The sequence below is a fragment of the Nocardia brasiliensis ATCC 700358 genome, assembly GCF_000250675.2.
GTDB lineage: Bacteria > Actinomycetota > Actinomycetes > Mycobacteriales > Mycobacteriaceae > Nocardia > Nocardia brasiliensis_B.
This window is the reverse complement of record NC_018681.1, coordinates 7862803-8782026: the sequence shown is the minus strand read 5'-3', so window position 1 is coordinate 8782026 and position 919224 is coordinate 7862803. Positions and strand designations below refer to the sequence as shown.

The 919224-nt window shown below is 68.5% G+C and carries 873 protein-coding genes, 7 tRNA genes, 8 pseudogenes and 1 riboswitch (2 of these 889 cut by a window edge); of the genes and pseudogenes, 468 read left to right on the top strand and 420 right to left on the bottom strand.

Translation table 11 applies throughout. The annotated features are described in order from the left end of the window. The 4 genes from O3I_RS39320 to O3I_RS39305 form a co-directional block, all read left to right on the top strand. On the top strand, positions 1-512 hold the end of the coding sequence (locus O3I_RS39320; RefSeq protein WP_014988633.1) for a DUF6986 family protein. It extends 676 nt beyond the left edge of the window; only the last 512 of its 1188 coding nucleotides appear in the window; its start codon lies beyond the left edge, outside the window; the stop codon is at positions 510-512. Beyond that, positions 509-1474, top strand: coding sequence for an allantoicase (gene alc / locus O3I_RS39315; RefSeq protein ID WP_014988632.1), 966 nt, complete (start codon positions 509-511; stop codon positions 1472-1474). Before O3I_RS39320 ends, alc begins: the two co-directional genes overlap by 4 nt. After that, entirely contained in the window at positions 1471-2373 is a 903-nt protein-coding gene (gene puuE / locus O3I_RS39310) for an allantoinase PuuE (RefSeq protein WP_014988631.1), read from the top strand. Before alc ends, puuE begins: the two co-directional genes overlap by 4 nt. 96 nt (positions 2374-2469) lie before the next feature. Then, a complete protein-coding gene (locus O3I_RS39305; RefSeq protein WP_014988630.1) occupies positions 2470-2688 on the top strand; it encodes a hypothetical protein in 219 nt (72 codons plus the stop codon). Between the two features lie 40 nt (positions 2689-2728). On the opposite strand, the gene O3I_RS39300 is transcribed toward O3I_RS39305, so the two are convergent. After that, entirely contained in the window at positions 2729-3862 is a 1134-nt protein-coding gene (locus tag O3I_RS39300; RefSeq protein WP_014988629.1) for an alpha/beta hydrolase family protein, read from the bottom strand. Between the two features lie 478 nt (positions 3863-4340). Between O3I_RS39300 and aceA the strand changes: the two genes are divergently transcribed. From aceA to metE, 3 genes are all read left to right on the top strand, one after another. Then, positions 4341-5630 carry an isocitrate lyase gene (aceA, locus tag O3I_RS39295; protein WP_014988628.1) on the top strand — a complete coding sequence of 430 codons (1290 nt, stop codon included), beginning with the start codon at positions 4341-4343 and terminating at the stop codon, positions 5628-5630. Between the two features lie 366 nt (positions 5631-5996). Further along, positions 5997-6869: a 3-hydroxybutyryl-CoA dehydrogenase gene (locus O3I_RS39290; protein WP_014988627.1), complete on the top strand. Its 873-nt coding sequence runs from the start codon at positions 5997-5999 to the stop codon at positions 6867-6869. A 92-nt stretch (positions 6870-6961) separates the two neighbouring features. Beyond that, positions 6962-9265: a 5-methyltetrahydropteroyltriglutamate--homocysteine S-methyltransferase gene (gene metE / locus O3I_RS39285; RefSeq protein ID WP_014988626.1), complete on the top strand. Its 2304-nt coding sequence runs from the start codon at positions 6962-6964 to the stop codon at positions 9263-9265. Positions 9266-9343: 78 nt separating this feature from the next. Here the strand turns inward: metE and O3I_RS39280 are convergent, their stop codons facing one another. The 6 genes from O3I_RS39280 to O3I_RS39255 form a co-directional block, all read right to left on the bottom strand. Continuing rightward, complete coding sequence (locus O3I_RS39280; protein ID WP_014988625.1) at positions 9344-10393, bottom strand: serine hydrolase domain-containing protein; 1050 nt, start codon at positions 10391-10393, stop codon at positions 9344-9346. After that, on the bottom strand, positions 10393-10869 hold the full coding sequence (locus O3I_RS39275) for a Clp protease N-terminal domain-containing protein (protein ID WP_014988624.1): 477 nt from the start codon (positions 10867-10869) through the stop codon (positions 10393-10395). Before O3I_RS39275 ends, O3I_RS39280 begins: the two co-directional genes overlap by 1 nt. A 3-nt stretch (positions 10870-10872) precedes the next feature. After that, positions 10873-11103: a helix-turn-helix domain-containing protein gene (locus tag O3I_RS39270; protein WP_014988623.1), complete on the bottom strand. Its 231-nt coding sequence runs from the start codon at positions 11101-11103 to the stop codon at positions 10873-10875. A gap of 56 nt (positions 11104-11159) precedes the next feature. Then, positions 11160-11891 carry a ZIP family metal transporter gene (locus O3I_RS39265; RefSeq protein WP_041563162.1) on the bottom strand — a complete coding sequence of 244 codons (732 nt, stop codon included), beginning with the start codon at positions 11889-11891 and terminating at the stop codon, positions 11160-11162. Between the two features lie 125 nt (positions 11892-12016). Then, positions 12017-13246: an AI-2E family transporter gene (locus O3I_RS39260; protein WP_014988621.1), complete on the bottom strand. Its 1230-nt coding sequence runs from the start codon at positions 13244-13246 to the stop codon at positions 12017-12019. Between the two features lie 63 nt (positions 13247-13309). Beyond that, positions 13310-14362, bottom strand: a complete 1053-nt coding sequence (locus tag O3I_RS39255) for an NAD(P)-dependent alcohol dehydrogenase (protein ID WP_014988620.1) — start codon at positions 14360-14362, stop codon at positions 13310-13312. Between the two features lie 149 nt (positions 14363-14511). On the opposite strand from O3I_RS39255, the gene O3I_RS39250 reads away from it, so the two are divergent. After that, the gene (locus O3I_RS39250; protein ID WP_014988619.1) at positions 14512-15600 is read left to right on the top strand and encodes a S1C family serine protease; all 1089 of its coding nucleotides are present in this window, start codon (positions 14512-14514) and stop codon (positions 15598-15600) included. On the opposite strand, the gene O3I_RS39245 is transcribed toward O3I_RS39250, so the two are convergent. Both O3I_RS39245 and O3I_RS39240 read right to left on the bottom strand, forming a co-directional pair. Beyond that, positions 15597-16163 (bottom strand): vitamin K epoxide reductase family protein, encoded by a 567-nt coding sequence (locus tag O3I_RS39245; protein WP_014988618.1) that lies wholly within the window; start codon positions 16161-16163, stop codon positions 15597-15599. The two genes, O3I_RS39250 and O3I_RS39245, sit on opposite strands and share 4 nt — an antisense overlap. Beyond that, entirely contained in the window at positions 16160-16936 is a 777-nt protein-coding gene (locus tag O3I_RS39240) for a DsbA family protein (RefSeq protein ID WP_041564905.1), read from the bottom strand. Before O3I_RS39240 ends, O3I_RS39245 begins: the two co-directional genes overlap by 4 nt. 192 nt (positions 16937-17128) lie before the next feature. Between O3I_RS39240 and O3I_RS39235 the strand changes: the two genes are divergently transcribed. Beyond that, positions 17129-17989: an LLM class flavin-dependent oxidoreductase gene (locus O3I_RS39235; protein ID WP_014988616.1), complete on the top strand. Its 861-nt coding sequence runs from the start codon at positions 17129-17131 to the stop codon at positions 17987-17989. Between the two features lie 7 nt (positions 17990-17996). On the opposite strand, the gene O3I_RS39230 is transcribed toward O3I_RS39235, so the two are convergent. Genes O3I_RS39230 through O3I_RS39215 form a run of 4 tightly spaced genes read right to left on the bottom strand, consistent with a single transcriptional unit; the run spans position 17997 to position 20677 of the window. After that, complete coding sequence (locus O3I_RS39230; RefSeq protein WP_014988615.1) at positions 17997-18845, bottom strand: polyphosphate kinase 2 family protein; 849 nt, start codon at positions 18843-18845, stop codon at positions 17997-17999. Positions 18846-18899: 54 nt separating this feature from the next. Continuing rightward, positions 18900-19631, bottom strand: a complete 732-nt coding sequence (locus O3I_RS39225; protein WP_014988614.1) for an ESX secretion-associated protein EspG — start codon at positions 19629-19631, stop codon at positions 18900-18902. Beyond that, positions 19628-20266, bottom strand: a complete 639-nt coding sequence (locus tag O3I_RS39220) for a hypothetical protein (protein WP_014988613.1) — start codon at positions 20264-20266, stop codon at positions 19628-19630. The genes O3I_RS39225 and O3I_RS39220 overlap by 4 nt, the downstream gene beginning before the upstream one ends. A 21-nt stretch (positions 20267-20287) precedes the next feature. Further along, positions 20288-20677 carry a hypothetical protein gene (locus O3I_RS39215; protein WP_014988612.1) on the bottom strand — a complete coding sequence of 130 codons (390 nt, stop codon included), beginning with the start codon at positions 20675-20677 and terminating at the stop codon, positions 20288-20290. 175 nt (positions 20678-20852) lie between these two features. Here O3I_RS39215 and O3I_RS39210 point away from each other — a divergent pair, with 175 nt between their 5' ends. Together O3I_RS39210 and O3I_RS45995 are read left to right on the top strand one after the other, a co-directional pair. After that, positions 20853-22082 (top strand): serine hydrolase, encoded by a 1230-nt coding sequence (locus tag O3I_RS39210; RefSeq protein ID WP_014988611.1) that lies wholly within the window; start codon positions 20853-20855, stop codon positions 22080-22082. A 152-nt stretch (positions 22083-22234) separates the two neighbouring features. Further along, the gene (locus O3I_RS45995) at positions 22235-22849 is read left to right on the top strand and encodes a hypothetical protein (RefSeq protein ID WP_014988610.1); all 615 of its coding nucleotides are present in this window, start codon (positions 22235-22237) and stop codon (positions 22847-22849) included. Positions 22850-22906: 57 nt separating this feature from the next. Here O3I_RS45995 and O3I_RS39200 read toward each other — a convergent pair whose 3' ends face one another. The 4 genes from O3I_RS39200 to O3I_RS39185 all read right to left on the bottom strand — a co-directional run bounded on the left by O3I_RS39200 (position 22907) and on the right by O3I_RS39185 (position 27721). Beyond that, positions 22907-24001: a serine hydrolase domain-containing protein gene (locus O3I_RS39200; protein WP_167829203.1), complete on the bottom strand. Its 1095-nt coding sequence runs from the start codon at positions 23999-24001 to the stop codon at positions 22907-22909. Between the two features lie 132 nt (positions 24002-24133). Further along, positions 24134-25384 carry a saccharopine dehydrogenase family protein gene (locus tag O3I_RS39195; RefSeq protein WP_014988608.1) on the bottom strand — a complete coding sequence of 417 codons (1251 nt, stop codon included), beginning with the start codon at positions 25382-25384 and terminating at the stop codon, positions 24134-24136. Positions 25385-25403: 19 nt separating this feature from the next. Then, complete coding sequence (locus O3I_RS39190; RefSeq protein WP_014988607.1) at positions 25404-26843, bottom strand: ABC1 kinase family protein; 1440 nt, start codon at positions 26841-26843, stop codon at positions 25404-25406. Between the two features lie 197 nt (positions 26844-27040). Next, positions 27041-27721, bottom strand: coding sequence for a TetR/AcrR family transcriptional regulator (locus O3I_RS39185; RefSeq protein WP_014988606.1), 681 nt, complete (start codon positions 27719-27721; stop codon positions 27041-27043). Between the two features lie 203 nt (positions 27722-27924). Here O3I_RS39185 and O3I_RS39180 point away from each other — a divergent pair, with 203 nt between their 5' ends. From O3I_RS39180 to O3I_RS39160, 5 genes are all read left to right on the top strand, one after another. Continuing rightward, positions 27925-29262 carry a DUF445 domain-containing protein gene (locus O3I_RS39180; RefSeq protein ID WP_014988605.1) on the top strand — a complete coding sequence of 446 codons (1338 nt, stop codon included), beginning with the start codon at positions 27925-27927 and terminating at the stop codon, positions 29260-29262. A gap of 104 nt (positions 29263-29366) precedes the next feature. Continuing rightward, positions 29367-29870 carry a helix-turn-helix domain-containing protein gene (locus O3I_RS39175; protein WP_014988604.1) on the top strand — a complete coding sequence of 168 codons (504 nt, stop codon included), beginning with the start codon at positions 29367-29369 and terminating at the stop codon, positions 29868-29870. Next, positions 29867-30535 (top strand): heparin-binding hemagglutinin, encoded by a 669-nt coding sequence (locus O3I_RS39170; protein ID WP_014988603.1) that lies wholly within the window; start codon positions 29867-29869, stop codon positions 30533-30535. Before O3I_RS39175 ends, O3I_RS39170 begins: the two co-directional genes overlap by 4 nt. Positions 30536-30664: 129 nt before the next feature. Then, the gene (locus O3I_RS39165) at positions 30665-30955 is read left to right on the top strand and encodes a DUF2516 family protein (protein ID WP_029899737.1); all 291 of its coding nucleotides are present in this window, start codon (positions 30665-30667) and stop codon (positions 30953-30955) included. A gap of 137 nt (positions 30956-31092) precedes the next feature. After that, on the top strand, positions 31093-32130 hold the full coding sequence (locus O3I_RS39160; protein ID WP_041563159.1) for an alpha/beta fold hydrolase: 1038 nt from the start codon (positions 31093-31095) through the stop codon (positions 32128-32130). A 10-nt stretch (positions 32131-32140) separates the two neighbouring features. Here the strand turns inward: O3I_RS39160 and purU are convergent, their stop codons facing one another. Both purU and O3I_RS39150 read right to left on the bottom strand, forming a co-directional pair. Further along, positions 32141-33031, bottom strand: coding sequence for a formyltetrahydrofolate deformylase (gene purU, locus O3I_RS39155; RefSeq protein WP_014988600.1), 891 nt, complete (start codon positions 33029-33031; stop codon positions 32141-32143). Positions 33032-33114: 83 nt separating this feature from the next. After that, on the bottom strand, positions 33115-33648 hold the full coding sequence (locus O3I_RS39150) for a GNAT family N-acetyltransferase (RefSeq protein ID WP_014988599.1): 534 nt from the start codon (positions 33646-33648) through the stop codon (positions 33115-33117). Between the two features lie 157 nt (positions 33649-33805). Here O3I_RS39150 and deoC point away from each other — a divergent pair, with 157 nt between their 5' ends. Further along, positions 33806-34474: a deoxyribose-phosphate aldolase gene (deoC, locus tag O3I_RS39145; protein WP_041563158.1), complete on the top strand. Its 669-nt coding sequence runs from the start codon at positions 33806-33808 to the stop codon at positions 34472-34474. An 81-nt stretch (positions 34475-34555) separates the two neighbouring features. Here the strand turns inward: deoC and O3I_RS39140 are convergent, their stop codons facing one another. Beyond that, on the bottom strand, positions 34556-35287 hold the full coding sequence (locus O3I_RS39140) for a DUF2993 domain-containing protein (RefSeq protein ID WP_014988597.1): 732 nt from the start codon (positions 35285-35287) through the stop codon (positions 34556-34558). A 99-nt stretch (positions 35288-35386) separates the two neighbouring features. Here O3I_RS39140 and O3I_RS39135 point away from each other — a divergent pair, with 99 nt between their 5' ends. Continuing rightward, on the top strand, positions 35387-35995 hold the full coding sequence (locus tag O3I_RS39135; protein WP_041564902.1) for a hypothetical protein: 609 nt from the start codon (positions 35387-35389) through the stop codon (positions 35993-35995). Positions 35996-36019: 24 nt separating this feature from the next. On the opposite strand, the gene O3I_RS39130 is transcribed toward O3I_RS39135, so the two are convergent. The 3 genes from O3I_RS39130 to O3I_RS39120 all read right to left on the bottom strand — a co-directional run bounded on the left by O3I_RS39130 (position 36020) and on the right by O3I_RS39120 (position 38145). Then, positions 36020-36829, bottom strand: a complete 810-nt coding sequence (locus O3I_RS39130) for a hypothetical protein (RefSeq protein ID WP_014988595.1) — start codon at positions 36827-36829, stop codon at positions 36020-36022. Continuing rightward, positions 36799-37320: a DUF2505 domain-containing protein gene (locus O3I_RS39125; RefSeq protein ID WP_014988594.1), complete on the bottom strand. Its 522-nt coding sequence runs from the start codon at positions 37318-37320 to the stop codon at positions 36799-36801. Before O3I_RS39125 ends, O3I_RS39130 begins: the two co-directional genes overlap by 31 nt. A gap of 339 nt (positions 37321-37659) precedes the next feature. Then, a complete protein-coding gene (locus tag O3I_RS39120; protein ID WP_014988593.1) occupies positions 37660-38145 on the bottom strand; it encodes a DUF2505 domain-containing protein in 486 nt (161 codons plus the stop codon). A 39-nt stretch (positions 38146-38184) separates the two neighbouring features. Here O3I_RS39120 and O3I_RS39115 point away from each other — a divergent pair, with 39 nt between their 5' ends. After that, positions 38185-39264: a UDP-N-acetylmuramate dehydrogenase gene (locus tag O3I_RS39115; RefSeq protein ID WP_014988592.1), complete on the top strand. Its 1080-nt coding sequence runs from the start codon at positions 38185-38187 to the stop codon at positions 39262-39264. 83 nt (positions 39265-39347) lie between these two features. Next, positions 39348-40565, top strand: a complete 1218-nt coding sequence (locus tag O3I_RS39110) for a L,D-transpeptidase (protein WP_014988591.1) — start codon at positions 39348-39350, stop codon at positions 40563-40565. 10 nt (positions 40566-40575) lie between these two features. Here O3I_RS39110 and mscL (O3I_RS39105) read toward each other — a convergent pair whose 3' ends face one another. Continuing rightward, the gene (gene mscL, locus O3I_RS39105) at positions 40576-41031 is read right to left on the bottom strand and encodes a large conductance mechanosensitive channel protein MscL (protein ID WP_014988590.1); all 456 of its coding nucleotides are present in this window, start codon (positions 41029-41031) and stop codon (positions 40576-40578) included. 135 nt (positions 41032-41166) lie between these two features. Beyond that, entirely contained in the window at positions 41167-41901 is a 735-nt protein-coding gene (locus tag O3I_RS39100; protein ID WP_014988589.1) for an SDR family NAD(P)-dependent oxidoreductase, read from the bottom strand. A gap of 74 nt (positions 41902-41975) precedes the next feature. Between O3I_RS39100 and O3I_RS39095 the strand changes: the two genes are divergently transcribed. The 7 genes from O3I_RS39095 to O3I_RS39065 all read left to right on the top strand — a co-directional run bounded on the left by O3I_RS39095 (position 41976) and on the right by O3I_RS39065 (position 51472). Further along, positions 41976-42797 carry an alpha/beta fold hydrolase gene (locus O3I_RS39095; RefSeq protein ID WP_041563157.1) on the top strand — a complete coding sequence of 274 codons (822 nt, stop codon included), beginning with the start codon at positions 41976-41978 and terminating at the stop codon, positions 42795-42797. 159 nt (positions 42798-42956) lie between these two features. Then, positions 42957-44363: a D-inositol-3-phosphate glycosyltransferase gene (mshA, locus tag O3I_RS39090; protein WP_051066844.1), complete on the top strand. Its 1407-nt coding sequence runs from the start codon at positions 42957-42959 to the stop codon at positions 44361-44363. 23 nt (positions 44364-44386) lie between these two features. Further along, positions 44387-44881, top strand: a complete 495-nt coding sequence (locus O3I_RS39085) for a YbjN domain-containing protein (protein ID WP_041564897.1) — start codon at positions 44387-44389, stop codon at positions 44879-44881. Between the two features lie 193 nt (positions 44882-45074). Next, a complete protein-coding gene (locus O3I_RS39080) occupies positions 45075-45980 on the top strand; it encodes an ROK family protein (protein ID WP_014988585.1) in 906 nt (301 codons plus the stop codon). Between the two features lie 69 nt (positions 45981-46049). Continuing rightward, positions 46050-46787 (top strand): phosphoglyceromutase, encoded by a 738-nt coding sequence (locus O3I_RS39075; RefSeq protein WP_014988584.1) that lies wholly within the window; start codon positions 46050-46052, stop codon positions 46785-46787. Between the two features lie 387 nt (positions 46788-47174). Beyond that, positions 47175-49238 (top strand): CocE/NonD family hydrolase, encoded by a 2064-nt coding sequence (locus O3I_RS39070; protein ID WP_014988583.1) that lies wholly within the window; start codon positions 47175-47177, stop codon positions 49236-49238. 203 nt (positions 49239-49441) lie between these two features. Further along, entirely contained in the window at positions 49442-51472 is a 2031-nt protein-coding gene (locus O3I_RS39065; protein ID WP_014988582.1) for a CocE/NonD family hydrolase, read from the top strand. A 96-nt stretch (positions 51473-51568) separates the two neighbouring features. Here the strand turns inward: O3I_RS39065 and O3I_RS39060 are convergent, their stop codons facing one another. Continuing rightward, positions 51569-52228, bottom strand: a complete 660-nt coding sequence (locus O3I_RS39060) for an NADPH-dependent F420 reductase (protein WP_014988581.1) — start codon at positions 52226-52228, stop codon at positions 51569-51571. A 91-nt stretch (positions 52229-52319) separates the two neighbouring features. Between O3I_RS39060 and O3I_RS39055 the strand changes: the two genes are divergently transcribed. The 3 genes from O3I_RS39055 to O3I_RS39045 all read left to right on the top strand — a co-directional run bounded on the left by O3I_RS39055 (position 52320) and on the right by O3I_RS39045 (position 54773). After that, positions 52320-52721 carry a winged helix-turn-helix transcriptional regulator gene (locus tag O3I_RS39055; protein WP_014988580.1) on the top strand — a complete coding sequence of 134 codons (402 nt, stop codon included), beginning with the start codon at positions 52320-52322 and terminating at the stop codon, positions 52719-52721. Positions 52722-52851: 130 nt separating this feature from the next. After that, positions 52852-54087 carry a sensor histidine kinase gene (locus O3I_RS39050; RefSeq protein WP_041563156.1) on the top strand — a complete coding sequence of 412 codons (1236 nt, stop codon included), beginning with the start codon at positions 52852-52854 and terminating at the stop codon, positions 54085-54087. Further along, positions 54084-54773 (top strand): response regulator transcription factor, encoded by a 690-nt coding sequence (locus tag O3I_RS39045; RefSeq protein WP_014988578.1) that lies wholly within the window; start codon positions 54084-54086, stop codon positions 54771-54773. Before O3I_RS39050 ends, O3I_RS39045 begins: the two co-directional genes overlap by 4 nt. Before the next feature lie 63 nt (positions 54774-54836). On the opposite strand, the gene O3I_RS39040 is transcribed toward O3I_RS39045, so the two are convergent. Further along, positions 54837-55187 (bottom strand): hypothetical protein, encoded by a 351-nt coding sequence (locus O3I_RS39040; protein WP_041563155.1) that lies wholly within the window; start codon positions 55185-55187, stop codon positions 54837-54839. Between the two features lie 214 nt (positions 55188-55401). Beyond that, on the bottom strand, positions 55402-56268 hold the full coding sequence (locus tag O3I_RS39035) for a hypothetical protein (RefSeq protein ID WP_081594246.1): 867 nt from the start codon (positions 56266-56268) through the stop codon (positions 55402-55404). Positions 56269-56334: 66 nt separating this feature from the next. On the opposite strand from O3I_RS39035, the gene O3I_RS39030 reads away from it, so the two are divergent. The 9 genes from O3I_RS39030 (at position 56335) to O3I_RS38995 (ending at position 65265) form a co-directional block, all read left to right on the top strand. Further along, positions 56335-57369 carry a Ppx/GppA phosphatase family protein gene (locus O3I_RS39030; protein ID WP_041563154.1) on the top strand — a complete coding sequence of 345 codons (1035 nt, stop codon included), beginning with the start codon at positions 56335-56337 and terminating at the stop codon, positions 57367-57369. Continuing rightward, positions 57366-58904: a hypothetical protein gene (locus O3I_RS45990; protein WP_014988574.1), complete on the top strand. Its 1539-nt coding sequence runs from the start codon at positions 57366-57368 to the stop codon at positions 58902-58904. The genes O3I_RS39030 and O3I_RS45990 overlap by 4 nt, the downstream gene beginning before the upstream one ends. 114 nt (positions 58905-59018) lie before the next feature. Further along, on the top strand, positions 59019-59966 hold the full coding sequence (locus O3I_RS39020; RefSeq protein WP_141691727.1) for a sugar phosphate isomerase/epimerase family protein: 948 nt from the start codon (positions 59019-59021) through the stop codon (positions 59964-59966). 264 nt (positions 59967-60230) lie between these two features. After that, positions 60231-61115, top strand: coding sequence for a thioesterase family protein (locus O3I_RS39015; RefSeq protein ID WP_014988572.1), 885 nt, complete (start codon positions 60231-60233; stop codon positions 61113-61115). Positions 61116-61142: 27 nt separating this feature from the next. Further along, positions 61143-62018, top strand: coding sequence for a pyrroline-5-carboxylate reductase (proC, locus tag O3I_RS39010; RefSeq protein WP_014988571.1), 876 nt, complete (start codon positions 61143-61145; stop codon positions 62016-62018). 297 nt (positions 62019-62315) lie between these two features. Next, positions 62316-62600, top strand: a complete 285-nt coding sequence (locus tag O3I_RS39005) for a helix-turn-helix domain-containing protein (RefSeq protein ID WP_226887150.1) — start codon at positions 62316-62318, stop codon at positions 62598-62600. A gap of 255 nt (positions 62601-62855) precedes the next feature. Continuing rightward, positions 62856-62957, top strand: a complete 102-nt coding sequence (locus tag O3I_RS44360; protein ID WP_003402602.1) for a 30S ribosomal protein bS22 — start codon at positions 62856-62858, stop codon at positions 62955-62957. Positions 62958-63163: 206 nt separating this feature from the next. Continuing rightward, the gene (locus O3I_RS39000) at positions 63164-64243 is read left to right on the top strand and encodes an NAD-dependent epimerase/dehydratase family protein (RefSeq protein WP_051066843.1); all 1080 of its coding nucleotides are present in this window, start codon (positions 63164-63166) and stop codon (positions 64241-64243) included. Then, positions 64240-65265, top strand: a complete 1026-nt coding sequence (locus tag O3I_RS38995) for a lysophospholipid acyltransferase family protein (protein WP_014988568.1) — start codon at positions 64240-64242, stop codon at positions 65263-65265. Before O3I_RS39000 ends, O3I_RS38995 begins: the two co-directional genes overlap by 4 nt. A 123-nt stretch (positions 65266-65388) precedes the next feature. Here the strand turns inward: O3I_RS38995 and O3I_RS38990 are convergent, their stop codons facing one another. Beyond that, the gene (locus O3I_RS38990; protein WP_042265541.1) at positions 65389-66342 is read right to left on the bottom strand and encodes an HAD family hydrolase; all 954 of its coding nucleotides are present in this window, start codon (positions 66340-66342) and stop codon (positions 65389-65391) included. 186 nt (positions 66343-66528) lie between these two features. Here O3I_RS38990 and O3I_RS38985 point away from each other — a divergent pair, with 186 nt between their 5' ends. The 5 genes from O3I_RS38985 (at position 66529) to O3I_RS38965 (ending at position 72066) form a co-directional block, all read left to right on the top strand. Then, a complete protein-coding gene (locus tag O3I_RS38985; RefSeq protein ID WP_014988566.1) occupies positions 66529-66789 on the top strand; it encodes a glutaredoxin family protein in 261 nt (86 codons plus the stop codon). Between the two features lie 251 nt (positions 66790-67040). After that, positions 67041-67898 (top strand): redox-sensing transcriptional repressor Rex, encoded by an 858-nt coding sequence (locus tag O3I_RS38980; protein ID WP_014988565.1) that lies wholly within the window; start codon positions 67041-67043, stop codon positions 67896-67898. A gap of 73 nt (positions 67899-67971) precedes the next feature. Then, on the top strand, positions 67972-69411 hold the full coding sequence (locus O3I_RS38975) for a glutamyl-tRNA reductase (protein ID WP_014988564.1): 1440 nt from the start codon (positions 67972-67974) through the stop codon (positions 69409-69411). Positions 69412-69445: 34 nt separating this feature from the next. Continuing rightward, positions 69446-70504, top strand: coding sequence for a hydroxymethylbilane synthase (gene hemC / locus O3I_RS38970; protein ID WP_014988563.1), 1059 nt, complete (start codon positions 69446-69448; stop codon positions 70502-70504). Next, positions 70501-72066 carry a uroporphyrinogen-III synthase gene (locus O3I_RS38965; protein ID WP_014988562.1) on the top strand — a complete coding sequence of 522 codons (1566 nt, stop codon included), beginning with the start codon at positions 70501-70503 and terminating at the stop codon, positions 72064-72066. Before hemC ends, O3I_RS38965 begins: the two co-directional genes overlap by 4 nt. Before the next feature lie 308 nt (positions 72067-72374). Here the strand turns inward: O3I_RS38965 and O3I_RS38960 are convergent, their stop codons facing one another. The 3 genes from O3I_RS38960 to O3I_RS38950 all read right to left on the bottom strand — a co-directional run bounded on the left by O3I_RS38960 (position 72375) and on the right by O3I_RS38950 (position 74841). Beyond that, entirely contained in the window at positions 72375-72647 is a 273-nt protein-coding gene (locus O3I_RS38960) for a hypothetical protein (RefSeq protein ID WP_014988561.1), read from the bottom strand. 294 nt (positions 72648-72941) lie between these two features. Continuing rightward, positions 72942-74045, bottom strand: a complete 1104-nt coding sequence (locus O3I_RS43220) for a tetratricopeptide repeat protein (protein ID WP_014988560.1) — start codon at positions 74043-74045, stop codon at positions 72942-72944. A 10-nt stretch (positions 74046-74055) separates the two neighbouring features. Beyond that, on the bottom strand, positions 74056-74841 hold the full coding sequence (locus O3I_RS38950; protein WP_014988559.1) for a hypothetical protein: 786 nt from the start codon (positions 74839-74841) through the stop codon (positions 74056-74058). Between the two features lie 210 nt (positions 74842-75051). Here O3I_RS38950 and hemB point away from each other — a divergent pair, with 210 nt between their 5' ends. The 6 genes from hemB to O3I_RS38920 all read left to right on the top strand — a co-directional run bounded on the left by hemB (position 75052) and on the right by O3I_RS38920 (position 78351). After that, positions 75052-76029 (top strand): porphobilinogen synthase, encoded by a 978-nt coding sequence (gene hemB / locus O3I_RS38945; RefSeq protein WP_041563152.1) that lies wholly within the window; start codon positions 75052-75054, stop codon positions 76027-76029. Beyond that, positions 76026-76556 (top strand): hypothetical protein, encoded by a 531-nt coding sequence (locus O3I_RS38940; protein ID WP_014988557.1) that lies wholly within the window; start codon positions 76026-76028, stop codon positions 76554-76556. The genes hemB and O3I_RS38940 overlap by 4 nt, the downstream gene beginning before the upstream one ends. A gap of 318 nt (positions 76557-76874) precedes the next feature. Then, entirely contained in the window at positions 76875-77480 is a 606-nt protein-coding gene (locus O3I_RS38935; RefSeq protein WP_014988556.1) for a hypothetical protein, read from the top strand. Beyond that, positions 77477-77725, top strand: a complete 249-nt coding sequence (locus O3I_RS38930; protein ID WP_014988555.1) for a hypothetical protein — start codon at positions 77477-77479, stop codon at positions 77723-77725. Before O3I_RS38935 ends, O3I_RS38930 begins: the two co-directional genes overlap by 4 nt. A gap of 51 nt (positions 77726-77776) precedes the next feature. Then, positions 77777-78016, top strand: a complete 240-nt coding sequence (locus tag O3I_RS38925; RefSeq protein ID WP_014988554.1) for a hypothetical protein — start codon at positions 77777-77779, stop codon at positions 78014-78016. 101 nt (positions 78017-78117) lie between these two features. Continuing rightward, positions 78118-78351, top strand: a complete 234-nt coding sequence (locus O3I_RS38920; RefSeq protein ID WP_014988553.1) for a hypothetical protein — start codon at positions 78118-78120, stop codon at positions 78349-78351. A gap of 21 nt (positions 78352-78372) precedes the next feature. Here the strand turns inward: O3I_RS38920 and O3I_RS38915 are convergent, their stop codons facing one another. Further along, complete coding sequence (locus O3I_RS38915; protein ID WP_237748207.1) at positions 78373-78729, bottom strand: hypothetical protein; 357 nt, start codon at positions 78727-78729, stop codon at positions 78373-78375. A 190-nt stretch (positions 78730-78919) separates the two neighbouring features. Between O3I_RS38915 and hemL the strand changes: the two genes are divergently transcribed. The 9 genes from hemL to O3I_RS38870 all read left to right on the top strand — a co-directional run bounded on the left by hemL (position 78920) and on the right by O3I_RS38870 (position 87200). Continuing rightward, the gene (gene hemL, locus O3I_RS38910; protein ID WP_041564887.1) at positions 78920-80257 is read left to right on the top strand and encodes a glutamate-1-semialdehyde 2,1-aminomutase; all 1338 of its coding nucleotides are present in this window, start codon (positions 78920-78922) and stop codon (positions 80255-80257) included. 374 nt (positions 80258-80631) lie between these two features. After that, complete coding sequence (locus tag O3I_RS38905) at positions 80632-81291, top strand: histidine phosphatase family protein (RefSeq protein WP_051067090.1); 660 nt, start codon at positions 80632-80634, stop codon at positions 81289-81291. Continuing rightward, on the top strand, positions 81288-81929 hold the full coding sequence (locus O3I_RS38900) for a TlpA disulfide reductase family protein (RefSeq protein ID WP_014988549.1): 642 nt from the start codon (positions 81288-81290) through the stop codon (positions 81927-81929). The genes O3I_RS38905 and O3I_RS38900 overlap by 4 nt, the downstream gene beginning before the upstream one ends. Further along, entirely contained in the window at positions 81926-82177 is a 252-nt protein-coding gene (locus tag O3I_RS38895; protein WP_014988548.1) for a hypothetical protein, read from the top strand. Before O3I_RS38900 ends, O3I_RS38895 begins: the two co-directional genes overlap by 4 nt. A 28-nt stretch (positions 82178-82205) precedes the next feature. Further along, positions 82206-83039, top strand: a complete 834-nt coding sequence (locus O3I_RS38890) for a cytochrome c biogenesis CcdA family protein (RefSeq protein ID WP_014988547.1) — start codon at positions 82206-82208, stop codon at positions 83037-83039. Then, positions 83036-84718 (top strand): cytochrome c biogenesis protein ResB, encoded by a 1683-nt coding sequence (gene resB, locus O3I_RS38885; protein ID WP_081594245.1) that lies wholly within the window; start codon positions 83036-83038, stop codon positions 84716-84718. The genes O3I_RS38890 and resB overlap by 4 nt, the downstream gene beginning before the upstream one ends. A gap of 2 nt (positions 84719-84720) precedes the next feature. Further along, entirely contained in the window at positions 84721-85689 is a 969-nt protein-coding gene (gene ccsB, locus O3I_RS38880) for a c-type cytochrome biogenesis protein CcsB (RefSeq protein ID WP_014988545.1), read from the top strand. Between the two features lie 304 nt (positions 85690-85993). After that, positions 85994-86809, top strand: coding sequence for an LLM class flavin-dependent oxidoreductase (locus O3I_RS38875; protein ID WP_041563151.1), 816 nt, complete (start codon positions 85994-85996; stop codon positions 86807-86809). Between the two features lie 61 nt (positions 86810-86870). Continuing rightward, a complete protein-coding gene (locus O3I_RS38870; protein ID WP_014988543.1) occupies positions 86871-87200 on the top strand; it encodes a hypothetical protein in 330 nt (109 codons plus the stop codon). A gap of 5 nt (positions 87201-87205) precedes the next feature. Here O3I_RS38870 and O3I_RS45855 read toward each other — a convergent pair whose 3' ends face one another. Next, positions 87206-87382 carry a hypothetical protein gene (locus O3I_RS45855; protein ID WP_014988542.1) on the bottom strand — a complete coding sequence of 59 codons (177 nt, stop codon included), beginning with the start codon at positions 87380-87382 and terminating at the stop codon, positions 87206-87208. A 100-nt stretch (positions 87383-87482) separates the two neighbouring features. Between O3I_RS45855 and O3I_RS38865 the strand changes: the two genes are divergently transcribed. Then, positions 87483-87743: a hypothetical protein gene (locus O3I_RS38865; protein WP_148282718.1), complete on the top strand. Its 261-nt coding sequence runs from the start codon at positions 87483-87485 to the stop codon at positions 87741-87743. A 35-nt stretch (positions 87744-87778) separates the two neighbouring features. Here the strand turns inward: O3I_RS38865 and O3I_RS38860 are convergent, their stop codons facing one another. Together O3I_RS38860 and O3I_RS38855 are read right to left on the bottom strand one after the other, a co-directional pair. Further along, the gene (locus O3I_RS38860; protein ID WP_014988540.1) at positions 87779-87988 is read right to left on the bottom strand and encodes a hypothetical protein; all 210 of its coding nucleotides are present in this window, start codon (positions 87986-87988) and stop codon (positions 87779-87781) included. 118 nt (positions 87989-88106) lie between these two features. After that, positions 88107-88316 (bottom strand): BldC family transcriptional regulator, encoded by a 210-nt coding sequence (locus O3I_RS38855; RefSeq protein ID WP_014988539.1) that lies wholly within the window; start codon positions 88314-88316, stop codon positions 88107-88109. Between the two features lie 183 nt (positions 88317-88499). On the opposite strand from O3I_RS38855, the gene O3I_RS38850 reads away from it, so the two are divergent. The 5 genes from O3I_RS38850 to O3I_RS38830 all read left to right on the top strand — a co-directional run bounded on the left by O3I_RS38850 (position 88500) and on the right by O3I_RS38830 (position 91406). Beyond that, complete coding sequence (locus O3I_RS38850; RefSeq protein ID WP_014988538.1) at positions 88500-88847, top strand: DUF4229 domain-containing protein; 348 nt, start codon at positions 88500-88502, stop codon at positions 88845-88847. After that, positions 88844-89929 carry a PLP-dependent cysteine synthase family protein gene (locus O3I_RS38845; protein ID WP_041563150.1) on the top strand — a complete coding sequence of 362 codons (1086 nt, stop codon included), beginning with the start codon at positions 88844-88846 and terminating at the stop codon, positions 89927-89929. Before O3I_RS38850 ends, O3I_RS38845 begins: the two co-directional genes overlap by 4 nt. 154 nt (positions 89930-90083) lie before the next feature. After that, entirely contained in the window at positions 90084-90305 is a 222-nt protein-coding gene (locus O3I_RS38840) for a hypothetical protein (RefSeq protein WP_014988536.1), read from the top strand. After that, complete coding sequence (locus tag O3I_RS38835) at positions 90305-90880, top strand: Clp protease N-terminal domain-containing protein (RefSeq protein ID WP_014988535.1); 576 nt, start codon at positions 90305-90307, stop codon at positions 90878-90880. Before O3I_RS38840 ends, O3I_RS38835 begins: the two co-directional genes overlap by 1 nt. A 142-nt stretch (positions 90881-91022) precedes the next feature. After that, entirely contained in the window at positions 91023-91406 is a 384-nt protein-coding gene (locus tag O3I_RS38830; protein ID WP_014988534.1) for a phage holin family protein, read from the top strand. Between the two features lie 59 nt (positions 91407-91465). Here O3I_RS38830 and O3I_RS38825 read toward each other — a convergent pair whose 3' ends face one another. Beyond that, complete coding sequence (locus O3I_RS38825; RefSeq protein ID WP_014988533.1) at positions 91466-92335, bottom strand: 1,4-dihydroxy-2-naphthoate polyprenyltransferase; 870 nt, start codon at positions 92333-92335, stop codon at positions 91466-91468. A 58-nt stretch (positions 92336-92393) separates the two neighbouring features. Beyond that, positions 92394-92861, bottom strand: coding sequence for an SRPBCC family protein (locus O3I_RS38820; protein WP_014988532.1), 468 nt, complete (start codon positions 92859-92861; stop codon positions 92394-92396). An 86-nt stretch (positions 92862-92947) separates the two neighbouring features. On the opposite strand from O3I_RS38820, the gene O3I_RS38815 reads away from it, so the two are divergent. Beyond that, positions 92948-96289 carry an AfsR/SARP family transcriptional regulator gene (locus O3I_RS38815; RefSeq protein ID WP_014988531.1) on the top strand — a complete coding sequence of 1114 codons (3342 nt, stop codon included), beginning with the start codon at positions 92948-92950 and terminating at the stop codon, positions 96287-96289. A 68-nt stretch (positions 96290-96357) separates the two neighbouring features. On the opposite strand, the gene O3I_RS38810 is transcribed toward O3I_RS38815, so the two are convergent. The 5 genes from O3I_RS38810 to O3I_RS38790 all read right to left on the bottom strand — a co-directional run bounded on the left by O3I_RS38810 (position 96358) and on the right by O3I_RS38790 (position 101052). Beyond that, the gene (locus tag O3I_RS38810) at positions 96358-97194 is read right to left on the bottom strand and encodes an ABC transporter permease (RefSeq protein ID WP_014988530.1); all 837 of its coding nucleotides are present in this window, start codon (positions 97192-97194) and stop codon (positions 96358-96360) included. Further along, positions 97191-98174 carry a daunorubicin resistance protein DrrA family ABC transporter ATP-binding protein gene (locus O3I_RS38805; RefSeq protein WP_041563149.1) on the bottom strand — a complete coding sequence of 328 codons (984 nt, stop codon included), beginning with the start codon at positions 98172-98174 and terminating at the stop codon, positions 97191-97193. Before O3I_RS38805 ends, O3I_RS38810 begins: the two co-directional genes overlap by 4 nt. A 71-nt stretch (positions 98175-98245) precedes the next feature. Continuing rightward, positions 98246-99379, bottom strand: coding sequence for an o-succinylbenzoate--CoA ligase (menE, locus tag O3I_RS38800; RefSeq protein WP_014988528.1), 1134 nt, complete (start codon positions 99377-99379; stop codon positions 98246-98248). 385 nt (positions 99380-99764) lie between these two features. Beyond that, entirely contained in the window at positions 99765-100157 is a 393-nt protein-coding gene (locus O3I_RS38795; protein ID WP_014988527.1) for a VOC family protein, read from the bottom strand. Position 100158: 1 nt separating this feature from the next. Beyond that, positions 100159-101052: a 1,4-dihydroxy-2-naphthoyl-CoA synthase gene (locus tag O3I_RS38790; RefSeq protein WP_014988526.1), complete on the bottom strand. Its 894-nt coding sequence runs from the start codon at positions 101050-101052 to the stop codon at positions 100159-100161. 84 nt (positions 101053-101136) lie between these two features. On the opposite strand from O3I_RS38790, the gene O3I_RS38785 reads away from it, so the two are divergent. The 3 genes from O3I_RS38785 to menD all read left to right on the top strand — a co-directional run bounded on the left by O3I_RS38785 (position 101137) and on the right by menD (position 104347). Then, positions 101137-101793, top strand: a complete 657-nt coding sequence (locus tag O3I_RS38785) for a PaaI family thioesterase (protein WP_051066842.1) — start codon at positions 101137-101139, stop codon at positions 101791-101793. Positions 101794-101937: 144 nt separating this feature from the next. Beyond that, positions 101938-102384: a DUF6918 family protein gene (locus O3I_RS38780; protein WP_014988524.1), complete on the top strand. Its 447-nt coding sequence runs from the start codon at positions 101938-101940 to the stop codon at positions 102382-102384. Between the two features lie 319 nt (positions 102385-102703). Then, positions 102704-104347, top strand: a complete 1644-nt coding sequence (gene menD, locus O3I_RS38770) for a 2-succinyl-5-enolpyruvyl-6-hydroxy-3-cyclohexene-1-carboxylic-acid synthase (RefSeq protein WP_014988522.1) — start codon at positions 102704-102706, stop codon at positions 104345-104347. A 43-nt stretch (positions 104348-104390) separates the two neighbouring features. Here the strand turns inward: menD and O3I_RS38765 are convergent, their stop codons facing one another. Both O3I_RS38765 and O3I_RS38760 read right to left on the bottom strand, forming a co-directional pair. After that, a complete protein-coding gene (locus O3I_RS38765) occupies positions 104391-104630 on the bottom strand; it encodes a hypothetical protein (protein WP_014988521.1) in 240 nt (79 codons plus the stop codon). Positions 104631-104774: 144 nt separating this feature from the next. Beyond that, positions 104775-105011 carry a hypothetical protein gene (locus O3I_RS38760; RefSeq protein ID WP_014988520.1) on the bottom strand — a complete coding sequence of 79 codons (237 nt, stop codon included), beginning with the start codon at positions 105009-105011 and terminating at the stop codon, positions 104775-104777. Positions 105012-105298: 287 nt separating this feature from the next. On the opposite strand from O3I_RS38760, the gene O3I_RS38755 reads away from it, so the two are divergent. Then, the gene (locus O3I_RS38755) at positions 105299-105877 is read left to right on the top strand and encodes a TIGR03086 family metal-binding protein (RefSeq protein WP_014988519.1); all 579 of its coding nucleotides are present in this window, start codon (positions 105299-105301) and stop codon (positions 105875-105877) included. A 58-nt stretch (positions 105878-105935) separates the two neighbouring features. Here O3I_RS38755 and O3I_RS38750 read toward each other — a convergent pair whose 3' ends face one another. Further along, positions 105936-106556, bottom strand: coding sequence for a TetR/AcrR family transcriptional regulator (locus tag O3I_RS38750; RefSeq protein ID WP_041563148.1), 621 nt, complete (start codon positions 106554-106556; stop codon positions 105936-105938). 113 nt (positions 106557-106669) lie between these two features. Here O3I_RS38750 and O3I_RS38745 point away from each other — a divergent pair, with 113 nt between their 5' ends. Continuing rightward, the gene (locus tag O3I_RS38745; RefSeq protein ID WP_014988517.1) at positions 106670-107704 is read left to right on the top strand and encodes an aldo/keto reductase; all 1035 of its coding nucleotides are present in this window, start codon (positions 106670-106672) and stop codon (positions 107702-107704) included. A gap of 16 nt (positions 107705-107720) precedes the next feature. Here the strand turns inward: O3I_RS38745 and O3I_RS38740 are convergent, their stop codons facing one another. The 4 genes from O3I_RS38740 to O3I_RS38725 all read right to left on the bottom strand — a co-directional run bounded on the left by O3I_RS38740 (position 107721) and on the right by O3I_RS38725 (position 114554). Beyond that, positions 107721-111884 (bottom strand): bifunctional nitrate reductase/sulfite reductase flavoprotein subunit alpha, encoded by a 4164-nt coding sequence (locus O3I_RS38740; protein ID WP_041564882.1) that lies wholly within the window; start codon positions 111882-111884, stop codon positions 107721-107723. A 113-nt stretch (positions 111885-111997) separates the two neighbouring features. Beyond that, positions 111998-112708 (bottom strand): demethylmenaquinone methyltransferase, encoded by a 711-nt coding sequence (locus O3I_RS38735; protein ID WP_014988514.1) that lies wholly within the window; start codon positions 112706-112708, stop codon positions 111998-112000. Positions 112709-112875: 167 nt separating this feature from the next. Further along, complete coding sequence (locus O3I_RS38730) at positions 112876-114018, bottom strand: glycosyltransferase family 4 protein (RefSeq protein WP_014988513.1); 1143 nt, start codon at positions 114016-114018, stop codon at positions 112876-112878. Positions 114019-114092: 74 nt separating this feature from the next. Beyond that, entirely contained in the window at positions 114093-114554 is a 462-nt protein-coding gene (locus O3I_RS38725) for a DUF3592 domain-containing protein (RefSeq protein ID WP_014988512.1), read from the bottom strand. A gap of 39 nt (positions 114555-114593) precedes the next feature. Here O3I_RS38725 and O3I_RS38720 point away from each other — a divergent pair, with 39 nt between their 5' ends. Continuing rightward, positions 114594-115100, top strand: a complete 507-nt coding sequence (locus O3I_RS38720; RefSeq protein ID WP_014988511.1) for a DUF2505 domain-containing protein — start codon at positions 114594-114596, stop codon at positions 115098-115100. 51 nt (positions 115101-115151) lie between these two features. Here the strand turns inward: O3I_RS38720 and O3I_RS38715 are convergent, their stop codons facing one another. Then, a complete protein-coding gene (locus tag O3I_RS38715; protein ID WP_041563147.1) occupies positions 115152-115589 on the bottom strand; it encodes a VOC family protein in 438 nt (145 codons plus the stop codon). Between the two features lie 100 nt (positions 115590-115689). On the opposite strand from O3I_RS38715, the gene O3I_RS38710 reads away from it, so the two are divergent. Both O3I_RS38710 and O3I_RS38705 read left to right on the top strand, forming a co-directional pair. Continuing rightward, positions 115690-116262, top strand: coding sequence for a PadR family transcriptional regulator (locus tag O3I_RS38710; protein WP_014988509.1), 573 nt, complete (start codon positions 115690-115692; stop codon positions 116260-116262). Positions 116263-116273: 11 nt separating this feature from the next. Continuing rightward, a complete protein-coding gene (locus tag O3I_RS38705) occupies positions 116274-116723 on the top strand; it encodes a hypothetical protein (protein WP_014988508.1) in 450 nt (149 codons plus the stop codon). Here O3I_RS38705 and O3I_RS38700 read toward each other — a convergent pair. Together O3I_RS38700 and O3I_RS38695 are read right to left on the bottom strand one after the other, a co-directional pair. Further along, positions 116720-117145, bottom strand: a complete 426-nt coding sequence (locus O3I_RS38700; RefSeq protein ID WP_014988507.1) for a helix-turn-helix transcriptional regulator — start codon at positions 117143-117145, stop codon at positions 116720-116722. The genes O3I_RS38705 and O3I_RS38700 overlap by 4 nt on opposite strands. 25 nt (positions 117146-117170) lie before the next feature. Beyond that, entirely contained in the window at positions 117171-118436 is a 1266-nt protein-coding gene (locus tag O3I_RS38695) for a geranylgeranyl reductase family protein (protein ID WP_014988506.1), read from the bottom strand. A 166-nt stretch (positions 118437-118602) separates the two neighbouring features. Here O3I_RS38695 and O3I_RS38690 point away from each other — a divergent pair, with 166 nt between their 5' ends. Together O3I_RS38690 and htpX are read left to right on the top strand one after the other, a co-directional pair. Beyond that, positions 118603-119625, top strand: a complete 1023-nt coding sequence (locus tag O3I_RS38690) for a polyprenyl synthetase family protein (protein WP_029899394.1) — start codon at positions 118603-118605, stop codon at positions 119623-119625. A gap of 116 nt (positions 119626-119741) precedes the next feature. After that, a complete protein-coding gene (gene htpX / locus O3I_RS38685) occupies positions 119742-120623 on the top strand; it encodes a zinc metalloprotease HtpX (RefSeq protein WP_014988504.1) in 882 nt (293 codons plus the stop codon). Positions 120624-120637: 14 nt separating this feature from the next. On the opposite strand, the gene O3I_RS38680 is transcribed toward htpX, so the two are convergent. After that, positions 120638-121111 (bottom strand): MarR family winged helix-turn-helix transcriptional regulator, encoded by a 474-nt coding sequence (locus tag O3I_RS38680; RefSeq protein ID WP_202804907.1) that lies wholly within the window; start codon positions 121109-121111, stop codon positions 120638-120640. Positions 121112-121246: 135 nt separating this feature from the next. Here O3I_RS38680 and O3I_RS38675 point away from each other — a divergent pair, with 135 nt between their 5' ends. Beyond that, entirely contained in the window at positions 121247-121492 is a 246-nt protein-coding gene (locus tag O3I_RS38675; RefSeq protein ID WP_014988502.1) for a hypothetical protein, read from the top strand. 81 nt (positions 121493-121573) lie between these two features. On the opposite strand, the gene O3I_RS38670 is transcribed toward O3I_RS38675, so the two are convergent. After that, a tRNA-Tyr gene (locus tag O3I_RS38670) sits at positions 121574-121656 on the bottom strand. A 170-nt stretch (positions 121657-121826) separates the two neighbouring features. Between O3I_RS38670 and O3I_RS38665 the strand changes: the two genes are divergently transcribed. The 11 genes from O3I_RS38665 (at position 121827) to O3I_RS38615 (ending at position 127943) form a co-directional block, all read left to right on the top strand. After that, entirely contained in the window at positions 121827-122318 is a 492-nt protein-coding gene (locus tag O3I_RS38665; protein WP_014988501.1) for a YajQ family cyclic di-GMP-binding protein, read from the top strand. A 141-nt stretch (positions 122319-122459) separates the two neighbouring features. Beyond that, positions 122460-122532, top strand: a tRNA-Thr gene (locus tag O3I_RS38660). A 71-nt stretch (positions 122533-122603) separates the two neighbouring features. Continuing rightward, positions 122604-122679, top strand: a tRNA-Met gene (locus O3I_RS38655). Between the two features lie 43 nt (positions 122680-122722). Further along, positions 122723-122893, top strand: coding sequence for a 50S ribosomal protein L33 (gene rpmG, locus O3I_RS38650; protein WP_014988500.1), 171 nt, complete (start codon positions 122723-122725; stop codon positions 122891-122893). A gap of 262 nt (positions 122894-123155) precedes the next feature. Continuing rightward, complete coding sequence (locus O3I_RS38645) at positions 123156-124220, top strand: fused (3R)-hydroxyacyl-ACP dehydratase subunits HadA/HadB (protein ID WP_041564879.1); 1065 nt, start codon at positions 123156-123158, stop codon at positions 124218-124220. 271 nt (positions 124221-124491) lie between these two features. Next, positions 124492-124564: transfer RNA gene (locus O3I_RS38640), tRNA-Trp, on the top strand. Positions 124565-124585: 21 nt separating this feature from the next. Then, positions 124586-125020, top strand: coding sequence for a preprotein translocase subunit SecE (gene secE, locus O3I_RS38635; RefSeq protein WP_014988498.1), 435 nt, complete (start codon positions 124586-124588; stop codon positions 125018-125020). Between the two features lie 118 nt (positions 125021-125138). Further along, on the top strand, positions 125139-125918 hold the full coding sequence (gene nusG, locus O3I_RS38630; RefSeq protein WP_014988497.1) for a transcription termination/antitermination protein NusG: 780 nt from the start codon (positions 125139-125141) through the stop codon (positions 125916-125918). 97 nt (positions 125919-126015) lie between these two features. Beyond that, on the top strand, positions 126016-126450 hold the full coding sequence (gene rplK, locus O3I_RS38625; protein WP_014988496.1) for a 50S ribosomal protein L11: 435 nt from the start codon (positions 126016-126018) through the stop codon (positions 126448-126450). Between the two features lie 151 nt (positions 126451-126601). Continuing rightward, a complete protein-coding gene (rplA, locus tag O3I_RS38620) occupies positions 126602-127315 on the top strand; it encodes a 50S ribosomal protein L1 (protein WP_014988495.1) in 714 nt (237 codons plus the stop codon). Positions 127316-127415: 100 nt separating this feature from the next. Beyond that, a complete protein-coding gene (locus O3I_RS38615) occupies positions 127416-127943 on the top strand; it encodes an NADPH-dependent FMN reductase (protein WP_014988494.1) in 528 nt (175 codons plus the stop codon). Between the two features lie 51 nt (positions 127944-127994). On the opposite strand, the gene O3I_RS38610 is transcribed toward O3I_RS38615, so the two are convergent. Further along, positions 127995-129602, bottom strand: a complete 1608-nt coding sequence (locus tag O3I_RS38610) for an MFS transporter (RefSeq protein WP_014988493.1) — start codon at positions 129600-129602, stop codon at positions 127995-127997. Positions 129603-130069: 467 nt separating this feature from the next. Here O3I_RS38610 and rplJ point away from each other — a divergent pair, with 467 nt between their 5' ends. From rplJ to O3I_RS38520, 18 genes are all read left to right on the top strand, one after another. After that, positions 130070-130615 (top strand): 50S ribosomal protein L10, encoded by a 546-nt coding sequence (gene rplJ / locus O3I_RS38605; protein WP_014988492.1) that lies wholly within the window; start codon positions 130070-130072, stop codon positions 130613-130615. A 140-nt stretch (positions 130616-130755) separates the two neighbouring features. Then, positions 130756-131136, top strand: coding sequence for a 50S ribosomal protein L7/L12 (gene rplL, locus O3I_RS38600; protein ID WP_014988491.1), 381 nt, complete (start codon positions 130756-130758; stop codon positions 131134-131136). Between the two features lie 242 nt (positions 131137-131378). Beyond that, positions 131379-132455 carry an ABC transporter ATP-binding protein gene (locus O3I_RS38595; protein WP_014988490.1) on the top strand — a complete coding sequence of 359 codons (1077 nt, stop codon included), beginning with the start codon at positions 131379-131381 and terminating at the stop codon, positions 132453-132455. An 11-nt stretch (positions 132456-132466) separates the two neighbouring features. Beyond that, entirely contained in the window at positions 132467-133261 is a 795-nt protein-coding gene (locus tag O3I_RS38590; RefSeq protein WP_014988489.1) for an MlaE family ABC transporter permease, read from the top strand. 105 nt (positions 133262-133366) lie between these two features. Further along, positions 133367-134131: an ABC transporter permease gene (locus tag O3I_RS38585; RefSeq protein WP_226887528.1), complete on the top strand. Its 765-nt coding sequence runs from the start codon at positions 133367-133369 to the stop codon at positions 134129-134131. Beyond that, complete coding sequence (locus tag O3I_RS38580) at positions 134128-135480, top strand: MCE family protein (protein WP_014988487.1); 1353 nt, start codon at positions 134128-134130, stop codon at positions 135478-135480. The genes O3I_RS38585 and O3I_RS38580 overlap by 4 nt, the downstream gene beginning before the upstream one ends. Next, positions 135477-136562, top strand: a complete 1086-nt coding sequence (locus O3I_RS38575) for an MCE family protein (protein ID WP_014988486.1) — start codon at positions 135477-135479, stop codon at positions 136560-136562. The genes O3I_RS38580 and O3I_RS38575 overlap by 4 nt, the downstream gene beginning before the upstream one ends. Beyond that, positions 136562-137572, top strand: coding sequence for an MCE family protein (locus tag O3I_RS38570; protein ID WP_014988485.1), 1011 nt, complete (start codon positions 136562-136564; stop codon positions 137570-137572). Before O3I_RS38575 ends, O3I_RS38570 begins: the two co-directional genes overlap by 1 nt. Position 137573: 1 nt before the next feature. After that, positions 137574-138827, top strand: coding sequence for an MCE family protein (locus tag O3I_RS38565; protein WP_014988484.1), 1254 nt, complete (start codon positions 137574-137576; stop codon positions 138825-138827). Further along, positions 138824-140062 (top strand): MCE family protein, encoded by a 1239-nt coding sequence (locus O3I_RS38560; protein WP_014988483.1) that lies wholly within the window; start codon positions 138824-138826, stop codon positions 140060-140062. Before O3I_RS38565 ends, O3I_RS38560 begins: the two co-directional genes overlap by 4 nt. Next, positions 140059-141300: an MCE family protein gene (locus O3I_RS38555; RefSeq protein ID WP_014988482.1), complete on the top strand. Its 1242-nt coding sequence runs from the start codon at positions 140059-140061 to the stop codon at positions 141298-141300. Before O3I_RS38560 ends, O3I_RS38555 begins: the two co-directional genes overlap by 4 nt. A gap of 62 nt (positions 141301-141362) precedes the next feature. Next, positions 141363-142073: a hypothetical protein gene (locus O3I_RS38550; RefSeq protein WP_014988481.1), complete on the top strand. Its 711-nt coding sequence runs from the start codon at positions 141363-141365 to the stop codon at positions 142071-142073. A gap of 10 nt (positions 142074-142083) precedes the next feature. Continuing rightward, positions 142084-142809, top strand: a complete 726-nt coding sequence (locus O3I_RS38545; RefSeq protein ID WP_014988480.1) for a hypothetical protein — start codon at positions 142084-142086, stop codon at positions 142807-142809. 358 nt (positions 142810-143167) lie between these two features. After that, positions 143168-146674 carry a DNA-directed RNA polymerase subunit beta gene (locus O3I_RS38540; protein WP_014988479.1) on the top strand — a complete coding sequence of 1169 codons (3507 nt, stop codon included), beginning with the start codon at positions 143168-143170 and terminating at the stop codon, positions 146672-146674. Between the two features lie 107 nt (positions 146675-146781). Next, entirely contained in the window at positions 146782-150735 is a 3954-nt protein-coding gene (locus tag O3I_RS38535; protein ID WP_014988478.1) for a DNA-directed RNA polymerase subunit beta', read from the top strand. A 118-nt stretch (positions 150736-150853) separates the two neighbouring features. After that, positions 150854-151126 carry a hypothetical protein gene (locus O3I_RS38530; protein ID WP_041563145.1) on the top strand — a complete coding sequence of 91 codons (273 nt, stop codon included), beginning with the start codon at positions 150854-150856 and terminating at the stop codon, positions 151124-151126. Then, entirely contained in the window at positions 151113-151397 is a 285-nt protein-coding gene (locus tag O3I_RS38525) for a hypothetical protein (protein ID WP_014988476.1), read from the top strand. The genes O3I_RS38530 and O3I_RS38525 overlap by 14 nt, the downstream gene beginning before the upstream one ends. 102 nt (positions 151398-151499) lie before the next feature. Further along, positions 151500-152024 (top strand): hypothetical protein, encoded by a 525-nt coding sequence (locus O3I_RS38520; protein ID WP_014988475.1) that lies wholly within the window; start codon positions 151500-151502, stop codon positions 152022-152024. A gap of 1 nt (position 152025) precedes the next feature. Here the strand turns inward: O3I_RS38520 and O3I_RS38515 are convergent, their stop codons facing one another. The 3 genes from O3I_RS38515 to O3I_RS38505 form a co-directional block, all read right to left on the bottom strand. Then, a complete protein-coding gene (locus tag O3I_RS38515; RefSeq protein WP_141692077.1) occupies positions 152026-152445 on the bottom strand; it encodes a hypothetical protein in 420 nt (139 codons plus the stop codon). A gap of 183 nt (positions 152446-152628) precedes the next feature. Then, positions 152629-152958 (bottom strand): helix-turn-helix domain-containing protein, encoded by a 330-nt coding sequence (locus O3I_RS44355; RefSeq protein WP_041563143.1) that lies wholly within the window; start codon positions 152956-152958, stop codon positions 152629-152631. After that, positions 152955-153326, bottom strand: coding sequence for a type II toxin-antitoxin system RelE/ParE family toxin (locus O3I_RS38505; protein ID WP_014988472.1), 372 nt, complete (start codon positions 153324-153326; stop codon positions 152955-152957). Before O3I_RS38505 ends, O3I_RS44355 begins: the two co-directional genes overlap by 4 nt. 444 nt (positions 153327-153770) lie before the next feature. Here O3I_RS38505 and O3I_RS46905 point away from each other — a divergent pair, with 444 nt between their 5' ends. From O3I_RS46905 to O3I_RS38490, 4 genes are all read left to right on the top strand, one after another. Next, a complete protein-coding gene (locus O3I_RS46905; RefSeq protein ID WP_272944281.1) occupies positions 153771-153902 on the top strand; it encodes a hypothetical protein in 132 nt (43 codons plus the stop codon). Positions 153903-153977: 75 nt separating this feature from the next. After that, the gene (locus O3I_RS38500) at positions 153978-154940 is read left to right on the top strand and encodes a zinc-binding dehydrogenase (protein WP_041563142.1); all 963 of its coding nucleotides are present in this window, start codon (positions 153978-153980) and stop codon (positions 154938-154940) included. A gap of 59 nt (positions 154941-154999) precedes the next feature. Continuing rightward, positions 155000-156061, top strand: coding sequence for a glycerophosphodiester phosphodiesterase family protein (locus tag O3I_RS38495; RefSeq protein WP_041563141.1), 1062 nt, complete (start codon positions 155000-155002; stop codon positions 156059-156061). Between the two features lie 115 nt (positions 156062-156176). Further along, the gene (locus O3I_RS38490; protein ID WP_014988469.1) at positions 156177-156647 is read left to right on the top strand and encodes a PaaI family thioesterase; all 471 of its coding nucleotides are present in this window, start codon (positions 156177-156179) and stop codon (positions 156645-156647) included. Between the two features lie 17 nt (positions 156648-156664). On the opposite strand, the gene O3I_RS38485 is transcribed toward O3I_RS38490, so the two are convergent. Further along, the gene (locus O3I_RS38485; RefSeq protein ID WP_014988468.1) at positions 156665-157675 is read right to left on the bottom strand and encodes an aldo/keto reductase; all 1011 of its coding nucleotides are present in this window, start codon (positions 157673-157675) and stop codon (positions 156665-156667) included. Positions 157676-157775: 100 nt separating this feature from the next. On the opposite strand from O3I_RS38485, the gene O3I_RS38480 reads away from it, so the two are divergent. After that, positions 157776-158633, top strand: a complete 858-nt coding sequence (locus O3I_RS38480; RefSeq protein WP_014988467.1) for a helix-turn-helix transcriptional regulator — start codon at positions 157776-157778, stop codon at positions 158631-158633. Between the two features lie 16 nt (positions 158634-158649). On the opposite strand, the gene O3I_RS38475 is transcribed toward O3I_RS38480, so the two are convergent. Further along, on the bottom strand, positions 158650-159279 hold the full coding sequence (locus O3I_RS38475; RefSeq protein ID WP_014988466.1) for a hypothetical protein: 630 nt from the start codon (positions 159277-159279) through the stop codon (positions 158650-158652). 100 nt (positions 159280-159379) lie between these two features. Then, positions 159380-159850 carry a MarR family winged helix-turn-helix transcriptional regulator gene (locus O3I_RS38470; protein WP_014988465.1) on the bottom strand — a complete coding sequence of 157 codons (471 nt, stop codon included), beginning with the start codon at positions 159848-159850 and terminating at the stop codon, positions 159380-159382. Positions 159851-159934: 84 nt separating this feature from the next. Between O3I_RS38470 and O3I_RS38465 the strand changes: the two genes are divergently transcribed. After that, positions 159935-160306 (top strand): VOC family protein, encoded by a 372-nt coding sequence (locus tag O3I_RS38465; protein ID WP_041564873.1) that lies wholly within the window; start codon positions 159935-159937, stop codon positions 160304-160306. Between the two features lie 19 nt (positions 160307-160325). Here O3I_RS38465 and O3I_RS38460 read toward each other — a convergent pair whose 3' ends face one another. The 3 genes and pseudogenes from O3I_RS38460 to O3I_RS46975 all read right to left on the bottom strand — a co-directional run. Further along, the gene (locus O3I_RS38460) at positions 160326-161315 is read right to left on the bottom strand and encodes a pirin family protein (protein WP_041564872.1); all 990 of its coding nucleotides are present in this window, start codon (positions 161313-161315) and stop codon (positions 160326-160328) included. A 49-nt stretch (positions 161316-161364) separates the two neighbouring features. Then, positions 161365-161676 (bottom strand): GNAT family N-acetyltransferase, encoded by a 312-nt coding sequence (locus O3I_RS46980; RefSeq protein ID WP_337587895.1) that lies wholly within the window; start codon positions 161674-161676, stop codon positions 161365-161367. 21 nt (positions 161677-161697) lie between these two features. After that, positions 161698-162165: pseudogene (locus O3I_RS46975) on the bottom strand (carboxymuconolactone decarboxylase family protein); the annotation flags it as partial. Positions 162166-162332: 167 nt separating this feature from the next. Between O3I_RS46975 and O3I_RS45850 the strand changes: the two are divergent. After that, on the top strand, positions 162333-162503 hold the full coding sequence (locus O3I_RS45850; RefSeq protein WP_014988461.1) for a hypothetical protein: 171 nt from the start codon (positions 162333-162335) through the stop codon (positions 162501-162503). 67 nt (positions 162504-162570) lie between these two features. On the opposite strand, the gene O3I_RS45845 is transcribed toward O3I_RS45850, so the two are convergent. From O3I_RS45845 to O3I_RS38440, 3 genes are read right to left on the bottom strand one after another with little or no spacing between them, the layout of a single operon-like run. After that, positions 162571-162861 (bottom strand): putative quinol monooxygenase, encoded by a 291-nt coding sequence (locus O3I_RS45845; protein ID WP_014988460.1) that lies wholly within the window; start codon positions 162859-162861, stop codon positions 162571-162573. Between the two features lie 29 nt (positions 162862-162890). Beyond that, the gene (locus O3I_RS38445) at positions 162891-163907 is read right to left on the bottom strand and encodes an aldo/keto reductase (protein ID WP_014988459.1); all 1017 of its coding nucleotides are present in this window, start codon (positions 163905-163907) and stop codon (positions 162891-162893) included. After that, the gene (locus O3I_RS38440) at positions 163904-164359 is read right to left on the bottom strand and encodes a MerR family transcriptional regulator (protein ID WP_014988458.1); all 456 of its coding nucleotides are present in this window, start codon (positions 164357-164359) and stop codon (positions 163904-163906) included. The genes O3I_RS38445 and O3I_RS38440 overlap by 4 nt, the downstream gene beginning before the upstream one ends. 157 nt (positions 164360-164516) lie before the next feature. On the opposite strand from O3I_RS38440, the gene O3I_RS38435 reads away from it, so the two are divergent. Beyond that, a complete protein-coding gene (locus O3I_RS38435) occupies positions 164517-165092 on the top strand; it encodes a Uma2 family endonuclease (RefSeq protein WP_014988457.1) in 576 nt (191 codons plus the stop codon). A 16-nt stretch (positions 165093-165108) separates the two neighbouring features. Here O3I_RS38435 and O3I_RS38430 read toward each other — a convergent pair whose 3' ends face one another. Then, positions 165109-165477, bottom strand: a complete 369-nt coding sequence (locus O3I_RS38430; RefSeq protein ID WP_014988456.1) for a glyoxalase superfamily protein — start codon at positions 165475-165477, stop codon at positions 165109-165111. Between the two features lie 58 nt (positions 165478-165535). Between O3I_RS38430 and O3I_RS38425 the strand changes: the two genes are divergently transcribed. Beyond that, the gene (locus tag O3I_RS38425) at positions 165536-165739 is read left to right on the top strand and encodes a hypothetical protein (protein WP_014988455.1); all 204 of its coding nucleotides are present in this window, start codon (positions 165536-165538) and stop codon (positions 165737-165739) included. An 11-nt stretch (positions 165740-165750) separates the two neighbouring features. Here the strand turns inward: O3I_RS38425 and O3I_RS38420 are convergent, their stop codons facing one another. Next, entirely contained in the window at positions 165751-166242 is a 492-nt protein-coding gene (locus O3I_RS38420) for a SixA phosphatase family protein (protein WP_014988454.1), read from the bottom strand. A gap of 158 nt (positions 166243-166400) precedes the next feature. Between O3I_RS38420 and O3I_RS38415 the strand changes: the two genes are divergently transcribed. Further along, positions 166401-168071: an FAD-dependent oxidoreductase gene (locus O3I_RS38415; protein ID WP_014988453.1), complete on the top strand. Its 1671-nt coding sequence runs from the start codon at positions 166401-166403 to the stop codon at positions 168069-168071. Positions 168072-168128: 57 nt separating this feature from the next. On the opposite strand, the gene O3I_RS38410 is transcribed toward O3I_RS38415, so the two are convergent. Continuing rightward, positions 168129-168905, bottom strand: coding sequence for an acyl-[acyl-carrier-protein] thioesterase (locus tag O3I_RS38410; RefSeq protein ID WP_014988452.1), 777 nt, complete (start codon positions 168903-168905; stop codon positions 168129-168131). A 249-nt stretch (positions 168906-169154) separates the two neighbouring features. On the opposite strand from O3I_RS38410, the gene O3I_RS38405 reads away from it, so the two are divergent. From O3I_RS38405 to O3I_RS38395, 3 genes are read left to right on the top strand one after another with little or no spacing between them, the layout of a single operon-like run. Continuing rightward, on the top strand, positions 169155-171008 hold the full coding sequence (locus tag O3I_RS38405; protein ID WP_014988451.1) for a serine/threonine-protein kinase: 1854 nt from the start codon (positions 169155-169157) through the stop codon (positions 171006-171008). Beyond that, entirely contained in the window at positions 171008-172951 is a 1944-nt protein-coding gene (locus tag O3I_RS43210; RefSeq protein WP_014988450.1) for a serine/threonine-protein kinase, read from the top strand. Before O3I_RS38405 ends, O3I_RS43210 begins: the two co-directional genes overlap by 1 nt. After that, on the top strand, positions 172951-174156 hold the full coding sequence (locus O3I_RS38395; protein ID WP_014988449.1) for a DUF7373 family lipoprotein: 1206 nt from the start codon (positions 172951-172953) through the stop codon (positions 174154-174156). Before O3I_RS43210 ends, O3I_RS38395 begins: the two co-directional genes overlap by 1 nt. 9 nt (positions 174157-174165) lie before the next feature. Here O3I_RS38395 and O3I_RS38390 read toward each other — a convergent pair whose 3' ends face one another. Together O3I_RS38390 and O3I_RS38385 are read right to left on the bottom strand one after the other, a co-directional pair. Beyond that, entirely contained in the window at positions 174166-175296 is a 1131-nt protein-coding gene (locus O3I_RS38390) for a transglycosylase SLT domain-containing protein (RefSeq protein WP_014988448.1), read from the bottom strand. Next, on the bottom strand, positions 175293-175616 hold the full coding sequence (locus O3I_RS38385) for a type VII secretion target (RefSeq protein WP_014988447.1): 324 nt from the start codon (positions 175614-175616) through the stop codon (positions 175293-175295). Before O3I_RS38385 ends, O3I_RS38390 begins: the two co-directional genes overlap by 4 nt. A 201-nt stretch (positions 175617-175817) precedes the next feature. On the opposite strand from O3I_RS38385, the gene O3I_RS38380 reads away from it, so the two are divergent. Together O3I_RS38380 and O3I_RS38375 are read left to right on the top strand one after the other, a co-directional pair. Continuing rightward, the gene (locus O3I_RS38380; RefSeq protein WP_014988446.1) at positions 175818-176792 is read left to right on the top strand and encodes an NADPH:quinone oxidoreductase family protein; all 975 of its coding nucleotides are present in this window, start codon (positions 175818-175820) and stop codon (positions 176790-176792) included. Positions 176793-176845: 53 nt separating this feature from the next. Then, positions 176846-177955: a winged helix DNA-binding domain-containing protein gene (locus O3I_RS38375; protein ID WP_014988445.1), complete on the top strand. Its 1110-nt coding sequence runs from the start codon at positions 176846-176848 to the stop codon at positions 177953-177955. 10 nt (positions 177956-177965) lie between these two features. Here O3I_RS38375 and O3I_RS38370 read toward each other — a convergent pair whose 3' ends face one another. Beyond that, a complete protein-coding gene (locus O3I_RS38370; RefSeq protein WP_029901630.1) occupies positions 177966-178490 on the bottom strand; it encodes an Lrp/AsnC family transcriptional regulator in 525 nt (174 codons plus the stop codon). Positions 178491-178661: 171 nt separating this feature from the next. Between O3I_RS38370 and hppD the strand changes: the two genes are divergently transcribed. From hppD to O3I_RS38315, 11 genes are all read left to right on the top strand, one after another. Beyond that, positions 178662-179888: a 4-hydroxyphenylpyruvate dioxygenase gene (gene hppD, locus O3I_RS38365; protein ID WP_014988443.1), complete on the top strand. Its 1227-nt coding sequence runs from the start codon at positions 178662-178664 to the stop codon at positions 179886-179888. 67 nt (positions 179889-179955) lie between these two features. Further along, positions 179956-180165: a hypothetical protein gene (locus O3I_RS38360; RefSeq protein WP_014988442.1), complete on the top strand. Its 210-nt coding sequence runs from the start codon at positions 179956-179958 to the stop codon at positions 180163-180165. A gap of 50 nt (positions 180166-180215) precedes the next feature. Beyond that, a complete protein-coding gene (locus O3I_RS38355; RefSeq protein WP_041563139.1) occupies positions 180216-180743 on the top strand; it encodes a DUF3558 domain-containing protein in 528 nt (175 codons plus the stop codon). Between the two features lie 14 nt (positions 180744-180757). After that, the gene (locus O3I_RS38350) at positions 180758-181321 is read left to right on the top strand and encodes a DUF3558 domain-containing protein (RefSeq protein ID WP_014988440.1); all 564 of its coding nucleotides are present in this window, start codon (positions 180758-180760) and stop codon (positions 181319-181321) included. A 269-nt stretch (positions 181322-181590) separates the two neighbouring features. Further along, positions 181591-181965 carry a 30S ribosomal protein S12 gene (rpsL, locus tag O3I_RS38345; RefSeq protein WP_014353064.1) on the top strand — a complete coding sequence of 125 codons (375 nt, stop codon included), beginning with the start codon at positions 181591-181593 and terminating at the stop codon, positions 181963-181965. 1 nt (position 181966) lies between these two features. Next, positions 181967-182437: a 30S ribosomal protein S7 gene (rpsG, locus tag O3I_RS38340; RefSeq protein WP_014988439.1), complete on the top strand. Its 471-nt coding sequence runs from the start codon at positions 181967-181969 to the stop codon at positions 182435-182437. A 138-nt stretch (positions 182438-182575) separates the two neighbouring features. After that, entirely contained in the window at positions 182576-184678 is a 2103-nt protein-coding gene (fusA, locus tag O3I_RS38335) for an elongation factor G (protein ID WP_014988438.1), read from the top strand. Positions 184679-184793: 115 nt separating this feature from the next. Then, positions 184794-185984 (top strand): elongation factor Tu, encoded by a 1191-nt coding sequence (gene tuf / locus O3I_RS38330; RefSeq protein ID WP_014988437.1) that lies wholly within the window; start codon positions 184794-184796, stop codon positions 185982-185984. Between the two features lie 77 nt (positions 185985-186061). Then, positions 186062-186334, top strand: a complete 273-nt coding sequence (locus O3I_RS38325) for a DUF433 domain-containing protein (RefSeq protein ID WP_086006251.1) — start codon at positions 186062-186064, stop codon at positions 186332-186334. Positions 186335-186365: 31 nt separating this feature from the next. Continuing rightward, positions 186366-186665, top strand: a complete 300-nt coding sequence (locus O3I_RS38320) for a DUF5615 family PIN-like protein (protein WP_014988435.1) — start codon at positions 186366-186368, stop codon at positions 186663-186665. A gap of 92 nt (positions 186666-186757) precedes the next feature. Next, on the top strand, positions 186758-187204 hold the full coding sequence (locus O3I_RS38315; protein ID WP_014988434.1) for a hypothetical protein: 447 nt from the start codon (positions 186758-186760) through the stop codon (positions 187202-187204). Here the strand turns inward: O3I_RS38315 and O3I_RS44345 are convergent. The 5 genes from O3I_RS44345 to O3I_RS38300 form a co-directional block, all read right to left on the bottom strand. Further along, complete coding sequence (locus O3I_RS44345; RefSeq protein ID WP_014988433.1) at positions 187201-187635, bottom strand: type II toxin-antitoxin system VapC family toxin; 435 nt, start codon at positions 187633-187635, stop codon at positions 187201-187203. The genes O3I_RS38315 and O3I_RS44345 overlap by 4 nt on opposite strands. Next, the gene (locus tag O3I_RS47125; RefSeq protein ID WP_014988432.1) at positions 187632-187886 is read right to left on the bottom strand and encodes a type II toxin-antitoxin system Phd/YefM family antitoxin; all 255 of its coding nucleotides are present in this window, start codon (positions 187884-187886) and stop codon (positions 187632-187634) included. Before O3I_RS47125 ends, O3I_RS44345 begins: the two co-directional genes overlap by 4 nt. A gap of 78 nt (positions 187887-187964) precedes the next feature. Further along, positions 187965-188555, bottom strand: a complete 591-nt coding sequence (locus tag O3I_RS44335; RefSeq protein ID WP_014988431.1) for a DUF4232 domain-containing protein — start codon at positions 188553-188555, stop codon at positions 187965-187967. A 77-nt stretch (positions 188556-188632) separates the two neighbouring features. Further along, positions 188633-189301 (bottom strand): hypothetical protein, encoded by a 669-nt coding sequence (locus tag O3I_RS38305; RefSeq protein ID WP_063632294.1) that lies wholly within the window; start codon positions 189299-189301, stop codon positions 188633-188635. 456 nt (positions 189302-189757) lie between these two features. Beyond that, positions 189758-190528: an oxidoreductase gene (locus O3I_RS38300; protein WP_014988429.1), complete on the bottom strand. Its 771-nt coding sequence runs from the start codon at positions 190526-190528 to the stop codon at positions 189758-189760. Between the two features lie 383 nt (positions 190529-190911). Here O3I_RS38300 and O3I_RS38295 point away from each other — a divergent pair, with 383 nt between their 5' ends. After that, the gene (locus tag O3I_RS38295) at positions 190912-191727 is read left to right on the top strand and encodes an alpha/beta fold hydrolase (RefSeq protein WP_014988428.1); all 816 of its coding nucleotides are present in this window, start codon (positions 190912-190914) and stop codon (positions 191725-191727) included. 570 nt (positions 191728-192297) lie between these two features. Here O3I_RS38295 and O3I_RS38290 read toward each other — a convergent pair. The 3 genes from O3I_RS38290 to O3I_RS38280 form a co-directional block, all read right to left on the bottom strand. Then, the gene (locus tag O3I_RS38290; protein ID WP_014988427.1) at positions 192298-193245 is read right to left on the bottom strand and encodes a hypothetical protein; all 948 of its coding nucleotides are present in this window, start codon (positions 193243-193245) and stop codon (positions 192298-192300) included. Between the two features lie 101 nt (positions 193246-193346). Further along, the gene (locus O3I_RS38285) at positions 193347-194003 is read right to left on the bottom strand and encodes a TetR/AcrR family transcriptional regulator (RefSeq protein WP_086006317.1); all 657 of its coding nucleotides are present in this window, start codon (positions 194001-194003) and stop codon (positions 193347-193349) included. Between the two features lie 5 nt (positions 194004-194008). Then, positions 194009-194368, bottom strand: a complete 360-nt coding sequence (locus O3I_RS38280) for an SPW repeat domain-containing protein (protein WP_014988425.1) — start codon at positions 194366-194368, stop codon at positions 194009-194011. A gap of 154 nt (positions 194369-194522) precedes the next feature. On the opposite strand from O3I_RS38280, the gene O3I_RS38275 reads away from it, so the two are divergent. The 3 genes from O3I_RS38275 (at position 194523) to O3I_RS38265 (ending at position 197388) form a co-directional block, all read left to right on the top strand. Further along, complete coding sequence (locus O3I_RS38275) at positions 194523-195734, top strand: NAD(P)/FAD-dependent oxidoreductase (protein ID WP_141692078.1); 1212 nt, start codon at positions 194523-194525, stop codon at positions 195732-195734. A gap of 126 nt (positions 195735-195860) precedes the next feature. Beyond that, positions 195861-196622 (top strand): glutamate racemase, encoded by a 762-nt coding sequence (locus O3I_RS38270; protein ID WP_014988423.1) that lies wholly within the window; start codon positions 195861-195863, stop codon positions 196620-196622. A 25-nt stretch (positions 196623-196647) separates the two neighbouring features. After that, complete coding sequence (locus tag O3I_RS38265; RefSeq protein WP_014988422.1) at positions 196648-197388, top strand: DNA alkylation repair protein; 741 nt, start codon at positions 196648-196650, stop codon at positions 197386-197388. A gap of 4 nt (positions 197389-197392) precedes the next feature. Here O3I_RS38265 and O3I_RS38260 read toward each other — a convergent pair whose 3' ends face one another. Together O3I_RS38260 and mftR2 are read right to left on the bottom strand one after the other, a co-directional pair. Next, on the bottom strand, positions 197393-198502 hold the full coding sequence (locus O3I_RS38260) for a ferredoxin--NADP reductase (RefSeq protein ID WP_051066840.1): 1110 nt from the start codon (positions 198500-198502) through the stop codon (positions 197393-197395). Positions 198503-198564: 62 nt separating this feature from the next. Next, complete coding sequence (mftR2, locus tag O3I_RS38255) at positions 198565-199203, bottom strand: mycofactocin system transcriptional regulator MftR2 (protein WP_228833046.1); 639 nt, start codon at positions 199201-199203, stop codon at positions 198565-198567. A 351-nt stretch (positions 199204-199554) separates the two neighbouring features. Here mftR2 and mftA point away from each other — a divergent pair. The 6 genes and pseudogenes from mftA to O3I_RS45840 all read left to right on the top strand — a co-directional run. Further along, a pseudogene (gene mftA, locus O3I_RS46970) lies at positions 199555-199629 on the top strand (mycofactocin precursor MftA); the annotation flags it as partial. A gap of 14 nt (positions 199630-199643) precedes the next feature. Next, positions 199644-201200 (top strand): mycofactocin radical SAM maturase, encoded by a 1557-nt coding sequence (gene mftC, locus O3I_RS38250; protein ID WP_014988418.1) that lies wholly within the window; start codon positions 199644-199646, stop codon positions 201198-201200. A 230-nt stretch (positions 201201-201430) separates the two neighbouring features. Then, positions 201431-202831: a mycofactocin biosynthesis glycosyltransferase MftF gene (gene mftF / locus O3I_RS38245; protein WP_041563134.1), complete on the top strand. Its 1401-nt coding sequence runs from the start codon at positions 201431-201433 to the stop codon at positions 202829-202831. A 27-nt stretch (positions 202832-202858) separates the two neighbouring features. After that, the gene (gene mftG / locus O3I_RS38240; RefSeq protein ID WP_014988416.1) at positions 202859-204322 is read left to right on the top strand and encodes a mycofactocin dehydrogenase MftG; all 1464 of its coding nucleotides are present in this window, start codon (positions 202859-202861) and stop codon (positions 204320-204322) included. 669 nt (positions 204323-204991) lie between these two features. Beyond that, complete coding sequence (locus O3I_RS38235; protein ID WP_014988415.1) at positions 204992-205210, top strand: MbtH family protein; 219 nt, start codon at positions 204992-204994, stop codon at positions 205208-205210. Positions 205211-205332: 122 nt separating this feature from the next. Further along, on the top strand, positions 205333-205494 hold the full coding sequence (locus O3I_RS45840; RefSeq protein ID WP_167829202.1) for a hypothetical protein: 162 nt from the start codon (positions 205333-205335) through the stop codon (positions 205492-205494). 17 nt (positions 205495-205511) lie between these two features. Here the strand turns inward: O3I_RS45840 and O3I_RS38230 are convergent, their stop codons facing one another. From O3I_RS38230 to O3I_RS38215, 4 genes are all read right to left on the bottom strand, one after another. After that, positions 205512-206858 (bottom strand): helix-turn-helix domain-containing protein, encoded by a 1347-nt coding sequence (locus tag O3I_RS38230; protein ID WP_014988414.1) that lies wholly within the window; start codon positions 206856-206858, stop codon positions 205512-205514. A 394-nt stretch (positions 206859-207252) separates the two neighbouring features. Then, positions 207253-208125 (bottom strand): aldo/keto reductase, encoded by an 873-nt coding sequence (locus O3I_RS38225; protein ID WP_014988413.1) that lies wholly within the window; start codon positions 208123-208125, stop codon positions 207253-207255. 120 nt (positions 208126-208245) lie between these two features. Continuing rightward, positions 208246-208941 (bottom strand): type 1 glutamine amidotransferase domain-containing protein, encoded by a 696-nt coding sequence (locus tag O3I_RS38220; RefSeq protein ID WP_014988412.1) that lies wholly within the window; start codon positions 208939-208941, stop codon positions 208246-208248. A gap of 51 nt (positions 208942-208992) precedes the next feature. Further along, positions 208993-209814, bottom strand: a complete 822-nt coding sequence (locus tag O3I_RS38215) for a carboxymuconolactone decarboxylase family protein (RefSeq protein WP_014988411.1) — start codon at positions 209812-209814, stop codon at positions 208993-208995. A gap of 143 nt (positions 209815-209957) precedes the next feature. On the opposite strand from O3I_RS38215, the gene O3I_RS38210 reads away from it, so the two are divergent. After that, positions 209958-211088 (top strand): serine hydrolase domain-containing protein, encoded by a 1131-nt coding sequence (locus O3I_RS38210; RefSeq protein ID WP_014988410.1) that lies wholly within the window; start codon positions 209958-209960, stop codon positions 211086-211088. 64 nt (positions 211089-211152) lie between these two features. Here O3I_RS38210 and O3I_RS38205 read toward each other — a convergent pair whose 3' ends face one another. Continuing rightward, the gene (locus O3I_RS38205) at positions 211153-212061 is read right to left on the bottom strand and encodes an oxygenase MpaB family protein (RefSeq protein ID WP_014988409.1); all 909 of its coding nucleotides are present in this window, start codon (positions 212059-212061) and stop codon (positions 211153-211155) included. A 287-nt stretch (positions 212062-212348) separates the two neighbouring features. On the opposite strand from O3I_RS38205, the gene O3I_RS38200 reads away from it, so the two are divergent. The 11 genes from O3I_RS38200 to O3I_RS38150 are packed head-to-tail and all read left to right on the top strand — an operon-like array spanning position 212349 to position 221897. Continuing rightward, on the top strand, positions 212349-212573 hold the full coding sequence (locus tag O3I_RS38200; protein WP_014988408.1) for a hypothetical protein: 225 nt from the start codon (positions 212349-212351) through the stop codon (positions 212571-212573). Then, complete coding sequence (locus O3I_RS38195; protein ID WP_014988407.1) at positions 212573-212761, top strand: hypothetical protein; 189 nt, start codon at positions 212573-212575, stop codon at positions 212759-212761. The genes O3I_RS38200 and O3I_RS38195 overlap by 1 nt, the downstream gene beginning before the upstream one ends. Before the next feature lie 19 nt (positions 212762-212780). Further along, entirely contained in the window at positions 212781-213635 is an 855-nt protein-coding gene (locus O3I_RS38190; RefSeq protein ID WP_014988406.1) for an MlaE family ABC transporter permease, read from the top strand. Position 213636: 1 nt separating this feature from the next. Continuing rightward, on the top strand, positions 213637-214500 hold the full coding sequence (locus O3I_RS38185) for an ABC transporter permease (protein ID WP_014988405.1): 864 nt from the start codon (positions 213637-213639) through the stop codon (positions 214498-214500). Positions 214501-214508: 8 nt separating this feature from the next. Next, positions 214509-215879, top strand: a complete 1371-nt coding sequence (locus O3I_RS38180; protein ID WP_014988404.1) for an MlaD family protein — start codon at positions 214509-214511, stop codon at positions 215877-215879. Beyond that, entirely contained in the window at positions 215879-216904 is a 1026-nt protein-coding gene (locus O3I_RS38175; RefSeq protein WP_014988403.1) for an MlaD family protein, read from the top strand. The genes O3I_RS38180 and O3I_RS38175 overlap by 1 nt, the downstream gene beginning before the upstream one ends. After that, entirely contained in the window at positions 216901-217926 is a 1026-nt protein-coding gene (locus O3I_RS38170) for an MCE family protein (protein WP_014988402.1), read from the top strand. Before O3I_RS38175 ends, O3I_RS38170 begins: the two co-directional genes overlap by 4 nt. Then, positions 217926-219026: an MCE family protein gene (locus O3I_RS38165; protein WP_014988401.1), complete on the top strand. Its 1101-nt coding sequence runs from the start codon at positions 217926-217928 to the stop codon at positions 219024-219026. The genes O3I_RS38170 and O3I_RS38165 overlap by 1 nt, the downstream gene beginning before the upstream one ends. Next, complete coding sequence (locus O3I_RS38160; RefSeq protein ID WP_014988400.1) at positions 219023-220105, top strand: MCE family protein; 1083 nt, start codon at positions 219023-219025, stop codon at positions 220103-220105. The genes O3I_RS38165 and O3I_RS38160 overlap by 4 nt, the downstream gene beginning before the upstream one ends. After that, positions 220102-221280 carry an MCE family protein gene (locus O3I_RS38155; protein WP_014988399.1) on the top strand — a complete coding sequence of 393 codons (1179 nt, stop codon included), beginning with the start codon at positions 220102-220104 and terminating at the stop codon, positions 221278-221280. The genes O3I_RS38160 and O3I_RS38155 overlap by 4 nt, the downstream gene beginning before the upstream one ends. A gap of 11 nt (positions 221281-221291) precedes the next feature. Then, on the top strand, positions 221292-221897 hold the full coding sequence (locus O3I_RS38150) for a hypothetical protein (RefSeq protein WP_014988398.1): 606 nt from the start codon (positions 221292-221294) through the stop codon (positions 221895-221897). On the opposite strand, the gene O3I_RS38145 is transcribed toward O3I_RS38150, so the two are convergent. The 3 genes from O3I_RS38145 to O3I_RS38135 form a co-directional block, all read right to left on the bottom strand. Beyond that, the gene (locus tag O3I_RS38145) at positions 221898-223142 is read right to left on the bottom strand and encodes a TetR/AcrR family transcriptional regulator (RefSeq protein ID WP_014988397.1); all 1245 of its coding nucleotides are present in this window, start codon (positions 223140-223142) and stop codon (positions 221898-221900) included. A gap of 147 nt (positions 223143-223289) precedes the next feature. After that, the gene (locus O3I_RS38140) at positions 223290-224534 is read right to left on the bottom strand and encodes a TetR/AcrR family transcriptional regulator (protein ID WP_014988396.1); all 1245 of its coding nucleotides are present in this window, start codon (positions 224532-224534) and stop codon (positions 223290-223292) included. A gap of 50 nt (positions 224535-224584) precedes the next feature. Beyond that, positions 224585-225925: a cytochrome P450 gene (locus tag O3I_RS38135; protein ID WP_014988395.1), complete on the bottom strand. Its 1341-nt coding sequence runs from the start codon at positions 225923-225925 to the stop codon at positions 224585-224587. Positions 225926-226056: 131 nt separating this feature from the next. Beyond that, positions 226057-226226: riboswitch (M-box (ykoK) riboswitch) on the top strand. 230 nt (positions 226227-226456) lie between these two features. On the opposite strand from O3I_RS38135, the gene O3I_RS45835 reads away from it, so the two are divergent. Beyond that, positions 226457-226633, top strand: a complete 177-nt coding sequence (locus O3I_RS45835) for a hypothetical protein (protein WP_167829201.1) — start codon at positions 226457-226459, stop codon at positions 226631-226633. Between the two features lie 35 nt (positions 226634-226668). Here O3I_RS45835 and O3I_RS38130 read toward each other — a convergent pair whose 3' ends face one another. Genes O3I_RS38130 through O3I_RS38105 form a run of 6 tightly spaced genes read right to left on the bottom strand, consistent with a single transcriptional unit; the run spans position 226669 to position 234744 of the window. Then, the gene (locus O3I_RS38130) at positions 226669-228615 is read right to left on the bottom strand and encodes an acetoacetate--CoA ligase (protein WP_014988394.1); all 1947 of its coding nucleotides are present in this window, start codon (positions 228613-228615) and stop codon (positions 226669-226671) included. Between the two features lie 31 nt (positions 228616-228646). Then, positions 228647-229459, bottom strand: a complete 813-nt coding sequence (locus tag O3I_RS38125; protein WP_014988393.1) for an HpcH/HpaI aldolase/citrate lyase family protein — start codon at positions 229457-229459, stop codon at positions 228647-228649. Beyond that, entirely contained in the window at positions 229456-229956 is a 501-nt protein-coding gene (locus tag O3I_RS38120) for a MaoC family dehydratase (RefSeq protein WP_014988392.1), read from the bottom strand. The genes O3I_RS38125 and O3I_RS38120 overlap by 4 nt, the downstream gene beginning before the upstream one ends. Continuing rightward, positions 229953-231113, bottom strand: a complete 1161-nt coding sequence (locus tag O3I_RS38115; protein ID WP_014988391.1) for an acyl-CoA dehydrogenase family protein — start codon at positions 231111-231113, stop codon at positions 229953-229955. Before O3I_RS38115 ends, O3I_RS38120 begins: the two co-directional genes overlap by 4 nt. Beyond that, positions 231110-233140, bottom strand: coding sequence for an acetyl-CoA carboxylase biotin carboxylase subunit (locus O3I_RS38110; protein WP_014988390.1), 2031 nt, complete (start codon positions 233138-233140; stop codon positions 231110-231112). Before O3I_RS38110 ends, O3I_RS38115 begins: the two co-directional genes overlap by 4 nt. A gap of 5 nt (positions 233141-233145) precedes the next feature. Further along, positions 233146-234744 carry a carboxyl transferase domain-containing protein gene (locus O3I_RS38105; RefSeq protein WP_014988389.1) on the bottom strand — a complete coding sequence of 533 codons (1599 nt, stop codon included), beginning with the start codon at positions 234742-234744 and terminating at the stop codon, positions 233146-233148. Between the two features lie 180 nt (positions 234745-234924). Between O3I_RS38105 and O3I_RS38100 the strand changes: the two genes are divergently transcribed. Then, positions 234925-235533, top strand: a complete 609-nt coding sequence (locus tag O3I_RS38100) for a TetR/AcrR family transcriptional regulator (RefSeq protein WP_014988388.1) — start codon at positions 234925-234927, stop codon at positions 235531-235533. Between the two features lie 14 nt (positions 235534-235547). Here the strand turns inward: O3I_RS38100 and O3I_RS38095 are convergent, their stop codons facing one another. Both O3I_RS38095 and O3I_RS38090 read right to left on the bottom strand, forming a co-directional pair. Next, positions 235548-236294 (bottom strand): 3-hydroxybutyrate dehydrogenase, encoded by a 747-nt coding sequence (locus O3I_RS38095; protein ID WP_014988387.1) that lies wholly within the window; start codon positions 236292-236294, stop codon positions 235548-235550. Then, entirely contained in the window at positions 236291-237682 is a 1392-nt protein-coding gene (locus O3I_RS38090; RefSeq protein WP_014988386.1) for an MFS transporter, read from the bottom strand. Before O3I_RS38090 ends, O3I_RS38095 begins: the two co-directional genes overlap by 4 nt. Positions 237683-237896: 214 nt before the next feature. Between O3I_RS38090 and O3I_RS38085 the strand changes: the two genes are divergently transcribed. Continuing rightward, positions 237897-238811 (top strand): LysR family transcriptional regulator, encoded by a 915-nt coding sequence (locus O3I_RS38085; protein ID WP_081594241.1) that lies wholly within the window; start codon positions 237897-237899, stop codon positions 238809-238811. Positions 238812-238823: 12 nt separating this feature from the next. Here the strand turns inward: O3I_RS38085 and O3I_RS38080 are convergent, their stop codons facing one another. Further along, complete coding sequence (locus O3I_RS38080; RefSeq protein WP_014988384.1) at positions 238824-239585, bottom strand: ABC transporter ATP-binding protein; 762 nt, start codon at positions 239583-239585, stop codon at positions 238824-238826. 19 nt (positions 239586-239604) lie between these two features. Continuing rightward, positions 239605-240663 carry an ABC transporter permease gene (locus O3I_RS38075; RefSeq protein WP_014988383.1) on the bottom strand — a complete coding sequence of 353 codons (1059 nt, stop codon included), beginning with the start codon at positions 240661-240663 and terminating at the stop codon, positions 239605-239607. Between the two features lie 130 nt (positions 240664-240793). Between O3I_RS38075 and O3I_RS38070 the strand changes: the two genes are divergently transcribed. From O3I_RS38070 to O3I_RS38050, 5 genes are all read left to right on the top strand, one after another. Continuing rightward, positions 240794-241957 (top strand): sensor histidine kinase, encoded by a 1164-nt coding sequence (locus O3I_RS38070; protein WP_014988382.1) that lies wholly within the window; start codon positions 240794-240796, stop codon positions 241955-241957. Then, on the top strand, positions 241954-242571 hold the full coding sequence (locus O3I_RS38065; protein WP_014988381.1) for a response regulator transcription factor: 618 nt from the start codon (positions 241954-241956) through the stop codon (positions 242569-242571). Before O3I_RS38070 ends, O3I_RS38065 begins: the two co-directional genes overlap by 4 nt. 71 nt (positions 242572-242642) lie before the next feature. Further along, positions 242643-243068: a PPOX class F420-dependent oxidoreductase gene (locus tag O3I_RS38060; RefSeq protein ID WP_014988380.1), complete on the top strand. Its 426-nt coding sequence runs from the start codon at positions 242643-242645 to the stop codon at positions 243066-243068. 51 nt (positions 243069-243119) lie between these two features. Beyond that, complete coding sequence (cobM, locus tag O3I_RS38055) at positions 243120-243869, top strand: precorrin-4 C(11)-methyltransferase (protein ID WP_014988379.1); 750 nt, start codon at positions 243120-243122, stop codon at positions 243867-243869. Positions 243870-244245: 376 nt separating this feature from the next. Next, positions 244246-288099, top strand: a complete 43854-nt coding sequence (locus tag O3I_RS38050) for a non-ribosomal peptide synthase/polyketide synthase (RefSeq protein ID WP_014988378.1) — start codon at positions 244246-244248, stop codon at positions 288097-288099. Between the two features lie 57 nt (positions 288100-288156). On the opposite strand, the gene O3I_RS38045 is transcribed toward O3I_RS38050, so the two are convergent. After that, complete coding sequence (locus O3I_RS38045) at positions 288157-288717, bottom strand: peroxiredoxin-like family protein (RefSeq protein WP_014988377.1); 561 nt, start codon at positions 288715-288717, stop codon at positions 288157-288159. A 70-nt stretch (positions 288718-288787) separates the two neighbouring features. Between O3I_RS38045 and O3I_RS38040 the strand changes: the two genes are divergently transcribed. Continuing rightward, positions 288788-289402: a TetR/AcrR family transcriptional regulator C-terminal domain-containing protein gene (locus O3I_RS38040; protein ID WP_014988376.1), complete on the top strand. Its 615-nt coding sequence runs from the start codon at positions 288788-288790 to the stop codon at positions 289400-289402. Here O3I_RS38040 and asnB read toward each other — a convergent pair. Further along, positions 289399-291234 (bottom strand): asparagine synthase (glutamine-hydrolyzing), encoded by a 1836-nt coding sequence (gene asnB / locus O3I_RS38035; protein ID WP_014988375.1) that lies wholly within the window; start codon positions 291232-291234, stop codon positions 289399-289401. The two genes, O3I_RS38040 and asnB, sit on opposite strands and share 4 nt — an antisense overlap. Before the next feature lie 70 nt (positions 291235-291304). On the opposite strand from asnB, the gene O3I_RS38030 reads away from it, so the two are divergent. Next, the gene (locus tag O3I_RS38030; RefSeq protein ID WP_014988374.1) at positions 291305-291916 is read left to right on the top strand and encodes a TetR/AcrR family transcriptional regulator; all 612 of its coding nucleotides are present in this window, start codon (positions 291305-291307) and stop codon (positions 291914-291916) included. Between the two features lie 43 nt (positions 291917-291959). On the opposite strand, the gene O3I_RS38025 is transcribed toward O3I_RS38030, so the two are convergent. Then, positions 291960-293099, bottom strand: a complete 1140-nt coding sequence (locus tag O3I_RS38025; RefSeq protein ID WP_141692080.1) for a GDSL-type esterase/lipase family protein — start codon at positions 293097-293099, stop codon at positions 291960-291962. Between the two features lie 109 nt (positions 293100-293208). On the opposite strand from O3I_RS38025, the gene O3I_RS38020 reads away from it, so the two are divergent. Next, the gene (locus O3I_RS38020) at positions 293209-293673 is read left to right on the top strand and encodes a MarR family winged helix-turn-helix transcriptional regulator (protein ID WP_014988372.1); all 465 of its coding nucleotides are present in this window, start codon (positions 293209-293211) and stop codon (positions 293671-293673) included. On the opposite strand, the gene O3I_RS38015 is transcribed toward O3I_RS38020, so the two are convergent. After that, positions 293642-294346, bottom strand: a complete 705-nt coding sequence (locus tag O3I_RS38015) for a TetR/AcrR family transcriptional regulator C-terminal domain-containing protein (RefSeq protein WP_014988371.1) — start codon at positions 294344-294346, stop codon at positions 293642-293644. The genes O3I_RS38020 and O3I_RS38015 overlap by 32 nt on opposite strands. Before the next feature lie 90 nt (positions 294347-294436). Between O3I_RS38015 and O3I_RS38010 the strand changes: the two genes are divergently transcribed. Beyond that, complete coding sequence (locus O3I_RS38010) at positions 294437-295447, top strand: NAD(P)-dependent alcohol dehydrogenase (RefSeq protein WP_014988370.1); 1011 nt, start codon at positions 294437-294439, stop codon at positions 295445-295447. A gap of 65 nt (positions 295448-295512) precedes the next feature. On the opposite strand, the gene O3I_RS38005 is transcribed toward O3I_RS38010, so the two are convergent. Then, positions 295513-296463, bottom strand: a complete 951-nt coding sequence (locus tag O3I_RS38005; RefSeq protein WP_014988369.1) for a helix-turn-helix transcriptional regulator — start codon at positions 296461-296463, stop codon at positions 295513-295515. 63 nt (positions 296464-296526) lie between these two features. Between O3I_RS38005 and O3I_RS38000 the strand changes: the two genes are divergently transcribed. Continuing rightward, positions 296527-297681 (top strand): epoxide hydrolase family protein, encoded by a 1155-nt coding sequence (locus O3I_RS38000; RefSeq protein ID WP_014988368.1) that lies wholly within the window; start codon positions 296527-296529, stop codon positions 297679-297681. A gap of 84 nt (positions 297682-297765) precedes the next feature. Next, positions 297766-297918, top strand: coding sequence for a hypothetical protein (locus tag O3I_RS45830; protein ID WP_014988367.1), 153 nt, complete (start codon positions 297766-297768; stop codon positions 297916-297918). A 4-nt stretch (positions 297919-297922) separates the two neighbouring features. On the opposite strand, the gene O3I_RS37995 is transcribed toward O3I_RS45830, so the two are convergent. The 4 genes from O3I_RS37995 to O3I_RS37980 form a co-directional block, all read right to left on the bottom strand. Next, on the bottom strand, positions 297923-299998 hold the full coding sequence (locus O3I_RS37995) for a 5-oxoprolinase/urea amidolyase family protein (protein WP_014988366.1): 2076 nt from the start codon (positions 299996-299998) through the stop codon (positions 297923-297925). Next, entirely contained in the window at positions 299995-300615 is a 621-nt protein-coding gene (locus O3I_RS37990) for an urea amidolyase associated protein UAAP2 (protein ID WP_014988365.1), read from the bottom strand. The genes O3I_RS37995 and O3I_RS37990 overlap by 4 nt, the downstream gene beginning before the upstream one ends. Then, entirely contained in the window at positions 300612-301364 is a 753-nt protein-coding gene (locus O3I_RS37985; protein WP_041564862.1) for a DUF1989 domain-containing protein, read from the bottom strand. The genes O3I_RS37990 and O3I_RS37985 overlap by 4 nt, the downstream gene beginning before the upstream one ends. A gap of 78 nt (positions 301365-301442) precedes the next feature. Further along, positions 301443-302981: an amino acid permease gene (locus O3I_RS37980; RefSeq protein ID WP_014988363.1), complete on the bottom strand. Its 1539-nt coding sequence runs from the start codon at positions 302979-302981 to the stop codon at positions 301443-301445. A gap of 207 nt (positions 302982-303188) precedes the next feature. Between O3I_RS37980 and O3I_RS37975 the strand changes: the two genes are divergently transcribed. Next, positions 303189-303851 (top strand): TetR/AcrR family transcriptional regulator, encoded by a 663-nt coding sequence (locus tag O3I_RS37975; protein ID WP_014988362.1) that lies wholly within the window; start codon positions 303189-303191, stop codon positions 303849-303851. 30 nt (positions 303852-303881) lie between these two features. Here the strand turns inward: O3I_RS37975 and O3I_RS37970 are convergent, their stop codons facing one another. From O3I_RS37970 to O3I_RS37945, 6 genes are all read right to left on the bottom strand, one after another. After that, positions 303882-304412 carry a hypothetical protein gene (locus O3I_RS37970; protein ID WP_014988361.1) on the bottom strand — a complete coding sequence of 177 codons (531 nt, stop codon included), beginning with the start codon at positions 304410-304412 and terminating at the stop codon, positions 303882-303884. A 70-nt stretch (positions 304413-304482) separates the two neighbouring features. Beyond that, on the bottom strand, positions 304483-305283 hold the full coding sequence (locus O3I_RS37965; RefSeq protein ID WP_014988360.1) for a family 1 encapsulin nanocompartment shell protein: 801 nt from the start codon (positions 305281-305283) through the stop codon (positions 304483-304485). After that, entirely contained in the window at positions 305280-306299 is a 1020-nt protein-coding gene (locus tag O3I_RS37960) for a Dyp-type peroxidase (protein ID WP_014988359.1), read from the bottom strand. The genes O3I_RS37965 and O3I_RS37960 overlap by 4 nt, the downstream gene beginning before the upstream one ends. A gap of 60 nt (positions 306300-306359) precedes the next feature. Further along, positions 306360-306686, bottom strand: a complete 327-nt coding sequence (locus O3I_RS37955) for a cupin domain-containing protein (RefSeq protein WP_014988358.1) — start codon at positions 306684-306686, stop codon at positions 306360-306362. Positions 306687-306884: 198 nt separating this feature from the next. Further along, entirely contained in the window at positions 306885-307421 is a 537-nt protein-coding gene (locus tag O3I_RS37950; RefSeq protein ID WP_014988357.1) for a dihydrofolate reductase, read from the bottom strand. Beyond that, positions 307418-308266: a thymidylate synthase gene (locus O3I_RS37945; protein WP_051066838.1), complete on the bottom strand. Its 849-nt coding sequence runs from the start codon at positions 308264-308266 to the stop codon at positions 307418-307420. The genes O3I_RS37950 and O3I_RS37945 overlap by 4 nt, the downstream gene beginning before the upstream one ends. Here O3I_RS37945 and cobF point away from each other — a divergent pair. After that, positions 308265-309002 carry a precorrin-6A synthase (deacetylating) gene (gene cobF, locus O3I_RS37940; protein ID WP_014988355.1) on the top strand — a complete coding sequence of 246 codons (738 nt, stop codon included), beginning with the start codon at positions 308265-308267 and terminating at the stop codon, positions 309000-309002. The genes O3I_RS37945 and cobF overlap by 2 nt on opposite strands. A gap of 53 nt (positions 309003-309055) precedes the next feature. Beyond that, a complete protein-coding gene (locus O3I_RS37935; RefSeq protein ID WP_014988354.1) occupies positions 309056-309925 on the top strand; it encodes an Fpg/Nei family DNA glycosylase in 870 nt (289 codons plus the stop codon). Here O3I_RS37935 and O3I_RS37930 read toward each other — a convergent pair. Genes O3I_RS37930 through O3I_RS37915 form a run of 4 tightly spaced genes read right to left on the bottom strand, consistent with a single transcriptional unit; the run spans position 309918 to position 314514 of the window. Beyond that, positions 309918-311435: a carboxylesterase/lipase family protein gene (locus O3I_RS37930; protein ID WP_041563132.1), complete on the bottom strand. Its 1518-nt coding sequence runs from the start codon at positions 311433-311435 to the stop codon at positions 309918-309920. The genes O3I_RS37935 and O3I_RS37930 overlap by 8 nt on opposite strands. 13 nt (positions 311436-311448) lie before the next feature. Then, positions 311449-312882 (bottom strand): dihydrolipoyl dehydrogenase family protein, encoded by a 1434-nt coding sequence (locus O3I_RS37925; protein WP_014988352.1) that lies wholly within the window; start codon positions 312880-312882, stop codon positions 311449-311451. Between the two features lie 8 nt (positions 312883-312890). Then, the gene (locus O3I_RS37920) at positions 312891-313136 is read right to left on the bottom strand and encodes a DUF2630 family protein (protein WP_014988351.1); all 246 of its coding nucleotides are present in this window, start codon (positions 313134-313136) and stop codon (positions 312891-312893) included. A 10-nt stretch (positions 313137-313146) separates the two neighbouring features. Then, positions 313147-314514, bottom strand: a complete 1368-nt coding sequence (locus O3I_RS37915) for a PLP-dependent aminotransferase family protein (protein ID WP_014988350.1) — start codon at positions 314512-314514, stop codon at positions 313147-313149. 79 nt (positions 314515-314593) lie between these two features. Here O3I_RS37915 and O3I_RS37910 point away from each other — a divergent pair, with 79 nt between their 5' ends. The 3 genes from O3I_RS37910 (at position 314594) to O3I_RS37900 (ending at position 317613) form a co-directional block, all read left to right on the top strand. Then, positions 314594-315286: a pyridoxamine 5'-phosphate oxidase family protein gene (locus O3I_RS37910; RefSeq protein ID WP_014988349.1), complete on the top strand. Its 693-nt coding sequence runs from the start codon at positions 314594-314596 to the stop codon at positions 315284-315286. Between the two features lie 110 nt (positions 315287-315396). Further along, positions 315397-316275 carry a DUF4436 domain-containing protein gene (locus O3I_RS37905; RefSeq protein WP_014988348.1) on the top strand — a complete coding sequence of 293 codons (879 nt, stop codon included), beginning with the start codon at positions 315397-315399 and terminating at the stop codon, positions 316273-316275. 141 nt (positions 316276-316416) lie between these two features. Beyond that, a complete protein-coding gene (locus O3I_RS37900) occupies positions 316417-317613 on the top strand; it encodes a PucR family transcriptional regulator (protein ID WP_141692081.1) in 1197 nt (398 codons plus the stop codon). Positions 317614-317620: 7 nt separating this feature from the next. Here the strand turns inward: O3I_RS37900 and O3I_RS37895 are convergent, their stop codons facing one another. Further along, positions 317621-318868 carry a hypothetical protein gene (locus O3I_RS37895; protein ID WP_014988346.1) on the bottom strand — a complete coding sequence of 416 codons (1248 nt, stop codon included), beginning with the start codon at positions 318866-318868 and terminating at the stop codon, positions 317621-317623. Further along, complete coding sequence (locus tag O3I_RS37890; RefSeq protein WP_041563131.1) at positions 318865-319638, bottom strand: crotonase/enoyl-CoA hydratase family protein; 774 nt, start codon at positions 319636-319638, stop codon at positions 318865-318867. The genes O3I_RS37895 and O3I_RS37890 overlap by 4 nt, the downstream gene beginning before the upstream one ends. A 53-nt stretch (positions 319639-319691) precedes the next feature. Between O3I_RS37890 and O3I_RS37885 the strand changes: the two genes are divergently transcribed. The 4 genes from O3I_RS37885 (at position 319692) to O3I_RS37870 (ending at position 324646) form a co-directional block, all read left to right on the top strand. Continuing rightward, positions 319692-320342 carry a TetR/AcrR family transcriptional regulator gene (locus O3I_RS37885; RefSeq protein ID WP_041563130.1) on the top strand — a complete coding sequence of 217 codons (651 nt, stop codon included), beginning with the start codon at positions 319692-319694 and terminating at the stop codon, positions 320340-320342. Beyond that, a complete protein-coding gene (locus O3I_RS37880; protein ID WP_014988343.1) occupies positions 320329-321948 on the top strand; it encodes an acyl-CoA dehydrogenase family protein in 1620 nt (539 codons plus the stop codon). The genes O3I_RS37885 and O3I_RS37880 overlap by 14 nt, the downstream gene beginning before the upstream one ends. Before the next feature lie 263 nt (positions 321949-322211). Beyond that, positions 322212-323894: a M4 family metallopeptidase gene (locus O3I_RS37875; protein WP_141692082.1), complete on the top strand. Its 1683-nt coding sequence runs from the start codon at positions 322212-322214 to the stop codon at positions 323892-323894. Positions 323895-323977: 83 nt separating this feature from the next. Continuing rightward, positions 323978-324646 (top strand): nucleoside/nucleotide kinase family protein, encoded by a 669-nt coding sequence (locus O3I_RS37870; protein WP_014988341.1) that lies wholly within the window; start codon positions 323978-323980, stop codon positions 324644-324646. Positions 324647-324653: 7 nt separating this feature from the next. Here the strand turns inward: O3I_RS37870 and pgi are convergent, their stop codons facing one another. Beyond that, complete coding sequence (pgi, locus tag O3I_RS37865; protein ID WP_014988340.1) at positions 324654-326291, bottom strand: glucose-6-phosphate isomerase; 1638 nt, start codon at positions 326289-326291, stop codon at positions 324654-324656. A gap of 146 nt (positions 326292-326437) precedes the next feature. On the opposite strand from pgi, the gene O3I_RS37860 reads away from it, so the two are divergent. After that, complete coding sequence (locus tag O3I_RS37860) at positions 326438-327892, top strand: NAD-dependent succinate-semialdehyde dehydrogenase (protein ID WP_014988339.1); 1455 nt, start codon at positions 326438-326440, stop codon at positions 327890-327892. 138 nt (positions 327893-328030) lie between these two features. Here O3I_RS37860 and O3I_RS37855 read toward each other — a convergent pair whose 3' ends face one another. Continuing rightward, positions 328031-328324, bottom strand: coding sequence for a chorismate mutase (locus tag O3I_RS37855; protein ID WP_014988338.1), 294 nt, complete (start codon positions 328322-328324; stop codon positions 328031-328033). A 384-nt stretch (positions 328325-328708) separates the two neighbouring features. On the opposite strand from O3I_RS37855, the gene pcrA reads away from it, so the two are divergent. Beyond that, positions 328709-331315, top strand: a complete 2607-nt coding sequence (gene pcrA, locus O3I_RS37850; RefSeq protein ID WP_014988337.1) for a DNA helicase PcrA — start codon at positions 328709-328711, stop codon at positions 331313-331315. Between the two features lie 68 nt (positions 331316-331383). Continuing rightward, a complete protein-coding gene (locus tag O3I_RS37845; protein ID WP_014988336.1) occupies positions 331384-331809 on the top strand; it encodes a hypothetical protein in 426 nt (141 codons plus the stop codon). A 94-nt stretch (positions 331810-331903) separates the two neighbouring features. Here O3I_RS37845 and O3I_RS37840 read toward each other — a convergent pair whose 3' ends face one another. After that, positions 331904-333283, bottom strand: coding sequence for a DUF1731 domain-containing protein (locus O3I_RS37840; protein WP_081594238.1), 1380 nt, complete (start codon positions 333281-333283; stop codon positions 331904-331906). A 303-nt stretch (positions 333284-333586) separates the two neighbouring features. Here O3I_RS37840 and O3I_RS37835 point away from each other — a divergent pair, with 303 nt between their 5' ends. Both O3I_RS37835 and O3I_RS37830 read left to right on the top strand, forming a co-directional pair. Next, on the top strand, positions 333587-334051 hold the full coding sequence (locus O3I_RS37835; RefSeq protein WP_141692083.1) for a hypothetical protein: 465 nt from the start codon (positions 333587-333589) through the stop codon (positions 334049-334051). Positions 334052-334143: 92 nt separating this feature from the next. Next, entirely contained in the window at positions 334144-334521 is a 378-nt protein-coding gene (locus O3I_RS37830) for a hypothetical protein (RefSeq protein ID WP_014988333.1), read from the top strand. A 1320-nt stretch (positions 334522-335841) separates the two neighbouring features. Here O3I_RS37830 and O3I_RS43200 read toward each other — a convergent pair. Further along, positions 335842-337032 carry a M23 family metallopeptidase gene (locus O3I_RS43200; RefSeq protein ID WP_014988332.1) on the bottom strand — a complete coding sequence of 397 codons (1191 nt, stop codon included), beginning with the start codon at positions 337030-337032 and terminating at the stop codon, positions 335842-335844. Positions 337033-337578: 546 nt separating this feature from the next. Between O3I_RS43200 and sucC the strand changes: the two genes are divergently transcribed. The 10 genes from sucC (at position 337579) to O3I_RS37770 (ending at position 350427) form a co-directional block, all read left to right on the top strand. Beyond that, a complete protein-coding gene (sucC, locus tag O3I_RS37815) occupies positions 337579-338745 on the top strand; it encodes an ADP-forming succinate--CoA ligase subunit beta (protein WP_014988331.1) in 1167 nt (388 codons plus the stop codon). Between the two features lie 11 nt (positions 338746-338756). Beyond that, entirely contained in the window at positions 338757-339671 is a 915-nt protein-coding gene (gene sucD, locus O3I_RS37810; protein ID WP_014988330.1) for a succinate--CoA ligase subunit alpha, read from the top strand. Positions 339672-339914: 243 nt separating this feature from the next. Beyond that, complete coding sequence (locus O3I_RS37805) at positions 339915-342890, top strand: AfsR/SARP family transcriptional regulator (protein WP_041563128.1); 2976 nt, start codon at positions 339915-339917, stop codon at positions 342888-342890. A gap of 102 nt (positions 342891-342992) precedes the next feature. Then, a complete protein-coding gene (locus tag O3I_RS37800) occupies positions 342993-343253 on the top strand; it encodes a hypothetical protein (protein ID WP_014988328.1) in 261 nt (86 codons plus the stop codon). A 34-nt stretch (positions 343254-343287) separates the two neighbouring features. Beyond that, positions 343288-343518: a hypothetical protein gene (locus O3I_RS37795; RefSeq protein WP_014988327.1), complete on the top strand. Its 231-nt coding sequence runs from the start codon at positions 343288-343290 to the stop codon at positions 343516-343518. A 260-nt stretch (positions 343519-343778) separates the two neighbouring features. After that, entirely contained in the window at positions 343779-344867 is a 1089-nt protein-coding gene (locus O3I_RS37790) for a DUF5336 domain-containing protein (RefSeq protein WP_041563127.1), read from the top strand. A 72-nt stretch (positions 344868-344939) separates the two neighbouring features. Then, positions 344940-346448: a DUF6350 family protein gene (locus O3I_RS45825; protein WP_014988325.1), complete on the top strand. Its 1509-nt coding sequence runs from the start codon at positions 344940-344942 to the stop codon at positions 346446-346448. A 98-nt stretch (positions 346449-346546) separates the two neighbouring features. Beyond that, complete coding sequence (gene purN, locus O3I_RS37780) at positions 346547-347197, top strand: phosphoribosylglycinamide formyltransferase (RefSeq protein ID WP_051066837.1); 651 nt, start codon at positions 346547-346549, stop codon at positions 347195-347197. Continuing rightward, positions 347184-348767 (top strand): bifunctional phosphoribosylaminoimidazolecarboxamide formyltransferase/IMP cyclohydrolase, encoded by a 1584-nt coding sequence (purH, locus tag O3I_RS37775; RefSeq protein WP_014988323.1) that lies wholly within the window; start codon positions 347184-347186, stop codon positions 348765-348767. The genes purN and purH overlap by 14 nt, the downstream gene beginning before the upstream one ends. Before the next feature lie 94 nt (positions 348768-348861). After that, entirely contained in the window at positions 348862-350427 is a 1566-nt protein-coding gene (locus tag O3I_RS37770) for a beta-N-acetylhexosaminidase (RefSeq protein WP_014988322.1), read from the top strand. Between the two features lie 12 nt (positions 350428-350439). Here O3I_RS37770 and O3I_RS37765 read toward each other — a convergent pair whose 3' ends face one another. Next, positions 350440-350901, bottom strand: a complete 462-nt coding sequence (locus O3I_RS37765) for a hypothetical protein (protein ID WP_141691903.1) — start codon at positions 350899-350901, stop codon at positions 350440-350442. Between the two features lie 232 nt (positions 350902-351133). Here O3I_RS37765 and O3I_RS37760 point away from each other — a divergent pair, with 232 nt between their 5' ends. Further along, positions 351134-351703 (top strand): LysM peptidoglycan-binding domain-containing protein, encoded by a 570-nt coding sequence (locus O3I_RS37760; RefSeq protein WP_014988320.1) that lies wholly within the window; start codon positions 351134-351136, stop codon positions 351701-351703. Between the two features lie 75 nt (positions 351704-351778). On the opposite strand, the gene O3I_RS37755 is transcribed toward O3I_RS37760, so the two are convergent. The 9 genes from O3I_RS37755 to rpmB (O3I_RS37715) all read right to left on the bottom strand — a co-directional run bounded on the left by O3I_RS37755 (position 351779) and on the right by rpmB (O3I_RS37715) (position 358308). Beyond that, complete coding sequence (locus O3I_RS37755; RefSeq protein WP_014988319.1) at positions 351779-352567, bottom strand: AAA family ATPase; 789 nt, start codon at positions 352565-352567, stop codon at positions 351779-351781. Positions 352568-352578: 11 nt separating this feature from the next. Next, positions 352579-354204, bottom strand: a complete 1626-nt coding sequence (locus O3I_RS37750) for an MFS transporter (protein ID WP_014988318.1) — start codon at positions 354202-354204, stop codon at positions 352579-352581. Positions 354205-354222: 18 nt separating this feature from the next. Continuing rightward, positions 354223-354891, bottom strand: coding sequence for an AAA family ATPase (locus tag O3I_RS37745; protein ID WP_014988317.1), 669 nt, complete (start codon positions 354889-354891; stop codon positions 354223-354225). Next, positions 354888-355877, bottom strand: a complete 990-nt coding sequence (locus tag O3I_RS37740; RefSeq protein WP_014988316.1) for an AvrD family protein — start codon at positions 355875-355877, stop codon at positions 354888-354890. The genes O3I_RS37745 and O3I_RS37740 overlap by 4 nt, the downstream gene beginning before the upstream one ends. Positions 355878-355928: 51 nt before the next feature. Then, positions 355929-356918, bottom strand: coding sequence for a beta-ketoacyl-ACP synthase 3 (locus O3I_RS37735; protein WP_041563126.1), 990 nt, complete (start codon positions 356916-356918; stop codon positions 355929-355931). Positions 356919-357296: 378 nt separating this feature from the next. Next, positions 357297-357551, bottom strand: coding sequence for a 30S ribosomal protein S18 (gene rpsR / locus O3I_RS37730; RefSeq protein ID WP_014988314.1), 255 nt, complete (start codon positions 357549-357551; stop codon positions 357297-357299). 34 nt (positions 357552-357585) lie between these two features. Next, a complete protein-coding gene (gene rpsN / locus O3I_RS37725) occupies positions 357586-357891 on the bottom strand; it encodes a 30S ribosomal protein S14 (protein WP_014988313.1) in 306 nt (101 codons plus the stop codon). A gap of 1 nt (position 357892) precedes the next feature. Further along, positions 357893-358063 carry a 50S ribosomal protein L33 gene (gene rpmG, locus O3I_RS37720; protein WP_014988312.1) on the bottom strand — a complete coding sequence of 57 codons (171 nt, stop codon included), beginning with the start codon at positions 358061-358063 and terminating at the stop codon, positions 357893-357895. Between the two features lie 8 nt (positions 358064-358071). Further along, a complete protein-coding gene (gene rpmB, locus O3I_RS37715; RefSeq protein WP_014988311.1) occupies positions 358072-358308 on the bottom strand; it encodes a 50S ribosomal protein L28 in 237 nt (78 codons plus the stop codon). A 95-nt stretch (positions 358309-358403) separates the two neighbouring features. On the opposite strand from rpmB (O3I_RS37715), the gene mrf reads away from it, so the two are divergent. The 3 genes from mrf to rpmF are packed head-to-tail and all read left to right on the top strand — an operon-like array spanning position 358404 to position 360158. Then, entirely contained in the window at positions 358404-359723 is a 1320-nt protein-coding gene (gene mrf / locus O3I_RS37710; protein ID WP_014988310.1) for a ribosome hibernation factor-recruiting GTPase MRF, read from the top strand. Next, positions 359720-359983 (top strand): type B 50S ribosomal protein L31, encoded by a 264-nt coding sequence (locus tag O3I_RS37705; protein ID WP_014988309.1) that lies wholly within the window; start codon positions 359720-359722, stop codon positions 359981-359983. Before mrf ends, O3I_RS37705 begins: the two co-directional genes overlap by 4 nt. Position 359984: 1 nt before the next feature. Further along, on the top strand, positions 359985-360158 hold the full coding sequence (gene rpmF, locus O3I_RS37700) for a 50S ribosomal protein L32 (protein WP_014988308.1): 174 nt from the start codon (positions 359985-359987) through the stop codon (positions 360156-360158). Between the two features lie 55 nt (positions 360159-360213). Here rpmF and O3I_RS37695 read toward each other — a convergent pair whose 3' ends face one another. From O3I_RS37695 to O3I_RS37665, 7 genes are all read right to left on the bottom strand, one after another. After that, on the bottom strand, positions 360214-360438 hold the full coding sequence (locus O3I_RS37695) for a hypothetical protein (protein ID WP_014988307.1): 225 nt from the start codon (positions 360436-360438) through the stop codon (positions 360214-360216). 448 nt (positions 360439-360886) lie between these two features. Beyond that, on the bottom strand, positions 360887-361888 hold the full coding sequence (locus O3I_RS37690; protein WP_014988306.1) for a DUF1906 domain-containing protein: 1002 nt from the start codon (positions 361886-361888) through the stop codon (positions 360887-360889). Positions 361889-361967: 79 nt separating this feature from the next. After that, entirely contained in the window at positions 361968-362726 is a 759-nt protein-coding gene (locus O3I_RS37685) for an MHYT domain-containing protein (protein WP_014988305.1), read from the bottom strand. Then, complete coding sequence (locus O3I_RS37680; protein ID WP_029900001.1) at positions 362723-363289, bottom strand: GTP-binding protein; 567 nt, start codon at positions 363287-363289, stop codon at positions 362723-362725. The genes O3I_RS37685 and O3I_RS37680 overlap by 4 nt, the downstream gene beginning before the upstream one ends. Before the next feature lie 49 nt (positions 363290-363338). Continuing rightward, complete coding sequence (locus O3I_RS37675) at positions 363339-363710, bottom strand: DUF742 domain-containing protein (protein WP_029900002.1); 372 nt, start codon at positions 363708-363710, stop codon at positions 363339-363341. A 7-nt stretch (positions 363711-363717) separates the two neighbouring features. After that, positions 363718-364125 carry a roadblock/LC7 domain-containing protein gene (locus tag O3I_RS37670; RefSeq protein WP_014988302.1) on the bottom strand — a complete coding sequence of 136 codons (408 nt, stop codon included), beginning with the start codon at positions 364123-364125 and terminating at the stop codon, positions 363718-363720. After that, positions 364122-366899 (bottom strand): sensor histidine kinase, encoded by a 2778-nt coding sequence (locus O3I_RS37665; protein ID WP_014988301.1) that lies wholly within the window; start codon positions 366897-366899, stop codon positions 364122-364124. The genes O3I_RS37670 and O3I_RS37665 overlap by 4 nt, the downstream gene beginning before the upstream one ends. A 363-nt stretch (positions 366900-367262) precedes the next feature. Here O3I_RS37665 and O3I_RS37660 point away from each other — a divergent pair, with 363 nt between their 5' ends. Beyond that, positions 367263-367949: a response regulator transcription factor gene (locus O3I_RS37660; protein WP_014988300.1), complete on the top strand. Its 687-nt coding sequence runs from the start codon at positions 367263-367265 to the stop codon at positions 367947-367949. An 8-nt stretch (positions 367950-367957) separates the two neighbouring features. Further along, positions 367958-369430: a sensor histidine kinase gene (locus O3I_RS37655; protein ID WP_051066836.1), complete on the top strand. Its 1473-nt coding sequence runs from the start codon at positions 367958-367960 to the stop codon at positions 369428-369430. A 35-nt stretch (positions 369431-369465) separates the two neighbouring features. Here the strand turns inward: O3I_RS37655 and O3I_RS45245 are convergent, their stop codons facing one another. Beyond that, positions 369466-369729 carry a hypothetical protein gene (locus tag O3I_RS45245; RefSeq protein WP_014988298.1) on the bottom strand — a complete coding sequence of 88 codons (264 nt, stop codon included), beginning with the start codon at positions 369727-369729 and terminating at the stop codon, positions 369466-369468. Positions 369730-370547: 818 nt separating this feature from the next. Here O3I_RS45245 and O3I_RS37650 point away from each other — a divergent pair. The 5 genes from O3I_RS37650 to O3I_RS37630 all read left to right on the top strand — a co-directional run bounded on the left by O3I_RS37650 (position 370548) and on the right by O3I_RS37630 (position 375469). Next, positions 370548-371975, top strand: coding sequence for a S1C family serine protease (locus tag O3I_RS37650; RefSeq protein WP_014988297.1), 1428 nt, complete (start codon positions 370548-370550; stop codon positions 371973-371975). Between the two features lie 80 nt (positions 371976-372055). Then, a complete protein-coding gene (locus tag O3I_RS37645) occupies positions 372056-372550 on the top strand; it encodes a MogA/MoaB family molybdenum cofactor biosynthesis protein (protein WP_218471713.1) in 495 nt (164 codons plus the stop codon). A 700-nt stretch (positions 372551-373250) separates the two neighbouring features. Then, the gene (locus O3I_RS37640) at positions 373251-373925 is read left to right on the top strand and encodes an MspA family porin (protein WP_014988295.1); all 675 of its coding nucleotides are present in this window, start codon (positions 373251-373253) and stop codon (positions 373923-373925) included. A gap of 72 nt (positions 373926-373997) precedes the next feature. Then, positions 373998-374660 carry an MspA family porin gene (locus tag O3I_RS37635; protein WP_014988294.1) on the top strand — a complete coding sequence of 221 codons (663 nt, stop codon included), beginning with the start codon at positions 373998-374000 and terminating at the stop codon, positions 374658-374660. Between the two features lie 161 nt (positions 374661-374821). Next, positions 374822-375469 (top strand): MspA family porin, encoded by a 648-nt coding sequence (locus O3I_RS37630; RefSeq protein ID WP_014988293.1) that lies wholly within the window; start codon positions 374822-374824, stop codon positions 375467-375469. 79 nt (positions 375470-375548) lie between these two features. Here the strand turns inward: O3I_RS37630 and mscL (O3I_RS37625) are convergent, their stop codons facing one another. The 4 genes from mscL (O3I_RS37625) to O3I_RS37610 form a co-directional block, all read right to left on the bottom strand. Continuing rightward, the gene (gene mscL, locus O3I_RS37625) at positions 375549-375953 is read right to left on the bottom strand and encodes a large conductance mechanosensitive channel protein MscL (protein WP_014988292.1); all 405 of its coding nucleotides are present in this window, start codon (positions 375951-375953) and stop codon (positions 375549-375551) included. A gap of 154 nt (positions 375954-376107) precedes the next feature. Continuing rightward, the gene (locus tag O3I_RS37620) at positions 376108-376758 is read right to left on the bottom strand and encodes an SAF domain-containing protein (protein ID WP_014988291.1); all 651 of its coding nucleotides are present in this window, start codon (positions 376756-376758) and stop codon (positions 376108-376110) included. Between the two features lie 88 nt (positions 376759-376846). Then, positions 376847-377158 carry an FmdB family zinc ribbon protein gene (locus O3I_RS37615; protein WP_041564849.1) on the bottom strand — a complete coding sequence of 104 codons (312 nt, stop codon included), beginning with the start codon at positions 377156-377158 and terminating at the stop codon, positions 376847-376849. A gap of 68 nt (positions 377159-377226) precedes the next feature. After that, positions 377227-377823 (bottom strand): 5-formyltetrahydrofolate cyclo-ligase, encoded by a 597-nt coding sequence (locus O3I_RS37610; protein WP_041564848.1) that lies wholly within the window; start codon positions 377821-377823, stop codon positions 377227-377229. 80 nt (positions 377824-377903) lie between these two features. Between O3I_RS37610 and O3I_RS37605 the strand changes: the two genes are divergently transcribed. The 8 genes from O3I_RS37605 to O3I_RS37565 all read left to right on the top strand — a co-directional run bounded on the left by O3I_RS37605 (position 377904) and on the right by O3I_RS37565 (position 386115). Then, positions 377904-378860, top strand: coding sequence for a UTP--glucose-1-phosphate uridylyltransferase (locus O3I_RS37605; protein WP_014988288.1), 957 nt, complete (start codon positions 377904-377906; stop codon positions 378858-378860). 152 nt (positions 378861-379012) lie between these two features. After that, entirely contained in the window at positions 379013-380272 is a 1260-nt protein-coding gene (gene glp / locus O3I_RS37600; protein WP_014988287.1) for a gephyrin-like molybdotransferase Glp, read from the top strand. A gap of 12 nt (positions 380273-380284) precedes the next feature. Then, positions 380285-380935: a GNAT family N-acetyltransferase gene (locus O3I_RS37595; RefSeq protein ID WP_014988286.1), complete on the top strand. Its 651-nt coding sequence runs from the start codon at positions 380285-380287 to the stop codon at positions 380933-380935. Positions 380936-381212: 277 nt separating this feature from the next. Next, the gene (gene glpR / locus O3I_RS37590; RefSeq protein WP_041564847.1) at positions 381213-382325 is read left to right on the top strand and encodes a gephyrin-like molybdotransferase receptor GlpR; all 1113 of its coding nucleotides are present in this window, start codon (positions 381213-381215) and stop codon (positions 382323-382325) included. A gap of 131 nt (positions 382326-382456) precedes the next feature. Then, positions 382457-382529: transfer RNA gene (locus O3I_RS37585), tRNA-Ala, on the top strand. 1557 nt (positions 382530-384086) lie between these two features. Continuing rightward, positions 384087-384551, top strand: coding sequence for a cupin domain-containing protein (locus tag O3I_RS37575; protein WP_081594235.1), 465 nt, complete (start codon positions 384087-384089; stop codon positions 384549-384551). After that, complete coding sequence (locus O3I_RS37570; RefSeq protein WP_014988283.1) at positions 384548-385720, top strand: PLP-dependent aminotransferase family protein; 1173 nt, start codon at positions 384548-384550, stop codon at positions 385718-385720. Before O3I_RS37575 ends, O3I_RS37570 begins: the two co-directional genes overlap by 4 nt. Continuing rightward, positions 385705-386115: a hypothetical protein gene (locus O3I_RS37565; RefSeq protein WP_014988282.1), complete on the top strand. Its 411-nt coding sequence runs from the start codon at positions 385705-385707 to the stop codon at positions 386113-386115. Before O3I_RS37570 ends, O3I_RS37565 begins: the two co-directional genes overlap by 16 nt. Positions 386116-386201: 86 nt before the next feature. Here O3I_RS37565 and O3I_RS37560 read toward each other — a convergent pair whose 3' ends face one another. The 4 genes from O3I_RS37560 to O3I_RS37545 all read right to left on the bottom strand — a co-directional run bounded on the left by O3I_RS37560 (position 386202) and on the right by O3I_RS37545 (position 389702). After that, complete coding sequence (locus tag O3I_RS37560; protein ID WP_014988281.1) at positions 386202-386615, bottom strand: nuclear transport factor 2 family protein; 414 nt, start codon at positions 386613-386615, stop codon at positions 386202-386204. A gap of 228 nt (positions 386616-386843) precedes the next feature. After that, positions 386844-387554 (bottom strand): alpha/beta fold hydrolase, encoded by a 711-nt coding sequence (locus O3I_RS37555; RefSeq protein WP_014988280.1) that lies wholly within the window; start codon positions 387552-387554, stop codon positions 386844-386846. Between the two features lie 20 nt (positions 387555-387574). After that, on the bottom strand, positions 387575-388534 hold the full coding sequence (locus O3I_RS37550) for an alpha/beta hydrolase (RefSeq protein WP_041563124.1): 960 nt from the start codon (positions 388532-388534) through the stop codon (positions 387575-387577). A gap of 148 nt (positions 388535-388682) precedes the next feature. Next, complete coding sequence (locus O3I_RS37545) at positions 388683-389702, bottom strand: GlxA family transcriptional regulator (protein WP_051066834.1); 1020 nt, start codon at positions 389700-389702, stop codon at positions 388683-388685. Between the two features lie 78 nt (positions 389703-389780). Between O3I_RS37545 and O3I_RS37540 the strand changes: the two genes are divergently transcribed. Beyond that, positions 389781-390392 carry a TetR/AcrR family transcriptional regulator gene (locus O3I_RS37540; RefSeq protein WP_014988277.1) on the top strand — a complete coding sequence of 204 codons (612 nt, stop codon included), beginning with the start codon at positions 389781-389783 and terminating at the stop codon, positions 390390-390392. Between the two features lie 124 nt (positions 390393-390516). On the opposite strand, the gene O3I_RS37535 is transcribed toward O3I_RS37540, so the two are convergent. From O3I_RS37535 to O3I_RS37510, 6 genes are all read right to left on the bottom strand, one after another. Continuing rightward, on the bottom strand, positions 390517-393303 hold the full coding sequence (locus O3I_RS37535) for a DUF5682 family protein (RefSeq protein WP_014988276.1): 2787 nt from the start codon (positions 393301-393303) through the stop codon (positions 390517-390519). Beyond that, on the bottom strand, positions 393300-394418 hold the full coding sequence (locus O3I_RS37530) for an ATP-binding protein (protein WP_014988275.1): 1119 nt from the start codon (positions 394416-394418) through the stop codon (positions 393300-393302). The genes O3I_RS37535 and O3I_RS37530 overlap by 4 nt, the downstream gene beginning before the upstream one ends. A 14-nt stretch (positions 394419-394432) precedes the next feature. Beyond that, on the bottom strand, positions 394433-395758 hold the full coding sequence (locus tag O3I_RS37525) for a vWA domain-containing protein (protein WP_014988274.1): 1326 nt from the start codon (positions 395756-395758) through the stop codon (positions 394433-394435). Then, positions 395755-397131, bottom strand: coding sequence for a hypothetical protein (locus O3I_RS37520; RefSeq protein ID WP_014988273.1), 1377 nt, complete (start codon positions 397129-397131; stop codon positions 395755-395757). The genes O3I_RS37525 and O3I_RS37520 overlap by 4 nt, the downstream gene beginning before the upstream one ends. After that, the gene (locus O3I_RS37515; RefSeq protein ID WP_014988272.1) at positions 397131-397640 is read right to left on the bottom strand and encodes a hypothetical protein; all 510 of its coding nucleotides are present in this window, start codon (positions 397638-397640) and stop codon (positions 397131-397133) included. Before O3I_RS37515 ends, O3I_RS37520 begins: the two co-directional genes overlap by 1 nt. A gap of 92 nt (positions 397641-397732) precedes the next feature. Beyond that, entirely contained in the window at positions 397733-398062 is a 330-nt protein-coding gene (locus O3I_RS37510; RefSeq protein ID WP_014988271.1) for a MarR family winged helix-turn-helix transcriptional regulator, read from the bottom strand. A gap of 25 nt (positions 398063-398087) precedes the next feature. Here O3I_RS37510 and O3I_RS37505 point away from each other — a divergent pair, with 25 nt between their 5' ends. From O3I_RS37505 to O3I_RS37490, 4 genes are all read left to right on the top strand, one after another. After that, a complete protein-coding gene (locus tag O3I_RS37505) occupies positions 398088-398540 on the top strand; it encodes a hypothetical protein (RefSeq protein ID WP_014988270.1) in 453 nt (150 codons plus the stop codon). A gap of 70 nt (positions 398541-398610) precedes the next feature. After that, positions 398611-398991 carry a hypothetical protein gene (locus tag O3I_RS37500; RefSeq protein WP_014988269.1) on the top strand — a complete coding sequence of 127 codons (381 nt, stop codon included), beginning with the start codon at positions 398611-398613 and terminating at the stop codon, positions 398989-398991. 39 nt (positions 398992-399030) lie between these two features. Beyond that, positions 399031-400077, top strand: a complete 1047-nt coding sequence (locus O3I_RS37495) for an alpha/beta hydrolase (protein ID WP_014988268.1) — start codon at positions 399031-399033, stop codon at positions 400075-400077. A gap of 60 nt (positions 400078-400137) precedes the next feature. Then, complete coding sequence (locus O3I_RS37490) at positions 400138-401040, top strand: D-alanyl-D-alanine carboxypeptidase family protein (protein ID WP_041563123.1); 903 nt, start codon at positions 400138-400140, stop codon at positions 401038-401040. A 21-nt stretch (positions 401041-401061) separates the two neighbouring features. Here O3I_RS37490 and O3I_RS37485 read toward each other — a convergent pair whose 3' ends face one another. Further along, a complete protein-coding gene (locus tag O3I_RS37485; protein WP_014988266.1) occupies positions 401062-401793 on the bottom strand; it encodes a TVP38/TMEM64 family protein in 732 nt (243 codons plus the stop codon). A 197-nt stretch (positions 401794-401990) separates the two neighbouring features. Between O3I_RS37485 and O3I_RS37480 the strand changes: the two genes are divergently transcribed. The 11 genes from O3I_RS37480 to O3I_RS37430 all read left to right on the top strand — a co-directional run bounded on the left by O3I_RS37480 (position 401991) and on the right by O3I_RS37430 (position 414866). Further along, positions 401991-402194 carry a cold-shock protein gene (locus O3I_RS37480; RefSeq protein WP_014988265.1) on the top strand — a complete coding sequence of 68 codons (204 nt, stop codon included), beginning with the start codon at positions 401991-401993 and terminating at the stop codon, positions 402192-402194. A 120-nt stretch (positions 402195-402314) separates the two neighbouring features. After that, the gene (locus O3I_RS37475; protein ID WP_141691905.1) at positions 402315-403154 is read left to right on the top strand and encodes a DUF6585 family protein; all 840 of its coding nucleotides are present in this window, start codon (positions 402315-402317) and stop codon (positions 403152-403154) included. A gap of 115 nt (positions 403155-403269) precedes the next feature. Next, a complete protein-coding gene (locus tag O3I_RS37470) occupies positions 403270-403566 on the top strand; it encodes a WXG100 family type VII secretion target (protein ID WP_014988263.1) in 297 nt (98 codons plus the stop codon). A 23-nt stretch (positions 403567-403589) separates the two neighbouring features. After that, positions 403590-406478, top strand: coding sequence for a hypothetical protein (locus O3I_RS45985; protein WP_014988262.1), 2889 nt, complete (start codon positions 403590-403592; stop codon positions 406476-406478). 540 nt (positions 406479-407018) lie between these two features. Further along, entirely contained in the window at positions 407019-407624 is a 606-nt protein-coding gene (locus O3I_RS37460) for a dihydrofolate reductase family protein (RefSeq protein WP_014988261.1), read from the top strand. Positions 407625-407791: 167 nt separating this feature from the next. Continuing rightward, positions 407792-408982, top strand: coding sequence for an ROK family transcriptional regulator (locus tag O3I_RS37455; RefSeq protein ID WP_014988260.1), 1191 nt, complete (start codon positions 407792-407794; stop codon positions 408980-408982). Positions 408983-409009: 27 nt separating this feature from the next. Continuing rightward, positions 409010-410512, top strand: coding sequence for a sugar ABC transporter ATP-binding protein (locus O3I_RS37450; protein WP_014988259.1), 1503 nt, complete (start codon positions 409010-409012; stop codon positions 410510-410512). Positions 410513-410619: 107 nt separating this feature from the next. Beyond that, a complete protein-coding gene (locus tag O3I_RS37445; protein ID WP_216226520.1) occupies positions 410620-411564 on the top strand; it encodes an ABC transporter permease in 945 nt (314 codons plus the stop codon). A gap of 26 nt (positions 411565-411590) precedes the next feature. Further along, positions 411591-412637 carry a substrate-binding domain-containing protein gene (locus O3I_RS37440; RefSeq protein WP_014988257.1) on the top strand — a complete coding sequence of 349 codons (1047 nt, stop codon included), beginning with the start codon at positions 411591-411593 and terminating at the stop codon, positions 412635-412637. 22 nt (positions 412638-412659) lie between these two features. Beyond that, positions 412660-413859 carry a Gfo/Idh/MocA family protein gene (locus O3I_RS37435; protein ID WP_081594234.1) on the top strand — a complete coding sequence of 400 codons (1200 nt, stop codon included), beginning with the start codon at positions 412660-412662 and terminating at the stop codon, positions 413857-413859. Beyond that, a complete protein-coding gene (locus tag O3I_RS37430) occupies positions 413856-414866 on the top strand; it encodes a sugar phosphate isomerase/epimerase family protein (RefSeq protein ID WP_014988255.1) in 1011 nt (336 codons plus the stop codon). The genes O3I_RS37435 and O3I_RS37430 overlap by 4 nt, the downstream gene beginning before the upstream one ends. Here the strand turns inward: O3I_RS37430 and O3I_RS37425 are convergent. Next, complete coding sequence (locus O3I_RS37425; protein WP_014988254.1) at positions 414863-415234, bottom strand: MerR family transcriptional regulator; 372 nt, start codon at positions 415232-415234, stop codon at positions 414863-414865. The two genes, O3I_RS37430 and O3I_RS37425, sit on opposite strands and share 4 nt — an antisense overlap. Positions 415235-415341: 107 nt before the next feature. Between O3I_RS37425 and O3I_RS37420 the strand changes: the two genes are divergently transcribed. Further along, positions 415342-416409, top strand: a complete 1068-nt coding sequence (locus O3I_RS37420) for an alkene reductase (RefSeq protein ID WP_014988253.1) — start codon at positions 415342-415344, stop codon at positions 416407-416409. Positions 416410-416430: 21 nt separating this feature from the next. On the opposite strand, the gene O3I_RS37415 is transcribed toward O3I_RS37420, so the two are convergent. After that, positions 416431-417087 carry a maleylpyruvate isomerase N-terminal domain-containing protein gene (locus O3I_RS37415; RefSeq protein ID WP_014988252.1) on the bottom strand — a complete coding sequence of 219 codons (657 nt, stop codon included), beginning with the start codon at positions 417085-417087 and terminating at the stop codon, positions 416431-416433. Between the two features lie 304 nt (positions 417088-417391). On the opposite strand from O3I_RS37415, the gene O3I_RS37410 reads away from it, so the two are divergent. Continuing rightward, positions 417392-419329 carry a potassium transporter Kup gene (locus O3I_RS37410; protein WP_014988251.1) on the top strand — a complete coding sequence of 646 codons (1938 nt, stop codon included), beginning with the start codon at positions 417392-417394 and terminating at the stop codon, positions 419327-419329. On the opposite strand, the gene O3I_RS37405 is transcribed toward O3I_RS37410, so the two are convergent. Beyond that, positions 419248-419595 (bottom strand): TetR/AcrR family transcriptional regulator, encoded by a 348-nt coding sequence (locus tag O3I_RS37405; protein ID WP_041563121.1) that lies wholly within the window; start codon positions 419593-419595, stop codon positions 419248-419250. The two genes, O3I_RS37410 and O3I_RS37405, sit on opposite strands and share 82 nt — an antisense overlap. Before the next feature lie 125 nt (positions 419596-419720). Here O3I_RS37405 and O3I_RS37400 point away from each other — a divergent pair, with 125 nt between their 5' ends. After that, the gene (locus tag O3I_RS37400; RefSeq protein WP_226887161.1) at positions 419721-420311 is read left to right on the top strand and encodes a hypothetical protein; all 591 of its coding nucleotides are present in this window, start codon (positions 419721-419723) and stop codon (positions 420309-420311) included. Between the two features lie 54 nt (positions 420312-420365). Here O3I_RS37400 and O3I_RS37395 read toward each other — a convergent pair whose 3' ends face one another. Together O3I_RS37395 and O3I_RS37390 are read right to left on the bottom strand one after the other, a co-directional pair. Then, positions 420366-420905: a hypothetical protein gene (locus O3I_RS37395; protein ID WP_014988248.1), complete on the bottom strand. Its 540-nt coding sequence runs from the start codon at positions 420903-420905 to the stop codon at positions 420366-420368. Positions 420906-421073: 168 nt separating this feature from the next. Continuing rightward, complete coding sequence (locus tag O3I_RS37390; protein WP_063632293.1) at positions 421074-421994, bottom strand: esterase/lipase family protein; 921 nt, start codon at positions 421992-421994, stop codon at positions 421074-421076. A 311-nt stretch (positions 421995-422305) separates the two neighbouring features. Between O3I_RS37390 and O3I_RS37385 the strand changes: the two genes are divergently transcribed. After that, on the top strand, positions 422306-423562 hold the full coding sequence (locus O3I_RS37385) for a cytochrome P450 (RefSeq protein WP_014988246.1): 1257 nt from the start codon (positions 422306-422308) through the stop codon (positions 423560-423562). Between the two features lie 127 nt (positions 423563-423689). Here O3I_RS37385 and O3I_RS37380 read toward each other — a convergent pair whose 3' ends face one another. Beyond that, on the bottom strand, positions 423690-424094 hold the full coding sequence (locus O3I_RS37380; protein ID WP_014988245.1) for a nuclear transport factor 2 family protein: 405 nt from the start codon (positions 424092-424094) through the stop codon (positions 423690-423692). Positions 424095-424291: 197 nt separating this feature from the next. On the opposite strand from O3I_RS37380, the gene O3I_RS37375 reads away from it, so the two are divergent. The 4 genes from O3I_RS37375 to O3I_RS37360 all read left to right on the top strand — a co-directional run bounded on the left by O3I_RS37375 (position 424292) and on the right by O3I_RS37360 (position 429210). After that, entirely contained in the window at positions 424292-425134 is an 843-nt protein-coding gene (locus tag O3I_RS37375) for a GNAT family N-acetyltransferase (protein ID WP_041564838.1), read from the top strand. A gap of 213 nt (positions 425135-425347) precedes the next feature. Beyond that, positions 425348-425743 carry a hypothetical protein gene (locus O3I_RS37370; RefSeq protein ID WP_041564837.1) on the top strand — a complete coding sequence of 132 codons (396 nt, stop codon included), beginning with the start codon at positions 425348-425350 and terminating at the stop codon, positions 425741-425743. A gap of 72 nt (positions 425744-425815) precedes the next feature. Beyond that, positions 425816-426985, top strand: a complete 1170-nt coding sequence (locus O3I_RS37365) for an alpha/beta hydrolase (RefSeq protein WP_014988242.1) — start codon at positions 425816-425818, stop codon at positions 426983-426985. A gap of 206 nt (positions 426986-427191) precedes the next feature. Continuing rightward, a complete protein-coding gene (locus O3I_RS37360; protein WP_014988241.1) occupies positions 427192-429210 on the top strand; it encodes a CocE/NonD family hydrolase in 2019 nt (672 codons plus the stop codon). Between the two features lie 6 nt (positions 429211-429216). On the opposite strand, the gene O3I_RS37355 is transcribed toward O3I_RS37360, so the two are convergent. Both O3I_RS37355 and O3I_RS37350 read right to left on the bottom strand, forming a co-directional pair. Beyond that, a complete protein-coding gene (locus tag O3I_RS37355) occupies positions 429217-429867 on the bottom strand; it encodes a TetR/AcrR family transcriptional regulator (protein ID WP_014988240.1) in 651 nt (216 codons plus the stop codon). Between the two features lie 36 nt (positions 429868-429903). Then, entirely contained in the window at positions 429904-430959 is a 1056-nt protein-coding gene (locus O3I_RS37350; protein ID WP_041563120.1) for a membrane protein, read from the bottom strand. A gap of 111 nt (positions 430960-431070) precedes the next feature. Here O3I_RS37350 and O3I_RS37345 point away from each other — a divergent pair, with 111 nt between their 5' ends. After that, on the top strand, positions 431071-431505 hold the full coding sequence (locus O3I_RS37345; protein ID WP_014988238.1) for a MarR family winged helix-turn-helix transcriptional regulator: 435 nt from the start codon (positions 431071-431073) through the stop codon (positions 431503-431505). A gap of 31 nt (positions 431506-431536) precedes the next feature. Beyond that, complete coding sequence (locus O3I_RS37340) at positions 431537-432763, top strand: epoxide hydrolase family protein (protein WP_014988237.1); 1227 nt, start codon at positions 431537-431539, stop codon at positions 432761-432763. Positions 432764-432791: 28 nt separating this feature from the next. On the opposite strand, the gene O3I_RS37335 is transcribed toward O3I_RS37340, so the two are convergent. The 5 genes from O3I_RS37335 to O3I_RS37315 all read right to left on the bottom strand — a co-directional run bounded on the left by O3I_RS37335 (position 432792) and on the right by O3I_RS37315 (position 436377). Further along, positions 432792-433481: an HAD family hydrolase gene (locus tag O3I_RS37335; protein WP_081594232.1), complete on the bottom strand. Its 690-nt coding sequence runs from the start codon at positions 433479-433481 to the stop codon at positions 432792-432794. Then, positions 433478-434713, bottom strand: a complete 1236-nt coding sequence (locus O3I_RS37330) for a cation:proton antiporter (RefSeq protein WP_014988235.1) — start codon at positions 434711-434713, stop codon at positions 433478-433480. Before O3I_RS37330 ends, O3I_RS37335 begins: the two co-directional genes overlap by 4 nt. Positions 434714-434902: 189 nt before the next feature. Beyond that, positions 434903-435220: a helix-turn-helix domain-containing protein gene (locus O3I_RS37325; RefSeq protein WP_014988234.1), complete on the bottom strand. Its 318-nt coding sequence runs from the start codon at positions 435218-435220 to the stop codon at positions 434903-434905. Continuing rightward, entirely contained in the window at positions 435217-435582 is a 366-nt protein-coding gene (locus tag O3I_RS37320; protein WP_041563119.1) for a type II toxin-antitoxin system RelE/ParE family toxin, read from the bottom strand. The genes O3I_RS37325 and O3I_RS37320 overlap by 4 nt, the downstream gene beginning before the upstream one ends. A gap of 75 nt (positions 435583-435657) precedes the next feature. Further along, positions 435658-436377, bottom strand: a complete 720-nt coding sequence (locus O3I_RS37315; protein WP_014988232.1) for a uracil-DNA glycosylase — start codon at positions 436375-436377, stop codon at positions 435658-435660. A 370-nt stretch (positions 436378-436747) separates the two neighbouring features. On the opposite strand from O3I_RS37315, the gene O3I_RS37310 reads away from it, so the two are divergent. The 6 genes from O3I_RS37310 to O3I_RS37285 all read left to right on the top strand — a co-directional run bounded on the left by O3I_RS37310 (position 436748) and on the right by O3I_RS37285 (position 443412). After that, positions 436748-437191, top strand: a complete 444-nt coding sequence (locus tag O3I_RS37310) for a GyrI-like domain-containing protein (protein WP_014988231.1) — start codon at positions 436748-436750, stop codon at positions 437189-437191. A gap of 34 nt (positions 437192-437225) precedes the next feature. After that, positions 437226-437660, top strand: a complete 435-nt coding sequence (locus O3I_RS37305; protein WP_014988230.1) for an effector binding domain-containing protein — start codon at positions 437226-437228, stop codon at positions 437658-437660. 778 nt (positions 437661-438438) lie between these two features. Continuing rightward, positions 438439-440256 carry a putative bifunctional diguanylate cyclase/phosphodiesterase gene (locus O3I_RS37300; RefSeq protein ID WP_042258020.1) on the top strand — a complete coding sequence of 606 codons (1818 nt, stop codon included), beginning with the start codon at positions 438439-438441 and terminating at the stop codon, positions 440254-440256. After that, a complete protein-coding gene (locus tag O3I_RS37295) occupies positions 440253-441266 on the top strand; it encodes a GAF domain-containing protein (RefSeq protein ID WP_014988228.1) in 1014 nt (337 codons plus the stop codon). The genes O3I_RS37300 and O3I_RS37295 overlap by 4 nt, the downstream gene beginning before the upstream one ends. An 84-nt stretch (positions 441267-441350) precedes the next feature. Continuing rightward, positions 441351-442478: a glycosyltransferase gene (locus O3I_RS37290; protein WP_041563118.1), complete on the top strand. Its 1128-nt coding sequence runs from the start codon at positions 441351-441353 to the stop codon at positions 442476-442478. Between the two features lie 70 nt (positions 442479-442548). After that, entirely contained in the window at positions 442549-443412 is an 864-nt protein-coding gene (locus O3I_RS37285) for an SDR family oxidoreductase (protein WP_051066833.1), read from the top strand. On the opposite strand, the gene soxR is transcribed toward O3I_RS37285, so the two are convergent. Beyond that, the gene (soxR, locus tag O3I_RS37280; protein WP_029900455.1) at positions 443381-443866 is read right to left on the bottom strand and encodes a redox-sensitive transcriptional activator SoxR; all 486 of its coding nucleotides are present in this window, start codon (positions 443864-443866) and stop codon (positions 443381-443383) included. The two genes, O3I_RS37285 and soxR, sit on opposite strands and share 32 nt — an antisense overlap. Positions 443867-444106: 240 nt before the next feature. Between soxR and arcA the strand changes: the two genes are divergently transcribed. Beyond that, a complete protein-coding gene (arcA, locus tag O3I_RS37275) occupies positions 444107-445405 on the top strand; it encodes an arginine deiminase (RefSeq protein ID WP_237748203.1) in 1299 nt (432 codons plus the stop codon). A 7-nt stretch (positions 445406-445412) separates the two neighbouring features. Next, a complete protein-coding gene (locus tag O3I_RS37270; protein ID WP_014988223.1) occupies positions 445413-445772 on the top strand; it encodes a GntR family transcriptional regulator in 360 nt (119 codons plus the stop codon). A 13-nt stretch (positions 445773-445785) separates the two neighbouring features. On the opposite strand, the gene O3I_RS37265 is transcribed toward O3I_RS37270, so the two are convergent. Next, a complete protein-coding gene (locus O3I_RS37265) occupies positions 445786-447411 on the bottom strand; it encodes a dolichyl-phosphate-mannose--protein mannosyltransferase (RefSeq protein ID WP_014988222.1) in 1626 nt (541 codons plus the stop codon). A gap of 228 nt (positions 447412-447639) precedes the next feature. Between O3I_RS37265 and rsmI the strand changes: the two genes are divergently transcribed. The 3 genes from rsmI to O3I_RS37250 all read left to right on the top strand — a co-directional run bounded on the left by rsmI (position 447640) and on the right by O3I_RS37250 (position 450339). After that, positions 447640-448500, top strand: coding sequence for a 16S rRNA (cytidine(1402)-2'-O)-methyltransferase (rsmI, locus tag O3I_RS37260; protein WP_014988221.1), 861 nt, complete (start codon positions 447640-447642; stop codon positions 448498-448500). A gap of 139 nt (positions 448501-448639) precedes the next feature. Then, the gene (locus O3I_RS37255; protein WP_014988220.1) at positions 448640-449572 is read left to right on the top strand and encodes an SMP-30/gluconolactonase/LRE family protein; all 933 of its coding nucleotides are present in this window, start codon (positions 448640-448642) and stop codon (positions 449570-449572) included. A gap of 14 nt (positions 449573-449586) precedes the next feature. Then, positions 449587-450339, top strand: coding sequence for an isocitrate lyase/PEP mutase family protein (locus tag O3I_RS37250; protein ID WP_014988219.1), 753 nt, complete (start codon positions 449587-449589; stop codon positions 450337-450339). Between the two features lie 45 nt (positions 450340-450384). Here O3I_RS37250 and O3I_RS37245 read toward each other — a convergent pair whose 3' ends face one another. Both O3I_RS37245 and metG read right to left on the bottom strand, forming a co-directional pair. Beyond that, positions 450385-451068, bottom strand: a complete 684-nt coding sequence (locus O3I_RS37245; protein WP_014988218.1) for a TetR/AcrR family transcriptional regulator — start codon at positions 451066-451068, stop codon at positions 450385-450387. Positions 451069-451174: 106 nt separating this feature from the next. Continuing rightward, positions 451175-452785, bottom strand: a complete 1611-nt coding sequence (gene metG, locus O3I_RS37240) for a methionine--tRNA ligase (protein ID WP_272944280.1) — start codon at positions 452783-452785, stop codon at positions 451175-451177. Positions 452786-452817: 32 nt separating this feature from the next. On the opposite strand from metG, the gene O3I_RS37235 reads away from it, so the two are divergent. The 4 genes from O3I_RS37235 to rsmA all read left to right on the top strand — a co-directional run bounded on the left by O3I_RS37235 (position 452818) and on the right by rsmA (position 457240). Then, complete coding sequence (locus O3I_RS37235) at positions 452818-453645, top strand: TatD family hydrolase (RefSeq protein WP_014988216.1); 828 nt, start codon at positions 452818-452820, stop codon at positions 453643-453645. Between the two features lie 247 nt (positions 453646-453892). After that, positions 453893-455020 carry a resuscitation-promoting factor gene (locus O3I_RS37230; protein WP_041564834.1) on the top strand — a complete coding sequence of 376 codons (1128 nt, stop codon included), beginning with the start codon at positions 453893-453895 and terminating at the stop codon, positions 455018-455020. A gap of 154 nt (positions 455021-455174) precedes the next feature. Further along, complete coding sequence (locus O3I_RS37225; RefSeq protein WP_014988214.1) at positions 455175-456326, top strand: lipase family protein; 1152 nt, start codon at positions 455175-455177, stop codon at positions 456324-456326. Positions 456327-456358: 32 nt separating this feature from the next. Then, positions 456359-457240 carry a 16S rRNA (adenine(1518)-N(6)/adenine(1519)-N(6))-dimethyltransferase RsmA gene (gene rsmA, locus O3I_RS37220; protein WP_014988213.1) on the top strand — a complete coding sequence of 294 codons (882 nt, stop codon included), beginning with the start codon at positions 456359-456361 and terminating at the stop codon, positions 457238-457240. 390 nt (positions 457241-457630) lie between these two features. On the opposite strand, the gene O3I_RS37215 is transcribed toward rsmA, so the two are convergent. Further along, positions 457631-457837, bottom strand: coding sequence for a heavy-metal-associated domain-containing protein (locus tag O3I_RS37215; RefSeq protein WP_014988212.1), 207 nt, complete (start codon positions 457835-457837; stop codon positions 457631-457633). A gap of 239 nt (positions 457838-458076) precedes the next feature. Here O3I_RS37215 and O3I_RS37210 point away from each other — a divergent pair, with 239 nt between their 5' ends. Then, positions 458077-459012: a 4-(cytidine 5'-diphospho)-2-C-methyl-D-erythritol kinase gene (locus tag O3I_RS37210; protein ID WP_041563116.1), complete on the top strand. Its 936-nt coding sequence runs from the start codon at positions 458077-458079 to the stop codon at positions 459010-459012. Here the strand turns inward: O3I_RS37210 and O3I_RS37205 are convergent, their stop codons facing one another. Then, positions 459013-459861 carry an LLM class flavin-dependent oxidoreductase gene (locus O3I_RS37205; RefSeq protein ID WP_014988210.1) on the bottom strand — a complete coding sequence of 283 codons (849 nt, stop codon included), beginning with the start codon at positions 459859-459861 and terminating at the stop codon, positions 459013-459015. Between the two features lie 274 nt (positions 459862-460135). Between O3I_RS37205 and O3I_RS37200 the strand changes: the two genes are divergently transcribed. Continuing rightward, positions 460136-461935, top strand: coding sequence for an ABC-F family ATP-binding cassette domain-containing protein (locus O3I_RS37200; protein WP_014988209.1), 1800 nt, complete (start codon positions 460136-460138; stop codon positions 461933-461935). Between the two features lie 64 nt (positions 461936-461999). Here O3I_RS37200 and O3I_RS37195 read toward each other — a convergent pair whose 3' ends face one another. Together O3I_RS37195 and O3I_RS37190 are read right to left on the bottom strand one after the other, a co-directional pair. Beyond that, a complete protein-coding gene (locus O3I_RS37195; RefSeq protein ID WP_014988208.1) occupies positions 462000-462884 on the bottom strand; it encodes an Abi-alpha family protein in 885 nt (294 codons plus the stop codon). Continuing rightward, on the bottom strand, positions 462875-464197 hold the full coding sequence (locus O3I_RS37190) for a hypothetical protein (RefSeq protein ID WP_141691920.1): 1323 nt from the start codon (positions 464195-464197) through the stop codon (positions 462875-462877). The genes O3I_RS37195 and O3I_RS37190 overlap by 10 nt, the downstream gene beginning before the upstream one ends. Before the next feature lie 261 nt (positions 464198-464458). Here O3I_RS37190 and O3I_RS46720 point away from each other — a divergent pair, with 261 nt between their 5' ends. Together O3I_RS46720 and O3I_RS37180 are read left to right on the top strand one after the other, a co-directional pair. Next, positions 464459-465352, top strand: coding sequence for an Abi-alpha family protein (locus O3I_RS46720; RefSeq protein WP_081594231.1), 894 nt, complete (start codon positions 464459-464461; stop codon positions 465350-465352). A gap of 223 nt (positions 465353-465575) precedes the next feature. Beyond that, positions 465576-466097, top strand: a complete 522-nt coding sequence (locus O3I_RS37180) for a nuclear transport factor 2 family protein (RefSeq protein WP_041564832.1) — start codon at positions 465576-465578, stop codon at positions 466095-466097. Positions 466098-466107: 10 nt separating this feature from the next. Here O3I_RS37180 and O3I_RS37175 read toward each other — a convergent pair whose 3' ends face one another. Further along, on the bottom strand, positions 466108-467727 hold the full coding sequence (locus tag O3I_RS37175) for a peptide chain release factor 3 (protein WP_041563115.1): 1620 nt from the start codon (positions 467725-467727) through the stop codon (positions 466108-466110). 323 nt (positions 467728-468050) lie between these two features. Here O3I_RS37175 and O3I_RS37170 point away from each other — a divergent pair, with 323 nt between their 5' ends. Together O3I_RS37170 and pth are read left to right on the top strand one after the other, a co-directional pair. Then, a complete protein-coding gene (locus O3I_RS37170; RefSeq protein WP_014988203.1) occupies positions 468051-468650 on the top strand; it encodes a 50S ribosomal protein L25/general stress protein Ctc in 600 nt (199 codons plus the stop codon). A gap of 23 nt (positions 468651-468673) precedes the next feature. Beyond that, positions 468674-469255 (top strand): aminoacyl-tRNA hydrolase, encoded by a 582-nt coding sequence (gene pth, locus O3I_RS37165; protein ID WP_014988202.1) that lies wholly within the window; start codon positions 468674-468676, stop codon positions 469253-469255. 54 nt (positions 469256-469309) lie between these two features. Here the strand turns inward: pth and O3I_RS37160 are convergent, their stop codons facing one another. Together O3I_RS37160 and O3I_RS37155 are read right to left on the bottom strand one after the other, a co-directional pair. Next, a complete protein-coding gene (locus O3I_RS37160; RefSeq protein ID WP_041563114.1) occupies positions 469310-470956 on the bottom strand; it encodes a fatty acyl-AMP ligase in 1647 nt (548 codons plus the stop codon). Positions 470957-471085: 129 nt separating this feature from the next. Further along, the gene (locus tag O3I_RS37155) at positions 471086-471739 is read right to left on the bottom strand and encodes a lysophospholipid acyltransferase family protein (protein ID WP_014988200.1); all 654 of its coding nucleotides are present in this window, start codon (positions 471737-471739) and stop codon (positions 471086-471088) included. A gap of 105 nt (positions 471740-471844) precedes the next feature. Here O3I_RS37155 and O3I_RS37150 point away from each other — a divergent pair, with 105 nt between their 5' ends. Further along, positions 471845-472408 (top strand): TetR/AcrR family transcriptional regulator, encoded by a 564-nt coding sequence (locus O3I_RS37150; RefSeq protein ID WP_014988199.1) that lies wholly within the window; start codon positions 471845-471847, stop codon positions 472406-472408. Between the two features lie 34 nt (positions 472409-472442). On the opposite strand, the gene O3I_RS37145 is transcribed toward O3I_RS37150, so the two are convergent. Further along, positions 472443-473627 (bottom strand): aminotransferase class V-fold PLP-dependent enzyme, encoded by a 1185-nt coding sequence (locus O3I_RS37145; protein WP_014988198.1) that lies wholly within the window; start codon positions 473625-473627, stop codon positions 472443-472445. 190 nt (positions 473628-473817) lie between these two features. Here O3I_RS37145 and egtA point away from each other — a divergent pair, with 190 nt between their 5' ends. The 4 genes from egtA (at position 473818) to egtD (ending at position 478522) form a co-directional block, all read left to right on the top strand. Continuing rightward, positions 473818-475170 carry an ergothioneine biosynthesis glutamate--cysteine ligase EgtA gene (gene egtA / locus O3I_RS37140; RefSeq protein ID WP_014988197.1) on the top strand — a complete coding sequence of 451 codons (1353 nt, stop codon included), beginning with the start codon at positions 473818-473820 and terminating at the stop codon, positions 475168-475170. Between the two features lie 172 nt (positions 475171-475342). Continuing rightward, entirely contained in the window at positions 475343-476689 is a 1347-nt protein-coding gene (egtB, locus tag O3I_RS37135) for an ergothioneine biosynthesis protein EgtB (protein ID WP_014988196.1), read from the top strand. A gap of 31 nt (positions 476690-476720) precedes the next feature. Next, positions 476721-477554: an ergothioneine biosynthesis protein EgtC gene (egtC, locus tag O3I_RS37130; RefSeq protein ID WP_014988195.1), complete on the top strand. Its 834-nt coding sequence runs from the start codon at positions 476721-476723 to the stop codon at positions 477552-477554. After that, on the top strand, positions 477551-478522 hold the full coding sequence (gene egtD / locus O3I_RS37125; protein ID WP_014988194.1) for an L-histidine N(alpha)-methyltransferase: 972 nt from the start codon (positions 477551-477553) through the stop codon (positions 478520-478522). Before egtC ends, egtD begins: the two co-directional genes overlap by 4 nt. On the opposite strand, the gene O3I_RS37120 is transcribed toward egtD, so the two are convergent. The 6 genes from O3I_RS37120 to O3I_RS37095 form a co-directional block, all read right to left on the bottom strand. After that, on the bottom strand, positions 478523-479185 hold the full coding sequence (locus tag O3I_RS37120; RefSeq protein ID WP_014988193.1) for a DUF2461 domain-containing protein: 663 nt from the start codon (positions 479183-479185) through the stop codon (positions 478523-478525). A gap of 27 nt (positions 479186-479212) precedes the next feature. Next, positions 479213-480094, bottom strand: coding sequence for a DUF4190 domain-containing protein (locus tag O3I_RS45980; RefSeq protein ID WP_014988192.1), 882 nt, complete (start codon positions 480092-480094; stop codon positions 479213-479215). Between the two features lie 173 nt (positions 480095-480267). Then, positions 480268-480528 (bottom strand): hypothetical protein, encoded by a 261-nt coding sequence (locus tag O3I_RS37110; protein ID WP_014988191.1) that lies wholly within the window; start codon positions 480526-480528, stop codon positions 480268-480270. A 123-nt stretch (positions 480529-480651) separates the two neighbouring features. Continuing rightward, the gene (locus O3I_RS37105) at positions 480652-481632 is read right to left on the bottom strand and encodes a ribose-phosphate diphosphokinase (protein WP_014988190.1); all 981 of its coding nucleotides are present in this window, start codon (positions 481630-481632) and stop codon (positions 480652-480654) included. Further along, positions 481629-483119: a bifunctional UDP-N-acetylglucosamine diphosphorylase/glucosamine-1-phosphate N-acetyltransferase GlmU gene (glmU, locus tag O3I_RS37100; protein ID WP_014988189.1), complete on the bottom strand. Its 1491-nt coding sequence runs from the start codon at positions 483117-483119 to the stop codon at positions 481629-481631. The genes O3I_RS37105 and glmU overlap by 4 nt, the downstream gene beginning before the upstream one ends. A 125-nt stretch (positions 483120-483244) precedes the next feature. Next, positions 483245-483315: transfer RNA gene (locus O3I_RS37095), tRNA-Gln, on the bottom strand. Positions 483316-483645: 330 nt separating this feature from the next. Between O3I_RS37095 and O3I_RS37090 the strand changes: the two genes are divergently transcribed. From O3I_RS37090 to O3I_RS37065, 6 genes are all read left to right on the top strand, one after another. Next, complete coding sequence (locus O3I_RS37090; protein WP_036561438.1) at positions 483646-484260, top strand: TetR/AcrR family transcriptional regulator; 615 nt, start codon at positions 483646-483648, stop codon at positions 484258-484260. 233 nt (positions 484261-484493) lie between these two features. Continuing rightward, entirely contained in the window at positions 484494-485141 is a 648-nt protein-coding gene (locus O3I_RS37085) for a TetR/AcrR family transcriptional regulator (protein WP_014988187.1), read from the top strand. An 82-nt stretch (positions 485142-485223) separates the two neighbouring features. Continuing rightward, positions 485224-488838 carry a transcription-repair coupling factor gene (mfd, locus tag O3I_RS37080; RefSeq protein ID WP_014988186.1) on the top strand — a complete coding sequence of 1205 codons (3615 nt, stop codon included), beginning with the start codon at positions 485224-485226 and terminating at the stop codon, positions 488836-488838. Further along, positions 488835-489605, top strand: a complete 771-nt coding sequence (locus tag O3I_RS37075; protein ID WP_014988185.1) for a MazG family protein — start codon at positions 488835-488837, stop codon at positions 489603-489605. Before mfd ends, O3I_RS37075 begins: the two co-directional genes overlap by 4 nt. Positions 489606-489724: 119 nt before the next feature. Further along, positions 489725-490816: a glycerol dehydrogenase gene (locus tag O3I_RS37070; protein ID WP_014988184.1), complete on the top strand. Its 1092-nt coding sequence runs from the start codon at positions 489725-489727 to the stop codon at positions 490814-490816. 183 nt (positions 490817-490999) lie between these two features. Beyond that, positions 491000-491953 (top strand): phosphodiesterase, encoded by a 954-nt coding sequence (locus O3I_RS37065; protein ID WP_081594230.1) that lies wholly within the window; start codon positions 491000-491002, stop codon positions 491951-491953. Here the strand turns inward: O3I_RS37065 and O3I_RS37060 are convergent. Continuing rightward, a complete protein-coding gene (locus O3I_RS37060; protein WP_041564826.1) occupies positions 491901-493355 on the bottom strand; it encodes a stealth conserved region 3 domain-containing protein in 1455 nt (484 codons plus the stop codon). The two genes, O3I_RS37065 and O3I_RS37060, sit on opposite strands and share 53 nt — an antisense overlap. Positions 493356-494003: 648 nt before the next feature. Between O3I_RS37060 and O3I_RS37055 the strand changes: the two genes are divergently transcribed. Continuing rightward, on the top strand, positions 494004-494456 hold the full coding sequence (locus tag O3I_RS37055; RefSeq protein ID WP_014988181.1) for a flavodoxin domain-containing protein: 453 nt from the start codon (positions 494004-494006) through the stop codon (positions 494454-494456). A gap of 197 nt (positions 494457-494653) precedes the next feature. Here the strand turns inward: O3I_RS37055 and O3I_RS45815 are convergent, their stop codons facing one another. Further along, positions 494654-495016 carry a hypothetical protein gene (locus O3I_RS45815; protein ID WP_014988180.1) on the bottom strand — a complete coding sequence of 121 codons (363 nt, stop codon included), beginning with the start codon at positions 495014-495016 and terminating at the stop codon, positions 494654-494656. A 118-nt stretch (positions 495017-495134) separates the two neighbouring features. Between O3I_RS45815 and O3I_RS37045 the strand changes: the two genes are divergently transcribed. Continuing rightward, a complete protein-coding gene (locus O3I_RS37045; protein ID WP_014988179.1) occupies positions 495135-495710 on the top strand; it encodes a TerD family protein in 576 nt (191 codons plus the stop codon). 56 nt (positions 495711-495766) lie between these two features. Here the strand turns inward: O3I_RS37045 and O3I_RS37040 are convergent, their stop codons facing one another. From O3I_RS37040 to O3I_RS37020, 5 genes are read right to left on the bottom strand one after another with little or no spacing between them, the layout of a single operon-like run. Further along, positions 495767-497179, bottom strand: a complete 1413-nt coding sequence (locus tag O3I_RS37040; protein ID WP_014988178.1) for an MATE family efflux transporter — start codon at positions 497177-497179, stop codon at positions 495767-495769. After that, positions 497179-498213 (bottom strand): PLP-dependent cysteine synthase family protein, encoded by a 1035-nt coding sequence (locus tag O3I_RS37035; RefSeq protein WP_014988177.1) that lies wholly within the window; start codon positions 498211-498213, stop codon positions 497179-497181. The genes O3I_RS37040 and O3I_RS37035 overlap by 1 nt, the downstream gene beginning before the upstream one ends. Before the next feature lie 35 nt (positions 498214-498248). After that, complete coding sequence (locus O3I_RS37030) at positions 498249-499589, bottom strand: alanine racemase (protein ID WP_014988176.1); 1341 nt, start codon at positions 499587-499589, stop codon at positions 498249-498251. Further along, on the bottom strand, positions 499580-500590 hold the full coding sequence (locus tag O3I_RS37025; protein ID WP_014988175.1) for an ornithine cyclodeaminase: 1011 nt from the start codon (positions 500588-500590) through the stop codon (positions 499580-499582). Before O3I_RS37025 ends, O3I_RS37030 begins: the two co-directional genes overlap by 10 nt. Beyond that, entirely contained in the window at positions 500562-501764 is a 1203-nt protein-coding gene (locus O3I_RS37020; protein WP_014988174.1) for a TauD/TfdA family dioxygenase, read from the bottom strand. The genes O3I_RS37025 and O3I_RS37020 overlap by 29 nt, the downstream gene beginning before the upstream one ends. A 296-nt stretch (positions 501765-502060) precedes the next feature. Between O3I_RS37020 and O3I_RS37015 the strand changes: the two genes are divergently transcribed. From O3I_RS37015 to O3I_RS36975, 9 genes are all read left to right on the top strand, one after another. Further along, positions 502061-503578: an ABC transporter substrate-binding protein gene (locus O3I_RS37015; protein ID WP_014988173.1), complete on the top strand. Its 1518-nt coding sequence runs from the start codon at positions 502061-502063 to the stop codon at positions 503576-503578. Next, a complete protein-coding gene (locus tag O3I_RS46715; protein ID WP_014988172.1) occupies positions 503578-504669 on the top strand; it encodes an ABC transporter permease in 1092 nt (363 codons plus the stop codon). Before O3I_RS37015 ends, O3I_RS46715 begins: the two co-directional genes overlap by 1 nt. Beyond that, positions 504666-505505 (top strand): ABC transporter permease, encoded by an 840-nt coding sequence (locus O3I_RS37005; RefSeq protein ID WP_051066829.1) that lies wholly within the window; start codon positions 504666-504668, stop codon positions 505503-505505. The genes O3I_RS46715 and O3I_RS37005 overlap by 4 nt, the downstream gene beginning before the upstream one ends. 75 nt (positions 505506-505580) lie before the next feature. Then, positions 505581-507200, top strand: a complete 1620-nt coding sequence (locus tag O3I_RS37000) for an ABC transporter ATP-binding protein (RefSeq protein ID WP_014988170.1) — start codon at positions 505581-505583, stop codon at positions 507198-507200. A gap of 57 nt (positions 507201-507257) precedes the next feature. Continuing rightward, positions 507258-508034: a lytic transglycosylase domain-containing protein gene (locus O3I_RS36995; protein WP_014988169.1), complete on the top strand. Its 777-nt coding sequence runs from the start codon at positions 507258-507260 to the stop codon at positions 508032-508034. A gap of 112 nt (positions 508035-508146) precedes the next feature. After that, positions 508147-509433 carry a phosphopyruvate hydratase gene (gene eno, locus O3I_RS36990; RefSeq protein ID WP_014988168.1) on the top strand — a complete coding sequence of 429 codons (1287 nt, stop codon included), beginning with the start codon at positions 508147-508149 and terminating at the stop codon, positions 509431-509433. A gap of 17 nt (positions 509434-509450) precedes the next feature. Further along, a complete protein-coding gene (locus O3I_RS36985; RefSeq protein ID WP_041563112.1) occupies positions 509451-510119 on the top strand; it encodes an FtsB family cell division protein in 669 nt (222 codons plus the stop codon). Continuing rightward, on the top strand, positions 510116-510652 hold the full coding sequence (locus O3I_RS36980; RefSeq protein ID WP_014988166.1) for a DUF501 domain-containing protein: 537 nt from the start codon (positions 510116-510118) through the stop codon (positions 510650-510652). The genes O3I_RS36985 and O3I_RS36980 overlap by 4 nt, the downstream gene beginning before the upstream one ends. Continuing rightward, positions 510649-511596, top strand: a complete 948-nt coding sequence (locus O3I_RS36975; RefSeq protein ID WP_014988165.1) for a Ppx/GppA phosphatase family protein — start codon at positions 510649-510651, stop codon at positions 511594-511596. Before O3I_RS36980 ends, O3I_RS36975 begins: the two co-directional genes overlap by 4 nt. Here O3I_RS36975 and O3I_RS36970 read toward each other — a convergent pair. Continuing rightward, the gene (locus O3I_RS36970) at positions 511593-512051 is read right to left on the bottom strand and encodes an SRPBCC family protein (protein WP_014988164.1); all 459 of its coding nucleotides are present in this window, start codon (positions 512049-512051) and stop codon (positions 511593-511595) included. The two genes, O3I_RS36975 and O3I_RS36970, sit on opposite strands and share 4 nt — an antisense overlap. A gap of 276 nt (positions 512052-512327) precedes the next feature. On the opposite strand from O3I_RS36970, the gene O3I_RS36965 reads away from it, so the two are divergent. From O3I_RS36965 to O3I_RS36950, 4 genes are all read left to right on the top strand, one after another. Then, complete coding sequence (locus O3I_RS36965; RefSeq protein WP_014988163.1) at positions 512328-513794, top strand: peptide MFS transporter; 1467 nt, start codon at positions 512328-512330, stop codon at positions 513792-513794. 53 nt (positions 513795-513847) lie between these two features. Continuing rightward, a complete protein-coding gene (locus O3I_RS36960) occupies positions 513848-515344 on the top strand; it encodes an amino acid permease (protein WP_014988162.1) in 1497 nt (498 codons plus the stop codon). A gap of 66 nt (positions 515345-515410) precedes the next feature. Further along, a complete protein-coding gene (locus O3I_RS36955) occupies positions 515411-516328 on the top strand; it encodes a ribonuclease Z (protein ID WP_014988161.1) in 918 nt (305 codons plus the stop codon). Between the two features lie 214 nt (positions 516329-516542). After that, positions 516543-516616: transfer RNA gene (locus O3I_RS36950), tRNA-Leu, on the top strand. An 18-nt stretch (positions 516617-516634) separates the two neighbouring features. Here the strand turns inward: O3I_RS36950 and O3I_RS36945 are convergent. The 6 genes and pseudogenes from O3I_RS36945 to O3I_RS46705 form a co-directional block, all read right to left on the bottom strand. Beyond that, positions 516635-517060, bottom strand: a complete 426-nt coding sequence (locus O3I_RS36945) for a hypothetical protein (protein WP_141691909.1) — start codon at positions 517058-517060, stop codon at positions 516635-516637. A gap of 228 nt (positions 517061-517288) precedes the next feature. Then, complete coding sequence (locus O3I_RS36940) at positions 517289-517933, bottom strand: class I SAM-dependent methyltransferase (protein ID WP_014988159.1); 645 nt, start codon at positions 517931-517933, stop codon at positions 517289-517291. A 368-nt stretch (positions 517934-518301) separates the two neighbouring features. Next, complete coding sequence (locus tag O3I_RS36935) at positions 518302-518592, bottom strand: hypothetical protein (RefSeq protein WP_014988158.1); 291 nt, start codon at positions 518590-518592, stop codon at positions 518302-518304. A gap of 115 nt (positions 518593-518707) precedes the next feature. Then, positions 518708-518914: pseudogene (locus O3I_RS36930) on the bottom strand (ATP-binding protein); the annotation flags it as partial. Further along, complete coding sequence (locus tag O3I_RS46710) at positions 518907-519218, bottom strand: hypothetical protein (protein ID WP_237748199.1); 312 nt, start codon at positions 519216-519218, stop codon at positions 518907-518909. The pseudogene O3I_RS36930 and the gene O3I_RS46710, both read right to left, overlap by 8 nt. Positions 519219-519267: 49 nt before the next feature. Beyond that, positions 519268-519453, bottom strand: a pseudogene (locus O3I_RS46705) (Tn3 family transposase); the annotation flags it as partial. A 245-nt stretch (positions 519454-519698) separates the two neighbouring features. Here O3I_RS46705 and O3I_RS36925 point away from each other — a divergent pair. Beyond that, on the top strand, positions 519699-520667 hold the full coding sequence (locus tag O3I_RS36925; protein ID WP_014988154.1) for a LysR family transcriptional regulator: 969 nt from the start codon (positions 519699-519701) through the stop codon (positions 520665-520667). 43 nt (positions 520668-520710) lie between these two features. Here the strand turns inward: O3I_RS36925 and O3I_RS36920 are convergent, their stop codons facing one another. From O3I_RS36920 to O3I_RS36865, 13 genes are all read right to left on the bottom strand, one after another. Next, positions 520711-521586 (bottom strand): sugar phosphate isomerase/epimerase family protein, encoded by an 876-nt coding sequence (locus O3I_RS36920; RefSeq protein WP_063632390.1) that lies wholly within the window; start codon positions 521584-521586, stop codon positions 520711-520713. A 13-nt stretch (positions 521587-521599) separates the two neighbouring features. Continuing rightward, positions 521600-522346, bottom strand: coding sequence for a cyclase family protein (locus O3I_RS36915; RefSeq protein ID WP_014988152.1), 747 nt, complete (start codon positions 522344-522346; stop codon positions 521600-521602). A 28-nt stretch (positions 522347-522374) separates the two neighbouring features. Then, positions 522375-523700, bottom strand: a complete 1326-nt coding sequence (locus tag O3I_RS36910) for a chorismate-binding protein (RefSeq protein WP_141691910.1) — start codon at positions 523698-523700, stop codon at positions 522375-522377. A gap of 179 nt (positions 523701-523879) precedes the next feature. After that, on the bottom strand, positions 523880-524023 hold the full coding sequence (locus O3I_RS45805) for a hypothetical protein (RefSeq protein ID WP_167829200.1): 144 nt from the start codon (positions 524021-524023) through the stop codon (positions 523880-523882). 21 nt (positions 524024-524044) lie between these two features. Continuing rightward, complete coding sequence (locus tag O3I_RS36905; protein ID WP_014988150.1) at positions 524045-524539, bottom strand: tyrosine-type recombinase/integrase; 495 nt, start codon at positions 524537-524539, stop codon at positions 524045-524047. 579 nt (positions 524540-525118) lie between these two features. Next, a complete protein-coding gene (locus tag O3I_RS47120; RefSeq protein WP_202804904.1) occupies positions 525119-525514 on the bottom strand; it encodes an SSI family serine proteinase inhibitor in 396 nt (131 codons plus the stop codon). Between the two features lie 140 nt (positions 525515-525654). After that, positions 525655-526335 (bottom strand): chitinase, encoded by a 681-nt coding sequence (locus O3I_RS36895; protein ID WP_014988149.1) that lies wholly within the window; start codon positions 526333-526335, stop codon positions 525655-525657. A 111-nt stretch (positions 526336-526446) separates the two neighbouring features. Next, complete coding sequence (locus O3I_RS36890) at positions 526447-526641, bottom strand: hypothetical protein (protein WP_014988148.1); 195 nt, start codon at positions 526639-526641, stop codon at positions 526447-526449. 495 nt (positions 526642-527136) lie between these two features. Further along, a complete protein-coding gene (locus tag O3I_RS36885) occupies positions 527137-527943 on the bottom strand; it encodes an NAD(P)-binding protein (RefSeq protein ID WP_014988147.1) in 807 nt (268 codons plus the stop codon). 5 nt (positions 527944-527948) lie between these two features. Then, positions 527949-528842 (bottom strand): SDR family oxidoreductase, encoded by an 894-nt coding sequence (locus O3I_RS36880; protein WP_014988146.1) that lies wholly within the window; start codon positions 528840-528842, stop codon positions 527949-527951. After that, complete coding sequence (locus tag O3I_RS36875; RefSeq protein WP_014988145.1) at positions 528839-529315, bottom strand: hypothetical protein; 477 nt, start codon at positions 529313-529315, stop codon at positions 528839-528841. Before O3I_RS36875 ends, O3I_RS36880 begins: the two co-directional genes overlap by 4 nt. 714 nt (positions 529316-530029) lie before the next feature. Continuing rightward, on the bottom strand, positions 530030-530416 hold the full coding sequence (locus O3I_RS46700; RefSeq protein WP_041563108.1) for a DUF3710 domain-containing protein: 387 nt from the start codon (positions 530414-530416) through the stop codon (positions 530030-530032). A 28-nt stretch (positions 530417-530444) separates the two neighbouring features. Further along, complete coding sequence (locus tag O3I_RS36865) at positions 530445-531335, bottom strand: hypothetical protein (protein WP_237748198.1); 891 nt, start codon at positions 531333-531335, stop codon at positions 530445-530447. Positions 531336-531400: 65 nt separating this feature from the next. On the opposite strand from O3I_RS36865, the gene O3I_RS36860 reads away from it, so the two are divergent. Genes O3I_RS36860 through O3I_RS36850 form a run of 3 tightly spaced genes read left to right on the top strand, consistent with a single transcriptional unit; the run spans position 531401 to position 532698 of the window. After that, positions 531401-531787: a hypothetical protein gene (locus tag O3I_RS36860; protein ID WP_014988142.1), complete on the top strand. Its 387-nt coding sequence runs from the start codon at positions 531401-531403 to the stop codon at positions 531785-531787. Between the two features lie 9 nt (positions 531788-531796). Then, positions 531797-532273, top strand: coding sequence for a DUF7674 family protein (locus tag O3I_RS36855; protein WP_014988141.1), 477 nt, complete (start codon positions 531797-531799; stop codon positions 532271-532273). Further along, the gene (locus O3I_RS36850; RefSeq protein ID WP_014988140.1) at positions 532270-532698 is read left to right on the top strand and encodes a hypothetical protein; all 429 of its coding nucleotides are present in this window, start codon (positions 532270-532272) and stop codon (positions 532696-532698) included. Before O3I_RS36855 ends, O3I_RS36850 begins: the two co-directional genes overlap by 4 nt. Positions 532699-532737: 39 nt before the next feature. Here the strand turns inward: O3I_RS36850 and O3I_RS36845 are convergent, their stop codons facing one another. Beyond that, positions 532738-533322: a TetR/AcrR family transcriptional regulator gene (locus O3I_RS36845; RefSeq protein WP_081594228.1), complete on the bottom strand. Its 585-nt coding sequence runs from the start codon at positions 533320-533322 to the stop codon at positions 532738-532740. Positions 533323-533921: 599 nt separating this feature from the next. Between O3I_RS36845 and O3I_RS36840 the strand changes: the two genes are divergently transcribed. The 4 genes from O3I_RS36840 (at position 533922) to O3I_RS36820 (ending at position 537636) form a co-directional block, all read left to right on the top strand. Continuing rightward, the gene (locus O3I_RS36840) at positions 533922-534527 is read left to right on the top strand and encodes a response regulator transcription factor (RefSeq protein ID WP_014988138.1); all 606 of its coding nucleotides are present in this window, start codon (positions 533922-533924) and stop codon (positions 534525-534527) included. 208 nt (positions 534528-534735) lie between these two features. Then, positions 534736-534960, top strand: a complete 225-nt coding sequence (rpmB, locus tag O3I_RS36835) for a 50S ribosomal protein L28 (protein ID WP_014988137.1) — start codon at positions 534736-534738, stop codon at positions 534958-534960. A gap of 778 nt (positions 534961-535738) precedes the next feature. Continuing rightward, positions 535739-536428 (top strand): hypothetical protein, encoded by a 690-nt coding sequence (locus tag O3I_RS36825; protein WP_014988135.1) that lies wholly within the window; start codon positions 535739-535741, stop codon positions 536426-536428. A 272-nt stretch (positions 536429-536700) separates the two neighbouring features. After that, the gene (locus O3I_RS36820; protein WP_014988134.1) at positions 536701-537636 is read left to right on the top strand and encodes an esterase/lipase family protein; all 936 of its coding nucleotides are present in this window, start codon (positions 536701-536703) and stop codon (positions 537634-537636) included. Positions 537637-537703: 67 nt separating this feature from the next. Here the strand turns inward: O3I_RS36820 and O3I_RS36815 are convergent, their stop codons facing one another. Together O3I_RS36815 and O3I_RS36810 are read right to left on the bottom strand one after the other, a co-directional pair. Further along, positions 537704-538339, bottom strand: coding sequence for a TetR/AcrR family transcriptional regulator (locus O3I_RS36815; protein ID WP_014988133.1), 636 nt, complete (start codon positions 538337-538339; stop codon positions 537704-537706). Between the two features lie 45 nt (positions 538340-538384). Beyond that, entirely contained in the window at positions 538385-539830 is a 1446-nt protein-coding gene (locus O3I_RS36810) for a hypothetical protein (protein ID WP_202804903.1), read from the bottom strand. Positions 539831-540062: 232 nt separating this feature from the next. Between O3I_RS36810 and O3I_RS36805 the strand changes: the two genes are divergently transcribed. After that, entirely contained in the window at positions 540063-540956 is an 894-nt protein-coding gene (locus O3I_RS36805; protein ID WP_065652207.1) for an oxidoreductase, read from the top strand. A gap of 14 nt (positions 540957-540970) precedes the next feature. On the opposite strand, the gene O3I_RS36800 is transcribed toward O3I_RS36805, so the two are convergent. Further along, entirely contained in the window at positions 540971-541729 is a 759-nt protein-coding gene (locus O3I_RS36800) for a TetR/AcrR family transcriptional regulator (protein WP_014988130.1), read from the bottom strand. On the opposite strand from O3I_RS36800, the gene O3I_RS36795 reads away from it, so the two are divergent. Beyond that, positions 541722-543191 (top strand): xylulokinase, encoded by a 1470-nt coding sequence (locus O3I_RS36795; RefSeq protein ID WP_051066827.1) that lies wholly within the window; start codon positions 541722-541724, stop codon positions 543189-543191. The two genes, O3I_RS36800 and O3I_RS36795, sit on opposite strands and share 8 nt — an antisense overlap. On the opposite strand, the gene O3I_RS36790 is transcribed toward O3I_RS36795, so the two are convergent. Both O3I_RS36790 and O3I_RS36785 read right to left on the bottom strand, forming a co-directional pair. Further along, a complete protein-coding gene (locus O3I_RS36790) occupies positions 543184-543762 on the bottom strand; it encodes a TetR/AcrR family transcriptional regulator (RefSeq protein WP_014988128.1) in 579 nt (192 codons plus the stop codon). The two genes, O3I_RS36795 and O3I_RS36790, sit on opposite strands and share 8 nt — an antisense overlap. Positions 543763-543835: 73 nt before the next feature. Further along, on the bottom strand, positions 543836-544330 hold the full coding sequence (locus O3I_RS36785; protein WP_014988127.1) for a hypothetical protein: 495 nt from the start codon (positions 544328-544330) through the stop codon (positions 543836-543838). A 187-nt stretch (positions 544331-544517) separates the two neighbouring features. On the opposite strand from O3I_RS36785, the gene O3I_RS36780 reads away from it, so the two are divergent. Continuing rightward, positions 544518-544877, top strand: coding sequence for a YybH family protein (locus O3I_RS36780; protein ID WP_014988126.1), 360 nt, complete (start codon positions 544518-544520; stop codon positions 544875-544877). 246 nt (positions 544878-545123) lie between these two features. Next, a complete protein-coding gene (locus O3I_RS36775; protein ID WP_014988125.1) occupies positions 545124-545420 on the top strand; it encodes a hypothetical protein in 297 nt (98 codons plus the stop codon). 7 nt (positions 545421-545427) lie between these two features. On the opposite strand, the gene O3I_RS36770 is transcribed toward O3I_RS36775, so the two are convergent. After that, positions 545428-546492: a methyltransferase gene (locus tag O3I_RS36770; RefSeq protein ID WP_014988124.1), complete on the bottom strand. Its 1065-nt coding sequence runs from the start codon at positions 546490-546492 to the stop codon at positions 545428-545430. Positions 546493-546572: 80 nt separating this feature from the next. Then, positions 546573-547400, bottom strand: coding sequence for a helix-turn-helix domain-containing protein (locus tag O3I_RS36765; RefSeq protein ID WP_014988123.1), 828 nt, complete (start codon positions 547398-547400; stop codon positions 546573-546575). Between the two features lie 77 nt (positions 547401-547477). Between O3I_RS36765 and O3I_RS36760 the strand changes: the two are divergent. Then, positions 547478-548500, top strand: a pseudogene (locus O3I_RS36760) (glycosyltransferase 87 family protein); the annotation flags it as partial. A 224-nt stretch (positions 548501-548724) separates the two neighbouring features. On the opposite strand, the gene O3I_RS46695 reads toward O3I_RS36760, so the two are convergent. Beyond that, on the bottom strand, positions 548725-549927 hold the full coding sequence (locus O3I_RS46695) for an MFS transporter (protein ID WP_014988122.1): 1203 nt from the start codon (positions 549925-549927) through the stop codon (positions 548725-548727). Positions 549928-550010: 83 nt separating this feature from the next. Between O3I_RS46695 and O3I_RS36755 the strand changes: the two genes are divergently transcribed. The 3 genes from O3I_RS36755 to O3I_RS36750 all read left to right on the top strand — a co-directional run bounded on the left by O3I_RS36755 (position 550011) and on the right by O3I_RS36750 (position 552091). Then, positions 550011-550901, top strand: a complete 891-nt coding sequence (locus tag O3I_RS36755) for a LysR family transcriptional regulator (RefSeq protein ID WP_014988121.1) — start codon at positions 550011-550013, stop codon at positions 550899-550901. Positions 550902-550960: 59 nt separating this feature from the next. Next, positions 550961-551131, top strand: coding sequence for a hypothetical protein (locus O3I_RS45800; RefSeq protein WP_167829199.1), 171 nt, complete (start codon positions 550961-550963; stop codon positions 551129-551131). A gap of 93 nt (positions 551132-551224) precedes the next feature. Next, positions 551225-552091 carry an SDR family NAD(P)-dependent oxidoreductase gene (locus O3I_RS36750; RefSeq protein ID WP_014988119.1) on the top strand — a complete coding sequence of 289 codons (867 nt, stop codon included), beginning with the start codon at positions 551225-551227 and terminating at the stop codon, positions 552089-552091. A gap of 18 nt (positions 552092-552109) precedes the next feature. Here the strand turns inward: O3I_RS36750 and O3I_RS43460 are convergent, their stop codons facing one another. Next, positions 552110-552838: a C40 family peptidase gene (locus O3I_RS43460; protein ID WP_014988118.1), complete on the bottom strand. Its 729-nt coding sequence runs from the start codon at positions 552836-552838 to the stop codon at positions 552110-552112. Between the two features lie 250 nt (positions 552839-553088). Next, the gene (locus O3I_RS36740; RefSeq protein ID WP_014988117.1) at positions 553089-553997 is read right to left on the bottom strand and encodes a LysR family transcriptional regulator; all 909 of its coding nucleotides are present in this window, start codon (positions 553995-553997) and stop codon (positions 553089-553091) included. An 85-nt stretch (positions 553998-554082) separates the two neighbouring features. Between O3I_RS36740 and O3I_RS36735 the strand changes: the two are divergent. Then, positions 554083-554382 (top strand): annotated as a pseudogene (locus O3I_RS36735) (aminotransferase class III-fold pyridoxal phosphate-dependent enzyme); the annotation flags it as partial. On the opposite strand, the gene O3I_RS36730 reads toward O3I_RS36735, so the two are convergent. Next, positions 554339-555295, bottom strand: a complete 957-nt coding sequence (locus O3I_RS36730; RefSeq protein ID WP_014988115.1) for a YeiH family protein — start codon at positions 555293-555295, stop codon at positions 554339-554341. The pseudogene O3I_RS36735 and the gene O3I_RS36730 overlap by 44 nt on opposite strands. 145 nt (positions 555296-555440) lie before the next feature. On the opposite strand from O3I_RS36730, the gene O3I_RS36725 reads away from it, so the two are divergent. Continuing rightward, a complete protein-coding gene (locus O3I_RS36725; RefSeq protein WP_041563106.1) occupies positions 555441-556370 on the top strand; it encodes a LysR substrate-binding domain-containing protein in 930 nt (309 codons plus the stop codon). A 70-nt stretch (positions 556371-556440) separates the two neighbouring features. Further along, a complete protein-coding gene (locus O3I_RS36720; RefSeq protein ID WP_014988113.1) occupies positions 556441-556917 on the top strand; it encodes a Dps family protein in 477 nt (158 codons plus the stop codon). A 10-nt stretch (positions 556918-556927) separates the two neighbouring features. Here the strand turns inward: O3I_RS36720 and O3I_RS36715 are convergent, their stop codons facing one another. Next, positions 556928-557731 carry an SDR family oxidoreductase gene (locus O3I_RS36715; RefSeq protein WP_014988112.1) on the bottom strand — a complete coding sequence of 268 codons (804 nt, stop codon included), beginning with the start codon at positions 557729-557731 and terminating at the stop codon, positions 556928-556930. Positions 557732-557976: 245 nt separating this feature from the next. Here O3I_RS36715 and O3I_RS36710 point away from each other — a divergent pair, with 245 nt between their 5' ends. Further along, positions 557977-559404 carry a three-helix bundle dimerization domain-containing protein gene (locus O3I_RS36710; protein WP_237748196.1) on the top strand — a complete coding sequence of 476 codons (1428 nt, stop codon included), beginning with the start codon at positions 557977-557979 and terminating at the stop codon, positions 559402-559404. Here the strand turns inward: O3I_RS36710 and O3I_RS36705 are convergent. Continuing rightward, positions 559395-560111: a TetR/AcrR family transcriptional regulator C-terminal domain-containing protein gene (locus tag O3I_RS36705; RefSeq protein ID WP_014988110.1), complete on the bottom strand. Its 717-nt coding sequence runs from the start codon at positions 560109-560111 to the stop codon at positions 559395-559397. The two genes, O3I_RS36710 and O3I_RS36705, sit on opposite strands and share 10 nt — an antisense overlap. An 81-nt stretch (positions 560112-560192) precedes the next feature. On the opposite strand from O3I_RS36705, the gene O3I_RS36700 reads away from it, so the two are divergent. From O3I_RS36700 to O3I_RS36690, 3 genes are all read left to right on the top strand, one after another. After that, positions 560193-561782: an FAD-dependent monooxygenase gene (locus tag O3I_RS36700; RefSeq protein WP_041563105.1), complete on the top strand. Its 1590-nt coding sequence runs from the start codon at positions 560193-560195 to the stop codon at positions 561780-561782. A 103-nt stretch (positions 561783-561885) separates the two neighbouring features. Further along, positions 561886-562323, top strand: coding sequence for a hypothetical protein (locus O3I_RS36695; protein WP_014988108.1), 438 nt, complete (start codon positions 561886-561888; stop codon positions 562321-562323). A gap of 28 nt (positions 562324-562351) precedes the next feature. Then, a complete protein-coding gene (locus O3I_RS36690) occupies positions 562352-563113 on the top strand; it encodes an alpha/beta fold hydrolase (RefSeq protein ID WP_202804901.1) in 762 nt (253 codons plus the stop codon). A 2-nt stretch (positions 563114-563115) separates the two neighbouring features. Here O3I_RS36690 and O3I_RS36685 read toward each other — a convergent pair whose 3' ends face one another. From O3I_RS36685 to O3I_RS36670, 4 genes are all read right to left on the bottom strand, one after another. Further along, entirely contained in the window at positions 563116-563667 is a 552-nt protein-coding gene (locus O3I_RS36685; protein WP_014988106.1) for a hypothetical protein, read from the bottom strand. Between the two features lie 175 nt (positions 563668-563842). Then, positions 563843-564466 (bottom strand): DUF305 domain-containing protein, encoded by a 624-nt coding sequence (locus tag O3I_RS36680; protein ID WP_014988105.1) that lies wholly within the window; start codon positions 564464-564466, stop codon positions 563843-563845. A gap of 83 nt (positions 564467-564549) precedes the next feature. After that, positions 564550-565113, bottom strand: a complete 564-nt coding sequence (locus O3I_RS36675) for a DUF6153 family protein (protein WP_014988104.1) — start codon at positions 565111-565113, stop codon at positions 564550-564552. Positions 565114-565167: 54 nt separating this feature from the next. After that, positions 565168-565755 carry an AMIN-like domain-containing (lipo)protein gene (locus O3I_RS36670; RefSeq protein WP_041563104.1) on the bottom strand — a complete coding sequence of 196 codons (588 nt, stop codon included), beginning with the start codon at positions 565753-565755 and terminating at the stop codon, positions 565168-565170. A gap of 164 nt (positions 565756-565919) precedes the next feature. Between O3I_RS36670 and O3I_RS36665 the strand changes: the two genes are divergently transcribed. From O3I_RS36665 to O3I_RS36655, 3 genes are all read left to right on the top strand, one after another. Continuing rightward, entirely contained in the window at positions 565920-566525 is a 606-nt protein-coding gene (locus tag O3I_RS36665) for a hypothetical protein (RefSeq protein ID WP_014988102.1), read from the top strand. A gap of 119 nt (positions 566526-566644) precedes the next feature. Further along, on the top strand, positions 566645-567796 hold the full coding sequence (locus tag O3I_RS36660; protein WP_014988101.1) for a class I SAM-dependent methyltransferase: 1152 nt from the start codon (positions 566645-566647) through the stop codon (positions 567794-567796). A gap of 139 nt (positions 567797-567935) precedes the next feature. Beyond that, positions 567936-568799 (top strand): Bax inhibitor-1/YccA family protein, encoded by an 864-nt coding sequence (locus O3I_RS36655; RefSeq protein WP_014988100.1) that lies wholly within the window; start codon positions 567936-567938, stop codon positions 568797-568799. A 59-nt stretch (positions 568800-568858) separates the two neighbouring features. Here the strand turns inward: O3I_RS36655 and O3I_RS36650 are convergent, their stop codons facing one another. Genes O3I_RS36650 through O3I_RS36640 form a run of 3 tightly spaced genes read right to left on the bottom strand, consistent with a single transcriptional unit; the run spans position 568859 to position 571510 of the window. Continuing rightward, a complete protein-coding gene (locus tag O3I_RS36650) occupies positions 568859-570079 on the bottom strand; it encodes an acetyl-CoA C-acetyltransferase (RefSeq protein ID WP_014988099.1) in 1221 nt (406 codons plus the stop codon). Positions 570080-570119: 40 nt separating this feature from the next. Next, the gene (locus O3I_RS36645; RefSeq protein WP_014988098.1) at positions 570120-571010 is read right to left on the bottom strand and encodes an SGNH/GDSL hydrolase family protein; all 891 of its coding nucleotides are present in this window, start codon (positions 571008-571010) and stop codon (positions 570120-570122) included. 20 nt (positions 571011-571030) lie between these two features. Then, entirely contained in the window at positions 571031-571510 is a 480-nt protein-coding gene (locus O3I_RS36640; RefSeq protein ID WP_014988097.1) for a hypothetical protein, read from the bottom strand. Between the two features lie 108 nt (positions 571511-571618). Here O3I_RS36640 and O3I_RS36635 point away from each other — a divergent pair, with 108 nt between their 5' ends. Continuing rightward, positions 571619-572995, top strand: coding sequence for a cystathionine beta-synthase (locus O3I_RS36635; RefSeq protein ID WP_014988096.1), 1377 nt, complete (start codon positions 571619-571621; stop codon positions 572993-572995). A 32-nt stretch (positions 572996-573027) separates the two neighbouring features. On the opposite strand, the gene O3I_RS36630 is transcribed toward O3I_RS36635, so the two are convergent. Continuing rightward, complete coding sequence (locus O3I_RS36630) at positions 573028-573834, bottom strand: DUF72 domain-containing protein (RefSeq protein ID WP_014988095.1); 807 nt, start codon at positions 573832-573834, stop codon at positions 573028-573030. Positions 573835-573860: 26 nt separating this feature from the next. Next, positions 573861-575231: a purine-cytosine permease family protein gene (locus tag O3I_RS36625; RefSeq protein WP_014988094.1), complete on the bottom strand. Its 1371-nt coding sequence runs from the start codon at positions 575229-575231 to the stop codon at positions 573861-573863. 369 nt (positions 575232-575600) lie between these two features. Between O3I_RS36625 and O3I_RS36620 the strand changes: the two genes are divergently transcribed. Then, on the top strand, positions 575601-576731 hold the full coding sequence (locus O3I_RS36620) for an AbrB family transcriptional regulator (protein ID WP_014988093.1): 1131 nt from the start codon (positions 575601-575603) through the stop codon (positions 576729-576731). Here the strand turns inward: O3I_RS36620 and O3I_RS36615 are convergent. After that, positions 576728-577198, bottom strand: a complete 471-nt coding sequence (locus O3I_RS36615; RefSeq protein WP_014988092.1) for a DUF4254 domain-containing protein — start codon at positions 577196-577198, stop codon at positions 576728-576730. The two genes, O3I_RS36620 and O3I_RS36615, sit on opposite strands and share 4 nt — an antisense overlap. 436 nt (positions 577199-577634) lie before the next feature. On the opposite strand from O3I_RS36615, the gene O3I_RS36610 reads away from it, so the two are divergent. Next, positions 577635-578519 carry a mechanosensitive ion channel family protein gene (locus O3I_RS36610; RefSeq protein ID WP_081594361.1) on the top strand — a complete coding sequence of 295 codons (885 nt, stop codon included), beginning with the start codon at positions 577635-577637 and terminating at the stop codon, positions 578517-578519. A 60-nt stretch (positions 578520-578579) separates the two neighbouring features. Here the strand turns inward: O3I_RS36610 and O3I_RS36605 are convergent, their stop codons facing one another. Then, on the bottom strand, positions 578580-578957 hold the full coding sequence (locus O3I_RS36605; protein ID WP_014988090.1) for a DUF6401 family natural product biosynthesis protein: 378 nt from the start codon (positions 578955-578957) through the stop codon (positions 578580-578582). A 108-nt stretch (positions 578958-579065) separates the two neighbouring features. Next, positions 579066-580241, bottom strand: coding sequence for an acyl-CoA dehydrogenase family protein (locus tag O3I_RS36600; RefSeq protein WP_014988089.1), 1176 nt, complete (start codon positions 580239-580241; stop codon positions 579066-579068). Between the two features lie 250 nt (positions 580242-580491). Here O3I_RS36600 and O3I_RS36595 point away from each other — a divergent pair, with 250 nt between their 5' ends. Next, entirely contained in the window at positions 580492-581637 is a 1146-nt protein-coding gene (locus O3I_RS36595) for a cystathionine gamma-synthase (protein WP_014988088.1), read from the top strand. A gap of 106 nt (positions 581638-581743) precedes the next feature. Here O3I_RS36595 and greA read toward each other — a convergent pair whose 3' ends face one another. Together greA and O3I_RS36585 are read right to left on the bottom strand one after the other, a co-directional pair. Next, complete coding sequence (greA, locus tag O3I_RS36590; protein ID WP_014988087.1) at positions 581744-582238, bottom strand: transcription elongation factor GreA; 495 nt, start codon at positions 582236-582238, stop codon at positions 581744-581746. A gap of 333 nt (positions 582239-582571) precedes the next feature. Then, positions 582572-583021, bottom strand: coding sequence for a DUF4307 domain-containing protein (locus O3I_RS36585; protein WP_014988086.1), 450 nt, complete (start codon positions 583019-583021; stop codon positions 582572-582574). A 119-nt stretch (positions 583022-583140) separates the two neighbouring features. Here O3I_RS36585 and mca point away from each other — a divergent pair, with 119 nt between their 5' ends. Continuing rightward, the gene (gene mca / locus O3I_RS36580) at positions 583141-584007 is read left to right on the top strand and encodes a mycothiol conjugate amidase Mca (protein ID WP_041563103.1); all 867 of its coding nucleotides are present in this window, start codon (positions 583141-583143) and stop codon (positions 584005-584007) included. Further along, on the top strand, positions 584007-584276 hold the full coding sequence (locus tag O3I_RS36575) for a hypothetical protein (protein WP_014988084.1): 270 nt from the start codon (positions 584007-584009) through the stop codon (positions 584274-584276). The genes mca and O3I_RS36575 overlap by 1 nt, the downstream gene beginning before the upstream one ends. A gap of 7 nt (positions 584277-584283) precedes the next feature. On the opposite strand, the gene rnc is transcribed toward O3I_RS36575, so the two are convergent. Continuing rightward, entirely contained in the window at positions 584284-585018 is a 735-nt protein-coding gene (gene rnc, locus O3I_RS36570) for a ribonuclease III (RefSeq protein ID WP_014988083.1), read from the bottom strand. 389 nt (positions 585019-585407) lie between these two features. Here rnc and O3I_RS36565 point away from each other — a divergent pair, with 389 nt between their 5' ends. Together O3I_RS36565 and O3I_RS36560 are read left to right on the top strand one after the other, a co-directional pair. Continuing rightward, positions 585408-585671: a hypothetical protein gene (locus O3I_RS36565; protein WP_141691912.1), complete on the top strand. Its 264-nt coding sequence runs from the start codon at positions 585408-585410 to the stop codon at positions 585669-585671. Positions 585672-586140: 469 nt separating this feature from the next. After that, complete coding sequence (locus O3I_RS36560) at positions 586141-586719, top strand: TIGR03086 family metal-binding protein (RefSeq protein WP_014988081.1); 579 nt, start codon at positions 586141-586143, stop codon at positions 586717-586719. 12 nt (positions 586720-586731) lie between these two features. Here the strand turns inward: O3I_RS36560 and O3I_RS46900 are convergent, their stop codons facing one another. After that, positions 586732-586860, bottom strand: a complete 129-nt coding sequence (locus tag O3I_RS46900; RefSeq protein ID WP_267466991.1) for a hypothetical protein — start codon at positions 586858-586860, stop codon at positions 586732-586734. Between the two features lie 210 nt (positions 586861-587070). Beyond that, a complete protein-coding gene (locus O3I_RS36550) occupies positions 587071-587652 on the bottom strand; it encodes a GyrI-like domain-containing protein (RefSeq protein WP_014988079.1) in 582 nt (193 codons plus the stop codon). A 104-nt stretch (positions 587653-587756) separates the two neighbouring features. Here O3I_RS36550 and O3I_RS36545 point away from each other — a divergent pair, with 104 nt between their 5' ends. Continuing rightward, complete coding sequence (locus tag O3I_RS36545) at positions 587757-588659, top strand: serine hydrolase (RefSeq protein ID WP_014988078.1); 903 nt, start codon at positions 587757-587759, stop codon at positions 588657-588659. Here O3I_RS36545 and O3I_RS36540 read toward each other — a convergent pair. Further along, complete coding sequence (locus tag O3I_RS36540; protein ID WP_014988077.1) at positions 588611-589561, bottom strand: LysR substrate-binding domain-containing protein; 951 nt, start codon at positions 589559-589561, stop codon at positions 588611-588613. The two genes, O3I_RS36545 and O3I_RS36540, sit on opposite strands and share 49 nt — an antisense overlap. 83 nt (positions 589562-589644) lie before the next feature. On the opposite strand from O3I_RS36540, the gene O3I_RS36535 reads away from it, so the two are divergent. Continuing rightward, positions 589645-590625, top strand: a complete 981-nt coding sequence (locus O3I_RS36535; RefSeq protein WP_041563101.1) for an MBL fold metallo-hydrolase — start codon at positions 589645-589647, stop codon at positions 590623-590625. An 11-nt stretch (positions 590626-590636) separates the two neighbouring features. Here the strand turns inward: O3I_RS36535 and O3I_RS36530 are convergent, their stop codons facing one another. The 3 genes from O3I_RS36530 to O3I_RS36520 all read right to left on the bottom strand — a co-directional run bounded on the left by O3I_RS36530 (position 590637) and on the right by O3I_RS36520 (position 592431). After that, positions 590637-590891 (bottom strand): hypothetical protein, encoded by a 255-nt coding sequence (locus O3I_RS36530; RefSeq protein ID WP_014988075.1) that lies wholly within the window; start codon positions 590889-590891, stop codon positions 590637-590639. A 202-nt stretch (positions 590892-591093) separates the two neighbouring features. Beyond that, complete coding sequence (locus tag O3I_RS36525; protein ID WP_014988074.1) at positions 591094-591450, bottom strand: darcynin family protein; 357 nt, start codon at positions 591448-591450, stop codon at positions 591094-591096. A 138-nt stretch (positions 591451-591588) separates the two neighbouring features. After that, positions 591589-592431: an NAD(P)H-binding protein gene (locus O3I_RS36520; protein WP_014988073.1), complete on the bottom strand. Its 843-nt coding sequence runs from the start codon at positions 592429-592431 to the stop codon at positions 591589-591591. A 142-nt stretch (positions 592432-592573) separates the two neighbouring features. Between O3I_RS36520 and O3I_RS36515 the strand changes: the two genes are divergently transcribed. Further along, positions 592574-593014, top strand: a complete 441-nt coding sequence (locus O3I_RS36515) for a MarR family winged helix-turn-helix transcriptional regulator (protein WP_041563099.1) — start codon at positions 592574-592576, stop codon at positions 593012-593014. 167 nt (positions 593015-593181) lie between these two features. On the opposite strand, the gene O3I_RS36510 is transcribed toward O3I_RS36515, so the two are convergent. Next, on the bottom strand, positions 593182-594303 hold the full coding sequence (locus O3I_RS36510) for a Fic family protein (protein ID WP_141691913.1): 1122 nt from the start codon (positions 594301-594303) through the stop codon (positions 593182-593184). 230 nt (positions 594304-594533) lie between these two features. Between O3I_RS36510 and O3I_RS36505 the strand changes: the two genes are divergently transcribed. After that, a complete protein-coding gene (locus O3I_RS36505) occupies positions 594534-596573 on the top strand; it encodes a thioredoxin domain-containing protein (protein ID WP_041563098.1) in 2040 nt (679 codons plus the stop codon). A 284-nt stretch (positions 596574-596857) separates the two neighbouring features. Here the strand turns inward: O3I_RS36505 and O3I_RS36500 are convergent, their stop codons facing one another. Next, the gene (locus tag O3I_RS36500; RefSeq protein WP_014988069.1) at positions 596858-598504 is read right to left on the bottom strand and encodes an adenylate/guanylate cyclase domain-containing protein; all 1647 of its coding nucleotides are present in this window, start codon (positions 598502-598504) and stop codon (positions 596858-596860) included. Positions 598505-598602: 98 nt separating this feature from the next. Beyond that, positions 598603-599226, bottom strand: a complete 624-nt coding sequence (gene trhA / locus O3I_RS36495; RefSeq protein ID WP_051067078.1) for a PAQR family membrane homeostasis protein TrhA — start codon at positions 599224-599226, stop codon at positions 598603-598605. 200 nt (positions 599227-599426) lie between these two features. Here trhA and O3I_RS36490 point away from each other — a divergent pair, with 200 nt between their 5' ends. Together O3I_RS36490 and O3I_RS36485 are read left to right on the top strand one after the other, a co-directional pair. Continuing rightward, complete coding sequence (locus O3I_RS36490) at positions 599427-600215, top strand: isoprenyl transferase (protein WP_014988067.1); 789 nt, start codon at positions 599427-599429, stop codon at positions 600213-600215. Between the two features lie 40 nt (positions 600216-600255). After that, positions 600256-600852 (top strand): hypothetical protein, encoded by a 597-nt coding sequence (locus O3I_RS36485; protein ID WP_014988066.1) that lies wholly within the window; start codon positions 600256-600258, stop codon positions 600850-600852. A gap of 6 nt (positions 600853-600858) precedes the next feature. Here the strand turns inward: O3I_RS36485 and coaA are convergent, their stop codons facing one another. After that, positions 600859-601791: a type I pantothenate kinase gene (gene coaA, locus O3I_RS36480; protein ID WP_014988065.1), complete on the bottom strand. Its 933-nt coding sequence runs from the start codon at positions 601789-601791 to the stop codon at positions 600859-600861. A 193-nt stretch (positions 601792-601984) separates the two neighbouring features. Here coaA and O3I_RS36475 point away from each other — a divergent pair, with 193 nt between their 5' ends. Further along, positions 601985-603181, top strand: coding sequence for a hypothetical protein (locus O3I_RS36475; protein ID WP_014988064.1), 1197 nt, complete (start codon positions 601985-601987; stop codon positions 603179-603181). A 398-nt stretch (positions 603182-603579) separates the two neighbouring features. Here the strand turns inward: O3I_RS36475 and O3I_RS36470 are convergent, their stop codons facing one another. Continuing rightward, positions 603580-604029 (bottom strand): nitroreductase family deazaflavin-dependent oxidoreductase, encoded by a 450-nt coding sequence (locus tag O3I_RS36470; protein ID WP_014988063.1) that lies wholly within the window; start codon positions 604027-604029, stop codon positions 603580-603582. Between the two features lie 27 nt (positions 604030-604056). Continuing rightward, positions 604057-604515 carry a PaaI family thioesterase gene (locus tag O3I_RS36465; RefSeq protein ID WP_014988062.1) on the bottom strand — a complete coding sequence of 153 codons (459 nt, stop codon included), beginning with the start codon at positions 604513-604515 and terminating at the stop codon, positions 604057-604059. A gap of 96 nt (positions 604516-604611) precedes the next feature. On the opposite strand from O3I_RS36465, the gene O3I_RS36460 reads away from it, so the two are divergent. Together O3I_RS36460 and glyA are read left to right on the top strand one after the other, a co-directional pair. Next, the gene (locus O3I_RS36460) at positions 604612-605181 is read left to right on the top strand and encodes a TetR/AcrR family transcriptional regulator (RefSeq protein ID WP_014988061.1); all 570 of its coding nucleotides are present in this window, start codon (positions 604612-604614) and stop codon (positions 605179-605181) included. A 129-nt stretch (positions 605182-605310) separates the two neighbouring features. After that, positions 605311-606606, top strand: a complete 1296-nt coding sequence (gene glyA, locus O3I_RS36455) for a serine hydroxymethyltransferase (RefSeq protein WP_014988060.1) — start codon at positions 605311-605313, stop codon at positions 606604-606606. A gap of 79 nt (positions 606607-606685) precedes the next feature. Here glyA and O3I_RS36450 read toward each other — a convergent pair whose 3' ends face one another. The 6 genes from O3I_RS36450 to O3I_RS36425 form a co-directional block, all read right to left on the bottom strand. Next, positions 606686-607129: a hypothetical protein gene (locus O3I_RS36450; protein ID WP_014988059.1), complete on the bottom strand. Its 444-nt coding sequence runs from the start codon at positions 607127-607129 to the stop codon at positions 606686-606688. A gap of 38 nt (positions 607130-607167) precedes the next feature. After that, entirely contained in the window at positions 607168-607911 is a 744-nt protein-coding gene (locus tag O3I_RS36445; RefSeq protein WP_014988058.1) for an ESX secretion-associated protein EspG, read from the bottom strand. Further along, positions 607908-609110, bottom strand: a complete 1203-nt coding sequence (locus tag O3I_RS36440) for a hypothetical protein (protein WP_014988057.1) — start codon at positions 609108-609110, stop codon at positions 607908-607910. The genes O3I_RS36445 and O3I_RS36440 overlap by 4 nt, the downstream gene beginning before the upstream one ends. A 22-nt stretch (positions 609111-609132) precedes the next feature. Beyond that, the gene (locus O3I_RS36435) at positions 609133-609705 is read right to left on the bottom strand and encodes a DUF3558 domain-containing protein (protein ID WP_141691914.1); all 573 of its coding nucleotides are present in this window, start codon (positions 609703-609705) and stop codon (positions 609133-609135) included. Further along, complete coding sequence (locus tag O3I_RS36430; protein ID WP_014988055.1) at positions 609702-610088, bottom strand: hypothetical protein; 387 nt, start codon at positions 610086-610088, stop codon at positions 609702-609704. The genes O3I_RS36435 and O3I_RS36430 overlap by 4 nt, the downstream gene beginning before the upstream one ends. 169 nt (positions 610089-610257) lie before the next feature. After that, positions 610258-611454 (bottom strand): FAD-dependent monooxygenase, encoded by a 1197-nt coding sequence (locus O3I_RS36425; RefSeq protein ID WP_014988054.1) that lies wholly within the window; start codon positions 611452-611454, stop codon positions 610258-610260. Between the two features lie 114 nt (positions 611455-611568). On the opposite strand from O3I_RS36425, the gene O3I_RS36420 reads away from it, so the two are divergent. After that, the gene (locus tag O3I_RS36420; RefSeq protein WP_014988053.1) at positions 611569-612291 is read left to right on the top strand and encodes a TetR/AcrR family transcriptional regulator; all 723 of its coding nucleotides are present in this window, start codon (positions 611569-611571) and stop codon (positions 612289-612291) included. A gap of 52 nt (positions 612292-612343) precedes the next feature. Further along, the gene (locus tag O3I_RS36415; protein ID WP_014988052.1) at positions 612344-612760 is read left to right on the top strand and encodes a limonene-1,2-epoxide hydrolase family protein; all 417 of its coding nucleotides are present in this window, start codon (positions 612344-612346) and stop codon (positions 612758-612760) included. A gap of 1 nt (position 612761) precedes the next feature. On the opposite strand, the gene O3I_RS36410 is transcribed toward O3I_RS36415, so the two are convergent. Further along, on the bottom strand, positions 612762-613466 hold the full coding sequence (locus tag O3I_RS36410; RefSeq protein ID WP_014988051.1) for a GbsR/MarR family transcriptional regulator: 705 nt from the start codon (positions 613464-613466) through the stop codon (positions 612762-612764). Positions 613467-613689: 223 nt separating this feature from the next. On the opposite strand from O3I_RS36410, the gene O3I_RS36405 reads away from it, so the two are divergent. Continuing rightward, positions 613690-614871 carry a cytochrome P450 gene (locus O3I_RS36405; protein ID WP_014988050.1) on the top strand — a complete coding sequence of 394 codons (1182 nt, stop codon included), beginning with the start codon at positions 613690-613692 and terminating at the stop codon, positions 614869-614871. Between the two features lie 13 nt (positions 614872-614884). Next, a complete protein-coding gene (locus O3I_RS36400; RefSeq protein ID WP_014988049.1) occupies positions 614885-615091 on the top strand; it encodes a ferredoxin in 207 nt (68 codons plus the stop codon). A 12-nt stretch (positions 615092-615103) separates the two neighbouring features. Here the strand turns inward: O3I_RS36400 and O3I_RS36395 are convergent, their stop codons facing one another. Further along, a complete protein-coding gene (locus O3I_RS36395; protein WP_014988048.1) occupies positions 615104-615376 on the bottom strand; it encodes a hypothetical protein in 273 nt (90 codons plus the stop codon). Between the two features lie 359 nt (positions 615377-615735). Between O3I_RS36395 and O3I_RS36390 the strand changes: the two genes are divergently transcribed. From O3I_RS36390 to O3I_RS36380, 3 genes are all read left to right on the top strand, one after another. Then, positions 615736-617121 carry a PhoH family protein gene (locus O3I_RS36390; RefSeq protein ID WP_014988047.1) on the top strand — a complete coding sequence of 462 codons (1386 nt, stop codon included), beginning with the start codon at positions 615736-615738 and terminating at the stop codon, positions 617119-617121. Between the two features lie 175 nt (positions 617122-617296). Then, positions 617297-617833: an LGFP repeat-containing protein gene (locus tag O3I_RS36385; protein ID WP_014988046.1), complete on the top strand. Its 537-nt coding sequence runs from the start codon at positions 617297-617299 to the stop codon at positions 617831-617833. Between the two features lie 102 nt (positions 617834-617935). Then, positions 617936-618790, top strand: coding sequence for an acyl-ACP desaturase (locus O3I_RS36380; protein WP_041563097.1), 855 nt, complete (start codon positions 617936-617938; stop codon positions 618788-618790). Between the two features lie 339 nt (positions 618791-619129). Here O3I_RS36380 and O3I_RS36375 read toward each other — a convergent pair whose 3' ends face one another. Beyond that, positions 619130-620533, bottom strand: coding sequence for a class II fumarate hydratase (locus O3I_RS36375; protein WP_014988044.1), 1404 nt, complete (start codon positions 620531-620533; stop codon positions 619130-619132). 160 nt (positions 620534-620693) lie between these two features. Then, the gene (gene glpX, locus O3I_RS36370; protein ID WP_014988043.1) at positions 620694-621737 is read right to left on the bottom strand and encodes a class II fructose-bisphosphatase; all 1044 of its coding nucleotides are present in this window, start codon (positions 621735-621737) and stop codon (positions 620694-620696) included. 129 nt (positions 621738-621866) lie between these two features. On the opposite strand from glpX, the gene O3I_RS36365 reads away from it, so the two are divergent. Then, complete coding sequence (locus O3I_RS36365) at positions 621867-622439, top strand: DUF4245 domain-containing protein (protein ID WP_014988042.1); 573 nt, start codon at positions 621867-621869, stop codon at positions 622437-622439. 72 nt (positions 622440-622511) lie between these two features. Here O3I_RS36365 and O3I_RS36360 read toward each other — a convergent pair whose 3' ends face one another. From O3I_RS36360 to O3I_RS36345, 4 genes are read right to left on the bottom strand one after another with little or no spacing between them, the layout of a single operon-like run. Next, positions 622512-622856, bottom strand: coding sequence for a VOC family protein (locus tag O3I_RS36360; protein WP_014988041.1), 345 nt, complete (start codon positions 622854-622856; stop codon positions 622512-622514). Then, positions 622853-623101 carry an exodeoxyribonuclease VII small subunit gene (locus O3I_RS36355; protein ID WP_014988040.1) on the bottom strand — a complete coding sequence of 83 codons (249 nt, stop codon included), beginning with the start codon at positions 623099-623101 and terminating at the stop codon, positions 622853-622855. Before O3I_RS36355 ends, O3I_RS36360 begins: the two co-directional genes overlap by 4 nt. A 3-nt stretch (positions 623102-623104) precedes the next feature. Continuing rightward, complete coding sequence (gene xseA / locus O3I_RS36350) at positions 623105-624472, bottom strand: exodeoxyribonuclease VII large subunit (protein ID WP_014988039.1); 1368 nt, start codon at positions 624470-624472, stop codon at positions 623105-623107. Further along, positions 624469-625110 carry a lipid droplet-associated protein gene (locus O3I_RS36345; RefSeq protein WP_041563096.1) on the bottom strand — a complete coding sequence of 214 codons (642 nt, stop codon included), beginning with the start codon at positions 625108-625110 and terminating at the stop codon, positions 624469-624471. Before O3I_RS36345 ends, xseA begins: the two co-directional genes overlap by 4 nt. 280 nt (positions 625111-625390) lie before the next feature. On the opposite strand from O3I_RS36345, the gene O3I_RS36335 reads away from it, so the two are divergent. Beyond that, a complete protein-coding gene (locus O3I_RS36335) occupies positions 625391-626404 on the top strand; it encodes a 4-hydroxy-3-methylbut-2-enyl diphosphate reductase (RefSeq protein WP_014988036.1) in 1014 nt (337 codons plus the stop codon). A gap of 321 nt (positions 626405-626725) precedes the next feature. On the opposite strand, the gene O3I_RS36330 is transcribed toward O3I_RS36335, so the two are convergent. The 4 genes from O3I_RS36330 to O3I_RS36315 form a co-directional block, all read right to left on the bottom strand. Next, entirely contained in the window at positions 626726-626926 is a 201-nt protein-coding gene (locus O3I_RS36330) for a hypothetical protein (RefSeq protein ID WP_014988035.1), read from the bottom strand. Beyond that, the gene (locus O3I_RS36325; RefSeq protein ID WP_014988034.1) at positions 626923-627831 is read right to left on the bottom strand and encodes a helix-turn-helix domain-containing protein; all 909 of its coding nucleotides are present in this window, start codon (positions 627829-627831) and stop codon (positions 626923-626925) included. The genes O3I_RS36330 and O3I_RS36325 overlap by 4 nt, the downstream gene beginning before the upstream one ends. A 395-nt stretch (positions 627832-628226) precedes the next feature. Next, the gene (locus O3I_RS36320) at positions 628227-629111 is read right to left on the bottom strand and encodes a DUF6542 domain-containing protein (protein ID WP_193364888.1); all 885 of its coding nucleotides are present in this window, start codon (positions 629109-629111) and stop codon (positions 628227-628229) included. 58 nt (positions 629112-629169) lie between these two features. After that, positions 629170-630327, bottom strand: a complete 1158-nt coding sequence (locus O3I_RS36315) for a DNA recombination protein RmuC (protein ID WP_014988032.1) — start codon at positions 630325-630327, stop codon at positions 629170-629172. A 236-nt stretch (positions 630328-630563) separates the two neighbouring features. On the opposite strand from O3I_RS36315, the gene O3I_RS36310 reads away from it, so the two are divergent. Then, entirely contained in the window at positions 630564-631739 is a 1176-nt protein-coding gene (locus O3I_RS36310) for an exonuclease SbcCD subunit D (protein ID WP_014988031.1), read from the top strand. A 34-nt stretch (positions 631740-631773) separates the two neighbouring features. Further along, a complete protein-coding gene (locus tag O3I_RS36305; RefSeq protein WP_041563095.1) occupies positions 631774-635022 on the top strand; it encodes an AAA family ATPase in 3249 nt (1082 codons plus the stop codon). Between the two features lie 11 nt (positions 635023-635033). Here O3I_RS36305 and O3I_RS36300 read toward each other — a convergent pair whose 3' ends face one another. The 4 genes from O3I_RS36300 to O3I_RS36285 all read right to left on the bottom strand — a co-directional run bounded on the left by O3I_RS36300 (position 635034) and on the right by O3I_RS36285 (position 639833). Next, positions 635034-635570, bottom strand: a complete 537-nt coding sequence (locus O3I_RS36300; protein ID WP_014988029.1) for a methylated-DNA--[protein]-cysteine S-methyltransferase — start codon at positions 635568-635570, stop codon at positions 635034-635036. Next, positions 635567-637183, bottom strand: coding sequence for a DNA-3-methyladenine glycosylase 2 family protein (locus O3I_RS36295; protein ID WP_081594360.1), 1617 nt, complete (start codon positions 637181-637183; stop codon positions 635567-635569). Before O3I_RS36295 ends, O3I_RS36300 begins: the two co-directional genes overlap by 4 nt. Positions 637184-637284: 101 nt before the next feature. After that, on the bottom strand, positions 637285-637488 hold the full coding sequence (locus O3I_RS46690; protein WP_041564798.1) for a YbdD/YjiX family protein: 204 nt from the start codon (positions 637486-637488) through the stop codon (positions 637285-637287). A 56-nt stretch (positions 637489-637544) separates the two neighbouring features. After that, complete coding sequence (locus O3I_RS36285; protein WP_014988026.1) at positions 637545-639833, bottom strand: carbon starvation CstA family protein; 2289 nt, start codon at positions 639831-639833, stop codon at positions 637545-637547. Between the two features lie 500 nt (positions 639834-640333). On the opposite strand from O3I_RS36285, the pseudogene O3I_RS36280 reads away from it, so the two are divergent. Beyond that, positions 640334-640519 (top strand): annotated as a pseudogene (locus O3I_RS36280) (carbohydrate ABC transporter permease); the annotation flags it as partial. Between the two features lie 138 nt (positions 640520-640657). On the opposite strand, the gene O3I_RS36275 reads toward O3I_RS36280, so the two are convergent. Beyond that, positions 640658-641080, bottom strand: coding sequence for a VOC family protein (locus O3I_RS36275; RefSeq protein WP_014988024.1), 423 nt, complete (start codon positions 641078-641080; stop codon positions 640658-640660). Between the two features lie 10 nt (positions 641081-641090). After that, a complete protein-coding gene (locus tag O3I_RS36270) occupies positions 641091-641927 on the bottom strand; it encodes an AraC family transcriptional regulator (protein ID WP_014988023.1) in 837 nt (278 codons plus the stop codon). 153 nt (positions 641928-642080) lie between these two features. On the opposite strand from O3I_RS36270, the gene O3I_RS36265 reads away from it, so the two are divergent. Then, positions 642081-643004, top strand: coding sequence for a quinone oxidoreductase family protein (locus tag O3I_RS36265; RefSeq protein ID WP_014988022.1), 924 nt, complete (start codon positions 642081-642083; stop codon positions 643002-643004). Positions 643005-643183: 179 nt separating this feature from the next. Beyond that, positions 643184-644263: a redox-regulated ATPase YchF gene (gene ychF / locus O3I_RS36260; RefSeq protein WP_014988021.1), complete on the top strand. Its 1080-nt coding sequence runs from the start codon at positions 643184-643186 to the stop codon at positions 644261-644263. Between the two features lie 76 nt (positions 644264-644339). Here the strand turns inward: ychF and O3I_RS36255 are convergent, their stop codons facing one another. From O3I_RS36255 to O3I_RS36240, 4 genes are all read right to left on the bottom strand, one after another. After that, positions 644340-644924, bottom strand: coding sequence for a chorismate--pyruvate lyase family protein (locus tag O3I_RS36255; RefSeq protein ID WP_141691915.1), 585 nt, complete (start codon positions 644922-644924; stop codon positions 644340-644342). A 165-nt stretch (positions 644925-645089) separates the two neighbouring features. Continuing rightward, a complete protein-coding gene (locus O3I_RS36250; RefSeq protein WP_014988019.1) occupies positions 645090-646001 on the bottom strand; it encodes an LLM class flavin-dependent oxidoreductase in 912 nt (303 codons plus the stop codon). A gap of 269 nt (positions 646002-646270) precedes the next feature. After that, positions 646271-646588, bottom strand: a complete 318-nt coding sequence (locus O3I_RS36245) for a hypothetical protein (RefSeq protein WP_014988018.1) — start codon at positions 646586-646588, stop codon at positions 646271-646273. Between the two features lie 186 nt (positions 646589-646774). Then, positions 646775-647287 (bottom strand): DinB family protein, encoded by a 513-nt coding sequence (locus O3I_RS36240; RefSeq protein ID WP_014988017.1) that lies wholly within the window; start codon positions 647285-647287, stop codon positions 646775-646777. A gap of 313 nt (positions 647288-647600) precedes the next feature. Between O3I_RS36240 and O3I_RS36235 the strand changes: the two genes are divergently transcribed. The 4 genes from O3I_RS36235 to O3I_RS36225 all read left to right on the top strand — a co-directional run bounded on the left by O3I_RS36235 (position 647601) and on the right by O3I_RS36225 (position 650515). Beyond that, positions 647601-648638 carry a serine hydrolase domain-containing protein gene (locus O3I_RS36235; protein WP_237748195.1) on the top strand — a complete coding sequence of 346 codons (1038 nt, stop codon included), beginning with the start codon at positions 647601-647603 and terminating at the stop codon, positions 648636-648638. A 48-nt stretch (positions 648639-648686) separates the two neighbouring features. Next, on the top strand, positions 648687-649259 hold the full coding sequence (locus O3I_RS36230; protein ID WP_041564796.1) for a GNAT family N-acetyltransferase: 573 nt from the start codon (positions 648687-648689) through the stop codon (positions 649257-649259). A gap of 132 nt (positions 649260-649391) precedes the next feature. Next, positions 649392-649517 (top strand): hypothetical protein, encoded by a 126-nt coding sequence (locus tag O3I_RS46895; protein WP_272944279.1) that lies wholly within the window; start codon positions 649392-649394, stop codon positions 649515-649517. A 77-nt stretch (positions 649518-649594) separates the two neighbouring features. Then, positions 649595-650515, top strand: a complete 921-nt coding sequence (locus tag O3I_RS36225; protein ID WP_202804900.1) for an endonuclease/exonuclease/phosphatase family protein — start codon at positions 649595-649597, stop codon at positions 650513-650515. Positions 650516-650531: 16 nt separating this feature from the next. Here O3I_RS36225 and O3I_RS36220 read toward each other — a convergent pair whose 3' ends face one another. Continuing rightward, positions 650532-651908, bottom strand: a complete 1377-nt coding sequence (locus O3I_RS36220; protein WP_014988013.1) for an aldehyde dehydrogenase family protein — start codon at positions 651906-651908, stop codon at positions 650532-650534. Beyond that, complete coding sequence (locus O3I_RS36215; protein ID WP_014988012.1) at positions 651908-652999, bottom strand: AMP-binding protein; 1092 nt, start codon at positions 652997-652999, stop codon at positions 651908-651910. Before O3I_RS36215 ends, O3I_RS36220 begins: the two co-directional genes overlap by 1 nt. A gap of 265 nt (positions 653000-653264) precedes the next feature. On the opposite strand from O3I_RS36215, the gene O3I_RS36210 reads away from it, so the two are divergent. Beyond that, positions 653265-653849 (top strand): NADPH-dependent FMN reductase, encoded by a 585-nt coding sequence (locus tag O3I_RS36210; RefSeq protein ID WP_014988011.1) that lies wholly within the window; start codon positions 653265-653267, stop codon positions 653847-653849. Between the two features lie 25 nt (positions 653850-653874). Here the strand turns inward: O3I_RS36210 and O3I_RS36205 are convergent, their stop codons facing one another. The 3 genes from O3I_RS36205 to O3I_RS36195 all read right to left on the bottom strand — a co-directional run bounded on the left by O3I_RS36205 (position 653875) and on the right by O3I_RS36195 (position 657155). Next, complete coding sequence (locus O3I_RS36205) at positions 653875-655743, bottom strand: lipase (RefSeq protein WP_014988010.1); 1869 nt, start codon at positions 655741-655743, stop codon at positions 653875-653877. A gap of 106 nt (positions 655744-655849) precedes the next feature. Beyond that, positions 655850-656110 carry a hypothetical protein gene (locus tag O3I_RS36200; RefSeq protein ID WP_014988009.1) on the bottom strand — a complete coding sequence of 87 codons (261 nt, stop codon included), beginning with the start codon at positions 656108-656110 and terminating at the stop codon, positions 655850-655852. Positions 656111-656246: 136 nt separating this feature from the next. Further along, positions 656247-657155, bottom strand: a complete 909-nt coding sequence (locus O3I_RS36195; RefSeq protein WP_141691916.1) for a DMT family transporter — start codon at positions 657153-657155, stop codon at positions 656247-656249. A gap of 64 nt (positions 657156-657219) precedes the next feature. On the opposite strand from O3I_RS36195, the gene O3I_RS36190 reads away from it, so the two are divergent. Beyond that, on the top strand, positions 657220-658050 hold the full coding sequence (locus tag O3I_RS36190; protein ID WP_014988007.1) for an AraC family transcriptional regulator: 831 nt from the start codon (positions 657220-657222) through the stop codon (positions 658048-658050). 3 nt (positions 658051-658053) lie between these two features. Here O3I_RS36190 and O3I_RS36185 read toward each other — a convergent pair whose 3' ends face one another. From O3I_RS36185 to O3I_RS36175, 3 genes are all read right to left on the bottom strand, one after another. Then, positions 658054-658662 (bottom strand): hypothetical protein, encoded by a 609-nt coding sequence (locus O3I_RS36185; protein WP_202804898.1) that lies wholly within the window; start codon positions 658660-658662, stop codon positions 658054-658056. A 26-nt stretch (positions 658663-658688) separates the two neighbouring features. Then, positions 658689-659549 (bottom strand): NAD(P)H-binding protein, encoded by an 861-nt coding sequence (locus O3I_RS36180; protein ID WP_014988005.1) that lies wholly within the window; start codon positions 659547-659549, stop codon positions 658689-658691. 194 nt (positions 659550-659743) lie between these two features. After that, positions 659744-660226: a MarR family winged helix-turn-helix transcriptional regulator gene (locus O3I_RS36175; RefSeq protein WP_014988004.1), complete on the bottom strand. Its 483-nt coding sequence runs from the start codon at positions 660224-660226 to the stop codon at positions 659744-659746. A 74-nt stretch (positions 660227-660300) separates the two neighbouring features. Here O3I_RS36175 and O3I_RS36170 point away from each other — a divergent pair, with 74 nt between their 5' ends. Next, positions 660301-661758, top strand: coding sequence for an MFS transporter (locus tag O3I_RS36170; RefSeq protein ID WP_014988003.1), 1458 nt, complete (start codon positions 660301-660303; stop codon positions 661756-661758). 60 nt (positions 661759-661818) lie between these two features. Here O3I_RS36170 and O3I_RS36165 read toward each other — a convergent pair whose 3' ends face one another. After that, positions 661819-662781 carry a helix-turn-helix transcriptional regulator gene (locus tag O3I_RS36165; RefSeq protein ID WP_014988002.1) on the bottom strand — a complete coding sequence of 321 codons (963 nt, stop codon included), beginning with the start codon at positions 662779-662781 and terminating at the stop codon, positions 661819-661821. Between the two features lie 406 nt (positions 662782-663187). Here O3I_RS36165 and O3I_RS36160 point away from each other — a divergent pair, with 406 nt between their 5' ends. Further along, positions 663188-663835 (top strand): TIGR03086 family metal-binding protein, encoded by a 648-nt coding sequence (locus O3I_RS36160; protein WP_041563092.1) that lies wholly within the window; start codon positions 663188-663190, stop codon positions 663833-663835. Positions 663836-663922: 87 nt separating this feature from the next. On the opposite strand, the gene O3I_RS36155 is transcribed toward O3I_RS36160, so the two are convergent. From O3I_RS36155 to O3I_RS36130, 6 genes are all read right to left on the bottom strand, one after another. Continuing rightward, a complete protein-coding gene (locus O3I_RS36155) occupies positions 663923-664897 on the bottom strand; it encodes a glycine betaine ABC transporter substrate-binding protein (RefSeq protein ID WP_014988000.1) in 975 nt (324 codons plus the stop codon). After that, a complete protein-coding gene (locus O3I_RS36150) occupies positions 664894-665676 on the bottom strand; it encodes an ABC transporter permease (RefSeq protein ID WP_014987999.1) in 783 nt (260 codons plus the stop codon). The genes O3I_RS36155 and O3I_RS36150 overlap by 4 nt, the downstream gene beginning before the upstream one ends. Then, complete coding sequence (locus tag O3I_RS36145; RefSeq protein WP_014987998.1) at positions 665673-666908, bottom strand: ABC transporter ATP-binding protein; 1236 nt, start codon at positions 666906-666908, stop codon at positions 665673-665675. The genes O3I_RS36150 and O3I_RS36145 overlap by 4 nt, the downstream gene beginning before the upstream one ends. Next, the gene (locus O3I_RS36140; protein WP_041564792.1) at positions 666901-667557 is read right to left on the bottom strand and encodes an ABC transporter permease; all 657 of its coding nucleotides are present in this window, start codon (positions 667555-667557) and stop codon (positions 666901-666903) included. Before O3I_RS36140 ends, O3I_RS36145 begins: the two co-directional genes overlap by 8 nt. A gap of 127 nt (positions 667558-667684) precedes the next feature. Further along, positions 667685-668077: a type II toxin-antitoxin system VapC family toxin gene (locus O3I_RS36135; RefSeq protein WP_014987996.1), complete on the bottom strand. Its 393-nt coding sequence runs from the start codon at positions 668075-668077 to the stop codon at positions 667685-667687. Continuing rightward, positions 668074-668325 carry a type II toxin-antitoxin system VapB family antitoxin gene (locus O3I_RS36130; protein ID WP_014987995.1) on the bottom strand — a complete coding sequence of 84 codons (252 nt, stop codon included), beginning with the start codon at positions 668323-668325 and terminating at the stop codon, positions 668074-668076. The genes O3I_RS36135 and O3I_RS36130 overlap by 4 nt, the downstream gene beginning before the upstream one ends. 149 nt (positions 668326-668474) lie before the next feature. Here O3I_RS36130 and O3I_RS36125 point away from each other — a divergent pair, with 149 nt between their 5' ends. The 3 genes from O3I_RS36125 (at position 668475) to O3I_RS36115 (ending at position 671371) form a co-directional block, all read left to right on the top strand. Further along, positions 668475-669092, top strand: coding sequence for a CHAP domain-containing protein (locus O3I_RS36125; protein ID WP_014987994.1), 618 nt, complete (start codon positions 668475-668477; stop codon positions 669090-669092). 221 nt (positions 669093-669313) lie between these two features. Further along, entirely contained in the window at positions 669314-670441 is a 1128-nt protein-coding gene (locus O3I_RS36120) for a hypothetical protein (RefSeq protein ID WP_014987993.1), read from the top strand. A 216-nt stretch (positions 670442-670657) separates the two neighbouring features. After that, positions 670658-671371, top strand: a complete 714-nt coding sequence (locus O3I_RS36115) for a DUF1906 domain-containing protein (RefSeq protein ID WP_014987992.1) — start codon at positions 670658-670660, stop codon at positions 671369-671371. Between the two features lie 10 nt (positions 671372-671381). Here O3I_RS36115 and O3I_RS36110 read toward each other — a convergent pair whose 3' ends face one another. Both O3I_RS36110 and O3I_RS36105 read right to left on the bottom strand, forming a co-directional pair. Then, complete coding sequence (locus O3I_RS36110; RefSeq protein WP_014987991.1) at positions 671382-671741, bottom strand: hypothetical protein; 360 nt, start codon at positions 671739-671741, stop codon at positions 671382-671384. 121 nt (positions 671742-671862) lie between these two features. Continuing rightward, complete coding sequence (locus O3I_RS36105) at positions 671863-672648, bottom strand: hypothetical protein (protein ID WP_041563091.1); 786 nt, start codon at positions 672646-672648, stop codon at positions 671863-671865. A gap of 274 nt (positions 672649-672922) precedes the next feature. Between O3I_RS36105 and O3I_RS36100 the strand changes: the two genes are divergently transcribed. Further along, complete coding sequence (locus tag O3I_RS36100; protein ID WP_051067073.1) at positions 672923-674185, top strand: mannosyltransferase; 1263 nt, start codon at positions 672923-672925, stop codon at positions 674183-674185. Positions 674186-674207: 22 nt separating this feature from the next. Here O3I_RS36100 and O3I_RS36095 read toward each other — a convergent pair whose 3' ends face one another. Then, a complete protein-coding gene (locus tag O3I_RS36095) occupies positions 674208-674504 on the bottom strand; it encodes a 4a-hydroxytetrahydrobiopterin dehydratase (RefSeq protein WP_014987988.1) in 297 nt (98 codons plus the stop codon). Between the two features lie 96 nt (positions 674505-674600). Continuing rightward, a complete protein-coding gene (locus tag O3I_RS45795; protein WP_086006248.1) occupies positions 674601-674777 on the bottom strand; it encodes a hypothetical protein in 177 nt (58 codons plus the stop codon). Positions 674778-674930: 153 nt separating this feature from the next. Here O3I_RS45795 and typA point away from each other — a divergent pair, with 153 nt between their 5' ends. The 6 genes from typA to O3I_RS36070 all read left to right on the top strand — a co-directional run bounded on the left by typA (position 674931) and on the right by O3I_RS36070 (position 682453). After that, positions 674931-676829 carry a translational GTPase TypA gene (gene typA, locus O3I_RS36090; RefSeq protein ID WP_014987987.1) on the top strand — a complete coding sequence of 633 codons (1899 nt, stop codon included), beginning with the start codon at positions 674931-674933 and terminating at the stop codon, positions 676827-676829. A 734-nt stretch (positions 676830-677563) separates the two neighbouring features. Next, positions 677564-679294, top strand: a complete 1731-nt coding sequence (locus O3I_RS36085) for an ABC transporter family substrate-binding protein (protein ID WP_014987986.1) — start codon at positions 677564-677566, stop codon at positions 679292-679294. After that, positions 679294-680169 (top strand): N-acetyl-1-D-myo-inositol-2-amino-2-deoxy-alpha-D-glucopyranoside deacetylase, encoded by an 876-nt coding sequence (gene mshB / locus O3I_RS36080; RefSeq protein ID WP_014987985.1) that lies wholly within the window; start codon positions 679294-679296, stop codon positions 680167-680169. Before O3I_RS36085 ends, mshB begins: the two co-directional genes overlap by 1 nt. A gap of 185 nt (positions 680170-680354) precedes the next feature. Then, entirely contained in the window at positions 680355-681824 is a 1470-nt protein-coding gene (locus O3I_RS36075; protein ID WP_014987984.1) for an amino acid permease, read from the top strand. A gap of 45 nt (positions 681825-681869) precedes the next feature. Beyond that, on the top strand, positions 681870-682028 hold the full coding sequence (locus O3I_RS45790) for a hypothetical protein (RefSeq protein WP_014987983.1): 159 nt from the start codon (positions 681870-681872) through the stop codon (positions 682026-682028). Positions 682029-682054: 26 nt separating this feature from the next. Continuing rightward, on the top strand, positions 682055-682453 hold the full coding sequence (locus O3I_RS36070) for a hypothetical protein (protein WP_041564788.1): 399 nt from the start codon (positions 682055-682057) through the stop codon (positions 682451-682453). Between the two features lie 5 nt (positions 682454-682458). Here the strand turns inward: O3I_RS36070 and O3I_RS36065 are convergent, their stop codons facing one another. Beyond that, positions 682459-684030 carry a PH domain-containing protein gene (locus O3I_RS36065; RefSeq protein WP_014987981.1) on the bottom strand — a complete coding sequence of 524 codons (1572 nt, stop codon included), beginning with the start codon at positions 684028-684030 and terminating at the stop codon, positions 682459-682461. Next, positions 684027-684524 carry a PH domain-containing protein gene (locus O3I_RS36060; RefSeq protein WP_014987980.1) on the bottom strand — a complete coding sequence of 166 codons (498 nt, stop codon included), beginning with the start codon at positions 684522-684524 and terminating at the stop codon, positions 684027-684029. The genes O3I_RS36065 and O3I_RS36060 overlap by 4 nt, the downstream gene beginning before the upstream one ends. 288 nt (positions 684525-684812) lie before the next feature. Between O3I_RS36060 and O3I_RS36055 the strand changes: the two genes are divergently transcribed. From O3I_RS36055 to O3I_RS36035, 5 genes are all read left to right on the top strand, one after another. Continuing rightward, entirely contained in the window at positions 684813-687407 is a 2595-nt protein-coding gene (locus O3I_RS36055; protein ID WP_051066822.1) for a bifunctional FO biosynthesis protein CofGH, read from the top strand. Between the two features lie 294 nt (positions 687408-687701). Further along, on the top strand, positions 687702-688025 hold the full coding sequence (gene fdxA / locus O3I_RS36050) for a ferredoxin (protein WP_014987978.1): 324 nt from the start codon (positions 687702-687704) through the stop codon (positions 688023-688025). A 7-nt stretch (positions 688026-688032) separates the two neighbouring features. Further along, positions 688033-689136, top strand: a complete 1104-nt coding sequence (dapC, locus tag O3I_RS36045; RefSeq protein WP_014987977.1) for a succinyldiaminopimelate transaminase — start codon at positions 688033-688035, stop codon at positions 689134-689136. 69 nt (positions 689137-689205) lie between these two features. Next, complete coding sequence (pruA, locus tag O3I_RS36040; protein WP_014987976.1) at positions 689206-690849, top strand: L-glutamate gamma-semialdehyde dehydrogenase; 1644 nt, start codon at positions 689206-689208, stop codon at positions 690847-690849. Then, positions 690846-691802: a proline dehydrogenase family protein gene (locus O3I_RS36035; protein ID WP_014987975.1), complete on the top strand. Its 957-nt coding sequence runs from the start codon at positions 690846-690848 to the stop codon at positions 691800-691802. Before pruA ends, O3I_RS36035 begins: the two co-directional genes overlap by 4 nt. A 66-nt stretch (positions 691803-691868) precedes the next feature. Here the strand turns inward: O3I_RS36035 and O3I_RS36030 are convergent, their stop codons facing one another. Next, complete coding sequence (locus O3I_RS36030; protein ID WP_014987974.1) at positions 691869-692735, bottom strand: oxygenase MpaB family protein; 867 nt, start codon at positions 692733-692735, stop codon at positions 691869-691871. 170 nt (positions 692736-692905) lie between these two features. Here O3I_RS36030 and O3I_RS36025 point away from each other — a divergent pair, with 170 nt between their 5' ends. Then, a complete protein-coding gene (locus tag O3I_RS36025) occupies positions 692906-693538 on the top strand; it encodes a TetR/AcrR family transcriptional regulator (protein WP_014987973.1) in 633 nt (210 codons plus the stop codon). A 33-nt stretch (positions 693539-693571) separates the two neighbouring features. Here O3I_RS36025 and O3I_RS36020 read toward each other — a convergent pair whose 3' ends face one another. Together O3I_RS36020 and O3I_RS36015 are read right to left on the bottom strand one after the other, a co-directional pair. After that, positions 693572-694279: a hypothetical protein gene (locus tag O3I_RS36020; RefSeq protein ID WP_014987972.1), complete on the bottom strand. Its 708-nt coding sequence runs from the start codon at positions 694277-694279 to the stop codon at positions 693572-693574. Positions 694280-694400: 121 nt separating this feature from the next. Next, positions 694401-695255, bottom strand: coding sequence for an oxygenase MpaB family protein (locus O3I_RS36015; protein ID WP_014987971.1), 855 nt, complete (start codon positions 695253-695255; stop codon positions 694401-694403). 128 nt (positions 695256-695383) lie between these two features. On the opposite strand from O3I_RS36015, the gene O3I_RS36010 reads away from it, so the two are divergent. After that, complete coding sequence (locus O3I_RS36010) at positions 695384-696811, top strand: acyl-CoA synthetase (protein WP_014987970.1); 1428 nt, start codon at positions 695384-695386, stop codon at positions 696809-696811. Positions 696812-697101: 290 nt separating this feature from the next. On the opposite strand, the gene dapD is transcribed toward O3I_RS36010, so the two are convergent. Then, positions 697102-698049: a 2,3,4,5-tetrahydropyridine-2,6-dicarboxylate N-succinyltransferase gene (gene dapD, locus O3I_RS36005; RefSeq protein ID WP_041563089.1), complete on the bottom strand. Its 948-nt coding sequence runs from the start codon at positions 698047-698049 to the stop codon at positions 697102-697104. A 341-nt stretch (positions 698050-698390) separates the two neighbouring features. On the opposite strand from dapD, the gene dapE reads away from it, so the two are divergent. From dapE to O3I_RS35960, 9 genes are all read left to right on the top strand, one after another. Continuing rightward, on the top strand, positions 698391-699494 hold the full coding sequence (gene dapE / locus O3I_RS36000) for a succinyl-diaminopimelate desuccinylase (RefSeq protein ID WP_014987968.1): 1104 nt from the start codon (positions 698391-698393) through the stop codon (positions 699492-699494). A gap of 84 nt (positions 699495-699578) precedes the next feature. Continuing rightward, entirely contained in the window at positions 699579-700388 is an 810-nt protein-coding gene (locus O3I_RS35995; protein ID WP_014987967.1) for a TIGR00730 family Rossman fold protein, read from the top strand. Beyond that, positions 700382-700930, top strand: a complete 549-nt coding sequence (locus O3I_RS35990) for a TIGR00730 family Rossman fold protein (protein ID WP_014987966.1) — start codon at positions 700382-700384, stop codon at positions 700928-700930. The genes O3I_RS35995 and O3I_RS35990 overlap by 7 nt, the downstream gene beginning before the upstream one ends. Before the next feature lie 31 nt (positions 700931-700961). Then, positions 700962-702731, top strand: a complete 1770-nt coding sequence (locus tag O3I_RS35985) for a long-chain-acyl-CoA synthetase (RefSeq protein ID WP_014987965.1) — start codon at positions 700962-700964, stop codon at positions 702729-702731. Positions 702732-702769: 38 nt separating this feature from the next. After that, the gene (gene folP, locus O3I_RS35980; RefSeq protein WP_014987964.1) at positions 702770-703654 is read left to right on the top strand and encodes a dihydropteroate synthase; all 885 of its coding nucleotides are present in this window, start codon (positions 702770-702772) and stop codon (positions 703652-703654) included. After that, complete coding sequence (locus O3I_RS35975; protein WP_014987963.1) at positions 703651-704604, top strand: glucosyl-3-phosphoglycerate synthase; 954 nt, start codon at positions 703651-703653, stop codon at positions 704602-704604. Before folP ends, O3I_RS35975 begins: the two co-directional genes overlap by 4 nt. A 225-nt stretch (positions 704605-704829) precedes the next feature. Continuing rightward, a complete protein-coding gene (locus O3I_RS35970) occupies positions 704830-705363 on the top strand; it encodes a (2Fe-2S)-binding protein (protein WP_081594222.1) in 534 nt (177 codons plus the stop codon). Further along, positions 705360-706358 (top strand): FAD binding domain-containing protein, encoded by a 999-nt coding sequence (locus tag O3I_RS35965; protein ID WP_014987961.1) that lies wholly within the window; start codon positions 705360-705362, stop codon positions 706356-706358. The genes O3I_RS35970 and O3I_RS35965 overlap by 4 nt, the downstream gene beginning before the upstream one ends. Continuing rightward, positions 706355-708598: a xanthine dehydrogenase family protein molybdopterin-binding subunit gene (locus O3I_RS35960; RefSeq protein ID WP_014987960.1), complete on the top strand. Its 2244-nt coding sequence runs from the start codon at positions 706355-706357 to the stop codon at positions 708596-708598. The genes O3I_RS35965 and O3I_RS35960 overlap by 4 nt, the downstream gene beginning before the upstream one ends. A gap of 62 nt (positions 708599-708660) precedes the next feature. On the opposite strand, the gene O3I_RS35955 is transcribed toward O3I_RS35960, so the two are convergent. The 8 genes from O3I_RS35955 to sigE all read right to left on the bottom strand — a co-directional run bounded on the left by O3I_RS35955 (position 708661) and on the right by sigE (position 715257). Beyond that, positions 708661-709737, bottom strand: a complete 1077-nt coding sequence (locus O3I_RS35955; RefSeq protein ID WP_041563088.1) for an XdhC family protein — start codon at positions 709735-709737, stop codon at positions 708661-708663. A gap of 226 nt (positions 709738-709963) precedes the next feature. Continuing rightward, positions 709964-710179 carry a hypothetical protein gene (locus tag O3I_RS35950; protein WP_014987958.1) on the bottom strand — a complete coding sequence of 72 codons (216 nt, stop codon included), beginning with the start codon at positions 710177-710179 and terminating at the stop codon, positions 709964-709966. Between the two features lie 22 nt (positions 710180-710201). Then, positions 710202-710765, bottom strand: coding sequence for a hypothetical protein (locus tag O3I_RS35945; RefSeq protein ID WP_014987957.1), 564 nt, complete (start codon positions 710763-710765; stop codon positions 710202-710204). A 150-nt stretch (positions 710766-710915) separates the two neighbouring features. Beyond that, positions 710916-711773, bottom strand: coding sequence for a hypothetical protein (locus O3I_RS35940; RefSeq protein ID WP_014987956.1), 858 nt, complete (start codon positions 711771-711773; stop codon positions 710916-710918). A 100-nt stretch (positions 711774-711873) separates the two neighbouring features. Continuing rightward, on the bottom strand, positions 711874-712290 hold the full coding sequence (gene tatB / locus O3I_RS35935; protein WP_014987955.1) for a Sec-independent protein translocase protein TatB: 417 nt from the start codon (positions 712288-712290) through the stop codon (positions 711874-711876). A 294-nt stretch (positions 712291-712584) separates the two neighbouring features. Next, entirely contained in the window at positions 712585-714135 is a 1551-nt protein-coding gene (locus tag O3I_RS35925; protein WP_014987954.1) for a S1C family serine protease, read from the bottom strand. A 10-nt stretch (positions 714136-714145) separates the two neighbouring features. After that, positions 714146-714538: a zf-HC2 domain-containing protein gene (locus tag O3I_RS35920; RefSeq protein ID WP_014987953.1), complete on the bottom strand. Its 393-nt coding sequence runs from the start codon at positions 714536-714538 to the stop codon at positions 714146-714148. A gap of 62 nt (positions 714539-714600) precedes the next feature. Then, entirely contained in the window at positions 714601-715257 is a 657-nt protein-coding gene (sigE, locus tag O3I_RS35915) for an RNA polymerase sigma factor SigE (protein WP_014987952.1), read from the bottom strand. 297 nt (positions 715258-715554) lie between these two features. Between sigE and O3I_RS35910 the strand changes: the two genes are divergently transcribed. The 3 genes from O3I_RS35910 to O3I_RS35900 all read left to right on the top strand — a co-directional run bounded on the left by O3I_RS35910 (position 715555) and on the right by O3I_RS35900 (position 717132). Next, complete coding sequence (locus tag O3I_RS35910) at positions 715555-716187, top strand: O-methyltransferase (RefSeq protein ID WP_370466187.1); 633 nt, start codon at positions 715555-715557, stop codon at positions 716185-716187. A 130-nt stretch (positions 716188-716317) separates the two neighbouring features. Further along, entirely contained in the window at positions 716318-716551 is a 234-nt protein-coding gene (locus O3I_RS35905) for a hypothetical protein (protein ID WP_014987950.1), read from the top strand. A 362-nt stretch (positions 716552-716913) separates the two neighbouring features. Next, positions 716914-717132 (top strand): hypothetical protein, encoded by a 219-nt coding sequence (locus O3I_RS35900; RefSeq protein ID WP_014987949.1) that lies wholly within the window; start codon positions 716914-716916, stop codon positions 717130-717132. Positions 717133-717174: 42 nt separating this feature from the next. Here the strand turns inward: O3I_RS35900 and O3I_RS35895 are convergent, their stop codons facing one another. The 3 genes from O3I_RS35895 to glgC are packed head-to-tail and all read right to left on the bottom strand — an operon-like array spanning position 717175 to position 720124. Then, entirely contained in the window at positions 717175-718353 is a 1179-nt protein-coding gene (locus O3I_RS35895) for a DUF6545 domain-containing protein (RefSeq protein ID WP_041563084.1), read from the bottom strand. Between the two features lie 19 nt (positions 718354-718372). Then, a complete protein-coding gene (locus O3I_RS35890) occupies positions 718373-718873 on the bottom strand; it encodes a hypothetical protein (protein WP_014987947.1) in 501 nt (166 codons plus the stop codon). Positions 718874-718909: 36 nt separating this feature from the next. Continuing rightward, on the bottom strand, positions 718910-720124 hold the full coding sequence (glgC, locus tag O3I_RS35885; protein WP_014987946.1) for a glucose-1-phosphate adenylyltransferase: 1215 nt from the start codon (positions 720122-720124) through the stop codon (positions 718910-718912). Positions 720125-720262: 138 nt separating this feature from the next. On the opposite strand from glgC, the gene glgA reads away from it, so the two are divergent. Beyond that, entirely contained in the window at positions 720263-721420 is a 1158-nt protein-coding gene (gene glgA, locus O3I_RS35880) for a glycogen synthase (protein WP_041564781.1), read from the top strand. A gap of 251 nt (positions 721421-721671) precedes the next feature. Here the strand turns inward: glgA and O3I_RS35875 are convergent, their stop codons facing one another. The 9 genes from O3I_RS35875 to O3I_RS35840 all read right to left on the bottom strand — a co-directional run bounded on the left by O3I_RS35875 (position 721672) and on the right by O3I_RS35840 (position 729462). Next, positions 721672-722523 (bottom strand): putative RNA methyltransferase, encoded by an 852-nt coding sequence (locus tag O3I_RS35875; protein WP_051066821.1) that lies wholly within the window; start codon positions 722521-722523, stop codon positions 721672-721674. After that, positions 722510-722677, bottom strand: a complete 168-nt coding sequence (locus O3I_RS44290) for a DUF3117 domain-containing protein (protein WP_011211259.1) — start codon at positions 722675-722677, stop codon at positions 722510-722512. Before O3I_RS44290 ends, O3I_RS35875 begins: the two co-directional genes overlap by 14 nt. A 141-nt stretch (positions 722678-722818) precedes the next feature. Continuing rightward, entirely contained in the window at positions 722819-723430 is a 612-nt protein-coding gene (locus tag O3I_RS35870; RefSeq protein ID WP_014987943.1) for a DNA-3-methyladenine glycosylase I, read from the bottom strand. After that, the gene (locus O3I_RS35865; protein ID WP_014987942.1) at positions 723427-723753 is read right to left on the bottom strand and encodes a DivIVA domain-containing protein; all 327 of its coding nucleotides are present in this window, start codon (positions 723751-723753) and stop codon (positions 723427-723429) included. Before O3I_RS35865 ends, O3I_RS35870 begins: the two co-directional genes overlap by 4 nt. Before the next feature lie 87 nt (positions 723754-723840). Next, positions 723841-724977 carry an Mrp/NBP35 family ATP-binding protein gene (locus O3I_RS35860; RefSeq protein ID WP_014987941.1) on the bottom strand — a complete coding sequence of 379 codons (1137 nt, stop codon included), beginning with the start codon at positions 724975-724977 and terminating at the stop codon, positions 723841-723843. Positions 724978-724996: 19 nt separating this feature from the next. Beyond that, positions 724997-725848, bottom strand: coding sequence for a lytic transglycosylase domain-containing protein (locus O3I_RS35855; protein WP_041563083.1), 852 nt, complete (start codon positions 725846-725848; stop codon positions 724997-724999). 113 nt (positions 725849-725961) lie between these two features. Beyond that, positions 725962-727206, bottom strand: a complete 1245-nt coding sequence (locus O3I_RS35850) for a lytic transglycosylase domain-containing protein (protein WP_014987939.1) — start codon at positions 727204-727206, stop codon at positions 725962-725964. A gap of 413 nt (positions 727207-727619) precedes the next feature. Then, a complete protein-coding gene (locus O3I_RS35845; RefSeq protein WP_014987938.1) occupies positions 727620-728183 on the bottom strand; it encodes a DUF1003 domain-containing protein in 564 nt (187 codons plus the stop codon). After that, complete coding sequence (locus O3I_RS35840) at positions 728176-729462, bottom strand: magnesium transporter MgtE N-terminal domain-containing protein (RefSeq protein WP_041563081.1); 1287 nt, start codon at positions 729460-729462, stop codon at positions 728176-728178. Before O3I_RS35840 ends, O3I_RS35845 begins: the two co-directional genes overlap by 8 nt. Positions 729463-729525: 63 nt before the next feature. On the opposite strand from O3I_RS35840, the gene O3I_RS35835 reads away from it, so the two are divergent. The 3 genes from O3I_RS35835 to O3I_RS35825 are packed head-to-tail and all read left to right on the top strand — an operon-like array spanning position 729526 to position 731571. After that, on the top strand, positions 729526-730482 hold the full coding sequence (locus tag O3I_RS35835) for an HpcH/HpaI aldolase/citrate lyase family protein (protein WP_424769593.1): 957 nt from the start codon (positions 729526-729528) through the stop codon (positions 730480-730482). 12 nt (positions 730483-730494) lie between these two features. Continuing rightward, positions 730495-730986 (top strand): general stress protein, encoded by a 492-nt coding sequence (locus tag O3I_RS35830; RefSeq protein ID WP_014987935.1) that lies wholly within the window; start codon positions 730495-730497, stop codon positions 730984-730986. Positions 730987-730989: 3 nt separating this feature from the next. Then, positions 730990-731571, top strand: coding sequence for a suppressor of fused domain protein (locus tag O3I_RS35825; protein WP_014987934.1), 582 nt, complete (start codon positions 730990-730992; stop codon positions 731569-731571). A gap of 13 nt (positions 731572-731584) precedes the next feature. On the opposite strand, the gene O3I_RS35820 is transcribed toward O3I_RS35825, so the two are convergent. Next, positions 731585-732661, bottom strand: a complete 1077-nt coding sequence (locus O3I_RS35820) for a magnesium and cobalt transport protein CorA (RefSeq protein WP_014987933.1) — start codon at positions 732659-732661, stop codon at positions 731585-731587. A gap of 64 nt (positions 732662-732725) precedes the next feature. Between O3I_RS35820 and O3I_RS35815 the strand changes: the two genes are divergently transcribed. The 4 genes from O3I_RS35815 to O3I_RS35800 all read left to right on the top strand — a co-directional run bounded on the left by O3I_RS35815 (position 732726) and on the right by O3I_RS35800 (position 737651). Next, complete coding sequence (locus O3I_RS35815; protein WP_041564778.1) at positions 732726-733580, top strand: PHP domain-containing protein; 855 nt, start codon at positions 732726-732728, stop codon at positions 733578-733580. Then, the gene (locus O3I_RS35810) at positions 733577-733843 is read left to right on the top strand and encodes a hypothetical protein (RefSeq protein ID WP_014987931.1); all 267 of its coding nucleotides are present in this window, start codon (positions 733577-733579) and stop codon (positions 733841-733843) included. Before O3I_RS35815 ends, O3I_RS35810 begins: the two co-directional genes overlap by 4 nt. Positions 733844-733894: 51 nt before the next feature. Continuing rightward, entirely contained in the window at positions 733895-735637 is a 1743-nt protein-coding gene (locus O3I_RS35805) for an FAD-dependent oxidoreductase (protein WP_014987930.1), read from the top strand. 793 nt (positions 735638-736430) lie between these two features. After that, on the top strand, positions 736431-737651 hold the full coding sequence (locus O3I_RS35800) for an NAD(P)-dependent malic enzyme (protein ID WP_081594221.1): 1221 nt from the start codon (positions 736431-736433) through the stop codon (positions 737649-737651). 84 nt (positions 737652-737735) lie between these two features. Here O3I_RS35800 and O3I_RS35795 read toward each other — a convergent pair whose 3' ends face one another. After that, positions 737736-737945: a hypothetical protein gene (locus O3I_RS35795; protein WP_014987928.1), complete on the bottom strand. Its 210-nt coding sequence runs from the start codon at positions 737943-737945 to the stop codon at positions 737736-737738. 40 nt (positions 737946-737985) lie between these two features. Beyond that, positions 737986-738879 carry a glycine betaine ABC transporter substrate-binding protein gene (locus O3I_RS35790; protein WP_014987927.1) on the bottom strand — a complete coding sequence of 298 codons (894 nt, stop codon included), beginning with the start codon at positions 738877-738879 and terminating at the stop codon, positions 737986-737988. 244 nt (positions 738880-739123) lie between these two features. Here O3I_RS35790 and O3I_RS35785 point away from each other — a divergent pair, with 244 nt between their 5' ends. The 6 genes from O3I_RS35785 to O3I_RS35760 all read left to right on the top strand — a co-directional run bounded on the left by O3I_RS35785 (position 739124) and on the right by O3I_RS35760 (position 745038). Next, positions 739124-740008: an ABC transporter substrate-binding protein gene (locus O3I_RS35785; protein ID WP_086006314.1), complete on the top strand. Its 885-nt coding sequence runs from the start codon at positions 739124-739126 to the stop codon at positions 740006-740008. Positions 740009-740019: 11 nt separating this feature from the next. Then, positions 740020-741171, top strand: a complete 1152-nt coding sequence (locus O3I_RS35780; RefSeq protein WP_014987925.1) for an ABC transporter ATP-binding protein — start codon at positions 740020-740022, stop codon at positions 741169-741171. A gap of 16 nt (positions 741172-741187) precedes the next feature. Next, positions 741188-741856 carry an ABC transporter permease gene (locus O3I_RS35775; RefSeq protein WP_014987924.1) on the top strand — a complete coding sequence of 223 codons (669 nt, stop codon included), beginning with the start codon at positions 741188-741190 and terminating at the stop codon, positions 741854-741856. A gap of 19 nt (positions 741857-741875) precedes the next feature. Then, entirely contained in the window at positions 741876-742592 is a 717-nt protein-coding gene (locus O3I_RS35770; RefSeq protein WP_014987923.1) for an ABC transporter permease, read from the top strand. Between the two features lie 200 nt (positions 742593-742792). Further along, positions 742793-743485 carry a PadR family transcriptional regulator gene (locus tag O3I_RS35765; RefSeq protein WP_014987922.1) on the top strand — a complete coding sequence of 231 codons (693 nt, stop codon included), beginning with the start codon at positions 742793-742795 and terminating at the stop codon, positions 743483-743485. Between the two features lie 74 nt (positions 743486-743559). Continuing rightward, positions 743560-745038 (top strand): DHA2 family efflux MFS transporter permease subunit, encoded by a 1479-nt coding sequence (locus O3I_RS35760; protein ID WP_014987921.1) that lies wholly within the window; start codon positions 743560-743562, stop codon positions 745036-745038. A gap of 51 nt (positions 745039-745089) precedes the next feature. Here the strand turns inward: O3I_RS35760 and O3I_RS35755 are convergent, their stop codons facing one another. The 6 genes from O3I_RS35755 to O3I_RS35730 all read right to left on the bottom strand — a co-directional run bounded on the left by O3I_RS35755 (position 745090) and on the right by O3I_RS35730 (position 752934). Continuing rightward, positions 745090-746676 carry a molybdopterin-dependent oxidoreductase gene (locus O3I_RS35755; RefSeq protein ID WP_041564774.1) on the bottom strand — a complete coding sequence of 529 codons (1587 nt, stop codon included), beginning with the start codon at positions 746674-746676 and terminating at the stop codon, positions 745090-745092. A 76-nt stretch (positions 746677-746752) separates the two neighbouring features. Then, positions 746753-747565, bottom strand: coding sequence for a hypothetical protein (locus O3I_RS35750; protein ID WP_014987919.1), 813 nt, complete (start codon positions 747563-747565; stop codon positions 746753-746755). Positions 747566-747733: 168 nt separating this feature from the next. After that, complete coding sequence (locus O3I_RS35745) at positions 747734-749527, bottom strand: AMP-dependent synthetase/ligase (protein ID WP_014987918.1); 1794 nt, start codon at positions 749525-749527, stop codon at positions 747734-747736. Positions 749528-749645: 118 nt separating this feature from the next. Then, positions 749646-750560 carry an alpha/beta hydrolase gene (locus O3I_RS35740; protein ID WP_014987917.1) on the bottom strand — a complete coding sequence of 305 codons (915 nt, stop codon included), beginning with the start codon at positions 750558-750560 and terminating at the stop codon, positions 749646-749648. A 14-nt stretch (positions 750561-750574) separates the two neighbouring features. Continuing rightward, positions 750575-751405: an SDR family NAD(P)-dependent oxidoreductase gene (locus tag O3I_RS35735; protein WP_014987916.1), complete on the bottom strand. Its 831-nt coding sequence runs from the start codon at positions 751403-751405 to the stop codon at positions 750575-750577. Beyond that, positions 751402-752934: a flavin-containing monooxygenase gene (locus O3I_RS35730; protein WP_014987915.1), complete on the bottom strand. Its 1533-nt coding sequence runs from the start codon at positions 752932-752934 to the stop codon at positions 751402-751404. The genes O3I_RS35735 and O3I_RS35730 overlap by 4 nt, the downstream gene beginning before the upstream one ends. A gap of 68 nt (positions 752935-753002) precedes the next feature. Between O3I_RS35730 and O3I_RS35725 the strand changes: the two genes are divergently transcribed. Then, complete coding sequence (locus O3I_RS35725; protein WP_014987914.1) at positions 753003-753650, top strand: TetR/AcrR family transcriptional regulator; 648 nt, start codon at positions 753003-753005, stop codon at positions 753648-753650. 241 nt (positions 753651-753891) lie between these two features. On the opposite strand, the gene O3I_RS35720 is transcribed toward O3I_RS35725, so the two are convergent. Next, the gene (locus O3I_RS35720) at positions 753892-754269 is read right to left on the bottom strand and encodes a winged helix-turn-helix transcriptional regulator (RefSeq protein ID WP_014987913.1); all 378 of its coding nucleotides are present in this window, start codon (positions 754267-754269) and stop codon (positions 753892-753894) included. Between the two features lie 97 nt (positions 754270-754366). Between O3I_RS35720 and O3I_RS35715 the strand changes: the two genes are divergently transcribed. Both O3I_RS35715 and O3I_RS35710 read left to right on the top strand, forming a co-directional pair. After that, positions 754367-754774 (top strand): RidA family protein, encoded by a 408-nt coding sequence (locus O3I_RS35715; RefSeq protein ID WP_014987912.1) that lies wholly within the window; start codon positions 754367-754369, stop codon positions 754772-754774. 109 nt (positions 754775-754883) lie between these two features. Next, positions 754884-755513, top strand: a complete 630-nt coding sequence (locus tag O3I_RS35710) for a histidine phosphatase family protein (protein ID WP_014987911.1) — start codon at positions 754884-754886, stop codon at positions 755511-755513. Positions 755514-755516: 3 nt separating this feature from the next. Here O3I_RS35710 and O3I_RS35705 read toward each other — a convergent pair whose 3' ends face one another. The 11 genes from O3I_RS35705 to O3I_RS35660 all read right to left on the bottom strand — a co-directional run bounded on the left by O3I_RS35705 (position 755517) and on the right by O3I_RS35660 (position 770112). Beyond that, on the bottom strand, positions 755517-755927 hold the full coding sequence (locus O3I_RS35705) for a hypothetical protein (protein WP_141692189.1): 411 nt from the start codon (positions 755925-755927) through the stop codon (positions 755517-755519). A 309-nt stretch (positions 755928-756236) separates the two neighbouring features. Beyond that, complete coding sequence (locus tag O3I_RS44285; RefSeq protein WP_014987909.1) at positions 756237-756668, bottom strand: contact-dependent growth inhibition system immunity protein; 432 nt, start codon at positions 756666-756668, stop codon at positions 756237-756239. A 37-nt stretch (positions 756669-756705) separates the two neighbouring features. Continuing rightward, positions 756706-758046 carry a polymorphic toxin type 28 domain-containing protein gene (locus O3I_RS45975; protein ID WP_014987908.1) on the bottom strand — a complete coding sequence of 447 codons (1341 nt, stop codon included), beginning with the start codon at positions 758044-758046 and terminating at the stop codon, positions 756706-756708. A 3-nt stretch (positions 758047-758049) separates the two neighbouring features. Beyond that, positions 758050-758349 (bottom strand): WXG100 family type VII secretion target, encoded by a 300-nt coding sequence (locus O3I_RS35695; protein WP_014987907.1) that lies wholly within the window; start codon positions 758347-758349, stop codon positions 758050-758052. Beyond that, complete coding sequence (locus O3I_RS35690; protein ID WP_041563078.1) at positions 758346-758678, bottom strand: WXG100 family type VII secretion target; 333 nt, start codon at positions 758676-758678, stop codon at positions 758346-758348. Before O3I_RS35690 ends, O3I_RS35695 begins: the two co-directional genes overlap by 4 nt. 103 nt (positions 758679-758781) lie before the next feature. Then, complete coding sequence (locus O3I_RS35685; RefSeq protein ID WP_041563077.1) at positions 758782-762480, bottom strand: multifunctional oxoglutarate decarboxylase/oxoglutarate dehydrogenase thiamine pyrophosphate-binding subunit/dihydrolipoyllysine-residue succinyltransferase subunit; 3699 nt, start codon at positions 762478-762480, stop codon at positions 758782-758784. Positions 762481-762708: 228 nt separating this feature from the next. Next, a complete protein-coding gene (locus O3I_RS35680; protein ID WP_014987904.1) occupies positions 762709-766392 on the bottom strand; it encodes an ABC transporter ATP-binding protein in 3684 nt (1227 codons plus the stop codon). Between the two features lie 50 nt (positions 766393-766442). Then, positions 766443-767225 (bottom strand): ABC transporter permease, encoded by a 783-nt coding sequence (locus O3I_RS35675; RefSeq protein WP_014987903.1) that lies wholly within the window; start codon positions 767223-767225, stop codon positions 766443-766445. Next, on the bottom strand, positions 767222-768214 hold the full coding sequence (locus O3I_RS35670) for an ATP-binding cassette domain-containing protein (protein ID WP_014987902.1): 993 nt from the start codon (positions 768212-768214) through the stop codon (positions 767222-767224). Before O3I_RS35670 ends, O3I_RS35675 begins: the two co-directional genes overlap by 4 nt. Further along, positions 768211-768942, bottom strand: a complete 732-nt coding sequence (locus tag O3I_RS35665) for a hypothetical protein (RefSeq protein ID WP_014987901.1) — start codon at positions 768940-768942, stop codon at positions 768211-768213. Before O3I_RS35665 ends, O3I_RS35670 begins: the two co-directional genes overlap by 4 nt. A gap of 147 nt (positions 768943-769089) precedes the next feature. After that, positions 769090-770112, bottom strand: coding sequence for a glutathione S-transferase family protein (locus O3I_RS35660; protein WP_014987900.1), 1023 nt, complete (start codon positions 770110-770112; stop codon positions 769090-769092). 38 nt (positions 770113-770150) lie between these two features. Between O3I_RS35660 and O3I_RS35655 the strand changes: the two genes are divergently transcribed. Both O3I_RS35655 and O3I_RS35650 read left to right on the top strand, forming a co-directional pair. Next, positions 770151-770945 (top strand): enoyl-CoA hydratase/isomerase family protein, encoded by a 795-nt coding sequence (locus O3I_RS35655; protein WP_014987899.1) that lies wholly within the window; start codon positions 770151-770153, stop codon positions 770943-770945. 107 nt (positions 770946-771052) lie between these two features. Then, complete coding sequence (locus tag O3I_RS35650; protein ID WP_014987898.1) at positions 771053-772318, top strand: class I adenylate-forming enzyme family protein; 1266 nt, start codon at positions 771053-771055, stop codon at positions 772316-772318. Positions 772319-772325: 7 nt separating this feature from the next. Here the strand turns inward: O3I_RS35650 and O3I_RS35645 are convergent, their stop codons facing one another. Further along, entirely contained in the window at positions 772326-773072 is a 747-nt protein-coding gene (locus tag O3I_RS35645) for a tyrosine-protein phosphatase (protein WP_014987897.1), read from the bottom strand. Positions 773073-773488: 416 nt separating this feature from the next. On the opposite strand from O3I_RS35645, the gene O3I_RS35640 reads away from it, so the two are divergent. Continuing rightward, entirely contained in the window at positions 773489-773968 is a 480-nt protein-coding gene (locus tag O3I_RS35640) for a hypothetical protein (RefSeq protein ID WP_014987896.1), read from the top strand. 40 nt (positions 773969-774008) lie between these two features. Beyond that, on the top strand, positions 774009-775187 hold the full coding sequence (locus O3I_RS35635; RefSeq protein ID WP_014987895.1) for an amino acid deaminase/aldolase: 1179 nt from the start codon (positions 774009-774011) through the stop codon (positions 775185-775187). A 13-nt stretch (positions 775188-775200) separates the two neighbouring features. On the opposite strand, the gene O3I_RS35630 is transcribed toward O3I_RS35635, so the two are convergent. Together O3I_RS35630 and O3I_RS35625 are read right to left on the bottom strand one after the other, a co-directional pair. Continuing rightward, positions 775201-778572 carry an AAA domain-containing protein gene (locus tag O3I_RS35630; RefSeq protein ID WP_237748194.1) on the bottom strand — a complete coding sequence of 1124 codons (3372 nt, stop codon included), beginning with the start codon at positions 778570-778572 and terminating at the stop codon, positions 775201-775203. A gap of 188 nt (positions 778573-778760) precedes the next feature. Next, positions 778761-780542, bottom strand: coding sequence for a DEAD/DEAH box helicase (locus tag O3I_RS35625; protein ID WP_014987893.1), 1782 nt, complete (start codon positions 780540-780542; stop codon positions 778761-778763). Between the two features lie 62 nt (positions 780543-780604). On the opposite strand from O3I_RS35625, the gene O3I_RS35620 reads away from it, so the two are divergent. Continuing rightward, positions 780605-781453 carry a carbon-nitrogen hydrolase family protein gene (locus O3I_RS35620; RefSeq protein WP_014987892.1) on the top strand — a complete coding sequence of 283 codons (849 nt, stop codon included), beginning with the start codon at positions 780605-780607 and terminating at the stop codon, positions 781451-781453. Between the two features lie 444 nt (positions 781454-781897). Then, positions 781898-782533, top strand: coding sequence for a phosphoribosyltransferase (locus O3I_RS35615; protein WP_014987891.1), 636 nt, complete (start codon positions 781898-781900; stop codon positions 782531-782533). A gap of 191 nt (positions 782534-782724) precedes the next feature. Here the strand turns inward: O3I_RS35615 and O3I_RS35610 are convergent, their stop codons facing one another. From O3I_RS35610 to O3I_RS35595, 4 genes are read right to left on the bottom strand one after another with little or no spacing between them, the layout of a single operon-like run. Beyond that, the gene (locus tag O3I_RS35610) at positions 782725-783501 is read right to left on the bottom strand and encodes an ESX secretion-associated protein EspG (RefSeq protein WP_014987890.1); all 777 of its coding nucleotides are present in this window, start codon (positions 783499-783501) and stop codon (positions 782725-782727) included. Then, a complete protein-coding gene (locus tag O3I_RS35605; protein WP_014987889.1) occupies positions 783498-784820 on the bottom strand; it encodes a PPE domain-containing protein in 1323 nt (440 codons plus the stop codon). Before O3I_RS35605 ends, O3I_RS35610 begins: the two co-directional genes overlap by 4 nt. Further along, entirely contained in the window at positions 784813-785250 is a 438-nt protein-coding gene (locus O3I_RS35600; RefSeq protein ID WP_014987888.1) for a hypothetical protein, read from the bottom strand. Before O3I_RS35600 ends, O3I_RS35605 begins: the two co-directional genes overlap by 8 nt. Positions 785251-785289: 39 nt before the next feature. Then, complete coding sequence (locus O3I_RS35595) at positions 785290-786012, bottom strand: alpha/beta hydrolase (protein ID WP_041564771.1); 723 nt, start codon at positions 786010-786012, stop codon at positions 785290-785292. Between the two features lie 115 nt (positions 786013-786127). On the opposite strand from O3I_RS35595, the gene O3I_RS35590 reads away from it, so the two are divergent. After that, a complete protein-coding gene (locus O3I_RS35590) occupies positions 786128-787057 on the top strand; it encodes an SMP-30/gluconolactonase/LRE family protein (RefSeq protein ID WP_237748193.1) in 930 nt (309 codons plus the stop codon). 68 nt (positions 787058-787125) lie between these two features. On the opposite strand, the gene O3I_RS35585 is transcribed toward O3I_RS35590, so the two are convergent. Then, positions 787126-788094, bottom strand: coding sequence for a helix-turn-helix transcriptional regulator (locus O3I_RS35585; protein ID WP_014987885.1), 969 nt, complete (start codon positions 788092-788094; stop codon positions 787126-787128). Between the two features lie 92 nt (positions 788095-788186). On the opposite strand from O3I_RS35585, the gene O3I_RS35580 reads away from it, so the two are divergent. Further along, positions 788187-789329, top strand: coding sequence for an epoxide hydrolase family protein (locus O3I_RS35580; RefSeq protein ID WP_014987884.1), 1143 nt, complete (start codon positions 788187-788189; stop codon positions 789327-789329). Between the two features lie 7 nt (positions 789330-789336). Here O3I_RS35580 and O3I_RS45785 read toward each other — a convergent pair whose 3' ends face one another. After that, a complete protein-coding gene (locus O3I_RS45785; protein WP_014987883.1) occupies positions 789337-790227 on the bottom strand; it encodes a hypothetical protein in 891 nt (296 codons plus the stop codon). A gap of 241 nt (positions 790228-790468) precedes the next feature. Between O3I_RS45785 and O3I_RS35570 the strand changes: the two genes are divergently transcribed. Beyond that, a complete protein-coding gene (locus O3I_RS35570) occupies positions 790469-791641 on the top strand; it encodes an acyl-CoA dehydrogenase family protein (protein WP_014987882.1) in 1173 nt (390 codons plus the stop codon). A gap of 9 nt (positions 791642-791650) precedes the next feature. Next, positions 791651-792775: an acyl-CoA dehydrogenase family protein gene (locus tag O3I_RS35565; protein WP_014987881.1), complete on the top strand. Its 1125-nt coding sequence runs from the start codon at positions 791651-791653 to the stop codon at positions 792773-792775. Positions 792776-792820: 45 nt separating this feature from the next. Here the strand turns inward: O3I_RS35565 and O3I_RS45780 are convergent, their stop codons facing one another. Continuing rightward, entirely contained in the window at positions 792821-793345 is a 525-nt protein-coding gene (locus O3I_RS45780; protein WP_014987880.1) for a hypothetical protein, read from the bottom strand. 293 nt (positions 793346-793638) lie between these two features. Here O3I_RS45780 and O3I_RS46685 point away from each other — a divergent pair, with 293 nt between their 5' ends. Together O3I_RS46685 and O3I_RS43185 are read left to right on the top strand one after the other, a co-directional pair. Next, on the top strand, positions 793639-793956 hold the full coding sequence (locus O3I_RS46685; RefSeq protein ID WP_237748192.1) for a hypothetical protein: 318 nt from the start codon (positions 793639-793641) through the stop codon (positions 793954-793956). Positions 793957-794074: 118 nt separating this feature from the next. Next, positions 794075-794908, top strand: a complete 834-nt coding sequence (locus O3I_RS43185) for a GNAT family N-acetyltransferase (protein ID WP_014987878.1) — start codon at positions 794075-794077, stop codon at positions 794906-794908. A gap of 7 nt (positions 794909-794915) precedes the next feature. On the opposite strand, the gene O3I_RS35545 is transcribed toward O3I_RS43185, so the two are convergent. From O3I_RS35545 to O3I_RS35535, 3 genes are all read right to left on the bottom strand, one after another. Beyond that, the gene (locus O3I_RS35545; RefSeq protein WP_014987877.1) at positions 794916-796613 is read right to left on the bottom strand and encodes a serine/threonine-protein kinase; all 1698 of its coding nucleotides are present in this window, start codon (positions 796611-796613) and stop codon (positions 794916-794918) included. 62 nt (positions 796614-796675) lie between these two features. After that, positions 796676-798499, bottom strand: coding sequence for a serine/threonine-protein kinase (locus tag O3I_RS35540; protein ID WP_014987876.1), 1824 nt, complete (start codon positions 798497-798499; stop codon positions 796676-796678). 177 nt (positions 798500-798676) lie between these two features. Then, entirely contained in the window at positions 798677-800005 is a 1329-nt protein-coding gene (locus O3I_RS35535) for a serine/threonine-protein kinase (protein WP_014987875.1), read from the bottom strand. 129 nt (positions 800006-800134) lie between these two features. Here O3I_RS35535 and O3I_RS35530 point away from each other — a divergent pair, with 129 nt between their 5' ends. The 7 genes from O3I_RS35530 to tuf (O3I_RS35505) all read left to right on the top strand — a co-directional run bounded on the left by O3I_RS35530 (position 800135) and on the right by tuf (O3I_RS35505) (position 807556). Beyond that, on the top strand, positions 800135-800905 hold the full coding sequence (locus tag O3I_RS35530; RefSeq protein WP_014987874.1) for a deoxyribonuclease IV: 771 nt from the start codon (positions 800135-800137) through the stop codon (positions 800903-800905). A 769-nt stretch (positions 800906-801674) separates the two neighbouring features. Then, entirely contained in the window at positions 801675-802604 is a 930-nt protein-coding gene (locus O3I_RS35525; protein WP_014987873.1) for a TauD/TfdA dioxygenase family protein, read from the top strand. 455 nt (positions 802605-803059) lie between these two features. After that, a complete protein-coding gene (locus O3I_RS35520) occupies positions 803060-804280 on the top strand; it encodes a CaiB/BaiF CoA transferase family protein (RefSeq protein ID WP_041563075.1) in 1221 nt (406 codons plus the stop codon). Then, on the top strand, positions 804277-804435 hold the full coding sequence (locus O3I_RS45775) for a hypothetical protein (RefSeq protein ID WP_156161647.1): 159 nt from the start codon (positions 804277-804279) through the stop codon (positions 804433-804435). Before O3I_RS35520 ends, O3I_RS45775 begins: the two co-directional genes overlap by 4 nt. Continuing rightward, a complete protein-coding gene (locus tag O3I_RS35515) occupies positions 804432-805355 on the top strand; it encodes a hydroxymethylglutaryl-CoA lyase (protein ID WP_014987871.1) in 924 nt (307 codons plus the stop codon). Before O3I_RS45775 ends, O3I_RS35515 begins: the two co-directional genes overlap by 4 nt. Before the next feature lie 426 nt (positions 805356-805781). Then, the gene (locus O3I_RS35510) at positions 805782-806039 is read left to right on the top strand and encodes a hypothetical protein (RefSeq protein ID WP_014987870.1); all 258 of its coding nucleotides are present in this window, start codon (positions 805782-805784) and stop codon (positions 806037-806039) included. A gap of 338 nt (positions 806040-806377) precedes the next feature. Then, a complete protein-coding gene (tuf, locus tag O3I_RS35505; protein WP_014987869.1) occupies positions 806378-807556 on the top strand; it encodes an elongation factor Tu in 1179 nt (392 codons plus the stop codon). 19 nt (positions 807557-807575) lie between these two features. On the opposite strand, the gene cqsA is transcribed toward tuf (O3I_RS35505), so the two are convergent. The 4 genes from cqsA to O3I_RS35485 form a co-directional block, all read right to left on the bottom strand. Then, positions 807576-808799: an alpha-hydroxyketone-type quorum-sensing autoinducer synthase gene (gene cqsA, locus O3I_RS35500; RefSeq protein WP_014987868.1), complete on the bottom strand. Its 1224-nt coding sequence runs from the start codon at positions 808797-808799 to the stop codon at positions 807576-807578. A 222-nt stretch (positions 808800-809021) separates the two neighbouring features. Next, positions 809022-810275: a formamidase gene (fmdA, locus tag O3I_RS35495; protein WP_014987867.1), complete on the bottom strand. Its 1254-nt coding sequence runs from the start codon at positions 810273-810275 to the stop codon at positions 809022-809024. A gap of 17 nt (positions 810276-810292) precedes the next feature. Further along, positions 810293-810577, bottom strand: a complete 285-nt coding sequence (locus tag O3I_RS35490) for an FmdB family zinc ribbon protein (protein WP_014987866.1) — start codon at positions 810575-810577, stop codon at positions 810293-810295. A gap of 88 nt (positions 810578-810665) precedes the next feature. Continuing rightward, a complete protein-coding gene (locus O3I_RS35485) occupies positions 810666-811760 on the bottom strand; it encodes a substrate-binding domain-containing protein (RefSeq protein WP_014987865.1) in 1095 nt (364 codons plus the stop codon). A gap of 51 nt (positions 811761-811811) precedes the next feature. Between O3I_RS35485 and O3I_RS35480 the strand changes: the two genes are divergently transcribed. The 4 genes from O3I_RS35480 (at position 811812) to O3I_RS35465 (ending at position 816623) form a co-directional block, all read left to right on the top strand. Then, on the top strand, positions 811812-812249 hold the full coding sequence (locus O3I_RS35480) for a MarR family winged helix-turn-helix transcriptional regulator (protein WP_014987864.1): 438 nt from the start codon (positions 811812-811814) through the stop codon (positions 812247-812249). Between the two features lie 80 nt (positions 812250-812329). Further along, positions 812330-813106: an ABC transporter ATP-binding protein gene (locus O3I_RS35475; protein ID WP_014987863.1), complete on the top strand. Its 777-nt coding sequence runs from the start codon at positions 812330-812332 to the stop codon at positions 813104-813106. Next, positions 813106-815637 (top strand): ABC transporter permease, encoded by a 2532-nt coding sequence (locus O3I_RS35470; protein ID WP_014987862.1) that lies wholly within the window; start codon positions 813106-813108, stop codon positions 815635-815637. Before O3I_RS35475 ends, O3I_RS35470 begins: the two co-directional genes overlap by 1 nt. A gap of 215 nt (positions 815638-815852) precedes the next feature. Next, positions 815853-816623 carry a phosphatase PAP2 family protein gene (locus O3I_RS35465; protein WP_014987861.1) on the top strand — a complete coding sequence of 257 codons (771 nt, stop codon included), beginning with the start codon at positions 815853-815855 and terminating at the stop codon, positions 816621-816623. A gap of 255 nt (positions 816624-816878) precedes the next feature. Here O3I_RS35465 and O3I_RS35460 read toward each other — a convergent pair whose 3' ends face one another. From O3I_RS35460 to O3I_RS35445, 4 genes are read right to left on the bottom strand one after another with little or no spacing between them, the layout of a single operon-like run. Continuing rightward, positions 816879-818045 (bottom strand): VWA domain-containing protein, encoded by a 1167-nt coding sequence (locus O3I_RS35460; RefSeq protein ID WP_014987860.1) that lies wholly within the window; start codon positions 818043-818045, stop codon positions 816879-816881. Next, on the bottom strand, positions 818042-820402 hold the full coding sequence (locus O3I_RS35455; protein ID WP_051067070.1) for a DUF5682 family protein: 2361 nt from the start codon (positions 820400-820402) through the stop codon (positions 818042-818044). Before O3I_RS35455 ends, O3I_RS35460 begins: the two co-directional genes overlap by 4 nt. A gap of 38 nt (positions 820403-820440) precedes the next feature. Continuing rightward, positions 820441-821541 carry an ATP-binding protein gene (locus O3I_RS35450; RefSeq protein ID WP_014987858.1) on the bottom strand — a complete coding sequence of 367 codons (1101 nt, stop codon included), beginning with the start codon at positions 821539-821541 and terminating at the stop codon, positions 820441-820443. Beyond that, positions 821538-824411: an SWIM zinc finger family protein gene (locus O3I_RS35445; protein WP_014987857.1), complete on the bottom strand. Its 2874-nt coding sequence runs from the start codon at positions 824409-824411 to the stop codon at positions 821538-821540. Before O3I_RS35445 ends, O3I_RS35450 begins: the two co-directional genes overlap by 4 nt. 486 nt (positions 824412-824897) lie before the next feature. Between O3I_RS35445 and O3I_RS46680 the strand changes: the two genes are divergently transcribed. Genes O3I_RS46680 through O3I_RS35425 form a run of 4 tightly spaced genes read left to right on the top strand, consistent with a single transcriptional unit; the run spans position 824898 to position 828651 of the window. Continuing rightward, positions 824898-827462 (top strand): ATP-binding protein, encoded by a 2565-nt coding sequence (locus O3I_RS46680; protein WP_237748425.1) that lies wholly within the window; start codon positions 824898-824900, stop codon positions 827460-827462. A gap of 13 nt (positions 827463-827475) precedes the next feature. Continuing rightward, the gene (locus tag O3I_RS35435) at positions 827476-827943 is read left to right on the top strand and encodes a hypothetical protein (protein ID WP_014987855.1); all 468 of its coding nucleotides are present in this window, start codon (positions 827476-827478) and stop codon (positions 827941-827943) included. Between the two features lie 26 nt (positions 827944-827969). Beyond that, positions 827970-828359, top strand: coding sequence for a YchJ family protein (locus O3I_RS35430; RefSeq protein WP_029901494.1), 390 nt, complete (start codon positions 827970-827972; stop codon positions 828357-828359). A gap of 16 nt (positions 828360-828375) precedes the next feature. Then, positions 828376-828651, top strand: coding sequence for a SelT/SelW/SelH family protein (locus O3I_RS35425; protein WP_041564762.1), 276 nt, complete (start codon positions 828376-828378; stop codon positions 828649-828651). Positions 828652-828669: 18 nt separating this feature from the next. On the opposite strand, the gene O3I_RS44280 is transcribed toward O3I_RS35425, so the two are convergent. Further along, entirely contained in the window at positions 828670-828894 is a 225-nt protein-coding gene (locus tag O3I_RS44280) for an FmdB family zinc ribbon protein (protein WP_014987852.1), read from the bottom strand. Positions 828895-829044: 150 nt separating this feature from the next. Between O3I_RS44280 and O3I_RS35415 the strand changes: the two genes are divergently transcribed. Then, on the top strand, positions 829045-830643 hold the full coding sequence (locus tag O3I_RS35415; protein ID WP_014987851.1) for a carboxylesterase/lipase family protein: 1599 nt from the start codon (positions 829045-829047) through the stop codon (positions 830641-830643). A gap of 29 nt (positions 830644-830672) precedes the next feature. Here the strand turns inward: O3I_RS35415 and O3I_RS35410 are convergent, their stop codons facing one another. The 4 genes from O3I_RS35410 to rfbD all read right to left on the bottom strand — a co-directional run bounded on the left by O3I_RS35410 (position 830673) and on the right by rfbD (position 834233). Further along, positions 830673-831002: a hypothetical protein gene (locus O3I_RS35410; protein ID WP_014987850.1), complete on the bottom strand. Its 330-nt coding sequence runs from the start codon at positions 831000-831002 to the stop codon at positions 830673-830675. 158 nt (positions 831003-831160) lie between these two features. Then, positions 831161-832240: a sugar phosphate nucleotidyltransferase gene (locus tag O3I_RS35405; RefSeq protein WP_014987849.1), complete on the bottom strand. Its 1080-nt coding sequence runs from the start codon at positions 832238-832240 to the stop codon at positions 831161-831163. A 189-nt stretch (positions 832241-832429) separates the two neighbouring features. After that, positions 832430-833368, bottom strand: coding sequence for a glycosyltransferase family 2 protein (locus O3I_RS35400; protein WP_051066818.1), 939 nt, complete (start codon positions 833366-833368; stop codon positions 832430-832432). Next, the gene (rfbD, locus tag O3I_RS35395; RefSeq protein WP_014987847.1) at positions 833322-834233 is read right to left on the bottom strand and encodes a dTDP-4-dehydrorhamnose reductase; all 912 of its coding nucleotides are present in this window, start codon (positions 834231-834233) and stop codon (positions 833322-833324) included. Before rfbD ends, O3I_RS35400 begins: the two co-directional genes overlap by 47 nt. A 259-nt stretch (positions 834234-834492) precedes the next feature. Between rfbD and O3I_RS35390 the strand changes: the two genes are divergently transcribed. The 3 genes from O3I_RS35390 (at position 834493) to O3I_RS35380 (ending at position 838220) form a co-directional block, all read left to right on the top strand. Then, positions 834493-835968, top strand: coding sequence for an LCP family protein (locus O3I_RS35390; RefSeq protein ID WP_014987846.1), 1476 nt, complete (start codon positions 834493-834495; stop codon positions 835966-835968). A gap of 18 nt (positions 835969-835986) precedes the next feature. Further along, the gene (locus O3I_RS35385) at positions 835987-836709 is read left to right on the top strand and encodes a TIGR03089 family protein (RefSeq protein ID WP_041564759.1); all 723 of its coding nucleotides are present in this window, start codon (positions 835987-835989) and stop codon (positions 836707-836709) included. Positions 836710-836912: 203 nt separating this feature from the next. Further along, positions 836913-838220: a cytochrome P450 gene (locus O3I_RS35380; protein WP_014987844.1), complete on the top strand. Its 1308-nt coding sequence runs from the start codon at positions 836913-836915 to the stop codon at positions 838218-838220. A gap of 49 nt (positions 838221-838269) precedes the next feature. Here the strand turns inward: O3I_RS35380 and O3I_RS35375 are convergent, their stop codons facing one another. Next, the gene (locus O3I_RS35375; RefSeq protein WP_014987843.1) at positions 838270-838968 is read right to left on the bottom strand and encodes a response regulator; all 699 of its coding nucleotides are present in this window, start codon (positions 838966-838968) and stop codon (positions 838270-838272) included. After that, a complete protein-coding gene (locus O3I_RS35370; protein WP_051067068.1) occupies positions 838965-840452 on the bottom strand; it encodes a sensor histidine kinase in 1488 nt (495 codons plus the stop codon). The genes O3I_RS35375 and O3I_RS35370 overlap by 4 nt, the downstream gene beginning before the upstream one ends. 190 nt (positions 840453-840642) lie before the next feature. Here O3I_RS35370 and O3I_RS35365 point away from each other — a divergent pair, with 190 nt between their 5' ends. Next, on the top strand, positions 840643-842010 hold the full coding sequence (locus O3I_RS35365; RefSeq protein WP_041564758.1) for a cation:dicarboxylate symporter family transporter: 1368 nt from the start codon (positions 840643-840645) through the stop codon (positions 842008-842010). A 63-nt stretch (positions 842011-842073) separates the two neighbouring features. Here the strand turns inward: O3I_RS35365 and O3I_RS35360 are convergent, their stop codons facing one another. Both O3I_RS35360 and O3I_RS35355 read right to left on the bottom strand, forming a co-directional pair. Beyond that, complete coding sequence (locus tag O3I_RS35360; protein WP_014987840.1) at positions 842074-842289, bottom strand: DUF4287 domain-containing protein; 216 nt, start codon at positions 842287-842289, stop codon at positions 842074-842076. Between the two features lie 164 nt (positions 842290-842453). After that, the gene (locus O3I_RS35355; protein WP_014987839.1) at positions 842454-842879 is read right to left on the bottom strand and encodes a DUF4267 domain-containing protein; all 426 of its coding nucleotides are present in this window, start codon (positions 842877-842879) and stop codon (positions 842454-842456) included. 105 nt (positions 842880-842984) lie between these two features. Between O3I_RS35355 and O3I_RS35350 the strand changes: the two genes are divergently transcribed. Further along, the gene (locus O3I_RS35350; protein ID WP_014987838.1) at positions 842985-843575 is read left to right on the top strand and encodes a TetR/AcrR family transcriptional regulator; all 591 of its coding nucleotides are present in this window, start codon (positions 842985-842987) and stop codon (positions 843573-843575) included. Positions 843576-843645: 70 nt separating this feature from the next. Further along, complete coding sequence (locus tag O3I_RS35345; RefSeq protein WP_041563074.1) at positions 843646-845106, top strand: phytoene desaturase family protein; 1461 nt, start codon at positions 843646-843648, stop codon at positions 845104-845106. Positions 845107-845208: 102 nt separating this feature from the next. Here the strand turns inward: O3I_RS35345 and O3I_RS35340 are convergent, their stop codons facing one another. The 7 genes from O3I_RS35340 to O3I_RS35310 all read right to left on the bottom strand — a co-directional run bounded on the left by O3I_RS35340 (position 845209) and on the right by O3I_RS35310 (position 851870). Beyond that, positions 845209-846120 carry a cation diffusion facilitator family transporter gene (locus tag O3I_RS35340; RefSeq protein WP_014987836.1) on the bottom strand — a complete coding sequence of 304 codons (912 nt, stop codon included), beginning with the start codon at positions 846118-846120 and terminating at the stop codon, positions 845209-845211. 80 nt (positions 846121-846200) lie between these two features. Continuing rightward, positions 846201-847469 carry a mannose-6-phosphate isomerase, class I gene (gene manA, locus O3I_RS35335; protein ID WP_014987835.1) on the bottom strand — a complete coding sequence of 423 codons (1269 nt, stop codon included), beginning with the start codon at positions 847467-847469 and terminating at the stop codon, positions 846201-846203. Then, positions 847469-848671, bottom strand: coding sequence for a hypothetical protein (locus O3I_RS35330; protein ID WP_014987834.1), 1203 nt, complete (start codon positions 848669-848671; stop codon positions 847469-847471). Before O3I_RS35330 ends, manA begins: the two co-directional genes overlap by 1 nt. 334 nt (positions 848672-849005) lie before the next feature. After that, on the bottom strand, positions 849006-850382 hold the full coding sequence (locus tag O3I_RS35325; protein ID WP_014987833.1) for a phosphomannomutase/phosphoglucomutase: 1377 nt from the start codon (positions 850380-850382) through the stop codon (positions 849006-849008). Positions 850383-850434: 52 nt separating this feature from the next. Further along, the gene (locus O3I_RS35320; protein ID WP_041563073.1) at positions 850435-850815 is read right to left on the bottom strand and encodes a DUF3499 domain-containing protein; all 381 of its coding nucleotides are present in this window, start codon (positions 850813-850815) and stop codon (positions 850435-850437) included. A gap of 140 nt (positions 850816-850955) precedes the next feature. Beyond that, positions 850956-851435 carry a metallopeptidase family protein gene (locus O3I_RS35315; protein ID WP_162836687.1) on the bottom strand — a complete coding sequence of 160 codons (480 nt, stop codon included), beginning with the start codon at positions 851433-851435 and terminating at the stop codon, positions 850956-850958. A 201-nt stretch (positions 851436-851636) separates the two neighbouring features. Next, positions 851637-851870, bottom strand: a complete 234-nt coding sequence (locus O3I_RS35310; RefSeq protein ID WP_029901515.1) for a WhiB family transcriptional regulator — start codon at positions 851868-851870, stop codon at positions 851637-851639. A gap of 522 nt (positions 851871-852392) precedes the next feature. Here O3I_RS35310 and cofD point away from each other — a divergent pair. The 8 genes and pseudogenes from cofD to O3I_RS35270 form a co-directional block, all read left to right on the top strand. Continuing rightward, positions 852393-853391, top strand: coding sequence for a 2-phospho-L-lactate transferase (gene cofD / locus O3I_RS35305; RefSeq protein WP_014987829.1), 999 nt, complete (start codon positions 852393-852395; stop codon positions 853389-853391). Beyond that, on the top strand, positions 853388-854743 hold the full coding sequence (locus tag O3I_RS35300; RefSeq protein WP_014987828.1) for a coenzyme F420-0:L-glutamate ligase: 1356 nt from the start codon (positions 853388-853390) through the stop codon (positions 854741-854743). Before cofD ends, O3I_RS35300 begins: the two co-directional genes overlap by 4 nt. Positions 854744-854756: 13 nt before the next feature. Continuing rightward, complete coding sequence (locus O3I_RS35295; RefSeq protein WP_014987827.1) at positions 854757-855275, top strand: NUDIX hydrolase; 519 nt, start codon at positions 854757-854759, stop codon at positions 855273-855275. A 183-nt stretch (positions 855276-855458) separates the two neighbouring features. Continuing rightward, positions 855459-856706 (top strand): alkane 1-monooxygenase, encoded by a 1248-nt coding sequence (locus O3I_RS35290; protein ID WP_014987826.1) that lies wholly within the window; start codon positions 855459-855461, stop codon positions 856704-856706. Then, complete coding sequence (locus O3I_RS35285; RefSeq protein WP_014987825.1) at positions 856706-856879, top strand: rubredoxin; 174 nt, start codon at positions 856706-856708, stop codon at positions 856877-856879. Before O3I_RS35290 ends, O3I_RS35285 begins: the two co-directional genes overlap by 1 nt. Continuing rightward, entirely contained in the window at positions 856876-857058 is a 183-nt protein-coding gene (locus tag O3I_RS35280; protein ID WP_014987824.1) for a rubredoxin, read from the top strand. The genes O3I_RS35285 and O3I_RS35280 overlap by 4 nt, the downstream gene beginning before the upstream one ends. A 40-nt stretch (positions 857059-857098) precedes the next feature. Further along, positions 857099-857719: a TetR/AcrR family transcriptional regulator gene (locus O3I_RS35275; protein ID WP_014987823.1), complete on the top strand. Its 621-nt coding sequence runs from the start codon at positions 857099-857101 to the stop codon at positions 857717-857719. Positions 857720-857910: 191 nt separating this feature from the next. Beyond that, a pseudogene (locus tag O3I_RS35270) lies at positions 857911-859053 on the top strand (alkane 1-monooxygenase); the annotation flags it as partial. Positions 859054-859894: 841 nt separating this feature from the next. Here the strand turns inward: O3I_RS35270 and O3I_RS35265 are convergent. Then, a complete protein-coding gene (locus O3I_RS35265) occupies positions 859895-860941 on the bottom strand; it encodes a glycerophosphodiester phosphodiesterase (protein WP_014987821.1) in 1047 nt (348 codons plus the stop codon). Between the two features lie 100 nt (positions 860942-861041). Between O3I_RS35265 and ahcY the strand changes: the two genes are divergently transcribed. The 8 genes from ahcY to hpf all read left to right on the top strand — a co-directional run bounded on the left by ahcY (position 861042) and on the right by hpf (position 870578). Next, positions 861042-862526: an adenosylhomocysteinase gene (gene ahcY / locus O3I_RS35260; protein WP_014987820.1), complete on the top strand. Its 1485-nt coding sequence runs from the start codon at positions 861042-861044 to the stop codon at positions 862524-862526. Between the two features lie 209 nt (positions 862527-862735). Beyond that, on the top strand, positions 862736-863707 hold the full coding sequence (locus tag O3I_RS35255; protein ID WP_014987819.1) for a bacteriocin fulvocin C-related protein: 972 nt from the start codon (positions 862736-862738) through the stop codon (positions 863705-863707). 75 nt (positions 863708-863782) lie between these two features. Next, complete coding sequence (locus O3I_RS35250) at positions 863783-864430, top strand: dTMP kinase (protein ID WP_041563072.1); 648 nt, start codon at positions 863783-863785, stop codon at positions 864428-864430. Positions 864431-864508: 78 nt separating this feature from the next. Then, positions 864509-865186 (top strand): MtrAB system response regulator MtrA, encoded by a 678-nt coding sequence (gene mtrA / locus O3I_RS35245; RefSeq protein WP_014987817.1) that lies wholly within the window; start codon positions 864509-864511, stop codon positions 865184-865186. A gap of 73 nt (positions 865187-865259) precedes the next feature. Then, complete coding sequence (mtrB, locus tag O3I_RS35240) at positions 865260-867146, top strand: MtrAB system histidine kinase MtrB (protein WP_014987816.1); 1887 nt, start codon at positions 865260-865262, stop codon at positions 867144-867146. Continuing rightward, the gene (lpqB, locus tag O3I_RS35235; protein WP_014987815.1) at positions 867143-868957 is read left to right on the top strand and encodes an MtrAB system accessory lipoprotein LpqB; all 1815 of its coding nucleotides are present in this window, start codon (positions 867143-867145) and stop codon (positions 868955-868957) included. Before mtrB ends, lpqB begins: the two co-directional genes overlap by 4 nt. Positions 868958-868996: 39 nt before the next feature. Next, positions 868997-869638, top strand: a complete 642-nt coding sequence (locus O3I_RS35230) for a ComF family protein (protein WP_014987814.1) — start codon at positions 868997-868999, stop codon at positions 869636-869638. Between the two features lie 181 nt (positions 869639-869819). Then, positions 869820-870578 (top strand): ribosome hibernation-promoting factor, HPF/YfiA family, encoded by a 759-nt coding sequence (hpf, locus tag O3I_RS35225; RefSeq protein WP_063632292.1) that lies wholly within the window; start codon positions 869820-869822, stop codon positions 870576-870578. Between the two features lie 120 nt (positions 870579-870698). On the opposite strand, the gene O3I_RS35220 is transcribed toward hpf, so the two are convergent. The 3 genes from O3I_RS35220 to O3I_RS35210 form a co-directional block, all read right to left on the bottom strand. Further along, positions 870699-871214, bottom strand: coding sequence for a hypothetical protein (locus tag O3I_RS35220; protein WP_014987812.1), 516 nt, complete (start codon positions 871212-871214; stop codon positions 870699-870701). A 68-nt stretch (positions 871215-871282) separates the two neighbouring features. Beyond that, on the bottom strand, positions 871283-871714 hold the full coding sequence (locus tag O3I_RS35215; RefSeq protein ID WP_014987811.1) for a hypothetical protein: 432 nt from the start codon (positions 871712-871714) through the stop codon (positions 871283-871285). A gap of 1 nt (position 871715) precedes the next feature. Continuing rightward, on the bottom strand, positions 871716-872423 hold the full coding sequence (locus O3I_RS35210; RefSeq protein ID WP_014987810.1) for a helix-turn-helix domain-containing protein: 708 nt from the start codon (positions 872421-872423) through the stop codon (positions 871716-871718). 323 nt (positions 872424-872746) lie between these two features. Here O3I_RS35210 and O3I_RS35205 point away from each other — a divergent pair, with 323 nt between their 5' ends. After that, the gene (locus tag O3I_RS35205; protein ID WP_014987809.1) at positions 872747-874039 is read left to right on the top strand and encodes an acetyl-CoA C-acyltransferase; all 1293 of its coding nucleotides are present in this window, start codon (positions 872747-872749) and stop codon (positions 874037-874039) included. 46 nt (positions 874040-874085) lie between these two features. After that, on the top strand, positions 874086-874568 hold the full coding sequence (locus O3I_RS35200) for a GNAT family N-acetyltransferase (protein WP_014987808.1): 483 nt from the start codon (positions 874086-874088) through the stop codon (positions 874566-874568). A 473-nt stretch (positions 874569-875041) separates the two neighbouring features. Here O3I_RS35200 and O3I_RS35195 read toward each other — a convergent pair whose 3' ends face one another. The 3 genes from O3I_RS35195 to O3I_RS35185 form a co-directional block, all read right to left on the bottom strand. Further along, positions 875042-875284: a hypothetical protein gene (locus O3I_RS35195; protein ID WP_014987807.1), complete on the bottom strand. Its 243-nt coding sequence runs from the start codon at positions 875282-875284 to the stop codon at positions 875042-875044. Between the two features lie 198 nt (positions 875285-875482). Further along, positions 875483-876118, bottom strand: coding sequence for a 5,6-dimethylbenzimidazole synthase (gene bluB, locus O3I_RS35190; RefSeq protein ID WP_014987806.1), 636 nt, complete (start codon positions 876116-876118; stop codon positions 875483-875485). Positions 876119-876236: 118 nt separating this feature from the next. Further along, positions 876237-877493, bottom strand: coding sequence for a fatty acid desaturase family protein (locus tag O3I_RS35185; protein ID WP_014987805.1), 1257 nt, complete (start codon positions 877491-877493; stop codon positions 876237-876239). A gap of 386 nt (positions 877494-877879) precedes the next feature. Between O3I_RS35185 and O3I_RS35180 the strand changes: the two genes are divergently transcribed. Further along, positions 877880-878878 (top strand): endonuclease/exonuclease/phosphatase family protein, encoded by a 999-nt coding sequence (locus tag O3I_RS35180; protein ID WP_014987804.1) that lies wholly within the window; start codon positions 877880-877882, stop codon positions 878876-878878. A gap of 51 nt (positions 878879-878929) precedes the next feature. Here the strand turns inward: O3I_RS35180 and O3I_RS35175 are convergent, their stop codons facing one another. From O3I_RS35175 to O3I_RS35160, 4 genes are all read right to left on the bottom strand, one after another. Then, entirely contained in the window at positions 878930-880369 is a 1440-nt protein-coding gene (locus tag O3I_RS35175; RefSeq protein ID WP_014987803.1) for a fatty acid desaturase family protein, read from the bottom strand. A gap of 105 nt (positions 880370-880474) precedes the next feature. After that, the gene (locus O3I_RS35170; protein ID WP_014987802.1) at positions 880475-881632 is read right to left on the bottom strand and encodes a ferredoxin reductase; all 1158 of its coding nucleotides are present in this window, start codon (positions 881630-881632) and stop codon (positions 880475-880477) included. A gap of 113 nt (positions 881633-881745) precedes the next feature. Beyond that, positions 881746-882285: a DUF6912 family protein gene (locus O3I_RS35165; protein ID WP_014987801.1), complete on the bottom strand. Its 540-nt coding sequence runs from the start codon at positions 882283-882285 to the stop codon at positions 881746-881748. Positions 882286-882295: 10 nt separating this feature from the next. After that, positions 882296-883711 carry a WS/DGAT/MGAT family O-acyltransferase gene (locus O3I_RS35160; RefSeq protein WP_014987800.1) on the bottom strand — a complete coding sequence of 472 codons (1416 nt, stop codon included), beginning with the start codon at positions 883709-883711 and terminating at the stop codon, positions 882296-882298. A 22-nt stretch (positions 883712-883733) separates the two neighbouring features. On the opposite strand from O3I_RS35160, the gene O3I_RS46965 reads away from it, so the two are divergent. The 3 genes from O3I_RS46965 (at position 883734) to O3I_RS35145 (ending at position 888074) form a co-directional block, all read left to right on the top strand. Continuing rightward, entirely contained in the window at positions 883734-884432 is a 699-nt protein-coding gene (locus O3I_RS46965; protein WP_337587873.1) for an Rv3235 family protein, read from the top strand. Between the two features lie 235 nt (positions 884433-884667). Continuing rightward, the gene (secA, locus tag O3I_RS35150; protein WP_041563070.1) at positions 884668-887532 is read left to right on the top strand and encodes a preprotein translocase subunit SecA; all 2865 of its coding nucleotides are present in this window, start codon (positions 884668-884670) and stop codon (positions 887530-887532) included. Between the two features lie 140 nt (positions 887533-887672). Beyond that, entirely contained in the window at positions 887673-888074 is a 402-nt protein-coding gene (locus O3I_RS35145) for a nuclear transport factor 2 family protein (protein WP_051066817.1), read from the top strand. Between the two features lie 48 nt (positions 888075-888122). Here the strand turns inward: O3I_RS35145 and O3I_RS35140 are convergent, their stop codons facing one another. From O3I_RS35140 to O3I_RS35125, 4 genes are read right to left on the bottom strand one after another with little or no spacing between them, the layout of a single operon-like run. Further along, a complete protein-coding gene (locus tag O3I_RS35140; protein ID WP_014987796.1) occupies positions 888123-888599 on the bottom strand; it encodes a hypothetical protein in 477 nt (158 codons plus the stop codon). Positions 888600-888632: 33 nt separating this feature from the next. After that, entirely contained in the window at positions 888633-889619 is a 987-nt protein-coding gene (gene rsgA, locus O3I_RS46675; protein WP_041564753.1) for a ribosome small subunit-dependent GTPase A, read from the bottom strand. Continuing rightward, a complete protein-coding gene (aroA, locus tag O3I_RS46670; protein WP_041563069.1) occupies positions 889616-890917 on the bottom strand; it encodes a 3-phosphoshikimate 1-carboxyvinyltransferase in 1302 nt (433 codons plus the stop codon). Before aroA ends, rsgA begins: the two co-directional genes overlap by 4 nt. Before the next feature lie 39 nt (positions 890918-890956). Next, on the bottom strand, positions 890957-892465 hold the full coding sequence (locus O3I_RS35125) for an aldehyde dehydrogenase family protein (RefSeq protein WP_014987793.1): 1509 nt from the start codon (positions 892463-892465) through the stop codon (positions 890957-890959). Positions 892466-892670: 205 nt separating this feature from the next. Here O3I_RS35125 and O3I_RS35120 point away from each other — a divergent pair, with 205 nt between their 5' ends. Beyond that, entirely contained in the window at positions 892671-893453 is a 783-nt protein-coding gene (locus O3I_RS35120; RefSeq protein ID WP_014987792.1) for an SOS response-associated peptidase, read from the top strand. A 38-nt stretch (positions 893454-893491) separates the two neighbouring features. On the opposite strand, the gene O3I_RS35115 is transcribed toward O3I_RS35120, so the two are convergent. Together O3I_RS35115 and ybaK are read right to left on the bottom strand one after the other, a co-directional pair. Next, complete coding sequence (locus O3I_RS35115; RefSeq protein ID WP_014987791.1) at positions 893492-893767, bottom strand: hypothetical protein; 276 nt, start codon at positions 893765-893767, stop codon at positions 893492-893494. A 72-nt stretch (positions 893768-893839) separates the two neighbouring features. After that, positions 893840-894334, bottom strand: coding sequence for a Cys-tRNA(Pro) deacylase (ybaK, locus tag O3I_RS35110; RefSeq protein ID WP_041563068.1), 495 nt, complete (start codon positions 894332-894334; stop codon positions 893840-893842). 297 nt (positions 894335-894631) lie between these two features. Between ybaK and O3I_RS35105 the strand changes: the two genes are divergently transcribed. After that, positions 894632-895270: a sigma-70 family RNA polymerase sigma factor gene (locus O3I_RS35105; RefSeq protein WP_042258169.1), complete on the top strand. Its 639-nt coding sequence runs from the start codon at positions 894632-894634 to the stop codon at positions 895268-895270. Next, positions 895267-895563, top strand: coding sequence for a mycothiol system anti-sigma-R factor (rsrA, locus tag O3I_RS35100; RefSeq protein ID WP_014987788.1), 297 nt, complete (start codon positions 895267-895269; stop codon positions 895561-895563). The genes O3I_RS35105 and rsrA overlap by 4 nt, the downstream gene beginning before the upstream one ends. Before the next feature lie 87 nt (positions 895564-895650). Here the strand turns inward: rsrA and O3I_RS47115 are convergent, their stop codons facing one another. Next, a complete protein-coding gene (locus tag O3I_RS47115; protein ID WP_022597109.1) occupies positions 895651-895725 on the bottom strand; it encodes a 50S ribosomal protein bL37 in 75 nt (24 codons plus the stop codon). A 135-nt stretch (positions 895726-895860) separates the two neighbouring features. On the opposite strand from O3I_RS47115, the gene O3I_RS35095 reads away from it, so the two are divergent. Both O3I_RS35095 and O3I_RS35090 read left to right on the top strand, forming a co-directional pair. Further along, positions 895861-896076, top strand: a complete 216-nt coding sequence (locus O3I_RS35095) for a biotin/lipoyl-binding carrier protein (protein WP_014987787.1) — start codon at positions 895861-895863, stop codon at positions 896074-896076. Between the two features lie 23 nt (positions 896077-896099). Then, on the top strand, positions 896100-897614 hold the full coding sequence (locus O3I_RS35090; protein ID WP_014987786.1) for a sensor histidine kinase: 1515 nt from the start codon (positions 896100-896102) through the stop codon (positions 897612-897614). Positions 897615-897726: 112 nt separating this feature from the next. On the opposite strand, the gene O3I_RS35085 is transcribed toward O3I_RS35090, so the two are convergent. Both O3I_RS35085 and O3I_RS35080 read right to left on the bottom strand, forming a co-directional pair. Continuing rightward, positions 897727-897981 (bottom strand): WhiB family transcriptional regulator, encoded by a 255-nt coding sequence (locus O3I_RS35085; RefSeq protein ID WP_011211115.1) that lies wholly within the window; start codon positions 897979-897981, stop codon positions 897727-897729. A gap of 252 nt (positions 897982-898233) precedes the next feature. Beyond that, positions 898234-899178, bottom strand: coding sequence for a diacylglycerol/lipid kinase family protein (locus O3I_RS35080; protein WP_041563067.1), 945 nt, complete (start codon positions 899176-899178; stop codon positions 898234-898236). 106 nt (positions 899179-899284) lie between these two features. On the opposite strand from O3I_RS35080, the gene O3I_RS35075 reads away from it, so the two are divergent. After that, on the top strand, positions 899285-899701 hold the full coding sequence (locus O3I_RS35075) for a hypothetical protein (protein ID WP_041564752.1): 417 nt from the start codon (positions 899285-899287) through the stop codon (positions 899699-899701). Between the two features lie 19 nt (positions 899702-899720). Here the strand turns inward: O3I_RS35075 and O3I_RS35070 are convergent, their stop codons facing one another. From O3I_RS35070 to O3I_RS35045, 6 genes are all read right to left on the bottom strand, one after another. Beyond that, positions 899721-900413 (bottom strand): endonuclease V, encoded by a 693-nt coding sequence (locus O3I_RS35070; RefSeq protein WP_014987783.1) that lies wholly within the window; start codon positions 900411-900413, stop codon positions 899721-899723. 9 nt (positions 900414-900422) lie between these two features. After that, complete coding sequence (locus O3I_RS46665) at positions 900423-900908, bottom strand: GNAT family N-acetyltransferase (RefSeq protein ID WP_014987782.1); 486 nt, start codon at positions 900906-900908, stop codon at positions 900423-900425. Further along, complete coding sequence (locus O3I_RS46660) at positions 900905-901516, bottom strand: acid phosphatase (protein WP_014987781.1); 612 nt, start codon at positions 901514-901516, stop codon at positions 900905-900907. The genes O3I_RS46665 and O3I_RS46660 overlap by 4 nt, the downstream gene beginning before the upstream one ends. A gap of 67 nt (positions 901517-901583) precedes the next feature. Then, positions 901584-902090, bottom strand: a complete 507-nt coding sequence (locus tag O3I_RS35055; protein WP_014987780.1) for a nitroreductase/quinone reductase family protein — start codon at positions 902088-902090, stop codon at positions 901584-901586. 81 nt (positions 902091-902171) lie between these two features. Beyond that, positions 902172-903407: a PQQ-binding-like beta-propeller repeat protein gene (locus tag O3I_RS35050; RefSeq protein ID WP_014987779.1), complete on the bottom strand. Its 1236-nt coding sequence runs from the start codon at positions 903405-903407 to the stop codon at positions 902172-902174. Between the two features lie 27 nt (positions 903408-903434). Then, positions 903435-904982, bottom strand: coding sequence for a DEAD/DEAH box helicase (locus tag O3I_RS35045; RefSeq protein ID WP_014987778.1), 1548 nt, complete (start codon positions 904980-904982; stop codon positions 903435-903437). A 449-nt stretch (positions 904983-905431) separates the two neighbouring features. Here O3I_RS35045 and O3I_RS35040 point away from each other — a divergent pair, with 449 nt between their 5' ends. The 3 genes from O3I_RS35040 (at position 905432) to O3I_RS35030 (ending at position 908188) form a co-directional block, all read left to right on the top strand. Next, a complete protein-coding gene (locus O3I_RS35040; protein WP_041564751.1) occupies positions 905432-906289 on the top strand; it encodes an SCO6745 family protein in 858 nt (285 codons plus the stop codon). A 69-nt stretch (positions 906290-906358) separates the two neighbouring features. After that, positions 906359-907426 (top strand): alpha/beta fold hydrolase, encoded by a 1068-nt coding sequence (locus O3I_RS35035; RefSeq protein ID WP_014987776.1) that lies wholly within the window; start codon positions 906359-906361, stop codon positions 907424-907426. Positions 907427-907498: 72 nt separating this feature from the next. After that, complete coding sequence (locus O3I_RS35030; RefSeq protein WP_014987775.1) at positions 907499-908188, top strand: ferritin-like fold-containing protein; 690 nt, start codon at positions 907499-907501, stop codon at positions 908186-908188. 1 nt (position 908189) lies between these two features. Here the strand turns inward: O3I_RS35030 and O3I_RS35025 are convergent, their stop codons facing one another. Continuing rightward, on the bottom strand, positions 908190-909023 hold the full coding sequence (locus tag O3I_RS35025) for a helix-turn-helix transcriptional regulator (protein WP_014987774.1): 834 nt from the start codon (positions 909021-909023) through the stop codon (positions 908190-908192). A gap of 102 nt (positions 909024-909125) precedes the next feature. On the opposite strand from O3I_RS35025, the gene O3I_RS35020 reads away from it, so the two are divergent. Then, positions 909126-909671 carry a YceI family protein gene (locus tag O3I_RS35020; RefSeq protein ID WP_014987773.1) on the top strand — a complete coding sequence of 182 codons (546 nt, stop codon included), beginning with the start codon at positions 909126-909128 and terminating at the stop codon, positions 909669-909671. Between the two features lie 145 nt (positions 909672-909816). Beyond that, on the top strand, positions 909817-910044 hold the full coding sequence (locus tag O3I_RS35015; protein ID WP_014987772.1) for a DUF3107 domain-containing protein: 228 nt from the start codon (positions 909817-909819) through the stop codon (positions 910042-910044). A 118-nt stretch (positions 910045-910162) separates the two neighbouring features. On the opposite strand, the gene O3I_RS35010 is transcribed toward O3I_RS35015, so the two are convergent. Next, on the bottom strand, positions 910163-910819 hold the full coding sequence (locus tag O3I_RS35010) for a TetR/AcrR family transcriptional regulator (RefSeq protein WP_014987771.1): 657 nt from the start codon (positions 910817-910819) through the stop codon (positions 910163-910165). 510 nt (positions 910820-911329) lie between these two features. On the opposite strand from O3I_RS35010, the gene O3I_RS35005 reads away from it, so the two are divergent. The 3 genes from O3I_RS35005 (at position 911330) to O3I_RS34995 (ending at position 914548) form a co-directional block, all read left to right on the top strand. Further along, positions 911330-912316, top strand: a complete 987-nt coding sequence (locus tag O3I_RS35005; protein ID WP_237748420.1) for a DUF3152 domain-containing protein — start codon at positions 911330-911332, stop codon at positions 912314-912316. Between the two features lie 96 nt (positions 912317-912412). Then, on the top strand, positions 912413-913597 hold the full coding sequence (gene moeZ / locus O3I_RS35000; RefSeq protein ID WP_014987769.1) for an adenylyltransferase/sulfurtransferase MoeZ: 1185 nt from the start codon (positions 912413-912415) through the stop codon (positions 913595-913597). Positions 913598-913693: 96 nt separating this feature from the next. Continuing rightward, positions 913694-914548, top strand: a complete 855-nt coding sequence (locus O3I_RS34995; RefSeq protein WP_029897303.1) for a TIGR02569 family protein — start codon at positions 913694-913696, stop codon at positions 914546-914548. A 76-nt stretch (positions 914549-914624) separates the two neighbouring features. Here the strand turns inward: O3I_RS34995 and O3I_RS34990 are convergent, their stop codons facing one another. After that, complete coding sequence (locus O3I_RS34990; RefSeq protein WP_014987767.1) at positions 914625-916103, bottom strand: MFS transporter; 1479 nt, start codon at positions 916101-916103, stop codon at positions 914625-914627. A gap of 177 nt (positions 916104-916280) precedes the next feature. Next, entirely contained in the window at positions 916281-916988 is a 708-nt protein-coding gene (locus tag O3I_RS34985; RefSeq protein ID WP_014987766.1) for a FadR/GntR family transcriptional regulator, read from the bottom strand. Between the two features lie 65 nt (positions 916989-917053). Here O3I_RS34985 and O3I_RS34980 point away from each other — a divergent pair, with 65 nt between their 5' ends. Further along, on the top strand, positions 917054-918310 hold the full coding sequence (locus tag O3I_RS34980; RefSeq protein WP_014987765.1) for an MFS transporter: 1257 nt from the start codon (positions 917054-917056) through the stop codon (positions 918308-918310). Between the two features lie 304 nt (positions 918311-918614). Continuing rightward, positions 918615-919224: the start of a nitrite reductase large subunit NirB gene (nirB, locus tag O3I_RS34975; protein ID WP_014987764.1), read on the top strand. 1925 nt of this gene lie beyond the right edge of the window; 610 of the gene's 2535 nt are visible here — the first part of the coding sequence; its start codon is at positions 918615-918617; its stop codon lies beyond the right edge, outside the window.

The window sequence follows — 919224 nt, the reverse complement described above, 5'->3', positions numbered from 1 at the left end:
CCTACGACTACACCGCCGCGTGCGGCGTCGCAGCCCCGGATCAGGCGCTCGATCACCCCGCCGCCGACTACGCGAAGGCTGTCATGCAGGTGGCCGCCGCGCAGACCGGGGTCTGGGTGTGCGACGGCTCCACCCAGATCGTGCCCGATGCCGCGCCGGAAGCCGCGCTGCGCAACCATCACCGCCTGGTCGGCCGGGCGCTGCGGCGCGGCTACTACCAGGGCTGGGACATGCATCCGGGCCACCTGGTCACCCGCTGGCTGGCGACCTACGACTTCTTCCGGCAGGCGATCGAGGTGGCCGTGCCGCGCTTGCAGGCCTACCTCGACCGGCGCTCGGGCGGCGTCATGGACGAACCGGCCACCGCGGAAGCCTTGGCCGCCACCGTGTTACGCGGACTCGACTGCGGCGCACGCACCCCGGCGGAACTGACCGCCCACGCGCCCGAGCTGACCACGGCGGCGCTGCGTGCCCTGGTCACTCGCGCGCCGCTGCCGAAGGAGGCCCGATGACCGACGCGGACTTCACCCTGCTGCCCGACCTGGCGGTGCGCCCCCTGGGCGGCTCGGTGATCTGGGCGAACGACGAATTCTTCGCGGAGAAGGAGAATTTGATCAATCCGGGCCCGGCCGAATACCAGACCTCGACGTTCGGGCACAAGGGCCAGGTCTACGACGGCTGGGAAACCCGTAGGCACCGCGGCCGGCCCGGAGACGATTCGGCCATCGTGCGGCTCGGCGTGCCCGGTGTGATCCGCGGCATCGTGGTGGACACCGCCTGGTTCAAGGGCAACTACCCGCCGGCGGTGTCGGTGGCCGCGCTGGAGGTGCAGGACTATCCGACCGCGGAAAGCATTGCCGCCCGCGAAGATTGGGTGACTCTGGTCGATCGCGCACCGGTTTCCGGCGACAGTCGCAACCCGTTCGCCGTCGCGAACGAACGACGGTGGACGCACGTGAAGCTCACCATGCACCCCGACGGCGGGGTGGCCCGGCTCCGGGTGCACGGCGAAGGCAGTCCCGATCCCCGACTGCTCGGCCTCGGCCCGCTCGATCTGGCGGCACTGGAAAACGGTGCGCTGGTGCTGGATTGCTCCAACCGCTTCTACAGCTCGCCGAATCAGCTGCTGTATCCGGGTCTGGCCCGCCGGATGGGGGACGGCTGGGAGACCGCGCGGCGTCGCGACGACGGCAACGACTGGGTGCGGATCCGGCTGGCCGGTCCCGGGCTGATCCGGCTGGCCGAGATCGACACCTCGTATTTCCTCGGCAACAGTCCGGGCGCGGCCCGGCTCACCGGGCGCACCAACGACGGCACCGAGCTCGAATTGCTGCCGCGCACCGACCTTTTGCCCGACACCAGGCATCAGTTCGCGATCGCGCCGATGGCGGCGTCGGTAGAGGAGGTCCGCCTCGACATCTATCCCGACGGCGGCCTGGCCCGGCTCCGCCTCTACGGGGAGCTGGGCGGGTGAGCCGGGATTTCGTCGGTTACGGCCCGACACCGCCGGACCCGCAGTGGCCCGGCGGCGCGCGGCTGGCCGTCCAGTTCGTGCTGAACTACGAGGAGGGCGGGGAGAACAACGTCCTCGACGGCGACCCGCACTCGGAGACCTTTCTCTCGGAAATGACTCCGGCGCAGGCGTTTTCGAATCGGCACATGAGCATGGAGTCGCTCTACGAGTACGGGTCGCGGGCCGGGCTGTGGCGAGTGCTGCGCGCGTTCGAGCGGCGTGGTCTGCCGCTGACGATCTTCGCGGTCGCGCGGGCGATGCAGCGGAATCCGGAGGCGGTGGCGGCTTTTCGTGAACTCGGGCACGAGATCGCCGGGCACGGCCTGCGCTGGCAGTCCTACCAGCTGGTGGACCGGGATACGGAGCGGGCGCATCTGGCCGAGGCGGTGCGCATCCTCACCGAACTCACCGGGGCCGCCCCGCTCGGCTGGTACACCGGGCGTGATTCGCCGAACACCCGTGAGCTGGTGGTCGAGCACGGCGGTTTCGTCTACGACTCCGATTCCTACGCCGACGACCTGCCCTACTGGGTCACCGTGCAGGGAAAAGACCAGTTGGTGGTGCCGTACACGCTGGACACCAACGACATGCGGTTCGCCTCGCCCGCCGGTTTCCCCACCGGCGAGCAGTTCTTCGCGCACCTGCGCGACGCCTTCGACGTGCTGTATCGCGAAGGCGCGGAAGGTAACCCGAAGATGCTGTCGGTGGGCCTGCACTGCCGCATCGTCGGCCGTCCCGCGCGCATGGCCGCCCTGGAACGCTTCCTCGAGCACGTGCAGTCCCACGACAAGGTCTGGATCGCGCGCCGCATCGAGATCGCCGAGCACTGGCGCCGGGTGCACCCCGCGCAGGTGCACTGAGCGCCGACTCGACGCGAGGACGGCACAATTCGGGTCATGTGCGGTGTGGGCTCGCCGATTAATTTCGGTTGTCGACCAAACGCACAAGGAGCTCGAATGATCGCAGTACGTGGGTTCGCAGGCGCCGCGCTGATCGCCGCCGCCACCCTGGCCGGAATCGGTGCGGCCGGTGCGGCCCCCTTGCCGCTCGAACCGCATACGCCGGTGGCGACCGAGTCGGTCGCGGGCAGCTGCGGTGGCATCACCGAGCCGTTCGCGGCGCTGGTCTGCGCGCTCAGCAGCCTGTCCGGCAATCAGGGCCCCGGCTTTCCGTGATCGGGGTGCCGCGGCCGCTCGACGAGCGGCCGCGGCCGACTCAGCCGAACAGTCCGGCCACGAACGGCAGCGAATCCGGCAGTGAGGCGTTCACGGTGCCGCTGTGATCCTCGGGGTAGGTGTGCAGCTGGACCGGTTGCCCGTTCGCCTGCAGTACGGCGGCGAAGCGCAGCGTCTCCGGCGTGATCACATCGGTGTCGCGCAGGCCCTGGCCGAGGAAGATCGGCTTGTCGTAACCGGATTCGGGTAGGCCGAGGTAGCGGCTCAGCAGCCCGTGCAGGTCGGGGATCTGCGCGAGCGGCTTGCTGAACAGATCGCCCACGATCACGCGATTCGCGCCCAATTCGTCGCCGAGCGGCAGCAGGCACTCGGTCCGGGCCGTGGACAGCCACGCGCGGCCCGCGTCGGTCAGGTAGGAGTCGATGTCCAGCTCGGGGAACGTGGTGCGCAATCCGTTGAGGATGTAGAGCACGTACGCGGTGGTGTGCGGGCTGAGTTTCACCGGCGGCACGTGCGGGCCGAGCGGCAGCAGAATGTCTTCGATATAGGCGGGCGTGCCGGTGCCCACCGCGCCGCGATAATCCAGTTCCGGCCCGCCGAATTCGGTGGCATAGCGCGCGGTGAAGATCGCGGCGCCCGCGCCCTGTGATTGTCCGACCACCGCCCATTTCTTCGACAGCGACGAATAGTGTCCCGTCGCGGCTTTGACCGCGTCCACGACGTTGTGCGCCTCGACCACCCCGTTGAGATACGGGTGTTCGCCCGGCGTGCCGAGCCCGGCATAGTCGGCGGCAACTATCGCGTAACCCTGGCTCAGCCAGGTGCCCAGGTACGCCCAGTCGCGTTCGACCGCGCTCGGCCCCGCGACGCTGTACGCGCAGTCGTCGCCGATCCCGACGGTGCCGTGCGCCCAGGCGATGACCGGCCAGCCGCCCGCGGGGGGTGCGCCCGGCGGGAAGTAGACGGCCGCGCTCGCGGTGGTCGGCACGTCGTTCGCGGTGGTCGAGCTGTACAGGATGCGACTCGACCGGGCCGCGCCGGGCGGCGTCGCGGCCGGGGCGAGCGCGCCGGCCGATTCGACGGTGCCGACCGGCGTCGCCGCCGCGGTGGGCAGATTCAGCAGGCTGAAGGTGCAGGCGAGGGTGACCGCCGCGGCGATGACCGGTTTCCGCATGAGGGCTCCTGGGTCCGAGGTGCGGGCTGCCTTGCGCGGGCAGCCGGACGTACGTCCAGGCCGAGTCTGCCCGACCGCACGCGCGCGGCCCAGGCGCGGGTGGCGTGGGCCACACCGGCGGCACCCGCCCCGCCTTGTGAACGTCCTCACAAACCGGAATGCGCGCGGGGGTCGATGACCGTCGACCGGTCGAGCCCAAACAGTACGAGCGTTACGCTGAAACCGCACGTCAGGGCTACCGGCGGGTAGGTTCCACCTTTGCAATTCACAGGCAAATTTTGCAAAGTTAGCAAACCAGTGTGGAAACCTAGCTGAGATTCACATTAGCAACAGGTAGACGGCCATTTCGCATTGTGCAATCGTGTGGAAGTACACCCCATGGGCCTAGCAAGCCTGCAAATTGCCGCTCCAGCAGTTCGAGTCGTTTATCCGCTCGGCCGTGGGGCACATCGACCTAAACGAGGAAGTGGAGTCAGAGATGTCGAACGCCGGCACCCCGAAGACCGCTGCGGAAATCCAGCAGGATTGGGACACCAACCCGCGCTGGAAGGGCGTCACCCGTAACTACACCGCGGAGCAGGTGTCGAAGCTCCAGGGCACCGTCGTCGAAGAGGCCACTCTCGCCCGCCGCGGTTCGGAGATCCTCTGGGATCTGGTGAACAACGAGGACTACATCAACTCGCTGGGCGCCCTCACCGGCAACCAGGCGGTCCAGCAGGTCCGCGCCGGCCTGAAGGCCATCTACCTGTCCGGTTGGCAGGTCGCCGGTGACGCGAACCTGTCCGGCCACACCTACCCGGACCAGTCGCTGTACCCGGCCAACTCGGTGCCGTCGGTGGTGCGTCGCATCAACAACGCGCTGCTGCGCGCCGACGAGATCGCCAAGGTCGAGGGCGACGACTCGGTCAAGAACTGGCTGGCCCCGATCGTCGCCGACGCCGAAGCCGGCTTCGGTGGCGCGCTGAACGCCTACGAGCTGCAGAAGGCCATGATCGCCGCCGGTGCCGCCGGTGTGCACTGGGAAGACCAGCTGGCCTCGGAGAAGAAGTGCGGCCACCTCGGTGGCAAGGTGCTGATCCCCACCCAGCAGCACATCCGCACCCTGACCTCCGCGCGCCTGGCCGCCGACGTCGCCGACGTCCCCTCGGTCATCATCGCCCGCACCGACGCCGAGGCCGCCACCCTGATCACCTCGGACGTGGACGAGCGCGACCGTGAGTTCCTGGACGGCACCCGCACCGCCGAGGGCTTCTTCGGCGTGAAGAACGGCATCGAGCCCTGCATCGCGCGGGCCAAGGCCTACGCCCCGTACGCCGACCTCATCTGGATGGAGACCGGCGTGCCGGACCTCGAGGTCGCGCGCAAGTTCGCCGAGTCGGTCCGCAGCGAGTTCCCGGACCAGCTGCTGGCCTACAACTGCTCGCCGTCCTTCAACTGGAAGGCGCACCTGGACGACGCGACCATCGCGAAGTTCCAGCGTGAGCTCGGCGCGATGGGCTTCAAGTTCCAGTTCATCACCCTGGCCGGCTTCCACTCGCTCAACTACGGCATGTTCGACCTGGCCTACGGCTACGCCCGCGAGGGCATGACCGCCTTCGTCGACCTGCAGGAGCGCGAGTTCAAGGCCGCTTCCGAGCGTGGCTTCACCGCGATCAAGCACCAGCGTGAGGTCGGTGCCGGCTACTTCGACACCATCGCCACCACCGTCGACCCGAACACCAGCACCGCTGCGCTGAAGGGCTCGACCGAAGAGGGCCAGTTCCACTGAGTTGTCGGCGTCGCCTGCGGCGCCGCGTGTTCGCGGCCCCTTAGGTTCGCCGCCGAGCACTCGAGACTCGCGCCTGTGGCGCATGCGCTTCGAGCGCTCGGCAGCGAACCGGCCGCGAACGGGCTCGTCGGGCTCGCCCCGCACGGGGTTGCGTGAGCACCGACGTCACCCACCCAGGGTTTCGCCAAGGGAGGTTCCCGACGTGAATACCGCCAGACCTCTACTCCAGTAGGGGTGTACCGCCCTCCCTGCCGAACAGCCCCGGCAGGGAGGGCATCCCTATAACTTGGACGATCGAGGGGCCGCTCGCACCAGAGCAAACCCCCTCCAGCCACCGACTAGCCAGACCAACAGCAGGAGCGGGACGTGAGCAGCGAGAAGATTCAGCGCGTCGGCATCATCGGCGCCGGACAGATGGGTGCCGGAATCGCGGAGGTGTGCGCCCGGGCGCACGTCGACGTGCTCGTCTACGAGCAGACCCGGGAACTGGCCGCCGCCGGCCGCGCCCGCATTCTGCGCTCCCTCGACCGCGGCGTCAGCAGCGGCAAGATCACCGAGCGCGAGCGCGAACAGGCCGCCTGGCGTCTGCGGTTCACCTCCGACCTCAACGACTTCGCCGACCGCCAGCTGGTGGTCGAGGCGGTGCTCGAGGACGAGAAGGTGAAGACCGCCATCTTCGCCGAGCTCGACAAGGTCGTCACCGACCCGTCGGCCGTGCTGGCCTCCAACACCTCCTCCATCCCGATCATGAAGATCGCGGTCGCCACCACCCAGCCCGAGCGGGTCGTCGGCATGCACTTCTTCAACCCGGTCCCGGTGCTGCCGCTGGTCGAGCTGGTCACCACGCTGAAGACCAGCGAGGCCGTGTCCAAGCGGGCCGAGGCGTTCGCCGGTGAGGTGCTGGACAAGCAGGTCGTGCGCTCCGCCGACCGCTCCGGTTTCGTGGTGAACGCGCTGCTGGTGCCGTACCTGCTCTCGGCCATCCGGATGGTCGAGTCCGGTTTCGCCACCAAGGACGACGTGGACAAGGCCATGGTGCTCGGGTGTGCGCACCCCATGGGCCCGCTCGCGCTGACCGACCTGGTCGGCCTGGACACCGTGAAGTCGATCGCCGACTCGATGTACGAAGAATTCAAGGAGCCGCTGTACTCCGCTCCGCCGCTGCTCATGCGTATGGTCGAAGCTGGGTTGCTCGGCAAGAAGACCGGCGCGGGCTTCTACCAGTACAACCGAGCCTGAGCTCTTTCGATCCAACCCCCCAGGCGCATTAGCGTGCGGCGTCCATGCCAGGCAATGGGCGCCGCGCAGCCATCGAAGGGAGCAGCGCGCTCATGGTGAACGTGACCGACGGCTACGGGTCGAGCATCCTCGGCTATCCGCGGATCGGGCCGCATCGAGAACTCAAGCGGGCACTCGAGGCCTATTGGCGCGGTGCGCTCGACCGCGACGGACTGCTCGCGGTGGGCCGCGACATCCAGGAACGGCAGTTCAACGAGCTGGCCGCGACCGGACTGACCCAGGTGCCGGGCAATACTTTCTCCTTCTACGACCACGTGCTGGACAACGCCCTGTTGTTCGGCGCGGTGCCCGAACGGTTCGAATCGTTCCAGGACGAGATGGACCCGCTGGACTTCTATTTCCTGATGGCGCGCGGTCGTCCCGATCTGCCGCCGCTGGAACTGGTCCGGTTCTTCGGCACGAATTATCACTACCGGCAGCCGGAATTGGCGGCGGGGACCGAATTCTCGCTGCATCCCGAGGCGCTGCTCGACGAATTCGACCGGGCCAAGGCCCAGCACATCGAGCTGCGCCCGGTGGTGCTCGGCCCGCTGTCGCTGCTGCTGCTGTCCAAGGCGGGACAGACCCCGGGCCAGGACGAATTCGACACGGTCAGCCTGCTGGACAAGCTGCTGCCGGTGTACGAGCAGCTCTTCGAGATCCTCGCCAAGCGCGGCGCGACCTGCGTGCAACTGGACGAGCCCGCGTTCACCAGCGAGCGCACCCCCGCCGAGCTGGCCGCGTTCGAGCGGGCCTACCAACGGCTGTCGAAGGCGCCGCTGCGCCCGCGGATGCTGGTGACCGGGCAGTACGGCGATTTCGGTGACGCGCTGCGCATCCTGGCCGCCAGCAATGTGGAGGCGATCGGGCTCGACCTGGCCAGCTACCGCATCCGGCCCGACGATCTGGCGGCGATCCCGGGTATTCGCCGGAAGCGGTTGTACGCCGGGGTGATCAGCGGCCGCAACGTCTGGCGGGCCGACCGCTACGTGACGCTGGAATACCTGAACCAGCTCGCGCAGGTGTGCCCCGACCTGGTGGTCTCGACCGGCACGACGCTGCTGCACGTGCCCTACGACCTGCTCATCGAGTACGACATCCCGGGCAACGTGGCCGACCGGCTCGCCTTCGCGAAACAGAAGGTGGGCGAGGTGGTTTCGCTCGCCAAGGCGCTCACCGAGGGCCCGTCGGACAAGTGGCGCAAGCGGCCCACCGAGGTGCATTTCAAGCAGAAGCACGCAGTGCGGCAACGGGTTTACGCGGTGACGCCGGACATGCGTTCGCGCGAACCGTACGAGGTGCGCAAGGAGGCGCAGCAGGCCAGGCTGAACCTGCCGCCGGTGCCCGCGACGACGCTGGGTTCGTTCCCGCAGACCACCGCGGTCCGGCAGGCGCGTCACGAACTCGGTCAGGGGCGGCTGTCCTACGACGACTACCGCAAGCGGATCGAAGCCGAGATCGAGTCGACCATCCGGTTGCAGGAAGACATCGGGCTCGACGTGCTGGTGCACGGCGAGCACGAGCGCAACGACATGATCCAGTACTTCGCCGAACTGCTCGACGGCTTCGCGACCACCCACTACGGCTGGGTGCAGGTGTACGGATCCCGTTGTGTGCGACCGCCGATCATCTACGGTGACGTGTCGCGGCCCGCGCCGATGTCGGTGGAGTGGATCAGCTACGCGCAGTCGCTGACCGACAAGCCCGTCAAGGGCATGGTGACCGGGCCGGTCACCATGATCGCGCGCTCGTTCGTCCGCCAGGATCAGCCGCTGCACGAGACCGCGGACCAGGTGGCGCTCGCCATCCGGGACGAGCTCGCGGACCTGGAGAAAGCGGGCATCGCGATCATCCAGGTCGATGAGCCCGCGATCCGGGAGATGCTGCCGCTGCGTCCCGAGGGGCGCGCGGAGTACCTGCGCTGGGCGGTCGGCGCGTTCCGGCTGGCCACCTCCGGGGTCAAGCCGGACACCCAGATCCACACGCATATCGGCTATTCCGGCCGGGCCGAGGTGGTCGACGCGATCGAGGAGCTGGACGCGGACGTCACCGCGATCGTCGCGACCCGGTCGATCGAATGGGTGGTCACCGCACTCGAGGCGGACAGCGGCACCGACCACGGTCTGAGCCACGGTGTCGGTCCCGGTGTCTACGAGAGCCGTTCGGCCCGCATCCCGGACATCGACGAGCTCGACGAATTGCTCACCGCCGCAGCCAAAGCCATCACGCCCGAACGACTATGGGCGAATCCGGACGGTGGTTTGAAGACCCGGCACTACTGGCAATTGGAGCCGTCGCTGCGCAACCTGGTCGCGGCGGCCCGCCGAGTCCGCCGCCGCGCACTCGCAGCCGAATAACCGAAAACGTTGTGCCGCCCCCTGTTCCGACAGGGGGCGGCCTTCGTTCGCCGACCTCGGGGTCGAATCCTTTGCCGGTCAGGGCATCGGGGTCGGCGTGAACTGGGTTTGCAGAATGGTGGTGAAGAGGTCGAGGGGGTTGTTCCAGTCGCCGTTGGTCTGGACGACCACGACGCGCTCACCCGTACGGTCGCCCATGGCCCAGCTCCACGAGCCCATCGTTGCCCCGCCGATGCCGTGCACGATGGTGCCGCAGGAGAGTTGCTGGGTGAAGACGCCGAGCCCGTACGCGGTGTGCGGGACCCATTCGGCACCTGCGGTCGAGACGGTGGTCCACATCCGGGTGTGCTGCGCCGGCGGGAGCAACTCGCCGGTCAGCAACGCGCGGAGAAAGACTTGCAGGTCGCCGGTGGTGGACACCATGTCGCCCGCCGCGCCCGCCCACGTCTGATCCAGCTCCGTGAGGTCGTGCACCTCGGCATCGGGTGCGGGGTCGAACAGGGTGGAGTAATGCCGCGGATGCGGGCCGCGGATGCGCTGTTCGATACCCGCCGAGTAGGTGCCCGCCAATCCGAGCGGTCCGCTGATCCGGGCCGAGACCTCTTGCGCCACAGACAGTCCCGTCACCCGCTCGATGAGCATCCCGGCGAGAACGTAGTTGGTGTTCGAGTATCGGAAGCGCAGGCCGGGCGGGTGGTACGGCGGATGGTTCAGCGCCAGGCGCACCAGTTGTTCGGGTTTCCACCCCTCGCCGCCGCGCACCTCGTCGTCGTCGGTGTGATCGAACAGGCCGCTGGTGTGGTCGAGCAGCTGGCCGACGGTGATCCGGCGGCCGTCGTTGCCATTGCCCGCGACCAGTCCGGGCAGCCAGCGCTGCACGGTGTCGTCCAGGGTCAGCTTGCCTTCGCCGACCAGTTGCAGCAGCACGGTCGCGGTGAAAGACTTTGTGGCGCTTCCTATTCGGAACCGTTCCGCGGGATCGCGGTGGCGTCCGGTGGTGGTGTCGGACACACCCGCCGCGCCGAACCAGCGGCCACCGGGGTCGCGGATCTCGCAGACGATGCCGGGTAGTCCGCCGTCGCGCACCGCTTCGTCGAGCAAGGTCTGAACCTCGGGATGTCCGGCCATCACGCGTCCTCGAGCAGCTGCTCGACCTGGGTGCGCAAGGCGGCGCGATCGACACCGGCCAGGGCCAGTGCGCGTGGGACGATGCCGACCTCGGCGGCGAGGATGCCGAGCAGGACGTGCGCGGGCCGCAGATCGCGTTTGCGCGGAACGGAATTGAAGCCGCGCTCCAGCGCGAGTCTGGTCGACGCGCCGACCTTGGGCTGCTCGGTGCGATAGGAGCGCGGAGTCGGTGGCGCCGCGTTACCGGCGGGCACACCGACCGCGGCGAGACTGTGCTCGAACTCTTTTCGGAGCGCCTCGTGGATCGCCTGCTGGTCGAGTCCGGCCGCGGCGAGCGCGCGCTGCGGGGCGGTGCCGGTCAGTCCGGCGATCGCCAGCAGCAGGTGCTGTGCCTCGACGGTGACCGAGCCGTCGCGCTGAGCGGCGCCGGCGCCCTCGGTGAGCACGGCGTGCAGGTATTCGTCGAATGGGGTCATGGGTCAGCGTCTCCTCAGGCTGACGCCCGCGGCGATGAGCCGCTTGGCGTGCTTCTTGTGCACCGCTTGCCGGGTGATGCCGAGCGCCTCGGCGACCTGCGGCCAATTCCAACCCGACCGCATCGCGGCCTCGACGGCACTGTCTTCCAGTTGATCGGCCAAGCGCCGCAACGCGACAACCGCGGCGAGTTGCCCGGCGGGATCGCCGGCATCGGGGATTTCCGGGGCGGACATGCGAGCAACCTTAGTTGACTAAATCAAAATTAGTCAACAAAGGTTGCTAAACGCCGTCAGTGGTTCAGGGCGGCGACGACGAACATGAGGGCGGCGCCCAGGACGGTGCAGGCCAGAGTGAGGCGGGAGGGGTGGACGGCGTGGGCTTCGGGGAGGATGTCGGCGGTGGCGAGGTAGAGCAGGAAGCCGCCGAAATAGCCGAGATAGAGGCCGACCATGCCGTCGGGTACATGGATGAGCGTGCCGACCACGGCGCCGATCACCGGTGCGACGGCGTCCAGTCCGAGCAGGGTGAGGGCGCGTTTGCGGGCGTTGCCGTAGAGCGTCGAGATGGTGAAAGTGTTGAAACCGTCGGCGAAGTCGTGCGAGATGACGGCGATGGCCACCGCCGCACCGACGGTGGCGCCCGCCTGGAAGCCGAGCCCGATGCCGAGCCCGTCCAAGAAGCTGTGGAAGATCAGGCCGGCCGCGGCGAGCACGCCGACGGACTCGAAACCGTGTGTGTGCGTGCCGAATTCCTGTTCGTGGCCGGTATGGATGGCCACGGCGCGCTCGATCACGTGGATGGTGAGGAAGCCGCCGACGGCGGCGATCAGCACGGCGGGCACGCCGAGCACATCCTGCGCGGATTGTTCCAGGGCCTCGGGGATCAGGTCGAAGAACACCACGCCGAGCATCACGCCCGCGGCGAGCCCGAGCACCAGGTGCCTGCGGTCGCCGATGCGGACCGCGACGAATCCGCCGACCAGCGTGGAGCACATGGACACCAGCGCCAGCAGAATCGCCATCGCACCAGCATGGGCGATCGGTCGCGGCGCGCCCGGCATCTCCGATCGGCGAGTTCGTCACCCGGACCGACCAGCACGTTCGACCGCGGGGCACCGCCGACCTGCACGCGCGGCCCGGTGCGTGACTACGCGCCTTTCGAGCGTTCGGCCCCGGTGAAACGGATGGTCAGCTGCCGAGCCCACTTTCGGTGCGGCTTGGGCGGCGGCGGTGGCAGCGGCGCGTCCAGGTCGACGTCGGTCTGCACTTCGTAGCGCCGGATGTAGGCCCCCGCGAAGGCCTGAACCGTCGCGGTGACCGGAATGGCGAGCAGGGCACCGGTCGCGCCGAGCAGGGCGGCGCCCGCCAGCACCGCGCCGAACGCGACGGCCGGATGCATGTCCAGCGTGGTCGCGGTGATTCTCGGTTGCAGCACATAGTTTTCGAACTGCTGGTACAGGACGATGAAGCCGAGGATCCACAGCGCGTCCGACGGTCCGTGCACCAGCGCCACGATGACCGGTAGCGCGCCCGCGAGGTAGGTGCCGACGGTCGGGATGAACTGCGACACCACGCCCACCCACAGCGCGAGCGCGAACGCCGAGGGCACGTCGAGCACCCGCAACGCCACGTAATGCGCCAAAGTCGAAGCGAGCGCCAGCAATCCGCGCGAGTAGATGTAGCCGCCGGTCTTCTGCACGGCGATATCCCAGGCGCGCAGCACATGCAACTGCTTGCGCGGCGGCAGCAGCGAGCACACGGCATTGCGGAACCGCGGGCCGTCGGCGGCGAAGTAGTACGTGAACAGCAGCACCCCGAGCGACTGGAACACCACGCTGACCGCTTTCGTGCTGATGTCCCAGGCGTTTCCGGCCGCACCCTCGAGATACTTGCTCCAGTTGCTGGTGTACTTCTCGAGGTCGGTGCCGGATATGTGCGCGTTGAAGGTGCGGTTGACCCAGTCGATGCCTTGATCGGCGTACTCCGGCGCGTTGTTGACCAGCGTGGTGATCTGGTCGATCAGCAGCGAGCCGAGCGTCCAGAAGAACGCGACGACCACCGAGATCAGGACGAGGAAGACCACCGCCGTGGCGAGCCCGCGTTTCATGCCGCGGCGCGCGAGCCAGTTCACCGCGGGCTCGATGGCGAAGGCCAGGAACAGCGAGACCAGCACGATGGTGAGCAGGCCTTGCAGCCGGGTCAGCGCCCAGAACCCCGCGAAGAGTCCGGCCACCGTGGCCGCGGCGAGCAGGAACGCGCGCAGCAGCCACGGCGGCGGCGCGGAGGTCATCTCCGCGGTGACCACGGCCTCGCCGGGCGCTACCGGTACCGGCGCGTCCGTGGGCGCTGGCGCGTTGTCGTCTTCTTCCGAGGCCACATCGCAAACGTACCCATATCGGGCCGTCTCACCGTGTTATCGCGGGTGCGGATACGCCGCGGCTCACATGGTCGAGACGTCGATGACGAAGCGGTACCGGACATCGCTGGCCACCACCCGGTCGTAGGCCCCGTCGATCTCGTCGGCGGAGATCACCTCGATCTCCGCGCCGATGCCGTGGGAGGCGCAGAAGTCCAGCATCTCCTGGGTCTGCGCGATACCGCCGATCATCGAGCCGGCCAGCGAGCGGCGCAGCCCGGTGATGGTGAACGGTTTGATGCTCATCGGGTTTTCCGGCAGGCCGAGGATCACCAGCGTGCCGTCGAGCTTCAGCATCTTCAGGTAGGAGTCGATCGGCAGCTCCGCCGAGACGGTGTTGAGGATCAGGTCGAACTGGTTGCGCAGGTCGCGGAAGGTCTGCTTGTCGCTGGTGGCGTAGTAGTGGCTCGCGCCGAACAGCTTGCCGTCCTCCTGCTTGCTCAGCGAGTGGCTGAGCACGGTGACCTCGGCGCCCAGCGCCGCGGCGAGCTTCACCCCGACGTGACCGATCCCACCCATGCCGATGATGGCCACCTTCTTGCCCGGCCCGGCGTTCCAGTGCCGCAGCGGCGAGAACAGGGTGACGCCCGCGCAGAGCAGCGGGGCGGCCGCGTCGAGCCCGATGCCCTCGGGAATGCGGACGACGAAGTTCTCGGTCACCACGATCTGAGTGGAGTAGCCCCCGAGGGTGTAGCCGCCCGGCTGCACCGACTCCTCGACGGGCGTGTTGTAGGTCATGGTGGCGCCGCGGACGCAGTACTGCTCCTCGTCGGCCAGGCAGGGTCCGCAGACGCCGCACGAGTCGACCATGCAGCCGACCCCGACGCGGTCGCCCACCTGGTATTTGTGCACCGCGGAGCCGACCGCGGCGACCAGGCCGGCGATCTCGTGGCCGGGCACGCAGGGGTACTTCGCCCCGCCCCACTCGTCGCGTGCGGTGTGGATGTCGGAGTGGCAGATGCCCGCGTATTTGATGTCGATCAGCACATCGTGCGGGCCCAGCTCCCGGCGTTCGATGGTCTTCTTCTCGAACGAGCCATCGGGTGCGGATATCGCGTATGCGGCTGCTGTCGTCATGCATACATGCCTACCGTCGCATGCGCCCGGTTGCCAACCATGACAGGTAAACAGTTCTGTACGGCGGCGGCTCGCAGAGTCGTCGATAGCCCCCGGACATGATCATCGCCAGCCACAATGGAATGCGCAGGTGGACCGAGTGGAGAGCGATGAGCGAACAACGGTATGGGGGCCGCGCGCTGGTGACGATCGTCGCCGCGCTGCTCGCCGTGGCCGGATTCCTCGGCTATCGAGGCGAACTGCCCGGCTGGCCGCCGGGTAAGGCCGAGATCGCCGCGCCGGTCGAGCTACCGCCGCCCGCACCGCTCGATCCGGTCGCGGTCGCCGCCGCCGTCGACCCGGCGCTGGTCGACATCAGCGCGTCGATGCGGCCGTTCGGGCTCGGCGCGGCCGGGTCGGGCATCGTGCTCACCGCCGACGGCCAGGTGCTGACCAGTCATCACGTGGTCAAGGGCGCCGACACGGTGACGGCGACCGATGTCGGCAACGGCCGCACCTACGACGCGGTGGTGCTCGGTTACGACGCCGCCGCCGATATCGCGCTGCTCGCGCTGTCCGGCGCCGCAGACCTGGCGACGGCCCGCATCGGCAACTCGGCCGAATTGCGGGTGCGCGACGAGGTATTGGCGATCGGCAACGCCGGCGGCATCGGCGGCACGCCGACCGCGATCCACGGCACGCTCACCGATCTGGACAGCACCATCGTCGCGCTCAACTCCGCCGACCTGTCCCGCAAGCCGCTCACCGGCATGCTCGAGGTGGCCGCCGCGGTGAGTTCCGGGCAGTCCGGCGGCGCGCTGGCCGACCATCAGGGTGCGGTGGTCGGGGTGATCGCGGCCGCCTCGGGTGATCCGGCCCGGGCCGGGGGCAGGCCGCCGAACGGGTACGCGGTGCCGATCGACACCGCGATGCAGGTGGTGCGGCAGATTCGTTCCGGCGTGCCCACCGACACCGTGCACATCGGGCCGACCGCGACCCTCGGCGTGCTGACCTCCGACGCGAAACCCGTTGGGGCACGGATCGATCTGGCCATCTACGGGCTGCCCGCCTACACGGCCGGGTTGACCCACGGCGAGGTGATCACGTCGGTGGACGGTCGCGCGATCACCTCGGCCCGCGCCCTGCACTCGGCGATCAACGTGCGCAAGCCCGACGACGCGATCCAGCTCGACGTGACCGACACCGGCGGCAACCGCCGCACGGTGACCGTCGTGCTCGCGCGCGGCACGCCCAACTAGAACAGCGACAGCCAGTAGTCCTGGAAGCGCAGGAAGATCAGCAGCAGCACCACCGCGTAGAACAGCGCGACGAGGGTCCACCGCCACTCCGCGAGCACCCGCAGCGGACCGCGGGACCCGCCCCAGAGCTGATCGGTGACCACCGCGAGCAGCGGCGTGATGATGGCCCACACCACCATGCAGTACGGGCAGAGCGCGTTGATCCGGTACAGGCTCTGGAAGATCAGCCAGCAGACGAAGCCGACGCCGAGCAGCGTGCCCAGCCACAGCCCGCCCCAGATCCAGCGCGGCAACCCCACCCCGGCCACCGAGAGCACCCCGACGGTGACCACCACCGAGAAGGCCGCGATGCCGATGATCGGGTTGGGGAACCCGAACACCGCGGCCTGGTCGGTCACCATCACCGAGCCGCAGGACAGGATCGGGTTGATGCTGCACGACGGGGTGTAACCCGGTTCGGTGAACAGCTTGAACCGTTCGATGGTCAGCGCCATCGAGGCCAGCCAGCCGGCCAGCCCGCCGAGCAGCAGTACCCAGGCGGCCCGGGGCGGGGCGGTGATCACTGCGCCGCGGCGGCGGCGATCACAGGTCCGAGACCGCCGGGCCCGAAGATCTCCTGGCTCGACTCGACCTGCTTGCCGTTGACGAACACCGACGGCGTCGACTTGATGCCGCTCTTCAGCACGTCATCGGTGCGGGCCTGGATGTACTTGTCGTACTTCACATCGGTGATGCAGTTCGCCACCGCGTCGGGATAGCCCGCCTCCTTGGCGATCTGGACCAGCTTGTCGTTGGGCAGGCCCGCGCCGCCCTCCGGCGGCTGCTGGGCGAACATCGAGGACACCCACGCCTGGTACTTGGTCGGGTCCGCCTCGGCGACGCAGTACGAGGCGTTCGCCGCGCGGGTCGAGTACCGGGTGGTGGACGCCTTGTCCAGGAACGCGATCACGTCGTATTCGACGGCGGCCGTGCCGTTGTTCACCGCGTCGGCGAGCACCTGGGCGTTCGCGCCCTCGAAGCCCTTGCACGCGGGGCACTGCAGGTCGGCGACGACCCGCACGGTGACCTTCGCGTTCGGCTTGCCGATGCGCACCGCCCCGTTGTCGGTGATGGTGCCGGTGACCCCGTCCGGGGAGGTGTTGGCGGCCGCCGGAATCGAGGGGGTGGGGCCGGGATCGTCCTTGCGGGCCTTCTTCACCGCGACACCGATGCCGATCGCGGCGATCAGGCCGATCAGCACGGCGGCCACGGCCACCTGGATGAAGATCTTGCGGTTGCGGTCGGCGCGATTCGCCGCCAGCAACGGATTCTTCTTCCCACCCGGGTTCTTGCTCACCGTGCGTTCACCACGCCTTTCGCTCGACTGCCGGTACCTGCCGCCACGATGGTAGAGCGCGAACTCGTCCCCGTGTGGTCGGGCCACGGCCCACATCATCGTGAACGAACCTGAGAGATTCCGAAATATCGGGCACTGGCGACGCCAAAAAATCCGTGTGGGTATTCGGGAGTTCCGGTCAAGAATGGTGGGATGACTGCTCTCGGTGCTGTGTTTCGTCCGCAAAATCCGCCGGAACGGCTGCGCGCCGTCACCCGGGTCGCCGAGGAATCGGGGCTGGAACAGCTGTGGCTGTGGGAGGACTGTTTCTTCGAGAGCGGTATCGCCAGTGCGGCGGCCGCGCTCGCGTGGACCGAGCGGCTGCACATCGGCGTCGGGCTGCTGCCGGTGCCGCTGCGCAATGTGGCGTTGACCGCGATGGAAGCCGCGACGCTGTACCGGCTGTTCCCCGATCGGGTACTGCTCGGCGTCGGGCACGGCGTGCTGGACTGGATGGGGCAGGTGGGCGCGCGGGTCGAGTCGCCGGTGACGTTGCTGGCCGAGTATTTGGACACGCTGCGGGCCCTGCTCGCGGGCAAGCGAGTCACCACCTCGGGACGTTATGTGCAGCTCGACGACGTGGCCCTGGATTGGCCGCCACTGGAACCGCCGCGCATCTACGCGGGGGCCAGGGGCCCGCGCTCGATCCGGCTGTGCGGGTCGCATGCCGATGGGACGCTGCTGGATTCGATCGCGGGCCCGGAGAGCGTGCGGGACGCGCGGGCGTTGATCGACGAGGGCCGGGCCGCGGCGGGCCGCACCGACCGGCATGTGGTGGTGGCGAATCTGCTCGCGGTGACCGGCCCGGACGCGGCGGCCCGGCTCGCGCACGTGCAAGCCACCACGACACCGCCGCTGGCCGGTGTCGCCGGTGACGCGCAGGCGGTCGCGGACGCGGTCCGCGGGCTGGCCGAGGCGGGCGCCGACACCGTGGTGATCCAGCCGACCGGAGACGAGCCCGACCCCGAAGGCTTCGTTCGCTTTGTCGCCGAACAGGTTCGGCCGCTGATCTAGTTCGCGATCAGGCTTTGTCGAGTCGCCGCTTCTGCTCCTCGACGTCGAATTGTGCGGCGGGCCACTCGAGGTCGAGTCGCTCCAGGGCCTCGATGAGCAGTTCGGTGACGGCGAGGCGGGAGAACCATTTGCGATCGGCGGGCACCACGTGCCACGGCGCGTACTCGGTGGACGTGCGATCCAGCATGGCCTGGTACGCCTCCTGATAGGCGGGCCAGTAGCCGCGCTCATCGATATCGGAGGGATTGAACTTCCAGTACTTGTCCGGCCGGTCCAGCCGTTCGCGCAGCCGCTTCTTCTGCTCGTCCAGGGAAACGAACATCGCCACCTTGACCACGGTGGTGCCCTCGTCGACGAGTTCCCGCTCGAAGGCGTTGATCTCGTCGTAGCGCGGTTCCCATTCCTTTTTCGGCACCAGGTTGTGCACGCGGACCACCAGCACGTCCTCGTAGTGCGAGCGGTCGAACACCCCGAGCTGACCGCCGCGCGGCAGCGCGTTGCGGATCCGCCACAGGTAGTGGTGGCGCTTCTCCTCCTCGGTCGGCACGCCGAACGCGTGGTGGTCCACGCCCTGCGGATCGACCGAACCGATCACGTGCCGGACGATGCCGCCCTTACCCGCGGTGTCCATGCCCTGCAGCACCAGCAGCACACTGCGCAGGTCGCCGGATCGCCCGTTGGCGTAGAGCCGTTCCTGCAGCGCGGACAGCACCGTGGTGCGTTCGGCCAGCAGGTCCAGGCCCGCTGCCTTGTCGCCCGTGAAGCCCGGTGTCGCGGAGGTGTCCAGCTCGGTGATCTGCAAGCCGTCGGCCTTCAGCGCTTCGGTAGCCGGGACGGACCAGCCCTTCTTAGCCATGCGCTACAGCTAACCAGGTGCGTGCCGCGTGGGTCGGCGCGACGGCGCAGCGTGTCACACCCGGATATGGGCGAGCGCGACGAGTTGCGCGGCGAAATCCTCGTCCGAGACGGGGGTGAGGATGAGGTCCTGCGAGGTGGTCAGCAGGTAGCGGCCGTCGCCGGTGAAATCGAGCCAGGTGCGGTGGCGGGTGGGCGGCGACATCGGATTGTCGGGTTCGACGGTGACGGTCAGGAAGCCGCGCCCGTCGACGGGCTTGCGCAGCGTGTGCCGGAAGCGGGCGGCGCCGCGCTGTCCGTTGGTGCCGAACGGTTCGGTGCGCTCCGGGCCGAGCACCGCGTCCTGGGGTTCGCGCATGGTGCCGAGTTTCCCGGGGCGGGCCGGGCCGATGATCTGCACCAGGCGCTCGCCCACCGCACGGGCATGGCACATCAGCACGGTGACCTTCTCCGGGGTGGCGACCAGGATGCCCGCGTGATTGTGCACCACCGCGGCGTAGACCAGGATGCGTTCGGTGTCGGCGCCGGAACCGTTGCGCGGCGGGGTGTTCCGTTCCCCGGACAGGGTGATGGTGGTGGCGTCGGTGCGGCCGCACAGCATGAGCGCGGCGGCCAGGTCCGGGTCGGCCTGCCGGGCGAAGCGCTGCGGCAAACGCAGTGCGGCGTATTCGGATTCGGTGCGCACGGTGGCCGCAGGCACCATGTTGACCGGATACGGCCTGCGATCCAGACCCGTCTCGTTTTCCCAGACATGCGAGAACTCGTCCGGGGTCAGCACCCATTTCACCGCGCGCCGCCCCCGTCGCCGGCCGGTCGCGGTCCGTCGGGCGGGGCGAGGAAGCGAGGCACGCGGTCGCCGGAGGCGGGCATGGTCGGGGCGTAGACGTAGGTCATCGTGTCCCGGACGTCGGCCTCGACCTCGGCGGCGGCGCTGTCGTGCGCCATCCGCCGCTTGCCGCCGTAGACCGCCTCGGCGGCCGGATCGTCCAGCGGCCGGTACGGTTCGGGCGGCGGGATCGCGCTCCGAATGGTCTGCGCGGCATCACCGTTCAGTTCCATCAGCCGCGCCACCGCACGGCAGACCTCCTGCGCCTCGATCCCGGTGCGGACGAATTCCCGGGTGGCGCGCAGCGCGGCGTCGGCGGTGTGGCCCGACCAGCGGGCGAATTCGCGGTTGGCGGCATCGGAGAAGGCCTGGAACGCCTCGGCCAGCGCGCCCGCGTTCGCCAGCCAGGCCGCGGCGACCTGGCCGAGCGCGGCCGGGTTCAGCGGCTCGCGGACCAGCTCCCAGATCTCCTGGTGGGTATAGGAACCGAACAGCTCCCGATCCGCCGCGTACGCGGGATCGGTTGCGCCGGTGCGTAACCCGGCGAGCTCCTGACGGATGTGCGCGGCGGCGGCCCGGGCTGCGGAGTCTGCCATCGCCTCAGTTCCCTACTGCTCTCACCGCGACTCCAGATGCGCGGTGACCACCGCGAGCGCGGCCCGGTTCGCCGCCTCGGCGTCGGCGAAGCGTTTGCCCGCGGCCAGATACGCGGCCTTGAACAGCAGTGCCGTCTCCTGAAAGGCGGCGAGCGTGTCCAGGTACTGCCTGCCCTTGTCGCGGAAGCCGCGGGTGAGGCCGTGGCCGGTGGGCAGGTTCGGGAAGCCCGTCACTTCGGTCACCAGATGGCCGGTGGTCATGGCGCGGCGTAGGTCTTCGACGAGCTTGTCGCATGCGGCAGCGAGGTTTTCGGCGACCTCGGTGTCCAATTCGAAGGGCTTGCCCGTGCTGCCGGTGGCCGCCGCGTACAGCTGCCGTGCCGTCCCCTGCCCGGTATCCGGTACCGCCATGTGGGAACCCCCTCTGTTCGGTCCACTGCCTGACGCGGTATTGGATGGGCACTCTACCGGTCGGTAAGGCGCGGCGGGCGCGGCTTCGGCGGCTGTGACCAGGGGCACGATTGCCGGCCGGTGGCGGTGCGCGCAGCGGCGCGGCCGGCCCGCAACAGGTCCGTATGCTGACTGGATGGGCGCGCTGACGGGCACTTTGGTGACGGTCGCCGAGGATCTGGACTCGGTGACGACGGTGGGTCATGAGGACGACCCCGCCACGGCGGGCTCGACCCGCGCGGCCGTCGACGCGGTGTGGGAATCGGTCCGTGACTGGTATCGGATGGGCACCACCCCGGCCATCCAGCTCTGCCTGCGGCGCGACGGCAAGATCGTGCTGAACCGCGCCATCGGCCACGGCTGGGGGAACGCGCCCGGCGATGCGCCCGACGCGGCGCGGGTGCTCGTCACACCGGACAGCCCGTTCTGCGGGTTCTCGACCGCGAAGGGTGTCGCGGCGGCGGTGATGTGCATGCTGGCCGAACAGGGCGCCTTCGGCCTGGACGAGCCGGTGTGCGCCTACATTCCGGAGTTCGCGGCCCACGGCAAGAACCGGATCACCATCGCCGACGTGCTGTCGCATTCGGCGGGCGTGCCGTTCATCACCCCGCCCTATCAGGGTTTTCAGCTCATCGTCGACGAGGACCTGGCCGTGCGCGCCCTGGCAGATCTGGTGCCCAGCTGGCCGACCGGCCGCTTCCGGATCTATCACGCCATGACCGGCGGGCTCATCCAGCGGCTACTGGTGCAGCGGGCGACCGGCAAACGGATGCGCGAGCATCTGGCCGAGCAGGTGCTGGACCCGCTCGGGTTCCGGTGGACCAATTTCGGCGTCGACGCCGCCGAGGTCGACCAGGTCGTGCCGAGCGTGCAGACCGGCCCCGGGCCCTCGCGGGTGTCGAAGTTCCTGGCGCGCAAGGCTCTCGGCGGCGGCATGGGCAAGGCGGTCTCCGATGCGGGCACGCGGGCGTTGCTCACCGCGGAACTGCCCTCCGGCAATCTGGTCAGCACGGCGGCCGAGCTGTCCCGCTTCTACGAAATCCTCGCGCGCGGCGGCGAATTGGACGGAATCCGGATCATGCGCCCCGAGACCGTGCGCGCGGCCGTGCAACCGGCGAAATGGCTGCCCGGCCTCGCCGGGCGGGTGAGCCGGGCCGGATACGAACTCGGCGGCCGCCGATCGAAATTCGGCCGTGACACCCGCGCACACTTCGGCCGCAGCGGCCTCACCACCCAGTACGGCTGGGCCGACCCGGCGCGTGGGCTCGCCGGAGCCGTGCTCACCAGCGGTAAGGCGACCACCGACACCGATCGCCCGTGGCGGCTGGTCGCCCAGATCTCCGACACCTTCCCGCCGGTGCGCTGAGGCCGGCCCCGCAGCGCTCAGCGAATGAGAACGAAGGGGTATAGGGCGAGGCAACGGCGTGAAAGTAACTGGTGTGTATCTAATTTGGGCGTTCGGCCGATAGGGGAGCGGGGGTGCGGTATGCGCGCCTGTGCTCGAAATGGAGGTCGAACATGGTGAATCCGGGTAGAAGTAGCCGCAAGTTCCGGCGACTGGTCCTGCTGACAGCCGTCATCGGGGCCGCGGCACTCGCGCCGGTGGCGGCCTTCGCGACCCCGGACCCGACCGCGCCCACGGCGCCCACCACCGCCGCGCCGGTCACGCCGGCCCCGCCGGTGACACCGCCACCGACCAACCCGCCCGCGCCGACGACCCCGCCGGTGACCACCCCGCCGCCCACCACGGCGCCCAAGACGCCGGCCGATCCGTACGGCCCGGACGGCTACGACTCCTTCGGTTACGACCGGTTCGGTTATGACCGATTCGGTTATGACCGCGACGGATTCGACCGCTCCGGGCTGGACCGCTGGGGTAACGACCGGTCCGGCTACGGCCGCGACGGTTTCAACGACGAGGGCTTCGACCGCTCCGGCTTCGACCGTTCCGGTTATGACCGTTGGGGTTACGACCGGTCCGGCTACAACCACAACGGATTCGACCGGTGGGGTTATGACCGCTGGGGCTACACCGCGCAGGGCTGCGCCCGGTCCGGGGAAGACAAGCCGGACGCCGATCACGCCGCCTGCGAAGCGCGACGGCAGCGTCCGCCCACCGGCAGCGCTTCCTGAGTTCCGTTGATCTGGCTGCTCTTTCGCACCCGGCCCGGTGCGGGAGATCGGCCGGGTTCAGCGCGCGCACAAGGCCGCGTCGAGCACGCTGTTCATCGCCGCCTGATACATCACGGTGGTGAGCGGATCGGGCAGCAGGTTCATGCTCAGGGTGGCGGCGCGGGTCGGCGTGGCGGCATTGACGACCAGGAAGCCGTTCATCGCGCCGCCGTGGCTCCAGATCTCGATCCCGCAGGCGTTGATCCGGCGGAACAGTCCGAGGCCGAAATCGGCGTCGCGGAGCGGGTCGCCGGAGGGCACGGTGCGCTGCATCTCGCCCAGCTGCGCGGGCGGCAACAGTTCACCGGACAGCAGCGCCATGAAGAACCGGTCGAGGTCGGCACCGGTGGAGACCATCGCGCCGTCGGCCAGACCCCAGCCCGGATCGATATCGGTGATGTCCACCAGCACGCCGTCGAAGGCGTGGTATCCGCGCGGATGCGGCGCGCGAATCACGTGCTCCAGCGGGAACAGTGGCCAGTAGGTGTCGCGCAGGCCGAGCGGGATGATGATCCGCCGGGTGACCTCGACCCCGACCGGCACCCCCATGACGCGTTCGATCAACTCGCCCGCCAGCAGGAAATCCGTATTGGAATAGCCGGAACTGGTGCGCGGCGCGAAGACCGCGGGCTGATCGAGACCGAGCCGGATCAGCTCCGCGGCCGGTCGCGGACGCTGCAATCGGTCGACCGAGGCCAGATCCAGGTAGGCCAGGTAGTCGGGTATCCCGCTGGTGTGCTGCAACAGATCTCGCACGGTGATCTGGTGCCCGTCGCCCCCGGGACCGTGCACCACGCCCGGCAGGTACTGCTCGATCGGCGCGTCCAGCTCGACCCGGTGCTCGGCGGCGAGCTGCAACACCACGGTCGCCACGAAGGTCTTGGTATTGCTGGCGATCCGCACCTGCGCGTTGTCCGGGAACGGCGCGCCGGTGACCAGATCGCCTACGCCGCTGTCGATCTGCGTGTTCGAGCCGTCGCTGCGCAGCACCAGCTGGGCGCCGGGCGCACCGATGGACCGGATCAGCAGATCGAGGTCGGCCTGCAATCCCACCGGGGCCGGGCCGGGTGCCGCGACCGCGACCCCCGCCCCGGCGAATGCCGAAATCGTCACCGCCGCAACCACGGCGGCCGTCAACCAGGAATACCGCACCAGATCTCCACTTCGTCGCCCGTGATCCCTTACCGGTATCTCGGCCGACGGGGCAACCGTTTACGCCCCGGGAGATTTCGTGCGGCCCGCGGCTCAGGCGGTTTCGACCTCGATGGTCATGCCCGCGCCGCGCAGGCGCTCGGTGAGCGCGTCGCCCATGGCCGCGCCCGGGGTGAGGATGCCCGCGAGCTCCGGCTGGTTCGCGGTGTCGAAGGCCAGGCACAGCCCGCTCTCGCCGAGCAGCACCGCGGTCGCCTTGTAGCCGGGATCGCCCTGGCCGGCGAACGTCGCCACGTATTTTGCGCCGGAGGAGGTACGGGTGAACGTCTTCATGGTGAACCAGCCGCTGTCCCTGGCTTTTTCGCTGGGGCCGGTGCCGGGCTTGGGCAGCACCCGGTCGAGCAGTTTGCGGCCCACCGACACCCGGGACAGCACCGCGCCCGCGGCCATGCCCGCGACAATGCCGCCCGCCATACCGGCCGCGACCAGCGGCGCCGCGGGCGACTTGCCCGCGCTCATCACCTCGCGGTAGCGGAAGTTCTTGCCGTACGGCCAGCCGAGCAGGCCGTTGGTGCGCCGGACGATCTTGGTGTTGTGCGACGCCATGACGAAGGTGCTCACCCAGCCGTCCAGGCTCGGGTCGATGGCGCTCGCGCGGGACAGCGCCTGGTCGGTCTGGCGGCCGACATCGGGATCCATCGACTTGTCGGGGCTGAGCGAATACGGGTGGCTCAGCACGGCCCCCTTCTTCGGGTCGGCGGCGACCGCCTCCATCATCGCCCGGCCGGAATCGATGGTGCCGCCGCTGACCCCGCCCTTGAGCCAGGCGACCAGCGTCGTCTCTTCCAGCTCACCGGTGTTGTCCGCGACCGAGCGCCGGTACAGCTGGTAGACGCTCAGGTCCGATGGAATCGAGTCGTAGCCACAGGAATTCACGATCTTCGCGCCGGTCTGCGCGGCCTGCTCGTGGTACTGGTCGATCGCGTCCCGAATGAACAGCGGCTCGCCGGTGAGGTCGGCGTAGTGCGTGCCCGCCTTCGCGCAGGCGGCGACCAGCGGGAGGCCGTAGCGCAGGTACGGGCCGACCGTGGTGACGACGACCTTGGTCTGCGCGGCGAGTGCGTCGAGCGCGGCCTGATCGCCGGAATCGGCCACCACCAGACCCCAGCCCGCGGCGGTCGGGCCGAGTTCGTCGCGCACCTTGGTCAGCTTGTCCAGCGAGCGACCGGCGAGCGCGATCCGCGCGGATTCCGGTGCGGCGGTGAGCAGGTACTGCGCGGTGAGCTTGCCGACGAAGCCGGTCGCGCCGAACAGGACCAGGTCGAATTCTCGAGTGTCTGCCATTGTCTTCCGTTCTGCGGGTTCAGGCCTGGGGACGGGCGGCCTTGGTGGGCTTCTTGGCCTTGGTGCGCGGCTTCTTCGGCGCGACCGGCGGATGATCGGCCAGCCAGACATGGTGTGCCTGACCGAGTTCGGTGACGGGCGGCTCGTCGTAAAGCCATTCCCGGGAAATGCGATGCCAATTCGCGGTGCAGCCGAGCTGGCCGAGCATGCCGAAGGTGAGGAAATCGGCCCGGCGGGAGAACAGGTGCTCCGGCGGCAGGTTCTGCTGCTTCATCCCGGCGAACTCGCTGGCCCGCGGGTCGACCGCGAGCAGGAAAGCGCCGCTGGCCAATTCGGGGGTGATCGTCAGATCCTCGTCGATCAAACACCATTCGGACGCGGCCAGCACGTATTCCAGGCACTCCTCGGCGCCGATTTCGTCCGGCGAATCGATCACGCCGCGCTCGATCATCAACTGGCGCAGGTCTTCCGCGCGATCCTCGGCGGCCGCGCGCAGACAGGTCAGCTCGAACTGCACGTGGTCGGGGTCCATTCGGTTGAACAACCCGAAGTCGAGGAAGCCGACCCGGCCGTCCGCGGCGAGCAGCACATTGCCCGGGTGCGGGTCGCCGCAGAATTCGTTGAAGGTGAACAGCGAACCGACGTAGAAGCGGTAGATGATCTCGCCGATCCGATCGCGTTCGGCGTCGGGCAGCCGGCGGATCTCCTCGAAACCCTTGCCCGCCACGTATTCGCTGACGAGCACGCGGGTGGTGCTGAGCTCCGGCATCGAGCGGGGCACCACGATGAACGGATGCCCGGCGTAGAGCTCGGCGATCTGCAGTTGGGTGTTCGCCTCGGCCTGGTAGTCGAGCTCGCTCTCCATGTTGAGCCGCAGCTCGTCGAGCACGGCCGGCGTCACCCACGGCATCGCCGATTGCAGCACCCGGCGGAACATGGCCAGATTCTTCAGGTCCGCGCGCACCGCGGCGTCGATCCCGGGGTACTGCACCTTCACCGCGACCTGGCGGCCGTCGCGCAACCGGGCGCGATAGACCTGGCCGATCGAGGCGGCGGCGATCGGCTCGGCCTCGAACTCGGCGAAGATCGCGTCCAGCGGCTGACCGAAATCGTCCTCGATCACCTGGCGCATCGATTCGAAGGACACCGACGGCGCCGCGTTGCGCAGCACCGCCAGCCGCTTCTGGAAGCGTTCGCGATGGTCCTCCGGCACCAGATCGAGGTCGAGCACCGACATCATCTGCCCGAGCTTCATCGCGACGCCCTTCATGGTGCCGAGCACCATGACCACCTGCTCGGTGGTGCGAATCATCGACTCCTCGGCCATCTTCGCGCGCACGGCCTCGGATCTGCCGCGCATCGACAGCCGCGCGCGTTGCGTGCGGATCACCGAGCTGGCTGCGACGGCACCGAGTTTGGTGCCACGAGCAAGCCGCGAGGTCGGTACTTGCTTCGCCATCGAGGTACCTCCATTGGTGCCGGCGCGCGGGGCGGTGACGCAGCGCACTCGGCGCACCGCTCGGGTTCAGAGTAGCCAACCGCACGGCATTGTCGAGCCCTGTGTCACACTTTTGCTAGCACCTCAGCTAGCGCCGTGCCCAGGAACTTCCGCGCGCGTTCGGGCATGCCGCTAGCACCCGGAACTCGGACGTGCGATCAGTTTTCCGAGTCGGCGCCCGGCGTGGGCAGCACATGCGGCTGCGCGTTGAAGATCTCCCGCGAACCATTGGCGCGCGCCATCCCGTCGATCGCGCTCCAGGTCATCATGGTGAGGTAGTCGATCACTTCCTCGCGCGACATCGACTTGTTCGTGGTCCACCAGTGCGTGGCCAGCTGGATGCCGCCGACCAGCACGTACGACCAGAGCATCGCGCCGTCGGTCTGGATGCCCTTGGCCGACGCGCGGTCGAAGATGACCGCGGCGACCACCTCGGCGAACAGCTTCTCGAACTCGGCGAGCGAGGACGGATCCGAGCCGTTGCCCATGATGAAGCGGTAGACCTCGGGGTCCTCGTCGACCGTGCCGACGTACTCGGCCAGCGCCGAGCGCACCAGCTGGTACTCGTCCGCGTCGAGGCTGATCGCGCCGTACACGCGCGGCATCAGCGTGGTCTCGATGAACCGCTGCATGGTCGCGTGGACCAGGTCGTTCTTATCGGAGAAGTAGCGGTAGAGCACGGTTTTGGAGACGCCGATCTCGGCGGCGATCTCGTCCATTCCCGCATTGCTGCCACGGGCTCGCACAGCGGCCAGGGTGCCGTCGACGAGTTCCTCGCGGCGGTCGATCTTGTGCTGGCGCCATCGGCGTTTGCGGCCGTCCGTTCGGCCGGTGCGCACCGCCGCCGGTCGGTCGGCGATCTCGCCGACGTCGACAAGGTCATCGGTGGACAGCGTGGGCTCCCTTGTTAGTCGGATTCTCCGTGCGCCTCAAGCTTAGGTCCCGCCAGGCAGTGATATGCGCGTTTGGGTCCCAGTGCGACGGGTTGCACAACTTCGGTGCGTGCGGCGCTGTGCCGGGTATGCACAGCAGAATGGAGGACATGGAGAAAGCTCCCGGCAACATCGCGGTGGTGCAGACGGCCCCGGCGCCGCCCGCGGCCGCGCCGCTCGGCTTCGCCGCCGTCCTCGACGAGGCGGGGAAACGGCGGGATCTGTGGCGGATGAAAGCGCTCGCCACCGGACTGCTCGCCACGGCGACGGTGATCTATCTGTTCTGTCGCTGGCTCGAATCGCGGGGTTCGGGCGGGGACTGGGTCGGTTACGTGCGGGCCGCGTCGGAGGCGGGCATGGTCGGCGCGCTGGCCGACTGGTTCGCCGTCACCGCGCTGTTCCGGCATCCGCTCGGCCTGCCCATCCCGCACACCGCGATCATCCGGAAGAAGAAGGATCAGCTCGGCGAGAGCCTCGGCGCGTTCGTCGGCACCAACTTCCTCTCCCCGGAAGTGGTGTCGGCGAAGGTCAATTCGGCGCAGATCTCCTGGCGGGTCGGGCGCTGGATGGCTGATCCCGGGCACGCCGCCCGGGTCGCGCAGGAGAGTTCCACCCTGCTGCGCGCGGTGGTCGGTGTGCTGCGCGACGAGGACGTGGAACAGATCATCGACCAGACCATCGTGAAGCGGATCGCCGAACCGCTCTGGGGTCCGCCGATCGGCCGGGTGCTCGCCGAACTGCTGGCCGACAACCGGCAGCTCGCGCTGCTCGATCTGCTCGCCGAGCGCGCGCACCAGTGGGCGCTCGGCTCACAGGAGACGATCGATCGGATCGTGCTGCGCGACGCGCCGCAGTGGGCGCCGAAGTTCGTCAATATTTTGCTGTCCGAGCGGATCTATCGGGAACTGGTCGAGTTCACCTGGAAGGTGCGCTCCAATCCGGAGCACGAGGTGCGGCTGGCGGCGAATCGTTTTCTCGAGGAATTCGCCGACGATCTGCAGCACGACGACGCCATGATCAAAAAGGCGGAGCGGATCAAGGCGCAGATCATGGGTCGCGAGGAAATCACCGGAATGGCCGAGGCGACCTGGCGCGCGGCCAAACGGTTGATCTTGGAATCGGCCGACGATCCGAACAGCACACTGCGGCGCAAGGTCGGCGAGAATGTGCGGCAACTCGGCGAGCGGTTGCGCGACGACGCCGACATGCGTGCCAAAGTGGACGGGTGGATCGACCGCGGGGCAAGGTATCTCGTGGAGAACTACGCCGGGGAGATCTCGACGCTGGTCACCGATACGGTTGCCAGGTGGGATGCCGATGAGGCGAGTAAGAAGATCGAATTGCAGGTCGGGCGTGACCTGCAATTCATTCGGATCAACGGAACTGTCGTGGGTTCGCTTGCGGGCCTGGCGATCTACACGATCTCGCAGTTGATGTTCGGCGGCTGAGCGACAGCGCGCCGAATGTTTGCCGAGAGGGTGCTAGCAGACTGCTTGCAATAGTTAGCACCCTGCCCTAGAATTGAACTCGTACAACCGCCAGAAGGTGAGTGATGGCAGACCAGCCCGAGGTTTCCGCCGAGTACCCCGAAGGTGCGGCCGAGCAATCGGCCGGCGTCGGAGAAAAAGCGGCCCGCGTCGTGCACGCGGCGCACGACATCGGAGGCTTCATCAGGGCACAGCGAGAGGCCGCGCAAGTCTCGCTGCGCCAGCTCGCCACCCTTGCGGGAGTGAGCAATCCGTACCTCAGCCAGATCGAGCGCGGATTGCGCAATCCGTCCGCCGAGGTACTCGCGCAGATCGCCAAGGCCCTGCGGGTGTCTTCGGAGGTGTTGTACGTCCGGGCCGGCTATCTCGAACAACGGGCACACAGCCCGGTTCGCGATGCCCTGCTTGCCGATACGTCGATCAGCGAACGGCAGAAGCAGGTGCTGCTCGAGATCTATGAATCGTTTCGCCGGGAAAACGGAGGGAACGAGCCAGGGGGGGAAGGGGACAGCGCCGTTCCACGCACGAATACCGAAACTCCGCCACGCCAGGAGCACGAAACACCATGACAGACAAGACCAATCCCACCGTGACCAAGCCGCTGCTCGCCACCGTCGGTGCGGGCGACGCCCTCTACACCGCCGTCACCGATGTCGTCACCCAGGTGCGTGAGCGCGCCGCGGCCACCGACGTCTCCGCCCGGGTCGAGGAGGCGCGCGAGCGCTTCGCCAACGTGCCCGCCGACGTGCAGGCCCAGTTCGAGACCCTGCGCGAGCGCCTGGCCGGACTGCCCTCGGAGCTGCCGGAGGACCTCGCCGAACTGCGCGAGAAGTTCACCCCCGAGGAGCTGCGCGCGCTGGCCGACAAGTACTACCACCAGGTGCTCGACCTGTACGCCGATCTCGCCGTGCGCGGTGAGGAGACGGTCGAGCGGCTGCGCACGAACCACCTGGTCGAGGAGCAGATCGAGCGCGTCAAGCCGCTCTACACCGACGCCGTGACCCGCGCGGAAGACGTGCTGGGCCGGGTCAACGGCCTGCTCGGCCGTCCGGCCAAGGTCGAGGACGAGGTCGTCGCGCCGGTCGTCGACGCCGAGGTCGTCACGGTGACCACCGAGACCACCCCGGCCGCCGCCGAGGAGCCCGCCGCGCCGGTCGTCAAGGCGCCCGCAGCCAAGAAGGCTCCGGCCAAGAAGGTGGCGCCCGCCAAGAAGGCGGCGCCGAAGAAGGCGTGACAACGCCCCGTCGCCTGCCGCACCGAGGGTTGATTCCGTAGGGCCGCAAGGTGATCGAAGATCGATGAGGCAACGCCCCCGCACACCCTGAGGTGCGGGGGCGTTGCTCGTATGATGGGTGAGGTGAATATGGTGCACGGATTGACCGGGATGATCCTGCTCGTGCTGTGGCTTGCGGCGCTAGGCGCGACGATCTTTGCGCTGATTCATGCCGTGCGGCAGCGGCCCGACGCGTTCACCGCGGTAGACAAGCTGACCAAGCCGATCTGGCTGGCCATTCTCGGCGTCGCGGTACTGCTGCTGTTGCTCTCGCCCGCGGGTCTGGGCCTGCTCTCGTTCGCCGCGATCATCGCGACCGGCGTCTACCTGGCCGATGTGCGGCCGAAGGTGGACGAGATCCAGCGCGGTCCGCGCTGGTGAGCCTGCGCGGCAGCGCCGCGATTATCGCCGGTCGAGCAGTTCCGGCCGCGAATAATCGATAACTTTTTGCGTGCTTGCACTAGCAAGCGGCACGAATCGGAGTTACTGTATCGAGCAGTAACACAAAGGAGTGTCCGATGCGTGCAATGCTGCCGTCTGCGTTGGCGAACTTCCCGGGACAGATTCGGGGGGCGCTCGACGCACACCGTGCGAGCCTGCGTTCGCGTACCTACGCGACCGCGGCGTTCAACCCGCCGACCGTCCCGCACGAGGAGATCCCCGTCGTCACCCGCGACGGCGCCCGCCTGCGGGTGCTCGCCTACGGCGCCGCCGATCGCCCGGTCGTCGTGCTGGTGCACGGGTGGACCTGCAGCATCGAATACTGGAACGCCCAGATCAACGCTTTCGCCGGCGAGTACCGGGTGATCGCCTTCGACCTGCGCAGCCACGGCGAGAGCGAACCCGGCTCCAGCCCGCTGACCATGGACCTGCTCGCCGACGACCTGGCCGACGTGCTCGACGCGGCCCTGCGGCCCGGCCAGCGGGCCGTGCTGGTCGGCCACAGCCTCGGCGGCATGACCCTGCAAGCCTGGGCCGGGCGCTACCCCGAGCGCGTCGCCAAGCAGGCACTCGCGGTGCTGCTGAACAACAGCGCGCCCGACCGGCTGGTCCTCGAGACCACCGTGGTGCCGCTGCTGAACCGTCCCATGCGGCTGTTGCAATTGAAGGTGCCGCTGCCGTTCCTGCTCGGCAGCCTCGGCCTCGGCACGCCGATCGTCTTCCCGCCCGTCGCGCCGGTGCGCTGGCTGTTCGCGCGCCAGGTGATGAGCACCGCGGCCAAGGGCGACGTGCTCGACTACGGCATGAACATCGTGCGCGGCTGCCGCGCCTCGGTCCGGGCCGAGTTCGGCAAGCTGCTCGCGCACATGGACGTCGGGGAATCCGCGCGCAACCTGGTGGTGCCGACCACCGTGATCGCGGGCGAGTTCGACGACCTGACCCCGGTGGTGCATTCGGAGCGCATCGCCGAAATGGTCCGGGAGACCGGCACACTGGCGCGGTACGTGGTGCTGCCCACCGGCCATCTGGGCAACGTCGAGGCCTACGAGAAGTTCAACGACGAACTGCGCCACATCCTCGAATCCGCGCGCCAGCGCGTCGAACTCGCGGGCTGAGCGGTCTTCGTCAGCTGAAGACGACGGTGCGCTTGCCGTGCACCAGGACTCGTCCCTCCAGGTGCCAGCGCAGTCCGCGGGCCAGCACGACCCGTTCGATATCGCGACCCTGCCGGACCATGTCGCGCACGTCGTCGGCGTGATCGATGCGGCTGACGTCCTGCTCGATGATCGGGCCCGCGTCCAGTTCCGCCGTGACGTAGTGGCAGGTGGCGCCGATCAGCTTCACCCCGCGCGCGAAGGCCTGGTGATACGGGCGGGCGCCGACGAAGGACGGCAGGAAGCTGTGGTGGATATTGATCGCCTTGCCCGCCCAGTGCGCGCACAGCTCCGGCGGCAGCACCTGCATGAACCGGGCCAGCACCACCGCGTCCGGATCGTGCGCGTCGACCAGCGCGCGTACTTCCGCGAACGCCGGTCCGCGTTCGGCCGGGTCCTTCGGGAACGGCACGTGATGGAACTTCACGCCGTGCGCTTCGGTCAGCTCGGCCAGATCGGGATGATTGCCGATCACCGCCTCGATCGTCGCGGGTAGTTCGCCGCTCACCGCGCGCCCCAGCAGATCGTGCAGGCAGTGGCCGTCCTTGCTGACCAGCAGCACGGCCCGGCGGCGGGCACCCGAATCGAGCAATTGCCACTCGGTCTCGGTCCCGAGTTGCGCGGCCACTCCGGCGAACCGGTCCCGTAACTCCGCGAGCCCGAACGGCACCGTCGCGGCCTTGATCGCCTGCCGGGTGAAGAACCAGCCGGTGTCGGTATCCGAGTGGTACCCCGCCTCCACGATCGACCCGCCGAACCCGGCGATGAACGAGGTGATCCCGGCGATGATGCCCGGGCGGTCCGGGCAGCCGAGGGTCAGCACGAACCGGCGGTCATCGGAGGTGGCGAGGGTGGAACTCATCCCTTGATGCTATTGCCGCGTGGTCGCGGCACAGCGCGCCGGGGCGGCCGCACTGTGCGGTGACCTGGTCGGCACCGGGCGGGTCAGAGCTCGTAGAAGGGTTCCGGGTAGCGGAATTCGCCGGTGATCTGCGAGTCGTAGGCACTGAGCGGGCGGACCTGGAAGTGCGAGACCCAGGACGGGTCGTCGGGGGTGATGCCGAGCCGGGCGGCGGGCACGAAGCCGAAGCGCGGGTAGTAGTCCAGGTGGCCGAGCAGACAGACCAGTGGTTCGTCGAGCGCGTCGGCGGCGCCGAGGACGGCGTGCATCAGCGCCCCGCCCACGCCGCTGCCCTGATGCTCGGCGAGTACGCCGATCGGGCCCAGGGCCAGCGCCGGGAACGGGCCGACCGCGGCCCTGGTCAGGCAGACGTGCCCGACCACGGTGTCGTACTCCACCGCGACCATCGAGAGGGTGGGTATCCAGCCCGCATCGCTGCGCAGCCGGGCGACCAGGTCGACCTCGGGCGGTTCGGCGTCCGGCGGTGCAGCCGGGTCCGCGGCCTGCGGTCCGAACGCACTGCGATGGACGGCCGCAATCGCCGCGATGTCGTCGGCGCGTTCGCGACGGATCAGCACGGTGTTGTCTCCTCCCGAACCAAGTAGAGCCCCATCCGCACACGTTAACCAGTCGGCCGCCGCGTCACTACCGTCGATCCGGCACCAGTACGAGTGTGCGGGAAGTGTCGCCAGGCGCGCAACGGAATTCGCCACCGGTGTGCCAGACTCTCGGGCCATGGCTAGTTCCGCGTCACCGACCAGGGCCGAAGTGGCCGCCATGATCGATCACACGCTGCTGGCGCCGGGGGCGACCCCCGCCGACGTCACCGCGCTGATCGACGAAGCCCGCGCACTGGGGGTGCTGGCGATCTGCGTGTCACCCTCGATGCTGCCGGTACGGGCACCGGGGCTGGTGCTGGCCACCGTCGCGGGATTCCCTTCGGGCAAACACCATTCGCTGGTCAAGGGCGCGGAGGCGCGACTGGCCGTGGATCAGGGCGCAGCCGAGGTGGACATGGTGATCGACGTCGGCGCCGCGCTGGCGGGCGAATACAACGCGGTGCTCGCCGATATCGTCACGGTGCGCGAGGCGATCGGCGACCGGGCGGTGCTGAAGGTGATCATCGAGGCGGCCGTGCTGCCGGACGCCGCGATCGTCGAGGTGTGCCGCGCCGCCGAACGCGCCGGTGCGGATTTCGTGAAGACCTCCACCGGCTTTCATCCCGCGGGCGGCGCCAGTGTGCACGCCGTCGAACTGATGGCGGCGACCGTGGGCGGGCGGCTCGGCGTCAAGGCGAGCGGCGGTATCCGCACCGCCGAGGCCGCGGCGGCGCTGATCGCGGCGGGCGCGACGCGACTCGGATTGTCGAAATCGCGCGAAGTGCTGGAAGGCTTTTCGGCCTGAGCAGGCCGCGGGCGGCCGAGTGCCAGGCGATTTCAGCCCGCAGCGGGTAGGAGTCGTTGGCGCTCGGCCGCTTTCGTCCGGTTATGTGCAGGTGGCGTTGCTGTCACCGGTCGCGGCCGGCAGTTCGGCGCGGGTGCCGGTGAGCTTGACCGCGATGCCGTTGTCGGTGACCTTCACCTCGGTCGGCTGCATGTTGTACGGGTAGCTCTGCAGGCTCTGGGTGAACACCTCGACGATGCCCTGCACCAGGTCCGTCGGCAGGCCCATGCCGAGCAGCTGGGCCGACATCGTCTCCACCTCGATGACGCCGTTCTTGATCACCGGCTTCACCTGCAGCTGGGCCAGCCCGCCGAGCACGTCCAGCGACAGCATGTCCGAACTCGGCGTCGACCGGACGCCGCTGACCAGGTTGCCCAGCGTCTGCCGGATGCCGTCGTTGCTCCAGGTGACCTCGGCCGACGAACTGCCGATGGCGCCGCCGCCGCGCCCGTTGTCCACGACCTCGACATCGTGGAATTCGGCGTGCACCACCATGCCGACCGCGGGACCGAACTTGGTGTCGTCACTGTCCACTGTCACAGTGGGCACCTTGCCGTCGATCCAGGTGATCAGCATCGGTTTGATGCCGAAGCCGACATCGATCTTCGACCCCATCTCCTTCTCGAATTGTGTACTGATGCAGCGGGACACGGTGTGCCGGGCGTACGCTTCGCCGCCGACCAGCACCGTGGCCAGCAGGATCGCCACCACGGTCAGGGCGATCAGCAGGGTCCGCCGGTTGATCGTCGAGCTGGACGGAGACTTGGTATTCATGCGGCCGATTCTTCCGCACATTTCTGTGCCGTCTCTGAGGGGTCTTTGAGGGCTTCGATTGTGACATCTGACACAAGAATCGGGCGTAGCCTGATGCACATGGCTGGCGATGCGGTGGGCCGCGCTCTCGGATCCGCGGAACACGGCTGGCGTGTGCTGCGCAGATTGGCCGGCCGGCATGCCGGTTTCTTCACCACCAGGCAGGTGTTGCGCACCGGATGCGAGGCGCAGGTCCGCGCCGGTCTCGGGGCGGGCACCGTGACCAGGGCCGGGGTCGGCATGCTGCGGCTGGCCGAATGGCCGACCGGCCCGCTCGACGAATACGCCATGTGGGCGGCCTGGTTCGACGGGGCCGCCGCGGTCTCCCACCACAGCGCGGCCGACCTGCACGGCATCGGCCGGCTGCGGCCCCGGTTCCTGCATCTGTCGGTGGGGGCGGGCCGCCCGCCGGTGACGCCGCGGCTGGTGGTGCTGCGCCGCTCGCTGATCGGCGCGGAGATCGAGTCCGCGGGGCCCTTCCTGGTCACCACGCCGCTGCGCACGGTGCTCGACCTCGCCGAAAGCGATATCGGCCAGACCGCCCTGGACGAGGTGATCGGCGACGCCGTCGCCATCAGCCGCTGCACCGGTGACGAAATACGTTCGGCCAGTGCGCAGTTGACGCCCCGAGCGGTGGAAAGGGTACGCCGCGCGCTGTCCGGCGCGTAGCGGATCGCGGTGACCCGCTGTCGGTCAGGCGATTCCGGGGTTCGGTGTGACCGTTTCCCACGGGACGGAGAGTACGCAATCGCGCAGGCGGCGTCGATACACCCGCACCGGAAACCCTTCTCGGCGTAGCGATTCGGCGGCGGCGCGCCAGCGCACCCGCGGACCGTACGGTGCCAGGGGCGCGGCGTGCGCCCACGCGCGGTCGGCCGCGGTGAGCAGGGCGTGGATCGGCTCGCCCGGAATATTGCGGTGGATCAACGCTTTCGGCAGACGTTCGGCGATATCGGACGGCTGCTCGACGGTGAACGGATCCCACGCCAAGGTGAGCGAACGCGGCCCGGAGCGGTCCAGCAGCACCCAGGCGCACCGGCGGCCCAGCTCGTCACAGGTGCCGTCGACGAGCAGGCCGTCCGGCGCCAGACCGGACCGGATGGTCGCCCACGCCTCGGGCACCGCCGCCTCCGGGTACTGCCGCAGCACATTGAACGCCCGCACCAGAACCGGTCGCAGCCCGGCCAATTCGAACCCGCCGCGGGCGAAGGTGACGCCGTCCCGGCCGGGCACCACCCGCTCCGGATCGATCTCCAGCCCGACCACCCGGACATCGGGGCGCACCGTACGCAACCGTGTCGCCAGCTCCAGCGTGGTCCACGGGCTCGCCCCGTAGCCGAGATCGACCACCAGCGGATCGGGGGCGGCCAGCAGCCGGGCGGTGACCAGGTCGTCGTGCACCAGCCAGCGGTCGCTGCGGCGCAGCCGATTCACCCCGGTGGTGCCGCGGGTGATGGTGCCGAGCGGTTTGCTCAGCTGGTCGGGTGATTTTCGTCGAGCCACTGCACCGTGAATTCGGCCTCGGCGCGGAACAGGTCCACCAGGTTCACCAGCATCAACTGCTCCAGGCGCGGACCGACCATCGGAATGAACACCTTCGCCTCCGAGGAGAAGCGCATGGTGCAGCCGGTGTCGGTAGGGAACAACCGGATGGTGCCGCCCAGGCTGCCCGGCCCCGCCGGAATGCTGGCCGAGAACTTGCCGACGATCTCCTCGTCGCCGAACGGACCCCAGCTCTCCTTGCGGGTGATCACCATGTCCTTGCGCATCACGGCCTGCGCGATCTCCGGCAGCATCTCGCGCGGCAGAATGTGGTGCAGCACGATATCGATCCCGCTGTCACCGGCCTCGAGCGAGGCGACCTCGTTACCCGGCGAGTACTTCAGCATCTCCGCCATCCGCGCGTCCCAATAGTCGCGGTTCGACAGCGCCGCATACAGCTCTTTGGTCGTGTGCAGCGGGTAGCGAGCGGAGTAATCCAGTCGACGGGCCATGAGGCGACAGATTACTGTGTTGGATTTGCGGCGCCTGCGGCGCCGCGGCGTTCGCGGCCGCGAACGGTCGCTCGTAAGACTCGCTCCGTGGTGGTTCTGTCCGGCGGTGAGGGGGCGGTCGCTCGTAAGACTCGCTCCGTGGGGTGCTGTCTGGCGGTGAAGGGGCGGTCGCTCGTAGGACTCGCTTCGTGGAGTGCTGTTCGGCGGTGAGGGGCGGTCGCTCGTAAGACTCGCTCCGTGGTGGGAGCGTTGGGGAGTCGAGGTCGCGCCGTCGACTCCACGCTCTTGTTGGGCGCGGTCCAGCGCCAATGATCTTGCGGCCGTTGCGAACCGTGTCGATCAGTGCGAGGCGAGCCAGGTGTTGGTGAACTCTTCTTCGTTCTTCAGGACCTCGGTGAGGTGTTCGGCGATCGCGTTCTCGATCTTGCCGCCGAACAGCGGGATCTTGACCTCGATGGTGCCGTTGGCGGCGGCGGTGGAGCCCGCGCCGTCATCGACGAGGGTGATGGTGCCGCGCACCTCGGCGGGCGCGCCCTCGACGGTGGCCTGGAAGGTGGCGTTGTCGCCGGTCCAGGTCTCGACGCGGGGGATGATCAGGTCGCCGGGGCGCACCGCGGTGATCGCGGCGGGCAGCAGTTCGGCGGCGATGGCCTGCACCAGGTGGATGCGGATCTGGTCGCCGTCGACGGTCACCGAGTCGAGCCGGGCGTTCGGCCCGCCGACCTCGGCGACGCGGTCTTTCCAGTACTGGTCGTTCGCGAAGGCCGCGCGCACGGCGGCAGCGGGGTGCGAGTAGCGGGCCGTGTACGCCAGCGGTGTAGCCATGGTCGGACACGCTACCGTCTGCCTGTGCGAACTTCACGTGTGGTGCCGTCGGATGTGCTGGCTGCCACGGGCGCTCGGATCCGCGCCGCGGTGCCGTTGGCAGAGCTGACCACGCTCCGAGTGGGCGGGCCCGCCACGGTCGCCGAATGCCACAGCACCGACTCGCTGGTCGCGACGGTGCAAGCGCTCGACTCGGCGGGCGTTCCGGTGCTGCTGCTCGCGGGCGGCTCCAACCTGCTGATCAGCGACGCGGGCTTCGACGGCGTGGTGGTGCGGGTCGCCACCGACGGCGTCGAGCTGGGCGCGGACGGCGTGGTCGCCGAGGCGGGCGCGAACTGGGACGCGGTGGTGGCGGCGACGGTCGCGGCGGGCCTCGGCGGGCTCGAATGTCTGTCCGGCATCCCGGGTTCGGCGGGCGCGACCCCGGTGCAGAATGTCGGCGCCTACGGGGCCGAGGTGGCGCAGCTGCTGCGCCGGGTCCAGCTGCTGGATCGGGCGAGCGGCGCGATCCGCTGGGCCGAGCCCGGCGAACTCGGCTTCGGCTACCGCACCAGCGTGCTCAAGCACCGTGACGACGCCGTGGTGCTCGCGGTCGATTTCGCGCTCGACCCGAAGGGTATGAGCGCGCCGCTGCGTTTCGGCGAGCTGGCGACCCGGCTGGGCGCAGCCGACGGCGAGTCCCGCCCGGCGGCCGAGGTTCGCGACGCGGTGCTGGGCCTGCGGGCGGGCAAGGGCATGGTGCTCGATCCGGCGGATCACGACACCTGGAGTGCCGGTTCCTTCTTCACCAATCCGGTGGTCGCCGCCGACCGGGTGCCCGCGGTGCGCGCCGCGATCGCGGCGCATGTGGGTGAGGTCACGGTGCCGACTTATCCGGCGCCCGACGGCGTCAAGTTCTCCGCGGGCTGGCTCATCGAACGGGCCGGGTTCGCGAAGGGTTTCCCGGGCTCCGGCGCACCGGCCCGGCTGTCCACGAAACACACACTCGCGCTGACGAATCGGGGCGCGGCGACCGCTACGGATCTGGTGGCGCTGGCCCGGACCGTGCGCGACGGCGTGGCCGAACGGTTCGGCATCCGCCTGGAGCCGGAGCCGGTCACGGTAGGCGTCGCGCTGTGATGCGATGAAACGGACACCACACGCTTCGCTGGACAGTCGACCGAATCGGCCCGCGTAAATTCGAAGAAGTGAACAACCGTCCAGTGATCCGCAGACCGGTCGCCGCCGTGTCGGCCGTGCTGTTCGTCGTGGTCGCCCTGGTGGCCGGATGCACCGGCGACAACGGCGGCAGCAAGAACGCGGCGCGCGACCCCGGCCCGGTCGCCAAGGTCGCCCTGGCGCCGGAGAACGACGCCAAGAGCGTCAACCCGACCGCGCCGGTCTCGGTCACCATCACCGACGGGACGATCGATCAGGTCGCGCTCACGAATGCGAGCGGCAAACAGGTCGCGGGCGAATTCTCGCCGGACAAGCGCAGCTACAAGATCACCGAGGCGCTCGGCTACGACGCGACCTACACCTGGTCGGGCACCGCGATCGGCACCGACCGCAAGCCGATCCCGATCGACGGCAAGTTCAGCACGCTCGCGCCGAAGAACACCGTCCCGGCGACCATCAATATCGCCGACAACCAGGAGGTCGGCATCGCCGCGCCGATCATCCTGCAGTTCAAGGCGCCGGTGCAGAACAAGGCCGCGGTGGAGAAGGCGCTGAGCATCACCACCGATCCGCCCACCGAGGGCGCGTGGGCCTGGTTCCCCGACGACAACGGCTCGCGCGTGCACTGGCGGCCGAAGGACTACTGGACGCCGGGCACCACGGTGCAGGTTTCGGCGAAGCTGTACGGGCTCGACCTCGGCGGCGGCAATTACGGCTACACCGACCTGACCACGGATTTCCGGATCGGCCGCAGCCAGATCGTGAAGGCCAACGCGCCGAGCCACCGCATGCAGGTGGTCCGCGACGGCAAGACCGTGTTCGATTTCGCGGTCAGCTACGGCGAGGGCAACGAGCCGCGCAACGTGACCCGCTCGGGCCTGCACGTGGTCACCGAGAAGTACGAAGACTTCATGATGTCGAATCCGCCGTTCTACACCAACGTGCGCGAACGCTGGGCGGTGCGCATCTCCAACAACGGCGAATTCATCCACGCCAACCCGGAATCGCTGTCCGCGCAAGGGTCTTCGAACGTCACCAACGGCTGCATCAACCTCTCGCCCGCCGACGCGCAGGCCTACTTCCCGACGGCGCTCTACGGCGACCCGGTCGAGGTCACCGGCACCTCGATCCCGCTCTCCGCCGCCGACGGCGACCTCTACGACTGGACCATCGACTGGGCAACCTGGAAAACCATGTCCGCCCTGGACGGCTCGACCTCGGTCGTTTCGGCTACCCCGGTCGCGCCCGGCCCGCCGCGCTGACCGAACGCGGTCAGCGCCGCCCCGCGGTCTCGCCGTCGACCTCGGCTTCGACGGCGCGATCGGCCGCGCGCTGTTTGCGGACCTCGTCGTGGCGTTCGGCGAGCAGGTCGCGGATCTCGATGAGCAGCTCGGTCTCGGTGGGCTCGGCGGCTTTGCTGGTGCCGAACCGGTTCTTGATCGTCTTCATCGGCACCATCAGCACGAAGTAGAGCACCGCGGCGACGACGACGAAGTTGATGAAGGCCGTGATGATCGGGCCGATCTGAATGAACGTCGCAGGTTTGCTGGAGATCAACTGGACGCCTAGTCCCAGCTCATTCGTGCTGCCGAAAACGGCGAGCAGGGGGTTGATGACGCCCTTGGTCACCGAGGTGACCACCGTGGTGAACGCGGTGCCCATCACCACGGCGACGGCAAGGTCGATGACGTTCCCGCGCATCAGGAACTCTTTGAACCCCTTGAGCATGAGGCGAACAACTCCGATCTGAGTGAGCTGGCAGTCGAAGTCCCGATGCTAACGGCAGCGCCCGACCGGCGTCGGCCGGGCAATTCCCCAGCGAACGCCGAACGCGCCGTGAGTTATTCGAATCGGCTATCGCATTCAGTCGCGCCGGGCGAAGCGTCCGGCGTCGGCCTGATCACGCGGTTTGACGATGATCTGGTCGAGGTTCACATGCGACGGACGCGAGGCGACGAAGCCGACGATCTCGGCGATGTCCTGTGCGACCAGCGGGTCGATGCCCTGGTAGACCTTGGCCGCGCGGTCCGCGTCGCCGTCGAAGCGCACCAGGGAGAACTCGGTTTCCACTGCGCCGGGCGCGATTTCGGTGAGCCGCACCGGCTGGCCGAGCAGCTCGCCGCGCAGCGTGCGATGCAGTACCGCCTGTGCGTGCTTGGCCGAGGTGTAGCCCGAGCCGTTGTCGTAGGCGACGAACGCGGCGACCGAGGTGATGGTGACGATGAGACCGTCGCCCGAGGCGATCAGCTTGGGCAGCAGCGCCTTGGTCAGGCGCAGGGTGCCGAGCACGTTGGTCTCCCACATCCAGCGCCAGTCGTCGAGATCGGCGTCGGCGACCGTGGCCATGCCCTTGGCGCCGCCGGCGTTGTTGACCAGCACGTCGGCCCGCTCGATCGCGTCGGTGAAGGCCCGCACCGACTCGTCCGAGGTGACGTCGAGTTCCAGTGCGGTGCCGCCGATCTCGTCGGCGACGCGCTGCAGGCGGTCCAGCCTGCGGGCGCCGACCACCACGTGGTAGCCCTGTTTCGCCAGTTCCCGGGCGGTGGCCTCACCGATCCCCGAGCTGGCTCCGGTGACGACGGCGGTGCGGTTGCTCATGGGATCAGATCCTAGGGGCCGGGCCGAAGACCGGCGCTGGGGTAGTAGTGGGGATCACCGTTAGCCTGAGCCGCATGGCATTACGGGACGTGGTGAGCGCGGACGGCACGAACATCGTCTATCGGGTCAGCGGCCCGGCGGGCGCGCGGTCGTTGCTGCTCCTGCACGGCTGGTCGGCCAACCTGCTCTGCTGGGGCCGGGCCGCGGACGAACTCGCGACGCACTACCGGGTGATCGCCGTCGACCTGCGCGGGCACGGCTACTCCGACGCACCGGCGGCCGGCTATGACGATCCGAAGAACTGGGCCGCCGATATCGCGGCCGTGCTGGCGGCCGAGCGCATCGATACCGGCGCGGTCCTGCTCGGCTGGTCCTACGGCGGCATCGTGCTCAGCGACTACCTCACCGCGTACGGCACCGGCGCGCTCGCGGGCGTGATCTACACGGGTTCGACGGCCAATCTCGGTCGCGGCGTGCCGGGCGCCGCGGTCGGCACCGCGATGCAGGCCGCGATGCCCGGCGTCTTCGAGGAGAGCGCGGGGCGCGCGGTGAAGGCGTTCGGCGCGTTCGGCAATGCCAACACCGGCCCGGGCGCGGACAAGGGCGCCGATGCCCAGCGGTTGTTCGGCGCGAGCCTGGCCACCGTGCCCGCGGTGCGCAAAGCGCTGTTCTATCGCACCGTCGACAACACCGAAACCCTACGGGCACTTGATATTCCGGTGCTGGTCCTGCACGGCACCGCGGACCCGGTGGTGCCGATCGAGAACGGCCGCTACATCGCCGACACGGTGCCCGACGCGCGCACCTCGTACTGGGAGGGTGCCCAGCACGGCTTGTTCATCGAGGACCGGGCGCGCTTCGTGGCCGAGGTGAGTGCGTTTGCCGACGGGCTCTGAGTTCGGCGCTGTTTCCCCAGTGGGAATCCGGTTTGTCCGGACCGTCCGGAGTCGTCGCAGGTAGGCGCGGCGCGGCACTGTGAGCCGGTTCACCGGAAGCTTGTGATAGCTCTCACTTGGCGGGCTGAGGGCTCTGAGCGGGGGAATGCAACGTGCACTATGGGTAGTGTGAGCCAACGCCGCCTGGACCTACGGCCGAACCGTGTCGCCGTCTTGTCGGTGCATACCTCGCCGCTGGCGCAACCCGGTACCGGCGACGCGGGCGGCATGAACGTCTACGTACTGCAGACCGCGTTGCAGCTGGCCCGGCGCGGCACCGAGGTGGAGATCTTCACCCGGGCCACCAGCTCCAATCTCCCACCCGTGCAAGAGGCCGGCCCCGGTGTGCTGGTGCGCAACGTGGTGGCGGGCCCGTTCGAGGGCCTCGACAAACGCGATCTGCCCACCCAGCTGTGCCCGTTCACCGCGGAGGTGCTGCGGCAGGAGGCCAGGCACCAGCCCGGCTACTACGACCTCGTGCACTCGCACTACTGGCTGTCCGGCCAGGTCGGCTGGCTGGCCAGGGACCGCTGGCGGGTGCCGCTGGTGCACACCGCGCACACCCTCGCGGCGGTGAAGAACGCAGCTCTCGCGGAGGGTGACTGTCCGGAGCCGCTGACCCGGGAGATCGGCGAGAAGCAGGTGATCGCCGAGGCGGATCGGCTGGTCGCCAACACCGACGACGAGGCGCGTCAGCTGGTCGAGCTGTACAGCGCCGAACCCGAACGCATCGACGTCGTGCCGCCGGGCGCGGACCTGTCCCGCTATCGGCCCGGCGACAAGGCGGCCGCCCGGGCCGCGCTCGGCCTGGCCGCCGACGAGCAGATCGTCGCGTTCGTCGGGCGCATCCAACCGTTGAAGGCGCCCGACGTGCTGGTCCGCGCCGCCGCCGAGGTGTTGCGCGCCGGGCGCGCACGCAACCTGCGGGTGCTCATCGTCGGCGGGCCCTCGGGCAGCGGCCTGGAGCGACCCGACTCGCTGATCGAACTCGCCGCGGCCCTCGGCATCGCCGATCGCGTCACCTTCCTGCCGCCGCAGCCGCCGGACCGGCTGGTGCTGGTCTATCGGGCCGCGGATCTGGTCGCGGTGCCCAGCTACAACGAATCCTTCGGCCTGGTCGCGATCGAGGCGCAGGCCAGCGGTACGCCGGTGCTGGCCGCCGATGTCGGCGGGCTCGGCACCGCCGTCCGCCACGGCGAGTCCGGGCTGCTCGTGCCCGGCCACCGCACCCCGGACTGGGCGGGCGCGCTCGGCTACCTGCTCGACGATCCCGCGCGGCTGCGCCGGATGAGCGCTCACGCGGTCGAACACGCCGCCAACTTCTCCTGGGAGCACACCGCCGCGGGCCTGCTGACCAGCTACTCCGCCGCGCTGCACGATTTCCGCGCGGAACGGGCCGCGCTGGGCGCGGGACGTCTCGTGCGTGACGACACCCGGGAACGGGTATCCGGTGAACGCATTAGCCTCGACTCCGGTCAGGCCAGATCGCGGGCGCTGTGGCGGCGCCGGATGGGAGCACGTCAGTGAGTGCAGGTGAGCGAGCGACCGAGGTGCAGGCCACCGCGCAGGTGATCGAGGAGACCCTGCGCGATCGGGACATCGAATACAGCCGCTCCGGCGCGGAGACCTTCGTCGTGGTCCTGCCCGGCGAGCGCAAACTGAAGACCACGGTCATGCTCACCGTCGGCAAGCACGGCGTGCGCATCGAGTCGTTCGTCTGCCGCAAGCCGGACGAGAACTTCGAGGGCGTCTACAAGTTCCTGCTGCGGCGCAACCGCAGGCTCTACGGCGTGGCCTACACCCTGGACCGGGTCGGCGACATCTACCTGGTCGGCCGGATCGCCACGCACGCGGTCACCGCCGACGAACTGGACCGGATCTTCGGCCAGACCCTCGAGGCGGTCGACGCCGATTTCAACGTGCTGCTCGAACTCGGTTTCGCCGAATCCATCCGCAAGGAATGGAAGTGGCGCGTCTCGCGCGGGGAATCCCTGAAGAACCTGCGCGCTTTCGAGCATCTGGTGGACGCCGCCGACAAGCCCTGAGTGCCGTCGCTGCGCGATATCCGCAGCCGCACAATGCTTTTCCGGTGCGCGACGTGCCCGCAGAGCTGTTCGGGCCGAAGCCGGCACGATCGGCCGATTCCGGTCCACAGGCCGAATTGGCGCGGATGCGGTGCGACCGTGCCGAGCGCGGGTGACAATCGCTTGTGGTTCCGATCATGAAGGTGGCAGCCCGATGACAGTTCTCGCTCTCGATATCGGCGCGACGAAGTTCGCGGCGGGTATCGCGCAGGCCGACCGGACGGTGGGCGGGGTGCGGCAGGTCCAGGTGCCGGCCGAGGCGGTGTGGGAGGCGTGCCGCGCGCTGCTGCTCGAGGTGGCGGGGGAGACGACGATCACCGCCGTCGGGATCGGCTCGGCCGGGCCGGTGGACACGCGCACCGGCGTCACCAGCCCGCTGAACATCCCGGAATGGAAAGCGGGCTTCCCGATCGTCGCTTCGGTGCAGGAGGTGTTCCCCGGCGCCACGATCCACTTCGCCATCGACGGCGCCTGCCTCGCGCTGGCCGAGCATCACGTCGGCGCGCTGCGCGGGGTGCCGAACGGGTTGGCGCTCACCGTGTCCTCGGGGATCGGCGGCGGGATCATCGCGGACGGACGGGTACTGCTCGGCCGCACCGGCAACGCCGGTCACATCGGTCATATCGTGGTCCCCGGCTGGGACGTGCCCTGCCGGTGCGGCGGTATCGGCTGCGTGGAAGCGGTCGCCAGCGGAATGTCGTCGGTGCGCTGGGCGGTCGAACAGGGCTGGCCCGGTAGTACCGGCGTGCAACTGGCCGAGGACGCGCGCCGGGGCGAGCGGATCGCGCTCGCGGCGCTGCACCGCGCGGGCACCGCGCTCGGTCAGGCGATCGCCTCGGCGTGCGCGCTGCTCGACGTCGACCGGGTGGTGATCGGCGGCGGTTTCGCGCAATCCGGTGCGCCGCTGTGGGATCCGTTGCGCGCGGCGCTGCGCAAGCACGCGCGCCTCGATTTCACCCGGGAGATCAGTGTCGTGCTCTCCGAAGTGACCAACGGCGCCACGCTGGTCGGCGCGGGCGTGCTCGCGGCGGGCCACGCCACCGCCGACGCCGCGGGCTGACCCGGGCCGGGCTCGGACCAGCGGGGGAACGCTGCGACCGGCTCGCCGACCCATGGGAGGATGGGCCCCATGACGTACACCCTCGTGCTGCTGCGCCACGGCGAGAGCGAATGGAATGCCCTGAACCTGTTCACCGGCTGGGTGGACGTGCATCTGACGGACAAGGGCATCGCCGAGGGCAAACGCGCGGGAGAACTGCTCGCCGAGCACGGCATCCTGCCCGATATCGTCTACACCTCGCTGCTGCGCCGCGCGATCAACACCGCGAACATCGCGCTGGACGCCGCCGATCGGCACTGGATTCCGGTGGTGCGCGACTGGCGGCTCAACGAGCGCCACTACGGCGCGCTGCAGGGCAAGAACAAGGCGCAGGTCCGGGACAAGTACGGCGACGAGCAGTTCATGCTGTGGCGGCGCAGCTACGACACCCCGCCGCCGCCGATCGACGCGGACGACGAGTACAGCCAGGACGGCGACGCGCGCTACGCGGGTATCGAGGTGCCCAAGACCGAGTGCCTGCTCGACGTGGTGAAGCGGATGATCCCGTACTGGGAGTCGACCATTTCGCAGGATGTGCGCGCGGGCAAGACCGTCCTGGTCGCCGCGCACGGCAACTCGCTGCGCGCGCTGGTCAAGCACCTCGATCAGATCTCGGACGCGGATATCGCGGGTGTGAACATTCCCACCGGCATTCCGCTGCGCTATGAACTCGACGAGAGCCTGCGCCCCACCGGTCCCGGCGTCTACCTCGACCCCGAGGCGGCCGCCGCCGGTGCCGCCGCCGTCGCGAACCAGGGCGGGAAATAGCCGGCAGCTCTCGCACTTGCCACGCGCTGCGTCCGAATCGGGCGCAGCGCGTTGCTGTTTCACGGCGGTGACAGGTCGCTACGGGCTTGCCGGAATGCCGCGGGATGTGCGACAGTCCGTGTCGGCTGAAAGTGTCTTGCGACACATCTATCCGTTGGCTGCCAGTGGGGACTGGCGAGGTAAAACCACTGGGTGGTGAGTGACCGTTCTGGCTCGTGTGGTTCGTGCTAGGTGGCACTGAGCAGGGACTTGGGCGCGACTCGCGCCCACGGGTAGCTATATGTGAACCATAATTCGGAATTGGTTACCTGTTACCCCTTGTCATTACCGACAAGTAGGTATGTACACTTTGGGCGTTCGACCAGTCCGAGAGGTGGATCACGTCCGATGAAGCACGCGTTGCGGGTCACAGTCGCGGCAGTTGCCGCGGCGATGCTCGTCCCCTTCCTCAGCAGCGGCGCCGCCGCCGCGCCGACACCGACGGGTCCCGACGGCGGAGCCGCGGGCGCGGCCTGGGCCGCGGCCCAGGATGGTCCGCAGCAGTACCCGAACATCAACATCCAGTGGGATGTCCCCATCACGATGAGTGACGGAACGGTGTTGAAGGGCAACGTCTATCGCCCCGCCGACGCCGCGGGCCGGCCCATCGACACCCCGACGCCCACGGTCGTGAACCTCACGCCGTACACCAAGCTGGTGTCGAACCTGGCCGACCACGCACAGGCCATCCCCGGCCTGTCCGACGCGCTGTTCGGTCTGCTCCGCTCGATCGATCTCACCGGCACCCCGCTGTCCGGGATCACCGATCTGACAAAGGGTTTCGCCGGCGGCGAGCTGCGCAACTTCACCGTCGACCGGCAGCTGATCCGCAGCGGCTACTCGCAGGTGGTCGTCGACGTGCGCGGCACCGGCTTCTCGCAGGGCACCTGGGACATGCTCCGGCAGCGCGAACAGCAGGACACCGTCGAGGTGATCGACTGGGCCGCGCGCCAGCCCTGGTCCAACGGCCGCATCGGCATGAACGGCATCTCCTACTCCGGCATCAATCAGGTGCAGGCCGCCGAGAAGCATCCGGCGGCGCTGCAGGCGATCTTCCCGGTGGTGCCGGGCAGCGACCTGGTGAACGACGTGCTCGCGCCGGGCGGCGGCTTCGGCTTCAACTTCATCCCGCTGTGGCTCATCGCCATCAACGGGCTCAAGCTGGTGCCCGACCTGGCGTCGGTGCTCAACGGGCAGTTCGACACCCGGTGGCTGGCCGATCGGGTGCAAGATCCGTTGACGTTCATGGACGTGCTGCTCAACGTCTACACCACGGCGAAGATCGATGACCTCGATCCGCGCGCCAAGGAGCTGCTGACCTCCGGTTCCCGGCCGCGCGAGGGCTGGCTGGGCGATCCGAGCCGGGTCGACATCCCGACCTTCGTCACCGGTGGCTGGCACGACCTGTTCACCTATTCGGAATCGAAGATCTACAACGAGATTCCGCTGCCCGCGGGTCAGAAGCAGCTGCTGATGGGCAACACGTATCACGTCAATTCCGGCAACGAGTACGCCAAGCCGGGTCTGCCGCCGCGACTGGACGTGCTGCAGCGCGCGTGGTTCGACAAGTGGCTCAAGGACATCGACAACGGCATCGATCAGTACGGCCCGATCACGCTGCGCCAGCAGGGCGGCGGCTGGATCACCACCGACACCTTTGCCGCGCCGACCGAGGCGGCGAACCCGAGCGCGCAGGAGCCTGCGTATCGGCGGATGTACCTGTCCGCCAACCCCAGTGGCACCGCGAGCAGTGCCTACGACGGCTCACTGACGGCGGAGGCGAACGGTGACACCGCCCGGCTCACCGTCGGGCCGGGCCTGAGCACCCTGTGCTCGAACGACGCGGCGCAGGGTAGTGCGGGCATCCTGTCGATCATCGATGGCTGTGCGAAGGACTCGCGGGTCGCGGAGACGAACGGGCTCACCTTCACCAGTGCCCCGGTCGCCGAGCCGACTGCCATCTCCGGCCGGATCGCGGTGCGGCTCAACACCGTTCAGGACGCCGCCGACGGCTACTGGGTGACCACGATCAACGATGTCGCCCCGGACGGGCAGTCCACCGTGTTGTCCTCGGGTCAGCTCATGGCCTCGCTGCGCGAGGTCGACGAGGCCAACAGCAGCCGCTCCGCCAACGGCGACTACACCGATCCGCGGGCGTTCACCTCGCTGGACCGGCGGCAGCCGACGGTGCCCGGCGAGGCGACCACCCTGGATATCGCGTTGCCGGCCACCGAAGCGATTCTGCAACCCGGCCACCGGCTGCGGATCGACGTCTTCGCGGGCAACTTCCCGAAGGGTCTGCCGATCCTGCCGATGCTGCTCGACACCGGCTTCAAGCCGCAGCACGTGCAGCTCGATCCGAATCGGCCGAGCTTCGTGAACGTTCCGGTGCGCGGCAACCCGCGCTGGTAATCGCGACCGAAGATCCGAAAAGAGCGCCTTCGCTTCGAAAATTTCGAGCGGGGGCGCTCTTTCGTCGGTCGACAACGTGTCAGTCCGCCGGGCGCGCCTTTGTGACCATGCACGAAGTTTCGTGATTTCGCTCCGCAGACCGGTCGGTACCTGCTTCCCTCCCCTAGTTAGAGAGCATTCGTTCCCCTAAGAGAGTGGATTCAATGAGGTATGCGCTCCGAACCGCGGCGGTGACCGTCGCGGCGGTGGCCTTGGCCCCCTTCCTTTCGCCCTCGGCCACCGCGAGCCCGGCCGGCCCGGACGGTGGAGCGACCGGTGCGGCCTGGGCCGCGACCGAGGACGGCCCGCAGCAGTACCCGAATGTGTTCATCGAATGGGACGTCCCGATCACCATGAGCGACGGCACGGTGCTCAAGGGGAACGTCTACCACCCAGCCGACGCTGCCGGACAACCGATCTCGGCACCGACGCCGACCATCGTCAACCTGACGCCCTACACCAAGCTCGGCTCGATGATCGCCGACAGCATGATCTCGATCCCGTGGCTGTCGGACGCGGTGATGCAGGTGGCGCGCGACGTCGACCTCTCCGGCACACCGTTTTCCGGCGTCACCGACCTGACCAAGGCGCTCGGCGGCGGTCTGCTGCGCAACTTCTCGGTGGACCGGCAGCTGATCAAGAGCGGCTACACCCAGGTCGTGGTCGATGTCCGGGGAACCGGCTTCTCCCAGGGCATCTGGGATCTGCTGCGCGAACGCGAGCAGCAGGACAGCGTCGAGGTGATCGACTGGGCGTCGCGCCAGCCGTGGTCGACCGGTGACATCGGCATGAACGGCGTCTCCTACTCCGGACTCAACCAACTACAAGCGGGCGCCAAGAACCCGCCCGCGCTGAAGGCGCTCTTCCCGGTGGTGCCGAGCCGGAACCCGTTCCGCGACTTGGTCGCACCCGGCGGCGGTATCGGCATCACCTTCATGCCCGCCTGGCTGCTCGCGGTGAACGGCGGCAAGCTGGTGCCCGACCTGGCGGCGGCGCTGCGCGGACAGTTCGACAACAAGTGGTTGATGGACCGGCTCGCGGATCCGTTCACCTTCATCGATGCGCTGGTGAACATCTTGATCACGCCGGAGATCGACCAGCTCGATCCCAAGGTGCAGACCCTGCTGCACTCGGACAGCTCGTTCCGGCAGGCCTGGGAGAACGACCCGAGCCGAATCACCGTGCCCACCTTCGTGACCGGCGGCTGGCACGACGTGTTCGTCAACTCACAGGCCGACGTGTACCGGCGGCTCGAGCTGCCGCCGGGCCAGAAGCAACTGCTCGTCGGCGACGGCTACCACATCAGCAACGGCAACGAGTCCGGCAAACCCGGCCTGCCGCCGCGGATGGACGTGCTGCAGCGCGCGTGGTTCGACAAGTGGCTCAAGGGAATCGACAACGGGATCGACGAATTCGGCCCGGTGACACTGAAGCAGCAGGGTGGCGGGTGGATCACCGCGCCCGCCTTCCCGCAGCCCGGCGCCGAGCATCGGCGGATGTATCTTTCCGCCGCGGCGAGCGGGGCCGGTGCCGGCGTGCACGACGGTTCGCTCTACACCCAGCCGAGCCCGGGTGTCGATCGGCTCACCGTCGCACCGGGTTTGACCGGTCTGTGCTCGCGTGACATGGCGCAGGAGAGCGCGGGCGTCACCTCGATCATCGACGGCTGCAGCAAGGACGCGCGGATCCAGGAACTCAACGCGCTGACCTTCACCAGCGCCCCGGTCGCGGAGCCGACCAGCATCTCCGGCCCGATCGCGGTCCGGCTCAACACGGTGCACGACGCCACCGACGGCTACTGGAACGTCACGGTGAACGATGTGGGCCCCGACGGTTATTCGACGGTGCTGTCCTCGGGCCAGCTGGTGTCCTCGCTGCGCGCCATCGACGACGCGCGCAGCACCCGTTCGGCCAACGGCGATTACACCGACCCGGTGCCCGACCTGTCGCTGGACACCAGACAGCCGCTGGTGCCGGGCGAGCCGACGGCACTGGACATTTCGGTGCCCGGCATCGAGGCGGTGCTGCAACCGGGGCACCGGCTGCGCGTCGACGTCTACGCGGGCAACTTCCCGCGCGGTGTGGCGCCGATGCCGCTCGTCGTGGACAGCGAACTGCGGCCGCAGCACCTGTTGCTCGATCCGAATCAGCCGAGTTTCGTGAATATCCCGGTGCGCGGAAATCCGGGCTGGTAAACCGTAACCCGGTCTGAGCGTGCACCTATCGCGCATCGAAGCTCGAACTCGCGGGGTATGAGTGGATGGTGCATGCTCAGGCCAGGTTTTTCCCGGTCAGTCCACGACCGCGAACGCGGCTGTCAGCGGCGGGAAGGCCGCGCGCGCATCATGTCCCGCGAACCATAGGCCGACGGTGAAAACCGCGACGGCTTCCAGATAGCGCGCCCGGTGCAGGCCGCCCGCCGGAATCGGTTGCAGCGCCAAGTCTTCGGCCAGGCCGGCCACCTGTGCCAGCGCCCTGGGATCGTCGCCGCACAGCGGCACCGCCAGCCTGCGCTCGTCGAACACGCGGGCGTCGGCGGCCCAGACCTCGGCTGCGCACATGTTGAACGCCTTCACCACGTGCGCGTCCGGGGCGGTCGCCGCAATGCGCTCGGCGACAGCCGCTTCCGAGAGCACGAAGCCCGTCGCGCCGGCGGGCGCGGCGTTGTCCGGCGCGAAGGCGTTCGTGCAGTCGACGAGCGTGCGTCCGGCGAGCAGTCCGGCGAGCGGGCGTAGCACCTCGTCCAGCGCGTCCACCGGCAGCGCGAGCAGCACTACCTCGCCGAATTCGGCCGCGGCACGGACACTTCCGGCCCGCGCCCCGATCGCCGCCGCCGCTTCCTGCGCGGCCGCGGCCGAGCGCGCGCCGACCAGCACCTCGTGGCCCGCCCCGACCCAGCCGCCGCCGAGCGCGCGCGCCATGGCCCCGGCTCCGATGATTCCGATTCGCATCTCAACTCCTAGTCAGCGATGTCTTCGGCACCGACGGTAGGAACTCCGAAAGGCACCCGCGGGTGCGCAATGACGGTGGCAAGCTGAAGACATGACCGCCGTGCCCGCCGAGCCGATCACCGCCGACCGGGTGGAGTTCACGCCCTACGGCGATTTCGAGTCCGACTGCCCGGCCCGGATGGGTGTCGACGTCTTCGGTAACTCCTGGCTACCTGTGGTCGTCTACATGTTGCGTGACGGCCCGATGCGTCCCGGCGACCTGCGCGCCGCCATCGGCGGGATCAGCCAGAAGATGCTCACCCAGACCCTGCGCCGGATGGAACGGATGACCCTCGTCGCACGTCACCGCTACGCCGAAGCGCCGCCGCGGGTGGAATACGAGCTCACCGCGGCGGGCCGCGACCTCCTCACGCCGATCTACGCGCTCGGCGACTGGGTGGACAAACACGGCCGTGCGGTGAACGCGGCCATGGCAGGCGGGGACGTGGACTGACACACCGGGCGCGCGCCGGATGAGAACGGCGCGTAAACAGGGGGAGAACAGGGCCGGAAGGCGCTATGACCTGCGCGAAACATCGCGCACCCAGCGATAGTTGAACCTTCCGCGACCGTACGATTCAAAGGTGAGTGTTCCGCAGGCGGTGCTATTGGCAGTCCTGGCGGCTGTCGTAGGGCTGGCAGTCGGCGGGCTACTGATTCCCTATATGAACGCCCGGCAGGCCGCCCGCAGGCAGGCCGACTCGGGGTTGACCATGTCGCAGGTGCTCGACCTGATCGTGCTCGCCTCCGAGAGCGGCATCGCCGTCGTCGACGAGTACCGCGACGTGGTGCTGGTGAATCCGCGCGCCGAGGAACTCGGCCTGGTCCGCAACCGGCTGCTCGACGAGCGCGCCTGGACCGCGGTGGAGAAGGTGCTCGCCACCGGCGAGTCCGCCGAATTCGATCTCACCGCGAAGAATCCGGTACCGGGCCGCGGCCGGATCGCCGTTCGCGGCGTCGCGCGCCAGCTCTCGCGCGAGGACACCAATTTCACCGTGCTGTTCGCCGACGACGACTCCGAACAGGCGCGGATGGAGGCGACCCGGCGCGACTTCGTGGCCAACGTGAGCCACGAGTTGAAGACCCCGGTCGGCGCGATGAGCCTGCTGGCCGAGGCCATGCTCGAGTCGGCGGAGGACCCCGAGGCGGTCCGGCACTTCGGCCAGCGGGTGTTGGGTGAGTCACGGCGTCTCGGGAAAATGGTGACCGAACTCATTGCGCTGTCGCGGCTACAGGGCGCGGAGAAGCTGCCCGAGCTCGAGGTGGTCGACGTGGACACCGTCGTTATGCAGGCGGTGGACCGCTCCCGGACCGCCGCGGAGGCCGCGGGAATCACCGTCAGCACCGACCGGCCGAGCGGGCTCGAGGTGCTCGGCGACGAAACGTTGCTGGTCACAGCCCTGTCCAATCTGGTCGAGAACGCGATAGCGTACTCACCGGCCGGTTCGCACGTGTCGGTCAGCCGCTCGTTGCGAGGCGATCATGTCGCGATGGCCGTGACCGATCGCGGCATCGGGATCGCCAAAGAAGACCAGGAGCGCGTGTTCGAGCGTTTCTTCCGGTCGGACAAGGCGCGCTCGCGCGCCACCGGCGGTACCGGGCTCGGCCTGGCTATCGTCAAGCACGTGGCAGCCAACCACAACGGTGAGATCACCCTGTGGAGCAAGCTGGGCACGGGCTCGACGTTCACGCTGCGAATACCTGCCCACCACGAGACCGACGGAGAAGAGGATTCCGCCGGACCGACGGTGAGCACGAGAGAAACAAGCCCGCGCCCCTCGGGGCCGGGCCGACCCAATGGTGTGGAGGCACGCAGATGACGAGTGTGTTGATCGTCGAGGATGAGGAGTCGCTGGCCGATCCGCTCGCGTTCCTGCTGCGCAAGGAGGGCTTCGAGGTCACCGTGGTCGGTGACGGCCCGTCCGCGCTCGCCGAGTTCGATCGGTCCGGCGCCGATATCGTGCTGCTCGATCTCATGCTGCCCGGCATGAGCGGCACGGATGTCTGCAAGCAGTTGCGCACCCGCAGCGGCGTGCCGGTGATCATGGTGACGGCGCGCGACAGCGAGATCGACAAGGTGGTCGGGCTGGAACTCGGCGCCGACGACTATGTGACCAAGCCGTACTCGGCGCGTGAGCTCATCGCGCGCATCCGGGCCGTGCTGCGCCGCGGCGCGGGCGACGAACTGGACGGCGGCAACGAGAGCGGCGTGCTGGAGGCGGGCCCCGTCCGGATGGACGTGGACCGGCATACCGTGCTGGTGAACGGCAAGCCGGTCACCTTGCCGCTGAAGGAATTCGATCTGCTCGAATATCTGCTGCGCAATTCCGGCCGCGTGCTGACCCGCGGCCAGCTGATCGACCGCGTCTGGGGCGCCGACTACGTCGGCGACACCAAAACCCTCGACGTGCACGTCAAGCGGCTGCGGTCGAAGATCGAGGCCGACCCGGCGAAGCCGGAGCACCTGGTCACCGTGCGTGGCCTGGGCTACAAGCTCGAGGCCTAGCACCAGACGAAAAGAACGAACCCCTGTGCACGGGTGCACAGGGGTTCGTGTCGTACGTGCGGTTCAGGCGCCCTCGGCAGGCTGGCCGAGGTAGGTCCAGGTGGGGCCGACGCCGGGCACGTCGACCTTGCTCAACGTGATCCACCCGAAATCGTCTTCCTGCAGGCAGTCGTAGATGTCCGCGGTGCTCGTGCCGCGGCACGCGATGGTGCGCGCGGTGCCGTACGGGCTCATGATCACGCTCTTGCCCGCGGCCGCCGCGCCGAGCGCCTCGGGGGTGTTGGCCGGCACGAAATTCGCGGTGACATCGAAGTACTTGGCGGGGTCGCCGTTCGGCTCCGCGTTGGCGACACCGGTGAGGCAAAGCGTTGCGCCTGCGGCAACGGCCGCCATGGTCAGAACTTTCTTGGACATGACCGCACATCAAACCCTAAAGAAGTGACGAGCGCACTCCCTCCAGTTGAACGTAATGCCCACCCAGCCCGCCTCTCCGCGTCTTCAGGCCAGACTCAGATGCGCCACCGGAAACGTCGGCGGCCGGCGGCCAGGTCGGCCGGCAAGTCCGCCGGTACCCGGCGAGTTACCCATGTGCATCCGAGATCAGTTGTCGCGGTAGCGAAAACCGGATCTAGGCGGGCTGATCGGCCTGCATCCGGTCGGCGTGCACGGTCGCGGGGTGAATCGCGATGAGCCCCAGCCCTTCTCGGCGCCGGCAATGCCGGGACAGTTCCTCGTAGGCGGGCGCGCCGAGCAGTTCTTTCAGCTCCGGGCCGTAGGACTGCCAGACCGGTCGGCTGCCGACGTGCGCGTCCGGCGAGCCCGAGCAGTACCAGTCGAGGTCGGCGCCGCCCGGGCCCCAGCCGCGGCGGTCGTACTCGGTGATCGTGGTGCGCAGGATCTGCACGCCGTCGGGGCGGTCCACCCAATCCTGGGTGCGCCGGATGGGCAGCTGCCAGCACACGTCCGGCTTGACCTCCAGCGGCTCGATGCCGCGGCGCAGCGCCATGGTGTGCAGCGAACAGCCCACCCCGCCCTCGAAGCCGGGCCGGTTGAGGAAGATGCAGGCGCCGTCGAAGCGCCGGGTGCGCAACGCGGGCTCGTCCTCGAGCTCGTCGACCTCCAGATAGCCCTTCTTGGTGACCTTGCCCGCGGCGTCGGTCGCCTCGCCCATCAGCTGCCAATCCGCACGTGTGAGCATTTTCACAGCGTCCTGCAGCCGCTTGCGGTCGTCCTTGTCCGAGAGGAACGCGCCGTGCGAGCAGCAGCCGTCGTCGGGCCGATCGCCCAGGATGCCCTGACATGCCGGGGTGCCGAAGACGCACGTCCAACGCGACAGTAGCCAGGTCAGATCGGCGACGATGAGATGCTCATCGTTTGCTGGATCGACGAACTCGATCCACTCGCGCGGGAAATCCAGATCCACCTCGGGGCTCGGATCGATCTTTCCCGCAGGTCGGGGCCGGGCCGAGTCATTGGCTGATGCGCCTACCGTCACACTGCCAGACGCTAACAGTTCACCGGCTTGGCCTGAAGGGGTGGCCGACTCCAGTACCGTGTTCTTGTGCGGCTAGGGGTACTCGACGTCGGAAGCAATACCGTCCACCTGCTCGTGGTGGACGCGCACCGGGGCGGTCACCCCATGCCCATGAGCTCCACGAAAGCGACGCTACGGCTTTCGGAAAACATGGACGACGAGGGCCGGATCACCGAATCCGGCGCGCAGCGGCTGATCGCCACCGTCGCCGAATTCGCCAGCATCGCCGAGACTTCCAAGTGCGTCGAGCTGATGCCGTTCGCCACCTCGGCGCTGCGCGAAGCCACCAATTCCGAAGCGGTGCTCGGGCGTGTCCGCGCCGAGACCGGCGTCGATCTGCAGGTGCTCACCGGTGTCGACGAGGCGAGGCTGACCTTCCTCGCGGTGCGGCGCTGGTTCGGCTGGAGTGCCGGCCGCATCCTCAACCTCGACATCGGCGGCGGCTCGCTGGAAATGACGAACGGCGGCGACGAGGAACCCGATGTCGCGCTGTCGCTGCAACTCGGGGCCGGCCGGTTGACCAGAGAGTGGCTGCGCGAGGACCCGCCGGGCAAGCGCCGGGTCAACGTGCTGCGCGACTGGCTCGACGCGGAGCTCGCGCTGCCCGCGCGAAAGCTGATCGAGGCCGGAAAACCGGACCTGGCGGTGGGCACGTCGAAGACCTTCCGCTCGCTGGCCAGGCTGACCGGCGCCGCACCCTCTGCCGCGGGGCCGCGGGTGCGTCGTACACTCACCAGCTCAGGTCTGCGCCAACTGATTGCGTTCATCTCGCGAATGACGGCCGCCGACCGTGCAGAATTGGAAGGCGTAAGTTCCGATCGGTCACAGCAATTGGTGGCTGGCGCATTGATCGCGGAGGCGAGTATGCGGGCACTATCGCTGGAGTCCCTCGAGATTTGTCCGTGGGCGCTGCGGGAAGGGCTGATCCTGCGCAAACTGGATACCGACATGAACGGCGGACCCCGAGCGACAGCCATACCGGGCCCGGCGACCGACAGCGGCCGCCCGGCGCCCGGCGATGGGGTGGCGCTATCTGGGCCGATAGGAACGGTTTCGTCATGACTGAGGATTCCAAGCAGCTATCGGTCGCCGAGCTGCTGGCCCGTAACGGGCAGCAGGGCGCGTCGTCCGCGGGCGGCGGCCGACGCCGCCGCGGCGGCCGGGGCATCTCGGTGGCCGAGCTGACCGGTGACATGCCCGCCATCGGCAGCGGCCAGTCGTCGCATGCCGCACCGGACGACGCGGCCGACGAGCCGGTCTACGAGACGCCGTCGTACGAACCGCCCGCGCCGGAACCTGTCTCGTATGCGCCATCGCCGGAACCGTATTCGCCGATGTCGGGCCCGATCTCGATGTACGACCCGCTCGCCGCGTACGCCCAGCCGGAACCGCAGGACGATCCGCCGCCCGGTCGCTCGAACCGGGTGATGCCCGGCCGGGAGATGCCGTCGTCGCGGCACACGCCCGCGGCCGATCCGCTCTCGCCGAGCACGCCGGTCGGGGATCTGTACGCGCCGTCGCCCAATCCCTATGCGCCGTCGCCCAATCCGTACGCGGCCCCGCCGGCCGAAGAGTCCTCGACGCGGTCCGGTCGCCGGCGCAGGCATGCCGAGCCGGAAGAAGAGACCACCGAGGTGCGCCCGCCGCTGCGGGATCTCGGCAGGCCGGAACCGGGCGCCGCGCTGCCGGACCGGGCGGGCTCGAACGGACGGCAGCCGCCTAACGAGCGCAACGGCGTGGGCAGCGGCCGAGCCGCGCGCAGGCGTGCCGCGGAAGCCGACGAGCTCGAGGCCGGGCCGTCGACCGCCGCGTGGAACGGTTTCGCGGCCGAAGCGCCGCCCGAGCCCAGGACCACGGCACCGTGGGCGCCGACCCCCGAACCCAAGCCGGAGCTGGAACGAAGATCCAACCAGCGCAACGGCGAGCGTGCGTTACCCGCCTGGTCGGCCCGAAGACACAAACCCGCCGCGCCGGAACCCGAGGACATCGGGCCGGAGTCCGGCGGCCTGCCGACCGCCGCGTGGTCGCTGGCCAGCCAGGACCAGCAGTTGCTCTCCGGCCAGACCGTCGCGGGCGACCTGCTCCGGGACGGGGTCGAGCGAGCCGAACGCGCGGGTGCCGGTCGAGGCAAACGCGGCTCGAAGCGGGATGCCGCGTCGCACGAGGACGAGCTCGACATCTACGACGGCAAGACCGATTTCTACGAGCCGGTCGAGTTGGCCGACGCGGACGACGACGACCTCGATGACCGCGACGAACACGAGGAGCGCGCGCCGGGCCGGGCCGCCACGCGCCGCCGCTCGTCCCGCGTCGCGCGCAAGGCCGAGTTCGACGCCAACCGCCGGCAGTGGTTGATCCTGGGCGGGCAGAGCACCGGCGCGGCCGTGGCGGGCATGCTGCTGTTCAAGGGTTTCGAGCGCATGTGGGAGATGTTGCCCTGGGTGGCGCTGGCCCTGGCGATGATCGTGATCCTCGGTCTGGTCGCCCTGGTCCGGATTCTGCGCCGGACCGATGACGTGCTGAGCACGGTGATCGCGGTGGTCGTCGGCGTGTTCGTCACACTGGGACCGCTAGCCTTTCTGCTCAGTACGAACTGAGGCAGGGGAGCGGCTGTGGGCAAGATCGGGCAGGCGAACGAGACCACGGCGCGGCAGGCGTCCGAAGCCGCAGCGCGACAGGTCGCCGACACGGCTGCGCGGCACGGGGCCGATATGGCTGCGCGGCGAACGGCCGACGCCGAGGCGCGTCCGGCCGCCGGTGCCCCCGGCGAATCTGCCGGCGGTGCGGATCGCCGGCAGATCCTGGTCGGGCTGTCGACCGCCTCGGTCTATCCGCAGAACACCGAGGCCGCCTTCCGGTACGCGGCCGAAATCGGTTACGACGGTGTCGAATTGATGGTCTGGGCCGAGCCCGCCAGTCAGAGCATCGCCACCGTGCAGTCCTATGCGCGCAAGTACGACGTGCCGGTCATCGCGATTCACGCGCCGTGCCTGTTGATCTCGCAGCGGGTGTGGGGTGCGGACCCGGCCGCCAAGCTCGAACGCAGCGTGCGCACCGCGGAGGCGCTGGGCGCGCGCACCGTGGTGGTGCACCCGCCGTTCCGCTGGCAGCGCAGGTACGCGGAGAATTTCGCGGATCAGGTGGCCGAGCTCGAGGCCGGCAGCGAGGTCGTCGTCGCGGTGGAGAACATGTTTCCGATGCGCGCCGACACCCTGTTCGGGCGTGGGGCGCGCTCGGTGAAGCGCTTGGAACGCCGCGGCGGCCCCGGCATCGGGCTCACCGCGTTCAGCCCGTCCTACGATCCGACCGATACCGGTTTCGCGCACTACACCTTGGATCTCTCGCACACCGCGACCGCGGGCGCGGATCCGTTGGCGCTGGCCGCCCGGATGGGGCCGGGTCTGGCGCATCTGCATCTCGCCGACGGTCGCGGGGCCGCACACGACGAGCACCTGATTCCCGGCGAGGGCACCCAGCCGTGCGTCGAGCTGTGCGAGACGTTGGTCCGCACCGGTTTCACGGGGCAGGCGGTCGCGGAGATCAATACCCAGAACGCGCGCACCACGCAGGCGCGCGCGGCGATGTTGCATCGCACGCTGGCGTTCGCGCGCCTGCATCTCAACGGCGTGACCGCGCCGACGCCCGCGATTCACCCCTGAACCCTTGCGTCGCAACAAAATAGTCTGCGCCGCTACGAAATAATCTGCACCCCAACGAAATAGGTGCGGCATTTTTGCGCACCGCATTTTCGTGCACCCGAAATCGCCGGCGAACGGGGTGTACCGAATCCCAATGGGCGCGGCAGTGTGATGTATGCGACTGAGGGCGAACGGGAAGCCCGATCCGGTTCGTTCTACGCTGTATGAATGTCGCGGAACGGTAACCCTGCCCGCCGACGCGGTGAGTCGACGACAGGAGTGACGATGACGGCCGACCTGGATCTCACGCAGGCCACGACAACCGACGCCCCGTTCAGCCGGGTGCTCGCGCTGACCGAACTGCTCTCGACGAACCCCGACACCGGTCGCTATCTCGGCATGATCGACAAGGTCTGGACGATCGGCAAGAAGGTGCACGGCGGCACCATGGTCGCGGCCAGCGCCGCGGCCGGCCTGAAGTGGCTGCGCGCGGCCGACCCGGCGCTGGCCGATATGGCCCCGATCGCCGCCAGCTCGGACTTCCTCGGCGCGCCCGAACCGGGCGAGGTCGAATACGAGGTGCGTATCCGCAAGATCGGCCGGCAGATCTGCCTCGCCGACACCGACCTGGTGCAGAACGGGCGGACCCTGGTGCGCACCGCGCTGACGTTCAGCCGCTTGGACGACGCCGAGCCGCGCTACGCCCGCGAACACGACGACATGCCGGTCGAACCGCCCGCCGACGCCATCGGCTACGGGCCGGACTCGCCGATGAGCAGCGTCGTGCACGTCGGCCAGGGCGCCGAGCTGTACATCGACCGGGACTGGGCCCGCTTCCTCGAAGGTCAGCAGGGCGAGCCGCGGCTGCGGCTGTGGTTGCGTCCGCGTCCGGGTGACGAGCAGAACACCGAGACCGCCATGTTCATGGCGATGATGGGTGCGGACATGAGCCCGCCGGTGCCGGTGAACCTCGGCCATTTCGGCTGGGCCCCGACCGTTCAGATGGCCACCTACCTGCGGCGCAAGCCCGCCGTGGGCTGGCTGCGGATCATCGCGACCACGCACGAGGTGGGTGCGCGCATGTTCGACGAGGACCAGGTGGTGCTCGACTCGACCGGCGCCGTCGTAGCGCAGAGCAGGCAGCTGGCGCTCATCCCGCAACAGCGCTGAGTTCGCCCTCGCATAGCCTTGACTCCCATGACGAGAATTGCGGTTATCGGTGGCGGACGCATCGGGGAGGCGCTGATCGCGGGCTTACTCGAGTCCGGACGGCTGGCGAAGGACCTGGTCGTCGTCGAGCCGGTGACCGAGCGGGCCGCGCAGATCGCCGAGCAGTTCTCGGTGCGGGTGACCGATTCCGTCGCCGACGCCGCGGTCGGCGCGGACCTGCTGGTCGTCGCGGTGAAACCCGCCGACGTGGACGCCGTGATGACCGCGCTGGGCAAGGCCGCGCTCAGTGACAACGCCAGCGTCGGCAACGATCGGGACCAGATTCTGGTGTCGCTGGCGGCCGGTGTGCCGACCGCGCGCCTGGAGGCGAAGCTGCCCGCCGGGTTCCCGGTGGTCCGGGTGATGCCGAATACGCCGATGCTGGTCGGTCAGGGCATGAGCGTCATCGCGCCGGGCCGGTATGCCCGGGCCCAGCAGCTGGAACTGGTGACCGACGTGCTCGGCGCGGTCGGCAAGGTGGTGACCGTCGCGGAAGCCCAGATGGACGCGGTCACCGCGGTCTCCGGGTCGGGCCCCGCGTACTTCTTCCTGATCGTCGAGGCGATGGTGGACGCGGGCGTCGGCCTGGGCCTGACCCGCGAGGTCGCCACGGAACTGGTGGTGCAGACCATGATCGGTTCGGCGGCGCTGCTGCAGGAGTCCGAGCAGAGTGCGGCCGAGTTGCGGGCCGCGGTCACCTCGCCGGCGGGCACCACCGCGGCCGCGGTCCGCGAGCTCGAGCGCGGCGGCGTCCGTTCGGCGTTCCTGGAGGCGTTGCACGCCGCCAAGCAGCGCTCCGCCGAGCAGGGCGGCGTGAGCGACGGTCCGGCCGGCGTCGGGACCGGAGTCGGCGCCGGAGCGTGAGCCGGCGCGCCCCGCAACGCGCGACACGACGAAGAGCCGGACTCGCCGTGAGTTTGCTCCCACCGAGATCCGGACCGACGGGGCAAATCGGGCCCAGACGGCGGCGAGGCGAACGCCGCACATCCGCCGGATGACCGGTCGGATTCCGATCGGAAAAGCTTATTTCTCACTCCCGTCGCAGTAACACCACTGGTCCCGCTAAGCTTCAAGGAGCACGTGCGTGTCTGTTCCGCCGGTGGGGAAGCCGGCGGCGCGGACGTGCCGGAGGTCAATGGTGCAATGATGTCTTCGAACAAGATGTCTGCAAGTAGCTCAGGGAGTTCGAGTGGCTCCGGTCCCTCGGGCAGCCGGGGCGGATCCCGGGCACCGAGTGGTCCGGGTGCGCAGGGTCAACCCATGCTCGGCGGCACTCAATTTCTCACGGTCGCCGAGGTGGCGAGCCTGATGCGAGTGTCCAAGATGACGGTGTACCGGCTGGTGCATTCCGGTGAGCTGCCCGCGGTGCGGGTGGGTCGGTCGTTCCGGGTGCATGCCAAGGCGGTGCACGACTATCTGGAAACGTCTTACTTCGACGCGGGCTGAGACGGCTGCGGTCACACCGACGCAGGCGGTCGCCGGACGCGTTCCGGCGGCGAGCGCTCAGGCGGTTTCGAAGGTCGTTGGACGTGCCGGTACGATAGATCCTCGGTTCGTGTTCGCCCGCCGGTGGCACCGCTTCTGGGTGCCCCGAGGTATCCGGCGGCGCGGGCACTGGGCGTGAGGCTTGCCGAGCGACCGGTCAGTTGGCGCACGTGAGTAGCGTGCGCGCCGAGTAGAGAGAACGCGAGGAACAACCCTATGGGTTCTGTGATCAAGAAGCGCCGCAAGCGCATGTCGAAGAAGAAGCACCGCAAGCTGCTTCGCCGCACACGCGTGCAGCGGCGCAAACTCGGCAAGTAAAGCCCGGTGTAGCGACTGCTTGCAGGTCGCTCGAAACGATCTGCGCGTCAACTGCGAGGCCCGTCACCGAAGAGGTGGCGGGCCTTTCGGTGTTTCGGTGATTGAAGTCATCGTCAGAACCTGGTAAATCCCATCGGAACGCACAGACGCAGCGGCTACCCTAGGAGCGGGGCAAACGAAGTGGGGGCTTGTCAAGGTGGGATGCGGTGCCGGCTGGTTCTGACGTTCGGGACGGACACACACCGAAGGTGGTGTTGGTAACCGGTGCGAGCCGCTTTTTCGGCGGCAACGTGGTCGCTCGTCTCGCGCAGGATCCCGGTATCGAACGCATTCTCGCCGTCGACACCATGACCCCCAGCCGGGAACTGCAGCGCCGCATGGGCCGCGCCGAGTTCGTCCGCGCGGATATCCGAAATCCCTTGATCCGCAAGGTGGTCGACGGCAGCGCCGTGGACACGGTGGTGCACACCGCGGTGCTGGCCAAGCCGCCCGCCGGCGCGTCACGTGCGGTGATGAAGGACCTCAACGTGCTCGGCGCCATGCAGCTGCTCGCGGTGTGCCAGAAGGCGCCGACGGTGCGCCGGGTCGTGGTGCGTTCCTCGTCCGCGGTGTACGGCTGCAGCGCGAAGGACCCTGCGAAATTCGCCGAGGAAATGAGCGCGCGCACGCCGCCGAGCGGTGGCTTCGCCCGCGACATGATCGAAATCGAAGGATATGTGCGCGGATTGGCTCGGCGCCGGCCCGATATCGCGACGACAATTCTGCGATTCGCACCGATCGTCGGGCCGCGCCTGGCCGGGCGTAGTGCGCAGTATCTGCGTTCCCCGCTGACGCCGACCGTGTTCGGCCGCGACGCCAGGATGCAACTGGTGCACGAGGAGGACGCGGTCGCCGCGCTGGCGCACGCCGCGCTCGCCGGGCGCGGCGGCACCGTCAACGTGGCCGGTGACGGCGCGCTGGCGCTGTCGCAGGCGGTGCGCCGGGCCGGGCGGGTCGAGTTCCCGGTGCCGTTCGCGCTGTTCCGCAGCGCGGGGCGGATTCTGATGGGGCCGGTGATGCGCGAATTCTCCGGCGAGCAGCTCGACTATTTCCATTTCGGTTGTGGCCTGGACACCACCCGGATGCGAGCCGAACTCGGTTTCGTGCCGCGCTGGACGACCGTGCAGGCCTTCGACGACTTCATCGGGGGCGCAGCGTCGCGGCCCGTCATCGACCCCAAATGGATCGATGCCGCAGAATCCAGACTGCTCGGCCTGCTCGGGGCCGGTACGGGAGCACAGCAATGAACGACGTAGCGAAAGTCATCCAACTCCACGACATACAGGTCGAGGCCCGGCCGCGACCGCCCGCCCGGCGCTGGCCCGACCTCCCGCAGGGCGAGCCACCCGGCCAGGTGACGTCGCTGACCGAGCGGCTCGCCGCCGCCGAACCGCCTGCCCCGCAATCGCTCTCGGATCTGGTGCGGGGCGCGATCGGCAAGCAGATCGGTAAGACCGCGGAGTTCGCCCGGCGCCGGCTCACCGGCGACTACCAGGTGGACGAGTTCGGTTTCGACGAGCACCTGCTCGAGTCGGTGTTGCTGCCCGCGCTGCGGCCGATGTCGGAGCTGTGGTTCCGGGCCGAAGTCAGCGGCATGGCGAACATTCCGGAGGTGGGTGGCGCGCTGATCGTGGCCAACCACGCCGGCACCGTGCCGCTGGACGGCCTGATGCTGCAACTGGCGATCCACGATCGGCATCCGAAGCAGCGGGCGCTGCGGCTGCTGGCCGCCGACCTGATCTTCGAGACGCCGGTGCTCGGCTCGCTGGCCAGGAAGGCCGGGCACACGCTGGCCTGCCGGGAGGACGCCGAAAGGCTCCTCCGCGCAGGCGAATTGACCGGTGTCTTCCCCGAGGGCTTCAAAGGTGTCGGCAAGCAGTATGCCGACCGCTACAAGCTGCAGCGGTTCGGCCGCGGCGGTTTCGTGGCCGCGGCGGTGCGCACCGGCGTGCCGATCATCCCGTGCTCCATCGTCGGCTCCGAGGAGATCTACCCGAAGCTGGCCGACATCAAGCCGCTGGCCCGGTTGCTCGGTTTGCCGTATTTCCCGGTGACACCGCTGTTTCCGCACCTCGGCCCGCTGGGCGCGCTACCGCTGCCGTCGAAGTGGTACATCGAATTCGGCACACCCATCCCGACCACCGGCTACGAGCCGGAGGCTGCCGACGACCCGATGACCATGTTCGAGGTCACCGACCAGGTGCGCGAGACCATCCAGTCGACGCTGTACAAACTGCTCACCAAGCGCCGCAACCCGTTCACCGGGTAGCGACGGGCGCCGGGTGCGTCGCGCGCTACCCGTCGTCCCGGCGAACGCCGGGCACCAGTCGGTAAACCCCTCGGCCGCACTGGTTTCCGGCGTTCGCCGGACCGCCGGGCGCGCGGCCGACGCTCAGTGATCGCGCTTGCGCGTGACCGCCGCGGCCACCGCGCCACCGGCCGCGCCGAGCGCCAAAGCCGTTGGCACGCCGATCTTCGCGGCTTTGCGGCCGGTGCGGAAATCGCGGATCTCCCAGCCCCGGTTCTTCGCGACCTCGCGTAGGTCCGAGTCGGGGTTGATCGCGACCGCGGTGCCGACCAGCGAGAGCATCGGCACGTCGTTGTGGCTGTCGGAGTAGGCGCTACAGCGCTTGAGGTTCAACCCTTCCCGGATCGCCAGCGTGCGCACCGCGTGCGCCTTGCCGAGTCCGTGCAGGATGTCACCGACCAGGCGGCCGGTGAACTTACCGTCCACGCTCTCGGCCACCGTGCCCAGCGCACCGGTCAGCCCGAGCCGCTTGGCGATCACCTGCGCCAGCTCGACCGGCGTGGCGGTGACCAGCCACACCTGCTGGCCGGCGTCCAGGTGCATCTGCGCGAGAGCCCTTGTGCCCGGCCAGATCTTGTCGGCGATGATCTCGTCGTAGATCTCCTCGCCCAGTTCGGCCAGCTCGGCGGTGGGGCGCCCGGCGATGAACGCCAGCGCCTTCTCCTTGCCGCTGGCCATGTCGGAGCTGTTCTCCCGCCCGGTGACCCGGAACTTGACCTGCTTCCACGCCACGTCGACCAGGTCGGAGGTCTTGAAGTACTTGCGCGCGGCCAGGCCGCGGGCGAAGTGCACGATGGACGCGCCCTGCACCATCGTGTTGTCCACGTCGAAGAACGCCGCCGCGGTCAGGTCGCGCGGCACCTCGGGGCTGGTCGGATCCGGCTCCGCCGCCGCCAATTCCGCGTCGTGCAGCGAGAGCGCGGCATCGGCGCTCGCCTCACCGGCCAGGTTGGCGCGCAGCTCTTCCTCGCTCGGACCGAACGGACTGCGCGGAATACGGGCCAGTTGATCCTGCAGACCCTGGCCGATCTCGCCCAGGTTCCAGCGCGCCGGAAACTCGCCGAATCGTCCCGCGATGAATCCGGCCCTTGCCACCCTCGATCGTTCCGGCACCAGTACCTCCGCCCGTCGCGCGAACCACGTCCACAGTAACCGGGGGAGGCGACAGTCAGCGCAGGACCTGGCAGACCGATTCGGGTGTGGCGAGGGGATTTAATATCCGCCATGACCAATCCCACACATTCGGTGACCCTGTTGACCAGATCCGGCTGTGGCCTGTGCGTCACCGCGCTGGACCAGCTGCGCGTGATCTGCGCCGATTTCGGGCTCGAGCCCGCGACCGTCGACGTGGACGAGGCGGCGGCCACCGATCCCGGCCTGCGCGCGGAGTTCGGCGACCGGTTGCCGGTGGTGCTGCTCGACGGTCGTGAGCACAGCTATTTCGACGTCGACGAGGGCCGATTGCGCGCCGACCTGAGCCGCTGAGGAATAGCGATGACGGTCCTTTTCGGCCGCAGCGCTGGTCGCGGCCGAAAATGAGGCCAATTTCACCGACTTTGTGAAGGGCTGCACAAGCGGTTACGGTGGTGGCACGCGGACCCGCTCGCCGAGGCTGCGGGCCCACCGCGTACAGACACCCAGCATTGCGACACTTCGACCATGGCACCGGACCGTCCCGGGCCAGAGGTCCAGCGACGAACCGGAACCCGATCGGGCCGGAACGAGGAGCCGACGACGTGACAGAGCAGCATGAGGCGCCCGGCGGCGTCTCCGGCAGGGCTCTGCAGCGAGGCATCCCGCAAGCGACCGTGGCGCGGCTGGCGACCTATCTCCGAGTCCTTGCCACATTGGCCGACGAGGGTGTTGCCATCGTATCGAGTGAGGAACTGGCTGTCGCGGCGGGTGTCAATTCCGCGAAGCTGCGCAAGGACCTTTCCTTCCTCGGGCCCAACGGGGTACGGGGTGTCGGCTATGACGTAGCCAAGCTACGGGCCAGGATCGAGGATGTGCTCGGCCTGTCGCAGGGACACCGCGTGGTGCTCGTCGGCGCCGGGAATCTCGGCCGGGCCCTGGTCGGCTACGGCGGGTTCCAGCGGCGCGGCTTCACCGTGGTCGGCATCTTCGACAACGACATCGAGGTGATCGGTCTCCCGGTGGCGGGCCTGGTGGTGCGCGATGTCGCCGAGCTGGCCGGCGCGGTCGCCGCGCTGGAACCGACCATCGCGGTCATCACCGTGCCCGACGACGCCGCCCAGGACGCCTGCGACCGGCTGGTCGCGGCCGGGCTGGAGTCCATCCTGAGCTTCGCGCCCTGCGAGTTGCTCGCGCCCGCCTCGGTCGAGGTGCGCCGGGTCGATCTGGCGGTCGAATTGCAGATGCTCTCGTTCGAACGGGTGCGCAACGCCGACAGCGCGGCCGTCGCGGCCGTCGCCGAGCCCGAGGTGGCGCGGGCCGTCTCCGGCCGGATCGCGCACCGCTCGCCCACCCACACCTCGGCCGCTCACCCGGCACTCAAGCATTCGGCAGCCGCGCACACGGCGACCTCGCATACGGCAACGGAGCCAAAGAGCAAGGGATCGGTGGTTACTCCATGAGCGAGCGAAGCGAGCGAATCGTGATACTGCGTGCCACGCGCATGCCGAAGCCGAGCGTCAGCGAGGCGCGGGCATGAGCGTCTTGTTGGTCGGTATTTCGCACCGGAGCGCGCCCGTTTCGGTGCTGGAGAAGGTGGCGATCACCGACACCGACCGACCCAAGCTGATCGAGCGCCTGCTGGCTTCCAGTCACGTGTCCGAGGCGATGATCGTCTCCACCTGCAACCGCGTGGAGGTCTACGCGGTCGTCGACGCCTTCCACGGTGGTCTCGCCGAGGTCGGCGATCTGCTCACCAAGCATTCCGGGCTGCCGCTGCCCGATCTGACCAAGCACGCGTACGTCCGCTACAGCGAGGCCGCCGCCGAGCATCTGTTCGCGGTGGCCAGTGGGCTGGATTCGATGGTGATCGGCGAGCAGCAGGTGCTCAGCCAGATCCGCGGCGCCTACGCCTCCGCCGACGCCCAGCAGGCGGTCGGGCGGACCCTGCACGAGCTGGCCCAGCACGCGCTGCGGGTCGGCAAGCGGGTGCACTCGGAGACCGGGATCGACCGGGCCGGTGCGTCGGTGGTGTCGGTGGCGCTCGATCGCGCGCAGCAGGTGCTCGGCCCGCTGGCCGGCCGCACCGCCGTGGTCGTCGGGGCCGGCGCGATGGGCGGCCTTGCGGTGGCGCATCTCTCGCGGGCCGGCATCGGCCGGATCATCGTGGTGAACCGCACCATGGCGCGGGCGAAGCGGCTCGCCGAGACCGCGGGCACGCACGGAGTCGAGGCGGAGGCCCGCGAACTGTCCCGGCTCACCGAGGCGATGGCGGTGGCCGACGTGGTCGTCACCTGCACCGGTGCGGTCGGCCACGTGGTGACGCTGGCCGACACCCATCGGGCCCTGGCCGACCGGGAGCGCGCGGGCGAATTCGCCACGGCGGAACGGCCTTTGGTGTTCTGTGACCTCGGCCTGCCGCGTGATGTCGAGCACGCGGTGGCCGGACTGCCCGGCGTCACGGTGATCGATATCGAGACGCTGCAACGGGATCCGGCCGCGGGCGCGGCCGCCGACGACACCGCCGCGGCGCGCTCGATCGTCGCCGACGAACTCGCCAAGTACCTGACCGGTCAGCGGATGGCCGAGGTCACCCCGACCGTCGCCGCGCTGCGCCAGCGCGCCGCCGAGGTGGTGGAAGCCGAACTGCTGCGGCTGGATTCGCGGCTGCCCAGCCTGGCCGACCCGGAACGTGACGAGGTGGCGCGCACCGTGCGCCGCGTGGTGGACAAGCTGCTGCACGCCCCGACGGTGCGGGTCAAGCAGCTCGCCTCGACCCCGGGCGGCGACAGCTACGCCGAGGCGCTGCGCGAGCTGTTCGAGCTGAAACCGGGTGCGGCGCAAGCGGTTGCCGCGCCGATGGAGATCACCGCGATCGGCGAGCACGCCGGCCTGCTGCGCGCCGACGCCGATATCGCGCTGGCGGACGACTTCACCGCGAGTCACCGCGCCGACGAACAGGGGCAGACGGCATGAGCCCGCGGCCCCCGGGCACCGACGAGGTGCGCCCATGACACTCGTGCAGGAAGAGGACACCGTGACGGCAGCAAACATGCGCTCGCCGTGGCGGATCGGCACGCGCGGCAGCCTGCTCGCGCTCACCCAGGCGGGCACGATCCGCGACGAACTGGTCGCCGCGGGGCATCCGGCCGAGCTGGTGGTGATCAAGACCGCGGGCGATCTGTCCGCCGAGCCGGTGCAGCAGATCGGGGTCGGCGTCTTCACCTCCGCGCTGCGCGACGAACTCGTCGCGGGCACCATCGACATCGCGGTGCACTCGTACAAGGATCTGCCGACCGCACAGGACGAGCGTTTCACCATCGCCGCCATCCCGGCGCGCGAGGACCCGCGCGACGCACTGGTGGCGCGCGACGGTCTCGTGCTCGGTGAGCTGCCGCCGGGGGCCAAGGTCGGCACGTCCGCGCCGCGGCGCGCGTCGCAGTTGCGGGCGCTCGGTCTCGGCCTGGACATCGTGGCGCTGCGCGGCAATCTGGACACCCGGCTGCGCAAGGTCAGCGAGGGGCAGCTGGACGCGGTCGTGGTCGCCAAGGCCGGGCTCGCCCGGATCGGCAGACTCGACGCGGTCACCGAGGCGCTGGAGCCGGTACAGATGCTGCCCGCGCCCGGTCAGGGTGCGCTGGCGATCGAATGCCGCAGCGACGCCGCCGAACTCATCGAGGCGCTCGCGGCCTTCGACGACGCCGCCACCCGCGCGGCGATCACCGCGGAGCGGGCGTTGCTCGCCGAACTGGAGGCGGGATGCTCCGCACCGGTCGGCGCGCTGGCCGAGGTGGTCGAGTCGATCGACGACGACGGGCGCATCTTCGACGAGCTCTCGCTGCGCGGCTGTGCCGCCGCCGTCGACGGTTCCGACGTGCTCAGAGCGTCGGTGGTCGGCGCGCCGGAGAACGCGGAGCAGCTCGGCCGCGCGCTGGCCCGCGAACTACTGGAACTGGGCGCGCGTGAGCTGCTCAGTGTGCCCGAACCGGATGCCGGTTCATCCACCTCGGCGGTGAGTGCGCCCGCCACAGACTTCACCCAACCCAGCCCAATGGAGAACAGCCAATGAGCGCGCGAGCAACTAAGAAGCACCCCGGTCGGATCCTTTTCGTCGGGTCGGGTCCCGGTGACCCGGCGTTGCTGACGGTGCGTGCCCGCGAGGTGATCGGGCGCGCCACCCTGGCGTTCACCGACCCCGATGTGGACAAGGGCGTGCTCGCCCTGATCGGGACCGCGGTCGAGCCCGGCCCGGACGGTGAACGCCCGGTCGACGTGCGGCCCGCGCTCGGTGAACCCGCCGAGGTGGCCAAGACGCTGATCGCGGAGGCCCGCAACGGCTTCGACGTGGTCCGGGTGGTCGCCGGCGATCCGCTCACCACCGATTCGGTGATCGCCGAGGTGAACGCGGTGACCCGCTCGCACATGGTGTTCGAGGTGCTGCCCGGGCTGCCCAACGGCTCGGCCGTGCCCAGCTACGCCGGCATCGCGCTCGGCTCCGGGCACACCGAGGCGGACGTGCGCGGCGAAGTGGACTGGGCCGCGCTCGCCGCCGCGCCGGGACCGCTGGTGCTGCACGCGACCTCGGGCCACCTGGCCGAAACCGCCAGTGCCCTGGTGGAACACGGGATGGCGCCGCAGACCCCGGTCGCGGTGACCGTACGCGGCACCACCCGCCAGCAGCGCACCATCGAGGCGACCCTGGCCACGCTGAACAGCGCCGCCTCCGAGCTGGTCGGCCCGCTGGTGGTGACCATCGGCAAGGTGGTCGCGTCCCGGTCGAAGATGTCCTGGTGGGAGTCGCGCGCCCTGTACGGCTGGACCGTGCTGGTGCCGCGCACCAAGGATCAGGCGGGGGAGATGAGCGAGCGGCTCGTCACCCACGGTGCCATCCCGATGGAGGTGCCGACCATCGCGGTCGAGCCGCCGCGCAGCCCCGCCCAGATGGAGCGGGCGGTCAAGGGTCTGGTCGACGGCCGGTACCAGTGGGTGGTGTTCACCTCCACCAACGCGGTGCGCGCGGTGTGGGAGAAGTTCGCCGAATTCGGTTTGGACGCACGGGCTTTCTCCGGCGTGAAGATCGCCTGCGTCGGTGAGGCCACCGCGGACAAGGTGCGTTCGTTCGGCATCAATCCGGAACTGGTCCCCAGCGGGGAACAGTCCTCCGAGGGCCTGCTCGCCGACTTCCCGCCCTATGACGACGTTTTCGATCCGGTGAACCGGGTCCTGTTGCCGCGCGCCGATATCGCGACCGAGACGCTGGCCGAGGGGCTGCGCGACCGGGGCTGGGAAATCGACGACGTGACCGCCTACCGCACGGTGCGCGCCTCGCCGCCGCCCGCGGAGACCCGCGAGATGATCAAGACCGGTGGTTTCGACGCGGTCCTGTTCACCTCGTCCTCCACGGTCCGCAACCTGGTCGGCATCGCGGGCAAGCCGCACGCGCGCACCATCGTCGCGTGTATCGGCCCGAAGACCGCCGAGACCGCCATCGAGTTCGGTTTGCGCGTCGACGTGCAGCCCGAGGTCGCGCAGGTCGGTCCGCTGGTCGAGGCGCTCGCCGAGCACGCCGCCCGGCTCCGCGCCGAGGGCCTGCTGCCGCCGCCGCGGAAGAAGAGCCGCCGCAGCCGCTGACCCCGGCTGCTGGATCGTCACACCGCCCGAACCGAATCCGGTTCGGGCGGTGCTGTTTTCGGACGACACCGTGCTATCGACGGCACCGTTTGACCGCTGGCATGGTTTGACCGCTGGCATGGTTTGACCGCTGGCATGGTTGGACCGTCGGCGCGGCTTGGTCGCCGGCCAGGGTCGACTGACGGCGTGGCTTGACCGCCAGCGCGGGTTGACTGACGGCACCGCTTCCTGGCGCCGTTGCTCTCCTGGCAGGGTTGCATACCCGCGACACGGTCGCGTGCCGCAGGTCTGCGGGGTGGGCGAAAACCTCAGTGCCGCTTGCGGATCAGCGTGCGCACCATGGTGCAGGTGGTGTCCGACGGCGGGCGGATGCCGATCACGTCCGCGGTGTAGCGGATGCGCTTGTTGTTGGCTTCGCTCGCGTTGTACACCCCGGAATCGAGCAGCGCGATGGTCAGTCGCATCGCCTTGAGCTTCCGGTTGTGCCGGACATACCAGGACCGCGGGCGCCCCGCGGGCAGTCTCTTCTTCTCCAGCGGTGTGTAGGGACTATCGATCAGAACGGTCTTCGTCGCGGGCACAGGCTTCCCTCCCGATGCGATCGGAGGCTCGGCGAGCCCCCTCGAACACTGTTTCGATTATACCGCCGACCACCGACAAAAACCCCTGGCCGCAACGTTTTTGGCCCGTGCCCAGCACACTTGCCGCGCCCGGTTGGACGCGCGTCGCGCGGGGCCCAGCCGTCGTGTGGCAGCAAGGCACCGCGGTCGTGCGGCGGCGGGGTCTGCGGTCGTGCGGCGGCGGGTCTGCGGTCGAGCGGTAGAGGGGTCCCGCGGTCGTGCGTTAGAGGGATCAGCGGTCTTGCGGCAGAGGGGTCAGAGGTCGTGCAGGAGTTGCAGGGATTGGGGGTGGCCGAGCGCGGCGGCGCGTTCCAGCCAGCGGCGGGCTTCCTGCTGGGCCGGGGTGCGGCCGGTCGCGATCAGCGCGGCGGCGCGCAGCACGCCCGGCTCGGACAGGTCGCCCGAGAACGGGACCGATTCCTGCTCGCGCAGGTAGAGGGCAAGGCGGAACATCGAATCCGGATCGTCCGCGTCGGCGCCGCGGCGCAGCCAGTACTCGCCGCCCGCGGTGTCGCCCTGTTCGAGATACAGCCAGCCCAGGATGGCCATCGCGTCGGTGCGGCCGCGGCGGATGGCCTCGGTGAGCAGGGCGACGGCGCGCTCGACTGCGCCCCGCCGCGCCAGATACAAGCCGAGGGTGCGCATGGCGGTGGGATGCCCGGCTGCCGCGGCGCGTTCGTACCACTGCTCGGCGGACTCGGCGTCGCCGCGCCGATTCGCGACGACGCCCATATTGCACAGCGCCTCCGGTGAACCGTCCTCGGCCGCGGGCCGCAGCCACCGCTCGGCCTCGTCGATCTGGCCGCGTTCCAGATGCACCAGCCCGAGTTGCACGTCCGCGCCCACGCAACCCGCCGCGACCGCGGCCTCCAGCCAGTGCACCGCCTCCGCGATCCGGCCGTGCGTACCGCACAGCAACCCGAGGTCGGCCATCGCGGTCCCGCTGCCGCGCTCGGCGGCGCGCCGGAACCACCGCTCGGCACCCGCGAGATCGCTCGCGTCGCGCAGCAACTGCGCGAGCTGTTCCATCGCGCCGATATCGCCGCGTTCGGCGATCGCCCGCAACGCGTCCAGCCTGCGTTCGCGAGCGGTCGGCACGGGGTCCGGCCGCGGGTCGAGGAACAGCGGGAGCGCCCCGGTATCCACCGGATACGCGTCGTCGGGGAGTTCACCGCGTTCGCGCCGGGCGATGGATTCGCTCCATGCGGCGAACCGGTCGTCGTCGGGGCCGATCTCGACCATCCCGTGCGCGATGGTCCCGTCCGGCTGCTTGCCGTGCCACGGAATCAGCAGCCGCCCGTCGGGCAGTCGCCGCGCTCCCGGCGGGGGCTGCTCCTGCGGGCCTGCGTCGGGAGTCATCGCGGACCTTTCAGGCCGAATCGGAGGTGCCGTGCCGGTAGCCGTTGGCTTCGGCGTAGCCGGCGAGTTGGGAGTCGTAGCTGCTGAGGCTGTCCAGCAGCCAGGTGTCTCCAGTGTCCTTCACTACCACTATCGGCCCTTTGACGCCGGGCGTGAGCACCGGCGTCGAGCCGTCGGTGTACCAGGACGTGGTGGACCAGGGAAACACGAACGCCCAGCCCACATCGGAGACGTGTCCCTGCGGCGCGAGCTGGAACGGGTCGGCGGGTGTGGCGAAGCGTGCGCTGTGCTGGGCGAGCAGGTGCCGGGCGCTGTTGCGCGCGACGCGGATGTCGAGCGGACCGGTCGCGGTGTTCGGGAACGGCAGGTTCGCGTCCGGCAGGGCGCTGAGCTGTCGCCCGCCCGCCACCGAGACGTGACACGGCCTGCTCTGCAGGCGCAGGAAGATGGTGTGCGCGGTATCGGAGAAACGCAGCTGCGCGGTGGCGTCCTCGGTGTGCCCGACCAGATGCCTGCCCTGACTCTGTACCCATTCGCGCTCGTCCGGCCGCATGCCCAGGTCGACGAAGGCCGCGCGGGCCACCGTCATGAGGTCGGCTTCGGCTGACTGCCGGGCGATCAGCTCGACCCGGAAGATCTGCCTGCTGCCGTCCACGGCCCGCCACGCGCGCAGCGTCGTCCGGGGTGGCGCCAGTCCGCCGGTGAGCACCGGCCACCAGTCCGCGAGCAGTACCGCCACCCACGATTCGAAGTCGGCGGCTCGGGCCAGCGAGATTTCGGTGTGCGATTCGGTCATGAAGTCCCCCAGGGGGTCTCGCCCTCCTGTCGGAGTATGCGCCATCGATCCGGGGCAGCGGTGTGATTTCGAGCACCGTGGCAGCCGAAGACCAGCCGGGTTCCAATTCACCCCGTGCTCGCGGGAAACCGGCAGCTCCGCGGCGGCCGGGCCCGTGGGTGCGCGCCGGGCGCTCGCGACACCGTCCGGCGCCGGGCGTATGGTGCGGATATGACCGGAATGGACCGCCCACGGCGGTTGCGCCGTACCCCCGCCCTGCGTCGACTCGTGGCCGAAACCACACTGGAGCCACGGCAATTGGTGTTGCCGATGTTCGTGGCCGACGGCCTGGAAGAGCCGCGGGAAATCAGTTCCATGCCGGGGGTCGTGCAGCATTCGATGGACTCGCTGCGCAAGGCCGCCGTCGAGGCGGTGACCGCGGGCGTCGGCGGGCTCATGCTGTTCGGCATCCCGCGCCCGGAGGACAAGGACGCCACCGGCAGCCAGGCCAGTGATCCGGACGGCATTCTGAACCGCGGTCTGCGGGCGCTGTCCGACGAGGTCGGCTCGGCCACCGTGCTCATGGCCGACACCTGTCTCGACGAGTTCACCGACCACGGGCACTGCGGTGTGGTCGCCGCCGACGGATCCGTGGACAACGACGCCACCCTGCACCGCTACGTCGAGATGGCGCTGGCCCAGGCCGCCGCCGGCGCCGATCTGCTCGGCACCAGCGGCATGATGGACGGCCAGGTCGGCGCGATCCGCCGCGGCCTGGACGCGGTGGGCCGCACCGATACCGGCATCCTGGCCTACGCCGCCAAGTACGCCTCGGCGTTCTACGGCCCGTTCCGTGAGGCCGTCGCCTCCTCGCTGGAGGGCGACCGGCGCACCTACCAGCAGGACCCGGCGAACCGCCGCGAAGCGATCCGGGAACTGGACCTCGACCTCGCCGAGGGCGCGGACCTGGTGATGGTGAAGCCGGCCATGTCGTACCTGGACATCCTGCGCGACGTCGCCGACCATTCGCCGGTGCCGGTCGCCGCCTACCAGATCTCCGGCGAGTACGCGATGATCACCGCCGCCGCCGAGCGGGGCTGGATCGACCGCCGCGGCGCCGTGCTCGAATCGCTCATGGGCATCCGCCGGGCCGGTGCGGACATCGTGCTCACCTACTGGGCGACCGAGGCCGCACACTGGTTGTCGTGAACAACCTGCCGAGACCGATCGGCGCGCCGTACCCGCCCGCGCCGCCGCCGATGCCGACGGATGTGGGTACCGCCCGGCAATTGTGGTGGGGCGTGGTCGGATTCGGTGTCGTCCAGCTGGTCGCGATGGTGCTCGACGGGTTCGCGCAGCGGCACAGCTTCGCCAAGCAGATCTTCGATCAGGCCAAGGAAAAGGACCCGCAGGTCACCATGGCCAGCGTCGAGCTGATGGTGGCGCTGGTCTTCGTGGTCCTGGTGGTGCTCGGGCTCGCGGTCGCCGGGGTGGCGCTGCTGATCGTGCACCAGTTCGCCCGCGGCAAGCTCTGGGCGCGCACGCTGCTGACCATCGCGGGGGTCTGGCTCATCGTGGTCGGCGTCGGCGCGCTGTTCGCGTTCAACTCGGTGACGGGGGCCGCCTCGCTGGTCGCCGGCGGTGCCGCGATCGTCCAGGCGGTGCTCGCGGGCGGCGCCGTCTACCTGGCCCACCGGCCGGAAGCCACCGCGTATTTCCTGGTGAGCCGACGGTGAACGACCGCTACCCGAATTTGTCGGGGCCAGGCCGGCATGTATCGTGAGGGTTGTCACAGTGGACATGGGAACCGGTAGTTGGCTGTCAAGCGTTGTCGTGCGTTGCAGATGGCTCCGGGGAATCGGAGGCATCAATGCGAGTGGTGATCCAACAGCCGCAGAGCATTCGGCGCGAGCTGGCCGTGTTGAGCCTGCTGGTCCTGTTCGGGGTGGTCACCGTCGCCGTGCTGCTGCTGCCCGGCCTCACTCGCTGATCCTGTCCTCTCCCTTGACCGTTCGCGGTGCCTGTTCGGTTCGACGCGCCCTGGTGGGCGTCGCATGACCCCCACGCACGACGACGCGAATGTCCTGTTCGCCGAGCCGGGTGCGCGCTGGCGGACCACCGCCTACGGGCCGATTCTGTGCCTGATCATCCTGATCCTGGAGCTGGCGACCGGTAGCGCCGTGCACTGGTTCGCGCTGCTCTTCTGTGGCTCGCTGATCGCGGGTTTCGTTGTGCTGCAAGTGATCGCAGGGCGCCGCCACGTCAGTGTCGAGCTCACCGGCACCGCGCTGCGGCAGGGCACGGAAACCTTGCCGCTCAGCGCCGTCGCCGCGGTGCTGCCCGAACGCGACGAGGACGCGTGGGACGACGAGGACTGGGAATCCGCGCGGGCGCTCGGCGAGCTGAGCGGCGTACCGCGCCGGCGCACCGCCATCGGCCTGCGCCTGGCCGACGGTGGATTCGTGCAAGCATGGGCCAAGGATCACCGGGCGCTGCGGGCCGCGCTCGGCACGGCCCTCGGCCAGTCGGCCGAGGACGCCATCGGCCGGCCCGCCGAGACGGCCCTCGGCGCACCCGCCGACGATGCCGCCGCGCCGGATCCCGGGCCCGACACACCAGGCACCGAGAACGAACCCAGCGAGAACGGAGCGGACCGATGAAGGGTTGGATCGCGGTGGTCGCCGGGGAGATCGGTTTGGCCGTGCTCGTGCTCGTCGCCGGGGTGGCCAGCTGGCGCAACGGCATTCGGACCACCACGTTCGCCGCGCTCGATCCGGCGCCGGAATTCGTCGCGACGCGCTATGTGGGGCCGTGGCTGTTGCTCGCCGCGGTGCTCGGCGCCGTCGCGGGGCTGCTCGTCATCGACGCGGTCACCCGGACGGTGCGGCGGCGCCGGGCGCGCTGAACTCGGCCGCGCCGGCCGTTTCGTTTCCCGATTCGCGGGAACATCCGACCCATGAAACCCACAGTCCCCGTCAAGCGCACGCTCTTCGGCGTCGCGGCCGCCGGTCTGATCGGCACGGCAACCGTGGTCACGGCCGCGGCGGCGCCCGCCGAGGTTTCCGCCGCCGGGCCCGTCGCGCCGCCGCCCGCCCTCGTCCAATCCCCGCCCGCGCCACTGCTGCACGCGCTGCCCGCGCCGCTGGCCTGCCTCGCGACCACCGGTTCGGCGCTGTTCTGCCTCGGGATCACCTAGGGGGCCGGCTAGCGTCGCTGTCCAGGGTGGGCCACAATGCCGCTGCGGCCGTTAGGATTTCGGCTGTCATTCGGACGTGCCAATCAAGAGGACAGGGTTTGATGAACCGGCTTGCTGTGAAAGTCTGTGCCGCACTGGCGTTTGCCACCGCGATCGGGATCGGCGCCGCGCCCGCGGGCGCGAACACCGGCCTGCCGCTGGAGCCCGCGGCGGTGACCGCGGGCGCGGTCGACGCGCCGGTGCTCGTGCCGGACTCCGGTTCCGCGGGCCCGTACAACTCGTTCATGTGCTTCCTGCACACGATCGTCCCGCAGGCGCCGTGCATGTACGCCTGAGCCGGTCCGGCTAGCCCGGCGCTAGCCCCAGTTCTGGTAGATGTCGAGCACGCGGCCGTTGCGGGTGCCGGGCGCGTTCAGGAACAGGGTGATCGTCCCGTCGGGACGATCGGCCGCCTCCATGATCGCCTGCCGCAGCGACGCGTGCACGCCACCGTTCTCGTCCTTGTAGATCCCGGTATCGGGCTTCAGGCCGACGCCGATCCGGTTGAGCGGCACCACCATGCTGACCAGCGCCGGGATCGGGCCGCCCGCGACGGTCCGGGTTTCCTCATGACTCAGTTGCAGCCCCAGCCGATCGGGCTGCGCGACCGGCTCGGCCGCCTGCGCGGAACCCGCGCCGAGCACGATCCCCGCGCCTGCGAGCGCCGTGGACACCGCAGCACTGAACATGGCAAACCGCATGAAAACCCTCTCGGCCGATGATTGTTGACGCCCGAGATTACGGGTCGGCAATCTGCCGGCCATCGAATACGGCGTAAATGTTGTTCCGGCGTGTTGCGGTGTGCATCACCACCACCGCCCCCTGTCGTCGCCCCCGTCCGAGCGGGCTGCGACACTGGAGGTCGTGAGTTCTTCTCCGCGCGTGACCAGCGCATCGGTGCCGGTTTCCGCTCAGCTCTTCGACCGGGCTTGTTCGGTGATTCCGGGTGGGGTCAATTCCCCGGTGCGCGCCTTCAACTCGGTCGGCGGCACACCGCGATTCATCGCGTCCGCCAACGGTTACACCCTGCTCGACGCCGACGGCAACGAGTACGTCGACCTGGTGTGTTCCTGGGGCCCGATGATTCTCGGCCACGCGCATCCCGAGGTGGTCGACGCGGTGCGGCGTGCCGCGGTCGGCGGCCTGTCGTTCGGCGCGCCCACCGAGGCGGAGATCGAACTGGCCGAGGCCATCGCCGCGCGGGTGGGTCCGGTGGATCGGGTCCGCCTGGTGAACTCCGGCACCGAGGCGACGATGAGCGCGGTGCGCCTGGCGCGCGGCTACACCGGACGCGCCAAGATCATCAAGTTCTCCGGTTGCTATCACGGGCATGTCGACGCGTTGCTCGCCGACGCGGGGTCCGGCGTGGCGACCCTCGGGCTACCGACCTCCCCCGGGGTCACCGGCGCCCAGGCGGCCGACACCCTCGTGCTGCCGTACAACGATCTGGAGGCCGTCGCCGCCGCCTTCGCCGCGCATCCCGGCTCGATCGCCTGTGTGATCACCGAGGCCGCCGCGGGCAACATGGGCACCGTCGCGCCGCAGCCCGGTTTCAACGCGGGCCTGCGCCGGCTCACCGCCGAGCACGGCGCGCTGCTCATCATGGACGAGGTGATGACCGGCTTCCGGGTGAGCAAGGCGGGGTGGTTCGGGCGCGAGGGCGTCGTCGCCGACCTCTACACCTTCGGCAAAGTGATGAGCGGCGGCCTGCCCGCCGCCGCGTTCGGCGGCCGCGCCGAGATCATGAATCACCTGGCCCCGCTCGGCCCGGTCTATCAGGCGGGCACGCTGTCCGGGAACCCGGTCGCGGTCGCCGCCGGGCTCGCCACGCTGCGCGCGGCCGACGACGCGGTGTACGCGGCGCTGGACCGTAACGCCCAACGGCTCGGCGCGCTCTTCGGTGAGGCGCTGGGTGCGGCCGGGGTCGAGCACCGGGTGCAGTTCGCGGGCAATATGGTGAGCGTGTTCTTCACCGAACGCCCGGTCACCGACTACGCCGCCGCCAAGGCGAGCCAGACCTGGCGCTACCCCGCGTTCTTCCACGCCCTGCTGGACGGTGGCGTGTACGCGCCGCCGAGCGCGTTCGAGACCTGGTTCGTCTCCGCGGCACTCGACGAGGACGCGTTCGACCGTATCGCCGCAGCCCTGCCCGCCGCCGCACACGCGGCCGCGGCCGCCACTCCCGAAGGATCCCGCGCGTGAGCCCCGATCACGATCAGCCCGACGCCGACAAGCGCGAGCTAGAGCAGCCCACCGAAGCCGCAGGCCCGGCCGAGACGCCGGTTGCCGACGTCGCGGGTGGCGACCCCGGGGTGGAACTCGCCGGGCTCGGCGCGGCGCCGGTGACCGCTGCCGCCGCCGCGTCTGCCGTGGCAGGGTCGGACGCCGCGGACTCCGACGAGGCCGGCTCCGTCGCCGGGCTGGGGGTCGCCCCGGTCACCGATTCCGACGCAGCCGATTCGACGGTCATCGACGCGGGCGCGCAGTTCGCCGCCGCCGCGTCCGGCGGCGTGGAGCCGACTCCTCGGCTCGACGAAAAGGACAGTGCGGCTTCGAGTTCCGAGGCCAAGAAGCCCTTGGCGGCCGCCTTCCAGCACGGCACCGAGCCGGTCGAGACGATCGTGCACGTGCTGCGCCACGGCGAGGTGCACAACCCGAACGGGATCCTCTACGGCCGGCTGCCCGGTTTCAGCCTCTCGGTGGCGGGCCGCTCGCAGGCCGGCGCCGTCGCGCGCACGCTGGCCGACCACGACATCGCGGTGGTCATCGCGTCGCCGCTGCAGCGCGCGCAGGAGACCGCGGAACCCATTGCCGCGCAACACCACCTGATCGTGCGCACGGACGAGAACCTGATCGAGGCGGGCAACACGTTCGAGGGCCTGCGGGTCTCGGTCGGTGACGGCGCGCTGCGCAAACCGCGGCACTGGTGGAAGCTGCGCGACCCGTTCACCCCGTCCTGGGGCGAGCCGTACCTGCAGATCGCGCACCGGATGCTGGCCGCGGTGAACAAGGCGCGGGTGGAGGCGGCCGGGCGCGAAGCCGTGCTCGTCTCGCACCAGCTGCCGGTCTGGACGCTGCGCCGCTTCCTGCAGGGCCAGCGGCTCTGGCACGACCCGCGGGTGCGGCAGTGCTCGCTCGCCTCGCTGACGTCGCTGGTCTACCAGGGCGACACGCTCGTCGATATCGTCTACTCCGAGCCCGCCGGTGGTTCGGACCCCGCGGTACACGGCGCATGATCTCGTCCGCCGCGTTCGCCACCCCGCCTGCCCGCTCGGTCCGGCGGGTGGTTCCCGTCCTCCTCGCGTGCCTGGCTTTGATCGCCGGGGTCGCGGGTTGCGCCGGCGGTACGGACGCGGTGGCCTCGGGCGGCACCTTCGAATTCGTCTCGCCGGGCGGCAAGACCGAGATCTTCTACGATCCGCCCAGCGCGCGCGGCACCATCGGCCCGCTGTCCGGGCCCGACCTGATGACTGCGGGCAAGACCGTCTCGGTCGCCGATTTCGCGGGCAAGGTCGTGGTGCTCAACCTGTGGGGACAGTGGTGCGGACCCTGCCGCGCCGAAGCCCCCGCGCTCGAAAAGGTTTATGAGGCAACGAAAGACAGCGGCGTTGCCTTCCTCGGTATCAATGTCCGGGACCCGCAGCAGGACAAGGCGCAGGACTTCGTGGTCGACAACAAGGTCGGCTACCCGTCCATCTACGACCCGTCCATGCGTACGCTGCTCGCGCTCGGCGGGAACTTCCCGACCAGCGTCATCCCCACCACCCTCGTCTTGGATCGTCAGCACCGCGTCGCCGCGGTGTTCCTGCGCTCGTTGCTGGCCGACGATCTGCAACCGATCGTTCAAAAAATCGCCTCGGAGGAAGCACAGTGAATCGCGATCGCCGCACCCGTACCCTGCGTGCCTGTCGACCCCGGCAGGGGGCTCGCCGCATCGGCGGCGCCTGGGCCGTGGACGACCGGTGGAAGGGCATCGCCACCGTGCCGCGCAGCGTGGCCGCGGACTCGTTGCTCGACTTCGGCGTGCTGTTCGGCGCGACCGAGGGACCGCGTGAACCGCGCATCGTGGTGCGCGGCGACGAAGAGCCGGTCGAGCAGACACCGGATGGTGAAAACGGGTGAATCGCGCGTCTAGCCCGGTGGCGCGGTGATGGTGCTGGCCGCCGTGGGTGATTCGTTCCAGCAGACCGCGGCGACCGGGCCGTTGCTGCTGGCACTCGGCGCCTGCCTGCTGGCCGGCCTGGTGTCGTTCGCGTCGCCGTGCGTCGTGCCGCTGGTGCCCGGGTACCTGTCCTACCTGGCCGGGCTGGTCGGCGCCGAGGCGCCGCCCGCGACGGTCGCGCAAGCTCAAGGGGCGCAAGGCGGTTCGGTCGCGGTCGAAAAGCCCGCGCGCAGCGGGCGGATGCGGGTCGCGGGCGCGGCCGGGCTGTTCGTCGCGGGCTTCACCGTGGTGTTCGTGCTCGCCACCGCCACGGTTTTCGGCGTCATCCAGACACTCAACGTCAATCGTGAACTGCTGCAACGGATCGGCGGTGTGGTCACCATCCTGATGGGGCTGGTCTTCATCGGCCTGGTCCCCGCGCTGCAGCGCGACACCAGGATGCAACCGCGCCGGCTCACCAGCATCGCGGGCGCCCCGCTGCTCGGCGGCGTCTTCGCGCTCGGCTGGACGCCGTGCCTGGGCCCCACGCTGTCCGGCGTGATGGCGGTCGCCGCGGGTACCGACGGCACCACCGCGGTGCGCGGGGTGGCGCTGATCGTCGCCTACTGCCTCGGCCTCGGGCTGCCGTTCGTGATCCTCGCCTTCGGTTCGGCCAGCGCGCTGCGCGGCGTCGGCTGGTTGCGGCGCAATTCGCGCACCATCCAGGTCGTCGGCGGACTGCTGCTGGTCGCGGTGGGCGCGGCCCTGGTCACCGGGATCTGGGACCAGTTCGTCGGCTGGGTGCGCGACGCCTTCGTCTCCGAGGTGACGCTGCCGATATGAGCACGAACAGCATTGATTCGAGGACGGAAAGCGATCGAGTGACGGGCGAACCGGCGACCGGACAGCGGCCGCCGCGGCAATCGCTGCCCGGGCGCGCGCTGGCGTTCGTGCGCAACACCTGGCGCGGCCTGACCAGCATGCGCACCGCGCTGGTGCTGCTGTTCCTGCTCGCGCTTGCCGCGATCCCCGGCGCCCTGCTGCCGCAGCGCAGCCTGAACGAGCAGAAGGTCGCCCAGTACATCGCCGACCGGCCGACGCTCGGACCGTGGATGGACCGGTTCGAGTTGTTCGACGTGTTCGGCAGCTTCTGGTTCACGGCCATCTATGTGCTGCTGTTCATTTCGCTGGTCGGCTGCATCCTGCCGCGCTGCTTCGACCACTACCGCGCGCTGCGCACCCCGCCGGTGCGCGCGCCGCGCAATCTGACCCGGCTGCCGCACCACTACTCCGGCACCGCCGAGCAGACGCCCGACGAGGTGGTCGCGCAGGTGCGCGCCGGATTGCGCGGTTGGCGCACCGAGGTCCGGCCCGGCGCCAAGGACGGCGAGATCACGCTCTCCGCGGAGAAGGGCTACACCCGCGAGCTCGGTAACCTGGTCTTCCACCTCGCGCTGGTCGGACTGCTCGTCGCCATCGCGGTCGGCAAGTTGTTCGGCTACGAGGGCAACGTCATCGTCGTCGCGAACGACGGCCCCGGTTTCTGCACCACCTCGCCCGCCGTGTTCGACTCGTTCAAAGCGGGCAACGTCAACGACGGCACCGGCATGACGCCGATCTGCGTGCGGGTCAAGGACTTCAAGGCCGACTACCTGGCCAACGGCCAGGCGGAGATGTTCACCTCGAACATCGAATACCAGGCCGAGGGTGATCTGCAGACCAACACCTGGCGGTCCACCCGCATCCAGGTGAACCATCCGCTGCGGGTCGCGGGCGACCGGATCTACCTGCAGGGCCACGGCTACGCGCCGAAATTCACCGTCACCTTCCCGAACGGGCAGACCCGCACCGAATCGATCCAGTGGCGTCCGGACGACGTGATGACCTTCCTGTCCAGCGGGGTGCTGCGGATCGACCCGCCGGGCGGCATGTACGCCACCGACGAGGAACGCCGCAAGAACCAGATCGCCATCGAAGGGCTGTTCGCGCCGACCGCGCTGTTCCACGGCAGCCTGATGACCTCGTCGTTCCCCGCGATGAACGATCCGGCCGTCGCGGTCGACATCTACCGCGGCGACACCGGCCTGGACACCGGCAAGCCGCAGTCGCTGTTCGCGCTCGACACCGAACAGGTCAAACAGGGCCGGTTGACCAAAGAAGCCAGGGTGAACCTGCGTCCCGGCGAGTCGACCAGCCTGCCCAACGGCACCAAGGTGACCTTCGACGGGGCGCAGGAGTTCGCGAACCTGCAGGTGTCGCACGATCCGGCGCAGCAGTGGGTGCTGGTGAGCGCGGTGATCATGATGCTCGGCCTGCTGGTCTCGCTGCTGGTGAAGCGGCGGCGGATCTGGGTCCGGGTCTACCCGGCCGAGAGCGCAGCCGGTACCTTGGACAAACGACGCACTGTAGTAGAGATGGGCGGGCTGGCTCGGACCGATCAAGCGGGCTGGGGCGGCGAGTTCGATCAGCTGCGTGCGCGCCTGCTGGACGGTCCGTCCGACGCGAAGACCACGGGAGACTAGAGATGCCGATCAACGAGACCATCGCGCGCTACAGCGATTTCTCGTTCAAGACCGCGATCGTGGTCTACGCGCTGGTGCTCGTGCTGCTCATCTGGCAGTACGCCACCGCGCGCAGCCGTCAGGTCGCCGAGCGCGAACTCGTGGCCGTCGGTGGTCCCGCCGTCGATCCCACCGCACCCGGCCGGATCACCGCCCCGCCCGCGAAGACGCTGTCCGAGCGGCTCGGCAACACGGCGTTCTCCGTGCTCGTCGTCGCGATCGTCTTGCATATCGCCTCGATCGTGTTGCGCGGCTTCGCCACCCACCGTTTCCCGCTCGGCAACATGTACGAGTTCGTCACCATGGCGACGGCCGCCGCCATCGTCGTGGGTGTGCTGTTCCTGCGCGAGCCGCGGTATCGGGCGATGTGGGTGTTCCTGCTCGTCCCGGTGCTGATCCTGCTGTTCCTCGCCGGCACCGTCCTCTACGCCGACGCCGCCCCGGTGGTGCCCGCGCTGAAATCGTTCTGGCTGCCCGTGCACGTCACCATCGTCAGCATCGGCAGCGGTGTCTTCCTGTTCGCCGGCGTCGCCAGCCTGCTGTTCCTGTTCCGCCTGCGGCAGCCCGACGGCGCCGAGTCCACCGGCTTCCTCGGCGCCATCGCCCGTCGCCTCCCCGACGCCCGCACCCTGGACCGGCTCGCCTACAAAACCACCATCATCGGCTTCCCCCTCTTCGGTGCCGGCGTCATCCTCGGCGCCATCTGGGCCGAAGCCGCCTGGGGCCGCTTCTGGGGCTGGGACCCCAAGGAAACTTGCTCCTTCATCGCCTGGGTCCTCTACGCCGCCTACCTGCACGCCCGCGCCACCTCCGGCTGGCGCGACACCAAAGCCGCCTGGATCAACGTAGCCGCCTTCATAGCCATGCTCTTCAACCTCTTCATCATCAACATGGTGATCAGCGGCCTGCACAGCTACGCCGGGCTGAACTAATCGGCGTCTAACCGCACGTCCGACCCGTCTTCCGCATCGGAGGTCCCTGGCTCGTCGGCATTCGTACGCAGTAAGTACGCAGTGGACCAACAGCGACGGCCCTGACTTGCCGTGTGGCGCACCGGGGTTCGGTGTAGGCAGTCTGTGATGCCTGTGGGGTGGCCCTACGGTGTGGGCGGGCAGATGGGGCGGGTGAGCGTTTGGGATATGGGGTTGAGGGTCTTGGGCATTGGGGCGCTCGGGGGTGGGGCATAGGTTGTTTCTGGTAACGGAAACAAGGGCGTTGGGTGGCGCTCGCTAGTGGATGGGAAGAGCTGTGGCGCTTGCGATTGGTGTTATTTTGCCGACTTCTACGCCGGATCCGGGGCAGCCGATTTTGGGGGATGTGCGGGGGAGTGCTCGGCTGGCGGAGGGGCTCGGGCTCGAATCTGTCTGGTCTACGGATCATTTGGTGGCGAGTGCGCCGATGTTGGACAGCACGGTGGTGTTGGCGACTGCGGCGGCGGTGACGGAGCGGATCAAGGTGGGGTACAACGTGATGCTGCTGGCGTTGCGGCCGACGGCGTGGGCGGCGAAGCAGGTCAGTAGTTTGCAGTTCGTTTCGGGCGACCGGCTGTTGCTGGGCGTGGGGACCGGGAATCCGGCGCATGGTGATATCGGTTGGCGCGCTGCCGGTTTCGAGTTCGCCGATCGTGGGCGGCGCACGGACGAGGCGCTGCGGGTGCTGCCCGCGTTGATCGCCGGCGAGCCCGCGGCGATCAACGGCGTCGAAGCAACGCTGTCGCCCGGTTCGGTCGTCCCACCGATTCTGGTGGCAGGCAACGGGTCTCGTGCACGCCGCCGGGCGGCGGAATTCGCGGACGGCTGGATCACGCTGCGCCCCGATGTCGCCGATCTACCCCGGGAAATATCCGAGTTGGCCGCACTCGCCGAAGAATTCGGCAAACCAGCACCGAAAGTCACTGTCGTGGCCCCGGATCTACCCGCCGACCTCGCCGCTGCCACCGGCCACCTCGCCGCTCACGCCGCGGCTGGCGTCGACCGCGTCATCCTCGCCCCCACCGGCCCGGATTGGCAGCGAGACTACGAATTCGCCGCCGAACTCCACGCCGCTCTGTGAGGCGGCGGCACCTGCCGAGTACGCTTCCACCCGCTCGCGCGACACCACACCTGTCTCCGCGGTGTGGAACATTCCGCAAGCGTTCCTGGGCAACTGGCGGGGTGCAGCCGAGGACGGGCAGCGGGTGTTCGATCTCGAGGTGACCATCAAACCGGGCAAGAATTCCGAGGAACTGGTTCTCGTCACGCAGACCGAGCGCATTTCCGGCAACCGGTGCGAAACCATCGATCGCGTCATCACCGTCGACGAAACCGAGCTGACGCCGGCGGCTCGTCCGGTCGGCGGCGCGGACTGCGCGGCGGTCGAAGGCAGGTCGGTCGTCCGCCTCCGAACTGACGGCTCCCTCACATACACCGGCCCTGTTCGTACAGTCACTCTTTACCGGGCATAGAAAATTCACGAGTAGTCGCGAAAGGTCATCAGGAACCCCGCCAACGCGACCACGAGCAACGCGAGATACGCGGCGACCCGTAGCGCGACCCACGGGAGGTCGGCCACCCACAACCCGCTGATCATGGCCGCGAGCATCATCACCATGCCGTAGAACGGCGTCCGCTGCGGATGATCGCCCATGCGCCGGGCTTACCCGCCGAAGCGCGACCACACCCCTTGACGAAAGGACGTGGCGCACATCACGGTCTAAGCGGCGTGCCGTTCGGGAAGAGGCCGTGTCTTGTCTACATGCGAGGCGCTGATCCGGCGCTCGACGGCTCGATGGGACGGACTCTTGGAATCCGAATACTTCACCTATCTCCCGGCGGCGGTTGTGAATGCGGACGGGAATCTGGTCAGTCAATTGAACGACACGGCGCTGCGCAGGCTGGCACGGACCGCGGCAGGGCTGTCGGTGGAGGCTCAACAGTATCTGACGATGCTCGCGAACCAGCTCCGCGACAGCGAGGGGCTGCCGGGGCTGGACGTCATCGACGGGTGAGTTGTTCAGGCGCGACGGGTATTCGGCGCGAACGCTCAGCGTTCGTTGCCGCCGGAATCGCCGTCGCGATGCTGGCGGGAGAGCCGCCAGAGGAATTCCGGATCGTCGTCCGGGCCCATGATGCGTTTACGCGGTGAACGCGCGGGAGCGCTCGGGGTCGACCCGGCGGACTTCTCCGGGCCGAACGCTTTCCAGCACAACACCGCGACTGCCACGACCGCGATGAGTGCCAACAGGTACGTCACGTCGCTCACCTCCTGTTTACGAGGGTAGTCCCGCGCGTAGCTCCCGCACACCGCAGACGTGAAATCGCCTGCCACGGGTGGGCGCGGGCCCCGGCACGATGGGCCCGCGCAGCCCGAGTCAGCGCGAGGTCGCCTCGGTGGTGAGCGACTTGAGCAGCTGCATCACTTCTGATTCACGGAACCGGCGATGCCCGCCCGGTGTGCGCAACGACCCGAGTCGACCGGCATGCGCCCAGCGCGTGACCGTCTTCGGATCGACGTGGAACATGGCAGCAACCTGCCCTGGCGTCAGCAGGGTGTCCTGGCCGCCGACGGTGATCGCACTCATAGCAAACCTCTCCGTTCTCGACAGTTCCCTCATCAGATGGCGACATCGTTGCACTGAAACCCCTAGGTACTCGAACCACCTACTGTTGGTAAAGGGGAAGTAATAGACAAAACGGATACGCGTTCGACCTCGGCGCGAGGCGCGGCCCGAGGGCGGGCAACAGCTTCGCATAGGCTGAGCGACGTGAGTGACGCAACTCCACCGGATGGTGCTCCAGGACAGCAAACCGCTGGCGCGGGTCGTCGGCTCGCCCGCAACCTCGGCCTGTACACGCTGGCCCGGCTGGCGCTGGTCGTGGTGATCACGGTGCTGATCGTGCTGGTGGCCCAGCTGGTGTCGGTGGACATCCCGCTGGTCGTCGCCGCGCTGTTCGCGCTGATCATCGCTATGCCGCTCTCGCTGATGCTGTTCAAGCGGTTGCGCGTGCGGGTGAACGAGGACATCGCCGTGGTGGACGAGCGTCGCCGCCACGACAAGGCCCAACTGCGGGCTCGGTTGCGCGGCGAGGCGCCTGAGGACGGCGCCCCGTGAAGGCCTGCGATCGCAGCACGCCGCGCGACTGGGTCGACAACGCGGTCCGGTTGATCGACGCCGACGCGCAGCGCAGCGCCGACACGCACCTGCTCCGCTATCCGCTGCCCGCGGAGTGGAACGTGCAGCTGTACCTGAAGGACGAATCCACGCACATCACCGGCAGTCTCAAGCACCGGCTGGCGCGCTCGCTGTTCCTGTACGCGATCTGCAACGGCTGGGTGCACGAGGGCACCACGGTGGTGGAGGCCTCGTCGGGTTCGACCGCGGTGAGCGAGGCGTATTTCGCGAAACTGCTCGGCCTGGATTTCGTCGCGGTGATGCCGGCGAGTACCTCGCCGCAGAAGATCGCCTTGATCGAAGCACAAGGCGGCCGTTGCCATTTCGTGCAACGCCCGCCGGACATGTACACCGAGGCGGCCCGGCTGGCCGCCGAATGCGGTGGCCACTACATGGATCAGTTCACCCACGCCGAGCGCGCCACCGACTGGCGGGGCAACAACAACATCGCCGAATCCATTTTCCAGCAAATGGCTTTGGAGTCGCATCCGGTGCCGGACTGGGTGGTGGTCGGCGCGGGCACCGGCGGCACCAGCGCGACCATCGGGCGCTACATCCGATACCGCAGGCACGCAACGAGATTGGCGGTCGTCGACCCGGAGAACTCCGCGTTCTATGGCGGCTACGAGACCGGTGACGCCGGCTATGAGACCGGAATGTCTTCGCGCATCGAAGGAATCGGCCGGCCGCGGGTGGAGCCGTCGTTCGTCGGTGAGGTGGTGGACCGGATGATCGAGGTGCCGGACGCGGGTTCGATCGCGGCCGCCCGCTACGCCAGCCGGGTGCTCGGCCGGCGCGTCGGCGGCTCGACCGGCACCAATCTGTGGGGCGTGTTCGCGATCATCGCCGAGATGCTGGCCGCGGGCCGTGGCGGCAGTGTGGTCACCCTGCTGTGTGACGGCGGAGATCGTTATGCCGGAACGTATTTCGATGACGCGTGGGTCGAATCGCAGGGCTTGAGCCTGGCCGAGCCGACCGCGATTCTGGACAAGTTCACCGCCACCGGCAACTGGGCGGGCTGAGCGCCCGACCCTACGAGGCCACCTGCGCGCGGACACCGCGGCCGCGCACGGGTGGCCTTTGTCGTTCCGGTCGCCCGGGTGGCCGTTCCGCTGTCGGCGAACCATCGTCAATTTTTGTTGACACCACCCGGTGTCGTCAATCAAAATTGACGACATGACAGAAGCAACCACTCTGGCGGCCGCCGCGGGCAGCCCCGACCCCAAGGTCGGGTTGCGCGCGGTGCTCGCGCTGCGACGGCTGCTCGAACGGCTGGAAGCGATCCAGGTGACCAACGCCCGCGAACAGGGCTGGTCCTGGCAGGCGATCGCGGAGGCGCTCGAGGTCAGCAAGCAGGCAGTCCATCAGAAGCACAATCGGAAAGGCAGGAACCGCTGATGTTCGAACGGTTCAGCAGATCGGCACGGATGGCCATCGTCATCGCCCAGGAAGACGCGCGGGAATTGCGTTCGCCCACCATCCAGGTGGAACACGTACTGCTAGGGCTGCTGTCGCAGTGCGAAGCGGACCTGCGCGGCGTGCTGGCCGCGTCCGGTCTCACCCACGCCGGCGTCCGGCAGGCGCTGGCCGACAACGGCAAGAGCGCGCCGCTGGGCGCGGACGACGCCGAGGCGCTGCGCTCGATCGGCATCGACCTCGACGCCGTCCGGGAATCGCTGGAGGCGAACTTCGGCTCCGACGCGCTGGAACGCGCGGTCCCGGAGGAACGCCGCGGCCCGTTCGGCCGCGGCCGGAACTTCGGGCACATCCCGTTCACCAAGGACGCGAAGAAGGTGCTCGAACTCTCGCTACGGGAAGCGCTGGCCCGCAAGGACAAGTCCATCGAATCAGGACATGTGCTGCTCGGCATCCTGCGCGCCCCCAACCCGACCACCGAGCGGCTGCTCGGCGGCTCCGGCCCGATCGACGAGCTGCGGTCCAAGGTGCACACGCTGCTCGATCGCGCCGCCTAGCGGGTGGACAGGTGTAGGCCGAACGGGGACGCGGTCACCGATCGCCGCGTGGCTGCTCCGCCCGCCCGCGCCGACCAGCCACCAGGCCGGAATTCGCGTTTCGAGTCGACACATGTCCACCCTGCGGTCTTAGCATGGGCGCATGCAGCTTCTGATTCGGTTGATCATCAACGCGGTGGCGATCTGGCTGGCCGCCGCCTGGGTCGACAAGATCGATATCGTCAGTCCGGCCGAGAACGGCAACGGCGGCAAGATCATCGTCCTGATCGCCGTCGCCCTGGTCTTCACGGTGGTGAACGCACTGGTCAAGCCGATCGTGAAGCTGCTGTCGCTGCCGCTGGTGATCGTCACGCTGGGCCTGTTCCTGCTGGTGATCAACGCGCTCATGCTGTGGCTGACCGCGAAGATCACCGAGACCACCGACTACGGCCTGCGGGTCGACGGGTTCTGGGCGGCGGTGATCGGCGGCATCATCGTCTCGCTGGTGAACTGGGTGCTCGGCATCCTGGTTCCCGACAACGACTGAGCCCGGCGGGGCGCCTCGCGGCCGCGGACCTGATCCGCGTCCGCGAGCGGTCTGCGGTATCAGGCGAAACCGAGTGCCAGCGCCGTCACGATCGACCAGGCGAGCATCGCCAGGCCGGAATCCCGCAGCGCCGGAATGAGTTCCAGTCCGCCTTTGCCGGAGCGAACCGGGGCGTTGGCGCGTACCGCGAGTGGGATGGCGAGCAGGCCGACCAGCGCGAACGGCGTGCGAGCCACCAGCGCCAGGGTGCCGGCGAACGGCACGGCCAGCAGGGCGAGCTGCAGCGTCCTGGTCCGGGGATCGCCGAGTTTGACTGCGAGCGTGACCTTCCCGGATTGCGAGTCGGTCGGGATATCGCGCAGATTGTTCGCGACGAGCACCGCGCTGGAGAACGCGCCGACCGAGACCGCGAGCACCACACCCGCCCAGTCGATCCGCTCCGCCTGCACGAACTCGGTGCCGAGCACGCCGACCAGGCCGAAGAACACGAACACCGCGATCTCGCCGAATCCGCTGTACCCGTAGGGCTTGCTGCCGCCGGTGTAGAACCAGGCGCCGGCCAGGCAGGCCGCGCCGATCAGCAGCAACCACCAGGCCGTGGTCGCGGCCAGGATCAGCCCGAGCACCGCGGCGATGCCCAGGCTCAGCACCGCGGCATTGCGCACCGCCGCGGCGGAGGCCAGTTTCTGGCCGACCAGCCGGACCGGGCCGACCCGCACGTCGTCGGTGCCGCGGATACCGTCGGAGTAGTCGTTGGCGAAGTTGACGCCGATGATCAGGGCCAGCGAGACCAGCAGCGCGAGAACGGCTTTCCACCACACCGCGCCGTCGAGCGAGGCGGCGGCGCCGGTGCCCGCCAGCACCGGGGCGATTGCGTTCGGCAGGGTGCGTGGACGCGCGCCCTCGATCCATTGCGCTGCAGTAGCCATTCCCGCAGCATAGTGTCGCGGTCGCGCAGTGGCCGTGCGCAGGCGCGCCGCTCGCCGCCTACTGCCCGTTGCCCTCGGCGACCGCCTTCAGCCGGGCGAGCCCCTTCTCGAAATCCTTGCCGACGAACTTGTCGGTCGGCAGGATCTTCGAGAGCACCTTCATCAAGCCCTGCTGCTGCCCGCTCATCCGCCAGACCACCTCGGTGGCGCCGGATTCGGTCGGGTTCAGCTCGAACAGCACCTGGTTGGTGGCCTGCCACGGCTTCTCGAAGTCCAGGCGGATCGCGATTTCGCGCTCGGCGCTCGCGACGATCTCCATGCGACCCGCACCGGCCTTGCGGTTGCCGGTCCAGGCGTATTTGGCGCCGACGCCGGATTCCGCGCCCGTGTAGGTGCGCTGCAACTGCGGATCGATGTCCTCCCACGGAGACCACTTGGTCCATTCCCGCAGGTCGTCGATCAGCCCGTGAATACGCGACGGCTCGGCCGAGATGACGGCCTGCCGGACCACTTCGAACTCAGCCATGCGCACAGCGTAGGGGACCGGCCATCGAAAACGAGGGAAAAACCATGTCGGCTCGGTCAGTCCTGCTCGCATACGATGACCGCGGGATGTTGTCGGATCAGAGCGGCCCGGGTGGTCGCGGTCAAGTGTTGCGGGCGCCCGCAGGCGAACCGGTCGTGGTGGGCCTGCTGGGCGAGATCGCGCTGCGCCGCGACGGCGCGCTGACCGCGCTGCCCGGCGCCCGATCGCGTTTGCTGCTCGCGGCCCTGGCGTTGCGGCCGGGTCGTAGCCGCAGCGCGCAAGCCCTCATCGATGACGTGTGGGGCGAGCAACCGCCGCGCGCCCCGATGAACGCGCTGCACACCCAGGTGTCGCGACTGCGGGCCGCGCTGCCGGACGGCGCGCTGGAGATCGGCCCGGCCGGCTACCGGCTCACGCTGCGCGCCGACGAGGTGGACCTGACCCGCAGCGCCGAGCTGTTGCGCCGGGCCCGCGAACGCCGCACCGCCGGCGATCACGCGGCCTGTTTGGCGTTGATCGCCGAGGCCCGCGCGCTGTGGCGGGGCGAACCGGGCGGTGATCTGCCGCCGGGCGAGGTCGCCGACGCACTCTGCGCCGCGGCGACGACCCGGCTCGACGAATTGACCGTGCTGGAACTCGCGGCGCGTGAATCCGCGGGCGATCTCGAGGGCGCGCTGCGGCTCGCGCGGTATCGGGCGGGCGCCGCACCGCTGGACGAATCGGCGCAGCTCACGCTGATGCGATTGCTCGCGTTCACCGGTCACCAGAACGAGGCGCTGGAGTCGTTCGCCGTGTTCCGGACTCGGCTGGTCGACCAACTCGGCGCGGATCCCGGACCGGCCTTGGTCGAGCTGAACACCGCGATTTTGCGCGGGGAAGCGCTGGGGCACAACGGTATCGCCGCGGCCCGACCGCCGGTCGACGCGGTAGCCCGTGATATCGATGTGCCGGAATTCGCCTTGCCCGCGGCGATCGGCCTGCGTGCCGCGCCCAACGCACTGCTCGGCCGGGCGGAGGAGCTGAGCGCGCTGGCCGCGCTGCTGCACATGTCCCGGGTGATCACGGTGCTCGGGCCAGGTGGCGCGGGCAAGACCCGGATCGCCAACGAGGTCGGAGCCCGCGCCGCGGCGGCCAACCGGGTGGTGCTGGTGGAGCTGGCCTCGGTCCGCGCGGAGGGCGCCGACGCCAGGGTCGAGATCGAGGCCGCGATCAGCGCGACGCTCGGGCTGAGCGATGTCGGGTACAACACCACGACGTTGCGGCCGCGCATCGATGCCCGCCAGCGGCTGCGCGAGGCCGTGGCCGCCCGGCCCATGCTGCTGATCCTCGACAACTGTGAGCATGTGATCGAGGCCGTCGCCGTGGTGGTCGCCGACCTGATCGGGGTGGCGGATCGGCTGACCGTTCTGACCACGAGCCGGGCGCCGCTGATGATCACGGCCGAGACGGTGTATCCGTTGCCGCCCTTGGCCATCGACCCCACCGGGTCGCCCGCGACCGAGTTGTTCGCGGCGCGGGCCAGGGCGGTGCGGCCCGGGGTCCGGCTCGATCCCGATGTCGTCGCACAGCTGTGCCACACGCTGGACGGCCTGCCGCTGGCCATCGAGCTGGCGGCCGCGCGGGTACGGGTGCTGAGCGTCGAGGAGATCACCCTGCGGCTGGCCGATCGGTTCGCCCTGCTGCGGCACGGGGATCGGAGTTCGCCGGAACGACATCGCACGCTGCACGCGGTGATCGACTGGAGCTGGAATCTGCTCGACGCGCCGCAGCAGGCGGCCCTGCGCCGATTGTGCCGATTCCCGGCGGGTTTCACGCTCGCGGCGGCCGAGTTGGTCGCCGCCGGACCTGACGTCGACGATGCCGCCGCGGCGGTCGACGGCCTGGTGAACCAGTCGCTGCTGACGGTGCTCGACGACGAGATGCTCGGCACCCGCTACCGCATGCTGGAGACGGTGCGCGAGTACGGCGCGGAGCAGCTGGCCGCCTGGCCCGGCGAGGCCGAACTGGTGACCGATCGAATGCTGTTGTGGGCCAGGACGTATGCCCTCGACGTCGCGGACCGGTATCGCACCGGCGACCAGGTGTGGCTCGCGTTGTCGGTGGCGGCCGAGCTGGACAATCTGCTCGACGCGCTGCGCGCCGCGCTCGACCGGGAGGACGCGTACACCGCCTACATCGTCTTCCCGATCGTCTCCGCGCTGTGGATGCTGCGCGGTTCGCACGCGGAGGTGGTCGGCTGGGCATGGCGGATCGCTCGACTGCAGCCCGACGCGAGCGGTCCGCAGGCGCCGCCGCCCGATCTGGTGCTGACCAGCTATCAGACCATGTTCCTGCACCTCGCCTACAGCAACGGCAGCGCGCGGGACCTGGCCGCCCTGCGCTTGCGGGTGCGCCGAATGCTGCGCAGCGGAGCCGAACTCACCCCGAGCAACAGTTTCGTCGCGGGCATCGTGCTGACCAGAGCCGATGGCCGTGGCCTGGCCCGCCTGATCGCGCACGCCGTGCGCTCCCCGGATGCCGAGACCAAGGCCAGCGCGCTGCTGCTGCGCGCGAACATGCGGGAGAACCTCGGCGACGTGCGCGGTTCGACGCTGGACGCGGTGCGCGCGCTCGAGATCTTCGGCCACGACAACGTCTGGAGCACCGCGATGGTGTGCCGGCACCTCGGCCAGGTGTACGGGCAGATCGCCGAGTACGCGAAAGCCGTGCCGTACTACCGCCGTTCGCTCGAGATGCTGGTGCGCCTCGGCGCCTACGAGGACACCATCGAGACCCGCAGCATGCTGGTGGCGGCGTTGCTCGGCGCGGGCGAGCAGGCAGGCGCCGAACAGGAGTTGGAGCTCGCCCTGCGTGCCGCCGACGTCGACAGCGGACTGGCGGGCCCGAACCGGCTGCTCGCCACGGTGATGCAGGGCGCGGCCGAGGTATCGCTCAGCCGCGGTGATGTCGCGGAGGGCCTGCAGCGGTATGACCGGGCGCTCGAACTGTACGGCTGGCCGTCCACCGACGTCAGTCCCGGCCCTGGTTCGCTGATGCTCGGCGCGGCCGCCCTGGACGCGTGGGTACTGCACGGTGCGCTCGATACCGCGGGCGAGTTCGTCGATCAGCTGATCGAGCAGACGTTGCCGATGCTGACCCAGTACGCCGATCTGCCGCAGATCGGCGGCATCGCCTGCGCTGTCGGCTCCTATCTGATCGCCACCGAGCAGGATCCGGCGCGCGGCACCGACCTGCTCGCGTTGGCGCCCAACGTGTTCTGCCGCCAGGACTTTCCGTCGATGTGCTGGGCCACCCACGCCGAGCTGGCGCGGGCGCGGCTCGGCGGGCACCAGCTCGATGCGGCAAGGGCGGCGCTGAGCCGCCTGCGACGCCGGGATTCGGCCGATCGCATCATGGCCATCTTGCGTGAGCTGGCCAAAGCACCCTGATCCGACAACGCAACGCCGACCGGCCCGCGGCCGTCCGGCGTTGCGTTGTCCCGCATCGGGTTCCGTGCTCACGCCCGGCGCATGTACGCCTTGACCGCGAGCGGCGCGAAGATGGCGATCACCAGCGCCGAGCCGAGCAGCGACCAGGCCAGGTTGCCGGTGTACTGGTTGCCGTTCATCAGCTCCCGGCAGGTGTTCACCATGTAGTAGATCGGGTTGGCGTGGTTGAGTCCCTGCAGCCAGCCCGGCATGGTGCTCACCATCGCGAACGCGCCGGACATGAAGGTCAGCGGGAACATCACCATCATCGAGATGCCTTGCACGCCTGCGGCACTCTTACCGGTGACGCCGACCAGCGCCCAGATCCAGCTGACCGCGAACGAGCAGACGATGATCACCAGCGCGGCGACCAGGACGCCGACGAAACCGCCGCCGGGACGGTAACCGAGGCAGAGGCCGACGATCACGGTGAGCACCGTGGCGATGGTGTAGCGCACCATATCGGCGATCAGCGCGCCGGCCAGCGCCGAAATGCGCGCGATCGGCAGGGATTTGAACCGGTCGAAGACGCCCTTGTCCATATCCTCGCGCAGCTGGGTGCCGGTGACGACCGAGGTCAAAATCACCGTCTGGACCAAGATGCCGGGGATCAGCACGGGCAGGTAGTCGTGCACGTTCCCGCCGATCGCCCCGCCGAAGATGAAGGCGAACAGCGCGGTGAACAGAATCGGCTGCACCGTCACGTCGAACAGTTGTTCCGGGTTGTGCTTGATCTTCAGCAGACCGCGGTAGGCCATGGTCAGCGAGGTCGATACCGCTTGGCGCAGCCCGATGTGGTTGCTGACCTCGGGGATTCGCAGCGGCGCCGCATGGCGCGCGGGGGAGGGGGCGGTGAGCGTCGTCATGCCGCGCTCCTTTCGTCGTCGTCGTCGGCCGGACGGCCGGTGATGGTGAGGAAGACCTCGTCGAGGCTCGGCTTGCTGACCGTGATCTCGTCGATCCCGATCTCCCACTCGCGCAGGCGGATCAGCAGATCGGCGGTTACGCCGGCGTCGCGCAGCGGTGCGGTGAGCCGGCCCGCCTCGGGCGTGATCGTGGCCTCGGCGCCGAGGAAGTCACCGACCACCCGGCGAGCCTCGTCGAGCTGGCTTCGATCGGCCAGCGTCAAGTGCAATGAGGAACCACCGACCGAGGCCTTCAGTTCGTCGGCGGTGCCGTCGGCGATCACCTTGCCGTGATCGATCACCGCGATCCGGTCGGCCAGCTGGTCGGCCTCGTCCAGGTACTGCGTGGTGAGCAGCACCGTGGCGCCCTCGCGGACCAGCCTGCGGATGGTGTCCCACATCTGGGCGCGGGTGCGCGGGTCCAGGCCGGTGGTCGGCTCGTCGAGGAACAGCAGCGGCGGGGTCGCGATCAGGCTGGCCGCCAGATCCAGGCGCCGGCGCATGCCGCCGGAGAAGTTCTTGAGCGGTTTGGTCGCCGCCGCCACGAGATCGAACTCCTCGAGCAGCTCGACCGACTTGCGCCGGGCCGCGGCGCGGCTCAGGCCGAGCAGGCGGGAGAACAGGATCAGGTTCTCGGTGGCGGACAGATCCTCGTCGACCGAGGCGTACTGCCCGGTGACGCCGACCAGCGACCGGACGGCCGTCGGTTCGGCGACCACGTCGTGGCCGAAGATGCGGGCGCTGCCGCCGTCCAGGCGAAGCAGAGTGGCGAGCATCTTGATGGTCGTGGTCTTGCCCGCGCCGTTCGGTCCGAGCACGCCGTACACCGAGCCCTGCGGCACCGCCAGGCTCACGCCGTCGACGGCACGCTGTTCCCCGAACACCTTGACCAGCCCGTCCGCCTCCACGGCGAGTGCTGAAGTGGGTGTGAAAGAAGTCATGGGGATGACTCTGCGGCCCGCCTCTTGCACCGCCCTTGCGTCGCGATGGCGCGACCGCTTGCGGGGCCCGGCTAGTGCGCGGAGTCGGCGAGCAACTGCTTGCGCAGCGTGTTGCGGTCCGGCTTGCCGGGGCCGCGTAACGGGATCTCGTCGATGATGCCGAGTTCGCGCGGGGCCGCGATGGCATCCAGTTCGGCCACCACGTGCTCGCGCAGCTCGTCCAGCGTCGGCACCGCGCCGGCCGCGGGCACCACAACCACGGCGACTCGCTGGCCGAGCCGCTCGTCCGGCAGGCCGAGCACGACGCATTCCCGGACCGCGGGATGGGTCATCAGCACGGCCTCGACCACCTGCGGGATCACCAGCAGACCGCCGGTCATGATCGCCTCGTCGAGCCGGCCGGTGATCCGCAGCCTGCCGTCGTCGAAGACGCCCGCGTCCTCGGTGCGGAACCAGCCCGGTTCGTCGAACGCCGGGTGATCGGGCTGGCCGCGGTAGCCCGACGCGATCATCGTGCCGCCGAGCACGACCCGGCCGTCCTCGATGCGCACCTCGGTGCCGTCCAGCGGCACGCCGTCGTACACGCAGCCGCCGCACGTCTCGCTCATGCCGTAGGTGCGCACGACGTTGATGCCCGCCGCTTTCGCGCGCTCGTAGACGGGTAGCGGGGTGGCGGCGCCGCCGACCAGGACTCCGTCGAGCTCGGCCAGCGCCGCCGCGGCGCCGGGGGCGTCCAGGGCCTTGATCAGCTGGGTCGGCACCAGCGCGGTATAGCGGCGCTCGCCACGCATGCTCGACACCGCACCGGCCAGCGCCTCCGGCAGGAAGCCGCCGGACACGTCGAGGATGGTGGGCTGGGTGCCCGCCAGGATGCTGCGCAACAGCACCTGGATGCCCGCGATGTGATGGGTCGGCAGCGCCAGCAGCCAGCTACCCGGTCCGCCGAGCCGATCGTGGGTGGCGGTGCCGCTGGCCCGCAGCGCGGCGGCGCTGAGCATCGCGCCCTTCGGCACGCCGGTGGTGCCGGAGGTGGTCACCACGAGGGCGACCTCGTCATCGATCGTCTCGCCGGGCGAGAGCGCGTCGCTCAGCCGCCGGGCTTCTCTGCGGTCGCTGGTCGGGATCGGCAGCCACGCGGGCCCGTTGCCCTCCAACGCTTCTCGCAGGTGCGGCAGGACGTCACCCGCACCGGAACCGGTGGGCATCGGCAAAGTCCGGAGCGTCCTCACGACCCCACCTCACCTGCCTCGACGGCCCCCGGCACCTCGATGCTCGACCCCCTCGTGCCCAGAGGCGCTGTGCCCTCGGCCCGCTCACTGCGCTCGCTCACGGTAGGGATCGTGTCATGACCGCGTCGCCGAACGCGGAACGGGTGGTCGGTTTGCCGGGGCGGCGCGAGACGTGTTCGGCCGCCCCCAAGAAATGGGGCTCAGGTTCGCCAGGCATGCGGACTGCGATTCACTCGTCGGACGGGTTCACACGGCGGCCGGGCCAAACAACGGCGGTCGGGGGCCATCCGAGCGCTATCGTCCTCGCCGAGGCACTCCTTGGCAACTCGATGTGCCCATTTGGAACAAAGCGGACCGGTGTTCAGTCCGCTGACCAGCGGGCATCCCGGCGGATCGGATGTTCGGCCGGCACCTCGACGAGCACGATCGGCACCCCGTCCGGGTCGCGCAGCCACATTTCGATCAACCCCCAGGGCTGTTCGGCGGGGGCCTTGTCGATCGGGATGCCCTTGAGCGCGAGTTCCGCCGCCGCGTCCGACACGTCGCGCACCTGCAACCAGAGCGCCCCTTCGAACCGCGAGGCCTCGCCCGAGCCGCCGTGCGCGGCCACCTCGACCAGCGACTGGCCCGCGAAGAAGACCGTGCCGCCCGGATACTCCCGTGAGATCGCGAGACCGAGTCCGTCGCGGTAGAACGTGAGCGTGGTGTCGTAGTCGGCGGGGCGCAGCAGGATTCTGCTGTTCAGGATCTCCATGTCAGAAGTACCAGGGGTAGGGGGTCCAGTCGGGCTTGCGCTTCTCCAGGAACGAGTCGCGGCCCTCGACGGCCTCGTCGGTCATGTACGCCATCCGGGTCGCTTCGCCCGCGAACAGCTGCTGGCCCACCAGCCCGTCGTCGAGCAGGTTGAACGCGTACTTCAGCATGCGTTGCGCCTGCGGGGATTTGCCGTTGATGTCGGCGGTCCACTCCAGCGCGACGTCTTCCAGTTCGGCGTGGTCGACCACCTTGTTCACCGCACCCATCTGGTGCATCTCCTCGGCGGTGTACGGGCGGCCGAGGAAGAAGATCTCCCTGGCGAACTTCTGGCCGACCATCTTCGCGAGGTAGGCGCTGCCGTAGCCACCGTCGAAGCTGCCGACATCGGCGTCGGTCTGCTTGAACCGGGCGTGCTCGCGGCTGGCCAGGGTGAGGTCACAGACCACGTGCAGGCTGTGCCCGCCGCCCGCGGCCCAGCCGTTCACCAGGGCGATCACAACTTTCGGCATGAACCGGATCAGCCGCTGCACCTCGAGGATGTGCAACCGGCCCGCCCGCGCCTGGTCGACGGTGTCCGCGGTGTCACCGCTGGCGTACTGGTAACCGTTGCGGCCGCGGATGCGCTGATCGCCGCCGGAGCAGAACGCCCAGCCGCCGTCCTTGGGGCTCGGCCCGTTGCCGGTGAGCAGCACGGCGCCGACATCCGGGGTCATCCGCGCGTGATCGAGCGCCCGATAGAGTTCGTCGACCGTGTGCGGGCGGAACGCGTTGCGCACCTCCGGACGGTCGAAGGCGACCCGGACGGTGCCCTGCTCGACGTGCCGGTGATAGGTGATGTCGGTCAGATTCTCGAACCCGGGGACGGGCCGCCACAACTTCGGATTGAACGTCACGCCAGTGATTATTGCCCTCGGGCCGGACCGGCCTGCGCCCCAGCTTCGACTTGACGGTGTAAAAAAGACGGTTATGGTGCGTATATGACTGAGGGAGTGAAACCGGTTATCGACCGCAGCGCGGTGGACGAGTCCCGGTACGAGAAGCACGGGGGATTTCCCAAGGTCTCCCGCGCGAAGATCGGGCGCAATTTCGGCCCGTTCGTCGAGGCGATGCGGACGCTGCAGGACCTCGCCGTTTCCGTGGACGCGCCGGACGAGGTGTTCGGGGCCGCGCTCGCCAAGGCCGAAGAGCTCGTCGCACTGCTGGAGCCCTACCGTGCCCCGGAATTGCAAGGCCCCGCGGGCCGCGCCGTCGAATTGCCGGGACGCGGCAGCCTTTTGCTGCTGCCGTGGCGGGTGCTCGAGGCAGGGCCGGACGGCATCCGGATGGCGGGCGAGTTCCGCCGCTTCCATCTCGGCGGCAACGGCGCGGCGCACGGCGGTGTGCTGCCGCTGCTGTTCGACGATCTGCTCGGCATGATCGTGCACTACGCCGGACGCCCGATCAGTCGCACCGCGTATCTCCATGTGAATTACCGCAAGATCACTCCGCTGGAGACACCGCTGACCGTGCGCGGCCGGGTCGACCGGACCGAGGGGCGCAAGACGTTCATCACCGCCGAATTGCTCGATGAGCAGGGCAATGTGCTCGCCGACTGCGAAGGTTTGATGGTGCAATTGCTGCCGTGGCAGCCATGAGCGACCGCCCGGTCTGTATTTTCCGTGGCGCAGACCACGTTTGGGACGCGACTCGTTAGCGGGTGAGTGCCGCGACCAGCCGCGCGGCGGTGCGTATAGTTGCGGTCGCTCGTTCATCGAAACCTATTCCGGAGGAACCTGAAAGTGGTTGCAGCACTGTCTGAATCCCTGCTCGACGACGCCAAGCGCCCGGCTTTCCTTGCCGATGCCGTCGAGGTTCTTGATGCCGAGGTCTCGGACAAGGGTGGTGCGTCCGGCCTGGCTGTGAAGGGTGGCTACGCGGCGGTCAAGAAGATCAGCCCGTCGATCGTGCCTGATGCGCTGGAGTCGTTGGCGCCCAAACTCGTTGCGCAGCTCGAGCCGTTCTGGCAGGAGTACACCGCGTCCGGCTCGGGCAAGTTCGGTGATCTGCTCGTCGCCAAGTCGGACGAGGTCGCCGAGGCCCTGCTGTCGGTCACCGATGCGCGTGCCGACGCGTCCACCCGGCCGGCGCTGAAGAAGGTCTACTCGTCGATGCGTTCCTCGGCCAAGAAGAACGTCATCGAGGCGCTGCCCCGGGTCGGCGACCTGGTGCAGAAGCACGCCAACTGAATCAGGCGCACTGAATCAGCCTGCTGAATTCATCCCGCCGTGCACGTCGGACGCGTCGCACATCGAACGGCCGTCCGCGGCCGCGCTTTTCGATGTGCGGCGCGTTCTGCTGTGCGGGCCGATCGGAGCGCAGGGCCTGATCGGCACCGTGCGCGCCGGTGCGCGTGCGCGGATGGACAGCTGGCGCAACTGCGCCGGACACCTCCGGCGCGCCGCGCCGTGCGATCTCGGCGACACCGCACGGCGCCATCCGGGCAAAGGAGCGCGGTGTGACCAGGGCGACGCAGACGGCGGGTGCACTGTCTGAGAGGCTGGAGGCGTGAACCCGTCTACAGCACAAGCGCAGGTCGTCGTGGACGAACTCGCGCGCGGGGGTGTACGGGATGTCGTCCTGTGCCCCGGATCGCGGAACGCGCCGCTGGCCTTCGCCTTGCAGGCCGCGGACGCCGCCGGTCGACTGCGGTTGCACATGCGCATCGACGAGCGGACCGCCGGCTTCCTCGCCATCGGCCTCTCGGTCGCGAGCCGGCTGCCCGTGCCGGTCGTGATGACCTCGGGGACCGCCGTCGCGAACCTCGGCCCGGCCGTGCTCGAAGCCAACTACGCGCGCATCCCGCTGGTGGTGCTCAGCGCGAACCGGCCCTACGAGATGCTCGGTTCCGGTGCGAATCAGACCGTCGAGCAGTTCGGTCTGTTCGGCAGCCAGGTGCGGGCCGCGATCAGCCTCGGCCTCGCCGAGGAGGAGCACGCGAGCGCGGACTGCGCGGAGTACGGACACCAGAACAGCCAGTGGCGCTCGGCCGTGTGCCGAGTGCTCGCCGCGGCCCGCGGCACCCGCTCCGGCAACGCGGGCCCGGTGCATTTCGACATCCCGCTGCGCGAGCCGCTGGTCCCCGACCTCGCCCCCGGCGAGACCGCACCCGCCGGGCGCGACGCCGACGAAGCCTGGACCCAGACCCAGTACGCCACCCTCGACGTGCCCCTCGACCTCGACCTGACCCCGGACACCGTCGTCATCTCCGGGCACGGCGCGGGGCTGCGGCCGGAGCTGGCCCAGCTGCCCACGGTCGCCGAACCCACCGCGCCGATGCACGGGCCCGCGCTGCATCCGCTCGCGCTGCCGCTGCTGCGGCCGCGCCAGGCGATCATCACCGGACGACCGACCCTGCACCGTCAGGTGTCCAAAGTCCTTGCCGATCCGGCGGTTCGGGTCTACGCGCTCACCACCGGGCCGCGCTGGCCCGACGTCTCCGGCAACGTGCTCGGCACCGGGACGCGCGCCGTGACGACCGGAGCGCCACGCCCGGAATGGCTGGCGTACTGCCGCGAACTCGACGAGAAGGCGAACCAGGTGGTGCGCGCCGAACTCGCCGGCCACCCCAAGCCGACCGGCCTGCACGTGGCCGCCGTGGTGATGAACGCGCTGCGCGAAGGCGATCAGCTGGTGCTCGGCGCGTCCAATCCGGTGCGCGACGCCGCGCTGGTGTCACATCCGCGCCCGGGCATCCGGGTGCTGTCCAACCGCGGCGTCGCGGGCATCGACGGCACGGTGTCCACCGCCGTCGGCGCGGCGCTGCACCACGAGGGCCGGACCGTCGCGCTGATCGGCGACCTGACCTTCCTGCACGACGCCTCCGGCCTGCTGATCGGGCCGGGCGAACCGCGCCCCGCCGACCTGACCATCGTGGTCGCCAACGACGACGGCGGCGGCATCTTCGAACTGCTCGAACAGGGCGATCCGCAGTACGCGGGCGTGTTCGAGCGGGTGTTCGGCACCCCGCACGGGATGGATCTCGCCGCGCTGTGTGCCGCCTACCGCATCCCGCACCGGCAGGTCGACCCGGAACAGCTGGCCGTCGAACTCACCGGGCACGCGCACGGCACCCGCGTGCTCGAGGTGGCCACCGAACGGTCCAGCCTGCGCGAGTTGCACGCCACCGTGCGCGCCAAGATCTGCCCCTGAGCAGAGCCCGTGGGCCGCACCGGCATTCGGGCGCGCCGACGGGTCAGGCGATATCGGGTTCGTCGTCGAACGGCACTTCGATCGACTGCTCGACCACATCCGCCGGATCGGCGTTCCACCGGTCCGGGGCGGCCTTCTCGGCCAGGTCGGGCGCGAGCCGGCCGTCCTGGTCCGGCCCGTCGTCGGGGTAGCCGAGCTCGTCCGGGTAGGCGGGCATGGACTGCTCCGCGAGGTCGGCTTCCGGCACCGGATCGATGTCGCGGATAGTGCTGCGATCGGTCATCGTGCGCTCCTCTCGGCGTAGGCCTCGCGTGTCGGCATACCCGTGGGGGCACGCCGCAATCGAGGCGGGCGTCAGTCCCAGCACTGTCGAGGATGCGCCTCGTCCGGCGTCGGGGCAACCCGTGCCCGCCTTTGTGCCGCGGGGTCACTCGTCGGCGCGGGCTCCGTTCCCGTCGGCGGGGTATTCGACCAGCGCCAGCGTGCGGCCCGCCATGAACCGGGCGGTGCGCACCGGATTCCCGGTCCGCGTCACCTCGCTCACTTCGACGACACCGCGTGCGATCCGCACCTCGACCCGCCGCCCCGCTCGGGTCGCCGCCACTTCATAACTGCGAGACCCGTCCCCGAAATCGACGACGATCTCCACCCGATCACCCTTCATCTCCCAATTGTCCGCTTTTCCAGCGGTTTTCGCGGTCACGAGTTGGTCGCGGGGGAGGGGCACGGGGCACCGGCGAGATCAATCCGAGACCGGGCCGAGAGCGCTGGGCACCGCGGGCGCGCGCGGCGGTGGCCGCGAAGTGCGGGCGCAGGCGGGATTGCGCGGGCGTGTGTGGCGGTGGGGCGGCGGTGGTTGTGCAGGCGTGGGCGGCGGTGGCTGCGGCCGATGAGTTCTGGGCCGTTGATTCGTCTGCATTGCTGAGACCCACCGCTCGCCCAGGAGAACCCATGAACCAGGAATTCGATTTCGAACCGGCGGCCACCGCGCTGGACACCGTGATCAACGGGATCACCGACGATCAGCTCGCGGCTGCGACCCCGTGCGCCGACACCACCGTCCGGGATCTGCTCGCCCACGTGGTGGATCTGACCGAGGCGTTCCGGCAGGCGGCGACCAAGGAGGCGGTCGGTGGGTCGGTGGCGCCGGTCATCGCGCCGGAGAACGCGCTGCCCGCCGATTGGCGGGCGCTGATCTCGGCGCAGCTGAAGGCACTGGTCGGCGCGTGGCGGGAGCCGGGCGCGTGGGACGGGATCACCGAGGCGGGCGGGGTGAGCGAGGCCGCCCCGGTGATGGCGATGATCGCGCTGGACGAACTGGTGGTGCACGGCTGGGATCTGGCCAAGGCTACCGGTCAGCCCTTCGACGCCACCGCGACCGATCTGGCCACCCTGCTCGACCTGCTGAGCGAAACTCCCGCCGAAGGCACACCCGGCCTGTTCGGCCCGGTGCTCCCGGTCCCCACCGAGGCCTCGGCGCTGGACCGGGTCCTCGCCCTCACCGGTCGCCGCGCGGACTGGTCCGCGTAGCCGAAAACCACACCGCGGCAACGCCTGACCCGCCCCGTATCAGCGCCGATGCGAGCGGTTAGCTCGGCGCCGACACGAAAACACCTGCGGCGGCAGCGGTTACCGCGGCACTGGCGGCGGCGACCGCAGCGTCGTCGTTGATCGGGTCTCCGCTGGCGAGCAGGCGGTAGTAGAGCGGTGCGGACACGGCTGAGAGGACGGCCCGAGCGTCCGTGCCGGGTGGCACTTCACCGCGTGCGATCGCCCGGTCCACGCAGGGGGACCACTCGGTGAGCCGCACATCGTAGAACCGGCGCAGCGCCGTGGCGGCAGCCTCGTCGCAGGTGCCCGCCGCGATGACGGCTTGGAAGAGCTTGCCTTGGCGCGGGTCGGTCAAGGTCCGGGCGACCAGGCGGGCGTTGGCGGTGAGGTCATCGAGCAGTGATCCGATGTCGGTGTGGCCGACGGACTGCTCGGCCATGTCGATCAGCAGGTCGGTGACCAGGCCGGTGGGGGTGCGCCAGCGGCGGTACACCGTGGTCTTGCCGACCTCCGCCAGCGCGGCGACCTCGGCCAGATCCAACTGGCCGAAGCCGCGTTCGGCGAGCAGGTCGCCGGCGACGCGCAGCACCGACTCGCGCACGCGCGCGGTGCGTCCACCTGGGCGAATAGAGCCGGGCGTGGCCTCGGCGTCAGTCATAACGGAACTCCAGTTTCATTTGTGGCCGATCGGGTGTACTGTTCGATGCGTTAACGAAACTATAGACCCTTTAGGAGGGTGGACCGATGAATGATCGGACAGTGGGCGCGGAGATGGAGTACCGGCGGCTGGGCGCATCGGGTCTGCACGTTCCGGCGTTGAGTTTCGGCGCGGGCACCTTCGGCGGGCGGGGCGAGCTGTTCGGCGCGTGGGGTGACACCGACGCCGCGGCAGCGCGGCGGCTGGTGGACATCAGCCTGGAGGCGGGCCTCACCATGTTCGACACGGCCGACGTCTACTCCGACGGCGCGTCGGAAGAGGTGCTCGGCGCGGCCATCAAGGGCAGGCGCGACCAGGTGCTCATCTCCACCAAGGCGTCGCTGCCGACCGGTCCGGGCCCCGGGCAGGCCGGCTCGGGCCGGGCGCGGCTGATCGGCGCGGTGGAAGCGGCGCTGCGCCGGCTCGGCACCGACTACCTCGACCTGTTCCAACTGCACGCCTTCGACGCGGGCACCCCGGTCGAGGAAGTCGTCGCGACCCTGGACGATCTGGTGCGCGCCGGCAAGATCCGCTACGTCGGCGCCTCGAACTTCGCGGGTTGGCAGCTGATGAAATCGCTCGCCGCGGCGGACGAGCACGGCCGGACCCGGTATGTCGCCCACCAGGTGTACTACTCGCTGATCGGTCGTGACTACGAATGGGAGCTGATGCCACTCGGTCAGGATCAGGGCGTCGGCGCGGTGGTCTGGAGTCCGCTCGGCTGGGGTCGGCTGACCGGCAAGATCCGGCGCGGCCAACCGCTTCCGGCCGGCAGCCGCCTGCACCAGACCGCCGCCGCGGGCCCGCACGTGGACGACGAGAAGCTCTACGACGTCGTCGACGTGCTCGACGAACTGGCCGCCGAAACCGGCAAGACCATCCCGCAGATCGCGCTCAACTGGCTGCTGCGCCGCCCCACCGTGGCCACGGTCATCGTCGGCGCCCGCAACGAGGAACAGTTGCGGCAGAACCTGGGCGCCATCGGCTGGGAGCTGGACGCCGACCAAGTGGCCAGGCTGGACAAGGCCAGCGCGACGACGCCGCCGTACCCGTACTACCCGTACCACCGGCTCGGCGATTTCACCCGCCTGAACCCGCCCCTGGTCTGATCGTCGCGGGCCGCGCTCAGTAGACGTCGCGCACGTAGCGTTTCTGCGCGACGAGCTGTTTGCGGTACGCCAGCGCTCCCGCCTCGTCCACCTTGCCGTGCACCCGGATGATCCGCAGCAGCGCGTCGTCGACGTCCTTGGCCATCCGGGTGGCGTCGCCGCAGACGTACAGATGCGCACCGTCGCGCAGCCAGGACCAGAGCTCGGCGCCGTGCTCGATCATCCGGTGCTGCACATAGATCCGTTCGCGCTGGTCGCGGGAGAAGGCCAGATCCAGCCGGGTGAGGAAGCCCGAGCGGAACATGTCCTCCAGTTCGGTGCGGTAGTAGAAGTTGGTGGCCGCGTGCTGTTCGCCGAAGAACAGCCAGTTGCGGCCGGTGCAGCCGAGCTCCCGGCGTTCCTGGAGGAAGCCGCGGAAGGGGGCGATACCGGTGCCGGGGCCCACCATGATCATCGGCGCCGCCGGGTCGGCGGGCGGGCGGAAGTGCGGCGCCCGCTGCAGGAAGATCGGCACCGTGCCCGCCTCGCCGCCCGCGCGGTCGGCGAGGAAGGTCGAGCACACGCCGCCGCGCCGGGCCATCGACCCGGTGGCGGCGGGGTCGCCGTAGCGGACGACGCCCACGGTCAGCTGCACCTCGTCGGGACTGACCAGCGGGCTCGACGAGATCGAATACTGGCGCGGCTGCAGCTTTTTCAACGTGCCGAGCCAGTCGACCAGATCGGCCCGCACGGGGAAATCGCGCAGCACGTCCACCGCCTGCCGGTCCCAGAGGTAGTTGTCCAGCTCGTTGCGGTTGTCCCGGCGCAGCAGCTTGGCCAGCCGGACGTTCGGGTTGCGTTCGGCGACGAAGGCAAGCAGGTCGTTGCTCACCTTGCTGATGTCGTAGTGCGTGCGCAGGGCCTCGGCCAGGGTCAGTTCGCGGTCGTCGACCTCGATCACCCGGCGGCCGTCCAGTCCGGTGGTGGCGAGCCATTCGCCGACCAGCGCGGCGTCGTTGGCCGGCCAGATACCGAGCGAATCGCCGACCTCGTAGCCGGCTTCCAGCCCGCGCAGGTCGAAGCCGAACTGGCGCACCTCTTTCGCCGATCCGGCGACGGTGAGGGCCTCGTTGCGGACCAGGGGCGCGGGCACCGGCGAGTTCCGGGTGAATTGCGGGACTTCGCGCCTGGTTCGGCCCGGCGCGGGCGCGGCGGCCCTGGTCAGCACCGAGGTCATCGTCCGGGTGCGCTGGTGCATCTGCGGCACCGCGCTGCCCGGCTCCCCGGCGGGCGGACTCGAATCATCCTGTGGCAGTTCGCGGCTCAACTGTTCGCCGAGCACGGCGAGCACCGCGTCCAGCCAGCGTTCGGCGGGCTCCTGGAAATCCGGTTCGCTGTCGACCCGCGGCAGCAGCCGGGTGGCGCCGTATTCGGCGAAGCGCTCGTCCAATTTCCGGCCGTGCCCGCAGAAGTCGTCGTAGGAGGAGTCGCCGAGCGCGAACACCGCGTAGCGCATGTCGCCCAGCCGAATCGCCTTGTCGTCCAATTGCTGCCAGAAGTCGGTCCCGTTGTCCGGCGGCCCGCCGTCGCCGAAGGTGCTCGTGACCACCAGCACGTCACCGGTCAGGGCCGCGACCGTGCACGAGTCCATATCGAGCAGCTGTGGCAGGAAACCGCATTCGGTCAGCCGGGCGGCGACAGTGGCGGCGAGTTCCTCGGCATTGCCGGTCTGTGAGGCCCACAGCACGGTCACCGGATGGGTCGGCGCGGCCGCGACATCTGCGACGCGCGAATACATTCCCGCCAGCAGGCCATCGATCCAGGTGCGGCGCTGCGCGTCGATCGGCGCGGACGCGGGCAGCACCGGCTGGCCGGTCACCGGAATGGCTTGCAGCGCGGCCAGATACCCGCTCAGGTAGATCCGTTCGACCTCGGTGAGGGTCGGCGTGGCCGTCGCGTCCAGTCCGAGCACCACCGCGAGCGGATGCGGTGCGGCGGGGATCGGAATGGCCGGCGATTCGGGCTGTTCCGGCACCGCGACCCGGCGCAACGACACCGCGCACGCCTTGTACTCCGGCTGCAGCGAAGCGGGGTCGACGGCATCGTTGGTGACCGCGTTGATCGTCAGATACTCACCGTGCTCGTCGTTCCAGTGGAACGGCGCGAAGCAGTCGCCGGGCCGCACCCGGTCGCCGATCTGCACCGGCAGCACGGCCCGCCCACGGCGGGAAGCGATTTCGAGTTGATCGCCGGCCCGCACCCCGAGTCGTTCCGCGTCGTCCGGATGCACCTCGACGAACGGCTGCCCGTTCAGCTTGGTCAGCTTATCGATCTTGCCGGTCTTGGTCATGGTGTGCCACTGGTGTTGCAGCCGACCGGTATTGAGCAGGAACGGGTAGTCGTCGTCGGGCAATTCCGCGGCGGGCAGATGCGGGCGCGGCCAGAACACCGCCCGGCGGCTCGGGGTCGCGAAGGCCAGCCGCGGCCGATGGCCGTGCTCGTCGACGTGCGGATGCTGGCTCACACCGTCGTTGACATAGCGGATCGGGTTGCGCGGACGGGTCCCGTCGGGGCACGGCCACTGCATCGGACCCTGCCGCAGCCGTTCGACATCCATGCCGCGCAGGTCGTATCCGGTGGCCGGATTCGCGAACTGTTTGATCTCGTCGAAAACCGCCGCGCTGGAATCGAAGTCGAAGCCCGGGAAGCCCATCGCGGTCGCGACCTGGGCGATCAGCAACCAGTCCGGCCTGGCTTCCCCGACCGGCTCGACCGAGCGCTGCAGCAGCGTGACGTTGCGTTCCGAATTCACCATCAGCGCATCGGCTTCGGCCCACAGGGTGGCGGGCAGCAGCAGATCGGCGTAGGCGTTGGTGGCGGTCTCGGCGTAGGCGTCCTGGGCGATCACCAGCTCGGCGGCCTCCAGGCCGTCCAGCACCGTCTTGCGATTGGCCACGGTGGCAACGGGATTCGTGCAGATGATCCAGGCCGCCTTGATCTGCCCGGCGGCCAGCTCGCGGAACATCTCGATGGTGCCCGGCCCCACCTCGTCCCGGATGGTGCCGGGTTCGATGCCCCAGGTCGCCTCGACAAAGGCGCGATCGGCCGGGGCGAGCACGCTGCGCTGTCCGGGCAGGCCGGGGCCCATGTAGCCCATTTCCCGCCCGCCCATGGCATTCGGCTGTCCGGTCAGCGAGAACGGACCGCTGCCCCGGCGGCTGATCGCGCCGGTGGCCAGATGCAGGTTGCAGATCGCGTTGGTGTTCCAGGTGCCGTGGGTGGACTGGTTGAGCCCCATCGTCCACAGCGTCATCCATTCGCCGGCCGCGCCGATCCAGGTTGCGGCAGTACGGATATCGGCCTCGGCGAGCCCGGTGAGCTCGGCCACCCGCGCGGGCGAGTAGTCGGCGAGGAACTCCGGCATCGCCGTCCAGCCCTCGGTGTGCTCGGCGATGAAATCCTCGTCGATATCCCCGTTTTCGACGAGCAGGTGCAGCAGGCCGTTGAGCAGCGCGAGGTCGGTGCCCGGCGCGATCTGCAGGAAAAGGTCGGCGCGCGCGGCGGTTTCGGTGCGCCGCGGATCGACCACGATCAGCTTCGCGCCCGCCTTGAGCCGATCCACCATGCGCAGGTGCAGGATCGGGTGGCAGTCGGCCATGTTCGCGCCGATCACGAAGAACAGATCGGCGTGGTCGATATCGTCGTAGGAGCCGGGCGGCCCGTCCGCGCCGAGCGACTGCTTGTAACCGGTGCCCGCGCTCGCCATGCACAGCCGCGAATTGGCTTCGATGTGCAAGGTCCGCAGATAGCCCTTGGCCAGCTTGGTCGCCAGGTACTGCGCCTCCAGCGACAGCTGCCCGGACACGTACAGCGCGATCGCGTCCGGCCCGTGCTCGTCCAGGATCGACCGCAGCCGGGTGGCCGCTTCGCGCACCGCCTCGTCCACCGCGACCGGCACCGGCTCCTGCCCGCGCTCGGGCCGCCGGAACGCAGTCTCCATCCGTCCGGGTGTGCGCATCAGCTCCAGGTGGGTGGCGCCCTTGGTGCACAGCCTGCCCGCGTTCGACGGATGCAGTTTGTCGCCGCTCACCTTGGCGATCACCGGCTTACCGGCGGCATCCGCCTTCGTCTGCACCGTGATTCCGCACCCGACGCCGCAGTACGAACATGCCGTCCTGGTGGTGCCGCCTGCGTCCAACATGCTCCCGATCATGGCCATCGCCGATTGCGCGGGGTTTACCGCGCGTTATCGGGAGGTCACAATCCACCTCACAAGCCGCATCCGCGCCGGTGAGGTGTGATGAAGATCGCAGGTCAGCCGAGTTTGTAGGCCCGGTGCAGCGCCACGATCCCGCCGGTCAGATTGCGCCATTTCACCGATGCCCAGCCGTTGCCCGCGATCCGCATCGCCAGCTGCCGCTGGTTCGGCCAGGCCCGGATCGACTCGGCGAGGTACACGTAGGCGTCCGGATTGCTGCTGACCGCGCGCGCCACCTTCGGCAGCGCCTTCATCAGGTACTCCATGTACACCGTGCGGAAACCGGGGATGACCGGGGTGGAGAACTCGGCGATGACCAGCCGCCCGCCCGGCTTGGTGACGCGCAGCATCTCGCGCAGCGCCGCATCGGTGTCGGAGATGTTGCGCAGGCCGTAGGAGATGGTCACCGCGTCGAAGGAGTTGTCGGCGAAGGGCAGCGCCGTCGCGTCGGCCGCCACCATCGGCACCTTGCGGAACTTGCCCGCGGCGAGCATGCCCTGGGAGAAGTCGGCGGCCAGGCACCAGGCGCCGGACTTCGCGAGATCGAGGGTCGACACGCCGGTGCCCGCCGCGAGGTCGAGCACCCGCTCGCCCGGGCGCGGGGCCAGCGCCTTGCGGACCGCCCAGCGCCAGTAGCGATCCTGGCCGCCCGAGATCACCGTGTTGGTCAGGTCGTAGCGGCGGGCGACGCCGTCGAACATCGACGCGATCTCGTGCGGCTGCTTGTCCAGTGAGGCCCGAACCGATTCTGTTTTCGCCACGCTCATGCGCCTCTCCGCGTCTTCAGGCCGTACCTGTCGGATATCCGCCGAACCGGGTCCAGGGCCTGCGCCGGAAACGTCGCGGGTCCGGACGGGGCCGGTGGGTTACCCATGGTCTCACGAGGCCGGTGGGCCCGATCCGGTCGGTTACCGGCGCCGCGGCCGCCCCACGGTCAAGCGCTATGCGGCAACCGCATCCGCATGCCGGTGACGTCCGCGTAGTGGCCCATCAGCTCGGTACAGATCGCGGGCCAGGTGCGGTGCAGCACCGATTTGCGCGCGGCACCGGCGAATCGGGCGCGCAACGCCGGATCATGCAGCGCCGCAACGGCACTCGGTAGCAGTTCGGTGAACCGGTCGACCGGGAGCAGATACCCGTTGCGACAGTGCGCGATCAGGTCGCGCGGACCGCCCGCGTCCGGTCCGATCACCGGCACGCCGCACGCGAGGGCCTCCTGCACGCCCTGGCAGAAGGTTTCGTGCTCGCCCGCGTGCACCATCACGTCCAGGCTCGCGTACGCCTGGGCCAGGGCGTCGCCGCCCAGTTCGCCGGTGAACACCGCGTTCGGCAGCAGCCGGGTGAGCCGGTCGCGTTCCGGGCCGCCACCGACGATGACCAGCTGGATGTCCGGATCGTGCGCCAGCACCGCGAGCCGCTCGACGTGCTTTTCCGGCGCGAGCCTGCCGACGAAGCCGACCACCAGCTTGTCTGCGCCGTCGAGCCAGCCGGCGCGCAGCTCGGTGCGCCGCGCCGACGGGGTGAACCGGGCGATGTCCACGCCACGGCCCCACCGGTGCACCCGCGGAATGCCATGGCTCGCAAGGTCTTGCGCGGCGGCGCTGGACGGGGCCAGGGTCCTGGTCGCGCCCTCGTGGATGCGCCGGGTCCAGGCCCAGGCCGCCCGGCTGGCCAGCGACAGGCCGTAGCTCTTGGCGAAACCGGCGACGTCGGTCTGGTAGACCGCCACGGTCGGCAGATCCAGCCGGGTGGCCGCGCCGAGTCCGCCGGCGCCGAGCAGGAACGGTGAGGCCAGGTGCACCACGTCGGCGTCGAAATCGGCGATGGCCGAGACGATTCCCGGCTGCGGCAGGCCCACCGGCAGCGAACTGATCTTGGGCACCATCACCGCGGGCACCCGATGCACCCGGAACCGGTCGTGCCAGCGAGCCGCCGGTGGCAGGCCGCGCACCGTGTCCGGCGCGATGATCAGGGCGTCATGGCCGTGGCTGTCGAGGTGGTCGAGCACCCGCAGCACGGAGTTCACGACGCCGTTCATGTTCGGCAGAAACGACTCCGCGACGATCGCTACACGCACCTTCCCAGGTTGACCCGCGCACCGCGCCACGGCCTCACGCCGGCGTGAAGGAAACGGAAAGATCCGGCGAACTCCTAGGTGGTCACCGTGGCCTGCGGCCGCCGTCGACCGGCCCGGTGCAGCAGCCACAGCGCGGGCAGCGCGACCAGCCACACCACCACGATCACCGACAGCGCGGGCGGAATGGCGACGCGCACGTCGCGGCCCTCCACCCGGACCAGATCGGGATCGGCGCGATAGTACTCGACCCGGATGCGTTCGCCCGCCGTGAGATTGGTCGGGTAGAGCACGCCGACCTTCGGATTGTGTGTTTCCCCGTCCGGCGTCACGTACATGACCGCCGAGCGCAGCCTGCCCGCGGAGAGCACCTCGGCGCTGGTGACACCCTTGTCCGAGTTGATCAGGAAGTCGTTGCGCCAGGCGGCCAGCACCAGCAGCACGATCAGCACGCTGATCACCGTCGCGGCCGTGATGACACCGATCCTGGCCCGCCGCAGGCGGACAGACCGCCGATCAGACTGGGTGGTTTCCAACACCGCAACAGGCTACCGACCGACTCCGCTACCGTGTCGCGCATGTCCCGAAAATTCAGCTTCACCGTGCCTTACACCGTCCCGGTCGAAGATCTTCACCGGGCACTCACCGACGACAAGGTCTGGCAGGCGCGTTTCGCCGACGCCGAGACCGCCACGCTCGACCTCTCCCATCCCGAGGGGGCGGACTCCATCCGCATCCATATGACCGAAAAAGCCGCGCAGGACAAGGTTCCCAGCGTGGTCAGCAAGGTGCTCAAGAGCGAGCTCATGCTCTCGCGCACCGACCACTGGCAGGCGCTCGACGGCGATGTCGCCAAGGGCACCTTCGAGGGTTCGACCGGCGGCATCAGCACAGAGATGTCGGGCACCTACGAAATGCGTTCGACCGCAGAGGGTTCCGAGATCGAGGTGGTCGGCACCGTGCAGGTGCACGTGCCGCTGGTCGGCGGCGCCATCGAGCCGCTGGCCGAGCAGCTGCACCACCGCGTGCTGAACAGCGAGCGCAAGTTCATCGAGGAGTGGGTCGCCGCGCAGGCGACTGCCTGACCCCTTACGGTCTCGTCGTCCCGGTACACCCGGGACGACGAGACCCGTCCGCTAGGCGAAGTCCGCGGGCGAGTATTCCTTCTGCTCCACCAGCACCAGCCAGTTCCCGGAGTTGTCCCGGATGATGGCCTCGGTGCCGTAGGGCCGCTCGGCGGGCGGCTGAATGAACTCCACGCCCTTGGCGGTGAGTTCCTCGAAGGTCTTCTGGCAGTTCTCGGTGCGCAGGCCGAGCGCCCCGTGGGTGCCGCTGCCGAGCGCGCGCCGGATGGCCTCGGCCAGCGCCTCGTCCAGTGGCGGACCGGGGATCATGAGCGCGATCTCGAGCTCGGGATGCGCCGGATGGGCCACGGTGACCCAGCGGAACCCGTTGTCGCCCATGGTGATATCGGTGACCTCGACGAAGCCCAGCTTGTCGATGTACCACTGCTTCGATTCGGTCTGATCGGTGACGTACACCGTGACCAGCGAGACATTCGTAATTGTCGTCATGCGACGAGGCTATGGCCGCACGGCTGCCGCGAGCTTCTCCGGAATTGCTGTCTTCGGCGTATAGTCGAGTTCGGTTATTCGAATTCGACTAAGGAGCCCGATGGCGGCCTCGCGAGCCCGCAGATCTCCGCTGGCGTTGGCGGTGTTGAGCCTGCTCAACGAGCGGCCCATGCATCCCTACGAGATGCAGGCGTTGATCCGGGACCGGCACGTCGGCCGGGTGGTGCGGATGCGCGGCGGGTCGGTCTACGACGCCGTCGCCCGGCTGGCCGCACACGGTCTGATCGAGTCGGCGGGCAGCAGCCGGGCGGGTGCCCGCCCGGAGCGCACCGTCTTCACCATCACCGCCGCGGGCCGCGCCGAACTCGACTCGCTGCTCGATGAGTACCTCGCCGAACCGGTCAACGAATATCCGCGGTTCGCAGCGGGTTTGGCGCACATCCTCAACCTGACCCCCGACCGCGCGGTCGAATTGCTCACGCGCCGTGCGCAAATCCTGCGCACCGACCTTGCCGAGCTGGATGCCGCCCTGGCCGCGGCACATTCGACGGAGATTCCACCAATCGTGCTGGTGGAGACCGAACTCGACCGCGAACTGCGCGCCACCGAATTGCGCTGGGTGGAGCGCACCGCGAAACGCATCGCCGACGGCGAATTGCCGTGGGCGACCTGAAAGGAGTTGCCATGGTGACGAAACTGGGCCTGCCCGGCTGGCTCAAACCGATGAACCGCGTGGTGATCACGCTCAACCGACTGGGTGTTCCGCTCGGCACGATGCGGGTGCTCTCGGTGCCCGGTCGCGCCTCCGGTGAGCTGCGCACCACGCCGGTCTCGCCGCTGACCGTACGCGGCGCGCGTTACGTCGTCGGACACGGCGAGGCCGAGTGGGTGCGCAACGCCCGCAAGAGCAACTGGGGCATCCTGGCCGAGGGGCGCAAGCGCAACCGGGTGGACCTCGTCGAACTACCGGCCGACGAACGCCCCGCCGTGCTGCGCGAATTCCCGCGCGAGGTGCCGCACGGTGTGCCGTTCTTCGTCAAACTCGGCTTGGTGACCTCGGCCGACCCGGACGAATTCGCCGCCGCCGCACCGCGCAGCGCGGTGTTCCGCATCGAAAACCCGACGGCGGTCTAGGTTTCGCGGGTGCGGTCGCTGAGGCCGTGCATGAACACGAAACACCCCGGGATACGCGGCGCGCCGTCGGCGAACTTCGCCTGGTACTCCGAGGGCGTCACCCCGACGAGCTTGCGGAACTTGCTGCTGAACGAGCCGAGGCTGCTGTAGCCGACCAGCATGCAGACCTCGGTGACCGTCAGATTGGTCGAGCGCAGCAGATCCTGCGCGCGCTCGATCCGCCGCTCGGTCAGGTACGCGGCGGGCGTCAGGCCGTAGACCGCGGCGAATGCCCGCAGGAAGTGATACTTGGAAACCCCTGCGGCGGCGGCCAACTCGTCGAGATCGAGCGGGTCGGCATAGCGTCGATCCGCGAGATCGCGGGCCCGCCGCAGATGCGGCAGCAGTGACAGAGGCGGCGCGCTGTGCGGTCGTCCACTCATCTCGCCACCGCCTGCCAGGTCGTTGCTACGCGAACGGAGGAAGGTCGTCGACGCGCATCGACATCCGGCCCGCCGCTCGCCACGCGCGGGCGGTGAGGTCGACGTCCTCGTCGGTGACCAGGTTGCCCATCACCCGGACGGCGGTGCGCTGCAAGTACTTCGAGCGCATCACCGGCGGGCCGCCGATCGGCACCATCTTCGGATGGGTGGCCAGCCCGGCGATCCGGCGCGCTACCGAGAAGGTGCGGCCGTAGCGGGCCCGCAGCAACTCGGGCCACATGGTGGTGAAATCGGGCTCGTCCAGCAGCCCGGCCAGCATGTGCCCGCCCTCCAGGCCGTAGTCGATGCCCTCGCCGTTCAGCGGGTTCACACAGCCCGCGGCGTCACCGACCAGCACCCAGTTGCGTCCGGCGACATGGGAGACCGCGCCGCCCATCGGCAGCAGCGCGGAGGCCACCGCGCGGAGCGAACCCTCGAACTGCCATTCCTCGAAGCGCTGCTTGGTGTAGTGCTCCAGCAGCGGTTTCAGCGCGATATGCGAGGGCCGCTGTTCGGTGGCCAGCGAGCCGACGCCGATGTTCACCTCGCCGTTGCCGAGCGGGAACACCCAGCCGTAGCCGGGCACCAGGGCGCCCGCGGCGTCGCGCAGCTCCAGATGCGAGGTGATCCACTGATCGTCGCTGCGGCCGGACTTGATGTAGGCGCGGGCCGCGGTGCCGTAGGCGTACTGCCGATGCCAGGTGCGCCCGAGCAGCCGCCCGACCGGCGACCGCACCCCGTCGGCGACGATCAGCAGCCTGCACCCGATGGTGTGGGTGCCGGTGGCCGTGCGCACCGTCACGCCGGTGACCCGAGCACCGTCGCGCGTGACATCGATTACCTTCGTGCCGTCGATCATCCGCGCGCCGGACTTCATCGCGGTCTCGCGCAGTTTGTCGTCGAGTTCGGTTCGGGGAACCGCACTTCCGTAGGTGGGGAACGAACCGGCAGGCCAGCTCAGCAGCGCTTCGCGGCCGAAACCGGTCATCCGCAGGCCGTGATTGACGGTATGCGCGCGCACCCATTCGCCCAGCCCGAGATGCTCCAGTTCGGCCGTCGCGCGTGGCGTCAGCCCATCGCCGCAGGTCTTGTCCCTGGGAAAGACGGCGGAATCGAGCAGCACCACCTCGCGCCCGGCGCGCGCGGCCCAGGCCGCCGATGCCGAACCGGCCGGGCCCGCGCCCACGACCAGCACCTCGGCCTGTGCGGGCAGCGCGTCCCCGCTCGCGGGGGTGACTTCCGGTGAACCCATGACTTCAATACTTGCACGGGTCCCCGGCGGCGCGGGCGCGCGCGGCGCACCGAAAATGGTGTGCCAAAGTGTCTGATACACCGCATAGTGACGGTGTTCATGGGCCATCGGCTGAGGACACGCTAGGTTCTCTACCGTGGGGTCGGACGCATCGGCGGGAGAAGAAATGAGCACATCGGCTGTTACGGACGAGAGCACGGTGGTCGCCGGGGTCGATCTCGGTGACACCGAACTCGCCGCGACCGTGCGCGCCGGCCTGGAAGAGGTCGAGAAACTCTTGGTCGCCGAGCTGTCCGACGGCGAGGAGTTCCTGCAAGAGGCGGCCCTGCACCTGGCCAAGGCCGGCGGCAAGCGCTTCCGTCCGCTGTTCACCCTGCTGACCGGTCAGCTGGGCCCGCGTGCGAGCGACCCCGCACTCGTCACCGCGGGCACCGTCGTGGAACTGGTGCACCTGGCCACGCTGTACCACGACGACGTGATGGACGAGGCCACCATGCGCCGCGGCGCCCCGAGCGTGAACTCGCGCTGGGGCAACAACATCGCCATCCTGGCCGGCGACTACCTGTTCGCGCACGCCTCGCGACTGACCTCCACCCTGGGTCCCGACGCCGTGCGGATCATCGCCGAAACCTTCGCCGAGCTGGTCACCGGCCAGATGCGGGAGACCATGGGGGCCCGCGAGACCCAGGATCCCGTCGAGCACTACCTGCGCGTGGTGTGGGAGAAGACCGGTTCGCTCATCGCCGCCGCGGGCCGCTTCGGCGGCACCTTCTCGGGGGCTTCGCTGGATCATGTCGAGCGGCTCGCCCGGCTCGGCGACGCGGTCGGCACCGCCTTCCAGATCTCCGACGACATCATCGACATCTCCTCGGCCACCGAGCAGTCCGGCAAGACCCCCGGCACCGACCTGCGCGAGGGCGTGCACACCCTGCCCGTGCTGTACGCGCTGCGCGACGAGGGGGCCGACGGCGACCGGCTGCGCAAGCTGCTCGCCCAGCCGCTCGGCACCGACGCGGAGGTCGAGGAGGCGCTCGAACTGCTCGGCCGCTCGCACGGCATGGTGCTGGCCAAGGAGAAGCTGCACGGCTACGCCGACCTCGCGCACGCCGAGCTCTCCGCCCTTCCGCAGGGCCCGGCCAACGACGCGCTCGAGCGGCTGGTCCGCTACACCATCGAACGCGTCGGCTGAACGACCCCGGCTTTCACCCGAATCCATCCGCCGGTTCCCGCTGGAACTCGGTGCGGAGTCCTATCGTTTGTCTGGTGTAAGACACACGACTCACGGGGGCGTGGGCAAGGAGACCTATGCACGGGCACGGGTACGCGAACGGGCTCAAGACGTTCGGTTTGATGATCGGCCTTTCGGCGCTGATCGTGTTCGCCGGTGCGATGTTCCGCAGCCCGACGATCCTGATCATCGCCATCCTGCTGGCCGTCGGCATGAACGCGTACGCGTACTTCAACAGCGACAAGCTCGCGTTGAAGGCGATGCACGCGCAGCCGGTGAGCGAGCTGGAGGCGCCGGTGATCTATCGCATCGTGCGGGAGCTGGCGACCACCGCCCGGCAGCCGATGCCCCGGCTCTACATCAGCCCCACCAACGCGCCCAACGCCTTCGCCACCGGTCGCAATCCGCGGCACGCGGCGGTCTGCTGTACCAGCGGCATCCTGCAGATCCTCGACGAACGCGAGCTGCGGGCCGTGCTCGGTCACGAACTCTCGCACGTCTACAACCGCGACATCCTGATCTCGTCGGTCGCGGGCGCGCTCGCCGCGGTCATCTCCGGTCTGGCCAACCTGGCCTTCTTCGCCTCGGCGTTCGGCGGCAACCGCAACGGTGAGGGCCCGAACATGCTCGGGGTGCTGCTCGTCTCGCTGCTCGGGCCGATCGCGGCGAGCCTGATCAAACTGGCCGTCTCCCGCTCGCGGGAGTATCAGGCGGACCAGTCCGGCGCCGAGCTCACCGGTGACCCGCTGGCGCTCGCTTCGGCGCTGCGCAAACTGGAGCGCGGCGTACAGGCCGCCCCGTTGCCGCCGGAGCCGCAATTGACCGCCCAGTCGCACCTGATGATCGCCAACCCCTTCCGGGTCGGTGAACGGGCCGCCCGGTGGTTCTCCACCCATCCGCCGATGGCCGACCGGATCGCCCGGCTGGAGGATATGGCAGGGGGCAGGCGCGACTACTGAGCGCGCCACGCCGCTCACTCGTGCTCGGCCGACAGCTCGTCCTCGTAGGCGCGCAGCGTGTCCACGAAGAGCCGGCGCTGTTCGGCGTCCAACGGCGCCAGCACCTTCCGCCACGCCCGCGCGCTGCCGCCGAGCCAGTCGTTGACCGACTTCTCGTGCGCCGCGGCGATCGCGACGATCGTGCGCCGGCGATCGGCCTCGTCCGAGCGCCGTTCCAGCACACCCTGTTTGCTCAGATCGCTCACCATGAGGCTCACCGTGGTGGGCGCGACCTCGAGCCGCGCGGCCAGATCATTGACCGTCATCGGGCCTTCGAAAACCAGGTTCGCCAGTAGCGACAGATGCCGGGGCGCCAGCGAAAACGATTGCAGCTCTTCGGGAACGCGCATCTTCTTCGCCCGCCCGACCACCCGCGGCATGAGCAGCAGCAGACTCCGGACGCTCTCTTCCACCGCCATGCCCGCGCCGGCCCGCCGACCCGTTGACATCTCCGCCGCCTCTCGATAGCCTTTGCTTATAAAGTTACTTTGCTACCAAAGCAAAATTACGCTCTCCGACCAGGCTAGCGCCCGCACGCGCCGTGCCGGTTGGTGATTGGGGAGGACCTGCCCAGGACCGATCCGATGTCTGCCGAGAGCCCGCCGCGGGTCGTGGCCCTCGGTGATCATCTGCGTGCCGTGCGCGCGGGGTTGCGTCGCGATCTCGCGGTGGCGGCCGCGGCGCTCACCGTCTTGCGCCGACTGCTCGCGGAGCCGGACCGTTATCGGCTCGCGATCGAATTCGACCGTATCGCAAAGGATTTGGAATCCCATCTGCGCTACGAGGGGGAGGCGTCGAAAGCGACGGATCCGGCCACGCTGCGGGACTGACCGCGCCGCGCCGGGAGCCCTCGTGTCGGGGTCGCGGAAACGAAATACCCCCGCCGATCCAGGATCGACGGGGGCATTCGGTGGCAGATGTAGGATTCGAACCTACGTAGGCTTTCGCCGACGGATTTACAGTCCGCTCCCATTGGCCGCTCGGGCAATCTGCCGTCGCGCTTTCGGCGCGCTGAGCAGAATACATCGAACCTCCACCCCTAATGCAAACCGCCTGGCTATCGGCCATGTGGGGCGGGTGGCGTCGCGTCGTCGGGTAGAACTGACGTGACCGGTTCACCCGGTGAACGTGCCTCCATGGGAACCGTCAGGACAGGAGCGAAGTGTGGCCGATTCGTCTTTCGATGTTGTCAGCAAGGTCGACCGTCAGGAGGTCGACAATGCTCTGCATCAAGCGGAGAAGGAGCTGACCACCCGCTACGACTTCCGTGGCACCGGCGCCGGTATCGAATGGTCCGGTGAGGACAAGATCGTGCTGACCGCCGAGGCCGAGGAGCGGGTCAAAGCGGCGTTGGACGTGTTCAAGGAGAAGTTGATTCGCCGCGATATCTCGCTCAAGGCTTTCGACGCCGGCGAGCCCGTCGCCTCGGGCAAAACGTACAAGATCACCGGCTCGCTGGTGCAGGGCATCGACACCGAGCATGCGAAGAAGATCACCAAGAAGATCCGCGACGAGGGCCCCAAGGGGGTCAAGGCGCAGATCCAGGGTGAGGAACTGCGGGTGTCGAGCAAGAAGCGCGACGATCTGCAGGCCGTGATCTCGTTGCTCAAGGGCGAGGATTTCGGCATCGCCTTGCAGTTCGTCAACTACCGGTAGGTCGTCCGCGGCCGCTCGCAGGGCGGCCGCAAACCGGCTCTGACCACACGGTTTGGAGTCCGGACCCGAAGGTGTGTAATCTCGTTCAAGACTTCGCCGCGCCGGGGTCGAGTGTTCGGAGCTCGGTGCGGAAGTAGTCATGCCCCCTTAGCTCAGTCGGCAGAGCGTTTCCATGGTAAGGAAAAGGTCAACGGTTCGATTCCGTTAGGGGGCTCGCCGGATTGCCGGTGGTGACCGACTCGGCATCTCCAAGGTTGGGCGCGGCACCAGGCAATGCGACCCCGTGGCGGTGTAGCTCAGTCGGTAGAGCAAACGACTCATAATCGTTGTGTCGCCGGTTCAAGTCCGGCCATCGCTACCAAAGACCGATCAGACCATCTGGTTGACCCGAAAGAAGGAATATCGTGGCCGCGAAGTCCACCGATGTCCGGCCAAAGATCACCTTGGCCTGCGAGCAGTGCAAGCACCGCAACTACATCACCAAGAAGAACCGGCGCAACGACCCGGATCGGCTGGAACTGAAGAAGTTCTGCCCGAACTGCGGCACGCACCGGGGACACAAAGAATCCCGCTAGTCCGCCACGCGTGAAGCTGCCGCGTGGATCGGCGCCGGAAGCGTGAGTCGCTCTCGGTAATCTCGGAACGTGCCAATGCGAGGGCCGGACGATATGTCCGGCCCTGACGCATTTCACGGTCCGGGGCGGTAAGTCAGTGAGCGCGACCAGAGTTACAGCCGCCAACGCGGTAACGACGGAGCCGAGCGCTTCTACGGCGTAGTCGTTACCGCTCCGCCGACTCCGGGTGACGGGGTCAGATAGGTACAGTCCACCCGTGACAATCAACACCGGTACAGACGAAGCGGTTCAGGCGGACGAGATGTCGGACCCCGCCGCGCACGCGGCGGCCATGGTCGGTCACCACTATCGCGTCGACGACTACTACGAGGTCGGCCGCGAGAAGGTGCGCGAGTACGCGCGCGCCGTGCAGGACTACCACCCGGTGCACTGGGACGAGGACCTCGCGCAGGAGTACGGCTACGACGGCCTGCTCGCGCCGCTCACCTTCATCTCCCTGGTCGGCATTCTGGCCCAGCGCAAGCTGTTCGAGCAGATCGTCACGGGTTACGACCTGAGCCAGATCATGCAGACCGATCAGATCCTGGAATTCCACCGCCCGATCCGGGTCGGCGATCAGCTGGTCTGCGACGTACACCTGCATTCGTTCCGGCAGGCCTTCGGCGGCGACATCATCGTCACCAAGAACATCGTCACCGCGCAGAACGACGAGCTGGTGCTCACCACCTACACCACGCTGATCGGGCGCAGCGGCGGCGATATCGACCCCAATCTCAACGACGCGGTGCGCAACGTGCTGATGCACGGCATCGGCGAGGACGCGCCGCAGCACCGGCCGCGCGCGATCCAGTCCGCCGCGACGCCCACGCCGATCGCCTCGGTGCCCGAGATCGCCCCGAGCAAGCGCGCGTTGAGCTTCGACAGCATCGCCGTCGGCGACGAGCTGCCCGCCCGCACCGTCCGGCTCACCCGGGGTGATCTGGTGAACTACGCCGGCGTTTCCGGCGACGCCAACCCGATCCACTGGAGCGACGACGTCATCAAGCTCGTCGGCCTGGACAACGTGGTCGCGCACGGCATGCTCACCATGGGCCTGGGCGGCGGCTTCGTCACCTCATGGCTCGGCGATCCCGGCGCGGTCAAGGAGTACAACGTCCGCTTCACCAGTCCGGTGTATGTGGGGACCGATGAGGCCGCCGAGATCGAATTCACCGGTAAGGTGAAGTCCGTGGATCCGGAGACGCGGACCGCGGTCGTCGCCATCGTGGCGAAGTCGGCGGGGCGCAAGATCTTCGGGCGCGCGACGGCCACCGTGCAGCTGTCGTGAGCCGGCGGGGTCGGCCCGAACGGCGAACTGGGGAACCGGTTCTGACCTGGTCGACTGACCCTGATTAGCTAACGACGCGGCCGGTAACGTACACTGAGGTTTCTGGGGTCACCAGCCGCTGCGCGCTGCTCTGTAGGGCTGGTTCCAGGTGAGTCCGCGAGGATTCGCCGACGGGGCCGGCAACTGCCAAGGCAGCGCGCGTGTCATGTGGTGACAACGGAGTACAACTGAATATCGAACAGTGGTTGGACAGCCAACACGGTCCAACCGAAGGGGCGTAGCTCAACTGGCAGAGCAGCGGTCTCCAAAACCGCAGGTTGCAGGTTCAAGTCCTGTCGCCCCTGCCTTCCGTAGCGACAGCTTGCATGGTCGCTCGAAAGAACCAGCATGCCAGCGACGAAAGGATCGACGTGGTCGACGAGCGGGATACTCGCCACGGCTCGCAGGCCGACGATGGCGACGACACCGCCGCGGTGGCTCGGCCCAGCGGCAAGCGATCCGCCCGGCGAACCCGCGGTACCTCGTCGGACACGGGCTCGATCGCCACGCTCGATCGTCCTTCGTTGCGTAAGGCAGCCAAGACCGATCGGGCCGAACGCGGCAAGACGGGTAACCCGTTCAAGCGTTTGATCAAGTTCCTGCGCGAGGTTGTCGCGGAACTGCGCAAGGTGATCTGGCCCAACCGGAAACAGATGGTCACCTATACGAGCGTTGTTCTGGTGTTCGTGATTTTCATGGTCGCGTTCATCAGTGGGTTGGATGTGGCGTTCATCAAGGGTGTCAACTGGCTGTTCGGCTAGTAGCTCTACGCCGACGCCGCCAGCCGATCCCGGGGCGGAGACGGGCGGAGTAGTTCCGCCGCGCGCCCGGCCCGGCACGCAGAGGATGTACGTGACGACACAGGAAGCGAGTGCCCCAGTGAGCACCCCGGAGAACGACACACACGACGAGTTCCCGGTCGACGACGCGGTGGCGGAGTCCACCGAGGCCGACGCGACCGTCGAAGACTCCGAGGACGTGGACTCCGAGGTCGCCGAGGCGGCCGCACCCGAAGCTCCTGTCGACGCCGAACCGGCCGACCCGGTCGCCGAGATGAAGGCCGCGCTGCGCCGCGCCCCCGGCGACTGGTACGTCATCCACTCCTACGCCGGCTACGAGAACAAGGTGAAGGCCAACCTCGAGACCCGCGTGCAGAACCTCGATCTCGAGGACTACATCTTCCAGGTCGAGGTGCCGACCGAAGAGGTCACCGAGATCAAGAACGGCCAGCGCAAGAACGTCAACCGCAAGGTGCTGCCCGGCTACATCCTGGTCCGGATGGAACTCAACGACGAGTCGTGGGGCGCGGTGCGCAATACCCCCGGTGTCACCGGTTTCGTCGGCGCCACCTCGCGGCCGTCCCCGCTGACCCTCGACGACGTGGTGAAGTTCCTGGTCCCGGCCGCGCAGCAGAAGAAGGCGCCGGCCAGCGCGGCCGCGAGCACCACCGAGTCCACCATCGAGTCGGTGGCCAAGCCCGCCATCGAGGTCGATTTCGAGGTCGGCGAGTCGGTGACCGTGATGGACGGCCCGTTCGCGACGCTGCCCGCCAGCATCTCCGAGGTCAACGCCGAGCAGCAGAAGCTCAAGGTGCTCGTCTCGATCTTCGGTCGCGAGACCCCGGTCGAGCTCGGCTTCACTCAGGTTGCGAAGATTTAGACCTGTTACGTCCGCGGCCGGATGGACTCTGCCCGGCCGCGGATCGCAACGCCAGCACTTGCAAAGAGCAAGGAAAACAGACACCTAGGAAAGAAAGATGCCCCCCAAGAAGAAGAAGCTCGCCGGGATCATCAAGCTTCAGATCCAGGCCGGCCAGGCGAACCCCGCCCCTCCGGTGGGTCCGGCGCTCGGTCAGCACGGCGTCAACATCATGGAGTTCTGCAAGGCGTACAACGCCGCGACCGAGTCGCAGCGTGGCAACGTCATTCCGGTCGAGATCTCGGTGTACGAGGACCGGTCGTTCGACTTCAAGCTGAAGACCCCGCCCGCCGCCAAGCTGCTGCTCAAGGCCGCCGGTGTGCAGAAGGGCTCGGCTGAGCCGCACCGCAACAAGGTCGCGAAGGTCACCATGGACCAGGTCCGGGAGATCGCCAAGACCAAGCAGGAAGATCTGAACGCCAACGACATCGATCAGGCGGCGAAGATCATCGCGGGCACCGCTCGCTCGATGGGTATCACCGTCGAAGGCTGAGCGTCAGCGCCGGAGGAGGTAGCGCAGCGTAACCACGCAGGCGCAGCGAAGACTTCCATCAGACGCCGCAGGCTGAGCGAAACGCTCACGGTGGGAGGGCCGGCCAGGCCCGATAACCACGGCTGAACCAGACAATTAAGGACAGAGAATCATGGCAAAACGAAGCAAGGCGTATCTCGCCGCGGCCGAGAAGGTCGATCGCGACAAGCTGTACTCCCCGCTGGCCGCCGCGCGGCTGGCCAAGGAGACCGCCACCACCAAGACCGACGCGACCGTCGAGGTCGCCGTGCGTCTCGGTGTGGATCCCCGCAAGGCCGACCAGATGGTCCGCGGCACCGTCAACCTGCCGCACGGCACCGGTAAGACCGCCCGCGTCATCGTGTTCGCCGCCGGCGAGAAGGCCGCCGAGGCCGAGGCCGCCGGTGCCGACGCCGTGGGCGCCGAGGACCTGATCGAGCGGATCCAGGGCGGCTGGCTGGACTTCGACGCCGCGATCGCCACCCCGGACCAGATGGCCAAGGTCGGCCGGATCGCGCGTGTCCTGGGCCCGCGCGGCCTGATGCCGAACCCGAAGACGGGCACGGTCACCACCGATGTGACCAAGGCCGTCAACGACATCAAGGGCGGCAAGATCAACTTCCGCGTCGACAAGCAGGCCAACCTGCACTTCGTGATCGGTAAGGCGTCCTTCGACGACGCCAAGCTGGTGGAGAACTACGGCGCCGCGCTGGACGAGATCCTGCGTGTCAAGCCGTCGACCGCCAAGGGCCGCTACCTGAAGAAGGTTACGGTTTCGACGAACACCGGACCGGGCATCCCGGTGGACCCGAACCGCACCCGCAACCTCCTCGACGAGGACGCGTAAGTAGCACCCGAGTCAGACCGCAAAGGGCGGGAACGCGAATCGCGTTCCCGCCTTTCGCATTCCACGGACTATTTCACTGACGGTCGTCGTTGATCCCGAGGTGACCGTTGTCCTGCTGATCTCCGGAAGCACGCGCAGTGCCTCGACCAATTCCGCCGCACTGCGCACAGTGCAGGCGATCGCCCCGGCCGATATCGAAACCCGCTGGTACGACGGACTCGCCGAACTCCCGGCCTTCAATCCCGATGACGACGGCACCGGGCATCCGTCGGTTCTCGCGCTGCGCGAAGCGCTTGCCGCCGCCGACGCGGTGCTGTTCTGCACGCCGGAATATGCGGGCACCCTGCCCGGCAGCCTCAAGAACCTGCTGGACTGGACCGTCGGCACCGCCGATCTCTACGAAAAGCCCACCGCCTGGCTGACTGTCGCGGTACCCGGCCGCGGCGAAGGCGCGACGGCGACCCTCGCCAGTGTGCTCGGTTATGTGGGTGCCGCCGTGGATCCCGGTGTACCCGCCCGGCTGCCGGTGCTGCGCGAAGGCATCGGTGCGGACGGTCTGGTCGCGGCCCCCGAATTCCGCACCGGCGCAGGAGAGTTGCTCCGGCGTCTGGTGGCGCAGGCGCAGTGATTCCCGCCGGATCCGGGCGGCCGGATCCGGCGGGAATCGGAAACGGTACGGCTATTCGTCGTCGGCCGTCTTGCGCCAGCCCAGCAGCACGGACTCGCCGTCCTGCACACCCCAGGGCAGGAAGATCGCCACGATGACGGCGGCGACCACCACCGCCCCGGCTGCCACCAGCGAGGCGGTGTGCGAACCCTCGAGCGCCGCGGATTTCATTGCGACGATGAGGTTTTCGCGTTGGCTCTCGAAGAACGGCGCGAGCGGGCGTTTGCGGAGTTCCAGCACGCTCAACGGGCTGGCCTCGACCAGGCCCTTCTCCTTGGCGTTCATCAGAGTGCTCGGTATCGCCTCGAGCCGGGCGCTGATCCGGGTCGTGTAGTACGACGCCACGATCGAACCGAGCACTGCGACACCGAGGGTGCCGCCGATCTCGCGGGTGGTGTCGTTGACCGCCGAACCCGCGCCCGCCTCGTCCAAAGGCAAAGCGCCCATGATGGATTCGGTGGCAGGGCCCTGCGTGATGGCCAGGCCGAGCGCCATGAACACCATCGAAGGCAGCACGTCGGTGACGTAACTGCTGTCGACGTCCACCTGTCCGCCCAGGTACAGCCCGAGTCCTGTGATGAGCAGGCCGGTCACGATGACCGGTGTGGTGCCGACCTTCTGCGCGAGCATCGTGGCGATGGGCGCGCCGAGCGCGACCGAGAAGGCGAAAGGTAATGAGGCGATACCGAATTCGAGCGGCGTGTATTCGCGGACGCCCTGGAAATATTGGGTGATCAGGAACAAGAAACCGAACATCGAAAAGTAGCCGATGGCAATGGCCAGTGCGGGCATCGAGAAACGGCGATTGCGGAACAGGCGCATATCGAGAATTGGTGCGCGGGTGCGCAATTCCCACGCGATGAAGGCGGCGAGCAGGACGACACCCAGCGCGGCGGTGCCGAGCGTGATCGTCGAGAGCCAGCCGTTGCGCGGTCCCTCGATGATCGCCCACACGACCAGCGTGATGCCGGTGATGGACAAGACGATGCCGAGCAGGTCGAGCTTGCCGACCTGTGCCGCACGGGATTCCGGCACCCATTTGAGGGTGGCGGCCAGCGCGATCGCGGCCACCGGCACATTGATCCAGAACACCGAGTGCCAGGAGAACTGGGCGAGCAGCCAGCCGCCGGAGATCGGTCCGATGGCGATGGCGAATCCGGCGACCGCGGTCCAGGCCGCGATGGCGAGCGCGCGCTCGCGCTTCTCGGTGAAGATGTTGATGATCAGCGCGAGGGTGGCGGGGAAGACCGCGGCGGCGAAGATGCCCATGGCGGCGCGCGCGGCGATGACCTGGGTCATCGACTCCGACAGCGCGCCCGCGACTGACATGACGGCCACGCCGACCAGGCCGATCATCATCACGCGGCGGCGACCGTAGCGGTCGCCGAGATTGCCGAAGGCCAGCAGCAGGCCGGCGAAGGTCAGGGTGAACGCGTCGACCACCCATTGCAGGCTGCTGACACCGGCCGAGAGCTGCACCCCGATGGACGGTAGGGCCACGTTGACCAGCGTGTTGTCGAGCATGACCAAGAGTTCGGCCATGCAGATCACGGCGAGGGCGAGATACCGCTGGGAACGTCGTTCCAGCAGCACCGGTGGATCGACTATGGAGGTTGCCATAGTTGTGCAGTCAAACAGGTTAATGTCACCCTGCGTAACACTTGCGGCGCGCGATTTTGCCCACATTCACAGCCGAAATGTGAGCTGGAGCACGCTGATTCGCCCAGGCAATGGTGCGCTATTTCACTGTGCTCATGCAGTTCCGACAACGGTGCCCACCCCGTTTTGGCAGATGGTGGGTGGTCCGGGTACATTGGACGGCAGTCATCGACGAGTTCGATTACTACCCAATCCGTTCTACCGAAGACCGTTGGTCGTCGAGCCCGCATGGGTTCGATCGAAGGTCCGGCGACATTGCCGGCGGCCCACGCAGGGAGAACCGAGGCTGGGGAACCCGATCCGGGCCATCGCGCCGGGATCGATGATTCCTATTGCGCCCCGGAACGCCTTGCGTCCGGGGCGTTTGTTTTGTCGCCGTCCCTGATCGGTAGTTCGTCACGAACCGACCATCAGAGAGGAGGCGAAGTATGGCGAAACCCGAGAAGGTCACTGCGGTCGAGGAGATCGCGGAGCAGTTCAAGAGCTCGACGGCCACCGTTGTCACGGAATACCGTGGCCTGTCGGTCGGCAAGCTCACCGAGCTGCGGCGCGCGCTCGGCGCCGGAGCCACGTACTCCGTCGCCAAGAACACCCTGGTCAAGCGTGCCGCCGCCGAGGCGGGCGTGGAAGGTCTCGACGAGCTGTTCGTCGGCCCGACCGCGATCACCTTCATCAGCGGTGAGCCCGTCGACGCCGCGAAGGCCCTCAAGACCTTCGCGAAGGACAACAAGGCGCTCATCATCAAGGGCGGCTACATGGACGGCGCTGCGCTGTCCGTGGCCGAGGTCGAGAAGATCGCCGACCTGGAGTCCCGCGAGGTCCTGCTGGCCAAGCTGGCCGGTGCGATGAAGGGCAACATGGCCAAGGCCGCCGGTCTGTTCAACGCTCCCGCCTCGCAGGTGGCCCGCCTGGCCGCCGCGCTCGTGGAGAAGAAGCAGGCCGAATCCGGTGGCGAAACCGCTGCCGCTGAATAACCCCGGCGCGGCCTGGGCGTCAGGCCCGGAGGCGGCAGCCTGCGTAACCACGCAGGGCCCGCGCAGGTCGCACATCGGACACGGGGTGATTCGCGCGCGATTCGCCCTCGACGACAACAACTACCGAAAGGAACAACATCATGGCCAACGTTGACGAACTGCTCGAGACCTTCGGCAACATGACCCTGCTCGAGCTGTCGGACTTCGTCAAGAAGTTCGAGGAGAAGTTCGAGGTCACCGCGGCTGCTCCGGTCGCCGTCGCCGCTGTGGGTGGCGCTGCCGCTCCGGCCGACGCCGCCGAAGAGCAGGACGAGTTCGACGTCATCCTCGAGGGTGCGGGCGACAAGAAGATCCAGGTCATCAAGGTGGTCCGCGAGATCGTCTCCGGCCTGGGCCTGAAGGAAGCCAAGGACCTGGTCGAGGGCGCCCCGAAGCCGATCCTGGAGAAGGTCGCCAAGGAGGCCGCCGAGGCTGCCAAGGCGAAGCTGGAAGAAGCCGGCGCCAAGGTCTCGGTCAAGTAATTCCGACCGATATCGCCGACGGGCGGTCCCCCTCTCGGGGGACCGCCCGTTTGCTATTTACGAAGTCCTTCGCCAACAATCCGGAAATTGCGAGTGAAACGAGGTTACTCTTCAGTCAGGTTGGGGTGTGCCCCGTCTCGGTCATGAGATACAGTGGCCGAACCCACTGTGACGTGACACACCGCGGAACCCAGCACGCGGTTCGCCGGTGGGCTGCTCGCTGAATAATTCTGGAGGTTGGCGTGGGCGTCGAGGTCAGGACCGAGGGTGTTACGAAGTCCTTCGGTTCGCAGCGAATTTGGCAGGACGTCTCCCTGACGCTGCCGTCCGGTGAGGTCAGCGCGCTGCTCGGCCCGTCGGGTACCGGTAAGTCGGTGTTCCTGAAGTCGCTGATCGGACTACTGCGCCCCGAGCGTGGCTCCATTTATATCGGCGATACGGACATCACCACGTGCTCCAACAAGGAGCTCTACGAGATCCGCAAACTTTTCGGCGTGCTGTTCCAGGACGGCGCGCTGTTCGGTTCGATGAACCTCTTCGACAATGTCGCCTTCCCGTTGCGCGAGCACACGAAGAAGTCGGAATCCGACATCAAGAAGATCGTCATGGAGAAGCTCGAGCTGACCGGTCTGCTCGGCGCCGAAGGCAAGCTGCCCGGCGAGATCTCCGGCGGTATGCGCAAGCGGGCCGGCCTCGCCCGCGCCCTGGTGCTCGACCCGCAGATCATCCTCGTCGACGAGCCGGACTCCGGCCTCGACCCGGTGCGCACCTCGTACCTGAGCCAGCTGCTGATCGATATCAACGCACAGATCGACGCCACGATTCTGATCGTCACGCACAACATCAACCTGGCCCGCACCGTGCCGGACAACATCGGCATGCTGTTCCGCCGCCAGCTGGTCATGTTCGGCCCGCGCGAGGTGCTGCTCACCTCCGAGGAGCCGGTGGTCAAGCAGTTCCTCAACGGCCGCATGCAGGGCCCGATCGGCATGTCCGAGGAGAAGGACGAGGCCCAGATGGCGCGCGAGCAAGCGATGTTCGACGCCGGCCATCACCACGGCGGCGCCGAAGAGGTCGAGGGCATCATCCCGCAGATGCAGGCGACCCCCGGCATGCCGGTGCGCCAGGCCGTGCTGCGCCGCAAGGAGCGCGTCCGCGAGATCATGCACACCCTGCCGCACGCGGCTCAGGTCGCGATTCGGGAATCACTTGCGCAGAACGACGACACGCAGGTGATGGCCTATAACAACAGCGACCTCGGCAGTTACCAGAGCGGCGCGTACGACACCACGACTAGACCAAACCCAACTAACGGGTAACATCTGCGATCGTGAATTCCTCCCTGGCGCGATTGCGGACTCCACTGGAGTCGGGGTTCGGCCAGGCCGGCAACATTTTTGCGCTGTTCCTCGACGTGCTGCGCAAGACGTTCCGCCGGCCGTTCGAGTGGCGAGAGTTCATCGAGCAGTCGTGGTTCATCGCGAGTGTCTCGATCCTCCCCAGCGCACTGGTGGCTATCCCGTTCGGTGCCGTCGTCGCGTTGCAGACGGGTTCGTTGATCAAGCAGCTCGGCGCTGAATCGTTCACCGGCGCAACGAGCGTGCTCGCCACCGTGCAGCAGGCGGCCCCGGTCGTCACGTCGCTGATCATCGCGGGCGCGGCCGGGTCGGCGGTGGCCGCCGATCTCGGCTCGCGCACCATCCGTGAGGAGATCGACGCGCTCGAGGTGCTCGGCATCGATCCGATCCGCAAGCTGGTGGTGCCCCGGGTGCTCGGCATGGCCCTGGTCGCGCTGCTGTTGAACGGCCTCGTCTCGGTGGTGGGTATCGCCGGCGGCTACTTCTTCAACGTGCTGTTGCAGGGCGGCACGCCGGGCGCCTACCTGGCTTCGTTCTCCGCGCTGGCCCAGCTGCCCGACCTGTGGATCGGCGAGATCAAGGCGCTGATATTCGGTGTGATCGCCGGTGTGATCGCCGCGTACAAGGGGTTGCATCCGAAAGGGGGCCCGAAAGGAGTAGGTGAAGCGGTGAACCAATCCGTGGTGATCACGTTCTTGGTGCTGTTCTTCGTGAACCTCATCCTGACGCTGGTGTACCTGCAGGTCGTCCCCGCCAAGGGCGCCTGACCGGTGGCCACCCAGTACCGCAACCCTGCTCTCGCCAAATCGCTCCGCCGGGCGGGAAATATCGCGCGATCACCGCTGAAGGTGATCGACCGGGCGGGCGAGCAGATGTCGTTCTACTCGCGCGCCATCGCCTGGATTCCGCGCACCGCCGTGCATTACCGCAAGGAGGTCATGCGGCTGCTCGCCGAGGTGACCTTCGGCAGCGGCGCGCTCGCGGTGATCGGCGGCACCATCGGCGTCATCGTGTTCATGTCCGGGTCGGTCGGCGTCGTGGTCGGTCTGCAGGGCTTCAAAGCCCTCGACGCGCTCGGCAGCTCCGTGCTCACCGGCTTCCTCACCGCCTACATCAATACCCGTGAGATCGCGCCGCTGGTCGCGGCTTTGGCGCTCTCGGCGACGGTGGGCTGTGGTTTCACCGCGCAGCTCGGCGCCATGCGGATCTCCGAGGAGATCGATGCGCTCGAGGTGATGGCGGTGCCCGGTGTGCCGTTCCTGGTCACCACCCGCGTGATCGCCGGCTTCCTCGCGGTCATTCCGCTGTACATCGTCGGCCTGCTCGGCACCTTCCTGGCGTCCCGGATGATCAGTATCTGGTTCAACGGGCAGTCCAGCGGGTCCTATGACCACTACTTCAGCCTGTTCCTACCACCAGAGGACGTGCTCTATTCGTTCCTGAAGGTGTTGGTCTTCGCCTTCGTGATCATCATGGTGCACTGCTACTACGGTTTTCACGCCACCGGCGGACCCGCGGGCGTCGGGGTCGCGGTCGGTCGCGCGGTGCGCGCCGCGATCGTGCTGGTGAACGTGCTCGACTTCTTCCTGAGCCTGGCGATCTGGGGGACGACCACGACTGTGCGGGTGGCGGGATGAACCGCGTGCAGCTGTGGCGCTCGACCGAGAAGCTCCGGGTGCGACTGCTCGGCATCGCCTTCTTCGTGGTGGTCGCGCTGTTCCTGGCGACCACCATCGCGATCTACAACAAGCAGTTCGTGAAGACCGTCGACGTCGACCTGGTGACCGACAGCGTGGGCAACGCGCTGACCAAGAACGCGGACGTGAAGGTTCGCGGCGTCACGGTCGGCGAGGTGCGTTCCAGCCGTTCGGACAACGGCAAGGTGACCTTGAACCTGGCCATCCAGCCGGACAAGGCCGATCAGATCCCGTCCAACGCGACCGCGCGCCTGCTGCCCAAGACCCTGTTCGGCGAGCGCTATGTGGATCTGATGATCCCGGCCGAGCGCAGCGCGACGCATCTGACCAACGGTGTGACGTTGCAACAGGACAAGAGCGGCAACGCGATCGAGCTGAGCAAGCTGCTCGACGATCTGATGCCGCTGCTGCAGGCGATCCCGCCGCAGGATCTCGCCGCCACCCTCGGCGCGCTCTCCCAGGCGCTGTCCGGTCAGGGCCTCGCGCTCGGCGAGAGCGTGGACAAGCTCGACACCATCTTCCGCGAGGTCAACGGCGTGCTGCCGGACCTGCAGGACGACCTGCGCAGCTTCGCCACGGTGGCAGCCACCTACTCCGACGCGGCGCCGCAACTGGTGCAGGCGCTGGACAACCTGCGCACCACCAACGCGACCATCGTGCAGCGCCGCTGGGATATCGACTCGCTGTACGCCGTGCTGACGCCGACCTCGTCGGACACCGCCGACTTCTTGGTGGCCAACCGCGACAACATCATCGATCTGGCCGCGGACTCGCGTCCGCTGCTGGAGGACCTGGCCACCTACTCGCCGACCTTCCCGTGCGCGATGGCGAACTTCGCTCAGCTCAAGCCGCGCATCGACCGAATCCTCGGCAAGGGCGAGGCCCAGCCCGGTTCCCGGGTGACCATCGAGCTGACCAACAACCGCGGCAAGTACCTGCCCAACCAGGACGAGCCGCGGTGGCTGGACACCCGTGGGCCGTGGTGCATTCCGGAGAAGCCGCTCGGCGTCGATCCGGGGCAGTACACCACCGGCGGTCCGAGCAACGACGGCTCCTACGCCGTCCCCAGCCGCAACCCCGGCGATATCAACGCGGGTCAGATGTCACCGCCGCAGTACGGCGTGTACCCGGCGGCCAGTGTCGCGACCATCGCCGGTTCGCCCATGGAGCAGCAGTCGCTGGGCGCGATCTACGGTGCGGCCCAAGGCGTTTCGCCTGATCAGGTGCCGAGCTGGGTGACCAGGGCCGGTGCGCCCGCGTTCCGCGGCAGCGAGGTGAGCGTGCGATGAACGGGTTCAAACAGCAATTGCGCGGCCTCGGCGGGCCGCTCACCAAGTTGATCGTCTTCGTCATCGTGACGCTGTTCGCGACGACGGTGCTCGCGCTGTCCATCGCGAACTACAGCGGCGGCGGTACCGCGTTCAAGGCCCGGTTCACCGATGTCACCTCGCTGAACCCGGGCGACGAGGTGCGCGTCGCGGGCGTGCGGGTCGGCAAGGTCACCGATGTCTCGATCGTGGACAAGCGGCTGGCCGAGGTGAAATTCGAACTGACCGACCGCGATTGGCTGCCCGCCTCGACCATCGCCACCATCCGGTACCGGAACCTGGTCGGCCAGCGCTACATCGCGCTCGAGCAGGGCACCGGCGAGCAGGGCCGCAAGCTCAACAAGGGCGGCACCATCCCGCTGGAGAACACGCGTCCCGCGCTGAACCTCACCACGCTGTTCAACGGTTTCCGTCCGCTGTTCCGGACGCTGACCGCCGATGACGTGAACAAGCTCTCGTTCGAGATCATCCAGGTGTTCCAGGGCGAGCAGGGCACCATCCACGATCTGGTGACCACCACCGCGAGCTTGACCAACAAGATCGCGGACAAGGACGCCGTGATCGGCGAGCTGGTGCGCAACCTGACCGCCGTGCTCGACACCGTGAACAAGCGCGACGATCAGTTCGATCAGCTCATCGTCAATACCGAAGCCCTGGTCAGCGGGCTGTCCGCGGAACGCGACACCATCGGCCGCTCGGTCACCTCGCTCGGCAACCTGGCCTCGGCCACCGGCGATCTGCTGGTCCCGGTGCGGCCGACCCTGCAGGGCTCGATCGCTGGCCTGAGCCAGCTCACCGGCACGCTCAACGAGCGCAAGGACGAGGTCAACGAGGCTTTGACGAACCTGCCGCTGAAAATGGAAAAGCTCGGGCGCGTGGGCAGTTACGGCTCCTGGTTCCAGTTCTACCTGTGCGGTATCGACATCGTGGTCGGGCCGGGCGCGGTGGACGCGCCGCAGCTCAACCTGCCCGCCGGGCTGCCGACGATCAACCAGCCGCTGTACACCAACGCCGCGCCGCGCTGCTCCGGGAAGGCCCGCTGATGGACGACCGCGTATTGCTCGGACGCCGCAGCCCCGCTTTCCTCGGTGTGCTCGGATTGGTGCTGGTGCTGCTGGTGACGATGTCGGCCTTCTTCTTGGACCGGCTGCCGATCATCGGCGCGGGCACCAAGTACACCGCCGAGTTCTCCGAGGCGGCCGGCCTGAAGAAGGGCAACGAGGTCCGGATCGCGGGCGTCAAGGTCGGTGCGGTGGACGACGTCCGGCTCGACGGCGCCAAGGTGCTCGTCGACTTCCGGACCCAGAACGCCTGGATCGGCAGCGAGACCACCGCCTCGATCCAGATCAAGACGGTGCTCGGGCAGAAATATCTGGCGCTGGACCCGAAGGGGTCCGGCACCGCCGATCCGAGCAAGCGAATCCCGTTGTCGCGCACCGTCGCTCCGTACGACGTGGTGGACGCGTTCACCGACGCCGCGAAGAACATCGACCAGATCGACACCGCTCAGCTGGCCACCAGCATGCGGGTGCTCTCCGACGCGTTCGCGACCACGCCGCCGGAGATCCGCGGTTCGATCGATGGCGTCGCCCGGCTCTCGGAGACGCTGGCCAAGCGCGACGAGCAGCTCAAGAAGTTGTTCGCGGCGACCAGGCAGACCACCCAGGTGCTGGCCGATCGCAACGCGGAGTTCGAGCGCCTGCTCAGCTCGGGCGGGCAGCTGCTGGCCGAGCTGAACATCCGGCAGCAGTCCATCGCGCAGCTGCTCGACGGCGCCAAGACCGTGTCCGCCGAGCTCACCGCCCTGGTGCACGACAACGAGGAGCAGATCGGCCCGGCGCTGAAGAACCTGCGCGGCTCGATCGATCTGCTGAATGCCAACCAGCAGAACATCTCCAAGACCTTGGAGCTCGCGGCACCGTTCTACGGCATCTATGCCAACGTGCTCGGCACCGGTCGCTGGTTCGACGCGGTGATCGTGAACCTGATTCCGCCCGCCCTGCCCGACATCCCCGGCAACCGTCCGCCGATCCGCACCATGGGAGGTAACTGACATGGCGGATCGGCTGACCGCGCTGCGGAATTCGAGCCGCGGGACCAAGGTCGCGATCGCGCTGGTCCTGGTGGCCGTGCTGATCGTGGTCGGGGTGCTGTGGTGGCTGTTCGACCGGATGACCACCACCAAGATCACCGCGTACTTCGATCGTTCGGTCGGCATCTACGAGGGTTCGGACGTGCGGATCCTGGGCGTCCCGGTCGGTTCGGTGGATTCGGTCGAACCGCAGGGCGATCAGGTCAAGATCGTGATGAGCGTCGATCGCCGCTTCGACGTGCCCGCCGACGCGCGGGCCGCGCAGATCACGCCCTCGATCGTGTCCGACCGCTACATCCAGCTCACCCCGGTGTACACCGGCGGGCCGAAAATGCCGCGCACGGCGACCATTGCGCGCGATCGCACGGTCACCCCGGTCGAGGTCGACCAGCTGTACAAGAGCATCACCGAACTCTCGGATGCGTTGGGCCCCAACGGCGCCAACAAGGAGGGCGCGGTCAACGACCTGGTCCGGACGGGCGCGGCGAACCTGGACGGCAACGGCGAAGCGCTGGCCAACAGCCTCACCCAGCTGTCCAAGGCGGCCAAGTACCTGTCCGACGCGCGCGGTGACATCTTCGACACGGTCAAGAATCTGCAGACCTTCGTCACGATGCTGGCCCGCAACGACGCGCAGGTGCGCCAGTTCAACGTTCAGCTCGCCGATCTGTCCAGCTTCCTCGCGAACGAGCGTGACGATCTGGGCGCCGCGCTGAATCTGCTGTCCGTCGCGCTCGGCGATGTCGCCCGATTCATCGACAACAACCGCGAACTCATCGCCAGCAATGCCGAGGGCCTGACCCAGCTCACCGAGACGCTGGCCAAACAGCGCGACGATCTGGCCGCGGCGCTGCCGGTGCTGCCGGTGGCGCTGAGCAACCTGATCAACATCCACAACGCCGAATCCGGCACCCTCGACATGCGGGCCAACTTCACCGACCTGCAGGATCCGTTCGGCGTGATGTGCAAGCTGGTCGACGTGTCCAAGCTGCGGCCGGGCGATCCGCAATTCGAGGCGCTGGGCCGGCAGATGCGCCCGATCCTGGAGCACTGCCAGGAGATCTCCGATCAGATCACCGCGGGCGTGAAGACGCCGACGCTGATCCTGCCGTTCGGCATTCTCAGCAACGAGAACCAGCAGCGCGCTCCGGTGCCCGGCACCGTGCCCGGCACGCCGTCGGACCAGCTGCCGCCGTCCCAGGGAGGTGCGCGGTGAGTAGCCGAATCCGTTCCGTCACAAGAGGTTTCGGTATCGCGCTGGCGACCGGCCTGGCCGCCGCGCTGGTCACCTCGTGCGCGTCCGACGGCATCTACAGCGTCCCGCTGCCCGGCGGCGCGGACGTCGGCGACCATCCGATGCGCATCGACATCCAATTCGACGACGTGCTCGATCTGGTGCCGCAGTCCGCGGTGAAGGTGGAGGGCGTGCCGGTCGGCCGGGTCGAGGACATCACCATCGGCAAGGACCAGTGGACCGCGACGGTGCGCACCGTCGTGAACTCCTCGGTGGACCTGCCCGACAACGCGCATGCCGAAGTGCGGCAGTCGAACCTGCTGGGCGAGAAGTTCATCGAGCTGTCCAAGCCCGCCGATCCAGCCGCCGCGAAGCTGCGCGACGGCGCGGTGATCACGGTCGACCGCACCCGGCACGCCACCGAGATCGAGCAGGTGCTCGGTGCGATGTCGTTGCTGCTCAACGGCGGTGGCGTCGCGCAACTGCAACCGATCGTCACCGAGCTGAACAAGACCCTCGGCGGCCGGGAGGAGCGGGTGCGCTCGCTGCTCGAGCAGGCCAACACGTTGATCAAGGGTCTCGACGATCAGGTCAACGACATCACGCGGGCGCTCGACGGCCTCGACGTGCTGAGCAGCCGGGTCAGTCAGCAGACCGAGCAGATCGGCAAGATCCTCGATGAACTGCCCGAGGGCGTGCAGATCCTGGAGCAGCAGCGACCTCAGCTCGTCGGGTTGCTGACCCAGCTGGATCGGGTGGGGCAGGCCGGTTTCGACGTGCTCGACCACTCGAAGGACGATCTGATCCGCGACCTCACCTCGTTGCGCCCGACACTGCAGGAGCTCGGTAAGTCCGCGCCGGACCTGGTCACCGCGTTCCCGCTGATTCCGACCTATCCGTTCCCGGACTCCACGCTGGAATCCACCTTCGGCGGCTCGGTGAACACCTGGCTGTCGGTGGATCAGCAGATCGGCGTCACGCTGAGCAATCTCGGTGTGGGCAAACCGAATCCGGAGTACATCCCGCCCACCTTCGGTCCGCAGGTGCCGGTGAATCCGACCAATCCGTATTACAACGGCAACGGTCCGCGCGCGGGCTGGCCGACGATCTCGATCCTGCCGTTGCCGCCGAACATGGCCCAGCCGCCCGCGCCGGGCGTGCCGCCGAACCCGGTCGGGGCGATTCTGGAGCAACTGGGAGTGGGTGGTCCGCGATGACGAAGTTGGTGCGCTGGCAGCTGCTCGCGTTCGTGGTCGTCGCGGTGGTCGGCGTGGTGTTCGTCGGCGCCAAGTACATCCGGCTGGACCATATGCTCGGTTTCGGCCAGTACGGCGTGAAAGTGCAGGCAGACCAGACCGGCGGCATCTACAAGGGCGCCGAGGTGACCTATCGCGGCGTGCCGGTCGGCCGGGTCGGCACCCTGGAACTCACCGGCGACGGCGTGCTGATGAATCTGATCATCGACTCGGATTCGCCGGAGATCCCCGCGTCCGCGAAAGCCGTGGTGGCCAACCGGTCCGCGATCGGTGAGCAATACGTCGACCTGCAGCCGGACACCGATTCCGGGCCCTACCTGCGCGACGGCTCGGTGATCACCTCGGCCACCACGCCGGTGCCGGTGCAGCAGCTGGTCGCCAGCGTGGACACGTTCACCCGCTCGGTCGATCTCGCCGCGCTGAACACCACCGTGCGCGAACTCGGCAAGGCGTTCAACGGCAAGGGCGATGACCTGCAGGTCTTCGTCGATTCGCTGAACAAGTTCACCACCACGTTCAACGAGACGCTGCCGCAGACCATTCAGCTGATCCGGGACGGCAAGGTCGCGCTCGGTACCCAGGCCGAGCAGTCCGACGCGATCCGTCAGTTCAGCGACGGCTTGGACAAGCTCACCGCGCAGTTGCGCTCCAGCGACCCGGATATCCGCAGGTTGATCGGTACCGGCAACGACGCGGGCCAGCAGATCGGCGCGCTGCTGCACGAGAGCGGCGGCGCGCTCACCCAGGACCTGGGTAACCTGCGTCAGCTGCTGCTGGCGATCTCGCCCAAGTTCTTCGCGATCCGCCCGCTGCTGCAGATGATCCCGCAGCTCTCGATCGGCGGCTCGTCCACCGCGCCCGGCGACGGCACCACCCACTTCGGGCTCGTGCTGGAAACCAACAATCCGCCCGCCTGTACTGTCGGGTACGAGGGAACGCAGCGGATTCTCGAGCAGATGAAGGCGCAGAATCCCGATTTCGACGACACCCGCGACGAGTTCCCGTTCAACAAGGATGCGAAATGCCTTGTGCCGCAGGGTAACCCGACTGCGGTGCGCGGCGGCGAGCGGGCCGCGCTCGCCGATCCGAACATCGTGCAGCCCTGGGACAACACCCCCAAGACCGATCCGGAACGGCTCGACCTGAGCCCGATCGCCATCCAGATGGCCACCCTGATGGGCGTCACGGCGAAGCGGTGACCGGACCGACGACGTTAGGTGAATACGCGTGAGCGAAGCGAAGGAATTTTCGAGGCGTAGCAGTGAGTGATGTGGACACGGCGGACGCGGCGCAGGCCGAGGGGGCTGCTGCCGTGGACATGAAAAAGGACAAGAAGGACACAGCTCCGGATTCGGGTGCGCGGGCCGGGTCCGGGATCTGGCGCACTCTCGTGCTGGCCGGCTCCGCCGTGCTGCTGGTCGTCGCCCTGGTCGCCGCCGTCTGGTTCGGCGCGGGCTGGATCCGTGCCGCGGTCAGCGACGCCCCGCGCGCGGACGCCCGCGACAACGCCCTCGATGCCGCCCGCCAGGCCGCGCTCAACATGACCTCGATGAACCTCGACGACGTGCCGGGCTCGCTCGCGCTGGCCCGCTCCTCGATGACCGGCGCGCTGCTCGAGTCGGCGGAGAAGAACAAGGATCAGGCCGAGCAGCTCGCAAAGCAGACGAACGTCGGCATGACCTCCAAGGTGCTCGGTGCCGCCGTGACCACACTGAACAGTGAAAAGGACAAGGCCTCCGCACTGGTGGTGCTGCAGGTGACCGAGCTCGGCAAGGACAAGCCGCCGGCCGAATACCGCTATACCTGGAATGTCGACGTCGCCAGAACAGGCGAGGTGTGGAAGGCCGAGCAGATCTCCTCGCTGAGTCAGCCGGTGCTGCTCAGCGGTGGGCAGGGTCAGCCGCCGCAGCCGCCCGCCGGTGATCAACCGCCGGCCGAGCAGCCGCCCGCCGCGCCGAAACCGGGATCGTAGGAGCGACATCATGACTTCTCGTAAGCCGGTCAACCGGCTCACGCCCAAGCGGCAACCCGGCGCGGAACAGCAGTCGCGGAGCAGTGCGTCACGCACCGGCACGCCGCGCAACACGCCGGTCCGCAAGCCGCGTGTGACGAGTACTGCCCGTCCGGTCGGCAAGCGGCAGGCGCGCGCGGAACAACGCCCCGCGCCCGCGCGTACCCGCACGGCACGGATCCGCCCGCCGCGGACGCCGCGATCGGGCCGTTCGTTCTGGACCCTGGTGGCGGGCTGCCTGATCGCCGCGGTGTTGCTCGGCGGATTCGCGGTGGTTGCCGCGCTGCGCCCGGGCGTGGACGACTCGAATCGGGCGTTCGTCGACAACAAGGCCACCGAAGAGGTGCGGGCGGCCGCGGACCACGCATTGAAGACCGTCTACGCCTACGACGTGAAGAACATCGACGGGTACCGGGACGCGGCCAAGCAGGTGCTCACCGGCAAGATGCTCGCCGATCTCGACAAGTACGCCGACACCACCATCTCGGCGGTGAAGCAGGCGCAGACGAGCGCGGACGCCAAGGCCGATCCGATCGGCGTGACCTTGCTCGCCGACGACCGGGCCGAACTGCTGGTCAACCTGGTGGTCAGCGCGACCAAGAACGGCGTGGCGCAGCAGAGCGTCGCAGGTCCGATCGTGCTGCACATGCAGAAGGTGGGCGATCGCTGGCTGGCCAGCGACATCGTCGACCAGTGATCGGTCGCTCTCGCGCCTACTTGACGAGTTTCGCCCGACCAGTCACGCTATTCACAACAGCGGCAGCTGTCACAGTGGGTTCCTAGCGCCCCGTCGTCCTCGACGCAGCCAGCGATTCGGACACGGCGCGCCAGCCACGTGAATGTGCGCACGGGTGGTAGGTTGACACCCCCGTGACGATTGGTGTACGGTTGGACGTTGCGCTGGCTGCCTCCTGTCCATACCTCGATTTGCACACGTAAGTTCCACCTTCCGGTGTTACTTCCGTTGTTGCCTGTTCGGGTTTTGTTTGGGTCGTAACCAGCGGAATTCGTAGCAGACAAGCGACGGTCGCGGACCACCACGCGACGCGCGTGAGGTGCTGGAAGGACGCATCTTGGCAGTCTCCACCCAGACCAAGGCAGTTGCCGGAATCCCCGGAGCCCCGTTGCGGGTGTCTTTCGCGAAGATCCGTGAACCCTTGGAGGTGCCCGGACTTCTCGATCTACAGACGGACTCATTTGCATGGTTGATCGGTTCGCCGTCATGGCGTGAAAAAGTTGCCGCGCGCGGCGACGTCGGGCTAGTCGGGGGACTCGAGGAGGTGCTCGAGGAGCTGTCGCCGATCGAGGACTTCTCCGGCTCGATGTCCCTGTCTTTCTCTGATCCTCGGTTCGAAGAGGTCAAGGCCTCGATCGACGAGTGCAAAGACAAGGACATGACCTACGCGGCGCCGCTGTTCGTCACCGCGGAGTTCATCAACAACAACACCGGTGAGATCAAGAGCCAGACGGTCTTCATGGGTGATTTCCCGATGATGACCGACAAGGGCACGTTCATCATCAACGGCACCGAGCGCGTCGTCGTCTCGCAGCTGGTCCGTTCGCCGGGCGTCTACTTCGACCACTCGGTCGACAAGGCCACCGAGAAGGACCTGCACAGCGTGCGCGTCATCCCGTCGCGTGGCGCGTGGCTGGAGTTCGACGTCGACAAGCGCGACACCGTCGGCGTCCGCATCGACCGCAAGCGCCGTCAGCCCGTCACGGTGCTGCTGAAGGCGCTCGGCTGGACGACCGAAGAGATCGTGGAGCGCTTCGGCTTCTCCGAGATCATGATGTCGACCCTGGAGAAGGACAACACCGCCGGTCAGGACGAGGCGCTGCTGGACATCTACCGCAAGCTGCGTCCGGGCGAGCCGCCGACCAAGGAGTCCGCGCAGACCCTGCTGGAGAACCTGTTCTTCAAGGAGAAGCGCTACGACCTCGCCCGCGTGGGTCGCTACAAGATCAACAAGAAGCTCGGCATCCACCTCGGCGAGCAGGTCACCGGCTCGGTGCTGACCAAGGAAGACATCGTCTCCACGATCGAGTACCTGGTCCGCCTGCACGCGGGTGACCGCGCGATGACCGCCCCCGGCGGCGAAGAGGTCCCGGTCGAGATCGACGATATCGACCACTTCGGCAACCGTCGCCTGCGTACCGTCGGCGAGCTGATCCAGAACCAGATCCGGGTCGGCCTGTCCCGGATGGAGCGCGTGGTCCGCGAGCGGATGACCACCCAGGACGTCGAGGCGATCACGCCGCAGACCCTGATCAACATCCGCCCGGTCGTCGCCGCGATCAAGGAGTTCTTCGGAACCTCCCAGCTGTCGCAGTTCATGGACCAGAACAACCCGCTGTCGGGTCTGACCCACAAGCGCCGCCTCTCGGCGCTGGGCCCGGGTGGTCTGTCCCGTGAGCGGGCCGGCCTGGAGGTGCGCGACGTGCACACCTCGCACTACGGCCGCATGTGCCCGATCGAGACCCCGGAAGGCCCGAACATCGGCCTGATCGGTTCGCTGTCGGTGTACGCGCGGGTCAACCCGTTCGGCTTCATCGAGACGCCGTACCGCCGGGTGATCGACGGCAAGGTCACCGACGAGGTCAAGTACCTCACCGCCGACGAGGAAGACCGGCACGTGCGCGCGCAGGCCAACTCGCCGGTCGACGCGGAGGGCCGCTTCCTCGAGGATCGGGTGCTCTGCCGCCGCGGCAACGAGGAGAACGAGCTCGTGCCCGCGTCCGAGGTCGACTACATGGACGTCTCGCCGCGCCAGATGGTGTCGGTCGCGACCGCGATGATCCCGTTCCTCGAGCACGACGACGCCAACCGCGCCCTGATGGGTGCGAACATGCAGCGTCAGGCCGTGCCGCTGATCCGTTCCGAGGCCCCCGTGGTGGGTACCGGCATGGAGCTGCGCGCCGCCGTCGACGCCGGCGATGTCGTGGTGAACGAGAAGGGCGGTGTGGTCGAGGAGGTTTCCGCCGACTACGTCACCGTGATGGCCGACGACGGCACGCGCAAGAGCTACCGGATGCGCAAGTTCGCCCGCTCCAACCAGGGCACCTGCGCGAACCAGCGGCCGATCGTGGACGAGGGGCAGCGGGTCGAGACCGGTCAGGTGCTCGCCGATGGTCCGTGCACCGAGAACGGTGAGATGGCGCTGGGCAAGAACCTGCTCGTGGCGATCATGCCGTGGGAGGGCCACAACTACGAGGACGCGATCATCCTGTCGCAGCGCCTCGTGGAAGAGGACGTGCTGACCTCGATCCATATCGAAGAGCACGAGATCGATGCCCGCGACACCAAACTCGGTGCCGAGGAGATCACCCGCGATATCCCCAACGTCTCCGACGAGGTCCTGGCCGACCTCGACGAGCGCGGCATCGTGCGTATCGGCGCGGAGGTCCGTGACGGTGACATCCTGGTCGGTAAGGTCACCCCGAAGGGCGAGACCGAGCTGACCCCGGAAGAGCGGTTGCTGCGCGCGATCTTCGGGGAGAAGGCCCGTGAGGTGCGTGACACCTCGCTCAAGGTGCCCCACGGTGAGTCGGGCAAGGTCATCGGTATCCGGGTGTTCTCCCGCGAGGACGACGACGACCTGCCTCCCGGTGTGAACGAGCTGGTGCGCGTCTACGTCGCGCAGAAGCGCAAGATCCAGGACGGTGACAAGCTCGCCGGCCGCCACGGCAACAAGGGTGTCATCGGCAAGATCCTGCCCACCGAGGACATGCCCTTCCTGCCCGACGGCACTCCGGTCGACATCATCCTCAACACCCACGGCGTGCCGCGGCGTATGAACATCGGCCAGATCCTGGAAACCCACCTCGGGTGGATCGGCAAGGCCGGCTGGAACGTCGACGTCGCCACGGACGGGACCCGTCCCGACTGGGCGAAGGCGCTGCCGGAGGAGATGCTCGGCGCACCGTCGAACTCCAACATCGCGACCCCCGTCTTCGACGGCGCCCGCGAGGAGGAGCTCACCGGTCTGCTGGCCTCGACCCTGCCGAACCGCGACGGCGAGCGCATGGTCGACGACAACGGCAAGGCGACGCTGCTCGACGGGCGTTCGGGTGAACCGTTCCCGTACCCGGTGGCGGTCGGCTACATGTACATCCTGAAGCTGCACCACCTGGTCGACGACAAGATCCACGCCCGTTCGACCGGTCCGTACTCGATGATCACCCAGCAGCCGCTCGGCGGTAAGGCCCAGTTCGGTGGCCAGCGCTTCGGTGAAATGGAGTGCTGGGCGATGCAGGCCTACGGCGCGGCTTACACGCTGCAGGAACTGCTCACCATCAAGTCCGACGACGTGGTCGGTCGCGTGAAGGTCTACGAGGCGATCGTCAAGGGCGAGAACATTCCGGAGCCGGGCATTCCGGAGTCGTTCAAGGTGCTCCTCAAGGAACTCCAGTCGCTGTGCCTCAACGTCGAGGTGCTGTCTTCGGACGGCGCCGCGATCGAGATGCGTGACGGCGACGACGAGGACCTGGAGCGCGCGGCCGCGAACCTGGGCATCAACCTGTCCAGGAACGAAGCCGCCACCGTCGACGACCTGGCGAACTAGGCGGTAAGTGCGAATGTCGTTTGTTTCTAACGACATTCGCACCCCGCGTTCCATCAACTAGTGAACTTTTTGCTCGAATTCGACCCTTACAGGGGAAAGGAAGTTACGTGCTAGACGTCAACTTCTTCGATGAACTCCGGATCGGCCTGGCCACCGCCGACGACATTCGCCAGTGGTCCTTCGGCGAGGTGAAGAAGCCGGAGACCATCAACTACCGCACGCTCAAGCCGGAGAAGGACGGCTTGTTCTGCGAGAAGATCTTCGGTCCCACCCGGGACTGGGAGTGCTACTGCGGCAAGTACAAGCGCGTGCGCTTCAAGGGCATCATCTGTGAGCGCTGTGGCGTCGAGGTGACCCGGGCCAAGGTGCGCCGTGAGCGGATGGGCCACATCGAGCTGGCCGCCCCGGTCACCCACATCTGGTACTTCAAGGGCGTGCCCTCGCGCCTCGGGTACCTGCTCGACCTGGCGCCGAAGGATCTGGAAAAGATCATCTACTTCGCCGCCTACGTCATCGTCGGGGTCGACGAGGAGCTGCGCCACAACGAGCTCAGCACCCTCGAAGCCGAGATGGAGGTCGAGAAGAAGGCCGTCGCCGATCAGCGCGACGCCGACCTGGAGGCCCGCGCCCAGAAGCTCGAGGCCGACCTGGCCGAGCTCGAGGCCGAGGGTGCCAAGTCCGACGTGCGCCGCAAGGTCAAGGACGGCGGCGAGCGTGAGATGCGTCAGCTGCGCGACCGGGCCCAGCGTGAGCTGGACCGGCTCGACGAGATCTGGACCACCTTCACCAAGCTGGCCCCGAAGCAGCTCATCGTCGACGAGGTGCTCTACCGCGAGCTGATCGACCGCTACGGCGAGTACTTCACCGGCGCCATGGGTGCGGAGTCCATCCAGAAGCTGATGGAGAACTTCGACATCGACGCCGAGGCCGAGAACCTGCGGGAGACCATCCGCAGCGGCAAGGGCCAGAAGAAGCTGCGTGCGCTCAAGCGGCTCAAGGTCGTCGCGGCGTTCCAGACCAACGGCAACTCGCCGATGGGCATGGTGCTCGACGCCGTTCCGGTGATCCCGCCGGAGCTGCGCCCGATGGTTCAGCTCGACGGTGGCCGCTTCGCCACCTCCGACCTGAACGACCTGTACCGCCGCGTGATCAACCGCAACAACCGCCTCAAGCGACTGATCGATCTGGGTGCGCCCGAGATCATCGTCAACAACGAGAAGCGGATGCTGCAGGAGTCCGTGGACGCGCTGTTCGACAACGGCCGCCGCGGCCGCCCGGTCACCGGACCGGGTAACCGCCCGCTGAAGTCGCTGAGCGATCTGCTCAAGGGCAAGCAGGGCCGGTTCCGCCAGAACCTGCTCGGCAAGCGTGTCGACTACTCGGGCCGTTCGGTCATCGTCGTCGGCCCGCAGCTGAAGCTGCACCAGTGCGGTCTGCCCAAGCTGATGGCGCTGGAGCTGTTCAAGCCGTTCGTGATGAAGCGCCTGGTCGACCTGAACCACGCGCAGAACATCAAGTCCGCCAAGCGGATGGTCGAGCGGCAGCGTCCCCAGGTGTGGGATGTCCTCGAAGAGGTCATCGCCGAGCACCCGGTGCTGCTGAACCGCGCGCCCACCCTGCACCGCCTCGGCATCCAGGCGTTCGAGCCGCAGCTCGTCGAAGGTAAGGCGATCCAGCTGCACCCGCTCGTCTGTGAAGCGTTCAACGCCGACTTCGACGGTGACCAGATGGCCGTGCACCTGCCGCTGTCCGCGGAGGCGCAGGCCGAGGCCCGCATCCTGATGCTGTCCTCGAACAACATCCTGTCGCCGGCCTCGGGTCGCCCGCTGGCCATGCCGCGTCTGGACATGGTGACCGGCCTGTTCTACCTGACCCGCCTCGAAGAGGGTGGCAAGGGCGAATACAAGCCGGCCGCAAAGGATTCCGCCGAGTTCGGCGTGTACTCCTCGCCCGCCGAGGCGCAGATGGCGGTGGACCGCGGTGAGCTCACCGTGCGTTCGCTGATCAAGGTGCGGCTCACCGAGCAGCGCCCGCCGAAGGACATCGAGACGGCGCTGTTCCCGCAGGGCTGGCAGCGCGGTGACGCGTGGATCGCGGAGACCACCCTCGGTCGCGTGCTCTTCAACGAGCTGCTCCCGGCGGACTACGCGTTCATCAACGAGCAGATGCCGAAGAAGCGTCAGGCGACGATCATCAACGATCTGGCCGAGCGCTACCCGATGATCGTGGTCGCGCAGACCGTCGACAAGCTGAAGGACGCGGGCTTCTACTGGGCCACCCGTTCCGGCGTGACGGTCTCCATGTCCGACGTGCTCGTGCCGCCGGAGAAGACCGAGATCATGGAGCGCTACGAGGCGCAGTCCGACCAGATCGAGAAGAAGTACCAGCGTGGTGCGCTCGATCACCAGGAGCGCAACAACGCCCTGGTGAAGATCTGGCAGGAAGCGACCGAAGAAGTCGGTCGCGCGCTGCGGGCGCACTACCCGGCCGACAACCCGATCATCACGATCGTCGACTCGGGCGCCACCGGTAACTTCACCCAGACTCGTACCCTCGCCGGTATGAAGGGCCTGGTGACGAACCCGAAGGGTGAGTTCATCCCGCGGCCGATCAAGTCCTCCTTCCGTGAGGGCCTGACGGTGCTGGAGTACTTCATCAACACCCACGGCGCGCGTAAGGGTCTGGCCGACACCGCGCTGCGTACCGCCGACTCGGGTTACCTGACCCGTCGTCTGGTGGACGTCTCGCAGGACGTGATCGTGCGCGAGCACGACTGCGCCACCGAGCGCGGCATCGTGGTGCCGATCGCGGAGAAGCAGCCGGACGGCACCATCATCCGCGACGCGCACGTCGAGACCAGTGCCTACGCCCGGACGCTCGCGTCCGACGCGGTCGACGCCAACGGCAACGTCGTCGTCGGAAAGGGCGCCGACCTCGGCGACCCGGCCATCGAGGCGCTGCTCGACGCGGGTATCACCGAGGTGAAGGTCCGCTCCGTGCTGACCTGCACCACCGGCACCGGCGTGTGTGCGACCTGCTACGGCCGCTCCATGGCGACCGGCAAGCTGGTCGACATCGGCGAGGCCGTCGGCATCGTCGCCGCGCAGTCCATCGGTGAGCCCGGTACCCAGCTGACCATGCGTACCTTCCACCAGGGTGGTGTCGCGGGCGATGACATCACCGGCGGTCTGCCCCGCGTGCAGGAGCTCTTCGAGGCTCGTGTGCCGAAGGGCAAGGCGCCCATCGCCGAGGTCTCCGGCCGGGTGCGGCTCGAGGACGACGATCGCTTCTACAAGATCACCATCATCCCCGATGACGGTGGCGAAGAGGTTGTCTACGACAAGCTCTCGAAGCGGCAGCGCCTGCGTGTCTTCAAGCACGACGACGGCACCGAGCGTCTGCTCTCCGACGGCGACCACGTCGAGGTCGGCCAGCAGCTGCTGGAAGGCGCGGCGGATCCGCACGAGGTGCTGCGCATCATGGGTCCCCGTCAGGTGCAGATCCACCTGGTCCACGAGGTCCAGGAGGTCTACCGCTCGCAGGGTGTGTCGATCCACGACAAGCACATCGAGGTCATCGTGCGCCAGATGCTGCGTCGCGTGACGATCATCGATTCGGGTGCCACGGAGTTCCTGCCCGGTTCGCTCACCGAGCGTTCCGAGTTCGAGGCCTCCAACCGTCGCGTCGTCGCCGAGGGCAACGAGCCCGCGGCCGGCCGGCCGGTGCTGATGGGTATCACGAAGGCGTCGCTCGCGACCGATTCGTGGCTGTCGGCGGCGTCCTTCCAGGAGACCACTCGAGTGCTGACGGACGCGGCCATCAACTGCCGCTCCGACAAGCTCATCGGCCTCAAGGAGAACGTGATCATCGGCAAGCTGATCCCGGCCGGTACCGGCATCAACCGGTACCGCAACATCCAGGTGCAGCCGACCGAAGAAGCCCGTGCCGCCGCGTACGCGGTGCCGTCCTACGACGACACCTACTACAGCCCGGACAGCTTCGGCCAAACCACCGGCGCCGCAGTCCCGCTCGACGACTACGGTTTCAGCGACTACCGCTAGTCCGGTACCGCAACATCCGGCCCCCGCTCCTCGGAGCGGGGGCCGTTTGCGTCGGATAGGCGCTGGTGCAGCCGATATGCGGCCCAGCGCCGAGCCACAATCCACTACTATTGAGCCCATGCCTCCCGCGAGTCCTCTCCCCGCCGGCGATCCGCATCGCGTGATCACCGGCCCGGACGGCGCGGTCGAGGTGATCGTCAGTTTGGCCGAATACCAGCAACTGAAGGCTGAACGTGAGGAGCTGCACCGGCTCCGGCGAGAGGACGAACGCCGAACCGCGATCGCGGTCCAATTCCGCGAGGGGATCGCCCAGTACGAGGCCGATCCCACTTCTTTTCGCACGTTGACCCGAGAGGATCTGCAGCGAGAAGACCTTTTTGACCGGCCGTAGGGTTCTCATAGAGGTCGCTCCACGAGCCGAGCAGCAGATATCCGAACTGCCCGAGGTCCTGCGCATCAAGGTGCGCACGGCGCTACTCGATCTCCTGGACGATCCGTTACCACTGGCCAACGGTGCCAGGCCTTTTCGTGCCGGTGGAGAGGAAATTCCGAACGCCTACGAATGGGACGTCGGTGGTGTCACCCTCTTCCACAGTCTCGTCGAGACCGGTCCGCGCCTGGTTCAGGTCCTCGTCCTCGTCGTCGTGGTAGACGCACTCTGAGCCGTCCGCCGAGCGACCCATCGAAGGGACGCGCTGGGTTCGGTGGAGATCGTCGGCGAGATCGGGCACTTCAGCACCTGATCTGGTGGCATGATCTGCGGGATGACGGCTCCGGTGGCCGACGATGTCGTTCGCGAGGTCGTGCGGGACGCGATTCGGTCGGTGTGGAAGAACTGTCCTGATCTGATCGAGAACGGGGCGCATGCGCGAACGGTGGTGGCGCACATCGCCGCAGCGCTCAACCTACGGCTGGAGACGTGGTCCGGGTTGTGGCGGGCCGACGTCGACTACAACCTCTTCCATGAGCGCGGGTTGCAGGTCGTCCGCGAGCGATATCTGCGCGTACCGGACGCCCGCGCCGAACACGTCTACCCGAACCTGATCGTGCACGACCCGCGCGGCGGCGGCCCCGACCACCGCCTGCTCGTCCTGGAAGCCGAAAAGAGCGGCGGCACACCGGCGCACCGTGAATCCGCCTACCGCAAACTCCAGGGCTTCCTCGAACAATTCGACTACCACCAGGCCGTCTACCTCGAATACGACGCCCCCATCCGCCCCCGCCTCGAATGGCTGGTCCCCTTCATCTCCCACCCCGACCCCACCCTCCCACCCAGCGAAGAGGTCTGAATCAGTCCCACCAGGCCATCAACACACCGGTGCGGTACGGCCAACTGCCGAGTGCCGCGCCCATTTCCTCCGCGTTGTCCTGCACGATCACCTCGTGCGCCAGCCAACGATCGTCCTCGGCAACTGCCGCCAACTCTCGTGCCTTGCCTAGGTTTTCGGTCAGCACCACGAGCGTGTCGGTGTTCCAGGTATCGTTCGGCAGATCGCGCAGCTTGATCAGCGACAGTGCAGGCACCCAGTCCGGGTGGCCGGCCGAGCTTACGCCGATGCGATCCAGATACGCCGCGACCCATAGGCTCCGGTGCTTCTCCAAGCTTGCCGTAACCGCGGCTCCGTCGAAGTTGTTGAACCTGCTACGCCGAATCAGTTCGAGCTGAATTTCCTGAACAGTAGCGGCAGAAAGCATCAACCCATTCATCATTCACTCCATCGTGCGGACGGATGCGACGAGCGATCTGAACGTAGCCGATACCACCGACATCTCCTGCGCTCGAGCGCAGGAGCAACAGCCTGAGGTAGCCGGTTCGCCTGGGCGCATGCGGGCCGCGGCAGGAGTCACGTCGGTTGCATTGCCAACGACTTCAGGTTGGTCTCAGTGGAGCGGCTACGCGACTTTCACGGTGTGCGGGCCGACGCTCACAGTGATGTTGACGCTCCCGCCCAACGCCTGCGCATAGGCGCGCAGGGTGTCGAGTTCCATGGCAGCCAGATCGCCGTTCTCGATCTGGGAGACACGGGACTGCGAGACACCGAGAACCGCCGCAATCTCGGCCTGGGTCCTTCCTACGGCCTTACGGAGTTCCTTCAGGTGGTGACCAGCAATGTGAGCATCCAATTGTGCGGCCGCGGCCGCCTGGGCCTCTGGTTCGGCCAGTTCGGGATGTAGGCGATGGGCTTCAGCCTTCACATCTCGCCAGTTTCGGGCAGCGCTCATTTGTTCTCCTCGTGCTTCTGGGCGCGATAGTCGGCAAAGCGCTGCTCTGCCAACGGGATCGCGTCGTCGTACCAGTGTGACCACCGTCCGGCCTTGTCACCCGCAACCAGGATGATGGCTTCGCGGTCCGGATCGAATACGAACAGGATGCGTATTTCCGAGTGTCCGCGGGAGCCAGGTCTGAGTTCCTTCAGATTGCGCAGCCGGCTGTGCTCGAGGGTGTCGACTAGGGGTCTGCCGAGCGCAGGACCGACGGCAGCTAGTCGGTCCAGCGCCTGCTCGACCAAGGCGGCCGTCGCCGGATCGGATTCGCACAGCTTCATGAACCAGATATCGACCGGCTCGAGAAGTATGAGTTCCCAGGTCACCAACAAAATATAACATAGGGCTTATGTCAATGAGGGATTGATCGGCGTGCTGCTGTCCGTGCACCGTGACGGCGGCGGTCCAGGGCGTCGAGGATCCGGGAGATGAAGGGTTTGCGCAGCCCGACCGGCCGGACTCGGTAGTGGCTGAAGCGTGACCAGAAGTTTACTTCGGGGGGAATAGTTTCTGTGAGAATATTTTCAGCTGATGGGGTTTGGCTGTGGGTGGGCGGGTACTGCGGCTGCGAGCCTCAGCCGAAATGTGTTCCCTCCGTTGCTGAAAGCGAGCCGCTTCATGACCGACCACCAGATCTTCGATCTCGGTGACTTCACCACCCAGCCCACCGCGATCTCGCGGGGTCACGGTCGAAAGGGGGCGAGCGCCACCGCCGCCGCCCTATCGGAGCTATCGAGAAGGCCTGGCGGACCGTCCTGAGCGGGCGGGTCATGGAATGCATTGTCGCGGCGGTGCTCGGCCCGCTGCTGTTGGCGGGCATCGTGGTGCTCGCGGTCTGGGACGACGTACGCGACCGCGGCGACGACTATCCGGAGCGCGTGGCGGACCGGGACCGAGACTGATCCTGCCGTTGACATGAACTAATGTTCAGGTTGCACGCTGTCTTCGACGAGTAGTCGATCTGCCGAGGAGGCATCGTGCACGCCGTAGTCCTACATGCTTTCGGTCCCGCGGAAAACCTGCGCTACGAGACGGTCCCGGACCCTATTCCTGGCCCGGGACAGGTGCGTATCGAGGTGCGCGCGGCCGGCGTGCATTTGATCGAAACGGCGATGCGCGAGGGTCTTCCGATCGGTCCGCCGCTACCGGAACTCCCTGCGATCTTCGGTGGCGAGGTGGCCGGAGTCATCGAATCTGCTGGCCCGGGCGTCGACGGCGACTGGGTCGGCGTCCCGGTGGTGACATCGCGGAGCGCGTCCGGCGGCTACGCCGAGCTGGTGGTCGCGGAAGTGCTGATGCTGCACCGCATTCCGTCCGAACTCGATTTCGCGTCGGCGGTCGCCATGATCGTCACCGGGACCACCACGATCGAAGTGCTCGACATCGCCGAACTCACCACAGATGATGTGGTGCTGGTGCATTCGGCGGCGGGCGGGATCGGCAGGCTGCTCGTGCAGCATGCGCGCAATCTCGGTGCCCGAGTCATCGGCGCGGCGGGCGGCTCGGCGAAAGTCGCCGCGGTCGCCGCCCTCGGCGCCGATTCCGCCGTCGACTACAACGAGCCGGGCTGGGTCGACGAAGTCCGAAGAGCAGCCGACGTGACGGTGGTCCTCGACGGTGTGCAAGGTGAAAAAGGCCGGGCGGCAATAGATCTGCTCAGTACCGGCGGCCGATACCTCACCTACGGCAACGCCTCACGCGGAACCTTCGCGCCCGATGTGGAAAAGCTTCGGGAACAGGGCATTACGTACATCGATGCCTTGGCGTTGTTGCTGGCCAAGCCTCGACAGGTCCGCGCTGAGGAGGAACGTGCCCTTGCCGCCGCGGCCCAAGGACACATGGTGCCCGCGGTGCAAGCTTTCCCGCTGGCCCGAGCCGCCGCCGCGCATGCCGCGCTCGAGCAGCGCGCGACGACGGGCAAAGTGGTGCTCGAACCCTGAAAGGCGGAGATTCATCCGGTTGTCACCGCGGTGTGGTCGGGGACGGCCATGATGGACGAATGCGGCATGTGTGTGCGGTTCCGGTGGTGCTGGCCCTGTTCGCCGGCGTGGCGGCGGCAGGCCCGGCCACCGCCGACGGCCCCGGTCGCCAGTTCGATCTGCAAGCGCACCGGGGTGGTGCGGCCTTGGTCGTGGAGAACACGCTGCCCGCTTTCGCGAACGCGCTGGAACTCGGCGTGAGCACCCTGGAACTGGATGTGCAGATCACCGCGGACGGCTACCCGGTGGTGACCCACGATCGAGATCCCAACCCGGACAAATGCGTCGACACTTTCCCCGCCTTTCTCGGTGACCCGCAGTTCCCGTATGTGCCCGGCACCAGATACATCCGTGACCTGACCTTGGCGCAGGTGCGGACGATCGACTGCGGCACACAGCGTTTGGCCGTCTTCCCGGAGCAGCGCACCGCGCCGGGCGCGCGCATGCCTTTGCTTTCCGAGGTTTTCGACCTGGTGCGCAGCTATCACGCCGACAATGTGCGATTGAACATCGAGACGAAGGTGGAGGCGGGCGCGCCGGAGCAGACCGCTCCGCGTGAGCAGTTCGTGCAAGTCGTCGCGGCCGAGGTGCATCGCGCGCACATCGAAAGTCAGGTCACCATCCAGAGTTTCGACTGGGGTGCGCTGATGCGCATGCGCGAGGTGGCCCCCGAGCTACCGCTCGTCGCCCTGACGAACGGTCAGCAGTTCCTGCAGGCGGGTCAGCCGGGCGCCTCACCGTGGCTGGGCGGCCTGGATATCGACGACTTCCCCGGCTCGCTCCAGCAGCAATACGTAGCCGCCGCAGCATCTTTCGGCGCCGATGCCGTGTCCCCGGTGCACGGCGACCCGCAGAGTGGCAGCATCGAAGATCCGGCCTACCGGCCGTTCACCACCGCCGACCTGGTCGACGCCGCGCACCGGCACGGCATGCGGGTCATTCCGTGGACGGTCGACGACCGGGCGACCATGACGGCCCTGCTCGATCTCGGCATCGACGGCCTGATCACCAACCGCCCAGACCTGTTGCGCACCGTCCTCGCCGAACGCGGTTGCGAACTGCCGACGCCACACCGCCGCTGACAGACATGCGGCGAAACTACGTCGTAGACAATCCCGCTACACCGTAGACAACGCACACCTCGCCGGAGTATGTAAATAGAACACGTTTCAGTTCTGGAGTTCGGCGGGAGATGCGATGGACGGCGCGGCCATGGGGGAGTTGGTGATGGCGGGATTCCAGAAGCTGGGGTTCATCCAGTTCACCGGGATCGAAGGCGTCGAGTTCGATGCCGGTCGCAACGTGGTGCGCATGGCGCCGCGCGCGGAACATCTGAACCACAACGGCGACTTGCACGCCGCGGTGCTGTTCGGGCTGGCCGAGACCGCGGCGATGGGTGCGTCGGTGTCCGGGATCGTCGACCTGATGGGCGAGACCTTCATCGTGGCCAGGGACGGGCGGATCGAATACCGGGCCCGCGCCAAGGGCGACGCGGGACCGTTTCTTGCCACCTCCGAAGTCTCCGGCGACACCTTGCAGCGGGTGCGCGCGGATATCGCCGCCAAGGTGGCGATCGAGCTGGAGGTGCCGGTGAACATCACCGACACCTCCGGAAAGTCCGTCGCCACAGCGGCATTCACCGCGGTGATCCGGCCGCGCCGCCAGTAGTCCGCGGCGGGGCTCACTTACCGCTCACTGTCCAGCATGGCCATCTGTTCCGACGCGTAACGTGTGCCCGCGATTCGATCGACGGGCACGGCGGCCTCGATGGTGGCCAGTTCGTCCGCGGTGAGCGAGATCTCGAGCGCGCCGCCGGCCTCGGTCCAGCGTTCGCGACGCCGGGCGCCGATGATCGGCACGATGTCCGCGCCGCGGGTCAGCACCCAGGCGATGGCCAGCTGAGCCACCGAAACCCCCTTGGCCGCGGCGATCTCGGCGAGCGCGGCCACCAGTTCCAGGTTCCGGTCCAGGTTTTCGCCCTGGAACCGCGGGCTGTGCGCTCGGAAATCGTTGGCTGCGAAGGTGGTTCCGGCCTGTACCGAGTTGCTCAGCAGCCCGCGCGACAGCACACCGTAGGCGGTCACGCCGATGCCCAGTTCCCGGCAGACCGGCAGGATCTCGGCTTCGATGCCCCGCGAGATCAGTGAGTACTCGATTTGCAGGTCGGCGATCGGGTGTACGGCGGCGGCCCGGCGGATGGTGTCCGCGCCGACCTCGGACAGTCCCACCTGCCGGACATATCCGGCCTCGATGAGTTCGCCGATCGCGCCGACCGTGTCCTCGATCGGCACGTTCGGATCCAGGCGCGCGGGACGATAGATGTCGACGTAGTCGACGCCGAGTCGCTGCAGACTGTAGGTCAGGAAGTTGCGCAGGGCTGCGGGCCGGGTGTCCACCCCGCCCCAGGTGCCGCCCGGTCCGCGCAGCCCGCCGAACTTCACGCTGAGCACGATGTCCTCGCGCGGCCGCGCCGCGATGGCCTTGCCGATCAGTAGCTCGTTGTGGCCCGCGCCGTAGAAGTCGCCGGTGTCGATCAGGTTCGCCCCCGCATCGAGCGCGGCGTGGATGGTGGCGGTGGACTCGGCGTCGTCGGCGGCGCCGTACATACCGGACATGCCCATCGCGCCGAGCCCGATCCGGCTGACGGTGGGACCGGCCTTACCGAGCTGAACTGTGGGAATCGTCGATGTCGTCATAGCACCAGCCTGGACCTGTCGCTCGTCGCGCAACAGAGACGGGCGATCGGGGGATTGCCGATCCCTGGTTGGGCGGGCTGTTTCGGGGGACAGTGGTGGCATGGACCGCACCGAGCTCGCCGACTTCCTGCGCCGCCGCCGTGAGCAGCTGACGCCCGCGGAGGTGGGTTTGCCACCCGGTGTCCGGCGGCGCACACCCGGCCTGCGCCGGGACGAGGTAGCACTGCTGGCCGGCATGTCCACGGACTACTACACCCGGTTGGAGCAAGCGCGGGGGCCGCGGCCGTCCACGCAGGTGCTGGCGGCGCTGGCGCGCGCTCTGCGCTTCAGCAGCGACGAACGCGACCACCTCTACCACCTGTGCGGTCACGCCGCGCCGTCGCGCGAGCAGAACGACAGGCATGTCGGTCCCGGGCTGATGCATCTGCTGGCGAAACTGGACGACACGGCCGCGACAGTGGTGACCGATCTCGGTGAGGTGCTGGTGCAGAACCGGATGCACACCCTGCTGGTCGGCGATCACGGCACGCGCAAGGGGTGGGATCGGTACTACGCCTACCGCTGGTTCACCGATCCGGACTCGCGCGCTGTGTTCCCGGAGCAGGACTGGGATCGATTGAGTCGCAAGCATGTCGCCGATCTGCGCGCGACCGCCGCCCGCCGAGCGGGCGACGCCGATGTCGCCGAGTTCATCGCCGTCTTACGCTCGGCGAGTACACAATTCGATCGGTTGTGGGACGAACACGAAGTCGCGGTCCGTCTTTCGGATACCAAGCGCATCCTGCATCCGCAGGTGGGTCTGATCGAAACGGTCTGCGAAACACTGCTCACGCCCAATGCCGCGCAACGGCTCCTGGTCTACCTGCCGCGTCCCGGTACCGACGCCGCCGACAAACTGGACCTGCTGCGGGTCATCGGCACCCAGCAACTTTCCGAGCTTCCGGATACCGCGCTCTGACGGCGCTCGCGGTGGTTCAGGGTGCGCCGGAGACGTAATCCATGGCCGCGTCGATCGCGGGCTGGCCGCCTGCCATGGCCAGGCCCGCCGCCGCGCCGATCGCGGCGCCGAGCACCGTCGTGATCGGCACCGTGATGAAGTCGAGCACGAAGAGGCCGAGCGGGAAGCCGAGTACGAAGCCGACCGCGGCGCCGATTCCCGCACCCGCCAACACGATCGGCATGTTCTTCTCGACCTCGGCGAAGAACCGTTCCTGGGCGCTGACATCGCGCAGCGGCACGTCCGACAGGCCGACCGGGTCGATCACGAGGCGGTGTCCGGCGTCTTCGACCACCGGCCGCAGTTCGACCCGCCGGTCGCCGACGCGCAGCGCCATCGGCAGTGCGGCAACGATAGTGCCGTCGCGATCGCTGAGTGTGACCACCCGTCCGTCGCGGATCACGTCGAAACGGCCGTCCGCGATGGTCGTGACCGCGGCCCGCCGGTCCGCGGAAGCCGCGACCTGGTAGGCGATGTCATGGAAGGTGCCGCGCACATCGAGCGGTCCGTCGAGTGTGTCGGCGGGACTGGCGTGGACGGTGCCCGCGGTGATGACGGCGGCCACCATGGCCGACAGTGTCGTCGCGGCGATTTTGGAGATGCTCATCGTGCTCTTTCCTGGCGCTGCCCCCTGCGCGGTGTTCGATCGGGCACGATACCCGCTGCGGTCCCGGAGCTGAAGAGCCACGAGCGCAACGCAACTCGGTTCAGCGCGGCAACTGCTCGCTGAGCCTGCGCAGATAGCCGGCGAATCGCTTGCGGTCGGCGTCGTCCCAGTCCGCGGTGAGGTCGGCGAAGACCTGGCGTTGCCAGGTATGGGCTTCGGTCAGCAACTGCTCGCCGTCGCCGGTCAGCGCGAGGGAGGTTTTGCGGCGGTCGTGCGCGGCGGCGGTGCGGGAGAGGTAGCCCGCCGCGGTGGCATCGCGCACCATCCGGCTCGCGCCCGAATGGTCAAGGCCGAGTTGATGTGCCACGGTGCCGATGGTGGCCTCGCCGCCCTGTTCGACGGTCGCCGCGACCGCTTCGACCACTTGTACATGCTGGGCGCTGCGCAATTCGTCGGGCAGGTCCGCCGAGGTCCGGTTGATCCAGCGCCGGGACCAGAATCGCACCAGCCGGAACAGTGCGGGCCCGCCGTCGGTGGTGCTTCCGGTGCGTTCGATCGCCCTCCTGCTCATGTCCCCAGCCTAGCTCGTAGCTAGCAATCGTATGCGTATCGCATGTACATTCGTATGCGTATCGCATACTTCTCGGAGGTAGCCGTGACCATAGTCCTGAATCACACGATCGTTCCCGCGGCCGACCGGCATGCCGCCGCAACGTTTTTCGCCGATCTCCTCGGTCTGGCGGTGGGCGGGCAGATCGGCCCTTTCGCGCCGGTGCGGGTCAATGACGACCTCACTCTCGATTTCGACGACCGCGTCACCGTCGTGCCCGGCCACTACGGTTTCCTGGTCGACGCCGACACCTTCGACGCGCTGCTGCGGCGGCTCGCGCGGCAGCCCGAGGTCGACTTCGGATCCGGCGTCGAGCACGGCTGGGATCGAGCGATCAACCAGCTCGCAGGCGGCCGGGGCGTCTACGTGCGCGCCCCGGACGGCCACAGCTACGAATTCTTCACCGCCGCACCGTGACCCGGTGCCCGCGCCGGAATCAGTCGCGGGCCGGCCCGATCCGGCGCTTGCGTGGCCTCAAATGCAGCGCGGGCAGCGGCGGTGCCGGAATGCGCTGGTCCGGTGGGTGGCCGGCGATATCGGCGAACCGCGCGAGATCGTGGTTCTCCCAATCGTTTCGGGCGGCGACGATCTCGTCATGACTGCGCGCGACGAAGTTCCACCACATCACCAGTTCCTCGCCGAACGGTTCGCCGCCGATCAGCGCGAAATGGGCGCCCGTCGTGCTGGACAGCGTCAGTTCGGTCCGTTCGGTGCCGAGATACAGCAGTGGTCCCGCCGTCAACGGGGTGCCGTCGATCGTCACCTCGCCTTCGATCACCAGCACCGCGTGCTCGAAGGTGGGCTCGACGGGGAGGGTGACCTCGGCGCCCGCGGCCAGCCGGACATCCGCGCCGACGATCGGCGTGTACGCGGTCGCCGGTGAAGTGAGCCCGGCCAGCGCGCCGATCAGCACCACCGCCGCGATGCCGTCCGCCCGATAGATCGGCAGCGCGCGATGCTGCTCGAAATGCGGGGCGATGCCGGTTCGGTTGCCGGGCAGGGCGATCCACAACTGGAGGCCGTGCCCGGTGTGCGCGCCCGCGACACCGTACTCGGAGTGCGCGATGCCGCGCCCCGAGGTCATCAGATTCAGCTGCCCCGGTTCGATCTCGACATCGGAACCCACCGAGTCGCGGTGCCGGATCCGACCGTCGAACGGCCAGGTCACCGTTTGCAGGCCGATGTGCGGGTGCGGATCGATATCCGGGGAGGCGCCCGTCGTGGTGACCGTGGGCGAGCCGAAATGATCGAGAAAACACCACGCGCCCACGGTCGGCAGATCCCGTTGCGGCAGTACGCGTTCCACGAACACGCCACGCACGCCGCCGAGCGGCACCTCGCGAGCCGGATAGAGTTCCGCGACCGGGCCCGGGCCGGGCTCCGGTTCGCACAGCGCCTCCTCGGGATGGGCTTCCAGGTCGCTCACGGCCGCGCCTCGCCGGCGCTCGGCTCCGCCGTTCGTGCGTGCCACTTACTCACTGGGTGATCCCTTTGCCGACGACATGCGCGTCGTACTGCGGGTGCTTGTCCAGGTAGGCCTTGATGAACGGGCACAGCGGCCGGATCGTCCGCTTCCGCTCGACGGTGTCCTCGATGGCGTGCTTCGCCAGGACGCTGCCGAGCCCCTTACCGGAGAACGCGCCGTCGATCTCGGTGTGGGTGAACACCGTTTCGTCGCCGCGCTCCTCGTACTCGGCGAACCCGGCGAGCTCGCCGCCGTAGGTCACCTCGTAGCGGTGCTTCTCGTCGTTGCGGACAACCTTGGCTTCGGGAGTGGCGGTGGTCATGGTCGACTTCTCCTTCGATGCGCGTACCGGGTGCTTGCTGAGGATCGACACGCGATTGAACGCGCCGATCGTGGTGGCCGTCCAGATGACGACGGACAGCTGGTCGTCGGTCAGGACCTCGCGGGCCGTGGCGTACGCCCGGTCCACGGTGTCCTCGTCCGGCAGCGTCGTGGTGACCTCGGCCAGCCGGAGGACGGCCCGTTCGAGCGGTGAATACAGATCCGTGCGGTCCCACGCGGGCAGAACCGCGAGTTCCTGTGCGGTATTCCCCGCGGCGAGCGCGGCACGCTGATGCACGTCCAGGCATACGGCACAGCCGTTGAGCTGGGAGACGCGCATGTTGATCAGCTCGACGAGCTTGCGGTCCAGACCGACGGCGGTGGCCGCGGCGCGCACTTCGTTGGCGACCTTCACGAGTGTGCGATACACACCGGGCGTCTGCTTGTCGATCCAGACGCGGTCATGCGGTTCATCGGGCTTCACCTTCATGGATGCTAGCCCCCTTCGGGGCTGGGCGTGCCGTGGGGTGACGCTCAAGCGGACCAGGGTCCGCACCTATTTACGGCGCTGTACAGAACTCGTAGAGATCGTCGCGCGGACCTCCCGCGGGTCGGTGCCCGGCACAAGAATGGGAAGTTCGTCGAAGGAGAAACGTCATGAGGTTCCGCAACCGCACCGCACCCACGCTGGTCGCCGCCTGCCGCCGTAGCGCGCACCGCATCTGGGCACGGCAGGATCTCACCCCGCAGGAGCGGGCGAACCTCCTCGCGGGCTGGACGCCGCCCGCGGTGATCAGCGCGTCGCTCGGCGGGCGCCACTTCCACTGAGCCCGAAGACGAGAACGGCCCGGCGACACCGAGATCGGTACCGCCGGGCCGCCGGTTCGGCGTGGGCCTAGATTTCGGTGAACCGCCGCAACTGGAACGGTTCGACCAGGATGTCGTCCAGCGCGGCCGCGCCCTGCTTCAGGTGCGGGGTCTCGAAATGCGCCGCCAACGCGTCGGCGTCGACCCACTCCTCCAGCAGCACGGCCTTGGCCGGGTCGGTGGGATGCAGGTACAGCTCGTAGCGCACGCAGCCCGGCTCGGCGACGGTCGGCCCGACCAGGTTCTCCAGCACCGCGCGCAGGTCGGCCTCCCGGCCCGGCTTGGCGGTGAAGCGGACATTGAGTGTCAGGGTGGACACGTCGTACTCCTGATCTGTTGTGGTTGGTGCTATTCCCGGCCCGCGGAACTGAAAGACATGTCCGCGTAACGATTTCCGGCTACCCGGTCGGCGATCGGGTCCAGCGTGGCCAATTCGTCCGCACGCAAAGCCAGGGTAGCGGCGGCCACGTTCTCCGCCAGCCGAGTCCGCTTGCGGGTTCCCGGGATCGGGACCACCGGCACGCCGTGCACCACCGCCCTGCTGTGCACCCACGCCAGCGCGACCTGCGCCAGCGTCACCCCGCGCGCCTCGGCGATCCGGCGCAGCGGGGCCAGCAGCTCGAGGTTGTGCGCCGCGTTGTCCCCGTTGAATCGGGGCATGCTGTGCCGGAAGTCTTTCTCGTCGGCCAATTCCTGTGCGGAGGAGAACGATCCGGCCAGGAAGCCGCGGCCCAGCGGCGAATACGGGACGAAGGTGACGCCCAGCTCCGCCGCGGCGGGCACCGCCGTCCGCTCGACATCGCGGGAGAACACCGACCATTCGGACTGGATCGCCGCGATCGGGTGCACGGCGTGCGCCGCGCGCAGTTCCGGCCCGGTCACCTCGGACAGGCCCAGCGCCCGGACCTTGCCTTGTGCGACCAGTTCGGCCAGCACGCCGACGGTCTCCTCGATCGGTACGGCGGGATCGCGGCGATGCATGTAGTAGAGGTCGATGGTGTCGATGCCGAGCCGGCGCAGGCTGGCCTCCACCGCGCGCCGGATATAGGCGGGGGAGTTGTCGATACAGCGGAAGGCCGGGTCGTCGGGTTTGGTGTAGATCGCGAATTTCGTTGCCAGTACCACTCGTTCGCGGTTGCGCCGGACGAACTCGCTGAGGAATTCCTCGTTGCGTCCCGCGCCGTACACGTCCGCCGTGTCGAAGAGCGTGACGCCGAGCTCGAGCGCGTGGTCCAGCATCGCCCGCGCCTCCACAGTGTCGGTGCTGCCGTAGAAGGCGCTGATCCCCATGCAGCCGAGCCCTTGCCCGCCGACCTCGATCCCACTGGCGCCCAACGTGGTGGTGGGCAGCGTGTTGCCGGTCATACCCGAATCCCTTCGCTCTCCTGCGCGGTGACCGGGGCCGGGCGCACGGGCTGTGCTTTGCCCTCGTACACGTCGATCTTGTAGTCCAGCACGGCCACGGTCTGGTGGAGTTCATCGATCTTGGCGAGTACTTCGGCACGTGTTTTCCGGAACATCGCCAGCCGCTCGGGGAACGTGGACTCCCCTTCGCGCACCAGCTCCGCGTATCGGACCATGTCCGCCACCGACATGCCGGTGGTGCGCAGCCGCCCGATCAGAGTCAGCCACTCCAGGTCGCGGTTGCTGAACCGCCGCTTGCCGGTGTGATCGCGGCCGATGTAGTCCATCAGCCCGATCCGCTCGTACCAGCGCAACGTGTCCCGGGTCAGTCCCGACCGCTCGGACACCTCCCCGATCGAATATCGCGGCGTTTCCCAGTCGCTGTCCCGTTCGCTCCGCGCGATTTCGCTCACGTCACTCGCCTTCCCGTCTGAACACCGTCGACGCTAGTCACCTGGAGTGCACTCCAAGCAACCCCCATTCTGCCGAAGCTCCCGACAGCCTCCGGCCGATCCGGTACTTTGCGTGGGACACTGGAGCCGACCGGGTGGGGCGAGCTGAGGAGCGAGGGTGACGGCACTTCCGGAACCGTGGCGGCTGCTGACGATTGCCGACTATTTGGCACTCGATGAGGACGAGCTGGTTCGCCACGAGTTGCAAGAGGGGGTTCTCGCCATTTCGCCGTCGCCGAAACCGCAGCACAATATCGCTGGTGCCGAGCTCTATAGCCAGGTGCGAGCGCAGCTGCCTCCCGAATTGGCGGTCGTACCCGATGTCGATATCGACCTCCAATTGGTTCCCGCCGACGGGCCTGCCACGGTCCGGCGGCCGGACTTGGTCGTGGTCGACCGATCCGAACTCGTCCGTGTGAAAGACGAACGAGACGTCCTTCGTGCATCCGGCGTCGTAGTCGTCGTCGAGATCGTCTCGCCGGGCTCCCGGCGCACCGACTTCGTCATGAAGAAGAGCGAGTACGCCGACGCCGGCATCCCGCACTACTGGATCATCGACCTGAGCGAGCCGCTGAGCCTGGTCGCCTTCCGGCTCACCGAGGAACTCGGCTACGTCGACGACGGTGAGGTGACCGGCACCTTCACCACGTCGTCGCCGTGCCCGCTGACCATCGACCTGAAGCAGCTCGGCTGAAGGTCGTCTCGGGAGCTCAGCCGTAGTTCGGGAGTTCCTGGATGGCCCATTTGTTGCCGTCGGGGTCGGCGAAATAGGTGAACTTGCCCCAGGCGAGTTCTTCGACCGGGGTGGCGGCGACGCCCGCGGCGGTCAGTTGTTTGTAGGCGTCCTCGGCATCGGCGACGACGATCTGCATGCCGACGACGCTGCCGGGGGCCGCGTCGGTGACCCCCTCGCCGATGCAGATGGAACAGCCCGAGCCGGGCGGGGTGAGCTGCACGAAACGCACGTTCTCGTCCACCCGGTGATCATGGTCGGCGTTGAAGCCGATGCTGGTGTAGAAGTCTTTCGCGCGATCCACGTCGGTGACCGGGATCGCGATGAGCTCGATTTTCCAATCCATTGCCAGAGCATGGCACTGGTCGCCGACAAAGTCCCGGAATCGGGCCTACCCTGGTCACATGCCAGGTAAGGACATCGACCGGATCAGGGCCCGCTCGGCCTGGGCGACGGTCAAGGAAAGCCCCGTGATCACCGCGATCGCGGTCGCGCCGGTGGTGCTCGCGGTCGCGCTCGTGTGGTGGCTGGTCGGCGGATTCGCCGCCTTCGTGCTGCTGGTCGTGCTCGGCGCGGTCGTGGTGGTCGGCGGCAAGCTGCTCCGCTGAACCCGCGCCGTTCAGCGCGGGATATGGAAGCGCACCAGCTCTCCTGCTCCCGGGTCGACCTGTGCCCACGGCCGGTCGAACTCGAGCACCGCCAGCGCCGAGGTGGGGAACTTCCGGCTGAGTTCGATCGCCGGCGCCGAACCGCGATTGCCCGCCAACTCCCATGCCGTCCACGGCATTCCGGGCGCATGCCCGATCACCAGCAGGGTCGCGACCTCCTCGTCGCTGAGCTGGACCAATTCGATGAGGCTCTGCGGCGAGGCCTCGTAGATGCCCGCCTCGTAGACGACCGGCGCGGTGATGCCGGTGGCCGTCAGCGTCTGCCTGGTCCGGGTCGCGGTGGAACAGCGCACCGCGTCGATCGGCGGCTGGGTCCGGCGCAACCAGTCGCCGGCCAGTCCCGCTTCGCGTTGCCCGCGCGGCGCGAGCGGGCGTTCGTGGTCGCCGACACCGTCGGGATACGCCGACTTTCCGTGCCGCATGAGGATCAGAGTCCGCACCATGGAGATACCGTAAGGCCTCCGGTCGCATGGCCTCGACCACACTCGAGGCAAACTGAAAGCGGCGTCACATCGCGACGGTTCCGCGACGTGCCGTTTTTGTCCACCTCTGCCCACCGAGTGGCCTACAGCCCACGTACATCTTCGAGGATCTTGACAATATGGCCTACGTCATCACGCAGCGTTGTTGCAACGACGCCAGCTGCGTTTCCGAGTGCCCAGTCGATTGCATCCGTCCGACCCCGGACCAACCGGAGTTCGCGACCACCGAGATGCTCTACATCGACCCCGACACCTGTATCGACTGTGGGGCGTGTGTAGACGCGTGCCCGGTGGAGGCCATCTTCTCCGAGGACGATCTGACCGCGTCGCTGGCCCGATACCGCGATATCAATGCCGCGTACTTCGAACGGCATCCGCTCGAATCCAACTTCGACCCGATCGTCACGCCGCCGCGTCCGCCGAAGGATCTCGGCACGTTGCGGGTCGCGATCGTCGGCGCCGGTCCCGCCGCCTGCTACGCGGCCGACGAACTGCTGCGCCGGGCCGATGTCGAGATCGAGATGTTCGACCGGGTGCCGACCCCGTGGGGGCTGGTCCGCAGCGGCGTCGCGCCCGATCATCCGGGCACCAAGACGGTTTCGGGTCTGTTCGAGTCCGCGTTCCGGCGCGAGACGCTGCAGTACTACCTCAATGTCGAGGTCGGCACGCACGTCACGCACGAGGAGCTGCTGCGCCACCACCACGCGGTGATCTACGCGGTGGGCGCCTCGACCGATCGCCGCCTCGACGTGCCCGGCGAGGACCTGCCGGGCAGCCACTCGGCCACCGAGTTCGTCGCCTGGTACAACGGCCATCCCGACTACGCCGAGCGGCAGTTCGACCTGTCCGGCGAGCGGGCGGTGATCGTCGGCAACGGCAACGTCGCACTCGACGTGGCCCGGGTGCTCACGGTGTCCCCGGACGAGCTGGCCAAGACCGATATCGCCGATCACGCCCTGGACGCGCTGCGGCGCAGCAATATTCGCGAGGTCGTGGTGCTCGGGCGGCGCGGCCCGCTGCAGGCGGCGTACACGTCCTCGGAGTTCCTGGCACTGGCCCACCTCAACGGCATCGACGTCGTCGTCGACGCGGCCGACCTGGAACTCGATCACGCGAGCCAGGCGGTGCTGGACGACCCGGAGATCGAACCGTCGCTGAAGCTCAAGTACACCCTCGCCGAGGAGTACGCGGGCGGCGCGCGCGACGACGGCAACAAGCGGATCGTCTTCCGCTACCTGGCCTCGCCGACGGCGTTGCACGGCGCCGGCAAGGTCGAATCGATCGAGTTCGCGCACAACGAATTGTTCGCCGACAGCGGTGAATTGATGGCTCGGGCGACCGACCGTACCGAGACCGTCGAGACCGGTCTGGTGCTGCGCTCGATCGGCTATCGCGGCGCCCCGGTCACGGACCTGCCTTTCGACGAGCGCCGCGGCATCGTGCCGAACGAGCATGGCCGGGTGCTCGAGGCGGACGGCAGCCCGCTGCCGGGCGTGTACGTCAGCGGCTGGATCAAGCGGGGTCCACGCGGGGTGATCGGCTCGAACCGGGTCGATGCCGAGGAAACCGTCGAACATCTCATCGCCGATTTCACCGCGGGCAAACTCGGTGCGCCCGAAGCGGATCGGGCGGCGCTGAAAGCGCTGCTGCGCGAGCGGCAGGCCGATCTGGTGGACCGGGAAGGCTGGCGGGCGATCGACCAGGCCGAACGGGCCGCGGGCAAGTCGGCGGGCCGGCCGCGGGTCAAGTTCACCACGCGGGCGGATCTGCTGAAGGCCGCGCGCGGCTGAGCGCCGGGGAGGCCGATCGGGTGCGCGGCGCTCGGTCGGCTTCCGCTGTCGCGCGGGCTATTCCGGCGGCAGCGGCATGATGCGCACGACCGTGGTGGTGGTGCCGCCGACCACGAACCACAGCCGCAGCACCGGCCGTCCGGTCCGGTCGCCGGGTTCGTAGCGGCTGCGCACGGTGACGTGCTGGCGGGCGAGCACCGGCGCGACGTACTCGATCACCGCGCGGTGCGGGCCTGCCAGCAGCTTCGGGTACTCGACCAGGAACTGCTCCACCGCCTGCCAGTAACAGGCGTTGTTGACGTGGTTGTACTGGTCGATATCGGTCGCGCGCACCGGAAACGGCATATCGGTGTCGGATTCGATCGGGGTGGTGTCGGTGAGGTACGGCCGCCAGCGCAGCCGATGTTCCTGGGTGGTCTGCGCCAGATAGGCCAGGCCCTCGTCGCTGATCCGGGCGGGTCGCTGGGTCAGTTCGCTGATGTTGATCCAGAAGCCCTCGGTCTCGATCAGCCCGCCGTTGCCGCTGGTCACCCGGACGCGCATATTCGCCCAGCGGGTCGACATCGCCGAGCACCAGCGCAGCAGCTGCACCTGCTCCGGCCACAGGATCGGCCGGATGACGTCGATCACCGTGCGCCGCACGATCCAGTTCGGATCGGAGTGGTGCAGAAATGTCTTGTGCAGGTTCTCCCAGGCGATGTCCTGCAGATAGCGGGCGATGGCGTCGAACCGCAGCCGGTCGTAGGGGTCCACATCGCCCGCCCGGATGGGCCACGCCGAGGCAAAGCCGATGCCCTCCTGGGGAAGCGGGGCGAGTGGCTGATCGAGTGACACTGGTGCTCCTCGCGCTGCACGGGGTGCCGCGTTCTTCGTGTGGTGCTGTTCTGAGACGACTTTACGGGGGTGTAGGTCACACCAGCGCGCCGAGTGCGTCAGTACTGCGGCGGTTACCCTGGAAAACCGGTCCTACCAGGTCGCTCGCCTCGATCGGCGACACGGATCGCGGCCGGATTCCGCTCGTGGGGACGCCTCGCACCGGCGCCGGTACGATCCCGGGGCAAGCATTTCAGGGGAGGACGCACGGTGAGACCGCTCGGCCCGCACGACCCGCGCACGGCGGGGCGGCACCAGTTGATCGCCGTCATCGGTCAGGGTGCGATGGGCCGGGTACTGCTCGGGCGCGCCCCCGACGGACGCCTGGTCGCGGTCAAGATGATCCACCGCCACCTCGCCAGGAACGCCGAGTTCCGCGCCCGTTTCCGCCTGGAAGTCCAAGCGTCCCAACGGGTCACCGGTGCCTACACCGCGGCCGTCATGGACGCCGACCCCGAGGCCGAGGATCCTTGGCTGGCCTCGGTTTTCGTGCCCGGCCCGGCGTTGCGCGAGTCCGTCGACCAGCACGGGCCGTTGCCCCTGGGCGGATTGCGCCTGCTCACCGCCGGACTCGGGTCCGCGCTCATCGAGATCCATCGCGCGGGCATGATCCACCGCGACCTCAAACCCACGAATGTGCTGCTGGCCGAGGACGGTCCGCGGGTGATCGACTTCGGCATCGCCCGCGCGCTCGAGGCCGATGTCCAGCTCACCACCACCGGCACGCTCGTCGGCTCTCCGGCGTACATGTCGCCGGAACAGGCCTCCGGCCACGAACTCAGCACCGCCAGTGACGTTTTCTCGGTGGGCGCGATGCTGTACATGGCCGCGACCGGGGACAGCCCGTTCCTCGGCGCGTCGGCGCCACAGACGCTGTACAACGTGGTGCACGACCGGCCGGACACCAGCCGGATCCCGCCGGTGCTGCGCCCGGTCGTCGAGGCGTGTCTGGACAAGAATCCGCTGCACCGGCCGACACCGCGTCAGCTGATCGACTCGGTGGCGACGATGCCCGCCCGATCCGGCTGGCCCGGCGCAGTGCGCCAGCAGATCACCCGGGACCGCGCCGAAGCCGACCGTTGGGTGGCTGCCGGTGGGGATCCGGCCGCCGAGCCGTCCCGGCGTGGCCGCACCTGGCTTGCGGCCGTGGCCGTCCTGGTCTTGGTGGCCGCGGGCACGGTCACCGGCGTACTGCTCAGCCGCGAGGACACGCCGAGCAGGCCTGATCCGTTGGCGAATCGCACCCTGGACCTTTCCGACGCGCAGCTGCGGCTCATCGACACCTGTGCGCTGCTCGGTCCCGACGTGGTCGGCGGCCTGGGGCAACCGGTCGAGGCCGAGCCGGCCGAATCAGCGGTCTGCGAAACCCGATTCATCGAATTGGACGGCAGGCAGACCCGGATGCGCGTGCGGGTCGGCACCCCGGTGACGTCCGGCAAACCGCTGTCCGAGCAGGTCGCGGGCCGGACCGTGCTGGACACCACGACGGAGACCGGCTCGTGTGGCCGCGCGCTCGCCGCGCGCGACGGTGCCACGGTCGGCGTCGAGGTGACGATCAGTGCGGCCGAACGTGATTCGTGCGGGTCGGCGACCGAAGTCCTGAAAGCCGTTGCCACCCGGCTCGTCCTGGATCCGCCGCAGGCTAAACTGCCCGATCCCTCCGTGGTCCGGATGGATCCGTGCGCCGCCGTGGCGCCCGGCATCCTCGACGCACAGCTGGGTTCCGGCGTCCGTGCTACACCGGGAGACGTGCACACCTGCACCTGGGCTGGAGCGACCACCGAACTCACGGTGCGGCTCACCGAGGCGAAGCGCGTCGATACCGACCCGAAATACACCACACTGTTCGTCGATGGTGGCAAACTCGGCGACTTCGACTCGGCCCGCCGCATCGATCAGGACGGCACCTGCGTGACGGTTCACCTGGTGCGGTCCACCGTCGGAGGCCGGGGTGACCTGATCGTCGTCTCGGCGCGTCCGTCCGCGGGAGCGCCGGCCGATACCGCCTGTGCCACTACCGAAGCCGTCCTGACCGGAGTTGTCGACGCAGTGAGGAGGTCCTGATGGTGACGCGCCTGGAGCCCGCAGACCCGACGCAGATCGGCCGGTACCGGCTGCTCGGCGAGCTCGGAGCCGGGGCGATGGGCCGGGTGCTGCTCGGCGTCGGACCCGACGGCCGCCTGGTCGCGATCAAGCAGGTGCATGCGCACCTGGTGGACGAGGCGGATTTCCTGCCGCGCTTCCGGCGCGAGGTGCAGACGTCGACGCGGGTGTCGGGCGCGTTCACCGCCGCCGTCGTGGATTTCGACGTCGATTCCGAAATGCCCTGGCTGGCCTCGGTATTCGTGCCGGGGGTGCCGCTCGACAAGGCAGTGAAGGAGTACGGTCCGCTCGACACCGACCAGATCCGGACCCTGGCCGTCGGGCTGGCCTCGGCCTTGCACGCGATCCACGGTGTCGGGCTGATCCATCGGGATCTCAAGCCCGCCAACGTCATTCTGGCCGAGGACGGACCGCGCGTGATCGATTTCGGCATCGCGCGCGCGGCCGAGGGCCGTTCGGAGCTGACCGGGACCGGATCGATCATCGGTTCGCCCGCGTTCATGTCGCCGGAGCAGGCCGAATCGATGCCGTTGACGCCCGCCAGCGATATCTTCTCCCTCGGCGCAGTGCTCGCCATGGCGGCGGGCGGGGTGAGCCCGTTCGCGGGATCGTCGTTGCCGACCACGCTGTACAACATCGTGCATGTCGATCCCGACCTGACCGGCCTGCCCGCCGAGGTCCGCGCGCTGGTCGAACCGTGTCTGGCCAAGGATCCCCAAGCGCGGCCGACGCCCGGCCAGATCCTGGACTTCCTCGGCGGCGTGCGGACCGGCGGCGCGCTGTGGCCGGCCGCCGTGCACGACGCGATCCGGCGGCAGGACGCGGAGTTGTCAGCCTTGCGGTCCGATCCGGAAGCGACGCAGTTCACCACCGTCGGCGCGGCCGCCCCGCCCGCCCAGCCGGGCGGTGACTTCGACACGCGCCTGGGCCAGCTCGTCGCCGCGGCCAGGATCACCGACGAGCGACGACGCCGGGCCCGGTTGCGGATCGGCGCGCTGGCCGGTGCCGTGTTGCTGGTCGTCGCCGTCGTGGCGGGGGCGATCGCCTGGGGCGGTGACGAGGAATCGACCGCGCCGCAGGCGAATTCGCTGGGTGCGCTCAACCTGACCAAGCTGCGCGCGGTCGATCTCTGCGCGGCGATGAAAGAGCCGCTGGTGCCCGCGCTGGGCGATTGGACGCAGAAACCGCTGTCCACCCGGTGGGGCGCGTGCGGTGCAGCGGCCGGCGGCTATCAATTCAACTTCGATATCGCGCGAACCGAAGGTTTCGTGGAAACCGGCGCAACGGTGGACGGCGCACCGGTGCTGCGGGACACCGCGGCGCCGGACGGCACCTGCGGGCGCGCGCTGCTGCCCGCCACGACCGAGCCGCAGTTCGCCGTCGTCGCCCGGGTGCAGGGTGCGGGTTCCGCGGACAAACTGTGCTCGGTCGCCGACGAAGCGTTGACGCGGTTCGCGCCGCGCCTTGCTGGCGGCGGACCGAAACTGCCGGACGTGCGCCGGTCGCTGGCCCGGCTCGATCCGTGCGCACTGGTGGACGTCGACGTCGCGAAACTCAGCATCGGCCGCCAGTTGCGTGGCGATGCCGATACGTTGCACTCCTGCAAGTGGGCGGGGGGAAACACGGTGGCGGTCCGATTGGAGCGCATCGCGCCGCCCGCGGAGACGCCCAAACCGATCGTGATCGACCTCGGTGGTGGCAACATCGTGAACATCGACGAGCAGGAGCTGAGCGCACCCGCCTGTGTTCGGCAGGCGGTGTACCGGCCCGGTCGTGAGGGGACAGCGGAAGTGGTGACGGTCCAGGTGGAGAATCCGGCCATGGCGGCGCATCCGGAGTTCAAATGTCTTGCCGCGCAGGACATCCTGCGCAACATCATGGGCAATCTGCCGGTGGTGCGCTGATGCGGGCCGTCTCGATCTCGCGCGGGCTGGCGCTGGCGTGTGTCGCCCTGTTCGCGCTCTGTGCCTGCGGCGACGTGCGCGGAACCGCGCTGCCAGGTGAAGCGGACACCCGGAAATTCGATGTCGGCGGCTACCCGACGGCGGTGCCGAAGATCGCGCCGGGCCTGGATCCCGTCGGCTATGCCCGGCTGGAGGGCGTGCGGCTGGCCGACGCCGTGATGAGCCCGCACGAGGTGGATGACAAGTACTCCGCGGGCGCCTCGGCACAGGTGCACACCGGTATCGAGACCCTGACCAGCTATCTCGCCGAACCGGTCCTGCCGGTGCTGCAGAATCACGGCTTCGTCGTCGGGTTCTCCACGGGTTCGGCCGACGCGGTGCTCCCGTTGACGCGGGCGACGGAGGGCAGTCGCGAACGCGAAGGGCTCACCGTCACCGTGCTGCGGTTCCGGGACAAGGACGCGGCGAAAGCCGCCGCGGCGGAGATGAACGCGGTCGACTTCGCGCTCAGTCCGGAGAACGCCGCCGTTCAGCTGCCGAAATACCCGGACTCCGGTGCGCATTGGCGGCCCGCGGTGCCCACCCTCGGCAGCACGACCGCCCACGGGGTGTTCGTGATCAGCACGCTGGCCGATGCGCGTACCACGGATCTGACCCGGCTGATCGGCATCACCCAGAAGTATCTGGACGCGGAACTGCCTGCGCTGGACCGGTTCACGCCGACGCCGACCGCCGAGTTCGGCACCCTGCAACAGGATCCGGATCGCGTCCTGACGCGCGCGCTGCACCCCGGCGGGACGGTGCCGCAGCCCGACGGCCAGGGCGAGGTCGTGCTGACCCTGCGCGGATATCTCAATTACATTCTCGATCAGTCCGGCCGTTATCCGGTGCTGCGGCGGGCCGGTGTCGATCGCGTCGCGATGACGCCGAGCGTTTTCGTCTTCCGTACCCGGGACGCGGCCGCGGCCAAGCAATTCGTCACGGAATCAGTGGAATTGGACAGTCCGGCCGACCGGCGCGCCTTCGATCCGCCGGAAGATGTACCCGACGCGCTGTGCCTGCAAAGCTACAACGTGACCAAAAGCGCGCAGTTCAGATGCTTTGTCGCCTACCACGAATACGCCGCACTGATCATCGGCCAGCAGCTCTTGGACACTCAGCAACGTGCGGCTGCCCAGTACGCGCTGTTCGCGAATACCCGCTGAGCGCCGGTATCAGTAACCGCGGTAAGCACTTCCGGAGTTGACCGCCACGACGCCGGGGACATTCGTGACCGAGCCGTAGGTGTCGATGGAATAGCGGACGCCGGCGATGATGTTGTCCACCGGATTCCAGATATCGTCGTGCCCCGGCGCTTTGTACGCGTTGAAGGTGCTGTCGATCGTTTGCATGAGCCCCTTCGACGGGTGCCCGTTGATCCAGTTGATGTCGGTGCGATTCTCCGCGTACGGATTACCGCTGGACTCGTGCTGGATGATCAGCGCGATCGCACGCTCATCGATATCCTCGGGCTTGTACCCCATTTCGATGAGTTTCTGCTTGGCTTCGGCGATCCATTTCGCCACATCGCCGCTCGGCATCGGACCGGTCGGCGCGCTCGCACTCGGACCACCGGAATAGCTGCCCGAGTAGGGACTGCCGGAGGAAGATCCGCTGCCGTTGTTGTGCGTGCCGCTGGTCAGGTAGCTCGACCCGTTCGAGGACGGCTTGCTGGTCACCGGCGCCGCGACGCTCGCGGGCGCGGTGCTCACCGGCGGCGCCGCGACGTTCGCGCCCGGATCGCCGAGGCCGGTGAAGGCCTGCTCCAGTTTGCCGACGGCCGTGTCCACCTGCGTCTTCGCTTGCCCCGCTACCGTTTCGGCGGACTTCAGTGCGTTGGTCAGGTCCCAGGTACGGGTCGCGGCGGCGAACGTTTCGTCGAGCACGAGGTTCTCGACGTTCGCCTTGTCGGCGTGTTCGCGCAGGGCCGCGATGCGGGTGTCCGCGGTGACGGTGCCGTTGGCCTGGACATCGAAGGGCGGCTGCTGGTTGACGGCGTCGTCGCGCAGCCGCAGGACCTTGGCCTTCGCTTCGGTCAGGTTGGTCACCTGGCCGGTGAACGCCGTTTTCAGCTCCAGCAGGGCGGCGCTCACCGCGGAGGCCCGGGTCTTCTCGGTGTCCATGCGTGTATTCGCCGCGGTGCCCGCGTTACCCGACCACTTCTTCGTCTCCGCGAGGGCGGCGGTGGCCGAGGAGCCCTTGCCGACCGCGGTGTCGAGACCCGACGAGATCGTGCCCGCGTGGTCGCCCGCGACGGTGAGCTGGTCCGGCTGCCAGCTCTCGATATCGGTGATGCTGAGCGTCATGACAGTCCGATCGCGCGGAGCTTCGCGGCGAAATCGTCTTCGGCCAGTTCGTATTTGCCCGCGGCGTTGTGCATGTTGTCCGCGAGGGTGGTGAGCCTGCTGCCGATCCGCTGCAGACAGCGGTTGACGACATCGTTGGCCTGGTTGGCCGCCGCGCCGAATTCGGTGCCGGGCAGCGCGGCGGCCGCGCCGGTGAACGCGCTGCCCGCGTTGAGCCCGCCGACCTCGGTCGACTCGGTGCCCAGGGTTTGCGCGAACGAGCGCAGCGCCTCCGGATCGACCTGCATGTTCGTCGCAGGTGGCTGATTACGTTCGACCATGAGTCCCCCTTCCCGCCCGACCGTAGGTCGCGGTCAGCATAGCAAAATCGGCTGGTCCGCACGGCTGCCGAACAGCAGGTCGGCAGTCCTGCCATCGGTCGGATGGTCGCGAAAAAGGACTACCTACCGCAGCGTCAGTTATGTTGATCACGGCGGCGTCGGCGCCGGACGAGCCGATGCCAGGACAGGAGAGGTCGGCAGATGCGCGCAGCCCAGGTCAGCAAGCTCGAGGGACCGGAGTCCATCGAGATCGTGGACATTCCGGAGCCCGCGGCCTATCCGGGCGGCGTGGTGATCGACGTGCACGCGGCCGGTGTCGCGTTTCCCGACGTGCTCATGACCCGCGGGCTCTATCAGATGAAGCCCGAACTGCCCTTCGTGGTCGGCGGCGAGGTGGCGGGCATCGTGCGCGAGGCGCCCGCGGACGCGCACGTGCGGGCCGGTGACCGGGTGGTCGCGCTGACGTTGCTCGGCAATGCCATGGGCGAGGTCGCGGTGGCGCCCGCGCAGATGGTGTTCCGCCTGCCGGACAACGTCTCGCTCGAGGCGGGCGCCGGCATCCTGTTCAACGACCTCACCGTGCATTTCTGCCTGCGCAACCGCGGCAGGCTGGCCGCGGGCGAGACGGTGCTGGTGCACGGCGCCGCGGGCGGCATCGGCACCTCGACCCTGCGGATGGCGGCCGCGCTCGGCGCGGGCCGGGTGATCGCGGTGGTCAGCACCGAGGCCAAGGCCGAGGTCGCGCGCGCGAACGGCGCGACCCACGTCGTGCTCACCGACGGCTGGCTCGCCGCGGTCAAGGAACTGACGGGCGGGCGCGGGGTGGACATCGTGCTCGACCCGGTGGGTGGTGACCGGTTCACCGACAGCATCCGCTCGCTCGCCTCCGCGGGCCGGTTGCTGGTGGTCGGCTTCACCGCGGGCGAGATCCCCACCGTGAAGGTGAACCGCTTGCTGCTCAAGAACGTCGAGGTGATCGGTGCCGCGTGGGGTGAATGGGTGATGACCCATCCCGGCTATCTGGCCGAGCAGTGGGCCGAGGTGGAGCCGTTGCTGGCGACCGGCAAGATCGCACCGCCGCAGCCGGTGCTGTACCCGCTGGAGCGTGCGGCCGAGGCGGTGGCCTCGCTGGACAACCGCACCGCGACCGGCAAGGTCGTGGTCACGCTGCGCTGATTCGCGCGACGAAGCACGCGGTCCCATCCCTCGCCTCTCCTGGAATGCCGAGAATGCTGTCCAACCGGACCTTGAACCGAACCCTGCTGACCCGGCAGCATCTGCTGGCGCGCTCGTCGCTGTCCGTGCCCGAGATGTGCGACCACCTCGTCGGCTTGCAGGCGCAGGATTCGCCGCCGCCGTTCGTCGCGCTGTGGAGTCGCATCGCGGATTTCGATCCGGCGACGGTGTCCGCCGGGCTGGAGGATCGCTCGCTGGTCCGAATCACCTTGATGCGCGGCACCATTCATCTGGTGACGCCGCCCGACGCGCTGCGGATCGCGCCGCATATCCAGCCCGAGCTCGAAAAGGTGCCGTTCCGAAAGGGTTTCAACTACGGCGCGATGGTCGGTCTGGATCCCGACGAGGTCCGCGCGCACGGTGAACGGGTGCTCGGTGACGAGCCGATGTCGGCCGCCGCCCTGCGCGCGGCGGCCGAAAAGATCTACCCCGACCGCAATCCCGGCATGGTCGTGCAGACCTGGCTCTATCAGCTGCCCGTACTGCAGACTCCGCCGCGCGGCAAGTGGAAGGACAGCAGCAGGCCGATCTGGTCGCGGGTCGAGCCGTGGCTGGGCAAGCCGCTCGATCCGGCTTATCCGTTGGCGGAGTTGCTGTTCCGCTATCTGCGCGCGTTCGGCCCGGCGAGCACCATGGACATGCAGACCTGGTCGAAGATGCTCGGCATGAAGCAGGCGATCGAGCAGCTCGGCGATCGGGTGCGGACCTACACCGACGAGCGCGGCCGCACGCTCTACGACGTCGCCGACGGTGAACTGGCCGATCCGGACCTGCCCGCCCCCGTGCGCCTGCTCGGCTGGTACGACAACGCCGTGCTCTCGCACCAGGACCGGACCAGGATCGTGCCCGACGGCGACGCGCCGCATCTGCGCCGCTTCGCCGCCGCGGTGGCACCGGTGCTGGTCGACGGCTACCTCGCGGGTCTGTACAAGATCTTCGTGGAGTCCGGCGTCGCCAGGCTGCGGATCAGCCCCACCCGCAAGTGGACCAAGGCCGAGCGGGCCGCCGTCGACGCGGAAAGCCATGCGCTGCTGGGCTTCATGGAGGCGGACAAGGAGCCCCGGGTGGAAATCCTGGACGTGGACGCCGATCTGCGCCCCTGAGCACCGGCCGCTATTTGTCGGGTGTCACGCGATAGGCGGGCGCCTTCGTCGTCCCCGCCGGGTCGAGGGTGCGCAGCAGCGGCAGCGTGCGCATCGGCACCACCGTGGACAACACGATGACGCTGTGCGAACGCACCACCGACGAGGTCCGGTCGATACTCAGCAGCACCGTTTGCAGGCCCGCGTGCGAATCCGCGCCGATCCGGCACCAGACGTCGCCCGAGCCGGTGGTCGCGTAGGCCTCCAGCACCCCCGGTATCGCGTCGAGTTCGGCCGCGACGGCGTCCAGCGCGCCCTGCGCGATCTCCAGCGTGACGAACGCCTGCACGTCGAAACCCGCTGCGGTGACATCGATCTGCGGGTCGTAGGAGGCGATGATGCCCGCCTCCTCCATCCGCCCGATCCTGGACTGCACGGTCGCCCGGGCCACCCGCGTCCGGCGGGACAATTCGAGAATCCCCGCCTTCTGATATTCATGCATCGCGGTGAGGATCGCGAGATCGAGTTCGTCCAGTTTCGCCGGCGTGCGCGACATGTCGGCCTCCGTTCCGAGCACGGGCTGGGCTTCCAGCCAGGATCAGCACCACCGTCGTGGTGCTATTCAAATTGTCCAGCATTCAGGGGTACTTCCTAGCCGAATTCGCCACAGTGTCTATCGAAATTGGCCGCTGTTGCCTATCGGGCAGGCCTGACGATTACTTGTGGCATGACCATCGAGCACCTGCCGAACGCCCGGTCCAGCACGCCCGCCGATGACCTGACCAGCACGGCCCCCACCGACACCGAGCTGCGCAAGCTCGTCGGCCTCGTCGATCACGACAGCAGCGCCGATCCGTTCCCGGTGATCGGCTGGGACGCCCTCGTCTGGGTCGTCGGCAACGCGACGCAGACCGCGCACTATCTGGAATCCGCCTTCGGCATGCGCCTGGAGGCCTACTCCGGTCCCGAGACCGGCAACCGTGATCACAAGGCCTATGTCTTGCGCAGCGGCAGCGCGCGCTTCGTGGTCAAGGGCGCGGTCGACCCGGACAGCCCGCTGGTCGGTCACCACGACCGGCACGGCGACGGCGTCGTCGACATCGCGCTCGAGGTGCCCGATGTGGACCGCTGCGTCGAGTGGGCGCGCAACCACGGGGCCACCGTGCTCGTCGAACCCCATGACGACACAGACGAATTCGGCACCGTCCGCAGTGCGGCACTGGCCACCTACGGCGAGACCCGGCACACCCTGGTCGACCGTTCCGGCTACACCGGCCCCTATCTGCCCGGCTACGTCACCCGCAAGGCCGGCTACCAGCCGCGCGAGGGCGCGCCGAAGCGGCTGTTCCAGGCCGTCGACCACGTCGTCGGCAACGTCGAGCTCGGCCAGATGGACGAGTGGGTCGAGTTCTACCGCCGCGTCATGGGTTTCACGAACATGGCCGAGTTCGTCGGCGACGACATCGCCACCGAGTACTCGGCGCTGATGAGCAAGGTCGTCGCCAACGGCAACCACCGGGTGAAGTTCCCGCTGAACGAGCCCGCGGTCGCCAAGAAGCGCTCGCAGATCGATGAGTACCTCGAGTTCTATCGCGGCCCCGGCGTGCAGCACATCGCGCTCGCCACCGGCGACATCCTCGCCTGCGTGGACGCGCTGCGCCGGGAAGGCGTCGAATTCCTCGATGCCCCCGACAGTTACTACGACGACCCGGAGCTGCGGGCCCGGATCGGTCGCGTCCGCGTCCCGGTCGAGGAGCTCAAGAGCCGTGGCATCCTGGTCGACCGCGACGAGGACGGCTACCTGCTGCAGATCTTCACCAAGCCGATCACCGACCGGCCCACCGTCTTCTTCGAACTGATCGAACGGCACGGCTCGCTCGGCTTCGGCAAGGGCAACTTCAAGGCGCTGTTCGAGGCGATCGAGAAGGAGCAGGAGGCGCGCGGCAATCTGTGATCGGTTGTGGCCCTGAGTATCCGGCAGTACGCTCCGTGGATTCGCCGGATGTTGGGGGAGGGCCGCAGTGCTCGAACGATCTGCCGCAGCGGTCGCGCTGGCCGTCCTGCTCGCCCTCGGGGCGGGCACGACGGCCCACGCCGAACCGGCACCCACCTACTACCCGACCCTCGACGATTGCCTGTCCGCCATGTCGCGCTACAAGTCGGGCCCCGCACAGTGCGTCTACATCGACTCACGGCACGCCTACGAGTTGCGCGTCCCCGACGGCGGATAGCGAATTCGCGCGTCCCCGGTCCAGACGGTCGGTCTAGGTAGAGTGCAAGCATGCGGATAGGGGCGTTGGCGGGCTGCGCGGCAGTGCTGTCTCTGGTGCTGACGGCGTGCGGTTCCGGCGGCGACTCGGACGACGGCAGCACCCCGTTGCGTCCGCCGCCGAAGGTGGCCACGCTCGGTCCGTTCGTCGGCGAGTGCGGCAGTGTCACCGACGACGAGGTGCGCGATATCGCGGGGCTCGGCCAGATCTCGCAGGCGATGAAGAATTCGGTCGGCTGTAATTGGCAGTCCTCGGGGACCGGTTCGACGAGCGTCACCTTCGCCTCCTATCGCGGCAGCCCGATCGCCCGGGAGAAAGCCTGGGTGTCAACCCAGGGCCGCAATCCCCAGACGATCGATGTCGGCGGCCGCCCCGGTTGGCAGGCGCTCGAGCCGAGCGGCGCGGTCTGCGACCTCGCCGTACAACTCGACGACGACTTCTTCGAATGGTCCATGTCCTTCGGGGTCTTCGCGCCCACCGGCAACCCGTGCGATCGGATGCACAAACTCGCCGAGCTGACCGTGCAGCGGCTGAAGTGACGGGGAGGACGGCAATGCAGCGTCGTGGCGTGCCGCGGGGAATACTCACCGCGGCCACCGTGTTGACCATCGCGGCCACCGCCACCGGCTGCGGGCAGACGATCAGCGGGGAGGCCTTCCCGGCCGGCTCCGGTACCGGCGACCCCGTGAACACCAAGTTCGACAAGCTGCTTCGCGAATGCGAGGTGGTGCGGCTGGATCAGATCGCCGACGCCGTGGGCGCCAAGGAAGCGTTCCCGCAGCCCTCCTTCTACGGGGCGGTCTGCATGTGGGATGTGCAGGGCGCGCCGGGCGGCAACGCCATGGTCACGCTGAACTGGTATGAGATCGGTTCGCTGAACAACGAGAAGGCGACCAACGACAAACTCGGCTACACCACCACCAACGCCACCATCGACGGCCGGCGCGCACTGGAGATCCGGCGGCCCAACGATCCGGACTCCTGCGGCGTCAGCGCGGGCGCGGCGGATCAGGGCGTGATCGGCTTCTGGATCAACTATCGGCCGGGATCCGCGCACCCGGATCCGTGCGCGGGCGCGAAGAAACTCGTAGAGTTGACCCTGAACTTGGCCAGGTGACGGGGTCTCCAGACACCCCGCTTTGACCCTGTGTCGCGGCCACGAGTATCGTGGATCGCTGTGCCCGGAAGCATGCGGGCAAGTTCGTGCGTGACCGTAGGCCAGCGAAAGCGGCTGACACCTCCAGCGTGCCCGTAATTCGGGCCCTGCGCCGCGCGCGACACGCCCGACCTCGGGACGCGAGAAACGTGGTTGGACGTGCGGGTGAAAGCTCGATTAACAGACATGAAGTTCCAGACACCGCGTTAACTAATAAGGAAAGCCGGTCTATGCCAACGATCAACCAGCTGGTCCGCAAGGGTCGCCGCGACAAGGTCGCGAAGACGAAGACCGCGGCCCTCAAGGGGAGCCCGCAGCGTCGTGGCGTGTGCACCCGCGTGTACACCACGACCCCGAAGAAGCCGAACTCCGCGCTGCGTAAGGTCGCGCGTGTTCGCCTGACCAGCGCGGTCGAGGTCACGGCCTACATCCCCGGCGAGGGTCACAACCTGCAGGAGCACTCGATGGTGCTCGTGCGCGGCGGTCGTGTGAAGGACCTCCCCGGTGTGCGCTACAAGATCATCCGCGGCTCCCTCGACACCCAGGGTGTGAAGAACCGCAAGCAGGCCCGCAGCCGTTACGGCGCCAAGAAGGAGAAGAGCTGATATGCCACGCAAGGGCCCCGCACCCAAGCGTCCGCTGATCAACGACCCGGTTTACGGTTCGCCGCTGGTCACTCAGCTGGTCAACAAGATCCTGCTGGACGGCAAGAAGTCCACCGCCGAGCGCATCGTCTACGGCGCGCTGGAGCAGGCACGCGACAAGACCGGCACCGATCCGGTCGTCACCCTCAAGCGCGCGCTCGACAACGTCAAGCCGTCGCTCGAGGTGAAGCCGCGCCGCGTCGGTGGCGCCACCTACCAGGTGCCGGTCGAGGTTCGTCCCGGCCGCGCCAACACCCTTGCGCTGCGCTGGCTCGTGAACTTCTCGCGGGCGCGTCGCGAGAAGACCATGGTCGAGCGTCTCGCCAACGAGCTGCTCGATGCCAGCAATGGTCTCGGTGCCTCCGTGAAGCGTCGCGAAGACACCCACAAGATGGCCGAGTCGAACCGGGCCTTCGCGCACTACCGCTGGTGACGTCTGCCCGGCCCGTTGTTATTGGGTCGGGAGGCACAGCCGGCCGCGGCACTCACCTGCCGCTGCCGGCGTTGACATAGTGACGACCACAGGGTCGTCCCCGAAAATCCCAACTAGCTACGAGCGGGGAAGATTTCCGTGGCACAGGACGTGCTCACCGACCTGAACAAGGTCCGCAACATCGGCATCATGGCCCACATTGATGCGGGCAAGACGACCACAACTGAACGCATCCTCTTCTACACCGGTATCACCTACAAGATCGGTGAGGTCCACGACGGCGCGGCCACGATGGACTGGATGGAGCAGGAGCAGGAGCGTGGTATCACCATCACCTCCGCGGCTACCACGTGCTTCTGGAACGACAACCAGATCAACATCATCGACACCCCCGGGCACGTCGACTTCACCGTCGAGGTGGAGCGGTCGCTGCGCGTGCTCGACGGCGCCGTTGCGGTGTTCGACGGCAAGGAAGGCGTCGAGCCGCAGTCCGAGCAGGTGTGGCGTCAGGCCGACAAGTACGACGTGCCGCGAATCTGCTTCGTCAACAAGATGGACAAGCTCGGCGCGGACTTCTACTTCACCGTGCAGACCATCAAGGACCGCCTCGGTGCCAAGCCGCTGGTCATCCAGCTGCCGATCGGCGCGGAGGACACCTTCGAGGGCATCGTCGACCTGGTCGAGATGAACGCCAAGGTCTGGAAGGGCGAGACCAAGCTCGGCGAGAAGTACGAGGTCGAGGAGATCCCGGCCGATCTCAAGGAGAAGGCCGAGCAGTACCGTCAGGAACTGCTGGAGACCGTCGCCGAGTCCGACGAGGCGCTGCTCGAGAAGTTCTTCGGCGGCGAGGAGCTCACGATCGAGGAGATCAAGGGCGCCATCCGCAAGATGACGGTCAACTCCGAGCTGTACCCGATCCTGTGTGGCTCCGCGTTCAAGAACAAGGGCGTGCAGCCCATGCTCGACGCGGTGATCGACTACCTGCCGACCCCGCTGGACGACGGCGGCACCGACGGTCACGTGCCGAACAAGGAAGACGAGGTCATCCACCGCGACGCGAACACCTCGGAGCCGTTCGCGGCGCTGGCGTTCAAGATCGCCGTGCACCCCTTCTTCGGCAAGCTGACCTACGTCCGCGTGTACTCCGGCAAGGTCGACTCCGGCGCCCAGGTCATCAACTCGACCAAGGGCAAGAAGGAGCGTCTGGGCAAGCTGTTCCAGATGCACTCCAACAAGGAGAACCCGGTCGGCGAGGCCATGGCCGGCCACATCTACGCGGTCATCGGCCTGAAGGACACCACCACCGGTGACACCCTCTGCGATCCGCAGAACCAGATCGTGCTCGAGTCCATGACCTTCCCGGACCCGGTCATCGAGGTCTCCATCGAGCCGAAGACCAAGTCCGACCAGGAGAAGCTGGGCACCGCGATCCAGCGTCTCTCGGAAGAGGACCCGACCTTCTCGGTCAAGCTCGACCAGGAGACCGGCCAGACCGTCATCGGCGGTATGGGCGAGCTCCACCTCGACATCCTCGTCGACCGCATGCGTCGCGAGTTCAAGGTCGAGGCGAACGTCGGCAAGCCGCAGGTGGCCTACCGCGAGACGATCACCAAGAAGGTCGAGAAGCTCGAGTTCACCCACAAGAAGCAGACGGGTGGCTCCGGCCAGTTCGCGAAGGTCATCATCGCCCTCGAGCCGTTCGTCGGCGAGGACGGCGCGACCTACGAGTTCGAGAACAAGGTCTCGGGTGGTCGCGTTCCGCGCGAGTACATCCCTTCGGTGGACGCCGGTGCGCAGGACGCCATGCAGTACGGTGTGCTCGCGGGCTACCCGCTGGTGAACCTGAAGGTCATCCTGCTCGACGGCGCTTACCACGACGTCGACTCTTCGGAAATGGCGTTCAAGATCGCCGGCTCGCAGGCCCTGAAGGAAGCGGCTCGTAAGGCCGGTCCGGTGATTCTCGAACCGCTGATGGCGGTCGAGGTCATCACGCCCGAGGACTACATGGGCGAAGTGATCGGCGACCTGAACTCCCGCCGTGGCCAGATCCAGGCCATGGAGGAACGCAGTGGTGCCCGTGTCGTCAAGGCGCTGGTTCCGCTCTCGGAGATGTTCGGTTACATCGGTGACCTGCGGTCGAAGACCCAGGGCCGGGCGAACTACTCCATGGTGTTCAACTCGTACGCGGAGGTTCCGGCCAACGTGTCGAAGGAGATCATCGCCAAGGCGACCGGCGAGTAGTACCCAGTCGGGGGCAGGTGCAAGACTTGCCCCCGATGCCGGGAGTCAGCACGACCCCAAGTAATAACCGCACTGCTGCAACTGCACGCACCAACAAGTCCAGGAGGACACCACAGTGGCGAAGGCGAAGTTCGAGCGGACGAAGCCGCACGTCAACATCGGCACCATCGGTCACGTCGACCACGGCAAGACCACGCTGACTGCAGCGATCACCAAGGTGCTGGCTGACAAGTTCCCGGATCTGAACGACGCGTTCGCGTTCGATCAGATCGATAAGGCGCCGGAGGAGAAGGCTCGTGGTATCACGATCAACATCTCCCACGTCGAGTACCAGACGGAAAAGCGCCACTACGCGCACGTCGACGCTCCGGGCCACGCGGACTACATCAAGAACATGATCACCGGTGCGGCGCAGATGGACGGTGCCATCCTCGTGGTCGCCGCGACCGACGGCCCGATGCCCCAGACGCGTGAGCACGTGCTGCTCGCCCGTCAGGTCGGCGTGCCCTACATCCTGGTCGCGCTGAACAAGTCGGACATGGTCGACGACGAGGAAATCCTCGAGCTCGTCGAGATGGAGGTCCGCGAACTGCTGGCCGCCCAGGAATTCGACGAGGACGCGCCGGTCGTGCGCGTCTCCGGTCTGAAGGCGCTCGAGGGCGACCCGAAGTGGACCGAGTCGGTTCTGGAACTGATGAACGCCGTCGACGAGTCGATCCCGGACCCGGTCCGCGAGACCGACAAGCCGTTCCTCATGCCCGTCGAGGACGTGTTCACCATCACCGGTCGTGGCACCGTCGTCACCGGTCGTGTCGAGCGCGGCATCATCAACGTGAACGAGGAAGTCGAGATCGTCGGCATCCGCGAAAAGAGCACCAAGACCACCGTCACCGGTATCGAGATGTTCCGCAAGCTGCTCGATCAGGGCCAGGCAGGCGACAACGTCGGTCTGCTCGTTCGTGGTATCAAGCGCGAAGATGTCGAGCGTGGCCAGGTCGTCGTGAAGCCGGGCACCACCACCCCGCACACCGAGTTCGAGGGCCAGGCGTACATCCTGTCGAAGGACGAGGGCGGCCGCCACACCCCGTTCTTCAACAACTACCGTCCGCAGTTCTACTTCCGTACGACTGACGTGACGGGCGTTGTGACCCTGCCCGAGGGCACCGAGATGGTCATGCCCGGTGACAACACCGAGATGTCCGTCAAGCTGATCCAGCCGGTCGCCATGGACGAGGGTCTGCGCTTCGCGATCCGCGAGGGTGGCCGCACCGTCGGCGCCGGTCGCGTCACGAAGATCATCAAGTGATTCCCTGAATCGCTGACCCGAACGGCGTCGCTCCTCCGGAGCGGCGCCGTTCGGCGTTTCGGGGATGGGTCGCTTCCGTGCCTTGCAAAAACCAGCGGAACGCTGTCCTACCTCGTAGGTATGTTCTATCCGTGTCCAGGATTACGTTCGACCCGAACCAGAGTGGTGGGCGGCCATGTATTCGCGGTATGCGAATCAGGGTGAAGGATGTACTCGAACTGCTTGCTGCAGGGGAGAGCGAGGAAACTATCCTCGCTGATTATCCGTACCTGGAACTAGAGGACATTCGCGCCTGCCTGGCGTTCGCGGCTGCGGAGATCGATCATCCGATCCTGCGGTCAGCCTGTTGAGATTCCTCATCGACGCACAACTGCCCCTGCATTGGCCCGCGCTATCACGAACGAAGGGCACGATGCCGTACACGTCTGCGACATCGACATGTTGTCCGCCTCGGACCATGCGGTATGGGATGAGGCGCTGCGCCGTGCGGCCGTCATCGTCACCAAAGACGAAGACTTCATCGTGATCGGTCAGTCCAAGCCCGATACTCCGGCACCCGCAGTGGTGTGGCTCAGGATCGGGAACTGTTCGAGAAAAGTACTGCTGGATGCGTTCCTCGGCATCTTCCCCACGGTTGTAGAGATGCTCGAAGCCGGCGAAAAGATCATCGAGGTGCGCTGACCCGAACGGCGTCGCTCCACCGGAGGTGCGCCGTTCGGCGTTTTCGGATGGGTCGGCATGTGTTCGTGAACATCCGAGGTAGTGTGGATGTTATGAGTGCGGCATATGACGTGGTCCCGTTCAGTGAACTGCTACACAAGCCTGCCGTGACGGCTGGGCTGCTGGATCAGGTCCGGGCTGTGCGTCTGCGCCGTCGGGATGCGGGCGACCTCGCACTGATGCGGGTAGAGCAGCTCGATGCCGAGGGCGCCGTCGTCGATTTCACCGCGCGTCTGCTGGCCGGATTGATCCGCCGGGTCGGTGCGGAGGCGGTGCGTGACGTGCTGCCGGACGCTGTTCCCTGGGTGACCTTCCTGCCCGATGCGGACATGGACCAGTTCTTACGGGAACTCGTTGCGGTAGCGCAGGGCGCCGCAGCTCTGGAAAACCTCGCCCCCATCGCGTCTTTGCTGACGCAGTGGCGGCACACCGCGGAGACCTATGCTGATCCCGCGCTGCTCGAACTGGTCGTCAAGGAGCCGGAAGGGGACTTCGGCTAGTCGGCTGGTGCGTTGGTGTCAAAAGTGGCTATGCCGAGGGACTTCCAAGCCGCGAGCAATCGACTGTCGCCTGTCGCAGCTACCAAGTCTGTGTCCTCCAGTTGCTCGGCAGAAGCGCAGTGGACTGCATCGTATCCTCGTAGAGCTAGTTGATCGGCCAGCTCTGCGGCACGGAACACGACGGGCTCATCGACATCGGCGATCTCGACCTGCGGCCAAAGTTGGTCCAACAGTCGAACCGACGCGGCGTGTTGTCTGTCATCGATGCGGCCCATTCGGTGAGCTTGGGCAAGTGCCGCCGCGGTTTCCACATAGAGCAGGCGACTGGAGACCACTGCATCTGCGTAGTCCCAGAATTTGCGACAGGCCTGGGTGCTGGGCTCATCAACCAGCAGGGGTACAAATGCTGAAGTATCCAAGTAGCCGATCAACGGCGCTGCTCTTCGATGAGGTCGCTCACGGATCCGTGGGTTTTGACCGGCTCCGGGGAGGGTTGCTTACGCATCCGCGCTGGGTGCACGCGCCCTTCCTGTCGGAGCTGCTCCAATCTGGTGAGCCGCCCGACCGGGACGATGCGGGCAATCGGTTGTCCGTGATCGGTGACGGTAACCGTCCGCCCAGCGCGGACCTCAGCCAGGTGCCGGCTCAATCCGTCGCGTAGTTCACGTATACCGACATTCATGACTGCCTCCTGGTGGCCACATCTATAGCACCCATTGTAGCCACATATCTTCTACGGGTTTCGGAACCTGGCAGTCGGTTAGGGGGCGGGGGTGAGGTGGGTCAGGTGGAGGAGGAGGTAGGCGGGGTTGGTGCAGGCGGTGGCGGTGAAGGGGAAAGGGTGTGGGACGGGGGCGTTGGGTGGGGCTACGAGTAGGTGGGTGGTGGGGGCTCGGTCGCATTCGAAGTTGCCCGCCTGGGTGTAGCGGAGGGTGGAGACGGCGGTGTCGCCGGGGGCGAGGGTGAGTGGTTGGGGGAGAGTGCTTTCGGTGTCTGGTTCAGCAGGGGGGCCGACGGGGGTCGGGGGTGTGCCTGTGGCCAGAGAGACCGTGGGGTAGCCGGTGAGGGAGCAGGGGGCGGTGCCGGTGTTGGTGAAGCGCAGGGAGAGGTAGACGTGGCCTGCGGCGCCGTCGGGTGTGCCCGCGGTGACGGTGAGATCTTTTGCGGCGCAGGACGATATGCCTTCGGGCGCGGTGGTGAGCGGTGGGGCGGGGCTGCTGGCCGGCGGTGGGGGCAGTGTCGTGGCGGAGGCCGATGGCGTGTTGGCAGCGCCGGATCGGTCCGGCGTATCGGCTCCGCACGCGGTCAGGGGCAGAGCCACAGCGAGGAGGGCCAATGCGGTGCCACGCATGCCGCCACCCTAACCCCGCTGGGCCGGGCCAGCGGGGGAATGAGCAGGGTGGTTCGGTCAGCGGACCGGGGTGTGGTTCAGCAGCCGAAGGCTTGGCCGACCGAGCTTTCGCGTTGAGCTGCGGGGACTTCCCGCAGGCAGCCCAGCGCGACGACGCCGTCGTCGCTCATCTGCACGCCGCTGCGGTCGGCCGGGTCGACGCAGGTGAGGCCGCTCGTCGCGATGCGGCAGGTGTAGTTGTCGAAGGTCAGGGTGCTGTCGTAGGGCAGCGTCTGGCCGTTGCCGTTGACGAAAAGTCCAGGGTCGCCACGGAATTGGCCGACCGTCAGTTTCGTGCCGGTGTAGTTGACGTAGCCGCCGTCCCAGTTGCCGAAGCCTTCGCCGGGCTTCGGTAACGGGCTCTTCAGTTTGACGACGCAGTTGAGTCCGTCGATCCCGTACGCGGTTCCGGTGATGCAACTGATCTTGCCGGACGGACTGGTGAAAGCGATATCGCCGTTCAGTGCGGTGGCGGGCCGGCCCTCGGTGGTGACGGAGTGATACTGGCCGACGTCGGCGGCGCTACCGGCCCGCACCCAGGCGATGCGTTCCTTCAACTGCCCTTCGCGACTGGGCGCTGTCGAGGAAGGCGCGGCGGTCGTCGTCTTCGCCGGCGGATGGTCCTCGGCCGCCTGCGGGCGGCCGGTAGTGGACTGGGAGCAGGCGCTGAGCGCCAAGACAAGGGCAACGAGTGCCGCAATACGCATGCCCGCCACCCTAGTGCGGCCTCGCACATCCGTGACTCGCAAGCGCTCTGAGCGGCCTCGCACATCCGTGACTTGCAAGCGCTCTGAGCGGCCTCGCGCCGTTGTGGCGTAAGCGCCACAACGGCATTGGGCTCCGTTTGCATGACGCTGCTCGAGCACCGGCGACGCGGTGTCGTCGGTGACGTCAAAAATCGGGGACAGTCGCTGACGTCTGGGCTGTGGCCCCGTGTGGCGACGGTGGTAAGGGCGTGACATCAAATCGGTGCGAGATCGTATGCGGCCGATGCGCTTTCGGCGGATCGGGTTGCGCGAGTCGGGCCGACCGTTGGCGAAGCAGGGGAGACGATTTCCGAGCTGAAAGGCGCGGGTCCACGACGGAGACGGTGCTGCGCTTACGGCGGGTTGTCGCCACCAAGTAGTCGCGTGCTACGCGAGTGCTGTGATCGTCGCTTTTGTTCAGCCCCTGGGGAATTCGCCGCCGTCGACCACGATGCTGCTTCCGGTCAGCCAGCTTGCCCGCGGCGAGACGAGGAAGAGCACTGCGTGGGCGATGTCGGCGGGCCGGCCATCGCGGCCCAGCGGTGGGGTGGTGTTGTTCTGGCCCGGTCCCGAGTCCAGGTGTGCCCACTGCTCGCGCGTCGCCTCGCCGCCAGGGGTGGCGGTTTTGCCGGGAGATACGGTGTTGACCCGGATTCCGAACGGGGCCAATTCCGCAGCCAATCCGCGGCTGTAGTTCTCCAGCGCCGCCTTCGCTGTCGTGTAGTGCAGGAACGGCGGCGCCACGGTGGGGACTGCGGCCGAGGAGATGTGCACGATCGTCCCCGAACGCCGGTCCCGCATCCCCGGTGCCACCAGCGAGTCCAGCCGCACCGACGCCAGGAAGTTCAAGTCCAGTGCGTCCTGCCACACTTGGTCCGGGATCGCCAGTGCGCCTTGGTAAGGACTCGCCCCGCCCGCGTTGTGGACCAGGATGTCCACGCCGCCGAACATCCCCTGTGCGGCTGCGGCGAGCGTCTCCGCACCAGCCCGAGTTCGCACGTCGGCCGCCACGAAGGCGGCCCCCTCCGGTACCGTGCTCGTTTCCGACCGGGCGGTCGTCAGCACCTCGGCGCCCGCGTCCAGGAGTTGGCGCACAACGGCGGCGCCGATTCCGCGCGTACCGCCGGTCACCAGGGCCCGCTTTCCCGCGAGTTCCTTTGTTCCTGAACCGTTCTCGACCGTGGTCATGTCAGCTGTCCTCTCGATTGCGCATTTGACGGCTCGACGGAAAAGGGCGCGATGTGCCCCGGGCGCGGATCTTCGGAGAATCGCGATTGCGCACCTGGTCGAGTTGTTTCACGGTATGTCGGCGAAAGAACGACAGGCAAAGACGAATATTCAGCAGGCGCCATAGGAAATCCCTATGCCTCCCCGAACCTTTGCGGACTCACTGGATGACCTTGCACAGCCCGGACAGGCGGCCTTCTGTGGCTGTACGCGCGAGTTGTGGCGGTATGGATTCCGTAGGGGCGGAATAAGAGGGGGATCGATGACCTTGGGGGTTATCGCGGGGTGTCGGTGTTTTGGTTAGCGTCGACGGGGAGCGTTGATCAGTAGATCCGGAGGAAACGATGAGCAAGTCCACCCTCGCCGCGGAACTCGATGTCACCGAGGGCGCGTTGCGGCACGGCATGCCTTATCTGGCGATGGGGGCCGGACGTCCGCTGGTGTTTTTGCGGTGGTTCACGCCGGATCATGCCAATCCGCGGGGGTGGATGCGGGATTCGGAAATCAAGATGTTGGCACCGCTGGCCAGGCACTTCCGGGTCTGTGCCGTCAGCCGGGCGCCCGGCATGGCGGCGGGCACGACGATGGCCGATATCGCCGCCGAGCATGCGGACGCGTTGCGCGCCGAGTTCGGTGAGCCGGTCGACGTGGTCGGTGTTTCGTCCGGTGGCTCGGTGGCGCTGCAATTGGCGGTGGATCATCCGGCCGCGGTGCGCCGCCTGATCGTCGCGTCTTCGGGTTACCGGTTGGATCCGCTCGCGAAGGAAAGCCAGATCCGTTACGGCGAGGCGGCTTTCGCGGGCCGGCGCGCCCTACACCACATGGCTTCGACGACTGTCTCCTCGCCCATCCTGGCGCGGGTCGCGGGCGCGGCCATGTGGTTGATCGACCCGCTGGCGCGCCCCAAGAACCCGGCAGACACTCTCGCTTTCCTCCGTGCCGAGGACGATTTCGATCTCTCGGACCGCCTCGGCGAAATCCTCGTCCCCACCCTCGTTCTCGGCGGTGAGCGGGACGCCGGCTACAGCACCGAGAACTTCCGGCGAACCGCCGACGGCATCCCGGATTCTCGCCTGATCATCTACCCCGGCACCAGCCACACCGGCGTCACTCGGCACCCCCGCTTCGCGGCCGATATCGTCGAGTTCCTCAGCGCCTGAGTGGTTCTGCTTCCCGCACCCTTTCCGATCCTGATCACCGTGTGTCCCTCGGCAAGTCGGGGTGCGGGAACACAGAAGGGGTGCGGGAACCGCCCCCGCCCCGCCCCGCGGCGCCCCGCCCCGCCCCGCCCCGCGGCGCCCCGCCCCGCCCCGCGGCGTAGGCGTCCAGTGGCCTGCCCGGCGGCCGTAGGCAGCGCCCCGGATGCGGCGGCGCCAGGCGCGCCCGGGTCTGTGGGGTCGTCATTTCCCGCACCCTTTCCGATCCTGCTCACGGTGTGTCCCTCGGCAAGTCGGGGTGCGGGAACACGGAAGGGGTGCGGGAACCGCGCCCGCCCCGCCCTGCCCCGCTCCCGCGACGCCACGCCACGCCACGCCACGCGGCGTAGGCGTCCAGTGGCCAGCCCTGCGGCCGTAGGCAGCTGCCCTCTCCGCTGCCCGAACGCGGCGCGCCAGGGTCTGCGAGGTCGCGCCAGTTCCCGCACCCTTTCCGATCCTGATCACGGCGTGTCCCTCGGCAAGTCGGGGTGCGGGAACACGAAAAGAGTGCGGGAGCCCTCGCCCACCCCGCGCTCAGGTCCGCGGTGTAGGCGTCCAGTGGCCAGCCCTGCGGCCGTAGGCAGCTGCCCGGCCCGCGGCCCGGATGCGGCGCGCCAGGTGCGCCGGGTCGGTGAGGTCTTGCCAAGTCCACCGCACCACCATCCAGCCGAGCGCCCGGAGTCGGTCGGCGCGGTTCTTTTCGGCGATCACCCCCTGTCCAGGCGTTCGTAATGCGCTCTGGCACGGCATCTTTCCGCCGAATTCCCCGATCACCCCCAGTTCGGGGAACAGGAAGCCGACCCGGCCGACGCAAACGTCGTCGTCGGTGAAAACCCGGGCCTGCAACTCCGGCGCAGGCAGTCCGCCTTCCCGGAAGGCCACGCGGCTGCGCGACTCCCCGATACTTCCACTGCGACCGTCGAGGAAGTCGATGGTGTGTGCGGCCCGTCGAGCACCCCGGCGATGTCGCGCGCGGGAAAGGCACTCCTGCAGTTCATCCGCTGTGGTGAGTCCTTGGTGCAGCGCGTTGTCCCCGATGACGACGGCCTGCTCGAAACTCGCCGAACGGGCGATGTCGACGACCGTCCGCGGTGCGGTGGTCACCTGGAGCCCGTTGACGATGGTGATCTCGTCCGGCGTCAGCTGTGCCGAGTGGACCACCAACTGGTTGGTGACCCGCCCGCCGTTGATCCGGTTGCGGGTCAGGTGCACGCGGTCCAGCGGGATCGACCAGCAGGGGACGCCGTGCAGCACGACCGCCGAACAGTGGCTGGCGACAGCGTCTTCCGGCATCGCCTCGCAGGTCGCGAGTGCGAGCACCAGATGGCGGCCGGCCGGCGTGAGCCCCGGCTCGGGCGCGTTGACGTAGCGCCCGGCCCGCACCCGCCACCACGATCCGTCCAGGCAACGCCTGCGCAGTTCACTATCGGAGATCCCCGCCGCCAGCGCCTGCTGCCGCGAGATCAGTTGCGGTGCATCCATACCGCGATCGTGAACCACCCGGCTCCCGGAAACCACCCGCCGCTCCCCAATTGGGGATAACACGCACCCTGTGCATAACTTTCGATCCCCACTTCGCGAATTCAGCCGAGCTGGGTCATCCCGGCGGCGACGACCTGGGCGACGTTGAGCAACTCGTCGGCGGTGGGGAGGGGCACACCGTCGAGGGCATGCAGCCGGTCGGTGCTGGCGATGGCGAACATGGCCGAGACCCACGCGGCGGCGCAGGCGCGCAGGGTGCCGGGCCGAACCGGGGTAGGTGCGCTGGCCTGGAGCACTCGTGCGGTGACATCGAGCAATTGATCACGCAGACGGCGCAATTGGCGCCGGACGTCGGGGTGGGTGTCGGCCTCGCGCCACATGATCACCCGCAGCACCGAGGAGTGGTGGTCGCGCAGATTCAGCGCCGCGTCCAGCGCGACCAGACTGGCCGCGGGATCGCCGGGCGCCACCACGGTGCCGATATCTTCGATCGGGTGGGCGGGGACCCGCTCGGCCATCAGGGTCGACAGGATCGAGTCCTTGGTCGGGAAGTAGTAGAAGACAAGGCCTTTCGGCACGCCCGCGGCACCGGCGATGGCCGCCGTCGCGGTGGCGTCGAAGCCCTGTTCGGCGAAGAGCTGCTCGGCCGAGTCCAGGATGAGTTGCCGGGCGTCGCCGTCCACTTTCGCGCTGCGGCGACGCCCGGCGGCGGGTTCCTTGCCCGGTCGGCGGGTGGCCCGCCGACCGGGTTTCGGCATCTGCATCAGTGGTGTGGCGCCATGTTGTGCAGACGTCCCGACACCGTCGGCAGCGCCGCTACCGCGACCACCGCCGTCACTACCCCGACTACCCATGCGGTCCAGGATGCGCCGCGGTAATCGCTGAAGTCCATGGCCCACGGGGAAATGAACAGCAGCACGCCGAACAGGCCCATCGCGTAGTCGGCGTTCGCGCCGAGCGCGGGCCGGTACATCTGCGCCAGCCCGGTGAGTGCGATGAGTACGCCGAGCACGATCAGCGACCACATCGCTTTGTCGGTGGTTTCCAGCCACAGGGGTGAGAGTGCGGCGAAGACGCCCAGCACTACGGCCAGGAAGTCCTGTGCGCGGCTTTCGGTGAACATGGTGTGCCTCCTAGGGCTCAGGATTATGTCCTACCTCTGGGTATAGACCTGATTGACCGCCCGATCAATATCAGAACGGCTACGATTACGCCGCGATTGCCGAGTGAGCGGGCTCACTCCGGCAGGGCACCAAGCAACCGTTAGGGTGAGCTGCGTGGCACCTTCAGCAACAGACACCGCGCCGATCGTGATCGTGGGCGCCGGCCTCGCCGGCCTGCGCACCGCCGAGGAATTGCGCCGTACCGGATACGAGGGTGCGCTCGTCCTGCTGGGCGACGAACCGCGCCTGCCCTACGACCGGCCGCCGCTGTCCAAGCAGTTCGTCCGCGGCGAAACCGACGACACCACACTGCGCCCCGACGAGTTCTACACCGAGAAGCAGATCGATGTGCGGCTCGGCGTCGAGGCGGTCGGCCTGGATACCGCGGCGCGGCAGGTACGCCTCGCCGACGGCACTGCCCTCGACTACGCACAGCTGATCATCGCCACCGGCCTGCGCCCGCGCCGCCTGCCCGGTCTGCCCGACCTGGCGGGCGTGCACGTGCTGCGCGGCCACGCCGACGCCCTCGCCCTCCGTAGCGAATTGGCCACGGCGACAACGGCACTCGTGATCGGCGCAGGTTTCATCGGCTGCGAGCTCGCGGCCAGTTTCCGGGCCCGCGGCGTCGCGGTGGTGCTGGTCGAGCCGCAGCCGGCGCCGCTGGCCGGTGTGCTCGGCGAACGGGTCGGCGAGTTGGTGGCCAGGATGCACCGCGCCGAAGGCGTCGACCTGCGCTGCGGAGTGGGGCTGCACTCGCTGCTCGCGGCAGGCGACCGGGTGCGCGGCGCGATCTTGTCCGACGGCACGGAGGTGGCCGCCGATCTGGTGGTGATCGGGGTCGGCTCGCGTCCGGTGACGGAGTGGCTGGCCGAATCCGGCATCGCGCTCGCCGATCCGGCGGCGGGCGGCGGGGTGCTGGCCGACGAGGTGGGGCGCACCTCGGCCGAGCGGGTCTGGGCGGTCGGCGATGTCGCCGCCTGGCAACAGGAGGCCGGGCACCGCAAGCGGATCGAACACTGGACCAACGCGGGCGAGCAGGCGCGGCTGGTCGCCTGCGCGTTGCTCGGCGCCGCCGCGCCGACCGCGGCCCGGGTGCCGTACTTCTGGAGCGACCAGTACGACATGAAGATCCAGGCGCTCGGCACGCCGGCCGCGACCGACGATGTCGATGTGGCCGTCGACGACGGCCGCAAGTTCCTCGCCTACTACTCCCGGGACGGCAGGCTGACCGGCGTGGTCGGCGCGGGCACGACCGCACAGGTCATGAAGACCAGGGCGAAGATCGCCGCGGGCGCACCGGTTTCGGAGTTGCTCACGCCGAGCTGAGCGCCGTCCGGGTACGGGCGCGCGGTGCAGCCGAGTGCCCGCGCCGGAGGCCGGGGCCGACGCCCGCCTGCCACTCCGGCCGCCGTCGTGGGCACCGCGTCCGGGCCCTGTAATACGGTTGTCGATGTGATCGTCGCGCTCATCGATTCGGGTCTCGGCTTGCTGCCCACATCCGCTTGGCTGCGCAAGCTGCGGCCGGACGTGGATCTGCTGCTGCAATTGGACCCGGACGGTGCGCCGTGGGGGCCGAAACCGGAGCAGTGGACGGTCGACCGCGTGGTCCGGGCCGCGGGGATGTCGATCGAGCTGGGCGCCGAAGTCATCGTCATCCCGTGCAACACGGCCAGCGTCACCGCCCTGGAGCATGTGCGCGCGGAGGTCGGCCCCGATGTGCCGGTGATCGGCACCGTGCCCGCGATCAAACCGGCCGCGGCCGTCTGCCGGTCGGTGGCGGTGTGGGCCACCGCGGCCACCACCGCCAGCCGGTACCAGGCGGATCTGATCGCGAAGTTCGGCGGCAACGCCGACGTGGTCGGGGTGGCCTGTCACGGTCTGGCCGATGCGATCGACCGCGGTGACCTGGTCGGCGCGCGCGAGTCCATCGCACGGGCGGTCGCGGAGACCCCCGACGACGTCGAAGGCGTCGTGCTCGGCTGTACGCACTATCCGCTGGTGATCGATGCCATCGTCGCCGCGCTGCCCGACGGCGTCCGGCTCTTCGACAGCGCGCAAGCCGTTGCCGCGCAGACCATCCGGCGCATGGACGCACTCGGCCGCCCGACGCCGGGCAACGGCGCGGTGCTGGTCCGCAACAGCGGCAGGCCCGGCGAGTTGCCCGCCAGCGCCGCGGCTTTCGAATCCGGCCGCATCCTGGGCGCCCAGGGCTGAGTTGACCCACCGGGAGGTGTCCGCGATGACCGAAGGCGCGCAGACCGCGGCCGCGGTGCAGGCCGCGCTGCGGGCGATCGCCGATCCCGCCGACGCGATCCATCTGCAACGGTTCTTCAAGACCGGCCCCGGTGAGTACGGCGAGGGCGACGTGTTCGTCGGCGTGCGCGTCCCGGCGACCCGCGGTGTCGCGAAACGCTTTGCGGCACTGCCCCTCGACGAGATCGACCTACTGCTGGACAGCTCCGTGCACGAGGACCGCCTCGCCGGGTTGGTCGTGCTCAATGCCCGGTTCGCCAAGGCGTCCAAGCCGCGCACCTTCGACGACGCGGCCCGCGCGGAAATGGTGGACCGCTATCTGGCCGCCGTGCGCCGTGGCCGGGTGAACAACTGGGATCTGGTCGACGTGTCCGCCGAGAACATCATCGGCCCGTGGCTGCTGGACAAGCCACGCGAGCTGCTGTTCGAGCTGGCCGCCGCGGACTCGCTGTGGGAGCGGCGGGTCGCGCTGCTCTCGACCTTCGCCTTCATCAAATCCGGGGACGCCACAACCACATTCGCGCTGTCCGAGCGGCTGCTCGACGATCGCCGCGATCTCATTCAGAAGGCCCTCGGCTGGATGCTGCGCGAGGTGGGCAAGCGCATCGATCAGCGCCTGCTCACCGGCTTCCTGGACCAGCATGCCGCCGATCTCGGTCGCACCGCGCTCAGCTATGCGACCGAACATCTCGATCCCGCGGTGCGCGCACACTATCGCGCGCGCTGATCGATCAGAACTGGATCTTGAGGTGATCGGTCACCGGATGTGCCTGGCAGCCGAGGATATAACCGTTCTCGATGTCCTCGGGGTCGAGGATCTCGGCGTTGTCCATCTCGACCTTGCCCTCGAGCACCGTGCACGCGCACGACCCGCATTCGCCCTCCTGGCAGGAGTACGGCACGTCCAGACCCTTGGCCAGCATGATGTCCACCAGGGTCTGCTTGCGCGGCCAGGACAGCTCGTGCACCTCGCCGTCGAGTTCCACCTCGACCGTGGCGGCCTCGGCCGCTTCCGCGTCGGACACCTCGACCGGCGCCTGGTCCGCGAACGGGTCGCCCGCAAGGGAATTGAACACCTCGGCGTGCGTGCGCGAGCGCGGCACGCCGAGCTGGGCGAGCGCGTCGTGCACCCGGTCCATGAACGGTTTCGGCCCGCACATGAACGCTTCGAAGCTCTGGTAGGGCGAGGCCAGGGTGGCCAGCGCGTCGGCGGTCGGCAGGCCCTGCAGGTGCTCGAGCCAGTGGATCACGGTCAGGCGCTGCGGATGTTTGTCGGCCAGGTCACGCAGTTCGTCGGCGAAGATCACCGATTCGTGGTCACGGTTGGCGTACACCAGCACGATTCGGCCGCTGCCCCGCGCGAGCGCCGATTTCAGGATCGACATCACCGGCGTGATGCCGCTGCCCGCGCCGAACAGCAGCAGGTCCGCGTCGAGATCCTTCGGCGTGAAAACACCTGAGGGCGGCAGCAGTTCGAGCGAGTCGCCCGCTTTCACGTTGTCGCACACCCAGTTCGAGCCGTAGCCGCCGGCGGTCCGCTTGACGGTGACCTTCGGGTGGTCGTCGGTGAACGGCGAGCTGGCCAGTGAATAGCACCGCGCCACCGAGCCCGTCAGATCGCTGGGAATGCGCAGGGTCAGGAACTGGCCGGGGTGGTAGCGGAACCGCTCGGCGAGTTCATCGGGCACGTCGAAGACCAGCGAACAGGTATCGGGCGTTTCCGTGATGACCGCTGCTACCCGCAGCACGACCGAACGTGAGCCGTGTGGAACCTCGACGGTTGGCCCACCCGTCGCCCGACCGCCGCCCCCCACAGGATCGCTCCGCGATGCTGCATCCATATTCGTCCTCTCGAACCTGGCACAGGCGCTTCTCGGCGCCAAAACTAGAACGTGTTTCAGTTTTATCGTACGTCGGACGTCGGCTGCCGGACAAGCTGGGCCTCCAGTCCGGCGATCAGCACCTCCATGCCGAAGTCGTAGGCGTACTTCCCGCGCAGGTCGGCCATGTGCTTGGTGGCACGTTCGACGGCATTCGGGAGTGCGACATCCGACAGCGGCGCGCGGTCGCGCGGGTTCACCCGGCTGCGTCCGAACAGGTAGGTGTGGATGGTGGCATAGGCGGCGAGCACATTGCGGTCGTTGAAGCCCGCCTCGAACAGGATCTCCATGATGGCCGCGATCAGGTCGAGTTGTTTGCCGAGCATCTGCTCGATCAGTACGTCGCCGAGGCCGGGGTGCTTGCGCAGCTTCTCGTCGATCTGGTCGATGAGATCGCGCAGCCGGATCTGCCACGGGCCGGATTCGGCTGGTGGCGTGCGCACTCCGGTGAGCGCGGCGGTGGCGACCAGGTCGAGCAGCTCGCGTTTGTCCGCGACGTAGTAATACGGCGCCATCGGGGAAACTCCGAGTTCGCGGGAGAGCCGTCGCATCGACAGTTTCTCCACGCCGTCTTCGCGGACCACTCGCAGCGCGGCCTCGACGATCTCGGACTCCGACAGAGTGTTGCCGCCCCCGCTCGCCTGCATTCGTCCGACTCCCATGCCACCTCTACCACCGCGGGCGCCTGTCGCCCGTCCCGTCCTGTTCAGCTGCTTTCTCTCCGAAGTCTAGAGGGCGCGGCCGCGCCCGGGTCGCTGTGCGGGTGACTCCGTCGCAATGGTGACGACCGACTCCGGCCGATCGATGTGGGTGCGGGCAGGCCGTTCTGCCTGCGGCGGCGAAGTCACACACAAGAACGTGTTCCATTTTGTCAGCGAATGACGTTATCGTGTGACCGGGGCTACATCGGGTAGCCACCGGACGCTTGCTCGGAGGTAGACATGCCGGAATACGGAGCCAACGGACACGCCGAGACCGACCACTCGGGCACGGTCGGCACCACCGAACCGCGCGAGGACACCGCGCCGCTGGTCGAGGAGAGCCTCATCGATGAGGTTTCCATCGACGGTATGTGCGGCGTCTACTGACAGGCGGAACGACCATGTTCGATCTCGACGACCGATGGCAGCTACACCCCCGGGTGGCGCTGCGCCCGGAACCGTTCGGTGCTTTGCTCTACCATTTCGGCACCCGCAAACTCTCCTTCCTGAAGAGTCCGCGGATCGTCGAGATCGTGCGGTCACTGCCCGCACACCAGTCCGCGCGGGCGGCCCTGGGGGCCGCGGGCATCTCGGCGGAGAATTCCGCGCAGTATGTGAAAGCGCTGACACAGCTGGTCGATTCGGAGATGATCATCGAGGCGCCCGCCGCTGCTACGCGGGCGCCCGCCGCCGCCGCTGCTGTGAGCGCGGCACCGTCGACGGCGGGGGTGGTCCCGCCGTCCGACGCGGCGGTACCGCTGGTCGATCGGTTCGAATCCGGTCTGGCGGCGCCGATTTGCCTCACCTGGGAACTGACCTACGCCTGCAACCTGTCCTGTGTGCACTGCCTGTCCTCGTCCGGCCGGCGGGATCCGCGCGAACTCAGCACCGAACAGTGCAAGGCGCTGATCGACGAGTTCGAGCGCATGCAGGTGTTCTATGTGAACATCGGCGGCGGCGAACCCACGGTGCGCCCGGACTTCTGGGAGCTGGTCGACTACGCCACCGCGCACCACGTCGGTGTGAAGTTCTCCACCAACGGAGTTCGGATCACGCCCGAGGTGGCCGCCCGGCTGGCCGCGAGTGACTATGTCGACGTACAGATTTCGCTGGACGGCGCGGACGCGGCAGTGAACGACGCGGTGCGCGGGCCGGGTTCGTACGCGATGGCCATCCGCGCGCTGGAGAACCTCGCCGCGGCGGGTTTCCGCGACGCGAAACTGTCCGTCGTGGCGACCAGGCACAACATCGGTCAGCTCGACGAGTTCCGGGCGATCGCCGAAAAATACGGCGCGACTTTGCGATTGACCAGGCTGCGGCCGTCCGGCCGCGGCGCGGACGTCTGGGACGACCTGCATCCGACCCAGGAGCAGCAGCGGGTGCTCTACGACTGGCTGCTGCGCAACGGCGAGGGCGTGCTCACCGGCGACTCGTTCTTCCACCTGTCCGCGTTCGGTCAGGCGCTGCCCGGGCTGAACCTGTGCGGGGCGGGACGGGTGGTCTGCCTGGTCGACCCGCTCGGCGACGTGTACGCCTGCCCGTTCGCCATCCATGACCGGTTCCACGCTGGAAACGTGGTGGCGGACGGCGGTTTTCGCACCGTGTGGCAGGAGTCCGAGCTGTTCGCGGAGCTGCGTGCGCCCAGCGGTGGCGGCGCCTGCGCGTCGTGCAGCCACTACGACTCGTGCCGCGGCGGCTGCATGGCGGCCAAGTTCTTCACCGGCTTGCCCGCCGACGGACCGGACCCGGAATGCGTCCAGGGGTACGGTGAGGCGGCGCTGGCCGATCCGGCGCGGCTGATCCCGCGCTCCTCGGTCGATCATTCGCGGCGGGCGACACCGCGCACCGGCGCACGCAAACCCGCGCCCGTGCCGTTGACCCTGTCGGTGACGCGCCCGAGCGGATTTTCACCTGAACGTCGCCCGGCGCGCGCCTGTGACGAGAGTCCGCTGGCTTAAGCGATGGCAATTGCCAGTCGTGTGCTGACGAACGCGCGGCAGTCGAGTTCCGGTTTCGACCGGCCGATTGCCGTCGCGTTGCCGAATGCTGGAATCGTGTGAAATGCGCCGCGCCAACTTTGTCGGCGATATCCGTCGCGGCGCGCCGGCGGTCCCGATTCGTGCGGAATTCTGTCCTTTTAACCGGACTGATGATGCTTGTTCGCGAATCTCCGCCTAGCATGCCAGGAATGCGCCATGATCGCCTGCCCGACGGATTCGGGGTGCGGATTGATCCACGGGTACGCGCATACTCCGGAGGACGAGTGCTGATCGGCGGTTCCCCCGCCCGGTTGCTGCGACTTGCCCCGGAGGCCGCCGAGATGATCGGCGACGGGTACCTCGAGGTGACCGGGCCGAAGTCCGCGACCGTTGCCAGACGGCTGCTCGACTCCGGTGTCGCGAACCCGCGTCCGCGCCTGCTGCCCTCGCCCGAGGACGTCACCGTCATTGTGCCGCTGTACAACAACCCGGACGGGCTGGCCCGGCTGCTCGCGGCGCTGCGCGGCCACAACGTCATCGTGGTCGACGACGGCTCGGACCAGCCGGTGCACATCCCGCGCGATCGGGGCACCCGCTGCCGGGTCACCGTGCTGCGCCACGATCAGCGGCAGGGTCCGGCGGCCGCGCGCAATGCCGGATTGAAGGCCGCGACAACCGACTTCGTCGCCTTCCTGGATTCCGACGTGGTGCCGCGCAGCGGCTGGCTCGAGGTGATGCTCGGGCACTTCAGCGATCCGGAGGTGGCGCTGGTGGCCCCGCGGATCGTCGCGCTGGACCCGGAGTCCAACGCACTGGCCCGCTACGAGCACACCCGCTCCTCGTTGGATCTGGGCAGGCGTGAGGCGGCCGTGCAGTCGCACGGGCTGGTGTCCTACGTGCCGAGCGCCGCGCTGCTGGTGCGTCGCCGCGCCTTGCTCGCGCAGGACGGCTTCGACGAGTCGATGCAGGTCGCCGAGGATGTCGATCTGTGCTGGCGGCTGGAGCAGGCGGGCTGGCGGTTGCGTTATGAGCCCGCGGCCCATGTCGCGCACGACCACCGCGTGTCCTTCCGCGCCTGGTTCGGCCGAAAGATGTTCTACGGCACCGGTGCCGCGCCGCTCGGCGAGCGGCACCCGGGGATGGTCTCGCCGCTGTCGCTGCCGTCGTGGACCATGCTGGCGGCCTTCCTCTTCGCCACCAAGTCCAAGTGGGGCCTGCTCGGCGGGCTGGTCACGCTGGCGACCGCGCTGGTGCGACTACGCCGGGTGTTCGCCGAGCTGGACAACCCGACGCGGATCGCCGCAATCTACCTCTCGCGCGGCTTCTTCGCCGGGCTGTGGCGGCTGGCCTCGGCGATGTGCCGGCACTACTGGCCGGTGACGCTGCTCGCGATGCTGGCCTCCAGGCGAATTCGGCGCATCGCGATCACCATGGCGGTCGCGGACGGCCTCGCCGACTGGTTCACCCATCGCGACGCGGGCGGCCTCGATCCGGTGCGCTATGTGGCCTACAAGCGGCTCGACGATATCGCCTACGGCACCGGGCTCTGGGTCGGTGCCTTCCGTGCCCGCAGCCCGGAATCGCTGAAACCCACTGCGCCGTCGCACTGATTCGCCCACGGCTCGATCGGACGGCGGATGACCGACACGCTGATCGTCGGCGGCGGTACGGCGGGCTGTGTGCTCGCCGCGCGGCTGAGTGAACACCCGGACCACACCGTGCGGCTGCTCGAGGCAGGCCCGGTGTGGCGCGCACCCGCCGAGGTTCCGGCGCGACTGCGCGATGCCACGCGGCTGCCGGTCGAGGCGGACGCCCCGTGGTTGTGGCGCTATCCGATTGCGCTGGCTGCGGCGGACAGTGCCGAGCAGACCGGAAACATCGTGCGCGGCAGGGCGATCGGCGGTTCGAGCGCGGTGAACGGCAGCTATTTCGTGCGCGCCGGGCCCGCGGATTTCGCGGCGTGGAGCCAGGTACTGAATGGCGCGAACACTTGGTCCTTTGATGCGGTGCTGTCCGCGTATCGCCGCTCGGAACACGATCTGGATTTCGGTGACCGGCGCTGGCACGGCCGCTCCGGCCCGATTCCGGTGCGGCGCACCGCCGATCCGATACCGCTGAGCGAGGAATTCGCCAACGCCTGTGTGGTCGCGGGATTTCCGCTGCTTTCCGATTTGAACGCGCCCGGCGCCACCGACGGTGTGGGCCGGGTGCCGTGCAATATCGCCGACGGGGTGCGCACCAGTACCGCGCTCGCTTACCTGTTGCCCGCGCTGAATCGGCCGAATCTCACCGTGCACGGTGATACTTCGGCGCTTCGCATTGTTTTCCGGGGCACCCGTGCGATCGGCGTCGACGTGCTGCGCGCCGGTCGCACCGAAACGGTGTGGGCCGATCGGATCGTGCTCAGTGCGGGTGCGATCGAAACGGCGGCGCTGCTGCTGCGTTCGGGTGTCGGCGATGCCGAACAGCTCCGAGCGTCGGGAATTCCGGTGGTGCATCCGGCCCCGGTCGGCGCCTGGTGCACCGACCATCCAGAAATCGGTCTCGAATATCGCATGCCCGCACCGGCGCGGGCGGCCGTCGCGTTGGAATACGCACTGGCAGTGGACGACCTCGAATTCCGGCCTTATACGGTCGCTTTCACGCCGGGCACCTATCGGCTCGGGGTGGCGCTGATGCGACCGGAGTCCGCGGGCACGGTGCGGCTGCGTGCGCCCGACCCGGCGACCCCGCCGGATATCCGGCTCGGTTATCTACGCGCCGAGCGCGATCGCGCCCGGCTGCGCACCGCGGTCGACCTCGCGATGGACCTGCTGCACGGCATGTCGGCGCAACCGCGTACGGATCCGATGCCACGAACGCCCGCACAGGCCGATGCCTGGCTGCGCGCGAACCTGGCGACCTCGCAACACCTGTCGGGCACCTGCCGCATGGGCCCACCGGACGATGAGCGAGCGGTCGTGGACGAACGCTGCCGGGTGCACGGCGTCACCGGCCTTTCGATCGTCGACCTGTCCGTCGTCCCGGTGCCGCTGAGTCGTGGGCCGCAGGCGACGGTGGTGATGATCGCCGAACACGCCGCGACTCATCTCACCCCCTGAGACGAGATCCGGCCCGCGACGTAGCGAACTGGTCGACCGTCCCGGTGTTTAAAGGAAAACGCCCCCATTTATTGGGGCAAGCGCCTAATGTTCGCCATGCCTGCCCGCAGGGGCATCGGCCAGCTGTTGTTTTGCCGCTCGAGGAGGCTCTGGTGCTACATACGGAGTGGCACTGCGGCATGCCCGGTGAGCTGTATCCGTCGGGGGTACAGCTCACCACAACCGGTCCGGCCCAGCGCCGTTCGGCGCGGCCGCCGCTCCCGACTTCGTCACCCGGCTCGATCCGCACCGGCTTGTGTCCCGAACCGCCGGAAATGTCGGTCGCCCCCAGTAGGCTGAACCAAGCAGCGGCCGAACCGGATCGACGGTTCCACGACGCCGAAGGCGGGCAGCTGCGTCAGGCTTCGCCGGTGCCGGACTCAGGGAAGGTTCGGCACCGGCGGGGATTCCGGCCGCGATGGCCGTCGCATACTTCGTCGCACTCGCCACAGTTCCGCCCGTCCGGGCGACGCTCGTCTGCCGCGCACACCCGCGCGCGACGCGGAGCCCCCGCGGATCGTGGCGCTCCTTTCACGTTTTGGCGCGATCGCGCCCGCAGCACCCTGCGGGAGCGCGCCGTGGCACCCGACCCCCGAAAACCCTGACCCGACCAGGAAGCTAGGAAACCGGATGAACAACCCCTTCGACAACGACGACGCCCAGTTCTACGTCTTGATCAATGCCGACGGCGAGCACTCGTTATGGCCTATTTTCGCCGCCGTACCGGGCGGCTGGACGATCGCCTACGGGGCCGCGGCCCGCAAAGCGTGCCTGCACTACGTCGAAACCCATTGGACCGATATGCGTCCCAAGTCACTCATCGAAGCCGGGTCGAACGAAACCTCCTGAGGTAGCGCCGAACCCGAAAAACCACCCATATAGGCGGGGTGCGTCGGCTCCCATCCCCCCTGCCGGTCGACGCACCTCGCCCCCTACTCGTACTCTGCTGCGCCCCAGTGCATCATGTACGTATGACGAATCAACGGATCACCCCCACGCTGCCGGAGACGTTGATCGCAGCCGCCCGTCGCTGGGAGTCCGGCCGCCCGACACCCGCGCAGACACAACAGATCAGCGGTTGGCTCACCGGTGTCATGCACCGCGCCCGCCCGCAGGATGCAACGAATTCATAACGGCCCTGGACGGTTCGTCAGGCCCTGGTCCGGGACGCCTCGAGCACCGACCGGGCGTGCTGGCGCCAGCCGGTGACCGCGCGCCCGCGAAAGCCGGACAGCGCGGTGTCGAACTGCTTGGCGCGCTTGGTGACAGTCAGTCCGATATAGGTGTTGTTCCCGGTGATCGCTTGTGTCGCAATGGAACACGCTTCGTCGATCTCACCCGCGGTCAGCAACGCGGTGGCGTGCTCGAAGCGAACGAGCGCGGGCTCCATTGTTTCTCGCGGGTCGTACAGGGTGAGGGCGCGGGCCGCGGCTTTCGCGGTTTCGCCGGCGCGGCCGAGTCGCGCGTTACCGATCGCCTGATAGAAGGCGAGTTTCTCCGGGCGATAAGAAAAAATGCCAACCGTAAGTTCTTGCTGGTCAATATCTTCCAATGCGCGCGCGGATTTCTCGATGCACCGCGTGAACTGGTCGGCATTTCCGAGGCTGGCGTGCGCGCGGGCCGCCATTCCCCACAGCCAGGCCGCCGCGGGTCCGTGTGCCGGATTGTCGTCGAGCCGCCCGCCGAGCAGGTTCAGCACTTCCTTCGGTTTGTCGCTGTAGGTCGGCAGATACGCGAGACCGGCCAGCGCGATATCCTCCGAGTACCGGTCGCCGATGTCCTGCGCGGCATGGATCGCCGTGCCGTACCACATCCGGGCTTGTCCGAAATGTCCTTCGTTGAACAGGATTTCGCCGACCACGTTGGCCAGTCGCCCCGCCGTGCGGACCAGGCGGACCTGGTGATGGGTCGCCTGCCGCTGGGCGAGCGCGCCACGGACCGTGCGGAACTGCTCCAGCGTGGGGTGCAGCAGTTCGTGCGGCGGTAGATGCACCACCCGTTTGCCGAGTTCTTCGGCCGAGTGCTCGAGCAAGCCGAGCCGCCGCTCGCTCATCGACCCGGCATCCAGGGTGGCCAGCATCTTCTCCGGCTCGCTCGCGATCAGCTCGGCGGCCCGGCCGGTCAGGCCCGCGCCGATGCAGGCCAATAACTCTCGCCTTCTCACGTCGTCATCCTCGACTTCCTTGTCGAGCCCGATGTCCCTACCGAGCTGGGTGTGCGGATCGGGCGCCGGGTCGGAGTCCGCGAGGTCGAAGCCGGAGCCCCGACCTGCCGTGACAGTCCGCTCGAAGCGCGCGACGACGGCCGGATCGGCATCGGACACGACCTTGTCCAGCAGACGCTGGCTGGCGGCATGCATCCGATTCGTCCGGCCGTTTTCCCACAGGACAACGGTGCGCGGGGTGACGCCCACCAGACGCGCGAATTCGTACCGGCTTCGCCGCATCGCGGCGCGAAGCGCACGGACATCCTCGCCCGTCCAGTCGATCTCAACCATAGGTCCCGCTTCCTCGCACCAGGCTGATACAAACGGAAACTACCCGCAATTACCGCATTCGGGACTGTTATCCACCGAATCGCAACGTGCACGCTGAATCACGCACCCGGCGCCGGGGTTCTGCCCAAACCCTCACGAGGGCGCCGGCATTCCGGAATCCAGCGCGCGGTCCCGGCACGGCCTGATCCATCCGTGTCGAGCGTGATTCCGGTTGGCGCCTTCGGTGCCGGGTGCACCGACATTGCATGGAGGTGAACAATGCCGCATTTCCCCCGGTATCGCGGGGAATTGTGGTGCGCGCAAAGCGGTCCCGGCAATCATCGAGCCGCGAAAAACAAAACTGGACAGTCTCCGTCGAGACTGTCCAGTTTCGGGGAACGCGCGCGACGGTGACTCACACCGCCGCGGCGAGACTTTCGAATTCTTTGTCGGTCAGTGTGATCCGCGCGGCCTCGGTGTTCTCCTCGGCGTGCGCGACACTGGACGTCCCCGGGATCGGCAACAGCACCGGCGAGCGCCGCAGCAGCCAGGCCAGTGCCAGCTGTGCGGGCGAAGCACCGTGCTCCGCGGCGATGGCATCGAGCGGACCGCCGGGCGCGGCCAACTTGCCGGTGGCGATCGGGTACCACGGGATGAACGCGATGTTCTCGCGTTCGGCGTAGTCCAGCACGTCCTCGTCGTCGCGGTTGGCCAGGTTGTAGAGGTTCTGCACCGACACGATGGTGGCGATCTCGCGCGCCTGCGCCAGCTGCGCGACGCTCACCTGGGACAGGCCGATGTGCCGGATCTTGCCCTCCTGCTGGAGCAGCGCCAGCTCGCCGAGCTGGTCGGCCAGCGGCACCTGCGGATCGATCCGATGCAGCTGGTAGAGGTCGATCCGGTCCAGCCCGAGGTGGCGCAGGCTGAGTTCGGTTTGCTGACGCAGGTATTCGGGCCGGCCGACCGCCCGCCAATCGCCGGGGCCGCTGCGGGTGAAGCCGCCCTTGGTGGCGATCACGAGGTCGTCGGGGTACGGGTGCAAGGCCTTCCGGATGAGCTGCTCGCTGACGAACGGGCCGTAGGAGTCGGCGGTGTCGATGAAGGTCACGCCGAGTTCGACGACCCGGCGCAGCACTCGCACCGCCTCGTCGGGATCGGCCGGATCACCCCAGACGCCCGGACCGGTCAGTTGCATGGCGCCGAAACCGAGCCGATGGACGGGCAGGTCTGCGCCGATCGCGAAGGTCCCGGACGCGGCGGCGGGCCGGGCGTTGAGGTCGGTGCTCATATGATGCGGTTCCTTCCGAGGGGAATTACGCGAAAGCGGACGAGCCTTACTGCGGGTCAGACGTGACGACGTCACTATCGCGACCAACGTCTCGACCCCGCCGGTGATTCCCGTGGCCGCTCAGGCAAGCTTCTTCAGCAGCTCCGCGGCGACCGGTGCGGACGACGCCGGATTCTGGCCGGTGATCAGGTTGCGGTCCACCACCACCTTCGGCGCCCACGGCTCGCCCTCCTGGAAATCCGCGCCTAGTTCGACGAGCCGGTCCTGAAGCAGCCACTTGGCCTTGTCCGCGAGGCCGCCCTGCCGTTCCTCGGCATTGGTGAAACCGGTGAGGGCGTAGCCGGTGAAGGCGTTGGTTCCGTCGGCGTTCGTGGCGGCGAGCAGGGCGGCCGGACCGTGGCAGACGACCGCGAGCGGTTTGCCGGATCGCAGTGCGGCGGTGAGGAGTTCGCCGGATTCGCGGTTCACCGCGAGGTCTTCCATCGGCCCGTGCCCGCCCGGGTAGTAGACCGCGTCGTAGTCGGCGAGGTCGACCTGGGCGAGATCGGCGGGCCGCTGCAATTCGACGGCGTTCGCGAGTGTTTCGGCCCGTTTGTCGGCGATGTCCTGACCGCCGTTGTACTCGGCGGCCAGGCTGCCCTTGTCCACCGGTGGCACGAGACCGCCGGGCGTGGCGACCACGATCTCGTGGCCAGCCGCTGTGGCCGCCTCGTAGGGCACCGCGAACTCCTCGGCCCAGAAGCCGGTGGGATGCAGCGTGCCGTCGGCCAGGGTCCAGTGGTCGGCACCGGTCAGTACGAACAGTATTTTCGCCATGTCTCCGACCCTAGGTACGGGCACGGAAGGTGGCCAATGGGATCGCCGATATCAGGCATCGGCATTTCGATGGCTGCGGCGCTCGGCGAAGACCGTGCGCGCCACCGCGATTCCGTTCAGCGCGGCCGGGAAGCCGGCGTAGCCCGCCATCTGGATCAAGACCTCGACCACTTCCTGCTCGCTGCCGCCGACGTTGAGCAGGCCGTGGATATGCACGCCGAGTTGGGGTGCGACGCCGAGGGCGGTGCACATCGCCACCGTCACCATTTCGCGGGTCTTCAGGTCGAGCCCGGGCCGGGCATAGATATCGCCGAAGGAGAACTCGACGAGCAGCCGCGCGAAATCCGGGGCGATGTCCTGCAATGCGGCGACGACCTGCTCGCCGGCTTCGCCGTCGATCTCGGACAGCGCCGCCGTGCCCCGCTCGAACCGCGCACCCGCCGGAGCCGGTTCCGGCGCGGGCTCGCCGGGCAGATCGGTACGGGCGGCGAAGACCTCTTTCGCAGCCGTGAGTCCGTTCAGCGCGGCCGGGAATCCGGCGTAGACGCTGGCGTGGATCAGCACCTCGACGATCTCGGTGCGGGTGCAGCCGACGTTGAGCGCGCCGTTGATATGCCAGCGCAGTTGCGGCGCGGCGTGCCCGAGTGCGGCCAGGGCGCCGACCGTGGTCAGCTCGCGTTCGCGCAGGGTCAGGCCGGGGCGGGACAGGATATCGCCGTAGCCGAACTCCACGGTGATCCGGCCCAGGTCGGGTGCGATATCGCCCAGACTTTCCAGCACCGCGGGACCGTCGGGTCCGCCGATCTCTTTGAGCAGTGCCAAGCCGCGCTCGAAACGGTCGTTGTCCCCGGTGGGCTGTTGGATCGTGGTCATGGGAGGACTGTAAAAGGTGGAGTGCACTCCAACGCAAGCCCTCGCGGGCGCTTTCTCATCCTCGAAGGGGACAGCGCCTCAGGGGCGATCTCCGGGTTCGTCCCGGATGTGCGTCCACCGATGACTTACCTACCGTTGCGGGTATGCGCTTCGCACCGCTCGTCGCCGCCTTCGCCGCTGCCGCACTGCTTGCCGGGTGCTCGTCGGAATCGTCGCCGGGCCCGGAGCAACCGCCGTCGGACAACAGGATTCGTGAGGTGCAGGAGAACATCGACAAAATCGTCGCGGCGGGTGGCGTCGGCGCGATCGCGACCGTCACCGGTGACGGTAGGACCGCGGTACTCACCAGTGGCGAGTCCGACACCGCGACGCACGCGAAGATGCCCGCCGAGCCGCTGCAGCGCACCCGGATCGGCAGTATCACGAAAACCTTTACCAGTGCGGTGATTCTGCAACTGGTCGCGGAGGGCAAGGTCCGGCTGGACGAGCCGATCGACACCTACCTGCCGGGCCTGCTGACCGGACCGGGCATCGATGGGCGGGCGATCACGGTACGCCAGGTCTTGCGTCATCAGAGCGGGCTGCCCGAACTCACCAAGGATCCCCGCGTCGACGAGTACCGGGCGGCGCTGGAGAACCGCACCATGACCGCGGCCGAGGAGATCGCGATCGCGCTGACCATGCCCGCCGATTTCGCGCCCGGCGCCCGCTACGAGTACAGCAACACCAACTACATCGTCGCCGGGATGCTCATCGAAAAAGTCACGGGCGCAAAGTATGTCGAGGAACTCGAGTGGCGGATCCTGATTCCGCTCGGGCTGTCGGACACCTACCTGCCCGGTCCCGGTGAGCGGGATATTCGCGGTCCGCACCCGCAGGGTTACGACGAGATCGACGGCGTGGTCACCGAGGTGTCCCGCATCGAACCGTCGGTGCCGTGGGCGGCCGGCGCAATGGTGTCCACCGGTACCGACCTGAACCGCTTCTTCACCGCATTGCTGGCCGGGAAAGTGGTGCCCGCCGCTGAATTGCAGCAGATGCGGGCCGGTGTGCCGATGGGCGACGAGACCATCGACATGTCCTACGGGCTCGGCGTCGGATCGATCCGATTGTCTTGCGGCGCAGAATATGTCGGGCACAGCGGTGGTATCTACGGCTTCCTGACGCTGTCCGGCGCGACCCCGGACGGCCGGGCCGTGACTTACACCTTCAACAAAGCGCCGAAGTCCGAACCCGATTTCATCGACCTGCTCAGCGACGCGCTCTGCCCGTGAGTCCTGTCTGATCGAGGGGTCTCCGTCGTCCGGGTGGTGCGCCGCCCGGACGACGGTGTCACGCTCAGATCAGGTTCTTGTGCTTGTGGATTCGGTGCCGCACGTCGGCCATGAGGGCGTGGGTCCCGCCGTGCCGGACGAAGCGGGGGATGAATCTGTTGACGAAGGCGACGAAGACGAACAGGTGCTCGAACCGCCGTTGATCGGCGGCGGTCCACTCGACGCGGAGCTGTTCCCGGAAAACGGGTGCGAGGAAGCCGATGGTCAAGAACTTCAACAGGTTCCGGAACGGGAGCCGCAGATACCAGTGGATCATGCGCAGCTCGAGCAGGTCGTCCAGGTAGCTCCGGACGAATTCGTCGATCGCGACCCGAGTGCATGCTTCGTTCCAATACCGATCGAAATCCGCTCGGGTGGCGGGCCACATCTCCTCGGTCACCTGCAACGTGGTGCCGAGGGTCGACGACGTGGCGTAGAACGCCTCTGCCTGCTCGTCGTTCATGCGGCCCTGGAGCAGCTGATAGGTGTCCTCGAAACCGATGTAAAGGCATGCGGCGACCCATAATTGGAGATCGCGGTCGAACGCGTTGTACTTCACCGCGGCGCCCGGAGCCGAATGTACTTGCCGATGCGCGACGTTCACCGCCTCGCGATACGCGAGCCGTTCCGCTTCCGTGCCGAGAATTGCCACGGCGAGGTACTGCGTGGTGGTCCTGGCCCGCTTCCAGGGATGTCGCATCAGCGCCCCGGATTCGACCTTGCTCTCGGCGACGCCGTAGCCTACGCCGGGCCGTGCCATCTGCATCGCCACATTGGCCGCTGCCCCGGCGAAGGACCAGAAGTCCAGCGCGTCGGTCAGTGTGATCGGGCGTTTGCGGACCGGTCGATGCGCGGAGCCGATCGGGATTCTGGTGCGTTCTTTCGGCAGCGGGGCGACATCGTGCTGATCGGGGGAGTGGGCGGCGGCGGTCATAGGGAGTCCTTCCCAAGGCTGGATCGACTCGGCATCCCGATAAAGAAGCTGTGAACTACAGATAACTTAAGTCGCCTGCGGTCTGTCGTCAACGTACCGATGTGCGTGCAATTATCCGTTTCGGAACCGGCTGGCAATCTTCGCCAAACCCTTCCATTGAGTCCGGAATCGTGCGTAACATAGCCGCCCATACCGGACCGCACGGCGGCCGGCCACATCCAACGGCGGATCTCTGCGGGCGCTCGTGTGGGGCCGGTGACGTTCGGTCGGCACGCGAAAGGACACGCATGCTCGAGAAGCTGGATCGGCTGTTCAGCTACGAGATGAAGGTCTCGGAGTTCCTCGGGACCCTGATCATTCTCGCCGTTCCCTACGGGCTGATCGGCCTCGTCTGGACGCTCACGCACACCAGCCACCTACGGAATATGCACGGCATCGACGTGGTCGTGTCGTTCCTGGGCTCGATCGTGTGCTGGCCCGTACTCACCTTCTCGAATGTGTGCATGACCTGATGATGATCCTGGTTCGGCTGATCGACGTGCTGGTGCTGGCTGTGCAGATCCTCGGTGGACGCCGGCGGGTGCATCCGGTGCTGCGCCTCGGGCTCTGGCTCGCCGTGCTCAGCTCCGTCGCGGCGGGCACCGCGGTGCTCGGCCTTCTTCTCGTCCTGCTCGAGCGGCAACTGAGCGGTACCGCCTGAGGCCGGAAAGGCAATTCTTGTGACCATCACCGAACGACCGCCCGACCGGACCGATCTGGAAAAGGCCGTCGACGACCTGCGCGGCCTGTGGCAGCGCCACCCGCAACGGTCGCTGGAAACCCTCGGCAGGCAGGTGCGGCTCGGTCGCGACGCCGTCGTCGAGATGATCCGTGCGCTGGTGGCTCGCCGCTTCCCGTTCCAGGAATTCGTCAAGCAGTGCGCGTTCATGGCCAACGTCTCCGCGGCGCCGACGGTCTTCGTCGCGATCCCGGTGGCCGTCGTGGTCTCGATCCAGTTGGGCGCGTTGGTGAGTCAGGTCGGGGCGACCACGTTCATCGGCGCGGTCAGCGGTCTCGGCATCATCCGGCAGGGTGCGCCACTGGTCACGTCGCTGATGATCGCCGGTGCGGTCGGCTCGGCCATCTGCGCGGACCTCGGCTCGCGCACCATCCGGGAGGAGATCGACGCGATGCGGGTGATGGGCGTCGATCCGATCCGCCGGCTGGTCGCGCCGCGACTCGCGGCCGCGGTACTGGTCAGCATGCTGCTGTGCGGGTTCGTGGTGTTCGTCGGCTTCGCCACCGGCTACTTGTTCAACGTCTATGCGCAGGGCGGCACTGCGGGCTCGTTCATCAGCACCTTCGCCTCCTTCGCCGTGGCGAACGACCTGATCGTCGCGCTGGTGAAGGCCGCCATTTTCGGGGCGCTCACCGCGATCATCGCCTGCGATATCGGGCTGCACACCAAGGGCGGCCCCGGCGGGGTCGCGAACTCGGTGAACGCGGCCGTGGTCAATTCGGCGCTGATGCTGTTCGCCACCAACATCATCATCACCCAGGTGTACAACACGCTGTTCCCGGCGAAGGTGCTCTGAGATGGGTTCGCGGTACACCCCGCCGGCGCTGCGACCGCTGCGGCTGATCGGCGCGGCCGCGCAGGGACCCGTGCGGGCCAATCAGCGGGCCGGGCATCAGGCCATCACGTTCGTCGCGGCGATCGCGGCGATTCCGTTCGCGCTGAAGCACTATCGCAAAGAGGTACTGCGGCTCACCGCCGATGTGGGCTGGGGCAACGGTTCGCTCATCGTCGGCGGCGGCACGGTCGGCGTGGTTGTCATCCTGTGCGGCTTCGGCGGCATCACCGTCGGGATGGAGTCCTACACCGCGCTGAACCTGCTCACGATGAACCCGCTCACCGGCGCCATCTCCGGTTTCGCCACCACCCGCGAGATCGGGCCGATCCTCGCGACGCTGGCTTTCGCCATCCAGGCGGGCTGCCGCTTCACCGCGCAATTGGGCGCGATGCGTATCTCCGAGGAGATCGACGCGCTGGAATCCATTGCGATCCGCCCACTTCCGTATCTGGTGAGCACGCGGATGATCGCGGCGACCCTGACCATCGTCCCGCTGTACAGCGTCGGCCTCGCGGTCGCGTATCTGATGACGAAGCTGTCGGTGCTGTTTCTCGGCGGCACCTCGGCGGGTACCTACGACCACTACTTCTTCCAGTTCCTCAACGGCGCCGACGTGTTCTTCTCGGTGCTCAAAGTGATGGTGTTCGTGCTGATCTCGACGTTCCTGCAGTGCTACTACGGCTATGTCGCCACCGGCGGTCCGGAGGGCGTCGGACACGCGGCGGGCCGGGCCATCAAGATGGTCATCGTCGTTATGGTATTCGCGAACCTGTTTCTGACACTGGCGATCTGGGGCATCGACCCTGGCTTCCGGATCTCGGGATAGGGGCCGCGATGCTCATCGACCCCAGTGGACGCGGTCCGAGCGCGCGGCAGCTCTCGCTCGCCGGACTCGCGTTGACCGCCATCGTGTTGGTGCTGCTGTACCTGCTCGGGTTGCGCTACACCGGCCGGTTCGAGGACAAGGTCGGCGTCGTCGCGTTGCTCACCAGCACCGGGGACGGCCTGCCCGCGCACGCCGACGTGAAGTTCCGCGGCATGATCGTCGGTTCGGTCGCCGAGGTGCAGGTCGTCGCGAAGGGTGAGCGCCAGCGCGCCGAACTCGACTTGAAACCCGCTGTCGCCGGGATGATCCCGGCGCAGGTCACCGCGCGGGTGATCCCCAGCAATATCTTCGGCGTGACGGCGATCGAACTGGTGGACAACGGCCGCGGCACCGCGACCTTGCGGGCGGGGGCGGAAATCCCGGAGGACACGAGCGAGGGGACGGTTCAGTTGCAGACCACGCTCAGCGTGCTGCGCGACGTGCTCGACCACATCCAGCCGGAGAAGCTGGGCCGGGTGCTCGCGACCCTCGCCGACGCGCTCGATCCGGCCGCGCGGGTACCCGGCTCGACCATCGAACGGTTGGACCGCTGGCTCACCGAGGTGCACGCCGTTCCCGGCGTCGGCAACCTGCTCGGCGACCTCGGCCGGGCGGCCACCGCGCTGAGCGTCTCCGCACCCGACCTGGTGGGTGTGCTGTCGGATTCGGTGACCACCGCCCGCACGCTCACCGAACGGCGGGAACAGCTCGTCGCCTTGCTGACGAACGCGGGCGGCGCGGTCGATTCGGTGAATGCGCTGTTCGCGCGCAATCCCGACGCGGGCAAGGAGGTGGTCTCCGGGGTCGGTGAACTGTTCGGCAGCCTGGCCCAGGACCCGTCGGCGCTGCCGGAGACCGCGGCCAATTTCAATGTCTCGCTGCAGAAGCTGCGTTCGGTCTTCTCGTTCGGGCCGAGTCGCCAGATGGTGTGGAAGATGGACGTGTCGTTCACGCCGTTCCAGCAGTACACCGCGGCGGACTGTCCGCGGTACGGCACCATGTCCGGGCCGCGCTGCGGTGGCGCGTCGATTCCGGAAGTCGCACCGCCGCAGGAGTTTCCGGATCAGCAGCAGCCGGGGTGGCTGGACGCGGCCGGGCCGAAGCCGGTGCTGCCCACCATGCCGGTCCTCCCCACGATCCCCGGGCTGCCCATGATCCCCGGACTCACCGCGCCCGCCGCGGCGAAAGACGACGCGCCGCATGCCGATTCCGGTGGGTTACGTGGCACGTCCGCGGTGGCCGCGATCGTCGGTGGTAGGCCGAATGCCGCGCAGTACCTGCTGTTGACCCCGCTACTGGTCGGCGGAGCGATGTATCCGGTGAACGGGGTCGGCAAATGATGAGACGCTCGGGCAAGGCGCTGATCGGCTTCAGCCTCTTCGCTGTTCTCGCCATCGTGCTCACCTACACCATCTGGTCCACCCTGCAGCGATCGGTTTCCGGCGATACCGATTCCTATTCCGCGACCTTCTCCGATGTGCTCGGCCTTCGGGTCGGGGACGACATCCGGATGGCGGGCGTGCGGGTCGGCCGGGTGGATGCGATCGACTTCGATGGGGACTACCGAGCGCGCGTCGAGTTCCGCATCCAGCAGCGGCAGCGACTGACCACCACGACGAAAGCCCTGGTGCGCTACCAGAATTTGATCGGGCAGCGCTACATCGCGCTCGTGCCCGGCGCCGAGGCCGGGCAAATGGTGCCGAGCGGGTCGGCTATCCCGCTGGAACGCACCGAACCGTCGTTCGACGTGTCCGGGCTGCTGTCCGGGTTCGAGCCGCTGTTCAGCGTGCTGCAACCGGATCAGATCAACGCGCTGTCGGAGACCATGATTCAAGCCCTGCAAGGCAACAACGTGTCGCTGAGCGCGCTGATCACTCAGGCCGCCGAGCTGGCGGGCACCTTCGGGCAGCGGGATCAGATTCTCGGTGACGTGATCAGCAATCTGAGCAGCGTCATCGCCGGCCTCGCGCACCGCAGCGGCGAGCTGGAAACCCTGATCACACAGGCACGTTCGCTGGTCGAGTCGCTCTACGCGCAAGGCGAATCGCTGAAGAGTTCCGTGCAGCAGGTGGCCACCTCGACCGACTCGCTGGTCCAGCTGATCGGACAGGTGAAGCCGAATATGGCTCGGGCACAGCGTGACGCGACCAGCGGTGTGGCGCTGCTGCTGCTCAACGGGGCCTCGCTGGATCAGGCGGCCGTCGAACTGCCGGATCTGCTCAACGGCGTGGCCAGATTCACCAGCTATGGCGCCTACGGCAACGCCTACATCTGCCGACTGGACGTGTCGCTCTGGGGTGTGCTGCTGCCGCCGGGGCTTTTCTCCCAGGTCGGCGGCAATTCGCAATCGGAGGTGTGCCGATGAGGAACCGGTTCCGCAGACTGGCCGGACGCGTCCGGCTACCCCGCAATCGGCTGCTGTGGCTGGGTTTGCTCGCGGCCGGATCGGTGTTCCTGCTGCTCGTCGGCTCCAGCGCGCTGTCGCAGGCCAGGCTGGGGGATCGGACCATTCAGGCCGAGTTCGCACAGGCGGCCGGGTTGCGTGCGGGCGCGTCGGTGGACGTCTCCGGTATCGAGGTCGGTTCGGTGCGCGCGGTGCGGCTCGACGGCGCGAAGGTCGTGGTGGATCTGCGGGTGCGCCGCGATATCCGGCTCGGTCCCGATGCGCGCGCGGCGATCAAGATGACGACCATCCTCGGCAAATTGCATGTCGAGCTGGTGCCGGGGAACGGAAAAGGCCTGCCGGGCAACCGGATCCCGATCGCCAACACCACGGTGCCGTACAACCTGGGCAAGGTCGTCCGTGATCCGGTGTACAAGTCGTCGTTCGAGCGCATCGAGCGGATCGATCCGGCCAAGCTGCGCCAGTCGCTCGATCTGCTGACCCGGCAGATGGGCGATTCGCCGCAGCTCACCGTCGAGGCGTTGAACAGCATCGGCGCGCTCGCCAAGGTGATCAACGATCGCCGCGACGAGGTCGATGTGCTGCTGAAGAGCATGGACCAGGTGGCACAGCTGGTTTCGGACAATCGCAACAGCGTGCTGCTGTTGCTCACCCGGGGCGAGGCGATCGGCAATGCGGTGGCGCAGCGCCAGCAGCTGCTGAAGTCCTTGCTGGACAACGTCGCCGAGCTCTCGCGGCTGCTGCAGGAGATGGGGCTGGAGAACAACGATCAACTCGGCCCGCTGATCCAGAGCCTGAACACCATGTCGGAGGGCTTGGAGAAGAACCGGGACAACCTCGACTCGCTCTACGAAATCATGCCGGTCGCCTTGCGGCAGTTCAACAATGCACTCGGCAACGGCCCCTACGGCGACGTGTGGGCGCCGTGGGTCTTCCCGGACAACTGGCTGTGCTTCGCCGGTGCGGTACAGGGGTGTAACTGATGAAGATAGGTACTTTCTGCAAAACGGCGGTGCTGTGCTGGATAGCCGCGATCGCGTCCGGTTGCTCGCTGTTGCCGGACAGCCTGTCCGGGCTGCCGGACCAGTATCTCGGGGAGCACCTGCGGATCAGCGCCGATTTCGAGAACGTGGCGGGCCTGTACGCGGGTAACGATGTCGCGATTCTCGGCGTTCCGGTCGGCCGGGTCGACACGGTCACCGCGCGGGGCAGTTATGTCGAGGTCACCATGTCCATCGACAAGAACGTCAAGGTGCCCGCGGATGCCATTGCGGCGCTGGTCTCCCCGCAGTTGATCACCAACCGCCACGTCGAGCTGGCGCCCGCGTACGAAGGCAGCGGACCGGTGCTGGCCGACGGGGCGCACATCCCGCTCGAGCACACCAGGACCCCGGTCGAACTCGACCGCATCCTGGACAACTTCGACCAGCTCGGCAAGGCGCTGAAGGGGGACAACGAGACCGGGCCGATGGCGAGCCGGGTGCTGTTCCCGCTGCTGGACGGCAACGGCGACAAGCTACGGCAGACGCTGGACGCGATGTCGGCCGCCTTCGAGGTCAGCCTGGCCAACGGCGACCAGATCTCCAACACCATCGTGAAACTCAACGAGATCACCCAGATCATCGCCGAGAACGACCAGACGGTGCGGGATTTCAGCGGACGGCTGACCGAGCTGGTCGAGTTGATGGGCGCGCAGGCTCCGGGACTGCAGGCGGTGCTGACCCAGCTGAACGATTTCGTCACCAACACCTCCACCGTGGTCGGCGCGAACCGGGAACAGCTGCTCGGCGCGCTGACCCGGTTCACCGCGCTCACCGGGCAGATGCGCGCCAACGCCCGCTCGGTCATCGAGATCGCCGACGTCACACCGCTGTTCTTCCAGAATCTGGACAACGCGACCAGCAAAGAACACCAGGCGCTGCGGTTGCACGGCCTGCTGGACAAGGCGGTGCTGGACGGGGAGGCGCTGTCGGTGTTCTGCGAGCGGGTGCAGATGCGCCTGGATGGCTGTCGCACCGGCAAGATCCAGGACTTCGGCCCGGACTTCGGGCTCACCGCCGCGCTGCTGGGACTCACTAAATGAGCAGGCGGGCGTTGGCGGCGCTGGCGGCGGCGGGAGTGCTCGCGGGCAGCGCGGGCTGTGCGGTGACGGTGGACAACGTGCCGTTGCCCAAGCCCGGCATCGGCGGTCCCGGCTACACCCTGCACGCGATATTCCGGGACGCGCTGAATCTGCCGGCGAACGCGCACGTCAAGATCGGCGGCACCGATATCGGCATGGTCTCCGCGATCAGCACCACCAACTTTCTGGCCGACGTGGAAATGCAGATCCGTCAAGACATTCAGCTGCCCCGCGGTACCACCGCCGAACTGCGGCAGGCCACCCCGCTCGGCGACATGTTCGTCGCGATGACCCTGCCGTCGAAGCAGGACACCGCCGAGCTGCTGCGCCCGGGCGACACGATCGCGCCCGAGCACACCGCGACCGGCGCCTCGGTCGAGCAGCTGATGATGTCGATCTCGTTGCTGCTCAACGGTGGTGGCCTCAACCAGGCCGCCCGGATCACCACCGAGATGAACTCCATGTTCGGCGGCCGCGCCCCCGAACTGTCGCATCTGATCACCGAGCTGACCGACGTGCTGAGCGCCCTGAACCGGCGCACCGCCGATGTCGACAGCGTGCTGTCCGGCATGTCCACGCTGACGGGTGAATTGGCCAGGCGCAAACAGGAATTGGGCGCTGCCGCGGATACGTTCCCGCCACTGATCGGGCTGGTGGCCGAGAACAACAAGGCCATCGCCGATCTCACCGCGAAGATCTCGGTGACCATGGCCGCGCTCGGCGACTTCACCGACACCACCGGCCCGGACTTCCTCACCCTGTTCGACAGCATCCAGCGGCTGATGTCCGGATTCGCGCAGATGGGCGACGATCTCGCGGGCACGCTGGACGGACTGCACGCGGTCTATCCCTCGGTCATGGCCAGCCTGGACGGTCCGACACTGGCCGTCGCGGCCACCGTCTCGTATCTGAGCATCGGCGCGCTGACCGACCCGAAGGGCAGCCGGGCGCCCGAACTCGGTGACGTACCAGCTTTCATCGGCAGTCTGGCCCAGGTGCTGGAGAAGGTGCTCGGCCGGCTGCAAGGTGGTACCCGATGACCATTCCGTTGTGGCAGTGGCTGGTTCGCCATCGCATCGCGGTGGCGAACATCGGTCTGATCCTGGTGCTGCTCGTCGGCGCCTCCTATCTCGGGGCGGCGGTGCTGCGAATCAACCTGCTGCCGAACACCTATACGGTGCGGGTGGAATTGCAGAACTCCGGCGGGCTCGCGGCGAACAACGATGTCAGCTTCCGCGGTGTCCGGGTCGGCCGGGTCACCGAGGTGCGCATCTCGGGTGACGGCGTCGCCGCGATCGCCGAAATCGACAAGACCGCACGGATTCCGGTCGGCGGCACGGTGGCCGTGGGCCGGTTGTCCGCCGCCGGGGAGCAGTACCTCGACTTCCGGCCGGACACCGACAGCGGACCTTATCTCCGTGACGGCGCGGTGGTCGACCGGGCGCGGACCACCGTCCCGGTGACGGTGCAGTCGGTGCTGTCGAGCATGAGCGGACTGATCGGCGGGCTGAACCCGGCGCGCTTGAACGTGATCATCGATGAACTGGACAAGGCGCTGGCCGGCGGACCGGATCGGTTGCGCAACATGATCTCCGGGATCAGCCGGGCGATGGCCGGGCTGACGGATCTACTGCCGCAGACCAAACAGCTCATCGAGAACCTGCAGGTGATCGCGGAGACGACGTCGCACGCGCAACCCGATCTGAGCACCCTGACCACGGGGTCCAGTGCGCTGTTCCAACAGCTCAGCGCTGCCGACGCCGAAGTGCGCAAGTTCCTCGAACTCGGGCCGGGCCAGCTCGCCACGCTCGGCGGCATCGTGCGCGATACCGAGGATCCGGTGACCAACCTGGTCACCAACTTCGTCGCGATTACCAAGGCGGCAAAGCTGCGCGCGCCCGCCATCGCCGCGCTGTTCCCTGCGCTGCGCGCGGGATCCGCGGCGATCGGTGTGCCCGCCCACGACAACGCCTATCACACCCTGATCGACCCATGGCCCCGGCCGAGCTGTGACTACGGCACCGTGCCGGTGGTCCCGACGACGAAGACCGTGGACACCAGGGTGCGGCTCTACAACTACTGCACCACCGACAACCCGGCGTTGCAGGTTCGCGGCTCCGCGAACGCACCACGACCGAATGTGCCGGACAACGGCTCGGGTCCGCCTCCCGGCGTCACCGGTGACGAGCTGTCCCGTCCGGCGCCTGGGAGATAGGAGCTCAACCGATGTCCGATAACGATGTGACCGATGAGCCGAATGCCACTGTGCCCGAAGAGGTGCCGGGCGAAACGACGTCCGTCCCGCCGAAGCGTTGGCGGCTCGGCCGGTCCGGTCGGCTCGCCCTCGAGCTGACGGCGGCGGTACTGCTCTGTGCCGCAGTGATTTCGAGCATCGTCTTCTTCGTCCAGAACCGGGGCAACAAGGCCGTGCTCCAGGCCAACGCCGACGCGCGGACCGCCGCGTGTGCCTACGCCCCGGTCCTGGCGGATTACGACGCCAAACAGCTCGACCCGTACTTCGCGGCGGTGCTGGCCGGGGCGACCGGCGACTGGAAGAAGCAATTCGACAGCACCAGCAAGGAATTGCGCGAGGTGCTGACCCAGGGCGAAGTGGTGTCCAAGGTGAACGACGTGCAGTGCGCGATCAAGACCGGCGATCAGAACTCCGCCGAGGCGATCGTGGTGATCGGGCAGACCATCACCAGCATGGGCACGCAGGGCAAACCCGCGCCGGGCCAGCTGTCCATGGTCATGCGCCTGGAGAAGGTCGACGGGCACTGGCTGGTGAACAAGGTCAACTCTCCGTTGGCCCCGCCACCGGCGCAGCCGTAGTCAGCCGGATTCGTTGCCGAACAACACGACTCGCATCAATTGCCCGACCCGCTGCTGCGAGCAGCACGGGTCGTCGGAGCCGAAGCGCTGACCCAGATCGACCACCAGCGCCAGCGCCGTGTGCACCAGCAGCCGTGCTTCGGCGGGCGACAGCTCGGGACGCATGCCGACGAGCAGCTTCGCCCATTCCTCGACATTGAGGCGCTGGATGTTGCGCAGCACCGTCCGCTCGTCCGCGGGCACATTGCTGATCTCGGCGTAGTACACGAAGGTCAGCTCGCGCTCGGCGAACGACCCTGCGACGTACAGCTCGATCAGCGTCGTCAGCGCCTGTCGTGGACTGTCCGCCGCGGCGACGGCCGGACCGATCGCGGCCGAAACCCGTTCCGCGGCACGGCGGAACGCGGCCGCGAGGATATCGCCTTTGCCACGGTAGAAGCGATACACCGCCGACGACGCGGGCAACCCGGCGGCGGTGGCGATGTCCTCCACGCTCACGTTCGGGTACCCGCGCTCGTGGAACAGCTCGATGGCGCGCACGAGCAGTAGCTCGTGTTTGAAGGTGAGCGGAATCTCCACTGCCGCAACGGTTTGCCGCTGGTCCGTGATCGCGGGCAGCGCGCCCGCCGCAATCGCCCGGCAGGCGGTGCCGAGTAGGGCGTGCAACGCGCGGGCAGGCAGCGACACGTGGTGATCGCCGATGCTGCTGAGCGCGCTCAGGACGGCGGCGGACAGTACCGCGCAATCGGGTTTGCCGAGCTCCGGTCTGGTCGCCGCGATCAGCGCCTTCAGTCGCGAATTCACCATGGCCAGTTGGTCATCGAGGATCGCGGCGTCCTCGTCCTCGAGGTAGCGGCGCTGCCAGCGCAGCAGCGCGGCGCTGCGCCGGTTCGTGATCGACGAGGCGATCAGCGCGTCGATGACCTGTTCGAGCCGGGCGGCGGCGGACAGCTGGCGCGCGGTGTCCGGCAGTTGCACCGCGGTCGCGCTCAGCGTGCCGAGTCGCAGCGCCTCCTCCCGGAACAACGCGTATTTGCTGGGGTAGTGGCGATACAGCGCGGCGGAGCTGATGTCGAGCCGGGAGGCGATGTCCTCCATGCTCACGCCGTGATAGCCGAGGGATCCGAACGCCTCGGCGGAGACCGCCGCGATCTGTGCGCGCCGATCGCGGGGTCTGCGCCGGATCGCTCGCGTCGGCGTCCCGTCGGCCGCCTTGTCCGCAGCGCGGCGTTCTTGGGCACCCATGCCGCGATGGTAGCCGAACCCGATGTCGAATCTGAACAGAAGATCACAAAGAACGCGGAATTTCGGGACTTCACCTAGGAATATGTATCGCAGACCGTCCAGAATTTCCGTTAACTTAAGCGACCGGTTGGTCCGCTGGGCAGCGGCTCATTCCGTCGCGGGCCGCCCGAACAGGACCACCTGCATCAGCAGCCGCACCCGCTCCTGGGCCGCCATGGGCTCGTTGTCGAACGCCCGCCCGAGATCGACCACCAGGGCGAACGCGGCGTGGATCAGGAATCGCGCCTCGGCGGGCGACAACTCCGGGCGCACCTCGCGCAGCAGCCGCGCCCACTCTTCGACGCTGAGCCGCTGGATGTTGCGCAGCACCGTGCGCTCCTCCGCCGGCACATGCTGGAACTCGGTGAAGTACACGTAGGTCAGCGCGCGCTCGGCGAACGATCCGGCGACGTACTGATCGATCAGCGCGGTCAGGGCGGCCTCGGGGCCGGCGGCGGTCGCCACCGCCGGCCCGACCGCACCCGAAACCCGTTCCGCGGCACGGCGAAACGCCGCGGCGAGCAGATCGCTCTTGCCGCGGTAGAACCGATACACCGCCGAGGCCGCGGACAGTCCCGCCGCCGTGGCGATGTCCTCCACACTGACATTCGGGTAGCCGCGCTCGTGGAACAGCTCCACCGCTTTGCGCAGCAGCAGTTCGTGTTTGAACGAATCCGGGATCTCCACCACCGGCTGCGGCTCGGCCGGGCGCACGGCGGGCAGGGTCAGTCCGACGATCGGCCGGCAGGCCGAACTCAGCAGCCGGGTAAGGGATTTCACCGGCAGCGTGGCATGGTGATCGGCGATGCTGGTGATCGTGCTGAGCAGTGCCATGCGCAGCACCCGCGTGTCGTCCTCGGTCAGCTCCGGGCGCAATTCGGCGAGCTGGTCGCCGAGCGCACCGAGGACCGTGAGTTGCTGATCGCTCAGCGTGGTCAGATCCTCCGGCTCGAGATAGCGCCCTTCCCAGCGCACCAGGGTGATGGCGGTGCGGTTCTCGATCGTTACGGCGATGAGCGAATCGAGCACCTGGCCCAGTCGCTGCTCGGGCGACCAGGTCGCGGCCTCCTCGGGCAGCTGAACCGACTCGGTCATCGCCCGGCCCACCCGCAGCAACTCTTCGCGGAACAGCGCGTACTTGCTCGGGTAGTGGCGGTACAGCGCGGCCGAGCTGATGCCGAGACCGGAGGCGATATCCTCCATGCTCACGCCGTGGTAGCCCAGCGAGCCGAACGCGGCGGCCGAGGCCGCGGCGATCTGCGCCCGGCGATTCTTCGGCCTGCGCCGGATCTCCCGGGGTGCCGAGTCGCCGGTGCTCGCCTTACGCGCCGTACGGCGATTGTCGACACTCATGTCGGACATCGTACTGATCTGCGCTGGTGGGAAAGGCCATGCCTGGGCGCTCACCCGCGGGGCACGAGGACCAGCCGCGCTTTGTCCCGCGGGACCGTGGTGATGTTGCGGGTCTTGGCGCGCTCGGGCCCGGCGCCGGCGGGCAGGGTCAGCGCATACCGCAGGAGCGTTTCGCGCAGCACCGTGCTGCCCTCCATCAGCGAAAACCCGGCGCCGATACAGCGGCGCGCACCGCCGCCGAAGGGGAACCAGGTGTTCGGCGCGACCTCACCGCCGAGAAAGCGATCCGGGCGGAAGGTCTCGACATCCGGATAGTTGTCGGTGTTGCGATGCGCGAGCAGAATCGACGTGCAGACGACGGTGCCCGCGGGCAATGCCTGGCCGCCGATTGTCATGTCCCTGGTCAGTTTTCGGTTGGTGCCGTTGATGATCACGCGCCGGCGCATCGCCTCTTTCAGCACGGCTTCGAGGAATTTGTCGTCGCCGGTCCGCGCGGCCTCGGCGGCCTCGTCCTGGATGGCGGGGTGGGTCGCGAGCTCGTACATCGCCCAGGCCAGGGCGGAGGCCGTCGTCTCGTGCCCGGCGAGCAGCAGCGTGATCAGCTGGTCGCGCAGCTCGGCGTCGGTGAGTGGGGGATCCTGGTCGTTGTCGGTCCCCGCGTGCAGCAGCCTGGACAGCACATCGGTGCGTTGCGCCAGGTCGGGCGCTTGCCTGCGGGCCGCGATCTCCGCGTACAACAGCGCGTCGACCTCGTGCGCGTTGTGCGCGAACCGTTGCCACGGGCCGATCCGGCCGAGCAGCGCCGACTTGAAGCCGAGGAAGACCAGCGGATTGAGATCGACGATGCGTTTCAGCCGTGGCGCCAGCTCGGCGCGGGTGCTCGCGTCGGACACCCCGAACACCACCCGCATGATCACCTCGAGCGTGAGCGCGTTCATCCGGTCCAGCGTGATCAGCGTGGAACCCGGTGTCCACCGGTCGATTTCGGCCACCGCGAGCTCGGTGACGAGGTCGCGGTAGGAGCGCAGCGCCGAGCCGTTGAACGCGGGCATCAGCAGCCGCCGGGCCCGTGCGTGCTCCTCCTCGTCGGTGAGCAAGAGCGAATGCGGGCCCATGATGTGGCCGAGGATCTGATTGCCCTCGCCCGCGTGCAGGTCGCGCGGGTCACCCGCGAAGATCTCCCGGATGTGCTCGGGCCGGGAGAACACCACGAACCGCCGCGCGAACGGCGGGATCCGCATGGTGAAGACGTCGCCGTAACGCCGGGCCAGAGCGGGCAGGAAGCGCTGCCGGTCGGTCTGGAACAACACGCTCTGCACGAACGCGGGCAGCCGCGGCCCCGGCGGATAGCCGGCGGTCTCGGCCCGTTCGCGGACATCCTGTGCGGCCACGCTGCCACCTCCTGCGGATTCGGGGCGAACTTCTCCTCGCCACGCTAGGAGATCGGCGTGGCCGGGTCCATGACCTGATCGGTAATCAACCGTACTTGACGCGGCTGCGCCGAGGGGCCATTCTGGCTTGGTCAGCACCTCGTTAAGCGAGGCTCCTGCGCGAACACAGGCCACTGATCCGACGACGTCGAGAGACGCCCAGGATCAGGACAGATCGCTTCGGACTAAGGGGCGATCCCAGGTGGCTTCCCGGATCGGGATACGTCGCGCAGTGCCGAAGCTCTGACGAGAGGGGTGCCCCTCCGGCGTGGTGCCTGACTGAGATCGGCGACGCGCAGGCGTCACGGCGGCAAGGAGGTGAGCGACACAGTGTCCGGCGATAGTCCGTATCCGAGTACCACTTCGACACCCCATTCGCTCCCGGCCCGCTGCCGCCGGGCGATCGGCTGAGTCCCGAGCGTTTTCGCGCAGGGTCCGGCCGCGCCCGAAAACGGTTGCGACGGTGGGCCGCTCGTACGAAAAGAGACCATCGTGACCATCGCGTTCCGCCGTGAGTTCACCCTGTTCACCGCAGTCGCGCACGCCGCAGGGCGACTACGCGCCAAGTACCGCCTGACCCCCGAGGAACGCCGCAACCTCGCCGAGGCGCGCGCCTTCCGCGCGGCCGTCTTCACCGCCTCCATGGGCGGACACCCGTACTACCGGTAGTACGGGTGCCCACGGGACATCGGACGTCCGCTCCGCTACGTGGTGGCGGGGCGGACGGCCGCGTACCAGTCGAGCAGCGCCGGGTCGTCCACCGCGCTGCGCTCGACCACCCGCGCGGCGTCGGCGCCCTGGAAGAGTTTCTTGATCGGCACCTCGAGCTTCTTGCCGGTGCGCGTGTGCGGAATCCCCGGGGCGAGCAGGATCTCGTCCGGCACGTGCCGGGGCGAGACCTCGGTGCGAATGGTGCTGTTGATCCGGGTCTTCAGCTCGTCGGTGAGTTCCGCGCCGGGCGCGAGAACCACGAACAACGGCATCCAGTAACCGCCGTCGGGTTGTTCGGCGCCGATCACCAGTGCCTCGGCGATCTCGGGTAGCCGTTCGACGGACTGGTAGATGTCGGCGCTGCCCATCCGGATGCCGTGCCGATTGAGCGTGGAATCGGAGCGGCCGTGCACCACGACGCTGTCCCGCTCGGTGATGGTGATCCAGTCGCCGTGCCGCCAGATCCCGGGATACGTGTCGAAATAGGCGTCGTGATAACGCTTTCCGTCCGGGTCGTGCCAGAAGCGCACCGGCATCGATGGCATCGGCTTGGTGATGACCAGCTCGCCGACCTCGCCACGGACCGGTTGTCCGAGGCCGTCGAAGGCCTCCACCGCGGCGCCGAGAAAGCGCGCGGACAGTTCACCCGGCCACGCCGGGACGGTCCGGACGCCGCCGATGAAGGCCGACACCACGTCGGTGCCACCGCTGATCGAGTTGACTTGCACGTGCGCACCGGTGTTCTCGCCCAGCCAGGTCGCCGAGGACGTGGGCAGGGCAGCGCCGGTGATGCCCACCGACCGCAACGCGGACAGGTCGTGCTCGGTGCGGGGTGTGGCCCCTGCCTTGATGCAGGCCAGCACGTAGCCCGGGCTGGTACCGAGCACAGTGGTCCGGGTCTCGGCGGCGATGCGCCACAGCGCGTCCGGCGCCGGGGCGGTGGGACTGCCGTCGTAGCAGACGATGGTCGCGCCCGTCAGCAACCCCGCGACCTGGAAGTTCCACATCATCCAGCTCGGGCTGGTGAACCAGAAAAAGGTGTCGTCGGGGCCGATATCGGATTGCAGCGCAACGGCTTTCAGATGCTCCAGCAGCACCCCGCCGTGCCCGTGCACGATGCCCTTCGGCAGCCCGGTGGTGCCGGAGGAGAACACGATCCACAGCGGGTGGTCGAAATCGACCGGCTGCGTGGTGATCACGGCGGGCACCGACTCGTCGACGGCGGTGGCCGCGTCCCACGGTGTCGTATCCGGCACGTCGAGGCCGAGCCGGGACACCGCGATGGTGGCGCTGAGCTTGCCGAAACCCGCCTGCAGCGCCGCGATGTCGGCGCGCTTGTCGTGTGCCTTGCCGCCGTATCGGTAGCCGTCCGCGGTGATCAGGACGGTGGGCTCGAGCTGGCCCAGCCGATCCAGCGCCGCCTTGGGGGAATAGTCCTGCCCGCAGGCGCACCACACCGCGCCGATGCCGGCGGTCGCCAGGAACGCGACCACCGCCTCCGGAATATTGGGGAGGTAGCCCGCGACCCGATCACCGGGCTGGACGCCGAGTTCGCGCAGCGTGCGCGCCAGCGCCGCGGTCTCGTCGATCAGCTCGACCCAGGAGATCTCGCGGGCGGGCGCGTCCTCGGTGACCGCGATGATGGCGGGCCGGTCGGTGCGGAACTGGCGGACCACCTGGTCCACATAGTTCAGCCGGGTGCCCGGAAACCATTGCGCACCCGGCATTTCCGCGCTGCCGAGGATATCGCCCGCGACCGGGCCGAGCTCGAAGTAGTCCCACACCGCGTGCCAGAAGCCCGCCAGATCGTCGACCGACCACTGCCACAGCGTGGCGTAGTCCGGCAGCTTCCGATCAGTGCGCCCCTCGGCGAACTTCGCGAAGTCGGTGATCCTGGCCGCGGCGATGTCCTGCTCGGTCGGCACCCACTGTGGTTGCACCGCATTCCTCCTGGCTGTTCTAACGGGGTGGTCAGGCGCGTCCGGCGCGCCGCACGATCTGTTCGGCGTGCCGCAGTACGGGGGCATCGACCATGCGGCCCTCGAAGGCGAAGACCCCGCGGTGCCTCGGTACCTCGTCGAGTACCCGCCGGGCCCAAGCCAATTCCGCCTCCGGCGGCGTGTACGCCGCGCGGAGCACCGCGAGCTGGCTCGGATGGATGGCGACCTTGGCCTCGAAGCCGACCGCGACCGCGTCCAGCGCTTCGGCGCGAAGTCCGTCGAGATCGCGGATATCCAGGTACACCGAGTCGAGCGCGAACTTGCCGTACGCCTTGGCCGCGAGCAGCGTGCTCGATCGAACATGGCGCGCCACTTCGCGATAGCTGCCGTCCGCGTATCTGCTCGAATTGCCGCCGAGCCCGGCGACCAGGTCCTCCGCGCCCCACATCGCGCCGATCGCGTTGGGCGCCTGGACGGCACGCTCGACCGTGAGCGCGCCTAGCGGCGACTCGATCAGCACGATCACCTCGTAGTCGGCCAGCGCGGTGACCTGTTCGGCGGCTTCGCATTTCGGCAGCATGACGCGCCGATACCCGGTGCCCGCCAGTGCCGTGAGATCGGCCGCGAGATCCTCGGTGCCCGCGGCGTTGACCCGCACGACGGTGCGCTCGGGATCCAGCGGGGTCTCGGCGAGGGCTTTGCGGGCCGCCGTCTTGTCCGCCGCTGCCACGCCGTCCTCGAGGTCGAGGATCACCACATCGGCTGCCGCGGCGGCCTTTTCGTATCGGTCCGGGCGATCGGCCGGGCAGAACAGCCACGCGGGACCGGGCAGCTGCCAGCTCATGCCGCGGTCGTCTCGGGACGCAGGCGGATCATCGCGTTGCGCACGGCCTCGGCGACGATCGTGCCGTGCTGGTTGCGCGCGATGTGGCGGAAGGTGACGATGCCCTCGCCGGGCCTGCTCTTCGACAGGCGCTTGTCCAGCACGATGGTTTCGGCGTAGACAGTGTCGCCGTGGAACAGCGGCGCCGGGAACTTCACCTCGGAGAAGCCGAGATTGGCGACGGTGGTGCCCTGGGTGAGGTGCGCCACCGCGAGGCCGACCATGGTGCCGAGGGTGAACAGCGAATTCACCAGGCGCTGATGGAACGGCTCCTGGGCGTCGCTGTAGGCCGCATCGATGTGCAGCCCTTGGGGATTCATGGTCAGCGTGCTGAACAGGACGTTGTCCGTCTCGGTCATGGTGCGCCCGGGCCGGTGCTCGTAGCGCACATCGGTCTCGAGTTCCTCGAACCACAGGCCGGTCTGGACCACCCGGCGCAAGCCGTCGACATCGCTCACAGTCCCAGCTCCCGTCCGATCAGCATCAGCTGAACCTCCGTTGTGCCCTCGCCGATCTCGAGGATCTTGCTGTCCCGGTAGTGCCTGGCCACCGGGTAGTCGTTCATGAAACCGTAGCCGCCGAAGATCTGGGTGGCGTCGCGCGAGTTGTCCATGGCCGCCTCGCTGGCCACCAGTTTGGCGATGGACGCCGCCTTCTTGAACGGCTTGCCCGCCAGCATCAGTGCCGCGGCGTCATAGTAGGCCGTGCGCGCCGTGTGTGCGCGGGCCTCCATCCGCCCGATCTTGAACGCGATGGCCTGATTGCGGCCGATGGCCTGGCCGAACGCCTCGCGCTCCTTGGCGTAGCGCACGCTCTCGTCCACGCAGCCCTGGGCCGCGCCGACCGCGAGCGCCGCGATCGCGATGCGGCCCTCGTCCAGGATGCGCAGGAAGTTCGCGTAGCCGCGGCCGCGCTCGCCCAGCAGGTTCTCCTGCGGCACCCGCACGTCGGTGAAGCTCAGCGGATGGGTGTCCGAGGCGTTCCAGCCGACCTTGTTGTACGCGGGTTCAGCGACGAATCCCGGGGTGTCGGTGGGCACGAGGATGGTGGAGATCTCCTTCTTGCCGCCGGTCTGCCCGGTCACCGCCGTCACGGTCACCAGTCGCGTGATATCGGTGCCGGAGTTGGTGATGAACTGCTTGCTGCCGTTGATGATCCACTCGCCGCCGTCGGCGATCGCGGTGGTCCTGGTGCCGCCCGCGTCGCTGCCCGCGCCGGGCTCGGTGAGCCCGAACGCGGCCAGGGCGCGGCCACTGGTCAACTGCGGCAACCATTCCTGCTTCTGCTTGTCGTCGCCGAAGCGGTAGATCGGCATCGCACCCAGGGACACACCGGCTTCCAGCGTGATGGCGACGCTCTGGTCGATCTTGCCGAGTTCCTCGAGGGCGAGGCACAGCGCGAAGTAGTCGCCGCCCATGCCGCCGTATTCCTCGGGGAACGGCAGCCCGAACAGGCCCATCTCGGCCATGCCCTCGACCACCTTGTAGGGGAAGGTGTGGTTCGCGTCGTGCTCGGCGGCCACCGGCGCGACCACCGACTGCGCGAAATCGCGCACCGTCAGGGTCAGGTCGCGGTAGTCGTCGGGTAGGGCGCCGGTGGACAGGAAGTCGGTCATGCTCGGGTTCCTTCTTGGTCGGCGGGAAGTTCCGCGGGAGTCGTGTGGATGCGGGCCAGCGGCTGATCGAGCCGCACCTGCGTGCCGGGCGTGACCAGGATTTCGACGGTGCCCGCCACCGGCGCGCTGAGCGAGTGCTCCATCTTCATCGCCTCGACGATCACCACCGTGGCGCCCGCGGCCACGGTGGCGCCGGTGGTGACCGGCACCGCGATCACCGAACCCGGCATGGGACTGCGGATTTCGGCGTCGCCGACCTGTTCGGCGCCACCCCGCACACTGGCCTCGGCCACCTCGCGCAGCACGGCGATGCCGGTGGGTCCGGCCAGCCACAGCTGGTCGTCCTGCTCGGCGACGCGATACTCGTGCCGTACCCCGGCCACGGTGAGCGTCAGCACCGAGTCCGCGAAAGCCGCTGCCACCGAAACCGATTCGGCCTCGCCGACGCGGCCGGTCGCGGCATCGGGACGGCCGGTGAGATACACGTGCTCGATCCGGTCGCCGGCGGCCAGCCGGATCGAGGTCGGTGCGGCGGTGCCGATCCGCCAGCCGGACGGCACCTGCCACGGATCGCCGGGATCGCTCGGCCAGCGACCCAGCCAGCGGTAGGCCGCCGCGGCCAGGAACAGTTCGTCGTCGACTGCGGTGGCGTGGAAATCGGCTACCCGGCGATCGAGCAGGCCGGTATCCAGCTGTCCGGCCGCGACATCCGGATCGGCGAGCAGGAAGCGCAGGAACTCGATATTGCTGGTGACGCCGAGCAACACGGTATCGCCCAGTGCCCGATCGAGTTTCGCGATGGCGGCGCCGCGGTCGGCGCCGTGCGCGATGACCTTCGAGAGCATCGGGTCGTAGTCGCTGCCGACCACCGTTCCGGCGCGCAGGCCCGAATCCACCCGGACTCCGGCGCCTGCGGGCTCGGACAGGTCGAGCACCGTACCGCCGGTGGGCAGGAAGCCGCGCGCGGGATCCTCGGCGTACACCCTGGCCTCGATGGCGTGCCCGACCATCCGGATCTCGTCCTGTTCGACCGAGAGTTTCTGCCCGGCCGCCACCCGCACCTGACATTCCACCAGGTCGACACCGGTCACCAGCTCGGTCACCGGATGTTCCACCTGCAGCCGGGTGTTCATCTCCATGAAGAAGAACTCGTCCGGCCGGTCGGCGGAGACGATGAATTCGACGGTGCCCGCGCCCACATAGTCGACGCTGCGCGCGGTATTGCACGCCGCCGCACCGATTCTGGCCCGCGTCGCCGCGTCGAGCAGCGGGGACGGGGCCTCTTCGATCACCTTCTGATGCCTGCGCTGCAGACTGCATTCGCGTTCGCCGAGGTGCAGCACATTGCCGAATTGGTCGGCCAGGACCTGCACCTCGATATGCCGCGGCCGGGTGACGAAGCGTTCCAGGAACAGGGTGTCGTCGCCGAACGCGGACGCGGCTTCGCGGCGCGCGCTGACCAGCGCGTCGGGCAGGTGCGCGGGTTCCTCGACCAGTCGCATGCCCTTGCCGCCGCCCCCGGCGGACGGCTTCACCAGCACCGGATAACCGATCTCGGTGGCCGCCTCGATCAGCTCGGCGTCGGTCAGGCCTGGCCTGGCGATGCCGGGCACGACGGGGACATTGAACGCGGATACGGTGTTCTTGGCCGCGATCTTGTCGCCCATCACCTCGATCGCGTGTGCGGGCGGACCGAGGAAGACGACGCCCGCCTGCGCGAGCGCCGCCGCGAAAGCGGCGTTCTCGGAAAGGAATCCGTAACCCGGATGCACCGCTTGCGCACCGGTCCGGACGGCGGCGTCGACCACCTTGTCGATCGCGAGATAGCTGTCGCGCGCGGCGGCAGGGCCGAGGCGCACCGCGGTATCCGCCTCGTGCACGTGCCTGGCATCGGCGTCGGCGTCGCTGTAGACCGCGACCGAGCGAATGCCCATGGCGCGCAACGTGCGCATCACCCGCACCGCGATCTCGCCGCGGTTGGCGACGAGCACGGTGTCGAATCCGACGGGATGAGATTTGTTCAGCATGGTCGTCACATCCGGAATACGCCGTAGGAAACGGGTTCGAGCGGCGCTTGCGCGCACACCGAAAGGGCAAGTCCGAGGACGGTTCTCGTGTCCGCAGGGTCGATCACACCGTCGTCCCACAGGCGGGCCGTCGAGTAGTAGGGGTTGCCCTGCCGTTCGTATTGGTCGCGAATCGGCGCCTTGAACGCCTCCTCGTCGGCCGCCGACCACGGCCGGCCCGAACTGTCGAGCTGGTCGCCGCGCACGGTGGACAGGACCGAGGCGGCCTGTTCGCCGCCCATCACCGAGATCCTGGCGTTGGGCCACATCCACAGGAAGCGCGGCGAATACGCCCGCCCGCACATCGAATAGTTGCCCGCGCCGTACGAACCGCCGATCACCACTGTCAGCTTCGGCACCCGGGCACAGGCGACGGCGGTGACCATCTTGGCCCCGTGCTTGGCGATGCCGCCCGCCTCGTAGTCGCGGCCGACCATGAACCCGGTGATGTTCTGCAAGAACAGCAGCGGGATCTTGCGCTTGTCGCACAGCTCGATGAAATGCGCGCCCTTCATGGCGGATTCGCTGAACAGCACGCCGTTGTTGGCGACGATGCCGACCGGATGGCCGTGAACGTGCGCGAAGCCGGTGACCAAGGTCTTGCCGTACTCGGCCTTGAACTCGTGAAAGCCGTTGTCGGCCTCGGGATTCGCGTCGACGATCCGGTGGATCACCTCGCGCACGTCGTACGGGGTGCGCAGGTCCACCGGCACCACGTCGTACAGCTCCGCCGGCGACGCGGCGGGCTCCACCGGTGGCAACACCGCCCAGGGGCTCGCGGGGCGCGGACCGAGGGTCGCGACGATGCGGCGCACGATGCGCAGCGCGTCCTGATCGTCCTCGGCCAGGTGGTCGGTGACACCCGAGGTGCGCGAATGCAGTGCGCCGCCGCCGAGTTCCTCCGCGGTGACCACCTCGCCGGTCGCGGCCTTCACCAGGGGTGGACCGCCCAGGAAGATCGTGCCCTGGTTACGCACGATCACCGCTTCGTCACTCATCGCGGGGACGTACGCGCCGCCCGCGGTGCACGAGCCGAGCACCGCCGCGATCTGCGGAATGCCCTTGGCGCTCATGGTCGCCTGGTTGTAGAAGATGCGCCCGAAATGCTCCCGGTCCGGGAACACCTCGTCCTGCTCGGGCAGGTAGGCGCCGCCGGAATCGACCAGATACAGGCACGGCAGCTGATTCTGCAGCGCGATCTCCTGCGCGCGCAGGTGCTTCTTCACCGTCATCGGGTAGTACGTGCCGCCCTTGACGGTCGCGTCGTTGGCCACGATGACGCACTCGCGGCCGGACACCCGGCCGATGCCGGTGATGATGCCCGCGCCCGGGGACTCGTCGCCGTACATCCCGCTCGCGGCGAGCGGCGAGAGTTCCAGGAACGGGCTGCCCGGGTCGAGCAGCTGGTCCACCCGCTGCCGCGGTAGCAGCTTGCCGCGCGCGACGTGGCGGTCCCGCGCTTTGGCGGGTCCGCCGAGTGCGGCGGCCGCCAGCCGGGCGCCCAGGTCGTCGACGAGTGCCTTGTGGGCGACCCGGTTGTCGACGGCCTCTTCGGTAACGGTCATCACGTGATCCTGTCGGTCAGCGTCTTGGAGCGACTCGTTGCCGGCCGGTAGTCGGAGGACGGATGGGCCAGTTAGTCGCCGATAACTGGAATCCAGGTTAATCTTGGTTAACCGAGATGTCCAGGAAGCGCTTGCGGGCCGCGCACGCGTGTGTCCGCACAAAGGGCGAAAGGAGTGCGTGTGACCAGCATCGATGACGGCACGCTCACCCGCCGTGAACAGCTGAAGGCGCAGCGCAGGCAACAACTTCTGGATGCCGGCGCCCGGCTCATCGCCGATCGCGGTTTCCTCGGCATGCGCCTCGACGACCTCGGCGCCGCGGTCGGCATCAGCGGTCCGGCGGTCTACCGCCATTTCCCCAACAAAGAAGCGCTGCTGGTGGAACTGCTCGTCGGTATCAGCCAGCGGCTGCTCGACGGCGGCAAGGCGGTGGTGGCGCGCACCGAGACTGCGGCGGACGCGCTGGCCGGCCTGGTCGACTTCCACCTGGACTTCGCGCTGGGCGACGCCGATCTCATCCGGATCCAGGATCGCGATCTGGAGAACGTGCCCGCCGCGGCCCGGCGCGAGTTGCGCCGCACCCAGCGCCAGTACGTGGAAATCTGGGTCACGGTGCTGCGTGACCTGCACCCCGGCCTACCCGAAGAGACGGCACGCGTACAGGCGCACGCCGCGTTCGGCCTGATCAACTCCACCCCGCACAGCGCGAGCACGGCGACCGCCGCGCGGGCCCGGCCAATCCTGCGCCGGATGGCGCTGTCCGCCCTGACACAGGACGAGCCGGGCTAGGGCGGGGCGCTCGGTCATCGAGCGCTCCACCCGCCGTCCATGGTGTAGGACGCGCCGGTCACCATGCCCGCGTGCGGCGAGGTGAGCCAACCCACCAGTGCGGCCACCTCTTCCGGCTCCACCAGGCGTTTGATCGCGCTCTCGGTGAGCAGGATCTTCTCCAGCACCTGCTGTTCCGGAATGTCGTGCGCCTTGGCCTGATCGGCGATCTGCTTGTCCACCAGCGGAGTTCGCACATAGCCGGGGTTGACGCAGTTGCTCGTGACGCCGTGCTTGCCGCCTTCGAGCGCGGTGACCTTGGACAGGCCCTCCAGTCCATGTTTGGCGGTCACGTAGGCGGACTTGAACTCCGAGGCTCGAAGTCCGTGCACCGACGAGATATTGACGATCCGGCCGAAACCCTGCCGGTACATGTGCGGCAGCGCGGCACGGATGAGCAAGAACGGCGCCTCGACCATCAGGGTGAGCAGGTTCCGGAACTGCTGCGGCGCGAAATCCTCGATCGGGCTGATGCTCTGCACGCCGGCGTTGTTCACCAGGATGTCCACCTCGAGCGTCAGCGAGGTCAAGGCCTCGACGTCGAGTAGGTCGACGGCCCAAGGTTTTCCGCCGAGTTCGCGGGCGAGCGACTTGGCCCCGACATCGTCGATATCGGCGATGGTGACCAGGGCGCCCCGCGCGGCCAGTTCCCGGGCGCAGGCCGCGCCGATGCCGCCGGCGCCGCCCGTGATCAGCGCGGAACGTCCTGTCAGGTCGGTCATTTCGCGTTCACCGGGGCGGTGGGCTGCGTTGCCAGATACTCGGCGTCGGCGAGATCGACGGTGGCCAAGTCCAATCCTTTCGTTTCGCGGGCGAAGAACACGGCGACCGCGGTGATGGCCGCCGCGACAGCCAGATAGATCGCGATCGGCACGGCCGAGTCATATTCGTTGAGCAGCCGGACCGCGATGATCGGCGCGAGCGAACCCGCCACGATCGAGGTCACCTGATAGCCCAGGGAGACACCGGAATACCGCATCCGGGTGGGAAACATCTCGGCCATGATCGCGGGCTGGCCCGCGTACATCAGCGCGTGGAACAGCAGGCCGATGATGATCGCGGACATGATGACCGCGTTGTGCCCGCTGTCCATCATCGGAAAGGCGAAGAAGCCCCAGGTGCCCGCCGTGACCGCGCCGGCCAGATACACCGGGCGCCTGCCGAAGTGATCCGAGAGCCGGCCCGCCAGCGGCACGGCGAAGAAGTGCACCGCGTGCGCGGCGAGCAGCCACCACAGGATGACCTTGGTGTCCACGTGCACCTGCACCTTGAGATAGGTGATGGTGAAGGTGACCACCAGGTAGTAGAGGATGTTCTCGCCGAAGCGCAGGCCCATCGCGGTGAGTACGCCACGCGGATACCGCTGCAACACCTCGACCACGCTCAGCGAGGTCGCCTTGATCTGCTCCATTTCCTGCTGTGCCGCAACGAAAATGGGCGCGTCGGTGACCTTGGTGCGGATGTAGTAGCCGACCAGCACCACCACCGCGGACAGCCAGAAGGCCACGCGCCAGCCCCAACTCAGGAACGCCGACTCCGACAGCCAGGTGGTCAAGGCCAGCAGCACGACGGTCGCCAGCAGATTTCCCATCGGTACCCCGGCCTGCGGCCAGCTCGCCCAGAAACCGCGGCTGCGACTCGGACTGTGTTCGGCGACCAGCAGCACCGCGCCGCCCCATTCGCCGCCGACCGCGAAACCCTGGATGAAGCGCAGGACCACCAGCAGCGCCGGAGCCCAGTAGCCGATCTGGCCGAAGGTGGGCAGACAGCCCATCAGGAAGGTCGCGCTGCCCACCAGGATCAGGCTGAACTGCAACAGCTTCTTGCGGCCGTACTTGTCGCCGAAATGCCCGAAGACGATGCCGCCCAACGGGCGAGCGGCGAAGCCGACGGCGTAGGTGACGAACGCGGCGAGGATCGCGTCCAGATCGCTGGTGCCCTTCGCGAAGAACACCTTGCTGAAGACCAGCGTCGCGGCGGTGCCGTAAAGGAAGAACTCATACCATTCGACGACCGTGCCCGCCATGGACGCGGCGACCACCCGTCTCAGGCCGGTCGGTGCTCCGCCCGGGTCGTTGCCCGTCGGCCACAATGCACTGCGCACGCTCATCGAACTCTCCTTCGTGCCCGGGACCACACTCGATGCCAGATGTGATGGCCCCCACAAATCTCGGCTGCAACGAAGTATTAGTGCAGATCGGTTTGTCCGCAATGACTAGATGTGCAGCACATATCTGCGAGAATGCACACATGGGCGCGTGCATCCTCTTCCAGCCCGCCGCATGCTCGGCGCAGTCGGTTGGCGGCGAGGCGCGCCTGTGAATATGGCCGGGTCGGCGCGGCGTCCCAGCGCCGACGACCTGCTGGTGTTGCTGGCCGTCGGGCGCTCCGGGCGGTTCGTGTCCGCTGCCGAAGAACTCGGCATCAACCACACCACCATCTCCCGGCGTATCGCCGCGCTCGAGCACACGCTGGGCGGGCGGGTGCTGACCCGGGCCGCGGGCGGTTGGGAGCTGACCGATCTCGGGCGGGAGGCGCTGGCGGCGGCCGAGGTCGTCGAGTCTGCCGTCAAGTCACTCAGTGCGGACGCGGGCGGTGTCCGTGTACTGGAAGGGGTGGTGCGGATTTCGGCGACCGATGGGTTCAGTGCCTACCTCGCCGCGCCGGCCGCCGCCGAGGTGCAGCGGCAGCATCCCAAGATCACCGTCGAGATCGTGGCGACCACCCGGCGGGCGTCGACGCAGCGGTCCGGGCTCGATCTCGAGGTGGTGGTCGGCGAGCCGCAGGTGCACCGCGCCACCGCCATTCGGCTCTCCGACTACTGTCTCGGCCTCTACGGTTCCCGGGACTATCTGCGCGAGCACGGCACTCCGGCCACCATCGACGACCTCGCCGCGCACCCCCTCGTCTACTTCATCGATTCCATGCTGCAGGTGGACGACCTGGACTTGGCTTCCAGCTTCGCCCCCGCCATGCGCGAATCCGTCACCTCCACAAACGTTTTCGTCCATGTCGAGGCCACCCGTGCCGCAGCGGGTCTCGGTCTGCTCCCGTGTTTCATGGCCGACCGCCACCCCGACCTGATCCGCGTCCTCGCCGACACCGTCTCCGTCAACCTCGCCTACTGGCTGGTCGCCCGCCCCGAAACCCTCCGCCGCCCCGAAGTAGCCGCCTTCGTCGACACCCTCCGCGCCAAAGTCCACCGCGAACACAACGCCCTACTCGGCCTCCGCGCCTGATCGCGATCAAGATCAGGCTGTTTTTGGAACCAATTGCTTTGGAAAGTTCCAGTTTTCGCTGTTTCGGGATTGGGTCAGGTGGCCATCGGTCATGTGGTGGACGGTGGTCATTTGGGGGAGGTGGGTGTGGTCGTGGGTGACCAGAAGGGTTGCGGTGTTGTGGGTTTTCGTGATGGTGAGGATTAGATCGATTATGGCGGCGCCTTTTTCGGTGTCGAGTGCGCTGGTGGGCTCGTCGATGACGAGGAGGGCGGGGGTGTTCATGAGGGCGCGGGCTATGTTGACGCGTTGGCGTTGGCCGCCGGAGAGTTGGGCGGGGCGTTTGGCGTGCTGGTCGGCGAGGCCGACGGAATACAGGAGTTCCATTGCCCTGGAACGTGTTTCGCTGCGTCGGCGGGCAGGGATGTGCAGCTGTTGGCCTAGATGGGTCATCACCTCTAGTTGCTCGAGGGTGGTCAGGGCGGGGATCAGGTTCGGCTGCTGGAAGACGATGCCGATGGACGAACGGCGAAGCGCGGCCGCTTCGCGACGGCCGACGGTGGTGAGATCGACTCTGCCGCTGGGTGTTCGGAGTTCTATGCGGCCGGAGTCGGGACGGATCAGGGTGGAAACGACGGCAAGCAGGCTGGATTTTCCGGAGCCGGAGGGACCGGTGATCGCGGCGATGTCGCCGCCTTCGACGCGCAGGCTCACCCGGTCCAGTGCGGTGAGGCGGCCGGCGCCGTCGGGGTAGGTGAGGGTCACGTCGTCGACGGTGAGTGCGGTAGTGCTCATGATCGGAAACTCCAGTGGCTCAACGTGCCGCGCCGAGCGCGGTCAACGGGTCGGTGGTGAACAGGAAGCGCAGGGCGAACGCGGCGCCGAGCAGACCGAGCGCGATCAACGCGGCCGCGGGCAGCAGCGTGGTGGCCGGGCTGAGAACGAACGGAAGCGCGTCGCCGAGGAAAGCCGCCGCGGTGACCGTGATTCCGAGACCGACCGCCACTCCGGCGCTCAGCACGATCGCGGCTTGCGCGAGGGCGTCGCGGACGAGGGAGCCGGAGGTCGCGCCGAGTGCCTTCAGGGTCGCGATGTCGGGCATCCGCTGCACCGTCCACACGGTGAAGAACGCGCCGATCACGAGCGCCGAGATGACGAAGAGCAGCACCGTCATCACTGTCAGCGAACCGTTTTCGGCCTGGTAGGCGCTGAGCGCCGAGAGCGCGCCGGACGAACTCGTCGTTTGGGTATGCGTGGCCGCGTTCACCGCCGCGACATCCGGCACGCCGGAGATGGCGAGCACGGTAGCCGCACCCGCCCGCGGGTCGAGCGTCTGCCAATCGGTGAGGGTCAGCCACACCACCGGCGTGTGGCTGTACCAGTCGTCCCCGGCGACGGCGCGCACGGTGAACGCGCGCCCGCCGATGGTGACCGAATCGCCCGCCGCCGCACCGAGCTCCGTGGCGGCGCCGGTGCTCAGCACCACGCTGCCGTTCTCGGTTGCGGAGCGGTTGCCAAATGCTGTGCCCTGCGTGCCGAACAACGCGACCTGCGCCGCGGGCCGCCCGCCGGGATCGACCTTGCCGTGACTGATGCCGATGGGGTCGACCGTGCCGTCGGGTCCGGCCGCGGACTGCCAGGCGGCGACCTGTTCCCGGCTCAGCGTCGAGGCCTCGAACGAGGGCTTCCCACCGGTGTCGGCGAACACCACCGTGTCCCCGGGGAACGACTGCACGGCCGAGATGTTCTGGTGCGCCAGCCCCGCGGTGAGCCCGCTCAGGAAACTCACCAGCAGCGCCACGAGCGTGACGACCAGGGTGATGAGCAGGAAGCGACCGCGGGCGGCGCGCAGATCTCGGAGTGCGACGAACATGATTTCACTGTTCCCCTTAAGGCGCCCGCCGCCATCGCACCGGCGGAGGAACCGCGCCCGATCGAACGGTGGGTGCCGTTTTACACCTTTCGATGGATGCCGCCGAGGTAGCCGCACATAAGCTGGCAGGGTGCACTCGTCACCGCTCACGCCTGTCTTCACCGCGCTGCGCTACGGCCTGCATGTGCTGGTGACGGCGCTGGCGGTGGTGGTCGCGGTCCGCGCGCTGCTGCCCGGTGCGGCGCACCCGTTGCCCGTGGTGGCGTTGACCGCGCTGTTCCTGCTGACCTACTTCGCGGGGTCGGTGGTGAACGGACGTCCGGGCGGTATCCAGCTGTGGCTGGGAGCGCTGACGGTGTGGTGGCTCGGACTGGTCGTGCTCGCCCCCGACGCCGGCTACCTGGCATTCGGCTTGTTCTTCCTCTATCTGCACCTGCTGCCCCGGCCGTGGAGTCTGGTGGCCGTCGCGGCGTCGACCGCGATCGCGGTGCTGGGCTTCGGCGCGCACCGCGGCTGGTCGGTGGCCGGGGTGATCGGCCCGATCTTCGGCGCGGCGGTGGCGGTCGGCATCGGCCTGGGTTATCAGGCGCTGTTTCGCGAGTCGGCGCAACGGCAGCGCCTGATCGACGAATTGCTCAGCACCCGAGCCACTCTCGCGGAGCGGGAACGCACCGCGGGCAAGCTGGCCGAGCGGGAGCGGCTGGCCAAGGAGATCCACGACACGGTCGCCCAGGGGCTGAGCAGTATCCAATTGCTCCTGCATGCCGCTGAGCAGTCGGCACCGGAACACCCTGCGCTGCAACAGATCGTCCTGGCGCGCGAGACCGCGGCCGAGAATCTCGCCGAAACCCGAAGGCTGATAGCTGAATTGGCGCCCGCCGCGTTGGAGGGCCAGTCGCTTGCCCAGGCCTTGGAGCGAATCTGCCTGCGCGCCAACACCCCGGTCCGCACCGCGCAACTGGTGGTGGAGGGCACCCCCGAGCGGCTGCCGATGCCGATCGAGGCGGCCCTGGTGCGGATCGCGCAGGGCGCGGTCGCGAACGTGGTGCGCCACGCCGACGCGGCCCGGCTGCGCCTGACGCTGACCTACGCCGACGCGCAGGTCCTGCTCGACGTCGTGGACGACGGGGTCGGCATCGCCGCCGACGTGCTCGCCCGCCCGCCGTCGGGTTCCTTCGGCCTGGCCGCTATGCGTTCGCGCGTGGAGCAGCAGGGCGGCACGATGGCGGTGGAGTCGGAGCCGGGGCACACCGCGGTGACCGTCGCCTTTCCGCTCTGGGAGGACCGGCCATGATCCGTCTGCTGCTGGCCGACGATCACGCGATCGTGCGCGCGGGCCTGCGCGCGCTGCTGGACGGCGGCGACGATCTCACCGTCGTCGGCGACGTGTCGACCGCCGAGGCGGCCGTCGCCTTCTGCGCGACCACCGCGGTGGATCTGGTGCTGATGGACCTGAGCTTCGGCCCGGGCCGTTCCGGCGCGGACGCCACCGCGGAACTGCGCGCACTCCCGCAGCCGCCGAATGTCCTCGTGGTCACCAACTATGACACCGACGCCGATATCCTCGGCGCCATCGAGGCGGGCGCCTGCGGGTACATCCTGAAGGACACGCCGCCGGCCGAACTGCTCGCCGCCGTGCGCGCGGCCGCCGCGGGGGAGAGCGTGCTGTCGCCCGCGGTCGCGTCGAAGCTCATGACCAGGGTGCGCCGCGCCGACACCACACTGAGCCCGCGCGAGATCGAGGTGCTGCGCCTGGTCGCCGACGGCCGCTCCAACCGCGAGATCGCGAAGGAACTGTTCCTGAGCGAGACCACCGTCAAATCCCATCTGGTGCATATCTACGCGAAGCTCGGTGTGCGCTCGCGGACCTCGGCCGTGGCGCGAGCCCGGGAACAAGGGGCGATCTGATCCGGCGGCGGTCGGCAACATGCGCGCCGCGGTGCGCGGTGCCCGGTGCGGTCTGGTCATAGGCTGAGCCCATGGCATCACTTTCCGATCCTGAGGTGCGCGAGTTCCTGCAGCACGGCACGCGGACGGGCAAGGTGGCCTTCGTCGCCGCCGACGGCAGCCCGATGGTGACACCGGTCTGGTTCGTGCTCGAGGGCGACGAACTGGTCTTCAATACCGGCAAGACGACGAGCAAGGGCAAGGCGTTCCTGCGGGACGGCCGGGTCGCCGTGGTCGTCGACGGCGAGGCGCCGCCGTATCCGTCGGTGCAGTTGCGTGGATTCGTCACGCTCTCCGAAGACCCGGACGAACTGCTGCGCACCGCCACCGAGATCGGCGGCCGGTACATGGGTGCGGACCGGGCCGAGGAGTTCGGCAAGCGCAACGGCGTGCCGGGCGAACTCGTCGTCCGGTTGCGACCGAGCAAGGTGATCGCCCACTTCAACGCGACGGCCTGACCCGCTGACGTCCCCGCTCGGGCCCACGGTCACCTGCCTAAACTCACCGGCATGACCGTGCACTTCATCGGGGCCGGGCCGGGCGCGGCCGATCTGCTCACCGTGCGCGCGGTCGGCCTGCTGCGCGCCGCGCCGGTGTGTCTTTACGCGGGCACCTACCTGGACCCGGAAGTGCTGGCCCACTGCGCACCCGACGCGGAACTGATCGACACCCAGCGGCTGGACCTCGACCAGATCACCGCGCACCTGGCGCGGGCGAACGATGCCGGCAAGGACGTGGCGCGGCTGTGCTCGGGCGACCCGTCGCTCTACTCGGCGCTGACCGAGCAGACCCGGCGCCTCGACGAACTCGGTATCGCCTGGGACGTCACGCCCGGTGTCCCCGCCTACGCCGCCGCGGCGGCCCTGCTCGGCACCGAACTCACGGTCCCCGAGATGGTCCAGTCGGTGGTGCTCACCCGCGCCCGGGCCCGGTCGACCGCGATGCCCGCCACCGAGGCGCTGTCCGGGTTCGCCGCCACGGGCGCCACCCTCGTGCTGCACCTTGCCATCACCCGGATTCGCGAACTGGCCGCGGAGCTGGCCGGCGAGTACGGCGCGGACTGCCCGGTCGCGGTGGTCTACCGCGCCAGCCAGCCGGAGCAGCAGGTGCTGCGCGGCACCCTCGCCGATATCGCCGATCAGGTGGCGGCGGCGGGGCTGCGGCAGGCCGCGGTGATCCTGGTCGGGCGTGCGCTGTCGGCGACGCTGTCGTGTGCGCAATCCCACCTCTACGACCCGGCGCGGATCCGTCAGAGCTGACCCGCCGCGACCCGGTCGTGACCCGTCGCGCAGGATGTGAGGACCACAACACGAGGTACTCGGATCGGCCGCAACGGCGCTGCCTGTGATCATGTTCGTCGGCTATGGCGGTTGGTTGGTTCGGTGCGCGTGACGACGGTAGATTGGATCGGTGATCTGCAGCGAGATTGCCGGCGGTGCCGGTGGGTGGGTAAAGGACGCGGTCGCGCCTATGTAACAAGGTCACCCTGGCCGACAGATAGTGCCAATGAGCTTTTTTGCCTGATTGATATGAGAACTGAACCCCGAGACACGGGCGCCACGCTGGGATAGGTGTGCGTCCTGTCCGGGTGTCGTCGGGGAGCGCTTGCGTGGTGTTCCGGAAGCGAGGTTACGGTTGGACCGGCAGGATTTCGGCGGAAACGGCGAAGCTGGTGGCGAACGGGTCCAGGCTGGTTCGGCCGAGTACTTCCCGCTGTCCCCGGCGCAGCTGGGTATCTGGTATGCCCAGCACGTCGACCCGCAGGTGCCGATCAACATCGCCCAGTACGTCGATCTGCACGGCGTGCTCGATCTGGAGGTGTTGCGCGAAGCGCTGATCATCGCCTCGACCGAGCTGGAGTCCGGCTTCCTGCGCATCGTCGAACGTGACGGTCAGCCGTATCAGTGGGTCGACCACAGCATCCCGGACCACGACAAGGTCTACTACGTAGATCTGCGGGACGAGGAAGATCCGGCCGCCGCCGCGATGGCGTGGATGCGGGCCGAGTACAGCAGCCCGGTGAACCTCACCGAGGACCGGTTGATGCGCATCGCCGGCCTGCAACTGGCCGACGATCACTGGTACTGGTACCTGCGCGCGCACCACATTTCGCTCGACGGCTTCGCCGCCATGACCAACGTGAACCGCATCGCCGAGGTCTACACGGCGATGGTGAACGGCGACGAGATCAAGCCGGCCAAGGCCACCGATCTGCGCACCCTCTACGACCAGGAAATGGCGTACCGGGACAGCACCCGGTTCGTCTCGGACAAGGAGTACTGGGCCGAGAAGGTCAAGGGCCTGGAGGAGGGCACCAGCCTGGTCGGCCGCTCGGCCGAGCCCGCGGCGATCAACGGCATCGCCAGCGCGTTGCTCTCGGACGAGCAGACCGCGCTGTTCGAAGCCGCTGCGGCACGCCATGACTCGATGCCCGCGGGCCTGTTGCTCGCCGGTTTCGCCACCTATCTCGCGCAGTGGACCGGCTCCGAGGACGTCATCCTGAGCCTGCCGGTGACCGCGCGCACCACCGCCGCGATGCGGCGTTCCGGCGGTGTGTCGTCCAACATCGTGCCGCTGCGGCTGCGGGTGGGCCACGACACCACCGTCGCCGACCTGCTGCAGCAGGTGGCCGTGACGGTGGCGGGCACGCTGCGCCATCAGCGGTACCGGCACGAGGACATTCGCCGTGATTCGGCGGGCGACGGTGTGGTGACCACGGAATTCTTCGGTCCGTGGGTCAACATCATGCTGTTCCAGGACCAGATCCGGATGGGCTCGATGGTCGGCACCATGAGTGTGCTGTCCACCGGCAGCATCGAGGATCTCGGCGTCAACTTCTACCAGTCCGAGGCGGGCGCCCGCGCGCGGATCGACTTCGAGACCAACCCGAACCTCTACACCGAAACTGAAGCGCGCCGCCATCATTCGCGGTTCCTCGAGTTCTTCGAGCGGTTCCTCGCCGCCGCGGCCGACACCCCGGTGTGGTCGCTGGTGTCGACCACCGACGACGAGCGGCAGTTGACCCTCGTCGAGTGGAACGACGCCGAGCAGCAGGTGCCCGACACCACGCTGGCCGCGCTGCTCGATGCGCAGATGCCGGTGGCGCCGGACGACATCGCACTCGATTTCGAGGGCGCCACCCTGACCTACGCCGAGTTCGACGCGCGGGTCAACCGTTTGGCGCGCTTCCTGATCGCCGATGGTGTCGGCCCGGAATCCCTTGTCGCGCTGGGTATGCGCCGCTCGCTGGAGCTGGTCGTCGGCATGCACGCGGTGCTGAAGGCCGGTGGCGCGTACGTGCCGATCGATCCGGACCATCCGGCCGATCGCACCGCCTACATCCTCGACAGCGCGGCACCGGTCTGCGTGCTGACGCTGACCGCCGACGAACTCGAGTTACCGGACTCGGTGCGGCAGGTGCCGATCGACACCCTCGATGTGTCCGCGTATTCGGCCGCGCCGATCACCGACGCGGAGCGGCTCGCTCCGCTGCGGCCCGGCAACACCGCCTACGTCATCTACACCTCGGGCTCGACCGGTCGCCCCAAGGGCGTCGCGGTCACCCATCACGCGATCGTCAACCAGCAGCTGTGGATGCTCGACGAGTACCGGCTGACCGCGGACGACGTGTACCTGCAGAAGACCGCCACCACCTTCGACGTGTCGCTGTGGGGCTACTTCCTGCCGCTGCTGGTCGGCGCGAAGCTGGTGATCGCGAGCCCGGACGGGCATCGTGACCCGCTCTACGTCGCGGACATGATCGAGCGGCACGGCGTCACCGTGACCGACTTCGTGCCGTCCATGCTCACCGTGTTCGTCGCGCACGCGACCGCGGCGCAATGCGCCACGCTGCGTGCGGTTTTCGTGATCGGCGAGGTACTGCCGCCGGAGACCGCCGCGGGCTTCCGCGCGATCACCCACGCCGGTCTGCACAACCTGTACGGCCCGACCGAGGCCGCGGTCTCGGTGACCTACTGGGAGGCGACCGCCGCCGACACGGTGACCGTGCCGATCGGTATCCCGGAGTGGAATGTCGCTGTCTACGTACTGGATTCGCGGCTGCGCCCGGCTGCCATCGGCGCGCCGGGCGAGCTGTACCTGGGCGGGCGTCAGCTCGCGCGCGGGTACCGCGGCCGCCCGGACCTGACCTCGGACCGCTTCGTCGCCAACCCGTTCTCGGCCACCGGCGAGCGCATGTACCGCACCGGTGACCTGGTGCGCTGGAACGACGCGGGCACGCTGGAATACATCGGCCGCACCGACTTCCAGGTGAAGTTCCGTGGCCAGCGCATCGAACTCGGCGAGATCGAAACCGATCTGCTCGCGCATCCCGCGGTGAGCCAGGCCGTCGTGCTGGTGATGGACACCGCCACCGGTCAGCAGCTGGTCGCGTATGTCGTTCCCGCGCCGGGACATTCGATCGATCCGGTCGAGCTGACCAGGTTCGCGGGCGAGAAGCTGCCCAGTTACATGGTGCCCGCCTCGATCATGGTGCTGGCCGCCTTCCCGCTCAACACCAGCGGCAAGCTGGACCGTAAAGCGTTGCCGGAGCCGGTGTTCAGCGCCGACGCGGCCGACTTCCGGGCCCCGCGCACCCAGGCCGAGCAGATCGTCGCGGGCATCTTCGCCGACGTGCTCAGCCAGCAGCGCATCGGCATCGACGACAACTTCTTCGACCTGGGCGGCAACTCGCTGGTCGCGACCCAGGTGGTGTCGCGGATCGGCGCGGCGTTCGGCACCCAGCTCGGGGTGCGGGCGCTGTTCGAGACCCCGACCGTCGCCGGTATCGCGCTGCGCATGGAGAACGCGTCCCCGACCGAGGGGGCACGCCCGCCGCTGGTCGCGCAGCAGCTGCCCGACCGGGTGCCGCTGTCGCTGGCGCAGCAGCGGATGTGGTTCATCAACCAGTTCGACTCGACCGTGCCGGCTTACAACCTGCCGTTCGTGGTCCGGTTGCGCGGTCAGGTCGATCTGGACGCGCTGCATGCCGCGCTGACCGATGTGCTGGACCGTCAGCAGTCGCTGCGCACGATCTTCCCCGAGTCCGGCGACGGCGGCTACCAGCAGGTGCTGCCGGTCGACCAGGTCGATCTCGGCATCGCGATCGAGCCGATCGACGAAGCCGAATTGCACGGTGCGCTCACCGGATTCGCCGCCACCGGCTTCGATGTCTCGCGCGAGCTGCCGATCCGGGTGCGGGTGTACGCGGTGACCGGCGGCCGCGAGAACGGGGCCGCGGACTACGCGGTCGCGTTCGTGGTGCACCACATCGCCGCCGACGGTTTCTCGTTCGGTCCGCTCGCACGCGATATCGCCGCCGCCTACCTGGCGCGTTCGGCCGGGCAGGCACCGAGTTGGGCGCCGCTGCCGGTGCAGTACCAGGACTTCAGCGTTTGGCAACGCGAGCTGCTCGGCGCCGAATCCGATCCCGGCTCCATGGCCTCGCGTGAAATCGCCTACTGGCGCCGGGCTTTGGCCGGTCTGCCGGATCAGCTGGATCTGCCGACCGACCGTCCCCGTCCGCCGGTGCAGAGCTTCACCGGTGGCCGGGTCGGCTTCCAGATCGATGCCGAACTGCACCAGCGCCTTTCGGCGTTGGCGCGGGCGCAGGGCGTCAGCCTGTTCATGGTCATGCACGCCTCGCTGGCGGTGCTGCTGGCCCGGTTGTCGGGCACCACCGACATCGCGATCGGCACGCCGGTCGCCGGGCGCGGCGAGCAGGCGCTCGACGACCTGATCGGCATGTTCGTCAACACCCTCGTGCTGCGTTCGGAGGTCGACGGCGCCGAGCCGTTCACCGAGTTCCTCGGCCGCACGCGCGAAACCGACCTGGCCGCTTTCGCTTTCGCGGATGTGCCGTTCGAGCGGTTGGTCGAGGTGCTGAACCCGACCCGCTCGCAGGCGCGCCATCCGCTGTTCCAGGTGATGCTCTCGTTCCAGGAAATGTCGCACGCGACACTGGAACTGCCCGGACTCTCGGTCACCGCCGACGAGCTCGAGGTCGACATCGCCAAGTTCGACCTGCAGTGGACCGTCACCGAAGAGCGTGGCGCGAACGGCGAACCCGCGGGCATGGCGGCCGTGGTGTCCTTTGCCACCGATCTGTTCGATGCCGCGACGGTCACCGAGTTCGGCCGCCGCTACCTGCGGGTGCTCGAGGCTGCCGTCGCCGCGCCGGAGACCGCGGTGCGCGATATCGAGATCCTCGACGACGCCGAGCGCGCCACCGTGCTCACCGATTGGAACCGGACCGCGCGCGAACTGCCCGCGGCCACCGTGCTCGACCTGTTCGAGGAGCAGGTGCGGCAGCGGCCGCGCGACGTCGCCGTCGTGTTCGACGGCGGCACCCGCAGCGCCGGTGAGTTCGGCCCGCAGGTCGAGCTTTCCTACGCCGAGTTCTCGGCGCGGGTGAATCGCTTGGCGCGCAAGCTGATCGCCGAGGGCGTCGGCTCGGAGTCGTTGGTCGCGGTCGGCATCCGCCGTTCGGTGGACATGCTGATCGCCATCTATGCCACCATGACCGCGGGCGGCGGCTACGTGCCGATCGACCCCGATCATCCGGCCGAGCGCACCGAGTATGTGCTGGCCAACTCGGCACCGGTGTGCGTGCTGACCACCCTGTCCGACGACGTGCGCGCCGAGGGCTGCCCGGTGCTCGCACTGGACACCTTGGATCTGAGCGAGTTCAGCGACGCGCCGATCACCGACGCGGAGCGCCGCGCGCCGCTGCGTCCGACCAACGCCGCGTACGTGCTCTACACGTCCGGGTCCACCGGCCGGCCCAAGGGCGTGGCGGTGAGCCATGCCAGCGTGCTCAACCAGATCGCCTGGATCACCGGCGAATACCGCATCGGCCCCGCCGATGTGATCCTGCAGAAGACCCCGGTCACCTTCGACGTATCGGTGTGGGAGCTGTTCGGCACGCTTGCCGTCGGCGCCCGGATGCTCATCGCCGCGCCGGACGGTCACCGCGACCCGATGTACCTCTCCGAGATCATCGGCCGCCACCAGGTGACCATGACCTCGTTCGTGCCGTCGATGCTCTCGGTGTTCGCCGGTGCCGCCTCGACCGCCGAATGTGCTTCGCTGCGTGCGGTTCTCGTCGCCGGTGAAGCCCTGCCCCCGGCCACGGTCACCGCGTTCCGGCAGTTCTCCACCGCCGCGATGCACAACCTGTACGGCCCCACCGAGTTCACCGTGCACGCCACCGCCTGGCACCTCAACGAGGTCGCCCCGGCTTCGGTGCCGATCGGCCGCCCGGTGTGGAACGCCCAGACCTATGTGCTCGACGACGGCCTGGCGCCGGTGCCCGTCGGTGTGCCGGGCGAGCTGTACCTCGGCGGTGCGCAGGTGGCGCGCGGCTACCACGGCCGCCCCGACCTGAGCGCGGAACGTTTCGTCGCGGACCCCTTCGGGCCGCCCGGTGCGCGCCTCTACCGCACCGGCGACCTGGTCCGCTGGGTCGAGCCGCGGGATCCGGAGGTCGGCGGCGCCGGCGTGCTGGAGTACATCGGTCGCACCGACTTCCAGGTGAAGTTCCGCGGGCAGCGCATCGAACTCGGCGAGATCGAGGCCGCGCTGCTCGACCACCCGGCCGTCGGGCAGGCGGTCGTGCTCGTGATGGACACCGTCGCGGGCGACCAGCTGGTCGCCTACGTGGTGACGCCCGCGGGCCCGGTCGATATCGACAACATCAAGAACGCGCTGCACCGCACGCTGCCCGCCTACATGGTGCCCTCGGCGATCGTGGTGCTGGAAGCGTTGCCGCTCAACCCCTCCGGCAAGCTCGATCGCAAGGCTTTGCCCGCCCCGGTCTTCGAGGTGCGCGAATTCCGCGCTCCGACCACGCCGATCGAAGAGATCGTCGCGCAGATCTTCGGCGAGGTGCTCGGCATCAACCGGGTCGGCGTCGACGACGACTTCTTCGAGCTGGGCGGCAACTCGCTGATCGCGACCCAGGTCGCTTCCCGCCTCGGCATCGCGCTCGACACCAGGGTGCCGGTGCGCATGCTGTTCGAGGCGTCCACCGTCGCCGCGCTCGCGGCCCGGGTGGAGTCGCACGCCGGCGACGGCGCGCGTAAGGCGCTGGTCGCCCGGGTGCGCCCGGAGGAGGTGCCGCTGTCGCTGGCCCAGCAGCGGATGTGGTTCCTCAACCGGTTCGACACCGAGTCGGCGGTCAACAACATCCCGGTCGCCATCCGGCTCTCCGGTGATCTCGATGTGGCAGCGCTGCAGGTCGCGGTCATCGACGTGATCGACCGGCACGAGTCGCTGCGCACCGTGTTCCCGGAGACCAAGACCGGGCCGGTGCAGGTGGTGCTGGACGCGGCGCAGATCGTGCCCGACCTGACCCCGGTGCCGGTCACCGACCACAACCTGATCGACCACCTGGTCGAGCTGGCCTCCATGGCCTTCGACGTGACCAACGAAGTGCCGTTGCACGCAAGGCTTTTCGAGATCAGCGAAACCGAGTACGTGCTCGGCATGGTGGTGCACCACATCTCCGCGGACGGCTGGTCGATGGGCCCGCTGGCCCGCGACGTCATGGTGGCCTACGCGGCGCGCACCTCGTGGGAGGCCCCGGCCTGGTCGGCGCTGCCCGTGCAGTACGCGGACTACGCGCTGTGGCAGCGCGAGGTGCTCGGTTCCGAGGACGACCCGAGTTCGTTGATCGCCAACCAGATTCGGTACTGGACGCGTGAACTCGCGGATCTGCCGGACGAATTGGTGCTGCCTTCGGATCGGCCGCGCCCGGCCGCCGCCTCGTATCGTGGCGGCACGTATCCGTTCGTGATCTCCGGTGAGACCCAGCGTGCGCTGGTCGATCTGGGCCGCAGGCACAATGCCTCGCTGTTCATGGTCATGCACAGCGCGCTGGCCGTGCTGCTGGCCCGGGCCAGTGGCACCGGCGACATCGCGATCGGCACGCCGGTGGCGGGCCGCGGCGAGGCCGCGCTGGACGATCTGATCGGCATGTTCGTCAACACGCTCGTGCTGCGCACCCAGGTGAACGGCGCGGCGAGCTTCGCGGACCTGCTCGCGCACGCCCGCGAGACCGATCTGCACGCCTTCGCGCATGCCGACGTGCCGTTCGAGCGGCTGGTCGAGGTGCTCAACCCGGCGCGTTCGCAGGCCCGGCACCCGCTGTTCCAGGTGATGCTGACCTTCCAGAACACCCGGCAGGCCAGCTTGGAGCTGCCCGGTCTCTCGGTCAACGGCATCGACTACGACGCCCGCCTCGCCAAGTTCGACCTGCAGCTCACCCTGCAGGAGACCACGAACGAACTCGGCGAGGCGGCCGGTATGTCGGCCGAGTTCTCCTACGCCCTGGACCTTTTCGACGAGGCGACGGTCGCCGCGTTCGCACGGCGACTGGACCGCGTGCTCGCCGCCGTCACCGCGGACCCGCACGTCGCGATCGGCGATATCGACCTGCTCGCGCCCGAGGAACACGCGCAGGTGCTGGTCGATTGGAACGACACCGCCCAGGCGGTGCCCGCCGAGACGCTGGTCTCGCTGTTCGACGCGCAGGCGGCGGCGACGCCGGACGCGGTGGCCCTGGTCTTCGACGAGGAACGGCTCACCTATCGCGAGTTGCAGGTGCGGGCCAACCGGATCGCACGCCAGCTGATCAAGGCCGGTGTCGGACCGGAATCGCTTGTCGCACTGTCGATCCGGCGCTCCAACGAACTGGTAGTCGCGATGTACGCGGTGCTGCAGACGGGTGCGGCGTACGTGCCGCTCGACCCGGATCAGCCCGCCGACCGGATCAACCACATCGTGGACACCGCGCGGCCGCGGATGATCCTCTACCGCTCTGCCGACGGCTTCGGCATCGACCTGCAGCGCGAGGTCCCGGTCATCGCGATCGAGGGCATCGAGGGTGTGCCCGGTATGGCCGCGTCGAGCGGCGCGCCGATCACCGACGCGGAACGTACCCGGGCGCTGCGGCCGCAGAACACCGCCTACGTGATCTTCACCTCCGGCTCGACCGGTCGTCCGAAGGGTGTGGCGGTCAGTCACGCCGCGATCGTCAACCGGCTGCTGTGGATGCAGCACGAGTACCCGATCGGTCCCGACGACGCGGTGCTGCAGAAGACGCCCGCCACCTTCGACGTCTCGGTCTGGGAGTTCTTCTGGCCGTTGCAGACCGGTGCGCGCTTGGTCGTCGCGAAGCCGGACGGCCACCGCGACCCGGTGTATCTCGCGCAGATCATCGCCGAACAGGGCATCAGCACGGCGCATTTCGTGCCGTCGATGCTGTCGGTGTTCGTGTCCACCCTCGGCAACGAGAGCGGCGACGCGGACGGCTACCCCTCGTCGCGGCTGCGGCAGGTGTTCGCCTCCGGTGAGGCGCTGCCCGCGCCGACCGCGGCGCGGCTGCGCGAGCTGACCGGTGCGCGCCTGCACAACCTCTACGGTCCCACCGAGGCCGCCGTCGACGTCACGTATCACGAAGTGACGCAGGCGGATACGGTCTCCGTCCCGATCGGGCGCCCGGTGTGGAACACCCGGGTGTTCGTGCTCGACGCCCGGTTGCATCCGGTCGCACCGGGTGTCGCGGGTGAGCTCTATCTCGCGGGCGATCAGCTCGCGGTGGGCTACCTCGGCCGCCCGGACCTGACCTCGGATCGGTTCGTGGCCAATCCGTACGGCACCGCGGGCGCGCGCATGTACCGCACCGGCGACCTGGTCACCTGGACCGCCGACGGCGAACTGGAATACCTGGGCCGCACCGACTTCCAGGTGAAGCTGCGCGGTCTGCGCATCGAACTGGGCGATATCGAGGCCGCGCTGCTGGCCCAGCCCGGCGTCGCACAGTCGGTCGTGGTGGTGCGTGCCGACGCGCACGCCGGTGACCAACTGGTGGGTTACGTTGTCGCCGCGGCGGATACGGTGCTCGACACCGATGCGATCAAGGTGGCGCTGGGCGGGCTGCTGCCCGGCTACATGGTGCCCGCCGCGATCGTGGTGCTCGACACGTTCCCGGTGAACGCCAGCGGCAAGCTCGATCGCAAGCTGCTGCCCGCTCCGGTGTTCGAGGCCAAGCAGTTCCGCGCACCCGCCACCCCGATCGAGGAGATCGTGGCGGAGGTCTTCGCCGAGTTGCTCGGCGTGCCGCGGGTCGGCGTGGACGACGATTTCTTCGAACTCGGCGGCAACTCGCTGGTCGCCACCCAGGTGGTCGCGCGGCTGAGCGCGGCGCTGGACACCGAGGTCGGGGTGCGCGCGCTGTTCGAGGCGCCCACCGTGGCCGCGCTGGCCGCGCGGGTCGAATCGCGCGCGGGCAGCGGTGCCCGGCAGGCGCTGACGGCGCAGGTGCGGCCCGAGCTCCCGCCGCTGTCGCTGGCCCAGCAGCGGATGTGGTTCCTCAACCGCTTCGACGCGGACTCGGCCGCCAACAACATCCCGGCCGCGGTGCGGCTGGAGGGCGCGCTGGATCTGGACGCGTTGCGCGGTGCGATCGCCGATGTGGTCGCGCGGCACGAATCGCTGCGCACCATCTACCCGTCCCAGGACGGGGTCGCCTATCAGCGGGTGCTGCCCGCGACCCGGGCGATCCCGGATCTCGAGGTCTTCCCGGTCGCCGAGGGCCAATTGCTCGGTGCCATGTACGAATTCGTCGAGCGCGGCTTCGACGTGACCGCCGAGCCGCCGGTGCGGCTGCGGGCCTACCAGCTCGCCTCCGGCACCCAGGACCGCGGCGAACAGGGCGCCGGCACGGCGGACTACGTGCTCGTCGTCGTGGTGCATCACATTGCCGCGGACGGTTTCTCGATGCGGCCGCTGGTCCGCGACCTGATGACCGCCTATGTGGCGCGCACCTCGGCGTCGGAGCCGGGCTGGCCGCCGCTCGCGGTCCAGTACGTGGATTTCGCGCTGTGGCAACGGGAAACACTCGGTTCCGAGGACGACCCGACCTCGCTGATCTCCGAACAGCTCGACTACTGGCGCGGCGCGCTGGCCGGGCTGCCCGACGAACTGCGGCTGGCCGGACGGCCGCGTCCCGCGGTCGCGTCGTATCAGGCCGGGACGCACCGCTTCCGGGTGCCCGGCGCGCTGATCGAGGAGCTGAACCGGGTCGCGCACGAGCACGGCACCACGCTGTTCATGGTGGTGCACAGCGCTTTCGCGGCGCTGCTGGCCCGCCTATCCGGTTCCGGCGACATCGCCGTCGGCATCCCGGTGGCCGGCCGTGGCGAGCAGGCCCTCGACGACCTGGTCGGCATGTTCGTCAACACCCTGGTGCTGCGCGCGCAGGTGGATACCGACGCGCCCTTCGCCGAATTGCTGGCGCAGGTGCGCGAGCGCGACCTGCAAGCCTTCGCGCACGCGGACGTGCCGTTCGAGCGGCTGGTCGAGGTGCTCAACCCGGCCCGTTCGCAGGCGCGGCATCCGCTGTTCCAGGTGATGCTGTCGTTCCAGAACCTGGGGCGCGCGTCGCTGGAGCTGCCCGGTCTGACCGTGTCCGAACTGGGCATCGACCAGCCGACCGCGAAGTTCGACCTGCAGCTGACGTTGAGCGAGGTCCAGGGCGCCGAGGCGGCCATGGACGCCGAACTCCTCTACGCCACCGACCTTTTCGACGGCGTGTTCGCGAACACCTTCGCCGAGCGCTTCCTGCGGGTACTCGGCGGTGTCGCGGCCGAACCGACCGCGGCGGTGGGCGATATCGAGCTGCTGGACGCGGCCGAACGCGCGCTGGTGGTCGAGCAGTGGAACGACACCGAATTCCCGGTGGACGCGGCGCTGACCTCGCCGGTCGGCGACGCCGCCGCGACGCTGGTCTCGCTGTTCGAAGCCCAGGTCGCGCGGGCGCCCGAAGCAGACGCCGTCACCTTCGAGGGGACAAGTCTGTCCTACGCCGAGTTCGCCAGCCGGGTGCACCGCCTGGCGCGCTGGCTCAAGCAGAACGGCGTCGGCCCGGAATCGTATGTGGCCCTTGGCATGCGCCGGTCCATCGATCTCGTCGTCGGCATGTACGCGGTGAACGCGGCGGGCGGTGCGTACGTGCCGCTGGACCCGGATCATCCGGCCGAGCGCACCGACTACATCCTGGAGACGGCGCGCCCGGTGTGCGTGCTGACCTCCGGCACCGACCTTGCCACCTCGGCGTCCCGGCAGGTGCGCATCGATCAGCTGGACCTGTCCGAGTTCTCGGACGCGCCGCTGACCGACGCGGACCGGCACAAGCCGCTGCGCCCGGCCAACACCGCCTACGTGATCTTCACCTCGGGTTCGACCGGCCGCCCCAAGGGCGTCGCGGTCTCGCACGCGGCCATCGTCAACCGCCTGGTCTGGATGCACGCCGAATACGGCCTCGCCGCCTACGACGTGGTGTTGCAGAAGACGCCCGCCACCTTCGACGTGTCGGTGTGGGAGTTCTTCTGGCCCTTGCAGGTCGGCGCGCGCCTGGTGGTCGCCAAGCCGGACGGCCATCGCGATCCCGCCTATCTGGCCCGCCTGATCATCGAGGAGCGGGTCACCACGGCGCACTTCGTGCCGTCGATGCTCGCGGTGTTCGTCGCCGAGGAGCGCGCGGCCGAATGTGTCAGCCTGCGTAACGTTTTCGCCTCCGGTGAGGCGTTGCCCGCGGTGACCGCCCAGCGCCTGCGCGCGCTCACCGGCGCCCGGCTGCACAACCTGTACGGCCCGACCGAGGCCGCGGTCGACGTCACCTTCCACGAGGTGACCGAGGCCGACACCAGCTCGGTGCCGATCGGCGCGCCGGTGTTCAACACCCAGGTGTACGTGCTGGATTCGCGCCTGCGGCCGGTTCCGGTCGGCGTGCCCGGCGAGCTGTACCTGGCCGGCGCGCAGTTGGCGCACGGCTATGTGGCCCGCCCGGACCTGACCACCGAGCGGTTCATCGCGAACCCGTTCGGCACCGCCGAGCGCATGTACCGCACCGGCGACCTGGTCTCCTGGACCCCCGACGGTGAGCTGGAGTACCTGGGCCGCACCGACTTCCAGGTGAAGCTGCGCGGTCTGCGGATCGAGCTCGGTGAGATCGAGAACGCGCTCACCGCACTGGAATCCGTCGCGCAGGCGGTGGTGCTGGTGCGGGCCGACGAGCGCACCGGTGACCAGCTGGTCGCCTACCTGGTCGCCGACCCGGACCGCGCGGTCGACGTGGACGAGATCAAGGGTGCGCTCGGTCAGCAGCTGCCCGCGTACATGGTGCCGACCGCCTATGTGGAACTCGACGAGTTCCCGCTGAACCCGTCCGGCAAGCTGGATCGCAAGGCACTGCCCGAACCGACCTTCGCGGCCACGGTGTTCCGCGCCCCGGCGACGCCGGTGCAGGAGATCGTGGCCACGACCTTCGCCGAGGTGCTCGGCGTGGAGCGGGTCGGCCTGGACGACGACTTCTTCGCCCTCGGCGGCAACTCGCTGGTCGCCACCCAGGTGGCGGCGCGCCTGGGCGAAGCGCTGGATACCCAGATCCCGGTGCGCGTGCTGTTCGAGGCCTCGCAGGTCGCCGCGCTCGCCGCGCGCGTGGAATCGGCTGCGGGACAGGGCGGCCGGGCGCCGCTGGTGCCGCAGGAGCGCAGCGCGCTGGTGCCGCTGTCGCTGGCCCAGCAGCGGATGTGGTTCCTCAACCGGTTCGACAACCGCACCGCGGTGAACAACATCCCGGTGGCCATCCGGCTCACCGGCGAGCTCGACCTGGACGCGCTCAACGCCGCCATCGGCGACGTGCTGGCCAGGCACGAGGCGCTGCGCACCGTGTATCCGGAGCTGGAGGGCACCGGCTACCAGCAGATCCTGCCGGTCTCCGAGGTGTCGTTCGCGGTGACGCCGGAACCGGTGACCGCGGACGAATTGCCCGCGCGCATCGTCGAATTGGCGAGCGTGCACTTCGACGTGACCCGCGAGATCTCGTTCCGCGCGAGCCTGCTCGGCCTGGACGAGCGCAATCACGTCGTGGTACTGGTCATGCACCACATCAGCGCCGACGGGTTCTCGCTGCGGCCGCTGCTGCGCGACGTGGTGCTCGCCTACAGCGAGCGCACCCGCGGTGAAACACCCGCCTGGGCGCCGCTGGACGTGCAGTACGCCGACTACGCGCTGTGGCAGCGCGGTGTACTCGGCGCGGAGAGCGATCCGGAATCGGTCGCGGCCGAGCAGATCGCCTACTGGGTCGAGCAGCTGCGTGATCTGCCGGATCAGCTGGAGCTGCCCGCCGACCGCCCGCGCCCGGAGATCGCCTCCAACGCCGGTGGCACACATAGCTTCTCGGTCGATGCCGAGCTGCACACCGCCCTGGCCGAGCTGGCCCGCAAGCGCGGCGTCACGCTGTTCATGGTGGTGCACGCCGCGCTGGCCGCGTGGGCGGGCAGGCTGTCCAACAGCAGCGATATCGCCATCGGCACGCCGATCGCCGGACGCGGGGAGCGCGCGCTCGACGACCTGGTCGGCATGTTCGTGAACACCCTGGTGCTGCGCAGCGCGGTCGATCCGGCCGCGCCGTTCAGCGAGCTGCTCGAGCAGGTGCGCCGCACCGATCTGGCCGCGTTCGCCAACGCCGACGTGCCGTTCGAGCGGTTGGTCGACGTGATCAGCCCGGCGCGCTCGCAGGCGCATCATCCGCTGTTCCAGGTGGCGCTGACCTTCGAGGCCGCCTCGGCGGCCGATATGGGCACCGTGGCACTGCCGGGCCTCGATCTCGACGTGGTCGAATTCGACCCGGGCACCGCGAAGTTCGATGTGCAGCTGACCGTCGGCGAGACCGCGACCGGCGCATTGGCGATGTCCTGGAACTACGCCACCGAACTGTTCGATCCCGAGACGGTGGCCGCGTTCGCCGACCGGCTGGTGCGGGTGCTGCACGCGGTGGCCGACGATCCCGAGATCGCCGTCGGCGATATCGACCTGCTCGGCGAGGCCGAGCGCCTCGACGTGTCGCAGCGCTGGGTGTCCTCCGGCACCGACGGCGGCCTGTTCGCCGCGCCGGGGACCACCCTGGTCACGGTGTTCGACGCGGCGGTCGCCGCGCACCCGAACCGCACGGCGGCCCGCTTCGGGGTCGAGACGCTGACCTATGCCGAGCTGGACCGGCGCGCGAATGTGCTGGCGCGCAGGCTGATCGCGGATGGCGCCGGACCCGAGTCGCTGGTCGCGGTGATCCTGCCGCGTTCGCTCGATCTGGTCGTCGCGCTGGTCGCGGTGGTCAAGACCGGTGCGGGTTATGTGCCGGTCGATCCGACCTACCCGGCCGAGCGCATCGCCTACGTGCTCGAGGATTCGCAGCCGACGAGCGTGATCCTGGATTCCACGGTGCCGGTGACGGTGCCCGCGCACCTGCCGAGCGTGGTGCTCGACGGCTTCGCGGTGGAGACCGGCAACGTCGAGGACGCCGACGACGCGCCGATCACCGACGCCGATCGCAACGCCGCGCTCTCGCCCGATCACGTCGCCTACGTCATCTACACCTCGGGTTCGACCGGACGGCCGAAGGGTGTCGCGGTCGCGCATCGAAATGTGGTGCGGCTGTTCGCCAATACCGATCGCGACTTCGGCTTCGGTCCCGACGACGTGTGGACGCTGTTCCACTCCTACGCCTTCGACTTCTCGGTGTGGGAGCTGTGGGGTCCGCTGCTGTTCGGCGGCACCCTCGTGGTGGTCGACTACTACACCTCGCGCTCGCCCGAGCAGTTCCTGGAACTGCTGCGCGCGGAACGGGTCACGGTGCTCAACCAGACACCGTCGGCGTTCTACCAACTGGCCGAGGCGGATCGCAACGCCGCACCGGACGCCGCGCCGCTCGCCCTGCGCTACGTGGTGTTCGGTGGCGAGGCGCTGGAACTGCGCAGGCTCGCCGACTGGGTGGCGCGCCACGGCGCGGGACCCGACGGCCGCTCGGTGAGTTCGCCCGCCGACGGTCCGCTGCTGGTCAACATGTACGGCATCACCGAGACCACGGTGCACGTCTCCTACCGCGCGCTGGACGCCGCGACCATCGCGGCCGCCTCCGGCAGCGTGGTCGGCCGGGCCATCGCGGGCCTGCGGGTCTACGTGCTCGACAACCGGCTGCGGCCGGTCCCGGTCGGTGTCGCGGGCGAAATGTATGTGGCGGGACCGCAATTGGCCCGCGGCTACCTCGGCCGTCCCGATCTGAGCGCGACCCGGTTCGTGGCGAACCCGCTGGCCGGCGCCGACGCGGCCGGCTCGCGCCTGTACCGCTCCGGTGACCTCGCGCGCTGGAACCGCTTCGGCGAGCTCGAATACCTGGGCCGCGCCGACGATCAGGTGAAGGTCCGCGGCTTCCGCATCGAACTCGGCGAGATCGAGTCCGCGATCCTGGCCCAGCCGGGCATCGCGCAGGCGGCGGTCATCGTGCGCGAGGACCAGCCGGGCGATCAGCGGATCGTGGCCTACGTGGTCGCCGAGCCCGACGCGGTGCCGCAGCTCGACCAGGTGCGCGACGGCGCCGCCGAGCGGCTGCCGTCGTACATGGTGCCCTCGGCGATGGTCCGGCTCGAGTGGATTCCGTTGACGGTCAACGGAAAGCTCGACCGCCGGGCGCTGCCCGCGCCCGCGGTGCAGGCGCGCGCCTTCCGCGCGCCCGTCACCCCGGTGCAGGAGGCCGTGGCCGCGGTGTTCGCCGAGGTGCTCGACCTGCCCCGGGTCGGTGTCGACGACGACTTCTTCGATCTCGGCGGCAACTCGCTCATCGCCACCCGGGTGGTCTCCCGGATCGGCGCCGCGCTCGGCACCACCGTGGCGGTGCGGGCGCTGTTCGAGGCGCCCACCGTGGAAGCCCTTGCGGCGCGGGTGGAATCGCACGCCGACGGCGCCGCGCGCGCCCGTCTGGTGGCCCGGCCCCGGAGCGCCGACGAACTGGTGCCGCTGTCCTTCGCACAGCAGCGCATGTGGTTCTTGAACAAGTACGACACCGCGTCGGCGGCCTACAACCTGCCGGTCGCCATCCGGTTGACCGGCGCGCTGGACGTGGCCGCGTTGCGGCTCGCGGTGGCCGACGTGGTGCGCAGGCACGAGTCGCTGCGCACCCGCTATCCCGAGCACGGCGGCACCCCCGTCCAGGTGATCGTGCCCGCCGAGGAGATCGCGCTCGACCTGCACCCGGTGCCGGTGGATCCGGCCGAGCTGGCCGCGGTGGTGACCGACTTCGTCACCACCGGATTCGATGTGGCCGAACAGGTTCCGCTGCGCACCCGGCTGTACCGGGCCGGTGCGGACGAGCATGTGCTCGTCGTCGTGGTGCACCACATCGCGGCGGACGGCTTCTCGATCGGCCCGCTGACCCGGGACGTGATGATCGCCTACTCGGCCCGCACCCAGGACAGCGCGCCCGGCTGGGCGCCGCTGGCGGTGCAGTACGCCGACTTCGCGGTCTGGCAGCGCGAGGTGCTCGGCGGCGAGGACGATCCGGAATCGCTGATGTCGCGTCAGGTGGCGCATTGGCAGCGCGCGCTCGACGGCGTGCCGGACGAGCTGACCCTGCCCGCCGACCGCCCGCGCCCGGCGATCGCCTCGCTGCGCGGCGCGACGCTGCACCGCGAGCTGCCCGCCGAGCTGGTCGGCGCGCTGGAAGACATTGCGCGCCAACGGGGTGCGTCGCTGTTCATGGTGATGCACAGCGCGCTGGCCGTGCTGCTGTCGCGCCTGTCCGGCACCGACGACATCGCCGTCGGCACCCCGATCGCCGGTCGTGGCGAGCAGGCGCTCGACGACCTGGTCGGCATGTTCGTCAACACCTTGGTGCTGCGCACCGGCGTGGACGCCACCGCCTCGTTCAGCGAGCTGGTGGACCAGGTGCGGCGCACCGACCTGGACGCGTACGGCAACGCCGACGTGCCGTTCGAGCGGCTCGTCGAATTGCTCGCGCCGGAACGTTCGCAGGCCCGCAATCCGCTGTTCCAGGTGATGCTCGCGTTCCAGAACCTGGACCGCACTTCGCTGGAACTGCCGGGCCTTTCGGTCTCCGCGCTCGATCTCGACGAGAGCGTGGCGCGCTTCGACCTGCAGTTCACCCTCGCCGAGATCGGTGAATCCGGTTCGGCGGGCATGGCTTTGGCGCTCACCTACGCCACCGACCTGTTCGACGAGTCGACCGCGGCCGATATCGCCCAGCGCTGGCAGCGGGTGCTCGAGGCCATCGCCGCCGATCCGTCGATCACGGTCGGCGCGATCGACGTGCTCGACCCGGCCGAACGGTCCGGCCTGACCGCCCGTTTCGGCGCGGCCGCCACCCCGGCGCGGACCCTGCCCGACCTGATCGCCGAGGCGGCAGCCCTCGATCCGGCCGCACCCGCGGTCGTGTTCCAGGGGCGCAGTGTGTCCTACGGCGAGCTCGACGAACGCTCGAACCGCCTGGCGCGCTTGCTGATCGAGCGCGGACTCGGCACCGAGGACCTGGTCGCCGTCGCGGTGCCGCGCTCGGACGACTCCTACTTCGCCGAATGGGCCGTGGCCAAGTCCGGCGCCGCGTTCGTGCCGATCGACCCGACCTACCCGGCGGATCGGATCGCGCACATGGTCACCGATTCGGGTTCCCCGGTCGGCCTGACCGTCACGTCGGTGCGCGCGGACCTGCCGGACTCGGTCGAATGGCTGGTGCTCGACGAACTGGACCTGTCCGGCGTCGACGCGGCCGCGATCACCGACGCCGACCGGGTGCGCCCGATCAGCCCGGCGCACCCGGCCTACGTCATCTACACCTCCGGCTCCACCGGCGTGCCCAAGGGCGTCGTGGTCACCCACGCCGGTCTGGCCAACTTCCGGGACGAGCAGAACGCCCGCTACGCGGTCGATTCCGATACGCGTGCACTGCATTTCGCGTCGCCGAGCTTCGACGCCTCGATTCTCGAGTTCCTGCTCGCGATCGGTCGCGGCGGCGCCCTGGTGGTCTGCCCGCCGGGCGTGTACGGCGGCGAGGAGCTTTCCGAGCTGATCCGCGCCGAGCGGGTCACGCACGCGTTCATCACCCCGTCGGTGCTCGCCTCGCTCGATCCGGCGGCGCTGGCCGGCATGCGGGTGATCGTGGCGGGCGGCGAGGCGGTCCCGGCTGATCTGGTCACCAAGTGGGGCGGCGCGGCGGACGGTTCCGGACGTCGCTTCCACAACGGTTACGGTCCGACCGAGACCACGATCATGACCAACATCAGCGACGCGCTGACCCCGGGCGACCGGGTCACCATCGGTGGCCCGACCCGCGGCATGCAGTCGCTGATCCTGGACGCCCAGCTCCGGCCCGTTCCGGTGGGTGTCGCAGGTGAGCTCTATCTGTCGGGCATCCAGCTCGCCCGCGGCTACCACGCGCGGGCCGGGCTTTCGGCGGAGCGGTTCGTGGCGAACCCGTATGTGGCGGGTGCGCGGATGTACCGCACCGGTGACGTGGTGCGCTGGACGCGCACCGGCGAGGTCGAGTATGTCGGCCGTTCCGACTTCCAGGTCAAGGTGCGCGGTTTCCGCATCGAGCTGGGTGAGATCGACGCGGCGCTGGCCGCGCACGAGTCCGTCGACTTCGCGGTCACCCTCGGGCACAAGAATGCCGCCGGAGCTACCTCGCTGGTGTCGTATGTCGTTGCGGCACCGGGCCGTTCGATCGATGTCGCGACGTTGACCGCACACGTCGAGGATCGCCTGCCCGCCTACATGGTGCCGTCGTCGATCATGGTGATCGACCGGGTGCCGCTCACCCCGGTCGGCAAGCTCGACCGAAAGGCCTTGCCGGAGCCGGTGTTCGCGACCGAGGTCGTGTTCCGCGCGCCGCGCACGCCGGTCGAGCAGACCATCGCCGAGGTGTTCGCCGAGGTGCTCGGCGTGGAGCGGGTCGGCGTCGACGATTCGTTCTTCGCTCTGGGCGGCGACAGCATCGTCTCCATCCAGCTGGTCTCGCGGGCCAAGGCCCGCGGCGTGGTGTTCAGCCCGCGGCACGTGTTCGAGCAGCGCACCGTGGCCGGACTGGCCGGGGTCGCCGAGACGGCCGACACCGCGGCCGCGGCGGCCGTCGTGCTCGCCGAGCTGCCCGGCGGCGGGGTCGGCACCATGCCGCTGACCCCGGTCGTGCGCTTCATGGCGGAGCGGCGCGGCTCGTTCGGCCGGTTCAACCAGACGCTCGCGCTGGAGCTGCCGGTCGGCATCGACCGCGCGGGCATCGCCGCGACGGCCGCCGCGGTCATCGACCGCCACGACATGCTGCGCGCGAGCCTGCGCCGCGACGGCGCGGACTGGATCGTCGAAACCGCCGCGCCCGGCACGGTCGACGTGGACGCGCTGATCGATCACACCACCTTCGACGCGGCCGTCGATGACGCGGCACTGCTCGACCTCGCGTCGGCGGCGCTGGATGCCTCGCTGGACCGGCTGGATCCGGCGGCGGGCGTGGTCATCCGGTTCGTGTGGCTGGAGCCGACGGGCGGCGACCGAGCCGGACGACTGATCGTCGTCGGCCATCACCTCGTCGTCGACGGTGTCTCCTGGCGCATCCTGGTGCCGGACTTCGTCGCGGCCTGGGGACAGCGCACCGCGGGGCAGACGCCCGAACTGGTCGCGCCCGCCACCTCCATGCGGGCCTGGGCGCACGCGCTCGAACGCGAAGCCCGCAATCCGCAGCGGGTCGCCGAACTCGAGCACTGGCGTTCGGTGGTCGACGCCGCCGATCCGCTGCTCACCGAGCGGCCGATGGACCCGGCGATCGACACCTCGGGTGTCATCGAGAAGGTTCAGGTCGAGGTGTCCGCGGAGGTCACCAAGGCGCTGCTGACCAAGGTGCCCGCCCTGTTCCACGGCGGCGTGAACGACGGTCTGCTCACCGCGCTGGCGCTGGCGACCGCGAAATGGCGGGCCCGCCGGGCGGGTACCCGCGGCGACGACTCGCTGCTGATCCGCCTGGAAGGCCATGGCCGCGAAGAGGACATCGTGCCCGGGGCGGACCTGTCCCGCACGGTCGGCTGGTTCACCGCGATCTTCCCGGTCCGCTTCGACCTGTCCGGCATCGACATCGATGCCGCGCTGGCCGGTGGGCCCGCGCTCGGCCAGGCCGTCAAGGCGGTCAAGGAGCAGCTGCTCGCGGTGCCGGACAAGGGCGTCGGCTACGGCCTGCTGCGCTACCTGAACCCGGAGACCGCGAGCTCGTTGCCCGCGGAACTGCCGGGCCAGGTGAGCTTCAACTACCTGGGCCGCGTCGTCGAGGGCGACGTGCCCGAGTCGCTGCGCGGCTTCGGCTGGGTGCCCGCCGCCGAACTCGGCGCGCTGGGCGGCGCCTACGACGCGGACATGCCCGCGATGGCGCCGCTGGACGTCAACGCGATCGTGGTCGGCGACAAGCTGACCGCGAACATCGGCTACCCGTCGACCCTGCTGAGCGCCGCGGCCGTGCGCGAGTTCGGCGAGCTGTGGACCACCGCGCTGGAAGCGGTTGCCCGGCACGCCAATTCGACCGGCGCGGGCGGGCACACGCCGTCGGACTTCGCGCTGGTGCGCAGCACCCAGGGCGATATCGACGGCTGGGAGCGTCGTTTCCCGAACCTGGCAGATATCTGGCCGCTCTCGGCGCTGCAGGCCGGTCTGCTGTTCCATGCCAGGCTGGCCGTCGGCTCGGTGGACGTCTACACCGCACAGGCGGTGCTGACGCTCACCGGCCGGGTGGACGCGGCCCGGTTGCGCTCGGCCGCACAGGCGCTGGTGGATCGCTACGAGAACCTGCGTACCGCCTTCGTCACCGATCGCGACGGCAGCCCGGTGCAGGTGGTGCTCGACAGCGTGCGGGTCGCCTGGGCCGAGCACGATCGGATCGAAGCCGGTACGGGCGCCGACATCATCGCGGCGGACCGGACCAAGCGTTTCGACCTGACCGAGCCGCCGCTGATCCGCTTCACGCTGATCCAGGTGGCGCGCGACCGCTGGCAGTTCGTGGTGTCGAACCACCACATCCTGCTCGACGGCTGGTCCATGCCATTGCTCATGCAGGACCTGCTGGTGCTCTACGCCGCCCACGCGGACAGCAACGTGCTGCCCGCGGTGCGCTCCTACCGCAACTTCCTGGAATGGACGGCGCAGCAGGATCATCCGGCCTCGGTCGCGGTGTGGGCGGACGCCCTGCGCGGGGTCAGCGAGCCGACCCTGCTGGCCCGCCCCGACGCCGGCCGTGAGATCACCTCGCTCTCCGGCGAGTACTTCTTCGAGCTGGACGAGCAGGCCACCGCGCGGCTCACCACGCTGGCCGCTGCGCTCGGCGTCACGCCGAACACGGTGCTGCAGACCGCGTGGGGCATCCTGGTCGGCCGGATGACCGGCCGCGACGACGTGCTGTTCGGCACCACGGTGTCCGGCCGCCCGGCCGGGCTGACCGGGGTGGAATCGATGGTCGGCCTGTTCATCAACACCGTGCCGGTGCGGGTGCGCTTCGACCCGGCCGAGTCCGCGCAGCAGCTGCTGACCAGGACGCAGGGCGAGCAGGCGGACCTGCTCGATCACCACTACGTCGGCCTCGCGGACATCCAGTCCGCCGCGGGCATCGGCGGATTGTTCGACACCCTGGTGGTTTTCGAGTCCTACCCGGTCGACGCCGACGGCATCCGGGAGCAGGCCGCCGATATCGACGGCATGGCCGTGATCGGACTCGACGCGGCCGACGCGACGCACTACCCGCTGACCCTCATCGCGCAGCTGGACTCGAAGCTGCGGGTGCGTGCCGGGTATCTGCGCGATCTGTTCGACGAGCAGACCGTGCGCCGCATCGCCGATCGCCTGCTCCGGGTGCTGACCGCGATCACCACCGAACCCGCTGTGCCCGTTGGCGATATCGAGCTGCTCGACAACGTCGAACGTCAGCTCGTGGTGGCCGGCTGGAACGACACCGCGCACCCGGTGGACGCGGACGCGACGCTGGTCTCGATGTTCTACGCGCAGGCCGAACGGACGCCCGAGGCGACCGCGCTCACGTTCGAGGGGACAAGTCTGTCCTACGAGGAGTTCGCGAGCCGGGTCAATCAACTGGCCCGCTGGCTGATCGCCCGCGGCGTCGGCGCGGAATCGTATGTGGCGCTGGGCATGCGACGCTCGGTCGATCTGGTCGTCGGCATGTACGCCGTCGCGGTGGCCGGTGGCGCGTATGTGCCGCTGGACCCGGATCACCCGGCCGAGCGCACGGAATACATTCTGGCGACGGCCGATCCGGTCTGCGTGCTCACCTCCGGTAGCGATCTGGAGATCGATACCGCACAGGTGCGCATCGACCTGCTCGATCTGAGCGGGCTGTCCGAGGATCCGGTCACCGACGCGGATCGCTGGTCGCCGCTGCGGCCGTCGAACACCGCGTACGTGATCTTCACCTCGGGTTCCACCGGCCGCCCCAAGGGCGTCGGCGTCGCGCACGCCGCGATCGTGAACCGCCTGGTGTGGATGCAGACCGCCTACCAGCTGAACACCGCCGACGCGGTGCTGCAGAAGACGCCCGCCACCTTCGACGTGTCGGTGTGGGAGTTCTTCTGGCCCTTGCAGATCGGCGCGCGCCTGGTGGTCGCCAAGCCCGACGGGCATCGGGATCCGGCCTACCTGGCCGAGGTGATCAGCGCCGAGCGGATCACCGTCACCCACTTCGTGCCGTCGATGCTCGCGGTGTTCGTCGCGGACGGGGCCGCGGCGCGGTGCGATTCGCTGCGCCTGGTGTTCGCCTCCGGTGAGGCGCTGCCGCCCAAGCCCGCCCACCGTCTGCGCGAGCTGACCGGTGCGGCGCTGCACAACCTGTACGGCCCGACCGAGGCCGCGGTCGACGTCACCTACCACGAGGTGATCGACACCGATACCGACACCGTCCCGATCGGCGCACCGGTCTTCAACACCCAGGTGTACGTGCTGGATTCGCGGCTGCGGCCGGTTCCGGTGGGTGTCGCGGGTGAGCTCTATCTCGCGGGCACCCAGCTGGCGCGCGGCTACGTCGCGCGCCCGGATCTGACCAGCGACCGGTTCGTGGCCAACCCCTACGGTGCCGTGGGCGAGCGGATGTACCGCACCGGTGACTTGGTTGCCTGGACCGCCAGTGGTGAGCTGGAGTACTTGGGCCGCACCGACTTCCAGGTGAAGCTGCGTGGTCTGCGGATCGAGCTCGGCGAGATCGAGGCCGCGCTGACCGCGCTGGACGAGGTCGCGCAGGCGGTCGTCGTGGTCCGCGGCGATCAGCACATCGGCGATCAGCTCGTGGCGTATGTCATTCCCGCGCCGAATGTCCGGGTGGACATCGAGCTGCTGCGCGAGGATCTGGCGGAGCGCCTGCCCGCGTACATGGTGCCGTCCGTGGTGATCGTGCTCGACGAGTTCCCGCTCAACGCCTCCGGAAAGCTGGATCGAAAGGCGTTGCCCGCCCCGGTGTTCGAGGCCGCGGTCTTCCGCGCGCCGACCACGCCGGTCGAGGAGATCGTCGCCGCCACCTACGCCGAGGTGCTCGGCCTGGAGCGGGTCGGCCTGGACGACGACTTCTTCTCCCTCGGCGGCAACTCGCTGACCGCCACCCAGGTCGCGGCGCGGCTGTCCGCCGCGCTGGACACCGATCTCGGGGTGCGCGAACTGTTCGAGGCGTCCACCGTGGTCGCGCTCGCGGCCCGCGCGGAGACGCACGCCGGGGCCGGTGCGCGGGCGGCGCTGGAGCCGCAGCAGCGGCCCGAGCTGGTGCCGCTCTCGCTGGCCCAGCAGCGCATGTGGTTCCTCAATCGGTTCGATCCGGAATCGGCGGTGGACAACATCCCGGCCGCGGTGCGGCTGTCCGGTCTGCTCGACCGGCAGGCGCTGCAGATCGCGGTGGCCGACGTGCTGGCCCGCCACGAGTCGCTGCGCACCTACTACCCGGAGGTGGACGGCGCCGCGTACCAGCGGACCGTGCCCACCGCCAAGGTGATCCCCGACCTCGCGCCGTTCGAGGTCACCGCGGCCGAACTGCCGCTGCGGCTTTCGGAACTGGTGCTGACCGCGTTCGATGTCACCACTCAGGTGCCGTTCCGCGCCAGGCTGTTCGAGATCAGCCCGACCGAGCACGTGCTGGCCATCGTGGTGCACCACATCTCGGCCGACGGTTTCTCCATGGGCCCGCTGACCCGGGACGTGATGACCGCCTACGGCGCTCGCGTCGAGGGCGGCGAACCCGCGTGGCGGCCGCTGGAAGTCCAGTACGCGGACTTCGCGCTGTGGCAGCGCATGGTGCTCGGCGCCGAGGACGACCCGGAATCGGTTATCGCCCAGCAGATCTCGTACTGGTCCGACACGCTGCGCGGGCTGCCCGAGCAGCTGGACCTGCCCGCCGACCGGCCGCGGCCCGCGGTGGCCTCCGGTCGCGGCGCGACCCACGCCTTCGCGATCGATCCCGAAACCCACGGGCGGCTCACCGAACTCGCTCGCACCCGGGGCGCCACGCTGTTCATGGTCACGCACACCGCGCTGGCCGTGCTGCTCTCGCGGCTGTCGGGCGAGGACGATATCGCGATCGGCACCCCGATCGCGGGCCGCGGCGAGCGCGCGCTCGACGATCTCATCGGTATGTTCGTCAACACCCTGGTGCTGCGGACCCCGATCGACCACGGCGCGACCTTCACCGATCTGCTGCGCGCGGTGCGCGCGGCGGACATCGCCGCCTTCGGGCACGCGGACCTGCCGTTCGAGCGGCTGGTCGAGATCCTGAATCCGGTGCGTTCGCAGGCGCGCCACCCGCTGTTCCAGGTGATGCTGTCGTTCCAGAACCTCGGCCAGAACAGCCTGGAACTGCCCGGCCTGACCGTCAGCGGCGTCGAACTGCCGATCGACGTGGCCAAGTTCGACCTGCAACTGACGTTGTCGGAGAACAACGCGGCCCAGCCGCCGCACGGCGCGAGCGCCGCACCGGCCGGGATCAGCGCCGAATTGATCTACGCCACCGATCTTTTCGATCCGGACACGATCGCGAAGTTCGGGCAGCGGTTCAACCGGTTGCTGAAAGCGCTTGCCACCGAACCGGATCGGCCCATCGGCGATATCGCGCTGCTGGACGAGCAGGAGACCGAGCAGGCGCTGCGCGGCTGGAACGACACCGCGCATGATCTCGGTGCGCCCAGCACGCTGGTCGCCGAGTTCGCGGCCCGAGCCGCGGCCACCCCGGACGCGACGGCGGTGGTCGACCCGGCCACCGGCACTTCGCTTACCTACGCCGAATTCGGTTCGCGCGTGCATCAATTGGCGCGCAAGCTGATCGAAGCCGGGGTCGGGCCGGAGAGCCTGGTCGCCCTGGGCCTGCGCCGCTCGGTGGACCTCGTGGTCGCCGCGTACGCGGTGCAGGCGGCGGGCGGCGGCTATGTGCCGCTCGACCTCGACCAGCCCGCCGAACGGGTGAACTATGTGCTCGATTCGGCCGATCCGGTCTGTGTCCTCACCACCTCGCGCGACGAGTTCGACGCAGCGGGCCGCCCGACACTGACGATCGACACCTTGGATCTGTCGGGGTATTCGGACGAGCCGATCACCGAAGCGGAGCGGATCACGCCGCTGCGTCCGCAGCACCCGGCGTACGTGATCTTCACCTCCGGCTCGACCGGCCGGCCGAAGGGCGTCGCGGTGCCGCACGCCGCCGTCGTCAACCAGATCCGCTGGATCACCGGCGAATACGGCATCGGCGCGGACGACATCGTGCTGTTCAAGACGCCCGCCACCTTCGACGTGTCGGTGTGGGAGCTGTTCGGGCCGATGACCACCGGCGGCCGCATCGTGGTCGCCGCGCCGGACGGGCATCGCGACCCGCAGTACCTCGCGGATGTGATCGCGGCCGAGCAGGTCACCATGACCTCGTTCGTGCCCTCGATGCTCACGGTGTTCGCCGGCAACGTCGACGCGACCGGTGGCAGTGCGGCGCTGGCGTCGCTGCGGACGCTGTTCGTCGCCGGTGAGGCGTTCACCGCCGACGCGGTCGAGGCCATGCGCCGGGTCAGCTCGGCGGCGCTCTACAACCTCTACGGACCGACCGAGTTCACCGTGCACGCCACGCACGGCCCGGTGGCCGACGATGTCGAAGGCGCTGTCCCCATCGGTCTTCCGGTGTGGAACGCCCAGGCGTACGTGCTCGACGCCCGGTTGCACCCGGTCCCCGCCGGTGTCGCGGGTGAGCTGTATCTCGCCGGCGCTCAGCTGGCGCGCGGCTACTACGGCCGGGCCGATTTGACCTCGGATCGGTTCGTGGCCAACCCGTTCGGCGCGCCGGGCGCCCGGATGTACCGCACCGGTGACCTGGTCACCCGGGACGACACCGGGGCCATCGAATACATCGGCCGCACCGACTTCCAGGTGAAGCTGCGCGGCCTGCGGATCGAGCTCGGCGAGATCGAAACCGCGCTCACCGCACACGATTCGGTGGCACAGTCGGTCGCGCTGGTGCGCTCGGACGCGCGCACCGGTGACCAGCTGGTCGGCTATGTGGTGCCGGTGGCCGGCGGCCCGGTCGACATCGCCGACCTGCGCGCGCACCTGTCCGCGCAGCTGCCGTCGTACATGGTGCCCGCCGCCATCGTCGTGCTCGACGCGATGCCGTTGAGCCCGAACGGCAAGCTGGATCGGCGCGCGCTGCCCGAACCCGCCTTCGAGGCCAGGGAATTCCGCGCGCCGTCCACCCCGATCGAAGAGATCGTGGCCAATACCTTCGCCGACGTGCTCGGCCTGGTGCCCGCCGAGGGCGAACGCGCCGTCGGCCTGGACGACGACTTCTTCGACCTGGGCGGCAACTCGCTCATCGCCACCCAGGTGGTCGCCCGCCTCGGTGCCGCGCTGGACACCCGCGTCCCGGTGCGGATGCTGTTCGAGGCACCCACCGTGGCCGCGCTGGCCGCGCGGATGGAGGCGCACCAGGGCAGCGGCCGGCGCCGGGAACTCGTTGCGGGCCCGCGCCCGTCGCGGATCCCGCTCTCGCTGGCCCAGCAGCGGATGTGGTTCCTCAACCGGTTCGACACCGACTCGGCGGTCAACAACATCCCGCTCGCGGTCCGGCTCACCGGCACGCTGGACACCGACGCGCTGCGCCAGGCCGTCGCCGACGTGGTCGACCGGCACGAGGTGCTGCGCACGGTCTACCCGGAAACCGCGGACGGCCAAGGTGTGCAGGTGGTGCTGCCCGCCGGTCAGGACGCCGTCGACCTCACCCCGATCGAGGTGTCGGAGACCGAAATCCAGGACCGCGTCGCCGAATTGGTGCTGACCGGCTTCGACGTCACCACCGAGGTGCCGGTGCGGGCCGCGCTGTTCCGGGTGGCCGGCTCGATGGACGGATCGCAGCCCGACACCCACGTGCTGGTGTTCGTCGTGCACCACATCTCCGGTGACGGCTGGTCGGTGCGGCCGCTGGCCCGCGACGTGATGGTGGCCTACGTGGCGCGTTCGCGCGGCGAGGCGCCGTCTTGGGCGCCACTGCCGGTGCAGTACGCGGATTACGCACTCTGGCAACGGGAAACCCTCGGTTCGGAGGACGACCCGACCTCGCTGATCGCCCAGCAGGTCGCCTACTGGTCCGCCGGATTGGCCGGGCTGCCCGATCAGCTCGACCTGCCCGCGGATCGGTCCCGGCCCGCGGTGGCCTCGAACCGCGGTGGGGTGTACGAGTTCTCGCTCGACGCGCGCCTGCAGCACGAGCTGAACGCGCTCGCCAGGGCGCACGGCGCCAGCCTCTTCATGGTGGTGCACGCCGCCTTCGCCGCGCTGCTGGCGCGGCTGTCCGGCAGCGACGACATCGCCATCGGCACCGTGGTCGCCGGTCGCGGTGAGGCCGTGCTGGACGACGCCATCGGCATGTTCGTCAACACGCTCGTGCTGCGCAGCGCCGTCGATCCGGCGGAGCCGTTCGCGCAGCTGGTGGCGCGCACCAAGGAAGGCGATCTCGCGGCCTTCGGGCACGCGGATCTGCCCTTCGAGCGACTGGTCGAGATCCTGAATCCGGCGCGCTCGCAGGCCCGGCACCCGCTGTTCCAGGTGATGCTGTCGTTCCAGAACACCGGCGAGGCCTCGTTCGAGCTGCCCGGTCTCGAGGTCGCGGGCGTGCCGCTCGACGTGGTGACCGCGAAGTTCGATCTGCACCTCAGCCTCACCGACCGGATCGACGCCGCGGGCGCCGCCGACGGCATGACCGGCGAATTCGCCTATGCGACCGACATGTTCGACGCGGCCACGATCGCGAGCGTCGCGGACCGGCTGGTCCGGCTGCTGACGGCCGTGGTCGCGGATCCGGTCGTGCCGATCGGCGATATCGAGCTGCTGGATTCGGCCGAGCACGCCCAGGTCGTGGCGCGCTGGAACGACACCACCCATCCGGTGGACGAGACGGCGACCCTGGTGTCGATGTTCCAGGCGCAGGTCGCCCGGACGCCCGACGCCGCCGCGGTGAGCTTCGAGGGGACGACTCTGTCCTACGCCGAGTTCGCCGCGCGAGTGAATCGCCTTGTCCGTCACCTGATTTCGCTCGGTGTGGGCCCGGATTCGCTGGTGGCGCTCGGCATGCGCCGGTCGATCGACCTGGTCGTCGGCATGTACGCGGTGAGCGTCGCGGGCGGTGCGTACGTGCCGCTCGATCCGGATCACCCGGCCGATCGCACCCGCTACGTGCTCGACACCGCACAGCCGGTGTGCGTATTGACCACCGCACGGGACGGTTTCGACGCGGGCACCACCCGCACCATCGAACTCGATCAGGTCTCGGTGACCGACTACTCGGACGCGCCGGTCACCGACGCGGATCGCGTCGCGCCGCTGCGCCCGTCCAACACCGCGTACGTGATCTTCACCTCCGGCTCCACCGGCCGCCCCAAGGGCGTCGCGGTGAACCATGCCGCGATCGTCAACCGCCTGGTCTGGATGCAGGCCGAGTACGGTCTGCGAAGCACCGACGTGGTGCTGCAGAAGACGCCCGCCACCTTCGACGTGTCGGTGTGGGAGTTCTTCTGGCCCTTGCAGATCGGCGCGCGCCTGGTGGTCGCCAAGCCGGACGGGCACCGCGACCCCGGCTACCTGGTCGAGGTGATCACCGCCGAGGCGGTCACCACGGCGCACTTCGTGCCGTCCATGCTCGCGGTGTTCGTCGCCGAGCAGCGGGCCGACGAATGCACGAGCCTGGTCAACGTTTTCGCCTCCGGTGAGGCTCTGCCCGCGGCCACCGCGCAGCGGATGCAGGAGCTGACCGGGGCTCGCCTGCACAACCTGTACGGCCCGACCGAGGCCGCGGTCGACGTCACCTTCCACGAGGTGACCGAGGCCGACTCCGTGTCCGTGCCGATCGGCGCACCGGTGTTCAACACCCAGGTGTACGTGCTGGATTCCCGGCTGCACCCGGTGCCGGTCGGTGTCGCGGGTGAGTTGTACCTGGCCGGTGCGCAATTGGCGCGCGGCTACGTCGCCCGTGCGGAACTGACCGCGGATCGCTTCGTGGCCAACCCGTTCGGTACCGACGGCGAGCGCATGTACCGCACCGGTGACCTGGTCACCTGGACGTCACGCGGCGAGCTGGAGTACCTGGGCCGCACCGACTTCCAGGTGAAGCTGCGCGGTCTGCGGATCGAACTCGGCGAGATCGAATCGGCGCTCACCGCACTGGACTCCGTCGCGCAGGCGGTGGTGCTGGTGCGGTCCGACGATCGCCTCGGTGACCAGCTGGTCGGCTATGTGGTGCCGACCGCGGGTCAGGTCATCGATATCGAGAGCGTGCGTACCGAACTCGCGGGTGAGCTGCCCGCGTACATGGTGCCCTCGGCCTTCGTGGTGCTCGACGCGTTCCCGTTGAACGCCTCCGGCAAGCTCGATCGCAAGGCGCTGCCCGCGCCGGTGTTCGAGGCCAAGGTGTTCCGTGCGCCGTCGACGCCGATCGAGGAGATCGTCGCGGGCACCTTCGGCGACGTGCTCGGTGTCGCCCGGGTCGGCCTGGACGACGACTTCTTCGCGCTCGGCGGCAACTCGCTGCTGGCCACTCAGGTGACCGCGCGGCTGGGCGCCGCGCTGGATACACAACTGGCCGTGCGTGATCTGTTCGAGGCCTCGACCGTGGTCGCGCTGGCGGCCCGGGTGGAACGTAACGCGGGCTCGGGCAGGCAGCGGCCGAAGCTGGAGACCGGGGAACGTCCCGCGCGCATCCCACTCTCGCCGGCCCAGCAGCGCTACTGGTTCCTCAACCAGTTCGACACGGCCACTTCGGCGGTGGACAACATCCCGCTGGCCGTGCGGCTCTCGGGCACGCTCGACGTGCCCGCGCTGGAGCAGGCGATCGGCGACGTGTTCGCACGGCACGAAGTGCTGCGCACCACCTACCCGCGCTCGGCCGACGGTCCGCACCAGGTGATCGGACCGGTGGCGTCGTCTCCGGCCGCGCTCACCCCGGTCGAGGTCACCGAGTCCGAACTGCTCGGCGCCGTCATCGGTTTCGCGCTGACCACCTTCGACGTCACCGTCGAGGTGCCGCTCGCGGTGGCGCTGTTCCGGATCAGCCCGGACGAGCACGTGCTCGCCTTCACCGTGCACCACGTGGCCGCCGACGGCTCGTCGATGGGCCCGCTGGCGCGCGACGTGATGGCCGCCTACGTGGCCCGGGTGCAGGGCGAGGTGCCGCAGTGGCTGCCGCTGCCGGTGCAGTACGCCGACTACGCGCTGTGGCAGCGCGCGGTGCTCGGGTCCGAGGAGGACCCGGAATCGCTGGCCGCACAGCAGGTCGCCTACTGGAAGACCGCGCTGGCCGCGCTGCCCGATCAGCTGGAACTGCCCGCCGACCGGCCGCGCCCGCCCGCGCAGTCGTTCCAGGGCAAGGCGATTCGCTTCGAGATCTCCCCGCAGCGGCACGCCCGCCTGCACGAGCTGGCGCGCGCCAACAACGCGTCGCTGTTCATGGTGGTGCACGCGGCGCTGGCGGTGCTGCTCTCGCGCCTGTCCGGCACCGACGACATCGCGGTCGGCACCCCGATCGCGGGCCGTGGCGAACGCGAACTCGACGACCTGATCGGCATGTTCGTCAACACCCTGGTGTTCCGCACCAAGGTGGCGCCGGGCGACCGCTTCGCCGACCTGCTCGCCGATGTGAAGGAACGCGACCTCGAGGCGTTCGCGAACGCGGACGTGCCGTTCGAGCGGCTGGTCGAGGTGCTCAACCCGGTGCGCTCCACCGCGCGTAACCCGCTGTTCCAGGTGGGTCTTTCGTTCCAGAACCTGGCCGAGACCACGTTCGAACTGCCGGGACTGTCGGTGAGCGCGGTCAACTTCGACTCGCAGCTGGCCAAGACCGACCTGCACGTCACGTTGTACGACCGGTACGCCGAGGACGGCACACCGGCCGAGATCGTGACCGAATTCGGTTACGCCATCGACCTGTTCGACGAGGCGACGGTGCAGGGCTTCGCCGACCGGTTCGTCCGGGTGCTCGACGCGGTCGTCGCCGACGCCACCGTGCCGGTCGGCGAGATCGACCTGCTGGCGGCCGAGGAGAGCACCCGCATCCTCACCGACTGGAACGACACCGCGCACGCGGTCGATCCGGACGCGACGCTGGTCTCGCTGCTCGATGCCACGGTCGCGGCCACCCCGAAGGCCGTCGCCATCGTCGCCGACGATCCGACCGGGCAGCAGGAACTCACCTACGCCGCCCTCGACGCGCGGGTGAACCGCCTGGCGCGCTACCTGATCCAGCGTGGCGTCGGCCCGGAGGACCGGGTCGCGCTGGCCATCCGCCGTTCCACCGATCTCGTGGTCGCGATGTACGCGGTCGCGAAAGCCGGTGCGGCGTATGTGCCGATCGATCCGGACCAGCCCGCCGAGCGGACCGACTACATCCTCGGTACCGCGGCACCGGTCTGCGTGCTGACCACTGGCCGGGACGGGTTCCGCACCGCCGCCGCCGATATCGTGCAGCTCGACGTGCTCGACCTGACGGCATTCGCGGCCGATCCGGTGACCGCTGCCGAGCGGCGCGCCGCGTTGACCCCGGCACACACCGCGTACGTGATCTTCACCTCCGGCTCGACCGGTCAGCCCAAGGGCGTCGCCGTGCCGCACGCGGCGATCGTCAACCAGTTGCAGTGGGAGACCGCGACCTTCGGTCTCGGCGCGGACGACGCGATCCTGCTGAAGACCGCGGCCACCTTCGACCTCTCGGTCTGGGAGTTCTGGACCGCCGCGGTGTGCGGTGGCCGTCTGGTGATCTCGGCGGCCGACGGCCACCGTGATCCGGCCTACCTGAACGAACTGATGCGGTCCACGATGGTCACCACCCTGCATGTGGTGCCGTCGATGCTGGACGCGCTGCTCACCGAATCCGGTGGCCGCTTGACGCATTCGCTACGCCGGGTGCTCGCCATCGGTGAGGCGCTGCCCGCGACGACCGCGCAGCGGTTCCGCCGCGACAACCCCGCCGAGCTCGGCCACCCGTCGCCCGACCACCAACCCCCAACGGGGCACTCCGTGCCGCTGGCCCACCCGTCGCCCGACCGCCACCCCCCAACGGGGCACTCCGTGCCGCTGTATAACCTGTACGGCCCGACCGAGGCCGCGGTGTCCATCACCAGCCACCTGGTCACCGACGCCGATCAGCTCGCGGTGTCCATCGGTGCGCCGGAATGGAACAGCCGGGTCTACGTGCTGGACACCAGGCTGCGGCCGGTGCCTGCGGGGGTCTCCGGTGAGTTGTACCTGGCCGGTGCGCAATTGGCGCGCGGCTACTTCGGTCGCCCGGACCTGACCGCCGACCGGTTCGTCGCCGACCCGTTCGGTGCGCCGGGTGCGCGCATGTACCGCACCGGTGACCTGGTGGCGTGGAATAACTCCGGTGAGCTGGATTATCGGGGCCGCACCGACTTCCAGGTGAAGATCCGCGGCTTCCGCATCGAGCTCGGCGAGATCGAGGCCGCGCTACTGCGCCAGCCCACCATCACGGCCGCCGCCGTGCTCGCGCACACCGATCCGAGCATCGGTGACCGCCTGGTCGCCTATGTGGTGCCGCGGGCGGGGCAGCTCGACAAGCGGCAGTTGCAGTCGGCGCTGGCGGCGGAACTGCCGTCGTACATGGTGCCGTCGGTGTTCATCGAGCTCGCCGCGCTGCCGCTCAACGCGAACGGCAAGCTCGACCGGAAGGCGTTGCCGGAGCCCACCTTCGAGAAGGCGGTCTTCCGCGCGCCGGTCACGCCGATCGAGCAGATCGTCGCGAACACCTTCGCGGACGTGCTGCGGATCTCGGATCGGGAAGGGGCGGAATCCAAGCGCCTCGGCCTCGACGACGACTTCTTCGCCTGGGGCGGTAACTCGCTGCTGGCCACGCAGGTCGCCGCGCGCCTCGGTGAGGCGTTGAACACCCGGGTGCCGGTGCGGCTGCTGTTCGAGGCCTCGACCGTCGCGGCGCTCGCCGTGCGGGTCGAGCAGCACGCGGACGCCGGTGGGCGCAGGGCGCTCACCGCCGGCCCACGGCCGGAACACATTCCGCTCTCGCTCGCGCAGCAGCGCATGTGGTTCCTGAACCGGTTCGACACCCAGTCGGCGGCGTACAACGTGCCGATCGCGGTGCGGCTCACCGGTGCGCTGGATGTGGCCGCGCTGCGCGCCGCCATCGCGGACCTGGTGAGCCGGCACGAGATCCTGCGCACCATCTACCCGCAGACCGACAGTGGTCCGGTGCAGGTGATCCTGCCCCCGGCCCAGGCCGTGCCGCGGCTCGAGGTTCGGGTGGTGTCGCCCGCGGATATCGAATCCGCCGTGGTGGCACTGACTTCGACGATCTTCGACGTCACCACCGAGGTGCCGATGAAGGTCGCGCTGTTCCAGATCGCCGGGGAGAACGCAGGATCGGCGGCAACGGACGCCGCCGAGGTCGAGTACGTCTTGGCGATGGTGATCCACCACATCTCGGGTGACGGTTCGTCGGTCGGTCCGCTGACCCGCGACCTGATGATCGCCTATGCCGCGCGTTCCGCGGGCGAGGCGCCGAACTGGGCGCCGCTCGAGGTCCAGTACGCGGACTACAGCATCTGGCAGCGCGAGCTGCTCGGCAGCGAGGACGACGCGGAATCGCTGGCGGCCAAGCAGGTCTCGTACTGGCGCGACGCGCTGGCGGAGCTGCCGGATCAGCTGGATCTGCCGTCGGATCGGCCGCGGCCCGCGGTGCAGTCCTTCGCCGGTGGCAAGGTCGAGTTGCGGGTCGACGCCGAGACCCATCAGGCGCTGATCGAGCTGGCCCGTACCGAGGGTGCGACGTTGTTCATGGTCGTGCACACCGCGCTGGCGGTGCTGCTGGCCCGGCTCTCGGGCACCGACGACATCGCCATCGGCACCCCGATGGCGGGTCGCGGCGAAGCCGCCCTCGACGACCTGATCGGCATGTTCGTCAACACGCTGGTGTTCCGCAGCCGGATCGACGCGGGTGAGCCGTTCACCGAACTGCTGGCGCGGCAACGGGAGACCGATATCCAGGCCTTCGCCAACGCCGACGTGCCGTTCGAGCGGCTGGTCGAGGTGCTCAACCCGGTCCGCTCCACCGCGCGGCATCCGCTGTTCCAGGTGGGTCTGTCGTTCCAGAACCTGGCGCAGTCGGCGCTGGAACTTCCGGGTCTCACCGTGGCCGGTCTCGATATCGATACCGCGCTGTCGCAGTTCGATCTGCACCTGATCGCCACCGACCGTTACGGCGACGCGGGCGAACCCGAGGGCATCACCGGGTTCTTCACCTATGCCACCGACATGTTCGACCGGAACACGGTGCAGGGCTTCGTCGATCGCTTCGCGCGACTGCTCGGTGAGATCATCGCCGCGCCGCGTACCGCCGTCGGCGATATCGCGTTGCTCGACGGCGCGGAGCGGACGCAGATCCTCGAGCGCCGCAACGCGACCGACTACGAGGTCGATGCGGCGGCGACGCTGGTGTCGCTGCTCGACGCCTCTGTGGCGGCGGGGCCGAAGGAAGTCGCGCTGGTCACCGAGGACGGTGCGTCGATCACCTACGGCGAGCTGGACGCGCGGGTGAATCGTCTTGCGCGGTATTTGATTTCGATTGGTGTGGGTCCGGAGTCGCGGGTTGCGCTGGCGTTGCGGCGCTCGGTGGATCTGATCGTGGCGATGTATGCGGTGGCGAAGTCCGGTGGTGCGTATGTGCCGGTGGATCCGGATCATGCCGCTGACCGGACGAACTACATCCTCGAGACGGCGGCGCCGGTGTGCGTGCTGACCAACGCCGACGCCGAGTTCGACACGGACATCGCGCCTTTGGTGCGGATCGACGAGCTCGACCTCGCCGAGCTGGACAAGGCCCCGGTCGCCGATACCGAGCGGGTTTCGGCGCTGCGTCCGGAGAACACCGCGTATGTGATCTTTACGTCGGGTTCGACGGGTCGTCCGAAGGGTGTTGCGGTTTCGCATGCGGCGATCGCGAATCAGTTGCAGTGGAAGGTGACCGAGTTCGGTCTCGATGCCGCGGATGCGATTCTGCTGAAGACTGCTGCCACCTTCGATCTTTCGGTGTGGGAGTTCTGGTCGGCCGCGGTGTGTGGTGGCCGCCTGGTCATCGCCTCGCCGGACGGTCATCAGGACCCGGCGTATCTGAACGAGTTGATGGCCCGGGAGTGGGTCACGACGTTGCACGTGGTCCCCTCGATGCTCGACGCGCTCACCGCGGGTGATTTCCCGAACTCGCTGTGGCGGGTCCTCGCCATCGGTGAGGCGCTGCCGGGTGCGCTGGCCCAGCGGTTCGTGCGCGAGCACTCGCGCACCGAGCTGTTCAACCTCTACGGTCCGACCGAGGCGGCGGTGTCGATCACCAGCCACCGGGTCACCCGCAACGATCAGACCTCGGTGTCGATCGGTGCGCCGGAGTGGAACAGCAAGGTGTACGTGCTGGACGCCCGGTTGCAGCCGGTGCCCGACGGTGTCTCCGGTGAGTTGTACCTGGCCGGTGCGCAGTTGGCGCGGGGTTACTTCGGTCGCCCGGATCTGACCGCGGATCGGTTCGTGGCCAACCCGTTCGAGCACGGTGTGCGGATGTATCGCACCGGTGACCTCGTGGCGTGGAACAGCTCCGGTGAGCTGGAGTACCGGGGCCGCACCGACTTCCAGGTGAAGATCCGTGGTTTCCGGATCGAACTCGGTGAGATCGAAGCGGCGCTGCTCGCGCTGCCCGAGATCGCACAGACGGCGGTGATCGCGAAGTCCGATCCGAAGACCGGTGATCGCCTGGTGGCCTACCTGGTGCCTGCGGACGGCGAAGTCGATGTGGCGCAGGTGAAGTCGGCGCTGGGTGCGGGTTTGCCGTCGTACATGGTGCCGTCGGCGTTCGTGGTGCTGGATCGGTTGCCGTTGAATGTGAACGGCAAGCTGGATCGCAAGGCGTTGCCGGAGCCGGAGTTCGAGGCGCAGGTGTTCCGTGCGCCCTCGACGCCGATCGAGGAGATCGTGGCTGCGGTGTTCGCCGAGGTGCTCGGTGTCGAACGGGTCGGTGCGGATGACGATTTCTTCGGTCTCGGCGGTAATTCGCTGCTGGCGACTCAGGTCGCGGCGCGTATCGGTGCGGCGCTGGACACCCGGGTGCCGGTGCGGATGTTGTTCGAGGCGTCCACGGTGGCCGGTCTGGCGGTCAAGGTCGAGCAGCACGCCGGTGCCGGGGGTCGTAAGGCCCTGGTCGCCGGTCCGCGTCCGGAGCAGGTGCCGTTGTCGCTGGCTCAGCAGCGCATGTGGTTCCTCAACCAGTTCGATACCGCGTCGGCGGTCAACAACATCCCGGTCGCGGTGCGGCTCACTGGTGAGCTCGACGTCGAGGCGTTGCAGCTGGCGGTCGCCGACGTCATCGGCAGGCACGAGACGTTGCGCACGGTCTATCCCGAACAGGGCGGGGCCGCGCATCAGGTGATCCTGCCCGCCGAGCAGGCGGTGCCGGATCTGACGCCGGAAACGGTGGCCGCCGAAGACATCCGGCAGCGGATCATCGACGTGATCACCGCCGGGTTCGACGTCACCACCGAGGTGCCGTTGCGGGCCAAGATCTTCCGGGTCACCGACGCGGAGTACGTGCTCGTGTTCGTCGCGCACCACATCAGCGCGGACGGCTGGTCGATGGGCCCGCTCACCCGCGATGTGATGCTCGCGTACGCGGCGCGTTCGGCCGGGGTGGCCCCGGGCTGGGCGCCGCTGCCGGTGCAGTACGCGGACTTCAGCCTCTGGCAGCGCGACGTGCTCGGCGCGGAAACCGATGCGACGAGCCTGATCTCGCAGCAGGCCGAGTACTGGCGGGCGGCGCTGGCCGGCCTGCCGGACGAGCTCAACCTGCCCGCCGACCGGACCCGCCCGACGACCCAGTCGTTCGCGGGTGGCCGGGTGGTGTTCCCGATCGACGGCGAGTTGCACCGTCAGCTCACCGAGATCGCGCGCGAACACAACGCGACCATGTTCATGGTCGTGCACGCCGCGCTGGCGCTGTTCCTGGCGCGGATGTCGGGCACCGACGACATCGCGATCGGCACGCCGATCGCGGGTCGCGGCGAGGCCGAACTCGACGACGTGATCGGCATGTTCGTCAACACGCTGGTGCTGCGCTCGCACGTCGAGGGCGATCTGACCTTCGGTGACCTGCTCGCCCGCACCAAGGACGCGGATCTGCAGGCGTTCGCGCACGCGGACCTGCCGTTCGAGCGGCTGGTCGAATTGCTCAACCCCGAACGTTCGACCGCGCGGCATCCGCTGTTCCAGGTGGCGCTGTCGTTCGAGAACCTGCCGGAGACCAGCTTCGAGCTGCCCGGATTGCAGGTGGCGGCAGTCGATTTCGACGTGGACACGGCGAAATTCGATCTGTCGCTGACGATCCGGGAGGCCGCCGCCACCGACGCCGCGGGCATGTACGCGGAGTTCTCCTTCGCCCGCGACCTGTTCGACGACGCGACCGTGGAGGTGTTCGCGCAGCGGTTCACCCGGCTGCTCACCGCGATCACGACCGATCGGGAGACCCCGATCGGTGATCTGCCGCTGCTGGACGAGGCCGAGTACGAGCTGCTCACCCACGTGCACGGCGAAGACGTGATGGCCACCGGGCTGCTCCCCGACCTGTTGCAGCGTGGCGCGCAACTGAACCCGGAGCAGATCGCCATCCGCTACCAGGGCCGCTCGATCACCTACCGCGAGCTCGACGAGTACTCGTCGCGGCTGGCGCGGGTGCTGATCGACCGCGGTGTCGGTCCGGAACGGATTGTGGCGCTGTCGTTCCCGCGTTCCTACGAGATGGTGGCGGCGTTCTGGGCGGTGGCCAAGGCCGGTGGCGCGCACGTGCCGATCGACCCGACCTACCCCGAAGATCGCATGCGGCACATGGTGAACGACTCGGGTGCGGTCATCGGTATCACCGCGGACGAGTACGTGGACCGGCTGCCCCGCGATGTCGAATGGCTGCGGCTGGACGACCCCGCGCTGGGCGCGGCGATCGAGGCGCAGTCCCCGGCGTCGGTGACCGATGCCGATCGGATCGCCTCGCTGGCGATGCGGCACCCGGTGTATGTCATCTACACCTCGGGTTCGACGGGTATGCCCAAGGGCGTCACCGTGACCCACGCCGGTATGGGCGGTCTGGTCGGTGTCGCGACCGACCTGTACCAGCTCGAGGCGCACCACCGGTTCCTGCACATCTGCTCGCCGAGCTTCGACCCGTCGGTGCTCGAATGGCTGTGCGCCGCATACACCGGTGCCACCCTGGTGATCGTGCCGTCGACCATCATCGGCGGACCGGACCTGGCGGAGCTGTTGCGCACCGAGCGGGTGACGCACACGATCATCACCCCGGCGGTGCTGGGCACGATGGACCCGGCGGGGATGGAGGCGCTCGAAGTCGCCTCTGTCGGTGGCGATGTCACCACCCCGGAGCTGCTGGCCAAGTGGTACCCGGGCCGGAAGTACTTCAACGCCTACGGTCCGACCGAGACGACGATCATCTCCTCGTACGCGTCGCTGACGCCGGGGCGGCACGTCACCATCGGTCTGCCGGTGCGCGGCATGTCGGCGCTGGTGCTCGACAACCGTCTCAACCCGGTGCCGCCGGGTGTCGCGGGCGAGCTCTACCTCGCCGGTGGCGCGGTGGCGCGTGGCTACCACAACCGGCCCGACCTCACCGCGGAGCGCTTCGTCGCGAACCCGTGGAGCGACGAGGGCGCCCGCATGTACCGCACCGGTGACGTGGTGCGCTGGTTCGCCGAACCCGGCGAGCGGGCGGGCAACGCCGCGGTACCCGAGGTGCGCTGGGAACTGGATTACGTGGGCCGCTCGGACTTCCAGGTGAAGATCCGTGGTTTCCGGATCGAGCTCGGCGAGATCGACACCGTGCTCGCCGGTCATCCGGACGTCGAGTTCGCGATCACGCTGGGCCGCGAAACCGCGGCGGGCGCCACGATTCTGGTGTCCTACGTGCTCGTGGTGCCGGGCCGGGAGATCGACACGGCCGCGCTCGGTGAGTACGCCGGGCGCAGCCTGCCGCCGCACATGGTGCCCTCGGCGATCATGGTGCTGGACGAGATTCCCCTGACCCCGGTCGGCAAGCTCGACCGCAAGGCCCTGCCGGAGCCGGTGCTGGCGCCGCGCGAATTCCGGGCGCCCGCCAGCGAGATCGAGGCGGTCATCGCCGAGGTCTTCGCCGAGGTGCTCGGCGTCGAGCAGATCGGTTTGGATGACTCGTTCTTCGCGCTCGGCGGCGACAGCATCCTGTCCATCCAGCTGGTGTCGCGGGCCAAGGCACGGGGCGTGGTGTTCTCACCGCGCGACGTGTTCGAGCGGCGCAGTGTCGCCTCGCTGGCCGAAATCGCCACCCTCGGTGCGGGTTCGGAGCAGGTGAAGCTCGAGGAGCTGCCCGGCGGCGGGGTCGGCGAGATTCCGTTGACGCCGATCATGAGCCAGATCCTCGGCGGCGGTTCGGCTTACGACCGGTTCTCGCAGACGATGGCGCTGCGCCTGCCCGACGGCATCGATCGGGAGACCCTGGTCGGCACCATCGCGGCGGTCTTCGATCACCACGACGTGCTGCGGACGCGGTTGCGCCGCAACACCACCGACGAGCCGGGCCAGGCCGATCAGTGGGCGTTCGAGGCGTTGCCGCAGGGCGCGGTGGACGTTTCCGCGCTGGTGCATCGCGTCGACCTCGCGGCCGACGTCGACGACGCGGAGCTGAAGCGGGTCGGCAGTGCGGCGTTCGACGCCGCGCTCGGCCGGCTCGATCCGGCGAACGCGGTGATGGCGCAGTTCATCTGGTTCGCGTTCGACGCGGCGGGAGCGGCAGGCCCGGAGGAGGCAGCTCGCGTCACCACGGAGGGACCCGTGGACGCCGCCATCGGGCACCGCGAGCGGCGCGATGTGCTGCTCATCGTCGCGCACCACTTCGTGGTCGACGGTGTGTCCTGGCGCATCCTGATCCCGGACTTCGCGGTCGCGTGGTCGCAGCTGGCCGCCGGTCAGCAGGTGGCGTTGCCCGCCAACGGCACCTCGATGCGGCGTTGGGCACACAGCCTGGTCGAGGCGGCCGCGGCGCCTGCCCGGGTCGCGGAACTGCCGTTCTGGCAGCAGGTCACGAACACGCCGGATCCGCTGCTGGGCACGCGCGCCTTCGATCCACGGGTGGACACCTTCGCCACCGTGGAACGGGTCGAGGTCACGCTGCCCGCGGCGGTCACCGACGCGGTGCTCACCGCGATCCCCGGCCTCTACCGCGGCGGTGTGAACGACGGTCTGCTGTCCGCGCTGGCCATGGCGGTCGCCCGCTGGCAGCACGCGGACTCGGCGCTGATCAAGCTCGAGGGTCACGGCCGTGAAGAGGAAGTCGTTCCGGGCGCGGATCTTTCGCGCACGGTCGGCTGGTTCACCACGGCCTACCCGGTCCGGCTCGATCTGCACGGCGCCGACCTCGCCGATGCCTTCGACGGCGGCGCCGCGCTGGGCGAGATCGTGAAATCGGTCAAGGAGCAGCTGCTTTCGGTGCCCGACAAGGGCCTCGGCTACGGCTTGCTGCGGTACCTGAACGCGGCCACCGGGCAGCGACTGGGCGGCGCGGGCCAGATCAGCTTCAACTACCTGGGCCGGATGTCGGCCGGGGAGATCCCCGAGCAGCTCGCCGAAATCGGCTGGGTGCCGGTGGCCGACCTCGGTCAGCTCGACGGCGAGATGGATCTGGACATGCCCGCCAACGCGACGATCGATATCAACGCGATCGTCACCGACGGTGCGGACGGCCCGGAACTCGGTGCCTCCTTCGCCTTCCCGAATGGGCTGCTGACCCGTGCACAGGTGCAGGAGTTCGCCGACCTCTGGGTCGCGGCGCTCACCGCGCTGGCCACGCACGCGCGGCGACCGGACGCGGGCGGGTTCACACCGTCGGACATGTCGCTGGTGCGGGTCGGTCAGGCCGATATCGAGCAGTGGGAACGCAAGTACCCGGCACTCGCCGAGGTGTGGCCGCTCTCGCCGCTGCAGTCCGGGTTGCTGTTCCACGCGATGATGACCCAGGCGACGGTCGACGTCTACACCATGCAGGCGGTGGTCGACCTCGGCGGAGCACTGGATGTCGAGCGGTTGCACGCGGCCGCGCAGGGCATCGTCGACCGGTATCCCAACCTGCGCACCGCGTTCGTCACCGACTCCGACGGACAGGCCGTGCAGGTGGTGCTCGACCGGATCGAAGCGCCGTGGCGCGAGGTGGATCTCACCGAGCTGCCCGCCGAGCAGCGGACCGCCGAACTGCGCAGGCAGGTGGCGGCCGACCAGGCGACGCACTTCGACATGGCGGTGCCGCCGCTGCTGCGGTTCACCCTGTTCCGCTCCGGCGAAGCGCAGTGGCACCTGGCGATCACCACCCATCACATCCTGCTCGACGGCTGGTCGATGCCGCTGCTCATGCGGGATCTGCTGGTGCTGTACGCGGTTCGCGGCGAGCAGAGCGCGCTGCCGCGGGTGGCGTCCTACCGCAACTTCCTCGGCTGGCTGGCCGGGCGCGACCGCGAGGCGTCACTGCGGGCGTGGGCGACCGCGCTCGACGGCGTCACCGAGCCGACGCAGCTTGCGCCGCAACCACGCTCGACCGAGCAGTACGAGATCGGCAAGCAGATCACCGAGATCGACGCCGACCGCACCCGCCAACTCACCAAGCACGCCGCGGAATTGGGCGTCACGGTGAACACGCTGGTGCAGGCGGCGTGGGGCATCCTGCTCGGGCGGCTCACCGGCCGTGGTGATGTGGTGTTCGGCGCCACCGTCTCCGGCCGACCGGCCGAGCTGCCCGGCGTGGAATCGATGGTCGGCCTGTTCATCAACACGCTGCCGGTGCGGCTGCGCATCGATGATCGCCAGAGCATCGGCAAGCTGCTGGAGCGGTTGCAGCACGATCAGGCCGACCTGCTTGAGCACCACTACGTGGGCCTCACCGATATCCAGCGGGTGGCGGGTACCGGAGCGCTGTTCGACACGCTGCTGGTGTTCGAGTCGTATCCGATGGACAAGGAAGCCATTTCGGCCGCCAGCTCCATCGACGGTATGTCGGTCACCGGTGTCGGCGTCAACGACGCCACGCACTACCCGCTGACCCTGCTGGTGACCGCCGAGGCGACGATCGAGCTGACGCTCAAGTACCTGGGCAGCCGGTTCACCGCGGACGAGGTGGAAACCCTGTCCGCCAGGCTGATCCGGGTACTGGAGGCGCTGCTCGGCGATCCGGACGCGCTCGTCGGCGACATCGATATCCTCGATGCCGGCGAACGGGCCCGCCTGCTCACCGAATCCGGCATCACGGCAACGGTTTCCACCCCGGACACCGCCGCCAGGGTCGGCGCGCAGACGGTCGCCAAGGTGCTCGCCGAGGTCGTCGAAGAGGATCCGGAGGCGCCCGCGGTGCTCGCCGACGGTGACGAAATCGCCTACCACGTACTGGATCGACGCTCCTCGCAACTGGCGCGGGTGCTCATCGATCGCGGTGCCGGACCGGGCGATATCGTCGCGGTGACGCTGCCGCGTTCGCTGGACGCGGTGGTCGCGGCGTGGGCGGTGCAGAAGGCCGGTGCGGCACTGTTGTTCGCGGGCGATCTCGCGGTGGACGACCTGGCCGCGGCCGGCGCCACCTTCGGTATCGGCCCGGATCCGGTGGCGGACAGCCCGATTCGCTGGCTGGTGCCGGCCGACGTCCAGGCCGAGCTGGCCGCGGCGGCGTCGCATCCGGTGTCCTACGCGGACCGGGTCCGGCCGCTCGGCGAAGACCATCCGGCCTTCGTCGTCCCGGCCGGCGACGGTGTCCTCGCGATCACCCAGACGGAGGCATTGGCGCAAGCCGAACATGTCCGCGAGGAGTACGCGCTCGACTACGAGTCGACCACGTACACCACGGCCGGGTCCGGCCGCGCCGCCATGCTTGAGTTCCTGGCCGCCGCCACCGCGGGCGCCCTGTCGGTGCTCCCGTCGGACGATCTCGCCGGCGATCTCGCCGACAGCGAGGTCTCGCACTGGTTCGTCACTCCGACCGAGGCCACCGACGCGGCCGGCTCCGAGGTGAAGATCGTCATCGCCGAGTAGGACCGGAAACCTCCTCCGGTGCAGTGCTTTCGACGCACTGCACCGGCGGTTTTCGTTTCAGGACAGCGGCTTTCGCGCCGGGACCAGGGCGAGCAGTTCGTCCACGGACCATTGGTCGTCGACGTGCGTGCCGTGTTTCGCGGCGAGGACTCCGCCGTCGGGGGCGATGAGGAAGTCGGCGGGCAGGCCCAGGCTGCCGCCCTCGGGTTTGGTCGGCGGAGTGGGTTGCCGGTGGCGCAGGGTGGCGACGGCGGCGCCGGTCAGGCCGCGGACGATGCCGGGCCAGCCGCGCGGGTCGAGCAGTGCGCGCGGCGAGGATTCGACGCCGAAGTCCCGGTAGAGCTGTTTGTCGGGATCAGCGATGAAATCCAGCGGGAGTCCCTCGGTGTATTTGCGCAGTTCTGTTGCGCTGGAATGAAAGACGACGACCTCGCGGATATTCGCGGCCGTGATCTCGTCGTGCCTGGTGACGATCGAGCGCAGGTGCAGATGGCAGACCGGGCACCCGGCGAAGCGGCGAAACTGCAAGTGGATCAGGCGGTTCGGATCGGGTAGGTAGACCTGCCGGTCGGTGACGGTGGTCAGCACTCGATCGGCGACGGTGGTCGGCAGGGGCATGGGTTTCCTTTCGTAGGTGTACTTCGTACGCCTACGTCTAGTATGCGCGTACCTTGTACGCTGTCAACCCATGCCCCGTCCGCGCTCACTGACCACCGCAGATCTCGCGAACGCCGCCCTCGCGGTGCTCGACCGCGACGGCTTGGCCGCGCTCACGATGCGCGCGGTCGCCAAGGAACTCGGCGTGGCCACGATGGCGCTCTACCGCTACGTCGCCGACCGCGAGGCACTCGAAGTGCTGGTCGTCGACCACATCTACGCCGCGATCGACACCACGTTGCCGCCCGCCGCCCCCTGGCAGGAGGCGCTCACCACGCTGCTCGAACGCGTTCGCGCGGCCGTCGCGCACCACCCCGAGACCGTGCCGCTGGTACTGCGACACCGGCAATCATCGACCGCTTCCCTGCGCGTGATCGAAGCGATGCTGGCCGTCCTCACCCGTGCCGGTTTCACCGGCCCCGACCGCGTAATAGCCCAACGCACCCTCGTCGCCTTCCTCTTGGGCGCCTTGCAAAACGAGCACTACGCCGCCCTGTCCGGCCGAGGCACCGCCACCATGGCCGCCCTGCCCCCCGAAACCTTCCCCCTCCTCACCGCCACCGCCACCCTGGCCCAAACCCTCACCCCCGACGACGAATACCGCGCCGGCCTCCAAATAGTCCTCCGCGGCTTGACCCCCCGTTAGGTGAAGTGGGGGTTGTAGTGGTCCAGCCAGATCGCGACGTCCAGGAGTTGTTCGAGGTCGAAGCGGTCGGGTTCGGTGAGGTGGGCGGCGGGGCGGTCGACGGCTTTGGTGACGGCGTCGTGGTCGTAGAGGTGGAAGACGGGGTGGGTGGGGGTGGCGAGCAGGTCGGTGGATTGGTTGATGAGGGCCGTGACGTAGTCGAGGTTCTTGGTGATCGGGTAGTGGCTTTTCACGCGTTCGACTACCGAGCGGGGCAGCGTGTCCGCGGTGGCGGCGCGGAGCAGGCTCTTCTCCCGGCCGTCGAAGGTTTTCAAAGACCACGGGGCGTTGTAGACGTATTCGACGAGCCGGTGATCGCAGTACGGCACCCGGACTTCGAGGCCGACCGCCATGCTCATCCGGTCCTTGCGGTCGAGCAGGGTGCGCAGTAGCCGAGTGATGTGCAGGTGGGACACCTGGCGCATCCGGAACTCCAGGTCGCTCTCACCGTCCAGGCGCGCGACCTCGGCGAGCGCGTCCGCGAAACTGTCCGCGAGGTAGGTGTCGAGATCCAGGGCCGCGGTCAGGTCGGGATCGAGCAATCTGGTGCGCTGCACGAACTCCGGGGGTAGCACGGCGAGCCAGGGGAATGTGGTCAGGCCGTGCTCGGCGGCGGTCCGGAACCAGCGGTAGCCCGCGAAGACCTCGTCCGCGGATTCTCCGGACAGGGCTACGGTCGAATGCTCCCGAATCGCTTTGAACAGCAGATAAAGTGACGCGTCGGTATCACCGTGCCCGGTCGGCACGTCACGGGCGGTGACCACCGCGGCGCGGACGGCCGGGTCGGCGAGGGCCGCACTGTCGAGCCGGATATCCCTGTGGCGGGTGCCGGAATGCTCGGCGACAGCCCGGGCGAAGGGCGCGTCGAGTGTCGCCCGCCACTCGTCCGGCACGAAATCCTCATCCTGCTGCTGGAATTCGACGCTGAAACTGCGCACCTGCTCGCCGGTACTGCGCAGGTGGGCGGCGGCCAGGGTGGTCAGCGCGGACGAGTCGAGCCCGCCGGAGAGCAGCATGCAGCGCGGCACATCCGAAATCAGTTGCCGCGCAACGACGTCCTCGAGTAAGTCGCGGACCGTCCGCACGGTCGAGGCGCGGTCGTCCCTGTGCTCGAGTGTGCGCAGTGTCCAATAGGCGGTGGTGCGCAGTCCGTCTCGATCGACGGTTACCACCGAACCCGGGGGCACCTGACGCATCCCGGTCCACGCCGATCCTTCCGGGCGCACGCTGACGACGAACAATTCGCGCAGCCCGTCGAGGCCGATTGATCTGTCCGACAAGGGATTGGCGAGGATAGCCTTCGGCTCGGAGCCGAAAAGCAGACCGTCCTCGGTCGGATAGTAGTAGAAGGGCTTGATGCCGAGGCGATCTCGCACCAGCACCAGCCGCTCGATCCGCGCGTCCCAGAGGGCGAAGGCGTACATCCCGTTGAGTCGCTCGGCGAAGGCCGTGCCCCACTCCAGGTATGCGCGCAACACGACTTCGGTGTCGGAGGCGGTGGTGCAGCGCTGCCCGCGGGCACGCAGTTCCTCGCGTAGTTCGCGAAAGTTGTAGGCCTCTCCTGAATAGACCATGGCGACAACGCCATCCGGCGTTTCGATGGTCATCGGCTGCGCGCCGCCGGCCAGGTCGATGATGGCCAGCCGTCGGTGCCCGAGTGCGACGTGCGGTGCGACCCAGGTGCCCGAGCCGTCGGGTCCTCGGCACGCCATGGTGGCCGTCATCGCGTCGATGGAGTTGTTCGCTGTCGTCAGGTCTCGCTGAAAGGAGACCCATCCGGTGATTCCGCACATGCCATAAGGCTAGAGTCTCTCTAAGATTCTAGCAACTATAACTTTGATGTCGATATAGTAAGCTTCCGGCATGGGTGAACCGGGGCTGCGCGAACGCAAAAAGCAGCGGACCAGGACGGCGATCGCGGAGGCGGCGTACCGGCTGTTCGAGACGCGTGGCTACGACGCCACGACGGTTACCGAAATCGCTGCGGCAGCAGATGTTTCGCCCGCCACCTTCTTCAATCATTTCCCGACCAAGGAGGCGGTGCTCTTCGCCGAGGGCGGCGGCCTGCTCGACGTCGGGCTCGCATCGATCGCGGCGCGACCGGCGGACGCGCAGGTCGGGGTGGTGCTCGCCGAGGCGATGCGGGCGATGCTGCGGGAGATGGCGGGCGGTCCCCGCGATCCGTCGGGTGAACTCGAAGCGACCCGGATCCGCTTGTTGATGTCGGTCCCGTCGTTGCGTGCCGCCACCTTGCAGCGCCTGTTCGAGGTGGAAGATCGCCTGGCGCAGGCGCTGGCCGAGGCGTTCGCGGACGAACTGGACGAGGTGCGGGCCGCGATTCTGGTCGGCGGACTGTGCGGTGCCCTGTTCGCAGGCGGACGGGCGGCCATGCGGGCGGACAAGACCTTCCAGGATGCGGTCGACGGCGCGCTGGATCTGGCGATCAAGGCGGCCGGCGACCTGCATCAGGGGTGATCGAAGTCGTTGTGCCTGCGGCGCAACGATTCTCGTGCTCGGCTCAGCGAAAGAGGGCGCTGGTGTCGATGGTTTCGGCCATGGCCTGCGCCCCGGCATCGTTGAGGTGCATTCCGTCGCCGCAGTCGAAGTCCGCGTGGATGAAGTCCGGCCGGGCCGGATCCTCCACCGCGCGGGCGACATCGAAGACGGTGTCGAAAAGGTCTGTGGTGCGCAACCATTCGTTGACCGCATGGCGGGTTCGCACGGTCTCGGCGACGGGCATGCCCGGGTAGACGACGCCTGCGTACGGGCCGATGGTGGCGGCGTGCACGGTCAGGCCCGCCGCGCGGGCACGGCGAGCCAGCGTGGTGAAGCCCGCGATCAACTCGTCGGCTGTGGCGGGCGGCTCGCCGGACATGCCGCCGAGGATCAGGTCGTTGATGCCGAAGTTGAACAGCACGGCCGTCGCGCCGGGAACGCTCAGTACGTCGCGGTCGAAGCGCGCCAAGCCGGGCGTGCCGATCTCATTGGTGAGCAAACGATTTCCGGCGATGCCCTGGTTGACCGCCCAGCCCCGGTCGAGCCTGCTGTTCAGCACGTCCACCGAGCGCCGATTCGCGCTCACGGTCGTGCCGACGCCTTCGAACCAGGAGTCCCCGAATGCCACGGCGACCGGAATGTCTGCGGCCACGGCCACATCCACGCCGGAGACGTAGAAGCGGGCGGGAAACTCCTCGGCCGCGGCGAGTTCCGGTGCTGCGGTGACGTTTCCGGCCGCGATATAGGCGATTTCGGAGGGCTGGTGCGAGAACGTCGCGAGTCCGGTCTGCTCGGGTAGATAGACGCTGAGCATCAGGTCGTCGCCCGGTGCGACGGCCAGCGCGATCGGATCGCTGACGAGTTCGCCGCCCGCCGGAATCACCGACCGCTCGACCCCGGAGAAGTGCAGCGCGACATCGGTTTCCGTGACGATCGCGCTGCACGCTTTGCGCAGCGCGACCCGGGCGGCGCCGATGACCAGCGTGTCGCGTCCGAACAGATTGGTCAGCCGGATCCGGAGCTGGTCACCGCCGCCGGCCAGATGCAGTACCTGCCGGACGGTCTCGTCGGCGAAGGCCCGCGATTCGGCGAGCTTGACCTGCTCGTAGGGGCTGATGACCGCGGAACGGAAGCCGGCGACCCAGTGGGTGGTGTCAGACATCGAGAGCTCCATTAGTTGCTGCGAGGAATAATGCGTTGGCATATTTCTACAACCATGTATTCCTCATGTCAACTATCCCTGTGTCAACTACTTCCGGTAGGTTGGCGGTATGGACCTGTTCGACGATCCCCGGCTCACCACCATGGGACTGCTGTTCGAGGCGCATGCGGGCGTAGTGGCCAGGCTGGAGCCGACTTGGCGGGCGCACGGCTTGTCCGGCATGGATCTGAATGCGCTCATGCGCCTGAGTCGTTCGCCGGACCGCCGACTGCGCATGTCCGACCTCGCGACCCAGACCGCGCTGTCCACCAGTGGCGTGACCCGGCTCGTCGACCGGCTCACCCGCGCCGGGCTGGTCGAACGGGAACTCGATCCCGGCGATCGGCGCAGCGCCTACGCGGTGCTCACCGCGGCGGGCGCGCAGCGACTCACCGAGGTGCTGCCCGACTATCTGGTCGCGGTGGACCGCTGGTTGACCGGGTTGCTGACCCCCGAGCAACTGGAAGGGTTCGTCACCGCACTGCGGGTTGTGCGCGACACGGTCAATCCCGAGGCGACGGCGGGCGTCGACTGACCTCCGGCGGCCGACCGCCGGACGCGGCGAGCAGGCGTTCCAGCCCGTCGAGGATCAGGTTCAGGCCGAAGTCGAAATCCGCGATCCCCGTGTGCTTTCCGTCGATCACGAGCTGGGACAGCGCGTTCATGTATGGAAACTGATCCGCCGGTATCCGTGGCAGGAAATGTGCGGCGGCGGAGGCGTATTCATCGGGCTGCAGGGGAAAGTTCGACTCCTGCATGGTGAAGCCGTAGATATGGCTGTCCAGCGCGTTCCAGGCGCGGTCCGCGAGTTGATACGAGAAGCCCGCGGCGCGCAGGCAGCCGATGGTGGCGTCGATGTAGCGCAGCATGGCCGGGCCTACATTCAACCGGGAGCCGATGAGTCCGGTGGCCCACGGGTGTCGCAGTAGTACCTCGTGCGCGGAGGTCGCGCGGGCGCGCATGGCCGCCTTCCAATCGCCGCCGATGGCGGGCACGGCCATCTCGGCGATCACCAGATCGGCCAGACCGTCGAGCAGGTCGTCCTTGTTGGCGACGTGGTTGTACAGCGACATCGCCTCGACGCCGAGCAATTGGGCCAGCTTGCGCATGGACAGCGCGGCGAGTCCTTGCTCGTCGGCGACGCGGAGAGCGGCGCGCAGCACCCTTTCGCGGTTCAGTGGGGCGCGGGCGGCGGTTGGCTTGGGCATGGGCCCTCTCGGTTGACGTACTTACGGTGTAAGCGTACCGTCCGGAGTGAGCGACTTACGCTGTAAGTCTCCGTTCCAGCGAGGAAGCCTATGTCCGAGATCAAGGACCCCATCGTGGAAGTCGCCGAGATGGCAGCGGTCGTCGCACCGCGGTACGGCACCGGCGAGGTGCTACGGATCGAGCGGGTCGCCCGGCCGAACCCGCACGCGGGTGAGGTGCTGGTCCGGGTTCGTGCCGCGGCCGTGTGTCAGGGCGATGCCCACCTGCTCACCGGCACGCCCTACCTGCTGCGCCTCGGTTTCGGCCTGCGCCGGCCCAAGGATCCGGTGATCGGGCACGACCTGGCCGGAGAGGTGGTCGCGGTCGGTGCGGGGGTCACCGGATTCCGGCCCGGGGACCGGGTTTTCGGTCAGGTCGGGTCGGGCGCCTTCGCCGAGTACGCCTGCGTCTGCGCGCAGCGCCTCGCCCCGGCGCCGGCCGGGGCGAGTTTCGAAGAGCTTGCCGCCGTGCCGGATTCGGGCATGACGGCGCTGCAGGGTCTGCGCGACGCCGGGCGGCTGCGAGCCGGGCAGCGGGTGCTGATCAACGGCGCCTCCGGCGGTGTCGGCTCGTTCGCGGTCCAACTCGCCAAGGCGCTCGGCGCGGAGGTGACCGCCGTGTGCAGCACCCGCCATCTGGCCGCGGTCCGGACGCTCGGCGCGGATCATGTGATCGACTACACCGCAGCCGATTTCACCGCCGACGAGGCGCGTTATGACGTGCTGCTCGACCTCGTCGGCAATCGGACGCTCCGGGACTGCCGTCGGGTACTCACTCCGAAGGGGGTGTTCGTCTCGTCCGCGGGGGCGCCCGGCGGCAATTGGGCGGGGCCGGTCTTATGGATGGGAAAGATGATGCTGGCCAACCTGTTCGTGCGCCAGCGGATCGCGGTGCACCTCATGCGTCCGCAACGAAGCGACCTCGACTATCTCGCGGACCTCGTCGCCGCGGGCAAGGTGCGCCCCTTGATCGAGCAGCATCACCCGCTAGCACAGGCCGCGGCTGCGGTCCAGCACGTCATCGACGGGCATGCCCAGGGCAAGACGGTGATCGTGGTGTGAACGTCGCTGCGGTTCGCCGCGTGATTCATCGAGCAGCAGCGCCGCCGGGGCTGAACAGCGCGGGGTCAGTCCACGGAATCGTGCAAGCGCCGGGCGAGCGTACGGACATGAGCGACGAGTTCCGGTGGTTCGTGCACATGGCACGGGAAACCGAAAGTCGCCAGGTAGATGGCCATTTCGTCGAGTGAGTTGGCGCCGACGCGCAGCGTGCACGATTCGGCGTCGACCGCTTCGATGACGCCGACCGTCGGGGAAATGCGGTCGGCCGCAACCTCGGCGGGGACGCCGAGGGTGACGCGTGCGGAATACCGATACGGCGAATTCGTCACGCCCTGCGTCAGATAGCCGGACAGGTCCGCGTCGGGCGCCTCGCGCGGGGTGAAGCGCGGGCCGGTCGGGATCCGGGGATGCAGCCGGTCGACCCGGTAGGTGCGCCAGTCGGCGCGGTCGACGTCCCAGCCGATCAGGTACCAGCGGCGGCCGGTGTGCGCCAGGCGATGTGGCTCGGTGGTCCGCAAAGACGCTGTGCCGTCGTGGCTCCGGTAGTCGAACCGGAGCCGGTGGCTGTCGCGGATCGCGCCCGCGATCGCGGTGAGCGTGTCCGGGTCGACGGTCGGCCCGCCCGCGGCCACCGTGACGGTGACCGATTGCAGCAGGCTCACCCGGTGGCGCAGGCGCGAGGGCAGTACCTGCTCGAGCTTGGTGAGCGCCCGCAGCGAGCTGTCCTCGATACCGGTGATGGTGCCGCCCGCCGCGGTGCGCAACCCGATCGCGACGGCCACCGCCTCGTCGTCGTCGAGCAGCAGCGGCGGCAGTTTCGCGCCTGCCCCGAGGCGGTATCCGGCGATACCGGCGGTGGCATCCACGGGATAGCCGAGGTTGCGCAGCTTGTCGATGTCACGCCGGACGGTGCGCACGTCGACCTCGAGGCGTGCGGCCAGTTCGGTGCCGGTCCAGTCGCGCGGCGTCTGCAACAGCGAGAGCAGGCGGAGCAGGCGGGCGGAGGTTTCCAACATGAATTCGAGTATGCGCGAAAGCTAGGGCAAAAGCTGTCCTAGCTGCGTTCTAACGTCTCTCTCATGAGCAACGAGATCCACGAATTCCGCATCGACATCCCGCAGCAACAGCTCGACGACCTGCGCACCCGGCTCGACGGCGCACGGCTGCCCGCTCCGTTGCCCGGCGACGGCTGGGACACCGGCGTGCCGACGAGCTGGCTGCGCGGGCTGGTGGACTACTGGCGGACCGGATACGACTGGCGGGCCGCGGAGGCCAAGCTCAACTCCTACCCGCAGTACCTGACCGAGATCGACGGGCAGACCATCCACTTCCTGCACGTGCGCTCGCCCGAGGCGGACGCGCTGCCGCTGCTGATGACGCACGGCTGGCCGGGCTCGGTGGTCGAGTTCCTCGACGTGATCGGGCCGCTGTCGGATCCGCGGGCGCACGGCGGCGATCCGAAAGACGCGTTCCACCTGGTGATTCCGTCGCTGCCGGGCTTCGGCTTCTCAGGCCCGATCACCGCGGCGGGCTGGACGGTCGAGCGGATCGCCGGGGCCTGGGCCGAACTCATGCGCAGGCTCGGCTATGAGCACTACGGCGTGCAGGGCGGCGATATCGGCGCCGCGGTGAGCCCCGAGGTGGGCCGGGTCGCACCGGAAAACGTTGCGGGCGTGCACGTCAACGGCGGACCCGGCCCGCTGCCGCCGCTGCCGCTCGCCGCGGCGGAGCTGGCGAGCCTGAGCGAGATCGAACGGGATCGGATCGGCCGCATCGAGGCGTTCATGCAGGAGGAGTTCGGCTACATCGCGATCCAGTCCACCCGGCCGCAGACGCTGGCCTACGGGCTGGTCGATTCGCCGGTCGGGCAGCTGGCCTGGATCATGGACAAGTTCCGCGAGTGGACGCATCCGCGAAACATCGACCCGGACAAGATCATCGACCGCGACCGGCTGCTGACCAACGTGATGCTGTACTGGCTCAACGGCACCGCGGGCTCGTCCGCCTACGTCGGCTACGCGCAGGAAGGCGGCTGGGGCGAGACGAAGACCAGCTCCGGCGTGCCGACCGCGGCGCTGGTCTTCGCCCATGACATCGGCATTCGCAAGTACTCCGAGACCGAGCACAACATCACCCGCTGGCACGACGTCGACCGCGGCGGCCACTTCGCGGCCTTGGAGGAACCCGTGCTGCTCACCACCGATATTCGCGAGTTCTTCCGCGACCTGCGCTGAAAACCGAAGTCTGTGGGCCTGTTTCGGCATGTCGTCGCCGGAGCAGGCCCACAATCGGGGGCAGGATCGTCGGTGAGGTACAGCATGGAGAAACCGAGACCGCTCAGCCAGGAGCATCGGGAAGACTTCTGGCGGCGCTGTGGTTGGGCACCCGAACTGCCGGAGGGCGAGCGCGTGGCGATCGAGCGTGCGTGGGACGACGAATCGATCGAGATGGCGGAGCTTTTCGGCTGGTAGTCCGCTACCCGGCGGCGAGTTCGCCGGCCCGCCGCCACGAGTCGCGTTCGGCGGCGAAGGCCGCTGCCTGGGTGGCGCGGAAGGCGGCGATCGAATCCTGGTGCGTGGCGAGGAAGGTGCGGTGCTCGGCGAGGCGGAACTCGCCGTCCTCGGCTCGTACCTCGACCTTGCCCGCCGCGAAATCCGCTCGTAGGTCCAGTAATTCGTCCGCACCCACCGGATACCACCGGATGCGGTCGAAATAGCGCAGTAGCCAAGGAGTTTCCGCACCCGAAGGGTCGCGGTCTGCCCCGGGACGGCCGGTGTGCCTGCCCGCGTGGTGGTTCCATACTTGCGTGGTGCGCCCGACGAACTGGTAGCCGCCCGGCCCCTCCATGCCGTAGATGCAGAGGTAGGCGCCGCCGATGCCGACGGCGTTCTCCGGCGTCCAGGTGCGGGCCGGGTTGTACTTGGTGGTGACCAGGCGGTGCCGGGGATCGGTGGGGGTGGCGACCGGCGCGCCGAGGTACACGTCGCCGAGGCCGAGCACGAGATACTCGGCGTCGAAGACGGTGTCGTAAACCTCTGCGACCGAGGCCAATCCGTTCACGCGGCGAATGAACTCGATGTTCCACGGGCACCACGGTGCGTCGGCGCGTACTCCGTGCATGTACCGGGTGATGGCCTCGCGGGTGGCCGGATCGTCCCAGGACAGCGGTAGGTGCACGGTTCGGCTGGGCACGACCAGCCGGTCGGCGGCGGGCAGGTGCCGTTCGGCCTCGGCGAGCAGGTCGAGCAAGCGCGGTATGGGCAGGGCCCGCGGATCCACCCGGATCTGGAGCGAGCGAATCCCCGGCGTCAGCTCGGTCACGCCGGGCACCGCGGCGGCGAGCAGATGCTGATGCAGGGCATGCACGCGGGCCCGGAGGGCGAGATCCAAGGTCATCGTGCCGTATTCGACGAGTACGGCGTCGTCGCCCGCGCGGCGATAGGTGACACCGATCTCGTCGTCCACGTCGGTGCGGCGGAGCACGCCGTCGTCGCCGTCGCCCCCCGCCGAGAACACCGTCTGCCAGTTCGCCCGGCGGGCTGGACCCAACTCGCGGACGGAGGCGGCACGATCGCTGCGGATCGGCACGAACCGGACGGTGTCGCCCGGGGCGAGCTGCCCGAGTTTCCAGCGGTCGGCCGCGACCACGGTGACCGGGCAGACGAAACCGCCGAGACTGGGACCGTCGGGACCGAGCAGGATCGGGGTGTCTCCCGTGAAGTCGAGTGCGCCGACCGAATACGGGGTGTCGTGGATGTTGGACGGATGCAGGCCGGCCTCGCCGCCGTCGGGGCGGGCCCACTCCGGCTTGGGCCCGGCCAATCGGACGCCGGTGCGATCCGAGTTGAAGTGCACCGTGTAATCGGTGCCGATGATGGTGTCGAAGTCTTTGCGGGTGAAGAACTCCGGTGCGCCGTGCGGGCCTTCGGTCACGGCGAGTTCCCAGCGGTGCGTGAGCACCGGTTGCTCCTCCATCGGCACGGCGGCGGCGATCCGGCCACTCGGCGCTCCGAGCGAGAGCACCGTCGCGGCGCGCAGGGCGTTCCCGCCGCTGCCGCCGAACCGGCCGAGGGTGAAAGTAGCTGCGCTACCCAGATATTCGGGCACTTCGATACCGCCGCCCAGCAGGATGTAGGTGCGCATGCCCGGGCCCCGAACCGCACCGACGTCGAGGACGCCACTGGCCGGGACCCGCACGGTCCGCCACTGTTCGATGGGCACCCCGTCCACCGTCACGTCGGCCGGCGCCCCGGTGACGCATACCCATGTGGGGGTCGTGCACCGTAGCGCGGGGCCACCGAGCGTGCATTCCAGGCCGGGCGCGCCCTCGGCGTTGCCGAGGATTCGATTGCCGAGCCGGAACGACAGGTCGTCCATCGGGCCGGACGGCGGAACGCCGATATGCCAGTAGCCCACCCGGCCCGGCCAATCCTGCACTGTCGTAAGCATTCCCGGCCGCAACACTTCGATGGCCGACCGGGCCGGTGCGACGGAAGCGGTGACCGTCTCGCCGCCGCCGCACGCGAGAGCGGGTGCGGCCGCGGCACTCATCGGGTCACCACCATGCGCACCGGCGTCGGGTCGAAACCGTTGCACGGGTTGTTGATCTGGGGGCAGTTGGAGACCAGGACCAGGGTGTCGATCTCCGCGCGCAGCGTGACCTTCTTTCCTGGCGCGGACAAGCCGTCGACGATGCCGAGTGTGCCGTCGGCTTCCACCGGAACGTTCATGAACCAGTTGATGTTCGACACCAGGTCGCGCTTGCTCAGACCCCAGGACAGCGCCGCGGTGAGAAAGTTCTCCACGCACGCGTGCTGGTGCCGGGTGTGGTGTCCGTAGCGAAGCGTGTTCGACTCCTGCGAGCAGGCGCCCGCGATGGTGTCGTGGTTGCCGACCTCGTCGGCGACGACCGTCATCAGCGCGGTACCCACGTCGGTGCGCAGCACGCTGCCGGTGGTGAGGAAGATGTTGCGTTGCGCGGCGACGGTGGCCTGTGCGCTGTAGCGGTCGCTGTGATCGGCAGCCGAGTACAGCAGACAGTCGACGGCCTGGTTGCCGTGCAGGTCGATGATCTCCAGGTGGTCGCCCGCGGCCACTACCGCGGACCAGGACGACCGCGCGGGCACGAGCTCATCGAGCACCGTGCTACGGGACGGGGTGGTGTTCATTGCGCTACCTCCGGTGTGCGCGCGGCTGTCCAGGCCTGTTCGGTGTTCTGCACGGCCCGTTGGTATTCCGGGTCGGAGCTGTGCGCTACGGCGAGCTCCTCGGGCGCCGTCCAGGCCACGACATCGAGGTCCGTGGCCGCGCGGTCGTCGAGCGGGTGGGTGGCGTTGGCGACGAGCAGCGTCACCGGCAGGTGCAGCAGCAACTCGACCGAGGAACCGGGGGCGGCGCTGCCGGTGGCGGTCAGTGCGCCGTCGGCGGCCACCCGGACGCCGCGGAAGAACGACACCGTCGGGCCGATATCACGTGGCGCCAGACCGTGTTTGGCGCCGGCCAGGCGCAACAGCTGCCGTGCCTCGGCGGTCGGGCCGCACAGGGCGTCGTGCCGGCCCGACGTATCGGCGAGCACCGTGGCGAGGATGCGTCCCTGGTCGGACAGGAGCGGATGCCCGTCGCCGAGATAGGCCTGCCACGGCACCTTGACGGTGTCGGCGACGTTCAGCCGCTCCCACGGCGCGTCGGCGCGCAGGAGCAGCAGGTGTGCGCACGCGGCGCCGGCCGGGTCGGACAGCCGGACCCGGATGCCCCGGCCGAGCACGAGGCCTGCGTAGCCCTGCGGCGGAACACGCTGGGCGAAGGTGATTCTCGCCGGATCGATGCCGCTGGGCAGCTCCGGTTCGGCGAGGGTCGCCGCGGCGGCTTGTGCGCGTGCGTGCGCTCTGGCGCCGGAGGTCGATGCGGTGTTCGTCATGGTGCTCCCTTCGATGGGTGCGGTCGTACCGGTGTCCGTCGGCGCGGTGGTGGCAAGCACCGCCACCGCGCCGGGGACTCATGCGGAAGGTGTTGCGGTTTGCCGGTTCTCGGCGGGCCCGAGCGCGCCGGTGACCAGTCGGTGCACGATCACGCCGACGGCGATCACCGCCAGCACGAACAGCGGTGCGGCCCAGCGCATCCACCAGCTGCCGCCGTTCGGCGTATAGACCTCGGCGCGGGGCCAGGCCAGATTCACCGCCATCGCGACGCCCCACAGCACCGCGAGCACGTTCACCGGAATCCCGAAGCGGCCCAGGCTGAACAGCCGCTGCTCGGTGGGTTCGTCGGCGGGCATGCCCCGGAACCGGCGCACCAGCAGCGGCACCGTGACCAGCAGGTACGCCAGGTAGAGCGTGACGATGCAGACGCTGGCCAAGGTCGCGAAGATCGCGGCGTTGCCGAGATTCAGCACCAGCAGCGCGATCCCGAGCACGCCGATGATCACGGCGGGCAGCACCGGAGTGCCGAAGCGGGGATGCACCGCGGCGACCCGCGCGGCGAACGGCAGCTTACCGTCGCGGGCCATCGAGAACATCAGCCGCGATCCGGCGGTCTGAATTGCCAACGTGCACACGGTGATCGCCACCGCGACACAGCCGAGCAGCACTTTGCCCGCCGGGCTGTCCAACTTCGAGGTCAGCACGTAGGCCAGCCCCTCGGTGGCCAGCGAACCGTCGGACAGACTCGGCGCGGCCATCAACGCGCCGATCAGCAGCAGCCCGCCGCCGAGCGCGGAGACCGCGAGCGCGGTCAGGATGGTGCGCGGCGCCACCCGGCGCGGATTCTTCGTCTCCTCGGAAAGCTCACCGGCGGAATCGAAGCCGACCATCACGTACGCGGCCATCAGGCCGGAGACCAAGAAGGCGGCCAGGTAGGAACCGGGCACCGCCTGAGCGGTGTCGAGCACGACGCCCGGCCCGCGCTCGGTGTGGGTGAAGAAGAGCCCGATGATCGCGAGCACGCCGACGATCTCGACGGTGACGCCGATCGAGTTGATCCGCGACATGAGATCGATGCCGAGCACGTTGATCGTGGTCGTGGCCACCAGCAGGATACTGCCGAGCAGCACGGCGTTGGTCGCGCCGGAAGACGAGGTGAGCGCTGTTTCGGTGCCGATGATCTGGAATCCGGGCCAGATCGTCGGCAGCACCACCTGCAACGCGATGGCGGCCGCGGCGGCGGTCACGATCTGCGCGATGACCATCATCCAGCCGGCGAACCAGCCGACGAGTTCGCCGCCGAGGCGGCGCGACCACTGGTAGATACAGCCCGAAATGGGATAGCGCGCAGCGAGTTCGGCGAAGTTCAACGCGACGAGGAACTGTCCGGCGAAGACCAGCGGCCAGGTCCAGAAGAAGGCGGCGCCGCCGAACGAATAGCCGAAGCCGAAGAACTGGAAGATCGTGGTGAGGATGGAGACGAACGAGAAGCCTGCCGCGAACGAGGCATAGCGGCCCAGCTTGCGGTGCAGTACGGGTTGGTAGCCGAACCTGGCGAGGTCGGCGCCGTCGCGGCTGGTGTCGGGCGGCGGCGGGGGAGCGAACGTTGTGGCCATGAGGGTCCTTCGGCGAGCGGCCAATACCTATCAGATGACAGTTTTGCGGTGGCGATCGCTTTTCCGGTGACCCGCATGTATCTCTTGCGGCAACCCCCGTAACAACTGCGTTGCCGAGGTTTCTATCGAATGACAGAAACCTCTCCGCTGCCTGTCCCGCGGTGTACCGCGGCGGATCGACCTGTGACGACCTGCCAGAATGGACGTGTGGCAAACCTCGGCCCCGGCCGTCCTCGGGTGGAGCAGCGACGCCGTCGCGGCCAGACGCCGCGCGCCGAGATCCTGGATGCCGCCGGGGAACTCTTCACTACCAATGGCTACGCGAACACCTCCACCCGTGTGGTCGCCGACGCGGTCGGGATCCGTCAGGCATCGCTGTATCACCATTTCGCCGCCAAGGATGACATCCTCGATGCGCTGCTTGCCGAAACCATAGCTGCCCCATTGGAACTCGCCGAGCGACTGGGGAACGTGTCGGCCTCGCCTGCGGCCCGCCTGTACGCCCTCGCCTGGTTCGACGTCCGGCAACTCTGCGCGTCCCGCTGGAATCTCGGTGCGCTGTACCTGCTTCCGGAACTGCGCACCGCACGGTTCGCCGCGTTCCGGCTGCGGCGCGACGAACTACGCGGCCACTACGAGAGTTCGGCCGCGGCGGTGCTGGCCGCGGGTGCTGGCGTCGGCGTCGTCGGTGCGGCGGCCCTCCCGTTCCGGCTGGTGGAGACGGTGATCAATATTCGATCGGACGAGGGCAAGGCACCCGCCGAGGCGGAACGAACGATTCCGGAGGCCGCGCTGCGGGTGCTCGGCTGGCCCGGCGACCTGGTCGCGCTGCGTGCCGCCGCGGCGCAGGTGCTCGAACAGGCGCAGTGAGAACCGGCGCGGTGCGGACTGGGGAGCAGCTCAGTGCGTCGGGGGCGCTATCCGCCAGTGCTGCTGCAATGCGCCGGCGATCTCCGGCAGGATGGTGATCGGCACCCGCTTGCTGCGTAGCAGGGCACGAATCTCGTTGACCTGCTCTCGTTTACGCAGGTCGTAGGCGCCGGACACCGGGCCGAGCACCGGCGGGATGGCCAGCAGCACCAATTCGCCGTGGCGTTCCGCGCCATCGGTCAGATCGAGCGCGAGCGACCACCGGGCCCGGTCGTCGAGCGCGAAGCGCCCAGCGACCACCCGATCCCAGTCGATGCTCGACCGCGTCCACGGCGTACGCCGGTAGATCGCGCGCTCGGTGAGCACGACGGCGTCCCGGGTGAACAGCGCGACGGCCACCGCGATGCCGGCGATCGCACCGGCAAGCAGCCCGGTGAACACGCGGTTGACGCCGAACAGCGCGACCACCGCCGCACACAGTCCGGCGGTCACCAGGATGCTGAGCGCGCTGTAGAGCGCCGCCCGCTGGGCGGGCACCACGCCCGCGCGCACCGTCGTCATCGTTCACCTCACCTGTGTCCGGCTGTGCTGCGGCACACGCTACCGCCCCGCTGTGGCCCGGGCGCGCGGCTCAGGATTCGAGCGCGACCGCGGCCTCGGCCGTGTACACCAGGAAGGTGAGGCTCTGCTGGAAGTACAGCTGCACCGACTCGGCGTCGTGGGACAGGTAGCCGATCGAGAGGTCCTGTCCGAGCCGCAGGTCGTAGTCGCCGCCGCGGGTGGTGAGCACGAACGCGCCGTCGATGGCGGGCGCCCAGATGATCTCGCCGTCCGGGATGAGCCGTTCGATATGGGTGCGGATCGGGTGCCCGTGATCGGAGGTCTCGCTGACCGCCGTGAACAGGTCCGCGCTCAACAGCACCGAGTACGGCCCGTCGACGCCCGCCAGGCGCAACGCACTCAACGCGAGCGCCACCGACTCCGGCACCTGGCGCGGATCGCTGGGCAGCGCGATCGCCTGGTTGGTCGAACTCGCCCGGATGCCGGTGATATTCGCAGCGGGGTAGCCCTCGAAGATGGCACGATCCTCGGCGAAGGCGATCTTTTGCGCGGCGTCCTTCACCGGATCCAGATCGGTGTCCTTGGCACCGCGTTCCACGTTGTCGAGTTCCTCGCGGGACAACCGGAACGGCACCCGCAACTCGACCAGCGGCGCGACCACGCGCTGCCGGGCGAGCACGCCGTCGGCGGGTGGCGCGATCGAGTCGGTGTGCCCGGTGCCGACGGCCGCGTAGTCCAGGCCGTGCGGGCCGGACACATCCACGACGCGGCGGCCCGCGATATGCCGTTTGAAGGTGCGCGTCGCCTCTTCCTCGATCACCGACCATGCCTCGTCGGTGATCGGCGCGAGTTCGCGATGGAGGTTGTTCATGACTGCCTGCTCCTTTTCAACGTGCCGATACCGAGTGAGCCAGCGCCGATGTCGTTGGGCTGCACGTCTTCTGCTGCTGCGGTGTCGTCCGGCGGTGGGGGAAGTTCTTCCAGGAAATCGACGGTCGGCGCGAAGAACGAGGTGCCGGTGACCGCGATGGAGAAGTCGAGGATGCGGTCGTAGGCCGCCTCTTCGGTGCCGACGAACATGCGCGTCAGCATCAGCTCGGTGACGCTGGGCGTGGCCGCGTACGCGATGTAGTAGGTGCCGAACTCGCCGTCCTTGACGCTGCCGAACGGCATGTTGGCGCGCAGGATCTCGCGTTCGGTGCCGTCGGCGTCGACGATGGTGTTCACCGCGACGTGCGAGTCCGCCGGCTTGTCCGCGTCGGACAGCTCGAAATCGTCCAGCTTGGTACGGCCGATGATCTTTTCCTGCTGTTCGACGGTCAGCGCCCGCCAGTCCGCCAGCGGATGCAGGTACTTCTGCACGATGACGTAACTGCCGCCGCGGAATTCGGGATCCTCGTCGCCGACCAGCGCGGCCGCGTAGGCCGACTGGCCCTCGGGATTCTCCGTGCCGTCCACGAACCCGAGCAGGTCGCGCTGTTCGAAATAGCGGAAGCCGATGGTCTCGTCCACGATGGTGGCCGCGCCCGCGAGCCGGTCGCCGATGGTCATGGCGAGTTCGAAGCAGGCGTCCTGATTCTGGGCCCGGATGTGGAACAGCAGATCGCCCGGCGTCGCGGGGGCGCGGTGCTGAGCGCCGACGAAGCCGGGGAACTCGTGCAGTTCGGCGGGCTTGGGTCCGGCGAAGAGCCGATCCCAGGCGGCGGCGCCGATCGCGGTGACACAGCTGAGTCCGGCGCCGGGAATGCGGAATCCGACCGAGCGGCGCAGTCCGGCGATATCGGCGAGCGTGTCCCGCACGACCGCCTCGCCGCCCTCGTCGATGGTGGCCACGAGGAAGATCGCGGCCGGTGTGAGCGGTTCAAGAATCGACTGCGGCTCACTCATAGCCAAGAGCCTAATGCCCGTACCAAGATCACCGAGCAGATGGCACGGGCTCGCCGGCTACTACTTGGCGACCGTCAGCAGGAAGGCCACGTCGTCGACGGCTTTGACGCTGTGCCTGGCCTTGGGCACCACCAGCAGGTCGCCGGTCGAGCCCTTCCACTCGTTGGCGCCGCTGATCAGGGTGAGCGTGCCGCTGAGCACGAGCAGGGTGGCCTCGCCCGCGTTGTCGTGCTCGGCCAGGCTCTGGCCCGCGCTGAGGCCGACCACGGTCTGGCGCAGGGTGTTCGCGTGACCACCGTAGATCGTCTGCGAACTGCGTCCGCTCGTGGCGGTGCTGGCCAACTTGAGTTGTTGCCGAGCAACCGCAGTCAGCGATTTCTTGTCCATGGACCGCCTTTCGCAATGACAGCAGCCGGTGCGAGGGCTGGTCGCATCGGCTCGGGGACTCGGGCGGACTGGGCCCGGGCGCCACTTACCCTGGAGTATGCCCGACCGCGCAGCCTCTCGTGTCCGGTTTGCGGGGTGGCGGCGTTCTGTGATCGAACGGTGTCGTGCGCGGCGCGACGATCGGTTACTCGACCGCGATCAGTCAGCAGACCTGCGGATATAACGGCGGATTCGATAGTTCACGCCGGAGGTCGAGGCCTGCCACGGCGAGGTGTCGGCGTCCTTCCACTCGGGCCCGATGGGGGGCGCGTAGGCATCGCCGGCGACCTCGGTGTCCACCTCGGTGACGAGCAGATCGGTGGCGAAAGCCATGGCGGCGCGGTATATCTCACCGCCACCGGCGATCCACACGGTGTCCTGGCCGCTCAGCGCCAGCGCCTCGGGCACCGAGCCCGCGCGTTCGGCGCCCCCGGCGGCCCAGTCGGGCTGTCGGGTCACCACGATGTTGCGGCGACCCACCAGCGGCCGGAATCGAGGCGGCAGCGAATCCCAGGTCCGCCTGCCCATGATCACCGGATGGCCCATGGTGACGGCTTTGAAATTCGCCATGTCCTCGGGCACCCGCCAGGGGATGGTGTTGTCGGCACCGATGACGCCGTCGGGCGTCTGCGCCCAGATCAAGCCGATCGTGCGGGCGCCGCTGCCGTGCTGCCGGATACGGGCGTGGTCGTTCACACCGCGACCGGTGCCTTGATCGCCGGATGATGCTGGTAGCCGACCACTTCCACATCCTCGTAGACGTAGTCGAACAGCGTCGGCGCGGGACGCAGGCGCAGCGTCGGGAACGGGTACGGATCCCGGGACAGCTGCTCGTCAACCTGGTCGAGGTGGTTGTCGTAGATATGGCAGTCGCCACCGGTCCAGATGAAGTCGCCGGGCTCGAGCTCGGTCTGCTGCGCCACCATGTGGGTGAGCAGCGCGTAGCTGGCGATATTGAACGGCACGCCGAGGAAGAGGTCGGCGCTGCGCTGATACAGCTGGCAGGACAGCCGCCCGTCGGCCACGTAGAACTGGAAGAAGGCGTGGCAGGGGGCCAGCGCCATCTTGTTCAATTCAGCGACGTTCCAAGCCGATACCAGCATGCGCCGCGAGTCCGGGTTGGTGCGCAGCGTCTGCAGGACCTCGGAGATCTGGTCGATGTGCGTGCCGTCCGGCGTCGGCCAGGACCGCCACTGGACGCCGTAGACCGGGCCCAGTTCGCCGTCGGCATCGGCCCATTCGTCCCAGATGGAGACGCCGTGCTCCTGCAACCAGGTCGCGTTGGAATCGCCGCGCAGGAACCAGAGCAACTCGTAGACGATCGATTTCAGATGCACCTTTTTGGTGGTGATCAGCGGGAAGCCCGCGGCCAGGTCGTAGCGCAGCTGGTGACCGAAGATGCTGCGCGTGCCGGTGCCGGTGCGGTCCGCCTTGTTCGTGCCGGATGCGAGTACCAGTCGGAGCAGGTCCTCGTACTGGGTATCGGTCGTCGCCACGCCTGCCGACTCTAGTCTTCGTGGCGTTTGGCAAGCTCGGCGCATGCACAAGCTCTCGGTCATCGGCATCGGCGCGGGCGATCCCGACCAGGTGACGATGCAGGCCGTCAAAGCGTTGCGGCAGGTCGACGTGTTCTTCGTGATCGGCAAGGGCGCGGAGAAACAGGAGCTGGTCGACGTGCGGACCGCGATCCTGGCCGAGCACGCCGAGCGGCCGTATCGGATCGTGGAAATCGCCGATCCGCCGCGAGATCGCGCGCCCGCCGACTACCAGGGCGTCGTCGAGGATTGGCACGAGCGCCGGGCCGCGCTGCTGGAGGCGGCGTTCGCCGCGGCCGAGGGCGTCGGCGGCTTGCTGGTGTGGGGCGACCCGTCGCTGTACGACAGCACCCTGCGGATGATCGAGCGGGTGCTCGCCCGCGGCACCGTGCGGTTCGACTACGAGGTGATCCCGGGCGTCACCAGTGTGCAGGCGCTGGCCGCGCGGCATCGCATGGTGCTGCACCGGATCGGCGAGCCGGTGCACATCACGACCGGCCGGCGGCTGCGGGCGGAAGGGCTCGCCGATTCGGCGGTGGTGCTGCTGGACGGCGAGTGCGCGTTCACCGAGGTGCCGGGGAACGATGTACATATTTGGTGGGGCGCCTACCTCGGCATGCCGGACGAGACCTTGATCGCGGGCCCGCTGCGCGAGGTCGAACAGCAGATCGTCGAGCGCCGGACCCACCTGCGTGCCGAGAAAGGCTGGATCATGGACGTCTACCTGCTGCGTCGCGGCTGAATTTCCGGCCCGGCCGGCCTGCTGATGTCAGTGGCCGCCGGTAGCCTGGGCATGTGCCCGAACTACCTGAAGTGGAGGCGTTGGCGCAGTTCCTCCGGGAACATGCGGTCGGCGCCGTGGTGGGGCGTGTGGATGTCGCGGCGTTGAGCGCCGTGAAGACCTTCGATCCGCCGGTGACCGCGCTGTCCGGCCGGGATGTGACGGGCGCGGGTCGCTGGGGCAAATTCCTCGGCATGGACTGCGGCGGCCTGTGGCTGATCACGCATCTGTCCCGGGGCGGCTGGTTGCGCTGGATCGATGAGCCGAGCCAGACGCCGCCGAAGCCGGGCGGCAAGAGTCCGTTGGCGTTGCGCGTGCACTTCTTCACCCCCGAGGGCGCGACGCCCGCGATCGATCTGACCGAGGCCGGCACCAAGAAGCGGCTCGCGGTGTACATCGTGGACGACCCGAAGCTGGTCCCCGGCATCGCCAGGCTCGGGCCCGACGCGCTCGCGGTGACCGAGGAGGAGTTCGCCGAGATCCTGTGCGGCGCCTCGCAGCGGATCAAGACCGCGATCGTCGACCAGACCCTGCTGGCGGGCATCGGCAATGCCTACTCCGACGAGATACTGCACACCGCACGGATATCGCCGTTCGCCAACACCAAAACCCTTGCAGCGGACAAGGTCTCCGAGTTGTACGCGGCGATGCGGGCGGTGCTGTCCGACGCCGTGCAACGGTCGGTCGGCCAGGACGCCGCCCGGCTCAAAGGCGAGAAACGCTCCGGCATGCAGGTGCACGCGCGGACCGGTCTGCCGTGCCCGGTCTGCGGCGACACCGTCCGTGAGGTCTCCTACGCGGAGCGTTCCTTCCAGTACTGCCCGACCTGTCAGACCGGCGGCAAGATCTTGGCCGACCGCCGGATGTCGCGCCTGCTCAAGTAGCCCGCGCGCGCAAGGTGGGGATTCGGATATCTTGCCAGGCAAGGCGTTTGGCTTGGTCCGGGTCGTGCTCGACGCGCGTGGGATAGTCGATGATCAGCGTCGTGCGGCGGGATTCGGTGTAGGGCGGCCAGGACGGCAGCGGCGCGCCGGTGCGCGCGAGCGCGAGCCAGTTGTCCTGGAACTGGCGGGTCACGGCTTGTAGCCCGCGCCGGCCGCCGGCCGCGGTGAAGGCGATGCCGAACGAGGCCTCGCCGCCGCCGAAGACGGGCACCAGGTCGGTGGCGTGCGAGGCTCCCAGTCCGAGGAGCTGCAACGCGCGCGGCGCGAAGTCGTACCGGTAGGCGTAGGTGGGCGCGTACTTGCTGTGCCCCGCCATCACGCGGACCGAGGGCCGCCAGAAGACGAAATCGCCGCCCGCGCGCACGGCCGCCCGCGCCGCCGGATACCCGGGATAGGCTGCGGCGATACGGGATTCGGCCGCGGCGGAACCGACCGCGGCCCGCAGGCGCTCCGCCGTGGTGGGCAGCGAGTCGGCGAACTTCGCGAACAGCGTCCCTTCGTCGCGGTTGGTGCCGATGATCAGCGGCACTCGGTGCGCGTTGCCGTCGACGATTGCGTCGATCGGCGCCTGCGGCAGGAAATCGCCGTCGACCACGGGAGCGACCGGGAACAAGCCGCGATGCTCGCGCAGCACCCTGCCGCTGCTCCGGTCGACCGCGCGCCGGATATCGTTGGCGCTTGCGGTGCGCAGCGTCTGCGCCGCGGTCTCCGGGGTGGCGCCGAGTTCGGTGACGCACCGGCGCGCGAAGGCCCGGGCGTCCTCGGCGGTCATCGCCCAGTCCGCCGGCGGGCTCTGCGAAATGGCTTGATGGAAAAGGCCTTTCGCGGCGGGCGTGGCGAGCAGGCTCAATACCGCATGCGCGCCCGCCGATTCGCCGAAGATCGTCACGTTGTCCGGATCGCCGCCGAACGCCGCGATATTGGCCCGCACCCAGCGCAACGCGGCGACCTGGTCGCGCAGGCCCAGGTTCGACTCGAAAGTGTGCGCCGGAGTGCTGAACTCGCTGAAATCGACATACCCGAACGCGCCGAGCCGGTAGTTCAGCGACACCATGACCACGTCCCCGCGCAGGGCCAGCCGGGCGCCGGAGTAGAGGCCCAGCGCCGAGGTGCCGATGAGGTACCCACCACCGTGGATGAACACGAGTACCGGACGCGGCGTGGCGGACGGTGTGACGGGCACGGTGACATTCAGTGTCAGCGCGTCCTCGTTGGTGGGCTGATAGCGCCGCGGACCGATCCGCGCGCCGGTGCGGTGCTGCATCGCGGCGAACCCGAATTCGGTGCACTCGCGCACCCCGGTCCAGGGGAGCACCGGCTGCGGAGCGCGAAAGCGCAAGTCACCCACCGGTGGGGCCGCGTAGGGGAGGGACCGCCAGCGCAGCACGCGGCGGCCACGACGACCCCGGACGACTCCGTCGGCGGTCTGGATATCTGTCGATGCCACCATTCACCGATGGTAGCTACGCGCGGCGGGCCTCCAACAGACGTAACCAGAACTCGCTCACGGCGGGAAACGCAGGCACTGCGTGCCACAGCGTTGCCAGCGGCACCTTGCCCACCACCGCGATGGTGGCCGCGTGCAGCTGCTCGCCCACTTCGGGGCCGACGAAGGTGGCGCCGAGCAGTGTGTCGGCGGCCGCATCGATGACCAGTTTGGCGTGGCCCGCGAAGTCGTTGCGCGCCAACGAGGATCCGGCCACGGCGATATCGAGTTCCACCGTCTCGACGGCGTGGCCCGCGGCGCGTGCGGCCGCCTCGGTGAGTCCGACGGAGGCCACCTCCGGCGCGGTGAACACCACCTGGGGGACCTGTGCGTGATCGGCGCTCGCGGCGAACCGGGCGCCGGCGAGCGGACGCCCTTCGGCGCGGGCGGCGATCACGTCACCGCACACCCTGGCCTGGTACTTGCCCATATGCGTGAGGGCGGCGCGATGGTTCAGGTCGCCGACGCAGTACAGCCAGTCACCGTCCACGCCACGCACGGTCAGCTGGTCGTCGACTTCGACGTAGCCGTCCGGCAGGCCGACCTCGGCCAAGCCGAGACCCGCGGTGGCCGGCGTGCGTCCCGCGGCCACGATGATCTCGTCGACCTCGATCTCGTCGTCGCCCTGCGCGTGGTGCACCCGCACCGTGACCGGGCCGCCGTGCACGCGTCCCTCGCCGGTGTCCTTCGCGTCGGGGCGGCGCACGCTCACCGGAGTGGTGTTCAGCAGGACGCGCACGCCGCGCTCGGTGAGCGCCGCGACGACGCGTTCGCCCGCGAACGGTTCCGCGGAGGTCAGCACGCCATCGCCACGCACGACCAGGCTGACCTGCGCGCCGAGCGCGGCCAGCCAGGTCGCCGCCTCGCATGCGACGACCCCACCGCCGAGGACGAGCACCCGCTCGGGCACCTCGTGCAGATTCGTGGCGTCGCGGGAGATCCACGGCAGCGCGTCGCGCAGGCCGGGTATGTCGGGAATGTTCGCGGTGGTGCCGGTCGCCAGGACGACCGCGTGGCGCGCGGTCAGCGTCCGGCCCTCGACCTCGACGCGGCGCGGACCGGCGAGTCGCCCGGTGCCGCGCACCACGTCGATGCGATTGTCGTTCGCCCATTTCACCTGGGAGGTGTCGTCGTGCCCGGCGAACGAATCGCGACGCCGCAGCACGGCGGCGACGTCGAGGCCGGTCGCGGTGATCCCGTCCATCGCCTGCGCGGCGGCGAGCACATGACCCGGCCGCAACAGCGCCTTGCTGGGAATGCAGGCCCAGTAGGAACATTCGCCGCCGACGAGTTCGCGTTCCACGAGCACGGCGGTGCGCTCGCTCCCGGCGATCGCGTAGGCGGCGGCGTTCTCGCCCGCCGGTCCGCCACCGATCACGATGACGTCGTATTCGGTCGTCTCGCTCGGCATCGTCGTGGCTACTGCAGGTAGCCCTCGACCTGCGCCGGTGAGCTGGGTTCGGCGCCGTCCGGGGACTCGCCCTGGTCGATCCGCGCCCGGCGATGCCGCAGCAGATCCCACGCCTGGTCCAGCATCACCTCGAGCTCGGCGAGCTGCCGGCGTTCGGTCTTGGGGTCGAGCTCACCCTTGGTGGCCTGTGCGCGGAGCTCGTGCTCCTGCTCGACCAGTGCCTTGATGCGTGCCAGAACGTCCTGTTCGGTCATGTCGACCATGCTACGACCGCGCCAGGCACGCGGCGGCGATCGGGACGGCCGCGGCCAGGTCGGGCCAGGACAGCGCGGTGTAGCCGAGCGCGACACCGAAGTGTCGTCGCGGGCCGAGGTGGTAGCGGGCCAATCCGTCCAGCGCGACGCCCTGCGCGCGGGCCAGCGTCACCGCACGTTCCTCGGACTCGGCCGAGGCGAGCGGCACCACGACGTGGGTGCCCGCGTCGTCGCCGAGCACGTCGAGCCCACGGCGGCGCAGCTCGGCCACCACCAGGGCCCGGCGCGGCGGCAGCTCGCGGCGCAGCCTGCGCAGATGCCGGGCCAGATCGCCGTGCGCGGCCAGCGACACGAACACCTGCTGACCCGCCGGACTCGGGCAGGTGCCGGTCCGGTTCCGGTGCGCGACCACAGCGTCGGCGATCGCGGGCCGGGCGACCAGCCAGCCGACGCCGAGACTGGGCGAGAGGATCTTGCTCGTCGTGCCGAGGTGCACCACGACGTCCGGTGCCATCGCCGCGAGGAGCGGCAAAGGCGCGGTGTCGTAACGCAATTCGCCGTCGTAGTCGTCTTCGATAATCAGCAGGCCGTGCCGCCTGGCGTGTTCGACGAGGGCGACGCGGCGCGCGGCGGGCAGTCGGGGGCCGAGCGGAAACTGGTGCGCCGGCGTGCAATACACGGCCTTGATCTGCGGCGGCAGCAGGTCGACGCGCAGGCCGTGCGCGTCGACCGGCACCGGCAACACGCGCACCCCGGCCGCCGCGAAAGCGCCTGCGGCCCGGTGATATCCGGGATCCTCCAAGGCCACCGCGTCACCCGGCTGCAGCAGCGCGGCGGCGAGTTCGCCTACCGCGGAACTGGTTCCGGCGGTCGCGAGCAGGGTGGTGTCGCTGCCCGCGCCCAGGCCACGGTGGCGCAGCAGATGTTCGACGATCGCGGTGCGGTACTCCGGCTCACCGGCGCGGTCGCGGCGCACCATCGGCGACAGGTCGGCGGCGGAGCGCCACGCACGCCGCCAGGCGGCGCGGTCGATGGCGTCGGAGCATGGTGCGCCGGGTTCCAGGTCGCGCAGTTGCGGTTCGCTGTCCTGGGCTCCGGACCGGAACGCGCGGGTGGGCGTGGCGGGCGGCGCGGTGGTGAGGTAGGTGCCCGAGCCGCGCTTGCCGTCGATCCAGCCCTCGGCGTGCAGTTGGTCGTAAGCCGCGGCCACCACGGTCCGGCTGACACCGAGCCGGACCGCGAGCGAACGCGAGGACGGCAGCCGGTCGCCGCCGCGCAGCAGGCCGTTCGTCGCCGCGGCCCGCAACCCGTCGGCGACCTGGACCGACAACGGTGCGGGCAGCGCGCGGTCGAGATCGAGGGGGAGTTCGTCGAGCACGGTGACCTCAAAAGTGGACTGTGTAGATTTCGCTGAATTGGCACTTTGATAATGCCACTATGCCCCCGATCCTGGTCATATGACCCGCTCAGCCGATGCCCGGACCCCGCTCTCGCCGACCCCGCGCAGCACCGTGACACGCTCGAAGGAGCGGGCGCGCAGCGATCGAGCCGAACTCGACGCGGTGCTCGACGCGGGCCTGATCTGCCACCTCGGCGTGCTGCTCGGCGGCGCGCCCGTGGTGCTGCCGACCATCTACGGGCGGGCGGGTGACACCCTCTACCTGCACGGCTCGACCGGCGCGGGCAATCTGCGGGCGGCCATGGCCGGGCCCATCTCGGTCGCCGTCACCCTGGTCGACGGCATCGTCTATGCCCGTTCGGCGATGCACTTCTCGATGAACTACCGCTCCGCGGTCGTGCACGGTCGTGCGGTGGAGGTCACCGATCCGGCGCAGCGGGTGCGCGCGCTCGAGGTGATCACCGAGCATGCCGCGCCGGGGGCGTGGTCGCGGGTGCGGCCGCCGAGCAAGAAGGAACTCGCCGCCACCATGGTGCTCGCGCTGGATCTCACCGAAGCCTCGGTGAAGGTCAGGTCGGGCGGACCCAACGACGACGCGGCCGATATCGAGACCGGGGGCGTATGGGCCGGTGTGCTGCCCGTGCGGCAGGTCTGGGACGCGCCGATCGGTTCCGCCGATCTGGACCCGGGCGTCGAGGTGCCGTCCGATGTGCTCGACCGAACCGACCGCACCCTGATCCCGGTGCGCTGAATTCGGACACCGAATCCGATTGCCGAGTTGTAGCTGTGCGCCGGACGCCGCGGACCCTATGGTGGGGTGGCTGATAGTTCCGCACCACCCCCTCAGGCCCGGAGGTGAGCGTGACGAGGTATCGGAAGACGTTCGCGGCGACGGCGGCCATCCTGGTCGTCGCCGTCGCACTGGCGATCAGTCTGCAGTTGTATGCCGTGCAGAAGAATCACGGCCAGACCGTGCACATGATCGGCGACATCGACACCCCGGACCGCATCGATCTCGACGTGACGATCATCCAGATCGATGCCGTCATGCAGGAGATGAGCGTTCAGGTACTGCCGACTCCGCGCGGCGCGCTCGCCGACGAGTTCGGCCGGTTCCGGGTGGACACGGCGATCGAGCTGTATGGGTTGAAGCCGCAGCCGATTCAGGCGAAAGCCGGTGAGTTGCTGTCCGCGTCGGAGCTGCGTATCGCCATGGGCGGCAACGGGATGATCACCGACTATCCGTTCGACAGATACACCGCCGACATCGATGTCCTCGCGACCAGCGGTGCGGCCACCGTGCCGATCTCGATCAATCTGTACAGCCTCGACACCTTCTTCAAGGTGGCGCCGAAGGTGAACGACGAGCAGCGCGGTGACGTGGTCGGAAGCGTTGTGACAGTAGCGCGTTCGACCGCGTCGCTCACCTTCGCGCTCTTCGTCATCGTGCTGATGCTCGGCCTGGCACTGGCCGCCGCGACCGCCGCGTTCTACGTGCTGTCCGGCCGGCGCGGGCTGATCTGGCCGGCGAATACCTTGATGGCCGCGGTGCTGTTCGCAATGATCCCGCTGCGCAACGCGGTTCCGGGTGGACCGCCCATCGGGTCGGTCATCGACTTCGGCTCGTTCTTCATCGCCGAGACCGTGGTGGCGCTGTCGTTGATCTGCACGGTGCTGATCGGCTATCGGCACGAGATCGGGAACGAGCGAGCCGCGGCGTCGTCCGATCCGGCATTGTGACGCCGGTCACCGTGCGGGCGACGGGATTTAGTGACGGTATTTGTGCATCTGACGGGAAGGCACCTTGTTCGGGTGCACTAACGAGGTTTGTTCGCTCGCCGCTATTGTGCGGAGCGGTTTGTCTGTGCAAACAATGTGCGGGTGACTGCTCGCACTGATGCCGCTGCGCTGGACGACCTGTCGAAATATGTCCGGACGGTATTGCCCGAAGTGACCCGGGACCTGCTGACCGAGGTCCTCAGTGCGGTGCCCGATTATCGGGAGTTGTCCGCCGACGCCAGGGAGGACCTGCCGCAGGCCGCGGAGGCCAATCTCCGCCTGTTCCTGCGGTCGCTGTCGGACCGGCGACCGCCGGACAAGGACGCGCTGACCGAACTGATCGAGATCGCGGTGCGCCGGGCCAGGGCTGGAATCCCTTTGGACACAGTGCTTTCGGTGTATCACCACGGTGCGATCGCGGCCTGGAACTCGGTCGCGGCCGCCGCGACCGCACCGGCGCAGCGGGAGCAGCTGCTGGCCGCGGTGCCGTATGTGCTCGGCTACCTCGGCGCCGTCACGCCCGGCGTCGCGAGCGCCTATCTGCGCGAGCGCCAGGATCTGCACTGGGAGCAGCGGGAAGCCAAGCGGGCGGTGGCACAGGCGCTGGTGCACGGCACACCCGCGGACCTGCTCGCCGAGCGGTTCGGCATCTCGCTCGACGGCGGGTTCCGGGTCTTGGTCTTCCGGTTGGCCGAGGCGGATCCGGCCGGCGCGAATCGGCCGGTGTTACGTGTCGTGCAGGCCGAGGTCGACGCGGTGTCCGGCCGGGCCTTGAGCACCGTCGAGCGCGGCGGCGGTGTCTTGCTCGTGCCCGGCATGGACGGTGACGCCGACGCGGCGTTGGACACTTTCGTCGCCAGGGTCGCCCAAGGCACAGGCGTGCGCACGGTGGCGGGTTTCGCGACCGCCGCCGACGTCACCGACATTCCGGCGGCGGCCGAGGAAGCCGGTGAAATCGCCAGGCTCGCTTACCAACTCCATCGTCCCAGCGCGGTGTACCGGATGGCGGACCTGGCGCTGCAATACCAGCTCGCCCGGCCCGGTCCCGCGCGTACCTGGCTGCTCACGCTGCTGGCGCCGCTGCACGATCAGGCGCATCTGCTCGACGCGCTGCGGGCGCTGATCGACAACGACTACAACCGCCAGCAAGCCGCGGCCGCCCTTGTGGTGCACCGCAATACGCTCAACTACCGGCTCAACCGGATCGCCACCGTCACCGGCTACGACCCCAACCGACCGGATCACGCGCAGCTGTTCGCCGCGGCGCTCACCGCGCACGATATCGACGCGATGGAATGAGTGCCGATCACCACGCTCGCACCGGCAGGTCGATGGTCGCCGCGGTCTGCGACGCCAGATCGGTTAGAGCACTGTCGGATTCGATACGTGCCGGGTCGAGGCCGACCAAGGCCACCACGTAGTCATCGGCGATGCGGCACAGGTAGCCGGACAGCCGGGTTCGCGGTAACTGCCCGGCGGTCAGGCCGGGGTGGATGGCCCGCGCAGCGACGCCGGTGCAGCGGTGCGTGCCCAATGCGGTGAGCGTGGCGGGCAGCGTTCCGATGTTGGAGCACAGGATGTCTCGCTCTCCCGCACCCTTGGACAACGCGTACGCCCAGCGATCCGGGATGACCTGGAGCAGTTCCTCGGGCATGCCGCCGGGGCTCGACATGCGGCGCTCGTACGCGGCGCGGGCCTGCGCGCGGATCGAGGCGGGGGTGTCGGTGCGATGTACGTCGATGGCGGTCATGGCGAGGTCGTTGTCCACCCGGGGTTCGTCACGGGTGTCGACCGGCAGGCTGGCCTCGATCACCGCGGCGGGAAAACCACAGGCCCACAGCGTATTCGCGATCAACCAGATGAACACGCTGTTGGTGGTGCCGCCGTGCGCCATGGCGGCTCGATCCCAATCGGCCACGGAGCACTGAAGGACCGCGCTGTGTACGGCGGCATCGCCGGACGGTGCGTCGACGCGGTCGGGGGCGGCGGGTGGGCGCGCGGGGATGCCACCCCGCAACGCCCGCACGGTGCCGCGTACGACGGTGGACCACTGCCGCCCGGCATCGGCCCAGTCCGATCCGGGCACCGGCGCTCCGGCGTGCAGCTCCGTGCCGCCCAGCGCGTCATCCACCGCGAGCGCCAGCGCGCGACCGTCGGCGAGCGCGTGCGAGCAGGTCAGGGCGACAACGGAACCCCCGTCGGTAAGTGCGGTCGCGGACAGCCGCCAGCCGGGTCCGGTCTCGGGATCGAGGTCGGCGCCCTGGGCGTCGGCCCACGGGAACAGCGCGGCGCAGGAGATCGGCTGTTCGTGCCACGCCAGCGGGTGCGCGCGGGTATTGGCCTGCCAGGCCCGGCGCGCTCCGGGCACGCGGGGACGAACGACCCTGCGCCCCAACGGGCCGGTGCGCAGCGTCGCGTGGATCCGCCGGAGCAACTCGGCCTCGATCCGATCGGCCGTGCGCCACAAACCTTGCAGCGCAATGGGAGTGCCCAGTCCGCGGTGGGTCCGGAGGAAGATCTCGTCGACGACGCTCAGCCTGCCGGGGGCGCTCACGCTTTCGTGCCGTGCCTGCCCGCGCCGGAGGCGAAGCGCTGGGCTCCGTCGAGGGCGCCGTTGGCGAGCGCGGTCATGCCGTGCCGAAGTTCGTTGCGTAGCGCGGCCGCTTCGTCCATGCCGTCCTGCTCGAGCAGCGACAACCGGTCCGAGCGCAGGCACGCCTGCGGCAGGGCGGCGAGTTCGGCGGCCAGTTGTTCTGCGGCACTGCGGGCTTCGCCGGTCGGGACAACCCGGTTGACCAGCCCGATCTGCAGGGCCTCGGCGGCGTCCACGGGACGGCCGGTGAGCACCAGGTCCATCGCGCGTCCGGTGCCGATGATGCGGGGCAGGCGCAGGGTGCCGCCGTCGATCAGCGGCACGCCCCAGCGGCGGCAGAACACGCCGAAGGTGCTGTCCTGCTCGGCGACCCGCAGATCGCACCACAGCGCGAGTTCCAGACCGCCCGCGACCGCGTAGCCGGAGACCGCGGCGATCACCGGCTTGGACAGGCGCATCCGGGTCGGCCCCATCGGGCCGTCGCCGTCCTCGGTGACCTGATTGGACCGTTCGGTGCCGAGGCCCTTGAGGTCCGCGCCCGCGCAGAAGGTGCCGCCGTCGCCCCACAGCACGGCCACCGCGGCGTCGGGATCGGCGTCGAATTCGCGGAAGGCGTCGGCCAGGGCGGCGGCGGTCGGGCCGTCGACCGCGTTGCGTGCCTCGGGCCGGTGCAGGATCACCGTGGTCACCGCGCCGTTGCGCTCGATTCGTACGTTCACGACCCCGACCATACGCCGTAAAACCGCCCTTGTGGCAAGAAATGAATTTATGGTTCACTTCTTGCGTGGCCTACCGCAGAACCCCAGCCGTGCAGGCCCGCCTGGACGCGCAGGCGGGCCTGATCGTGCAGGCCGCGACCACCGTCCTGTCCCGGGCGGGCTATGCCGGGTTGTCGATGGCGGCGGTCGCGGCCGAAGCCGGCGTGGCCACCGGCACCGTCTACAAACACTTCGCGGGCAAGGCGGAACTGGTCAGCGCCGTCTTCCGGCGAGTGGTTGCCTGGGAGGTCGCTGCGGTCGCCGCGGCCAGCGCGGGCGGCACCGCCGTGGAGCGGGTGAGTGCCGCCGTGGAGACCTTCGCCGGACGCGCGCTGAAGAACCCGAAACTCGCCTACGTGCTGCTCGTCGAGCCGGTGGACACCGTGGTCGACACCGAGCGGCTGCACTTCCGCCGCGCGTTCGCCGAGGCCTTCGAATCGGCGGTGGCGGAGGGCGTTTCGAGCGGGGAACTGCCCGCTCAGGACGCGCGGACCAGTGCGGCCGCGCTGGTCGGTGCGATCGGCGAGGTGCTGGTCGGTCCGTTGGCCGCCGCGCCGCATGCGGAATCCGTTGTCCCCGAACTCATTGTCTTCGCCCTGCGCGCACTCGGTGTGCCCGGGGCATCGAGCGCACCGGTCGCTCGGCTGGAATCAGGAGTATCCGATGCAGACGCATGACGTGTTCAATCAGGTGCCCGACATCGCGCCGTTCGATGTCTCGCGGAACCCGGCCCTGCTCGAGGGCCTGCATCGGGAAGGTGCGGGCTGGGCCGAGCCCGAGGTGCGTGAACTCGGCGCACTCGCAGGCGGTTCCGCGGCGCAGGAGTGGGGGCGGCTGGCCAACGAGTACCCGCCGGTGCTGCACACCCACGATCGGTACGGCCATCGCGTCGACGAGGTGGAGTTCCATCCGCACTGGCACGACCTGATGAATGTCGCTGTGTCGCACGGCTTGCACGGCGCGCCCTGGTTGGACGAGCGCCCCGGCGCGCACGTCGCCCGTGCCGCGAAGTTCTACACCTGGGGTGCTGCCGAGGCCGGGCACATGTGCCCGATCTCGATGACCTACGCGGTGGTGCCTGCACTGCGGCACAACGCGGAGCTGTCCGCGAAATTCGAACCGCTGCTCGGCTCCCGGGTCTACGACTTCGGTCTGCGGGAACCGTCGGGCAAGGCCGGGCTCATCGCGGGCATGTCGATGACCGAGAAGCAGGGCGGCTCGGATGTGCGCGCCAACACCACCACCGCGACACCGCAACCGGACGGCTCGTACCGGATCGTCGGGCACAAGTGGTTCACCTCCGCCCCGATGTCGGATATGTTCCTCACGCTGGCCCAGGCGCCCGGCGGGCTGTCCTGTTTCCTGCTGACCAGGGTGTTGCCGGACGGCACCCGTAACCCCATCCGCATCCAGCGGCTCAAGGACAAACTCGGCAACAAGTCGAACGCGTCCTCGGAGATCGAATACGAGAACGCCACCGGCTGGCTGGTCGGCGCGGAGGGTGCAGGGGTCAAGACCATCATCGAGATGGTGAACATGACCCGTCTGGACTGCGTGATCGGTTCGGCCACCGGCATGCGCACCGGCGCGGTCTTCGCCGCGCATCACGCCAGGCATCGGGAAGCGTTCGGCGCCAAGCTGATCGACCAGCCGGCCATGCGAAACGTGCTGGCCGACTTGGTGATCGAGTCCGACGCGGCGACCACCGTGATGATGCGCCTGGCCGGGGCCACCGACCGGGCGACGACCGATCCGGCCGAAGCGGCGCTGCGCCGCATCGCGTTGGCGGTCACCAAGTACTGGGTGTGCAAGCGGGCGCCGGCACACGCCGCGGAGGCGCTGGAATGCTTCGGCGGCAACGGCTACGCCGAGGAGTCGGGCATGCCCCGGCTGTATCGCGAGGCGCCGCTCATGTCGATCTGGGAAGGGTCCGGCAATGTCGCCGCACTGGATGCGTTGCGCGCCATGGGCCGTCAGCCGGAGACCGTCGAAGCGTTCTTCAACGAGGTGTCGCAGGCGCGGGGCGAGAACCCGCGGCTGGACGACGCGATCAGCCGGGTGGGCAAGGAACTCGCCGACCTCGGCGACATCGAGTACCGCGCCCGGCGCATCGTCGAGTTGATGGCGCTCGTACTGCAGGGCGCGCAGCTGGTCCGGCACGGTCACCCCGCGGTTGCCGATGCCTTCTGCGCCACCCGGCTCGGCGACGACTGGGGTATCGCCTTCGGCACCCTGCCGACCGGGGTGGACACCGGCGCCATCATCGAGCGGGCGTTGCTCTGATCTATACGCTGGAAAACAATTCGGCCGCTGCGTAATTCGTCTGTCGGTGTTGCAAACATGTTTCGGGCTAATGAATTTGGAGATCTTGGATATAGCCCAGTGGGTCGCTGGTAACTCGATCAACGACGTCGTCGAAAGATCTTGATACAGCGTATTTGCCGGGCTGAGCTGGACGGTTGCCGGGACGTATTTCGGCTCCGCTGTCCGTTTCCCCAGTTTGCTCTCCAGTCGAGTTGACCGCTCGAATGTGGTTCTACTTGGTCATGAAACCCACACAAAAACGAGCGGGGCGATATGCCGCCTTCGCTTTAATCGCTACTGGGGCAATGGTGTTCGCGTCCGGTCCGGCCGTGTACGCGCAACCGCCTTCGAGCCCGTCGGCGCCTACGAGCTCCGACCTGTCCGCGGTGCCGAAAGAGGTGACCGTCGACCAGCAGGGCGCGGTCCAGCTCGTGGTGCCCAAGGAGCCGCTCGCGGCGCCGCAGGGAACGCCCGCCGAGGCTCCGGCCGCGGCCCAGGCGCATGCCCAGGGTGTCGAAAAGGCGCTGGCCGGAAACGGTGACAGCGCAGGCGATCTCGTCGTGGAGTCGGTGTTCCCGGTTGGTGAGGGGTCCACCGTCAGGCTGCGGCAGGAGATCGACAAGGTACCGGTGTTCGGCGCGTCCGCGGCGCAGTCGCTGACCGCGAACGGGTCGCTGATCTCGGTGACCGGCGCGCTGTCGAAGAAGTCCGAGGGCAAATTCGCCGGCACGACGCCGACGTCCCAGGTCCAGCAGACCGCGCTGAAGAAGGTCGCCGCGGAGAGCAAGGCGGCGCCGGACCAGCTGTCGGTCACCGAGACCAAGGCGTACTGGTACGACGCGAAGCTGGCCGCCAAAGAGGACGCGCAGAGCGTGGCCGTCCCGGCGTTCAAGGTCGATATCACCGGTGTCAGTGCGGAGAAGAAGGGCGAGCCCGCGACGTGGGTGGTGTTCGTCGACGCGAACAACACCGGCAAGGTGCTCGACAGCTGGAGCGAGACCAAGCACCTCAACCGCGTCGTGTGTGACAACGCGAACCGGCGCATCGATCCCAACCGGGCCGGCTGCGGCACCGGTAGCCTGCGCTCGACTCGCTCGGAGGGCCAGGGCCCCACGGGTATTCAGGATGTCGACAAGATCTACGACTACCTGGGCAACACCGAGCGGTTCTACGCTCAGTACACCAAGGTGCCGAACCTGACCAACCTGATCGGCTCCGACACCGGTGACGGCAAGGGCAAGGCGCTGCGCGCCACCGTGCGGCTGTGCACCACCACCGCATGCCCCTACCAGAACGCCTTCTGGTCCGGCAGCTACATGGCCTACGGTTCGGGTCTGACCACCGAGGACATCACCGCGCACGAGCTCACGCACGGCGTGACCCAGCACACCAACGGCCTCGTCTACCGCAACGAGCCGGGCGCGATCAACGAGTCCATGTCCGACGTCTTCGGCGAGCTCACCTTCCTGGTGAACACCAGCAACCCGTGCAACACCCCGGCCAACCGCTGGAAGCTCGGCGCCTGCAGCTCGATCGGCGTGATCCGGGACATGCAGAACCCCAACGCCTACCAGGATCCCGACACCTACCGCGGCCGGTACTGGTACACCGGCACCGGTGACAACGGCGGCGTGCACATCAACAGCGGCGTCGGCAACAAGACCGCGCAGATCATGGTCGACGGCGGCAGCCTCAACGGCGTGACCGTCACCGCGATCGGCATCGCGAAGACCGCGGCGCTGTACTGGACGACGCAGACGCTCCTGTCGTCGAACTCCAACTACGCGGCGCTGTCCACCGCGTTGAAGACCGCGTGCAACACCAACGTGCGCAACCAGACGGCCGGCACCACGGCCGCCGACTGCGTGCAGGTGGCCAACGCCACCAAGGCGACCAAGCTGCCGCAGCAGCAGGCTCGCACCTAACCAACCATCACCGGTTGAACGGACGTCTCACCGAGCGCCACAGGCTCGGTGAGACGTCCTTTTGTGCTCGGTAGGGTGCGACGGTGGACAATCCATCGCTGTCGGCGCTCGCCGAACGGGTGCGCGCGCACGCCGCCGGTCGCGACGGCCGATATCTGCTGGGCATCGCGGGTCCGCCGGGGGCGGGAAAGTCCACCCTGTCGGTGACGTTGCGCGACGCGCTGAACGACGAGGCCGCGGCCCCGATCGCCGAGATCGCGCCGATGGACGGCTATCACCGGACCAACGCCGTCCTGCGGGCCACGGAAAGCCTTGCGCGCAAAGGCGAACCGGACACCTTCGATACGGCGGGTTTCCTCGCGAACCTGCGGCTGCTGCGGGATACCCGTGTCGGCACGGCGGTGCCGTGGCCGGTCTTCGACCGCACCCTGGACGACCCGACGCCGGCGGGCATCGTGTTCGACCGGCAGACCATCGCGATCGTCGAGGGCAACTACCTGCTGCTCGACGATGTCGCGGACCGGCAGTGGTCGGCGGTCCGCCTGCTGCTCGACGAATGCTGGTACCTCGACGCCCCGCGAGACGTGCTGGAACAACGGCTGCTGGACCGGCACGTGCACGGCGGCCGCACCCCGGCGGCGGCCGGGGTCAAGGTGCGCGAGAGCGACCTGCGCAACGCCGATCTCATCGCGGCCACAAGGTCGCGCGCCGATCTCGTGCTCTACCAGCGCGGCAGGCACTACGAGCGCTGATGCGCGGCTATTTCTGGTCGCGGTACCACCGGATGAGTGCGTCGGTCGACGAATCTCCTTGCGGTGCGGGCTCTTCCGGTGAGCTGAGCAGGGGCGCCAGCTCGAGCGCCTGCTGCTTGCCGAGCTCGACGCCCCACTGGTCGAAGCTGTCGATGCCCCAGATGGCGCCCGCCACGAACACCTGATGCTCGTACAGCGCGATCAACTGGCCGACCACCGACGGCGTCAGCTGCGCGGCGAGGATGGTGGTGCTCGGCCGGTTGCCAGGCATCACCTTGTGCGGCACCACTTTCGGGTCGGTGCCCGCGGCCGCGATCTCCTCGGCGGTCTTGCCGAACGCGAGCACCTTGGTCTGCGCGAACAGGTTGCTCATCAAGATGTCGTGCATGCTGCCGGTGCCGTCCCGGGTGGGCAGATCGTCGGTGGGACGGGCGAATCCGATGAAATCCGCCGGTACCAGACGCGTGCCCTGGTGCAGCAGTTGATAGAACGCGTGCTGTCCGTTGGTTCCCGGCTCGCCCCAGAAGATTTCGCCGGTGGCGGTACTGACCGGCGTACCGTCGGCTCGCACCGACTTGCCGTTCGACTCCATCGTGAGCTGCTGCAGGTACGCCGGGAAGCGTGCGAGATCGTTCGAATAGGGCAGCACCGCATGCGATTGCGCGCCGAAGAAGTTCGAGTACCAGACGCCGAGCAGGCCGAGCAGCACCGGCGCGTTCGCGTCGAGCGGCGCGTGTGCGAAGTGCTCGTCCACGGCGTGCATGCCCGCCAGGAACTCGGCGAAACGCTCCTTGCCGATGGCCGCCATCACGGCGAGCCCGATCGCGGAATCCACCGAGTAGCGTCCGCCGACCCAGTCCCAGAAACCGAACATGTTGGCGGTGTCGATGCCGAACTCGGCCACCCGTTCGGCATTGGTCGAAACCGCGACGAAGTGCTTGGCGACCGCGTCCTCGCCCAGGGCCGCCACCAGCCAGCGGCGGGCCGCGGTGGCGTTGGTCAAGGTTTCCAGCGTGGAGAAGGTCTTGGACGCGACGATGAACAGCGTGGTGGCGGGGTCGAGTCCGGCCAGCTTCGCCACCAGGTCGGCCGGGTCGACATTGGAGACGAACCGGGCCGCGACACCGGCGTCGGCGTAATGCCGCAGCGCCTGATACACCATCACCGGCCCGAGATCCGACCCGCCGATGCCGATATTGACCACGGTCTCGATGCGCGCACCGGTGGCGCCGCGCCACTCGCCCGCCCGTACCGCGTCGGTGAATTCGCCCATCCGCCGCAGCACCTCGTGCACCTCGGCGCCGGCGTCTGCGCCGTCGACGACGACGGACTCGCCCGCCGGCACCCGCAGGGCGACGTGAGCGACCGCGCGATCCTCGGAGGTGTTGATGTGCGCGCCCGCGAACATCGCGTCCCGATGCTCGGCCACCTCCGCCTCGCGCGCCAATTCGACCAGCAGGTGCAAGGTTTCCCGCGTGACGCGGTGCTTGCTGTAGTCGATGTGCAGGTCTGCCACGTCGACCGTCAGCTCGCTGCCGCGGGCCGGGTCGTCGGCGAAGATCTCCCGCAGGTGCTGCCCCGCGATCGCGTCGAAATGCTCTTGCAGTTTCCGCCAGGCCGCCGTCGCGGTGATGTCGCTGCTCACGATCGCCGAGGTTACTCATCGCCCACCGTCCGCGCACGGCAATCTCTGCCGGAGCGTTGACCGTGGCGCGCCATCCATCCGACATACCGGCCATATCCGGCCTGATCGCAAGGGCTGTCGCGGTGCTCGGTGATTACTCTGGGCCCATGGTGTCCGAACGCGAAGTTCTCGAATCCGTCCCGACGCAACTGTGGATCGGTGGGCCCGTCGCGGCCACCGGTGGCGGCACCTTCCCGGTGCACAATCCGGCGACCGGGGAGGTGCTGGCCCAGGTCGCCGACGCGACACCCGAAGACGCGGTGCGCGCGCTGGACGCGGCCGTCGCCGTGCAGGCCGATTGGGCGGCGCGGCCCTCGCGCGAGCGCGGCGAGATCCTGCGCACCGTGTTCGAGCAGATCACCGCGCGGGCCGAGGAATTCGCGCTGCTGATGACCCTGGAAATGGGCAAGGCGCTGCCGGAGAGCCGCAACGAGGTCAAATACGGCGCGGAGTTCTTCCGCTGGTTCAGCGAGGAAGCCGTGCGGGTGCACGGCCGCTACCTGCACGCGCCCTCCGGCACCGGCCGGATCATGGTGCACAAGCAGCCGGTCGGGCCGTGCCTGGCGATCACGCCGTGGAACTTCCCGCTGGCCATGGGCACCCGCAAGATCGGCCCGGCGCTGGCCGCGGGCTGCACCATGATCGTCAAACCCGCCTCGGCGACCCCGCTGACGATGCTGGCGCTGGCCCGGCTGTGCAGCGAGGCCGGGCTGCCCGACGGGGTGCTCTCGGTGATCACGTCGAGCCGTTCCGGTGCGGTCACCCAGCCGCTGATCGATGATCCGCGGTTGCGCAAGCTCACCTTCACCGGCTCCACCGAGGTGGGCAAGAAACTGGTGCAGAGCTCGGCCAACGGTCTGCTGCGCACCTCGATGGAACTCGGCGGCAACGCGCCGTTCGTGGTGTTCGACGACGCCGACGTCGACGCGGCCGTCCAGGGCGCGATGCTGGCGAAACTGCGCAACGGCGGCGAGGCGTGCACCGCGGCCAACCGCTTCCACGTGCAGCAGGGGGTGCTCGAGGAGTTCACCACCAAACTGGTCGAGGCGATGAGCAACAGCGTTGTCCTCGGCCCCGGCACCGACCCGGACACCACCCTCGGCCCGCTGATCAACGAAGAACAGCTCGACACCGTCAGCGCGCTCGTCGAGGACGCCGTGGCCAAGGGCGCCCAGCTCCGGCTCGGCGGCAAGGCCCCGGGCGGCCCCGGCTGGTTCTACCCCGCGACCATCCTCACCGACGTGCCGGCCCAGGCCAGGATCCTCACCGAAGAGGTGTTCGGACCGGTCGCGCCGATCGTCGGCTTCAGCACCGAGGAGCAGGGCCTCGCCGCCGCCAACGACACCGAGTTCGGCCTCGTCAGCTACGTCTACACCCGCGACCTCGACCGCGCCCTGCGCGTCGCCGAGGGCCTCGAATCCGGCATGGTCGGCATCAACCGCGGCGTAATCTCCGACCCCGCAGCGCCTTTCGGCGGCGTCAAAGCCTCCGGCTTCGGCCGGGAGGGCGGCACCGAAGGTATCGAGGAATACCTCTCCACCAAGTACATCGCCCTCACCTGAGCAGAAAACGACCGCCCCGGGGTGAGATACACCCGGGGCGGCCTTGGGAATGCGGTTGTCGAACGATAGCCGCATGGGTCTGGGGCCGCCTGTGGCGGCCGAGGAGGACTGTTCGAAAGGGGGTTGAGGGCTGCCCGGTCAGTGACCGAGACGGCCGCGCCCGAGGCGCAGCAGGAGCATGGCGAGGGTGTGGCCTTCCTGGCCGAGTTCGCTGAACCGCTCCAGCACCTTCATCTCCCGGTTGTGCACGAGCCGAGGGCCACCGGAGGCCATCCGCGTCCGGCCGATGATCCGGGAGATCTCCGTGCGGCGCTTGATGGCGGCAAGGATCTCCGCGTCGAGGCGATCGATCTCCTTACGGAGCTTGTCGATCTCCGCGTCGCTCTGCGGCAGTGCCGAATCGGACCCAGTCGTCGTTGCGGGGGTGCTCATCATTCATCTCCTCGTGTCAGAACATGGATCGGCGGGTGAGCCCGGCTCGTTACCGATCGGTTCTTTCACCGTGAAACAGACCTGGTAGGGCCTTCGAATTGTCCCCCCAGGATGTGCGCTCAGATACAAGTGCCGCGATGACGATATCCGGTTGTTAACCGAAACGGGGGTATCGCAGGACCACTGATCATCTGGCCAGTCTGCCACGACCCCGGGGTTGTGCAAAACGTTTGGTTTTGTGAATCTGCTGAGAAGAAGGACACGGTTTCATCGCACGGGCGGCCGGGCGAGTTCACCGTCCGTTCGCCGGCGCGGCACCGAACCGTCAGCGAGACAACCCGGGACTTCAACTCTGTCGGTGCGCGCCGGTAGCGTGGATGGACGATGGACATCACGGTGGCTCCCCAGACGCAGGCCGGTCGCGCCCCACGGCCGGATTCGATCCATAACCCGCAGGTCACCGGTGGTAACGCCGAGCAAGCGCGGTCGGCTGTCGAGGAGGTGCGTGCGGTGCGAGCGCCGGTTCCGGAACCGCCGCCGTCGGTCGACGAGCAGGAGCAACGGCGTGTCGAACGGGAGCGTCGGCGCGCCGAAGAAGCCGAGCGCCTGCTCGACGGGCTCAATCCGCAGCAGCGCGCCGCGGTTGTGCACAGTGGCGCCCCGCTGCTGATCGTGGCCGGTGCCGGGTCGGGCAAGACCGCCGTGCTCACCCGCCGCATCGCCTACCTGCTCGCCGCGCGCGGCGTGACGCCCGGCCAGGTGCTCGCGATCACGTTCACCAACAAGGCTGCTGCCGAGATGCGGGAGCGGGTGACCGGACTGGTCGGTCCGCGGGCGAACAACATGTGGGTATCGACGTTCCACTCCAGTTGTGTCCGAATATTGCGCATGCAAGCCGCCCTGTTGCCGGGCATGAATTCGAATTTCTCCATCTACGATGCCGATGATTCGCGGCGACTGCTCACCATGATCAGTCGTGACTTCGATATCGACACGAAGAAATACACGGCACGACTGCTGGCCACCGCGATCTCGAATCTCAAGAACGAGCTCATCGGGCCACAGCAGGCCACCGCGGACGCAGAGTCGGACGAAACCGAACTACCCGCCCTGGTCGCGCGGGTCTACGTCGAGTACCAGCGGCGGCTGCGCGCGGCCAACGCACTCGACTTCGACGACCTGATCGGCGAGACGGTGGCCCTGCTGCAGAACCACCCGCAGGTGGCCGAGTACTACCGGCGCCGCTTCCGGCATGTGCTGGTCGACGAATACCAGGACACCAACCACGCGCAATACGTGCTGGTGCGCGAACTCGTCGGACATCACCGGGCCGAGCGCAACGAGGATCAGGCGCCGCCGAGTGAACTGTGCGTGGTGGGTGACGCGGACCAGTCGATCTACGCGTTCCGCGGCGCCACCATCCGCAACATCGAAGAGTTCGAGCGCGACTTCCCCGACGCGGAAACCATTCTGCTGGAACAGAACTACCGGTCCACCCAGCACATTCTCTCCGCGGCCAACGCGGTGATCTCGCGCAACGAGAACCGGCGCGACAAGAAACTGTGGACCGACTCCGGCGAAGGCGACCTGATCACCGGCTACGTCGCCGACAACGAACACGACGAGGCGTCGTTCGTGGCGCGGGAGATCGATCGGCTGGTCGATCAGGGCGAAGCCAACTACTCCGACGTCGCGGTGTTCTACCGGACCAACAACAACTCCCGGGCGCTGGAAGAGATCTTCATCCGGATGGGCCTGCCGTACAAGGTGGTCGGCGGCGTCCGGTTCTACGAGCGCAAGGAGGTCCGCGACATCGTCGCGTATCTGCGGGTGCTGGAGAACCCCGACGATGCGGTGAGCCTGCGCCGGATCCTCAACACGCCACGTCGCGGTATCGGCGACCGGGCCGAAGCCTGCGTCGCCGTGCACGCCGAACAGCGTGGCATCGGGTTCGCCGCGGCGCTGCGGGACGCGGCGGACGGCAAAGTGGCGCTGCTGAACACCAGGGCCCAGCGCGCGATCGCCGGCTTCCTCGACCTGCTCGAGGAGATCCGGGCCGCGGGCGTGCAGGAGGACCTGGATTTCCCCGACGTCGGGAACGTGGTCGACGCGGTGCTGGAGCGCACCGGCTACCGCGGCGAACTGGAGGCCTCCGACGATCCGCAGGACGGCGCCCGGCTGGACAATCTCAACGAACTCGTCAGCGTCGCACGGGAATTCAGCTCCGAAGCACCCAACAACGCGGAGGCGGCCCGGGAAGAGGGACTGCTGCCCGAGGTCGCCGAGGGCGAACCCGACCCCGGATCGCTCGCCGCGTTCCTCGAACGGGTCTCGCTGGTCGCCGACACCGACCAGATCCCGGACGAAGGCACCGGCGTGGTCACCATGATGACGCTGCACACGGCCAAGGGCCTGGAGTTCCCCGTGGTGTTCGTGACCGGTTGGGAAGACGGCCAGTTCCCGCACATGCGGGCACTCGGCGACCCGACCGAACTGGCCGAGGAACGCCGCCTCGCCTACGTCGGCATCACCCGGGCCAGGAAGCGGCTGTACCTGAGTCGCGCGGTCGTGCGCTCCGGTTGGGGACAACCGGTGTCCAACCCGGAATCCCGCTTTCTCCAAGAGATTCCGGGCCACCTGATCGATTGGCGGCGACTGGAGCCCGCCGGATCCCCGGCGAGCCGGGGCATCCGCAGGCGCGGCGACAGCGACGGCATGGAACGCGACTGGACCCGCGGCGACGGCTGGTCCGAACGCCCCGGCGTGCGTCCCGATCGGGGTCCGCGTCGTCCGGCGCCCGGTGCCGTCGGCAAGAACAACGCGAATCTGGTACTCGCCGTGGGCGATCGGGTCAGCGACGACAAGTACGGCCTCGGCAAGGTGGTCGCCGCCGAGGGCTTCGGCCCGTTGGCGACCGTCACCATCGACTTCGGCACCGCCGGCAAGATCCGGCTCATCCCGCAATACAGCAGGACGCTCGTCAAACTCTGAACCGCGGTCGTGCGGCAGGGCTGTTCGGCCCTGTCGTACGGCCCGGGCACGGCGGTAGGGTCCGGACCATGGACACGGTCGCGCAGCACATCCTGTGGTTGTTCCCGATGCTGTGGCTGGGCATGGTGCTGGCTATCTCGTTCCTCGAGGCGCCACTGAAGTTCCGTGCGCCCGGGATCACAGTGCCGCTCGGCCTGGGCATCGGGCGCTTGGTGTTCCGCGTACTGAACGCCGTCGAAGCGGTACTCGCGGTGCTGCTGGTGATCGCAGCGGCGATCGTCGGGGCAACCACCGGCACCTGGATATGGTTGCTCCTCGCCGTCGTCGTACTGGCAGGGCAGATCGTGCTGGTGCGCCCACCACTCAGCAAACGAGCCGACCGGGTGCTGGCAGGGGAAGACCTGCCCCGCTCCCATGCGCATTTCTGGTACATCGGGTTGGAAGTGGTGAAGGTGGTAGGGCTGATCGGGTTGGCGATCAGCGCTGTTCCGTAGGGGACTCGTTGCGTCGGCACCGTGCGGCGTGGCCGTGCTCGGGGCGCGCGGTCGATCGGTGTAGGAGGTGATTGCGGAGGATTCGGGGTTTGTTTCAGCGGGGGAGGAGGTCTGTCAGTGCCTCGTCGAGGGTGGGGTAGCGGAAGACGAATCCGTTGTTGCGGAGCACCTCTGAGGTGGCGTGGCGGCCGGTGAGTCCGAGTGCGGGGTCGGTGCGGAGGAAGACCGCGCCGATCTTCAGGATCGCGGTGGGCGTGGGCGGTGCGGGCGGACGGTGCAGGTGCCTGCGCAGTGCGGCCATCAAATCGCGGTTGCGCACCGGAAAATCGGTGGCGGCCACCAGGATTCCATCCGGCAGCGACACCGCCGGAGCCAAGCCGAGGGCGGCGCGAACGATAGCGAGCCAGTCCTCCACATGGATCCAGCTGAACCACTGGTCGCCCGGGCCTACCCGGCCGCCGAGCCCGGCTTTCGTCAACTGGCTCAGTCGTTTCAGCGCGGGCGCCTGCGGGTCGAGCACGATCGAGGTGCGCAGCACCGTCGAGTGTGCGGCGTTCGCCCCCTCGAACGCCTGCTCCCACGGCTGTGCCACCCCCGTCATCTGCGGCAATCCGACCGGCAGCGGAGTTGTTTCCGTGCAACGGGTTTCGCCCGCGTCCGACCAGATGGCGGTGGTGCTGGCCTGCACCCAGTAGTCGATCGGCTGCTCCAGCGTGGCGGCCGCCGCAACCAGTGCGCGAGTGGAATCCACCCGGCTGCGCCGCAATTCGTCGACATTGCGCTGCGTCGGCCGGCAATCGACCAGCTTGCCCGCCAGGTTGATGATCGCGGTCTGGCCTGGATTGCGCAGGGCAGCAACCCAATTGCCGACGGTCCTGCCGTCCCATTCCACTTGCGTGAACGGTAGCCCGGGATCGCGCCGCCGGGTGAGAATCGTCACGCGGTGCCCGCGGCAGGTCAGGTCGGCGGCTAGGTGCTTGCCCAATGCGCCGGTGCCCCCGGCGATTACGACCGACATGGCCTGCGCCGCAGGTTCCAGACCGGCCAAGCGGGCGAGTCGTGCGAAGCAGACGCGGACATCGGCCTCCAGCAGCGAACCGACCACTGCCCGGGTGATCCCGGCCGAAGGCCCGGTGAAGGTGAGTTCCTGCGTGATCTCGGTCCCGCCATCACGCGGCGTCAACGTCCACGCCAGTCGCATCCGGCCCGCCGGTTCCGGCTGCTCGATCGCCAGCGCCCGCCCCGGTACCAACGTGCTGATCACGAATGGCGGCGCCGTCCGCCCGTGCAACGCCTCGAAAACCCGCCCCCTGGGCAGGTAGTCGCCCGTCGTGCCCACCGCGACCGGCCCATGCAGCCGAACCGAGGTCACCGCGGGATTCCACTCCGGCCACCGCCGCGGATCCCCCACCACCCCCCAAACGACATCCGTTGGTGCCGCGAGAAACTGGGTGTACACCGTTGTACTAGCCATACTCCCGACGCTAGCCCCACCCGCCGCCGAACAGTACGTGCGCATCATCACCCCACCCCTCACCCACACCCCACCTCGGCTATTCGCGTGCATCGAGGTTTGCGCAGGTGCGACTGTCCGGATGCGGGGCGAGGTGTACGTACATGTGCACGGTCATCTGTGCTGTTGCTCGGGCGGGTTTGTGTGCGCTTTCGATCGCCATGAGAAGGAGGTTTGTGCTGGTGCGGACGGTGCGCTCTTGAAGTAGAACGATCGGTGCACTACCGTCCGGGGAGACCACGGCGTGGTTCGTGAGGAGGAGCGGTGCGTCGGATACTGTGCACGATCCAGCAGGGGAGTTTGAGCCCGTCTAGATGTCGGGCTGCCGAGCGTGCTTTGGCCGACGCCTACCGGCAGGCGCTGGACGGCGGCGAGCGTGTGGTCGCGGTGTGGTGCGAGATCCCGTCGGGCCAGTCCTTCACCGACAACCATTCTTCGACCATGTCGTGGGTGCTCGTCGAAACCGAGGACAACCTGCCTGCCGCCCGCCGCGAACCTGCGATGCGCGCGATGAGCGAGGCCTGGAACACCGTCACCGGGGCCGGTCCGAACGACCTCATGCTCGCGCTGGTCGACACCTCGCTGTTCGCCCGCTACCTGCAACTCAACCGCGATCGCATCCGTCCTGCCGCTCGCCCCCTCTTCCTCCTACGCACCCTCACCCACCTCGCCATCTCCCGAATCGCCCAGGGCCGCTTCGCGATCCCCGCGAACCACCTCCGGAGTTGACATGTCGTCGGCTACGTCGCCCGCCCCTCCCGTTCGCTGCCTCCCACTCCAACCAGGGGCCCGCGATCTCCGCGAATCGTGATCGGAGTTGAATGCCGCTCTACAACATTGCTTGCCGCGTCCGCCCAGATGCCGCCACGCACACAGCCGTCGCGGCTGCGGTCACCGCCACCCACTGCGAAATAACCGGCGCCCCTTCCGAATTCGTCAGCGTGGTCCTCCTCCACGGCCACGCCCTCCGCCCCGGCATCGAACTGTCCGTCATCGCAGGCGTACGCGGCGGCGGGAACCGCACCCCCGACCTGCTCGCCCGCCTCGAACACTCCATGCAATCCGCCATCGCCACAGCCGCCGGTCTCAACCCTTCCGCCGTCGAGATCACCCTCATCGAATTCGCCGCCAGCTGGATCATGGAGGGCGGCAAGGTCCTCCCCGAACCGGGCGAAGAAGGAACCTGGCGCACCCCCTAACCCGATCCCAGCCCCGCCCGCCACTCCGCGCGTTGCCAGAGCTGGTCAGCCGCTCAGGAGGACCTGGTGGCGGCATCGGCCAAGCGAGAGACCCCCGCCACCAAGTCCTCCTGATGAACCAACCCGACCCGCCATGCGACACGCCGCTTCCCGCACCCGTTCTAGCTCCTCGCACCTGCTGTGGCATGCCAAAGCGCGTGCGTCAGCACAGAAGTGGTGCGAAACCCGAGAAAGGGTGCGGATGTGAGGGGTTCCGCGTGTCGACACGCACCTATCTGTCGCTTGGGTTGGACACGCGGGGTTCGCGCGGCTGCGCGGTAGGTTGCACAGACCTTCTGTACGCCTCACAGGGGCTATAGCCCCTGTGAGGGGAGTACACGCTCTGTGAACCCGCACCTATCTGTCGCTTGGTTCAGACCGAACGGCAGCCCCTTCTCCTACCGAGCCGTTCGAGAGGCGACCACGGTTCTTCCCGAGGCGCTCGAGACGCAACCACAGCCAGACGACCACGCTGGAACGGGTGCAGCTAAACCGGAACGGGGGTGCGGCCAAGCGGAGTGGGTGTGCTGTGCCGCAACGGGCGCGGCGCGCCGCAACGGATGTATCGGACTGGAACGGGTGCAGCTAAACCGGAACGGGTGCGCCGTGCCGCGACGGGCGCGGCGAAACCGGAGCGGGTCCGCCGGACCGTAACGGGTGTGCCGAACTGCAAGGGGGCGCAGCGAACTGCAAGGGGGCGCAGCGAACTGGAATGGGGGTGCAGCGAACTGGAATGGGGTGCGGCCAAGCGGACTGGGTGTGCCGAGCCGCAATGGATGTGCCGAGCCGCAACGGATGTATCGGACTGGAACGGGTGCAGCTAAACCGGAACGGGTGCGCTGTGCCGCGACGGGCGCGGCGAACCGGAACGGGTGCGCCGAGCCGGCGAGCCGCAACGGCTGCAGCAAGTCAGGATGGAAAGCGGAACGGGGTCAACCAGAACGGGCGCGCCGCGCCGGAACGGCCACGCCGAGCCGGAACGGGCGCGTCGAACCGGGACGGGCGCGACGAATCGGAACGGGCGCGACGAACCGGAACGGGCGCGACGAACCGGAACGGGCGCGACGCGCCGGAACGGCCACGTCAACGACGAACGGCCACGCCGAAGCAAAACGGGCATACCAACCCGAAACCTATGTCCACCGAACCGAACTCACGGCTTGTCAGCCCTCCCCGCGCACCTTCGGCACGGAACCTCGAGCCTAGTCTCGCTGCACCTTCGGCACGGACCCCGAACCTAGTCTCACTGCACCTTCGGCACGGAAACCCCGACCTCCGAACCTAGTCCCGCTGCGGTCCCAGGCTGATCCCGCGGGTCGCCAACCAGGGCACCGGGTCGATCTTGTCGGAACCGTTCAACCACACTTCGAAGTGGCAGTGCGGGCCGGTGGAGAAGCCGCGGTTGCCGATGGTGGCGATCTGGTCGCCGGCCATGACGCGCTGGCCCTGGGAGACTGTGGCGGTGTCGATGTGGCCGTAGATGGTGACGGTGCCGTCGTCGTGCAGCAGGCGGACCCACATGCCGAAGCCGGCGGCGGGGCCGGCTTCGATGACGGTGCCGTCGGCGACGGCGACGATCGGGGTGCCGATCGGGCCGGCGATGTCGATGCCGAGATGCTGGACGCCCCAGCGGGCGCCGAAACCGGAGGTGAAGTTACCGGCGGCGAACTTGGTGAACAGGGGGCGCAGTTTCGCGGCTTCCGCGGCGGCCATGTCCTGCGCGTACTTCTGACCCTTTTGCAGGATGTCGTTGAAGTCGCCGAGGTGGGTCGGCCCGGAGGCGTTGAGGATCTGCGGCGACTCGGTCGAGACGGCGGGGTCGGCGAGGCTGACCGATTGGGCGGCGATCTCGTGGATCTGCCCGGCGGCCTCGTAGTCGACGGCTTGACTCGGCTGTTCCGGCGAGGCCAGTGCGGCTTGTCCGGCGGCGACCACGGCACCGGCGGCGACGGCGGCCACCGCGGCGCGACCCTTGAGGGCGGCGGGCGGGGCGGGCAGCCGATGTGCGCCACCGCGTTTGGCGGCGCGGCGGCCGGGAATCACGGTCGGTGTGGCCGGAGTGTCCGGGGTTTCGGGCTCGGCCTCTGGCGCCCAGGATTCTTCCGGCGCCCAGGTGCCGTCTTCAGGGGCCCAAGTCTCTTCTTCGGCCCAGGCGTCACCGGAGTTCCAAGCTTCACCCGAGTTCCAGGCACCGCCGTCGGACCAGGACTCCTGCTGCGACCAGGCGTCCTGCGGCGCCCACGAATCCTGCTGGGACCACGAGTCGTTCGTGGACCAGGCGTTGTCGCGGGAGCTGTAGTCCACCGGCGCCGCAGCCGCGGCGGGCGCGGCGTAGAGCGAGTTCCGTTGCCGGTCAACCGACGGACCACGGGACGTGCCGGATGTCGCCTGCGCGCCGAAGGATTCGTCGTCGCGATAACGATGACCGGTCCGGGCGCGATGTTCAGGAATAAGGGCGGAGCGATGGTTCATCGGCTGTGCCACATCGTGAAGCGGGAGATGTTCGCGGGGCCGAGGTGCCTGCTGATCAGCGGCTTCGACGGGTCAACTGCGGAACGGCTCTCCATCTGCGGAGTGCTGTGCTGCGTCAAGCTTGCCGTCCTCCTAGTCGTGACCGTGCTGTGACATCGACCGCAATGACGGTAACGAAACGATTGCAGGGTCCGCAAGCGCTGCGGCCCATCTGTCCGAACATGTGAGATTGATCACGCTAATGGCACGGAATATCTATCTGTGCATTGGGCACGCGGGCGAGACTTTTCGACGACAACGTGTAGTAGATCCGGCCGTGTGCGCGGGTTCGGCGGGTCTACCTGGCGCGGTGCCAGCAACCTACTCGCGAGTAGCGTTGGCCAGCGGTTTTTCCGCCGCGCGTATCGGCCCGTGACCTGCGCCACTTAGGATGAACGTGGCCGATTGGCCGTCCATGTGACTGATTAGAGTCCGACCCGACCCGCTTCCGACGTCGGGCCGCCAACAAAGACGTTGTCATCACAACGCAGACGAGACGGTGAGTACATGGATCTCTTCGAATATCAGGCGAAGGAGCTCTTCGTTAAGCACGGAGTGCCTTCGTCCGAGGGCCGCGTCACGGACACGGCCGAGGACGCCCGCGCCATCGCGGAGGAAATCGGCAAGCCGGTGATGATCAAGGCTCAGGTCAAGGCCGGTGGCCGTGGCAAGGCGGGCGGCGTCAAGTACGCCGCGACCGCGGACGACGCGTTCACGCACGCGCAGAACATCCTCGGCCTGGACATCAAGGGCCACATCACCAAGAAGATCCTTGTCGCCGAAGCCAAGGACATCGCGGAGGAGTACTACATCTCCTTCCTGCTCGACCGGTCCAACCGCACCTACCTGGCCATGTGCTCGGTGGAAGGCGGTATGGAGATCGAAGAGGTCGCCGCGACCAAGCCCGAGCGCCTCGCCAAGGTTCCGGTCGACGCCGTCAAGGGCGTCGATCTCGCGTTCGCCCGCTCGATCGCCGAGCAGGGCCACCTGCCCGCCGACGTGCTCGACGCCGCGGCCGTGACCATCCAGAAGCTGTGGGAGGTGTTCGTCAAGGAAGACGCCACCCTGGTGGAGGTCAACCCGCTGGTGCGCACCCCGCAGGACGAGATCCTCGCCCTGGACGGCAAGGTGACCCTGGACGAGAACGCCGAGTTCCGGCACGCGGACCACGAGGCCTTCGCGGACAAGGACGCGACCGATCCCTTGGAGCTCAAGGCCAAGGAGAACGACCTCAACTACGTCAAGCTCGACGGTGAGGTCGGCATCATCGGCAACGGCGCCGGTCTGGTCATGTCGACCCTCGACGTGGTCGCGTACGCGGGCGAGAACCACGGCGGCGTCAAGCCCGCCAACTTCCTCGACATCGGTGGCGGCGCCTCGGCCGAGGTGATGGCCGCGGGCCTGGACGTCATCCTCGGTGACGCACAGGTCAAGAGCGTGTTCGTGAACGTCTTCGGTGGCATCACCGCCTGCGACGCGGTCGCCAACGGCATCGTCAAGGCGCTGGAGATCCTGGGCGCCGAGGCGAACAAGCCGCTGGTCGTCCGGCTCGACGGCAACAAGGTGGACGAGGGCAGGCAGATTCTCGTCGATGCCGCGCACCCGCTGATCACGCTCGCGCAGACAATGGACGAAGGCGCCGACAAGGCCGCCGAACTGGCAGCGGCCAAGTAAGGAACCCGGAAATGTCTATCTTCCTCAACAAGGATTCGAAGGTCATCGTCCAGGGCATCACCGGTGGCGAGGGCACCAAGCACACCGCGCTGATGCTCAAGGCCGGCACCCAGGTCGTCGGTGGCGTCAACGCGCGCAAGGCGGGCACCACCGTCGCGCACACCGACAAGGACGGCAACGCGGTCGAGCTGCCGGTGTACGGCACCGTCGCCGAGGCCATCAAGGAGACCGGCGCCGACGTCTCCATCGCGTTCGTGCCGCCGAAGTTCGCCAAGGACGCCATCATCGAGGCCATCGACGCGGAGATCCCGCTGCTGGTGGTCATCACCGAGGGCATCCCGGTGCAGGACACCGCGTACGCGTGGGCCTACAACGTGGAGAAGGGCAACAAGACCCGGATCATCGGCCCGAACTGCCCGGGCATCATCACCCCCGGCGAGGCGCTGGTCGGCATCACCCCGGCCAACATCACCGGCAAGGGCCCGGTCGGCCTGGTGTCCAAGTCCGGCACCCTGACCTACCAGATGATGTACGAGCTGCGTGATTTCGGCTTCTCCACCGCCATCGGCATCGGCGGCGACCCGGTCATCGGCACCACCCACATCGACGCCATCGAGGCGTTCGAGAAGGACCCGGAGACCAAGCTGATCGTGATGATCGGCGAGATCGGCGGCGACGCCGAGGAGCGGGCCGCGGCCTACATCAAGGCCAACGTCACCAAGCCGGTCGTCGGCTACGTCGCGGGCTTCACCGCCCCCGAGGGCAAGACCATGGGCCACGCGGGCGCCATCGTCTCCGGCTCGGCCGGCACGGCCCAGGCCAAGAAGGACGCGCTGGAGGCCGCGGGCGTGAAGGTCGGCAAGACGCCGTCCGAGACCGCCGCGCTGGCTCGCGAGATCCTGGAGAAGGCCAGCGTCGAGGTTTAACCCGTCGGCGCAGCACCGAACGAAGGCCGCCTCCCGATTCCGGGGGCGGCCTTCGTCATGTATGGCGGTGGGCTCGACCTGGGCAGGAGCCGAGCGGCCTGACCGACCATCTGCGGATTTCCGGGTCGCGGGACGGTCCGCGCCCGCGTAGGGGATACGAGACAGACCCGTGTTCGGTTCAGTGCGAAGTTTTCACCGGCCGCGAGCAGACGGCGGCATATCGGACAGGGCATGCTTGTCAGCGTGGATGTGCTGGTGTTGGGTCCAGTGCAGGCGTGGGCTGACGGTGTCGCGGTGACCGTCGATCGGCCGCTGGAACGGGCAGTGTTGGTGCGATTGGCGTTGGCGAATCGCGTTCCGGTGCCGGACGGGCGGCTGGCCGAGGATTTGTGGGGGGCCGAGGTCGAGCGGCCGGTGCAGCGGCTGCGGGTCGTGGTGTCGCGGCTGCGCGCTGCGCTCGGACCGTTGGCGGAGGTGATCGGACGGACCTCCGCGGGATATCAGGCGCGGGTGAGCGCGACGGATCTGCTCGATGCGGAGGCGGCCGCGCAGCGGTTGCATACCGCGCGCCGGGCGGGTGACTACCGCACCGTGGCGAGCGCGGCGCGGGAGGCGCTCGCGCTGTGGCGTGGACCCGCGCTCGCCGATCTGCGGACCATTCCGTTCGCGGCGGCCGAGGGCGAACGGCTCGACGATTGGCGATTGTCGCTGACCGTGGCGGGCCTGGAGGCCAATCTCGAGCTAGGCGCGGCCGGTGAGGTGGTCACGGAGCTGACCGGGCTGGTGGCGCGGCATCCGCTGCACGAACCGCTGTCCTGTCTGCTGGCGTTGGCGCTGTATCGGACCGGACGGCAGGCCGACGCACTGGAACGGCTGGCGCGGTTGCGGCGCGCGCTGTCGGAGGAGTTGGGCGTCGACCCGGCACCCGACACCGCGCAGCTGGAACTGCGCATCCTGGACCATGATCCGGCGCTGCGGGCCGCTGCGGGTCGCAGCGCCGAGCCGATCGACGTGGCGCGCCTCGACGAAAACGCCGCGCAGACCGGCGATTCGGCGGTGGCCGAACCGCGACCGGGTGCGGTACTGGCCGCGCCATTGACCAGCTTCGTCGGTCGTGGTCGCGAATTCGCCACGCTCACTGCCCGGCTCGCCGAACCGGCCCGCACGACGCTGGTCGGTGTCGCGGGCAGTGGCAAGTCCCGACTGGCCGCCGAACTCGCGCGGTCGATCAGCGCGTCCGGTCGGCCGGTGGTGCTGGTCGAACTGGCGCCGCTCGGTCGTGCCGAGGATGTATTGCCCGCTGTGGCAGCGGCTTTGGCCGCGGCCGGGTTGGCCGCCGAGGGGGCGATCGATGCGAACGGGCCGCTGCCCGGGATCGTCGCGGCACTCGGCGCGGCGCCCGGCGCGCTCCTGGTGCTCGACAACGCCGAGCACGTCCTCGACTCGGTGGCCGAACTCGTCACGGCCGCAGCGGGATTCAGTGTGCTGGTCACTTCGCAACGGCCCCTCGGGGTACCGGGGGAGTCGGTGTATCCGCTGGGGCCGCTGGACCGTAGCGTCGGCGTGGCGCTGTTCATCGAGCGCGCCGGATTGCACGGCCTGGTGACCGCGGTCGAGCGGGACGAGCTGGTGGCGATCTGCGCCGCGGTCGACTGGTTGCCGCTGGGCATCGAGCTGGCCGCCGGTCTCACCAGAACGCTGACGATTTCCCAACTGGCCCAACGGATCGACGACCGGGTCCGACTGTTGGTCGGCGGCGCGCGCGACGCCGCAGGCGGGCGGCACACCAGCCTGCGCGTCGCCCTGGACTGGAGCCACGAACTACTGGCCGAGCGGGAACAGACGGTATTGCGCAGGCTCGGGGTGTTCGCGGGCGGCTGCACGCTCGAGGCGGCCGAAGCGGTGCTACCGGATGCGGACATCGAGTCCGGCGATATCGCCCCCGCCCTCGCCGATCTGGTGAACCGGAGCCTGGTCACCGTGCAGAACGTCGGGGCGACAAGAAGATTCGTGCTGCTGGAGACGGTGCGCGACTACGCCCTGTCCCGGCTCGCCGCCGCCGCGGAGACCGAGGAGCTGCGCGCCGGGCACCTGCGCTGGTGCCGCGATCTGGTGCGCTCGATCGGCGCGTCCGACGATTTCGCCGCCGCCGAATCGGTGGCGGCCGTCTTCGCGGAGTGGCCGAATATCCTGGCCGCACTGGAACAGTCGCCGGGCACGGCACGCGCCGCCGAGGCCCTGCGGCTCGCGGTCGACATGCACGTGCCCTGGCTGGCCCGGGCCTGGTTCCGAGAGGCGCAACGCCACTACGCGGTGCTGACCCAAAACGTCGTGCTGACCGGGCCCGAAGCCGGCCTCACGCCCCACGAGCTGGCAGAGGCGTTGAGCCACTACGGTTTCCACACCTTGATGACCGGGGACCTCGATACCGCCGCCGCGCAGCTGGCCCGCGCGAGCGCGGTGGCCGAGCCGCTGGACGACGCGGAACTCGCCCAGACGGTGCGGTACTACCAGGGCATCGTCGACATCGAACGCGGCAGGTTGTCCGAGGCGATCGAGCGTTTGCAGCAGGGCGAACATCTGGCCGTGCGGGACACTCAGGGCGCGTCGTTCGCCGACGCGCTCGGCACGGCACTGCTGTACGCGGGCGATCCGGCCGAGGCGCTGGCCGCCTACACCCGCTCCACCAAGGTGGACGCGGTGCACGAGGACGAGCACGGTCTTTCGCGAGGATTGAGCAACCAGGCCAAAGCCCTGCTCGAACTCGGCCGGCTGGACGAGGCACTCGCGGCCGTGGCGGAGTCCGATCGTTACGCGCGCCGCCTGGACGATCGGCAGATCCTGCCGCTGAACGATCTCACCCGTGCCGCGGCCGCACTCGCCACCGGTCAGCTCGACGCGGCGGAATCCTATTGTCGTGCCGCACTCGCGCACGAGGAGGAACCGACCGGTTTCGCCAGGATCGACCTGGCCGACGTGCTTCTCGCCAAGGGCGAACCGGCCGCGGCCAGGGCGCTGCTCGACGAGTTCATGGCCGCCGCGCCGGCCGGGGTGCCGTTGCTCGCGGCCCGCGCGGTCACCGTGACATTGCGGCAGGCGGAGGGCGATCACGCGGGCGCCCGCGCGCTAGGGGCCGAACTCCGCGCCGAGTTCGCCGCCGCGGGTTTCGGCTGGCGTCGCTACGCCGACCGGCTGTCCGGCTCCGAACCGCAGTCGTGAAAATGCTTCCTACCTCGTGAAATGTAGGTGAAACCGCGCTGAGACGGCCGGCCGGGAGTCTGGTTCGCACAACGCCATCCACCCGCACAGGAAGCAACGATCATGATCACTCCCCGCATTGTGGCCGCCCGCGCCGCCGCGACCGCCGCACTGACTGTCGCCGGCTTGCTCGGCACCCTCGCCCCCGCGCACGCGGGGCCGTTCGACAGCGGTTCGGCCGCCCCCGCCGCCCCCGGCAACCTCGGCCCGTTCGAATACGAGCACCAGTGCCTCGGCCGCGGCAACCAGGGCGTCGAGGCCGGCGAGTGGCAGGACTTCGACTGCGTCGGCAGTTACGGCGCCTGGCGACTCGTCCCCCGCTGACGACCGCAATCGACCGACCACGAAGGAATTCGATATGACCATCGCACGTTTCGCGGCCGTCGCCGCGATCACCTTCGCCGGACTGTTCGGCGCCGGACTGACCGACGGCATCGCCGTGGCCGCCCCGGAGCAGACCGGTCTCGGCCCGTACGAACAGCTGGCGACCTGTGAACGCCAGGGCAACCTCGGCATGGAGAACGGCGAATGGGCCGACTACACCTGCGAGGGTGCCCCCGGGGCGTGGTACATCAAGCCGCAGTACTGAGGGGCGTCCATGGCCCGGCGTCGTGTCCGTTCGGAGACACGGTTCCGGGCCGTCGCGCGTCCCTGGGCGGACACGGTGGCGGGAACTGCTTCCACGAGGTAGCGCTTGCCGTCGGCAAACGGCCCGCGACCTGCTCGGAAACGAAGGATCGTGCCGTACGGCCGGTCCGTTGAGGGTGACCTGGGCGGGTGAGTGCAGTAGCGTCAGGAGAAGATCCAGCCAGCACAGACCACGTATGACTCGACCTAGGAGACGACGACATGTCATACCCGTCCGGGGGCTCCGGGTACAACACACCCGCGCCATCCACATCCGCAAGCTTCGGTTCGACGGCAGGTGGTGCCAGCTCCGGCTCGAGCGCGTCCGGTGCTGAGTCCAAGGGTCTGCCGTTCTTCCTCGTGGTCGGTGTCGCCGCGCTCGGTGTGATCAACTTCCTGCTCGGTTTCGTGCCCTACATCGGCACCAAGCCGGTCGACTTCGGCGGCACCCGGGTATCCGGTAGCGAGACGGCCAGCCTGTTCGAGGCGTCCGGTGCCGCGCTGCTCGGCATCCTGCTGCTCGGTGGTCTGCTCGCCGCCCTCTCGCTGCTGCCGAAGCAGAGCTGGACCGGGGCCGCCGCGGCCGGGTCCACCGCGGGTTTCCTCGCGCTGCTGCTGCATTCGTTCACGCTCAGTGACGGCATCGAGCTGAAGTGGGGCGCCTACATCCTGCTCGTACTCGCCTTCGCGCAGGCCGCGCTGGCGATCGGCGCGGTGCTGTTCGAATCGGGCATCGTCAAGGCGCCCGCGCCGCGTCCGGCCGCGCCGGCGACGCAGGGTTACGCCCAGGGCGGTTACGGCCAGCAGCAGCCCGGCGCGTCGTTCGGCCAGAGCCAGCCCGGCTACGGTCAGCAGCAGGGTTACGGTCAGCAGCAGCCCGCCCAGTCGTACGGCCAGCAGTCTCCTTACGGCCAGCAGGCCGGTTATGGTGCGCCGCAGCAGGCTTCGCCGTACGGCCAGAGCCAGCCGGGCCAGTCGGCCTACGGTCAGCAGCCGGGGCAAGCCTATGGCCAGCAGCCGTCCTACGGCCAGCCGACCACGGCTTTCGGTGCGGCGCAGCAGGGTTCGCCCTACGGGCAGAGCCAGCCGAGTCAGCCGAGCGTGCCGCAGGCCCGCCCGGACGAGGGCGCCACGCAGCATTTCGGCTCGACCCAGCAGCCCGCCCAGCAGTCGCCGTACGGTGCGTCGAACTACGGGCAGCCGGGTCAGCCGGGCGCGCAGCAGTCTCCGCAGCCGTTCGGCGGTGAGCAGAGCGGCGATCCGGCCTCCGACGCCACCCAGGCGTTCCGGCCGTCCGAAGACAACAAGTAGCAGTCCTTCCCGGCGCGAGTTCGCGGCGCGCCTGACCCGCTCGCGCCGGGGAAGCTGCCACGCTGAATTGTCATGAACGCCCCCAGGAACTCCCTTGCGCGCCGGACCGCCGAGTCCCGCGGTGTGCCGGAACCGCACGCCGACGCCGAAGGGACCGGGTTTCTGTCGCTGACCCCGGAGCGGGCCAGGGTCCTCGTGCTGGTCGCCGGACGACCGACCACCTACGCGCTCACCGCGATCATCGTCCTCATGCTCGCCGCCCTGTTCTCCTCGGGCAGCAATCTGGCCGGCACCTCGGGTGCCATCGCCGCGGGATGGCTTGGCGTGCATCAGGTTCCGCTGGTGATCGGCAAGACCTCGCTCGGCCTGCTGCCGTTGCTGCCGACGGCGCTCGTGGTCTGGCTGGCCAGCCGTGAATGCGCGCGAGCGGTCGAACCCGGCAGTACTCGAGCCGATCTCGGCTGGATCGTCGGCGCCGCGCTGGCCGGGCCCCTGCTGATCACAGCCATCTGTCTCGCGGTCGCCGAGGACGCCTCCGGTGTCGTCGCGCTGCAACCGCCGAACACACTCGCCGCCTTCGCGTGGGTCACCGGGCTGTATCTGGTTGCGGCCCTTGGTGGGATCGCGACCGCCAATCGGCGGGGAGTCTTCGCGCTGCTGCGCCTACCGGATTGGGCGATCTCGGGAATGTATGGCGCGGGCCGTGCGGTGCTGCGCCTGCTCGGCTGTGCGACGGTGCTGACGCTGGTGTCGTTCCTGCTGCACGTCTCGCGGGTCGGTGCCACCTACGCCGGCGCGGGCAACGCCGCGGGCGTGCTCGGGCTGACCCTGCTGTCGCTGGCCTATCTGCCGAATCTGGTGGTGCAGGCGGTCGGCGTGCTCGTCGGGTCGACCGCGCAGATCGGTGCGGCGTCGTTCGGCCTGTTCGCCGTGGTGGGCGGGCCGATTCCGGCGCTGCCGTTGCTGGTGGCGGTGCCGACCGGACCCGCGCCCGCCTGGTGGCCGGTGCTGCTGTTGCTCCCGGCGGGGATCGGGGTGCTCGGCGGGCTCGATCTCGCGCGGCGCTCGACCGACCGGATCGGCGCGCCGTGGGCGACGCTGAGTTCGGCCGCGCTGGCGACCCTGATACTGGTGCTGCTCGCGGCGGTGGCAGGCGGCGAACTCGGCACCTTCGGCCGGGTCGGACTGGATCTGCCGATCTTCGCCGCGGTCACCTTCGCCTGGCTGGCGGTCCCCGGGTATGCCGGCCTGGCGTTCGCGCGCTGGTTCCTCGTCCCGGTCGGCGCCGCGCCCGCGGACTACACCGATCCGTACGACGAGCACGACTACTACGCCGACGACTACGAAGACGATTACTACGCCGACGATCACTACGCGGACGACGACCGCGAATACCTCGACGACGAGTACGACGACTACCCGTACCAGGACTCGGACGAGGCTCTGGACGGCGAACTCGTCGAGGAACAGACGTCCATCGAGACGGTGCGCGCCCCCGGCGCGAATACCACACCGGACATCGTCGATGCCGAGGTGGTCGAGGCGGACCTGCCGGAAAGTCACCGGGTAGACGGTCGTTAGGCTCTACCCGGCGGAGCCGTTCCGGCCGCCGTCCGATCGACCGCAGGAGTAGAGCCCTGAGCTCACCCACCCCGCCGCCTTCGCCGGCCGCCGAACCCGTGGCGTCGCCCGCTGCCCGGTGGACCCCCACCGCGACTCCGGCGACCGTAGTCGTGCTCGCCTCGGGCACCGGATCGCTGCTGCGCGCGCTGCTCGACGCGGCCACCGCCGCCGACTTCCCGGCGCGGATCGTCGCCGTCGGGGTGGACCGTCCCTGTCCGGCGACCGCGCATGCCGAAGCGGCGGGCGTGCCGCATTTCCGCGTGGCGCTGAACGACTTCCCCGATCGCGTCGCCTGGGACGCCGCGCTCACCGACGCGGTCGCGGGGTACGCACCCGATCTCGTGGTTTCCGCGGGGTTCATGAAGATCCTCGGTGCGCGCTTCCTCGGGCGCTTCGGCGGCCGGATCATCAACACCCATCCCGCGCTGCTGCCCGCCTTCGCCGGCGCGCACGGGGTGCGGGACGCGCTCGCCTACGGCGTGCGGGTCACCGGCTCGACCGTGCACCTGGTCGACGCGGGCGTCGACACCGGCCCGATCCTCGCGCAGGAGGCGGTGCCGGTGCTGCCCGACGACGACGAGGCGAGCCTGCACGAGCGCATCAAGGTTGTCGAACGGCGGTTGCTGGCGCAGGTGGTCGCCGCCGCCGCGACGCGGGGCATTGTTTCCGACGGACGAAAGGCAGTAATCCCTGATGAGCGAGTATGAGCGCAAGCCGTTGCGCCGGGCCCTGGTGAGTGTCTACGACAAGACCGGCCTCGTCGAACTCGCGACCGGTCTGCACGCCGCGGGCATCGAGCTGGTCTCGACCGGCTCGACCGCGAGCAAGATCGCCGACGCCGGTATCCCGGTGACCAAGGTCGAGGAGCTCACCGGTTTCCCGGAGACCCTCGACGGGCGGGTGAAGACGCTGCACCCGCGGGTGCACGCGGGCATCCTCGCCGACCTGCGCAAGCAGGAACACGCGGATCAGCTGGCCGAATTGGGTGTGGCCGCATTCGAATTGGTGGTGGTGAACCTCTACCCGTTCACCGCGACCGTGGCCAGCGGCGCGACCCCCGACGAGTGCGTCGAGCAGATCGACATCGGCGGGCCGTCGATGGTGCGGGCGGCCGCGAAGAACCATCCGTCCGTCGCGGTCGTCGTCGACAGTGGCGACTACGACCAGGTGCTCGCCGCGGCGCAGTCCGGCGGGTTCACCTTGCCCGAGCGGACGGCGCTGGCGGCCAAGGCTTTTCAGCACACGGCGAGCTATGACGTCGCGGTGGCGAGCTGGATGACCTCGGTGCTCGTGCCCGGTGTCGCGCAGGCGCCCGCCGAGGCGGGCGAGCAATTCCCCGGCTGGCTCGGCGGCACCTGGGAGCGCGCCGCCGTGCTGCGTTACGGCGAGAACCCGCATCAGGCGGCGGCGCTGTACACCGACAACGGCGGCAGCGCCGGTCTCGCACAGGCGCGTCAGTTGCACGGCAAGGAGATGTCGTACAACAACTACACCGATGCCGACGCCGCGTGGCGCGCCGCCTACGACCACACCGGGCCGACCGTGGCGATCATCAAGCACGCCAACCCGTGTGGGATCGCGGTGGGCGCCGATATCGCCGAGGCGCATCGCAAGGCGCACGCGTGTGATCCGGTGAGCGCGTTCGGCGGGGTGATCGCGGCCAACCGCGAGGTCACCGTCGAACTGGCCGAGCAGGTCGCCGAGATCTTCACCGAGGTGATCGTGGCCCCCGCCTACGCCGACGGCGCGGTGGAAGTGTTGCAGCGCAAGAAGAACGTGCGCATCCTGATCGCCGAGCCGCCGCGCCGGGCGGGCGCCGAGCTGCGCCCGATCAGCGGTGGTGCGCTGCTGCAGCAGCGCGACATCCTCGATGCCGCGGGCGACGACCCGGTCAACTGGACGTTGGTGGCGGGCGCCGCGGCCGACGCCGAGACGCTGGCCGACCTCGAATTCGCGTGGCGCGCCTGCCGGGCGGTGAAGTCCAATGCGATCCTGCTGGCCCACGACGGCGCCTCGGTCGGCGTCGGCATGGGCCAGGTGAACCGAGTGGACGCGGTGCAGTTGGCCGTGCAGCGCGCGGGTGATCGGGCCAAGGGCTCGGTCGCGGCCTCGGACGCGTTCTTCCCGTTCCCGGACGGCCCGCAGCAGCTGATCCAGGCCGGAGTGCGGGCGATCGTGCAGCCGGGTGGGTCGGTGCGCGACCAGGAGACCATCGACCTGGCCCGGGAAGCGGGCGTCACGCTGTACCTGACCGGTTCGCGGCACTTCGCCCACTAGTCGAGTCCACCGCGCGCCCTTCGCTCCGCCACCCGAATCGCCTGTGCTTCGGGATCCGGCCGGCGAAGGGCGCGCGAGTTCGTAGAGTGGCCACATGTCGATGCGGACGATGGCTGCGGGTGTGGCGGCGATGCTGGTCGCGGCCGGGCTGGGGGTCGGCGGCGCGCCACCGGCCACAGCCGAACCGACTTTCCCACGGACGTTGCCGTCTGTGCAGGCGTGGCAGGCCGGCGGTGCGGCCTTCTCCCTAGGTGCGCAGGTGCGCGTGTATTACGCCGAGCCCGGTTTGCGGGATACCGCAGCGGATTTCGCGACGGCGCTGCAAGCCTTCACCGGTCGCGACGTCCGCGCGCAACCCGGCACGGCAGGCGGCGTGGGCGATATCGTCCTGACTACCGGATCGATACCGGACGCTCCGGAAACCCCCGAGGCCTACCGGATCTCGGTCGGCGAGACGCTGGAGCTGCGCGGCGCGGACACGGCGGGCGCGTTCTACGCCACCAGGTCGGCGCTGCAGATGTTGCGCGGGCAGACCGCGATACCCGGTGGCACCGTGACGGATTGGCCACGCTACCGCGAACGCAGCCTGATGCTGGACGTCGGGCGCGAGTTCATGCCGGTGGAGCTGTTGCGCGCGCAGATCCGCCGGATGGGTCAGCTGAAGTTGAATCTGCTGCACCTGCACTTCTCGGACACCTTCGGGTTCCGGCTCGAGAGCGCGCGCCATCCGGAAATCACCGCCGCACAGCACTATTCGAAGCAGGACATCCGTGAGCTGATCGCGTATGCCGCCCGGCACCAGGTCGAGATCGTGCCCGAGGTGGACTTTCCCGGCCACATGAACGGCATCCTGGCCGCGTACCCAGAGCTGAAGCTGCGCAGTGCGACCGGCAAGGTCTCCGACGCGGCGATCGACATCGCCGATCCGCGCAGCTACGACCTGATGCGCGACATCCTGGAAGAGTTCCTGCCGCTGTTCCCCGGCCGCTATTGGCATCTCGGCGCGGACGAGTTCCTGCTCGACGGCGCACAGGTGGCAGGCTACGACGATTACCCGCAGCTCGGTGCCTACGCTCGGGCGACCTACGGGCCTGACGCCCAGCCGGTCGACGCCTTTCTCGGCCTGATCAACTGGGGTGCGGAGATAGTTCGCGCGCACGGCAAGCGTCCGCGCATCTGGAACGACGGACTGCACGCGGGCGCGGGCACCCTCGCCATCGGCGCCGATATCGTGATCGACTACTGGAGCCGGGCGGGTATACCGCAGCTGCCGCTGCCGTACTTCGGAAACGCGCGCAGCCCAGCCGATCTCGTCGCGGCCGGGCACGAAGTGCGCAACGCCGCGTTCACGCCGACCTACTTCGTCGCGGGCGGGCCGGTGTCGGCGGGCAACGTGCCCGCGCCCCTCACCTATCACCTGTGGGATCCGTCGCTGTTCGTCGACGGTAGCCGCCTCGATCCGCAGCAGAGCGCGCACCACCTGGGCTCCGGGCTGTTCGTGTGGTGCGACGACCCGACGGTGCGCACGCCGGAACAGATCGCCGCCGCCATCACCATGCCGTTGCGGGTCATGGCGGAGCAGACCTGGGGTGCTCCGCAAGCAGGTAGCTACCCCGAGTTCGCCGCGCTCGGTGATGCGGTCGGCGAACCGGCACCGTAGCGCGGATCGCCGCTACACCGCGCTGAGTACCTGCCGGTTGCCCAACGGTGACTTCAGTGTCACGTCGAGCGAGGCGAAGACGGCGATCATGGTGCACATCCGGCCGACCGCGTCGGCGCGGGTGCCGGAGCGCAGTTCGACGGTGACGGTCGAATCGGTCTCGCGCACAGTGGCGTCCACGCCGTAGCACTCCGGCGAGCCGGTCTGGAAGTTCACCGCGATCCGATCGTCGGCCAGCCGGGTCCACGAGGTGAACGGGGTCGGGCGGGCGCCGACGATGGTCGGATCGGCGCTGAGTTCGCGGCCCCGGTTCGCGCCGGCGTCCTCCGTCGGGGTGCTCGGCGCCGCGCTGCTCGTCGTGCTGGTCTTCGGTTGTGCCGCACCATCATCCGAACTGCCGCAGCCCGCGGCGACGAGACACCCGAGCGCGACGGCAAGGGTTGCGGCGCTACGGCCGCCCGACATCCGAGTCATGGCGACAACCCTAGTGGCGGGGGCGGCGGTGCGTGTGGTCACCGTCCGCTCCCATCGCATACCGAGCGTGGGACTGCAATAGGACGCACCCCACAGTGAACTTTCGGCGAACCATGCGCGTAATCCCTCCGTAACTCCCACTCGAGCAGTATCTTCGGCCTAGATGCGCGCTTGGGTGTGGACGGCGGGCGTCGATGTCGGATGCTCTTCAGAACCTTCGAAAGGAAGAACCGTGGGCGACACGCTGCGCGTTGGCGAAGAACTCGGACTGGGCCAGTCTCTGCAAGGGGGTGCGTACAGCCTCACGCTGCAGAGCGACGGCAACCTCGTGCTGACCGAGCCGGACGGAAATGTTGTGTGGTCCACGCTGACTCACAACCAGGGTGTCGAGCGTGCGACCCTGCAGTCCGACGGCAACTTCGTCCTGTACAAGGGCGAGGGTGCCGCCTGGTCCACCGAGACCAATGGCAAGGGCGACCCGGATCGCCTGGTCGTGCAGGCGGACCGCAACGTCGTGCTGTACGGCAAGGACGGCGGCGCCCTGTGGGCGTCGGACACCAAGACCGACAACCCGCTGCCCGCCCCGGAGCCCGCCGCCGAGGCCGCGCCCGCCGCCGAAGAGGTGCCGCCCCCGCCGCCGGCCCCCGAGGTGCGCACCTACACGGTCGAGCCGGGCGACACCCTGTGGGCGATCGCCGAGCGCTTCTACGGCGACGGCAACCGCTACCAGGAGATCGCGAACGCGAGCGGCATCGACAACCCGGACCTGATCAACCCCGGCCAGGTGCTGACCATCCCGTAAATTATTGCGGTGCAAGGCAAAACGTGGGGCCCGGCGCGAATGTGCGCCGGGCCCCACGTCGTTGCCGGGGTGAGTTCAATACCGCATGGCATTCTTCACCCGGTCGCCGACGGACTTCTTGCGTTGGGCAGCCTGGTAGCGCGCGTCGCTCTCGATCACCTTGATGGTGGTGCCGACGCGGCGGTGCGCCTCTTCGATCGCCTGATCGATCGGCATGACGATATCGAGATCGAACAACTCGATGATCTTGTCGATCCGTTCGTGCACGCTCCCGCCGACCACCTCGTACGGAACCCCGAGGCCGCGGATCACGTCGAGCAGAGACTGGTCGGACAGCTTCCGGAACGACTCGGAGACCGGGCGATGACCGTCCGCGCGCATCGGAAACTCCACCGGCAGATGGACATACGCGTCGTACAGCGTGGTGGCCCGCTCCTTGACGATGTCGCCGAAGATCTGGGTGTACTCGCGCACCGGGGCTTTGCGGCCGATGCCGGTGAGCGACTTCATCACGCGGGACGGCCATTTCGCGCCGGGATTGATGCCGACCTGTAGGCGAGCCGTACCGTACACCCACTCGTGCACCACGGACCCATCGGAAACGAAAGAGGCGCTTGGGGATTCGTTCTGGATCCGCTCCTCGAACCGGCGCAGTCCGAGCTGGAGCAGCTCGATCGTGTTCAACTCGTTCAGTGTCTTGCCCGGCGCGATGTCCATCAGCAGCTGACGCGCGGTCATGGCATGGGTGCGCGGGATGCCGGTGGCCAGCGAGAGCGCCTCGGTGGTCGTGCTCTTGCCGGTCGAGTAGGTTCCGGAGATGGCCAGCCGCAGGTGCGGGCGTCGCTGTCCGTTGATGAGGTACACGAGTCCGGCGCTCAGCGATCGGTGCGTAGTTGTTTGGCCCGGCGCGCACCCTCGGGCAACGGCAGCGGGCGGGTCACGTCGTCCTCCGGCGGTATCCCCGGCGCGGCCAGCGCGGCTTCGTTCAGGTCCTCGCGGCGCAGCGTGAGGAAGGCGATCACGCCCGAGATCGCGGCGAGCACGGCGACCAGCAGCATCGCCTGGTGCAGCCCCGACAGGTACGCGGACTCGGCCGCCGCGCGCAGCGGTCCGTCCGCGGCGACCTGCGCACCGCCGCCCGCGGCGATCACGTCGGCGACCTCGGAGGCCTTGTCGCCCAACGCGGCTCGAGCCGCTTCGGCGTCGGTGAACGCGTCGTCGACCCGGTTCTGAAAGAACGCGCCGACGGCGGCGATGCCGATGGCCAGCCCGGCCTGCTGGAAGGTCTCGTTGACGCCCGAGGCCATGCCCGCCTTGTCCGGGCTGGTCACCGCGATCGACAGCGCGGCGCGCGGCGGGCTGAACATCCCCATGCCGAGGCCGATCAGGATCATGGCGGGGATCAGGGCGGTCCAACCGGAGTCCACGTCGGTCAGCGCCACCGCGGCCAGGCCCGCGGCGATCAACAGCTGCGAAGTGCCGACCAGGACCGCGGGTGCGAGCTTGGTGACCAGGCCACCGGCGACAGCGGCGGCCACGAACAGCAGCAAGGTCAACGGCAGGAAGCGAATGCCGCTGGCCAGGGCGGAGTACCCGAGTTGGTTCTGCACGTAGGAGATCAGCAGGAACAGCGCGGGCATGACCGTGAAGGCACACAACGCCGTGACGATGGACAGACCACCGAAAGTGTTGTTGCGGAAGAGGTTGAGGTCGAACATGGCCGCACCGCGGCGGGTGATCTGTACCCTGGCGAACCCGGCGAGCAGCAGCGCGGCGACCACGAAGCAGAGGATTATCCGCGCACTCGCCCAGCCGTCCTCCTGCCCCCGGAGTAGCCCGAGAACCAGGAAGAACAGCCCGGTCGAGAAGGTAACCATGCCGAGCCAGTCCACGGGCGGCGTTGCGTAGCTGCGTGATTCGCGCATCTTCAGCATGCCTGCCGCGAGCGCGCCGACGGCCAGCGGGACGTTGATCAGGAAAATCCAACGCCAGCCCGCGGTTTCGGTGAGCCCGCCGCCGATCAACGGGCCGAAGGCGATCGCGAGGCCGGTCACCGCGCCGAAGACGCCGAAGGCCATGCCGCGATCCTTGCCGCGGAACTCGTGCCCGAGCAGTGCCGGACCGACCGCGAAAAGGATTGCCCCGCCCAGGCCTTGCACGAACCGGGCGACCACGAGGACCTCGACGTTCGGAGCGATACCGCACACGAGCGAGGACAGCGCGAAGACGACCATCCCGATGTTGAAGACTTTTCGGCGCCCGATCCGGTCGGCCAGCGAGCCGGCGGCAAGCAGGATCGCGGCGAGACCGAGGGCGTAGGCGTCCAGAATCCACTGCAGGGACGAGAACGAGGAATCGAATGCCGTGCGGATGTCCGGCAGAGCCACGTTCACGACGGTCAGATCGAGCATCAGCATGAAGGTGGCGACAGCCACCCCGACGAGAGTCCAGATCGCGGTATCCGATCGCCGGAACGCGGTCTCGGTCGGTCCGATGGCCATAAGCGAATTATCCTCTGTTCAAGGGTTTTTCGACACAGCGGCGACAGCCCTGTCGGCTGGGACGAGTTCTGGAAGACGATACAGGCGGGTCAGCTGCGTGATCACGTCCTCGAACGATCCGCCGAACACGAAGTAGGGGATGGTCGATGCGTGCAATGTCTCGAGCAGGATCCGGTCGGTGAGCGCGCGCTGTTCGGCATCGTCGCCGTCCAAAGTCGCCGGATCTATGCGCAGATGGACGAACGCATCGTAGGTCGCGGCCGCCCGGCGGGCGACGATCGCTCCGTGTGCGGCCAGAAACCCCTTCTCGAAGCGGCGATTCGGGATATCACGCGGGTTGGTCAACCAACTGAGGAATCGGCGGTTGCGGCGCAGGGTCTCGGCCAGCGCCCACTCGTTCAGCACCGAACCATCGGAGACGAAACCGGATTCGGTGCCTGCCTCGGCGGTGATCCGTCGCTCGAACATGCGGACCGGTAGCTCGACCGTCCGTGCCAGCCGCCGCGTGCTCGTCACCACGGTCGATTCCGGCGACAGACCGGTATGCGGTAACCCGCTGGCCAGCGACAGTGCGGTGGCCAGCGTGGTCTTGCCGGTGCCCGGTGCGCCGGTGATCGCCAGCCGTACCGCCGGTAGTTGCGTCCGCGCGCTGGTCGGCGCGGGGCGGAGCATGGTGTCGGCGGTCATTCGGGTAGCTGGTGCGCGAGCAGGCAGGAGCCGGTGACGCCGTTGAACGCTTTGATCTGGATATCGGCACTGCGCCAGCGACTTCCGCCACGATCGATGATCGATGCGCGCCGGATCTCCAGGATGCCCTCGAAGGAGTCGTCGATCGGGCGGTGCGGACCGGCCGTGATGAACTCGAGTTTGCGCATCCAGAGGGTGTTGCTGTTCGCCCGGGTGAGCGAATCCAGGTGGTAGAGCAGGATTTGCGACGACTGAGCCGCGCCGACCACGGAGTCGATGGGGGAGGAGCTGTACGAGTACGCGGACTCCGCGCCGGCGAACCCGCCGACCTGGCCGGGCGTGATGCGGTGCTGCCCGGTGATTCTGGTGCCGGTCTCGTCGACGGTGAGTTCGCTCGCGGTCAGCGTGTGATTGACCAGGCCGTTGAGGTAGTAGTGCGGCGCGGGACCGAAAATCTCGGCCAGGCCACCGAATTCGTCCAGTCCCGGCTCGGACTGCGCGCCGGACCCCGGCGGGTGCACGATCGACAGGGTGCCGTTCAGCGGGCCGACCTGGAACTTGAAGGTGGTTTCGATCTCGGATTCGGTGGTGTCGGAGGCGCCGACGACCTCCGCGGTCACCGGTACGTCGGCCAGATCCTCGTGCGGCGAGGCGCCCGCGCGGACGGTGGCGTGGCGCACCCAGGACCGCGCCGATTCGGCCGCGGAGAGTTCCCGGGAGCGGGCCACCGCGGCGTCGCACAGTGCCGCGGCCAGCATGACGGTGTCGACGCTGCTCACGTGGGGGATGAGCTCGCCGTCGCGTTTGGTGGACCAACCGGCCGGGTAGGTCAGGCGCGCCCGCCCGGAATGCTTGGCACCCAACTGGTTCGACCTGCTGAGCGCGAGCCGGGTGAACTCCCGGCCGACGTTCTTGTAACCGTCTCCGAAGTATCGGCTGGTGTGCGGGCCAAGGGGTTCGTCATAACTGGAGAATGAATGTTTCATATTTTGGCACCGCACTTTCGAACACAGATCGAACAGATGACACAGGGCGGATCAGGCGACCGGTGGAAGGCCGAATACCTGTCCCGCGTACGACAATCCGGCCCCGAACGACACCTGCAACGCGAGCTGTCCGGGTTTTGCCCGCGCCGAGGTCACCAGGTCGTCGATGGCCAGGGGAAGGGCCGCGGCGGAGGTGTTACCCGATCTACGGACGTCGTCGGCGATCGCGACCGACTGGTTCTCCCAGCCGAGTTCGCGGACCACGCTGTCGATGATGCGCTGGTTCGCTTGATGTGGAATGAACACCTCCACCTCGCTCAGCGCGACCTCGCCCGCTTCGGCGATCTCGCGCACCAATCCTGGGACCGTCGCGGTGGCCCAGCGGAATACGGAGGTGCCGTCCATCTGCAGTGATGGACGGACGAGCGTGGGGTCGGCGCGGAACTCGTCCCAGGTCGGCTCTTGGCGGATCAACCCGGCGTACGCGCCGGAACTGCCCCACACCGTCCGGCGGATATGGCCGGTGTCCACGCGTGTCACCAGGGCCGCGCCCGCGCCGTCGCCGAAGATCGGCCCGACGGACGCCTGTGTCAGAACTATGTTGTTACTGAGTTTTTCCGAGCCGATGACCAATATCGTGTCGGCCTGTCCGGAATTGATGAGGGCGGCGGCCTGGCCTATTCCGTGGGAGTATCCGGAACAGCCTGCCGAGATATCGAAGGCGGCCGGGCGGTCGCAGCCGAGCTCCGCGGCGACGGCCGGGGCGGCCGCCGGGGTCTGGGTGAGTTCGGTGGAGGTGGCGAGCATCACGACATCGACTGAACCGGCCCGCATTTCAGCGGCGCGCAACGCCGCGTCGGCCGCGGCGGCGGCCATGGAGGTCACCGTCTCGTGGTCACCGGCGAAGCGGCGTTCGGCGACTCCGGTCCGGCGGATGATCCACTCGTTGTCGACGTTCAGGCCGGGTGCCAATTCGGCGTTGGACACGATCCTTTCGGGCCGATAGACGCCAATCATTGATATGCCGGCCTGCAAAGTCATGTCACGACCTCTCAATCACCCGGCGAAGGTCCGTTACTGGTCTGTTACCAGTGAGGTAATCTAACATTCTGGGCGTGACCGGGCATGAGTACGTTTTGCTATAACACCAGAACTCCCCTTTGATGTGACCGATGTCACAGTGTTGAAGGTTGCTCGTTAATCCGCTGTGCGACAAAGTGTTCGAGCTACCGCCGGGTAGGTGAACAGTCGGTTCATGCGAAGTGTCCAGCAGTGCAGGTCTTTTCGGCAGCCTGCTGCGGCGGGCGCGTGGCGCCCTGCGAATTTCTTTGGGGTGGAACGGCTCCCGTTTGTGCCCGACCTGGCAAAACGACGGCGACGCCCCGTGGACGGGGCGTCGCCGGACGGTGGGGTTCTGGTCTACCGGCTGGTGAACGGCAGCAGGGCCATCTCGCGGGCGTTCTTCACCGCGACGGCGACCTGGCGCTGCTGCTGTGGGGTGAGCCCGGTGACCCGGCGGCTGCGAATCTTGCCTCGATCGGAGATGAACGTGCGCAGCAGGTTGATGTCCTTGTAGTCGACCTTCTCGATGCCTGCGGCGATGAGCGGGTTCTTCTTCGGACGGCGGGCCTGCTCGGCGCGAACCTTCTTCGACGGTGCTCGCTTGACTGCCATATGACGGGATCCTTCGTACGAGAACAGTGGTTGTCTACCAGCTCGATTTGCGCACACCGGGCAACTCGCCCCGATGGGCCATCTCGCGCACACGCACACGGGAAAGGCCGAATTTCCGGAGGTGACCGCGCGGTCGTCCGTCGGCGGCGTCCCGATTGCGCAATCGTACCGGACTGGCATCGCGCGGCTGTCGTCGCAGCTCAGCCTGGGCCTCGGCGCGCGCGGCGGCCGATGTGCCCGGCTTGCGGATCAGTTCTTTCAGTTCGGCGCGCCGGTCGGCGAAACGCTCGACCACGGCGCGGCGCTGCGCGTCGCGGGCGATCTTCGACTTCTTCGCCATATCAGCGCTCCTCTCGGAAATCGACGTGCTTGCGGACCACCGGGTCGTATTTCCGCAGCACCATGCGGTCGGGATCGTTGCGGCGGTTCTTCCTGGTCACGTAGGTGTACCCGGTGCCCGCGGTGGACTTCAGCTTGATGATCGGCCGGATCTCGGTCGACTTGGACGCCATGGCTGCTCCTAGATCTTGTCGCCGCGGGCCCGGATGCGCGCCACCACGGCTTCGATCCCGTCCCGGTCGATGGTCTTGATGCCCTTGGCCGACACGGTGAGTGTGATGCGGCGGTCTTCGCTGGGCAGGTAATAGGTCTTGCGCTGGATGTTGGGGTTCCAGCGGCGGCTCGTCCGCTTGTGCGAGTGCGAAACGGACTTGCCGAACCCGGGCCGGCGCCCGGTGACCTGGCAGTGCGCCGACATGCGGGCTCCTTCGGGTAGATGACAATCATTTTCGACAACGGCTGCTCGACAATGTACCGTCGGCTTACGGCAAATGAAAATCGTTATCGAAAGAGGTGCTGTCCGTGCTCCCACCTGAGGCCGACCGACGCACGCCCGTCGTAGTGCTCGCGGGCTTCGCCGGGCTCGCCGAGGCCGGCGTCCACCAGGTCGCGACCGCGCTGTGTCAGGTATCGGCGGGCACGGTGGTCGTCCAGCACGACCTGCGCCAGCTGCGCGAAGGCATCGTGCACCGCACGGTGCGCAGCGCGTCCTACGAGACCTCGGACGTGCTCGAGCTCGCGCACGGCTGTGTCTCGTGCACGCTGCGACGGGATCTGCTGCCGCTGCTGCGCACCCTGGCCGCGCGCGACTCCGTCGAGCGCATCGTGCTCGCCCTGGATCCCGCCTTCGAAGCCGAGGCTGTGTGCCAGGCGATTGAACACGTTGTGGTCGAGGGCATCCTGGGCCGGGTCGACGCCCCGGCCGGGCGTGACGTACGGATCGAAGCGGTGCTGACCTGCTTGGACGCGAGCGCCTGGCTGGCCGACGCGACCGGCGAGGAGACGCTCGCCGAGCGCGGCCTGGCCCGGGCCGACGACGAGCGCACGGTGGCGCAGCTGGCCGTCGGTCAGGTCGAATTCGCCGATGCCGTCCTGGCTTTGGGGCCGGTCGAGTCAGGCGGCGAGGCCGATCGCGGCCGGCTGGCCGCGGTGCTGACCCGGTTGGTGCCCGACGCGCCGGTGGTCTGGATCGACGATCCGGCCACGCTGCACCACGCGCAGGTCGAGGCGCTGTTCGCGCGTATCCCCGCGCACGCGCGGCGCGGCCGGGTGTTCGACGCGCATGCGCCACTGCTGCGGGGCCAGCCGCCGCTCAGCAGCGACTACGGCGTCACCCTGCTGGAGTTCGCCGCGAGCAGACCGTTCCACCCGGCCCGCCTGCACGAGGCGCTCGACGTGCTCTTCGACGGCGTGGTGACCGCGCGCGGCCGGATGTGGCTGGCCACCCAACCGGACGAGGTGGCGTGGCTGGAGTCCGCGGGCGGCGGCCTGCGCGTCGGCAGCGCGGGCCGCTGGCTGGCCGCCATGTCGGAAGCGGAACTGGCGCAGGCGGATCCGGATCGCCGGGCGATGGCCGCGCTGCGCTGGGACGACCAGTTCGGCGATCGCGATATCTCGCTGGTGATCCTGGTGCACGACGCCGACCCGGCCGAGATCCGCACGGCGCTGCACTGGGCGCTGGTGGAGGACGACGAACTGCGCCTGGTCGAGCGGTCGCCGGAGCGGGTCGCCGAATGGGAGGACCCGTTCGGCAGCTGGCACGCCGATCCGTGCGACAGCGACGTGCCCATGCCGGTCGAGGAGAGCAACAGCCCGAGAGGAGAAGCACTATGAAGACAGGGATTCATCCGGACTATCACCCGGTGGTGTTCGAGGACGCAGGCACCGGCAAACAGTTCCTCACCCGCTCGACGGCCACGAGCGCGAACACCGTGCAGTGGACCGACGGCAACACTTACCCGCTGATCAAGGTCGACGTGACCGCCGATTCGCATCCGTTCTGGACCGGTGCGCACCGGGTGCTGGACAGCCAGGGCCGGGTGGAGAAGTTCGAGCGCAAGTACGGCAAGCGCACGCGGCGCGGGGAGGCCTGAGATGGCGGTGCCGAAGCGGAGGATGTCGCGCTCGAACACGCGCAGCAGGCGGGCGCAGTGGAAGGCGACGCCGCCGGACCTGGTGCCGGTGACCGTCGGCGGTGTGGTGCACAAGGTCCCGCGCCGCTTGGTCGCGGCGGTGCGGCGCGGACTGATCGATCTGGACCGGCTCTAGCGCATGAACGACGGCGGGCCCGCAGAGTTCTCTGCGGGCCCGCCGTCGTTGCCGGTTATCCCTCTTTTTCGGCGAGGTCCGCGAGCGTCGCGGCGAGCCGGAAGTACTTGTTGCTGGCGAGGTCGGCGATCGACTTGATCTTGAGCGCCTCGAGCAGCTGCTTGTCGTGCGCTTCGGTGAGACCGGCGAGGGCCGAGGGCGGAGCGGAGAGGATTTCCTTCAGCGACTTGTTCTCGTACGCCTTGTCGAGAACCTTGTCGAGCACCACGTTGACGGCCATGCGAACTCCTTCGAACGAACCTGAATGTGCGGCGCCCGATCGAGCGCCTTGTGCCAGCCGACGATAACGCGCCCCGTGCCGTCGTGGGCGATGAACGCGCCGAGCGACGGACGAGCCGGTCGCCAGACTTGTCACGCGGGGTTGATGAACCGTGGCGGCCGACCGAGTGCGCCATCCGCAATCGAGCAGCAATCGGTATGTTCGAAGTGACGGCGTGACCTCGTGGGCGATGGAATTGCGCTTGAATAGCTGATGGGTGAAATACCTACTGTGGGTTGGTTATTGACGGGCGGAAAAGTCTTCATGAAGTGATGCGTTCGTGTCCCGACGCCGGTACCCTCGTGCGAGAGGGCGGGTTCTCCTGGTTCCCGGGAGAGCCCGCTCATCGCCAAACTTCTTGGCTACAAAGCCTTCTCGCCTGCGGCTCAGTCCGCGACAGCAGCCGAACTCACCGCGCAGTACGCGATCCGCGAGCATTATTGTCCGCGTCATCCCCCGGCAAACCGGGCAAGTCGGGCAACAGCGCCTCCAAGCGCGCCAACTGCTCGCCGACCAACGCCGCGGGCCCCTCGATCAGCGAGAACGGCCACGGCCAATGCCTGCCGTGCAGCCGCTGCACCTGTTCAACCAGGTCGGCGGTCGTCGCCTCCAATTCGCTGATCTCGGTGCGCAGTTCGCCGACCTCACCCTCCAGCTCATCGATCCGCGCCAGGGCGGCGGCCAGTCCGTCCACCACCGTGCGCTTGCGGCCCTCCGCGTCGGTACCCAGCTGTGGCCAGCCCGCCAAACCCGGCCCGCGCAACTGGATCTGGATATCGCGCAGCACTGCCTCTTGCTCCGGCGTCACGTCGCCGACCTCCTGTCCGGAATCCCACTGGCCGAAATCGGTCGTCTCGGCCACATTCACATCGCAGACCACGCCGCCGACGATCTGCTGACGTGACGTCTGATGGATATTGCGGCGCGTCTCGACCCTGCCGCCCGACCACGCATCGGTCTGCCAGGCCCAGGCGGCACTGCCCGCGTCCAAGGCGCGGCTCACCGACCAATAACCGCCGTAGACACCGACATTCGCGCGCCCGAGCACCGTCGCCGCACCGTCCAGATAGGCATTGAGGCGCTGCTGATCCTGCGGCGTCGCATCGAAATCGGCGGAGAAGTAGACCGGCCGATCCTCCCGGCCGCCGCAGCGCAGCACCTGTGCCAGGCCCGCGCGGGCATCGACGATCCCCGCGCCGTAACCGTCGAGCATGCGCGCGGCCGTGGTCTCCCAGTTCGACACGATCGAAATACCGTGTGCGCGCAGATCATCGGCCTCGGCCGGAGTCAGCAACTTGCCCGGCAGGGTCGGGCCGCCGTCGGACAGATACCGGACCACGAAGTCGAACCCCGCCGCGCGGATCGCCGCGCCACCCGGACGACCGGCAGCGTAGTCCAGACCGAAACGCATGTCTCTCACTGTAAATCGGGCCGGGGTGGAATTCCGGGGCATCGCCGAACCGGCGCGCGCACGCGCCGACCGGCCGAACTCAGAGTCCCGACGTGGGTTGCATCGCCCGTATCGCGACCGGGGCGCGGCGCTCCGGTGCGATCAGAATCGCGCTGATCGGAATGGCCAGCGACATCATGCTGAGCACGAAGACCGGAACGAAGAACCCGAACAGGTCCTCGCCTGGCGGGGTGCTGACGCCGGCTGATACCTGGGTCTCCAAACCCATGAGGTCGGTGTAGTGCATACCGGCGATCCCGGCGGCGAACACCAGCGCGGCCGCGACCAATGCCGGCAGCGGCCGCCACGGCTGGGTGAACCACAGCGTCGCGAGCGCGGTCACGATCGCGATCGCCGCCGCACCGAGGACCAGCGGCAGCTGCAGCGTGGTCGAACCCTGGATCCGGATCGCGTCCAGCGCCAGATAGTGCATCAGGCCGAATCCGCTGCCCATGACCACGCCGGCGGCGATCAGCCGCGGTATCCGCAGCGTGATTCCGTTGATCGTCAGCGCGGCCCACACGGTCAATACCGCGACGAACACCGCCCCGGTCACATTCGTGACGTCATAACGAACGAGGCTGCCGCGCACCGAGAAACCCAGCAGTGAGACGAACACCGGCAACCACACACCGATGCCGCCGATCGACACGGCCGCCGCCACCTGCCACACCGTCCGGAACCGGCCGGTCGAGGATTTGGCGGACTGGCGGATACAGGTGAACCCGATCAGCGCCCCGACCATCGACACCGCGACGGACAGGCCGATGATCCAGTAGCCCATGGTGAAGTAGCTCAAAGCACCGCCTGTTCGCGTTCCTGCACAGCCAGTCGCTGAATGGCGTACTCGGTCACCGCGGCCAGCGACTGGCGCACCTCGTTGGCATTGCGCGCGTCGATGTCCACGATCGGGACGCCCTCGCGCACCGCGAGCGCCTCGCGCAGTTCGGCGATCGGGAAACGCGGCGCGTTCGGAAAGCGGTTGACCGCCACCAGGAACGGCAGGTTGCGGGCCTCGAAGAAGTCGACCGCCGCGAAGCTGTCCTCCAGCCTGCGGGTATCGATCAGCACGACGGCGCCGATCGCACCGCGGATCAGGTCGTCCCACATGAACCAGAAGCGGCGCTGACCCGGCGTGCCGAACAGATACAGCACTAGGTTGCCCGGCAGGATGATCCGGCCGAAATCCATGGCGACCGTGGTGGTTTCCTTCTCCGGCGTGTCGGCGAGGTCGTCGATGCCGTCGGAGAACCTGGTGACCATTGCCTCGGTCCGCAGGGGAACAATCTCCGACACCGCACCGACGAACGTCGTCTTACCCGCGCCGAAACCACCGGCCACGACGATCTTCGTCGAGGCCATCCGGTTTTCCGTCTCGCCCTGGCCGGGGTTGGTGTCGGGCCCGATCTTCCTATAGGGCACGGAGTCCACGCAAAGTCCTCTCCATCAAACTACGACGCTCGTCGAAACTCGCTTCGTCGGTCAGTGTCGAATGCACCCGCAGGATGCCGTCGACGACGAGGTCACCGATCATCACCCGGACCATGCCCAACGGCCGATCCAGATGCGCGGCGATCTCGGCGACCGACAACCGGTGGGTGCCGAGCCGAAGGATATCCGTGCGGACATCACCGGTTGGCCAGTCGAGATGCGCAGTGTAGGACAAGGTCTCGATGACCGCCTCCATCGGCAGGTCGACCGCGGGCTCGGTACGCCCCGAGGTCAGGGCATACGGTCGGACGCGAGTGGTCGGTTTAGGTCCAGGTCCGAATGGATTGGACATCTCACGCTCAAACCGCGGTGCGGGCGGTGGCCGTGACCACCGAGCCGACCCGGTCGACCAGCAACGCCATCTCGTAGCCGATCCGGCCGATGTCGTGTGACTTGTTGGCCAGCACGGCGATGTGCGATCCGTTGCCCACACTCATCACCAGCAGGTAGCCGCGCTGCATCTCCACGATCGACTGCATCACCTTGCCGCCGTCGAAGAGCGAGGCCGCACCCATCGACAGACTGGCCAGGCCGGCCGTGACGGCAGCGAGTTGCTCGGCCCGATCGGCGGGTAGGTGCGGGCTGGTCGCCTGCAGCAGGCCGTCGGCCGACACCAGCACGGCATGGGACACGCCGGGCACGTCCCGGGTGAACCGGGCGACCAGCCAGTTCAGGTTCTCATCCGTGGTGCTGTTCGCGTTGGTCATGCAAGCCCTCCGTCGTTGTACTGCGCATTGGCCCGCCCACTGCGGACCCCACTGAGATGCCTGGTGAGGTTGTTCCGGATCTCCTCCGGGTCACGGGCTCCCGATTCGTCTGCTTGGGCCAGGCCGCCGGGCACGAGTTGCGCGCCCGGCGTACGGATAGGAAGTCCACCGGTGGTGCGACCGGTCGGGGTGGGGCGGGTCGCCTCCTCGGCGGCCATCCAGCCCGCGTCGGCGGGCGAAGTCCAGGTCGTCTCGGCGCCTTGCGAACTCGCGGGCTCGACCAGCCATTCCGAGACCATGCGCTGATAGATCGGGGTCGGCGAGGCGCCGGCCACCGGCTGCAACCGGGACGAGGTCACCGTGGGTTCCGGCTCCCGTTCGCGCTCCGGCGCGGCCGCCGGCGGTTCGGGCTGCGGCGCGTTGGCGGGCCGCCGGATGGGCAGGCCGGACCGCGACGTGGTCGCCCGGACAGTGGGTTCGGTGGCGCCGCTGTGCTCGTCGAGGTCGAGCGAGCTCGTACGTTCCGGCTCGGTCCACAGGTTCGCGGGACGGTCCTGCTCCGCGTCGGCCGTGCGATTCGTGCCGTTGCCCGCCTCGCTCACCGTCGGCGGGCCGAACGGCGACCGATCGTCGGTCGGGGCGTTGATCGACCACGGCTGGGTCGGCGGCTGCGAATCCGGGTCGCTGTCCGGGGTATTGGTGCGCGTGGCCATCGACACCGAGGGCTGGCCCGGCGCCTCCGCGACCCGGATGGCCGGCCTGCGTTGCGGCAGGCCGGAATTGGTCACATCGAATCGTGGTGTGTTCTGCTGCGGCAGATTCGGCACCGGGACCAGGTTTCGCGGCTGGGTGTTGCGCGTCTGACCGGTGGGCACGGCGTAGTCGCCGGTCATGTGCACCGGCGGGTGTCCCGACGGGTCGGTGGCGTCCAGCGGCGGGGAGACCAGGCCCCCTGGCAGGTGCACGCTCGCGGTGATGCCGGGCTGCTGCGCCATCGTGGAGGTGCGGCGCAGATTCGCGGTGATCGTGTGCCGCTTAGCCAACCTGCCGACGACGAAAAGGCCCATGCGGCGCGCGGTCTCGACGGTCACCTCGCCACCGGAGCTCAACCGGTCGTTGATGGCGCGCAGGTCCTCGGTCGACATGCCGAGGCCGCGGTCGACGATCTCGATCAGGTAGCCGCCGTCGACGGCCCTGGCCACCGAGACGGTGACCGGGGTGGTGGGCGGCGAGTAGCGAAGCGCGTTATCGATCAGCTCGGCGAGCAGATGTTCGATATCGATGGCAGGCTCACCCGCGACCACGCCGTCGGGCACCGCGGTGATCTCGACCCGCTGGTAGTCCTCGACCTGGGAGACCGCGCTCCAGAGCATGTCGGAGAGCTGGACCGGGTGCAGTTGACCACGGCGCAGCGCGGTGCCCGCGAGCACCAGCAGGTTGTCGCCGTTACGCCGCATGCGGGTGGCGAGATGGTCGAGCCGGAACAGGCTCTGCAGCCGCTCGGTGTTGTCCTCGTCGTGCTCGAGGTCCTCGATCAGGGCCAACTGCTGCTCGACGAGCGACTGGCTGCGCCGGGACAGGGTTTCGAACATGCTGCCGATCTGCAGGCGCAGGCGGGCCTGTTCCGCGGCCAGGTGCAGCGACGCCTGGTGGATGTCGTCGACCGCGCGGGCCAGCTGACCGATCTCTTCGGTGGTGCTGACGTCCACCGGTGCGATCTCTGGCGTCGCGCCGCCGGCGCGCACCACCTCGATCTCCTTCGGCAGATCCACGTGCGCGACCTGCAACGCGTCATGGCGCAGACGGCGAATCGGCAACACGAGCGAGCGCGCGACCGCGAGCGCCAAAGCCAGACCGGCGAGCAGGGTGCCGACCACGATCGCGACATCACGCAGCACGGCGCTGCGCAGCTCCGTGGTCCGATCGGCGAGCTTGGTGTCGACCAGGTCGAGCAGGGTGCTCGTGGCCTGGCGGTAGCTGTCGGTGCTGGTTTTCAGCGAATCGACGATGACCGGGTTACCGCTCGGGTTGCTCGGGTTCTGGCCGAGGGCGCCGATGCGGGCCTGCACCGCCTGGATCAAAGTCGGTGCGTTGATCGCGGATTGGGGGCTCAACTCGGTGTAGATGTTCACCATCACGAGTTCGGCGCCGAGGGTGGTCAGCATGTTGCCGAGCACCGCCATGTTGTTGCCCGGACCCGCGGTCGCAACCATGATCTGTTCCTGGGTCAGCACACGGTTCGCGTTCGCGATCAGACCGAGCTGCAGGAAGTAACGCTGGATGATCACCTCTTCGATCGAGGAGGACACCGAGGTCGCCGTCACGATCCGGGTGCCGACCTCACCGGCCTGCTCGCCGATGGTCATGGGCGACGCGGTGCGCAGGCCGTTGCGCATGGTGCGGCCGACCGCGATCGCCGCGCCGAGTTCCTTGGCGAAGCTGTCTCCGGACTTGCCGACCCGCAGCGCGGTTTCCAGATCGGCGGCCGCCTGATCGAACTTGGCCGCGATCGGGTCGAGCTGCTCGTCGGGTTTCGCGGTGATCGCGGCGACCGCCAGCGTCTCGGTGGCCGCGCCGAACGCGAGCATCGGGCGCAGGACGCGCGCCTGTTCGGTCGCCGCGTCGAGCTTCGAGATGACCCCGAGTTCGTCCTTGATGCGGAGTCCGGCGAAGGCCGAGGCGAGCAAGACCGGTAGCAGCAACACGATGCCGACCTTGCGCGTGACCGACAGGTTGGACAGGCTGTAATACCAGGAACGCGGTTTTGCTTCCATTCCGCTTCCGTCGCCTCCACTCCGCGCAGGGCCCTCGGGACGGCACGTGCTGTTCAACGTATATGGGATCTACCCGCCGAGAACCAACTAAAGGTCTTCTTTTTACCGCACGGAACATACCGCGCAGACGGACCGTCGGCAATCTGGGGGACAAGGTCTGATGGTGCCCGAATATGGCTACACGTAACAGGTTTCGCGTTGCACTACTTCAAGAGTCTACAGACTAACTGGACAGATGATCTAGTTGGCTCGAGTACGCCGTTTGCTGATTGGCTGCTGTCGCCGGAGGGTCGTCGCGCCCGGCACGGCGTGTCGGAGGTCCCCTCTCAGTCGGCTCTCAGTCGATACGGTCAAACTGGTCGCATGCGCATTCTGGTAGTAGACGACGATCGCGCCGTCCGCGAGTCGCTGCGCCGGTCGCTGACCTTCAACGGCTACTCCGTCGACCTCGCGGTCGACGGGGTGGATGCCCTGGAAAAGGCAACCGATCAGCGACCGGACGCGTTGGTGTTGGACGTGATGATGCCGCGGATGGACGGCCTCGAGGTCTGCCGGCGGTTGCGCAGTACCGGTGACGATCTCCCCATTCTGGTTTTGACAGCACGGGATTCGGTGTCCGAGCGCGTTGCCGGACTCGATGCCGGTGCGGACGACTATTTGCCGAAACCCTTCGCATTGGAAGAATTGCTCGCCCGATTGCGCGCACTGTTGCGACGCACCACCGCCGATCCCGGCGAGACATCGGAGGCAATGACGTTCGCCGATTTGTCGCTGGATCCGGTGACCCGGGAGGTTTCTCGCGGCGAACGGGCGATCAGTCTCACCCGCACCGAGTTCTCGTTGCTGGAAATGCTGATGGCCAATCCGCGCCGGGTGCTGACTCGTAGCCGCATCCTCGAGGAGGTCTGGGGTTACGACTTCCCGACCTCGGGCAACGCGCTCGAGGTGTACATCGGATATTTGCGGCGCAAGACCGAAGCCGACGGCGAGCCCCGGCTCATCCACACCGTGCGCGGTGTCGGCTATGTCCTGAGGGAGACACCCCCCTAGGGGACGCCATGGCACGAAATGTTCCGAAGCGGCCGGTGGTCGCCGGGCTCGGTCAACCGGAGCCCTCCGAGATGCGCCCCCCGATCCCCCTCACCCGCTCGGTCTCCCTGCGCTGGAGAGTCACATTACTGGCCGCGTCGGTGGTGGCCATCGCGGTCGCGGTCACCTCGATCGCGGCCTATGCGATGGTGGCTCGCTCGTTGTACGGCGACGTCGACGCACAGTTACGTACCCGGGCCGCGACGATGATCAACAGCGACATCGACAACATCCCGTTCCAGTCGCTGACCATGGCGACACTGTTCTCCAACGACATCGGTGTCGGGATCATCTACCCGATTCCTTCCGGCGCCCCGGCGGGCACCGTGTCCGGATACGTGCCGCCACAGCCGGCCAAGCCGCCGATCGGCCCTGAGGAGCTGGCGGTTGCCCGAAACGAGATGCCTTCGTCGTTGCGTACGTACAAGAACCAGCGTGTGCTGGCGAGGCGCACCGACACCGGTGTCACGCTGGTGATTTCGCAGCGGCTGGAGCCGACGAGGGCAGTGCTCGACCGGCTCGCCTGGCTGTTGTTCGTGGTCGGCGGCTGTGGCGTCGTCTTGGCCGCGGCGGCGGGCACCGCTGTCGGCCGTACCGGCCTGCGGCCGATCGCGCGGCTCACCGCGGCGACCGAGCGTATCGCCCGTACCGACGATCTGACGCCCATCCCGGTCACGGGCGATGACGAATTGGCGCGCCTCACCGAAAGTTTCAACACCATGCTGCGCGCGCTGAACGAATCACGGGACCGCCAGCGCAGATTGGTGGCCGACGCCGGACACGAGTTGCGGACGCCGCTCACGTCGTTGCGGACCAACATGGAGTTGCTGATCGCGTCCAGCAGGCCGGGTGCCCCGCGCCTACCCGATGAGGACATGGCAGAACTGCGGTCCGACGTCATGGCTCAGATCGAGGAACTGTCCACGCTGGTAGGCGATTTGGTCGACCTGGCCAGGGAGGACGCGCCTGAAGCCGTTTACGACCGGGTCGATCTCGGTGAAGTCACCGAGCGCGCTCTGGAGCGAGTCAGACGCCGGCGCTCCGGGATCGAGTTCGTCGCGGGTCTGCGTCCCTGGTTCGTGTACGGCCACGAGGCCGGGTTGGAGCGCGCCATCCTCAACGTGCTCGACAACGCCGCGAAATGGAGCCCGGGCGGCGCGCAGATCTACGTCACGATGCACGACACCGGAGCCGGTCTGCTCGAGCTGGTGGTCGACGACGCAGGTCCCGGGATCCCGCCCGCTGAGCGCGAATTGGTGTTCGAGCGGTTCTACCGAACCACGGCGTCGCGCTCCATGCCTGGCTCCGGGCTGGGCCTATCGATCGTCAAACAGGTAGTCACCAAACACGGCGGAACCATCGCCATAGATGCCTCGCCCCGCGGCGGCACCCTGGTCCGCATCGTGCTGCCCGGCGAAGCGGGCGTGGCCACGGTCGAGTGAGTCCCCACCTACCCGACCATGGTCCCGGCAGTTCGCTAACGCTTGATTTCGCAATTCCGGGCACGCGCGCCGAGCGAAACCGCAAAATTTTCCGCATCATGTACGGCATTTCGCATGGCTTCGGCATCGTCCGCGCCGGTTCCGGCTCCGCCGATCGTCCCGGCATATCGTCCGTCCGGGCTGTAGGCAAGGCAGGATACTTCGATTCTGACCTGTGCCGAAGCGGTTCCGGCGCCGATCGTCAATGCCGGTAAAGCGAGACCGAGGAGTGTGGTGCTGAAAACAATGACTTTCTTCATGGGTATCATCTTCTTTCAATGATTTGGCGGCGACTGCTGTTGAATGTGCGGCTGCGATGAATGCCCGCATCCTCGTCGGCTCCGGATCTCGGTGATGGGCATGGCCTCCTGCCCTGGCCAACACAGTTCAACCAGGTAGGCCGCATGATTCGGTTGCTGATCGACCGTCGGTCTGCGCACGAAACATCGGCACGCTTATGGATCGGCGTACCGACCAAGGTGTGGCATATGAGTCGCGAGGACTGTGGATGGCCAGTCGGCGTTGGAAGATCGAACGTTGTCGACGGGTCTATCCCGTCGCTGTCGGAGCCTCAATATGAATCGAAGTCGGAGATTCCGTGCAGGTGAAATCCGTGGATTGCATGAACGCTATCCGAGCCGCAATTTTCGATTAAAATTCCCCCACCCCAGAATTCCGTTGTTACTCGTCAACGTAAGCAGTCGGTAGCTTATCGCAGCCACGTGAACGCGGCAACAACTTTGTTCCTCAGGGGAATTCGGCGGTGTGCCGATATGGTATCGCGGAGGGTTTGCTCGTGGTGTTCGAAGTCGGCTCACCGTCGGCGGATCAGGGTTGCTGTCAGAGCGTGAAGCTATCAGCCGCAGCGGCTCACTGCCCGGGCGGCACACACTGCGCATCCGCAGGTCGGTGCGTACGCTGTTGCCTGGGCGCGGGGGAGTTCGGCCCGGTATCGGGTGGCCGCGTGCGGCCGCGAGAAGTGGGTAGACATCTCGGACAATTGAAAGCACGGTCTCAGTCCGCTCTCAGTCGTCGTCGTCAAGCTGGTCGGCAGACGTTGAGGAGAAACGAGGAGTCCATGACCGAGGATTCGCAGGACCGGCGGGACGAGGCGGCGAACGCCACGCCCGACCGGCCGCAGCCGACCGAACAGATCCCGGCAGCACCGGCGCACCAGCCGTACGCAGCGGACCCCGCCTATGCACCGCACAGCTACGGGGCGTTCGAAGGTCAGCATCCGATGGGTCACTACCCGCCGCCCCAGCACACGCAGCCGTTCCCCGGCCCCGAGTACGGCGCGCCGCCGCCCTACGACCCGCACGCCGGCTTCGATCCGCAAGCGCCGCAGGGCGGCCCGTTCGAGGAGCCCAAGCCGGCTCGGCGCCCGATCCGGACCGGACTGGTCGCGGGTGCGGTGGCGCTGGCCCTGGTCAGCGGTGGTGTCGGCGGCGCGGTGGGCGCACTGGTCAGCCATTCCGACAACGGCAGTTCGGTCGTCAGCAATGCGCTGGACCAGCCGAAGCCGAACGTCAACAACGTCTCCAACGCACCGGCCGGATCGACGCAGGCGGTGGCGCAGAAGGTGCTGCCCAGCGTGGTGATGATCAAGGTGGCCAGCAGCCGGGCCGAGGGGGAGGGCTCCGGTGTGGTGCTGTCCTCCGACGGCCTCATCCTGACCAATAATCACGTGGCCGCGGGCGGTGGCCCGAACGCCAAGATGGAGGTCATGTTCTCCGACGGCAGCACCGCGCCCGCCACGATCGTCGGCGCGGACCCGGTCTCCGACCTGGCCGTCATCAAGGTCAGCGGCAAGTCCGGCCTGACCCCGATCGAGCTGGGCACCTCGTCGAACCTGCAGGTCGGCCAGCCGGTCGTGGCGATCGGTTCGCCGCTCGGCTTGGCGGGCACGGTCACCACCGGCATCGTCTCCGCGCTGAACCGCCCGGTCTCGACCAGCGGTGAGGGCGCGCAGAATCCGGCCGCCGCGAACCCGGTGATCGACGCGATCCAGACCGACGCCGCGATCAACCCGGGTAATTCCGGTGGCGCGCTCGTCGACGGCAGTGGCAAGCTCATCGGCATCAATACCGCCATCGCCAGCCTGGGCGGCGGCGAGGTGGGTGTCGGTCAGCAGAGCGGCTCGATCGGTCTCGGCTTCGCCATCCCGGTCGACCAGGCCCGCCGCGTCGCCGACGAACTCATCAAGACCGGTCACGCGACGTACGCGCAGATCGGTGTCAAGATCCAGAAGCAGGACACCGCCAACGGCGCACGGGTGCTGGAATCCACCCCGGACGGGCCGGCCGCCAAGGCGGGCATCCCCGCGGGCGTGGTCGTCACGAAACTGAATGACCGGACCATCGATTCGGGTGACGCGCTCGTCGCCGCGGTCCGCTCGCACCAACCAGGAGACAAGGTGAAGGTCACCTATACCGATGAACAAGGCAACAATCCGAAGACCGTCGAGGTGACCCTCACCGGTGCGCCCGCGGACGGCGGGCGGTGATGCGCGTGCTGCAGGGCGGGTGGACTCCGCTGCTCGACACGGCCGCCGACGTTCTCGGCGCAGGCGCTACGGTGAGCACCATGGAAATCGATGCTCCTGTGGCGGGGCGTGCTCTGGTGGTGGTCGTCGATGATCGAACGGCGCATGGAGGTGTTGACTCGCTCGGTCCGCTGGTCACCGAGCTGCTCACCGAAGCGGGCTTCCTGGTGGACGCCTCGGTCTCGGTGCAGGCCGACGAGGTCGAGATCCGCAATGCGCTGAACACCGCGGTGATCGGCGGTGTCGACCTGGTCATCTCGGTCGGCGGTACCGGTATGTCGCCGCGTGACGTGACCCCCGAGGCCACCTCGCAGGTCCTCGATCGCGAACTGCCCGGCATCAGCGAGGCGCTGCGTTCCTCCGGCCGGGTGGCGGGTTCGCTCGATGCGGGTCTGTCCCGTGGCGTGGCGGGCGTTTCCGGCAGCACCCTGGTGGTGAACCTGCCGGGCACCCGGGCCGCCGTGCGTGACGGTATGGCGACGCTCGGCCCGCTGGCCAGCAAAGTGATCGGCGAACTCTCCGGATTGGTCGAATAATTACGGTTTCCAGTTCTTCCGACGACATCCCTCGTCCGGCGGCCCGCCGGGCGGGGGATGCGGCGCGTCTGGCCGCTATCTTCGGCGACACCCTCCCAGACACTACGCGCGACGAACGCGATCACGATTCGGATAACGCATCTTCGACCGATGATTGGCTGCGTTCCCAGATTCCACCGCATCACGGATGATTGCCGATATCTACGTAGTTGCTACGTAACGTCCAGTCGGCTTCTCGGCAAATTACCTGCCGATGTTTCAGATCCGGGATTATCCTCCTCTTCTCATACGGCCCTGTCCCGTATTCAGCGCTTGGCGTTTTGGTGACTCGGTCGGCACCGTCCGGTCGGTCCGACTGTCTCCGCCACGCAATTTGCGCACGTCAAATAGCATTCTTTCGTTAACGACTGTGATCTACATCACATTGATCTTTACGAAAGCTCGCGTTGCAGTGCCGTTACCTAGCGTTTAATGTTCGCCACGAGCCACCCACACTGGACTTCATCGGCCCGGGTACGGCACGTACGCGTCGACCCGGCGGAACCTGGCTCGGTTCCGTTGCCAGCCGGAGCGTCGCGGCGACCTTTAATTGCTGGTTACACATCGGCAACAAAAGGGCGACAAACTGGGCTGGGCCTGCGAGGACCACTGTCCAGCCTCGATGGTCGAGGCTGACTGTTTTAACCTGATGAGGGGAAGTATGAGCGAGAACCGCACCAACGGTCTGCGCCGCGGTGCCCGCGTCGCGGGCGTCGGCGCTGCCGCTGCCGTGGCCATGGGCCTCCTTTCGACCGGCGCTGCCAGCGCTGACGTTTTTGTGCCGTTGCCGGACGGCCAGAAGCTCGGACCGGGCGTGACCATTACCCGCACCGGAGAGCACGCCATCGTCTCGCCGTCGCTTGCGGCCAACGGCGCGGGCCGCGTCGTCTGGGTTTCCGGTAACGCCTCGGCGGATGTCACCGAGACCCCGGAAGGCAAGGTCGGACCTTGGAACGGCGCGAAGAACGCGCCCGGCACCAACAACTCCTCGACCCACGGCACGTCCCAGCTCAACACCGGTTACATCATCGGCTGCCAGGTCAGCATCGCCGATGACGCGATCTCCGTCGGTGTCTCGGGCAAGGTCGACCTCACCAGCGGTGGCGTCGGCGGCTCCATCGGCCTGAACCTGGGCCCCGGTGACGTCAAGTTCGTGCAGATCGAGCTGAAGGACATCACCAAGCCCGGCGCCTACTCGGTCGAGTACCAGGACGTCGAGATGGAAATCCAGGGCTGCGCGGGCTACGCCCAGGCGCGCTCCTACACCGTGGTCGAGATCATCGGTGACAACTACTCGAAGACCACCCTCTACGGGGCGCCGTTCAGCATCGGCTGACGACTGTCGAATTCTCGAATTGTTGAACACCTTTCTCGCTGAAACGAACTCAACCCCTGAGGGATTTAACAAATGATCAACCGTAAGAACTTGGTGCGGGCAGCCGGTGTCGGTGCCGCCGCAACCATCGCCATGGGCCTGTTCTCCATCGGTGCCGCGAATGCGGACACCTTCGTGCCGCTGCCCGGCGGCGAGATCACCAAGACGCTGTCCGACGGCACCGTGGTGACGGTCCGCCTCGTCAACGAGTCGGCGAACATCAACCCGTCCATGGGCTCGACTCCGGTGCACCGCAACGCGTGGGTGTCCGGTTCGGCGCAGGTCGAGATCAACGGCTCCGCGACGGGCAAGATCCGTCCGGGCTACGTGGTCGGCTGCCAGGTCAACATCGACGGTGGCGGTGCCAACGGCGGCGTCGACGCCAGCGGCAAGTGGGACGGTAGCGACGGCAACGTCGGCGCCAGCGGCGGCGGCAACCTGACCCTCGGCCCGGGCCAGGCGACCTCGTTCTACCTGCTCGACCGTGAAGTTGCCGACGACTTCGGCAACGAGGATCACTCGACCCAGATCACCTTCAAGAACGGCAAGGGCTCGGTCACCTGGGCCGACTCCACCATCGGCCTCGCAGGCTGTGGCGGCTACGCGCAGGCTCGCGCGTTCGTCAAGGTCAAGGTCGAGACCGACAACGTCATGTCCTACGTGACGCTGTGGGGCCAGCCGTTCAGCCTCGGCTGACGTCTGATCTCACCTCGCACGACATAAGCGGGCCCGTCGCCACCGCGACGGGCCCGTTTTGGTGTTTCCTGTCTGCCGCCGCCACCAGCGCCGAGGCAGGGCTGTCCTCGGTTCTCCACTCGCAGTTGCGAATTCGTTCCGCTAGGGGTCGACAAAACACGATGATCAACCGCAAGAATCTGATGCGCCGGGCCGGGCTCGGCGCCGCCGTCACCGTCGCGATGGGCCTGTGCGCCACCGGCACGGCCGATGCCGGTACCTTCGTCGCGCTGCCGGGCGGTGAGCTGTCCAAGACGCTGGCCGACGGCACCGTGGTGACGATCGAATTGGCCGGCGAATCGGTCGACATCGAACCGTTCATGGGTCTGCTGCCGCTGCCGCGCAACGCGGCCGTCTCCGCCCGGGTGCGGGTCGAGTTGTCCGGGCCGCCCGAAGGCAAGGCCGGTTCGATCTTCCCGGGCTACACCGTCGGCTGTGAGGCCGATGTCAGCGGCGGCACCGGGGATCTGGACGCGGCCGCACCGCGCACGGGCGCGGTCACCGACGGCACGCTGGTGCTCGGCCCGGGCCAGGTGCAGTCGTTCTACGTACGCGATCTGGAGCAGGCGGGCGATCTCGGCACCGAGGTGTACACGGCACGTAACCAATTCGAGGGCAGCAGCGGCTCGGTCAGCTGGACCAACGAGAACATCGGCCTCTACGGCTGCAGCGGGCCCGCGCAGGCGCGCGCGTTCGTCAGCCTCAGCGTGGAAACCGATCAGCTCGTCACTTGGATCACGTTGTGGGGGCAGCCTTTCAGCCTCGGCTGACACCAAAGGCCAACCGGCACAAGTCGAAACAAGCCCGTCGCTTTGGCGACGGGCTTGTGTCGTTGCTGGGCAACAGGTTTCAGGACTCGTGCTTACCGCCCGCGCTGCGCTGGCCCTCGGCCAGCAGGTCGCGGATCTGGATGAGCAGTTCGGTGTCGCTGAGCTCGACCGCTTCTTTGCTGAACTTCTTCTTCACGTGGGTGGCGGGCAGGACCAGCACGAAGTACAGCACGGCGGCGATGATCGCGAAGTTGATCGCCGCGGTGATGATCGGGCCGACCTGGACGAAGGTCGCGGGTTTGTCGGCAACCAACTGGAAGCCGAGTCCCAGTTCGTTGCTGCCGCCGAAGACGGCCAGGATCGGATTGACGATGCCGTTGGTGAACGCGGTGACGATCGCGACGAAGGCGGTGCCGATGACCACGGCAACCGCCAGGTCCACGACGTTTCCGCGGAACAGAAAATCCTTGAAACCCTTGAACATTGCCGATGTCTCCTCTACTTGTGGAGCTGACAAGTCGAGCTGGCCGGGCGACACCTACCGGTACGGGCGATGCTAGTTGACCTTGATGGCAAATGTGTGGACAACATTCGAGCGGTTGTCTCGCCCGCGGCGATGCCCGGTCGAGGTCGGCTGCTCAGTGGAAGACGACGGCGAGCGCGGTGTGCAGGGACGCGGCCGCGACCACCGCGGCATGTTCGGCGTCCATCGCGACCAGCACCACCCGTTCCTTGACGGCTCTTCCGTCCCCGGGACCGGATACCAGGACCACCGCGGCATCGGTGGCCAGGGTGCGGGCGGGCCTGCTGCCCTGTTCCTCGCCACCGATCACGTCGACGCGATCGCCGGCGCGCAGGATTTCGGTGACCGCGGTGTCGGCCAGCCGGATCGGCACGATCCTCGCGTCGCGCGCGCCCGTCGCGACGGCGGCCAGCCGTGACCCGACCACCCGGAGGTCGGTGAACACTTCGCCGGCGCGCACGGCGCCGGTCAGCGTCGCGCCCACAATGGTCGCGGGGTCACGGACGACACCGACGGGTAGCGACGCGGCTTCTCGCGGGGCGGTGCGCAGATCATCGGCTTCGAGGACGCGGCCCGGTGCGAGGTCACGGCCGGCGACGACCACCGTCGCACGTTCGGAACCCGGGTCACCGCGCAGGAACAGGACCACCGCCGCCACGACCAATCCCGCGGCCAGCAGCCGCCTTACCAGCAAGCTGTCGGCCCAGGGTGGTCGCTGCCACGCCGCGAAATGTTCGCGGCCGAGATCGGCGAAGGGACGAGTCATGGTCGGATCTTATGATCGCGGCCACCCTCGATCGGCCCCCGAAAGGGGCTGCTGTGGATAAACGAAGAGCCTGTGGATAACTCGCAGATCAGCTGGCCACGGCGGTGCTCGCCGTGCTGCTGCTGCCGGTGGACGAGCTGGCATCCGAGGACGTCGAGGAACTCGAGCCGTTGTCGGACTTGCCGTTGTCGGACTTCGCGGGCTCGCTCGCGGTGGACGCGCCGCCGCGGCTGTCGGTGCGGTAGAAGCCGCTGCCCTTGAACACGATGCCGACCGAGTTGAACAGCTTGCGCAGCTTGCCGGAGCACTCCGGGCAGACCGTCAGCGACTCGTCGGAAAAGGACTGAACGATGTCGAAGCGGTTATCACACTGGGTGCACGCATACGAGTAAGTTGGCACAGCATCCTCCGCGAGTTTCGTCATCTGGCACTCTACAGCCGACAGTGCCAACGTTGCCAATCCGCTGTTCATTCCGCCGCGTGATCTTCGCCAAGCCGTTGCAGCCCGCCGCGCGGCGTGAGTGCCCAGCCCATCCGCAGATCGTGTGGCTCCTCGGGCAGCCGGGGCACCACCTCGTCGTCGCGCACCACCGCGACCAGCCGGGCATCGGACCGCGCCGCGGCCAGCGTCCGGTCGTAATACCCCGCCCCGCGCCCGAGCCGCACTCCGCGCCGGTCCACCGCGAGCGCGGGCACCAGGATCAGCTCGGCCCAGCCGACCGCCGCGCTGGTCAGCGCCGCGCCGGTGGGCTCGAGCAGACCGAACCTGGCCCGCCGCAAGCTTTCCCGGCCCAGGTATTCGGCCCAGTCCAGCGGTCCGGGCGGGCCGGTCACCGGGAGCAGCACACGGGCGCCGGCCGTCCGCATCGCGTCGAGCAGTTCGAGCGACCCTGGTTCACCACGCACGGGCACGTACGCGCACACCCAACCGTCCAGGTCGAGCCCGGCGACCGCGGCGGCGAGGGCGCGGGCTTCGGCCGCGTGCTCGCCGGGCGGCAGTGCCGCACGTCTCGCAAGAATTTCGGTGCGCCATGCATGTTTCTCGCGCTCGCCGGGCATCTCCATGGCGATCACCATAGGCTGGCCGGAATACCGGTCGGCTCGACAGCGAGTCAGAGGCTGTGACGGATGGATAGGGTAATCGCATGACAGCAAAGGCCGGACAACCCGGCGATGCCGCGCCGGCATCGTGCTTCCGCACGGCCGTAGTACCCGCGGCCGGGCTCGGCACACGGTTCTTGCCCGCGACGAAGACCGTGCCCAAAGAGCTGCTGCCGGTGGTCGATACCCCCGGCATCGAGCTGGTCGCCGCCGAGGCCGCGGGCTCCGGCGCGCAGCGGTTGGTGATCGTCACCTCACCGGGCAAAGACGGTGTGGTCGCGCACTTCGTCGAGGACCTGGTGCTGGAGGGCACCCTGGCCGAGCGCGGCAAGTTCCAGCTGCTGGAGAAGGTGCGCAAGGCGCCCGGCCTGCTCGACGTCACCTCGGTGGTGCAGGAGGAACCGCTGGGCCTCGGTCACGCGGTCGCCCAGGCCGAGGCCGCGCTGGACGACGACGAAGACGCCATCGCCGTGCTGCTGCCGGATGATCTGGTGCTGCCCTCCGGCGTGCTCGACGTGATGTGCCGGGTCCGCCGCAAGCGCGGCGGCACCGTGCTGTGCGCCATCGACGTGCCGAAGGACGAGGTCAGCGCCTACGGCGTTTTCGATGTGGCGACCGTGCCGGACGCGGTGAATCCGAATGTGCTGCGGGTCAAGGGCATGGTGGAGAAGCCCGCCCTCGCCGACGCGCCGTCCACGTTCGCCGCGGCGGGCCGATACCTGCTGGACCGCGCGATCTTCGACGCGTTGCGCCGGATCGAGCCGGGCGCCGGGGGTGAATTGCAGCTCACCGACGCGGTCGCGCTGCTGATCGCCGAGGGACATCCGGTTCATGTCGTGGTGCACCGTGGGTCGCGCCACGATTTGGGGAACCCGGGCGGCTATCTTCGTGCTGCGGTCGATTTCGCTTTGGAACGCGACGAATACGGCCCTGCCCTGCGGGAGTGGCTGCAACATCGGCTCGGTCCCGACTGGGATCCGCAGCTGACGACCTACGAGTAGCGGTCGGCAGCCGACGGAGGTCAGCGTCGGGTTTCGCCGATAGTGGACCGTCGGGTACCAATGATGGTTCACCATCTCGCGTCGAATCGGTTGTGCCGAGGCGATATCGCGCGATGGAATCGGTGGCGTGCGAAGAGATCAGGAAGGGCTGGATGCGCTCGGTTGAGGATCAGCAGATCAAGGTGACCGCCGCGGCGGTCGCGCCTCGGCCGGTCCGGGTCGCGATTTCCGAGGCTCAGGGCCTGCTGTGCGCCGAGGACGTCGTCACCGAGCGACCGCTGCCCGGCTTCGACCAGGCCGCGATCGACGGCTACGCCGTGCGCAGCGTCGACGTGTCCGCCGCGGGCTCGGATATTCGCAACGAGGACGGCGACCTCGTCGACCTGACACTGCCCGTGGTCGGCGAGGTCATCGCCGGATCCCGGCAACCCATCCGATTACAGCCGCGTCAGACCGTCCGGGTCGACACCGGCGCACCGCTGCCCACCCTCGCCGATGCCGTGCTGCCGTTGGACTTCACCGACGGTGGCCGCGCGAAGATCAAGATCTACGAACCGGTCCGCTCCGGCGACTACGTGCGGCGCATCGGCGACGACGTGCAGCCCGGCGATGTCGCGGTGCGCGCGGGCACCATCATCGGCGCGGCCCAGGTGGGACTGCTCGCGGCGGTCGGGCAGGACAAGGTGCTCGTGCATCCGCGGCCGCGGCTGTCGGTGATCTCGGTCGGCGGCGAACTCATCGATATCGATCGCACGCCCGGTCCGGGCCAGGTCTACGACGTCAACTCCTACGCGCTGGCCGCGGCAGCCCGGGACGCGGGCGCGGACGTGAATCGGGTCGGCATCGTCAGCGCGGACCCGCGGCGGCTACGCGACGTGGTCGAGGGACAGCTGGTGCGCTCCGAGGTCGTCGTCATCGCGGGCGCGGTCGGCGGCTGGGCCTCCGAACAGGTCCGGGAGGCGCTGGAGGGGCTCGGCGAACTCGAAATTGCCCGCGTCGCCATGCATCCCGGCTCGGTCCAGGGCTTCGGCCGGCTCGGCCGCGACGAGGTGCCGACCTTCCTGCTGCCGTCCAACCCGGTCGGCGCGCTGGTCGTGTTCGAAGTGATGGTGCGTCCGCTGATCCGGATCGCGCTGGGGCGCAGGCATCCCATGCGCCGGATCATCATGGCGAGGACCATCACCCCGATCAGCTCCATGGCCGGGCGCAAGGGATACCTGCGCGCGCAGCTCATGCGCGACGAGGCCACCGGCGACTACCTCGTGCAACCGCTCGGCGGTGGCGCCGGCGCCTCCTCGCACCTGCTCGCCACCCTGGCCGAGGCCAACAGCTTGATCGTGATCGATCCCGATGACACCGAGATCCGCACCGGCGACGAGGTCAGGGTCGCTTTCCTCGCACAGCGCGGCTGAGACGTGGAGACGATGAACGTATTCCGGGTCACCCAGCATCCGGGCTGGCCCGCGCGGCTCGGTCCGATCCGGGTACCGGCCGGACAGGTGAGTCTGCGCCCGGTGCGCCTGCGTGACGCCGCCGCCTGGAGCCGAATCCGGTTGCGGGACAGGGAACATCTGGAGCCGTGGGAGCCCACCGGGCGCGGCGCCTGGGAGGCGCGCAACCACGCGTCCAACTGGCCGTCGCTGTGGTCGAGTCTCAAGGCCGAGGCGCGGCGCGGCGCGATGATCCCGCTGGTGATCGAGGTCGACGGCCATTTCAGCGGGCAGCTCACCGTCGGCAATATCGTGCGCGGCGCGCTGCGCTCGGGCTGGATCGGGTACTGGGTCGCGAAGGATCTCGGCGGCAAGGGTGTCGCCACCGCCGCGCTCGCGCTCGGCCTCGACCACTGCTTCGGCGAGGTCGGCCTGCACCGGGTCGAGGCCACCGTGCGCCCGGAGAACCTGGCCAGCCAGGCCGTGCTGCGCAATGTCGGCTTCCGCGAGGAAGGCCTGTTGCGTCGCTACCTCGACGTGGACGGCGCCTGGCGCGATCACCTGCTCGTCGGGATCACCGTCGAGGAGCTGACCGGCACCGTCGTCGACCGTTTGATTCGGGAGGGCCGGGCTACTCCGCTCTGACCATCCGGACACTCCCGGAGCATTCGACGCGCGGCAGAAATGGTTACTTTGTGACAGGTGTGGCGGATGTGCACGGCGCGCCTGCCGGATGTCGACGTGTCACGGAATTAACCTACGGACGTCGGAGGTGCGTCTTGCGCCCCCGGCAGGGAGCCTGCGAGGCGACCGGCGCCCGTGCGGTAGCGACGGACGGAGGCCGGACGTACGCGGGGCGTGCTGCGCACCGCTCGCCGGCCGAATGGACCGAATCCAGGCGGGGACGGAGGTGCTGACCGCGATGCCGAACTCGATTCTGTGGATCGGGCTGGTCGTGCTCTGGGTCTTCGTCCTGTTCCCGATCCTCGCCGACCGGCACCCGCGGATCCGCCGGACCACCGACGCCGCGCTCGCCACCCGCGTGCTGCACCGCGGAGATTCCAAGCGGCGCACCAAGAGTGGCCCGGCTGCCGGACACGAAACCGATCCCAACTGGCGGCCCCGCCGCACACAGAGAAAGTATGCCCACAGCGATGATGCGGAGGACCGGATGACAACACCGGCCGACGACCCCGTCACCGAAGGTGACCAGCCCGCGATCGCCGAATCAGCGGCATCCCACCCCGAACCAGACCGCGCTGACGCCGAACTCGTCGACGCCGAACTCGCCGGCACCGACGATGCCGAGCGCGAGGACGCGGACCCCGACTCCGCCGACGATCTCGAATCCGACACTGTCGCAGCCGAAGTCGACGCACACCAGAGCGACCCGGCCGATGATGACGACGTGCACGACGACCACGCGGAGCAAACCCGCCCCGAACCGGCCGCCGCCCGGATCCCGCCCGCGCGTTCCACCGTGCCCGCCCGCGTCGAACTCGACGACTACGACGCCGCCCGCGACGACTACGACGACGACTTCGACTACGTCCCCACCCGCCGCGGCCGCGGCGGCTACGACCCCGAAGCCGACGCCATCGCCCGCGCCGCCCGCTACACCTTCCGGCAGCGCGCCGTCCTCGGCCTCGTCCTCACCGCCCTGCTCTGCGGCGGCCTCGCCGTAGCCCTCAACCCCCTCTTCTGGTGGGGCTGCGGCCTGTCCTGCCTGGTCCTCGTCGGCTACCTCACCTACCTACGCCGCCAAGTCCGCATCGAAGAGGACATCCGCCGCCGCCGCGCCGCCCGCCTCAGCCGCGCCCAGCAACTAGGCGAACCCGACCACCCCCACCACGCCTCCACCCCCCGCGGCAGCATGGACCGCGACACCGCCCGAGCCCTCCGCAGGCGCTCGTCCCTACTAGAGGTGGACGACGAGGACCCCATGTTCGACCACCTCGACCCCTTCGACCCGGCCACCGCCCGAGCACTGCGGGACCGGACGAGCGGGGATATGCGCCGGGCAGCAGGGGAGTAGTCGCGGCCGCGACGCCGCAGGCGAGCGAACCACACCCACGTAACTCCCCATAACCCCAGCTAAACCCCCCGATTCGGAGTCTCGCAGCATCCTTTGCTACAGTTGCACAGCGCGGTTCCCCGGAGCCGCACGGGGCTATAGCGCAGTTGGTAGCGCGTCTCGTTCGCATCGAGAAGGTCAGGGGTTCGATTCCCCTTAGCTCCACCCGAAAGCCCGGCCCCGGCCGGGCTTTTTGGTTTCCGGGACTGGGTCGGATAGGTCACAGACCCAGGTCATCGCCGGGTCGACATGGCCGAGCACATCTGCAGTGACTCTGGCTGACAGGCCGGCATCGAGGATCGTCGCTACCGCGCCACGGAAGCTGTGGGCGGGTTCCATCGTCGGGGATCGCCATTGCTGCGCGGACCCTCGGGGATCGCCATTGCTGCGCGGACCCGCTGCCACGCACGCCCCACGTTTTGCGGGTCGCGCACTGGCCGCGATCAAGCCTCTTGATTCTTCGGGTCGTCGATCTTCTTGCGGACCAAGCCTTGCCCGCGACCCGGACGATTCTCGTGGTGGTTCGCAGGACTCGGTTCTGCAGGTTGATATCCGACCACAGAGGACCGTGTCGGACTTCAATTACGCTTACCGGTACTGGGCTACAAATGCTCAACGATTGCAGAGAACTGAAGACTCGTTCTCGCTCCCCGACTATGAGTTGCGACGCTAGAGGTACATCGACACTGATCGTCCATCTCTCGTCAGTATGCGCAGTTCGGGTCTCTCGAAACCTGGAATCTCCCCATCTGCGGCTGGGAGCATGCGTGTACGGACCAGCGTGAACGCCACCCCGTCTTCACCGATCACCTCGGTCACCGTCTCCACGCTCGAGATCAGAGAGACCTCGACCGCGTCTAAAGCTGCCTGGCCAACGACCGCGAACCAGCCGAACTCGGCTGGCGCACGATCAGGTCCGGCACCGCAAAACCCTCGCACGGACACGCCTGTCAACGAGACGTCGCCAGTCTGTGTCAGCCGCGGTTGGCTGACCGGTCGACGTGACCCGCCCGACATCCCCGGCGCGACCCAACTCCCGCTCTCGCACGGCACGAACACCACCAGCCGGTGTTCGGGGCTTTCGAGCAGGACCGCTGCGATCTCATCACGAGCCGAAAGCGCTACAGGAACTAGAGCGGGGTCAGCTGTGTGCGCTACTCGTGTGGCAACTGCGACTGCTGGATGCTGCAAAACCGCTGCACTCAACGGTTTCTCCCTTCGCTCACGGCCACGCTAGCACTGCAGGGCGACAGGTCCACTGGTGTCTTCGCTGAAGTCGACGGTGACGTGTTGGCCGATCATCGCAACATAGGTTTGGAATTGGCGGATACCGCCGCCACCAGGCTTGCATTCGTAGAAGAACACCTCAGCGTGCGGCGATTGACGCGCTTATTCGCCGCATATTGTGCGGTGAATAGGTGTGCAATCTCCCGTATGGCTCACGGGAGTTGTGCCTAGATCTGGAGGAACCGGACTGGCCCCGCCTTTGCGGTACGGCACTGAACGCCTGGCTGGCCCTCTGGCGGAGGTCGCGCGGTGAAGTCGGGGGTGAACTGCTGAACGCTGCACCGGTTCGCCATGGACTTGCCTGCCTGGTGACGGCGGATCGACGGCCGGAAATACCCCGGCGAACTCTTGGTGAAATCGGGTTCGGCGAGCAAGCCGCATCGCTGAAAACCCCTTAAGTTCAGCTACATCCGACCGAACAGTATGGGATAGCTGATGATGAACGCCCACAAGGCCGTACGTGTCGTCGCCGCTGCTGATGCCGCGAAGCAGATCGGGCGGCAGGCTCAGCATCTCGTTCCCTGTATAACGAGGGAAACGTCTGGGAGCCAGGGTATTTCGGCCGGAATGGTGAATATGGCGCCGGGGAAGGTGTCGCGGGCGCACTATCATGCGCGCAGCGAGATCATCGTTCTCTGTCTGCAGGGTCGTGCAGTGACGCTGATCGGTGCCGAATTGACGCCTTACGTGCACGGACCAGGGGATTTCGTGTACATCCCCGAGGGGGTGGTGCATGTCGCCGTGAACCTCAGCGAGACCGAGGATTTGGTTGCTGTGGAGATGCGCACCGATCCGATGTTCAACGACGACGTGGTGCTCACGCCGGAGCACGACGGCGCTGTCGCGGAGGTCGTCGCGCGGCTGCGTCGGGAGTTTTCGATGGTGGGCGCGGGTCTGTGACAGCCGTCAGTTCCCGCGCGGCAGTGCGCAGCGGGCCGATCGACGATATGTTCACGGCGCTGGCCCGGCGGCCGGAGCTGATCTCGTTCGCGGTCGGCGCGCCGGATCCCGCTTTGCTGCCAGGCGATTTGGTGGCTGGGCTGGCCGCTGATGTCGTCGCTGAATACGGGGCCTCGGTTCTGCAATACGGGACGACCCGCGGGTTTCCGCCGCTTCTGGACCAGGCGCAGTTACTCCTGCGGAAACGGCAGATCACCGATGCGGCGGAGCTGACGCATATCGCGACGGGCGGCTCCGGAGCCCTGCACAGTACGTGCATGGCGCTTCTCGGCCCGGGCTCGGTGGTGCTGGTGGAAACACCGACTTATGGACCTGCGGTGAAGGTGTTCCGCAGTCACGGGGCCGTCGTCATCGAAGTCGAGTCGGATGCGGACGGCATCGTGCCCGCGGCACTGGATGCCGCACTGACCCGCCAGGCGGTGGCGATGGTCTATCTGCTGCCGACTTTCCAGAACCCGACCGGACGAACCATGTCTGCCACCAGGCGCCGGCAGATCGCCGAAATCGTTGTGCGACATAGGGTGACGGTGGTGGAGGACGACGTTTATGTCGACCTCAGATATCAGGGTGCCCCAGTGCCCGCCTTCTGGTCCTTCGCGCCGGCCAACACCGTCTACCTGACCTCACTGTCGAAAACTGTTGCGCCCGCGCTGCGCATCGGTATCGCGGTGCTGCCGGAGTATCTGCTGGAGCCTGTGCTTGCGTTGAAGCAAGGCATCGATATGCAGACCTCGACCTTCAACCAGGCGATTGCCGCGACCTTCCTGCGCAGCGCGGAAGGTGCCGCACATGTGGCCCGATCCATCGATGGTTACGGAGCGAAGCTGGCCACGCTCACCGCTGCGCTACACCGGTACATGCCGCCCGAATTCTCGTGGATCGAGCCGGAAGGCGGAATGTTCGTTTGGGTCGAGGGACCAACAGATTTCGACGCCGACAGGATGATTAGCCCGGCGTTGGACGCAGGTATCGCACTGCTGCCCGGCAGCCTGTTCTATGCCGCGGATAACCCGCCCCGCAACGCGATCCGGCTCAGCTTTGCGAACGTGCCCAGCGCACAGATCGACCGCGGTGTGCGGATACTCGCCGAACTATGCGCGCCGCGATGAATATCGTTGGCGTCTGGGAGGTGCGGGCCGACAGCGCCCCATTCGCGTACCACGTCATGGTGTTCCATGCGGACGGCACCATGCTGCAGTCGAATCCGGATCACGGCAACCGCGTCACCAGCGACAGCAACGGCATGGGCACCTGGCACGCGAACGGCTCGACGGTGTCCGGAGCGTTCCTCGAATTCACCGTCGACCGCACCACTCCAGACTCGATCCGCCGGGGAGTCGTCCAGTTCGAGTTCACGCTGCATGACAACGAGTTCCACGGCTCGGCCAGCGCAATGTTCTATGACCTGGACGGAACCCCTCGACGCGGCCCGCTGACAACCGATCTCACCGGCCGAAGGTTCGATGCCCGCACGTACCCGATACCTGCTGCGAGTTCTTTGTAACTTGGGTTGCGGAACCGAACCCGTTCTGCCCTTCCGGCTTGCGGATCGGGTGCGGGGGCATTTGGCGGTGACAGGGCTTGGTCTCTTCAGGCCGGTCGCATCGTCTGCATGGTGCGCTCACCCTCCCAGAAGGCGCGCACGGCGACGATCTTGCCGGTGTCGTCAACGTTATAGATGAAAACACCTTCGGCTTCGAGCACCTGGCCACTGTTCTGGCTGCGGACTTTGCCGGTGTAGGCGACTTCGCTTCCGCAGGCGAAGGAGTCGTCGAACAGGAACTCGATCGAGTCGTTGGGGGCGATGGCGTTGTCCCAGAACGCGGAGATGGCGTCGCGGCCGCGGTGTCCCTTACCTTCGGCGTCGAAATGTGAAGGGCCAACGGGGTCCTCGACGAGGGCGTCCGCAGCGAACAGGTTCAGCCAGGTGTCTTTGTCTCGCGCCTGGACCGCCGCGTGTAAAGCCTTGCTGGCGGTGCGTGCCGGGTGGGTGGCGGCGGTCATGGGTCCTCCTTGGTGTCGGTCGCGCGTGATCCGGGCTGCGGTGGGGTTGCCGTGTGTGGGCAGAGCACAGACGGCGGCGCCAAGGAGATCTTTTCGGGCGGCGAAGGGAGGGGTCAATGCGCAGACGTCAAGTAAGCAAGAATCGTTCGATAGTGGGCGAGATCATGTCGTCTATTAGGCGTCGGTCGAAAGCCGGTGTGGCTCGCCGGCACCGGCGAGCCACCACGACTACTTCTTCACCGCAGCAACGATCAGTTCGCTTACCATATCCGGACGTGACACCGAAACCGCATGCGACGCAGCTGTTTCGACAGCCGTAGCACCAGCACGCTGCACCATGAACCGCTGTACTTCGAGCGGAATGTTCTTGTCCTCGGTGGTCAGCAGCGCGAACGAAGGGATCGATTTCCACGCCGCCACGGCGGCGGGCTCCTGCAGTGCGGCGACCGCCACCGGTCGTTGCGTGACGGCCATCTGCTGAGCGGTCGCCGCGGGCACGTCGGCGGCGAACTGCTGTGGGAACTCATCCTGGCGGATGTAGAGCTCGGTGGCAGAACTGCCGTCGGCGAGGGGGTAGATCGCTTCGCGGGTGGTCGGCGGCAGGGTGGAGCCGGGGAATTTTCCGGTGAGTTCCAGCGCGCTCTCACCCTGGTCGGGCAGGAAGGCGGCGATGTAGACGAGCGCGGTCACGTTGGGATTCCCCTCGGCCGCAACGGTAATGACGCTACCGCCGTACGAGTGGCCGACCAGAACGATCGGTCCGTCGATGGTCCGTAGTACGGAGGCCACATAAGCGGCGTCGGTGGCGAGACCGCGCAGCGGATTGGCCGCGGCGAGCACGGAATAGCCCTGCCCACGCAGGTTTTCGATCACGCTGTGCCAACTGGAGGAATCAGCGAACGCGCCGTGGACCAGCACGATGGTGGGGTTGTCGGTCACGATGAAAAGTCCTTTCAGGGTTAGTAGAGGGCGGCCTTCAACGCAGCAACAGCCTGTGCCACAGCAGCTTTCGCGGCGTGGGTGTCGTGCATCGAATTCACCATCACGAAGTCGTGGATGATCCCGCCATAGCGCACCTGCGTGACCGGCACGCCGGCCTCCCGCAGCTTGCCCGCGAAGGCCTCACCCTCGTCACGAAGCACGTCTGCCTCGCCAGTAATCACCAAAGCCGGGGGCAGGCCGGCCAATTGCGCGGTGCTCGCCCGCAACGGGGACGCCGTGATCTGCGCGCGGTCCGCCTCGTCGGTCGTGTACTGGTCCCAGAACCACTTCATGCCGTCACGGGTGAGGAAGTAGCCTTCGGCGAACTGCTGGTACGAGCCGGTATCGAAGTTGGCATCGGTCACCGGGTAGAACAGCACCTGCTGCAGGAACGACACATCGCCGCGCTCCTTCGCCATCAGCGTCAGCGCGATGGCCATGTTGCCGCCGACCGAGTCGCCGGCGATCGCGATCCGCGACGAGTCGAGGCCCTTCTCCGCACCATTTGTGCTGACCCACTGCGCAACTCGATAGGACTGTTCGTTCGCGACCGGGTAGCGCACCTCGGGCGAGCGGTCGTATTCGGGGAAGACCACCGCCGCGTGCACGCCGACGGCGAGGTCGCGAACCAGCCGGTCGTGAGTGTGCGCGTCACCGAAAACCCAACCTGCGCCGTGGGTGTAGACGATCACCGGCAGCGGCTCGGTTACGCCCCGGGGCTTGACGATCCGGACCCGCACCGAACCGGTAGGCCCACCCTCGACGGTGATCCACTCCTCATCGATCTCGGGCTTGAAGATCGGGCTGTCCTGCACGCCGTCGACCGCCTTGCGGCCTTCTTCAGGCGCCAACTGGTAGAGGAACGGCGGCTGTGAGGTCGCGTCCACGAACTCCTGCGCGGCTTGCTCGAGCGAGATACCCAATGGGTTCCCAGTCATTTTCGTACCCTCTCTCTGCAGAGATGTTTCGGTTCAGGACAATTCGGCGGACGCATCGTGGATCGCGACATCGATGGCCGACCTGCCTGTCAGTGTTCGGGAACCGGCCCGGTGCGCGCCCCCCTTCGCAGGCCACAAAAGCCCCTGATCAGGACACAGCCGCCGTCGCGGGCTCCGTGAAAGTGGCCGCGGTCACGCCGGTGGAGCGGAATCTCTCCTGATACTTCCGGGGCGAAATACCGAGGCGCGCAACAAATGCCCGGCGCAGCGCCTCACTGCTGCCGTATCCGGCGGCCATCGCGGCCTCGGTCACCGTGTACCCCGCGTGCAGTTTGTCCCTGGCCAGCCCGAACCGGATGAACGCGACGTACTCGGCCGGCGAACTCTCCAATTCGGTGCGGAACAGCCGGGTCAGGTGCCGCACGCTGACCTGGGCGTGCGCGGCGAGAGTCTGCACGGTGTGCGGATGCGCCGGGTCCGCGCAGATCAGGTCCACCACCTTGCGGGTGAGCGGACTGCGCGGCGCCGGTCCGCGCAGCGAGGCGGAGAACTGTGACTGCCCGCCCGCGCGCTGCATGTAGACCACGAGCGATTGCGCGACCGCCCTGGCGACGTCCGCGCCGTGATCCTCCTCGACCAGCGCCAGCGCCAGATCGATGCCCGCCGCGACACCCGCTGAGCTGTAGACGTTTCCGTCGCGCACGAAGATCGAATCCGGATCGACGGTGACCGCCGGGAAGCGACGCGCCAGGTCGGTGGTGAATTTCCAGTGCGTGGTCGCTTGCTTGCCGTCGAGCAAACCGAGGTTCGCGAGGACGAACGTTCCGCTGCAAATCGAAGCCAGCCGCCGGGTGCGCCGGGCCAGTAGTTGCGTGGCCGTCAGCACGTCGGGCGTCATCCAGCGCGCATGCGGCAACTCGCTGCCGGGAATCACCACGGTGTCGAAGCTGCCCGCCTCGCCGGCCCCGCCCGCGACCTCGATGCGCGCGCCGATCGAGGTCTGCACGTCCGTGCCGTCGGCCGAGACCAGCACGACCTCGTACCCCGCCACCGATTGGTTCGCCTCGACGAAGACCTCCGCGGGCCCGACGAAGTCGAGCATCTTCACGCCGTCGAAAACCAGGATGCCGATCCGGCGACGCGGGGCCGCGGCTGAAGTAGGGGACATGTCCACCAGTATTATGGAGCCGTGCCTCCATAACAAGTGGTGTTCACCACGCCCGCGAATGATTGGTAACTTGTGCAAATGGGACGCCCCCGCCGGTTCGACGAATCGGGCCTGCTCGACGCCGCGATCGAGCTGTTCTGGTCGAAAGGTTTCGACAGCACCTCGGTGGAGGACGTCTCGGCCGTGACCGGAGTGGGCAACGGCAGCATCTACGCCGCCTTCGGCAACAAGAAGGGCCTGTTCCTCGCTGCTTTCGCGCGCTACTGCGAGCGCCGCGCGCAATTCGTGAGTGAGACCGTCCGCGCGGCTCCCGGCTCGGCTCGCGCCGCCGTGCGCACACTGCTGCGTTCCGTCATCGACGACTGCGCCGCCCAGCCCGGCCGCCGCGGCTGCCTGCTGATCAACAGCATTGCCGAACTCGGCGGCCGGATCCCCGAAGTCGTGACCATCGGCAACCGCGCCACCACCGCCATGGAAGAGGCTGTCGCCGAACGCCTCCGCCCCACCATGCCCCCCGGCGGCGAAACCGAACTCTCCGCCCTCAGCGCCAACATCATCCTGGTCTCCCAAGGCCTGATCCTCTTCAGCCGCCTAGGCACCCCCCGCCCCCGCCTCCTCGAAATAGCCGACATCTCCTGCGCCGCCCTCCCCACCCCCTGGGCCGACCAACTCACCCCCGCTCGCCAATGAAACTGTCGCATTGGACAAATAGGGACCCGGCGCTGAACGACCGTATGCCCGTGTCGCCGCCTTCCCACACCCGCTGTGGCGTGGGAGGCGGGTGCGGGAAGGCAGAAGGGTGCGTCTTCGGGGGTTACGTTGGGGTGAGGTGGTGGGCCAGGGCGGTGGCGGTGGTGGGGAATCGGTGGAGTAGGTCGGCTACTTCGTGGCTGGCTGCTGGTTGGGGTTCCTGCCAGGCGCCGTCGATGCCGAGGAGGGTGGCGAGGGCGTCGCAGGTGGTGGGGTGGGTGGCGAGTAGGTCGTTGACGGAGCCCTCGGGGGACGGTGTCAGTGGTGTTGGGGTGGAGGGGGATTCGAGGGACCAAGGTGCGGTGAAGGCGTCTACGGCGGGGAGCGCGCCGGGGAAGGTGCGGCCTGCTTCGCGGACCAGGCCGGGGATCAAGTCGCCCGCTTGATCTTTCAGGGTGGTGATGAGCTTCGGTAGCCAGGGCAGCAGCACCGCGTCGGGGAGTGTGCCGAAGGCCTTCGAGAGGAGTTCCACCACAAAGGGTTTCAGGGCGGGCGCGGGGTCGATGGCCTGGACGAAGCCGCTGACGTACTGCGGAACCGACGGCAGCATCAGCGGATTGGCCAGCATCTCGTCGCACCGGGAGCGCAACTCGGCCATCGTCAGCAGGCCGAGTTGGAAACGCGCCGCCCACAGCAGTGCCACCTTGGCCGGTGCCTCCGGATGTGATTGCAGCACCGCCAATTCCAGTTGGGTGTGGTCGCAACCCAGGGACAGGGCGAGGTTTTCCATCCCGAACAGGAAACCCAGCATTGCCGCGACTTGTGCCGGGCCGGTTTCCTCGGCGGTGAAGGCGGTGGGCAGCAGGGTGCAGTAGTGGGCGTAGCCGGCGGTCACGAAGCGTTCGCACCAGGCGGACAAGCCGCCTTCGGTGGAGCGAAAGTAGTTGAGCAGCAGGCGGATACGGCGTAGTACGAGTGGCGCGTCGTCGACGGTCCGTTCGGCGGCGAGCAGTTCGACCGCCCGGTTGCCCAACTCGTCGGCGAGCCGTACCGAGCCCAGATACACCAGCGCGTCCTCGACCGCGGCGAGCGCGATCGCGGCAGTCGCGTCCGGCGCGGTGACGGCCCGGTGCAGGCGTTGCTCCAGCACCTGTTCCACGGTGACGCCCTCGTAGCCGAGTTCGACCAGTGAGCGCTGGTATTTGCCGAGCCCGATATCCCAGCTTTCTTGGATCGAGGTCGTTCCGAGCCCGCGCGAACCCATGATGGGCCGCAGTGCGTCGTACGGCAGCAGTTTGCGCAGCAACCACAGCAGGTCCGAGCAGGCCCGCAGGTCCGGTGTGGTCTTCAGGTCCAGCAGCGCGCGTTGCAGCGTTCGTTTGGACAGGTCCAGGCCGAGGGGTTCCAGCCGGTCGAGTACGTCGCGGGCCAGCGGCGGCAGGGCCGCGTAGCCGACCTGGCCGATGCGGTCGCCGCCGAGCAGGATCTCGCACAGCCGCCGCACGTCGCGCCGTCCGGGCACGCGGTCCTTCTCGATGCAGGTGACGGCCGCGTCCTGGAAGTCGTACGGCGTCGGCCGGGCGCGATTGCGCAAGCCCGCCAACAGGATCGAGGTCTCGAACACGGCGATGGCGTCGGCGGTGCTGGCCAGATAGCCGTTGCGGCGGGCGAGCCGCACGATATCCACCGACCATTCGAGGAGTTCGGCCTCGTCGAGCGGATCGAGTACCGGCGGTCGCGACAGGAACCCGGAAAGCTGATCCGCCACTTCGGTTTCGGCCGCAGCAGGCAGCAGCGCCTTCTTGGCACGCTTCTTCGTGCCGGGCTGGCCTGTCAGCTGGAACGACTGCAACGCCCCGCGCCGCAGACCCTTCGCCCAGGTGGCCGCCGCGATCGACACAGCGCCACCGGCCAGCCCGAACTGCGCCTCGATGGCGGAATGGCTGGACGGAATCAGCCCGTAGTGCCACGTGGTGGCCGAGCGCGGGGAGATCTCGAACGAGGTCGCGGGTGCGGCCAGTCCGAACTCCTCGACCGGACTGGCCGCATGGGCCGCGCCGCACACGTGCAGCGCCTGACTCGGGTCGATGTCGTTGGCGGCCAGGTGTTCCCGCATCCGAGTCCACATGTACCGTTCGCGGTTCTCGTCTTCGGCGGTGCTGCCGCGCCGCAACCGCCGGAACAGGCTGCCGATCATGACCATCACCTGCCGGTAGGTGTCGTAGTCGGCGTCCGCGAGGGGCTGTTCGACGTACTGGTCCCACCACTCGGACCAGTGCCGGACCTTGCCGTGGTGTAGCAGGTGCTCTTCCAACTCGGCGAAACGTGGTCGCAGATCGCCGATTTCGATGCCGACCGCCGAGCCGTGCAGGCCGTCTTCTTCGGACTGCTCGCCGTCGGCCGGTGCCGGCTCGTCGTCGGGCGCCCACTGGAAGACGTGATCGGTGGACCGGTCCACCAGCACCAGTTCGACGCCCGGCGTTTCGAGTGCGTAAGCGATGGCCTGATATTCGGCCGAGGATTCGGTGATCGGCGCGACCACCGACAGCGGCGCCCATTCCACCGGGAAACCCGCGGTGTCGGTGGCGAAGGCCTGCAATGCCACCGGCAGCCGGCAGTTACGCAGTTCGTCCAGCAGGGGCCGCAGGTCCTCGCACAGTTCCAGATAGATGACGCGGGGCTGCTTTTCGCGCAGTCGCCGCACCATGGCCAGACCCGATGCGGGGGAGTGGTGGCAGACCGGGAAGATCTCCAAGCGCTCGGACAGCGCCCGGTCGACATCGTCGATCATGCCCGCGAGGATGTCGCCCGCCGCCCCGGGCGCGCCGGCGAACGCGACGGCCGCGTCCGCCAGCTGTTCCCGCAGTGCGGCAAAGGTATTCGGCGCGGGGCGGGTGTCGGAGGCGGTCACGAGAGCCTCGCGATCGCTGCCCGGCCGCCTTCCAGGAACTCACCCCAGGCCGCGTTCCCCTTCTTGTCCTTGCTGCGCGGCTCGACCACGCCGTGCAGGTACTTGTTCAGAATGGCGAGGTCCTCGGGCGTGCGCCGAGCCAGCGACCCGACGAGCGAGCCGGCCAGGGTTTCGGCGCGCAGTTCCTTCGCGCCGAAGAACTGGCTGTGCAGGATGGCGTCTTCGAGCACGCCGATCTGCTCGGCGGTGGACAGCGCCGATTCCAGCTTGTCGTCGTCGCTGGTGGCGGCGGCCGCGGCGGCCCGCAGGTCGGCGAAGCTCTCCAGCAGGATGTCCAGCAGTGTGGGCGGCAAATCCAGTTCGATGGAGTGCCGGCGCAGCAGTTCGGTGGTGCGGAAGCGCACGATCTCCGCCTCGCTCTTCTTGTTGGACACCACCGGGATCCGGACGAAATTGAACCGGCGCTTGAGCGCCGACGAGAGGTCGTTCACGCCGCGGTCGCGGCTGTTGGCCGTGGCGATGATCGAGAAGCCCGGCTGCGCGAACACGACGTTGTCGTCGTCGAGTTCGGGAATCGAGACGTACTTCTCCGACAGGATGGAGATCAGCGCATCCTGCACGTCACTGGTGGAGCGGGTGAGCTCCTCGAAGCGGCCGATCACGCCCTGCTCCATGGCGGTCATGATCGGGGACGCGATCATCGACTCCCGGGACTGCCCCTTGGCGATGACCATGGAGATGTTCCACGAGTACTTGATGTGGTCCTCGGTGGTCCCGGCGGTGCCCTGCACCACCAGGGTGGAGTTGCGGCTGATGGCGGCGGCCAGCAACTCGGCCAGCCAGCTCTTGCCGGTACCCGGATCGCCGATGAGCAGCAGGCCCCGGTCCGAGGCCAGGGTGACGATGCTGCGCTCGACGAAACTTCGGTCGCCGAACCACTTCTGGGCCACCTCGCGGTCCAGCCCGTCGGCGCGTTCGGAACCGAGAATGAACATCCGCACCATCTTCGGGCTCAACCGCCACGCGAACGGCTTGGGGCCGTCGTCGATGGACTCCAGCCAATCCAGTTCCTCGGCGTACTTGACCTCGGCGGGGGCGCGCAAAACGTCGTTCATGATGGCTGGATCTCCTAGTCGAGAAAGTTCTTGAGTTCGTGCACGAGCTTCTGGATGCGTCCGGAAATCACCGGGGTGCCCAGGTTTTTGAACCGTTCGCGGAACCACGGGTTGACGCTCTGATGGCCGGAGCTGTTCACCGAGCCGACGGGGATGAGCTTCACCCCGGAGCGGTGGACCGCTTCCATCGATTCGAACAGCGGCTGCGAGCGGTCGAACTCGTAGAAGTCCGAAATCCACACCAGCACGGTGTTTTTCGGGTCGCTGATCTTGGGTTCGGCCATCGCCATGGCGACCGGGCCGTCGTTGCCGCCGCCGAGATTGGTGCGCAACAGTACCTCGAACGGGTCGTGGACCCAGGGGGTCAGATCCAATGCGCGGGTGTCGTAGGCGATGAGATGCACATCCACCTTCGGCAGGCCTGCGAAGATCGACGCCAGAATGGTGCAGTTCACCATGGAGTCGACCATGGAACCGGACTGGTCCACCACCACGATCATGCGGGCGGGGACGGTGCGCTTGGCGGTCTGGCGATAGTAGAGCCGGTCGACGTAGAGGCGCTCGTCCTGCGGATTCCAGTTGGGCAGGTTCTTCCAGATGGTCCGGTCCACGTCGAGATTGCGCAGGATGCGCTTGGGCGGGACGGAGCGGTCGACCGTACCGACGCTGGTCTGCTGCACCTGGGTGCGCAGTACTTCGGCGACCTCGTCGATGTAGCGGCGGATCAGGCGTTTGGCATTGGCCAGCGCGACGCCGGACAGATTGTGCTTGTCGCGCAACAGCTGTTCGATGAGCGACATGCTCGGTGTGAGCTGGGCGGCGAGGTGCGGATCGGCCAGCACCTCGCGCAACCGCATGCGCGACACCAGTTCGCCCTCCAAACCGGTGAGCACGCCGTGCACGGCGCCGGCCTGCTCCTCGCCCAGACAGCGGCGCAGCCAACCGGCATCGGACTGCCAACCCGCCAGCTGTGTGGCACTGACCTGACCGCACCCGGTGGCGAAGACGTTCAGCAGTAGTTTGGAAACCAGTGCCGCAGTACGGACGTCGGCCGCGCCGATGGGCGGTGGGTCGTCGGATCCGGCCGAGTCCGCCGTCGAGTCGTCCTCGGCGGTGGCGAAGTCGAGGCGTTCGAACTCCGCCTTCATATCCGGATAGCGTTGCACCACATTGTCGATGGAGATACCGGGGTCGAGCACCGCGAGCGGTAGCCCCAGATCGTCGACGATGCCCGCGCTCGCCTGTTCGAGTGTCGGCTGTTGCTCGCCGCTGAAGACACCGGCCAGCAAGCGCCAATACAGGATCTGGCGCCGGGTCTCGTGGTTCGGTTCACTGATCATTGGCGCAGCAGCCGTCCCGCGCGCTCGCGCAACACCGCGACGGCGTCGCCCGATTTGGCCTGCGCCTTGGCGACTTTCGGGTCGGTCGGGCCGAGGGCCCAATCACCGTTGTGAAAGGCGGTTAGCGCGCTCTTGACCTTGCGTCGAATCGCCAGCGGCCGTACCGACCAGCCGTCGGCGTCCCAGCGCAGCAAGCCGATCATGGTGCTGGAGCCGGTGACGCCCGCCGACGTGAGCGGCCCCGCGGACGGCAGCGCGTCCAGTTCGACCCGAATCCGATGATCACCCAATTCCATTGCACCGTCCCGGAATCGATACCCCTCCAACAGGACCGGTTCGGCGATGTGGACCGGATCGCGATCCAGCGGCGCGACGGCGGGGGCGTGCGCCTGCGGCAACTGCACGGCGGCGGTGGCGAACGGATCGGCGGCGGCACCGGCCTTCGCGCGATCGTCGTCCCACAGCAGGTCGCCGGTCGCGGTCAGCGGCATGTCGGTGAGCTCCAACGCACGCTGTTCGGCGAGCGCGGTGCACAACTGCGTGTGCGCACTCAACAGTTGCCAAACCGCCGGTCCCACAATGGTGTCCACCTTGGCCGCAGCCACCGAAGCCCGCACCCGGCGCGACGGCGCACCGGCGAGTTCCAGCACGCCGTGCAATTGGAGCTGCACCGCGGTGCCGTGCTCGTGCACGTCGACGCCCAGCGGTAGTAGACGTCCCGAAACTGTCTCGGTCGCAGCGGATTCCGCACTGCGACGGGACAACAGCAGTGCGCGCGTCCACAGATCGGCCCAACGCCGTGCCGGTATCCGGTCCATGGTGGCGATCGGCGCGGATGCCCCCAGCTCCGCGGTGAAGCCGTCCAGCAGTACCGCCAGCCGCCGCAGCGTGGGTTCGGCCAGCAGTGCCGCCACCGTGTGGTCCGCGGCCGCCACCAAATCGTGGTCCACGCCGCGCCATCCGGCGATCGCCAGTTCGCCGAGCCAGGCGCGCGCACCATCCGCGAGCGGGTTGGGTGCGGCAGGATCGGCCGCACTGGTCCACTCGAAACGGTTGCGGCCCAGTGCCGTATCGGCCTGATCGACGAGGGCATCGTGCACCGCGCCGAGCAGGGCGGCACGGGCGGCGGCGAGCGCCGTCAGCTCATCCGGGCCCAATGCTCCCGTGCTCACCTTCGCCACCGCCGCGGCTACTGCCTCGGCGAGCGGGGAACCCGCCACGACGGCCGCGAGGGCCGACAGGGCCGCGCTCTGTGGCTCGGATACCCGAGCGAAGCCGTTGACCAGCGCGGTATCGAAACCGCGCACCGCGTCCATGGCTGCCGCGACGCCGGTGGGCGCCTCCACCAGGGCCGCGAGTTGTACCTGCTGCATCAGCGACCCACCCCCGCGGGGAACCAGTGCAACTCCGGAATCGGCGTCGTGCTGCCCGGCAGCTCGAGATAGGTCAGGTGCCGCAGGAATCTGCTGAATACCGCGGCCGCCGGGGCCGGATCCCGAGTTCCGCTGAGGCAGTTGACGAGTCGCTCACCCTCCGGGACTTCCACGCGCAGGAAACGTGCCACTCGATCCTGTCCGTACTGGAGCACCGCTTCATCGATGAGCGAGTCCAGATGCTTGCAGGTCCACCCCTGGTTCAACCCGCCGCACGGCCGGTTGTTGTTGGTGCTGCAGCTCAGCCCGTGCGTCCCCGCGGTCACCGAGGCCACGTACACCCGTGAAATATCGGAGCCACTCGACACCACGCCCTGCAGGCGCCCGTCGGCCAGCTCCACGAACGGCACCTTGTTCAGCTTGCGCGGTGCGACAGCGGGCAGAACCCGCACGACAGAAGCGTTTTCCCAAGCCGGTTCCTCCGGCGTGGCACTCGGATTCGAGGCCATCGTTCTCCCTCCCGGTCGATCACGATGCGCCCAAGGTATGTGACGGCACCGACAAGTACCGCACCGGCCGCCGATGTACGGCGCGGAGACGGTCAGTCGGTGTCTGTAATAGCGCTGGCGCCTGCGGATTTCGCCTGCGCTGCCTTGGTGAGCAGGCGGCTGAGCCGGCGTTGCTCCGTCGCGCTGAGGTGCGCGACGGGGGACCGGGTGAGCATCACGGTGCCGATCAGGTGACGGACTTCGCGGCCGCGTCCGGTCAGGCGCACGATCTTGGCGCGCCGGTTCGCCGGATCGATCTCGCGGGTGATCAGTCCCTTCTCCTGGAGGCGGTCGGCCAGGAAGGTCACCGTGGACGGGTCACAGCCGAGGTCGGCTGCGAGCCGGCGGCATCGATTCCGGTACGACGACGGCACCACCGTCATGTGAGTCCCCGTCGCCTACCTTGCTGTGCTCGGTGTCGTAATCGTCGGTGGCAGTGCGCGATTGGCCTTCTTTCCGGCACTGACGGCCCAGACGTTGCGCATCGCCGGGATCAATCCGAGTACACCGGCCATGGAGGCGCAGATGCGAGCGCTGGGTGAGCCCGGTTTCGACCCGATGGCCATACCGCGGTTCGATCCGGCCACGGTGCCGGTGGCGTCCGCGGCGGTGATCGACGGCCTGTTCGACGACACCCGTCGTGCCGCGCGTGCCGGGGCGAAGATCGTCGTGTGGTCCGAGAACGCGGCCAGGATTTCCGCCGCGGAAGAGCCGGCGTTCGTGGCGGCCGCACAGGCCGTGCCGATTCGCGGCACCACCACGCTTTACCAGCGCATCGGTGACCTTTTCGGCTGGCTTTGTCTCGCAGGCACGGTCGTGCCGACCGCGGTCGGCCTCCGTGCCCGGCGTTCGACGAGCTGAGCGGACGCATGGCCGGAATCGCCATGTTCGCGTCCTGGTGCCACTGCCGTCCCCGGTGGACTCTGGCGATATGAAGAAACTGGTTGGACCGCTGTCCACAGCGCTCGGCGTGGCCCGGATCGTGCTCGGCCTCGGATACATGTTCAATCCGAAACTGCTCAATATCGCCACTTTCGGCCCGGACGGCGATACCCCGGAATTGCGCATCACCAACAAGATGCTCGGTGTCCGGGAAATCATCATGGGATCGGTGACGCTGTCGGCGGCCAGGTCCGGCTCACCTGTGCTGTCGAAGAGCCTGCTGGCCAGCGCGGCGGCGGACGCGTGGGACGGCTTCGGTGCACTGACCACCGCGGGCGCGTCCCGGCAGGCAAAGCTCTCGGTCGGTTTCGTGGCGCTGACCGCCGCGGCACTGGAGGCAACCGCAGGCTCTTTGGCCGCCGAGCGGTAATTCCGGCGGTGTTCGACGGATCAAGGAAACGGCATCCGAATGGAATACGTGAACGAGCACGTGGGCGCGTGTTGCCCGGCTCCGGTGTCGCAGCGGACGCATACGGCGAGTCTGCGGCTGAAATTCGTGCATCTGCTGTTACGGGCGACTCTGCGGGTCATCGAAGATCTCGCACTGTGGGCAAACCGGCAGGGTTGGCTGACTCCGGTCGAAATTGCTTGTAGGGCAAGTCGTCTGGACCTTCTGGCGGCGAGGCTGCCGAGTCCGAAGGGTGTCGGGGTGCGCCGTGTCGACCTCGAGACCTGTCGGGCCGAGTGGATTTGGGACGAATCCGCCGGCTCGGATCCGCTCGGCCGGGGTGCCGCCATCCTGTACTTCCATGGCGGCGGGCTGGTCACCGGTGGCTTGAACACTCATCGCGGGATGGTTGCCCGGATCGCCTGCGCCGCCGGAGTCCCCGTCTTCAACGTCGCGTATCGGCAACTGCCGCAGGCGCATATCACCGAAACGATCGAGGACTGCGTCGACGCCTATCGCTATCTGTTGAGTCTGGGGCTGCCGGGTGACCGGATCGTGTTGGCCGGCGACTCGGTCGGGGCGGGACTGGCATTTTCGGTCGGACTAGCTGTTCGTGACAGGCGGCTCGCCATGCCACAGGCCATCGTCGCCCTCTCACCGTGGGCCGACTTCGATTCGGCCCGCCGCCGCGACCATGCCAACGAGCGTCGCGAGCCGCACACCCCCGACGCCATGTACGCCCTCCTGGTGGATTGGGGAGTGCGCCACGAGGGACGGCTCGATCCCGCCTGGTCGCCGGTCAATCACGACTTCTCCGGTATGCCACCGGCGCTCATCCACGTGGGCACCACCGAGGTACTACTGCCCGACGCGGAGGAACTCGTCAAGAAATACTCGGCGGCGAACGTCGCTGTGCAACTGGAACTCTGGGAGAGCGGGATCCATGTCCTGCCGCTCGCCGCACCCCTCGTTCCCGAGTCGCGCGAAGCCATCGGCAAGATCGGTCGTTTTATTCGCGAGGCCCTCGACGAAACCCGCACCGAACGGTCGTTGCCGTTATCCGGGTGACGCGCGCGGCGCCGCGTCGAAATACCGCTGGTCGACGGCGGGTAAAGGCAGAATGCGGCCATGCGAATAATTGCCCGATTGTTGCAAGCGGTGGTCGCCGGCGTGCTGCTCGTGGCAGTCGGGCAGGGCGTCGCGGCCACTCCCGCGCAAAGCCAGTTGCCCTGGGCGACTCCCGCGCCGGATGGCGTGCAGGCAGCGGGTGCCGCGCTGGCCGACGGGCTCACCGGCACGGTGCTGTGGTCGCGCGAACTGCACACCCAGCTGCCGATAGCCAGTATCGCGAAGGTGATGACGGCGCTGGTCGTGGCCGAGACCGGTGATCTGAACCGGGCGGTCACCGTGCCGGCGGAGAGCATCGCCTACTGCGTCCGGCACGACGGCAGCACTGCGGGCTTGAGCCCCGGCGAGGTGCTCACCGCGCGCCAGCTGCTCTACGCGCTGATGCTGCCGTCGGGCTGCGACGCCGCCTACACCCTTGCCGAAGCGTTCGGACCCGGCCAAGGTGGCTTCCTTGCCCGAATGAATGGCCTTGCGGGTCAAATGGGATTGAGGGGAACGCATTTCGCCGACCCGAGTGGCTTGCCGACGCCGACGGACCACTCCACCTATTCGACCCCGGCGGACCTGATCGCCCTGGGTTTGCGCGCGACCCGCCAACCGGTGCTGCGCGAGATCGCCGGCACGCCCGATTATCACCTGCCCGCGGGCCCCGGCAATCGTGAGCATTTCTGGCACACGACGAACCTGCTGTTGGGCGACTATCCCGGGGCCTCCGGCATCAAAACCGGCTTCACCGACGCCGCCGGGACCTGTCTGCTGTTCCACACGGTCCGGGCGGGGATACCGTTGATCGGCGTGGTCCTGCACAGTTCTCCGTACGGTGCCGTCGCCGCCAAGGAGGACGCCGAGCGCATCCTGGACTGGGTCTATCACCCCATCTTCACCGTGCTTCCGATCGGCTAGCGGGCAGTCGCGCAGTCAGCTCTACCGCGGGTCGTGCGTATCATCCTGTGCGGGTGCGGCTTTTCGGACTCGACCGTGGTACCGCCAGGCGCGAAAGCCACGGTGTGCGGCGAAAGCACCGAGGACGGCGACTACGCACCACACCGCAATCGCGGTGTAGGCCAAGGGCGCCGACAGATCGCCGATGGACGCGCCGAGTGCGGTGTAGACGAAGGCGCGCGGCGCCGAACCGATGAACGCGCCGACTGCCATCTGCCACAGCGGAACTCCGAACGCGCCGAACACGTAGGAGGCGAGCGCGTCCGAAATGCCGGGGACGAAACGCTGCCCGACCACGGCCCACAGCCCGCCGCGTTCGATCGCGGCGTCGATGCGGTCGGCTCGGTCCGTGCCGAGCAGACCGCGCGCACTTTCCCGCCCTGCCCGCCGCCCGAGAAAACTGGAAACCGTGGCGGTGCCCACCACCGCGCCCAGGGTCACGAAGGTGCCGAGCACGGGGCCGAACAGGAAACCGCTTCCGGCGGCCAGAATCGGGCCGGGCACGAAGATGGCGCCGAGCAGCGCCGCCGCTACGGCGTAGACCAGTGGCGCGGCCGGCCCGGTCGCCCCGATCGCGTCGCGCACGCCCGCGACGTCGACGACCCGTGCGATGGCGACGAGATAGAACAATCCGAGCAGGAAAATCGCACACAGCGCCAGCCGGACACCGTGGCGCCACCTGCTGATCCGCGCGGGATCGTCGTTGTCGGTCATGGTGGGTCCACCCTGCCGTACCGCGGTCGGGCTCGCGACTCCAGCCTGGCGCTTTTCCGCCAGATCGGCCCGCGCCGAGGGTTGGCTGGCTCACAATTTGGGATTTTCTCAGGAAGACGTGCGATGGTTGTCGGGTGAGACCAGGCTTATCGCAGTGATTTGCTCGGCTCATCTACAGAAAAGTGTGAAGTAAAGTAATGACGCAAGGCACTGTGAAATGGTTCAACGCTGAAAAAGGCTTCGGCTTCATCGCGCAAGACGGTGGCGGCGCTGACGTGTTCGTGCACTACTCCGCTGTTTCCGGCTCGGGCTTCAAGTCCCTGGAAGAAGGACAGCGCGTGGAGTTCGAGGTCGGTCAGGGACAGAAGGGCCCCCAGGCCCAGGACGTTCGCGCTATCTGAGTTCCGCAGGTAGAGAAAGCCTCGCACCCGTTGGGGTGCGGGGCTTTTGTGCGTTCCGGGGTGTAGGGATTCCGTCAAGGAGCGCCGTCGGCCGGGCTGCGGCTGGGCACCATGGTCGGCATGGGGCAAGCAGTGAGCGGTGCAGTGTCGGGTCGTGCCTACAACGACGCCGAGGTTCGCGCTGCGATCGGCCTGGTGGCGGCACAGGCGGACCTCGGTCCGCACCGGGCGACTTACGTTGCGGCGGAGTGGGATAGGCGGCGATCGACAATCGCGGGAGTGGGCCTGCTGTCCGCCGTGCTGGTGGTCCTGCTCGGGATCGCGAGCGGGACCGCGATCGTGGTCATCGTCGGGTGCACGGGCACGCTGCTGCTCGGCGGTCTGCTGCTGTGCGATCTGCTGTTGCGCGGTTACCTGCACAGTAGGAACGGCCGGGTGCGGATGGACCTGTACGAACGCGGGTTGGTGGCGCTCGTGCGGGGCGCACCACGGGTCGTCCGATACGACAGCACGGTGCTGCGACGCAGTATCGCCGAACACGCGAGCAACCCTGCACCGCATCAGATTTCGCATCGCTACACCGTCACGGACACGCTCGGCGATCCGATCGTGCTGCGGCACACGATCGCCGAGCCGGACGAATGGGGCCCGGCCATCGATGCGTTCGTCACCGCAGCGCAATTGCCTGAGGCGACAAGAACGCTCGGCTCCGGCGCGCAGCTCGACTTCGAGCACTTCTGGCTGACGCGGACCGAGATCGGCGCGGGCGGGCGGGCGGTCCCGTGGTCCGAGGTCGCGGAGATCGCGGTGCGGAAGGGGTGGGTGAGCGTGCACCTCGCCGGGCAAGCACGGGTTTTGGCATCGATTCCGGTGAGCCTCGTGCCGAACTTCACCATCTTCTGGCAGCTCGCCGAGCGCATGCGGACCGAAGCGAACGGTGTAAACAGCGCGTCAAGGTGAGAGCTGTTGTGCCGCAGCGGTATCAAGGATCCGTCAATACCCGGAAGCCGACCTTTCCGGCGCTCGCCGGACGGTGTCATCGTCTGAGGTCGATGCAACGGTGGAAGGGGCAAGCGTGGCGGCCAAAGTCGAGGTCACTCCGGAGCAGCTGCGGGGTGCGGCGGGCCAGATGGGCGACCTGCGTGACCGGTTGAACGGCATCCTCGCCCACTTGGAGCGCTCACTGGCTGCGAAGGGGGCGGCTTGGGGCGGCGACGGGTACGGGAGCACATTCGCCGACGGACCGCAGGGATACCTTGCGGCGCAACGCAATCTCTTCGCGGGTATCGGCAACACCGCCGCGACCATCGAGTCCTACGCCGCCGGGCAGTACCGGGCCGCGGAACTGCTGGCCCGCATGGATCGGGGCTAGGTCGACCGAGCTTCTGACGACACATGTCCATCACGCTGCCCAGCGAACTGCACTGGCTCGGCTGGGTCGCCGGCTCGGACTGGCCCGACGGCGACGAAGACAAGATGTGGGCGATCGCCGCCGACTGGCGGGGCGCCGCGCGCGAAATACGTCGGCTACTGCCGGATTTGGCGAGCGCCGAGCACGCGACCATCCGGGCGTACCCCTGGGGTGAAGGTATCGAGGCCATGACGGCCGCGCTGGGCGAACTCGCTCACGGGCCGGAATCGCTCGAGCAGCTGGCCGACATCCTGGAGCAGGTCGCCGAATCAGCGGACGCGCTGGGCGCCGAGATCGAGTACACCAAGATCCTGGTGATCAGCTCGCTCGCCATGCTGGCCTTCGAAATCGCTGCGGCGTGGGTGTTTCCGCCGACCGCGCCGCTGGTCGAAGCCGCGGCCATCGGTGTCACCCGGCTGGCGGTCCGACTATTGGGGCAGCGGGCGGTCAGCGCGATCGCGCGCTTCGCCGCCAAGACCGGTCTGGCCGCGCTCGCCAAGTTCTCCGCCAAACATATTGTCTTCAGCACCGTGCTCGGTGCGGGCCAAGACCTCGCCATTCAGGGATACCAGGTCGGCGCAGGCCACCGTAAGGACATCGACTGGAACCGCGTCGGCACCACCGCCTACACCGCCGCGGCGGCAGGAGCGGTCGGCGGGCCCGCCGGTGGACTGCTCGGCAAGGCGGCAGGAAAAGTGCCCGGCGGACGAATCACCAATGGACTCAAAGGCGCTGCGGTCGGCGCAGGCGCCGGCATGATCGGTGCCGTCGGCGCATGGGGAGTAGGCGGCATCGCCAACGGATGGACCTGGGATCCGCGCATGCTCACCGGCGGCGCCGCCTACGGCGTACTCGTCGGCGGTAGCAAGGGGATTCGCCACTCGTCGGCCGGACGTGGGCCCGGCGCAACGAATTTCCGTGGACCGGAACGCGGCGTCTTCGGGCGGGACGGCGGTGCGGTGTCCCGGCTGGGTGACGGAGGTGATGGCAGCGCGGCTCGGCCTGGAGCTGGTAGTGACGGCAGTCCGCCTCGACCAGCGGCCGCTGATCGTTCGCGGCCGAGCGTTGGTGGTGAGGGCGGTTCGACCCGGTCGAACGGCGGAAGCACTGGCGCGACAGTTCGGACCGGGGCCGGTGACGTCGGTTCTGTGGGCGCGACCGCCGGAGGTGACGGCAGTTCGGTTCGGTCCGGGTTCGGCGGTGATGGTAGTACGGCTCGGCCGGGTATGGCCGACGGTGGTGGGGCCGGTCGCCAGGGTGGAGTTCAGGAAACCCATGCCGGTGCGGCTCCTGTCGGCGCGGTGGATAGTCGGGCCGTCAGCGGATCGACCGAGCATCAGGCTCAGAGTGACTCACCTCGATCGTTCCCGAGCGACGAGGCTCGTTCCCGGTCGATCGCCGCGTCCGCTCCCGAGCCGGGCTCACCTCGGGCTGGAGCGCCCGAAACCGCTGCGAGCCAGTCTGATTCCCGCTCCGGCGCCCACCCCGCCCAGTCCGAAGCTGGGCAGAACATCGTGGCCGGTCCCAAGAACGGTGCGGAGTCGCAGTCCGGTGCACCCGAAATCCGCACTGCGCGGGAGGAACAAGCGCAGTCAGCTGGCGAACAGCGCGGGGCATCCGACGTGAACCGGGCAGGTGAACCGAGATCCGCCCAGTCGGGCGAACCGACGGATTCGCGTGGCGCACAAGCAGTACCCGGCGAACAGACCCCGGACCGTGGCCACACGCCGAAAAGAGCGATGAGCGACGGCGGTGAGGTCGGGGCCGGGCAAGGAGCCAGTTCCGAAGTTGGGCACGGCTCGTCGGGTACCGAGAAGGTTGGTGGGGCGGAGGTGCCTGACTCGGTGCGAGCGCAGTTGCGTGAGTTGGGGGTTGACCCGGAGGGGATGAGTCCGGAGCAGATGCGGGGTGCCGCGAACGACGCCTTCGCGCGGCGAATGGGTGTGTTCGTGGACAGGACACTGGCGCTGGAGGGAGCGGGGCTGCGACCCAGCGAACTCATGGTGCAGCGCAGGGAATTGCAAACGCAGATCAACGAATTCATGCAGCAGCGTCGAGAACTGCACGCGGAACTCGACCGCTACCGATCGGCCGCGGCACCCTCCGCTGCACCACAGACCCCGCCCAACCATGCCGCCACACCCTCCACGACGCCACAACCCACGCCCAACCATGCAGCGCGCCCCCACCCCACATCACCCCCACCCGACACCCGCCTACACGCCCAGGCAGCCACCGAGCCCGCCGACACCACCTCGAAAATCCCCTACACACCAAGGTATTTCGCCGTTCCCCCAATCCCGGAATTCACCGCCGCCACACCCCCCGACGACTCGATCTGGAACGCCCCCAACCCCCACCCCGAGCCAACCCCAACCCCCAAACCCACGCCGCCAACCCCCGCGCCCGCGCCCGCGGCGACCCCCGAGCCTGCGCATGCGCCAACCCCTGCGCCCGCACCAACCCCCGCGTCTGAGGCCGAGCCAGCGCGCACGCCCGCGCCGACTCCCGAGCCCCCGCTGGCTCCCGCGCCCATGCCGACGCCCGAGGCATGCCCGGACGCTGAGCCGACGCCCACGCTCGTGCCGGAGCTGCATCCAGGACATGTGCCGTTGCCGATGCCCGCGCCGGAGTCACACCTGAATGTCGAGCCGACGCCGCCGACCCTCGCGCCGTCGCCCACGTTCGTGGGGAACCCTCAGCCCACGCCCACGCCTGTGCCGGAGCCGCACTTGGAGTGCGAACCGCCGCCGTCGGTCCTCGGGCCCGCGCTCGAACCCAGGCTGGAATTGCTCCCGGAATCCGAGTCGATGCCGCCAACACTTGCACCGAACCCCGATCCAGCGTCCAGTTCGTGCCAGGACTCGGGCTGACGCCGACACCGCCGCGCCAAGCCTCGAGTCGACGGCGGCGCCGTCGCCCACGTTCCGGAGCTGCCGGGGCGTACTTTCGTGCTGGAGCCTCATCTGGAAGGTAGGCGATGCCGGATCCTGAGCTGCCGCCTACAGCGCTGCTTTCGCGGTACACCCGGAACCGGAGTCGACGCGAATCTCTGACTCGTCCCCTGTGCCGGTGTAGCACCCAGGCCGGTTCTGCCGGAGAGTTCGTTCGGTTTGGGGTGTTGTTGGCGGGTGTCGCATCCGCAGGTGGTTTCCCGAGGCGCGGTGGTGGAGACCTCCCGCAACGGCAACCGTCGGTGTCGGTGCGCGGCAATGTGGTTCGGCGATGGCCTGGCCGGCGCAGTCCGCGGCTCGGTGTCTCTTCGAGCGACTGCGCTTTGGCACACTTCCGCTCCGTAGGGCGAGATGATCGGTCCCAGCGTGACGGGTTCCCCTCGCTCTCCACGGCGCGGCCGATGAGTTCGGGGCTCTCGGCCGGTCAGAGTTTGTAACACCCTAGGAAAGGACATCGTCATGTCGGAGCTTCTTGTCGACTTCATCACTTCCCTCGACGGGTACGCGTCGGGGGAGGGGTGGCCCGGGTTTTGGGGGCTCGAGGGGCCGGAGTATCTCGCGTGGCTCGGTGAGCAGCCGGAGGTCACCTATTTGATGGGGGCGAACACCTATCGGCTGATGTCGGGCTTTGCCGCCGGTGAGGTGCCGGACGGTCAAGACGAGTTCAGGCCGGAGGAGGAGGCGTCGGTCGACGAGCTCACGAAAGCGTCCAAGGTGGTGTTCTCCTCTTCCCTGGAAGAGCCGTTGAAGTGGGCCAATTCCACGCTGGTCCGCGATGACGCCGTCGAGGCGGTCCGTGCGATGAAGTCGAGTGGCTCGGGAATCATCAGCACGATCGGCAGTTTGAGCCTGTGCCGGTCCCTGCTGCGCGCCGGACTCGTCGACCGGTTCCGGGTTGTGATGTTCCCGGTGATCACCGGGGCCACGGGTGCGGAACGCATCTACGACGGCTATCCGGATGTCGCCCTGGAGATGACCGAGCACCGCACCTTCGACGGCCGCATCCAGCTGGTCGAGTACCGGCCGCGGGTGCTCGAGCATCCGCCGCTCGGCGCCCCTGCGTGAGGCCGCTTCGTCCGCCGGTCCGGACCGACACCGTGACCGGCGGACGCGCACCCGCGTGCCCTACTTTGTCCTGCTACAGGACAAACTTCGTATCAATCTGACGGAAGTGACTACACAGGCCGACAAAGTGGGGTTGAATCTCGGGCATCCGTTGGAAAGAGGGAACGATGCGGATCGCGGCGAGACCCGAAAATGCCCACCAGGCGCGGCTATTGCGGCTGCTGCGGGATCACGGACCGCGGTCGCGGTCGGATCTCGGGCAGCCGATGGAGTTGTCCAGGTCGAAACTCGCGGTCGAGCTGGCGCGGCTGGCCGAACTCGGGCTGGTGGAGGCGGGGGGTCTCGCGGACTCCAGCGGTGGCCGCCGCTCGGCGATCGCGCGCCTGGCGTCCGGCCTGCGGTTCGCGGCGGTGGATATCGGCGCCACCTCGATCGATGTCGCGGTGACCGACGGCGAATTGCGGGTGCGGGGCCATCTTTCCGAGCCCTGCGACATCCGGCAGGGACCGGCGGCAGTGCTGGAACGAGCGGTGGATCTGCTCGGCAAACTACGCGACGAGCATGCGGCGGCCGGTCGACTGCACGGCGCGGGGATCGGGGTGCCGGGCCCGGTGAGTTTCCGGGACGGTATGCCGGTGACGCCACCGATCATGCCGGGCTGGCACCGTTTTCCGGTGCGTGAGGTGGTCGCGCAGGAGCTGGGCTGCCCGGTGCTCGTGGACAACGACGTCAACATTCTCGCCCTCGGCGAAATGCACGCGGGCTCAGCACCTTCGGTGGACGACTTTCTTTTGGTCAAGGTGGGCACCGGTATCGGCTGCGGGATCGTGGTCGACGGCGGGATCTATCGCGGCGTGTCCGGCAGCGCGGGCGATATCGGGCACATCCGGATCAGTGACGACGGACCGACCTGCGCCTGCGGCAACAATGGCTGTCTCGAGGCTTACGCGGGCGGGGCGGCGCTGGCCAGGGAGGCACTGGCTGCCGCGCGGGCGGGTCGGTCACCGTTCCTCGCGCAACGTCTGGCGAGTGCGGGCACGCTCACCGCGATCGATCTGGCCGACGCCGCCGCCGCGGGAGACCCGGTGGCGGTGACCATGATTCGAGAAGCAGGCGCGCACCTGGGCACCGTGCTGGCGGGCTTGGTCAGCTTCTTCAATCCCGGGCTGGTGGTGATCGCCGGGGGGATAGCGGGTTTCGGGCATCCGCTGCTCGCGGAAATCCGCAGTGTGGTCTACCGCCGCTCGTTGCCGCTGGCGACCGGCAATCTGCCGATCGTGCTGTCCGAACTCGCCGGGCTCGGCGGCGTGATCGGCGCGGCCCGGCTCATCAGCGATCACGTCTTCAGCGTCGCCTGATCCGCGGCGCCGGCAAGGAGGCCGGCCATGGACACCGTGCTCACCATGCGGGGCATCGTCAAAGAATTTCCCGGTGTGCGGGCGCTCGATCACGTCGATCTGGAGGTGCGCGCGGGCGAAGTGCACTGCCTGCTCGGCCAGAACGGGGCCGGCAAGTCGACGCTGATCAAGGTGCTGTCCGGTGCGCACCAGCCCGACGGCGGCGAATTGCATTGGCTCGGTAAGCCTTTGCGACTATCCGGTCCCGCGGCCGCGACTCGCCTCGGTATCGCGACGATCTACCAGGAGTTGGATCTCTGCGACGGGCTGAGCATCGCGGAGAACATCTTCCTCGGCCATGAACACGTGCGCGCCGGTTTCACCCGCCGCGCTCCCGCGTCCCGGGCCACCACCGAATTGCTCGGTCGCCTGGGGCATGCCGAACTGGGCCCGAATACCGCGGTCGGTACCTTGCCCGCCGCGGCCAAACAGGTGGTGAGCATCGCACGGGCGCTCTCGTACGACGCACGCCTGATCGTGATGGACGAGCCTTCGGCGGCGCTCGGTAACGACGAGGTGGCCAACCTGTTCCGCATCATCGAGCAGCTCCGCGCCGAAGGTGTTGCGGTGGTGTATATCTCGCATCGCCTGGAGGAGATCCGGACGATCGGCGACCGGATCACGGTACTCAAGGACGGCCGCACCGTCGCCGCTGGACTACCCGCGCGTACCACGAGCACCGAGCAGGTGGTCTCGCTGATGACCGGGCGCGGCAATCTGGAGTTGCAGGCCCCGCGGCCCGCGCCTGCCGCCGCGGCGCCGGAAGTGCTGCGGGTGACCGGACTCGGGCTGACCGGCCGTTTCCACGACGTATCGTTCGCGGTGCACGCGGGCGAAATCGTCGGTCTCGCAGGCCTGGTCGGCGCGGGACGCTCGGAAATCCTGGAGACGATCTACGGAGCGCGCCGACCGTCGTCCGGACAGATCCTGGTCGACGGCCACCGCCTCCGGCCGGGCAGCACCACCGCGGCGGTGGCGGCCGGCCTCGGGCTGGCGCCCGAGGAGCGCAAATCGCAGGCGCTGTTCCTGCTGGAATCGGTGGGCCGCAACATTTCCGCGGCCTCGCTGCCGCGCTACTCCCGCTTCGGCTGGTTCGACCGGCGCCGGGAACGCGCCGACGCCGGTGCCGCGCTGGGCCGCGTCGGCATCCGACCGCCCGATCCGGCGCATCCGGTCCGGGAACTGTCCGGCGGCAATCAGCAGAAGGCGATCCTGGCTCGCTGGCTGCTCGACGACTGCCGGGTACTGCTGCTGGACGAACCGACCCGCGGCGTCGACGTGGGTGCGCGCGCTGACGTGTACGCGCAGGTCCACCGGCTGGCCGACCAAGGCGTCGCGGTGCTGCTCGTTTCCAGCGATCTGCCGGAACTGCTCGGTCTTTCCGACCGGGTACTGGTGCTGCGCGACGGCGCGATGATCCACGCGGCGCCCGCGGCCGAGCTGACCGAACACGACATCATCGCCATGATCATGGAAGGGAGTGCCTTGTGAGTGCGTCACCACGGGCACCACGTACGACGGAACCGACTGCGCGTGCGGTACCGGCAAAGTCACCGGCTCCCAACGGCTCTCGGGCCGGGACCACCGTGCTCGCCAAGGTGCGCAGCGAGATTCGCAAACACGTGACCTTGGTACTCGCGCTGCTGGCGCTGCTCGGGGTCGGCGCGCTGACCAAGGGCGAGGATTTCCTCAGCACCAGCAACATGATCACCATCCTGACCCTGGCCTCGGTGATCGGCGTCGTGACCGTCGGGATGACCTTCGTGATCATCGGTGGCGGCATCGACCTGTCCGTGGGCGCGATCATCGCGCTGGCGTCGGTGTGGTGCACCACCACCGCGACCCAGTCCTACGGTGTCGCCGGGATGGTGTTCAGCGCACTGGTGGTCGGGGCCTGCTGCGGTCTGCTGAACGGCGCGTTGATCGCCTACGGCAGGCTGGTGCCGTTCATCGTCACGCTGGCGATGATGGTGGCCGCGCGTGGCTTGGCCGAACAGCTCTCGGGGCGGCAATCCCAGCTGGTCACCACCGACCTGCTCGCCCTGGCGCAGAACCGGGTGCTCGGCATTCCGCTGCTGGTCTACCTATTCGTGGTAGTGGTGGTCGTGGGGTGGATCCTGTTGGAGCGCACCACCTTCGGGCGTCGGAGCTTCGCGGTCGGCGGTAATCCGGAGGCGGCCAGGCTGGCGGGCATCGACGTCCGCAGGCACACCCTGCTGCTCTACACCATCTCCGGGGTCTGCTGCGGTATCGCCGCGATCATGCTCACCGCCCAGACCACGACGGGCGCCAGCACGAACGGCCAGCTCTACGAGCTCGACGCGATCGCCGCGGTGGTCATCGGCGGGACCTTGCTGAGCGGCGGATTCGGCACCGTCACAGGTTCGATCCTGGGGGTGCTCGTGTTCACCGTCATCGAGGACCTGTTCATCCTCAACAACCTGGAGCAACCGATCCAAGCGATCGGCAAGGGCGCGATCATCGTCGCCGTCCTGCTGTTCCAGCGCTTCGGCCGTGCGCGGGCCGTCCCCACTCTCACCTGATCTCCGTTCACGCACAAAGGAATACGATGAGTACCACCCATTCTCTGCCCCGCCGCGGCGTCCTGCTGACCGGTTTGGCGGCCGGCGCCGGCGTTCTCGCGGCGGCCTGCACCGGCAACGACACCTCGTCCAACACCCAGGTCGCCGGTAACACCGGCGCGAACGCGGACGCCGGAAAGCAGGTCAAGATCGGCTTTTCCGCGCCGGCCGCCGATCACGGCTGGACCGCGGCGATCACCCGCAACGCTCGTGCGCAAGCCGACGGCCTCAGTGACGTGACGCTCAACGTCACCGAGGGCACCAACGATGTCGCCAGGCAGATCGAACAGGTGCAGACTCTGATCAACCAAAAGGCAGATGTCCTGGTGGTTTTGCCGTTCGACGGCAACGCGCTCACCGAGATCGCGAAAAGCGCGATGGCGGCCGGTATCCCGGTGATCAATCTGGACCGGGTCTTCGCCTCGGCGCTGGCCTATCGCACCTGGATCGGCGGCGACAACTACGGAATGGGCATCAACGCGGGCAATTTCATCGTCCGCAAGATGCGCGAGGCGAAGATCGCCGATCCGGTGATCGTCGAGGTGGCGGGTATCGACAACCTGCAACTGACCCAGGAACGCAGCCACGGCTTCCGCGATGCGCTCAGCGCGGCCGGATTCCGGATCGCCGCAAGGCAATCCACCGATTTCACCGCCTCCGGCGGGCAGCAGGTGGCCAGCCAGATGTTGCAGGCGGTGAAGAAGATCGACGCGATGTGGAACCACGACGACGATCAGGGCATCGGTGTGCTGGCCGCGATCAAGCAGGCCAATCGCGCGAGTGAATTCGTGATGGTCGGCGGCGGCGGTTCGACACAGGCGATGAAGGAGATCCAGACCGGGAACTCGCCGTTGCAGGCGACGGTGCTCTACAGCCCGGCCATGGCCTCCTCGGCGGTCACGCTGGCGCGGCTGCTCGGGCAGCGCAAAGCGCTCGGCGATCTCGCCGAACACGATGTGCCCGCGAAGATCACGACCTACTCCGCGGTGGTCACCAAGGACAACGTGGACCAGTACCTGGCCAACGGCTACTGACGCCGCAATCGAACGGAGCCCGATGACTTCGACACAGCGCCCGACTTCGACACCGCGCTCGACTACGACACCGCGACGCACCCTGGGCATCGGCCTGGTCGGACACGCCTTCATGGGCCGCGCCCACTCGCACGCCTGGCGCAGTGCGGACGCGTTCTTCGAACTGCCACGGCGACCGGTGCTTTCGGTGCTGGCGGGGCGTGATCTCGCCCGCGCCACAGCCGCCGCAGACCAACTCGGCTGGGCGCACGCGGTGGGGGACTGGCGGCAACTGCTGGAGCGCGACGATGTCGACCTCATCGATATCTGCACGCCGGGTGACAGTCACGCCGAGATCGCCATCGCCGCACTGCGCGCGGGCAAGCATGTGCTCTGCGAGAAGCCACTCGCGAACACGGTCGCCGAAGCCGAGGCGATGGCTGCCGCGGCCGCCGCGGCCGCCCGCGACGGCGTCCGTTCGATGGTCGGCTTCAGCTATCGCCGGGTGCCCGCGCTGGCGCTGGCCCGGAACCTGGTGGCGCAGGGGCGGATCGGCACCATCCGGCACGTGCGGGCGCAGTATCTCCAGGACTGGCTCGCCGATCCGGCGGCCCCGCTGAGCTGGCGGCTCGAGCGCGCCCGCGCCGGGTCGGGCGCGCTCGGGGATATCGGCGCGCACATCATCGACGCCACCCGGTTCGTCACGGGGGAGGCACTGACCGGTGTCTGCGCGCTGCTGGACACCTTCGTCACCGAACGCCCGCTCCCGGACCGGCCGGGCAGTGGACCGGTCACCGTCGACGACGCGGCACTGTTCCTGGGGCGGCTGTCCGGTGGTGGGCTCGCCTCGTTCGAGGCGACCCGGATGGCCGCCGGGCGGAAGAACGCATTACGCCTGGAGCTCAACGGAACTCGCGGCAGCCTGGTCTTCGACCTGGAATCGATGAACGAGCTGTGGTTCCACGACCACACCGAAGAGCCGGAGCTGGCCGGCTTCCGGCGCATCCTGGTGACCGAACCCCGGCACCCCTACGCCGGGGCCTGGTGGCCGCCGGGGCACGGGCTCGGCTACGACCACACCTTCACCAACGAGGTCGCCGATCTGGTCGTCGCGATCGCGGCGGACAAGGACCCCGAACCCACCTTCGCCGACGGCCTGGCCGTACAGCGGGTACTGGCGGCGGTCGAGGCGAGCGCGGCCGACGCGGGCCGCTGGACTGCTATCGGAGGAGCGCAACCATGAGACCTGTCACGCTGTTCACCGGCCAGTGGGCTGATCTGCCGTTCGAGGAAGTCTGCGCACTGGCCGCGGGCTGGGGTTACGAAGGACTCGAAATCGCTTGTTCCGGAGACCATTTCGAAGTGGACAGGGCGCTGGCCGAGCCGAACTACGTTGCGGAGAAGCGCAAGACGCTCGAACGCCACGGCCTGCAGGTCTTCGCGTTGTCCAATCACCTGGTCGGGCAGGCGGTTTGTGATCATCCGATCGACGAGCGACATCGCGCGATCGTCCCGGCCCGCGTCTGGGGTGACGGCGAACCGGAAGGCGTACGCCGCCGGGCCGGGGCGGAGCTGGCCGATACCGCAAGGGCGGCAGCGCAACTCGGCGTGCGGACGGTGGTCGGCTTCACCGGCTCCAGTATCTGGCACACGGTGGCGATGTTCCCACCGGTGTCGCAGGAGACCGTGGAGCGCGGCTACCAGGATTTCGCGGATCGCTGGAACCCGATCCTCGATGTGTTCGACGCCGAAGGTGTCCGCTTCGCGCACGAGGTGCATCCGAGCGAGATCGCCTACGACTACTGGACCACCTCGCGGGCACTGGCCGCCGTCGGCAACCGACCGGCTTTCGGATTGAACTGGGACCCTTCGCATTTCCTCTGGCAGGACCTGGATCCGGTCACGTTCATCCTCGATTTCGCCGACCGGATCTACCACGTCGACTGCAAGGACACCAAGCTGCGCTGCGGTGACGGCCGCCGCGGCCGCCTGTCCTCGCATCTGCCCTGGGGCGATCTGCGGCGCGGCTGGGATTTCGTGTCCACCGGCCGCGGCGACGTGCCGTGGGAGGACTGCTTCCGCGCGCTCAATGCCATCGGTTACGACGGACCGATCTCGATCGAGTGGGAAGACGCCGGGATGGACCGGCTGGCGGGCGCGCCCGAAGCCCTGGCCTTCATCCGCGGATACAACGCGATCACACCGCCGACCGCCGCGTTCGACGCGGCGTTCGGCCACGAGCATGACTAATGAGGGGTGCAGCGGACGCCGCCGATCGCGGCGTCCGCTGCGTTTTCGATGACCAGGTCGAGTTCGTCGCGGGTGTGTTGCAGGTCGGCGATCTGCCGCTCGATCCGATCGCGTTCGGCGACGAGGTGTTCGACCAGTTCCGGGGTCGACTCACCCGTTGCCATGCACGGCAGGATATACAGGATGGACTTGCTCGACAGTCCCGCGCCGTAGAGCCGTTGGATCATTTCGACGCGGCGGATCGCGGCCTCGGCGTAGACGCGCTGTCCGCTGGGGGTGCGTTCCGCGGCGAGCAGCCGGTGTTCCTCGTAGTAGCGCAGCGCGCGCACGCTGACGCCCGTTTTCGCGGCGAGTTCGCCGATCCGCATGTCCGCTCCTGGTGATCTGCCTCACGTCAACTTGCCTCTGACGTCAACGTCAGCTTTTAGCGTAGTGCGCAGGGTTCGAAACCGCCACCAGCGCAAAGGAAATGACTGTGACCAGCTTGTTCGATAGTTTTCGGCTCGGCAATCTGCGGTTGCCGAATCGGGTGGTGATGGCGCCGATGTCGCGCATGCGGGGCGGCGCCGACGGCTCGGCGATCGCCTCGAACGCGATCTACTACGCGCAGCGCGCCACCGCGGGGCTGATCGTCTCGGAGGGAATTCCGCCCAGTCGGCAGGGGCAGTCGAATCCGGGTGTCCCGGCCCTGATCACCGACGCGCAGGCCGCGTCGTGGCGGCCGGTGACCGAGGCCGTACACGCCAATGGCGGGCGCATCTTCGCCCAGCTCATGCACGGCGGCCGGGTCGGGCAGCCCGACACCTCGGGGTACCAGCCCGTCGGGCCGTCGGCGGTCCGGCTGCGCGCCGACGTGTTCACCCCGAGCGGTATGCAGCCCGCGGCGACGCCGCGGGCGCTGTCGCTCGCCGAAATACCCGGCGAGGCAAAGGTTTACGCGGATGCCGCCCGGCGCGCGATCGACGCCGGATTCGACGGCGTCGAGTTGCACGGCGCGAACGGTTATCTGATCCAGCAGTTCCTGTCTTCGAACGCGAACCAGCGCACCGATGCCTACGGCGGATCCATCAGCGGCCGAATCCGATTCGCCGTCGAGGCGGTGTCCGCGACCGTGGACGCCGTCGGTGCGGACCGCGTCGGCATCCGTCTCTCGCCGGGCGGCACGGTCTGGGACATGGTCGAAGACGAGGTGCCGGAACTGTACGGCGCGTTGCTCACCGAGCTCGCCCGCCTCGATCTCGCCTTCATCGATGTGCTGGCCACCGTGGACGAGCAGTTGCTGATCGACCTGCGCAAAGCGTGGCCGAAAGCGTTCATTCTCAATCCGGGCGGGCAGATCGCGCCGAGTCCCTCGGACCGAGCCGCGGGCGAGCACTGGCTCGCCCAGGGCGCGGATCTGATCGGTTACGGCCGCGCCTACATCGCCAATCCCGATCTGGTGGAACGCTTCCGGACCGGCGTGCCGATACGCGCCCACGACCGCGACACCTGGTACACGAACACCGATGCCGGATACATCGACTATCCGAGCTACCAGTACTGAAAGCTGTTCTACCGCAATCGGCTACCCGAGGACGAGGGGTAGCTTCGCGGCCAGCTCACCGAGTTCGGCCCGCTCCGCCTCGGTCGCGGCGCGTCGTCCGGTGCCGACGAGGAGTGCGTCGGTGTCGGTGAACGACGCGGGGAAGGCGGTTCCGGCGATCTGCTCGAGCATGTCGCGGGTGCGGGCGAGTCCTTCGGCAGGTGGGGGCGTCGCGTCCGGGAGATCGGCGATGAGGTCGAGGTGGTGCAGGGTCCATTCGAGGACGTAGGCGTCGAGGTAGTCGCCGGTGGTGAGCACCTGGCCCTGGGTGCTGATCAGCTGTTTCGGGTCGGCGAGGTCGGCGGCGCGGCCTGCGGCGGAGCCGACGTCGTCGAGGTGCAGCCAGAGCAGCTGCGGCTTCTCGTAGGCGGCGGCCAACCGGACGATCAGCGCGTCCAGCGGGTCGTCGCCGGTCGGCGGGGTCTCGGCGACGGCCCAGTAGGTCACCGCGTCGCGGGTCGGCTCACCGTCGGCGGGCGTCACCAAGGTGATCAGCACGTCTTGTGCGTCGATGATCAAGTGGCACACCAGGTCTCGCACCAACCACCCGGTGCAGCCGGAGGGCCTGGCGAAGTCTTCGTCTCGGAGTTCGGCCACCGCCGAGCGCAACGCCGTCCATGTGCGGGAGAAGAGGTCCACATCGGCACGGTAGTGCGTTCTGCCATGGCGGACAAGCGCATTCGGCGCGGCGACCCGCGCACACGGCCGCATTGTTCGGGCAGTGGCCGGCGTACTGGTTGACCCGGTACGGCGGCGAGGTGACGGTGGTGGAGAGGGGGCGCGCCTGCACGACTCGATGGCCGTTCCGGAATACGGCGACCTCCGCTGCGGCCCGTCTGACCCTGGCCTGTTTCGCGTGGATGCGGTGTGATCATCGCGTCGGTACCGCGCTGACGCCGGTCCGCGCGCGACGATAGGGGCCACCCGTAGCGAGGAGCAGGCCATGACCACCGAGTCACCAGGTGCAGTGCAGACCCTCCCGCCGCAGCGGCTGCCCAGCACGCGGCTCGCGGTGGTGGTCGGCGCGCTCGGCGTCGTATTCGGCGATATCGGCACCAGCCCGATCTACACGCTGCAGACCGTGTTCGATCCCGGCGATCCGCATCCGGTGCCGCTCAGCGCGGACAACATCTACGGCATCGTCTCGCTGATCTTCTGGTCGGTGATGCTGATCGTCACGCTCACCTACGTGACGCTGATCCTGCGCATCGACAACGACGGCGAGGGCGGGATCATGGCGCTGATCACGCTGCTGCGCCGGATGGGCGGTGCCCGCAGCCGGGGTACCGCCGTGCTGGCGGGGGTCGGCATCTTCGGTGCCGCACTGTTTTTCGGCGACAGCATGATCACCCCCGCGATCTCGGTGCTGTCCGCCGTGGAAGGCGTGAAGGTGGTCCAGCCGGAGTTGGCGGAGCTGGTCGTGCCGATCACGGTGGTGATCATCGTGGTGCTGTTCACGGTGCAGCGGCGCGGCACCGCCGCGGTCGGCCGGCTGTTCGGGCCCGTGATGATCGTCTGGTTCGGCGCGATCGGGGCCTGCGGTATCGGCGGCATCGCCGGGCATCCGGAAATTCTGAAAGCGTTGTCGCCGACCTACGCACTGGGCTTCATGGCCGGACATTTCGGCATCGCTTTCTTTGCCTTGGCGGCGGTGGTGCTGGCGGTCACCGGTGCGGAGGCGCTGTACGCGGATATGGGCCATTTCGGCCGCAAGGCGATCACGCACGGCTGGCTCGGTCTGGTGCTGCCCGCGTGCACACTGAGCTATCTCGGGCAGGGCGCGTTGCTGCTCGGCGACGAAACCGCGGTGGGCAGCCCGTTCTTTCTGCTGGCACCGGGCTGGGCGCGGCTGCCGATGGTGCTGATCGCGACGGCGGCGACGGTGATCGCCTCGCAGGCGGTGATCACCGGCGCCTATTCGGTGGCGTCGCAAGCGGCGCAGCTCGGCTATCTGCCGCGGTTGCGGGTGACGCACACCTCGGAGTCGACCATCGGGCAGATCTATGTGCCGTGGATCAATTGGGTCCTGATGGTTTCGGTGATCACCTTGGTGCTGGCCTTCCGCAGTTCGGCCGCGCTGGCCTACGCGTTCGGTATGGCGGTGACCGGGACGATCACGATCGCGACGCTGCTGTTCTTCTACATGGTGCGGGTGAAATGGCAGGCCCCGCTGTGGCTCGTGCTGCTCGGCGCCGTCCCGCTGCTGCTCGTCGACCTGATGTTCTTCGCGGCGAATCTGACCAAGTTGGTGCACGGTGCGTGGTTGCCGCTGTTGATCGCGCTCACCGCGTTCACCGTGATGACCACCTGGGCGCGCGGGCGGGTGGTCGTCACCAGGGCGCGCGAGGAGAAGGAGGGCTCGCTGCGCGCCTTCATCGAGGAACTGCGCGATCGGCGCCCGCCGCTGCGCCGCGTCCCGGGCACCGCGGTGTTCTTGAACCGCGGCAAACAGACCACGCCGCTGGCGATGCGCGCCAATGTGGAACACAACCACGTGCTGCACGAGCACGTGGTGATCCTCTCGATCGAGACCGAGCCGGTGCCGCGCGTCCCGGACGTCGCCCGCACCGAAGTCGACGCGCTGGGTTACGGCGACGACGGAATCATCCATGTGACAGCGCGTTTCGGCTATATGGAGACGCCGAACATCCCGCACACCCTGCGGCTGCTCGATCCCGCGTCCACCGAAGGGCAGCTCTCGGTCGACGGCGCCTCGTACTTCCTGTCGAAGATCGAACTGAAGCGCGGCCCGGCGCCGACCATGGCGACCTGGCGCAAACATCTGTTCATCGCCACGTCCTACATCACCGCCGACGCCGCGGAGTATTTCGGCCTGCCCGGCGAGCGCACCGTGATCATGGGCTCCCGCGTCGAGGTGTAGCTCAGGTCGGCGCGCCCAGCGCGCGCAACAGCAGGGTGGGTCAGCCAGGCCAGCAATCCGTCCAGGGTTTTCCGCAGGTCACCGCGCAGCGAGCCGGTGTCCGCGACGGCCGCGCGGGACGCGCTGAACTCGGCGAGCACCGCGAGCGCCATCTCCAGCTTGGACGGCCAGCGGCGGTACAGCGCGCTTTTGCCGACGCCTGCTCGCTTCGCCACCGCTTCCATCGACATCCTGGCGAAACCCTGTTCGGCGAGTTCGTCCAGCACGGCTTCGGTGATCGACTTGGTGATCTCCGGCTGCAGGACGGCGGCGCCGGTCGGGATGCGACTTCGTGCGCAACGCGCTGCCAGGTCATTCGTCGGTTCCGGGGGCGGCGCGATAACTTGGTCCGGTGATCAGAAATTCGGTACCCACGACGGCGGGAGCATGGCGGGCGGGTGACGGCACGGCGGTGTCGTTGCGGGAGGCGACAGTGGCGTGGGCCTTGGCCGCGCACGCGGAACTTTCCGAAATCGCCACGGGGTATGGGCATTTCATCACCGTGAACGAATTGGCCGAGCGGGTGCAGGAGGCGTCCGGGGTGCACACCGCGGCCCCGACCCGCACCTGGATGGACGCGATCCTGCGCAAGATCGCCCGGCGCTGCCACAAAGCGGGCGAGCCGCCGCTCACCGCGCTGTGCGTGCGCCGCAACCACACCGTCGGCGACACCTACAAGTACGTGCTCGAACTCGCGGGCCTGCCGATCCCGAACGATCTGGAGACGCACGCCGCGTACGCCCGGTGGCAGTGTTACGAATTCCACGGCGCGGCCATGCCCGCGGAGATGGGCGTGCCGCCGCTCACGCCGAAAGTGGCGGGCCGCCGCTCGGTGAGCACCGCCGTGCAAACAGAGGTCAAGCCGCAGCCGACACGTCCCGCGGTCTGCGCGCAGTGCTTCATCCAGCTGCCGGCCAGCGGGGCCTGCGAATACTGCGTATAGCGCAGCCGGGTCCGGGGCTACCGGACCCGACTGCGGGTGGGGACCAGGGAACGGCTACGACACGGCGCCGATGAAACCGCCGATGGCGGCACCGATGGCGCAGCCGATGATCGCGCCGACCAGGAAGAACCAGATCCCGATCAGGATGCCGACCACACAGCCGACGACCGCGCCGGCCAGGATGGCGCCACCGCCGCCGACGGTGTGCATGAACGGCAGATCCTGGGAGCTGGCCGCGACCGGGGCAGGCCCGCCCACCGGGGTCAGGGTCAACGCGGTGTCACTGGCCAAAGCCGGTGTGACGGAAAGGGTTCGGCCCGCGTCCACGCGCAAGGTCGTCGGAATCGCGCCGACCACGGCGCCGTCGTCGGCGAGCACCTGGACCGCGTCCGGCGTCAGGACGAACCGGCCCGACGCCAGGGTGACCGTGGCCGAGGAATGATCGGCGGCGAGTGTCGTCGTATAGCCGATCGGGCCGTCCACCGCGCTGACGCTGATATCGGCCAATTCCGCTTCGCCGTGGGCCGTCGCCATGGTGATTCCGGTGGCCGCGATGGCGAATACTGCGGTCGCCACCAATTTCTTGATAAACATGGGTCTTTCCAATCCGTGCGGGTTTCCTTTGACGTTCCCCCGACAAACGGCACCGGACGTAGCATCATGATGCGCGCGCCGCTCGCGGCGTGTCCATACGGTGTTTTGCCTGTTCGAACCGGGTTCTCGGTCTGGTTTTCGCCCCTCGGATTGGGGGTTGGAATTGTGTTATTCCGGTTGTTCGGCCGGGCACGGGTCGTCGGAATACGGCAGCCCGAGCGCTTTGTGCACCAAATAGGCGACTGCGGGCGAGTTCGGCAGAATGCCGTGGTGATAGGTGTCGGTGGGACACACGTCCTGTACCCAGACATTGTCGACGGTGGCGCCGACTCCGGCGCGCAGGAAGGTCGCTTCCGGCGGGGTGACCACGTGGTCGACCCGGGTCGCGATCGCGGTGTAGTGGATGCCGGGCTCGGTGTCGCCCGCGGCGTTCAGTGTGCGCAGGAATTCGCTGCTCGCCAGCTGCTGGGCGGCGGCGGTGCCGAGCACCCTGGCGATCATGCTGTCCGACATCACGGAGGCGCTGCCGGTGGGTAGGAGATAGCCGAGCCCGTCCGCGGTGGTGCCGTGATGGGTGGCGGCGATGGTGACGAGATGGTCGACCTTGTTCCGGGCGGGGTCGGCGCGCTCCGCACCGCCCTCGAAGCGAAGGTACTGCCGCGCCAGCGGGCCACCCTGCGAATGAGCGACGATATCCACCCGCGCCGCGCCCGTGGCGGCGCGTACCCGGGCGACGAACGCGGCGAACTCCTTGGCCGAGGTACGAATATCGGCGGTGCCGAACACACCGGGCACCGCGCCGCGCATGCTGGTGGGCGCGTGCCCGTAATTGAGCGAGAACACGCACACGCCATGTGCTTTCAGCTGCGGTGCGAGCGTGTCCCAGGCGCTCTGGTTGTCCCACGTGCCGTGCACGAGCAGCACGGGTTGCGGGTAGGCCGCCGCGGGCACGCAGGTCCAGTCGTTGGCGCCGGTGGGCGGTGTGGTCCAGTCCGCGCCGGTTTCGGCGGCCGCGGGTGCGGCGGCGGGCAGCACCGCGACGGCCACGGCAAGTGCGACAACACCCCAGCGACACCGACGGGCAGCCATCGAGGCACGGTTCCTTTCGCCGATACAACAGGTCTGCTCAGCAGATCGGCTGCCTCGATGCCAAGTCCGTCATCAGATGTCGGGCCACAAACCATTCGGCGCGGGCCAATAGAACCATTGCGGTGCTGCGGTGGCAAACATGTCGTCCGGAGTGGCGGGCGAAATGTTTCCGGCGGCCGGTGCGTCAATGTCTTTCTGCCCGGAACGGATTCACGCTTCGAGCGGTGGCTTGTCGGCGATTTTCGATACGCGCGGACAGTTTGCTGCCTACTCTCACGAGGCTTGTAGTACGAACGCCTGGAGTCTCCGCAATGACGATGCCCCCACCCACCGCAGACAGCCGGGCCGGTCAAGCCCCGCACGGTTCCCCCATCGACACCGACGGCCCCCGGGTGTCGTTGTATTCACCGGAGTTCGCTGCGGATCCGCACGGCGCCTATCGGCGGATGCGCGAACGGTACGGATCTCTGGTGCCGGTGGATCTGGCCGAGGGCGTACCCGCCACCTTGGTGATCGGGTATTACACCGCGGTACGAATCTTCAACGACCCGGACCATTTTCCGGCCGACCCGCGTGCGTGGCAGCAGAACATTCCGTCCGATTGCCCGGTATTGCCGATGATGCAGTGGCGACCGAATGCGTTGCGCAGCGCGGGCGCCGAGCACGCGCGCTATCGCCAGGTGAATACGGCGGGCCTGGACAAGGTCGACCAATACGGCCTGCACGACACGGTGGCCGAGATCGCGATACCGCTGATCAACGCGTTCTGCGCGGACGGATCGGCGGACCTGGTGCGCCAGTATGCTTTTCCACTCGCCTTCGCGGTATTGAACGCGCTGCTCGGCTGTCCGGCCGAAATCGCGCAGCAGGCCGCGACCGGAATGGCCGCGATCTTCGAAGGGGTCGACGCCGACCAGGGGAACAAGATGCTCGTCGCGGCGCTGCTGGAATTGGCGCAGCGCAAGCGGACCGCGCCCGGCGACGACGTGACCACCCGGATGTTGCAGCATCCCGCCGAGTTGACCGATACAGAAATGGTGCACCAGTTGGCGACGCTGTACGGCGCGGGTATCGAGCCGCAGCAGAATCTGATCGTCAACACCCTGCTGCTGATACTCACCGACGAGCGATTCGGCGGCAGCGTGCTGGGCGGCAGCCTGTCCACCCGCGACGCGCTGGACGAGGTGCTGTTCAACGATCCCCCGATGGCGAATTTCTGCATCAGTTTTCCGCGGCAGCCGATCCTGATCGACGACATCTGGTTACCCGCGCACCAACCGGTGGTGATCAGCATGGCCGCCTGCAACACCGATCCCGCGATCGCCGCGAATCAGTACGCGGGCAACCGGTCCCACCTGGCGTGGGGCACCGGGCCGCACGTGTGCCCGGCCAGCTCGCTGGCCTATCTGATCGCCCAGGATGCGATCGATCAACTCTTGGACGCGCTGCCCGAGATCGGCCTCGCGGTCGCGCCGAGCGAGCTGGTCTGGCGACCGGGGCCGTTCCACCGCGCGGTGACCGCGTTGCCGGTCACCTTTCCCGCCGCGCCGCCGCTGCCGTTGCCGTGAAACGCGAACCGGCCGACGGTTTCTCGAAGAACCGTCGGCCGGTGGTGTACTCCCGGATCAACGGGAGCGCGCTGCCCGGGCTGAGTCGGGTGTTACAGCCCTGGGCGGGGCGATCGCAGTGCGCGATCTAGTTGAGGTGCGTCGCGCCGTCGAGTGCGGCCAGCATGGCCGGGGTGTCGACATAGTTGTCGAAGCCGACGACGCGACCCTCCCGCAGGTGCCAGACATGGATGTTGGGGACGTCGAAGGCGACGTCACCACCGGTGGTCTTGCCGACCCCGCGGCCCATCATGACCACGTCGTCGCCGGCCGCGAAGATGCTCTGCGGCACTACGTTCGCGTCGATATGCGCCAGCATCGTCCCGAAATACGTATTGGCGCCTTCGTGCCCGACATGCCGTCCGCCCCACGGCAACTGCGCGGCCTCCTTGATCTCGATATCGGGGTCGAAAAGTCGCTCGATGACCGAAAAGTCGCGCGCGCCGAACGCGTGGTACACCTGGGTGACTAATTCGAGATTGATCTGGGACACTGAAAGAGCTCCTCGTGGGGCGAAACGTGTTGAACACCAACATCCTTGCGCCCGTCCGGGCGCGTCGCCACACGAGGAAGGCTGCATTTTGGCAACGGAATTCCGGGGCCGCCACCGCGATTGCGCCGGTCGCGAAAATGAGGCGCGCCCCCGAACTCGGTGCTGGTAGGAATGCAGCCATGTCCAACGACCTGAGTCTGTTCGCCGGGACCGACCTCGCCGCCCGCATCGAGCGCGCCGAGCGGTCGTTGATGGCCGAGGGCGCGCAGGGTGCTGCGCGCCGCGATCCGCGCGAGCGGGTGCTGCGGCAACCGATCGGCAGCGGTCTCGCCGTGTGGGCGGGCGCGTATTCACCGCTGGACAAGGTGGTCGGCGTCGGCATGGGCGACGAGTTCGACGACGCGGCGCTCGAGGCGGTGGAAAAGGCCTACGCCGAACGCGGCGCGCCGGTGCAGTTCGAGGTGTCGACCCTGGCCGATCCCGGTGTCGTAGACCGCCTCACCCGGCGCGGCTATGTGCTGACCGGCTTCGAGAACGTGCTCGGCCTGCCGCTCGCCCCGGGGCGAGCGGCGCAACCGGCCGACGGTGTCGAGGTGCGCGCGGTCGCGCCGGACGAATTCGATCGCTGGCTGGACATCTTCATCGACGGGTTCGCCGTGCCGGATACCCAGGGCGCCGGCTCCGACGAAGCGTTCCCGCGCGAGGTGCTCGCGCACGCGATGCGCGATATGGCCGGGGCGAGCGGCTTTTCCGGTTCGATCGCGTGGCTCGACGGCGCTGCGGCCGGTGCCGCGAGCCTGCGCCTGCACGACGGCGTCGCCCAACTCTGCGGTGCCGCGACCCTGCCCGAGTTCCGGCGGCGTGGGGTGCAGGCCTCGCTGCTGTCGACGCGATTGGCCGCCGCGGCCGCGGCGGGCTGCGATCTCGCGGTGGTCACCACGCTGCCCGGCTCGAAGTCGCAGCAGAACGTGCAACGGATGGGCTTCCAACTCCTTTACGCCCGTGCGATTCTCGTCGACTCGGCGTCGGCGCAGCGTTGATCCGGCGGCGCGAAAACGGCTGCGCGGTGCCGGTGCGATGCGCGTACTCCTAGCGGATGAGCCGGGCCGTCGTCATCGGCGGTAAGGAGGACTGCCGGGCGCGGAAACCTCCGTCCTCCGGGGTACGCCGATCCGGTCGCGCGGCCGATGCGGCACAGCCCCTCGCGGCGACAGGATTCCGGTGACGCTGCCATCCAGCCGGAGGTTTTCGAGATGACGAATGTGCTGCGCAGCGGCCGCTACATTGCGGCCACCGTGGACGAATTGCGGCAGCACACGGCCGCGGACAAGGCGGCGGGCGTGGTCAGCCAGCGGGCGTTGTTTCCGCGCCGCGGGCGCATCGAGCTCGACGAGGACGTGCTCGTCCTCGCGGATTGGAGTGATAACGGGGACCTGCTGCTGTCGCGGGCGGCGATCGTTTCGCTGCGCCGGGAGTTCACCGCGCTCTACGGCCGAGTGATGGGCGGGCTGCTCAACTCGGGCAAGCCGCTGATCTTGAAGACGACGACGGCCGGCGAGATCTACGTGCTGATCGATCGTCGCGAATTCGCCGAGTTCACCGACAACCGGCAGTGGGCCGACGCGATCGCCCAGTGGCAGGACTGCTGAGCCGAGACCGGCACCGCCGGCGGGTCGGCGTGCCATCCGCGCAGGTGCGGGCCGTCATGGGTTAATGATCGAATGGTCATTCGGTGGATCATGACGGCGCTGGCCGCGGGGGTGGCCGGGTTGCTGACGCTGTTCGCGTACGTGATCATCGCCGTGCGGATTCCCGCGCCCTTCGTGGCGCTGACGCACGTGGTGAGCGACTATGGCCTGTATCTGATCCCGCTGGGCGTCGCCGGGTTCGTGCTGTCGCTGATCGCCTTCGCGCCGCGCAGCCGCACCGGTGTGCGCCGCGCGGCGGCGGTGACCGGCCTGGTCTGCCTGCTCGGCGTGGTGGCCTCGGGCTTTCCGCTGGCGGCATCGTGGGGGACCGCGGTGCGCCACGACGCGAAACTGTCTTTCGGCGAATACTTCACCGGGGGCGCGAACGTCGGCGCACCCGTGGCCGAACTGAGCACCGTCTTCCACACCATCGATGGCCAGGATCTGAAACTCGACGTGAAGCTGCCCGCCGGGACACCATCGCGACCGCGGCCCGCCGTGGTCTGGGTGCATGGTGGCGGCTGGGCGCACGGCGATCGCGGCGAGGCGCCGAAATGGCACCGGTGGCTCAACGACAAGGGTTACGCCGTCTTCGCCATCGACTACCGGCTGGCACCGCCGGCTACCTGGAATCAGGCGCCCGCGGATGTGAAGTGCGCCGTGGGCTGGGTCAAACAGCAGGCGCAGACCTACGGCATCGACCCGCAGCGCGTCATGATCGCGGGCGGCTCGGCGGGCGGCAACCTGGCATTGATGGGCGCCTACGCCGACGACCGGGTGCCGCCCAGCTGTGCGGTGACCGACACCGCGGTCAAGGCGGTCGCGGTCTTCTACCCTATTCCGGATCTGGTGGAGGCGTGGCGGGACAGCGGGCTGCCCGCGCGGATGCACACCTTCCTCGAGAACTACATCGGCGGCAGCCCGGAGCAATTTCCGGATCGGTACAAGGCGGCCTCGCCCGTCACCTACGTGCGGCCCAATGTGCCGCCGACGCTGATCATGCACGGCACCAGGGATCACGTTGCGCCGTACCGGGGCTCGGCCGAACTGGCCGAGCGGTTGCGCCGGGTCGGCGTCGAAAATCGTTTGATCGCAGTGCCTTATGGCGAGCACATCTTCGATTTCAGCTGGGGAGATTGGGGTTCGCAGATTTCCCGGCACACCTTCGCCGTTTTCCTGGGCGACCATTTCCCGGCACCCTGAGCGCACGCGTCCGGAATTAGCCGACGCGGGTGGGGAATTGGTGTCGGCGGGTTGAACATCGAAGCGTGTGTCCACATGCCGGGAAGTGCCCCCGGTCACCATTGTGCGTCGCAGTGACGGACGTTACTGTAACCCCTCGTTGAGGGGAACGAAGTAGTTCCCCACTGTGGGAGGGTTCGCGAAGGATGATCAGACGCCGACGTCCGATGAGGTTCCTGGCTGCCATCGTCACCGCCGGCACGGTGATCGCGGGGGTGGCCGTCTCGCTCACCTCCGGGCCGGCGGCCGCGGGCAGCGATTCGCTCGACGCGCAATTCATCGCGACCCATCAAGGCCCGCAACAATATCCGAACGTCTATATCGACTGGGACGTGCCGATCACCATGAGCGACGGCACCGTGCTGAAAGGCAATGTGTACCGGCCCGCGGACGCATCGGGGCAACCGGTGGCCGAGCCGATGCCGACCATTGTCAATCTCACGCCGTACACGAAACTCATTGCGAATATCGCGGATTCGGCGCTGGCGGTGCCGGGACTCGGCGAACCGCTGCTGCGTATTCTGCAGGGTTTCGACCTTTCGGCCTACGGCATGAGCGGTCTCAGCGACCTCATGCGGGCGTTGCCCGGCGGTGCCGCGCGGACGTTCGGCGTCGACCGCAAACTCGTGCAGAGCGGCTACACCCAGGTGGTCGTCGACGTGCGCGGGACCGGCTTCTCCCAGGGCATGTGGCAGGTCTTCGGTGATCGGGAACAGCAGGACGGTGCCGAGGTCGTGGACTGGGCAGCGGCCCAGCCGTGGTCCAACGGCAAGATCGGCATGAGCGGCATCTCGTACTCCGCGATCAACCAATTGCACACGGCCGAACGGCAACCGGCGGCCCTGCGCGCGATCTTCCCGATCGTGCCCGGCAGCGACCTCATCCGCGATGTCGCCGCGCCCGGTGGGGCGCTCGGCATCGGGTTCATCCCCGAATGGCTGCTCGCGGTCGACGGCACCAAGCTGATCCCCGACCTGGTCTCCATCATCGGCGGCAAGTTCGACTGGACCTGGCTGGCCGATCGGGTCCGCGACCCGTTCACCTTCTTCAACCTCATCATCGAAGCGCTGGCGACACCGAGCATCGATCAGATCAAGCCGGAGATGCGGGCCATCCTCGACGAGGACAGTCCGCTGCGCACCGCCTGGATCGGGCACCCGGAGCGGATCACCGTGCCGACCTTCGTCTACGGCGGCTGGCACGACATCTTCACCTACTCCTCGCCGCGCATCTTCAATGCGGTGAACGTGCCGGACGACCAGAAGAAGCTCGTCATGGGGGACACCTACCACGTGACCACCGGTGCGGGCCTCGGCCTTCCGGGTGCGCCGCCGGCGTTGGACGTGCTGCAGCGGGCCTGGTTCGACAAGTGGCTCAAGGGCATCGACAACGGCATCGACGGATACGACCAGGTGCACCTGTGGCAGCAGGGCGGCGGGTGGACCACCGCACCGTCGTTCCCGCGTCCCGGAATGGATTACCGCCGGATGTATCTGGACGCGGCATCCTCGGGCACCGCGCCCGGCAGCGCCTACGACGGCAGTCTCACGGCCGCACCGGGCGGACCCGCGCGCGTGACCATCGCGCCCGGCCTGTCCACCCTGTGCTCCCGCGACGCGGCGCACGGCACGGCGGGCATCATCGCGGCCTTCGACATCTGCACGAAAGACGCGCGGATCAGCGAGACGAACGCGCTGACGTTCACGACCGCGCCCGTGCGCCAGGCGACGCAGATCTCCGGCCCGATCGCCGTGCACCTCAACACGGTGCTCGACGCCACCGACGGCTACTGGACCGTGACGGTGAACGACGTTGCGCCCGACGGCCGTTCGACGGTGTGGAGCACCGGTCAGCGCACCGCGTCGTTGCGCGCGGTGGACGACGCGAAATCCACCCGCTCACCCAACGGCGACTACACCGACCCGTACCCGATCCTCACCCTGGACAGCCGCCGGCCGATCGTGCCCGGGCAACCGACCGTGGTCGACCTCGGCGTCTTCGCCACCGACGGTGTGCTGCAACCGGGGCATCGGCTGCGCGTCGACGTGTTCGCGGGCAACTTCCCGAGCAGTATTCCGTTGCGCCCGTTGCTCAACGAGAGCGAACTGAAGCCGCAGCACCTGCAGCTCGACCCGAACGAGCCCAGCTGGGTGAACATTCCGGTGTCGGGCGACACCGGCTGGTGAGTGTGCTCAGCCGGATCCCAGCAGCGCCAAGGCCGCTCGGTTCAGGATTGGCGCCAGCGCGGGGAGCGCCTGCGGGCCGAATTCGATGAGGGTGGCGCGCACCCGATCGTCGATGCCGCCGGTCAGCACGTCGACCAGCTGCGGGTCGGGCGCGGTCGCGAGATCGCCGTCGCGCACGCCGATCCGCGCCGCGGCGAGCATGCGGTGGGCGAACATCCGCTGCACGCCCGCCCGGTGCGCGGTGAGTCCCGGGCCGGCGGCCAGGGTTTCGACATGCAACGCACGGGCTGCCGCGGGCTCGGCCGCGAGGAAGTCGAGGTAGGCGGTCAGGGTGCTACGCACCAGGTCGCGGAAGCCGCGGGCGCCGGACTCGGCGACCACCCGGTCGAGTTCGCGCGCGACCACCTCGACGACGAAATCGAATGCGGCGGTGAAGCATTCCTCTTTGCTGTCGAACAGGCCGTAGAACGTGCGCCGGGCCACCTTGGCGCGGCGCACGATATCGGCGATCGTGGTCGGCCCGTAGCCCTGTTCCGCGATCGCCTCCAACGCCGCGATGCACAACCGATCCCGCTGCGAGGTGACCACCTCGTCGCGGCTCAGCCGGTGCGGGCCGCGCGGTAGTCGATCGGGAACAGCGCTGGTCAGGACAGTCATAGTGGGTCAATTCTGCCACGGTGGCCGGAGGCGCAGCTATTTTCCGGCGGTGTGCGCGCTGACCAGGGAGCGGCCGCCGGGGTGGCGGCCGCGCCAGATCCAGAACACCGCGCACGCGACGAATGCCCAGCCCGCGAGCACCAGGAACGGGAAAAGGTGCTGGTGTGCACGGAAATACACCGCGGTGTGCTGGGCGTTCACCGAGGCGCCGGGCGGCAGCCAGCGGCCGATATGGCCGAGCAGCGACGGCAGCAGCGGCCAGGAGACCGCGCCGCCGGAGGACGGATTGCCGAGCAGCACCATCAGACCCCAGGTCGGCAGGATCGCCCAGCGGCCGACCAGGGTGTTGAACATGGTGAACACCATCCCGGAGGTGAACATCGTCAACGAGAGAATGCCGCAGGACTCCAGGAACGGCAGCCGGACCGCGCCGAGCACCCAGTCCACGATCGCCGCGATGGCGAAGCCGCCGACGAGCGAGTAGGCCGCGGTGAAGCCGATCCGTTCAGCGGGGGTGAGCGCGGCGGCGTGCACGCTGAACTGCGTCGCGCCGATGAACCCGATGACCACCGCGGCAAGCGAGATGTAGAAGATGGCCAGCCCGCGCGGATCGCCCCGCTGCAGCGGCACGATATCGGTCACGTCGACCGGAACCCGTGCCGCGGCGCCCGCGGTCGCCGCGGCCTCGCTCAGCAGCTGCGCCACCGACTGGCCCGAGGCGCCCGAGACCTCGAACGCGAGGCCGCCGGGCCGCGTCGTGAGCACGCCGAAGACCTGCTGCTCCTCGACATCCGAGCGGGCCGCCGCGACGGTGGCATAGCTGTGCGGGTCCAGTGAATCGTCCACGGCGCGCTGCAGCCCGGCGAGGAATTCGCGCATCGGCGCGTCCTGCTGGGAACCGACCACAGCGATCGGGATGTAGCGGGGCGTCGGATTGGCCAGCGCGTAGGTATACGACCCGGCGAAGAGCCCGGCCGCGGCGCCGACCAGCAACACCAGCACGATCGCGGGCAGGAAGGGCGAGGCGCGCACCATCGCCCACCACTCGCTCGCCGTGCGCCGCCGCTCGTGCTGGCCGTGCTGGTTAGCCATTCCTGCACAGTAGGTCGCACCAACGGTGACGCTGCTGACCGCGAGAGTGTCGGCAAGTCATTTCCGATATTGCATAAGCAGCTTAAATAAATCAGTGATACATTTCCGGATATGGGTGCCTTGGTGGAGCTGGCAGACAACCTCGCCCGCGTGATGGGCGAGTTCACCCGCCGGTCCATTCGGCTGCCCACCGCGGAGAAACACACGTTCACCACGCTGTCGGTGCTGCACACACTGGCGCACAAGGGGCCGCTGCGGCTGACCGCGTTGAAGGAGACCGAGCAGATCACCCAGCCCGCCATCACCCAGCTCGTGCAGCGGCTGGAACGCGACGGGCTGGTCCGGCGGACACCGGACCCAGCGGACGGCCGGGCGACCCTCGTGGCGGTCACCGCCGACGGCGCGCGGATCGTGCAGACCCGGCATCAGGAACGCGTCCGCCGCCTCGCCGAACTGGCCGAGGCCCTGTCCGCGGAAGAACGCCGCGCCATCGCCGCCGCGCTGCCCGCTCTCGAACGGCTGGCCGTGCTCATGGACGCGCAGTGATCGCCGCTTCGCTTGTCCCGGAAGGAATCTCATGACGGAACCTGTCCCGTTGACCCCCACGCCGATCCACGTCACCGACGACGTATTGGCCGATCTCGATACCCGTTTGCGGCTCACCCGCTGGCCCGACGACGTGCACAACGACGACTGGAGCTACGGCGTCAGCCGCCGCTACCTGCAGGAACTCGTCGAGTACTGGATCGGCGAATTCGACTGGCGCAAAGCCGAAGCCGCGATCAACGCCTATGAGCACTATCGGGTCGAGATCGACGGCGTGCCGATCCATTTCCTGCGCAAGCCCGGTGTCGGTCCCGCACCGACACCGCTGATCCTCACCCATGGCTGGCCGTGGACCTTCTGGCACTGGGCCAAAGTGATCGATCCGCTGGCCGATCCCGCGGCGTTCGGCGGCGATCCGGCCGACGCGTTCGACGTCATCGTGCCGTCGCTGCCCGGATTCGGCTTCTCCACGCCGCTACCGGAACATCCCGACATGAACTTCTGGAAGGTGGCCGACCTGTGGCACACCCTGATGACCGAGACGCTCGGCCACCGGAAGTACGCGGCCGCGGGTTGTGATGTCGGCGCGCTCGTCACCGGCCAACTCGGCCACAAGTACGCCGCCGAACTGCACGGTATCCATATCGGCTCCGGGCAGAAGCTCACTCTGTTCAGCGGCGACCGGGCCTGGGATCTCACTGGCGGGCAACCGATTCCGCAGGGACTGTCCGAACCGGCCTACCGGCAGTTGCTTTCGCTGGAACGTCGTTTCGCGGTGCACCTCGCGGCCCATCTGCTGCAACCGAGCACGCTCGCCTACGGTCTCACCGATTCACCCGCCGGCCTGCTCGCCTGGATCCTGCAACGCTGGGTCACCTGGAGCGCCAACGACGGCGACGTGGAACAGGTCTTCAGCAAGGACGACCTGCTCACCCACGCCATGATCTTCTGGGTGAACAATGCCATCGGCACCTCGATCCGCTACTACGCCAACGCGAATCGCTACCCGTGGGAACCTGCCCACGACCGCGTCCCGGTGGTCGAGGCCCCCACCGGCATCACCTTCGTCGGGCACGAGAACCCGCCCGGCGTCACCACAGCCGAGCAGCGGGTGCAGAGCTGGCTCGCCAGCGATCGGGCCGAGTGGTACAACCACGTCAACCTGACCGCGCACGACGAGGGCGGGCACTTCATCCCCTGGGAGGTGCCGGACGCGTGGGTCGCGGACCTGCGCCGCACCTTCCGTGGCCGGCGCTGAGGCCGAAGCCGTTGCGCTGGAACGCTGTTCAGCCGGGGAGTCGTTCGGCGGGATAGTCGTCGAGCGAGCGGTCCCGGTCGCCGACGATCACCGGATGGGCGACCAGGTCGAACATGGCGGCGTCGGAATGGTGATCGCCGAACGCGGCGCAGGCCGACAGGTCGATCTGCGCGCGCGCCGCGTAAGCGTGCAGCGCCGCCGATTTGTCGTCGCCGACCATGGTGGCGGTGACTTCGCCGGTGTAGCAACCGTTCTCGACGGCCAGGGTGGTGCACAGGATCTCGTCGGCGTCGATAGCCGCCGCGATCGGGCGCAGGGCGGCGTCGAACGAGCCGGACACCAGGACGATTCGGGTGCCGGTCGTGGCCAGCAGTTGAAGGCGCTGCCGCACCGCGGGATTGAAGAATTCGGAGGTCGCGAGCCGCGCGGCGAACCACTCGCGGCCGACGCCGTGGACCTCGGCGACCGAGCGCCCCGCCCACAGCCGGTAGAACCAGCGATGGGATGCGGCGCGCCCCATGCCCTGCGCGCGCAGCACGAAGAACTCGCGGATCGTGGCCGGGCCGTCGATATCGGTGCGGCGCTCGGCGTCGAAGCTGAACAGGGAGAGGAAGGTGATCTCGCGGACCAGGGTTTCGTCCACGTCGACGAAGGCGGCGGGCACCCGCCCTGCCGAGATGTTCTGTGGTGCCGTGGTTTCCGATGGTCGGCCGGTCATGATCCGGACCGTACCCCATCCCCGGCCGCCGGCGCGGGCTCGGCCGACTTGCCGGTCACGCCGAACAAGTGCAGCAGCGGGGCGGTCATCGCGGTCGTCACCAGCGCCATCACCACGAGGATCGAATACAGTTGCACGCCGATGAGCCCGGTGCTCAATCCGATGGTGAGAATGATCAATTCGGTGAGCCCCCTGGTGTTCATCAGGCTGGCCAGCCCGGCGGCCGAACGCCGGTCGATCCCGGTGAACCGTGCGGCGGCGTAGGTGCCGCCGAGTTTTCCGGCCAGCGCGGCGAGCAGGATGACCAGCAGTTCGGCGATGCCCGCCTTGTCGAGCGAGCCCAGATCCACCTGGAGACCCGCGATGACGAAGAAAGCGGGCAGGAAAACCGAACTCAGCAGTTGCGCACCGGATTCCACGACCGGCCGGTGGGTGCGCGGGAAGATCACACCGAACAGGAAGGCGCCGAAGATCAGGTGCAGACCGATCCATTCGGTGGCCGCGCCGAAGAGCAGCGCGCCGGAGACGGCCAGGAACACGATCATGTTGTTGCGGTTCGCCGCACTGGAATTCGAGACCCGGGCGAGCAGCGGTCGCACGATCCACCAGATCGCGGCGACCAAGGGGAGGAACAGCAGCAGCCGCCACTGCTGCCCGGCGCCCGGTTTGGCCATGCCGATCACGAACGCCAGCACCGTCCACGCCAGGATGTCGTCGATCGCCGCACTGGCCAGGCTGAGCTGCCCGATGCGGGTGCCCATCATGCCCCGGTCGAACAGGATGCGGGCCAGCACGGGGAACGCGGTGACCGCGAGCGAGCAGCCGATGAACAGGGCGAACACGAGCCGGCTGCCGTCGTGGTGCCGGGGCAGCACGGCAAGCGCGACAGCACATCCGAGCAGGAACGGCACGAAATAGGCCGACAACGACACGCTCGCCACCACGCGCCGGTTGCCGTCGAACGACCCGCGGTCGATCTCCAACCCGGCCAGGAACATGAAGATCATGACGCCGACGTTCGCGAAAGCGGCCAGGTAGGAACGGATATCGTGCGGAAACACGATCCCGGACAGGTGCGCCCCGAGAATCGTCGGCCCGGCGATGATCCCGGCCGTGATCTCACCGATCACCGCGGGCTGCCCCAACCGCTCGGCCAGCCGCCCGAGCACCCGCGCCGCCACCGCGATGAGCACCAGATCCAGCAGCAAGAACACCATCTGATCACTGGGCATGCCCGCTCCGTCCGCTCCGGGCGTCCACGCCGCCCCCTTTTCCTCCGCCCCGCCCCCACCCTAAACGCCCGCCCGACCACTCCCCGTCCGCTCGCGGGCAACGCCCGGCGGCGCAACCGGCCAGTCGGCTGAACCTCCTAGGCTGGTGCTCATTTGACCGGCGTGGGTGTCCACGCCATGGAACGGGGATCAAGCGATGGCGGCCACTTCACCGTCGTCGAACTGGATCGACTGGCGCAGCCGTCCGCCGAGTGCCGTGGCGTATCGGGCCAGTAGTTCGTAGCCCGCGATCTGTCCGCGTTCGATCTGGGAGATCCGTCCTTTGGTGACGCCCATCCGCGCCGCGATCTGTTGCTGTGTCAACCCGCGGGAGCGGCGGATCTCGGCCAGTCGGTGCCCGATCATCTCCGCGAGCAGTTCCTCTTTGCCGACGGCGACGGCGTCTTCGCCGCCGGCTCGTTCGACGAACTCGGCCCGGATGTCTTGCCAGCGTGAGTATCCGGTCATCGCGGGTTCTCCAATTCCTCTCGGCGCTCTTTCAGATAGGTCTCATAGCGGTGTTCTGCCAGCGGAATTGCCGACCGATACCACGATCTCCACTGGCGGTCCTTGTCCCCGGCGACCAAGAGCACGGTCGATCGCCAAGGGTCGAAGGCGAACAGAATGCGGGTAGTGCCGGTTCGAAGTTCTTTCAGGTTCGGCAGCTTCGAACCCGTTAACGTGTCGACGAGCGGACGCCCTAGTCCGGGGCCGTAGTCGGCCAGGATGTCGATGGCGTGCACCACCCGGCTGTAATCGGGTTCGTCCAACTGCGTGATCCAATCGCGGACCTCGTCGACCACGTAAATGTCCCAACCAGAGTCTGTCACCTCGAAGAGTATAGGAATCACTATACCCGCTGACGCGGTTTTCGGCAGGTCGAGAACTCGTCAGGGCGAATGCGCCTATTCGAGGTCGGCGGCGGATTTGGCGGCGGTGAGGACTTCTTCGACCATGGTGGGGGTGAGGCGGCCGGTGAAGGTGTTCTGCTGGCTTACGTGGTAGCAGCCGAAGAGGTGCAGCGGGGCGCGGGCGGGGGTGGCGGGGGTGAGGACGTAATGGGCGCCGTGGCCGAATTTGGGGCGGGGGCGCGGGATGGTCCAGCCGGCTTCGGCGAGGACGGGGAGCAGGGCTTGCCAGCCGAAGCCGCCGAGGACGACGACGGCGCGGACGGTCGATGCGAGTAGCGCGAATTCGGTGGCGAGCCAGTGCCGGCAGCGATCCCGCTCGTCCGGGGTCGGCTTGTTGTCCGGCGGCGCGCAGTGCACGGGCGCGGTGACGCGGACACCGGACAGGCGCAGGCCGTCGTCCCGATGGATCGCCGTCGGCTGATTGGCCAGGCCCACCGCGTGCAACGCCGCGAACAGCACGTCACCGCTGCGGTCACCGGTGAACATCCGCCCGGTCCGATTGCCGCCGTGCGCGGCGGGCGCGAGACCGACCAGCAGTAACCGGGCGTCGTCCGGGCCGAAGCCGGGAACCGGGCGGCCCCAATAGGTTTCGTTCCGGAACGCGGCCCGCTTGGTCTGCGCCACCTGCTCGCGCCAAGCCACCAGCCGGGGGCAGGCGAAGCAGTCGGCGACCGCGGCGTCCAGCTCGGCGATGCTGCGGTAGGCGTCGGTCACCCGATCACCCGGATCATGGCACCACCAGGCACGGACGGCCCGGTTTCCGGCTCGACGTCCTGCACTCCCGACGTGACATACAGTCCACCGTAGTTGCCGACGAATTCCGAGGCCGAGCGCAGGCGAGTCCCCGGCGCCAGGGCCACGCCCGCGACCTGGCGGCACGCCGGAGGTCCGCGTCGATCCGCAGCGGCGAACCGAGGCCCCGATTCCGGCTTTGTCCGGTCATCTGTCCAGTTCAGCAGCCTAGTGAGGACAGATAACGACCCGGACATGTGATCGTTACCACGCGGTCTGTGTTGATAGCATGGCCTTTCTGACCGACCGGATGCGGGCCTCGCCCCCGGATTCACCTCGAAAGAGTCTTTCCATGCAGTTTGAAATCGTCGAGCGGGACGAAACGTGGGTTGCCGGGTTGCCGGTGCGCAGCCCCAAGCGTGCGCTCGGAGAACTGCGGGATCACGATCTCGAGGCCGCCTGGGCGGCCGTGTTGCATCAGGAGCTCGGCGGGCCGCTGGCCAGTGCGTACACCGACTACACCGGTGAACTCGGCACGTACAACACTCAGATCGTCGGCTACCGGTGCGCCTCGTTCGGCGAGGTCACCCGTGGTCATCTGGTGGCCCGGCTGCCGCGCGGCACGTATGCGCGGTTCTCCTCGGTCGGTAACTTCCCGCAGGTGATGACCGACCTCTGGACTCAGATCGCGTACGCCGAGGAACACAACCAGATCAAACGGACCTACACCGGCGATTTCGAGTGTTACCCGCACGCGTACAAGATCGAGCTGTACCTGGCGGTCGACGCGCGATGATCGAGGCGATTATGTGTTCAGGCGAGGCGCGGTCATGACCTACGCGATCGCGGTGCGTGGTGAGGCGATCTACGGCGGCCTGGTGGTGCCGCGGGTGCGCCCGAGCTTCAAGGTCAGCAACAGCGACCTGATCGAGTTCTTGAAGGATCGGCTGCGCGACCGCAAGGGCGCCGATCGGCCGATGTACACGGTGTATGTGCCGGATCCGGCGGGCAACTACAACGCCGTGGTGTGCTTCGACTACCGCGAATCCGAGGCGGTGCCGATCGGCGACGTGCTGGTCCGGGTGCCGAAGGGCGTCTACGCCCGGTTCGCGCCGAACGGGGATTACCACGATCCGGTCGAGGACGTCTGGGCGCAGGTCGACGACGCGACGGCCTCGGCCGAGATCACCCGCGCCTACCGGGAAGAGATCGAGATCTGGCAGGGCCACGATTCCGTCGAGCTGTTCATCTCGATCCTGGTTTAACTTGCCGAAAGTTAGCTGTACTAGAACCGACCGGTCGACACGCTATGCTGTTCGACAGCGAGACGGGTTCTGACCAGGGCTGATTTACGGGCACGCACCCAGTTTTCGGAAGATTAACCAGACGTCTGGTCAATTCTGGTCGGATGACGGATACTGCCCTAGGCAAACTCGTCCGAGAAGCAGAATTACGGGTGAAGATGTCGACCCCGGTTCGACGACCGCGTGCGGATGCGGAGCAACGGAGTAGGAACGGTATGGCTGTCGAGGCGAGCGCCGCGCACGCGCGGGCCCGGGTTGCTGGCGGTCTCGGCGGGGGGATTGCAGGCCATTTCCCGCGGGGTCTCGATTCGGAAGATCACCTCCGGGTCGATCCGATCTGGTGGGATAATCGAGCTGGTCGGGCAGTTGCCGATGGATTGCAAGGTGCGCCGATACGCGTCGGGCAGCGTGGTCGCGGAGCGTGGGATACCGACCCCGGAACGGTGGGGTGAGCCGATGGGTGCACACAGCAGCCGAAAAGCGCGACTCCCCAGCGCACCGGCCACGAGTTTCCCGCATACCGTGGATACACTGGCGTCGCTTCGTTTCTCGGATCTACTCGAAGTACCTGAGCATGAGACCATGGCGTTGGTGCAATGCCTGAGCGATCCGGCCGCTGCCCCGGCGAACAGCAGGCGGCGTCCGATGCCGGGCGTGGACACCCGTGGATAGCGTGATCGGAGACAAGGTGCCTCGGCGGACGCTCGACTCATTGGTGACCCAGGTCGCCTCCGAGCTGATGGGTGTCGACGCCACGACCATGGCCGAGGCGACCGAACGGGTCCTCGCGCAACTCGTCGAGTATTTCGACGTGGACTTCAGCTACGTCCGGCACACCGATCGCGAGCGCCGGGCGTCGGTGCTGATCGCGGAGTGGCCGCATCGGCCGCAGGTGCCCGACCCGGATCCGCTCGAGGTCGTCTACTTCGAGGGCGCCGATCCGGTGTTCCGTGCGTTCGAGCACGCGACCGAGCCGATGATCGCGCGGCCGACGCCGGAGTTCGCCGACTACCAGGAGACGATGCGGCGGGCCTCCGGCATCCCCGTCGTCACCACCGCCGCGGTCCCGCTGCTCTCCCGTGGCGAGTCGACCGGCGTGCTCGGTTTCATCAAGACTGGCGATCGGGAGTGGAGCACCCGGGAACTCAACGTGCTCAAGGCGATCGCCGCACTGTTCGCGCAATTGCAGGCCCGGGTGGTGGCCGAGGAACGGCTGCGCTACATCGCGCTGCACGACGACCTGACCGGCCTCGCGAACCGGCGTGCGCTGCTCGAGCACATGGACGAGCGGTTGCGCCCCGGCAGTCCGGGGCCGGTGGCGGCGTTCTTCCTCGATCTGGACCGGCTCAAGGCGCTCAACGATTTTCTCGGCCACACCGCGGGCGACAACTTCATTCGCACGCTGTCCTCGCGACTGCGCGAGCACCTCGATCCGGACGACATGATCGCGCGCCTCGGCGGCGACGAGTTCGTCATCGTGCCCGCCAAGCCGATGGACGCGGTCGCGGCCGAGGAGGAGGGCACCCGGATCCAGCAGCTCATCGGGCGGCGGGTGACCGTGGGCGGAGAATCGGTGAGCCGTGCCGCGAGTATCGGTGTGGCCGTCGGCATTCCGGGGGAGACGACCGTCGCGGACGTGCTGCGGCGCGCCGATCACGCCCTGCTGTCGGCGAAATCGGGCGGCGGCAACGGTGTCGCGGTCTTCACCGACGCCATGCGCGCCCAGTTCGAGCTGCAGGACGACGTCGAGCTGAATCTGCGCGGCGCGGTGTCCGACGGCTCGCTGCTGCTGCACTATCAGCCCGAGGTCGATCTGCGGACCGGCCGAGTGGTCGCGCTGGAGGCCCTGGTCCGCTGGATGCATCCGACCAGGGGCCTGCTGCCGCCCGCGGCCTTCGTCACCGTGGCGGAGGCGACGAACCTGGCCGGTGAACTCGGTCGCTGGGTGATCAGGTCGGCGTGCGCGCAGTTCGCCGAGTGGCGTCGCCGCGGTTTGGCCGCGAATGTCGTGATGCGGATCAATGTTTCGCCGGTACAGCTGGTGAGTCTCGACTTCGTGGAACGGATCGAGGACATCCTGCGGTTGTTCGGCATCGACGGCAGCTCGATCTGCCTCGAGATCACCGAGCACGTGGTCGTGCAGGATCTGGCCCGCACCCAGGTGACGTTGCGCGGGCTCAAGCGCATGGGCGTGCAGATCGCGATCGACGATTTCGGCACCGGCTACAGCTCGCTCTCGCACCTGAAGGCGCTGCCGGTCGACGCGGTGAAGATCGACCGCGGTTTCGTGCAGCGGCTCGGCGCCAGCACCGACGACCTCGCCATCGTGAAATCCATTATCGGGCTGGCGGGTTCGTTCGGGCTCGGCGTGGTCGGCGAGGGTGTCGAGACGGCGGTCGCCGCGCGCACCCTGGTCGGCCTCGGTTGCTATCGGGCGCAAGGCTTTCTGATCGCGCGGCCGATGCCCGCGGACGAGGTGGAGGCGCATCTCGCGATGGGGCGCATCCCGCTCGATCTGGATCTACCGCGAGCGAGCCGAGGTGCGGCCGGCATATGACCGGCGGCCCCGACCACCTACGCTCTGAACACGATTGGCTGCTGATCGAGACCCTGGGGCGCGCGGCCGACGGTGCGCTCGAGGTGCCGACGCTGGTCGCCGACGGTACGAAGGTCAAAGACTGGGGGAGCCTGCTGCGGATCCGGCGGGAACTGCATGCCCTTGCCCCGCAGCTCGTCACCGAGGTCGTGCAGGAGTGCGTCGAGACCGCCGCCGCCGTAACCCGTTGTGCGGAGGGCCTGCTCGTGCTCGGTGCGCCCATTCGCTGCGCGTTCGACGAAGTGCACGGCGTGCAGGTGTGGGCGGCGCCGGACGATGTGCGCCCGGCCGAACCGCCGCGGGTCGCCGCGTGGGACTGGCAGGCCGACACCGAATTGGCCCACCACGGGCCGGGTTTGGAGGAATTGGTCTTCGCGCGGGCGCCCGCCGACGTGCGGGTGATCCGGACGCCGCCCGAAGCCTTCGGCCGCATGGTGCGTTTCGCGGGACGGATCGACTACTTCGAGATGGTGGGCGCGCTGCGCGGCCGGCACCAGAGCGAAGTGGACATGATCGGTGACGACGGCTGTGTGCGCACCTTCCAGATGGTCACGCGGGCCGATCCGGTGGCCCGCCGGATCCGTGCGGTGATGCACGAGTTCACCGACGCCGAGCCGGCCCGGCCCGATATCGACATGTCCATGCTGCGGGCGGTGTCGCGGCGCGCGGGCGACGGCGTCGGGTTCGTCTCGCTGTCCTCCGGCCTCATCTACGAATGGAGCACAGCGCCGGCGCCGCCGCTGGACCGCTGGGCGATCGAACGCCCGAGCCTGCATCCGGACGACAGCGCGCGATTCCGAGCCGCGTGCGCCGCACTGACCGAGTCCGCGGCCGACGACGCCACCGCCTTGCAACTGCGGGTGCGTTTCGACGGCACCGACTGGATCGCGGTGCGGGCCGAGCTCTGGCCGGTGCAGCCGGTCCAGCTCGGGCACGGTCTGATCCGGGTCTGGCACGAATCGGCAAACTAGGTTCGCCGGGTCTTTCACGGCTGTTCATGCCGCGTTCGGCGCATCGGTTCCGAAGATAACCCGACTGGCTGCACGATCAGCGAGGTGCGCATAGTTCAGCTTGCGAACTTCTACGGCCCGCGCTCGGGTGGGTTGCGCACTGCGTTGCATCACCTCGGTGAGGGCTACGTCGCGGCGGGCCACGAGGTGGTGCTCATCGTGCCGGGAGCACGTCGCTCGGAAGAGCTGTTGCCCACCGGTGTGATGCGAATAACGCTGCCCGCCTTGGCTATTCCGTGGACCGGCGGCTACCGGGCGGCCGATCCGCGGCGCGTCGCCGACGTGCTGACCGGGCTGCGCCCCGATGTGCTCGAGGTGTCGGACCGGCTGACCCTGCGCGGCTTCGGTCGCTGGGCCCGGCGCCGGGACGTGGCGGGCGTGATGATCTCGCACGAACGGCTCGACCGGCTGCTCGGCCAGGTGCTGCCGCGCGCGGCGGCCCGGCGCTGCGCCGACGTGGCGAACGGCCGCACCGCCGCCGATTACGACATCGTGGTCTGCACCACCGCATTCGCCCGCGAGGAGTTCTTGCGGATCGGGGCGCGCAATGTCGAGCTGGTGCCGCTCGGGGTGGATCTGGAGCTGTTCAGCCCGCGCCGGCACGACGGCAGGCTGCGCGCCGACCTCGGCGTGCCGGAGCATCCGCTGCTCGTGCACTGCGGCAGATTGTCGGTGGAGAAGCGGGTGGAGCGCAGCATCGAGGCGGTCGCGGCGCTGCGCGCGACGGGTACCGAGGTGCGGCTGGTGGTCGCGGGTGACGGGCCGCGCCGGGAGGCCCTGGAACGCCGGGCGCGAGCGCTGCCCGCGCTGGCCGGCGGGCTGCCCGCCGTGCATTTCACCGGGTTCATCTCCGAACGCACCGAGGTCGCGAAACTGCTTGCCACCGCGGATGTCTCGCTGGCGCCGGGGCCGCACGAGACGTTCGGCCTGGCCGCGCTGGAGGCGCTCGCGGCGGGCACGCCGGTGGTGGCGAGCCGCTCGTCGGCGCTGGCCGACATCGTGACCGCCGAATGCGGCGCGGTGGCGGCCGACCGCGGCTCCGCGTTCGCGCAGGCGGTCACCGACGTGCTGGCGATGCCGCCCGCGGGCCGCAGAAGGGCGGCGCGTAGTCGCGCCGAGCAGTACACCTGGCCGCGCGCGGTGGCCGGAATGCTCGCCGTACTGGGCCGCTGAGCCCGGTCCAAGTACCCTGCGGTGAGCCGGTTCGAGCAATTCGAGATGGGGATGCGCAGTGGTGCGAGGTATGGGGCGATCGGGCCGCAGGACGGTACGGGACGCGAAAGTGCTGATCACGGGTGCTGCCAGCGGGATCGGCCGGGCCACCGCGCAGGCCGCCGCGGCGGCGGGCGGACAGCTGGTGCTCACCGATATCGATGCAGGCGGGCTTGACACGACGGTGGCCGATATCCGGCGCGAGGGCGGGGTCGTGCTGGTCGCGAAGGCCTTCGACATCACCGACTACGACGCCGTCACCGCCTTCGCCGAACAGGTGCACGCCGAGCACGGCAGCCTCGACATCGTGATGAACATCGCGGGGACCTCGGCCTGGGGGACCGTGGAGAACCTCGAACACAAGCACTGGCGGCGCATGGTCGAGGTCAATCTGATGGGCCCGATCCACGTGATCGAGAACTTCGTGCCGCCCATGGTGCGCGCGGCCAGGGGCGGTGCGTTGGTCAACGTGTCCTCGGCGGCCGGTCTGCTCGCACTGCCGTGGCACGCGGCCTACAGCGCGGGCAAGTACGGCATCCGCGGCGTCTCGGAGGTGCTGCGCTTCGATCTGGACCAGCACGGCATCGCGGTGCACCTGGTGGTGCCCGGCGCGGTGGACACCCCGCTGGTGCACAGTGTCGAACTGGTCGGCGTCGACCGGGAGGAACCGCGCATCCAGCGCCTCACCGCGTCGTTCACCAAGCACGCGGTCGCGCCCGAGCATGTGGCGAAGGCGATCCTGCGCGGTATGGCGCGCAACCGGTTCTTGATCTACACGTCCTTCGATATCCGGTTCGGCTATTGGTGGGCGCGGAAATTCGCCTACCCCTACGAATTCGTGATGCGGCGCGCGAGCGCCCGATTCACCCGGTTGCTGGCCGCGCGGCGCAGTTGAGCTGCACGTCGAGCACGCGGGCGCCGGGCCCCTCGGTGCCGAGCCGGTCGTGTTCGTTGACCAGTTTGCAGCTGCCGAGCGACAGGCAGCCGCAGCCGATGCAGCCGGTCAGGTTGTCGCGCAAGCGAATCAGCTGAGTGATGCGGTCGTCGAGATCGGCGCGCCAGTTGGTGGACAGGGTCTCCCAGTCCCGGCGGGTGGGATTGCGGCCTTCCGGCAGCTGATCGAGGGCGTCGCGAATTTCGCTGAGCGGGATGCCGACCCGTTGGGAAATGCGGATGAAGGCGACGCGCCGCAGCGTCTCACGGGCGTATCTGCGTTGATTACCGCTGGTCCGGCGGCTGCTGATGAGTCCTTCGCGTTCGTAGAAGTGCAACGCGGACACTGCTACTCCGCTACGCTCGGAAAGCTGCCCGGGGGTCAGCTCCTTCGCACGCCAATCGGCTGTCGACATTCACGCTCCTCCATTCTCCTCAACAATACTTGAGGTTAGGGGTGCCTGGGGCGAAATCGGGACAACGGCATGTCCTCCCGTTCGCCTGGTCCGAACCGCTTCTGGCCTGGTCATAAGGGGGATACGTCAACTAACGCCGGCGGCGGTGGGTGCGGGCTCCGGTTAGCTGCGGACGCGGCAACACCGCAACGAAGGCCGGAATTACGTGCTCTTGTGGCCGCGGCGAACTACGGTCTGAGCATGGGAGCAGACGCTGTGCCCGCGCGGCACGGAGAGGGTTCGGACGCGGACGGGCTGGATCCGGACGGTCCCGGCTCGCGGTTGACGGTGACCTCCGAGGTCGGCACGCTGCGCACGGTGCTGCTGCATCGGCCCGGCGACGAATTGCGCAGGCTCACCCCGCGCAACAACGATCAGCTGCTGTTCGACGGCATCCCCTGGGTGGAGCGCGCGCAGCAGGAGCACGACGCGTTCACCGGGGTGCTGCGCGAACGCGGGGTCGAGGTGCTGCTGCTGGCCGACCTGCTCGCCGAAACCCTCGCGGTCAGCGGCGCCGCGCGGATCCAGGGCATCTCCGCCGCGGTGGACGCGCGCCGGCTGGGTCACTCGCTGGCCGATCAGCTCGCCGCCTTCCTGCGCGGCGTGCGGGCCAGGGACCTGGCCAACATCTTGATGGCCGGCATGACCTTCGACGAACTGCCGTTCGGCCCGGACGCCACCTCGCTGGTCCGGCGGATGCACCACGGCGCCGACTTCGTCATCGATCCGCTGCCCAACCTGCTGTTCACCAGGGACTCGTCGTTCTGGGTCGGCCCGCGCGTCGCGATCACCTCGCTCGCGCTGCCCGCCCGGATCCGGGAGACCTCGCTGACCGACCTGATCTACGCCTTCCACCCCCGCTTCCTCGGCGTGCGCCGCGCCTACGAATCGCACACCGCCCCCATCGAGGGCGGCGACGTGCTGCTGCTCGGGCCCGGCGTGGTCGCGGTCGGCGTCGGCGAGCGCACCACACCGGCGGGCGCGGAAGCGTTGGCGCGCAGCCTGTTCGACGACGATCTCGCGCACACGGTGCTGGTCGTCCCGATCGCGCAGAACCGGGCGACCATGCATCTGGACACCGTCTGCACGATGGTCGACCAGGACGCCTTGGTGATGTACCCCGCGGTGCGTGACTCGTTGTGCGCGTTCACCATCGAACGCGACGAGGACTACAGCGCCCGCAACGGCGACGGCCGGGTCAGCATGAGCGGACCCGACCCGTTCCTGGTCGCGGCGGCCAAAGCGATGGGCATCGACAAACTCCGGGTGATCGACACCGGGTTGGACGGCGTCACCGCGGAGCGCGAACAGTGGGACGACGGCAACAACACGCTCGCGCTGGCGCCGGGCGTGGTGGCCGCCTACGAGCGCAACGAGATGACCAACGCGCGGCTGGAGGACGCGGGCATCGAGGTGCTGCGCATCCCCGGCTCCGAATTGGGTTCCGGCCGCGGCGGACCCCGCTGCCTGTCCTGTCCACTTTCCCGGGATGACTTGTGAGTGAGCGATGTTCAATATCACGGTGTCACATGAGTCGGCGGTCGCGCCGTACGAGCAGTTACGCATGGGGATCATCGCCCAGGTGCGCTCGGGCGTGCTGACCGCGGGCACGAAGATCCCCACCGTCCGGGCGCTGGCCGCGCAACTCGGCCTGGCGCCGAATACGGTCGCGCGCGCCTACCGCGAGCTGGAAGCCGACGGTGTCGTCGAAACCCGGGGCAGGCAGGGCTCTTTCATCGCCTCCTCGGGCGACCCGACGCGCGATGTCGCGGGGCGGGCGGCGACGGCCTATGTCGCCACCGTCCGCCGGCTCGGCCTCGACGACGCGGCGGCGCTGCGCTACGTGCAGGCCGCACTGGAAGGTTGAGCGAGCCTAGGACCTAGCGCCAGCTGGGTAGCCACAGGTGGTCGTGCCAGTTGCCCGGCGTGATCGGCAGCGCGGTGAGGATCGGCCACAGCCAGATGAAGTTCGCGATCACCAGGCCCAGGTACAGGCAGACGGCGAGCAGTCCGAGCGCGTGTCGTTCGTCGGGCGCCACCGGTAGGTAGGTGCCGACGGGGCTGCGCGGCACCGGTATTCGCCGCGACGGGCCCAGCACGTCGCCGAGTACCAGGGCCATGCCCATCACCAGGAACGGCGCGAGGGCGACCGCGTAGAAGTAGTACATCTGCCGGTCCAGCGTCAGGAACCAGGGCAGCAGCGCCGCGCCGTAACCGACGAGCACCGCCGCGTAGCGCCAGTCCCGGCGGACCACGCTGCGCCACAGCAGCCACGCGATCATCGGGAGGGCGAGCCACCAGATCGCGGGGGTGCCGATGAGCATCACCGCCTTGACGCACTGGGTCTGTCCGCAACCGCTGACGCCGTTGTCGGCGTAGTAGTAGAGCATCGGGCGCAGGCCCATCGGCCAGGTCCACGGCTTCGATTCCCAGGGATGGTGATTGCCCGCCGAATTGGTCAGGCCCTCATGGAATTCCAAGGCCCTGGCGTTGAAATACCACAGCGAGCGCAGGGCGTCGGGCACGATATGCGACCAGAATCCGCCGGTGCCGATCGGATCCGCCGGTGCGGACGGGTTACCCGCCATGTAGCGATCGATGCCGGTCTCGCTGGCGAACCAGGCCCAGTAGCTCGCCAGGTACAACCCGAGCGGCACCAGCACCAGCGCGTACAGCGCGGGCCCGATATCCCGGATCGCGGTGCCGTACCAGGGACTACGCACGCCGTACGCGCGCCGGGCGGTCAGATCGAAGCAGACGCTGAGCAGTCCGAACGCCACGATGAAATAGACGCCGGACCATTTCGTTCCGCAGGCCAGGCCGAGCATGACGCCCGCGCCGAAGCGCCACCAGCGCACGCCGAGCCGGGGACCCCACCGGGTCACCCCGATCCGTCCTTCCGCGTCCGCTCGGGCCAACCGGGCCCGCACCTCGTCCCGGTCGACGATCAGACAGCCGAAGGCCGCGGTGACGAACAGTGCCAGGAAGATGTCCAGCATGCCGATGCGGGAGGAGACGAAGGTGAGGCCGTCGGCGATCAGCAGGATGCCCGCGATCGCGCCGATCAGCGTCGATCGGGCCATCCGGCGGACGATGCGGATCACCAGCAGCACGAGCACCGTGCCCGCCACCGCGGAGGCGAAACGCCAACCCCAGCCGTTGTAGCCGAACATCGCCTCGCCGATCGCGATGAGCTGCTTGCCGATCGGCGGATGCACCACCAGCCCGTACCCGGGGTTGTCCTCGACCCACCCGCCGGTCAGCATCTGCCAGCCCTGCGGCGCGTAGTGCTTCTCGTCGAAGACGGGGGTGCCCGCGTCGGTCGGGTAGTTCAGCATGGTGAACCGGGTGACCGCGGCGATCGCGGTGAGGAACGCGGTGACCAGCCAGCCGCGCAGCGTGTCGGTCGGCCCGAAATCGGGGGACGGCCGCCGTGGCGCGGGGCTCGACCAGGAGGGCACGGCCCCGAACGGTGCGGTCGCGCGCTGGTCGGTCACCTGTGTCACGCCCCGATCGTATGCTGTGCACCCCGCGAGGTCCCGCATCGGTGAGCCCGCCGCTGTGTTGGTCACATAGCACGCGGGTACCCGGCGCGTGGTCACGATCACATACCGAACGGCCGGGGTCGGCGTGGTCGCCGGGAACGTTTCGGGCGAAGGGTCTTCGGGCGGCGGGTCACGGGTGGCTAGGCTGCTCGGGTTCGGTGTTCGGCGGACGCGTGAGACGGGAGAACGGTGGCGGACGAGGCGACTGGGTCGGGCAGGCTGGTGCTCGCGGCGACGCCGATGGGCGATATCGGGGACGCGTCGCAGCGCCTGCGCGACGCGCTCGGGTCGGCCGACATCGTCGCGGCGGAGGACACCAGGCGAACCAAGTCGCTGGCCAAGGCGCTCGGGGTGGAGATCACCGGTCGGGTGGTGAGCTTCTACGACCATGTGGAGACCGCGCGGATTCCGGCGCTGCTCGGCGATATCGCGGCGGGACGCACGGTGCTGCTGGTCACCGACGCGGGCATGCCGTCGGTCAGCGATCCCGGCTATCGGCTGGTCGCGGCCTGCGCCGAACGCGACCTACCGGTGACCTGCCTGCCCGGACCGTCCGCGGTCACCACGGCTTTGGCGCTGTCCGCGCTGCCGGTGGAGCGGTTCTGCTTCGACGGTTTCGCGCCGCGCAAGTCCGGGCAGCGGCGAGAGTGGTTGCGCACCTTGGCTGTCGAATCGCGGGCCTGCGTCTTCTTCGAGGCGCCGCATCGGCTCGCCGACTGCCTGGCCGACGCGGTCGAGGTGCTCGGCCCCGACCGCCGCGCCGCCGTCTGCCGGGAATTGACCAAGACCTACGAGGAGGTCGTGCGAGGGACCCTCGCCGAACTCGCCGCCTGGGCCGTGGACGGCGCGCGCGGTGAGATCACCGTCGTGCTCGCGGGCGCGCAACCGAAAGCGGCCGACCCCGCCGATCTGGTCGCCGAGGTCGAAGCGCTGACCGCGGACGGTCTGCGCCTCAAGGCCGCTTGCGCCCGAATCGCCGCCGACCACAACGTTTCCCGCAACGAACTGTACGACGCCGTGCTGACCGCGCGCCGCGACGACGCGGACTGACCGGCGCGGTTGTGCGACCCGCCAGGTCTCGGCCACGGAAATCGGCAGACTGACAAAGGATCGGATTCTCCTCGTCTGCTCGGCCACCGACCGCTAGGTTGGGCCGCGAACAGACGTTGTTGCAGGGGAGGACGATTCGATGGCGATGCGCCGGGTGCTGGTCAACAGTGTGCTAGCGGTGGGCGTCGCGCTCACCACGGTCGCGGGGACGGGGTCGGCGGTCGCCGAGGACGGCCCGGCGCAGGGGTGTGCGCGGTGGGCGTCGTCGACCGTGGCGTCCGGATACGGCATCCTCGAGAACCTGGCGTTCGACGGACGCGGCGGGATGCTGCTGTCCGAGGTGCCCGCGTCCGGCGTGGGCGGAGCGCTGCGCCGACTGGGCTCGGACGGGTCGCGCACGGAGCTGGCGCAGGTCAGTTCCCCGGGCGGCATCGTAGTGTCCGGCGCCACCGCGTATTTCACCACCGGTGGATCGTTGAGCAGCGGGTTCGCCGGGCGAGCCGACGGCACGATCGAGGCGCTGGACCTGGATCGGGGCACCGTCGCGACCGTGGCCCGCGGGCTGACGGCGCCGAACGGTCTAGCCGCGTTGCCCGACGGCGACTTCGTGGTGAGCCGGGACCTCGGTTCGCCGAACACGCTCACCAGGATCGCCGCGGACGGCACCGGCGCGCGTCCGTTCGTCGCCGAGCTGACGTCGACGAACGGCCTCGCCTACGACGGCACGCGGCGCACACTCTTCGTCTCCACCACCTTCGAGCCCGTCACCACGCTGGCCGCGATCGACCTGGCGCAGCCGGACGCGCCGCCCGCCCGGATCACCGTGCCCGGCTTCGGTCCGCTCAATGCCGCCGACGATCTGACCGTCGGCCCCGACGGCGCCGTGTACCTGGCCTTGAATGCGGCCGGACGGGTCCTGCGCATCGATCCCGACACCGCCCGAACCTGTGTTGTCGCGGACGGCATCCCGTTCGCCACCTCGGCCCGCTTCGGCGCGGGCCCCGGCTGGGATCCGGGCGCGCTGTACGTCACCAGCTTCACCGGCGCGATCACCCGCTTGACCCCGCCCTGAGCGAAGATGGTTCCATGACTTCACTGGAGAACAAGGCAAAGGAATTTCTCGCGCTGCACCGCCCCGGCGATCCGGCCGTCCTGCCCACCGTCTGGGATGCGTGGTCCGCGAAAGTCGCTGTGGAAGCGGGGTTTTCGGCGCTCACCGTGGGCAGCCACCCGGTCGCCGACTCGCTCGGTCGCAGCGACGGTGAAGGCATGACCTTCGCCGAGTCGCTCACTCGCGTCCGCCAGATCACCGAGGCCGTCGAGGTGCCGGTGTCGGTGGACCTGGAATCGGGCTACGGCCTCGAACCCGCCCAGCTGATCGAGGGCTTGCTCGAGGCCGGGGCCGTCGGGCTCAACATCGAGGACACGGTGCACAGCGAGGGCGGGCGGCTGCGCGCGCCGCAGGAGCACGCCGACCTCGTGCACGGCCTGCGTCAGTTCGCCGACGCGGCCGGTGTGCACGTCGTGGTGAACGCCAGGACCGATCTGTTCATCCGGGCCGACGGCGACGCGGCCGACCGGGTGGACCGGGCGATCGAACGCCTGCGCCTGGCCGCCGCCGCGGGCGCCGACGTGCTCTTCCCGGCCGGCGCGCGCGAAGACGCCGACGTGCGCAGGCTCACCGGCGAATTGCCGTTGCCGATCAGCATGGTCGGTCTGCCCGACAAGTCGGACAAGGCGGTGCTCGCCGATCAGGGGGTTGCCCGGATCAGCTTCGGCCCGTTCCTGCAGCGCGCCCTCACCGCCGAGATCGAGCGGCTGCTCGCCCGCTGGAAGTGAACTGTCGCCGACGGGTGGCCCGGGGTCATCCGTCGGCGGGCGGGCCTAGAGCGCCAGGGTCGTGGTGACGAACTCGATGAACAGGGGCGCCAGCGCGGGAACGTGCGCCGGGCCCTGGGCGATGATGACGCGACGGGTGCGTTCGCCGATGGCGTCCGGGAGGAGCGCGATCAACTCGTCGGACAGCGCGGGTAGCGTCGGATCCGCTTGGCGCGCTTGATGGTAGAAGATCCGGTACAGCTCGGCGAAGCGATCCACCGCGAGATCGCGGTAGTCGACGGCCTGCTGGTTCACCTTGAACGATTCGACGAGGATCAGCCGGGCGAAATCCGGTTCGGTGGCCACGGTTTCGCAGAAGGTGACGACGATCGACTCGATCCGCGCCGCGGCGTCGGCGTCCGGTGGCAGCTGTGCGAGTTCCTCGGCGATCCGGCTCGCCACGATATCGACGCCGGTGTGCACCGCCTCGACGAAACACTCCTCCTTGTTGGCGAAGTGCTCGTAGAAGGTGCTGCGCGAAACCCGGGCCCGGGCAACGATATCGGTGAGCGTCGTGGCCGGATAGCCCTTGCAGTCCACGCATTCGACCATCGCCTCGATCAGGCGTCCGCGCTGCGATACCAGCACCGCGTCGCGGGCCGCCCGATGCCGGTCGGCGAAGCCGGAACTCGGTCCCGGGGCGCCGCCCGCCGCCCGCGCTGTCGCCTCTGTCGCTAACTCCCGGCGCATAACTGCCCTCCCTCGTCGGCCGACCACGAGCAACCGTAACTCGGCATTATCCCGATGCGCGCCAGGCGATTACGCACCGGTAGGGGGTCGGCCGCCGAGAGCGCCGTTACTCCTTGGGCTCGATGTACTTGGGGTACACCGGTTCCGGCGCGGGCAGCGCGACGCCGGGCACGATCGGGGTCGCGATATCGGCGAACGTGCGCTCGGACTGGCCGAGCTGATCGAGGATCTTGCCCGCTGAACCCGGCATCACCGGCTGCACCAGGATCGCGACGATGCGCAGCACCTCGAGCGTCACGTACAGCACGGTCGCCTCGCGCGCCAGATCCTCCGGGGTACCCGCCTTGGCCAGCGCCCACGGCGCCTGCGCGGAGAAGTACCGGTTGGTCTCGCCGAGCGTCAGCCAGATCGCCTCCAGCGCGAGATGCAGCTGCTGGCTGTCGAATTCGGCGCGGCAGCGGTCGAGCAGCCCGTTCGCGAGGTCGAGCAGTGCGCGGTCGTCGGCGGTAAACTCGCCGGGCGTCGGCACCACGCCGCCGCAGTCCCGGGCCACCAGCTTGGTGCTGCGCTGCACGAGATTGCCGAACTCGTTGGCCAGATCTGTATTGATCCGGCCGACGATCGCCTCGTGGCTGTAGCTGCCGTCCTGGCCGTAGGAGATCTCGCGGAGCAGGAAGAAGCGCACCGCGTCCAGGCCGTAGCTCTCCACCAGCGCGAGCGGGTCGACCACATTGCCGACCGACTTGGACATCTTCTCGCCCTTGTTGTACAGGAACCCGTGCACGTAAACGCGTTTCGGCAGCTGCACCCCGGCCGAGAGCAGGAACGCGGGCCAGTAGACGGTGTGGAACCGCGTGATGTCCTTGCCGATGATGTGCACGTCGGCGGGCCAGAACCGCTGGAACGCAGCGGATTCGGTGTCCGGGAAGCCGACGCCGGTGATGTAGTTGGTGAGCGCGTCCACCCAGACGTACATCACATGATCGGGATGACCCGGCACCGGCACACCCCAGTCGAAGGTGGTGCGCGAGATGGACAGATCCTTCAGCCCCGCCTTGACGTAGCTGACGATCTCGTTGCGTCGCGTTGCGGGCGCGATGAATTCGGGATGCTCTTCGTACAGCGCGAGCAGCTTGTCCTGGTAGGCGGAGAGCCGGAAGAAGTAGTTCGACTCCTCGGTCCAGGTGACCGGCGTCTTCGACTCGGTGGAGATCCGGCTGCCGTCGTCGAGCAGCGTGGTCTCCTCCTCGGTGTAGAACGCCTCGTCGCGCACGGAGTACCAGCCCGAGTAGTTGCCGAGGTAGATGTCGCCGTTGGCGAGCATCCGCTCCCAGATCGCCACACTGGCCGCCTGGTGGTCCTCGTCGGTGGTGCGGATGAACCGGTCGAAGGAGATGTCGAGCGTCTTGTCCATCGCCTCGAACACGTCGGAGTTGCGCGCCGCGAGTTCCTGCACCGGGATGCCCTCGGCGACGGCCGTCTGTTGCATCTTCTGGCCGTGCTCGTCGGTACCCGTCATGAAGAAGACGTCGTACCCGTCGAGGCGTTTGAACCGGGCGATGGCATCGGCCGAGATGTACTCGTACGCATGCCCGATATGCGGCGCACCGTTGGGGTACGCGATGGCCGTGGTGATGTAGAAGGCGGGGCGGTCGACGTCGCTCATGGTGCGTCTACTGTAATCCGCGTGGTCTTCCTCGTTCGCGTGAACATCCACTGCACCGTCGCCGGGGTCGCCGGGAGCGTCCGATGAGCGGCAAGCGCCCAGCTCCGGACCTGCCCGAGCCGCTCGCGCCGATCATCGACGCGCACACCCACCTCGATGCCTGCGGCGCCACCGACGCGGCCTCGACCGCCGCGATCGTGGATCGGGCGGCCTCGGTCGGCGTCGGGCAGGTGGTGACCGTCGCGGACGACCTGGCCGCGGCGCGGTGGGCTGTGCAAGCCGCGCACTGGGATTCGCGCGTGTACGCCGCGGTCGCCTTGCATCCGACGCGCGCGAACGCGCTCGACGACGCGGCCAAGGCGGAGCTGGCACGGCTCGGCGCGGACCCCAGGGTGGTGGCGATCGGCGAGACCGGCCTGGACTATTACTGGCCGGGCAAGCTGGACGGCTGTGCCGATATCGAGACACAGATCGAGGGTTTCCGCTGGCACATCGATCTGGCGAAGCGGCTACGCAAACCGCTGATGATCCACAATCGCGAGGCCGATCACGATCTGCTGACCGTGCTGCTGGATGAGGGCGCGCCGGACACCGTGATCTTCCACTGCTTTTCGTCGGATACGAATATGGCGCTGTCCTGTGTGGCCGAGGGCTATGTGCTGAGTTTCTCCGGCACGGTGAGTTTCAAGAATGCGCACGAGTTGCGTGAGGCCGCGAAGGTCGTGCCCGACGAGCAAATTCTGGTCGAAACGGACGCGCCCTATCTGACCCCGCACCCATTTCGCGGCGCGCCCAATGAGCCGTACTGCCTGCCGTACACCGTGCGCGCGCTCGCGGAAATTCGGGAACAAGATCCGGCGGAACTCGCGAAGATCAGCACGGCCAATGCGCGCCGCGTCTACGGCATTTGACCGACACGCCGGATTCCGACCCGCCCGCGCGGATACCCGCAAGGACCCTGGATATGCGAAGTGTGTCCTACGTCACTGTGCCGGTCCCGTTTCGTGATTAACCTGCGGTGTCGATATCGCTCCGTGATATTGAAAGCCCCAGCTGAAGCAACTGTAGGTTGTCGGCCCCCGACCCCTTCGTTATCGTGCTGTGACCATGGCCCATCCGTCGCCCGCTCGCCACGTCCCACTGGATCGCTCCGCGATCCTGTGGCCGATCACGCGGATCAACCAGTCCCGCTCGCCGCTGCTGTACGCGGCGGTCGCGGCGCTGCTGATGACGTTGATCGTCGGGGCAGGCCTGGCGATCGTGAACCGCAAGACGGTGACCGTGGTCGTGGACGGCGAGAAGCTGTTCGAGACCACGATGTCCACCGACGTGCGCGGCGTGCTGCGGGCGGCGGGTTTCGCCGTCACCGAGCGCGACAAGGTGGCCCCCGCGCTGGCTGCGCGGATCGGCGATGGTGCGACGATCACGCTCAATCGGGCCCGTGAGGTCGAACTGCAGGTCGACGGTCAACCGCGCAAGGTGTGGACCACCGGCCTGACCGCCGGCGAGGCGCTCGAACAACTCGATCTGCCCCGGGAGGTCTACGTTTCCCCCGCGCGCAACGAGAAGCTCCCGCTGGAAGGCGCCGCGTTGCAGGTCGCGACGCCCCGGTCGGTCGCGCTGCGCGACGGCGTCGGCTCCTTCGTCGATGTCCGCCTCGCGGCGCCGACGGTCGGCGAATTCCTCGCGGTGGCCGGCGTTCCGCTGCTCGAGCAGGACACCGTCGAGCCCGCGGCGTCCACACCGCTCACGGAGGGCCAGCGAATCACGGTGACGCGCAAGCGAACCGAAAACCGGACCGAGACGCTGCCGCTCGATCCGCCGGAGAACGTGATCGAAGACCCGGCCATGAACATGAGCCGGTCGGTGGTGGAGACCCCCGGCGCGCCCGGGGTGCAGGACGTCACCTTCGCGGTCACCATGGTCAACGGCGTCGAGGTGGACCGCAAGCCGATCAACTCGACCGTGACGGTCACGGCTCAGCCGAAGACTGTGCGCAAGGGCGCCAAGCCCGGCACCGAGGTGCCGCCGGTGCGCGACGGCGCGACCTGGGACGCGCTGGCCCGCTGCGAGTCCACCGGCAACTGGAGCATCAACAACGGCAACGGTTACTACGGCGGCATCCAATTCGACCAGGGCACCTGGGAACGCCAGGGTGGCTTGAAGTACGCGCCGCGCGCCGATCTCGCCACTCGCGAGGAACAGATCGCCATCGCCGAAATCACCCGCGCCCGCCAGGGTTGGGGCGCGTGGCCCGCCTGCACGAGCCGGCTCGGCATCAGCTGATCGGTGACGCCGGTCACGCTCGGTGATCCGCGAATTCGTTTTTCATTCGCGGCCGCGCCACGCCGACCTGGCACTCTCCGACTGATCTATACACTCGTCCAGGTTTGGTGACGGTGTGGGTCGGGTTGTGAGGTGTGCGGTGCGAGTTGTCCAGATGTGCAAGCGAGCAGTCGCGGTGACGATCTTGTCGGCGAGTGCCACGTTGTCCGCGCAGATCGCGCCCGCCCACGCGGCCGCCCCCGGCGCGCTGATCTCGGAGATCGCGCAGCCGGACGGGTGGCGTGGCACCTCGGGCGGTTCGGTCGTCGAGTACTGGATGCGCGGCTCGGACGGGACGCCGCGCCCGGCCAGCGGCGCGCTCTTCGTGCCCCGCGGCACCGCCCCCGCCGCGGGTTGGCCGATCATCGCCTACGACCACGGCACCACCGGGCTCGGCATGGGCTGCGGCGGCCAGTCGGATCCGGCCGGCCGGCCGTACCCGGAGAGCCGGGCCAAAGAGGACGCGCTGATCCAAGGCTTCCTGTCCCGCGGCTTCGCGGTGGTCGCGCCGGATTACCTGGGGCTCGGCCGGTTCAACACCGGCCCGCATCCCTATCTCGAGACCAGCACCGAGGCGACGGCCACGCTCGACCTGCTGCACGCCGCCCGCGCGGCCCATCCCGAACTCTCCCGCACCTGGGCGGTTTTCGGCGGCTCACAGGGCGGACAGGCCGCACTGGCCACCGCGCACCGGCAGGTGACCTACGCGCCGGATCTCGATTTCCGCGGCACCGTGGCGATCGACCCCGAATCCGACGTGGAGAAGGTGCTGCCGCTCGCCGGTCCGCTGGTGCCTCCGCTGCCCGACGCCGACGGCGCGATGAGCTTCTTCGTCAGCATCCTGGCGGGCCTGCGCGCCGCGCACCCCGATGTGCGCGTCGATCAGTACCTCACCCCGCAGGGCCGGGCCGTGCTGGACAGCGTCGGCACGCTGTGCCTGGATCGCATCGGAGACCGGGTGCGCGGGCTCGGCGTCGCCGATCTGCTCGACGAGTCGCTCGCCACCGAGCCCATCCGTTCCGCGCTGAACGAGTACCTGACCGTGCCCACCACCGGATACAACGCGCCGATCCTGTTGTTGCTCAACGTCACCGACACCGTCGTGCCCGCCCCGCTGCACGGCGCGCTGGCCGCGCAGTTCGCCGCGAACGGAGTCGACTTCCAGACCGTCCTCGGCGCCGGTGCGCACACCCAGATCAGCCCCGCCATGCAGACCGCGATCGACGCGTTCCTGGACCGCATCAAGGCGAGCCCGGCCGAGCGGTAGGACCGCCGCGGCGGGGTTGATAGGTTCTGTGCGTGTCCGAAGCCGAAATTGCTGGTCGTGGGAGTGCCGCCCTGCTGGGCCCCGCCGAGGTGCGGGTGCTGGCCGAGCGACTCGGCGTGCGGCCGACCAAGCAGCTCGGGCAGAACTTCGTGCACGACGCGAACACCGTGCGGCGCATCGTCACGGCGGCCGGTGTCGGGCGCGACGACGTGGTGCTCGAGGTCGGACCCGGACTGGGTTCGCTGACGCTGGCCCTGCTCGATGTGGTGGATTCGGTGGTCGCGGTCGAGATCGATCCGGTGCTCGCGCAGCACCTGCCGGTGACCATCGCCGACCGGGCGCCGGCCCTGGCCGACCGGTTGTCGGTGGTGCAGGCGGACGCGTTGCGCGTGGCGGCCGCGGATCTGCCCGCGACGCCGACCGCCTTGGTGGCGAACCTGCCGTACAACGTCGCGGTGCCGGTGCTGCTGCACCTACTGGCCGAATTGCCCAGCATCGCGGTCTCTTTGGTGATGGTGCAGGCGGAGGTGGCCGACCGGCTCGCCGCCGAGCCGGGCAGCCGGGTTTACGGCGTGCCCAGCGTGAAGGCGGGCTTCTTCGGCAAGGTCCGGCGTGCGGGTGCGGTCGGCACGCAGGTTTTCTGGCCGGTGCCGCGGGTCGATTCGGGACTGGTCCGGGTCGAGCGCTACGCCGAACCGCCGTGGCCGATCGATACCGAGCACCGTCGCCGCGTGTTCGAGGTGATCGACGCCGCTTTTGCGCAACGGCGAAAGACGCTGCGCGCGGCCTTTTCCGGCTGGGCGGGTTCGCCCGCCGAAGCCGAGCGTCGCCTGGTCGCCGCGGGCATCGCGCCGACGGCGCGCGGTGAGACGCTCGACACTGCGGCTTTCGTCCGGCTGGCTGCCCAGGCCTGACTCGTGCGCCGGACCGGTCGGTTTCTCCTGCGCTGCCAGTCCATTCGGCGATGTGGATTGTGGATAACTCAGGTTTGACACCGCACGGGCCCGGGTTTGCGGCGCGAGCCTCGGGCCGATTCGATTGGCTGCCTTATCGATCCGCCTAAGGCGAGAACTACAGCTCAACGTGGGTGCGGGCTGATCTTGATCGATGGGCTGCCGAGAGGTGGCCACGGCACCGGCGCGACGTTTCGCCGGATGTGGATGAGCCTGTGGATGATTCGTGTGGGCACACTACGGAATACGCCATGTTAGTGCCTGCGCGCAGCAGCCGGACGGCGGGGTGCCGTCCGGCTCTCGGTGTCCGAAAAACCCAGGGGACCGGCCGGTTTCGGCCGAGTCGTGCGGTCAAACGGCGACTTCGTAACCTGCCTCGTCCACGGCGGCGGCGATATCGGTGTCCGCGAGCGGCGCGGTGCTGGCGACCGTGACCGCGCCGCTGGCAAGATCCACGTCGACGCTCGTGACGCCGTCGATCTTGCCGATCTCCGTCTTGACGGAGCTCACGCAGTGCCCGCAGGTCATCCCCGTGACGGTGTAGGTGGAACTGGGCATCTCCGACTCCTTCGCTTGGATCCATCATACGGGCCGGGGGTACCCCGACGATTCGAACATACCCCCAAGGGGTATTGAAGGCAAGACGTCGTTCCGCGCCGCGACCGAGGGCTACCGGAGCGTTGATCGCTGGATCGACGGCCCCCGCGGCGGGTTGCCGTAACCGAAAGATTCACATCGGGTGAAAGGCGCATATCGACGCGAGCAACCGCCGAGCCCACCCGTTACGCTAGGTCATCGTGCTGTCAGTTGTCCCCAGTCCCATCACCGTGCGGGCACCGTCCAAGGTGAACCTCCATCTCGGCGTCGGTGACCTGCGCGCGGACGGCTTTCACGATCTGACGACGGTCTTCCAGGCGCTGTCGCTCAGCGATGATCTGGAGATCGCCCCCGCGGCCTCGCTCGCCGTGCGAGTGTCCGGTGAAGGCGCCGCGGAGGTGCCGACCGACCGCACCAATCTGGTGTGGAAGGCGGCCGTTCGCCTCGCGCATCTGGCGGGTCGCGCGCCGCTGGTGGAAATCGCCATCGCCAAGGGCATTCCGGTGGCCGGCGGCATGGCGGGTGGTAGTGCCGACGCCGCCGCGACCCTGGTCGGCCTCAACGAGCTGTGGGATCTCGGGCTGGGCCGCGAGGAACTGGCCGCGATCGCCGCCGAACTCGGCAGCGACGTCCCGTTCGCGCTGCACGGTGGTACCGCGCTCGGCACCGGACGCGGCGAGCGCCTGCTTCCGGTGCTGTCCCGCAACACCTTTCACTGGGTGCTCGCGCTGGCCAAGGTCGGCTTGTCGACGCCCGCGGTGTTCGCCGAACTGGACCGGCTGCGCGCCAACGGCGCCCCGCCCCGGCTCGGTGAACCCCAGCAGCTGATGCAGGCCTTGGCCTTCGGCGATCCGAAACAGCTTGCTCCGCTGCTGGGTAACGACCTGCAGGCGGCGGCGCTGTCGTTGCAGCCGGAATTGCGGCGTACGCTGCGCGCCGGCGTCGACGCCGGCGCGCTGGCGGGCTTGGTCTCCGGCTCCGGCCCCACCTGCGCATTCCTTTGCGCGAGCGAGGAATCCGCGGTGGCGGTGGCGGCCGAACTGGCCGGTGCGGGCGTGTGCCGCAGCGTGCGCACCGCCAGCGGGCCGGTCGCGGGTGCCCGGGTGCTCAACAGTGAGCCGCCCGGAAAGCACTGATCAGGCGAGCACGTCGGCGAGCCGGTCGACCTGGTCGGCGTCGTGGCCGTGGCAGTAGAGCATCACCTCGTCGGCGCCTAGATCCGCGAATTGTTTGATCGCCGAGCGGATGTCGTCGGGGGTGGTGAGCATGCCGTCGACCATGTAGTCGGCGCGGCCGCTGAATTCGTAGTAGCCGCCGATGGCGGCACGGGCGGCATCGATCAGGTGCCGGTCGCCGAGTGCGACGTTGACCTGGGCGACGATGCGCGGCGCGCCGGGGCGGCCGTGCTCGGTCCAGGAGCGCCGGGCGGTGTCGAAGAGGTCGCCGGCCCAGGACGGTGCGGCGGCGGCGAGAAGTCCGCCGCCCCAACGGCCTACGCGGTCGATCGCGGCGGGCTGGAAGCCGCCGAAGAGCAACTCGGGTCCGTCGGGTCGGGACGGGACGGGCCCGATCGGGCCGCAGTCGGCGCCGTAGGGCGCGCCGGACCACACGCGGCGCAGCACATCCAGCTGTTCGTCCAGGCGACGGCCGCGCGTGCGCAGGTCGGTGCCGGAGGCGAGGTGGTCGTCCGCGCGTCCGCCGACGCCGAGGCCGAGCACGAAGCGGCCGCCGGACATGCGATCGAGGGTGGCCGCCTGTTTGGCGAGCAGCACGGGCTCGCGCAGCGGCGCGATGAGCACCTCGGTCTGCAGCCTGACGCGGCTGGTGGCGCCGGCGAGCGCGGCCAGCGCGACGAGTGGTTCCGGATTGTGGTAGACGAGCCGATCGAGCAGGCCGAGCGTGCTGAACGGGCCGGCGTCGGCGCGCCTGGCCCAGTCGAGCAGTGCCGCGGGATCGGAAATGGGCAGGCCGAGACCGACATGCATGGGAGAACCTCCAGGAGGGAACGCGAATGGATCGGGCCGCCCGCGCGCACCTCGCCGAGCGAGGTGGGGCTCCCATCTGCGGCTGTACTTCCGGGGAGCCCTAGCTGACTAACTTTGTTCGTTACGAACGTTGTTCGTGTTCTCAATGTAGGCGAACGCCGTTCGTCACGCAAGCCCGGCGGACCGCTCAGCTGGTCGAGGCGGGTGCGGACGCGCTCAGTACCCTGGCTCAGGGCGAGTATCGGTCCCGCCCCCGCGCAGCCCGGAAGGATCCATGTCCAACCTGATCAACCTCGAGCAAGTCTCCAAGAGCTTCGGGATCACCCCGCTGCTCGACAACGTGTCACTCGGCGTGCACGCGGGCGAGCGCATCGGGGTCGTCGGTCTCAACGGAGGTGGCAAGACCACCTTGCTCGAGGTGCTCACCGGCCTCGAGCCGCCGGACAGCGGCCGGGTCAGCCGGGTCGGCGGACTGCGGCTCGCGGTGGTGACGCAGCGCGGCGTGCTGCCCGCGGGGGCGACGGTCGGGTCGGTCGTGCTGGCGGGGCTGGCCGACGACTTGAACGGGGTACCGGGCGGCACGGACGCTGTGGCCGAACACGAGTGGGCCGCAAATCCGCGCATCCGGACCGTGCTGGAGGGCATCGGCATCGCCGGGCTCGGCCTGCAGACCTCGATCGACAACCTGTCCGGTGGGGAGCGGCGCCGCGTCGCGCTGGCCGCCGCGCTGGTCCGCGACCTCGACCTGCTCGTGCTCGACGAACCGACCAACCACCTCGACGTCGAGGGCGTGCAGTGGCTGGCCGCGCATCTGCTCGAACGCCGCAGCGCGCTGGTCGTGGTGACCCACGATCGCTGGTTCCTCGACACCGTCGCCACCGACACCTGGGAGGTGGTCGGCGGCAAGGTCGAAAGCTATGCGGGCGGCTACGGCGACTGGATCTTCGCCCGCGCCGAACGGGCCAGGCAGGCCGATGCCACCGAGGCGCGGCGCAGCAATCTGGCGCGCAAGGAACTGGCCTGGCTGCGCCGCGGCGCGAAGGCCCGGACGTCCAAACCGCGCTACCGGGTGGAGGCGGCCGAGGCGCTGATCGCCGACGTGCCGCCGCCGCGCGACAGCGTCTCGCTGGCCGCGTTCGCGCGCAAGCGGCTCGGTCGCGTCGTCATCGAGCTCGAGGACACCACCCTCACCACGCCGGACGGCCGGGAGTTGGTGCGCGACTTGACCTGGCGGCTCGCGCCGGGCGAGCGGGTCGGCCTGGTCGGGGTGAACGGTTCCGGCAAGACGACGCTGCTGCGCACCCTGGCCGGAGACACCGAACCGGTCGCGGGCAAGCGGATTCAGGGCCAGACGGTGCAGATCGGCTGGCTGCGGCAGGAACTCGACGATCTGCCGACCGATATGCGGGTGCTCGAGGCGGTGCAGCAGGTCGCGCAGCGAATCATGCTGGGCGACAAGGAGATCTCGGCCGGTCAGCTGGCCGAGCGACTCGGCTTCAGCCCGGCCCGCCAGCGCACGCCGGTCGGGGACCTCTCCGGTGGCGAACGGCGCAGGCTGCAATTGACCCGCATCCTGATGGCCGAGCCGAACGTGCTGCTGCTCGACGAGCCGACCAACGACCTGGACATCGACACCCTGCAGCAGTTGGAAGACCTGCTCGACAACTGGGCCGGCACCCTCGTGGTGATCAGTCACGACCGCTATCTGATCGAGCGCATCTGTGACACGACCTGGGCGCTGTTCGGCGACGGCAAGCTCACCAACCTGCCCGGCGGCATCGACGAGTATCTGAAAAAGCGTGCGGCGCAAGGGCAGAGCGCCACCCGCGTGGCCGACAAGGCGGCCGCGCCGGTGACCGACGCCGCCGCTCAGCGCGCCGCCCGCAAGGAGCTGTCCCGGCTCGAACGCGCCATCGAGAAATTCGACGAACGCGAGCAGCGCCTGCACGCCGCGCTCGCCGACGCCGCCACCGACCCGGACAAGCTCGTCACGCTCAATGCCGAACTCAAGCAGGTGGTGGCGGACAAGGAAGCCGCCGAGGAACGCTGGATGGAGCTGGCAGAGGACGTTTAAGCCCGGCGGCACACCCCTCGCAGCGGCGGATAGCTACTGCGAGGCGGTGACGAGCTGTGCGCGGCTAGTGGCCGGAGGCGCGATCGTCGGACACGACGACCGGAATGCAGGTGCGGACGAAGTCCGTGCCGAACCCCGTGAGCACGATGCTGCGGTAGATCACCTTGGTGCCGAATCCGGAGCGCTTCAACAGCTCTCGCACCGGTGCCTGGGCTTCGAGCAGCTGATAGCGGTTCGGATTGCCGACGGGCTCGCGGGTGTGCTCGACCAGGCCGAGCCTGCGCAGGTTGGTCAGGTACTGCTGGATCCGGTTCGGGAAGCGCAGTCCGGCCTGCTCGCCGACCAGCGTCAGCATGGAGCCGAGCCGTTCCGCGCCCAGCCGCGGGCGGCCGGTGCGGATGTCGATCGAGGGTTGCGGGCCGTCCATGTGCAGGAAGCGCAGGATGCGGGCCTCGTCGGGGGTCAGCTCGGCGAGCATGCCCGCGAAGGCCGGATGGTTCTCGTCCTCGCCGTGCGTGCTCGCCGACAGCCGCAGCAGCGCCGCGCCCTGCTCGCGCAGCGTCGGAACGGGTTGTCCGGCAGGCTCGTTCGGTGCCTCCGGTAGCCCGAGCGCGCGGCGCACCCGGTCGCGCACCTCGGATTCGGCCTCGGCCAGCACTTCTCGCGGCGGCACGCCCTGAATGCTGCGCTGCACGACGGTCGCGCCGACGCCGACCGCGGTGCCGACGCTCCACGCGGTCATGCCGGTCAGTGCGCTCCAGGTGACCCGTGCGACGCCGGTCGCCGCACGCACGGTGGCCACGGGATAGGAGACGCGCGAAGGGGATTCGTCGCGGCGTAAGATCGCGCGGTCCGGCCGTCGCGCGAGTTCCGTGGACGCCGGGGCGACCTCGGGGTGGTGCTCGACGGCCCCGGCATCGTCGCCGGGTCCGGGTTTCGCTACAGCCATGTGGTCGCCACTCCTGTTCCGAAGATCAGGATATGAGCGTATCCGGCGAAGAGTCCCAACACGCCGCCATGCAGAAAAAGCAGCCACTCATCTTGTTTGATGGCCGAGCGCAGCATGTCCACGAAGTCCGGCGGTTTCAGCGCCGCCATCTGCTTGGCGATGTACTGGTTGATATGCCTGCCCTGGCGCACGTTGAACTCCGGATCGGCGAACGCGATCGGGGCGATGGTCATGGCCTCGGTGGTCAGCGTGGACTGCAGCGCATCGTATTCGCGGCTGCCGAGCATGAACTTGACGGCGGGCCGGGCGGGACCGAGCGCGCGGTCCGCGGCGGGCCGCAGCGTGTCCTCGAGCATCTGCATGGTGCGGTCCGAGCGCGGTCCGTTGAGCAGTTCGTCGCCGATGTTGGCGACGGTCATCACCTGACTGGACACCAATTCGGCGTAGCCGTCGGTGATCTCGGACTGGCGCTTGATCAGCAGCCCTTGCCGCCACGGGCACCACCACTTCGGGTACGCGGGCGCGAAGATCATATTGATGCCGACCCAGTTGACCACCCAGCCGATGATCACGCCGCCGATCGGCAACACCACCAGCGTCGGCCATCCGGTCAGGTGCAGCACGGCGACCACGATCGCGCCCATCGGCGCGCCGAAGAAAAAGCCGAAGTTGATCATGAACCGCAGCTCTTTTGCGCCGAGCACCTGGAACAGTGTGTTGAGCAGTTGCGGCCGGGCCTGGAAGTAGCGAATCACCATCTGCTTCACATCGAGCAGTTGATCAATATTCGCGCCCAATTCATCTGTGAGCTCGCGCAGAATATCCGGCAGTTGCTGCTTGACCCGTGCATGCACCATCTCGCGCACTTGGGTCGGCAGGTTGTACCAGAGCTGTGGATGTTCCCGTTTGAGAATTTCTTCGACGATGTCCTGGATCTGTTCGTCGGCGATGCTCGCGAGATGTTCGGCGAGCTTGTCCGGCTCCAGTTCGCGGTAGAAGTCGGCGACGCTGCCCAGTTTGGCCAGCCCCTTGTCGACGGCGATGCTCGCCATCTTGTCCGCACGCGAGGGCACGATGCCCTGCCAGCCGAATCGCCCGTCATAACTCAGCAGCGGCAGCACTTGAATTCGTTTGGGCAGGAAGGGGTACAACGCGCGAAGTCCGGGTAGTCGCACCCCATGGAACGCGATCGGCCGGAACAGCATCAGCACGCCGGTCCAGTTGGTTATGTACCCGATGACCCCGGTAAAAAGTGGGATCGTCAATAGCTCGAGCAGGATTGTCGGGTGGATTCCGAACACGCTCTCTAACACGACACCCTCCTGCCGACACTCCGGTGACCGCCGCCTCACCGGAACATCAAAGTAGCACCCTGTCGGCATCGGGACTCTATTGTGGCGAGACCGGCCGGATCCGCTCGCGCGGGTGGCTCCGCGGTGAACCGTGCCGAGATATCGGTCACAGTGTTTGTCGGCAATGCCGCGCCTGCTCGGTCCTACCGCGACAATGACCAACGACACAGGGGGCAGTAATCTGTGGGGCGGATTCGTTCACCTGGCGATATCGGAGTAGACGTGGCAAACGACAGGACCGGACAGGACATCGCTCGAGCCGGTTCTCGCGCTGTGGAGCGCAGCTCGGATGTCGAACAGCGGCAGATCAGCAACGAGGCCCGGCTGATTCGCGGGGTGTTCCGGGCCGCGGGCTTGGCGGCGGGCTCTGTCGTGCGCGGCGGCCAGTGGGCGGTCGGCACCACCTACGAGGTCACCAAGGAGATCACCCAGGCCGCGCTGGACGGCGAATCCTCCGCCGATATCGCCGAGCGGACCGGAAATGCGTTGCGCTCCATAGCTCGTAGCGCGCTCGGCGTCACCGAGGGTTCGGTGCGCGAGATCGTCAGCTATGTGCCGACGCCGAACGGGCCGGGCAATCACAGCGGCGCGCAGCAGCAAGCCCTCGCCGTCGGTTCCTACCTGCGCTCGGCGAGCACCGACGAACTGCGCCGCCGCGGCGACGCGCTGCTCGCCCGCTCCGCGGACGTCTACTTCACCGAGGACGTACACCCGGCCTACGACCGAATCCTGGACGAACTGGCGCCCGACGAGGCGCGCATCCTGCGCTTCATGGCGCAGAACGGCCCGCAGCCCTCGGTCGACGTGCGCACCAACCGGCCGCTCGGCATCGGCTCGGAACTGGTGCAGGGCGATCTCACCTCGGTGCCGGAGCAGGCGGGCGTGCGGTACCCGGATCGCTCCCGCCCGTATCTGATCAACCTCAACCGGCTTGGCCTGACGCTGATCTCCGATGATCCGGTCGTGCTGAGCCGGTACATGGTGCTCGAGGTGCAGCCGGTGGTGGAGGCCGCGCTGAAGAAAGCGGGCCGCGCGCCCAAGATCGTGCGCAAGAGTTTGCGGCTCACCGAATTCGGCGAGGACTTCTGCCGCACCTGCTTCACCATCGCGAACTGATCCTGCCGAGTCCCGGCCCCGTCCCGAAGGGCGACCTACGTCGGAATCTCCGACGAAGAGTGATAGCGATCTGGTACAAATCCTTCAAATCGTGAAGTCGTATGGCTTCGGATGGGATTGTTGAAGGATGGAGCAGGGAACCGACGGGCAGGGCCGCGGCGACCCGGGGGCGGGCGTGGCCGACGGGCGGCAGCCGAGCGCCACCGGAACAGGCGGTACGGCAATGGACGACATCGCCGCGATCAACAGATTGAAGTTCCGCTATCTACGCACCCTCGACACGAAATCTTGGGATGAGTTCGCGGACACCATGATTCCCGAGGCGACCGCCACCTACAGCGAATATCTGCAATTCGAATCGCGCGACGCGTTCCTGGCTTTCATGCGCAACACCCTCGGTCCGCACGTCATCACCGAGCATCGCTGCGATCACCCCGAGATCGACGTCGACGGCGATACCGCCACCGGCACCTGGTATCTCGCCGACACCGTGCTCATCCCCGGGCACAACATGCTGCTGCGCGGTGCGGCCTTCTACTCCGACGAATACGTGCGCTGCGCCGACGGCCGCTGGCGCATCTCGCATACCGGCTACGAACGCACCTACGAGGTGGTGCTGTCGCTGAGCGATCTGCCGAGCCTGCGCCTCACGTCGAGCAGATGGGGACTCATCTCCAGGGAAGAGGGCGTCATCTCCGCGGTGGAACGCGATCCGGGAACGACGTCCGAACCCGAGGCAGGCTGACGGACCGCGCTCAGTCCGCCGTCGCGACCAGCGGCTCCAGCGTCAGCTTCGGGAATTCCTTCTCGATGTACTGCAGCCGCCACTTGTCGCTGAACAGTGCGAGCAGCGCACCGTCGCTGCGGGTGAACACCTCGACCCCGCGCTGCCTGCCGAGCTCGTCCGCGGAGGCGGCGTCGGTGCGCCGGGCCAGCGTGTAGGGCAGGTTCTCCATCCGGGTCTCGACGCTGAACTCGGTCGTCATCCGGGCGGTGACCACCTCGAACTGCATCGGGCCGACCGCCGCGAGCACCGGCGAGGCGTCGCCGCGAATATCGTTGCGCAACACCTGCACGACGCCCTCGGAGTCGAGCTGGTCGATGGCCTTGCGGAACTGCTTGTATTTGCCCGCGCTCTCCGCCCGCAGCACCGCGAAATGCTCCGGCGCGAAGGACGGGATCGGCGGGAACTCCACCTTCTTGTCCACGAACAGCGTGTGGCCGGGCGCGAGCGCGGTCGCGTTCACCAGGCCGACCACGTCGCCCGGGTAGGCGGTGTCGACGGTGGTGCGTTCGCGGCCGAACACGGTCAACGCGTATTTCGTCGCGAACGGGCGGCCGGTCTGCGCGTGCGTCACCACCATGCCGCGCTCGAACTCACCCGACACGATGCGCATGAAGGCGAGCCGGTCCCGGTGCGCGGCGTCCATGCCGGCCTGCACCTTGAACACCACCGCGCTGAACGGTTCGGTGGTCTCGCGCTCCTTACCGTTCACATCGGCGCGCGCGCCGGGGGCGGGCGCCAGCGAGACCAGGGTCTCCAGCAGTTGGCGCACACCGAAGTTCAACATCGCCGAGGCGTAGATGACCGGGGAGGTCTGGCCGGCGAGGAACAGTTCCTGATCGTGGTCCTGGCCGGTGGCCGAGAGCAGTTCGCTCTCCTCGACCGCGGTCGTCCACGCCGCACCCTCGCGGGCCTCGGCCTGGGCGGGAGTCAGCGACTCCTCCGGCGCGATGGTCGCGCCGCCCGCGGTGCGGGTGAAGTGGATGTATTCGCGCGGCGCGCCCTCTTCGCCGCGGCGCAGCAGCCCGCGGAAGTCGCCCGCGATGCCGACCGGGAGGAACAGGGGCGTCGGGGTGAGCCCGATCCGTTCGTTGATCTCGTCGAGCAGTTCCAGCGGCGCCTGGCCGGGGCGGTCCCACTTGTTGATCACGGTGATGACCGGGATGCCGCGGTGGCGGCACACCTGGAACAGCTTGAGCGTCTGCGGCTCCAGGCCCTTCGCGGCGTCGATCAGCATCACCGCGGCGTCGACGGCGGTGAGCACCCGATAGGTGTCCTCGGAGAAGTCGGAGTGGCCGGGGGTGTCGACGAGGTTGATCACGCTGTCCTCGTCGGCGCCCTCGGCGCGGTAGTTGAACTGCAGCGCGGTCGAACTGACCGAGATGCCGCGCGCCTTCTCCATCTCCATCCAGTCCGAGACGGTGGAGCGGCGGCCCGCCTTGCCGTGGATCGCGCCCGCCTCGGAAATCATCCTGGCGTGCAGCGCGAGCGCTTCGGTGAGCGTCGACTTACCGGCGTCGGGGTGCGAGATCACCGCGAATGTGCGCCGTCGGGAAACCTCGGCAGGGAGACCCTCGGGGGAGGCGGTCAACGGAACAACCTTTCACAGACGACCTGATCGGCAACCGGTCCAATCTACGCGATCGGATCGACCGCGACACGACCCGCGTCCCGGAACCGCCCGGGTCACCCGATTCCGTCTGGACATAACCCTTGCGGTATGGTGTTCGGGTTGTCTCGGCGAGGGTGACCGCAGACCTGATTTTGCGTTCACCGTGATCGACGCGGCGCGGCTTCCGGCCGTCCTCGTTCGCATCTTCTTGCCCCGACGAGTAGACCAACCAAGCCAGGGCGGAGAACAGTCCCTGGCGCACTGTTGACAGCCCGGAACCGCCGTAGGGAGTAGATCCAGTCATGTCCGACGCCAACCTTCTCGAAGCCGCCGTCCGCACCGAGTTCGGCAAGGGTGCCGCCCGCCGTACCCGTCGGGCCGGCAACGTTCCCGCCGTGCTGTACGGCCACCAGGCCGACCCGCAGCACCTGTCGGTCAACGCCCAGGCCTTCTCCGCGATCCTGCGCGAGCACGGCACCAACGCGGTGCTGAACCTGGTGATCGACGGCAAGAAGCAGCTCGCGCTGACCAAATCCGTTGTGGTGCACCCGATCCGCCGTTACATCGAGCACGCCGACCTGCTCATCGTCAAGAAGGGCGAGAAGGTCAGCGCCGACGTCAACGTGGTCATCACCGGTGAGGCCGCCTCCGGCACCCTGGTCACCCAGGACGCCACCACCATCTCCATCGAGGCCGACGCGCTGAACATCCCCGAGTCCATCGAGGTCTCGGTCGAGGGTGTCGAGGCGGGCACGCAGATCAACGCGGGCGAGCTCACGCTGCCCAAGGGCGTCACCCTGAACGTCGACGCGGAGACCCTGATCGTCAACGTCATCGCCGCGCCGCAGGCCGAGGCCGAGGAAGGCGACGAGGCCGAGGGCGAAGCCGCGAGCGCCGAGTAAGTACTGCTGGATCAGGTCATTCGATGACCGACTCCGTGACCGGGCCCGCGCTCGTGGTCGGACTGGGTAACCCCGGGACCGAATACGAGCGCACCCGGCACAACGTGGGGTTCCTGGTCGCCGACGTGCTCGCGGAGCGCGTCGGCGGCCGTTTCGGTGTGCACAAGAAGTCCGGCGCCGACCTGTTGCAGGCCCGGCTCGACGGCCGCCAGGTGCTCATCGCCAAGCCGCGAACGTTCATGAATCTGTCCGGTCGGCCGGTCGCGGCGCTGGCGAAGTTCTTCTCCGTGCCGCCCACCGAGGTGATCGTCGTGCACGACGAGCTCGACCTGCCGTTCGGCGAGATCCGGCTCAAGCGCGGCGGTGGCGAGGGCGGCCACAACGGCCTGCGTTCCGTCTCCAGCGCGCTGACCACCAAGGACTATCTGCGCACGCGGATCGGCATCGGCCGGCCGCCGGGGCGCCAGGACCCCGCCGATTACGTGCTCAAGCCGTTCGCGACGCCGGAGCGCAAGGAGATTCCGGTGATCGTCGAGCAGGCCGCCGACGCCGTCGAGCTGTTGCTCCGGGTCGGCCTGGAGGCCGCGCAGAATCGCGTGCACTGAGGTCGGCGGCGCGAATGTACCGCGCCGCCAACGCTGTTCGATCGTCGGCCGGCCTCAGCGCAGATGGACCGCGGTCGCGGCGCGGCGCAGCTTGCCCGACGACGTTTTGGGCAGTGCGCCGGGGCCGAGCACGGCGACGGTGCGCGGGCGGGCGCCGACCTCGGAGAACACCGCGTGCACGATCTCGCGTTCGATCCGCTTGACCTCTTCGGCATTCTGGTAGTCGTTGCTCTCCACCACCACGGCGAAGCTCTCCCGCTTCTGCCCGGCGTCCAACCGCACCGCCACCGCGTTGCCCGGACGCACACCCGCCACCCGGGTGGCGGCGCGTTCGATATCGGTGGGGTAGATGTTGCGCCCGCCCATGATGACGACGTCCTTGATCCGGCCGCACACCACGATCAGGCCCTCGTCGGTGAAGTAACCGATGTCACCGGTGTCCAGCCAGCCCGCGGCGTCCTGCGCGGGCCGGAAACCGTCGACCGTGACGTAACCGGAAGTGACTGCCGGGCCCCGTAATTCGATGACGCCGACGGAACGGGACGGCAGCGGCTGGCGTTCGGCGTCGACCACCCGGCCCTCCAGGTGATCGACCAGGTAGCCCAGCGTCGGCAGCCTGCGCACGTTGCCGTGATGGGAGTGTTCGTCGGGCACCGGCACCGCTTTGCCGAGTGCCTCCAGCAGGTCGGCGTCGATGACGTCGACGATCTGACCCAGGCCGGGATCCGGAATCGACACGGCGAGCGTGGTTTCCGCCATGCCGTACACCGGGGTGAGCGCCATCGGGTTGAGCCCGAAGCGTTTACCGGCGGCGGCCAGCGCCTCCATCGTGTCCGGGTCGACCGGTTCCGCGCCGTTCCACATGTAGCGCACACTGCTGAGATCGAGCTTGCCGTCGTCGGCCTGCTTGAGCCGGCGCGCCAGCAGTGAGTACGCGAAATTCGGTGCGGCGGTGACCGTTCCGCGGTACTTGGTGATCAGCTCGGCCCACAGCAGCGGACGCTTGAGGAAATCGATCGGCGTCACGCAGACCACCTCGGCGCCGATTTGCATGGGGACGCTGAGGAATCCGACCATGCCCATATCGTGGAACAGCGGCAGCCAGCTGATCATCACGTCGTCGTCGAGCTGGAACTTCACCCGGTCGAACATGGCGTAGGCGTTCACGAAGAAGTTGCCGTGCGTGATCCGCACCGCCTTGGGCGAGCCGGTGGAACCGGAGGTCAACTGCTGCAACGCGATATCGTCCTCGGTGGTCGGCACCGGATCGGTATCGGTGCCGTCGTGCAGCTGATCGATGCGCACCACGGTGATGCCGCGCTCGCGCAGGATCGGCTCGGCCGCCTCGAACGGCGCGCCGAGCACCACCGCGCGCGCCTCGATCATGGTCAGCACGGTTTCGGTGTCGCGGGCCCAGACCACCAGATCGGTGCGCGGGGTCGGCTGATGCAGCATGGTGATGGACGCGCCGCGCATCCAGATCGCCTGGCAGGCGGGGGCGATGTCGACCGGCATGCCCGCGAGCACGCCGACCGCGTCTCCGTGCCCGATGCCCGCCGCCGCGAGGCCGCCGGCCATCCGCCTGGCGATCCGATGGATCTCGCCCCAGCTCCGGCGCAGCGGTGCCTCCGGTTCACCGGTCACCAGCCCCCGGCTCGACGCCTGCGCCGTCGCATACATCTCGTCGGTGAACCTGCTCAACGTCTACTCCCTCATCACCGGCTCCGGCCGCCTGCCGGCCCGCACTCCACTATCCCGCCATTCCCGCGTGGCGTTAACCCTTTTCCAGCGTGTCGGCGGTTGCTGGAGTGTCGCGGGTCGGCGTCGGGCTCAGCGGAAGGTGGCGGCGTACCGATCGACGTAGTGCCGGCCGGAGCGTGCGGCCATCTCCCGCATCAACTCGTCGGTCGCGGTACGCGCGGCGCGGTGCTGGTCGGCGGGCAGGTAGTAGCGCGGGGCGCCGAAGCTGATCCGCACCTTGCCGAAGCGGGGGAGCCGGGCGCCACGGGGGTTGACGCGATCGGTGCCGGAGAGCACGACCGGGATCACCGGCGCGCCGGTCGCCATCGCGACGCGCAGGGTGCCGGTGCGACCGCGGTAGATCCGCCCGTCCGGGGAGCGGGTGCCCTCGGGATGAATCGCCCAGAGGCCGCCGGATTCCAGGATCCGGGTCGCGGCGGCCAGCGCGTCGGCCGCGGCGCTGCCACCGGTCCGGTTCACCGGCACCTGTCCGGAGACCGAGAAGAACCAGCGCTGGAAACGCCCGCGCAGGCCGGTACCGGTGAAGTACTCCTGCTTGGCCAGGAAGGTGGCGCGCCGCGGCAGCACGAGCGCCAGGTACAGCGAGTCGATCACCGCGAGGTGGTTGGCCGCGATGATCACCGGCCCGGTGCGCGGAACCTGGTCCAGCCCTTCGATTTCGGGTCTACCCAGCACCCGCAATACGGGGCCGAGCAAGACGTACTTGAAGAGCCAGTACCACACGGAGACCTCCTGGAAAGATTTGGTAGACATTGTCTACCGCACGATAGTAGACAGTGTCTACGCCCGGAGTGAGGAGAATTGATGCGATCCGTAGACAATGTCTGCATGGTCGAGCCTCAGTCGCTGCGTGAACGCCTGGTCGACGCGGGTGTCGACCTGCTCGAAGAGGTGGGCGCGGCGCAATTGGGACTTCGGGCGATCACGCGTGCGGCCGGTGTCTCACATGGGGCGCCGCGCCGGCACTTTCCGACCCATCGCGCGTTGCTGGCGGCCGTCGCGGCCCGCGGCTTCGCCGATCTCATCGACCGCTTCGCGGCCGTGGACGTGGATTCCGCGCCGCCGCGCGAGCGGCTGGCGCGGATGAGCGTGGCCTACGTCGAGTTCGCGGGCGAGCGGCCGGAGATGTTCACCCTGATGTTCCGGCACGACCTGCTCGAGGGTTCCGGGGAGAACCTCCGCGGGACCACGTTGCCGCTGTACGGGCGGTTCGCGGCGCTGGCCGGTGCGGCCGGGCCCGATGCGGCCGATCCGGCGCAGCGGGCGATCGCGCTGTGGACCAACCTGCATGGGATCGCCGCGTTGCGGGCCAATCGCAGTCTGGCGCTGGTGGGTCCGGCGGTCGACGTGCGCGCACTGGTCGACCGCGCGCTGGATCTGCACCTGGCCTGAACATCGTTGCGGCGCAAGGCTGCCGAGCTGCCGACTACAGTTCGGCGACCGCGGCGACGAACCTGTCGAGTTCGGCGAAGCCGACGAAGTAGTGCGGGGACGCGCGGACAACGGAGGCCAGTCCGCGCGCGGTCATGTCCAGCAGGGTGGAACCGGCGTGGCTCACCGTCACGGTGATGCCGCGCTCGGCGAGCCGGTCGCGCACGGCGATCGGCTCGTGGCCGTCGACGGTGAACGACACCGTGCCACTGTGCCGAATGCCGATGTCGCGCACCGTGACTCCGGGAATCTCCGGCAGCGCCTTGCGCAGATACGCCGAGCGTTCGGCGACGGCCGCGTACACGTTCTCGGGGCCGAGCTCGAGCAGATAGCGCACGGCGGCGCCGAGGCCGAGCCGCGCGGCGACGTCGCACTCCCAGAACTCGAAACGGCTCGCGTCGGGTGCGAGCCGGTATTCGTCCGGGCCGGACCACTGCGCGCTGTGCAGGTCGAGCCGCTGCGGTTCCAGGGAGGTGGCCAATTCCGGTCGGACATAAAGGAATCCGGTGCCGCGCGGGCCGCGCAGCCATTTGCGCCCGGTGGCCGAGAGCGCGTCCACGTCCCACGCGGCGACGTCGATCGGCAGCTGCCCGGTGGACTGGCAGGCGTCCAGCAGCACCAGCGCACCCACCGAACGCGCGATCCGGGTGGCCTCGGCGACCGGGTTGACCAGACCGCCGTTGGTGGGCACGTGCAGCAGCGACACCAGCCGCACCCGTTCGTCGACCAGCGCGGTCAGTGCGTCGAGATCGATCTGCCCGGTGTGGTCGCTGGGGATCGTCTCGACCGTGGCCCCGCTCGCGCGGGCGCGCTGCAACGCGGCGATGGCGTTGCTCGCGTAGTCGGCCTCGGAGATCAGGATGCGATCGCCCGCGGCCAGCGGGATGGCATAGAAGAAGTCGGCCCAGGACCGAGATGCGCTGTCGCTCAACGCGATACTGGCCGGTGCGGCATTGATGAGGGTGCCGATCGCGGTTTTCACGTCCGCGAGATCGTCGAGCCGTTCGTTCGCCGCGCGGTAGCCACCGATCTCGGATTCACGCCGAAGGTGGGCGATGACGGTGTCCAGGACGACCCGCGGCGGCAGCGAGGAGCCGGCACTGTCGAGGAAGACCTGCCCCGCTTCGGGGCCGGTGGCGCAACCGGGGGTATCGGCTCGGACGCGATCGTGATCCAGCATGCCTGCGACAGTAGTTGGCGTGACCAGGTGGCCTGGTGGGCGGCGTATTCAGATTTCCGTCAGATTCTTGTCGGTGCCCCTCGCTACTCTGGAGAGATCGCAACGCGCGGGGCACGACACCACAACGTCGCGATAACAGCACAACGGCGGACACGAAACCACAGCGCTCGGATCCACACTGGAGGTTGGTATGGCGGTCACGCTGGAACACTCGGAGCTGGTCAGCCGCGTAAACCACGATCCGGAGCTCGGTTCGCGAGCCGCCGCCGAGGCCTATATCGGCGGCGTCTGCTTCAAGCAGGGACCACCCGCGCTGATCGGCGCCGAACTGGAATGGCTCACCGTGCAGGGTGAGTGTTCGACGTCAGGCCCCTCGGCCGCCCCGCGTCCGCAGCTGACTGCCCTTGCGGATGCCCTCGGACCTTACGCACCACGGTCCATCGCCCCCGATTCTCCGGCGCTAGCGTTGCCAGGGGGCAGCCGGGTCACCATCGAACCCGGCGGTCAGATCGAATTGTCCAGCGCACCGTTCGCTGATGCCGCGCAGCTGTGTCTTTCGCTCCGCGACGATGCCCGCCGATTGCGGGAACTCCTCGAATCCCGGTCCATCCGGACCGTTTCCGTTGCCGCCGACGCGGACCGCAGACCCAAACGCCTACTCCAGCTGCCGCGCTATCGCGCCATGGAACAGACGTTCAGCGGGATCGGCCCGTACGGCAAACTCATGATGTGCAATACCGCGGCGACCCAGGTCGCCGTGGATGCGGGCGCCGATCGGGCCGAGATCGCCGCCCGGTGGACGGCGCTGTATGCCGTCGGTCCGGCGTTGCTGGCCGCCTTCGCCTGCTCGCCCGCGTTGCGCGGGGCGCCGCCGGGCGAGTGGGCCTCGCAGCGCATGCGGGCCTGGCTGCGCCTGGACAACGCCAGGACCCGGCCCCCGCTGATGGATTGGGCCGATCCGATCCGCGGCTACAGCCGATGGGCGCTGGACGTGCCGCTGCTGTGCGTCCGAAGACCCGACGACGACGGGCCCGCCGGTAACGGCCACCGCACCGACACCGGGTGGTTGCCGCCGCCCGGGGCCACCTTCGCCGACTGGCTCTCCGGCGCCTTGGACGACGAGGTGGGTCGCCGGCCCGGCCGCGACGATCTCGACTATCACCTCACCACGCTCTTCCCGCCGGTCCGCGCCGCCGGCTACCTGGAGGTCCGCTATCTCGACGCGCAGCCCGGGGACGCCTGGGCCGTGCCGATCCACGTCGTCGACGCGCTGATGTCCGCCGACACCGTGGTGGCGGCGGCGACCGCGGTCGCCGCGCCGCTGGCCGGACATTGGCTCGACGCCGCCCGATACGGCCTGGCCGATCCCGACATCCGGTCGGTGGCCGTCGAACTGCTCACCCTCGCCGCGGCCAACGCGCGCAGCGCCGAGGCGGCCCGGCTGATCGAACTCGCCGCGCGACGATGTCGCAGCGGCCGCCCACCCACCGCGGCGGATGCCGCGGTCAGCACAGAGGTAGGCGGTCGAGGAGCACCCCGGTGATCCGGACGTGTCCACGACACGATGGCCCGGCGGGCGGCCTGCCGCCGCCCGGTCGCGCCCGCACGTACCCGACTCCCGACCAGAGTGGGGCCCGCACGGCCCCGCGCGTGCTCGCGCCCGGCCGCATCGCGGTCGGCGTGCGGCCGACAGGAACCAACCCCGGAGACCTACCGTGACCGTCCATTACCTGCCCTCCGCCGACAACTCCGGCACCGAACGACTACGCGATCGAATCGCCGAGGTGCTCGCCCGGGCCCGGCGCCGCACCCTCACCCTGACCGACTGCATCGACGAAGCCGAACTGGTGGCACAGCATTCGCGATTGATGAGCCCGCTGGTGTGGGACCTCGCGCACATCGGCAACCAGGAAGAACTGTGGCTGGTCCGCGATGTCGGCGGTCGCGACGCCGTCCGCGCCGATATCGACGAACTCTATGACGCGTTCAAACACGCCAGGGCGAACCGCCCCACGCTGCCGCTGCTGGATCCGGCGCAGGCGCGCGACTACGTCGGCACCGTGCGCGACAAGGTGTGGGATGTGCTGGACCGCAGCGACTTACGCGGTGCGCCGCTGGTGGACGGCGGCTTCGCGTTCGGCATGATCGCCCAGCACGAGCAGCAGCACGACGAGACCATGCTGGCCACCCATCAGCTGCGCACCGGGGCGCCCGTGCTGCGAGCACCCGCGGTACCCACTGTCGCCGCCCCCGTCGGCGGTGAAGTCGTCGTGCCCGCAGGCGAATTCACCATGGGCACCGATACCGACCCGTGGGCCCTGGACAACGAGCGCCCCGCGCACCGGATTCGGCTGCCCGGCTTCGCGATCGACGCCGCCCCGGTGACCAACGAGCAGTACCTCGCCTTCCTCGACGACGGCGGCTACGACCGTCCCGAGCTGTGGTCCGAACGGGGCTGGGCCCATCGCCAGGAGGCGGAGCTGACCGCGCCGCAGTTCTGGGAGCGCGATCCGGCCGGGCACTGGTGGCGGCGCGTGTTCGGCGTGATGACGCCGTTGCGGCCGCATCAGCCGGTGGTGCACGTCTGCTGGTTCGAGGCGCAGGCCTACGCGAACTGGGCGGGCAAACGCCTGCCGACCGAGGCGGAATGGGAGAAGGCCGCCCGATACGACCCGGCCACCGGCGCCGAACGCCGATTCCCCTGGGGCGATACCGAACTCGACGAGCGCACCGCGAATCTCGGTCAGCGCCATTTGGAACCGGCCGATGTGGGCGCCTACCCCGCGGGGGCGACGCCCGCTGGAGTGCACCAGTTGATCGGTGACGTCTGGGAGTGGACGTCCTCGGGTTTCGACCCCTATCCGGGGTTCCGCGCGTTCCCCTACCGGGAGTACTCCGAGGTCTTCTTCGGCGGTGACTACCGGGTGCTGCGGGGCGGCTCGTTCGGCACCGATCCGGTGGCCTGCCGCAGCACTTTCCGTAACTGGGACCACCCGATTCGGCGGCAGATCTTCGCCGGCTTCCGGCTGGCCCGCGATCTGCGGGCCGAGGAAGGCGCGTGAGCGGGTTCCGTCCGGCGGGCGGTGGTCGCTGATGTGCCGGCATCTCGGCTACCTCGGCCCGGCCGTCAGCGTCGGTGAAATGCTCACGTGCGGTAGCCATTCGCTGCGCACACAGGCGTGGGCCCCGCGCGAGATGCGCGGTGGCGGCACGATCAACGCCGACGGGTTCGGTGTCGCGTGGTGGCGGGCCGCCGCGAACGGGCCGCCTGCCGTCAGCCGGTACCGCAATGCCGCGCCGATCTGGACCGACCCCGCCGTGGAAGAGGTACTGCCGCAACTGTATTCGACCGCCGTGCTCGGCTCGATCCGGTCCGCGACGGTCGGCATGCCGATCGAGCGGGCGGCCTGCGCGCCGTTCACCTGGGACCGGTGGGCGTTCAGTCACAACGGCGCAGTGCCGGACTGGCGGCGCGCGCTCACCGCGGTGTCGTCCGATCTGGACGTCGCCGCCACGCAGTTCGGCGCGACCCGGCTGTTCGAGACGATCCGCCTGCTCGACGCGGAAGCGCCCACCGACGCGGCGACGCTCTGGGTGTTGTTGCAGCAGTTGCTCGCCGGGACACAGCCCGGCGGCTTCGCCGAGACGCCGGACGCGGCACTCGGCCTGCTGGTGACCGCGGTGCGCAAGCACGTGCCGGACGCCCGGCTCAACCTCTTGCTCTCCGACGGCGAAACCCTCTGGGCCAGCACGGTCTACCACTCCCTGTCCGCCCTGGTGACCGACGCCGCGGCGGTGCTGTCCTCCGAACCATACGACGACGACCCGCGGTGGCAGCCGATTCCCGACCACAGCTTGGTGACCGCGCGCCCGGGACACCTGTCCATCACCCCTTTGCTCGACGGCACGAAAGGCCTTTCGCGATGACCGCACCGACGCTGGAGATCCACCTATCCGACGACGACCTCACCACCGCGTTGCGCACCGATGCCCGGCTCGGGCTCACCGCCGATCCGAAGTGGTTGCCGCCCAAGTGGTTCTACGACGCGCGCGGCAGTGAGCTGTTCGAGCAGATCACCGAACTGCCGGAGTACTACCCGACGCGGACCGAACGCGCGCTGCTGGAGCGGGTGGTCGGCGAGATCGCCAGGGTGGCCCAGGCCGAGGTGCTCGTCGAACTGGGCGCGGGCTCGGCCGCCAAGACCCGGCTGCTGCTCACCGCGTTGACCACCGAGGGTCCGCTGAAGACGTATGTGCCACAGGATGTCTCGGCCGCGGCGTTGCGCGCCGCGGCGGACGAGATCGCGGCGGATTTCCCCGGCCTCGCCGTGCACGGCGTGGTCAGCGATTTCACCGATACGCTGCACAACCTGCCCGGCGGCGGCCGCCGGATGATCGCCTTCCTCGGCGGCACCATCGGTAACCTGGTTCCGGCCGAGCGGGCCGAATTCCTCCGCAGCATCTACGAGGTGCTCGAGCCGGGGGAGCAGTTGCTGCTCGGTGCCGGACTGGTGATCGATCCGGCCGTGCTGGTCCCGGCCTACGACGACGCGGCCGGTGTCACCGCCGAATTCAATCGGAATGTGCTGCACGTCTTGAACTCCCGGCTCGGCGCCGACTTCGCGCCGGAGAAGTTCGAGCACCTCGCGCTGTGGGACGCCGAACAGGAATGGATCGAAATGCGTTTGGCCGCTACCGAAGACATGACGGTCACGGTCCGCGACCTGGATCTCACGGTGCGTTTCGCCGCGGGCGAGCAACTGCGCACCGAGATCTCGGCGAAGTTCCGCATCGACGGGCTCACCGCGGAACTGGGCAGCGCCGGGTTCCGCACCGAACAGGTGTGGACCGATCCGGACGATCGTTTCGCCCTGTTCCTCGCGGCGCGCGAGTGATCAGGACAGCAACGGCGACCGGGTAGTCGCGCCGGACACCACCGCGCCGAGCCAGTCGACCAGGGGCCGCATCGTCTCCCAGGCGGTGCGGATCTCCTTGGCCGCGCGCGGCTTGTCCAGCCACGGTGGCGCGCCGAACTCGCGGTGGCAGATCAGGGCCTTGTGCCGGAGCAGGCCGATGCGCGGATGATCGGCGTCGTAGCCCTTCGGCTTGGTCTTGAGCTGCTCGCCGCCGATCGTGTACCCCGCCTTGACCAGCTTCGCCAGGATCTTCTCCAGCTCCGGGCCGCGGACCTCGTGATCGATGGTGGCGCGCAACTGGGCGACCTGTTCGGAGGAGCCGCCGTAGAAGCCACCCGCGACATATAGCCCCGCGGCGCCGATCTGCACGTACCAGCCGGTGCTCGGCGCGACGGACACATACGCGCCCTGATGGTTCTTGTACGGGGTCTTGTCCTTGGCGAAGCGCACGTCCCGATAGGGCCGGAAGATCTTGGCCGCACCGAAATCCGGCTCCAGCTCGCTGGTCAGCGCCAGCATCGGCGCCTTCACCGACGTCTCGTACACCTCTTTGTGCGCGTTCCAGAACGCCTTGGAATTGTCGGCCTCCAGGTCCTCGTAGAAATCCAGGCCCGCCAAAGGGAACCCGCTGAACCCGCTCATGACCGCGCCTCGCTCATGCAGAGCAATTTACGTGGTCAGGTCTCCGTTGAAGAGCAGGAACCCCACCAGGAAGCCGATGACCATGCCGACGCCCGCCGCGATCGCCGCCCATTTGCCCAGCGGCTCGCCCTTGGTGTGACCGACGATGCCGAGAATGATGCCCGCCGGTCCGAACAGAATGGGGCAGAACAACACCGAGATGACCGCGCAGACTAACCCGACGATGGAGAACACCTGTGACCCGGACCGCGGCGGCGGGGTGCCGTAGGGCTGGTAACCCTGCTGCGGGTAGTTGCCGTAGCCGCCGGGCTGTGGCCCACCGGGTTGCGGATAGTTGTAGATGCCGCCCTGCGGGTACTGCGGCGGGCCGCCCGTCGCGTCCTGCGACGGTCCGCTCCCCGGGTACGGATACGGCTGCTGCGGTGCGCCCCACTGCTGCTGATCGTTCGGCGGTGGGCTCCACGATTGCCCGCCGGACGGCGTGCCGGGTGCCGTGCCCCAGGCAGGCTGTTGTTCACCACCGGACGGCGGTTGGTTGCCGGCCCAGGACGGTTGTGCCGAACCCCACGCGGGTTGATCCTGGGGCGGGCCGCCCCGAGACGGTTGATCGGCCGGTGCCGATGCACCGGGTTGCCCGCCCAGAGGTCCGGCGGGTGCGTCGGTCGGTTGCCACCATTCGCCGGGCTGCGATACCGGCGGGGTGTACGGCTGGCTCGAAGGTTCCGACGGCCCAGTATCTTTCGACAAACTCGGGGAAGAAGCGCCCGACGGTTGCGGCGAGCCGGTGTCCGTCGGCGGGGCGGCACTCGTCGTCGATGGGCCTGTCGGGTTGGACGCGGGCGCATCGGACGGTGAATCGGCCGGCTCCGGGGTGGCGCCGGTCGGTTTCGGATCGTGTGGCGTGCTCATCGCACCCTCCTCGTAACGTCCGGTCGCCGCCTTTCGCGTGCCGTCGTCAACGCTGCGGCTACGCGCGGTTGGTCCGAATACTCCGTTATGCGTACCACGACCGACCGACAGTCATCGCCGATTACGCCGAGCGGTGCCCGCGCGTCGCGGGCCGCTCGGTGCGCACTCGCGGGTCAGAGATCCGCGTCGTCGACAATTTCCACGGCCGCTACCTCGCCTGGCCGATCGTCTTCCGCCGCGTCCTCGGCGCGCTGCCCGCGCGCGGTCCATTCCTGGTTCAGCTCGTCGCCGATCCCGAGCCTGCCGTCGTCGTCGTTTTCACGGTAGCGAATCCGCAGGTCGTCCGGCGGATCCTCGATATTGCGCTCGTACTCGCGGATCTCGTCGGCCTGGTCGTCATCGCCCATATCGGTATCCAACGGTTCACGGTCCATACCACCCAGTATCCCCGCGAATCGGTTCCGGCCACCGAAGCCGGGCAAACAAAGGTGGCCCCGGTCGTCGACCGGGGCCACCTTTCGAACTATCTGCGTACTACCTGAGACGCGGAGATGCGGTCAGGCGTTGCCGTTGAAAAGGCCGGTGACCGAGCCGTTTTCGAAGACCTCACGGATGGTGCGGGCCAGCAGCGGGGCGATGGACAGCACGGTCAGCTGCGGGAACTTCTTCTCTTCGGTGATCGGCAGCGTGTTGGTGACCACGACCTCCTTGGCACCGCAGGAGGCGAGGCGCTCCGCGGCCGGGTTGCTCAGCACGCCGTGCGTCGCCGCGATGACGACGTCACCGGCGCCCGCGTCCTTGAGCACCTTCACCGCGCCCGCGATGGTGCCACCGGTGTCGATCATGTCGTCGATCAGGATGCAGGTGCGGCCCTCGACCTCACCGACCACGCGGTTCGACTTCACCTGGTTCGGCACCAGCGGGTCGCGGGTCTTGTGGATGAACGCCAGCGGCGAGCCGCCGAGCGAGTCGGCCCACTTCTCCGCGACGCGGACCCGGCCGGAGTCGGGCGAGACCACGGTGATGTTGTCGAGCGAGTAGTTCGTGCGCACGTACTCGGCGAGCTGCAGCTGCGCGTGCATGTGATCGACGGGGCCGTCGAAGAAGCCCTGGATCTGGTCGGTGTGCAGGTCGACGGTGATGATGCGGTCCGCGCCCGCGGTCTTGAGCAGGTCGGCGACCAGGCGAGCCGAGATCGGCTCGCGGCCGCGGTGCTTCTTGTCCTGGCGGGCATACGGGTAGAACGGCAGCACCGCGGTGATCCGCTTGGCCGAACCGCGCTTGAGCGCGTCGATCATGATGAGCTGTTCCATCAACCACTGGTTGAGCGGCGCGGGGAAGCTCTGCAGCACGAACGCGTCGGAGCCGCGCACCGACTCCTCGAAGCGAACGAAGATCTCACCGTTGGCGAAGTCGCGGGCGGTCTGCGGGGTGACGTGGACGTCGAGTTCCTTGGCGACCTGCTCGGCCAGCTCAGGATGAGCGCGTCCCGAGAAGAGCATCAGGTTCTTCTGGTTGTCGATCCATGACGCGGTCACTGCTGTTTGCCATCCTTTTGCTCGATTGCCGGACCGGAATTCTCTTTGGCGGCGTTGGCTTCTGCCGCCGCGCGCGCCGCGGCCGTTCCGGGGCGGTGCCGCTGCACCCAGCCCTCGATGTTCTTCTGCGGCCCGCCGGATATCGCGAGTGCGCCGGGCGGAACGCTTCTGCGCAGTACAGTACCCGCCGCCGTATACGCCCCGTCACCCACCGTTACCGGGGCGACGAACATCGTGTCACTTCCCGTTCGCACATGCGACCCGACCGTGGTGTGGTGCTTGCTCACGCCGTCGTAGTTCACGAACACGCTGGACGCGCCGATGTTGCTGTGTTCGCCGATGGTGGCGTCACCGACATAGGTCAGATGCGGCACCTTCGAGTGCGCGCCGATCGAGGCGTTCTTGGTCTCCACGAAGGCGCCGAGCTTGCCCGCGTTGCCCACCACGGTGCCCGGGCGCAGGTAGCTGAACGGGCCGATGGCCGCGCCGGGGCCGATCATCGCGCCCTCCCCGTGGGTGCGCACGACCCGGGCGCCGTCGCCCACCACCACATCGGTGAGGGTGCTGTCCGGGCCGATCTCGGCGTCCTCACCGATCACGGTGTCGCCGAGCAGTTGCACGCCGGGGCGCAGGATGGCGTCGCGCCCGATCCGCACGTTCGCGTCCACCCAGGTCGAATTGGGATCGACGATGGTGACGCCGGCGCGCATGTGCCGTTCCAGGATGTAGCGATTGAGCGTGCTCGTCGCGCCCGCCAGCTGGACCCGATCGTTGACGCCGGTCACCTTGGCGGCGTCGACCAGGCGGGCGCCGTGCACCGGGTGGCCGGCCTCGCGGGCCAGCCGCAGCACGTCGGTCAGGTAGAGCTCGTGCTGGGCGTTCGCGGTGGACAACCGGCTGATCATGGTGCGCAGCACCGCCGCGTCGAAGGCGTAGACACCGGAGTTGACCTCGGTGATCGCGGCCTGCTCCGGGGTGGCGTCGGCGTGTTCGACGATCTCGACGACCTGACCGTTGCTGTCCCGGACGATGCGGCCGTAGCCGTTCGGATCGTCCGGCACGAAGGTCAGCACGGTGACCGCGGAACGTTCGGCGTAGCTGCGGTGCTCGTCGAGCAGCGCGGACAGGGTGTGCCCGTCCAGCAGCGGCACGTCGGCGGAGGTGACGAGCAGGTCGCCGGTGAAGCCGACGGGCAGCGCGGCCAGCGCGCACTGCACCGCGTGCCCGGTGCCGAGCTGCTGTTCCTGGATGGCGGGGGTGATCTCGCGACCGAGATCGTCGGCGACCGCGGCCACCGCGGCGCCCACCTGTTCACGGTCGTGGCCGACCACGGTGATCAGATATGCGGGGTCGATCTCGTTCGCCGCATGCAGCGCGTGCGCGAGCATGCTTCGACCGGCCAGCGAATGCAGCACCTTGGGGGTCTTCGACCGCATTCGTGTCCCGGCACCGGCTGCGAGAACGACGACGGCGGTCTGCTGTGGCATGGATCTCCCTACGCTGCCTGTCATCGTGCTGGGCTCTGCTCATCGTGCTAGGGCGCTCATCGTGCTGGGATCTGCTGCGCTGGGCGCTGATGTGCGGGGCCAACGATAGTCATCGTGCTGCCGAGCTCCGCCGCCAGGACTCGAACCTGAACTATCTGAACCAAAATCAGAGGTGCTGCCATTACACCACGGCGGATTGTCACATCGGCGGATCGGGAAACACCCGCCGCTGTACCACGGCACGAGGAAGATCCTCGCATATTGTTCCGCATCTCGGCGAATGCCGAGTTCGACGCCAGACGCGAGTCGGGCGAAGATCACCCGGCGCGGCCCGCGAGCTGCTCCGGATCGAGGTTACCCACCAGGCACATTCAGCTCGTAGGCGGCGCGGAAAACGCGCAGTTGCGGGGGAGAGCGGGCGAAGCGGCGAGCTGTCTGGAACAGTTAGGTCAGGCGGAGTTCGGCAGCGAAGGGAGGCGGAGTGGCGATGTCGGGGAGCGAGACGCAGCGGGCGCCGCGTCCGCGGATGACAGGTACCCAGCGCAGGCAGCAGCTGATCGAGATCGGTCGCGCGCTGTTCGCCGAACGCGGTTACGACGCCACGTCGATCGAGGAGATCGCGCAGCGCGCGCAGGTCTCCAAACCCGTGGTGTACGAACACTTCGGCGGCAAGGAGGGGTTGTACGCCGTCGTCGTGGATCGTGAGATGTCCATGCTGCTGGACATGATCGTGTCCTCGCTCACCCAGAACCGGTCCCGGGTCCGCCTCGAACAGGTCGCGCTCGCGCTGCTGACCTACATCGAGGAACGCACCGACGGTTTCCGGATCCTGGTGCGCGATCAGCCCGCCGGCAATGCCGAGGGCCGCTACTCCAGCCTGCTCAACGAGGCGGTGAACCAGGTGGCGCACATCCTCGCCGGAGATTTCGAGCGCCGCGGCTTCGACACCAGCCTGGCCACGCTCTACGCCCAGGCGCTGGTCGGGCAGGTGGCCACCGCGGCCACCTGGTGGCTGGACGAGCGCAAACCCTCGAAAGAGGTTGTCGCCGTGCATCTGGTGAATCTGTGCTGGAACGGGCTGAGCCATCTGGAGGCCGACCCGCATCTCAGCTCGGAGTGGCGCACCGGTATCGAGGAGTGACTCACGGGGATGGCAGCAGGTGGAGCTTGCGGAGCCTGCGGGGCGGGTGAGCGCAGGTTGTTAACCAGCGAATTGCGAAGCGGGTCCGGTCGAATGCTCGAATTGACTGCCGAGGGCCCGCCTGGTGGTACGGTTCACCCATCCTTTGGGTGCTGTTCGGGCGGTAAGTCGGTCTACTTCGTGATGTCGGTCTACTTCAGGATGGCTGGTTTTTAGGATGACAGGCGGATCTGATGGCTAGGCAAGCGCGCGCGGAGATCACCCGCGACTCCGTTCTTGCGGGCGCTGCCGATGTCTTTCTGCGCTTGGGTTACGCGAACGCGAGTCTGAGCGAGATCATCGCGCAGTCCAATGTGACCAAGGGCGCCTTGTACTTTCACTTCGGCTCGAAGGAAGAGCTGGCGCGCGCGGTGGTCGATCAGGGCAACGAGCGACTGGTCAGCTCGTGCCAGGGTTTCTTCGATCCCCGGGTGCCCGCGCTGGAGGCGTGCATCGGGATCACCTACGTGGTCGCGGATCTGTCGATGAACGATCCGATGGTCGGCGCGATGCTCAAGCTGACCCATCAGATCGGCGACTATCGCGGCGCCCAGGGCGACAACATCGCCAAGACCTGGGGCGACACCTACCGCGTCCTCTCCGAAAGAGCCATCGCCCAGGGCGATTTGCAGCCGGAGCTCGACGCCGAGGTGATCGGCATGCTGTTGCAGGAGATGACCGCGGGCGTGCACATCATCGCCGTCGGCACCGAGTCGATCGACCAGATGGCGACCCGCATGGAACGCGTCTGGTACTTCCTGCTCCCCTCGATCGTCCCGGCCGAAAAGCTCGCCTACTTCCGCGAGTTCGCCGCCAGGCGCCTGCGCCGCTACGTGCCCTAGCAGCCCGAGCTCACGGTGTCGGCGGCACTGGCTAAACTTTGGCTGGCCGCTCGAAACCGCAGCTTGAGCTCAGGAGTTGTTCATGTCGACCCATCGTCCACCGCTGGCCGGACTGGCGGCGGTCGCCGGTGCGGATGCCGCGTTGCAGACCGTCACCGAGCTGGTCGGCAAGTCGTCGGTCGAGCTGGTGGCCCCGTCCGCGGTACGCCCGTTCGTCGCCGCGGCGATCGCGGCGAAGCGGCCGCTGGTGGTGGTCACGGCGAACGGTCGCGAGGCCGATGATCTGACCGTGGAGCTGGCCGAGATGCTGGGCGATACGGTCGCGCAGTTCCCCTCCTGGGAAACCCTGCCGCACGAGCGGCTCTCGCCGGGCGCGGACACGGTCGGGCGCAGGCTCGAGGTGCTGCGCAGGCTGGCCCACCCCGACGACCCGATCTTCGCCGAGCCGCTGCGCGTGGTGGTGACCACCGTGCGCTCGCTGATGCAGCCGATGGCCGGCGGGCTCGGCGATATCGAACCGGTGGTGCTGCGCGTCGGCGCCGAACTGGACTTCGACGAATTGCTCACGCGCCTGGTCGAATTCGCTTACAGCCGGGTCGACATGGTCGGCAAGCGCGGCGAGTTCGCGGTGCGCGGCGGCATCCTCGACCTCTTCCCGCCGACCGCGGATCATCCGGTGCGCGTGGAGTTCTGGGGCGACGAGATCACCGAGCTGCGCCCGTTCGCGGTCGCCGATCAGCGCTCGCTGAGCGAGGTGCCGGTCGAGGTCGTCGTCGCGCCGCCGTGTCGCGAGCTGTTGCTCACCGATGCGGTGCGCGCCCGGGCGGCCGAGGTCGCGGTCGCCAACGCGGCCGACGCCGCCCTGGTCGAGATGCTGGAGAAGCTGGCCCAGGGCGTCCCGGTGGACGGTATGGAGGCCCTGCTCCCGGTGCTGCAACCCGGCGAGCTGTGCCTGCTCACCGAGGTGCTGCCCGCGGGAACCCATGTGCTGCTGTGCGATCCGGAGAAGATCCGCACCCGCGCCGCCGACCTGGTGCGGACCGGCGAGGAGTTCCTGGAGGCGTCCTGGACCGCGGCGTCGTTCGGGGCGGCCGCGCCGTTGGGCGCGCACGGCCTAGACCTGGCCGCCTCCGGTTACCGCCCGCTGTCCACCGTGCACGAGAGCGCCGATCAGCAGGACCTGCCCTGGTGGACGCTCACGCCGCTCACCTCCGGCGACCCCGCGGAGGTGGTGCTGCCGGTGCTGGCCGGCCCCGCCGCGCGCGGCTCCGACGAACTCGTCGCGACCATCTTCGCCTCGTTGCGCGCGCACGTGGCCACCGGCGGCCGCGCGGTGGTCGTGGTGGCCGGACACGGTACGGCGCAACGCATTCTGGAACGCCTGGCCGACGCCGACGTGCCCGCCGCGGCGCTGGACCCCGGCGCCGAGCCGGCGCCCGGGCTGGTCGGCGTGCTGTGCGGTTCGTTGCACGACGGTCTGATCTTCGATGACGCCGGACTCGTCGTGGTAGCCGAGTCCGATCTCACCGGCAATCGGGTCACCGCGCCCGGCGAGGGCAAGCGGCTGCCGGCCAAGCGGCGCAACCAGGTCGACCCGCTGGCGTTGAACGCGGGCGACATGGTGGTGCACGACCAGCACGGCATCGGCCGGTTCGTCGAGATGATCGAACGCACCGTCGGCGGTGCCCGGCGGGAGTACCTCGTCATCGAGTACGCGCCGGGCAAGCGCGGCCAGCCGGGCGACCGGCTGTTCGTGCCGATGGAGTCGCTCGATCAGCTCTCCCGCTATGTCGGCGGTGAGATGCCGAGCCTGTCCAAGCTGGGCGGCTCGGACTGGGCGAATACGAAACGCAAGGCGCGCAAGGCGGTTCGCGAGATCGCCGGGGAGTTGGTGCAGCTCTACGCGGCCCGCCAGGCCGCGCCGGGGCACGCCTTCGGGCCGGACACCCCGTGGCAGCAGGAGATGGAGGACGCGTTCGCGTTCACCGAGACCGTCGACCAGATGACCGCCATCGCCGAGGTCAAATCGGATATGGAGAAGCCGGTTCCGATGGACCGCGTGGTGTGCGGCGACGTCGGCTACGGCAAGACCGAGATCGCGGTGCGTGCCGCGTTCAAGGCGGTGCAGGACGGCAAGCAGGTCGTCGTACTGGTGCCGACCACGCTGCTGGCGCAACAACATCTGCAAACCTTCACCGAGCGCGTCGCGGGCTTCCCGATCACCGTGAAGGGCCTGTCCCGGTTCACCGATCCGGCCGATGCGCGCGCGGTCATGGAGGGAATGGCCGACGGCAGCGTCGACATCGTGGTGGGTACGCACCGCCTGCTCCAGACCGGCGTGCGCTGGAAGGACCTGGGGCTGGTGGTGGTCGACGAGGAACAGCGGTTCGGCGTCGAGCACAAGGAACACATCAAGGCCCTGCGCACCCACGTCGACGTGCTCACCATGTCCGCGACGCCGATTCCGCGCACCCTGGAGATGAGCCTGGCCGGCATCCGTGAGATGTCGACCATCCTCACCCCGCCCGAGGAACGGCACCCGGTGCTCACCTATGTCGGCGGGTACAACGACAAGCAGGTGACCGCCGCGATCCGGCGCGAGTTGCTGCGGGACGGCCAGGTCTTCTACGTGCACAACCGGGTGTCCTCGATCGACAAGGCGGCCAAGCGGATTCGGGATCTGGTGCCGGAGGCGCGGGTCGCGGTCGCGCACGGTCAGATGAACGAGGACGCGCTCGAATCCACCGTCGCCGGTTTCTGGGAGCGCGAATTCGACGTGCTCATCTGCACCACCATCATCGAGACCGGCCTGGACATCTCCAACGCCAACACCCTGATCGTGGAACGCGCCGACGCGCTGGGTCTTTCGCAGCTGCATCAGCTGCGCGGCCGGGTCGGGCGCAGCCGGGAACGCGGCTACGCCTACTTCCTGTACCCGCCGGAGAAGCCGCTCACCGAAACCGCCTACGACCGGTTGGCCACCATCGCGCAGAATTCCGACCTCGGCGCGGGCATGGCGGTCGCGATGAAGGACCTCGAGATCCGTGGCGCGGGCAACGTGCTCGGCGCCGAGCAGTCGGGTCACGTCGCGGGCGTCGGCTTCGACCTGTACGTCCGCCTGGTCGGCGAGGCGGTGGAGGCGTACCGGGCCGCCGCGGACGGTAAGCCGATCGTCACCGAGGAGCCGAAGGAAGTCCGGATCGATCTCCCCGTCGACGCGCATATCCCGCCGGACTACATCGCCAGCGACCGGCTGCGGCTCGAGGCGTACCGCAAACTCGCCTCGGCACAGGATGATTCGTCCCTGGCCTCGGTCGTCGAGGAACTCGTCGACCGCTACGGTCCGCTGCCGGTGGAGGTCGGCCGCCTGGTCTCGGTGGCGAAGCTGCGGCTGCTGGCCCGCGAGTACGAGGTCACCGAAATCGCGGTCACCGGAACGACATTGAAGATCTCGCCGCTGCATCTGCCCGATTCCAAGCAGATGCGCCTCAAGCGGATCTACCCGAGCGCCGGGTATCGCGCGGCGAGCGGGGTGATCTCGCTACCGCTGCCGCGGGTCGAGGACAGTGTCGGCGCCGACCGGGTCCGCGATGTCGTGCTGCTCCAATACGTCGCCGACCTGCTGCTCGCCTTGGACGGAAAGGCCCAGGGCGCAGTCGATCTCACCACCGCCACCGAGGCATCGGCCGCCCGATGACCGACCGCGACGAGGCCGTGCTGCGGGCCGCGCGGCATGCCGCCGCCAGCAGGTCACCCGGCATCGAGCCGGACGAGACCCCGCGCGACGACACCGCGGTGATCGCCGCGGGCTTGACCGGCGCGGTCGAGGTGATGGATCGGCTCTGGCATTTCGGCGGCTGGGAGGTCACCCAGACCCACGATTCGCTGCGCCCGTACCTGCTCGAGGAGACCTACGAACTCCTCGACGCCATCCAGCACAGCGACGCCGAAACCATCAAGGAGGAGCTGGGCGACCTGCTGCTCCAGGTGCTGTTCCACTCCCGGATCGCCGAGGCCGCAGGCGAATTCACGGTCGACGACGTGGCCGCGGCGCTGGTCGCCAAGCTCGTCAATCGCAGCCCCTCGCTGCGTGAGCCCGAGTTCGCCGCCGACACCACGCTCGAAGAGAAGATCGCCGCCCAGGAATCGGCGTGGGAGGAGCGCAAATCCGCGGAGAAGGCCCGGCGCTCCTGCCTCGACGGCATCGCGATGGCCCAGCCCGCCCTAGCGCTGGCCGAGAAGGTGCGCGGGCGCAGCACCAAAGCCGGTCTGCCCGAAGACCTCGTCCCGGCCGAGCTCACCGTCGTGCACCTGGGCGGCCCGGACAGCGCCGAGGAGCGCCTGCGCAAAGCCACCCTCGACTTCGCCGCCGCCATCCGCGCCACCGAGGACGCGGCCGAACTCGCCCGCGGCGAACGTGCCCCGCTCGTGGCCGCCGACTGGCGCAAGTACTGGACCGGTTAGCTCCCGGCGGCCGGGACAGCGGTCTCGCGACCGCCGGGGACTCACCCGGGATCCGGCGTAGCGTTGGCGCAGCGGGTCCCGCAGGAGGGCGGTGTGCCCGGTGAACGGGAGGTCGACAGATGCTGAGTGTGTTCTCTTCACCCGGACATTACGTGCAGGGGCGCGACGCGACCGCCGCGTTGGGGGCGGAGATGACGAAGCTGGGGCTCGACGGCCCGGTGCTGATCGTGGCGGGCGGCAGCGCGCGGCGCCTGCTGGCCGGCGCCTGGGAACAATCGCTGACGGACGCGAAAATCGCCTATTCCGTGCATGTTTCGAGCGGTGACTGCACCAGGGCGGAGATCGCGCAGATCACCGCGGCGGTGCGCGAGAGCGGCTGCACCGTCGTGCTCGGGGCCGGCGGTGGCAAAGTGCTGGATTCGGCGCGGGCCGTGGCCGACGATCTGCGCCTGCCGATGATCAGCTGCCCCACCACCGCCTCGAGCGACGCGCCGTGCAGCGCGCTGTCGGTGATCTACACCGCCGCAGGCGAAGTGGAGACCTACCAGCTGGTGCGGCGTAATCCGGCGCTGGTGCTGGTGGACACCTCGGTCATCGCGCAGGCGCCGGCGCGGCTGCTCGCCGCGGGCATGGGCGACGCGCTCGCCACCTGGTTCGAGGCCCGGACCTGTACCGCGGCCCGGGTGCGCAACATGCGCGGCGGTGCGTCCACCCGCAGCGCCACCGCACTGGCCGAGCTCTGCTACCAGACGCTGCTCGCCGATGGCCGCCAAGCCTTGGCGGCGGTGCGCGAGCATGCCATCACGCCGGCGCTGGAACGGATCGTCGAGGCCAATACCTTGCTGTCCGGGCTGGGTTTCGAGTCCTCGGGGCTGGCCGCGGCCCACGCCGTGCACAACGGATTGACCGCCGCCCCGCAGACCCATGCGTACCTGCACGGCGAGAAGGTCGCCTTCGGCGTGCTCACCCAGCTGGTGCTGGAGGGTGCGCCGAGCGGTGAGATCGACACGGTGCTCGATTTCTGCGCCGATGTGGGCCTGCCCACCACCCTGGCCGCGGTCGGTCTGGCCGACGCCCAGGTGAGCACGCTGTCCGCGATCGCGACGCGGGCCACGGCCCCCGGCGAGACGATGCACAACGAGCCGTTCGAGGTCGATGCCGCGATGACCCTGGACGCCATGCGCGCCGCCGACGCGCTCGGCCGGCGATAACGCGGCACCCCGCGTCCGCGAATGGTTGGTAGGCGCCTGCGACGGGATTCGACATGAAATTCTCACCTTCCCGCAAGCATGTCGTCACCGTCCGGCGGGAAACCTGTCGGTAGTCCTTCGCTATTGTGGCGGTGGAATCCGAAGCCGATGGCGGGCAAACCGCCAGGGAGGACGTTCGGTCCGGTGCACATCAGCAGAGTCGCGGAGCACCCGCGACCCGATCATGTGTTGTTCCATTTCAGCGACACCCATTTGATCGCCGGCGACGGCGATTTGTACGGCGACGTCGATGCCGACGTGCGGTTACGCCAGCTGCTCGAGCAGGCCGCGGCCAGCCGGATCCGGCCGACCGCGATCGTGTTCACCGGCGATCTCACCGATCGCGGCGAGCCCGGCGCGTACGACAAGCTCAAGGCGCTGGTCGAGCCATTCGCGCGGAGTTTGCCCGCGCCCATCGTGTGGGTGACCGGAAACCACGACGACCGCGGCACGCTGCGCCGCAAGCTGCTGGGGGAACGACCTTCCACCGCTCCGCTGGATCGCGTGCACCTGATCGACGGCCTGCGCATCATCGCCCTGGACACCTCGGTGCCGGGGCACCACTACGGCGAGATCACCGACGACCAGCTGGCCTGGCTGCGTTCGGTGCTGGCCGAACCCGCGCCGTTCGGCACCATTCTGGCGATGCACCACCCGCCCGTCCCGTGCGTGCTCGACCTCGCCGTGACCGTGGAGCTGCGCGATCAGCGCCGGCTGGCCGACGTGCTGGACGGCAGCGACGTGCGCGCGATCCTGGCCGGGCACCTGCACTTCTCCACCAGTGCCACGTTCGCGGGTATCCCGGTCTCGGTGGCCTCGTCCACCTGCTATAGCCAGGACCTGGGCGTGGAGCAGGGCGGCCTGCGCGGTCGCGACGGCGCGCAGGCCTTCAACTACGTGCACATCTACCCGGACACCGTGGTGCACTCGGTGGTGCCGATCGACCGCGGCCCGACGGTGGGGTCACCGTCGAGTGCGGCGGAGGCCAGTGCGCGGCTCGCGGCGGAGGGCATCGTGATCCCGCCCGCCGCGCGCATCCCGCATGTCATGCGGCGCCGGGCGACGACTCCGGAATCGGATGACGAGACGGTGCGCTGAGCCGCTCCCACGGTGCGGGGTCCGGGAAGTACCGGTGCAGGAATTCCGATACCGCATGCACCCGCTCGGCCTCGCTGATCTCGGGGAAGCTGCCGTCGTTGAGGCAGAAGAAGTCGACATCGCGTCGGCGTTCGATCCCGTCCAGCAGCGCGAGTCCCTGGTGGCTCGTGGTGTCGACGTAGCGCATCCGCGCCGTTTCCTGCGGCACCGCGCGCCCGGTGAGCAGCGCGTAGTAGTGGTAGAGCGAGTTGGTCACCGAGATATCGGTGGCGGCGCGGAACCGGCTGGCCCTGGTGCGCGCGAACTCCGCGCCGAACTCCGCTTCCATTTCCAGTAATACGCTGCGGCGCAACGGAACCGGCGTGTGTTCCAGGTGCCGGGTGATCACGTGGCCGAATCGTGCCGCGAGCAGTTCCCGGTTCACCCGTGCGGCATTCTCGAAACCGCTACGCCGCTCGTTGTTGCGGCCGGGCCCGATTCTGGTGTCCGCCTCGATGAATCGGCTCACCCCGCCCGCGGTGAAGAACATCGACGGCCGGACCGGACGCGCGAAGAACATGTCGTCGTTGGAGTACAGGAAGTGCTCGCTGAGCCCCTCGATGTGCTGCAACTGGCATTCCACCGCATGGGAATTGAACACGGGCAGCGCGCTGGTGTCCGAAAAGTGTTCCAGCGCACGGACAATCGTCACCTTCGGATGCGCGCTGAGCCATTGCGGCACGGCGGAATCGGTGGCGATGAAAATCCGCCGGATCCACGGCGCGTTCTTGTACACCGACCGCAGTGCGTATTTCAGCTCGTCGATCTGGCGGATGCGCGCGTCCGCGTCGTCGCCCTCGCCGACGACGACCTGCGCGAGCAGGCCCGCGCGCCGGGCCCGGAACTCCGGGTCGGAGCCGTCGACCCAGGAGAACACCAGGTCGATGTCGAAATTCACGTCGTCCGCCTGCGCGGCGAACATGTCGACCAGGGTCGGCCAGGCGCGGTCGAACAGCAGCACCTGTGTCTGCTCGACGTCGGCGAGGTCGAAGACGGTGCGGGTCAACGCGTTCGGGCGCGGGCACTCGACCGTGTCACCGTGGTAGTCCCACAGTTCCAATTCGACGTGATGGGCCGGGTCGTTGTCGCGGCCGAGCCGCAAGACGTTGTGCTGCAACTCGACACAGGCGAACCCGGCGGCCATCGCGGCCGCCGTCACCCGCCGCACCATCGGGTGGTGCGCCGCGTCCGCGGCCAGGATCAGCCGGTGGCCGCGGTCGCGGACCAGCAGGAACGGCACCTCCGCCGCCGCGAGTTCCGAGCGCAGGTAGCCCAGATCTTCGATCATCGCCTCGGAGACGACGAGATTGCCCGCCAACGGCAGGGTCGCCATCTCGATCGCTCCGGAATTCACTGCCCCCATGTCCATCATCAGTTTTCTCCACTTCTTGCTGCACTGCCTGAGTTCGATAGCTGGGCACCGCGCCGGAGCCGAGCGGCGACCCCGCCGAAATCGTGACTTCGGCTGGGGAGTGCCGCGCCCGGGCGCGGTCGCATTCAGAAGTGGGGGACCAGGCCGTAGCGCAGGGACGAATTGATCACGCGGTATGTAGACGAGCGGTAAACCATTTCGTTTTCACCTCACTCACGGCAGAACGCAAAGCGTCACAGATGGGTGCGCTGGATCCGTGACGCGCGGCAGGAAACGACCGAGCGTGCGCACGGGATACAGCACGCTGGGCCGGACAGTCATCGGCCGGCGAAGGGAAGATGTCCCAGACAACAATGGGAGCTGTACGAATGATGCATCCAAGGTGACATTTCGTCAATCGGGACATCCCGTCCCACCTGCTGCCGTTCCGCTGCCACTGACCGGCCGCGCTGCCGCAATGTTGCGGTGGTGGCACCGGTTTCGCGCGGGTAGCCCGATTTCCGGGGACTGCCGGGGTGCGGTCACCGTGATCGTCGTCATGCCTGGCCGACTCGGACGGCGAAGGGCTGGCGACTGTAGCCGAGCTTAATTAGGATAGCCTCACCAACCTTGGGGACCTGTGAGAAGGGAGCACGTCCGGTGCGCGTGGTCATACTGTTCGGATCCGAGATGGGCACGGCCGAGGCCGTCGCGGACAGCGTCGCCGACGAGCTGTCGTCGTATGACGTGTCGGTCTACGACATGGCCGAGTTCGCTGTCGAGGATCTGGACGCGCACGATATCCACCTCATCGTGTGCTCCACCTACGGCGACGGCGATCTGCCGACCGGCGCGGAACCGTTCTTCGACCAGCTCGACGCGAGCGCGCCGGATCTGACCGGTCTGCGTTTCGCGGTGTTCGGCCTCGGCGACAGCGTCTACGGCGACACCTTCAACCGCGGCGGTGAGATCGCCGCACAGCGGCTGATCGCACGCGGCGCGACCCAGTTCGGTGCGCACGCGCGGCACGACGCGTCCACCGATATCCGGGCGAAGGAGATGGCGCGCGCCTGGGCGTCCGGGTTAGCGATACCTACCCTCACCTCGGCCTGATAGTCCGCTGAGATCCTTCGGACATCGGGGGCAGCGCCAGCGAGCAAGTGGCCCAGCACTTTAGACTGGCTAGGCAAGCGCGGCACAGCCCGTCGCGCGTGACGATCCATGAGGTGACGAAGATGGCGGCCGGAGCGAGCCCTGCGCAACGTCAAGACCACTCGACAGATCACGCTGATCATCCCGAGCTGGACGTGCTACCCCAGTGGCCGAGAGAAACTATCGCCGTGCTGGTGACCACCGATCCGGCGCCGCACGCGATCCCGGTGTCGTGGCCGGTCCGGGCCGGCGATCGGCGAATTCTGATCAGCCTCAAGTTCGATCGCGGGTCGCTGGCCCGGCTGCGCGAACGCCCGCAGGTGGCGCTGCTGATTCTCGGCGGAGGTAATGTCGCGCTGTGTGCCAGGGGCACCGCGAAGGTGGTCGCGGAGCAGATGCCCGATGCCGCGGACTACGCGGCGGTGCGCATCGATGTCGACGCGATCGACGACCATCGGCAGTCGGCCTTCGAGGTCGACAAGGGCATCCAGCGCAATGTGCTCGATCCGAGCGAACTGCATGCCCTGGAAGGCCGGGTGTCCACGCTGCGCGCCTGGGCGGACCACCAGAGGCGGACCACCAGAACTGAACCGGCCCAACCGGTTCGGGGTATCCACAGTCGAGAACGAAGGCGGTTGAATGAGCGTCACACTGGCGAAGGGCGGCAACGTTTCGCTGTCCAAGCAGGCAGCCAACCTCAGCAAGGTAGCCGTGGGTCTGGGGTGGGACGTGCGCACCACCACCGGTGCGGACTACGACCTGGACGCGAGCGCGCTGGCCACCGGGCAGAATCTGAAGGTGCTCTCCGATCAGCACTTCGTGTTCTACAACAACCTGCGCTCGCCCGAGGGCTCGATCGAGCACACCGGCGACAACCTCACCGGCGAGGGTGAGGGCGACGACGAGGTGATCAACGTCGATCTGAGCGCGACCCCGCCGACCATCACCAACATCTTCTTCCCGGTGTCGATTCACGACGCCGACGCGCGCGGCCAGTCGTTCGGCCAGATCCGCAACGCGTTCATCCGCGTGGTGGACGCGGCGACCGGCATCGAGCTCGCGCGCTACGACCTGACCGAGGACGCCTCGACCGAAACCGCGATGGTCTTCGGCGAGCTGTACCGCCACGGCAACGAGTGGAAGTTCCGCGCCATCGGCCAGGGGTACGCCTCGGGCCTCGCGGGTATCGCCCGCGACTACGGCGTCAATATCTGACACCGCGCTCGGACCCGGTGCGCGGCCTGCCGCCGGCACCGGGTCCGAGCCGTGTCTCAGCCAGGGCTGGTGAGCCGTTCGGTGGCCTCCGGCACCACCTGACGACGGTCGCGCTCGCGCCCGTCGAGCAGGGCGAAATAGCGGCGCAGCATCAAGACCGCGGTGGTGGCCAGACCCGCGGTGAGGCCCCACCAGACGCCTGCGGCGCCGAGCCCGGCCGGGTAGGCCAGCAGCAGCGCCACGGGCAGGCCCACGCCCCAGTAGCCGATCAGCGAGAGCCGAAAGCCCGCGTTGGTCTCCTTGAGCCCGCGCAGCAGCCCGGTGCCGATGTTCTGTGCCGCGTCGAAGAATTGCAGCACGATGCCGATCAGCAGCAGCGTGTGCGCGATCTGCACGGTGCTGGTGTCCTCGGAACTCAGGAAGGGCCGCAGCACGAAGTCGGGCGCGATCACGTAGACCGCGCCGGTGAGCACCGCGACGACCGCGACGTGCCGCAGCGCCAGCCAGGCCAGGGCGCGCGCGTGCGGGTACTCGTCCCGGGTCACGGCGTGGCTGACCAGGATCGAGGCACCGTGTGACACGCCGATGGCGACCTGGAACACGATGTAGATGATCTGGTACACGACGTTGTGCGCGGCCAGTGCCGCCGGTCCGATGCTGCCCATCACCAGGGCCAGCACGGAGAACATGCCGGCCTCCGAGCCGTAGGTGAGCGCGATCGGCGCGCCGAGTTTCAACTCGGCCAGCACGGTCGAGCGCCGCACCGGCCACGGTCGCAGTGGCAGCGTGGCACCGAGTTTCGCGTCGCGGCGCACCATCGCCCAGAACACGCCGAAGGTGATCAGGAAGACCAGCGACGTGGCCACCCCGATACCGGTGATGCCCAGCTGGGGCAGCCCGGCGCGGCCGTGGATGAAGCCGAGCGCGAGGACCAGGTTCAGCACCACCGAACCGAGGGTCACCAGCAGCAGTGCCTGCGGGCGTTGCATGCCGACCGTGTACTGGCGCAAGGCCTGAAACCACAGGCAGGGCAACAGCCCCGGTGCCAGCGCCACCATCAGGGGCCGGGCGTCCGCGAGCACGCCGGCATCCTGACCGAGCCACTGCAACGCCCAGCCGAGGCCGATCAGCACTGCGCCACCGGCGATTCCGGCGATGGTCGCGATCAGGAAGCTCGACCGCAGCACGTCCCTGATCTCGCGATCGGGGGATTCGCCGCGCTTGCCCGCCGCGCTCACCGCGGTCGCGATCTGGTTGCCGCTGGCGGTGATCAGCCCGACGCACATGGTGCGGATCTGGTTGAACAGCGCGAAGGCCAGTCCGCCCGCGGCGACGGCCTGCACGCCGAGCGTGCCCATCAGTGCGATGTTGGTGGTGGACACCGCGATCTGCGCCAGCTGCGTCATCGCGATCGGCGTGGCGAGAGCGGTGAGCCGACGGCTGTCGGCCCGGTAGCCCGACAGCAGCATCACCGCGCCTCGACCAGTTCGGTGCGCCGCGACGCCGGGGTGTAGCGGTGCAGCAGTTGGCGCACTTCGGTTTCGGCGGCGGGATCGAGCAGGTCGCGTTCGGCCATCCAGGCGTCGTCGAACACGGTGTCCAGGTACTTCTCGCCGCCGTCGCACACGATGGTGACGACGGTCGAGCCCGCGGGAAACTCCTCGAGCCGGGTGAGCGCGGCGTGCACCGAGCCGCCCGCCGAGCCGCCGATCATCAGGCCCAGCTCGGCCGCGACGGCCCGCGCGGTCGCGAAGGCCGCCACATCGGTGACCTTGACGCCCTCGTCCAACTGGGAATAGTCCACGGCGGTACCGATCGTGGCGCCGGGCGGGGTCCCGGTGCCGGACTGCCAGTACGGGCCGCCTTCGCCGCCGAAGGCGATCGACCCGACCGGCTCGACGCCGATCACGTGGGCGGGGCGGCCGAGCTGGCGCAGCCGGGTCGCGGTACCGAACAGCGAACCGCCGGTGCCCACCGAGGAGAGCAGGATGTCGACCCGCTCGACATCCTCCAGCAATTCTTCGGCGACCGCGAAGTAGCCGACCGCGTTGGCGTCGTTGTTGTGCTGTTCGGTGAAGTACGCGTCCGGCCGCTCGGCCGCCATCGCCTCGGCGAGGTCCTCTCGCGCCGAGGTCGCCAAGTTGTCGTCGCCGTCGTCGGCGACGTACACCAGTTCCGCACCCATTGCTCGCATAGCGCGCAGCTTGTCCTTACATGCGTGATGATCGACCACTGCGGTGAAGCGATACCCACGTTCGGCAGCAACTACCGCGAGACCGAGCCCGGTGTTCCCGGATGTCGACTCGATGATATGCCCGCCACTGGCCAGCAACCCGCGCCGCTCGGCATCGAGCACCATCTCGCGCGCCATTCTGATCTTCGCCGCACCGGTCGGATTGAACTGTTCGAGTTTGAGCAGCAGCCGGGTACCGGTCGAGGTCGCCGCCAGTTCGAACAGCGGTGTGCGGCCGATCAGATCCGTCACGCGCGTGACGAGCGGCATGGGATGTTCTCCTCGTTCGGGTCGGGGTGGTGGGGTCAGCCGTCGAGTGTCCAGCGGAACCGGTCGCCGGGCGCGTCGTGCAGCACGACCTTGGGCGGTATCGGCAGGTCGTGAAAGGCGGACTCGTTCGAGTCCATTTGATACCCGGCGGTGTTCGGGTAGATCAAGAGATCGCCCACCTCGGCGGCGCGCGGCAGTGGAATCCGCCGCCAGCTGAGCATGTCCGAATCGAGGCAGGTGGCCGCGCCGACGCTGGTCGGCGTCGGCGCGCCGGGCAGCTCCGGCCACAGCACCGGGTCGGGCAGGTATTCGCTGTCGAACCACTGCTCGGACAGGCTGAGGCTGGTGCCGTCGACGGTGAGCAGCCGATACGGCGCGCCGTCGGTGTACCTGGTCTTGCTGCCCTGCACCCGGAAGACGGTGAAACCGGCATGGGCCAGCAGTGCCCGGCCGGGTTCGACGGCGAGGCGAATCGCGTTGTCCCGCAGTCGCCGCGCGAGTCCGTCGTGCGTCAGGATCGCGGTGAGCATGTCCGCGCCCGGCGCGGGGAAGTGATACGGGTAGTACGACTCGAACGTCTTGCCCGAGTGGAACCACGAACGGTCGACCCGGCCGCTGAACTCGGCCCACTGCGCCGCCGGGACGTAGTCGACGCCGAATCCGCCGCCGATCGACAGCGTCGTGACGGGGTGGCCGAGCGAGCGCGCGTGCAGGCAGCGGGCGATCGTCGCCGCCGCCAGCTCCGCCCGCGCGACCGCGTCGTAGCCGGAGAGGTGAAAACTGAAGCCCGCCAGCCGCACTGTGCCGCAGCCGTCGAGAAAGGCCAGCGCGGTGGTGATTTCGGCGTCGGTCAGCCCGAATCGGCTGGCCGACGCGGGCGGGAGTACGCGCAGCAGAATCCGGGCGGGCCGCGCCGAGGTGCCCAGTGCGACAAGGCGATCGAGTTCGCCGAGATCGTCGACGGCGATCAGCGCGCCGTGCCGGGTGGCGAGCCAGAGCAGCTCGTCGGCCTTCGCGGGACCGGTCACCATCAGCTCGTCGCCGCGAATGCCCTGTGCCAGTGCCGCCGTCAGCTCACCGACACTGGCGACGTCCACGCCCGCACCGTGGTCGGCGCAGGCGCGGACCACCGCGGCGGACTTGTTCGCCTTCTTGCCGTAGTAGACGACGCCGTCGACCCCGGCCCGGGTGAAGGCCGCGTGGAAGCTCTCGATATTCCGGGCGACGCGCGGCGGATACATGACGTGGAACGGGCCGCCGACGGCGAAGGCGATGTCGCCGAGCAGGTTCGGATCGTCGAGCGCGCGACGCTCCCAGGGGTCCGAGTGCGCGGGCAGCGGCGTCGCGCTGTGCGTCGGCACGACCGTCAGTCCCACAGTGGCACCTCCGTGCCCCGGCCTTCCTCGATGGCACGCTCCGCGAGGGCGTGCGCGACCGCGATATCGGTAAGCACCAATCCGCTGTTGTAGACGAAGATGCGTTCGTCGTCGGAGCGGCGTCCGGTGGCGCGGCGGCTCAGGATCTGCGGCAGCTCGGCGTCCACCGTGCGCAGCTTGCCGTCCGGGCCGACCATGTCGGTGCCGGTCAGCGCCATCTGCTCGGCGCTGGTGGCGACCACCCGGTCGGCCTCGATCAGCGTCGAGGGCGCCAGGCCGTAGCCGACCAGGACCACCGTCGAACCCGGTGCCAGATCGGCGGATTCGAGCGCGACCTCGGTGCCGGGGCCCGCGGTGGCCAGCACCACGTCGGCGGTGGCCGCGGCCACCCGCGGATCCTCGACCGTTTCCAGCAGCGCGTGCGGATAGTACTCGGCCAGGTGCCGGTGCACCGCGTCGAGCCCCTCCGGATGGGTGCCGTACAGCATCAGCTTGCGCAGCTGCGGATTCGCGGCGAGCAAGTGCGGCAACGCGTTTCGGCCCTGGGTTCCGGTGCCGATCAGCAGTACGCTCTCCGCCCCGCGGCGGACGGTCTCGCGGACCAGCAGCGCCGAGACCGCCGGGGTGCGCAGCGCGCCGACCCGGGAGCAGTCCATCAGCGCGATCGGCGCGCCGGTGCTGTCGTCGTAGAGCGTGATCGTGGTGTAGTAGCGCTTGGTGCTGCGGTCGTGCCCCGGATCGAACTTGTAGGACGTCTTCATGGCGACCACCCGGCGGCGGCCGTCGCGGCCGAGCATCGCGTACGACACCGACCAGCCGTCCGGGTTGGCCACGCTCAGCTTGCGCGGATTATCCGAATCTCCCGCGGCGAACGCGAGATACGCGTCCTCCACCGCGCGCACCACCTCGCCGGGCGTGATCGGCACGCCGGCCAGGTCGCTGCGGCTCAACACCCGTAAGGGCGTGCTGCGGTCACGTGTGTTCAACGGATCCTCGATCATGTGCTGCATCCCGCTCTGTGCCCACCGGGTTCTGCGCCCGGCTTCCGTCCGTACGGGCCGGCTCGCGGCCACCGGACACGAACGCGGGACTGCCTGCTGCTCGGAACGGGGCGACGATCCGTTGCCCATAACCATTCTCGTCGGTCTCTTCGGCCCGGCGCGGTCGTTCCGGCAGGCGGACGTTCACCCGCTTGAGCCACCGGTCGGTGCCGTCGTACCGCGCGGTGAACGGAACCCGGCCGTGCACGGCGACATCGTTGTCCACCAGCAGCAGCTCACCGGGCGAGAGCGCGGCCGTGACGCAGACCCGCTCCAATTCAGCGGTGAGCCTGGCGTAGGCGGCGCGGAAGTCCGGGTCGGCATCGTCGAGCGGGGTGTAGGCCGGGTCGTAACGCAGCGTGGTCTCGTCCGGACCCGCGCAGCTCCAGAGGGTGGGCAGGGGCGGGGCCGAATACTGTTCGTGTCCCGTGCCATACGAGACGTCGGGCAGGATCGGCAACACCGGTGCGCTCAGCAGCCGCCGCTGCGCGGCGCTGAGTTCGACCCGCCGCACCGAGGACACCGTGGTGCCCACCAGGTCCGGATTGCGCAGGCAGCCGAGCATCAGCAGGTTGGCGCGCCCCGGGTGGAAGGCGTCTTCGGAATGCGGGCTGAGCAGCGTCTTACTGCTCGCGCCCGACTGTTCGTGCTCGTGCCCGGGGGAGGGCAGGATGTTGTTGACCAGCCGCCCGCCCTGCTGGCCGTGCCAGCCGAACGGCTCGCCCGCGGCCCGGGCCAGCAGCAGCATCGCGAGATCGAGTTCGAACGAGTGCGCGCGGCGCGCGGCCGAACCGCTCCATTCCGCGGCCTCGCGCCAGCTCGGCGGGGTGGGGCCGAGTTCGTCGTCGGTCAGGGGCAGCCTGCTCACGATGGTCGCGCCCGCGGCCGTCGCGGGCGGTCGCATGGCCTGTCGAACCTCGGTGGGTAACTCGCCGACCCGCGCGTCGATCTGCGCGATGAGCGCCGGATCGGTCAGCGTGCGGGCTGTCACGGCGGGACTGGTGCGCGCCGCGTCGAGTGTGGTAGATATCTCTCGCGCAAGCTCACGCACCGCGCGCCCGGCGGCGGCGGGGAACTCGCGGCGTTCGATATCCTGCGGGTGAAGCGTCTTACGTTCGGAGAGAACGCCTTTCACCGAGGGAATCCCTTCTTCGCATCGTTGAAAAGAGCAGAACTGACGTCGCCCTGCGAAGCTAGCCGCTCATACTCCGTTAAGCAAGGCTTACCTAAGCGAGTTGTAGAAAGATAGCAAAAGTCTATGGCTCCGTTGGGGGATTGCGGTTGCTGATTCGAAGCTGGTGGCCGATCGGCCGATTCGCTGCCACTGCGGCCGGGTAACGATGAGGGGCGGCAACGTTTAGGCTAGCCTGTCCTCGCCTGTGTCCGCATTTTGTGCTAGGGCGCGGGGATCACGAGGAAGAAGGCAGCGCAATGGGATTGAACCGCAGGCAGCTGATCAGGTCGGGGCTCGGGGTAGGCGCAGTACTGCTCGTCGCCGCGTGCTCGGACGATCGTGGCGGGACCGGATCGGCGCAGCGTGGCGGCACCCTCCGGGTCGGCGCCCTGGGCGTCGCGGCGCGGATCCAGCGCGACCCGCATGCCAACCTCAGCAACGACAGCGACTTCCTCATCACCTCCCTGGTCTACGACGCACTGACCGTCCCGGGCGGCGATCCGAATGTGTTGCCACGGTTGGCCAGCAAGTGGGAACCCGACGCGGAACGCCGTCGCTGGACATTCACTGTCGCCGACGGCGCCACCTTCCACGACGGCACACCGGTCACCGCGGACGACGTCGTGTGGTCGCTGCAACGGCTGCGCACGGTCGGCGGCGCCTCGAAAATGCCTGTCGCCGTGTCGGATATCACTGCCGACGGTCCGAATCGGGTGGTGCTCGCCGTACCCGAGCCGAACACCCAGCTGCCGCTGCTGGTTCGATTGATGACGTTCACGGTCAAGAAGGACACCACCGACTTCACCAAAGCCGTTGGCACCGGGCCGTTCCGGCTGGAGTCCTACCAGGACGGCAACGCCCGCCTGGTGCGCAACGAGCGGTGGCACGGCCCCGCGCCGCTGCTCGATGCCATCGAGGTCACCATGTTCGAAAGCGTGACGGCGCTGGGTAACGCGGTGCTCGGCGGCCAGATCGATCTCGCGTCCAATGTCGGCGCGATCGCGGGCCGGACCGCCGAGGGCCGCGGTGACCTGAACGTGGTGCGGCGCGCGAACGACACCATGCTCGGCGTGGCGATGCGCTGCTCGGACGGTCCGTTCGCCGACGCGCGGGTGCGGACCGCGCTGCGGCTCGGGGTGGACCGCAATGCGCTGGTGACGCAGGTGCATTCGGGCTACGGCACGGTCGCCAACGATATTCTCGGCACCGCCGATCCGGTGTACGACAAGACCATCGCGCAGCGTGTCCGCGATATCGAACGCGCGAAGACGCTGCTGCGCGAGGCCGCGTTCGATACCGGACGCACCTATCCGCTGGTGACCAAGGCCGAGGTGCCCGGTGAAGTCGAGTCGGCGAAGGTGATCGCGACCCAGCTGGCCGAGATCGGCGTCCGCCTCGACGTCCTCACGCAGGAGTCGAATGCTTTCTACGACCAGACCTGGTTGAAGGCGCCGATGTACACCGTGTCCTGGGGTACCAACGATTCCGCGTTGTTCTTCGCGAAACAGTTGATGTCCAGCGGTTCCAATCGCAACGAAACCGACTTCAAGGACGCCGCGTTCGACGCCGCCACCGCGAAAGCCTTGGCCGCGCAAAGTGACTCGGAGTACGCGCAGGCCAGCCGTGAGCTCCAGCAGATCGAGTACGACCGCGGCGGTTACCTGGTCTGGGGGATGGCCGACGGCATCGACATTGCCTCCACCAGGGTCAACGACCTGCCCACGCTCGGTGGCTACGCCCGGGTGCAGCTGGAACGAGCCTGGCTGGCGGGGTGATGGCGTTCGCCCGGCTGTTCCTGCGCCGGATCGTGCTGTTGATCGCGCTGCTCGCCACGGTTTTCGTGGTGGTCGACCTGTTGCCCGGCAGCACGGCCAGAGCGGTGCTCGGCCGGGACGCGACACCGGAGCTGGTCGCGGCGAAGGAACACGAACTGGGACTGGATCGGCCGCTGCCCGTCCGTTTCTGGGACTGGATCGCCGGTGTCGCCACCGGCGATTTCGGCCATACCGCGCGCGGCCGCTCGATCAACGAGTTGCTCGCCGCAAAGTTTCCGCCGACGCTGCTGCTCGGCGGGCTCGCGCTGGTGGCCACGGTGATCGTGTCGCTGCTGCTCGGTGCGTGGTGGGCGACGCGGCAGAGTGCTGCGCTGAACCCGGTGCGCGCCGACGTGATCGGATCGGCGGCCGGCTCCGGGGCGGCGACCGATACGTCAGGTCGGCCCGGAAGAGCCGGGCCGGACCACTTCAGTGGTGGGCTGATCGGGCGGTGCGCTGTGTTGCTCCGGCACTGCGCGGAGCTGGTACGGCGGGCCTTCGCACGAGCACTGCAACCCGCCACCACGACGGCCGCGGCGATACCGGAATTCGTCCTCGCGACACTGTTGATCCTGATCTTCGCGCTGGCCCTCGGCTGGTTGCCCGCCGTAACCGTCACAGGTCGGTCCGGACTCCCGGTGCGGGCGGACATGCTGGTGCTGCCGGTGCTCGCGCTGGCCATCCCGCAGATCGGCTGGAACACCCGGGTGGTGCGGGCCGCGCTGGTCGACGCGGCGCGCGCACCGCATGTGGAAGGCGCGGTGCTGGACGGGATCGGCACCCGGGCGGTGCTGCTGCGGCATGTGCTGCCGTTCGCGCTGCCGACGATCGTGGCGAGCTTCGCGACCACTGTCGGCATGGTGCTCGGCGGCGCGCTGGTGGTCGAGACCCTCTTCAACTACCCGGGGCTGGGCGCGGTCCTTGCCGGATCGGTCGCCGACCGGGACGTGTCGACGGTCGCCGCGGTGGTGGCGTTGTCCGGTGTGGTCATCATGTGCGTGCTCGCGGTGGCCGACGGGATTCGCGCATGGTCGTTGCGGGGGAGCCGATGAAAGTGACGTCCACAGCGGGGATTTCCGCCGACCGGGGCCGTCGTCGGGCGAGGCTGCTGCGGCTGCTCACCGTGCTGCCCGCGCTGCTGGTGTCGGTGCTCGCGGTGCTGGGTCCGGCCTTCGCGCCGCACGCCGCGCAGACACCGGTGGGAATTCCGTTCGGCGATCCGGCCGGGGACGCGTGGCTCGGCACCGACCGGCTGGGCCGCGACGTGCTGAGTCAATTGCTCTACGGCGGTTGGGGTCTGCTGTTGCTGTCGGTGCTGATCGCGGTGGCGGTCACCGCGCTGTCGTGTGTGCTCGGCACGCTCGCGGCGCTGCGACCGCGAATCGGGACGCTGATCGAACGCGCGACCGATTTCGCCATGCTGCTGCCCGCTGTGCTGGGCATCCTGCTCGTGTTGACCTCCTGGCCGGATGCGGGCGCCTACGGCCTGCTCGTCGTCGCGCTGCTGTTCGGCACGCCCTACTGCGCGCGGGTTTTCGCCGCAGCCGCGGCGGGTGTGGCTGCCTCCGGCTATGTCGAAGCCGCACAGGTCAGTGGGGAGACGCTGTCGCACTTGGTATTCCGAGAGGTGATCCCCAACCTGTGCGAGGTGATCGCGGCCCAGCTCGGCCTGCGTTTCGTGGCCGCCGTCTACCTCGTCAGCACCGCCTCCTTCCTGCAACTCCCGACGACGCTCGGCGCGAGCAACTGGGCGGTGATGGTGCGCGAGAACGCCGCCGGGATGCTGTTGAACCCGTGGTCGGTCCTCGCGCCGAGCCTCGCGATCGCCGTTGTCGCGGTGAGCGTGAACCTCGCCGTCTCGGCCTTCGGGAAAGGCCAGGACACATGAGCGCGGGCCGGTGGATCGAAGCACCGTGTGGTGTCACGGAGCCGCGCGCCGCTGCGTGTCGGAAGGAGCGGACTCATGGCTGAGCGGGGACGCGATGCCGCCGTGCGGAATTCGGTGCTCGACGGTGGTCTCGGAGTCGAAGGTGACAGCGGTGGTGCGGCGGAGTCGGCCGGCCGTTCTGCGGTACCGAGCTGCCCGGTGCTGGTCGAGGGTTTGGCGGTACACGGCCCGAACGGCCAGGAGTTGTTCGGACCACTGGATTTCCGGATCGCGACGGGCAGCGTGGCAGCGCTCACCGGACCCTCCGGCGCGGGCAAGACCACGTTGATGCGCGCTCTGCTCGGGGATCTGCCACGCGGTGCCGAGCGATCCGGGTCGGTCGTGGTGGCCGGTCACGACGTGTTCGCCTTGAATCCCGCGGCACTACAGCGTTTCCGGCGGACGCACGTGGCCTATGTCGGGCAGGATCCGGGATCCGCGCTCAACCCGCTGATGCGCGTGCATGGGCTGCTACACGAGGTGGCCCCGCACGCCACGCGCGACTACCTGGCAGAGACGCTGGAACTCGTCGGCCTGTCCCCGGAACACTTGCGGCGCAGGGCGGCCGAACTCTCCGGCGGCCAGCAGCGCCGAGTCGCCCTGGCCCGCGCGCTGATCCGGCACGCCGATGTCCTGATCCTCGACGAACCCCTCGCCGGACTGCACGGTGCGCTGCGCACCGATATCGCCCGGCTGCTGACCGAGGTCGCCGCCGACCGCTCCGTGGCCGTCCTGCTCTCCGGCCACGACACCGCCACCATCCATGCCGTCGCCGACCAGGTGATCGAACTCGGTAGCGCCGTCACCACCTTCGGTGGCCCGGACCGTACCGCCGCTGCGCCACTGCTGTTCGCTCGCAGCGCAACCCCAGGGCGGGCTGAAGTACTCGATGCGCCGGACCGCGCCGGGTCTGAACGGACGCCGTTGCTGTTGCGCGGCAACGGAATCACCGCGGTCATTGCCGGGCGAGAGGTGCTCACAGGCGTCGATGTCGAGTTGGCGGCCGGTTCGGCGCTGGCTGTCGTCGGGGCCTCGGGGGCCGGGAAGACCACGCTGGCACGGGTGATCGCGGGGTTGCACCGGACGGCGACAGGCACGCTCGAGCTGCACGGCGCGGTGCTGCCGCTCGCGCACGGAGCGCGGAAATTGCTCGGTAGCAATGGTATTCAACTGGTGACGCAGAACCCGCGGTCCGCGTTGAATCCGCGGCGCACCGTCGCGCAAACCCTGGCCCGACCGCTGCGCCGGTTCGGCGGAGTGCCGAGACGTCAAGTGGCGCAGCATGTCACGGACCTGCTGGCCGCGGTCGAACTAGCACCGGAACTGGCACAACGCTATCCGCATCAGCTCTCCGGCGGCCAGCGTCAACGCGTCGCGGTGGCCCGGGCGCTCGCCGCCGAGCCCGCCGTGCTCCTCTGTGACGAGATCACCTCGGCACTGGATCACGCGACCGCGGGTGCGCTCATGGCGCTGCTGGATCGGATCCGGGCCGAGCGCGCCATGGGGCTGTTGGTGATCAGTCACGACATGGCATTGGTCGCCGCGCACTGTCCGCGCATCGTGGTGCTCGACCACGGCCGGATAGTCGAGTCCGGCGAAACGGCGACGATCTTGGCCGCCCCGGCCCAGCAGGCCACCCGAGACCTGCTGCGCTGACCGCACTCCCGGTCCGGTCTGTGTGCAACGCACGGAAACGCCGGGCGCGGAAACTCGATGACCAGGCGATTCCTCGACTTGCTCCGCCGGATCTGGATGATGGATGGGGTGCTCCTGAAGAAGACCGGCGCTGTGGCCGCCGCCATGGTGACCCTCGTGCTCGCCGGTTGTGGGATCGATCGTGATCTCACCCCCATCCCCGAGGGCATTCCGCCCGGCCCCGGCACGCCGCTGCCCCTGATCGATGTCGACGGCCCCGGCCGCACCGCACTCCAACTGCGCGGGTGGGCGGAGGAGCAGGCGGACCGGATGGCGATCCCGCCGGTCGCGCTGGAGGCGTACGGCTACGCCGCGGCGGTGCTCGCCCGGTCGAAGCCGGAGTGCGGCATCGCCTGGACCACCCTCGCGGGCATCGCGAGTGTGGAGAGCAAACACGGCACCCATCGCGGTTCGCGCATCGACGCCGACGGCGTGGTCCGGCCGCCGATCATCGGCATCCCGCTCGACGGCGCGCCCGGCGTCGCCCTGGTCAAGGACACCGACGGCGGCAAGATGGACGGCGATCCGGAGTTCGATCGCGCGATCGGCCCGCTGCAGTTCATCCCGGAAACCTGGAAGCGCTGGGGTGTCGACGCCAACGGCGACGGCGTGGCCGATCCGCAGAACATCGACGACGCGGCACTCACCGCCGCCCGCTACCTGTGCGCCAGCGGCGGCGATCTCACCTCCGAGCACGGCTGGCAAAAGGCGCTGCTCACCTACAACCAGTCCACCAGTTATCTGCTCACCGTGCGCGACCGGGCCGCGGCCTACAGCGTGGGCCGGCGGGTGTGACCTCGTCCATCGGAGTGCCGGTTACCCGCCCAGCGCGCCGGACGCTAGGCTCGCAGCGCACGGCAATTCCCCTGAGACCTACCGTGCCTGCAGCCGAAGGAGTGTCGTTTTCGTGGCCATCATCGAACAGGTCGGAGCTCGTGAGATCCTGGATTCTCGCGGAAACCCCACTGTCGAGGTCGAGATCGCCCTCGACGACGGCACCTTGACCCGGGCGGCGGTGCCCTCCGGCGCGTCCACCGGCGAGCACGAGGCCGTGGAACTGCGTGACGGTGGCGACCGCTACGGCGGTAAAGGCGTGCGCAAGGCGGTCGAGGGTGTGCTCGACGAGATCGCGCCGGCCGTGATCGGCCTGGACGCGGTCGAACAGCGCACCGTGGACCAGGTCCTGCTCGACCTGGACGGCACCCCGGACAAGTCCCGCCTCGGCGCGAACGCGCTGCTCGGCGTCTCGCTCGCGGTGGCCCGTGCCGCCGCCGAGTCCTCGGGCCTGGAGCTGTTCCGCTACCTCGGTGGCCCGAACGCGCACGTGCTCCCGGTGCCGATGATGAACATCCTCAACGGTGGCGCGCACGCCGACACCAGCGTCGACGTCCAGGAATTCATGGTCGCCCCGATCGGTGCGCCCACCTTCAAGGAGGCGCTGCGCTGGGGTGCCGAGGTGTACCACGCGCTCAAGGCCGAGCTGAAGGCCAAGGGCCTGTCCACCGGCCTCGGCGACGAGGGTGGCTTCGCACCCGACGTGGCGGGCACCCGCGAGGCGCTCGACCTGATCAGCTCCGCGATCGGCAAGACCGGCCTCAAGCTCGGCACCGATGTGGCGCTGGCGCTCGATGTCGCCGCCACCGAGTTCTACACCGCGGGCAGCGGTTACAAGTTCGAGGGCAGCGTGCGCAGCGCCGCCGAGATGACCGCGTTCTACGCGGAACTGCTCGGCGCCTACCCGCTGGTCTCCATCGAAGACCCGCTGTCGGAAGACGATTGGGACGGCTGGGTCGCGCTCACCGACGAGATCGGCGACAAGATCCAGATCGTCGGCGACGACCTGTTCGTCACCAACCCGGAGCGCCTCGAAGAGGGCATCGCCCGCGGCGCCGCGAACGCGCTGCTGGTGAAGGTGAACCAGATCGGCACGCTCACCGAGACGTTGGACGCGGTGGAACTCGCGCACCGCAACAACTACAAGACGATGATGAGCCACCGGTCCGGCGAGACCGAGGACACCACCATCGCCGACCTCGCGGTCGCGGTCGGCAGCGGCCAGATCAAGACCGGTGCGCCGGCGCGCAGCGAGCGGGTCGCCAAGTACAACCAGCTGCTGCGCATCGAGGATGCGCTGGGCGATTCGGCCCGCTACGCCGGGGACGCCGCGTTCCCGCGTTTCGCCTTCGAGGGTTAGTCACACAGGGGTTCGCTATGACGGAGCGACGTGCGCGTGGAACCAGTCCAGCCGGGCGTGGGGACCGCCGCACGTCGCGTGCCGCCCGCTCGCGGCCCAAGGCCGGGTCCGACACCGAAACGGCGGCCCGGCCCGCCGCGGCCAAACGGGCGACGCGGCGACGCTCGGACGACAAGAAGGCGACCCCGCAAAAGGTGGCCGCCCGCGCCGCCGAACACGGCGCGGACAAGCACGAACGCACCATCCTCGGCCTGTCCACCGGCAAGGCGGTGGTGCTCGCGATCGTGGTGTGCGCGCTGGCGTTGACTCTGGCCGTGCCGATGCGCACGTATTTCACCCAGCGGGCCGAGGCCGCCCAATTGGCGCAGCAGCGCAGGGAATTGGAGGCCGATCTGGCGCGGCTGCGCGATCGTCGTGCGCAGCAACAGGATCCGGCCTACATCCGGTCCGAGGCCCGCGACCGGCTGCGGCTGGTACTGCCCGGCGAAACCCCCTACATCGTGCAGGTGCCCGGCGTGGAAGCCGCCGCCCCGCCCACCGCGGTGACCAAGTCCAAGGAACCGGATCCCTGGTACACCGAACTGTGGCACAGCATCTCCGAACCGCAACCCGTGCCCGAGGCCGCTCCGGCGCCGCCGCCGGGACCGCCCGCCGCGCCCCCGCCAGGACCGGAAGGACCCAGGTGACAGCACCGAACGACCAGGATCTCGCGATCATCGCCCGCCAGCTCGGCCGCGAACCGCGCGGCGTGCTCGCCGTGGCCTTTCGCACCCCGGACGGGATCCCGGCCGTCGTGAAAACCGCGCCGCGGCTGCCCGACGGCACGCCGTTCCCCACCCTCTACTACCTGACCGACCCGCGGCTCACCGCGGAGGCGAGCAGGCAGGAATCCGCGGGCGTGATGCGGGAGATGACCGAACGCCTCGGCAGCGACCCGGCGCTGGCCGCCGCGTACCGCGCCGCACACGAGAGCTATCTGGCCGAGCGCGACGAGATCGAGTCGCTCGGTACCGATTTCACCGGCGGCGGCATGCCGGAACGAGTGAAATGCCTGCACGTGCTGATCGCGCACGCGCTGGCCAAGGGGCCGGGCGTGAACCCGTTCGGCGACGAGGCGGTGGCGCTGGCCGCCGACAATGGTTTGCGCGGCACCGCGATTCCGGCCGACTGGCCGAAGTACGAGCGCGCGGGCAGCCAGGAAGACGGGGCGCGAGCATGACCGATCGGGTAGCCGCTGTCGATTGCGGCACCAACTCCATCCGACTGTTGATCGCCGATGTGCTCGGCGACGGCCGGCTCGCCGATGTGCACCGCGAGATGCGCATCGTGCGGCTGGGGCAGGGCGTCGACGCGACCGGTGCGCTGGCGCCGGAGGCGATCGAGCGAACCAGGGTCGCGCTGGCCGACTACGCGGCGCTGATGCGCGAGGCGGGCGTCGGCCGGGTGCGGATGGTGGCCACCTCCGCCACCAGGGACGCGGCGAACCGGGAAGACTTCTTCGCCATGGCACGAGCCGAACTCGGCACCGTGGTGCCCGGCGCGGAGGCCGAGGTGATCACCGGCGACGAGGAGGCCCGCCTCTCGTTCCGCGGCGCCATCGGCGAACTCGACAGCGCCGCGGGGCCGTTCGTGGTCGTCGATCTCGGCGGCGGTTCGACCGAGCTGGTGTTCGGCGACAGCGCGGGAGTGCAGGCGGCGTTCTCGGCCGATATCGGCTGTGTCCGGATCACCGAACGCTGTCTGCCCGGCAACCCGCCCACCGCCGAACAGGTCGGTGCGGCACGGGAATTCGCCGCCGAACGGCTCGCCGAGGCCTTCGCCCGGGTGCCGGTCGAGGGTGCGCACACCTGGGTGGGCGTGGCCGGCACCATGACCACGATCGCCGCCGTCGCGCTGGACCTGCCCGAATACGATTCGGAGCGGGTGCATCTCACCCGGCTCGGGCTGAATGACCTACGCGCCGTGTGTGATCGGCTGATCGGGTTGACGCACGACGAGCGCGCCGCCCTCGGCCCCATGCATCCGGGCCGGGTCGACGTGATCGGCGGCGGCGGCGTCATTGCCGAGGTCCTGGCAGACGAACTGTCCCGTCGCGCAGGCATTTCCGAGCTCGTCGTCAGCGAGCACGACATCCTGGACGGGATCGCGCTCTCGATCGCCTAGCTCTTCCGGTCGATTTCGCGCGCCCGGCCGACCACGAGATCGGCGAGCCGGGACAGTGATTCCTTGTTGCGCGGAGCCAGTCCCAACGCCTGGACCGCGCCGGGGATCAACGCGGCCGGACCGGTGATCGCCCGTTCGGCCATGCTGATCCGGGTGCGGTCGGGCCCGATCTCGGTCAGCTCCAACCGGATCCAGGCCGAGCCGGCCGGCCACAGCCTGGCCTCGAGCTCGATCATCCGCGGCGGCTCGACCGCGCGCACCTTGGTGGTGTCGGACAGGTTCAGCGGCCACGGGCCGACGCTGTGATGGATGCGGGTGCCGACCGCGGGCCACCCCGGATCGACGTCACGGATATGCGAGGCGCCGACCACCCAGAGTGCGTACAGCCAGCCGTCGGCCAGTACCGCGAACGTGTCCTCGGCCGAGGCGGACACCGTGATCTCGACAGCTTCCATCTGCGCGTCACTTTCGTCGTCGGGCGGACCGGTCGTTCCTCGCCATCGTGCCCCGCTGGTTCCGGCATGCCCAGTGGCGGCGGCGGAAAACGACGGCGGGGCCCGCCCGCGAGGTCGTGGGATCTACTATCAGAACGCGCTTCGATTCTGATCAATACAGGATTGAGCGATACAAATTCGGCATAACACAGCGACGACACCTCGATGTTCGACTGGGGACGGTGAATTTCGTGTGTGGATGCCCACAATTCGCCTCAAACATGGGATGGTCGGAGGATGTCGGAAGCAACAACCGCCGAACAGGTGGCCCCGGGACGAACAGTCTTCGGTCACCCGATCGGCTTGACGAACTTGTTCGGCGTGGAGCTCTGGGAGCGATTCTCCTACTACGGGATGGTCACCATCCTCGGCTACTACCTGTACTACTCCACGACCGAAGGCGGGCTCGGGCTCGCGAAGAGCACCGGAGTCGGCATCGTCGGCGCCTACGGCGGACTGGTCTATCTGTCCACCGTGCTGGGCGGCTGGATCGCCGACCGGGTACTGGGCATGGAGCGAACGGTCTTCTATGGCGGCGTCGTCGTGGTCGCGGGGCATCTCGCGCTGGCGGTGCTGCCGGGACTGACCGGCGTCGGCGTCGGCCTCGTGCTGGTCGCGCTGGGTAGCGGTGCGCTGAAGGCCAACGCGTCCTCGCTGCTGGGCACGCTGTATCCGAAGGGTGATGCCCGCGCGGACGGCGGATTCACGCTGTTCTACCTCGGCATCAACCTCGGCGCGTTCATCGGCCCGCTGCTCACCGGTGTGCTGCAGACGCGCCTGGGCTTCCACTACGGATTCGGCGCCGCCGCGATCGGCATGACCCTGGGTCTGGTCCAGTACGTGGTGTTCCGGCGCAACCTCGGCACGCACGGCCGCGAGGTGCCGAACCCGTTGCCGCGCACCGCGATCGCCCCGGTCCTCGGTGCGGTGGCCGGCGCCGCGGTGCTCGTCGCGGTGGTATGGGCGACCGGCCTGGTGACGCTGGACAACCTGCCCGACGCGACCACCATCGTGATCGCCGTGGCCTCGGTCGTCTACTTCGTGGTCATGCTCACCCACGCCAAGGTGACGCCGGTCGAGCGCAGCCGGGTGCGCGCGTTCATTCCGCTGTTCATCGCCAACGCGGTGTTCTGGTCGCTGTTCCAGCAGATCTTCACGGTGCTCGCGGTGTACTCCGACGAACGGATGAACTGGAGCATCTTCGGCTGGACCGCCCCGTCGAACTGGATCGGTTCGGTCGAGCCGGTCTGGATCATCACCCTGTCACCGCTGTTCGCCATCCTGTGGACCAAGCTCGGTTCCCGGGCGCCGAGCACGCCGCGCAAGTTCGCGCTCGGCGTGATCGGCATGGGCCTGGCGTTCCTGTTGTTCGTGCCGCTGGCCGGCTTCAGCGGCGCGACGGTGCCCGCGCTGCTCGTGCTCGTCGTCATGGGCGGCTTCGCCGTCTCGGAACTGCTGCTCTCACCGATCGGACTTGCGGTCACCACCCAGCTCGCACCGGAAGCTTTCCGGGCTCAGATGATGGCGCTGTACTTTTTCTCGGTTGGCATCGGTACATCCATGTCGGGTACTTTGGCTCGGTTCTATGACCAAGACCACGAAGTCGCCTACTTCGGCATCATCGGCGCCGTCGCGGTGTGCGCCGGAGTCATCGTGGCCGCCATCGCGCCGCGGATCAGTCAGCACATGGCAGGCGTGCATTAGCCCGGCCGGGCATAGAACCAGCAAGACAGTAAGACCAGAGGTGAGGAGAACGTGTGGCGATCCGCAAGCCGGACGGCGCAATCGGACAGCAGGCCAGATGGGGTGGCCTGTTCCGGACCAAATCCGTCGAGCAGTCGATAAAGGACACCGACGAGCCCGACTCCAAGCTCCGCAAGGACCTGACCGCATGGGACCTCACCGTCTTCGGCGTGGCGGTGGTGATCGGCGCGGGCATCTTCACCCTCACCGCGCGGACCGCGGGCAACGTCGCCGGACCGTCGGTGTCGCTCGCGTTCGTCTTCGCGGCGATCGCCTGCGGGCTCACCGCGCTCTGCTACGCCGAGTTCGCCTCCACGGTGCCGGTGGCGGGCAGCGCGTACACCTTCTCCTACGCCACCTTCGGTGAACTCGTCGCGTGGATCATCGGATGGGACCTGATCCTCGAGTTCGCGCTCGCCACCTCCGTGGTGGCCAAGGGCTGGTCGCAGTACCTCGGCGAGGTGATGGGCACGACGCCGATCGTGCACATCGGCTCGGTGTCGTTCGACTGGGGCGCCGTGCTGCTGATCGCGGTGCTCGGCGTGCTACTCGCCACCGGGACGAAGGTCTCCTCGCGGGTGTCGGCCGTGGCCGTCGCGATCAAGCTGAGCGTGATCGCGCTGGTGCTGATCGTCGGCGTCACCTACTTCAAGTCGGAGAACCTGACGCCGTACGTGCCGCCGTCCCAGCCAGGGGCGGAGGGCGAGGGTCTGCGCCAGTCGCTGTTCTCCTTCCTGACCGGCGCCGGGCACAGCACGTTCGGCTGGTACGGCCTGCTCGCCGCGGCCAGCCTGGTGTTCTTCGCGTTCATCGGCTTCGACGTCGTCGCGACCACCGCCGAAGAAACCAAGAACCCGCAGAAGGCGGTGCCGCGCGGCATCCTCGGCTCGCTGCTCATCGTCACCATCCTCTACGTCGCGGTCTCGCTGGTGCTCACCGGCATGGTGTCCTACACCGAGCTGTCCGGTGAGAATGCGACCCTGGCAACAGCTTTCGCGATCCACGGCGATACCTGGGTGAAGAACATCATCTCGATCGGCGCGCTCGCCGGGCTCACCACCGTGGTCATGGTGATGTTCCTCGGACAGACCCGGGTGCTGTTCGCGATGGCGCGCGACGGGCTGATGCCGCGCAAGCTGGCGCACACCGGCAGCAAGGGCACGCCGGTGCGGATCACCGCGATCGTCGGCGTGGTCTGCGCGGTGCTGGCCGGTTTCGTCGACTTCGGCACGCTCGAGGAAATGGTCAATATCGGCACGCTGTTCGCGTTCGTGCTGGTGTCGATCGGCGTGCTCGTGCTGCGGCGCACCCGGCCCGACCTGCCGCGCGGCTTCCGCGTCCCGCTGGTTCCGGTGATCCCGGTGCTCGCCGTGCTGGCCTGCCTGTGGCTGATGCTGAACCTGTCCGTGGAGACCTGGCTGCGGTTCCTCGTCTGGATGGCGTTGGGCTTCGTCATCTATTTCGCCTACAGCCGCAGGCACTCCCTGCTCGGCAACCCGCCTGCCGAATAGTCCGCCGAGTGGCGCGGGCCTGCGCCCGTGCCACTCCACGACTGGCGAACAAGTAGCGTGACACGGGTGTCGCAGCGGGAGCTCGTAGTGCTCGGTACCGCCAGCCAGGTGCCGACCAAGCAGCGCAATCACAACGGGTATCTGCTGCGCTGGGACGACGAAGGCGTGCTGTTCGACCCGGGCGAGGGGACGCAGCGGCAGATGACCTACGCCGGTGTCTCGGCCACCGACCTCACCCGGATCGCGATCACCCACTTCCACGGTGATCACAGCCTCGGGCTGGCCGGGGTGGTGCAGCGGATCAATCTCGACCGGGTGCCGCATCCGGTGGACGTGTGCTTTCCCGCCTCCGGGACCGAGTATTACGACCGCCTCGTCAACGCCACCTCCTACTATCACCGGGCCGAGTTGCGGCCGCGTCCGATCGATCGGGCCGGTACCGTCGACTTTCCCGGCGCGCCGTTCGCGGTCACGGCGGTGCCGCTCGCGCACCCCGTCGACACCTTCGGCTATCGGCTCACCGAGCCGGACGGCCGGCGCATCCTGCCCGACCGGCTCCAGCACTTCGGGCTGCGCGGCCCCGTCATCGCGCGGCTGCAACAGCAGGGCAGCATCGAATCGGCCGGGCGCACCGTGACTCTCGACGAGGTCAGCGAGCCGCGCCGCGGCCAGAGCTTCGCCTTCGTGATGGACACCGGGCTCTGCGACGGCGTCTACGAACTCGCCGCCGACACCGACATGCTCGTCATCGAAGCCACCTTCCTCGACGCCGACGCGCGGCTCGCCGCCGAATACGGCCACCTCACCGCGGGCCAGGCCGGCCGGGTCGCCGCCGCGGCAGGCGCCCGCACCCTGGTGCTCACCCACTTCTCCCAGCGCTACCGCGACCTGTCCGTCCATCTGGCCGAGGCCCGAGCCCACTTCTCCGGCCCGATCCACGTCGCCACCGACCTCGCCCGCATCCCGTTACCCCCGCGCCGGTAAGCCCACTGGACAGCACCACCCCGCACCGGCCCCGCTGACCCGGTTTCGTGCCGCCCTGCCCCAAACCGGTTCGGAACCAGGCCTTTTCAGAGCAACCGGTCGGCACGCCGTTGGTCAATTGCCCGACTTCCCCGCCCCCATACTCGACAATTTGCCCATCTTCAACCCTCAGAATTCCGGTACAACCGTACGACTCGGTAGTCTGTCCCGGACGGCCCCCATAGCCCAATTGGCAGAGGCAGCGGACTTAAAATCCGCCCAGTGTCGGTTCGAGTCCGACTGGGGGCACAGACAGCATCGACACAATTACTGCTGCCCGTGGCCTGCGGAGGTGGCTCCTGCTACGGCGTTGGTCTTTGGGGTCTCCAGGTCGTTGTAGGTGCCGCGCAGGGCCTTCGTGAAGGCGTCGTCTGGCTCGCCGTCCTGAGCTTGCCGTAGCACGGCGTCCTGGCGTCGTGCGATGTCCTCGATGATGCGGTGGAGCCTTTGTTGCTCGGTATGTCGTTGTCGTGCTGCACGGTCGTCGACTTCAGTGAGATCTGCTGCTAGAAGGTCGCGGCGTTGTTCGCCGAAGACGCGGGCGGCGAAGAATTTGGAAACGGCGTCAAGAACGGCATCCTCGCGGATGTACACCGTTTTCGGGTGTCCCGCGTACTTGTCGGGACGCCCTCGATTGTTGCCGGTCGGCCAGCAGAGGTAGTAAGTGTCACCGTGGCGTGTCGTACCGAACATCCGCCTGTTGCATCTGTGCAAGAGCATGCCCCGGAACACGTAGGTCCGCTTCGTTTTTGGGTGGGTGCTCTTCTCATGTCCAGCGCCGCGGGCGGGATCCACAGGGCTTGCAGGGTGTGTAGCGCGCGTCCGTGGTCACGACGGTCGCGCCGAGGGTATAGCGCAGTGTCGGCGTCCATCTCGGGCATCGGCTCCGGATCCGACTGGCGAGCCCGACACAGACAGAAGTCAGGACTTACTGCGTGCGAAAAGAATCGCTTGCTGAGCTTTCGCGTCCGGGTCGAGCAGCATCTGAGCCTCGACCACGAATCCGGTCTCGCGCAGCCAGGATGCCACCCGGTCAGGCTGACGGTGGTGGACATGGACATTCATCGGGTGACCGCCGTAGCCGTCCGTCTTCAACAACGACTCGTCGCCGACGTGAAACAGCAGCTGCAGCGGTCCACCGGGACGCAATGCTCGGCGGAAGTGCCCGAACACAGTCGGCACCTCGTCGTCCGGGATATGGATCAACGACTGCCAGGCGAGCAGGCCGGCCACCGAAGCGACGGGCAGGTCCAGGTCCGTCATCGAGCCCACCTCGAACCGCAGGCCGGGGTGGTCGCGCCGGGCCACGTCGATCATCGCCGGGGAGAGGTCGACACCGAAGGCGTCGACACCGAGCTCATGCAGGTGGGCGGTGACTTCACCGGGGCCGCAGCCGACGTCCGCGACCGGCCCACCGCCAGCGATCCGCACGCTGTCGGCGAACAACGCCAGAGCCGCGCGAAGGTACTGGTGTCCGGCGAGAGCGCCGCGCACTTGGTCGGCATAGCTGACCGCGACCGTGTCATAAGAGGCTCGGGTGTCGGCCAACCAGTCATTCGTGGTCATGACCGGCACGATATTCCATGATCACGACCTCGTGGACGGCCGACGCAGAGAGAACCGATCATCGCCCTGAACTCCGCCGCCGACCGCAAGGCATACTGGATCTACCGCGACCGCATCACCCAACAACCCCCGGCCTGACCAGCACCCAGCGCGCAGAACCCGCCCTCTACTAGCGGGTTTCGCCATATCCGCCCGATACTACGGCGACACCTGGTCGTGCCGAAGGCCTCGGTTGCCGCGGCCCGCCAGGCGCTGGGCAACTACGAGCGCCGCCTCGCCGAGGCCAGCATCCGCCGCGGCCGCGGCCCGGCAGCCCCGGTCACCGTGCGCCACCTGCGCCGCACTACCCGCCGACACCCTCGCCGGGGCTATTCCCCGGAGTCGTTGTGCTGCTGGCGCTCCCGGGCGCGCTTGGCTTGGAGGTCGTGGTACCACGGCTCGTATTCGGTACCGAGGCAGTCGTCGTGGAACCGCTCCGGCAGTGCCGTGCCAGGCTCGGAGGGTGCCGGGCAGGCTGGCGTCGCGGCTCGCTCGCGGTCCATCTCGGCGGACATGGCCATGGCCTGTGCGATCAGGTCGGGGTCTAGGGGCGGGAGCCCTCGGGTGAAGGTCTTACCGGCGATACGGACCGGTGTTTCGTTGTCATTGTCACTGGTCATGAGGATGCCTTTCGGTTAGGAGACGCGCTCGACCATCGTGATCATCGTGCGTCCGGACACGAAGTCGTCGACGCGGTCGATTACGTCGAATTTGGTGCCGGACTTGAACGCCACCTCAGCATTTCCGGGTGCGGTTGCCGCCGAAGGTGAGGCGGTCGACAACTGCCGCGCAGAGCCGCGGGTCGGTGAAAGTCTTTGTCCAGGAACCGAAGCTGTCATTGGATGCTATCGCGACAGAGTTCTTTTCCTCGCGTTCGGTCAATACCTGGAACAGCAGTTCAGCGCCGCGTTTGTCCAGTTCCATGTAGCCGAGTTCATCGATCTATGCCGAGGCGAGAACTATGCCGAGGCGAGTGTGGTCTGAGGCGAGAACTCCACGGGTGCAAGGTATTCCGTGGTTGATGTTGTCGGAGGATCGGGATGATTACTGGCTTTCGAGGAAGGCCAGGAGGCTGTCGCTGGGGCGGTAGCGACCGGGCGTGGTCGAGGCCGGGGTTGGTCTGGTCGAGGGCTCGTTGTTTGATGGTCATGTCGGCGTGGAAGTAGATGCCGGTGGAGCGGATGTCGGCGTGGCCGAGCCAGAGTGCGATGACGGCGGTGTCGACACCGGCGTGCAGCAGGGCCATCGCGCAGGAGTGCCGCAGAACGTGGGGATGAAGATCAGCGGGCCGGATGCCAGCGGGCACGATGTTGCCGCGTTTTGCCGTGGCAGGTCGCCCGCGTCAGACGATCTCGCGACTCCTGCACGGTGAGCTGCCGGTTCACCCGGCGCAGGCAGGAGTCGTCGACCGGGTCGCACAGCGCCAGCAGATGCATGGTCTTCTCGATCCGCCCGTACTCGGCGAAGGCATACCCCAGCGGTTCGAAGCGATAGAGGGTCCTGCCACGTGGCAGGACCCCCTCTCACGGAACTAGGCTCAGATGTCGTTGGCGTAGACGAAGGAGCAGATCGCCAGCAGGATCGCAACGATGCCCGCGCATCGGCAACCGCGGCGCGGACCGTGGCTGCTCATTTGGCTTTTCCGCGGAGAATCAGGATGGGCGCCGGTCGTGCCCGCGGCGGCGAGGATTCTTCTGTCGGTCGCTCGGACTAGTGGAGGCGTGACGTGGAGCTGCGACACCTAACCTACTTCCTCGCGCTCGCCGACCTGCGGCACTTCGGTCGGGCGGCTGCGGCGGTCGGCATCCGGCAACCGCCCTTCTCCCAGCAGATCAAACAGCTCGAGGAGGAACTGTGTGTGCGGCTGGTCGATCGCGGGCCGCGTGGCTCCGAACTCACCGCGGCCGGGAAAGTATTCGCCGACCACGCCCGGGCAGTGCTGGACGCCGTTGAACGGAGTCGGCTGGAGACTCGCCGGGTAGCGCGTGGTGAGGTCGGAAAGATCGAAATCGCCGCGCTGACATCGTCGTTCGCCACGGTCCTGCCCCGGGTGTTACGGGCGCTACGGGGCAAGCATCCCGAGATCGTTGCGCACCCGGTGGAGTATCAGCGCACCGCCGACGCGGTCCAGGCCGTCCTGGACGGCGTGGCCGATGTCGCGTTCGGGCGGCCACCCCTGTCGACCGTTCAAGGTCCGGGCACGTTGCTGGCCATGCCGCTGGGCATGGAGCAGGCCGTCGTGATCATGGCGCGAGACCACGCCTTGGCCGGCGAGAAGTCCGTTCCGATCGCCGCGCTGCGCAACCAGAAATTCATCCTCACTCCGCTGGAGGAACGTTTCCCGCAGTATTTCCACCTGGCTTGCGCCGCGGCCGGGTTCCAGCCCGAGCTCGCGGCGCGAGTACAGGGCGTCCAGGCTGTGGTGGGGATGGTGGCAGCGGGTCAGGGGGTCGCAGTCATTCCCGAGAGCGCCGTGCTGCCGGGACGGCTCGACGTGGTGTTTCGTCCGATCACGCCCGCGGTGCTGGCTCCGCCGCTGTGCCTGATCTGGCTTGCTCGCGACACCGCTGCCACCACGACCATGTTTTCGGAGCTGGTGCGCCACAGCCTGAAGCTCACCGGCACACCACTGAGCGAGCACGATCTCGACCGTGGCTACCTCGTCGGAATCCAGGCGGGACGCGGTTCTTCGTAAAGGAAAAGTCCGGTTTCATGACCGGCAAGAGGAGAGACACGTGTCAGACTTCCTCGCGGTCGAGCCATCCGGGAGCGTTGCAGGCACGCAGGACGTCCGCGTTGTGGCGCAATGTCGCGAGCGGGGTTCGCTGCGTCGAAAAGTCCTCGATCGTCACCCACCCCTGATAACCGATCGTGTCGAGGTGGGCCAAGACGCCGAGCACGTCCACTTCGCCTTCGTCGAGCGGGCTCCACACCGGGCGATGCACTCGAACGGGCCCTGGGCCTGCGGAGGGACGGTGTAGGGCGTTTTTCAGATGGACGTGATGCAAGTACGGGCCGAGCAGTTCGGTGCCGATCCGGTGATCTTCATAGCCTTCGACGACCAGGTTGCCGACGTCGTAGATCACCCCGATGTGTGCCGGATCGAAATAGGTGACCAGGCGGTGGACCAGTGCCGCGCTGGAAAACATCGTCTGCTGGTGAATCTCCACGACCAGCCGTATCCCCCTGCGGTGCGCGCGCTGCTCGGCGACGCTGAGGAACTCCAGAAACCTCGCGAACAATTGCCGGTAGCCCGCCCCGTCCGCGCCGAAGCGGGGACCCTGCAGCCGGACCTGGGGAGCATCGGCCGCTTCGGCGACGGCCAAGGCCAGGTCCAGGGTCGTCACATCGCCGACAGCCACGTACGGGTCGACACCGATGACCGCGAGTCCCGCGGCAGCGCTTCGCCGGGCGATCCGTGCGCCTTGTGCCGGATCGTCCAGCGCGATGGTGGTGCGGTTGCCCAGCAGGAACTGCTCGGCCGAACTTCCCGCCGCATGCAGTGCCTCCCCTACCTTCCATTCCAGCCCGGCGTAGCCCGCCGCGGCGGCATGCTCGATCGCTTCGTCCGGGGCGAGAGTGGGCAGTCCGACCGTCGCATAGCCGTAACGCATCACCATCGCCGCCTCAGATGCCTTCGACCACGGCCACCGCGCGTACCGGGCTGCCGGCGGCGCCACGCAACGGCAACGGTAAAGCGGCGAAGTGAAACCGGTGAACGGGGATGGTGTCGACGCGCACGAGGTTCTCCACGACGCCGATGACGTCGGAGTCGGGCAGCCCCAACGCGCTGGGCCGCAGCAAGATGGTGTGCACGTCCGCGGTGGCCGCCGTCGCCGGCGATTCGATCGTGACACAGTCGATCGCCAGGCACCGAACACCTACCGCGCGCAGATGTTCCGCGGCATCGCGGGTCAGCCCGCGGAATGTGGTTGCGTAACCCGCGGGATCGGACACCGCGTCATCCGACGTACCGGTACGCAGAACCAGGATGTCGCCGCGTTCGATACGGACCCCGGCCTCGTCGGCCGCATCGCGTAGTGCCTGCGCGGACACAGCCCCGGACTCCGTGGCCGCCGTCGTGCAGTCCAGCCAGACAGCCGGGCCCCACGCGGTCTCCAGCGGCACCCGTTCGATGGTCACGGAGTGCGCGGGGTCGACGTGGAAGGGCGCATCCATGTGCGTGCCGGCTTGGTCGCTCAGGATCCATTGGCTCACTTCGAAGGACACCGGGAGGTCCGCGTAGCGGGTGCGACGGCCAGTGCCGAGGAAGTCGGCGTGCTTCATCACCGGCGACAGCGACAGCACCGACCGGCCGTGTGAGGGGTAGGCGGTGATGCCCTCATGCAGTTCCATCGTGAGGTCGATGATCATGGGGTCGCTCCATCGTGAGGTCCGGTGTTCATGAGGAAGCCCGGCGTGCTGTCACACGCAGTGCGCGCGTTTTGAGCACCGACTCCGCGTACTCGTGCTCGGCGACACTGGCGGGTACGACTTTGGCGCCTGCCTGGGTGACGCTTCCGCGTGGAGTGGTCCACATCGAGCGGGTGACCGCGGTGGCGTCCACCTCCTCGGCGGTGAACAGGCCGACCAGCCCGGCGAACGGGCCACGGGGGACCTGTTCCAGTTCGGCGATCAAGGTCTGTGCGGCGGAACGCGGATGACCGACGGTGGCACCGTGCGGGTGCATCGCGAGCACGGCGTCGACCGCGTCGCATTCCGGCGCGAGTTCGGCCTGGGCCTCGGCGAAGAGGTGCCCGAGTCCGAAGAAGACCCGCTGCTCCCGTTCACGGGTCAGCTGCAGGGTGCCCGGGGCGGCAACGTGCGCGAGGTCCTCGACGAGCGCGTCGGCGACCACTTCGTACTCGCCGAGTTCCTTGGGGGAGGGTTGCCAATGGTGTTCCTCGTCCGCGACGGGATGCGTGGCACCGTCGGTCTCGGCGGTGATGTGCCCGTCACTGAGGTGCAGCAGCGGCAACGACGTCGCCCCCCACAGCGCGAACTGGTCGTGCCGGAGGAAGAACATGCGGGTGGAAGGGTTGACCGTCCGGAGCACCCGGTAGCTGTGCATCGGCTCGGCGCGGTGCTCGCTGGCGACGCGGACCGACAGCACCACTCCGCTGGCGCCCCCGCGCTGCTGGAAGGCACGTACGCCGGCGGTGTACTGCTCGGCCGAGGTTTGCGTGGTCCACTGGAAGTCTGCCTCGTGCGAGGTGAGGTCGAGTGAGGTCGCGGTTCCCGAGCCGCAGGCGCTGGCCCACTGCTCTGGCGTCCGCTCGGGATCGGGTTCGGTGGACGTGTGCACCACCCGGCCACGACCGGTCCGGTGATCGATCGTGACGTAGTCGATCAGCCGCATCAGCAGTGCATCGGGAATGCCTGCGTCGCCGTGGACGGTGGAGTGCGGGCCGGGATAGCCGAGGAATGCGAACACGCCGCCGTGCGGCCCGTCCGCGCGAGCAGCCACGGTCGCTGCCCGCAGCGCTGCGGCTGTATCCGTGCCCTGCACTCGTGTGGCGTCGGTGCGCAGCCCGATCCAGGTGGTCAGCGGCTGGCGAGTGAGAGGGTCGATGCGCTCGTAGACGAAGACGGGCAGCTCGGAATCGATGCCGGCCAAGGTGTGCAAGAGCGTGTCCACCCCTCCCTCGGGCAGCGTGAACTCGGCGGTACGGGACTGCGGTGCCAAGCGTCCCTTGGGGCTGGTCGAGTGCTTTGTTGACCTGTTCACGATTGCAGTATGTGGGCTGCGGCGACCGCGAACGCCGGGTCATAGGTCAACCCGCACGTTCTGAAAGCCTGGAGATATCGCCCTCGGTTCCATCGTCGTCTTGCTCGAATGGGGGTCGACGTCAGACTCGTGCGGAACGAACAAACCGGGTGACCGCGGTGACAATCGAGGCGCGGTGGTCAGCGATTCGCCCAGGGGTCGGTGGGATCTGAGCCGTCCGCACGCAGCAGGCCGGTCGGCGTGAGGTACCAGGCCTGGGCGATGGCGTAGATGAAGACCAGCAGGTCGACTGCTGTCAGCAGGGTGCTGTCGAGGCCGGACACCGCATTGGGTGGTCGGGTTAACTACAGACCTTCCAGGAAGGCCAGCAGCTGGTCGCCGGGGCGATAACGACCGGGTGTGGTCGAGGCCGGAGTGGTCTGATCGAGGGCTCGTTGTTTGATGGTCATGTCGGCGTGGAGGTAGATGCCGGTCGAGCGGATGTCGGCGTGGCCGAGCCAGAGCGCGATGACGGTGGTGTCGACGCCGGCTTGGAGCAGGGCCATCGCGCACGAATGCCGCAGAACGTGGGGATGCAATTGCGCGGGCCGGATGGTGGGGCAGGTCGCGGCCGCGATGGTGGCGTGCTGGCGGACAAGGCGTTCGACGGCGTCGATGCTGAGCCGGCGGCCGGTGCGGGTCGGGAACAGGGGTTGGTCGAGCTGGCCGGCGCGTTCGGCGCCCCAGACCCGCAGCACTTTCTGAGTGGGGGTGGTGAGTGGGACGGCGCGGTGCTTGCGGCCCTTGCCGAGGCAGCGCAGGTTGGCTCCGGGCCCGAAAGTGATGTCACCGCAGTTCAATCCGGTCAGCTAGCGACGGTGACGGTGTCGTCGGACTACCAGCTCGGCGTCAGCAGATATGAGCAGTTCGGGGCGGCAAGAATGCGGTGTAGATCCTGTACGAGCCGTGCTGGGGGCACGTACAGCATGGACAACAGGTAGGTCAGGCCGATGACCAGACGGGCCTGTGGTGGGTGTTATGTCGCCGACGATCGTGGCTGCGTGTGTGATGGCGGGGACGTGTTCGGCGGTCAGGGTGATGGTGGCGGGAGTGGCCCGCAAAGCCCACGGCGAACGTGACGGAACTCGCGCGATCATCGAAGTTCTTCTGCTGCACCGCGGTATGCCCCACGGCCAGGTTGTCGCGGCCCTGGACGCCGCACTGCGTGCGGGAGCGCTGACCGAGGACGCGCTCGAGGCCCGCAAGGCCGCTCGAAGTCCCAGCTCGGCGAGCAGATCGTCCACCTTTGCCACGGACACCGGGAAGACCACTGCAGCCTGGACGGCGGTGACCCTGTCACCGACCCGGATGCCGCTGAGCTCGTCATCGGTGAGCGCACATCGGCGGGGATCAGTGATTCCCGCGTCCCACGGTCGAATTCAGGCCTGCGGCGGTTGTGGCAGCACCGGCACCAGTCGGTCCCAGCGCGAGATTTCGCACCCGTTGTTCCGATCGAACACCGCATCAACCTTGCGACCTGCCCAGGTTCCTTGGATATGCGCCGTGGCTGGTCCTCCGTACTGGTGGGTACACCAAGCGTCCGGCGGCACCGGCGGGAACCCTGTCATACCCCCGGCTCGGAGTGTGTCCAACCTCTTGCACGCATCGGCGCCAGCCCAGTGGTCGCCCCCCACCGGGTTGCAGGACAATGTAAACGTGCCATCCGTAGCGGTATCACCGCTTTCGGAGACCGTGATCGTGAGCTCGGTTTTGCCGGTTGCCGGGGCCGCGTTGGCGACTCCGAGGGGAGTCACAGTAGTTGCCAGCACGACCATGACACTGACCATACGACGCCGCATACGTGCTCCAAGGTTTGACCGAATGGGACGAGCTCGACGAAGTTGTTACAGGTGTTATGCTGCCGACGATCGCGGCTGCGTGTGCGATGGCGGGGATGTGTGCGGGAGCCGAGTCGTCAGCTGTTGCAGCCCTTGTCGCCGATCGGGGTGACGTCGAAAGATTTCGCCACGAGCGTGTAGATCTCGTATCGCCGCTCGGCGGCTTTCGTCGGTCCGGAACACTCGAGACTGCCGTTGATGGCGTTGGTCGTGTAGCCGAACCCGGTCCCGTATCCGGGCGCGGTGGTCACCTTCGCCTTCCAGAACCAGAACGCGGTAGCCCAGGCGATTTTGTCGTCCCTCGCTACGCCGTCTGCATCCTCGACCAGACGGTCGTCGCCGTAGATCTCCTGTGAAGCCTCTTTGTAGGCGGGGCACCCTGCAATACGAATGTATCCACGCCCGTAGTAATCCTGATTGTGGATATCGCAGTCCGGAGTTTCGTACTCACCTGGGCATCCGGATTGCGCGCAGTTGTATTCTCGTTTGCTGCGTAGCCCGTCCGACGCGTAGATCGCTTGTGCCAGAAATTCCGCGAACGGCTCGCGGCCCGGGATGTTTCCTACCGAACTCTGGCCGCACATATTGTCGTACTGCTCCCGCGACGGTGCGGGATAGCCGGCGGCCTGCACCGCGCCGGTGAACTCGTCGAGAGTCACGAGGCAATCGGCCGCGACCGCTTCGGGCGCCGCGACCAGCGGCGAGAAGGTTCCGCATGCGAGCGCCACGCCCAGAAGTATCGCGAGCCGCTTTTTCATGAGCCACCCTCCGTCGAGAGTCATCTGTGGTCCGACGACCGCGTCCTACTAATTCGACACCGAAGCTGTGCTGGACGGTTCACTGACTGCCGCGCCGCCTTCGAGCGGGGCCTACGTCAACTCTTTCTCGACCTGGTCGCCGACCGGTGTGGAGTTGAGCGCTGTCCCCTCCCGGAGAATGGCAAACGCATGCGTAGCTTTGTTGACCGGGCCTTCATGCAGGTAGGCATTCATCGAATGTTTCTCGCCGTCACACGCCACCGCAGCGTGGGTACTCCCGCTGTCCTTGTCATCACGGTTGATCATGCCCGCATGAACGTACCGCGCCCCCGACTCTCTCGTGCAGGTGTAGGTGAGGTGGATGACGACCCCGTCGGAGGTCTTTCGACCTCATCGATGCTGTTCACCCCCGATTCCACCGCAGCGAAGGCCGGACCTTCCCCCGCGGTGACCAGCCCACTCACCGCGCAGGCGACCAGAACAGCAACGCCCCACCGACCGCGAGAACTCACAACAAACTCCTGACTGTCGCAGTGAACTATCCGGTCCGATCCACCAGGTACATCAGACCGCATCGGCGGCCGTTCTTTTTCAGGGATGCATAGCGCGGCGTTTCCTCGTCAAATCCGCCGGGAGACCGATCTTCCTATCGCTGCACCAGTCAGCTGCACGATCACCTGCTGTGGGCTCGACCACCGCGGCCGGAAGCCGGGGCGGATCGTGTCCGACAGGCACCGCCCGAAATGCCCCGCGCGGCTGACCAGGTGGTCCGTGGAACCACTGCGGTCGAGGTAGGAATACTCATGATCCGCACCTCGATCCCATGAACACTCGAAACCGCGAGTCGAAATCCGAAAAGGGCTGCGGGGATGGATCGAACGAGAAGGGGGGCGTCGTGACCGCGGTCGCGATCCCAGTATGCCCAGGGGTTCGGCATGGTCGGCCTGGTCCTCGGCTTCCTCGCTCTGGCCGCCGTCGTGTCCGTCTACGCAACGATCGGTGATCGGGCCCCTGTGCCGAAACCAGCCCGCCGGCTCCGACCGAGTAGACAGCAGGCACCGGCCCGGACTCCTCTCCGGCCAACCGTGCGCAGACGGGCAGTGGGTGCCGGTGTGAGTCAGAGGGTTTCCCCGCGAGAGCGAATAATACGTACCCCTCGTCGTAGCGGTAGTACCCGGTGCACGCCATCAGGAAGTTCGCGGTGAACCGGGTGGTCGTGCTCGTCTCGGCGAGCTGCACGGTCACCGTCCACTGCGCCGAGGGGGTGTCCCATTCGGCCCGGACGGCTTTGTGCCCGTGGCTGATCCGCTCGTGGAGCTGATAGTCCGTGACGGTATCGCGCAAGTAGTCGAGGATGGACGCACCGTCGGTGATGGCTCGATCGCCGCGCCACGGCCGGAATTTGAAGCCGAGGGTGTACATGTCCGAGTCGGAACGAATTCCGGGGTAACGGAACAGGTCCCAGGTGCCGCCCAGGGTATCGCGACTTTCCAGAATGCGAAACGTAGTGCCCGGCAGTCGGTCTCGAAGATGGCAGGCTGCGCCGATGCCGGACAGCCCGGCGCCCAGGATCAACACGTCGACGTGTTGACAGTCGGTGTGGGTCATCGGGACTACTCCTGTGTTGAGTCGGGACGTTCGGCTCCCGCGGTACGCGCGTTGGTGGAACGGCCGAGCGTGGCAACTTCAGCGTCGAGGCGGGGCAGCATCCGAGGGACGTGAGCGAGGGCATCGCGCTGGACCAGTGTGGTGCCGAGCAGTGGGTGCAGCCAGCGGAACAGCCCGATCCAGCGGGGCACGTTCACCCAGCGCCCGCGGCGAGCGAGGGTGTCGGCGAATGCGTCGGCGCACGCGCGCACCGGGGTGGAGTGGGCCAATGGACGCGGTAGCGTGCCGAGATATTCACGGAATACCGGTAAGTCGGCGAAAGCGTCGTCCATCAGCGGCGTTCTCGTCCAATGCGGATGCGCGCACCCGACTCCGACGCCGTGGTGTGCGACCTCGAGCCGAAGCGTCTCCGTCAGGCTCTCCACGCCTGCTTTGCTCGCGTGGTAGGCGGCCATACCCGGGCTGTTGGTGAATGCCGCGAGCGAGGAGACGACGAGGATGTAGCCGCGGCTCTCTATCAATGCGGGAAGTGCGGCTCGCACGGTGTGGAAGACGCCGGTGAGATTGACATCGATCACTTGGCGGAAGACGACGGGATCGACGGCGAGCAGTGATCCGTAACTGACGATTCCGGCGTTGGCCACGACGTAGTCCAGGCCTCCGAATCTGTCGGCGGCCACCGCGACCGCGCGCGTCATCGCATCGAGATCACGCACGTCGGCGGCTACGTGCGCGACCCGGTCGGGCTCGAATTCGTCTACTACCTCCGCGAGTTCGGCACCGCGCACATCGACGAGCATCAGTCGCGCGCCCCTGGTCGCGAGCACGCGTGCGGTCTCGGCGCCGATGCCGCTCGCGGCGCCGGTGATGAGTACGACTTTGCCGGACAGCGTTTTCACAGACTCTCCTTTTTCCCGGGGGCAGATGCCTGAGCCGGTGCCGGCGCGCCCACGGCACCGGTGCTCAGCTGATTGCGAATGAACCCGCCGAGCGCGGCGGGCACCGCGGTGCAGGCGGCGCTGAGTACGATCACCAACCAGGCCGGATCAGGCAGCGGGACAACGGGTTCGCCACCATGCAGCAGATGCCCGAGCAGAATGCCGACGCCGGAGATCGCTCCTGCCGATGCCCCGCGGGCCGCGCCCCGCACCAGCCCCAAGTGTTCGATCCCGCCGAGCACCGCCGACAGTAGACCGGTGATCGCAACGGTCCAGTAGCCGCCGGCTGAGATGTTGAGCAGCACACCGAGCACCAAGCCGACGATCATCGGGATGGTCACGGTCCCGACGATCCGCACCGCCGGGGATCGTTCGCGCAGCAGTGGTGGTAGGCGCCGGCGCGGCTGCCCCGCACCGTTCTCTTCCTGGGCCACGAGACTCCTTCTGGAACATGCATTTCGACCGACTACAGGGTTGGTGCTAGGGGATGGCCGACCGTGCCGGCGGTGTCGATCAGGAACTTCGCTCGGAAGGCACTCGAGCTGCCGCGCGTTGGTCGGCATACGCGGCCGCGGTGCGGCGCGGATCAACAACGGCGTTGGCCATGTAGCAAGATAGTGATGGATTAATATCTCTTTGGTGACCGGTCGCCCGGCTGTGTCCTGTGCTCCGTGCGGCGTGGTCCATAAGCAATTCTCCCTTTGCCGCGGGTGAATTCCTCGCCCGCGAGCGACGGTTACTTATCTTTGCGCGACAGCGTCCGCCGAATCGCAGCCCGATGGCCTGTGCGCGGGGCAAGAGGTAGTCAGCGTCGGTCTCGCGATGCGGCGGGGTCGGGCCGGCGCACCACAGGCCGTCGGCTTGTCGGCGGAACTGATTGTGCAGCAGTCGATTCAATGGACTCGGTGCTGCGTGTGCGATTCTTCGAAGGGCTGATCTCGCGTCGCGACGCGCCGACCAGGTATTCAACGGTGATGGTGATCGTCGCGACAACGGCGAGTACGGTGAGGGCCACGGCCACGAGCACGGCCGCAGTCGTGGTTATATCGTCTTTCAATGGTTTGTGATCCTGACCTTCGAGGGGCGACGAGTCGGTGGGCTGACCGCCACCTCGCGTGTCCCTGGGACAAGTGCTTGCCCAGGGCCGGTCACATTGTCCGGCGGTGCACGGCGTCCTGATTCTGTCGTTCGCATGCGCCAAAAAACTTGCCCGGCGCGGACAGATATTTGCCCGCAGAGCGGTCTGGCAGCTTTCCTGCGCCGCGCACTACCACGGTGCTGCGGACCAGATCCCACAAAGCTGACGCACCGTGCCGGACCGTGGCGGGCGGGGCGAGTATGACTGCGCGCAGCATCCAGCGCGGCCCGTCGACGCCGATGAAGCGCAGAGCACGATCGCCCATCGTGGCCACTAATTCATCGCCCCAGGTGCTGTCCGTTTGGTCGTGGAGCGCTTCAGCGCCGCACAGCGCGGTGTCGTCCCCTGGAGACCTTGTGTGCGCAGCGAAGCGCTGGGCGGTACACGTCGAGGTCATCGGGTCGGCGCGCCGCCGCAGGCGACAGCTATCCCCGCAACACCCAACCCTGCGCGACATCACCCAGGTTCCACCACGAGACGTATTGAGCGTCTTGTGATTCCAGCTCCCAGCCCTCGGTCAGCCGGTCGAAGAACGCATCGTCACCGGTCTTGCCGCCCTTCGGCTCACCGACGAAGATCAGGCGTGTTCCGCCGCGGCGCTCGAACTCCCGCAGCGCCGTCGACGCCATCGAATCACCCCACCCCGGCGGCCAGCACAGGAACAACACCGACTCGCCATCAAGTGCTGAATCGAACTCCGCCGAACCAGCAACCGGATGCCACACATCCAACTGCCCAGCCGCGCCAGGGAACGACACGTTCGACTCGCTGTCCGGCGGTGCAACATCGAAAGCCGCCACATCGACGCCACCGGCAGTCAGCTGTCCCGCCCAGTACCCACGCCCGGCGCCCAGCTCCAGCACCTTCCGGCCGTCGCTGAACTGCCCGATCCACTCGATCGTCTCCGGCGACGGCACCGCATACGCGTACGCGGCCTGCAAGATCGTCTGCGCGAACGCCAAACGGGCACTGCCCTTCTCACGTCCGCCGTTCACCACACGACGCCCAGCGTCCTCCGCGACAGACGGCGCAACAATGTCCCAATACGGATTCCCCGACGCCGACGAGCCGCCGGTCATGTAGTGCACGAGCCTCAGGTCGAATGCCGCATCCGCGGCCTGATCGTCTGTCCCCGGCAACATCGGTGCCGTCTCCAGATACTCCGCGACCTTCGGATACTCCTGCCGCAACCGCTGCCCGTCGTCCAGCAGCGCGGCCAGTTCCGTACGTCGCTCAGTCGTCAGCGAGAGCCCAGTCATGCTCTCAATTCTCGCTGGCGCGAACCACTTCCACGGGTCGTTGCCGAATTCCGCCATACAGGATCAAGGTCGCCGCCATCGCGAGCCGTATCGGATCGGCGGTCACCGGCAAGCTGAAACCGATGCTGACCAAGCTGGGGGAATGGCTGGAGAAGGCCAAAACCAAGTGGTGGCGGTCCGATTCCGGCGGCGGGCTGCCCGAACTGCCGCCTAAGCCGGCTGCAGTCAAACCGACCGTGAACGACCGAAAGCTGCAGAACTTCCTCGACGACCTCTACAAGGGGGCGAACAACCCGGGCCGGGTCGGCGATGGCACCACGGCGGACGCGGTGCGCAACGAGTTCCGCACCTTGGTTCCCACCGAAGGAAAATGGCACCTGCAGAAGGCGATGGAAGTGCAACGAGGGCTCGCGAACTGGTTGATGAACAAGGCGAACACCGACCCTGCGGATCGGGCTGTCGCGATCCGGGAACTGACGAACCTCATGGACGCATTGGCGGGAAAGTGATGGCGAATCATGGATGACCGGACGGACCAAGAAATAATGGACATGCTCTACACGTGGACGAGGACATTGGTACCTGCGCAAGCTCGCTTCATCGACGAGCTTGCCGCTCTGGAACCCGAGATCCAACCGCTTATCGCTGAGCACATCCGTGACAATGACGAGCTTCTTCCGACCGTACTGATGGGTGACATCGCTCGATGGGTAGGGCAGGTCGTGCGAGACAGCCCCGATCCGCGATCACGCCTGGCGCCGTTCTTCGCACGACTCGAAGAGGCTTGGGAGGACGATGGTGGTCCGGTATCGGAACTGATCGCGGTGTCGTTCGTCGAAAACGTCTACGACAATCCCGCGATCGTCCGGCTGCTGGGGCCCAACCTCGCCCACTACTACCGCGTGTACACCGGGCAGGAGAAGCCTCGCGACGACCAGCGTCGACCTGTGCCCGAGATCCTGCAGCAGATACGCAAGAAGCTGGGTTGGTCATGACGGATCTACAGAAATGGGAACAGCAACTGCGGCAAGAACTCGCCGAGATTCGCCGCAGCGCAGACAAACTCGCGAAGTCCGCCGCAAGGGTTGTCGGACGCGGTGAAGCCCGCGGCATCGCCATCGAGGTCAATGCCCACGGCGACATCACTGATTTGCAGATCGCGCCGGCTGCGATGCGTTGGAGCAGCACTCAACTCGCCACTGCTCTGCTCGAATGCCACAAGCGGGCGCGCGCCGACCTCCGGGCAACAACTGAAAAGATCACTCGGACAGCCGATCCTCGCCTCCGCAACCAACTCCAAGAACTGCTGGGTACGGCGGAGATCACGTCCGACGAGCCGAATCGGTCAACGTCCGAGGAGGAAATCCAGGCCGCCGACGACGCCTACTTCGAACGGATCAACCAAGGTTGGACCACCTAATGCTGATCACGACGTGTTTAGTCCTGCCCGGTCAGTGGCTCACTGCGGCAGGCATCGCAAGAGCTGGGTTCTGATCCGGTCTCGGGTGGGTGGAAGGTCGGACGCGATCCCTCGCAATGTCATGCCCTGGGCGGCGTCGGTGAGCAGTTCGGCGGTGTCGGGGTCGGTGTAGTGGGTGTACATCGCGCGGGTGGCCGCGGTGAAGCGGTCTGCGATCGAGCGCAGTGCGGGGCGGCGGATGGCAGCCACATATAGCTCGAGCTGGACGGTGGTCACGGATCGCTCGGTGGTGAAGCAGCCCACGAGCGCCTCGGCGGTCTGGTCGATGATTTCGGTGATGCCGTAGCCGGGTTGGGTCTCGGGGATTGCGGCCATGATCGTCTCGTAGTGGGTGACCGAGAGCTCGAGTGCGGCCGCGAGCAGTTCTTCCTTGTCCTTGTAGTGGTAGGTCGTGCCCGCGATCGGAACATCGGCGGTTTCGGCGACCGCGCGGTGGGTCAGGCCTTCGATGCCGCGTTCGCCGATGACGGCCAAGGCAGCTTCGGCGATCCGGCGCCGACGCTGTGGGTCGAACCTGCGGCGCCGTATTGGTCGCGAGTCCCTATCGGCGTTCTCGGCTTGCACACTGCTCCTCGTCCGCGCTGATCAATGGACCTTAAAGGTACAGCTGTACCTAGTGCGAAGCGGCTCACAGTCCCGGAAATCGGCTTGTCGTAAGGTACAAATATACCTAATCTGCTGATAGGCAGGACTATGCGTGGGGCCTACTTCGGCTAGGACGCGATAGTTCTGTGAAGTTCTACGGGACGCGTGGCGCGTTTCGTTCCGATCGAGTTCCGAGGTGATGACTTATCCCCCAGGCCAAGTAGCCGTTCGTTCCGGCACTGATCCCGCGAGCCGCTCGTGCGTGCTCCGGTCATGTCGTGCACGGCTTTTCCAGTTGGCCTGGGCTTCGTCGCACCTTTTCCACTCCTGCGCAGTTGGCGTACGTGGCCCCGGCCTGTCCGTATCGCTGTACCCAACTGTCGGAACAGGAGGTTTTCGTGTTTGCGGAAACTCGCGACACCGCTCACGGATCCATCGGCACGGCCAGGGCCGTGCTCATCGCACTCGTGGTCGTGCTGGTCGCTGACCTGCCTCGTCGGCAGACACGAGGCTGACGGGGGCACGCGAAACATCGACACAATCAACCTGTTCGGTGCTCTTCGAAGAGGAACGAATCAATGATTCGAGTGCTGATCGCCGGGAGCCTTCGGCTGCCCAGGGAAGCGCTGGCGACCATCCTGGCCGGTGAGTCGGGCATGGAGGTGGTCGCGCAGGTGTCGCTGGGCACCGATGTAGCGCCCAGCGCCCTGCGCACCCGTCCGAACCTGGCTCTGCTGGATGCGAATCTCGCAGGGTTGGACGGTATTTCCGCCGCGACACAATTGAAAGCGGCGCTGCCCGACTGCCGCGTCGTCATGGTGATGGCACCTCGTCGGCCCGACCTGCTCCGCTCCGCATTGGACGCGCGGGTGGAGGGGCTGCTCAGCACCGGCGCTTCGATCGCAGCGTTGACCGACACCGTGCGCCGGGTCGCGCACGGTGAATCGGTGCTGGAACCGCAGGCGGTCGCGGAAGCCATGCGCGGCCCCGCCAACCCGCTGAGCGCCCGGGACATCGACATCCTTCGCCTGATCTCGCAGGGGCGCACACCCGGCGAAATCGGTGCGGCACTGCATCTTTCGCCGGGCACGGTGCGCAACAACCTCGCCGCCATCAATCGCAAGCTCGGTACCCGCAATCGTATCGAGACCCTCCGCGCCGCAGCCCACCACGGATGGATCTGAACCTCGTGCAACTTGCACGCGCCACCGTGCGATCTGCACCGGTCGTGTCAGACCGGAAGATGCGATTCCCGCAGGTCAATGGCCAGGGTCGTCGGCAGCATGGCGGTCGAAACGCTTCGCAGTGTTCGCCATTGCTCGCCAACACTGTCCACGAACCGAGATACCACCGACGGCGCGAGGACCGCTGCCGGAGAACAGGAGAGAGAGCATGTCAGCCCAGTGCGACGTCTGCGGCAAGAAGCCGAGCTTCGGCAAGAAGGTGGCGCGTGCGGGACGGCGAGCCCAGCAGCGCTACGTCAAGGGTCGCACGAGCCGCCGCTTCAACCCCAACATCCAGCCCGTGCGTGCGGTGCGGGACGGCACACCCGTGCGCCTGAAGGTGTGCACCTCCTGCATCAAAAAGGGCGCGGTACGCCGCCGCACCAGCGCGTGACAGGCGCTGCGGCCCAGCTGATCTCGCAGATCAAGAGCTGGACAGTGTTGTGGCCGAGCCGCTTCACCGTTCGGCCACGGCGTCATCGCGACGAGTTCCCTTGCCATGACTGCGGATTACCGACCGCGCCCTGCGACGGGCCCGACGAGTGGTATACCGTGCACGACGCAGTCTGGCGGGCCGGCGCGCTGCGGGCCGACAGCATCGCGTGTATCGGCTGCCTCGAATCTCGACTGGGACGCCGACTCCACTGCGACGATTTCCTGACCGCGCCACTCAACGATCCCGACTACGGAAACCACAGTCCGCGACTACGCGATCGCCTGCGACCGTCGCAGACCACCGCTCACGAAAGCGCTCGATGACTCCGACGTAATTCACATTTCGCGACGCCACACTGGACGACCAAGGTTTCTTGGCGGTGATGCCGGCGACGGGTGGCGCCTTGATGCGCGGGGCCGGACAATGGGCGAAAGCGTATGTGGTGCGGGCCTTCGTCTCTCAGCTCGGGCACTGAGCAAGCACTCGTTGTGCGCGGCTCGGCGTGCATGATTCACGTCGGGCAGGTGGGGCCCTTCGGCCACGCTCATAGCGGCCCAGCCGACAGGCGGTGCCCCGGAAAGCAGGGGGCCGCGAGTGAGTCCAAACGTGGCGCTCGTCACATTTTTCGGTTTTGTGCGGATCGTCGGATATGAATAACTCGTTCGATCTAGATCAACGCTTCGATTCGACTGGGGGACAGGGCGTTCCGTGGTGATCGGGGGCGGGAGAGAAATACATGTTCTATAAGAATGTCACGCGCGCGGGTCGCCAGGTTCTGGCCGCTGCTGTCCTGCCCTTCGCGGTAGTGGCTACGCTCGCCAGCGCGGGTACCGCGTCGGCGACCGACTACACCGCGCAGCAGACGCGGTGGGCCGACAGCCTGACGGCGACCGGCAACGAGCAGGGTGTCGAGTTCAAGACCACCACCGCCCCTGACCTCAAGTCCATCTCCACCGAGCTGAACAGTGGCAAGTTCACCTTGACCGCGGATTCGTCGGCGGTGCAGGTGGAGTCGGCCACCGGTGCGAAGGTCACCGAGTTCCCGATGTCGATGAAGACGGCTGCGGGCAACACGATTTCGCTGGCGCCGCAGATCTCCCCGGACGGGAAGAAGCTGGTCGTCACCCCGCAGGTGACCAAGGAGGTCGAGACTGAGCTGCAGCCCATCGCCGCCGGTGAGCTGAAGCCCATCGCGACCAACCCGGACGCGCAGAACCACGACCCGGTTGCCAACGGCCTCGCGGCCGGCGCCCTCACCGGCCTCGGCATCGCCGCGATCCTGTGCATCCCCGCCATCCTGGTCTTCGTGATCGGCTACTTCGCCTGCATCGTGGCCAGCGGCATCAGCTATGTGGTGTTCGCCGCGGTGATCGGCGCGATCCTCGGTGCCGTCGCACCGGCCGTGATCCCGCAGGTGCTGCCCTGATAATCGGCGATTCGCAGTGAAGGTCGCCGCCGCCCTCGAGTCGGCGACCTGACACTCGACCCACCCGGACGCCGGGTCGACTCCGCTCCCTAGCGGTGTCGACCCGGCGTCCGGTGTTTCCGGAGCCACTGAGCGTCGGCGGAACCCAGCCCTTGTGCGGCAACGAATTCGGGCGAATCCGTGCGGGGCGGCTTCGGTAGCGGCAGGATCTGGAACCGGTGGGTTTCAGTATGCCCTCGGATGGCCGCCCGTTGGGTCGGGGAGGAGTTTCGATGTCGAACAAGGGTCTGCGGATGCTGGGGGTCGTGGTGGCGATCGTGCTGGCGGGGGTGGTGCGCGCGACCGGTGCGCAGGCTGGGCCGGTGCCGCTGCCGGTGGACTACAGCACGCTGACGGCGCTGGCGGACAGCATTCGCTATCCGGGTTCGGAACCGCCGGGTGTGAACGAATGGTCTTGTCGCAGCACCGCGCACCCGGAGCCGGTAGTGCTGGTGCACGGGACGCACGCGAACATGCGAGTCAACTGGAATGCGTTGGCTCCCTTGCTGAAGAACGACGGCTATTGCGTGTTCGCGCTGAACTTCGGTGGGCTGAAGTTCGGGCAGATCGGTGGCACCGGCGACATTCGGGATTCCGTGGTCGAACTCGACCGCTTCATCGACCGGGTGCGCGCTGCCACCGGTGCGACCGTGGTGGATCTGGTCGGTCATTCGCAGGGCGGGCCGTTGATTCGCTATTACACCAGCGTGTTCGGCGGCGCGTCGAAGGTGCACGACGTGGTGGCGCTGGCGCCCACCTACCGCGGCTCCGACGCGCTCGGTCTCGATCCGTGGGTGGCGATGTGGCGCACCGCGCTGCCCGGATTGGCCGCCGCACTGGACGAACTCGACACCGCCGCGATGCAGCAGTTCCGCAGTTCGGAATTCAGCACCGCGCTCGCGGGCCTGCCGGACACTGTGCCCGGCCTGCGCTACACGACGATCGTCTCCCGCTACGACATCGTGGCGACACCTATGACGGACCAGTTCCTGCACGGTCCCGAAGCTCGCAACATCGTCGTCCAGGACGTCTGCCCGAACGATTTCACCGATCATCTCGCGATGGCCTACGACCGGGTGGCGCTGCGGGAAATCCGCAACGGCCTGGACCCCGAGCACGCGGTCCGTCCCGCGTGCGAACAACTGGTGCTGCCGTATTTCGGCGGCTGAGCACCGACTCGTGCGATCGGTCACCGCCACCTGTGGCGATAAACGGCGCCTGCGCTCGGGGTCTCGTCTAGTCCGGTGTGCACCAGATGGTGCGCACGAATACGGCGGTGAGGGCGTCGACTCGGCGTTCGGTTTCCGCGGCGTCGGGTTCGTCGGCTGCGTACTCGTAGCCGGCCCGCCACATCATCGCCAACAGGGCCGCGGCCAGTGCGCCGCTGTCCGGCGGGCCCGCCGGAGCGCGGTCCGCGGCGCGTTCGGTGTCGATCAGGGTGACGATGCGCTGCTGGATGTCGGCGTGGGTTGCCCGCCAGGTGTCGTCGAGGTGGGCGTCGCGACTCGACGCCGGACCGAACGCGCGCAGCAATGTGCCTTCCGTCCGCCACCGTTGCAGATACCGTGCGACGGCATGCCGGATCGCCGCGCGCGGCGGGGTCGTACGGTCGAACTCCTCGACGATGGCGCTCAAACCGACCAGGCTGGCACCGACCAGTGCGTGCACGACCGCGTCGCGGGAGTCGAAGTAGAAGTAGAACGCCGAGCGGGACAGGCCGGCGCCCTTGGCGAGTTGGTCGATCGTGATGGAAGAAAGCGGCTGCTCGGCGAGCAATCGACGGGCCGTGTCGAGGATCGCGGCTTCGCGCTGGTCGCCTTTGCTGGGGCCGCGGCGGCCGGGCGACCCGGGTTGCCTCGTCCGCGCTGTCACGGATGACAGCTTACCGATCGCGTCGATGCGCAGATCGGCCGCGCGCTACCGCGGGGCAGGCAACCAGGGCGCACTGAGCAACCGGGTGGTCAGACGCGTGAGGTACCGGGTCTGGCGATGGGCGAGCGCTGGATCGAGCTTGTCGAGATCGCCGTTCTCGCTCACCCGCACCAGGTAGTTCGGCCCCGCGATGGCGGTGACGGTCGGGATCCCGCGCCGGTACGGCCCGGTCGCCTCACCGTAGAGGTTGTCGGTGTACGGCCGGGCGACGAGCGTGCGATCCAGATCCGAGCCGGTCAATTCCGCGGCGACGGCTTGCGCGAGCTCCGCGCTGTTGCCGACGCCGAGGACGAGGATCTCCTGCTTGCCGGTGGCGTGCCAGGCTCGGCCGGTGCCGCCGGCATCCCACTGCGTCGCGCCGAGATGCTCCGGCACCACCGCGGCCACGAGCCGGTCGGCGATCTCGGGGTGGTGGTCGAGCCACGCCTCGGGATGCACGGCACTGCTAGGGGCGGTCATGTGCGCGGGGGAGAGCACGAACAAGAGGTCGCGATCACGCTGTGCCACCGGCAGTCTCGTGAAATAGTCGGCCATTGCCAGCAGTGCGGCCGCGCCGTTTTCCTCGATCGCGTTCTGCCCGTCGGTGTGGGTCATGACCAGGATCGCGCCCGCACGGCTGCCGTTGCCGGGCAGTTCGGCGGCGAGATAGTCGATCGTGGCCTCGTCGTTCGTCTCGGCGGTGAGCGTGAGCGTCGCGGTGACCGGGCCGTGCCGCATCGATTCGCGAAGGCGGTTGCCCTGCAACTGATCCAGGAGCAGGGCGGGCAACCCGTCGTGCGGTTGTTGGTGCGGAGTGAATTGCCCTGCGGCATCTGCCGGGTCGAAGGGGAGAATGCCGACCGCGCCGATCGCGCCACGGTCGCGTAGGTCGCGCAGCTTCGGGCCCTGCGCGCCCAGCCACAGTCGCGAGGAGTCCTCCAGCGCGGCATCGAGCAGTAGCGAACGCGGCTGCGCGTCTATCGCCACCGCGGCGAAGGCGCCCGCGACAAGCGGGGTGATCGGCCGATCGGCGAGCACTATCTTCCCGGTCGGGTCGGCTCCGGTCGCCTCGGTGAGTTCGCCGGTAATCCCTTGTGGCGGTGTGGTTCCCGAATAAGGCCAGTAGTAGGCGACGGGAATGTCGTGTACGGCGCCTTGTGCATCGGTCACCGTCAGTGCCCAGGATCCGGCGTTCCAGTACTTCAGAGTCGTCGGGTACCGCCGCACCGGCAACCCGAACGTCTCGAGTTCGCCTGCGAGGTAATCGATCCAGCGACGATGGGCATCGCTGCCGGTGAACCGGGGCCCGCCAGCGGTCATCCGGTGCACCCAGCTCCACATGATGTCGCTGTCGACGAGTTCGACGCCATCGGGCGCGGCCGCAGCGAATCCCGGCAGCGCCAAACCCCCGAGACCCGCCAATGCACCGCCGAGCACAGCTCGTCGGGACACGGCGGAAAGTGGGGTGCAGTCGCTCATGGCCGCCCATTCTGCATCGGCCTAGACCATATAGTCAACACTTGTCGATAATTCTCGACATATGTTGATAATGCTAGTTGGCCGGTCGCGGGTACTTGCGGCAAACGGTGTGATCGACGCCTCGGGCACCCTCGGGGAATTTAAACGGGGTAAACTTCGGTTTTGAAAACCGACTGTGCATGCCCCGCCGATCGAAAGGACGCCGATGCGTATAGATGGAATAGTCGACCCCCGGATCACCTTGCGGCCGCCGCCGCTGGCAGAGCTGGACTTGACCGGCAAAGAGCTGATCGTGATCGGCGGAACCAATGGTCTGGGCCGGGCCGTCGCCCGGCAGGCTTGGATGCTCGGTGCCGAGGTCACCGTGGTCGGCCGCACCTTTCGTGACAATCCGGCCGAGCGGCTGAATTTCCTCGAAGCCGACCTCTCGTCGCTGCGTGCGGCGGTCCGGCTCGGGAACGAACTGCCGGTGGAAGCCGCCGACGCGGTCTTGTTCACACAGGGAATCTTCGCGGCGAAGAGCCGGGAGGAAACCGGTGAAGGCATCGAACGCGATATGGCCGTCAGCCATCTTTCGCGCATCGCGATGTTGCCGGGACTGGCACTCCGCCTGGGCCGCGCGCGGACCGGAAACCGTTTTCCCGCAAGAATATTCATCATGGGCTCGCCCGGTACCGGAGAACTCGGCGACCCCGCCGACCTCAACGCCGAACGTGACTACCGTGCTGTCAGGGCACACCAGAACACGGTGGCCGCGAACGAAGCCCTCGTCCTCGCCGGTCGGGACCGGTGGCCGGGACCGGACCATTTCGGCTTGAATCCGGGCCCCACGAAGACCGACCTTCTGTCCAATCGCCTCGGCCGCGACACGCTCGCGAACTGGGCCACGCAAGCCCTGATCGGCCTGCTCCGTCCGTCACCGGAAACCTATGCCGAGCGCATTGTGCCGGTACTGTTCGCCACCGACCTCACCGGGCAGAGCGGGTTGATGATCAATGGCAAAGGTCGGCCGATCCGGCCCACCCGAGGCATGGACGATGTGCGCGTCGACGAGTTCATGACCGCTTCGGAAAACCTGCTGCGCCGCGCTGTCGGCTGACCGAGGTGCCGGGCTCAACCCATCCGCGGCGCGGTCGCGCGTTCGACGAGGACCTGCCAGCCCTCGGCCAGTCGGCGGAGCTGATGTGCGCTGTGCGCCGGGTCGTCCGACGACAGATAGAGCAGGATCGGGCCTTCCAACGCCGCGGTGAGCTGAACGGCCAGAGTGTCGAGGTCCGCGACGTCCGGGCAGGCGTGGCCCAGCAGCATCCGGATGTGGAACCGGGACAGGGTCGCGGCTCCGGCCGGAATCGGCTGTGCGCGGTCCAAGCCGGCGCGCGCGATGGCCTGGCGATCGAGCAGGAAAGTGATCCGTGCGCGACCGAACGCGATCAACCGCGGGATCGGGTCGGCGCCGGGGCCCAATGGCGGCGGCCCTGCCATCACCTGGTTCTGGAACGCCCGCTCGTCCTCGTCCAGTAACGCATCGAAGATCCCGGCGCGGGTGCCGAAATGCCGGAAGACGCTGCCCTTACCCAACCCGGAACGTTCCGCCAGGCCGTCCATGGTGACCTTGTCGACCCCCACCTCCGCGATCAACGCCCGCGCCGCGGCCAGCAGGCGCTGCCGATTGCGCGCGGCATCGGCGCGCTCTGCGCGCGGCACACCCAGCGGCAGTGCACGTCTGTCCACGAGGGCCAATCTACCGCCGCGAGCCTGGCTCTCGATCTGCTCGACGCCACCGTGGCGCAGGGGCGGTGCTTCCGGCGCGCTCGTCGAACCGGCGGCCTCGCCGACGATCCGCGCGCTCTGCGAGACTGCGGGGATGAGCACTGCGGTACCGGAGACCGGGACGTCGGGGGAGTTGTTGCTCGGCATCGATATCGGGACTACCGCGGTGAAGGTGGTCGCGTTCACCGTGGCGGGTGATCAGGTGGCGGCGCATACGACGCCGTATCCGACCAGTAGGCCGAAACCCGGGTGGGCCGAACAGGATCCGATGGACTGGTGGCGGGGCTGTGCCGCCGGGATGCGGGCCGTGTTGTCGGCGGTGCCCGTGGGTGCGGTGCGGGCGATCGGGCTGGCCAGTCAGGTCAATACCCATGTGTGCGTGGATGATCGGCTGACGCCGCTGGCGCCCGCGATCATCTGGCAGGACCAGCGCTGTGCCGAGATCGCCCGGGAATTCGACGCTCGCTTCGACGCTGCGGACAAGGTGCGGATCTGGGGGTCCGCGATCACCCTCGACGCGTCGTTCGTGGGCGCCCGGGCGGAATGGTTCGCCCGCACCGACCCGGACCTGTGGACGCGGACGCGCTGGGTGCTGGGGCCCAAGGATTTCGTCGCCGCGAAACTGACCGGGCGGGTCGCGACGGATCTGCTGGCCGCGGTACGGGTGGCGGGGCCGGACGGATACCTCGCCGAGGCGGTGGCACTCGTCGACGGACTCGAGGAGCGGCTGCCGGAGATCCTGGCTCCGGAGGCCACGGTGGGACGGGTCGACGGCGCGGATGTAGTAGTGGGCACGATGGACGCCTACAGTGCGGTGTTCGGCACCCGCACCACCGAGCCCGGGCGCGGAATGATCTCGTGCGGAACGTCATTGGTCGTCGCGGGCGCTGCCGCGCAGGCGCACCCGGCCGGTGGGATCGTCACCTTCCCGCCGCGTTCCGGACTGTATGTCCATGCGGGGCCGACGCAGGCGGGCGGGGATGCCGTGCGCTGGTGGAGCCAGGTGTCCGGGCTGAGTCTGGCGGAGGTCTTCGAATCGGCCGCCGCGGGCGTGCCCGGCGTGCTCTTCACGCCCTACCTGGCGGGTGAACGAGCACCGTTGTGGGACGCCGAGGTTCGCGCGAGCTTTCTCGGGATGAGTTCGGCGACAACGACGGCCGATATGTCGCTGGCGGTGTTGCACGGGGTGGCGATGTCGGCCCGGCATGTGCTCGAATCCGTCGAGACCGCCTGTGGATTCGAGATTCCCAGCGTGACGTTCTCGGGTGGTGGGGCGCGCAGCGCGCTATGGGGGCAGATCCACGCCGACGTGCTGGCACGTCCGGTGGACCGATTGCGGGTGCACGACAGCGCGGCGCTGGGCGCGGCTTTGCTGGGTGCGGTCGGCGCGGGTCTCTACCCGGACGTGACCGCGGCGGCGCGCGCGGCGGTCGCGGTCGACCGGACGTTCGTTCCGACGGCGCCGGTCGGATGGTTGCGTGGCTTGTACGAGGGTTACCGATCGGTGCATACCGCCCTGCGCGACCTGCACGCCGAACTGGCGCAATGGCACCGGCTCAGCTGAATTCGGCGACGCTCCAAGCGGCCTCGATCATCTGGAAGATCTCGTCCACTGCGGCGGCCGGATCGGGAGCCTCACGGGCCACGGAGTAGGCGTCGATCACGAATCTGGCGATGGTCCGGCAGGCCACCGGCGTCCGGGACAGGCCGAGATCGGTGGCGATGGCGGTGGCCAGCGACTCCGCGTGACGTAGCCGCATCGTTTTCTCGTACTCCCGCAGGGCCGCCGATTCTTCGATCATCTTCCAGATGGGCGCGACGTCCGGCCCGGTGCAGTGCCGCACCAGGGCGTGGATTTCGCGACGCAGCGCGTGCATGAGCGTTTCGTCCGCCGGCCGATGGGTGGCCGCCTGCAGCAGGCGCTGCTCGAAGTCGTCGTCCCGCTCGAAGATCAGGGCCTCTTTCGAGGCGAAGTGCGAGAAGAGGGTCGTGACGGCCACATCGGCCTCGGCCGCCACGTCCCGGATGCCGACCGCGTCGTACCCGCGCTCCGAGAACAGCCGCAGCGCGGTATCGGCGATATTCTGGCGGGTCGCGGCCTTCTTACGCTCACGACGCCCGAGCGGCACGGTCATTTTCGGATGCTATCAAATACGAAATCTCAGCAGTTTTGAAACACTAACCGTTACGTGACAGCCCGGTCGTGCTTCAGCTCATGAGGATGCCGGACCGGAAGCCGCCGCCGGTGGCGTAGAGCGAGAAGGCATGGCCTTTCGCGGTGCAGGAAAGGCCGGGGCCCGAGTAGTGCCCGCCGGTCGCGACGCAGGTTGCGCCGCCGTGCGCGACCTCGATACTGGCGTAGCCCTCGCCGGTTTTGACATCGCTCATCCGTGGATTTCCGCCCGGCAGGGTGAACGCCTTGGGCGTGAGGCCCGGATGGGCGGGCAGTCCCGGCTGGTCGATGATGACCTGATTGATCGGGACCGGCAGCGGTACCCAGGTGTCGCCCGCCGCGACGGCGGGCACGCGATTCGGCGTGACATCGCAGCCGACGATACCGTCGGCGGTGATCGCGCAGTTCACCTCGTCGCCGTAGCTGAAATAGACGGTGTCGGGGGTGACGGCCTGCGCGGATGTCGTGCTCAGCAGGGGTGCCGCGGCGACTGTGACGGCGATTCCCGCCAGCTTTCCGGTGATGTTCATGCACTCTCCTCGATCGGATCGAACGATGCGCGGGTGTCGAGTCGGGCAGTGTCTTCTGGTAGCTGAAACATAGCTGAAAATTGCGTCGCGGCCCAGGGGCTGTCGGGTAGCGGTTGTGCCTACGGGAAGTTGACAAGGGCTGTACGGGTTTTCGCGCGGCGTGCGACCGGTCTGCGACGCTGGCGGCATGAGTGAGATCGAGAGCCGGGTGCGCATTGCGCAGCCGGAGGACGTGATCGACGTGTTCGTCGAACTGGTGGCGGCGGGGGACGCGGCGGGCTTGGCCGCGCTGTACGAACCCGACGCTGTGCTCGCGATTCCCGGCGGCCCGGTGGTCAGCGGCATCCCGGCGATCCGCGAGGCCTACGCGCAATTCCTCGCTACCGGACCGGTTTTCGAGATCGGTGCGCGGCAGCAACCGCTCGTGACGGGCGATATCGCGCTGAGCGCACACCAATGGCCCAACGGCGAGATCACCGTGGACGTGCTGCGCCGGCAGCCCGACGGCACCTGGCTGTGCGCGATCAGCCAGCCGAAGGTCAACTGAGCCTTTCCCGCGCAGCCCGGCTCGGGTGGCCGACCGCCGCTCGGTCGGTGCGGCGAGGGTCACAATGCCGCGCCGAGCAGGTGAAATGCGGAGTGTCCCGAGAAAGGAAGTTTCGGGGCACAGCTCATGGCTACCCCTCAGAGAACGCCGGTGCCGACCGCCGCCGTGACATGACGACGGTCGGCCTGCGTTTCCGGGGTCCGCCGCACCGGCTGACTCGCACGACAGCGGGAAGGAACCAGACATATGTTGATGCTCACCCCCACCGCCATCGAGGTTGTCCGCACCATCACCTCCGCCGACGGCACGCCGCAGGAGGCGGGCCTGCGCATCTCCACCACCGACGGCGCCGAGACCTTACAGCTCGAGGTCGCTGCGGCGCCGGGCGCCCAGGACCAGGTCCTGAACGCCGACGGCTCCCGAATCTTCCTCGACCAGCAGGCCGCCGCCTTCCTGGACGACAAGGTCCTCGACACCGGCACCGACGCCAACGGCGAGGGCGGCTTCGTCATCGCTATGCAGGGCGGCGCGGCAGGCGTCTGACCTCCCCTCAGTGGTCGGCGGCCACGGCTTCGAGCAGCGAGTAGGGCGCGGCCGCGAGCAGCGGTGTCACCGCGGTGAGCCGCAGCCCCGCCCGCGCGCACAGGTCCGCGAAGTCCGCGCGGGTGCGTTCCCGGCCGCCGACATTGACCAGCATGTTGAGGTCGCTGAGATAGGTGATCCCGCCGTCGGCGCTGTCGGCGGCGGGATCGACGACAGCGGGCAGCACCGGCTCCACGATCAGCACGAGACCGTCCTGCGGCAGCGCCTCGCGGCAGTGCCGCAGGATGGTGACGGCCTGTTCGTCGGTCCAATCGTGCAGCACGCTCTTGATCAGGTAGAGGTCCGACCCCGTCGGCACCGCACGGAAGAAGTCACCGGCGCCGAGCGTGCACCGATCACTGACACCGTTGTCCGCCAACGTTTTCGGTGCTTGGGCCAAACCCTCCGCGGTATCGAAGACGACGCCGCGCAGCGCCGGATGCGCGGCCAGCACCGCGGCGAGCAAGGTGCCGTCGCCGCCGCCGACATCGGTGACCGAGTGGAACCGGCCGAAATCGAACGCTGTCGGCAACGCGGCGGCGGTCTCCGCGACGGCCTGGCTCATCGCCGCGTTGAATTCGGCGGACAGCTCGGGACGTTCGGCGAGATGACTGAAGAAATCGGTGCCGAACACTCGGTCGAACGCGATGTCGCCGGTGCGGATGCTGCCGTCCAGATGCTCCCAGGCCCGGATGATCGCCGGGTCGGTGAACATGCGGACGAACGACGTCAGCGACTCCGGGTTGCCCGGATCGAGCAGTGCCCCTGCCGAAGTCGAGGTGAAGGAGCCCGGGTCGTGTTCGGTCAGCAGTCCCAATCCGGCCAGCGCACGCAGCAGCCGGAGCGTGGGTTCGGGCGCGGTCCCGGCCGCCGCGGCCACCTCGGCGGCCTGCCGCGGCGTGCTGCCGAGCAGCGGAACTATCTGCAATTCGATTGCGCTGCGCAGGGTTTGCGCGGCGAAACTGCCGAAGGCGAGCCGTACGATCAGGTCGCGATCGGCGCTTTCGGTGGCTCGGACATCGGTGTCTGGCATGGGTGTCTTCCTGTCTTCTCGGGTTGGCAACGCGCACAACGCAGTACGAAAGCGCAGCGATACGAATGGGAGCCGGGGACTCAGCCGGCGGAGGTGACCCGCCCGGCCAGCGCGCTCGGCGTGCAGCCGGCCAGCGCGAGCAGGTCCCGGTTCAGGTGCGGTTGATCGGCGTACCCACAGCTCACGGCGACTTCACCGGCGGTCTTGCCCGCGCGCAGCGCGCGAGCGGCGTGGTCGAAACGGACCAGCATGGCGGCGCGTTTGGGGGACAGGCCGATCTGATCATTGAACCTGGCCCACAACCGCTTTCGGCTCCAGCCGCAGGACGCGGCGAGGTCGTCCACCCGGATCTGACCGCGGTGGGCGACGATGGTGTCCCACGAGGTCGCGACCTCCGGCGCCATCGGCGGCGCCGCCGCGCCCCGCTGCAGGAGGAACGCACGCGTCAGGGCGAGCCGCTGCGACCAGCTCGCGGCGTCGGCGAGCTGCTCGCGCAGCCGTCGCTCCTGCGGCCCCCACAGCTCCCCGAGCTCGGTGACGGACCCGTTCAGTTCGCGCGGCGAGACGCCGAGCAGGCCGTAGGCGGCCCGCGGCGACAAACGCACCTCGACGCATTCGACGTGTTCCCCGTGGATACGAGCCGGGCCGGGCGACAGCGTGGCGACGAAACTCGGCAGCGCCCGGGATCCGGCCGCACCGTGCACCGTGACCGGGTTGTCCCCGATGCCGACGATGACGACGACCGTGGGCTGCGGCAGCACCCGCAGGTCCAGCCCGGCGCCCGCGCGATCGCGGAACCCGGCCATCAGCACGCCGTCGAGGGCGGCCTCGGCGGTCGGATGCACGACCTCCCAGCCGTCCTCGACATCACGGTCAATGGGGACGGTCCCCACCTCGTAGCTGCGCATATCTCTACTGTCGCCGATGTCGCGGTGTCCTGTCTTGAACAAATGTTCCCAGGAGATACCCAGGTGGCCCCGGTGGAATGCGCGCCGGGATGCCACTACCGTGGGGTGGCGCAAACGGAGTCCGATCGCTGGGAGTGAGTTTGTCGTCATCGACGATCGAGAACATCGAGACGTCGTCTGTGGCCGAGCAGCACGAGCCGCGCACTATCGCACCGGTGGTGTGGTGGGCGATCGTCGCCGCCGGGTTCGTCGCGGGTGGTTATTACCTGGTGCAGGTGCTCGAGCACCGGCAGGTGATGCTGCATCTGATGGATTTGAGCGTCTATCAGATCGCCGGGGACCGGGTGAGCCACGGGGTTTCGGTCTATGACAGTCCGTTGCTCGGCAATACCCGCGGCGTCTGGGAGTTCGTCTACACGCCGTTCGCCGCGCTGCTGTTCGTCCCGCTGCGCTGGCTGCACGGCGACCTGTACACGCTCGTCGGCGGGTTCGGGAACTTCGCCATGCTGGCCGGCTCCTGCTGGGCGGCGCTGTCGCTGCTCGGCTACCGGCGCGACCTGCGCCTCGCGGTCGCGGCCGGCTCGATCGGCGGCCTGCTGCTGTGGTGCGAGCCGATCCGGCAGACCATGGCGTTCGGGCAGATCAACATCCTCCTGTTGCTGCTCGTCATCGCCGACCTGGCCCTGCCCGACACGTCGCGGTGGAAGGGCGTGCTGACCGGTGTCGCCGCGGGCATCAAGCTGACACCCGCCTTCTTCGTGCTGTACCTACTCGTCACCCGGCGCTACCGGGCGGCCGCGACGGCGGCGGGCGCGTTCGTCGCCACGGTGGCGGTCGGTTTCGCTGTGCTGCCGAAGGATTCGGTGACCTTCTGGGGTGGCGCGTTCATCGATCCGGCCCGCGTCGGCGAGCCCGCCAACCTGTCGAACGAGTCCTTGCGCGGCATGATCGCCCGCTCGGTCGGCGTCGCAGGCGCGCACCAAGTGCTGTGGCTGGCCGGGGCGGCGGCGCTGGCGGCGATCTGTCTGTACCTGGCACGCCGGCTGTCGCTGTCCGGACGTGAACTGCCCGCCGTGGTGTGCGTCGGCGTCACGATGACGGCGGTGTCGCCGTTCAGCTGGGTGCACCATTGGGTTTGGCTCGCACCGTTGCTCATCTACCTGGGCGATCTGGCGTTGCGCCGCGGTGGCCTGGTCGTGCCGTCGGCGTTCGTGGTGACGGCGCTCTTCGTCTCCGGTGGCGTCCTGGCGTTTCTCGATCCGACGCTGGTGAGCGTGTTCGACTATGCCGCGCGCGGACATCCGGTCCTGTTCTACCGCAACGCCTACATCTGGCTGACCGTCGCACTGTTCGCGGCAATCGCCCTGGCTCTGCGTCGTAGCGCGAACCCGGCGGCCACCATCCCGGCCGAGAGCACCGCGGACAACGTCAAAGCGCCGGTGGCCCCGTAGTTTTCGAGAACGACGGCGTAGACCAGCGGTGCGGCGGCGGAGAGCAGAAAGCTGGGCAGCAGCAGTCGTCCGACGCGGGCCCCGTAGCCGTGCGCCGGAAACAGGGCCAGCGGCAACGTGCCCCGGGTGATGGTGGCCAGCCCGTTTCCGGCGCCGTACAGCGCGGCGCAGGCCGCGGCGAGCACCAGCATCCGCCCGCCGCCGAAGCCGACGAGAAACGAGAACAGCAGCAGCGCAAGGGAGATCAGGTTCAGATCCGGTGCCGCCAAGCTTCGTCCGAACAACACGTCACCGAGCCGGGCCGCGGACTGGGCGATGCCGCGCAGGGTCGACACCCACACCGCGGTGCCGACCGCCAAGCCGAGGCCGGTGAGTATGCCGATCAGATGGGCGGACAGTCCCGAGGCCAGAAAGCCCACCCCGGTCATGATCGCCGCATATAAGACCGCCGCAACGCGGTCATCGCGTGCGGCGGCAACGGGTGCGGCTGCGGGAGTGCGGGTTTCGACCGGTAGCGGCCCGTGGCGCGGTATCGCGAGATGCATCGGCAGGGTCGACAGCGCGAACCCGGCATAGACGAGCACTGCACCGCGCCAGCCCAGCGCCTCGGCCAGACCGTGACCGATCGGCCAGAACACTGTGGACGCCAACCCGCCCAGCAGCGTGATCTGCGACATCGGCCGTTTCGCGTGGCCGCCGCCGAGGCAGGCCAGCGTCGCGAACGCGGCATCGTAGAGCGTGCACCGCATGGCCGCGCCCAGCACGATCCACGAAAGGTAGTACCAGCCAACGGTGCTCGTCGTGGCGACACCCGCGCAGCCCAGCCCCGCCAGCACCGAACCGGTCGCGAGGACGGGCCTGCCGCCGAACCGGTCGATGCAGCGGCCGACCAGCGGCGAAGCGCAGCCCATCACCAGCAGCGCCACTGAAAACCCACCCTGGACCCGGGTTTCGCTCCAACCGAGATCCGCACCGATGCCGCCGCCGAAGATGCCCACGAGGTAGTAGGTGACGCCCCAGCAGACCAGCTGGGAAACACCGAGGAAGCGCACCGCCTTTCGCAGCTTCGCGTCCATGGGGCCCTCCGCTTCGCCGACACTGTGGTTCGACGATAAGCAATGCTGATGACTCTGATACAGGACATAAGAAGGGCTTGGGTATGGGCGCGCTGGACCTCGATCAGCTGCGCACGTTCGTGCAAGTCGTCGAGTGCGGCAGCTTTTCGCGTGCGGCGCAACGGTTGGGCATCACCCAGCCGGCCGTCAGCCTGCGCCTGCGGCAACTCGAAAACCGTTTGGGCGTAACTCTGCTGGAGCGGGTAGGTCGACAGGTGCGCCCGACCGCGGCCGGGGCCGAACTGCTGGCGCACGCGGCACGGATCGAAGACGCGGTGTCGGTCGCGGTGGACAGCCTCGCGCACTACACGGAGGGCACTGCCGGGCGAGTCCGGCTCGGTACCGGCGAGACCGCGTGCGTGTACCTGCTGCCGCCGGTCCTGCGCGGGTTGCGTGGCCGGTTCCCGGCGCTCGACCTCATCGTGCACACCGGTAACACCGACGCTCTGCTGCACCTGCTCGCGGAGAACCGCATCGACCTGGGTTTGCTCACCATGCCCATTCCCGGCCGCGCCTTCGAGGTGACCCCGGTCCGGCAGGACGAATTCGTACTGGTCGCGGCTGCGGACGCCGCCGCGCCGCCGGCCAGGACCACAGCCGCCGCGCTCGCGTCTCGGCCGCTGGTGCTGTTCGATCCCGGCGGTAACACACGCCGACTCGTCGATCGATGGTTCGCCGCCGCGGGACACACCGTCAAGCCGGTGATGGAATTGGGCAGTGTGGCCGCGATCAAGGAATTGGTCGGCGCGGGTCTCGGCTACGCGATTCTGCCGCGCATGGCATTGCCCGCTCGCGACGACGGGCGCTTGACGGCCCGCTCGCTGACTCCGCCGCTGCACCGAACCATCGCCGTGGTCCTGCGCCGGGACAAACCCCGCACTCGGGCCCTGTCCGCTGTAGTCGATGCGCTGACCACCCCCGACGCACAGCGCTGACCGACGGCTTCGCGTCGCGCCCGCGGCCGCGGTGCGGTGGACCGAGCTATCGTGGATTCGTGGGTGTAATGGGAGAACTGTTTCCGGGCCAGAAGCTGGCCGACGAGGGCAGCGAAGACAGTGCCGGGCAAGGGCACCGTCCCCGCGTCGATGTAGACCTGGAGGCCGGTGTGGTCCGGTTGTCCGGTACGGCCCCGCGTACCGCGGACGAGCCTGCCGAAGACGCCTGAATCGCTCGAGTTCTTACCTGGCTTTGCCGCTCGTCTCGCATTCTTCTGACGTCCGCCCCGCAGCATGGGTCGTGACGAAAGGAAGTGCCCGCCATGAGCATCTCGTTATCGACCGAATCGACCCGCGCACTCTCCACCCTGCCCGCCGAGGTGACGGACTACTGGGCCGGACGCCACGTGGTGGTGACCGGCGGCAGTAGCGGCATCGGACTGGAGGTGACCGAACTGGCCTTGGCCATGGGCGCCAGGGTCAGCGTCGTCGCGCTCGAAGACCATGCCCTGCGGCGTCTTTCCGAGGAAGCGGACCAGCAGAACCGTCCACTGGCGGTGTTCGCCGCCGACGTCACGCGCAAGGAGCAGGTCGGCGCCGCCGTCGACGCGGCACGCGCGCGGCACGGCGCGATCGGCGCGGTGATCGTGTGCGCGGGTATCGCCAAGCCGGACTATTTCGACCGGCTCGTCGATGCCGACTTCACCAGACATATGGAGGTCAACTACTTCGGTGCGCTGCATGCGATCCGAGCGGCGCTGCCCGATCTCGACGCGGGCACCGGGAGCAGCATCACGGTCATCTCGTCCCTGGCGGGCGTGCTGCCCTGTTTCGGTTACGGCGCATACAGTCCCAGTAAGTTCGCCGTGCGCGCGCTGTGCGAGGTATTGCGCCAAGAACTGAAACCGCGCGGCATCACCGTCACCGTCGTCCTGCCGCCCGATGTCGACACCCCGCAACTGGCCGCCGAGGCGGCGACCAAGCCGCCGGAGCTGCGCGCGCTGAGCGCCGGAACACCCATCAGCGCAGGCGAAGTCGCGCACGCCCTGCTGATCGGCGCGGCGCGCGGTCGCGCCACGGTCGTGCCCTCGCCGGCCGCCCGGCTGACGCGCTGGCTCGCGGGTGTGGTCCCCGGCCTGCTGGCCTGGGTGATGGATCGCCGGATCGCTCGTGTCCAGCGCAACCGCTGAGCGGGTTACCCGGATGTGCTAGTCGCGGAAGCGGCAAGCACCGGCGAACGGCATCGTGTCCATCGAGGATTCGGTGACACCGGTGCCGTAGGTCGAGGCGTGGATGACCTTGCCGTCACCGGCGTACAGCGCGGAGTGGCCGCCGCCGTAGAACGACACCAGGTCGCCGGGCTGCAATTCGTCTCGTGCGACCGGGGTTCCGGCGGCGAGCTGGTCGTAGCTGGTGCGTGGCACGTCGACGCCGGCCTGCTCGTAGGACCACTGGACCAGGCCGGAGCAGTCGAACGAGTCGGGCCCCGCGGACGCGCCGTAGTCTGCGCCGAGCTTGGTACGGGCGGCCTCGACCGCGACCTCGCCGGGCGACTTCAGCGGAGTCTCGTGCAGTAGTGGCTCATTCGGCATGGTGATGCCGGGAAAGCCTGCCAGGCTGGGGTATTCGAAGCCGGGAATCTCCGGCAGCGTGAATTCGATGCCGAAGGCGGAGAACTCGGTCGGGGCGGGAGCTGCGATCGGCGCGCTCTCCGGCTGCGGTGCCGGGTTTCCGGGAATTCCTGCGGGAAGGGGTAATTCGTCCGGCACCTGCACGGTGCCGATGCCCGGCACGGTGATCGGTTGTGCCGCTGCTGTTCCGGAGGTGACCAGCAGTGCGGCGAGTGCGCCTGCGAGGGTCACGCCTGCGGCGAGTGCCCACCAGAGCACTCGGCGCAGGAAGCGGGTAGTTCGGACGTCGTCGGTCTGCGATGCCATGATCAAGTCCTCCGATGGTCGTCTCGAAGGCTCCGGCGGGTCGCGCGACGCCGCATCTGATGGCGAAACCGGACTGCACCAAAGTCTTCGAATACATTCGAGAACATCACGGTGATCTATGTCCAAGCGGATCCGATTTACAATCATCGGGCATAAATCGAAGATGGCGAATTCAGACACACAGTAAAACTATAACGAAACGATAACTAAGTATTAGATAGTCGAAATTAGCTGGTTTACCCGCGGTTTCTCACTCGGCGATGGCGCCGCCGACCGGCAGTTCTCCGGTGCTGCGCAGCGCCGCGAGCACGGTGTGCACCGCGGATCGGGGTGGTGCGCCCCGCCGGATGACGGCCGTGATCGTCCGGGTCACCGGGCTGCTCAACTCCCGGGTGGTGACCTGGTAGCGCGGGTCGACGGCGAGGCCGGGCAGCAGCGTGATCGACAATCCGGCTTCGACATGTTGCAGCGTCATCAGATAGTTGCTGAAGCGGCACACGACGCGGGGTTCGAAGCCGGATTCGCGGCAGAGCCGAGTCGCCAGGTTCGCCATATACGACTTCGGCATATCGAAGGCCCACGGCTCGTCGGCGTAGGCGGCGAGATCGGCGGGCCCGCGCGCGGACCGGCCCGGCGGCAGTACGAGCACGATCGGATCGGTCGCCAGGGGCACGATGTCGATGTCCGGGCCGAGCGGCTGCTCGACGAAATCCGTTGTGGTGATGATGATATCGGCGTCGCCGACGCGCAGCGCGCGCATGCTCTCGTGCGGTTCCAGCTCGTGCAGTTCCACCTCGATGTGCGGATGGGAGATTGCGAGCCGGCGCACCGCGGGCACGCAGAGGGAATGGATGGCGCTTTGGAAGGCGCCGAGCCGGATCAAGCCGACCGGCTCGTCGCCGAGGCCGCGTAGTTCGGCTTCCACGGTGCCCATGTGGTCGAGCAGCGCGCGGGCACGGCGCGCGAGCAGCAGTCCCGCCGGGGTGAGCCGGACCCGGCGGCCGGTGCGTTCCAGCAGCCGGGTCCGGGTTTCGGCCTCGAGCACCGCGAGCTGCTGGGAGACGCTGGACGGGCTCAGGTTCGCCGCCTGCGCCACCGCGCGCACGGTGCCGAGGGTGTCCAGCTGGCTGAGCAGGCGCAGTCGCCATGGGTTGAGCATGGGTCCATTGTTGTTCGGCTCAGCCGTACAGCACAGCCGGAATTGTGAGATGGACGTGTCGCTCGCGCCGCCTTACCGTCGGTGCATGGCTTCCTCCACCGCCGCGCCACTGTCCGCGACCGAATTCTGGCGTGATGCCGACCGTCATCTCGTGCGCTACGCGGGTGCGGGCGCCTTCAGTCCGGAGATCATCTCCCGGGCCGCCGGGAGCTTTCTATACACCGAAAGTGGCAGGGAGATACTGGATTTCACGTCCGGTCAGATGAGCGCGATTCTCGGGCACGCGCATCCGGAGATCGTCGCGACGGTCCGGCGGCAGGTGGGCGAGCTCGACCACCTGTTCAGCGGCATGCTGAGCCGCCCGGTCGTCGACCTGGCCCGCCGGCGCTGCGCAGCTGCCGCCAGGTGAGCGAGGTGCCGATCGAGGCGAGGACCGCGGCGATCAGCCACGCGCTGAGGTGGGCGAGCGCCGGAGCCGCCGCGTCGGGCAGCACGCCGAGTCCGGCGATCACCGAGGCGACGAGGAACAGCACCACGAACAGTGGAAAAGAGTGCAGGACGGTGCTTTTGGCGCTCGCGTCGGTATCGGTGCGGCGCTTGGTGAAATAGAGCCCCAGGCACATCGGCACGATCATCAGGCTGCGGACGAGTTTCACGATCACCGCGAAGTGCGCGGCGGCGGGACCGAACATCACCCCGGCGGCGAGCACCGACGAGGTGTCGTTGATCGCGGTGCCTGCCCACAGCCCGAACGCTTCCTGGGACAGGCCGAGCACGCGGCCCAGTGGCGGATAGGCCAGCACGGCAACGACATTGAAGACGAAGATGGTGCCGAGCGCGTACGCCACCCGGTCCCGGTGTGGTTTCAGCACCGCCGTCGCCGCGGCGATCGCCGAAGCGCCGCAGATCGTCGTGCCGACGGCCACCAGTGTCGCCGATTCCCGTTCCAGCGCAAGCATTCTCCCGATGACGACCGCGGCCGTCGCGCCGACCACCAGGGTGCCGATCAGGACCACGGCGGTGTCCCGCCCGACCGTCAGCACCGATCCCACCGGCAGCCCCAGGCCCAGCAGCACGATCGCGGCCCCGAGAAGCCGCTTCCTGGTCGCGATCAAGCCTGCTCCGAACCGGCCCGTATCCGAAACCGCCCCCCGCCCAACGGCACTGACCACCGCGCCGATGACCAGTGCGAGCACCGGAGCGCCGATCACCGGCACCATGCGACCGAGCAGGGTGGCCACCGTCGCTATCCCCGCCGCCAGCAGCAAACCCGGCCCGAACCGTCTGAAGCGTGTCACCCCTACAACATTCGATCCGCCCGAGAACCCGCAGTACCCACCGATCCGGCACTACCTCATAACCGGAACTGATAAGCGCGGCTGATGGGGGTGTGTGCCGTTGTGGGGATGTCGGAGTGGTCGTCGTCACACATAATCGATGGTTATGAGGCTACCGCCGGGGACACCAGAGTTGGACGTGCTGGATCTGCTGGTGTCCGTGGCGGAACTGGGCAGTCTGGGGGCTGCGGCGCGGCAGCACGGGATCAGTCAGCCCGCGGCGAGTATGCGGGTCAGCGCGTTGGAGCGGCGATTGCGGTTACGGCTGCTGGATCGCGGCCCGACCGGGTCGGAGCTGACCGAGGCCGGGCGCTCGGTGGTGGCGCACGCCCGGCTGGTGCTGGAGGCCGCGCGGTCCTTCAACGCCGGGGTGGCGGCGCTGCACGCGGCGGAGGTGCCCCATTTGCGGGTCGCGGCCTCGAAGACCATCGCGGATCATCGGATTCCGCAGTGGCTCAACGCCTTGCGTGCCAGCTGCCCCGAGGTGGCGGTATCGCTGGAAGTGGACAACACCAGGCACGTCGAGGCGCTGGTCCGCGACGGGGTGGCCGATATCGGGTTCGTGGAGGGACCGCATCCGCCGCCCGGTCTCGGCAGCCGGGTGCTCGGCGCGGACGAACTGGTGGTCGTCGTGGGGCAGTCGCACCCGTGGGCGCGCCGCCGGAAACCGGTGACGCTGCGTGAGCTGGCGACGACGCCGCTGCTGTGGCGCGAGCAGGGCTCGGGGACCAGGGACACGGTGTGGGAGATCCTCGGGGCGGAGTGCCAGCCGGCTCGGCCCGCGGCGGAACTGGGGTCCGCGGTCGCGATCTGTGCCGCCGCGCGCTCGGCCGTCGCGCCCGCGGTGCTGAGCCGGTTGATCGCGGCCGGCGACCTGGCCAGCGGCGCCCTCGTCGAGGTGTGCGTGGCCGGGCCGGTGGTGCTGAGCAGGAAGTTCCGGGCGATCTGGCGCAAACAGACGCCACCGGCCGGCGCGGCCGGGATCCTTGCCGCACATGCCGCGCGACTCGAGTCACATGGCGCGCGTCACTGGTGAGCGGGGGATTCAGCGCCGCGGATCGGGGTAGGCAGTCGGTGACATGGCTCCGACAAGAAAGGCGTGAACGATGACTCAGCCCATCACCAGCACCCTCGACCCGGAACAGCAGAAGATCACGGGGGAGACGCTGCGCGCCACGGTGGTCGACCTGATCGATCTGTCCCTGATCGCGAAGCAGGCGCACTGGAACGTGGTCGGGCGGAACTTCCGGTCGGTGCACCTGGCGCTGGACGAATTGGTGACGGCGGCGCGCGACTTCACCGATGCGGCAGCCGAGCGGGCCACCGCGATCGGCGTCAGCCCGGACGGCCGGGCCGAGACCGTCGCCAAGGAGTCGGGCGCGGCGGGCTTCCCCGACGGCTGGCAGCAGGACACCGAGGTCATCAGCCAGGTCGTGGCGAACCTCGCAGCGGTGATCACCCGGCTGCGCGAGCGGATCGAGACGACGGAGAAGGCCGACCCGGTGACCCAGGATCTGTTCATCGGCTTCGCTGCCCGGCTGGAGCAATTGCACTGGATGTGGCAGGCACAGCTGGCGAGCTGAGTGCGACGGACTACCGCGACAGGCCGTGCACGCGGGCGATCAGTCGCTCCAGCACCGTGCGCGGCAACAGTCGCCGTACCCCGAACATGACGGGCGCATTGCTGCCCACGGCGTAGAGCGGTTGCGGGCGGTCGGCTTCGATCGCCCGCACGATGGTGTCTGCGACTTTGTCCGCGGTGATCCCTTTTCCTTGCGCCTCATCGAGTTTCGCGATGAGGCGGGTGAAGTCTGCGGTGTGCGGCGACCCTTCGTCGAGGTACTTGGTCCGCCGTTCGCGCAGCCCGGTGTTGATCTGGCCCGGCTCGACGGTGGTGAGCCACACGCCGAACGGCGACTCCTCGAACCGCGCCGCCACCGCGAAGCCCTTCAGCGCCGCTTTGGTCGCGCCGTAGGACGAGCGATACGGCATCGGGAAGCTGGCGATCATCGAACCCACCATCACCACCCGGCCGTAGCGGCGCTCGCGCATGCCGGGCAGCACCGCCTGGGTGAGTGCGATCGGCCCGAGCACGTTCAGCCGGAACAGTCGCTCCACCGCATCCGTCGGTAGTTCGGCCAGCGGCCCCGCCTGGCTTTCGCCCGCATTGTTGACCAGCACGTCGACCTCGCCGAGCCCCGCGACGAACGCCGCGATCGAGGCGTTGTCGGTCAGGTCGAGCGCGCGATATTCCACGCCGGGCACCTGCGCGTCGGGCTCGATGCCCTCGGGTTTGCGGCTGGTCCCGATCACGCGATAGCCGCGCGTCACCAACGCCGCGGCCGTCGCCTTCCCGATCCCCGACGAAGCACCGGTGACAACTGCGGTCCGACCCATGAGCATCTCCTTGTTCCGCGACTGCTGCCGACGATAGCCCTTCGACGCATCCGCGCGCTCGGGCCGACTCGGCAAACGCGAGTGCAACGGGGGATGGCGCCCCGGCGAGGTTGTCCTGAATTTCTGCGCGCAGGCCCGTTCGGCCGCCTTTTCCCTGCCTCGGTTGCGGCTAGGGTTGGCCGGCGCGACAGACCGGGCGGGCCGTCGCGAGACGTGATCCGATGGACGTGCCGAGGAGATTTGTGGTGGTTGCCGACACTGTTCGGGAGGAACAGGCGATCCGTCAGATGACGGAGCGGTTGGTCGAAAACTTCGGTGGCACATACTCGGCCGAACACATCGAAGCCGTGGTGGGGGCGGGACGCAGGCGGTTCGAAGGACATCCGGTGCGCCAGTTCGTGCCGATTCTGGTCGAGCGGTTCGCGCGCCGGCAGCTGGCGCCCGAGGCGAGCACGCCGACACCGGCCGCGTCGGTGGGAAAGGTGAAGACGCGCAGGGGAAATGCCGCGCCCCGCGACGCCTCGCCCGAGTCGGTGGAATCCGACGATCTGCGTGAACCGTGGTCGGCGAGTAAGCGTTTCGTGCCCGCCGTCGTCGGCGCGGTGGTGGCCGCGCTGGTCGTGGTGACCGTCGTCGCTGTGGCATTGGCGGTGCGGCAGCCGAACTCGTCGTCGACGACCGCCGCGCCGGTGGCCCCGCTCGCGGTGGTGCGCGGTGTGATCGGCTCGGAGAAGATGTCGTTCTTCCAGGATCCGAAGGTGATCGACGCGCTCGCGCGCCACGGCCTGCGGGCGGAGGTGGATTCGGCGGGTTCGCGGCAGATCGCCACGTCGGTGGATCTGGCGAAGTACGACTTCGCCTTTCCGTCCAGCGAGCAGGCCGCCGAGCGAATCCAGCGGCAGCGCAACGTGAGTACGAAGTACATCCCGTTCTCCTCGCCGCTGGCCATCGCGACGTTCACACCGATCGCCGACCTGCTGGCCAAATCCGGTGTGGTGCACCAGGGTCCGGTGCCGACCTTCGACATGGGGCCGTACCTGCGGATGGTCGGCAACAACACGCGGTGGGATCAGCTCGCGGCGAACGACGTGTACCCCACGAGCAAGAATGTGCTGATCTCCACGACCGATCCGCGCAGCTCCAACTCGGCCGCGATGTACCTCGCCATCGCGGGCTACGTCGCGAACAACAACACCATCGTGCAGGGCGGTTCCGCCGAGGAGAACATCTTGCCCACGGTGGCACGGCTTTTCGTCGGCCAGGGGTACACCCAGAGCAGTAGCGAGGGGCCGTTCGAGACCTACCTCGCGACCGGGATGGGACCGACGCCGCTGGTCTGGATGTACGAGGCGCAGTTCATCGACGCCGCGGTGCGCGGGCTGCTGAAGCCCGAGATGACGATGCTGTACCCGACGCCGACCATCCTGTCCCGGCACACGCTGGTGCCGTTCGGCGAGCCGGGCGACCGGATCGGGCGGCTGCTGGCCACCGACCCCGAATTGCAGCGGCTGGCCGCCGAACACGGCTTCCGCACCGGTGCTGCCGCCCAGTTCGCCGCGGTGGCGGCGGAGCACAACGTGCGAGTCGCGCCCGACCTGGCCGACGTGATCACCACGCCCACCTTCGATACATTGGAGCGGCTGCTCGACGGAGTCGGCAAGTCCTACAACTGATCCGGTCGACGGGCGGCGATCCCGTCGAGCACACAGTCCAGTCCGAACGTGAAGCGCTGCGCCGCATCAGGATCGGCCGCCTCGCGCACCCGCCTGGCGAACTCGGGATAGTCGCCGCTGTCGAGGACGCCGCGAATATAAGGCGCGACCGACTGCTGCCACTGCGCCTCGGTGAGTCCCGTTCGGCGCTGGGCCTTTTCCTCGGCCAGTTGCTGGGCCACGGCACCGAAGACATAGGCCTGGACGGTGTCGACGATGGCCGCCGCGAGGGTGATGTCGCGGGTGAACGACCCAGCCGCCTCGAGCGCGATGTCATGCAGTCGTAGCGAATTCGCGCCGAGCGCGGGCCTGCCGGTGAGTTCGGTGCCGAGCCACGGATGCCGGATCAGGGTCGCGCGGGTGTGCTCGGCCACGGCCCGCAGGTCAGTGCGCCAGTCACCCGTGAGCGCGGGCAGCGGCGCTGCGCCGTGCACCGCGTCGATCATCAGGTCGAGCAGATCGTCGCGCCCCGCCACATAGCGGTACAGCGACGCGGTGCCGGAGGCGAGCGCGCTGGCGACCCGGCGCATGGACACCGCGTCGAGGCCCTCTCGATCGGCGATTTCGACGGCGGTGCGCACGATGCGGTCCACGCTGGGGGCGCGGCGGCTGGGGGCGCGCTGCGCCTTGGTCCAGACCAGCGCGGCCGGCGGCGGCGAGTTCGTCATCGTTTCCCTTCGTTGCGATCCGTCGCTAGCTATGGCTACAGTGTATCCATATTGAGGACGGTGTATCCATAAGGAGTGCGGATGACTGACACGAGAGTTCCCGTGCTGATCGTGGGTGGCGGGTCGGTCGGACTGTTCGCGGCGGTTTTCCTGGCGCAGCGGGGCATCGCGGCCCTCGTGGTCGAGCAGGCGGCGGAGCGATCGATCCATCCCCGGGCCACCGGGCTCGGGCCGCGCACCATGGAATTCCTGCGTCAGGCGGGGCTCGCCGATGCGGTCGACGCGCTCGCGGTGGACATGTCGGGCGGCAGCCTCGGCAAGCTCTCCGGTCCGACGCTCGCCGAAGTGCAACTGCCGGACGGCCCGGCTGCGCCACCCACCTGGACCGGGTGGGGTCCCGGTCAGATCGGCCCGGCGATGATCCGCGGCATCTGCGCGCAGGACCGGCTGGACTCGGTGCTCGCTCCCGCCGCGATGGAATACGGTGCCACCCTGCGGTATTCGGCCCAGGTGGGATCGGTCGAACAGGATGAGTCCGGCGTCACCGCGCAGCTGGACGACGGCACGACCGTCCGGGCCGAGTACCTGATCGCCGCCGACGGCGTCCGCAGCGGTATCCGCGCCGCACTAGGCATCGGCACGACCGGCCCCGGGGCCCTGGGGAATCCGAAGATGAGCATGCTCTTCCGGGCCGACCTGGGCCCCTACACGCGAGGTCGGCACTTCACCACCTGCGATGTCACCGGTCCGGTGCCGGGCATGTTCGTGACGGTGGACGGCGCGAAAGACTGGATCTTCCATACCGATTACCGCCCGGAGGACGGTCAGTCGGCCGAAGACTTCACCGCGGAACACTGCCGGGCTCTGATCCGCGCGGCCGTCGGCGACCCGGCGCTGGAACTCGAGATACTGAGCCGGTTGCCTTGGCGCGCACGGGGTTTACTCGCCGACGAGTTTCAGGTGGGCCGGATCTTCCTCGTCGGCGATGCGGCGCACGCGGTGCCGCCACAGGGCGCGTTCGGGCTGAACACCGGCGCGGCCGACGCGCACAATCTCGCGTGGAAGCTGGCCGCGGTGCTGCGCGGGCAAGCCGGACCCGGCCTGCTGGCGACCTACGCGACCGAGCGGCGATCGGTCGCGTCCGACACCTTGGCGCAGGCGCTGCTGCGGGTGGCTCACCCGCGATTGCACTGGGACGCCAGCCCGACAGCCGGACCGGCGCGGGCCGCCGTCGGCATGGCGGCCGCTCCGGTGGTGCAACTCGGGTACCGCTACGACTCGGCGGCCGTGATCGACCCCGATCCGCGGTTGCCGGGCACCGAGGACGTGGCGCTGGTACTGGACGGCACCCCGGGTTCGCGACTTCCGCATCTCTGGATCGGCGACCAACGCTCGACGCTGGACCTCGTCGGCGCGAATGTCGTTCTGCTCGCCGGTTCCGACGGCGCGGCGTGGGTGCGGGCAGCCGAGCAAGCTGCGGCAAATCTGGGAATCCCGGTGGCGGCCACCGTGATCGAAGTGCCGGAATGGCCGTCGCGGGCGGGCATCGACGCTACGGGCGCGGTCCTCGTCCGTCCCGACCAGGTCATCGCCTGGCGCAGCAGGGAGATGGTGGCGGAACCGGCAGAGCGCCTCGGGTCGGTGCTGCGGCAGCTACTCGACCGGTGCTGAGCCGCGGCGGTGCGTCTGCTGAGATGCGAGTGAAAGGTCGGTGAGACGTCCGGCCCGAAGTATCGGTGACAGCATCCGCTGTCCACTCCCGGAGGAACCGTCCATGAACCGCCGCACACTCTGCCCCCTCGCACTGGCCGCACTCGTCCTGGCGGCGGGCGCGGGTTGCTCCGACGACAGCGGCAGTGCCGCGAGCCCCGGCACGGTCGCCGGAACCACCAGCGCCGCAGTGGCATCCGCGGGTGCGCTGCCCGGCGACTACTGCCAGGCGACGGTGGAACTGTCGCGCAGCACCCGAGAGCTGAGCACGAAGGCGGAGATCAAGCCGGAGGAATACGCCAGGGCCGCCGACCAATTCGAGCAGTTGAAAGCCATCGCGCCCGCCGAGGCGGCCGGGGATCTCGGCACGATCGGTGCGAGTTACCGGGCCATCGCCGAGGGGAAGGCCACCATCGAGTCGGTCGGCCCCGACCTCGCCCGGGCGAGCCTGCACCTGGCCGAGGTCAACCGGACCAAGTGCCTGCCGCCCGCACCGCGGTGACGATCGATACAGTCAGCCCAGGAGGTCGATGATGGACGCACCGAATTCCGATATCCGGCTGCACGTGCACCGCTGGGGCGACGGGCCGCCGGTGGTCCTGGTGCACGGCAGTATTCTCGGCGGTCGCGAAACCTGGCGCGCCCAGCGCCCGCTGACCAGCCGGTGGACGCTGCTCGCCCCGGACCGTCCCGGGCACGGTGAAACGCCTTACGCCAGGCAGGATTTCGAGGCGGAAGCCCGATTGCTCGCGACCCAGCTGCTCGACCGGCCGGTCCATCTCGTCGGGCTGTCCTACGGCGGGATCGTCGCGATGTACGCCGCCGCGCAACGACCCGAGAATGTCCGGTCGCTGACCGTCGTCGAACCGCCGCTCTACGGCGTCGCACGGGGGAATCCGGAGGTCGACGCGATGAGCGCGGCCACCCGCGAGCTGATCGAGCGGGTCGACCGCGCGCCCGAGCTCGCGTTGCGGCAGTTCTTCGAGGTCGTCGGGGTGCCTGCCATGCCGGGCACGTCGATCCCGCCGGTCCTGGTGGCCGGGATGCGGCAGCTGCAGGGTGCGCGCCCGCCCGACGAAGCGGCACCGCCGCTGGACGTGCTGCGCGACGCGGATTTCCCGATCCTGGCGGTGTCCGGCGGGCACTCGGCGGCGTTCGAGGCGGTCTGCGACGCGATCGCCGAACAGACCGGTGGTGAGCGCGCGGTCTGTCCGGGCATGGGCCACCTGGTGCCGGACACCGGCGAGCCGTTCAACGCGCTGCTGGAGAAGTTCTTCGAGCGCGCCGCGTAGCGCTAGCGGGTGCCGTGGCCCGCGCAGGCCGCGAGCGCGGTGTCCTTGGTGGCATTGAACTTGTCGATGCTGGCGTTGAGCGTGTCGGTGTCCGCGCGCCGGGCCAGGGTGTCGGCGAGGGTGTTGGTGTCGTCGCGGTAGGCGTGCAGTACGTCCGCGATGTTCGACGGCACCTCCTTGGTCACCTTCTGGTCGACCGACCGCGCGCCGTCGTGCAGTGCGGTTACGGCGATATCGGCCTTGCCGTTCGCCTCCGGATCGTTGCGGCCGCGGTCGTTGGTCAGCCCGATGTAATCGTTGAAGGCCTGGACTGAACGGCCGTTGGCGGCCAGGAAGGCATCGCAGGCCGACCCGGTCGCGCGTTCGATGGCGGCGGCCCTGGCCGCGGACGCCGCGATCGAGGAGGCCGTGACCTCGGAGGTGTACGCGGCCAGATCGGTGCGATTCACCTCGGCAGTGCCGGAGACCTGCTGCGAACAGGCGCCGATGATCAGTACGCCCGCCGCGGTCGCCGCGCCCGCGGCGAGCAGTCCGGTCCGTTCGAGTCCGTGCATGTCGGCCCCTTCCCTCGACAGATCCGGCCGGGCCGGTGCTGCCCGATGCCGGACCTATCGACCGTACGTCGTGACGGGCGGGGTCGTCACCTGCACAGACCTGGATAGATGAGCAATCGATACCTACGGGCCGAGTGCACCGGGACGCGGAGGTCCCGGTGCACTCGGCACGGCGTCAGCTCTGGCCGAGCATGCCGCGCATGGTATCGATCTCCGTACGCTGGGCATCGATGATGCTGCGGGCCAGCGCCTTAGCGTCACTGTTCGTGCCGTCGGCGAGTTCGGTCTCGGCCATGGCGATCGCGCCGGTGTGATGCTCGATCATCATGGTCAGCCACTGCCGGTCGAAGTCAGGACCGGACGCGGCCTGCAGAGCGCTCATCTGCTCGGGTGTCATGATCCCCGGCATGTTGTGCCCGGTGTGTCCGCCGGTGCCCGGAGCGGGCTTACCGAAACTCTGCAGCAGCGTCGTGATCTGCTGCATCTCCGGGGCCTGCGCCTGCTCGACGCCGGTGGCGAGAGCCTGCAACCGCGGATTCTGGCTGCGGCTCGGCACCAGCTTCGCCATCTCTACCGCCTGCGCGTGATGCGGATACATCATCTGCAGGAAAGTGACATCGGCGTCGTTGAAGTCGGTGCGGGCCGCGGGCGCGCTCGACGACGCGGACGTGCTCGAACTGCCGTGATCCATGCCGGGCATGGTGTTCGAGTCGTCGTCGCTGCAGCCCGCGGCGAACAGTGCGGTGACGGTGGTGACCGCGGCGACGGCGGTCGTGATCCGGGTACGGCTGGTGAACATGGTTGTGCTCCTTGCGTATTGCGAATGACTGGGTTTCGGGCACGACGAAGCGACGACCGTTCGAGCGGTCGCCGGGATGTCTGTCAGATCCGCAGAATCGACAATTCGGCTAGGGAGAGCACGGTCCAGGGGGGTGCGCGTTCGCGCCGGGGCCGCCGGTGGCGTAGCGGGGCGACGGAGGTGCCCGCCCGGCCGACCGCCAGGCGGTAGAGCACGACCAGGGCCAGCAGCAGTGCGACGGCAGCCAGGATGAACACACAGCCGTGCATCGCGCCGTGGGTGCCGGAGCAGCCCGCGCCGCCGCAGTCCGGTCCGCTCGCGCCGTGCGCGCTGCCGGACTCGGCGCGGATCGGTCCTGCTGTAACCGCGTCGCCACGTCCGGTCGGCTGGAGTGCGACGGGGCCCGAGCCGGTGTGGTCGTTCCACCCGGTTGCCGCGGCAGCGATGACGGCGTCGGCTGCGTGCTCGCTATCGGGCATCGCAGCCGCCGGGACAACCTGCGCTGGGTGGCCGGTGGACTGAGCGTGTCCATGGGCGGGCATGGCGAAAACCGCCGTGTGCATGGCGACGATCCCGGCCAGAAGCACCAGCGCACGCAGCGCCCGGGCGAGCCCGGGTGCGGGAAGCGGTTGGCGCTGTTCGACCACGCGGCCAGTGTAATGACGGCCCGCCCGCCCCTTCGCAATACCCCCAGGTGGTACCTACTGCTTCGGGGTGGCGATGTCGACGACCAGGCGCGTCGGGTTGCTCAGCGTGCTGACGGAGAAGCCGGGCCGGTCGGCCTCGACGCCGATGAACGACTGCGTGGTCCCCTCGAACACGAGGGTCCGGTAGACGCCCGCGACGCCGGGCGCGCTCGGGTCGCGCGCCGGATCGGGGCCCGCGTACGGCGTGACCGCGCTGTCGAACGGATACGCCGAACCGAGGATCTGCACCTCGAGAATGGAGGTGCCGGCCACGTCGACCGCCTTGCCGCTGCCGTCCTGCACGGCCCGGTCGGTGTACTGCACGATCCAGCCCGGCGTGCCTGTGCCGCCGAGGTCGTAGACCACCCGGTCGAAGCCGGGCTGGTGGCCGATCCGGATATTGGTCACCGTGAGGCCCGCGTCGTTGGACGCGGTGCCGCGCTTGGGTAGTGCGTCGCGGGTGACCGGAGGCGCTTCGGCGAAGGTGCCGGTGGTGGTGGCGGAACTCGCGGCAGGGGTGTTCGCGGTGGATCCGTCGTCGCTGCCGCAGCCCGCGAGCAGCGCGGCCATCGCAACGACCGTCAACACCGTCCTGTTACGCATGTGGCTGATGGTAAACGCTGACCGCGGTGCTGCGCGGGATTTGCGGGTTTCTCGATGTTTGCCGTCGTCCGTCCGGGGCGCTGAACCAGCGCTCGGCCTGCCTCGTTGTTGTCGATGACCGGGCGCGTACCGCGCCCGGCCGATCGCTCCGGAGGGTACGAAAAATGTTGTCGATCAAACGCTTCCAGCCGGCAGCCGGGTCATTCGCCGCTGCCTCGGTGCTTCTCGCCGGTTTGCTGGGTGCGTGCGGTGGCCCCGCGCCGGAGCGACCCGCGTCCGCCGCGGCGCCACCCGTGGCCGTGTCGGCCGCCGCGCAGGCGCCCGCGGCGACGACGCAGAGCGAGGCGCCGGCCAAGACACAGGGCTGGTTGAAGATCTACCACGGCACCGCCCCGACCGGCGCGAATGCCGTGCAGCTCGCGGTCGCCGACAATGCTGCTGCCGGACAGCATGTTACGGCGGCCGGGCGTGCGGTGTATCGATTCGACAAGGACACCGCACGGCCGCCCGCCTCGAACTGTGCGGGTGACTGCGTCGCGAAATGGCCACCGGTGCTCGCCCAGCGTGGCCAAGCGATATACGTCACAGGCGTGGACCCGCAACTCGTCGGTTTCGTCGAACGTGCCGATGGCGCATGCCAAGTCACGATCGCGGGCTGGCCGGTCTACTTCTTCGCCGCCGACACGAAGCCCGGAGATCTGCTCGGGCAAGGCGTCGGTAGGGTGTGGCACGCGGTAACCCCTATCGGCGGCAAGGTAGGGGTCAACTGAGCTGAATAAGTTGCGCTGCTGGGCATTTCGCCCGACGCGCGGGACGCCACGCCGCACGGAACCGGCGAATTGCCGGGGGTCGATGTGACGTCAGGGCAACGATCTAGCACACTTGAGGCGTGACAGATGTCGAGGAGGTACTCAGCCGACTGCGGCGGTATCCGGATGTGGAGGCGCTAAACCTCTACGCCGTGGATGCCGCCGATCGGCTGATCCTCGACGTCGCCGCCGAGGCGCTGACCACCGATGATAGCGGAAAGATAGCTATCCTCGGCGACGCGTACGGCGCGCTGACCATCGGCGCCATCGCGGCGCACGACCTGCGCGACGTGCGGGTGCATCAGGATCTGCTCACCGGCGAGCTGGCGCTGGCCAACAACGCCCGCGCGCTGGGATTCGCCGACCGCTACACCGCGCACCCGCTCGGCGCCGGGCTGCTCGACGGTGTGCGCGTGGTGCTGCTGCGACTGCCCCGGGCGCTGGCCGGGCTGACCGAGGTCGCCGACGCCATCGCGCGCTACGCCGACCCGGACGTGGTGGTCTTCGCGGGCGGGCGGGACAAGTACCTGACCAAATCGATGAACGATGTTCTGGCGCAGTACTTTTCCGAGGTGCGGGCCAGCCGGGGCCGGCAGAAATCGCGGACGCTGCTGGTCACCGGGCCGAAACCGGTGGGCAGCCCGCCGTTTCCGGTGCGTGATCGGCTCGACGACCTCGACCTCGACGTGGTGGCGCACGGTGCGGCCTTCTCCGGCGCGCGTCTGGACATCGGCACGCGATTCCTGCTGCAACACCTGAAATGGATGAAACCCGATGCCCGCGAGGCGATCGACCTGGGTTGCGGCACCGGGATACTGGCCGTGGCGCTGGCGAAGGCACGTCCCGGCATCAAGGTGGTCGGCACCGATCAATCGGCCGCTGCGGTGGCCTCGGCCCGGGCGACGGTGGCCGTCAACGAGGTCGCCGATCGGGTGACCGTGGTGCGCGACGACGCGATGTCCTCGGCGGCCGCCAACAGCGCGGATCTAGTGCTGTGCAACCCGCCCTTTCATGTCGGCGCCGCCGTGCACACCGGATCGGCGATCAAGATGTTCGCCGAGACCGGCCGTGTGCTGCGGCCCGGCGGCGAGTTGTGGACGGTGTTCAACTCTCATCTGAACTATCGCGGGGTGATCGAGCGGATGGTCGGCCACACCGATGTGATCGGTCGCAACCGCAAATTCACGGTCACTCGGTCCGTGCGTGGTTTACACGACGCGCAGCAGCGGTAGAGTCCGAATTGTCCGCCTAGGTGCTGTTCCCGGGAAAACGCTTCCGGGAACTAGAACCGGGCAGTGAACGTTGGACCAAGCAGTTGGATGATCGAGCGAAAGCTCGGCGAACAGCGGCAACGACCAGAAAGGGACGCACGTGCGTACCACGAGCAATCCGGTTTTCAGAAACCTGCCTCGGCAAGAGGGCGGTGGCTACGCCAACTTCGGGTCGGGCGTCGCCGGCGCGGGACAGATGGGCCAGCAGTTCGGTAACCAATACGGACAGCAGTACCAGCAGCCGCAGCCCTATCAGCAGGCGCCCGCGGGCACCCGCGCGATGACCATCGACGACGTGGTCACCAAGACCGCCATCACGCTGGGCGTGCTCGCCCTGTCGGCGATCGTCTCCTATGGCCTCACCAACGCGAACACCTCGCTGGCACCGCTGTTCGTCATCGGCGGCGGCCTGATCGGCCTGGTGCTGGTGCTGATCGCGTCGTTCGCGAACAAGATGGACAACCCGGTCCTCGTACTCTCGTACGCGGTGTTCGAGGGTCTGTTCGTCGGTGCGCTGTCGTTCATGTTCACCAGCGTCGAGTTCGGCGGCGTCGGCGGTAGCGCGCTCATCGCGCAGGCGGTGCTCGGCACCTTCGGCGTCTTCGCGGGCATGCTGGTGGTCTACAAGACCGGTGCGATCCGGGTGACCCCGCGCTTCACCAGGATGATCGTCGGCGCGATGATCGGTGTGCTGGTGCTCGCGCTCGGCAACCTGGTCGCCAGCTTCTTCATCTCCGGCGGCCTCGGCCTGCGCGACGGCGGCCCGCTCGCCATCGTCTTCAGCCTGGTCGTCATCGCGATCGCGGCGTTCAGCTTCCTGCTCGACTTCGACGCCGCCGACCAGCTCATCCGCGCCCAAGCGCCGGAGAAGGCCGCCTGGGGCGTCGCCCTCGGCCTGACCGTCACCCTGGTCTGGCTCTACGTCGAGATCCTGCGGCTGCTGAGCTACTTCCAGCGCGACTGATAACCAGCCACAAACAAAAGACCCCCGGCCCGTTGGGCCGGGGGTCTTTTTCGTAATGACTAGCTCAGGCGCTCGATGACCATCGCCATGCCCTGGCCGCCGCCGACGCACATGGTCTCCAGACCGAACTGCTTGTCGTAGGTCTGCAGGTTGTTGAGCAGCGTGGTGGTGATACGGGCGCCGGTCATGCCGAACGGGTGGCCGAGCGCGATCGCGCCGCCGGAGACGTTCAGCTTGTCCTCGTCGATCTTCAGCTCGCGAGCCGAACCGAGCACCTGCACCGCGAACGCCTCGTTGATCTCGACCAGGTCGATATCGTCGATCGACTTGCCCGCCAAGGCGAGTGCGCGCTTGCATGCCTCGATCGGGCCGAGACCCATGATCTCGGGCGACAGGCCGGAGACGCCGGTGGAGACGATGCGGGCCAGCGGGGTCAGGCCCAGTTCCTTGGCCTTGGTGTCGCTCATGATGACGAGCGCGGCGGCGCCGTCGTTGAGCGGACAGCAGTTACCGGCGGTGACCGTGCCGTCCGGGCGGAAGACCGGCTTCAGCTGGCTGACCGCCTCGTAGGTGACGCCCGCGCGCGGGCCGTCGTCCTTCGACACCACAGTGCCGTCGGGCAGCGTGATCGGGGTGATCTCGCGCTCGAAGAAGCCGTTCTTGATCGCTTCCTCGGCCCGGTTCTGCGACCGCACGCCCCAGCGATCCTGCTCCTCACGGGTGATACCGGTGAAGCCGGCGACGTTCTCCGCGGTCTGGCCCATCGCGATGTAGGCGTCCGGGATCAGGCCGTCCTGGCGCGGGTCGTGCCACGCGCCCGCGCCGCCCTCGGCGGTCTTCGCGGTGCGCGCCTGCGCCTCGGCGAAGAGCTCGTTCTGCGTGTTCGGCCAGCTGTCGGCGGAACCGTTCTTGTACCGGGACACGGTCTCGACGCCCGCGGAGATGAACACCTCACCCTCGCCCGCCTTGATGGCGTGGAAGGCCATCCGGGTGGACTGCAACGACGACGCGCAGTAGCGGTGCACGGTGGTGCCCGGCACCAGGTCGTAACCCAGCTGCACGGCGACGATGCGGGCCATGTTGAAACCGGACTCGCCACCCGGCGAACCGCAGCCGAGAATCAGGTCATCGATCTGGTTGGGGTCCAGAGCGGGCACCTTGTCGAGTGCCGCGCGGACGATCTGGGTGGTCAGGTCGTCGGGCCGCATGTCGACCAGCGATCCCTTGGCCGCCCGGCCGATCGGGGAACGGGCAGTCGAGACGATGACAGCCTCAGGCATGAGGACTCCTTTGTCGGAGGGTACGAGCGAGCCCGCTTTGTTACTCGCGGGTTCTTACCGAATCTACGTCGCGCCCCGGGGCACGAGCACCCGGGGTCGGCTCGCCGAGCACCTCGAGCAGGACCGGAAGCAACTGTGCCGCGGCCAGTTCGTAGCCCGCCGCCGACGGATGGAAACCGTCCTCGGCGAACAGCAATTCGGGTTGGGCCCGGAATTCCGGTGCGAGCAGATAGCCCATCGGCACCGGGACGCCGCCCGCGACGGTGGTGGCCACGGTCTGCGCGCGGGCCAGGCGCAGACTCCAGTTGTGCACCACCGTGCGCAGCGGCTGTGGAATCGCGGTCACGGTACCGAGATTCGGGCAGGTGCCGACCACTACCACGGCATCGGCGCGGCTCAACCGGGCGACCGCGGCGGCCAGGCGGCGCGCGGAGGCTCGGACGGAGTGCTTTTTGGTGATGTCGTTGGCGCCGATGAGGATGACCGCCGCGTCCGGCGGTGGTCCCGCCACGAACATCGCGTCCACCTGACCGGACAGGCCCTTGGAGGTGGCGCCCGAGATCGCCTTGGTGCTCAATCGGATTCGTTGCTGCGTGGCTTGGGCGAGCCCGCGGGCCAGCCGCACCCCGGGGACCTCGTCGGCGACCCGGCAGCCGACGCCGGCCGCGGTGGAATCGCCGAAGACCATCAGGTGCAGGTCGGCCTGTTTGCCGGCGCGCCAGGGTTCCGGCGCCAGGCAGCCCGCGGTGTAGATGCCGTCCGCCTCAGGCGGTTTCGAGGTGTCGCGCCCGATCACGCCGCGTGCGGTACCCGCCTGCGCGGTGAGCAGTCGATAGGTGGCCCACCATGCGGTGCCTGCGCCGGAACCGGCCAGCACGGTCGCGGCACCGGTCACCGCTGCGGTCCGCCAGCCGACCCGTGGTGCGTTCACAGAAGTCAAAGATACCGACTTCAGGCAGGCGGGGCAGGGGGAGCGGGTACGTCGAACGCGCCGCGCGCGGGGATGCTCGCGGCGTCGGTGGAGACGGTCACCTCGACGTGGCCGGGGCCGGTGTCCTGGAACAGCGCGTACTGGATGCTGCCGTACATGCTGGTCACCACGGTGTCTTCGTACCGGCCCGCCGCGCCGGTGGTGGTGTTGCGCCAGTCGATCATGGTGCGCACCTCGCAGACCGGGGCGAACGGGTAGTCACCGGACCCGACGCCGGCCAGCGGCAGCGCCTGGATGTTCAGGATGGCGCGGCCCGGCCAGGCCGGGTTGACGTCGGCCCAGGTGCGGATGCTGGTCCAGCAGAGACCGCCGTGTGCGAGCGTCGGCACCTGTGGGAACTCGGTGGTCACTGCGTGGGCGGGTGCACCGGGTCCGACCAGCGCGGCGAGTGCCGCTCCGGCCAGCACGACACCGGCACGGGCGATGTTCGGCTGCCTCATGTGGGGGATCCTAGAGGCGGGCGTACCGGTTTCCCGGTTTGTCGCGCGGTAGGGGTTCCGCGTGGCGTGCGCGAACTCACACTCCGGGCATCTGGAACGATGGGGGTCATGCGCATCGCCGACCATGTCGTGGACCTCATCGGCAACACGCCGTTGGTCCGGTTGAACTCTGTCATCGAACCGACCGCGGGATTGCTCGCGGCCAAGATCGAATATCTGAATCCGGGCGGCAGCTCCAAGGACCGGATCGCGGTGAAGATGATCGAGGCCGCCGAGCAGTCCGGCCGGCTGCGTCCCGGTGGCACCATCGTCGAGCCGACCTCCGGCAACACCGGCGTCGGTCTCGCGCTGGTCGCCCAGCAGCGCGGCTACCACTGTGTCTTCGTCTGCCCCGACAAGGTCAGCGAGGACAAGCGCAACGTGCTGCGCGCGTACGGCGCCGAGGTCGTGGTGTGCCCGACCGCGGTGGCGCCGGACGATCCGGCCAGCTACTACACCGTCTCGAACCGCCTGGTCCAGGAGATCGACGGGGCGTGGAAGCCGGATCAGTACTCCAACCCGGGCGGCCCGGAAAGCCACTACGAGACCACCGGTCCGGAGATCTGGCGCGATACCGAGGGCAAGATCACCCACTTCGTCGCCGGCGTCGGCACCGGCGGCACGATCAGCGGCACCGGCCGGTACCTCAAGGAGGTGTCGGGCGGCAAGGTGAAGATCATCGGCGCCGACCCCGAGGGCTCGGTCTACTCCGGCGGCACCGGCCGGCCCTATCTGGTCGAAGGCGTCGGCGAGGACTTCTGGCCCTCGGCCTACGATCCGGCCATCCCGGACGAGATCATCGCGGTCTCCGACTCCGACTCGTTCGACATGACCCGCCGCCTGGCCCGCGAGGAAGGGCTGCTGGTCGGCGGCTCGTGCGGCATGGCCGTGGTCGCGGCGATCGAGGTCGCTCGGCGGGATCCGGACGCGGTCGTGGTGGTGCTGCTGCCCGACGGGGGGCGCGGTTACCTGTCGAAGATCTTCAACGACAAGTGGATGGCCTCCTACGGCTTCCTGCGCGAACGGCTCGACGGCAGCACCGCCGAACCGCTGGTCGGTGACGTGCTGCGCGGTAAGTCGGGCGCCCTGCCGGACCTGGTGCACACGCACCCGTCCGAAACCCTGCGCGATGCCATCGAGATCCTGCGCGAGTACGGCGTCTCGCAGATGCCCGTGGTCGGCGCGGAACCGCCGGTGATGGCGGGCGAGGTCGCGGGCAGTGTCTCGGAGCGGGATCTGCTGTCCGCGGTGTTCGAAGGCCGTGCGCACCTGACGGATTCGGTGGCCCAGCACATGAGCGCCTCGTTCCCCCTGATCGGCTCCGGCGAGCCGATCTCGGCCGCGACCAAGGCGCTGTCGGACACCGACGCCCTGATGGTCGTCGAGGAGGGCAAGCCGGTCGGCGTCATCACCCGGCACGACCTGCTCGGGTTCCTGAACGCCTAGGCACCCCTGCCCGGCTGTTGCGGGGGTGGCGGTCAGCTCAGTCGTGCCCGCAACGCCATCGCGTCGCGCGGTGCCATGACCTTGGCGTCGTTGTCGAAATAGCAGTAGACGTCGTGGTCGGCGGACCAGGTGCGAATCTTCCCGGCCCACATGTCCAGGCCCGCGTCGGTGTAGCCGCTGACGTAGAGCTCGTCGTGGCCGTGCAGGCGGATGTAGACGAAATCCGCGGTCACCTCCTCGAGCAACGGGAATTTGCCTGCGGCATCGGCGACGACCACGGCGATCTCGTGCTCGGCCAGCAGTTCGGTGAACCGAGGTGTGCAGAAGCTCGGATGCCGCACCTCGAGCGCGTGCCGGAGCGGGCGATCGGCGTCGGTGGTCGTCTGCGCCGGATCTACTCGGTGGTCGTGCTGTTTCGCGATCGCGGCGGCATGCGCGGTGGAGCGGGGCAGGTGGGCGAAGAAGGCCGTGAGCACCTCGGGATCGAACTGGAAGTTCGGCGGCAGCTGCCACAGAATCGGCCCCAGCTTCGGGCCGAGGGCCAGCACGCCGGAGGCGAGGAAGTTCGCCAGCAGCTCGTCGCCGTCGCGCAGCCGTCTCATATGGGTGATGAACCGGCTGCCTTTCACCGCGAACACGAAATCGTCCGGCGTCAGGCTCGCCCAGTTCTGATAGCTCGAAGGGCGTTGCAGCGCATAGAAAGAACCGTTGATCTCGACGCTGTTCAGCCGCTCCGACAGGTACGCGAGCTCGCGCTTCTGCGGCACCCCTTTGGGGTAGAAGACACCACGCCAGGGCGGGTACACCCACCCCGACGTGCCGATCCTGATCTGGCCCATGCCTCCATCGTGGCAGCCGTGTCCCGTTAGGCGGCGGGTTTGCGCGCGGTCGCGATCCGCCCGAAGACCCAGGCGACCAGCACCGCGGCCAGGAACGACAGCAGCGACGCGCTCATCCACGCCTGCTTGCCGAAGTGCAGCAGCTCCTGCACGCGCACCCAGAAATCGGTCCACACCCCGGCATCGCCCGGATTGATCAGCTGGTAGACGGTGAGCCCGGCGAGCCAGGCGACGACCATGCCCCAGCGCGGCGGGGCGTCGGCGGCGGTGTTCCAATCACCTCGGGCCCGCAGGAAGAAGTCGGCGACGAGCACGCCGAGCAGTGGCACGAACACCGAACCGATCAGGCCGAGGAAGCCGAAGTAGTTGGCCATGTCCAGGCGCAGCGCGAGCACCGTGATCAGCACGCCGAGCCCGATCGAGAGCACCCGCCGGTCCAGACGCGGCCACAGGTTCTGGATCGACACGGCGGTGGAGTACACGTTGGCGAACGACTGATCCGCCTCGCGCAGCACGAAGACGAAGAAGAACAGGCCGCCCAGCGTCACCTGGAGGAACGGCGAGTACTGGCCGTCGCCGGTCGCGCGGGCCAGCGCGAACAGGCCGAGGATGTAGGCGACGATCTGGGTCAGCGCGTACGCGCCGCTCGCCGCGCCGAACGCGCTGCGGGTACTGCGCGCGTGCCGGGTGTAGTCGGCGGCCACCGGCACCCAGGAGATGGACACCGCCAGCGCCGCGTCGGTGGCGATCCAGAACAGATTCCAGTCGACGCCGAACGGGCCACTGCCGTGCGGACCGGGGTTGGCCGTCAGATCGGGCAGTCCGCTGCGGAAGAACTGGATGTAGAACCAGACCAGCGCGATCACCACACCGACCGTGACGAACCGGCGCAGCAGCCGGACCGAGCCGAGCGGCCAGATGGTCAGCGCGGTGGTGAGCACACCGGCCGCCACCACGTACAGCCAGTGCGGTCCGCCGCCGAACAATTCGTCCGCGGCGTCGCCGATCACGATCAATTCGAAAGTCCCCCAGCCGATCAGCTGGGCGATGTTCAACACGGTGGGCAGGTAGCTCAGTTTCGCGCCGAACAGCCCGCGCAGCAGCACCATCGCGGGTTTGCCGGTGCGCGCGCCCGGCACCGCGGCCAAGCCGAGCATGACGCCGCCGACGACCGTGCCGACGATCATCGCGAGGATGCCCGCGGCGATGGAGATCTGGGCCGCGCCGTCGGAATTCGGCGCGAGCACGGTGTACGCGCCGGAGAAGGCGATGAGGCTGACGCCGAGGTTTGCCCAGAATGCGCTCTGATCCCAGAAGGACAGCACCTTGGGGGCGGGCTCGTCGAGGGTGAACGGTGCTTCGTGCCGTTCGGAGTTGTGCAGGGTCGATGCAGACATGCCCGAAACGCTCTTCCTACGCCGGCATTACCCGGACAGGTTCATGCGGTCGGCGAAGCGCTGGGGTCCGCCCTCTCAGCCCGGCCGTGCCCGAGCTCCCGCGGTGGGGTGATTCCGGCCGAATAGTACACGCGGCCCCTCGCCGAGCGGCGTGCTCCGCGGGTGCGAGGTACGTTTGTAGTGGTGAACGATGAGTTCGCCGGCTCGTCAATCTGCACTGCCTGATGTTCTTCGAATTGTGCGCGAGACTCCGAAATCTCCGCTCTGACATGGGGAATGGCGCAATTGCGTCGCGGATCACAACCGCCGCCAACCCCGATAACGGAGCCGTAACGGATTGTTCATTAGCGGCAGCAAGGATTACTAGGTATGACGCGCAGGCAAGTGATCGGATGGGTAGCTCTGCTGGCCTCGGTGCTTGCCGGAGCGCATCTCCTCGATCGCGTGCACTTTCCGGCGCCCCAGATGATCCTGGCGATCGTCGTCGGCGGCGCGCTCGCGTTGACCGGGAAGTTGCCGACCCCGCTCCCGCGCCGCCTCACGCTCGGTGTCCAGGGCATGCTCGGCGTGCTGATGGGCAGCTATCTGGAGATCTCGCTGCTGTCCAGCATCGGGTTGGCGCTGATCCCGGTGCTCGCGGTGACGGTCGCGACGCTGGTGATCAGCCTGCTCGTCGCGGTGGTGTTCGCCCGCCTCGCGCACGTGGAGTTGCCGACCGCGACGCTCGGCCTGCTGGCCGGCGGCTCGGCCGCGGTGGTGTCCTGCGCCGACGATATGGACGCCGATCCGCGCCAGGTGGCGTTCATGCAGTACCTGCGGGTCGCCCTGGTCGCGGTGAGCGCGCCCGCGCTCGGCGCGCTGCTGAACAACAACACCAGCGGACTCGCCGCCGCGCACGTGACCCTCGGCGGCGCCGTCACCAACCCGGACCTGCCGAGCTGGATGATCGTCGGACGCGGTGACCAGGTGGCCGGGCTCTCGATCGCGATCATGCTTTGCATCATCGGCACCAAGCTGGGCAGGCGGCTGCACCTGCCGAGCCCCGCGTTGATCGGGCCGATGATGCTCACCGCGGTACTGACCGGCTTGGGCGTCAGTCACGGGTACGCCCCCACGAACCTGTTCAAGGACCTGCTGTTCGTGCTCATCGGTTTCGAGGTAGGCACGCGCTTCACCAAAGCCGTGGTCACCGAGATGGCCCGGATGATCCCCGGCATGACCGTCACCATCGTCGCGCTCTCCGCGATCGTCGCCGGATTGGCTTTCGCGGTGGCCACCTTCGTCGACCTGGAGCTCTCCGACATCTACCTGGCCACCACGCCCGGCGGCATCAACGCGGTGCTGGCCACCGCCGAATCGATGGACGCGAACCTGCCGCTGATCACCTGCGTGCAGAGCCTGCGACTGCTGCTGATGGTGCTGATGCTGCCGCTGCTGACCCGCGGCATGCGCTGGGTGTCCCAGCGGCAGTTCGCGCCGCAGCCCGAACTCGTCGCCTAGGCTTTTCGCGTCCGCGCGGGCACCGCGCCCATGATCAGATCGGTCCACTCGTCCGCGAGCTGGGCCAGGCGATACCACGCCGCGTGCACCCGATCATCGGACACCTTCTCCGCGGTGTGCAGTAGGTGGCTGGCGTGCACGTGGGCGGCGGCCATCCGGTCGACGGTGCCGCCGAGGGAACCCGACCGCAGGTGCGCGGTGTAGCGGCGGTGCGGTACCTGGGCGGCCACCCAGGCGTCGATCGCGGCGACCAATTCGGCACGGCGGCAATCTATTCCGGCGGCCGCGAGCGGGTTGCCGCGGCGGGTCCGGTGCAGCGAGCCCAGCGCGCGGGCCCAGCTGACGAGCGGGTGGTCGGTGGCCGGATCGCCCGGGCAGTCGCCGAAGGCGGCGACGAGTTCGCGCTGTTCGGGTAGTGGCCGAGCAGTGGCACCCGTCGCGAGCAGGGCCCGATCACGCACGAACATCGCGGGCTCCCAACGGCTTACGGCTCGGTTCGACGTAGGGGCAGGTCGAGTGATCGGCGGGTTCGGCTGACAGCGGGTTCATCGTGCACCTCCGGGTGGGGTCGGGCGAGAGGCATTGCCCAATGCCGGATCCGGGTACCAGCGTGAACGGTCAACCTTGGCGTGTCGGTGACAGCGAGATGGCACTCCGATGACAGGTCGTAACAATCTTCTCCACGTACCGCACGGTCGGTTGTGAACGAGGTCGACCGGCCCTGCGTCACGGGCAGTCGACGATGCGGCGGGACATATCGTTTCGAGTTACTTGTCGCGCGTATTGCATCAATGTGGCAAATTAGCTGCAAACAGAGGGTTCGAGTGATGTCGCCGGGGTATAACCGGCCTTGAAGCAGCCTCGGCAAACCGCCCCGGCTAATCGGATAGCGAAGGGATGGGCATGTACACCTCCAGTTTGGCTATCGATTTCCAGCAGGGCCTCTCCGACGCATGGAGTTCCGTCGCCACGTTCGTCCCCAAACTGGCCGGATTCCTCGTCATCCTGCTCATCGGCTGGATCGTCGCGAAGATCGTGTCGACCATCGTGGACAAGGTGCTGGACCGGGTCGGCTTCGACCGCTTGGTCGAGCGCGGCGGGCTGCGGCAGATGATGTCGCGGAGTCGCTACGACGCCTCGGATCTGCTCGCGAAGCTGGCCTACTACGCGATCCTGCTGATCGCGTTGCAGCTCGGCTTCGGCGTGTTCGGTCCGAATCCGGTCAGCGATCTGCTCGACGGCATCGTCTCCTGGCTACCCAAGGCCGCGGTCGCGATCATCATCGTGGTCATCGCGGGCGCGATCGCCTCCGCCGTGCGTGACCTGGTCGGCAACATGCTCGGCGGGCTCTCCTACGGCGCGATGATCGGCCGGATCGCGGCGGTGTTCATCTGGGGCGTCGGCATCGTGGCCGCGTTGAACCAGATCGGGGTGGCCATGTCGGTCACCATGCCGATCCTGATCACCGTGCTCGCCACCATCGGCGGCATCCTCGTCGTCGGTGTCGGCGGCGGCATGGTCCGTCCGATGCAGCAGCGCTGGGAGAACTGGCTGAGCGGGCTGGAAGAGGAGATGCCCGCGGTCAAGGGGCATGCGGAGGCGTACTCGCGCGGCCGCGAAGACGCCTCGCGCGAGCAGCTGTGGATGGACCAGCAGGCCGCCCGCGGCCAGCAGGGCCAGCAGTGGGACGAGGGCGCGATGCACGGTGGCGGGTACCAGCAGGGCGGCGGTTCCTACCAGCGTTCCGGTGAATACATGGGCTATCGGGACCCGGGCACCGAGCGCTGAAACCTCGAGCGAGACAAAGGCGTCCGTCATCAGCCCAGCTGGTGACGGACGCCTTCGCGTTCAGGCGGGGGTGCGCGACGCGTGCAGGCAGACCCCGGCCAGGCGCAGTTGCAACCAGTCGGCGCCGGCCCAGCCGCCGAGATCGCCGGGCGCGGCGCTGGTGAGCGGCGTCCGCTCGGCGCCGACCGCGGCCTCGCGGACCTGATCGAGGAGGCCGCGAGCGTAACCCGCGAGCAGCACGTGCGCGGGCACCCGCGCGGCGTCCTCGACACCCCATTCGAGAATGTCGCGCACGGCCGCCGCGTGCTGGTCCAGCGCCGCCGAGAGCGCGGGAAACTGCGCCGCGGCAGCGAGCGCCGGCACCCCGTGCGTCTTGTGCAGGCGGTTCAATATCTTGCGTGCCGACACTTCGAGCAACGCGGGGCCGAGCAGGAACATGTTGCGATGCTAGCAACCGGCGTGTCTTGATGAAACTGTGACGATTCTCCCGTTCGGCCGCAGCCAATTGGTGAGTCACAGCAAATTACCGGCTTCGTATTCAGTTCGTCAGCGGAAGGCATTCGCGTCGGTGAGCGCGCGCCCGAGCACCAGCTGGTGCACCTCGGCCGTGCCCTCGTAGGTGAGCACCGACTCCAGGTTGTTCGCGTGCCGCAGCACGGGGTAGTCCAGCGTGATGCCGTTGGCGCCGAGGATGGTCCGGCACTCGCGGGCGATCGCGATGGCCTCCCGCGTGCTGTTCAACTTGCCCGCGCTCACCTGCTCCGGGGTCACCGCGCCACGGTCCTTCAGCCGGCCGAGGTGCAGGGCCAGCAGCTGGCCCTTGCCGAATTCCAGGGCCATGTCCGCGAGCTTCGCCTGGGTCAGCTGGTAGGCGGCCAGGGGCTTGTCGAACACCTCACGGGTCCGGGCGTAGTCGATGGTGGCGGCCAGGCAGTCCCGCGCGGCGCCGAGCGCGCCGAAGATGATCCCGAACCGGGCCTCGCTCAGACAGGCCAGCGGCGAGGCCAGCCCGCGCGACTGCGGCAGCACCGCGTCGGCGGGCAGCCGGACGTCGTCGAAATCGAGTTCGGCGGTCACCGAGGCACGCAGCGACAGCTTGCGGTGCATCTCGCGCGCGGTGAAACCCTTGGTCCCGGCGGGTACCAGGAAGCCGCGGATCACCTGCTTGCCCTCGTCCTCGGTCTGCGCCCACACCACCGCGACATCGGACACCGAACCGTTGGTGATCCACATCTTCGAACCGTTCAGCACCCAGTCCGAGCCGTCGCGCTTGGCCCTGGTCCGCATGCCGCCGGGGTTGGAGCCGAAATCCGGTTCGGTGAGGCCGAAGCAGCCGATCGCGCGGCCGGCCGCCATCTCGGGCAGCCACTGCTGCTTCTGCTCTTCGGAGCCGTACTTGTGGATCGCGGTCATTGCGAGCGAACCCTGCACCGACACCATGCTGCGCACGCCGGAATCGACGGCCTCCAGTTCCTGGCACGCGAGACCGTACATGGTGGCCGACATGCCCGCGCAGCCGTAGCCGTCCAGGTGCATGCCGAGCAGGCCCACTTTGCCCAGCTCGGGGGCGATCTCGCGGGCCGGGAAGGTGCCCGCCTCGAACCAGTCCGCGATGTGCGGGCGCAGCCGTTGTGCGGCGAAGGCGGCGACGGTGTCGCGGATCTCGCGCTCGTCGTCGGAGAGAAGGGAATCGATCGCGAACAGTTCTTCCACAGTGACCATGCGCTCAGCCTAATTGGCCGCCGCGCCGGTGAGATGGGGTTCACCACCCCTAGTGGCAGAAAATATTCCTGCTGTGGCCGCCCGGCTATGGAATTAGAACGGTAACCAGGGGTGAGGGCTTCGATCTGTCCGATCGGCCTCGGACTCGGTGGCCCGCCACGCGGAACAACGCGGTGCGCGCGGTGGTTCTACGAGCCGGTAGCCCGACCAGGGGGTTGCCCGTCGATGGCCGCCAATTAGGGTGAGGTTCATGAGTGAATTCGGGTTCTCTACGCGCGCGGTGCATGCCGGGTTCGATCCTGATCCGCAGACCGGCGCGGTGAACGTGCCCATCTACGCGAGTTCGACCTTCGCCCAGGACGGGGTGGGCGGCCTGCGTGGCGGTTTCGAATACGCCCGCACCGGAAACCCGACCCGCTCCGCGCTGGAAGCGAACCTCGCCGCGCTCGAATCCGGCCGGTACGGCCGGGCTTTCGCGTCCGGTATGGCCGCCACCGACTGTGCCCTGCGCGCCACGCTGCGCCCCGGTGACCACATCGTCATCCCGGACGACGCCTACGGCGGCACCTTCCGCCTGATCGACAAGGTGTTCAGCCAGTGGGGCATCGAACATTCGCCCGCGCACGTCTTCGACGTGGACGAGATGCGCGCGGCGATCCGCCCGAACACCAAGCTGGTGTGGGTCGAGACGCCGACCAATCCGCTGCTGAGCATCGGCGACATCCCGGCGCTGGCCGATGTCGCGCACGCCGCGGGCGCAAAACTCGTGGTGGACAACACCTTCGCCACCCCGTACCTGCAGCAGCCGCTGCAACTCGGCGCCGATATCGTGACGCACTCGACCACGAAATACCTAGGCGGTCACTCCGATGTCGTCGGCGGCGCGCTGATCACCAACGATCCCGAACTCGACGCGGCGTTCGCGTTCCTGCAGAACGGCGCGGGCGCGGTGCCCGGACCGTTCGACGCCTTCCTCACCATGCGCGGCACCAAGACGCTGGCCGTGCGGATGGACCGGCACTGCGACAACGCCGAGACCCTGGTCGAGTTCCTCGCCGGGCACCCGGCGATCGCGCAGGTGATCTACCCCGGCCTGCCGGAGCACCCGGGTCACCAGGTGGCGGCCAAGCAGATGCGCCGGTTCGGCGGCATGATCTCGGTGCGGCTGCACGGCGGCGCCGACGCCGCCCGCGAGTTCTGCGCGCGGACCAAGGTTTTCACCCTGGCCGAGTCGCTGGGTGGAGTGGAATCGCTGATCGAGCACCCGGCCGCGATGACGCACGCGTCGACCGAGGGCTCCGTGCTGGAGGTGCCCGCCGACCTCGTCCGGCTGTCGGTCGGCATCGAGGACGTGGCCGATCTGCTCACCGATGTCGAGCAAGCCCTCGCGAGCTGACAGGACACCGGAGATGACGAAGCGGCCGCACCTGGCATACGGGTGCGGCCGCTCGTGTCTCAGGGGGAACGTACGGCCGGGGCGCGGGGCGGCCCGGCCGCGGGCGTCAGCTGTGGTAGGGCTCCGCGCTGACCAGGGTGACCTTCATGGTGTTGCCGTTGGGCAGCGTGTACTCGCGGGTCTCGCCGACCTTGGCGTCGATGAGCGCGCCGCCCAGCGGGGACGCCGGCGAGTAGGTCTCCAGCTTGGAGTCGTTCAGGCCCTCTTCGCGGGTCGCGATGAGGAAGGTCTCGGTGTCCGACTCGTCGCCGTCGTAATAGACCTTGACGACCGAGCCGGGGAGCGCGACGCCGGACTTGGTCGGCGCGACACCGACCTTGGCGTTGTTCAGCAGTTCCTGCAGCTGGCGAATGCGCGCCTCCTGCTGGCCCTGCTCCTCGCGCGCGGCGTGGTATCCGCCGTTCTCCTTGAGGTCGCCCTCTTCACGGCGTTCGTTGATCTCGGCAGCGATAACGGGACGATTGGCGATGAGCGCATCGAGTTCGCCCTTGAGCCTGTCGTGCGACTCCGGGGTCAGCCAAGTCACTTGCGTCTCAGTCATCTCGATCACTCCCTAGTAGTTGTTCCCGGCAGGCCGGGATTCCCTGATAACTGCCGCAGTACCCACCCGTGGGGCGGGCACGCACCAGTCGACGGCTAGAGCGATCCTGGGAAGTTCATCGAACCCCGACAGACCCTGGTTCCGGGCAAAGCTCATGATCCGGAACAGATAGCGCTGGCCGCCAATGCAGCAAACACGGCTCCGAACCCCGGAACCGTGTGTCAGGCCATTTTAGCATGAATCACAAACATGCAGGTCGGAGTTAATTTCGAGGACATCTGCTGCGGCAAATGCCGCAAATCGTCCAGGATGGCGGTGCCCGTCGTTAGCTGGTCACTCCGCTCGCAGGTATTCGGGCACGTCCGCGCTGCACGCGTAGATGCTGCTCGAGGCCGGGCGCTCGGAAGCCTTGACCGTGGTCGTCAGCTGGATAGTGCCGCTGTCGGACGGCGGGATGAGCACCTCGCGGCGGCCGACCTCGACGCTGTCGCGGGCCATCGCGCGCACGAAGCAGACCACGGGTTGCTGCGGGTCCTTCCTGGTCACCTTGATCCGGATCGACATCGTGGCGTCGTCGACGACGACGTAGCCGAGTTGCTCGGATTCGATGTCCTTGGGGCCGTACTTCTGCCAGCCCAGGAAGGCGACACCGCATCCGAGTACTGCGACGGCCGCGATGAGCGCGGGGGCCAACCAGCGTGGACGCGCGGACGGCTGCTTGCCGTACCGGTCGGTCGGCCTCTGGATCGCCGCCGGAGCCGTGGCGTCGTCGCGGTCGCCCATGTGATCGCTCCCGGGGGGTAAGTCGGAACAAATGTCGGTCGAATGGAACTATAGGGAACGAAGACCAGACACCCGCGAGCGAGAGCGATGGTGAACGAGACGTGAGTGGCCTTCGCCTCATGGCGGTGCATGCCCACCCCGACGACGAATCCAGCAAGGGTGCCGCGACGACCGCGCGGTACGCCGACGAGGGACACGACGTCCTCATCGTCACGCTGACCGGTGGGGAGCGCGGCAGCATCCTGAATCCCGCGATGGACACCCCGGGCGTCCTGGACCGGATCGACGAGATCCGCCGCGAGGAGATGGCCGCCGCGGCCCGCGCGCTCGGCGTGCGTCAGCAGTGGCTCGGCTTCGTCGATTCCGGTCTGCCCGAGGGTGATCCGCTGCCGCCGCTGCCCGAGGGCAGCTTCGCGCTGGTGCCGCTGGAGGAGGCCACCGAGGCACTGGTCCGGGTGGTGCGCGAGTTCCGGCCACACGTGATGACCACCTACGACGAACTCGGCGGCTACCCGCACCCCGACCACATTCGCTGCCACGAGGTGTCGATGGCCGCGTTCGAGGCGGCGGGCGACCCGGAGCGCTTCCCCGACGCGGGCGCCCCGTGGACGCCGCTGAAGCTGTATTACGACCATGGCTTCACCGCCCGGCGGATGGAGGTGTTCGCCGAGGAGTACGAGCGGATGGGTGAGCCGTTCCCGCTGCAGGAGTGGCTGGACCGGATGCGCAAGTACGTGCCCGAGCGCGGCGACGTGTTCTCCCGGGTCACCACGCAGATCGAATGCGCCAAGTACTTCCCGCAGCGCGACGACGCCCTGCGGGCGCACGCCACGCAGATCGACCCGAACGGCGCGTTCTTCGCCATCCCGCTGGAGTTGCAGCAGCGGCTCTGGCCGACCGAGGAGTTCGAGCTGGCCAAGACCCGGGTGCGCACCGCGCTGCCGGAGACCGACCTGTTCGCCGGCATCGAAGACGAGCAGCGGTGATGCTGGTTCTGCTCGCCCAGACGAGCCCCGGCACGCCGACCGGACCCGAGTTCGGCAAGGCGTCGCCGCTGGGCTTCCTGATCATCCTGATCCTGCTGGCCGGCACGGTGCTGCTGGTGCGCTCGATGAACAAGCACATCAAGCGGCTGCCCGCGACCTTCGAGCCGGACCATCCCGAGCCGGATCAGGAAGCCGACGAGGGCACCGAGCACGGCATCACCAAGCGAACCGACGAGGCGGGCCCGGACGGGCCGCCGATCCGCACCTGAAGGCCGGTCAGCTCGGCTTCTGGGTGAGCGCGGTGTAGGCGGCGGCGGCCGCGTTCTGCTCGGCTTCCTTCTTCGACCGTCCGACGCCCTTGCCGTAGGCGAGGCCGCCGACCACCGCGGTGGCGGTGAACTCCTTGTCGTGGTCGGGTCCGGTCGAGGTGATCTCGTAGCTCGGCACGCCGAGGCCGTGTTCGGCGGTGTGCTCCTGCAGGCTGGTCTTCCAGTCCAGTCCCGCGCCCATCTTGGCGGCCCGTTCGAGCAGATCGTCGAACAGCCGCAGCACCACCGTGCGCGCGACGTCGATCCCGTGCTGCAGGTGTACCGCGCCGAGCAGCGATTCCATGCCGTCGGCCAGGATGCTGGTCTTGTCGCGGCCGCCGGTCAGTTCCTCGCCCTTGCCGAGCAGCAGGTGCGGACCGAGACCGGCCGGGCCCAGGCTGCGCGCGACCTCGGCGCAGGCGTGCATGTTGACGACTCGGGACCGGATCTTCGCCAGATCGCCCTCCGACCGCTGCGGATGCCGCAGGTACAGGCTTTCGGTGACGCTGAGCCCGAGGACCGAGTCGCCGAGGAACTCCAGGCGCTCGTTGGTCGGCATCCCGCCGTTCTCGTAGGCGTAGGAGCGGTGGGTCAGGGCCAGGGTGAGCAGGTCGTCGTCGATCGGAACGCCGAGGGCCGCAAGCAGATCCGCGTGTAAGTCGGGGTCCGGGCCGGGCGGTTCGGTGGCGCGGTGGTCGCTCATGCGGCGCACCCCGGTCCGGTCTGCCGCAGCGCCGGGCACGGCGACACGCCGCCGCGGCGCGAGCCCGCCGGGCGGGGTGTCGCGACGGCGCCTGCGCCGGTTCGGGTTCTAGACGATCGCACGGCCGACCTTCCTGATAGCACACCGGTACTGCGCTGCACCGACGTGAGTTTACCCACCGGTGCGGATCGCGAATGCGCTGTGGAAAACCGGTTCGCCGCAGGCCATACCTGATATGTGAGCTGTGTCACACCATCGTGGAGATCCCGGCTGGGTATTCACCGCCGTCGTCGTGATCGAAATGGTAAGTGGGGGAAGGAAAATGACGGATACACTGGCCCGGCGTGCGATCCGCGCCGCGTCCGTTCGAGGCCATGGGGGTGGCGACTATGAGTACCGCAGTGGCGCCGATCTGCTTGTGCGTGGTCGGCGGCGCCGACGGGTATCAGGCCTCGGCCGAGGGCCGGGGGTTCGTCGGGTTCCTCAGCTTCACCGGGCCGGGGATCGACCGCGACCTCTCCTCGTCGGCGACCGAGGCGGATCCGAGTTGGATCGTGCACGGGATCGGGCGCGGCCGGGTGTGCGTCGTGGCATATCAAAAGGATGGGCGCCGCTTCAATCACATTGCCGTGGAGTGCTGGAACGTCGATTGACCGTACGGTCGAATCTGCCCGGTGCCGAAACCTTTTACTATTCCTTGACTTTTCGACGCGGCGCTGGCGGAAATCGGCTGTCGATCCGGAGAACTGGCAATGTGTGGTGTGTGGCATCGACATGAATTGAATCGCGGTAGCAGGTTTCGATAACTGCGCGGCGGGGTATGAAATCTCGTCGGCCCGCGTGGCGGCGTTTGGTGCCGCCGCTCGGGGCCGCGTAGCGCACTCTACGGTGGTAACAGTAGGGGCTCAACAGTTTTCAGATATGGCAAAGCACGTTGCGTGTGCACCTGTGGCATTGCACACTGTAGCGAGTTGTATTCGGCGCGCACATCGCTTTTCCCGTCGGCCATCGAGAAGCACACTGCTGGCAACCTATTCAGGCGAGAGCAGCTTTCGTAACGGCCTCCGCATTTTGCCCGCCTGTGTTACCAATTCAGCCAGACCGCTCGACCGAAGGAAGCTCATGGACAACGTGATCGGACAGATCGACCGTGCACTCGAGGCGACGAGCGTCATCGTCGCCGCCTTGGACGACAGCGCTCTGGCCGCGCCGACACCGTGTCGGGAATGGGACGTGCGCACCGTGTTGAATCACATGGTGGGCGGTATGCACGTCTATGCGGCGGCGCTGAGCGGCACGGATTCGGGCGCCGATCATGAATCCGATTGGCTCGGCGGGGATCCGCAGGGCGCCTACGCCGCGGCCGCGGAGGTGGACCGCGCGGCCTGGCACCGGCCCGACGCGCTCGACTACAAGGTGCGCACGCCGTTGGGCACCGTGCCGGCCTCGACGGCGGCGCTGGTGCATCTCACCGAACTCGTGGTGCACGGGGTGGACATCGCGGTCGCCATCGATCGGTCCGACCTCGCCGATGACGAACTCTGCGGCGAACTCCTCGCCATCATGCAGAGCCGGGGCGGCATCGACAAGTTCCGGGTGCCCGGGGTCTTCGGCGCCGAGGTCGCGGTCGAGGACGGGGCGTCCGCGCATCGCAGGCTGCTCGGCTACGTCGGCCGAGAGGTGCTGGCGCGGACGCCCTAGACCGGCGAGCGGCTACCGCATCCGCACCACGGTCGACGCGGCGAGCAACAACAGTTCGCGGGACGCCTCGCGCTGGTAGGTGAGGCGGCCGCCGTGGTTGCGGTGCAGTGCGTGATGTTCGGCGTGGGTGTCCGAGGTCACGGCACCGATATTCCGGGCTGCGTCGTCGTTCGGACGTGTGCTGCTGAATATGCGCATGGCAATTCTGCCCTTTCCGGCGGAGAAGCAGGGTGGACTGATTTCACTCGCGCCCAGGGTATTTCGGGCACGCAAAAGGCGAACGTCGATCAATCGTTGCCCGTGCGCTGGGCGCTCTGCGCACTGTATCCGGACGAATTCGACCGGCGCATCCTATTTTTCGGCCTGCGCGTCCCGGCGCGGGATCGGCCGGACCGGGTGGCGCAGGATGGTCCTGGTCTTCGCGCCGGTCGAGCGGCGCGGATCGGTGAGATAGATCTCATGATGGCGGCCGTTCATCGTGAGCCCTTCGTTCTGCATGAACGCTTCCATGCGCGCCAAGGTCTCCGGTTCGGTCGCGTACGGGCCCATGTGCAATGCCTGAATGGCGTCGCCTTCACTGAATTGTTCGAACGTCGCACCGGTTATCAGCTCCGCGGTGACGAACTCCGGCATGCGAATCATCAGCTGCCAATGCCATTGTTCGCGCGGCACCGTCAAGGGGGGTTCATCGGATTCGACCCACCAGAGTCCCTCCAGTTTCGGCACCACGAAGTCCTGGTCGGCGGACTTGGCGACCTTCTTGGCGCCGTACGCGGCGCGGTAGAGCGTTTCGAGCGCGGCGGTGTACTCCGGGCCCTCCGGCGCACCTGAACCGGTGACGGTCACGTACCCGTAGCTGCCGAAGGTGCGCCGGACCGGATCGATCGGGGCACTGTAGTAGTGCTTGTCGGTCTTGGCCAGGTCGATCTTCATCGGGGTCCTCCAGTCGGGTACGCGAACGAAAGGCCAGCCTCGGTGTTCCAGTGACTGGAGAGTCAAGCACGGCGGTGGCGGCGCGGTATGGCAGCTTGGCAGGCGTGCGGGAGATCTTTCGGAATGCGGGCGCGCAGGGGTGGGTACACGCTCGGTGTTTCGGGTGTGCGGGCGCGAACGGGCTCGACGCCGACGAGCCGGTGGTACTCGCCTCGGTGGTGAAGGTGCCGCTGGTGCTGGAGTTCGCCCGGCAGGTCGCGGCGGGTCAGCTCGACCCCGCCGATCGGGTGCGGGCGCGCGCGGCGGATCGGCTCGGCGGGGTAGGCACGGCAGGCTGTTTCGACGATGTCGAACTGAGCCTGCGCGATGCCGCCTTCTTCGCCCTGACGCTGAGCGACAACACCGCCGCCGATCTGCTCTTCGATCGGGTCGGACTGGACAACGTGCGTTCGCTGGTCCGGGAACTCGGCTTGACCGAGACCCGAATTGCCGGTGCGCCACGGGATATCGTGCAAAGCATGGCCGACGATATCGGCGCGCGGGACGCGGCCGAGTTCGCCGCGCGGTTTTCCACCCTCGGCGCCGCGGCGGTGCTGGGCAGCCGGGCCCTCGATCCCCGGCGGACCACGGCGAGCACGCCGCGGGAGATGACCCGCCTGCTCACCCTGATCGGTCAGGACCTCGCCGGCCCGGCGCAGGCCTGCCAATGGGTACGAGATGTCATGCGCGAACAGGTGAATTGGCATCGGCTCGCCGCGGCGTTCCCGCCCGAGGCGCAGATCTGGGCCAAGACCGGCACGCTGCCCGGGGTGCGCAACGAGATCGGCGTGATCGAGTACCCCGACGGAAGCCGTTATGCCGTGGCGGTATTCACCAGAACCGAGTCTCTGGCCCAGCGGCTGCCCGAGGTGGATCGCGCGATCGGCGCAGCGGCGGTGGCGGCGATCGATGGCATCGTTCACGGCCTGCCGTACACCACATCCCACGGACGCTGCGGCGGATCCTGAGCGCCTGCGGGCCGAGAAGCGCCGTCGCCCTGCACGACTCGCACCACAAGCTCGGCGAGTTCGGGCACCAGCGGATGCGGCGCGGCGGCCGGCCAGGCCAGCGACAGTCGCCAGCTCAGCGTGCCCGGCGGGAGCGGCCGCCACACCACCCGCGGTTCCTTCTGCGCGATCATGCCCTGGTCGAACGCCACGCCACGGCCGGAAAGCACCATGCCGAGCACGAATTCGGGATTGCGAGCGTGCTGCACCCCGGCCGGCCGGAAGCCGTGCTCCCAGCAGGTGCGTAACGTCGTGTCGTAGAGTCCGGGCGCCGCCGCCCTGGGAAAGATCACCAGGCCGAGGCCCGCGAGATCGGCCAGGGTGAGCGAAGAGCGCACGGCCAGCGGCGAATCGCGGGGGAGCACCACGCCGAGCGGAGTGTCCACGGCGGGGCCGAGTTCGAGCCCGATCGCGTCCACCGGATGTTGCAGCAGGCCCGCGTCGAGCTGCCGGTCGCCGAGCAGGCGGACCTGCTCCGCGGTGGTGTGCTCTTGCAGATCGACTCGTACGTCGTGACTTTCGAACGTGGTGAGCAGCGCGGCGAGCACGCGCCCGGCCAGTTCGGGCGGCACCCCGACGCGGATCGCGTCCATCTCGCCGCGATGCGCCTTGCCGACCAGCGCGGTGGTCCGCTCCCAGCGGGCCAGCAGGTCCCGCGATTCCGCGAGCAGGATCTGACCGGCCTCGGTGAGCTCGACGCGGCGGCTGTCCCGGTCGAACAGCCGTGCGCCGAGGTCGTTTTCGAGCTTGCGGATGCGTTGACTCAGCGGCGGCTGGGCGATGCCGAGGCGCTCGGCGGCCCGGCCGAAATGTAATTCTTCGGCCACGGCGAGGAAATAGCGCAGCTGGCGCAGGGGGTCCACGCTGCGACGATATCGCTTTCGATATCGCCGGGCCGGGCGCGCGGTCTTGGACAGCGGGATCGGGCGTGTGCTGTGGTACCGGCATGACAGGTTTCGGACGGCGAGAATTCTTCGGGGTGACGGCGGGCGCGGCGGTGCTCGCCGGCGTAGTGGCATGTGGGGGAACGGAATCCGCGCAGCCGACGCCGGCGTCCGGTGCTTCGGGCTCAGGCCCGGTGACACTGCGGTGGTGGGGGAACAACGGATGGGAGATCCGGCTGCCCGGCGGCAAGACGGTGCTGATCGATCCGTGGCTGACCAGGTTTCATACCGGAACCTATACCGAAGCGGGCGCCGACCCGGATACTCCGATCGCCGTCGATACCGCCCTGATCGACCGTTACGTGGACAGCGGTGAGCTGCGCGCCGACCACATCCTGGTCACCCACGGGCATTACGACCACCTCACCGACGTGCCCTATCTGGCGAGGAGGACCGGCGCGACCGTGCTCGGCACCGAGACCCATCTCAACCTGATGGCCGCGCTCGGCGCGCCGGAAGACCAGCTCGCCATCGCCACCGGTGGCGAGTACCTGCGCTTCGACGGCTACACCATCCGGGTGCTGCGGTCGCTGCATTCCGCGTCCGGTGCCAGGGCCGAAGTGGCGTTCGCGGGCACTCGTCCCGGTTTCGGCGCGGGAAAACTACCGGAGCCCAGAGTGATTCGCGATCTGGTCGAAGGCGGCACGCTCGCCTACGAGGTGGCCGGCGGCGGCGTGCGCGTCCTGAACTTCGGCGGCTCCAACTACATCGAATCCGAATTGTCGGGCCTGCGCCCCGACGTCCTGCTGCTCCCCGCGGGCGGCGGCAAGATCACCGACTACGTCGCCCGCCTCCTCCAGGTCACCGGCCATCCCCGCTACGTTCTGCCCACGCACTGGGACGATTTCGACCATCCGCTCACCGCACCGGCCCGCGACTGGGGCGGTCTCGACTCCCTCCGCAAAGCGGTCGCCCAAGCCGGCCCCGGCAGCAAGTTCGTCCAGATAGACCACCTCCAGACCTTCACCGTGCCGCAGGTATGACGGGGCCGCGATCACTCGGTGCTGCGCCGCAGATCGCGGACGCTCACCGCGATCACCGCTCGGGCCAGGGCGCGTAGATCGTCGGCGATGGCATCCGGTTCGACCGCGCCTTCGAACCCTTCCAGGATCGCGCCGTCCGGCCAGCGCACCTCGTATCGGTACCAGCACCACCGTTCACTCGGGTGATAGGGCAGGTCGAGTTCCAGTCGCACGGCTATTTCCTTCAGCGCCGCCGACACTTCCGCGGCCCAACCCGCGTTCGCCACCTGCCACCACACCGGACTTTGTCGATCGCCCTCGAAGATCTCGACCCGATACGTAAACAGACTGCCCCCTCACCGAACGCGGTCAACTCGAACACCCTGCCAGACCGCGTCCCGAGCTACCGCGAAACCGGGGTCGAGCACAGCAAATTCGTTCGTACGCACTACTGTCCTACCCCCTGCGTCGACCGGATGGCCGTCCTGACTATGTGCTGACGGTGGCGAAGGTTTCGAGGTCGTAGTTCTTGGCGTACCCGTTCTCGACCCCTACCAGGAGGTCGACGATCTCGAAATATCGGTCCCAGAAGGGGGTTTCGCGGAGGGCCTCGATCAGGAGTTGGTAGGACTCGTGGTCGTCGGCCTCCCACATCCAGACGTCGGTGACGCGGGTGGAGTAGAACTCGGTGTCGAAGAAGCGGGAGCGGACGCCCTTCGTCCTTTCGTTGATGGCGGGCAGGACTTCGGTTTCGAAGGCGGTGACCCGTTGCGGAACGGTCAGCGCCAGCCACTCCGGGGTGGTCTTCACCAGCATGAACGCGGTGACGGCGGCGGTTGTACTCATGGGAATTCCCTTCTGTTGCCGCCCGATTCGGGAGTCGTCGGGTGGGCGGACAGTGACATGACCATGAGGCTAGGAATCCGACAGCACTGCGTGCCACGCAAGTTATGTAAGTCCGTTTTGCATCTCGCGCAAGCAGCTTCAACGGCGGAAAGCGGCGGCATGCTCGGCGGCCCAGGCCGAAAAGCCGAGGGCCGGGCGGCCGAGCAGTTCTTCGACGGTGTCGGTGGTGGGACCGGGGACGCGGGTGTAGTCCGCGAGCGAACCGAGCAGCCGGGCGGGGATGTCCTCGGGTAGACCCTGTGCGGTCATCGCGGCACGCACCTGTTCCGGCGGCAGTTCGAGGAACGACAGGTCGCGGCCGATGGCGTCGCCGAGCAGGCGGACTTTGTCGTACTGGGTCAACGATTGTGGACCGGTCAGCACGTAGTGGCGACCGGCGTGGTCCTCGCTCGTCAACGCGCGGACGGCGACCGCGGCGATATCGCGTTCGTGGATCGGCGAAGTGGCGGCCTTGCCGTAGGCGCCGCGCACCACGTCCCCGCCGTGCAGCTGCGGTATCCAAGCGAACGTGTTGGCGTCGAAATCGGAGCAGCGCAAGGAAGTCCACGCCAGACCCGAGGCTGCGGCGGCCGCCTCCAGCGCGCGGAATCCGGCGATGAATCGGGGTTCGCCGGCGGGGTATTCGACCGTGGCCGCCGAGACGACCACCACCCGGCGGGCGCCGTACTCGGCTGCGGTGGAAAGGATTTCGGGCGCGGTGGCGACGACCGCGCGCGAGCTGAGCAGCACCGCCTCGACGCCGCTCCACGCATCGCGGGGTATGACCGGCACCGACGGATCACCCTGCACCACAGTGATTTCCGGTGGTAGCTGCGCGGCGGTGGCGTCGCGGGTGACGGCGGTGACTTTCGCGCCGGACTCGTGCAGTTGGGTGACTACTTCCCGGCCCACCATTCCGGTGGCGCCGATGACGACGATCATGATCGACCTTCTTCGTTCCTGGTCGGCCGCTGCCGCGGCCTCCAACGGATGTCGTAAAATATGAAAGTCATATTATTTGATATGAGCTGGAGATGATATGAGTTCCGTAGTAAATGGTGGTGATCCTCGTCACCGCCGTCGGGTGACGACCAGGATCAAGGGCTCGTTGCGCGCGGTGCGCAGCCAGCTGGCCCTGCTCAACCGGCAGGTCGGGGCCCGTCTGGAACTCAAGGACATCGACTTCGACTGCCTGGACCTGATCAACGGTCACGGCCCGCTGAGCCCCAGCGCGCTCGCGAAACACGCCGGCGTGCACCCTGCCACGCTCACCGGCGTCCTGGACCGACTGGAACGAGCGGGCTGGATCGTGCGCGAACGCGCCAGCGACGACCGCCGCGCCGTCGTGGTCCGCTCCCTCCCCGACCGGCTCGGCGAGATGTACGACCTGCTGTCCGGAATGAACACCGCCGTAGACGAACTCTGCGCCGACTACACCCCGGAGCAGCTCGAACTCCTGGCCGGATTCCTCGACCGCGTCACCGCCGCCGGACGCACCGCCACCGAAGGGCTCGTCAAGAATTGACGCGCAGCTCTCGACCGGCTGGGTCCGGAACAACCACCGCAGCCGGTCTTGCCCGCGACGGGCGGATACGGGCCGTGGATCGTGCGACGATGCCGTCCTCGCCGGTTGGACACGGAGAGTGTGGCCCGTAGTTCGTATCGACGACCCAGAGCAAGTCGTCGACATGATCACAGTGGGCGAGCCGCGTCGGCGATCCGGACGCCGAGGTCGTCGAGTTCGTCGAGGACTGCGCCGGCGCCCCAGATCTGGCTGCGTTTCCGGTCGGTGAGGGGCCGTAGTACGCCGGCTTCGGCCAGGCGGTCGATCGCCGCGAAAACACTGCTGCGAGAAGCGTTTGTCAGGGCTTCCGCCTCCTCGGCGGACAGGATCGGGTGGGCAGGTAGCTGTTCGAGTAACGCGGCGGCGGCGCTGCCGGCGCGCACGCCGCCGAGCAGCTCGCGCCACTCGCGCGGGATCTCGTCGCGCAGCCGCTCGGCTGTCGTTCGCGACTGCGCCGCCGCTATCGCCGCACATCGCGCGAAATCCGAGATGAGCGGCCGCACATCACCTGTCCGGTAGAGCGTGAGCAGCTCGAAGTAGCGGTCGCGCCGGGCTACTAGTGCCGACGCGAGCGGAACCACCACCAGTGTGGTTACGCCACGCAACCGCAACACACTGTTGATGAGCGCCCGCCCGATCCGGCCGTTGCCGTCGGTGAACGGATGAATGGACTCGAACTGCGCGTGCGCGACCGCCGCTTGCGCGAGCGCCGACAGATCGCTCCGGTTGACGAACGTCTCTAGATCGGCCATGTAATCGGCCACGGTGTCCGGTGGTGGCGGAATGTAGAGCGAACCACGCGGCGAATGGTCGCTGCCACCAATCCAGTTCTGCATGTCCCTGAAGCGCCCTGCATGCCTGTGTTCGTACTTGTCGTCGGCCATGAGAATGCGGTGCGCGGCAAGGAAATTCGGTATGGTGACCCGGCGCTCTCGGGAGGCGGAGCCAATCAGCGCGTCCAGCGCATCTGTTGCGGCGGCCATCGCCACCGCCGAAGGGTTGCTCCGAATGCCGTGTAGCGCGCGAGCGTAGTCGTCGAGATCCGCGTCGATGGCTTCGATCTTCGACGACGCTACCGACTCGGTGCGCAGTAGCAGCAACCCCAACGCCTCGAGTTGGCCCCCGTGCGCCGCGTCCAACACCGCGATCTCCCGAACCGCCGCCTCCAATTCGGTCGACAGCGCAGCATCGATGTCGACTGCCTGTGTGGCGATCCTTGGTGGCAGGGACACCTCGATCTCCCGCAGCATTCGATCGTCCCGGGTGCCGCCGCGATGCGTCTGCTGCCACGCTCGCCGCTCGCGGGCGTGCGCGGGCCACTTTGTCGACACAGACGCCTCCTAACCCGGAAGAACCACGACCTTAGTCCGATTTAATCTCATAACTCGGACTAACGCAACGATAAATCCGAGTTGACCCCGGACGTGAGAGACGAGCAAGGACCGGGTTTGCGTGCACCTCGGTATGGCAGGCTGGAAGCGTGAACCAATTGGCCGCTGCAACATCTCCCTACCTGCGTCAGCATGCCGACAATCCAGTTGATTGGCGGGAATGGGATGCGGCGGCGCTGGCAGAGGCGCGGGAGCGGGATGTGCCGATCCTGTTGTCGGTGGGGTACGCGAGCTGTCACTGGTGTCATGTGATGGCGCACGAGTCGTTCGAGGATGCGGCGACGGCGGAGTTGATGAACGACAACTTCGTGTGCGTGAAGGTGGATCGGGAGGAGCGGCCCGATCTGGATGCGGTGTACATGAATGCGACGGTCGCGATGACCGGGCAGGGCGGGTGGCCGATGACGTGCTTCCTGACTCCGGCGGGGGAGCCGTTCTACTGCGGGACGTACTACCCGAAGGTGCCGCGCGGCGGGATGCCGTCGTTCACGCAGTTGCTCACCGCGATCACGGATACCTGGCAGCACCGGCGCGATGAGGTCGATCAAGCTTCGGCGCAGGTGACCGAGGCGTTGCAGGCGCAAGCCGCGGGACTGCCGGATTCGGAGTTCACGATCGTGCCGGAACTGCTCGACCATGCGGTGGCGGCGGCGCTGCGGGACGAGGACCCGAAGAACGGCGGATTCGGTGGGGCGCCGAAGTTTCCGCCGTCGGCGCTGCTGGAAGGACTGCTGCGCAGCTGGGAGCGAACGGGCGACCCGGCGGTGCACGCGGTGGTCGTTCGTACCGCAGACGCGATGGCGCGGGGCGGCATCTACGACCAGCTGCGTGGTGGGTTCGCCAGGTATTCGGTCGATGCCGCCTGGGTGATCCCGCATTTCGAGAAGATGCTGTACGACAATGCGCAATTACTGCGTGCCTACGCGCATTTGGCGCGCCGGGAGCCGCCGGAATCACTGGCGCACCGGGTCACCCGGGAGACGGTCCAGTTCCTGCTCGACGATCTCGGCACCGAGCACGGGGGTTTCGCCTCCGCGCTGGACGCGGACACGCACGTGGAACCTGGAAAGCCCGGCGTGGAGGGTGCCACCTATGTCTGGACGCCCGCCGAACTGATCGGCGAACTCGGCCCCGACGACGGTGCTTGGGCCGCCGCCTTTTTCGGAGTGTCCACGGCGGGGAACTTCGAGCAGGGCACCTCGGTGCTCACCCGCTACACCGAACCCGAAGCGGCGGAACACGATCGGCTCGACCGGGTCCGCGCGACCCTGCGCAAGGTCCGCAACGGACGCCCGCAGCCGGACCGCGACGACAAGGTGGTCACCGCGTGGAACGGCATGGCGATCACGGCACTGGCCGAAGCGGGTGCCGCGTTCGGCGCGGGCGAATGGGTGGCGGCCGCCGCTCGCTGCGCCCGATTCCTGTTGTCCGAGCACGTGATAGACGGACGGGTGCGCCGAGCGTCGTTGCACGGTGTGGCGGGTGCGTCGCCCGGCGTGCTCGAGGATTACGCGTGGTTGGTGACCGGCCTGCTCGCGTTGCATCAGGCCACCGGCGAGCTGGAGTGGCTCCGGCACGCGCAACGCTTGCTGGACACCGCGATTCAGCATTTCGCCGATCCCGCGACCCCGGGCAGCTGGTTCGATACCGCCGACGATGCGGAAACCCTGGTCACCCGCCCGCGTGACCCGATCGACGGCGCGACCCCGGCCGGCGCTTCGTCGCTCGCCGAAGCCCTGCTCACGGCCGCCGCCACCAGCGAACCCGACCTGGCCATCCCGTACCGCGAACTGGCCGAGCAGACGCTGCAGCGCGGCGCGGTCGTGCTGGCGCGCGCCCCCCGCTCGGCAGGACAATGGCTCACGGTCGCCGAGGCCGCGCTCCAAGGCCCCCTGCAAGTCGCCATCGCCGCCGAATCACCCAGCGCTCCAAAGGAATTACTGGCCGCCGCGCGCGCCGCGGCCCCGGGCGGAGCAATCATCCTCGCCGCCGCCCCGGACGCGGTCCCACTCCTCGCCGACCGCTCTCTCCTCAACGGCGAACCCGCCGCCTACGTATGCCGCGGCTCGGTCTGCGACCTCCCGGTAGGCACCGCAGACGAACTACGCGCCGCTCTCCACCTGAAGTAGCGGTCGGGGCGCGCGTTCGTTGTCCGCGCGGTCATAAGCGAGTGTCTCGGTGGCGGCCGAGACGACGAGTTGAGCGGTGCGATTCGCGCGTAGTCGGTGTCTTGATACTCGATCAGCACACGCCGGCAGCGGTGCCGGTAGGGATTTTGCGCATCCGGCCGCCCGCTCGACTACGCGCATCCCGCCGCCCGGCGTGTACTGGACCGTTGATCACCAGGTAATGGGTGGTGTTGCGCTCTCGGCCGATGCCCTGGTGATCGGCTGACCCACTCGAACCCGCCGGGTCACTCGGGTTCGGCTGTGGCGGTGCGGGCTTCGGCTGCGGGGCTGCGCTTGATGAGCGGGTCGGCGATGGTGCTGCCGTCGATCACGGGTTCGGCGCTGCCGCCGGTGGCGACCGGGCTCGGGCGGGTGCCGGTGCGCCGGTCGTTGTCGGTCCAGCAGGCGGTCGGGGTGTGCATACCGCGCAGCAGGATTGTTTCGTAGTGCACCCATTTGGTGCGTTCGTGCGAGGCCGCGGCCGCGATGACCGCGCCGCTCACCAGGATTCGGCGCGGCGCCTCTTTGGCTTCGGTGGTGAGGCGTGCGGCCTCGTTGACCGCATCGCCGATGACGGTGAACTCCAGTCGGGTGTCGGAGCCGACGTTGCCCGCGAAGACCGGTCCGCGCGCCACGCCGATGCCGATATCGAGTTCTCCCGCGGCGAGTACCTCGTCCCGGATCCGGCGGGCGGCGCGCAGCGCGGGGGTCGCGTTGTCGCGCAGCTCGATCGGGGCGCCGAAGATACACAGCGCCGCATCACCTTCGAACTTGTTGACCAGTCCGTTGTTCTCTTCGGTGGCCGCGACCACGGTGGCGAGCAGCCGGTTCAGTTTGGCCACGAACTCTTCCGGGGGCAGTCCGGTGGACAGCTCGACCGAGCCGGTCACGTCGACGAACAGCGCGGTCACCTCGCGCACGTCACCGGTCAGGTCGACACCGCCGGCCAGTGCGCGTTCGGCCACTTCGTTGCCGACATGCCTGCCGAACAGGTCACGCATCCGCTGTCGCTCGGACAGATTCGCGGCGAGTTCGTTGACCGAGTTCTCCAGCCGCCCGATCTCGCTGGTGCTGCCGACCGGAACCCGCACGCCGAGATCGCCTTTGGTGATCCGGTCCAGCGCCCGGCGCAGCGTGCGCATCGGCGAGGCGACGGCGCGGGCCAGAAAGGCGGTGGCGATCGCGCCGACGGTCAGGCCGACGATGGAGAGGTAGATGGCGGTGCGGATGCGGTCGGTCGGGGCGGCGGCCGGGTTGGCCAGCACCACGATCAGCATCAGCAGCGGCAGCGCGCCGGCCACCGCCCAGCTCACCACCACCCGGACCAGCACGCTCGAACTCCAGTGCATGGTCGGCCCGAGCACCGCGGCGACCACCGGAATGGTCGGCCGGATCAACCGGTCCACGATGAGGAAGGTGAGCCCGACCGATTCGGCGCCGCCGAGCGTGAACAGCGCGGCCATCACGGCGGGATCGTTGTCGGGTGCGAGGTTCATCAGCGTGATCGTGGCGACGATCACGCCGGTGATCCACACCGCGAAGGCGCGGGTGGTGATGATGATCGGCAGCCGAAGCACCTGTCGCGCTTCGTCCTCGGTCGGTTTGCGGCCCTGGTCGAGCCAGCCGAAGTGGGACGAGCGGTCGCGCACCGCGAGCGCGACGCCGGCCACGAAACCGACGGTCGGGTAGATGCCCGCCAGGATGACGGATCGGAGCCAGTTGTCGCCGAGCATGCTGAGCGACCCGCTGAGCCACAGCTCGGTGACGATCACCCCGAGACCGCTGAGGTTGGCGGCGATCACCACCGCAGCCAGCCCGGCGCGTGCCGTCAGCGCCCAGATGACCAGCCGCGCGATCATGCCGTGCACCTCGTTTCCGCTCCGCTGTGCCATCGCTGCGCCGCCATTGTCGTTCCGATGTCGCTGCCGACTTTATTGCCGAATCGGTGAAAACCAGGCATTCTGCCGGTGCGCCCGGCTGATTGTGCAGGTCAGCGCAGTACGACCAGCCAGACCGCGATGTAGTGCGTCAGCGCGGCGAGCACCGTCGCGGCGTGGAAGAACTCGTGATGGCCGAAGACGGCCGGCCACGGGTTGGGCCATTTGGTGGCGTAGAGGATCGCGCCGCCGCTGTAGAGCAGGCCGCCGATGAGCAGCAGGATCAGCGGTGCGATACCGATATTGGTGTTCAGCTGGCCCGCGACCGGCACGATCGCCCAGCCGAGCAGCAGGTAGAGCGGCACGCCCACCCAGCGGGGCGCGGTGGGCCACAACAGTTTCAGCGCGACGCCGGCCAGGGCCCCCGCCCACACCACGGCCAGCAGCGTCTGTCCGGTGCGGCCGGGCAGGCCGAGCAGCGCGAACGGTGTGTAGCTGCCCGCGATGAACAGGAAGATCATCGAGTGGTCCGCGCGCTTCATCCGGATCCGGGCCTGCGTGGTGGGCCAGGTGATCCGGTGATAGATCGCGCTGATGCCGAACAAGCCGCAGACGGTCAGTCCGTAGACCAGGGTGGACCAGCCCGCGGTCGCCGAGAGGGTGGCCGCCTTCGCGATCAGCACGATCGCCGCGATGGCCGCGATGCCGACCGCCCAGGTGTGGATCCAGCCGCGCATCCGGGGTTTGATCAGCGCCTCGGCGAGTGCCTCGGGCGCCGATCCCGCGACCACGCCGGAGTCGGTGGCACCGACGGATTCGGACACGAGCTACCTCCTGGTTGAACTCACCGGTAACCTACGGAACCGTAGGTTACCGCCCCTTCGTCACTGTACCGGGATGTGCGGTGGCTGACAGGATCCTGTCCGTGGGGCGTAGGGTGGCCCGCGTGGAGCTTCCGGTTCAGGTGCGGGGTTTGCCGTATCGCATCTACGAGGCCCGGCTGACCAAGCAGCTGGCCGGCAAACAACATCCCCGCCACGTCGCGGTGATGTGCGATGGTAATCGGCGCTGGGCCCGGGAGAACGGTTTCGCCGATGTGAGCCACGGCCACCGCGTCGGCGCGGTGAAGATCGCCGAGCTCGTCGGCTGGTGTCAGGCCGAGGGCATCGAGATGGTCACCGTCTACCTGCTCTCCACCGAGAACCTGCAGCGCGATCCCGATGAGCTCGAGACACTGTTCGAGGTGATCACCGACGTCGTCGAGGAACTGTCGGCGCCGGAACAGAATTGGAGCGTGCGCGTCGTCGGCTCGCTCGACGGATTCCCCGAGCTGATCGCCAAGCGCATCCGCACCGCCGCCGAGCGCACCGAGGACCGCAACGGGGTGCACGTCAACGTGGCCATCGGCTACGGCGGCCGACAGGAGATCACCGACGCGGTGCGCTCGCTGGTCCGCCAGGAGATCGCGGCGGGGGAGACCGGCGAGGATCTGGTGCAGTCGATCACGGTGAACGCGATCGGCCAGCACCTCTACACCTCGGGCCAGCCCGATCCGGATCTGGTCATCCGCACCTCCGGTGAGCAGCGTCTGTCCGGTTTTCTGCTGTGGCAGAGCGCATACTCGGAGATATGGTTCACCGAGGCGTACTGGCCGGAGTTCCGGCGTGTGGACTTCCTGCGGGCGCTGCGCGACTACGCGGCCAGACACCGCAGATTCGGCATCTAGTCGGGCGCGCACGGGCGCTCGCGCCGGTGGGGAGGGCGTCGTGCGCGAGGTAGACAGCCCCAACGGTGCGCCGGTCGCGGCCGCCGGGCCGTACATCGGTTACGAGGAGTTCGGCAGGCGCTTCTTCGAGTACGCCGCCTCCGAGCAGCGTATTCTCGGTGCCTTCGACCAATTGACCGGTGCGGCATTCGATTTCGGCCCGATCGGGGTCGGCCCGGCGAAGCTGGCCAAGGCGAGCGCGCAGGTGCAACTCGGGCAGGCGCAGGTGCGCCGCGAGGTCGAGGACGTGATCTCGTTCCAGCTGAAGATCCCGCTCAGCGTGGACATGCTCATCGATCTGGCCCTGGACCGGCATCGGTTCGAGGTCGACGGCAACATCCATCTGCACCTGACCGTGCGCGCGGCCGAGCCGCTGCGGGTGATCATCGACATCGCGACGCCGCGCTCCAGCGATGTCCGGATCAATGTCGCCACCGACACCATGCGCGGGCAGCTGCTGCGCATCCTCGCCAGCGTCGATCAAGAGATCCGGCGTTTCATCGCGCGCTATATCGCCAAGGAGATCGACAAACCGCACATTGCCGCGGCCCGCGATATCAATGTGGCCAAACGTCTCGACGAGGCGTGGAAATTGTAAGCGGGATCACAATTTACGCAGTCGCAGCCGATTGATGGCGTGGTCGGCGTCCTTGCGCAACACGAGTGTCGCGCGCGGCCGGGTGGGCAGAATGTTCTCCACCAGATTCGGCCGGTTGGTGTTGTTCCAGATCTCCTCCGCGGCGTGCGTCGCCTGGTCGTCGGTGAATCCGGCGTAGTGGTGGAAATGCGCGTTCGGGTTCGCGAACGCGGTCTGGCGCAGGGTGAGAAACCTTTGTACGTACCACTTCTCGATGTCCTCGATGCGGGCGTCGACATAAATCGAGAAGTCGAACAGGTCCGAGACCATCAGCCGCGGACCGGTCTGCAGCACGTTCAGGCCCTCCACGATCAGGATGTCGGGCTGGCGCACACAGTGGAACTTGTCCGGCACGATGTCGTAGGAGATGTGCGAGTACACCGGCGCGCACACCTCGGCCGCACCGGATTTCACCTCGGTGACGAATCGCAGCAGCTTGCGGCGGTCGTAGCTTTCCGGAAAACCCTTGCGGTGCATGATGCCGCGCCGGGTGAGTTCCGCGGTGGGGTAGAGGAATCCGTCGGTGGTGACCAGGTCCACCCGGGGATGGTGATCCCAGCGGGCCAGCAGTGCCTGCAGCACGCGGGCGGTGGTCGATTTGCCGACCGCGACGCTACCGGCGACGCCGATCACGAACGGCACCTGCCGATCGGGATGGGTCTCGCCGAGGAAGGTGGCAGTCGCGGCGAACAAGCGCTGCCGCGCGGCCACCTGGAGGTGGATGAGTCGAGCGAGCGGCAGATAGACCTCGGCTACTTCTTCGAGGTCGATCTGTTCGCCGAGACCGCGCAGGCCCCTCAGTTCTTCCTCGGTGAGCACCAGGGGAGTCGACTTACGCAGAGTTCGCCACTGTTTCCGGTCGAATTCCACATACGGACTCGGCTCGCTCATTCGTGCCACTTACCCGACGCTCCACTTCGGCAAACACGCACACATACCGTGCCGGCTCAGTGAGATTCGGTCTAGCTTTCGCCGCATAGCCGAATTCTGCTCTGCGCCGGTAGCGCCGGAAAAGCGGGGTACCGGTACCGGTTGGTAACCGGGGTGTCATTGTGCCGCGCGCCGCACCCGGCGGAGGGCTAATGTCGGTCGGATGGAAGCGCATCCACTCGTGACCGAGTACCTGCGGCTCGGCTTGGCATTCGACCGTTTGGAAGAGGGGTTCGTCGACGCGTACACCGGCGATCCGGCATTGCGGCGCGCCGTGGCGAACGGTCCCGCACCGGAGCCGCGACAGCTGGCGCAGCGGGCCGCGGCACTGCGCGCCGAGCTGCCCGACGCCGGGCTGACGGCCGAGCGCACCGAGTTCCTGGATGTGCACCTGCGCGCGCTGGAATGCTCCGGGCGTAAGTTCGCCGGCGACGACATCGGTTTCGTCGACGAGGTGCGCGCCTACTTCGACGTCGACATCGCCCCCGCCGACGTCGAGGAGTACCGGGACGCGCACCGGCAGATGGACGAGGTTCTGGTGGGCGACGGCCCGCTCGCCGAACGGGTGGCCGCGCACCGCAAGGCCGACGAGATCCCGCCGGAGCGGCTGTCGGCCTGCGTCGAGGCGTTCTCCGGCGCGCTGCGCGAGTTGGTCCGCGCCCGCTACCCGCTGCCCGACTACGAGCACGTCACGTATGAGGTGGTGGGCGACAAGCCGTGGTCCGGGTTCAACTACTACCTCGGCAATTTCCACTCGCGCGTGGCGATCAACTCCGATCTCAAACAGCACATGACGCACCTGCCGCTGTTGATCGCGCACGAGTCCTACCCCGGCCACCACACCGAGCACTGCCGCAAGGAGGCCGGCCTGGTCGCCGCAGGTCAGGCCGAGCAGACGCTGTTCCTGGTGAACACGCCGCAGTGCCTGATGGCCGAGGGGCTGGCCGACCTGGCGCTGCGCTCCCTGGTCGGGCCCGGCTGGGGCAAGTGGGCGCAGGAGATCTACGCCGACCTCGGCCTGCGCTTCGACGGTGAACGGGCGGAACGTCTTTCGGACGCTTCCGCGAAACTCGTCAGTGTCCGTCAAGACGCGGCGCTGCTGCTGCACGACCGGCATCGCCCCCAGGACGAGGTGGCCGAGTTCTTGCAGACCTGGAGTCTGGTCACCCCCGAGCGCGCCCGGCAATCGCTGCGCTTCCTCTCGTCCCCGCTCTGGCGCGCCTACATCTCCACCTACGTCGAGGGATATCGCCTGCTCGGCGACTGGCTGGATCGAGCGGCCGACGCCGAGGAGCGCTCGGATCGTTTCCGTCGCCTGCTCGACGAGCCGCTCACGCCGGGCGCGATCCGCCGCGGCTGAGGTCGGCCCGCGTACCGGGGCCGAACGCGAATTCGCACCCGCCGCCGGGCAGTGGCAGCGGGTGCGAATCGCGGCAGCGCCGGCTATGCGGCGGCCGTGTGCGTCCTACTGGATGACTCCGCAGTTCACCCCGGCGGAGAGGGTGCACATCATGAAGGCGAGCTGGCGGAGCAGCCCTTCGAGGGGGTTGGACGGAACTGCGACGAAGGCGAGCATGCTGACTCCTCGACGGGTGGACTGTGCACCCGGTTAACCGATCGAAAATGGTTGTTTCGTTACATTCCGAGTGACCCGAAATGTTGCGCCCCAAGGGATTGGGGCTGCGGCGAGAATACCGGGTGCGTAGATCGGCGCTACGTCGCGAGGGGGTGCGGTGCCGAGATCATTCGTCGAGGGGTTCAGGCGGGCGTAAAGGTGATACGCACCGAGATCGGGTCGCTTTCCAGCGCTTTCATGGTCCACTCCGCGGCGGATTCGGGAATGCGGCCGGTGGCGAAGCTGCGCGCGCGGGCGACCACATCGTCGTCGGGGACGAACGCGGCGGTGCCGGTGTACCAGCGTTTGCCCTGGCGCAGGCGGACTTTGGGGTCGGCGACGATATTGCGGGCCCAGCCCGAGCGGCGGCCGTGCTGGGAGATGAGCCAGGCGCCGTCCGGATCGATCGAGACGGTCACCGGGACCCGGCGCGGCTGACCGGATTTCGCGCCGGTGGTCTCCAGTTCGGCGAGCAGCGCGGACCGGATGCCGACGCGGTCGAGCAGGCCGACGGCGGGATTGGCGAAGTAGCGGCCGAAAAACCGTTCGCGGCGAAACTTTCGGACTGCTGCGCTCGGGCTGCGTTCACGCATAGCGGTTCTCCTCGTTTTCGTTGGGCTTCAGCGGTTTCCGCGGAAGATGGCGCAGGTGGTGGTGGCGTGCGCGACCAGGCGGCCCTGCTCGTCGACGACGCGGCCCTCGGCGGTCGCCGTGCTGCGGCCGACGTGAATGGTGGTGCCGGTGGCGGTGATGCGCTGTCCGTCGGTCGGCACCGCGCGGATGTAGTTCACCTTCAGCTCCAGCGTCGTGTACCCGACGCCCGCCTCCAGCGTGCTGTGCACCGCGCAGCCCATCACCGAGTCCAGCAGCGTCGCGCAGATGCCGCCGTGCGTGGTGCCGAGCGGGTTGGCGAAATCGGGCCTGGTCCGCACCGCGAAGACCACCTTGCCCTGTTCGATCAGGTCCACCTCCATGCCGAGCAGGTCGCCGATGAACGGCGGGCGATCCGGCGTCGTCATCGCGGTCCGGAGCAGTTCCAGACCGGACAGCTGTGCGAGGTCGAGGGTGGTTTCCGACATCGATCCACTCCTTTCGGTGAACCGATCGGTCCACATCTGTCATGATTGGAGCATGGACCGATCGGTTCACGCAACTATGTCCCGGAAGGAGCCCTGATGACCGGCCCCCGCGCTCGCTTGATCGAGAGCGCGATCCAACTGGTCTGCGAGCAAGGCGTGCACGCGGCCGGACTCGCCGCGCTGCTCGACCGCGGCAAAGCCTCACGCAACTCGCTCTACCAGCACTTTCCCGAAGGCAAGAGCGAGCTGGTGGCCACCGCGACCACGGTCGCGGGCGAGCGCCTCGCCGCGGTGATCGAGAAGATCACCGCATCCCGTCCCGCACGGCAGTGGCTGGACGCCTTGATCGGCTGGTGGGTCACCGCCCTGGAAACGAGTTCGTTCCGCACCGGGTGCCCGATCGTGGGCGCCGCGCTCGCCGAATCCGAACCCGGGGTGCAGGCCGCGGCCGGCGCGGCCTTCGCCGACTGGCACGAAAAGCTCGGCAGCGCAATGAAAACCGCGGGTCTACCCGCCGAAGAAAGCGCGTCGCTGGCCAGCTTCGTGTTCAGCGCGATGGAGGGCGCCATCGTCCAGGCCCGCGCGATGAAGTCCACCCAGCCGTTGCTCGACGCGCAAAAACATCTCGACGTCCTGCTGGATCACTACCTCGGCGCGGCGAAATAGCGAGCTCACGATGGCTGAGCGCACCGGTATCCCGGTGCGCAGAGGCGACACCGGCGCGACTGTGGCCGGTTGGTGACGTGCGGCGAACCCCCTGCTGATGGGCGCAAAGGCGGCCCATAGACTGAGGCGGTGACGCAGACGACGGCCTCGGTCAATACTCAATCTCTCGGTGAGCTCGACCCGGAGCTCGCCGCCGCGATGGCGGGGGAACTCGCCCGCGAGCGCGACACCCTCGAAATGATCGCCTCGGAGAATTTCGTGCCGCGCGCGGTGCTGCAGGCGCAGGGCAGCGTGCTGACGAACAAGTACGCCGAGGGCTACCCGGGCCGTCGCTACTACGGTGGCTGCGAGCACGTCGATGTCGTCGAGACCCTCGCCCGCGACCGCGCCAAGGAACTGTTCGGCGCCGAATTCGCCAATGTGCAGCCGCATTCCGGCGCGCAGGCGAACGCCGCGGTGCTGATGGCGCTGATGGATCCGGGCGACAAGCTGCTCGGCCTCGACCTCGCGCACGGCGGTCACCTGACCCACGGCATGCGGCTCAACTTCTCCGGCAAGCTCTACGAGACGCACTTCTACGGGGTCAGCAAGGAAGACCACCGCATCGACATGGACGAGGTGCGCAAGATCGCGCTCGAGGCTCGTCCGAAGGTGATCGTCGCGGGTTGGTCGGCCTACCCGCGCCAGCAGGACTTCGCCGCGTTCCGCGCGATCGCCGACGAGGTCGGCGCGTACCTGTGGGTGGACATGGCGCACTTCGCCGGTCTGGTCGCGGCGGGCCTGCATCCCTCGCCGGTGCCGCACGCGCACGTCGTGTCGTCCACCGTGCACAAGACCCTCGGCGGCCCGCGTTCCGGCCTCATCCTGGCCAAGCAGGACTTCGCCAAGAAGCTCAACAGCGCGGTGTTCCCCGGCCAGCAGGGCGGCCCGCTCATGCACGCCATCGCCGCGAAGGCCGTCGCTTTCAAGATCGCGGCCGGCGGTGAGTTCAAGGAGCGCCAGGAGCGCACCCTGTCCGGCGCGAAGATCCTCGCCGACCGCCTGACCGCGGCCGATGTCCAGGGTAAGGGCGTCAGCGTGCTCACCGGCGGTACCGACGTGCACCTGGTGCTCGTCGACCTGCGCAACTCCGAGCTCGACGGTCAGCAGGGCGAGGATCTGCTGCACGAGATCGGAATCACGGTGAACCGCAACGCCGTTCCGTTCGACCCGCGCCCGCCGATGGTCACCTCGGGCCTGCGCATCGGCACCGCGGCGCTGGCCACCCGCGGCTTCGGCGACACCGAGTTCACCGAGGTCGCCGACATCATCGCCGGCGCCCTCGCCGGCACCTCGGACGTAGACACCCTGCGCGGCCGCGTCACCAAGCTCGCCCAGAGCGTCCCGCTGTACGACGGCCTGGAGGACTGGCGCCTGCTCGGCTGAGTGCCACCGGCTTCGTCGACGGGCTCGCACCTCCGGTTATCGGAGATGCGAGCCCGTCTTCGTGGGGTGGGAGTGCACCTCAGCTGCCCGGCATCTCGATTCCTTTGGCCGCGGCGAGGGCGGCGAGCTTCTCCATCTCGTCGATGGCCACGGCCAGATGGACGTGCAACCGGCCGTCGTCGTCGCGGCGGAGCAGGTATTCGTAGTCGCTGTCGGTCATTTCCGTGCCGTCACCGTCATAGAAATGCCAGCGGACCCGGATTCGGGTGACGCGGGCGGTGAGGTCGGCCTGTTCGAGCAGCGTGTGGCCGACGGAGGCGAGACCGAGCGCCTGATAGAACGGGTAGGACTGCTTCAGTCCCTCGGCCATGTCGGCGGTGCTGGACAGGGCGCCGACGAACGCGTCACTGACGATCATGCCCGGCTCGCCCCACAGCGCCACCGAACGCTCGGCATCGAAGGTGCTCAATCCGGTTCGATATTCGACCAGAAACGACTCGATCTCATCCCGAGTGGTAGTCATATCGGCGAGTTACCCACGCACGGTGCTGCCAATACCTCTCATCCCGTTTCCATACGCACCCTGGCCCGGGCGATCGCGTCATCGAGGTAGCGCCGGATATCGGCGCTGGTGCCGGGCCGGATCATCAGTGCGCGATTGGCCGGGACCTCGTAGTAGCGGCCGTCGGTCGTGTCGATCCAGCGTAGGCGGCCGGTGCGCAGCGGTTCGGCGTTGCGCGGGCCGAGCAGCACCGAGGCCATCCCCCGGGTGGTGCAGCTCTGCCGCCAGAACCGTCGATACTTCTCCTTCACTTCGCTGGCGGGCGCGCTGCCGAACAGGTCGGGCCGATCATCGTTGAGGTCGTCCAGCAGGAAACTCTTCTCACCCGTGCTGCCCGCGCCCGCGTCCGGGAGCATGCGCACCAGTTCGCTCGCGAGCTGGTCGGCGCGACACCGCCGCAACTGCACCCGGCCCCCGTCGGGGGCCTGCTCTTGCCGCGCGATCACGCCGACGCCGCTGCGGGTCGCGCAGCCGATCGCACGCAGCTCGACGCCGTCGCGAGTGTTGTCGCAACCGAGCAGCTCGATCCGCCAATCGGGCCGGGCGAGGGCGGTGATGGTGCGCGACAGCGGGATTCGCTCCTCCTTGGCCAGTTCTTCCCGGAATTGTTGCTGGTAGAGCTGGTATTCGTGCAGGCCGGGGAACCGGCTGGTGAAGCGGAACGGAAAGGGCAGGCGGTCGAGGCCGGTACCGAACCAGGCCGCCGCGAACTGCTCTGCCGACAGCGACCACTGCGACGTCATTCGACCCCGATCACCGGCGGCACCGTGGGCTTCACCTCGCCGAGCAGTTCCTTCGCGTGCTCCTCGGTCCGCAGATAGCCGGGTGCCTTGTGTTCGTCGTCGTCCTCGCCGCGGGCGCGGACACCCGGCGGGATCATGCCGGAATACCCTGCGACACCGGCAGTTCCGGCGCGCATCGGGGCGGCGGCCGGCTGTGTGCCGGTCGCGCCCGGCGTCGTCGCGGGTGCGGCGGGCCGTGATGTGCCCGGTTCGTTGACGGGGCTCGCCACACCGCTCGGACGATCGAATGTCGGCGTGCTCGGCCGGTTCGGTGTCCCGTTGACCGCGGCGGAGGTGACCGTCGACGGATTCGGCGGGGCGCTCGGCAGCGTCGAAGCCGGTACCACCGTCGGGATGGTGCTGAACGGGCTGGCCATGGTTGTGGTCGGTTTCGCGGTGGTAGCCGCCGGGGTCGTCGCGGTGTCGGTGGGCTGGCCGTGCGAAGCCGCCTGCGTGGCAGCGGGTTCCGTACTCGGCTGCTCTTCGCCGGAACCCGGCTCGGTCGGCTGCTCGGTTCGGCCGGTGTCGGCATCGCCGCTGTTCTCCGACGAAGTCCCGGAACCGGTTGTGCTGGATCCGGTATCGCCGTCGGTGGTTTCGGCCGGGCCGGTACCGGTGTCGCTGCCCGTCCCGGTGCCGGGACTCGGTAGTGGTGCGGAAACCGGGTTGATGGGTGGCGGCAACGTCGGAATGGCGGGGGCGGTGGTGCCGTACGGCTGGATGTAGTGCGTGGTCATATCGTCACGGGCCTGTTCCTCGCCCGCGTTGCGCAGTTCCGGTCCGCGCGGATTCGTCGACGTGTCCACCACCGGGGGCACCGACGCCTTGAATTTTGACGCCGCACCGGAGGCCTGCGACAGCGGCGTGCTCTGCGCGTGCAACGACTCCCCGAATTCGCCGACCCGCGTCGCGTAGTCGCGGATACCGCGGACCGCCTGCTCGGCCGCCGCACCCTCCCAATGCTGTTCGACCGCCTTCTTGATCGCGGCCTCGAACTGGTGACCGGCGTTCGTCACCGCGGTAGCCATCTTCGACCAGGCGTCGACCGCGCTGTTCACCCCGTCCGGGTTCATCTCCTCGGCCGCCTGCTTGATCTCGGCGTGGGTAAAGCTTTGCGCGTTCTCGGGATTGGTGATCGCGCGGCCGTCGGTCTGTTTCATGATCGCTCCCCCGTAGGGTTGTTCAGCTGCCCGCCGGCAGCAATGGTGCGACTGATTGGGCGATTTCGGTGGCGTTGTCGCAGGGTGGCAGTTTGCGCGGATGCTTGCCGGTCGGATCGTCGACGAGCACGTAGAGCGAGCCGCTCGTCATCTCCACGTTGACCGTGCAGCCGCCAGGCACATCGGGCCTGGCCTCGTATCGCAGCGCCTTACGTCCGGCGACCGAGATATCCGCGGCCGCCGGAAACTTCTGCCGTACCTGATCGAGCGTGCCGTTGGTGGTCTCGATGGTGAAGCCGTAACCGGCCTTGGCAACGTAGCGGCAGCCCTTCCACGTGATGCCGGACGCCGTGTTCTGTTTCGGCGACGGTGGCAGCGCATCCCACTGGCGTTCGCTGAGGAACTGCGGCGTCAGGGATGTGCACGGATCAAAGGTGGTCTGCGCGGTCTGCTGGTCGGTAACGGGTACCCCCGATGTGGTGGCGGGGGCGGCCGTCCGGCCTTCGCCGTCGCATCCGGCGAGCAGGATCGCCAGGATCGGCACGGCCACGAAAACAATTGGTGGGAAACGGTTCCCACGCGTGCCGAGCTTCATACGCGCAGCTCCCGTAACTTGGCCGCGAAGTCGGCATCGGTGCGCGCGTAGGTCTCGCACATCGCTTGGAACATGGACCGGATGTCCTCGGCGACGGTGATGTAGTCGTTCACCGTGTCGTAGGCGTTGTTGGGACCGCCGAATGCCTTCTCCCGGAACAGCTGTACGAGCTCGACCGCCGACGACAGGCGTGGGTTCGCCTCGCCGAGCCCCCACGCGGCCTTCTCGCTGAGTTCACGCGCGTCGCCGCGCAGGCCGGTGAGCTGGCTGATCAGCTCCTGACACGCCTTGTCCATCTCGACGAACCCCTGCGGATCCATCCGCACCTGCAACGCCCCGGATTTCGCATCCTCGATGTACCCCGGAAACGGGCTGTCCACCATCACCGTCCCCTTTCGTCAGTGCCTCTGACCCTATAGACGCGCCTCGCCCCGCATCGGTTCCATCGAAACACAGCCGATTCACCGCTGTCTGCGGATCGGGAATGGACCGGCACGTACCGGTCGGCCTGGAACCGCCGGTGGGTGCCGATCCGATGCGCGCCAAATGGTTTCAGTTGATCTCGGCGGCGGCGACGAGGGTGGGGTAGTCCCGCAGGTCGATGTCGTTGGCGACCTTCTCGGTGTACTTCATCATCACGATGAACAGTCGTGAGTTGAAGAACCAGTTGCGCAGTTTTATGCCGAGTGCGGTCTTCGGCGCGAGGAACCGCCCCGCGTTGCTGTTGCCCGCGATCTTGGCGTAGCCCCGCATGATCTCGTCGTAGCGGGCGAAGGCCACTTCGTAATCGCCACCGGCGACGGCGAGTTCGCCCGCGAGCACGTACGCGCCGACCACGGCGAGCCCGGTTCCGAAGCCGCCCAGGGTGTTTCCGTAGCCCGCATCGCCGATCAAGGCGACCCGTCCCTTGGTGTAGTGGCCGTTCAGGCGCACCAGGCTGAGGGTGTCGAGGTAGAAGTCGTCGAAGTCCCGCATTTCGCCGAGCATCCGCGGTACTTCCCAGCCGACGTCCGCGAACGCCTGCTCGACGATGCGGCGCTGGGCCGCGGTGTCGTCGCGCGCGTAGTCGAGTTCGGGGGAGGCGAACACATACATCTGTTGCGCTTTCGCGCCGCCGCTGATCGCGAGCTTGCCGGGGACGTTGTGCCCGTGACCGATCGCGCGTTCGCGCGACCCGCCGCGCTCGCCGCGCCACGGACTCGCGCCTGCGATGCAGTAGTAGTAACCCAGGTACTCGACGAGATCGCGCTCCGGCCCGAACGCGAGTCTGCGTACCCGGGAGTGGATTCCGTCGGCGCCGAAGACGAGGTCGAAGGTGCGCGCGGGGGCGTGCTCGAATTCGACGTGCACGCCGTCGGCCAGCTCGGTGAGCGCGCTGACGGAGTCGCCGAACAGGTAGGTGCAGCGGTCGGCGGTGCGCTGGTACATGACCTCGGCCAGGTCGCCGCGCAGGATCTCCAGTTCGCCGCCGGTGAAGTCGCCGGACAGCACGGAGAGCCGCTTGCCGTCGGCGTCGACGAGCACGGTGTCGGTGGTCCCGGTCCGGCGTTCCCGGATGTCGTCGAGGATGCCCATCCGCTCCAGGACGGTGAAGTGGGTGTGCCCTTTGAAGTCGATGGCCTGGCCGCCCGGCCGCAGCGCCGGGGCGCGTTCGACCACGGTGACGTCGAAACCGTACCGGTGCAGCCAGTAGGCGAGGGCGGGCCCGGCGATGCTCGCGCCGGAAATGAGAACGGTCTTGTTGCGCATGGTGGGCTCCTGAGATCCAGATCTGTGTCCGATGGATTCTGTTTCCGACGGACGCAGATTAGCGTATGGTAGACACAGTTTTGAAGTCAAGACGTACTCCGGAAGGATGTGGCCATGCCGGCGCCGACCACCGTCGAACTGCTCTGGGGTATCCAGCAGCGGCCCAAGCGCGGGCCGAAACCCGCCCTCACGCTGTCGGGGATCGTGGCCGAGGCGATCGCGCTCGCCGACGCCGAAGGGCTGGCGAACCTGTCCATGCAGCGGCTCGCGGAGCGGCTCGGGTTCACGAAGATGTCGCTGTACCGGTATGTGCCGGGCAAGGAGCAGCTGACCGCGCTGATGTTGGAGGACGCCATCGGCGCACCGCCGGAAATCACTGCGGTGCAGCGCGATTCGAGCGAAGAGCCGTGGCGGGCCGCGCTGTGCGAGTGGGCCGAGACGTTGTTCGAGCGCTACCGTGCCCATCCGTGGGGGATCGAGCTGACCGTGGGGGTGCGGCCGATGGGGCCCAACGAGATGGGATGGATGGAGGCCGCGCTGGGTGCGCTCGCCGGGACGCGGCTGACGGCACCGGAGCGCCTGGACTCCATCGTGTTGCTGTCGGGACACGTGCGCAGCCTCGTGCAGCAGGGTCCGGCCGTCGCCGACGCGTTCCAGGAGCAGGTCGCGGGGCAACTCGCGGCCATGGTGTCGGTGGCGTCGGACCGATATCCGCTGGCGGTGGCCGCGTTCGCCGAGGAGGGCGCGGTCGCGGGCGGGGTCGGCGCCCTTCGCTTCGGCATCGATCGCATCCTCGACGGTCTCGGCGTGCTGATCGCGGCCCGCGCGACGACGTAGCCGTTTCGGATCGGGTCTGTCGAACGGCGGATCCGCGGCCTAAGGTCGGACCATGACCCAGGACCTCGACCTTCAGCAGGACGCGATCACCACGGTGCGGGAGTTCTTCTCCGCGCTCGAGCTAGGCGCCGTCGCCGAGGCGCTGGAACTGCTGCACCCCGACGTGGTCTGGAAGAACTCCACGCTGCCCGCTGTCGGCGGCGGGCTGACGCGCAAGATCCTGCGCGGACTGGAGCGCGACGCCTTCGGCTTCGAGGTGCAGATCCATCACATCGCCGCCGACGGCGCTTTCGTGCTCACCGATCGCACCGACGTGCTGCGGGTCGGCCCCGTGCGGGTGGCGTTCTGGGTGATGGGCACACTCGAGGTGCGCGACGGCCGAATCATCCTGTGGGACGACCACTTCAGCTGGGAGAACCTGCTGCGCGGCACGGTCGCCGGCCTCGCGCGGGCCGCGCTGTCACGCTGAGTCAGTCCCGTATTCGCTCCTGATCCAGCACCTTTCGCCACCGCTCGGCGGATTCGATCATGTCGCGGCCGACGAATTCGAAGAAGCGACTGGTCTCGTGCGCGCGGGCGCCGGCGGGGGTCTCGATGCCGAGTACCTCGACGCCGCGCCGGGAGATCGCGGCGAGATCGTAGATCTGCTGCGCGCTGGTCAAAGTCGCACGGACCCAAGCTTGTTCGTCGACGACATAGCGTTCGCGCCGGCCGCGGGCATCGCGTTCGCGCCGGATCAGCCCCTGGACCTCCAGTGCCTTGACCGCGGCCGAGACGGTCGCGGGGCTGACGTGCAACTGCTCGACGAGTTCGGCGGCGGTGCGGCTGCCGGAATCGGTGAGATAGAGCGAGGTGAGCACGGCCGCCGCGGTGCGGGGCAGCCCGGACTTGGCCATCAACACGGTGAGCTGCTCGGCGAATTCGCGCAGCGCGCCTGCTCCCGGCGCGGGAGTCGTTGCGCCGGTGCGTGATCCGCCGCGCCGCGCGCGCCGCTCGGTGGCCCGGTGGGCCCGGCCCGGGTGATAGCGGCTCGGCCCGCCGTTGCGGGTGACCTCCCGGCTCACGGTCGAGGTCGGCCGCGCCAACTGCCGGGCGATCGCGGCGTAGCCGATCCCTGTGGACAGACCTTCGGCAATGAGCATGCGATCCTGTTCGGTCAATCTGCCGCCCGGCATGTGCGCCTCCCCGTCCGTTCCGTGTGGCCCAAGTATTGCGCTCAGTCGCATCTCATTGCAACGAAGAGAAGTCGGCGGTGCATTCACCGGCATTCCCATTGCAATTCAAATCTGACCATTACCAGTAAGTTTCGCGATATCACGATTTCTCTCATTGACCTGATCTGAACGCAACGTAGCGTTCAGATCAAGCCAAAAACACCATCGATCGAGGGGAATCGCCATGAACGAGTCCTTGTCCGAAATCGTCGAGCTGCCCACCGTCCGACCGCCGGGGTGCCCGTTCGATCCACCTGCGGAACTGGCCGCGCTGGCTCCCCTGGTGCCGTTCACTTTTCCGGACGACCATCGCGGCTGGCTCGCCACGGGCTATGCGACGGTGCGGGCGATCCTGGCCGACCCGCGTTTCAGCGTCCGCTACGAGCTGATCCACTACCCGTTCGCTCCGATGGGCGAGATGCCGCCCGCTCTGCCCGGCGACATGCTCGGTGTCGACGCTCCGGCGCATACGCGATACCGAAAGTTGCTGGCAGGCAAGTTCACTGTCCGGCGCATGGGACAGCTCACCGAGCGGGTCGAGCAGATCACCGCCGACCATCTGGACGCCATGGCGCGCACCGGCGGTCCGGTGGACCTGGTCGCGGCGTTCGCCTTCCCGGTGCCCGCACTGACCGTCTGCGAACTGCTCGGTGTGCCCCCGGTCGACCGGGACAACTTTCATCGCTTCCTCGTCGCCGCGAACAGCGTGAACTCGGAGCTCGCGGAGCGCAACAACGCGTTCATCGAGGTGCAGGACTACATCCGGGAGCTGGTCGTGGCCAAGCGAGCCGCACCCACCGACGATCTGCTCAGCGACCTCATCGGCACCGAACTCGACGAGGACGAGTTGTCCGGTGTCGGCACGCTGCTGCTGGGGGCGGGCCTGGACACCACGGCGAACATGATCGCGCTGGGCACCTTCGCGCTGCTCAGCCACCCCGATCAACTGGCCGAACTGCGGGCGCGGCCCGAACTCGCGGAGCAGACGATCGAGGAGCTGATGCGCTATCTCACCATCACCCACACCTCGACCCGGGTCGCGCTCGAGGACGTCGAGATCGACGGGCAGCTGATCACGGCGGGGCAGACGGTCGCGCTGTCGTTCCAGGCGGCCGATCGCGATCCGGCCAAGTACGACGACCCGGACAGCTTCGATATCCGCCGCAACGCCGTCGGGCATCTCGGCTTCGGGCACGGCCCGCACCAATGTCTCGGTCAGCAGCTGGCGCGGGTCGAGATGCGGGTCGCGTTGCCCGCCTTGCTGACTCGGTTCCCGACCCTGCGGCTCGCGGTGCCGCCCGAGGAGGTTCCGCTACGGCACGACATGGACATCTACGGCGTGCACCGGCTTCCGGTCACCTGGTAGGGAGGAGTATTCGATGAAGATCACCGTCGATCGGGACCGCTGCGTCGGCGCGGGGATGTGCGCGCTGCTCGCCTCCGCCGTGTTCGACCAGGACGCCGCGGACGGCCGGGTGTGGCTGCTCGATGCCGCGCCGCCGCCCGGGCAGCACACCGCGGCGCTGGAAGCGGAACAGGCCTGTCCGTCCGTGGCGATCTCGGTCACCGCCGAAGCGGACTCCTAGGTCTCGCCGAGGTCAGCTGTGTTCGTTCAGGTATTCCAGATAGAACGGCCGCAACACCTCGGCGACCTCGCCGTCACCGGCGTGGATGTAGTCGTCGATCATGGGCAGCACGTACTTGATATCGGCCTCGCTCTCGCCGAGGTTGCCCGCGGCGGCCTCGGCGGCCGGGATCGAGGTGAGCAGCCGCCACAGGAACTTCACGTCCCCGTGTCGGACGGCAAGCTTCACCGCTCGGTCGTGCAGTTCCTTCGACGACAGCGTGTCCAGGTCCTCGTTACCGGCCATACCAGCGACTGTAGCGGGCCGCGCCGGATGCCGGCCGGGGACCGCACCGGCGCAGCGGTAGCTCGCGCCGACGGTCGGCGACGACCCGGCGATCGCGGCCGGGGCGTGTGGTTAACGACAAATTCACGGACACGCCTACCTGTGCGGAAGCGGGGAAGCGTGGTTCGGCGGTAGCGTCGGTGGTGCGGGCCGCGGCGGTGTGGCTCGTACGGGAGGTCCTGACCGTGACTGAGCTATTCAGTACGAGGGGGCCGGCACCCGGCCCTCGTGGCATCTGACGGCAACGTCGGGTCCATCAGGACGGACCGGTCCAGCGAGATCGTTCGTGCGGGTGCCGCGCGGACAAAGAGGAGCCCACCGTGACTGCTTCACGCTCCGTTCCCGCTCCCTCGGCGCAATCCCGTTCCGCGAAAGGCGGAACCGCCGCGAAGGGGGCACACCCCTCGCATTCCCCGGCCGATACCTTCGTCATCGACACGTCGGTCCTGTTGTCCGATCCCTGGGCTTTCACCCGTTTCGGCGAACACGACGTCGTGCTTCCGCTGGTGGTCATCAGCGAACTCGAAGGCAAGCGGCATCACCACGAACTGGGCTGGTTCGCGCGGGAAGCCCTGCGCAACCTGGATGATCTGCGCCTGCAGCACGGCAGGCTGGATCAGCAGGTGCCGATCGGCACCGAGGGTGGAACGCTGCAGGTGGAACTGAACCACACCGATCCCGCGGTCCTTCCGGTCGGCTTCCGCACCGACACCAATGATTCCCGAATCCTGGCGTGCGCACTCAATCTCGCGGCCGAGGGCCGCCAGGTGGTGCTCGTGTCGAAGGACATTCCGCTGCGGGTCAAAGCGAGTGCGGTGGGCTTACAGGCCGACGAGTATCACGCGCAGGACGTCGTCACCTCCGGCTGGTCCGGCATGGTGGAGCTCGACGTCAGCTCGGCGCAGATCGACCAGCTCTACGCGGAGTCCGTGCTGGATCTCGATGGCGCGCGGGAACTGCCGTGCCACACCGGAATCCGGCTCCTCGGCAGCAGTTCCAGCGCGCTCGGCCGGGTCACCCCGGACAAGCGGGTCCAGCTGGTGCGCGAGCGCGAGGCGTTCGGCCTGCACGGCCGCTCCGCCGAGCAGCGCATCGCCCTGGATCTGCTGCTGGACGAGAGCGTCGGCATCGTCTCGCTCGGCGGCCGGGCGGGCACCGGCAAATCCGCGCTCGCGCTGACCGCGGGCCTGGAGGCGGTGCTGGAGCGGCGCACCCAGCGCAAAGTGGTGGTGTTCCGGCCGCTCTACGCCGTCGGCGGCCAGGAACTCGGCTATCTGCCGGGTAGTGAGAGCGAGAAGATGGGCCCCTGGGCGCAGGCGGTCTTCGACACGCTCGACGGACTGGCCAGCCGCGAGGTGATGGAGGAGGTGCTCAGTCGCGACATGCTGGAGGTGTTGCCGCTCACCCACATTCGGGGCCGCTCGCTGCACGACTCCTTCGTGATCGTCGACGAGGCGCAGTCGCTGGAACGCAATGTGCTGCTCACCGTGCTCAGCCGGCTCGGCACCGGTTCGCGGGTGGTGCTCACCCACGACGTGGCCCAGCGGGACAATCTGCGGGTCGGCAGGCACGACGGTGTGGCCGCGGTGATCGAGAAGCTGAAAGGTCACCCGCTGTTTGCTCACATCACGCTCACCCGCAGCGAGCGTTCGCCGATTGCGGCGCTCGTCACAGAGATGCTGGAGGAGTACGGGCCCAACGCCTGATCTGGGCGGTGTGTTTCATCGAATAGCCGACGGGTAATATCCCGGCCATAGCTGTTCAGCATGACCCGGCGTGTCACTTGATGATTCGCCGGGTCATTGCTGAACATCGGCCTAGGCTGCCAGCGGCGTCACCGTGCCGGGGACGTCCGCGGTAGCCACTTTCGAGAGGATGGAAATGCACCACTTCGCTCGACGAACGGCTGGATACACTGCCCTGCTCGCGGCCGCTGGCCTGATCGTCGCGGGTTGCAGCAGCGACGACGACAAGAACGACAACAACGCCGCGGCGTCGGTCACGGCCACCTCGGCCGCGATGCACAGCGGCGAAGAGCACGCCTCGGGTGCCGCGGAGGAGACCAAGATCGCCACGCAGCGTGGCGAACTCACCGTTTCCGGCGACATCTTCGACAAGTACGTGCAGAGCGGCGGCCCGACCGGCGCCCTCGGCGCTCCGCTGGAGGCGCAGGAGTCCGGTCCCGAGGAGGGCAAGTACCAGGACTTCGTCGGCGGCACGGTCTACAAGGCCAAAGACGGCCAGGCGCACATCGTCTGGGGCGAGATCCGCAAGGCGTGGGAGGAGAACGGCGGCGCCATGGGCAAGCTGGGCTACCCCACCAGCGACGAGAAGGACATCGCCGGCGGCAAGGAGAGCGACTTCACCGGCGGCACCATCACCTGGGTGGACGGCAAGACGACCGTCACGATGAAGTAGGTGGCACTTCGGCGTCCGGGGCCGCCCACGGCGGTCCTGGACGCCCGTCCGGTCTCATTCATTGAATCCCCGTATCACGGGCTCAACCGCTAGGTTGTCTAGGTGCAAACTCTCTTGACCGATCGCGAGTTGCTCGAATCGCTCGAGCTGGACGTGGAATCCACCCTGCGCCGTCACATCGACGCCGCCGACGGGTGGCAGCCGCACGACTACGTGCCGTGGGACGACGGCCGTAACTTCTCGTTCCTCGGTGGTATCGACTGGGATCCGGAACAGTCCGAACTCGGCGAGGTGGCAAAGCTGGCCTTGACCGTCAGCGTGCTCATCGCGGACAACCTGCCCTCGTACCATCGCGAGCTCGGCAAGTACCTGCGCACCGGGGCCTGGTGGCGCTGGGTCGGCCGCTGGACCGCCGAGGAGAACCGCCACGAGATCCTGATCCGCAACTTCCTCATGGTGACCAGGTCGGTGGACCCGGTCGAACTGGAGCGGATGCGGATGGCGCACATGACCACCGGCTTCCGCCGCCCCGGCATGCACCTGCTCGACGTGCTCGCCGCGTGCGCCTTCGAAGAGGTCGCCGCCGCGATCCGGCACCGCAACACCGCCGCGCTGAACGAGAGCCCGATGGTCACCGCGATCGCCGAGCGCATCGCGCGCGACGACGAACTGCAGGCCGAGTTCTTCGCGAAAATGGTCGAGGCGGGCTTCAACGTGGCGCCGGATCAGACGATGCGGGCCATTGCCGATCGGATCGCCGATTTCGCCGTGCCGTCGGTGATCCTGGCCGACGGACGCAACAGCGACGACGTGCTCGCCGAGGCCGGGATCTACGATCCGGCGCGGCAGGACGAGCTGGTTTTCAAGCCGCTGCTGCAGCGGTGGAACGTTTTCACGCGTACCGATCTCGGTGACGCGGGTGAAAAGGCTCGCGAGGAACTTTCCCACCTGCGCTGAATTTCTCCCGGTCGGCGCCAGGATTTCCGGCGCCGACCGGTTTTCTTTTCTGCTCCCACGACAATGTGGTGAAACACACAACCTATAGCCAGCGATTAGCTGTGTGTACGCCCGCTTCGGCGGGAGCAAGAAAGGAAAGAAACATGATCAGTGCAATTCTCGGCGGTCTTCTCGCTCTGGCCACGGTCGGCGCAGGCGCGTTCCTCGCGGCACTCGGCATCTTCCTGTGATGCCCGGCGCGGGTACGTCCGACTTCGGCTGACGTACCCGCGCGCATGTTCTCGAACGTCTCGTCGGTGCAGGTAGTAGCGCATCCGACGAGACGCTCGAATAACATTTCTATTTCCCGTCTTTCACCTTCGCCATCGACAGCACATCCAATCGGCGGTCGAGTTCTGCTTCGGTGAGTTTCTCGTCGAGCAGGCCGCGGTCGATGACCGTCTGTCGAATTGTCTTCTTGTTCTTCAACGCTTCCTTGGCTACCGCGGCGGCCTCCTCGTAACCGATCGCCGAATTCAGCGGAGTCACAATGGACGGCGACGATTCGGCGAGCGTGCGCAGGTGTTCCACATTCGCGACCAAACCGTGCACGCACTTGTCCGCGAACAGCCGGGAAACATTGGCGAGCAAGCGAATCGATTCGAGCAGATTGCGCGCCATCACCGGAATGTAGACGTTCAGCTCGAACGCGCCGTTCGCGCCGCCGAAGGCGACCGCGGCGTCGTTGCCGATCACCTGCGCGGCGACCTGCGTCACCGCCTCGGGGAGCACGGGATTCACCTTGCCGGGCATGATCGAGCTGCCGGGTTGCAGGTCGGGCAGTTGGAGCTCACCGAGACCGGTGAGCGGGCCCGAACCCATCCAGCGAATGTCGTTGGCGATCTTGGTGAGGCTCACCGCGACGGTGCGCACCGCACCCGAGGCCTCCACCAGACCATCCCGGGCAGCCTGGGCCTCGAAGTGGTCGCGCGCCTCGCGCAGCGCGTCGAGCCCGGTCGCGCGGACCAGCTCCGCGACGACCTTGCCACCGAACCCGTCCGGCGCGTTCAAGCCGCTGCCCACCGCGGTGCCGCCGATCGGCAGCTCGCCGAGGCGCGGCAGGGTCGCCATCACGCGGTCGATGCTCGCGGCGATCTGCCGGGTGTACCCGCCGAACTCCTGGCCGAGCGTCACCGGGACCGCGTCCATCAGATGGGTGCGGCCGGACTTGACCACCGTCCGCCACTCGGTCGCCTTGTCCAGCAACGCGAGCCGCAGATGCTCCAGCGCGGGCACCAGGTCGGTGATCACGGCCTCGGTGGCGGCCAGGTGCACGGCCGTCGGGAAGGTGTCGTTGGACGACTGGGACATGTTCACGTCGTCGTTCGGGTGCACGGTGACGCCGTTGGCCTTCGCGATCGAGGCGATCACCTCGTTGGCGTTCATGTTCGAGCTGGTGCCCGAGCCGGTCTGGAACACATCGATCGGGAACTGGTCGTCGTGCGCGCCGGCGGCGATCTCGTTCGCCGCGGCGATGATGGCGTCCGCCTTGGCCGGATCGAGCAGGCCGAGGTCCTTGTTCACCTTGGCGCACGCGCCCTTCAGCAGGCCGAGCGCGCGGATCTGCGCGCGCTCCAGGCCGCGTCCGCTGATCGGGAAGTTCTCCACGGCCCGCTGGGTCTGCGCCCGCCACAGCGCATCCACCGGGACCCGGACCTCGCCCATGGTGTCGTGCTCGATGCGGTACTGCGTCTCGTCTGCCATGTTTCCGACCATATGCCCGAGCGGAGCGCAGTGGGGCTGCCACGCCTGTAGTGATTCGCACACCGCCGTGGCGGTCTCGATCGGGAATAGGGGTGCCGGACCGAAAAAGGCGCGCGGGCGGATGTGCCTGCGCGCCTTGATCGATTCCGGCCGGTCCCGCTCAGGGGAGCGGCGGAACCGCGTGTTCGTCGCCGATGAAATCGACCGAGGAGTACTCGCGCAGCTTGGTCAGGCGATGGTAGGCGTCGATCATCCGGACAGTGCCCGACTTGGAGCGCATGACGATCGACTGGGTCGACGCGCCGCCCCCGTAGTAGCGGACGCCGCGCAGCAGGTCGCCGTCGGTGACGCCGGTGGCGCAGAAGAAGACGTTGTCGCCGGCCACCAGGTCTTCGGTGGTGAGCACGCGGTCCAGGTCGTGGCCCGCGTCGATCGCCTTCTGCTTCTCGTCGTCGTCGGTGGGCGCGAGCATGCCCTGGAGTTCGCCGCCCATACAGCGCATGGCGGCGGCGGCGATGATGCCCTCCGGGGTACCGCCGACGCCGACCAGGATGTCGGTGCCCGAGTCGGGGCGGGCCGCGGCGATGGCGCCCGCGACGTCACCATCGGAGATCAGGCGGATGCGCGCGCCCGCGTCGCGCACCTGCTGGATGAGGTCGGCGTGGCGGGGGCGGTCCAGGATGCAGACGGTCAGGTCCGACTTCGACAGGCCCTTGGCCTTGGCGACGCGGCGGATGTTCTCGCTGATCGGCACCGAGATATCGATCACGTCGGCGGCGTCGGGGCCGACCGCGATCTTGCTCATGTAGAACACCGCGGACGGATCGAACATCGCGCCGCGCTGGGCGACCGCGAGCACCGCGATAGCGCCCGGCGAACCCTTCGACATCAGGGTGGTGCCGTCCACCGGGTCCACCGCGAAATCGACCTCGGGACCGGTGCCGTCACCGACCAGCTCACCGTTGAACAGCATGGGCGCCTCGTCCTTCTCGCCCTCACCGATCACCACGATGCCGCGCATGGACACCGAATTGACCAGCTGCCGCATCGCGTCGACGGCCGCGCCGTCGCCGCCCTCCTTGTCGCCACGGCCGACCCACCGGCCGGCGGCCATCGCCCCGGCCTCGGTGACGCGGACCAACTCGAGCGCGAGGTTGCGGTCCGGCGCCTCGCGGCGGCTCGGTGTCGGGGAAGATGCCGTCATTGCGGGGTGCCTCCTGTGCGTCGGTACGTACCGGACGATTGTCTCACTCGGTTTGAGACGGCCGTACACCCTGCTCGGTCGATCGGGGTGCGAGAAGGAACACCGTAGGGGCGAGTGGATACTGGAACCGTGCCCAACCAAAAGCCGCGCATCCTCAACGACTACCGGGATCTGTTCTGGTCGCTGATTCCGCTGGTGCTGATCGCGGTGGTGTTCGCCGGGCTCGCCAGCCAGTGCAGTTTCGCCGGAAACGGTCCGACGCAGGGCCAGATCCCGCATTTCGACGTGAAGGCCGCGCTCACCGCCGACGCGCGCTCGCTGCCGTTCCCGATCCGCAACCCGGCCGTGCCGGCGGATTGGACGCCGAACTCCGGCAGCCGCCAAGCCATCAGCGGCACCGGCGGGGGGCCGGTCAGCACTGTCGGCTATATCACTACGCAGGGCACCTACATGCGGTTCACGCAGAGCAACGCGACCGAAGAAGCGCTGTCGCGCTACGTCCTGGGCTCGCGCTACGCCACCGGTGCCGAAACCATCGACGACCAGAAGTGGGTCGTGTACTCCGAACCCGGTTCGGAACCGGCCTGGGTCGCCGACCTCGGCCAGTCCCGGGTGCTGATCACCGGTGCGGGCGATCGGGCCGCGTTCACCACCCTGGCCAAGGCCGTCGTCGCCGCACAGCCCCTCAAAGCCGGCGCCTGAGCCCGGCGACCCCGCTGAGGTCGGGGTCGTGCGGTCCGGCTACTTCGACAGTTCGGGCCGACGTGCGTTTCCCTACCGGTGGCTGACCACGTTGACGATGGTGCCGCTCGGATCGCGGACGAAAAACCTGCGTACGCCCCACTGTTCGTCGCGTAGGGGGTAGACGATATCCGCGCCCGCCGCGGTCATCGCCGCGTGCACCGCGTCGACATCCTCGACCTCCACGCTCATATTCGGCTGGAGCTGCTCCGCGTCCGGCCCGACGAGCAGCACCTGCGCGGTCGGGTTGGCCGGGGACACCATCGTGACGACCCAGCCGAGATCCATCGCCTCCTCGAAACCGAGCAGCCGGTAGAACTCGCGGCTGCGCTCGATATCGTCGGTGCGGATGTCGGGGGTGGCGCGCCGGATGGTCATTTCTCGTCCTCGAGGTCGGTGCGGGACAGGGCGTCCTCCACGCGCTTCCTGGCGCCGGCCAGATGCTCCTCGCAGCGATTGGCCAGGGCCTCGCCACGCTCCCAGAGGGTGAGCGACTCGTCCAGGTCGAGGCCGCCCTGCTCCAGCATCTTCACGACATTGACCAGTTCGTCGCGGGCACGTTCGTAACCGAAGGTAGCGATCTCGGCCAGTTCGGTGTCGGTGTCCTTACCGGGCTCGGCCAAGGATCAGCTCCTTCTCGTTTCGGTGTCGTCGGTGTCGGTGGCCCGCTGCCCCAGCGCCTGCGTGCCCAGTCCCGCGGCGGTGATCGCGCCGTCGGCGACGCGGATGCGCAGCTGGCTGCCCGCGGGGGCGTCCTCGATGGTGCGCACCACGTGGCGTTCGGTGCCGGTGACGCGCTGCACGACAGCGTAACCACGGGCCAGGGTCGCGGCCGGTCCCACGGCGGTGAGCTTTTCGCGCAGGTGCCGGGTCGCGGTCGCCTCGGTGCGGATGAACTGTTCGGCGCAGCGCCGGGCCGAGGCGCGCAGCCGTTCGACTTCCTCGGTGCGGCGGTCGATTTCGCGGAGCGGGTCGGCCAGGACCGGGCGCGACCGCAGCTGGGTGAGCGCACGCGTTTCCCGCTCGACCCAGCCTCGCAGCGCGGCGGCCGAGCGGGCGCGCATATCGCGCACCCCCGCCAGTTCCGCGGCGGCGTCGGGCACCACACGTTTGGCGGCGTCGGTCGGTGTCGCGGCCCGCAGGTCGGCGACGAGATCACTGAGCGGGTTGTCGGGTTCGTGCCCGATCGCGCTGACGATGGGGGTGGTCGCGGCGACGATCGCACGGCAGAGGGCCTCGTCGGAGAACGGCAGCAGATCCTCGACGCTGCCCCCGCCGCGGGCGAGCACGATCACCTCGACCGCCGGGTCGCGATCGAGCTGCGCCAGGGCTTCCAGCATCTGCGGGACCGCGGTCGGTCCCTGCACGGCGGTATTGCGGATCTCGAAACGTACTGCGGGCCAACGATTACGGGCCACGGTCAGGACGTCGCGTTCGGCGGCGCTGGCCCGTCCGGTGATCAGGCCGATCGTCTCGGGCAGGAACGGCAGTGCACGCTTGAGCCGCGGGTCGAAGAGTCCCTCGGCGGCCAGCAGCGCTTTGAGTCGTTCGATGCGGGCGAGCAATTCGCCGACGCCGACCGGGCGGATCTCCATGACCCGCAGAGATAGCGTGCCGCGACCGGTGAAGAACGCGAGCTTGCCGTAGACCACCACGCGGCTGCCCTCTTGCAGCGGAACGGGCGATTTACGGATGAGATCCGGGTCGCAGGTGACCGACAGGGACATATCGGCCGACGGATCACGCAGCACCAGGAACGCGGTGCGGGTGCCCGGCCGCAGATTGATCTGGGTGATCTGCCCTTCGACCCAGATGCTGCCGAGCCGGTCGATCCACTGGGCGACCTTGAGCGCGACGGAGCGGACCGGCCACGGCTGTTCGGCGGAATTCTCCCGGCCGGGCGCAGCGTTCGGCGCGGCGGCGGGGCCGGATTCGCGCGGCGGACCGAGGGTTTCCCGGCCCGCCTGCGACGGTGAGGTCCGGGGTTCGGTCACTGCGCCCGCACGGTGGCGATCCGATTCGTCAGCATGGTCACGAACGGCGCCCTGGCGAGGGTCTGCTGCTCGTACTCGAGCAGCGCGGAAAGGTCTTCGAGGCTCAGCATGCGCAGACGGGCGCGCAGCTGGGCCACAGTCATGTTCGCGTAGTCGTAGCGGGTGGCTACTTCCGGCTCACGGATCTCCGGCGCGGGGTCGGCCGCGCGGTCGATCTCGGGTTCTGCCACGGGGGCAAGGGGTTCCGGCTCGATGGCGTGCACGGTGGCGCCATGGCCGTTGCGCTCGCCCGCACGGTTCTCGGCCGGGGTGGTGAAGGAGGCGGGCTCCGGGTCGTCGGCGTACAGGTCGAAGCGGCTCGCGCGGACCTGGCCGGACGCCGGTTCGGCGGGCAGGTCCTCGTCGAAGGTCGCCCACTCCGGCTGCTCCTCCGGAGTAGTGGCCAACCGGTCGAAGACCGCGTCGCCCTTGAGCGCGAGGCTGGTCACGAACTGCTGGACGTGCATCGTCGTCTGCAGCAGCTGGCTGATGGCGGTGATCGGCAGATTCATTGCGGCCGTGGGTAGCCGACGAGTCTCCTCGATGGCGTAAACGGCGGCCCCGGCGGCTACCCGGGCCAGGAACGGTGGTCGAAACATGGTCCTAGCCTGCCCGAAATGGTGTGCTAAGCAAAGGTCGGGGATCACGGGGTGTGATTCTGGCGTATGAACAGGTGTGCACGCCGCACGCCTCGCCGCCGGTGCGGCAGCGTTCGCGCGGCCGTCCCCGGCGGTGAGATGGCACACCATCGCGGCGGCGCGAGACCGGTCGGCGGGGTCGGTCGCCCGGCACGTAGACCGCGGTGTGCGGCCCATGCGGACGCTGTACGAGCCAGCGCCCGGACAGCGCGAGGTCGGTGTCCGCACGTAAGCTGTCGGCATGTCCACGGCCATACCCTTGAACCTCGGAATCGCCCGCTCGACGGGAGCCGGAACCACCGAGCGCGCCGGTGGCAAGCGGGTGCTGCTAGCGGAGCCGCGCGGGTACTGCGCCGGTGTGGACCGCGCGGTGGAAACCGTCGAGAAGGCGCTGGACAAGCACGGTGCGCCGATCTATGTGCGCAAAGAGATCGTGCACAACCGCCATGTCGTGGAGACGTTGCGCGAGCGCGGGGTCATCTTCGTCGACGAAACCGACGAGGTGCCCGAGGGCGCGCTGGTCGTGTTCTCCGCGCACGGCGTCTCGCCCGCGGTGCACGAATCGGCGGCCGCGCGCAACCTGCACACCATCGACGCGACCTGCCCGCTGGTGACCAAGGTGCACCAGGAGGCCAAGCGCTTCGCCCGCGACGACTACGACATCCTGCTGATCGGCCACGAAGGCCACGAAGAGGTCGAGGGCACGGCCGGCGAGGCGCCCGAGCACATCCAGCTCGTCGACGGCCCCGACTCGGTGGACAACGTCACCGTGCGCGACGAGTCGAAGGTGATCTGGTTGTCCCAGACCACGCTCAGCGTCGACGAGACGATGGAGACGGTGCGGCGGCTGCGCGAGCGGTTCCCGACGCTGCAGGATCCGCCGAGTGACGACATCTGCTACGCCACCTCGAACCGTCAGACGGCGGTGAAGGCGATGGCGCCCGAATGCGATCTGGTGATCGTCGTCGGTTCGAAGAACTCCTCCAACTCGGTCCGCCTGGTCGAGGTCGCGCTCAACGCGGGCGCGAAGGCGGCCTACCTGGTCGACTTCGCCCGCGAGGTGGATACCGCCTGGCTCGCCGGTGTGCAGACGATCGGCATCACCTCCGGCGCCTCGGTGCCCGACATCCTGGTGCGCGGCGTGCTCGACATGCTCGAGGAGCACGGTTTCGGCGACGTCCAACCGGTCACCACCGCCAACGAAACCCTGGTCTTCTCCCTCCCGCGAGAACTGCGCACCACCACCCGCCGCTGAGCGTAGGACCCTGGCGACGGAGCAGGTCGTCGGCTGCTGACGCAGGCCAACCCGGCTTCGGAGCAGGGCACCGGCTGTTGGTGCAGGGCACCGGCTCTTGGCAAGGCATCCGCCCTTCGTGCAGGGCAACCCGCCGCTGACACTGGTGCCTGCCGTGGTGCAGGACCTGTTGCTGGCCTAGGGTATTCGCCGCCGAGGTGGGCGGCCCGCCGTGGATGCGAGGCATTCGTCGCTGATCGGGGCATCCGCCGTCGATGTAGGTGCTCGCCAGTGGCGCGCAGGCATCCGCCTTGGTGCAGCATCCGCCATTGGCGCGGAGCGTCATTCGTGGTCCGGGCTTCGGCGTGCGGCGGTCAGGCCCGCGAAGACGGTGAGCAGTACCTGTACCGCTGTCGGCCAGTCGACCAGAAGGCCGACCGGTGCGGCGGTGGCTATGGCGGCGGCGAGTTCCCGCCACGGGGGCGCGGGCGGTGGTGGGCTCGGCTGGGAGTTGCGTTCCTCCTGTGGCGGGTGAGTGCTCACGCGGACTCCAGCAGCGTCTGGAGGAGCCGACCTGTTTCGGACGGGCGCGCGGACTGCTGAGCCAGGGTCTCCGCAATATTGAGATAGCGGACGATGTGGTCCCGGCCCTCCATATACAGCGTGCTGGTGGGTTGCGAGATACACACGACATCCGGCAGCAGGGTTTCGGCGAAACGCAGATAGACGAACGCGCTGTCCACGATCGCGGGCCCGAAGGCGGCCTCGTCCACGATCTGGATCACGATGTGCTCCCGCTGGATACACCGCGCCAGGTATTCCAGTTGCGCCCGCCAGACCGCGGCACCGCCGATCTGCCTGCGTAGCGCATTCGCTTCGACCAGGGTCCACAGGTACGGCGGATTGTCGCGGTACAGGATCTGCTGCCGCTGCAGGCGCACCGCCAACAGCTGGTCGATCTCGGTGTCGGGACGGTACGGATTCCGCAAACACAATGCTGCCCTTGCGTATTCGGGTGTTTGCAAGAGGTCGGGGACGACCGCGGGCTCATAGCAGCGGATCGTGCGCGCCGCCCCTTCGAGGCTGAGCAGCTCGAATCCTTTGGGGAGCGAGTCACTGTCGCTGTGCCACCAGCCGGGACGGTTGCCCAGCTGCACGAGCGACAGATACCGGTCGTGTTCGTCGGGGTCGGTGACGCCGTAGCAGTGCAGCAGCTCGACCACGTCGGGCCGGTTGAGGCCGACCATGCCGGATTCGATCCGGCTGACCTTGGATCCGGTCCAGTAGAGCTGCCTGCCGACCTCGTGCTGGGTCAACCCCCGTTCCTTACGCAGTTGCTGGAGGCGCAACCCCAGCATCCGACGAAGCACCGTCGGCACATCACCGATATTGGTGCTCTCCCGGGTACCGGCCGGCTCGGTGCCTTCGAAGCGCTGCTCTACGTTCACGCCATCGAGTCTGGCACTGGAACTACCAAAATGTACTTGCAAATGTGCGTGCAAACGGAGGCGCGCCAGCCGACCCGCGGCGATTCGGGCCGCGCTGTCGCCGATCGGGACTACCAACAGTCCCGGCTACACCGGCTCAGCAGCCGCGGTATCGCCGAGCAGGACCGCGGCAGCCCCGGGGTGGTCTCGGTCGCGGCATTGCCGACCGTGACTGGTGACCGTCCGACTGTCCAGCGGCTCAGAGGCTATGGCAATGCGGCGCTCGACGGCGGATTGTCGGGCTCACGGGCGGCTCGAGTTCCAGCGCTGCCGAGCGCACAGCAGGCGGCCGCCTTATGGGGCCTAGGTCGTGGCATCGCGGAGTGTGACTGCGGACAGCCTGGGGCGCGACCCGCTCAGAGGTTTTCTGGGCGGCGGCGCTCGGTGCGGCTCGAATCACGTTCGCGGTAGCGGACGTTGGGTTGGGGGTGGGGCGGGGGGAGTTCGCTGCGGCGGCGGGCGGTGTTGCCGCGGGCCGGGTCGTTGTCGGTGCGGGGCATGGCCGCGGTCGGGCGGGCGGCGCCGCGCGCGGCGGGGCGGCCTTCGCGTCCTTCGCGCGGCCGGGCCGAGCCTGCCACGCGGGGTGGTGCGTCGGCGACCGGTGCTGTCGCGGTTCGGCGGCTCGGGCGCGGAGTGGGCTCGTCGAGGTCTGCCTCGTCCGGATCGTCCTTTGGGCGGCGAGTGCGCCGGCGAGCCGAGTCGGTGAGCGAGGAGCCGCGTTCGCGGCCGCCGCGCGGACGCTTGGCCGAGGGACGGCCCCAGCTTTCCCCGCGGCGTGACTCGGCGCCGCCCTCCGCCTGCTCGATGCGGCGTTGCAGCAGGATGCGGCCGCCGCCGATCAACAGGACGAGCACGGTCGCGAGCATCATCGTGGGGAAGCGCTGCACCAGCGGCACCGCCAGGTTCAGCAGCACATCTTTGATCGAACTCGCCGGGCGGCCGGTCAGCTGCTGGTAGGCCAGCGGAACGGCGATCGAGAGCAGCAGCGGCGGCAGCACCATGGTGGTGAACAAGCCGCGATAGCGGACCGCGAGCACGGCTGCCACACAACCGACGATGTACAGCGCGGCGAAGGTACCGGTGAGATCGGTAGCGTCGCCGTGGGCATCGATCAAGAACCCCAGAAACGTACAGGCGACCGCGATCAGGACCGCCGCGCCCACCGGGATGCCCGGGACCGTCGGCAAGGTCGAACGATGCGGCGCGGGCACCCGGGATCGCACACGTTGGGAAGCAGCCACATTATGAACACTAACTGTCGCCGCGCCCGGGGGCGTTATGGCACGGCGGTTCCACCGGCTAATCGTCGGCGTCGGCGAACCCCACGGCTCGCGGCCACACGTCGACCCGTTGGATTGCCGGCACCTCCTGCTCCGCTATTTCCAGGTCGTGCAGTTTGCGCGCGGTGACCATCACCCGCGATTCCACCGATGCCACGGTGTAGTTGAAAGCGTCGACGGCTTTACCGAGTTGCGCGCCGAGCCGGTCCAGGTGCCGGCCCGTCATACCGAGCCGGGCGTAGAGCTCCTTGCCCAATTGCTGAACGGTTGCCATATCCCGGGACAGTGCTTCCTGCCGCCAGCCGAAAGCCACCGTGCGCAGCAACGCGATCAGCGTGGTCGGCGTAGCCAGGATCACGTTGCGGCCGAAGGCGTACTCGAGCAATCCGGAGTCGGTGGTGAGCGCGGCGTCCAGAAACGGATCCCCGGGCACGAACAGCACGACGAATTCCGGCGCCGGATCGAAGGCCGCCCAGTACGCCTTGTCGGCCAGTTGGTCGACGTGGGCGCGCAGGTGCTTCGCGTGCCGGATCAGATGTTCGGCCCGGACGTCGGGATCCTCGACCGTGCTGGCGTCGAGGTACGCGCTGAACGGCACCTTGGCGTCGACCACGATGTGCCTGCCGCCCGCCAGGTTCACCACCAGGTCGGGCCGGACGGTGCCGGTGCGGTCGTTGGCGCCGTCACCGCGCGCCGCTCGCGACACCTGTGTGTCGAAATCGCAGTGCCGCGTCATGCCCGCGAGCTCGACCACGCGTTCCAATTGGATCTCGCCCCACCGGCCGCGCACCTGCGGCGCGCGCAGCGCCGCGACGAGCTGACTGGTCTGGCTGGTCAACTGCAGCGAGGTGCGCTGCATGCCGGCCACCTGCTCGCGCAGGCTGGAGTAGGCGTTGATCCGATGGTGCTCGACCTGCTGGATGTGCTGGTTCAACGCGCCGACCGCGTCGCGCAGTGGATCGACCATCGCGCCGATGGCATGCGAATGCCTGCGTGCCGCATCCTCGTTCGCCGCGTTGAGCGATTGCCGCAGCAGCCGTTCGTTGTCGGTGGCCGCGGCCAGTCTCGCCTCCGCCGCCACCGCGCGTTGCCCGGCGCGCGCGGCATGGCCGAGCCAGCCGAGCCCCACCCCTGCGGCGAATACCAGCATCAGTGCGACGAGCATCGGTGCGGTCATAGTGCCGATAGTGCCGCACGACACCGACAAGAACGCCCGCCCGGCAATCCCTCGGCACCGTGTCGGCAAATACGGCCTGGCGCAAGCACGCTCGGGCCGGTCGGTGAATCCGTAACGGGGCTTGCGCAACCCGGCCCGGGAAACACCGTGGACACGCCGCGTGACATGCGCCGCTATCCGACACGGCGGGCTCGGCAATTGAATTCTGTCGGTGCCCTCGCCTACGGTTTCGCGGCATGCGGATGCTGCACACCTCGGACTGGCACATCGGGCGCACGTTCCACGGGGTCGATCTGCTGGCCGATCAGGCTCGGGCGCTGACCGCGATCGCGGAGCTGGTGGCCGAGGAGTCGGTCGACGTGGTGGTGCTGCCCGGGGACGTGTACGACCGGTCCATTCCGAGCGCGGACGCGATCGCGGTGTGCAACCGGGGATTCGAGGCCATCCGTGCGGCCGGCGCGGTGATCGTCGCCACGTCGGGTAACCACGATTCGCCCGCGCGGCTCGGCGCGGGCGCGAGTTTCGCGGCGGCGGGCGGACTCCATCTGCGCACCACCGTCGCCGATGCCGACCGCCCGGTACTGCTGGACGACGCGCACGGCCCCGTGGCGTTCTACGGCATTCCGTACCTGGAGCCCGAGATCACGCGCGCGGAACTCGGTGTGCCGCAGGCTCGTTCGCACGCCGACATCCTGGACGCGGCGATGGCCCGGATCCGGGCCGATCTCGCCCGGCGCGCGGGGACGCGCGCGGTGGTGCTGGCGCATGCCTTCGTCGTCGGCGGGGAGGCGACCGGTTCGGAGCGATCCATCTCGGTGGGCGGCGTGGAGACCGTGCCGATGTCGGCATTCGACGGCATCGACTACGTCGCGCTCGGGCACCTGCATTCACCGCAGACGCTGTCGGCGTCGGTGCGCTACTGCGGTTCGCCGCTACCGTATTCGTTCGCGGAGAGCTCGCATCGCAAGGCGGTGTGGCTCGTCGACCTCGATGCCGCCGGGTTGGGCGAGGTGCGCCGCCACGACCTGCCGGTGGTTCGTGGGCTCAGCAAGCTCACCGGCACGCTGGACGAGCTGCTCACCGACGTGCGGCACGACGCCGCCACCGACGATTACGTCTCCGCGGTGCTCACCGACTCGGCCCGGCCGGTGGACGCCATGCGTAAGCTGCGCGAACGCTTCCCGCACGCGGTGCATGTGGAGTGGGTGCGCCCGGAGGGCAATCCGGAGCTGCGCTACCGTGAACGGGTGCACGGCCGCCGCGACACCGAAGTAGCGCAGACCTTTCTCACCGATGTGCGGGGCGCGCCCAGCGCGGGCGAAATGGCTTGGCTGGAGCGGGCACTCGCGGCTGCGGTCGCCGAGCCCGACCGCGTGCTGACGGCGGAATCGGCCACGGAACTCTCGGCGTGAGCGCCCAGGCCGGGCCGTACCCGGCGGCGGCCGCATGAGGCTGCACCGGTTGGAGATGACCGCGTTCGGCCCGTTCGCCGAGACCACGGTCATCGACTTCGACGCGCTCGGCGCCGACGGACTGTTCCTGCTGCACGGGCAGACCGGCGCGGGAAAGACCACGGTGCTGGACGCGATCGCGTTCGCGCTGTACGGCAAGGTTCCGGGCGCGCGTGGCGAGAGCAAGCGCCTGCACTCCGATCACGCACCGGACCAGACGCCGCCGCAGGTGGTGCTGGAGGTGACGCTCGGCGGCCGCCGCATCCGCCTGACCCGCATTCCTGAGTTCGAACGCCCCAAGTTGCGCGGTACCGGGATGCGCACCGACCCCGCCAAGGCAACCCTGGCCTGGCTGGACGGGCGAGGCGAAAACCTTTCCCGGATACCCGATATCGGCGACGAGATCATCCGGCTGCTCGGGATGAGCGCCGATCAGTTCTTCCAGGTGGTGCTGCTGCCGCAGGGCGATTTCGCGCGATTCCTGCGGGCGGAGAACGAGGATCGGGAGAAGCTGCTCGAAAAGCTCTTCGACACCGAACGATTCGGTAGCGCGGAGCAGTGGCTCGCGGACAAGCGCCGCGCCTCCGCCGCCGACCTGGAGGCGCGTAAACAGGGAATCGACCGGTTGATCGCCAAAGTCGGTGTCGCGGCGGGGGCCGGCGCCACCGAAACCGTCGGTCCACTCGAGGCGGTCGGCTGGTCGCAGGACCTGCTCGCGGCTGCTCGCGTCGAGCTGACCGGCACTGCCGCGGCAGCCGAACGCTGCCAACAGGAGTCGGCGCGGGTGCAGGCGCGCGCCGAGGAGCAACGCCGACTGCACGACCTGCTCCGCCGCCGGGCGGCTGCCCACGCGCAGCTCGAGCAGTACACCGCGGCCGCCGATCACCGTGCCGCGGCGCGGGCCGAGCTCGAGGCCGCCCGCCGCGCCGAGCCGGTCGTCGCGGCGATCGATGAGGCCAGGGACGCGGTCATGCTGATGCGCGCCAAGGAGAACGAAACCGCCGGTACGGCACGCCGTTTGGCCACGCATCTGCTGGAGCCCGGCGCGGCGGATCTCGGCGGCGCGGAGTTGATCGGTGTCGAAGATTCGCTTACCGTTCGCGACGACGCCGATATCGATGCCGCGATCCGCCGCTGGAGCGCGCAGATCGGCGGGTTGGACGAGGTGCGCACCGACGCGGCGGTCGTGACCGGACTGAATCAGGAACTGGCGGGATCACGAGCCGAGAGCACGGCGCTCACCACCCGGATCGCGGACCTGACCAAGCGGCGCGATCAGTTGCCCGGCGCCCTCGTCACGCTCGAGACCCGGCTGCGCGAAGCGACGAGCGCGGCCGCGACGTTGCCCACCCTGACCGCCGAATGCGAACGGCTGCAGGCCGCAGCTCTGGCGGCGGTCGAACTCGCCTCGCGCAAAACGGATCTCGATCACGCCAGGGTCGAGTTCGAGACGGCCCGTGCCGCGCACAACGACGCCAAGGAACGGGTCTTGGACCTGCGTGAGCGCCGGTTGGCGGGCATGGCCGCCGAACTGGCCGGTGGGCTCGTCGACGGCACCCCCTGCGCGGTATGCGGATCCGCGGATCACCCCGAACCGGCCCGCCCCACCGCCGACGCCGTGTCCAAGGACGCCGAGGACGCGGCGGTGACCGCCGAACGCGCGGCCGAGGACGCCCGCGATCGAGTGCATGCCCGAATCACCGGTCTGGAACGCGAGATCGAGGCGCTCATCGCCCGCGGCGGCGACGCCGACCGGGTCGAGCTGGCTGCCGCCCTGCGCACCGCCACCGATCGCTACGAGGACACCGCCGAGCTGGCCGCCCTCGCCGACGGGCTGACCGCCGAGCTCACCCGCCTGCGCACCGACGAGACCCGCCTGCACGACGAACTGCGCGAAGCGGATTCGCGGCGCAGCGCCGTCGCCGCGAACATCGTCGCGGCCGATACCCGACTCGCGGAACTCACCGAGCGCCTCCGCGCCGCGGCCGGCGCGGACGAAACCATCGAGCGCCGCCGCGCCCGCCTCACCGCCCTGGTCACCGACAGCAGCGCGCTGCGCGACGCCCGCGCCGCGGCCGCCGCGGCCCGGGAGAAAGTGGCGGTCATCGCCGACCGGGTCGAGAACCTCGCTCGCGCAGCGAGTTTCGTGCCGGACGAGCCGCGCTGGAACACCGGTGACGGCACAGCACAGCGCGGTGCGGTCCTGGAGATCACCGACGCCGCCGAGGCCGCCTGCGCCCGCTCGGCCGCTGACGCGACGGGCGACGAGCGGACCTCTGACCCTGGGACAACCAGCGGCACGAGCACCGGTAGCGAAGGTATCTCGGGTGCCGCGGCGACCGAGCCGGACGCCGCACCGCGCGATCACGTGGCGCGGTTGACCGCGTACGCACGCGTCGTCAACGCGGCGAGCCGAACCCCGCAGCGGCAGCGGGAGATCGACGCGGAACTGGCCGCCGCCGACAACGCCCGCGCCCACGCGCAGGCGGTGCTCGCCGAGCCGGAGATCCAGGCGGCCGCGACCCGGGAGCCGGGTGATCTGGCCGAGCTCGAGCAGCTGGTCGAAGTCGCACGGACGCAACTGAATGCCGCTGTCGCCGCGCACGCGGAGGCGAATCGGCGGGTGAGCCAGCTGGAGGAGCTCGGCGGTCAACTCTGGGCCGCGGTGGACCGGATCGCTCCGCTGCAGCGCACGCACGATGAGCTCGCCGGGCTCGCCGAGGTGGTGGCCGGGCGGGGCGAGAACAATCGCCGGATGTCGCTGCGCTCTTACGTTCTCGCCGCCCGGCTGGAAGAGGTGGCACAGGCCGGTTCGGTGCGGTTGCGCCGAATGTCCGCGGGCCGTTACGAATTCGTGCATTCGGACAAGGCGGGTCCGCGCGGCCGCCGCGGCGGGCTCGGCCTGGACATCCGGGACGACTACACCGGTGCGGTGCGCCCCGCCAAGACCCTGTCCGGCGGTGAAACCTTCATGGCCGCACTGTCTTTGGCCCTGGGCCTGGCCGACACGGTGGCCGCCGAATCCGGCGGCCTCGTGCTGGACACCCTGTTCATCGACGAGGGTTTCGGCGGCCTGGACGCCGACACCCTCGACTCGGTGATGGGCGTCCTCGACGAACTCCGCACCGGCGGCCGCGTCGTCGGCGTCGTCAGCCACGTAGACGAAATGCGCCAGCGCATCCCCAGCCGCCTGCACGTCCGCCGCGGCCGCACCGGCTCCCACCTCGAAGCCACCGTCGCCTGACGGCAGCCGCCTCAGGCTTCGTGGTCGAGCAGCCAGCGTTTGATCGGCAGGCCCCAGCGGAAGCCGCCTAGGGCGCCGCCGATTCGGTAGATGCGGTGGCAGGGGACGAACAGGGCGGCGGCGTTGCGGGCGCAGGCGTTGGCGGCGGCGCGGGTGGCGTCGGGGCGGCCGGAGATGGCGGCGAATTCGGTGTAGGTGATCGGGCTGCCCGCGGGAACCTTGCGTAGTACGTCCCAGGCGTGCAGCAGGAATTCGCCGGAGTGCTGGCGGACCGGGACGGCGTCGACCGCGGTGACATCGCCGCGGTGGTAGTCGAGCACGGCCTGGGTCACCGCGCCGAGCGAATCCCGTTGGCGCAGTTCGGCTGGGCGCAAGGACGGATGGATCAGCGTGCGCAGGTTCTGCGCGTCGGTGGTCCACCCGGCCGCCAGCACCTGACCTTCGGGGTCGACGAGCGCGGTGAACGGGCCGATCGGGGTATCCGTCGTCGCGAAATCCGCAGTGCCGGTGCCGATCCGGCGGGTGGCGGGTGCAACGGTGGCGGTCATGACTGGCTCGCTTTCGCGGCGGCGGACTTGGCCGCGGCGGATTTGGTGCGGTCGGCGCGCTCGGTCAGCGCGGCCTTCCACAGATGCATGGACAGGTAGGAGCGCCACGGCGCCCAGCGCGCGGTATCGGCCAGGTCCACACCGAGCAGCGCGGCGCCCTGGCGGACCACCAGGTCGGTGTTGAGCAGCACGTCGGGGTCGGCGAGCAGCCGCATGGTCACGTAGTCGGCGGTCCACGGGCCGACGCCGTCCAGCGCGAGCAGGTCGCGGCGCAGGTCGGCGGCGGTGCGGCCCTGGTGCAGTGCGAGTTCGCCACCGGCCAGCGCCTCGGCGACGCCGATGATCGAGCGGACTCGCCGGGCCGGACCGGTGAGCACCTCGGCACCGCGTTCGGCGATGGTGGCCGGGGTGGGGAACAGCAGCGGAATGGGACCTTCGACGCGTTCGCCGAGCGCCTCGACCAGTCGCGCGGTGTGCGTGGCGGCGGCCGATACCGAGATCTGCTGACCGATCATGGTGCGCAGCAACAACTCCGGGCCGTCGAGGCAGCCGGGTACGCGAATGCCCGGACTGAACACGGGTGGCCTGGTGCCGGTCGCGCCGGGCAGGTCTTCGGCGTCCGGCGGCGCGCCCGCGCCCGCGTCGGGTAGCCGGGTGGTGCCCGGGTCCGCGAGCTCCGGCGCCGGAAGGTCTTGTCCCGCGCCGACTCCCAGCACCTCGTCGATGCCTACCGGGTCGGCGTCGAGGTCGAGCAGGTGACGCAGGCGCGCGACGGTCGGCGCGAGATCGCGCATGTCGTGCAGCGCCAGCTCCGCGCGGACGTGGTCGCGCTGGAAGCTCAGCCGTGTGGTCGCGTGCCCGTGCGGGGTGCGCAGATTCCTGGTGTAGGAACGGTTTTCCCACAGCTCCATGCCGGGGGCCACATGCGCGGAGAGGAACCATTCGAGCCAGGCGCGGTCGAGCGGCTCCCGGTAGGGCAGGCGCAGGCTGAGCGTCCCGTTGACCGGCGGCGCCTGGCGGCCGTTCGAGCCGGACCTGGTGCGTTGCGCTTCGGTGCGCATCGTGGTCGGGCTCACCGCGAACACCTCGCGCACCGTGTCGTTGAACTGCCGGATGCTGGCGAAACCGGCCGCGAAGGCGATGTCGGACATGGGCATTGCCGTCGTCTGGATGAGCAGCCGCGCCGTATGCGCCCGGTGCGCGCGGGCCAGCGCCAACGGTCCGGCCCCCAGTTCGGTGGTGAGCACGCGGGTCAGTTGCCGCTGCGAATAGCCGAGGGTGGCCGCCAGCGCGGGTACGCCACCGCGCTCGATCACGCCGTCGCCGATCAGCCGCATCGCGCGCGCGGCCAGGTCGGCCCTGGTGTTCCAGAGCGGTGAGCCGGGGGCGGCGTCGGGCAGGCAGCGACGGCAGGCCCGGTACCCCGCCTGCTGTGCCGCGGCGGCGGTGGGCAGGAACGAGACGTTCGCCCGTTTCGGGGTGATCGCCGGACACGAAGGGCGGCAATAGATTCCGGTGGTCCGCACCGCGGTGAAGAACTGTCCGTCGAATCGGGAGTCTCTGGTCGACACCGCCCGATAGCACCGCTCGAAATCCAACACCGTGATCGTCACGCCCACCACAATGTCATTTGGAAGCAATCTCCGCTAGCGGGAATCCGCCATTATCGCTGTCGAGTCGCTGAGCTGCGCGGAGCCTGGATAAATGCTGGAAGTCAGCAGCAGCGGTTCTGCGGATTGCTGTCGGCGTCGGCATGCCGGATGCGCCAGTACTCCCGTTCGGTGGGGATCGCGCAGCCGGGGTGGTTGCGCGTCAGATGCGCGACGTAGCGCTGATAGTCCTGACCCCCGAGGATCGAGTTGAACCACCAGCCGACGCTGCGAACCGCTGTCGCACAGGCGTTTCGAGCGGTCCGCAGGCGCCGCAGGACGGCCGGTCGAGGCGACCGGCCGTCCTGCGGGGTAGCGCTGAGCGTCAATGCAGGGCCTTCGCCGCGCCTGGTGGGCGGACCTTCCCCGTGGCGATCAGGGCGTTCCATTCCTGCTGCACTTCTTTCTCCGTGGCCGTCGCGAGGAAGCCCTTCGGCGCGAAGATCTTCGACGGCTCGTCGGGCGTTTCACTGCTCTCGCCGCCGCCCGCGCGCCAGGCTCGCACGCAGACCAGCACGCCGACGATCGCCACGACCAGCACCAGCACCGCGAAGATGATCGACAGGCTGCCCTGGATGAAGCTGTTGCGGACCACCTTCTCCATATCCTCGGCCGTCTTGGCCGGTGCCACAACCTTTCCGGCGTCGAGCGCCGCGCTGTAGATGCTGTGCTGCTTCCAGTAGCCGATCTTCGGGTCGGCGGAGAAGATCTTCTGCCAGGACGCGGTCATCGTCACGATCAGGTCCCAGACCAGGGGGATCGCCGGAATCCAGGCCCATTTGATCAGGCCCTTCTTGATCACGATGGTCAGCACGACGGTGAGCGCGATCGCGGCGAGCAACTGGTTGGAGATGCCGAACAGCGGATACAGCGTGTAGATGCCGCCGAGCGGATCGGTGACACCCATCAGCAGCACCGAACCCCACGCGGCGACCACGATCGCCGAGCACAGCCACGCGCCGGGCCGCCACGACGGATCCTTGAACTTCTTGGCCGGCCCGCCCAGGTTGCCCAGCGAGTCCGACAGCATGAAGCGCGCGACACGGGTGCCCGCGTCGATCGTGGTGAGGATGAACAGCGCCTCGAACATGATCGCGAAGTGGTACCAGAACGCCTTGAGCCCGGTGCCGCCGAGGAAGCGGTGCAGCACCTCGGACATGCCGACCGCGAGCGTCGGCGCGCCGCCGGTGCGGGACACGATGCTGGTCTCGCCCACGTCCTTGGCCGCCTGCTCCAGCTGACCCGGGGTGACCGGCGGGCCGCTGAGCCCGAGGCTGTTGGTGTAGGCCGCCGCCTTCTCCGCGGTACCGCCGGTGACGCCGGCGCCCGCGTTCATCGCGAAGTACAGGTGCTGGTCGATGATGCTGGCGGTGATCATCGCCATGACCGCGACGAACGATTCCATCAGCATGCCGCCGTACCCGATCATCCGGGCGTGCGACTGCTTCTCCAGCAGCTTCGGCGTGGTGCCCGAGGACACCAGCGCGTGGAAGCCGGACAGCGCGCCACAGGCGATGGTGATGAACAGGAACGGGAACAGGCTGCCCGCGAACGCCGGTCCGTTGCTCGAACTCGCGAACTGGGAAACGGCAGGGGCCTTGAGCACCGGCATGGTGATCAGCACGCCGACCGCCAGCAGGACGATGGTGCCGATCTTCATGAAGGTGGACAGGTAGTCGCGCGGCGCGAGCAGCAGCCACACCGGCAGCACCGAGGCGATGAAGCCGTAGGCGATGAGGAACCAGGCGATGGTGGTGCCCGACAGCGTGAACCAGTCCTGGCCCCAGCCGGATTCGGCCACCCAGTTACCCGAGATGATCGCGAGCATGAGCAGCGCGAAACCGATCAGGGACACCTCGCCGACCTTGCCGGGGCGCAGGTAGCGCAGGTAGACGCCCATGAACAGGGCGATCGGGATGGTCATCGCGATGGAGAACACGCCCCAAGGGCTGCCACCCTGCAGCACGCCGTCCTTGCCCGGGGTCGCGGCCAGCGCGTTCACCACGACGATGCCTAGCACCGCGAGCAGGATCATCATGATCACCAGCACGGCGACGATGGCGGCGATACCGCCGACCACGCCGAGCTCGTCGCGCGCCATCTGCCCGAGGCTGCGGCCGCGGCGACGGGTCGAGGCCCACAGCACCAGGTAGTCCTGCACCGCACCGGCGAACACGACACCGAACACGATCCACAGCGTGCCGGGCAGATAGCCCATCTGCGCGGCCAGGACCGGACCGACCAGCGGACCCGCACCCGCGATGGCGGCGAAGTGGTGCCCGAAGAGCACCCGCCGGTCCATCGGCATGTAGTCCTTGCCGTTTTCCAGGATCTCGGCGGGTGTGGCCTGATCGTCGCGCGGCTTGGTGATCCGGTGTTCGATCAGCCTGGAGTACAGCTGGTAGGCGAGCACGTAGGTACAGACCGCCGCGACCACGATCCACACCGCGTTGACCGACTCGCCCCTGGCGATGGCCAAGACGGCCCAGGCGATGGCACCCACCACGGCGATCACCGCGAAAATGGCCTTTTTGGTGGGGGTGATAGGCGAACGGTCCACGACACCCACGGGAGGGAGGTCGGGATCAGTCCGGAGGTATTCGATGGTCGCCATGCGAACTACTCTCCCGTGAGATCGAGCTTGACTTGCTGAAACGTTGACAACGTAGCTGAACTGAAGCGCGCTCGAGCCGGACTTAGGGAAGTCTGAACATTCGCTGCATTTCGTTCTCGGCGCGGCGACTCGCCCTGTGTCTTCCTACGAGTCGCGGCGCGCGGTGGGTACGGGTGGCCCACGTGGCGCTGTGCTCCGGCGGGCCTCGGTCGAGGTCGCCGGTTGTTCGCCGGTGCGGCTGGGCGTGTTCCCTCGCCCGGCGATGTTGCCATCCGTATGCTGCCATGCCGGCTCGGGCATTCGTTGGTCGGACCCATCGTGGAGGCGGCGTGGCACCGGCACGGCGTCGCACCGAAAGTCGCCGACCGACTGTCGGTCGCGGCGCCGGACCTGTTCCGGGCCGGACGGGCGGCGATGGTCCTGGGCAGGCACTGGCTGTATTCCGAGTTCGCCGGTCGTGACGGGCTTTCCGTGGATATCACGGTGCTGCCGGTCGGACCGCACGGCGGCCGCTGGGGCGGATGCTGGTCGACACCGCGGTGTACGCGGCCTGCGTCACCGCCGGTCAGGTGTTCTTCTGCTCGCTGGCCGGATACGCGTTCGCACGCTTGCGGTTTCGCGGGTGCGAAGTGCTGTTCGTCGCGTATCTGGGCACCCTGATGGTGCCGTTGACCGTCACGGTGCTCCTGCCACTGCTCGTCGTCTACGCGATCGCGCAGCGCGCCTTCAGCAACGGCGTCGCCATGTCGGGTCTGGGCGGGCGCTGAGTGAACGGCCCGGACCCCGCGGTCGCCGGGCCGTTCGAGACAGCTAGGGCGGCAAGGCTATTCGCCCCAGTAGGTGCCGAAGCTCCACAGGTTGCCCTCGGGGTCGCGGACCACGAAGCCGCGCGAGCCGTAACTCTCGTCCTGCAGGCCACGGATCACCTCGGCGCCGGCCGCCGCGGCGCGCTCGAACAGCGCGTCGGGGTCTTCGCAGACCAGGTAGACCGAGTCGTTGCCGGGCAGGCGCTTGCCGAAAACGCCCGCGTCCTTGCACGAGCTGCCGAACATGATGCCGCCGCCCAGCGGCCAGCGCATTTCCGCGTGCTCGATCACCGAGGGATCGTCTTCGCGGGCGTACATCGCGGTCTGCACGAAGCCGAACGCCTCGGCGAGGAAGGTGGCCATGGCGCGGCTGTCCCGGAAGGTCATGGTGGGCCAGACCGCGGTGCGGGTGGTGATATCGGTATTCGCTGGATTCGTCATGCGTCCAGCCTCACTCGGCCGGCCCCGCGCCGTCTTGGACGGATGGAACCTCCTCGGCCAGCCAGGTCGTCGGGTTGGCGCCCGCGAGTTCGGCGAAATCGCGATTCAGGTGCGCCTGGTCGTAGTAACCGCAGGCGGCCGCCACCTGGGCGATGGAGATATGGGAAGGGGTGTGCTGCAGCATCCGCCGGGCCCGTTCGAAGCGGGCGATCCGGGCCGCCAGCTTGGGGCTCAGTCCGAACTCGGCACCGAAGCGGCGCGCCAAATGCTGCCTGCTCCAGCCGATCTCGTCCGCCAGCGCACCGACGGCCAGCGTGCCGCCGGACCCGACCACCGTGCGCCACGCCCACGTCAATTCCGGCCCGACCAGTAGTTCGGGCTGCGCGATCCGGCCCAGGATCCGGTCGCAGGTCGCGAAGCGGGCGGTCCAGGTGGCCGGACCCTGCAATCGCTCCCACAGCTCCGTGCCGACCGGCCCCACGACATCCGCCAGCTCGACCGAGACATCCCAGAGCGCCGCCGCGGGCGTCCCGAACAGCGCTCGACTGCCCAGCGGGGTCAGCGCGACCGCGACGCCCTCCTGATGACCGGTGTGCGAGATGAGCGCGGAACTGGCCTGCAATCCGCCCAGCGAACACCGATAGTCCTGGGGCGACTGCCGCGGATCGGTCTGCGCGACAACGTCGATGGTCGGCCCGATGCTGACGATGAACGTCATGTGCGCGGACGGCAGGCCACGGTGCAGACCCGCCGGATACCCCACCATCCGGTAGCCCACGTAGTGGTCGATGAACCGCGCGAGCACCGGCGCCGGTCGCGCCGTCACCATCTCGGTGCTCGGCTCCATGCAGGTCACGCTACGCCTTGCGGGCCGCGGCGCAAGGTGGTCCCGCGCGGTTCACCGCCACCGCTGCCCGGCGGTGAGATGTCGCACTCGGGGGTGTGGTTCGACGGCGATCTGCGGTTACCGTGGCCACTTCTGATGAGTTGTGGAGGTGTGATGCGTCGGGTCCAGTACGAGCGCAGCGGTGGTCCGGAAGTGCTCGAGGTCGTGGCGGTCGAGGTGCCGACGCCGGGTCCTGGCGAATTGCTGGTGCGGGTCGAAGCGATCGGCGTGACCCTGCCGGTGGTGCGGAAGGTGCGCGAACAACGCGAGCCGATCGCGCTCGGCGGCGAGATCGCCGGTGAAGTGGTTGCCGTCGGCGAAGGCGTCACGGGTTACCAACCCGGCTATCGGGTGACCGGCCTGGTGTTCGGGCACGGCTACGCCGACTACGCCCTGCTCTCGGCGGCGATGGCCTCGCCGATCCCCGACGGCGGGTCCGCCGTCGACGCGGTCGCCCTGGTGCGCAGCGGTCTGGTCGCGCTGGGTGCGCTCGACGCGGCGCAGCCCAAGGACGGTGAATCGGCGCTGATCACCGCGGCGGCCAGCGGTGTCGGCCATCTCGCGGTGCAGCTGGCCCGGCTGCGTGGGGCGGCGCGGGTCGTCGGTGCGGTCTCCGATCTCGCCAAGGCCGAGTTCGTGCGCGATCTCGGGGCCGACGAAGTCGTCGAATACGGCCAGGAATCGTGGGGCACGCCGGTCGACTACGCGCTCGACGCGGTCGGCGGGGATCTGCTCGGACCGGCCATCACGGCCGTCGCGCCCGGCGGACGGCTGGTCGCCTACAGCTCCGGCGGCGGCACCATCCAGGCTTACGACCTGCTCGTCGGGGCCAAATCGGTGATCGGCTTCCAGGTGGCGCGGATCGCACAGGGCCAGCCCGACCTGTTCGACCACTGGCGGCAGGAACTGTGGCAGTTCCTCGCTTCGGGTCTGCTGCGGCCCGTCGTGCACGCGGAGTTCGCGCTCGACGACGCCGTCGCGGCGCATCGGGTGATCGAGGGGCGTGCCAACCTCGGCAAGGTTGTGCTGGTGCCCTGATCGGAAGCCGGTGGTTCCCACACGCTGTTTGGTGTGTGGGAACCCTGGCCGGTGGCGGCCGGTGCAGGTAGAAGAGGGTCTGCCGCGTAGACTCCTGGTCTCGTGAGCGAGCGAGCGAGCGAACCATCCAGCACAGCGTCCAAGACGTACGAGAATGCCGCGCGGAGCGGGGCAGTCTCGTGAGTCTCACCCTCGGAATCGTCGGCCTGCCCAACGTCGGAAAGTCGACGCTTTTCAACGCGCTGACCAAGAACGACGTGCTCGCCGCGAACTATCCGTTCGCGACCATCGAGCCGAACGTCGGGGTCGTGCCGCTGCCCGATCCGCGGTTGAACAAGCTCGCCGAGATCTTCGGTTCCGAGCGGATCGTGCCCGCCGTCGTGTCGTTCGTCGACATCGCGGGCATCGTGAAGGGTGCCTCCGAGGGCGCGGGGCTCGGCAACAAGTTCCTCGCCAACATCCGTGAGGCCGACGCCATCTGCCAGGTGGTGCGGGTGTTCGCCGACGACGACGTGGTGCACGTGGACGGCCGGGTCGATCCCGCCGCCGATATCGAGGTGATCGAGACCGAGCTCATCCTCGCCGATCTGCAAACCTTGGAGAAGGCGGTCCCGCGCTTCGAGAAGGAAGCGAAGATCAAGAAGGATCGCAAGCCGATCGCCGACGCCGCCAAGGCCGCGCAGGAGATCCTGAACGAGGGCACCACCCTGTTCGCCGCGGGCAACAAGGTGGATACCGAACTGCTCAAAGAACTTTCGCTGCTCACCACCAAGCCTTTCCTCTACGTCTTCAACGCCGACGAGTCGGTGCTGACCGACGAGGCGAAGGTCGCCGAGCTGAAAGCCGCTGTCGCACCGGCGGATGCGGTGTTCCTCGACGCCAAGGTGGAAGCCGAACTGCTCGAGCTGGACGACGAGTCCGCCCTCGAACTCCTCGAATCCATCGGCCAGACCGAACCCGGCCTGCACGCCCTGGCCCGCGCCGGCTTCCACACCCTCGGCCTGCAGACCTACCTCACCGCAGGCCCGAAAGAGGCCCGCGCCTGGACAATCCACCAGGGCGACACCGCCCCCAAAGCCGCAGGCGTCATCCACACCGACTTCGAACGCGGCTTCATCAAAGCCGAAGTAGTCGCCTACACCGACCTCATCGAAGCCGGCTCCATGCCCGCCGCCAAATCCGCCGGCAAGGTCCGCATGGAAGGCAAGGACTACATCATGCACGACGGTGACGTGGTCGAATTCCGCTTCAACGTCTGACGGCAAAGTTGCTGCCGACAAGTAGCAGCTCGAGGCTTGGTTACAGGGCTGCAGAGCAATTGAGCCCCTGTCCGGATTACCCCGAGGGGCATTGCACATTTCCGGAACACAGACCCGCCCCAACAGTTTTCGTTCTGTGCATGCGGTAATCCGCGCTGGGGACGTAGACCGGATTGAAGCGTTCGCGGATGTGCGCGACGGGGTCCCCGGCCGCGTCCAGGAACAAGTATTCCTTGTAGACGCAGTGCTGGAGATTGTCCGGCCAGGCCGACCAGCCGCTGGCTAGCAGCACGCGCGGCAGCTGACGGCCCGCGGCCGCGAGGGCATGGCCGATCGGCGCGCCGCTGTCGGTGAGCAGCGCGGTGATGCCGGGATCGCGGCACACCACGGTCACCTCGTTGCTCGATACCGCCGCACCCGCCGAGGTGCACAGCTGGGAACGCCGATACATGATCTCGTCGGTGGCCGCGCACCCCAGCGCAAAACGCACCTCCGGAGGCACGGCAGCGGCGAGGGTTGCCTGCTGCTCCTGCAGCGACAGCGAGAGCGGTTGCCCCAGTAGCGCTTCCAATAATCGGGTGGTGGAGCCGTCCGCATGCAGGATCATCCGCGCAATCGGCGGCATGGCCAATTCCATTGCGCTACTGCCGAATGCGCCCACGATCGAAGTCTAAGCGCAGGCGGGGCCGCCCGCAGGGCTTAAACCCTTTGTTGAGCCTCTTGTGGCCTGCGTAACCTGCCACGGCCACAAGACCGTTACCCCTCGACCATGCCGACAGCGCCTGCCGCGACAGTGCGGGAGCTACGGTCGGGTGGCGTATTCAGGTCAGTGCTCGGCTATCGCCTCGCGGACGGCGGGCACCACTTCAAGCGCCCACCGCTCGATCGTGTCGTCGCTGATGATGTCGCCGGGACGGGTCAGGTAGATGAACGCACCGGCACCTTGTTCGGTGACGGCGTAGGTCAGTTCCTCCACCCACTGGGTGACCGAGCCGCCTATCCAGCGGCCTTCTGCGGTGCGGGTCTGGGGAAGCGGGTCGCGGGAGATGGTGCCCGCAGCGTTGTAGATGGTGGTGATGTCGGCGGGGTTTCGGCCTGCGGCCGCGGCGGCCTCGTCGATGATCGATCGGGCCCGGTGGACTTCGGCGCTGCGCCAGTCGGCCAGGTGACCGGGAATCCATCCGTCCGCGTGCCGGCCGGTGAGCGCAAGCATCTTCGGGCCCAGCGCGCCGATCCAGATCGGCGGTGTCGCTGCTGCGGCCGGTGTCAGGTTGGTTACCTGGTAGAACTCGCCGTCGAAGGTGACCGGCTCGCCGCCGCCGGACAGCGCCCGGATGAGGGTGACCGCTTCTTCCAGTGCGCGGACCCGGGCCGCAGGCGAGAGCTGCGGGGCACCGAGGGCGTGGGTTTCCTCGCCTTGTCCGCCGCCGGCACCGATGCCGAGCGCGAATCTGCCGCCCGAGATCGTGGACAGGCCGGTGACGGTGCGGGCCAGCACAGGTGCGGGCCGATTGGGCAGGTTGGTCATGACCGTCGCGGCGGTGATGTTGCGAGTCGCGCCCAGCACGAACGCCAGCACGGAGTAGGCGTCCAGACGCTGGGCGAAGTAGGGGTGATCGGAGAGAGTGACCAGGTCGAGGCCCGCGTCGTCGGCGGTGCGGGCGTGCGCGAGGATCTCATCGACCTGGTTGACATCGGTTTCGAGGCCGAGGCCGAACAACACGTTGCCGGCCGTCACGACCGGTCCTCGCGCCGCCCGCAGGGTAGGTGATATCGCGTCTCGCTGATTCTGTGACTCGTCATCAACTGTGCTTCCCACGCCGCACGCACCTCCGGAGCCAAGCTCTGACAACCCACAAGATCATAAAGTAGACGATCGCCGTGTACTCGGATGACCGCGCACTTGGGCCCGCCGGAGCGGCCGCGTGGAGCGGGTGGCGGGAAGGCAGGCCGCAGGTGATTGGAGCCGTGGGCGTGGCGCAGAGGTGGCAGCGCGGGTCGAGGGATCTAGGCTTGGATCACCTCTACCTTGACGAGGGCGTTGAAGGAATCGCAGCTGGCCCAGGATTGGTTTTGGCCGTATTGGGCCGGGCCGTATTTCCAGTAGGTGAAGGGGACGGGCCAGGCTACGCAGGTGAGTTTGACCTGGTGCCAGGTGGGGAGTTCGCAGTTGGCCATGCCGCCGGTGTTGAAGATGTTGTAGACGTGGCATCTGGCTTCCCAGACCGGTACGTCGGCCTGGGCCATGCCGCCACCGGCGAACACTGTGGCCGCGGTGGCGGTGGCAACGACGGCCCCGGCCGCAAGTCGCTTCGCAGTTAACATCTCGAACCTCCTGAATCGATGTTGTGTGGATCACATCGCAGGTGGTTCGCGTTCGTTACTCATAGGGCTTTGACGTGCTCGGACAAGGATGGGCGGCCTAGCGTGGGCCTGTCACGCTCGCCTGGATCAAACGATTCGGCTGCTACGGACCGGGTATCGGCTATCCCGTAGCGAAGGGGGGCCTCGCTATTCCCCCGTCTGTCCGTCGATGGCTTCGCGGAGCAGGTCGGCGTGGCCGTTGTGGCGGGCGTATTCCTCGATCAGGTGGATGAGGATCCAGCGCAGGGAATAGGTTTCGCCGTTCGAGGGGCGGGTGGCGGTGGTGTCGAGGGGCGGGTTGGTGGCGAGGATGTCGCGGGAACGGTCACATTCGTTGCGCCACAACTGGATCGAGGCGGTCGGGTCGGCGTTCTCGACCTGGAAGTCGGTGTCTTCGGCGGGATCGGTGGCCCAGTACAGCGAGGGTGCCGCCACGCCCTGGTAGACGCGGGTGAACCAGGTGCGCTCCACCTCGGTCAGGTGGCGGACCAGGCCGAGCAGGGAGAGGGTGGACGGCGGCACCGCCTGCCGCCGCAACTGTTCGGCGGTGAGCCCGGAACACTTCCAGTCCAGGGTGTCTCGCTGGAATTGGAGAAAGCCGACGAGCATCTCGTACTCGCCCGCCACCAGGGGTGCTTCGCTGCGCTGACCTGACTCCATGCCGTCATCATGCCGGGCAGGTCCGACATCGGCACGCTGATCAGCACCAGCGGAAAGCCGACCGGCGATGACCGCGGGCAGGGTGGGGCCAGCACTACCGGAAAGAAGGGTGTTCGCTGGATGGGAGGGCGACGGCGCGGCTCGTAGCGTGATCGGGGTGTGGGAAGCGAATCGGTTGCGTAACAGGGTTTGTTGTCGGTTGTCCGCTGCCGTGGCGGTGGCGGGAGTGTTGGTAGCGGGGTGCAGTTCTGCGGAAAGTGTCGGCGGTGCAACAGCATTCGGTGCGACCGGACAGGCGCAGGTGGTCGAGGGCTTGAATCGCCTGATTTCCGACGATCACCTGCCTGGCGCACAGGCGGTGGTGAGTGAGCGGGGGCAGGTGTGGACGGCGCACGCGGGGCTGGGGGATGTCGAGCGCGGCACACCGATCGCGGACGATGCGCGCATCAGGATCGGCAGCAACACCAAGCCGTTCGTCGCCACGGTCATGCTGCAACTGGTGGCCGAGGGCAAGGCCGAGCTGGACGCGCCGGTGGAGCGCTACCTCCCGGGGCTGGTGCACGGACCCGGCATCGACGGCACTCGGATCACGATGCGAAATCTGTTGCAGCACACCAGCGGGCTACCGGAGTACGCGGCGGAGTTCGGGGCGACACCGAAACCGGGACAGGTCGACACGCATGCCGAGCACGTGCGGTGGGAGATCACCGATATCCACGAGGTGGTGCGCAATGTCTTGACCGTGCCCGCGGACTTCGAGCCGGGTGCGCGCTGGGCCTACTCCAACACCAACTACGCCATCGTGGGCATGGTGATCGAGAAGATAACCGGCGGCTCGCTCGGCGAGGAGATCACGCGCCGCGTCATCGAACCGCTCGGATTGCACGACACCTACTACCCGGATGCCGCGGAGACCGACATCCGCGGTCCGCATCCGGTGGGCTACGCCGTGTTCGGCGGGGACCGGGTCGACTACACACGACAGAACGTGTCGGTGGCCGGTGCGGCGGGTGCGATGGTGTCGACCGGCGCGGATCTCAACCGGTTCTTCACCGCGCTGATTAACGGTGAGCTGGTGCCGCCCGCGCAGCTAACGGAAATGAAATGGACTGTGCCACTGGAGGTCTCGGGGCCACCGGCCGGTTACGGACTCGGCCTCATGCAACGCCGGTTGCCTTGTGGCAAGGACAGCTGGGGCCACGGCGGTGACATCGACGGGTTCGAAACCCGCGGTGGTGTGACCGAGGACGGGCGGGCGGTGACGGTGAGCATCAACCAGGTGCCCGAAACCGCCCAGCCCACAGCAGATGTCATGAAGGTCGTCGACGCGGCACTCTGCGCCACGAACTGAACCGGCTACGGTTGTCGGCAGAACCGGCGTGTGAAGGTGAGGTCGATCGTGCTTTCTCTCCCGTTGACGGAGTCCGCCCACCTCGGCCCGCTGGAGCCGTGGCAGGCCGAGGAGTTCGCCGCGCATCTGGATCGGGCGCGCGAGCACATCCGGCCGTGGGTGAGCGCAGCGTTCGTCACCGACGATGTGGCCGGTGCGCGGGGCACGCTGCGCCGCTACGCCGACGGGCAAGCCGCGGACGGCCGACGCCTGTACGGGATTTGGCGGCACGGCGTGCTGGTCGGCGGAGTGCTGTTCGTCGATTTCGACGCCACCACGGGTTCCTGCGAGCTCGGTTGCTGGCTCGAGCCGGCCGGCGAGGGGCACGGGCTGGTCACCGCGGCCTGTGGCGCACTGCTGGATTGGGCGTTCGGCGTGCGCGGCCTGCATCGCGCCGAATGGCACTGCCGCGCGGACAACGAGCGCAGTTCCGCCGTCGCCGAGCGACTCGGCATGACACTCGAAGGTGTGTCGCGCGCGGCCTGGCGCTACGGCGGCGCCTGGCACGACGAACAGATCTGGGCGATTCTCGCCACTGAATGGACTGCGCCGTCGGCGATTACCCGGGGCACCGGGCGGTAACGAGGACGGGTCTTCCCTCGATCGAAGTATGCGGACGTTGGTCCGCATACTTCGAGCCACCTTGCGGGTGGGGGTGCTGCCGCGGCAGCAGAGGGAGACGAGGTTCGGATGATCCGCGCAGCCGGATGGCAAGTGTCCCGAGCCGATTCGGCCGGTCACCACCTGCCCATGCCGCCGGTCACCACATCGGTGGCGCCCACGTCGGCGGCCACCACCTCGGCCGCACCGGCGGTGACGACGAGCCCGGCGGCGAAGTAGCCGAGACGGTGGAATCAACACGGAATCCACACAGGATGGACACAACTGCGCTGGTACGCGCGTCTACTGTGTGGGCGGTGCGATGGAAAGCGATTGCGGCCTGGGGCGCGGCTTTACCAGGTGCGATCTGGGTGGTCGTGCGGATCGGCGGGTTCGACGCCTGGTATCCGATGGTGCAGCTGATCGCCTTCACGCCCTATGTGGCCGCGCTGTCCGTGGTGCCGCTGTTGTGGACAGTGCTGCTGCGGCAACGGTATCCGGCGCTGGTCTCGGCCGTGGTCGTGATCGCGTTGGCTTTCTGTGTGGTTCCGCGTTGGCTGGAGGACGGTGACGCGCTGCGTGGCGCGCGCGGCCCGGAACTGCGCGTCATGTCGGTGAACGTTCTGATGGGCCGGGTGGACCCGGCCCGTTTGGCCGACCTGGCCAGGGACGCCGATGTCGTTGCGGTGCAGGAGTTGACGCCGGAGTTCGCCACCGCGTTCGCGAAGTACTTCCCGCACCGCGTGAGCTATCCCGCCGCGGGCGTGGGCGGTTCAGGCGTCTTCGCTCGAATCCCGTTGCGGGACGCGGGCGTACGGCACAACCCTTGGGGGTTCACCCAGGCGATCGCCGAACTCACCGACTACGGCGTGTTCGTCGAGTCGGCGCATCCGGCGGCGCCGTCGAGCCGGGAGGCGATCGAACCGTGGCGGGAGAGCTTCCGCCGCCAGCAGCGCGCCACCCCCGACGGCCCGCTACGCATCCTGGCCGGCGACTTCAACGCCACCCTCGACCACTCCGTGATGCGCGACCTACTGCACTCCGGTTACCGGGACGCGGCCCTGGTGCGCGGCAAAGGGCTGGTCGGCACCTGGGGACCTTACGACGGCGACAACATCCCCCCGGTGACCCTGGACCGGGTGCTCGCCGACAACCGCATCGGCGTCCGGGACCTACGCATCCTGGACCTCCCCGGCTCGGACCACCGCCCGGTCCTCGCCGTCTTGGTGCTGCCCTAGGGCCACGATTTCCGGATCACTGCGACCGGATCATTCCTTTCGTGCGCATGAGGAACTCGCCGAGATAGCCGTCGTGCGGTACTCCGGGACGCAGCCATGTGGTCGGGTTGTCGCCCAGGTAGAGATTGGTGATCGACGGTTCGTCGAGCAGCGCGTCGATCAGACTGCGCCGGTGCGTCATTGCCGTCAGCACCAGGGAATTGCGCAGCGGTGCAACGCCGTCCAACGGCGACCAAGGGCCCACCCACACACAGGGGAAAGCGAGTTCGACATCGAGCTGTGGGGCGTCGCTGCGGTCCACGAGATGCACAGCGGGCCGCAGCACCGCGCCGCCGGTGGGCAATTCGTCGACGATGGTGTCGCCGCCGAGCAGGGGCCGGGCCGCACCCGCGACCCGGTGCAGGTACCGATCGGTGGCGCGGGCCGAGTCGATGGGCTGCACGGTGAGGATGGCCGCCGGGTCGTGCGCGGGCAGGCTCGCTATTTTGGCCAGCTCGGCGGCGAGCGCCCTGGCCAGCGGTTCGGGGTCGCCCTCGACGAGCACGGCGGTGGTGCAGGTGCATGCGGTGCCGCCGAGATGGCTTACCGAGCCTGCGATCAGCTCGATCTTCTCGCGCCAGTCCACGTCTGCGGTAACCAGAACCTTGGATCGGCCCGGCCCCTGGGTGAGTACTCGCGAACTGGCACCGTACTTTTCGACCACGTCCTGTCCGCCGTACACGATCGCGAAGTCCGCTTCGTCGACGATGATGTCGGCAGCCGCGTAGTCGGTGGGCAGCAGGGTGAGCAGGGCCGGTGGCATCCCGGCCGCGCGCAACGCGCTGACCAGGCGGACGGCGGTGAACGGCTCACGGGTCGACGGCCGCACCGCGACCTTGTAGCCCATCGCCAGCGCCTCAGGCCAAAGGCCGTGTACCGCAGGCGTATTCCCGGCGGCGTGGACGGCGAAGAGATCACCGCGCCGGGTCCACACCGCGGAGCCGTGCAGGGTCTGCGGATCCTGCCAGTCGCCCACCGCGCCCTTCGGCATGGCGAGTTCCATGGTGTCGCGTTGCTCGCGCAGCACGTCGGCGACCCACTGCACCGACTGCTGCACGACGGCCAGCGGCACGCCGGAGGCGAGGGACACCAGACGCGCGTAGTCGGCCGGCCCGAGTCCGTCGATCTCACCGTGCTGGAACAGTTCCGCAGCCCGTTCCAGCACGTCGAAGCGGTCGGCGGCGGGTAGCACCGGCGCCTTGCGCATGGCCGCGAGGGTGCGTCTGACGTACAACGCGGGTACCTGGCTGATCTCGCCGATCTGCTTGCCGGACAACGCCGTCAGTGGCTTGCGTTCGCGGGATCGATAGGCGCCGTTCGGGCCGAGGGCGTCGATCTGGATGAACTCGCTCATCAGTACACGCCCTCGATGACCTCGGTGTCGTCGAAGGTCCGGACCGGGCCGACGTCGGCGACCGAACAACCCAGCGCGGGTGCGGGCGGTTCGACTTTCATAGCCAGGTCGCGTTCGACATTGTTGGGGATCAGTGCGTATTTGCTGAGGTGGTTCATCACGACTTGCCCGCGCTCGCCGTACTCGACATCGGCGCCGGTGACCGGATCGATGACGCGAAAGGCGATGTAGGGGCTCGGCGGATCGAACACCGGGAGCCCGTCCGGGCGTTCCTCGTCTCGCTCCCGGGACATGCCGAGAATGGTGGTACTGCCGTAAAGCCCTTTGAGCGGGATATTCGGGAAGATCTCTTCCCGGAAGAGTGCGCGCGAATCCGCGTCCATATGCGCGCCGCTCCAGCAGATGAACTCGACGTTCTTGCGCACTCTTTCCACGAGGTCGTCGCGGCGGGCGATTCGCTCCAGCAGCGGCGGTGTGGTGACGAGAATTCCGACGGATTGGGTGTCGAGGATGTGTGCGACCTGGTCGATCACGTGTTCGGCGTAGCGCTCGGTGTTGTCGGTGTCACCGCGTCCGATCATCTGCTTTATCCAGCGTGGGTCGAGGTCGATGGTGAACTTCACCCCGTGGTGCCTGCGTGCGCGACGTTCGGCGAACTCGCCGAACATGTGTGGCCCGCTGGGCGTGACGGCCAGCGTGTTCATCGTGCCGAGGCCGGCGTAGTGATGTTCGTCCCAGCTCAGCGCGAAATCCATCCACCGGTCGAACATGACGAACCGCTTCGGCGCGCCGGTGGTGCCGCCGCTCTCGTAGACCCCGGCGATCTCCCGGTCCGCGCCGTTCAGCCCGCGCGGAATCAACTCTTCGATCGGGGTATCGCGAAACTCGTTGACAACGTTGGGAAAGCGGGTGAAATCTTCGAACGTGCGCACCTCGGCTATCGGATCGAAATCCAATGTCCGGGCGCGGTGCAGCCAGTACGGGCTCCCGGTCTCCTCGCTGAAGTGCCACCTCATCAATGATCGGATGAATTCATCCGGATGGTGTGCCGCATACTCGTGGGCGGTGAGATCCAGAATTTTGGGTCGCATGCGCGGCCTCCAGATAAGTGCCCCGAACTGGGGAATCATGGTCGAACGCAGTAATACTGCCGGGTGCGTTCGGCGTGGAATTCCTGATGTGCCGCAGTTCGATCCCCCGATAGAAAGACCGAGGAGCGCTTGCGGGTGCTCGAGCGATCGCGCGGCCGGCCGTGGTCGGCGCACGGTCAGCCGCTCGACCAGGCCGCCTTGACTTCAACCTTTGTTGATGTTCGAAGCTTGCCGTCATCACCCGAATACCTCGAAAGGAATTGTGATGACGGAGAATCCGGTTCGGCTGGCAGTGATCCTGGGTAGTACCCGGGCGGGGCGCTTCGGGCCGACGGTGGCCGACTGGTTCGTTCGGCGCGCCGAACAGCGGACCGACGTCGCGGTCGAGTTCATCGATCTGGCGCAGGATCGCTTGCCCGCGCAGATGTCGCACGAGCCCGAACCGGAAGAGGCGCGGGCGCTGCACTCCGTCGGGTCGCGGCTGACCGCGGCGGACGCGTTCGTCATCATCACGCCGGAGTACAACCACAGCTACCCGGCGGCACTGAAGAACGCGATCGACTGGCATTTCACCCAGTGGCAGGCCAAGCCGGTCGGATTCGTTTCCTACGGGGGTGTTTCCGGCGGCCTGCGTGCCGTGGAACATCTGCGGCACGTCTTCGCCGAACTACACGCGGTCACGGTGCGGGACACGGTGAGCTTCCACGGCGCGGCCCAACTCTTCGACCAGACAGGCGAACTCACCGAGCCCGCGGCGGCAGAGCTGGCCGCCGATCAGCTGCTCCACCAGATTGTCTGGTGGGGAACGGCTTTGCGCTCGGCCCGGGCCGAGCGCCCGTACGTCGCCTGATCGTCGGCGACGCACCGCGGCAGGGTCAGTGTTCGGCGAGCCCGGCGGGCAGGGCCTGGCCACAGGTGCCGGGCGGGGACTGACCCGCCAGGCGAGCGCTGAACCAGTCGAGCACCTTGGGGGCGACGGCCTTCTCGTTGTCGTTGTCGTGGCCGACACCGGGATTCCACTGCGTGGTGACGTCGATGCCCGCCGCGCAGTAGCGCTGCGCGAGCGCGGCGGTGAATTTCGCCGGAACCAGTTCGTCGTCGAGACCGTGCGCCAGATACACCGGAATCCCCGGCGGCATGTCCGGTGCGCGGTTCTCCTCGAAGGCTTTTCGCCAGGCTGGGTCGGCGAGCGGGTCGCCTTTGAAGTAGTCACCCATGCCGGGGAGCGCGGTGAGCCGGGGCAGCAGCGCGCTGAAAGGGGTTGCGGCGCAACCGGCCGCGGCGATCTCGCGGTTGCGCAGCGCGGCTTGCGGCGTCAGCAGCGCGTTGGGATCGAGGTTCGGGTACACCTTCGGGAACTGGGTGGTGAGGAACGGGACGACGGCCCAGCCGTCGACGAGTTGCGGCGGCCGGGCTTGCAGGATGCCTGCGATATCCGAGGCGGCGGCGTTCGCGGCGTCGGCGACCAGGTGCAGTTCGGGCGCGTAGCCGGGCGTCAACGCGGCTGCGGCCAAAGAGATGAGGCCGCCCTGGGAGACTCCGTAGATGACCATGTCGGTGCCGGCGCCGGTGCCGGGCAGGTTGCGGGCGGCGCGGGCGGCGTTCACGGCGTCGCGCCCTTGATCGGCGGTGACCAGGTAGTGCTCGCCGTCGCCGGTGCCCGCCGCGCCCGCGTAGTCGCTGGCGGCGACCACCCAGCCGCGGTCGAGCGCGCCGTCGAGCCACGGCCGCATGGTCGAGGCGAAATCGGCTTGCCGGCTCGGCGCGCAGTCGGCGCCGAGACTGACGGTGCCGTGCGTGTAGTTGAGGATGGGCCGGTTCGCGGCCTGCCCGAGCGGTGCGATGACCACGCCGGAAGAGACCGTCGGCCGTCCCTGGCCGTCTTGGGACCAGTACAGGACGCGCCAGCCCTGCCCGCGCACACCGGGCAGCGGCAGCGGCGCGGAACGAATCACCGTGCCGGGAGCGGCGGGGGAAAGTCCTTGCGGCACTGCGTAGAACGCGGCCAGCCGCCCCTGCTCGTCCTGCTGCCGCGCGGCCTGGGTGACGATCGTGCCGTACCAGCCGAGGGCACCCGCGAGCACGATCAACTGCACGCCGACCGACACCGGACGCCACCAGCGCAGTGTGCTCGCCCGAGGTAGCGGAGCGGTCAAGCGCGCGCCGCGCACCACCATCGCCGCACCGGTGACCAGCAGCGCGAGAATCGTCCACGCGGTGAAGTCGAGCCCCGTCCGATAGGGCAATGTCGCGAGGACCAACCCGGCGAGCACCTGCCACCCGGCCAGGGCGGGAGACGAGACCAGCACATCGTCACGTTGTGCGCCGGCGACCAGCCCGCAGACCCCGAGCGTGACGAAGAATGTTCCCGCCCATACGAAAGCCAGCGATACCGGCATCGAGAGCGCGGCGACACCGGCTACGGCGAAACCTGCGGCCACCAGTGCTTCGACCGCCAGCGCACGGCCGCGGCGGGCCCGGTGACGGGTCTGCGCGTCGGCCTGCGGATCCGGCTTGCGCACCGGTGTCAGCGTGCCCGTCTCCGGTTCCGCCGGTACCCGCCGCGCCCACCACCAACGCCATGCCGCCGACGCGCCCAGCGCCACCATGGCGACGGCGACGACCACGCGCCCCGCGGTCAGCGAGACGCCGAAGGGCGAGTACAGCAGCGCACCCGCCAGCAGCACGGCCAGCCCGGGCAGCCACCAGGCGATGCCGCGCAGGTCCCATTTGCCACCGCTCACCTGTGGCCTCCGTCCCTCGGTTACGTGGCAAAAGCTCGTATCCGACAACTCTACGGACGGGGCGGAACCGGTCTATGTGATCTTCGCCGGGTGTCTGCCGTGCAGGTCACAGCTGGTGTGCCCGGTACCGGTGCCACCGCCGCCGGGCCCAGTTGCGGGCGACGGGGCTCAGCGCGAGAACCGGGAGCAGCAGCACGAACCCGACCACCGCGGCGGGAATCACCAGGTAGATGAGCAACTCGCCGAGCACCTGCAGGACGGTGGGAATCGCGAAGGGAACGGCCAGCACCGCCAGGGCGATCGCGAGCGGGTAGGTGCCGCCCGCGGCCGCGGCGATCGCGCCGAACGCGAATCCGGCCGCGAGCACGAGCCCCAGCAGAGCGACGAGATAGTTGTCCCACCACGCGTGTTGTTTCGTAGGAATCGAAGCGCCTCCGTTGTCGTGCCCGACCCAGCCGCAGAGCCTAGCGGCGCGGCGTCTCGTCGACGCCGGGTTCCACGGATCACGTTGCCGGGGACAGGGTCTCGTCCTGGTTCAACGTCGGCGTCGCGGCCGGGGGCGTGGCTTTACGGGTGCTCAGCCAGGCGCCGACGAGCATCGCCGCCGCGCCCACCGCCTGCACCGGAGCGATCGTCTCGCCGAGCAGGACCCATGCGCAGGCCAAGCCGAAGGCCGGCACCAGGAACATCGCCGTGGACGCGGTGGCCGGACCGACCTGTCCGACGGCGCGGTAGTAGAGCACGTAGGCGAGGGCGGTCGGCAGTATGCCGAGATAGGCCTGGTTGAGCCAGAATCCGGGGCTCAGCTCCGACCACGCGACGGCGGGCAGGACGGGCGCGGCGAGCAGGCCGAGCACCGCGGTGCCCGCGGCGGTGGCGTAGACGGTGACGGTGGGCGCGGCATGTCTGGCCAGAATCGGCGCACCCAGCATGGTGTAGCCGGCCCAGCAGGCGGCCGCGGCGACGAAGGCGAGATCGCCGAACAGGCGCTGCCCGCCGGCGGCCGGGATGCCCAGGAAGAACACCACCCCGCCGACTACCGCCACGGTCAGACCCAGCGCGCCGGACCGGGACAGCCGAGTGCGGCCGAGCGCGCTCAGCACCGCGAAGGTGAGCACCGGCGCCGTCATCGGCACGATCACGCTGCCGTCCGCCGCGGGCGCCAGCGACAGGCCCAGGAAGAAGAAGAGGTTGTAGCCGAAGACGCCGATCAGCCCGAGCCCCGCGATGCGGGTGAACTCCGCCGCGGGCAACCGCGCCGGACGCAACACGACGATCAGCACCAGACTGCCGATCAGAAACCGCAGAAACCCCGCCACCTCGTGCGGCACGTCGTGCACCGCCAGTTTCGACGAGGCGAACGCGCTGCCCCACAGCGCCATGACCAGTACGAGCATCAATCGAATACGCACGGGGCCGATCCTCGTGCGCCGACCGGGTCGCGGTATTGAACGCTGGTGCGGCGACAATGGTGGGGTGGCGGCGGGTGAATGGGTGACGTACCGGCGGATGCCGGACCGTCCGGTCGAGGTGATGCAGGCGCATTTCGAGCGACACGTCTATCACCTGCACAGCCACGAGACGTACTCGTTCGGGCTCACCAGGTTCGGTGCGCAGAGCTTCGATTGCCGGGGCGCGTCCCGGGTCAGCGCGGCGGGCATGGTGATGGCGTTCAACCCCGACGAGCCGCACGACGGGCACAGCACCACCGAGCTGGGTTTCACCTATTCGATCGTGCACATCGGCACCGAGTTGATCACCGATCTGCTGACCGAACAGTCCGCGCGGCCGACCGGTCTGCCGCTGTTCGCCGATCCGGTACTGGACGATCCGCTGCTGTCCCGGGCGCTGTCCAGATTGCACGCGAGCCTCTGGCAGCCCGGCAGCGAGCTGGTGGCGGACGAGGCGCTCGGTGCGACGGTCGCCGCGCTGGTGCGTCGTGGCGCGCGACGGCCGCTGGTGCGGTCGGGCACCGGCGGGGGCGGGGTAGGCGTGGACATCGCCCGCCGGGTGCGGGCCGTGCTCGACGACCGCTATCTCGAGCCGCTGTCCATGGACGATCTCGCCGAGGCGACCGAGTGCAGCCGGTTCGCCCTGTACCGGGCGTTCCGCGCCAATTACGGTCTGGCACCGAGTGATTACCAGCGGCTGCTCCGCTTGCGTGCCGCGCGCCGCTCGATCGCGGCGGGCCGCCCGGTCGCCGCGGCGGCCGTCGCCGCGGGCTTCGCCGACCAGGCGCATCTCACCCGTTGGTTCCGGCGGTGCTACGGCATCACCCCCGGCGTCTACCTGAGCGCCGCGAGCTGACCGCTAGACGACGGGTTCGACGGTCGCACCGGCGAACAGGACGAAATCGGCGGTGTCGGTGAAGTCCGGGGCGTTTTCCTCGCCGACATAGAGGTCGAGGTGGTGCGGGCCGCCGAAGCCCGGGATGAACTCGTCGCCGACGAACCATTCGGCGGACCGGAATCTGGCGCACGCGTCGGCGGCTTCGGGATCGATGATGCCGCAGTCGGTCAGGCGCAGCCGGGTGCCCGGGTCGAGCCCGTCGGCGGCGGCGCTCTGAAACGGCCGCAAGATGTCGCCCGCGGCGTCGCGCGGCGCGGAGTCGAGCCAGAAACCGGTGTCGTAGGACCAGTTCAGGTACGTTCCCGCGTGCGCGCCGCTGGTGATCCGGCCGGTCCCCTCTTCACGCACCGCGGCGATGAAATCCGATGGCAGCAGGCCTATTTCGGCATCGGGATCGGTGCAGTCGGCATCGGCGCAACCGCGTACCGGCTCGCGCGGGCCGTCGTGGTAGGACTCGACCGCGGTGTAGTTCACCGTGACGGTCCAATCGGCCCACTCGTCCGCGCCGAAGTTGGCCTCGCACCCCGCCGCGAGCACCGACACGGCGAGCAACCCCACACCCAGCCTCACGCTGCGATCCTACGGCGGTCCCGCGGTCAGGCCGCGCCGAGCTGGAATTCGGCCGCGTGGTCGGTGGCCCACTGCCGGAAGGTGCGCGGCGGCACCCCGGTGATCCGCTCGACGCTGTCGTGCACGACGGAGGTGAACGACGCCAGCGCGGTGGCGCGCAGCGCCATGATCGCGTCCGCCAGCTCGGCAGGCACGCCGTGGTCGAGCAGAGACCGCCGCGCCTGCTCCGGCGCGACCTCCCGGAATTCGAGCGTCCGGCCGAGGATCTCGCCGATGATCGTGGTCTGCTCGCCGGGCGAAAGCGCTTGGGGCCCACTGAGGGTGTAGATCTGCCCCACGTGCGCGTCGGTGGTCAGGGCGGCCGCGGCGACGGCTGCGATATCGCGTGGATCGATGACGGCGATGCGGCCCTGGCCGTAGGGCGCGTGCACGGCGTCGTGTGCGCGGATCGTGCCCGCCCAGTGCAGTGCGTTGGACATGAAGCCCAGCGGACGGAGGACGGTCCACGCCACGCCGGACGCCCGCACCGCCGCTTCCCCGGCACGATGCCAGGCGGGGATGGGATCGGTGGCCGTCTCGTCACCGGCACGACCCGACGACAGCTTCACCAGGCGGGTGACCCCCGCGGTGGCCGCCGCTGCGGCGACCACGGCGTCGTGCTCGGGAATCGCGGGTCCGGTGGACAGCAGGAAGACGCGGTCGACGTCTCGCATGGCGGCGGCCACCGCGGTCGCGTCGCCCAGATCGGCACGGACCACCTCGACGGCGGCGGGCAACCGGGCGGACTCCGGCCGTCTGGTGACCGCGCGCACCTGTTCACCTGCGGCGAGTAGCTGCTCGATCAGGGCCCGGCCGACCGTTCCCGTGGCACCGGTAACGAGAATCATGATGTGGCTTCCTTTTTCGCGGGGCGGGTGCTCGGATCGAGCACGCTGCGCCGGAGCCAGCATCGATCGGCGCCACGATCTGCTCCATTCATCCACCGGTTATCGGTGGAAAAGCTCCATGGCGCGTGCTGATTCGAAAGGAATCGCCGCACGGACGACCTCGTCGGCCCGTGGATCCGCCATCCGGCGGCGGGTCAGCGCACCTCGGGAGGGCGGGGCCAAGGGTTGTCTTCGAGGTGCTCGACGGACTGGTTGAAGCGGGCGATGAGTTTGCCGAGCTGGTCGATATCGGTGCCGGGCCAGTCCGCGACCACGGCTCCGATACCGTCGTGGCTCTGCCTGCGATCGGAGGCCAGCGCTTCCAGTCCCTTGGTGCTGGCCCGGATCTTGCGGGCGATACCGCCCTCGGGGTCGGGCACGCGGTCGACGAGTCCTTGCTTGAGCATCGCGGCGACCTGGCGGTTGATCGTGGAGATGTCGAGCTGGAAGGCCTCGGACAACTCGCGCAGGCTCAGCGGATCGTCGCATTCCAGCCTGGTCAGGATGAGGAAGGCCGAGCGATCGAGCTGGAAACCCGGTCTGCGCAGCAGCGACGCGGGGAAGTGCCGGGCGAGCAGGGTCAGCTCGTAGACCAGGCGGGGGAGCGCGGCGGCGTCGGCTGAACCGGAATCGGACATGGCCACACTATGTCGTGTGCGTCACGCCGATATCAAATTGTGCACCATACACATCGTGTGTAGCGTGCACATTTGTGAGTGTTGCTGCCGACGCGTCTTCGACCGTCTCCGATACCGACGACCGACGGCGTCCGGCGCCGGCCGTGCTGATCGCAACCCTCGGCATGGTCGGTGTCGTCGTCTCGCTCATGCAGACGCTGGTCATCCCGATCATCCCGTCGTTGCCCACGCTGCTGGACACCTCGGCGGCCAACGCCTCGTGGGTGGTCACCGCGACCCTGCTGGCCGGCGCGGTGGCGACGCCGATCAGCGGTCGGCTCGGCGACATGTTCGGCAAGCGCCGCGTGCTGTTCGCCAACCTGCTGCTGCTGGTCGCGGGTTCGGTCGTGTGCGCGACGTTCTCCTCGCTGGTCCCCGAGATCGTCGGGCGCTCGCTGCAGGGCGCGGCGGTCGGTGCGATCCCGCTGGGCATCAGCATCATGCGCGACGAACTGCCCGCCGAGAAGGTCGGTTCGGCCATGGCGATCATGAGCGCCACCCTCGGTGTCGGCGGCGCCCTCGGCCTGCCGCTGGCCGCGGCCATCGCGCAGAACGCCGACTGGCACATGCTGTTCTGGACCGCCGCCGGGCTCGGTGTCATCTGTGCCGCACTGGTTTTCGTCTTCGTGCCGGAGTCGCCGGTGCGCACCCCGGCCAAATTCGACTTCGGTGGCGCGCTCGGTCTGTCGATCGCGTTGCTGGCGTTGCTCATTCCGATCACCAAGGGTGCGGACTGGGGTTGGGCGAGCGCGCCGACGCTGATCCTGTTCGCGGTGTCGGTGGTGGTGTTCCTCGGCTGGGGCGCGTTCGAACTCCGGCAGCGTTCGCCGCTGGTCGACTTGCGGGTCTCGGCGCGGCCGCGGGTGCTGTTCACCAACCTGGCCTCGATCGCCGTGGGCTTCGCGCTCTACGGCATGTCGCTGACCTTCCCCCAGCTGCTGATGGCGCCGGAGCAGACCGGCTACGGCTTCGGCCTGACCATGGTCAACGCCGGATTGGCGTTGGCGCCCACCGGTTTCGTGATGATGCTGCTCTCGCCGGTGTCGGCGCGACTGTCCGCGGCCCGCGGCCCGAAGATCACCCTCGCGCTGGGCGCTGCGGTGATCGCGGCGGGCTACCTGTGCGCCGTGGTGCTGATGAACAGTGTCTGGGAGATCATGGTCGCGTCGATGATCGTCGCGGCGGGCGTCGGCCTGGCCTACGCCGCGATGCCCGCGCTGATCATGGGCGCGGTGCCGATCACCGAGACCGCGGCGGCGAACGGCCTGAACTCGCTGATGCGCTCGGTCGGCACCTCCACCTCCTCGGCCGTGATGAGCGTGGTGCTGGCGCATATGACCATGCAACTCGGCCCGCACGTGCTGCCCTCGCGCGACGGCTTCCACACCACCTTCCTCATCGCGACTGCGGCGGCCATCGTGGCCATCGTGCTCACCGCGTTGATCCCGATGCGCCGGGCCGCCGACGCGGCCACCAAGGTCGGGCACGCCTGAGCGGAACGTCGTTGGGGCCGAATCGAGTTCGCTCGGTTCGGCCCCTTTCGTATGTCCGGTTCAGTCCGGCGGAACGGCCGCGGTGTAGCGGCGGGCGAGGGTGCGGATGTGCGCGACCAGCTCCGGCGGTTCCTCGACGCGGAAGTCCATCATCAGCATGCTGAGGTAGATGGCGATGGTTTCCAGCGCGTCGGCCCCGGTCAGCAGCACGCAGGTGTGCTCGTCGACGGCCTCGACCACGCCGACCGCGGGATTGATTCTGGCGATGACGGTTTCGGCGGAGGCGAGCACCGTCACCCGGGCCTGCACCTGCCAGCCGGTGGTCGCGATATGCCGCATCACGAACGCGACCAGGTCGTCGTCGGGCAGTCCGCGGGCCGCGAACCGACGGCTGCCGGTGCTCGCGCGCCGCACCCTGGCGACGGGAATCGCGCTCCAGGAATGGGTTTCGAGCAGATAGGCGACGAGGTACCAGCGGCGCTGCCAATTGATCAGCCGATAGGGCTCGATTTCCCCGGACTGTTCGTCCTGTTCCACGACGACGGTGGCGCCGTCGCGGATCGCACTGGCCAGCGTGGTCAGCACCGCGGCGGGAACCGGCGCGTCGGGCTCGCGTGAGCCGGTGGTGGCCGGGCCGATCGCGGTGGCCTCGCGGAGCGCGGTCACCTTGCGCTGCAAGCGTTTCGGCAGGATCTGGTCCAGTTTGGCGAGCGCCCGCGTGACGTGGTCGCCGATATCCGCGATGCCGGTGGCGCCGTCCTCGGCGAGGCCGACGGCCACCGCGACCGCCACCGCCTCGTCGTCGTCGAGCAGCAGCGGCGGCATCGTGGTGCCGCGACCGAGCCGGTAGCCGCCCACCGACCCGCGTTGCGCCTGCACCGGATAGCCCAGTTCGCGCAGGCGCTGGATGTCGTGGCGCAGTGTGCGATCGGTGATCTGCAAGCGCTCGGCCAGTTCCCGCCCGGTGTGCGCGCGATCTTGGAGCATGGCCAGCAAACGCAATACCCGCACTGTGGTCGGCATCACATTTTTCCCGTCGTCATATTAGGAACGATATTAGCCTAATGGCCGCATAAGCTCATGTCAGAAGCAAGAAGCAAGAAGCAAGAAGCAAGAAGCAAGAAGCAAGAAGCAAGAAGCAAGAAGCAAGAAGCAAGAAGCAAGAAGCAAGAAGCAAGAAGCAAGAAGCAAGAAGCAAGAAGCAAGAAGCAAGAAGCAAGGAAAGCAAGAAAGCAAGAAAGCAAGAAAGCAAGAAAGCAAGAAAGCAAGAAGCAAGAAAGCAAGAAAGCAAGAAGCAAGAAGCAAGAAGCAAGAAGCAAGAAGCAAGAAGCAAGAAGCAAGAAGCAAGAAGCAAGAAGCAAGAAGCAAGAAGCAAGAAGCAAGAAGCAAGAAGCAAGAAGCAAGAAACAAGAACTCGAAAGGCTCCGACATGAACGCCACCAACACCGCCGCCGCGACCCTCAGCCCCGTCTGGCGCGCCGTGCTCACCGACTCCTACCGTGCCCTGGCAACCGTCGTCGCCGGCGTCGGCGCCGACCAGTGGCAGCTGCCGACCCCGTGCTCGGAATGGAACGTGACCCAGGTGGTGCAGCACGCGGCGGGCGATCAGCTGGCCTTCGCGCAGTTCCTCGGCATCGGCACCGGCCCGGCCTTCAACCCCTTCGAGCCGTCGGGCAGCATCGACGGTCCGGCGCAGGCCCTGGTGGACGACGCGATCGAGCAGACGACCACGGCGTGGGGGACGGTCGCCGACGGCACCGAGACGGTGCCGACCCCGCTGCCGCACGGTGCGCTCGCCACCCCGGTGGCCGCCGTGATGTGCGCGCTGGACGCCGCGGTGCACGCCTGGGATATCGCGATCGCCACCGGTCAGCCGTCCCCGCTCACCGACGAACTGGCCGGGCGCCTGCTCACGGCCGCCCGTGCCCTGCACCCCGCGCCGGGCAGCGGCCAGGAAGCCGAGATCGTCGAGCCGCTGCGGCAGTGGGGCGCGTACGCGGCCGTGGTCGACGGCAAGCCGGACGACACCGAGGTCGCCGAACTGCTCCGCTACCTCGGTCGCGATCCGCGGATCTGAACTCGGACAAGACCTTTGATGTCCCGCATGCGGAATCGGCGACGATTTCGGCTGCGGGACATCACAGTGTTTGTGTGGCACCGCCGTTCAGCGAGCGGTGACGAAGCCTTCGGCGACCATCCAGTCGCGGGCGACCTCGGCCGGTTCCCGGCCCTCGACGTCGACCTGCCGGTTCAGCTCGGTGATGGCCTCGTTGGTCAGGCGTTTCGAGATCGGCTCCAGGATGGTGGCGACCTGGGGGTGCGCGTCGGCGAAGGATGCGCGCATCACCACGGCCGCATTGTATTTCGGGAAGAATGCTCGATCGTCTTGCAGCAGAACCAGATCCAGTGCCGGGATGCGGCCGTCGGTGGCGGCGACGGAACCGAACCGGCACTGTTTGGCGTCGGCGACGGCCTGATAGACGATCGGATCCTGGACGATCTGCTTGCGCACCTTGCCGGTGTCGATGTCGTACTTGCGCGCCATGCCGGGGTATCCGTCCTGGCGGACATTGAATTCCGTGCCGACGCAGGTCGCCGCGGCCTCGGGATCGGTGCCGACCAGTTTCGCGTAGTCCGACAGGGTGCGCACGCCGGTGCGTTGCGCGGTGGCCGAACTCGTCACCAGGGCGTAGGTGTTGTTCATCGGGGCCATGGCCGTCCAGACCATGCCGTGCGCGTCCAGATCGGCCGCGCGCACGGCTTCGAACTGACCGAGCTCGTCCGGGATCGGTTGTTCCTTGCCGAGATAGTTGACCCAGCCGGTGCCGGTGTAGTCGTAGGCCACATCGATCTGACCGTGCAGCTGCGCGTCGCGCAGGCTGTTGGAGCCCTGGATGTTCGTCAGGTCGCGGACCTCCGCGCCCGCCGCCGACATCGCGAATTCGATGAGATAGCCGAGGATGTTCTGCTCGGTGAAGTCCTTGGACCCCACGATGATCCGCACGCCGTCGAGTTCGGGCACGGGCTGGATGCTGCCCGGACCGACCCGAAGCGGTACCGCGGCACCGGATTCCAGCCCGCACGCCGCGAGCAGCAGTAGCCCCGTCGCGAGCGCCAGACCCCGCCATCGCCGGTTCACCGCAGCCCCCTCGGTCCGAGGAACTGTTCGGCGAGCGCGCCGAGCCAGTCGACCAGCAGCGCGAGGGCCACCGCGAGCACCGCGCCGACCACCAGCGTGACGTTGTCGCGCAGCTTGTAACCGGTATCGATCAAAATGCCGAGACCACCCGCGCTGACCAGGAACGACAGCGTCGCGGTGCCGACCGCGAGTACCAGCGAGGTGCGCAGCCCGGCCAGGATGTAGGGCACCGCGAGCGGAAACTCGATGCGGCGCAACACCGTCGCCGCCGACATGCCCTGACCGCGGCCGGCGTCGATGAGCGTGCGATCCACCTGCTGATAGCCCAGGATCGTGTTGCGCAGCACCGGAAGCAGCGAATAGAACGCGATCGGCGCGACCCCGATCCAGAACCCGGTGGTGCGGGTCGCGAGATAGAACAGCACGATCAGGCCGATCGCGGGGGCGGCCGCGCCGATATTCGCGATGCCCACGAAAAGCGGTGCGACGCGGCGGTATCCGGGTCGGCTGAGCACGGTGCCGAGCGGCACCGCGACCGCCACGACGATCAGTACCACGGTGGCCGTGATCAGGATGTGCTGCCAGGTGACGGTCACGATGTTGCCGGTGTTCAGGCTCGCCTGCTGGGTGACGGTCAGGTCCCTGGCGAAGGCCCACACCAGCACCCCCGCGGTGAGCAGGACGACGAGCACCGGCTGCGCGATCAACCGGATCCGCTCGGCTCGGCGCTGCGCCGCGGGTCCGGCGACGGTCGGTGCGGTGCCGGCGGTCGCGGTCACGGCGCGTCACCCGCTGCGGGGCCGCCGGTTTCGGGGGCCCGGTCGCGACCGGGTGTGCTGCCGGAGCCGTGTTCGGCCCGCATCGCCGACAGGTGCGCGACCAGGGTGTCGATGGTGATCAGCCCGACGTACTCGCCGCGTTTGCCGGTGACCACCGCGTTCGCCGTCTGGTCGGCGAGCAGCGCTTCCAGCGCGTCCTGCAGGGTGGAGCGCAGCGACAGCGGCTCGCCGATCGCGAACCCGGTGTCGCGCAACGAGTTCGCGTGCGCCAAGTGATCGGTCGAGACCCAGCGCAGCGGCCGCCGCTGCCGATCCAGGATCAACGCCCACGGCCAGTCCCGCTCGGCGAGCGCGGTGCGCAGGCCATCGACCGGTTCGTCTTCGACGGCGGTCGGGCACTGGGCGAGTTCGGCGTCTTGCACGCGCGTGAGCGTCAGCTGTTTCAGTGACGCGTCGGCCCCGACGAAGCCGGCGACCGTCTCGTCGGCGGGATCGGCGAGAATCGCGGCGGGTGTGTCGTACTGCAGGATGCGCGAGCGGCTGCCCAGTACGGCGATGCGGTCGCCGAGCTTGACCGCCTCGGTGAAATCGTGCGTGACGAAGACGATGGTCTTGCCCAATTCGCCTTGCAGGCGCAGCAATTCGTCCTGCAGCAGGCCGCGGGTGATCGGGTCGACCGCGCCGAACGGCTCGTCCATCAGCAGCACGGGCGGGTCGGCCGCGAGCGCGCGGGCCACGCCGACGCGCTGCTGCTGGCCGCCGGAGAGCTGGCGCGGATAGCGGTGCCGGTAGGTGTCCGGATCGAGGCCGACCAGGTCCAGCATTTCGTCGGTGCGGGCCGCGATCCGCTTGCGATCCCAGCCGATCAGCCCGGGCACGGTCGCGACGTTCTTGGCGACCGTCATGTGCGGGAACAGCCCGGCCTGCTGAATCGAATAGCCGATGCCGCGGCGCAACTGGTCGGCGTCGATCGAGGCGGCGTCGCGTCCACCGATCGTGATGGTGCCCGAGGTCGGTTCGATCAACCGGTTGATCATCCGCATGGTGGTGGTCTTGCCGCAGCCGGACGGGCCGACCAGCACGACGATCTCACCGGCGGGGATCGTCATGGACACCCGGTCGACGGCCGGATCGCGTTGACCCGGATAGTGTTTGGTGACCGCGTCGAGCACGATCTCCTCGCCGGACACCGCCGTCGAGGCGGCGCCGGAACGGGTTTCGGTGTCAGTCACGGATTCCCCTCGAGGTGGTGAGACGTCCGAGCAGGACGTAGATCCCGTCCAATACCAGTGCGAGCACGACGATCAGGACGGTGCCGACGAGCGCCTGCGGCACCGCGTTCGGGCTGCCGAGACGGCCGAGGCCGGAGAAGATCAGGTTGCCCAGCCCCGGCCCTTTGGCGTACGCCGCGATGGCGAGGATGCCCATGGACAACTGGGTGCTGACCCGCATACCCGTCAGGATGGCCGGCCAGGCCAGCGGGAGTTCGATGGCGGCGAGCACGCGCAGCCGGTTCATCCCCACGCCGCGGGCCGCGTCGGTGACCGCGGGATCCACCGAGGAGAGTCCGATGATGGTGTTGCGCAGGATCGGCAGCAGCGCGTAGAGCACCAGCGCGGTGATGGTCGGGCCGACGCCGACGCCGAGGCCGAGAATCGGAATCAGCAGGCCGAGCAGGGCGAACGACGGCACGGTGAGAATCGCGCTCGCCAGGGCCGTGGACAGCGAGGACCCAAGGGGACTGCGGTGCACCAGAATTCCGATCAGCACCGCGACGATCGTCGCCAGCAGCACCGATTGCAACACCGCCGACACATGCAGATAGGAGTCGATGAGCAGCTGATGTCGCCGGTGTACTACGAAGGTCCACAGCGTGTCCAGGGTCGTACCTCCCCGTCGCCCGGTTTTCCGGACCCTATCGCGGATTCCCGCCCGAGGGAGGGAAATACGGGCGGCGTGGCGGGTGGTGCGGCGGCCCGGGCCGCCGCACCACCGGTTCAACGAGACATCAGACCGCGGATCTGATGTCGGTGTGCACGAAGTCGTTGCCCTTGTAGAGCAGCGGCTCCTTGGTGACGGTGGCGAGTGCGTAGGCGAAGCAGTCGCCGAGGTTGAGCTGGGCGGGATGCCCACTGCCCTTGCCGAAATCGCGGTATGCGGCGCGGGCGATCACTGCTTGTTCGAGCGACACCGGAACGAGCTCGATACCTGCTCGTTCCATCAGTTGTTCGGTGCGCCGTGCGAGCACCGGATTCGGGTGACGGTCGACCTTGATGGCGACCTCGAAATGGTTGACCACCGACATCGAGATGCCTCTGGTCGAGCCCAGAATCTTGGTGAACGAATCGGATTCGGGTTCGCCGTTGACGATGGCGAGCAGGGCGGACGCATCCATGATCATGCGGGCAGCCCCTCGTCGTCGTAGAGATCATCGGTGGTCAAGGGTGGGTAGCCGGACTCCCTCACGATGGCGTGCATATCCGCCGAGATGGTCCGTAGATCGTCGAGCACAGTTTCGTGCTCGGCATCGAGTTCTTTCAACATGCGTTTCAGTGCCTCCTCGATTACGCCGGTTTGCGTCATCCCCGTCCGCTCCGCTGCTTCACGCACCAAGGCGTGCACCTGTTCGTTCTTGATATTCAATCCCATATCTACCATCCTGTAGCGGGGTGGTAGAAATCTACATCAGCCGCTGGGGTGAGAGCAAATCGTTTTTTCACCGGGAACCGTTCGGTCCACCCGTTCGTAGAATTCAGCAAGGGTCACGAGCGAGGTGACCGTGACGAACCGGGGAAGTGATGTCCGAGCAGCAGGTCGGTGCCGTGGCTCGACGTGGGCGGGTGCGAGTCTGGCTGGTGGCCGCGGTAGTCGCCGCCGCGCTGGTGGCCGCAGGGGTGGTCGGTGTGCGGTGGTGGCAGGACCGCACCCATCCGCCCGCGATCGCGGGCGAGCGGCTCACCGCGTTCCCCGCGATCGATCGTTCGGCTCTCGAGCCGACGCAAGCGCGGGTGATCGCGGTGGCGGAGCGGGAGTTCCGGTCGCCGGGTGCGGGGGAGAAGTACGCCGAGGGGGTGCGGGAACCGTGGTGTGCCGACTTCGTCAGCTGGGTGATGCGCGAGTCCGGCGTACCGCTGGCCAACCCGAATTCGGGCTCGTGGCGAATCCCCGGCGTCTACACCCTGCGGGAGTTCTACACGGGCGCTGACCGATTCGTCCGTTTCGGCGACTATCGACCGCGCACCGGTGACGTGATCCTCTACAGCGATGCCAGTCCGTTCAACCAGCACACCAACATCGTGCTGAAAGCCGACGCGGAGACCGTGACGACGTTGGGCGGCAACGAGTTCGGCGAAATCGGCCTGCACACGTTCCGGCTCGCGGAGGTGCCGGGGATCGTCGGATTCGGGCGGTTGTGAACGGCGCCGCGGCCACTGAGCGGCAACAGGCATTCCAGCGGGTGCGCAATTAGTTCTACGATAGAAGCGGCGGCGCCCGGCAGCGCCGTCGCCGATCCCCGCCCTGTCTCCCCCTCATCGACAGGACGGGGATCTCGGGTTCAGCCGCGCGCAAGTTCCGGGCAATGTCGGTCGCGTACCGTGTCGGATGTCCATCGAGTGGTGAGGTTCCGGAACAACTGATGCAGCCGACCGACGAAACGAGCAGCGATCCCGACTGGATCGACTACGCCGCCTTCGGTGAGCGCTTCGTCACGCACGCGGTGACGAAGGACCGGGTCGAGGCCGCGGTGGCCGGCGTGACCGGGCGCGGCATGACGATCGGGCCGTTCTCCCTCGGCCCGGCCGGACTCGCCGGGTTCGTCGCCGAGGGCAAGGTCGGCACACCGGAGGTGTTGCACAGCGGCCCCGATGTCACATTCGAGGTCACGGTGCCGGTGTCGTTGGCGCTGAAGGTGCTGCTGGGCGGCAAGAAGCTGCGGCTCGAGGCACGGGTCGAGGTCGACCTGACCCTGCACGCGCGCACCGCCGACCCGCTGCTGATCGTCATCGATATCCCGCCGATCACCCAGCGCGACATCAGCTTCGTGCTGCGGGCCCAGGCCGAGGATTCGGCGTTGGAAATGCTGCTCGATCCGATCGCGGGTCTCGTGCAGCGGGAGGTCGCGTCCCGGGTGAACGGCATGCTCGCCGATCCGCAGGCCCGTCGCGCGCGCGTGTTCGACGTGGAAGCGCTGGTCGGCGGAACCCGGTCCGAATATCGGGAACAGGCCGAATTCGACTGGATCGGCTACGACGAATTCGGGCACCGGTTCTTCTCCCGCATCGTCACCCGCGATCGGGTGCTGCACGTGGTGGAGAAGATGGCGGGACGGCCGATCGAGGTCGGCCCGCTCAAGACCGGGCCGCGCAACGCGGCGACGGTCACCGTGCGCGGCACCATCCGAGTGCCACAGCTGGCCGACAAGGCCGATACGCCACGGGCTTTCGACCTGACACTGCCGGTCAGCCTGGACATCACCGTCGACGTGCTCAAGGCCAACCGCTACCGCGCCGACGTCGAGGTACCGCTGGTGCTGACGGCGCGTGCCGCCGATCCGTTGCTCGTGATCATCGACGTGCCGCCGCCGGATCGGGACGAGATCCGGCTGGAGTTCAAGGCGCACGGCGTGCGCGCGGCCACGCTCGGCGCTCTGGCCGGCATCAAGAAGCAGGTCATCGCGCAGGTCGCCGGGGTCGTCGGCAAGGAGCTGGCGGACAGCTCCGGCCGGACCATCGACGTCGCGGCTCGCATCGACGGCACCGCGTAAACCCTGCTCGGCGCACTCGGGCGTGTGACCAATGTGAACAGCTGTGTCCCGTGGGTCTAGCGGTTCCCATGTGATTGTGGTGAAATGAGTGCACGTTCGAGGCCCCCGGCGCGCGAGTAAAGGTATGGGGAAGGTGCGCCGGGCCGGCTACGACGCCTGCGAAGGGCCGATTGAGCACTGCCATCCATGGTCGGGGTTGCGCGAAGGAGTCCTGCGATGCGTTCGATGTCTCTGTCCCGCCGCCGACTGTTCGGCTATGCCGCGGCCACGGCCGCGCTCGGGGTGACCGCGGCCGCCGCGCCTGCGGCCGCCCGGCAGCCGCTCGGCACGCTGATCGACTATTCCGGCGGGGTGCCCTCGGCCCAGGCGATCATGGCGGCCGGGCATCTCGGCGTGATCCGCTACGTCTCGGATCGTCGCCCCGGCGCGGAATGGATGGTCGGTAAGCCGTTGCTGGCCAACGAGGTCGACCAGTTGCACAACGCCGGGCTGCACATCGTGTCCTGCTATCAGTTCGGCAAGGGACCGACCGCGGACTGGCGCGGTGGCTTCGACGCCGGGATCAAGCACGCACAGCGCGGACTCGAACTACACCGCGCCGCAGGCGGTCCCGAGGGCGTGCCGATCTACGCATCGATCGACGACAACCCGGATCCGGTCGAGTTCACCACGATGATCGCGCCCTACCTGCTCGGCTGGCAGGAGGTGCTCGGCCGCGAGAACACGGGCATGTACGCCAACGCGCCGACCATCGAACTGGCCACCGCCGCAGGCCTGGCCACCTATTACTGGCAGCACAATTGGGGCACGCCGAAAGGCTTCGTGCACCCCGCCGCCGACCTGCACCAGTTCGAGATCGACAAGCGCTCACTGGACGGCGTCGGCATCGACCTCAACAACATCCTGCACGACGACTTCGGCCAGTGGTGAGCGCTGCCCGCTAGGTCTGGCTGTGGGTGACCGGCGCGACGCGCAGGTCCGGTTCGTCGTCGGGGACGACGCGCAGCGCGGGCCGGGTGTCGGGCGCTTCGTGGTCGCCCAGCCAGGAGAACAACGACCAGCGCGAGAGCCCGGAGAACGCCGAGCCGAGGCTGGTGAACGAGAACGAGGAGAGCGCCGACCCGAACGAACCCACCGACCCGATCGAGAGCACCGAACCGACACTGCCGATCGACAGGATCGAGTAGGCGGAGCCGATGGAGAGTATGGAGCCCTCGGACCGGAAGGACAGGATCGATCGATGGGAGCGCCTGCTCCGAATCGAGTGGCCGGGCCGTATCGAGTGTTCGATCGTCGCCATAACTAGCGGTCTACCACAACCGGCGAGCACGCACAGGTCATCGCGGCGTTTCGCCGCCGGGTTGGCACGGGGACGACAAAGGCGGCGACCCGGATGGGCCGCCGCCTTCGTGCTCGGAAACCTATGCGACGGTGAAGAAGCCCAGGGTGGGCAGGAACGCGCAGGTGCGCGGTTCCGCGTCGGCGGCCTGGGTGGTCAGCGAACCGGAGATCACCGCGACGATCCGGCCCGCGCCGGTGTCGGCGATCGCGGACAGGGTGGCCGGGCCGCCGGGGTTGATCTTGGCCTCGTCGGTCAGCGGCAGGATGCCGGACTGGCGGGTGTCCAGGTTCATCCACTGCACCGACATCGGCGGGTTCTGTTCGGGCGTCGGCGATTTGGTGCCGAGCGCGGTGAACACGAAGCCGGCCTGGCCCGCCTTCGGTCCGGGCGGCGGCAGCTGCGCCGGGCCCGCGACGGCGAGTGCGGTGCCGACCGAGTCGGCGGTCGGGCCGATGCAGCCCTTGCCGATGGTCGGGTACAGGAACTGGGCGATGACCGGGCCCTCCTGCGGCAGTTCGGGGCCACCGCCGCCGCTGCCGTCCAGGAAGGTGATGATCCGCTCCAGCGTGGACTTGATCTGCGGGGGCAGGCCCAGCGTCGCCAGCAGCCTGCGGGCCTGATCGAGGATGGCCGACTGCGGACCGGCCGCGATATCGGCGGGCCCGGCGATCGAGCCGACGATGGCGGGGGCCAGGGCGGCGAGCGCGTCGACCGGGACGCCCTCGGGGACCATGGGCACGGCGTTCGGAGTCGCCGCAGGCGCGGGCGCGGGCGCGGCGACTGCTGTCGTCGGCGCGGCAAGCGTGGCGCTCACCGCAATGGCGAGCGCGGACAATGCGATCCGCGATCCTCGGGTGCGAAGCACTGGTCTAGCCGTCCTTACCTCGGGTACATCTGGGTCGATGCTGAAAAGCCATCGTTTCGGGGGTCACTCTAGGGACATCACGGCTATGTGTACAGCGGCAGTGCCCTACAGGTAGTGCGGACGATCAGTGATATCAGACGGTAGCGCGTGAAGGATGTTACTGGTGTGAAAGGTGATGTAAATGTTATCAGTGATTCGAGGTCGGAGCAGCACAGATCGACGCTGCGGTTAATCTAATCCGAGCCATCCGTTCTTGTCGCCGAACACCCGCTTCATGCGAGTGTCGGGCCGACGCACCGCACCCGAGTCGAAAGCCTGCGATTTGAACCGTCACCTTCGATGGGCCGTGCTCGCGCTCGGCCTGTCCGTGTTGGCCAGGCTGTGCTGGATGTTGTTCACCGAGAACGGAAGCAACGTCGTCGATCTGCACGTCTACGTGGACGGTTCGGCGGCGCTGCTGACCGATCGGCTCTACGACTTCACCTACGCGGAGAAGACGCCGGACTTCCCGCTGCCGTTCACCTATCCGCCCTTCGCCGCGCTGGTCTTCTTCCCGCTGCACTATCTGCCCTTCGGCGTCGTCTCGGTCGGCTGGCTGCTGGCCACCGTCGCCGCGCTTTACGGCGTGGTGCGCATCGCGATCGAGCTGATCCTCGGCGCGGAGCGCGCCAGTGAGTGGCAGACCGGCGTGGTCGGCTGGACCGCGGTCGGGGTGTGGATGGAACCGGTGCGGACCACCATCGACTACGGCCAGGTCAACGTGTTCCTGGTGCTCGGCGCGATGCTCGCGGTGCGCAGCTCGCGCTGGTGGATCTCGGGTGGTCTGGTCGGCATCGTCGCCGGGATCAAGCTGACCCCGGCGATCAGCGGCCTCTATTTCGTCGCGCGCAGGCGCTGGGCCACCGTGGTCTGCTCGGCGATCGTGTTCGGCGCGACGGTCGGGCTCAGTTTCCTGATCGCGCCGCACGAGGCCCGGCGCTACTTCGGCACCCTGCTCGGCGACGCCGATCGGATCGGCCCGGTCGGCTCGGTGTGGAATCAGTCGCTGCGGGGTGCGATGAGCCGAATCCTCGGCTACGACGTGCAATCCGGGCCGTGGTGGCTGGCGGGGGTGCTGGTCGTCGCGGTGCTCGCGGTGCTGGCGTGGCGGGCGCTCGCGCCGGACGACCGCATGGGCACGCTGGTGCTCGTGCAGTTCTTCGGGCTGCTCGTCTCGCCGATTTCCTGGTCGCACCACTGGGTGTGGCTGGTGCCGACGGTGCTGTGGCTGCTGTACGGGCCGCTGCGCGACGTGCGGGGCGCCAAGCTCATCGCGGGCTACTGGCTGGTGACCACGCTCATCGGCGTGCCGTGGGTGCTCTCGTTCTTCCAGGATTCGATCTGGACCATCCCGCGCCCGGCCGTGCTCGCCTGGCTCGGCACGGTGAATGTGTTCGGCGCGTTGGTTTTGTTCGTCTGGGTGATCTGGACCGGGCGTGACCGGAAGCAGGCGGCGCCGGCGGTGCCGACGGCCGAAGGCCAGGCACGCGCCGCGTAAGCCACGGCGCGCGCCCGCAGCCTCAGCCGAGTTCGCCCGCCAGCCGATCGATCTCGCGCGCGAGATCGATGTCCAGCACGGTGAGCCCGCCGGAATCGTGGGTGGACAGCGCGAAGGTCACCTTGCGCCAGCGGATGTCGATATCGGGATGATGATTGGCGTCCTCGGCCGCCGTCGCGACCCGCCGGACGAGTTCGATGCCCGCGAGGAAGCTGGGCGCTTGCACGGTACGGCTGAGGACGTCACCGTCTCTGGACCACTCGGGGAGTCCGGTCAGGGCCTCGGCGAGTTCGGTCTCGGTCAGCAATGGCTTGCTCATAACCCGGTTCTACTCCTGTGCGCGAAGTGATGTCCGTCATTGCGGGACAGACCGGGTACGGCGCGGTGGGCGGGGCGGCTGCGCACGCGGGCGGGGTCAGGCGGCGCGCGCCACCTTCAGCGCCTTTTTCAGGTCTTTACCGCAGATGCCTGCGGCTTCGCACTTCTTCATACGCATAATGACCACAGGGCATTTCAGGCAGCGCGTCTTCTTGCGACAGCACTTCTTCTTGGGTTTCAGGCGCGAAACCTGCTTTGCTTTGACCTTGCCCACGCCGGTTAGCATACCCTAAGTCGAGTGCCTGAAACTCTGCGGTGAGCCGGACACAGGTACTGTATAGACGGCCGCAATGCCCGGTGAGTTTCGATTCTCCACCTGTTTGCAGGGGTCGGCCGGTACCTACACCTAACAGCAGGAGGATTCAGCGTGTCGTCTGCGCGCGATTTTCGCAACGTCGCCATCGTGGCCCACGTCGACCACGGTAAGACGACGCTGGTCGACGCGATGCTCCGGCAATCCGGCGCGTTCGCCGAGCGAGCCGAACTCGTCGACCGCGTGATGGACTCCGGTGACCTGGAACGCGAGAAGGGCATCACCATTCTCGCGAAGAACACCGCGGTGCACCGGCACCACCCGGACGGCTCGGTCACCGTGATCAACGTCATCGACACCCCCGGACACGCCGACTTCGGCGGTGAGGTCGAGCGCGGCCTGTCCATGGTCGACGGCGTCGTGCTGCTGGTCGACGCCTCCGAGGGCCCGCTGCCGCAGACCCGGTTCGTGCTGCGCAAGGCGCTCGCCGCGTCGCTGCCGGTGATCCTGGTCGTCAACAAGACCGACCGCCCGGACGCGCGGATCGAGGAGGTCGTCGAGGAAAGCCACGACCTGCTGCTCGACCTGGCCTCCGATCTGGACGACGCCGCCGCCGAGGCCGCCGAACTGGCCCTGGACCTGCCGGTGCTCTACGCCTCCGGCCGGGAGGGCAAGGCGTCGAAGGAGCGTCCGGAGAACGGCAACGCGCCCGACGCGGAGAACCTCGACGCGCTGTTCGACGTGCTGATGGAGAACATCCCGGCGCCCAAGGGCGATCCGGCCGCGCCGCTGCAGGCGCACGTCACCAACCTGGACGCCTCCGCGTTCCTCGGCCGCCTCGCGCTGGTCCGGATCTACAGCGGCGAGCTGCGCAAGGGACAGAACGTCGCGTGGATGCACGCCGACGGCGTCAAGCAGGTGAAGATCACCGAGCTGTTGCAGACCATCGGCGTCGAGCGCCAGCCCGGCGAACTCGCCGTGGCGGGCGATATCGTCGCCATCGCGGGCATCCCGGAGATCATGATCGGCGATACCCTCGCCGACCTGGAGAACCCCGTCGCGCTGCCGCGCATCACGGTCGACGAGCCGGCCATCTCGGTGACCATCGGCACCAACACCTCGCCGCTGGTCGGCCGGGTGCAGGGGCACAAGCTCACCGCGCGCATGGTGAAGTCGCGCCTGGACCAGGAACTGGTCGGCAACGTGTCGCTGCGCGTGCTCGACATCGGCCGCCCGGATGCCTGGGAGGTGCAGGGCCGTGGTGAGCTGGCGCTGGCCATCCTGGTCGAGCAGATGCGCCGCGAGGGCTTCGAGCTGACCGTCGGCAAGCCGCAGGTGGTCACCCGGCAGGTCGACGGCAAGGTGCACGAGCCCTACGAGGAGCTCACCATCGACTGCCCCGACGAGTACCTCGGCGCGATCACCCAGTTGCTCGCCGCCCGCAAGGGCAAGATGGTCCAGATGACCAACCACAGCGCGGGCTGGGTGCGGATGGAATTCATCGTCCCCTCGCGTGGTCTGATCGGCTTCCGCACCGACTTCCTCACCGAGACCCGCGGCACCGGCATCGCCAACGCGGTCTCGCACGGCTACGCGCCCTGGGCGGGCGAGATCCGGGCCCGGCACACCGGCTCGCTGGTCTCCGACCGCGCGGGCTCGGTCACCCCGTTCGCGATGATCCAGCTGGCCGACCGCGGGCAGTTCTTCGTCGAGCCGGGCGCGGACACCTACGAGGGCATGGTCGTGGGCATCAACCCGCGTGCCGAGGACCTCGACATCAACGTCACCCGCGAGAAGAAGCTGACCAACATGCGCAGCTCCACCGCCGACGTGATGGAGACCCTGGCCAAGCCGCTGCAGCTCGATCTGGAAGGCGCGATGGAGTTCTGCGCCGGTGACGAGTGCGTCGAGGTCACCCCCGAGGTGGTCCGGGTGCGCAAGGTGGTGCTCGGCGCGACCGAGCGCGCCCGCGACCTGTCCCGCCGCAAGGCGCGGGACCGCGCCGCGCTGTAATCGGTTCCCGGGCAACGGGATTCCGGCCGCCGCGGCATACCCGCGGTCGCCGGAATCCCGTTGCCCGAATACCCTGCCGGGACTGTCGCGGGATTTCTGGCGCCGGTCGGCCGAGTTGAATTCTCCGGAAATTCTGGGCAGCCGATCGGATCAATTGAGCGGGCGTTGTCCGCGAAGACTTTTCGCTGCACGGATATTCCGCAGCAACCCGTATCTCCCGTGCGATTACGCCTGTTGATTGTTGTCGAATTCTATATGCGGGAGCTGCTTATTCGGGTGGCATCGGCGTTCGTGTCCCGGGAATTACCCGACCGCGCTGGTTTCGTGCCCGGGTGGATGCGTCGGGGCGGCGAGCCCGTCGCGGTGACGGTGGCTTCCTGGCCTGACGCGGGAGGACGACCGGCCCGGCACGGGTGTCCGCCACCGCCGTACAGAGCGTCCGGGACCGGCCGCGGTAGCGAATATCGGACGTCCGGAACCGAAGTCGCGGCCGGGTAATGCGAATGCCGAATGTTTGCCCCGCTGTGCAGCTCGGGCAATTACCACGAGTCGTCGTAGATCTTTTGCACGCATTGTCGCTATCCGGCCGGGTCGGCGTTGCCGGGATTCCGGTAGACCGGTGCGGTAGAGTCCGCAGGCGTGAAAGCGGGCGTAGAAAAAGGTGCGAAGCGGCTCGGCGCGGTAGCGTGCGCAGCGTGAGCCCGCGGCGGCACCGGAGTACGGCGTGGCGCGTGATGTTGCTGGTCATCACGGCGTCGCTGACGGTGTTCGCGGGGTGTACCGCGAATCCGCCGCCGCCGATCGAGAGCACCGACAGCCCCAAGACCACGCCCGCCAAACCGGGCAAGAGCACCGTGGTCGTCGCGATCGACACCATCGGCATCGGCTTCAACCCGCACCTGCGTTCGGATCAGTCGCCCGCCACCGCGGCGCTGGCCTCGATGGTGCTGCCCAGCCCGTTCCGCCCGGTGCCGAGCCCGGTCGCGCCGGGGGTCACCGACTGGGTGCCCGACACGTCGCTCATCGCCACCGCCGATGTCACCGCGCAGGATCCGTTCACCATCACCTACACGCTGCGCAACGAGGCGAACTGGTCCGACGGCGCGCCGATCGCCGCCGAGGACTTCCAATTCCTCTGGCAGCAGATGATTTCCCAGCCCGGCGTGGTGGATTCCGCGGGCTACCGGCTGATCTCGGACATCGACTCGGCCGACGGCGGCAAATCGGTGACCGTACGGATGCGGGAGCCCTATCCGGCCTGGCGGCAGCTGTTCACCAATCTGCTGCCCTCACACCTGATGAAGGACTCGCCCGGTGGTTTCCAGGACGGCTGGGTCAAGCGCATCCGGGTGTCCGGCGCGCAGTTCCTGATCAAGAACATCGATCCGCAGCGCGAAGAGATCCTGCTGGAACGCAACGCGCGCTTCTGGGGCACCCCGGTGGCGCCGGACGAGATCCTGCTGCGCCGCGGCGGAACTCCCGCGCAGCTGGCGGAATCGTTGCGCACCAACGACGCTCAGATGAGCCTGGTGCACGGGGGTGTCGCGACCCGGGCGCAGCTGGCCGCCATCCCGTCGGTGCGCACCGCGATCATGCCGCAGTCGCGCGTGCTGCAATTGGCGCTCAACGGGCGAACCGGCCCGGTGAGCGATATCCGGGTCCGCCGGGCCGTGCTCGCGCTGCTCGATCCCGCGCTGCTGGCCACGGTCGGCGCGCAGACCGGCGGCTGGGTGGATCCGATTCGCGCGCAGATACTTTCGCCCTCCGACCCGGGCTACGGTCCGACCGAACCGCCGCGCCTGCCCGCCGAGGAGGCGTTCGCGCTGCTGGCCGAGGCGGGTTACGGCCGCGCGCCGGAACCGCCGCCGGTCAACTCACCGACCTCGCCCGCGCCGACGCCGCGGCCGATCGCGAAAAACGGTAAGTCGCTGACCATTCGGATCGGCGCGGTGGAGGGCGACCTCACCGCGATCGCGGTGGCCAACACCGCCGCGGACCAATTGCGCAGTGCCGGAATCGATGCCACGGTGCGCTCGATCGCGGCCGACGAGCTCTATGGCCGTGAACTGGTCGAGGGCAGCACCGATGCGATCGTCGGCTGGGAGAGCGCGGGCGGCGATCCGGCCACCGTGCTCGCGTCCCGATATGGTTGCCCGCCACCGGAAGCCACCGCGGGCGGCACCACCCCGTCGGCCACCGCGCCGGAACGCCGGGCGCCCGCCAATCTTTCCGGTGTCTGCGATCCGAGCCTGCAGGGGCCGATCGACGAGGCGCTGCGCGGGATGGATCCGGGCCGGGTGCTTGCCGAGGCCGAACCGAAGTTGTGGGCCCTGGCCACCGTGCTGCCCATCGTCCAGGACAACGTGGTGGCGGCGGCGGGTCCGCGGGTGGACGGCGCCTCGCTCAACGGCAGCATCCAGGTCGGCATCTTCGGCGACGCCGGGCAGTGGCGGAAGATCCAGTGATGGGTGGTCTGCTGCTGGTGCACGCGCATCCGGACGACGAGACCATCACCACCGGCGGCACGATCGCGCACTATCGCCGTCGCGGCGTCCCGGTCACCGTCGTGACCTGCACGCTCGGCGAGGAGGGTGAGGTGATCGGGGACGAGTGGGCGCAGCTCACCGCCGAGCACGCCGATCAGCTCGGCGGCTATCGCGTGCTCGAGCTGAGCCGGGCGCTGGCCGCGCTCGACGCCGCGCCGCCTCGGTTTCTCGGCGGGGCGGGGCATTGGCGGGATTCCGGGATGGCGGGCACGCCCGCGGCGCAGAAGCCGCGCGTGTTCGTGCAGTCGGGCGCCGAGGCGGTGGACGCGCTGACCGAGGTGCTGCTGGAAGTGCGGCCCGAAGTGGTCGTCGGCTATGACCCGAACGGCGGCTACGGCCACCCGGATCACATTCGCGCACATCAGATCACCACCGCCGCGGTGCACGCCGCGGCCGATCGCGGCTGGGACACACCGAAGTTCTACTGGACCGTCACCGACGCCGACATGCTGCGTCAGCACACCGCCGCCCTGGCCAGACGCACCGTGGACGGGCTGCCGGGCCGTTTGCCCGCGGGCTGGCGACTGCCCGCCGAGGGGGAACTGGCCGCGGTGCCGAGCCACACCGTGACGACCACGATCGACGTGTCGGACGCGCTCGCCGCCAAACGCGCCGCGCTGCGGGCCCATGCCACGCAGGTCACCGTGGCGCCCTCGGGCCGGGAGTTCGCGCTGTCCAACAATGTTGCTCAGCCGGTACTGCCGGAGGAGTGCTACGTCCTGGTACGGGGCCGGCGGGGGCCGGTCGGTTCGGACGGCCGCGAACATGATCTCTTCGCCGGGCTCGAGCACTGAACTTCCGTCGATGGCGACAGGCTGTCGCCGTATGTCGTGCCGGATTCGACCGGAATCTCCGAATCGCTCCGGAATGGCCGCTGAGCTGCGCTTATCTGTAGCCTGAGGGTTGCTGTTACCTCGATCTCGTACGCCGGGTACCGTTCCCGTGATCTCAATCATCGATGTGGAGGGCGAAGCGGTTCATGACAGCGGTCGGTGACAGGGCGCACCTCAGCATCGAAGACGACGGCTATCACAAGAGTCTCAAGCCGCGGCAATTGCAGATGATCGCGATCGGCGGCGCGATCGGCACCGGTCTGTTCCTCGGCGCGGGCGGCAGGCTGGCCAACGCCGGACCGGGACTCTTCCTCGTCTACGGCGTCTGCGGATTCTTCGCGTTCCTCATCCTGCGCGCGCTCGGTGAACTCGTGCTGCATCGGCCCTCGTCCGGCTCGTTCGTCTCCTACGCGCGTGAGTTCTTCGGCGAGAAGGCCGCATTCGTGGCCGGCTGGATGTACTTCCTCAACTGGTCGATGACCGGCATCGCCGATACCACCGCAATCGCGCAGTACTTCCACTACTGGTCCAGCTTCAGCAGCATTCCGCAGTGGCTGCTCGCGCTCATCGCACTGGTCGTGGTGCTCAGCATCAACCTGATCTCGGTGAAGTGGTTCGGCGAGATGGAGTTCTGGGCCGCGCTGGTCAAGGTGTTCGCGCTGAGCGCGTTCCTGATCGTCGGCACGATCTTCCTGATCGGGCGTTTCACCGTACAGGGCCACCCGACCGGACCGAGCGTGATCGCCGACAGCGGCGGCCTGTTCCCCACCGGCGTCCTGCCGCTGGTGGTCGTCGTCTCCGGCGTCGTATTCGCCTATGCCGCGGTCGAATTGGTCGGCACGGCGGCGGGCGAGACGGAGAACCCGGCCAAGATCATGCCGCGGGCGATCAACTCGGTCATCGCACGGATCGCGATCTTCTATGTCGGTTCGCTGGTGCTGCTCGGCCTGTTGCTCCCGTACACGGCCTACACCGCGAAGGAGAGCCCGTTCGTCACCTTCTTCACCATGCTCGGCGTGCCGGGCATCGGCAGCGTGATGAATCTCGTGGTGCTCACCGCCGCGTTCTCCAGCCTCAACGCCGGTTTGTACTCGACCGGGCGCATCCTGCGGTCCATGTCGATGAACGGCAGCGCGCCCAAGTTCACCGGTGTGATGGGGCGCAACGGCGTGCCCTACGGCGGCATCCTGTTGACCAGCCTGATCGCCCTCGTCGGCATCGCGCTCAACGGGGTGGTGCCGGACCGGGCGTTCGAGATCGTGCTGAACATGGCCTCGCTCGGCATCGTCGCCTCCTGGGCCACCATCGTGCTGTGCCAGCTGCAGCTGTGGCGCTGGTCCAAACAGGGCAAGGTGGAACGGCCCTCGTTCCGGATGTTCGGCGCGCCCTACACCGGACTGCTCACGCTGGTGTTCCTGTTCTTCGTGGTGGTGCTGACCGGTTTCGACTATCCGGTGGGCACCTGGACCGTGGCCTCGCTGGTGATCATCGTCCCGATGCTGATCGTCGGCTGGTTCGTGGCGCGCAAGCGGGTGCTGTCCATCGCGCAGGAGCGGATGGGCTACACCGGTGAGTTCCCGGTGGTCGCCAACATCCCGATGGACGGCGAGAAGTGATCATGCCGGTCCCGCCCGCCGGGCCGCCGGAATAGACTCGCTGCCATGTACAACTGGTCGGTCCAGGACGCGATCGCCGCGTTCGTCGAAAGCATGCGGCCGAACTGGCCCGCGCAACACGAGCTGTATCTGTCCGTGCTGCACGGGTTCGTGGAGATGCAGAGTCATCTGCTGACCCTGCTCGGCTTCCCGCCGGTGCCGTGAGGCCGGCCGTCGACGACCACGCTGCCGTGGCATCCGGGACCGGGTCGAGCGGTGCCGCCGCGCTACCCCTGGTCCCGATCATCCTCGTCGTCTTGGTGCTGGACGCCTTCATCACGCTCGCGCTGGAGGTGCTGTACCTGCCCGCTTACCTGGGCACGACCGCCTTCCCGGTGACCGGGGTGCTGGCCGGGTTGGTGAACGTCTTGCTCGTGCTCGGCGCGCGGTCGGTCTCCACCCGGACCGCGGCGATGTTCTTGCCCTTGGGCGCTTGGACTTTCGGCTTCCTCGTCTGCGCGAGCACCGGCCCGGGCGGTGACATCATGCTGGCCAGCGACTGGCGCACCGTGTTGCTGCTGTTCTGCGGTTTGGTGCCGCCGCTGGTGTTCGTCTACCTCCGCGTCAATTCGGGCTTGTTCAAGCGTTGAGCCGATCAGCCGAGTTGGCCCGGCGTCACCGCCTCGATCAACGGCCAGGCTTGCTCGATCGGGATATCGATGACGCGATAGCGCTTCTTGCCCGCCGCGGTGGCGGCCACGACGGTGGCGACGCCGCTGCGCCGCTGGAAGAAGCTCTGGCGCACGGTCCAGCCGATCACGCCCGGCGCCTCCAGGCAATCGCGGTCCCGGTCGAGTGCGCCGGAGCGGGTGATCAACCAGGTTGGGCTGGTTGCGGTTTCGCGCAGCACGGCGTGGCCGAGGCCGCGATAGCGGTCCTGCGCGAGCGGGACGGCGACCAGGGCCAGCAGCACCGGCACCAGCCACCACCACGGCGAGAACTGGGCGCCGGTCAGTGACACGGCCGCCATGACGACCGCGAGCACGGCGACCGGCCCGAGCGCGCGGGTGTATCGCCTGCGTCGCGCGACCGGTCCGTGCGCACGCAGCGGCGCACTGCCCGGATCCGGGGTGCCGCCGGCGGCCGAGGGGCCGATCGGCTTGTCCGAGAACGTGTCCGGGGCGAGCAGATGCCCGAGGGTGTGTTCGATGGCCGCCCGCGGCGCCTGCGGCAGGATCTTCTGCCGCGGGTTCTCGCCGACCATGATCGCCTCGAGTTCGGCGGCGCCGGACAAGCGCAGCAGCAGTGGTTCGTTCACCGTCGCGCCGCGGAAGCGGGCCAGGTCCAGGGTGATCTGGCGGGTGGTGAACAGGCCGTGCCGCAGGTGCAGGGTGCGCCCGTCGTCGAGCACTTTCAGGCCGAAATACGTGGTCAGATACCGGGCGCAGGCGGCGAGGCTGACCACGGCCACTACCAGCACGATCAACACGAACACACCGAGAGCGAGCACCACCGCGCCGCCGTTTTCGACCCGCTGCACCGTGTCCGACCGGACCAGCAGCTGCCCGATGCCGTACTGGAACGCGATACCGACGATCGGTGCGATGATCGCGAAACCGGTCAGCGACAGCGGCGCGTACCGGACCCACTGCGGCTGCCAATGCGCGATCTCCTGCGCGGGCCGTGCGTCCTGCGGCTCGGTGACCGGTCCGTCGGACGGAAGCTGTTGTCTCTCCTCGTGATACGCCGGGGCACCAGCCGCGGCGGTGTGCGCCAGCAGCGCGGTGCGCAGGTCGGGAACCAGGCGCGCGTCGAGCGCGTCGAGTTTGAATTTCTCACCCGAATCCGCCTGCTGTCCGGTGCCGATGGCCAGCACGGCGAGGCCGAGCAGCCGATGCAGCAGGTCGGCCTCGATATCCACCGAGCGGATCCGCGACCGCGGCACCGAGAGCTTCTTGCGCTGGATCAGTCCGGTGCGCAGCTCGACATGCGTCGTCCCGACCCGGTACGTGGTGGTGAACCAGCGGGTGAGCGCGAACCCGACGATCGCTACCAGCGGAATGACGCTCCACACATGGTTGCCGCTGCTGGTGCCGAGGATCACCGAACCGATCAGCACCGGGATGAACTTCACCACCTCGGTGACGGGGTGCACCAGCAACATTCGCTTGTCGAGCCGGGACCACGGCTGATCCGTCTCCGGGGGGACGGCCGCGACGTCGGTCATGTCGCGTCTCCGCGGTGCTGTGCGGCGATCCGGGTCAGCCGGGTCACCGTCTCCTCGGCGACCGGGAGATCGAGCGCGGAGATCTGTACCGCGCCCGCCGACGACGCGGTGGTCACGGTGACCGTCGCCAGGCCGAGCAGGCGCTCGAGCGGGCCGCGTTCGGTGTCGACGGTCTGCACCCGGGAGATCGGCGCGACCCGGCTCTCCTGACTCAGCCACCCGACCCGGGTGTACACCGCCTCGTCGGTGACCTCCCAGCGATGCACCGCGTACCGCCACCACGGCACCACCACGATGTTCGATACGGCGAGCGCGAGCGTCACCAGGAACACCACGAGTTGCCAGCCGCGATGGGCGGAGTCGAGCACCGCCCACACCACTTGCGCCGCGAACGGCACCACCCAGGCGAGCACGGCCTGAACGGTCCACAGCAGTTTCGCCTTGGGACTGGGACGCCAGGCCGGATCGGCCATGATCGTGCGCGGCAACGACATGGTTGCCATGGTTCCATGCCGGACGCCGGATCGCCGTGCTACCCGAAGCGGAATTGCCGCGTGGCACAGCCGTTGCCGCCCCCGTGACAGGAAGTTGTCGGTGACCGGCAGCGGGTCCGGACGCCGGAATACTGTGATGCGGGGCGGGGTTGTCTTCGCTCAACGGCTTCGGAAGGAGACAGGTCCGGATGGTTAGCGCATGATCGAAACCGTGACTGAGCGTAGCGAAGGAACCATAGGCACCGCACGACCCGCCGCGGTCGCCTCGAGCGTCAGCGAGGCCAAGCCGTGACGGAACTGCCGAACCCGAGCATCCCCACTCCGCCGCCCTCCCCGTCGGCCATGCGGCGCGCGCTGCGCCGGGCGCGTGACGGCGTCACGCTGAACGTGGACGAGGCCGCGGTGCTGCTGCACGCCACCGGCGACGACCTGAAGGATCTGAGTACCAGCGCGGCCCGGGTGCGCGACGCGGGGCTGGAGTCGGCGGGACGGCCGAAGACGATCAGCTACTCGCGCAACGTCTTCATTCCGCTGACCAAGCTGTGCCGGGACAAGTGTCACTACTGCACCTTCGTCACTGTCCCGGGCAAGCTGCGCGCCGAGGGCAAGGGCATGTTCCTCGAGCCCGATGAGGTGCTCGACATCGCGCGCCGCGGCGCCGCCCTCGGCTGCAAGGAAGCGCTGTTCACGCTGGGCGACCGCCCCGAGGACCGCTGGCCGGAGGCCGCGCAGTGGCTCGACGAGCGTGGCTACGACTCGACGCTGGACTACCTGCGCGCCGTCTCGATCATGGTGCTCGAGGAGACCGGCCTGCTGCCGCACCTGAACCCGGGCGTGATGTCGTGGGAGGAGATCTCCCGGCTCAAGCCGGTCGCGCAGTCGATGGGCATGATGCTCGAGACCACCGCGACCCGCCTGTTCAGTGAGAAGGGCAACTGCCACTACGGCAGCCCGGACAAGGATCCGGCGGTCCGGTTGCGCGCCATCACCGACGCCGGCCGGCTCTCGGTGCCCTACACCACGGGCATCCTGGTCGGCATCGGCGAATCGCTGCTGGAGCGGGCCGAGTCGATCATGGCGATCCGCAAGCAGCACAAGGCTTTCGGGCATATCCAGGAAGTCATCATCCAGAACTTCCGGGCCAAGGACGACACCGCGATGCGCGACGTGCCGGACGCGGGCATCGACGAGTTCCTCGCCACCATCGCGGTGACCAGGCTGCTGCTCGGCCCGGATGTGCCGGTGCAGGCGCCGCCGAACCTGGTGTCGCTCGAGGACTGCCTCGCCCTGATCGACGCGGGCATCGATGACTGGGGCGGCGTCTCGCCGGTCACGGTCGATCACGTGAATCCGGAGCGGCCCTGGCCGAACCTGGACACGTTGCGGGAGATCACCGAGGCGGCCGGATACCAGCTGGTCGAGCGGACCTCCGCGCATCCGAAGTACGTGCGCGCGGGCAGCCCGTGGATCGATCCGCGGATCGGCGTGCACGTCGCGGCACTGAGCGATCCGGAGACAGGTCTGGCGAACCCGGACGCGATGCCGGTCGGGCTGCCCTGGCAGGAGCCGGACCAGTCCTGGGAGTCCGCGGGCCGGGTGGATCTCAACACCTCGATCGATACCGAGGGCCGCAACACCGAGAGCCGCAGCGATTCGGCGCTCGGCCAGGACGTGGTCGGTGCGTTCGGCGACTGGGACACCATCCGCGAACAGGCCCGCGACCTGGCCGTCACGGCACCGGAACGGCTCGACTCCGAGGTGCTCGCCGCGCTGCGCGCCGCCGAGCACGATCCGGCCGGACTCAGTGACGCCGACTACCTGGCCTTGGCCAGGGCCGACGGCGCGAACCTGGAGGCCGTCGCCGCGCTGGCCGATGAGCTGCGCCGTTCCGCGGTCGGCGACGACGTCACCTACGTGGTGAACCGGAACATCAACTTCACCAACATCTGTTACACCGGCTGCCGGTTCTGTGCGTTCGCCCAGCGCAAGGGCGACGCGGACGCGTTCACGCTGAGCATGAACGAGGTCGCGGACCGGGCCTGGGAGGCGCACGTCGACGGCGCCACCGAGGTCTGCATGCAGGGCGGTATCGATCCCGACCTGCCGGTCACCGGCTACGCCGACATCGTGCGCGCGGTGAAGCAGCGGGTGCCCTCGATGCACGTGCACGCCTTCAGCCCGATGGAAATCGTGAACGGCGCGTCCCGCGGCGGGCAGAGCATCCGGGACTGGCTGGTCGCGCTGAAGGAAGCGGGCCTGGACACCATTCCGGGCACGGCCGCCGAGATCCTCGACGACGAGGTGCGCTGGGTGCTCACCAAGGGCAAGCTGCCCACCTCGGCGTGGATCGAGGTGATCACCACCGCGCATCAGATCGGGCTGCGCTCCAGTTCGACGATGATGTACGGGCACGTGGACAACCCGAAGCACTGGGTCGGACATCTGCGGGTGCTGCGCGGAATCCAGGACGAGACAGGCGGTTTCACCGAATTCGTGCTGCTGCCGTTCGTGCATCAGAGCGCCCCGCTGTACCTGGCGGGCGCGGCCCGGCCCGGCCCGACGAACCGGGACAACCGCGCCGCGCACGCGCTGGCCCGGATCATGCTGCACGGCCGGATCGACAACATCCAGACCAGCTGGGTGAAACTCGGCACCACCGGAACCCGGGTCATGCTCAACAGCGGCGCCAACGACCTGGGCGGCACGCTGATGGAGGAGACGATCTCCCGGATGGCGGGCTCGCAGCACGGTTCGGCCAAGACCGTCGCGGAGCTGGTCGACATCGCCTCGGGGATCGGCCGTCCGGCCCGCGAGCGGACCACCACGTACGGCGTTCCGCAGCACAAGGTTTCGGCCCTGCCGTTGTCGGTGGGCTCGGCGTAGGCTGTTCCTGACGGCGCCCATCGGCGATAGCCGAGACCCGGTGTGGCGATCGAAGTCGGATCGTGGCCGATCCGCCGCAACCCGGCGGATCGGCCTGATCCGAGGGGGACGGACCCGCTCCCACGTGGGGCGGTCCGCCAGCGGCCCGGTCCGGCGGGTGGATTCGCGCATCAGCAGTGGCGTGCGGAACCTCGCAAGTTAGGCAAGGCTGACCCGGAGTAGCGTGGGGTGTCCGGATAGTGTTTCGCTGGGCGGACTATCCCCGCAAGGTGAGGACAGACTAGGAGAACGGCAGTGCCGTACATCATCGCTGAACCGTGCGTTGACGTGAAGGACAAGGCATGCATCGAGGAATGCCCCGTGGACTGCATCTACGAGGGTGGTCGCATGCTGTACATCCATCCCGACGAATGCGTGGACTGTGGTGCATGTGAACCCGTCTGCCCGGTGGAGGCGATCTTCTACGAAGACGACACCCCGGACCAGTGGAGCGGATACGTGAACGCCAACGTCGACTTCTTCGACGAGCTCGGTTCGCCGGGCGGCGCCACCAAGGTCGGCAAGGTCGATTACGATCCGCCGTTCATCAAGGAACTCCCGCCGATGGCGAGCGAGTAGCTCTGTCGTGACCACGCGTACCCGGGTCAGCAGCCTGCTTCCCGATTTTCCCTGGGACACCATCGCTTCGGTGAAGGCGAAGGCCGCGGCGCACCCCGGCGGCATCGTCGACCTGTCGGTCGGCACGCCGGTCGACCCGGTCGATCCGCTGATCCGTACCGCGTTGAGCGCGGCGTCGGCGGTGCCCGGCTACCCGGCCACGCACGGCACCCCGGAACTGCGCGCGGCCGTGGTGGACGCGCTGAAGCGGCGGTTCGGCATCACCGGGCTGGACGCCGCCGCCGTACTGCCGGTGATCGGCACGAAGGAACTGATCGCCGGGCTGCCCCGGCTGCTCGGCCTCGGCGCGGCGGACCTGGTCGTCATTCCCGAGGTCGCGTACCCGACCTACGAGGTGGGCGCGCTGCTGGCCGGCGCGCAGATCGTGCGCGCCGACGGGCTCACCCAGCTCGGTCCGCGCACGCCCGCGCTGCTCTATGTGAATTCCCCGTCCAACCCGACGGGCCGCGTGCTCGGCGTCGACCACCTGCGCAAGGTCGTCGAGTTCGCCCGCGAGCGCGACGTGATCGTCGCCTCGGACGAGTGCTACCTCGGCCTCACCTGGGAAGGCCGCGCGGTCTCCATTCTCGACCCCGAGGTTTCCGGCGGCGACCACACGAATCTGCTTGCCGTGCACTCGCTGTCGAAGACCTCGAACCTGGCCAGCTACCGGGCCGGTTTCGTGGCGGGCGATCCCGCGCTGGTCACCGAGCTGCTCGAGGTGCGCAAGCACTCCGGCCTGATGGTGCCGTATCCGATCCAGAGCGCGATGACCGCGGCGCTCGGTGACGACACGCACGAGGCACAGCAGCGGGAGCGCTACCGCGCCCGGCGCGACGTGCTCCGGAAGGCGTTGGAAGCGGCCGGTTTCCGGGTCGACCACTCCGAGGCAGGCCTGTACCTGTGGTCCACTCGGGGCGAGGCGTGCCGGACGACGCTGGACTGGCTGGCCGACCGCGGCATCCTGGCCGCGCCCGGCGATTTCTACGGTCCGGCCGGTGCGGAGCACGTCCGCATCGCGCTCACCGCCACCGACGAGCGCATCGCCGCCGCCGTCGAGCGATTGAACTAGCCCGACGACACGCAGCCGGGTGCGCGGCGCAAGCACGGTCGCCGAGCCGGGACGGCGCTAGCCTGAACTATGGACGCTGTCACGGTTGTCCCCACTCCTGCCAACGAGCCGGTGCACTCGTACGCACCCGGCAGCCGCGAGCGCGAGCTGCTGGTCACCAAGTTGGCCGAGATCGCCGCGGACACCGCCGAGGTGCCGCTGGTGATCGGCGGCAAGTACCGGCCCGGCAGCGGCGCGCGACACGAGATCGTCGCACCGCATCGGCACCGGCATGTGCTGGGGACCTACACCGACACCACACAATCCGAGGCGCAGGGTGCGATCGACGCCGCGATCGCGGCCGCGCCGGATTGGCGGGCGCTGCCGTTCGACGAGCGCGCGGCGATCTTCCTGCGCGCCGCCGATCTGCTCGCCGGGCCGTGGCGGGAGACGGTGGCCGCCGCGACCATGCTCGGGCAATCGAAATCGGCGCAGCAGGCCGAGATCGACGCGCCGTGTGAGCTGGTGGACTTCTGGCGCTTCAATGTGGCTTTCGCGCGCCAGATCATGACCCAGCAGCCGGAGTCGAGTCCCGGGGTGTGGAATCGGCTGGACTACCGGCCGCTGGAGGGTTTCGTCTACGCGATCACCCCGTTCAATTTCACCGCGATCGCGGGCAACCTGCCCACCGCGCCCGCGTTGATGGGCAACACCGTGGTGTGGAAGCCGTCGCCGACCCAGACGTTGTCGGCCTTCTACACAATGCGGCTGCTGGAGGCGGCGGGCCTGCCGCCCGGCGTGATCAATATGGTGACCGGCGACGGCCGGGACCTGTCCGAGGTGGCGCTGGCCGACCCGCGGCTCGCCGGTATCCACTTCACCGGCTCCACCAAGACTTTTCAGCACCTCTGGCAGCAGGTCGGGGCGAATCTCGGCCGCTACCACGGGTATCCGCGGCTGGTCGGCGAGACCGGCGGCAAGGACTTCATCGTGGCGCACCCCTCGGCGGACCCGGACGCTTTGCGGGCAGCGCTGATTCGCGGCGCCTACGAGTATCAGGGGCAGAAATGTTCCGCGGCGTCGCGCGCCTATCTCCCGCGCACGATCTGGCAGGCGATGGGCGAGGACTTCCTGCACCAGACCGACGAGCTGACTTACGGGGACGTCGCCGATCTGTCCAATTTCGGTGGCGCGCTGATCGATCGGCGCGCGTTCGACAAGAACGTCGCGGCGATCGAACGGGCCAGGGCGGCGGGGCTGACCATCCCGGTCGGCGGCACCTGGGACGACAGCGAAGGCTGGTTCGTCCGCCCGACGGTGCTGCTGGCCGACGACCCGCGCGACGAGTCCTTCGCCACCGAGTATTTCGGCCCGATCCTGTCGGTGCACGTCTACGACGACGCCGAACCCGGTGCGTTCGCGGCGATCCTGGCCGAGGCCGAATCGGCCGCGCCCTACGCGCTGACCGGCGCGGTGTTCGCCCAGGACCGCCAGGCGATCGAACAGGCCGGTGCCGCACTGCGTTTCGCGGCGGGCAATTTCTATGTCAACGACAAACCGACGGGTGCGGTGGTCGGACAGCAGCCCTTCGGCGGCGCGCGGGCCTCGGGCACCGACGACAAGGCGGGCTCGCCGCTGAATCTGCTGCGCTGGGTGGCGCCGCGCACGATCAAGGAGACCTTCGTGCCGCCCACCGGATACCGCTATCCGCATATGGACTCGGACCCGGCGTGAATCCGCTGCGGCCCGTCATCCTCGCGGCGGCGGAGTCGTCGCGGTTGCGGCGCGCGGTCACCGGGCTGCCGGTGACCGCGGGTATCGTCCGGCGGTTCGTCGCGGGGGAGACCAGGGCCGAGCTCATCGAGGTGGCGCGGGCACTGCTCGACAGCGGCCGGATGGTCAGCGTGGACTTCCTCGGGGAGAACACCACCGATCGGGCGCAGGCCGATGCCACGGTGGCCGAGTACCTTTCGTTGATCGCGGACCTGGCCGCGCTGAAACGTCCTGCGCTGCCCGGGATCACGGCACCGCCGGTCGAGGTCTCGGTGAAGTTGTCCGCACTCGGCCAAGCCCTGCCGGGCGACGGTGCCGCGGTGGCCACCGCGAACCTGCGGATCCTGTGTGCCGCGGCCGCGCGGGCCGAGGTCTGGGTGACCGTCGACGCCGAGGACCACACCACCACCGCGGACACCTTGGCGACCGTGTCCGAGCTGCGGACGGAATTTCCTTGGCTCGGCGCGGTTTTGCAGGCCTATCTGCATCGCGCCGAGACGGATTGCCGGTCGCTGTCCGGTCCGGATTCGCGAGTCCGCCTGTGCAAGGGCGCATATCGCGAACCCGACGAGGTCGCCTTCCAGCGCGCACCCGAGGTGACCGACTCCTACCTGCGCTGTCTCGAGGTGCTGATGCAAGGTGCGGGCTACCCGATGGTGGCCACGCACGATCCGGTGCCGATCGTCGCCGCCGAGCAGCTCGTCCGCGAAACCGGCCGCGGCCCAGATCGATTCGAGCACCAGATGCTCTACGGAGTGCGCGACGTGGAGCAGCGCAGGCTGGCCGCCGCGGGTACGGCCGTTCGGGTTTACGTCCCTTACGGCAGTCAGTGGTACGGGTATCTGACCCGGCGGCTGGCCGAGCGCCCGGCCAATCTCACCTTCTTCTTGCGCGCCCTGGTGCGCAAGTCGTGAAAATGCCGGTGGGCAGGACGTTTTCGTCCTGCCCACCGATCCGCTGGTGTCCCTGCCCGAAAGTCCCTACACCAGTGGCTTGCCGAGACGCATCCGCCTGCGCAGGTCGAACATGTAGGCGTTCAGCGGAAACTGTCGCGCCTGCTTCGGCAACCGGTTGTGCACGAGGGAGATACCTCGGAGCAGCCGGTCGAATCGGCGTTGATCGCGTTCGGTCCACGTCATCCGCATTTCGTCGCGCACGTGCTGCGGCAGCAGACCGGCCACGACGAAGCGCTGGAGCCGCGCGAAGGTGAATTGCACGGGGCGAGGCATCATCCGGAGGTCGATGAGGTCGTCGAAGTAGGCGCGCAGCGCGGGTTCGATCCGGTACTGCACCAGATTCTCCTCCCACCACGCGAGGAATGCGGCGCGGTCGGCGGGCCACATCTCCGGGCGCATCTGGAGCGTGGTGCCGAGCCGGGCAGAGTATTGGTAGAGGGCTTCGGCGGCCGCCGGATCGAGCGGGCCGTGCATCCGGGTGTAGAGGTCGTCGAGGCCCCAGTAGATCGTGCCCGCCACCCATAGTTGCAGCTTCGGGTCGAAGGCGTTGTATTTCACCGGACTCTGCGCGCTGGAGCGGACCGGCCGATGCGAGCGGTTGACCGCCTCGCGGTAGGCCGCGCGCTCCTCGTCGGAACCCGTCATCGCGACCGCGATATAGGTGAGCGTGGTGCGCAGCCGCTTGACCGGATGCAGGGTCACTTTGCCGCTGTCCACCGTGCTCTCCAGCACGCCGCGGCCGACCGGGCGCAGGCTCAGCTGCATGATCACGTTGGCGGTGCCGCCGAGGAAGGCCGCGACGCCGTCCAGGTATGGCAGGACCGTTTCGGGCGTGAGTGGTTCGAAGGGGTGGACCTCGTCCGGCTCGGTAGCGCGTAGCGGTGCGGTCATCGTCGACCTCGTCTTTCTGTGTCCGCCGGCGCTGAGCGCCTGCGTACGATGAGAAGATTTGTTTATCACCTTCTCATTGCCTCGCCGGGGTGTCAACGGTCGCGTGCCGCGACTGCTTCGCTGCGATACTTTGTGCATCATCGTTTCATCGACCGGGCTAGGGTGGAGGAATGGCGAAGTTGACCAAACTCCTGCCGCGGATTCGGAGCGCGGGGCCGGAGGACCGCAATCAGACGCGCGTGCTCGACGCCGCACTGCTGGCCTTCCTGGACTTCGGTATCAAACGCACCAGCATGGTCGAGGTGGCGCGGCGCTGCGGCCTCTCACTCGCCACGCTGTACCGGCGCTTCGCCAGCAAGTCGGACCTGATCGAGGCGGTCGGGTTGCGGCAGACCCGGGAGTTCGTCGAGCAGGTCGACGCGGCGTTGCAGCAGCAGGTCGATCGGGACGCGTCCGCGCAGGAACAGATCGTCGAGCTCTTCGCCGCGTTCATCACGGGGCTGCGCGACAATCAGCTCGTGCATCGGCTGCTGGCCACGGAACCCGAACTGGTCCTGCCCTTTCTGACCGTCAAAGGCGCGCCGATCATCGAGCTCGGCCGGGACTACCTGGCCGAGTTCATCACTCGGCTACAGCGCGAGGGCAAGCTGCCCGAATACGATCCCGAACCGCTGGCGGAGATGATCGCGCGCACCGCGCTGTCGCTGGCGCTGACACCGCAGACGGTCATCCCGCTGCACGACGACGCGGCGATCCGGCAGTTCGCCCGCGATCACGTGGTGGTGTCGTTCCGCGTACCGTGACCGCGCGAGGCTTCGAACATGTTGTGGTGCAGGCTAACTCGGCACGAGCATGCCGACCGTGGCCAGCGGCATCGCGGCCATGAGATCGAGGGTCTGCTCAGTGGCGGTGCCGTGCGTGTGCGCGACCACCACGAAACCCGTGCCGTACGAAGCGGAAGCGACGTCCGGCGGGCCGAGATCGGACCAACCCCACTTGGTGCCCTGCACGAGCGGCCAGCGGGCGGTGCCCCAATCCTGTTCGGTGCCATCGGCGGCCGTGGCGCCGGCCGCCGCCATCCATTCGAAGATCGGTGAGCCGCGATCGCTGCGCAATTTGGTGATCAGGAATTCCGCGACGTCGGCGGTGCTCGTCGCGGCCATGCCCCACTCGCCGTACGGGTGCGTATCGGCCAAATGGTATTCGGCCGCAATGGCTTCGATCGCCCGCGGATACTTGGCTTCCGTCGCGGTCGCGGCGCCGTCGTCGGAGTAGCGGATCATCCGCTCGGCCAGCTCCCGGTCGCTCGGCGCGCCGTCGCCGTGCCGCAGGGCATAGTCCGCCAGATACAGCTTGACCAGTGACAGGGCCGCCCGGGACTCGTGTTCGTTCGTGGTACTCCAACCGCCGCCCGTCGCGGCGCGGTACGTGACCGCCGTGCGCGACGGCACCACGTCGGGGCCGAACGGCGCCGCGCCCGCCGGGGGTGCGTGGAATGCACAGCAGAGTGCGATGGCGAGCCCCGCCAGGGTCCCACGGTTCACGAGTCCTCCTTGCCGTGCCCCCTTTGCGCGGTATGCCCGTCTCTGACGAGATAACACCGCGTGCGGCGAAAAGCCGGGCACGACATGCGGGCGTCGCGAACTTGTGTCCGTCGCCCGCGGGTCACACCAGGCGCAGGCCGAGTCTGCGGCGGAGGCGGAAGTCGGCCAGATACGCGTTGAGCGGGAACATGCGCACCGGAGCGGGGAGCAGGGTCTCGGCGGTGCCGAGCGTGCGCAGGATGCGTTCGAGTGCCCAGTCCTCCCGCGCGGACCAGGTGAAACCCATTTGATCGCGCAGGTGCGCGGGCAGCAGGCCGGTGACGAAGAAGCGGTGCGCCCGCGCGAAGGGGAGTCGCAGTGGCAGCGGCAGCATCTTCAGATCGATCAGATCGTTGAAGTAGTCGCGGACCGGCGGGTCGATCGTGGTACCGCGCAGGTGCCGATCCCAATAGGCGGCAAAGGCTTTGCGGTCGGCGGGCCACATGCCGTCGCGCACCTGCAAGGTGGTGCCGAGCCGGGCGCTGTGCCGGTAGAACGCGTCGGCGGTCGCCTCGTCCATCGGGCCGTGCAGGCGCGTGTAGGTGTCCTGCGCGCCCCAGTACAGGCAGGCGGCCACCCACAACTGCAGGTCGGGGTCGAAGGCGTTGTAGCGCACCGGACTCGACGCGGTCGAGTGCACGGGGCGGTGCGAGCGGTTGACGGCTGCGCGATAGTCGGCACGCTCGTCGGGGGAGCCCAGCATGGCCACGGCGAGGTAGGTGACCGTGGTGCGCAAGCGTTTGACCGGGTGCAGCATCACGTTGCCGCTGTGCACGGTGCTCTCCAGCACGCCGTAGCCGACCGGTGGCTTGCTGAGCTGCATGATGACGTTCGCCGCGCCGGCGAGCAGTCCCACCATGCCGTCGATGAACTGCGTGATGTCGAGTTCGTCCGCAGGTTCGGACTCGTGCGTCGTTGCGCGAAGTGGCCTGGTCATCGTTGACCTCTGTCCGAGTGAGAAGGATGTACATAAACTTTCTCACCGCCTCATGGGCGTGTCAACCGTCACACTCCCGGCCCCGCCCGGTGCTGCTGCGGCGGGGAACGGCGAAGTAGTTTGGGCGAATGCCGTTCGGTTCGCCGCTGTTGCTCAGTTCCCTGAACCCGCTCGCCGTCGCAGGCGGCGCGGATATCCCGGATGCCGTCACCATCGACGGCGTGACGCTCTCGCGCAGTGATCTGCTCGGCGCCGCGACCTCGGTGGCGGAACGAGTGGCCCGGGCCGACCGGGTCGCCGTGCTGGCCGAGCCGACGGTCGGCACCGTGCTCGCCGTGGTCGGCTGCCTGATCGCGGGAGTGACCGTGGTGCCGGTGCCGCCGGACTCGGGCACCGCGGAACTCGCGCACATCCTGTCCGATTCGGGCGCGCAGGCGTGGCTCGGCAAAGCCCCTGCGGGCAGCGAACTTCCGGTGGTTCCGGTGCGCGTGCACGCCAGGTCCTGGCATACCTATCCCGAACCCGATGCGGCGTCAACGGCTTTCGTGCTGTACACGTCCGGCACCACCGGCTTGCCGAAGGGGGTGCTGCTGAGTCGCGGTGCCATCGCCGCCGGGTTGGACGCGCTCGCGGAAGCCTGGGCGTGGACCGCGAACGACACACTGGTGCACGGACTTCCGCTGTTCCACGTGCACGGGCTGATCCTCGGTCTGCTCGGCCCGCTCCGGGTGGGCAGCCCGCTCGTGCACACCGGCAAGCCGACCCCGCAGGCGTACGCCGCCGCGCACGGCACGTTGTACTTCGGGGTGCCCACCGTGTGGTCCCGGATCGTCGAAGATCCCGATGCCGCAAAGGAACTGGCCGCCGCCCGGCTGCTCGTGTCGGGCAGTGCGCCGCTGCCCGTCCCGGTGTTCGAGAAGCTGCGCGAACTCACCGGCCACGCGCCCATCGAGCGTTACGGCATGAGCGAAACCATGATCACCCTGTCCACCCGCGCCGACGGTGAACGCCGCCCCGGGTGGGTCGGCACCGCGGTGCGCGGCGTGCGGACCCGGCTGCGAGACGAAGCGGGCGGCGAGGTCGCGCACGACGGCGAAAGCATCGGCGCGCTACAGGTTTCCGGCCCGATGCTGTTCGACGGTTACCTGAACCGGCCGGAGGCGACAGCCGAGAGCTGGACCCAGGACGGCTGGTTCAAGACCGGCGATGTCGCCGCCATCGACCCCGACGGATTCCATCGCATCGTCGGCCGCGAATCCGTGGACCTGATCAAATCCGGTGGGTACCGCATCGGCGCGGGCGAAGTGGAGACCGTGCTCCTCGGCCACCCCGCCGTAGCCGAAACCGCCGTGGTCGGCCTGCCCGACCCCGACCTGGGCCAGCGCATCGTCGCCTTCGTCGTATTGCGCGGCGAGACAGCGCCTTCCCTCGAACAGGACCTGATCGCCTACGTCGCCGAACAACTCTCGACCCACAAGCGCCCCCGCGAGATCCGCGTGGTCGACACGTTGCCCCGCAACGCCATGGGCAAGGTCCAGAAAAAGCGCCTCACCTGACCCTGCGGGCGCTGTGCGGATGTGGAGGTTCGCGTGTCGCCGGGCCGCGACGTGGCTATGGCGGCGGGCGTCGCCGGACAAGCCGACGGCGTACGTAGAAGTGGTGCGCACGCGCCCGCGCGCAGTGTGCGCCGTGGTCAGGCACGTGGCGCAGGGTTGCGCCGTGGCGAGCTTGACGCTGGGGCAGGTCGTGCGGAGGCGTCTGGCGAGCCGGATGCGGCGGGTATGCCTGCCGCACAACGGTTCTGGTGCTGTACGGCAGGTCGCGACCGGCGTGGGGTAGGGGTGGGTCAGTCGTTGGCGTGCAGAGCGGCGTTCAGTTCGACGCCGGTGCCCTTGTGCGGCACCACTTCCACGGCGCCGGTGACCGAATTGCGGCGGAAGAGCAGGTTGTTCTGGCCGCTGAGGGTGCTGGCCTTGACGACGGTTCCGTCCGGGCCGGTGACCTTGGTGCCCGCGGTGACGTAGAGGCCCGCCTCCACGACGCAGTCGTCGCCGAGCGGGATGCCGACACCCGCGTTCGCGCCGAGCAGGGAGCGTTCGCCGATGGAGATGACGGTGGTGCCACCGCCCGACAGGGTGCCCATGATGGACGCGCCGCCGCCGACGTCGGAGCCGTCGCCCACCACCACACCGGCGGAGATGCGGCCCTCGACCATGGAGTTGCCCAGGGTGCCCGCGTTGAAGTTGACGAAGCCCTCGTGCATGACGGTGGTGCCGGAGGCGAGGTGCGCGCCGAGCCGGACCCGGTCGGCGTCGCCGATCCGCACCCCGGAGGGCACCACGTAATCGACCATGCGCGGAAACTTGTCGACGCTGTACACGGTGACCGGGCCGCGCGCGCGCAGCTTGGCGCGGGTGGTCTCGAAACCCTCCACCGCGGCCGGGCCGTGGTTGGTCCACACCACGTTGCTGAGCAAGCCGAACTGGCCGTCCAGGTTCACCTCGTGCGGACGGACCAGGCGATGCGAGAGCAGGTGCAGGCGCAGGTAGACATCGTGCGCGTCGACCGGCGCCGCGGACAGGTCAGCGATCGTGGTGCGCACCGCGACCACATCGACCCCACGCGCCTCGTCGAACCCGAGCAGCGCGGCGTACTCGGCGGGCGCCTCGTCCAGCCGCTTGGTCCCGGTCTCGGCGAACACGCCGAGCTCCGGACTGGGGTACCAGGTGTCCAGGACGGTCCCGTCCGCGGTCACGTTGGCGATACCGACTGCTGCTGCTCCCTGAGTACTCACGTCCAGAGAGGTTACCGACCTCCCCTCCCCAGCGGTGACCCTCCTCCTGTGCCACTCCCCACGCCGCCGGACTTCCCGGTCCAGCGCTCACCGACATGCACCGGCATCAACCCGGAGCAGGCTGGCAGCGTCGCGCATCCAAGTGCTCTAGGCGCACGAATTCGTGGTCGGAGATGTATGCGTTGTGGCGATGTAGCGAGTGCGGCAGATGCACGTGGCGGCGTTGCGCGCAGTGCGGTGCGGCCGGGGTGTAGTGCGACCGAGGCACGCAAGGGACGAGGTGTGCGGCGTGCCAAGGCGTGCGCCGCGGTCTGGCGGGAGCGCGGTCGTAGGGTGGGGGCGTGACCCTTGATCTGCGGGCGGACCCGATCGCGCTGACCAAAGCTCTGGTGGACATTCCCAGTGTGTCGCGGGACGAGGCGGTGATCACCGATCTCGTGGAGCAGGCGTTGCGCGAGCAGACGACGGGCTTCGAGGTGCGCAGGCACGGCAATGTGGTGCTGGCGCGGACGAACCGGGGCCTGCCGACGCGGGTGGTGCTGGCCGGCCATCTGGACACGGTGCCGATCGCCGACAACGTGCCGAGCCATTTCGCGGTGAACGACGCGGGCGAGCGGGTGCTGTTCGGCTGCGGTTCGGTGGACATGAAATCCGGGGATGCGGTGTTCCTGCACCTGGCCGCGACGGTCGCCGAACCGGTGCACGAGCTGACGCTGATCTTCTACGACTGCGAGGAGATCGCCTCGGAATTCAACGGTCTCGGGCATATCGAGCGCGACCTGCCGGACTGGCTGGCCGGCGATCTGGCCGTGCTCGGTGAACCCTCGGGCGGCTGGATCGAGGCGGGTTGCCAAGGGACGCTGCGGGTTCGGCTGTCCACCGCCGGGGTGCGCGCGCATTCGGCGCGAGCCTGGTTGGGCGACAACGCGATCCACCGCCTCGCGCCGATCCTGCAGCGACTGGCCGAGTACCGGGCGCGTGAGGTCGACATCGACGGCTGTGGCTACCGCGAGGGTCTGTCGGCGGTGCGCGTCGCGGGCGGTGTGGCGGGCAACGTGGTGCCCGACGCCGCTGAGGTGGACGTGAACTTCCGTTTCGCGCCGGACCGCACGGTCGATCAGGCGATCGCGCACGTGCGCGAGGTTTTCGCCGGTCTCGACGTGACCTTCGAGGTGACCGATTCGGCCCCGGGCGCACTGCCCGGCCTGACCGCACCGGCCGCCGCGGACCTGATCGCCTCGGTGCACGAGCACGGCGGCGGTGGTGTGCGCGCAAAGTACGGCTGGACCGACGTCGCTCGTTTCGCGGCGCGCGGTATCCCCGCGGTGAACTTCGGTCCCGGCGATCCGAACCTCGCGCACAAGCGTGACGAGCACGTCCCGGTCGACCAGATCACCGCCGTCACCGCCATGCTGCGCACCTATCTCACCGGCGACCGCGCCTGATGCGCGGCGGCGCCCGAGGTGAACGGCGGCTGACTTCTCGGCTCAGGTCTGTTGCCGCGACAACCTCCCGGTAGTTTGGTTCGCATGTCCACCGACGCCGCTGACCGCGAGGTTGCCAACAAGCCGAAGTCGACAGCCAAGTTCCGCGGACCGGTCATGTTCCGGCGCGATCGGGCGAACGAGGTCGGCACCGCCGATCGCAACCTGCTCGACCGGCGCGGCGACACCGACTGGGTGCATACCGACCCGTGGCGCGTGCTGCGCATCCAAGCCGAGTTCGTCGAGGGTTTCGGCGCGCTCGCCGAGGTGCCGCGCGCGGTCACCGTGTTCGGTTCGGCGCGGACCCAACCCGACCATCCCGAATACCAGGCGGGCCTGGCCATCGGTGCCGCGCTGGCCCGGGCCGGTTTCGCGGTGATCACCGGCGGCGGCCCCGGCGCGATGGAGGCGGTCAACCGCGGCGCGTGTGAGGCGGGCGGCTATTCGATCGGTCTCGGCATCGAGCTGCCGTTCGAGCAGAGCCTCAACGAGTGGGTCGATCTCGGCATCAACTTCCGCTACTTCTTCGTCCGCAAGACGATGTTCGTGAAGTACTCGGAGGCCTTCATCTGCCTGCCCGGTGGTTTCGGCACCCTGGACGAACTGTTCGAGGCGCTCACCCTGGTGCAGACCCGCAAGATCACTCGTTTCCCGATCATCCTGTTCGGCAGCAGGTATTGGGCCGGGCTGGTCGACTGGATGCGTGACTCGCTGGGCGGCTCCGGCAAGATCTCACCCGGCGACCTCGGCCTGATCCATGTCACCGACAGCGTGGAGGAGGTCGTGCAGATCATCCTCGCCAACGCGGAGTCCGGTGGCGCGGAGGATGCGATCGGCACGGAGGATCAGTGGTGAGCGAACAGCCCTACGCCGTCTGTGTCTACTGTTCCGCGAGCACCGTCAATCCCGTCTATCTGGAGCTGGCCGCCGCGGTCGGCGCCGAGATCGCCCGGCGCGGTTGGCAACTGGTGTCCGGCGGCGGCAACGTGTCGATGATGGGCGCGATCGCGACGGCGGCGCGGGCCGGCGGCGCGAACACCATCGGGGTGATCCCGAAGCACCTGGTGCACCGGGAGGTCGCCGATGTCGACGCCGACGAACTGGTCGTCACCGACACCATGCGGCAGCGCAAGCAGATCATGGAGGACCGCGCGGACGCCTTCCTGACCCTGCCCGGCGGCATCGGCACGCTGGAAGAGTTCTTCGAAACCTGGACCGGAGGCTATCTGGGACAGCACAATAAGCCCGTGGTGGTGCTGGACCCGGACGGCTTCTACCGAGGCCTGTTCCAGTGGCTCGACGAACTCTACGACCGTAAGTTCGTGCCCCAGCCCGCGATGGACCGCGTCACCGTGGTCGCCGATATACCTTCCGCCTTCGCGGCTTTGGCGGCGTGAGCACCAGCGTTTGATTGAGGAGAGCGGGATAGTGAGTTCCGACGGTCGCTCCACGGTGAGCTTGTTCGATCTGGCCAGACACCTTCCCGCGATGGCGCTCGACGCGCCGGGCATGCTGCGCAGCGCGCCGGGCATGCTGGTCGGGCCGGACGCCAAATCCTCGGTGGGCCTGTACTTCCAGCGGGCCGCGCACCGGCATCCGGACCGCATCTTCCTGCGTTTCGAAGGGGCGGGCTGCACCTACCGCCAGGCCAACGACGAGGTGAACCGGTACGCCGCGGTGCTCACCGCACAGGGGGTGCGCCGCGGCGACGTGGTCGGCGTGCTGATGACCAATCGGCCGCAGACCCTGTTCGTGGTGCTCGCCGCGGCGAAGCTGGGCGCCACCGTCGGCCTGCTCAATCACCACCAGCGCGACCAGGTGCTCGCGCACAGCTTCGGATTGCTGAACAGCGTGCTCGACGTGGTCGGCGAGGAATGTGCGCAGGCGCTCGAGTCGCTGCCGGAGCCACCGTCGAATGTGCTGTACAGCAACGATTTACAGGCGGCCGCGCAGGATGCGCCGGATGCCGATCCGCCGGTGTGCCAGGAGATCACCGCGAAGGAGCGGGCCTTCCTGATCTTCACCTCCGGTACGACCGGCCTGCCCAAGGCCAGCGTGATGACGCACCTGCGCTGGACCAAGAGCATGGTCGGTCTGGGCGGGCTCGGCATTCGCCTGCGCGGCAACGACACCCTGTACTGCTGCCTCCCGCTCTATCACAACAACGCGCTGACCGTCGCGCTGTCCGCGGTGCTGAGCGCGGGCGGCACGTTCGCGCTCGGCAGGCAGTTCTCGGTGTCGCGGTTCTGGGACGAGATCATCCGCGAAGAGGCGACGGCGTTCATCTACATCGGTGAGCTTTGCCGTTACCTGCTCAATCAGGTGCCGAAGGCGACCGACCGCAGACACAAGGTCCGGCTCGCGGTCGGCAACGGGCTGCGCCCGGAACTGTGGGACGAGTTCAAGCGGCGGTTCGGGATCAACCGGATCGTCGAGTTCTACGGGGCCAGCGAAGTCAACATCGCCTTCATCAACGCGTTCGGCGTGGACCGCACCGCGGGCTTCGGGCCGCTGCCCTACGCCGTCGTCGACTACGACGACGAGACCGGAAAAGCCAAGCGCGACAAGAACGGTCGGCTACGCAGGGTCGGTACCGGCGGAGTCGGGCTGTTGCTGTCCAAGGTCACCGACCGGTCGCCGTTCGACGGCTACACCGACAAGGCGGCCTCCGAGGCGAAGCTGGTGCGCGACGGCTTCAAGCAGGGCGATCTCTGGTTCGACACCGGCGATCTGGTGCGTGATCAGGGTTGGCATCACATCGCTTTCGTGGATCGGCTCGGCGACACCTTCCGCTGGAAGGGGGAGAACGTCGCGACCACCGAGGTCGAGGGCGCGCTCACCCGGTCCGACGCGATCTCGCAGGCCGTCGTCTACGGTGTAGATATCCCGGGCGCCGACGGCAAGGCGGGCATGGCGGCGGTGACCTTGGCCCCCGACGGGGACCTCGACGGTGCGGCGCTCGCGCAACTGGCCTTCCGGCAGCTGCCCGCCTACGCGGTCCCGCTGTTCCTGCGCGTGGTCCAGGAACTCGAACAGACCTCCACCTTCAAGAGCCGCAAGGTAGAGCTGCGCAAACAGGGTTACACCCCCGACGACGACCACCCGCTCTACGTCCTCGCCGGCCGCGACCAGGGCTACATCCCCTTCTATCCCGACTACCCGGACGAGGTAGCCGCAGGCCGCGCCCCCAAGAGCTGAGCGAGACCGCTCGGCACAGGGGTCGGTACAGTCGGGGCATGTTCAGCGCCACCGTTTCACCGCTTCCGACCTTGTGCGGCAAGCCGGTGGCGACGGATCGGGCGCTGGTGATGGCGATCGTGAATCGGACGCCGGATTCCTTTTATGACCGGGGTGCGACGTTCACCGACGCCGCCGCGATGGACGCGGTCGTGCGCGCGGTGGACGAGGGCGCCGACCTGGTCGACATCGGCGGGGTGAAGGCCGGGCCGGGGTCGCTGGTCGATGCCGAGGAGGAGGCCCGGCGGGTACTCCCGTTCGTCGCCGCGATCCGCGCGAAGTTTCCGGAGCTATTGATCAGCATCGATACCTGGCGCGCCGAGGTGGCGCTGGCCGCCGTGCGCGAAGGCGCGGACCTGATCAACGACACCTGGGCGGGCGCCGATCCGGAGCTGGTGCCGGTGGCGGCCGAGCAGGGTGTCGGCCTCGTGTGCAGCCACACCGGCGGCGCGGTGCCGCGCACCCGGCCGCACCGGGTGCGCTACGCCGATATTCTGGCCGAAGTGACCGCCACCCTGGTGCGGGCGGCCGAGCACGCGGCCGCGGCGGGGGTGCGCGCGGATTCGATCCTGATCGATCCGACCCATGATTTCGGCAAGAACACCTATCACGGCCTGGAGTTGTTGCGCGGAGTGGACGTTCTTGTAAATACCGGGTGGCCGGTCCTGATGGCCCTCAGCAATAAGGATTTCATCGGGGAGACTCTAGGTGTCGATCTTTCCGAGCGGTTGGAGGGCACATTGGCGGCAACAGCATGGTCGGCTGCCGCCGGCGCCCGCGTCTTCCGCGTTCACGAAGTCGCCGCGACCCGGCGGGTAGTGGACATGATCGCCGCCATCCAGGGCATCCGGCCCCCAGCACGCACCCTGCGAGGTTTGGTATGAACTTTCACCACCCCCACAGCCGTGAGTACAGCCCGCCATGGGCCACGACGAACACCTGGGACACCCCGAGCTGGTCGGTCGACGAGCTCGTCGCCGCCAAGGCGGGCCGCACCGTGTCGGTGGTGCTGCCCGCGCTGAACGAGGAGAACACCGTCGCCGACGTGGTGGCCAGCATCCGGCCGCTGCTCGGCACCCTGGTCGACGAGCTGATCGTGCTCGATTCCGGCTCCACCGACGCCACCGCCGCACGGGCCCGCGCCGCGGGCGCCGAGGTGATCACGCGAGAGCAGGCGGTGCCCGAACTCGACCCGGTGCCGGGCAAGGGTGAGGTGCTGTGGCGTTCGCTGGCCGTGACCAGCGGGGACCTCATCGCCTTCGTCGACTCCGACCTCATCGACCCCGATCCGGCGTTCGTGCCCAAACTGCTCGGCCCGCTGCTCACCGTCGACGAGATGCACCTGGTCAAGGCCTACTACCGCAGGCCGCTGCGGCAGGGCGGCGCGGTGGACGCGCACGGCGGCGGCCGGGTCACCGAACTCGTCGCCCGGCCGTTGCTCGCCGCGCTGCGGCCCGAACTCTCGCAGGTGTTGCAGCCGCTGGGCGGCGAGTACGCGGGCACCCGCGAACTGCTCACCGCGGTCCCGTTCGCGCCCGGCTACGGCGTGGAGATCGGTCTGCTGCTCGACACCTACGATCAGGTCGGCTTGTCCGCGATCGGTCAGGTCAACCTGGGAGTGCGCACGCACCGCAACCGGCCGCTGGCCGACCTGGGCGTGATGAGCAGGCAGATCCTCGGCACCGTGCTCGGCCGCAGCGGCGTCCAGGACTCCGGCGCCGCGCTCACCCAGTTCCCGCTGGTCGGTGACGCCTTCACCGCGCACAGCACCGAGGTGTCGCTGGCCGACCGTCCGCCGATGAACACGCTGCGCCCCGCCTGGGCCGCCGCCTGAACCGAGCCTGATCCGCGAACCCGGGCGCCGCCGGCCGCCCGGGTTCGCGGCTGTCGGGACCGCGTGAACTCCCGAATTCACCGGCTGCCGAGCCGAACTGCGGCGGTGATGTTGTTCGCAAGCAGGTTTGCTGAACAGACGCTACGATGTTTGCCAGGTCTTACGTTCGCATGCTGTATTTCGAGATACGCGTCCGTCGCGCGCTCATGAGCAGGAGATACGTCTATGACTATTGGTGAGCTACCCAAGCAGGACACGCGTCAGCCTGAGTTTGCCGGTCCCGATTACACGTTGGCCACGCTGCGGGTGAACGGTCACGACTTTCCGGTGGCGCTCGAACCCCGGGTCAGCCTGCTCGACGCCCTGCGCGAATATCTGCGCCTCACCGGCACCAAGAAGGGGTGTGACCAGGGCGCCTGCGGCGCCTGCACGGTGTGGGTGGACGGTAAGCGCGAATTGTCCTGTCTCACTCTGGCATTGAGTGCGCAAGGCCGGGAGGTCACGACGATCGAGGGGGTCGCGGAGGGGGAGGAGCTGCATCCGGTGCAGCGCGCGTTCATCAGCTGCGACGGCTTCCAATGCGGTTACTGCACGCCCGGTCAGATCATGTCGGCGATCAAATGCATCGAAGAGGGCCATACCGGCAGCGACGAAGAGATCGCCGAATGGATGAGCGGCAATATCTGCCGCTGCGCCGCCTACCAGAACATCCGCGACGCGATAAAGACCGCGGAGGGTGAAATGGGGCAGACCCGATGAAGCCCATCGCTTTCGCCCGCGCCGAAACGGTGGACGAGGCGCTCATCGCCGTCGCCGCCCGCCCGAACACCGTATTCCTCGCCGGCGGCACCACTTTGGTGGACATGCTGCGCATCGGCGCGATGGAGCCGGACAACGTCGTCGACATCAACCGGCTGCCGCTGACCGAGCTGGAGCACACCCCGGACGGCGGGCTGCGCATCGGCGCGATGGTCCGGATGAGCGAGGTCGCGGCCGATCCCGGTGTGCGGGAACGTTTTCCGTTCCTGTCCATCGCCCTGTGGAAGGGCGCGTCCGCGCAGATCCGCAATATGGCGTCGATGGGCGGCAACCTGATGCAGAAGGTGCGCTGCCCGCAGTTCCGCGATATCGCCTACGCCTGCAACAAGCGCGAACCCGGCAGCGGCTGCGGCGCACTCGAGGGCCTGCATCGCGGCAATGCCGTATTGGGTACCAGCGAGCACTGTTTCGCGATGCACCCCTCCGATATGGCGAACCCGCTCACCGCGCTCGACGCCGTGGTGCAGGTGCAGGGGCCGCGCGGCATCCGCAGCATCCCCTTCGACGACTTCTTCCTGTTGCCCGGCGCCACACCGCATCTGGAGCATCCGATCACCAGCGACGAACTCATCATCCGGATCGACGTGCCGCCCTTGCCGTTCGCGAAGAACTCGCACTACCTGAAGGTGCGCGACCGCGAATCCTATGAGTTCGCCGCCGCTTCCGCGGCCGTGGCACTCGACCTCGCGGACGGCGTCGTGCGGGATGTCCGGATCGGCCTGGGCGGCGTGGCGACCAAACCGTGGCGGGCCAGAATGGCCGAAGATCTGCTCACCGGCAAGCCCGCGACGAAGGAGAACTTCGCCGCGGCGGCGGCCACCGAACTCGCGGCCGCCGATGACAGCCACCCGATGAACCGGTTCAAAATCGAACTGGCGCAACGCACCCTGGTGCGCACGCTGGAAACCGTCGCGGCGCGGGGAGCGCGGAAATGAGCGCGCCCGCCGCCGAGCAGCTGATCGGCCAGCCGCGCGACCGCATCGACGGGCACGCCAAAGTCACCGGCGCGGCGCGCTACACCGCCGAGATCCCGATGCCGAACGCCGCTTACGGCGTGCTCGTGGGCGCCGAGATCGGTAACGGCACACTGACTTCCCTCGACATCGGCCGCGCACTGCGGGCCGGAGCGGTGGCCGTGTTCACCCACGAGAACCTGCCGCGGGTCACCACGGTGCCGCTGGTGCCCTCGCTGTTCGGCCATCCCGCGCCGGGACAGACCTTCTTTCCCATGCAGGACACCACGATCCACTACTTCGGCCAGCCGATCGCCGTGGTGGTGGCGGACACCTTCGAGGTCGCCCAGCAGGCCGCCCGATTGATCGAGGCGACCTACGACGAGCAGCCCGCCCTGGTGCGTTTGGACGACGGGCGCGACGCACAGTACGTGCCGGAGAAGATCTTTGCCGGGTTCGTCCCGGCGACCCAGTCGCGCGGCGATTTCGCCGGAGCGGCCGCGGCGGCCGCGCACACCGTCGACGCCACCTTCCGGTTCGCCGCCAACCACCACAATCCGATCGAATGCTCGGTCACCGCCGCGATGTGGAACGGGGATTCGGTCACCGTCTACGACGCCACCCAGGGCATCGTGGCCAGCCAGCTGACCATCGCGGCACACCTCGGGATCTCGCCGAGCAAGGTGCGGGTGGTGACGGACTACGTCGGCGGCGGCTTCGGCGCCAAAGCGATGATGTGGCCGCACGTGACGCTCGCGCCGCTGATCGCACGGGAACTCGGCAGGCCGATCCGGGTGATCCTGAACCGGGAGCAGATGTTCTACGGCACCGGATTACGGGAAGAGCAGGAGCAGCGCGTCACCCTGGTGAGCGACCCCGAAGGCCGATTCACCGGACTGCGCCACCACAAGCTCTCGCTCACTTCGCATTTCGACGACTGGGCCGAACCCTCGCTCGAGGTGGCGAGCAAGGCCTACGGTATCCCGCACTGGGAGGGGCAGTATCGGCTGATCAAGGCCAACATCATGACGCCGACCTTCATGCGCGGCCCCGGCGAGGCCTCGGGCATGGTCGCGCTCGAATGCGCCATCGACGAACTCGCCACCCAGCTCGGCGTCGACCCGGTGGAACTGCGCCTGCGCAATCACGCCGCGGTAGATCCGGAAAGCGGAAACCCGTGGAGCTCCGACGGTTACCTCGACTGTCTGCGGCTGGCCGCGGAGCGGTTCGGCTGGGACGGGCGTCAGCAGACGCCGGGTTCGCACGTCGACGGCAATTGGCTCATCGGCTGGGGCGTCGGCACCGCGGGCTACCCCGTGTACGAACCCGGCCAGCCGCAACGCGCGCACGCGCGGCTGCGCTCGGACGGGTCGCTCGTGGTGCAGGCGGGCACCCAGGAATTCGGCACCGGTGTCGCCACGGCGATGACCCAGGTCGCCGGTGACGCGATGGGAATGCCGTTCGACCGCATCCGATTCGAGATCGGCAACACCGACTATCCGAACGTGGCGGCAACCGTCGGGTCGATCGGCGCGAGCGCGGTGAGTTCCGCGGTGCACAACACCTGCTCCGATCTGCTCCGGCAGCTCATCGACATCGCGGTCGCCGATATCGATTCCCCGCTGCGCGGGTGCACGCCCGACGAGATCGAGGGCGTCGACGGCAGGTTGCGGCTGCGCGACGATCCGTCGATCAGCGACTCGTACGCCGATGTCCTCGACCGCAACCAACTGTCGGATATTGAGACGACCGGCAGCTGGCGGCCCGCGACGACGCCCGCGCCCTACGGAAAGATGAGCTTCGGCGCGCAGTTCGCCGAGGTCGCCGTCGATCCGGAGCTCGGGTTGGTCCGGGTCCGGCGCATGGTCGGCGCGTTCGCGCCAGGGCGGGTGCTCAATGTGAAGCTGGCTCGCAGTCAGGTGCTCGGCGGCATGAATTGGGGCCTGTCCCAAGCGCTCATGGAGGGCAGCGTGCCCGATATCCGCGACGGGCGGTGGGCCAACGCCTCACTGCTGGAATACCTGCTGCCGGTGAACGCCGACGCCCCCGACGTCGACATCTCGTTCGTAGAAGTCGACGACTCGGTGGTGAACCCCTTGGGCGTCAAGGGCATCGGCGAACTCGGCATGATCGGCGCCGCCGCGGCCATCGTCAACGCCGTACACCACGCCACCGGAAAACGCCTGCGCGACATCCCCTTACGCATCGAACACCTGCTCTGAGCGCAGCCGCCGCGAACCGGACACCGGCACTTCGGGATTCATCCGGGCGGTGGATGTCCCGGTCAGCGGTGGATGGGTCCGTCGAGGCGGTCGAGGGGGCGGGCTGAGGCGGCGCTGCGTTCGGCGAGGATTTGGGCGGCGATGGAGATCGCGGTCTCGTCCGGGGTGCGGGCGTTGAGGTCCAGGCCGAGTGGGCTTTTCAGGCGGGCCAGGCGGCTCTCGGTGACTCCCGCCGCGCGTAGTCGCTCGGTGCGTTCGGCGTGCGTGCGCCGGGAACCGAGGGCGCCGACGAAACCGAGCTCGTCGAGGTCCAGCGCGGCCGCGATGGTCGGCACATCGAACTTGGTGTCGTGGGTGAGCACGCAGACCACGGTGCGGCCGTCGACCCGCCCGGCTTCGTGCTCGGCGCGCAGATAGCGGTGCGGCCAGTCGACGACGACCTCGTGCGCGGCCGGGAATCGTGCCGTGGTGGCGAAGGTTTCGCGCGCGTCCACAACGGTGACCCGATAGCCGAGTTGCCGTCCGGTGCGGCTGAGCGCCCGGACGAAATCGTTGGCGCCGGCCAGGATCATGCGGGCGGGCGCGGCGAAGACCTGGACGAACACCCGCGGTCGCGGCGAGCTGTGCGCCTCGCACTCGTCCGCGCCGACCAACCCGCTGCGGCCCGCGTCGAGCAGCGCGCGGGCGTCCCGGTCGACCCCGTGCCACGGTTCGGTGCTGTCCGAGTACACCAGTTGCCACGCACCGGCCGCATCCATCCGGGTGGCCACCGCGACCGGCGTGCCGGACTCGAGGTCCTGTCGCAGCCGGGTGAGTATCGGGATCAGGTCGCGACCGACCGGCTCGACGAACACCTCCATCTCGCCACCACAGGTCAAGCCGACCGCGAGGCCGTCACCGTCGGCATAGCCGAACCGGTCGGTCACCGGTCGACCGGTGTCGAGCACTTGCCGGGCGGACTCGACGACGGCCGCCTCGACACAGCCACCCGAGACGGACCCGAGGACCGCGCCGGCATCGGTGACGATCATCGCGGCGCCCAGTTCACGCGGGCCCGGGCCGGTGGTATCGACCACCCGGGCCAGTGCCACCGGGCCCTGCGCCAGCGAAGCGATGAGTTGCTCGAGCATTGCGCGCATCGGCACGTACCTCCCTCGAGCTGAACGACGGCAGTGTTGCCGCCGTACTACTCAGGGTAGCTATCCGGAAGCTATGTGACCGCGTACGCGGTTCACCCTGCGGTTCGCGCCGCGCTGTGGCATAGACGCTGTGCTAGGGCATAGACGCTGCGCTGTGGCATAGCCAAGGACCTGAGGACTGTGGCATAGCCAAGGACTGCGGCGTAGGCGGGATCAAGGGGCGTGGTCAGGAGGATTCTTGCAAGGCTTCCGGGACCGGCAACTCGACGAGCCGTTCCTCGTCCTCCGGCGCGCTCGGCGAGTTCTCCTCGGCGAGTCGCGCCTGCAGGGCGGCGACGGTCAGCTGGCCGTACGGTGCGGTGGGTCTGCGCAGGACGGTCACGACAAGGACGAGCAGGCCGAACACCAGTACGGTGCCGCCGACGATGATGAGCGGGTTCATCACTGCCTCCTCGAGTGACGCGTCAGTCGGTCGTTTCGCGGAGCACCAGACCGGTCGGGACCGTGCCGGTGCGGAAATAGTTCGCGAAGATCGCGGCGGTTTCCTCGGCGGTCCACACTTCGTCCGGGTAGATCCACGGTGTGGGCACACTGTCGGGCACCTGGACGCAGATGCCGGGCTCGCCGTCTCGGCGGCCCGTCCGGCCGACGGTGAACCGCCGGGCGACGGCGTCGACGGTGTGGCAGAGCTCGACGACCACCGCATCGGCGGAGCCGGTGCACAACAGGTAGTTCGCGCCCGGCGCGGCGCTGATCGCCGGGCTGATCTCGGTGGAGCGCAGAGCGTCGGGCAGACGGGTCAGCTGTACCGAGTAGCGGTGGTGACCGTCGAGCCGGCGGAGCGGGCGCAGGTAGCTCTCGATCGTTTCGCCCGCGCCGACGAACAGTTTCAGCCGATCGCTGTAGGTGACCCGATGGGTGGTGATGGTCGGTTCGACGGCGGCCGGACTCGTCGGTGCCTGCGGATCGCGCCGCACCGTGCGAACCGTCGGCGCGGAACTGGCTGCAAACGAACCTGGAACACTCATCGGAACTTCACCTATCAACGCATAGTTATCTTCTAGCTATTCAACCATCGCATCGAGAATTACCGAATGGAAGAGCGGCGTGACCTGTGCCACATCTGCGGGCGCGAAGGTATCAAGCCACGGCCCCGCCGGGTGTCGGACGGGTCGCGGTCAGCGGCGCAGACCCGGTGCGGGCAAACGGGTTTCGGGATCGTGGCGGTAGACCGGAGTGAGCAGTTCGGCCTCCAGCGGCTCACCGGTCGCGCGGTCGAACCGGCACGCGACGAGCACCGAGAACAGATGGGTCGCGGCGCGTTCGTGCAGCGTGGCCAATCGGGTGGCGAGCAAACGGATGGCACCGAGGGAACCCGGCGGGTGCATACCGTCGATCATCAGCACCGTGCCGCGCCCGTCCGGCCGCGGCAATCGGGCCAGATACGCGATGTCGTGCGGGTCGGGCCCGCCGGGCCGATAGACCCGCCGGGCCGCGCGGTCCTCGATCCCGCGCCGCGCGTCGCCCGCGCGGGCCACGGCCCGGCGCAACCGCGGGTCCGCCGCGATGAGCTGGCGCAAGCTGGGGGACAGTTCCGGGCCGCCGAGCACGATCAGGCCATCGCGACTCAGGTCGACCGGCCTGCCCGGCAGGAAGTGTTCGATCGAAGCGGTGAAACCGAGTTCGCGCAGCAGTTCGACCAGCCGGTGCGGCGCCGCCGGATCGGGCGCGCCGATCACCCGGCCCGCCCGCACCTCCGGCACCAGCACGGTCAGCGTCCCGTGCCCGAAGAACAAACCTTCCGGCGCGGGCCCCTGGGTGCTGACCTGATGGATTCGCGCGCGGGAAAGCCCGGCTGCCGCACCGATTCTCGCGAACGTCCAGCCCTCGGCGTGGAGTTCCCGGATCACGGCACGGCGAATCCTGGTGAGTTCGTTGATCGTCTGCTGGGCCGCCGCCACCCCATCGGTGGCCGCCTTCAAACGCTCGACCTTGTCTTCGATCGCGAAAACTCGCGCCACGTCATCGGCCGACATGTGCGAAGTCTAGACAGCTGGACACGCCAAGGTGTTTAGCTTTCTTGACACTGAGCCCTACTCGTGACTCGTATGAGCCAGTTCGATGATCTTGTCGGAGTCAGGTGGCGTCGGTATCGATCGGCGGACGCTCGTTGCGCTCCAACGGTTTTTCCAGCTTGGGCATCGGATAGTCCGGCATCGCGCCGCCGGTGCCGTAGATGTCCTTCTTGTCGGGCAGCGCGCTCTCCAGATTCTTCAGGATCGAATCGTCGCCGTTGAGAAGGTGTTTGGTGACCATCGAGCGCGGAGTCATACCGCGCAGTTCGTTCAGGTCGGCCAGTGGCTTGCGCAGGTCCTCGAATTCCGGACCGAGTTCGTCCTTCAGCTGCGCGGTGGCGCCGCTGGCGTAGTCGCGCACCTGGCGCAGGCTGCGCGTGGTCCAGCGAACCGCGCCGGGCAGTCGCTCCGGTCCGAGGATCACGAGGGCGGCGACGAGCAAGATCATCATCTCGCTCCAGCCGATGTTGCTGAACACGTTTCCAGGCTACCCGGCCACCCCACCAGCGGCTCAGTCGGATTCGCGGCTGGGGAACCCGTGGATCCGCCCCCGCGACCTCGAACGAACTGCGGGCAGCCGCCGCGACGACGACTGCCCGCACGATGCCCGGAACGACTACGTGTCGATCGACACCGCCGACCGTGGTGGCGGCCCCCAGAGTGGTGAGATCTATCTCACAGAGCCGTGGCTGAACTGGGGAGACTTCTGAGGCGGACGCCGTGCGGTACTGGAAGATTCGCAGTTCCGTCGCGAGGCCGGCTACCGGTGGTGTCAGTCCGACTGCAGGGTGACCGGCACGTCGACCCGCCTGCCGTCGCGGATCAGCTGCACGGTCACGGTGTCGCCGATCTTGTTCAGCTGCACGGCGAGAACCAGCTCGTCGCGCGAGGTCACCTCGCGATCGCCGACCTTGACGATGACATCGCCCTCGACGATGCCGGCCTTCGCCGCCGGGCTGCCGGGCGTGACATCGGCGACCCGAGCGCCGGACATCACCTCGTTGGCCACGTTCTTGGTCTGCGCGCTGACGCCGAGCTGCGCGTGATGCATGACGCCGTCGCGGATCAGGGTCTGCGCCACGTTGGTCACCTGATCGATCGGGATGGCGAAGCCGAGACCGACCGAGCCGCCGGATTCACTGCGGATCGCGGTATTGATGCCGACCAGCCGGCCCTCCATGTCGACCAGTGCGCCACCGGAGTTGCCGGGGTTGATCGAGGCGTCGGTCTGCACCGCGTCGATCACCGCTTTGGTATCGCTGCCCTCGCCCTCGAGGGCGACCGGGCGGTGCAGCGCGCTGACGATGCCGGAGGTGACCGTCTTGCTCAGCCCGAGCGGCGAACCGATGGCCAGCACCTCGTCGCCGACCTGGATGTTGTCGGACTTGCCGAGCTTGGCCACGGTGAGGTTCTTGACGTCGACCTTGAGCACCGCGAGATCGGTCTTCGGATCCCGGCCCACGATCTGCGCGGGCACCTTCGTGCCGTCGGAGAAGGTGACCTGGATGGTGGCCCGGTTGGTCTTGTCCTGGGCGGCCATCGACACCACGTGGTTGTTGGTGGTGATGAAACCCTGGCCGTCGATCACCACACCGGAACCGGTCGCGCCGTTGTCGCCGACGGTGACCCGGATGGACACCACCGACGGCAGCACCGCGTTGGCCACCTTGGCGATCTGGCTGTGCGGCTGCTCGGTGTCGGCGCTCTGCTCCAGCGTGACCTTGCGCGAGGTGAGCGTCGAAGCCTGCTCGGCGGTCAGCCTGCCGACGAGGCCGCCGAGCACCCCGACCGCGAGCGCGAGGACGGCGAGCAAAGCCAGGGCCTTGGGTGCGACCCGGGAGCCGAAAAGCACCTCGCGGGCGCTCAACTGCCGCGCCTCCGGCAACGGCTCGGCGGTGGGGGTCGGCACCGCAGGGGCACCCAGTCGTGCGGCAGCGGCGGGATCACGCCACGGATCGACCGGGCCCGCGACGGTCGCGGTGCCCTCGTCCGCGTCGGGGTCGCGCTGCAACAGTTCGGTGGAACCTTCCGGGCGGCCGAAAGCCTCGGCCAGCACCGTGTCCGGCGGACGGTTCTGCAGATCCGCGCCCGCGACCGGAGCGGCGCCCCGGGGCAGCGGTTCGGCGAACGACCCCGACTGCCCGGACGGCCTGCGGAAGGCGCGGGCGGTATGCGTGTCGACATGCGGGCGATACACCGGGCGCGGACCGAGCACGGGCGCGTCCGGCGGCCGCAGGTTCCCCCTGGGCGCCGAATCCGATTGCCTGCCCTGGACGCGATCCGGGGTCTCGGGCGATCCGGTATTCGTCGATTCCGTCGTCACGGACCAAACTCTACTTGCGCCACCAGGTTGTCCACTTGGTCGCGGTGAACGAATCGGGCAGGAATCCGAAAACTGCCTCGTTGCGCGGAGTCGCGTGGGAACCGTTGGTGGATTGATTCGTCGCGCCGCCGGGCAATTCGGCCAGCGGAATACGGTTCAGGCTGTCGTGCAAGCCGGTCGGCAACTGGATCGGGCCGGACTGGCGCAGCGCGATCCGGGCCTGCTGCTGCGCGTCGACCTCGGCCGCGCATTCCGGGCACTGGGAAAGATGTTGGGCGGCACGCAGATAGGCATTCATCCGCAACTCGCCGTCCACATAGGCCGCGATCGCCTCGCTGGCCAGATGCTCGGTGGGACGGAATCGAGGCGGACGACGACCGGGCGTACTGGAGTCGCCACTCATTCGGTGTTCACCCTTCCAACCGACATCATCCGATCCGTAGGGTGATGCCGGCGTTGTCCGGCTCACCCGATATTCGCTTCAGCGGCGAACCGCTGCTCACTTCCATTATGCGCAAGGTGGTCACGCAATGCCTGCCGCCCACGATGAATCCGGCTGCGCACGGTGCCGAGTTTCACCCCGAGCGTAGCGCCGATCTCCTCGTAGGACAGCCCCTCGATGTCACACAGCACCACCGCGGCGCGGAATTCCGGGGCCAGCGAATCCAGGGCGGATTGCAGGTCCGGATCGAGTCGGGCGTCGTGGTAGGCCTGTTCCGGGTCGGGGCCCTCGGAGGGCACCCGATCGTAGTCCTCGGGCAGTGCTTCCATCCGGATGCGGTTGCGGCGCCGGACCATGTCCAGGAACAGGTTCGTGGTGATGCGGTGCAGCCAGCCCTCGAAGGTGCCCGGCTGGTAATTGGACAGCGAACGGAACACCCGGATGAACGTTTCCTGGGTGAGATCCTCGGCGTCCTGCGCGTCGCCGGAAAGACGGTAGGCCAGGCGGTAGACCCGGTCGGCGTGTTCGCGGACCAGATCGTCCCAGGACGGCATCGCCGACCGGTCGCCGGTGGCATCGAAAGCAGCGGTACCGGTCAGGTCGGCGGCCTCGGCGGCGTCGGACTCGATCGGCAGAATCTGCTCGGGCAGGGTGGCGTACTCACGCGCCGCATCGACCATGTGGATGGGGCTACCTCCTACTAGGGACCGTAAACTCGGAACCACGCTCCGATCCGAAATCTCTTTCGGACCTGGAACCGTTACGTACGGATACAACCGACAACCTGTCTGTCGTTGTTCCCGCGTCCCGCGTCGATCCGGTCAGTGGTCTTGCGTTGCCCCTACTCTTTCCTGTCCTGATATGGCCTGTGTATGGAGATGCTGAGCGCTGCCTGAGAAAAATCGGCCCGCAGATTGCTCGGCGGGGCGTGTTGTTCGGAACGCCGATAACCGGCGGCCAGCACTAACCTCATAGGCGTGGCATCGAATTTGGAGCGAAATCTCGCCTACGTGGAGGAATCCGTCGTGGAAGACGAGATCCTCGTCAGCGCGCGTGAACGGGCCACCGAGCTCGGTGCGGTACCGGTGCCGCCCTCGGTCGGCGCGCTGCTCAGCATGTACGCCCAGCTGCTCGGGGCCAAGGCGGTGGTCGAGGTCGGCACCGGCGCGGGCATCAGCGGCCTGTGGCTGCTCGACGGCATGCGCGAGGACGGCACGCTGACCACCATCGACTCCGAGCCGGAGCATCAGCGTGCCGCCAAGGAAGCCTTCCGCGCCGCGGAGATCCCGCCCGCGCGCACCCGGTTGATCAACGGCCGCGCGCTCGACGTGCTGCCCCGGCTCGCCGACGGCGCCTACGATCTGGTCTTCATCGACGCCGCGCCGCTCGAGCATCCGCAGTACGTCGGCCAGGCGGTGCGGCTGCTGCGCGAAGGCGGCGCCATCCTGCTGCACAACGCGTTGCTCGGTGGCCGGGTACCCGATGCGGCACAGCGTGATCCGGCCACCCAGGCGGTGCGCGCCGCGACCCGGGCGATCGCCGAGGATCCGGAACTCACCAGCGTGCTGATCCCGGTCGGTGACGGATTGCTCTGCGCCTCACGGGGTTAGCCTGCTTGCCTTGCTTGCCAGGTATCGCGCACTTCGTGACAGTTGCTGTGTGACTGCGTGATTCGCACTTCCTGATTCCACCGCCCGGCGCTGGGTATACCCCGATCAGCCTGGCGGCGGAGGTAAAGCAATGCGTGGGTACGAATATTTCGAAATCGGCCATGTCGGCCATGTGGTGACCGAACACCGCTCCAGTTGGCTGCGGCCGACCCTATTGATTCTCGGCTTCGTCATAGTGGCCGCGATCCTCGTGATGGTGGTCGTCAGTAATACCGATTTCGATACCGGCCCGACGAAAGTGACGCCACCGCCCGGGCCTTGTGAACCGTTCTGTACGGCGCCTGCCGCGCCGCCCGTCCGGTAGGTCTGCGCTCCGGTCCTCGCGCGCCTCGGCGCCGATGCTGAATTCGGTTGTCGCACTGGGTATTGCCCGACCTGCTGTGGTGTGGATCACCAGTCCTGAAGTTCGCTCACCGATGTACGATGTCCGGTTCGCCTTCGGGTGTTCGTGTTCGAGCAGGGAGGCCGGACACGGACGCGCCCCGTCGGCGTTCGGCACCCGTCGGTGACCGACCCGGGAGGGGTGGGCCGGTCACCGACCGCGTCGCCGTCGCGGGTGCGCGAAACGGCAGCGCCGCGGCGATCCGAGGCGCATGCTGCTCACAGCACGAACCGGTACCGCGCCGGTACCGCCTGTTCCGGGCCTGCGGAAGAGGTGCGACCCGAGTGATCTACTACTTCTTGAACAACAACAACGATGACAATGATCGCCGCCCGATCCACTGGGGCGGCGCGACGATCGCCTTCGCCCTGGTCATGCTCGGCGCGATCCTGGTGGTCTATCTGGTCAGCACCGCCGACTTCGGTGACCCGTCCAAGAGCACCGTCCCCCGCACCCCCGGCCCCTGCGCCCCCTTCTGCACCGCCACCCCCGTCCCGCAGTGAGCACCGAGTCATCGGCCCCGTCGACCGGAACGCGGATTTCTGTCACGTCGCCCTGATCGCCGTGGCGTCGCCGACCAACGCGCGGGCCCGCGGCCACTGGGCGGCGACGGCGGCCAGTTCGGCGGATTCTTCTTCCAGGTTGTTGCCCGCGTTGTGCTGCAGCGAGTGGGTGCCGGTCGGCGCGTCGCCGCGGGTCTTCGCTGCGCAAGCACGCACCATGCGGACCGCCAGATCGAGGGCCGCGTGTTCCGGATCGCTGCGCGTCGCCGCGGCGATCTCGGCGCGCAATGACGCCGGAGTGGGGGAGGCGTAGCGGGAGAGCAGGAGCAGGCTGTCCCGGATCTCGATCACGGTGCGATGCAGGAAGTAGCGGCTGCGCTGCGGGCCGTTCGGGGTCGAGGCGCGATGCACGATCTCGGGGCAGGCGGCGGTGAGGTCGAACCACAAGGGCAGCAAGCGCTTTCGGCGGCGCGACCAAAGATCCAAGCCGGCCGCGTCGACCAGCCAGGCCAGCACGGGGACGGCGGCGATGCCGAAGAACGGCACCATCTGCACGAAGACGGCGTTGTGGTCGATGACCAGATGCAGGTCCGTCAGCCAGTTCTTGCGGCCGAGGCCGCGTTGGACCGCGGTGACCAGATTCAGGCTGGTGACGGCGAAAACCGAGCAGGCCGTGCCGAGCACCATGGCGTGGATGGCGCGCTCCCTGCGGTCGTGCTGTCGTTTGCGCATCTCGATCGCGCACACGCCGCCCAGGTAGCAGACCATCCAGTAGGTCATCGGCGCGAGTGCGAGCCAGAAGCCGAGCTGACCCCAGCCCGGGCGCAGGTACATCGCATCCGGGTCCGGTCCGTGCGCCAGTCCGTCGCACAGCAACGCGACCAGGCTGGAAACCGCGGCCAGCCCGTAGACCACCGCGGCCGGCTGCGTGTGCCCGAACATCGCGGCCGCCAGCAGCAGGCTGGCCGCGACGGTGAACATGAAGCCGATCGCGCCGAACTGGTAGATCAGCCCGTTGCTCAGCAAGCCACCGGTCAGATCCGAGAGCAGTTGCCGCAGGGTCGGCTCGTGCGTGGTGGTGATCTCCGCGAGCATCGCGAGGAGGATGTTGTAGCGCCGGTCGACCAATGTGTCGCGAAATCGAGCGAGCCGTAGTGCCAGCAGGAGCCACGCGAAGACGGCGATCGGCAGGGTCACCGCCGTCGGAAAGAGAAAGTCCACGATCCCCCCGATGCGCTGTTCAGCGGCGGAAGATCGCTCGGCCGAGGACGGAACTGGAACGGGGCGTGTCGGTTTCGGACATCAGCAGCGAGGCGAACAGTTCGGCCTGGCTTTCCAGGACGTCGTCGTAGTCGGTGCGGGCCAGCACGCGCAGCACGGTGTCGGCATCCAGTTCGGTGAACAGTTGCTCGACCATGCGGCGCTGCGCGGGCTGCGATACGTAGCCGGTGTGGTCGAGCAGCAGATGCGCGATCTCGTGCAGCACGATGTGGTCGGTGTGATAGCCCGAACTCGTCGCGTCGTAGGCGACCACCACGTTGTCCGGGCGTTCGATGACCACGCCGCACGGAAACCCGCTCGCCGTCAGCCCGGGCTGGGGCGACAGCGTGATCGGTTTGCCGAGCAACTCCTCGATGTGCCGGATGAAGGTCGGCAGATGCCACGGCCGCGGCACGTCGAGCGAGGCCGCCAGCGTTCGGACACGGTCGAGGGCGGGATCTCGGTCAGGTCGCCGCATCATCGGTACATCTTCGGGTCGGACCGGGCCGCCTGTCCACTACACCCAGACGCCCTTGCCCACGGTGACCACGCCGCCGTTGCTGACAGCAAATCGCTCGCGATCACGCTCCAGATCGACGCCGATGATCTCGCCTTCGCCGACGACCACGTTCTTGTCCAAGATGGCCCGCCGGACCACCGCGCCCCGCCCGATCCGCACGCCCGGCATCAGCACGCTGCCCTCGACGGTCGCTCCGTCGTCGACCACGACATTGGAACTGAGCACCGAATTGCGCACGGTGGCGGCCGACAGGATGCTGCCCGCGCCGACGATGCATTCCTGGGCCAGCCCGCCCTGCGCGAATTTGGCGGGCGGCAGGTTCTCCGCGGCGCCGCGAATCGGCCAGTGCCGGTTGTAGAGGTTGAACACGGGGTGGACCGACACCAGGTCCATGTGCGCGTCGTAGAACGCGTCGATGGTGCCGACGTCGCGCCAGTAGCCGCGGTCGCGCTCGGTGGCGCCGGGCACCTCGTTGTCGGCGAAGTCGTAGACGCCGGCCTGGCCCGAGGCGACCAGCGACGGAATGATGTCGCCGCCCATATCGTGATCGGAGTCGGAGTTGTCGGCGTCGGCTTTGATCGAATCCACCAGCACCTTGGTGGTGAAGACATAATTGCCCATTGACGCAAAAGTGACATTGGGGTCGTCGGGCGTGCCCGGCGGATGCGCGGGCTTCTCCAGGAACTGGGTGATCCGGCCGGACTCGTCGGAGTCGATGCACCCGAACGCGCTCGCCTCGCTGCGCGGCACCCGGATGCCGGCGACCGTGACGCCCGCGCCGGAGTCGATGTGGTGGGCGACCATCTGTTCCGGATCCATCCGATACACGTGGTCGGCGCCGAAAACCACGATGTAGTCGGGGTCCTCGTCGAAGATCAGGTTGAGCGACTGCATGATCGCGTCCGCGCTACCGGTGTACCAGCGGGGGCCGAGGCGCTGCTGGGCGGGCACCGGGGTGATGTATTCACCGCCGAACCCGGACAACCGCCAGGTCTGCGAGATATGGCGATCCAGCGAATGCGACTTGTACTGGGTCAGCACGCATAATCGCAGAAAACCGGCATTGACCAGGTTGCTGAGCACGAAGTCGATCAGTCGATACGCGCCACCGAAGGGCACCGCAGGTTTCGCGCGGTCCGCGGTGAGTGGAAAGAGTCGCTTGCCCTCGCCACCGGCGAGCACGATCCCGAGTACGTGCGGCTGGCTCCTCACACCTGCCAAACTACCGGGTAACCGGCGGGCGAGTGGCCCCTGCGGAGTTGAACGTCTACTTTGAAGCGGGTGAGTTTCGGCACGGACACCGGGCGGTCGACCGTGGAACCCAGCGCACCGGACCGGCTTCGGGTCGCGATGCTGACTCGTGAGTACCCGCCGGAGGTGTACGGCGGCGCCGGGGTGCATGTGACGCAGTTGACTGCGCAGTTGCGTCGGCTATGCGACGTGACCGTGCACTGCATGGGTGTCGCGCGCACCGATGCCGTGGTGCACCAACCGGATCCGCAGCTCTACGCCGCCAACGCCGCGTTGCAGATGATGTCCGCGCAGTTGCGAATGGCCGACGCCGCGGGCCAGGTCGACGTCGTGCACTCGCACACCTGGTACAGCGGCTTGGCCGGGCACCTGGCAGCGACCCTCTACGGCATCCCGCACGTGCTGACCGCGCATTCGCTCGAACCGCGCCGGCCATGGAAGGCCGAGCAACTCGGCGGCGGCTACCGGCTCTCCTCCTGGTCGGAACGCAATGCGGTGGAGCACGCGGACGCGATCATCGCGGTGAGCGAGGGGATGCGCCACGACGTGCTGGACGCCTACCCGTCCGTCGACCCCGATCGGGTGCACGTGGTGCACAACGGGATCGACGCGAGCGTCTGGTATCCCGGACCGGTGGCGGCGGGCGCGCGGCCGGTGCTGGCCGTGCTCGGGGTGCGACCCGACCGGCCGATCGTGGCGTTCGTCGGGCGGATCACCCGGCAGAAGGGCGTCGGGCATCTGCTCGCCGCGGCCCGCGATTTCGATCCGGATATCCAGCTGGTGTTGTGCGCCGGTGCGCCGGACACCAAGGAACTGGAGGCCGAGACGGCCGCGGCGGTCGAGGAATTGCAGCGGCGGCGCGGCAACGTTTTCTGGGTGCGCGAGATGCTGCCCACCGAACAGATCCGCCAGATTCTCGCGGCGGCCACGGTGTTCGTCTGCCCCTCGGTGTACGAGCCGCTCGGCATCGTCAACCTGGAGGCGATGGCGTGCGCGACCGCGGTCGTCGCCTCCGACGTCGGCGGCATCCCCGAGGTGGTCGCCGACGGCACGACCGGGCGTCTGGTGCACTACGACCCGGCCGCGACCGAGGCCTACGAACAGGCCCTCGCCGCCGCGATCAACGAGGTCGCCGGCGACCCCGTGCTGGCCGCCGAATTCGGCGCGGCGGGCCGGGCCCGCGCGATCGCCGAATTCGACTGGTCCCACATCGCCACCCGCACCGTCGAGGTCTACGACCGGGTCCGCAAACTCTGACCGGCCCGCCGTACCTGCGGAGCCGCGCCGGACTTGCGGAGATGGGCCGGACTTGCGGAGCCGGGCCGGACTTGCGGAGCCGGGCCGGACTTGCGGAGCCGGGCCGGACTTGCGGAGCCGGGCCGGACTTGCGGAGCCGGGCCGGACTTGCGGAGCCGGGCCGGACTTGCGGAGCCGGGCCGGACATACGGAGTCGGGCCGGACTTGCGGAGCCGGGCCGGACATACGGAGTCGGGCCGAGCAGGTGGTGACTATGCCCGGCGGTAGGTGGAGACCAGGACCGAGGCGGTGACTTCGGTGGGGTCGGGGAGGCCGGAGGTGGGGGAGTGTGCCGCGGCGGCGTGGTGTGCGGACGGGCCCATGCCCACGACGTTGGCTATGTCGGTGTGGCCGAGTTTCATCGGGTACTCGACCAGCTTGCGGTCGGTGGCGGTGAAATAACCGGACATCGCGGCATCGAGTTTGCGGTCCTTGTCCGGATCGACGGTCACCATGGCGAGCGGGCCGATCAATTCGCCGAGATGACGCTCGGTGGGAGTGACGACGACGAAGACGCCGTCTCGTGCCAGCACCCGCGCGACCTCCGCCGGGTTGCGCGGCGCGAAGACCGACAGCACCGCGCCCAGGGTGCCGTCGCGGACGGGCAACCCACGCCAGGCGTCGGCCAGCACCGCGGCGGCCCGCGGGTGGGCGCGCGCACAGCGCCGGGCGGCGGGTTTGGCCACGTCCAGCGCGATGCCCCGGGCCGCGGGCATGGCGTCGAGCGCCCCGGCCAGGTAGTAGCCGGTGCCCGCGCCTACCTCTAGCACCGTGGCGGGCGCATCCTCGTCCGGCCCGATCGCCGCTGCGGTCGCGGCAGCAATCGGCGCGAAATGTCCCCCACCTTGAAAGGCGGCACGCGCGTCCAGCATGGTCGCGGTGTCGCCGGTCATTTTGGTCGAGGCGCCCGTCAGCAGGCTGACATAGCCCTGCTTGGCAATGTCGAAACTGTGCCCGTGTCCGCAACGCAACGCCCGGCCGTGCGGCTCGAGACCGAGCGCGCATTCCGGGCAGGCCAGCAGAACGGCCACCTCATCGAGTGCCTGCTGGTTAGCTGGTGACACTCTTCAGTTCGTCGCCGAGTGCCGCGGCCTCGTCCGGCGTGAGTTCGACGACCAGACGCCCGCCACCCTCGAGTGGAACCCGCATGACGATTCCACGCCCTTCCTTGGTTGCCTCGAGGGGACCGTCCCCGGTACGGGGCTTCATGGCCGCCATCCTCTGCTCCCTCCAGATCTGCGCGATATGCTGCGCACTTTCTTGGAACTCCAGTTGTCACCAACCAGCGAGCTCGCCGGCATTTGGCGAGCTACACCCGTCCCATTCTTCCCTATCGCGGATGTGGACGGATACCTGAGTTCAAAAAGTGACCGGTCGGCCTGTGCCGGGCACCTCGCTACCGACCCAGCAATCGGCCAGGTGATCGTCTACCATCCCGGTCGCCTGCATCAGTGCGTAGGCGGTGGTCGGGCCGACGAAACGGAACCCTCTCCGCTTCAATTCTTTTGCCAGAGCTACGGATTCGGGTGTGGTGGCGGGCACATCGGCGCCCGTCGCGGGGCGCGGCCGGGGCGGCGGCGCGAACGACCACAGCAGCTTGTCCAGTCCGTTATCGAGTTCCCTGGCAACCCGGGCGTTGCTGATCGCCGCGTCGATCTTCAACCGGTTACGGACGATGCCCGGATCGGCGAGCAGCCGGGCCACGTCCGCGTCGCCGAACTCGGCGACGCGCTCGATCGAGAAATCGGCGAACGCCGCCCGGAACGCGGGCCGCTTGCGCAGGATGGTGATCCAGGACAGCCCCGATTGGAACGCTTCGAGGCACAGCCGCTCGAACAGCGCGTCGTCGCCGTGCAGCGGCTTGCCCCACTCGTAGTCGTGGTAGTCGCGATAGAGCTGGGTTTCCAGCGGCCAGGCGCAACGGACACGGCCGTCGTCCTCGGCCAGGGTCAGATCGGCCGGGCGGGTCATTTCGGCTCGGGCGCGACCGGTGTCTGCCACCGTCCGGTGTTGGCCTGCGCCTCGGCCAGCTGGTGCTGCAATTCATCGATCCGGGCGGCCAACCGGGCCAGCGCCCAGTCCACCTCGCCCGTCTTGTAGCCGCGCACCACCTGCTGGAAGCGCAGGGACCGGACGTCGGCGCCGCTGATGCCCGCGGCGGGCAGCACGGTCGCGGTGGTCCCCTCCGGCAGCGGGCCCAGCTCCTCGGACCGGCCGAACACCGCACTGGCGAGCAGGAACAGCACCGCGGCCACCAGACCGACGATCAACACGTACAGCAGTAACGTGAGCATGCCGCAAGCTTATTGGCACCCGCCGACACCGGGCACGCGTCCTCGCGCGGGAATCGGACTTCGCGCTGGTGCCGCGAAGCCGAGTGCCTACAAATGCCGGGTGGTGTCGATACCCAGGGACATACCCGCGAGACCGCGGCGACGGACCGCGAGTTTGTCGGCGACCGCGAGCAGCGCCTTGGCGGCGGGGGTCTCCGGATCGCGCAGCACGATCGGATTGCCTTCGTCGCCCGCCTCCCGCACGGCCTGCTCGATCGGGATCTGACCGAGCAGCGGCACCTCGGCGCCGACCGCGCGGGTCAGTCGCTCGGCGACCACCTGTCCGCCGCCGGCGCCGTAGAGCTCCATCCGGCTGCCGTCGGGCAGATCGAGCCAGGACATGTTCTCCACCACGCCGGCGATCCGCTGCCTGGTCTGCAACGCGATCGCGCCCGCGCGCTCGGCCACCTCGGCGGCCGCGATCTGCGGGGTGGTGACGACCAGGATCTCCGCGCCGGGGATCAGCTGGGCGATCGAGATGGCGATATCGCCGGTGCCGGGCGGCAGGTCGAGCAGCAGCACGTCCAGATCGCCCCAGAACACGTCGGCGAGGAACTGCTGCAGCGCCCGGTGCAGCATCGGGCCGCGCCACACCACGGGCGTGTTGCCCTTGGTGAATTGCGCGATCGAGATCATCTTCACGCCGTGCGCCTGCGGCGGCATGATCATCTTCTCGACCTGGGTCGGCCGGGCGTCGGTGCCGAGCATGCGCGGGATCGAGTGCCCGTAGATATCGGCGTCGAGCACGCCGACCGAGAGGCCGCGGGCGGCCATGGCGGCGGCGAGATTGACTGTGACGCTGGACTTCCCGACTCCGCCCTTCCCGGACGCGACGGCGTACACCCTGGTCAGCGAGCCGGGCTGGGCGAAGGGAATGACCGGGTCGGCCGAGTCGCCGCGCAGCTGCTTGCGCAGGTTGGTGCGCTGCTCGTCGTTCATCACGTCCAGCTCGACGGTGACCGCGCCGACCCCGGCGACATCGGCGACCGCCTTGGTGACCCGCTGCGTGATCTCGGTGCGCAGCGGGCAGCCCGCCGTGGTCAGGTAGATCTCGACGTGGACATTGCTGTCGCTGCCGATCGCGATGCTCTTCACCATGCCCAGTTCGGTGATCGGCTTGCGGATCTCCGGATCGTCGACCTTCGCGAGGGCGCCCCGCACATCCGATTCCGTAACTACTGGCATGGCAGGAATTTTAGGCGTGTCAAATTTTGGGCAGGTCCCCGGGCCGGGGTGCGACGCCGTTGGCGTAGGAGGTCTCCCACGCCATGACGTTCGCGACGTAGGCCATCGAGTTGTTGTAGCGCAGGATCGCCTTGGACTGCTGGGACAGGTCGCGCATGTTCAAACCGCCGTCGCACAGGTACTTTCCGGCGGTCAGTGCCGCGTCGAAGAGGTTCTGCGGATCGGCGATGCCGTCGCCGTTGCCGTCGGCCGCGTAGTGCTTCCACGTCTGCGGCAGGAACTGCATCGGCCCGATCGCGCGGTCGTACCCGGCCAGGCCGTCCAGCTCACCGTCGTCGGAGTCGCGAATCACGTTGTTGCCGTAGAGCGATCCGTCGAGCACGGGTCCGTAGACCGGGGCGAGCGAATTACCGTCGCCGTCGGCCTTGCCGCCGTAGTCGTGGGTGGACTCGACCCGTCCGATGCCGGCCAGCATGGTCCACGGCATATTGCACGTGGGGTTCTCGGCGCCGAGCACCCGCTCGGCGTTCTGGTAGGCGGCGACCGCGATACCCGGCACGCCCATCGGCCCGGCGGGCAGGTCCGCTTTCTGCCTACCTTCCGGCAGCGCAACGGTTTTCACGATCGGTGGCGGTGCCACCCGCTGCTGCGCCATAGCGTGCATGACGAATTCGATCGGCTCCTCGCCGGGCTTGGCGCCCAGCGCGTTCTCATCCCCCGGGAGCTGCTGAACCGCCGCGGCGGCATGAGTCCCGTCTCCCACCTCGGACGCGGCGCCGACGGCCGTGAGGCCAGCGGGAACCAAACCGGTTAGAGCAAGAACCGAACTGCGCCGGATGGTGACAGTCGGTGGTTTTCGGTGACGCCCCACTGTGCGGTGACCCTCCAATGGCTCGTGTGAGCCCTTCGTGATCTGACGAAGAGAAGGCTACCGCATTCGAGACCTGTTTGTTACTCCTTCGTGACCTGTCACGATGTGTATTTTCAGCCCTGGGGGGCAGGCAGTGGAATCACGACACCGAACGGCAGGGTGATGCCGGGCGGTTGGGTCGGCGCGGCCGCGGGGGCCGGTGCGGGCGGCGGGTCGCCGGCGACCGTGGGTGCGGACTCGACCGCGACCGTGGGCGCTGATTCCGGCGCCGGCTGGGCCTGCTCGGGCGCCTGCACCTGCTCCTGTGGCGCCTGGGTCTGCTGCTGCGCCTCGGGACCGGCGGGCGGCGTCGTGCAGACCGGTGCGACCGGCGCGACGGCCTGTTCCGGATGCGCCGGGTCCACGGCCTGCTCCGGGTGCGCCGGATTGGGCGCCGCCACGCCCGCGCCGAAGGTCTGCTCGGGCGCGCCGGGCACCGCGACGGTCGGGGCCGGGTCGCCCGGGCGCGGCATCGGCGCCGGAACGGTCACCGGGTCACAGGGATTGAGCGGCTTCGGCGGCGGCGGGCAGAAGATGCCACAGGGGATCGGCGGCAGGCCGGGGATGTTGATCATCACCTCGGTCGGCGTCGGCGCGGCCGGGGTGGTGGCGGTGGTCTCCGGCGCCGAGCGCGGCGACGTATAGGTCACCTTCGTCGTATCGACGGCCTGCATGTCCGCCACCTGGATCGGGGCGCTGCCCGGCGGGATGATGTCGGGCGCGATGGTCACCTGGGTCGGCGAGCCACCGGTGCGGTACGCCGCCGCCCAGCTGAGCACGTTCGCCGCGTAGGCGGTCGAGTTGTTGTAGCGCAGCACCGAGCGCAGTTCCTGTGCCTGGTCGCGGAGATCGAGCCCGCCGGAGCAGAGGTACTTCGCGGCGCCGAGCGCGGCGTCGAAGACGTTGTTGGGATCGGAGACGCCGTCACCGTTGCCGTCGGCCGCGTACTGGGCCCAGGTGCCGGGAAGGAACTGCATGGGTCCGACCGCGCGCACGTAACCGCCGCTGGCGGCCTTGATGATCTCGTTGCCGGGCAGGGTGCCGTCCAGCGCGGGCCCGTAGATCGGGGTGACCGTGGTGCCCGCGGCGTCGGTGCGACCGCCGCCCGCGTGACCAGATTCGATCCGGCCGATGCCCGCCAGCAGGCTCCAGGAAACCCCGCAACCAGGGGTGGAGGATTCCATCGCTAGTTCGGCGTTGCGGTACGCGGCGAGCACGATCTCCGGGATGCCGAGCGCCCCGCCGACCAGGGGGAGCGAGATCTCCTGCAGCGGGATCGTCCCGGCGAACGGCGCGCTGCCGTTGGAGCCCGGTGTCATAGCTCGAAGTTTGCGGGGGACGTCCTGGGTGACCGGAAGCAGGCCGACTGTCCGAGACAGACCGGTCTGGCTCGTGCTGTCCGAGCTACCGGAATTTGCTGGGTTTGTGGACGCGGCCAACAAAGCCTCCGGGGCTTTGGGCGTGGTGCTCGAGGAGGAGAGGTTGGAGGCCGAGCCGCTGGCCACAAGACCAGCTACGACCAGGGCCGAGACGGTTATCGGGGTAGAAATTCGCATTCGGCCACACCAATCCTCTACGTCGTGGAAGCGGCTGCGGTGGGGTGCCCGCGAGGGTCGGATGCCCGTCCTCGCCCAGTCCCTGGCCTGCCGCCGCTCAGGACAACGCTGTCCAGGTTACCCACCAGTCAGGTAGTTGTTCGCATTTCCAGCAGGTAGTTGTTACGTAATCCCGGTCAATCATCAGCTACAGGCGGCGAAACCGGGATCGGAGCCTGCTTTCGGGCGGAGTTTTTCTTGCGTCTAGGCTTCTCGGCGCCTGCGCCTTCGATCCGGTCGAGTATCTCCCTCAGCTCCTCCAATTCCCTGCGCAGATAGTCGCGAGTCGCGACTTCGCCGACCGCGATCCGCAGTGAGGCGAGTTCGCGGGCGAGAAATTCGGTGTCCGCCTTGGTCTGCGCGGCCCGCATCCGGTCTTCCTCCAGCGAGACCCGATCTCGATTGTCCTGCCGGTTCTGCGCCAGCAGGATCAACGGCGCGGCGTAGGCCGCCTGGGTCGAGAACGCCAGATTCAACAGGATGAAGGGATACGGATCCCAGCGCAACGCGACGACCGAAACATTTAACGCGATCCAAACAATCACGACGATCGTCTGAATGGCCAGGTAGCGGCCGGTGCCGAGGAAGCGGGCGACGCGTTCGCTGCTGCGCGCGAGCGCCTCGGCATCCCAGTCGATCCGGAACCGGCCCTCGACCGGTGTCTCCAGCCGTTGCCGGGCGCCGCCGGGTTTGTCACTCATGTCCCGGTATCCCCTCGTGCAGCTCTTCCTGGTCGCGCCAGTCGTCGGGTAGCAGATGGTCCAGCACGTCGTCCACGCTGACGGCGCCGAGTAGGTGGTTCTCGTCGTCCACCACCGGCCCGCAGACCAGGTTGTAGGTCGCGAAGTAGCGGGTCACCGCGCTCAACGGGACGTCGGGACGCAGCGGAGCCAGGTCGGCGTCGAGGATGCCGCCGATCAGATGGGCCGGTGGTTCCCGCAGCAGCTGCTGGATATGCACCGAACCCAGGTACCGCCCGGTCGGGGTGGCGGTCGGCGGGCGGACCACGAACACCATCGAGGCCAGTGCGGGCGTCAGGTCCGGGTTGCGCACCCGGGCCAGCGCCTCGGCGACCGTGGTGGACGGGGTCAGGATCACCGGCTTGGGCGTCATCAGACCGCCCGCGCTGTACGGGGAATGCTCGAGCAGCCGGCGGACCGGTTCGGACTCCTCCGGGTCCATCAGCGCCAGCAGCGATTCGGCCTCGCCGACGGGGAGCTCGCCGAGCAGGTCGGCCGCGTCGTCGGGGTCCATCGCCTCCAGCACGTCGGCCGCCCGGCGCACCTCCAGCCGGCCGAGTAACGCGACCTGCTCGTCGTCGGGGAGCTCCTGCACGACATCGGCGAGACGTTCGTCGTCCAGCGCGACGGCCACCTCCAGCCGGCGCTTCTCCGGCAGTTCGCGCAGCAGGTGCGCGACGTCGGCGGGCCGCATGCCCTCGAACTGCTCCAGCAGCTGCGTGACGTCCTGGCCCGGCCTGCCGATCTCGTACGGCGTCAGCCCGGCGACATGGATCCAGTCCACCACGTGCACGGTCCGGCGGCGGCCGAGCCTGCGATGCCCGCGCACCGCGACCCGGTTCACCCGCCAGTCCCTGGTGCGGGTCAGTTCGATGCCGAGATCGACCACGAAGACGTCCACCCCGTGCAGGTCGGGCAGGTCGGGATCTTCCACGCGCACCGACGAATCCACGATCTGTGCGAGGGCGAGCAACTCGCCCGGCCGTTGCGTGAACCGGCGCAGGCTCACGGTGCCGGTATTGAGCGTGACCACCCCCGGCTCGATCGCGGTGACCCGCAGCATGGGCACGAAAATGCGGCGCCGGGTGGGTAATTCGACGACGAGGCCGTGCACCCGGGGCTGCTGACGGTCGTAGCGGATGGCCACGACGACGTCGCGGACCCGGCCGATAGACTCGCCGTCCGGCCCCAACACCACCAGGCCGGCCAGCCTGGCGACGTACACCCTGGTAGCTGCCATGCTTGCCAGGCTAGAGGTTCGGGGCCGGGTGACGTACCCGCGCCACGATCGATGGGAGTGATCTTGAAGCCGCGCCGCTCGGTGCTCGCCTGTCCCGGCAGCAACAAGAAGATGATCGACAAGGCCAAGGGGCTGCCCGTCGACGAGGTGTTCCTCGATCTGGAGGACGCCGTCGCGCCCGCCGCCAAAGCCGAGGCGCGCGCGAATATCGTGGCGGCGCTCAACGATTCCGACTGGGGCGCGCAGCTGCGCGTGGTCCGGGTGAACGACTGGACGACCTCGTGGACCTACGCGGACGTGATCACGGTGGTCGAGGGGGCGGGCGCGCACCTGGACGCCATCCTGCTGCCCAAGGTGACCGACGCCGGTCAGGTCCGCGCCCTCGATCTGCTGCTCACCCAGTTGGAAAAGGTGTGCGGCCTCGAAGAGGGCCGGATCGGCATCGAGCCGCAGCTGGAGAACGCGCTCGGCCTGCGCAATATCGACGAGATCGCCACCGCGAGCCCGCGGGTGCAGGCGCTGGTGTTCGGTCCCGCCGACTTCATGGCCAGCCTCAACATGCGCACCCTGGTGGTCGGTGAGCAGCCGGAGGGTTACGACACCGGCGACGCCTACCACCACATCCTGATGACCATCCTGCTCACCGCCCGCGCGCACGGGCTGCAGGCGATCGACGGTCCCTACCTGCAGATCCGCGATCTGGACGGATTCCGGCGGGCCGCCGGACGGACCGCGGCGCTCGGGTTCGACGGCAAGTGGGTGCTGCATCCCGGGCAGATCGCCGCCGCCAACGAGATCTTCAGCCCGCGCCAATCCGATTACGACCGGGCCGAACTGATCCTGGACGCGTACGCCTATCACACCTCGGCCGAGGGCGGCGCCCGCGGCGCGGTCATGCTCGGCGACGAGATGATCGACGAGGCGAGCGCGAAGATGGCCCGGGTGATCGCCGACAAGGGCCGGGCCGCGGCAATGACACGGACCACGCGTTTCAGTCCACCCGGAAACCGGGCGGAATAGCAGAATAGAGACATGACGAATCCCTTGGGGAACTCGAATCGCGGACGGCAGGGCCTGCCGACGCCGCCGTCCGGCTGGCCGGTCGGCTCCTATCCCACCTATGCCGAGGCACAGAAGGCGGTCGATTTCCTCGCCGACGGTCAGTTCCCGGTGCAGGACGTGACCATCGTCGGCGTCGATCTGATGCAGGTCGAGCGGGTGCTCTACCGGCTGACCTGGGGCAAGGTCATCGGCGGCGGTGTCGTGAGCGGGGCCTGGCTCGGCCTGTTCCTCGGTCTGCTGTTGAGCCTGTTCACCACCAACGGCGCGTTCGGCCCGCTGCTGGTCGGTCTGGTCGGCGGCATCATCTTCGGTGTCATCTCCACCTCGATCCCGTACGCGGCGACCAAGGGACAGCGCGACTTCGCCTCCACCATGCAGTTGGTGGCCGGGCGCTATGACGTGCTGTGCGACCCGAAGTCGGCCGAGCAGGCGCGGGACATGCTGGCGCGGCTGGCCATCTGACGCATGGGTGTGGTGGAGACGGTCCGCACCGGTGTGCTGGACCATTTCGGTGTGGCGGCGACCGGCGTCGATTCGGCGTCGGTGACGTTCCTGGGGTTGGAGCCGATCGAGATCCTGCGGATCGTCGACGATGATGTGGTGCACTACGCGACGGTGGGCGGGTCCCGTCATCCGATGACCGATCCCGGTGCGCTGCTTGCCGATCCGGTGCGCGGGCCCCGGGCCGAACTGGTGCTCACCTTGCGGGCGGGTACCGGGGCGGCCTCGGGCCTGGCCAAGGCGCTCGGCGTGCTCGCCGCCGCGCCCGCGGTGGAAGGCGTTGTGCTGCAAGCGGACGCGCTGATGGACCTGGGCGAACCGATGTGGCACAACGCGCCGTTCACCGCGGTTCTGCTGGGGGAGAGCGGGATTCCCGAGGTGGTGCTGCCCGAGCCCGCGGAGCCGGTTCGCTATTTCGCGGTGACGCCGGTGACCGCCACCGAGGCGGCCTGGGTGCGCGTGCGCGGCGCGCAGGCGCTGCGGGAGGCCTGGACGGAGGCCGGTATCGACGTGCGTGATCCCGGCCGCGGCGCGGCGAGCCTCTAGGCGCAGTCCGTCCTCAGAGCCAGTTGTTGCGGTGGAAGGTGAGGTAGAGCCCGCCGCAGATGCCGAACGTGACCACGATGACGAGCCAAAAGCCCCAGCTCGCTTCCAGTCCGGGCATATGCGTGAAGTTCATGCCGTAGATGCCCGCGATCATCGTCGGCACCGCCGCGATCGCGACCCAGGCCGAAATCTTGCGCATATCGGTGTTCTGCTGCACGCCGACCTTCGCCAGCGCGGCACTGATCAGCGCGCTGAGCGCCTCGTCGAAATCGGTGATCCGCTCGGCCACCCCGGCGTGGTGATCGGCCACATCGCGCATGTAGCGCCGAATCTCTTTGGGAAGCGGGATCTCCGGCTTCTGCCCGAGCAACTGCAGCGGGAGCGCCAGCGGGTTCACCGCCCGGCGTAGTTCGACCACCTCCCGCTTGAGCTGGTAGATCGATTCGATCGCGACCCGGTTACCCGGAGTGAAGACCTCTTCCTCCATCGCGTCGATATCGAGCTCGATCGATTGCGTCACCTCGATGTACGAATCCACCACGTGGTCGGCGATCGCGTGCAGCACCGCGCCGGTGCCGAGCATCAGCTTGGCCGGATCGGCCTCCAGTTCCTTTCGCAGCGTGGCGAGTTCGGAATGTTCGCCGTGCCGGACCGTCACCACGAAGTCGGGCGCGACGAAGACCATGATCTCGCCGGTCTCCACGATCTCGCTGACGCTGTGCAATTCGTGCTCGACGTAGGCGACCGTGCGCATCACCAGGATCAAGGTGTCGTCATAGCGTTCCAGTTTCGGGCGCTGATGCGCCGAGACCGCGTCCTCGGCGGCCAGCGCGTGCAGTTCGAAAGCCTCGGCGATATCGGCCATCTGGGCCTCGTCCGGGTCGCGCAGGCCCACCCAGACGAAGCCCGCGCCGCGGTTGCGCACCTCGGCCAGCGCGTCCCGATGGGTGAATCGGCCGGGCAACCGGCGGCCTTCGACATAGACGCCGCAGTCGACGATGGCCCGCGCGGTCGGGATCGGGATGCGCGGCAGCTTGCGCTCTCCGCGACCGGTACCGCGGAAGGACGGAAGCGGCGGAATGGACGGCACATCGGCGATGCTACGTCGCCTGCGGCGTGCGGGGCCGGTCGGCGGCACTGTAAGACTGGAGGGCGTGCGCATCGACCTGCATACCCATTCGACCGCGTCCGACGGCACCGACTCACCGGCCGAACTGGTCCGGAACGCGGCCGCCGCCGGCCTGGACGTCCTCGCGATCACCGACCACGACACCACGGCGGGCTGGGCCGAAGCGGTCGACGCGCTACCGAAGGGGCTCACGCTGGTTCGGGGCATGGAGATGTCGTGCATGGGGCTCGGCGAGGACGGCTGGCCGGTGCCGGTGCACCTGCTGGCCTACCTGTTCGATCCGACCGATCGCTGTTTCGCCGAGGAACGTGAACGGTTACGCGGCGAGCGGGTCGAGCGGGTGCGCGCGATGGCCGACCGCATGGTTGCCGATGGTTTGCCGATTGATCCCGACGCGGTGCTCGCCTCGGCGGGTCCGTCGGCGGGTCGCCCGCATCTGGCCCGGGCACTGGTCGCGGCGGGCGTCGTGCCCAGCGTGGACGCGGCGTTCGAGGAACTGCTCGCGCCGCACGGTCCCTACTACGCCGAGAAGGCCGACACGCCGTTGTCCCGGGCGGTCGAGATGATCGCCGCCGCGGGCGGAGTGAGCGTGCTCGCGCACGCGCGGGCCCGCAAGCGCGGCCGGATGCTGGCGCTGGACGCCATCCGGGAACTCGCCCCGCTCGGGCTCGGCGGGCTCGAGGTGGACCATATCGATCACTCGGCCGCCGACCGGGCGATCCTCGGCGACCTTGCCGCCGAACTCGGCCTGCTGACCACGGGCTCGTCGGACTATCACGGCGCGAACAAGACCATCCGGCTCGGCGAGTTCACCACCGATCCCGAGCAGCTCGAGGTCCTCGTGGGCAAGGCCACCGGCGTGCCGGTGATCGCCTCGTGAAGGTGTGGCGCGGGCTCAGCGGTCTCGTGGCCGCGGGCACCTTCGCGCTGATGCTCGTCGTCGTCGGCACCGCGGTCATCGCGGCGCGGCGCGACTTTCCCGGCCCCGGCACCGAATCGGTCACGTGGCATGTGGCGGCGACGGTGATTGCCCTTGCGGCGCAAATTTATTCGGATAAGCGTCGGGGTTTAGCCGCATTTTCTGGATCAGCGGTTGTTTTCGTTGCGGCTGGATTGCTGCTTTGGACACAATGGTGGAGTTGAAATTGCGGTAATGGTTGCGGCTTCGTGAATTGTGGCCGAATATTTCTCATTGTGACGCAACTCGAGACGGACGTACTGGTTCTGGGTGGAGGTCCCGCCGGAACCTGGGCCGCCGTCTCCGCCGCGGCGAACGGCGCGCGAGTAGTACTCGCCGACAAAGCGCGCTGCGGTACCAGCGGACCGACCGCGCACGGCACCACCTCGCTGTGGAACATTCCGCCCGGCCCGGCCCGCGACGAAGCCGTCGACCGCGGTTACGCCCACGGCGGCGGGCTCGGCGACCCGGCGTGGATGCACCGGGTGCTGGACGAGACGCACCACCGCGTCGAGCAATTGGCCGGTTGGGGATATCGCTTTCCCGGCCCGGGCCCCGGCTCCGCGCTGCGGGTCTACCTGGACGGTGCGAGCTATCTGCGCCGGATGCGGCGCAGCGTGCTCGCCGCGGGCGTGCGCGTGCTCGATCACCATCCGGCGCTGCAACTGCTCGTCGACCGGGAGGGCCGGGTGGCGGGTGCGGTCGGGGTGCAGCAGCTCGATCGATATCGGACGTGGACCGTCCGCGCCGGCGCCGTAGTGGTGGCGACCGGCGGGTGCGCGTTCCTGTCCGGCGGCGCGGGCACCGATGTCGACACCGGCGACGGCCTGCTGTTCGCGGCCGAGGCGGGGGCCGAACTCTCCGGCATGGAGTTCTCCAGCGCGTACGGCCTGGTACCCGCGCGGCAAGGGGCCGGGCCGGCGAACTCCGGTGGTCTCGCACTGCATTTCGCCACCTATTACGACGAGTCGGGGGCGGTGCTGGAAGGCCATCGCGCCGCGGCCTTCGCCGCGATCGCCGACGGCAGGCGCGTGTTCGCGGCGCTCGACGAGGTACCCGCGCTGCTGCGCGGCGGGCTCGCGAAGCTGGGCCTGGTCGATCACGCCGGGCGGGTGCCGCTGCGGGCCGTGCTGGAGGGCACCGTGCGGGGCACCGGCGGGCTGCGGATCGCCGGCCGCGAGTGCGCGACCACGGTCGACGGACTGTTCGCCGCAGGGGACGTGACCACGCGGGAACCGATCACCGGCGCGGTGAGCGGGTTCGGCGGGCAGGGCGGCGCGTGGGCCATCGCCTCCGGAGTGTGGGCCGGTGCGGGCGCGGCCGCATACGCGCGCACAGCCGAACGCGACGCCCCGGTCCGCGAGGTGCCGGGCGCCGGGCTGAACGCCGTGGCACGGATCGATCCGCGCGCGGTCGTCGGCCTCGTCCAGGAGCACACGCTGCCGCTGCGGCGCAGTTACTGGCGCAGCGCGGGCAGCCTGCGCGACAGCATCGGCGAACTCGACTCGATGTGGCCCGGCGCCGAATTCGACCTCGGCGGCACCGGCCTGGACCGGCTGCGCGCCCGGCAAGCGGCCGCCTTGCTCGCGGTCGCGCGCTGGACCAAATACAGCGCCCTCGCCCGCACCGAAACCCGCGGTATGCACCGCCGCACGGATCATCCCGGAGTCGAGGCGGACTGGCGGGTGCGCCTGACGTCGGGCGGCCTCGACACGGTGTGGGTCCGGCCCCACACGCACGAGCCCGCGCCGTCCACCGCACACGAGGCGGTCCCGGTACCCGCCGCGCGCGAGCCTCTCGCCCGGGGCAGACGGGACGTAGCCGTGATCAGCACCCAGGATGACGGCTTGGTCCTGGCCCACCCACGCGAGCCCGGCATGCTCACCGCCCGCTCCGCAGCCATCCCGGACGCCCCGGAAATCGTGCCCGAGCCCGCGCCCATACAGGCCGCGGTCCAGCTGACGACACCGTCTCGCTGAGGCCTTCGCCGCAGCAACACCTCCCGCTGCAGCCAGTTCCAGACCTGCGGCCGGCCCCGCGCGATGGAATCAGCACCACAGCTGCAGCCGGCCTCGCCCGCTGTGGCCGGCGCCTCCCGCTGAGGTCGGCACCGCACACGCTGTGGCCAGCACCGCGCGCTGCAGTTCTCGGATCTGCGCCAGCACCCCACGTCGGGTTCAGCGTCCGTAGCTCCGTGCACTGCGGACGACATCGCGCTCTGCGGGTGGCACCATGTGCTTCGGGCGGCGCCGCACGCTGCGGTCAGCACACACCGGCGCGGCGGGCAAGTGTCTTCGCTGACGCGCTCACACCACGCGACCCGATAGCGTTGGGACAACTCACCGGGTGGGCGCGGGGAGGTGCGAGTTTTCGCTTACGGCTCGGTAATTCCGGGCCGCTAGCCTGGGAACAGGCGCGCGACACGACGCAGACCCGACCGGTTTGGCAAGTCGCGGATCATGCTGGCAGAATGTGTCGGATTCCTTACCCAAGCCACCGCCGGGTACTGGGATTACGGAGATCTCCGCCTCGCGACGCACCGTCGTGACCCGAGGATCACGCCGCATGTTCTGTCCGGACCCACCCGTCCGGCTCTCGCTCCGCGGATCAGTGCCGCGCCACGTCAGCGAAATCGGCAACGAGTTTTCGTGACTCGCCGATCGCCGCGAAACGTACCGGTCAGCGCACTCGATGAGCGAAATGAATCCCTAATACCTATATACCCGGCGGTAACCGTCCACCGGTTTGTCCGATCCGAGCAGGAGTGAAATCGTGTCACCTGTGACTGACGCACCGAATGCCACCACGGCCCCCCGCGCAGACGACGCAGCGAGCCTTTCCGCTATTACGCACGACGAGATTTTCGCGGGACACCTTGGCGGCAAGCTCTCGGTGGAACTCAGCTCGCCGTTGGAAACCCAGCGCGACCTTTCGATCGCGTACACCCCGGGCGTCGCCCAGGTGAGCCGGGCCATCGCGCAGGACGAGGAACTGTCCAAGCGCTACACCTGGACTGAGCGGCTGGTCGTCGTGGTCAGCGACGGCACCGCGGTGCTCGGCCTCGGTGACATCGGCCCGCGCGCCTCGCTGCCGGTGATGGAGGGCAAGGCGGCGCTGTTCAAGAAGTTCGCGGGCCTGAACTCGATCCCGATCGTGGTGGACACCAAGGACGTCGACGAGATCGTCGACCTGCTGGTGAAGCTGCGGCCGAGCTTCGGCGCGGTGAACCTGGAAGACATCTCGGCGCCGCGCTGCTTCGAGATCGAGAAGCGCGTGATCGAGGCGCTGGACTGCCCGGTCATGCACGACGACCAGCACGGCACCGCCATCGTGGTGCTCGCCGCCCTCAACGGCGCGGCCAAGGTGCAGGGCCGCGGCATCGAAGATCTGAAGGTCGTGGTGTCCGGCGCGGGCGCGGCCGGTGTCGCGTGCACGAACATCCTGCTCGCCGCGGGCGTGCGGGACGTGACCGTGCTCGACTCGAAGGGCATCGTCAGCCGCGAGCGCACCGACCTCAACGAGGTGAAGGCCGAGCTGGCCACCCGCACGAACCCGCGCGGCCTCATCGGTGGTCCCGCCGAAGCGCTCAACGGCGCCGACGTGTTCCTGGGTCTGTCCGCGGGTCTGGTCGCCGAGGAGCTCATCGCCTCGATGGCGCCGGAGTCGATCGTGTTCGCCATGTCCAACCCGGATCCGGAGATCCACCCCGAGGTCGCGCGCAAGTACGCCGCGATCGTGGCTACCGGCCGCAGCGATTTCCCGAACCAGATCAACAACGTGCTCGCGTTCCCCGGTGTCTTCAAGGGCGCGCTGGACGCGGGCGCCCGCCGGATCACCGAGGGGATGAAGATCGCCGCCGCCGACGCCATCCTCAGCGTCGTCGCCGACGAGCTGGGCCCGGACAAGATCGTGCCGAGCCCGCTCGACCCGCGCGTCGCCCCGGCCGTCGCCGAGGCCGTCGCGGCCGCCGCGCGCGCCGAAGGTGTTGCCTAGCAGTAGCTGTCACAGCTGAAAGAACGCCTCGTTCCACGGCGAACGGGGCGTTCTTTGCTGTGTGGCCGAGGAGTTGCTCGGGCGCTATTCGCCGGACGGCACCGGTTTCCGGTCGGCGCGCGCCTGCTCCTGGCGGCGCGCGGAGATCCGGATCCAGAGGTTCAGCGCGATCATCGCGCCGAGCGCGACCAGCAGCGCCACCGCGAACAGCGGATTCTTGTCGGGCAGGGTGGACCAGACGTAGAGCAACAACGCCACGATCGCCACATAGCCGCCGATGAACCTGATACTCACCGATCAGACGTTATCCGCAACCGCGCTGCCGCGGACGAATTCACAGCGCGTGGTCGTCCAGCCAGGCCCGTGCCACGTCGCCGGGGTCGCGATGCTCGTCGCGGACGCGACGGATCAGCTCGGCGAGTTCTTCGGTGGTGAGTTCCCCCGCAACGTAATTCAGCTTCTTGATCTGCGCCTGGTCGAGCGTGCCCTTGCGGAACAGGGGCAGCACGTTCTCGGCGCGCACGGCGTAGTCGTCGTCGGACAGGATGGTCAGCCCGTCGGTCGAGCCCGTCCCCGCGGCGGGCGGCCCGAGCAGCAGCCCGGCTTGGATCTGCCCGTCCAGCAGGGCTTTTCGCAGGGCGGCCAGGTCGGGGAACGGGATCGTCGCGGCGAAGGCGCAGCCGGTCACCGTGTTCGCGGCCGGCGGCGCGGTCAGCAGGCCGGCGGCGGGCGCCACTCCTGCGGTGCGGGTGCCGCAGCTGGGTCCGAGGTCGCGGACGGACTGCACGGCGTCGTGCGTGGCCGCCTCCGTGGTGAGCAGCACTCGCGCGCGCAGGTCGGTGCCGTCGGCGATATCGGAGACCACCAGCCCCTCGGGCAACGACTTGCTCAGTGCGTCGGCGACGTTCTTCGGGGTGCGTTCGGGAGCGTGCGCGTCGAGGTGGGTCAGCAGCGCGCCGCTGTGCTCGCCCAGCAGGGTGATCCGGCCGGCGTCCAGCGCCGCCAGATAGTCGGCGCGCTCGCCCGATCCGGTGGCGACCGTGGTTCGCGCGCCGGTGCGCGCCAGCGCGCCCGCGTAAATTTCGGCCAGCATCACCGACTCGACAGCGTCGCCCGCGCCGACCGTGATCCGCGCGCCCTGGTCATCGTTACCGCAGGACACGGCCGTTACGGCGGTCGCGACGAGCACAATTCGAGCCAGCATCCGCAGCGACGCGGCCAGCATCATCCGGCGACACCAACTCTCCGAGAGATCGACAGAGCTAACAGGAACACCCTGAAGCGGGCAGTATGGACACCCAGAATGTACCGGTGGCTCGGTTGCGCCGGGACCTCGCATTGCTCGTCATGCCGGAAGGACTCCAGTGAACACCTCGATCACCCCCGATGCCACGCGGCACGGTCGGTCGGCGCTGCGGCTGGCGCTGCGCGCCACCCGGTTCATCTTCGCCGCCGCCGCGTTGGCCGTCGCCATGATCCTGTCCGCCTGCGGCAACTCCGATCCACTGGCGAGCAAGGGCGACTGCGCCGGCGACGGGCTCGTCGTCGGTTCCGCGAACTTCCCGGAGTCGGAGACCGTCGCGGAAATCTACGCGGAGGTGTTGCGCGTCAACGGCTTCAAGGTCGACACCAAGCTGAACATCGGCAGCCGGGAGGCGTACGTCCCGGCTGTGCGCGAGTGCGCGATCTCGGTGATCCCCGAGTACAACGGCAACCTGCTGCAGTACCTGGACAAGAACGCCACCGCGACCAGTGCCGCGGACGTGAACAGCGCGCTCACCGCCGCGCTCGGCAGCGAACTCGCGGTCGGCACCCCCGCGCCCGGCGAGGATTCCGACGCCGTGGTGGTGACCAAGGCGACCGCCGAGCGCTGGAACCTGCGCTCCATCGCGGATCTGGCCGCGCACTCGGCCGAGGTGAAATTCGGTGCGCCCGCGGAATTTCAGGAGCGGCCGGGCGGGCTGCCCGGCTTGAAGAAGAACTACAACCTCGATATCGCCGCGAACAACTTCGTGCCGATCGCCGACGGCGGTGGCCCCGCGACCGTGCGCGCACTGGTCGAGGGCCAGGTGACCGCCGCCGACATCTTCACCACCTCGCCCGCCATCACGCAGAACAACCTGGTGGTGCTGGAGGATCCGAAGCACAACTTCCCGGCGCAGAACGTGATTCCGCTGTTCAACGCGGCGAAGAAGACGGACAAGGCGCTCGCCGCCCTGAACGCCGCCTCGGCGAAGCTGACCACCGCGGAGCTGATCAAGCTGAACGAGGCGGTCTCCGGTACGGCCAAGACCGAACCGAAGGCCGCGGCCGTGGCCTGGGTGGCGGCCCAGGGGCTGAACACGCCGGCCGGATAAGAGGTAACACGTTGTCCGATATCGAGTTTCGCGGTATCAGCAAGACCTATCCGGACGGCACGCACGCCGTCACCGACCTCGATCTGCGGATCGAGTCCGGCTCGTTCACCGTGTTCGTCGGCCCGTCCGGCTGCGGCAAGACCACGTCGATGCGGATGATCAACCGGATGATCACGCCCAGTTCGGGCACGATCACCATTGCCGGACAGGATATTTCGAAGGTCGACCCGGTAAAGCTCCGGCTCGGTATCGGCTATGTGATCCAGAGCGGCGGGCTGCTGCCGCACCGCACGGTCGTGGACAATGTCGCGACCGTGCCGGTGCTGCGCGGTGATTCGCGCAAGGCGGCCCGGGCCGCGGCGTTGGAGGTGCTCGATCGGGTCGGTCTGGATCGCTCGCTGGCGGGCCGGTATCCGGCCCAGCTGTCCGGCGGGCAGCAGCAGCGGGTCGGGGTGGCCCGGGCGCTGGCCGCCGACCCGCCGGTGCTGCTGATGGACGAGCCGTTCAGCGCCGTCGATCCGGTGGTACGGGCCGAGTTGCAGGTCGAAATGCAAAGGCTGCAAGCGGAATTGCGGAAGACCATCGTGTTCGTGACCCACGACATCGATGAGGCGATCACCCTCGGCGACCGAGTCGCGGTCTTCGGCCGGGGCGGGGTGCTGCAGCAGTACGATCCGCCGGACCACGTACTCGCCCAGCCCGCCACCGATTTCGTCGCCGATTTCGTCGGCCGGGACCGCGGCTATCGCGGCCTGTCCTTCCGCACGGCGAAAGAGGTTCCGCTGCACGAGCTTCGGACCGCGACCGCCGCGGAGGTGTCCGCCCTGCGGTTGGATCGCGGGGACTGGGTGCTGATCGTCGATGCCGAACGCAAGCCCGCGGGCTGGATCGACGTCACCGGGGTGGAGTCGGTGCGTGCCGGACATACCTTGGCGGACAGCACATCCGCGGGCGGTTCGCTGTTCACGCCGACCGGCGACCTGCGCCAGGCGCTGGACGCCGCGATCTCCTCGCCCTCCGGTATCGGGGTGGCCGTGGACGAGGCGGGCGCGGTGCGCGGCGGCGTGCTCGCCACCGAGGTGCTGCAACAGCTGGCCGGCCAGCGCGCCACCGAGGACGCCGAACGCAACCGGCACTTCTTCGAACAGGAAGAAGCGCGGTGACCCGCGGGAGGCCTGTGTGCGATACCTGATCGACAACTTCGCCGAGATCTGGGGGTTCACCAAGACCCACCTGTACTTGGCGCTGGTGCCCCTGCTGCTCGGCCTGGTGATCGCGATTCCGTTGGGCGCGTTGGTGCGTCGGGTGACCTGGCTGCGCCGGGTGACGGTGACCGTGGCCAGCCTGGCGTACACGATTCCGTCGCTTGCGCTGTTCGTGATCATCCCGCCGCTGGTCGGGATCTCCACGATCGACCCGTTGAACGTGATCATCGCGCTGACCATGTACTCGACCGCGCTGCTCGTGATCGCCGTGCCGGCGGCGCTGGATTCGGTGCCCGCCGACGTGGTCGACGCCGCCGACGCGGTCGGGTGCAGCTCGCTGCGGCGCACGCTGACCGTCGACATGCCGTTGGCCATCCCGGTTTTCGTGTCCAGCCTGCGGGTCGTCGTGGTGACCAATATCGCGATGGTGTCGGTGGGCGCGCTGATCGGCGTCGGCGGCGTCGGCAAATTGTTCACGCAGGGCTACCAGCGTGATTACCCCGACGAGATCGTCGCGGGCATCATCGTGATCCTGGCGCTGGCCTTGATCTTCGACCGCCTGATCTACGTGCTCGGCCGCTGGTCGACGCCGTGGGTGCGGGCCGACGTCCGGACCGCGCAGGCGAGAGGCCGGCGCTCGTGACGGTGAAAGGCGCAGCCTCGTGAACCTTTTCCTCGACGCGTGGTCCTACTTCACCGACGGTGCGAACTGGAGCGGCCCCGCGGGCATCGAAACCCGTATCGCGCAACACCTCTGGTACAGCTTCCTCACCATCGCGCTGTCCGCGGCGATCGCGCTTCCGCTCGGTCTGGTGATCGGGCACACCGGGCGCGGCTCCGCGCTGCTGGTCGGATTCGCCAACGCCATGCGCGCGCTGCCGACCCTGGGCCTGCTCACCTTTCTGGTGCTGCTGCTCGGCCTCGGCCTGATCCCACCGCTGCTCGCCCTGATCACCGTGGGGATTCCGCCGCTGCTGGCCGGCGCCTACGCGGGCATCGCCAATGTGCCCGCCGACGTGGTGGACGCGTCCCGGGCGATGGGCATGACCGAGCGGCAGATCCTGTTCCGGGTCGAGGTGCCCAACGCGCTGCCCATCCTGCTCACCGGCCTGCGCGGCGCGACGCTGCAGGTGGTCGCCACCGCGACCATCGCGGCCTATGTCAACCTCGGCGGGCTCGGCCGCTACATCTTCGACGGCATCAGCCTGTACCGGTACGACCGCGTTCTGGTGGGCGCGTTGCTGGTGGCGGTGCTGGCCATGGTCCTGGACGGCTTGCTCGCCTTCGCCGTCTGGGTGAGCACGCCGGGGACCGGCCGGTTGCGCCGGGCCGACGCGCTGCCCGGCGCACCCGATCTGAGCGTGCGTTCCGCGAACTGACCTGTCGCGCACCCCGCTGAGCTGCTGATTCGAGCCTCGGCACGGGTCAGTTGTGCCTGTGATCACCTATTTCGCCGTACCGCGCACCTTGCGGTCCTCTTGTTCCGGGCCGTATATTCCACGTGGAATATACGAAACGGGGCATAGCGCTCCTGGTTCCGGCGGCGACGCCGTGAGCGTTCGACGGGAAGGCGAAGGACATGGGGCAGCAGGCGCGTCCGGCGGTGACGCCGCTGGGGATCGCCGTGCTGGCGCTGCTCGAGGAGCGGCCCATGCATCCGTACGAGATGTATCAGCTGCTGATCGCGCGCCGGGAAGACGTGCTGGTCAAGGTGCGGCCCGGCTCGCTGTATCACACGGTGGCGCGGCTGGCCGAGCAGCACATGGTGCAGTCCGAAGGCGTCGATCGGGAGGGCAACCGGCCCGAACGCACCACCTACCGGATCACCGAGGGCGGCCGAACGGCCTTGCGCGCCAGGATCGCCGAGATCGTGCGATACCCGGCGCCGGAGTATCCGATGTTCCCGGTCGCGCTGGCCGAGGCGCACAATCTGCCCAAGGACGACGTGCTCGCGCTGCTGCGCGAGCGGGTCGGCCATCTGGAGGCCGATCGCGCCGATGTCGCGACGATGATCACCTGGGCCGACGAGCGCCGCGTGCCCCGCCGCTACACCGTCACCCTGCCGTATCTGCACGCCATGCTCGGCGCCGAGATCGATTGGGTGAACCGCTTTCTCGACGAATTGGCAAGTGGCGCACTGGAATGGGAGACCTTCGACGCGCACACCGGCGCGCGCGAGGCCGACCACGAGCACCATCACATCTGGTCGTCCCGCGACGAGGCCGAGTTGCCTCCGACGCGGCACGGCGCGGTCGGAACGCCACCGCCTTGACGCCGGCCGCGGGCCGCACCGAACTCCGGTTCCCGCCCGATCGGGAACCTCGCACGACAGGAACTTCGAATCCCATGACCACTCAACGCAATCCGTGGCTGGCGCTGACCGCGCTGGTCGTCGGTTTCTTCATGATCCTGCTGGACATGACGATCGTCGCGGTCGCCAATCCGGCGATCATGACCGATCTGCACGCCGATATCTCGAAGGTGATCTGGGTGACCAGCGCCTACCTGCTCGCCTACGCGGTGCCGCTGCTGGTCACCGGCCGGCTCGGTGATCGCTTCGGCCCCAAGAACATCTACCTGCTCGGCCTCGCGATCTTCACCGTCGCCTCGGCCTGGTGCGGACTGTCCGGCAGCATCGAGATGCTGATCGCCGCGCGGGCGGTGCAGGGCCTCGGCGCCGCGCTGATGACGCCGCAGACCATGGCGGTGATCACCCGTACCTTCCCGCCGGACAAGCGGGGCGCCGCCATGGGCCTGTGGGGCGGCGTGGCCGGACTCGCGACGCTGGTCGGGCCGATCCTCGGCGGCGTGCTCGTGGACGGGCTCGGCTGGGAGTGGATCTTCTTCGTCAACATCCCGATCGGCGTGATCGCCTTCGCGCTGGCGATGTGGCTGGTGCCCGCGCTGCCGACGCACGAGCACAAGTTCGACATCCCCGGCGTGCTGCTCAGCGGTGTCGGACTGTTCCTGCTGGTCTTCGGCATCCAGGAGGGCAACACCTACGACTGGTCGCTGCGCATCTGGCTGATGATCGCCGCCGGTCTCGCGGTGCTCGCCGTGTTCCTGGTGAACCAGTCGCGCAGCCGCGGTGAGCCGCTGCTGCCGCTGAGCCTGTTCCGCGATCGCAACTTCTCGCTGTCCAATATCGCCATCGCGGCGATGGGCGCGACGGTCACCGCGTTCATGGTGCCGGGGTACTTCTATCTGCAAGCGGTGCGCGAGCTGTCGCCGACCGAGTCGGCGCTGGTGTTCGCGCCGATGGCGATCGTCACCGGCGTCTGTGCGCCGTTCGTCGGCAAGTTCGCCGACCGGTTGCATCCGCGGATCGTGCCCGCCTTCGGCTTCGCGCTCTACTCGGTGTCGGTGTTCTGGTTCGCCGCGCTGATGAAGCCGGACTCGTCGCTGGCCTGGATCGTGGTGTCGGCGGTGTTCGCCGGTTTCGCGAACTCCTGCATCTGGGCGCCGCTGGCCTCGACCGCCACGCACAACCTGCCGGTCCAACTGGCCGGTGCGGGCGCCGGCGTCTACAACACCACCCGGCAGGTCGGATCGGTGCTCGGCAGCGCGGCGATCAGTGCGCTCATCGCCGCCCGCATGTCCGCGCAGGGGCTCGGCGGCGGCCAGGTCGGCGAAGGCGGGGCGGGGCAGGGGCCCATCCCGGAGTTCGTCAAGGACGGCTTCAGCACCGCGCTGAGCCAATCCATCCTGCTCCCCGCAGGCATCCTGCTGATCGGCTTCGTGGCTTCCGCGCTCTTCGTCCGCCATGGGCAGAGCGCCGCACCTGCACCTCAGACTGAACCCCGCAAAGCCGATTCGCTCGCCTGAACACTCGTGCCCCGCAAGCGGATTCGCTTGCGGGGCACCGTGCTGTCCGGATCAGTTCACCTGGAGGGTGACGGTGGGGTGGCCGGTGGCGCCGTCGGGGACGACATCACGGCGCTCGGCGGTCTGGGTTTCGCCGGTCGCGTCGGTGGCGCGGGCGCGCAGGGTGTGGGTGCCGGGGGTGGCGTCCCAGTCGTAGACCCACTGGCGCCAGGTGTCGACCGATTGCTCCTCGGCGAGGCGGGCGGGTTGCCAAGGGCCGTTGTCGATTTGGACCTCGACGCCGCGGATGCCGCGATGCTGGGCCCAGGCCACACCGGCAACGGCGATGCGGCCCTGTTTGATTCGGCTGCGCGGGCGCGGCGTGTCGATGCGGGTGCCGGTTTTGATCGGGCCGAGCGCCGACCAGCCGCGGCGGGTCCAGTACGCGGTCGCGCGGTCGAAACGGGTGATCTCCAGTTCGGTGACCCATTTGGTGGCCGAGACATAACCGTAGAGGCCGGGCACCACCAGCCGCGCCGGATAACCGTGCGCCACGGGCAGGGGTTCGCCGTTCATGCCGACCGCGAGCAACGCGTCGCGGCCGTCGGTGAGCACGGACAGCGGGGTGCCCGCGGTCCAGCCGTCGGTGCTGTGCGAGAGCACCATGTCCGCGTCGGGATGCGGGCCCGCCTCGGCCAGGAGTTCGTCCAGCCGGTAGCCGAGCCAGCGCGCGTTGCCGATCAGGTCGCCGCCGACCGGGTTCGACACGCACGCCAGGGTCACGATGCGCTCCACCGCGGGGCGATTCGCCAAATCGGCCCAGGTGAGCCGGATTTCGCGGTCCACCATCCCGTGGATGCGCAGCGACCACTCGTCCTTGGACACCTGCGGCACGATCAACGCGGTGTCGATGCGATAGAAGTCGCTGTTCGAAGTGAGATACGGAGTCAGGCCGGGGACCCGCAGATCTACGCCGGGCGCGACCGGCGCCTCCGGCGCGCTCGGCTGCGGTAATTCGACCGCCGCCCGCTCGTCGGACACGTCGCGGCGTCCCGTGCCGAGCAGCCGCCCGCCGACCCCGGTGACCACGGCCAATCCGCCGACCAGCGCCAGGCCTTGGAGCACCCGGCGCCGCTCCGGGGCTGCCGTACCGGACGGCTCGACCGGTGCGCTGGGCGGCGAGGTGATGGGTCTGCTTGCGGCGCTGGATGTTTCGCTAACCTGCCGGGCGGAGGCGGCGGTCTCGATCCGCTCCGTCAGCAGGCGCAGCGCATAGATCCCGACCGCGACTCCGACGAGGGTCGGCAACGCACCGGACGCGCTGGTGCGTGCGACGGCGGCGATCGCGGCCAGCACACCGAAGACCGCCAGCAGCGCTGAACCCACTGGGCGCGCGGTCCGTTCGAGGGCGCCCGCGAGTCCGGCGACCAGCACCGCGACCACACCCATGCAGAGGTACAGCACCGCTTTGTCGTTGGTGCCGAAGGTGTCGATCGCCCACTCGCGCACACCATCGGGCGTGTGATCGACGACGGTCCCGCCGAGGGCGGCGAACGGCGCGCTCTGCGCCTCGAAAAAGGCCGCGAGCAGTTCCGCGACACCTAGCGCCGCGCCCGCCGAGACGATCCCAGCCAGCACTCGCAGTCGCAGATCGGCCATGAATTCGAGCGTACTGCCGGGCAGGCCGCAGAATATGACCATTCGCTGACGCTGGCCGAGCGCTGACCCGGATCGATCAGGCGAGCCAGCCGAGCACCCGGGCGGCGTCGACCGCCGCCGCCTCGGCCTTGTTCGCGGCGATCCGATTCCGCACGCTGTCCCCGGCCGGGCCGGTACGGGCGAGTTCGGCCAGCGCCGCGGCATCAGGCCTGGCGTCGGCCTCCATATCGTCGGAATCCGGATCGGTGGCGTCGGGGGCAGGACCCTGCCCCGCGGTGCCGTCGCCCGCGAGGAACCTAGCCGCCGCCGCGGCCGCGAGGGCGGTGTGCTTGGCCGTCAGCAACTCCGGTGTGAGGTTCTGGTCATCGTGGGTCTTACCGTCTCCGCCGCCCAGCTTCTTGGTCAAGAAGGAAGCGAGCTGGTCATCCTGCGGCACGTCGGTGGTCGTCGGCACCTTCGCCGGATCGGCGTACAGCGCACCGCCCTGCCTGGCCGTGTAGAAGCCGGTGTAATAGGCGGCACGAGCTGTGGCGCGTACGTAATCGCGCCTGCCGCCGCCATTTTCGGTGACCGTCGAATCCCCGAACATCTCTTTTCGAGTTTCTGGCGAAACGCCGATGTCGGTCTTGAGGACAAAAGGCGTGATCTTTTCCGGATCCTCGGGCACCGGAACGTTCGCCTGCCGCAACTTCGCGCTCTGGATACGCAACCGCGAGCACTCGTCGATGGCCGCCGTGTCTGCGGCTGCGTCGGCGTCGCGTTCCTGCTGCTCCGTGCAGAGCGTCGGGGCGGCCGGCGGGTCGGCGAGTGCCGGCGCGGAGCCGGGCAACACCAGGCCGAAACCGACGGCCACCGCGGTAGGTAGGAGAAGGCGTGCGCGGGCGAGCATGGACCCTCCAGGTGTGCGGTTCTCGTGGTCGGATATCCGCTATCTGATCACGAGCCGAGGAGGATTCCGGGGACGCCGAGTCCGGCAGAACGGGCATGTCGTGGCGGTCGCGACACAGCAGAGCGGGGTCGGTGAACCTCGCTCACCGACCCCGCTGTACGTGCTGGACTAGCTGTAGATCTTCGCGACGTCGTCCGCGTACTGCTTCATCACGACGGCCCGCTTGAGCGACATCTTCGGGGTCAGCTCACCCGTCTCCTGGGTCCAGTCCACCGGCAGGATGCGGATCTTCTTGATCTGCTCGGCGTGGGAGACCTTCTTGTTGGTCTCGGCCACCGCGGCGTCGATCTCGGCGACCAGTTCCTGGTTCTCGATGAGCTTTTCGATCGGGGTGTCCGCGGGCAGGTTGTGGTTCTTCTGCCAGCCCGGCAGCGCCTCGGGGTCGAGGGTGATCAGCGCGCCGATGAACGGCTGGCCGTCACCGACCACCATCACCTGGCTGATCAGCGGGTGCGCTCGCAGCGAATCCTCGAGCAGCGCGGGGGAGACGTTCTTGCCGCCCGCGGTGACGATGAGTTCCTTCTTGCGGCCGGTGATGGTGATGAAACCGTCCGCGTCGATGGCGCCGAGGTCGCCGGTCTTGAACCAGCCGTCCGCGAAGGCGTCCTCGGTGGCCTCGGCGTTGCCCCAGTACCCGTCGAACACGACCGAGCCGCGCAGCAGCAGCTCGCCGTCCTCGGCGATCTTGGCGCTGTGGCCCTCGATCGGCCTGCCCACCGTGCCGACCCGGATCTTCTCGGGAGTGTTCACGGTGACGGCCGCGGTGGTCTCGGTGAGCCCGTAGCCCTCGTAGATGGTGACGCCGACGCCGCGGAAGAAGTGGCCGAGGCGCGCGCCGAGCGGGCCACCGCCGGAGACCGCCGCGTCGCACTGGCCGCCGAGCGCGACCCGCAGCTTGCTGTAGACGAGCTTGTCGAACAGCGCGTGCTTGAGCTTGAGCACCAGCCCGGCGCCGCCGTTGTCGAGCGCCTCGCTGTAGGCGATGGCGGTCTCGGCGGCCGCGTCGAAGATCTTGCCCTTGCCGCCGTCGTGCGCCTTCTGCTTGGCGCCGTTGAACACCTTCTCGAACACCCGCGGCACCGAGAGGATGAAGTGCGGCCGGTAGCTGCCGAACTGGTCGACCAGGGTGGACCAGTCGGAGGTGTGCGCGACGATCACCTTGGCGTCGAACGCGACCAGCGCGACGGCGCGCGCGAACACGTGCGCCAGGGGCAGGAACATCAGCGTCTTCTTGCCCGGCTGGATGAACTTGGCGAGCGCGATCCGGTCGGACCGGGATTCGGCGTACAGGTTGGCGTGCGAGAGCATGACGCCCTTGGGCCGCCCGGTGGTGCCGGAGGTGTAGATCAGGGTGGCCGGCGAGTTCGCGTTGACCTGCTTGCGCCGGTCGTGCACGACCTGGTCGTCCAGGTCGGTGCCGCGGCTGGTGAGCTCGTCGACCGCGCCCTTGTCGATCTGCAGGGTCTCCTTCAGGTCCGGCAGCGAACCCGCCTCGATCTCGTCGATGGTGGCGCGGTGCTTGTCGCTGTCGACGATCAGCAGCTTGGTGGCCGAGTCCTGCAGGATCCACTTGGCCTGCTCGGCCGCCGAGCTGTCGTAGATCGCGACGGTGCAGCCGCCGACGGCCCAGATGGCGAAGTCCAGCAGCGCCCACTCGTAGCGGGTGGGCGCCATGATGGCGACGCGGTCGCCGAGTTCGATGCCCGAGGCGATCAGGCCCTTGGCGACACCGGTGACCTCCGTCGCGAACTCCGCGGCCCGCACATCCAGCCAGCCGCCGTTGCCGTCCGGCTTGTTGAACAGCACCGCGTCGGGTGACTGCTCGGCATGACGGAAGACGTTGTCGGAATTGTTCGCGTCTTCCGGGATGGTGTAGGAAGCCGGGACTTCGAACTCTCGCATCAGTGCCCTTCCACGTGGGTTTACTCGTCAGTAATCTACGACACCTTGGTCAGGGCCGTGAGGTCGACCACCAGAAACGGACCCGTGCGTGACTGCCCGGCGCGGATCCGCTTCGTGGCTATCCTAAATCCCGCAGTGCGGCAGGTTGAATCGCTTCGCGCAGGAAGCCCGCCAGCTCGCTGAGCACCGCGGCGGCCGGTGCGACCAGCCCCGCCTGCAGCTGGGCGACATGCCACAGATTCCGGGTTTCGGTGTATCGAACCGACACGCCCGCGGTCCGCAACGCGGCCACCAGATCCACGCATTGCGGGTGCAGCAGCTCGCTGACGTCGACCTGCACGTAGGTCGGCGGCAGGCCGGTCAAATCGCCGGTGAGCGGGGCGTAACCGGGATCACTCGAATCACCGTCGCCGAGGTAGGCAGCCGCGCAGGCGCGCGACCACGGGCGGTTGATCACCAGGTCGGCGGCGCGCTCGGGGATCTGATTGGGGTCGGTCCACGGCGCGATCAGTCCCAGCGCGGCCGGGGTGTGCCCGTGGCGCGCGATCAAGCGCTGCGCGGTGGCCATCGACAGACCGCCGCCGGCCGAATCGCCGGACAGCGCGATCTGGTCCGGGCGATAGCCCGCGCTCTGCACGAGTTCGAGGAAGGCCGCCTCGGCGTCGTCGAGTGCGGCGGGAAACGGATGCTCGGGCGCCAGCCGGTAGTCGAGAACGTAGACGGCGCAACCGGTTTCATGAGCGAGCCGGGCGGCGAGGGAGCGGTGCGTGGTAGGCGAGCCGATGGTGTAGCCGCCGCCGTGCAGATAGAGCACCGCGCCCGTGGGATTCGCGGTGGCCGTGAGCTTTTCGGCCGGCCGCCCGCCCAGGCGCAGCCGGTGCACGGTGGTGCCCGCGGGCACCAGTTGGGCTTTCGCGCCCGCATCCAGCAGCAGACGCTGCAGTGGCCACGGTGTCCGGACATTCATCGAGACACGAAAAATAGGCCACAGCAGCGTCCGAGCGACGGGCAGCGGAAGGTTGACATCCCGCATGGGTGATTCTCGAATCAGGGTAGGATCTGGCGGTTTACGACGGTCGCGATGCGCTGATAGCCGGACGCGGTGACGCGCACGAACAAGTCGAGCAGCTTGGCCTCGAAGCCGATCAGCACCCGGCCGTGGCCCTTGCGCACGCCCTCGGTGATGGTCTGCGCGGCCATCTCCGGGGTGTGGATGGCCATCTTCGAATCGAACATCGAGGCGGCCTGCTTGCCATCGATGCCCTCGGCGTAGCCGGCGTTGCGCGCGACCGCGGTCTTGATGCCGCCGGGATGTACACACGTGACCTTGACCGGCTGCCGGCCGACCAGCATCTCCTGGCGCAGCGCCTCGGTGAAGCCGCGCACCGCGAATTTCGCCGAGTTGTAGGCACTTTGGCCCGGCACCGCGATCAGACCGAACAGGCTGGACACGTTCACGACATGGCCGTCACCGGACTCGATCAGGAACGGCAGGAACGCTTTGGTGCCGTTCACGACGCCCCAGAAATCGACGTCCATGACCCGATCGAAGTCCTTGAACTCGGTCTTGACCACGTCACCGTGGTAGGCGATGCCCGCGTTGTTGTAAACCTGGTGCACCACACCGAAATGCGCCTTCACGGCGTCGGCGTAGAGCAGGACGGCTTCGCGCTCGGCGACGTTGATCCGATCGGATTTCACCTCGGCGCCGAGCTTTTCGCAGCGGGCCACGGTCTCGGCGAGACCCTCGGTGTCGATATCGGAGAGCGCGAGCTTGGCGCCGCGCTTGGCGAGATTCTCGGCGAGTGCGCGTCCGATGCCGGAACCGGCACCGGTGATCACACAGACTTTGCCTTTGAAGTAAGCATCATTGCTCACTGTGCTGCTCCCACTTTCAGATCGGCTCGGGCGGAGGTCGTTTCATAGGCGGACAGGTCGAAATTGCGGGTCAGCCTACGGAATTCGAAGGTGAAATCGGGCCACAGCGTGGTGTTGTTGCCGTGCTTGTCCAGATACCAGCTGGCGCAGCCGCCGTTGAGCCAGACGCTCTTGCTGAGCTTCTTCTGCAGATCGACGTTGTATTCCTGCTGTGCGTCGCGGCGGACCTCGACCGTGCGCAACTTCAGCCGGTCGATCGTGGCCAGCGCGTCGGCGACGTAGTTGAGCTGCGACTCGATCATGAACACCATCGAGGTGTGGCCGAGGCCGACATTGGGGCCGAGCAGCGTGAACATGTTCGGGAAGTTCGCGGTGGCCGCGCCCTTGTAGCCCTGCTGGCCGACCTCGTCGTACACCTCGCTGAGCGTGCGCCCGTCCCGGCCGACGATGGTGTTGAACGCGGGTGAGTCGGTGACGTGGAAGCCGGTCGCCACGATGAGGACGTCGATCTCGCGCTCGGTGCCGTCCTTGGTGACGATCGAGTGGGGGCGGACCTCGGCGATGCCGTCGGTCACCACATCCACGTTGTCCCTGCTCAGCGCGGGGTAGTAGTTGTTCGAGATCAGCATGCGCTTGCAGCCGATCCGGAAGTTCGGGGTGACCTTGGCGCGCAGCTGCGGATCGCGCACCTCGTACTGCAGCTTGGCCCTGGCGATCAGCTCGAACGCCTGCATCAGCGCGGGGAACTTCGCCAGACCGACGACCTGGGTCTCGCGGGCGGCGTAGATCGCGGCTCGGGACAGGCGCTGGAAGCCGGGCACGTGTTTGAACGCCAGCCGCTCGGCCTTGGTGTACGGGCGGTCCATGCGAGGGAGCAGCCAGGGGGCCGTGCGCTGGTAGACGTCCAGGTGCGCGACCTTCGGCGCGATCTCCGGGACGATCTGGATCGACGAGGCGCCGGTGCCGATGATCGCGACCCGCTTACCGGTCAGGTCGAGCTCGTGGTTCCACCGCGCGGAATGGCAGACCTCGCCTTGGAAGTCGTTGATGCCCTTGATATCCGGCAGCGCGGGTTCACACAGCGCGCCGATCGCGGAGACCACGGTGTCGGCTACGAAGCTGCCCCGGGAAGATTCGATCTCCCACTGCGCGTCGTCGTTGTTCCAGCGCGCGCTGGTCACGTCGCAGTCGAAGATGTGCTTGTCCAGCACGTCGTACTTTTTCGCGACACCCCGGATGTACTGCTGGATTTCGCCCTGCCGGGAGAACGAGCGCGTCCAATCCGGGTTCAGCGCGAACGAGTACGAGTACAGGTGCGAGGGAACGTCGCAGGCCGCGCCCGGGTAGGTGTTGTCCCGCCAGGTGCCGCCGACATCGTGGCCGCGCTCCAGCACCAGGTAGTCGGTGCTGCCCTGCTGACTCAGCCGGATCGCTAGACCGAGTCCGGAGAACCCACTGCCGATGATGATCGTCTTGACCCGGCGGACGGACCGGTCGCCGACAGCTTTGTCTGTAACCTTGCGACTCATGTACTCGAGCGTAGATGCTTATTGAGCAGCAGTCAACAGTATTGAATCACGTTCAGTAGGATGTCGATGTGAGTTCCAGTAGTTCAGGAGAGACCAAGCGCGTCCGGCTCAGCCCGGACGAGCGCCGACTACAACTGATCACCCTGGGCGCCGAAATGCTCGCCGAACGAGCGCTCGAAGACATCTCCGTCGACGACATCGCCAAGCAGGCCGGCATCTCCCGCGGCCTGCTGTTCCACTACTTCACCTCGAAGAACGAATTCCACGAGGCCATCGCCCGGCAGGTCAGCGCCGAATTCCTCACCGCCACCGCGCCCGACCGCAGCCTCGGCCTGTTCGACATGCTGCGCGACTCCGTCGAACGCTACGTCGACTACGTCGAAGACAACCGCGCCGCCTACCACGCCATCCTGCGCGGGCCCTCCAGCTACAACCCCGGCGTGATGACCTACGTCAACGAATCCCGTTCCGCCATCGCCGAAATCGTGCTCACCGAAATCCCGATCCCGCTCGACGACCCCGACCGCCCCCGGCTGGCTCTCGCCGTCCGCGGCTGGATCGCGTTCGTAGAGGAAACAATTCTCACCTGGATGAGCGACAAGCCCGTCTCCCGAGAACAACTCGTCGAGTTGATCGTCGAATCCCTACCAGCCCTGGCGTTGAGCCCGGAGTTGTCCGCGGCGCTGCGCGACAGTCAGGTCGACTCCGCGCGCTGAGGGGTGGGGTGACGTTCTTCGGGTGCGCTCGCGAAGGGTTCTCCGTTACGTGGGCGTTCTCGGGATTGGCATGCGCGAGGGCGCTTTTCGGGACGGTGGCGGCGCGCTCGGGAGGCCTCTTCGGGAGATCGGATGGGGGCGTGCTCAGGGGCGCGGGGGTGTGCTCGAGGCGTGGGCTTACCCGGGAGGCGGGGGTCTGCCCAGCCGTCGAGTGCGCGGGCTCTCCGGGGCCCGAGTGTGTTCAGGAGTCGAAGGCTTGGCGGGCGGATTCGATGTGGGACAGGTGTTTCTGGGTCCAGTCGCACATGCGGTGCACCGTTTCGCGTAGGTCCTGGCCGGGTTGGGTGAGGGTGTATTCGACGCGCGGCGGCACCGTCGGATAGACGCGTCGCTCGAGCAGTCCGTTGCGCTCGAGCATGCGCAGATTCTGGGTGAGCATCTTGTGGCTGATGCCCTCGACCTCGTTGCGCAACTCGCTGAAACGGAGTGTGCCGTCGCCGACCGCCTCGATGATCAGCAGCGCCCACTTGTTCGCCACATCGGAGAAGATCTCGCGGGCCAGCGAATCCGCGCGCCGCAGATCCGCCGCGTCCGGGCCGCTGTACTGCTTGGTCACCATAAGGTTCTCCAGTCACCGAAAAGTGCGTTCTTCCACGTCGGACCACACTCTCCTACGGTTTCCGAGTAACCACAAGAGACCACGAGAGGTATCGAGCATGACCATCACCCTGGTGAATCCCGGCGGCCTACCCGCCGTCGACGCCTATCACCACGTGTCGATCGCGACCGGATCGAAGCTGATCTTCCTCGCCGGTCAGGTCGCCTGGGACGCCGACGGCACGACAGTCGGTGCCGGCGACCTCGCCGCCCAGGTCGAACAGTGCTACCTCAACGTCGCCACCGCGCTCGCCGGTGCCGGCGCCGACTTCGGCGATGTCGCCAAACTGACTGTCTACGTTGTGGACTGGACGCCGGCCAAGATGCCCCAATTCCTCGACGGCGTCACCCGCGCGGCCGCGAAACTAGGCGTCACCCCCGCACCTCCCGGCACGCTGATCGGCGTCGCCGCCCTGGACATCCCCGAACATCTCGTCGAGGTGGAGGCCGTCGCGGTCCTCGCATGATTCTGCGCTGGTCAGCCGATCACCAGGTAATCCTGGCGGTGGGCTCTCGCTTGGCGCCACCATTACCTGGTGATCGGCTGACCAGATGTTTCCGAGTACCTTTGACCCGATGCGGACCGTCTACGTTGTGCAGCACCCCGAGTCCCAGCATCACCTCGACGGCGTGGTCGGCGGCTGGTTCGACGCCCCGCTCACCGAAGCGGGAATCCAAGCGGCACAGTCGATCGCGCGGACACTACGCGAGCAGATCCCCGAAGACGTTGCCCCGGACCTGTTCTCCTCCGACCTGCGGCGCTGCACCCAGGTCGCTGCGGCGATCAGCGAAACCTTCGGCGTGCCATCGGTGCTCGACCGCCGGTTGCGCGAGAAGTCGTACGGCGAAGCCGAAGGTAAACCCCAATCCTGGCTCCGCGAACGCTTCATCCCCCCACCCGCCACCAGCGACCGTCTGCATCACGACGAAGGCATCCCCGGCGCCGAAACCATGCACACCTTCGGCGCACGCGTCTACGCGGCCACGAATTCGATCCTGCACCACGACTCCGCGTACCAAATCATCGTCACCCACGGCGGCGCAATAACTTTCATCCTCGCCGCCTGGGCAAACCTCCCCCTCGACGCCCTCGCCTACGCCCGCTTCCAAGCCACCCCCGGCAGCATCACCGAACTCCACGAAGACCCCTACTTCCACAACCGCCAAATCCGCACCCTGGGCTCCACCACCCACCTCCCCCGATAACCCTCAGTCATCGGTCATCACGACAAGCAGAACCCGTCGGCCGCGCCGATCGATCAGCACGATCTCGTGGAACTCACGATGCAGATCGCCGTAGTCGTTGATCGCCGACACCCCGAGATCCTCGAGCACGTACCGACTCGTTGCAGTACGCACCGGTCCAACAACCTCACGCTGAATCTCCTCTCGAAGCTGATCCGGAATGGACCCGCAGCCGTGCAACCACCGCTCCAGCAACTCGATGACCGCGGATTCATCGATCGCCGCGTATGCCTCGCTCGAGATCCGATCGAGCCAGTACGGTCCGTGGCGGATGCCACTCGGATCGATCCCGCCACCGACATAGTCGTCCCGATACTCGACGCTCGCGATGAGGTCGGACAAGACTTCCCGGTCGTCCGCTTCCGCTGCCGCCAACGCGAACTCTTTCGAATCAATCCATTGGAAGCAATGACTGCCGCCGGCCCCGAACTCGAATTCGCGAAAATTGGTGAACAACCGCTCCCTGTAGTCGACGACCCTCACCACGTCAGTGTCCCTCCGGCATCTCTCTGCTCGCCCTACCAAGCCGTGTCAAGGTGCAGTTTCATGAATTCGACCAGTTCGCTGAGTCTTTCCTCGATCCCGATGCGGGTCGGCTCTTCCGTCGGTCGCCCCGCAGCGATTTCCGCTCGAAGGGCGACCGCCGCCGCCGCGCCCTTGCGACAGCCAGCCACTGCTGATGCTCTACACGCTATCGCCTGCGCCGGTACGAAACTTTTCGATTGCTTCCCAGATATCGTTATGAGGGGCGTAGAGATCGCTGAGATTGCCCATCGCTTCGACCTTTTGGATCACCTGGTGTATCTGAGCGATATGGTCGGGGCTATCGCGCCAGAATGGGGCAGGAACGCCGAGAGTGGCCACGAGTAGGTCTCCGGGATAGTAGTCTCCCTCTGCCAAGGGATTTTCGCCGAGGAGCCGCAGTGCGCGGGGCAGTACAGCGGCGACGCCTTCACTCTGCCCCAGCAGAACTCGCAAGTCCTCGGAGGTCAATTCACGAATCGGTCTGCGGCGAAGCTCGTACACCGACCGCATCAGGCGCGTGGCGTCCTCGGGAGGTTGTGGCCAGACAACACCCTCGAGCTGCTCGATCGAAAAGCTGCCGCTATCGTCCATGATTGCATTTTCCCTAACAGTCGTGCCTATGCTGATTTCAGCTTCTCGGAACGAATTGCTCACTATAGTCCAGGAGTCTGCTGGCTTCCGAAAGCTCGCGTTCAAGCTCTTGTCGTTCCGTGCCACTTGTCCGCGAGTCGCCGAGTTTTCGTTGTATCTGGCCAATTCTGTTGACCAGTCCGTTCTGGGCGTCCCGGACCTCGCGGACGTGATCCCATGGCGTCCCATCCGGCTTTCTGGCTACCACTTCGCCGTTCAGTTCACGCCTGGCCGCATCGAGATCTCGGTCCGTCAGATGCTCTTTGATCTTGTCTGTCTTGGTCGGTCGGCTTGATTGGTCGGTGGTGCCGTTTGGGGCGTCTCCATCATCATCGATCAGCACCCGCATGGCGATGATGCTGGCGAGGGAGGTGAGGGTGGGGGTCAGGTCGGGGACTTTGTCGAAGGATTTGATTACGCCGATGGCGCCGGCGGCGGCGGTGGCAAGGCCTACGGCTTTGAGGAGATTGCTGCCCTGGTAGACGGTGCGGATGGTGTTGATGGTGTTGGTGACTATGGCGCCGACACCGCCGGCGCCGGCGGCGGCGCTGCCGCCGAAGGTGAACCAGGCGGCGGCCGCGGCGGCGACGACGGTGAGGCCGATGGCCCATTCGGCCTGGGTGATCGAGGATTCGATGTTGCCGCGGACCTCGACGGTTCCGGCGTGATAGTCGGAGACGGGGGTCGCGAGGTTCAGGGCGGCGGCTGCGACCTGATTTGCGCCGCCGCGCAAAGTTTCGAGGTGGGCGAGCAGCGGGGGCAGGTTGGTTTTGTCTTCGATTGTGTCGAACAGGCCGATGATGGTGGTGATGCGTGCGGCGGCGCCGGTGACAGTCTCGTGGTTGGCGAAGGTCGTCCAGGTGGATGAGGCCTTCTCGAGTTTCGCGATATCGCCGTTGGGCAGTTTCCCGAACGTCGACAGGATTTTCGCGATCAGCGCGTCGAAGAGTTCCTGGACGCCGCCGTGATGTTCGATGCCGATTCCGTTGTTGCGCACCGAAGTCGGGATGGTCACCTGGTATCCGGTCATCTCGCGAACGTCCGGCCGTTCGGGCGCCGGGTTGCTCTTGTTGCTGATGCCGTAGTTGTAACCGGCGGCGTAGAGCACGTAGCCGAAGTTGGTGAGGGCGTCGGCGAGGTTCGTGCACGACTGCATCGTGTCGCGTGCGGTGCTGTCGTACTTCTCGCCCCACTCTTTGCAACCGGGCGCATCACCGGCCATCCCGGCGCATTCACCTTTGACCGCGTCGTGCACCGGTTTGTCGGCGCGGCGTAGCTCGGTGGCGAGGTCGTGGCACCGCTTGGCGGCGTCGTAGTAGACCTGCCAGTCGATGCGCATGGCTCAGGCTCCGCCGAGCATCTTGCTGTTGAGTTCGATGGCGCGGGTGTAGCGGGCGTGGGCCTGTTTGGCCGCGTCGCTCATTTCGCGTACACCTTCGACGAATTCGCGGGCGCCCGTGGCCCATTGGCGGTGGGCGTCGGTGTAGGCCTGGGCCGCAACACTTTCCCAGCCGGTGCCGTGCAAAGTGGCTACGCGATCGTCGATTTCGTCGAGGTGGTCGGCGACGAAGCCGGCTAGTCCGGAGAGGCGGGACACGATCTGGTCCAGGTGCTCGAGGTCCACCGAGAATTCGGAGCTCATGGCAGATCCAGGCTGGAGGTGTGCAGTGCGGCCGCGTTGCTGTCGTCGCGCTGCCGATAGGTGTCGGCGGTGACGCCGAGTTTCTCCGCCATGCCGGTCAGCGCGGACATGATCTGCACGCCGCCGTCGCGGACATCGGTCCAGCCGGTGGCGAATTCGGTGGCCGCGTCACCGGTCCAGCCGCTGCCGGTCAGCGCGTCGACGTCCTTGGCCGCGGCGTCCAGGGCTGAGCGCAGCGCTTCGGCCAGTTCGTAGACGTAGGCGCCGACCTCGTGGACTCGGTCGGGCACCACCGATACCTGCTGGCCTGGCGTACCCCCGTCGCTCATGCGGCGAGTCTACGTACGGTCCTGAGCAGTGTCGATGAGAAAGACGCCGGGCCGGGTCGCTTCGGTGTGGAAGCGATCCGGCCCGGTGTCGGGTCAGCGAAAACTAGCTGGTCGGCTCGAAGGCCTCGGCGATGATCTCCGCCTGCTCGACGGCGTGCACCTTGCTCGAACCCGAGGACGGGGCCGACATGGCACGACGGGAGATGCGGCGCAGCTTGCCGAGCCGCTCGGGCAGGACCTCCGGCAGGTTCAGGCCGAAGAAGGGCCAGGCGCCCTGGTTGGCCGGTTCCTCCTGGACCCACACGATGTCGGTGGCGTTGGTGTAGCGCTCCAGCGACTCGTTGAGGCGGTAGGTGGGCAGCGGGTAGAGCTGCTCGATCCGCACGATCGCGACGTCTTCGCGCTTCTGCTTCGCCTTCTCGGCGGCCAGCTCGTAGTACAGCTTGCCGCTGGTCATCAGGATCCGCTTCACCTTGCTGCGGTCGCCGATGCCTTGCTCGTAGGCGGGCTCGTCGAACACGGAGCGGAACTTGCTCTCGGTGAAGTCCTTCAGATCCGACACGACGGCCTTGTTGCGCAGCATCGACTTCGGGGTGAAGACGATCATCGGACGGCGGATGCCGTCCAGTGCGTGGCGGCGCAGCAGGTGGAAGTAGTTCGCCGGGGTCGACGGCACGGCAACCGTCATCGACCCTTCGGCGCACAGCTGCAGGAACCGCTCGATCCGGCCGGAGGTGTGGTCCGGCCCCTGGCCCTCGTGGCCGTGCGGCAGCAGCAGCACGACGTCGGAGAGCTGGCCCCACTTGGCTTCACCGGAGGAGATGAACTCGTCGATGATCGACTGCGCGCCGTTGACGAAGTCACCGAACTGCGCCTCCCACAGCACGAGTGCGTTCGGGTTGCCCAGCGAGTAGCCGTATTCGAAGCCGACCGCGGCGTATTCGCTCAGCGCCGAGTCGTGCACCGCGAACCAGCCCGGGTCCTTGCTGCCGATGTTGTGCAGCGGCGTGTACTCCCCGGCGGTCTTGCGGTCGATGATCACCGCGTGCCGCTGGGTGAACGTGCCGCGCCGGGAGTCCTGACCGGTGAGGCGTACCGCACGGCCCTCGTCGATCAGCGTGCCGAACGCCATCAGCTCGGCGAAGGCCCAGTCGACCTTGCCCTCGTAGGCCATTTCGCGGCGCTTCTCCAGCACCGGCTTGACCCGCGGGTGCACGTTGAAGCCTTCGGGCACGTTGAGGAACGCGTCGCCGATGCGCTGCAGGATGGTCTTGTCGACGGCCGTCTGCACGGTGGTCGGGACCTTCTGGTCGTCTTCGACGGACTCGCTCGGCTCCGGGGTGTACTTCTCCAGCTCGCGGACCTCGTTGAACACCCGCTCCAGCTGACCCTGGTAGTCGCGCAGCGCGTCCTCGGCCTCTTTCAGCGAGATGTCGCCACGGCCGATCAGGCTCTCGGTGTAGGCCTTGCGCACCGAGCGCTTGGTGTCGATGACGTCGTACATGGACGGCTGGGTCATCGACGGGTCGTCGCCCTCGTTGTGACCGCGACGCCGGTAGCAGACCATGTCGATGACGACGTCCTTGCGGAACTTCTGCCGGAAGTCGACCGCGAGGCGGGCCACCCAGTCACAGGCTTCCGGGTCGTCACCGTTCACGTGGAAGATCGGCGCGCCGATGAACTTCGCGATATCGGTGGAGTATTCGGTGGAGCGGCTGTTCTCCGGCGCGGTGGTGAAGCCGATCTGGTTGTTCACCACGATGTGGATGGTGCCGCCGACGCGGTAGCCGCGCAGCCCGGACAGGTTCAGCGTCTCGGCCACCACACCCTGACCCGCGAACGCGGCGTCACCGTGCAGCATCAGCGGCATCACGGAGTAGCCCTCCGCGCCGTCGCCCTTGTCGAGCAGGTCCTGCTTGGCCCGGACCAGACCCTCGAGCACCGGGTCGACCGCTTCCAGGTGCGACGGGTTGGCGGTGAGCGAGACCTCGATCTCGTTGTCGCCGAACATCTGCAGGTAGGTGCCGTGCGCGCCGAGGTGGTACTTCACGTCGCCGGAGCCGTGCGCGCCGGCCGGGTTCATATTGCCCTCGAACTCGGTGAAGATCTTCGAGTACGGCTTGCCGACGATGTTGGCGAGCACGTTGAGGCGGCCGCGGTGCGGCATGCCGATGACGACCTCGTCGAGCCCGTGCTCGGCGCACTGGTCGATGGTGGCGTCCATCATCGGGATGACGGCTTCGGCGCCTTCCAGCGAGAAGCGCTTCTGGCCGACGTACTTGGTCTGCAGGAAGGTCTCGAAGGCCTCCGCCGCGTTCAGCCGGTTCAGGATGTACTTCTGCTGGGCGACAGTCGGTTTGACGTGCTTCTGCTCGACCCGCTCCTGGATCCACTGCAGCTGCTCGGTCTCCAGGATGTGGGTGTACTCCACACCGACGTGGCGGCAGTAGGCGTCGCGCAGCACCGAGAGGACCTCGCGCAGCTTCATCTGCTCCTGGCCGTGGAAGCCGCCGACGTTGAAGGTGCGGTCCAGGTCCCACAGGGTCAGCCCGTGCTGGGTGACGTCGAGGTCGGGGTGGCTGCGGAACTTGTCCTTGACCAGGCGCAGCGGGTCGGTGTCGGCCATCAGGTGGCCGCGGTTGCGGTAGGCGGCGATCATCTCGAGCACGCGGGTGCTCTTGTCGACGCCGCGTTCCCGGATGTCCTTGCGCCAGCGCACCGGCTCGTACGGCACGCCGAGGCCGTGGAAGATCTCGTCGTAGAACTCGTCGGAGATCAGCAGCTGGTGGATGGTGCGCAGGAAGTCGCCGGACTCCGCGCCCTGGATGATGCGGTGGTCGTAGGTCGAGGTGAGGGTCATCAGCTTGCCGACGCCGATATCGGCGATCCGCTCGTCGCTCATGCCCTGGAACTCGGCCGGGTACTCCATCGCGCCCGCGCCGATGATGGCGCCCTGGCCCGGCATGAGGCGGGGCACCGAGTGCACGGTGCCGATGGTGCCGGGGTTGGTGAGCGAGATGGTGACGCCGCTGAAGTCGTCGGCGGTCAGCTTGGCGTCGCGCGCGCGGCGCACGATGTCCTCGTAGGCGGTGTGGAACTGGCCGAAGCTCATCGCCTCGGTGCCCTTGATGGCCGCGACGACCAGCGAACGGCTGCCGTCCTTGCCGGGCAGATCGATGGCGAGGCCGAGGTTGGTGTGCGCGGGGGTGACCGCGTTCGGCTTGCCGTCGATCTCGGCGAAGTGCCGGTTCATGTTCGGGAACGACTTGACCGCCTGGACGATCGCGTAGCCGAGCAGGTGGGTGAACGAGATCTTGCCGCCGCGGGTGCGGGCCAGGTGGTTGTTGATGACCAGACGGTTGTCGATCATCAGCTTCGCCGGGATGGCGCGCACGCTGGTCGCGGTGGGGATGCTGAGCGAGGCGGCCATGTTCTTGGCCACTGCCGCCGCGGCGCCGCGCAGCACCTTGGCCTCGTCGGCCGCGGTGTCGGTCTTCGGGCCGCCGGAGGTCGGGGCCGCGTTGGAGGTCGGCGCCGGGGTGGTCTGCGGCGCGCGGGCGGTGGTCTTGGCCGGTGCCGCCGCGGGAGCGGGCTTGGCGGCGGGTGCGGGCGCGGCGGCCTTCGGGGCCGAGTTCACCGACGCGGGAGCCGGAGCCGGGGTCGGCGCCTGCGCGGGTGCGGCCGCGGCCGGAGCGGCCTGGCTGTTACCGGAATCACCAGTAGCTTCGGGCGTGTAATCGGCGAGGAACTCGTGCCAACTCTCATCGACCGAAGATGGATCTTGCTTGAACTTTTGATACATCTCATCGACTAGCCACTGGTTCTGTCCGAACTGGGAAGTTGAGCTGCTCACAGCAGGTGTTCGCCTCATTTCGTTCTTCGCGCTGCGACGTTTGTGACGTGCCCGGCATCCGTAGCGACTGCTTGCAGGTCGCTCGAAATGGTCAGCATCAGCGATGCGCGCCGATGCGCCCTATCTGAGGATAGGCCCAGCAGCAAACCGACGGAGCGACTGACCACCCGGCAAACCTCACCTCATAGAGGACGACTTGTCGTCCACCGAGAATATTCCCTCGCTCGTACGTGCCGCCGACCACAGTCGGGAATATGGTCCGGCGGCGGTCAGGAGCTCGGCGTGGGTGCCGATTTCGGCGATCCGCCCGTGCTCGACGACGGCAATCCGATCGGCACGCGCGGCCGTGCCCAGCCGGTGCGCGACGAGCACCGTGGTCCGGCCCCGGGTCAGCGATCGGCTCGCGGCCAGCACCGCCGCCTCGGTGTCCGGGTCCAGGGTCGCGGTCGCCTCGTCGAGCAGCAGCAGGTCCGGTCGCACCAGTTCGGCGCGGGCCAGCGCGATCAGCTGCCGCTGGCCCGCGGACAGGCCGCGGCCGCGTTCGCCGACCGGCTGGCGCATGCCGAGGGGGAGCGCGGCGATCATGTCGCCGGCGCCGACCGCGGCCGCCGCTTCGGCGATTTCGGTCTCGGTCGCGCCGGGCCGGCCGAACGCGATGTTGCTCGCCACGTCACCGCTGAAGAGGTGGGCTTCCTGCGGCACGATGCCGAGGCGGCCGCGATAGTCGGCGAGCCGGTAGTCCCGGACGTCCACCGCGTCGACGGTGATCGCGCCGGTGCCGTCGGCAGGGATGTCGTAGAGGCGGGCGAGCAATTTGACGATGGTCGACTTGCCCGCGCCGGTGGGGCCGACGAGCGCCAGCGTAGAACCGGCCGGAATCTCCAGCGACACCCCGTCCAGGGCGCGGATATCGCTGCCCGGGTAGTGGAATCCGACGTCGGTGACGGCGACCTCGCCGCGCAGGCGCTCGATCGGCACCGCGTCCGGCGGGTCGGCGGTCAGCGACGACGGGGTGCGCAGCAGGTCGGCGATCCGGCGCAGGCCGACCCGGGCCTGCTGATAGCCGTCGAACACCTGCGAGAGCGCCAGCACCGGCGCGAAGAGCAGTTCCAGGTACAGCACGAAGGCGATCAGGGTGCCCGCCGTTGTGGTTCCGTTCGCCACCTCGCGCGCCCCGACGAAGATCACCACGGCGAGCGCGACGTCCGACCACGCCGTGACGTACGGGAAGTACAACGCGATCAGACGCTGAGCCCGCATCCGGCTGTGCCGGTAGCGGTCGGAGTACTCGGCGTAGCGGCGGGCCGCGGCGGGCTCGTGCCGGTTGGCCTGCACCGCACGCAAACCCGCGACGTTCTCCTGGAAGTCGGCGTTCACGGTCGAGACGTTCTCCCGGGACACGGTGTAGGCCGTGGACGCGTACCGGCGGAACAGCACGGTGGCCAGCACCAGCGGCGGCAGCGTGACGAAGAGCACCACCGCGCCCAGCGACACATCGATCACCAGCAGCGCGACCGCGATCCCGACGAAGGTCAGCCCACCCACCAGGGTGGTGGCCAAACCGGTCTGCAGGAACGTGGACAGTGAGTCCAGGTCGGTCGTCATCCGCGTCATGATGCGGCCGGACAGCTCGCGCTCGTAGTAGTCGAGCCCGAGGCGCTGCAGATGCGCGTAGCTGCGGATGCGCAGCCCGTAGAGCATGCGTTCGCCGGTGCGCGCGGTGATCAGCGTCGAGGCCGCGCCGATCGTCCACCCTGCGGCGACGAGCAGCACGCCGAGCACCGCGGCGACGCCGAGCGCGCTCGTGTCGGCCTTGCCGACGCCCGCGTCGATCGCGTGCCGCACGATCGGCGGGAAGCCCACACCGATCAACGCGTCCAGGGCCAGCAGTGCGAGGGTGGCGGCGATCAGCCGACGGACGGGTCGCAGCAGCCGGGCCAGCCGGAAGCGCGGATCCGGTTGCCGCAGCCGCTGTTCGTCGAGTTCCGGCTGTTCGTTGGCGGGCGGCAGCAGTGCGATATTGCGCCGCAGCTCCGGGGTTTCGCTGAGGTCCGCGGCCGCGGCGGCGAAGGTCGTCGCGGCCGCCCCGGCACCGGCCCGCGCGCCCGCCTCGTGCGTGATCGGCTGGTACCCGGCGGGTCCGGGCAACCGGATGACCCGATCCGCATGGGTCAGGGTGGATTCCCGGTGCGCCAGGATCAGGGTGGTGCGCCCGTCCTGTTCGGGCAGGGTGTCGAAGATCGCGGCTTCGGTGATCGCGTCCACCGCGGAGGTCGCGTCGTCCAGCACGAGGATGCGCGGGCGGGCCAGCAGCGCCCGGGCCAGTGCGATGCGCTGGCGTTGCCCGCCGGACAGGGTGAGGCCGCGTTCGCCGACGACGGTGTCGTAGCCGTCCGGGAGTTCGGTGATGAAGTCATCGGCCGCAGCGGATTTCGCGGCGGCCCGGATCTCGGTGTCGGTGGCGTCCGGGCGGCCGAGCGCGATGTTGGCGGCGATGGTGTCGGAGAACAGGAACGGATCGTCGAACACGACGCCGATCGCACCGCGCAGCTCGGCCGCGCTGACCTCGGCGATATCGATCCCGGCGGCGGTGGAAGCCGCAGCGTGCGTGGCGGATTCGCTGAACAGCCGGATGCTGCCCGCGTCCGGCGCGTAGAAGCGCGGCAGCAGCAGTGACAGCGTGGTCTTCCCGGAACGGGCGGGGCCGATGATCGCCACGGTCTCCCCGGGACGCACGGTCAGGTCGAGTTCGCGCAGCACCGGCCGATCGGGATCGAAACCGAAAGTGAGCGAGTCGATCTCGATGCCGAGCGGACCGTCGGGCAGCGGCGCGGGCACGGGGGGATCGGTGACCACCGGCGCGGTGTCGATCACCTGGTAGACGCGTTCGGCGGCGGCGCGGGTGAGCTGCGCGAGCACCAGGGCGCCGGACATGATCCGGGCGGTCGCCGTCATGGTGGCGACGTAGGCGGCGAACGCGACGAAGGTGCCGATCCCGATCGAGCCGTGCAGCGCGAGGAAGCCGCCGAGCACGATCACGCCGACCATGCCGAGCTGCGGAATGGCCGCCACGGTCGGGGCGAACCGGGAATCGATCCGGGCCGCGCGCATCCGTTCGGCGTACAGGGTGCGACTGTGCCGTTCGAGCACGTCGACCATGCGGGCCTCCTGCCCGAAGCCTTTGACCACCCGGACACCGGTGACGGTCTCCTCGACGTGCTGGGCGACGTCGGCGGCGCGCTGCTGCGCGGACCAGGTCGCCGCGTAGAGCCGCGGCCGCACCCGGTACGCGACCAGCCCGATCGCGGGCACCACGAGCAACGCGACCACGGCCAGCGGCGGTGACAACCACACCATCACCACGGCGGCCAGCAGGAATTGCAGTACCGCCATGCCCGACAGCGGCGCCATCGCGAGCAAGCCCTGCACCAGTTGCAGGTCGGTGATCGAGCGCGACACCACCTGGCCGGTGCGGATCGCGTCCTGGCCGGTGCCGTCCAGCCGTTGCAGTGAGGCGAGCAGATCGACGCGCAGCGAATGTTGCACGTCCAGCGAGAGTTTCCCCGCGAGCAGGCGGCGGCCGAACCCGGCCGCGAATCGTGCGGCGGCGACCAGGAGCAGCAGCAGCGCGACGACCCCGATGACGGAGGTGGCGCCGTGCCCGGCGGCGTCGACCGCGCGCTTGGTCAGCAGCGGGGCGGTGATCTCCACCGCGGCGCCGCCCAGCATCGTGACCGCGAGACCGGCGAGGGTGCCCGGATGGGTGCGGCTCTCCGCCCACAGCCGGCGAATCCAGCCGGGACCACCGGGCGCGCGCTCAGCGGACCCGGTGGGTTGTTTCGCTTCGACAACCCCGCCCATAGCCATCCACGGTAACGACGCCTACCGACACGTCGTTGTTCCCGGCGGGGTCAGAGGTCGCGCGTGCGCAGCGCCCACCAGCCCGCGCCGGCGAGGCCCGCGGTCCACAGCAGCAGGACCACCACCCCGACCGGACCGGGGGCGAGGAAGGGGTTGTCGGCGAAGGAGCCGATAGCGATGGTGCTGATGGTGGCCGAACCCGGCAGCAGCGTGACGAACCCGTCGATGCCGAGGCTGTGCGCGACCACCCAGACCAACGGTTCGACGATGATCAGCCAGCCGAACACCGCGAGCAGCGCCGTGGACGTCGAACGCAGCAGCAACCCGAGCCCGGCGCCGATCAGGGACCAGCAGATCGCGGCGAGCAGCCCGCCCCCGAGTACCGCGAACAAGTCCAGGCCGGCCTGGAATTTGCCACGCCCGAAGCCGAACAGCGCCGCGAGCGCGACCACTTCCACGGCCAGCGCGGTGAGGGCCGCGCATACGCCGGTGACGACCAGTTTCGCGACGGCGAGCCGGTCGCGGTCCGCGCTGAACAGCGCGGTCACCGGCATCGAGTGGTGCCGGAATTCCGCGCCGCTGCCGAGCACCCCGAACACCAGGGCGGCCAGCGTGACCGCGGCGAGGCCGACGTACAGCCCGTTGGTCGCGGCGCCGGTGACGGGTTCACCCTTGGGATCCGGTTTGCCCGCCAGCAGGGCCGTGGCCACCGTGGCGATCAGCGTCAGCGCCAGGGGCAGGCCCGCCAGGATCCGGTTCGGCCCGGCCGTGACGACCTTGCGGACCTCGGAGTTGACGGACGGAACGAGGTCGGGCGGCAGGGTGATGATCATCGTGGAATCCCGTAGGGCATCGGCGGGGTGGGGGCCGCGGTACCGGACAGGCCCGGGTAGTGCGCGGGCGCCGGGCTCGGCGGTCTGGTCAACGAGGCGAGCACCCGGTCGGGGTGGATCAGGTCGGGCACGACGCTGTCCAGCCGCACCTGCGCCGCGGCGGCCGCGTCCCGGATCTCGGTTTCGGTGGCCTCCGCGACGGCGAGCCTGCCGTCGGGCCGGATCACGGCGTCGGTGAAGCCACGGGCGGCCAGCGTGGTGGCCAGCGCGATCGGGGTGGACGCGGCGACGACGAGCCGATCGGGGTGCCCGCGCCGCAGCCGGGCCGGGCTGCCCTCGTACACCACCGCGCCCGCGTTCAGCACGATCACCTCGTCGGCGCCCGGCAGCACCGCGGCCAGGCTCTCGCTGGTCACCACGGCACTACCGCCACGCTGGGCGTGCCGCCGCAGAAAGTCTTGCAGCCAGCCGCGTTCCGCCGCGTCGAGGCCGTCCATCGGCTCGTCGAGGACCAGCAGCGGCGGGTCGGCGAGCAGGGCGGTCGCCAAGGCCAGCCGGGTCTGCTGCCCGGCCGACAGCGCCGCGCCTTTGGTCCCGGCTTCCGTGCCGAGGCCGACCAGGTCGAGCACCTCGTAGACCCGCGCGTCCGGCACGCCGACGGCCGCCGCGTACACCCACAGGTGATCGCGGGCGGTCCGGCCCGGATGTATCCCGCGCGGTGCCAGGACTCCGCCGGCGATCTGCGCGGAACTCGCGCCTGCTGGGGACCGGTGTGTGCCGGGCCCACCGATCGACGCGGTCCCCGAGGTCGGCTCCAGCAATCCGAGCAGGATGCGGACGATGGTCGACTTGCCCGCGCCGCGCGGGCCGACCAGCGCGGCGGTGCTGCCCGACGGGACGGTGAAGCTCACGTTCTCGACCGCGGCGACCAGCCCGTACCGCTTGGTCAGCGCGCGGACGGCGAACGCGAGTGGGCGCACGGCGCTCACCGCGGCGTCGTCGGCGGTTGCGGCTTGGCCGGGTCGATCGCGGTGAGCGGGTCGGCATCGATGACCAGGTGCCGGTCGGCGGGCCAGACCACCGGCGCGGGCCCGAAGGCCTTGCGCGCGTTCTGGATCGTGGATTTGCCCATCGCGCGGTTGCCGACCCCGCCGATCACCGCGCCGATGCCCGCGGGCACCACCTTGCCCGCCATCAGCGCGGCGCGCCGGGTGATGAAGCGGATGATGAAACGCTTGAGCAGCGAGTCGTTCATGGAGGAGAGGCCGGGGATCCGGTTCGCGAACACCGTGCCCCAGTTCTTCGCCGAGGTGCCGACGGTCTTCTGCACGATCTCCATGCCGCCCTCGCCCAGGACGACGGCGAGCACCAGTGCCCTGCGCTGTTCCTTGTCGTCGGGCGAGATGCCGTGCACCGCCGCCACCGCGAGCGTGAACAGGGCCGAGACCTCCATGAAGAACGTGGTCTCGGCGCTGACCGCGGCGACCGCCGCGACCGTGCCGACCCCGGGCACCGCGGCCGTCGCGCCGACCGCGCCGCCGCTGCCGGTCACCGCGAGCAGGTACTGGTTCTCCAGCCGCGCGATGACCTGCGCCGGGGTTTCGTCGGGATGGGCGCGCCGGATCCGATCGACATACTTGGCGACCGCGGGGGCCTGCAGGCGAGACCCCGTATCGAGCAGCTGAACCACCGTCTTCTCGAACGCGCCTTTGAACATCGGCGGCACCCTCCTCTTCCAGTCTGCTGGTTGAAACTGTAGGGCACCGGCGGATCGGCCCGCCGGACGCCGCGACCACAGTCCTCAGCTCGTCATGACAACGATGTACCCAGCCGGATCGGTTCCAGCCGATCCGATTCGCCCGGGTCAGTCCGGCTGGTGCCCCGCGGGCACCTGTTCGGCCGGCGCGGGCGGGGGCGGCGGGGTGCCGTCGCCGAAAGGCCTTCCGCCCAACGCTTCCCGGCCGTGCGGGGTCAGCCAGTTCGCCAGGTCCGGCCCCTTCGGCACGATGCCGGTCGGGTTGATATCGCGATGCACCACGTAGTAATGCTCCTTGATCTGCGCGAAATCGATGGTGTCGCCGAATCCCGGGGTCTGGTAGAGGTCGCGCGCATAGGCCCACAGCACCGGCATTTCGCTCAGCTTGGACCGATTGCATTTGAAGTGCCCGTGATAGACCGGGTCGAACCGGACCAGCGTGGTGAACAGCCGCACGTCGGCCTCGGTGATCGTGTCGCCGACCAGATAGCGTTGCGCCGCAAGCCGTTCGGTGAGCCAATCCAGGCGGGCGAAGAGCCGGTCGTAGGCGGTCTCGTAGGCGTCCTGCGCGCCCGCGAAGCCGCAGCGGTACACCCCGTTGTTGACGTCGCGGAACACCGCGAGGCTCACCTCGTCGATCTCCGCGCGCAGCGCTTCCGGATACAGCTGCGGCGCGCCGTCGCGGTGGAACGCGGTCCATTCGGTGGAGAAGTCCAGGGTGATCTGCGCGTAGTCGTTGGTGACCACCTGCCCGGTCGGCACGTCCACCACGGCGGGCACGGTGATGCCGCGCGGATAGTCGGGGAACCGGGCCAGGTAGGCGTCGCGCAGCCGGGGGATGCCGAGCACCGGATCCACCCCGCCGGGATCGAGATCGAAGGTCCAGCTGAGCTTGTCGTGCGTCGGGCCGCACAGTCCGAGCGAGAGCACGTCCTCGAGACCGAGCAGCCTGCGCACGATCAGCGTCCGGTTCGCCCACGGGCAGGCCCGCGCCGCCACCAGCCGGTAGCGGCCCGGCTCGACCGGGTAGCCGTCGCGGCCGTCGGCCGTGATCCGGGTGGTGATGTAGTTCGTATCCCGCTTGAACTCGCCAGGTTCGACGTAGGAACCGCTTTCCACCGACTTGGTCACCCGAACAGTCTGGCAGATTCTGGTCTTAGGCTCAGGGCATGACAGACACCAAAGCCACGCGCCTCGAACGACAGAGCACCGACGGCGGCGCGGAGGTGGCCACGCTGACGCTGGCCCATCCGCCGCTGAACCTCTTCGATCAGGCCATGCTCGACGCCCTGATCGCGGACATCGCCGACCTCTCGGCGAACCCGCCGCGCGCGGTCCTGCTGCGCGCCGAGGGCAAGGTGGTGTCCGGCGGTGTCGACGTGCACGTCTTCGACGGGTTGTCCATCGAACAGGGCGCTGAGTTGTGGCGCACCCTGTTCGCGCAGATCATCCATCCGCTCGAGGCGCTGCCGTGTCCGGTGGTGTTCGCCGCGCACGGGCTGACCCTGACCGCCGCCTTCGAGATCGCGCTGGCCTGCGACATCATCCTGGCCGCGCCGAAGGCGAAGTTCGGGCTGGTGGAAACCGTTGTCGGACTGACCCCCTCGATGGGTGGCCCGCAGCGGCTGGCCGAGCGGGCCGGTTCCGGGCGCGCACGGGAATTCGTGATGACCGGCGACCTGTACGACGCGGCGACCATGGCCGACTGGGGCGTGGTGAACGCGGTGCACGACGACGTCGACACGGCGGCAAAGGAATTGACCCACCGGCTGGCCCAGGGCCCGACCGTCGCGCACGCCGCGACCAAGAAGATCATCGAGGCGTGGCGTTCCGGCGGTGTGGCGCATGCGGATTCGGTGACCCCCGAGGTTTCGGGCGCGCTGTTCGACACCGCCGACCTGAAAGGCGCGGTGCGCAGCTTCCTCGAGGTCGGGCCGGGCAAGGCGACCTACACCGGGCGGTGACGGGTAGGGGGTGACAAGCAGGACACGTTCATCGCCTATCGCCGCGAAATTGTGACGCGCGTCATATAGTCGCACTTGCCTGCTGACTCGAGGCGTGCGGAGGACGGATGTCGCAGTTGCTCGTCGAATACCCCCTTTCCCGTCCGCATGCGCGCGATACGCCGTTGGCGCGCGGCGCCGACGGCGTGTTGCGCTACGGCAATCTGACCCCCGCGCTCACCGAGTTGCTCGACCTACAGGTGCACGCGTTCTCCACTCGCGAGGCCGTGGTCGAGATCGGTGGCCCGCGGATGACCTACCGCGAGCTGTGGCACTCGGCCTCGCGGATCGCGGGCGGGCTGCAGGAGCACGGCATCGGCTACGGCGACCGGGTCGCGGTGCACATGCCCGCGGGCGTGCGCTGGGTGCAGGCCTTCCTCGGCGCGCTGCTGAGCGGTGCGGTGCCGGTGCTGGTGCACGACGGCCTGCCGGACGCGGTGGCCGAACAGGTGATCGCCGACAGTAGTGCGGATTTCGTGCTCGGCCGCGAGATCGCCCGCGGCGCGGACCTGCCCGACGGAGCCGCCTTCATCGATGACGGTGCGGCACTGGGTGATCTGGCCTTGCTCAGCTACACCAGCGGGACCCCGCTGTGTCCGGCCACCGCGCCCAAGGGCGTGGAGCTGACCAACGAAAACCTGCTGTCGGCAATACGTTCGGTGGTGTCGGCCCTCGATCTGCCGACCGACGGCCTGCGCAATCTGGTCTTGCTGCCGCTGGCGCACGCCAGCGGATGCGTCGACCAGCTCTTGCCCACTTTCGCGGTGGGCGGCACCGTCGTGCTGGCCAGGGACTGCCGCGGGCTCGCGGAAGCCATTGTGGCCGAACGGATCGACATGGTGTCGGCGACGCCGCGGATCTTCGCGGGGCTGCTGCCCGAGTTGGCCGCGCTGCGGGCCGACGGCTTGGACACCGGTGGCATCGCCCGGATCAGCAAGGCCGGCCATCGCGCCGAGCGCGCGGCCACGCCCGCGACCCCCGCCGATCTGGCCGCCGAATTACGCACCATGTTCCCGGCCGCGCGGCAGTGGTCGGTCTGGGGCGCCACCGAGACCAGCGGCATCGGCCTCGCCCTGGACGACTCGCTGGCCGCGGCCGACACCGACTCGGTGCTCGGATTCCCGTTCGGCGGTACGGAATTGGCGCTGTACGGGCCGCGCGCCGAGGCGGGTCACGGGGAACTGCTCTGCCGCGGTCCGAACGTCACCCCGCGCTACTGGAACGACCCGACGACCACCGCGGCCCGCTTCACCGGAACCTGGTTCCACACCGGCGATCAGGTCACCATCGATGCGGACGGTCTGGTGCGCCGCGGCGCGACCCAGCACGAATGAACCCGCCTCACTCCAGCATTCGGTCGCGCAGCCGGGTGCGCAGTTCCGGTGTGATCCCCGCGGTCGTCAGGTAGGTGTCCACGTCGCCGTGCAGCTCATGCATCGAGTTGGTCGCGATATTCAGGTATTCGTCGCGAACGCCCAGCAAGTCCACCGAGAGTTCTTCCCCGGCAAGCAGTTTCGTGGTCATCATGGCGCGCAGCGCGGGGATGGCGCCGTTGCTCAGCCGGTAGTCGGCCTGCACGTCGGCCTCGGTCACGCCGACCGCGCGCAGCAGCGTGGCCACGGCCCAGCCGGTGCGGTCCTTGCCCGCGGCGCAGTGCACGAGCACGGCGCCGTCACCGCGCACGATCGACTCGGCGATGGCGGTGATCGCGGCGTGCGCCTCGGGCAGCGCCGGGAACATCCGATAGACCTCGAGCATATGCCGGAAGGCCGAATCGGGGGTGGCGTGATGCGGGGGCGCCTCGGCCATTCGCGAGTCGAACGGCGTGACGGTCACCCGGACGTTCTCGGGCACCCGGTCGTGGCCGATGTGGTCGATCTCGCGCTCGCCGCGCAGGTCGTGCACGTCGCTGACGCGCAGGTCGCGCAGGGTGGCCAGGCCGACCTCGTCGAGTCCGGTGAGCTGGGCCGAGCGCAACAGCACGCCGGGGCGCACCTTGGCGCCGTCGATGGTGCGCAGTCCGCCCAGGTCGCGGAAATTGAAGGTGCCGGAGATGAAGTACTGGTCGGCAGGCGGCGAGAGAGTCACCGATCCAGGCTATCGGCCCGCCGGGGTCGCGCGGGTGTCGTTCCCGGATCGGGTTGTCCACGGGATGGTGACCGTTTTGTGCCGTTCACCTGTGTGATCGGCCACAGCTGCCGGGTCTCACGTGTACCCGCCAGTACAGTAGACAACGGTCTGCTTTCCGGCCGGGCAGGGCTGGGAGTAACCCCGAGAGAAGGTTTTCGGCGCAGGGCAGGGGGGTACCCCTACGATTCCGTTTGGGTAACAAAACATTCTTTCAGTCTGGAATTCCCCACTGAACCTGTTCTTAAACCCCGAAAACCCTCTACCATTGATGAACGTTGGACCGGGCAGCCTGGGATTTCCAGCGGAGTGCCCGCCATGTTCAGCGAGTCGCGCCGACGAGGGTGCGCGAGTTCTTTTCGCCGAGGGAGTCGTCGTTGAGCGTACGTGGAGACATAGCGGAGGTACGGCTACGGCCGACCATCTGCGAGGCCGTCGAAAAGGCGGCCGCCTCACTGGACCATTCCGGTGTACGCGCGCTGCGGGTGCTGTTGCATGCCGGTGTGAGCGCGTACTGGCCGCTGGTGAAGGCCGCACCGTGCAAGCAGGTCCGTGCGTACGAAGCGACGGTGCAGACGCTGCGGGAGCGCTGGGATACCCAGACCGATTGCCTCGCCGACCCGGCCGCGACGGCGGTGTACCGCGAGATGGACACCGAGGTGGCCGCGTTCCTGCAGCTGTGTGCCGAACGTTCGGGTGCGCAGTGGCTGGAACCGGTGGAGGCCATCGCCGCCTACGCGGTTTCGGTGCTGCAGGGAACCGTGTTGCGCTGGCTCGCCGACTGCAATGACGAGACAATGCTGGTAGTGCTCGACGATCTCGTGAGCAGTCTGGCCACCCGGGCCGCCGAGGTCTAGATACTGGACGTTTGACCAGTTTGGTGGTTGAGTGGGTTTTGTGAGCGCCCCGACACCCTTCGCGCGTCTGCACGCGGCCACCGCCGAGCTCGACCCCCCGCTGGCCGCCCTCGATCTGGCCACGCTGCGCGCGAACGCCGCCGCCCTGGTCCAGCGCGCACGCGGCGTCCCGATCCGGGTCGCCAGCAAATCCGTCCGCTGCCGCGCCGTACTCGAAGAGGTACTCGGCGCCGACCTCACCGCCGCCGGCGGGTTCGCGGGCATCATGTCCTACTCGCTGCCCGAGGCCATCTGGCTGGTCGGTCGCGGCGCGCGCGACGTGCTGCTCGGCTATCCGACCGTCGACCGGGCGGCGCTGGCCGAACTCGCCGCCGACGACACCCTCCGCGACTCGATCACGCTGATGATCGACGATGTCGCCCAGTTGGCACTCATCCGGGCCGCACTCGGCACCGACCGGGTGCGCCCGCGCGTCTGCATCGATGTCGACGCCTCACTGCGGATCGGCCCCGTGCACATGGGTGTGCGGCGCTCACCGATCCGCACCCCCGAGCAGGCCGCCGCGCTGGCGGCCGAAGCACTGCGCCGCGGCTTCGACGTGGTCGGCGTGATGACCTACGAGGCACAGATCGCGGGGCTGCCCGACACGAATGTCGCGGTGCGCCTGATGAAACGGGCGTCGGCGGCCGAAATCACCAAGCGCCGTGGACGCGTACTCGACGCGGTGCGTTCGGTGACCGGCAAGCTGGAGATCGTGAACAGCGGCGGCACCGGTTCCATCGAGGTCAGCATCGCGGACCCGGACGTCACCGAGGTGACCGCGGGCTCGGGGCTCTACGTGCCGACGCTGTTCGACCACTACCGTTCGTTCACGCCGCACCCGGCGCTGTTCTTCGCCACCTCGGTGCTGCGCCGGCCGACGCCGTCGATCGCCACGGTTTTCGCGGGCGGCTATATCGCCTCCGGTCCCACCGGACCGTCGCGGGCGCCGAAGCCGGTGTGGCCCAACGGATTGAAGCTGCTCGGCGCCGAAGGCACCGGCGAGGTGCAGACCCCGCTCGCCGGCGCCGCGGAACTCCGGATCGGCGACCGGGTCTGGTTCCGGCACGCCAAGGCGGGCGAACTCTGCGAACGCTTCGATCGGATCCATCTCGTCGACGCCGACGGCAGCCGCACCACCGTGCCCACCTATCGCGGCGAAGGCACCTGCTTCGGCTGAGGCGTCGCGGCGCTCATCGGGACAAACGCAGGAACCCCGCGAGATCGGGCAGCTCGTCGGGACAGGCGGGCAGATACTCGGTGAGCAGCGGCGAGCGGATGATGATCGCCTTCCACATGGCGCGGCACAGGGCGGCGTGAATCAGGGCCCGGGACAACAGGAACGGCATGCCGTAGGGGGCGTCGGCGGGGCTGGACGTGGCCATCGACAGCAGGACCACCGCGGCTTCCCGGCCGCGGAACCGGTCCGGCGTGCCGACCAGCACATCCTCGATCTTGGCCCGGGCCAGCAACGTTCGGATGCGCCCCACCTGGGCGGCATAGGGCGTGACGACGAAGATGTCGTGCGGGTGCAGCCGCCGGGTGGTCGTGCCGCTGCTCCAGTTCATGGTGAGCAGCGCGCGCACCCGCCGGACCACCTCGCGGGCCTCCTCCGGGGATTCGGTCGCGTTGCCGTGATGCGGTACCAGCACGGTGCTCACCCCAGCCGGTTCGCCGTCGAGTTCCCTTGCGCGGGTCACGGTTTCGTTGGCCCGCAGCCGACCGTCGTAATACAGCCGGGAGATCGGGTCGCAGACGCTCGGATGCATCCGCCAGGTGCGATCGAGGAAGTAGCCGCGCGCCGCGGGCAGCGTGTGCCGCCCCTCGGCGAGCCAGCCGAGCACCGATTCGCCGACCGGCTCCGGATGCGCGCTGTGCGTGACGGGCGGCACGGGGTCGCCGAGCAGCAACAGGTTTCGCGCGCTGACCCCCACCGCGACCGCGTCGGCCAGCGGGAACCGGCCCGCGTCCGCGATCACCAGCAGGTCGAGGCTTTCCCGCGGCACCATGTCCTCGTTGGCGAAATCGGTGGTGGTGCCGCCGAGTACGCAGCCGCTGATGGCGTTGTCCAGGAACCGCGCGTAGCGGCTCGCGTCGATGACCGCCCACTCCGGGCCCACCGACTCGACGTCCTTCTTGGCGACCAACTCCGGCAGGACGCCGCCCCGCACGACCGCGTCGAGCAGGTTCTCCACCGTCGAATGCGACTGCCCGACAACGCCGATCCGCCATTTCTCCTTGGTGACCAGGCGTTCGAGCACCCGGGCCGCGGTGGCGGTCTTACCGGTGCCGGACGGGCCCTGCACCGCCAGGTAGGAGTGGTCCAGCGCGCGCATCGCGGTGGTGATCGCGGCGGCGTGATCGCCGTGCACCTCGGGCAGCGTGGCGCCCGAGCGCAGCCGGGGCGGCCTGCGGGCGAGTAGATCGAAGACGGCGCCGTCCGGGATGTCCGGCAGCGCGACGAGCAACTCCTGTGCCGCGCATTCCACGGCGATCTCGGCATGTTCGTCCCAGGCCGGTAGGCCGGGCGCGATCGCGGTCGGTAGCTCGTCGTACGGTTCGCAGCCGTCCGGTAGCAGCTCCTCCAGCCGCACGGTGTCGTCGAATTCGGCGTCCACCGAACAGCCGAGCACGGTGGCGACGGCGGTGGCCCGGCGTCCGACCGCGGTGACCATGCCTGCCGCGGCGGGCCGGTCGTAGAAGGTGTAGACGGTGGTTCCCGGCGTCAGCACAGTGGCGGGCCCGGGACCGCCGCCATGCCAGCGCGAGCCGATCCGTCCGGTCAGGGTCAGGTAGCGTCGCATGGTCGGGCGGTCCGGGCTGCGATGCCACTTGGTGTCGACGGTGCCCCATTCGGCGATCAAAACCCCCGGGGCGTCGGCCCATTCGTCGACGGGGTGGCTCAGCCGGTCGACATGGGCCCACCACAGTGGCTGGCGTTCGCGGCGGTGATAGCCGAGCGCCGCCGCCATCATGGCGGCCACGTGCCGCGGTTCGTCCTGTGCCGCGGCGTATTCGGCGAGCGCCGCCTCGAACGAGGAGGGCCGCGACGGCGGCATGGGTTCGGTCTCGTCGGGGCCCGGCACCTGGCACCAGGACACCGCCCGCTCCAGCGTCACCGCCTGCGGGTCGATCCGCTGCTCGGCCGCGCGGTCGAGCAGCCAGTCCCGCAAGCGCAGCACGGTCAGGCAATCCCGTTGCGTGGCAGGCGAATGCGCGGCGCCGGGCAGTAGTCGCGCCAGCTTGCTCAGCCGATAGGAGCGTTCCCCGACGATCAGCGCGTTGCGCACGATCGGATACAGATCGACCAGGACGCCGTCGCACAGCAGCTCGTCCACGATCTCTTCCCCGACACCGGAGCTGCCGCTGCAGCGCAGCAGCGCGGTGCGCACCGCCGAGGTGTAGTGGTAGACGTGCATGTCCGGATACATCCGCCGGCGCTGAGTGAGGTAGCCCAGCACCTCTTCCAGCGCTTGGCGCTGCCCGGCCGCTTCGCTGCCCGGTACACCTCCGGCGCCGAACGGCCCGCGGAAACTCAGGTGGACGGTGCCGGGCCCGCCGACCTCCACGGACAACGCGGTACGCACCCCGCCCTCGACCGTGAGCGACAGATCGCCGGGGGAGGGCGGCGGTAGCGCGCCGAGCGCGATCGGGTCGAGCAGGCTGTGCGTCGGCGCGCCGGAATCCTCCCGGCGCAGCTGGATTTCGGCCTGCCGGCGCAGCGCGGTGAAGGTGCGCGGCGAGACGCCACGGACCGTGCTCTCGGTGCCGGCCAGCCGATCGATGGTGTGCACGCCCGCTTCCCGCAGCCTGGCCCGCGTGGTGGTCGCCATGCCCGCGACCAGCAGCAGATCGCGCGCGGCCACCGCGGCCGCGGTGCAGACCGCGCAGCGCCCGCACGCGAGATAACGCGGATCGCCCCACTGCACGGGTAGCAACTCGCTGAGCTTCTCGTCCAGGATGTGGGCCACGCGACGCCGGCGCGCCCGGTACACCGGCACCAGATCGTGCGCCGCGTACGCGGTGTGGTCGGCGCCGAGGTGCAGTCGCAGCAGCGGCCCGGTCAGCGACCCGCTGTGGTCGACGGCGTCGGCGCAGGCGGCGAGTTCGAGTGCGGCGCCGACGCGTTCGGGCCGCCCCGGCGCACTGCCGTGCACGGTGTAGCGCACCCGGTGGTCCGCGCGCACCAGGACATCGCAGGAGCAGTCGAAGCTGCCGTCGAAGAAGGTGGCGCCGGAGATCACCGGCGCGCCGGCGTGCAGGGCCGCGAGGGTTTCCTCGGCGGCGCTGCGCAGTGCGGTGTGAGTGGTTTCGGGACTGCCGGATTCGTGCTGTGGCGGGTGGATCTGCACCATCGCGCTGCCGAAACGGGCGCGAAAGTCGCTGAGCCTGCGGTCCCTGGCCGGATCGGGCTCGCGGCGCGGCGCGGTCGCCGCCGCGTCGATGGTCGCGGAATCGGCCGCGACCGTACCGAGTTCGGTGTCGAGGGCACGCAGCAGCGCGAATTCACAGCGCGCCGCGCGCACGAGATCGACGGCGGAGCAGACGACACGATCACCGAACACGAACAAACGCGGCCCTCCTGTGTCTCTGCGGGACACCCCCACCCGGTCGGCGCCGATGAGCGGCTCGCGCCATTGTCGCTCATCACACGTCGAGTTATCGCGGGACACCCGCTGCCGTTAGCGCTTCATTACGCACCGGACGGCAACACTGTAGCTAGCCGGTCTGACCTCGGCTTACCCTCCCCGGTTCAGGAGCGTGGCTTACGCCGTTCCGGGCGCTTGCCGTTGCCGCCTTCCCGGCGCGGCCCACGCGGAAACGAGCGCTGTCCCGGCGGACCCTGATCGGGCGTGAGCTGAATGAGCACGCCGCTGATCCTGGTGCGCCGCAACGCTTCCAGCGTTTCCGGCGGCAGGTTCGCGGGTAGCTCGACCAGGCTGTGGTCCGGGCGGATGCTGATGTGCCCGAAGTCGCTGCGCCGCAGCCCACCCTCGTTGGCGATGGCGCCGACAATCGCGCCGGGCACCACGCGGTGGCGCTTGCCGACGCTGATCCGATAGGTCGCGAGTTCGGCACCGGTCTGCCGCTGATGCGCGCCGAAACCGGAACGGTCGTCGTCACCTTCGAACCGGCGCGGGCGTTCCCGGCGCTCGCGCACCGGCTCCGGCGGTTCGGGCTGCATCAGGAAGTTGTCGCCGTCGCGGGAGAGCACGGCCAGCGCCGCCGCGATATCGACCAGCGGAATATCGTGCTCGCGTTCGTAATCCTCGATGAGCCTGCGGAACAGCGCGAGGTTCGCCGAGGTCAGGCTCTCGGTGATGTCGTCGCCGAACTTGGCGACGCGCTGGGCGTTGACGTCGTCGACGCTGGGCAGCTGCATCTCTTCGAGCGGATGGCGGGTGGCCCGCTCGATCGACTTGAGCAGGTGCCGTTCGCGCGGGGCGACGAACAGCAACGCCTCGCCGCTGCGCCCGGCCCGGCCGGTACGGCCGATGCGGTGCACGTAGGACTCGGTGTCGTGCGGGATGTCGTAGTTGACCACGTGCGAGATGCGGTCCACGTCGAGGCCGCGCGCGGCGACGTCGGTGGCGACGAGGATGTCCAGCGTGCCCGACTTCAGGTGACCGATGGTGCGCTCGCGCTGGTTCTGCGCGATGTCACCGTTGATCGCGGCCGCGGAAAAGCCCCGGGCGCGCAGCTTTTCGGCGAGCTCCTCGGTGGCCTGCTTGGTGCGCACGAAGATGATCATCGCCTCGAACGACTCGACCTCGAGGATCCGGGTGAGCGCGTCCAGCTTGCGCTGATGCGAGACCTGCACCCAGCGCTGGGTGATGTTGGTGGCGGTCGAGGTCTTCGACTTGACGGTGATCTCGACCGGATCGTTGAGGTACTGCTTGGAGATCTTGCGGATCGCCGCGGGCATGGTGGCGGAGAACAGCGCGACCTGCTTGCCCGCGGGCGTGTCCTTGAGGATGCGTTCGACGTCCTCCTGGAAGCCCATCTTCAGCATCTCGTCGGCCTCGTCGAGCACCAGATACTTCAGCTGCGACAGGTCGAGCGTGCCCTTTTCCAGATGATCGATCACGCGGCCGGGCGTGCCGACCACCACGTGCGCGCCGCGGCGCAGGCCGGACAGCTGGACCCCGTAGGCCTGGCCGCCGTAGATCGGCAGCACGTGCAGCCCCGGGATATGCGTGGCGTAGCGGCCGAACGCCTCGGCCACCTGGATCGCGAGCTCCCGGGTCGGCGCCAGCACCAGCGACTGCGGAAGTTTGCCGGAAGTGTCCAGACCCATCAGGATCGGGATCGCGAATGCCGCGGTCTTGCCGGTGCCGGTCTGCGCGAGGCCGACCACATCGGCGCCCGACAGCAGCGGCGGAATCGTCGCAGCCTGAATCGGCGACGGCGACTCGTAGCCCACATCGGCGATGGCCGCGAGGATGCGGTCATCGATGCCGAGATCGGCGAAAGTCGGGCCGTCGTTGTCCCTGTCGTTGTCGCCAGGAACGCTGTCGACCTGATTGGTACTCATTGACCAGGAGTTTACTGCCTGGTGCTGGTCTGCTCGGCCACCGGCCCAATACGGTGAGACGTATGCAACTGGACAGCGCCGATACGAATCAAGCGACACGGCCGAACCTGCTGGACGTTGCGGTCGTCCAGTTCGCCCCCGGCACCGACCCGGCGGCCAATCTCTCGGCGCTGCGCGAGCACGTGCGCACCGCCCGCGATCGGGGTGCGCGGGTGGTCGTCGCACCGGAATACTCGATGTTTGCCGTCACCCGGCTCGATGAGCGCGTCATCGCCGTCGCCGAACCCCTGACCGGCCCGTTCGTCACCGGACTCGGTGCCATCGCCCGCGAATTCGAGGTGCATCTGGTCGCCGGAACGGTGGAGCAGGTCGCGCCCGGCGGGGACCGGATCCGCAACACACTCGTCGTCCTCGGACCCGACGGAACGCTCGTCACGCAGTACCGGAAGGTGCATCTCTACGACGCCTTCGGCTTCCTCGAATCGGAGGTGGTGGAACCCGGCGCGATCACCGCGCCGGCCACCTTCACTGTGGCGGATGTGACATTCGGCATGCAGACCTGTTTCGACCTGCGTTTCCCGGAAGGCATCCGCCGGGTGGCCACCGCGGGCGCACAGGTCCTGCTGCTGCCCGCGCAATGGATCCCCGGCCCGGCCAAGGTGGACCAGTGGACGACGCTGCTGCGCGCCCGCGCCATCGAGAACACCGTCTACGTGGCCGCCGCCGACCAAGCCGCCCCGCGCGGTGCGGGCGCCTCGATGATCATCGACCCCACCGGCGCGGTACTCACCGAACTCGGCGAGGAGACCGGCGTACTCACCGCGAGCATCGACCTCGCGCGCCTCGCCGAGATCCGCAAGACCAACCCCAGCCTCGACCTGCGCCGCTTCACCATCGCCGACCCCAGTTGAACGAAGCGCGGTTTCCCCGAGCGATTCGCCGCGGGCGGGTCGGTTCGGAGCAGCCGGTCGCGGAGTTGTTCTGTGCGAGGGAGAGTGCCGGATCGGCGGTCTCACGAGTTGTCGGCGAGCTGATGGCCCGGGTGCCATCGCGGAGTGATTCGTGAAGGCAGGTAACACGGGTCGCGGAGTGATTGAGGGGCAATGGTCAGCCGCCTTGTGGCGGGATTCTGCGCGGGAGTTGTGGTCTCGCGGAGCGATCAGGCGTGGGTTGGCGGGGCAGCGGGTCGCGGGGTTTCGTGAAGGGCAGCTGACAGATGGCGCGGGTGTCGTGGGGCGATCGGGCGTGGTGGTTGGCGGGGCAGTGCTGCCTTGGAGTGGTTCCGTGGGGTTGGGTTGCGGGGGATTCGGTGAAGGGTGGTGGTCGGGGGAGGGGTGGGCGTAGCGTTTTGGTGGATGATCTACGCGGATCGGACATCGGCCGGTCGTGCGCTCGGTACTCGTCTGGAGCGGCTGCGCGCGGCCCATCCGCTGCTGCTCGGCCTGCCTCGCGGCGGGGTTCCGGTGGCCGCCGCAGTCCGCGATGTCATCGGCGGCGATCTCGATATCCTGCTGGTCCGCAAGCTCGGGGTGCCGTGGCAGCCGGAGCTGGCGATGGGCGCGATCGGCGAGGACGGCGTGCGGGTGCTCAACGGAGACGTGCTGGCGCACCTGGGGATATCGCCGCAGGAGTTCGCCGAGATCGAAGACCTCGAACGCGCGGAACTGATCCGCCGCCGCACCGTGTGGCGCGGTGACGCGAAACCGCTTCCCCTGGAAGGGCGCAGCGTGATCATCGTCGACGACGGCATGGCCACCGGCGCGACCGTGGTGGTCGCCTGCCGCGTCGCGCGCCTGCACCGCCCGGCCCAACTCGTCGTCGCCGTACCGGTCTCCTCCGCCGAGGCGCTACGCCGGGTAGCCGCCGAAGCCGACCAGGTCTTCTGCCCCCTGGTCCCGCACACCCTGGGCGGCGTAGGCACCGCCTACGAGGACTTCCACCAACTGGACGACACAGAAGTCACCGCCCTCCTCGCCCACCCGGCCGACTAACCGCGCCACTCCACAACCAGCCCACCCGCACGGCCCCGCGCACCTTTTCGCGCGCCGCGCGCGTGTCATTCGGCTGACACGCGCGCGGGGTGACGAAAGGTGCGCGGCGCCGGGGCTGGCGGGGCGTGGGTGGCGCGGGACTGGCGAAAGGTGCGCGGCGGGCGCCGAAACGTGCGGGGCGTGGGCTGGGTTCACCAGCGCTGGGCGTAGGTGGCGGTGCGGGCTGCCGCTTCGACCATGGGGCGGAGTTGGGCGATGAAGGCGTGGGCGGTGACGGGGACGATGTCTACGTCGGTGCCGGTGCGGACGGAGTAGCGGCCGTCGTCGCGGACGTCGATCCAGCAGAGAACGCCGAAGGGGCGCAGTTCGCCGTCCTCGTGCCGGGCGGAGACCACGATCTGGCCGATGCCGTCGCGGGGTTGCCGCAGCAGCCGCCGGATGCGGGTGGGTACCGACGGCCCGGCGACCGGCACGGTGACCAGGTCTCGGCTGTCCTCGCCGACCCGGGCCAGCGGCGCGGTCAGCCGGGGCATGGTGCCGGGGGCGTTTTCCGGCAGCATCGAAACGACCCGGGCGGTAAGGCTTTTCACCGTGCCGACGAACAGCCGGAGATCACCGCCGTGGTCCGGATTCGGCCCGGGCCGCTGCGCGGCGACCACCGCGACATTGCCCGCCGCCGCACCGAGCACCCGCACCGGCCGGTTCTCGGGCGCGTCGGGATCGGCTGCGGCACTGTCGCGTTCGCCGAACACCTCGATCCGCAGTTCCGGCGCGCCGAGCACGCGCAGCGCGGCTTCCAGGTCGGCGTCGAGCGTCTGATCGCACCAGCGGTTCAGCTCGGGTAACTGCGCCGCGCGCTCGTCGGTGTCGCGCGCGGACAGTCGGACGGCCAGGGGGTAGGGCATCCGATCGCCGTCGGTGCGCGCCCAGGCCAGCGCGAACTGGTCCGGGGTCAGCGTCCAGTTCACTCCAGTTCGGTCCACTCCCCGAGCACGGGCGGTGTGGTCGGATCGATCGAGCCGATCAGTTCACCGCCCTCGTCGGAGGGTTCGAGATAGGTGGGCATGTCGTCGAAGTGGAAGTCGTCCTCGTATTCGTCTTCGTCGTCGAAGCGCGCGGCGCGGGCCGTGGACGCGGCGTTCGCGGCCACGCTGGTACCTGGCCGCGGGGTGTCGCCCATGGCGAGCGCGCCGCCCATCAGCCCGCCCATCGCGCCCGCGCCCAAACCGGTGACGGCGTCGCTGCTGCTGTCCTTGCGGCGTTCCTCGCGCTTGCGCTGATCGTCGGCCGGGGCCGCCGCGGCGCTGCCCGGCACGGACGGAACGGAGACCGGCTGAGCCGACGCCACGGTGGTGGCCGTGCTCGGCGCGGCGGCAGGCGGGACCGGCACGCGGGCCGCTGCCGGTGCGGTCGACAGCGCGGCATCGACCCCGGCAGGGACGGTGCCGGCCCGCGCGGGCGCGGCAGCCGGTGCGTCCGCGCTCGCCGGTGCGGCGGCGGCACCCGCCGTGGTGGTCGTTTCGCGCTGCTCGACCGGTTCGGTGACGGTATCCGGTGCCGTGGTCGCGGGGGCCGTCGGCGCCACCCCGGCGCCGAGGCGCGCCGCGACGGCCGGTTCGTCCGGGACCTGCTGCACCGCCGGGGTTTCCACGCTGGTTCCGGCACCGGTCAGCTTGCTCGCCGGCCAGCTGCCCGGCGCGTCCGCCGCGCCGTTGGATTGCTGGTCGAGGAACGCGGGCACGTCGTTTCCGGTGGGGATCAGCACACCGGCGTAGATGTCGTTCATCGCGCGCACGATGTCCTGGCGGCTGTGCTCGGCCGCCTTCTGGTCGGCCGCGTTGGTGGTGGCCTGCGTCGGATCCAGCAGCGCGGCACCGAGATCGGGTGCGCTCGCGGTGGGGGCGACGACGGCCTTGCGTAACGCCTCGGCCGCGTCGCCGGCCTGGCCGAGCCGCTGCGAGACGACCGCGAGCACGTCGGCCAGGTCTTGGCCGGTCTGTTCGAACGCGTACACCGCGTCGGCCGCGTTCTGCGCGCCGCTGCCGCGCCAGCCGTCGGCGATGGCCGCGCGAATCTCGGTGTGCGCCTGGGCGACCGCGTCGGCCAATCCGGCGGCGGCCTGGCCCCACGACTGCTGCCCGCCGGTGAGCACGGCGGGTTTGAGCAGCGCCACCTTGTCGTGGATCTCGCGATGGGTCATCGCGTCGAACATCTCGACGGTCGGCGCGTACGCGGGATCGGTGCGCCGTACGGCGGGATGATCCGGGGTGCGTGGCAATTTACGCATGGGCTGCTCCCGCGTCGATCCGGTCGACGGCCACCGCGAGCGCGTGGTCGGCGCCCTGGTACTTGGTCGCGGCCGCGCGGAAGGTCAGCGCGAGTTCCCTGGCGGCCTCGGCGTATTCCCACAGCCGGGTGAGCGCCCCGTGCGCCTTGTTCTCGAAGCCGCCGCGCAGCGCGTCACCGGAGGCGAAGCCGCCGAACCCCGGCAGCGACGACGCCGCGCTGAGCACCCGCATCTGATCTTCGATCTGATTGGCGAGTTGCTCGTAGCGGCGGGCGCAGTGTTCGTGCACCCCCTCGGCGACGAGCACGCCGTCGATCCACAGTTCCCCCTCGTCGACCGCGCGATGCAGTGCGGCGGCGGTGACGCCCGGCGCGGTGTATCCCGACAGTTCCGGGCGTGCGACGCCGTTGGCGTTCTCGTTCGATGGCACCTCGCGTCCCCCTTCCTCATCTCATGATGCGTGCTCGGTTCACGGGCGTCGCGCCAACCCCGCGACGACACCCCGCATCCAGTCCGCGATGTCGGCAGCGACCCGCGCGTGCACCGGTTCGTGCAGGAGATCGTGCCCAGCGTCGGCGTACGCCCGTAAATCTACCGACTCGTGGCGTCCAGTCCATACCCTTACGGCATCAATCGGCGCCCGCCGATCCTCCTCGCCGTGCACCGCGAGGATCGGAAGTGTGCGCGGCAGTGGGGTTCCGGGCGCGCCGGGACGGCCGCCGCCGAGCGCGCGTTTCGGGGTGCCGGACAGCACCAGACCGGCCAGCGCGTCCAGTGGCACGGCGGGTCGCAGCGGCAGGTCGCGCTCGAGCACGGACCGGCCCGCCGGCTCGCCGGCCGCGTCCGGCACCGCCGCGCCGAGCAGGCCGAGCGCGGTCACCGCGCCGAGCGAATGCCCCAGCAGCAGTGGCGCGGCCGGTGCCGTCGCACGGACGAGATCGAACAGCCGCACCGCGTCCGCGACCAGTTCCGTCAAGGTGCCCGGCGCCTGTGGATCGCCCTCGCTGAGCCCGTGCCCGGCGGTGTCGAGCGCCCACAGGTCGATCTCGGCGGCGCTGAGGGTGCGGGCGAAGCGGTGGTAGTGACCGCTGTGCTGGCCCATACCGGGTAGCAACAGCACCGTGGCGACGCTCCGATCGACCGGCCACCGCCGATAGTGCAGCCGCCCACGCGCGCCGTCGAAATATGGCATATCCAGATCTTGCCAAAGATCGTGCTGCTCAGCGGAGTTCATCAGGTATCGGCGGAGGGCGGGCTAGACTGCCTGCCGATTGTCGTATCGGTGCGGACAGAACCCGAGGTGCTCGTTGCGAAAACTACGTCGTTCAGGTGCGCTGTTGTGGCCCGCGGTGCTGGTCGCGCTGGCCGGTGGCATGCCGGTCGCGGCCGCCGAACCCGATGCCGCGGCGACCCCGATCGCCGCATGTGCGTCCGCGGCCGCCGTGACCGCGGTGCCCGCCGGACTGCCGATGCTGGATTGGTCGGAAAACGTCGGGTACGACACGGCGGGCAACCTGTGGGTGTCCCGGCCGTACCGCAACGTGGTGCAGCGTTATGACCCCACCGGCGCGCTGACCGCGACCGTCCCGGTGGAATTCCCGGGCGCCGTGCGCAGCGGCCCCGACGGGCTGCTCTACGTCGTCTACGGTGACAGCCCGACCAGCCTGGTCCGGCCCGGCGGTCTCGTCCGCTTCGATCCCACGGCCGCCGCGCCGAAGCCGGAGGTGTTCGTCTCGGGCCTGACCACGATGCCGAACGGCGCGGCCTTCGACGCGGAGGGCTACCTGTATGTGGGTGCGTCGATGTCCGGCGTGATCCGCATCCGCCCGGACGGCAGCATCGACACCGCGTGGACCGAGCAGGCGCCCAAGACGAGTGCCAACGGCGTCGTCGTGCACGACCGCACGCTGTATGTGACGTCGAACGGCGGACCGCTGGGCCGGATTCAGCGAGTTCCGATCGACGCCCCCGGCGAGGCGTCCGTGGTGGCCGACCTGTCCTCGCCGCTGCCCGCCATCCCGGATTTCGTGGACGATCTCCTGATCGATCGGGACGGCAACCTGCTGGTGACCACTCTCGGCGGCCAGTTGGTCCGGGTCGTGCCCGGCACCGGCGCCACCTGCGCCGTGCTCAGCGGCGAACCCCTCACCTCGGTGACCGCCATCCCCGGTGCGCCGGGCGAACTGATCGCGGGCACCGAGCGGGGCGCGGTGCTGCGCATCCAGCTGCCGGGCTGATCGGCCTACGCCGGGCGGCGATCCCGCGACCTGCGCAAAGTGGTTGTGTGCGAGCAGGATTCGCAGGGTCAGTCCGGTGCGCCGACCGCGCGGTGAATACGCCGCGCGGCGGCGTGGAGTGCGTGGCGCAGCTCGGGCGAATCGTGGACCTCGAAGTCGACGCCGAGTCCGATCAGGCGGTGGGCCAACCATTCCGGGGCATCGTCGCGCACGCCGTCGAGGCGGCAGCTGTGCTCGTCGAGGGCGATCAGTTCACCGGGGTCGTCGCCGAGCCGGCCCGCGATCCGGTGCAGGGGCGCTCGAACCGTGACCAATAGACGATAAGTCGGTGTGCCCCAATCGGTTCGGCGGCCCGCGACGTAGGCGCCGGGATCGGCGGCGGGCAGCTCCCGGGGAACGCAGCGGGCCGCGGTGGGCAGTGGATTCTCGATGCGGTCCACCCGGTAGACCCGCCAGTCGTCCCGGTCGAGGTCGTATCCGACCAGGTACCAGCGGTGCCGGGCCGGGGCCAATCCGGCCGGCTCGGCGTGCCTGCGGGTTTCCCGTCCCGCGGCATCGCGATACGTGAAACGCACTCGCTCCCGGTTGGTTACGGCGGCCGCCAACGCGGTCAGCACCTCGGGATCGACCGCCGGGCCGGAGTCGGCCGGTGCGGCCAGCGCGGTGCCGAGCACCCGGACGCGACGCCGCAGTTTCGCGGGCAGCACCTGCTCCAATTTGGTCAGCGCGCGCACCGAAGCCTCCTCGATGCCCGCGACCGCGTAACCGGCCGCGGCCCGCAGGCCCACCGCGATGGCGACCGCCTCGTCGTCCTCGATCAGCAAGGGCGGTAGCGCCGATCCTGCGACCAGGCGGTAGCCACCGGTCGCACCCATCGTCGCCTCGACCGGATAGCCGAGTTCGCGCAGCCGGTCGATATCGCGGCGCACCGTGCGATCGGTGACGCCCAAGCGTTCGGCGAGTTCGCTGCCCGGCCAGTCGCGCGGGGTTTGCAGCAGCGACAGCAAACGCAACAGCCGGGCGGGGGTGTCGTTCATGAATTCCAGAATTCCAGATAACTAGGACATAAATGGTCCTAGATGCCTCCTACCGTTGTTTTCGTTCGCACAACAGGCAAGGAGCACCCCCGATGACCGACAACATCGCCGTCCGCCCGTTCCGCATCGAGATCCCGCAGGCCGAGCTCGACGACCTGCGCGACCGGCTGGGCCGGGCCCGCTGGTCGGCGCAGCTGCCCGGCGCGGGCTGGCAGCGCGGCGTGCCCGTCGACTACCTGCGCGAGCTCGCCGAATACTGGCGTACCGAATTCGACTGGCGCGCACAGGAAGCGGCGTTGAACGAGTTTCCGCAGTTCGTCACCGAGATCGACGGTCTCGACGTGCATTTCGTGCACGTGCGCTCGCCCGAGCCGGACGCCGTGCCGCTGATCCTGACCCACGGCTGGCCCAATTCGTTCGTCGAATTCAGCAAGACCATCGACCTGCTCGCCGATCCGCGCAAGCACGGCCTCGATTCGGCGCAGGCGTTCCACGTCGTGGTCCCGTCGGTGCCGGGCTTCGCCTTCTCTGCTGCGCCGGTGGAACTCGGCATGACGCCGCAGCGGGTAGCCGAGATGTGGCTCGTGCTGATGGATCGACTGGGCTATCAGCGGTTCGGCGCGCAGGGCGGCGATCTCGGCGCGTATGTCGCACCGGAACTGGCCATCGCGGCGCCGGACCGGGTGATCGGCGTGCACCTCGACGGCGGCATCGGCATGCCGACCGCGGCCGACGTGCCGACCATGACGCCCGACGAGCGCGCCGAGTGGGAGCTGATGCAGCAGTGGATGACCGGGGTGAATCACCACGAGCTGCTGCACGCGGCGCCGCAGACCTTCGCACACGCGTGGACCGATTCCCCGGTCGGTCTACTGGCCTGGCTGATGCATAAGTTCAACGAGTTCACTCCGCTCGCCGACCTCGCGGAGGACGTCATCGAGCGCGATCACCTGCTGACCAACGTCAGCATCTACTGGTTCACCAACACCGCGGCCAGCTCTTCCTGGCCGATGTACAACGGCCTGGGCGAGAACGGATTCGCTTGGCCCAAGGGGCAGCGGGCGGTACCGACCGGGGTGTACGGCGGCGGGTCGGCGTTGATGCGGCGACTTGCCGAGCGGGACAACGACATCGCACACTGGCCGTCCGGCAACACCGGCAATCACTTTGTGGCGATGGAACTTCCGGAGATGCACACGGCCGACATCCGCGCCTTCTTCGCGAAGCTGCGGTAGGCCAGGATCAGTTGCCCGTGGTCGGCTTGCTGAACTCCCCGTGCACCGAGGTGCCCGCAGGCGGGGCCGGGGTGGTCGGCGCGACGGGCGCGGGGGCCGGTGCCGGGGCGGGCGCGGGTTCCGGCGCCGGGGCGGCGGGCAGCGGCGCGGGTGCGGGCTGCTGCGCGGTGGTCGGTGCGGGCTCGGGCGCCGGGCCCGTCACGGTGCCGTTCGGGCCGGGGGCGACCACACCGGGTGCGTTCGTGTCGGCCGGGTTGGCCGGATGACTCGCCGGCTGCTCCGGCACCATGAACGTGCCGACGGTCGGCGTCATCACGCAGTGCGCGCCCGGGTAGTCGATGATGCCCCACATCGAGGCGATGACGGTGCCGGGGCCGCTGCGCACGGTCTTGGACAGCGAGGGCAGCCCGTACTCGGTCAGGTCATCGAGCGGATCGATGCCGCTGGCGCCGTTGTTGATGTTCACCCAGGCCACGACGAGCCCGGAGGCCAACGGGATGCCGGAGTGCGCGGGGGTGGCGCTGAAGCGCAGCGTGCCCGGCGCGACGTTGAGGTCCTGGCTGTTGCCGGCGCCGTCGGTGCTCGCGGCCGCGATGATCGTGGTGATCGGGCCGAGGCTGCCGCAGCCGAAAGTCGGTGCGGCATAGGCGAACGGGGTGAACGCGCTGGTGATGTGGCGCAGTGCGGCCACGTCGACGAGCTTGGTGTACTGGGTGAGCGCGCCGACTCCGGCCTGCACGGCCGGATCGGGACCCGCGGTCTCGGTGAGGTGGGTGAGTCCGGCGTCGAGCGGCGTCGGTTCGGGCTCGGCGGCGGCGGGGCCGCCGAGGGTGAGCGCGGCGCCGATGCCGAGAGTGGTCACGGCCGCGGCGGCGCGTGTGATGGTCCTGCCGTTCACTCGTACTCCTCGATACCCAAGGCTCAGGGGTCCCCAACCCACGTGCAGCAACGTACCAGTTCGTCGGAAATATCGCCCAGGTAGCACCGCTGTTCACCTGCTCGCGAGGCGCCCGGCGTAACGGGTTGGCGGCAAAGCCGGAGGTGGCCGCGCGTGTCCCGGCGCTGTGATCCACTCGACAGTCGAGTATTACCGAGGGGTAGTTTGGACTCGGACGTACGAGACACAGACGGAGCTGCGTATGAAAATAAGCCTGTCCCCAGACGAGGTCGCCTTCCGCGACGAACTGCGAAACTTCTACCGCACCGAGATCCCCGCCGAAATCCGCGAACGGTTCAAGTACGGGCGCGAGCTGTCCCGCGACGACATCGTCCGCTCGCACAAGATCCTCAACGAGCACGGTCTCGCGGTGCCGAACTGGCCGGTCGAATGGGGTGGCAAGGACTGGACCCCGATGCAGCGCCACCTCTGGCAGGACGAGATGCAGCTCGCCTCGGTGCCGGACCCGCTGACCTTCAACGCGCAGATGGTCGGCCCGGTGATCGCGCACTTCGGTTCGCAGGAGCTCAAGCAGCGCTTCCTGCCCGCCACCGCGGCCCTGGACATCTGGTGGTGCCAAGGCTTCTCCGAACCCGACGCGGGCTCCGACCTGGCCTCGCTGCGCACCACCGCGGTGCGCGACGGCGACTCCTACATCGTGAACGGCCAGAAGATCTGGACCACGCTCGCGCAGTACGCGGACTGGATCTTCTGCCTGGTGCGCACCGATCCGAACGCCCCGAAGAAGCAGGCGGGCATCTCGTTCCTGCTCTTCGACGTGAAGTCGCCCGGCGTCACGATCCGCCCGATCAAGCTGATCGACGGCGGCTACGAGGTGAACGAGGTGTTCTTCGAGAACGTCCGGGTGCCGGCCGATCAGCTGGTCGGCGAGGAGAACATGGGCTGGACCTACGCCAAGTTCCTGCTCGGCAACGAGCGCACCGGCATCACCGGCGTCGGTCGCACCAAGGTGAAGATCGGCGTCGCGAAAGAATATGCGGCGCAGACCAAGTCGGGCAGCGGCACGCTACTGGAGGATCCGCTGTTCGCGGCCAGGGTCGCCGAACTGGAGAACGAGCTGCTCGCCCTGGAACTCACCCAGCTGCGCGTGGTCTCGAATTCCTCGGAGGGCAAGCCGAATCCGGCCTCGTCGGTGCTGAAACTGCGTGGCTCGGAGTTGCAGCAGGCGGCCACCGAACTGCTGCTCGACATCGCGGGCCCGGACGCACTGCCGGTCGACGCGGACGAGATCGCTTCGCCCGGTTGGGCGCAGCGCAGCGGCCCCGGCTATCTGAACTACCGCAAGACAACCATCTACGGAGGCTCCAGCGAGGTGCAGCGCACCATCATCGCCTCCACGATCCTCGGATTGTGAGGCGCCGCCATGGATTTCGATCTCACCGATGAACAGGGCATGCTGCGGGACACGGTCCGCGACCTGCTCGCCCGTAACTACGATCCGGAGACCAGGCTGAAGGTCACCGATACCGAGCTCGGCTGGAGCCGCGAAGTGTGGCGTCAGCTGGCCGAACTCGGTGTGCTCGGACTGAGTTTCACCGAGGAGGACGGCGGCGTCGGGGCCGGTCCGGTGGAGACCATGGTGGTGCTCGAGGAGGTGGGCCGCAGGCTCGCACCGGAGCCGATCCTGGACGCCGTGCTGGTGCCGGGCGGCCTGATCACCCTCGCGGGCAGCGCCGAACAGCGGCAGCGGTTGCTGCCGGAGGTCGCGGCGGGCAACAAGCTGCTCGCCTTCGCCCATGCCGAGCCCGGCGTCCGCTGGCCCGCCACCGAGCTCACCACCTCCGCTGCGGCACAGGGTGATTCGTACACGCTCACCGGCGTCAAGAATCCGGTCGCGCACGGTGACAGTGCGGACGAATTCGTGGTCAGCGCGCTGCTGCCCGGCGGCGAGACCGGGTTGTTCCTGGTCGACGCCGGTGCGACCGGGGTGACCCGCAAGTCCTACCGCACGGTGGACGGTCAGCGGGCCGCGCAGCTCGAGTTCGCCCAGGCGCCCGCCGAACTGCTCGGCACGGGTGACGCGGCCGCGGCGATCCGCACCGTGACCGTGCAGGCGCAGGCGAGCCTGTGCGCGGAATCGGTGGGTGCGATGGAAGAGGCGTTACGGCTTACCACCGATTACCTCAAGCAGCGCAAGCAGTTCGGGGTCACGCTGTCGAAGTTCCAGACGCTCACCCAGCGCGCGGCGAACATGTACGTCTCGCTGGAGCTCGCCCGCAGCATCAGCCTCTACGCCACCGCCGCGCTCGCGGACGGACAGAGCGATCCGCACGTGGCGTCGCGGGCAAGGCTGCAGGTGAGCCGCTCGGCGCGGCATATCGGCCAGGAGGCCATCCAGATGCACGGTGGTATCGGCGTCACCGCCGAATACCCGGTGGGCCACTACGTCGCCCGGCTGACCGCGATCGAACGCACGCTCGGCGGCGCGCTGGAGCACCTGCGGGTGCTGAGCGACAAGGTCGGCGAGTACTCGCAGCCGGAGCTGTGAACCCGTGCGGTGGTGCGTGATTCACGCACCACCGCACGAGGTGGCTCACTCGCCGTCGGGCAGGCCGGTCGATTCGTCGTGTGAATGTTCGGACGACGGATTGCCGCTCGGGCGCGGCCGGGTGGTCGTCGGCTCCGGCTCTTCCGTCGTCGTGGTCGCCCGGGGGCTGGTCGTGGTGGCCGGCCTGGTCGGACGGGTGGTGGGGGTTTCGGACGGTTCCTCGGCCGAGCTGGTGCTCGACGCGCCTTCGCGGGCGGGGTGGCTCGGATCCTCCGGGGTGGGTTCGCCGGTGGTCGTGGTGGCGAATCCGGTGAACGGCGTCGCGTGCGGGGCCTGATACGGGGCGATCTGCCAGGTCGGCGAGGGCGGGATCGAGATCTTCGGCGCGGTTACGCTCGGGCCTTCGTGCTGCGCGGCGGCCGCGACCACATTGGGATCCGACTGCAACGGCGGCGGCGCGACATAGGTGTCCTGCTTGCCGACTCCGCAGGCGCCGATGAGGACGAGTCCGAGAGAAACCGCTCCTACGGCAATCGCCGGACCTGCGATCTTGGTCCTGCTGCGCTCCATCGGTGACACTCCTGATGCGGTTCGAGTGGGCATCACCTTACTCGAGCGGGAACGGCCCGGCCAGGCGAAGCGGTCGCTGACGATGCGCCGGCGGGGCGCGTGTAAACGGTCCTCATTCAGATATCGAAATGGTCACTTCGGCGTGTCGTGGGCACGTGTCGCTGTCCTGTGGCCCGCTGTGGTCGTAGCGTGTGAGCAAAGTTACGCGTGAGACGCCTGTACCCAGATGAGAGAAGCGTTGTGTTGATGAACGCGGCATTGGTTCTCTGATCGGCGTCATCGAGGAGTAGATGATGGGAGCTTACTCGACAACGTCGCAGCGGGAGTCGTCCGCAGCCGCCAAGGATGCGGTGTCGGCTACTCCGCAGCATCTCGTGTCGGACAAGCCAGCGCGCTCGCTGTCCACGATTGTTTCGCGGGCGGTCGCCTGGTTCATCTTCGTCGGCGGACTCGTCGGGGCAGCCCTCGGCATCGCCGGCCTACACGTCGAAATCACCGTCGCCGGATTGATTCTCGCGTGCACCGCAGGGTTGGTCCTGCTCAAACTCCGTGCCGGCGGCGGCGACCCCGAATCGGTGGTCGCGGAACCGGTTGCCGCCGAAGGCGACTGACACCCGCGCCGACGCGACCCGGCCGTCGGGCGACCGGACGGTCGGTCGCCGGGCGGTAACTTGCTGGTCACCGAAAAATATGGGCGCCCAACGCTTTAGGCGCCTACCGTGGTGATCTATGCGGATCGAGATCACCACGGACGCGGCCGAGTTCCGCGCGCGCACCGAATCGTTCCTGCTCCGTGATCCCCTGCGGCACACCGTGATCACGTCGAGCGTCGCCGGCCATATCGCCGGTCTCGTGTCCGGCACGAGCACGCCGAGATTCCTTTCCTTACACGCCGAGGACGGCGCCGTGGCCGGGGTGGCCATGCGAGTCCAGGACCGCGACGTCTATCTGGGCGAACTGCCGCACAAGGGCGCGGGCGAGGTGGCCGACGCGCTGGCCGAGGTCGAGCCGGAAGCCGCGGGTGTGGAAGGTCTCGTCGGCGACGCGACCGAGTTCGCCGAGCGCTGGAGCGCCCGCTTCGACATCGGTTTCCACGAGTCCTATCGCGCACGGCTCTATCGGCTCGGGGTGTTGCGGGTGCCCGACGTGCCGGGGGCACTGCGCCGGGCCACCGAATCCGATACCGAGTTGTGCCTGGAATGGTCCGAGGCGATGTACGCCGACGGGGGGATGACCTGGTTGCCCACCGAATCCGACACCATCCGCCGTCGCGTCGGGGCGGGACAGCTCTGGTTCTGGGAACGTGACGGACAACCGGTAAGTCTTGCCGCCCATCAGATTCCGGTGTACAAGTGGTCGCGCATCGGCCTGGTCTACACGCCGTCCGCGCTACGCGGTCGCGGCTACGCGAGCGCCGTCACCGCGGGCCTCGCGCAAGACCTGCGCTCGGACGGACTCGATGTATGCCTGTTCGCCGACGTCGCCAACCGCACCGCGGGCAAGATCTACCAGGCGATCGGCTTCCATCCCACCCACGAATTCGTGCATCACACCTTCGGCTGAAGCAGGCTCAGGTCAACGGCGCGCGCGTCCACCAGTCCATGAATTCGGCGTCGGTGGCGATGAAACCGGCGCAGTACATCAGCATCGAGGCGCGCTGCGGGTCCGCGGCGAAATCCGTGACCATGCGCGGACGTTTGCTGCTGCTGTGCGGCAACGTGTAATTGGTGAACTCGCGGCCGTGATTGACGCCCGTGCTGCGCTCGTTCGCGGGCAGTCCGTCGAGCGCGGCGCGGGCCTCGGCCGGCGAGGCATACAGAAAGAAGGAGAAGATGGCTTTGTTCGGGCCGCCGAAGCAGCGCCACTTCACCAGCCAGTTGCCCAGCGGCGGGTCCTCGTCGTCCGCGGGCTCGGCGGCGGGATCCGAGGCGAAGCAACCCGCCTTGTTGTAGCCGGTTCCGGAATGCACCAGCTGCGTGGCGGTGGTTTTGGGCAGCATGCCGGGGAAGGCGTCACTGAGCGTCGAGGCGTACGCGCCGATCGCCGCTCGGTCGGTGGTGGGCGACGGGGTGGTGCTCGGCCGGGTCGGGGGCGCAGACGGTTTCGTCGTCGATGTGCTGTCCGCCGGGGAAACCGTGGTGGGGGCCGCGGTGCCGGGTGATCCGTTGTCGCGCAGCGCAACCACGGTGATCGTGGCGATCAAGCCGAGCGCGAGGAGCAGGCCGAGGCCCATCCCGAGCGACCGCGAACGGCGGGCCGGGGTCGCGGCGTGGTTGCCTATCGGCTGACGGGGTTGTGCGTGCGGCTGGTGCTGTGCGTGCGCCTGCGGCTGGTGCTGCGGGTATGGCTGCGCCTGCGCCGGGTGCTGTGGGTGTGGCTGGTGGTGCTGCGCCGGGGTCTGCGGTTGAGGACGCGAGAACGGTTGCGGCTGTGGGCGGTTCGGTGAGGGCTGGATCAATGCGTGCCCAGCGGCCGTGGCGAACGCGGTGCACGAGCCGAACCGATCCTCGGCGCGCTTGGCCATCGCCTGCGCCAGCACCGCGTCCAACGCCGATGGCAGACCGGGACGGAACCGGCTGACCGGCGGCGGTGGCGCCTGCAAGTGCCCCTGGATCACCGCGACCGGATTGGTGGCGTCGAACGGCACGGTGCCGGTCAGCAGCCGAAACAGCGTGCAGGCCAGTGAGTACTGGTCCGAACGATGATCGAGCAGCGCACCGGACAGCTGCTCGGGCGAGGCGTAAGCCAGTGTGGCGGTGAAGGTTCCGGTCTGGGTGAGCCGCCCGGTGTCGTCGCGGAAGCGCGCGATGCCGAAATCGGTGAGGAATACCCGGTCCAGCGCGTCGCCGGTGCCCTCCAGCAAGATGTTGGCGGGCTTCACATCTCGGTGCAACACACCACGGCTGTGCGCGAAGTCGAGCGCCTTCGCCGTCTCGGCGATGATCTGTACCGCACGCTCCGGCGCCAGCGTGGCGGCGTCCACCGCGGCGGCGTCGGTGCCGTCGATGTACTGCATCGAGATCCACAGCTGCTCGTCCTCGACGCCGCGGTCGAAGACGGTGACGATGTTCGGATGGTCCAGCCGGGCGACCAGATCCGCCTCCCGCTCGAAACGGGTTCGGATCTCCTTGTCGTGGAACACCTCCGGGTTCAGCACCTTCATCGCAATCAAACGCGGCAGGCGGGGATGGCGGGCCAGGTACACCGATCCCATGCCGCCCCGGCCGAGCAGGCGTTCGATGGTGTACCCGGCGAAGGTTTCTAGCATCGCGTAGCGATCCGATCAGGGGTGGTGGTCGGGCGACGGGTGAGCCCGATGCGCAGCATGGTTCAGTTCAGCGGTGCCGAGCGCCACCAGCGCAAGACCTCGTCGATGGTTCCGGAGCCATCGGTGAACATCAGGTACTGCGCGCGATCCGGGTCGCCGGTGAAGGCCGTGACGATCTTGGGGCCGCTCTCGTCGAATTTGTAGTTGGTATAGGACTGTCCACCGTTGGAGTCCATCGCCTTGGTGTTCGAGGGCAGCTTCGAGATCACCGCCTGCGCGTCGGCCGCGGACTTGTAGATATAGATCCGGTAGAGCGGATCGGAGTTGGTGCCGCCGCCGTAGCAGCGCCACTGCCAGGCCCATGCGCCGAAGTCCGGATCGCCCGCGCCCGGTGACGGGGTGTAGCTGGTGTCGGTCTCCCAGCATTTCGCGCCGTTGTAGCCGACCTCTTCGGTCGTGGACGCGGGGACCATGCGCGGGAACTCGGCGCTGATCGACTCCGCCGTCGCGTCGACGACGGTGCCGGGTTTCGTCGCGCTGGTCGTCGTGGTACCCGCGGTGGAACCGTCGTCGGTGACCGCCCCGATGATGCCGAGTACCACCAGGATCAGCACCACCACACCCACACTGATACCGATGATCAGGCCGGCGTTGGACTTCTTGCGCGGTGGGCCCGCGGGCGGGCGCGCGGCGATCCCCATCGGCGGTCCGGGCGGCGGGGCGAAGTTGTATCCCGGCTGCGGGCCCTGATGCTGCGGGCCCTGATACGGCGCGGTCGGTTGCGGATTGTGCCCCGTGCCCTGATATGGCGCGGTGGGTTGCGGGTTGGGCCCGGTGCCCTGCGGCCGGTCCGCCAGCGTGTGCGGCGGCGGTGTCGGGAAGGACTGGCCCGCAAGATGATTCGGGCCGCTGGTCTGCGGGGCGTGCGCGTGCTGATAGGGCTGGCCGGTCACCGGGATCGGCGGTGCGGTCGACGGGCGCGGGCCGGTCACCGGGATCGGTGGGGCGGTGTACGGGCGCGGTCCGCCGGCCAGCGGCATGGACGGCGCGCTCGGCGCGTTGAGTGCCTGCTTGGCGGCGGCCGCGAAATCGGCGCAGGTGGGGAACCGGTCGTCCGGGCGCTTGGCCATCGCCTTGGCCAGCACGCCGTCCAGGGCATACGGCAGGCCCTGCCGATGGGTGCTCAAAGCGGGTGCCGTGCCTTGCAGATGCCCCTGGATGACGGCCGCCGGATTGGTCGCTGCGAACGGGCCCGACCCGGTGAACAGCCAGAACAGCGAGCATGCCAGCGAATACTGATCGGAGCGGTGATCCAGCGCCGCCCCGGTGAGCTGTTCGGGCGAGGCGTAGGCCAGCGTGGCGGTGAAGGTGCCGGTCTGCGTCAGGTGGCCGGTGTCGTCACGGAACCGGGCGATGCCGAAGTCGGTGAGATAGACGCGTTCGCCGCGGCCGCTGCCGGAGCGGGCCAGCAGGATGTTCGCGGGTTTCACATCGCGGTGCAGGACGCCGATGCCGTGCGCATAATCCAGCGCGTCGGCGGTTTCCTTGATGATCTGCACGGCGCGCTGCGGCGGCAGGGCCTGCGGTTGCACCGACGCGGCGTCGATGCCGTCGATGAACTGCATCGAGATCCACAGCTGCTCGTCCTCGAGGCCGCGGTCGTACACCGTGACGATGTTCGGGTGATCGAGCTGGGCGACCAGATCCGCCTCCCGTTCGAACCGCGCCCGCACCTCCTTGTCGAAGAACATCTCCCGGTTCAGCAACTTCAACGCGGTCATCCGCGGTAGCCGAGGGTGTTTCGCCAGGTAGACCGAACCCATGCCACCGCGACCCAGTTGCCGCTCGATGACATAGCCGGCGAAAACGTCACCGCTGGCCAGCATGTCTGCTCCACTTCCCGCCGCGCGCCGGGACCCACCGGCGAACAGGCGTACAGCATAAGTACGCGCGATCAGGCACTGGCCGGACCACGGAAAACATCGAAACCATAGCAGTTGTCGCAGGACCGTCGGCTTTGCGGCGAAAGCCGGTCGGCACCAGCGATATTCGATAGCTGATCGCTATCGGCGGTGGCCGCGATTCCGGCGGCGGAGCCTGGGTGCGGCCCACCGAACCGGGCCGCCGCGGCAGGTCGGGCAGCTCGATCGTCCCGCGCCGGACCGACCGTCGCGGCGCCGGAAACCGCTGCGGGGGAACAGATCTCGGTACCTGCGGCGCACCCGCCCTCGACGCGCTGTTCCCGGACGGCGGCTGCTCGCCTGATGCGCGATCGGATCGTTCCCCGGCCGTCCCGGCGATCGGTGTCGTCGCCGGAGGTCGCGGCGGCGACGGGGGACTCGGCGGCGACTGTGGGTGTCGCTCCGGCGCGCGCGGAGGGAAGGCCGCGGGCGTCGCCGGCCCGTTCGGTGGCGCGCCGGCGGTCCGGTCCGAGTGCATCGGCTGCTGCCGGGTGGGCGCGATGTGCTGCGGGTGTAGAGGAGACGACCATGCTGCGGCGTGCGGGGGTGCCGCGTGGGCCGGGGTCCGTTGTGCGGGTAGGGCGGCTGGCGGCGCGGCGCGGCGGTGAGGGCGTGCTTGGCCGCGGCGGCGAACTCGGCGCAGCTCGGGTAGCGGTCGGCGGGGTGTTTGGCGAGGGCGCGGGCGAGTACGCGGTCGAGGGCGGGCGGCAGGCCGGGGCGGACGCGGCTCAGCGTCGGCACCGGGGCGTGCAAGTGGCTGTTCACGACCGCGGCCGGGTTGGTGCCGGGATAGGGCGGTGCGCCGGTGAGCATCCAGAACAGCGTGCACGCGAGCGAATATTGATCGGCGCGGTCGTCGAGCGGCCTGCCGATCAACTGTTCCGGCGCACCGAACGCCAGCGTCGCAGTGATCGAACCCGACGAGCCCAGCGTGGTGTCACTGCCGCGGACGCTCGCGATCCCGAAATCGGTGAGCAGCACCCGTTCGGGCTGTCCGATCGGCGCCTTGGCCAGCAGGATGTTGGCCGGTTTCACGTCGCGGTGCAGCACCCGATTGGCGTGCGCGAAATCCAGCGCGTTCGCGGTGTCGGCGACGATCTGCACGGCGCGTCCCGGGTCGAGCACGTTCACGTCGGCGCACGAGGCGTCCGCGCCCGGCACGTACTGCATGGAGATCCACAGCTGCTCATCCTGCGCCCCGCGGTCGAATACCGTGACGATGTTCGGGTGATCGAGTCCGGCCGCGAGGTCGGCTTCGCGCTCGAACCGCCGCCGGATCTCCAACTCGGTGTACAGCTCGCGTTTCAATAGCTTGAGGGCGGTCAGCCGAGGTAGCCGCGGATGCTGTGCCAGGTAGACGGTGCCCATACCGCCTTGGCCGAGGACACGTCTGATGACATAGCCGGCGAAGACTTCGCCAGTCTGCAACACGGGTGTGCACCCCCTGGTCGGGTCGAGCGCGCGGATACTACCGATGTATCTCGCCGGGGCTCTGTGATGCAACAGACCGGTCTGCGCATCCTTGGATTGCTGTCGGGGGTGGTCGTTAAGCTGGCCCCTATGCGCATTGGAGCACACGTCCGGCTCGACAGCGACCCGATCGGCTTCGGTGAGAAACTCGGCGCCGATGTCATCCAGATGTTCGTCGTCGATCCGCAGAGCTGGGACAAGCCCACACCACACCCACGCACCGAAGAGATCGTGGCCAGCCCGATCGACGTGGTGGTGCACTCGTCCTATCAGATCAATGTGGCGAGCCTGAACAACCGGCTACGCATGCCGTCGCGCAACGCTGTCGCCCAGCAGGCCAAAGCCGCCGCCGATCTCGGCGCCCTCGGTCTCGTCGTGCACGGTGGGCACGTGCGCTCCGATGCCGAACTCGACACCGGTATCGACAACTGGCGCAAGCTGTTCGAACGCCAGCAGGACAAGGGCGGCTTCGCCGTGCCGATCCTGATCGAGAACACCGCGGGCGGCAATCACGCCATGGCACGGCATTTCGATTCGATCGCCCGATTGTGGGACGCCGTCGGCGATTACGGCGCCGGGTTCTGCCTGGACACCTGTCACGCCTGGGCCGGCGGCGAAGACCTCGTCGGCATCGTCGAACGGATCAAGGCGATCACCGGCCGCATCGACCTGGTGCACCTCAATTCCTCCCGCGACGAATTCAACTCCGGCGCCGACCGGCACGCCAACTTCGCCGACGGCACCATCGACCCGCAACTCCTCGCCGAAGTCTGCAAAACCGCCGACGCCCCGATCATTCTGGAAACCCCGGGCGACGGCGTAGCCGAAGATTTGGTCTACCTGCGCGAACACGTGGGGTAGTTTCCGGCTTCCCGCTGCCTGCGGTTGAGGTGAGTGTGCGCTGATACGCGGTGAGGCTTGCGCCCCAACCGGTTTCGTGGCGAGCGCCGTCGTGGTGCGCGAGTCCGACGCCGATAAGGGTGCGTCGGATGGGCCGCCCTGCGCCCTCGAGTTCCGCATCGCGCGGCCGATGGGCTCGCGCACGGGTTCTGAGTTCTCGCACGGGTTCTGAGTTCTCGCACTCGCTGTGGGGTGGCGTAGGGGGTGCGGGAGCGTGGAAGGGGTGCGGGATTTGAGGGGTGGGCGTGTTGTTCTTGGGCGTGGCGTGGCGCGTGCTCGGGTTGCTCCGACTGCATGAGTGTGGCGTTGGAGCGGGCGGAGGAGTGCCGTCTTTTGTGCACGGGTGGTGGGGTGTTTGGTTGCCGCACGGGTTGCGGGGGCGCGGAAGGGGTGCGGGAGTTGAGGTGTGGGCGTGTTGTTCTTGGGCCGTCGCATCGCGTCGCATCGCGTCGCATCGCGGAGTAGTGAGTAGCTCCGGCCGCAGGAATGCGGTGCTGGAGCGGGGGCGGGGCGCCGCTTTGTCTACGGGGTGGTGGGTGTTTGGTTGCCGCACGGGTTTTGGGTTCTCGCACTCGCTGCGGCGTGGCATAAGGGGTGCGGGGCGCAGAAAGGGTGCGGGGCAGGGGGAGGTACTGAGTTGGTGTGTGTCGGAGGCGTTGGGGGTGGTGGGTTGGGATCAGGGCGACGGAAAGGGTGGTTGGGGGAGCGAGTGGGTGGTGGGCTGATTTCTATGACGGTTGCCTCTGCCCATTCCACTGTCGCGGTGACGAAACTCGGCGCACATATCGGCGCTCAGGTCGACAATGTCCGGCTCGGGGGTGACCTCGATGCGACGACCGTCGCGGCGATCCGGCGAGCGCTGTTGGCGCACAAGGTGATCTTCTTCCGCGGACAAGACCACCTGGACGAGGACGGGCAGTACGAGTTCGCGCGACTGCTCGGCAGCCCGACGACGCCGCACCCCACGGTCACCTCGCATGGCGTCAAGAGTCTGGCGATCGACTCGGAACACGGTCGCGCGAACAGCTGGCACACCGACGTGACGTTTGTCGACCGCATCCCGAAGGCGTCGATCCTGCGGGCGGTGCACCTGCCGACCTACGGCGGGTCGACCACGTGGGCGTCGACTGTCGCGGCCTACGACTCGCTGCCGGCGCCATTGCAGCGGCTCGCGGAGAGCCTGCGCGCGGTGCACACGAATGTCTACGACTACGCGGCCCGCAATGTGGAACCCCTGCGCCCGAACACCCAGGCGTACCGCGCCGAGTTCGAATCCAGCTACTACGAGACCGAACACCCGGTGGTCCGGGTACATCCGGAGACCGGTGAGCGCGCCTTGCTGCTCGGTCATTTCGTCAAGCATTTCGTCGGTCTGTCCACCGGCGAATCACAGGCCCTGTTCCGCCTCTTCCAGGATCGTGTCACGCGCCTGGAGAACACCGCGCGCTGGAACTGGGCGCCCGGCGACGTCGCGATCTGGGACAACCGCGCCACCCAGCACTACGCCATCGACGACTACGACGACCAGCCCCGCAAACTCACCCGCATCACTCTCGCCGGCGACATCCCGGTAGCCGTGGACGGCACCCCTAGCAAGGTTGTCGCCGGCAATGCCGAGCACTACTCCGTCATCGACCGCCCCACCCGCCTTGCCTCCTGATCGGCCCCGCCCGCACCCCCGTGGGAGTCGCCCACCCCAGATGACTCCCCGCAGACCTTGACCGTCGCAGACTCGGAACGTCGCGGTCCCTGATCGTCGCGGACTCGGGTCGTCGCGGCCCTTGACCGTCGCGGACCCTGACCGTCGCAGACCCTGAACGACGCGGACCTCGACCGCCGCACACCTCGACCGTCGCGGACCTGGGCGGCTGCGGACCCGGGCGGCTGCGGAGCTGGAACGCAGTGGTCCGGGGTGGTGGCCGAGCCGTCGACCACGACTTCGCCGACGGCCGGATCGGTCCGCGGACTCGCGCTCGGACCGGCTGGTTGTCGAGCACTCCCGTCGGCTACCGTTCGCGCTCGGGGTGAGACATCACTGGAACACTTACCCCTAGGCGATGGCGACGGGCCTACGGCGGGCTGAGCGGTGTCGTAGGGGACCTTCATACTGGTGCGATGAGTATTCGGCCGTTGGATGGGGTTCGCGTCCTGGAGCTGGGCAATTACATTGCCGCGCCGACCGCCGGGCGGATCCTCGGCGATTTCGGCGCCGAGGTGATCAAGGTGGAACGGCCGAAGGCCGGGGACGAGTTGCGGAACTGGCGGCTCTACGGCGGCGACACCTCGATGCTGTACCGCACGGTGAACCGGAACAAGAAGTCGATCACGCTGGATCTGCGCAGCGAGGCCGGGCGCAACGTGGTGCTGGAGCTGCTGCGCCGCTCCGATGTGCTGCTGGAGAATTTCCGTCCCGGCATGTTGGAGAAGTGGGGGCTCGGCCCGGAGGTGCTCGACCGGATCAACCCGAACCTGGTGATCACCAGGATCTCCGGCTACGGGCAGACCGGCCCGCACGCGTCCCGTCCCGGTTTCGCCGCGGTCGCCGAGGCGGTCGGCGGATTACGCGAGCTGATGGGGGAACCGGGTCGGCCGCCGGTGCGCACGGGCGTTTCCATCGGCGACTCGATCGCGGGCGTGTACGCCGCGTTCGGCACGGTGATGGCGCTGTTCCAGCGGGAACGGGTGCGATCGGCGGCCGCGCCGATCCCGTTGCGGGAGCGGATCATCGACGTGGCGTTGAACGAAACGATCCTGTCGATGATGGAATCGCTGGTCCCCGACTATCTGGCGTACGGTATCCAGCGTGAGCGCGTGGGCGGTCTGGTGGAGGGCATCGCGCCGAGCAACGCCTACCCGTGCAGCGACGGCGTCAGCATCATCATCGGCGGCAACGGTGACGCCATCTTCCAGCGCTACATGCAGGTGATCGACAGACCGGACCTGGCGGCCGACCCGGAACTCCAGGACAACGCGGGCCGCTGGCGGCACCATGAACGGCTCGACGCCGCGATTTCCGCCTGGACCAGTCGGCACACGCGCGCCGACGCGCTGAAATCGCTGGAGGCCGCGGGTATTCCGTGCGGCCCGATCTATACCGCGGCGGATATCGTCGCCGACGAACAATACAAGGCTCGCAACATGATTCAGCCCTTTTCGGTGGATGTCGGTGCGCCGGAACCGAAGACGGTCGGGTTCACCGGCATCGTCCCGGTGATCGGCGAGCAATCGCTGCCCATCCGCAATGTCGGTCCCGACCTCGGCGAGCACACCCGCGAGGTGCTGTCCGGGCTGCTCGGCATGAGTGACGCCGAGATCGACGCCCTGGAGGCCTCATGAGGAAGGGTCGCAGGCGTCCGCCGGGGCGCGGTCCCGGTGATCTGCGTTCGCCGGGTTTCACCCGGCCGACGGTGCATCCGAATCCGGCGGGCGGGCACGAAAAGCCTTGGGGCGGCGTGATGTGCGCGCCGCGGCAGGAACGAGACGAGCGATGACCGCCGCGGTGCTGCGGGACGTCACGTTGCGCGACGGCCTGCAGCTCACCGGCAAGGTGCTGCCGGTGCAGCGCAAGGTGGAGGTGGTCCGGCGGCTGCTCGCGCTCGGCGTGCCGGAACTGGAGATCGGCTCCATGGCGCGCCCCGATCTGGTGCCGCCCATGGCGAACACCATGGAGTTGGTGGCCGCGCTGACTCCTGAAGAGCTGCAACGCTGTTGGGTGTGGGTGGCGACGCCGCGGCACGTGGCGAAGGCGGCCGCGGCGGGGGTGCGCAACTTCCAGTACTGCTTCTCGGTCTCGGACGCGCACAACAAAGCCAATATCGGCCGCACCACCGAGGACAGTGTCGCGGCCATGCCGGACGCGGTGCGCCTCGCCGAATCGGTCGGCGGCTCGATCCAGCTCTGCCTGGCGACCAGCTTCACCTGCCCGTTCGACGGCCCGGTCGATCCCGCGCGGGTGCTCGCCATCGCCGCCGATCCGCGCACGGCCGGCGCCGCGGATATCGTGATCGCCGATACGCTCGGGCAGGCCGGTCCGGCGGAGGTGGACGCGTTGATTTCCGCGGTGCGCACGCGAACCCCGCAGCGCCGCATCGTCTTCCACGGTCACGACACCTGGGGGATGGGTGTCGCGAATACGTTGGCCGCGGTGCGCGCGGGCGCGACTATGGTCGACGGTTCGCTCGGCGGCCTGGGTGGCTGCCCATTTGCTCCGGGCGCGAGCGGCAATACCTCCACCGAGGATATTCTCTTCGCCACCCGTCCCGAATGGTTCACTCCGCCGACGCTCGCGGGCTTGGTGGAATTGGCCGGGGGATTGTTGAGCGAACTCGGCGAGCCGAATCGATCCCGCACCGCCGAAGGCGCGCGTTCCAAAGCCGAGGCTTTCGCCTGGGTGATCCCGCACTCCGGGTAGGCACGAGGTCAGTGGCTTATCGACGCGTATGCCGGAAATAGTTGACGATGCTCGCACAGCGAGCCTTTCATCCCGACTGAGGTTTAAGTCCGCTGCGCCCACGGTATTCGGGTGCGGACAACTGCCCGCAATGCCTCGGACTCATCGAGCGTCTCGTTACGCGCGGGCCTTGTGACCCATGTCTCGAGTTAGCGGAAAATTTGCGGCCGTAGATATCGAATGACCCGCAGGCCAACGCTCGGTGAACGTACGGGCGGCCGGCGTGCCGCAGCCCGCCGCTTGAGTCGACTTTCCCGAGTAAGCATCTGATTGCATTGCAACCCTTCAGTTAACAGCAACCTGGGCAACTGTCCAGCTAGGACATATTTCCGCCCCGCACGCGTGATATTTCTAGCGGGTCGACAGCGAAGGACGTGTCGATCACCTATGAAGGGGAAGTTCTTGAAGAAGATCCGTACGTTCGGGCTCCTGTGTGTCACCGCGGCCTCCATCGTGCTGGCCGGCTCGGGTCTGGCCTCGGCTGAGGTCGCCGATATCCAGGGCGCCGGCACCACCACGCCGCCCGCCTCCTCCGGTTCGGGGACCGGTTCCGCGGCGCTGGTCGAGGGCCTCGCCAAGCTGCTGGCCACCGGCAGCGCGGGCGGCCCGTACTGCCCCGGCGGCGCAGGCTGCCCGAAGCCGTAGTCAGACGGCTGAACCGATCCGGCCCCCGAGAGTTCTCGGGGGCCGGATTCTTTTCTCGGCACGCACCGACCGAAATTCGGTCGCGGTCGAGAACCTCCGGCCTTATCGTTTTCGGCATGTTCAGCTACGCCATCGCCGCATCGTCCGCAGTCGCGGGCGCGATGGCTGCTGTCCTGGCGGCGTCGGCACTGGTGGCCGCGCAGCTCGACGGCGCGCGAAGCTGACCTTCCCCGGGATGTCCCGGGACCTCGGACGGGGAAGGTCGCCCCGCCGCAGAGGTCCCGCTCGGCACCGTCGGGCACATTCGTTCGTGCCCGCCAGGGAAACCAGGAAAGAACATGTCCAAGAAGGCTTATGTCCGCACCAAGCCGCATCTCAACATCGGCACCATGGGCCATGTCGACCACGGCAAGACCACCCTCACCGCGGCGATCACCAAGGTGCTCGCCGAGCGCGGCGGCGGCAGCTTCGTGCCGTTCGACCGGATCGACCGGGCGCCCGAGGAGGCGCAGCGCGGCATCACCATCAATATCGCGCACGTCGAATACGAGACGGCGACAAGGCATTACGCGCATATCGACATGCCGGGACATGCCGACTTCGTGAAGAACATGATCACGGGCGCGTCCCAGCTGGATGGTGCGATCCTGGTGGTCTCCGCGCTGGACGGCGTGATGCCGCAGACCGCCGAGCACGTGCTGCTGGCCCGGCAGGTCGGCGTCGAGCACGTGGTCGTCGCGCTGAACAAGGCCGACGCGGGTGACCCCGAACTGCTCGACCTGATCGAGTTGGAGGTCCGTGAATTGCTCACGGCCCAGGGCTATCCGGGCGCCGAGGTGCCGGTCGTGCGGGTGTCGGGGCTGCGGGCGCTGAACGGCGACGAGCGGTGGACCGCGGCGCTGGTCGAACTGCTGGACGCGATCGACACGTATGTGCCGATACCGTTCCGCTACACCGACGCACCCTTCCTGCTGCCGGTGGAGAACGTCCTGACCATCACCGGTCGGGGGACGGTCGTCACCGGTGCGGTGGAGCGTGGCCGGGTACGCCTGGGCGACCGGGTGGCGGTGGCGGGGTTCGGCGACGAACTCAGCTCGGTCGTCACCGGAGTCGAAACCTTCGGTCGCACCATGGATTACGCGGAGGCGGGGGACAACGTCGCCTTGCTGCTGCGCGGGGTCCAGCGCGACCAGGTCCGGCGCGGTCACGTCATCGCCGAGCCGGGCAGCGTGACCGGGCACACCGGTTTCACCGCCCGCGTCTACCTGCTCGGCGCGGCGGAAGGCGGCCGGCGCACGCCGATCGGCACCGGCTACCGCCCGCAGTTCTACATCCGCACCGGCGACGTGGTCGGCGACGTGTCGCTGCCCGGCGATGTGCGGCTGGCGATGCCGGGGGAGACGGTCGAACTGACCGTCCGCCTGGGTCGTCCGGTTCCGCTCGAGCCGGGCCTCGGCTTCGCGATCCGCGAGGGCGGTCGCACCGTCGGCGCGGGCACCGTCCTGACCGTCGGTTAGCGGCTACGCCCCGAGGGTGTCATGGACGACCGGTCGATCCCACCGTCGCGGCCGGGATCGGCCGGGAGTCCATGGGCGGGGTCGCGCCGAAGTGGGTGCGAACATCGGTGCAGGCCGCCATGATTCGATCGACCTGCGCGTCGGTGAGCCCCGCGTGCAGGCAGAGCCGCACCAGCGTGCGATCGCGGGAGGTGGCCGGCGGGCACAGCAGCGCGGCGAAAATGCCTCGGGACTCCAGGAAGTCGCGGATCGCGGCACCGCGCAGATCGGGTCCGGCCTGCAGGGCGACGATATGGCTCGCCGAACCCTCCAGGTCGAATTCGAGCGCGGTCAGTGCCCGCCGGATCGTGGTGGCGAGTTCGCGTAGTCGCTGCCGTCGCCAGTTGTCCAGCCGGATCACCTCGAGTGTCGCTGCCAGCCCGGCGATTTCGTGCGGTAGCAGGGTCGAGGAGAACATCGAGGGATGCGACTCCATCTTGAAGTAGTCGACGAAGTCGGGGTTGTTCGCGGTGACGAAACCGGCGCGCCCGGCAAAAGCCTTGGCCAGGCTGATGATTCGGTAGGGCACCCGGTCGGTGAGGCCGAGCGCGGCGACCATGCCCGCGCCCGCGGGCCCGTCGGTGCCCGCCGCGTGTGACTCGTCGACGATCAGCACGCTGTCGGTCTCGTCGGCGATCTCGCAGAACTGGGTCAGCGGGCAGCGGCTGCCGTTGCTGCCGTAGATGGCGTCGACCGCGATGATCCCCGGCCCGTGCGCGCGGATCAGCTCGCGGAGGTGCCCGGGGAAGTTGTGCCGGAAGGAATAGGTCGGCGACCCGGTGACCCGCGCGCCGTGCCACAGCGACATATTCGCGAACTGATCGATGTAGACCGGTGTTCGGTCGTCCGAGATCGCTTGCAGCAGGCCGACGCTCGCGTCCCAGCCGGATTGGCAGAGCACGCCCGCGGGTGCGCGGAGATGTTCGGCGAGCGCTCGTTCGAGCACCACCTGCGGGTGCGCGCCGTGCAGGAAGACGCTCGGGGTGGCGCCGGAGGTGGGCGCGGAGCGCAGCGCGGTACGGATCGCGTGCGCGATGCGGGGGTCGCCGGTGAGCGCCAGATAGTCGTTGCTGCGGAGCACGATATCGCCATATCTGGGGGTGCGGCTGTGCAGTATGTGCCGCCCGCCCCAGCGACCGGCGATTCTGTCCGAATGAAAACTGTCGACGCGCAGTTGGATCCGTTCGGCGATGGTCAGATCCATGGAACTCCTTTCGCTAGCATTAGCTACTTCAGAGCACACGCAGTTTTATTGAACCACCGCGCTATCGATGCAGGACCGTAATCGATAACTTGACGGATGACCACTATCGCCCGCGCCGGCGAGCGGGCTTCGGCAATGCTTCGGCAACGAGCGATCCGGTCGGTCCGCACAGCCGGTTGCGCGGCGATCTGAAACGCAACCGGCTCAGCGTATCCGGCCAGCTCAGCGGGTTGCGTGCGGCGCTCCGGCGCCCGGGTCGATCCGGGTCGGACCTGAGGTCGAGGGCAGGATCGGGAAGTCGAAGATCGCGGTCGGGAGGTACACCGTGGCGCACGAATTGGGGATGTCGACGACGCCGGAGAAGCGACCCTCGATGGGCGCCGCGCCGAGCAGCAGGTAGGCCTGTTCCGGCGTGTAGCCGAATTTCGTGAGGTAGTCGATGGCGTGCAGGCAGGCCCGTTCGAAGGACAACTGCGCGTCCAGGTAACGCTGCTCCCCGCCGAGGGTGACCGAGGTGCCGGAGAAGGCGAGGTACTCCGAGTAGGTGGGCCCCGAATTGCCCGGCACGAAGATGGCGTTCTCGGCCACGCCGTAGAGCTCCATGCCGTTCTTGATGAGATCGACTCGTAGATCGATGAAACCGCCCATCTCGATGGCGCCGCAGAAGGTGATCTCGCCGTCGCCCTGGGAGAAGTGCAGATCGCCGACCGAGAGGTGGGCGCCGTCCACGAACACCGGATAGAACACCCTGCTGCCCCGGGTGAAGTTCTTGATGTCCTGGTTGCCGCCGTTCTCCCGCGGCGGTGCGGTGCGCGCGGCCTCGGCGGCGGCGCGATCGAACTCGGTGCCGGTGAGGGTGCCGAGGATGGCGTCGCGCGGTTCCGGCGGCAGCGCGAGCGGCGGTACCCGCTGCGGGTCGGTGGCGATCAACGCGCCCTCGCGGGCATTCCATTTCGCCAGCAGCGCGGCCGACGGGGCGGTGCCCATCAGGCCGGGATGGGTCATACCGGTGAACTTCACCCCGGGGATATGCCGTGACGTGGTGGTCTGGCCGCTGAAATCCCAGATCGCCTTGTAGGCGTCGGGGAAGTGCTCGGTGAGGAAGCCGCCGCCGTTGTCGGTGGGAAAGATGCCGGTGTAGCCCCATCCCTGCCCGGCCAGCAGGCCCGAATCCTCTTGGGGGATGGGGCCGATGTCCAAGATGTCCACGATCAGCAGATCGCCGGGCTGGGCGCCTTCGATCGCGAACGGCCCGGACAGGCAGTGCACCGTGCTGAGCGGTGCGTTCAGGATGTCCTCGGCGGAATCGTCGTTGTGGATGGCCCCGTCGAACCATTCGCGCACGTGCACCCGGAACTCGTCGCCCGGTTTGACGGTCACCGCGGCGGGGATGTCGGGGTGCCACCGGTTGTGGCCGACGAGCTTCTGATCGGTGAACCGTTTGGTGGAGTCGAGCGGAAACAGCAGTTCGGGCACGGTCTCGTCCTTCGAGGTCAGGGGCGGGGAAGCTTGCGGTGCAGGGGGTTTCGGCTGACGGGTGCCGACCGGCGTGGGGGCGGCGCCGCGACGACGGCGGGTTCGGCGGCGGTGCGCCGGGTGGCGTCGAGCAGCCGCGTCGCCGCCGCGCCGGGGCGGATCAGCGCCCCGCCACCGAACTGTCGCCTGCTGTCCGCGGCGCAGGCCGGACAGGACGTGGCGGCGGGGACGTCGGCCATGGCGAAGGCGAGGTCGAAGCCGCCGCACGCCCGGCAGTGGAACCGATACAGGGGCACGGGCACCTCTTTATTTTCATATGAATATGTTTCGTATGACGACGATACAAAGGCCGCGAGGTCGCCGCAGCGAAACCGGGTGGTGAAGTTCGTGTTACGAGTTCGACGGGCTCAGCTCGGCCCGCACGCTGAATTCGAGCGCGTCGGCGTCGGCCAGATAGACCGGCTGTGTGGTGTGCGCGCCGCGCACCCGCACCTCGCCGCGCGGGCCGCCGTAACTCACCCGGGGCGCGTGGCGTTCGATGGCGCGTAGATCGAGACTGCGCGCGGATTCGGCCAGCGACGCGAACAGCAGCAGTCCCTCGTAGCAGGATTCGCCGATGTTGTTCAGCGCGGGCGCGGCGGGCCCGAACTCCTGCAGGTAGCGGGCGCCGAAATCCATCCCGGCCGAGGACACCACGCTCTCGAAATAGCCGCTGGCGGTGAACAATCCGCGGGTACTGTCGGCGCCGCCGGCATACAGCACGTCTTCGCCGATCATCATGCTCAGTCGCACCCGGCCGTCGTCGAGCCCGGCCTTGGCGAAGGCGCGATTGAACGCCGCGCAGTCCGCGCCGACCATGAACAGCAGCACGCCCTGCGCGGGCGAGCTGCGGACCAGGGCCAACGCCTGGCGAAAGTCCCGCCCGCCCAACGGCACGAAGGTCTCGCCGACGACGCCGATATCGGTGCTCGCGGCGAATTCTCTGGCGGCCCTGGCAGTTTCGCGCGGCCAGACGTAGTCGTTGCCGACCACGCACCAGCGGCGGATGCCGTGCTCGGCGCGCAGCCAGCGCAGCGCCGGAAACAGTTGCTGCTCCGGCGTTTCGCCGACCATGTAGACGCCGTCGGAGTCCTCGCCGCCCTCGTAGAACGTCGTATAGACATAGGGCACCCGGCCCGCGGTCTGGGGCGTGATCACCTTGCGCGCGTTGGACAGATGCCATCCGACGACGCCGTCGACCAGTCCGGCGCCGACCATGCGATCGATCGTCGCGGCGAGCGCGGGTAGCGGCGCGCCCGCGTCCACCGGATGCAGCCGCACCGGTCGATCGAGGATTCCGCCCATGGCGTTGATATCGGCGACGGCGAGGGCGGCGCAGGCCTCACACGAGGGGCCGAACATCCCTGCCGGTCCGCTGAGCGGCACCACGAGCGCGATGTCCACCGTGGCGCGACGAAAACCCGAGAGCGGCAACGGAATCACCACCGTATATTTCCACTTGAATAATTACTGCGCGGCGTTGGATATAGTGCTCCGGTGGACGATAGCACCGCCCCCGCCGCGCTGGAGGAGTTGGCGCGACTCGTGCGCCGGGCGTCACAGGAACTCGACCGGGCCATCGCGAACTGTCTCGGCGAGGCCTCGGTCGCGCGCTGGCACGTCCTGGCGACGGTGGCCGACGGTGCCGGCCACCCGATGTCGCACCTGGCCGAGGCGACCCTGCTCACCGGTGCCAGCCTCACCCGCCTGATCGACGGCATGATTTCCGACAACCTCGTGCACCGCAAGGTCGACGAGGTCGACCGGCGCCGGGTCCTGGTGTTCCCGACCCGCCGCGGACTGGTCGCGTATCAAACGATGAACAGCGCGGTAGCCGACGGCGGCCTCGACGCGCTCGCCGCGACCAAGGGACGTTTGGCCAAATCGCTGGTCACTCTGATCGGCCAATTGCACGCTCAACCCGCCGTGCACTAGCACCTGCGGCGCATCGATACTCGGGGTTTCGGGGAATTCCCTGATGGCGCGGGGGCCCGAACGCGGTAAGACTGGTGTGCATGACTTCGCAAGCTTTGGGCGCCGACGCCGCCGACGTGGCGGTTCCGGCCTCCGTCGCGGCCCGCGCCATCGACCTGGTCAAGGTCTATGGGTCAGGAGATACGCAGGTCCGGGCGCTGGACGGGGTGTCGGCCGAGTTCGCGAAGGGGGAATTCACGGCGATCATGGGCCCCTCCGGGTCCGGCAAGTCGACGCTGATGCACTGCCTGGCCGGACTCGACAGCGCCAGCGCCGGCACCGTGCGCATCGGTGACACCGACCTGGCCGGGCTCTCGGACAAGCAGATGACCCGGCTGCGCCGGGACCGGATCGGCTTCGTCTTCCAGGCGTTCAACCTGGTGCCGACGCTGACCGCACTGGAGAACATCACGCTGCCGCTGGACATCGCGGGCCGCAAACCGGACCAGGCGTGGCTGGACACCGTGCTGAAGCGGCTCGGCCTCAACGACCGCCTCACGCACCGGCCCAGCGAACTGTCCGGTGGACAGCAGCAGCGGGTGGCCTGTGCGCGCGCCCTCGCGGGCAAGCCGGAGATCATCTTCGGCGACGAGCCGACCGGCAACCTGGACTCCCGGGCTTCCGGGGAGGTGCTGTCCATCCTGCGGGCCGCGGTGGACGAGTTCGGGCAGACCGTGGTGATCGTGACGCACGAGCCGCACGCCGCCGCCTACGCCGACCGGGTGGTGTTCCTCGCCGACGGCCGCCTGGTCGACGAACTGCGTGACCCGACCTCCGATACCGTGCTCGACCGGATGAAGGCACTGGAGCAGGCGTGATGGCCGCAAGTCCGATGCGCAAGGTTGCGCTGCGCAACCTTGCCGCGCACAAGGTGCGGCTCGCGCTGACCCTGCTGTCGGTGGTGCTCGGCACCGCGTTCATCGCCGGCTCGTTCGTCTTCACCGACACGCTGCAACGCACGTTCGACGGTATCTTCGCCGGGCAGGCCAAGGGCGTCGACGTTCGGGTAAGTCCCAAAGAGCGGCAGGGGCTGGGCGTTCCGAACAACATCGTCGACGAGCTGGCCAAATACCCCGGCGTGCGGACCATCGCGCCGAGCGTCAACGGTGTGCTCGTGCTGCTCACCCCCGACGGCAAGAAGGCCGTGCAGACCGGCGGCGCGCCCACGTTCGGTCAGTCGTACGTACCGCCGGAGAAGGCGGTCGCGGAGCCGAACAAGTTCGTCGCCGGGGTGCCGCCCACCCAGCCCGGGGAGATCGCGATCAACGCCGGTGGCGCGGAGCGGGCCGGGCTGAAGGTCGGCGACCGCACCAAGATCCTGGTTCCGTCCGCGCGCGATCCGATCGACGTCACGGTCACCGGCCTCTACCAGATGCCTTCGGACACCGGCGGTTTGATCAGCCTGCTGTTCGAAGACACCCAGGCGCGCAAGCTGTTCACCGACGGACTGCACGTGGCCTACGTGGATATCGCGGCCACCGGCATCCCCGGCGACGAACTGCGCGACAACCTGGCCAAGGCGCTGCCGAGCCTCAAAGTGCAGAACGGCGATCAGGTGCGCGAGGACCTGAAGAAGGAGATCTCGAACGCGCTCAACTTCATCAACTACTTCCTGCTCGCCTTCGGCGCGATCGCGCTGATCGTCGGCACGTTCATCATCTACAACACCTTCTCCATGATCGTGGCCCAGCGGCTGCGCGAACTCGCGCTGTTGCGCGCGGTCGGGGCGAGCAGGCAGCAGGTGGGCCGGTCCGTGGTCGCGGAGGCGTTCGTCATCGGATTGATCGGCAGCGCACTGGGTTTGGCGGGCGGTATCGGGCTGGCGTACGGGTTGGCCGGGGTGCTCAACGCGTTCGATCTCGGCCTGCCGACCGGTTCGATGGCGGTGCTGCCGCGCACCATCGGGGTCGGGTTGCTGGTCGGCCTCGCGGTGACGATGGTCAGCGCTTACGCGCCCGCGCGCCGCGCCGCGAAGATTCCGCCGGTGGAGGCGATGCGCGAGGAATTCGCTTCGGCCGGTGACTCGTTGCGGGTACGGACGCTGGTCGGCGCGCTGCTCGCGGTGGCCGGGACCGTCCTTGTCGTGCTCGGCGCGCAGTCCACCGGCGGCAACGCCGCGCTGACCGTCGGGATCGGCGCGCTCGCCCTGATTCTCGCGGTGCTGCTGTGTGCGCCCGCGCTGTCGCGGCCGGTGGTCGCCGGGCTCGGCGCGTTCGTGCGGCCGTTCGGGCCGATCGGCCGGATGGCGCGCAACAACGCCGCGCGCAATCCGCGGCGCACGGCCGCAACGGCTTTCGCGCTCACCCTGGGCTTGATGCTGGTGACCGCGATCGGCATGCTCGGCGCCTCGGCGAAGGCGAGTGTCGGCGTGCTGGTGGACAAGGGTGTGAAGTCCGAATACGTGCTGTCCAGCCAGCAGTTCATCGGTGTGCCCTTCGGGGCGGCCGAGGCGGTGCGCAAGTCGGTGCCCAATGTGGCGGACGTGATCGGGATCCGTGGCGTCGGCTTCAAACTGGGCGAGGACGACCAGATCGGCGGTACGTCACCGGACGGCAGGCTCGATCGGGCGTTGAACTACGAGATCCTGCGCGGCACCGACACGCTCGGTGACAAGGACATGCTGGTGTCCGAGGACGAGGCCGACGAACGCGGCTGGAAGGTGGGCCAGGAGGTCACGCTCACCAGCTTCGACGGCAAGAAGGTGCCGCTGACCGTCACCGGCGTCTACCGCAAGACCCCGCTGCTCGGCGCGCTGGTGGTGTCGCCCGCGATCTACAAGGACGTGGTGCCGGTCAGCTTCCAGAGCAATGTGGTCGTGCTGGTCACCGCGCAGCCGGGCGCGGATCTGGCACAGATGCGCATGGATCTGGAGCGAGCGGCCGAGCCGTTCCCGGTGGTCCAGGTGCAGGATCACGAGCAATTCAAAGGCGCGCAGGGCAAACAGATCAACACGCTGCTCGCCATTCTGTACGGGCTGCTCGCCCTGGCGGTGGTGATCGCGATCCTCGGCATCGTCAACACCTTGGCGTTGTCGGTGGTGGAGCGCAGGCGGGAGATCGGCATGTTGCGCGCCGTCGGCATGCAGCGGGCGCAGGTGCGCCGGACCATCTACCTGGAGTCGATGTTGATCGCCGTGTTCGGCGCGATCGTCGGCATGCTGCTGGGTTTGGGTCTGGGCGTGGGCTTCCTGCGGACGTTGCGCGATCTCGGACTCGACCAGATCGCGATCCCGTGGTCGCAGCTGGTGCTCGTCCTGATCAGCTCGGGGGTGGTGGGTGTGCTGGCCGCGCTCTGGCCCGGCATCCGAGCGGCACGCACGCCACCGCTGGCAGCGATCGCCGACCTCTGATCCGACTCCCCACGGCGGGCCCCGAATTTCGGGGCCCGCCGTTCTCGTGTGTCGACGCGCGCGAAATCTACTGGGAGGGTGAGTATTCGGTACCCGTGTCGATCCGGTCACAGGAGCGTGGGGTGAACCGGGGATGATGCTAGGTTAAACGGAGGTTGTAGCTCCACTTAATGGCTGGGTACCGGCCTGTTCGGATGGGGAAGGAGCCGCAGGCGATGCTGGCTGTGGGTCTCGCGGCGGTACGCGGTCGCGGTCGGGAGGCGATCGGGCAACTCGCGCTGATCACCGTGCTCTATCTCGGCTATCGCGTCGGACGGCTGTACACCGCCGACGACACGGTGCGCGCCGTGGACAACGCGCGCGAACTGCTCGGGCTGGAACACCGGCTCGGCATGTCCAGCGAGCGGGTGGTGCAGTCGATCTTCGTGGACCGCGAGTTCTTCGCGGTGCCCGCCAATGTCTATTACGCCACCGCGCATTTCACCGTCGCGGTCGCGGTTCTGCTGTGGCTGTGGGTGTTTCGGCCCGAGCACTATCGGTGGACCCGGAACCTGATGGCGGCGTTGACCGGCGCCGCCCTCGTCGTGCACATGCTCGTGCCGCTCGCGCCGCCGCGCATGCTGGCCGAGTACGGGTTCGTCGACCTGGCCGCGCAGTACGGCCCCTCGGTCTACGGCTCCGCCGAATCCGGCGGTCTGTCCAATCAATTCGCCGCGATGCCGTCCCTGCACGTCGGCTGGGCGCTGCTGCTCGCCGTCGCGATCGTGGCCGCGGCCCGCACGGCGTGGCGCTGGCTCGCCCTCGCCCATCCGGCGATCACCACGGTGGTCGTCGTCGGCACCGGCAACCACTACTGGCTCGACATTCTCGTCGCCGTCGGTTTGCTGGCGCTCGCCGCGCTGCTGCATCCCAAGTTCGTCCCCGCGACCGCGACGGCCTGGGGCAGCATGGGTCCTGTTCCGCGGAAACCGGTGATGACCAGCTGAGAAGTCGACACGAAACCGTGTCGCCGAACCGATCTCCCGCGCCGTACCCCTGTCGTACGATCTGCTGAGCTGTCCGGTCGCCCGTTCAGATAGGAGTTCCATGGAGCTGCTCAGCTCGCTCAGTACGCTGCTCGGCATCGCCTCGAATCTCATCGGCCTGATCCAGGGCATCTCCACCCTTTCCGGCTGAGCCGGTCTCCGTTCGTCCCGGCGGGCGATGCCGGTCATGCGCACGGGGATGCATGACCGGCATCGCTAACCCCGGCCGGTGCCGGCGTCGGCCCACGACCGGAGATCGCCGCGGTCCAGCGCGACGGCCAGCAGGTCCGGAAACCTGTCCGGGGTGCAGGCGAAGGCGGGCACGCCGAGCGCGGCCAGGGCGGCGGCGTTCTCGTGATCGAACGCGGGCGCGCCTTCGTCGGAAAGCGCGAGCAAGGCGACGATCTGGACGCCGGATTCCTTCATCGCGTTGATCCGCCGCAACATCTCGTCCCGGACGCCGCCCTCGTAGAGGTCGGAGATGAGCACGAACAGGGTGTCGGTGGGGCGGGCGATCAGGGACTGGGCATAGGCGATGGCCCGGTTGATATCGGTCCCGCCGCCGAGCTGGGTGCCGAAGAGGACCTCGACCGGGTCGTCGAGTTTGTCGGTGAGGTCGACGATTTCGGTGTCGAAGACCACCAGGGAGGTGCGCAGCGAGCGCATCGAGGCGAGCACCGCACCGAACACCGAGGCGTAGACCACGCTCGACGCCATCGAACCGGATTGATCGATGGCGAGCACCACATCGCGTTGCACCGCTTGGGCTTTGCGGCCGTAGCCGACCAGCCGCTGCGGTACCACCGTGCGCTGCTCGGGCAGATAGTTGGCCAGGTTCTTGCGAATGGTGCGGTCCCAGTCGATATCGCGCAGCCGGGGCCGGGCCACCCGGGCGGCCCGGTTCAACGCACCCGAGACGGCGGCGACGGTGCGCGCGGCGATGCGCTGTTCGATTTCGCGCACCACCTTCTCCACCACCAGACGCGCGGTGGCCTTGGTGGTTTCGGGCATCACCCGGTTCAGGCTCAGCAGGGTGCCGACCAGGTGTACATCCGGTTCCACCGCCTCCAGCAGCTCCGGCTCCAGCAGCAACTGGGTGAGGTTCAATCGCTGCACCGCGTCGCGCTGCATCACCTCGACCACGGTCGACGGGAAGTAGTTGCGGATATCTCCGAGCCAGCGGGCCACCCGGGGCGCGGAACTCTGCAGGCCGCCGGATCGCTTGCCGGAGGTACGGTCCTGCTCGTCGTCGTTGTACAGCGCCGACAGCGCCCGGTCCATGGCGACGTCGTCGGCCGAGTTCAGCCCCCCGAGGCCCGCTTCGGCGGCGGTGCCGAGCACCAGACGCCAACGGCGCGCCTGTGTTTCATCGACCGCGTTCATCGCTCGGCCTCCTGCCGGTGGGGGATCGCGACGCCCAGGATCGCCGCGGCGGTGGTCAGTGCGCGGGTGCCGCGCTCGACATCGAAGTCCCCGGCGGCGTCGGCGCCGGACGCGACCGGACCGCCGTCGCGCACCGCCGCACCGATCGCCCGGCGCTCGCCCGATTCGAACGCGGCGAAGGTCCGGCGCAGCAGGGGCAGGGTCTCGACGAACTGGTCCTCGCGTAGCTCGCGCAGCCAGTCGTCGATGCGGCGCAACAACTCTCGGTCGTGCACCAGCAACAGCCCGCGGCCGCCCAGGAACCCGTCGATCCACGCCGCCTTGGCGGCGGCGGTGTTGCCGACGGACAGTGCCGCGGCGAGCCGGCGCTCGGATTCGGTGTCATCGATGATGCCCCCGTCGCAGAGCAGCCGGACCGCGCGGCCGACGAGCGCGCCGTGCACGTCGTCCCGATCGGCGAGGCGGCGTAGCGCGCCCAGCCACTCGCCGGTGGCCCAGCCGTCGTCGCGGGTGTTGATCGCGGTGTGTGCCGCGTCGAGCAGCCCGCGGAATTCGGTGGCCGCGTCGGTGTCCAGACCGGTCACCGCGCCGGGCAGGCCTGCGCAGACCCGGACCAGCAGGCCGTCCGCGACGTGCGCGAGCGCCTGCACGTCGGTGCCGCGCACATCGCCGTAGCGCAGGGTCCGAATCAGGCCGGGCAGTGCCGCGATCAGGTGGGTGATGTCGTGATCCAGCGCGGCGACCGAGGCCAGCCGGGCGATCAAGCCGTCGGTGGCGTCGCCGAGGTCGGCCAGCAGCGCCACCTCCAGTGCGGCGGTGAGGTCGCCGACGCCACTGTCCGCGCGATTCGCGGTATCGAGGATCTTCGCCGCGGCGGCGGTGCGCACGGTGGTGCCCCAGCGCGAGGCCTCGATGATCGAAATCGCGTAATCCGGCCGCCATTGCAGCGTCCAGGTCTCCCGGAAGGTGCCGGTGCTGCGCACCTCGCTGGTGGTCAAAGTGCCCCAGGGGATCTCGAGCACCCGCAGCCGATGCAGCAGCCGGGAACGTTCGACCTCGCGCTCCTTGCGCAGATCGAGGTCGACGGTGCGGGCCGAGGGCTCCTGTTTCATCCGCAGCGTCCGGATCCGGGCGCGCAGATCCGCGTCCAACGGGACGGTCGGCGTGCCCTCGGGCACGGTGCCCATGGCCTCACCGACGACCAGTTCCTCGACCACCCAGCGCAGCATCGTCTCGTCACCCGCGCACATCACCGCGCGGGTGGCCTCGGTGACCTCGGACAGTCCGGCCAGCGGCCGGCCGCGCAGTCCGGCCAGCGTATCGGCGAGCCGGACCGCCTCGATGATGTGCGCGCTGGAGACCGGCAGGTCGTGCGCGCGCAGCACGCCGGCCACCTTGGTGAGCCAGCGGACGATCGGGCGCTCGGTTTCGGCGAACAGGTGGTGATACCAGCCCGGCGAGGTGATGCCCGCGCCGTAGCCGGAACGGCTGGACAGGCGCGAATGGGTCCACGGCACCCAGGTGAGCGTGGCCTTCGTCTTCGGCAGGCCCTTCAACAGCCGGGCGTCGGCCGCCGCGGGGCCGAGCTTGCCCGCCAACGCGGGTGCGTGCCACGCCCCGCAGACGACCGCGAGCCGCCGCGAACCCTCCTTCACCGCCTTGCGCATGATCTGGCGCATGTAGGCCTCGCGCCGCAGCGTGTGCGCGTCGATCCGGGCGGGCCCGAGCAGCGCGGGATCCGGTTCGAGCACGTCGGCGATCGCTTCGTCGACCGAATCCGCTTCGGCACGTTCGGTTTCCGCCGGCCGCAGGTCGAGCGCCGGTGCCTCGGTCCGATCCGCCGCCTCGCGCAGCGCGCCCATTGCCTCGGTGATCGCGTCGAAAGCGTCGGCGTCCGGCGCGGATTCGACCACCGCGTCCCACCACCGCTCGGCATCGTCGTAGCCGCCCGCCGTGGCCAGCGCGGTGAGCGGGTCGAACCGCTCGCCCGGTTCGTCCTCGGCGGCCAGCACCGTGGTGGCGGGCAGATCGCAGAATCGAACGGGCACTTGATGTTCCGCCGCGTACGACAGCGCCTGCCACTCCGGCGAGAACACCGCGTACGGCCAGAACGCCGCCTTGGCCGGCGCATCGGGCACGTAGGCGAGCAACGCGACCGGCGGCGCCATCCCCGCCGCGGCAACGTAGCCGACCAGGGGATCGGCGTCCGCCGGGCCCTCGATCAGAATGGTGTCCGGCCGGAATTCGGTCAGGGCCGAGCGCAGCGACCGCGCCGAACCCGGCCCGTGGTGCCGGATGCCGAACACCCGCGTGACCGGATCGGCTGCCGCGCCGTCGGTCGCCGCGCTGCTGGTCATCGTGTCGCCCCCGGCCGCGCCGGTCGAATCTCGCACGCCTACCCGCTGATCTCGCGGCAGGCGCGATAGAAGTCCGACCACTCCGGTCGTTCCCGGACCACGGCTTCCAAATACTCGGTCCATACGACGGCATCGGCGACCGGGTCCTTGATCACCGAGCCGAGCACCGCGCCCGCGATATCGGCGGCCCGCAGCACGCCGTCGCCGAAGTGCGCCGACAGCGCGATCCCGTTGGTGATCACCGAGATCGCCTCGGCGGTGGACAGGGTGCCGGAGGGCGATTTGAGCTTGGTCCGGCCGTCGGCGGTGATGCCGGAGCGCAGCTCGCGGAAGACGCGCACCACCCGGCGCACCTCCTCGGCCGCGGCGGGCACCGTCGGCAGCTCCAGCGCGGCGCCGAGCTGTGCCACCCGGCGGCTCACGATCTCGACCTCCTCGTCCTCGCCGGCGGGCAGCGGCAGCACCACGGTGTTGAAGCGGCGGCGCAGCGCGGAGGACAACTCGTTCACGCCGCGGTCGCGATCGTTGGCGGTGGCGATGACGTTGAAACCCTTCGCCGCCTGCACCTCGGTGCCGAGTTCGGGGATCGGCAGCGTCTTCTCGGACAGCACGGTGATCAGTGCGTCCTGCACGTCGGACGGAATGCGGGTGAGTTCCTCGATGCGGGCGATGGCGCCCGTGCGCATCGCGGTCAGTACCGGTGACGGCACCAGCGCGCCCTCGCTCGGGCCCTCGGCGAGCAGCCGGGCATAGTTCCAGCCGTATCGGATCGCCTCCTCGGCGGTGCCCGACGTGCCCTGCACGAGCAGCGTCGAGGCGCCGCTGATCGCGGCCGAAAGATGTTCGGAAACCCAGGTTTTGGCGGTGCCGGGGACGCCGAGCAGCAGCAGCGCGCGATCGGTGGCCAGGGTCGCGACGGCGACCTCCATGAGCCTGCGCGGCCCCACGTACTTCGGGCTGATCACGGTGCCGTCGTCGAGGGTGCCGCCGAGCAGGTAGGTGACCACCGCCCAGGGCGAGAGCCGCCAGGACGGCGGGCGCGGCCGGTCGTCGGCGGCCACGAGGGCGCGCAGTTCCGCGGCGTAGGACTGTTCGGCGTGGGGGCGCAGCAGATCGGGCGCCAGGTTGTCGGTGGTCACTGCAACTCCTCGAGCATCATCGAGCGGTGGTTGAGGTCATCGGCGAGTTTCTCGAAGGCCCGCTCCCAGGCGGTGTCGCCGCAGCGCCGCGCCGAGACGCTCGCCGCGCCGGCCGCGGAAACGGGCAGGTGCATCGCCGCCGCGGACAACAACGAGCGGTGCGCGCTGGGGCTGGTGCCGTGCGTCTCGGGCCGTCGTGCCGCCGCGCGGGCCCGCTCGAACAGCAGCAGGATCATGTGCTGTGCCAGCGGTTCCGGCCACGAGTGTCCCATGGCGGGCAGCAGGGCCTCGATCTCGGAGAGCCAGGATCCGTCCAGGTCGAGCAGATGTCTGATCCGGTCGGGCAGCGGCAGCAGCGCGAACAGCTCGCGCCTGCGCAGCATGGCGAGGTCGGTCGGCACGCCCGCGTCGAACAGCGCCCGCGCCCAGGTCGAATCATGCTGTGCCAGTGCGGCGTCCACCCAGCCGTCGAAGATCGGCTGGCGGAAACGGTCGTCGATCTTGGCCTTGACGACCTTGCCCGGGCCGCCGAGCACGCTCGCCCAGTGCGTCAGCGGCGTCGCGGCGACCAGCTGGCGGAGCCGGCCCGCGGCGCTGTCGGGCGCGCCGCCCCACCGGTAACTGAACTCGACCGCGCGGTCGCTGATGCCGTCGCGCTGCGCCGCGGGCTCGAGCGTCTCCGGCAGGGCGACCACGAGTTCGGTGTGCAGCAGCCGGTGCTCCACCCGGATCCACGCAGCCGCGCGCCGGGTCATGCGCTGGGCGAAGGCCGAATCGGGCAGCAGCGCAAGCAGTCCCGCGGCGGTGCGGCGCACATCGGCGCGCCGGTCGTCCAGTCCCGCCTCCAGTAGTGGCTCGTCGGCGCGCGCCAGGCCGTCGGCGAGCACCGCGAGCAGTTCGGCTTTCAGCGGTCCGGATTCCTTGGGCCAGGCCGTCGCGAGCGTCTCGCGCGCCGCGTCGGCGTCGGTGTGGCGGAGTTCGGCGAGCCAGGCCAGGCGTTGCGGCGGTTGGCCGTACTGCCATAGTTCCGCCGCAGATGTCGGGGCGGGCTGGGCGCTCACCAGGTTTCGCCATTCGGGATGCTGGTCGGCGAGCCATCGGCCGCGGGTGCCCGCGAGCCGCAGTAGCGGCTGCCGGAGTTCGGTGTTGCTCTTGGCTTGATCCAGCAGTTGGGCGCACAGCGCGTCGGGGGCGCGGTAGTCGTGCGGCGTGGCGGCGGCGAACCACTCGGGCAGGAAGGGGGAGCGCTCGCGCAGCATGCGCGCGAGGCGGGCCGCCGCAAGGTGCGGCAGCAGGGATCGGGTGTCGTCGGCGGCGGGTTCCGGCGTGGTCGCGGTGCTCGCCCGCGCGCCGCCGCGCGCGAAAACATCGTGGAGTGCGGCGGATTCGAGGAGGCGCACGGCCGGGTCCGTGGGCAGGTGTGCGGCCATTTCGGCGACCGGTGCGGCGAGCTGGGCGAGGTCGGGCGCTCGTCGTGCGGTGCCCAGCAGCGCGACCGAGGTCAGGTCGTTTCCGCTCGCACCCTGCGGCACCGGGGCATGCGCCGCACCGCGACCGGCGGGATCGATCCGCGCCAGATCGAGGACCTCGCCCGCCGTGCACACCGAGATCGGCGTCAAACCGGCGGTGGTCCATTCGGCGGCGACGGTCACCGGGTGGCCGCCGGAGACGCCCAGCAGCCGCCACGGCTGCTCGGTACTCGCCACCGGTAGCGCTGACCCGTCGGATCCGACTATGTACCAACCACTTTCGGTATGCACCGGCACGACGTCGACGAGCAGCACGGGCCAGCCACGCAGCCACGGATCCGCGCCGAGGGCCGCGGCGTGCTCGGCCAACGCGGCCGCGATGGTGCCCGGCCGATCCGGGGAAACCGGCAGGGTCGTGAAAGGCTCTGGCGCACTGTGCCGTTCACCCCAGAGTGCCCGCAGCGGGGCGGCGCCCGGGTAGAAGTGCAGCTCCGCGTCGGCGAGCAGGCCGAGCGCCGGCACCTCGGCGGGAAAGCCGGGCGATCCGAACGAATGGTCCACCACCAGTGCCCAACGGCGCGACGCCCGTCCGTACAGCCAGGTGCGCCGGGTGTAGAGCCGCTCCTCCTCGGTGATGCGCACGCCGAGCACCATCCACCGGTCCCGGACCGCCGGTTCGGCGCGCACCGACTCGGCCGGGTTCGGATAGCCGATGTGGGTGCGGACGCTTGCCTGCAGGGCAGGGGTCAGTTCGTCGAGCCGGCGATGGGCGACGATCAGCAGATGCAGCCGCGCGTATTCGCGCAGCACCGCGTCCGGCCAGTCGGGCTTGGTCACCACGGTGGTCGGCAACTGACGCAACGCGGCGGCGACACCGGGGGCCTGGGCGTCGACCATGCGGGCGGCGATCGTCTCGAACGCGCGGAACGAGCGGTCGGTCTGGGCGAGGCCGGTGCGGACCTGGTCGCCGAGCCAGACCTCGAGTTCCGCCAGTCCCGCGGTGACCCGTACCCGGCGCTGTTCGGCCGTCGCCGGATTCGCCGTACGGGCGGCCGTGGCCGGTGCCGGCCGCGCGGCGCGGGCCGCCCGGCCGTCGATCCATGCGGCCGCGAAGCCGGCGAGCACCGGCACCTCCTCGACCCGGCCCGCCGCCCATTCGAGCAACAGCGACAGCGCGTGCTTGCACGGGAATTTGCGACTGGGGCAGGAACATTGGTATGCGGGGCCGTCGAGATCGACGACGGTCTGATACGGCTTGGCGCCGCTGCCCTGGCACAGCCCCCACAGTGCGGTGTCGTGCCGCCCGGTACCGCGCCAGCGCCCGGCCAGCCCGCGCGCGGCGGACAGCGAGCTCGCGTCCGGTGCGAGCGCCGTGACCTGGTCCTCGCTCCAGCGCGGCATGTGTTCCCCCGTTCCTCGGTTGACGGATTTCTACCGCAGCCCACCGACAAGTGTGCCGTCGCCCCGGCAAGGGTTCGTGCGGGCGCGCGGCGGCCCGGCGGGTGGGCCGGTGGCACGGAAAATACTGTGCCGTCGATGGATTCGATACCCAAAACATCTTGCACAGGTGGGGGTTGTCTGGCATTCTGTCCTGTTCGGCTCGACCGAGCCACCCAAATCGGGTGTTACACCATCGAGCTGCCCGCCGGGGCTGGCGAGGGGTGGACATCGAAGCGCGGCCCCAGCCGATTCGATGGCCATATCCATCCCCGCGGGCAGATTCGCACCAGGTTCGCCACCGCCGTCTCCGGTGGGCGAAAGCGGCCCGATCGGGTAGCGTTTCGCACAGCTTCGACAGTGCGCCGCTGGAAGCGCTTGCGCGTCAGGCGGGCGCACGGGATCGAAAGGACCTGTAGCGGCTCGGTGGTGGAGGGGGTTCCCGACGAGATGCGTCCCGACGCCGATCCGGTGCCGCGGCTGAGCGAGGTGGTCACCCGCAGGCTCGCCGCGGACCCCGCGGTGACTCCTTCGGTGGCACGCACCGTCCTGCGCGCCCTCGGCGGCAGCGAAAACGACGACCGCGCACCGGTATTCGACGACGGCGGGATCTTTCTGCGGGCCATCCGGGTGCGTGGTTTCCGCGGGATCGGCCCGGAGGCGGAACTGCAGCTGCCGCCGGGGCCCGGGCTCACCCTGGTGGTGGGCCGCAACGGCAGCGGCAAATCCAGTTTCGCCGAAGCCGCGGAACTGGTGTTCACCGGCGGGAATCGGCGCTGGGACGGCCGGTCGGCAGCCTGGCGCGAGGGCTGGCGCAACCTGCACGCCGGCGAGTCGGCACGCATCGAGGTCGAGTTGCTCACCGCGGGCAGTCAATCGGCCCACCCGTCACCCGACCACCACCCCTCACCGAATCGCTCCGCGATGCTCGCCCACCCGTCACCCGACCACCACCCCTCACGGAATCGCTCCGCGATGCTCGCCCACCCGTCACCCGACCACCACCCCTCACCGAATCGCTCCGCGATGCTCACTATCGCCAAGGAGTGGGCGGCCGACGCGGACCTGCCCGACGCGCACTGGACCGAACGGCATCCCCCTGCCGAGCCAACGGAATTCGACATCGATCGCTGGGCGGGACGACTGGAGCTGTACCGCCCGTTCCTGTCCTACAGCGAACTCGGCGCACTGGTCGACGGCAAACCGAGTGACCTGTTCGACGCGCTGCACCAACTGCTCGGGCTCGACGAATTGACGTTGGCGCAGGAGCGGATTCGACTGCGCCGCCTGGAATTGGAACGCGCCGTGCGGGATTCCCGGCAGGAGCGGCTCGAACTGCTGGAGGCGCTCGACGGCGTGGCCGACGACCGCGCGGTGCGGGTCACCGGCCTGCTGCGGCCCGCGCAGCCGGATCTCACCGCCTTGGGCAACGAGGTGATCGGCACCTTCGACGATCCCGGCGGCCCGGCCGGTCTGCGCGCGATCGTGCGGCTCACCCTCCCGAGCGCCGCGGAGGTGGCGGCGGTGGCCACCCGTCTCGCCGAGTGCGGCACCGCGCTGACCGAGGGCACCACCGCCGACGCCGAGGCCGATCTGCGGGTGCTCGAGCTGCTGCGCCGGGCCCGTGCGCACCACGCGGCGAGCGGTGACTGCCCGTGCCCGGTGTGCGGTCGCGGTGCGCTGGACGACGCGTGGCTGGCGCAGGCCGACGACTCCATCGCGACACTGGCCGCGCGGGTCGACGCCTTGACCACCGCGCGCACCGAGCTCGGCCGCGCGTTGCAGGCCGCGCGATCGCTGCCCGATCTCGTGCCGCCGGAACTGGATTTCGATCCGCGCAACCCGCCCTCGGTGGACACCTCGGCGGTGCGCCGGGCCTGGGCCGACTGGGCCGCGCTCACCGCCGCCGACTACAGCGCCGAACTGCCGGACCGGCTGCGCGGCGCGCACGCCCGGCTGGTCGACGAGCTCGACCAGGTGCAGCAGGGCACCCGCAAGGAGCTCGACCGGCTCGACGAGGTGTGGACCCCGCTGGTGCCGCGCATCGTGAGCTGGCTGGAAGGCGCGCGCGAGGTCGCCGCGCACGCCGCGGAGCTGCGCACCACCAAGAAGGCCGAGGAGTGGCTCAAGTCGGCCACCGCGGGCCTGCGCGGGGAGCGCATGACGCCGCTGGAGACCACCGCGCGCTGGGTCTGGCAGACGCTGCGCCAGCAGAGCAACGTGGAACTCGGCGCGATTCGCTTGCAGGGCAACGCCGGAACGGCGCGCCGGGTGCTGCTGGATGTCACCGTCGACGAGGTGGACGGCGCCGCGCTCGGCGTGATGAGCCAGGGCGAGTTGCACGCGCTCGGCCTGTCGTTGTTCCTGCCGCGGGCCACGGTCGAGGAGAGCCCGTTCCGTTTCGTCATGATCGACGACCCGGTGCAGGCCATGGACCCGGCCAAGGTGGACGGTCTGGCCCAGGTGCTCGCCGCGGTCGCCTGGACGCGGCAGGTGGTGGTGTTCACCCACGACGAGCGGCTCGCCGAGGCGGTGCGCCGGATGGAGCTCGACGCCACCGTGCTGGAGGTGCAGCGGCGCGACCGGTCGGTGGTCGAGGTGCGCGTGTCCAGCGATCCGGTCCGCCGCTATCTCGACGATGCCCGCGCGCTCGTGCGCACCCCGCAGCTGCCGCAGGCCATCGCCGACGAACTCGTCGCCACCTGCTGCCGGTCGGCAGTGGAGGCGGCCAGCCTGTCCCGGGCCCGGCGCACCCTGCTCGCCGACGGGATGAATCACCGGGAAGTGGAGCGCCACATCGACTCCGCCCACTCCACCCGGGCGAAGGTCGCGCTCGCGGTGATGGGAGTCGGCGGCAAGGTGGACGATCTCAACAAGCATCTCGTCGCCCGCGAAGGCAAGTGGGTGGTCGAGGCGCTGCGCGACGCCACGGCGGGCGCGCACGTGCCGATCGGCCGCAGCATGCGCGAATTGATCACCGAGACCGAACGATTCGTCGCCTGGCTGGCTCGATGACCGGGACGTGCCGATGACCGAGCGGCGCACCCCGCGCCGGGGCCCGCGGCGCAATGGCAAACCGGGACAACCGAAGCCGCGGCCGCGGCCGTCGGTGGCCGAGCGACTGGACACGGTCGACAAGCTGCTCTCCGGCGCGGTCACCGACGCGGGCGGACTGTGGTCCCGGGCCACCGCGTGGATCCTGCGTATCGCGTTGGAACAGTCCGTGGACGAGCTGTGGGCCCGGGTGGCGCCCGCCCTGATGCGCTGTCCGATGCGCGCGCAGCTGATCGCGTTGCGCGCCTTCGCCGGACCGGAGGTGGCGGCCCGGGTGGGCGTGCTGTGGGCCGCGCTCTCGCGCGCCGCGCACCACCACGATTACGAACTCGCGCCGAGCGTCACCGATCTGCGCCGCTGGCGTGAACAGACCGTGGCGCTCGCCGCGGACCTGGCCGTGGCCGGTGCGTCCGCGTCGAGACCACCCCGGGGTGAGCTGTGATCAGGGTGACGCGCGAGAATCAAGGGATGAGTGGGACGCGGATGTGTCCGTGTGGCCGAGGCGAAGCCTTCGACGACTGCTGCGGGCCGGTGCTGAACGGGAAACGTGCGGCGGCGACCGCCGAGGCGTTGATGCGTTCGCGCTACACCGCATTCGCGGTGGGGGACACCGAATATCTGAAGCAGTCATGGCATCCGCGCACCCGGCCCGCCGAGGTGGACCTGGATCCCGGACAGCGGTGGCTGTTCCTGGAGATCCTGCGCACCGCGGACGGCGGGCTGTTCGACGAGTCCGGGCTGGTCGAGTTCGTCGCGCACTACCGCGCGGACGGCACCCGCGGCTCGCTGCACGAGGTGAGCCGGTTCCTGCGCGCCGACGGGGCCTGGGTCTACCTGGACGGCGAGATCGAAGCCTGAGGGTACGGTGACCGGCATGCCGCGTGTCGCGATCGAATACTGCACCCAGTGCCGCTGGTTGCTGCGTGCCAGTTGGATGGCGCAGGAACTGCTGACCACCTTCGCGGCCGAACTAAGTGAGGTGGCGCTGGTTCCGGGCACCGGCGGCGTCTTCCGGATCACCGTCGACGGTGCTCAGGTGTGGGAGCGTAAGGCGGACGGCGGTTTTCCCGATATCGCGGTGCTCAAGCAACGGGTACGCGACCGGGTCGCGCCCGAGCGTGATCTCGGCCACGCCGATCGCCGCGACTGACCCGCCGCCGCGCCGGGTTCAGGCGCAGCAACCGCCGCCGCAGCAGCCACCGCCGGACGGGCCCGGTGCCGGACTCGGCGTCGCCGCCGCGCCACCCCGGCTGACCGTGCCAAATGTGGTCAGCAGCTTGACTGTGTCGGCATGGCCGCTCGGGCAGGACGCCGGCGCCGACGACTCCGCCATCGGGCGGTTCATCTCGAAGGTGTCCCCGCAACTGCGGCACCGATAGCTGTAACTCGGCATCGGTAAAGCGTACCGCCACGGTCTCGGAATGGTGCGTCGCACGTTTACACCGTCAGGATGGACGTACTCTCGAAGAAGAGATCACGAGGTGCGGGACCCGCTGGAGCAAACCGGCAGCACACCAACGGGTCGCTGGTGGGAGGTGCGAACATGGGCACACAGTTCGAGACAGCACCGGACTGGGAGGTGCGCGGCGCCGAGCCAGTGGTCGCCACGGCCGCGGGAAAAGTGCGCGGACGCTGGGACGGACCGGTCGCCTGCTGGCGCAGCATCCCCTACGCGGCCGCGCCGAGCGGGGCCGACCGCTTCCGGCCGCCGCGGCCCGCGCCGAGCTGGGACGGCATCCGCGACTGCGCCACGTTCGGCGAGATCGCGCCGCAGACCATGGGCCCGATGGTCCCGGTCGATTCGGACCTGCGGATGGGCGAGGACTGCCTGTGGCTGAACGTGTGGGCGCCCCGGCGCGCGGACGGCGAAGCGATCGAGCCGTTCGATTCCGGTGAGCCGCGCCCCGTCCTGGTCTGGCTGCACGGCGGCGCCTACTGCCTGGGCACCGCGGCTCAGGGCATTTACGACGGCCGAAAGCTCGCCGAGACCGGGGACGTCGTGGTGGTCACGGTGAACTACCGGCTCGGTGCGCTCGGCTTCCTCGATCTGTCCTCGCTGCCCGGACCGTTCACCCCGAATCTCGGCCTGCACGATCAGATCGCCGCGCTGGCCTGGGTGCGCGACAACATCGCCGCGTTCGGCGGCGACCCGGGCAATGTCACCCTGTTCGGCGAATCCTCCGGCGCGGGCTGTGTCACGGCGCTGCTCACCTCACCGAGCGCGGCCGGGTTGTTCCACAAGGCGATCGCGCAGAGCCCGCCCGCGACGACGGTGTTCGGCAAGGATCGCGCGGCCGGGGTGGCCCGGCGCTTCCTGGAACTGCTGGAGCTGCCCGCCTCGCGCGCGGTCGAACTGCTCGACTGGCCGATCGAGAAGATCGTCGAGGTGGCGGGGATCCTGCTGGACGAGATCCCGCTGAAGGAGCCGGGCCGGTTGGCCGCGGCGCCGGTGGTGGACGGCGACCTGCTGCCGACCTATCCGATCGATCGGTTCCAGCACGGCCGTTCGCATCGGGTGCCGTTGATGATCGGTACGAACAAAGACGAGGCGTCGCTGTTCCGGGTGTTCCGTTCGCCGATCATGCCGGTGACCCCGGACGCGGTGAACGCGATGCTCAACGACGTGGCGGCGGCCCATCCCGAGTGGTCACACGAGCGGATCGCCGAGATCACCTCGGCCTACCCCGATCTCGACAAGACCCGCGGCGCGCTGGCCATGTCCGGCGACGCCGCGTTCCGGATGCCGGCGCACTGGGTCGCCGACGCGCACGCCGAGCACTCGCCGACCTGGATGTACCGGTTCGACCATGCGACGCCGATGCTGCGCGCGGCGCGGGTCGGCGCCGGGCATGCCACCGAATTGCCTTATGTGTTCGGCAATTTCGGTTCGTTCAATCATGACCCGACGTTCTGGCTCGGCGGCCGCAAGGTGGCCATGGAGGTGTCGGGGCGGATGATGCGGCGCTGGCTCGCGTTCGCCACCCACGGTGTCCCGGCCGCGCTCGACGGATCGAAGCATTGGCCGCCGTACCGTCCGTCGACCCGGACCACGCTGCTGATCGACACCGCCGACCGGGTGGTCGACAACCCGGACCGCGACCTGCACACCGCGTGGGGCGAACAGGCCGTCGGCTTCAGCTGACTTCGCGGCGGGTAGCCGGTCTGTGATCGCTACGCGGGCAACTGGTTGTACCCGAACACGTTGATGAAGTAATTGCCCGGGATCAGCTGATTCATGGCGTGCCACTGGCCGCCGGGGTCGCGCTGGTAGTAGCTCACGCCCAGGGAGCCCGCGTCGTAGCAGACGATGTCGGCGGTACCGAACGGGCTCCAATACGTCGTGCCCGGGCGGCCGAGTTCCAGCGGCGTGCGGAACAGGTGGCTGCACGGGGTGATGCTCGGTTCGTAGATCGAGGGCGCCGCCACGGCGGTCGGCGCGAATCCTATTGCACAGCCCGCGAATACGGCGGCGGCCAGCACACGGGGGGCGAATTTCCCCATCGAAATCTCTCCTCGGCTCTTGCGGTCGGTGATCAGTGCGCACACGCGGTGATCCCGCGGCGCACGCCACGAGACCCCGCGGTGCACCCTGCCAGACCGGCCGCCGTCACGGAACCGTTTCCGCCCGGTAGCTTTTCGTGCCGGAAGTGCCGGAAGAATCAGACGTCGGTGGAGAAGCGGATACCGCCGTCGGGAATCTCGACGCCGGGCCAGACCCGGGCGCCGCGTAGTAGCTCGCAGCGGGCACCCACCTGCGCGCCGTCACCGATGACGCCGTCGCGCACCAGCGCGCGCGGACCGATCCGGGCGCCGAAGCCGATGATCGAGCGCTCGACCGTCGCCCCCGCTTCGATGACCGCGCCGTCGAAGATGACCGCGCCGTCGAGCCGGGCGCCCGCGCCGACCTCGGCCCCGCGGCCGACGACGGTGCCGCCGATGAGCAGCGCGCCCGGTGCGACGCCCGCGCCCGGGTGGACGAGCGATTCGCCGCGCTGGCCGGGCAGCGCGGGCGAGGGGGCGATACCGCGGACCAGATCGGCGGAGCCGCGCACGAAGTCTTCGGGGGTGCCCATATCGCGCCAGTAGGAGGAGTCGACATGCCCCTGCACGCGCGCGCCCTCGGCGAGCAACGACGGGAACACCTCGCGCTCCACCGACACCGGACGCCCGGCGGGGATCTTCTCGATGTATTCGCGCCGGAAGACGTAGCAGCCCGCGTTGATCTGATCGGTCGGCGGATCCTGCGTCTTCTCCAGGAACGCGGTGACCCGGCCGTCCGCGTCGGTCGGCACACAGCCGAACGCGCGCGGATCGCTGACCCGGACCAGGTGCAGCGTCACGTCGGCATTGGTGGACTCGTGCGTGTCGAGCACCGCGCCGAGTTCGGTGCCGCCGAGCACGTCGCCGTTGAACACCATCACGGTGTCGGCGCGCAGTTTGGGCAGCACATTGCGGATGCCGCCGCCGGTGCCGAGCGGCTCGGTCTCGGTGACGTATTCGATGTCGAGGCCGAGCTCGGCGCCGTCACCGAAATGCTCCTCGAACACCTCCGCCTTGAACGAGGTGCCGAGCACGACGTGGGTGATGCCTGCGTCCGCGATGCGGGCGAGCAGATGCGTCAGGAACGGCAGCCCGGCCGTCGGCAGCATCGGCTTCGGTGCCGAGAGGGTCAGCGGGCGCAGCCGCGTCCCCTGCCCGCCCACCAGGATCACGGCGTCGGTGCCTGCATTTCCTGCCATTCAAGGTCCCCTGTTCACAGTGGATCGAGTATTGCGCGCGCCGAGGCTCGGCCCGCCTGCGGTGCACCGGGCCGACTCGCACGACGACCCTGCGCCATTGTCGCTCAGCAACCGCCGAATCGATGAGTTTTCCCAGGTCTGCCGCTCAGCTGCCCGGTATCGGTATACCCATTGCGCACGCTGAGCGCGCTAGGGGTTACCCGCTTCCCGCGCCTGCTGGCGCAGCGCCGATCGAACCGCAATCCGGGAGCGCACCGCAAGTCCGGCGCGCAGCGCCAGCCGCAGCGGCAACTGCCACCAGTGCGGGTGCCGGTCGGCCTGGAAGCGGTAGGCGCTGGCGTGGTGGGCGGGCAGCATCTTCTCCGGGTGCCGTCCCGCGGCGTGCCCCTTGGCATGGGTGACCTCGGCCGACGGCACGAACACGTTGTGCCAGCCCGCCTTGCCCATCCGGTCGCCGAAGTCGACGTCCTCCATGTACATGAAGTAGCGCGAGTCGAAACCGTCGATCGAGTCGAAGGCCGCGCGCCGCACCAGCAGGCACGACCCGGACAGCCAGCCGACCGCGCGCTCGGAGATCTCCTCGTTCTCCTGGCGGTAGCGGCGGGTCCACGGGTTCGTCTTCCACACCGTGCCGAGGATCGCGTGTCCCGCGCCGTCGAGCAGTCCAGGCACCCGGCGCGCCGACGGGTAGACGCTGCCGTCCGGTTCCAGCACCAGCGGGCCCACCGCGCCGGCCCGCGGCCAGCGCTGCGCGGCGGCGAGCAGCTGGTCGATGGCGTCGGTGCCCCAGCGGATGTCGGGGTTGGCGATCACGATGAATTCGATGGCCGGATCGATCTCGGCGACGGCACGATTGATCGCGCCGCCGTAGCCGATGTTGCCGCCGGTGCGTAGCAGTCGCACGTGCGAGTTGGCCTCGGCGACCAGCTCCGGCACCCCGTCGGTGGAGCCGTTGTCGGCAAGGATCACCTGTGGCTTCTCGGTCGTGGCGTCGGCCAGCGTGGTGATGAAGTGCTCGAGGTGTTCGCCGGGTGAATAGGTCACCGTGACGACGGCCAGGCCCGCGCTGGCGGAATCGGAATCACTCACGGCCGCTGAGCCTAGTGGTCGCGGCCGGACCCAGTCCATCGGACGAGCGGGACAGCGCCTCGTCCAGCGCGGCTCGCCACGGACGCAGCGGGGTGAGCCCCGCGTCGTGCCAGGCCCGCGGCGACAACACCGAATATGCCGGGCGCCGTGCGGGTCTCGGATACGCGGACGAATCGCACGGGCGTACCCGGGCCGGATCGGCGCCCACCGCCGCGAACACCGCGCGCGCGAGCTCGAACCAGCTGGCCTGTCCGGCGTTGGTGGCGTGCAGCAGGCGCGGCGCGTCGGGCCGCCCGGCCAATTCCAGCAGCGCGGCGGCGAGATCGGCGGCGTAGGTGGGTGATCCGAGTTGGTCGTCCACCACGTCGACGGTGTCGCGTTCGCGCTCCAGCCGGCGCATGGTGGCGACGAAATCGCTGCCGTGCCCGGTGTATACCCATGCGGTGCGCACCACGTGCGCCTGCGGCGCCAGCGCCAGCACGGCCTTTTCGCCCGCGAGTTTGGACTGCCCGTACACCGTGACCGGTCCGGTCGGGTCGGTGGTCTCGTAGGGGCGCGCGCCGGTCCCCGCGAAAACGTAGTCGGTGGAGAGGTGGATCAGCCGCGCGCCGGCCCTGGCGCAGGCGGCGGCGAGCACGGCCGGTCCGGTCTCGTTGCCCGCGAACGCCGCTGCGATCTCGGTCTCGGCCTGATCGACCGCGGTATAGGCGGCGCAGTTGAGCACCACCGCTCCCGGCCGGAGCGCGGCGGCGACCGCGTCCGGGTCGGTGATGTCCAGGTCGGCGCGGCTCAACGCGCGGGCGCCGGGCGCGAGCCGCAGCAGTTCCCGCCCGAGCTGTCCGCGGGCTCCGGTCACGATCAGATTCGCGGGTGCGACGGGGCCGGGCGGTGTCGAGGTCGTCACAGTTGTCAAGTCTGGCACGCGGGTCCGGGCACGCCGCCACACCTGCGGATTGCCGGTCGGACCGGCAGTATTCGTTAGCCTTCGAGCAGGCGCCCCCGACTCGCGTGCGTGGCGCGGCGATGTTTGCCAAATGGTTGCGGGGGTTATGGAAAGGTGGGGTGGTCGAGCACACCGCGTGGCGGAAGCAGACCCAGAGCGTGTCGAAAGGATGTCGAGTTGTCGAGAGGTTGCAGGTTAGCCGCGGCGTGGAAGGTGCACGGTGACCCGGCCGCGCGGCGCTGAATCGCCGTTGCCCGCCGGCGGTCCACTGCGCGCACTGGCCGCGGTGGTCGCCGTCGTGGTGTTCGTCATCACCGGTTTCGCCTGGCACAGCGTCGACAGCCTGATCTCCAATATCGAGCGCATCGGCGGACTCGGACTCGGCGGCGGCCGGGACGGCGCCGTCGACATCCTGCTCGTCGGCGTGGACAGCCGCACCGACGCGCACGGCAATCCGCTCAGCGACCGGGAACGCGCGATGCTGCACGCGGGCGACGAGGTGGGCACGAACACCGACACCATCGTGCTGATCCGGGTGCCGAACGACGGGCGCTCCGCGACCGCGATCTCGATCCCGCGCGACTCCTACGTCGACATCCCCGATCTGGGTAAGGGCAAGATCAATTCGGCCTACGGCGCCACCAAGGAGACCCAGCGGCTGAAGCTGATCAACCAGGGCGTCGCGGAGGACGAGGCGGACAAGCAGTCCACCAAGGCGGGCCGCCAGGCGCTGATCAAGTCCGTGGCCAACCTCACCGGCATCAGCGTCGACCACTACGCCGAGGTGAGCCTGCTCGGCTTCGTGCTGCTCACCGATGCCGTCGGCGGTGTCGAGGTGTGCTTGAACAACCCGGTCGACGAGTGGATGTCGGGTGCCGACTTCCCGGCCGGACGCCAGCGCCTGGACGGCCCCGCGGCGTTGAGTTTCGTGCGGCAGCGGCACAATCTGCCGCGCGGCGACCTGGACCGGATCGTGCGCCAGCAGGTGTTCATGGCCCAGCTGGTCGGGCAGGTGCTCAGCGCGAAGACGCTCAGCAATCCGGGACGGATGAAACAGCTCAGCGACGCCGTCGGCCGCACGGTGGTGCTCGACGACGACTGGGACGTGCTCGCGTTCCTGCAACAGCTGCAAGACCTTTCGGGCGGTCAGGTGAAATTCGAGACCATTCCGGTCACCGATCTGAACTACCTGACCTCGGGCGGCGAATCGGTGGTGCGGGTCGATCCCGCCGCGGTCAAGTCGTATGTGTCGTCGCTGGTCGACGGCAAGGCCGGCGAGACGGCCGCCGAGCCCGCCCTGGATCCGGCCACGGTGACCGTCAGCGTGTACAACGCCAGCGGTATCGGCGGCCTGGCCGGGAAGGTGGCACAGGCGTTGACCGGCAAGGGGTTTCACGAGGGACTGGTCGGCAATTACACCGGCCCGAGCGTGACGAGCAGCCGGGTGCTCGCCGCGAACGCCGGCGACGCCAAGGCCAAGGCGGTGGCGAAGGAGCTCGGCGGTCTGCCGGTGCTGGCCGATGCCGGCCTGTCCCCGGATTCGGTGAGCGTCGTGCTGGCGAGCGACTATTCTGGTCCGGGTTCGGCGGCTGGGAGCATGTTCGACTTCTCCGGAACGTCGAGCGCCACCGCCACGCCAGTCCCGCCCGCCCCACCGATCGACGCAGGCCAGAACGGACCGAAATGCGTGAACTAGACAGGCGTGAATCAGTCGATGCGTGAATTCCAAGAGTCGCTCACCCTCACCGAACGGGTGCTCGACCCGATTCTCGAGCGTGAGCCGGCCGGCCCGCGCGTCACCTACTACGACGACGCCACCGGCGCCCGGATCGAACTGTCCGGGCTGACCCTGGCGAACTGGGCCGCGAAGACGGCCAATCTGATCAGGGACGAATTCGGCCTCAGCCCCGGTGCCCGGATCGCGGTGCTGCTGCCGGCGCACTGGCAGACCGCCGCCGTCCTGCTCGGCTGCTGGTGGGCGGGTACCGAGGTGGTGCTGCGCCCGGACGACGACGCCGAACTCGCCCTGGTGACGCCCGACCGGCTCGACGACACCCAGCAGGTCGCCGAGGTCGCGGCGCTGTCGCTGGACGCGCTCGGCGCCCCGGTGCGCGATCTGCCGATCGGCGTGACCGACTTCGCCACCTCGGTGCGCGTGCACGGCGACCAGTTCCGGCCCGCGGGCGCGGGCGCGGCGCTCGACGGTATGACCGTCCCGGAGGTCCTCGCCGAGGCGAAGAAATCCGCTATGCGCCAAGGCTTTTCCGAAGGCGACCGGGTGCTGTCCAGCACGCCGTGGGATACCCCCGCCGAGCTGATCGACGGTTTCATCGCCGTGCTGGCCGCGGGCGCGAGCCTGGTCCAGGTCGCCAATCCCGATCCGGCGCTGCGCGAGCGGCGTATCGAAGCGGAGAAGGTCACCGCGCAGCGCGGGTGAGCCCGGCGGCCACCGGATTTCGCCGGACCGGCGCGCGGCGCGGGGTGGGCGCAGTACTTTGGGGGTTGGTTCTGCGGGATCTGGCGCTCTGCTGTCGACGGACTCCTACCGCGGTATAGGTCGAAGTCCGACTAGGGCACGTTCCACATGCTGACCGTGTTCCGTACGGTGGTCATCAGGCACAACGACGGAGTTGGTGAACTATGAAGCCGCAGTATTGGTTCCGCTGGTTGTCCGTGCAGGGCGCGCCCCGCCTGGTGCTACGGAGGCAGGCCAAACGCGGGGAGCCGTTCGCCGAACTGCTCGGCGGGCCCACCGGCTTCGGCAATCCGTATCCGCTGATCGAGCAGCTGCGCGGCGAAGGCCGGATCATCCGCACCGCGTTGTCCTGGGCCAGCTTCGACTACGAACTGTGCCGAGGCGTCCTGCGCGACAGCCGCTTCGGCGTGCGCACCACCGAGAACTTCGATATCCCCGGCCCGATCCAGAAGCTGGCCAGGTATTTCCCGCTGCCGCCGAACCCGGTGGAGCCGCCCTCCATGCTGGTGATCGACCCGCCGGAGCACACCCGGATGCGCAAGCCGGTGGCCTCCGCGTTCACGCCGCGCGCCATCGCCAGGCTGCGCGAGCGGGTCGAGACGGTCACCACGGAGCTGCTCGCGACGCTGCCCTCCGGCGGGTCCGCCGACCTGATCAGCGCGTACGCCGCGCAGGTGCCGATCGCGATCATCTCCGAGATGCTCGGCTTCCCCGACAAGGACCGGGAACTGTTCCTGCGCTGGGGCGATCTGACGACCCCGCTGCTCGACCTCGGCATCTCCTGGCGCGCGCACCGGCGCGCGATGGCGGCGATGGAGGTGATGAACAGCTACCTCGACGAGCACATCGCCCGGCTGCGCCGCACGCCCGGCGACGACATCCTGAGCACCCTGGTGAGCGCGGGCGAACTGAACAACCTGGAACTCAAGGCTACCGCGAGCCTGCTGATGGGCGCGGGCTTCGAGACCACGGTCAACCTCATCGGCAACGGCGTGGTCCAGTTGATCGCCCACCCCGACCAGCTGGCACGGCTGCGCGAGGAGCCGCAGCTGTGGCCCAACGCCGTCGAAGAGGTGCTGCGCTTCGACTCCCCGGTGCAGACCACCGCGCGCACCGCGGTGCGCGACGCCGAGGTCGGCGGCGTGCCGATCCGGGCGGGCGAGACCATCGTGCTGTCGCTCGCGGGCGCGAACCGCGATCCCGCGATGTTCACCGAACCGCAGCGTTTCGATGTCGGCAGGCCGAATGCCAAGGAGCACTTGACCTTCAGCAGCGGCATCCATGTCTGTCTCGGGGCGAGCCTGGCCAGGATGGAAGGCGTGCACGCCTTGCGCGCCCTGTTCGAACGCTTCCCCGAGCTACGGCTGGACGGCACGCCGCAGCGCAGGGAGCTGTTCACGCTGCACGGCTACGAGCAGCTGCCGGTCCGCCTCGGCCGCAGCGTCTCCACCACCGCACCCGCGACAGTCTGACCGCGAGCGCGACGGCGTCATCGCGGCTGTCTCGGCGGCGAAACCCGGTTCAGGTCTTGGATTTCCAGACGTAGCGGGTTTTGGGGCGGCCCGCGCGGCCGTAGTCGGAGCGGCGGGTCACCAGGCCGTCGTCGGCGAGTTTCTCCAGGTAGCGCCACGCGGTGATGCGGGAGACGCCGATGGTGGTCGCGGTGTCCGCGGCGGTGATGCCCTCCGGGGCCGCGCGCACGGTCCGGGAGATCTCGTCGAGTGTTTGCGGCGCAACACCTTTGGGTGTGGTGGCGCGCTGGTCCGGGGTGCGCAGGGCGCTGAGGGCGCGGTCGATGTCGTGCTGGGACACCGCGGTCTCGCCGGCGGGCAGCGCGGTGCGGAATTCCCGGTAGCGGTCCAGCTTGTCGCGAAAGGCCGCGAAGGTGAACGGCTTCAGCAGATACAGCACCACGCCGTGCGAGACCGCGGTGCGCACCATCGCGAGGTCGCGAGCGGAGGTGATGGCGATGACGTCCGGACGCGGCGCGAGGCCGGTCAGCGCCGCCGCGACATCGAGACCGCTCGCGTCGGGTAGGCCGATGTCCATGAGCACCAGGTCGATCGGGGTGCCCTCGGCCGCGTTGTCGGCGGCGGCCCGCATCGCCTCCCGGCCGGTGTGCGCCACGCCGACGGGGACGAAACCCTCGATGCGGTCCACGTAGGCGCGGTGCGCCTCGGCGATGAGGGGCTCGTCCTCGACGATCAGCACTCGGATCACTGTGCGTCCTTTCGCGGAATCGTCACGGTAACCGCGCTTTCCGGATCTAGGTCGGTACGAATGGTCCCCCCGTGCCGGGCCACCAGGCGGTGCACCAGCGCGAGGCCGAGTCCGTGATGGTCGGCCTTGGTCGAATAGCCGCGCTGGGACGCGCGGTTGAAGATCTCCTCGGACATGCCGGGGCCGCTGTCCGCGACCCGCAGGTATAGTGCCGAATCTTGTTGCCGCAGAGTGACTTCCACCCAGCCGTTCGGGCTCTCCGCGGCGGCGTCGATGGCGTTGTCGGTCAGGTTGCCGACGAGGGTGACCATCTCCTGCGGTGAGAGCGGCTCGATCGAGTCGAGCGCGGTCTCCTCGGTGACGGTCAATTCGATGCTGCGCTCGTTGGCCTGGTTCACCTTGCCGAGCAGCAGCGCGGCCAGCGCGGGCGCGCCCACCGCGGCGAACAGCCGGTCGATGAGGGTCTGGGAGAGTTCGAGTTCCGAGGTGGCGAACGCGACGGCCTCCCGGTAGCGGCCGAGCTCCACCATGGTGACCACGGTGTGCAGCCGGTTGGCGGATTCGTGCGCCTGCGCGTGCAGCGATTCGGCGAAACTGCGCACCGAATCGAGTTCGCCCATCACCTCCCGCAATTCGGTGTGATCGCGGATCGTCATGACGGTGCCGATCGGCCTGCCCTCCCAGGTGACGATGTCCTGGTTGATGAGCAGGATGCGGTCCCCGGTCACGTGCATCTCGTCGCGGACCACGCCCCAGCTCATCTGCTGCATGGAGACCGGCAGGTCGCCGCGGCGCACCTCGCCCTCCGGCAGCCCGAGCAGCGCGCGGGCCTGATCGTTCACCACCTCCGCGCGCTCGCCCGCCATGCCGAACACCACCAGGCCCTCGTGGATCGAGTGCAGGACGGCGTCGTGCTGTTCGTAGAGCGCGCGCAGTTCGGCGGGTGCGAGTCCGTGGGTCTGCCTGCGCAGCCTGCGGCTCAGCAGAAACGAGCCGCTGCCGGCGACGATCAGGCCCGCCGCGGCGACGCCGAGGATCAGCGGCAGCTGCGTGGCGACCTGATCGCCGATCTTGGCCCGGGTCACCCCGGCCGACACCAGCGCGACCACCCGATTGCCGTCGTAGACCGGCGCCACCGCGCGGATCGAGGGGCCCAGGGTGCCGGTGAACGTCTCGGTGAAGGTCTCTCCGGCCAGCGCGCGATCGATGTTCCCGCTGAACGGCTTGCCGATCATGTCCGGGTTGGTGTGGGTGTAGCGGGTCCGGTCCGGCGCCATGACCACCAGGAAATCCATGCCGGTGGACAACCGGACCCGCTCGGTGACCGGCTGCAGCAGCCGGGTCGGATCGGTGGAGTAGACGGCCGAGAGGGTGGACGGTGCCTCAGCGATGCTCACCGCGACATCCCTCACCTCGCGGGTGGTGGTCACGTCGCTGTGATGGCGTGCGTCGACGACCGCGAGCACCGCGCCGACGATGACCATCAGGGTCAACACGATCAGCTGCAGCGCGAAGGCCTGACCGGCCAGAGATAGCCGACCGCGTCTCAATTACTGCCTTCCGCCGCTGAACGTAATGCACCAAACCGTGACCGGTGTCACCTGCACGGCCATCATTCTGCCTGGGGGTCGTGAGGCACCTCACGTCGGCACCACCTCGGAGGACACCAATCGCATGACCGAAGCAACACCACAAGCAGCACCGAAGAAGCGCGACCGTACCCACTGGCTGTACCTGGCCGTCATCGTGGCGGTCGTCGCGGGCATTCTCGTCGGTTGGCTGGCACCCAGCTTCGGGGTGGCTGTTGCTCCACTCGGCAGCATCTTCGTGAACCTGATCAAGATGATGATCGCGCCGGTCATCTTCTGCACGATCGTGCTCGGCATCGGTTCCATCCGGACCGCGGCCACGGTCGGCAAGGTCGGCGGGCTCGCCATCGGGTACTTCCTGGTGATGTCGACCTTCGCGCTCGGCATCGGACTGGTCGTCGGCAATCTGCTGCAACCCGGCACCGGGTTGAACATCGCCTCGACCACGAAAGCGGGCCACGACCTCGCGACCACGGCCGAAAAAGCAGGCGACACCTGGAAATTCATCAGCGACATCGTCCCGACGACGCTGTTCTCCTCGCTCACCTCGGGCAGCGTGCTGCAAGCCCTGTTCATCGCGGTGCTGGCGGGTTTCGCGTTGCAGGCCATGGGCAAGACCGGCGAGCCGATCCTGCGCGGCATCGGGCTGCTGCAGAAGCTGGTGTTCCGCATCCTGGTGATGATCCTGTGGCTGGCGCCGATCGGCGCGTTCGGTGCGATCGCCAACGTGGTCGGCAAGACCGGGCTCGACGCCGTGGTGAAGTTGGGCACGTTGATGATCGCGTTCTACCTGACCTGTTTGGTGTTCGTCTTCGGTGTGCTCGGCGTCGTGCTGTGGTCGGTGTCGCGGGTATCGGTGCTGAAACTGGTCCGCTACTTGGCGCGTGAGTACCTGCTGATCGTCGCGACGTCGTCCTCCGAATCCGCGCTGCCTCGGCTGATCGCGAAAATGGAGCACATGGGCGTCGAGCGGACGACCGTGGGTGTGGTTGTGCCGACCGGGTATTCGTTCAATTTGGATGGCACTGCAATCTACCTGACCATGGCCTCTATTTTCATCGCCGACGCGATGGGCAAACCGCTCAGTATCGGCGAGCAGATCGGCCTGCTGCTGTTCATGATCATCGCCTCGAAGGGCGCCGCCGGTGTCACCGGCGCGGGGCTGGCGACGCTGGCCGGCGGCTTGCAGAGCCATCGGCCCGAACTGCTGGACGGCGTCGGCTTGATCGTCGGCATCGACCGCTTCATGTCCGAGGCCCGTGCCCTCACCAACTTCTCCGGTAATGCCGTGGCCACTGTGCTCATCGGTACCTGGACCAAGACCATCGACAACGACCGCGTGCACGAGGTACTCGACCGCAAGCTGCCGTTCGATGAACAGACCATGGTCGATAACGACCACGGCGCGCAGCCGCAGCAGGAGCCCGACACCACGGACCTGGTTCGCGCATAGCTGCACTGTGAAACACGAAGGGCCCGCAGGATCTGCGGGCCCTTCGCGCGTTCGGGGGTGGGTTCAGGAGGCCCACTTCGCCGGGTTGAGGTGGTACTGGGCGAGCGCGGTGGCGTGGCCGTGACCCATGGCGTGCTCCGACTTCAGCCATTCGACCAGGGCCTTGTGCGCGGTGATGCCGGAATCGCGCATGGCGCTCAGCCACTCGTCGATGGTGCGGCCGTACTTGGCTTCGATCGAGGGGAAGTAGGACGCGGGTCCGTGCGGCTTGGTTGCCATGGTCTCTCCTGGGCTCGTGTGGTGCTCGAAAGTAGGGACGGGAGCGCGCTGCGGAAGTCATCGCCGGGCCGCGGATTGTGGTACGGGTCACCAGTGCTGCGAATGCTGTTCTGCGCGCGCAGAACAGCCCGGCACCGCGCGGTACCGGGCTGCTGTGCGAAGGGTCAGGCGTTGACGAGTGCGCGCGCCGGGGCCGTGCGGCGCGCGAGCTGGTGCTCACGCAGCAGCAGCGCGCCGGTGCCGGCGACGAAGGCCGCGGTGAGACCGTGGATGCCGAAGGCGACGGCCGTGGAGCCGTGCCAGTTGAGCACGGTGAGCATGTCGCCGACCGGGACGAGAGCGACGACCAGCGTGACGATGCCGAGCGCGTAGCGCTGCTTCATCGCGAGCAGCACCAGGATGAGCACGCCGAACACGGTGTCGCGCACGCCTTTCAGGTTCAGGAACGCGGCCTCCGTGCCGTCGGGCCAGGCGGGCAGGCCGAAGCCGGGGGCGATGACGTCGGGCGTGAACAGGTAGCTGATCCCGATGTAGAGGATGAACGCCGCGCCGGCGAGCGAGAAGGCGGTGGCGATGCGGGAGAGGGTCATGGCGGGTGGCTCCTTGATGATGCTCTGAATACTAGCGGCGCTAGGTTCTAGAGCGACGATAGGGCATCGCGGCGGGGCTTGTCTAGCGCTGCTAGGATTTCTTTCGTGAGCCCCCAGACGCGCAAGGAACGTGAACGAGCCGAACGCCATCAGCGGATCATCGACACCGCGCGCGAGCTGGCGGAAACGCAGGGCTGGGAGGCGGTGACGGTGCGCAGGCTGGCCGAACGCATCGAATACAGCCAGCCCGTGCTGTACAGCCACTTCGCGGGTAAATCGGCGATCGTGGCCGCGGTCGCCGAGCAGGGCATCATCGACCTCACCGGCGAGATGCGCCGGGCCCACGCCGCCGCCGCGGATCCCGCCGACGCGATGGCCCGGGTGGCCCGCGCGTACCTGGATTTCGCGGCCGCCCACCCGGCCCGCTACGACGCGATGTTCTCGATGAACATCGATCTGGTCTTCGGCCTGGACGCCCCGCAGCCGCTCAAAGACGCGTTCGCCGAACTGGAGGCGATGTTCCGCCCGTTCGTCGACGAAGCCGAACTCGGTGCCCGTACCGAGGTGGCCTGGAGCGCGATCCACGGTTTGGCGACCCTGGACCGCGGTCACCGGCTGCGGCCGGAGCTGCGTGATCAGCGGCTCGAGATCCTCGTCGCCGAATGGCTGAGCGCGGTGGGCGCCGATTCGGCGTAGCCGCCGCGCCCGGCGGTGTGCCGAAACACGATTCCGTGCGCCCGATTCCCGGGCCGGTAGCGTGGGAGGTATGCCTGATGTTGTGGTAGTCGGCTCCGGACCCAACGGACTCGCCGCCGCGGTGATCCTGGCGAAAGCCGGGCTCGCGGTGGAGGTGTACGAGGCGGAGGACGTCGCGGGCGGCGGATCGCGTACGGCGGAACTGACCCTGCCGGGCTTCTGGCACGACATCTGCGCCGGCGCGCATCCGATGGCCTTGGCGTCACCGTTCTTTCGCGCGTTCGATCTCGCGGCGCACGGCGTCGAACTGCTCGTCCCGGAGGCGTCCTACGCGCACCCCATGGACGGCGGCACGGCGGGCATCGCGTGGCGCGATCTCGACCGCACCGCCGCGGGCCTGGGCCGGGACGGGCGGACCTGGCGAAAACTGTTCGGGCCCTTGGTCGAGAACTGGGACTCGGTCGTCGACCTGGCGATGTCGGACCTGCGCCGGCTGCCGAAGGATCTGGCGACCGCGACGCGTTTCGGCCTGCGCACCCTCGAACAGGGAACGCCGTTGTGGAACATCAGGTTTCACGAGGAGACCGCCGCCGCGCTGCTCACCGGCGTGGCCACGCACGCCATCACGCCGCCGCGCGCCATCCCCGCCGCGGGCGCCGGGCTGATGCTCGGCACGTTGGCGCACGCCGGTGGCTGGGCCATCCCGCGCGGCGGTAGCCAGGCGATTCCGGACGCGCTCAGCGCCGAACTGGAACGCCTCGGCGGCCGGGTGCACACCAAGACCCGGATCGATTCGCTCGGCGAGTTCGACAGCGCCCGCGCCGTGCTGCTCGACCTCGCACCCGCCGAGCTGATCCGGCTCGCGGGGCATCGCCTGCCGGACAGCTATGTGCAGCGGCTGAACAAGTTTCGCTACGGTGGCGCCGCGTGCAAAGTCGACTTCGCGCTCTCCGGGCCGGTGCCCTGGCAGGCGGAGGGGATGGCGCAGGCGGGCACCGCGCACCTGATCGGCACGCGGGCCGAGGCGATGGCCGCCGAGCGCGCGGTGGCCGCCGGGCAGCACGCGGCACGGCCCTATGTGCTGTCCATCCAGCCCGGCGTGGTCGATCCGTCCCGCGCTCCCGCCGGACAGCACACCTTCTACACCTACGCGCACGTGCCGAACGGGTCCACGCGCGACGTCAGCGAGACGGTGATCGCGCAGGTCGAACGCTTCGCACCCGGCTTCCGCGACTTGATCCTGGCCAAGCACGTCTACACGGCGGCCGAGATGCCCTCGCACAATGCGAATTACGTCGGCGGCGATATCTCGGCGGGCGCGATGACGCTGCGCCAGTTCGCCTTCCGTCCGATCGCCGGCTGGAACCCTTACGCGACACCGCTGCCCGGCGTCTACCTGTGTTCCGGGTCGACCCCGCCCGGCCCCGGCGTGCACGGCATGTCCGGTGTGCACGCCGCCCGGCACGCGCTGCGGCAGCGCTTCGGCATCACCACCGACCCACTGGACCTGCTCCGCGCGCAGCCGGCCTGAGCCGCCGCACCAGTTCTGCCCCGTCGCACCGGTTCTGCGCTGTCGCACCCGCTATGACCCGCCGTAGCGGGTGCGGGGCGGCAGCACCGGTGCGGGAATCGCCTACGTGCGGTACAGGTCCGGTTCGAGGTACATGACGCGGGCGGCGGGCACCGCGGCGCGGACCCGGGCCTCCGCGTCGTCGATGGCCGCGGCGAGCTGGGCGACATCGAGGCCGGGCGCCGCACCGATCTTGGCGGCGACCAAAAGCTCTTCGGGGCCGAGGTATTGGGACTTGAGGTGGATCACGCGGTCGATGCGGGTGCCGTCGACGAGGTTCTCCCGGATCAGCCGGTCTTCCTCCGGCGTGGCCCCCTCACCGATGAGCAGGCTCTGCATCTCGATGATCAGGATGACGGCGATGACGCCGAGCAGCAGGCCGATGGCCAGCGTGCCGATGCCATCCCAGACGGGGTTGCCGGTGACCATCGTCAGCCCGACGCCGATGAACGCGAAGATCAGGCCGACCAGCGCGCCGGTGTCCTCCAGCAGCACCACCGGCAGTTCCGGGCTGCGCGACGTGCGGATGAACCGCCACCAGCTGGCACCGCCCTTGAGCGGCTTGGATTCCCGGATCGCGGTCGTGAAGCTGTAGGTCTCCAGGCCGATGGCGATCAGCAGGATGACGATCGCGACGATCGGCGAGGTCAGATCTTCCGGATGCTGGATCTTGTGGATGCCCTCGTAGACGGCGTAGATGGAGCCGATGGTGAACAGCACCAGCGCCACGATGAACGAGTAGAAGTAGCGGTTGCGGCCGTAACCGAACGGATGCAGATCGTCGGCTTCCTGCGCGGCGCGCCGCTGGCCGAGCAGCAGCAGGCCCTGGTTGGACGTGTCGGCCACTGAGTGCACCGCCTCGGCGAGCATCGACGCGGAACCGGTGATCGCCGCACCGATGAACTTCGCGACGGCGATGCCCGCGTTCGCCGTCAACGCGGCGAGGATCGCCTTCTTGCCACCACCAGCCGACATGCCCTGGACGCCCTTTCTCGAATTGCCCGATCCTGGCTAACTTAGCGTGTCGCGGCCGTCGGAGGCCCGATGCCCGGGGTTTATCCGCGGTGCTGATCGGTCCCGGTCAGGGTGGCGGGCAGACCCGCGGCGCCCACCCCGCCGACGCACGCGCAGAACAGCTGCGCGTCGCCGTCGGGCGCCTGGGCGCGAATGTCGGTGTCGGTGGCCGAGATCCACGCCGCGGCACCGCGCTGCAACGCCAATTCGGTGGTGCCCTGTAGCAAGCGGACCGAACCCGCGGTGCACAGCACGATGCCGGGACCGGCCGCGGTGAGCGGCACCTGGCCGGAACCGGCGACGAGATCGAAGCGGCGCAGCGCGAATTCCGGTGCCGGCGTCGCGTAGCGCACCGAGCCGTCACCGGCGGGCTCGGGCAGCACGACCGGCAGATCGATCGGCTCGAAATCCAGCACCCGCAACAGTTCCGGCACATCGACATGCTTGGGGGTGAGCCCGCCGCGCAGCACGTTGTCGGAGTTGGCCATGATCTCCACGCCGAGCCCGCGCAGGTAGGCGTGCAGGTTGCCGGCGGCGAGGAACAGGCCCTGCCCCGGCTCCAGGGTCAGCCGGTTCAACAGCAGCGCCGCGAGCACGCCCGCGTCACCGGGGTAGGCCTCGGCCAGCTCCAGGGCGGTGCGGGCCTCGGCGGTGAACTCGCGCTTGCCTTTTCCGGACAGGTACCGCACGCAGCCGTCCAGCACCGCGGGCAGCAGGGTGGCCAGCACCGGCTGCGGCAGCGTGATCCAGGTGGTGAACAGGGTGCGCAGACCGTCCGAGTCCGGTTGCGCGGCAAGCAGGTTCGCGTACGACTCCAGGCCCGGCACCTGCAGCGCGCGCAGCAGCTCCACGGTGCGGCGCGGGTTGCGGAAACCGGCCAGCGCCTCGAACCGGTCCAGCGCCACCACCAGTTCGGGCTTGTGGTTGTCGTCGCGGTAGTTGCGCATCGGGGAGTCCAGCGCCACGTTGGTCCGGTTCTCCCGTTCGAAGCCCGCGCGCGCCTGCGCCGCACTCGGATGCGCCTGCAGCGAGAGCGGCTCCTCGGCGGCCAGGATCTTGAGCAGGAACGGCAGCTTGCCGCCGAATTCCGCGGCGGCCGGGCCGAGTTCGCGGATCGGGTCGGCCGCGACGAAGTCCAGCAGCGAGGTGGTGTGGTCCGCGATTCGGACGTGCGCGGGATCGGCGGGATGCGCGCCGAACCAGAGTTCGGCTTCGGGGTGGGCGGACGGTACCGGTCGGCCGCACAACTGAGCGAGCGCGGTGCGCGAGCCCCAGGCGTACGAGCGCAGCGCACCAACGAGTTCGTGCACTAGTAGTTGCCCCCGAACTGCCCTTGGCTCTCGGTCGCGGTGCCGCGAGTGCCGAGCAGCCGTAGGTATGCGGCGGCCATTTCCAGTCGCACCGCGAGCACGGCGAGCTGTTCCACCTCGCCGCCCGCGCCGGACGCGGGTTCCTCGGTGCGTGGCGCGGCGGGTACGGACGGGTCGGTGAGGCCGGTGTGCAGCAGATCGACATCGGCGTTCACCAGATCGGCGTCGACCAGGCTCGCCTCGCCGCCGCCGAACACCGCGATCCGGCGGCGCGCGGCGGACTGGTCGGCGTCGGTGCTGAGCACGAACACCCGCATGCGTTCCACCTGGACGGGGCCGTCGAGTTCTTCGTCGTGGAACAGCGGATCGTAGCCGGGCGCGGATTCGCCCGCGGCCTCGGTCATCCGGGCTCTGGCGGCCACGGCCTCGGCCAGATCCACCGCGGTGGCGACCCGGCCCGCCGACTGCAGCAGCACCTCGGCGCCGTGCTCGGCCAGCTGGGCCGCGGCGGGGGAGTCGCCGGTCAGCACCACGCCGCGCTGATGCATGCGGGCAGCGAGGGTTTTGGCCGGATTGCGGAAGACCTCGTTGGCCGGACCGCCGCGCAGCGCCTCCGCGTCGAGGATGTCGGCGAGCGCGGTGAGGTCGGGCACGAGCGTCGCGCTGCGGCCGGGGTCGACGATCTGCAAGACGGCGATGCCCGCCGCGACGAAACGCAGCAGCCGGTTGTGGTCCAGCACCGGCACCCGGGGCGCGAGCACGGCGGCCCGGCCGGCCGCGACGGCGCGCATCGGCCCCTCGATCGGGGTCGCGACGACCACCTCGGCGCCGCGACGCAGCGCGCGGTCCACCGCGTCGGTCAGGCGGGGATCGCCGGCGTCGTCGCCGGCGACGAGGACGACGTCGAGCGGACCGACCCAGGGCGGCAGCGCGGCGACCGGCACCACGGGCAGGCCCGCGCGATCACCGAGCGCGGCGACCAGCAGGCTCGCGGCTCGCGCGGCCCGGCCGGCGCCGGAGACGAACACGACGCTGCGTGGTCGCAGACCGGCGAGGCGGGCCAGGGCGTCCTCGCCGACGGCGGCTGCCGTGGCCCGGACCTGAGCTCCGCCGGAGGCCGCCGAACGCAGGGCGCCCGCGGTATCGGCTGCCTCGAGTGAAGCGGCATCGTCGAGGTCGAGCACCGGTGTTCCAGCGATCATCGGGCGTCCCACCTCCCCTCATCGCGCTGAGTCGTTTCCGCCCTTGCTCCCACCCGAGTCAGCTGCCACGCCGGGCCCGAGTCGGGTGCGTCCAGGGCCTGTGATTCCACTATTCCAGTCGGGAGCGGTCGATGCTCGGGTTCCCGGTCCCGGGCCGAGCCGTCGGCTCCCCCGATCGCTGAATCCTGAGCTTGTGATTTCATCCGCCCTGATTCCACTATTCCAGTCAGGACCGGACGATGCGCAGGATCTCGGCGTCGGGTACGGCCGTCTACTTCCCCGATCGCTGAATCCTGAGCTTGTGATTTCATCCGCCCTGATTCCACTATTCCAGTCAGGACCGGACGATGCGCAGGATCTCGGTCACGAGTGCGTCTACTTCCTCCGGCGATCTGGCCTCGACGTTGAGCCGCAGCAGCGGCTCGGTGTTGGACGCGCGCAGATTGAACCAGGCGTCGTCGGCCAGTTGCACGGTGACCCCGTCGAGCCGGTCCACCGAGACCGTCCGGCTCGCGAAAGCCTCGACCACCGCCAAGGTCCGTTCCTGCGCGTCCGCCACTGTGGAGTTGATCTCCCCGGAGGCCGCATACGTTTCGTAGGCCGCCATCAGTTCCGATACCGGCCGGTCCTTTTCGCCGAGCGCGGCGAGCACATGCAGCGCGGCGAGCATGCCGGAGTCGGCGCCCCAGAAGTCGCGGAAGTAGTAGTGCGCGGAATGTTCGCCGCCGAACACCGCGCCGGTCGAGGCCATCTGCTGCTTGATGAACGAGTGGCCGACCCGGGTGCGCACCGGGGTGCCACCGAGTTCGGTGACCAGTTCGGGCACCGCGCGCGAGGTGATCAGGTTGTGGATGATGACCCCGCCCGGCTCCTTGGCCAGTTCGCGCTCGGCGACCAGCGCGGTGATCGCCGACGGCGAGACCGGGTCGCCCTGTTCGTCCACCACGAAGCAGCGGTCCGCGTCGCCGTCGAAGGCGAGGCCGATGTCGGCGCCCGACTTGACCACCAGATCCTGCAGATCGACCAGGTTCTTGGGGTCGAGCGGATTGGCCTCGTGGTTCGGGAAGGACCCGTCCAGTTCGAAGTACAGCGGGACGATCGTCACCTGCGGCAGCGTGCGGAACACCGCGGGCACCGTGTGCCCGCCCATGCCGTTGCCCGCGTCCACCGCGATGGTGAGCGGGCGGACCGCGCCGAGATCGACCAGGCCGCGCAGGAACGCCGCGTAGTCGTCGAGCAGATCGACCTTCGTCTCGGTGCCGTGCGGGCCGTCATAGGCGGGCACGCCCGCCGCGACCTCGTCCTTGATCGTGGCCAGGCCCGTGTCCTGGCCTACCGGAAGGGCTTTGGCGCGGCACATCTTGATGCCGTTGTAGCGGGCCGGGTTGTGGCTCGCGGTGAACATGGCGCCGGGGCAGTCCAGCCGGCCGGAGGCGAAGTACAGCTGATCGGTGGAGGCCAGTCCGATGTGCACCACATCGAGGCCCTGGGCGAGCACGCCGTCGGCGAAGGCCTGCGACAGCCCGGGGGAGGATTCGCGCATGTCGTGGCCGATGACGGCCCGTTGCGCACCTTCCGCGCGCATCAGCCTGGCGAACGAAGCGCCGATGTCCCTGACGAATTCGGCATCGATCTGTTCGCCGACCACACCGCGAACGTCGTATGCCTTGATCACCGCGTTGACGAACTCGGCAGAGCGGGCGACAGTCATGCCCTTCACCCTAGTGCCCCCGTGGCGACGACTTGACCCGGTCCTGGTTTGTTCAGGACGGCGGGTCGGGCAGTACCCGGAGGTGGCCCCGGCGACCGGTGCGGGTGGTGCGCTGCGGCGGCGGCGCGTAGTCGCGGTAGCCGCGCTGATCCGGTTCCGGCGGGCGGCGGCGCAGGCCGGCTTCGCGAACGGCCTCGGCGAGTGCGGTCAGATCGTCGTCATCCGGTGTGCTGGAGGAGAATCCGCCCTCGTGCCGGACCATCTCCCAGCCCTTCGGGGCGGTGATCCGGGAGCCGTGGGTTTCGCAGAGATCCCAGGAGTGCGGTTCGGCTACGGTGGCGAGCGGTCCGACCACGGCCGTCGAGTCCGAGTACACATAGGTGAGCGTCGCGACGGCCGGATTCTTGCAACCTGGACGGCAGCAACGACGCATGGGGATCACGCCGATGAGAGTAACCCTCCTGGCGCCCCGATGTGGACAGACACGCTCAGGAATCGGGCAAATACTGGCCTACGCAGGAGAGTGTCGCGCAACAACATTCGTAGCCGCGGCGGCGTCGGCTGGGTGCGTGCCTACTCGGGTTCCGGATCGATCACGTCCGGGTCCACGCCGAGGTAGGTGGCGATCTGCTGGACCAGCACCTCGCGCAGCAGATCGACCAGGTCGTCGGGGTCGCTGGCGCGCAGTTCGAGCGGTTTGCGGAACAGCACCACCCGCGCGCGGGTGGCCGCGCCGTGCCGGTCGACACCGGCCGGGATGAGCCGGGACAGCGGCACCGGTCCGTCGGCGACCACCTCGTCCGGCCAGGTGACCGAATCGGGGTGCAGCGGACGGATTTTCGGCACGTCGTCGACGGCGATATCGAGCTTGGTGAGCCGGTCGTGCCAGCGCGTGTCCAGCGGTGCGAACGCCTCGAGCACCAGCCGGTCGAATTTCTGGCCCCGGGTGCGCCAGGCGGGCACGGTGGGCGGCAGCATCGGTCCGCGTACCCCGCGACCACGGCGGATGACCGACCGTGCGGTCGGCGGACGACGATTCCGGGAACGTGCCATGGGATAAAACTAGCCAGCTCGCTCGGTGCCCGTGCACCCAGTGCGGTCCGCGCAGGTCGCGGTGCGTGCCGCCGGGGTCTGGGGCGGCCTGCCGCTGCGGTTCGGGGCTACCCCCGGAGCTATCCGTGTGGAAGCGAGATCCGTTGTCGCCGTGGCGAGTTCTCGCGTTGGGATAACTCGGGGGTCATCCCGAGGGGCGAGCTAGCCGATGCCGCGCTTCAGGCGACGGCGCTCCCGCTCGGAGAGTCCGCCCCAGATACCGAAACGCTCATCGTGGGCGAGTGCGTATTCCAGGCACTCGTCACGTACTTCGCAGCCCATGCAGATCCGCTTCGCCTCGCGAGTCGAGCCGCCCTTCTCTGGGAAGAACGCCTCCGGATCGGTCTGTGCGCACAGGGCGCGCTCTTGCCACTGCTCTTCGATGGATTCGAACATCTCGTCGAAGCCCGTGACGACCAGGCTGAGCCGGGGCGGCGAGACTTCGTCGCCCGAGCCGAGCCGGGACGTCGAGACTTCGTCACCCCCCTCTTGATCCTTCCAGCCGTTTTCAGCGCAGACGCCACGTGCTGCGCCTGCTGTGGAATCGGTCGGCGAGACCATCTCGTTGGCCATCGCTCCGCCTCCTCACTGTGTGTTAGCGCAGAATGATTCGTTCCGTCGGACCAACACGCCTACCGACGGCCATACCCCGCGACGTTGTCCCGCGGACGTCCCCGAGCTCGTCATCCCGATGCGAACATCTGTTCGAAAAGCCGTTCGCGCCTTGAACTCTCGCGCGAACCCGAAATGACATGACTGTGATTAGACACGCCGGACGTGTCGATGGTCAAGCGGCCGTCGCTATTCCGTTACTATCCGCGAACGCCTTCCAAGATGATCTTGAGGCAGAGTAGGGCAAATGACCAGCAAATATCCGATGAACATCGCCCGCTCCGGCAACGCATAGGCTGTGCGGATGTGACTGTTCATCAAGCGGATGCCGAGCCCGTAACCGGGCCGCGGATTGCCGTTCTCGTCGGTGGTGTCGGTGGTGCGCGTTTCCTCCAAGGGGTCCGGGAACTGCTGCCCGAGGCCGATGTCTCCGCGATCGTGAATGTCGGTGACGACGTCTGGATGCACGGCCTTCGGATCTGCCCCGACCTCGATACCTGCATGTACACCCTGGGTGGCGGCATCGATACCGAACGCGGCTGGGGCCGGGTCGGCGAAACCTGGCACGCCAAGGAAGAGCTGGCGAAATACCACGCGCAGCCGGACTGGTTCGGACTCGGGGATCGCGATATCGCCACCCATCTGGTGCGCACCGAGATGCTGCGCGCGGGGTACCCGCTCTCCGCGGTCACCGAGGCGCTCTGCAACCGGTGGCAGCCGGGCGTGAAACTGATCCCGGCGACCGACGATCGGTGTGAAACGCACGTGGTTGTGAGTGACCCGGACAACCCTGGCGAACGTCGCGCGATCCATTTCCAGGAGTGGTGGGTTCGGTACCGCGCGAACATCGAGACCCATGGATTCGCCACAATCGGGGCCGAGGAGTCCAAACCGGCGCCGAATGTGACCGAGATCATAGAGTCCGCGGATGTGGTCTTGCTCGCTCCGTCGAACCCGGTGGTGAGCATCGGCGCCATCCTCGCGGTGCCCGGTATTCGCGGCGCGCTGCGCACCACCACCGCCAAGGTGATCGGCGTGTCCGGCGTGATCGACGGAAAGCCGTTGCGCGGGATGGCGGACGAATGCCTGTCCGTGATCGGGGTGGCGACCACCGCGGAGGCGATCGGCCGTTACTACGGGGCCCGCTCGGCCACCGGCATCCTGGACGGCTGGCTGATCCACTCCACCGACACCGCCGACGTGCCCGGTGTCGAGGTACGCAGCGTGCCGCTGCTGATGACCGATCCGCCCACCACCGCGGAGATGGTGCGCGAGGCGCTCGACCTGGCGGGAGTGAAACCGTGACCGAGGCGAACACCGTGACCGACCACGCGGCCGGGGAACTGCGCATCCTGCCGATCACCGGCCTGCCCGAGTTCCGCCCCGGCGACGATCTGGCCGAGCACATCGCCGCTCGCGCGTCGTGGCTGGCCGACGGCGACGTGCTGGTGGTCACCAGCAAGATCGTCGCCAAGGCCGAGGGCCGCATCGTCGAGGCGCCGCTCGATCCGGAGGAGCGCGACGCCGCCCGCCGCGCCTTGGTCGAACAGGAGGCGGTGCGGGTGCTCGCGCGCAAGGGCCGCACGCTGATCACCGAGAACAAGCTGGGCATCGTGCAGGCCGCCTCCGGCATCGACGGCTCCAATGTGGAACAGGGCGAATTGGTCCTGCTGCCCGCCGATCCCGACGCGAGCGCGCGGGTGCTGCGCGCCGAGCTGGCGCAACGGCTCGGCGTGCAGGTGGCCGTGGTCATCACCGACACCATGGGCCGGGCCTGGCGCAGCGGGCAGATCGATACCGCGATCGGCTCCGCCGGGCTGCGGGTGCTGCACGACTACGCGGGCGCCGTCGACGGGCAGGGCAACGAACTCCAGGTGACCCAGGTCGCCGTCGCCGACGAACTCGCCGCCGCGGCCGACCTGGTGAAGGGCAAGCTCGGCGGAGTGCCGGTCGCGGTCGTGCGCGGGTTACCGATCACCGACGACGGTTCGACCGCCGCCGACCTGCTGCGCGGCGGCACCGACGACCTGTTCTGGCTCGGCACCGCCGAGGCGATCGAGCGGGGTCGCCGCGAGGCGGTGCTGCTGCGCCGCTCGGTCCGGCAGTTCGCCGACGCGCCGGTCGATCCGGACCGGGTACGCGCCGCGGTGTCCGTCGCGCTCACCGCGCCCGCCCCGCACCACACCCGGCCGGTGCGGTTCGTCTGGCTGCGCGATGCGCAGCTGCGGACGCGGCTGCTCGACGCGATGGCGGACAAGTGGCGGGCCGACCTCACCGGCGACGGGCTGCCCCCGGACCGGGTGGAGCGCCGGATCGCGCGCGGCGACATCCTGCGCGGTGCGCCCGAGGTCATCATTCCGTTCTGCGTGCCCGACGGCGCGCACGACTATCCGGACGAACGGCGCCGGGCCAACGAGCGCACCATGTTCACGGTCGCGGTCGGCGCCGCGGTGCAGGGCCTGCTCGTCGCGTTGGCCACCGAGGGGCTCGGCAGCTGCTGGATCGGCTCGACGATCTTCGCCCCGGAGCTCACCCGGGAGGTGCTCGGACTGGCGGACGACTGGAACCCGTTGGGCGCCATCGCCGTCGGTCACCCGCTCGAGGAGCTGACGCCTCGCCCGGTGCGCGGCAACGATTTCGGGCTGGTCGAGCTGTGAGGCGGGTGCGCCGATGACCGCCGGCTCGTTGCATGCCTCGGCGACCGCGCTGCTCGAATCCTGGTCGCCCGCAGCCGGTTCCGACCAGTCGCTGCGCGAGGCGATGCTCGCGTTCCTCGGTGCGGCGCCGCGCGGGTGCCTGCGCGAGCACGCGCCGGGCCACATCACCGCCTCGGCGGTGGTGTTCTCGCACGACGAGCGCGAGGTGCTGCTGACCCTGCATCCGCGGGTGGGTAGCTGGATCCAGCTCGGCGGGCACTGCGAGGAGTCGGACGAGACCGTCGCGGGCGCGGCGCTGCGCGAGGCCACCGAGGAATCCGGCATTGCCGGGTTGCGGATGGAGCCGCAGCTGTACGGCGCGCAGGCGCATCCGATCACCTGTTCGCTCGGCCGGCCGACGCGGCATTTGGACCTGCTGTTCCGGATCACCGCCCCGGCGGGCGCGGTGCCGGTGCGCAGCGCGGAGTCGACGGACCTGCGCTGGTGGCCGGTGGACGCACTTCCGGACAACGCCGACGTGCTGTTGCGGTAACACCCCTCGACGCGCCAACGCCCCGGTCAGGCCTCGCCTGACCGGGGCGTTCTCGTTGTCTGCGACATCTCGGCTTTACAAATTCTCTGATTTGTATAGACAGGCGACAAATCGATCTCTATTGTCCATGGCAGAGGTAACGCACGTCACACGTGGCGTGCCGCTTTTGGATTGGAGACAACGATGTCGACAGCAGCCGACACGTCCGCGCAGCCGACGGCGACGCCGGACTGGCGCGACCGCAAGCGCTATATGTGGCTGTGGGGTCTGTTCGCGCCCACCGGCCTGTTCACCATCGGGATCCCGGTGATCCTGGCGCTCAACGCGCTCGGCTGGCATCGGCTGGCACAGGTGCCGTTCTGGCTCGGCCCGATCCTGGTGTATGTGCTGATTCCGTTGGCGGACATATTCTTCGGGCCCGACGGCGATAATCCGCCGGACGAGGTGATGGAGTATCTGGAGCACGACAAGTACTACCGCTACCTCACCTACCTGTATCTGCCGTGCCAATACGCGTCGCTGCTCATGGCCTGCTACCTGATCACCGCGGACAACGTGAGCTGGCTCGGTTTCGACGGCGGCCTGCACGTGGTCGACAAGATCGGCCTCGCGATCACGGTCGGCATGATCGGCGGGATCGGCATCAACACCGCGCACGAATTGGGCCACAAGAAGGTGCATCTGGAGCGCTGGCTGTCGAGAATCGCGCTGGCGCAATCGTTCTACGGTCACTTCTATATCGAGCACAACCGCGGTCATCACGTGCGCGTCGCGACCCCCGAGGATCCGGCGAGTTCCCGTGTGGGCGAAACCTTCTGGGCTTTCTGGCCGCGCACCGTGTGGGGCAGCCTGACTTCGGCGTGGCGATTGGAGAAGACCCGGCTGTCGCGGCTCGAGAAGAAGCCGTGGAGCCTGAAGAACGAGGTGCTCAGCGCGTGGCTGATGTCGGCGGCGCTCTACCTGGTGCTCGTCGCGGTGTTCGGCCTCGAACTGCTGCCGTATCTGGTGCTGCAGGCGGTGGTCGGGTTCAGCCTGCTGGAGGCGGTCAACTACCTCGAGCACTACGGTCTGGTCCGGCAGCGGACCGCGTCGGGACGCTACGAGCGGCCCGCGCCGGTGCACAGCTGGAACAGCGACCACATCGTGACCAACATCTTCCTGTACCACCTGCAGCGCCACAGTGATCATCACGCCTACCCGACCCGGCGCTATCAGACACTGCGCAGCTGGGACGGCGCGCCGAACCTGCCCAGCGGGTACGCCAGCATGATCCTGCTCGCCTACTTCCCGCCGCTGTGGCGGCGCGTGATGGACAAGCGCGTGCTCGCGCACTATGACGGCGACATCACCCGTGCCAATATTCAACCGGGCAAGCGGGACAAGGTGATTGCCCGTTACGGCACCGAGCTGCGGGCCGACGGGGTGGCGTGATGAATCTGTTCCGTTGTCCCGTTTGTGAATACGTCTACGACGAGGCGAAAGGCGATCCGCACGAAGGATTTCCCGCGGGCACCCGGTGGGACGTGATTCCGGACGACTGGTGCTGCCCGGATTGTGGGGTGCGGGAAAAGATCGATTTCGAACGGGTGGGAGCGGCCAAATGAACGATTACAAACTTTTTCAGTGCATTCAGTGTGGTTTCGAATACGACGAGGCGAAGGGGTGGCCGGAGGACGGTATCGCACCCGGCACGCGCTGGGACGATATTCCCGACGACTGGACGTGTCCGGACTGCGGCGCCGCGAAGGCGGACTTCTACATGGTCGAAATAGAGCGGTCGTGATGTTTTGACTGCGGGAACCGCCCGTGACAGTGTCGCGGGTATGGCGCGCACCGGAACTCGCATTCCCTATCAGGAGGCCGCGCGGGAGTTGCTGCGCACGTCGGTCCTCGATGCCATGCGGGAACTGCTCACCGAACGGGATTGGTCCAAGATCACCCTCGGTGATGTGGCCGCCAGGGCGGGCGTCAGCAGGCAGACCCTCTACAACGAGTTCGGTTCCCGCAGCGGTCTCGCGCAGGCGTACGCGCTGCGCCTGGCCGACGATCTGGTCGACCACGTGGACGCGGCCATCACCGGCAATGTCGGTGATGCCCGCGCCGCGTTCCGGGAGGGGATGCGCAACTTCTTCCTCGACGCCGCGGCCGATCCGCTGGTCCGTTCGCTGCTGGCCGGCGAGGTGAAGCTGGATCTGCTGCGGCTGATCACCCTCGACGCCGGGCCGTTGCTCGAGCAGGCGACCGCCCGGCTCTCGCTGGCGTTCCAGCAGAGCTGGGTGGCGGCGACCGCGGCCGAATCGGATGTCATCGCGCACGCGCTGGTGCGCATCGCGCTGAGCTACATTCCGACCCCGCCCGGCCCGGGGCGCGACGCTCCGGAGGATTTGAGCGCGTTGCTGAGCCCGTATGTCGAGGCGATTCTCGCCGCTCGAATCGAGCAGTAGGGAACCCGCTCGACCCCGCATATGTTTGCGGAAAGTAAGCCACGCTTCACTAACATATGAGTGGGCTTAAAAACCAACTGTCAGGGTTGTAATCCTCGTCACGTTTCATCCGTCAAGGTCTGCGAAACGGCCGTGCAGTCTGGAACTATTCTCGTACATCGGAGTTAGGGTTCCTATTTAGCGGGAGAAACGTGCAAACGGTTGGCAAACCGCCGGTATCAACTGATCCCAAACGACACTTATGGGTTTTCGGCCTGATCGCTCCACTGAGCGCCCTGCTGCCCTCGCAACTCGTGTTGCAGACCGGGGCAAAGGTGTTCTGGTGGATCGGTCCGATCATCGTGCTGATCGTCATCCCGGTCCTGGACTGGGTTGTCGGCGAGGACGGCACCAATCCGCGCGATGAGGACTACGAGTTGCTGTCCAATGACCGGTATTACCGGTGGTGCACCTATCTGTTCCTGCCTGTGCAGTTGATCGGCCTGCTCATCGCCTGCGCCATGTGGGCGGGGCACGAGCTGAGCGTCGTCGACAAGCTCGGTCTCGCGGCGACGCTCGGATTCGTCAGCGGCATCGGGATCAACGCGGCGCACGAACTGGGTCACCGGGTCGAGAACGCCGAACGCTGGCTGGCCAAAGTGGCGCTGGCGCAGTCGTTCTACGGCCACTTCTTCGTCGAGCACAATCGCGGGCACCACGTGCGGGTCGCCACGCCGGAAGACCCGGCCAGCGGCCGGCTCGGTGAGACCCTCTGGGAGTTCCTGCCGCGCAGCGTGTTCGGCAGCTTCCGCTCGGCCATCGAACTGGAACGGGTGCGCCTGGCGCGCAAGAACCGGCGCTGGTTCAGCGTGCACAACCACATCCTGCAGGCCTGGTCGATGAGCGTGGTGCTGTTCGGCACGCTGATGGCGCTGTTCGGCATCGGCATTCTGCCGTGGCTGATCCTGCAGGCCGTGATCGGCGCCTCGCTGCTGGAGACGGTGAATTACATCGAGCACTACGGACTGCTGCGGGGTAAGCGGCCGAACGGCAATTACGCGCGCTGCTCACCGCGCGACAGCTGGAACAGCGACCGGCTCGTCACCAATATCTTCCTGTTCCATCTGCAGCGGCACAGTGATCATCACGCCAATCCCGGCCGCCGGTATCAGACGCTGCGCAGTTCCATGCAGGCGCCGCAGCTGCCGGCCGGATACGCCACGATGATTTTGTTCGCGGTCGTGCCCCCGCTGTGGCGGGCGGTGATGGACCATCGCGTGCTCGAGCACTACGAGGGCGACGTCACCCGCGCGAACATCCACCCCCGCAAACGCCGCCAGCTCCTGGAGCGCTACCGCGGCTGGGCCACCCGGACCCCGGAAAACGCAGCGGCGCAAACGAATGCCCCGGCGCAGTCGGATGCCCCGGCGCAGGCGAATGGTGCGGAGCAGACGAGTGGTACGGCCCGAGCGAATGGTGCGGCGCAAGCAGACGGTGCGGACGGTGCGGCGCGAGCTGCGAGTGTGCCATCGGCCAACGATGGTGCCCAAGGTGCGGCGCAGTCGAACGGTGCGGTGCGGGGCGGTGACGGTGCGGTGCCCTCGAATTTCGCGGCGCACACGAATGGCGCGGCGCAGGCCAGTGGTGCGGCGCGATCGAACGGTGCGGGTGCGGCGCAGGCGAATCGTGGCGCGCAGGCCGATGGTGTGGTGCAGGGCAGCGACGTGCGCCCGGGTGGTTCCGGCGCCGCGGTGGATGGTGTCGCCTCGGGCAGTGGTGTCACCTCGGAAACCGGTGTGCCATCGGGCAATTCGGGCAGCCCGTGCAACGGTGCCGTTCAGCGCAACACTGTGGTGCAGCGCAACGGATCGGCGCAGCGCAGGGAAGCGACGGTAGCGGAGTCGGGCGCGATCTGAGATCCCGGCCCGCCGGTTCGGTGGTGACCGACGGGGAGCCGCGCACGGCGTGCGTGCGCGGCTCCCGGTTCGGTGGTGGCGGAGTCGGGCGCGATCTGAGAACGCGGCCCCGCCGGTTCGCCGACGACTGATGTGAGTCGGGCGCGGTGGGTGCGCCCGGCCTCGGTTCGCCGGCGAATGATGGGAAGTCGCGCGTGATGTGCCGGTCTCGCAGTTCGTGCTGACCGGTGTGGAGTCGTGCGCGGTGGGTGCGCCCGACTTCGGGCCGGGGGTGGCGGGTTCAGCGGTGGTAGGCGGGCGGGAGAGGGAGTCCCTTCTCCTGCATCACCTCTCGCATTCGGTCGGGGTAGTCGGTGATCACGCCGTCTACGCCGGTTTCGAGTTGGGCGGCGATCGTGGCCTTGTCGTTCACGGTCCACGGGATGACGCGCAGGTCGAGTTCGTGCGCGCGGTCGACGTAGGTTTTGTCCGCCACCAGGGCGAAGCCCGGTTCGCCCGCCTTGCGGCCGTAGGGCACCGAGTAACCGGGCGAGGCGACGTTGGCGCCCAACGCTTTCACCGCGCCGAGCGGATCGTCCGGGTAGTCCTCGAACCGGATCGGCCCGAGCCACTTCGAGCCGGCGACGAAGGTGGTGTCGTCGTAGAGCGCGACCAGCGGGATGGTCGGATCGGCCTTGCGCACCAGCGGCAGCGACCGCCAGTCGAAGCTCTGGATCTCGACGTTGCCGGTCTCGCCGGCCGCGGTCACGGTGGCGAGGATGACGTCCACGAATTCCTGTGGCGTGGCGGACTGTTCGGGATGTTCGGCTTCCACTTTGGTTTCGATGTTGTACCTCGGGTGCGCGCCGCGGTAGGACTTCACCAGATCGAACAGCTCGGGCAGCGTCGCTATCTTGTTGCCCGGCAGGGCTTGCTGGCCGGGGAAATCGGCCAGGGCCCGCCCGCAGTCCAGGGTCCGGATCTGGGTGTAGGTCAGGTCGTGCACCAGCTTGCCCACATACGGGAACTCCGGGTCGTCCACGGTCGCGGGCGCGGTGTCGGCGCATTTGGTGGCGAGCACGGTCGGGTCGTGCCAGATCAGCGGCATCCGGTCGGCGGTGAGCACGATATCGAGCTCCAGCGTCGTGATGCCGAGCTCGAGCGCCTTGGCGAAGCCGGGCAGCGATTCCTCGACGGTCAGGCCGCGTCCGCCGCGGTGCGCCTGCAGGTCGACGGTTCGCGACGGAGTTGCGGGTGCGGCGTCCGATCCGCTGTCGCAGGCGGTGCTGAGACCCAGGACGGACAGCCCGACGACAGCGGTCGTGGCGATAGCGCGCAGGTTCGGCATCGCGCCAAGCTAGCAAGGGTGAGTACGGTGTACCCAGCCGCCGCGCCAGCGACTAGCCTTGCGTGTTGGTACCGACTTCCAGGAGAGGCAGACAGAGGCTATGACGACCTCAGAACTTCCCGCGCGAACTTCACTCACCGCGGACGTCCGCAACGGCATCGACTTCAAGGTGGCCGATCTCGCGCTTGCCGAATTCGGCCGCAAGGAGATCCGCCTCGCCGAACACGAGATGCCCGGGCTGATGGCGCTGCGGCGCGAGTACGCCGAGGTCCTGCCGCTGCAGGGCGCGCGGATCTCCGGCTCGCTGCACATGACCGTGCAGACCGCCGTGCTGATCGAGACCCTGGTGGCGCTCGGCGCGCAGGTGCGCTGGGCCTCCTGCAACATCTTCTCCACCCAGGATCACGCCGCGGCCGCCATCGTGGTCGGCCCGAACGGCACCGTGGACGAGCCCAAGGGCACCCCGGTCTTCGCCTGGAAGGGCGAGACCCTGGAGGAGTACTGGTGGGCCGCCGAGCAGATGCTGACCTGGCCGGACGAGCCGGCCAACATGATCCTCGACGACGGCGGTGACGCCACCATGCTGGTGCTGCGCGGCGCGCAGTTCGAGAAGGCCGGCGTGGTGCCGCCCGAGGACGAGAACCACTCGGCCGAGTACAAGGTCTTCCTGAACCTGCTGCGCGAGCGTTTCGAGTCCGACAAGGGCAAGTGGAGCGCCATCGCCGAATCGGTGCAGGGCGTCACCGAGGAGACCACCACCGGTGTGCTGCGGCTGTACCAGTTCGCGGCGGCGGGTGAGCTGGTGTTCCCGGCGATCAACGTCAACGACTCGGTGACCAAGTCGAAGTTCGACAACAAGTACGGCACCCGCCACTCGCTGATCGACGGCATCAACCGCGGCACCGACGTGCTGATCGGCGGCAAGAAGGTGCTGATCTGCGGCTACGGCGATGTCGGCAAGGGCTGCGCGGAATCGCTTGCGGGACAGGGCGCCCGGGTGCAGGTCACCGAGATCGACCCGATCAACGCGCTGCAGGCGCTGATGGACGGCTTCGACGTGGTCACCGTCGAGCAGGCGATCGGCAACGCCGATATCGTGATCACCTCGACCGGCAACAAGGACATCATCACCCTCGACCACATGAAGGCGATGAAGGACCAGGCCATCCTCGGCAACATCGGTCACTTCGACAACGAGATCGACATGGCGGGCCTGGAACGTTCGGGCGCAACGCGTTTGAACATCAAGCCGCAGGTCGACCTGTGGACGTTCAAGGAGTCCGGCAAGGCGATCATCGTGCTGTCCGAGGGCCGCCTGCTGAACCTGGGCAACGCCACCGGCCACCCGTCGTTCGTGATGTCGAACAGCTTCTCCAACCAGGTGATCGCGCAGATCGAACTGTGGACCAAGCCGGACGAATACGACAACGAGGTCTACCGCCTGCCCAAGCACCTCGACGAGAAGGTCGCCAAGATCCACGTCGAAGCGCTCGGCGGCACCCTGACCAAGCTCACCAAGGATCAGGCCGAATACATCGGCGTCGACGTCGACGGCCCGTTCAAGCCGGAGCACTACCGCTACTGAGCGACTGACGCACACGGCCGCCGGACCCCTCGGGTCCGGCGGCCGTGTGCTTTTCGCGCAAGCTGGCAGTGCTGCCACTTGTGCTGCCAGGCACGTTGTTTCGCGGGCGATTCCATTGCGGGCGAGGGCGGGGCCTTTCGACAATGGCGATACCTAGCGTCCGGCGAAAGCAGATCGCCGGACGTCATCGCTCCCGGGGGGTATGCACCATGAAGGACTCGCGCTGGATTCTGGCATTCGACGGCTCGTGCGCGAAGTGCACGCGGATCTCCGATCTCGTCGCGCAGGTCGCGGGGGATCGGCTCGACACCCGGCCGCTGACGGACGCGGACGTGATCCGTTGGCGCCACGACAGTCTCGGCCCGGCCGCGCCCTGGCAGCCGACGCTGCTCCGGGTCACCGGTGGTACAGCCAAGAGCTGGACCGGTCCGGCGCTCGCGGTGCGGCTGACGGGCGTGCTCGGTCCCCGCGCGACGGTGCGGGTCTTGCGCGTGCTGGGTGAGTTCGCCGCGGCCGAGTCCGCTGCGCAGCGGTCACCGGACGGTGTGGCCGCGATCGTGGCGCAGGGCCCCTCGCGGCGCGGCGTGCTGCTGGCCGGGTCCGGCGCGGTTCTGGCCGGCTGGCTGGTGCTCGGTCGCGGGGCCGGTGTCGCGGAGGCGTCGTCGGCGCACCGCTGGGTGCAGGAGAACCTGGGCTCGCTGCCGCAGGACCTCGACGGTATCGCCAAGTACCCCATGACATACCGTCGTGCCGCGATCGTCCAGCTGCCCGCCGAGGTGCAAAGCCGTTTGTGGACCGAGCATTTGGCCCGTGCCCGGGCCGCGCGCGAGCGGTTGTCCACGGAACAGGATGCGGCACTTCGGCATATCGAGGATCTGGCCGCGGATCCGGCGACCTTCCGCGGCGAGCGAACCGACGAACTCACCGTCCGGCTCGACGCGGCGGCCGCCCGCGTCGAGGCCGAGTTCGGTCGTGCGCAGGCCCGCCGCATCGTCGGAGTGCTCGGACCGGACACCGAGGCGGGCGAGCGCACGCTGCTGGCCAAGCTGCCCGACTGCGAGTGCAGCGCGGCGAGCAGCCACTGTGGCGACGCCCGCTGCGTCGGACTCGTCAACGGCTGCAACAAGAAGGGCGGCTGCGGCACGCTCTGGCGCTACCAGTGCAACGGACGCTGCGGGTAAGCCCGCGGACATCGATCCGGCCGCCGCGGCGCACCGACGGGCCGCGGCAACCGGGTGCTGAGTACCCTGCCTGCCATGGGAGCGTTGATAGTCGTCGAAGGGCTGGACGGGGCCGGTAAGCGGACGTTGACCGATGCCGTCACCGCGCGGCTGCGTGCGGACGGGCTACGCGTCGCCTCGTTGGCATTTCCGCGCTACGGCCGCTCGGTGCACGCGGATCTGGCGGCCGAAGCGCTGCACGGCGCGCACGGCGACCTGGCGGCGTCGGTGAACGCGATGGCGCTGCTGTTCGCGCTGGACCGGGCGGACGCCCGCGACGAACTGGCGAAGTTGTTGGCGGACAACGACATCGTGCTGCTCGACCGGTACGTCGCGTCCAACGCCGCCTACAACGCGGCCCGGCTCGAGCAGTCCGCCGAGGGCGCAATCGTGGGCTGGATAGGCGAATTGGAGTACGAACGGTTCGCGTTGCCCGCCCCCGCGGTGCAGGTGCTGCTGGACGTCTCGCCGGAGCTCGCGGCCGAACGAGCCCGGCGCCGAGGCGAACTCGACAGCAGCCGGGCGCTCGACGCCTACGAGCGGGACGCGCGACTACAGCAGCGCACCCTCGCGGTGTACCGTGAGCTGGCCCAACAGAACTGGTACGGCCCGTGGTGGATATTCCGATCCGGTGACGATCCAGCCACGCTGGCCGCGCGATTCGCCGATTTGATTACCCGATAGGGTTAGATGTGCGGCGGGTTCGTACCAGTGTTGGCGTGGCGACCCGATCCTGGCCTGGGAGATGACAACATAGTAATTATGAAGCCGAAGATTCTGGTCGTCGACGACGATATGGCGCTCGCTGAGATGCTCACGATCGTCTTGCGCGGGGAAGGGTTCGACCCGCATGTGGTCGGCGACGGCACACAGGCCCTCGCGGCGGTTCGGGAGATCCGCCCCGATCTGGTGCTGCTGGACCTGATGCTGCCCGGCATGAACGGCATCGACGTGTGCCGGGTGCTGCGCGCGGATTCGGGCGTGCCCATCGTGATGCTGACGGCGAAGACGGACACCGTCGACGTCGTGCTCGGTTTGGAGTCGGGCGCCGACGATTACATCGTCAAGCCGTTCAAGCCCAAGGAATTGGTCGCCCGGGTGCGCGCCAGGCTGCGCCGCACCGAGGACGAACCCGCGGAGATGCTCTCGATCGCCGATATCGTCATCGACGTGCCCGCGCACAAGGTGACCCGCGGCGGACAGCAGATCTCGCTGACGCCCTTGGAGTTCGATCTGCTGGTGGCGCTGGCCCGCAAGCCGCGTCAGGTGTTCACCCGTGAGGTGCTGCTCGAGCAGGTGTGGGGGTACCGGCACGCCGCCGATACCCGACTGGTCAACGTGCACGTCCAGCGGTTGCGCGCCAAGGTCGAGAAGGATCCCGAGAATCCGGAGATCGTCTTGACCGTTCGTGGTGTCGGCTACAAAGCTGGACCACCGTGAGCACACGCGTTGCACGGGTCGTGGCCGCCGCGTTCGCCCGGACGACGGCGCCGGTCGCCGTCGAGGCGCGGCCGTGATCCGTCGCTCCAGAAACCAACTGGAGCGGGCGCTGGCGGCAGCGGGTGCCCGGTTCGCTGAGCTGGGTGTCCTGCTGGGCCATCTGTGGCAGCGGTCGTTGCAGCTGCGCGTCGCGGTCTCCACGATCACCCTCTCGCTGATCGTGATCACGATCCTCGGTGTGGTGCTGACCGATCAGATCACCAGCCGCATGCTCGACACCAAGATCAATGCCGCGGTCGAGGAGATGTCGCGTGCCCGCAACGCGGTGCACGGCCAGCTGTCGAGCATCCAGGACGCCAACACCCAGACCCGGCTGGTCGAGGCTCGCAACACGCTGTCCAGCGGCGGTAGCCCGCAGACCGGTGTCGCGGGCAGCTACGACCTCGCGCTGGTGATGGTGGACGGCAGCCAGCAGGAACTCACCGCGGGCCCCATTCAGGACGTGCCCGTCGAGCTGCGCAACTTCGTCCGGCGCGGCCAGGTGAGCAGGCAGTTCACCACGATCTCGGATTCCAGCTGGTACCACGGCCCGGCGCTGATCATCGGCAGCCCGAGCGTCGACGTGCCGACGCTGGAGATCTATCTCATCTTCCCGCTGGCCAGCGAGGCGCGCAGCCTGTCGCTGATGCGCGGCACCATGATGATCGGCGGCATCGTGCTGCTGGTCCTGCTCGCCGCGATCACCGCGCTGGTCACCAGGCAGGTGGTGCTGCCGATCCGGTCGGCCGCCCGGATCGCGGGCCGCTTCGCCGACGGCAGGCTCAAGGAACGCATGCTGGTGCGCGGCGAGGACGATATGGCCCGGCTGGCGCAGGCGTTCAACGAGATGGCCGAGAGCCTGTCCAATCAGATCACCCAGCTCGAGGAGTTCGGCAATCTGCAGCGCCGGTTCACCTCCGATGTCAGCCACGAACTGCGCACCCCGCTGACGACGGTGCGGATGGCGGCGGATCTGATCCACGGCAGCAGTGACGATCTCGATCCCGCGCTGGCGCGCAGCGCCGAACTGCTGGTCAACGAGCTGGACCGGTTCGAGGGACTGCTCAACGACCTGCTCGAGATCAGCCGCCACGACGCGGGTGTGGCGGAGCTGCAGGTGGAATCGCTGGACGTGCGGATGTGCGCGCGGGCGGCCATCTCGACGGTGCGGCACCTGGCCAAGGACGCCGGCGTCGAGGTCGTGATCGATATGCCGGAGGAGCCTTTGGTCGCCGAGGTCGACCCACGCCGGGTGGAGCGGGTGCTGCGCAATCTGCTGGCCAACGCCATCGATCACAGCGAGGGCAAGCCGGTGCTGATCCGGATGCGCGGCGATCTGGACGCCAACGCGGTCTCGGTGGTGGTCCGCGATCAAGGCGTCGGGCTGCGGCCCGGCGAGGAGAAGCTGGTCTTCAACCGGTTCTGGCGCTCGGACCCGTCCCGGATGCGCCGCTCCGGCGGCACCGGTCTGGGCCTGTCGATCAGCGTCGAGGACGCGAACCTGCACGAGGGCAGGCTCGAGGCCTGGGGCGAGGTCGGCGTCGGCGCGAGCTTCCGGCTGACGCTGCCGCTGGTGCGGGGCAAGAAGCTCGGCGCGAGCCCGCTGCCGCTGGAACCCGTGCGCAAGCAGGCGGCGGCCCGGCAGGCCGAACTGGAGATCGTGCCGAGTACGACCGAGCCGGAACCGGAGGCCGCGCCCGGGGAGACCGTGTCGTTCCCGTCCGGCGGGACCGCGGTCTTCGCGTCGGGCAACGGCTCGACGGCGGTGGCGCCGTCGCACGCGGCGACCGGCCCGGACGCCGAGCCGAGCGCGCCCAGCGCGGATGCGGCCGCACCGGTCGCCCGAGCGGGCGGACCGGACGACGAATCGTCACCGCCGGGTGCGGATCCGGCGCGCAGATCCGGGGACGTACCGTTATGAGCATGCGAGTCGGTTCCGCGCGCAAGCAGCGGCTGTTCGCGTTCGGCGCGGCCGTGCTGGCCGCGCTCGTCGTGCTCTCCGGGTGCGCGAGCCTGCCGGAATCCTCGGCGCCGCAGGCCCTCGGCACGATCAACCGGGAACCCACCTCCGAGGGCCCGCCGCAGCCGCAGCAGGGCCGCGACCCCGACCTGCTGCTGCGCGATTTCCTCTCGGCCACCGCCGACCCGACCAATCGGCACCTGGCGGCCCGGCAGTTCATGACCCCGTCGGCCGCCGCCCAGTGGGACGACGCCGCGGGCATCACCATCGTGGAGAAGCCGGACACGTTGCGCGAGTCGCGTTCCGGGGACAAGGCGACCTATCGGGTGCGGGCGCGCAAGGTCGGCGAGCTCAAGGCCGACGGCTCCTACCAGGCGACCGCCGATCCGCTCGAGAACAAGATCGAGATGATCCGGGTCAACAACGAGTGGCGCATCGACGAACTGCCCGACGGCGTGGTGATGGACTCCGTCGCCTTCGGCAAGTCCTACCGGCGCTACGTGCTCTACTTCGTGGATCCGACCAGCAGCTCGGTCGTTCCGGACCTGCGCTGGATCTCGGTGCCCAAAGTGCAGCTGACCCAGCGGCTGCTCAGCATGCTCGGCGAGGGCACCCAGCCCGCGCTGACGCCGGTGCTGCGCAACGAGCTGGCCCAGCCGATCGCCCTGCGCGGCCCGGTCACCAAGGCCAACGGCGACCCGGACGGTGTGGGGGTGGGCGTCGGCGGCGTGCGCATAGATTTCGCGGGCGCCTCGGCGCTAGCACCGCGTGATCGCGAGCTACTCGCCGCGCAGGTGGTGCTCACCCTCGCGGGCGCGGACATCATCGGGCCGTATGTGCTGCTGGCCGACGGCAAACCGCTCGACGACCGCTTCTCGGCGAGCGGCTGGGCGGTGGCCGACGTACAGCAGTTCAGCGCGGCGATGAACGGGCGCAACCAGATCGGGCTGCACGCGTTGCGCGGCGGCACGCTGGTACAGGTGGCGAACACCGGCGCCGTCACGGCCGCGCCGGGCTACTTCGGCGCGGTGAACAACCTGGTGTCGGCCGCCGTCTCGCCGGACGGGCAACTGGTCGCGGGCGTGGCCGACGCGGGCCGGCCCGCACCCGAACAACCGCGCACCCTGATGATCGGCACCTACGGCGGCAACGCGATTCCGGTCGCCGAGGGCGGCACCATCACCCGGCCGTCCTGGAATATCGACGGCACCGCCGCCTGGGCGGTGATCGACGGGGATCGGGTGGTCCGGGCGGTGAACGACCGGACCACCGGCACCGTCTCGGTGCAGGATGTCGACATCTCCGCGCTCACCGGCGGGGCCGGCTCGGCCTTCCGGCTGCCGATCACCGAGCTACGGGTCTCCCGCACCGGGGTGCGCGCCGCGTTGATCGCCGACGGCAAGGTGTATGTCGCGGTGGTGGTGCCGAAGCCGGGCGGCGGCTACGCGCTGACCTCACCGCTGCCGGTCGGCGTCGATTCGAGCACGGCCGCGGTCTCGGTGTCGTGGTACGGCAGCGATCGGCTGATCATCGCCAGGGAGGGCAACGTCGATCCGATCGGTGCGGTGTCGATCGACGGATCGGGGTCGCAGGCGTATACGAGCCGGAACCTGACGACGCCGGTGCGGCAGGTCAGTGCCTCACCGGAGCACCAGTACGCCGCCGATTCCCGGGCGGTACTGGAGCTGACGACGAATCCCGACGAGCGCGAACCGTATTGGCGGGAGGTGCCGGGCCTCGGCGCGAACGCCGTCCCGGTGCTGCCCGGCTGATCGCCGGGCCGTGTCGGTGGGTGCGCGCACACTCGGGCGATGCGCACCCTCCTCGATCTGATCCTGCCCAGCGCGTGTGCCGGCTGCGGGCAACCCGGCGTGGGCTGGTGCGCCGCCTGCGCGGCCACGCTGACCGGCCCGCCGGTCCGGGTGCGGCCGCGGCTGGATCCCGGGGTGCCGTGCTGGGCGCTGGGTCCGTACCGCGGCCCGGCGCGGCGAGCGGTGTTGGCGGCCAAGGAGAGTGGGCGCACCGATCTGGCGGCGCCGATCGGCCGGGCACTGGCCGGTGCGCTGGCGCGCCTGCGCGGCGATCGGCCGCTGGTGCTCGTGCCCGCGCCGAGCCGGCGGGTCGCCGCGCGACGGCGCGGCGGTGATCCGGTGGTGGCCGCGGCGGAGATAGCCGTGAGTTGGCTGCCCGATAGCCGGATGGTATCCGTGCTGCGGGTGTGGTGGGGTGTGCGGGATTCGGTGGGCTTGACACCCCGTGAACGCGCACACAATCTGCAGGACAGGGTGACCACCGTACCCGGTTCCGCGGCGCTGTGCCGGATCGCGGAAAACACCGAGGTAGTGGTGGTGGACGACGTGCTGACGACGGGGGCGACGGTGCGCGAGTCGGTGCGCGCGCTGGCCCGGATCGGGGTACCGGCGCGCGCCGTATTGGTTACCTGTGCTGCTTGACTCCGGGAAATTTGCGTGAACACTGGCGCACTCCCGAATGTCGTACTAGCGTCGCGATCACACACCCGAACCGGGAGTTTGGAGGTGGCGCCTCGGACATCATGTGCCGAGAGATTCTCGATCGGCACGGCTCATCCCGCCGCACGCAGTTCGCCTGTGCGGCCATATCCGGGAGGTACGCGTGACGACTTCTTCACGACCTTCAGTGCAAGATGCTGATCCTTCGGTGCTGGACGATCGCACCGTGGACGTGACCGAGCAACCCATTGCGGATCGAGCCAGGACGCCCCGTGCGGACGTCGTGGTCAAAGGTCGCAATGTCGAGGTTCCGGATCACTTCCGAATCTATGTCGCGGAGAAACTCTCCAGGCTCGAACGCTTCGACCCGTCGATCTTCATCTTCGACGTCGAACTCTTCCACGAGCGAAACCGTAGGCAGCGCAAGAGTTGTCAGCGCGTCGAGATCACCGCACGCGGTAAGGGCCCCATCGTGCGCGCCGAGGCGTGCGCCGACAGCTTCTATGCCGCACTCGAATCGGTGACCGCGAAGCTGGAAAGCAGGCTGCGCCGCACCAAGGACCGGCGCCGGGTGCACTACGGAGACAAGACCCCGGTCTCCGTCGCCCAGGCCACCGCCGATCTGGTGGACGATTCCCTGTTCGCGCTGCCGAACGGGTCCTCCGCCGCGCACGATCACCCCGACGGCGGCAACCACCACCGCCCCGAGAACACGCCGGAGAACCCGGATTACGCGGCGGGGCCCGGCCACATCGTCCGCACCAAGGTGCACACCGCGACTCCGATGTCCGTCGACGACGCCCTCTACCAGATGGAACTCGTCGGCCACGACTTCTTCCTCTTCCAAGACCGCGAGACCGACCGACCGTCGGTGGTCTATCGCAGGCACGCCTTCGACTACGGCCTGATCCGGCTCGCATAGAAGGTTCGTTTTCGTCCGCCGCTCCGGGTGTTCAGCGCGTTCGTTGGATACCCGGAGACGCTGACCTGATCGGTATCTCCGTTTCCCGCACGACAATCCGCTCGTCGCGCCGCGGTGCGCTCACCGGCGCCGGTCGCGGAAGAACGTCCGATGCAGCAGGGAATCGCGCCGAGGCGGGCGCATGGCGTGCAGCATGACCATGTCGGCGAAGGTCTCCGCGTCGCGTTCCCGGCTGGTGCCGTAGTCGGTGCGGCCGAGCACGTGCGCGATGGATTCGGGGGAGATGGAGGGCAGTAGTTCCGCGACGGTGGGGGCGGTCGGCTCCGGTCCGCCCTCGGCAGGCTGTTCCGGGCCGTGGCCGAGCAGCATATGGCCGAGTTCGTGCACGATGATGTGCTCGGCATGCCATTCGGTGGTGTCGGCGCCGTAGACGATCACATCGCTGTCGTGCTTGGCGATCCACAGTCCGCTGCCGGTGCCGCAGCCGGTGCCCGCGAGCAGCGCGGTATCGATCGGCACCAGGCTGATGGGCCGGCCGCGATAGGCGGCGACATCGTCGAGATAGCTCGACAGGTTCCACGGGTGCGGTATCGGGACATCCCGGGTCAGGTTCCGGAACCGGGCCTGCATGGCCATGCGATTTCACTCCTACAGCAAGCTCAGTGCCCCCATGTAGGTCACGATGTTACCGACTGACTCGTCGGTCAGGTGCGGTCCGTGCTCTCGATGATCCGGGCCAGGATCGCCTGGTCCACATTCGAGCCGCGCAGTGCGATGCTCGAGACGTTGGCATCGCGCATGGTGGCGAGCAATTCCAATTCCCGATCGATCGCGCTGGCCGCCGGACCCGAGGTGGTCAGGTAGTCGGCCGCCACGCCGAAGCTCTGCGCGATCGCCGCGAGCACGTCGAGTTCGACTGTCGTGCCGGGAATCTCGCCGTCGAACTCGCCGCCGCGCAGGCGTTCCAGGTAGCTCGGCGCGATGACCCGGCTGAGATACCCGCCGGCCTGTTCGGCGACGGTCGCGGTGCTGCGCTCAGGGGCCGAGCGGGGATGCACGACGGCGAACAGTCGATTGATCTTGTGACTCAGCGTGAGAGTCGCGCCGCTCGGCGCGTCGTCGGTTTTCTCCGTCACCTCAGTACCCGCCGTTTCGACTCGCGGTCGTGTCCACGTTGGCCGCCAGCCAGCGTGCCCGGAACTGTGCTTCTGTCGCAGCATCGACGTCCTCTGATCGTCCGGCCAGCCAGCGCCGGTAGCGCCGTTCGTGAAGTTCGGTGGTGTCGCTGGACTCCGCGGGCACCTCGAGCAGGTGCGCGAAGGCCATCTCGACGAGCGGGTGCAGCTGCCTGCCCGGGCCGCCGTTGCGTTCCAGCATGGCGGTCGCGTAGCGCGCCGACAGCTTGGAGACCACCTGGTTGAGTTCGCTGATCGCGGCGACCACCTGCGGGTGGGTGGTCCGGCCGTGTTCGACCGCGTCGTTGAGCCGGCCCGCGGCCGCGAGCAGCCCGGTGAGGTCGGCGAGTTCGAAGCGGATCGAGTCGGGCCCGGCCACGACGGACTCGCCGGGCTGCCGCGCGGCGGGTGCGGGCTCGTCGGCGGCCGGGGTGCCGCCGGCGTAGGTGCGCGCGGCGCTCCCCGGGAGCCAGCGCAGCGGCGCATCGAGTTTGTTCAGCGTGGTCGTGCTGATCGCGGCGTCGCCGTCTTCGATCTTGCGAATCGTCGGTGCCGAAGGTCCCCCGAGGTCGCCGATCTGTAACTGCGTGAGGCCGAGCTCGTCCCGGCGCTCCTTGATGATTCGGCCGAATCGCTTCTGGCGCCGCGACAGCTCCGAAGGGCTATGCATAGTGCGCTTCAGAGTAGAGCCCGACCACGTCAGAAAGCAAACCAATAGAAAAGGTTTGAAAAATCAGTGGAAATATTGCTACTGTTCTGACGCGCCGAGGTTTCAGCCGACATCGGTCTTGCGGAGTGTTCCGGGACGAGCAGGGGCGTTCGTCGGAACGGGCGCCTCCGGTCTGTTGCGCAACGGCGCGTGGCAGACCGGGTTTCAGCGACGGTGGAGGGGATCGCCGCTGCTGTGCACGGGTCACCGTCGGCGAAGGGGGTCGACGGTGAACTTACTTAGGAGTAAGTTTGGTGGCCATAGATCTCTCGAAAGGAAATCGCATGGCCACCAAGGCTGCTCGCCGTGCCGTTATCGTGTCCGGTGCGCGCACGCCGTTCGTGCGTGCGTTCACCGGATACACCCGGATGGATTCCATCGCGCTCGCCGATGCCGCGGTCCGGGGCCTGCTGGAGCGGACCGGGCTGCCCGGCGCCCAGGTAGAGGCCATCGTCTGGGGCGGGGTCATCCTGCCCAGCGCCGCGCCGAACATCGCCCGTGAGATCGCCCTGGACCTCGCGCTCGACCCCGGCTGCGAGGGCCACACCGTGACCAGGGCCTGCGCGTCCGGGCTGCAGGCGGTCACGTCCGCCGTGGCCGCGATCGAGCGCGGCGAATACGACATCATGATCGCCGGCGGCAGCGATTCCACCTCCAATGCCGAGGTGAAGCTGCCGCAGTCGGTGGTGCACGCGGCGGCGCCGCTGGCGCTCGGCAAGCCGAAGCCGAAGGACTACCTGGCCGCGATCCGGCAGCTCGCGCCGTTCACCGACATCCTGCCGAGCCGGCCGAAGATCGCCGAACGCACCACCGGCGAGGTGATGGGGGAGTCGGCCGAGAAGATGGCCCGCATCCACGGCATCAGCCGGGCCGACCAGGACGAGTTCGCCGCCCGCTCGCATCATCGGGCCGCCGCCGCAATCGAATCGGGCCGGTTCGACGACGAGGTGCTGCGGGTTCGCACGCCCGAGGGCGTCGAGATCGACCGCGACGGACTGGTCCGCGGCAACACCAGCATCGAAAAACTGTCGAAACTGAAGCCGGTTTTCGCCGAAAACGGCACAGTGACCGCGGGCAATGCCAGCCCGCTCACCGACGGTGCGTCCGCCGTGCTGCTGATGAGCGAGGAGAAGGCCGCCGCGCTCGGTTACCGGCCGCTTGCCGCCTTCCGCTCCTGGAGCTACGTCAGCGTCGACCCCACCGACCAGGTGCTGATCGGCCCGGCGATCTCCATGCCGCGGGCGCTGGACAAGGCCGGAATGTCGCTGGGCGACATCGATTTCGTCGACATCCACGAGGCCTTCGCGGCGCAGACGCTGTCGGTGCTGTCGGCGCTGGCCAGCACCGAGTGGGCCAAGACGCGGCTCGACCGGGACACCGCCGTCGGCGAGGTCGATATCGACAAGCTCAATGTGCACGGCGGTTCGGTATCGCTGGGGCACCCGTTCGGCGCCACCGGCGCGCGGATGGTGACCACGATGGCGAACGAACTGGCCCGCACCGGCAAGAACGCCGCGCTGCTCGGCATCTGCGCCGCGGGCGGCATCGGCGCCTCGGCCGTGCTGGAACGGGTCTGACCGAAAACCGGTTGAGCAGGCCCCGGTCGGCGCAGTACCAAGGCGTATGACCGAATCGACCGGGGCCGCGCCGCGGCGCATCGAGCTGCGCCGCATCGACCGCGAAAACCTCTACGCGGTATGCAGTTTGAGTGAGACGCTGAGCGCGCAACAGCGTCCCATGGTGATCGACAACGGCGTTTCCATTGCCGAGGCCCACTTTTCGGACTGCCTGTGGTTTCGCGCCGTCTACGCCGACGACGCGCCCGCCGGATTCCTGATGGTGCATCACGGGCTGGACGAGGACCACCCCGACCTGCGTGGTGTGTTCCTGTGGCGCTTCATGGTCGCGGGTCCGGCGCAGGGACGCGGGATCGGCCGGGCGGCGCTGCGCGCGCTCGTGCAGCGATTGACGGCGCGGGGCACCCGCGAGCTGTACACCAGCTACGCGACCGGGCCGGGTAGTCCCGCGGGGTTCTATCGGTCGCTGGGCTTCGTGCCGACAGGACGGATTCTGGACAACGAGCACGAGGTCCTGCTGCGCTGGTGAGCGCCCACCCAGGGATCACACCTGGCGCAGTGCCTTTCCAGGTCGGCGCAGTGCTCGCGGGCTTGCGCAGTGCTTCGGTTGGCGCTGTGGTGTCGGGTTGGCGCAGTGCTTCAGGTTGGCGCAGTGCGTCGCTGGCGCTGTGGTTTCGGGCTGGCGCTGTGCTCTCGCGTTGGCGCAGTGCGTCGCTGGCGCAGTGCTTCGGGCTGGCGCAGCGTTTCGGTTGGCGCTGTGGTGTCGGGCTGGCGCAGTGCTTCGTCGGCGCTGCTTTTCGGCTGGCGCAGTGGTTTCGGGTCGGCGCAGCGCTTTCAGGTTGGCGTAGTGGTGTCGGGCTGGCGCAGGGTTTCGGCTGGCGCAGCGTTTTCGGGCTGACGCAGCGCTTTCGGTCGGCGCCGTGCTTCAGGTTGACGCCGTGCTTCAGGCTGACGCCGTGCTTCACGCTGGCGCAGTGCGCTTTCGGGCGATCCGGGTGGCGGTCAGCGGTGCCGGGCGCGGGTGGGTGGCAGCAGCGGCACTGTGCCGTCCGCCGCGGGACGCGTCCGGAACACGTGGGTGTCGCGCTTCGGGGTCTGCGGTTTGCGGACCTCGTCGGCGATGATCCGCAGGCACGTGTCGTGGTTGGACTCGCCGGGGCGGCCTTCCCTGCGCAGGCGCAGCATTGCGTGTGCCAGATCGATGCCAAGCTCGTTCGACAGCCGGACGGCGTCGACATTGGCCATGGCAAACCTCCTGAGCCGAAGAACGCTGCATCCGAGATGGGTGCGTACAAGGACGTACCCATTTGATGAGCAGCTGAACCCCACGACCCCGACCCCCATGCCTCCGGTCGTGGCGCGGGGACGCAGACATTCTGCGCGGATGCACTGGGACACGCCGCACGACGCGCCGGATTGTGCATCAAAATGCAATACAGCGAACTACTTTCGGTAGACCTCGTGATGCACGGCCTCGGCCAGCGGCCGCCCGGCGCGCCAGCCGAAGCGTTCCAGATCGGGGATCTGCTGGAAGCTGTGCACCGGTCCGGCGCACAGCCACGCGACCGGATGCACGCCCGCGGGCAGCCCGACGAGTTCGGCGAGGAATTCCGGCGCGTAGAACGACACCCAGCCGACCCCGATGCCCTCGGCGGTCGCGGCGAGCCAGAGATTCTGGATCGCGAGCACCGTGGAGAAGACGCCGGTTTCGGGGACGGTGGCCCGGCCGAGCACCTGCGGGCCGCCGCGGCCGGGATCGTAGGTCACCACGATCCCGGTGCCGCTCTCGACGATGCCCTCGATCTTGATCGGTTCGAAGGTCGCGGCCCGGTCCGGCGGGAGCGCGTCGCGGAACTCGACGCGCTTGTCCGCCACGTGCGCGGCGAAGGCGCGCAGCGTGGCCGGGTCCCGCACCACCACGAAATCCCAGGGTTGCGAATTGCCGACGCTGGGCGCTCGGTGCGCGGCCTCCAGCAGCCGCCACAGCGTGCTGTCGTCGAGCACCTCGCCGGTGAACTCCGCCCGCACGTCGCGCCGCAACCGGATCGCGTCGTAAACACTCAGACCGTCAGCACCCACGCGCTCAGTCAACCAGCCGCGGACCCCGCAACGAACACGCACCCTTTCCGTGTTCGCGCACCCGCTGTGCCATGCGAAAACGGGTGCGCGAGGACGGAAAGGGTGCGGGAGCGGCGGGTCAGCCCGCGTACGCGGGGGTGCGGCGGTTCAGGCGCCGGCGGCCTGCGGCCAGGGCGGTGCGCAGGCCGCGCCGCTTGCCGGTGACCGGGTCGATGGTGGCGACGGTGTTGCCCGCGAACTTGCGCTCCGAGGCGGTCTCCGGCGCGTCGTCGGCGGTGTCGCGCAGGTACTTGTTCGGCAGCGAGAGCTTGAGGATGGTGCGCCAGGCCTTGAAGTACTGCACCGGCAGCGAGCCGGTGGTGTAGGGCAGGTCGTACTTCTCGGCGAGCTCCCGGACCCGGACCGCGATCTCGGCATACCGGTTGCTCGGCAGATCGGGGAACAGGTGATGTTCGATCTGGTGGCTCAGATTGCCCGTCATGAAGTGGGTGAGCGGACCGCCGGAGATGTTGGCGCTGCCGAGCATCTGCCGCAGGTACCACTGGCCCTTGGTCTCGTTGTCGATATCGGCCTTGGTGAACTTCTCCGCGCCGTCGGGGAAGTGACCGCAGAAGATCACGGCGTTGGACCACACGTTGCGGATGGCGTTGGCGGCCAGGTTCGCGGTGAGCGTGGTGACGAAGGCCGGACCGGTGAGGGCGGGGAAGATCACGTAATCCTTGAGGATCTGCTTGCCCATCTTGGTCAGCGCCTCGGTGCGCTTGCGGTCGAACTCGGCGCGCTCGGGCGTACCCGGCTTGAACCGGCCCGCGGCCAGCTTGCCCAGCTCCATGTGCTGGATCGAGACGCCGTATTCGAACAGCAGCTGCAGCACCAGGTTGTAGATCGGGTTGCCCAGGTTGAACGGCTTCCACCGCTGGTCGCGGGTGACGCGCAGCAGGCCGTAGCCGATGTCGTCGTCCATGCCGAGCACGTTGGTGTACTTGTGGTGCAGGTAGTTGTGCGTGTGCTTCCAGTGCTTGGCCGCGCCCGCGTTGTCCCATTCCCAGGAGCTGGAGTGGATTTCCGGATCGTTCATCCAGTCCCACTGCCCGTGCATGGTGTTGTGCCCGATCTCCATGTTCTCGATGATCTTGGCGGTGCTGAGCATGGCGACGCCGGCGATCCAGGCGGGCGGCAGGAAGCTGGCGAACAGTACGCCGCGGCCGCCGATCTCGAGCGCGCGCTGGAGCCGGATGACGTTACGGATGTAGTTCGCGTCGCGCGCACCGCGCGATTCCTCGATATCGCGACGAATCGCGTCGAACTCCGCGCCGAGTGCTTCCACGTCGGCCTCGGTGAGGTGTGCGTATTCCTTGACATCCGAGATCGCCATGGCGGTTACAGTACCGTAAGTTACGTGACCGTAGGTTACGAGCTGCCCCGCAGCGGTGTGGCAAATCCCCCATTGCGAACACGATCAGAAGATGGTAGTTGAAGGGCGTCCGCAGTACGGCGTAAAGCCTTCTCCCGCACAGCCTTCCAGCACGGCCGTCAGTCACGCGGCCGCTAGATTTTGCACCCGCGAACCCACTCCGCGCAAGCTGTGCGCTTCATTTCGGGTATTGCGGCGGGAAGTAGGCCACGCGTCCGGTCATCGATCCCCAGTTGCCGTACGAACGGTACGCCTACCGGCCTGTTTGCCGAATTTTCCCCTTTCGGACATGCCTGGTTCCGAACATCGGCCTAACTTTCGGCGTTCCCGACGAACGGAGTCAGCTCATGCGATTATCCAAGGCGTTGCTCGCCGTCCTGCTGCTGGCGGGCATCGCCACCGTGGGGCTCGCGCCCGCCGCGCACGCCCGCGATCACGAACGAATCCGCGTACTCACCTGGAACATCCTGCACGGGGGTCGCGAACCTACTCCGGCCAATCTGAACGATCTGATCGATCAGATCGTCGAACTCCAACCGGACGTGTTCTTCGCCGTGGAGACCTACGGTTCCGGCGACATCATCACCGACGCGCTGACCCGGCGCGCCCACAACGGCCGCTATACCGGCGTGCGGGTCACCGACCGCCCGGCCGGATCGGACAACCTGTGGATCTTCACCAAATACGAAGTGGTCGCGACCTATCCGAAACCGCAGGGCGGTCCGGCGAGCGATTTCCACTTCGGTGGTGTGCGCGTCCGGGTGCCGGACGACGGCGAGCTGAACCTGTTCGCCACCTGGCTAACCTACACCGACCCGTGGGACGGCTATCTGATCGACGAGAACGCGACGGATCTGCGCGACGGCAAAGCCCCGAGGCATTCGGTCGACGCGGTGGTGCGGGCCGAGCGCGCGCAGACGCAGTACATCAGCGACATCATCGGCACCCAGTTGCCGCAGATGTTGGGCGGCAACACCGCGCCGGTGCTGCTCGGCGGTGACTTCAACACGCTGCCCGGCGCCGATTGGACGCCCGCACAGGCGAACTGCCCGAACCACTTCGGCGCGAGCTATCCACTCCAGGCCACCAAGGTGGTCACCGATGCCGGGTTCGTGGACACCTTCCGCGCGGCCAACCCCGATGTCTGTGCGGCGCCGGGCCGGACGTGGAGCCCGCTGCCCAGCGAGCCGATGCTCACGCAGCAGCGGATCGATTTCACCTTCGCCCGCGGCGACATCGAGGTGCGCTCGGCCCGGATCGTCGACACCCGGATGCCGAAGCACGGCCCGGGAGTCTTCTACTCCGATCATGCCGCTGTGGTCAGCGATCTGAAGGTGCGCTGGTAAGTGCGGAGTGCGCACCGGTACCCGGATGCGGGTACCGGTGTTCCGGGTCGGTCAGCGGCTGCGCCGCAGTCGCCACAAAGCCTTCTCGCGCACGGCCTTTCGGCGCAGCGAAGCCTGCTCCTGGCGGGCGCGGTCCTGCAGGGCCTGGGTGGCCTCGCGCAGTACCACCTTTTCGTGCTCGGCCTTCTCTTTGAGTGCGCGCTTGGCTTCGCGCAGCATCTCCTTCTCCTGCTGGGCCTTCTCCTTCAGCACCACCTTGGCCTCGCGCAGGGCCGAGCGCAGGCCGCGGCGCTGCCCGGTTTCCGGGTCGACGCCGAGCCAGTGCGCCGTCTCCGCGCTGGGCAGCGACGGCAGCGTGATGCCCGCGAACTTGCGTTCGGAGGAGGTCTCGGGCGCGTTGTCGGAGGTGGCCTTCAGGAAGCGGTCCGGCAGGGCCAGCTTGTGGATGGTCCGGAAGGCGAGCAGGTACTGCTTGCCGAGCGAGCCCGTGGTGTACGGCAGGTCGTACTTGTCGCACAGTTCGCGCACCCGCACCGCGATCTCCGGGTACCGATTGCTCGGCAGGTCCGGGAACAGGTGGTGCTCGATCTGGTAGCAGAGGTTGCCGCTCATGAACGCCATGGCGGGACCCGCCTTGAAGTTGGCACTGCCGAGCATCTGCCGCAGATACCATTCGCCGCTGGTCTCGCCCTCGAGCTGTTCGATGGTGAACTTCTCGGCGCCATCGGGGAAGTGGCCGCAGAAGATCACGGCGTAGGCCCACAGGTTGCGGATCAGATTCGCGGTCGCGTTCGCCTTCAGCGTCGACTTGAACGCCGGGCCGGTGAGCGCCGGGTAGAGCAGGAAGTCCTTGGTCACCTGGCGGGCGATCTTGCGGCCGAACTCCACGTTCGGCGGGGACATCACCTCCCAGCGCGGGGTGTCGGCCAGTTCCTTCTCGATGCTCCAGTCGTGCAGCGCGATGCCCCACTCGAAGGTCGCCGCGAGCACCAGGTTCGCCACCGGCTGCACCAGGTGGATCGGCTTCCACGGCTCGTCGCGGGTCATCCGCAGGATGCCGAAGCCGAGGTCCTCGTCCTTGCCGAGCACGTTGGTATAGGTGTGGTGGGAGTAGTTGTGCGCCCGCCGCCACTGCGACGAGGGCCCCGTCATATCCCACTCCCAGGAGCTGGAGTGGATCTCCGGATCGTTCATCCAGTCCCACTGCCCGTGGCTGACGTTGTGCCCGAGCTCCATGTTCTCGATGATCTTGGCGACCGACAGCAGCGCGGTGCCGGTGAGCCAGGCCCACCGATTGCGGCTGCCGAACAGCACCGCGCGCCCGGCCACCTCGAGGCCGCGCTGCGCGGCGATGGTCCGCCGGATGTACTTCGCGTCACGTGCGCCACGCGACTGCTCCACCGAACGCCGGATCGAATCGAGTTCCTGCCCCAGTGTCTCGATGTCGGCCGCCGTGAGATGGGCGAACGCCTGAATATCGGTGATGGCCACCGGGGGTCCTTTCCCTACTCGATTTGCTTCGAGGGTACCCAAGGGCGCCCCGTGCTGCCGTGTCGTCGTCGCCGGGCCGCGTTGCCCGGCGCGCCGCGGCGTCGTCTAGACGTCGAGCGTGCAGTCGCCCGCCGCGGCGGAGATGCAGGTCTGCACCTTGTCGCCTTCGCGATGCTCGTCGCCGTTGCGCAGATCGCGCACGTAGCCGGAACTCAGTGTCACGACACAGGTTTGGCAGATGCCCATCCGGCAGCCGAACGGCATCTGCACGCCGGCCGACTCGCCCGCTTCGAGCAGGCTGGTCGCGCCGTCCACCTCGACCGTACGCCCGGTCTTGCCGAAGCTGACCGTGCCGCCCTCGCCCACCGCGGAGCGCTCGATCTCGAATCGCTCGACGTGCAACTGGTCGGCCAGGCCGGCGTCGCGCCAGTGGTGCTCGATCTCGTCGAGCATCGCGGCCGGGCCGCAGGCCCAGGTCTGGCGCTCGCGCCAGTCGGGGAACTTCGTGTCCAGGTCGGCCAGCGCGAACTTGCCCTGCTCGCCGGTGAGGTGCAGGTGGGAGGTGAAACTGGGGTACCGGTCGTGCAAATCGCGCAGTTCGGCGCCGAACATCACGTCCTGCGCGGTGTGCGCGGAGTGCAGGTGCACCACGTCGGTGACCAGATCGCGCCGGTCCATCGCCCGCAGCATCGCCATGACCGGGGTGATGCCGCTGCCCGCGGTGAGGAACAGCACCCGCTCCGGCGGCGGATAGGGCAGCACGAAACCGCCCTGCGGCGCGGCCAGGCGCACCACGGTGCCGACCGGGACGCCACTGACCAGATGGCTGGACAGGAATCCCTCCGGCATCGCCTTGACCGCGATCGAGATGACCCGCTTACCTCCGACGCCCGGGTCCGACCAGTTCGGCGGGCAGGTCAGCGAGTAGGAACGCCAGTGCCAGCGACCGTCGACGAGCACACCGATGCCGATGTACTGACCGGGTTCGTATTTGAAGTCGAAGCCCCAGCCCGGCTTGATCACCAGGGTGGCCGAGTCGGCGGTTTCCTTGCGCACGTCCACGATTCGGCCGCGCAGCTCGCGCGCCGACCACAGCGGGTTGGCCAGGTGCAGGTAGTCGTCCGGCAGCAACGGGGTGGTGACCCGGGCCACGGCTCCCCGCAGCACGTTCAACTTGCCGCCGCGTTCGGCGACGCTCGCGGCCGGAGCTTCCAGCCACTCCCGCACGCCGCGCACGGAGAATCCCCCATTTTTCGAGCTCATCGCTGCCGTTCATCTTCCTGTTCGTCGGATGCGCTGCCCACGCCACAGCAAGGTTACGGCATCGTAGGTTCGGCCGGGGAGCGCCTCGGGCCGCGGTCCGGTGACCGCGCGGCTCAGAGCAATTCGAGCAGGAACGGCAGTTCCTGCGCGGCATACCAGGCGAGCTGGTGGTCCTCGGCGTCGCCGAGCACGAATTCGGCGTCGGTGTCGCCGAGGTCCGCCGCGTCCACCACGTCGACGGCCTTGGCCACCTCCGGTTCGGCCTGGGCCAGGTCGACGTGCACGCTGCCGATCTGGTCGTAGGTCAGCAGTCCCGGCAGCTTCACCACGGCGTCGTCGAGATCGGGCCGCAGCTTCGCGCCGGTCACGTCGGCGGCGATCACCGCGCGCCGATAGACCGGGCGGCCGGTCGGCACCGGCTCGGCGTCGTCGGCCGGTTCGTCGAGATCGTCGCGTTCGGCGGCGAGCAGGCGCAGCGAGGCCCGCGCGGCCTCGCCCATCGCGACCTCGGCCAGCTCCTCGTCGTCGCCCGAGGCGTAGGCCTCGCGCAGCGCCGGGGTCACCGCGAACGCGGTCCCGCCGACCGGGCGCAGTTCCCGGTTCGCGACGAGCTCGCGCAGCATCGGCACCGTCGCGGGAATGTAGACCCGCATTTTCTCCTGATCAGACGCAGGCACCGAGCATCTCCTCCATGGAATCGCGCACCGACGCGGCCAGCACGCCGATGTCGGCCATCGCGTCGCGGTCGGCGTTGAGTCCGTAGAAGACCCGTCCGTCGTAGGACGTGATCCCGATGCTCGAGGCCTGATTGCGCAGCAGCGGCGACACCGGATACATCTCCAGCATCCGCGCGCCGCCGATGTACATCGGCGTCTGCGGACCCGGCGCGTTGGTGATCACCAGATTGAACGTGTGCTCTGCGAACGTACTCGCCGCACGCACACTCATCGCATGCAGGCTCGCCGGAGCGAACCCGGCGAGATGGACCAGGGTCCGGGCCCGCACCCCGCGCCGCTGCCTGCCGTTGGCCTCGGTGGCGTGCGCGATGTGCGAGAGCCGCATCACCGGATTGGGTTCGCCGACCGGCAGATCGATCAGGAACGAGGACACCTCGCTCGCCGGATTCAGCCGGGCGCCGTCCACCCCGTCGACGTACACCGACATCGGCACCACGGCCCGCAGCGTGGTCGGCTCGGTGAGCGTCTCGCCCCGCGACAGCAGCCAGTTGCGCAACGCGCCGGTGACCACCGCGAGGATGACGTCGTTGATCGAGCAGTCGAAGCGCTTGCGGATCTTGCGGTAGTCCTCCAGTTCGGTCCGCACCACATCGAAGCGCCGGTTGCGCGAGATGCGCGCGTTGAGCGGGCTGTCCGGGGTGCCGCTCGCCGCCGCGCGCACCGCGGTGACCACCGAGTCCACCGCCCGCCCGGCGGCGCCGATCACCGCGAACGCCTGGCCGCCCGCGTGCCTGGCCACCTCGAGTGCTTCGCGCGGCTGCGCGGCCAGGTGGGTCAGCGCGCCGAGCAGCAGTTCCATGTCGTCGGGCTCGCGCGGGGCGCGCCACGCGTCGTCGGCGAGTTCGCGCGGTGACGGGCCCGCGTCGAGCACGACGTGCCCGATCTCGAGCGCGGTATCGCCGTCGACCAGCGCGGAATGCGTCTTGGTGAACAGCGCGCAGCGGCCGTCGGACAGGCCCTCGATCAGGTACATCTCCCACAGCGGCCGGGTCTGGTCGAGCGGGCGCGAGGACAGCCGGGCGACCAGCTCGTGCAGCTGGGCGTCGGTGCCCGGGGCGGGCAGCGCGGAGCGGCGGATGTGATAGGTGATGTCGAAGGCGCTGTCCTCCACCCAGACCGGACGCCCGAGCGCGAGCGGGATCTCGCGCACCTTGCGGCGATAGCGGGGCACCAGCGAGAGGCGGGCCTCGACCAGATCGACGAGCCGGTCGTAGTCCAGCGCGGGGACCGCGGAATCGGGATCGGTGTGCCGCAGGATCGCGAGGGAGCCGATATGGATCGGATTACTGCTGGACTCGAGCCGGTAGAAGGACGCGTCCTGCGGGGTCAGTCTCGTGATCACGCTGCCCGGTGCTCCTTTTCCGATGCCGTCTCACGCCCCATTGTGCTGTCGCCCCAACGATTCAGCTTGTCCGCTGTGGCGTATCCGGCGATATCGACATTCCCCTTTACCCGTCCTGGCTTCCGTGGCAGGCTGTCTGATTCGAGCTCGGGGACTCGATTCGATCACAGGGGGACATGGGATGCACAGTCGGCGACCGTCGCTTTCGCCCGCGCCACATTTCGAACCGCCGCTGGACCGTGATCGTACGGCCGGGGATCAGCCGCGGCCTGCTGCGTCGTCACCACGAGCGGCGTTGCCCTGCCGTCGCATGCCGTCACACAGCGGGTCTTCCGCACGGGCCGCGGGTCGACGCGCCCGGCACGACGGACGCCTTACATCGTACGGGACCGAGACCGAAACAGGTTCGGCGGCACATCGATTCGCGGAGAATTCGCTGCGGCTGGTGCTCGAGGTGCTCGACGGCAGGCGACCGGTCGCGCAGGTGCGGCCGCTGACCTCCGCGTCGGTGTTCGCCGCGCTCGAGACGCTGGCCCGGACCGCGCCGCGGGGCGCCGCCCTCGGGCCCGCGCAGCTGACCAAGATCGGCGTCGAACCTGCGGGGCCGAAAACCGCCGAGGTGTACGGCACGTACCAACGTGGCCACCGGATCTTCGCGGTCGCCGCGCGGGTCGCGTTGCATCGGGCGGGCTGGCAGCTGACCGCGTTCCGCGTACTGTGAGTACCAGGGCGGACGACACGGCAGGTGCCCCGGTGCCGGGTGACTACGCAGGCTCGTTCCTGCGGCGTGACCGAACACCGCTGCTTGTCGACGCCTACGATCGGCACCGCATTACCATGAACCGTGCAGCGGAATCCGCGCCCGGCGCGCGAGCCCGCACGCCGGCCGGGTGTCCACCCTCGGCCCGGCGCCGATCGACACGACTGACACACCGACCAGAGGACTGACGAGACCCGTGCCTGCGCTGACACTGACGAGGTTGCTACGGATTGGTGAGGGTCGCATGGTCAAGCGGCTCGCCAACTTCGCCGACCAGGTTCTCGAACTCGAGTCGGAGTACGAACAGCTCACCGACGCCGAGCTGCGCGGCAAGACCGACGAGTTCCGTGAGCGCTACTCCGACATGGTCGAAGAGGGGCACTCGGATCCGCTCGGTGCGCTGATGGCCGAGGCCTTCGCGGTGGGCCGGGAGGCCTCGTGGCGGGTGCTGAACCAGAAGCACTACAAGGTGCAGATCATGGGCGGCGCGGCGCTGCACACCGGCAACATCGCCGAGATGAAGACCGGTGAGGGCAAGACGCTCACCTCGGTGCTGCCCGCCTACCTCAACGCGATCAGCGGCGACGGCGTGCACATCGTCACCACCAACGACTATCTCGCCAAGCGCGACTCCGAGTGGATGGGCCGCGTGCACCGCTTCCTCGGGCTCGAGGTCGGCGTGATCCTGTCCGGCATGACGCCCGCGCAGCGCCGGGTGTCCTACGGCGCCGACATCACCTACGGCACGAACAACGAGTTCGGCTTCGACTACCTGCGCGACAACATGACGCACTCGCTCGACGATCTGGTGCAGCGCGGGCACAACTTCGCCGTGGTCGACGAGGTCGACTCCATCCTGATCGACGAGGCGCGCACCCCGTTGATCATCTCCGGCCCGGCCGATGCCTCCAGCAAGTGGTACGCCGAATTCGCGCGCATCGCACCGCTGTTGAAGAAGGACCTGCACTACGAGGTCGACATCAAGAAGCGCACCATCGGCGTGCACGAGGCGGGCGTCGAGTTCGTCGAGGATCAGCTCGGCATCGACAACCTGTACGAAGCGGCGAACTCGCCGCTGGTGAGCTACCTGAACAACGCCATCAAGGCCAAGGAGCTCTACACCCGCGACAAGGACTACATCGTCCGTGACGGCGAAGTGATCATCGTCGACGAGTTCACCGGCCGCATCCTGGTCGGTCGCCGCTACAACGAGGGCATGCACCAGGCGATCGAGGCCAAGGAAGCGGTCGAGATCCAGCCGGAGAACCAGACCCTGGCGACCATCACGCTGCAGAACTACTTCCGCCTCTACGACAAGCTGTCCGGCATGACCGGTACCGCCGAGACCGAGGCCGCCGAGCTGCACCAGATCTACAACCTCGGCGTGGTCCCGATCCCGACGAACAAGCCGATGATCCGCCAGGACCAGTCCGATCTGATCTACAAGACCGAAGAGGCCAAGTTCGCGGCCGTGGTCGACGACGTCACCGAGCGGCACGAACGCGACCAGCCGGTGCTGATCGGTACCACCAGCGTCGAGCGCTCGGAGTACCTGTCCAAGCAGTTCACCAAGCGCGGCATCGCGCACACCGTGCTGAACGCCAAGTTCCACGAGAACGAGGCCGCGATCATCGCCGAGGCCGGCCGGCCGGGCGCGGTGACCGTCGCGACGAACATGGCCGGCCGCGGTACCGACGTCGTGCTCGGCGGCAACCCGGACATCATCGCCGACCTCATCCTGCGCAAGGAGGGCCTGGACCCGGTCGAGACGCCGGACGCCTACCAGCAGGCCTGGTTGCCGACGCTGGAACAGGTGAAGTCGCAGACCAAGGCCGACGCCGACCGGGTGCGCGAGGCGGGCGGGCTCTACGTGCTCGGCACCGAGCGGCACGAGTCGCGTCGTATCGACAACCAGCTGCGTGGTCGTTCCGGCCGGCAGGGTGACCCGGGCGAGTCGCGGTTCTACCTGTCGCTGGGTGACGAGTTGATGCGCCGCTTCAACGGCGCCGCGCTGGAAGCGATCATGACCCGGCTCAACCTGCCCGACGATGTGCCGATCGAGGCCAAGATGGTCTCGAAGGCGATCAAGAGCGCGCAGACCCAGGTCGAGCAGCAGAACTTCGAGATCCGCAAGAACGTGCTCAAGTACGACGAGGTGATGAACCAGCAGCGCACCGTCATCTACGGCGAGCGCAACCGGATCCTGCGCGGCGAGGACATGGAGGGCCAGGTCCAGGAGATGATCACCGACGTGATCACCGCCTACGTCGACGGCGCCACCGCCGAGGGCTACGTCGAGGACTGGGATCTGGACAAGCTGTGGACCGCGCTCAAGACGCTGTACCCGGTGCGCGTCCGGCACCAGGACCTGGCCGGAGAGACCGCGGTCGGCGACGCCGGTGACCTGACCCGCGAGGAACTGCTGGACGCGCTGCTCGACGACGCGCACGACGCCTACGAGCGGCGCGAGGCCGAGATCGACGGGCTGGCCGGCCAGGGCAGCATGCGTAATCTCGAACGGCAGGTGCTGCTTTCGGTGCTGGACCGCAAGTGGCGCGAGCACCTCTACGAGATGGACTACCTCAAGGAGGGCATCGGCCTGCGCGCGATGGCGCAGCGCGACCCCCTGGTGGAGTACCAGCGTGAGGGCTTCGACATGTTCTCGGCGATGCTCGAGGGGTTGAAAGAGGAGTCGGTCGGCTTCCTGTTCAACCTGCAGGTCGAGGTGCAGCAACCGCAGCCCGAGGGTGTCTCGATCGACGCGGGCCTGCGCTCGCCGGTCGGCGCGATGTCCGCACCGCGTCCGCTGCCCACCGAGGAGGCGCCGGCCGGTAACGGCAGCGCCGCCCCGGCGGCCTTGCGCGCCAAGGGCATCGACGATCCCAACCGGCGGGGCTTCAGCTACTCGGGCCCGACCGAGGGCGGTGGCCGCGCGGTGCACAGCGACGCCGAGGAGTACGGCGACGAGGACACCGGCAACACCACCCGGCGCGAACGCCGCGAGGCCGCCCGCGCTCAGTCCAAGCCGAAGCGCGCCCCCAAGCCGCGTCGTCGGCACTGAGACAACTCGAACAGGAAAGCGCCCCGGAGCTTCGGCCCCGGGGCGTTTCCTATTTCCCCGGCGTGCGCAAACCCGTTGCCCAGTCGGATTTGCGGCGGAAGTCGCACGCGGAGCCGGGAAGCGGCGTAACTTGGCCCGGCGTGGACCGGAGCACAGTGCAGGCATGGGTCGGCGCGTACGAACGGGCCTGGCGGGAGCCTGGTACCGAGCATCTCGGCGACCTCTTCGCCCCTGACATCGGATATCTCGTTTCCCCGTGGGCCGAACCGCTCACCGGGCTACCCGCGCTCGCGAAGTTCTGGGAGGCCGGGCGCGACGGTCCGGGCGAATCGTTCACGATCGAGCCCGAAGTCGTCGCGGTCGACGGCGTCACCGCGGTGGTCCGGGCCGAGGTCGACTACCTCGATCAACCGGCCCGCTGGCGCGACCTGTGGATACTGCGCTTCGACGACCAGGGCCGCTGCACCTGGTTCGAGGAGTGGCCGTTCGCCCCCGGCCAGCCCGACGGCCAGGACCGGTCGCGCGCCGCGCTGTCCGGCTGAACGCGTTGTCCGGCTGAAAGATGATCACTGGGGAAGGTCCCCAGCTGATCAATGGTCCCGGCGCTGCGGCAGGGCGGCACAGTCCGCCGCGGTCCAGTCGGCGGCGAGATCCGCGCAGGTGACCATGACGGTGCCGGTGTGGAAGACGAGTTCGTGGGTGCAGCCGTCCGGATGCGGCAGGATTTCGTCGAGGATCAATTCGTGGAATCCGGTACGCCCCGGATCGCCGAGCGTGACGACGCGGTCCGTCGGCGCGGTGTAGCGGATGGTCAGGTCTTCGTCGTGTTTCCAGCAGTTGTGCCGGAGCCGGAGCTCGACTCCGGTGTCGGTGTCCCGGACGTCCAGGAACTTCAGGTCTTTCACGCAGCGCTTGCCGTAGAAGTCGTAGTGCTCCGGATCGGTGGCGAAAGCCCTTGCGCCCATGGGTAACTCGACGGCCAGCTCGGGCAGCCGCCGGAGGTAGGGCGCGGGGCTGAGCACCCCGGTGAGCTCGCCGACCGTCGCATTCAGATCGACGTAACGCATGGACGGCAGTGTAGAGCCGGGAGTGCCTGGCGGCTAATAGTTTTCGTTGCTGTTCAGGGCGTTGAGCAGGACGCGGATGGCGGCGACCCGGCGCTCCTTGCCGGGGAGCTGGTCCAGGGCGCACTCCGGGTCGGCGGGCGGGCCGAGGTGGGTGCAGCCGCGGGGACAGTCCTCGATGGCGGCGGCGAGGTCGCTGAAGGCGGCGACCACGTCGTCGGGGGTGATGTGGGCCAGGCCGAAGGAGCGCACGCCGGGGGTGTCGATCACCCAGCCGCCCGCGGGCAGCGGCAGCGCCACCGACTGGGTGGAGGTGTGCTTGCCCTTGCCGACCCCGGATACCGCGCCGACGGCCCGATACGCGTCCGGCACAAGACGATTCACCAGCGTCGACTTGCCGACGCCGGAGTGCCCGATGAACGCGGTGAGCCGATCGTGCAGCAGTTCGAGCACCGGTTCCAGCGGATCCTCGATCCCGCCGTAGACGATGGTGAGATCGAGATCTTCGAAGGCGGAAGCGAATTCGGATGCGGCGTCCAGATCGTGCTTGGTCAGGCACAACACCGGCCGCAGCCCGCCGGCGAACGCCGCGACCATGCAGCGCTCGACGAAACCGGTGCGCGGCGGCGGGTCGGCGAGGGCGACGACGATGAACAGCTGTTCGGCGTTGCCGACCACGATGCGTTCGAACGGGTCGGTGTCATCGGCGGTGCGCCGCAACACCGTTCGGCGATCGGTGACCCGTACGATGCGGGCCAGCGTGTCGGGTTTGCCGGACAGGTCGCCGACCACGTCCACCTGATCGCCGACCACGATGGGGGTGCGGCCGAGTTCCCTGGCCCGCATGGCGACGATCTGCTTGGCCGGATCCCCGCCGAGCACACAGCCCCAGCGGCCCCGGTCCACCGACACCACCATGGCGGGTTCGGCATCATTGTGCTGCGGACGGGTTTTCGTGCGCGGACGCGAACTCTTGCCCGGGCGCACCCGGACGTCGGATTCGTCGTACTCGCGCTTTCTCAGTGCGCCGCCTCCTGATCGGCCGACGGCGAGTCGAGCATCTGCTGCCACAGCGCGACGAAATTCGGCAGCGTCTTCGCGGTGGTGCCGATGTCCTCGATCTCGATGCCGGGCACGCGCAGGCCGAGAATGGCTCCGGCCGTTGCCATCCGGTGGTCGGCGTAGGAGTGCCAGCGCCCGCCGTGCAGCGTGGCCGGCACGATCTCGAGCCCGTCCTCGGTCTCGGTGACCTTGCCGCCGAGCCGGTTGATCTCGGTGGACAGGGCGGCGAGGCGGTCGGTTTCGTGGCCGCGCAGGTGCGCGATGCCGCGCAGCACGGAGGGGGAGTCGGCCAGGGCGGCCAGCGCGGCGACGGTGGGGGTGAGTTCGCCGACGTCGTGCAGGTCGATGTCGATGCCGGCCAGCCGATCCGGGCCGTGCACGGTGAGCACGCCGTCGAAGATGCGCGCCTCGGCGCCCATCCGCACCAGGATCTCCCGGATCACGTCGCCCGGCTGCGTGGTCAGCCGCGGCCAGTGCGGGATGCGCACCTCGCCGCCGGTGACCGCGGCGGCCGCGAGAAACGGTGTCGCATTGGACAGGTCGGGTTCGATATCCCATTCCACCGCGCGGATGGGGCCCGGCGTGACGACCCAGGTCTGCGCCTGGCGGCTGTCCGCGGGCGTCTGCACCTGCACGTCCGCGCGGCGCAGCATCTCGACGGTCATCTCGATGTGCGGCATCGACGGCAGCGCCTTGCCGTCGTGGTGCACGGTCAGGCCCTCGTCGAACCGGGCCGCGGACAGCAGCAGACCCGAGACGAACTGCGAGGATCCGGACGCGTCGATGGTGACGGTGCCGCCGCGCAGCGCGCCCTTGCCGTGCACCGTGAAAGGCAGTGCGTCGCCGTCGATTTCGGCGCCGAGGTGGCGCAGCGCGGCCAGGATCGTGCTGAGCGGGCGGACCCGGGCCTGCGCGTCGCCGTCGAAGGCCACCTCGCCCGCGGCCAGGGTGGCCACCGGCGGCAGGAACCGCATCACGGTGCCCGCGAGCCCGCAGTCCACGGTGCCGCCGCGCAGCGTGGCCGGGGTGACGGTGAGCGTGTCACCGTCACCCTCGATGACCGCACCCAGCGCGCTGAGCGCCGCGATCATCAGATTGGTGTCGCGGCTGCGCAGCGCCCCGGACAGGGTGGAGGGCCCGTCCGCCAGGGCGGCCAGGATCAATGCCCGGTTCGTGATCGATTTCGACCCGGGCAGGGTCACGGTCGCGTGCACAGGGACATCGACATGGGGCGCTGGCCAGAAACTCACGTGTTCCATCTTCTCAGCTCGCCCCGGCGGACACGCGGGCGGTGTTCGCTACTTGTGCCGTCCGTGGATGAAGGGGACCAGCTTGCGCAGCAGCTTCATGGTGGACTGGGTGCGCGAGTAGCTGAGCAGCGCCATGCCGGGAATCGCGAAGCGCTGCACCGCGATCGCGTGCGGGCGGGAGAACTCGCGCAGGCCGGGCTCGCCGTGGATGCGGCCGATGCCGGAGTCGCGGACGCCGCCGAACGGCAGGCCGGGGATGGCCGCGAAGGCGAGCACCGAGTTCACCGAGGTGGCCCCGACGTGCAGCCTGCGCGCGATGTCGAGCCCGTTCTTCTTCGAGTAGACCGCCGAGGACAGCCCGTACCGGTTGTTGTTCGCCAGCTCGACCGCCTCGTCCACGCCGTTCACGGTGCGGATGGTGACCGTCGGGCCGAAGGTCTCCTCCTGCACGGCCTGCGAGTTCTCGTCCACGTCGAGCAGCACGACCGGTTCGATGAACGGCGCCTTCACCGATTCCGGGCCGCCGAGCACGGCGGTGCCGCCGTTCTTCAGCGCGTCATCGATGTGCTTGCGCACGATGTCGATCTGGCTCGGCATGGTCATCGGGCCGTACGCCGCGCCCTCGCCTTCGCCGGGGCCGACCTTCTCCAGGATCTTCTTGAGCTCGGCGACGAATTCCTCGCGCACCGAGCGGTCGACGTACACCCGCTCCACGCCCGCGCAGGTCTGGCCGCTGTTGGCGGTGGCGCCCCAGGCGACCGCGTCGGCGGCGGCCTTCACGTCGGCGTCACCCGCGACGATCACCGCGTCCTTGCCGCCGCATTCGAGCAGCACCGGGGTGAGGTTCTCGGCGGCCGCCGCCATGATCCGCTTGCCGGTCGCGGTGGAGCCGGTGAACGCGATCTTGTCGATATCGGCCTTGACCAGCGCCGCCCCGGTCGCACCGGAACCGTTGACGGTGATGAACACGCCTTCGGGCAGTTCCGGATTGGCCTTGGCGAACGCTTCGGCCAGGAAATTGCCGATGCCGGTGGAGTATTCGCTCGGCTTGAACACCACGGTGTTGCCTGCGGCCAGCGCGTAACCGATGGACCCGTTCGGGGTGTAGACGGGATAGTTCCACGGGCCGATCACGCCGACGACCCCGAGCGGGCGCTGCTCGACCCGGGCGGCGAAGTTCGACATGAACGCGCCGGGTGCGACCTTCTTCGGCGAGAGCAGCTTCTTGGCGTTCTTGGCCGCCCAGGCGATGTGCTCGAGCGCGAGCATCAGTTCGAGGAAGGCGTCGTCGAGCGGTTTGCCGTTCTCGGCGTGGATCAGCTTGCAGAACTCGTCCGAATCCGCGACCAGCCGGCTCGACCAGCGCAGCAGGTGGGTGCGCCGTTCGTCGAAGCTCAGCGCGCCCCAGGTGGCGGCGGCGGTCCTGGCCTTTGCCACGGCTGCCCGCACCGCCGCCTCGTCGGCGATCGGGTACGTGCCGATGACCTCGCCCGTGGCGGGATTGACCGACGTGAGTGCCGTGTCGTGGTCGGCCGGTTTGATGTCGGTGGATGTCACGGTGAGTCTTCTCCTCTTGCCGGTGGCTGCTCGGGCGACGGCGCCCGCGGTGTCCAGGCGGTGGCCGGTCGGTGCGCATGCGTCAGCGGACGGGCACGATGAACCCCCATCCTCTGAGAGAATGTTAGGTCAAAACTCTCAACAGGTCACCAGCTATGGACCAATTGTCCATGAGGTTGTCGGTGCGGGGTGGGAGTATCGAGATATGTGCGGACGATATGCGACCACGACAGATCCCGGCCGGCTCGCGGTCGAGCTGGATGCGATCGATGAGACCGACACCGCGGGCGCGGGCAACTACACCAACTACAACGTCGCGCCGACCACCCAGATCCTCACCGTGGTCGAGCGCCACGAGCACGGTCACAAGGACGACGAGCCGAAGCTGCGCCTGCGCCGGATGCGCTGGGGCCTGATCCCGGTGTGGACCAAGGCCGCCGAGCCGGGCGTGCCGGTGAAGGGCAAGCCGCTGTTCAACGCCCGCGCCGACAAGGCCGCGACCACCAATTCGTTCCGCGACGCCGTGAAGTACCGGCGCTGCCTGGTGCCGATGGACGGTTGGTACGAATGGGTGGTCGAACCTCAGGCGGGCGCCAAGGGCAAGGTGGCCAAGCATCCGTTCTTCATGGCGCCGGCCGACGGCTCCCGGCTGTACATGGCGGGGCTGTGGTCGGTCTGGCGCGATCGCACGCTGCCCGACAGCGAGCCGCTGCTGTCGTGCGCCATCCTGACCACCGACGCGATCGGCGACCTGACCCGCATCCACGATCGGATGCCGCTGCCGATGCCGCAGGAGCACTGGGACGCCTGGCTCGACCCGGACCACCCCGCGCCCGCGAGCCTGCTGGAGACGCCCAGCGAGGAGGTCATCGCGGGCATCGTGGCGCGACCGGTCCCGTCGCTGGTGAACAGCGTGAAGAACAACGGGCCCGAACTGCTCGCGCCGGTGCCGGAAAAGGAAGAAGCCGAGCAGATCAGCTTGCTCTGATCCGCTCGGCCCGGCGACTCGTCACCCGAAGGGCTGGGTCAGATCGAGCACTTCACCGACGGGCTCGCGATGTTCAACCCGCATTTCACGATGCCGGTGACCAGGTCGATCACCTTGGTGGTCACGGTGCCGCCGAGTTTCTCGGCCTTGTCGGCCTGCTTGTCCGGGCTCTGGGTGGCGCCGTCATCGATCTGGGTCGCGGCGGGCGGGGCCGCCTGGGCCACGGCGCTGCCCGGCGCCGCCACGCCGCAGGCCAAGGCGAAGGTTCCGAGCAGGGCGACGATCATGGAGCGCACACGCAGTTGCGCGGACATTTCGCATCACATCCTCGAGTCGGACGAATCTGGCTCGTCCATTGACGCACAGGTTGTCGCGAATTCCCGGTTTTACACCGTCCGTATCGTGGCGGTCACCGCCGCGGCCAGCCGGATCAGCTCGGCCGGGGCCACCTCGATCTCCAGCCCGCGCCGTCCGGCGCTGCACAGGATCCGGTCCCAGGACAGGGCGGAGTCGTCGATCACCGTCGGCAACAGCTTGCGCTGCCCGAGCGGGGAGATCCCGCCGAGCACGTAGCCGGTGCTCCGCTCGGCCTTCGCCTTGTCCGCCATGCTCGCCTTCGGCGCGCCCAGCGCGGCCGCGGCGGCCTTGAGCGACAACATGTTCGGCACCGGCATCACGGCCACCGCGAGCGTCCCGGTGGACAGCTCGAGTACCAACGTCTTGAAGACCTGCGCCGCGACCACCCCGACGCTGTCCGCGAGCGCGTCCACCGCCTCGGTCCCGAACGAGTCGGCCCGCGGATCGTGGGTGTAGGCGTGCACGCGGTGCTCGACTCGCGCCTTGGTCAGCACACGCACCGCCGGTGTAGAGGCTCCTGCCATGGCGCACACCTTAACTGCGCGGTCCGGCCGTACGGCACCGGTTTTCCGGTGCGCGGCGGCCGCGGTGGGAACAGAGGACGTGTCGCGCATGTTGCAAGCGAATACACAGCGCCCGGCTGGGACGAAGAGCCCACCGTCCGCCGATGAGGCCCCGTGAACGACGTGAAGGAGATGCCGGTGCCACTGCTGCTCGACGAACGTCCGGTGCGGACGACGACGTCGCCGATGGATGCCGGATTCCCGGTCGCATTGCCGTTGCCGGTAGATTTGGCAGGTACGGCGATCGAAGGGACAGGTGTGACGAGCGACGATGACGTGGTGACCGACGGTGTCGGTGCCGCCGCGGTCGACGATACGGAGCTGGCCCAGCGGTTCGAGCGTGACGCGCTCCCGCTGCTCGACCAGCTCTATGGTGCCGCGCTGCGGATGACCCGGAACCCGGCCGACGCCGAGGACCTGGTGCAGGAGACCTACGTCAAGGCGTTCCAGGGGTTCAAGTCCTTCAAAGAGGGCACCAACCTCCGCGCTTGGCTGTATCGGATCCTGACCAACACCTACATCAACTCCTACCGCAAGAAGCAGCGCCAGCCGGCGCAGTATCCGACCGACGAGATCACCGACTGGCAGCTGGCGGCGACCGCCGAGCACACGTCGCAGGGTCTGCGTTCGGCCGAGGTCGAGGCGCTGGACGCGTTGCCGGACGACGACATCAAGGCCGCGCTGCAGGAGCTGCCGGAGGAATTCCGGATGGCCGTGTACTACGCCGATGTCGAGGGCTTCCCGTATAAGGAAATCGCCGACATCATGGGCACCCCCATCGGTACCGTGATGTCCCGGCTGCACCGCGGCCGCAAGCAGCTCAAGGGTTTGCTCGCCGACGTGGCGCGCGAGCGTGGATTCAACCGTTCGGGGGAACGCCAGGAGGTTAAGCAGTGACTGAGCGGGACCCCGACATGGACCTCGACTGCACCGCCGTTCTCACCGACATCTGGTTGATGCTGGACGGCGAGTGCAACGACGAGACCCGTGCCCGGTTACAGCACCACATGGACCACTGCTCGCCCTGCATCGAGGCCTACGGCATCGAGGAGAAGATCAAGGGTCTGCTGAGCCGCAAATGCGGCGGTGACCGCGCCCCCGAGGGCCTGCGGGACCGGCTGACCATCGAGATCCGCCGTTCGGTCACGGTGACCAAGGTGGAGTCCTCGATCGACGCCGCCGACTCCTAGCGAACAACCAGAGCCGGAACAACTAGAGCGGCACGCCTTCCTTACGGAAGTGCGTGCCGCTCTAAGTTTTTCGGCTGAGCACAACGCTCAGGCGTTGGGCCGCTTGCCGTGGTTGGCCGCGTTGCCCTTGCGACTACGCTTCTTACGTCCGCGCTTACCCATAGGTAGTCTCCCTTCTGATTGAAGGCCATTGTTTCATGTGTGGTTGGCTGTAGTTCCAGCGGATGCAGGCCGCGCGGCAGGGCCGTTCGTTCCCGGCGAGCGAGCTGTCCGAACCAACCGAGTGAATGGGGTGTCATGGCTGAGGAAGTGCTGGCGGAGCTGGTGTCGGTCGTCTATCAGGTCGTGGCCAAGGAGGGGGACGTCGTGAAAGAGGGCGACACCCTGGTCATTCTGGAGTCGATGAAGATGGAGATCCCGGTGCTGGCCGAGGTCGGCGGCACGGTGAGCTCGATCGGTGTCAAAGAGGGCGACGCCATCAAGGCGGGCCATCTGATCGCTGTGATCTCCTGATTCGATTGCGGCGGTAGAACCCCATGGCGACCCTCAGTGAACTGCTGGCCGAACACACCGACTTACCCGGCGTCGCCGTGGACCATTTGCAGCGGGTGGTGGGTGATTGGCAACTGCTCGCCGATCTGTCCTTCGCCGATCTGCTGCTCTGGGTCGGCGCCGGACCGATCGCGGAGGGCGCCGACATCGTGTGTGTCGCGCAGTGCCGTCCGACCACCGCGCCCACCGTGCACCAGGAGGACCTGGTCGGCACCCTGGCGTTGCAGGCCGATCATCCGCAGGTGTTCGACGCGTTGATGTCCGGCAAGATCGTGCGCGCGGACCACGATGTGGAGACCTCCGGCGTCTATCACCCCACCCCGGTGCACGCGGTGCGCGAGGCCATCCCGGTGCGCTGCGGCGACGACGTGATCGCGGTGCTCAGCCGGGACACCGACGTGCAGCGGTCCCGGGTCCGCAGCACCCTCGAAATCGCCTATGTCGCTTGCGCGGACGACCTGTGCCAGATGATCGCCGACGGCACCTTCCCGACCACCGAGGATCGCGCGGCCACCCATTCCAGCCCGCGCGCGGGCGACGGCTTCATCCGGCTCGACACCGCGGGCATCGTGGTCTACGCCAGCCCGAACGCGTTGTCCGCCTATCACCGGATGGGTTTGCAGGCCGACCTCGCCGGTCAAGACCTCGCGGTGCTGACCAGGTCGCTGATCACCGATCCGTTCGACGCGCAGGAGGTGGTCGGCGACATCCAGGCCGCGCTGGCCGGGCGCACCGGTCGCCGGATGGAGGTGGAGGCGCGCGGCGCGACCGTGCTGTTGCGCACCCTGGTGCTGCGCCCGCACGGCGAACTCGCGGGGGCCGCGGTGCTGGTCCGGGACGTCACCGAGGTCAAGCGGCGCGACCGCGCGCTGCTCAGCAAGGACGCCACCATCCGGGAGATCCACCATCGGGTGAAGAACAACCTGCAGACCGTCGCCGCGCTGCTGCGCCTGCAGGCCCGCCGGACCGAGAACGAGGAGGCGCAGGTCGCGCTCACCGAATCGGTGCGCCGGGTCACCTCGATCGCGTCGGTGCACGAGATGCTGTCGATGTCGGTGGACGAAGAGGTCGACCTGGACGAGGTGGTCGACCGGCTGCTGCCGATCATGGCGGATGTGGCGACGGTGCACACCGCGCGGATCAAGGTGCGCCGGGCGGGTTCGCTGGGCGTCTTCTCCGCCGAGCGGGCGACGCCGCTGGTGATGGTGCTGACCGAGCTGGTGCAGAACGCGATCGAGCATGCCTTCGATTCGGGCGAGAACGGTTCGGTGACAATCCGTTCCGAACGTTCGGCCCGTTGGCTCGATGTGATCATCAGCGACGACGGCCGCGGCCTGCCCGCCGGATTCAGCCTGGAATCCTCGGATCGGCTCGGCCTGCAGATCGTGCGGACCCTGGTGACGGCCGAACTGGGTGGTTCGATCGGCCTGCATCCTGGTGCGGATATCGGGACCGACGCGGTGCTACGCGTGCCGCTCGGGCGGCGTTCCGGGCGTTAGCGACGGTGTCGTCATAGGTGTTGGGGCACAAGATAGCCCGGCACCTCTGGGGTGCCGGGCTGAAATGCGCTTACCGGACCGGGCTGAAAGGTCCGGTAAATCGAACGTCTGCTCAGACGACGGTGCGGGTGCGTGTGCGCGCGTTGCGACGCTTCAGCGCACGGCGCTCGTCCTCGCTCATACCGCCCCACACGCCGGCATCCTGTCCGGACTTCAGGGCCCAGGACAGGCAGTCAGCGGTAACGGGGCAGCGAGCGCAGACCAGCTTGGCATCGGCAATCTGCGCGAGCGCAGGACCGCTGTTACCCACCGGGAAAAACAGTTCGGGGTCCTCGTCGCGACAGATGGCCTTGTGGCGCCAGTCCATTCCTCTGCTCCTTTGCTGGGCGCCGCAAAAGGGCGCCGACGGTTTGTGGATCGTTCACTTGTGCGACTCGAATGTTTCCGCACGGTTGCTTGTGAATGCTTTCACGAACACCGTAGATGTCAATAGGTATCTGGTGCACCGTGGGGAAGCTCACGCTCAACGGCTCCCGCTGGGGGAACCTGCCCGGTCCTTTGTACTCGCTCTACCCGGTTTTCGCAGCGCAACCACGATGTTTTTCGTGCGTTTTCTGCATCAGGCTGGTCGCGGCGCCACGACGTCCAGGACGGCGGGCACCGCCGTGAAATCCACCACGTTGCGCTTCCCGATAAAGTCGCCATCGATTTGCAGACCGATGGGTTCCTTCGTCTCGACGCGCACGGACGGAACGTTGTCCTCGCGAAACAAATTGCGGGACTTGGGGTTTCCATCGACAGCCAAAAGCTGCCTGGCAAGCAGCAGTGTAGGCAGTACTGCCATCGAACGCACGGCAAACACGCCGAGACCTGTTTCGAACCTGGTGCCCGGGTTGGTGTGCACCGGGGTGGTGTTCAGGTAGGTCCACGGGGTGGTGTTCGTTACGAAGGCGTAATGCACGTCGGTGATCGGTTCGTGGCCCGGGATTTCGATCCGAACAGAGGGTTCCTTACGCCGCGCGCGGAAAAACTGTCGCACAGTTGTTCGAAGATATCGGGCGGGCGTCGCGGTTTTTCCGTCGGCGCGACTTTCATCGATGGCTTCGCACACATCGGCGTCGAGACCGACTCCCGCGCTGAACGTGAACCAGCGATCGTCGGCCAGGCCCAGCCCGATGCGGCGGTCCTTGTCCAGGGTGAGCAGATCGATGAGCTGATTGGTGGCGGTCACCGGATCGGGGGAGATGCCGAGCGCGCGGGCGAACACGTTCGCCGAGCCGCCGGGGATCACGCCGAGCCTGGGCAGCCAGGCCTGGCCGTCGTTGAGCTCGGGCAGCGGCAGGAATCCGTTGATGGTCTCGTTGACCGTTCCGTCGCCGCCGTGCACGACGATCAGATCCATCTCGTTGGTCGCGGCCCACTGGGCCAGTTCGGCGGCGTGCCCGCGGTGCTGGGTGTGCGCGACGGTCAGCTGGGTGCGGCTCTCCAGCGCGTGCGCCAGCAGATCGCGAGTTGCCGGCGTCGTCGAGGTGGCATTCGGATTCACGATCAGCAGGGTCCGCACGCCACGCAGCTTAATTGGCCGCCGAACCGGTCCGAAAAGCCGCTGAACCGGACCGGTCGCGAAGCGGGCCGGCGGCATCGCCACCTAGGCTTGGCGGGTGGCTGAAATCGGTAGAGGTGACGGTGCCGCGGGCGTGCCGACGACGGTGCGCGGCGCGGGCGCGCTGGTGACACTGGAGGGCGGCGTCGCGGTGATCGTGGCGCTGGTGTTGATCGTGCGCGGGCTGCTCGGCGCCGACCAGACGGCGACGAGCGGGTACGGCACGGCCGCCTGGTTCGGCATCCTCGGCGGCGCCGTGCTCGCGGCGGGCATCGGCTTGCTGCTCGGAAAGCGGTGGGGCCGCGCGATCGCGGTCATCGCGCAACTGCTGTTGCTGCCGGTCACCTGGTCGCTGCTCACCGACTCACATCAACCGCTGCTCGGCGCGGCCCTCGGCGTCGTGGCGCTGGGCAGCCTGATCCTGCTGTTCGCGCCGCCGTCCACCCGGTGGATGGCCGAGGACTACAGCGTCGAACCCGACTGACGTTCGTCCGGCCGGTTCCTCACCCCTGGCCGGCCGCCGCGCCTTTGAGCGCCGTGCGGCACAGCGCGTCCGCGCGCCGCGTGGTCTCCGGCAGGCGGTACGCCGGGGTGAGCGCGAGCACCTGCGCGCAAGCGGAGTCCAGATCGATGCGATGGCCGATGGAGACGAAGACGGGTTTCACCCCCGCCCTGGTGCGCAACGCGCTGCCGACGACCTCGCCGTCGATGGTGACATCGGTGCGCGCGCCGCGCTCGGGTCCGGGTTCGGCGTAATCACCCCAGACCGATTTCGCGACGCCGATCGCCGGCACCCCGGTGAGCACGCCGATATGGCACGCGAAGCCGAGGCGCCGCGGATGCGCCAAACCCTGTGCGTCACAGACCAGTAGGTCGGGAGCGGCGGTCAGCTGTGCCAAAGCCCGCATGGTGGTGGGCAATTCGCGGAAGGCGAGCAGGCCGGGATGGTACGGGAAATGTGAGACCCCGTGCGCGACAGTTGTTTCGACGGTCTCCAGCGTCGTCGCGTCCAGCACGACCACCGCCGCCGCGACCGCCCCGGTGTCGGCGTAGGCGCAGTCGAGCCCGGCGATCATCCGGAATTCGCTTGCCGGGCCGGTGGTTTCGACCTTGGGGCGCAGATCGTCCTGAATCGCGATGGCCTCGTCCGGCGTCGTCGGCCAGGTGGTCTCGTCGAGATGTGCGAGCCATGTCATGGTCGTGCGCTACTGCCCGTCCTCGGCCAGCCGATCGAGCGCGGCGCCGGACAGGCGATAGCCGACCCACTCGTCTTGTGCTGCGGCGCCGAGGGATTCGTAGAAATCGATGGACGGGGTGTTCCAGGTCAGCACCGACCAGGACAGGCGGCTGTAGCCGTGTTCGACGGCTTCCCGGGCCAACGCGGTGAGCAAGGCCTTGCCGTAACCCTTGCCGCGGGTGTGCGGCTGGACGTAGAGGTCTTCGAGATAGATCCCGTGCACGCCATCCCAGGTGGAGAAGTTGAGGAACCAGATCGCGCAGCCGACCAGCTCCCCGTCCTCGCTCACCACGTGCGCGAAGACCTTCGGTTCGGGTCCGAACAGGGCGGTGTCCAGCTGGGTTTCGGTGACCGTGCACTCGTCGCGGGCCTTCTCGTACTCGGCCAGATCCTCGACGAGCCGGACCAGTCCCGGCACATCGGCGGGGACGGCGCGGCGCAGTTCAAACGTCACAGTATTGCTCCGTTGCTGGTGGGAACGAGATTGTGCGCGTGCACGGTACGCACCTCGTGTTCGTAGCCGAGCACGGTCAGCGCGCCGGTCGACATGGCGAACCGGCGGCCCTCCGTGAGCTCGAATTCGGCCCAGCGGGCGATCAGCGCCCGGGAGAAGTGTCCGTGCCCGACGAGCACGATATCGCGTTCGGGCAGTTGGGGTTCCACCGCGGCGAGCACTCGATCGGCTCGGGCGCGCACCGCGTCGGCGGACTCGCCGCCGGGCACCGTGCCGGTCCAGATGGTCCAGCCGGGGGCGGCCTCGCGGATCTCGGGCGTGGTCAGGCCTTCGTAATCGCCGTAGTCCCATTCCGCCAGATCGTCGTCGACCGCGGTGACGGTGAGCCCGGCCAGCTCGGCGGTGCGCGCCGCGCGGCTGCGGGGACTGGTGAAGACCAGCGGGTCACGCAGCCGCAGCGCGGTCAGCAGCGGACCGGCGGCGCGGGCCTGCGCCTCGCCGTGCTCGGTGAGCGGCACGTCGGTGTTGCCGGTATGGCGGCGCCCGGTGGACCAGGCGGTCTCGCCGTGTCGGAGCAGCACCAGCCGGGCATCGTCGAGTACAGACATGGATCCATCATGGTTCACGCCCGGCCCGGCGCGTCCCCCGGCCGGTGTCGCCGGGCGGCGGCGCCGGTCAGCCCTGCGGCTCCAGCGCCAGCACGACGAGCGGGAGCGGGCGCGTGATCTTGGACTGATAGTCCGCCAGCAGGGGGTTCTCGGCCAGCGCCCAGGCCGCGAACTCGTCGTATTCCGCGCCTTCCAGGGCCTTCGCGGTGCCGCGGTAGGTCGCGCCGCCGAGCTCGACGGTGACCCGCGGATCGGCCTTCACGTTGTGATACCAGGCCGGGTACTTGTCCTCGATGAAAGAACTCAGGTAGATGGTCTCGCCGCGGCGCAGCAGGCCGAGCGGGACCACGTGCTGCTTGCCGCTCTTGGCGCCCGTCGTGGTCAGCAGCAGGAGTTCGGCCCCGGCGTAGGCGCCGCCGACCTTGCCCGCGCCCGCCCGGAACTCCTCGATCACGCCGTCGTTCCAGTTGGCCATCTCGGCCTCGGAGAACTCCTGGTTCCATGGCGCGTCAGGATCGTCGAACGAGGTGATATCGCTTTTCGACGCGGCCGCGGTGGGGTCGTTTTCGTTCATGCCGGTAGTGTGCCGCACGCCACCGACAGGCGGTCGCCCCGAATTGTCGCGGCTGTGCTCCACTCAACGGCGCCGGGGCGCTCAGCCGAGCGCGTACACCTCGGTGCCGCGTTGTTCCAGGATGGTCGAGCCGAGCACGGCGAGGGAGATGGGCGCACCGCTGTAGTCGGTGCGGGTCAGCGGTACCCGGCCGACCTCGGCGCCGGAGGTGGGATCGAGGAACGCCATCGCGCCGGCCGTCGGCAGCAGCAGCCTGCCCGCCATCATGGCCGGGCTGCCGAGCGCGCCCGCCGCGGTCCACAGCGGGTCGAAGGTGGTGCCGTTCAAGGCGATCACGCTGTTGCCGGTGAAAACCAGGTAGGCCGAACCGATTCGGGTGGTCGTCGACTCGGCGCTGAGCGGAGCCGAAAGCTGGTGCACCACAATCGGATTGCCGGTCGCGTCGAAGACGGCCAGGCGCGGCGCCGCAGGTTGCGCGCCGGACGCGCCCGGCGCGCCGGGCAGATAGAGCACGATCCGGTTGTCCGATACCGCGAGCACCTTGGCGTCGGCGGAATCGCTTCCGGGACCGGTCAATACGTGCGAGCCGTGCTCCTCGGGCACCGTGTTGTCCTTCGGTGCCGGGTTCAGCACGGTGAGCCGGTCGGCTGCGTCCTCGGGACAGCGCTCCAGCACGGCCAGCCGGGACGGGCTCGAGCCCGAGGACAACAGGGTGCAGCCTTTGCGCGGTTGGGTTTTCACGTTCACCGGCGCGTCCACGAACCCGTATTCGAGGGTGCGCACCAGGTCCGAACGCCACATCTCCAGCCGCTTCGGACCCTGGGCCAAGGTGTAGGTGCCGTCGACGGACAGGCGCACCGACGGATCCATGTAGCTGGTCCGCGCGGTACGCCGCGCGCCGTTGTCGCCGGCCAGCAGCGTGGCCTGGCTGCACCCGCGCTGGTCCCGGTAGACCGCGACCACGGTGGTGAACTGGCCCTCGATCCCGCAGAGCGGCATATCGCGCCGGTAGTACCAGAGTTCGTCGCCGGTGCGCGGATCGTGGCCGGTGACGGTGCCTTCGTCACCGGTGACGACGACGCCGCCGGAGACCAGCGCCCGTTCGCTCGCGGCGTTCGGCGCGTGCCACAGCTCGCGCAGCGAGGTGGGCAGCTGATCGGTCGCGGCGGGTGTCGGCACGGGCGAGGTGGCGGTCACCGATTCGGTGCCCCGCGCATCGCCGCGCGCCCACACCACCACCGCCGCGACCACCACGAGTGCGGCGATCGCGACAGCGGAGATTACGTCGGCGCGCGTTCGCCGCTCGGGTGCGAGCACGATTGCGAGAGTAGCGGATCCGGTCGATCAGACCGAAGCCGTGGCATGTTCGACCGAACTGCCTGCGCTTTCGGTCGAGTTGCCGTCGGCCGCGGGCTTACGGCGCCTGCGCCTGCGCCGCGCGGGCTTGTCACCGTGCTCGTCCGAGTCGGGGGACGCGTCGTCCGCGCTGTGCTCGTCGACCGGGGTGTCGCCGTTCGTCTCGGCGCCCTCGACCGGCTGTCCGCGCACGGTGCGCTTGCGGTTGCGCTTGCGCGGGGTGCGGGCCGGGCGGTCGACGACGATTGCGTCCTCTTCCCGTTCCGGCTTGGCCTTGCGCACGGTGCCCGAGACGCCCTCGGGGATGCCGAGATCGCTGAACAGGTGCGGGGAGCGGGAGTAGGTCTCGACGGGTTCCGGGATGCCGAGGCCGAGCGCCTTGTCGATGCTCGCCCAGCGGGCCAGTTCGTCCCAGTCGATCAGCGTCACCGCGACACCGGTGCGCCCGGCCCGGCCGGTGCGCCCGATCCGGTGCACGTAGGTCTTCTCGTCCTCGGGGCACTGGTAGTTGATGACGTGGGTGACGTCGTCGATGTCGATACCGCGCGCGGCCACGTCGGTCGCGACGAGCACGTCGATGGCGCCCTTGCGGAACTTGGTGAGCGCCTTCTCGCGGGCGATCTGGCCGAGGTCCCCGTGCACGGCGCCGACCGAGAAACCGCGCTCGGCGAGATCGTCGGCGACCTTCTGCGCGGTGCGCTTGGTCCGGGTGAAGACCATCGTGGCGCCGCGGCCCTCGGCCTGCAGCACCTTGGCGATCAGTTCGCTCTTGTCCAGCGCGTGCGCACGGTAGACGAACTGCGCGGTGCGATCGTGCACGGCCGAATCGTGCGGTTCCTCGGCCCGGATATGCGTCGGGCGGGTCAGGAACGTGCGGGCCAGGGTGATGATCGGGCCCGGCATGGTGGCCGAGAACAGCATGGTCTGGCGCTTGTCCGGAACCATGGTCAGGATGCGCTCGATATCGGGCAGGAAGCCCAGGTCGAGCATCTCGTCGGCCTCGTCCAGCACCAGCACGCCGATCTTGCCCAGGATCAGATGATTCTGGTTCGCCAGATCCAGCAGCCGGCCCGGCGTGCCGACCACGACGTCGACGCCGGCGCGCAGCGCGGCGATCTGCGACTCGTAGGGGCGGCCACCGTAGATGGAGGCCACCTTCAGCGGTCCCTGGTGGTTGGTCAGGTACTTGCTCGCGTTCTCCAGGTCGTTGGTGACCTGGATGCACAGCTCGCGGGTCGGCACGATGACCAGCGCCCGCGGCGTGCCGTCGAGCGGGGTGGTGCCGGTGTCGGCGGTGGCGATGCGGTGCAGCAGCGGCACGCCGAAGCCGAAGGTCTTGCCCATGCCGGTGCGCGCCTGGCCGATCAGATCTTCACCGGCGAGCGCCAACGGCAGGGTGAGTTCCTGAATGGCGAAAGTACGTTCGATACCGATCTCGTCGAGCGCGCGCACGATTTCCGCGCGCACCCCCAATTCGGCAAATGTCGGTGCGGTATGGGTTTCGTCCAGTTCGGCGGTCAACAGCGTGTCCGCCACCCCGGGTTCCTGTTCAACGGTGATCTTGCTCAGGTTCGTGCCTTCCTCGTAATCGCGTCACGCGCGCACGAGGTGGGGCGGACCGGTCGGCCCACGACGACCACGTCTCCGCCTGTGATACTCGCCCGGCCACGCTCCGGATGTCGTCGGGTGCCGCGGCTTGTGGCAGCTACCTCGCGAGACATCGGCGCGGCGCACTGGCGATGCGGATCTGGTGCGCGCACATTTTCCTGGACGACGAAACCGCTGCTCGACAACTCGGTGCGGGCGATCTGCGGAGTACCGCGGTGGCGGTCGACGCACAGATCTGGCAACTCCATCGAGCGAAACATTTCGTTGTCCGCTGCGATTGTAGCGTGATATTGTGCGCGGCTCGAATTGCCACCGCCGTTTATTCGGAATCCGAACTACGGTATCCCCGCGCCGTTCATCGACGTACGCTGCGCGACATGGCAATTCATCCTGCGCGGCAAATCTGGACGACGCTCGAACCGCTACACGATGTGGTCTATTTCGGGACCGGTGTCAAGGAGGCGGGCGTCGCGATCGGGCTGCGCGGTTACTGGCAAACGTACTTCGCATTTCGGGCCGCGCCGCTCGGCGCCGTGACCGCCGCCACAGTGGCGGCGACGTTTGCCGGTTTTCATCCGGATATGGTGCGCAAAGCGGTGCCGGACGCGTGGGCGCGGGCGACCCCGCAGCAGTGTCTGGCGGTACGCCTCGATTTCTCCGCCGCGCTGCTGCGGGGGCTCGGCGCGGGCGAGGCGGAATGCGCCCGCGCGGTGGAGCTGCTCGCTCCGGTGCAGCGCGACGCGGATCCGACCGGCAGGCCGCTGTTCGCGGCGAACGCGGCGCTGCCGCTGCCCGCGGATCCGGTCGGCGCGCTGTGGCAGCTGGCCAGCTCGTTGCGCGAGCACCGCGGGGACGGGCATGTCGCCGCGCTGGTGGCGCACGGCCTGACCGGTCGCGAGGCGCTGATCATGCAGGTGGCGGCGGGCAAGGCGCCGGAATCGGTGATGCGGCCCGCGCGCGGCCTGTCCGAACGCGACTGGGCCGACACCTGCGACGATCTGCGGGCCAGGGGCCTGGTGCGGGGGGAGCCGAGCAATCCCGCGCTCACCGGCAGCGGCGGCGAACTGCTCACCCGGGTGGAGGCGAGCACCGACAAGGCGGCGTGGAACGGCGGCCTGGCCGCGCTGTCCGCCGGCGCCGTCGCCGAGCTGACGACCTCGCTCGCACCGCTGGTGAAACGGGTGCGGGAGACCGTGCTGCCGCCCGTCACCCCGGTCGCCATGGGCCGGGGCTGACGAAGGGGTGTTCGCCACAAACCGGACTTGCCTGTTACCGCCGGTACCGAGATATGAGACATTCTCGGTGTGAATATCGCGGACACCGTCACCATCGCCGCGCGCAACGCGTGGGCGCTGACCTTCGGTTCGGGCGTCGAGGCGCCCGATCCCACCCCGTCGACGGTGCTGTGGGACGAGCCGCATCGCCAGCTGCGCCGGTTCGAGCACCGCCCCGGTGCGCCCGAAAACACTTCGACCGCAACGGATTCGGCCGTCCTGCTGGTGCCGCCGCTGGCCGCGCCGGCCACCTGCTTCGACCTGCGCCCCGACCAGAGCCTGGCCGGGTTCCTGCTGGAGACGGGCCGGGCGCCCTACGTCATCGACTACGGCGAGATCACCTTCGCCGACCGGCGGATGGGCTTCGAGGACTGGATCGACGAGATCCTGCCCGAGGCGGTGCTGCGCACCTCCGCCGATCGCGGCGGCGTGCCGGTCGACCTGGTCGGCTGGTCGCTCGGCGGCACGCTGGCGCTGCTCACCGCCGCCGCGCACGCCGAGTTGCCGATCCGGTCGATCACCGCGGTCGGCTCGCCGCTGGACTACGACAAGATGACCGGTATTCCGCAGCTGCGCGCGGTCGCCCGGTTCACCGGCGGGATCGGCACCTCGACGCTGGTCCGCGCGGCCGGTGGCGTGCCCGCCTCGCTGACCAGGATCGCCTACAAGGTCACCGCGTGGGATCGCGAGCTGACCCGCCCGTGGTTCGTCGCGAGCAATATCGCGCGCACCGAGACGCTGGCGCGGATGGAGACCATCGACCGCTTCATGGCCGAGATGCCCGGCTACCCCGGCCGCTTCTACGGCCAGCTGTGGGGCCGGCTGATCCTGAACAACGATATCGGCCGCGGCGTGGTCCGGCTCGGCGCGCGGCGCATCGAGCTGGCGCAGGTGAGCGCGCCGGTGCTGCTGGTCGGCGGGCCGAGCGACGTGATCACCGCCGCGGCCGCGGTCGAGGCGGGTGCGCGCAACCTCACCGGCGCCGCCTCGGTCCGCTACGAGACCTCGCCCGGTAGCCACCTGGGCATCCTCACCGGCCCCGAGGCGCGCGGCACCACCTGGACCTATTTGGACAAGTTCCTGGTCGAATCGGCCTGAGCGCGCGCGGAATTCCGGCGCAGGCAGCGCCGCGGGCGGGCGTGATCGCGGCGGAGTACTAGTCTGGGGTTCATGGGAGCACAGTCACCTGCCGCGCCGGGTGTTTCGTCCGCAGACTCCATCCCCGCCGACCATCCCGGAGTCATCGATCTGTTCGCGGTGCTCGCCTACGGCGAGATCTCCGCGTTCTATCGGCTGGCCGAGGAAGCCAAGCTGTCGCCGACGCTGCGCGGCAAGGTCGCGGTCGCCAAGATGGCCTCCGCCGAGATGGGCCACTTCAACGCGCTGGAGTCGGCGCTGGCCGAGCGCGGCGTCGACATCTTCGACGCGATGGCCCCGTTCGTCCGGGCGCTGGACGCCTACCACGCCTCCACCGACCCATCGACCTGGCTGGAGTCGATGGTGAAGTTCTACGTCGGCGACGGCATCGCCGCCGACTTCTACACCGAGATCGCCGGGGCGCTCACGCCCGAGGTCGCGGCCGTCGTCCGGGACGTGCTGGAAGAGACCAGCCACTCCGAGTTCGTGGTGGAGGAGGTGCGTCGCGCGGTCGAGACCAGCCGCTCCGAGCGCGACCGGCTCACCCTCTGGGGCCGGCGCCTGCTGGGCGAGGCGATCACCCAGGCGCAGTACGTGATGGCCCAGCGCGACGAGCTGACCGAGCTGGTGCTCAGCGCCACCGGCGACCTCAACGGCATCGCCGCGCTGTTCGAGCGCATGCAGACCAGCCATGCCGAGCGCATGGCCAAGCTCGGTCTCTGACCTACTCGTTCGCGGCCGGACGAACCAGACGCAGGCCCTGGGTCTGCGTCTGGGCCTGGTCGACCAGCCAGACGATGACGCTCTGATCGCGGTCGGCCTCCAAGGTTTCGAACGGCACATCGACCCGCCCGTGCACCGGGTGGTCCAGCTGCAGCATGCCGGAGATGCGCGCGCCCACGTGATGCGGCTTCCAGCGGGCCGCGAACTCCGGTTGGCGGCGCAGCGCGTCGATCGTCTTCAGCAGCGAATCATCGCCCGGCCAGCGGAGTTTCGCGCGGGCGAGCGCGGCGGTGAAGATATCGGCCGCCTCGGACCAGTTGCGCAGTACCGTCCGCGCGGTCGGATGCCGGAAGGTGTACCAGGCCAGGTTCGGCTGGCTGTCGCCGTCCAGCAGGCCGAGCGGCGCGGCGAACTCGGCCCAGGCGGCGTTGGAGCCCAGCACGTTCAACCGCCTGCCGATCACGAAGGCCGGCGTCGGCTGCAGCGCCCGCAGAATCGACTCGATCGTGTCCGCGACCTGCTCCTCGGCGGATTCGCTGCCCGGGCAGTTGGATTCGTTGCCGGAGGCCAGGGCGAGCATGCTGAAGTGGTGGCGTTCGTTGCCGCGCAGCAGCAGTGCGTCGGCCAGCGCGTCGACCACCGCGACGGACGGATTGGTGTCGCGGCCCTGCTCGAGCCTGGCCAGGTAGTCCGCGCTCACCCCGGCCCGGACGGCCACCTCTTCGCGGCGCAGTCCTGGGGTCCGGCGCCGCCTGCCCTCCGGCATGCCGACGTCGCCGGGCCGTAGTTCGGCCCGGCGTGCGATGAGGAACTCCGCGAATCCGTTGCGTGCCATGGGCTCCATCGTGCCGTTTCCTGGGAGGCTTACCCTCGCCCTGTCAGGTCCAGGATAACGGCGGTCTGGTTAACGGACCGTGGTCCGGCCAGGGTCTAGGGCATGACTACTTCTTCCGAATCGACCACCGCCCAGCTGAAGGCGGGCGCCTGGACCCTGGACACCGCGCACTCCTCGGTGGCCTTCACCGTCCGCCACCTCGGCATCTCCAAGGTGCGCGGCGGATTCACCAAGTTCGAGACCGAATTCGTGGTCGACGAGGCCGGTCGCGCCGAGCTCGGCGCCACGATCTACCTCGACTCGTTCGACACCGGCAACCCCGACCGGGACGCGCACATCCGCACCGCGGACTTCCTCGACGTGGCCAACCGCCCGACGCTGACCTTCCGCGCCACCGAGCCGGCCCAGATCGCGGAGTCCTTCGAGGTCGAGGGCGAGGCCACGCTCGGCGGCGTCACCAAGCCCGTCACCCTGGACGTGGAATGGGGCGGGGTGCAGGAGTTCGGCGCCACCGGTGACAACCACGCCGGATTCTCGGCCACCGGCACCATCAAGCGCACCGACTTCGGCGTCGGCGGCGCGCTGCCCGGCATGCTCAGCGACAAGGTCAACATCGAGCTGGAGATCCAGCTCGTCGAGCCCAAGTAGGCTCGCGCGCCGACGAAGGCCTGCACAGCGGCGTGCGGGCCTTTTTCTGTTTCGCTCAGAGCGCAGGCACCGTCTGCCGACCGGATGATCCCCCTGCATTAGCCTTGGGACGACAGCACAGGACTCTTACGTTCGGAGGTTGGCCGTGGAGGTCAAGATCGGTATTTCGGATAGCCCACGCGAGCTCTTGATCATCAGCTCGCAGACCCCGGACGAGGTCGAGGCGCTGGTGGCCGGTGCGCTGAACGGCAGTGGCGGCGTCGTGTCCCTGACCGACGAGAAGGGACGCAAGTTCCTGATCCAGGCGTCGAAGGTCGCCTACGTCGAGATCGGCACCCCGCAGAGCGGTCGCGTGGGCTTCGCCACCGTCTGAGGTTTCCGGCCCCGGCCCGAACCGCAACGAGCCCCCGCACCTTCGGGTGCGGGGGCTCGTTCGTGTGCGGGCTCAGTCGATCGGGTGCAAGGGGCTCAGTCGATCGGGTGCAGGGGGCTCAGTCGATCGGGTGCAGGGGCACGTGCGACAGACCACCCCAGGCCAGGGAAACGGTCGTGTCGACGGCCTCTTCCTTCGGGATGGGCCGGTCCGCCTCCAGCCAGTAGCGCGCGGTGAATTGGCTCGCTCCGACCAGGCCGACCGCGAGGATGCGCGCCCGGTACGGGTCGAGGCCCGAGTCGTGGGCCACCAGGTCGAACACCGCGTCCACGCAGGCCTCGGTGGCCTGCTCGACCCGGCGCTGCACCTGCGGCTCGCTGGTCAGGTCGGATTCGAAGACGAGGCGGAAGCCCTGCATCTCGTTGTCGACGAAATCGAAGTAGGCCTGTACGGCGGCTCGGACGCGCTGACGGTTGTCGGTGGTCGACCGCAGCGCCTGCCGGACGCTGGAGACCAGCATGTCCACGTAGTTCTGCAGGACCGCCAGATACAGCTCCAGCTTGCTGGTGAAGTGTTGATACAGCACCGGCTTGCTCACGCCCGCGCACTGCGAGATCTCGTCCATGCCGGCGGCGTGGTATCCGCGCTGGACGAAGACTTCGCTGGCCGCCGCGAGTAGCTGGAGACGTCGCTCGTCGCGCGGAAGCCGGGTGCCGCGTTTGGCGGGCTCGGACGACGTTCTACGGGACGTCATCCGGTCCACGAGGTCAGTCATTTCGGCTCTCCCAGTTGATTCCCCGGCAAGGGGTGTGCACCGGGTATCCCAAGAACGATACTCGGTTGTTGCCCGCCCGCAGACCGGGCCCGGAGAACTGATTCGACGCGGTGAGAAATGTCGCACCCGGCGGCGGAGGTGGCGTGCCCGACGGCGGCACTTGCGCGTTGTGAGACGCTGGTGGGCGTGAGATTCCGCGCCGACCGTCTCGGGGGACCGGACTCCGGCCCGCCGGCTGTGTCCGGCGGCGGGCGCGATGCGCGCCGCCGTGCTGGTCCCGGTGCACCGGGTTCCGTGGTCTCCGAACCCGTGGCGAGGTCCGGCCGGCCGGCCCGGGCCGGCGCATCCGGCGCGGTGCCCCCGCTCGACGCCGAGGACCGGCTCGATGTCGGCACGCCGCCGCGTCGCAGGCCCGGCTCGGCCCGGCGCAGCGGTGTCGAGCCGGTCGTGGATCCCCTTGCGCCGCAGTCCGATTCGCCATCGCCGCGGCGTGACCACAACGGTGTCGAGATCTACGACCCGCTCGGTCTGTACGACCGGCCCGATCGTTCCCATCAACCGCTGCGCGCCCGCTGGGATCCCACCGCGCCGGACGAGGGCCGCACCAGGGAGCGTCCCGAGCGCACAGCCAAGAAGCAGAGCGCCCTGGGGCGTTTCGTGTCCACCTACGGCTGGCGGGCCTACGCGTTGCCGGTGCTCTTCGCGGTCACGGTGCTGGTGATCGTGGACGCGGTGCGCGGCGGCGATCCGATCGTCGGCACTGGAAACACCCCGGGCTTAGGACAGTTGAGCCCGCACACCCGCAACGCGGGCATCATCGGCTTGCCCAGTGGCGACGGTCATTTTCCCGCGGATTTGCCGACCGGTGCGTTGCCCCAGGGTGGGAGTTTCGCCGAAACCGGTGCCGGCACTTGGCATATGGTCCCGGGTTCGACCGGGCAAATCGGCACCGGGACCGATTCGGTTTTCCGCTACACCGTCGAAATCGAGGACGGGGTGGACACTTCCGGATTCGGCGGCGACGAATCGGTGGCGAAGCTGATCGAGTCCACGCTGGCCAACCCGAAAAGCTGGACGCACGACCCCAAATTCGCGTTCCGGCGCGTCGATCAGGGCGACGCCGAATTCCGCATTTCGCTCACCTCCCGCGAATCCACCCGCAAGGCTTGTGGTTTCGAGATTCCGATCGACTCGTCCTGTTACAACGCCGATCTCGGCCGGGTGGTGCTCTCCGAGGTCCGCTGGGTGCGCGGCGCGATCGCCTTCGAGGGCGATATCGGTTCGTACCGGCAGTACCAGATCAATCACGAGGTCGGCCACGCCATCGGCTACCACCAGCACCAGCCGTGTGAGACCGACGGCGGCTTGGCCCCGGTCATGATGCAGCAGACCTTCGGCACCAAGAACAACGACATCGCCGTGCTCGAGCCCGGCGGCGTGGTCCCGATGGACGGCAAGCACTGTCGCTTCAACCCCTGGCCCTACCCTCGCGGCTGAGCGCGCGGCGGGTAGGCGACGATAGATCGGGAAGAACGGTCTGGTCGCGGGCGTTGCACAACGAGATCGACCCATTCGATTCGAGGAGTCCTGGACGTGTCATCACCAAAGTCCCTGCCACCACTGGTCGAGCCGGCCGCGGAGCTGACCAAGGACGAGGTCGCCCGCTACAGCCGTCATCTGATCATTCCCGACCTGGGCGTCGACGGGCAGAAGCGGCTGAAGAACGCCAAGGTGCTGGTCATCGGTGCGGGCGGGCTGGGCTCCCCGGCGCTGCTGTACCTGGCCGCGGCGGGTGTCGGCACGCTCGGCATCGTCGAGTTCGATGAGGTGGACGCGTCGAACCTGCAACGCCAGATCATCCATGGCGAATCCGATATCGGCCGCCCCAAGGCCGACAGCGCGCGCGATTCGATCCTGGAGATCAACTCCGGCATCGACGTGCGGCTGCACAAGATCCGGTTGGAGCCGGACAACGCCATCGAGCTGTTCGCCGAATACGACCTCATCGTGGACGGTACCGACAACTTCGCCACCCGCTATCTGGTCAACGATGCGGCGGTGCTGGCGCACAAGCCGTACGTGTGGGGCTCGATCTACCGCTTCGAGGGCCAGGTCTCGGTCTTCTGGGAGGACGCGCCGGACGGACGCGGCATCAACTACCGCGACCTGTACCCGGAGGCCCCGCCGCCGGGCATGGTGCCCTCCTGCGCCGAGGGCGGCGTGCTGGGCGTGCTGTGCGCGTCGATCGGGTCGGTGATGGTCACCGAGGCGATCAAGCTGATCACCGGGATCGGCGAGCCGCTGCTCGGCCGTCTGATGGTCTACGACGCACTGGACATGAACTACCGGACCATCAAGCTGCGCCGCGATCCGGAACGGCAGCCGATCACCGAACTGATCGACTACGAGGCGTTCTGCGGTGTGGTCTCGGAGGAGGGGCAGGCCGCCGCGGCCGACTCCACAGTGACCGCCCGCGAGCTGAAGGAACTGCTCGACGCGGGCAAGGAGATCGAGCTCATCGACGTGCGTGAGCCGGTGGAATGGGACATCGTGCACATCGACGGCGCGAGACTGATCCCGAAGGACCGCATCCTGTCCGGTGAGGCCCTGTCCGAGCTGCCGCAGAATCGTCCGATCGTGCTGCACTGCAAGACCGGTGTCCGTTCGGCCGAGGCGCTGGCCGCGCTCAAGCGCGCCGGTTTCGCCGACGCCACCCATCTGCAGGGCGGCGTCATCGCGTGGGCCCGGCAGATCGACCCCTCGCTGCCCGTCTACTGATTCGCTCGGCGTCGTGCGTGTACCCCGTCCGACCGGCGGGGTTGCGTATCGGCGCGGCGTGCTGTACGGCGTCCACCCCGGCGGTACGGTACGGCCGTGACTTCTGTGGAACCCCCCGAGCACGTGCGAGCCACGTTCGGTCTGCGTGAAGTGACGCCGGTGGCCGTCGGCGACTGGGAGGGCGGCTGGCGGTACGGGGATGTAGTGCTGAGCCCGGTCGCGGACCACGCGCGGGCCGCGTGGTCGGCGAAGGTGCGCGAGACGTTGCAGGTGGACGGTTTGCGCCTGGCCCGCCCGGTGCGTGCCACCGACGGCCGCTATGTCGTCTCGGGCTGGCGGGCCGATACGTACCTGGAGGGTGTCCCGGAACCGCGGCACGACGAAGTCGTCTCGGTGTCGCTGCGGTTGCATCAGGCCACGGCACAGCTCGAGCGGCCGCGGTTCCTGGTGCAACAGCCGGTGGTGCCGTGGGTGGACGTGGACGTGTTCGTCGCCGCCGACCGGGCCGCCTGGGAAGCGGTGCCGCTGCGCACATTACGCGCGGGCGGCATGTTGCCCACCCAGGCTTCGCCGGACGGTCAGCGCAGCATGGAACTCATCGGTCAGCTGGCCACGCTGCGCAAGCCGGTGCAGACGCCCGCGCAGCTGGTGCACGGTGACCTGTTCGGCACCGTGCTGTTCGCCGGGGTCTACACGCCCGGCCTGACCGATATCACGCCGTACTGGCGGCCCGCGCCGTGGGCGGCCGGGGTGATCGTGGTGGACGCGCTGGCCTGGGGCGGCGCCGACGACGGACTGCTGGACCGCTGGCGGGATCTGCCGGAGTGGCCGCAGATGCTGTTGCGCGCGGTCATGTTCCGGCTCGCGGTGCACGCGCTGCACCCGCGGTCGACGCCGGAGGCGTTCCCCGGTCTGGCGCGCACCGCGGACATGGTCCGCCTGATGGTCTAGCTGAAAAACCGCCGACCGCGGAAAACCGTTGCGATTCCCGGCTTTCCGCGGTCGGCGGCGAAATGGGCGGTGCGGGTTACACCTTCGCGTAGGCCAGCGACGGCATCCGCCCGACCGCGAACGAGGACCGCAGATAGAACCACCAGGTGAGCGCGCCCATCACCAGGAACGCCACCGCGTAGGCCCAGAACGCGGGCGCCATGGTGTGGTAGTGGGTGTTGGACAGCCGCAGCGCCTGCTGCAGCAACCAGCCGCCCGAGGCGCCGACCGCGCCGATCACCCCGATCGCCGCGCCCGCCTGGCGCCGGGCCGAGGCGGCCGACTCGTTGAGGTCGAGTCCGTGCTCGGCGGCGTACTTCTTGGAGATCGCGCTGAAGATGGTCGGGATCATCCGGTACGTCGAGCCGTTGCCGATGCCGGTCATCACGAACAGCACCAAGAACGAGATCAAATACAGCGGAAAGCTTTTCAGCTCCAGTGCGGCCATGATGAAGACGACCGAGACGGCCATGCCGCCGAACACGAACAGCGTGATCTTCGCGCCGCCGACCTTGTCCGCGACCCAGCCGCCGAACGGACGGCTGAACGAGCCGACGAACGCGCCCAGGAAGGCCAGGTTGCCGATGGTGCTGATCCAGCCGATCTTGGCCAGCTCAGGGAAGTTGGCTTTGATCAGCGTCGGGAACGCGAAGGAGAACCCGATGAACGAGCCGAACGTGCCGATGTAGAGCACCGCCATCACCCAGGTGTGCCGGTTGGTCAGGGCGAGCCGATAGGACTTACCGTCGGACTTGGCGGTGGCGATGCTGTCCATGTAGCGCAGCGCGCCGAAGGCCGCCGCCAGGATGAACGGCACCCACACCAGGATGGACAGGGTGATGCCGAACCGGTAGCCGGCCGGGTCCTTCGCGGTGAGGTGCGTGCCGAGGGTGATGATCAGCGGCAGGATCAGCTGGGTCTGCGCCACGCCGAGATTGCCGCCCGCCGCGTTGATGCCGAGCGCCGCGCCCTTCTTGCCCTCGGGGAAGAAGAAGTTGATGTTCGACATCGACGAGGAGAAGTTGCCGCCGCCCACACCCGCCAGCGCGGCCAGGATCATGAAGACCCACATCGGCGTGCCCGGTTGGTTGACGAAGTAGGCCAGGCCGAGCGTCGGCACGAGCAGCATCGCCGCGCTGAACGCGGTGAACGCGCGCCCGCCGAACTTCGGGATCGCGAAGGTGTACGGAATGCGCAGGGCCGCGCCGACCAGCGTCGGGGTCGAGGACAGCAGCAGCGCGTTGCTCACCGCAATGGGATCGCCCTTACCGAGTCCGGCGAGGAAGCCGAAGCCGGCCGCGCCCATGCTGGTCACCACCGTGCCCCAGATGACCCAGACGCTGAAGCCGAGGTTCTCGGCGAACACCGAGAAGATCAGGTTCTTACGCGCGGTGCGCGCGCCGCCCGACTCCCAGAACTTCTGGTTGTCCGGCTCCCAGGCAGGTAGCCAGCGGCCCCTGGTCTGATGCTGGAAGGTGTCGGATTCGGTGCCGGTGGCGGCTGCGGTCGCAGTCATCGGCTTCCTCTCATATGCGCTCGACCGGCCGCCCGCGCGGCGGCACTGCCGCGGGTGGCGTCGAGTTGCCTGGCTTATCCCGTCACAACGTAGGGGCCGGGTGTTGCGGCACCGTGGCTGTGCGTGACGTTCCAGGCAATTCCGGCTCACAGCGGGAGCCAGGGCGTGGTGAGTCGGTTATCCGGCGTGTTCGCCGCGCGCGATATCGGAGTTGTCGATGGCGTCCGGGTACTCCGCGATCAGCGAGTTGAGAAAGCAACTCGCGGCCGAGGAGGCGCGTTCGGGATCGCCGTCGATCACCGCGTGCACCAATTCGGCGTGCTCTTCGGGGTAGGAGTCGTCGGATTTCAACGTCCGTGCTCGGATCACCTGTTCGATGATCGGGAGCAGCGAGTCGTAGAACTCCAGGTACACCGCGTTATGGCTGGCCACGACGATCGCGCGGTGCAGTTCCACGTCGGACTCGATCGCGGCCGGGCTGTCGTCGTGCCAGGCCTTGTCGCGTTCGGCGAGCAACTGCAGGAGGTTGGCGATGTCACTGTCGTCGCGGCGGCGAGCGGCCAGCGCGGCGGCGGTGGTGTCGAGCGCCAGGCGGAGCTCGAGCACATCGCGCTCCTCGGCGTCGGCAAAGTACTTGCCTAAAGTGCCGCCGAGGTCGGAGGATGCGATCACATAGGTTCCCGAACCTTGGCGTCGCTCGAGCATCCCCGCGTGGACGAGGGCTTGAACGGCCTCGCGCACGGTGTTTCGACCCGTCCCGGTGAGCTCGGTGAGCTCCGGTTCGGTGGGGATGCGTGAGCCGATCGGCCAACGGCTGGAACGGATTTCGGCACGCAGCTGCTCGGTGACCTGGGCAATGAGGCTGGTGCGCCGGACTGGTTGCACTGACTCAGAGTACCGCTCATCACAAATCGTTGCCTCCTATCATCCGGTCATCCTATGATTTCGCGGTGACTGCAACCCTCCAGAAAACTCCGACCCGAACCGAATCCGCGCTGGTCGAGCAGCGTCGGCGGGCCCTGACGGAGGGGCGTCTGCTCGTTTTGGCCGCCATCGTGATGTCGGCACTCGTGCTGCGTGTCGCGGTGACGGCGTTCAGCCCCCTGGCCGAGCGGATCGGCGCCGACGTGGGTTACGGCACCGCCGTGGTCGGCGTTTTCGGCATGATCCCGACCGCGATGTTCGCGCTGTCGGGTTTGCTGACCCCCGTGCTGGTGCACCGGATCGGCCTGGAACGGACCGCGCTGACCGCCATGCTGATGGCGGGCACCGGCATGCTGGTCCGGGTTCTGCTCTCCGGCACCGCCGAACTGCTGGTGTTCTCCGCGCTGGCCCTGGCCGGTATGGGTATCGGCAACGTGGTGATCCCGCCGCTGGTGAAGCGGTACTTCTCGGATCGGCTCGCGGTGGTCAGCTCGCTGTACATCATGATGGTGCAGATCGGCACCGTGGTGCCGGCGTTCGTCGCGGTCCCGGTCGCCGACGCGTTCGGCTGGCGGATCTCGCTCGGCCTGTGGGCCGCCCTCGGTTTCGCCGCGGCGCTGCCCTGGATCGGCGTGCTGCGTGACCGTCGCGGCCGTGACGTCGCGGACACCACCGCGCTGCCCGCCGAGGCGCCGCGCACCGGGCGGGTCTGGCGGTCTCCGCTGGCCTGGGGCATGGCCGGCATGTTCGGCATGACCTCGCTGATCACCTACGCGATGTTCACCTGGCTGCCCAAGATCCTCACCGATGCCGGCGCCAGCGCCAGTTTCGCGGGCAGCATGCTGGGTGTGTTCGGTCTGGTCGGGCTGTTCGCCGCGCTCACCGCGCCGACCGTGGTCGCGCGCTTCCGCAACCCTTTCCTAGTCGTGGTGGCGTGCGGCGCGTTCTTCCTGGCCTCGTTCGTCGGGCTGCTCGTCGCGCCGATGAGCGTGCCGATCCTGTGGGTGGTGCTGCTCGGGCTCGGCCCGAGCACCTTCCCGATGGCGCTGACCCTGATCAACATGCGCACCAACACCCCGGGTGGCTCGTCGGCGCTGTCCGGCTTCACCCAGGGCGTCGGTTACGCGGTGGCCTGCGTCGGCCCCGTGCTGTTCGGCGTGCTGCACTCGGCCACCGACGGCTGGCTCGCGCCCTTCGCGCTGCTCACCGTCGCCGTGCTGGTCCTGCTGGCCGGTGCGTGGCAGGCCTGCAAGCCGCGCATGCTCGAGGACACCTGGAACTAGTCCCGCGGCACCCCCGGACACCCGCAACCCGGCTGACAAGTTGTTGTCGGCCGGGTTGCGGCGCGTAATGCGGGAGGGGATGCTCGGAGGGCGACTCTCCTGCGGGGCGGGTCCGTGGTGGGGTCCCGGTGATCTCCGGAAACCGCTCTGTCACACGGGCGTAACTTACCGGCGAACTCACGCCCGGATTCGGATAACCGTGAGCAACCGTTGATGCGCCGGTCATTTCGCGCAGCATTGCGGCAATACCCGTTTCCTACCGTTGGGCCAACCGGATCTTTGGAGGCCCTTCTTGAGCACCCCGATGAATCACCCATTCGAACCGTCCACCCGCAAGACCGCCGTCGTCGTCGGCCACGGCATGGTCGGGCACCGGTTCGTCGAGGCGTTGCGTGCGCGGGACGAGGCGGGGCAGTGGCAGGTCGTGGTGCTGAGCGAGGAGCGGCTGCCCGCCTACGACCGAGTCGGCCTGTCCTCGTACGTCGGCAGGTGGGACGCCGCGGAGCTGGCGCTGCCCGGCAACGAGTACGCGGGCGACGCGCTGGTGGAGCTGCGCCTCGGCCAGCGCGCCGAGAGCATCGACCGCGACGCCCGCAAGGTCACCACGTCGACGGGGGAGACCCTCTCCTACGACGCGCTGGTGCTCGCCACCGGTTCGTACCCGTTCGTGCCGCCGGTTCCCGGGCACGACCTGCCCGAGTGCTTCGTCTATCGCACCCTCGACGACCTGGACGGCATCCGGGCCGCCGCCGAGGCCGCCGGGCCCGGCGCGGTGGGTGTGGTGGTCGGCGGCGGCCTGCTCGGCCTCGAGGCCGCGAACGCGCTGCGGCTGCTCGGCCTGACGCCGCACGTGATCGAGTACAACGACCGGCTGATGCCGGCGCAGATCGACGAGGGCGGCGGCGCGATCCTGG

Excerpts from the sequence above, each read along its gene's own strand:
- alc (WP_014988632.1), top strand. The coding sequence starts at position 509 with ATGACCGACGCGGACTTCACCCTGCTGCCCGACCTGGCGGTGCGCCCC.
- O3I_RS39305 (WP_014988630.1), top strand. The coding sequence starts at position 2,470 with ATGATCGCAGTACGTGGGTTCGCAGGCGCCGCGCTGATCGCCGCCGCC.
- O3I_RS39300 (WP_014988629.1), bottom strand. The coding sequence starts at position 3,862 with ATGCGGAAACCGGTCATCGCCGCGGCGGTCACCCTCGCCTGCACCTTC.
- aceA (WP_014988628.1), top strand. The coding sequence starts at position 4,341 with ATGTCGAACGCCGGCACCCCGAAGACCGCTGCGGAAATCCAGCAGGAT.
- metE (WP_014988626.1), top strand. The coding sequence starts at position 6,962 with ATGGTGAACGTGACCGACGGCTACGGGTCGAGCATCCTCGGCTATCCG.
- O3I_RS39280 (WP_014988625.1), bottom strand. The coding sequence starts at position 10,393 with ATGGCCGGACATCCCGAGGTTCAGACCTTGCTCGACGAAGCGGTGCGC.
- O3I_RS39275 (WP_014988624.1), bottom strand. The coding sequence starts at position 10,869 with ATGACCCCATTCGACGAATACCTGCACGCCGTGCTCACCGAGGGCGCC.
- O3I_RS39270 (WP_014988623.1), bottom strand. The coding sequence starts at position 11,103 with ATGTCCGCCCCGGAAATCCCCGATGCCGGCGATCCCGCCGGGCAACTC.
- O3I_RS39265 (WP_041563162.1), bottom strand. The coding sequence starts at position 11,891 with ATGGCGATTCTGCTGGCGCTGGTGTCCATGTGCTCCACGCTGGTCGGC.
- O3I_RS39255 (WP_014988620.1), bottom strand. The coding sequence starts at position 14,362 with ATGACGACAGCAGCCGCATACGCGATATCCGCACCCGATGGCTCGTTC.
- O3I_RS39250 (WP_014988619.1), top strand. The coding sequence starts at position 14,512 with ATGAGCGAACAACGGTATGGGGGCCGCGCGCTGGTGACGATCGTCGCC.
- O3I_RS39235 (WP_014988616.1), top strand. The coding sequence starts at position 17,129 with ATGACTGCTCTCGGTGCTGTGTTTCGTCCGCAAAATCCGCCGGAACGG.
- O3I_RS39230 (WP_014988615.1), bottom strand. The coding sequence starts at position 18,845 with ATGGCTAAGAAGGGCTGGTCCGTCCCGGCTACCGAAGCGCTGAAGGCC.
- O3I_RS39220 (WP_014988613.1), bottom strand. The coding sequence starts at position 20,266 with ATGGCAGACTCCGCAGCCCGGGCCGCCGCCGCGCACATCCGTCAGGAG.
- O3I_RS39215 (WP_014988612.1), bottom strand. The coding sequence starts at position 20,677 with ATGGCGGTACCGGATACCGGGCAGGGGACGGCACGGCAGCTGTACGCG.
- O3I_RS39210 (WP_014988611.1), top strand. The coding sequence starts at position 20,853 with ATGGGCGCGCTGACGGGCACTTTGGTGACGGTCGCCGAGGATCTGGAC.
- O3I_RS45995 (WP_014988610.1), top strand. The coding sequence starts at position 22,235 with ATGGTGAATCCGGGTAGAAGTAGCCGCAAGTTCCGGCGACTGGTCCTG.
- O3I_RS39195 (WP_014988608.1), bottom strand. The coding sequence starts at position 25,384 with ATGGCAGACACTCGAGAATTCGACCTGGTCCTGTTCGGCGCGACCGGC.
- O3I_RS39190 (WP_014988607.1), bottom strand. The coding sequence starts at position 26,843 with ATGGCGAAGCAAGTACCGACCTCGCGGCTTGCTCGTGGCACCAAACTC.
- O3I_RS39180 (WP_014988605.1), top strand. The coding sequence starts at position 27,925 with ATGGAGAAAGCTCCCGGCAACATCGCGGTGGTGCAGACGGCCCCGGCG.
- O3I_RS39175 (WP_014988604.1), top strand. The coding sequence starts at position 29,367 with ATGGCAGACCAGCCCGAGGTTTCCGCCGAGTACCCCGAAGGTGCGGCC.
- O3I_RS39170 (WP_014988603.1), top strand. The coding sequence starts at position 29,867 with ATGACAGACAAGACCAATCCCACCGTGACCAAGCCGCTGCTCGCCACC.
- O3I_RS39165 (WP_029899737.1), top strand. The coding sequence starts at position 30,665 with ATGGTGCACGGATTGACCGGGATGATCCTGCTCGTGCTGTGGCTTGCG.
- O3I_RS39160 (WP_041563159.1), top strand. The coding sequence starts at position 31,093 with ATGCGTGCAATGCTGCCGTCTGCGTTGGCGAACTTCCCGGGACAGATT.
- purU (WP_014988600.1), bottom strand. The coding sequence starts at position 33,031 with ATGAGTTCCACCCTCGCCACCTCCGATGACCGCCGGTTCGTGCTGACC.
- deoC (WP_041563158.1), top strand. The coding sequence starts at position 33,806 with ATGGCTAGTTCCGCGTCACCGACCAGGGCCGAAGTGGCCGCCATGATC.
- O3I_RS39140 (WP_014988597.1), bottom strand. The coding sequence starts at position 35,287 with ATGAATACCAAGTCTCCGTCCAGCTCGACGATCAACCGGCGGACCCTG.
- O3I_RS39135 (WP_041564902.1), top strand. The coding sequence starts at position 35,387 with ATGGCTGGCGATGCGGTGGGCCGCGCTCTCGGATCCGCGGAACACGGC.
- O3I_RS39125 (WP_014988594.1), bottom strand. The coding sequence starts at position 37,320 with ATGGCCCGTCGACTGGATTACTCCGCTCGCTACCCGCTGCACACGACC.
- O3I_RS39120 (WP_014988593.1), bottom strand. The coding sequence starts at position 38,145 with ATGGCTACACCGCTGGCGTACACGGCCCGCTACTCGCACCCCGCTGCC.
- mscL (WP_014988590.1), bottom strand. The coding sequence starts at position 41,031 with ATGCTCAAGGGGTTCAAAGAGTTCCTGATGCGCGGGAACGTCATCGAC.
- O3I_RS39100 (WP_014988589.1), bottom strand. The coding sequence starts at position 41,901 with ATGAGCAACCGCACCGCCGTCGTCACCGGAGCCAGCTCGGGGATCGGT.
- O3I_RS39095 (WP_041563157.1), top strand. The coding sequence starts at position 41,976 with ATGGCATTACGGGACGTGGTGAGCGCGGACGGCACGAACATCGTCTAT.
- mshA (WP_051066844.1), top strand. The coding sequence starts at position 42,957 with ATGGGTAGTGTGAGCCAACGCCGCCTGGACCTACGGCCGAACCGTGTC.
- O3I_RS39080 (WP_014988585.1), top strand. The coding sequence starts at position 45,075 with ATGACAGTTCTCGCTCTCGATATCGGCGCGACGAAGTTCGCGGCGGGT.
- O3I_RS39075 (WP_014988584.1), top strand. The coding sequence starts at position 46,050 with ATGACGTACACCCTCGTGCTGCTGCGCCACGGCGAGAGCGAATGGAAT.
- O3I_RS39070 (WP_014988583.1), top strand. The coding sequence starts at position 47,175 with ATGAAGCACGCGTTGCGGGTCACAGTCGCGGCAGTTGCCGCGGCGATG.
- O3I_RS39065 (WP_014988582.1), top strand. The coding sequence starts at position 49,442 with ATGAGGTATGCGCTCCGAACCGCGGCGGTGACCGTCGCGGCGGTGGCC.
- O3I_RS39060 (WP_014988581.1), bottom strand. The coding sequence starts at position 52,228 with ATGCGAATCGGAATCATCGGAGCCGGGGCCATGGCGCGCGCGCTCGGC.
- O3I_RS39055 (WP_014988580.1), top strand. The coding sequence starts at position 52,320 with ATGACCGCCGTGCCCGCCGAGCCGATCACCGCCGACCGGGTGGAGTTC.
- O3I_RS39045 (WP_014988578.1), top strand. The coding sequence starts at position 54,084 with ATGACGAGTGTGTTGATCGTCGAGGATGAGGAGTCGCTGGCCGATCCG.
- O3I_RS39040 (WP_041563155.1), bottom strand. The coding sequence starts at position 55,187 with ATGTCCAAGAAAGTTCTGACCATGGCGGCCGTTGCCGCAGGCGCAACG.
- O3I_RS45990 (WP_014988574.1), top strand. The coding sequence starts at position 57,366 with ATGACTGAGGATTCCAAGCAGCTATCGGTCGCCGAGCTGCTGGCCCGT.
- O3I_RS39020 (WP_141691727.1), top strand. The coding sequence starts at position 59,019 with ATGGCTGCGCGGCGAACGGCCGACGCCGAGGCGCGTCCGGCCGCCGGT.
- O3I_RS39015 (WP_014988572.1), top strand. The coding sequence starts at position 60,231 with ATGACGGCCGACCTGGATCTCACGCAGGCCACGACAACCGACGCCCCG.
- proC (WP_014988571.1), top strand. The coding sequence starts at position 61,143 with ATGACGAGAATTGCGGTTATCGGTGGCGGACGCATCGGGGAGGCGCTG.
- O3I_RS39005 (WP_226887150.1), top strand. The coding sequence starts at position 62,316 with ATGTCTGCAAGTAGCTCAGGGAGTTCGAGTGGCTCCGGTCCCTCGGGC.
- O3I_RS44360 (WP_003402602.1), top strand. The coding sequence starts at position 62,856 with ATGGGTTCTGTGATCAAGAAGCGCCGCAAGCGCATGTCGAAGAAGAAG.
- O3I_RS38995 (WP_014988568.1), top strand. The coding sequence starts at position 64,240 with ATGAACGACGTAGCGAAAGTCATCCAACTCCACGACATACAGGTCGAG.
- O3I_RS38985 (WP_014988566.1), top strand. The coding sequence starts at position 66,529 with ATGACCAATCCCACACATTCGGTGACCCTGTTGACCAGATCCGGCTGT.
- O3I_RS38975 (WP_014988564.1), top strand. The coding sequence starts at position 67,972 with ATGAGCGTCTTGTTGGTCGGTATTTCGCACCGGAGCGCGCCCGTTTCG.
- hemC (WP_014988563.1), top strand. The coding sequence starts at position 69,446 with ATGACACTCGTGCAGGAAGAGGACACCGTGACGGCAGCAAACATGCGC.
- O3I_RS38965 (WP_014988562.1), top strand. The coding sequence starts at position 70,501 with ATGAGCGCGCGAGCAACTAAGAAGCACCCCGGTCGGATCCTTTTCGTC.
- O3I_RS43220 (WP_014988560.1), bottom strand. The coding sequence starts at position 74,045 with ATGACTCCCGACGCAGGCCCGCAGGAGCAGCCCCCGCCGGGAGCGCGG.
- O3I_RS38950 (WP_014988559.1), bottom strand. The coding sequence starts at position 74,841 with ATGACCGAATCGCACACCGAAATCTCGCTGGCCCGAGCCGCCGACTTC.
- hemB (WP_041563152.1), top strand. The coding sequence starts at position 75,052 with ATGACCGGAATGGACCGCCCACGGCGGTTGCGCCGTACCCCCGCCCTG.
- O3I_RS38935 (WP_014988556.1), top strand. The coding sequence starts at position 76,875 with ATGACCCCCACGCACGACGACGCGAATGTCCTGTTCGCCGAGCCGGGT.
- O3I_RS38930 (WP_014988555.1), top strand. The coding sequence starts at position 77,477 with ATGAAGGGTTGGATCGCGGTGGTCGCCGGGGAGATCGGTTTGGCCGTG.
- O3I_RS38925 (WP_014988554.1), top strand. The coding sequence starts at position 77,777 with ATGAAACCCACAGTCCCCGTCAAGCGCACGCTCTTCGGCGTCGCGGCC.
- O3I_RS38920 (WP_014988553.1), top strand. The coding sequence starts at position 78,118 with ATGAACCGGCTTGCTGTGAAAGTCTGTGCCGCACTGGCGTTTGCCACC.
- O3I_RS38900 (WP_014988549.1), top strand. The coding sequence starts at position 81,288 with ATGATCTCGTCCGCCGCGTTCGCCACCCCGCCTGCCCGCTCGGTCCGG.
- O3I_RS38890 (WP_014988547.1), top strand. The coding sequence starts at position 82,206 with ATGGTGCTGGCCGCCGTGGGTGATTCGTTCCAGCAGACCGCGGCGACC.
- resB (WP_081594245.1), top strand. The coding sequence starts at position 83,036 with ATGAGCACGAACAGCATTGATTCGAGGACGGAAAGCGATCGAGTGACG.
- ccsB (WP_014988545.1), top strand. The coding sequence starts at position 84,721 with ATGCCGATCAACGAGACCATCGCGCGCTACAGCGATTTCTCGTTCAAG.
- O3I_RS38875 (WP_041563151.1), top strand. The coding sequence starts at position 85,994 with ATGGGAAGAGCTGTGGCGCTTGCGATTGGTGTTATTTTGCCGACTTCT.
- O3I_RS45855 (WP_014988542.1), bottom strand. The coding sequence starts at position 87,382 with ATGGGCGATCATCCGCAGCGGACGCCGTTCTACGGCATGGTGATGATG.
- O3I_RS38855 (WP_014988539.1), bottom strand. The coding sequence starts at position 88,316 with ATGAGTGCGATCACCGTCGGCGGCCAGGACACCCTGCTGACGCCAGGG.
- O3I_RS38840 (WP_014988536.1), top strand. The coding sequence starts at position 90,084 with ATGACAGAAGCAACCACTCTGGCGGCCGCCGCGGGCAGCCCCGACCCC.
- O3I_RS38835 (WP_014988535.1), top strand. The coding sequence starts at position 90,305 with ATGTTCGAACGGTTCAGCAGATCGGCACGGATGGCCATCGTCATCGCC.
- O3I_RS38830 (WP_014988534.1), top strand. The coding sequence starts at position 91,023 with ATGCAGCTTCTGATTCGGTTGATCATCAACGCGGTGGCGATCTGGCTG.
- O3I_RS38825 (WP_014988533.1), bottom strand. The coding sequence starts at position 92,335 with ATGGCTACTGCAGCGCAATGGATCGAGGGCGCGCGTCCACGCACCCTG.
- O3I_RS38820 (WP_014988532.1), bottom strand. The coding sequence starts at position 92,861 with ATGGCTGAGTTCGAAGTGGTCCGGCAGGCCGTCATCTCGGCCGAGCCG.
- O3I_RS38815 (WP_014988531.1), top strand. The coding sequence starts at position 92,948 with ATGTTGTCGGATCAGAGCGGCCCGGGTGGTCGCGGTCAAGTGTTGCGG.
- O3I_RS38810 (WP_014988530.1), bottom strand. The coding sequence starts at position 97,194 with ATGACGACGCTCACCGCCCCCTCCCCCGCGCGCCATGCGGCGCCGCTG.
- O3I_RS38805 (WP_041563149.1), bottom strand. The coding sequence starts at position 98,174 with ATGACTTCTTTCACACCCACTTCAGCACTCGCCGTGGAGGCGGACGGG.
- menE (WP_014988528.1), bottom strand. The coding sequence starts at position 99,379 with ATGCCCACCGGTTCCGGTGCGGGTGACGTCCTGCCGCACCTGCGAGAA.
- O3I_RS38795 (WP_014988527.1), bottom strand. The coding sequence starts at position 100,157 with ATGGAGATCCTGAACAGCAGAATCCTGCTGCGCCCCGCCGACTACGAC.
- O3I_RS38785 (WP_051066842.1), top strand. The coding sequence starts at position 101,137 with ATGACTGAGGGAGTGAAACCGGTTATCGACCGCAGCGCGGTGGACGAG.
- O3I_RS38765 (WP_014988521.1), bottom strand. The coding sequence starts at position 104,630 with ATGACCGATCGCAGCACTATCCGCGACATCGATCCGGTGCCGGAAGCC.
- O3I_RS38760 (WP_014988520.1), bottom strand. The coding sequence starts at position 105,011 with ATGAAGGGTGATCGGGTGGAGATCGTCGTCGATTTCGGGGACGGGTCT.
- O3I_RS38755 (WP_014988519.1), top strand. The coding sequence starts at position 105,299 with ATGAACCAGGAATTCGATTTCGAACCGGCGGCCACCGCGCTGGACACC.
- O3I_RS38750 (WP_041563148.1), bottom strand. The coding sequence starts at position 106,556 with ATGACTGACGCCGAGGCCACGCCCGGCTCTATTCGCCCAGGTGGACGC.
- O3I_RS38745 (WP_014988517.1), top strand. The coding sequence starts at position 106,670 with ATGGAGTACCGGCGGCTGGGCGCATCGGGTCTGCACGTTCCGGCGTTG.
- O3I_RS38740 (WP_041564882.1), bottom strand. The coding sequence starts at position 111,884 with ATGTTGGACGCAGGCGGCACCACCAGGACGGCATGTTCGTACTGCGGC.
- O3I_RS38735 (WP_014988514.1), bottom strand. The coding sequence starts at position 112,708 with ATGAGCGTGGCGAAAACAGAATCGGTTCGGGCCTCACTGGACAAGCAG.
- O3I_RS38720 (WP_014988511.1), top strand. The coding sequence starts at position 114,594 with ATGTCCCGAAAATTCAGCTTCACCGTGCCTTACACCGTCCCGGTCGAA.
- O3I_RS38715 (WP_041563147.1), bottom strand. The coding sequence starts at position 115,589 with ATGACGACAATTACGAATGTCTCGCTGGTCACGGTGTACGTCACCGAT.
- O3I_RS38710 (WP_014988509.1), top strand. The coding sequence starts at position 115,690 with ATGGCGGCCTCGCGAGCCCGCAGATCTCCGCTGGCGTTGGCGGTGTTG.
- O3I_RS38705 (WP_014988508.1), top strand. The coding sequence starts at position 116,274 with ATGGTGACGAAACTGGGCCTGCCCGGCTGGCTCAAACCGATGAACCGC.
- O3I_RS38700 (WP_014988507.1), bottom strand. The coding sequence starts at position 117,145 with ATGAGTGGACGACCGCACAGCGCGCCGCCTCTGTCACTGCTGCCGCAT.
- O3I_RS38695 (WP_014988506.1), bottom strand. The coding sequence starts at position 118,436 with ATGGGTTCACCGGAAGTCACCCCCGCGAGCGGGGACGCGCTGCCCGCA.
- O3I_RS38690 (WP_029899394.1), top strand. The coding sequence starts at position 118,603 with ATGAGCACATCGGCTGTTACGGACGAGAGCACGGTGGTCGCCGGGGTC.
- htpX (WP_014988504.1), top strand. The coding sequence starts at position 119,742 with ATGCACGGGCACGGGTACGCGAACGGGCTCAAGACGTTCGGTTTGATG.
- O3I_RS38680 (WP_202804907.1), bottom strand. The coding sequence starts at position 121,111 with ATGTCAACGGGTCGGCGGGCCGGCGCGGGCATGGCGGTGGAAGAGAGC.
- O3I_RS38675 (WP_014988502.1), top strand. The coding sequence starts at position 121,247 with ATGTCTGCCGAGAGCCCGCCGCGGGTCGTGGCCCTCGGTGATCATCTG.
- secE (WP_014988498.1), top strand. The coding sequence starts at position 124,586 with ATGGTCGCTCGAAAGAACCAGCATGCCAGCGACGAAAGGATCGACGTG.
- rplK (WP_014988496.1), top strand. The coding sequence starts at position 126,016 with ATGCCCCCCAAGAAGAAGAAGCTCGCCGGGATCATCAAGCTTCAGATC.
- rplA (WP_014988495.1), top strand. The coding sequence starts at position 126,602 with ATGGCAAAACGAAGCAAGGCGTATCTCGCCGCGGCCGAGAAGGTCGAT.
- O3I_RS38610 (WP_014988493.1), bottom strand. The coding sequence starts at position 129,602 with ATGGCAACCTCCATAGTCGATCCACCGGTGCTGCTGGAACGACGTTCC.
- rplJ (WP_014988492.1), top strand. The coding sequence starts at position 130,070 with ATGGCGAAACCCGAGAAGGTCACTGCGGTCGAGGAGATCGCGGAGCAG.
- rplL (WP_014988491.1), top strand. The coding sequence starts at position 130,756 with ATGGCCAACGTTGACGAACTGCTCGAGACCTTCGGCAACATGACCCTG.
- O3I_RS38585 (WP_226887528.1), top strand. The coding sequence starts at position 133,367 with ATGTCGTTCTACTCGCGCGCCATCGCCTGGATTCCGCGCACCGCCGTG.
- O3I_RS38580 (WP_014988487.1), top strand. The coding sequence starts at position 134,128 with ATGAACCGCGTGCAGCTGTGGCGCTCGACCGAGAAGCTCCGGGTGCGA.
- O3I_RS38575 (WP_014988486.1), top strand. The coding sequence starts at position 135,477 with ATGAACGGGTTCAAACAGCAATTGCGCGGCCTCGGCGGGCCGCTCACC.
- O3I_RS38570 (WP_014988485.1), top strand. The coding sequence starts at position 136,562 with ATGGACGACCGCGTATTGCTCGGACGCCGCAGCCCCGCTTTCCTCGGT.
- O3I_RS38565 (WP_014988484.1), top strand. The coding sequence starts at position 137,574 with ATGGCGGATCGGCTGACCGCGCTGCGGAATTCGAGCCGCGGGACCAAG.
- O3I_RS38555 (WP_014988482.1), top strand. The coding sequence starts at position 140,059 with ATGACGAAGTTGGTGCGCTGGCAGCTGCTCGCGTTCGTGGTCGTCGCG.
- O3I_RS38545 (WP_014988480.1), top strand. The coding sequence starts at position 142,084 with ATGACTTCTCGTAAGCCGGTCAACCGGCTCACGCCCAAGCGGCAACCC.
- O3I_RS38530 (WP_041563145.1), top strand. The coding sequence starts at position 150,854 with ATGCCTCCCGCGAGTCCTCTCCCCGCCGGCGATCCGCATCGCGTGATC.
- O3I_RS38520 (WP_014988475.1), top strand. The coding sequence starts at position 151,500 with ATGACGGCTCCGGTGGCCGACGATGTCGTTCGCGAGGTCGTGCGGGAC.
- O3I_RS38515 (WP_141692077.1), bottom strand. The coding sequence starts at position 152,445 with ATGATGAATGGGTTGATGCTTTCTGCCGCTACTGTTCAGGAAATTCAG.
- O3I_RS44355 (WP_041563143.1), bottom strand. The coding sequence starts at position 152,958 with ATGAGCGCTGCCCGAAACTGGCGAGATGTGAAGGCTGAAGCCCATCGC.
- O3I_RS46905 (WP_272944281.1), top strand. The coding sequence starts at position 153,771 with ATGGAATGCATTGTCGCGGCGGTGCTCGGCCCGCTGCTGTTGGCGGGC.
- O3I_RS38495 (WP_041563141.1), top strand. The coding sequence starts at position 155,000 with ATGCGGCATGTGTGTGCGGTTCCGGTGGTGCTGGCCCTGTTCGCCGGC.
- O3I_RS38490 (WP_014988469.1), top strand. The coding sequence starts at position 156,177 with ATGGACGGCGCGGCCATGGGGGAGTTGGTGATGGCGGGATTCCAGAAG.
- O3I_RS38485 (WP_014988468.1), bottom strand. The coding sequence starts at position 157,675 with ATGACGACATCGACGATTCCCACAGTTCAGCTCGGTAAGGCCGGTCCC.
- O3I_RS38480 (WP_014988467.1), top strand. The coding sequence starts at position 157,776 with ATGGACCGCACCGAGCTCGCCGACTTCCTGCGCCGCCGCCGTGAGCAG.
- O3I_RS38475 (WP_014988466.1), bottom strand. The coding sequence starts at position 159,279 with ATGAGCATCTCCAAAATCGCCGCGACGACACTGTCGGCCATGGTGGCC.
- O3I_RS38470 (WP_014988465.1), bottom strand. The coding sequence starts at position 159,850 with ATGAGCAGGAGGGCGATCGAACGCACCGGAAGCACCACCGACGGCGGG.
- O3I_RS46980 (WP_337587895.1), bottom strand. The coding sequence starts at position 161,676 with ATGACCACCGCCACTCCCGAAGCCAAGGTTGTCCGCAACGACGAGAAG.
- O3I_RS45850 (WP_014988461.1), top strand. The coding sequence starts at position 162,333 with ATGAGGTTCCGCAACCGCACCGCACCCACGCTGGTCGCCGCCTGCCGC.
- O3I_RS38445 (WP_014988459.1), bottom strand. The coding sequence starts at position 163,907 with ATGACCGGCAACACGCTGCCCACCACCACGTTGGGCGCCAGTGGGATC.
- O3I_RS38430 (WP_014988456.1), bottom strand. The coding sequence starts at position 165,477 with ATGGATTGGAAAATCGAGCTCATCGCGATCCCGGTCACCGACGTGGAT.
- O3I_RS38425 (WP_014988455.1), top strand. The coding sequence starts at position 165,536 with ATGCCAGGTAAGGACATCGACCGGATCAGGGCCCGCTCGGCCTGGGCG.
- O3I_RS38420 (WP_014988454.1), bottom strand. The coding sequence starts at position 166,242 with ATGGTGCGGACTCTGATCCTCATGCGGCACGGAAAGTCGGCGTATCCC.
- O3I_RS38415 (WP_014988453.1), top strand. The coding sequence starts at position 166,401 with ATGGCCTACGTCATCACGCAGCGTTGTTGCAACGACGCCAGCTGCGTT.
- O3I_RS43210 (WP_014988450.1), top strand. The coding sequence starts at position 171,008 with ATGGTGACGCGCCTGGAGCCCGCAGACCCGACGCAGATCGGCCGGTAC.
- O3I_RS38395 (WP_014988449.1), top strand. The coding sequence starts at position 172,951 with ATGCGGGCCGTCTCGATCTCGCGCGGGCTGGCGCTGGCGTGTGTCGCC.
- O3I_RS38390 (WP_014988448.1), bottom strand. The coding sequence starts at position 175,296 with ATGACGCTCAGCATCACCGATATCGAGAGCTGGCAGCCGGACCAGCTC.
- O3I_RS38385 (WP_014988447.1), bottom strand. The coding sequence starts at position 175,616 with ATGGTCGAACGTAATCAGCCACCTGCGACGAACATGCAGGTCGATCCG.
- O3I_RS38380 (WP_014988446.1), top strand. The coding sequence starts at position 175,818 with ATGCGCGCAGCCCAGGTCAGCAAGCTCGAGGGACCGGAGTCCATCGAG.
- O3I_RS38375 (WP_014988445.1), top strand. The coding sequence starts at position 176,846 with ATGCTGTCCAACCGGACCTTGAACCGAACCCTGCTGACCCGGCAGCAT.
- O3I_RS38370 (WP_029901630.1), bottom strand. The coding sequence starts at position 178,490 with ATGTCGCGCACGCCGGCGAAACTGGACGAACTCGATCTCGCGATCCTC.
- hppD (WP_014988443.1), top strand. The coding sequence starts at position 178,662 with ATGACCATCGAGCACCTGCCGAACGCCCGGTCCAGCACGCCCGCCGAT.
- O3I_RS38355 (WP_041563139.1), top strand. The coding sequence starts at position 180,216 with ATGCGGATAGGGGCGTTGGCGGGCTGCGCGGCAGTGCTGTCTCTGGTG.
- O3I_RS38350 (WP_014988440.1), top strand. The coding sequence starts at position 180,758 with ATGCAGCGTCGTGGCGTGCCGCGGGGAATACTCACCGCGGCCACCGTG.
- rpsL (WP_014353064.1), top strand. The coding sequence starts at position 181,591 with ATGCCAACGATCAACCAGCTGGTCCGCAAGGGTCGCCGCGACAAGGTC.
- rpsG (WP_014988439.1), top strand. The coding sequence starts at position 181,967 with ATGCCACGCAAGGGCCCCGCACCCAAGCGTCCGCTGATCAACGACCCG.
- O3I_RS38315 (WP_014988434.1), top strand. The coding sequence starts at position 186,758 with ATGAGTGCGGCATATGACGTGGTCCCGTTCAGTGAACTGCTACACAAG.
- O3I_RS47125 (WP_014988432.1), bottom strand. The coding sequence starts at position 187,886 with ATGAATGTCGGTATACGTGAACTACGCGACGGATTGAGCCGGCACCTG.
- O3I_RS44335 (WP_014988431.1), bottom strand. The coding sequence starts at position 188,555 with ATGCGTGGCACCGCATTGGCCCTCCTCGCTGTGGCTCTGCCCCTGACC.
- O3I_RS38305 (WP_063632294.1), bottom strand. The coding sequence starts at position 189,301 with ATGCGTATTGCGGCACTCGTTGCCCTTGTCTTGGCGCTCAGCGCCTGC.
- O3I_RS38300 (WP_014988429.1), bottom strand. The coding sequence starts at position 190,528 with ATGACCACGGTCGAGAACGGTTCAGGAACAAAGGAACTCGCGGGAAAG.
- O3I_RS38295 (WP_014988428.1), top strand. The coding sequence starts at position 190,912 with ATGAGCAAGTCCACCCTCGCCGCGGAACTCGATGTCACCGAGGGCGCG.
- O3I_RS38290 (WP_014988427.1), bottom strand. The coding sequence starts at position 193,245 with ATGGATGCACCGCAACTGATCTCGCGGCAGCAGGCGCTGGCGGCGGGG.
- O3I_RS38285 (WP_086006317.1), bottom strand. The coding sequence starts at position 194,003 with ATGCCGAAACCCGGTCGGCGGGCCACCCGCCGACCGGGCAAGGAACCC.
- O3I_RS38280 (WP_014988425.1), bottom strand. The coding sequence starts at position 194,368 with ATGTTCACCGAAAGCCGCGCACAGGACTTCCTGGCCGTAGTGCTGGGC.
- O3I_RS38265 (WP_014988422.1), top strand. The coding sequence starts at position 196,648 with ATGACCGAAGGCGCGCAGACCGCGGCCGCGGTGCAGGCCGCGCTGCGG.
- O3I_RS38260 (WP_051066840.1), bottom strand. The coding sequence starts at position 198,502 with ATGGATGCAGCATCGCGGAGCGATCCTGTGGGGGGCGGCGGTCGGGCG.
- mftR2 (WP_228833046.1), bottom strand. The coding sequence starts at position 199,203 with ATGGGAGTCGGACGAATGCAGGCGAGCGGGGGCGGCAACACTCTGTCG.
- mftC (WP_014988418.1), top strand. The coding sequence starts at position 199,644 with ATGTTCGATCTCGACGACCGATGGCAGCTACACCCCCGGGTGGCGCTG.
- mftF (WP_041563134.1), top strand. The coding sequence starts at position 201,431 with ATGCGCCATGATCGCCTGCCCGACGGATTCGGGGTGCGGATTGATCCA.
- mftG (WP_014988416.1), top strand. The coding sequence starts at position 202,859 with ATGACCGACACGCTGATCGTCGGCGGCGGTACGGCGGGCTGTGTGCTC.
- O3I_RS38235 (WP_014988415.1), top strand. The coding sequence starts at position 204,992 with ATGAACAACCCCTTCGACAACGACGACGCCCAGTTCTACGTCTTGATC.
- O3I_RS45840 (WP_167829202.1), top strand. The coding sequence starts at position 205,333 with ATGACGAATCAACGGATCACCCCCACGCTGCCGGAGACGTTGATCGCA.
- O3I_RS38230 (WP_014988414.1), bottom strand. The coding sequence starts at position 206,858 with ATGGTTGAGATCGACTGGACGGGCGAGGATGTCCGTGCGCTTCGCGCC.
- O3I_RS38225 (WP_014988413.1), bottom strand. The coding sequence starts at position 208,125 with ATGAGCACCGACCTCAACGCCCGGCCCGCCGCCGCGTCCGGGACCTTC.
- O3I_RS38220 (WP_014988412.1), bottom strand. The coding sequence starts at position 208,941 with ATGGCGAAAATACTGTTCGTACTGACCGGTGCCGACCACTGGACCCTG.
- O3I_RS38215 (WP_014988411.1), bottom strand. The coding sequence starts at position 209,814 with ATGACCACGATCCAACAGCCCACCGGGGACAACGACCGTTTCGAGCGC.
- O3I_RS38210 (WP_014988410.1), top strand. The coding sequence starts at position 209,958 with ATGCGCTTCGCACCGCTCGTCGCCGCCTTCGCCGCTGCCGCACTGCTT.
- O3I_RS38205 (WP_014988409.1), bottom strand. The coding sequence starts at position 212,061 with ATGACCGCCGCCGCCCACTCCCCCGATCAGCACGATGTCGCCCCGCTG.
- O3I_RS38200 (WP_014988408.1), top strand. The coding sequence starts at position 212,349 with ATGCTCGAGAAGCTGGATCGGCTGTTCAGCTACGAGATGAAGGTCTCG.
- O3I_RS38195 (WP_014988407.1), top strand. The coding sequence starts at position 212,573 with ATGATGATCCTGGTTCGGCTGATCGACGTGCTGGTGCTGGCTGTGCAG.
- O3I_RS38185 (WP_014988405.1), top strand. The coding sequence starts at position 213,637 with ATGGGTTCGCGGTACACCCCGCCGGCGCTGCGACCGCTGCGGCTGATC.
- O3I_RS38180 (WP_014988404.1), top strand. The coding sequence starts at position 214,509 with ATGCTCATCGACCCCAGTGGACGCGGTCCGAGCGCGCGGCAGCTCTCG.
- O3I_RS38175 (WP_014988403.1), top strand. The coding sequence starts at position 215,879 with ATGAGACGCTCGGGCAAGGCGCTGATCGGCTTCAGCCTCTTCGCTGTT.
- O3I_RS38170 (WP_014988402.1), top strand. The coding sequence starts at position 216,901 with ATGAGGAACCGGTTCCGCAGACTGGCCGGACGCGTCCGGCTACCCCGC.
- O3I_RS38165 (WP_014988401.1), top strand. The coding sequence starts at position 217,926 with ATGAAGATAGGTACTTTCTGCAAAACGGCGGTGCTGTGCTGGATAGCC.
- O3I_RS38160 (WP_014988400.1), top strand. The coding sequence starts at position 219,023 with ATGAGCAGGCGGGCGTTGGCGGCGCTGGCGGCGGCGGGAGTGCTCGCG.
- O3I_RS38155 (WP_014988399.1), top strand. The coding sequence starts at position 220,102 with ATGACCATTCCGTTGTGGCAGTGGCTGGTTCGCCATCGCATCGCGGTG.
- O3I_RS38150 (WP_014988398.1), top strand. The coding sequence starts at position 221,292 with ATGTCCGATAACGATGTGACCGATGAGCCGAATGCCACTGTGCCCGAA.
- O3I_RS38145 (WP_014988397.1), bottom strand. The coding sequence starts at position 223,142 with ATGGGTGCCCAAGAACGCCGCGCTGCGGACAAGGCGGCCGACGGGACG.
- O3I_RS38140 (WP_014988396.1), bottom strand. The coding sequence starts at position 224,534 with ATGAGTGTCGACAATCGCCGTACGGCGCGTAAGGCGAGCACCGGCGAC.
- O3I_RS38125 (WP_014988393.1), bottom strand. The coding sequence starts at position 229,459 with ATGAGCTGGCAGCTGCCCGGTCCCGCGTGGCTGTTCTGCCCGGCCGAT.
- O3I_RS38115 (WP_014988391.1), bottom strand. The coding sequence starts at position 231,113 with ATGACCGACTTCCTGTCCACCGGCGCCCTACCCGACGACTACCGCGAC.
- O3I_RS38110 (WP_014988390.1), bottom strand. The coding sequence starts at position 233,140 with ATGCTGAACAAATCTCATCCCGTCGGATTCGACACCGTGCTCGTCGCC.
- O3I_RS38105 (WP_014988389.1), bottom strand. The coding sequence starts at position 234,744 with ATGACCGTTACCGAAGAGGCCGTCGACAACCGGGTCGCCCACAAGGCA.
- O3I_RS38095 (WP_014988387.1), bottom strand. The coding sequence starts at position 236,294 with ATGACCGACCTGACAGGACGTTCCGCGCTGATCACGGGCGGCGCCGGC.
- O3I_RS38090 (WP_014988386.1), bottom strand. The coding sequence starts at position 237,682 with ATGAGCGTGCGCAGTGCATTGTGGCCGACGGGCAACGACCCGGGCGGA.
- O3I_RS38085 (WP_081594241.1), top strand. The coding sequence starts at position 237,897 with ATGGCCGGGTCGGCGCGGCGTCCCAGCGCCGACGACCTGCTGGTGTTG.
- O3I_RS38080 (WP_014988384.1), bottom strand. The coding sequence starts at position 239,585 with ATGAGCACTACCGCACTCACCGTCGACGACGTGACCCTCACCTACCCC.
- O3I_RS38075 (WP_014988383.1), bottom strand. The coding sequence starts at position 240,663 with ATGTTCGTCGCACTCCGAGATCTGCGCGCCGCCCGCGGTCGCTTCCTG.
- O3I_RS38065 (WP_014988381.1), top strand. The coding sequence starts at position 241,954 with ATGATCCGTCTGCTGCTGGCCGACGATCACGCGATCGTGCGCGCGGGC.
- O3I_RS38060 (WP_014988380.1), top strand. The coding sequence starts at position 242,643 with ATGGCATCACTTTCCGATCCTGAGGTGCGCGAGTTCCTGCAGCACGGC.
- cobM (WP_014988379.1), top strand. The coding sequence starts at position 243,120 with ATGACCGTGCACTTCATCGGGGCCGGGCCGGGCGCGGCCGATCTGCTC.
- O3I_RS38045 (WP_014988377.1), bottom strand. The coding sequence starts at position 288,717 with ATGCCCCTGCCGACCACCGTCGCCGATCGAGTGCTGACCACCGTCACC.
- O3I_RS38040 (WP_014988376.1), top strand. The coding sequence starts at position 288,788 with ATGCCCCGTCCGCGCTCACTGACCACCGCAGATCTCGCGAACGCCGCC.
- asnB (WP_014988375.1), bottom strand. The coding sequence starts at position 291,234 with ATGTGCGGAATCACCGGATGGGTCTCCTTTCAGCGAGACCTGACGACA.
- O3I_RS38030 (WP_014988374.1), top strand. The coding sequence starts at position 291,305 with ATGGGTGAACCGGGGCTGCGCGAACGCAAAAAGCAGCGGACCAGGACG.
- O3I_RS38025 (WP_141692080.1), bottom strand. The coding sequence starts at position 293,099 with ATGTCTGACACCACCCACTGGGTCGCCGGCTTCCGTTCCGCGGTCATC.
- O3I_RS38020 (WP_014988372.1), top strand. The coding sequence starts at position 293,209 with ATGGACCTGTTCGACGATCCCCGGCTCACCACCATGGGACTGCTGTTC.
- O3I_RS38015 (WP_014988371.1), bottom strand. The coding sequence starts at position 294,346 with ATGCCCAAGCCAACCGCCGCCCGCGCCCCACTGAACCGCGAAAGGGTG.
- O3I_RS38010 (WP_014988370.1), top strand. The coding sequence starts at position 294,437 with ATGTCCGAGATCAAGGACCCCATCGTGGAAGTCGCCGAGATGGCAGCG.
- O3I_RS38005 (WP_014988369.1), bottom strand. The coding sequence starts at position 296,463 with ATGTTGGAAACCTCCGCCCGCCTGCTCCGCCTGCTCTCGCTGTTGCAG.
- O3I_RS38000 (WP_014988368.1), top strand. The coding sequence starts at position 296,527 with ATGAGCAACGAGATCCACGAATTCCGCATCGACATCCCGCAGCAACAG.
- O3I_RS45830 (WP_014988367.1), top strand. The coding sequence starts at position 297,766 with ATGGAGAAACCGAGACCGCTCAGCCAGGAGCATCGGGAAGACTTCTGG.
- O3I_RS37995 (WP_014988366.1), bottom strand. The coding sequence starts at position 299,998 with ATGAGTGCCGCGGCCGCACCCGCTCTCGCGTGCGGCGGCGGCGAGACG.
- O3I_RS37990 (WP_014988365.1), bottom strand. The coding sequence starts at position 300,615 with ATGAACACCACCCCGTCCCGTAGCACGGTGCTCGATGAGCTCGTGCCC.
- O3I_RS37985 (WP_041564862.1), bottom strand. The coding sequence starts at position 301,364 with ATGACGAACACCGCATCGACCTCCGGCGCCAGAGCGCACGCACGCGCA.
- O3I_RS37980 (WP_014988363.1), bottom strand. The coding sequence starts at position 302,981 with ATGGCCACAACGTTCGCTCCCCCGCCGCCGCCCGACACCAGCCGCGAC.
- O3I_RS37970 (WP_014988361.1), bottom strand. The coding sequence starts at position 304,412 with ATGACGACGGTGCGCGCGGGCGTGGTGCCCGCCCAGCGGGCGGCGCTC.
- O3I_RS37965 (WP_014988360.1), bottom strand. The coding sequence starts at position 305,283 with ATGAACAACCTCCATCGCGAACTCGCGCCGATCACCGACGAGGCATGG.
- O3I_RS37960 (WP_014988359.1), bottom strand. The coding sequence starts at position 306,299 with ATGAGTGAGCCGCAGTCGATTCTTGAACCGCTCACACCGGCCGCGATC.
- O3I_RS37955 (WP_014988358.1), bottom strand. The coding sequence starts at position 306,686 with ATGGACAAGAAATCGCTGACTGCGGTTGCTCGGCAACAACTCAAGTTG.
- cobF (WP_014988355.1), top strand. The coding sequence starts at position 308,265 with ATGCACAAGCTCTCGGTCATCGGCATCGGCGCGGGCGATCCCGACCAG.
- O3I_RS37945 (WP_051066838.1), bottom strand. The coding sequence starts at position 308,266 with ATGCGCCGAGCTTGCCAAACGCCACGAAGACTAGAGTCGGCAGGCGTG.
- O3I_RS37930 (WP_041563132.1), bottom strand. The coding sequence starts at position 311,435 with ATGGTGGCATCGACAGATATCCAGACCGCCGACGGAGTCGTCCGGGGT.
- O3I_RS37925 (WP_014988352.1), bottom strand. The coding sequence starts at position 312,882 with ATGCCGAGCGAGACGACCGAATACGACGTCATCGTGATCGGTGGCGGA.
- O3I_RS37920 (WP_014988351.1), bottom strand. The coding sequence starts at position 313,136 with ATGACCGAACAGGACGTTCTGGCACGCATCAAGGCACTGGTCGAGCAG.
- O3I_RS37910 (WP_014988349.1), top strand. The coding sequence starts at position 314,594 with ATGACCCGCTCAGCCGATGCCCGGACCCCGCTCTCGCCGACCCCGCGC.
- O3I_RS37890 (WP_041563131.1), bottom strand. The coding sequence starts at position 319,638 with ATGGTCGGGGTCGTGAACGTACGAATCGAGCGCAACGGCGCGGTGACC.
- O3I_RS37880 (WP_014988343.1), top strand. The coding sequence starts at position 320,329 with ATGCAGACGCATGACGTGTTCAATCAGGTGCCCGACATCGCGCCGTTC.
- O3I_RS37875 (WP_141692082.1), top strand. The coding sequence starts at position 322,212 with ATGAAACCCACACAAAAACGAGCGGGGCGATATGCCGCCTTCGCTTTA.
- O3I_RS37860 (WP_014988339.1), top strand. The coding sequence starts at position 326,438 with ATGGTGTCCGAACGCGAAGTTCTCGAATCCGTCCCGACGCAACTGTGG.
- O3I_RS37855 (WP_014988338.1), bottom strand. The coding sequence starts at position 328,324 with ATGAGCACCCCCGCAACGACGACTGGGTCCGATTCGGCACTGCCGCAG.
- pcrA (WP_014988337.1), top strand. The coding sequence starts at position 328,709 with ATGGACATCACGGTGGCTCCCCAGACGCAGGCCGGTCGCGCCCCACGG.
- O3I_RS37845 (WP_014988336.1), top strand. The coding sequence starts at position 331,384 with ATGGACACGGTCGCGCAGCACATCCTGTGGTTGTTCCCGATGCTGTGG.
- O3I_RS37840 (WP_081594238.1), bottom strand. The coding sequence starts at position 333,283 with ATGGCTAGTACAACGGTGTACACCCAGTTTCTCGCGGCACCAACGGAT.
- O3I_RS37830 (WP_014988333.1), top strand. The coding sequence starts at position 334,144 with ATGCCGCTCTACAACATTGCTTGCCGCGTCCGCCCAGATGCCGCCACG.
- O3I_RS43200 (WP_014988332.1), bottom strand. The coding sequence starts at position 337,032 with ATGAACCATCGCTCCGCCCTTATTCCTGAACATCGCGCCCGGACCGGT.
- sucC (WP_014988331.1), top strand. The coding sequence starts at position 337,579 with ATGGATCTCTTCGAATATCAGGCGAAGGAGCTCTTCGTTAAGCACGGA.
- sucD (WP_014988330.1), top strand. The coding sequence starts at position 338,757 with ATGTCTATCTTCCTCAACAAGGATTCGAAGGTCATCGTCCAGGGCATC.
- O3I_RS37800 (WP_014988328.1), top strand. The coding sequence starts at position 342,993 with ATGATCACTCCCCGCATTGTGGCCGCCCGCGCCGCCGCGACCGCCGCA.
- O3I_RS37795 (WP_014988327.1), top strand. The coding sequence starts at position 343,288 with ATGACCATCGCACGTTTCGCGGCCGTCGCCGCGATCACCTTCGCCGGA.
- O3I_RS37790 (WP_041563127.1), top strand. The coding sequence starts at position 343,779 with ATGTCATACCCGTCCGGGGGCTCCGGGTACAACACACCCGCGCCATCC.
- O3I_RS45825 (WP_014988325.1), top strand. The coding sequence starts at position 344,940 with ATGAACGCCCCCAGGAACTCCCTTGCGCGCCGGACCGCCGAGTCCCGC.
- purH (WP_014988323.1), top strand. The coding sequence starts at position 347,184 with ATGAGCGAGTATGAGCGCAAGCCGTTGCGCCGGGCCCTGGTGAGTGTC.
- O3I_RS37770 (WP_014988322.1), top strand. The coding sequence starts at position 348,862 with ATGTCGATGCGGACGATGGCTGCGGGTGTGGCGGCGATGCTGGTCGCG.
- O3I_RS37765 (WP_141691903.1), bottom strand. The coding sequence starts at position 350,901 with ATGACTCGGATGTCGGGCGGCCGTAGCGCCGCAACCCTTGCCGTCGCG.
- O3I_RS37750 (WP_014988318.1), bottom strand. The coding sequence starts at position 354,204 with ATGGCCATCGGACCGACCGAGACCGCGTTCCGGCGATCGGATACCGCG.
- O3I_RS37745 (WP_014988317.1), bottom strand. The coding sequence starts at position 354,891 with ATGACCGCCGACACCATGCTCCGCCCCGCGCCGACCAGCGCGCGGACG.
- O3I_RS37740 (WP_014988316.1), bottom strand. The coding sequence starts at position 355,877 with ATGAAACATTCATTCTCCAGTTATGACGAACCCCTTGGCCCGCACACC.
- O3I_RS37735 (WP_041563126.1), bottom strand. The coding sequence starts at position 356,918 with ATGACTTTGCAGGCCGGCATATCAATGATTGGCGTCTATCGGCCCGAA.
- rpsR (WP_014988314.1), bottom strand. The coding sequence starts at position 357,551 with ATGGCAGTCAAGCGAGCACCGTCGAAGAAGGTTCGCGCCGAGCAGGCC.
- rpsN (WP_014988313.1), bottom strand. The coding sequence starts at position 357,891 with ATGGCGAAGAAGTCGAAGATCGCCCGCGACGCGCAGCGCCGCGCCGTG.
- rpmG (WP_014988312.1), bottom strand. The coding sequence starts at position 358,063 with ATGGCGTCCAAGTCGACCGAGATCCGGCCGATCATCAAGCTGAAGTCC.
- rpmB (WP_014988311.1), bottom strand. The coding sequence starts at position 358,308 with ATGTCGGCGCACTGCCAGGTCACCGGGCGCCGGCCCGGGTTCGGCAAG.
- O3I_RS37705 (WP_014988309.1), top strand. The coding sequence starts at position 359,720 with ATGAAGACAGGGATTCATCCGGACTATCACCCGGTGGTGTTCGAGGAC.
- rpmF (WP_014988308.1), top strand. The coding sequence starts at position 359,985 with ATGGCGGTGCCGAAGCGGAGGATGTCGCGCTCGAACACGCGCAGCAGG.
- O3I_RS37695 (WP_014988307.1), bottom strand. The coding sequence starts at position 360,438 with ATGGCCGTCAACGTGGTGCTCGACAAGGTTCTCGACAAGGCGTACGAG.
- O3I_RS37690 (WP_014988306.1), bottom strand. The coding sequence starts at position 361,888 with ATGCGTTTCGGTCTGGACTACGCTGCCGGTCGTCCGGGTGGCGCGGCG.
- O3I_RS37680 (WP_029900001.1), bottom strand. The coding sequence starts at position 363,289 with ATGGCCTCGACGAAGATCGTCGTGGCCGGTGGTTTCGGCGCGGGTAAG.
- O3I_RS37675 (WP_029900002.1), bottom strand. The coding sequence starts at position 363,710 with ATGTCCAATCCATTCGGACCTGGACCTAAACCGACCACTCGCGTCCGA.
- O3I_RS37670 (WP_014988302.1), bottom strand. The coding sequence starts at position 364,125 with ATGACCAACGCGAACAGCACCACGGATGAGAACCTGAACTGGCTGGTC.
- O3I_RS37665 (WP_014988301.1), bottom strand. The coding sequence starts at position 366,899 with ATGGAAGCAAAACCGCGTTCCTGGTATTACAGCCTGTCCAACCTGTCG.
- O3I_RS37660 (WP_014988300.1), top strand. The coding sequence starts at position 367,263 with ATGCGCATTCTGGTAGTAGACGACGATCGCGCCGTCCGCGAGTCGCTG.
- O3I_RS37655 (WP_051066836.1), top strand. The coding sequence starts at position 367,958 with ATGGCACGAAATGTTCCGAAGCGGCCGGTGGTCGCCGGGCTCGGTCAA.
- O3I_RS45245 (WP_014988298.1), bottom strand. The coding sequence starts at position 369,729 with ATGAAGAAAGTCATTGTTTTCAGCACCACACTCCTCGGTCTCGCTTTA.
- O3I_RS37650 (WP_014988297.1), top strand. The coding sequence starts at position 370,548 with ATGACCGAGGATTCGCAGGACCGGCGGGACGAGGCGGCGAACGCCACG.
- O3I_RS37645 (WP_218471713.1), top strand. The coding sequence starts at position 372,056 with ATGGAAATCGATGCTCCTGTGGCGGGGCGTGCTCTGGTGGTGGTCGTC.
- O3I_RS37640 (WP_014988295.1), top strand. The coding sequence starts at position 373,251 with ATGAGCGAGAACCGCACCAACGGTCTGCGCCGCGGTGCCCGCGTCGCG.
- O3I_RS37635 (WP_014988294.1), top strand. The coding sequence starts at position 373,998 with ATGATCAACCGTAAGAACTTGGTGCGGGCAGCCGGTGTCGGTGCCGCC.
- O3I_RS37630 (WP_014988293.1), top strand. The coding sequence starts at position 374,822 with ATGATCAACCGCAAGAATCTGATGCGCCGGGCCGGGCTCGGCGCCGCC.
- mscL (WP_014988292.1), bottom strand. The coding sequence starts at position 375,953 with ATGTTCAAGGGTTTCAAGGATTTTCTGTTCCGCGGAAACGTCGTGGAC.
- O3I_RS37620 (WP_014988291.1), bottom strand. The coding sequence starts at position 376,758 with ATGACTCGTCCCTTCGCCGATCTCGGCCGCGAACATTTCGCGGCGTGG.
- O3I_RS37610 (WP_041564848.1), bottom strand. The coding sequence starts at position 377,823 with ATGGAGATGCCCGGCGAGCGCGAGAAACATGCATGGCGCACCGAAATT.
- O3I_RS37605 (WP_014988288.1), top strand. The coding sequence starts at position 377,904 with ATGACAGCAAAGGCCGGACAACCCGGCGATGCCGCGCCGGCATCGTGC.
- glp (WP_014988287.1), top strand. The coding sequence starts at position 379,013 with ATGCGCTCGGTTGAGGATCAGCAGATCAAGGTGACCGCCGCGGCGGTC.
- O3I_RS37595 (WP_014988286.1), top strand. The coding sequence starts at position 380,285 with ATGAACGTATTCCGGGTCACCCAGCATCCGGGCTGGCCCGCGCGGCTC.
- glpR (WP_041564847.1), top strand. The coding sequence starts at position 381,213 with ATGCCGAACTCGATTCTGTGGATCGGGCTGGTCGTGCTCTGGGTCTTC.
- O3I_RS37575 (WP_081594235.1), top strand. The coding sequence starts at position 384,087 with ATGATGAACGCCCACAAGGCCGTACGTGTCGTCGCCGCTGCTGATGCC.
- O3I_RS37565 (WP_014988282.1), top strand. The coding sequence starts at position 385,705 with ATGCGCGCCGCGATGAATATCGTTGGCGTCTGGGAGGTGCGGGCCGAC.
- O3I_RS37560 (WP_014988281.1), bottom strand. The coding sequence starts at position 386,615 with ATGACCGCCGCCACCCACCCGGCACGCACCGCCAGCAAGGCTTTACAC.
- O3I_RS37550 (WP_041563124.1), bottom strand. The coding sequence starts at position 388,534 with ATGACTGGGAACCCATTGGGTATCTCGCTCGAGCAAGCCGCGCAGGAG.
- O3I_RS37545 (WP_051066834.1), bottom strand. The coding sequence starts at position 389,702 with ATGTCCCCTACTTCAGCCGCGGCCCCGCGTCGCCGGATCGGCATCCTG.
- O3I_RS37540 (WP_014988277.1), top strand. The coding sequence starts at position 389,781 with ATGGGACGCCCCCGCCGGTTCGACGAATCGGGCCTGCTCGACGCCGCG.
- O3I_RS37530 (WP_014988275.1), bottom strand. The coding sequence starts at position 394,418 with ATGAACGACGTTTTGCGCGCCCCCGCCGAGGTCAAGTACGCCGAGGAA.
- O3I_RS37525 (WP_014988274.1), bottom strand. The coding sequence starts at position 395,758 with ATGATCAGTGAACCGAACCACGAGACCCGGCGCCAGATCCTGTATTGG.
- O3I_RS37520 (WP_014988273.1), bottom strand. The coding sequence starts at position 397,131 with ATGCAGCAGGTACAACTCGCGGCCCTGGTGGAGGCGCCCACCGGCGTC.
- O3I_RS37515 (WP_014988272.1), bottom strand. The coding sequence starts at position 397,640 with ATGGCCTCGAATCCGAGTGCCACGCCGGAGGAACCGGCTTGGGAAAAC.
- O3I_RS37510 (WP_014988271.1), bottom strand. The coding sequence starts at position 398,062 with ATGACGGTGGTGCCGTCGTCGTACCGGAATCGATGCCGCCGGCTCGCA.
- O3I_RS37500 (WP_014988269.1), top strand. The coding sequence starts at position 398,611 with ATGAAGAAACTGGTTGGACCGCTGTCCACAGCGCTCGGCGTGGCCCGG.
- O3I_RS37495 (WP_014988268.1), top strand. The coding sequence starts at position 399,031 with ATGGAATACGTGAACGAGCACGTGGGCGCGTGTTGCCCGGCTCCGGTG.
- O3I_RS37490 (WP_041563123.1), top strand. The coding sequence starts at position 400,138 with ATGCGAATAATTGCCCGATTGTTGCAAGCGGTGGTCGCCGGCGTGCTG.
- O3I_RS37485 (WP_014988266.1), bottom strand. The coding sequence starts at position 401,793 with ATGACCGACAACGACGATCCCGCGCGGATCAGCAGGTGGCGCCACGGT.
- O3I_RS37480 (WP_014988265.1), top strand. The coding sequence starts at position 401,991 with ATGACGCAAGGCACTGTGAAATGGTTCAACGCTGAAAAAGGCTTCGGC.
- O3I_RS37475 (WP_141691905.1), top strand. The coding sequence starts at position 402,315 with ATGGGGCAAGCAGTGAGCGGTGCAGTGTCGGGTCGTGCCTACAACGAC.
- O3I_RS45985 (WP_014988262.1), top strand. The coding sequence starts at position 403,590 with ATGTCCATCACGCTGCCCAGCGAACTGCACTGGCTCGGCTGGGTCGCC.
- O3I_RS37460 (WP_014988261.1), top strand. The coding sequence starts at position 407,019 with ATGTCGGAGCTTCTTGTCGACTTCATCACTTCCCTCGACGGGTACGCG.
- O3I_RS37455 (WP_014988260.1), top strand. The coding sequence starts at position 407,792 with ATGCGGATCGCGGCGAGACCCGAAAATGCCCACCAGGCGCGGCTATTG.
- O3I_RS37450 (WP_014988259.1), top strand. The coding sequence starts at position 409,010 with ATGGACACCGTGCTCACCATGCGGGGCATCGTCAAAGAATTTCCCGGT.
- O3I_RS37440 (WP_014988257.1), top strand. The coding sequence starts at position 411,591 with ATGAGTACCACCCATTCTCTGCCCCGCCGCGGCGTCCTGCTGACCGGT.
- O3I_RS37435 (WP_081594234.1), top strand. The coding sequence starts at position 412,660 with ATGACTTCGACACAGCGCCCGACTTCGACACCGCGCTCGACTACGACA.
- O3I_RS37430 (WP_014988255.1), top strand. The coding sequence starts at position 413,856 with ATGAGACCTGTCACGCTGTTCACCGGCCAGTGGGCTGATCTGCCGTTC.
- O3I_RS37425 (WP_014988254.1), bottom strand. The coding sequence starts at position 415,234 with ATGCGGATCGGCGAACTCGCCGCGAAAACGGGCGTCAGCGTGCGCGCG.
- O3I_RS37410 (WP_014988251.1), top strand. The coding sequence starts at position 417,392 with ATGACCACCGAGTCACCAGGTGCAGTGCAGACCCTCCCGCCGCAGCGG.
- O3I_RS37395 (WP_014988248.1), bottom strand. The coding sequence starts at position 420,905 with ATGTTTATCAAGAAATTGGTGGCGACCGCAGTATTCGCCATCGCGGCC.
- O3I_RS37390 (WP_063632293.1), bottom strand. The coding sequence starts at position 421,994 with ATGGCTGCCCGTCGGTGTCGCTGGGGTGTTGTCGCACTTGCCGTGGCC.
- O3I_RS37385 (WP_014988246.1), top strand. The coding sequence starts at position 422,306 with ATGACGATGCCCCCACCCACCGCAGACAGCCGGGCCGGTCAAGCCCCG.
- O3I_RS37370 (WP_041564837.1), top strand. The coding sequence starts at position 425,348 with ATGACGAATGTGCTGCGCAGCGGCCGCTACATTGCGGCCACCGTGGAC.
- O3I_RS37365 (WP_014988242.1), top strand. The coding sequence starts at position 425,816 with ATGGTCATTCGGTGGATCATGACGGCGCTGGCCGCGGGGGTGGCCGGG.
- O3I_RS37360 (WP_014988241.1), top strand. The coding sequence starts at position 427,192 with ATGAGGTTCCTGGCTGCCATCGTCACCGCCGGCACGGTGATCGCGGGG.
- O3I_RS37355 (WP_014988240.1), bottom strand. The coding sequence starts at position 429,867 with ATGACTGTCCTGACCAGCGCTGTTCCCGATCGACTACCGCGCGGCCCG.
- O3I_RS37350 (WP_041563120.1), bottom strand. The coding sequence starts at position 430,959 with ATGGCTAACCAGCACGGCCAGCACGAGCGGCGGCGCACGGCGAGCGAG.
- O3I_RS37345 (WP_014988238.1), top strand. The coding sequence starts at position 431,071 with ATGGGTGCCTTGGTGGAGCTGGCAGACAACCTCGCCCGCGTGATGGGC.
- O3I_RS37340 (WP_014988237.1), top strand. The coding sequence starts at position 431,537 with ATGACGGAACCTGTCCCGTTGACCCCCACGCCGATCCACGTCACCGAC.
- O3I_RS37335 (WP_081594232.1), bottom strand. The coding sequence starts at position 433,481 with ATGACCGGCCGACCATCGGAAACCACGGCACCACAGAACATCTCGGCA.
- O3I_RS37330 (WP_014988235.1), bottom strand. The coding sequence starts at position 434,713 with ATGCCCAGTGATCAGATGGTGTTCTTGCTGCTGGATCTGGTGCTCATC.
- O3I_RS37325 (WP_014988234.1), bottom strand. The coding sequence starts at position 435,220 with ATGACCGGATACTCACGCTGGCAAGACATCCGGGCCGAGTTCGTCGAA.
- O3I_RS37310 (WP_014988231.1), top strand. The coding sequence starts at position 436,748 with ATGCAGTTTGAAATCGTCGAGCGGGACGAAACGTGGGTTGCCGGGTTG.
- O3I_RS37305 (WP_014988230.1), top strand. The coding sequence starts at position 437,226 with ATGACCTACGCGATCGCGGTGCGTGGTGAGGCGATCTACGGCGGCCTG.
- O3I_RS37300 (WP_042258020.1), top strand. The coding sequence starts at position 438,439 with ATGGGTGTCGACGCCACGACCATGGCCGAGGCGACCGAACGGGTCCTC.
- O3I_RS37295 (WP_014988228.1), top strand. The coding sequence starts at position 440,253 with ATGACCGGCGGCCCCGACCACCTACGCTCTGAACACGATTGGCTGCTG.
- O3I_RS37285 (WP_051066833.1), top strand. The coding sequence starts at position 442,549 with ATGGGGCGATCGGGCCGCAGGACGGTACGGGACGCGAAAGTGCTGATC.
- soxR (WP_029900455.1), bottom strand. The coding sequence starts at position 443,866 with ATGTCGACAGCCGATTGGCGTGCGAAGGAGCTGACCCCCGGGCAGCTT.
- arcA (WP_237748203.1), top strand. The coding sequence starts at position 444,107 with ATGGGAGCAGACGCTGTGCCCGCGCGGCACGGAGAGGGTTCGGACGCG.
- O3I_RS37270 (WP_014988223.1), top strand. The coding sequence starts at position 445,413 with ATGTTCAATATCACGGTGTCACATGAGTCGGCGGTCGCGCCGTACGAG.
- O3I_RS37255 (WP_014988220.1), top strand. The coding sequence starts at position 448,640 with ATGGCGATGCGCCGGGTGCTGGTCAACAGTGTGCTAGCGGTGGGCGTC.
- O3I_RS37250 (WP_014988219.1), top strand. The coding sequence starts at position 449,587 with ATGACTTCACTGGAGAACAAGGCAAAGGAATTTCTCGCGCTGCACCGC.
- O3I_RS37245 (WP_014988218.1), bottom strand. The coding sequence starts at position 451,068 with ATGCGCCGGGAGTTAGCGACAGAGGCGACAGCGCGGGCGGCGGGCGGC.
- O3I_RS37235 (WP_014988216.1), top strand. The coding sequence starts at position 452,818 with ATGAGCGGCAAGCGCCCAGCTCCGGACCTGCCCGAGCCGCTCGCGCCG.
- O3I_RS37225 (WP_014988214.1), top strand. The coding sequence starts at position 455,175 with ATGTGCAAGCGAGCAGTCGCGGTGACGATCTTGTCGGCGAGTGCCACG.
- O3I_RS37215 (WP_014988212.1), bottom strand. The coding sequence starts at position 457,837 with ATGCCCAGTTCCACCTACACCGTCACGGGGATGACCTGCGGGCACTGC.
- O3I_RS37205 (WP_014988210.1), bottom strand. The coding sequence starts at position 459,861 with ATGCATGTCGGTCTCGGCCTGCCCATTTCCGATCCCGCGGCACTGCTC.
- O3I_RS37200 (WP_014988209.1), top strand. The coding sequence starts at position 460,136 with ATGTCCAACCTGATCAACCTCGAGCAAGTCTCCAAGAGCTTCGGGATC.
- O3I_RS37195 (WP_014988208.1), bottom strand. The coding sequence starts at position 462,884 with ATGGCTGTAGCGAAACCCGGACCCGGCGACGATGCCGGGGCCGTCGAG.
- O3I_RS37180 (WP_041564832.1), top strand. The coding sequence starts at position 465,576 with ATGGACGACATCGCCGCGATCAACAGATTGAAGTTCCGCTATCTACGC.
- O3I_RS37170 (WP_014988203.1), top strand. The coding sequence starts at position 468,051 with ATGTCCGACGCCAACCTTCTCGAAGCCGCCGTCCGCACCGAGTTCGGC.
- pth (WP_014988202.1), top strand. The coding sequence starts at position 468,674 with ATGACCGACTCCGTGACCGGGCCCGCGCTCGTGGTCGGACTGGGTAAC.
- O3I_RS37150 (WP_014988199.1), top strand. The coding sequence starts at position 471,845 with ATGGTCGAGCCTCAGTCGCTGCGTGAACGCCTGGTCGACGCGGGTGTC.
- O3I_RS37145 (WP_014988198.1), bottom strand. The coding sequence starts at position 473,627 with ATGCTGGATCACGATCGCGTCCGAGCCGATACCCCCGGTTGCGCCACC.
- egtA (WP_014988197.1), top strand. The coding sequence starts at position 473,818 with ATGGCGGTCACGCTGGAACACTCGGAGCTGGTCAGCCGCGTAAACCAC.
- egtC (WP_014988195.1), top strand. The coding sequence starts at position 476,721 with ATGTGCCGGCATCTCGGCTACCTCGGCCCGGCCGTCAGCGTCGGTGAA.
- egtD (WP_014988194.1), top strand. The coding sequence starts at position 477,551 with ATGACCGCACCGACGCTGGAGATCCACCTATCCGACGACGACCTCACC.
- O3I_RS37120 (WP_014988193.1), bottom strand. The coding sequence starts at position 479,185 with ATGAGCGGGTTCAGCGGGTTCCCTTTGGCGGGCCTGGATTTCTACGAG.
- O3I_RS45980 (WP_014988192.1), bottom strand. The coding sequence starts at position 480,094 with ATGAGCACGCCACACGATCCGAAACCGACCGGCGCCACCCCGGAGCCG.
- O3I_RS37110 (WP_014988191.1), bottom strand. The coding sequence starts at position 480,528 with ATGGACCGTGAACCGTTGGATACCGATATGGGCGATGACGACCAGGCC.
- glmU (WP_014988189.1), bottom strand. The coding sequence starts at position 483,119 with ATGCCACAGCAGACCGCCGTCGTCGTTCTCGCAGCCGGTGCCGGGACA.
- O3I_RS37090 (WP_036561438.1), top strand. The coding sequence starts at position 483,646 with ATGACAGGTACCCAGCGCAGGCAGCAGCTGATCGAGATCGGTCGCGCG.
- O3I_RS37085 (WP_014988187.1), top strand. The coding sequence starts at position 484,494 with ATGGCTAGGCAAGCGCGCGCGGAGATCACCCGCGACTCCGTTCTTGCG.
- mfd (WP_014988186.1), top strand. The coding sequence starts at position 485,224 with ATGTCGACCCATCGTCCACCGCTGGCCGGACTGGCGGCGGTCGCCGGT.
- O3I_RS37075 (WP_014988185.1), top strand. The coding sequence starts at position 488,835 with ATGACCGACCGCGACGAGGCCGTGCTGCGGGCCGCGCGGCATGCCGCC.
- O3I_RS37070 (WP_014988184.1), top strand. The coding sequence starts at position 489,725 with ATGCTGAGTGTGTTCTCTTCACCCGGACATTACGTGCAGGGGCGCGAC.
- O3I_RS37060 (WP_041564826.1), bottom strand. The coding sequence starts at position 493,355 with ATGGGGGCAGTGAATTCCGGAGCGATCGAGATGGCGACCCTGCCGTTG.
- O3I_RS45815 (WP_014988180.1), bottom strand. The coding sequence starts at position 495,016 with ATGCAGTTCGCTCGGATCGAGCACATTGCGCTGGATGCCCTTGTCGAC.
- O3I_RS37045 (WP_014988179.1), top strand. The coding sequence starts at position 495,135 with ATGAGCGTCACACTGGCGAAGGGCGGCAACGTTTCGCTGTCCAAGCAG.
- O3I_RS37040 (WP_014988178.1), bottom strand. The coding sequence starts at position 497,179 with ATGCTGCTGTCGGGCTACCGGGCCGACAGCCGTCGGCTCACCGCTCTC.
- O3I_RS37035 (WP_014988177.1), bottom strand. The coding sequence starts at position 498,213 with ATGCCGCTCGTCACGCGCGTGACGGATCTGATCGGCCGCACACCGCTG.
- O3I_RS37025 (WP_014988175.1), bottom strand. The coding sequence starts at position 500,590 with ATGATCGAGGATCCGTTGAACACACGTGACCGCAGCACGCCCTTACGG.
- O3I_RS37015 (WP_014988173.1), top strand. The coding sequence starts at position 502,061 with ATGGGATTGAACCGCAGGCAGCTGATCAGGTCGGGGCTCGGGGTAGGC.
- O3I_RS46715 (WP_014988172.1), top strand. The coding sequence starts at position 503,578 with ATGGCGTTCGCCCGGCTGTTCCTGCGCCGGATCGTGCTGTTGATCGCG.
- O3I_RS37005 (WP_051066829.1), top strand. The coding sequence starts at position 504,666 with ATGAAAGTGACGTCCACAGCGGGGATTTCCGCCGACCGGGGCCGTCGT.
- O3I_RS37000 (WP_014988170.1), top strand. The coding sequence starts at position 505,581 with ATGGCTGAGCGGGGACGCGATGCCGCCGTGCGGAATTCGGTGCTCGAC.
- O3I_RS36995 (WP_014988169.1), top strand. The coding sequence starts at position 507,258 with ATGACCAGGCGATTCCTCGACTTGCTCCGCCGGATCTGGATGATGGAT.
- O3I_RS36985 (WP_041563112.1), top strand. The coding sequence starts at position 509,451 with ATGACGGAGCGACGTGCGCGTGGAACCAGTCCAGCCGGGCGTGGGGAC.
- O3I_RS36975 (WP_014988165.1), top strand. The coding sequence starts at position 510,649 with ATGACCGATCGGGTAGCCGCTGTCGATTGCGGCACCAACTCCATCCGA.
- O3I_RS36970 (WP_014988164.1), bottom strand. The coding sequence starts at position 512,051 with ATGGAAGCTGTCGAGATCACGGTGTCCGCCTCGGCCGAGGACACGTTC.
- O3I_RS36965 (WP_014988163.1), top strand. The coding sequence starts at position 512,328 with ATGTCGGAAGCAACAACCGCCGAACAGGTGGCCCCGGGACGAACAGTC.
- O3I_RS36945 (WP_141691909.1), bottom strand. The coding sequence starts at position 517,060 with ATGTTCGGTACGACACGCCACGGTGACACTTACTACCTCTGCTGGCCG.
- O3I_RS36940 (WP_014988159.1), bottom strand. The coding sequence starts at position 517,933 with ATGACCACGAATGACTGGTTGGCCGACACCCGAGCCTCTTATGACACG.
- O3I_RS36935 (WP_014988158.1), bottom strand. The coding sequence starts at position 518,592 with ATGACCAGTGACAATGACAACGAAACACCGGTCCGTATCGCCGGTAAG.
- O3I_RS46710 (WP_237748199.1), bottom strand. The coding sequence starts at position 519,218 with ATGGCCCTGCTGCACGCCGGTGTCGACACCGCCGTCATCGCACTCTGG.
- O3I_RS36920 (WP_063632390.1), bottom strand. The coding sequence starts at position 521,586 with ATGCGTTACGGCTATGCGACGGTCGGACTGCCCACTCTCGCCCCGGAC.
- O3I_RS36915 (WP_014988152.1), bottom strand. The coding sequence starts at position 522,346 with ATGATCATCGACCTCACGATGGAACTGCATGAGGGCATCACCGCCTAC.
- O3I_RS47120 (WP_202804904.1), bottom strand. The coding sequence starts at position 525,514 with ATGGTCGTGCTGGCAACTACTGTGACTCCCCTCGGAGTCGCCAACGCG.
- O3I_RS36895 (WP_014988149.1), bottom strand. The coding sequence starts at position 526,335 with ATGAAAAAGCGGCTCGCGATACTTCTGGGCGTGGCGCTCGCATGCGGA.
- O3I_RS36890 (WP_014988148.1), bottom strand. The coding sequence starts at position 526,641 with ATGATCAACCGTGATGACAAGGACAGCGGGAGTACCCACGCTGCGGTG.
- O3I_RS36885 (WP_014988147.1), bottom strand. The coding sequence starts at position 527,943 with ATGACCCACACCGACTGTCAACACGTCGACGTGTTGATCCTGGGCGCC.
- O3I_RS46700 (WP_041563108.1), bottom strand. The coding sequence starts at position 530,416 with ATGACCTCGACGTGTACCGCCCAGCGCTTCGCTGCGCACACAAGGTCT.
- O3I_RS36865 (WP_237748198.1), bottom strand. The coding sequence starts at position 531,335 with ATGGCGGAATTCGGCAACGACCCGTGGAAGTGGTTCGCGCCAGCGAGA.
- O3I_RS36860 (WP_014988142.1), top strand. The coding sequence starts at position 531,401 with ATGCTGACCAAGCTGGGGGAATGGCTGGAGAAGGCCAAAACCAAGTGG.
- O3I_RS36855 (WP_014988141.1), top strand. The coding sequence starts at position 531,797 with ATGGATGACCGGACGGACCAAGAAATAATGGACATGCTCTACACGTGG.
- O3I_RS36850 (WP_014988140.1), top strand. The coding sequence starts at position 532,270 with ATGACGGATCTACAGAAATGGGAACAGCAACTGCGGCAAGAACTCGCC.
- O3I_RS36840 (WP_014988138.1), top strand. The coding sequence starts at position 533,922 with ATGATTCGAGTGCTGATCGCCGGGAGCCTTCGGCTGCCCAGGGAAGCG.
- rpmB (WP_014988137.1), top strand. The coding sequence starts at position 534,736 with ATGTCAGCCCAGTGCGACGTCTGCGGCAAGAAGCCGAGCTTCGGCAAG.
- O3I_RS36825 (WP_014988135.1), top strand. The coding sequence starts at position 535,739 with ATGTTCTATAAGAATGTCACGCGCGCGGGTCGCCAGGTTCTGGCCGCT.
- O3I_RS36820 (WP_014988134.1), top strand. The coding sequence starts at position 536,701 with ATGTCGAACAAGGGTCTGCGGATGCTGGGGGTCGTGGTGGCGATCGTG.
- O3I_RS36805 (WP_065652207.1), top strand. The coding sequence starts at position 540,063 with ATGCGTATAGATGGAATAGTCGACCCCCGGATCACCTTGCGGCCGCCG.
- O3I_RS36795 (WP_051066827.1), top strand. The coding sequence starts at position 541,722 with ATGAGCACTGCGGTACCGGAGACCGGGACGTCGGGGGAGTTGTTGCTC.
- O3I_RS36790 (WP_014988128.1), bottom strand. The coding sequence starts at position 543,762 with ATGACCGTGCCGCTCGGGCGTCGTGAGCGTAAGAAGGCCGCGACCCGC.
- O3I_RS36785 (WP_014988127.1), bottom strand. The coding sequence starts at position 544,330 with ATGAACATCACCGGAAAGCTGGCGGGAATCGCCGTCACAGTCGCCGCG.
- O3I_RS36780 (WP_014988126.1), top strand. The coding sequence starts at position 544,518 with ATGAGTGAGATCGAGAGCCGGGTGCGCATTGCGCAGCCGGAGGACGTG.
- O3I_RS36775 (WP_014988125.1), top strand. The coding sequence starts at position 545,124 with ATGTTGATGCTCACCCCCACCGCCATCGAGGTTGTCCGCACCATCACC.
- O3I_RS36770 (WP_014988124.1), bottom strand. The coding sequence starts at position 546,492 with ATGCCAGACACCGATGTCCGAGCCACCGAAAGCGCCGATCGCGACCTG.
- O3I_RS36765 (WP_014988123.1), bottom strand. The coding sequence starts at position 547,400 with ATGCGCAGCTACGAGGTGGGGACCGTCCCCATTGACCGTGATGTCGAG.
- O3I_RS46695 (WP_014988122.1), bottom strand. The coding sequence starts at position 549,927 with ATGGACGCGAAGCTGCGAAAGGCGGTGCGCTTCCTCGGTGTTTCCCAG.
- O3I_RS36755 (WP_014988121.1), top strand. The coding sequence starts at position 550,011 with ATGGGCGCGCTGGACCTCGATCAGCTGCGCACGTTCGTGCAAGTCGTC.
- O3I_RS36750 (WP_014988119.1), top strand. The coding sequence starts at position 551,225 with ATGAGCATCTCGTTATCGACCGAATCGACCCGCGCACTCTCCACCCTG.
- O3I_RS43460 (WP_014988118.1), bottom strand. The coding sequence starts at position 552,838 with ATGGCATCGCAGACCGACGACGTCCGAACTACCCGCTTCCTGCGCCGA.
- O3I_RS36740 (WP_014988117.1), bottom strand. The coding sequence starts at position 553,997 with ATGCTCAACCCATGGCGACTGCGCCTGCTCAGCCAGCTGGACACCCTC.
- O3I_RS36725 (WP_041563106.1), top strand. The coding sequence starts at position 555,441 with ATGAGGCTACCGCCGGGGACACCAGAGTTGGACGTGCTGGATCTGCTG.
- O3I_RS36720 (WP_014988113.1), top strand. The coding sequence starts at position 556,441 with ATGACTCAGCCCATCACCAGCACCCTCGACCCGGAACAGCAGAAGATC.
- O3I_RS36715 (WP_014988112.1), bottom strand. The coding sequence starts at position 557,731 with ATGGGTCGGACCGCAGTTGTCACCGGTGCTTCGTCGGGGATCGGGAAG.
- O3I_RS36705 (WP_014988110.1), bottom strand. The coding sequence starts at position 560,111 with ATGACGAACTCGCCGCCGCCGGCCGCGCTGGTCTGGACCAAGGCGCAG.
- O3I_RS36700 (WP_041563105.1), top strand. The coding sequence starts at position 560,193 with ATGACTGACACGAGAGTTCCCGTGCTGATCGTGGGTGGCGGGTCGGTC.
- O3I_RS36695 (WP_014988108.1), top strand. The coding sequence starts at position 561,886 with ATGAACCGCCGCACACTCTGCCCCCTCGCACTGGCCGCACTCGTCCTG.
- O3I_RS36690 (WP_202804901.1), top strand. The coding sequence starts at position 562,352 with ATGATGGACGCACCGAATTCCGATATCCGGCTGCACGTGCACCGCTGG.
- O3I_RS36685 (WP_014988106.1), bottom strand. The coding sequence starts at position 563,667 with ATGCACGGACTCGAACGGACCGGACTGCTCGCCGCGGGCGCGGCGACC.
- O3I_RS36680 (WP_014988105.1), bottom strand. The coding sequence starts at position 564,466 with ATGTTCACCAGCCGTACCCGGATCACGACCGCCGTCGCCGCGGTCACC.
- O3I_RS36670 (WP_041563104.1), bottom strand. The coding sequence starts at position 565,755 with ATGCGTAACAGGACGGTGTTGACGGTCGTTGCGATGGCCGCGCTGCTC.
- O3I_RS36665 (WP_014988102.1), top strand. The coding sequence starts at position 565,920 with ATGTTGTCGATCAAACGCTTCCAGCCGGCAGCCGGGTCATTCGCCGCT.
- O3I_RS36650 (WP_014988099.1), bottom strand. The coding sequence starts at position 570,079 with ATGCCTGAGGCTGTCATCGTCTCGACTGCCCGTTCCCCGATCGGCCGG.
- O3I_RS36640 (WP_014988097.1), bottom strand. The coding sequence starts at position 571,510 with ATGAGGCAGCCGAACATCGCCCGTGCCGGTGTCGTGCTGGCCGGAGCG.
- O3I_RS36635 (WP_014988096.1), top strand. The coding sequence starts at position 571,619 with ATGCGCATCGCCGACCATGTCGTGGACCTCATCGGCAACACGCCGTTG.
- O3I_RS36630 (WP_014988095.1), bottom strand. The coding sequence starts at position 573,834 with ATGGGCCAGATCAGGATCGGCACGTCGGGGTGGGTGTACCCGCCCTGG.
- O3I_RS36625 (WP_014988094.1), bottom strand. The coding sequence starts at position 575,231 with ATGTCTGCATCGACCCTGCACAACTCCGAACGGCACGAAGCACCGTTC.
- O3I_RS36620 (WP_014988093.1), top strand. The coding sequence starts at position 575,601 with ATGACGCGCAGGCAAGTGATCGGATGGGTAGCTCTGCTGGCCTCGGTG.
- O3I_RS36615 (WP_014988092.1), bottom strand. The coding sequence starts at position 577,198 with ATGTTCGTGCGTGATCGGGCCCTGCTCGCGACGGGTGCCACTGCTCGG.
- O3I_RS36610 (WP_081594361.1), top strand. The coding sequence starts at position 577,635 with ATGTACACCTCCAGTTTGGCTATCGATTTCCAGCAGGGCCTCTCCGAC.
- O3I_RS36605 (WP_014988090.1), bottom strand. The coding sequence starts at position 578,957 with ATGTTCCTGCTCGGCCCCGCGTTGCTCGAAGTGTCGGCACGCAAGATA.
- O3I_RS36600 (WP_014988089.1), bottom strand. The coding sequence starts at position 580,241 with ATGGTCACTGTGGAAGAACTGTTCGCGATCGATTCCCTTCTCTCCGAC.
- O3I_RS36595 (WP_014988088.1), top strand. The coding sequence starts at position 580,492 with ATGAGTGAATTCGGGTTCTCTACGCGCGCGGTGCATGCCGGGTTCGAT.
- greA (WP_014988087.1), bottom strand. The coding sequence starts at position 582,238 with ATGACTGAGACGCAAGTGACTTGGCTGACCCCGGAGTCGCACGACAGG.
- O3I_RS36585 (WP_014988086.1), bottom strand. The coding sequence starts at position 583,021 with ATGGGCGACCGCGACGACGCCACGGCTCCGGCGGCGATCCAGAGGCCG.
- mca (WP_041563103.1), top strand. The coding sequence starts at position 583,141 with ATGGCGGTGCATGCCCACCCCGACGACGAATCCAGCAAGGGTGCCGCG.
- O3I_RS36575 (WP_014988084.1), top strand. The coding sequence starts at position 584,007 with ATGCTGGTTCTGCTCGCCCAGACGAGCCCCGGCACGCCGACCGGACCC.
- rnc (WP_014988083.1), bottom strand. The coding sequence starts at position 585,018 with ATGAGCGACCACCGCGCCACCGAACCGCCCGGCCCGGACCCCGACTTA.
- O3I_RS36565 (WP_141691912.1), top strand. The coding sequence starts at position 585,408 with ATGAGTACCGCAGTGGCGCCGATCTGCTTGTGCGTGGTCGGCGGCGCC.
- O3I_RS36560 (WP_014988081.1), top strand. The coding sequence starts at position 586,141 with ATGGACAACGTGATCGGACAGATCGACCGTGCACTCGAGGCGACGAGC.
- O3I_RS36550 (WP_014988079.1), bottom strand. The coding sequence starts at position 587,652 with ATGAAGATCGACCTGGCCAAGACCGACAAGCACTACTACAGTGCCCCG.
- O3I_RS36535 (WP_041563101.1), top strand. The coding sequence starts at position 589,645 with ATGACAGGTTTCGGACGGCGAGAATTCTTCGGGGTGACGGCGGGCGCG.
- O3I_RS36525 (WP_014988074.1), bottom strand. The coding sequence starts at position 591,450 with ATGAGTACAACCGCCGCCGTCACCGCGTTCATGCTGGTGAAGACCACC.
- O3I_RS36520 (WP_014988073.1), bottom strand. The coding sequence starts at position 592,431 with ATGATCGTCGTCATCGGCGCCACCGGAATGGTGGGCCGGGAAGTAGTC.
- O3I_RS36510 (WP_141691913.1), bottom strand. The coding sequence starts at position 594,303 with ATGCTGCGGGAGATCGAGGTGTCCCTGCCACCAAGGATCGCCACACAG.
- O3I_RS36500 (WP_014988069.1), bottom strand. The coding sequence starts at position 598,504 with ATGGCACAGCGGAGCGGAAACGAGGTGCACGGCATGATCGCGCGGCTG.
- trhA (WP_051067078.1), bottom strand. The coding sequence starts at position 599,226 with ATGCGCGGCTGGATCCACACCTGGGCGGTCGGCATCGCGGCCATCGCG.
- O3I_RS36475 (WP_014988064.1), top strand. The coding sequence starts at position 601,985 with ATGGAAGCGCATCCACTCGTGACCGAGTACCTGCGGCTCGGCTTGGCA.
- O3I_RS36470 (WP_014988063.1), bottom strand. The coding sequence starts at position 604,029 with ATGCGTGAACGCAGCCCGAGCGCAGCAGTCCGAAAGTTTCGCCGCGAA.
- O3I_RS36465 (WP_014988062.1), bottom strand. The coding sequence starts at position 604,515 with ATGTCGGAAACCACCCTCGACCTCGCACAGCTGTCCGGTCTGGAACTG.
- O3I_RS36460 (WP_014988061.1), top strand. The coding sequence starts at position 604,612 with ATGACCGGCCCCCGCGCTCGCTTGATCGAGAGCGCGATCCAACTGGTC.
- O3I_RS36450 (WP_014988059.1), bottom strand. The coding sequence starts at position 607,129 with ATGACTACCACTCGGGATGAGATCGAGTCGTTTCTGGTCGAATATCGA.
- O3I_RS36445 (WP_014988058.1), bottom strand. The coding sequence starts at position 607,911 with ATGACGTCGCAGTGGTCGCTGTCGGCAGAGCAGTTCGCGGCGGCCTGG.
- O3I_RS36440 (WP_014988057.1), bottom strand. The coding sequence starts at position 609,110 with ATGAAACAGACCGACGGCCGCGCGATCACCAATCCCGAGAACGCGCAA.
- O3I_RS36435 (WP_141691914.1), bottom strand. The coding sequence starts at position 609,705 with ATGAAGCTCGGCACGCGTGGGAACCGTTTCCCACCAATTGTTTTCGTG.
- O3I_RS36430 (WP_014988055.1), bottom strand. The coding sequence starts at position 610,088 with ATGGTGGACAGCCCGTTTCCGGGGTACATCGAGGATGCGAAATCCGGG.
- O3I_RS36425 (WP_014988054.1), bottom strand. The coding sequence starts at position 611,454 with ATGCGCAACAAGACCGTTCTCATTTCCGGCGCGAGCATCGCCGGGCCC.
- O3I_RS36420 (WP_014988053.1), top strand. The coding sequence starts at position 611,569 with ATGCCGGCGCCGACCACCGTCGAACTGCTCTGGGGTATCCAGCAGCGG.
- O3I_RS36415 (WP_014988052.1), top strand. The coding sequence starts at position 612,344 with ATGACCCAGGACCTCGACCTTCAGCAGGACGCGATCACCACGGTGCGG.
- O3I_RS36410 (WP_014988051.1), bottom strand. The coding sequence starts at position 613,466 with ATGCCGGGCGGCAGATTGACCGAACAGGATCGCATGCTCATTGCCGAA.
- O3I_RS36405 (WP_014988050.1), top strand. The coding sequence starts at position 613,690 with ATGAACGAGTCCTTGTCCGAAATCGTCGAGCTGCCCACCGTCCGACCG.
- O3I_RS36400 (WP_014988049.1), top strand. The coding sequence starts at position 614,885 with ATGAAGATCACCGTCGATCGGGACCGCTGCGTCGGCGCGGGGATGTGC.
- O3I_RS36395 (WP_014988048.1), bottom strand. The coding sequence starts at position 615,376 with ATGGCCGGTAACGAGGACCTGGACACGCTGTCGTCGAAGGAACTGCAC.
- O3I_RS36385 (WP_014988046.1), top strand. The coding sequence starts at position 617,297 with ATGCACCACTTCGCTCGACGAACGGCTGGATACACTGCCCTGCTCGCG.
- O3I_RS36375 (WP_014988044.1), bottom strand. The coding sequence starts at position 620,533 with ATGGCAGACGAGACGCAGTACCGCATCGAGCACGACACCATGGGCGAG.
- glpX (WP_014988043.1), bottom strand. The coding sequence starts at position 621,737 with ATGACGGCATCTTCCCCGACACCGAGCCGCCGCGAGGCGCCGGACCGC.
- O3I_RS36360 (WP_014988041.1), bottom strand. The coding sequence starts at position 622,856 with ATGACCATCCGGCGCGCCACCCCCGACATCCGCACCGACGATATCGAG.
- O3I_RS36345 (WP_041563096.1), bottom strand. The coding sequence starts at position 625,110 with ATGTTTCGACCACCGTTCCTGGCCCGGGTAGCCGCCGGGGCCGCCGTT.
- O3I_RS36335 (WP_014988036.1), top strand. The coding sequence starts at position 625,391 with ATGTCCACGGCCATACCCTTGAACCTCGGAATCGCCCGCTCGACGGGA.
- O3I_RS36315 (WP_014988032.1), bottom strand. The coding sequence starts at position 630,327 with ATGACCGCACCGATGCTCGTCGCACTGATGCTGGTATTCGCCGCAGGG.
- O3I_RS36310 (WP_014988031.1), top strand. The coding sequence starts at position 630,564 with ATGCGGATGCTGCACACCTCGGACTGGCACATCGGGCGCACGTTCCAC.
- O3I_RS36305 (WP_041563095.1), top strand. The coding sequence starts at position 631,774 with ATGAGGCTGCACCGGTTGGAGATGACCGCGTTCGGCCCGTTCGCCGAG.
- O3I_RS36300 (WP_014988029.1), bottom strand. The coding sequence starts at position 635,570 with ATGACCGCCACCGTTGCACCCGCCACCCGCCGGATCGGCACCGGCACT.
- O3I_RS36285 (WP_014988026.1), bottom strand. The coding sequence starts at position 639,833 with ATGGCGACCATCGAATACCTCCGGACTGATCCCGACCTCCCTCCCGTG.
- O3I_RS36275 (WP_014988024.1), bottom strand. The coding sequence starts at position 641,080 with ATGACGAATCCAGCGAATACCGATATCACCACCCGCACCGCGGTCTGG.
- O3I_RS36270 (WP_014988023.1), bottom strand. The coding sequence starts at position 641,927 with ATGGAGCCGAGCACCGAGATGGTGACGGCGCGACCGGCGCCGGTGCTC.
- O3I_RS36265 (WP_014988022.1), top strand. The coding sequence starts at position 642,081 with ATGCGTCGGGTCCAGTACGAGCGCAGCGGTGGTCCGGAAGTGCTCGAG.
- O3I_RS36245 (WP_014988018.1), bottom strand. The coding sequence starts at position 646,588 with ATGTTAACTGCGAAGCGACTTGCGGCCGGGGCCGTCGTTGCCACCGCC.
- O3I_RS36240 (WP_014988017.1), bottom strand. The coding sequence starts at position 647,287 with ATGGAGTCAGGTCAGCGCAGCGAAGCACCCCTGGTGGCGGGCGAGTAC.
- O3I_RS36220 (WP_014988013.1), bottom strand. The coding sequence starts at position 651,908 with ATGAGCGAGTTCATCCAGATCGACGCCCTCGGCCCGAACGGCGCCTAT.
- O3I_RS36215 (WP_014988012.1), bottom strand. The coding sequence starts at position 652,999 with ATGCGACCCAAAATTCTGGATCTCACCGCCCACGAGTATGCGGCACAC.
- O3I_RS36210 (WP_014988011.1), top strand. The coding sequence starts at position 653,265 with ATGACGGAGAATCCGGTTCGGCTGGCAGTGATCCTGGGTAGTACCCGG.
- O3I_RS36180 (WP_014988005.1), bottom strand. The coding sequence starts at position 659,549 with ATGATTCTCGTTACCGGTGCCACGGGAACGGTCGGCCGGGCCCTGATC.
- O3I_RS36175 (WP_014988004.1), bottom strand. The coding sequence starts at position 660,226 with ATGTCCGATTCCGGTTCAGCCGACGCCGCCGCGCTCCCCCGCCTGGTC.
- O3I_RS36165 (WP_014988002.1), bottom strand. The coding sequence starts at position 662,781 with ATGCCGACCACAGTGCGGGTATTGCGTTTGCTGGCCATGCTCCAAGAT.
- O3I_RS36160 (WP_041563092.1), top strand. The coding sequence starts at position 663,188 with ATGAACGCCACCAACACCGCCGCCGCGACCCTCAGCCCCGTCTGGCGC.
- O3I_RS36135 (WP_014987996.1), bottom strand. The coding sequence starts at position 668,077 with ATGATCATGGATGCGTCCGCCCTGCTCGCCATCGTCAACGGCGAACCC.
- O3I_RS36130 (WP_014987995.1), bottom strand. The coding sequence starts at position 668,325 with ATGGGATTGAATATCAAGAACGAACAGGTGCACGCCTTGGTGCGTGAA.
- O3I_RS36125 (WP_014987994.1), top strand. The coding sequence starts at position 668,475 with ATGTCCGAGCAGCAGGTCGGTGCCGTGGCTCGACGTGGGCGGGTGCGA.
- O3I_RS36120 (WP_014987993.1), top strand. The coding sequence starts at position 669,314 with ATGCAGCCGACCGACGAAACGAGCAGCGATCCCGACTGGATCGACTAC.
- O3I_RS36115 (WP_014987992.1), top strand. The coding sequence starts at position 670,658 with ATGCGTTCGATGTCTCTGTCCCGCCGCCGACTGTTCGGCTATGCCGCG.
- O3I_RS36110 (WP_014987991.1), bottom strand. The coding sequence starts at position 671,741 with ATGGCGACGATCGAACACTCGATACGGCCCGGCCACTCGATTCGGAGC.
- O3I_RS36100 (WP_051067073.1), top strand. The coding sequence starts at position 672,923 with ATGCGAGTGTCGGGCCGACGCACCGCACCCGAGTCGAAAGCCTGCGAT.
- O3I_RS36095 (WP_014987988.1), bottom strand. The coding sequence starts at position 674,504 with ATGAGCAAGCCATTGCTGACCGAGACCGAACTCGCCGAGGCCCTGACC.
- O3I_RS36085 (WP_014987986.1), top strand. The coding sequence starts at position 677,564 with ATGTTGCTGGTCATCACGGCGTCGCTGACGGTGTTCGCGGGGTGTACC.
- mshB (WP_014987985.1), top strand. The coding sequence starts at position 679,294 with ATGGGTGGTCTGCTGCTGGTGCACGCGCATCCGGACGACGAGACCATC.
- O3I_RS36075 (WP_014987984.1), top strand. The coding sequence starts at position 680,355 with ATGACAGCGGTCGGTGACAGGGCGCACCTCAGCATCGAAGACGACGGC.
- O3I_RS45790 (WP_014987983.1), top strand. The coding sequence starts at position 681,870 with ATGTACAACTGGTCGGTCCAGGACGCGATCGCCGCGTTCGTCGAAAGC.
- O3I_RS36065 (WP_014987981.1), bottom strand. The coding sequence starts at position 684,030 with ATGACCGACGTCGCGGCCGTCCCCCCGGAGACGGATCAGCCGTGGTCC.
- O3I_RS36060 (WP_014987980.1), bottom strand. The coding sequence starts at position 684,524 with ATGTCGTTGCCGCGCACGATCATGGCCGATCCGGCCTGGCGTCCCAGT.
- pruA (WP_014987976.1), top strand. The coding sequence starts at position 689,206 with ATGGACGCTGTCACGGTTGTCCCCACTCCTGCCAACGAGCCGGTGCAC.
- O3I_RS36030 (WP_014987974.1), bottom strand. The coding sequence starts at position 692,735 with ATGACCGCACCGCTACGCGCTACCGAGCCGGACGAGGTCCACCCCTTC.
- O3I_RS36025 (WP_014987973.1), top strand. The coding sequence starts at position 692,906 with ATGGCGAAGTTGACCAAACTCCTGCCGCGGATTCGGAGCGCGGGGCCG.
- O3I_RS36015 (WP_014987971.1), bottom strand. The coding sequence starts at position 695,255 with ATGACCAGGCCACTTCGCGCAACGACGCACGAGTCCGAACCTGCGGAC.
- O3I_RS36010 (WP_014987970.1), top strand. The coding sequence starts at position 695,384 with ATGCCGTTCGGTTCGCCGCTGTTGCTCAGTTCCCTGAACCCGCTCGCC.
- O3I_RS35995 (WP_014987967.1), top strand. The coding sequence starts at position 699,579 with ATGTCCACCGACGCCGCTGACCGCGAGGTTGCCAACAAGCCGAAGTCG.
- folP (WP_014987964.1), top strand. The coding sequence starts at position 702,770 with ATGTTCAGCGCCACCGTTTCACCGCTTCCGACCTTGTGCGGCAAGCCG.
- O3I_RS35975 (WP_014987963.1), top strand. The coding sequence starts at position 703,651 with ATGAACTTTCACCACCCCCACAGCCGTGAGTACAGCCCGCCATGGGCC.
- O3I_RS35970 (WP_081594222.1), top strand. The coding sequence starts at position 704,830 with ATGACTATTGGTGAGCTACCCAAGCAGGACACGCGTCAGCCTGAGTTT.
- O3I_RS35965 (WP_014987961.1), top strand. The coding sequence starts at position 705,360 with ATGAAGCCCATCGCTTTCGCCCGCGCCGAAACGGTGGACGAGGCGCTC.
- O3I_RS35960 (WP_014987960.1), top strand. The coding sequence starts at position 706,355 with ATGAGCGCGCCCGCCGCCGAGCAGCTGATCGGCCAGCCGCGCGACCGC.
- O3I_RS35955 (WP_041563088.1), bottom strand. The coding sequence starts at position 709,737 with ATGCGCGCAATGCTCGAGCAACTCATCGCTTCGCTGGCGCAGGGCCCG.
- O3I_RS35950 (WP_014987958.1), bottom strand. The coding sequence starts at position 710,179 with ATGAACCCGCTCATCATCGTCGGCGGCACCGTACTGGTGTTCGGCCTG.
- O3I_RS35945 (WP_014987957.1), bottom strand. The coding sequence starts at position 710,765 with ATGAGTGTTCCAGGTTCGTTTGCAGCCAGTTCCGCGCCGACGGTTCGC.
- O3I_RS35940 (WP_014987956.1), bottom strand. The coding sequence starts at position 711,773 with ATGTCGGCCGATGACGTGGCGCGAGTTTTCGCGATCGAAGACAAGGTC.
- O3I_RS35920 (WP_014987953.1), bottom strand. The coding sequence starts at position 714,538 with ATGAGTGGCGACTCCAGTACGCCCGGTCGTCGTCCGCCTCGATTCCGT.
- sigE (WP_014987952.1), bottom strand. The coding sequence starts at position 715,257 with ATGGTCGATGCGGCGCGTGAGTACGCCACCCTGCCCGAGCAGATTCTG.
- O3I_RS35905 (WP_014987950.1), top strand. The coding sequence starts at position 716,318 with ATGCGTGGGTACGAATATTTCGAAATCGGCCATGTCGGCCATGTGGTG.
- O3I_RS35890 (WP_014987947.1), bottom strand. The coding sequence starts at position 718,873 with ATGATGCGGCGACCTGACCGAGATCCCGCCCTCGACCGTGTCCGAACG.
- glgA (WP_041564781.1), top strand. The coding sequence starts at position 720,263 with ATGCTGACTCGTGAGTACCCGCCGGAGGTGTACGGCGGCGCCGGGGTG.
- O3I_RS44290 (WP_011211259.1), bottom strand. The coding sequence starts at position 722,677 with ATGGCGGCCATGAAGCCCCGTACCGGGGACGGTCCCCTCGAGGCAACC.
- O3I_RS35870 (WP_014987943.1), bottom strand. The coding sequence starts at position 723,430 with ATGACCCGCCCGGCCGATCTGACCCTGGCCGAGGACGACGGCCGTGTC.
- O3I_RS35865 (WP_014987942.1), bottom strand. The coding sequence starts at position 723,753 with ATGCTCACGTTACTGCTGTACGTGTTGATCGTCGGTCTGGTGGCCGCG.
- O3I_RS35860 (WP_014987941.1), bottom strand. The coding sequence starts at position 724,977 with ATGCCAGTAGTTACGGAATCGGATGTGCGGGGCGCCCTCGCGAAGGTC.
- O3I_RS35850 (WP_014987939.1), bottom strand. The coding sequence starts at position 727,206 with ATGACACCGGGCTCCAACGGCAGCGCGCCGTTCGCCGGGACGATCCCG.
- O3I_RS35845 (WP_014987938.1), bottom strand. The coding sequence starts at position 728,183 with ATGAGTGACAAACCCGGCGGCGCCCGGCAACGGCTGGAGACACCGGTC.
- O3I_RS35840 (WP_041563081.1), bottom strand. The coding sequence starts at position 729,462 with ATGGCAGCTACCAGGGTGTACGTCGCCAGGCTGGCCGGCCTGGTGGTG.
- O3I_RS35830 (WP_014987935.1), top strand. The coding sequence starts at position 730,495 with ATGACGAATCCCTTGGGGAACTCGAATCGCGGACGGCAGGGCCTGCCG.
- O3I_RS35825 (WP_014987934.1), top strand. The coding sequence starts at position 730,990 with ATGGGTGTGGTGGAGACGGTCCGCACCGGTGTGCTGGACCATTTCGGT.
- O3I_RS35790 (WP_014987927.1), bottom strand. The coding sequence starts at position 738,879 with ATGATGCTGGCCGCGTCGCTGCGGATGCTGGCTCGAATTGTGCTCGTC.
- O3I_RS35785 (WP_086006314.1), top strand. The coding sequence starts at position 739,124 with ATGATCCTGTCCGCCTGCGGCAACTCCGATCCACTGGCGAGCAAGGGC.
- O3I_RS35765 (WP_014987922.1), top strand. The coding sequence starts at position 742,793 with ATGGGGCAGCAGGCGCGTCCGGCGGTGACGCCGCTGGGGATCGCCGTG.
- O3I_RS35760 (WP_014987921.1), top strand. The coding sequence starts at position 743,560 with ATGACCACTCAACGCAATCCGTGGCTGGCGCTGACCGCGCTGGTCGTC.
- O3I_RS35755 (WP_041564774.1), bottom strand. The coding sequence starts at position 746,676 with ATGGCCGATCTGCGACTGCGAGTGCTGGCTGGGATCGTCTCGGCGGGC.
- O3I_RS35750 (WP_014987919.1), bottom strand. The coding sequence starts at position 747,565 with ATGCTCGCCCGCGCACGCCTTCTCCTACCTACCGCGGTGGCCGTCGGT.
- O3I_RS35745 (WP_014987918.1), bottom strand. The coding sequence starts at position 749,527 with ATGCGAGAGTTCGAAGTCCCGGCTTCCTACACCATCCCGGAAGACGCG.
- O3I_RS35740 (WP_014987917.1), bottom strand. The coding sequence starts at position 750,560 with ATGCGGGATGTCAACCTTCCGCTGCCCGTCGCTCGGACGCTGCTGTGG.
- O3I_RS35730 (WP_014987915.1), bottom strand. The coding sequence starts at position 752,934 with ATGAGTCGCAAGGTTACAGACAAAGCTGTCGGCGACCGGTCCGTCCGC.
- O3I_RS35720 (WP_014987913.1), bottom strand. The coding sequence starts at position 754,269 with ATGGTGACCAAGCAGTACAGCGGCCCGGACGCGGCGGATCTGCGGCGC.
- O3I_RS35715 (WP_014987912.1), top strand. The coding sequence starts at position 754,367 with ATGACCATCACCCTGGTGAATCCCGGCGGCCTACCCGCCGTCGACGCC.
- O3I_RS35710 (WP_014987911.1), top strand. The coding sequence starts at position 754,884 with ATGCGGACCGTCTACGTTGTGCAGCACCCCGAGTCCCAGCATCACCTC.
- O3I_RS44285 (WP_014987909.1), bottom strand. The coding sequence starts at position 756,668 with ATGGACGATAGCGGCAGCTTTTCGATCGAGCAGCTCGAGGGTGTTGTC.
- O3I_RS45975 (WP_014987908.1), bottom strand. The coding sequence starts at position 758,046 with ATGCGCATCGACTGGCAGGTCTACTACGACGCCGCCAAGCGGTGCCAC.
- O3I_RS35695 (WP_014987907.1), bottom strand. The coding sequence starts at position 758,349 with ATGAGCTCCGAATTCTCGGTGGACCTCGAGCACCTGGACCAGATCGTG.
- O3I_RS35690 (WP_041563078.1), bottom strand. The coding sequence starts at position 758,678 with ATGAGCGACGGGGGTACGCCAGGCCAGCAGGTATCGGTGGTGCCCGAC.
- O3I_RS35685 (WP_041563077.1), bottom strand. The coding sequence starts at position 762,480 with ATGTATCAAAAGTTCAAGCAAGATCCATCTTCGGTCGATGAGAGTTGG.
- O3I_RS35680 (WP_014987904.1), bottom strand. The coding sequence starts at position 766,392 with ATGGGCGGGGTTGTCGAAGCGAAACAACCCACCGGGTCCGCTGAGCGC.
- O3I_RS35675 (WP_014987903.1), bottom strand. The coding sequence starts at position 767,225 with ATGATCATCACCCTGCCGCCCGACCTCGTTCCGTCCGTCAACTCCGAG.
- O3I_RS35665 (WP_014987901.1), bottom strand. The coding sequence starts at position 768,942 with ATGTTCAAAGGCGCGTTCGAGAAGACGGTGGTTCAGCTGCTCGATACG.
- O3I_RS35655 (WP_014987899.1), top strand. The coding sequence starts at position 770,151 with ATGACAGACACCAAAGCCACGCGCCTCGAACGACAGAGCACCGACGGC.
- O3I_RS35650 (WP_014987898.1), top strand. The coding sequence starts at position 771,053 with ATGTCGCAGTTGCTCGTCGAATACCCCCTTTCCCGTCCGCATGCGCGC.
- O3I_RS35625 (WP_014987893.1), bottom strand. The coding sequence starts at position 780,542 with ATGAGTACCAATCAGGTCGACAGCGTTCCTGGCGACAACGACAGGGAC.
- O3I_RS35620 (WP_014987892.1), top strand. The coding sequence starts at position 780,605 with ATGCAACTGGACAGCGCCGATACGAATCAAGCGACACGGCCGAACCTG.
- O3I_RS35615 (WP_014987891.1), top strand. The coding sequence starts at position 781,898 with ATGATCTACGCGGATCGGACATCGGCCGGTCGTGCGCTCGGTACTCGT.
- O3I_RS35605 (WP_014987889.1), bottom strand. The coding sequence starts at position 784,820 with ATGCGTAAATTGCCACGCACCCCGGATCATCCCGCCGTACGGCGCACC.
- O3I_RS35595 (WP_041564771.1), bottom strand. The coding sequence starts at position 786,012 with ATGCCATATTTCGACGGCGCGCGTGGGCGGCTGCACTATCGGCGGTGG.
- O3I_RS35585 (WP_014987885.1), bottom strand. The coding sequence starts at position 788,094 with ATGAACGACACCCCCGCCCGGCTGTTGCGTTTGCTGTCGCTGCTGCAA.
- O3I_RS35580 (WP_014987884.1), top strand. The coding sequence starts at position 788,187 with ATGACCGACAACATCGCCGTCCGCCCGTTCCGCATCGAGATCCCGCAG.
- O3I_RS35570 (WP_014987882.1), top strand. The coding sequence starts at position 790,469 with ATGAAAATAAGCCTGTCCCCAGACGAGGTCGCCTTCCGCGACGAACTG.
- O3I_RS35565 (WP_014987881.1), top strand. The coding sequence starts at position 791,651 with ATGGATTTCGATCTCACCGATGAACAGGGCATGCTGCGGGACACGGTC.
- O3I_RS45780 (WP_014987880.1), bottom strand. The coding sequence starts at position 793,345 with ATGGAGCGCAGCAGGACCAAGATCGCAGGTCCGGCGATTGCCGTAGGA.
- O3I_RS46685 (WP_237748192.1), top strand. The coding sequence starts at position 793,639 with ATGGGAGCTTACTCGACAACGTCGCAGCGGGAGTCGTCCGCAGCCGCC.
- O3I_RS43185 (WP_014987878.1), top strand. The coding sequence starts at position 794,075 with ATGCGGATCGAGATCACCACGGACGCGGCCGAGTTCCGCGCGCGCACC.
- O3I_RS35545 (WP_014987877.1), bottom strand. The coding sequence starts at position 796,613 with ATGCTAGAAACCTTCGCCGGGTACACCATCGAACGCCTGCTCGGCCGG.
- O3I_RS35540 (WP_014987876.1), bottom strand. The coding sequence starts at position 798,499 with ATGCTGGCCAGCGGTGACGTTTTCGCCGGCTATGTCATCGAGCGGCAA.
- O3I_RS35530 (WP_014987874.1), top strand. The coding sequence starts at position 800,135 with ATGCGCATTGGAGCACACGTCCGGCTCGACAGCGACCCGATCGGCTTC.
- O3I_RS35525 (WP_014987873.1), top strand. The coding sequence starts at position 801,675 with ATGACGGTTGCCTCTGCCCATTCCACTGTCGCGGTGACGAAACTCGGC.
- O3I_RS35520 (WP_041563075.1), top strand. The coding sequence starts at position 803,060 with ATGAGTATTCGGCCGTTGGATGGGGTTCGCGTCCTGGAGCTGGGCAAT.
- O3I_RS45775 (WP_156161647.1), top strand. The coding sequence starts at position 804,277 with ATGAGGAAGGGTCGCAGGCGTCCGCCGGGGCGCGGTCCCGGTGATCTG.
- O3I_RS35515 (WP_014987871.1), top strand. The coding sequence starts at position 804,432 with ATGACCGCCGCGGTGCTGCGGGACGTCACGTTGCGCGACGGCCTGCAG.
- O3I_RS35510 (WP_014987870.1), top strand. The coding sequence starts at position 805,782 with ATGAAGGGGAAGTTCTTGAAGAAGATCCGTACGTTCGGGCTCCTGTGT.
- tuf (WP_014987869.1), top strand. The coding sequence starts at position 806,378 with ATGTCCAAGAAGGCTTATGTCCGCACCAAGCCGCATCTCAACATCGGC.
- cqsA (WP_014987868.1), bottom strand. The coding sequence starts at position 808,799 with ATGGATCTGACCATCGCCGAACGGATCCAACTGCGCGTCGACAGTTTT.
- O3I_RS35475 (WP_014987863.1), top strand. The coding sequence starts at position 812,330 with ATGACTTCGCAAGCTTTGGGCGCCGACGCCGCCGACGTGGCGGTTCCG.
- O3I_RS35470 (WP_014987862.1), top strand. The coding sequence starts at position 813,106 with ATGGCCGCAAGTCCGATGCGCAAGGTTGCGCTGCGCAACCTTGCCGCG.
- O3I_RS35465 (WP_014987861.1), top strand. The coding sequence starts at position 815,853 with ATGCTGGCTGTGGGTCTCGCGGCGGTACGCGGTCGCGGTCGGGAGGCG.
- O3I_RS35460 (WP_014987860.1), bottom strand. The coding sequence starts at position 818,045 with ATGAACGCGGTCGATGAAACACAGGCGCGCCGTTGGCGTCTGGTGCTC.
- O3I_RS35455 (WP_051067070.1), bottom strand. The coding sequence starts at position 820,402 with ATGACCAGCAGCGCGGCGACCGACGGCGCGGCAGCCGATCCGGTCACG.
- O3I_RS35445 (WP_014987857.1), bottom strand. The coding sequence starts at position 824,411 with ATGCCGCGCTGGAGCGAGGACCAGGTCACGGCGCTCGCACCGGACGCG.
- O3I_RS46680 (WP_237748425.1), top strand. The coding sequence starts at position 824,898 with ATGCGTCCCGACGCCGATCCGGTGCCGCGGCTGAGCGAGGTGGTCACC.
- O3I_RS35435 (WP_014987855.1), top strand. The coding sequence starts at position 827,476 with ATGACCGAGCGGCGCACCCCGCGCCGGGGCCCGCGGCGCAATGGCAAA.
- O3I_RS35430 (WP_029901494.1), top strand. The coding sequence starts at position 827,970 with ATGAGTGGGACGCGGATGTGTCCGTGTGGCCGAGGCGAAGCCTTCGAC.
- O3I_RS35425 (WP_041564762.1), top strand. The coding sequence starts at position 828,376 with ATGCCGCGTGTCGCGATCGAATACTGCACCCAGTGCCGCTGGTTGCTG.
- O3I_RS44280 (WP_014987852.1), bottom strand. The coding sequence starts at position 828,894 with ATGCCGAGTTACAGCTATCGGTGCCGCAGTTGCGGGGACACCTTCGAG.
- O3I_RS35415 (WP_014987851.1), top strand. The coding sequence starts at position 829,045 with ATGGGCACACAGTTCGAGACAGCACCGGACTGGGAGGTGCGCGGCGCC.
- O3I_RS35410 (WP_014987850.1), bottom strand. The coding sequence starts at position 831,002 with ATGGGGAAATTCGCCCCCCGTGTGCTGGCCGCCGCCGTATTCGCGGGC.
- O3I_RS35405 (WP_014987849.1), bottom strand. The coding sequence starts at position 832,240 with ATGGCAGGAAATGCAGGCACCGACGCCGTGATCCTGGTGGGCGGGCAG.
- O3I_RS35400 (WP_051066818.1), bottom strand. The coding sequence starts at position 833,368 with ATGGACTGGGTCCGGCCGCGACCACTAGGCTCAGCGGCCGTGAGTGAT.
- O3I_RS35385 (WP_041564759.1), top strand. The coding sequence starts at position 835,987 with ATGCGTGAATTCCAAGAGTCGCTCACCCTCACCGAACGGGTGCTCGAC.
- O3I_RS35380 (WP_014987844.1), top strand. The coding sequence starts at position 836,913 with ATGAAGCCGCAGTATTGGTTCCGCTGGTTGTCCGTGCAGGGCGCGCCC.
- O3I_RS35370 (WP_051067068.1), bottom strand. The coding sequence starts at position 840,452 with ATGGTCATCGTCGGCGCGGTGCTCGCGGTCGTCGACGCACGCCATCAC.
- O3I_RS35365 (WP_041564758.1), top strand. The coding sequence starts at position 840,643 with ATGACCGAAGCAACACCACAAGCAGCACCGAAGAAGCGCGACCGTACC.
- O3I_RS35360 (WP_014987840.1), bottom strand. The coding sequence starts at position 842,289 with ATGGCAACCAAGCCGCACGGACCCGCGTCCTACTTCCCCTCGATCGAA.
- O3I_RS35355 (WP_014987839.1), bottom strand. The coding sequence starts at position 842,879 with ATGACCCTCTCCCGCATCGCCACCGCCTTCTCGCTCGCCGGCGCGGCG.
- O3I_RS35345 (WP_041563074.1), top strand. The coding sequence starts at position 843,646 with ATGCCTGATGTTGTGGTAGTCGGCTCCGGACCCAACGGACTCGCCGCC.
- O3I_RS35340 (WP_014987836.1), bottom strand. The coding sequence starts at position 846,120 with ATGTCGGCTGGTGGTGGCAAGAAGGCGATCCTCGCCGCGTTGACGGCG.
- O3I_RS35330 (WP_014987834.1), bottom strand. The coding sequence starts at position 848,671 with ATGATCGCTGGAACACCGGTGCTCGACCTCGACGATGCCGCTTCACTC.
- O3I_RS35325 (WP_014987833.1), bottom strand. The coding sequence starts at position 850,382 with ATGACTGTCGCCCGCTCTGCCGAGTTCGTCAACGCGGTGATCAAGGCA.
- O3I_RS35320 (WP_041563073.1), bottom strand. The coding sequence starts at position 850,815 with ATGCGTCGTTGCTGCCGTCCAGGTTGCAAGAATCCGGCCGTCGCGACG.
- O3I_RS35315 (WP_162836687.1), bottom strand. The coding sequence starts at position 851,435 with ATGGCACGTTCCCGGAATCGTCGTCCGCCGACCGCACGGTCGGTCATC.
- O3I_RS35310 (WP_029901515.1), bottom strand. The coding sequence starts at position 851,870 with ATGTTCGAATCCATCGAAGAGCAGTGGCAAGAGCGCGCCCTGTGCGCA.
- O3I_RS35295 (WP_014987827.1), top strand. The coding sequence starts at position 854,757 with ATGACCGCCGGCTCGTTGCATGCCTCGGCGACCGCGCTGCTCGAATCC.
- O3I_RS35290 (WP_014987826.1), top strand. The coding sequence starts at position 855,459 with ATGTCGACAGCAGCCGACACGTCCGCGCAGCCGACGGCGACGCCGGAC.
- O3I_RS35285 (WP_014987825.1), top strand. The coding sequence starts at position 856,706 with ATGAATCTGTTCCGTTGTCCCGTTTGTGAATACGTCTACGACGAGGCG.
- O3I_RS35280 (WP_014987824.1), top strand. The coding sequence starts at position 856,876 with ATGAACGATTACAAACTTTTTCAGTGCATTCAGTGTGGTTTCGAATAC.
- O3I_RS35275 (WP_014987823.1), top strand. The coding sequence starts at position 857,099 with ATGGCGCGCACCGGAACTCGCATTCCCTATCAGGAGGCCGCGCGGGAG.
- O3I_RS35265 (WP_014987821.1), bottom strand. The coding sequence starts at position 860,941 with ATGCCGAACCTGCGCGCTATCGCCACGACCGCTGTCGTCGGGCTGTCC.
- ahcY (WP_014987820.1), top strand. The coding sequence starts at position 861,042 with ATGACGACCTCAGAACTTCCCGCGCGAACTTCACTCACCGCGGACGTC.
- O3I_RS35255 (WP_014987819.1), top strand. The coding sequence starts at position 862,736 with ATGAAGGACTCGCGCTGGATTCTGGCATTCGACGGCTCGTGCGCGAAG.
- O3I_RS35250 (WP_041563072.1), top strand. The coding sequence starts at position 863,783 with ATGGGAGCGTTGATAGTCGTCGAAGGGCTGGACGGGGCCGGTAAGCGG.
- mtrA (WP_014987817.1), top strand. The coding sequence starts at position 864,509 with ATGAAGCCGAAGATTCTGGTCGTCGACGACGATATGGCGCTCGCTGAG.
- lpqB (WP_014987815.1), top strand. The coding sequence starts at position 867,143 with ATGAGCATGCGAGTCGGTTCCGCGCGCAAGCAGCGGCTGTTCGCGTTC.
- O3I_RS35230 (WP_014987814.1), top strand. The coding sequence starts at position 868,997 with ATGCGCACCCTCCTCGATCTGATCCTGCCCAGCGCGTGTGCCGGCTGC.
- O3I_RS35220 (WP_014987812.1), bottom strand. The coding sequence starts at position 871,214 with ATGGCCATGCAGGCCCGGTTCCGGAACCTGACCCGGGATGTCCCGATA.
- O3I_RS35210 (WP_014987810.1), bottom strand. The coding sequence starts at position 872,423 with ATGCATAGCCCTTCGGAGCTGTCGCGGCGCCAGAAGCGATTCGGCCGA.
- O3I_RS35205 (WP_014987809.1), top strand. The coding sequence starts at position 872,747 with ATGGCCACCAAGGCTGCTCGCCGTGCCGTTATCGTGTCCGGTGCGCGC.
- O3I_RS35200 (WP_014987808.1), top strand. The coding sequence starts at position 874,086 with ATGACCGAATCGACCGGGGCCGCGCCGCGGCGCATCGAGCTGCGCCGC.
- O3I_RS35195 (WP_014987807.1), bottom strand. The coding sequence starts at position 875,284 with ATGGCCAATGTCGACGCCGTCCGGCTGTCGAACGAGCTTGGCATCGAT.
- O3I_RS35185 (WP_014987805.1), bottom strand. The coding sequence starts at position 877,493 with ATGGCGATCTCGGATGTCAAGGAATACGCACACCTCACCGAGGCCGAC.
- O3I_RS35180 (WP_014987804.1), top strand. The coding sequence starts at position 877,880 with ATGCGATTATCCAAGGCGTTGCTCGCCGTCCTGCTGCTGGCGGGCATC.
- O3I_RS35170 (WP_014987802.1), bottom strand. The coding sequence starts at position 881,632 with ATGAGCTCGAAAAATGGGGGATTCTCCGTGCGCGGCGTGCGGGAGTGG.
- O3I_RS35165 (WP_014987801.1), bottom strand. The coding sequence starts at position 882,285 with ATGCGGGTCTACATTCCCGCGACGGTGCCGATGCTGCGCGAGCTCGTC.
- O3I_RS46965 (WP_337587873.1), top strand. The coding sequence starts at position 883,734 with ATGCCGTCTCACGCCCCATTGTGCTGTCGCCCCAACGATTCAGCTTGT.
- O3I_RS35140 (WP_014987796.1), bottom strand. The coding sequence starts at position 888,599 with ATGCGTTACGTCGATCTGAATGCGACGGTCGGCGAGCTCACCGGGGTG.
- aroA (WP_041563069.1), bottom strand. The coding sequence starts at position 890,917 with ATGGAACACGTGAGTTTCTGGCCAGCGCCCCATGTCGATGTCCCTGTG.
- O3I_RS35120 (WP_014987792.1), top strand. The coding sequence starts at position 892,671 with ATGTGCGGACGATATGCGACCACGACAGATCCCGGCCGGCTCGCGGTC.
- O3I_RS35115 (WP_014987791.1), bottom strand. The coding sequence starts at position 893,767 with ATGTCCGCGCAACTGCGTGTGCGCTCCATGATCGTCGCCCTGCTCGGA.
- ybaK (WP_041563068.1), bottom strand. The coding sequence starts at position 894,334 with ATGGCAGGAGCCTCTACACCGGCGGTGCGTGTGCTGACCAAGGCGCGA.
- O3I_RS35095 (WP_014987787.1), top strand. The coding sequence starts at position 895,861 with ATGGCTGAGGAAGTGCTGGCGGAGCTGGTGTCGGTCGTCTATCAGGTC.
- O3I_RS35090 (WP_014987786.1), top strand. The coding sequence starts at position 896,100 with ATGGCGACCCTCAGTGAACTGCTGGCCGAACACACCGACTTACCCGGC.
- O3I_RS35085 (WP_011211115.1), bottom strand. The coding sequence starts at position 897,981 with ATGGACTGGCGCCACAAGGCCATCTGTCGCGACGAGGACCCCGAACTG.
- O3I_RS35070 (WP_014987783.1), bottom strand. The coding sequence starts at position 900,413 with ATGACATGGCTCGCACATCTCGACGAGACCACCTGGCCGACGACGCCG.
- O3I_RS46660 (WP_014987781.1), bottom strand. The coding sequence starts at position 901,516 with ATGTCTGTACTCGACGATGCCCGGCTGGTGCTGCTCCGACACGGCGAG.
- O3I_RS35055 (WP_014987780.1), bottom strand. The coding sequence starts at position 902,090 with ATGAACGAAAACGACCCCACCGCGGCCGCGTCGAAAAGCGATATCACC.
- O3I_RS35040 (WP_041564751.1), top strand. The coding sequence starts at position 905,432 with ATGGCAATTCATCCTGCGCGGCAAATCTGGACGACGCTCGAACCGCTA.
- O3I_RS35030 (WP_014987775.1), top strand. The coding sequence starts at position 907,499 with ATGGGAGCACAGTCACCTGCCGCGCCGGGTGTTTCGTCCGCAGACTCC.
- O3I_RS35025 (WP_014987774.1), bottom strand. The coding sequence starts at position 909,023 with ATGGCACGCAACGGATTCGCGGAGTTCCTCATCGCACGCCGGGCCGAA.
- O3I_RS35020 (WP_014987773.1), top strand. The coding sequence starts at position 909,126 with ATGACTACTTCTTCCGAATCGACCACCGCCCAGCTGAAGGCGGGCGCC.
- O3I_RS35010 (WP_014987771.1), bottom strand. The coding sequence starts at position 910,819 with ATGACTGACCTCGTGGACCGGATGACGTCCCGTAGAACGTCGTCCGAG.
- O3I_RS34990 (WP_014987767.1), bottom strand. The coding sequence starts at position 916,103 with ATGACTGCGACCGCAGCCGCCACCGGCACCGAATCCGACACCTTCCAG.